884 protein-coding genes, 12 tRNA genes, 5 pseudogenes and 2 riboswitches (1 of these 903 cut by a window edge) are annotated in these 901192 nt (G+C 68.6%); of the genes and pseudogenes, 538 read left to right on the top strand and 363 right to left on the bottom strand.

What is annotated here, in order from left to right; all coding sequences use genetic code 11:
* On the bottom strand, positions 1–788 hold the 5' portion of the coding sequence (locus MicroSTF_RS18165) for a LacI family DNA-binding transcriptional regulator (RefSeq protein WP_021199243.1). Its footprint begins 220 nt before the window's first position; the window shows 788 of its 1008 coding nt (coding positions 1–788); it begins with the start codon at positions 786–788; its stop codon lies beyond the left edge, outside the window.
* A gap of 86 nt (positions 789–874) precedes the next feature.
* A complete protein-coding gene (locus tag MicroSTF_RS18160) occupies positions 875–2545 on the bottom strand; it encodes a glycoside hydrolase family 13 protein (protein ID WP_021199242.1) in 1671 nt (556 codons plus the stop codon).
* A gap of 227 nt (positions 2546–2772) precedes the next feature.
* On the opposite strand from MicroSTF_RS18160, the gene MicroSTF_RS18155 reads away from it, so the two are divergent.
* Positions 2773–3201: a DUF1761 domain-containing protein gene (locus MicroSTF_RS18155; protein WP_021199241.1), complete on the top strand. Its 429-nt coding sequence runs from the start codon at positions 2773–2775 to the stop codon at positions 3199–3201.
* Between the two features lie 189 nt (positions 3202–3390).
* Positions 3391–4656 carry a hypothetical protein gene (locus MicroSTF_RS18150; RefSeq protein ID WP_322957600.1) on the top strand — a complete coding sequence of 422 codons (1266 nt, stop codon included), beginning with the start codon at positions 3391–3393 and terminating at the stop codon, positions 4654–4656.
* A gap of 103 nt (positions 4657–4759) precedes the next feature.
* Here the strand turns inward: MicroSTF_RS18150 and purQ are convergent, their stop codons facing one another.
* The 3 genes from purQ to MicroSTF_RS18135 all read right to left on the bottom strand — a co-directional run bounded on the left by purQ (position 4760) and on the right by MicroSTF_RS18135 (position 6453).
* Positions 4760–5467 carry a phosphoribosylformylglycinamidine synthase subunit PurQ gene (gene purQ / locus MicroSTF_RS18145; protein ID WP_029266853.1) on the bottom strand — a complete coding sequence of 236 codons (708 nt, stop codon included), beginning with the start codon at positions 5465–5467 and terminating at the stop codon, positions 4760–4762.
* The gene (purS, locus tag MicroSTF_RS18140; protein WP_017204254.1) at positions 5464–5712 is read right to left on the bottom strand and encodes a phosphoribosylformylglycinamidine synthase subunit PurS; all 249 of its coding nucleotides are present in this window, start codon (positions 5710–5712) and stop codon (positions 5464–5466) included. Before purS ends, purQ begins: the two co-directional genes overlap by 4 nt.
* 207 nt (positions 5713–5919) lie before the next feature.
* Positions 5920–6453, bottom strand: a complete 534-nt coding sequence (locus tag MicroSTF_RS18135; RefSeq protein ID WP_029258801.1) for an adenine phosphoribosyltransferase — start codon at positions 6451–6453, stop codon at positions 5920–5922.
* A 135-nt stretch (positions 6454–6588) separates the two neighbouring features.
* Here MicroSTF_RS18135 and MicroSTF_RS18130 point away from each other — a divergent pair, with 135 nt between their 5' ends.
* The 5 genes from MicroSTF_RS18130 (at position 6589) to MicroSTF_RS18110 (ending at position 12544) form a co-directional block, all read left to right on the top strand.
* Positions 6589–7899, top strand: a complete 1311-nt coding sequence (locus tag MicroSTF_RS18130; protein ID WP_021199237.1) for an ABC transporter substrate-binding protein — start codon at positions 6589–6591, stop codon at positions 7897–7899.
* Positions 7900–7997: 98 nt separating this feature from the next.
* On the top strand, positions 7998–9086 hold the full coding sequence (locus tag MicroSTF_RS18125) for a sugar ABC transporter permease (RefSeq protein ID WP_322957595.1): 1089 nt from the start codon (positions 7998–8000) through the stop codon (positions 9084–9086).
* On the top strand, positions 9083–9973 hold the full coding sequence (locus tag MicroSTF_RS18120) for a carbohydrate ABC transporter permease (RefSeq protein ID WP_322957594.1): 891 nt from the start codon (positions 9083–9085) through the stop codon (positions 9971–9973). Before MicroSTF_RS18125 ends, MicroSTF_RS18120 begins: the two co-directional genes overlap by 4 nt.
* A gap of 5 nt (positions 9974–9978) precedes the next feature.
* On the top strand, positions 9979–11409 hold the full coding sequence (locus tag MicroSTF_RS18115; RefSeq protein WP_322957592.1) for a GH1 family beta-glucosidase: 1431 nt from the start codon (positions 9979–9981) through the stop codon (positions 11407–11409).
* 139 nt (positions 11410–11548) lie between these two features.
* Entirely contained in the window at positions 11549–12544 is a 996-nt protein-coding gene (locus tag MicroSTF_RS18110) for a LacI family DNA-binding transcriptional regulator (RefSeq protein WP_322957590.1), read from the top strand.
* Positions 12545–12664: 120 nt separating this feature from the next.
* Here the strand turns inward: MicroSTF_RS18110 and MicroSTF_RS18105 are convergent, their stop codons facing one another.
* Positions 12665–13702, bottom strand: coding sequence for a hypothetical protein (locus MicroSTF_RS18105; protein WP_322957588.1), 1038 nt, complete (start codon positions 13700–13702; stop codon positions 12665–12667).
* Positions 13699–14571: a DUF1266 domain-containing protein gene (locus MicroSTF_RS18100; protein WP_322957586.1), complete on the bottom strand. Its 873-nt coding sequence runs from the start codon at positions 14569–14571 to the stop codon at positions 13699–13701. Before MicroSTF_RS18100 ends, MicroSTF_RS18105 begins: the two co-directional genes overlap by 4 nt.
* Positions 14572–14697: 126 nt before the next feature.
* Here MicroSTF_RS18100 and MicroSTF_RS18095 point away from each other — a divergent pair, with 126 nt between their 5' ends.
* Positions 14698–15384: a TetR/AcrR family transcriptional regulator gene (locus MicroSTF_RS18095; protein WP_322957584.1), complete on the top strand. Its 687-nt coding sequence runs from the start codon at positions 14698–14700 to the stop codon at positions 15382–15384.
* A 67-nt stretch (positions 15385–15451) separates the two neighbouring features.
* Here MicroSTF_RS18095 and MicroSTF_RS18090 read toward each other — a convergent pair whose 3' ends face one another.
* Together MicroSTF_RS18090 and MicroSTF_RS18085 are read right to left on the bottom strand one after the other, a co-directional pair.
* Positions 15452–16270, bottom strand: coding sequence for a matrixin family metalloprotease (locus tag MicroSTF_RS18090; RefSeq protein ID WP_021199229.1), 819 nt, complete (start codon positions 16268–16270; stop codon positions 15452–15454).
* Between the two features lie 235 nt (positions 16271–16505).
* Complete coding sequence (locus MicroSTF_RS18085; RefSeq protein WP_021199228.1) at positions 16506–17144, bottom strand: GntR family transcriptional regulator; 639 nt, start codon at positions 17142–17144, stop codon at positions 16506–16508.
* 172 nt (positions 17145–17316) lie between these two features.
* On the opposite strand from MicroSTF_RS18085, the gene MicroSTF_RS18080 reads away from it, so the two are divergent.
* Genes MicroSTF_RS18080 through MicroSTF_RS18060 form a run of 5 tightly spaced genes read left to right on the top strand, consistent with a single transcriptional unit; the run spans position 17317 to position 23505 of the window.
* The gene (locus MicroSTF_RS18080) at positions 17317–18594 is read left to right on the top strand and encodes an NRAMP family divalent metal transporter (protein WP_315072846.1); all 1278 of its coding nucleotides are present in this window, start codon (positions 17317–17319) and stop codon (positions 18592–18594) included.
* A 4-nt stretch (positions 18595–18598) separates the two neighbouring features.
* A complete protein-coding gene (locus MicroSTF_RS18075) occupies positions 18599–19363 on the top strand; it encodes a LamB/YcsF family protein (protein WP_021199226.1) in 765 nt (254 codons plus the stop codon).
* Position 19364: 1 nt separating this feature from the next.
* Positions 19365–20165, top strand: coding sequence for a putative hydro-lyase (locus MicroSTF_RS18070; protein ID WP_322957579.1), 801 nt, complete (start codon positions 19365–19367; stop codon positions 20163–20165).
* Positions 20165–21769 carry an urea amidolyase family protein gene (locus MicroSTF_RS18065; protein ID WP_315072852.1) on the top strand — a complete coding sequence of 535 codons (1605 nt, stop codon included), beginning with the start codon at positions 20165–20167 and terminating at the stop codon, positions 21767–21769. Before MicroSTF_RS18070 ends, MicroSTF_RS18065 begins: the two co-directional genes overlap by 1 nt.
* Positions 21766–23505: an acetyl/propionyl/methylcrotonyl-CoA carboxylase subunit alpha gene (locus MicroSTF_RS18060; protein ID WP_315072854.1), complete on the top strand. Its 1740-nt coding sequence runs from the start codon at positions 21766–21768 to the stop codon at positions 23503–23505. The genes MicroSTF_RS18065 and MicroSTF_RS18060 overlap by 4 nt, the downstream gene beginning before the upstream one ends.
* A gap of 84 nt (positions 23506–23589) precedes the next feature.
* Here the strand turns inward: MicroSTF_RS18060 and MicroSTF_RS18055 are convergent, their stop codons facing one another.
* Together MicroSTF_RS18055 and MicroSTF_RS18050 are read right to left on the bottom strand one after the other, a co-directional pair.
* Positions 23590–24918: a uracil-xanthine permease family protein gene (locus MicroSTF_RS18055; RefSeq protein ID WP_322957576.1), complete on the bottom strand. Its 1329-nt coding sequence runs from the start codon at positions 24916–24918 to the stop codon at positions 23590–23592.
* Between the two features lie 222 nt (positions 24919–25140).
* Positions 25141–26019: a phosphoribosylaminoimidazolesuccinocarboxamide synthase gene (locus tag MicroSTF_RS18050; protein ID WP_315072857.1), complete on the bottom strand. Its 879-nt coding sequence runs from the start codon at positions 26017–26019 to the stop codon at positions 25141–25143.
* Positions 26020–26109: 90 nt separating this feature from the next.
* Here MicroSTF_RS18050 and MicroSTF_RS18045 point away from each other — a divergent pair, with 90 nt between their 5' ends.
* The 6 genes from MicroSTF_RS18045 to MicroSTF_RS18020 all read left to right on the top strand — a co-directional run bounded on the left by MicroSTF_RS18045 (position 26110) and on the right by MicroSTF_RS18020 (position 31814).
* Positions 26110–26658: a GNAT family N-acetyltransferase gene (locus MicroSTF_RS18045; RefSeq protein ID WP_315072860.1), complete on the top strand. Its 549-nt coding sequence runs from the start codon at positions 26110–26112 to the stop codon at positions 26656–26658.
* Positions 26659–26740: 82 nt separating this feature from the next.
* Positions 26741–27367, top strand: coding sequence for a PadR family transcriptional regulator (locus MicroSTF_RS18040; protein WP_315072863.1), 627 nt, complete (start codon positions 26741–26743; stop codon positions 27365–27367).
* A complete protein-coding gene (locus MicroSTF_RS18035; RefSeq protein ID WP_269320247.1) occupies positions 27364–28935 on the top strand; it encodes an MFS transporter in 1572 nt (523 codons plus the stop codon). The genes MicroSTF_RS18040 and MicroSTF_RS18035 overlap by 4 nt, the downstream gene beginning before the upstream one ends.
* A gap of 66 nt (positions 28936–29001) precedes the next feature.
* The gene (locus tag MicroSTF_RS18030; RefSeq protein ID WP_029266885.1) at positions 29002–29556 is read left to right on the top strand and encodes a GNAT family N-acetyltransferase; all 555 of its coding nucleotides are present in this window, start codon (positions 29002–29004) and stop codon (positions 29554–29556) included.
* A gap of 54 nt (positions 29557–29610) precedes the next feature.
* Positions 29611–31089, top strand: coding sequence for an amino acid ABC transporter substrate-binding protein/permease (locus MicroSTF_RS18025; protein ID WP_021199216.1), 1479 nt, complete (start codon positions 29611–29613; stop codon positions 31087–31089).
* Entirely contained in the window at positions 31086–31814 is a 729-nt protein-coding gene (locus tag MicroSTF_RS18020) for an amino acid ABC transporter ATP-binding protein (RefSeq protein ID WP_136023658.1), read from the top strand. Before MicroSTF_RS18025 ends, MicroSTF_RS18020 begins: the two co-directional genes overlap by 4 nt.
* A gap of 154 nt (positions 31815–31968) precedes the next feature.
* On the opposite strand, the gene MicroSTF_RS18015 is transcribed toward MicroSTF_RS18020, so the two are convergent.
* From MicroSTF_RS18015 to MicroSTF_RS18000, 4 genes are all read right to left on the bottom strand, one after another.
* Positions 31969–33297, bottom strand: coding sequence for an MFS transporter (locus MicroSTF_RS18015; RefSeq protein WP_315072874.1), 1329 nt, complete (start codon positions 33295–33297; stop codon positions 31969–31971).
* On the bottom strand, positions 33294–33773 hold the full coding sequence (locus MicroSTF_RS18010; protein ID WP_167253691.1) for a winged helix-turn-helix transcriptional regulator: 480 nt from the start codon (positions 33771–33773) through the stop codon (positions 33294–33296). The genes MicroSTF_RS18015 and MicroSTF_RS18010 overlap by 4 nt, the downstream gene beginning before the upstream one ends.
* A 249-nt stretch (positions 33774–34022) precedes the next feature.
* On the bottom strand, positions 34023–35300 hold the full coding sequence (purD, locus tag MicroSTF_RS18005) for a phosphoribosylamine--glycine ligase (RefSeq protein WP_021199212.1): 1278 nt from the start codon (positions 35298–35300) through the stop codon (positions 34023–34025).
* 43 nt (positions 35301–35343) lie between these two features.
* Positions 35344–36018 carry an NUDIX hydrolase gene (locus MicroSTF_RS18000; protein WP_081859751.1) on the bottom strand — a complete coding sequence of 225 codons (675 nt, stop codon included), beginning with the start codon at positions 36016–36018 and terminating at the stop codon, positions 35344–35346.
* A gap of 49 nt (positions 36019–36067) precedes the next feature.
* Here MicroSTF_RS18000 and MicroSTF_RS17995 point away from each other — a divergent pair, with 49 nt between their 5' ends.
* Complete coding sequence (locus tag MicroSTF_RS17995; RefSeq protein WP_021199210.1) at positions 36068–36436, top strand: sterol carrier family protein; 369 nt, start codon at positions 36068–36070, stop codon at positions 36434–36436.
* Positions 36437–36526: 90 nt separating this feature from the next.
* On the opposite strand, the gene MicroSTF_RS17990 is transcribed toward MicroSTF_RS17995, so the two are convergent.
* Positions 36527–37345 (bottom strand): BtpA/SgcQ family protein, encoded by an 819-nt coding sequence (locus MicroSTF_RS17990; RefSeq protein ID WP_021199209.1) that lies wholly within the window; start codon positions 37343–37345, stop codon positions 36527–36529.
* Positions 37346–37470: 125 nt separating this feature from the next.
* Between MicroSTF_RS17990 and MicroSTF_RS17985 the strand changes: the two genes are divergently transcribed.
* The 8 genes from MicroSTF_RS17985 (at position 37471) to MicroSTF_RS17950 (ending at position 47465) form a co-directional block, all read left to right on the top strand.
* On the top strand, positions 37471–38244 hold the full coding sequence (locus MicroSTF_RS17985) for a DeoR/GlpR family DNA-binding transcription regulator (protein ID WP_021199208.1): 774 nt from the start codon (positions 37471–37473) through the stop codon (positions 38242–38244).
* A 172-nt stretch (positions 38245–38416) separates the two neighbouring features.
* Positions 38417–39451, top strand: a complete 1035-nt coding sequence (locus MicroSTF_RS17980; protein WP_021199207.1) for an autoinducer 2 ABC transporter substrate-binding protein — start codon at positions 38417–38419, stop codon at positions 39449–39451.
* A 63-nt stretch (positions 39452–39514) separates the two neighbouring features.
* The gene (locus tag MicroSTF_RS17975; RefSeq protein ID WP_021199206.1) at positions 39515–41053 is read left to right on the top strand and encodes a sugar ABC transporter ATP-binding protein; all 1539 of its coding nucleotides are present in this window, start codon (positions 39515–39517) and stop codon (positions 41051–41053) included.
* Positions 41050–42078, top strand: a complete 1029-nt coding sequence (locus MicroSTF_RS17970; protein ID WP_231479891.1) for an ABC transporter permease — start codon at positions 41050–41052, stop codon at positions 42076–42078. The genes MicroSTF_RS17975 and MicroSTF_RS17970 overlap by 4 nt, the downstream gene beginning before the upstream one ends.
* 2 nt (positions 42079–42080) lie before the next feature.
* Entirely contained in the window at positions 42081–43178 is a 1098-nt protein-coding gene (locus MicroSTF_RS17965) for an ABC transporter permease (protein ID WP_322957558.1), read from the top strand.
* Between the two features lie 24 nt (positions 43179–43202).
* Positions 43203–44690, top strand: coding sequence for an FGGY-family carbohydrate kinase (locus tag MicroSTF_RS17960; RefSeq protein WP_036271524.1), 1488 nt, complete (start codon positions 43203–43205; stop codon positions 44688–44690).
* Positions 44690–45763 carry an aminopeptidase gene (locus tag MicroSTF_RS17955; RefSeq protein ID WP_051670959.1) on the top strand — a complete coding sequence of 358 codons (1074 nt, stop codon included), beginning with the start codon at positions 44690–44692 and terminating at the stop codon, positions 45761–45763. Before MicroSTF_RS17960 ends, MicroSTF_RS17955 begins: the two co-directional genes overlap by 1 nt.
* A gap of 1 nt (position 45764) precedes the next feature.
* The gene (locus MicroSTF_RS17950) at positions 45765–47465 is read left to right on the top strand and encodes a dihydroxyacetone kinase family protein (RefSeq protein WP_322957554.1); all 1701 of its coding nucleotides are present in this window, start codon (positions 45765–45767) and stop codon (positions 47463–47465) included.
* A gap of 13 nt (positions 47466–47478) precedes the next feature.
* On the opposite strand, the gene MicroSTF_RS17945 is transcribed toward MicroSTF_RS17950, so the two are convergent.
* The 3 genes from MicroSTF_RS17945 to MicroSTF_RS17935 all read right to left on the bottom strand — a co-directional run bounded on the left by MicroSTF_RS17945 (position 47479) and on the right by MicroSTF_RS17935 (position 49263).
* The gene (locus MicroSTF_RS17945; protein ID WP_029258779.1) at positions 47479–47931 is read right to left on the bottom strand and encodes a hypothetical protein; all 453 of its coding nucleotides are present in this window, start codon (positions 47929–47931) and stop codon (positions 47479–47481) included.
* A gap of 122 nt (positions 47932–48053) precedes the next feature.
* Positions 48054–48830, bottom strand: coding sequence for an inositol monophosphatase (locus MicroSTF_RS17940; RefSeq protein WP_322957552.1), 777 nt, complete (start codon positions 48828–48830; stop codon positions 48054–48056).
* Positions 48831–48894: 64 nt separating this feature from the next.
* Positions 48895–49263, bottom strand: a complete 369-nt coding sequence (locus tag MicroSTF_RS17935; protein WP_322957550.1) for a VOC family protein — start codon at positions 49261–49263, stop codon at positions 48895–48897.
* Between the two features lie 63 nt (positions 49264–49326).
* On the opposite strand from MicroSTF_RS17935, the gene MicroSTF_RS17930 reads away from it, so the two are divergent.
* Positions 49327–49776, top strand: a complete 450-nt coding sequence (locus MicroSTF_RS17930) for a MarR family transcriptional regulator (protein WP_322957548.1) — start codon at positions 49327–49329, stop codon at positions 49774–49776.
* A gap of 11 nt (positions 49777–49787) precedes the next feature.
* Here MicroSTF_RS17930 and MicroSTF_RS17925 read toward each other — a convergent pair whose 3' ends face one another.
* From MicroSTF_RS17925 to MicroSTF_RS17915, 3 genes are read right to left on the bottom strand one after another with little or no spacing between them, the layout of a single operon-like run.
* On the bottom strand, positions 49788–50561 hold the full coding sequence (locus MicroSTF_RS17925) for a heme ABC transporter ATP-binding protein (RefSeq protein ID WP_029266908.1): 774 nt from the start codon (positions 50559–50561) through the stop codon (positions 49788–49790).
* Positions 50558–51631 carry a FecCD family ABC transporter permease gene (locus MicroSTF_RS17920; RefSeq protein ID WP_136023662.1) on the bottom strand — a complete coding sequence of 358 codons (1074 nt, stop codon included), beginning with the start codon at positions 51629–51631 and terminating at the stop codon, positions 50558–50560. The genes MicroSTF_RS17925 and MicroSTF_RS17920 overlap by 4 nt, the downstream gene beginning before the upstream one ends.
* On the bottom strand, positions 51628–52734 hold the full coding sequence (locus MicroSTF_RS17915) for a heme/hemin ABC transporter substrate-binding protein (protein ID WP_136023663.1): 1107 nt from the start codon (positions 52732–52734) through the stop codon (positions 51628–51630). Before MicroSTF_RS17915 ends, MicroSTF_RS17920 begins: the two co-directional genes overlap by 4 nt.
* Positions 52735–52897: 163 nt before the next feature.
* Between MicroSTF_RS17915 and MicroSTF_RS17910 the strand changes: the two genes are divergently transcribed.
* Positions 52898–57097 (top strand): HtaA domain-containing protein, encoded by a 4200-nt coding sequence (locus MicroSTF_RS17910; RefSeq protein ID WP_322957543.1) that lies wholly within the window; start codon positions 52898–52900, stop codon positions 57095–57097.
* A gap of 105 nt (positions 57098–57202) precedes the next feature.
* A complete protein-coding gene (locus MicroSTF_RS17905) occupies positions 57203–57517 on the top strand; it encodes a hypothetical protein (RefSeq protein ID WP_021199192.1) in 315 nt (104 codons plus the stop codon).
* A 125-nt stretch (positions 57518–57642) separates the two neighbouring features.
* Here the strand turns inward: MicroSTF_RS17905 and MicroSTF_RS17900 are convergent, their stop codons facing one another.
* Positions 57643–58248: a zinc-binding alcohol dehydrogenase gene (locus MicroSTF_RS17900; RefSeq protein ID WP_322957540.1), complete on the bottom strand. Its 606-nt coding sequence runs from the start codon at positions 58246–58248 to the stop codon at positions 57643–57645.
* Positions 58249–58334: 86 nt separating this feature from the next.
* On the opposite strand from MicroSTF_RS17900, the gene purM reads away from it, so the two are divergent.
* Genes purM through MicroSTF_RS17885 form a run of 3 tightly spaced genes read left to right on the top strand, consistent with a single transcriptional unit; the run spans position 58335 to position 62269 of the window.
* Positions 58335–59465, top strand: coding sequence for a phosphoribosylformylglycinamidine cyclo-ligase (purM, locus tag MicroSTF_RS17895; RefSeq protein ID WP_021199190.1), 1131 nt, complete (start codon positions 58335–58337; stop codon positions 59463–59465).
* A gap of 6 nt (positions 59466–59471) precedes the next feature.
* Positions 59472–60944 (top strand): amidophosphoribosyltransferase, encoded by a 1473-nt coding sequence (purF, locus tag MicroSTF_RS17890; protein WP_021199189.1) that lies wholly within the window; start codon positions 59472–59474, stop codon positions 60942–60944.
* On the top strand, positions 60941–62269 hold the full coding sequence (locus MicroSTF_RS17885; RefSeq protein ID WP_322957537.1) for a CynX/NimT family MFS transporter: 1329 nt from the start codon (positions 60941–60943) through the stop codon (positions 62267–62269). Before purF ends, MicroSTF_RS17885 begins: the two co-directional genes overlap by 4 nt.
* A gap of 26 nt (positions 62270–62295) precedes the next feature.
* Here MicroSTF_RS17885 and MicroSTF_RS17880 read toward each other — a convergent pair whose 3' ends face one another.
* The 3 genes from MicroSTF_RS17880 to MicroSTF_RS17870 form a co-directional block, all read right to left on the bottom strand.
* Entirely contained in the window at positions 62296–62820 is a 525-nt protein-coding gene (locus tag MicroSTF_RS17880; RefSeq protein ID WP_021199187.1) for a hypothetical protein, read from the bottom strand.
* Positions 62821–62885: 65 nt separating this feature from the next.
* Complete coding sequence (locus MicroSTF_RS17875; protein WP_322957535.1) at positions 62886–63575, bottom strand: zf-HC2 domain-containing protein; 690 nt, start codon at positions 63573–63575, stop codon at positions 62886–62888.
* Positions 63572–64078: a sigma-70 family RNA polymerase sigma factor gene (locus MicroSTF_RS17870; protein WP_021199185.1), complete on the bottom strand. Its 507-nt coding sequence runs from the start codon at positions 64076–64078 to the stop codon at positions 63572–63574. The genes MicroSTF_RS17875 and MicroSTF_RS17870 overlap by 4 nt, the downstream gene beginning before the upstream one ends.
* A 70-nt stretch (positions 64079–64148) precedes the next feature.
* Between MicroSTF_RS17870 and MicroSTF_RS17865 the strand changes: the two genes are divergently transcribed.
* Entirely contained in the window at positions 64149–64619 is a 471-nt protein-coding gene (locus MicroSTF_RS17865; RefSeq protein WP_373695046.1) for a DUF2231 domain-containing protein, read from the top strand.
* Here MicroSTF_RS17865 and MicroSTF_RS17860 read toward each other — a convergent pair.
* The 3 genes from MicroSTF_RS17860 to MicroSTF_RS17850 form a co-directional block, all read right to left on the bottom strand.
* Positions 64579–66081: a PH domain-containing protein gene (locus MicroSTF_RS17860; RefSeq protein ID WP_322957533.1), complete on the bottom strand. Its 1503-nt coding sequence runs from the start codon at positions 66079–66081 to the stop codon at positions 64579–64581. The genes MicroSTF_RS17865 and MicroSTF_RS17860 overlap by 41 nt on opposite strands.
* Before the next feature lie 16 nt (positions 66082–66097).
* Positions 66098–66550: a PH domain-containing protein gene (locus MicroSTF_RS17855; RefSeq protein ID WP_029265257.1), complete on the bottom strand. Its 453-nt coding sequence runs from the start codon at positions 66548–66550 to the stop codon at positions 66098–66100.
* A 76-nt stretch (positions 66551–66626) separates the two neighbouring features.
* On the bottom strand, positions 66627–67658 hold the full coding sequence (locus MicroSTF_RS17850; protein WP_021199181.1) for a LacI family DNA-binding transcriptional regulator: 1032 nt from the start codon (positions 67656–67658) through the stop codon (positions 66627–66629).
* A 94-nt stretch (positions 67659–67752) separates the two neighbouring features.
* Between MicroSTF_RS17850 and MicroSTF_RS17845 the strand changes: the two genes are divergently transcribed.
* Positions 67753–69618: a beta-galactosidase family protein gene (locus MicroSTF_RS17845; RefSeq protein WP_322957527.1), complete on the top strand. Its 1866-nt coding sequence runs from the start codon at positions 67753–67755 to the stop codon at positions 69616–69618.
* A 229-nt stretch (positions 69619–69847) separates the two neighbouring features.
* The gene (locus tag MicroSTF_RS17840) at positions 69848–75031 is read left to right on the top strand and encodes an endo-alpha-N-acetylgalactosaminidase family protein (RefSeq protein WP_322957525.1); all 5184 of its coding nucleotides are present in this window, start codon (positions 69848–69850) and stop codon (positions 75029–75031) included.
* Between the two features lie 291 nt (positions 75032–75322).
* Here the strand turns inward: MicroSTF_RS17840 and MicroSTF_RS17835 are convergent, their stop codons facing one another.
* The 3 genes from MicroSTF_RS17835 to MicroSTF_RS17825 form a co-directional block, all read right to left on the bottom strand.
* Positions 75323–76243, bottom strand: a complete 921-nt coding sequence (locus MicroSTF_RS17835) for a carbohydrate ABC transporter permease (protein ID WP_322957523.1) — start codon at positions 76241–76243, stop codon at positions 75323–75325.
* Positions 76240–77217, bottom strand: a complete 978-nt coding sequence (locus tag MicroSTF_RS17830) for a sugar ABC transporter permease (protein WP_322957521.1) — start codon at positions 77215–77217, stop codon at positions 76240–76242. Before MicroSTF_RS17830 ends, MicroSTF_RS17835 begins: the two co-directional genes overlap by 4 nt.
* Positions 77218–77307: 90 nt before the next feature.
* Positions 77308–78621, bottom strand: coding sequence for an ABC transporter substrate-binding protein (locus MicroSTF_RS17825; protein ID WP_136023792.1), 1314 nt, complete (start codon positions 78619–78621; stop codon positions 77308–77310).
* 235 nt (positions 78622–78856) lie between these two features.
* Between MicroSTF_RS17825 and MicroSTF_RS17820 the strand changes: the two genes are divergently transcribed.
* Positions 78857–79681 carry a sugar phosphate isomerase/epimerase family protein gene (locus MicroSTF_RS17820; RefSeq protein WP_322957519.1) on the top strand — a complete coding sequence of 275 codons (825 nt, stop codon included), beginning with the start codon at positions 78857–78859 and terminating at the stop codon, positions 79679–79681.
* A gap of 107 nt (positions 79682–79788) precedes the next feature.
* Here MicroSTF_RS17820 and MicroSTF_RS17815 read toward each other — a convergent pair whose 3' ends face one another.
* Positions 79789–80616 (bottom strand): MOSC domain-containing protein, encoded by an 828-nt coding sequence (locus MicroSTF_RS17815; RefSeq protein ID WP_322957518.1) that lies wholly within the window; start codon positions 80614–80616, stop codon positions 79789–79791.
* Positions 80617–80744: 128 nt separating this feature from the next.
* Positions 80745–80930, bottom strand: coding sequence for a DUF3073 domain-containing protein (locus tag MicroSTF_RS17810; RefSeq protein WP_029259537.1), 186 nt, complete (start codon positions 80928–80930; stop codon positions 80745–80747).
* 149 nt (positions 80931–81079) lie between these two features.
* On the opposite strand from MicroSTF_RS17810, the gene MicroSTF_RS17805 reads away from it, so the two are divergent.
* A complete protein-coding gene (locus tag MicroSTF_RS17805) occupies positions 81080–81625 on the top strand; it encodes a universal stress protein (RefSeq protein ID WP_029259536.1) in 546 nt (181 codons plus the stop codon).
* A gap of 228 nt (positions 81626–81853) precedes the next feature.
* On the opposite strand, the gene MicroSTF_RS17800 is transcribed toward MicroSTF_RS17805, so the two are convergent.
* Positions 81854–82480 (bottom strand): PadR family transcriptional regulator, encoded by a 627-nt coding sequence (locus MicroSTF_RS17800; protein ID WP_029259535.1) that lies wholly within the window; start codon positions 82478–82480, stop codon positions 81854–81856.
* Complete coding sequence (locus MicroSTF_RS17795) at positions 82477–83316, bottom strand: DUF4097 family beta strand repeat-containing protein (RefSeq protein WP_322957510.1); 840 nt, start codon at positions 83314–83316, stop codon at positions 82477–82479. The genes MicroSTF_RS17800 and MicroSTF_RS17795 overlap by 4 nt, the downstream gene beginning before the upstream one ends.
* Positions 83317–83493: 177 nt before the next feature.
* Here MicroSTF_RS17795 and MicroSTF_RS17790 point away from each other — a divergent pair, with 177 nt between their 5' ends.
* The 3 genes from MicroSTF_RS17790 (at position 83494) to MicroSTF_RS17780 (ending at position 85650) form a co-directional block, all read left to right on the top strand.
* On the top strand, positions 83494–84291 hold the full coding sequence (locus MicroSTF_RS17790; protein ID WP_322957508.1) for a MerR family transcriptional regulator: 798 nt from the start codon (positions 83494–83496) through the stop codon (positions 84289–84291).
* Between the two features lie 139 nt (positions 84292–84430).
* Positions 84431–84805: a hypothetical protein gene (locus MicroSTF_RS17785; RefSeq protein ID WP_021201496.1), complete on the top strand. Its 375-nt coding sequence runs from the start codon at positions 84431–84433 to the stop codon at positions 84803–84805.
* 5 nt (positions 84806–84810) lie between these two features.
* Complete coding sequence (locus tag MicroSTF_RS17780; protein ID WP_029258386.1) at positions 84811–85650, top strand: nitroreductase family protein; 840 nt, start codon at positions 84811–84813, stop codon at positions 85648–85650.
* Here MicroSTF_RS17780 and MicroSTF_RS17775 read toward each other — a convergent pair.
* The gene (locus tag MicroSTF_RS17775) at positions 85619–87145 is read right to left on the bottom strand and encodes an FAD-dependent oxidoreductase (protein WP_029265269.1); all 1527 of its coding nucleotides are present in this window, start codon (positions 87143–87145) and stop codon (positions 85619–85621) included. The two genes, MicroSTF_RS17780 and MicroSTF_RS17775, sit on opposite strands and share 32 nt — an antisense overlap.
* Before the next feature lie 106 nt (positions 87146–87251).
* Here MicroSTF_RS17775 and MicroSTF_RS17770 point away from each other — a divergent pair, with 106 nt between their 5' ends.
* From MicroSTF_RS17770 to MicroSTF_RS17730, 9 genes are all read left to right on the top strand, one after another.
* Positions 87252–87626 carry a fluoride efflux transporter FluC gene (locus MicroSTF_RS17770; RefSeq protein WP_036331090.1) on the top strand — a complete coding sequence of 125 codons (375 nt, stop codon included), beginning with the start codon at positions 87252–87254 and terminating at the stop codon, positions 87624–87626.
* A complete protein-coding gene (locus MicroSTF_RS17765) occupies positions 87623–87982 on the top strand; it encodes a fluoride efflux transporter FluC (protein ID WP_029258389.1) in 360 nt (119 codons plus the stop codon). The genes MicroSTF_RS17770 and MicroSTF_RS17765 overlap by 4 nt, the downstream gene beginning before the upstream one ends.
* A gap of 108 nt (positions 87983–88090) precedes the next feature.
* Positions 88091–89362 (top strand): sugar ABC transporter substrate-binding protein, encoded by a 1272-nt coding sequence (locus MicroSTF_RS17760; protein WP_322957501.1) that lies wholly within the window; start codon positions 88091–88093, stop codon positions 89360–89362.
* A 4-nt stretch (positions 89363–89366) separates the two neighbouring features.
* Complete coding sequence (locus MicroSTF_RS17755; RefSeq protein WP_322957500.1) at positions 89367–90326, top strand: sugar ABC transporter permease; 960 nt, start codon at positions 89367–89369, stop codon at positions 90324–90326.
* Positions 90319–91212, top strand: coding sequence for a carbohydrate ABC transporter permease (locus MicroSTF_RS17750; protein ID WP_029265275.1), 894 nt, complete (start codon positions 90319–90321; stop codon positions 91210–91212). The genes MicroSTF_RS17755 and MicroSTF_RS17750 overlap by 8 nt, the downstream gene beginning before the upstream one ends.
* 3 nt (positions 91213–91215) lie before the next feature.
* Positions 91216–92274, top strand: coding sequence for a LacI family DNA-binding transcriptional regulator (locus tag MicroSTF_RS17745; protein ID WP_322957497.1), 1059 nt, complete (start codon positions 91216–91218; stop codon positions 92272–92274).
* Positions 92275–92315: 41 nt separating this feature from the next.
* Positions 92316–93497 carry a Gfo/Idh/MocA family protein gene (locus tag MicroSTF_RS17740; protein ID WP_205810313.1) on the top strand — a complete coding sequence of 394 codons (1182 nt, stop codon included), beginning with the start codon at positions 92316–92318 and terminating at the stop codon, positions 93495–93497.
* A 211-nt stretch (positions 93498–93708) separates the two neighbouring features.
* Positions 93709–94296 carry a TetR/AcrR family transcriptional regulator gene (locus MicroSTF_RS17735; protein ID WP_322957495.1) on the top strand — a complete coding sequence of 196 codons (588 nt, stop codon included), beginning with the start codon at positions 93709–93711 and terminating at the stop codon, positions 94294–94296.
* 16 nt (positions 94297–94312) lie between these two features.
* The gene (locus MicroSTF_RS17730) at positions 94313–97525 is read left to right on the top strand and encodes an efflux RND transporter permease subunit (protein ID WP_297558579.1); all 3213 of its coding nucleotides are present in this window, start codon (positions 94313–94315) and stop codon (positions 97523–97525) included.
* Between the two features lie 131 nt (positions 97526–97656).
* On the opposite strand, the gene MicroSTF_RS17725 is transcribed toward MicroSTF_RS17730, so the two are convergent.
* Positions 97657–98553: an aldose 1-epimerase family protein gene (locus tag MicroSTF_RS17725; protein ID WP_297558576.1), complete on the bottom strand. Its 897-nt coding sequence runs from the start codon at positions 98551–98553 to the stop codon at positions 97657–97659.
* Between the two features lie 282 nt (positions 98554–98835).
* Between MicroSTF_RS17725 and MicroSTF_RS17720 the strand changes: the two genes are divergently transcribed.
* Complete coding sequence (locus tag MicroSTF_RS17720) at positions 98836–101094, top strand: DEAD/DEAH box helicase (RefSeq protein ID WP_322957490.1); 2259 nt, start codon at positions 98836–98838, stop codon at positions 101092–101094.
* Between the two features lie 195 nt (positions 101095–101289).
* On the opposite strand, the gene MicroSTF_RS17715 is transcribed toward MicroSTF_RS17720, so the two are convergent.
* A complete protein-coding gene (locus MicroSTF_RS17715) occupies positions 101290–101829 on the bottom strand; it encodes a YaeQ family protein (protein WP_029259835.1) in 540 nt (179 codons plus the stop codon).
* 46 nt (positions 101830–101875) lie between these two features.
* Entirely contained in the window at positions 101876–102967 is a 1092-nt protein-coding gene (locus MicroSTF_RS17710) for an Rv2578c family radical SAM protein (protein WP_322957487.1), read from the bottom strand.
* Between the two features lie 74 nt (positions 102968–103041).
* Here MicroSTF_RS17710 and MicroSTF_RS17705 point away from each other — a divergent pair, with 74 nt between their 5' ends.
* The 3 genes from MicroSTF_RS17705 (at position 103042) to MicroSTF_RS17695 (ending at position 106497) form a co-directional block, all read left to right on the top strand.
* Positions 103042–103971 carry a M15 family metallopeptidase gene (locus MicroSTF_RS17705; RefSeq protein WP_029259837.1) on the top strand — a complete coding sequence of 310 codons (930 nt, stop codon included), beginning with the start codon at positions 103042–103044 and terminating at the stop codon, positions 103969–103971.
* A 152-nt stretch (positions 103972–104123) separates the two neighbouring features.
* Positions 104124–105287 carry an acyl-CoA dehydrogenase family protein gene (locus tag MicroSTF_RS17700; RefSeq protein ID WP_322957485.1) on the top strand — a complete coding sequence of 388 codons (1164 nt, stop codon included), beginning with the start codon at positions 104124–104126 and terminating at the stop codon, positions 105285–105287.
* A gap of 112 nt (positions 105288–105399) precedes the next feature.
* Positions 105400–106497, top strand: coding sequence for a serine hydrolase domain-containing protein (locus MicroSTF_RS17695; protein WP_322957482.1), 1098 nt, complete (start codon positions 105400–105402; stop codon positions 106495–106497).
* Between the two features lie 201 nt (positions 106498–106698).
* Here MicroSTF_RS17695 and MicroSTF_RS17690 read toward each other — a convergent pair whose 3' ends face one another.
* The 5 genes from MicroSTF_RS17690 to MicroSTF_RS17670 all read right to left on the bottom strand — a co-directional run bounded on the left by MicroSTF_RS17690 (position 106699) and on the right by MicroSTF_RS17670 (position 111316).
* Complete coding sequence (locus tag MicroSTF_RS17690; RefSeq protein WP_322957480.1) at positions 106699–107304, bottom strand: ECF transporter S component; 606 nt, start codon at positions 107302–107304, stop codon at positions 106699–106701.
* Positions 107301–108176: a siderophore-interacting protein gene (locus MicroSTF_RS17685; protein ID WP_322957478.1), complete on the bottom strand. Its 876-nt coding sequence runs from the start codon at positions 108174–108176 to the stop codon at positions 107301–107303. Before MicroSTF_RS17685 ends, MicroSTF_RS17690 begins: the two co-directional genes overlap by 4 nt.
* Before the next feature lie 10 nt (positions 108177–108186).
* Positions 108187–109005 (bottom strand): energy-coupling factor transporter transmembrane component T, encoded by an 819-nt coding sequence (locus MicroSTF_RS17680; protein WP_322957476.1) that lies wholly within the window; start codon positions 109003–109005, stop codon positions 108187–108189.
* Complete coding sequence (locus tag MicroSTF_RS17675; RefSeq protein WP_322957474.1) at positions 109002–110693, bottom strand: ABC transporter ATP-binding protein; 1692 nt, start codon at positions 110691–110693, stop codon at positions 109002–109004. The genes MicroSTF_RS17680 and MicroSTF_RS17675 overlap by 4 nt, the downstream gene beginning before the upstream one ends.
* 77 nt (positions 110694–110770) lie before the next feature.
* The gene (locus MicroSTF_RS17670; protein ID WP_167254823.1) at positions 110771–111316 is read right to left on the bottom strand and encodes an ECF transporter S component; all 546 of its coding nucleotides are present in this window, start codon (positions 111314–111316) and stop codon (positions 110771–110773) included.
* A gap of 167 nt (positions 111317–111483) precedes the next feature.
* Between MicroSTF_RS17670 and MicroSTF_RS17665 the strand changes: the two genes are divergently transcribed.
* From MicroSTF_RS17665 to MicroSTF_RS17635, 7 genes are all read left to right on the top strand, one after another.
* A complete protein-coding gene (locus MicroSTF_RS17665; RefSeq protein ID WP_322957470.1) occupies positions 111484–114702 on the top strand; it encodes a S8 family serine peptidase in 3219 nt (1072 codons plus the stop codon).
* Between the two features lie 185 nt (positions 114703–114887).
* Positions 114888–117173: a carbon starvation CstA family protein gene (locus tag MicroSTF_RS17660; protein ID WP_322957468.1), complete on the top strand. Its 2286-nt coding sequence runs from the start codon at positions 114888–114890 to the stop codon at positions 117171–117173.
* Between the two features lie 16 nt (positions 117174–117189).
* Positions 117190–117435, top strand: coding sequence for a YbdD/YjiX family protein (locus tag MicroSTF_RS17655; protein WP_051667976.1), 246 nt, complete (start codon positions 117190–117192; stop codon positions 117433–117435).
* A 31-nt stretch (positions 117436–117466) separates the two neighbouring features.
* Positions 117467–118648, top strand: coding sequence for a sensor histidine kinase (locus MicroSTF_RS17650; protein ID WP_322957466.1), 1182 nt, complete (start codon positions 117467–117469; stop codon positions 118646–118648).
* A 5-nt stretch (positions 118649–118653) separates the two neighbouring features.
* On the top strand, positions 118654–119391 hold the full coding sequence (locus MicroSTF_RS17645) for a LytR/AlgR family response regulator transcription factor (RefSeq protein ID WP_029258754.1): 738 nt from the start codon (positions 118654–118656) through the stop codon (positions 119389–119391).
* A complete protein-coding gene (locus MicroSTF_RS17640; protein WP_021198463.1) occupies positions 119388–119762 on the top strand; it encodes a hypothetical protein in 375 nt (124 codons plus the stop codon). The genes MicroSTF_RS17645 and MicroSTF_RS17640 overlap by 4 nt, the downstream gene beginning before the upstream one ends.
* Positions 119759–121216, top strand: a complete 1458-nt coding sequence (locus MicroSTF_RS17635) for a cation acetate symporter (RefSeq protein WP_322957463.1) — start codon at positions 119759–119761, stop codon at positions 121214–121216. Before MicroSTF_RS17640 ends, MicroSTF_RS17635 begins: the two co-directional genes overlap by 4 nt.
* Position 121217: 1 nt before the next feature.
* Here MicroSTF_RS17635 and MicroSTF_RS17630 read toward each other — a convergent pair whose 3' ends face one another.
* Both MicroSTF_RS17630 and MicroSTF_RS17625 read right to left on the bottom strand, forming a co-directional pair.
* Entirely contained in the window at positions 121218–122153 is a 936-nt protein-coding gene (locus tag MicroSTF_RS17630) for a pirin family protein (protein WP_322957461.1), read from the bottom strand.
* The gene (locus MicroSTF_RS17625) at positions 122150–122494 is read right to left on the bottom strand and encodes a GNAT family N-acetyltransferase (protein WP_322957459.1); all 345 of its coding nucleotides are present in this window, start codon (positions 122492–122494) and stop codon (positions 122150–122152) included. The genes MicroSTF_RS17630 and MicroSTF_RS17625 overlap by 4 nt, the downstream gene beginning before the upstream one ends.
* A gap of 206 nt (positions 122495–122700) precedes the next feature.
* Between MicroSTF_RS17625 and recQ the strand changes: the two genes are divergently transcribed.
* A complete protein-coding gene (gene recQ, locus MicroSTF_RS17620; RefSeq protein ID WP_322957458.1) occupies positions 122701–124722 on the top strand; it encodes a DNA helicase RecQ in 2022 nt (673 codons plus the stop codon).
* Between the two features lie 38 nt (positions 124723–124760).
* On the opposite strand, the gene MicroSTF_RS17615 is transcribed toward recQ, so the two are convergent.
* The gene (locus MicroSTF_RS17615; protein WP_322957456.1) at positions 124761–126038 is read right to left on the bottom strand and encodes a TetR/AcrR family transcriptional regulator; all 1278 of its coding nucleotides are present in this window, start codon (positions 126036–126038) and stop codon (positions 124761–124763) included.
* Between the two features lie 133 nt (positions 126039–126171).
* On the opposite strand from MicroSTF_RS17615, the gene MicroSTF_RS17610 reads away from it, so the two are divergent.
* The 6 genes from MicroSTF_RS17610 (at position 126172) to MicroSTF_RS17585 (ending at position 139042) form a co-directional block, all read left to right on the top strand.
* Positions 126172–127470 carry an MFS transporter gene (locus MicroSTF_RS17610; protein WP_322957454.1) on the top strand — a complete coding sequence of 433 codons (1299 nt, stop codon included), beginning with the start codon at positions 126172–126174 and terminating at the stop codon, positions 127468–127470.
* A 2-nt stretch (positions 127471–127472) separates the two neighbouring features.
* On the top strand, positions 127473–129227 hold the full coding sequence (locus MicroSTF_RS17605; protein ID WP_322957452.1) for a glycoside hydrolase family 3 protein: 1755 nt from the start codon (positions 127473–127475) through the stop codon (positions 129225–129227).
* 273 nt (positions 129228–129500) lie between these two features.
* Positions 129501–134702, top strand: a complete 5202-nt coding sequence (locus tag MicroSTF_RS17600) for a choice-of-anchor G family protein (protein ID WP_322957450.1) — start codon at positions 129501–129503, stop codon at positions 134700–134702.
* A gap of 78 nt (positions 134703–134780) precedes the next feature.
* The gene (locus tag MicroSTF_RS17595) at positions 134781–135599 is read left to right on the top strand and encodes a DUF5819 family protein (RefSeq protein WP_322957448.1); all 819 of its coding nucleotides are present in this window, start codon (positions 134781–134783) and stop codon (positions 135597–135599) included.
* Positions 135596–136855, top strand: coding sequence for an HTTM domain-containing protein (locus MicroSTF_RS17590; protein WP_322957446.1), 1260 nt, complete (start codon positions 135596–135598; stop codon positions 136853–136855). The genes MicroSTF_RS17595 and MicroSTF_RS17590 overlap by 4 nt, the downstream gene beginning before the upstream one ends.
* A gap of 120 nt (positions 136856–136975) precedes the next feature.
* Positions 136976–139042, top strand: coding sequence for an acyl-CoA dehydrogenase (locus tag MicroSTF_RS17585; RefSeq protein WP_029266513.1), 2067 nt, complete (start codon positions 136976–136978; stop codon positions 139040–139042).
* 78 nt (positions 139043–139120) lie between these two features.
* Here the strand turns inward: MicroSTF_RS17585 and MicroSTF_RS17580 are convergent, their stop codons facing one another.
* Positions 139121–139567 (bottom strand): hypothetical protein, encoded by a 447-nt coding sequence (locus tag MicroSTF_RS17580; RefSeq protein ID WP_322957442.1) that lies wholly within the window; start codon positions 139565–139567, stop codon positions 139121–139123.
* 124 nt (positions 139568–139691) lie between these two features.
* Between MicroSTF_RS17580 and MicroSTF_RS17575 the strand changes: the two genes are divergently transcribed.
* From MicroSTF_RS17575 to MicroSTF_RS17435, 29 genes are all read left to right on the top strand, one after another.
* The gene (locus MicroSTF_RS17575) at positions 139692–140735 is read left to right on the top strand and encodes an NAD(P)-dependent alcohol dehydrogenase (RefSeq protein ID WP_167254845.1); all 1044 of its coding nucleotides are present in this window, start codon (positions 139692–139694) and stop codon (positions 140733–140735) included.
* A 34-nt stretch (positions 140736–140769) separates the two neighbouring features.
* Positions 140770–141339: a DNA-3-methyladenine glycosylase I gene (locus MicroSTF_RS17570; RefSeq protein WP_029266518.1), complete on the top strand. Its 570-nt coding sequence runs from the start codon at positions 140770–140772 to the stop codon at positions 141337–141339.
* Positions 141340–141486: 147 nt separating this feature from the next.
* Entirely contained in the window at positions 141487–147558 is a 6072-nt protein-coding gene (locus MicroSTF_RS17565; protein WP_322957438.1) for an Ig-like domain-containing protein, read from the top strand.
* A 43-nt stretch (positions 147559–147601) separates the two neighbouring features.
* Entirely contained in the window at positions 147602–148573 is a 972-nt protein-coding gene (locus MicroSTF_RS17560; RefSeq protein ID WP_029258893.1) for an AAA family ATPase, read from the top strand.
* Positions 148573–149835 (top strand): DUF58 domain-containing protein, encoded by a 1263-nt coding sequence (locus tag MicroSTF_RS17555; protein ID WP_029266522.1) that lies wholly within the window; start codon positions 148573–148575, stop codon positions 149833–149835. The genes MicroSTF_RS17560 and MicroSTF_RS17555 overlap by 1 nt, the downstream gene beginning before the upstream one ends.
* Positions 149832–152228, top strand: a complete 2397-nt coding sequence (locus MicroSTF_RS17550) for a transglutaminaseTgpA domain-containing protein (protein WP_036271545.1) — start codon at positions 149832–149834, stop codon at positions 152226–152228. Before MicroSTF_RS17555 ends, MicroSTF_RS17550 begins: the two co-directional genes overlap by 4 nt.
* On the top strand, positions 152225–153463 hold the full coding sequence (locus tag MicroSTF_RS17545; RefSeq protein WP_322957431.1) for an RDD family protein: 1239 nt from the start codon (positions 152225–152227) through the stop codon (positions 153461–153463). The genes MicroSTF_RS17550 and MicroSTF_RS17545 overlap by 4 nt, the downstream gene beginning before the upstream one ends.
* Positions 153460–154275: a PP2C family protein-serine/threonine phosphatase gene (locus MicroSTF_RS17540; RefSeq protein WP_021198482.1), complete on the top strand. Its 816-nt coding sequence runs from the start codon at positions 153460–153462 to the stop codon at positions 154273–154275. The genes MicroSTF_RS17545 and MicroSTF_RS17540 overlap by 4 nt, the downstream gene beginning before the upstream one ends.
* Complete coding sequence (locus MicroSTF_RS17535) at positions 154275–155540, top strand: FHA domain-containing protein (RefSeq protein ID WP_322957428.1); 1266 nt, start codon at positions 154275–154277, stop codon at positions 155538–155540. Before MicroSTF_RS17540 ends, MicroSTF_RS17535 begins: the two co-directional genes overlap by 1 nt.
* Positions 155537–157165, top strand: coding sequence for a serine/threonine-protein kinase (locus MicroSTF_RS17530; protein WP_322957426.1), 1629 nt, complete (start codon positions 155537–155539; stop codon positions 157163–157165). The genes MicroSTF_RS17535 and MicroSTF_RS17530 overlap by 4 nt, the downstream gene beginning before the upstream one ends.
* A 14-nt stretch (positions 157166–157179) precedes the next feature.
* On the top strand, positions 157180–157890 hold the full coding sequence (locus MicroSTF_RS17525; protein ID WP_322957424.1) for a hypothetical protein: 711 nt from the start codon (positions 157180–157182) through the stop codon (positions 157888–157890).
* Complete coding sequence (locus tag MicroSTF_RS17520; protein WP_322957422.1) at positions 157887–159257, top strand: RDD family protein; 1371 nt, start codon at positions 157887–157889, stop codon at positions 159255–159257. Before MicroSTF_RS17525 ends, MicroSTF_RS17520 begins: the two co-directional genes overlap by 4 nt.
* A gap of 43 nt (positions 159258–159300) precedes the next feature.
* Positions 159301–163821, top strand: a complete 4521-nt coding sequence (locus MicroSTF_RS17515; protein ID WP_322957419.1) for an FtsK/SpoIIIE domain-containing protein — start codon at positions 159301–159303, stop codon at positions 163819–163821.
* 43 nt (positions 163822–163864) lie between these two features.
* Positions 163865–164923 (top strand): hypothetical protein, encoded by a 1059-nt coding sequence (locus MicroSTF_RS17510; RefSeq protein ID WP_315074008.1) that lies wholly within the window; start codon positions 163865–163867, stop codon positions 164921–164923.
* A gap of 167 nt (positions 164924–165090) precedes the next feature.
* Entirely contained in the window at positions 165091–165396 is a 306-nt protein-coding gene (locus tag MicroSTF_RS17505; RefSeq protein WP_021198489.1) for a hypothetical protein, read from the top strand.
* Between the two features lie 20 nt (positions 165397–165416).
* Complete coding sequence (locus tag MicroSTF_RS17500) at positions 165417–166586, top strand: hypothetical protein (RefSeq protein ID WP_029259845.1); 1170 nt, start codon at positions 165417–165419, stop codon at positions 166584–166586.
* A gap of 39 nt (positions 166587–166625) precedes the next feature.
* Positions 166626–167243 carry a hypothetical protein gene (locus MicroSTF_RS17495; RefSeq protein WP_021198491.1) on the top strand — a complete coding sequence of 206 codons (618 nt, stop codon included), beginning with the start codon at positions 166626–166628 and terminating at the stop codon, positions 167241–167243.
* Positions 167243–167866, top strand: a complete 624-nt coding sequence (locus MicroSTF_RS17490) for a hypothetical protein (RefSeq protein WP_322957406.1) — start codon at positions 167243–167245, stop codon at positions 167864–167866. Before MicroSTF_RS17495 ends, MicroSTF_RS17490 begins: the two co-directional genes overlap by 1 nt.
* Before the next feature lie 136 nt (positions 167867–168002).
* Positions 168003–168290, top strand: coding sequence for a WXG100 family type VII secretion target (locus tag MicroSTF_RS17485; protein ID WP_028501988.1), 288 nt, complete (start codon positions 168003–168005; stop codon positions 168288–168290).
* Positions 168291–168369: 79 nt separating this feature from the next.
* Entirely contained in the window at positions 168370–169269 is a 900-nt protein-coding gene (locus tag MicroSTF_RS17480) for a hypothetical protein (protein ID WP_029265882.1), read from the top strand.
* 85 nt (positions 169270–169354) lie between these two features.
* On the top strand, positions 169355–169702 hold the full coding sequence (locus tag MicroSTF_RS17475) for a hypothetical protein (protein ID WP_021200029.1): 348 nt from the start codon (positions 169355–169357) through the stop codon (positions 169700–169702).
* Positions 169703–169714: 12 nt separating this feature from the next.
* Complete coding sequence (locus MicroSTF_RS17470; RefSeq protein ID WP_322957404.1) at positions 169715–171025, top strand: hypothetical protein; 1311 nt, start codon at positions 169715–169717, stop codon at positions 171023–171025.
* Entirely contained in the window at positions 171025–171621 is a 597-nt protein-coding gene (locus MicroSTF_RS17465; protein ID WP_322957401.1) for a hypothetical protein, read from the top strand. The genes MicroSTF_RS17470 and MicroSTF_RS17465 overlap by 1 nt, the downstream gene beginning before the upstream one ends.
* Positions 171618–172505 (top strand): hypothetical protein, encoded by an 888-nt coding sequence (locus tag MicroSTF_RS17460; RefSeq protein ID WP_029259842.1) that lies wholly within the window; start codon positions 171618–171620, stop codon positions 172503–172505. The genes MicroSTF_RS17465 and MicroSTF_RS17460 overlap by 4 nt, the downstream gene beginning before the upstream one ends.
* Positions 172502–173179 carry a hypothetical protein gene (locus tag MicroSTF_RS17455; protein WP_322957399.1) on the top strand — a complete coding sequence of 226 codons (678 nt, stop codon included), beginning with the start codon at positions 172502–172504 and terminating at the stop codon, positions 173177–173179. The genes MicroSTF_RS17460 and MicroSTF_RS17455 overlap by 4 nt, the downstream gene beginning before the upstream one ends.
* A 115-nt stretch (positions 173180–173294) precedes the next feature.
* On the top strand, positions 173295–173582 hold the full coding sequence (locus MicroSTF_RS17450; protein WP_028501988.1) for a WXG100 family type VII secretion target: 288 nt from the start codon (positions 173295–173297) through the stop codon (positions 173580–173582).
* Between the two features lie 149 nt (positions 173583–173731).
* Positions 173732–174025 (top strand): hypothetical protein, encoded by a 294-nt coding sequence (locus MicroSTF_RS17445; protein ID WP_021198762.1) that lies wholly within the window; start codon positions 173732–173734, stop codon positions 174023–174025.
* Positions 174022–175686: an alpha/beta hydrolase gene (locus MicroSTF_RS17440; protein ID WP_322957394.1), complete on the top strand. Its 1665-nt coding sequence runs from the start codon at positions 174022–174024 to the stop codon at positions 175684–175686. The genes MicroSTF_RS17445 and MicroSTF_RS17440 overlap by 4 nt, the downstream gene beginning before the upstream one ends.
* A 70-nt stretch (positions 175687–175756) precedes the next feature.
* Positions 175757–176410 (top strand): hypothetical protein, encoded by a 654-nt coding sequence (locus MicroSTF_RS17435; protein WP_136053497.1) that lies wholly within the window; start codon positions 175757–175759, stop codon positions 176408–176410.
* A 21-nt stretch (positions 176411–176431) separates the two neighbouring features.
* Here MicroSTF_RS17435 and MicroSTF_RS17430 read toward each other — a convergent pair whose 3' ends face one another.
* Positions 176432–176920 (bottom strand): dehydrogenase, encoded by a 489-nt coding sequence (locus MicroSTF_RS17430; protein ID WP_029260475.1) that lies wholly within the window; start codon positions 176918–176920, stop codon positions 176432–176434.
* A 54-nt stretch (positions 176921–176974) separates the two neighbouring features.
* Positions 176975–177964, bottom strand: a complete 990-nt coding sequence (locus tag MicroSTF_RS17425) for a malate dehydrogenase (RefSeq protein ID WP_021198758.1) — start codon at positions 177962–177964, stop codon at positions 176975–176977.
* Positions 177965–178016: 52 nt separating this feature from the next.
* Here MicroSTF_RS17425 and MicroSTF_RS17420 point away from each other — a divergent pair, with 52 nt between their 5' ends.
* A complete protein-coding gene (locus MicroSTF_RS17420; RefSeq protein ID WP_021198757.1) occupies positions 178017–178901 on the top strand; it encodes a neutral zinc metallopeptidase in 885 nt (294 codons plus the stop codon).
* A gap of 70 nt (positions 178902–178971) precedes the next feature.
* Positions 178972–179946, top strand: a complete 975-nt coding sequence (pip, locus tag MicroSTF_RS17415) for a prolyl aminopeptidase (RefSeq protein WP_021198756.1) — start codon at positions 178972–178974, stop codon at positions 179944–179946.
* A 3-nt stretch (positions 179947–179949) separates the two neighbouring features.
* Here the strand turns inward: pip and MicroSTF_RS17410 are convergent, their stop codons facing one another.
* Genes MicroSTF_RS17410 through MicroSTF_RS17390 form a run of 5 tightly spaced genes read right to left on the bottom strand, consistent with a single transcriptional unit; the run spans position 179950 to position 185037 of the window.
* Positions 179950–181746 carry an aldehyde dehydrogenase family protein gene (locus tag MicroSTF_RS17410; protein ID WP_315073588.1) on the bottom strand — a complete coding sequence of 599 codons (1797 nt, stop codon included), beginning with the start codon at positions 181744–181746 and terminating at the stop codon, positions 179950–179952.
* A 28-nt stretch (positions 181747–181774) separates the two neighbouring features.
* Positions 181775–183214 carry an MFS transporter gene (locus MicroSTF_RS17405; RefSeq protein WP_322957389.1) on the bottom strand — a complete coding sequence of 480 codons (1440 nt, stop codon included), beginning with the start codon at positions 183212–183214 and terminating at the stop codon, positions 181775–181777.
* A 31-nt stretch (positions 183215–183245) separates the two neighbouring features.
* On the bottom strand, positions 183246–183509 hold the full coding sequence (locus MicroSTF_RS17400) for a glutaredoxin family protein (protein ID WP_029260469.1): 264 nt from the start codon (positions 183507–183509) through the stop codon (positions 183246–183248).
* On the bottom strand, positions 183506–184540 hold the full coding sequence (locus MicroSTF_RS17395) for a cation transporter (RefSeq protein WP_315073583.1): 1035 nt from the start codon (positions 184538–184540) through the stop codon (positions 183506–183508). Before MicroSTF_RS17395 ends, MicroSTF_RS17400 begins: the two co-directional genes overlap by 4 nt.
* Entirely contained in the window at positions 184537–185037 is a 501-nt protein-coding gene (locus MicroSTF_RS17390) for a transporter substrate-binding domain-containing protein (protein ID WP_029260467.1), read from the bottom strand. Before MicroSTF_RS17390 ends, MicroSTF_RS17395 begins: the two co-directional genes overlap by 4 nt.
* A 147-nt stretch (positions 185038–185184) precedes the next feature.
* Between MicroSTF_RS17390 and MicroSTF_RS17385 the strand changes: the two genes are divergently transcribed.
* Complete coding sequence (locus MicroSTF_RS17385; protein ID WP_017831448.1) at positions 185185–185577, top strand: SIP domain-containing protein; 393 nt, start codon at positions 185185–185187, stop codon at positions 185575–185577.
* A 52-nt stretch (positions 185578–185629) separates the two neighbouring features.
* Here MicroSTF_RS17385 and MicroSTF_RS17380 read toward each other — a convergent pair whose 3' ends face one another.
* Positions 185630–186085 carry an adenylyltransferase/cytidyltransferase family protein gene (locus MicroSTF_RS17380; RefSeq protein WP_021198753.1) on the bottom strand — a complete coding sequence of 152 codons (456 nt, stop codon included), beginning with the start codon at positions 186083–186085 and terminating at the stop codon, positions 185630–185632.
* A 120-nt stretch (positions 186086–186205) separates the two neighbouring features.
* Here MicroSTF_RS17380 and MicroSTF_RS17375 point away from each other — a divergent pair, with 120 nt between their 5' ends.
* Both MicroSTF_RS17375 and MicroSTF_RS17370 read left to right on the top strand, forming a co-directional pair.
* Positions 186206–187426 carry a glycosyltransferase gene (locus MicroSTF_RS17375; RefSeq protein WP_315073581.1) on the top strand — a complete coding sequence of 407 codons (1221 nt, stop codon included), beginning with the start codon at positions 186206–186208 and terminating at the stop codon, positions 187424–187426.
* Positions 187427–187512: 86 nt separating this feature from the next.
* Positions 187513–188535 (top strand): glycosyltransferase family 4 protein, encoded by a 1023-nt coding sequence (locus MicroSTF_RS17370; protein ID WP_297556979.1) that lies wholly within the window; start codon positions 187513–187515, stop codon positions 188533–188535.
* Positions 188536–188562: 27 nt separating this feature from the next.
* Here the strand turns inward: MicroSTF_RS17370 and MicroSTF_RS17365 are convergent, their stop codons facing one another.
* Positions 188563–190533 carry a glycosyltransferase gene (locus MicroSTF_RS17365; protein WP_231924908.1) on the bottom strand — a complete coding sequence of 657 codons (1971 nt, stop codon included), beginning with the start codon at positions 190531–190533 and terminating at the stop codon, positions 188563–188565.
* Positions 190534–190754: 221 nt separating this feature from the next.
* Here MicroSTF_RS17365 and MicroSTF_RS17360 point away from each other — a divergent pair, with 221 nt between their 5' ends.
* The 9 genes from MicroSTF_RS17360 (at position 190755) to MicroSTF_RS17320 (ending at position 205591) form a co-directional block, all read left to right on the top strand.
* Positions 190755–191708, top strand: a complete 954-nt coding sequence (locus MicroSTF_RS17360; RefSeq protein ID WP_021198749.1) for a glycosyltransferase family 2 protein — start codon at positions 190755–190757, stop codon at positions 191706–191708.
* On the top strand, positions 191699–192418 hold the full coding sequence (locus MicroSTF_RS17355) for a CDP-alcohol phosphatidyltransferase family protein (protein ID WP_021198748.1): 720 nt from the start codon (positions 191699–191701) through the stop codon (positions 192416–192418). The genes MicroSTF_RS17360 and MicroSTF_RS17355 overlap by 10 nt, the downstream gene beginning before the upstream one ends.
* On the top strand, positions 192415–193032 hold the full coding sequence (locus MicroSTF_RS17350) for a hypothetical protein (RefSeq protein ID WP_021198747.1): 618 nt from the start codon (positions 192415–192417) through the stop codon (positions 193030–193032). The genes MicroSTF_RS17355 and MicroSTF_RS17350 overlap by 4 nt, the downstream gene beginning before the upstream one ends.
* Positions 193033–193213: 181 nt before the next feature.
* The gene (locus tag MicroSTF_RS17345) at positions 193214–193765 is read left to right on the top strand and encodes a DUF4352 domain-containing protein (RefSeq protein WP_021198746.1); all 552 of its coding nucleotides are present in this window, start codon (positions 193214–193216) and stop codon (positions 193763–193765) included.
* Between the two features lie 86 nt (positions 193766–193851).
* A complete protein-coding gene (locus tag MicroSTF_RS17340) occupies positions 193852–198558 on the top strand; it encodes a PKD domain-containing protein (RefSeq protein WP_322957373.1) in 4707 nt (1568 codons plus the stop codon).
* Between the two features lie 11 nt (positions 198559–198569).
* A complete protein-coding gene (locus MicroSTF_RS17335) occupies positions 198570–199880 on the top strand; it encodes a hypothetical protein (protein WP_322957370.1) in 1311 nt (436 codons plus the stop codon).
* 55 nt (positions 199881–199935) lie between these two features.
* The gene (locus tag MicroSTF_RS17330) at positions 199936–201288 is read left to right on the top strand and encodes a polysaccharide biosynthesis tyrosine autokinase (RefSeq protein WP_021198743.1); all 1353 of its coding nucleotides are present in this window, start codon (positions 199936–199938) and stop codon (positions 201286–201288) included.
* A 192-nt stretch (positions 201289–201480) separates the two neighbouring features.
* A complete protein-coding gene (locus MicroSTF_RS17325) occupies positions 201481–204270 on the top strand; it encodes a right-handed parallel beta-helix repeat-containing protein (RefSeq protein WP_322957366.1) in 2790 nt (929 codons plus the stop codon).
* Between the two features lie 10 nt (positions 204271–204280).
* A complete protein-coding gene (locus tag MicroSTF_RS17320; RefSeq protein WP_021198741.1) occupies positions 204281–205591 on the top strand; it encodes a hypothetical protein in 1311 nt (436 codons plus the stop codon).
* Positions 205592–205636: 45 nt separating this feature from the next.
* Here the strand turns inward: MicroSTF_RS17320 and MicroSTF_RS17315 are convergent, their stop codons facing one another.
* From MicroSTF_RS17315 to MicroSTF_RS17305, 3 genes are read right to left on the bottom strand one after another with little or no spacing between them, the layout of a single operon-like run.
* Positions 205637–206773 (bottom strand): glycosyltransferase, encoded by a 1137-nt coding sequence (locus tag MicroSTF_RS17315; RefSeq protein ID WP_322957362.1) that lies wholly within the window; start codon positions 206771–206773, stop codon positions 205637–205639.
* Positions 206770–207978, bottom strand: coding sequence for a glycosyltransferase (locus MicroSTF_RS17310; RefSeq protein ID WP_315073569.1), 1209 nt, complete (start codon positions 207976–207978; stop codon positions 206770–206772). Before MicroSTF_RS17310 ends, MicroSTF_RS17315 begins: the two co-directional genes overlap by 4 nt.
* Before the next feature lie 4 nt (positions 207979–207982).
* Positions 207983–209509 (bottom strand): sugar transferase, encoded by a 1527-nt coding sequence (locus tag MicroSTF_RS17305; RefSeq protein WP_297556973.1) that lies wholly within the window; start codon positions 209507–209509, stop codon positions 207983–207985.
* A gap of 351 nt (positions 209510–209860) precedes the next feature.
* Here MicroSTF_RS17305 and MicroSTF_RS17300 point away from each other — a divergent pair, with 351 nt between their 5' ends.
* From MicroSTF_RS17300 to MicroSTF_RS17285, 4 genes are all read left to right on the top strand, one after another.
* The gene (locus tag MicroSTF_RS17300; RefSeq protein WP_322957815.1) at positions 209861–211027 is read left to right on the top strand and encodes a low temperature requirement protein A; all 1167 of its coding nucleotides are present in this window, start codon (positions 209861–209863) and stop codon (positions 211025–211027) included.
* Between the two features lie 79 nt (positions 211028–211106).
* A complete protein-coding gene (locus MicroSTF_RS17295; RefSeq protein ID WP_322957358.1) occupies positions 211107–212066 on the top strand; it encodes an intradiol ring-cleavage dioxygenase in 960 nt (319 codons plus the stop codon).
* A 202-nt stretch (positions 212067–212268) separates the two neighbouring features.
* Positions 212269–212553 carry a hypothetical protein gene (locus MicroSTF_RS17290; RefSeq protein WP_136025275.1) on the top strand — a complete coding sequence of 95 codons (285 nt, stop codon included), beginning with the start codon at positions 212269–212271 and terminating at the stop codon, positions 212551–212553.
* A gap of 158 nt (positions 212554–212711) precedes the next feature.
* Positions 212712–213830, top strand: coding sequence for a fatty acid desaturase family protein (locus MicroSTF_RS17285; RefSeq protein WP_315073595.1), 1119 nt, complete (start codon positions 212712–212714; stop codon positions 213828–213830).
* A 90-nt stretch (positions 213831–213920) separates the two neighbouring features.
* On the opposite strand, the gene MicroSTF_RS17280 is transcribed toward MicroSTF_RS17285, so the two are convergent.
* The 3 genes from MicroSTF_RS17280 to MicroSTF_RS17270 all read right to left on the bottom strand — a co-directional run bounded on the left by MicroSTF_RS17280 (position 213921) and on the right by MicroSTF_RS17270 (position 216427).
* Entirely contained in the window at positions 213921–215324 is a 1404-nt protein-coding gene (locus tag MicroSTF_RS17280; RefSeq protein ID WP_297556972.1) for a DivIVA domain-containing protein, read from the bottom strand.
* 220 nt (positions 215325–215544) lie between these two features.
* Entirely contained in the window at positions 215545–216069 is a 525-nt protein-coding gene (locus MicroSTF_RS17275) for a hypothetical protein (protein ID WP_231479862.1), read from the bottom strand.
* A gap of 52 nt (positions 216070–216121) precedes the next feature.
* Complete coding sequence (locus MicroSTF_RS17270) at positions 216122–216427, bottom strand: hypothetical protein (protein ID WP_021198731.1); 306 nt, start codon at positions 216425–216427, stop codon at positions 216122–216124.
* Positions 216428–216563: 136 nt separating this feature from the next.
* Between MicroSTF_RS17270 and MicroSTF_RS17265 the strand changes: the two genes are divergently transcribed.
* The 3 genes from MicroSTF_RS17265 (at position 216564) to MicroSTF_RS17255 (ending at position 219150) form a co-directional block, all read left to right on the top strand.
* Complete coding sequence (locus MicroSTF_RS17265) at positions 216564–216827, top strand: hypothetical protein (RefSeq protein ID WP_208323594.1); 264 nt, start codon at positions 216564–216566, stop codon at positions 216825–216827.
* Positions 216828–216914: 87 nt separating this feature from the next.
* A complete protein-coding gene (locus MicroSTF_RS17260) occupies positions 216915–218288 on the top strand; it encodes an FG-GAP-like repeat-containing protein (protein WP_029259654.1) in 1374 nt (457 codons plus the stop codon).
* A gap of 19 nt (positions 218289–218307) precedes the next feature.
* Entirely contained in the window at positions 218308–219150 is an 843-nt protein-coding gene (locus MicroSTF_RS17255) for a hypothetical protein (protein WP_029259655.1), read from the top strand.
* Between the two features lie 173 nt (positions 219151–219323).
* Here the strand turns inward: MicroSTF_RS17255 and MicroSTF_RS17250 are convergent.
* The 3 genes from MicroSTF_RS17250 to MicroSTF_RS17240 form a co-directional block, all read right to left on the bottom strand.
* A tRNA-Phe gene (locus MicroSTF_RS17250) sits at positions 219324–219396 on the bottom strand.
* A 69-nt stretch (positions 219397–219465) separates the two neighbouring features.
* A tRNA-Asp gene (locus MicroSTF_RS17245) sits at positions 219466–219539 on the bottom strand.
* Between the two features lie 29 nt (positions 219540–219568).
* Positions 219569–219641 (bottom strand) — tRNA-Glu (locus MicroSTF_RS17240).
* Positions 219642–219851: 210 nt separating this feature from the next.
* Between MicroSTF_RS17240 and MicroSTF_RS17235 the strand changes: the two genes are divergently transcribed.
* Positions 219852–221219, top strand: a complete 1368-nt coding sequence (locus MicroSTF_RS17235) for a M23 family metallopeptidase (protein ID WP_021198727.1) — start codon at positions 219852–219854, stop codon at positions 221217–221219.
* Between the two features lie 76 nt (positions 221220–221295).
* On the opposite strand, the gene MicroSTF_RS17230 is transcribed toward MicroSTF_RS17235, so the two are convergent.
* Together MicroSTF_RS17230 and MicroSTF_RS17225 are read right to left on the bottom strand one after the other, a co-directional pair.
* Complete coding sequence (locus MicroSTF_RS17230) at positions 221296–221787, bottom strand: inorganic diphosphatase (RefSeq protein WP_021198726.1); 492 nt, start codon at positions 221785–221787, stop codon at positions 221296–221298.
* 98 nt (positions 221788–221885) lie between these two features.
* The gene (locus tag MicroSTF_RS17225) at positions 221886–222551 is read right to left on the bottom strand and encodes a TMEM175 family protein (RefSeq protein WP_322957350.1); all 666 of its coding nucleotides are present in this window, start codon (positions 222549–222551) and stop codon (positions 221886–221888) included.
* A gap of 90 nt (positions 222552–222641) precedes the next feature.
* On the opposite strand from MicroSTF_RS17225, the gene tilS reads away from it, so the two are divergent.
* Positions 222642–223634: a tRNA lysidine(34) synthetase TilS gene (gene tilS, locus MicroSTF_RS17220; protein ID WP_322957348.1), complete on the top strand. Its 993-nt coding sequence runs from the start codon at positions 222642–222644 to the stop codon at positions 223632–223634.
* A 63-nt stretch (positions 223635–223697) separates the two neighbouring features.
* Here the strand turns inward: tilS and MicroSTF_RS17215 are convergent, their stop codons facing one another.
* Entirely contained in the window at positions 223698–224297 is a 600-nt protein-coding gene (locus tag MicroSTF_RS17215) for a DUF937 domain-containing protein (protein ID WP_322957346.1), read from the bottom strand.
* 131 nt (positions 224298–224428) lie between these two features.
* On the opposite strand from MicroSTF_RS17215, the gene hpt reads away from it, so the two are divergent.
* From hpt to MicroSTF_RS17165, 10 genes are all read left to right on the top strand, one after another.
* A complete protein-coding gene (gene hpt / locus MicroSTF_RS17210; protein ID WP_021198722.1) occupies positions 224429–224980 on the top strand; it encodes a hypoxanthine phosphoribosyltransferase in 552 nt (183 codons plus the stop codon).
* Positions 224981–225053: 73 nt separating this feature from the next.
* Positions 225054–227054: an ATP-dependent zinc metalloprotease FtsH gene (gene ftsH / locus MicroSTF_RS17205; RefSeq protein ID WP_315072404.1), complete on the top strand. Its 2001-nt coding sequence runs from the start codon at positions 225054–225056 to the stop codon at positions 227052–227054.
* A 1-nt stretch (position 227055) separates the two neighbouring features.
* Positions 227056–227664: a GTP cyclohydrolase I gene (gene folE, locus MicroSTF_RS17200; RefSeq protein ID WP_322957342.1), complete on the top strand. Its 609-nt coding sequence runs from the start codon at positions 227056–227058 to the stop codon at positions 227662–227664.
* Positions 227664–228473: a dihydropteroate synthase gene (gene folP / locus MicroSTF_RS17195; RefSeq protein ID WP_322957341.1), complete on the top strand. Its 810-nt coding sequence runs from the start codon at positions 227664–227666 to the stop codon at positions 228471–228473. The genes folE and folP overlap by 1 nt, the downstream gene beginning before the upstream one ends.
* Before the next feature lie 33 nt (positions 228474–228506).
* The gene (folB, locus tag MicroSTF_RS17190) at positions 228507–228902 is read left to right on the top strand and encodes a dihydroneopterin aldolase (protein ID WP_322957339.1); all 396 of its coding nucleotides are present in this window, start codon (positions 228507–228509) and stop codon (positions 228900–228902) included.
* Positions 228899–229438, top strand: a complete 540-nt coding sequence (folK, locus tag MicroSTF_RS17185) for a 2-amino-4-hydroxy-6-hydroxymethyldihydropteridine diphosphokinase (RefSeq protein ID WP_029266114.1) — start codon at positions 228899–228901, stop codon at positions 229436–229438. The genes folB and folK overlap by 4 nt, the downstream gene beginning before the upstream one ends.
* Positions 229435–229917, top strand: coding sequence for a DUF3180 domain-containing protein (locus MicroSTF_RS17180; RefSeq protein WP_029259664.1), 483 nt, complete (start codon positions 229435–229437; stop codon positions 229915–229917). Before folK ends, MicroSTF_RS17180 begins: the two co-directional genes overlap by 4 nt.
* Positions 229868–230449 carry a PH domain-containing protein gene (locus MicroSTF_RS17175; protein ID WP_021198198.1) on the top strand — a complete coding sequence of 194 codons (582 nt, stop codon included), beginning with the start codon at positions 229868–229870 and terminating at the stop codon, positions 230447–230449. The genes MicroSTF_RS17180 and MicroSTF_RS17175 overlap by 50 nt, the downstream gene beginning before the upstream one ends.
* Complete coding sequence (locus MicroSTF_RS17170; RefSeq protein ID WP_322957335.1) at positions 230446–232485, top strand: PH domain-containing protein; 2040 nt, start codon at positions 230446–230448, stop codon at positions 232483–232485. Before MicroSTF_RS17175 ends, MicroSTF_RS17170 begins: the two co-directional genes overlap by 4 nt.
* Entirely contained in the window at positions 232475–233167 is a 693-nt protein-coding gene (locus tag MicroSTF_RS17165) for a DUF2520 domain-containing protein (protein WP_029266112.1), read from the top strand. The genes MicroSTF_RS17170 and MicroSTF_RS17165 overlap by 11 nt, the downstream gene beginning before the upstream one ends.
* 41 nt (positions 233168–233208) lie before the next feature.
* Here MicroSTF_RS17165 and MicroSTF_RS17160 read toward each other — a convergent pair whose 3' ends face one another.
* Positions 233209–235086 (bottom strand): DUF2207 domain-containing protein, encoded by a 1878-nt coding sequence (locus MicroSTF_RS17160; RefSeq protein WP_322957331.1) that lies wholly within the window; start codon positions 235084–235086, stop codon positions 233209–233211.
* A gap of 80 nt (positions 235087–235166) precedes the next feature.
* Between MicroSTF_RS17160 and lysS the strand changes: the two genes are divergently transcribed.
* Complete coding sequence (gene lysS / locus MicroSTF_RS17155; protein WP_029259669.1) at positions 235167–236699, top strand: lysine--tRNA ligase; 1533 nt, start codon at positions 235167–235169, stop codon at positions 236697–236699.
* A 15-nt stretch (positions 236700–236714) separates the two neighbouring features.
* Here lysS and MicroSTF_RS17150 read toward each other — a convergent pair whose 3' ends face one another.
* Complete coding sequence (locus MicroSTF_RS17150) at positions 236715–237833, bottom strand: DUF4192 family protein (RefSeq protein ID WP_322957328.1); 1119 nt, start codon at positions 237831–237833, stop codon at positions 236715–236717.
* Between the two features lie 112 nt (positions 237834–237945).
* Between MicroSTF_RS17150 and MicroSTF_RS17145 the strand changes: the two genes are divergently transcribed.
* The 3 genes from MicroSTF_RS17145 (at position 237946) to MicroSTF_RS17135 (ending at position 240442) form a co-directional block, all read left to right on the top strand.
* Complete coding sequence (locus MicroSTF_RS17145) at positions 237946–238119, top strand: hypothetical protein (RefSeq protein ID WP_021198192.1); 174 nt, start codon at positions 237946–237948, stop codon at positions 238117–238119.
* Between the two features lie 86 nt (positions 238120–238205).
* On the top strand, positions 238206–239666 hold the full coding sequence (gene cls, locus MicroSTF_RS17140) for a cardiolipin synthase (RefSeq protein WP_021198191.1): 1461 nt from the start codon (positions 238206–238208) through the stop codon (positions 239664–239666).
* A gap of 47 nt (positions 239667–239713) precedes the next feature.
* A complete protein-coding gene (locus MicroSTF_RS17135; RefSeq protein WP_029259671.1) occupies positions 239714–240442 on the top strand; it encodes a hypothetical protein in 729 nt (242 codons plus the stop codon).
* A gap of 19 nt (positions 240443–240461) precedes the next feature.
* On the opposite strand, the gene MicroSTF_RS17130 is transcribed toward MicroSTF_RS17135, so the two are convergent.
* The gene (locus MicroSTF_RS17130; RefSeq protein ID WP_029259672.1) at positions 240462–241460 is read right to left on the bottom strand and encodes a diacylglycerol/lipid kinase family protein; all 999 of its coding nucleotides are present in this window, start codon (positions 241458–241460) and stop codon (positions 240462–240464) included.
* Positions 241461–241565: 105 nt separating this feature from the next.
* Between MicroSTF_RS17130 and serS the strand changes: the two genes are divergently transcribed.
* The 9 genes from serS (at position 241566) to MicroSTF_RS17085 (ending at position 251355) form a co-directional block, all read left to right on the top strand.
* Positions 241566–242882 (top strand): serine--tRNA ligase, encoded by a 1317-nt coding sequence (serS, locus tag MicroSTF_RS17125; protein ID WP_021198188.1) that lies wholly within the window; start codon positions 241566–241568, stop codon positions 242880–242882.
* Complete coding sequence (locus MicroSTF_RS17120; protein WP_021198187.1) at positions 242879–243700, top strand: HAD family hydrolase; 822 nt, start codon at positions 242879–242881, stop codon at positions 243698–243700. Before serS ends, MicroSTF_RS17120 begins: the two co-directional genes overlap by 4 nt.
* 42 nt (positions 243701–243742) lie before the next feature.
* A tRNA-Ser gene (locus MicroSTF_RS17115) sits at positions 243743–243827 on the top strand.
* A 49-nt stretch (positions 243828–243876) separates the two neighbouring features.
* Positions 243877–245130 (top strand): LCP family protein, encoded by a 1254-nt coding sequence (locus MicroSTF_RS17110; protein ID WP_029259673.1) that lies wholly within the window; start codon positions 243877–243879, stop codon positions 245128–245130.
* Positions 245131–245193: 63 nt separating this feature from the next.
* Positions 245194–246198 (top strand): LacI family DNA-binding transcriptional regulator, encoded by a 1005-nt coding sequence (locus MicroSTF_RS17105; protein WP_029259674.1) that lies wholly within the window; start codon positions 245194–245196, stop codon positions 246196–246198.
* Between the two features lie 186 nt (positions 246199–246384).
* A complete protein-coding gene (locus tag MicroSTF_RS17100) occupies positions 246385–248028 on the top strand; it encodes a glycoside hydrolase family 13 protein (RefSeq protein ID WP_322957814.1) in 1644 nt (547 codons plus the stop codon).
* Between the two features lie 40 nt (positions 248029–248068).
* Positions 248069–249439, top strand: a complete 1371-nt coding sequence (locus MicroSTF_RS17095) for an extracellular solute-binding protein (RefSeq protein WP_322957323.1) — start codon at positions 248069–248071, stop codon at positions 249437–249439.
* A 6-nt stretch (positions 249440–249445) separates the two neighbouring features.
* On the top strand, positions 249446–250411 hold the full coding sequence (locus tag MicroSTF_RS17090; protein ID WP_292761893.1) for a carbohydrate ABC transporter permease: 966 nt from the start codon (positions 249446–249448) through the stop codon (positions 250409–250411).
* Complete coding sequence (locus tag MicroSTF_RS17085; protein ID WP_029266096.1) at positions 250408–251355, top strand: carbohydrate ABC transporter permease; 948 nt, start codon at positions 250408–250410, stop codon at positions 251353–251355. The genes MicroSTF_RS17090 and MicroSTF_RS17085 overlap by 4 nt, the downstream gene beginning before the upstream one ends.
* Here MicroSTF_RS17085 and MicroSTF_RS17080 read toward each other — a convergent pair.
* The gene (locus MicroSTF_RS17080) at positions 251352–251936 is read right to left on the bottom strand and encodes a TetR/AcrR family transcriptional regulator (protein ID WP_029259679.1); all 585 of its coding nucleotides are present in this window, start codon (positions 251934–251936) and stop codon (positions 251352–251354) included. The genes MicroSTF_RS17085 and MicroSTF_RS17080 overlap by 4 nt on opposite strands.
* 94 nt (positions 251937–252030) lie before the next feature.
* Here MicroSTF_RS17080 and MicroSTF_RS17075 point away from each other — a divergent pair, with 94 nt between their 5' ends.
* Positions 252031–254316 (top strand): glycoside hydrolase family 3 C-terminal domain-containing protein, encoded by a 2286-nt coding sequence (locus MicroSTF_RS17075; RefSeq protein WP_322957318.1) that lies wholly within the window; start codon positions 252031–252033, stop codon positions 254314–254316.
* A 4-nt stretch (positions 254317–254320) separates the two neighbouring features.
* Here MicroSTF_RS17075 and MicroSTF_RS17070 read toward each other — a convergent pair whose 3' ends face one another.
* The 3 genes from MicroSTF_RS17070 to MicroSTF_RS17060 all read right to left on the bottom strand — a co-directional run bounded on the left by MicroSTF_RS17070 (position 254321) and on the right by MicroSTF_RS17060 (position 259451).
* Positions 254321–256915 (bottom strand): family 78 glycoside hydrolase catalytic domain, encoded by a 2595-nt coding sequence (locus tag MicroSTF_RS17070; protein ID WP_322957316.1) that lies wholly within the window; start codon positions 256913–256915, stop codon positions 254321–254323.
* A gap of 89 nt (positions 256916–257004) precedes the next feature.
* The gene (locus tag MicroSTF_RS17065; RefSeq protein WP_322957314.1) at positions 257005–258657 is read right to left on the bottom strand and encodes an MFS transporter; all 1653 of its coding nucleotides are present in this window, start codon (positions 258655–258657) and stop codon (positions 257005–257007) included.
* Between the two features lie 83 nt (positions 258658–258740).
* Positions 258741–259451 (bottom strand): potassium channel family protein, encoded by a 711-nt coding sequence (locus MicroSTF_RS17060; protein ID WP_021198176.1) that lies wholly within the window; start codon positions 259449–259451, stop codon positions 258741–258743.
* Positions 259452–259641: 190 nt separating this feature from the next.
* Here MicroSTF_RS17060 and MicroSTF_RS17055 point away from each other — a divergent pair.
* The 7 genes from MicroSTF_RS17055 (at position 259642) to MicroSTF_RS17025 (ending at position 264900) form a co-directional block, all read left to right on the top strand.
* A tRNA-Ser gene (locus tag MicroSTF_RS17055) sits at positions 259642–259730 on the top strand.
* 75 nt (positions 259731–259805) lie between these two features.
* The gene (locus MicroSTF_RS17050; RefSeq protein WP_021198175.1) at positions 259806–260480 is read left to right on the top strand and encodes a haloacid dehalogenase type II; all 675 of its coding nucleotides are present in this window, start codon (positions 259806–259808) and stop codon (positions 260478–260480) included.
* Positions 260481–260549: 69 nt separating this feature from the next.
* Positions 260550–262169 (top strand): sodium-dependent transporter, encoded by a 1620-nt coding sequence (locus MicroSTF_RS17045; protein WP_322957311.1) that lies wholly within the window; start codon positions 260550–260552, stop codon positions 262167–262169.
* Positions 262166–262300: a methionine/alanine import family NSS transporter small subunit gene (locus tag MicroSTF_RS17040; RefSeq protein ID WP_021198173.1), complete on the top strand. Its 135-nt coding sequence runs from the start codon at positions 262166–262168 to the stop codon at positions 262298–262300. The genes MicroSTF_RS17045 and MicroSTF_RS17040 overlap by 4 nt, the downstream gene beginning before the upstream one ends.
* 128 nt (positions 262301–262428) lie before the next feature.
* On the top strand, positions 262429–263295 hold the full coding sequence (locus tag MicroSTF_RS17035; protein WP_322957308.1) for an AraC family transcriptional regulator: 867 nt from the start codon (positions 262429–262431) through the stop codon (positions 263293–263295).
* Positions 263296–263401: 106 nt separating this feature from the next.
* A complete protein-coding gene (locus MicroSTF_RS17030) occupies positions 263402–264037 on the top strand; it encodes a GyrI-like domain-containing protein (RefSeq protein ID WP_297556957.1) in 636 nt (211 codons plus the stop codon).
* Between the two features lie 62 nt (positions 264038–264099).
* Positions 264100–264900, top strand: coding sequence for a DUF1206 domain-containing protein (locus MicroSTF_RS17025; protein WP_029259687.1), 801 nt, complete (start codon positions 264100–264102; stop codon positions 264898–264900).
* 32 nt (positions 264901–264932) lie between these two features.
* Here the strand turns inward: MicroSTF_RS17025 and MicroSTF_RS17020 are convergent, their stop codons facing one another.
* A complete protein-coding gene (locus MicroSTF_RS17020) occupies positions 264933–265580 on the bottom strand; it encodes a LysE family translocator (RefSeq protein WP_029259688.1) in 648 nt (215 codons plus the stop codon).
* 152 nt (positions 265581–265732) lie between these two features.
* The gene (locus tag MicroSTF_RS17015; protein ID WP_297556956.1) at positions 265733–266125 is read right to left on the bottom strand and encodes a nuclear transport factor 2 family protein; all 393 of its coding nucleotides are present in this window, start codon (positions 266123–266125) and stop codon (positions 265733–265735) included.
* Between the two features lie 91 nt (positions 266126–266216).
* Between MicroSTF_RS17015 and MicroSTF_RS17010 the strand changes: the two genes are divergently transcribed.
* The 8 genes from MicroSTF_RS17010 to MicroSTF_RS16975 all read left to right on the top strand — a co-directional run bounded on the left by MicroSTF_RS17010 (position 266217) and on the right by MicroSTF_RS16975 (position 272058).
* On the top strand, positions 266217–266597 hold the full coding sequence (locus tag MicroSTF_RS17010) for a helix-turn-helix domain-containing protein (protein WP_322957302.1): 381 nt from the start codon (positions 266217–266219) through the stop codon (positions 266595–266597).
* A 42-nt stretch (positions 266598–266639) separates the two neighbouring features.
* On the top strand, positions 266640–267947 hold the full coding sequence (locus tag MicroSTF_RS17005) for an aminotransferase class V-fold PLP-dependent enzyme (protein ID WP_021198166.1): 1308 nt from the start codon (positions 266640–266642) through the stop codon (positions 267945–267947).
* Positions 267944–268378, top strand: a complete 435-nt coding sequence (gene sufU / locus MicroSTF_RS17000; protein ID WP_322957300.1) for a Fe-S cluster assembly sulfur transfer protein SufU — start codon at positions 267944–267946, stop codon at positions 268376–268378. Before MicroSTF_RS17005 ends, sufU begins: the two co-directional genes overlap by 4 nt.
* Positions 268379–268394: 16 nt before the next feature.
* Positions 268395–269366, top strand: coding sequence for a GNAT family N-acetyltransferase (locus tag MicroSTF_RS16995; RefSeq protein ID WP_322957299.1), 972 nt, complete (start codon positions 268395–268397; stop codon positions 269364–269366).
* 59 nt (positions 269367–269425) lie between these two features.
* Positions 269426–270067, top strand: a complete 642-nt coding sequence (locus tag MicroSTF_RS16990; RefSeq protein ID WP_029259690.1) for an NADPH-dependent F420 reductase — start codon at positions 269426–269428, stop codon at positions 270065–270067.
* 111 nt (positions 270068–270178) lie between these two features.
* Positions 270179–270844: a GntR family transcriptional regulator gene (locus MicroSTF_RS16985; protein ID WP_029266074.1), complete on the top strand. Its 666-nt coding sequence runs from the start codon at positions 270179–270181 to the stop codon at positions 270842–270844.
* A gap of 108 nt (positions 270845–270952) precedes the next feature.
* On the top strand, positions 270953–271198 hold the full coding sequence (locus tag MicroSTF_RS16980; protein ID WP_021198161.1) for a hypothetical protein: 246 nt from the start codon (positions 270953–270955) through the stop codon (positions 271196–271198).
* Entirely contained in the window at positions 271195–272058 is an 864-nt protein-coding gene (locus MicroSTF_RS16975) for a hypothetical protein (protein ID WP_029259692.1), read from the top strand. Before MicroSTF_RS16980 ends, MicroSTF_RS16975 begins: the two co-directional genes overlap by 4 nt.
* Positions 272059–272083: 25 nt before the next feature.
* On the opposite strand, the gene MicroSTF_RS16970 is transcribed toward MicroSTF_RS16975, so the two are convergent.
* A complete protein-coding gene (locus MicroSTF_RS16970) occupies positions 272084–272923 on the bottom strand; it encodes an SDR family NAD(P)-dependent oxidoreductase (RefSeq protein ID WP_029266072.1) in 840 nt (279 codons plus the stop codon).
* A 130-nt stretch (positions 272924–273053) separates the two neighbouring features.
* Between MicroSTF_RS16970 and MicroSTF_RS16965 the strand changes: the two genes are divergently transcribed.
* From MicroSTF_RS16965 to MicroSTF_RS16940, 6 genes are all read left to right on the top strand, one after another.
* Positions 273054–273638, top strand: coding sequence for an asparagine synthase (locus tag MicroSTF_RS16965; RefSeq protein ID WP_136025297.1), 585 nt, complete (start codon positions 273054–273056; stop codon positions 273636–273638).
* Between the two features lie 64 nt (positions 273639–273702).
* Positions 273703–273775 (top strand) — tRNA-Arg (locus MicroSTF_RS16960).
* Between the two features lie 189 nt (positions 273776–273964).
* The gene (locus MicroSTF_RS16955) at positions 273965–275425 is read left to right on the top strand and encodes a pyridoxal phosphate-dependent decarboxylase family protein (protein ID WP_322957294.1); all 1461 of its coding nucleotides are present in this window, start codon (positions 273965–273967) and stop codon (positions 275423–275425) included.
* Complete coding sequence (locus tag MicroSTF_RS16950) at positions 275422–276747, top strand: lysine N(6)-hydroxylase/L-ornithine N(5)-oxygenase family protein (protein WP_322957292.1); 1326 nt, start codon at positions 275422–275424, stop codon at positions 276745–276747. Before MicroSTF_RS16955 ends, MicroSTF_RS16950 begins: the two co-directional genes overlap by 4 nt.
* Positions 276744–277325, top strand: a complete 582-nt coding sequence (locus tag MicroSTF_RS16945) for a GNAT family N-acetyltransferase (protein WP_322957289.1) — start codon at positions 276744–276746, stop codon at positions 277323–277325. The genes MicroSTF_RS16950 and MicroSTF_RS16945 overlap by 4 nt, the downstream gene beginning before the upstream one ends.
* The gene (locus MicroSTF_RS16940; protein WP_322957287.1) at positions 277322–279109 is read left to right on the top strand and encodes an IucA/IucC family protein; all 1788 of its coding nucleotides are present in this window, start codon (positions 277322–277324) and stop codon (positions 279107–279109) included. Before MicroSTF_RS16945 ends, MicroSTF_RS16940 begins: the two co-directional genes overlap by 4 nt.
* Before the next feature lie 96 nt (positions 279110–279205).
* Here the strand turns inward: MicroSTF_RS16940 and MicroSTF_RS16935 are convergent, their stop codons facing one another.
* Positions 279206–280141 carry a LysR family transcriptional regulator gene (locus MicroSTF_RS16935; RefSeq protein WP_021198155.1) on the bottom strand — a complete coding sequence of 312 codons (936 nt, stop codon included), beginning with the start codon at positions 280139–280141 and terminating at the stop codon, positions 279206–279208.
* 71 nt (positions 280142–280212) lie between these two features.
* Between MicroSTF_RS16935 and MicroSTF_RS16930 the strand changes: the two genes are divergently transcribed.
* Both MicroSTF_RS16930 and MicroSTF_RS16925 read left to right on the top strand, forming a co-directional pair.
* Positions 280213–281943, top strand: a complete 1731-nt coding sequence (locus MicroSTF_RS16930; RefSeq protein WP_021198154.1) for an L-aspartate oxidase — start codon at positions 280213–280215, stop codon at positions 281941–281943.
* 102 nt (positions 281944–282045) lie between these two features.
* Positions 282046–282840 (top strand): APH(3'') family aminoglycoside O-phosphotransferase, encoded by a 795-nt coding sequence (locus tag MicroSTF_RS16925; protein ID WP_322957283.1) that lies wholly within the window; start codon positions 282046–282048, stop codon positions 282838–282840.
* A gap of 14 nt (positions 282841–282854) precedes the next feature.
* On the opposite strand, the gene MicroSTF_RS16920 is transcribed toward MicroSTF_RS16925, so the two are convergent.
* Positions 282855–283151 (bottom strand): hypothetical protein, encoded by a 297-nt coding sequence (locus MicroSTF_RS16920; RefSeq protein WP_029259698.1) that lies wholly within the window; start codon positions 283149–283151, stop codon positions 282855–282857.
* A 126-nt stretch (positions 283152–283277) separates the two neighbouring features.
* On the opposite strand from MicroSTF_RS16920, the gene MicroSTF_RS16915 reads away from it, so the two are divergent.
* From MicroSTF_RS16915 to MicroSTF_RS16895, 5 genes are all read left to right on the top strand, one after another.
* Positions 283278–284774 (top strand): L-serine ammonia-lyase, iron-sulfur-dependent, subunit alpha, encoded by a 1497-nt coding sequence (locus tag MicroSTF_RS16915; RefSeq protein ID WP_029259699.1) that lies wholly within the window; start codon positions 283278–283280, stop codon positions 284772–284774.
* Between the two features lie 68 nt (positions 284775–284842).
* On the top strand, positions 284843–285595 hold the full coding sequence (locus MicroSTF_RS16910; protein WP_322957278.1) for an AAA family ATPase: 753 nt from the start codon (positions 284843–284845) through the stop codon (positions 285593–285595).
* Positions 285596–285637: 42 nt separating this feature from the next.
* Positions 285638–286234, top strand: coding sequence for a TetR family transcriptional regulator (locus MicroSTF_RS16905; RefSeq protein WP_136025302.1), 597 nt, complete (start codon positions 285638–285640; stop codon positions 286232–286234).
* A 71-nt stretch (positions 286235–286305) separates the two neighbouring features.
* Positions 286306–287091: an ABC transporter ATP-binding protein gene (locus tag MicroSTF_RS16900; protein WP_322957276.1), complete on the top strand. Its 786-nt coding sequence runs from the start codon at positions 286306–286308 to the stop codon at positions 287089–287091.
* Positions 287088–287822: an ABC transporter permease gene (locus MicroSTF_RS16895; RefSeq protein WP_297556942.1), complete on the top strand. Its 735-nt coding sequence runs from the start codon at positions 287088–287090 to the stop codon at positions 287820–287822. The genes MicroSTF_RS16900 and MicroSTF_RS16895 overlap by 4 nt, the downstream gene beginning before the upstream one ends.
* 19 nt (positions 287823–287841) lie before the next feature.
* On the opposite strand, the gene hrpB is transcribed toward MicroSTF_RS16895, so the two are convergent.
* The 3 genes from hrpB to MicroSTF_RS16880 all read right to left on the bottom strand — a co-directional run bounded on the left by hrpB (position 287842) and on the right by MicroSTF_RS16880 (position 292902).
* Positions 287842–290397 (bottom strand): ATP-dependent helicase HrpB, encoded by a 2556-nt coding sequence (gene hrpB / locus MicroSTF_RS16890; protein WP_322957273.1) that lies wholly within the window; start codon positions 290395–290397, stop codon positions 287842–287844.
* Positions 290398–290603: 206 nt separating this feature from the next.
* Entirely contained in the window at positions 290604–292220 is a 1617-nt protein-coding gene (locus tag MicroSTF_RS16885; protein WP_136025306.1) for an SPFH domain-containing protein, read from the bottom strand.
* A 253-nt stretch (positions 292221–292473) separates the two neighbouring features.
* A complete protein-coding gene (locus MicroSTF_RS16880) occupies positions 292474–292902 on the bottom strand; it encodes a MarR family winged helix-turn-helix transcriptional regulator (protein WP_021198144.1) in 429 nt (142 codons plus the stop codon).
* Between the two features lie 474 nt (positions 292903–293376).
* Here MicroSTF_RS16880 and MicroSTF_RS16875 point away from each other — a divergent pair, with 474 nt between their 5' ends.
* Positions 293377–294024, top strand: a complete 648-nt coding sequence (locus MicroSTF_RS16875; protein WP_168441057.1) for a TnsA-like heteromeric transposase endonuclease subunit — start codon at positions 293377–293379, stop codon at positions 294022–294024.
* 434 nt (positions 294025–294458) lie between these two features.
* The gene (locus MicroSTF_RS16870) at positions 294459–296180 is read left to right on the top strand and encodes an SIR2 family protein (protein WP_168441058.1); all 1722 of its coding nucleotides are present in this window, start codon (positions 294459–294461) and stop codon (positions 296178–296180) included.
* A gap of 194 nt (positions 296181–296374) precedes the next feature.
* On the opposite strand, the gene MicroSTF_RS16865 is transcribed toward MicroSTF_RS16870, so the two are convergent.
* Complete coding sequence (locus MicroSTF_RS16865; protein ID WP_322957266.1) at positions 296375–297928, bottom strand: SIR2 family protein; 1554 nt, start codon at positions 297926–297928, stop codon at positions 296375–296377.
* A gap of 144 nt (positions 297929–298072) precedes the next feature.
* Positions 298073–299377 carry a DUF418 domain-containing protein gene (locus tag MicroSTF_RS16860; RefSeq protein ID WP_322957263.1) on the bottom strand — a complete coding sequence of 435 codons (1305 nt, stop codon included), beginning with the start codon at positions 299375–299377 and terminating at the stop codon, positions 298073–298075.
* A gap of 168 nt (positions 299378–299545) precedes the next feature.
* On the opposite strand from MicroSTF_RS16860, the gene MicroSTF_RS16855 reads away from it, so the two are divergent.
* The gene (locus tag MicroSTF_RS16855; protein ID WP_322957261.1) at positions 299546–300091 is read left to right on the top strand and encodes a DUF6611 family protein; all 546 of its coding nucleotides are present in this window, start codon (positions 299546–299548) and stop codon (positions 300089–300091) included.
* Positions 300092–300169: 78 nt separating this feature from the next.
* On the top strand, positions 300170–300694 hold the full coding sequence (locus tag MicroSTF_RS16850; RefSeq protein ID WP_297556934.1) for a VOC family protein: 525 nt from the start codon (positions 300170–300172) through the stop codon (positions 300692–300694).
* Here MicroSTF_RS16850 and MicroSTF_RS16845 read toward each other — a convergent pair.
* Both MicroSTF_RS16845 and MicroSTF_RS16840 read right to left on the bottom strand, forming a co-directional pair.
* The gene (locus tag MicroSTF_RS16845; RefSeq protein WP_029266041.1) at positions 300691–301293 is read right to left on the bottom strand and encodes a hypothetical protein; all 603 of its coding nucleotides are present in this window, start codon (positions 301291–301293) and stop codon (positions 300691–300693) included. The two genes, MicroSTF_RS16850 and MicroSTF_RS16845, sit on opposite strands and share 4 nt — an antisense overlap.
* Positions 301290–301811: a hypothetical protein gene (locus MicroSTF_RS16840; RefSeq protein ID WP_322957258.1), complete on the bottom strand. Its 522-nt coding sequence runs from the start codon at positions 301809–301811 to the stop codon at positions 301290–301292. The genes MicroSTF_RS16845 and MicroSTF_RS16840 overlap by 4 nt, the downstream gene beginning before the upstream one ends.
* A gap of 138 nt (positions 301812–301949) precedes the next feature.
* Here MicroSTF_RS16840 and MicroSTF_RS16835 point away from each other — a divergent pair, with 138 nt between their 5' ends.
* Complete coding sequence (locus MicroSTF_RS16835) at positions 301950–302939, top strand: NAD-dependent epimerase/dehydratase family protein (RefSeq protein WP_297556932.1); 990 nt, start codon at positions 301950–301952, stop codon at positions 302937–302939.
* A gap of 10 nt (positions 302940–302949) precedes the next feature.
* Here MicroSTF_RS16835 and MicroSTF_RS16830 read toward each other — a convergent pair.
* Both MicroSTF_RS16830 and MicroSTF_RS16825 read right to left on the bottom strand, forming a co-directional pair.
* A pseudogene (locus tag MicroSTF_RS16830) lies at positions 302950–304057 on the bottom strand (fatty acid desaturase family protein).
* A 255-nt stretch (positions 304058–304312) separates the two neighbouring features.
* Complete coding sequence (locus MicroSTF_RS16825) at positions 304313–305275, bottom strand: arsenic resistance protein (protein WP_322957254.1); 963 nt, start codon at positions 305273–305275, stop codon at positions 304313–304315.
* Positions 305276–305390: 115 nt separating this feature from the next.
* Here MicroSTF_RS16825 and MicroSTF_RS16820 point away from each other — a divergent pair, with 115 nt between their 5' ends.
* A complete protein-coding gene (locus tag MicroSTF_RS16820; RefSeq protein WP_029266035.1) occupies positions 305391–306080 on the top strand; it encodes a GntR family transcriptional regulator in 690 nt (229 codons plus the stop codon).
* Between the two features lie 53 nt (positions 306081–306133).
* Here the strand turns inward: MicroSTF_RS16820 and MicroSTF_RS16815 are convergent, their stop codons facing one another.
* Positions 306134–307690 (bottom strand): amino acid permease, encoded by a 1557-nt coding sequence (locus tag MicroSTF_RS16815; protein ID WP_322957252.1) that lies wholly within the window; start codon positions 307688–307690, stop codon positions 306134–306136.
* A gap of 317 nt (positions 307691–308007) precedes the next feature.
* Between MicroSTF_RS16815 and MicroSTF_RS16810 the strand changes: the two genes are divergently transcribed.
* Both MicroSTF_RS16810 and MicroSTF_RS16805 read left to right on the top strand, forming a co-directional pair.
* Positions 308008–309030: a TerC family protein gene (locus MicroSTF_RS16810; RefSeq protein ID WP_021198117.1), complete on the top strand. Its 1023-nt coding sequence runs from the start codon at positions 308008–308010 to the stop codon at positions 309028–309030.
* A gap of 94 nt (positions 309031–309124) precedes the next feature.
* A complete protein-coding gene (locus MicroSTF_RS16805) occupies positions 309125–310405 on the top strand; it encodes a hemolysin family protein (protein WP_297556926.1) in 1281 nt (426 codons plus the stop codon).
* Between the two features lie 106 nt (positions 310406–310511).
* Here MicroSTF_RS16805 and MicroSTF_RS16800 read toward each other — a convergent pair whose 3' ends face one another.
* From MicroSTF_RS16800 to MicroSTF_RS16780, 5 genes are all read right to left on the bottom strand, one after another.
* Positions 310512–311417 (bottom strand): arginase family protein, encoded by a 906-nt coding sequence (locus MicroSTF_RS16800; protein ID WP_021198115.1) that lies wholly within the window; start codon positions 311415–311417, stop codon positions 310512–310514.
* 40 nt (positions 311418–311457) lie between these two features.
* A complete protein-coding gene (locus MicroSTF_RS16795; RefSeq protein ID WP_021198114.1) occupies positions 311458–312378 on the bottom strand; it encodes an SDR family NAD(P)-dependent oxidoreductase in 921 nt (306 codons plus the stop codon).
* 32 nt (positions 312379–312410) lie between these two features.
* Positions 312411–313094 carry a cation transporter gene (locus tag MicroSTF_RS16790; protein WP_021198113.1) on the bottom strand — a complete coding sequence of 228 codons (684 nt, stop codon included), beginning with the start codon at positions 313092–313094 and terminating at the stop codon, positions 312411–312413.
* Positions 313094–313429: an ArsR/SmtB family transcription factor gene (locus tag MicroSTF_RS16785; protein WP_029266023.1), complete on the bottom strand. Its 336-nt coding sequence runs from the start codon at positions 313427–313429 to the stop codon at positions 313094–313096. The genes MicroSTF_RS16790 and MicroSTF_RS16785 overlap by 1 nt, the downstream gene beginning before the upstream one ends.
* A gap of 64 nt (positions 313430–313493) precedes the next feature.
* A complete protein-coding gene (locus MicroSTF_RS16780) occupies positions 313494–314042 on the bottom strand; it encodes a hypothetical protein (RefSeq protein ID WP_021198111.1) in 549 nt (182 codons plus the stop codon).
* Positions 314043–314197: 155 nt separating this feature from the next.
* Between MicroSTF_RS16780 and MicroSTF_RS16775 the strand changes: the two genes are divergently transcribed.
* From MicroSTF_RS16775 to erm, 3 genes are all read left to right on the top strand, one after another.
* Entirely contained in the window at positions 314198–315400 is a 1203-nt protein-coding gene (locus MicroSTF_RS16775) for a sensor histidine kinase (RefSeq protein WP_322957243.1), read from the top strand.
* Positions 315397–315999 carry a response regulator transcription factor gene (locus tag MicroSTF_RS16770; RefSeq protein ID WP_322957240.1) on the top strand — a complete coding sequence of 201 codons (603 nt, stop codon included), beginning with the start codon at positions 315397–315399 and terminating at the stop codon, positions 315997–315999. Before MicroSTF_RS16775 ends, MicroSTF_RS16770 begins: the two co-directional genes overlap by 4 nt.
* A gap of 224 nt (positions 316000–316223) precedes the next feature.
* Complete coding sequence (gene erm / locus MicroSTF_RS16765; protein ID WP_322957237.1) at positions 316224–316988, top strand: 23S ribosomal RNA methyltransferase Erm; 765 nt, start codon at positions 316224–316226, stop codon at positions 316986–316988.
* A 57-nt stretch (positions 316989–317045) separates the two neighbouring features.
* Here the strand turns inward: erm and MicroSTF_RS16760 are convergent, their stop codons facing one another.
* Positions 317046–317858, bottom strand: a complete 813-nt coding sequence (locus tag MicroSTF_RS16760; protein ID WP_021198107.1) for an alpha/beta fold hydrolase — start codon at positions 317856–317858, stop codon at positions 317046–317048.
* Positions 317859–318009: 151 nt separating this feature from the next.
* On the opposite strand from MicroSTF_RS16760, the gene MicroSTF_RS16755 reads away from it, so the two are divergent.
* The 8 genes from MicroSTF_RS16755 to MicroSTF_RS16720 all read left to right on the top strand — a co-directional run bounded on the left by MicroSTF_RS16755 (position 318010) and on the right by MicroSTF_RS16720 (position 327970).
* Complete coding sequence (locus MicroSTF_RS16755; RefSeq protein ID WP_021198106.1) at positions 318010–318516, top strand: methylated-DNA--[protein]-cysteine S-methyltransferase; 507 nt, start codon at positions 318010–318012, stop codon at positions 318514–318516.
* 119 nt (positions 318517–318635) lie between these two features.
* Positions 318636–320039 carry a threonine synthase gene (thrC, locus tag MicroSTF_RS16750; RefSeq protein WP_322957235.1) on the top strand — a complete coding sequence of 468 codons (1404 nt, stop codon included), beginning with the start codon at positions 318636–318638 and terminating at the stop codon, positions 320037–320039.
* A gap of 238 nt (positions 320040–320277) precedes the next feature.
* Positions 320278–321615 carry a purine-cytosine permease family protein gene (locus MicroSTF_RS16745; RefSeq protein WP_029266008.1) on the top strand — a complete coding sequence of 446 codons (1338 nt, stop codon included), beginning with the start codon at positions 320278–320280 and terminating at the stop codon, positions 321613–321615.
* Between the two features lie 40 nt (positions 321616–321655).
* On the top strand, positions 321656–323203 hold the full coding sequence (locus MicroSTF_RS16740; RefSeq protein WP_021198103.1) for a hydantoinase/oxoprolinase N-terminal domain-containing protein: 1548 nt from the start codon (positions 321656–321658) through the stop codon (positions 323201–323203).
* Between the two features lies 1 nt (position 323204).
* Positions 323205–324305, top strand: a complete 1101-nt coding sequence (locus tag MicroSTF_RS16735) for a DUF917 domain-containing protein (RefSeq protein WP_322957231.1) — start codon at positions 323205–323207, stop codon at positions 324303–324305.
* A complete protein-coding gene (locus MicroSTF_RS16730) occupies positions 324302–325420 on the top strand; it encodes a DUF917 domain-containing protein (protein ID WP_029259728.1) in 1119 nt (372 codons plus the stop codon). The genes MicroSTF_RS16735 and MicroSTF_RS16730 overlap by 4 nt, the downstream gene beginning before the upstream one ends.
* A 10-nt stretch (positions 325421–325430) precedes the next feature.
* Positions 325431–326459 carry a DUF917 family protein gene (locus MicroSTF_RS16725; RefSeq protein ID WP_029259729.1) on the top strand — a complete coding sequence of 343 codons (1029 nt, stop codon included), beginning with the start codon at positions 325431–325433 and terminating at the stop codon, positions 326457–326459.
* On the top strand, positions 326456–327970 hold the full coding sequence (locus MicroSTF_RS16720) for a PucR family transcriptional regulator (RefSeq protein ID WP_029259730.1): 1515 nt from the start codon (positions 326456–326458) through the stop codon (positions 327968–327970). The genes MicroSTF_RS16725 and MicroSTF_RS16720 overlap by 4 nt, the downstream gene beginning before the upstream one ends.
* Positions 327971–327982: 12 nt before the next feature.
* Here MicroSTF_RS16720 and MicroSTF_RS16715 read toward each other — a convergent pair whose 3' ends face one another.
* From MicroSTF_RS16715 to MicroSTF_RS16700, 4 genes are all read right to left on the bottom strand, one after another.
* Positions 327983–328396 (bottom strand): VOC family protein, encoded by a 414-nt coding sequence (locus tag MicroSTF_RS16715; protein WP_322957228.1) that lies wholly within the window; start codon positions 328394–328396, stop codon positions 327983–327985.
* A 105-nt stretch (positions 328397–328501) separates the two neighbouring features.
* Complete coding sequence (locus MicroSTF_RS16710) at positions 328502–328768, bottom strand: glutaredoxin family protein (RefSeq protein ID WP_029259731.1); 267 nt, start codon at positions 328766–328768, stop codon at positions 328502–328504.
* Between the two features lie 129 nt (positions 328769–328897).
* On the bottom strand, positions 328898–329206 hold the full coding sequence (locus MicroSTF_RS16705) for a hypothetical protein (protein ID WP_322957813.1): 309 nt from the start codon (positions 329204–329206) through the stop codon (positions 328898–328900).
* A gap of 124 nt (positions 329207–329330) precedes the next feature.
* Positions 329331–330071 carry an SDR family oxidoreductase gene (locus MicroSTF_RS16700; RefSeq protein ID WP_322957226.1) on the bottom strand — a complete coding sequence of 247 codons (741 nt, stop codon included), beginning with the start codon at positions 330069–330071 and terminating at the stop codon, positions 329331–329333.
* A gap of 106 nt (positions 330072–330177) precedes the next feature.
* Between MicroSTF_RS16700 and MicroSTF_RS16695 the strand changes: the two genes are divergently transcribed.
* On the top strand, positions 330178–331527 hold the full coding sequence (locus tag MicroSTF_RS16695) for a M20/M25/M40 family metallo-hydrolase (RefSeq protein ID WP_167253123.1): 1350 nt from the start codon (positions 330178–330180) through the stop codon (positions 331525–331527).
* A 55-nt stretch (positions 331528–331582) separates the two neighbouring features.
* Positions 331583–333043 (top strand): MFS transporter, encoded by a 1461-nt coding sequence (locus MicroSTF_RS16690; RefSeq protein WP_029265996.1) that lies wholly within the window; start codon positions 331583–331585, stop codon positions 333041–333043.
* 3 nt (positions 333044–333046) lie between these two features.
* Here the strand turns inward: MicroSTF_RS16690 and MicroSTF_RS16685 are convergent, their stop codons facing one another.
* From MicroSTF_RS16685 to MicroSTF_RS16665, 5 genes are all read right to left on the bottom strand, one after another.
* Complete coding sequence (locus MicroSTF_RS16685; protein ID WP_322957222.1) at positions 333047–333874, bottom strand: acyl-CoA thioester hydrolase/BAAT C-terminal domain-containing protein; 828 nt, start codon at positions 333872–333874, stop codon at positions 333047–333049.
* On the bottom strand, positions 333871–334131 hold the full coding sequence (locus MicroSTF_RS16680; RefSeq protein WP_322957221.1) for a hypothetical protein: 261 nt from the start codon (positions 334129–334131) through the stop codon (positions 333871–333873). The genes MicroSTF_RS16685 and MicroSTF_RS16680 overlap by 4 nt, the downstream gene beginning before the upstream one ends.
* 206 nt (positions 334132–334337) lie before the next feature.
* Positions 334338–335507 carry an RtcB family protein gene (locus tag MicroSTF_RS16675; protein ID WP_322957219.1) on the bottom strand — a complete coding sequence of 390 codons (1170 nt, stop codon included), beginning with the start codon at positions 335505–335507 and terminating at the stop codon, positions 334338–334340.
* Positions 335508–335782: 275 nt separating this feature from the next.
* Positions 335783–336187: a VOC family protein gene (locus MicroSTF_RS16670; RefSeq protein ID WP_021198088.1), complete on the bottom strand. Its 405-nt coding sequence runs from the start codon at positions 336185–336187 to the stop codon at positions 335783–335785.
* Between the two features lie 33 nt (positions 336188–336220).
* Positions 336221–336988 (bottom strand): siderophore-interacting protein, encoded by a 768-nt coding sequence (locus MicroSTF_RS16665; protein ID WP_021198087.1) that lies wholly within the window; start codon positions 336986–336988, stop codon positions 336221–336223.
* Between the two features lie 100 nt (positions 336989–337088).
* On the opposite strand from MicroSTF_RS16665, the gene MicroSTF_RS16660 reads away from it, so the two are divergent.
* From MicroSTF_RS16660 to MicroSTF_RS16645, 4 genes are read left to right on the top strand one after another with little or no spacing between them, the layout of a single operon-like run.
* Positions 337089–338084, top strand: a complete 996-nt coding sequence (locus MicroSTF_RS16660) for a siderophore ABC transporter substrate-binding protein (RefSeq protein WP_029259750.1) — start codon at positions 337089–337091, stop codon at positions 338082–338084.
* Between the two features lie 48 nt (positions 338085–338132).
* Entirely contained in the window at positions 338133–339119 is a 987-nt protein-coding gene (locus tag MicroSTF_RS16655) for an ABC transporter permease (RefSeq protein ID WP_029265990.1), read from the top strand.
* Positions 339112–340155 carry an iron chelate uptake ABC transporter family permease subunit gene (locus MicroSTF_RS16650; RefSeq protein ID WP_197024852.1) on the top strand — a complete coding sequence of 348 codons (1044 nt, stop codon included), beginning with the start codon at positions 339112–339114 and terminating at the stop codon, positions 340153–340155. Before MicroSTF_RS16655 ends, MicroSTF_RS16650 begins: the two co-directional genes overlap by 8 nt.
* Positions 340152–340907, top strand: a complete 756-nt coding sequence (locus MicroSTF_RS16645) for an ABC transporter ATP-binding protein (protein ID WP_322957213.1) — start codon at positions 340152–340154, stop codon at positions 340905–340907. The genes MicroSTF_RS16650 and MicroSTF_RS16645 overlap by 4 nt, the downstream gene beginning before the upstream one ends.
* Positions 340908–340921: 14 nt before the next feature.
* Here MicroSTF_RS16645 and MicroSTF_RS16640 read toward each other — a convergent pair whose 3' ends face one another.
* Genes MicroSTF_RS16640 through MicroSTF_RS16630 form a run of 3 tightly spaced genes read right to left on the bottom strand, consistent with a single transcriptional unit; the run spans position 340922 to position 342852 of the window.
* On the bottom strand, positions 340922–341119 hold the full coding sequence (locus tag MicroSTF_RS16640; protein ID WP_021198082.1) for a hypothetical protein: 198 nt from the start codon (positions 341117–341119) through the stop codon (positions 340922–340924).
* A 22-nt stretch (positions 341120–341141) separates the two neighbouring features.
* Positions 341142–342101, bottom strand: coding sequence for a DNA-3-methyladenine glycosylase 2 family protein (locus MicroSTF_RS16635; protein ID WP_322957208.1), 960 nt, complete (start codon positions 342099–342101; stop codon positions 341142–341144).
* A 43-nt stretch (positions 342102–342144) separates the two neighbouring features.
* On the bottom strand, positions 342145–342852 hold the full coding sequence (locus MicroSTF_RS16630; protein ID WP_021198080.1) for a winged helix-turn-helix domain-containing protein: 708 nt from the start codon (positions 342850–342852) through the stop codon (positions 342145–342147).
* A gap of 332 nt (positions 342853–343184) precedes the next feature.
* On the opposite strand from MicroSTF_RS16630, the gene MicroSTF_RS16625 reads away from it, so the two are divergent.
* The 4 genes from MicroSTF_RS16625 to MicroSTF_RS16610 all read left to right on the top strand — a co-directional run bounded on the left by MicroSTF_RS16625 (position 343185) and on the right by MicroSTF_RS16610 (position 348439).
* Positions 343185–343493, top strand: coding sequence for a GNAT family N-acetyltransferase (locus MicroSTF_RS16625; protein WP_021198079.1), 309 nt, complete (start codon positions 343185–343187; stop codon positions 343491–343493).
* A gap of 52 nt (positions 343494–343545) precedes the next feature.
* Positions 343546–344028 (top strand): DIP1984 family protein, encoded by a 483-nt coding sequence (locus MicroSTF_RS16620; protein ID WP_021198078.1) that lies wholly within the window; start codon positions 343546–343548, stop codon positions 344026–344028.
* Positions 344029–344284: 256 nt separating this feature from the next.
* Positions 344285–345454 carry an exonuclease SbcCD subunit D gene (locus tag MicroSTF_RS16615; protein ID WP_322957203.1) on the top strand — a complete coding sequence of 390 codons (1170 nt, stop codon included), beginning with the start codon at positions 344285–344287 and terminating at the stop codon, positions 345452–345454.
* The gene (locus tag MicroSTF_RS16610) at positions 345455–348439 is read left to right on the top strand and encodes an SMC family ATPase (protein WP_322957201.1); all 2985 of its coding nucleotides are present in this window, start codon (positions 345455–345457) and stop codon (positions 348437–348439) included.
* A gap of 44 nt (positions 348440–348483) precedes the next feature.
* Here MicroSTF_RS16610 and MicroSTF_RS16605 read toward each other — a convergent pair whose 3' ends face one another.
* Entirely contained in the window at positions 348484–349041 is a 558-nt protein-coding gene (locus MicroSTF_RS16605; protein WP_322957199.1) for a nucleoside phosphorylase, read from the bottom strand.
* Positions 349042–349149: 108 nt separating this feature from the next.
* Here MicroSTF_RS16605 and nadE point away from each other — a divergent pair, with 108 nt between their 5' ends.
* The 3 genes from nadE (at position 349150) to MicroSTF_RS16590 (ending at position 354312) form a co-directional block, all read left to right on the top strand.
* Positions 349150–349968 carry an ammonia-dependent NAD(+) synthetase gene (gene nadE, locus MicroSTF_RS16600; protein ID WP_021198074.1) on the top strand — a complete coding sequence of 273 codons (819 nt, stop codon included), beginning with the start codon at positions 349150–349152 and terminating at the stop codon, positions 349966–349968.
* Between the two features lie 82 nt (positions 349969–350050).
* Complete coding sequence (locus MicroSTF_RS16595) at positions 350051–353521, top strand: TM0106 family RecB-like putative nuclease (RefSeq protein ID WP_322957196.1); 3471 nt, start codon at positions 350051–350053, stop codon at positions 353519–353521.
* The gene (locus MicroSTF_RS16590) at positions 353518–354312 is read left to right on the top strand and encodes a hypothetical protein (RefSeq protein ID WP_322957194.1); all 795 of its coding nucleotides are present in this window, start codon (positions 353518–353520) and stop codon (positions 354310–354312) included. The genes MicroSTF_RS16595 and MicroSTF_RS16590 overlap by 4 nt, the downstream gene beginning before the upstream one ends.
* 21 nt (positions 354313–354333) lie before the next feature.
* Here the strand turns inward: MicroSTF_RS16590 and upp are convergent, their stop codons facing one another.
* The gene (gene upp, locus MicroSTF_RS16585; protein ID WP_021198071.1) at positions 354334–354966 is read right to left on the bottom strand and encodes a uracil phosphoribosyltransferase; all 633 of its coding nucleotides are present in this window, start codon (positions 354964–354966) and stop codon (positions 354334–354336) included.
* A gap of 80 nt (positions 354967–355046) precedes the next feature.
* Between upp and tadA the strand changes: the two genes are divergently transcribed.
* On the top strand, positions 355047–355502 hold the full coding sequence (gene tadA, locus MicroSTF_RS16580; RefSeq protein WP_021198070.1) for a tRNA adenosine(34) deaminase TadA: 456 nt from the start codon (positions 355047–355049) through the stop codon (positions 355500–355502).
* Between the two features lie 12 nt (positions 355503–355514).
* Here tadA and MicroSTF_RS16575 read toward each other — a convergent pair whose 3' ends face one another.
* A complete protein-coding gene (locus MicroSTF_RS16575; RefSeq protein ID WP_021198069.1) occupies positions 355515–356486 on the bottom strand; it encodes a cation diffusion facilitator family transporter in 972 nt (323 codons plus the stop codon).
* Between the two features lie 59 nt (positions 356487–356545).
* Here MicroSTF_RS16575 and proC point away from each other — a divergent pair, with 59 nt between their 5' ends.
* Positions 356546–357385, top strand: coding sequence for a pyrroline-5-carboxylate reductase (proC, locus tag MicroSTF_RS16570; protein ID WP_021198068.1), 840 nt, complete (start codon positions 356546–356548; stop codon positions 357383–357385).
* 3 nt (positions 357386–357388) lie between these two features.
* A complete protein-coding gene (locus MicroSTF_RS16565; protein WP_029259759.1) occupies positions 357389–357676 on the top strand; it encodes a DUF1905 domain-containing protein in 288 nt (95 codons plus the stop codon).
* Between the two features lie 16 nt (positions 357677–357692).
* Here the strand turns inward: MicroSTF_RS16565 and MicroSTF_RS16560 are convergent, their stop codons facing one another.
* The 4 genes from MicroSTF_RS16560 to MicroSTF_RS16545 form a co-directional block, all read right to left on the bottom strand.
* Positions 357693–359219: a hypothetical protein gene (locus tag MicroSTF_RS16560; RefSeq protein WP_231494467.1), complete on the bottom strand. Its 1527-nt coding sequence runs from the start codon at positions 359217–359219 to the stop codon at positions 357693–357695.
* A gap of 47 nt (positions 359220–359266) precedes the next feature.
* Positions 359267–360043 (bottom strand): ABC transporter ATP-binding protein, encoded by a 777-nt coding sequence (locus tag MicroSTF_RS16555; RefSeq protein ID WP_029259761.1) that lies wholly within the window; start codon positions 360041–360043, stop codon positions 359267–359269.
* 76 nt (positions 360044–360119) lie between these two features.
* Complete coding sequence (locus MicroSTF_RS16550) at positions 360120–360791, bottom strand: potassium channel family protein (protein WP_021198064.1); 672 nt, start codon at positions 360789–360791, stop codon at positions 360120–360122.
* Positions 360784–362214: a TrkH family potassium uptake protein gene (locus MicroSTF_RS16545; RefSeq protein ID WP_322957186.1), complete on the bottom strand. Its 1431-nt coding sequence runs from the start codon at positions 362212–362214 to the stop codon at positions 360784–360786. Before MicroSTF_RS16545 ends, MicroSTF_RS16550 begins: the two co-directional genes overlap by 8 nt.
* A gap of 106 nt (positions 362215–362320) precedes the next feature.
* Here MicroSTF_RS16545 and MicroSTF_RS16540 point away from each other — a divergent pair, with 106 nt between their 5' ends.
* Positions 362321–362731 (top strand): ArsR/SmtB family transcription factor, encoded by a 411-nt coding sequence (locus tag MicroSTF_RS16540; protein ID WP_029259762.1) that lies wholly within the window; start codon positions 362321–362323, stop codon positions 362729–362731.
* 70 nt (positions 362732–362801) lie between these two features.
* Positions 362802–363512, top strand: a complete 711-nt coding sequence (locus tag MicroSTF_RS16535; RefSeq protein ID WP_322957183.1) for a DUF2071 domain-containing protein — start codon at positions 362802–362804, stop codon at positions 363510–363512.
* Positions 363513–363706: 194 nt separating this feature from the next.
* Here the strand turns inward: MicroSTF_RS16535 and MicroSTF_RS16530 are convergent, their stop codons facing one another.
* Positions 363707–364534: an ABC transporter permease gene (locus MicroSTF_RS16530; protein ID WP_322957182.1), complete on the bottom strand. Its 828-nt coding sequence runs from the start codon at positions 364532–364534 to the stop codon at positions 363707–363709.
* On the bottom strand, positions 364531–365424 hold the full coding sequence (locus tag MicroSTF_RS16525; RefSeq protein ID WP_029259765.1) for a daunorubicin resistance protein DrrA family ABC transporter ATP-binding protein: 894 nt from the start codon (positions 365422–365424) through the stop codon (positions 364531–364533). Before MicroSTF_RS16525 ends, MicroSTF_RS16530 begins: the two co-directional genes overlap by 4 nt.
* 102 nt (positions 365425–365526) lie before the next feature.
* On the opposite strand from MicroSTF_RS16525, the gene MicroSTF_RS16520 reads away from it, so the two are divergent.
* The 9 genes from MicroSTF_RS16520 (at position 365527) to MicroSTF_RS16480 (ending at position 370563) form a co-directional block, all read left to right on the top strand.
* Positions 365527–366459, top strand: coding sequence for a TetR/AcrR family transcriptional regulator (locus MicroSTF_RS16520; protein ID WP_029265969.1), 933 nt, complete (start codon positions 365527–365529; stop codon positions 366457–366459).
* Between the two features lie 109 nt (positions 366460–366568).
* Positions 366569–366760: a helix-turn-helix domain-containing protein gene (locus MicroSTF_RS16515; protein ID WP_017204627.1), complete on the top strand. Its 192-nt coding sequence runs from the start codon at positions 366569–366571 to the stop codon at positions 366758–366760.
* A gap of 156 nt (positions 366761–366916) precedes the next feature.
* Positions 366917–367015, top strand: coding sequence for a 30S ribosomal protein bS22 (locus MicroSTF_RS16510; protein ID WP_003792170.1), 99 nt, complete (start codon positions 366917–366919; stop codon positions 367013–367015).
* A gap of 78 nt (positions 367016–367093) precedes the next feature.
* A complete protein-coding gene (locus tag MicroSTF_RS16505; RefSeq protein WP_029259767.1) occupies positions 367094–367396 on the top strand; it encodes a rhodanese-like domain-containing protein in 303 nt (100 codons plus the stop codon).
* Entirely contained in the window at positions 367393–367689 is a 297-nt protein-coding gene (locus MicroSTF_RS16500) for a glutaredoxin family protein (protein WP_167253097.1), read from the top strand. The genes MicroSTF_RS16505 and MicroSTF_RS16500 overlap by 4 nt, the downstream gene beginning before the upstream one ends.
* On the top strand, positions 367686–367988 hold the full coding sequence (locus tag MicroSTF_RS16495; RefSeq protein ID WP_029259769.1) for a Dabb family protein: 303 nt from the start codon (positions 367686–367688) through the stop codon (positions 367986–367988). The genes MicroSTF_RS16500 and MicroSTF_RS16495 overlap by 4 nt, the downstream gene beginning before the upstream one ends.
* A gap of 172 nt (positions 367989–368160) precedes the next feature.
* Complete coding sequence (locus MicroSTF_RS16490) at positions 368161–368979, top strand: basic amino acid ABC transporter substrate-binding protein (RefSeq protein WP_021198054.1); 819 nt, start codon at positions 368161–368163, stop codon at positions 368977–368979.
* Positions 368980–369013: 34 nt separating this feature from the next.
* Positions 369014–369811: an amino acid ABC transporter permease gene (locus MicroSTF_RS16485; protein WP_322957173.1), complete on the top strand. Its 798-nt coding sequence runs from the start codon at positions 369014–369016 to the stop codon at positions 369809–369811.
* On the top strand, positions 369808–370563 hold the full coding sequence (locus tag MicroSTF_RS16480) for an amino acid ABC transporter ATP-binding protein (protein WP_029259770.1): 756 nt from the start codon (positions 369808–369810) through the stop codon (positions 370561–370563). The genes MicroSTF_RS16485 and MicroSTF_RS16480 overlap by 4 nt, the downstream gene beginning before the upstream one ends.
* Before the next feature lie 99 nt (positions 370564–370662).
* On the opposite strand, the gene MicroSTF_RS16475 is transcribed toward MicroSTF_RS16480, so the two are convergent.
* From MicroSTF_RS16475 to MicroSTF_RS16450, 6 genes are all read right to left on the bottom strand, one after another.
* Complete coding sequence (locus MicroSTF_RS16475; protein WP_021198051.1) at positions 370663–370842, bottom strand: YegP family protein; 180 nt, start codon at positions 370840–370842, stop codon at positions 370663–370665.
* Positions 370843–370930: 88 nt separating this feature from the next.
* Positions 370931–372022: an ABC transporter ATP-binding protein gene (locus tag MicroSTF_RS16470; protein WP_021198049.1), complete on the bottom strand. Its 1092-nt coding sequence runs from the start codon at positions 372020–372022 to the stop codon at positions 370931–370933.
* Entirely contained in the window at positions 372019–372813 is a 795-nt protein-coding gene (locus tag MicroSTF_RS16465) for an ABC transporter permease (RefSeq protein WP_322957168.1), read from the bottom strand. The genes MicroSTF_RS16470 and MicroSTF_RS16465 overlap by 4 nt, the downstream gene beginning before the upstream one ends.
* Positions 372810–373748, bottom strand: a complete 939-nt coding sequence (locus tag MicroSTF_RS16460; RefSeq protein WP_322957167.1) for an ABC transporter permease — start codon at positions 373746–373748, stop codon at positions 372810–372812. Before MicroSTF_RS16460 ends, MicroSTF_RS16465 begins: the two co-directional genes overlap by 4 nt.
* Positions 373745–374884, bottom strand: a complete 1140-nt coding sequence (locus MicroSTF_RS16455) for an ABC transporter substrate-binding protein (RefSeq protein WP_136025339.1) — start codon at positions 374882–374884, stop codon at positions 373745–373747. Before MicroSTF_RS16455 ends, MicroSTF_RS16460 begins: the two co-directional genes overlap by 4 nt.
* Positions 374885–375018: 134 nt before the next feature.
* Positions 375019–375534: a GNAT family N-acetyltransferase gene (locus tag MicroSTF_RS16450; protein WP_322957164.1), complete on the bottom strand. Its 516-nt coding sequence runs from the start codon at positions 375532–375534 to the stop codon at positions 375019–375021.
* Positions 375535–375612: 78 nt separating this feature from the next.
* On the opposite strand from MicroSTF_RS16450, the gene MicroSTF_RS16445 reads away from it, so the two are divergent.
* Positions 375613–376443, top strand: coding sequence for a sulfite exporter TauE/SafE family protein (locus MicroSTF_RS16445; RefSeq protein ID WP_021198044.1), 831 nt, complete (start codon positions 375613–375615; stop codon positions 376441–376443).
* Positions 376444–376563: 120 nt separating this feature from the next.
* On the opposite strand, the gene aspS is transcribed toward MicroSTF_RS16445, so the two are convergent.
* On the bottom strand, positions 376564–378345 hold the full coding sequence (aspS, locus tag MicroSTF_RS16440) for an aspartate--tRNA ligase (RefSeq protein WP_029259776.1): 1782 nt from the start codon (positions 378343–378345) through the stop codon (positions 376564–376566).
* 136 nt (positions 378346–378481) lie between these two features.
* Here aspS and MicroSTF_RS16435 point away from each other — a divergent pair, with 136 nt between their 5' ends.
* Both MicroSTF_RS16435 and MicroSTF_RS16430 read left to right on the top strand, forming a co-directional pair.
* A complete protein-coding gene (locus tag MicroSTF_RS16435; protein WP_021198042.1) occupies positions 378482–378862 on the top strand; it encodes a DUF5684 domain-containing protein in 381 nt (126 codons plus the stop codon).
* A 1-nt stretch (position 378863) separates the two neighbouring features.
* Complete coding sequence (locus MicroSTF_RS16430; RefSeq protein WP_322957161.1) at positions 378864–379493, top strand: histidine phosphatase family protein; 630 nt, start codon at positions 378864–378866, stop codon at positions 379491–379493.
* Positions 379494–379511: 18 nt separating this feature from the next.
* Here MicroSTF_RS16430 and MicroSTF_RS16425 read toward each other — a convergent pair whose 3' ends face one another.
* Positions 379512–380417, bottom strand: coding sequence for an NAD(P)/FAD-dependent oxidoreductase (locus MicroSTF_RS16425; RefSeq protein ID WP_322957159.1), 906 nt, complete (start codon positions 380415–380417; stop codon positions 379512–379514).
* Between the two features lie 57 nt (positions 380418–380474).
* On the opposite strand from MicroSTF_RS16425, the gene MicroSTF_RS16420 reads away from it, so the two are divergent.
* The 5 genes from MicroSTF_RS16420 to ccsB all read left to right on the top strand — a co-directional run bounded on the left by MicroSTF_RS16420 (position 380475) and on the right by ccsB (position 385211).
* Positions 380475–380879, top strand: coding sequence for a MerR family transcriptional regulator (locus tag MicroSTF_RS16420; protein ID WP_029265956.1), 405 nt, complete (start codon positions 380475–380477; stop codon positions 380877–380879).
* A 63-nt stretch (positions 380880–380942) separates the two neighbouring features.
* A complete protein-coding gene (locus MicroSTF_RS16415) occupies positions 380943–381593 on the top strand; it encodes a TlpA family protein disulfide reductase (protein ID WP_029259780.1) in 651 nt (216 codons plus the stop codon).
* A 16-nt stretch (positions 381594–381609) separates the two neighbouring features.
* Positions 381610–382395 carry a cytochrome c biogenesis CcdA family protein gene (locus tag MicroSTF_RS16410; RefSeq protein ID WP_029259781.1) on the top strand — a complete coding sequence of 262 codons (786 nt, stop codon included), beginning with the start codon at positions 381610–381612 and terminating at the stop codon, positions 382393–382395.
* 52 nt (positions 382396–382447) lie between these two features.
* Positions 382448–384232, top strand: coding sequence for a cytochrome c biogenesis protein ResB (gene resB / locus MicroSTF_RS16405; protein WP_322957152.1), 1785 nt, complete (start codon positions 382448–382450; stop codon positions 384230–384232).
* 4 nt (positions 384233–384236) lie between these two features.
* Positions 384237–385211 carry a c-type cytochrome biogenesis protein CcsB gene (ccsB, locus tag MicroSTF_RS16400; RefSeq protein WP_021198980.1) on the top strand — a complete coding sequence of 325 codons (975 nt, stop codon included), beginning with the start codon at positions 384237–384239 and terminating at the stop codon, positions 385209–385211.
* 120 nt (positions 385212–385331) lie between these two features.
* On the opposite strand, the gene MicroSTF_RS16395 is transcribed toward ccsB, so the two are convergent.
* From MicroSTF_RS16395 to MicroSTF_RS16385, 3 genes are all read right to left on the bottom strand, one after another.
* On the bottom strand, positions 385332–385922 hold the full coding sequence (locus tag MicroSTF_RS16395) for a 2'-5' RNA ligase family protein (protein WP_322957147.1): 591 nt from the start codon (positions 385920–385922) through the stop codon (positions 385332–385334).
* Positions 385923–386053: 131 nt separating this feature from the next.
* Positions 386054–388027, bottom strand: coding sequence for a YhgE/Pip family protein (locus MicroSTF_RS16390; protein ID WP_322957145.1), 1974 nt, complete (start codon positions 388025–388027; stop codon positions 386054–386056).
* Positions 388024–390825 (bottom strand): MMPL family transporter, encoded by a 2802-nt coding sequence (locus MicroSTF_RS16385; RefSeq protein ID WP_322957143.1) that lies wholly within the window; start codon positions 390823–390825, stop codon positions 388024–388026. Before MicroSTF_RS16385 ends, MicroSTF_RS16390 begins: the two co-directional genes overlap by 4 nt.
* Before the next feature lie 131 nt (positions 390826–390956).
* On the opposite strand from MicroSTF_RS16385, the gene MicroSTF_RS16380 reads away from it, so the two are divergent.
* Positions 390957–391580, top strand: a complete 624-nt coding sequence (locus tag MicroSTF_RS16380; protein ID WP_029259786.1) for a TetR/AcrR family transcriptional regulator — start codon at positions 390957–390959, stop codon at positions 391578–391580.
* 42 nt (positions 391581–391622) lie between these two features.
* On the opposite strand, the gene MicroSTF_RS16375 is transcribed toward MicroSTF_RS16380, so the two are convergent.
* Positions 391623–392606 (bottom strand): o-succinylbenzoate synthase, encoded by a 984-nt coding sequence (locus MicroSTF_RS16375; protein ID WP_322957140.1) that lies wholly within the window; start codon positions 392604–392606, stop codon positions 391623–391625.
* A 40-nt stretch (positions 392607–392646) separates the two neighbouring features.
* Positions 392647–393666 carry a GNAT family N-acetyltransferase gene (locus tag MicroSTF_RS16370; protein WP_322957138.1) on the bottom strand — a complete coding sequence of 340 codons (1020 nt, stop codon included), beginning with the start codon at positions 393664–393666 and terminating at the stop codon, positions 392647–392649.
* Positions 393667–393785: 119 nt separating this feature from the next.
* On the opposite strand from MicroSTF_RS16370, the gene MicroSTF_RS16365 reads away from it, so the two are divergent.
* From MicroSTF_RS16365 to MicroSTF_RS16315, 11 genes are all read left to right on the top strand, one after another.
* Positions 393786–394118: a PadR family transcriptional regulator gene (locus MicroSTF_RS16365; RefSeq protein WP_029259789.1), complete on the top strand. Its 333-nt coding sequence runs from the start codon at positions 393786–393788 to the stop codon at positions 394116–394118.
* A gap of 1 nt (position 394119) precedes the next feature.
* A complete protein-coding gene (locus MicroSTF_RS16360; protein WP_322957135.1) occupies positions 394120–395124 on the top strand; it encodes a permease prefix domain 1-containing protein in 1005 nt (334 codons plus the stop codon).
* 9 nt (positions 395125–395133) lie between these two features.
* The gene (locus MicroSTF_RS16355) at positions 395134–396054 is read left to right on the top strand and encodes a 1,4-dihydroxy-2-naphthoyl-CoA synthase (RefSeq protein WP_322957133.1); all 921 of its coding nucleotides are present in this window, start codon (positions 395134–395136) and stop codon (positions 396052–396054) included.
* A gap of 28 nt (positions 396055–396082) precedes the next feature.
* Positions 396083–397237, top strand: coding sequence for an AMP-binding protein (locus MicroSTF_RS16350; protein WP_322957130.1), 1155 nt, complete (start codon positions 396083–396085; stop codon positions 397235–397237).
* 26 nt (positions 397238–397263) lie between these two features.
* Positions 397264–398055, top strand: a complete 792-nt coding sequence (locus MicroSTF_RS16345) for a class I SAM-dependent methyltransferase (RefSeq protein ID WP_322957128.1) — start codon at positions 397264–397266, stop codon at positions 398053–398055.
* A 60-nt stretch (positions 398056–398115) separates the two neighbouring features.
* Entirely contained in the window at positions 398116–399294 is a 1179-nt protein-coding gene (locus MicroSTF_RS16340; RefSeq protein ID WP_136025350.1) for a sensor histidine kinase, read from the top strand.
* Positions 399291–399926, top strand: coding sequence for a response regulator (locus MicroSTF_RS16335; RefSeq protein ID WP_021198993.1), 636 nt, complete (start codon positions 399291–399293; stop codon positions 399924–399926). The genes MicroSTF_RS16340 and MicroSTF_RS16335 overlap by 4 nt, the downstream gene beginning before the upstream one ends.
* Positions 399927–400029: 103 nt before the next feature.
* Positions 400030–400791, top strand: coding sequence for an ABC transporter ATP-binding protein (locus tag MicroSTF_RS16330; protein WP_021198994.1), 762 nt, complete (start codon positions 400030–400032; stop codon positions 400789–400791).
* Positions 400788–402248, top strand: coding sequence for an ABC transporter permease (locus MicroSTF_RS16325; RefSeq protein WP_029259793.1), 1461 nt, complete (start codon positions 400788–400790; stop codon positions 402246–402248). The genes MicroSTF_RS16330 and MicroSTF_RS16325 overlap by 4 nt, the downstream gene beginning before the upstream one ends.
* 18 nt (positions 402249–402266) lie before the next feature.
* Positions 402267–402926: a 2-phosphosulfolactate phosphatase gene (locus MicroSTF_RS16320; protein WP_029259794.1), complete on the top strand. Its 660-nt coding sequence runs from the start codon at positions 402267–402269 to the stop codon at positions 402924–402926.
* Positions 402927–403064: 138 nt separating this feature from the next.
* The gene (locus MicroSTF_RS16315) at positions 403065–403550 is read left to right on the top strand and encodes a DUF3054 domain-containing protein (RefSeq protein WP_136025353.1); all 486 of its coding nucleotides are present in this window, start codon (positions 403065–403067) and stop codon (positions 403548–403550) included.
* Between the two features lie 7 nt (positions 403551–403557).
* Here MicroSTF_RS16315 and MicroSTF_RS16310 read toward each other — a convergent pair whose 3' ends face one another.
* From MicroSTF_RS16310 to MicroSTF_RS16295, 4 genes are all read right to left on the bottom strand, one after another.
* A complete protein-coding gene (locus MicroSTF_RS16310) occupies positions 403558–404046 on the bottom strand; it encodes a SprT-like domain-containing protein (RefSeq protein WP_029259795.1) in 489 nt (162 codons plus the stop codon).
* 46 nt (positions 404047–404092) lie between these two features.
* The gene (locus MicroSTF_RS16305) at positions 404093–404620 is read right to left on the bottom strand and encodes a hypothetical protein (RefSeq protein WP_029259796.1); all 528 of its coding nucleotides are present in this window, start codon (positions 404618–404620) and stop codon (positions 404093–404095) included.
* Positions 404621–404777: 157 nt separating this feature from the next.
* Positions 404778–405638, bottom strand: coding sequence for a spermidine synthase (locus MicroSTF_RS16300; RefSeq protein ID WP_029259797.1), 861 nt, complete (start codon positions 405636–405638; stop codon positions 404778–404780).
* Between the two features lie 30 nt (positions 405639–405668).
* Positions 405669–406934 carry an LCP family protein gene (locus tag MicroSTF_RS16295; RefSeq protein WP_322957119.1) on the bottom strand — a complete coding sequence of 422 codons (1266 nt, stop codon included), beginning with the start codon at positions 406932–406934 and terminating at the stop codon, positions 405669–405671.
* A gap of 150 nt (positions 406935–407084) precedes the next feature.
* Here MicroSTF_RS16295 and MicroSTF_RS16290 point away from each other — a divergent pair, with 150 nt between their 5' ends.
* The 5 genes from MicroSTF_RS16290 to MicroSTF_RS16270 are packed head-to-tail and all read left to right on the top strand — an operon-like array spanning position 407085 to position 412584.
* Positions 407085–408374, top strand: a complete 1290-nt coding sequence (locus MicroSTF_RS16290; RefSeq protein ID WP_322957117.1) for a sugar ABC transporter substrate-binding protein — start codon at positions 407085–407087, stop codon at positions 408372–408374.
* Positions 408375–408389: 15 nt separating this feature from the next.
* Entirely contained in the window at positions 408390–409364 is a 975-nt protein-coding gene (locus MicroSTF_RS16285) for a carbohydrate ABC transporter permease (RefSeq protein ID WP_167253068.1), read from the top strand.
* Positions 409361–410194, top strand: coding sequence for a carbohydrate ABC transporter permease (locus tag MicroSTF_RS16280; RefSeq protein WP_017828171.1), 834 nt, complete (start codon positions 409361–409363; stop codon positions 410192–410194). Before MicroSTF_RS16285 ends, MicroSTF_RS16280 begins: the two co-directional genes overlap by 4 nt.
* Positions 410191–411702 (top strand): glycoside hydrolase family 3 N-terminal domain-containing protein, encoded by a 1512-nt coding sequence (locus MicroSTF_RS16275; RefSeq protein WP_322957114.1) that lies wholly within the window; start codon positions 410191–410193, stop codon positions 411700–411702. Before MicroSTF_RS16280 ends, MicroSTF_RS16275 begins: the two co-directional genes overlap by 4 nt.
* A gap of 15 nt (positions 411703–411717) precedes the next feature.
* Positions 411718–412584, top strand: a complete 867-nt coding sequence (locus MicroSTF_RS16270) for a MurR/RpiR family transcriptional regulator (protein ID WP_021199005.1) — start codon at positions 411718–411720, stop codon at positions 412582–412584.
* 102 nt (positions 412585–412686) lie between these two features.
* On the opposite strand, the gene MicroSTF_RS16265 is transcribed toward MicroSTF_RS16270, so the two are convergent.
* Positions 412687–413607 carry a sugar kinase gene (locus tag MicroSTF_RS16265; protein WP_021199006.1) on the bottom strand — a complete coding sequence of 307 codons (921 nt, stop codon included), beginning with the start codon at positions 413605–413607 and terminating at the stop codon, positions 412687–412689.
* Between the two features lie 163 nt (positions 413608–413770).
* Here MicroSTF_RS16265 and MicroSTF_RS16260 point away from each other — a divergent pair, with 163 nt between their 5' ends.
* The 6 genes from MicroSTF_RS16260 to rpoC all read left to right on the top strand — a co-directional run bounded on the left by MicroSTF_RS16260 (position 413771) and on the right by rpoC (position 426956).
* Positions 413771–415444: an ABC transporter substrate-binding protein gene (locus MicroSTF_RS16260; protein ID WP_021199007.1), complete on the top strand. Its 1674-nt coding sequence runs from the start codon at positions 413771–413773 to the stop codon at positions 415442–415444.
* Positions 415445–415532: 88 nt separating this feature from the next.
* Positions 415533–416537: an ABC transporter permease gene (locus MicroSTF_RS16255; protein ID WP_017828176.1), complete on the top strand. Its 1005-nt coding sequence runs from the start codon at positions 415533–415535 to the stop codon at positions 416535–416537.
* Positions 416538–416571: 34 nt separating this feature from the next.
* A complete protein-coding gene (locus MicroSTF_RS16250) occupies positions 416572–417537 on the top strand; it encodes an ABC transporter permease (RefSeq protein ID WP_021199008.1) in 966 nt (321 codons plus the stop codon).
* Complete coding sequence (locus MicroSTF_RS16245; RefSeq protein WP_322957105.1) at positions 417534–419252, top strand: ABC transporter ATP-binding protein; 1719 nt, start codon at positions 417534–417536, stop codon at positions 419250–419252. The genes MicroSTF_RS16250 and MicroSTF_RS16245 overlap by 4 nt, the downstream gene beginning before the upstream one ends.
* Before the next feature lie 245 nt (positions 419253–419497).
* Positions 419498–423001 carry a DNA-directed RNA polymerase subunit beta gene (locus tag MicroSTF_RS16240; RefSeq protein WP_021199010.1) on the top strand — a complete coding sequence of 1168 codons (3504 nt, stop codon included), beginning with the start codon at positions 419498–419500 and terminating at the stop codon, positions 422999–423001.
* A gap of 79 nt (positions 423002–423080) precedes the next feature.
* Complete coding sequence (gene rpoC / locus MicroSTF_RS16235) at positions 423081–426956, top strand: DNA-directed RNA polymerase subunit beta' (RefSeq protein WP_322957102.1); 3876 nt, start codon at positions 423081–423083, stop codon at positions 426954–426956.
* 212 nt (positions 426957–427168) lie between these two features.
* Here the strand turns inward: rpoC and MicroSTF_RS16230 are convergent, their stop codons facing one another.
* Positions 427169–427759: a hypothetical protein gene (locus MicroSTF_RS16230; RefSeq protein ID WP_322957099.1), complete on the bottom strand. Its 591-nt coding sequence runs from the start codon at positions 427757–427759 to the stop codon at positions 427169–427171.
* An 87-nt stretch (positions 427760–427846) separates the two neighbouring features.
* On the opposite strand from MicroSTF_RS16230, the gene MicroSTF_RS16225 reads away from it, so the two are divergent.
* The 13 genes from MicroSTF_RS16225 to MicroSTF_RS16165 all read left to right on the top strand — a co-directional run bounded on the left by MicroSTF_RS16225 (position 427847) and on the right by MicroSTF_RS16165 (position 437401).
* Positions 427847–428776: a PfkB family carbohydrate kinase gene (locus tag MicroSTF_RS16225; protein ID WP_297556829.1), complete on the top strand. Its 930-nt coding sequence runs from the start codon at positions 427847–427849 to the stop codon at positions 428774–428776.
* An 86-nt stretch (positions 428777–428862) separates the two neighbouring features.
* A tRNA-Tyr gene (locus MicroSTF_RS16220) sits at positions 428863–428947 on the top strand.
* Between the two features lie 153 nt (positions 428948–429100).
* Positions 429101–429736 carry a hypothetical protein gene (locus MicroSTF_RS16215; RefSeq protein WP_322957096.1) on the top strand — a complete coding sequence of 212 codons (636 nt, stop codon included), beginning with the start codon at positions 429101–429103 and terminating at the stop codon, positions 429734–429736.
* 39 nt (positions 429737–429775) lie between these two features.
* The gene (locus MicroSTF_RS16210) at positions 429776–430267 is read left to right on the top strand and encodes an FBP domain-containing protein (RefSeq protein ID WP_021199015.1); all 492 of its coding nucleotides are present in this window, start codon (positions 429776–429778) and stop codon (positions 430265–430267) included.
* Between the two features lie 46 nt (positions 430268–430313).
* Positions 430314–431114: an enoyl-CoA hydratase/isomerase family protein gene (locus MicroSTF_RS16205; protein WP_136025359.1), complete on the top strand. Its 801-nt coding sequence runs from the start codon at positions 430314–430316 to the stop codon at positions 431112–431114.
* A gap of 117 nt (positions 431115–431231) precedes the next feature.
* Positions 431232–432251 (top strand): hypothetical protein, encoded by a 1020-nt coding sequence (locus MicroSTF_RS16200; protein ID WP_051667904.1) that lies wholly within the window; start codon positions 431232–431234, stop codon positions 432249–432251.
* The gene (locus tag MicroSTF_RS16195) at positions 432248–433048 is read left to right on the top strand and encodes an inositol monophosphatase family protein (protein WP_029265904.1); all 801 of its coding nucleotides are present in this window, start codon (positions 432248–432250) and stop codon (positions 433046–433048) included. The genes MicroSTF_RS16200 and MicroSTF_RS16195 overlap by 4 nt, the downstream gene beginning before the upstream one ends.
* 121 nt (positions 433049–433169) lie before the next feature.
* Entirely contained in the window at positions 433170–434378 is a 1209-nt protein-coding gene (locus tag MicroSTF_RS16190; protein WP_322957090.1) for a M23 family metallopeptidase, read from the top strand.
* 68 nt (positions 434379–434446) lie between these two features.
* Positions 434447–434518 (top strand) — tRNA-Thr (locus MicroSTF_RS16185).
* Positions 434519–434553: 35 nt separating this feature from the next.
* A tRNA-Met gene (locus MicroSTF_RS16180) sits at positions 434554–434627 on the top strand.
* A 118-nt stretch (positions 434628–434745) separates the two neighbouring features.
* On the top strand, positions 434746–435246 hold the full coding sequence (locus MicroSTF_RS16175) for a hypothetical protein (RefSeq protein ID WP_322957088.1): 501 nt from the start codon (positions 434746–434748) through the stop codon (positions 435244–435246).
* A gap of 83 nt (positions 435247–435329) precedes the next feature.
* The gene (locus MicroSTF_RS16170) at positions 435330–435602 is read left to right on the top strand and encodes a hypothetical protein (RefSeq protein ID WP_231494471.1); all 273 of its coding nucleotides are present in this window, start codon (positions 435330–435332) and stop codon (positions 435600–435602) included.
* A gap of 425 nt (positions 435603–436027) precedes the next feature.
* Positions 436028–437401: a peptidoglycan DD-metalloendopeptidase family protein gene (locus MicroSTF_RS16165; RefSeq protein WP_322957084.1), complete on the top strand. Its 1374-nt coding sequence runs from the start codon at positions 436028–436030 to the stop codon at positions 437399–437401.
* Here the strand turns inward: MicroSTF_RS16165 and MicroSTF_RS16160 are convergent.
* A complete protein-coding gene (locus tag MicroSTF_RS16160; RefSeq protein WP_322957812.1) occupies positions 437317–438225 on the bottom strand; it encodes an IS110 family transposase in 909 nt (302 codons plus the stop codon). The two genes, MicroSTF_RS16165 and MicroSTF_RS16160, sit on opposite strands and share 85 nt — an antisense overlap.
* A 454-nt stretch (positions 438226–438679) precedes the next feature.
* On the opposite strand from MicroSTF_RS16160, the pseudogene MicroSTF_RS19245 reads away from it, so the two are divergent.
* The 3 genes and pseudogenes from MicroSTF_RS19245 to MicroSTF_RS16150 all read left to right on the top strand — a co-directional run.
* Positions 438680–439000 (top strand): annotated as a pseudogene (locus MicroSTF_RS19245) (M23 family metallopeptidase); the annotation flags it as partial.
* 35 nt (positions 439001–439035) lie between these two features.
* Entirely contained in the window at positions 439036–439380 is a 345-nt protein-coding gene (locus MicroSTF_RS16155) for a hypothetical protein (protein WP_322957081.1), read from the top strand.
* Between the two features lie 169 nt (positions 439381–439549).
* Positions 439550–440299, top strand: a complete 750-nt coding sequence (locus MicroSTF_RS16150) for a M15 family metallopeptidase (protein WP_081860155.1) — start codon at positions 439550–439552, stop codon at positions 440297–440299.
* 72 nt (positions 440300–440371) lie between these two features.
* Here the strand turns inward: MicroSTF_RS16150 and MicroSTF_RS16145 are convergent, their stop codons facing one another.
* Complete coding sequence (locus MicroSTF_RS16145; protein ID WP_322957079.1) at positions 440372–440623, bottom strand: hypothetical protein; 252 nt, start codon at positions 440621–440623, stop codon at positions 440372–440374.
* A gap of 274 nt (positions 440624–440897) precedes the next feature.
* Between MicroSTF_RS16145 and MicroSTF_RS16140 the strand changes: the two genes are divergently transcribed.
* Positions 440898–441782 carry a tyrosine-type recombinase/integrase gene (locus MicroSTF_RS16140; protein WP_322957077.1) on the top strand — a complete coding sequence of 295 codons (885 nt, stop codon included), beginning with the start codon at positions 440898–440900 and terminating at the stop codon, positions 441780–441782.
* 133 nt (positions 441783–441915) lie between these two features.
* On the opposite strand, the gene MicroSTF_RS16135 is transcribed toward MicroSTF_RS16140, so the two are convergent.
* Positions 441916–442626, bottom strand: coding sequence for an META domain-containing protein (locus MicroSTF_RS16135; protein WP_322957075.1), 711 nt, complete (start codon positions 442624–442626; stop codon positions 441916–441918).
* Between the two features lie 161 nt (positions 442627–442787).
* On the opposite strand from MicroSTF_RS16135, the gene MicroSTF_RS16130 reads away from it, so the two are divergent.
* A complete protein-coding gene (locus tag MicroSTF_RS16130) occupies positions 442788–443852 on the top strand; it encodes a zinc-binding alcohol dehydrogenase family protein (RefSeq protein WP_322957073.1) in 1065 nt (354 codons plus the stop codon).
* Here the strand turns inward: MicroSTF_RS16130 and MicroSTF_RS16125 are convergent.
* The 5 genes from MicroSTF_RS16125 to MicroSTF_RS16105 all read right to left on the bottom strand — a co-directional run bounded on the left by MicroSTF_RS16125 (position 443841) and on the right by MicroSTF_RS16105 (position 448274).
* Complete coding sequence (locus tag MicroSTF_RS16125; RefSeq protein WP_322957071.1) at positions 443841–444629, bottom strand: CPBP family intramembrane glutamic endopeptidase; 789 nt, start codon at positions 444627–444629, stop codon at positions 443841–443843. The genes MicroSTF_RS16130 and MicroSTF_RS16125 overlap by 12 nt on opposite strands.
* Entirely contained in the window at positions 444626–445453 is an 828-nt protein-coding gene (locus MicroSTF_RS16120; protein WP_021199033.1) for a CPBP family intramembrane glutamic endopeptidase, read from the bottom strand. The genes MicroSTF_RS16125 and MicroSTF_RS16120 overlap by 4 nt, the downstream gene beginning before the upstream one ends.
* 88 nt (positions 445454–445541) lie before the next feature.
* On the bottom strand, positions 445542–445850 hold the full coding sequence (locus MicroSTF_RS16115; protein ID WP_322957066.1) for a hypothetical protein: 309 nt from the start codon (positions 445848–445850) through the stop codon (positions 445542–445544).
* A gap of 105 nt (positions 445851–445955) precedes the next feature.
* Positions 445956–447635 (bottom strand): MDR family MFS transporter, encoded by a 1680-nt coding sequence (locus MicroSTF_RS16110; RefSeq protein WP_322957064.1) that lies wholly within the window; start codon positions 447633–447635, stop codon positions 445956–445958.
* Entirely contained in the window at positions 447636–448274 is a 639-nt protein-coding gene (locus tag MicroSTF_RS16105) for a TetR/AcrR family transcriptional regulator (RefSeq protein WP_021199036.1), read from the bottom strand. It lies immediately after the preceding gene.
* A 178-nt stretch (positions 448275–448452) separates the two neighbouring features.
* Between MicroSTF_RS16105 and MicroSTF_RS16100 the strand changes: the two genes are divergently transcribed.
* The 5 genes from MicroSTF_RS16100 to MicroSTF_RS16080 all read left to right on the top strand — a co-directional run bounded on the left by MicroSTF_RS16100 (position 448453) and on the right by MicroSTF_RS16080 (position 450789).
* The gene (locus MicroSTF_RS16100) at positions 448453–448893 is read left to right on the top strand and encodes an Asp23/Gls24 family envelope stress response protein (RefSeq protein WP_021199037.1); all 441 of its coding nucleotides are present in this window, start codon (positions 448453–448455) and stop codon (positions 448891–448893) included.
* 59 nt (positions 448894–448952) lie between these two features.
* Positions 448953–449126: a CsbD family protein gene (locus MicroSTF_RS16095; protein WP_029259828.1), complete on the top strand. Its 174-nt coding sequence runs from the start codon at positions 448953–448955 to the stop codon at positions 449124–449126.
* A 120-nt stretch (positions 449127–449246) separates the two neighbouring features.
* Positions 449247–449813 carry an RNA polymerase sigma factor gene (locus MicroSTF_RS16090; protein WP_021199039.1) on the top strand — a complete coding sequence of 189 codons (567 nt, stop codon included), beginning with the start codon at positions 449247–449249 and terminating at the stop codon, positions 449811–449813.
* Positions 449810–450430 (top strand): Asp23/Gls24 family envelope stress response protein, encoded by a 621-nt coding sequence (locus tag MicroSTF_RS16085; RefSeq protein ID WP_021199040.1) that lies wholly within the window; start codon positions 449810–449812, stop codon positions 450428–450430. Before MicroSTF_RS16090 ends, MicroSTF_RS16085 begins: the two co-directional genes overlap by 4 nt.
* Entirely contained in the window at positions 450430–450789 is a 360-nt protein-coding gene (locus MicroSTF_RS16080; protein WP_029259830.1) for a hypothetical protein, read from the top strand. Before MicroSTF_RS16085 ends, MicroSTF_RS16080 begins: the two co-directional genes overlap by 1 nt.
* A gap of 66 nt (positions 450790–450855) precedes the next feature.
* Here the strand turns inward: MicroSTF_RS16080 and MicroSTF_RS16075 are convergent, their stop codons facing one another.
* On the bottom strand, positions 450856–451704 hold the full coding sequence (locus MicroSTF_RS16075; protein ID WP_136025363.1) for an SDR family oxidoreductase: 849 nt from the start codon (positions 451702–451704) through the stop codon (positions 450856–450858).
* A gap of 93 nt (positions 451705–451797) precedes the next feature.
* Here MicroSTF_RS16075 and MicroSTF_RS16070 point away from each other — a divergent pair, with 93 nt between their 5' ends.
* The 4 genes from MicroSTF_RS16070 to truA all read left to right on the top strand — a co-directional run bounded on the left by MicroSTF_RS16070 (position 451798) and on the right by truA (position 455172).
* A complete protein-coding gene (locus MicroSTF_RS16070; protein WP_021199043.1) occupies positions 451798–452163 on the top strand; it encodes a winged helix-turn-helix transcriptional regulator in 366 nt (121 codons plus the stop codon).
* Positions 452164–452262: 99 nt separating this feature from the next.
* Positions 452263–453804: an APC family permease gene (locus tag MicroSTF_RS16065; RefSeq protein ID WP_021199044.1), complete on the top strand. Its 1542-nt coding sequence runs from the start codon at positions 452263–452265 to the stop codon at positions 453802–453804.
* Between the two features lie 2 nt (positions 453805–453806).
* Entirely contained in the window at positions 453807–454274 is a 468-nt protein-coding gene (gene rraA / locus MicroSTF_RS16060) for a ribonuclease E activity regulator RraA (RefSeq protein WP_029259832.1), read from the top strand.
* A gap of 43 nt (positions 454275–454317) precedes the next feature.
* On the top strand, positions 454318–455172 hold the full coding sequence (gene truA, locus MicroSTF_RS16055) for a tRNA pseudouridine(38-40) synthase TruA (protein ID WP_322957056.1): 855 nt from the start codon (positions 454318–454320) through the stop codon (positions 455170–455172).
* Between the two features lie 120 nt (positions 455173–455292).
* Here the strand turns inward: truA and MicroSTF_RS16050 are convergent, their stop codons facing one another.
* Positions 455293–455580: a WXG100 family type VII secretion target gene (locus tag MicroSTF_RS16050; protein ID WP_028501988.1), complete on the bottom strand. Its 288-nt coding sequence runs from the start codon at positions 455578–455580 to the stop codon at positions 455293–455295.
* Between the two features lie 239 nt (positions 455581–455819).
* Between MicroSTF_RS16050 and MicroSTF_RS16045 the strand changes: the two genes are divergently transcribed.
* The 4 genes from MicroSTF_RS16045 (at position 455820) to glmM (ending at position 459005) form a co-directional block, all read left to right on the top strand.
* Entirely contained in the window at positions 455820–456488 is a 669-nt protein-coding gene (locus MicroSTF_RS16045; protein WP_029258647.1) for an endonuclease/exonuclease/phosphatase family protein, read from the top strand.
* Between the two features lie 184 nt (positions 456489–456672).
* A complete protein-coding gene (gene rplM, locus MicroSTF_RS16040; RefSeq protein WP_017828209.1) occupies positions 456673–457119 on the top strand; it encodes a 50S ribosomal protein L13 in 447 nt (148 codons plus the stop codon).
* Positions 457120–457146: 27 nt separating this feature from the next.
* Positions 457147–457632, top strand: coding sequence for a 30S ribosomal protein S9 (gene rpsI, locus MicroSTF_RS16035; protein WP_017828210.1), 486 nt, complete (start codon positions 457147–457149; stop codon positions 457630–457632).
* 14 nt (positions 457633–457646) lie between these two features.
* Positions 457647–459005 (top strand): phosphoglucosamine mutase, encoded by a 1359-nt coding sequence (glmM, locus tag MicroSTF_RS16030; protein WP_021198971.1) that lies wholly within the window; start codon positions 457647–457649, stop codon positions 459003–459005.
* Between the two features lie 34 nt (positions 459006–459039).
* Here glmM and MicroSTF_RS16025 read toward each other — a convergent pair whose 3' ends face one another.
* Positions 459040–459990, bottom strand: coding sequence for a helix-turn-helix domain-containing protein (locus MicroSTF_RS16025; RefSeq protein ID WP_322957041.1), 951 nt, complete (start codon positions 459988–459990; stop codon positions 459040–459042).
* Between the two features lie 199 nt (positions 459991–460189).
* A complete protein-coding gene (locus MicroSTF_RS16020; protein ID WP_021198969.1) occupies positions 460190–461134 on the bottom strand; it encodes a Ppx/GppA phosphatase family protein in 945 nt (314 codons plus the stop codon).
* A gap of 29 nt (positions 461135–461163) precedes the next feature.
* Between MicroSTF_RS16020 and coaA the strand changes: the two genes are divergently transcribed.
* From coaA to MicroSTF_RS15980, 8 genes are all read left to right on the top strand, one after another.
* Positions 461164–462117 (top strand): type I pantothenate kinase, encoded by a 954-nt coding sequence (gene coaA / locus MicroSTF_RS16015; RefSeq protein ID WP_021198968.1) that lies wholly within the window; start codon positions 461164–461166, stop codon positions 462115–462117.
* A 74-nt stretch (positions 462118–462191) separates the two neighbouring features.
* Positions 462192–464039, top strand: a complete 1848-nt coding sequence (glmS, locus tag MicroSTF_RS16010; protein ID WP_029258644.1) for a glutamine--fructose-6-phosphate transaminase (isomerizing) — start codon at positions 462192–462194, stop codon at positions 464037–464039.
* 95 nt (positions 464040–464134) lie between these two features.
* Positions 464135–464494, top strand: coding sequence for a holo-ACP synthase (locus tag MicroSTF_RS16005; protein WP_322957037.1), 360 nt, complete (start codon positions 464135–464137; stop codon positions 464492–464494).
* Positions 464491–465597, top strand: a complete 1107-nt coding sequence (alr, locus tag MicroSTF_RS16000) for an alanine racemase (RefSeq protein WP_297556793.1) — start codon at positions 464491–464493, stop codon at positions 465595–465597. Before MicroSTF_RS16005 ends, alr begins: the two co-directional genes overlap by 4 nt.
* Positions 465594–466076, top strand: a complete 483-nt coding sequence (gene tsaE, locus MicroSTF_RS15995; RefSeq protein WP_021198964.1) for a tRNA (adenosine(37)-N6)-threonylcarbamoyltransferase complex ATPase subunit type 1 TsaE — start codon at positions 465594–465596, stop codon at positions 466074–466076. Before alr ends, tsaE begins: the two co-directional genes overlap by 4 nt.
* On the top strand, positions 466073–466915 hold the full coding sequence (locus MicroSTF_RS15990) for a response regulator transcription factor (protein WP_322957033.1): 843 nt from the start codon (positions 466073–466075) through the stop codon (positions 466913–466915). Before tsaE ends, MicroSTF_RS15990 begins: the two co-directional genes overlap by 4 nt.
* A gap of 212 nt (positions 466916–467127) precedes the next feature.
* Positions 467128–468726: a sensor histidine kinase gene (locus MicroSTF_RS15985; RefSeq protein WP_029258639.1), complete on the top strand. Its 1599-nt coding sequence runs from the start codon at positions 467128–467130 to the stop codon at positions 468724–468726.
* Positions 468723–469859, top strand: coding sequence for a hypothetical protein (locus MicroSTF_RS15980; protein WP_029258638.1), 1137 nt, complete (start codon positions 468723–468725; stop codon positions 469857–469859). Before MicroSTF_RS15985 ends, MicroSTF_RS15980 begins: the two co-directional genes overlap by 4 nt.
* Positions 469860–469871: 12 nt before the next feature.
* On the opposite strand, the gene csrA is transcribed toward MicroSTF_RS15980, so the two are convergent.
* The 12 genes from csrA to MicroSTF_RS15920 are packed head-to-tail and all read right to left on the bottom strand — an operon-like array spanning position 469872 to position 479121.
* Positions 469872–470123, bottom strand: a complete 252-nt coding sequence (gene csrA / locus MicroSTF_RS15975) for a carbon storage regulator CsrA (protein ID WP_029258637.1) — start codon at positions 470121–470123, stop codon at positions 469872–469874.
* A gap of 4 nt (positions 470124–470127) precedes the next feature.
* Positions 470128–472191 carry a flagellar biosynthesis protein FlhA gene (locus MicroSTF_RS15970; protein WP_021198959.1) on the bottom strand — a complete coding sequence of 688 codons (2064 nt, stop codon included), beginning with the start codon at positions 472189–472191 and terminating at the stop codon, positions 470128–470130.
* Positions 472188–473279: an EscU/YscU/HrcU family type III secretion system export apparatus switch protein gene (locus MicroSTF_RS15965; RefSeq protein ID WP_021198958.1), complete on the bottom strand. Its 1092-nt coding sequence runs from the start codon at positions 473277–473279 to the stop codon at positions 472188–472190. Before MicroSTF_RS15965 ends, MicroSTF_RS15970 begins: the two co-directional genes overlap by 4 nt.
* Entirely contained in the window at positions 473276–474037 is a 762-nt protein-coding gene (locus MicroSTF_RS15960) for a flagellar biosynthetic protein FliR (protein WP_021198957.1), read from the bottom strand. The genes MicroSTF_RS15965 and MicroSTF_RS15960 overlap by 4 nt, the downstream gene beginning before the upstream one ends.
* Positions 474038–474041: 4 nt before the next feature.
* Complete coding sequence (gene fliQ / locus MicroSTF_RS15955; RefSeq protein WP_021198956.1) at positions 474042–474314, bottom strand: flagellar biosynthesis protein FliQ; 273 nt, start codon at positions 474312–474314, stop codon at positions 474042–474044.
* Positions 474311–475126, bottom strand: coding sequence for a flagellar type III secretion system pore protein FliP (gene fliP / locus MicroSTF_RS15950; protein ID WP_021198955.1), 816 nt, complete (start codon positions 475124–475126; stop codon positions 474311–474313). The genes fliQ and fliP overlap by 4 nt, the downstream gene beginning before the upstream one ends.
* Positions 475123–475587 (bottom strand): FliO/MopB family protein, encoded by a 465-nt coding sequence (locus tag MicroSTF_RS15945; RefSeq protein ID WP_021198954.1) that lies wholly within the window; start codon positions 475585–475587, stop codon positions 475123–475125. Before MicroSTF_RS15945 ends, fliP begins: the two co-directional genes overlap by 4 nt.
* Positions 475588–475619: 32 nt before the next feature.
* Positions 475620–476279 (bottom strand): flagellar motor switch protein FliN, encoded by a 660-nt coding sequence (gene fliN, locus MicroSTF_RS15940; protein ID WP_021198953.1) that lies wholly within the window; start codon positions 476277–476279, stop codon positions 475620–475622.
* Positions 476276–477208, bottom strand: coding sequence for a flagellar motor switch protein FliM (locus MicroSTF_RS15935; protein WP_322957020.1), 933 nt, complete (start codon positions 477206–477208; stop codon positions 476276–476278). The genes fliN and MicroSTF_RS15935 overlap by 4 nt, the downstream gene beginning before the upstream one ends.
* Before the next feature lie 49 nt (positions 477209–477257).
* On the bottom strand, positions 477258–478067 hold the full coding sequence (locus MicroSTF_RS15930; RefSeq protein ID WP_029258633.1) for an OmpA/MotB family protein: 810 nt from the start codon (positions 478065–478067) through the stop codon (positions 477258–477260).
* Positions 478064–478873, bottom strand: a complete 810-nt coding sequence (locus tag MicroSTF_RS15925; RefSeq protein ID WP_021198950.1) for a motility protein A — start codon at positions 478871–478873, stop codon at positions 478064–478066. Before MicroSTF_RS15925 ends, MicroSTF_RS15930 begins: the two co-directional genes overlap by 4 nt.
* Positions 478873–479121: a flagellar FlbD family protein gene (locus MicroSTF_RS15920; RefSeq protein WP_021198949.1), complete on the bottom strand. Its 249-nt coding sequence runs from the start codon at positions 479119–479121 to the stop codon at positions 478873–478875. The genes MicroSTF_RS15925 and MicroSTF_RS15920 overlap by 1 nt, the downstream gene beginning before the upstream one ends.
* Positions 479122–479351: 230 nt before the next feature.
* Here MicroSTF_RS15920 and MicroSTF_RS15915 point away from each other — a divergent pair, with 230 nt between their 5' ends.
* Positions 479352–480566, top strand: coding sequence for a Fic family protein (locus MicroSTF_RS15915; protein WP_322957016.1), 1215 nt, complete (start codon positions 479352–479354; stop codon positions 480564–480566).
* Positions 480567–480646: 80 nt separating this feature from the next.
* On the opposite strand, the gene MicroSTF_RS15910 is transcribed toward MicroSTF_RS15915, so the two are convergent.
* Together MicroSTF_RS15910 and MicroSTF_RS15905 are read right to left on the bottom strand one after the other, a co-directional pair.
* Positions 480647–482347, bottom strand: coding sequence for a long-chain-fatty-acid--CoA ligase (locus MicroSTF_RS15910; protein ID WP_322957014.1), 1701 nt, complete (start codon positions 482345–482347; stop codon positions 480647–480649).
* 45 nt (positions 482348–482392) lie between these two features.
* Entirely contained in the window at positions 482393–482791 is a 399-nt protein-coding gene (locus tag MicroSTF_RS15905) for a hypothetical protein (protein WP_322957012.1), read from the bottom strand.
* Between the two features lie 62 nt (positions 482792–482853).
* On the opposite strand from MicroSTF_RS15905, the pseudogene MicroSTF_RS15900 reads away from it, so the two are divergent.
* Positions 482854–483220: pseudogene (locus MicroSTF_RS15900) on the top strand (cupin domain-containing protein).
* Positions 483221–483283: 63 nt separating this feature from the next.
* Here the strand turns inward: MicroSTF_RS15900 and MicroSTF_RS15895 are convergent.
* The 16 genes from MicroSTF_RS15895 to MicroSTF_RS15820 form a co-directional block, all read right to left on the bottom strand.
* Positions 483284–484444: a flagellar hook protein FlgE gene (locus MicroSTF_RS15895; RefSeq protein WP_029258627.1), complete on the bottom strand. Its 1161-nt coding sequence runs from the start codon at positions 484442–484444 to the stop codon at positions 483284–483286.
* 26 nt (positions 484445–484470) lie between these two features.
* Positions 484471–484914, bottom strand: a complete 444-nt coding sequence (locus MicroSTF_RS15890) for a flagellar hook assembly protein FlgD (RefSeq protein WP_021198940.1) — start codon at positions 484912–484914, stop codon at positions 484471–484473.
* A 14-nt stretch (positions 484915–484928) separates the two neighbouring features.
* Positions 484929–486377: a flagellar hook-length control protein FliK gene (locus MicroSTF_RS15885; protein WP_322957005.1), complete on the bottom strand. Its 1449-nt coding sequence runs from the start codon at positions 486375–486377 to the stop codon at positions 484929–484931.
* Positions 486374–486802, bottom strand: a complete 429-nt coding sequence (locus tag MicroSTF_RS15880; RefSeq protein ID WP_021198939.1) for a hypothetical protein — start codon at positions 486800–486802, stop codon at positions 486374–486376. Before MicroSTF_RS15880 ends, MicroSTF_RS15885 begins: the two co-directional genes overlap by 4 nt.
* Positions 486799–488094: a FliI/YscN family ATPase gene (locus tag MicroSTF_RS15875; protein ID WP_029258624.1), complete on the bottom strand. Its 1296-nt coding sequence runs from the start codon at positions 488092–488094 to the stop codon at positions 486799–486801. Before MicroSTF_RS15875 ends, MicroSTF_RS15880 begins: the two co-directional genes overlap by 4 nt.
* The gene (locus tag MicroSTF_RS15870; protein ID WP_081859756.1) at positions 488091–488696 is read right to left on the bottom strand and encodes a FliH/SctL family protein; all 606 of its coding nucleotides are present in this window, start codon (positions 488694–488696) and stop codon (positions 488091–488093) included. Before MicroSTF_RS15870 ends, MicroSTF_RS15875 begins: the two co-directional genes overlap by 4 nt.
* A complete protein-coding gene (gene fliG / locus MicroSTF_RS15865) occupies positions 488686–489690 on the bottom strand; it encodes a flagellar motor switch protein FliG (RefSeq protein ID WP_029258622.1) in 1005 nt (334 codons plus the stop codon). The genes MicroSTF_RS15870 and fliG overlap by 11 nt, the downstream gene beginning before the upstream one ends.
* Positions 489687–491309 (bottom strand): flagellar basal-body MS-ring/collar protein FliF, encoded by a 1623-nt coding sequence (gene fliF / locus MicroSTF_RS15860; protein ID WP_322957002.1) that lies wholly within the window; start codon positions 491307–491309, stop codon positions 489687–489689. The genes fliG and fliF overlap by 4 nt, the downstream gene beginning before the upstream one ends.
* A complete protein-coding gene (gene fliE / locus MicroSTF_RS15855; RefSeq protein WP_029258621.1) occupies positions 491309–491614 on the bottom strand; it encodes a flagellar hook-basal body complex protein FliE in 306 nt (101 codons plus the stop codon). Before fliE ends, fliF begins: the two co-directional genes overlap by 1 nt.
* A complete protein-coding gene (locus tag MicroSTF_RS15850; protein WP_322956999.1) occupies positions 491614–492006 on the bottom strand; it encodes a flagellar basal body rod protein FlgC in 393 nt (130 codons plus the stop codon). The genes fliE and MicroSTF_RS15850 overlap by 1 nt, the downstream gene beginning before the upstream one ends.
* Entirely contained in the window at positions 492003–492344 is a 342-nt protein-coding gene (locus MicroSTF_RS15845; RefSeq protein ID WP_021198932.1) for a flagellar basal body rod protein FlgB, read from the bottom strand. Before MicroSTF_RS15845 ends, MicroSTF_RS15850 begins: the two co-directional genes overlap by 4 nt.
* 112 nt (positions 492345–492456) lie before the next feature.
* Entirely contained in the window at positions 492457–492753 is a 297-nt protein-coding gene (locus MicroSTF_RS15840; RefSeq protein WP_029258620.1) for a hypothetical protein, read from the bottom strand.
* Positions 492750–493136 carry a flagellar export chaperone FliS gene (gene fliS, locus MicroSTF_RS15835; protein WP_029258619.1) on the bottom strand — a complete coding sequence of 129 codons (387 nt, stop codon included), beginning with the start codon at positions 493134–493136 and terminating at the stop codon, positions 492750–492752. The genes MicroSTF_RS15840 and fliS overlap by 4 nt, the downstream gene beginning before the upstream one ends.
* A 2-nt stretch (positions 493137–493138) precedes the next feature.
* Positions 493139–494527, bottom strand: coding sequence for a flagellar filament capping protein FliD (gene fliD / locus MicroSTF_RS15830; protein WP_322956997.1), 1389 nt, complete (start codon positions 494525–494527; stop codon positions 493139–493141).
* A 69-nt stretch (positions 494528–494596) separates the two neighbouring features.
* Positions 494597–495427 (bottom strand): flagellin, encoded by an 831-nt coding sequence (locus MicroSTF_RS15825; protein WP_021198928.1) that lies wholly within the window; start codon positions 495425–495427, stop codon positions 494597–494599.
* Between the two features lie 108 nt (positions 495428–495535).
* Positions 495536–496336 (bottom strand): sigma-70 family RNA polymerase sigma factor, encoded by an 801-nt coding sequence (locus tag MicroSTF_RS15820; RefSeq protein WP_029258617.1) that lies wholly within the window; start codon positions 496334–496336, stop codon positions 495536–495538.
* Between the two features lie 196 nt (positions 496337–496532).
* Here MicroSTF_RS15820 and MicroSTF_RS15815 point away from each other — a divergent pair, with 196 nt between their 5' ends.
* The 10 genes from MicroSTF_RS15815 (at position 496533) to MicroSTF_RS15770 (ending at position 504789) form a co-directional block, all read left to right on the top strand.
* A complete protein-coding gene (locus MicroSTF_RS15815; protein ID WP_021198926.1) occupies positions 496533–497015 on the top strand; it encodes a flagellar protein FlgN in 483 nt (160 codons plus the stop codon).
* A 13-nt stretch (positions 497016–497028) separates the two neighbouring features.
* Positions 497029–498438, top strand: a complete 1410-nt coding sequence (gene flgK / locus MicroSTF_RS15810) for a flagellar hook-associated protein FlgK (protein WP_021198925.1) — start codon at positions 497029–497031, stop codon at positions 498436–498438.
* Between the two features lie 13 nt (positions 498439–498451).
* A complete protein-coding gene (locus MicroSTF_RS15805) occupies positions 498452–499333 on the top strand; it encodes a flagellin (protein WP_029258616.1) in 882 nt (293 codons plus the stop codon).
* Positions 499330–499701, top strand: coding sequence for a flagellar assembly protein FliW (locus MicroSTF_RS15800; protein WP_021198923.1), 372 nt, complete (start codon positions 499330–499332; stop codon positions 499699–499701). The genes MicroSTF_RS15805 and MicroSTF_RS15800 overlap by 4 nt, the downstream gene beginning before the upstream one ends.
* Positions 499702–499760: 59 nt before the next feature.
* Positions 499761–500384 carry a tRNA (adenosine(37)-N6)-threonylcarbamoyltransferase complex dimerization subunit type 1 TsaB gene (tsaB, locus tag MicroSTF_RS15795; protein WP_029258614.1) on the top strand — a complete coding sequence of 208 codons (624 nt, stop codon included), beginning with the start codon at positions 499761–499763 and terminating at the stop codon, positions 500382–500384.
* A complete protein-coding gene (gene rimI, locus MicroSTF_RS15790; RefSeq protein WP_315070847.1) occupies positions 500381–500869 on the top strand; it encodes a ribosomal protein S18-alanine N-acetyltransferase in 489 nt (162 codons plus the stop codon). The genes tsaB and rimI overlap by 4 nt, the downstream gene beginning before the upstream one ends.
* On the top strand, positions 500866–501933 hold the full coding sequence (tsaD, locus tag MicroSTF_RS15785; protein WP_029258612.1) for a tRNA (adenosine(37)-N6)-threonylcarbamoyltransferase complex transferase subunit TsaD: 1068 nt from the start codon (positions 500866–500868) through the stop codon (positions 501931–501933). Before rimI ends, tsaD begins: the two co-directional genes overlap by 4 nt.
* Complete coding sequence (locus tag MicroSTF_RS15780) at positions 501930–502415, top strand: hypothetical protein (protein ID WP_029258611.1); 486 nt, start codon at positions 501930–501932, stop codon at positions 502413–502415. Before tsaD ends, MicroSTF_RS15780 begins: the two co-directional genes overlap by 4 nt.
* A 3-nt stretch (positions 502416–502418) precedes the next feature.
* A complete protein-coding gene (locus MicroSTF_RS15775; protein ID WP_322956985.1) occupies positions 502419–503561 on the top strand; it encodes a hypothetical protein in 1143 nt (380 codons plus the stop codon).
* Positions 503562–503925: 364 nt separating this feature from the next.
* The gene (locus MicroSTF_RS15770) at positions 503926–504789 is read left to right on the top strand and encodes a hypothetical protein (protein WP_322956984.1); all 864 of its coding nucleotides are present in this window, start codon (positions 503926–503928) and stop codon (positions 504787–504789) included.
* Between the two features lie 7 nt (positions 504790–504796).
* Here MicroSTF_RS15770 and MicroSTF_RS15765 read toward each other — a convergent pair whose 3' ends face one another.
* Positions 504797–506002 carry a THUMP-like domain-containing protein gene (locus tag MicroSTF_RS15765; protein WP_167253267.1) on the bottom strand — a complete coding sequence of 402 codons (1206 nt, stop codon included), beginning with the start codon at positions 506000–506002 and terminating at the stop codon, positions 504797–504799.
* Between the two features lie 158 nt (positions 506003–506160).
* Here MicroSTF_RS15765 and groES point away from each other — a divergent pair, with 158 nt between their 5' ends.
* From groES to MicroSTF_RS15750, 3 genes are all read left to right on the top strand, one after another.
* Complete coding sequence (gene groES / locus MicroSTF_RS15760) at positions 506161–506457, top strand: co-chaperone GroES (protein ID WP_017203655.1); 297 nt, start codon at positions 506161–506163, stop codon at positions 506455–506457.
* A gap of 178 nt (positions 506458–506635) precedes the next feature.
* The gene (gene rarD, locus MicroSTF_RS15755) at positions 506636–507565 is read left to right on the top strand and encodes an EamA family transporter RarD (RefSeq protein WP_292761648.1); all 930 of its coding nucleotides are present in this window, start codon (positions 506636–506638) and stop codon (positions 507563–507565) included.
* 144 nt (positions 507566–507709) lie between these two features.
* A complete protein-coding gene (locus MicroSTF_RS15750; RefSeq protein WP_021198914.1) occupies positions 507710–508966 on the top strand; it encodes an ABC transporter substrate-binding protein in 1257 nt (418 codons plus the stop codon).
* A 92-nt stretch (positions 508967–509058) separates the two neighbouring features.
* Here the strand turns inward: MicroSTF_RS15750 and MicroSTF_RS15745 are convergent, their stop codons facing one another.
* From MicroSTF_RS15745 to MicroSTF_RS15730, 4 genes are all read right to left on the bottom strand, one after another.
* Complete coding sequence (locus MicroSTF_RS15745) at positions 509059–509832, bottom strand: ABC transporter ATP-binding protein (protein WP_029258607.1); 774 nt, start codon at positions 509830–509832, stop codon at positions 509059–509061.
* Positions 509829–510797, bottom strand: a complete 969-nt coding sequence (locus MicroSTF_RS15740) for an ABC transporter ATP-binding protein (protein WP_051668050.1) — start codon at positions 510795–510797, stop codon at positions 509829–509831. Before MicroSTF_RS15740 ends, MicroSTF_RS15745 begins: the two co-directional genes overlap by 4 nt.
* 67 nt (positions 510798–510864) lie before the next feature.
* Entirely contained in the window at positions 510865–511842 is a 978-nt protein-coding gene (locus MicroSTF_RS15735; RefSeq protein ID WP_021198911.1) for a branched-chain amino acid ABC transporter permease, read from the bottom strand.
* A 5-nt stretch (positions 511843–511847) separates the two neighbouring features.
* Positions 511848–513131: a branched-chain amino acid ABC transporter permease gene (locus MicroSTF_RS15730; RefSeq protein ID WP_036271499.1), complete on the bottom strand. Its 1284-nt coding sequence runs from the start codon at positions 513129–513131 to the stop codon at positions 511848–511850.
* 317 nt (positions 513132–513448) lie between these two features.
* Between MicroSTF_RS15730 and guaB the strand changes: the two genes are divergently transcribed.
* The gene (guaB, locus tag MicroSTF_RS15725; protein WP_021198909.1) at positions 513449–514951 is read left to right on the top strand and encodes an IMP dehydrogenase; all 1503 of its coding nucleotides are present in this window, start codon (positions 513449–513451) and stop codon (positions 514949–514951) included.
* A gap of 71 nt (positions 514952–515022) precedes the next feature.
* Here guaB and MicroSTF_RS15720 read toward each other — a convergent pair whose 3' ends face one another.
* Positions 515023–515487 (bottom strand): hypothetical protein, encoded by a 465-nt coding sequence (locus tag MicroSTF_RS15720; RefSeq protein WP_081860083.1) that lies wholly within the window; start codon positions 515485–515487, stop codon positions 515023–515025.
* A 153-nt stretch (positions 515488–515640) separates the two neighbouring features.
* On the opposite strand from MicroSTF_RS15720, the gene MicroSTF_RS15715 reads away from it, so the two are divergent.
* From MicroSTF_RS15715 to MicroSTF_RS15660, 12 genes are all read left to right on the top strand, one after another.
* A complete protein-coding gene (locus MicroSTF_RS15715; protein WP_029258604.1) occupies positions 515641–515955 on the top strand; it encodes a DUF2277 domain-containing protein in 315 nt (104 codons plus the stop codon).
* 143 nt (positions 515956–516098) lie between these two features.
* Positions 516099–517139 carry a response regulator gene (locus tag MicroSTF_RS15710; RefSeq protein WP_029258603.1) on the top strand — a complete coding sequence of 347 codons (1041 nt, stop codon included), beginning with the start codon at positions 516099–516101 and terminating at the stop codon, positions 517137–517139.
* Positions 517139–518128: an ATP-grasp domain-containing protein gene (locus tag MicroSTF_RS15705; protein WP_322956953.1), complete on the top strand. Its 990-nt coding sequence runs from the start codon at positions 517139–517141 to the stop codon at positions 518126–518128. The genes MicroSTF_RS15710 and MicroSTF_RS15705 overlap by 1 nt, the downstream gene beginning before the upstream one ends.
* Positions 518125–518838: a PHP domain-containing protein gene (locus MicroSTF_RS15700; protein WP_322956951.1), complete on the top strand. Its 714-nt coding sequence runs from the start codon at positions 518125–518127 to the stop codon at positions 518836–518838. The genes MicroSTF_RS15705 and MicroSTF_RS15700 overlap by 4 nt, the downstream gene beginning before the upstream one ends.
* The gene (locus MicroSTF_RS15695; RefSeq protein WP_021198903.1) at positions 518838–520325 is read left to right on the top strand and encodes a glycosyltransferase family 2 protein; all 1488 of its coding nucleotides are present in this window, start codon (positions 518838–518840) and stop codon (positions 520323–520325) included. The genes MicroSTF_RS15700 and MicroSTF_RS15695 overlap by 1 nt, the downstream gene beginning before the upstream one ends.
* Positions 520322–520465: a hypothetical protein gene (locus tag MicroSTF_RS15690; protein ID WP_021198902.1), complete on the top strand. Its 144-nt coding sequence runs from the start codon at positions 520322–520324 to the stop codon at positions 520463–520465. Before MicroSTF_RS15695 ends, MicroSTF_RS15690 begins: the two co-directional genes overlap by 4 nt.
* Positions 520462–520809: a response regulator gene (locus MicroSTF_RS15685; RefSeq protein ID WP_136024541.1), complete on the top strand. Its 348-nt coding sequence runs from the start codon at positions 520462–520464 to the stop codon at positions 520807–520809. The genes MicroSTF_RS15690 and MicroSTF_RS15685 overlap by 4 nt, the downstream gene beginning before the upstream one ends.
* Positions 520806–522611: an ATP-binding protein gene (locus MicroSTF_RS15680; RefSeq protein ID WP_297556748.1), complete on the top strand. Its 1806-nt coding sequence runs from the start codon at positions 520806–520808 to the stop codon at positions 522609–522611. Before MicroSTF_RS15685 ends, MicroSTF_RS15680 begins: the two co-directional genes overlap by 4 nt.
* A 36-nt stretch (positions 522612–522647) precedes the next feature.
* Positions 522648–522896, top strand: coding sequence for an AbrB/MazE/SpoVT family DNA-binding domain-containing protein (locus tag MicroSTF_RS15675; RefSeq protein ID WP_021198899.1), 249 nt, complete (start codon positions 522648–522650; stop codon positions 522894–522896).
* On the top strand, positions 522896–523258 hold the full coding sequence (locus MicroSTF_RS15670; RefSeq protein ID WP_036271487.1) for a type II toxin-antitoxin system VapC family toxin: 363 nt from the start codon (positions 522896–522898) through the stop codon (positions 523256–523258). Before MicroSTF_RS15675 ends, MicroSTF_RS15670 begins: the two co-directional genes overlap by 1 nt.
* A gap of 103 nt (positions 523259–523361) precedes the next feature.
* A complete protein-coding gene (locus MicroSTF_RS15665; protein WP_029266987.1) occupies positions 523362–523913 on the top strand; it encodes an OsmC family protein in 552 nt (183 codons plus the stop codon).
* Positions 523914–524010: 97 nt separating this feature from the next.
* A complete protein-coding gene (locus MicroSTF_RS15660) occupies positions 524011–525699 on the top strand; it encodes an ABC-F family ATP-binding cassette domain-containing protein (RefSeq protein ID WP_322956945.1) in 1689 nt (562 codons plus the stop codon).
* 13 nt (positions 525700–525712) lie between these two features.
* On the opposite strand, the gene MicroSTF_RS15655 is transcribed toward MicroSTF_RS15660, so the two are convergent.
* Positions 525713–526798 carry an FAD-dependent oxidoreductase gene (locus MicroSTF_RS15655; protein ID WP_297556743.1) on the bottom strand — a complete coding sequence of 362 codons (1086 nt, stop codon included), beginning with the start codon at positions 526796–526798 and terminating at the stop codon, positions 525713–525715.
* Between the two features lie 74 nt (positions 526799–526872).
* On the opposite strand from MicroSTF_RS15655, the gene MicroSTF_RS15650 reads away from it, so the two are divergent.
* From MicroSTF_RS15650 to MicroSTF_RS15640, 3 genes are all read left to right on the top strand, one after another.
* Complete coding sequence (locus tag MicroSTF_RS15650) at positions 526873–527988, top strand: GuaB3 family IMP dehydrogenase-related protein (protein ID WP_021198895.1); 1116 nt, start codon at positions 526873–526875, stop codon at positions 527986–527988.
* A gap of 59 nt (positions 527989–528047) precedes the next feature.
* The gene (locus MicroSTF_RS15645) at positions 528048–528809 is read left to right on the top strand and encodes an SURF1 family protein (protein WP_136024565.1); all 762 of its coding nucleotides are present in this window, start codon (positions 528048–528050) and stop codon (positions 528807–528809) included.
* A gap of 267 nt (positions 528810–529076) precedes the next feature.
* Positions 529077–533666, top strand: a complete 4590-nt coding sequence (locus tag MicroSTF_RS15640; RefSeq protein ID WP_322956941.1) for an ExeM/NucH family extracellular endonuclease — start codon at positions 529077–529079, stop codon at positions 533664–533666.
* A gap of 70 nt (positions 533667–533736) precedes the next feature.
* On the opposite strand, the gene MicroSTF_RS15635 is transcribed toward MicroSTF_RS15640, so the two are convergent.
* Positions 533737–534360: a glyoxalase gene (locus MicroSTF_RS15635; protein ID WP_029266983.1), complete on the bottom strand. Its 624-nt coding sequence runs from the start codon at positions 534358–534360 to the stop codon at positions 533737–533739.
* A gap of 120 nt (positions 534361–534480) precedes the next feature.
* Between MicroSTF_RS15635 and MicroSTF_RS15630 the strand changes: the two genes are divergently transcribed.
* From MicroSTF_RS15630 to MicroSTF_RS15620, 3 genes are read left to right on the top strand one after another with little or no spacing between them, the layout of a single operon-like run.
* On the top strand, positions 534481–534993 hold the full coding sequence (locus MicroSTF_RS15630; RefSeq protein ID WP_021198891.1) for a DUF3817 domain-containing protein: 513 nt from the start codon (positions 534481–534483) through the stop codon (positions 534991–534993).
* Entirely contained in the window at positions 534990–536576 is a 1587-nt protein-coding gene (gene guaA / locus MicroSTF_RS15625; protein ID WP_021198890.1) for a glutamine-hydrolyzing GMP synthase, read from the top strand. Before MicroSTF_RS15630 ends, guaA begins: the two co-directional genes overlap by 4 nt.
* An 8-nt stretch (positions 536577–536584) precedes the next feature.
* Entirely contained in the window at positions 536585–537973 is a 1389-nt protein-coding gene (locus MicroSTF_RS15620) for a glycosyltransferase (RefSeq protein WP_322956936.1), read from the top strand.
* 133 nt (positions 537974–538106) lie between these two features.
* Here MicroSTF_RS15620 and MicroSTF_RS15615 read toward each other — a convergent pair whose 3' ends face one another.
* Positions 538107–538772, bottom strand: coding sequence for a DNA alkylation repair protein (locus MicroSTF_RS15615; RefSeq protein WP_029266981.1), 666 nt, complete (start codon positions 538770–538772; stop codon positions 538107–538109).
* 130 nt (positions 538773–538902) lie between these two features.
* On the opposite strand from MicroSTF_RS15615, the gene MicroSTF_RS15610 reads away from it, so the two are divergent.
* Both MicroSTF_RS15610 and MicroSTF_RS15605 read left to right on the top strand, forming a co-directional pair.
* Positions 538903–539331 (top strand): YciI family protein, encoded by a 429-nt coding sequence (locus tag MicroSTF_RS15610; protein WP_029266980.1) that lies wholly within the window; start codon positions 538903–538905, stop codon positions 539329–539331.
* A 24-nt stretch (positions 539332–539355) separates the two neighbouring features.
* The gene (locus MicroSTF_RS15605) at positions 539356–540654 is read left to right on the top strand and encodes an RNA polymerase sigma factor (protein ID WP_322956932.1); all 1299 of its coding nucleotides are present in this window, start codon (positions 539356–539358) and stop codon (positions 540652–540654) included.
* A gap of 79 nt (positions 540655–540733) precedes the next feature.
* On the opposite strand, the gene MicroSTF_RS15600 is transcribed toward MicroSTF_RS15605, so the two are convergent.
* Positions 540734–541006: a GlsB/YeaQ/YmgE family stress response membrane protein gene (locus MicroSTF_RS15600; protein ID WP_021198885.1), complete on the bottom strand. Its 273-nt coding sequence runs from the start codon at positions 541004–541006 to the stop codon at positions 540734–540736.
* 168 nt (positions 541007–541174) lie between these two features.
* Positions 541175–542101 carry a Bax inhibitor-1/YccA family membrane protein gene (locus tag MicroSTF_RS15595; protein WP_021198884.1) on the bottom strand — a complete coding sequence of 309 codons (927 nt, stop codon included), beginning with the start codon at positions 542099–542101 and terminating at the stop codon, positions 541175–541177.
* A 90-nt stretch (positions 542102–542191) separates the two neighbouring features.
* On the opposite strand from MicroSTF_RS15595, the gene MicroSTF_RS15590 reads away from it, so the two are divergent.
* Positions 542192–543178, top strand: coding sequence for a glycerophosphodiester phosphodiesterase family protein (locus MicroSTF_RS15590; RefSeq protein WP_315070909.1), 987 nt, complete (start codon positions 542192–542194; stop codon positions 543176–543178).
* Between the two features lie 23 nt (positions 543179–543201).
* Here MicroSTF_RS15590 and MicroSTF_RS15585 read toward each other — a convergent pair whose 3' ends face one another.
* A complete protein-coding gene (locus tag MicroSTF_RS15585) occupies positions 543202–543663 on the bottom strand; it encodes a hemerythrin domain-containing protein (protein WP_322956923.1) in 462 nt (153 codons plus the stop codon).
* 69 nt (positions 543664–543732) lie between these two features.
* The gene (locus tag MicroSTF_RS15580; protein WP_021198881.1) at positions 543733–544131 is read right to left on the bottom strand and encodes a YccF domain-containing protein; all 399 of its coding nucleotides are present in this window, start codon (positions 544129–544131) and stop codon (positions 543733–543735) included.
* A gap of 89 nt (positions 544132–544220) precedes the next feature.
* Between MicroSTF_RS15580 and MicroSTF_RS15575 the strand changes: the two genes are divergently transcribed.
* The 5 genes and pseudogenes from MicroSTF_RS15575 to MicroSTF_RS19240 form a co-directional block, all read left to right on the top strand.
* The gene (locus MicroSTF_RS15575; protein WP_322956921.1) at positions 544221–545180 is read left to right on the top strand and encodes an ABC transporter ATP-binding protein; all 960 of its coding nucleotides are present in this window, start codon (positions 544221–544223) and stop codon (positions 545178–545180) included.
* Positions 545177–546196, top strand: a complete 1020-nt coding sequence (locus MicroSTF_RS15570) for an ABC transporter permease (protein WP_021198879.1) — start codon at positions 545177–545179, stop codon at positions 546194–546196. The genes MicroSTF_RS15575 and MicroSTF_RS15570 overlap by 4 nt, the downstream gene beginning before the upstream one ends.
* A gap of 262 nt (positions 546197–546458) precedes the next feature.
* Positions 546459–549581, top strand: a complete 3123-nt coding sequence (locus MicroSTF_RS15565; protein ID WP_322956917.1) for a lamin tail domain-containing protein — start codon at positions 546459–546461, stop codon at positions 549579–549581.
* A gap of 164 nt (positions 549582–549745) precedes the next feature.
* The gene (locus MicroSTF_RS15560; RefSeq protein ID WP_021198877.1) at positions 549746–550357 is read left to right on the top strand and encodes a LysE family translocator; all 612 of its coding nucleotides are present in this window, start codon (positions 549746–549748) and stop codon (positions 550355–550357) included.
* Between the two features lie 89 nt (positions 550358–550446).
* A pseudogene (locus MicroSTF_RS19240) lies at positions 550447–551874 on the top strand (ATP-dependent helicase); the annotation flags it as partial.
* A 201-nt stretch (positions 551875–552075) separates the two neighbouring features.
* Here MicroSTF_RS19240 and MicroSTF_RS19235 read toward each other — a convergent pair.
* Positions 552076–552186: pseudogene (locus tag MicroSTF_RS19235) on the bottom strand (hypothetical protein); the annotation flags it as partial.
* Between MicroSTF_RS19235 and MicroSTF_RS19230 the strand changes: the two are divergent.
* The 3 genes from MicroSTF_RS19230 to ligD (MicroSTF_RS15545) all read left to right on the top strand — a co-directional run bounded on the left by MicroSTF_RS19230 (position 552148) and on the right by ligD (MicroSTF_RS15545) (position 555363).
* Positions 552148–552933 (top strand): 3'-5' exonuclease, encoded by a 786-nt coding sequence (locus MicroSTF_RS19230; RefSeq protein ID WP_416338505.1) that lies wholly within the window; start codon positions 552148–552150, stop codon positions 552931–552933. The pseudogene MicroSTF_RS19235 and the gene MicroSTF_RS19230 overlap by 39 nt on opposite strands.
* A 62-nt stretch (positions 552934–552995) precedes the next feature.
* Complete coding sequence (locus MicroSTF_RS15550; protein ID WP_322956912.1) at positions 552996–554201, top strand: SseB family protein; 1206 nt, start codon at positions 552996–552998, stop codon at positions 554199–554201.
* Between the two features lie 88 nt (positions 554202–554289).
* The gene (ligD, locus tag MicroSTF_RS15545; RefSeq protein ID WP_292763903.1) at positions 554290–555363 is read left to right on the top strand and encodes a non-homologous end-joining DNA ligase; all 1074 of its coding nucleotides are present in this window, start codon (positions 554290–554292) and stop codon (positions 555361–555363) included.
* Positions 555364–555373: 10 nt separating this feature from the next.
* Here the strand turns inward: ligD (MicroSTF_RS15545) and MicroSTF_RS15540 are convergent, their stop codons facing one another.
* Complete coding sequence (locus MicroSTF_RS15540) at positions 555374–556417, bottom strand: ATP-dependent DNA ligase (protein WP_322956909.1); 1044 nt, start codon at positions 556415–556417, stop codon at positions 555374–555376.
* 46 nt (positions 556418–556463) lie between these two features.
* Positions 556464–557915, bottom strand: coding sequence for an NAD(P)/FAD-dependent oxidoreductase (locus MicroSTF_RS15535; RefSeq protein ID WP_322956907.1), 1452 nt, complete (start codon positions 557913–557915; stop codon positions 556464–556466).
* Between the two features lie 72 nt (positions 557916–557987).
* Here MicroSTF_RS15535 and MicroSTF_RS15530 point away from each other — a divergent pair, with 72 nt between their 5' ends.
* Positions 557988–558476, top strand: coding sequence for a hypothetical protein (locus MicroSTF_RS15530; protein ID WP_322956905.1), 489 nt, complete (start codon positions 557988–557990; stop codon positions 558474–558476).
* Complete coding sequence (locus tag MicroSTF_RS15525; protein WP_197020529.1) at positions 558422–559003, top strand: GNAT family N-acetyltransferase; 582 nt, start codon at positions 558422–558424, stop codon at positions 559001–559003. The genes MicroSTF_RS15530 and MicroSTF_RS15525 overlap by 55 nt, the downstream gene beginning before the upstream one ends.
* 26 nt (positions 559004–559029) lie before the next feature.
* Here MicroSTF_RS15525 and MicroSTF_RS15520 read toward each other — a convergent pair whose 3' ends face one another.
* Positions 559030–559830: an AraC family transcriptional regulator gene (locus tag MicroSTF_RS15520; RefSeq protein ID WP_297556707.1), complete on the bottom strand. Its 801-nt coding sequence runs from the start codon at positions 559828–559830 to the stop codon at positions 559030–559032.
* Between the two features lie 54 nt (positions 559831–559884).
* Between MicroSTF_RS15520 and MicroSTF_RS15515 the strand changes: the two genes are divergently transcribed.
* Entirely contained in the window at positions 559885–561168 is a 1284-nt protein-coding gene (locus MicroSTF_RS15515) for an MFS transporter (RefSeq protein ID WP_315070939.1), read from the top strand.
* Between the two features lie 21 nt (positions 561169–561189).
* On the opposite strand, the gene MicroSTF_RS15510 is transcribed toward MicroSTF_RS15515, so the two are convergent.
* Complete coding sequence (locus tag MicroSTF_RS15510; RefSeq protein WP_322956898.1) at positions 561190–562425, bottom strand: acyl-CoA dehydrogenase family protein; 1236 nt, start codon at positions 562423–562425, stop codon at positions 561190–561192.
* A gap of 69 nt (positions 562426–562494) precedes the next feature.
* Entirely contained in the window at positions 562495–563154 is a 660-nt protein-coding gene (locus MicroSTF_RS15505; RefSeq protein ID WP_029258576.1) for a TetR/AcrR family transcriptional regulator, read from the bottom strand.
* A gap of 60 nt (positions 563155–563214) precedes the next feature.
* Between MicroSTF_RS15505 and MicroSTF_RS15500 the strand changes: the two genes are divergently transcribed.
* The 3 genes from MicroSTF_RS15500 (at position 563215) to sucD (ending at position 565771) form a co-directional block, all read left to right on the top strand.
* Positions 563215–563568: a DUF2510 domain-containing protein gene (locus MicroSTF_RS15500; RefSeq protein WP_322956894.1), complete on the top strand. Its 354-nt coding sequence runs from the start codon at positions 563215–563217 to the stop codon at positions 563566–563568.
* Positions 563569–563683: 115 nt separating this feature from the next.
* On the top strand, positions 563684–564850 hold the full coding sequence (gene sucC / locus MicroSTF_RS15495) for an ADP-forming succinate--CoA ligase subunit beta (protein ID WP_021198864.1): 1167 nt from the start codon (positions 563684–563686) through the stop codon (positions 564848–564850).
* 18 nt (positions 564851–564868) lie between these two features.
* Positions 564869–565771 (top strand): succinate--CoA ligase subunit alpha, encoded by a 903-nt coding sequence (gene sucD, locus MicroSTF_RS15490; RefSeq protein WP_021198863.1) that lies wholly within the window; start codon positions 564869–564871, stop codon positions 565769–565771.
* 51 nt (positions 565772–565822) lie between these two features.
* Here sucD and MicroSTF_RS15485 read toward each other — a convergent pair whose 3' ends face one another.
* Positions 565823–566332, bottom strand: a complete 510-nt coding sequence (locus MicroSTF_RS15485; protein ID WP_036271483.1) for a DUF664 domain-containing protein — start codon at positions 566330–566332, stop codon at positions 565823–565825.
* Between the two features lie 74 nt (positions 566333–566406).
* Positions 566407–566985: a TetR/AcrR family transcriptional regulator gene (locus MicroSTF_RS15480; protein ID WP_322956888.1), complete on the bottom strand. Its 579-nt coding sequence runs from the start codon at positions 566983–566985 to the stop codon at positions 566407–566409.
* A 77-nt stretch (positions 566986–567062) separates the two neighbouring features.
* On the opposite strand from MicroSTF_RS15480, the gene MicroSTF_RS15475 reads away from it, so the two are divergent.
* Positions 567063–567464 (top strand): VOC family protein, encoded by a 402-nt coding sequence (locus MicroSTF_RS15475; protein ID WP_029258572.1) that lies wholly within the window; start codon positions 567063–567065, stop codon positions 567462–567464.
* Positions 567465–567643: 179 nt separating this feature from the next.
* On the opposite strand, the gene MicroSTF_RS15470 is transcribed toward MicroSTF_RS15475, so the two are convergent.
* Complete coding sequence (locus tag MicroSTF_RS15470; RefSeq protein WP_322956885.1) at positions 567644–569119, bottom strand: NCS2 family permease; 1476 nt, start codon at positions 569117–569119, stop codon at positions 567644–567646.
* Between the two features lie 90 nt (positions 569120–569209).
* Here MicroSTF_RS15470 and MicroSTF_RS15465 point away from each other — a divergent pair, with 90 nt between their 5' ends.
* From MicroSTF_RS15465 to MicroSTF_RS15425, 9 genes are all read left to right on the top strand, one after another.
* Positions 569210–570586 (top strand): DUF6350 family protein, encoded by a 1377-nt coding sequence (locus tag MicroSTF_RS15465; RefSeq protein WP_136024556.1) that lies wholly within the window; start codon positions 569210–569212, stop codon positions 570584–570586.
* 63 nt (positions 570587–570649) lie between these two features.
* Positions 570650–571237, top strand: coding sequence for a phosphoribosylglycinamide formyltransferase (gene purN, locus MicroSTF_RS15460; protein WP_029258570.1), 588 nt, complete (start codon positions 570650–570652; stop codon positions 571235–571237).
* A 39-nt stretch (positions 571238–571276) separates the two neighbouring features.
* Positions 571277–572884 carry a bifunctional phosphoribosylaminoimidazolecarboxamide formyltransferase/IMP cyclohydrolase gene (gene purH / locus MicroSTF_RS15455; RefSeq protein ID WP_029258569.1) on the top strand — a complete coding sequence of 536 codons (1608 nt, stop codon included), beginning with the start codon at positions 571277–571279 and terminating at the stop codon, positions 572882–572884.
* 167 nt (positions 572885–573051) lie between these two features.
* Positions 573052–574572: a DNA-3-methyladenine glycosylase 2 family protein gene (locus tag MicroSTF_RS15450; RefSeq protein WP_322956880.1), complete on the top strand. Its 1521-nt coding sequence runs from the start codon at positions 573052–573054 to the stop codon at positions 574570–574572.
* Positions 574569–575066: a methylated-DNA--[protein]-cysteine S-methyltransferase gene (locus MicroSTF_RS15445; RefSeq protein WP_021198854.1), complete on the top strand. Its 498-nt coding sequence runs from the start codon at positions 574569–574571 to the stop codon at positions 575064–575066. The genes MicroSTF_RS15450 and MicroSTF_RS15445 overlap by 4 nt, the downstream gene beginning before the upstream one ends.
* A 79-nt stretch (positions 575067–575145) precedes the next feature.
* On the top strand, positions 575146–576195 hold the full coding sequence (locus tag MicroSTF_RS15440) for a dipeptidase (protein WP_322956875.1): 1050 nt from the start codon (positions 575146–575148) through the stop codon (positions 576193–576195).
* Positions 576196–576507: 312 nt separating this feature from the next.
* The gene (locus MicroSTF_RS15435) at positions 576508–578439 is read left to right on the top strand and encodes an ABC transporter ATP-binding protein (RefSeq protein ID WP_031206834.1); all 1932 of its coding nucleotides are present in this window, start codon (positions 576508–576510) and stop codon (positions 578437–578439) included.
* Positions 578436–580250: an ABC transporter ATP-binding protein gene (locus MicroSTF_RS15430; protein WP_021198851.1), complete on the top strand. Its 1815-nt coding sequence runs from the start codon at positions 578436–578438 to the stop codon at positions 580248–580250. Before MicroSTF_RS15435 ends, MicroSTF_RS15430 begins: the two co-directional genes overlap by 4 nt.
* Positions 580251–580380: 130 nt before the next feature.
* Positions 580381–581202 (top strand): hypothetical protein, encoded by an 822-nt coding sequence (locus MicroSTF_RS15425; RefSeq protein WP_315070974.1) that lies wholly within the window; start codon positions 580381–580383, stop codon positions 581200–581202.
* Positions 581203–581324: 122 nt separating this feature from the next.
* Here the strand turns inward: MicroSTF_RS15425 and MicroSTF_RS15420 are convergent, their stop codons facing one another.
* Entirely contained in the window at positions 581325–581783 is a 459-nt protein-coding gene (locus tag MicroSTF_RS15420; protein WP_021198850.1) for a GNAT family N-acetyltransferase, read from the bottom strand.
* A gap of 175 nt (positions 581784–581958) precedes the next feature.
* On the opposite strand from MicroSTF_RS15420, the gene MicroSTF_RS15415 reads away from it, so the two are divergent.
* Complete coding sequence (locus tag MicroSTF_RS15415; protein ID WP_021198849.1) at positions 581959–584178, top strand: NADP-dependent isocitrate dehydrogenase; 2220 nt, start codon at positions 581959–581961, stop codon at positions 584176–584178.
* A gap of 238 nt (positions 584179–584416) precedes the next feature.
* On the opposite strand, the gene MicroSTF_RS15410 is transcribed toward MicroSTF_RS15415, so the two are convergent.
* Complete coding sequence (locus MicroSTF_RS15410) at positions 584417–585916, bottom strand: L,D-transpeptidase family protein (protein WP_322956871.1); 1500 nt, start codon at positions 585914–585916, stop codon at positions 584417–584419.
* Between the two features lie 99 nt (positions 585917–586015).
* Positions 586016–586420, bottom strand: coding sequence for a RidA family protein (locus MicroSTF_RS15405; RefSeq protein WP_021198847.1), 405 nt, complete (start codon positions 586418–586420; stop codon positions 586016–586018).
* Between the two features lie 26 nt (positions 586421–586446).
* Here MicroSTF_RS15405 and MicroSTF_RS15400 point away from each other — a divergent pair, with 26 nt between their 5' ends.
* The 5 genes from MicroSTF_RS15400 (at position 586447) to nagB (ending at position 594014) form a co-directional block, all read left to right on the top strand.
* Positions 586447–587664 (top strand): amino acid deaminase, encoded by a 1218-nt coding sequence (locus tag MicroSTF_RS15400; protein ID WP_322956868.1) that lies wholly within the window; start codon positions 586447–586449, stop codon positions 587662–587664.
* Positions 587655–590966 (top strand): family 20 glycosylhydrolase, encoded by a 3312-nt coding sequence (locus MicroSTF_RS15395; protein WP_322956865.1) that lies wholly within the window; start codon positions 587655–587657, stop codon positions 590964–590966. The genes MicroSTF_RS15400 and MicroSTF_RS15395 overlap by 10 nt, the downstream gene beginning before the upstream one ends.
* 79 nt (positions 590967–591045) lie before the next feature.
* Positions 591046–592233, top strand: a complete 1188-nt coding sequence (locus MicroSTF_RS15390; RefSeq protein ID WP_021198844.1) for an ROK family transcriptional regulator — start codon at positions 591046–591048, stop codon at positions 592231–592233.
* 43 nt (positions 592234–592276) lie between these two features.
* Positions 592277–593242: an ROK family protein gene (locus MicroSTF_RS15385; protein ID WP_021198843.1), complete on the top strand. Its 966-nt coding sequence runs from the start codon at positions 592277–592279 to the stop codon at positions 593240–593242.
* A complete protein-coding gene (gene nagB / locus MicroSTF_RS15380) occupies positions 593235–594014 on the top strand; it encodes a glucosamine-6-phosphate deaminase (protein WP_021198842.1) in 780 nt (259 codons plus the stop codon). The genes MicroSTF_RS15385 and nagB overlap by 8 nt, the downstream gene beginning before the upstream one ends.
* Before the next feature lie 28 nt (positions 594015–594042).
* On the opposite strand, the gene MicroSTF_RS15375 is transcribed toward nagB, so the two are convergent.
* From MicroSTF_RS15375 to MicroSTF_RS15350, 6 genes are all read right to left on the bottom strand, one after another.
* Complete coding sequence (locus MicroSTF_RS15375) at positions 594043–594450, bottom strand: NUDIX hydrolase (RefSeq protein WP_021198841.1); 408 nt, start codon at positions 594448–594450, stop codon at positions 594043–594045.
* Positions 594443–595807: an FAD-binding oxidoreductase gene (locus MicroSTF_RS15370; RefSeq protein ID WP_322956859.1), complete on the bottom strand. Its 1365-nt coding sequence runs from the start codon at positions 595805–595807 to the stop codon at positions 594443–594445. Before MicroSTF_RS15370 ends, MicroSTF_RS15375 begins: the two co-directional genes overlap by 8 nt.
* A 38-nt stretch (positions 595808–595845) precedes the next feature.
* Positions 595846–596217, bottom strand: coding sequence for a YrdB family protein (locus MicroSTF_RS15365; RefSeq protein ID WP_021198839.1), 372 nt, complete (start codon positions 596215–596217; stop codon positions 595846–595848).
* 9 nt (positions 596218–596226) lie between these two features.
* Complete coding sequence (locus MicroSTF_RS15360; RefSeq protein ID WP_322956856.1) at positions 596227–598215, bottom strand: sigma-70 family RNA polymerase sigma factor; 1989 nt, start codon at positions 598213–598215, stop codon at positions 596227–596229.
* Positions 598216–598932: 717 nt separating this feature from the next.
* A complete protein-coding gene (gene nagA, locus MicroSTF_RS15355; protein WP_322956854.1) occupies positions 598933–600105 on the bottom strand; it encodes an N-acetylglucosamine-6-phosphate deacetylase in 1173 nt (390 codons plus the stop codon).
* Entirely contained in the window at positions 600102–601613 is a 1512-nt protein-coding gene (locus MicroSTF_RS15350) for a family 20 glycosylhydrolase (protein ID WP_029265858.1), read from the bottom strand. The genes nagA and MicroSTF_RS15350 overlap by 4 nt, the downstream gene beginning before the upstream one ends.
* 107 nt (positions 601614–601720) lie before the next feature.
* A riboswitch (ZMP/ZTP riboswitch) is annotated at positions 601721–601805 on the top strand.
* Between the two features lie 40 nt (positions 601806–601845).
* Between MicroSTF_RS15350 and glyA the strand changes: the two genes are divergently transcribed.
* On the top strand, positions 601846–603120 hold the full coding sequence (gene glyA / locus MicroSTF_RS15345; RefSeq protein ID WP_021198835.1) for a serine hydroxymethyltransferase: 1275 nt from the start codon (positions 601846–601848) through the stop codon (positions 603118–603120).
* A 124-nt stretch (positions 603121–603244) separates the two neighbouring features.
* Positions 603245–604123 (top strand): bifunctional methylenetetrahydrofolate dehydrogenase/methenyltetrahydrofolate cyclohydrolase, encoded by an 879-nt coding sequence (locus MicroSTF_RS15340; RefSeq protein ID WP_029265856.1) that lies wholly within the window; start codon positions 603245–603247, stop codon positions 604121–604123.
* A 79-nt stretch (positions 604124–604202) separates the two neighbouring features.
* Here the strand turns inward: MicroSTF_RS15340 and MicroSTF_RS15335 are convergent, their stop codons facing one another.
* From MicroSTF_RS15335 to MicroSTF_RS15295, 9 genes are all read right to left on the bottom strand, one after another.
* Positions 604203–604760: a hypothetical protein gene (locus tag MicroSTF_RS15335; RefSeq protein ID WP_322956851.1), complete on the bottom strand. Its 558-nt coding sequence runs from the start codon at positions 604758–604760 to the stop codon at positions 604203–604205.
* A 50-nt stretch (positions 604761–604810) separates the two neighbouring features.
* Complete coding sequence (locus MicroSTF_RS15330) at positions 604811–605533, bottom strand: DUF6882 domain-containing protein (RefSeq protein WP_029265851.1); 723 nt, start codon at positions 605531–605533, stop codon at positions 604811–604813.
* A 38-nt stretch (positions 605534–605571) separates the two neighbouring features.
* Positions 605572–606801 (bottom strand): MFS transporter, encoded by a 1230-nt coding sequence (locus tag MicroSTF_RS15325; protein WP_029265849.1) that lies wholly within the window; start codon positions 606799–606801, stop codon positions 605572–605574.
* Positions 606802–606914: 113 nt separating this feature from the next.
* On the bottom strand, positions 606915–607715 hold the full coding sequence (locus MicroSTF_RS15320) for an HpcH/HpaI aldolase family protein (protein ID WP_029265847.1): 801 nt from the start codon (positions 607713–607715) through the stop codon (positions 606915–606917).
* Positions 607700–608485, bottom strand: coding sequence for a fumarylacetoacetate hydrolase family protein (locus tag MicroSTF_RS15315; protein ID WP_029260485.1), 786 nt, complete (start codon positions 608483–608485; stop codon positions 607700–607702). Before MicroSTF_RS15315 ends, MicroSTF_RS15320 begins: the two co-directional genes overlap by 16 nt.
* Before the next feature lie 10 nt (positions 608486–608495).
* Complete coding sequence (gene hpaD / locus MicroSTF_RS15310; protein WP_021198828.1) at positions 608496–609659, bottom strand: 3,4-dihydroxyphenylacetate 2,3-dioxygenase; 1164 nt, start codon at positions 609657–609659, stop codon at positions 608496–608498.
* 91 nt (positions 609660–609750) lie between these two features.
* The gene (gene hpaE, locus MicroSTF_RS15305) at positions 609751–611247 is read right to left on the bottom strand and encodes a 5-carboxymethyl-2-hydroxymuconate semialdehyde dehydrogenase (protein WP_021198827.1); all 1497 of its coding nucleotides are present in this window, start codon (positions 611245–611247) and stop codon (positions 609751–609753) included.
* A complete protein-coding gene (locus MicroSTF_RS15300; RefSeq protein ID WP_021198826.1) occupies positions 611244–611957 on the bottom strand; it encodes a GntR family transcriptional regulator in 714 nt (237 codons plus the stop codon). The genes hpaE and MicroSTF_RS15300 overlap by 4 nt, the downstream gene beginning before the upstream one ends.
* The gene (locus MicroSTF_RS15295) at positions 611954–613438 is read right to left on the bottom strand and encodes a fumarylacetoacetate hydrolase family protein (protein WP_036331203.1); all 1485 of its coding nucleotides are present in this window, start codon (positions 613436–613438) and stop codon (positions 611954–611956) included. Before MicroSTF_RS15295 ends, MicroSTF_RS15300 begins: the two co-directional genes overlap by 4 nt.
* Before the next feature lie 153 nt (positions 613439–613591).
* Here MicroSTF_RS15295 and MicroSTF_RS15290 point away from each other — a divergent pair, with 153 nt between their 5' ends.
* Complete coding sequence (locus MicroSTF_RS15290; protein ID WP_021198824.1) at positions 613592–614971, top strand: MFS transporter; 1380 nt, start codon at positions 613592–613594, stop codon at positions 614969–614971.
* Positions 614972–615076: 105 nt separating this feature from the next.
* On the opposite strand, the gene MicroSTF_RS15285 is transcribed toward MicroSTF_RS15290, so the two are convergent.
* On the bottom strand, positions 615077–615787 hold the full coding sequence (locus tag MicroSTF_RS15285; RefSeq protein WP_167253342.1) for an IclR family transcriptional regulator: 711 nt from the start codon (positions 615785–615787) through the stop codon (positions 615077–615079).
* A 159-nt stretch (positions 615788–615946) separates the two neighbouring features.
* On the opposite strand from MicroSTF_RS15285, the gene MicroSTF_RS15280 reads away from it, so the two are divergent.
* The 6 genes from MicroSTF_RS15280 (at position 615947) to MicroSTF_RS15255 (ending at position 622098) form a co-directional block, all read left to right on the top strand.
* Positions 615947–617818 (top strand): FAD-dependent monooxygenase, encoded by a 1872-nt coding sequence (locus MicroSTF_RS15280; RefSeq protein WP_322956845.1) that lies wholly within the window; start codon positions 615947–615949, stop codon positions 617816–617818.
* A 185-nt stretch (positions 617819–618003) separates the two neighbouring features.
* The gene (locus tag MicroSTF_RS15275) at positions 618004–618978 is read left to right on the top strand and encodes an ABC transporter ATP-binding protein (RefSeq protein ID WP_322956843.1); all 975 of its coding nucleotides are present in this window, start codon (positions 618004–618006) and stop codon (positions 618976–618978) included.
* A gap of 1 nt (position 618979) precedes the next feature.
* Positions 618980–619735: an ABC transporter permease gene (locus tag MicroSTF_RS15270; RefSeq protein WP_322956841.1), complete on the top strand. Its 756-nt coding sequence runs from the start codon at positions 618980–618982 to the stop codon at positions 619733–619735.
* 40 nt (positions 619736–619775) lie between these two features.
* On the top strand, positions 619776–620969 hold the full coding sequence (locus MicroSTF_RS15265) for a sensor histidine kinase (protein WP_292763170.1): 1194 nt from the start codon (positions 619776–619778) through the stop codon (positions 620967–620969).
* A complete protein-coding gene (locus MicroSTF_RS15260; RefSeq protein ID WP_399553092.1) occupies positions 620966–621595 on the top strand; it encodes a response regulator in 630 nt (209 codons plus the stop codon). Before MicroSTF_RS15265 ends, MicroSTF_RS15260 begins: the two co-directional genes overlap by 4 nt.
* A gap of 128 nt (positions 621596–621723) precedes the next feature.
* Entirely contained in the window at positions 621724–622098 is a 375-nt protein-coding gene (locus MicroSTF_RS15255; protein WP_021198817.1) for a VOC family protein, read from the top strand.
* Here MicroSTF_RS15255 and MicroSTF_RS15250 read toward each other — a convergent pair.
* Positions 622086–622490, bottom strand: a complete 405-nt coding sequence (locus MicroSTF_RS15250) for a VOC family protein (RefSeq protein WP_322956838.1) — start codon at positions 622488–622490, stop codon at positions 622086–622088. The genes MicroSTF_RS15255 and MicroSTF_RS15250 overlap by 13 nt on opposite strands.
* 187 nt (positions 622491–622677) lie before the next feature.
* Between MicroSTF_RS15250 and MicroSTF_RS15245 the strand changes: the two genes are divergently transcribed.
* On the top strand, positions 622678–624612 hold the full coding sequence (locus tag MicroSTF_RS15245; protein WP_322956836.1) for an endonuclease/exonuclease/phosphatase family protein: 1935 nt from the start codon (positions 622678–622680) through the stop codon (positions 624610–624612).
* A gap of 91 nt (positions 624613–624703) precedes the next feature.
* Here MicroSTF_RS15245 and MicroSTF_RS15240 read toward each other — a convergent pair whose 3' ends face one another.
* Entirely contained in the window at positions 624704–626353 is a 1650-nt protein-coding gene (locus MicroSTF_RS15240; protein WP_322956834.1) for a thiamine pyrophosphate-binding protein, read from the bottom strand.
* Between the two features lie 163 nt (positions 626354–626516).
* Here MicroSTF_RS15240 and MicroSTF_RS15235 point away from each other — a divergent pair, with 163 nt between their 5' ends.
* Positions 626517–627026 (top strand): phosphoribosyltransferase, encoded by a 510-nt coding sequence (locus MicroSTF_RS15235; protein ID WP_322956832.1) that lies wholly within the window; start codon positions 626517–626519, stop codon positions 627024–627026.
* A gap of 16 nt (positions 627027–627042) precedes the next feature.
* Here the strand turns inward: MicroSTF_RS15235 and MicroSTF_RS15230 are convergent, their stop codons facing one another.
* From MicroSTF_RS15230 to MicroSTF_RS15195, 8 genes are all read right to left on the bottom strand, one after another.
* Positions 627043–628566 (bottom strand): ATP-dependent DNA ligase, encoded by a 1524-nt coding sequence (locus MicroSTF_RS15230; RefSeq protein WP_322956830.1) that lies wholly within the window; start codon positions 628564–628566, stop codon positions 627043–627045.
* A gap of 160 nt (positions 628567–628726) precedes the next feature.
* A complete protein-coding gene (locus MicroSTF_RS15225) occupies positions 628727–629497 on the bottom strand; it encodes an enoyl-CoA hydratase/isomerase family protein (RefSeq protein ID WP_322956828.1) in 771 nt (256 codons plus the stop codon).
* Between the two features lie 13 nt (positions 629498–629510).
* On the bottom strand, positions 629511–630674 hold the full coding sequence (gene paaE, locus MicroSTF_RS15220; protein WP_322956826.1) for a 1,2-phenylacetyl-CoA epoxidase subunit PaaE: 1164 nt from the start codon (positions 630672–630674) through the stop codon (positions 629511–629513).
* A 1-nt stretch (position 630675) separates the two neighbouring features.
* Positions 630676–631170 (bottom strand): 1,2-phenylacetyl-CoA epoxidase subunit PaaD, encoded by a 495-nt coding sequence (gene paaD / locus MicroSTF_RS15215; RefSeq protein ID WP_315073243.1) that lies wholly within the window; start codon positions 631168–631170, stop codon positions 630676–630678.
* On the bottom strand, positions 631164–632027 hold the full coding sequence (paaC, locus tag MicroSTF_RS15210; RefSeq protein WP_322956822.1) for a 1,2-phenylacetyl-CoA epoxidase subunit PaaC: 864 nt from the start codon (positions 632025–632027) through the stop codon (positions 631164–631166). Before paaC ends, paaD begins: the two co-directional genes overlap by 7 nt.
* Positions 632024–632329: a 1,2-phenylacetyl-CoA epoxidase subunit PaaB gene (gene paaB / locus MicroSTF_RS15205; protein ID WP_017828375.1), complete on the bottom strand. Its 306-nt coding sequence runs from the start codon at positions 632327–632329 to the stop codon at positions 632024–632026. Before paaB ends, paaC begins: the two co-directional genes overlap by 4 nt.
* Positions 632329–633303, bottom strand: coding sequence for a 1,2-phenylacetyl-CoA epoxidase subunit PaaA (gene paaA, locus MicroSTF_RS15200; RefSeq protein WP_021198807.1), 975 nt, complete (start codon positions 633301–633303; stop codon positions 632329–632331). The genes paaB and paaA overlap by 1 nt, the downstream gene beginning before the upstream one ends.
* An 86-nt stretch (positions 633304–633389) precedes the next feature.
* A complete protein-coding gene (locus MicroSTF_RS15195) occupies positions 633390–633809 on the bottom strand; it encodes a pilus assembly protein CpaE (protein WP_292763195.1) in 420 nt (139 codons plus the stop codon).
* 93 nt (positions 633810–633902) lie between these two features.
* Between MicroSTF_RS15195 and MicroSTF_RS15190 the strand changes: the two genes are divergently transcribed.
* Positions 633903–636026, top strand: a complete 2124-nt coding sequence (locus tag MicroSTF_RS15190) for a RecQ family ATP-dependent DNA helicase (RefSeq protein ID WP_322956815.1) — start codon at positions 633903–633905, stop codon at positions 636024–636026.
* A gap of 106 nt (positions 636027–636132) precedes the next feature.
* Here the strand turns inward: MicroSTF_RS15190 and MicroSTF_RS15185 are convergent, their stop codons facing one another.
* Complete coding sequence (locus MicroSTF_RS15185) at positions 636133–636900, bottom strand: IclR family transcriptional regulator (protein WP_029260505.1); 768 nt, start codon at positions 636898–636900, stop codon at positions 636133–636135.
* 160 nt (positions 636901–637060) lie between these two features.
* Between MicroSTF_RS15185 and dhaK the strand changes: the two genes are divergently transcribed.
* The 6 genes from dhaK to MicroSTF_RS15155 all read left to right on the top strand — a co-directional run bounded on the left by dhaK (position 637061) and on the right by MicroSTF_RS15155 (position 643809).
* The gene (dhaK, locus tag MicroSTF_RS15180; protein ID WP_029260506.1) at positions 637061–638053 is read left to right on the top strand and encodes a dihydroxyacetone kinase subunit DhaK; all 993 of its coding nucleotides are present in this window, start codon (positions 637061–637063) and stop codon (positions 638051–638053) included.
* Complete coding sequence (dhaL, locus tag MicroSTF_RS15175; RefSeq protein ID WP_322956812.1) at positions 638053–638694, top strand: dihydroxyacetone kinase subunit DhaL; 642 nt, start codon at positions 638053–638055, stop codon at positions 638692–638694. Before dhaK ends, dhaL begins: the two co-directional genes overlap by 1 nt.
* Positions 638694–641201, top strand: coding sequence for a phosphoenolpyruvate--protein phosphotransferase (ptsP, locus tag MicroSTF_RS15170; protein WP_322956810.1), 2508 nt, complete (start codon positions 638694–638696; stop codon positions 641199–641201). The genes dhaL and ptsP (MicroSTF_RS15170) overlap by 1 nt, the downstream gene beginning before the upstream one ends.
* Before the next feature lie 114 nt (positions 641202–641315).
* Positions 641316–641744 carry a hydroxyphenylacetyl-CoA thioesterase PaaI gene (gene paaI / locus MicroSTF_RS15165; protein ID WP_297556653.1) on the top strand — a complete coding sequence of 143 codons (429 nt, stop codon included), beginning with the start codon at positions 641316–641318 and terminating at the stop codon, positions 641742–641744.
* A gap of 21 nt (positions 641745–641765) precedes the next feature.
* Positions 641766–643091: a phenylacetate--CoA ligase PaaK gene (gene paaK, locus MicroSTF_RS15160; RefSeq protein WP_029265800.1), complete on the top strand. Its 1326-nt coding sequence runs from the start codon at positions 641766–641768 to the stop codon at positions 643089–643091.
* 76 nt (positions 643092–643167) lie between these two features.
* Positions 643168–643809, top strand: a complete 642-nt coding sequence (locus MicroSTF_RS15155) for a TetR/AcrR family transcriptional regulator (RefSeq protein ID WP_029265798.1) — start codon at positions 643168–643170, stop codon at positions 643807–643809.
* Positions 643810–643840: 31 nt separating this feature from the next.
* Here the strand turns inward: MicroSTF_RS15155 and paaZ are convergent, their stop codons facing one another.
* The 5 genes from paaZ to MicroSTF_RS15130 form a co-directional block, all read right to left on the bottom strand.
* A complete protein-coding gene (paaZ, locus tag MicroSTF_RS15150; RefSeq protein ID WP_322957801.1) occupies positions 643841–645922 on the bottom strand; it encodes a phenylacetic acid degradation bifunctional protein PaaZ in 2082 nt (693 codons plus the stop codon).
* Positions 645923–645963: 41 nt separating this feature from the next.
* Positions 645964–646833 carry a 3-hydroxyacyl-CoA dehydrogenase family protein gene (locus MicroSTF_RS15145; protein WP_029260512.1) on the bottom strand — a complete coding sequence of 290 codons (870 nt, stop codon included), beginning with the start codon at positions 646831–646833 and terminating at the stop codon, positions 645964–645966.
* Entirely contained in the window at positions 646830–647585 is a 756-nt protein-coding gene (locus MicroSTF_RS15140) for an enoyl-CoA hydratase/isomerase family protein (protein WP_029260513.1), read from the bottom strand. Before MicroSTF_RS15140 ends, MicroSTF_RS15145 begins: the two co-directional genes overlap by 4 nt.
* On the bottom strand, positions 647585–648790 hold the full coding sequence (locus MicroSTF_RS15135; protein ID WP_029265792.1) for a thiolase family protein: 1206 nt from the start codon (positions 648788–648790) through the stop codon (positions 647585–647587). The genes MicroSTF_RS15140 and MicroSTF_RS15135 overlap by 1 nt, the downstream gene beginning before the upstream one ends.
* Before the next feature lie 148 nt (positions 648791–648938).
* On the bottom strand, positions 648939–650258 hold the full coding sequence (locus MicroSTF_RS15130) for an MFS transporter (protein ID WP_322956804.1): 1320 nt from the start codon (positions 650256–650258) through the stop codon (positions 648939–648941).
* 275 nt (positions 650259–650533) lie between these two features.
* Between MicroSTF_RS15130 and MicroSTF_RS15125 the strand changes: the two genes are divergently transcribed.
* The gene (locus MicroSTF_RS15125) at positions 650534–651805 is read left to right on the top strand and encodes a sensor domain-containing protein (RefSeq protein ID WP_322956803.1); all 1272 of its coding nucleotides are present in this window, start codon (positions 650534–650536) and stop codon (positions 651803–651805) included.
* Positions 651806–651837: 32 nt separating this feature from the next.
* Here MicroSTF_RS15125 and MicroSTF_RS15120 read toward each other — a convergent pair whose 3' ends face one another.
* Genes MicroSTF_RS15120 through MicroSTF_RS15110 form a run of 3 tightly spaced genes read right to left on the bottom strand, consistent with a single transcriptional unit; the run spans position 651838 to position 655468 of the window.
* On the bottom strand, positions 651838–653316 hold the full coding sequence (locus tag MicroSTF_RS15120; protein WP_322956801.1) for a dihydrolipoamide acetyltransferase family protein: 1479 nt from the start codon (positions 653314–653316) through the stop codon (positions 651838–651840).
* Complete coding sequence (locus MicroSTF_RS15115; protein WP_051667895.1) at positions 653313–654341, bottom strand: alpha-ketoacid dehydrogenase subunit beta; 1029 nt, start codon at positions 654339–654341, stop codon at positions 653313–653315. The genes MicroSTF_RS15120 and MicroSTF_RS15115 overlap by 4 nt, the downstream gene beginning before the upstream one ends.
* On the bottom strand, positions 654338–655468 hold the full coding sequence (locus MicroSTF_RS15110) for a thiamine pyrophosphate-dependent enzyme (protein ID WP_031206816.1): 1131 nt from the start codon (positions 655466–655468) through the stop codon (positions 654338–654340). The genes MicroSTF_RS15115 and MicroSTF_RS15110 overlap by 4 nt, the downstream gene beginning before the upstream one ends.
* Before the next feature lie 150 nt (positions 655469–655618).
* On the opposite strand from MicroSTF_RS15110, the gene MicroSTF_RS15105 reads away from it, so the two are divergent.
* A complete protein-coding gene (locus tag MicroSTF_RS15105) occupies positions 655619–656056 on the top strand; it encodes an Lrp/AsnC family transcriptional regulator (RefSeq protein WP_021198788.1) in 438 nt (145 codons plus the stop codon).
* Here the strand turns inward: MicroSTF_RS15105 and MicroSTF_RS15100 are convergent.
* From MicroSTF_RS15100 to MicroSTF_RS15090, 3 genes are read right to left on the bottom strand one after another with little or no spacing between them, the layout of a single operon-like run.
* A complete protein-coding gene (locus tag MicroSTF_RS15100; protein WP_322956798.1) occupies positions 656041–656478 on the bottom strand; it encodes a DUF202 domain-containing protein in 438 nt (145 codons plus the stop codon). The genes MicroSTF_RS15105 and MicroSTF_RS15100 overlap by 16 nt on opposite strands.
* Positions 656475–656831, bottom strand: a complete 357-nt coding sequence (locus tag MicroSTF_RS15095; RefSeq protein WP_021198786.1) for a YidH family protein — start codon at positions 656829–656831, stop codon at positions 656475–656477. Before MicroSTF_RS15095 ends, MicroSTF_RS15100 begins: the two co-directional genes overlap by 4 nt.
* A 58-nt stretch (positions 656832–656889) precedes the next feature.
* Positions 656890–657540, bottom strand: a complete 651-nt coding sequence (locus tag MicroSTF_RS15090; RefSeq protein ID WP_021198785.1) for an HAD-IA family hydrolase — start codon at positions 657538–657540, stop codon at positions 656890–656892.
* Between the two features lie 95 nt (positions 657541–657635).
* Between MicroSTF_RS15090 and MicroSTF_RS15085 the strand changes: the two genes are divergently transcribed.
* On the top strand, positions 657636–658751 hold the full coding sequence (locus tag MicroSTF_RS15085; RefSeq protein WP_322956795.1) for a DUF998 domain-containing protein: 1116 nt from the start codon (positions 657636–657638) through the stop codon (positions 658749–658751).
* A gap of 45 nt (positions 658752–658796) precedes the next feature.
* On the opposite strand, the gene MicroSTF_RS15080 is transcribed toward MicroSTF_RS15085, so the two are convergent.
* Positions 658797–659732 (bottom strand): hypothetical protein, encoded by a 936-nt coding sequence (locus tag MicroSTF_RS15080; RefSeq protein ID WP_322956793.1) that lies wholly within the window; start codon positions 659730–659732, stop codon positions 658797–658799.
* Between the two features lie 91 nt (positions 659733–659823).
* On the opposite strand from MicroSTF_RS15080, the gene MicroSTF_RS15075 reads away from it, so the two are divergent.
* From MicroSTF_RS15075 to MicroSTF_RS15065, 3 genes are all read left to right on the top strand, one after another.
* Positions 659824–661647, top strand: coding sequence for an ABC-F family ATP-binding cassette domain-containing protein (locus MicroSTF_RS15075; RefSeq protein ID WP_029265776.1), 1824 nt, complete (start codon positions 659824–659826; stop codon positions 661645–661647).
* A 40-nt stretch (positions 661648–661687) separates the two neighbouring features.
* A complete protein-coding gene (locus MicroSTF_RS15070) occupies positions 661688–663454 on the top strand; it encodes a Na+/H+ antiporter (protein WP_136025232.1) in 1767 nt (588 codons plus the stop codon).
* Between the two features lie 88 nt (positions 663455–663542).
* Positions 663543–664520 (top strand): NADP-dependent oxidoreductase, encoded by a 978-nt coding sequence (locus MicroSTF_RS15065; RefSeq protein WP_322956790.1) that lies wholly within the window; start codon positions 663543–663545, stop codon positions 664518–664520.
* Between the two features lie 84 nt (positions 664521–664604).
* On the opposite strand, the gene MicroSTF_RS15060 is transcribed toward MicroSTF_RS15065, so the two are convergent.
* A complete protein-coding gene (locus MicroSTF_RS15060) occupies positions 664605–665234 on the bottom strand; it encodes a hypothetical protein (protein ID WP_136025231.1) in 630 nt (209 codons plus the stop codon).
* 295 nt (positions 665235–665529) lie between these two features.
* Here MicroSTF_RS15060 and MicroSTF_RS15055 point away from each other — a divergent pair, with 295 nt between their 5' ends.
* From MicroSTF_RS15055 to MicroSTF_RS15045, 3 genes are all read left to right on the top strand, one after another.
* Positions 665530–666441: a MetQ/NlpA family ABC transporter substrate-binding protein gene (locus MicroSTF_RS15055; RefSeq protein ID WP_021198778.1), complete on the top strand. Its 912-nt coding sequence runs from the start codon at positions 665530–665532 to the stop codon at positions 666439–666441.
* Between the two features lie 102 nt (positions 666442–666543).
* Positions 666544–667587 carry a methionine ABC transporter ATP-binding protein gene (locus MicroSTF_RS15050; protein ID WP_021198777.1) on the top strand — a complete coding sequence of 348 codons (1044 nt, stop codon included), beginning with the start codon at positions 666544–666546 and terminating at the stop codon, positions 667585–667587.
* Entirely contained in the window at positions 667587–668246 is a 660-nt protein-coding gene (locus MicroSTF_RS15045; protein ID WP_021198776.1) for a methionine ABC transporter permease, read from the top strand. Before MicroSTF_RS15050 ends, MicroSTF_RS15045 begins: the two co-directional genes overlap by 1 nt.
* Here the strand turns inward: MicroSTF_RS15045 and MicroSTF_RS15040 are convergent.
* From MicroSTF_RS15040 to MicroSTF_RS15030, 3 genes are read right to left on the bottom strand one after another with little or no spacing between them, the layout of a single operon-like run.
* Complete coding sequence (locus MicroSTF_RS15040) at positions 668233–669183, bottom strand: pseudouridine synthase (RefSeq protein ID WP_197020511.1); 951 nt, start codon at positions 669181–669183, stop codon at positions 668233–668235. The two genes, MicroSTF_RS15045 and MicroSTF_RS15040, sit on opposite strands and share 14 nt — an antisense overlap.
* Before the next feature lie 19 nt (positions 669184–669202).
* Positions 669203–669697, bottom strand: a complete 495-nt coding sequence (locus MicroSTF_RS15035; RefSeq protein WP_029260528.1) for a MarR family winged helix-turn-helix transcriptional regulator — start codon at positions 669695–669697, stop codon at positions 669203–669205.
* A gap of 30 nt (positions 669698–669727) precedes the next feature.
* The gene (locus MicroSTF_RS15030) at positions 669728–670201 is read right to left on the bottom strand and encodes a GNAT family N-acetyltransferase (protein ID WP_322956784.1); all 474 of its coding nucleotides are present in this window, start codon (positions 670199–670201) and stop codon (positions 669728–669730) included.
* 111 nt (positions 670202–670312) lie between these two features.
* On the opposite strand from MicroSTF_RS15030, the gene MicroSTF_RS15025 reads away from it, so the two are divergent.
* From MicroSTF_RS15025 to MicroSTF_RS15000, 6 genes are all read left to right on the top strand, one after another.
* Positions 670313–670384, top strand: a tRNA-Gln gene (locus MicroSTF_RS15025).
* 1 nt (position 670385) lies between these two features.
* On the top strand, positions 670386–671816 hold the full coding sequence (glmU, locus tag MicroSTF_RS15020) for a bifunctional UDP-N-acetylglucosamine diphosphorylase/glucosamine-1-phosphate N-acetyltransferase GlmU (RefSeq protein ID WP_029260530.1): 1431 nt from the start codon (positions 670386–670388) through the stop codon (positions 671814–671816).
* Positions 671817–671822: 6 nt separating this feature from the next.
* Positions 671823–672857, top strand: a complete 1035-nt coding sequence (locus tag MicroSTF_RS15015) for a ribose-phosphate diphosphokinase (protein ID WP_021198771.1) — start codon at positions 671823–671825, stop codon at positions 672855–672857.
* 93 nt (positions 672858–672950) lie between these two features.
* Entirely contained in the window at positions 672951–673421 is a 471-nt protein-coding gene (locus MicroSTF_RS15010) for an FMN-binding protein (RefSeq protein WP_021198770.1), read from the top strand.
* Positions 673422–673435: 14 nt separating this feature from the next.
* Positions 673436–674317 (top strand): FAD:protein FMN transferase, encoded by an 882-nt coding sequence (locus tag MicroSTF_RS15005; protein ID WP_322956781.1) that lies wholly within the window; start codon positions 673436–673438, stop codon positions 674315–674317.
* Between the two features lie 14 nt (positions 674318–674331).
* A complete protein-coding gene (locus tag MicroSTF_RS15000) occupies positions 674332–675906 on the top strand; it encodes a flavodoxin reductase (RefSeq protein ID WP_322956779.1) in 1575 nt (524 codons plus the stop codon).
* A gap of 18 nt (positions 675907–675924) precedes the next feature.
* On the opposite strand, the gene MicroSTF_RS14995 is transcribed toward MicroSTF_RS15000, so the two are convergent.
* From MicroSTF_RS14995 to MicroSTF_RS14985, 3 genes are all read right to left on the bottom strand, one after another.
* On the bottom strand, positions 675925–677424 hold the full coding sequence (locus MicroSTF_RS14995; RefSeq protein WP_021198767.1) for a sensor histidine kinase: 1500 nt from the start codon (positions 677422–677424) through the stop codon (positions 675925–675927).
* A 26-nt stretch (positions 677425–677450) separates the two neighbouring features.
* Positions 677451–678179 carry a response regulator transcription factor gene (locus MicroSTF_RS14990; protein ID WP_017828429.1) on the bottom strand — a complete coding sequence of 243 codons (729 nt, stop codon included), beginning with the start codon at positions 678177–678179 and terminating at the stop codon, positions 677451–677453.
* A 90-nt stretch (positions 678180–678269) separates the two neighbouring features.
* Entirely contained in the window at positions 678270–679235 is a 966-nt protein-coding gene (locus tag MicroSTF_RS14985; protein WP_322956774.1) for an acetylxylan esterase, read from the bottom strand.
* 124 nt (positions 679236–679359) lie between these two features.
* Here MicroSTF_RS14985 and MicroSTF_RS14980 point away from each other — a divergent pair, with 124 nt between their 5' ends.
* A complete protein-coding gene (locus MicroSTF_RS14980) occupies positions 679360–683370 on the top strand; it encodes a hypothetical protein (protein ID WP_322956773.1) in 4011 nt (1336 codons plus the stop codon).
* Positions 683371–683441: 71 nt separating this feature from the next.
* Here MicroSTF_RS14980 and MicroSTF_RS14975 read toward each other — a convergent pair whose 3' ends face one another.
* Complete coding sequence (locus MicroSTF_RS14975) at positions 683442–684602, bottom strand: mandelate racemase/muconate lactonizing enzyme family protein (protein ID WP_029265757.1); 1161 nt, start codon at positions 684600–684602, stop codon at positions 683442–683444.
* Between the two features lie 96 nt (positions 684603–684698).
* Entirely contained in the window at positions 684699–685502 is an 804-nt protein-coding gene (locus tag MicroSTF_RS14970) for an IclR family transcriptional regulator (protein ID WP_021199741.1), read from the bottom strand.
* Positions 685503–685729: 227 nt separating this feature from the next.
* On the opposite strand from MicroSTF_RS14970, the gene MicroSTF_RS14965 reads away from it, so the two are divergent.
* The 3 genes from MicroSTF_RS14965 to MicroSTF_RS14955 are packed head-to-tail and all read left to right on the top strand — an operon-like array spanning position 685730 to position 688888.
* Positions 685730–686668, top strand: a complete 939-nt coding sequence (locus MicroSTF_RS14965; RefSeq protein ID WP_021199740.1) for a carbohydrate ABC transporter permease — start codon at positions 685730–685732, stop codon at positions 686666–686668.
* Positions 686668–687525 carry a carbohydrate ABC transporter permease gene (locus MicroSTF_RS14960; protein ID WP_021199739.1) on the top strand — a complete coding sequence of 286 codons (858 nt, stop codon included), beginning with the start codon at positions 686668–686670 and terminating at the stop codon, positions 687523–687525. The genes MicroSTF_RS14965 and MicroSTF_RS14960 overlap by 1 nt, the downstream gene beginning before the upstream one ends.
* Before the next feature lie 49 nt (positions 687526–687574).
* Positions 687575–688888 carry an extracellular solute-binding protein gene (locus MicroSTF_RS14955; RefSeq protein WP_021199738.1) on the top strand — a complete coding sequence of 438 codons (1314 nt, stop codon included), beginning with the start codon at positions 687575–687577 and terminating at the stop codon, positions 688886–688888.
* A 66-nt stretch (positions 688889–688954) separates the two neighbouring features.
* On the opposite strand, the gene MicroSTF_RS14950 is transcribed toward MicroSTF_RS14955, so the two are convergent.
* Together MicroSTF_RS14950 and MicroSTF_RS14945 are read right to left on the bottom strand one after the other, a co-directional pair.
* Positions 688955–689674 carry an SDR family NAD(P)-dependent oxidoreductase gene (locus MicroSTF_RS14950; RefSeq protein WP_029260539.1) on the bottom strand — a complete coding sequence of 240 codons (720 nt, stop codon included), beginning with the start codon at positions 689672–689674 and terminating at the stop codon, positions 688955–688957.
* Positions 689671–690588 (bottom strand): dihydrodipicolinate synthase family protein, encoded by a 918-nt coding sequence (locus tag MicroSTF_RS14945; RefSeq protein ID WP_029265749.1) that lies wholly within the window; start codon positions 690586–690588, stop codon positions 689671–689673. The genes MicroSTF_RS14950 and MicroSTF_RS14945 overlap by 4 nt, the downstream gene beginning before the upstream one ends.
* A gap of 112 nt (positions 690589–690700) precedes the next feature.
* On the opposite strand from MicroSTF_RS14945, the gene MicroSTF_RS14940 reads away from it, so the two are divergent.
* The 4 genes from MicroSTF_RS14940 (at position 690701) to MicroSTF_RS14925 (ending at position 694650) form a co-directional block, all read left to right on the top strand.
* Positions 690701–691618, top strand: coding sequence for an SMP-30/gluconolactonase/LRE family protein (locus tag MicroSTF_RS14940; RefSeq protein WP_322956765.1), 918 nt, complete (start codon positions 690701–690703; stop codon positions 691616–691618).
* Positions 691615–692259, top strand: a complete 645-nt coding sequence (locus MicroSTF_RS14935) for a bifunctional 4-hydroxy-2-oxoglutarate aldolase/2-dehydro-3-deoxy-phosphogluconate aldolase (protein ID WP_292768461.1) — start codon at positions 691615–691617, stop codon at positions 692257–692259. Before MicroSTF_RS14940 ends, MicroSTF_RS14935 begins: the two co-directional genes overlap by 4 nt.
* Positions 692260–692362: 103 nt before the next feature.
* On the top strand, positions 692363–693835 hold the full coding sequence (locus MicroSTF_RS14930; RefSeq protein ID WP_315070183.1) for an ABC transporter permease: 1473 nt from the start codon (positions 692363–692365) through the stop codon (positions 693833–693835).
* A gap of 89 nt (positions 693836–693924) precedes the next feature.
* On the top strand, positions 693925–694650 hold the full coding sequence (locus tag MicroSTF_RS14925) for an ABC transporter ATP-binding protein (RefSeq protein ID WP_315070186.1): 726 nt from the start codon (positions 693925–693927) through the stop codon (positions 694648–694650).
* 74 nt (positions 694651–694724) lie between these two features.
* Here the strand turns inward: MicroSTF_RS14925 and gndA are convergent, their stop codons facing one another.
* Both gndA and MicroSTF_RS14915 read right to left on the bottom strand, forming a co-directional pair.
* The gene (gene gndA, locus MicroSTF_RS14920; RefSeq protein ID WP_029260545.1) at positions 694725–696179 is read right to left on the bottom strand and encodes an NADP-dependent phosphogluconate dehydrogenase; all 1455 of its coding nucleotides are present in this window, start codon (positions 696177–696179) and stop codon (positions 694725–694727) included.
* A 56-nt stretch (positions 696180–696235) separates the two neighbouring features.
* On the bottom strand, positions 696236–697126 hold the full coding sequence (locus MicroSTF_RS14915; protein ID WP_315070189.1) for an NAD(P)-dependent oxidoreductase: 891 nt from the start codon (positions 697124–697126) through the stop codon (positions 696236–696238).
* A 99-nt stretch (positions 697127–697225) separates the two neighbouring features.
* Here MicroSTF_RS14915 and MicroSTF_RS14910 point away from each other — a divergent pair, with 99 nt between their 5' ends.
* The 7 genes from MicroSTF_RS14910 (at position 697226) to MicroSTF_RS14880 (ending at position 703747) form a co-directional block, all read left to right on the top strand.
* Entirely contained in the window at positions 697226–698284 is a 1059-nt protein-coding gene (locus tag MicroSTF_RS14910; protein WP_315070192.1) for a D-2-hydroxyacid dehydrogenase, read from the top strand.
* A 54-nt stretch (positions 698285–698338) separates the two neighbouring features.
* On the top strand, positions 698339–699127 hold the full coding sequence (locus tag MicroSTF_RS14905; protein ID WP_029260548.1) for an IclR family transcriptional regulator: 789 nt from the start codon (positions 698339–698341) through the stop codon (positions 699125–699127).
* Between the two features lie 146 nt (positions 699128–699273).
* On the top strand, positions 699274–700692 hold the full coding sequence (locus tag MicroSTF_RS14900; RefSeq protein WP_315070195.1) for an MFS transporter: 1419 nt from the start codon (positions 699274–699276) through the stop codon (positions 700690–700692).
* Positions 700689–701474, top strand: coding sequence for an SDR family oxidoreductase (locus tag MicroSTF_RS14895; RefSeq protein ID WP_292768443.1), 786 nt, complete (start codon positions 700689–700691; stop codon positions 701472–701474). Before MicroSTF_RS14900 ends, MicroSTF_RS14895 begins: the two co-directional genes overlap by 4 nt.
* Positions 701474–702205: a fumarylacetoacetate hydrolase family protein gene (locus tag MicroSTF_RS14890; RefSeq protein WP_315070197.1), complete on the top strand. Its 732-nt coding sequence runs from the start codon at positions 701474–701476 to the stop codon at positions 702203–702205. The genes MicroSTF_RS14895 and MicroSTF_RS14890 overlap by 1 nt, the downstream gene beginning before the upstream one ends.
* 16 nt (positions 702206–702221) lie before the next feature.
* Positions 702222–703259, top strand: coding sequence for an alcohol dehydrogenase catalytic domain-containing protein (locus MicroSTF_RS14885; protein WP_315070199.1), 1038 nt, complete (start codon positions 702222–702224; stop codon positions 703257–703259).
* Entirely contained in the window at positions 703256–703747 is a 492-nt protein-coding gene (locus MicroSTF_RS14880; protein ID WP_021199723.1) for a gluconokinase, read from the top strand. The genes MicroSTF_RS14885 and MicroSTF_RS14880 overlap by 4 nt, the downstream gene beginning before the upstream one ends.
* 43 nt (positions 703748–703790) lie before the next feature.
* Here the strand turns inward: MicroSTF_RS14880 and MicroSTF_RS14875 are convergent, their stop codons facing one another.
* Entirely contained in the window at positions 703791–703916 is a 126-nt protein-coding gene (locus tag MicroSTF_RS14875) for a hypothetical protein (protein ID WP_017828452.1), read from the bottom strand.
* A 223-nt stretch (positions 703917–704139) separates the two neighbouring features.
* Here MicroSTF_RS14875 and MicroSTF_RS14870 point away from each other — a divergent pair, with 223 nt between their 5' ends.
* Positions 704140–704754, top strand: coding sequence for a 50S ribosomal protein L25/general stress protein Ctc (locus MicroSTF_RS14870; RefSeq protein ID WP_021199722.1), 615 nt, complete (start codon positions 704140–704142; stop codon positions 704752–704754).
* Positions 704755–704852: 98 nt separating this feature from the next.
* Positions 704853–705434 carry an aminoacyl-tRNA hydrolase gene (pth, locus tag MicroSTF_RS14865; RefSeq protein ID WP_021199721.1) on the top strand — a complete coding sequence of 194 codons (582 nt, stop codon included), beginning with the start codon at positions 704853–704855 and terminating at the stop codon, positions 705432–705434.
* 27 nt (positions 705435–705461) lie between these two features.
* Here pth and MicroSTF_RS14860 read toward each other — a convergent pair whose 3' ends face one another.
* Positions 705462–706145 carry a hypothetical protein gene (locus MicroSTF_RS14860; protein WP_322956761.1) on the bottom strand — a complete coding sequence of 228 codons (684 nt, stop codon included), beginning with the start codon at positions 706143–706145 and terminating at the stop codon, positions 705462–705464.
* Positions 706146–706166: 21 nt separating this feature from the next.
* Positions 706167–707171 carry a tryptophan--tRNA ligase gene (trpS, locus tag MicroSTF_RS14855; RefSeq protein WP_081859695.1) on the bottom strand — a complete coding sequence of 335 codons (1005 nt, stop codon included), beginning with the start codon at positions 707169–707171 and terminating at the stop codon, positions 706167–706169.
* A 45-nt stretch (positions 707172–707216) separates the two neighbouring features.
* Here trpS and MicroSTF_RS14850 point away from each other — a divergent pair, with 45 nt between their 5' ends.
* From MicroSTF_RS14850 to MicroSTF_RS14840, 3 genes are read left to right on the top strand one after another with little or no spacing between them, the layout of a single operon-like run.
* Positions 707217–707858 carry a hypothetical protein gene (locus MicroSTF_RS14850; RefSeq protein WP_081860201.1) on the top strand — a complete coding sequence of 214 codons (642 nt, stop codon included), beginning with the start codon at positions 707217–707219 and terminating at the stop codon, positions 707856–707858.
* Positions 707855–708538: a DUF4166 domain-containing protein gene (locus MicroSTF_RS14845; protein WP_021199717.1), complete on the top strand. Its 684-nt coding sequence runs from the start codon at positions 707855–707857 to the stop codon at positions 708536–708538. Before MicroSTF_RS14850 ends, MicroSTF_RS14845 begins: the two co-directional genes overlap by 4 nt.
* Positions 708535–709173, top strand: coding sequence for a DUF4166 domain-containing protein (locus MicroSTF_RS14840; protein WP_051671218.1), 639 nt, complete (start codon positions 708535–708537; stop codon positions 709171–709173). Before MicroSTF_RS14845 ends, MicroSTF_RS14840 begins: the two co-directional genes overlap by 4 nt.
* Here the strand turns inward: MicroSTF_RS14840 and MicroSTF_RS14835 are convergent.
* From MicroSTF_RS14835 to sdhC, 6 genes are all read right to left on the bottom strand, one after another.
* Complete coding sequence (locus MicroSTF_RS14835) at positions 709167–710006, bottom strand: exodeoxyribonuclease III (protein WP_029265719.1); 840 nt, start codon at positions 710004–710006, stop codon at positions 709167–709169. The genes MicroSTF_RS14840 and MicroSTF_RS14835 overlap by 7 nt on opposite strands.
* Before the next feature lie 10 nt (positions 710007–710016).
* Positions 710017–711222 carry a YihY/virulence factor BrkB family protein gene (locus MicroSTF_RS14830; protein WP_322956757.1) on the bottom strand — a complete coding sequence of 402 codons (1206 nt, stop codon included), beginning with the start codon at positions 711220–711222 and terminating at the stop codon, positions 710017–710019.
* 106 nt (positions 711223–711328) lie between these two features.
* Entirely contained in the window at positions 711329–712096 is a 768-nt protein-coding gene (locus MicroSTF_RS14825; protein WP_021199713.1) for a succinate dehydrogenase iron-sulfur subunit, read from the bottom strand.
* A gap of 2 nt (positions 712097–712098) precedes the next feature.
* Positions 712099–713925 carry a succinate dehydrogenase flavoprotein subunit gene (sdhA, locus tag MicroSTF_RS14820; RefSeq protein ID WP_021199712.1) on the bottom strand — a complete coding sequence of 609 codons (1827 nt, stop codon included), beginning with the start codon at positions 713923–713925 and terminating at the stop codon, positions 712099–712101.
* Between the two features lie 17 nt (positions 713926–713942).
* Positions 713943–714392 (bottom strand): succinate dehydrogenase hydrophobic membrane anchor subunit, encoded by a 450-nt coding sequence (locus MicroSTF_RS14815; RefSeq protein ID WP_029260561.1) that lies wholly within the window; start codon positions 714390–714392, stop codon positions 713943–713945.
* A complete protein-coding gene (gene sdhC / locus MicroSTF_RS14810) occupies positions 714392–714826 on the bottom strand; it encodes a succinate dehydrogenase, cytochrome b556 subunit (protein WP_072591539.1) in 435 nt (144 codons plus the stop codon). Before sdhC ends, MicroSTF_RS14815 begins: the two co-directional genes overlap by 1 nt.
* A 183-nt stretch (positions 714827–715009) precedes the next feature.
* Here sdhC and MicroSTF_RS14805 point away from each other — a divergent pair, with 183 nt between their 5' ends.
* From MicroSTF_RS14805 to MicroSTF_RS14760, 10 genes are all read left to right on the top strand, one after another.
* A complete protein-coding gene (locus MicroSTF_RS14805) occupies positions 715010–716125 on the top strand; it encodes a mannose-1-phosphate guanylyltransferase (protein WP_029260562.1) in 1116 nt (371 codons plus the stop codon).
* Positions 716126–716285: 160 nt separating this feature from the next.
* Entirely contained in the window at positions 716286–717407 is a 1122-nt protein-coding gene (locus MicroSTF_RS14800; protein WP_021199708.1) for a BMP family lipoprotein, read from the top strand.
* Positions 717408–717541: 134 nt separating this feature from the next.
* Complete coding sequence (locus tag MicroSTF_RS14795) at positions 717542–719056, top strand: ABC transporter ATP-binding protein (protein WP_021199707.1); 1515 nt, start codon at positions 717542–717544, stop codon at positions 719054–719056.
* On the top strand, positions 719053–720372 hold the full coding sequence (locus tag MicroSTF_RS14790) for an ABC transporter permease (RefSeq protein WP_029260564.1): 1320 nt from the start codon (positions 719053–719055) through the stop codon (positions 720370–720372). The genes MicroSTF_RS14795 and MicroSTF_RS14790 overlap by 4 nt, the downstream gene beginning before the upstream one ends.
* On the top strand, positions 720372–721655 hold the full coding sequence (locus tag MicroSTF_RS14785; protein ID WP_029260565.1) for an ABC transporter permease: 1284 nt from the start codon (positions 720372–720374) through the stop codon (positions 721653–721655). The genes MicroSTF_RS14790 and MicroSTF_RS14785 overlap by 1 nt, the downstream gene beginning before the upstream one ends.
* Before the next feature lie 26 nt (positions 721656–721681).
* Positions 721682–722080 (top strand): cytidine deaminase, encoded by a 399-nt coding sequence (locus MicroSTF_RS14780; RefSeq protein WP_017828470.1) that lies wholly within the window; start codon positions 721682–721684, stop codon positions 722078–722080.
* Positions 722077–723390, top strand: coding sequence for a thymidine phosphorylase (locus MicroSTF_RS14775; RefSeq protein WP_021199704.1), 1314 nt, complete (start codon positions 722077–722079; stop codon positions 723388–723390). The genes MicroSTF_RS14780 and MicroSTF_RS14775 overlap by 4 nt, the downstream gene beginning before the upstream one ends.
* A gap of 50 nt (positions 723391–723440) precedes the next feature.
* The gene (locus tag MicroSTF_RS14770; RefSeq protein ID WP_021199703.1) at positions 723441–724556 is read left to right on the top strand and encodes an adenosine deaminase; all 1116 of its coding nucleotides are present in this window, start codon (positions 723441–723443) and stop codon (positions 724554–724556) included.
* Positions 724557–724558: 2 nt separating this feature from the next.
* A complete protein-coding gene (locus tag MicroSTF_RS14765) occupies positions 724559–725668 on the top strand; it encodes a polysaccharide deacetylase family protein (protein WP_136025212.1) in 1110 nt (369 codons plus the stop codon).
* 37 nt (positions 725669–725705) lie between these two features.
* The gene (locus MicroSTF_RS14760; RefSeq protein WP_297556556.1) at positions 725706–726599 is read left to right on the top strand and encodes a carbohydrate kinase family protein; all 894 of its coding nucleotides are present in this window, start codon (positions 725706–725708) and stop codon (positions 726597–726599) included.
* A gap of 3 nt (positions 726600–726602) precedes the next feature.
* Here the strand turns inward: MicroSTF_RS14760 and MicroSTF_RS14755 are convergent, their stop codons facing one another.
* From MicroSTF_RS14755 to MicroSTF_RS14720, 8 genes are all read right to left on the bottom strand, one after another.
* A complete protein-coding gene (locus tag MicroSTF_RS14755; RefSeq protein WP_416338493.1) occupies positions 726603–727346 on the bottom strand; it encodes an alpha/beta hydrolase in 744 nt (247 codons plus the stop codon).
* Between the two features lie 49 nt (positions 727347–727395).
* Positions 727396–728688 carry an NAD(P)/FAD-dependent oxidoreductase gene (locus tag MicroSTF_RS14750; RefSeq protein ID WP_322956740.1) on the bottom strand — a complete coding sequence of 431 codons (1293 nt, stop codon included), beginning with the start codon at positions 728686–728688 and terminating at the stop codon, positions 727396–727398.
* A gap of 99 nt (positions 728689–728787) precedes the next feature.
* Positions 728788–729945 (bottom strand): mannitol-1-phosphate 5-dehydrogenase, encoded by a 1158-nt coding sequence (locus MicroSTF_RS14745; protein WP_322956738.1) that lies wholly within the window; start codon positions 729943–729945, stop codon positions 728788–728790.
* Positions 729942–730376, bottom strand: coding sequence for a PTS sugar transporter subunit IIA (locus MicroSTF_RS14740; protein ID WP_021199697.1), 435 nt, complete (start codon positions 730374–730376; stop codon positions 729942–729944). Before MicroSTF_RS14740 ends, MicroSTF_RS14745 begins: the two co-directional genes overlap by 4 nt.
* On the bottom strand, positions 730373–732007 hold the full coding sequence (locus MicroSTF_RS14735) for a PTS mannitol transporter subunit IICB (protein WP_297556546.1): 1635 nt from the start codon (positions 732005–732007) through the stop codon (positions 730373–730375). The genes MicroSTF_RS14740 and MicroSTF_RS14735 overlap by 4 nt, the downstream gene beginning before the upstream one ends.
* Complete coding sequence (gene ptsP / locus MicroSTF_RS14730) at positions 732004–733689, bottom strand: phosphoenolpyruvate--protein phosphotransferase (protein ID WP_036331196.1); 1686 nt, start codon at positions 733687–733689, stop codon at positions 732004–732006. Before ptsP (MicroSTF_RS14730) ends, MicroSTF_RS14735 begins: the two co-directional genes overlap by 4 nt.
* On the bottom strand, positions 733686–733964 hold the full coding sequence (locus MicroSTF_RS14725) for an HPr family phosphocarrier protein (protein ID WP_021199694.1): 279 nt from the start codon (positions 733962–733964) through the stop codon (positions 733686–733688). Before MicroSTF_RS14725 ends, ptsP (MicroSTF_RS14730) begins: the two co-directional genes overlap by 4 nt.
* A complete protein-coding gene (locus MicroSTF_RS14720; protein WP_029260573.1) occupies positions 733961–734278 on the bottom strand; it encodes a PTS sugar transporter subunit IIB in 318 nt (105 codons plus the stop codon). Before MicroSTF_RS14720 ends, MicroSTF_RS14725 begins: the two co-directional genes overlap by 4 nt.
* 166 nt (positions 734279–734444) lie before the next feature.
* On the opposite strand from MicroSTF_RS14720, the gene MicroSTF_RS14715 reads away from it, so the two are divergent.
* The gene (locus MicroSTF_RS14715) at positions 734445–736367 is read left to right on the top strand and encodes a BglG family transcription antiterminator (protein ID WP_322956733.1); all 1923 of its coding nucleotides are present in this window, start codon (positions 734445–734447) and stop codon (positions 736365–736367) included.
* A gap of 11 nt (positions 736368–736378) precedes the next feature.
* On the opposite strand, the gene MicroSTF_RS14710 is transcribed toward MicroSTF_RS14715, so the two are convergent.
* The 3 genes from MicroSTF_RS14710 to MicroSTF_RS14700 are packed head-to-tail and all read right to left on the bottom strand — an operon-like array spanning position 736379 to position 739145.
* The gene (locus tag MicroSTF_RS14710) at positions 736379–736642 is read right to left on the bottom strand and encodes an HPr family phosphocarrier protein (RefSeq protein WP_021199691.1); all 264 of its coding nucleotides are present in this window, start codon (positions 736640–736642) and stop codon (positions 736379–736381) included.
* Between the two features lie 2 nt (positions 736643–736644).
* A complete protein-coding gene (locus tag MicroSTF_RS14705; RefSeq protein WP_322956730.1) occupies positions 736645–738315 on the bottom strand; it encodes a phospho-sugar mutase in 1671 nt (556 codons plus the stop codon).
* Positions 738312–739145, bottom strand: a complete 834-nt coding sequence (locus MicroSTF_RS14700) for a purine-nucleoside phosphorylase (RefSeq protein ID WP_029265691.1) — start codon at positions 739143–739145, stop codon at positions 738312–738314. Before MicroSTF_RS14700 ends, MicroSTF_RS14705 begins: the two co-directional genes overlap by 4 nt.
* A gap of 48 nt (positions 739146–739193) precedes the next feature.
* Between MicroSTF_RS14700 and MicroSTF_RS14695 the strand changes: the two genes are divergently transcribed.
* Complete coding sequence (locus MicroSTF_RS14695) at positions 739194–740642, top strand: NAD(P)H-quinone dehydrogenase (RefSeq protein ID WP_021199688.1); 1449 nt, start codon at positions 739194–739196, stop codon at positions 740640–740642.
* Between the two features lie 65 nt (positions 740643–740707).
* Here the strand turns inward: MicroSTF_RS14695 and MicroSTF_RS14690 are convergent, their stop codons facing one another.
* A complete protein-coding gene (locus tag MicroSTF_RS14690; RefSeq protein WP_322956727.1) occupies positions 740708–742474 on the bottom strand; it encodes an acetyl/propionyl/methylcrotonyl-CoA carboxylase subunit alpha in 1767 nt (588 codons plus the stop codon).
* A 78-nt stretch (positions 742475–742552) separates the two neighbouring features.
* Entirely contained in the window at positions 742553–743191 is a 639-nt protein-coding gene (locus MicroSTF_RS14685) for a Maf family protein (protein ID WP_029260578.1), read from the bottom strand.
* A gap of 23 nt (positions 743192–743214) precedes the next feature.
* Between MicroSTF_RS14685 and MicroSTF_RS14680 the strand changes: the two genes are divergently transcribed.
* The 5 genes from MicroSTF_RS14680 (at position 743215) to MicroSTF_RS14660 (ending at position 748927) form a co-directional block, all read left to right on the top strand.
* Positions 743215–744459 (top strand): class I SAM-dependent RNA methyltransferase, encoded by a 1245-nt coding sequence (locus MicroSTF_RS14680; protein WP_322956725.1) that lies wholly within the window; start codon positions 743215–743217, stop codon positions 744457–744459.
* Between the two features lie 41 nt (positions 744460–744500).
* Positions 744501–745160, top strand: coding sequence for a response regulator transcription factor (locus MicroSTF_RS14675; RefSeq protein WP_021199684.1), 660 nt, complete (start codon positions 744501–744503; stop codon positions 745158–745160).
* Positions 745150–746385, top strand: a complete 1236-nt coding sequence (locus MicroSTF_RS14670) for an ATP-binding protein (RefSeq protein ID WP_021199683.1) — start codon at positions 745150–745152, stop codon at positions 746383–746385. The genes MicroSTF_RS14675 and MicroSTF_RS14670 overlap by 11 nt, the downstream gene beginning before the upstream one ends.
* The gene (locus MicroSTF_RS14665) at positions 746382–747374 is read left to right on the top strand and encodes a hypothetical protein (protein WP_231479847.1); all 993 of its coding nucleotides are present in this window, start codon (positions 746382–746384) and stop codon (positions 747372–747374) included. The genes MicroSTF_RS14670 and MicroSTF_RS14665 overlap by 4 nt, the downstream gene beginning before the upstream one ends.
* Positions 747375–747727: 353 nt before the next feature.
* A complete protein-coding gene (locus MicroSTF_RS14660; protein ID WP_297557009.1) occupies positions 747728–748927 on the top strand; it encodes an ROK family transcriptional regulator in 1200 nt (399 codons plus the stop codon).
* A gap of 341 nt (positions 748928–749268) precedes the next feature.
* On the opposite strand, the gene MicroSTF_RS14655 is transcribed toward MicroSTF_RS14660, so the two are convergent.
* The 4 genes from MicroSTF_RS14655 to MicroSTF_RS14640 all read right to left on the bottom strand — a co-directional run bounded on the left by MicroSTF_RS14655 (position 749269) and on the right by MicroSTF_RS14640 (position 752892).
* Positions 749269–749463 (bottom strand): acyl-CoA carboxylase subunit epsilon, encoded by a 195-nt coding sequence (locus MicroSTF_RS14655; RefSeq protein WP_036271958.1) that lies wholly within the window; start codon positions 749461–749463, stop codon positions 749269–749271.
* A 47-nt stretch (positions 749464–749510) separates the two neighbouring features.
* Complete coding sequence (locus tag MicroSTF_RS14650; RefSeq protein WP_416338492.1) at positions 749511–751100, bottom strand: acyl-CoA carboxylase subunit beta; 1590 nt, start codon at positions 751098–751100, stop codon at positions 749511–749513.
* Positions 751101–751181: 81 nt separating this feature from the next.
* On the bottom strand, positions 751182–752120 hold the full coding sequence (locus MicroSTF_RS14645) for a hypothetical protein (protein ID WP_136025204.1): 939 nt from the start codon (positions 752118–752120) through the stop codon (positions 751182–751184).
* Positions 752121–752199: 79 nt separating this feature from the next.
* Entirely contained in the window at positions 752200–752892 is a 693-nt protein-coding gene (locus MicroSTF_RS14640; protein ID WP_017828502.1) for an NTP transferase domain-containing protein, read from the bottom strand.
* 249 nt (positions 752893–753141) lie between these two features.
* On the opposite strand from MicroSTF_RS14640, the gene MicroSTF_RS14635 reads away from it, so the two are divergent.
* From MicroSTF_RS14635 to MicroSTF_RS14625, 3 genes are read left to right on the top strand one after another with little or no spacing between them, the layout of a single operon-like run.
* Positions 753142–755064 carry an ABC transporter ATP-binding protein gene (locus MicroSTF_RS14635; protein ID WP_322956718.1) on the top strand — a complete coding sequence of 641 codons (1923 nt, stop codon included), beginning with the start codon at positions 753142–753144 and terminating at the stop codon, positions 755062–755064.
* Entirely contained in the window at positions 755040–756605 is a 1566-nt protein-coding gene (locus MicroSTF_RS14630; RefSeq protein ID WP_021199675.1) for a hypothetical protein, read from the top strand. The genes MicroSTF_RS14635 and MicroSTF_RS14630 overlap by 25 nt, the downstream gene beginning before the upstream one ends.
* 40 nt (positions 756606–756645) lie before the next feature.
* Positions 756646–756912 (top strand): DUF3039 domain-containing protein, encoded by a 267-nt coding sequence (locus MicroSTF_RS14625; protein ID WP_026049764.1) that lies wholly within the window; start codon positions 756646–756648, stop codon positions 756910–756912.
* Positions 756913–756914: 2 nt separating this feature from the next.
* Here the strand turns inward: MicroSTF_RS14625 and MicroSTF_RS14620 are convergent, their stop codons facing one another.
* Complete coding sequence (locus MicroSTF_RS14620) at positions 756915–758240, bottom strand: nicotinate phosphoribosyltransferase (RefSeq protein ID WP_322956713.1); 1326 nt, start codon at positions 758238–758240, stop codon at positions 756915–756917.
* 63 nt (positions 758241–758303) lie between these two features.
* Here MicroSTF_RS14620 and murI point away from each other — a divergent pair, with 63 nt between their 5' ends.
* The 4 genes from murI (at position 758304) to MicroSTF_RS14600 (ending at position 761544) form a co-directional block, all read left to right on the top strand.
* The gene (gene murI, locus MicroSTF_RS14615) at positions 758304–759134 is read left to right on the top strand and encodes a glutamate racemase (RefSeq protein ID WP_021199673.1); all 831 of its coding nucleotides are present in this window, start codon (positions 758304–758306) and stop codon (positions 759132–759134) included.
* 52 nt (positions 759135–759186) lie between these two features.
* Complete coding sequence (gene rph / locus MicroSTF_RS14610; RefSeq protein ID WP_167253438.1) at positions 759187–759924, top strand: ribonuclease PH; 738 nt, start codon at positions 759187–759189, stop codon at positions 759922–759924.
* A complete protein-coding gene (gene rdgB, locus MicroSTF_RS14605) occupies positions 759921–760520 on the top strand; it encodes an RdgB/HAM1 family non-canonical purine NTP pyrophosphatase (RefSeq protein ID WP_322956710.1) in 600 nt (199 codons plus the stop codon). Before rph ends, rdgB begins: the two co-directional genes overlap by 4 nt.
* A gap of 103 nt (positions 760521–760623) precedes the next feature.
* A complete protein-coding gene (locus MicroSTF_RS14600; protein ID WP_029260589.1) occupies positions 760624–761544 on the top strand; it encodes a cation diffusion facilitator family transporter in 921 nt (306 codons plus the stop codon).
* Between the two features lie 17 nt (positions 761545–761561).
* On the opposite strand, the gene ligD (MicroSTF_RS14595) is transcribed toward MicroSTF_RS14600, so the two are convergent.
* On the bottom strand, positions 761562–763523 hold the full coding sequence (ligD, locus tag MicroSTF_RS14595) for a non-homologous end-joining DNA ligase (RefSeq protein WP_322956708.1): 1962 nt from the start codon (positions 763521–763523) through the stop codon (positions 761562–761564).
* 121 nt (positions 763524–763644) lie between these two features.
* Between ligD (MicroSTF_RS14595) and MicroSTF_RS14590 the strand changes: the two genes are divergently transcribed.
* A complete protein-coding gene (locus tag MicroSTF_RS14590; RefSeq protein WP_029265674.1) occupies positions 763645–764454 on the top strand; it encodes a Ku protein in 810 nt (269 codons plus the stop codon).
* Positions 764455–764490: 36 nt separating this feature from the next.
* On the opposite strand, the gene MicroSTF_RS14585 is transcribed toward MicroSTF_RS14590, so the two are convergent.
* Both MicroSTF_RS14585 and MicroSTF_RS14580 read right to left on the bottom strand, forming a co-directional pair.
* The gene (locus tag MicroSTF_RS14585; protein WP_021199667.1) at positions 764491–765270 is read right to left on the bottom strand and encodes a DedA family protein; all 780 of its coding nucleotides are present in this window, start codon (positions 765268–765270) and stop codon (positions 764491–764493) included.
* A gap of 97 nt (positions 765271–765367) precedes the next feature.
* Positions 765368–765449 (bottom strand) — tRNA-Leu (locus tag MicroSTF_RS14580).
* A gap of 139 nt (positions 765450–765588) precedes the next feature.
* Here MicroSTF_RS14580 and MicroSTF_RS14575 point away from each other — a divergent pair.
* Positions 765589–766083, top strand: a complete 495-nt coding sequence (locus MicroSTF_RS14575) for a hypothetical protein (protein ID WP_322956704.1) — start codon at positions 765589–765591, stop codon at positions 766081–766083.
* Between the two features lie 36 nt (positions 766084–766119).
* On the opposite strand, the gene MicroSTF_RS14570 is transcribed toward MicroSTF_RS14575, so the two are convergent.
* Together MicroSTF_RS14570 and MicroSTF_RS19225 are read right to left on the bottom strand one after the other, a co-directional pair.
* The gene (locus tag MicroSTF_RS14570) at positions 766120–766455 is read right to left on the bottom strand and encodes a hypothetical protein (RefSeq protein WP_322956702.1); all 336 of its coding nucleotides are present in this window, start codon (positions 766453–766455) and stop codon (positions 766120–766122) included.
* Complete coding sequence (locus tag MicroSTF_RS19225; RefSeq protein WP_416338491.1) at positions 766452–766730, bottom strand: DUF3263 domain-containing protein; 279 nt, start codon at positions 766728–766730, stop codon at positions 766452–766454. The genes MicroSTF_RS14570 and MicroSTF_RS19225 overlap by 4 nt, the downstream gene beginning before the upstream one ends.
* 79 nt (positions 766731–766809) lie before the next feature.
* Here MicroSTF_RS19225 and MicroSTF_RS14565 point away from each other — a divergent pair, with 79 nt between their 5' ends.
* Entirely contained in the window at positions 766810–767112 is a 303-nt protein-coding gene (locus MicroSTF_RS14565; RefSeq protein ID WP_322956700.1) for a hypothetical protein, read from the top strand.
* A gap of 66 nt (positions 767113–767178) precedes the next feature.
* Here MicroSTF_RS14565 and MicroSTF_RS14560 read toward each other — a convergent pair whose 3' ends face one another.
* The 20 genes from MicroSTF_RS14560 to MicroSTF_RS14465 all read right to left on the bottom strand — a co-directional run bounded on the left by MicroSTF_RS14560 (position 767179) and on the right by MicroSTF_RS14465 (position 781781).
* Complete coding sequence (locus tag MicroSTF_RS14560; protein ID WP_322956698.1) at positions 767179–767679, bottom strand: holin; 501 nt, start codon at positions 767677–767679, stop codon at positions 767179–767181.
* The gene (locus tag MicroSTF_RS14555; RefSeq protein WP_322956696.1) at positions 767676–768278 is read right to left on the bottom strand and encodes a hypothetical protein; all 603 of its coding nucleotides are present in this window, start codon (positions 768276–768278) and stop codon (positions 767676–767678) included. Before MicroSTF_RS14555 ends, MicroSTF_RS14560 begins: the two co-directional genes overlap by 4 nt.
* Entirely contained in the window at positions 768271–768573 is a 303-nt protein-coding gene (locus MicroSTF_RS14550; protein WP_322956694.1) for a hypothetical protein, read from the bottom strand. The genes MicroSTF_RS14555 and MicroSTF_RS14550 overlap by 8 nt, the downstream gene beginning before the upstream one ends.
* Positions 768573–769283, bottom strand: a complete 711-nt coding sequence (locus MicroSTF_RS14545; RefSeq protein WP_322956692.1) for a hypothetical protein — start codon at positions 769281–769283, stop codon at positions 768573–768575. Before MicroSTF_RS14545 ends, MicroSTF_RS14550 begins: the two co-directional genes overlap by 1 nt.
* The gene (locus MicroSTF_RS14540; protein ID WP_322956690.1) at positions 769283–769939 is read right to left on the bottom strand and encodes a hypothetical protein; all 657 of its coding nucleotides are present in this window, start codon (positions 769937–769939) and stop codon (positions 769283–769285) included. Before MicroSTF_RS14540 ends, MicroSTF_RS14545 begins: the two co-directional genes overlap by 1 nt.
* Before the next feature lie 144 nt (positions 769940–770083).
* A complete protein-coding gene (locus MicroSTF_RS14535; RefSeq protein WP_322956688.1) occupies positions 770084–771037 on the bottom strand; it encodes a hypothetical protein in 954 nt (317 codons plus the stop codon).
* Between the two features lie 87 nt (positions 771038–771124).
* On the bottom strand, positions 771125–772150 hold the full coding sequence (locus tag MicroSTF_RS14530) for a hypothetical protein (protein ID WP_322956686.1): 1026 nt from the start codon (positions 772148–772150) through the stop codon (positions 771125–771127).
* Positions 772151–772219: 69 nt separating this feature from the next.
* A complete protein-coding gene (locus MicroSTF_RS14525; RefSeq protein ID WP_322956684.1) occupies positions 772220–772990 on the bottom strand; it encodes a hypothetical protein in 771 nt (256 codons plus the stop codon).
* A complete protein-coding gene (locus tag MicroSTF_RS14520; RefSeq protein ID WP_322956682.1) occupies positions 772987–775941 on the bottom strand; it encodes a phage tail tape measure protein in 2955 nt (984 codons plus the stop codon). The genes MicroSTF_RS14525 and MicroSTF_RS14520 overlap by 4 nt, the downstream gene beginning before the upstream one ends.
* A 294-nt stretch (positions 775942–776235) precedes the next feature.
* The gene (locus tag MicroSTF_RS14515; RefSeq protein WP_322956680.1) at positions 776236–776679 is read right to left on the bottom strand and encodes a hypothetical protein; all 444 of its coding nucleotides are present in this window, start codon (positions 776677–776679) and stop codon (positions 776236–776238) included.
* A 22-nt stretch (positions 776680–776701) separates the two neighbouring features.
* Positions 776702–777454, bottom strand: coding sequence for an IPT/TIG domain-containing protein (locus MicroSTF_RS14510; protein WP_322956678.1), 753 nt, complete (start codon positions 777452–777454; stop codon positions 776702–776704).
* A gap of 45 nt (positions 777455–777499) precedes the next feature.
* Complete coding sequence (locus MicroSTF_RS14505; protein WP_322956676.1) at positions 777500–777913, bottom strand: hypothetical protein; 414 nt, start codon at positions 777911–777913, stop codon at positions 777500–777502.
* Entirely contained in the window at positions 777906–778256 is a 351-nt protein-coding gene (locus MicroSTF_RS14500) for a hypothetical protein (RefSeq protein ID WP_322956674.1), read from the bottom strand. Before MicroSTF_RS14500 ends, MicroSTF_RS14505 begins: the two co-directional genes overlap by 8 nt.
* Positions 778257–778265: 9 nt before the next feature.
* The gene (locus MicroSTF_RS14495; protein ID WP_322956673.1) at positions 778266–778610 is read right to left on the bottom strand and encodes a hypothetical protein; all 345 of its coding nucleotides are present in this window, start codon (positions 778608–778610) and stop codon (positions 778266–778268) included.
* A gap of 9 nt (positions 778611–778619) precedes the next feature.
* Positions 778620–779039: a hypothetical protein gene (locus MicroSTF_RS14490; protein WP_322956670.1), complete on the bottom strand. Its 420-nt coding sequence runs from the start codon at positions 779037–779039 to the stop codon at positions 778620–778622.
* Between the two features lies 1 nt (position 779040).
* On the bottom strand, positions 779041–779514 hold the full coding sequence (locus tag MicroSTF_RS14485; RefSeq protein ID WP_322956668.1) for a Rho termination factor N-terminal domain-containing protein: 474 nt from the start codon (positions 779512–779514) through the stop codon (positions 779041–779043).
* Between the two features lie 30 nt (positions 779515–779544).
* Positions 779545–779605, bottom strand: a tRNA-OTHER gene (locus MicroSTF_RS14480).
* Between the two features lie 44 nt (positions 779606–779649).
* Complete coding sequence (locus tag MicroSTF_RS14475; protein WP_322956666.1) at positions 779650–780057, bottom strand: hypothetical protein; 408 nt, start codon at positions 780055–780057, stop codon at positions 779650–779652.
* 13 nt (positions 780058–780070) lie between these two features.
* Complete coding sequence (locus MicroSTF_RS14470) at positions 780071–781072, bottom strand: major capsid protein (RefSeq protein WP_322956664.1); 1002 nt, start codon at positions 781070–781072, stop codon at positions 780071–780073.
* Positions 781073–781094: 22 nt separating this feature from the next.
* Positions 781095–781781 (bottom strand): hypothetical protein, encoded by a 687-nt coding sequence (locus MicroSTF_RS14465; protein ID WP_322956662.1) that lies wholly within the window; start codon positions 781779–781781, stop codon positions 781095–781097.
* Between the two features lie 128 nt (positions 781782–781909).
* On the opposite strand from MicroSTF_RS14465, the gene MicroSTF_RS14460 reads away from it, so the two are divergent.
* Positions 781910–782074, top strand: a complete 165-nt coding sequence (locus MicroSTF_RS14460; protein WP_322956660.1) for a hypothetical protein — start codon at positions 781910–781912, stop codon at positions 782072–782074.
* Positions 782075–782185: 111 nt separating this feature from the next.
* On the opposite strand, the gene MicroSTF_RS14455 is transcribed toward MicroSTF_RS14460, so the two are convergent.
* Genes MicroSTF_RS14455 through MicroSTF_RS14430 form a run of 6 tightly spaced genes read right to left on the bottom strand, consistent with a single transcriptional unit; the run spans position 782186 to position 787111 of the window.
* Positions 782186–783388, bottom strand: a complete 1203-nt coding sequence (locus MicroSTF_RS14455; protein ID WP_322956658.1) for a phage minor capsid protein — start codon at positions 783386–783388, stop codon at positions 782186–782188.
* A 12-nt stretch (positions 783389–783400) separates the two neighbouring features.
* Positions 783401–783535: a hypothetical protein gene (locus tag MicroSTF_RS14450; protein ID WP_322956656.1), complete on the bottom strand. Its 135-nt coding sequence runs from the start codon at positions 783533–783535 to the stop codon at positions 783401–783403.
* Between the two features lies 1 nt (position 783536).
* Complete coding sequence (locus MicroSTF_RS14445) at positions 783537–783698, bottom strand: hypothetical protein (RefSeq protein WP_322956654.1); 162 nt, start codon at positions 783696–783698, stop codon at positions 783537–783539.
* Positions 783695–785278: a hypothetical protein gene (locus tag MicroSTF_RS14440; RefSeq protein ID WP_322956653.1), complete on the bottom strand. Its 1584-nt coding sequence runs from the start codon at positions 785276–785278 to the stop codon at positions 783695–783697. The genes MicroSTF_RS14445 and MicroSTF_RS14440 overlap by 4 nt, the downstream gene beginning before the upstream one ends.
* Before the next feature lie 20 nt (positions 785279–785298).
* Positions 785299–786615, bottom strand: coding sequence for a PBSX family phage terminase large subunit (locus MicroSTF_RS14435; protein WP_322956651.1), 1317 nt, complete (start codon positions 786613–786615; stop codon positions 785299–785301).
* Complete coding sequence (locus MicroSTF_RS14430) at positions 786605–787111, bottom strand: helix-turn-helix domain-containing protein (RefSeq protein WP_322956649.1); 507 nt, start codon at positions 787109–787111, stop codon at positions 786605–786607. The genes MicroSTF_RS14435 and MicroSTF_RS14430 overlap by 11 nt, the downstream gene beginning before the upstream one ends.
* A 115-nt stretch (positions 787112–787226) precedes the next feature.
* Between MicroSTF_RS14430 and MicroSTF_RS14425 the strand changes: the two genes are divergently transcribed.
* Positions 787227–787490 (top strand): hypothetical protein, encoded by a 264-nt coding sequence (locus MicroSTF_RS14425; RefSeq protein WP_322956647.1) that lies wholly within the window; start codon positions 787227–787229, stop codon positions 787488–787490.
* A gap of 3 nt (positions 787491–787493) precedes the next feature.
* Positions 787494–788018 carry a hypothetical protein gene (locus MicroSTF_RS14420; protein WP_322956645.1) on the top strand — a complete coding sequence of 175 codons (525 nt, stop codon included), beginning with the start codon at positions 787494–787496 and terminating at the stop codon, positions 788016–788018.
* 119 nt (positions 788019–788137) lie between these two features.
* Here the strand turns inward: MicroSTF_RS14420 and MicroSTF_RS14415 are convergent, their stop codons facing one another.
* The 26 genes from MicroSTF_RS14415 to MicroSTF_RS14290 form a co-directional block, all read right to left on the bottom strand.
* Positions 788138–788350, bottom strand: coding sequence for a helix-turn-helix domain-containing protein (locus tag MicroSTF_RS14415; protein ID WP_322956643.1), 213 nt, complete (start codon positions 788348–788350; stop codon positions 788138–788140).
* The gene (locus MicroSTF_RS14410) at positions 788343–788507 is read right to left on the bottom strand and encodes a hypothetical protein (RefSeq protein ID WP_322956641.1); all 165 of its coding nucleotides are present in this window, start codon (positions 788505–788507) and stop codon (positions 788343–788345) included. The genes MicroSTF_RS14415 and MicroSTF_RS14410 overlap by 8 nt, the downstream gene beginning before the upstream one ends.
* Entirely contained in the window at positions 788504–789340 is an 837-nt protein-coding gene (locus tag MicroSTF_RS14405; RefSeq protein ID WP_322956639.1) for a hypothetical protein, read from the bottom strand. Before MicroSTF_RS14405 ends, MicroSTF_RS14410 begins: the two co-directional genes overlap by 4 nt.
* A complete protein-coding gene (locus tag MicroSTF_RS14400) occupies positions 789337–789663 on the bottom strand; it encodes a hypothetical protein (protein WP_322956637.1) in 327 nt (108 codons plus the stop codon). The genes MicroSTF_RS14405 and MicroSTF_RS14400 overlap by 4 nt, the downstream gene beginning before the upstream one ends.
* On the bottom strand, positions 789657–789887 hold the full coding sequence (locus MicroSTF_RS14395) for a hypothetical protein (RefSeq protein WP_322956635.1): 231 nt from the start codon (positions 789885–789887) through the stop codon (positions 789657–789659). The genes MicroSTF_RS14400 and MicroSTF_RS14395 overlap by 7 nt, the downstream gene beginning before the upstream one ends.
* A complete protein-coding gene (locus MicroSTF_RS14390; protein WP_322956633.1) occupies positions 789871–790362 on the bottom strand; it encodes a single-stranded DNA-binding protein in 492 nt (163 codons plus the stop codon). Before MicroSTF_RS14390 ends, MicroSTF_RS14395 begins: the two co-directional genes overlap by 17 nt.
* On the bottom strand, positions 790362–791003 hold the full coding sequence (locus MicroSTF_RS14385) for a hypothetical protein (RefSeq protein ID WP_322956631.1): 642 nt from the start codon (positions 791001–791003) through the stop codon (positions 790362–790364). The genes MicroSTF_RS14390 and MicroSTF_RS14385 overlap by 1 nt, the downstream gene beginning before the upstream one ends.
* Positions 791004–791005: 2 nt before the next feature.
* The gene (locus tag MicroSTF_RS14380) at positions 791006–791308 is read right to left on the bottom strand and encodes a hypothetical protein (protein WP_322956629.1); all 303 of its coding nucleotides are present in this window, start codon (positions 791306–791308) and stop codon (positions 791006–791008) included.
* On the bottom strand, positions 791305–791583 hold the full coding sequence (locus tag MicroSTF_RS14375) for a hypothetical protein (protein WP_322956627.1): 279 nt from the start codon (positions 791581–791583) through the stop codon (positions 791305–791307). Before MicroSTF_RS14375 ends, MicroSTF_RS14380 begins: the two co-directional genes overlap by 4 nt.
* A gap of 156 nt (positions 791584–791739) precedes the next feature.
* Positions 791740–792117 (bottom strand): hypothetical protein, encoded by a 378-nt coding sequence (locus MicroSTF_RS14370; protein WP_322956625.1) that lies wholly within the window; start codon positions 792115–792117, stop codon positions 791740–791742.
* Complete coding sequence (locus MicroSTF_RS14365; protein WP_322956623.1) at positions 792114–792476, bottom strand: hypothetical protein; 363 nt, start codon at positions 792474–792476, stop codon at positions 792114–792116. The genes MicroSTF_RS14370 and MicroSTF_RS14365 overlap by 4 nt, the downstream gene beginning before the upstream one ends.
* Entirely contained in the window at positions 792476–792850 is a 375-nt protein-coding gene (locus tag MicroSTF_RS14360) for a hypothetical protein (RefSeq protein ID WP_322956622.1), read from the bottom strand. The genes MicroSTF_RS14365 and MicroSTF_RS14360 overlap by 1 nt, the downstream gene beginning before the upstream one ends.
* Before the next feature lie 133 nt (positions 792851–792983).
* The gene (locus MicroSTF_RS14355) at positions 792984–794759 is read right to left on the bottom strand and encodes a DNA cytosine methyltransferase (RefSeq protein WP_322956620.1); all 1776 of its coding nucleotides are present in this window, start codon (positions 794757–794759) and stop codon (positions 792984–792986) included.
* Complete coding sequence (locus MicroSTF_RS14350; RefSeq protein ID WP_322956618.1) at positions 794756–795505, bottom strand: BRO family protein; 750 nt, start codon at positions 795503–795505, stop codon at positions 794756–794758. The genes MicroSTF_RS14355 and MicroSTF_RS14350 overlap by 4 nt, the downstream gene beginning before the upstream one ends.
* Positions 795502–798096 (bottom strand): DNA methyltransferase, encoded by a 2595-nt coding sequence (locus tag MicroSTF_RS14345; RefSeq protein WP_322956617.1) that lies wholly within the window; start codon positions 798094–798096, stop codon positions 795502–795504. The genes MicroSTF_RS14350 and MicroSTF_RS14345 overlap by 4 nt, the downstream gene beginning before the upstream one ends.
* On the bottom strand, positions 798093–798521 hold the full coding sequence (locus tag MicroSTF_RS14340; protein ID WP_322956615.1) for a hypothetical protein: 429 nt from the start codon (positions 798519–798521) through the stop codon (positions 798093–798095). Before MicroSTF_RS14340 ends, MicroSTF_RS14345 begins: the two co-directional genes overlap by 4 nt.
* Before the next feature lie 123 nt (positions 798522–798644).
* A complete protein-coding gene (locus MicroSTF_RS14335) occupies positions 798645–799544 on the bottom strand; it encodes a DUF2303 family protein (RefSeq protein ID WP_322956613.1) in 900 nt (299 codons plus the stop codon).
* Complete coding sequence (locus MicroSTF_RS14330; RefSeq protein WP_322956612.1) at positions 799541–799927, bottom strand: hypothetical protein; 387 nt, start codon at positions 799925–799927, stop codon at positions 799541–799543. Before MicroSTF_RS14330 ends, MicroSTF_RS14335 begins: the two co-directional genes overlap by 4 nt.
* 32 nt (positions 799928–799959) lie before the next feature.
* The gene (locus MicroSTF_RS14325) at positions 799960–800346 is read right to left on the bottom strand and encodes a hypothetical protein (protein WP_322956610.1); all 387 of its coding nucleotides are present in this window, start codon (positions 800344–800346) and stop codon (positions 799960–799962) included.
* Positions 800339–801304, bottom strand: a complete 966-nt coding sequence (locus tag MicroSTF_RS14320; RefSeq protein ID WP_322956608.1) for a hypothetical protein — start codon at positions 801302–801304, stop codon at positions 800339–800341. The genes MicroSTF_RS14325 and MicroSTF_RS14320 overlap by 8 nt, the downstream gene beginning before the upstream one ends.
* Positions 801304–801918, bottom strand: coding sequence for a hypothetical protein (locus MicroSTF_RS14315; RefSeq protein ID WP_322956606.1), 615 nt, complete (start codon positions 801916–801918; stop codon positions 801304–801306). Before MicroSTF_RS14315 ends, MicroSTF_RS14320 begins: the two co-directional genes overlap by 1 nt.
* Entirely contained in the window at positions 801915–802190 is a 276-nt protein-coding gene (locus MicroSTF_RS14310) for a hypothetical protein (RefSeq protein ID WP_322956605.1), read from the bottom strand. The genes MicroSTF_RS14315 and MicroSTF_RS14310 overlap by 4 nt, the downstream gene beginning before the upstream one ends.
* Positions 802190–803440 carry an ATP-binding cassette domain-containing protein gene (locus tag MicroSTF_RS14305; protein WP_322956603.1) on the bottom strand — a complete coding sequence of 417 codons (1251 nt, stop codon included), beginning with the start codon at positions 803438–803440 and terminating at the stop codon, positions 802190–802192. The genes MicroSTF_RS14310 and MicroSTF_RS14305 overlap by 1 nt, the downstream gene beginning before the upstream one ends.
* The gene (locus MicroSTF_RS14300; protein ID WP_322956601.1) at positions 803437–803667 is read right to left on the bottom strand and encodes a hypothetical protein; all 231 of its coding nucleotides are present in this window, start codon (positions 803665–803667) and stop codon (positions 803437–803439) included. The genes MicroSTF_RS14305 and MicroSTF_RS14300 overlap by 4 nt, the downstream gene beginning before the upstream one ends.
* 220 nt (positions 803668–803887) lie before the next feature.
* Positions 803888–804148, bottom strand: coding sequence for a hypothetical protein (locus tag MicroSTF_RS14295; RefSeq protein WP_322956599.1), 261 nt, complete (start codon positions 804146–804148; stop codon positions 803888–803890).
* Between the two features lie 144 nt (positions 804149–804292).
* Complete coding sequence (locus MicroSTF_RS14290) at positions 804293–804502, bottom strand: hypothetical protein (RefSeq protein WP_322956598.1); 210 nt, start codon at positions 804500–804502, stop codon at positions 804293–804295.
* A 142-nt stretch (positions 804503–804644) separates the two neighbouring features.
* On the opposite strand from MicroSTF_RS14290, the gene MicroSTF_RS14285 reads away from it, so the two are divergent.
* Genes MicroSTF_RS14285 through MicroSTF_RS14260 form a run of 6 tightly spaced genes read left to right on the top strand, consistent with a single transcriptional unit; the run spans position 804645 to position 809425 of the window.
* Complete coding sequence (locus tag MicroSTF_RS14285) at positions 804645–804983, top strand: hypothetical protein (protein ID WP_322956597.1); 339 nt, start codon at positions 804645–804647, stop codon at positions 804981–804983.
* Positions 804980–805432, top strand: a complete 453-nt coding sequence (locus tag MicroSTF_RS14280; RefSeq protein WP_322956595.1) for an ImmA/IrrE family metallo-endopeptidase — start codon at positions 804980–804982, stop codon at positions 805430–805432. Before MicroSTF_RS14285 ends, MicroSTF_RS14280 begins: the two co-directional genes overlap by 4 nt.
* On the top strand, positions 805432–806904 hold the full coding sequence (locus MicroSTF_RS14275; RefSeq protein WP_322956593.1) for a recombinase family protein: 1473 nt from the start codon (positions 805432–805434) through the stop codon (positions 806902–806904). Before MicroSTF_RS14280 ends, MicroSTF_RS14275 begins: the two co-directional genes overlap by 1 nt.
* A 3-nt stretch (positions 806905–806907) precedes the next feature.
* Positions 806908–807636 carry a CpaF/VirB11 family protein gene (locus tag MicroSTF_RS14270; protein ID WP_322956591.1) on the top strand — a complete coding sequence of 243 codons (729 nt, stop codon included), beginning with the start codon at positions 806908–806910 and terminating at the stop codon, positions 807634–807636.
* On the top strand, positions 807633–808490 hold the full coding sequence (locus tag MicroSTF_RS14265; protein ID WP_322956590.1) for a type II secretion system F family protein: 858 nt from the start codon (positions 807633–807635) through the stop codon (positions 808488–808490). Before MicroSTF_RS14270 ends, MicroSTF_RS14265 begins: the two co-directional genes overlap by 4 nt.
* Complete coding sequence (locus MicroSTF_RS14260) at positions 808478–809425, top strand: type II secretion system F family protein (RefSeq protein WP_231494495.1); 948 nt, start codon at positions 808478–808480, stop codon at positions 809423–809425. The genes MicroSTF_RS14265 and MicroSTF_RS14260 overlap by 13 nt, the downstream gene beginning before the upstream one ends.
* Positions 809426–809593: 168 nt before the next feature.
* On the opposite strand, the gene MicroSTF_RS14255 is transcribed toward MicroSTF_RS14260, so the two are convergent.
* From MicroSTF_RS14255 to MicroSTF_RS14245, 3 genes are read right to left on the bottom strand one after another with little or no spacing between them, the layout of a single operon-like run.
* Positions 809594–810982: a recombinase family protein gene (locus MicroSTF_RS14255; protein WP_322956587.1), complete on the bottom strand. Its 1389-nt coding sequence runs from the start codon at positions 810980–810982 to the stop codon at positions 809594–809596.
* A 56-nt stretch (positions 810983–811038) separates the two neighbouring features.
* Positions 811039–811497: an ImmA/IrrE family metallo-endopeptidase gene (locus tag MicroSTF_RS14250; RefSeq protein ID WP_322956585.1), complete on the bottom strand. Its 459-nt coding sequence runs from the start codon at positions 811495–811497 to the stop codon at positions 811039–811041.
* Entirely contained in the window at positions 811498–811878 is a 381-nt protein-coding gene (locus MicroSTF_RS14245) for a helix-turn-helix transcriptional regulator (RefSeq protein ID WP_322956583.1), read from the bottom strand.
* A 10-nt stretch (positions 811879–811888) separates the two neighbouring features.
* On the opposite strand from MicroSTF_RS14245, the gene MicroSTF_RS14240 reads away from it, so the two are divergent.
* The 8 genes from MicroSTF_RS14240 (at position 811889) to MicroSTF_RS14205 (ending at position 815943) form a co-directional block, all read left to right on the top strand.
* Positions 811889–812209: a helix-turn-helix transcriptional regulator gene (locus tag MicroSTF_RS14240; RefSeq protein ID WP_322956581.1), complete on the top strand. Its 321-nt coding sequence runs from the start codon at positions 811889–811891 to the stop codon at positions 812207–812209.
* The gene (locus tag MicroSTF_RS14235) at positions 812206–812370 is read left to right on the top strand and encodes a hypothetical protein (protein WP_322956579.1); all 165 of its coding nucleotides are present in this window, start codon (positions 812206–812208) and stop codon (positions 812368–812370) included. The genes MicroSTF_RS14240 and MicroSTF_RS14235 overlap by 4 nt, the downstream gene beginning before the upstream one ends.
* On the top strand, positions 812367–812645 hold the full coding sequence (locus MicroSTF_RS14230) for a hypothetical protein (RefSeq protein ID WP_322956577.1): 279 nt from the start codon (positions 812367–812369) through the stop codon (positions 812643–812645). Before MicroSTF_RS14235 ends, MicroSTF_RS14230 begins: the two co-directional genes overlap by 4 nt.
* The gene (locus MicroSTF_RS14225) at positions 812642–813388 is read left to right on the top strand and encodes a phage antirepressor KilAC domain-containing protein (protein ID WP_322956575.1); all 747 of its coding nucleotides are present in this window, start codon (positions 812642–812644) and stop codon (positions 813386–813388) included. The genes MicroSTF_RS14230 and MicroSTF_RS14225 overlap by 4 nt, the downstream gene beginning before the upstream one ends.
* Positions 813389–813451: 63 nt before the next feature.
* Positions 813452–813778, top strand: coding sequence for a hypothetical protein (locus MicroSTF_RS14220; RefSeq protein WP_322956573.1), 327 nt, complete (start codon positions 813452–813454; stop codon positions 813776–813778).
* Positions 813775–814755 carry a hypothetical protein gene (locus tag MicroSTF_RS14215; RefSeq protein ID WP_322956571.1) on the top strand — a complete coding sequence of 327 codons (981 nt, stop codon included), beginning with the start codon at positions 813775–813777 and terminating at the stop codon, positions 814753–814755. Before MicroSTF_RS14220 ends, MicroSTF_RS14215 begins: the two co-directional genes overlap by 4 nt.
* Positions 814742–815509, top strand: a complete 768-nt coding sequence (locus MicroSTF_RS14210; protein WP_322956569.1) for a hypothetical protein — start codon at positions 814742–814744, stop codon at positions 815507–815509. Before MicroSTF_RS14215 ends, MicroSTF_RS14210 begins: the two co-directional genes overlap by 14 nt.
* Positions 815509–815943: a hypothetical protein gene (locus MicroSTF_RS14205; RefSeq protein ID WP_322956567.1), complete on the top strand. Its 435-nt coding sequence runs from the start codon at positions 815509–815511 to the stop codon at positions 815941–815943. Before MicroSTF_RS14210 ends, MicroSTF_RS14205 begins: the two co-directional genes overlap by 1 nt.
* On the opposite strand, the gene MicroSTF_RS14200 is transcribed toward MicroSTF_RS14205, so the two are convergent.
* Positions 815903–816493, bottom strand: coding sequence for a hypothetical protein (locus MicroSTF_RS14200; protein ID WP_322956565.1), 591 nt, complete (start codon positions 816491–816493; stop codon positions 815903–815905). The genes MicroSTF_RS14205 and MicroSTF_RS14200 overlap by 41 nt on opposite strands.
* A gap of 99 nt (positions 816494–816592) precedes the next feature.
* Positions 816593–817063, bottom strand: coding sequence for a hypothetical protein (locus tag MicroSTF_RS14195; RefSeq protein WP_322956563.1), 471 nt, complete (start codon positions 817061–817063; stop codon positions 816593–816595).
* Positions 817064–817090: 27 nt separating this feature from the next.
* Between MicroSTF_RS14195 and MicroSTF_RS14190 the strand changes: the two genes are divergently transcribed.
* The 16 genes from MicroSTF_RS14190 (at position 817091) to MicroSTF_RS14115 (ending at position 825640) form a co-directional block, all read left to right on the top strand.
* Positions 817091–817489, top strand: a complete 399-nt coding sequence (locus tag MicroSTF_RS14190) for a hypothetical protein (RefSeq protein ID WP_322956561.1) — start codon at positions 817091–817093, stop codon at positions 817487–817489.
* Positions 817486–817941, top strand: coding sequence for a hypothetical protein (locus MicroSTF_RS14185; RefSeq protein ID WP_322956559.1), 456 nt, complete (start codon positions 817486–817488; stop codon positions 817939–817941). Before MicroSTF_RS14190 ends, MicroSTF_RS14185 begins: the two co-directional genes overlap by 4 nt.
* On the top strand, positions 817938–818177 hold the full coding sequence (locus tag MicroSTF_RS14180) for a hypothetical protein (protein WP_322956557.1): 240 nt from the start codon (positions 817938–817940) through the stop codon (positions 818175–818177). Before MicroSTF_RS14185 ends, MicroSTF_RS14180 begins: the two co-directional genes overlap by 4 nt.
* Positions 818178–818513: 336 nt before the next feature.
* Positions 818514–819197 carry a hypothetical protein gene (locus MicroSTF_RS14175; protein WP_322956555.1) on the top strand — a complete coding sequence of 228 codons (684 nt, stop codon included), beginning with the start codon at positions 818514–818516 and terminating at the stop codon, positions 819195–819197.
* Positions 819181–819411, top strand: coding sequence for a hypothetical protein (locus tag MicroSTF_RS14170; protein WP_322956553.1), 231 nt, complete (start codon positions 819181–819183; stop codon positions 819409–819411). The genes MicroSTF_RS14175 and MicroSTF_RS14170 overlap by 17 nt, the downstream gene beginning before the upstream one ends.
* On the top strand, positions 819408–819959 hold the full coding sequence (locus tag MicroSTF_RS14165) for a hypothetical protein (RefSeq protein WP_322956551.1): 552 nt from the start codon (positions 819408–819410) through the stop codon (positions 819957–819959). The genes MicroSTF_RS14170 and MicroSTF_RS14165 overlap by 4 nt, the downstream gene beginning before the upstream one ends.
* On the top strand, positions 819959–820447 hold the full coding sequence (locus MicroSTF_RS14160) for a single-stranded DNA-binding protein (RefSeq protein WP_322956549.1): 489 nt from the start codon (positions 819959–819961) through the stop codon (positions 820445–820447). Before MicroSTF_RS14165 ends, MicroSTF_RS14160 begins: the two co-directional genes overlap by 1 nt.
* Entirely contained in the window at positions 820431–820655 is a 225-nt protein-coding gene (locus MicroSTF_RS14155; protein WP_322956547.1) for a hypothetical protein, read from the top strand. Before MicroSTF_RS14160 ends, MicroSTF_RS14155 begins: the two co-directional genes overlap by 17 nt.
* Complete coding sequence (locus MicroSTF_RS14150) at positions 820648–821601, top strand: helix-turn-helix domain-containing protein (RefSeq protein ID WP_322956544.1); 954 nt, start codon at positions 820648–820650, stop codon at positions 821599–821601. Before MicroSTF_RS14155 ends, MicroSTF_RS14150 begins: the two co-directional genes overlap by 8 nt.
* Positions 821598–821954, top strand: a complete 357-nt coding sequence (locus MicroSTF_RS14145) for a helix-turn-helix domain-containing protein (RefSeq protein ID WP_322956542.1) — start codon at positions 821598–821600, stop codon at positions 821952–821954. Before MicroSTF_RS14150 ends, MicroSTF_RS14145 begins: the two co-directional genes overlap by 4 nt.
* A 378-nt stretch (positions 821955–822332) precedes the next feature.
* Positions 822333–822767, top strand: a complete 435-nt coding sequence (locus MicroSTF_RS14140; RefSeq protein ID WP_322956540.1) for a hypothetical protein — start codon at positions 822333–822335, stop codon at positions 822765–822767.
* Between the two features lie 398 nt (positions 822768–823165).
* Positions 823166–823843 (top strand): hypothetical protein, encoded by a 678-nt coding sequence (locus tag MicroSTF_RS14135; RefSeq protein WP_322956538.1) that lies wholly within the window; start codon positions 823166–823168, stop codon positions 823841–823843.
* Positions 823840–824100, top strand: coding sequence for a hypothetical protein (locus MicroSTF_RS14130; protein WP_322956536.1), 261 nt, complete (start codon positions 823840–823842; stop codon positions 824098–824100). The genes MicroSTF_RS14135 and MicroSTF_RS14130 overlap by 4 nt, the downstream gene beginning before the upstream one ends.
* Before the next feature lies 1 nt (position 824101).
* Complete coding sequence (locus tag MicroSTF_RS14125; protein ID WP_322956534.1) at positions 824102–824668, top strand: hypothetical protein; 567 nt, start codon at positions 824102–824104, stop codon at positions 824666–824668.
* A gap of 283 nt (positions 824669–824951) precedes the next feature.
* Positions 824952–825326 (top strand): hypothetical protein, encoded by a 375-nt coding sequence (locus MicroSTF_RS14120; protein ID WP_322956532.1) that lies wholly within the window; start codon positions 824952–824954, stop codon positions 825324–825326.
* On the top strand, positions 825323–825640 hold the full coding sequence (locus MicroSTF_RS14115) for an HNH endonuclease (RefSeq protein ID WP_322956530.1): 318 nt from the start codon (positions 825323–825325) through the stop codon (positions 825638–825640). The genes MicroSTF_RS14120 and MicroSTF_RS14115 overlap by 4 nt, the downstream gene beginning before the upstream one ends.
* 3 nt (positions 825641–825643) lie before the next feature.
* Here the strand turns inward: MicroSTF_RS14115 and MicroSTF_RS14110 are convergent, their stop codons facing one another.
* Together MicroSTF_RS14110 and MicroSTF_RS14105 are read right to left on the bottom strand one after the other, a co-directional pair.
* Positions 825644–826528: an FRG domain-containing protein gene (locus tag MicroSTF_RS14110; RefSeq protein ID WP_322956528.1), complete on the bottom strand. Its 885-nt coding sequence runs from the start codon at positions 826526–826528 to the stop codon at positions 825644–825646.
* A gap of 23 nt (positions 826529–826551) precedes the next feature.
* Complete coding sequence (locus tag MicroSTF_RS14105) at positions 826552–826749, bottom strand: hypothetical protein (RefSeq protein WP_322956526.1); 198 nt, start codon at positions 826747–826749, stop codon at positions 826552–826554.
* A 72-nt stretch (positions 826750–826821) separates the two neighbouring features.
* Here MicroSTF_RS14105 and MicroSTF_RS14100 point away from each other — a divergent pair, with 72 nt between their 5' ends.
* The 24 genes from MicroSTF_RS14100 to MicroSTF_RS13985 all read left to right on the top strand — a co-directional run bounded on the left by MicroSTF_RS14100 (position 826822) and on the right by MicroSTF_RS13985 (position 845093).
* Positions 826822–827205 (top strand): hypothetical protein, encoded by a 384-nt coding sequence (locus MicroSTF_RS14100; RefSeq protein ID WP_322956524.1) that lies wholly within the window; start codon positions 826822–826824, stop codon positions 827203–827205.
* Positions 827206–827396: 191 nt separating this feature from the next.
* Positions 827397–827777 carry a hypothetical protein gene (locus MicroSTF_RS14095; RefSeq protein WP_322956522.1) on the top strand — a complete coding sequence of 127 codons (381 nt, stop codon included), beginning with the start codon at positions 827397–827399 and terminating at the stop codon, positions 827775–827777.
* Positions 827778–827785: 8 nt separating this feature from the next.
* Positions 827786–829399, top strand: coding sequence for a hypothetical protein (locus MicroSTF_RS14090; RefSeq protein ID WP_322956520.1), 1614 nt, complete (start codon positions 827786–827788; stop codon positions 829397–829399).
* Positions 829400–829413: 14 nt separating this feature from the next.
* Positions 829414–830895, top strand: coding sequence for a phage portal protein family protein (locus MicroSTF_RS14085; RefSeq protein WP_322956518.1), 1482 nt, complete (start codon positions 829414–829416; stop codon positions 830893–830895).
* Entirely contained in the window at positions 830892–832151 is a 1260-nt protein-coding gene (locus tag MicroSTF_RS14080) for a head maturation protease, ClpP-related (protein ID WP_322956516.1), read from the top strand. Before MicroSTF_RS14085 ends, MicroSTF_RS14080 begins: the two co-directional genes overlap by 4 nt.
* Positions 832152–832153: 2 nt before the next feature.
* A complete protein-coding gene (locus MicroSTF_RS14075; protein WP_322956514.1) occupies positions 832154–832513 on the top strand; it encodes a capsid cement protein in 360 nt (119 codons plus the stop codon).
* A gap of 19 nt (positions 832514–832532) precedes the next feature.
* Positions 832533–833462: a hypothetical protein gene (locus MicroSTF_RS14070; RefSeq protein ID WP_322956513.1), complete on the top strand. Its 930-nt coding sequence runs from the start codon at positions 832533–832535 to the stop codon at positions 833460–833462.
* Complete coding sequence (locus tag MicroSTF_RS14065) at positions 833462–833800, top strand: hypothetical protein (RefSeq protein ID WP_322956511.1); 339 nt, start codon at positions 833462–833464, stop codon at positions 833798–833800. Before MicroSTF_RS14070 ends, MicroSTF_RS14065 begins: the two co-directional genes overlap by 1 nt.
* Before the next feature lie 21 nt (positions 833801–833821).
* Complete coding sequence (locus MicroSTF_RS14060; RefSeq protein ID WP_322956509.1) at positions 833822–834193, top strand: hypothetical protein; 372 nt, start codon at positions 833822–833824, stop codon at positions 834191–834193.
* Positions 834190–834522, top strand: coding sequence for a hypothetical protein (locus MicroSTF_RS14055; protein ID WP_322956507.1), 333 nt, complete (start codon positions 834190–834192; stop codon positions 834520–834522). The genes MicroSTF_RS14060 and MicroSTF_RS14055 overlap by 4 nt, the downstream gene beginning before the upstream one ends.
* Before the next feature lie 12 nt (positions 834523–834534).
* Positions 834535–834849: an HK97 gp10 family phage protein gene (locus tag MicroSTF_RS14050; protein WP_322956505.1), complete on the top strand. Its 315-nt coding sequence runs from the start codon at positions 834535–834537 to the stop codon at positions 834847–834849.
* Positions 834846–835256 (top strand): minor capsid protein, encoded by a 411-nt coding sequence (locus tag MicroSTF_RS14045; protein WP_322956503.1) that lies wholly within the window; start codon positions 834846–834848, stop codon positions 835254–835256. The genes MicroSTF_RS14050 and MicroSTF_RS14045 overlap by 4 nt, the downstream gene beginning before the upstream one ends.
* Positions 835253–836011 carry an IPT/TIG domain-containing protein gene (locus MicroSTF_RS14040; RefSeq protein WP_322956501.1) on the top strand — a complete coding sequence of 253 codons (759 nt, stop codon included), beginning with the start codon at positions 835253–835255 and terminating at the stop codon, positions 836009–836011. The genes MicroSTF_RS14045 and MicroSTF_RS14040 overlap by 4 nt, the downstream gene beginning before the upstream one ends.
* Before the next feature lie 81 nt (positions 836012–836092).
* Positions 836093–836515, top strand: coding sequence for a hypothetical protein (locus MicroSTF_RS14035; protein WP_322956499.1), 423 nt, complete (start codon positions 836093–836095; stop codon positions 836513–836515).
* Between the two features lie 155 nt (positions 836516–836670).
* Positions 836671–836853 carry a hypothetical protein gene (locus MicroSTF_RS14030; protein ID WP_322956497.1) on the top strand — a complete coding sequence of 61 codons (183 nt, stop codon included), beginning with the start codon at positions 836671–836673 and terminating at the stop codon, positions 836851–836853.
* Positions 836831–839683 (top strand): phage tail tape measure protein, encoded by a 2853-nt coding sequence (locus tag MicroSTF_RS14025; RefSeq protein ID WP_322956495.1) that lies wholly within the window; start codon positions 836831–836833, stop codon positions 839681–839683. The genes MicroSTF_RS14030 and MicroSTF_RS14025 overlap by 23 nt, the downstream gene beginning before the upstream one ends.
* On the top strand, positions 839680–840438 hold the full coding sequence (locus MicroSTF_RS14020) for a hypothetical protein (RefSeq protein WP_322956494.1): 759 nt from the start codon (positions 839680–839682) through the stop codon (positions 840436–840438). The genes MicroSTF_RS14025 and MicroSTF_RS14020 overlap by 4 nt, the downstream gene beginning before the upstream one ends.
* Positions 840439–840454: 16 nt before the next feature.
* Entirely contained in the window at positions 840455–841534 is a 1080-nt protein-coding gene (locus MicroSTF_RS14015; RefSeq protein WP_322956492.1) for a hypothetical protein, read from the top strand.
* Between the two features lie 14 nt (positions 841535–841548).
* Positions 841549–842583 (top strand): hypothetical protein, encoded by a 1035-nt coding sequence (locus MicroSTF_RS14010; RefSeq protein ID WP_322956490.1) that lies wholly within the window; start codon positions 841549–841551, stop codon positions 842581–842583.
* 10 nt (positions 842584–842593) lie between these two features.
* Complete coding sequence (locus MicroSTF_RS14005; protein WP_322956488.1) at positions 842594–842776, top strand: hypothetical protein; 183 nt, start codon at positions 842594–842596, stop codon at positions 842774–842776.
* Positions 842754–843479, top strand: a complete 726-nt coding sequence (locus MicroSTF_RS14000) for a hypothetical protein (protein ID WP_322956486.1) — start codon at positions 842754–842756, stop codon at positions 843477–843479. The genes MicroSTF_RS14005 and MicroSTF_RS14000 overlap by 23 nt, the downstream gene beginning before the upstream one ends.
* A complete protein-coding gene (locus tag MicroSTF_RS13995) occupies positions 843476–844333 on the top strand; it encodes a hypothetical protein (RefSeq protein WP_322956485.1) in 858 nt (285 codons plus the stop codon). The genes MicroSTF_RS14000 and MicroSTF_RS13995 overlap by 4 nt, the downstream gene beginning before the upstream one ends.
* Complete coding sequence (locus MicroSTF_RS13990) at positions 844330–844689, top strand: hypothetical protein (protein WP_322956483.1); 360 nt, start codon at positions 844330–844332, stop codon at positions 844687–844689. The genes MicroSTF_RS13995 and MicroSTF_RS13990 overlap by 4 nt, the downstream gene beginning before the upstream one ends.
* An 11-nt stretch (positions 844690–844700) precedes the next feature.
* Positions 844701–845093 carry a hypothetical protein gene (locus MicroSTF_RS13985; RefSeq protein WP_322956481.1) on the top strand — a complete coding sequence of 131 codons (393 nt, stop codon included), beginning with the start codon at positions 844701–844703 and terminating at the stop codon, positions 845091–845093.
* 151 nt (positions 845094–845244) lie between these two features.
* On the opposite strand, the gene MicroSTF_RS13980 is transcribed toward MicroSTF_RS13985, so the two are convergent.
* A complete protein-coding gene (locus MicroSTF_RS13980; protein ID WP_322956479.1) occupies positions 845245–845547 on the bottom strand; it encodes a hypothetical protein in 303 nt (100 codons plus the stop codon).
* Between the two features lie 74 nt (positions 845548–845621).
* On the opposite strand from MicroSTF_RS13980, the gene MicroSTF_RS13975 reads away from it, so the two are divergent.
* A complete protein-coding gene (locus MicroSTF_RS13975; RefSeq protein WP_322956477.1) occupies positions 845622–846266 on the top strand; it encodes a hypothetical protein in 645 nt (214 codons plus the stop codon).
* Between the two features lie 350 nt (positions 846267–846616).
* On the opposite strand, the gene MicroSTF_RS13970 is transcribed toward MicroSTF_RS13975, so the two are convergent.
* Entirely contained in the window at positions 846617–846823 is a 207-nt protein-coding gene (locus MicroSTF_RS13970; protein ID WP_322956475.1) for a hypothetical protein, read from the bottom strand.
* 468 nt (positions 846824–847291) lie between these two features.
* On the opposite strand from MicroSTF_RS13970, the gene MicroSTF_RS13965 reads away from it, so the two are divergent.
* Positions 847292–848038 (top strand): hypothetical protein, encoded by a 747-nt coding sequence (locus MicroSTF_RS13965; protein ID WP_322956474.1) that lies wholly within the window; start codon positions 847292–847294, stop codon positions 848036–848038.
* Positions 848039–848129: 91 nt separating this feature from the next.
* Here the strand turns inward: MicroSTF_RS13965 and MicroSTF_RS13960 are convergent, their stop codons facing one another.
* Together MicroSTF_RS13960 and MicroSTF_RS13955 are read right to left on the bottom strand one after the other, a co-directional pair.
* Positions 848130–849383 (bottom strand): MFS transporter, encoded by a 1254-nt coding sequence (locus tag MicroSTF_RS13960; RefSeq protein ID WP_322956472.1) that lies wholly within the window; start codon positions 849381–849383, stop codon positions 848130–848132.
* Positions 849383–849754 carry a metalloregulator ArsR/SmtB family transcription factor gene (locus MicroSTF_RS13955; protein WP_322956469.1) on the bottom strand — a complete coding sequence of 124 codons (372 nt, stop codon included), beginning with the start codon at positions 849752–849754 and terminating at the stop codon, positions 849383–849385. The genes MicroSTF_RS13960 and MicroSTF_RS13955 overlap by 1 nt, the downstream gene beginning before the upstream one ends.
* A 142-nt stretch (positions 849755–849896) precedes the next feature.
* On the opposite strand from MicroSTF_RS13955, the gene MicroSTF_RS13950 reads away from it, so the two are divergent.
* From MicroSTF_RS13950 to MicroSTF_RS13940, 3 genes are read left to right on the top strand one after another with little or no spacing between them, the layout of a single operon-like run.
* Positions 849897–850298, top strand: coding sequence for a TadE/TadG family type IV pilus assembly protein (locus MicroSTF_RS13950; protein WP_029260595.1), 402 nt, complete (start codon positions 849897–849899; stop codon positions 850296–850298).
* Positions 850267–850722, top strand: coding sequence for a hypothetical protein (locus MicroSTF_RS13945; RefSeq protein WP_021199793.1), 456 nt, complete (start codon positions 850267–850269; stop codon positions 850720–850722). Before MicroSTF_RS13950 ends, MicroSTF_RS13945 begins: the two co-directional genes overlap by 32 nt.
* Complete coding sequence (locus tag MicroSTF_RS13940) at positions 850719–851159, top strand: pilus assembly protein TadG-related protein (RefSeq protein ID WP_322956466.1); 441 nt, start codon at positions 850719–850721, stop codon at positions 851157–851159. The genes MicroSTF_RS13945 and MicroSTF_RS13940 overlap by 4 nt, the downstream gene beginning before the upstream one ends.
* A 46-nt stretch (positions 851160–851205) precedes the next feature.
* On the opposite strand, the gene MicroSTF_RS13935 is transcribed toward MicroSTF_RS13940, so the two are convergent.
* Both MicroSTF_RS13935 and MicroSTF_RS13930 read right to left on the bottom strand, forming a co-directional pair.
* Entirely contained in the window at positions 851206–851766 is a 561-nt protein-coding gene (locus MicroSTF_RS13935; protein WP_051667890.1) for an NUDIX hydrolase, read from the bottom strand.
* Complete coding sequence (locus tag MicroSTF_RS13930) at positions 851763–853022, bottom strand: MFS transporter (protein WP_322957792.1); 1260 nt, start codon at positions 853020–853022, stop codon at positions 851763–851765. Before MicroSTF_RS13930 ends, MicroSTF_RS13935 begins: the two co-directional genes overlap by 4 nt.
* A 121-nt stretch (positions 853023–853143) precedes the next feature.
* Here MicroSTF_RS13930 and prfB point away from each other — a divergent pair, with 121 nt between their 5' ends.
* On the top strand, positions 853144–854253 hold the full coding sequence (gene prfB / locus MicroSTF_RS13925) for a peptide chain release factor 2 (protein WP_029260598.1): 1110 nt from the start codon (positions 853144–853146) through the stop codon (positions 854251–854253).
* Positions 854254–854307: 54 nt separating this feature from the next.
* Here the strand turns inward: prfB and MicroSTF_RS13920 are convergent, their stop codons facing one another.
* Both MicroSTF_RS13920 and MicroSTF_RS13915 read right to left on the bottom strand, forming a co-directional pair.
* On the bottom strand, positions 854308–855384 hold the full coding sequence (locus MicroSTF_RS13920) for a DUF2510 domain-containing protein (protein ID WP_051671221.1): 1077 nt from the start codon (positions 855382–855384) through the stop codon (positions 854308–854310).
* 198 nt (positions 855385–855582) lie between these two features.
* Entirely contained in the window at positions 855583–856590 is a 1008-nt protein-coding gene (locus MicroSTF_RS13915; RefSeq protein WP_322956465.1) for a DUF2510 domain-containing protein, read from the bottom strand.
* Between the two features lie 184 nt (positions 856591–856774).
* Here MicroSTF_RS13915 and ftsE point away from each other — a divergent pair, with 184 nt between their 5' ends.
* From ftsE to smpB, 3 genes are all read left to right on the top strand, one after another.
* A complete protein-coding gene (gene ftsE / locus MicroSTF_RS13910) occupies positions 856775–857908 on the top strand; it encodes a cell division ATP-binding protein FtsE (RefSeq protein ID WP_021199786.1) in 1134 nt (377 codons plus the stop codon).
* A complete protein-coding gene (gene ftsX / locus MicroSTF_RS13905; RefSeq protein WP_029260601.1) occupies positions 857905–858819 on the top strand; it encodes a permease-like cell division protein FtsX in 915 nt (304 codons plus the stop codon). The genes ftsE and ftsX overlap by 4 nt, the downstream gene beginning before the upstream one ends.
* A gap of 63 nt (positions 858820–858882) precedes the next feature.
* Positions 858883–859359 carry an SsrA-binding protein SmpB gene (gene smpB / locus MicroSTF_RS13900; protein WP_021199784.1) on the top strand — a complete coding sequence of 159 codons (477 nt, stop codon included), beginning with the start codon at positions 858883–858885 and terminating at the stop codon, positions 859357–859359.
* 56 nt (positions 859360–859415) lie between these two features.
* Here smpB and MicroSTF_RS13895 read toward each other — a convergent pair whose 3' ends face one another.
* Positions 859416–861284: a S9 family peptidase gene (locus MicroSTF_RS13895; RefSeq protein WP_322956463.1), complete on the bottom strand. Its 1869-nt coding sequence runs from the start codon at positions 861282–861284 to the stop codon at positions 859416–859418.
* Positions 861285–861377: 93 nt separating this feature from the next.
* Complete coding sequence (gene lexA / locus MicroSTF_RS13890; RefSeq protein WP_021199782.1) at positions 861378–862064, bottom strand: transcriptional repressor LexA; 687 nt, start codon at positions 862062–862064, stop codon at positions 861378–861380.
* 289 nt (positions 862065–862353) lie between these two features.
* Here lexA and MicroSTF_RS13885 point away from each other — a divergent pair, with 289 nt between their 5' ends.
* The 8 genes from MicroSTF_RS13885 to MicroSTF_RS13850 all read left to right on the top strand — a co-directional run bounded on the left by MicroSTF_RS13885 (position 862354) and on the right by MicroSTF_RS13850 (position 868205).
* A complete protein-coding gene (locus tag MicroSTF_RS13885; RefSeq protein ID WP_297556464.1) occupies positions 862354–862722 on the top strand; it encodes a LysM peptidoglycan-binding domain-containing protein in 369 nt (122 codons plus the stop codon).
* A gap of 57 nt (positions 862723–862779) precedes the next feature.
* The gene (locus tag MicroSTF_RS13880; protein WP_416338489.1) at positions 862780–863874 is read left to right on the top strand and encodes a histidinol-phosphate transaminase; all 1095 of its coding nucleotides are present in this window, start codon (positions 862780–862782) and stop codon (positions 863872–863874) included.
* Positions 863871–864488 (top strand): imidazoleglycerol-phosphate dehydratase HisB, encoded by a 618-nt coding sequence (gene hisB / locus MicroSTF_RS13875; RefSeq protein WP_021199779.1) that lies wholly within the window; start codon positions 863871–863873, stop codon positions 864486–864488. Before MicroSTF_RS13880 ends, hisB begins: the two co-directional genes overlap by 4 nt.
* Positions 864485–865120: an imidazole glycerol phosphate synthase subunit HisH gene (gene hisH, locus MicroSTF_RS13870; RefSeq protein WP_021199778.1), complete on the top strand. Its 636-nt coding sequence runs from the start codon at positions 864485–864487 to the stop codon at positions 865118–865120. The genes hisB and hisH overlap by 4 nt, the downstream gene beginning before the upstream one ends.
* Before the next feature lie 103 nt (positions 865121–865223).
* Positions 865224–865970, top strand: a complete 747-nt coding sequence (priA, locus tag MicroSTF_RS13865) for a bifunctional 1-(5-phosphoribosyl)-5-((5-phosphoribosylamino)methylideneamino)imidazole-4-carboxamide isomerase/phosphoribosylanthranilate isomerase PriA (protein ID WP_029260604.1) — start codon at positions 865224–865226, stop codon at positions 865968–865970.
* The gene (locus tag MicroSTF_RS13860; RefSeq protein ID WP_136025195.1) at positions 865954–866751 is read left to right on the top strand and encodes an SseB family protein; all 798 of its coding nucleotides are present in this window, start codon (positions 865954–865956) and stop codon (positions 866749–866751) included. Before priA ends, MicroSTF_RS13860 begins: the two co-directional genes overlap by 17 nt.
* Positions 866752–866773: 22 nt before the next feature.
* Positions 866774–867187 (top strand): hypothetical protein, encoded by a 414-nt coding sequence (locus MicroSTF_RS13855; protein ID WP_029260606.1) that lies wholly within the window; start codon positions 866774–866776, stop codon positions 867185–867187.
* A gap of 244 nt (positions 867188–867431) precedes the next feature.
* On the top strand, positions 867432–868205 hold the full coding sequence (locus MicroSTF_RS13850; protein WP_029260607.1) for a hypothetical protein: 774 nt from the start codon (positions 867432–867434) through the stop codon (positions 868203–868205).
* 37 nt (positions 868206–868242) lie between these two features.
* Here the strand turns inward: MicroSTF_RS13850 and MicroSTF_RS13845 are convergent, their stop codons facing one another.
* Positions 868243–868641, bottom strand: coding sequence for a DUF1844 domain-containing protein (locus tag MicroSTF_RS13845; protein WP_017828562.1), 399 nt, complete (start codon positions 868639–868641; stop codon positions 868243–868245).
* A gap of 255 nt (positions 868642–868896) precedes the next feature.
* Between MicroSTF_RS13845 and infC the strand changes: the two genes are divergently transcribed.
* The 3 genes from infC to rplT all read left to right on the top strand — a co-directional run bounded on the left by infC (position 868897) and on the right by rplT (position 870212).
* Positions 868897–869523 (top strand): translation initiation factor IF-3, encoded by a 627-nt coding sequence (infC, locus tag MicroSTF_RS13840; protein ID WP_096359486.1) that lies wholly within the window; start codon positions 868897–868899, stop codon positions 869521–869523.
* A gap of 73 nt (positions 869524–869596) precedes the next feature.
* Positions 869597–869791 (top strand): 50S ribosomal protein L35, encoded by a 195-nt coding sequence (rpmI, locus tag MicroSTF_RS13835; protein WP_017828564.1) that lies wholly within the window; start codon positions 869597–869599, stop codon positions 869789–869791.
* Positions 869792–869825: 34 nt separating this feature from the next.
* Complete coding sequence (gene rplT / locus MicroSTF_RS13830) at positions 869826–870212, top strand: 50S ribosomal protein L20 (protein WP_322956441.1); 387 nt, start codon at positions 869826–869828, stop codon at positions 870210–870212.
* 8 nt (positions 870213–870220) lie between these two features.
* Here the strand turns inward: rplT and MicroSTF_RS13825 are convergent, their stop codons facing one another.
* Positions 870221–870673 carry a DUF2809 domain-containing protein gene (locus tag MicroSTF_RS13825; protein ID WP_081860203.1) on the bottom strand — a complete coding sequence of 151 codons (453 nt, stop codon included), beginning with the start codon at positions 870671–870673 and terminating at the stop codon, positions 870221–870223.
* 57 nt (positions 870674–870730) lie between these two features.
* On the opposite strand from MicroSTF_RS13825, the gene MicroSTF_RS13820 reads away from it, so the two are divergent.
* The 20 genes from MicroSTF_RS13820 to argH all read left to right on the top strand — a co-directional run bounded on the left by MicroSTF_RS13820 (position 870731) and on the right by argH (position 893628).
* Entirely contained in the window at positions 870731–871543 is an 813-nt protein-coding gene (locus MicroSTF_RS13820) for a TrmH family RNA methyltransferase (protein ID WP_029260610.1), read from the top strand.
* Between the two features lie 36 nt (positions 871544–871579).
* Positions 871580–872251, top strand: coding sequence for a response regulator transcription factor (locus MicroSTF_RS13815; protein WP_322956436.1), 672 nt, complete (start codon positions 871580–871582; stop codon positions 872249–872251).
* Between the two features lie 3 nt (positions 872252–872254).
* Positions 872255–873631: a HAMP domain-containing sensor histidine kinase gene (locus tag MicroSTF_RS13810; RefSeq protein ID WP_322956434.1), complete on the top strand. Its 1377-nt coding sequence runs from the start codon at positions 872255–872257 to the stop codon at positions 873629–873631.
* Complete coding sequence (locus tag MicroSTF_RS13805; protein ID WP_322956432.1) at positions 873628–874590, top strand: TAXI family TRAP transporter solute-binding subunit; 963 nt, start codon at positions 873628–873630, stop codon at positions 874588–874590. The genes MicroSTF_RS13810 and MicroSTF_RS13805 overlap by 4 nt, the downstream gene beginning before the upstream one ends.
* 254 nt (positions 874591–874844) lie before the next feature.
* Positions 874845–875591, top strand: coding sequence for an amino acid ABC transporter ATP-binding protein (locus tag MicroSTF_RS13800; protein ID WP_029260612.1), 747 nt, complete (start codon positions 874845–874847; stop codon positions 875589–875591).
* A gap of 55 nt (positions 875592–875646) precedes the next feature.
* Entirely contained in the window at positions 875647–876564 is a 918-nt protein-coding gene (locus MicroSTF_RS13795) for a glutamate ABC transporter substrate-binding protein (protein ID WP_322956430.1), read from the top strand.
* 81 nt (positions 876565–876645) lie between these two features.
* Positions 876646–877293 (top strand): amino acid ABC transporter permease, encoded by a 648-nt coding sequence (locus MicroSTF_RS13790; protein ID WP_021199764.1) that lies wholly within the window; start codon positions 876646–876648, stop codon positions 877291–877293.
* Positions 877290–878192, top strand: a complete 903-nt coding sequence (locus MicroSTF_RS13785) for an amino acid ABC transporter permease (RefSeq protein WP_021199763.1) — start codon at positions 877290–877292, stop codon at positions 878190–878192. The genes MicroSTF_RS13790 and MicroSTF_RS13785 overlap by 4 nt, the downstream gene beginning before the upstream one ends.
* A gap of 42 nt (positions 878193–878234) precedes the next feature.
* Positions 878235–879275: a phenylalanine--tRNA ligase subunit alpha gene (gene pheS, locus MicroSTF_RS13780; protein WP_021199762.1), complete on the top strand. Its 1041-nt coding sequence runs from the start codon at positions 878235–878237 to the stop codon at positions 879273–879275.
* Entirely contained in the window at positions 879275–881785 is a 2511-nt protein-coding gene (gene pheT, locus MicroSTF_RS13775) for a phenylalanine--tRNA ligase subunit beta (protein ID WP_322956426.1), read from the top strand. Before pheS ends, pheT begins: the two co-directional genes overlap by 1 nt.
* A gap of 85 nt (positions 881786–881870) precedes the next feature.
* Entirely contained in the window at positions 881871–882599 is a 729-nt protein-coding gene (locus MicroSTF_RS13770; protein WP_292762775.1) for a DUF402 domain-containing protein, read from the top strand.
* A gap of 60 nt (positions 882600–882659) precedes the next feature.
* Positions 882660–883622 carry an NAD-dependent epimerase/dehydratase family protein gene (locus MicroSTF_RS13765; protein WP_322956423.1) on the top strand — a complete coding sequence of 321 codons (963 nt, stop codon included), beginning with the start codon at positions 882660–882662 and terminating at the stop codon, positions 883620–883622.
* Positions 883623–883628: 6 nt separating this feature from the next.
* Positions 883629–883723: riboswitch (TPP riboswitch) on the top strand.
* Positions 883714–884562 carry a hydroxyethylthiazole kinase gene (gene thiM, locus MicroSTF_RS13760; protein WP_029265645.1) on the top strand — a complete coding sequence of 283 codons (849 nt, stop codon included), beginning with the start codon at positions 883714–883716 and terminating at the stop codon, positions 884560–884562. It overlaps the preceding riboswitch by 10 nt.
* Positions 884559–886709 (top strand): bifunctional hydroxymethylpyrimidine kinase/phosphomethylpyrimidine kinase, encoded by a 2151-nt coding sequence (locus tag MicroSTF_RS13755; protein WP_322956421.1) that lies wholly within the window; start codon positions 884559–884561, stop codon positions 886707–886709. The genes thiM and MicroSTF_RS13755 overlap by 4 nt, the downstream gene beginning before the upstream one ends.
* A 240-nt stretch (positions 886710–886949) precedes the next feature.
* Positions 886950–888002, top strand: a complete 1053-nt coding sequence (gene argC / locus MicroSTF_RS13750) for an N-acetyl-gamma-glutamyl-phosphate reductase (protein WP_029265643.1) — start codon at positions 886950–886952, stop codon at positions 888000–888002.
* Positions 887999–889156 carry a bifunctional glutamate N-acetyltransferase/amino-acid acetyltransferase ArgJ gene (argJ, locus tag MicroSTF_RS13745; protein WP_136025184.1) on the top strand — a complete coding sequence of 386 codons (1158 nt, stop codon included), beginning with the start codon at positions 887999–888001 and terminating at the stop codon, positions 889154–889156. Before argC ends, argJ begins: the two co-directional genes overlap by 4 nt.
* Complete coding sequence (gene argB, locus MicroSTF_RS13740; protein ID WP_029265642.1) at positions 889153–890070, top strand: acetylglutamate kinase; 918 nt, start codon at positions 889153–889155, stop codon at positions 890068–890070. Before argJ ends, argB begins: the two co-directional genes overlap by 4 nt.
* The gene (locus MicroSTF_RS13735) at positions 890067–891272 is read left to right on the top strand and encodes an acetylornithine transaminase (protein WP_136025183.1); all 1206 of its coding nucleotides are present in this window, start codon (positions 890067–890069) and stop codon (positions 891270–891272) included. Before argB ends, MicroSTF_RS13735 begins: the two co-directional genes overlap by 4 nt.
* Positions 891269–892198, top strand: a complete 930-nt coding sequence (gene argF, locus MicroSTF_RS13730; protein ID WP_021199752.1) for an ornithine carbamoyltransferase — start codon at positions 891269–891271, stop codon at positions 892196–892198. The genes MicroSTF_RS13735 and argF overlap by 4 nt, the downstream gene beginning before the upstream one ends.
* Positions 892198–893628, top strand: coding sequence for an argininosuccinate lyase (gene argH, locus MicroSTF_RS13725; RefSeq protein WP_136025182.1), 1431 nt, complete (start codon positions 892198–892200; stop codon positions 893626–893628). The genes argF and argH overlap by 1 nt, the downstream gene beginning before the upstream one ends.
* Positions 893629–893659: 31 nt before the next feature.
* On the opposite strand, the gene MicroSTF_RS13720 is transcribed toward argH, so the two are convergent.
* Positions 893660–894256 carry a DUF1349 domain-containing protein gene (locus MicroSTF_RS13720; RefSeq protein ID WP_322956413.1) on the bottom strand — a complete coding sequence of 199 codons (597 nt, stop codon included), beginning with the start codon at positions 894254–894256 and terminating at the stop codon, positions 893660–893662.
* A 60-nt stretch (positions 894257–894316) separates the two neighbouring features.
* Here MicroSTF_RS13720 and MicroSTF_RS13715 point away from each other — a divergent pair, with 60 nt between their 5' ends.
* Positions 894317–894961: a SatD family protein gene (locus MicroSTF_RS13715; protein WP_322956410.1), complete on the top strand. Its 645-nt coding sequence runs from the start codon at positions 894317–894319 to the stop codon at positions 894959–894961.
* Positions 894958–895821, top strand: coding sequence for a hypothetical protein (locus MicroSTF_RS13710; RefSeq protein ID WP_322956409.1), 864 nt, complete (start codon positions 894958–894960; stop codon positions 895819–895821). The genes MicroSTF_RS13715 and MicroSTF_RS13710 overlap by 4 nt, the downstream gene beginning before the upstream one ends.
* Positions 895822–895832: 11 nt before the next feature.
* On the opposite strand, the gene MicroSTF_RS13705 is transcribed toward MicroSTF_RS13710, so the two are convergent.
* Complete coding sequence (locus MicroSTF_RS13705; RefSeq protein WP_021199747.1) at positions 895833–896189, bottom strand: MerR family transcriptional regulator; 357 nt, start codon at positions 896187–896189, stop codon at positions 895833–895835.
* A 53-nt stretch (positions 896190–896242) separates the two neighbouring features.
* On the opposite strand from MicroSTF_RS13705, the gene MicroSTF_RS13700 reads away from it, so the two are divergent.
* Genes MicroSTF_RS13700 through MicroSTF_RS13690 form a run of 3 tightly spaced genes read left to right on the top strand, consistent with a single transcriptional unit; the run spans position 896243 to position 899373 of the window.
* Entirely contained in the window at positions 896243–897196 is a 954-nt protein-coding gene (locus MicroSTF_RS13700; protein WP_322956406.1) for an aldo/keto reductase, read from the top strand.
* Positions 897197–897235: 39 nt separating this feature from the next.
* Complete coding sequence (gene tyrS / locus MicroSTF_RS13695; RefSeq protein WP_029265636.1) at positions 897236–898537, top strand: tyrosine--tRNA ligase; 1302 nt, start codon at positions 897236–897238, stop codon at positions 898535–898537.
* A gap of 44 nt (positions 898538–898581) precedes the next feature.
* The gene (locus MicroSTF_RS13690; protein ID WP_322956404.1) at positions 898582–899373 is read left to right on the top strand and encodes a DUF4184 family protein; all 792 of its coding nucleotides are present in this window, start codon (positions 898582–898584) and stop codon (positions 899371–899373) included.
* Here the strand turns inward: MicroSTF_RS13690 and MicroSTF_RS13685 are convergent.
* Positions 899358–900734 carry a CoA transferase gene (locus MicroSTF_RS13685; RefSeq protein WP_322956402.1) on the bottom strand — a complete coding sequence of 459 codons (1377 nt, stop codon included), beginning with the start codon at positions 900732–900734 and terminating at the stop codon, positions 899358–899360. The two genes, MicroSTF_RS13690 and MicroSTF_RS13685, sit on opposite strands and share 16 nt — an antisense overlap.
* Positions 900735–901192 lie beyond the last annotated feature (458 nt).

Genomic DNA, 901192 nt, shown 5'->3' with positions numbered 1-901192 from the left:
AGGTCTCGGGCCGCGAGAAGTGCGCCGATGGCCATCTCGTCCGAGGCCGCGAACACGGCGGTCGGGCGGGGGCCCGGGCGGCCGAGCAGCTGCTTCGCCGCCCGGTAGCCGCCCTCGACCGTGAAGTCGGCGGGCTCGAGGAAGGCATGGTTGAGGGGGATGCCCGCCTTCGCCAGCGCCTTCTCGAACCCCAGGCGGCGGTTGGTCGGGATGTGGAAGTCGATGTCGAACTCCGGGTTCGCCCCGATGTGCGCGATATCGGTGTGGCCCAGGCTGATCAGATGCTCGGTGGCCAGTTGCGCGACCGCGACGTCGTCGACGGTGAGGGTGTCGAGCTTCGGGTTCGGACCGCCGATCGCGATCACAGGAAGTCCGAGGTCGAGCAGATACTGCGTCTCGTCCTCGTCGAGCTCGATCGACACCGCGATCACGGCGTCGACGCGCTGTCGGCGCAGGAAGGTGTCGAACACGTGCCGACGTACGTCCTTGTCGGCAGTGATGTTGTACAGCGTGATGTCATAGCCCTCGCGCATGAGGGCGGCGGAGACGCCGGAGAGCACCGTGCTGAAGAACCACCGGTCGAGGAAGGGCACGATCACCCCGACGTTGCGGGTGCGACCCGAGGCCAGGCTCGACGCCCGCGACGAGACGACATAGCCGAGCGACTGCGCCGCGGCCTGCACCCTCTCCTTCGCGGACTCCGATACGTGACCGCGTCCGCTCAGTGCGCGGGAGACGGTCGCGGTGGAGACTCCGGCGAGCCGGGCGACCTCATCGATGCTGGCCATGTGTTCCTCTGTCGAAAGTGCTCCGGTCGCGATTCCTGCCGGTTCACGCGGGCGTGAGCGACAGGAATCGCGACCGGAAGGGCGTGTCAGGCCTGCGTCGCTGTGGTGTACCAGACGGCGGTGTCGACCGGGATCGACGCGCCTTCGAACGGCTGGCTCTGCAGCATCACGAAGGCGTCGGCCGGCAGCTCGATCGGCGCCGTGCCGAGGTTCGCGACGACGTGCACGTCACCACGTCGGAAGGCGACCGCGTCGGGCCCGGCGTCTTCCCAGACCAGCGAGCCGCTGCCGAAGCCGTGCTCGCGGCGCGCGGCCAGCAGACGCTTGTACAGCGCGAGCGTCGATGCGGGATCGACCTCTTCGACGTCGCGGGCGTAGGCCGCCCAGTCTGCGGGCTGCGGGAGCCACGAGAGACCGGTGTCGTTGAATCCGAAGGCCGGAGCCTCGGCCTCCCAGGGCAGGGGCACGCGGCATCCGTCACGACCGTAGCGCTCGCCGTTCGTGCGGAACCAGGTCGGGTCCTGACGGTACTCGTCCGGGATCTCCATGGCCTCGGGCAGGCCGAGCTCTTCGCCCTGGTACAGGTACGACGAACCGGGCAGTGCCAGCATCAGCGTGGTCGCGGCGCGGGCGCGGGCCAGGCCGATCGCGGTGTCGGGCTTGCTCGGGGTGTTCGGGCCGATACCCTCGCCCTGGGGGTTGTCCGCCGTCAGCGCGAGGCGCGAGGCGTGGCGCACCACATCGTGGTTCGAGAGCACCCAGGTGCTCGGGGCGCCGACCGCGCCGAAGTCGTCGAGCGACTCCCGGATGACGTCGCCGAGGGCCTTCGCGTTCCACGGCGTCATCAGGTACGGGAAGTTGAACGTCTGGTGCATCTCGTCCGGACGCACCCACAGGGCCGTCTGCTTGAGCGTCGGCATCCAGGCCTCGCCGCACAGGGCGCGGTCGCCGTCGTACTCGGCGAGCACCTTGTGCCAGTCGCGGTAGATGTCGTGCACGCCGTCCTGGCCCCAGTACGGCACGTTCGACTCGCCGCCGCCCATGGAGTCGGCATCGCTCGGGGGCGTGTAGTCGGGCAGGCCTTCGGCCTTGATCATGCCGTGGGCCACGTCGACGCGGAACCCGTCGACACCGCGGTCGAGCCAGAAGCGCAGGATGGAGCGGAACTCCTCGCGCACCTCTTCGTTGGTCCAGTCGAAGTCGGGCTGGGTGGCGTCGAAGATGTGCAGGTACCACTGGCCCGGCGTGCCGTCGGCCTCGACGACGCGCTCCCACATGCCGCCGCCGAACACGGATTCCCAGTTGTTCGGCGGGAGCTCGCCGTTCTCGCCCTTGCCGTCGCGGAAGATGTAGCGCGCGCGCTCGGGGCTGCCCGGGCCGGCCTTCAACGCCTGCTGGAACCAGACGTGCTGGTCGGACGAGTGGTTCGGCACCAGGTCGACCACCACGCGGATGTTGCGGGCATGGGCGGCCTCGAGCATGTCGTCGAAGTCGGCCAGCGTGCCGAACAGCGGGTCGACGTCGCGGTAGTCGGCCACGTCGTAACCCGCGTCGCGCTGCGGACTGGTCATGAACGGGCTCAGCCAGATCGCGTCGACGCCGAGCTCCTGCAGCGCATCGAGTCGGCTGGTGATGCCCGGCAGGTCGCCGATGCCGTCACCCGAGGCGTCCGCGAAGGATCGGGGGTAGATCTGGTAGATGACGGCGCTGCGCCACCACTCGGAACCGGGGGCTGCGATCTGCTCAAGCTGTGCCATGGGAACAGGCTAGTGCAAACGCTTACATTCATGCCAGAGCGGGGATCGAATCGGTTCGGTGCCGCGGATTCCGCCGGCCGAGGCCGCGCCACTTGCATGACGGTCGGTCATTCGCATGATCGTCCAGCGTCCGTGGTCATGCATCCGTCGCGGTCTCATGCCGGTGTCGCCGGCGGTGCGATCGCAGGCGGGGAGTAGGGTGAGGCATCCGATGAGTGGAGGCTGTCATGGTTCCCGAGATCAACTACTGGGCGGTCCTGCTGGCCACCGCGTCGAGCATGCTCGTCGGCTCGGTCTGGTACGCCCCGAAGGTGTTCGGCACGCGCTGGTCGAAGCTCGCGAACGTCGACATGGATCGTCCTGCGGCCACAGCGGCCTGGCCGATCATCACCACGGTCATCGTGAGCTTCATCACGGCCTGGGTGCTCGCCGGCGCCTCGTCGATCGCGTGGCACTTCTACGGCGGATCGTACTTCTGGGGCGCCGTCGTCACCGCTGTCACGCTGTGGGCGGGGTTCACGGCCGCCCGTTTCATCACGCACGACGCGTTCGAGGGGCGCTCGACCCGACTCACCACGCTGAACATCGCTCACGAGCTCGTCACGGTCGTCGTCATGGCGATCATCATCGGCGTCTGGCCGCCGGCGCTCGCCTGACGTACCGCTCCGACTCCCGGGGGACCGGCGAACCGGTGGCCGGGTCGGTTCGGAGGACTCGCCGATCGGAGAGCCACCTCTAGACCTTCGCCGCTTCTGCGAGCGCATGCGGGGTGCGAGGCTCGCTGGGTGACCTGCCGGTCACCCGCGTGCTGCGGACCCGCGCGCGGTTCAGACCGAGGGGTCTCGATGTCCGGATCTTCGCGCCGATCGGCGCCGTGGGCGGTCGCCGCCGCGCTCGTCGCCGCAGTTGTGCTGGTGGGCGCGGCTCCTGCCGCGGGGGGAGCCATGCGCCCGTCGGATGACCAGGCATCCGGTGCGAGTGGCCTGGATCCCTCGCAGTCCGTCGCGCTGGCCTACGAGTTCCTGGATACGCGCGTCGACCAGTTCTGCGATGGAGCCGGACACTGTCTGCCGCGCAGCTACGAGGGCGGATTCTTCACCACTCCGAGCTGGGACTTCACCCCCTCGTTCGTCTACGACGATGCGCTCGTGATCATCGCGTACACCGCCAGGGGGCTTCCGGACGACCTCCGTCGCGCGCGGGCGATCGGCGACACCCTGCTCTTCGTGCAGGCGAACGACCCGATCGGCGACGGCCGCACACGGGCGTCGTACGAACCGCACGGCATCCGCGAGGGGCGGGTGGAGATCACCGGCCCCGGCAGCTTCACCGGGAACCAGGCGTGGGTCGGATTGGCTCTCGCGCGTCTCGCGCACGCCACCGGAGATTCGCGGTACCTCGACGGCGCGCTGCGTGTGGGCCAGTGGATCCAGGACAACACGGCCGACATGGTCCGAGCCCCGTACGGGTACACCGGGGGTCAGCTCGAGGACGGCACGTCGCTGACCTGGAAGTCCACCGAGCACAACAGCGACGTCTCGGGGTTCTTCACGCAATTGGCTCAGCTCACCGGCGACCCCGTGTGGTCCGAGCGGGCAGCGGTCGCCGCCGACTTCGTCGCGGCCATGCAGAGTGCGGACGGCCACGTCGACACCGGCACGGGCCTCGACGGTTCGACCATCAACACCCGTCCCATTCCGCTGGATGCGCAGACGTGGAGTTCACTCGCCACGGGCGACCCGCGCTACGGCGCCGCGCTGGACTGGACGCTCGCGAACCTGATCGCCACCGACGGCCCGTACACGGGCCCCTCGATCAGCGAGGTCGATGTGTCGAAGGCCTGGTTCGAGGGGAGCGGACACCTCGCGCTCGCTCTCACGCTCCGCGACGGCCCGGGAGACGCCGACCGGGCCGAGACGTTGCTGAGCAGCATCCGTCTGGCGCAGCGCGATGCTCCGAACGGTGACGGCAAGGGGATCGTCGCGACCTCGAACGACGGTCTCGACTCGGGTTTCGGCGACCTCTACTACGCCAGCCTGCACACGGGCGCGACGGCCTGGTACCTGCTCGCGGCGGCGGGGGACAATCCGTTCACCCTGCCTGCCGACTGACCTGCCGTTCGACCGGCCTGACGGCGGACCGGCCTGCCGTTCGACCGGCCTGACGGCGGACCCGCCTGACGGCGGACCCGCCTGACGGCGGACCGGCCTGAGGTTATGCGGCGACGCGGGCGACCGCGGCGATGGCGCTCGTGAAGAAGTCGAGTCCGTCGATGCCGCTGCGCATGGCGACAGCGGTGTCGGGGCCGAAGCCCGCCTCGGTGGCGTGCTCGGGGTGCGGCATGAGCCCGACCACGTTGCCCGCCTCGTTGGTGAGACCGGCGATGTCGCGGAGCGATCCGTTCGGGTTGACTCCGGCGTAGCGGAAGGCCACGAGCCCCTCGCCCTCGATACGGTCGAGGGTCTGCTCGTCGGCGATGTAGCCGCCGTCGGCGTTCTTGAGCGGGATCACGATCTCCTGGCCGGTGCGGAACGCATTGGTCCACGCGGTGTCGGAGTTCTCGACCGTGAGCTTCTGGTCGCGACGCACGAAGTGCTGGTGGTTGTTGCGGATCAGGCCGCCGGGCAGCAGGTGAGCCTCGACGAGCATCTGGAAACCGTTGCAGATGCCGAGCACGGGCATTCCCTTCGCGGCGGCATCCTTGACCTCGCTCATGATCGGCGAGAGCGCGGCGATCGCGCCGGCGCGCAGGTAATCGCCGTAGCTGAAGCCACCGGGGAGGACGAGTGCGTCGACGCCCTCGAGGTCGTGCGAGCCGTGCCACAGGGCGACCGGCTCTGCGCCGGCGATGCGCACGGCGCGCTGGGCGTCGCGGTCGTCGAGCGAGCCGGGGAAGGTGATGACGCCGATGCGGACGGTCACTCCGCGACCTCGATGCCGACGACGTCCTCGATCACGGAGTTGGAGAGCACCTCGTCGGCGATGCGCCGGGCCTCGGCGAGAACCTCGTCGGTGACCTCGCCTTCGACGGTGAGCTCGAAGCGCTTGCCGATGCGGACGTCGGTGAAGCCCTCGACGCCGAGGCGGGCGAAGGCGCCGGAGACGGCCTTCCCCTGCGGGTCGAGCAGTTCGGGCTTGGGCATGACGTCGACGACGATGGTGGGCATGACGGCTCCAAGAGTCGCGGGCGGACGGGCGCATCCAGTCTACTGCCCTCGGCTCGCCCGCCCTCGCCCCGCCCACTCGACGTCGAGGGCACGACATCTCGCCGAGTGCACGGCCCGCGTGCGGGGGGATGCCGTGCGCTCGCCGAGTACCCGTGCGCTCGACGAGCAGTGCGTGTGCGTGGGTGTGGGGGCGTGGGGGAGAGGGGGCTATGCGGAGTGGAAGACGGTGTGGAGGTCGCCGACCGCCTCGCGGCCGCCGAGACCGTCGATCTCGAACAGCACCGAGATGCCGATGACATGGCTGCCGAGGCGCTCGACGAGCTCGCGTCCGGCCGCGAGGGTTCCTCCGGTGGCGAGCACATCGTCGATCAGCAGCACGCGGGATCCGGGGGGCAGGTCGTCGTGCATCTCGATCGTGGCGGTGCCGTACTCGAGGGCGTAGTCGACGGATGCCGCGGGGCGCGGCAGCTTGCCGGCCTTGCGGATCGGGATGAGTCCGACGCCTGCGGCGATGGCGGCAGCGCTGGCGAGGATGAAGCCGCGCGCCTCGATGCCCGCGATCACGTCGAACTGGCCGGCGAAGGGTTCGATGATCGCCTCGGTCGTCACGCGGAGGGCCTCGGCGTCGGCGAGGAGTGGCGTGATGTCGCGGAAGATGATGCCCGGTTGCGGGTAGTCCGGCACGTTGCGGATCAGGGCTTCGGCGCGGACGAGGGCAGGGGAGAGCGTGGCTTCGGGCACTGCCCAAGGGTACCCCGCGGCGGCTGGGTTGACACCGTGGGAGCGCTCCCATAGAGTGACTGCTCAGTTCGTGGGAGCGCTCCCACGACGTCCCGACGCACCACTCACCGCACGACCACCACAAAGGAGTGAACTGTGAACACACGTGCCCGCAACCGGATCCTCGTGACTGCCGCCGTGGCATCCGTCTCCGCTCTCGCCCTCGCCGGCTGCTCCGGCAGCACCGGCGATTCCACGGAGGGGAGCGCCGATGAAGAGGTCACATTGACCGTCACCACGTTCGGCACCTTCGGCTACGAAGATCTCTACAAGGAGTACGAGAAGGCCCACCCGAACGTCACGATCGAGGCGACCAACATCGACACCGGCGGCAACGCCCGCACGGATGCGTTCACCAAGATCGCCGCCGGCTCCGGCCTCAGCGACATCGTCGCAGTCGAAGAGGGCTGGCTCGGCGCGATCATGGACGTCTCCGACACCTTCGTCGACCTGCGCGACTACGGCATCGAAGACCGCAAGGACGACTGGGTCGACTGGAAGTACGGCCAGGCGACCGACGCCGAAGGCCGCGTCATCGGCTACGGCACCGACATCGGCCCGAGCGGCATCTGCTACAACGGCGCCGCATTCGAGGCGGCCGGGCTCCCGAGCGACCGCGAGTCGGTGGCCGAGCTCCTCAACGGCGACTGGGAGAACTACTTCCAGGTGGGCGCCGACTACACCGCGAAGACCGGCAAGGCCTGGTACGACCACTCCGGCTTCGTCTGGAACGCCATGGTGAACCAGCTCGACGAGGGCTACTACACGACCGACGGCAAGCTGAACGTCGAAGACAACGCCGAGCTCAAGGAGCGCTTCGAGCTGCTGGGCGCCGCGACCGAGGGCGGCCAGTCCGCCGCGCAGACCGCGTGGGACTGGAACGGCGGCAAGTCGTTCGTCGACGGCACCTTCGCGACCTTCGTGTGCCCGGGCTGGATGCTCGGCGTCGTGCAGGGCCAGGTCGAGGCCGGCGGCGGCGATGCGTCCACCGGATGGGACTTCGCCGATGTGTTCCCCGGCGGCGCGGCCAACTGGGGTGGCGCGTTCCTGTCGATCCCGGAGACCTCGCAGCACAAGAAGGCGGCCGCCGAGCTGGCCGACTGGCTGACGCAGCCCGAGCAGCAGGTGAAGCAGTCCGCCGCCGCGGGCAACTTCCCCTCGACGATCAAGGCGCAGGAGACGCTCGCCGCGGATGCGACGCCGAACGCGTTCTTCAACGACGCGCCGACCGGGGCGATCCTCGCCGAGCGCGCCAAGGGCGTCGTCGCCCAGTTCAAGGGTGCCGATGACTCGGTGATCCAGGAGAACGTCTTCGGTCCGGCGCTCAGCAGCCTCGACCGCGGCGACACCGACACCCAGGGCGCCTGGGACCAGGCCATCGGTCTGCTGAACGACCTCGTCGGCTGACATCCCCCTTCCGGTCGCAGTTCCCGCCGTCGCCACCCCACGGCCGGCGGCAGGAACTGCGACCGGAACTCCTCGGAACCCCGGGACAAGGACACCCCATGACACTCACCGCCCCGCCCGCGGAACAGCAGCGCGCGGCATCCCCCGCGAAGGATGCCGCACCGAAACGCTCCTGGCGCCACCGCGTCTCACGGTTCGACCAGAACGCCTCGCCGTACTTCTACATCTCGCCGTTCTTCCTGCTGTTCGGGCTGGTCGGCCTGTTCCCGCTGCTCTACACGGTCTGGGTGGCGGTGCACGAGTGGGACCTGCTCAAGGGCGAAGGCGAGTTCGTCGGGGTCGGCAACTTCGTCGAGATCCTCGGCGACGCGATGTTCTGGAACTCGATCGGCAACACCCTGAGCATCTTCCTGCTCTCCGCGATCCCGCAGCTGGCCGTGGCCCTCGTGATCGCCTACCTCCTCGACCGGGGCCTGCGCGCCCCGACGTTCTGGCGCATGAGCGTGCTGATCCCGTTCGTGGTCACCCCGGTCGCGGTCGCCATCATCTTCTCGAGCATCTTCAACGAGGCCGACGGTCTGGCCAACAACCTGCTCAACCTCATCGGCATCGCGGACCAGGAGTGGAAGCACAACACCGCGCTGTCGCACATCGCGATCGCCATCATGGTGAACTTCCGCTGGACGGGCTACAACGCCCTCATCCTGCTGGCCGCGATGCAGGCCGTGCCGCGTGACCTCTACGAGTCGGCGGCCCTCGACGGGGCCGGCGCCGCGCGCCGCTTCTTCTCGATCACCATCCCCACGATCCGTCCCACCCTGATCTTCGTCATCATCACGGCGACGATCGGCGGGCTGCAGATCTTCGCCGAGCCGCGCCTGTTCGACGTGTCGACCGCCGGCGGCATCGGCGGCAGCGACCGGCAGTTCCAGACCACCGTGCTGTTCCTCTGGGAACTGGCGTTCTTCCGTCGCAACCTCGGGGAGGCATCGGCCGTCGCCATCCTGCTGTTCCTGCTGATCGTCGGGATCGGCGTGATCAACTTCCTCATCTCCCGACGGATCTCCACCGGAGACGCCCCGAAGAATAGTGCGGCCCGCCGCCGCGCGCACACCACCGACGCGGCCGCGACCGCGGCGGCCGCCGGAACGACGATCGCCACCACGACCGAGGAGAACGCGCGATGACCGCCACGCAGGCACTGAGCGTCCCCGAGAAGATCCGCCGTCGCCGGAGTGCGTCATCCGGCACCGCCGGGATCGGCAGCCGCCCCGGCTTCCTCACATACGGGCTCCTGGCCGCGTTCATCATCGGCAGCGTGTATCCGCTGTGGTGGTCGGTCGTCGTCGCGAGCGGCACGAACGCCACCCGCGGTGAGACGCTGCCGCTGATCCCCGGGGGCAACTTCTTCACGAACGCGGCCAAGGTCTTCGACGCGATCCCGTTCTGGCTGGCGCTGGGCAACTCGTTCCTCATCTCCGGCATCATCACGCTCTCGGTCGTCACCTTCTCCACGCTCGCGGGCTACGCCTTCGCCAAGCTCCGGTTCAAGGGCCGCGACGGGTTGATGATCTTCGTGATCGCGACGATGGCGATCCCGACGCAGCTGGGCATCATCCCCCTGTTCATGCTGATGCGCGAACTCGGCTGGACGGGCTCGATCGGCGCGGTGATCGTGCCGACCCTCGTCACCGCCTTCGGCGTCTTCTTCATGCGGCAGTACCTGGTCGATGTGATCCCGGACGAGCTGATCGAGGCCGCCCGTATGGACGGCGCCAACCAGTTCCGCACCTTCCTGACCGTCGGACTCCCCGCGGCTCGGCCGGCCATGGCGATCCTCGGACTCTTCACCTTCATGACGGCGTGGACCGACTACCTGTGGCCGCTGATCGTGCTCTCTCCGCAGAACCCGACCCTGCAGACGGCGCTCAGCCAGCTGCAGTCGGGCTACTACATCGACTACTCGATCGTGCTCGCCGGCGCGGTGCTCGCGACCCTCCCGCTGCTCGTGCTCTTCGTGGTCGCCGGTCGGCAGCTGGTCAGTGGCATCATGGCGGGCGCGGTGAAAGGATGACCCCTATGACCCGCTCCTTCCCCGAGAACTTCCTGTTCGGCGCCGCGACCGCGGCGTACCAGATCGAGGGGGCGGCGTTCGAGGACGGGCGCACCGCCTCGATCTGGGACGCGTTCTCGCGCCAGCCGGGCGCGGTGATCGGGGCCGAGAACGGCGACGTCGCCTGCGATCACTACCACCGCTACCCGCAGGACGTCGCGCTCATGACGCAGCTCGGGCTGCAGACGTACCGCTTCTCGACCTCGTGGTCACGGGTGCGTCCGGACGGTGGAGCCGTCAACGCGGCGGGAGTGGACTTCTACGAGCGCCTGGTCGACGAGCTGCTCGCCGCCGACATCCTGCCCTGGTTGACGCTGTACCACTGGGACATGCCGCAGGCCCTGCAGGATGCCGGTGGCTGGACGAACCGCGACACGGTCGATCGCTTCCTGGAGTACGCCGGCACCATGCACGACGCGCTCGGCGACCGGGTGAACGTGTGGACCACGTTGAACGAGCCGTGGTGCTCGTCGTTCCTCTCGTACACTGCCGGCGAGCATGCGCCCGGGCACACCAGCATCGCGGAGGGGCTGCTCGCCTCGCACCACCTGCTTCTCGCACACGGCACGACCGTGCAGGAGTTCCGCAGACGCGACGCCTCGCTCAACCTCGGCATCACCCTGAACCACACGGTGGCCGACCCCGCCGACCCGCAGAATCCGGCCGATGTCGATGCGGCTCGTCGGGTGGACGGACAGTTCAACCGCTGGTTCCTCGACCCGATCTACCGCGGCAGCTACCCCGCCGACATCGTCGAAGACATCCGCGCGGTCGATGCCGACGCGGTCGCGCAGTTCGAGGCGGCCGTGCAGGACGGCGACCTCCAGCTGATCTCGCAGCACATCGACACGCAGGGGGTGAACTACTACCACGGCGACCTCGTATCGGGCACTGCTCCGGCTGAGGGGCCGGTCTCCGCGGAGCCCGAGACCGGGCGCGTGCGGCGCAGCCCCTACCCGTCGAGCGACGGCATCCACGCGGTCGAGCGGGGGCTACCCCGCACCGCGCAGAACTGGGAGGTGCAGCCCGAGGGGCTCACCCGTGTGCTGCAGCGGATCTGGAACGAGTACGCCGAGCCCGCGGGCACCGTGCTCTACATGACCGAGAACGGGGCGGCCTACGACGATGCCGTGGCGGTCGAAGACGGCGAGACACGCGTGCACGACGCCGACCGCACCGAGTTCCTGCGCCTGCACCTGGGCGCGGTGCTCGATGCCGCCGAGGCGGGTGTCGACGTGCGCGGCTACTTCTACTGGTCACTGTTCGACAACTTCGAATGGGCGTGGGGATACGACAAGCGGTTCGGCATCGTACGCGTCGACTACGACACCCAGGAGCGCACGCTCAAGGACTCGGGTCGGGAGTACGCCCGCATCATCGCGGCCCGGGCGCTCTGACCCCGCTGCCCGCCCCTCGAGTCGCGCGAAGGGTCGTATCCGGGGCCGAGATGCGACCATTTGCGCGACTCGGAGCGAGACGGTCGTCGTCGCACCCGTGAACCGGTGAGAATAGGGCGATGGAAGAGTGCGTACGCTGATGTCGCCCCGAGCGACCATCGAAGAAGTGGCATCCGCTGCGGGTGTCTCCCGGTCGACAGTGTCGAGGGTCGTGAACGGGTCGACGGCCGTGAGCCCGGAGGCCCTCGCCGCGGTGCGCGCGGCGATCGACGAGCTGAACTACGTGCCCAATCGGGCCGCGCGCTCCCTGGCATCACGCCAGACCCACGCCATCGCGCTGATCGTCCCCGAAGACACCACGCGCTTCTTCGGCGACCCGTTCTTCGCGGCCATCGTCGCGGGCATCACAGGTGCACTCGGCGGCTCGGACTACCTGCTCAACCTGTTGATCGCGAGCGATGACCCCGGCGACAAGATGACCAGCTTCGTGCGCAACGGCGGCGTGGACGGTGCGCTGATCGTCTCGCACCACACGAGCGACGCCTTCGTCGATCGGATCGCGGATGCCGTGCCGGTCGTGTTCGGCGGCCGCCCGGTGCGCCGTCACGACGGGGACTACGTCGTCGACGTCGACAACGTCGCCGGAGCGAAGAACGCCACCCGCCGCCTGATCGACATCGGCCGCACACGCATCGCGACGATCTCGGGTCCGCTCACGATGGTCGCCTCGGAAGACCGTGTGCAGGGGTTCCGGTCCGCGCTCGCGGATGCCGGGCTCACCCCGTATGCGGAGGAGGAGGGCGACTACAGCGAGGCCAGCGGAGCGGAGGCTGCCAGACGGCTGCTCGACGGCGGGCGCCCGGATGCGATCTTCGTCGCCAGCGACCTGATGGCCCGAGGTGCGCTGACGGCCCTGCGCTCGGCGGGTGTGCGTGTGCCGGAGGACATCGCGCTGGTCGGCTTCGACGACTCCTCGGTCGCCGTCACCACCGATCCGCAGCTGACCACGATGCGCCAGCCGATGTACGCGCAGGGTGAGGCCATGGCCCGGATCCTGTTGTCGCGGCTCGCGGGGGAGGACCCGCCGACCACGACGATCCTGCCGACCGAGCTGGTGATCCGGGCCTCGGCCTGACCGACCACGTCCGGTCCTGACGAACCGCGTCGGGGTGCGCGAGCGTCCGCGGAGGGGATGAACACGGCTGTGGCCCTGGCGCCCCCTCCGGGCCAGGCCCACAGCCGTGGGTCTTGAGGCTCAGCCGACGAGCGAGCTGAGGATGTCACCGCCGAAGAGCGAGAAGGCGGTGAGGCCGGCGGAGAGCAGGAGCACCGCGGCCGTGCCGGCGACCGCGAACACCGAGATCCCGCGACCGCCCAGCCGTTGGCCGCGCAGGCCGACCGACACGCCTGCTCTGGCGGCGAGGCCTCCCGCCTCGTCATCGCGGTACAGCTCGGTGCGCACCGCGAAGCGCCGATGGAACTCCTCGGCCAAGGTGAGCACCGCCGTCATGGTCTCGGCATGGTCGAACCGTGTGCCGGACGGCAGGTACACGTAGAGACGGTCGGACACGAGCTCGATCTCGGCGCCGGAGCCGAGGTCCAGCACGCGGGCCATCAGATCCGGCGTGAAGATGTAGAGAGCGTCCTGCTGATAGCCCTCCGGCACGATGAGGCGGAACGTCTTCGCGAACTCGCCTTCCAGATCCATGCGCGCGGCGCCACGCCCGAGGCCGAGCGTGGGGACGATGCTGCGCTTCCGGTTGGCGAGCACGATGTGCGGGACGGATGCCGGCAGCGGCAGTTCGATGAAGGCGAAGGGGCGCTGGATCGTGGCGCGCTCCTGTCCGTGGGCGACAGAGTGATGCATGCCCAGCTCGAACGGCATCCGGTCGTCGTCGCAGGCGATGACCGCACGTTCGCGTCCGTGCGCGACCCGCGTGAACGCGGCCCCGGGACGGCGGGTGCGCTCGAGGGTGTCGGCGTACGCCCATCCGTTCGCCCAGGCGAAGGCGGCGACCTTCACCCGGCGACTCAGGCCGACCGCCCACCAGACGAAGCCGACGGCGGCGAGCACGGTGTACCCGATCACGAACGCCCCGAGGATCGGGGCGACCGTGAGGATGTCGCTGCGGCCGAGGAACCAGAGCCCGGTCAGCATCGCGGCGGCGAACAGCAGTACGACCACCAGGATCACCAGGAAGCGGCGATGCGGCGGGATCCCGCAGATGCGCTCGTAGGTGCGGATGTCGCGCAGGCCCGCGCTCCGTCGCAGCGGTTCCAGGTCTACGGTCACAGGCTCCATGACAGCGTCGCCCACGGGCCGTTGCGCTTCTCGGACGCTGCGGCCTGGAAATCGGACCAGCCGTCGCCGAACTTCTCGAACGACTTCTCATCGACGTTGCCGTCCGTCCAGTGCATGACACGTCCCACGATGTAGCTCAGGCCGAAGTCGGCCCATGATTCGAACGCCGGGCGTCCTTCGACGTTGATGCGGTGGATGATCGCGCGTGCCTCAGCGACGTCGCCGTGTCCGAGCGCGACACCCCAGGTCGTCATGGCCACGGCCTGACCCAGGCCGTAGCCATCAAGGGTCTTCACGAAGAGCCCGGGGGTGACGATGTCCTTGCCCACGCGCTTGCGCACCTCGGTCTCGGCGTACTCGATCGAGGTGACGAAAGCGCGTGCAACGCGCTTGTCGCCGCCCTCCTGCACGATGGCGGCGAGCCATTCCTTGGCCTTCGGCGTGCGGCCGAGGCGCTGGGCGAGTTCGGTGCGTACGGCGAGGTACAGCATCCATACCTCGCGACGGCGGCGGACGGTGCTCAGGCGCTCGATGTTGGCGAGCCATTCGTCTCGTGTGTGCACGCCCCACTGGTCGACGAGGACCTTCTTCTCGCGGTCGTCGAGGAGCGAAGCGGTCGGATCGTTCCAGGCGCCTGAGGGCAGGTTCACGATCTGCAGGAAGCCGAGCGCGATCTCATCGGCTTCGACCCCGGTGGTGGGGTGCTCGGGCGAGGCCTTGACCTTGGCGGCCGGCAGGATCCAGATCACGAGGAAGAACAGCACGACGACCCCGACGATCGTCCACGCCCACCACTGGCTCACGAGCCATTCGAAGATCGAGGTGACGCTGTTGAAGTCGACGCTCGCGAAAGAGTGCATGGGTGCTCCTGGGAAGGGTGAATCCGTGTCGGTTCATAGATTGAACGAACATTCAGTGAGTAATCTATACGGCAGGGGGGGCGATTTCGAAAGACGGACCGGCGGGACTCAGGAGGTGGATGCCACGTGGCGCGCTCCGACGAGCAAAACCGGTTGGCCCGCGAGCGTGCCAGGGAGAACATCCTGCAGGCGGCGATCGAGACGTTCAGTGAACGCGGCGTCGCAGGGGCGAGCATCGCCGAGATCACGAAGCGTGCCGGCGTCGCCCAGGGGCTCGTGAACTATCACTTCGGTGGCAAGGAGCAACTCGTCGCCGCCGTGATCGATCGCTGGTTCGAGACCGTGCTCGGCTTCGCCCGCGTCGAGGGCACGCCCGACGAGATGCTCGCCGCGGTGATCGACGGTGCTCTCACGGCCACCGCCTATGCGATACCGCTGCAGCGCGCGGTGCTCGCGATGCAGCAGCAGCCGGCCACGCATCGACTCTTCGCGGAGTCGGAGGCCCGGCACGAGGCGGGCGCCACCGCGGCGGAGGACGCCGTCCGTGACCTCTTCCGCGCGCGGGGGGCCGAGGACCCGGCGCTCGAAGAGGTGATGCTGCGCAGCACGATCGAGGGGGTCTTCGTGAAGTCCGCCGTCTTCGGCGAGACCTATCCGCTCGAGGAGGCCCGCCGCTGGATGTTCCGACGGTACGGACTCCCCGAGCCCACGGCGTCCATCGCGCCACCGGCTCCCCTGCGTGACGGTGAGCCGCGGCCGAGGGCGACGGCGGCTCTGCGGGGGCGCGAGCAGTTGCCGCGCGACTCCGCCTGAACGACGGACGAACGCGGGGCCCGGTCGCGAACGACCGGGCCCCCTGATTCCGACGTGCTGACCGGTGTCAGTTCCCGTAGAGGGAGACGACTCCGGCGGTGTCGACGCTCGTCATCGACAGGTCGTCGGAGGAGCCGTTGCACTGCGGGTAGTGCATGATCGACGAGGAGTCGTACGGCGTCAGAGGACGCCAGTTGTTGTCCTCGAAGCAGGTGCCGGCCTCCGGCCGGGTGTGCTCGTGGCGGAAGCCGAGCACGTGGCCCAGTTCATGGCCGAGCACGTTCGTCGGGGTCCAGGACGAGCCGGGGGTCCAGATCGAGTCATCGATGAGGACGTTCTGCAGACGCGGTGCGGTGCTCGGGAAGAAGGCCCTGGCGATGTACTGCGTCGTCTGCACCGGCTCCACCGAGAACAGGACGGCGTTGTTGCGCGTCGTGCAGTTGGCATCGGCGCTGCTGTCGTAGATGAAGTCGATCTTCGAGGATGCGGCTTCCCAGAGGGCAGCACCGCTTTCCATCGCGTTCACGACGTCGGCGTGACGTGCGCCGAAGGCGGTGCTGACGCAATAGGTGAGGTTCGCCACCTGCGCGTCGGACCACTTGTCGTCGATGCTGTTGACGGTGTTGACGATGAGACCGTTGGTCACGGGGTCGGCGCCGAGGAGCTGCTCGTAGAACGAACGCAGTTCGCCCTGGTTGGAGATCACCTCGTCTCCGTTGACGACGTAGGCACCGTCGACGTCTCGGTAGGTCGACGCCTCGAACTCCTGGAAGGTGGGGATGTCATCGGCGTCGGGTGCGGAATTCGCGGCAGCGGGGATGACCGTGCCGAGGCAGAGCGCAGCAGCCGCGGTAGCGGCGAACGCCAGTTTTCTCGTGAGTCGCAAAGTAGTAGTCCTTTTCGATCTGAACGATTCCGCGCGCCCCCTCGGCACGCGGCCCCCGGCGGAAAGGTGAGCAACTCTGCGCAGCCGATCCTGTCGAAGTGCGCTCACGGTAAGCATGGCTCTCACGCGATGGCAAGGCATCTCCCGGCACGTTCACAGATTTATGCACTCAGGTCAAAAATACCGAACGTCGTTCTGGTCGAAGGTGGTGTGCGTCCCGGCGAGACGTCGGGGGTCAGGCGTGGCCCATGCGGGCGAAAGCCCCCAACACACTGCGCTCCGATGCGGTGAGGTAGCGCTCGAGTTCTTCCGCAGCGGCTTCGGGCCCCTGTTCCAGCAGAGCCGTGAGCACCGCGCGGTTCCGACGGACGTACGGCTCGTGCAGCGACCTCGGCTCGTCGATCTCGAGGAAGACGAGACGCAGCTCGGCGGCGACATCGCGGTAGGTGCGGGCGAGCCGTGCGCTGTCGGCGAGGGCGACGATCGCGTCGTGGAAGGCCATGTTCGCGCTGCCGATGCGTCGCCAATCCTCGTGCGGCAGCTGCTCCTCGGCCTCGGCCAGGGCTTCGCGCATGAGCTGCACGGCGGGGTGCTCGGGCTCGGACTGGCGCAGTGCGGTGCATTCGATCACGCGGCGGGCCCGATAGATGTCGATCACGTCGGCGATGGTCGGTGACGCCACCGAGACCCCGCGGTGGGGGATGTGCTCGACGAGGCCCTGCTCGGCGAGCACACGGAAGGCTTCGCGAAGCGTGTTGCGCGAGACGTCGAACTGCTCGGCGAGGGCTGATTCCGAGAGTCGTGACCCCGGTGCGAAGTCGCCGTCGATGATGCGCTGACGGAGGACGTCGGCGAGCGGGCCCTGCTGGTTCATGCCTTCATCGTAGGCGGCGGGGCTGCGGCATCGTCTGCGGTCGCAGGAGGGAAATCACACGAAGGCAACCGTTCTGTAGCACGGCCGTAACACGATTGTTGAACAATGAATGCCTATCCGTTCTACACTGGGGGTCACCCGACACCCACCAACGACGATGGGAACCCCCCGCATGTCAGAGCAGACCACCGCCTCCCTCTCCCCGGAGGACGAAGCCCGCCTCTCGTCCGCCAAGAAGCGCGCGGGCCGCAGTGCCGTCATCGGCGCGATCTTCCTCATGGCCACCAGCGCCATCGGCCCCGGCTTCATCACGCAGACCGCCACGTTCACAGCGACGATGGGGGCCGCCTTCGCGTTCGCGATCCTCATCTCGATCCTCGTCGACATCGCGGTGCAGCTGAACGTCTGGCGCATGATCACCTCGTCCGGCAAGCGCGCCGGCGAACTCGCGAACAGCGCCATCCCCTTCTCCGGACACCTGATCGCCGTGCTCGTCGTGATCGGCGGGCTGGCCTTCAACATCGGGAACATCGCCGGTGGCGGACTGGGACTCAACGCCCTGCTCGGCATCGACCCCAAGCTCGGTGGCATGGTCACCGCGGCCCTCGCGATCATCATCTTCCTGGTGAAGAAGGCGGGCCCCGTGATGGACATCGTGCTGGTCGTGCTGGGAATCGCCATGATCGTCATGACCGTGGTCGTGGCCGTGATCGCCCAGCCGCCGATCGGCGAGGCGCTGCGCCAGACCTTCGTGCCCGACGAGCTGAACTTCGCCACCATCACCACCATCGTCGGCGGCACCGTCGGCGGATACATCACCTACTCCGGCGCCCACCGCTACCTCGACTCGGGACACACCGGACCGGAGCACGCCGGCCCCGTCATGCGCGCGGCGACCAACGGCATCCTCGTCACCGGCGTGATGCGCTACGTCCTGTTCCTCGCGATCCTCGGCGTCGTGGCCTCCGGCGTCACGCTCGACCTCTCCGGGCAGGGCGCGAACCCCGCGGGTCAGGCGTTCGGCGCGGTGCTCGGCGACGCCGGCCTCCGCATCTTCGGTGCGATCTTCTGGGCCGCGGCGATCAGCTCGGTCATCGGTGCGGCCTACACCTCCGCCACCTTCCTCTCCACCTTCACCGCGAAGCTCAAGGGCGGGTGGCCGCTGCAGCTCGCGACCGTCGCGTTCATCGTGGTGTCGCTGGCGGTGTACCTCTCGATCGGTACCGCTCCTGCGGCGATCCTCGTGTTCGTCGGCGGCTTCAACGGCCTGATCCTGCCGATCGGACTCACGGTGTTCATGTACATCGGCTGGTTCCGTCGCGACCTGCTCGGCTCGAGGAAGTACCCGATGTGGCTGCTCGTCGCCGGTACGCTCGTGACGCTGCTCACCTGGTACATGGGTATCGTCTCGGTCGGCCCCATCTTCGCCTTCCTCGGAATCGGAGCGTGATCGCATGACATCGATCGACCTGAACTCGGACCTCGGCGAGAACGTCGCCGACCGGATCGTCAGCGACGACGCGAGCATGCTCCGCCTCGTCACGAGCGCGAACGTGTCGTGCGGTTTCCATGCCGGCAGCCCCGAGGGGATCCGCGAGACGCTCGCGGCTGCCGTGGCGGACGGCGTGGTGATCGGCGCGCACCCCGGTTACCGCGACTACGAGAACTTCGGACGCACGAAGGTCGACATCGACTCGGCCACGCTGCAGGCGCACGTCGAGTACCAGCTCGGTGCGCTCATCGGGCTCGCCTCCGCGGTCGGCGGCCGGGTCTCGTACGTCAAGCCGCACGGCGCTCTCTACAACACGATCGCCCGCGACGAGCGGCAGTCGAAGGACGTCGTGGCCGCGATCCGCGCGATCGACCCTGGCCTGGTGCTGCTCGGGCTCTCCGGAGGCGTCGTGCTCGACGTGGCCGAGCGGGCAGGGCTCGCCGTCGCCGCCGAGGCGTTCGCGGACCGCGCGTATCAGCCCGACGGGCAGCTCGTCTCGCGCACCGAGGAGGGCGCGGTGCTGCACGACCCGGCAGCGGTCGCCGAGCGCATGGTGCGCCTCGCCGCCGACGGCGTGATCCGTGCGATCGACGGCACCGATGTGCCCGTGGTCGCGCAGTCGATCTGCGTGCACGGCGACAGTCCCGGCTCGGTGGCCATGGCCGCGGAGACCAAGCGGATGCTGCAGGAGGCGGGAATCACGATCGCCCCGTTCGCGGGCGCCTGACATGACCGTTCTCGCCACCGCCGACCAACTCGCCGACGCACGCGCTGCTCGCGCCGCGATCCGGGCCGGTCACGCCGAGCCGACCAGCGGAGTCGCGGTCGGGCTGACCCAGGCGAACCTCATCGCGGTGCCGGCCGACTGGGCCTTCGAGACGCTGCTCTTCGCGCAGCGGAACCCGAAGCCGTGCCCGGTGCTCGAGGTGATCGAGCAGGGCGCGGTGGAGTCACGGCTCGCGCCCGGCAGCGACATCCGCACCGACATCGGCCGGTACCGCATCTGGCGCGACGGGGAACTGGTCGAGGAGGTCGCCGACGCGACTGCGGCCTGGGCGGAGCATCCCGACCTCGTGGCTTTCCTCATCGGATGCAGCTTCACCTTCGAATCCGGACTCGTACAGGCAGGGATCCCGATCCGCCATCAGGAGCTCGGCCGGAACGTGCCCATGTACCGCACCTCCGTGTCGTGCGCGCCCGCCGGACGACTGCGCGGAGAGATGGTCGTCTCGATGCGTCCGATCCCCGCGGCTCGCGTCGCGGATGCCGTGCAGATCTCCGGCCGCACTCCCGCGGTGCACGGTGCTCCGGTGCACATCGGCGACCCGGCATCGCTCGGCATCCACGACCTGGCGCATCCCGACTTCGGGGATGCTCCCGAGGTGCGCGACGGCGAAGTGCCCGTCTTCTGGGCCTGCGGTGTCACCCCGCAGGCCGCGATCATGGCCTCGAAGCCGCCGTTCGCGATCACGCACGCGCCCGGGTACATGTTCATCACCGATGTTCCGGATGCGGAGTACCTCGTCTGATGCGCATCCTCACGGCATCCGATCACGCTCTCCTCGTCGAGGCATCCGACCTCGACGAGGCGATGCGCCTGAACCTCGCGTGGGAGGGCGTGCCCGGCATCGTCGAGCGCATCCCCGGCGCCCGCACCGTGCTCGTGCGCTTCGATCCGGTGCGGGTCTCGGCCGCCGATCTCTCAGCGGTGCTGGCCGCGACCGAGATCGACACCGCGCATCCGCCGGGCACCGGCGAGGTCACCGTACCGGTGCGATACGACGGCGAAGACCTCGACGAGGCGGCATCGCTGTTGGGCGTCTCGGCGGAGGAACTCGTCAACAGGCACCTCGCCGCGGACTGGCGGGTGGCGTTCTCCGGTTTCGCCCCCGGCTTCGGATACGTCGTGAGCAGCGATCCCCTGTTCGACGTGCCGCGCCGATCGTCGCCGCGCACACGCGTGCCCGCCGGCTCGGTCGCGCTCGCCGGGCAGTTCACCGGCGTCTACCCGCGCGAGAGCCCGGGCGGATGGCAGCTCATCGGACGCACGGACGCCGTGATGTGGGACATCGAGCGGAACCCTCCCGCGCTGCTGTCGCCCGGGACGGCGGTGCGGTTCGCGCAGGTGCGGGAGGCCGCTCGGCTGGAGGGCGGTCACCCGGGCCGAAACGGAGACGACCCGACGCACGCACCGCGCGTCGCGGCGCAGCACTCCGCGACGGATGCAGATGGTCTGGGTTTCGGCGCGGGAGTCGCCGTCGAGGTGGTCCGCCCGTCGCTGCAGCTGCTCGTGCAGGACGCCGGGCGCCCGGGCTATGCGGCACTCGGTGTCTCGGCATCCGGGGCTGCGGACCGCCGGGCCATGCACGACGCGAACCGTGCCGTGGGCAATGCACGCGACGCCGCGGTGCTCGAGAGCGTCGGAGGAGCCGTCCTGCGATTCCGGGGAGCCGGCGTCGCCGCGGTCGCCGGCGCGATCGGCGCGCTCCGCCTGACCGAGGTCGGCGGCACCGTTCGTTCCGTGGCGCACGGTGAGCCCTTCGCCACCGTCGATGGCGACGAACTGACCCTCGGTCACCCCGAGCGCGGGCTGCGCTACGTCGTCGCCGTGCGAGGAGGCCTGGATGCGGTGCCCGCGCTGGGCAGCCGTGCGGTGGACACCCTCGCCGGGCTCGGCCCGGAAGCGCTCGTGGCGGGTGCCGTCGTCCCGGTGGGCGGCGCGGCGCCGCATCCCGTCGAGCCCGATGCGCTGCCGCGCGAGCTCCCGGCCTCGGGAGAGCTCGTCGACCTCGAGATCACGCTCGGCCCTCGGGACGACTGGTTCACGGGGCACGCGCTCGCGACCCTCACCGGACAGGAGTGGACCGTCACGCCGCGTTCGGATCGCGTCGGCATCAGGCTCCAGGGGGAGGTGCCCCTGGAGCGCGCGGTCGGTGGCGAACTGCCGAGCGAGGGTGCTGTCACGGGGGCCGTCCAGGTGCCGCCCGATGGGCAGCCCGTCCTGTTCCTGCCGGATCATCCGCTCACCGGGGGATACCCCATCATCGGCGCCCTCACGGACCGCAGCCTCGACCTCGCCGGTCAACTGGCTCCGGGAGTGCGTCTTCGTTTCACCGTCAAGGAGTCCTCATGACCACCGTGTCGACCGAGCCGACCACGCAGAGGGTCCTGATCGCCAACCGCGGGGAGATCGCGGTGCGCGTCGTCCGCGCCTGCGCCGAGGCCGGATACACCTCGGTCGCGGTCTATGCGGATCAGGATGCCGACGCCCTGCACGTGCGCCTGGCCGATGAGGCCGTGGGCCTGGGGGCAGCAACGGGGGCCGACACGTATCTTTCCATCGAGGCGCTGCTCGCCGCCGCGCGCCGGGCGGATGCGACCGCCGTGCACCCCGGATACGGCTTCCTCTCGGAGAGCGCCGCGTTCGCACGGGCCGTCGAGGATGCCGGGCTGGTCTGGATCGGGCCGTCGCCCGAGAGCATCGACGCACTCGGCGACAAGATGACCGCTCGCCGTATCGCGCAGCGGGTCGGAGCGCCGCTCGCCGCCGGTACCGACCAGCCGCTGGCCGGGCCTGAGGAGGCGGTGGCGTTCGCCGAGGAGCACGGACTCCCCATCGCGATCAAGGCGGCGTTCGGCGGTGGCGGCCGCGGGCTCAAGGTGGTGCGCGAGCTGTCCGAGGTCGCGGCGGCTTTCGACGCGGCCACTCGCGAGGCGATCGCGGCATTCGGTCGCGGAGAGTGCTTCGTGGAGCGCTTCCTCGAGAGCCCGCGGCACATCGAGGTGCAGGTGCTCGGCGACGGGCGCGGCGGTGTCGTGGTGGTCGGCGACCGCGACTGCTCGATGCAGCGTCGGAACCAGAAGCTCATCGAGGAGGCGCCGGCGCCGGGACTCTCCGTCGAACAGCGGACGCGTTTCCACGACGCGGCACGGTCGATCTGCGGCGAGGTGGAGTACCGCGGGGCCGGCACCGTGGAGTTCCTGCTCGCGGCCGACGGCACCATCTCGTTCCTCGAGGTGAACACAAGGCTTCAGGTGGAGCATCCGGTCACCGAGGAGGTCACCGGAACCGACCTGGTGCGCGAGCAGTTCCGCATCGCGTTCGGGGAAGGTCCGTCCTTCGTCGAGACGCCGGCACCCATCGGGCACGCGTTCGAGTTCCGCATCAATGCCGAGGACCCCGGGCGGGGCTTCCTGCCGAGCCCCGGTCGTGTCGAGAGACTGCGGATCCCCGGCGGACCCGGCGTGCGCTGGGACAGCGGCATCGAAGAGGGCGATGTCGTGCATCCGGCCTTCGACTCGATGATCGCCAAGCTGATCGTGCACGCCGAGTCCCGCGATGCGGCCATCGTGCGGGCGCGGCGGGCTCTGCGTGAGCTGACCGTCGAGGGGCCGGCGACGGTGATCCCGTTCGACGTGATGGCGCTCGACGAGGAGGCGTTCGGCACGGCGACCTTCGCGGTGCACACGCAGTGGATCGAGAGTGCGCTGCTGCCGAAGCTGGAGACGCAGTCGCGGCCGGCGGCCATGTCGGACTCCGCACTGCAGCGCTTCCCTGTCGAGATCGACGGCCGACGCGTGATGCTGGGTCTCCCGGCCGGCCTGCTGTCGGGCCTCGGTCGTCCGGCTGCCCCCGCGCCCGCAGCGCCCACGTCCGACCCGACCGAACTGCGCGCACCGGTGCCGGGCACGCTGGTGCGCTGGCTCGTCGACGACGGCACCCAGGTCGCGGAGGGAGAGCCGGTCGCGGTCCTCGACGCCATGAAGATGGAGACCACGGTGACCGCCCACAGATCCGGATCGCTGTCTCAGCGGGTCGAGCTGTCCGCGATGGTCGCCGCCGATGGGGTGCTCGCGGTCATCGACTGAGCGTTCTGGCGCACCACCCGAAACGCAGAGATCCCGGATGCCTCACGAGAGGCATCCGGGATCTCCGTCTGTGCGCGGCGCGGCCTACTCGGGGTCGCCGCCGAGCGGACCGACCGCCTCGAGCGGCTTCGGGTCGTCGGCACCGGCCTTGCGCAGGCGCGCGATCAGGTTGCCGAGGTGGTAGATCAGGATCGCAGCCACCGTGGCGATGACGATGCCGTCGAGTTCGAAGCCGGAAGCCTCGTCCTTGATCATGAAGCCGCCGACCGCCATGATCAGCGCGACGGCCGCCGTGTACTGGTTGACCGGGCGCGAGAAGTCGACGCGGTTGTCGACCCAGATCTTGATGCCGATGACCCCGATCAGACCGTAGAGCGCCGTCGTCACGCCGCCGAGCACACCGGCGGGCACCGAGTTGATGACTTCGCCGAACTTCGGGGAGAGGCTGAGCAGGATCGCGGCCGTGCCCGCCACCCAGTAGGCGGCGGTGGAGTACACGCGGGTGGACGCCATCACGCCGATGTTCTCGCCGTAGGTCGTCGTGCCGGAACCGCCGAAGAAGCCGGCGAGGGTCGTCGAGACGCCGTCCGCGATCAGCGCCTTGCCTGTCTGCTGGTTCACCGTCGCGTCTCCTGTCATGGTCGCGACGCCGCGGACGTGGCCGACGTTCTCGGCGATCAGAACGAGAACGACCGGGAGGAACATCGCAAGCGCCGTGAGCGTGCCGGGCTCGGTGAAGTTCGGGAACGTGAAGGTCGGAAGGCCGACCCAGTCCGCCTTCTCGACTGCTGCGAAGTCGAGCTCACCGCGGAACGCCGCGAAGATGTACCCCGCGATGACGCCGAGGAAGATCGAGATGCGGCCGAGGAATCCGCGGAAGACGACGGCGAAGAGAATGGTGATGGCGAGGGTGAAGGTCGCGGTCACCGGCGCTGCGGCGTAGTTGTTGTGCGCTGCGCCCGCGAGGTTGAAACCGATGAGGGCGACGATCGTTCCGGCGAGTACCGGCGGCAGGAAGCGGTCCACCCACTTCACCCCGACCGTGTGCACCACGACGCCGATGATCGCCAGCAGCACGCCGACGGCGACGATCCCGGCCAGGGCGGTGCCCATGTTCGCGGACGCGGTCGCTGCGGTCACCGGCGCGATGAACGCGAACGACGAACCCAGGTAACTGGGCAGCTTGTTGCGGGTGACCAGCAGGAACAGGATCGTGCCCACACCGCTGAAGAGCAACGTGGTGGCGACCGGGAACCCGGTGATGATCGGCACCAGGAACGTCGCGCCGAACATCGCCACGACGTGCTGGAGACCGATCGCGATCGTCGCGGGCCAGTTCAGGCGCTCGTCGGGACGGACGACGGCACCGGGCTCGACCGTGCGGCCGTTTCCGTGCAGCTTCCACAGGGCCATGCGGGCTCCTCAAGGTTCGGGGGATGGCAGGAGTGCTGGAGCAACACTACCGATTCCTGAGTTTTTCCTGAGCGCGGGCGCCGACCTGCGCTCAGGTGCAGGAGCGGATGAAGGATGCATGAGGGGCGCGCAGCCGATGGTCATGCATCTGTCCGGTCGTCATGCATCCGTCCGCGGACCGGTGCGCGGACCTGCGTGACGAGTGGCCTCGACGGTCGCGAGTCAGGCGCCGAGGCGCTCGATCAGCTCGCGGTAGCGGTCGGCGGTGCGCGCGACCACGTCGTCCGGAAGCAGCGGCGGCTCGCCCTGCTGGTCCCAGTTCGCGGCCAGCCAGTCGCGCACGATCTGCTTGTCGAAGCTCGCCATGCGCGCGCTCGGCGTGGTGCCGGTGCGCCAGGCCTCGGCGTCCCAGTACCGGGAGGAGTCGCTCGTGAGCACCTCGTCGGCCAGGCGCAGGGTGCCGTCGGCATCCGTCCCGAACTCGAACTTGGTGTCGGCGAGGATCAGGCCCTTCTCCTCAGCGATGGCGGCCGCAGCCGTGTAGATCGCCAGGGAGGTGTCGCGTAGTTCGGCCGCCCGCTCGGCGCCGACGAGCTCGACGGCGCGCTCGAACGTGATGTTCTCGTCGTGCTCGCCCATCGGGGCCTTGTACGCCGGGGTGAACAGCGGCTCAGGCAGCCGATCGCCGTTCTGCAGGCCGGCGGGGAGCGGAATGCCGCACACGGTGCCGCTCTCCTGGTACTCGACCCAGCCGGAACCGGTGATGTAGCCGCGCACGACGCACTCGATCGGCAGCATCTCGAGCGACTGCGCGAGCATGGCGCGATCGGCGACGGCCTCGGGCAGCTCGCCCGCGGCGATGTGGTTGGGGAAGTTGGAGAGCTGGGCGAACCACCAGCGGCTCAGCCGTGTCAGCAGGGCGCCCTTGTCGGTGATGCCGGGGGAGAGCACGAAGTCGAAGGCGCTCACGCGGTCGGAGGCCACGACGAGGATGCGGGTGTCCGCCGGGTCTTCCGAGGCATACAGGTCGCGGACCTTGCCCGAGTAGATGTGCCGCCAGCCGGGAATGCTCTGTGCCGTGCCTTCTGAAGGTGTGCTCACCCGCCTATTATCCCGGTTCCGTGCGACCGCGATCGCCTGCGTCCGTGGGTCGCGCCGACGGGTGTCGGAGCCGGTGTCTAGCGTGGAGGCGTGGCTGACGACATCTTCACCGACCGGCTCCGTCTGTCGCGGGCGGTGGCCGCCGACCTCGATGCGATCTTCGCGATCCAGAACGATCCGCGGGTGTGGACGCACTTCCCGAGCCTTCGACACACCGACCCCGCCGCGACTCTCGACATGATGAGGCGTTGGGACCGCAGCTGGGAGCAGGCGGGACTCGGATCATGGGTGGCACGTCTGCGCGACACGGGCGAGATCATCGGAAACGGCGGCTGCACGCTGCTTCGCGGCGAGGTGTGGAACGTCGGCTACCGCATCGCGGCCGACCAGCACGGGCACGGCTATGCGACCGAGCTGGCGCGCGCCGGCATCGAGCACGCGCGGCTCGTCGACCCCGATCGACCGGTCATCGCCTATCTCGTGGAGCACAACCGGGCGTCGGCGCACGTCGCGGAGAAGCTGGGCCTCCACCTCGTGCATCGCGCGCCGGATGTCGGCAACCCCGATCCTGCGGTGATGCGGCTCGTCTACGCGGACCGACCCCTCACCGCGACGCAGCTCGCGGCCGCTCTGGGCTGATCAGCTGAGGGACCGCGGATGTCGGTCTTGTCGGTGTCCGTTGGGGGGCGTATAGTCCACATGGACTATTCGAGGTGGGGACATGAAGAAGGATGCCGTCGACCGACTCACCCCCATGGGGGTGATGGTGCTCGCGCTGCTGCGCGAGGGCGACATGCACCCCTACGAGATGGTGCGGCTCATGCGGGCCCGCCACGATGATCGCCTGATCACGATCACCAACGGGACGCTCTACCACACGGTGTCCCGGCTGCATCGTGCCGGGCTGATCGATGAGCTCGGCATCGACCGCGAGGGCAATCGTCCGGAGCGCACGACCTACTCCCTGACGGATGCCGGACGTGACGCGGTCGTCACGTGGGTGCGGCGCGAGCTGCCCCGCATCGACCGACCCGCCGACTTCCGCATCGCGCTCGCCGAGGCCCACAACCTCGAGAGGCCGGAGGTGATCGACCTCCTGCAGAAGCGGCGGGTGGCGCTCGTCGGCGATCACGCGCGGCACCGCGACGGCCTGCGGACGGCCAGGGAGAAGAGCGTGCCCGAGCAGGTGCTCGTCGAGATCGAGCGTCAGGAGGCACTGCTGGACGCCGAGCTGCGCTGGCTCGACACCCTCCTGGACCGCCTCCAGACCGAAGTCCTGCCGTGGGGTCCCACGGCATTCCAGAACTCAGACCGCTACCGCGCTCAGCGAAAGGCCGCACAGCAATGACAGATACCCCTCGCGACGGAGACCGCCCCCCGGTGTCCACGCCCTCGACATCCGGTCCGTCGACCGGCACCTATTCCGTGGGGCACAAGCCCACGAGCCCCTGGCCCGCCCTCTGGGCGCTGGTCATCGGCTTCTTCATGATCCTCGTCGACACCACGATCGTGTCGGTCGCGAACCCGGCCATCAAGGCGGCGCTCGACCCGAACACGAACAATCTCGACAACGTCGTGTGGGTCACGAGCGCCTACCTGCTCGCCTATGCGGTGCCGCTGCTGATCACCGGACGTCTCGGTGACCGCTTCGGCCCGAAGAACATCTACCTGATCGGCCTCGCGGTCTTCACCCTCGCGTCGCTGTGGTGCGGACTGTCGACCACACTCGAGGGCCTGATCGTCGCCCGCGCGGTGCAGGGTCTCGGAGCGGCGTTCATGACGCCGCAGACCATGGCCGTGATCACCCGCACCTTCCCGCCCGAGCGCCGCGGCGCCGCGATGGGTCTCTGGGGGGCGACCGCTGGCGTCGCGACTCTCGTCGGCCCCCTCGTGGGCGGTCTGCTCGTCGACGGCTTCGGCTGGGAGTGGATCTTCTTCGTGAACATCCCGGTCGGCATCGTCGCCTTCGTGCTCGCCTGGCGTCTGGTGCCCAAGCTCGCGACGCATCCGCACCGGTTCGACATCGTGGGTGTGGTGCTGAGCGCCGTGGCGCTGTTCCTCATCGTGTTCGGACTCCAGGAGGGCGAGAAGTACGACTGGGGTGTGATCTGGGGGCCGATCTCGGTATGGAGCCTGATCATCGTCGGCCTCGTGGTGCTCGGGCTGTTCATCTTCCAGCAGGCCAAGACCCGCAGCGAGCCGCTGGTGCCGCTCGACCTGTTCCGCGACCGCAACTTCTCGGGCGCGAACGTGGCGATCGCCGCCGTCGGCTTCACGGTGACGAGCATGTCGCTGCCGATGATGTTCTTCCTGCAGACCGCACGCGGACTCACGCCCACCGAAGCGGCACTGCTCCTGATCCCGATGGCGGTGCTCTCGGGGGTGCTCGCCCCGGCCGCGGGCAAGTTGCTCGACCGGGTCGATCCGCGCATCATCCTCATCCCCGGCCTGCTCTGCGTCGCCGGAGCGCTGGTCTGGTACTCGGCACTGATCAACATGGACACCCCGATCTGGATGTTCCTGCTTCCCTCTGCGCTGATGGGCATCGGCAACGCCGGCATGTGGGGTCCGCTCGCCACCACGGCGACGCGCAAGCTGCCGCCGCGTCAGGCGGGGGCGGGCGCCGGCATCTACAACACGACCAGGACCATCGGGTCGGTGATCGGCTCGGCATCCATCGCCGCGTTCATGCAGTCGCGTCTCGAGGCGAACCTCCCGGGCCTCGCCGACGCCCCGGCGGGCATCTCGACCGGCGGATCGCTGCCGCCCCAGGTGGCCGAAGGGTTTGCGGCGGGGATGTCGCAGTCGATCCTGCTGCCGGCGTGCGTCATGGCGGTCGCCCTGATCGCCTCGCTGTTCCTCGGTCGTTACGACAAGACGGAGGCGGCGGCACCCGCGGCCGTGCGGGCCGAGTAGTCGAACCCGGGGAGGGGTCGTGTCCGTCGGTTTGCGGACACGGCCCCTTTCTGGTGTCATCGGGCGATGACGATCGCACTCTCTCGACCGACCACCGACCTCTTCGAATCCTGGGCCGCCGCAGTGGGCGAGTTCGAGGGCGGACACGTCGACGGGGGCGGTCTCGAGAAGGGTTTCGTGCCCGACCGGGCCGCTTTCGAGGAGTTCGTCGAGCGCGCAGAGCTGTACGCCACACCCGGTGCGGTTCTCCCGGAGGGCCACGTGCCCTGCGATTACTACTGGATCACCGAGGGGGACCAGGTGGTCGGCTTCCTCTCCTTCCGCCGCGAGCTCAACGACTACCTGCGTCGCTTCGGTGGCCACATCGGCTATTCGGTGATCCCTTCCCGTCGCCGCGAAGGGATCGTGCGCGAGGCGATGCGGCAGATTCTCCGCCAGGCGAAGGTGGAGGGGTACGAACGCGTGATGCTCACCTGCGATGACGACAACATCGGGTCCATCCGCACCATCGAGGGCGCCGGTGGCGAGCTCGAAGACGTGATCGATGCGCCGGAGGCCGGGCGGCCCCGCGTGCGCCGGTACTGGATCGATATTTCGGGGACCCGACTCGCCGCGAGCTAGGGTAGATCCTCGGCGGTCGTCCGGTCGCTGCTGTCGACCCGAGGAGCACACGTCGTGATCCGAAATCCATCCGCCGCGGCGGGCCGCCTGCGCCGATCGATGCGCACCGCCGGTGCGGCCGCGCTCGTCGCCTTCGTCGCCGTCGGAGCGCTCCTCGCCGGAGCCGCCCCCGCCACCGCCGCGAGCGACGGCGACAAGTACGTCATCGGCACCGACACGACCTTCGCGCCGTTCGAGTTCACCGACAAGGACGGCAACCTCGTCGGCATCGACATGGACCTGCTCCGCGCGATCGCGAAGGACCAGGGCTTCGAGGTCGAGATCCGCCAGCTCGGATTCGACGCCGCGGTGCAGGCGCTGCAGTCGAACCAGGTCGACGCGGTCATGGCCGGCATGTCGATCACCGAGGAGCGACAGAAGACCTTCGACTTCAGCGAGCCCTACTTCACCAGCGGCATCCAGCTGGGCGTTCTCGAGTCGAGCGACATCCAGTCGCTCGATGACCTCGACGGCAAGGCCGTGGCCGTGAAGACCGGCACGCAGGGGCAGACCTTCGCCGACGAGAACAAGGACGAGTACGGCTTCAAGGTCACCCCGTACCAGGACACGACCGACATGGTCGACGCTGTGAAGGCCGGCCAGGCGGTCGGCTACTTCGAGGACTTCCCGGTGCTGGCCTACGGCATCCAGCAGGGTTCCGGCTTCCGCCTGATCGGTGAGCCCGAGCTCGGCGGCGAGTACGGCTTCGCGGTGAACAAGGGGCAGAACCCCGAACTGATCGAGATGTTCAACGCCGGACTCGCGAACCTCAAGTCTTCGGGCGAGTACGACAAGATCGTCGACACGTACCTGGCGGGCGGCGAGGAATCGTCGCAGCCGACCGACATCATCTCGGTCGCGGTGCAGTACTGGCCCGCGCTCATGGAAGGCCTGTGGCTCACGATCCTCGCGACGATCGTCGCCATCGTGGCCGCCTTCATCCTCGGGCTCATCTTCGGCTTCGGCCGGGTCTCGAAGTTCGCACCGTTCCGCTGGATCGCGACGGCCTACGTCTACGTGTTCCGCGGGACGCCGATCCTCATCCAGGCGTTCTTCGTGTTCTTCGCGATCCCGCAGCTGTTCCCTGGCCTCACGTTCAACCCGTTCGTCGCCGGAGCGATCACGCTCTCGCTCAACACGGGCGCGTACATGACCGAGATCATCCGCGGAGGCATCCAGGCGGTCGATCCCGGACAGAACGAGGCCTCGCGCTCGCTGGGTCTCGGCCACTGGAAGACCATGCAGAAGGTCGTGCTCCCGCAGGCGTTCCGCATCATGATCCCGTCGTTCGTCAACCAGGGCATCATCACGCTGAAGGACACCTCGCTGATCAGTGTGATCGGCCTGGCGGAACTGACGTTCGTCTCTCGCCAGATCATCGCCTCGACGTACCTGTCGGCGCAGGTGCTGACGATCGTCGCCATCATCTACTTCGTCGTGATCACGCTGCTGACGCTGCTCGCGAACCGCCTGGAGAGGACGTTCAACGCATGAGCAAGATCGTGGTGCAGGACCTGCACAAGTCGTTCGGAGACAACGAGGTGCTCAAGGGCATCAACCTCTCGGTGGAAGACGGCGAGGTCGTCGCGGTCATCGGTCCGTCGGGGTCGGGCAAGTCCACGCTGCTGCGCTGCCTCAACAAGCTCGAGGAGCCCACGTCGGGGCACGTCATCATCGACGGCGTCGACCTGACCGACAAGAGCGTGAAGCTCGACGAGGTGCGCCAGCGCATCGGCATGGTGTTCCAGCACTTCAACCTGTTCCCGCACATGACGGTGCTCGAGAACATCACCCTCGCGCCGGTGGAGTGCGGGAAGATGACGAAGGCCGATGCCCGTGAGCGGGCGCTGTCGCTCCTGGAGCGGGTCGGTCTCTCGGAGAAGGCCGATGCGAAGCCCGCATCCCTGTCCGGTGGTCAGAAGCAGCGCGTGGCGATCGCGCGTGCGCTCGCGATGGACCCCGAGATCATGCTGTTCGATGAGGCCACGAGCGCGCTCGATCCCGAGATGGTCGGTGAGGTGCTGCAGGTCATCCGCGACCTGGCGTCCGGCGGCATGACCATGGTGCTGGTGACGCACGAGATGGGCTTCGCGCGCGAGGTCTCCGGCCGCACGGTCTTCATGGACGGCGGTGTCGTGGTCGAGGAGGCCCCGCCCGCCGAGCTCTTCGGCTCGCCCAAGAACGAACGCCTGAAGGACTTCCTCTCCAAGGTGCTCTGAGCCTGGCGCACATCCGCGTCGCGGACATCCGCGTCGACTTCCCGTGTACTCGCCGAGTGCACGGGAAGTTTGCGTTGAGAAGCCGTGCATTCGGTAGCTTCCCGTGCACTCGGTGGAATGCGGGGCGACGTGGGGCGGTGCGGGATGGGGTGAGCTACTCGCGAACGGATAAGGGGTGGCGGCGGATGGTCGCGCTGACGAGGGCGGCGACCGCGCACAGTCCGGCGGCGGCGAACCAGGCGAACGTGTACTGGCCGGTGTGGTCGCGCACGATCCCGGCGAGGACCGAGGCGATGCCGGCGCCGATCTGGTGAGCCGCGAACACCCAGCCGAACACGAGAGGGCCCTTGTCTCCGAAGACCTCACGGCAGAGCGCGATCGTCGGTGGCACGGTCGCGACCCAGTCGAGCCCGTAGATCACGATGAACACGATGATGCTGGGTTGCACCTCGGCCGAGAGCAGGCTCGGCAGGAACAGCAGGCTCACTCCGCGCAGCGCGTAGTAGGCGGCGAGCAGGATGCGCGGGTTCACCCGGTCGGTGAGCCAGCCGGAGAACACGGTGCCGACGATGTCGAAGACGCCCACCACGGCCAGCAGCCCGGCCGCGGTCGTCGTCGCCATCCCATGGTCGTGCGCGCTCGGGATGAAGTGTGTGCCGATCAGTCCGTTGGTCGTCGCTCCGCAGATCGCGAAGCCGATCGCCAGTGCCCAGAAGGTCTTGGTGCGAGCGGCCTCCCTCAGGGTGGAGATCGCGAGTTTCGCCGCACCCCACGCCGTGCCCCGAGGAGCCGCCGTGCCCCGCGGAACGGGATCCGCCGCCATGACGGGCGTGGTCTCGCCGTACCGGGCGACCCCGAGGTCGCTCGGTCTGTTGCGCAGGAAGATCCAGACGAGGGGCGCGACGGCGAGGGCGCCGCCTGCGATGATGAGCGAGGCCCCGCGCCATCCGACGTCTTCCGCGGCAGCCGCGATCACGGGGAGGAAGATCAGTTGCCCGGTCGCACTGCCGGCGGTGAGCACGCCGGAGACGAGCCCGCGCCGGGTAGCGAACCAGGTGTCGGTGATGGTCGCGGCGAACACCAGGGCCATCGATCCGGTGCCGAGCCCGATCAGCACACCCCAGGTCAGGATGAGCTGGCCGGGAGTCGCCACGAAGACGCTCAGCGCCGCGCCCGCTCCGATGACGAAGAGTGCGACCACCGTGACCGCGCGGATGCCGAAGCGCTGCATGAGAGCGGCCGCGAACGGGGCGATGAGGCCGTACAGCAGCAGGTTGATCGAGACCGCGAGCGAGAGCTCCGCCGTGCTCCATCCGAACTCCTCCTCGAGCGGCACCATAAGCACACCGGGCGCGGCGCGGAACCCGGCGGCGCCGATGAGCGCGATGAGGGCCACCAGGGCCACGGTCCAGGCAGGGTGGAAGCGGCGCTGCCGTCCGGTCAGGGGCTCTTCGATCGGACCGTCGAGCGATTCGGCGGTCATGCCGCGTCTCCGGCGAGAAGGGCGAAGGGCTCCCCGCCCATGCTGCGCCGTGCCCACCGGGTGCTGCCGGCGTCGAGCGGTGCCGCGCAGGTCGCGCACCAGTCGACGGAGTCGGAGACATCGCCGCAGCGGCCGCAGCTCACGGTCAGTCCCCACGGCCCGTCGGGGTCGGTGATGCGAGCGAACCGCGCGTAGGCGTGCAGGATCGGGAGCGTCTCGCGTCCGGCGGCCGTGAGTCGATAGCCGCTGCGCGCATCGTCGGGGTCTTCGCGGGCGATGAGGTCGGCCTCGCCCATCGCGGTCAGGCGACGGGAGAGCACCGAGTCGGCGGCGCCGGTGGCGTCACGAAGCTGATCAAAACGCGTGCGACCGGAGAAGAGCTCGCGCAGGATGAGCAGCACCCAGGGGTCGGCGAGCACGTCGGCGGTGCGGGCGATGGGGCAGGTCGCAGAGGACCAGTCGGAGCGGAGCGGCATCCGCTAACTTTCTTGAAGAAAGTCCCCCGTGTCAATCGCGGATCCGCACGTTGGCAGGATTCCTTCCCGCATTCGCCCGAATTCGCGCGACCGCACCTCACGTATCCCCGCTCGTGGTGCTCCCGAGTGCACGGGAACTCGCCGAGCGAACGGGGTATCCGCGTCGGGAAGCCGTGCACTCGTCGAGACCCCGTGCGCTAGGCGGAGGGGGCGGGACTGGACGGCGGGGCAGGGGCGGGGCGCGGAGGGCTACTCGGCGACGCGAGCGGCGATGTCGGTGCGGTAGTGGGAGCCGTCGAGATGAATGCGGGCGATCGCCTCGTACGCGCGGTCGCGCGCGGTGCGGAAGTCGGAAGCCACCGCCACCACGTTCAGTACACGGCCTCCCGTCGCGATGAGCGATCCGCCGGGAGCATCCGGGCTCGCGGTCGCGGCGTGCACGATGCGGACGCCCTCGACGGCCGCGGCTTCCGCGAGGCCCTCGATCGGGCGGCCGGTCTGCGGTGCCTCGGGGTATCCCTCGCTGGCCAGCACGACCGTGATGGCGACATCGTCGCTGAAAACGGGATCCGGCTGATCCTCGAGGGTTCCCGAGGCCGCGGCGAACAGCAGGTCCGACAGCGGGGTGACCAGTCGCGGGAGCACGATCTGCGTCTCCGGATCTCCGAAGCGCGCGTTGAACTCGATCACGCGCACGCCGGCGGGAGTGAGGATCAGGCCCGCATAGAGGAGTCCGATGAACGGCGTGCCCTCTGCGTCGAGCTGGCGCACCACGGGAAGTGCCACGTCGCGCGTGACCTCGTCGACGAAAGCCTGCTCGCTGCCGAACTGCTCGGTGAGCCAGGGCAGCGGCGAGTAGGCACCCATGCCACCGGTGTTGGGGCCGGCGTCGCCGTCGAGTGCGCGCTTGAAGTCCTGGGCGGGGCTGAGCGCACGCACGGTGTCGCCGTCGCTCAGGAAGAACAGGGAGACCTCGGGACCGGACAGGAACTCCTCGATCAGCACCGGGCCGGCGGGAAGATACTGCTCGGCGTGCGCGAGCGCCTCGGCGCGGTCGGACGTGACGATGACGCCCTTGCCCGCAGCCAGACCGTCGGCCTTCACGACGTAAGGAGCGCCGAGATCGTCGAACGCGTTCTCGACCTCTGCCGTGGTGGCGGCGCGCACGGCACGGCCGGTGGGCACGCCGGCGGCATCCATGACCCGCTTCGCGAACGACTTCGAGCCCTCCAGCTGCGCTGCGGCCTTGCCCGGTCCGAACACCGGGATGCCGCGGACGCGCAGGGCATCCGCGACTCCGGCGACGAGCGGAGCTTCGGGGCCCACCACGACGAGGTCGATCGCGTGCTCATGCGCGAACGCGGTGACTGCGCCGCCGTCCAGCGGATCGAGCGAGACGGGGCTCGCATCCTGTGCCATGCCGGCGTTGCCGGGAGCCACGAAGATCTCGTGCTCCGTCTGCTCAGCCCGCAGGGCGAGGATGATCGCGTGCTCACGGGCACCGGAACCGAGGACGAGAATCTTCACCCGTCCAGACTACCGAGGGTCGCGCTCCGGGTTTCGGTGGGGCTCAGAGGTCGACGGTCCGTTCGACGGCAGCATCCCAGGTCACGGTCCAGCCGGCCGCGTCGAAGAGCGCATCGAGCACCATCGCGGTGAAGCCCCAGACGATCGTGCCGTCGACGTCGAACGCCGGGCCCCGGAACGTGTGCCCCATGCGGGTGATCGTCGAGGTGAACCGGGTCTCGGGGGCGAGCAGTTGCGCGACGGGAACCCGGAACACCTCGACCGTCTCGGCGTGATCGACCGCCACGACCCGCGACGGCGACTGCCACCATGCCAGGACGGGCGTGACGAGATGGTTGCTCGCGGCGAGCGGGATCTCCGGCAGCGTGGCCAGGATCTCGACTCCCGCCGGATCGAGCCCGGTCTCCTCCTCGGCTTCGCGCAGCGCCGTGGCGACGACGTCGGCATCGTCCGGCTCCACGCGTCCACCGGGGAATGAGACCTGACCGGGGTGGGACGAGAGGGTGGGCGCGCGTCGCTGCAGCAGCACGTCGAGGTCACGGGCGACGGCCGCGTCGGTCGTGGGGGCGGGGATGCGATCGAGCACGCCGAACAGGATGAGCACAGCCGCGTCGTGCGCGCTCTGCGGGTCGGCGAGTGGCGGGATCCGCACGCCCCACGAATGGTCGGCGACTGCCGCGAGCAGCTCGGCGCGGGCGCCCTGGGGATGCATGCTCATGCGTCCGAGCATAGGACTCGTCGCACGCGGTCGGTCGTAGTCTGGAGAGATGGCCAGGAAGATCGACATCGTCGACGGACGCGCGGCTCTCGATGCCGTCCGCTCCGCGGATGCCTCGGGCGTGAAGCCGCAGCGCACCGATCTCGCCACCGCCGTGCGCTATCTGCTGCAGCTGCTCGACGAGAAGGCGCCGGGCAACAGCGTGGAAGTGCGAGTGCCTCCCTTCGGTGCGGTGCAGGTCATCCAGGGTCCTCGACACACCCGTGGCACGCCGCCGAACGTGGTGGAGATGGATGCGGCGACCTGGATCGCCGTGTCCACCGGCACGGAGCGATGGGCGGATGCCGCAGACGGCGGACGCATCCATGCTTCGGGCACGCGCGCCGACTTGAGCGACGTGCTGCCGGTGCGTCCCTAGCGCAGCCGCACGGGACGCGCCTGAGGCACACGGAGCCGCCCCGCGGTCACCAGGATCGCGGGGCGGCTCCGTGTGGCCGGCGGTCGCGTGTCAGGCCAGCTGCGACCGGAACGCCTTCGCAGCACCCATGAGCTCTTCCACCCGTGCGCGGTCGGCGCGGTTCTCGAACCTGCCGTCGTGCTTGAAATAGGTGCCCACGACGGCCCCGTCGGCCACTGCCAGCTGGTCGGCGACGTTGGAGGCGCGCACTCCGGTGTTGACGAATACCGGCACGTCTCCGGCGTTCTCCTTCACGATGGCCAGCGACTGCGTGTCAGTGGGGGCGCCGGCGGTGAGCCCGGAGACGCAGAGGGCATCGGGGTTGGTCGCGAACACCGTGGAGCGGGCGATGGACCCGAGGTCGCGCTCGGCGAGGTAGGCCGCCGACTCCGGCACGATGTTGAACAGCAGCTTCACGTTCGATGCGCCGATGCGGTGTCGGTGGCGCGCGACCTCACCGACGTTCGTGTTCCAGAGGCCGAAGTCGCTGGCGTAGACGCCGGTGAAGATCTCACGAACGAACGCCGCATCGGTGGCGGTGGCGAGATCGATGGAGGCGCGGCCGTCCCAGAGCACGTTCACGCCGAAAGGCACGGCGAGGTCGCCCTGCAGCGCGCCGATGATGCGAGCCATGCTGATCGCGGTGATCGGCTCGGTCTTCGTGAGGTACGGGAGGCTGAATTCGTTGGAGATGAGCACGGCATCGACGCCGCCGCTCTGCAGCGCGTCGAGCTCGCCCTTGGCGCGATTCACGATCGCGGCCATTCCGGCCGCGGTGTCGTAGCCGGGGTCGCCGGGGAGCGGGGCCAGATGCAGCATCGCCACGATCGGCTTCTGCGTGCCGAACACCTCGGGGAGCCAGTTGGGCATGTCTTTCCTCGTTTCTTCGGAATGGATCACAAACTCTGTGAAAGATTCACGATGAGCAAAGCACAAGTTACTCATTCACACAAGCGTGTCGCCTAAGGTGGGATCTGCCACACGAGGAGGTCGGGATGGAAGCCCATGAGCGCCGCGCGCTGATCGAACAGCGGGTCCTCTCTGATGGGGAGGCCGAGTTCAAGGCCCTCGCGCTGGAGTTCGACGTCTCCGAGATGACCATTCGGCGCGACCTGGAACTCCTCGAGGAGCGCGGCAGCGTGCGCCGGGTTACCGGTGGTGTGATCGCCGCCCACGGGACGGCGGTGGAGCCCGGATTCAACTCTCGGGCGTTGATGGGCGCACGCGAGAAGATCAATATCGCGGCAGCGGCCGTCGCCCATCTCAATCACGGCGAGACCGTCGTCCTCGACAGTGGCAGCACCGCCCTCGCGGTGGCCAGGGCCATCGTCGGCAAAGGCCTCGGACTCACGGTCGTCACGCCGAGCATCCTCGTCGCGCTCGAGCTCCATGACGAGCCGAACACCACGATCCTCGTCACCGGCGGGAGGGTGCGTCCCGGCGAACTCAGCCTGGTCGGAGCCGAGTCGATCGAGGCCTTCAAGCGCTACAACTGCGACGTCTACGTCATGGGCGTCTCCGGCGTCGATGGCAAGCGCGGTCTCTCCGACTACAGCAACGAGGAGGGAGCGGTGAAGCGCGCGGCGATCGAAGCCTGTGACCGCGTCATCGTCGTCGCCGACGCGTCGAAGCTCGGCCGGGTGCACCTGACGAATGTCGCGGGTCCCGGCGAGGTCGACCTGCTGGTCACCGACGGAGCGGTGGACCATCCCGCGCTCGTCGGCCTGCGTGCGGCCGGTGTGCAGATCGAAGCCGTTCCCGCGCTCTAGCTGCGTCGTTCCTTCGGTCTCGCCGTTGCGCAACGGTTGCGCAACGGGTGTGAGATTTCGCATTGACAACCGGCGGGATCACGTTTTACTGTTCCACAGCGATGAGATTTCTTCCCATTCCTCCGTGGGGGTGGTGGAAACTAACACTGGTTCACACACGAAGGAGTGGAACATGCGTAAGACGAAGTTGCTTGCAGGTGTCGGATTCGGTGCCGTGGCGATGCTCGCCCTCGCCGGCTGCGGTCAGGTCGGCGGCACCACCGGTGGTGGCGATACCGGCGGAAGCGCGGAAGACGGCGCGATGGTCACCGTAGTCAAGATCTCGGGTGTCGGCTGGTTCGACCGTATGGAGGTCGGCGTCAAGGAGTTCGCCGAGGAAACCGGGATCGACGCCCGCCAGGAGGGTGCGGACGACGCCAGCCCCGAGAAGCAGATCCAGATCATCCAGGACCTGATCGCCCAGTCGCCCGCCGCGATCACGGTCGTCCCCAACTCGCCAGAGGCGCTGGAGTCCGTGCTCAAGCAGGCCAGGGACCAGGGGATCATCGTCGTCGCCCACGAGGCTGCAGGCATCAAGAACGCCGACATCGACATCGAGGCGTTCGACAACCGGGCCTATGGCGCGAAGATCATGGACAACCTCGCCGAGTGCATGGGCGACTCGGGACAGTACGTCTCCTTCGTCGGAGGCCTCACGGCCAAGACCCACATGGACTGGGTGGGCGGCGCCTACGACCAGCAGCAGGCGGAGTACCCCGACCTGACACGTGTCGAGGAGCCGGTCGAGAGCAAGGAAGACGAGAACGTCGCCTATCAGCGGGCGAAGGAGCTGCTCGCGAAGTACCCCGACATCAAGGGCTTCCAGGGGTCGGCCGGCACCGACGTCGCCGGTATCGCCCGCGCCGTGCAGGAGGCCGGTCTGGAGGATCAGGTCTGCGTGATGGGCACCAGCATCCCGTCCGTGGCGAAGAAGTACATCGTCGACGGCTCGATCGACAAGATCTTCTTCTGGGACCCGGCGATGGCCGGCAAGGCGCAGCTCAAGATCGCGCAGCTGCTCGTCGACGGCGAGAAGATCACCGACGGCACCGACCTCGGCATCGAAGGCTACAACTCGCTGAAGAAGCTCGACGGCTTCGACAACGTCTACGTGGGTGACGCCGCCGTCATCGTCGACAAGGACAACGTCGACGACTACGACTTCTGACCCGACGTCCACCACGACTCAGGGCGGGGTCGCCAGCGTGCGGCCCCGCCCCGGAGGAAGAACATGAACGCAGAACAGGCGCAGCCGGCGCCCGAGGCGGGGCACGCACCCGAGCCCAGGCCCGTTCTCGAGGTCACAGGGGTGCGGAAGGTGTTCGGTGGGGTCGTCGCACTCGACGACGTCGCGATCACCCTCTACCCCGGGCGGGTGCACTGCCTGGCCGGCGAGAACGGATGCGGCAAATCCACGCTCATCAAGATCATCAGCGGGGTCGAGAAGCCGGAGGCGGGGGAGATCCTGCTCGATGGCGAACCGCTCACCCATCTCTCGCCGACGCAGGCCCTGCGCGCCGGCATCCAGGTCATCTACCAAGACTTCTCGCTCTTCCCCAACCTGACCGTGGCCGAGAACATCGTGCTCCCGGCCGCGATCGCCGCGCGGCGCAAGCTCTACAGCTCGAAGAAGCGGCGTCCCGAGGCGCAGCGCATCGTCGAGGAGCTGGGGCTCACCCTCGACCTCGACACCGATGTCGAACGGCTCTCGGTTGCCGACCGGCAGCTCACCGCGATCTGCCGGGCGCTCGTGCAGGATGCCAGGGTCATTTTCATGGATGAGCCGACCACGGCTCTCACCCACTCCGAGGTCGAGCGGCTCTTCACTCTCGTGCGCCGACTGCAGCAACGCGGCGTCGCCCTGGTGTTCGTCAGCCACAAGCTCGACGAGGTATTGCAGGTGTCGCAGGACATCACGGTGCTGCGTTCAGGGCGCCTGGTCGCGAACGGTCCGGCCGACGAGTTCGACGTGGCCTCCCTCACCCATGCCATGACCGGCCGTGCGGTGGATGACTCGCGCGTCGTCGTCGAGGTCGACGAGGAGGCTGAGCCGCTGCTGCGTGTGGAGCACCTCGATCTGCCTGGCGCCTTCACGGATGTCTCCTTCGACCTGCAGCCGGGCGAGATCCTCGGCCTCACCGGATTGCTCGGCTCGGGCCGTGGTGAGATCGCCGATGCGCTGTTCGGCCTGCTCACTCCACAGTCCGGAACCGTCACCGTCGGCGGCCGCGCCGTGCGACCAGGCAGCATCCGGGCATCCGTCGACGCGGGCATCGGATACGTGCCGGAGGACCGGCTCACCCAGGGCCTGTTCCTCGACAAGTCGATCTCCGACAACATCATCGCGGGCTCCCTGAGCGAGCACGCGGTCGGCAAGGTGCTGCTGAGTCGAAAGCGCACCGCCGAGACCATCTCCCGACTGTTCTCGCGCCTGCGCATCAAGGCGCCGAGCGTCGAGGCGCCCGTGCGATCGCTGTCCGGCGGCAATGCGCAGCGCGTCGTACTGGCCAAGTGGCTCGCGACCAAGCCGCGGGTGCTGATCCTGAACGGACCGACGGTCGGTGTCGACGTGGGGTCGAAGGAAGAGATCCTGCAGATCCTCCGCGAGGCAGCGAACGACGGGATGGGCGTGATCATGATCTCCGACGACGTGCCCGAACTCGTCTCGCTCTGCAACCGCGTGCTCGTGGTGCGCCGCGGCGAGATCGTCTCACGACTGGCCGGCGACGAGATCGCCGCGCCTCGAATCCAGGAGGTGATGGCCGCGTGAGCGCCACTGACGCCCGCATCCGCCTTCCCCGCATCGGACGCATGTCGAACGAGCTCGTGCTCGCGAGCATCATCCTCGTCCTGGTGATCGTGATGTGCGCCGTGAACCCCGCCTTCTTCAGCGTGCACACGCTGTTCTCCATCCTGCGCTCCACTCTGGTGCCGATGGTCTTCGCGCTCGCGGTGCTCTTCGTGATCATCTCCGGCGGCATCGATGTGTCGTTCGCGGCCATCGGCATCTTCGCCGCCTACACGACCGTGTCACTCGCCCAGGGCGGAACCCTCGACTTCGGACTGATCGGCATCCTCGCGTTCGCGATCGTGATCGGTGGCGCCCTCGGGTTCGTCAACGGCATCGTGATCGCCCGGTTCCGGCTCCCCACCCTGATCGTGACTCTCGCGACGCAGGGCATCTTCAAGGGCGTGCTGCTCGCGTACATCGGCTCCAAGTACATCGCCGAGCTGCCGGATGGCATCTCCTGGCTGTCGACGGCGAACCTCATCTCGATCGAGTCGACCCGCGCCTATCTGCCGATGCTGATCGTGCCGGTCGTGCTGCTCGTGATCGGTGCCGCGTTCGTTCTGCGCCGCACGATGTTCGGCCGCGGCATCTACGCCATGGGCGGCGACCTGGAGGGGGCGCGACGGGCCGGCTTCCCGGTCGTGCGCCTGCAGATCATGCTCTACGTGCTCGTCGGGGCGGTCGCCGCGATCGGCGGACTCATCCACGTCGTGCTCGGGCGCAGCGCCAACCCGCAAGACCTGGTCGGCACCGAGCTCGACGTGATCGCCGCGGTCGTGCTCGGCGGGGCCTCGATCTTCGGCGGACGCGGCACCGTCACCGGCACCGTGCTCGGCGTGCTGCTGGTGCAGATCATCAACAACAGTCTCATCCTGATGGGCGTGCCCACGGCCTGGCAGCGTGCCGCCGTCGGGTTCCTGCTGGTGATCGGCGTGGGGATCCAGGCCGTCATGGCCCGCCGCGCCTCTCGTCGGACGTTCGTCCTCGACACGGTGAAGGAGTGACCATGCCTCAGACGGCCCCTCCCGGGCAGTTCGCCCGGATGAACGACCAGGTCGATCGGTCGGTGCGGTCATTGCTCGGCCGTATCCACGTGAATCGTGGCGTCGGCCGGATGCTGGTGCTGTTCGCACTCGCGTTCGGACTGTTCGCGATCCTGAGCCCGAGGGTCTTCCTCAATCCGATCAACCTGCAGAACATGATGGTCGCCTCGCCCGAGGTCGGCATCCTCGCCATCGCCATGGCGCTCGCCATGCTCACCGGAGGGATCGATCTGTCACTGGTGGCGATCGCGAACCTCTCGGCGATCACCGTCAGCACGATGTTCACGGCGATCGCCAGCAGCGATCCGGCGACCGCCGAGTCGATGGGCGGCCTCATCGCCCTGGTCGGCGTCCTGGTCGGCGCGCTCGCGGGAGCCGTCAACGGCTTCCTGATCGCGACGGTAGGCATCACGCCTATCCTCGCGACGCTGGCCACGATGCAGATCTTCAACGGCATCGCGATCGTCTGGACCGGGGGCACCACGCTCTACGGCGCCCCGGCGGTGCTCTCCACGGTCGGGCAGGCGACGGTCGGCGGCATCCCTCTTCTGTTCCTCGAATTCCTCGTGGTCGCTGTTCTGATCGGGGTGCTGATCACGCGTACGCCGTTCGGACGACGCACACAGCTGCAGGGGGCGAACTCGACGGCCGCGATGTACTCCGGCATCCGCAGCACGAGCGTGCTCTACGGCACGTACGTGACGACGGGTGTGCTCGGCGGCATCGCGGGTCTGGTGTTCCTCTCCCGCAACCCGACGGCGAGCGCCGACTACGGCACGTCGTACGTGCTGCTCGTGATCGTGATCGCGGTGCTCGGCGGCACGAACCCCACCGGCGGGTTCGCGACCATCACCGGAGTGGTCCTCGCGACGCTCGTGCTGCAGGTCGTGCAGTCCGGCTTCACGGCGATCCGGCTCTCGGCCTACGAGTACGCGATCGCGCAGGGGGTGATCCTGATCGCGGTGATGGTGTTCGATCAGGTGAGGGTCAAACGAAGGCCGCGCCGGGCACCCAGCAGTCAGACCGAGACGATCGCGCTCGCAGAGATCCCCCGGGCCTGACCCGCGCATCCGAAAGGCATCCTGATGGAACTGTTCCTCGGCATCGATGTCGGAACCTATGAGACCAAGGGCGTGCTGATCGATGCCACAGGTCACGTGCACGCCGAGGCGCGCGTCCGGCACGGGATCAGCACTCCTGCGCCTGGCATGGTCGAGCAGGATGCCGATGCAGTGTGGTGGCACGATGTCGTCGAGGTCGCCTCGACGCTACGGAAGGCGATGCCGGATGCCGTGATCGCCGCGGTCGCCTGCAGCGCGATCGGTCCGTGCGTGCTGCCGGTCGATGCCGAGCTGCGTCCGCTGCGCCCGGCCATCCTCTATGGGGTCGACACCAGGGCCACTGCGGAGATCGACATCCTCGAGACGCGCCTCGGGCGCGAGGAGATCTTCCGGCGGGCGGGCAATGCGCTGACGAGTCAGTCCGCGGGCCCGAAGATCCTGTGGATCGAGCGCAACGAACCAGCAGTCGCCGCACGCACCCGGTGGTATCTCACCAGTCAGAGCTACCTGGTCGCGCGCCTTACCGGCGAAGTCGTGATCGACCACGCGACGGCGGGGTACTTCCACCCCGGCTATGACCTCGCTCGGCTCGACTGGGGCCTCGATGGGATCGACGACCTGATCCGCCCGGAGACTCTGCCCCGGCTCGGGTGGTCGACGGATGTCGCGGGCACGGTCACAGCCGCGGCGGCCATGGCGACCGGCATCCCCGAGGGCACTCCGGTGCTGGTGGGCACGACGGATGCCGTCGCCGAGGCGGTCGGCGCATCGGTCGTGGCCACCGACGACCTGATGCTCATGTACGGATCGAGCGGGTACTTCATCCGCGTGACCGACGAGCCGCATGCGGATCCGCGGCTGTGGGCGGCGCCGTTCGCTTTGCCCGGGCGTTATGTCCTCGCTGCCGGAACCTCGACGGCGGGCACGGCGACGCGATGGATCGCCGACATGCTCGGACTCGACCACGGCGACGGCGACACGGCGATGTTCGGGCGCCTGATGGAACTCGTGCGCTCAGCGCCGCCGGGCGCGAACGGCGTGCTGCACCTGCCGCATTTCAGCGGGGAGCGCACACCCCTGCACGACCCCGATGCCAGGGCCTTGTTCAGCGGTCTCACGCTCGCGACCGGTCGTGCCGATCTCGCCCGTGCGGTGGTCGAAGGGGTCGGGGAGTCGATCGCGCTCGCGGTCTCCGCATTGCTCGATGCCGGTGCTGCCGAGCCGCGCGTGGTCGCGATCGGCGGCGGAACGCACAACGAGGTGATGGTGCAGACGGTCAGTGACCTGACGGGTCTTCGTCAGCAGACCGCCGCGACGCTCGGGGCGGCCTACGGGGATGCGATGCTCGCGGCGATCGGCCTGGGTGCCGTGACGGAGAAGCAGGCCGCAAGCTGGGTCGCCTTCTCGGGCGAGGTCGTACCCCAGGAGAATCCCGCCCCGCAGTTGCAGGCCGCCTACGAGAGTTTCCCGAAGACGTACCGCGCCCTGCGCGCGCTGAGAGAGGTGGACTGATGAGCAGGTGGCAGGAACTGGCGGAGCATCTCGCCGAGGTGAACGAGGTCGGCGAGGGCACGAAGGTCTCGGTGTTCGCGACGACCTCCTCGGTGCTCGATGCCGTGGACGCCTTCGTGGAGGAGGTGTATCGCCGGGGCGGGATGCCCCAGGTGCTGCTCGTCGAGGAGAAGTACGACCGGTTCGCGCTCGAACACGGGAGCGAGTCGCTGCTGCGTGAGGCCGCACCGCTCGAGCTGGCTTCGATGGAGTGGGCCGATGTGCACGTCTCGTTCCGAGGTATGGAACCGCCGGCGGAGGAGATCGACGGCGCCAGGCTCAGCCTGCAGCGCGAGGGCAAGGGCCTCGTGTCGACCGCACGCTGGCAGGGCACCAAGTGGACTCTCGTGCGCATCCCCACCCCTGAGTGGGCGGCGCTCATCGGTGTGCCCCGCGCGCAACTGGAGCGGGAGTTCTTCGCCGGCACGCTCGCCGACTGGGCCGCGCACCGCGCGCACCTCGAACAGCTCTGCGTCGAGTTGAAGAGCACGTCGGTCGTGCGCATCCTCGACGACGACACCGATCTGCGCCTGAACTGCGCCGGCCGCACCTGGGTGCCGTTCGCGGGGGAGGCGAATCTGCCCGACGGCGAGGTCGCCACCGCTCCGGTGGAAGACGGCGTCGACGGGCACATCACGTTCCCCGGTTCGTTCTGGTTCGGCGGGGCGACCATCTCCGACCTGCGGCTCGAATTCGTGGCAGGGCGGGTGGAGAAGGTGTCGGCCACCCGCGGCCTCGACCTCGTGGAGCGCATCCTCGAGGCCGACGGCGCCCGCCGCGTGGGCGAGCTCGGTATCGGCACCAACCCGCATGTGCAGACGATGACCGGCGACCTGCTGATCGACGAGAAGATCCTCGGCACGGTGCACATCGCGCTCGGCCGCTCCTACCCGCAGTGCGGGGGCAAGAACGAGTCGGCCATCCACTGGGACATCGTGAAGGACCTGCGGTCCTCTGGCAGGCTCGAGGCCGACGGGCGGGTGCTCATCGACCGCACGACCTACGATCCGATCCTCTCCGGGCAGGAGCACTGACATGCGCAAGATCATCAACGACCCTCAGACGTTCGTAGACGAGACGCTCGAAGGCATCCTCCTCGCGCACCCCGACGAGCTGCGGGCGGTCACGGCGGACCGACGTGCGCTGGCGCGGACGGATGCTCCGGCACCGGGGCGCGTCGGCATCGTCACGGGTGGCGGTTCGGGGCACCTGCCGTTCTTCCTCGGCTACGTCGGTCGCGGCCTGTGCTCGGCGGTCGCCGTGGGGAACGTCTTCTCCTCGCCGAGCTCCGCCCAGATCCATGCCGCGTCCGTCGCCGTGCACTCCGACGCCGGACTCCTCTACCTCTACGGAAACTACGGCGGCGACGTGCTGAACTTCGACATCGCCGCCGAGCGCTGCCGTGCCGAGGGCATCGAGGTGCGCACGGTGCTCGGTGCCGACGACATCCAGTCCGCGCCGACCGATCGCGCGGACTCCCGCCGTGGTGTGGCAGGGCTCGTGCTCGTCTACAACGTCGCGGGGGCGATGGCCGACCGCGGGGCCTCTCTCGACGAGGTCGAGCGGGTGACCCGCAAGGCGTCGGAGTCGACCCGCACCATGGGGGTCGGCCTGTCGCCGACCGTGCTCCCGGCAGCGGGGGAGGAGACCTTCACGCTCGATGAGGGCGAGATGGAGATCGGTGTCGGCATCCACGGAGAGCGCGGCACCCACCGCGGCCCGTTGGAGACGGCAGATGCGATCACCGACCGGTTCCTGGCTGAGATCGGGACGGAGCTCGACCTGACCGAGGGGCGCCGAGTGGCCGTGCTCGTGAACGGGTTGGGCTCGACGCCGCTCGAAGAGCTCTACGTGATGTATCGGCGGGTGCATCACACGCTCGCGGACGCCGGGGTGACCATCGGCTACCGGCTCATCGGCGAGTACGTCACAAGCCTGGAGATGGCCGGAGCCTCGCTGTCGATCATGCAGCTCGACGACGAGTTGGAGGAGCTGCTGCACGACCCGGCGGGATCACCGTTCTTCCGTCAGGGGGCGGCTCCGGTGGGGCGCGTGCTCATGGCCGAGACCGCCGTTGACGAAGACGCGGCCACGGTCGAGGTGACCCTGGCCGGATCCCGCAGCGACCTGCGCGACCTGCTCCTGACCGTGCTGCCGCAGATGGAGCGGCACCGCGAAGAGCTCCGCACCCTGGATGCCGCGCTCGGCGACGGCGACCTCGGTGTCACGGTCGCGGTCGGCAGCGCGGCGGTCGCCGATGCACTGCGACAACTTCCGGATGACCTCGACGCCCGCAGCATCCTGCGCGCGGCGGGTGATGCGTTCGCCGCAGCGAACCCCTCGACCTTCGCGGCTCTGCTCGGAAGCGGCCTGCTCGCCGCTGCGGAGCAGGTGCCGCAGGGGATCCACCTCGATCGCGCTGGCCTCGTCGACATCGTGCAGACGGTGGCGGCGAGGATCGGCGCGCAGGGCGGGGCCGTGCGCGGCGACAAGACCGTCATCGATGTGCTGCTCCCCGTCGCGGAAGCGCTGGAGGCCGGAGCGGATGCGGCCGGAGCATCGGAGGCGGCGCTCGCCGCGGTCACCGAGAGCAGCGGATGGCAGTCTCGGCGTGGTCGCGCGGGCTGGCAGCAGGAGCGCTCGGTCGGTCACGCGGATCCCGGCTCGGTCGCCGTGGCACGGTTCCTCGAGGAGGTCGTGAGAGAGCAGCAGGGCACAGGTCAGACCGGCGTCTAGGGCGCGGTGCGGGTCAGCCCCGCCGGCGACTCGCGATCTCGTCGGCGAGCTCCTGAACACGGACGGGGTCGGCGTCTTCGGCGAGGGCGACGTAGTGGTCCATGACCGCCGGACGGTAGCGCACCGGCATCGTCTGCCCGGGTGCGAGCCGGGTGAGCGCGGTGATCGTGAGGTCTTCGTCCGCGATGCCGCGGAACGAGATGCCGTCGGCGGTCTCCACATCGAGCATCAGGACCACGCGGGGACTGCCGTCGCTGCTGACCTCCCGCCAGTCGACGAGAACGCCGAGCGCGAGCGTGCCTGTGCGCAGTTCCGCATTGCGCCTGCGTGCCTCACCGCTCAGGAGCGGGTTCGGGGCGACGCCGGGGAAGTCGGGTCCGACGCCGAGCGATTTCCGACTCAGGTCGGGACGGAGCTGCTCCATCAGGTCGTCGAGCTTCTGCTTCCTCTTCTTCGAACCGAACACCAGAGCCCTCCCTCGCGCCGGTGCCCGGATCTCGGCCTGGCGCTTCGCCTCACCGCGATTGTAGGGGCGCCGGTCCCCGTCCAGCCCCGTTCGGGTGAGAGATCGCGGGCTTTCGGATCGGTCTACGCGACCGGCAGGTGCGGTGGATGGGCGACGATGCCGCCCCGCATCGTCGCCGGACGCTTCACGATGAGCCCTGCCTCTTCGGCGATGAGCGCGCCCGCTGCCCAGTCGAACTCGTACAGGTCGGTTTCGATGAAGGCGTCGACGCTGCCCTCTGCGACCAGGCACAGTCCGAGCGCGGCAGACCCGATGCTGCGCAGATCCGTGAACGCCGACATGCGCGTCGGGAGCTCCGCGAGCTGCCGCGCCCGCTGCTCGGGGTCGTAGGAGAACCCGACGGCGAGCAGCACGGGAGTGGCGTCGGTCGCCGGTCCGCGCAGCCGTATCCGGATGCCGCCAGACTCGCGGTACGCGCCGAGTCCTGACCCCGCGGAGTAGACGTGATCGAGCTCGGGCGCATGCACGACGCCGGCGAGCCAGACACCGGAGTCCACGTCCTGCACAGCGACGGACGACCCGTAGTGCGGCAGCCCGCGCACGAAGTTCGATGTGCCGTCGAGCGGGTCTATCGACCAGCGGAGCGCGGAGCCGCCGCCGGTGGTCGCATACTCCTCACCCGACACCTCGTCGTCGGGGCGGTGCTCGGCGAGCACGGCGCGGATAGCGCGTTCGGCCCGCAGATCGATCTCGGTGACCACGTCGCCGGATGCGCCCTTGGTGCGGAGTCCCAGTCCATCGGAGGAGGCGTCGCGATCCCTCGCCGCCTCGGCGAGCACGGCGGCTCCGGCTGAGGCCGCGGAGAGGGCGATGTCGAGCAGGTCGGATGCAGACGGCATGGCGATATCGGTCCTCCGGTGGGCGATCCTCCAGCGTAGCGCCGGCCGGCTCACGCGGAGGGGGTCAGGCGCGGTCGTGGAGGGTGATCCGGTATCCGTCCGGGTCGGCGAACGTGAAGGTGCGGCCGAACGGTCCGTCGATCGGGTCCGCGACGATGGTGTGTCCGTCGGCGAGGAGCGCATCGTGGATGGCCTGGACATCAGTGGCGTGAAGCCAGATCGCTGCGCCGATGCCGGGCTGGGCGACACCGGTCAGGTCGGCGCCCGGGGCGATGTCCCGGAGGGCGAACGCGATCGGAGTCGTCTCGAAGACGACGGCGTGCGGAGGCCCGGCGGGTGAGCGGACGAGGCCGAGGTACTGCTCGTAGAACGCCTGCGAGGCGTCGAGGTCGCGTGCCTGAAGGGAGATGAAGTCGGGGCCGGTGACGGGCATGAGGCAAGTCCTTCCATTTGTGTCAGTTTTCTGACACCGGTCAGCGTATGTCAGAATACTGACATGAGTCAAGACCACGACGGGATCGACCTCGACACCTCGTTGGGCTACCTGCTCAAGGAGGCGTCCAGTGCCCTGCGCGCTGCGATGGAAGAGGTGCTGCGCCCGCTCGGGATGACCATCACCCACTACTCCTGCCTCGAACTGCTGGCGCAACGACCCGGCCTGTCGAACTCCGAGCTCGCACGAGGTGCATTCGTCACGCGACAGTCGATGAACGTGCTGCTGCAGGCGCTGGAGCGGGACGGGTTCGTGACCAGGCCGGCAGAGGCCCCGGTCGGCAAGGCTCTCCCCGCCCGCCTCACCGACCGCGGTCGTGAGAGTCTCGCGAAGGCGACTGCCGCCGTCCGCTCGGTGGAGGTCCGGATGCTGTCCGGGATGACCGAGGACGAGCAGGCGGGAGCGCTGAAGATCCTCCGGAGCATGATCCGCTCGCTGCGGGAGGAGTCCTAGCCCCGGGCGGATCAGCGTCGCGCGACCACCAATGGAACCCCGGTCACGGGGTGCGGGAACACGTCGACCGCCTGGCCGTAGACCTGCTCGATCCGCTCGGCGGTCAGCACCTCGGCCGGAGTGCCCGTCGCCGCGACCCTGCCCTCGGCGAGCAGCGTGACGCGGTCGGCATGCGCGAGGGCGGCATTGAGGTCGTGCAGCACGATGGCGACCGCGATCCCGGCATCCGCGCGTCCGCGGATCAGCCGCATGACGTCTTCGTGGTGCTTCAGGTCGAGAGCTGCGGTCGGTTCGTCGAGCAGCAGGAGGCCGGTGCTCTGGGCGAGCACGCGGGCGAGGGCGACCCTGGCGCGCTCGCCGCCGGACAGCGACGGCACCGCACGGGCCCGGAGTGCCGTGACCTCGGTCTGCGCCATCGCTGCGGACACCCGTTCATCGTCGTCGTCGGCCGCCGGTGTGCGGGCCCAGGGAGTCCTTCCCATCCGCACGACCTGCTCTGCACTGAACGGAAACGTGACGGTGTTCTCCTGCAGGAGCACAGCCCGCTGCTGGGCGAGCGTGCGCGGCTTGACGCGCTCGATCGGCTGGCCGTCGAGCTCGACCGCGCCGGCCTGTGCTGTGACATCTCCGGCGAGCACTCCGAACAGGGTGGATTTGCCCGCCCCGTTCGGCCCGACGAGAGCGTGGACCTCTCCGGAGCGGATCGCGATGGACGCGTCGTCGAGGATCGTCCGCCCTTCGCCGACGCGCACGGTGAGTCCCGACCCGCGGAGCCTGACGGTCATGCCCACCCTCCCGAGCGACGACGGGTGCGCACGAGCAACCACAGGAAGAACGGGCCGCCCACGAGCGAGGTGATCATGCCGATCGGCAGGTCGGCGAGCGGCACGGCCGTGCGGGCCACGAGGTCGGCGACCGCGATGAGCAGTGCGCCGCCGAGTGCCGAGGCGATCACGAGCGGCACGTGGGCGGGGCCGATCATCATCCGCATCAGATGTGGCACGACGAGACCGGCGAATCCGATGATCCCGGCGAAGGCGACCGCCGCGCACACCAGCAGCGCGACCGTCACGATCACCACGATCCGCAGCAGCTCGACATTGACGCCGAGGTGTCGCGCGGTGCGCTCGCCGAGGGCGAAGAGGTCCAGGCTCGGTGCGACGATCAGCGCGACCACCACGCCGATCAGCACGAGCGGCGCGACGAGCTGGATGTTCGACCACAGCGCGCCGTTCAGCGACCCGAGCTGCCAGAACACGATCTGCTCGCGGGTGGATGTGGTGCCGAGGAAAGTGAAGAAGGCCATGCCGGCACCGGCGATCGCATTGATGGCGATACCGGTGAGCAGGAGGGTCACGACCTCGGTGCGACCTCCGGAGCGACTGATGAAGTACACCGAGAACACCGCGACCAGGCCCCCGAGGAATGCGAACGCGGGCGTGGTCCACATGCCGAAGGTCGCGAGCCCGAACGTGATGCTGGCCGCTGCGCCGAGCGCCGCGCCCGAGGAGACGCCGACCACGCCCGCGTCCGCGAGCGGGTTGCCGAAGATCGCCTGCATGAGCACACCCGAGACCGCGAGGGCGGCGCCGACGAGGAGGCCGAGCACGATGCGGGGCATGCGCAGGGTGAAGATCACGCCGTAGTCGGTGGATGCCGACGGAGCCCACGCGGTGTCGACCCCGACGCCGCGCAGGAGCACGCCGATGAGGGAGGCGGGGGAGAGGTCGTACTGCCCGCTCGTGATCGACACGATGCACGTGATCGCGAGCGCGATCCCCAGGCCCACCGTCACCAGGGTGAAGCGCAGACCCCGGTGCCTCGTCGGAGTCGGGGTGACGACCTCCCCGGTCACTTCGCGGGCTCGGGGGCGTACAGGGCGCGGGCCAGAGCGCCGATCACGTCGGCGGTGCGCGGACCGAAGCTCAGGATCTCGCTGTCGGCCATGTCGATCACGCGACGGTTCGCACCGGCGGGGGTCTGCGCCACGGCGGGGATCCGCTCGATCAGCCCGTCGATGCCGCCCACGGATTCGAGCCCGTCGGTCATCATCACCAGCACGTCGGGCTGCGCGGCGACGAGGGCCTCGGCGGTCATCGGCTTCATGCCCTCCCACCCGATCTCGGCCGCCACATCGACCCCGCCCACCGCGTCGATCAGCGAGTCGGCTCCGGAGTCCTCTCCGAAGATGTAGTAGACGTTCGCGCTGCCGCGGACGTAGAGGAACAGCATCCGGGCGCGATCGGCTTCGTCGGCGGGAACGATCTCGGCGATCTCCGCGAGCGTCTCGTCGACCGAGGCGTCCAGTCGATCGATGAGCGCTTCCCCGCGGCGAGGCACGCCGAGCGCGGTGGCGATCTCGGTCACGAGTGCGTCGGTGGTGTCGAGCCGACGGTCGCTGGAGATCACGACGACGGCGATGCCCGCGTCGCGCAACTGCTGACGCACCTCCTTCGGGCCGATCGTGGTGTCGGTGAGGACGACGGTCGGGGCCAGCTTGAGGATCGCCTCGGCGTTGAGCGTGTGGCCGGTCTTGGTCACGACGGGAAGGTCTTCGGTGCCGGCGAAGACGGTGGAGGCGTCGCGACCGACGACCTGATCGCCGAGCCCGAGCGCGAACACGGTCGACGCGATCGTGCCCGAGATGTCGATCGGGAGGATCCGGTCGATATCGGTGATCTCGATCTCGTGGCCTTCGCTGTCGATCACCGTCACAGGCAGCGTCGGAGCGCTGTCGTCGTCGACGGGCTCGATCGCATGGGTCGAGAGGCAGGCAGTGGATGGGCCGGTGTGCGCGCGGACGTCGTCGATCAGATCGAGTGCGGCGAGCGGGACGGATGCCTGGGGGCAGTCATCGTCGGCGACGGCGGCCGGTGCGGCCGTGCCTCCCGGCTCGGCGCAGGCCGTGAGTCCGACGGCCAACGCGGCGACGAGGAGAAGGGCAGAAGCGCGACGCATTAGGCAAGGCTATCCTAAAACTTGACGCGCGCTGATTCCCCCCTCTACGCTCGGGTTCGGCGGCTTACTTAGCTAAGCCTAACCAAAACCCAACCTTCGCCCGACTGCATTGCGGCACCGCCGGCGCGCGTGTGCTTCTGCGCGCCCGGAGCCGTGGAGAACCGTGAACGCCACAGCCACAGCATCCCCGGGGAGCGCACGCATACGCGTGCTGCTCGCCGCCTTCGTCTCCTTCCTTCTCATCGCCGCCGGCGCCGTGATCGTGCCACCCGCGCACGCCGCCGGCGCGACGGTCACTGCCACGGTCGCCTCCGCAGGCACCTCCGGAGTGAGCGTGCAGGTGCAGGCGAGCGGTCTCCCCGAAGTCGAGGGCGCATACGCGGCGCTCATCGTGAAGGGGACGGAGGCGGGCCTCTCCGGTGGTGGCGGGTACGCCGCCTTCGTGATGCCGACCGTCGCCGGAGGGGCGAGCACGTTCACGCTCGACGCACCGGCCGGCTCGCTGGACCGCACGAAGACCTATGAGGTTCTCGTCTGGCAGAAGCACTCGAACCCGAACGAGACCACGATCTACGGCCGCGGCGACGTCGGCATCTCGGCCGGGCAGTGGGACGCGGTGTTCGGTGCCGCCCCCACGGATCCGGGGACCGACCCCGGTACGGATCCGGGGACCGACCCCGGTACGGATCCGGGGACCGACCCCGGTACGGACCCGGGGACCGATCCTGGCACGGACCCGGGGACCGATCCTGGTACGGACCCGGGCGAGACCCCGAAGTCGGCGACGATCGAGGTGTTCCTCGCCGACGGCACGACTCCGGCCGCCGGTGTGGCGCTCAAGGCCGGCGACAAGGTCGTGGTGAAGGGATCCGGCTACGACCCGGCCGCGAACCTCGGGACCGAGGGCCGTGGTGTGCCGATCCCCAAGAACCTCCCGCAGGGGACCTACGTCGTGTTCGGCAACTTCGCCTCGGCATGGCAGCCGTCCACCGGCGCCGCTTCGGCGACGCGATCCTCCGGAGCGCAGGCCTGGGCTCTGGCCGAAGGCGTGCTGAACCAGGTTCCCGCGCAGTACCAGAGCGCGATCCGCGCGCAGTGGGTCGACATCGCGGCCGACGGCACGTTCCAGGCGACCGTGACCCTGAAGGATGCCGCGGCGACGCCGGGGTCTTACGGGATCTACACGTATGCGGCCGGTGGCGTGATCAACGCCGACCAGGAGCGCAGTGTCGCCCTGAACTACACCGAGACTCCGACGGTCTCCACAGCCGTGAAGACGGCGACGGCGACGAATGGCCTCACCGTCACGGCATCCGGCACCAAGCTCGGTGCGATCCCGGGTGCGTACGTCGCGTTGATCGAGAAGGGCACCGAGGCGAACGTCACCGGCAGCGGCGGGTTCCTGGCGATGCAGTACGTGCGCCCGATCTCCGGCGGCGCCTTCACGGTGGACCTGACCGCCGCCGCCGACAAGCTCGACCGCACGAAGTCCTACGAGGTCATCGCGTGGAAGCAGCACTCGAACCCTGATGCGAGCACGATCTATGCGCGCTCGACCATCGCCGTCACCGACGCACAGTGGGAGAGCCTGCAGCCGGCTCCGGTCTCGGCGGCGATCGAGGTGTTCCTCGCCGACGGCACGACTCCGGCCGCAGGTGTGGCTCTCAAAGCCGGTGACAAGGTCGTCGTGAAGGGCTCGGGCTATGACCCGACCGCGAATGTCGGTGGACGCGGGATGCCGATCCCCCAGCACCTTCCGCAGGGCACCTACGTGGTCTTCGGCAACTTCGGCTCGACATGGCAGCCTTCGACGGGTGCGGCATCGTCGACCCGATCGGTGGGCGCGCAGGCCTGGGCTCTGGCCGAGGGGGTGCTGAACCAGGTTCCCGCGCAGTACCAGAGCGCGATCCGTGCGCAGTGGGTCGACATCGCCGCCGACGGCACGTTCCAGGCGACGCTGACCCTGAAGGATGCCGCGGCATCTCCTGGCACCTACGGGATCTACACGTATGCCGCCGGTGGCGTGGTCAACGCCGACCAGGAGCGCAGCGTCGCCCTGAACTACGGCGACACCTCGGTCATCACCTCCACGGTGAAGTCCGCGAGCATGAAGGACGGCCTGACCATCACCGCTGCGGCTTCGAAGCTCGGTGCGATCACCGGTGCCTACGTCGCTGTGATCGAGAAGGGCGCCGAAGGGAGCGTCACCGCAGGCGGCGGGTTCCTCGCGATGCAGTACGTGCAGAAGATCACGGGCGGCACGTTCACGGTGGACCTGACGGCCGCGGCCGACAAGCTCGACCGCACGAAGGCGTATGAGGTGATCGTCTGGAAGCAGCACTCGATGCCCGATGCGAACACGATCTACGCTCGCAGCGCCATCACAGTCAGTGACGAGCAGTGGGACGCGCTCTTCCCGGCGGGGCCGACTGTGGGCACGACGGTCAAGGTTGCGACCGCGAAGGACGGCCTGACCGTCGCAGCAGCGGCCACCAATCTCGGCGAGATCCCTGGAGCCTATGTCGCCCTGATCGAAGCCGGCACCGAGGGCAACGTGAGTGTCGATGGTGGGTTCCTCGCGATGCAGTACGTGCAGAAGGTCACGTTCGGCGCCTTCGCGGTCGATCTCACGACCGCGGCGAAGAACCTCGACCGCACGAAGTCGTATGAGGTCATCGTGTGGAAGCAGCATTCGATGCCCGATGCGAGCACGATCTACGCCCGCTCGACCGTGACGATCACCCCGCAGCAGTGGGACGACCTGTTCGGTGTGACGGTGCCGGAGAAGCCCGTCACCCCGACGACTCCGCCCACGAACGTCCCTGGCGGATCACTCCGCTGGGCGATCTCGTCGTCGTTCACGAACTACATCACGGGTGACATCGCGAAGGGCTCCATCGCGGTCTCCGACGGCGCGACCCGTTCGGGCGGGCAGTTCCAGTTCGGTCAGACCGTCGGCGGCGACTTCGACGTGAACACCGGCCTCGGCAGCGTCGTCTATCGCGGCTCGGTGCGCTTCACCGGTCACCAGGGCGTGCTCGATGTGACCGTGTCGAACCCGCAGATCCGCATCACCTCGGCATCGGCGGCGACGCTGTACGTCACGAGCGGCGGCGCACAGGTGCCGTTCGCGACGCTCGATCTCTCCAACGCGGCGCGCATCGCGGCCAACGGCGCCGTGACCTACACGGCGGCGCCCGCGGCGCTGACGGATGCCGGTCGAGACCGCGTGCTCGCCGGCTACGGCACCGCGCTGAACCCGGTGACATTCACGATCGGCTCCGTCGCGGCGGCGCCGGCCGGTTCGAGCGGAACGGTTGCTGCCGCTGTCGTGAAGCCGAAGACCACCCTCCCTGCTGCCCCGCCGGCGACCGAGGGCATCCAGGCAGACGACGAGAACCTCGCAGCCCTCGGAGCGGGCCAGCCGGCCACGGTGTCGGCATCCGGGTTCCGCGCGAACGAGCAGGGCATCAAGGTCGTCGTGTACTCGACGCCCGTGCTGCTCGAGACGGTGACGGCCGACGCGAACGGCGTCGCGACCTGGTCGGGTTCGCTGCCGGCAAGCCTCGAGGACGGCGAGCACACCCTCACGTTCCAGGGCTCGGTGAACCGCGGTCTCGTGTTCACCCTGAACAGGGCGAACACCACGATCGGTGTGTGCACGGTCGAGGGCGCAACTCTCAAGTGGGGATACAAGGAGTCGTTCCGCACCTACATCGAGGGCATCGCGAAGGGCGGGTGGACGCTGACCGACGTGGCCTACCAGTACCCCGACTACGTGTGGGAGAACGGCACCGGATCGTTCGACGACAAGACCCTCGCGGGCCTCGTGACCTACGGCGGCAGCATCACCTTCACGGGTCACGACGGTGCGCTCAACACGACGCTCGGGAATGCGGCCGTCGAGCTCGCTGGGGACAAGGGCTACCTGGTCTTCGACGTGACCGGTACGACGCAGGGCGGCGAGAGCATCGACCAGAAGGGCGTTCGCCTCGCGGAGTTCGCGCTCGGCGACGCGGCGGTCGTCGACGGCGTGCTGACGCTCGACGCAGTCCCGACTACGCTGACCGAGGCCGGAGCATCCGCATTCGGCACCTACGCCGCAGGCGAGCAGCTCGACCCGGTCACCGCCGTGATCCCGGTGGGCGCGGCCTGCGGCGTCGCGGAGGAGAAGCCCGCCTCCGACTCCGAGGCCACCGCCGCGGTGACCACCGCGACCGAGCCCGCGGCATCAGACGGCGCCCCCGTGTGGCCGTGGATCGTGGGCGGCCTGATCGTCGTCGCCCTCGCGGCGACCGGTGGTGTGCTCATCGCCCGCCGCAACCGCACGGAAGAGACCGCGCAGACGACGACCGAGGTCTAGTCGAGACGCGATACGGACGGCCCTCCCCGCAGCGGACGCGGGGAGGGCCGTCCTTCCGCGACGCCCCGGGTACGCGACACGCGTCGGCGGTGGGACAATGGATGCATGGCCCCCACCGATTCCCACCAGACCGTCGAAGCGACCGTGCGCCGTGTGCCGCGGTACGGCGTGCTCATGGGCATCGGCGTCGTGGTCGGCGTGATCGCCGCCGGCATCCTCACCTGGACCGGCAGCTTCGACGAGTCGCAGGCCCTCGACGTCGTCTACCCGCCCGGTCAGGTGTTCGGCTTCCTGCTGCTGTGGACGGTGCCGATCGGCATCGCGCTCGGCGGTGTCACCGGTCTGATCCTGGAGCGCATCGCCCGCCGTCACGACCGCGTCGTCCGGGTCGACCGCGAAACCGTCGTCGACGAGGACTGACCCCTTCACCTGCCGCCGAGTGCACGGCGTACCGCCGAGTGCACGGCTTCTTCGCGCAGCTATCCCGTGCACTCGCAAGCAATCCGTGCACTCGCGGGGACGGTGGATCCCGGAAGCTGCGGGGGCTAGGCCAGCTCGGCGATCACCGGACGGATCGCGGCGTCGAACGCCACGACGTCGCGGCGCAGACCGTCGGTCACCGCCACCGTGAGCGCTCCGATCCACCAGATGCCGCGCTGCGAGAACGGCAGCACCTGCACGTTGAGCTCGAACGAGTGCGCGCGTCGGCCGACTTCGCGCTCGAACTCCGCGATCGCACTCGCATAGGCGCGGTATGCGTCGCCTCCGGTGTGGCTCTTCATCGAACTCAGGTAGCGGTCGTGCGCGGCGCGCGCGTAGAGCAGAGCCGACGTCGCCTGCGGGGCGATGGCCGCTGTGAGCTCCTCCGCACCGTGGGCGGGCAGGGCGACCAGGGTGTCGAACCCGTCGATGAGCTCGAGTGGCACGTCGGAAGGATGCGCGCGCGGCTCGACCGTCATGTCCCAGTAGTCGCGCCACTGGGCCTCGATCGTGGGGGAGGCGTCGACGGCATCCGGCGCGCGGACGGCGAGTTCGCGGAGGCTCGGCAGGTCTTCCGGAACCCGGATGCCGAGGCGCTGCCGCAGCGCGAGCGCGACGAGCACGGGTACGCTCGCGTCTTCGCGGATGAGCCACTGCGGCTTGTCGGCCATGGCCCCATCGTAGGCGGCTCGGGGCTCCGGATCCGAGGTCCGACTTCGCGGAGAGTCGGACCGGCCGTGGGCGGTAGGCTGGAGACGTGGCTGCCTCCCCCACCAATCCCTATTCCGAAGCCGGCGTCGACACCGCTGCAGGTGATCTCGCCGTCGAGCTGATGAAGTCTTCCGTGCGCGCGACGCACGGTCCCGAAGTGCTCGGCGGTGTCGGCGGTTTCGCCGGCCTGTTCGATGCCAGCGCGCTGCGCGACTTCCGTCGCCCGCTGCTCGCGACCAGCACCGACGGCGTCGGCACGAAGGTCGCGATCGCGCAGGCGATCGACAAGCACGACACGATCGGGCAGGACCTGGTCGGCATGGTCGTCGACGACATCGTCGTGGTGGGCGCCAAGCCGCTCTTCATGACCGACTACATCGCGTGCGGCAAGGTCGTCCCGGAGCGGATCGCCGACATCGTCCGCGGCATCGCCCAGGCGTGCTCGGCCACCGGCACCGCGCTGGTCGGCGGAGAGACCGCGGAGCACCCGGGCCTGCTCGGCCCCCGCGACTACGACGTGGCGGGAGCGGCGACCGGAGTGGTCGAGGCCGATGCGATCCTCGGCGCGGAACTCGTGCAGGACGGCGACGCGGTGATCGCGGTCGCCTCCAGCGGACTGCACTCCAACGGCTACTCCCTGGTTCGTCACATCGTGACCCGCGCGGGCATCGGCTACGGTGACAACGCCGCCGACTTCGGCACGACCTGGGGTGAAGCGCTCCTCGAGCCGACCCGCCTCTACACGCTTCCCCTGCTGCGCCTGATCGAGCAGCTCGGGTCCTCGACCGGCACCGGCGGCGTGCACGCCCTCAGCCACGTCACCGGCGGAGGCATCGCGGCGAACCTCGCGCGCGTGCTCCCGCAGGGCAGTTGGGTCGAGGTCGACCGCAGCAGCTGGTCGCCGAGCCCGGTCTTCCGCGTGCTCAGCGATATCGCCGGGTCCACGCTGGAGTCGGCGGAGGGCACCTGGAACCTCGGCATCGGCTTCCTCGCCGTGGTCGCCGCGGAGAAGAAGGATGCCGCGATCGCGGCGCTGAACGCCGAGGGCATGCCCTCGTGGCAGGTCGGGACCGTCGGCTTCGGGCCGCGTCCGGCCGGCGAGTTCGAACAGGGCGCCAAGGGCGTCGACGGTGGAGCAGTGCGCCTGGTCGGCGCCTATGCGGACGGAGCGAAGTAAGAGCCCATGTGCGGCATCGTCGGAATGGTGGGCTCTGCCCCGGTCAATCAGGACATCTACGACGCACTCCTGCTGCTGCAGCACCGCGGCCAGGATGCGACGGGAATCGCCACCGCCGAGGCGAACGGCGTGATGCACAACGCCAAGGCGCAGGGAATGGTCCGCGAGGCGTTCCGCACCCGCGACATGCGAGCCCTGCTCGGCAACGTGGGTCTCGGCCACGTGCGCTACGCCACCAAGGGCACGGCCTCGAACGAAGAGGAGATGCAGCCGTTCTACGTGAACGCGCCGTACGGCATCATCCTCATCCACAACGGGAACCTCACCAACACGCGTGAGCTCACGGCCGACATGGCCAAGCGCGATCGCCGCCACCTCAACTCCTCCAGCGACACCGAGCTGCTGCTCAACGTGCTCGCCGGCGAGCTGCAGAACACGACCTCGACCGTCGACCTCGACCCCGAGCGGGTGTTCGAGGCCGTGGCGCGCACGCACGAGCGCATCGAAGGCGCCTACGCCGTGATCGCCGTCATCGCCGGCTACGGTCTGCTCGCCTTCCGTGACCCGTTCGGCATCCGTCCGCTGATCCTGGGCCGTCGTCCCTCGACCGTCCCCGGCGCCGAGGGCAAGGACGAGTGGGTCGTCGCGAGCGAGTCGCTCGTGCTCGAGAACGGCGACTACGACGTCGTGCGCGAGGTCGAGCCGGGCGAGGCGATCTTCATCACCAACGACGGAGAGCTGTTCTCGAAGCAGTGCGCCACGGCCGCCACTCTCGCACCGTGCGCCTTCGAGTACGTCTACCTCGCCCGTCCCGACTCCGTCATGAACGGCATCTCGGTGTACGAGTCTCGTCTGCGCATGGGCGACCGGCTCGCCGACACGATCGCCAAGCACGTGCCGATGGACAAGATCGACGTGGTCATGCCGATCCCCGACTCGTCGCGCCCTGCGGCGATGGAGGTCGCCCGCAAGCTCGGCATCGAGTACCGCGAGGGCTTCTACAAGAACCGCTACGTCGGCCGCACCTTCATCATGCCGGGACAGGCGGTGCGCAAGAAGAGCGTGCGCCAGAAGCTCAACGCCATGTCGACCGAGTTCCAGGGCAAGAACGTGCTCCTGATCGACGACTCGATCGTGCGGGGCACCACCTCCAAGGAGATCATCCAGATGGCGCGCGATGCCGGCGCCGCCTCGGTGACCTTCGCTTCTGCTGCGCCTCCCGTGCGGCACCCGCACGTGTACGGCATCAACATGCCGTCACGCCACGAGCTCATCGCGCACGGGCGCACGATCCCCGAGATCGCCGAGGAGCTCGGGTGCGATCACCTGGTCTACCAGGAGGTCGAAGACCTCAAGGCCGCGATCATCGAGGGCTCGGCGCTCACCGATCTCGACATGAGCTGCTTCGACGGCCGGTACGTGACCGGCACCGTCTCGGATGAATACCTGGCCTGGGTGGAGGGGTCACAGACCTCATGACGATGCCGAGTGCGCGACCGCTCTGGCAGGGTCGGGCTCTCGCACTCGTGGGGATCGTCCTGGTGGCGTTCTCGCTGCGCTCGGCGGTCGCCTCCCTGTCTCCGGTCATCGACCACGTCGCCGAGGACTTCCCGGTCTCGCCGGTCGTCGTCGGCCTCATCGGTGCCGCACCGCCGGTCTGCTTCGCGATCTTCGGTCTGCTCACGCCGCTGTTCGAGCGTCGATTCGGCCTGGAGCGGATGGCGGTCGCCGCGATCACGCTCATGGCTCTGGGCCTGCTGCTGCGCGGCCTCGCGTTCGATTCGACGACTCTGCTCGCGGCCACCGCGGTCGTGTTCGCGGGCGTCGGCTCGGGCAACGTGCTCCTCCCGCCGCTGGTGAAGAAGTACTTCCCGGATCGGCTCGGGGTGATGATGACCATCTACTCGACCACGATGGCGGTGTCGACGTTCCTGCCTCCGCTGGTCGCCGTGCCGGTGGCCGACTCTCTCGGCTGGCGGGTGTCGCTGGGGATGTGGGGCATCGTCGCGGGTATCGCGCTGGTGCCGTGGGTGGCGCTGCTGCTGAAGAACGGCTCGCGGGCGGTCGAGCCGGTGAATCGCGATCCGGTGAAGAACGAGCTCCTGGCCCCCGACCCGACCGACGGCGTCGACGACGTGCAGGATGCGGTGGCCGTCGCGACCGGTCCGATCTCGACCACCCCGGCGAACCGTCGGTACTTCGCCCGGCTGTGGCGGCTTCCGCTCGCCTGGGCGCTCGCGATCGTCTTCGGCGCGTCGTCGACCATGGCGTATGTCTCGTTCGCATGGATGCCGACCATGCTCGTGGACATCGGTGACGTCACTCCGGCGACCGCGGGCTTCCTGCTCTCCCTCTTCGCGCTGATCGGTCTCCCGTGCTCGTTGCTCGTGCCGATCCTCGTCGTGCGCTTCCAGGCGACGCGCCCGCTCTTCTTCGTCGCGGTCGGCGGAGGGCTGGTGGGACTCGCCGGCTTCCTGTTCGCGCCGACCCTGGCCCTGCCGCTGTGGGTGAGCATCTTCGGCCTCACAGCCATCATGTTCCCTCTGAGTCTGGTGCTGCTCAGCATCCGCGCCCGCACTCCGGAGAGCGCAGTGGCGCTGAGCGGCTTCGTGCAGAGCATCGGCTACGCCATCGCGGCGACTTTCCCCCTGCTGGTCGGACTGCTGCACGAGACGACCGCGGGCTGGCGGATTCCGCTGCTCGTCATCGCGGGTGTGCTGATCGTCGCGATCCCCGCCGGCATCGTCGCGGGGCGGCGGCGCACCGTCGAGGACGAGTGGGAGCACCGGCACGGTCGCTGGTGACACCGTGGGCCGGCGCCTGCGCGACGTCACTCGGCCATGCGTTCCCCGGCGGGGGAGAGCACCCACCAGATGCCGCCGACGCCCTGACCGTTGACGTCTCCTGCGGCGGCATCACCGGCGAAGTAGTAAAGCGGCCAGCCGTTGAGGGTCACCTGAGTGGAGCCGTCGGCCGTGGTGATGGTGCCGACTTCGCCGGTCACGCCTTCGACGGCCGGCGCGTCGCTCTCGACGGTCAGCGGCGGCCAGTTCGTCAGGCACTCGCCGGTGCACGAGCTCTTCCCCGAGCCCTGCGTGTCGTTGTCGAACATGTAGAGCGTCTTCCCGTCGGCGTCGACGACGATCTCGCCGAGATCCGAGTCCGCGGTCATCAGAGTGCCTGAGCCGGACGACGATCCCGAGGTGGGGGCGCTCGATCCGGAGGACTGGCCGTAGGCGCCGCCCGTGTCCTGCGCCCCACCGCCGGAGCTTCCGCCGGTCGACGTGCAGCCGGCGACGACGAACGTCATGAGCAGCGCGGCGACGGCCGCGGTCTTCGAGACTCTCGAGAGCATGGTGAACCTCCTGTGCAGGACCGCGGGTGCGGTCATGGGGTACACGAGAGGCGACGGGGAAAGGTTCAGGGTCCGTCGAGCGCCGATCGCATCAGCACGGTTCCGGAGTCGACGGCACGGATCTCGACGGCGGCGATGTCGGACGCCGGGAGTTCGGTGCCGGCGCTCAGGCGCGCCGTGGTTCCGGGGTGCGCGCGCCAGGTCGACAGCACGCTCTCGGTGCCGTCGTCGCTCACCACCACCAGCGCGTAGGCCCATCCATCCGCGGGCGCGTCGCCGTCGCTGCCATAGTCGCAGATCATGTCGAGTCGGGTTCCCCAGGCGACATCGGTGAGGCTGACGGATGCGGTCAGCGGCGCGTCTCGAAGCTGCTCGAGCGCGATCGTCGTCGACGGTGGACGCAGAGTAGAGATCACGGGCGCCGCCACGGTGGCCACCACGATCGCGGCGGCTGCGGCGATGCCGACGATCCGCGCACGGCGACGGCGTCGGGCGCGCTCGGTGGCCAGGGACAGCACGCGCGCGCGGTGCTCCGGGGCCGGAGTCTCGACACCCGCTGCCTGCAGCAGCGATTCCGCCCGCTCGGGGGGTACCCGGGAGAGCAGGCCGGGGATCGGCGTGATCTCGGCGATGGCCGCGCGGCACTCGGCGCACTGCGAGAGGTGCGCCTCGTATTCGGCGCGATCGGCGGCGCTGAGAGCTCCGAGTACGTAGGCGGCATCCCCGTCGGCATAGCGCCCGTGGTCGGCGTTCATCGCGTCACTCCCTTCTCCTGCAGCCCGAGACGCAGCGCGCGCAGGCCGTAGTGCAGCCTCGACTTCACGGTTCCTTCCGGGATCGTCAGCTCGTCGGAGATCTCCGACACGGTGAGCCCTCGGTAGTACGCGCGGATCACGACCTCGCGATGCGCCTCGGAGAGGGCCGAGAGCGCCTCTTCGATGAGGATCGCATCGAAGATGGCGTCTGTCGCGTCTCGCATGGCGGAGTCCGGGGGTTCATCCGTCGTGATCTCCCGGCGGTGGTGGGCGCTGCGCACCTCGTCCACGACCAGGTGTCGGGCGACCGTGTACATCCAGGATCGTGTCGATTCCGGATCGTCGGCGAGGATCCGCGGAGTGCGCCAGGCGCGCAGCAGCGTCTCCTGGACCACGTCGTCGGCACCCGCTCGATCCCCGGTGAGGTGCACGACATAGCGCCAGATCGGTGCCGCATGCGCGTCGTAGAGCGCGCCGAGACGCGCCGCATCATCCTTCGGCATCCGCCACCTCCTTCGGTCCTCTCCGAAGACACGAGACAGCCGGGCGAGAAGTTCATCTGAACCTCGCGCGATGTCATCCCGTGTCCTGAGTATGGACCTCTTCGAGATCGACGGCCTCCCGCTGCATCCGCTCATCGTCCACGCGGTGGTCATCCTCGTGCCGCTCACGGCGCTGGCACTGATCCTCGGCGCCTTCCTGCCCGCCGCGCGCAAGAGGCTCGGCGTCGTCACACCGATCGCCGCGCTGGCCGTGCTGGTGCTCGTGCCCATCACGATGCTCGCGGGTGAGGCGTTGGCGCAGCAGGTGGGACCGGTGCCGGCCGTCGTCCATCATGCGGCTCTCGGCGGGCTCCTGTGGCCATGGGCGCTGGCGATGTTCGTCGTCGCCGCGGTGCAGTGGTGCTGGTACCGCTTCACCGAGGGGCCTCGCAGGACAGCGCGCATGATTCTGGCCGCATTGGCCGTGGTGAGCGGCGCAGGGAGCACGGTCATGGTCGTGCTCATCGGCGAGGCCGGCGCCCGGGCGGTGTGGGGCGGGTGAGAACAGCTTCTGTCGACGTCGGAGGGGCGGCGGTGACGTCGTCTGTCGTGTCTTCGGTCACGTCGGGAATCCGGCTGTATCGATATGTCCCCACGCTCTTCAGCTGGGTCAGCGCCTGGACCAACGCGCGCAGCTCTCTCAGTGGGACAGCCCTCATCGAGATCTCTCGTGTGCCTCTGTCGGCAACGGTGACCTTCATCGTGTTCGCAGGGAGCCATCGGCCCACGGGGCTGACGACGGATTCGTAGTGAAGGATCGAAGAAGCTCGGAAGAGAAGCCGCCTACGGAACAGGATTCCTCGATGGATCTCCACGACCCCGTCGGGTGAGAGGAAGAACCGGGACGGTGCGCGCACGCTCCACAACGCGATGACGATGATCAGAGCTGTCCCTGCTACCACCGACCACGCCGCTCCGATCAACGACTGGACGATGATGATCGCCCCGATCCAGATCGCACCGATGGCGATCACGCCGAAGAGCCTCGACCGCGCGATGAGTGTGCCCTGCCGATGATTCGGGAAGACACTCTGAATCGCTGAAGTCGCTTCTCGGGCCGTGGCATGAGGAGACAAGAAGTTCTGTGGGTCTCCCTCACCCGATCCGCCCGACACGCGCACGATGCTGCGATGAGCCAGACGAAACAGAACGGGCTGCTGCAGATCGAGCAGGGTGATGTCAGCGCAATCGATCGTGCGCGTCCTGGTCGACAGCAGTCCCTGTCGGGTCTCGATCAGTTCCGCCGTCCGCCGGATCCGGAAGTTCGACATCTCCACCATCCTGGAGATGACCCCTGTCGCGATCGCCAGCGCACACGTGCCTGCCAGGGCGACCACCATCATCGCGACCGGCAACCGGATCAGTCGTTCCCAGAGAAAGAGGGAAGTCTGAATGATGTCGCGTTCCAAGAACTGCGAGAGCAATCCGATCGCTGCGACGGCGAGGGGGAAGATGACGTACCACCGCGAATGCGTGAAGGCGTACAGCCAGATCTCGGCGCCCGTGAACTCTTCCGTGTCGTCGAAGAAGTCGACATCGCGGGCGCCCGCCTCGCGGGAGCTTTCGATATGGGTGCGGAGTTCTGCGATCGCCGCAGGGGTGAGTGCTCTGAAATGGATGTCGTTCGCCTGCCCGGTACCGTGGGCGACTCGGAGTTCGGATCGCCCGAACAGGCGCAGAAGCCAGGGGGTTTCGACATAGACGCCCCGCACACTCGACCAGGGCACCTGCAGCGAACTCGAGTTGACATAACCTGACCGGTACGTGAGCTCGGATTCGAGGGGCTGATACGTCGTGCTCCGCCACTCGGCAACCGCGAAGACGAGTCGCACGACGAACCCGACGAGCAGGATCAGATACACCACGAGTGGCACGGGCTTGCCGACCAGTGCGCTGATGAGAAGGGAGACGGCGGTGCCGACGATGCCGCCGAGGAGGGCGCGAACACCGACGATCGCGATCATGACGCGGCTGTTCCTTCTAACCATGAGCATCGGGAGCATGGGCCGATCGGACTTCGCGTTGCAGATCGATGAAGGCGTCGTCGGTGACACCGTCGATGTCGACGTACGATCCGGGAACCCGCAATCGGACCTTCACGAGCCCGACGGACCGCATGATCGGTCCCTGGCGCCGCTCGACGATCAGGATCTGCTGCATCGGCAAGAAGTTCTCTCGCTGGAAGACGACGCCCTCCGAGGTATGGATCCCGTCAGATGAGACGGAGTATCGAAAGCTCCGCACAGCAGCCGGCGTCAGCCAGGTGAGCTCGATGAGCGCGACGACTACGGCGAGTCCGAGGACCGCGAAGACGATGGGGATCCGCATCGCAGGGATGCCGAGCACGAGCCCGACTGCAGCGATGAGGAGTATCGCCCAGAGTATTGCGCTCCGCAGAACGGCGACGACCACGGCCTTCGGTGCCAGTTGCATCAATTCGCTTTCGGTCTCGCGATGAGTTCTGTCTCGCGATGAGGCGGGTGGGAGGAGGTCGCGGATGCGCCTGGCGCTACGCGGAGCGCGGCGGTGCGGTGGACGAGCGCACGATGAGCTGAGGGTCGGTGGAGGGCATCTCGCCGACCGCATCGTGTCCCTCGATCTGAGCGATCACCCGGAGCGCGGCCGCGCGGCCCATCGCCTCGAAGGGTTGGCGGACCGTGGTGAGCGCGGGGGAGGCGTAGGCGGCGAGGGCGATGTCGTCGACGCTCACCACCGAGACGTCGTCGGGAACGCTGCGACCGGCCTCGTGCAGCGCGCGGATCAGTCCGAACGCCATCTCGTCGCTGCTGACGAACACGGCCGTGGCCTCGGGGATGGCCGCGATCGTGCGACCGGCGCGGTAGCCCGACTCGGGCGTCCAGTCGGCGGGGATCAGCGGCGGGGGAACGATTCCGCGGTCGCGGAGCGTCTGTTCCCACGCCTCGCTGCGCTGCTGCGTCTCGGTCCAGTAGTCGTCGCCGGAGACGTGCCAGACGGTCTTGTGCCCGAGATCGAGCAGGTGCTCGACGGCGAGACGCGCGATCGCGCGCTGGTCGACGGCGAGAGGGGCGTCTTCGTCGAGAGAGGTGCGCTCGCTGCGGGTTGCGGGGGTGCGTTCGGTGCGCGCCCGCATGGCCGGGCTCTCGAGCTCGACCGGCACCCCGAGGATGATGCCTTCCGCGCCCTGACGCTCCAGCCGGTCGAAGGCCTCCAGGAACGCCTCGGCCGACGCATGGTCGGCGACGGCCGCCGTCGAGACGGTGTATCCGTTCGCCGCAGCCGCCTGCTGGATGCCGACACCGAGGGCCGCTGACGAGTATCGGTCGGTCGAGACGACGATCACACCGAGCACACGGGTGCGGCCGGAGGCGAGGGATGCGGCGGCGGCGTGCACGCGATAGCCGAGCTCTTCGACCGCTGCGAGCACGCGCCTGGCGGTGTCGGGGCGCACGTTGTCCTGCCCGGACATGACGCGCGAGACGGTCTGCGTGGAGACTCCGGCGAGCTGGGCGACATCGACCTGGCTGGGGGCGCGGTCGTCTCTCGGGCGACGAGGTGACATGTGCTCAATGGTAGCGATCAATCGGCGTGAATCCAGGAGGCGGCGAGTCGTGTGATGCGATAATGTGAACGCAAACACTCGTGCTTGGAGCGCTATGCCTGACCTTCTCGCCTCGGCTCTCGACGACTCTTCCGTCGCCGTCGACGCCCCGGCCGCCGCGTCGCCGATCGGCGCGCCCACCTTGACCTGGCGTGACGGGGAGATTCTCCGCGACGGCGCCGCCCACCGCATCCTGGCGGGCTCGATCCACTACTTCCGCGTCCATCCCGACCAGTGGGAGGACCGCCTCCGTCGACTCGCCGCGATGGGCGCGAACACGGTCGACACGTATGTCGCCTGGAACTTCCATGAGCGCGTCGAGGGGGATGCGCGCTTCGACGGGTGGCGCGACATCGAGCGCTTCATCCGCCTCGCCGGAGACGTCGGACTCGATGTCTTCCTCCGGCCCAGTCCCTACATCTGCGCCGAGTGGTCCAACGGCGGCATCCCGTTCTGGCTGTCGGGGCGGGTCACGGCACTGCGCACCAGCGACGCCGACTTCCTCGCGGCGGTCGATGCGTGGTACGACGCGCTGATCCCCCGCCTCGTTCCGCTGCAGGCGTCGCACGGCGGACCGATCGTCGCGATCCAGATCGAGAACGAGTACGGCTCGTTCGGCAGCGATTCCGCCTACCTCGCACACCTGCGCGATGGGCTCCGTCGCCGAGGGATGGTCGAGATGCTCACGACCGCCGACGGCATCACCGGCGACATGATCGAGCACGGCAGTGTTCCGGGTGCGATGGCGACCTTCACCTTCGGTACCGGCGTCGCGCGGGCGGTCGAGCTGCGTCGCGAGGGTGATGCGCTCATGTGCAGCGAGCTGTGGGGCGGCTGGTTCGACCACTGGGGCGAGCGGCACCACGTGCGCTCCGCCGCGAGCACCGGCGGCACGGTCGCGGAGTTGCTGGCTGCGGGCGGATCCGTGAGCCTCTACATGGCGCACGGCGGCACGAACTTCGGCCTCTGGAACGGGGCGAACCATGACCAGGTGCTGCAGCCGACGGTCACCAGTTACGACTCGGATGCGCCGATCGGCGAAGACGGCACGCTGAACGAGAAGTTCCATGCGCTGCGGTCGATGTTCGCGCCGTTCCATGCGGGTGAGCTCCCTCCGATCCCCGCCGATCCGCAGCGGCAGAGCGCCGCGACCGCACCGCTCGAACCACGGGTTTCGCTGGGGGAGCTGATCGCGACTCTCCCCGTGACCGGCGACGTCTCGCCGCGACCGCGCACGTTCGAAGAGCTCGGTGCTGAAGACGGTCTGGTCGCGTATCAGGCGGACGTGTCTTTTCCCGCCGAGGCCGTGCTCACGATCGACGGACTGCATGACCGTGCCGTGGTGTCCCTCGACGGGCTGCGGCTCGGCGTGCTCGAGCGCGATGACGATACCTCGCTCTCCCTGCCCGTAGGCGGCGGCGCCGGGCGGCTCACGATCGTGGTCGAGAGTCTCGGGCGCATCAATTACGGTCCGTACACGGGTGAGGGCAAGGGCATCATGCGCGGCGTGATGATCGGCCGCCGGCTCGTCAACGGGTGGACGCATCGCCTCATCCCGCAGGATGCTCCTGCCGTGACCGCGCATTCGGCGACTACCCACTTGGCGACTCCCCGCTCGGCGGCTTCCGGCTTGCCGGCGGACGCCTCCGACGGCCTCGCCGTCGCCTCGTTCGACATCGCCGAGCCGCTCGATGCCTGGCTGGCGTTCCCCGCGGGATCGAAGGGGATGGTCTGGCTGAACGGGTTCCTCCTGGGGCGGTACTGGAAAGTCGGACCGCAGGAGACGCTCTACGCGCCGGCACCGCTCTGGAAGGTCGGCCGCAACGAGATCGTGGTGCTCGATACCGATGGCCTTGGATCGAAGGTCGAGATCCGTGAGGAGCCCTCCTTCGGAGAGACCGAGGAGTTCATCGGCTCCTGAGCCGGAACGTCAGAAGAGCCGCCTCGCACCGTGTGCGCGGGGCGGCTCTTCTCGTCTGTGGCGGATGACTTTTGGCCAATGTTTGCGCTCGCTTACAACGGAGCCTTGATATACCGGACTCCGTCTGCATATTGTGATAGCGCAAACATCGAGGTGTGTCATCGATGATCATCTGCGACGCATCGGGGCGTCTGTGCTCCCGGACGTCGCTCCGACCGAGAGGCAAGACGTGTCGAAACCTTCCCGACCGCCCCGCGCGGCCGTCGCCCTCAGCTCCCTGCTGGCGACGGCGCTCGCGTTCGGCGGCGTGCTCATCCAGGCGCCGGCTGCGCAGGCTGCCGATCTGATCCCCGTCCCCAAGACCGACTACCGCCTGCATGGGGTGTCGAGCGAATCGGACCCCTACCCGGCTCCGCCATCGGTCGACGGCACGGCGCTCGCCGCCTTCGATGGTGATTTCGGTACGCAGTGGGTCTCGCGCTACACGGAGAAGGCGCCGTTCCCGCACTGGCTGTCCATCGACCTCCAGCGCTCCGTCTCCGTCAAGGCGCTCGACTATTCGGGCAAGCTCGGACAGCGGATCGACGCGAAGAATGTCGAGGTCTACGTGACCGACGACGCCCAGGCTGCCACCCTCTCGCCGGCGGACGGCGGGTGGGGGGCCGCGGTCGCGACGGCGACCCTGCACGCGCCGACGTCGAACAGTGAGAAGCAGCGCATCTCGCTCGACACCGCGGTCGAGGGTCGGTACGTCGCGCTGCTGATCATCGATGCGCAGGACATGACCGGCAATGGTGCCGGTGGGGGTGAGGTCGAGATCCTGTCGGACCAGGAGCTGCCTCCCATCGTCACCGAGCCGGAGGTCCCCGACACCGACGAGAAGGTCGAGATCGCCGACGGCGGCACGACTGCGGTCGTCTCGACCGAGTTCCCCCGCATCGCCGAATACCGGGTAGGGGACGACAGCATCACCGGGCAGCGCACCTCCGCGAAGACCTGGTCCGTGAACGGGACGAGCTACCCGTCGGAGACCACCTCGACCTCCTCCGCGACCGGAGTCGACTACGTGTCGAAGCTCACCGGCATCGACGTCACGGTGCGCAGCAGCATCCGCGTCGCGAAGAACGGCACCGTCGGGTTCGAGGTCACCGCCGTCGAAGGCTCGGCGACCGTGACCACGCTCGGGGTCCCGGACAACGCGTTCCTCTCCGCGAGCGCTGCGGACGGCGGGGCGACGCTGGATCGCACCGTGATCAGTCCTGACAGCACCAAGAACGCCGACGAGCACATCGCGGTGAACGCATCCACGGCGACCGGCCAGAAAGGGGCGGCATTCGCGTTCCTCGGCAACGGAGCGCTGGTCGGCAGCGTGATCACCAATGCGACGACCCAGGCCTCCGGGGGGACCGCCTCCTGGAACACCCGCCTGACCACGCGCGTGACCGAGGCATCGGGGCGCACGGCCGAGATCGGATCCAGCGCCTGGCTGGTTCACCCCACCACCGCCGTCGACAGCCGCGTCACCACCTACGCCCTGCCCCAGGTCACCGTCCTCCTCGCCGCCGACCGCAACGGCGACGCGACCGTCGACTGGCAGGACGCGGCGATCCGCTATCGCGAGGTCGACACCCCGCGTCTCGGTGCCGACCGGGTCGCGGAGCGTGTCGTCAGCCGCATCCCCTTCAATTTCGCGTCCAGTGCGACGAACTATTTCGACCTCGTGCTCGACAACACCAAGCGCATCGCGAACCAGACCGACGGCCTCGGCCAGTGGGTGCTCAACAAGGGCTACGGCAGCGAGGGTCACGACTCGGCGAACACCGACTACGGCGGAAACTACAACGAGCGTGCCGGAGGTCTCGACGACCTGAACACCCTCGTCGACGAGGGCGCGAAGCTCAACGCCGACATGAGCGTGCACGTCAACGCCACGGAGATCTACCCCCAGGCCAACGCCTTCGACCCGGCGATCCTCGACGGCGGCGCCCCGTACAAGAAGGGGTGGGCATGGCTCGACCAGTCGTACTACATCAATCAGCAGGCAGACCTCGGCACGGGTCGTGTGCTCGATCGTTTCCAGCAGCTGCGTGACGAGGTACCGGGGCTCAGCGGCGTCTACATCGACGTCTACTACTCCAACGGCTGGGTCGCCGAAGAGCTCGCGGACGAGCTGAACGGCATGGACCTCGAAGTCGCGACCGAATGGGGCGACAAGTTCGTCGACAACACGGTCTGGTCGCACTGGCCGAACGACCTCGCCTACGGCGGCAAGGACAACAAGGGCATCAACTCCACCATGGTGCGCTTCATCCAGAACGGACAGGCCGACATCTGGAACGACGACGCCCTGTTGGGCCAGCAGCGGCTGATCGACGCCGAGGGATGGCAGGGCAACCGCAACTGGGACGGCTTCATGGGCAACATCTGGACGCAGAGCCTGCCGACGAAGTTCCTGCAGCACTTCGATCTGCTCACGTACGAGGCGGGTGCCGAGGCGACGCTGACGGATGACGTCGCCGTGCGCATGGACGGAAGCACCAGGGTCGTCACGATGGACGGGGCGACGGTGCTGCGAGGCGACTCGTACCTGCTGCCGTGGCAGTCGCTGGAGTCGAACGAGCAGGCCGGGTCGCCCGTCGACGCCGACAAGATGTACTTCTACTCCGCATCCGGCGGCGAGAAGACGTTCGGTCTCACCGACGCCTTCCGCGGCAACACGGCCTTCGACGTCTTCGAGCTCGGCGACCAGGGACGCGTCAAGGTCGGCACGGTCAACGCGACGGGCGGTGAGCTCACGCTCACGGGAGACAAGGGCACGGCCTATGTCGTGGTGCCGCAGGGCGGGGCGCAGCGCGCAGCCGTCGACTACCACGACGCCGGTCTCGATGACCCGGGTTTCAACTCCGGTTCGCTCGACGTCTGGAACCCGCGAGGCGAGGTGACGATCGAGCGCACGGATCAGGGAACGGCGAAGACCGAGTCCCGCGGCGACAACATCGCTGTGCTCGGCGCTGCCGCATCGTCCATCACCCAGACCGTCACCGGCCTGAAGCCGGGAGAGCGGTACTCGTTCTCGGCCCAGGTGCAGATCGAGCCGACGGCGACGAGAGACGTCACGGTGGCGGTCGACACGGGGAACGGGGTCGTTCCGGCCACCTGGAACCTCTCCCCGACGGAGAACCGCATGGTGTCGGACTCGAAGGCCGGGCTGGGATACCAGCGAGGATCGGTCTCCTTCCTGGCACCGGCGTCCGGTCAGGTGGATGTCTCCGTGTCCGCCGTGGCGGGTGAGCCGAAGGTGCGGGTCGACAACGCGCGCATCATGCGCGATACGACTTCGCCTCGTTCCGAGGGCACCGTCTACTCGAACGACTTCGAGGGCAACCAGGCCGGCTGGGGGCCGTTCGTCTTCGCAGGCGACCCCGGCGGCATCCGCACGAGCATCTCGCGCCGCAACGAGCCCTACACGACGAGCGAATGGCGGAACACCGCCATCCCGTTCGACTCGGGGGCACTGGCCGGGCTCGCGGTCGACTCCACCCTGTCGGGGGATCACTCGCTGATGTCGCACTCGGAGTACAGCGGTCTGATATATCGCACCGACCCGACGCTCGTGCCGTTGCAGGCAGGGCACTCCTACCGGATCGGCTTCGACTACCAGGCCGGGGCGAGCGGAGCATACCGCTGGCTCACCGGGACGGATTCCGTGGCGGGTGGCAAGGTCACGTCGACCACGCTCAGCCGCACGGGGATCACCCAGGCGCTGGAGACGGCACAGTTCTCGCAGGACGTCGTCGTCGGATGCGGCGACTACACCTGGGTGGGACTCGAGCGGGTGGGAGGGCCGGAAGTGGACTTCGTGCTCGACGACTTCACCGTCACCGACCTCGGTCCCACCACCGGCGGCACCCCGTGCGCGACCGTGTCCGGCGAAGCGGGCGTCCTGAGCCCCGGTGCGCAGACCGCGTTCACGACCACCTTCACGAACAGCGAGTCCATCGCCGTCGAGAACATCGGCGTGCAGCTCGAGCTGCCGGAGGGGTACGCGGTGGAGGTCGCCGACGGCTCATCGAACCTGTTCGAGACGGTCGCTCCCGGGGACAGTGTGGACACCACGTGGCTGATCACCGCGCCGGCAGCCGCAGCCGGTACGGGCATCGGAATCGGGATCGCTGCGACGTACCTCGCGGATTGCGACGTGCGCACCGTCCGCACGACGCAGGAGGTGTCGGTGTCCTCGCGGGCACGCATCCCCAACTCGCAGATCACGGTGTCGGCGAGCTCCGAGGAGACGGCCGGTGAAGACGGCGCCGCCGCCAACATGATCGACGGCAACGCCGGCACCTTCTGGCACAGCCGGTGGAGCGTCGACGCGACCTCGTATCCGCACGTGATGACCTTCGATCTCGGTGCCGCCGAGAAGATCGACGGCATCTCGTACCTGCGTCGCAACGCGAACCAGAACGGGCCGATCAAGGGCTATGAGGTCGCGGTCTCCGCGGACGGGCAGGCGTACACGCCGGTCACGTCGGGGGAGTGGCAGAACCTCGCCGACTGGCAGGACGTGGACTTCGCCGAGACCACAGCCCGCTACATCCGGGTCACCGCGACCTCATCGATCTCGGGGACGCAGTTCGCCTCGGTGGCCGAGATGGCCGTCTACGGCTCCTCGGCTCCGCAGGCGGGCCATGCGCCCGCGACGCGTCCGGCCGACGACCTGAGCGCGTGCAACCCGGCGATCGATCCGAAGATCGGTCTCGACACCGACTCGGTGCGCACCGGGGAGACGGTGGGTGTCGCGCTCACGGGCTTCGGTCCGCGCTCGACGGTGTCGGTGTGGCTCGACGGCGCGAAGCTGACGGATGCGACGGTCGATGAGAAGGGCGCGCTGTCGACGAGACTGCTGATCCCCACCGACGCCTCGCTCGGGAAGCACCGGGTGATCGTCCAGGACGCGTCCGGTGCGGAACTCGCCAGCGCTCCGTTGAAGGTCAAGAAGGCGAAGCCGGGGAAGAAGGCGACCGTCACGGCCTCCATCGGCTCGGTGGTGGCGGGAGGGAGTCTGACAGTGCAGCTGAGCGGGTTCGAGCCGGACGCGGTGGTGCAGCTGTGGCTGCATTCCGAGCCGGTGCGGATCGGCGAGGTGACGGTGTCCGCCGACGGCGACGCCGTGGCCACGGTCTCGATTCCCGCGGCGACGCCGGCTGGAGCCCACGCTCTCGTCGCGACCGACGCCCAGGGCGTGGAGCTGGCGCGCGGGGACCTCACGGTCACGGCCGGTGCTGCCGCTAGCGCCGGTGGCCTCGCGACGACCGGTGCAGACGGAGCCATCTGGGCAGGGGCGGCGGTCGCCGGTCTGGCCGCGATCACGCTCGGCCTCGTCCTCTGGCTGCGGAGACGCCGACTGAGCTGACGCACCGCCCGAACGGCCCGGAGTGCACCTCCGGGCCGTTCGCCGTCTCTACCGCGCCCCGCCCCGCGTCCGCCCGCCCCGCGCCCCCGCCCCGCGTCCGCCCGCCCCGCCGAGTGCACGGCTCGTTGTCGAGTGCACGGCTTGTACGCGTGGAGATTCCGTGCGCTCGCCAGATTCCCGTGCGCTCGCTGAGCCTCCGACCCGGCTTGCCCTCCGACGCCGCACACCCCGCACACCGCGCAGCCACGCAACCACACACATCCACCGCGCGTGAGGGATGAGACGGGGGAATCAGCCCTTGACCGCGCCGGCGGCGAGACCCGAACGCCAGTACTTCTGCAGGGCGAAGAACAGCAGCACGAGCGGGATGACGCCGAGCAGGGCGCCGAGCATGACCGCACCCTTGTCCGGGGCGAAGTAGCTCACCATGCCGTAGAGACCGAGGGTCACGGGCTTCAGATCCTGACTCGAGATCATCATGAGGGGAAGCAGGAAGTTGTTCCACGTCGCGACGAAGATGAACAGGAAGATCGTCACCATCGCCGGACCCAGCAGGCGCATCACGATCGTGAAGAAGATGCGGGCCTCGCCGGCGCCGTCGATGCGAGCCGCTTCGAGCAGTTCGGTCGGCACCGACGACTGGGCGTAGACCATGCCGAGGAAGACACCGAACGGAGACACCGCCGAGGGGATGATGATCGCCCAGACGGTGTTGGTCAGTCCGAGCGCCTGGAACTCGATGTACAGCGGCACCGTCAGCAGCGCCACCGGGAGCAGGAGCCCGGCCATGATCACGCCCACGGCGATGCGCTTGCCGGGGAACGCGAACTTCGCGATCGCGTAACCGGCCATCACGGCGAACAGGGTGCCGACGACGCCCGCACTCACCGAGTAGAGCATCGAGTTGCCGACCCAGCGCCAGAACAGACCCTGGGTCCAGTTCATCAGGCTGTCGTAGTTGGTGCCGAGGTTCCAGTCGGCGAACCAGAAGCCGAAGGTCGAGGTGAGGTCGGTGTTGTTCTTCGTGGAGGCGACGATGAGCCAGTACACCGGCACCAGGAAGTACAGCGTCGCGATCACGAGCGCGATGATGCCGAACGCGCGCGCGACCGGGGTCGGGGCGATCGAGGGCGGCGGAGCATCCACGTCGCGCGGACGACGGGGGGGTCGGCGCGTGGATGGCTCGGTGGTGATGAGGCGCGTGGTGGTCATGCGTCGCCCTTCCGGCGCTGCAGCAGCGCGTACACGATCGCGAGCACACCCGCGATCAGAGCCATGAGCAGGGAGTATGCGGATGCCGGGCCGCTGCCCGACGGTGAGATCTCGCCCATCATCGTGTTGTAGGTGAGCATCATCGGGGTGAAGTCCTTGCCCATCCACGAGTTCGCGGCCTGCAGCACCACCGGCTCGTTGAACAGTTGGATGGTGCCGATGATCGACAGGAGCACGGCGAGCAATGCGGCCCCGCGCACCAGCGGTACCTTGATGCGCATCGAGATCTGGAATCCGGATGCGCCGTCGAGGCGTGCCGCCTCATAGAGGTCGCGCGGAACAGCCTGCAGCGCCGACAGGAAGATCAGCATGTTGTAGCCCGTGTAGGTCCACGTCGTCATGTTCGCCATCGAGAACAGGATCGTGCCCGGTGCCATGAAGTCGGTGCCTTCGGGGAGGAAGGGCAGGAAGGGCGACACCTCGGGCGTGTAGAGGTAGAGCCACATCATCGCCGCGATGATGCCGGGAACCGCGTACGGGAGGAAGAACGAGAGCCGGAAGAGCGTGGGACGGCGCACGATGAACGAGTCCAGCAGCAGGGCGAGGCCGAGCGCGACGAAGATCATCACGGGGATCTGCAGTGCGGCGTAGAGGACGACGCGACCCATGCCCGTCCAGAACGCGCCGTTGGTCGCGGCGGTGACGAAGTTCTCGAGACCGACGAACGTGTCGACGAGTTCGCCGCCGCCGTAGAGTCCGTCTCCTGACGGCACCTGCGCGAAGAACGACGAGCGGATCGACACGATGATCGGCACCAGGAAGACCAGCACGAACAGCACCGCGAACGGCGCCATGAACAGCCATCCGGTGAGACCTTCGCGTCCGGTCCCGAACCGGCGCCGGCGGGTGGGATCCGCGGGGATGCGCGATGTCGGCGCCGGTGCCGCACCTCGCGTTTCGGTCACTGTGACCATGGTGTCGCCTCTCGAGGTCAAGACGACGGCGGAGTGCACGATTGCGCGTGCACTCCGCCGTCGATCATCCGATGATGCCTTCTCGTCGACTCACTCTGCGACCGGGAGGCCGAGGTCCTTCAGGGAGGAGACGGCGGTGTCCTGCGCGGTGGTGAAGATGTCGGCCACCGATGCCGTGCCGGCGACGGCCGCAGCGGCGGTCTCGTTCATCTTCGACAGCGTCGAGAAGCCCGGTGCGTAGGGGAAGTCGGGGTTCAGATTCTCGGTGGCCGTGCTCAATTCGGCGAGCACATCCTGACCGCCGAACTGGCGGAGCATCTTCTCGGGGGTCTCCACGTCGCCCTTGGCGGCGACGACGAGGCCCTGCGATGCGAGGTCGTCGACCTGCGTGTTGAACCAGTCGTTGAACTCCATCGCTTCGGCGGGGTATTCGCAGCCCTTCATCACCGAGACGCCGGAACCGCCGTCAGGGCCGCTCATGGCACCCGCGCCGAAGTCGGGAAGCTGGGCGACGCGCCACTGCCCTTCGGCCGGTGTGCCGTCGAGCGAATCGAGGAGGAACCCGGCCTCCCACGCGGCTCCGACGTGGCCGATGAGGCTGCCGTCGTTGAGCGCGGCGGTGAAGCCCTCACCCCAGCGCTCGGTCGCCAACGTCTGCTTGCCGTCGAGCAGGCCCTGCCAGAACGCGGCGACCCGCTCGGAGCCTGCGCCCTCGGCGTCGACCTTCCACTCGTCGCCGGCGGTGCTGAACCAGGTGTCGCCGGCCGCGGCCGACTGGGCGGAGAGCCAGTTCTGAGCCTCATCCGGTGTGAACGCGGTGACGTACTTGCCCGCGGCGGCCGCTGCGGCGGAGTCGGCCGTGAGGTCGTCGAGCGTCTTCGGGGCGTCGAGGCCCAGCGCCGTGAACTCGGCCTCGTTGTAGAAGTAGACGAGGGGTCCGGTGTCCTGCGGGAGGCCCACGATGGCGTCGCCGACCTTCATGCCGCTGAACGCACCGGCCGAGAAGTCGTCCTCGTACTTCTTCGCCTCGTCCGCGACGTCCTGCAGCAGTCCCTTGACGAACAGCTGAGGGACCTCCGAGTAGCCCGTCTGCGCGAGGCAGGGTCCGTTGCCGGCCTTCACGTCGGTCTCGAGCTTGAGGATCATGTCGCTCGACTTGCCGTCGAACTTCGTCGCCTTCACCTGGATGTCGGGGTGTTCGGCGTTCCAGCGGTCGACGATCTCGGAGGCGGGGGTCATGCCCTCGCCGTCAGGCAGGCGGTGCAGGTACTCGATCGTGATGGGCTCGCCGCTGGCGCCACTGTCACCGGAGTCGCCGGATGAGCAGGCTGCGAGGCCGAAGGCCGACACCGCGCCGACCGCGACGATCGCGGCGGTGCGGGTGAAGCGAGGGGTGATTGCCATGCTGTTCTCCTCTTTGAGGTCATGTTCCTGCGGATCGCCCTGGGCGGGGGTGACGCCGAGGCGCCGTCGATCACAAGCACATCCAACCACAGAATGTTTGCGCTCACAACCGACAAAAGAAGTCGGTGACGCTTATACTCGGCCTCATCGAGGGAGCGCTGACATGCTCTGACACGCACACGCCGACCGTCGGTTTCGCGGCGATGCCCCGATCCACCGGAGAGGACATCTGCCGATGACACGAAGCCCGCTCATCCTGATGAACGATTGGGTCTCCGCGATGCCTCCGCGAGCGTTGGTCGAGACCGCGCTCCGCGAAGGCTACGACGGGGTGGAGCTCTGGCTTCCCTCGGAGTCGAGCGCCCGGCGCGAGCTCGTCGCGGCGATAGACGAGACCGGTGCGTCGGCCTCGTTGCTCGTCGGAAGCGTCGAATCCGATCCTGAGGCGCACCGCCGCGCGCTCGCGCTCCAACTGGATGCCATCGGTGCCGAGGGCATCGCCCCGCTGCACATCACCCTGCACGCCGGTCGGGACCACTGGAGGGAGCGGGACCTGGACGCGCTCGCCGGCTGGATCGTCGCCGAGCGCGAGCGGACCGGCATGGACATCCTGGTCGAGACGCATCGTGCGCGGATGCTCCCCTCCGCGCACTCCTCGGCGCGATTGCTCGAGAGGCATCCGGGCCTCCGGCTGACGCTCGACGTCTCCCACTGGATGGTCTCCGCCGAGTCGCTGTTGCAGGATCAGCCCGAGGCCATGGCGCTGGCTGTCGACCGCGCCGACCATATCCACGCGCGATTCGGGCACGCGCAATCCCCCCAGATCGATGACCCGCGATCTCCGCGATGGGCGTCCGCTGTCGAGGCGCAGTGGCGATGGTGGGACCTCGTCGTCGACCGTCTGCGCTCCGAGGGCCGTCGCCCGACTTTCCTGGCGGAATTCGGACCGTCGGACTACGCGACGCCGGACCCGCGGACGGGTCTGCCGCTCGGTGATCCCGCCGCACTCAATCGCTGGATCACCGGGCAGATTCGTGCCCGCTACGCCTCCGGCGAGTGATCGCGAACTCTGGGCCCGTCGGGACCGGTCGCTGAAGCGTCGCATGTTTGCGCTCACAAGCCCCATGTGAGGACATCCACGGGCGATCCGGTGCGCGGGGGAGACGATCATGCACGGTGGGCGTGGATCTCGTCACCGACGCGGATCATGCCACCACCCTGGGGTCGGCCGTCGTCCGACGGCGCCCAGCCGGGCAGGAGCAGGCGTCCGAGGGTCGGCTCCTGCTGGGCGAAGGCGCTCGTGAGGGTGGTGAGCACCTTGGCATCCCGCACGCCCGTGTCCGGGTTCGCGTGGGTCGCGAGGCAGCGCACGATGGGGCCGGCGGCCTGGAAGGCGACGTCGCCGACGCGCACCTGGCCGGTCCACTCGAGCTCGCTCCAGGGAGAGGCGTCGTCGATCACCACGTTGGAGCGGAAGCGTCGGTCGTCGACGTTCGTCCCGAGGGCTTCCCCCAACGCGCGAACGCTGGCTCGGCCGTGAATCGAGACGTAGCCCCGCGGGCGGTCCTGGAAGCGCGATGTCTCCCCGTCACCGACGAGCACGAGCGGGAGGCGGCCGGGGCGTCGCAGCCGACGGCCCTCCGAGGTCGCGAGGACGAAGTCGGTGACGGCATCGGTCAGCTCGCGCCGTCCGCCGTCGTCGAGGGTCGCCTCGACGAGCACCGAGCCGGCGTGTTCGATGCGGATGCGTCGGGTCTCGTCGTCATAGCTCGTGCGCAGGGCGGCGAGCGCGGGAAAGTCCTGGAGGGCGAGCCCCTTGGCCTTGGGCCAGTAGTCGAAGCCGTCGCGGTCCTCCGGCTCGGCGGCATCCGCGAACCGGAAGGCGAGCACGCGATCGCCGGTGATCCGGCCGTCGGGCTGCACGGTCAGGGAGTCCCGACGCTCGGGGGTGAGTCCCTTGATCGGGTGACGGTAGAGGGCGACGACGTGTGCCATGAGGAGATCCTCTCAGCTGGCGACGTCGGGGCATGACAGACGGTGCTCTGTCGCTGAGCACATCAGCTCAGCGCCAGAGCACGACGAAACACCCGCACGTGGTGCGGGTGCGACGAACAGAGGGGCGGTCAGGCCTTCTCTAGTTCGTCCTCGTCTTCGTCGGCATAGTCATCGGCCCACTTGTCGACATACGCGTCTTCGTCGGTCGGATGACCCAACTCGCGCTCGAGAGCGGAGTAGTTCACCGACGGACTGTACGCCTTGAGTTCGCGGGCGATCTTGGTGTGTTTCGCCTTCTGACGGCCACGGCCCATGCGCGAGACCCCCTCACGAGTTAAGCTGCGGGCTGTTCAGGCCCGATGCATTTCACGACACCGGCTGAAGGCCGGTAAGAGTAGCATTCAGAATAGCACGCGGGTACGACCCTCTGGCTGATGCCAGGCCGGTGAAGGGAACGATCATCATGACCGACAACACCTCCACTCCGTCCGACGAGGCCGCACAGAATGCGGCACTGCAGAAAGCCGTCATCGTCGGCATGCAGCTGGACCAGGACCGACACGTGATCGATGAGGCCGTCCGCTACGCGCGACTGCTGAGTGCACCGCTCGTGGTCGCGCACGTCGACGTCACGCGCTTCGTGACGTACGAGGACCCGGACGGCTACGTCCACTCGGCTCCGATCGACATCAACTTCGACGCCGGAGCCGCGGAGTTCGAGGCGGTCGAGGCCGCTGCGGCCACGCTGCTCGCGGGCACCGACGTCACCTGGACGGCGCGGCAGCTGGTCGGCGATCCGGCTCTGGCGATCAAGCAGCTCGCCAACAAGCTCGACGCACAGCTGATCGTCGTCGGTACACGCAAGCGTGGCATCGGCGAGTCGATCAGGGAGTTCTTCACCGGATCGGTGGCTGCGCGCCTCGCGCACCGGCAGCATCGTTCGATCCTGGTCGTGCCGCTCGGAGAGTCGGTGCCGGACGAGCAGAAGGAGATCTGGCCCGAGAAGTAGCGGCCGTTCCCCGGACGCAGAAGAGGCCCCGTCGGCGATTGCCGGTGGGGCCTCTTCTCGTACGGCGTCACCCCATGTGGATGACGATGCCGTGACGTCGCGCGGAGGGTGACGTCTGCACGGGTGGGGTGGGGAGCTGCGGTTGTCGCGCGTGCCCCGGCAGACGAGGTTCCACCCGCGCGCGGGCGTCGTCCTGCCGCGGACGTGCCGCACCCGGCTCCGAACCGATCACGGGCGCGGCGTGCTCAGGGCGACCGTGACACCGCGTGCGGCGGTGTCGAGCGCCGCTTCGAGCTCGGTGACGACCGAGGGGGAGAGGGTGCCGCCCTTCGCGATGTGGGTGCGCAGATCGGTGCGCACCCGTGCGCGGAAGGCGTTGATCACGGCATCGGCGCGGTGCATCTCCTCGCGGCTGACGAGCCGGGAGTCGTCGGTCGCCGTGCGGGGACGGTTCTTCGCCGCCGTGCGCTCGCCCTTCTCGGCCGCTGCCAGATCGGCGCGAAGGCTCTTCATCGCGTCCTGGACGCTCTGCCGCACTTCGCTCGCGATCAGCCGCACCGAGTCGGTGAGGCCGGCTTCGATGCCGGCGAGGTCGCCCTCGCGCGACGCGAGCTCCGCCCGCCCAGCCTCGGTGATGGAGTAGATGGTGGTGCGGCCGTCGACGGTCTTGGTGACCAGCCCCTCTTCCTCGAGCTTCGCGAGCCGGGGATAGATGGTCCCGGCGCTCGGCGTGTAGGTGCCGCCGGTGCGATCGGTGAGCGACTGGATGATGCCGTAGCCGTGCTGCGGCGCCTCGGCGAGCAGCGACAGCAGGTACAGGCGCAGGTCGCCGTGGGAGAAGACCGCGGGGCTCATGCTTCCCACTCCGGGTCGTCGGTGATCGATGCCGGGGTGCGGCGGAGGACCGTCACGCCCCCCGAGACGGAGTTCGCGCGCAGGTCGACGAAGCGTCCGGCGAGCTCCCCGGTCGTGCCCGTGTAGTTGCTGGGGCCCGAGGTGCTGCGCTCGACCCCGTCGATCAGCAGGCGTCCGCTCAGTGACCGGATGACGTAGTTCGCGGCGAGCGACTCGTCGAGGCGCACGGTGGTGCCGCCAGAGACCGAGTTGACGTTGATCGTGTTCACGTCGCCCGCGGCGTCGACCAGCGTGGAGCCGGAGACGATGTCGACGGTCGCCCGGCGCACGGCACCGGTGACGGCCACATCGCCCGAGACGCTGTTCGCGCTGATCGAGCCGGTGAGGCCGCGCACCTGCACGTCGCCCGACACGGAGTTGACCGTGAGGTCGCCGATCAGGGTGTCGACGATGATGTCGCCTGACACGGTGTTGAGGCGGGCGTCGTTGCGGAGTCCGGAGACCAGAGCCCCGGCGCTGACGACACCGAGGTTCAGGGCGATCGCGCGGGGGACCGCGACGCTCACCTCGGCGCGGGGGCCGCCGGAGCCGAAGTTGCGGAACACCTCGAGGAAGTTGTCCCAGCCCAACTGCGGGTGGTCGATCTCGACCTCGCCGTCGTGGGATTCGATGCGCAGGTCCTTGGTGGTGACACCGTGCACCTCGATGCGGATGCCCGGTTCGTCATGGGCGATGATGTCGACCTGTCCACCGACGAGGCCCACCTTGAGGCGGGTGACGGATTCGATGTCGATGACGCGTTCCTCGCCGGGGGCGATGAGCCACTTCTCGGTCATGTCTGCTTCTCCTGGGTTGAGGGTCACGATATATCGTGTGTTGCCACGATAACACGATATATCTCGATCCTGTCAAGAAGGGAGCGCGAATATTCGCTGAAAGATGTTGACCTTGACGCAACGTCAACTTCTAGAGTTCAAGACATCACCGCACGACCACGAACGAGAGGAGGCGGTATGGAGACGAATGACTGGTCGATCCAGGAGATCGCCCGCCTCGCCGGAACCACGAGCCGCACACTGCGGCACTACGACGACATCGGCCTGCTGCCGCCCTCGCGCGTCGCGCACAACGGCTACCGGCACTACGACGGCCCGGCGCTGGTGCGTCTGCAGCGCATCCTGCTGCTGCGGGAATTGGGGCTCGGTCTCCCGCAGATCGCGGACGTGCTGGGATCCGCATCGGACAGCGATGCCGCAGCGAGCGAGGCATCGGCCCTGGAAACCCATCTCGCGCTGCTGCGCGACGAGCAGACCCGGCTGGCGCGTCAGATCGCGTCGGTCGAATCCACCATCACGGCATTGAGAGGAGGTGAGAACCTCATGGCAGAGAACATGTTCGACGGCTTCGACCACACGCAGCACAAGGAGGAAGTCGAGGAACGCTGGGGGAAGAAGGCCTACGCCGACAGCGACAGCTGGTGGCGCGGGATGACGGACGCCGCGCGCGCCGACTGGCAGCAGCGCGTGTCCGACCTCGGGCGCGACTGGATCGCCGCCGCGGAGAGCGGCATCGATCCGGCTTCACCCGCCGCCCAGGAGGTCGCGCGTCGCCACGTCGAGTGGCTCACGGGCATCCCGGGCACACCCGCCGCCGTCCCCGGCGGAGACGTCAAGGCATACGTGATCGGGCTCGGCGAGATGTACGTCGCGGATCCGCGCTTCGGCGCGAACTACGCGACATCGTCCGGCGGCACGCACGGTGCGGAGTTCGTCCGCGACGCGCTCCGCGTCTACGCGGAGGGCAACCTCTAGGCCACGTACCGAGCCGACCCCCTCCTGAGCGATGTCCGCGCAGGAGGGGGTCGTTCGCGTCCGGCACACGGCCTAGCCGACCGGCGCACTCGCGTGCAAGGGGGAGCCTGAGGCCCAGGCGCGGGCGTAGGGTCATGCCATGGTCCACCGCCGTGAGCGCGCGAACAACGCGCCGCTGTTCGCCGCTGCGGCCACGGCCTACGCCGTGAACTGCGCACTCGGCGCATCCGTCGCCGCGCGCCTGGTCGACACCAGCCGCTTCCGCTGGCTGCACCACGCGCTCTACATCGCGACATGTGCGACCTCGGCTGTCGCCGTCGTGGCGGGCTGGTCGCGGGGGCCGCGCACGGGTGGCCGTCGCGCTGCGGTCGGGCTGCTCCCCGCCGCCGTGCCGCTCGCGGCCATCCCGTACCTCGGCACGCACAGCCGGCGGCATCCGCTGGTCGCGCTCGCCGCCGCCCCCTTCATCGTCGCAGGGCTGGTGCTCTCGCGATCCGCCGCCGACCGGAAGTGAAACGCATGGAACTGCTCGATGCCATCCGCCGCCGCAAGACCACCAACGGCGCATTCCTGCCCGACCCTGTCTCCGAGGACCATCAGCGCATCCTCCTCGAAGCCGCGGGCCGCGCTCCGTCGCAGCTGAACAGCCAGCCCTGGCGATTCGTGGTGATCGAGAGCCGCGAAACGATCGAGCAGATCGCCCGCATCTCGGGCGAGAGCATGACCGAGGCGATGTCGAACGGCACGTTCTTCGAGCGGTACAAACCGTACTTCCGCTTCAGTCAGGCCGAGATGGAGGAGAAGCGCAGCGGGATGCTGTTCGACAAGCTGCCCGCCGCGCTCCGCCCGTTCACGAGCCAGGTGTTCACCAAGCGCGGGCAGACGCTCATGAACACCTTCGGAGTGCCGAAGACCCTCGGTGCCGAGAACCGGAAGCTCGTGGCGGGGTCGCCGCTGCTGCTGGGCGTGATGCTCGACCGCAGCGAGTACCGGCCGGGGCAGCTCTCGTCGTTCTATTCGGTGTTCAGCATGGGGGCGGCGATGGAGAACGTCTGGCTCACCACGGTCGAACTCGGCATGGGCATCCAGTTCATCTCGTTCCCGATGGAGGTGCCGGGCCGCTGGGACGAGATCGTGCAGCTGTTGCGGGTGCCGGACGATCTCGAACTCATGGCCGTCTACCGGCTGGGCTACCTGCCGCCGGAACAGCGTCGCCCCGCGATCGACTGGTCGAGCAGCCAGCGCAAGCTCGTGTCGCAGTACGTGTTCCGCGAGAACGGGGAGACGCCGCAGCAGGGGTGGGACGGCGCGCCTCCCGCCGGCGACATCACTCCGGGTCCGCCGGCGTCAGGGGAGTGAGGTCTCGCAGCGCCGGACCCTCGAGGCGGGTGCCGTCCGGCGCGAAGCGCGAGGCGTGCAGCGGGCAGTCCCACGAACACTCGGCGTCGTTCCAGGCGAGCACGCCGCCCAGGTGCGTGCACACCGCGCTCACGGCGCGCGTCACACCGTCGACGGTGGAGACCGCGACCGGGCGCCCTGCGCGATTCGCCACCACGCCCTGGCCCTCGGCCGGTTGCGGCACCGGCGTGCGGCGGGTCTCCGCCTCCACCCAACCGGAAGCGAGCGCCGTCGCGACCTTGCCGCCCTCGACCGCACCGCGAGCGAGGTCGGCGGGCACGGTCAGACGCGTGCCGATCATGGTGATCCAGGTCGGGCGATCGCGTCGGGGCGTGCCCAGGATCTCGGAGGTGAGGCGCTGCGCGGCGGCGGGGGCGTTCGACAGCCCCCACTTCCCGTAGCCCGTCGCGAAGCGGATGCGGCCGAGGCCGCGCGGCATCGCCCCCACGAACGGGATCAGGTCGTGCGACTCGTAGTCCTGCGCCGACCAGCGGTGCGTCTCCTCCGCGCCGGGGAAGTGCAGCTGCGTCCAGGCGACGAGGTCCTCCACCGCGGCCCTCTCGCCGCCGGATCGGCCGACCGGGTGCCCGTTGCCGCCCACGATCAGTCGGGCGCCGCCACCCGGGCCGTCCGCGACGGTCACCGGGCGGATGGAGCGCGTCGGTCCGTCGACCGAGAGGAATGTCCCCTCCGGAACGCCGTCCGGCACGCGGAAGGACACGCAGTACGACCGGAGCCCCCGCGTCTTGGCGAAGTACAGACCTCGGTCGGTGATCGGCGTGCCCGTCGCGAGCACGATGTGGTCGGCGAAGAGCGGCCCGTGCGCGGTGTCGACGCGACCGGCCAACGCGTGGGTTCCCGTCGCGCGAACGCCGGTGTGGAGCGTGCCGCCGCCGGTGAGAAGCTCCTCGGTGAGGGCGAGGCAAACGGCCACGGGGTCGATCGCGACCTGCTCGTCGAGCGCTACGGCGGCGGCCACCGGGAACGGGGTCGCGGGGAGTGAGGTGGGCGACGCCAATCGCGTCGGCAATCCGGCTTCCCGAGCCGCGGAGTGCTGCTCGTCGACCGTGTCGATGCCGGAAGGGCCCTGCGCGTACGAGTGGTCGGTGTGTCGTGTGAAGGGGACTCCTGCGAGCTCGGCGAATGCGAGCAGCCATTCCATGCCCGAGCGGTTGGCGTCGACGTAGGCGCGCACGAGCGCAGCCGGATGATGGCGCCGGATCGTCGCGAGCTGGCCACCCTGCAGCAGGGAGAGCTTGCCCGTGTTGGCCCCCGTCGCGAGCTCGGCGACCTCGCCCGCCTCGATCACGGCCACGTCGAGCCCGGCTCTGGTGAGCATCACCGCCGTGGAGAGACCGGTGATCCCGGCGCCGACGATGACGACGTCGTGGTGCGCGCCGGGTTCGAAGGGGGATCCGACGGGCAGGGTGCGGTCGAGCTTCCACAGGGGATTCATGTCGTCAGTCAACGCCCTTCGCGTCCTGGTATCCACCGCCTTGACATCCGCAGGGGCCGCTGCCATCCGGCGAACGCCGCGCTGCTCGGCGACTACAGTGGCGGACGTGAACCTCCGCCGCATCCTGCTCGTCGCCGCCGGCGGCACGGTGGGTACGGCCGCGCGGCTCGGCCTCGGCCTCGCGCTCCCGGATGGGGGCGGAATCCCCGTCGCGGTGCTCATCGCCAACGTCGTCGGGGCCCTGCTGATCGGCGTGCTGGCAGCCCGCCTGCCCGCATCGGCCGACCTGCGGCTGATGCTCGGCACCGGAGTGCTCGGCGGATTCACGACCTACAGCGCGTTCATGACCGGCACCGTCGCCCTGTGGGCTGACGTGCCTGCTCTCGCCGCCGCCTACGCGGTGGGCAGCCTCGTTCTCGGGCTCGGTGCGGCAGCTCTCGGGCTGCGTCTCGGCCGGCCCCGGACGGGACGGGCATCATGAGCCCGCTGCTGTTCCTCGGTGCCGCGCTCGCCGGAGGGGTCGGCGCGGTGCTGCGCTACCTCGCCGATCTCGGCGTCGCCCGTCTCGCGGGTCGTCGGTTCCCCTGGGGCATCCTGCTGGTGAACCTCACGGGCTCGTTCGCGCTCGGACTGGTCACCACCGCCCTGCCGGATGCCGCCTTCCTTCTCGGCGCCGGGCTGTTGGGCGGCTACACGACCTTCAGCACGGCGATGCTCGACACGGTGGCCCTGTGGCGCGACGGCGAGCGCCCCGCGTCGACGTTCAATGCGATCGGGATGCTGCTGCTCGGTCTGCTCGCCGCGGGCCTCGGTCTCGCCCTCGGTTCAGCCCTGTAATCGAGGGTTGCGGGGTGCGGCCCCTCGGGCTACTCTCCTTGCTAATCGATTAACGCTAAACGATTAACATCCGTTTCTGCACTCGTGCACCTGTCGAAGGAGACACCGATGCCCCGTACGACCCGCCGCGCTCTCGGCGCCCTCGCCGCGTCAGCGGTCGCTGTCCTCGCCCTCAGCGCCTGCTCCTCCTCCCCGACGGGCGGCGGCAGCGCCGACGGCGAGGTCACCCTCAGCTATGCCATCTGGGACGAGAACCAGAAACCGGCGATGGAAGACATCGCCGCTGCCTTCACGAAGGAGAACCCGAACGTCACGATCGACATCCAGGTCACGCCGTACAAGGAGTACTTCACGAAGCTGCAGACGGCGGCATCCGGCGGTTCGGCGGCCGACGTCTTCTGGATGAACGGCCCGAACTTCCAGCTCTACGCGTCGAACGGGCAGCTCGCTCCTCTCGATGACGGTGGCATCGACGCCGCGGACTATCCGCAGGGCCTCATCGACCTCTACACCTACGACGGCAAGCTCTACGGCGCCCCGAAGGACTTCGACACCGTCGCCCTCTGGTACAACAAGGCGCTCTTCGACGCGGCGGGTGTGGAGTACCCCTCTGCGGACTGGACCTGGGACGACTTCACCGCGGCCGCCGCGAAGCTCACCGATCCCGCGAAGGGCCAGTTCGGGGTCGCCGCCAGCCAGTACGGCCAGGAGAACTTCTACAACTCGATCGCCCAGGCCGGTGGTGAGGTGATCTCCGCCGACGGGACGAAGAGCGGATACGGCTCGCCCGAAGCGCTCGCCGGCATCGAGCTGTGGACCGACCTGATCGCGGCGGGCTCCTCGCCCACGGCGCAGCAGATGACCGACACCAACCCCGAGGACTTCTTCCTCTCCGGCAAGGTCGCCATGTTCCAGAACGGATCCTGGGCGGCCATCGCTTACGCGGACAACGCCGACATCGGCGGCAGCGTCGATGTGGCCCCGCTCCCCGCCGGAGCAGAGGGCAACCAGAGCGTGATCCACGGTGTCGGCAACGTCGCCAACGCGAAGAGCGCACACCTCGCCGAGGCCAAGGCGTTCGCCGAGTTCGCCTCCGGAGAGCAGGCGGCGAAGATCCAGGCCGAGACCGGCACCGTGATCCCCGCGTTCGAGGGCACGCAGCAGGCGTGGGTCGACGCTCTGCCCCAGTACGACCTTCAGGTCTACATCGACGCGCTCGAGAACGCCGTGCCGTACCCGGCCTCGAAGAATACCTCCGCCTGGACGAGCATCGAGAGCGAGGTGCTCTCGCAGGTGTGGTCGGGCGCGGTGTCCCCGAAGGACGGCCTCCAGGATCTCGCCGACCAGATGCAGGCGGCACTGGACGCCGAGCAGGAGTGACCGCATGACCGTCATCGCGCCGCGCGCGGTCGAGACGGCGGAGCGGGTGCCGGAGCCGCGGAGCCCCGGCACCCGCCGCCGCCGACGGAGTCCGGGAGCGTCCCCCTGGTGGGCGCTGGTCTTCCTCGGCCCGACCGCCCTCGGGATCGCCGCGTTCTATCTCTGGCCGACCGTCCGCACCCTCATCATCTCGTTCACCAAGTCAGGCCCGTTCGGCGGGTCCGAGTGGGTGGGAATCGAGAACTACACGCGCCTGTTCCAGGACCCCGAGCTGATCGGAGCCCTCCGCAACACCGCGATCTACACGATCATCGCCCTCATCGGCATTCCCCTCGCGGTCGGCATCGCCGCGCTGCTGAACACCGCCGGCCTCAAGGGGCGCAGCGCCTACCGCACGCTGTACTTCATCCCCGTCGTCACCATGCCGGCAGCCATCGCGCTGGTGTGGCGCATGATCTACAACGGCGACTACGGAGTGCTCAATGCGGCCCTCGGTGCCGTCGGGATCGAGGGCCGCAGCTGGCTCACCGACCCGAACACCGCGCTGGTCGCGATCGCCGTCGTGGGCATCTGGGCGGGGCTCGGCACCAACATCGTCATCTTCCTCGCCGGACTCCAGGGCATCCCCGACACGATCATGGAGGCGGCCGACCTCGACGGCGCGGGCCCGGTGCGCAAGTTCTTCTCGATCACGATCCCGCTGCTGTCGCCGTCGATCTTCTTCGTCAGCGTGATCAGCGTGATCGGAGCGCTGCAGGTGTTCGACCTCATCTACATGATGCTCGGCCGCAGCAACCCCGCGATGCCGAACACCCGCACCGTCGTCTATCTCTTCTATGAGGCGGGCTTCCTCGACAACGACCGCGGCTATGCGGCCGCCATCGCCTTCCTCCTGCTCGTGATCATCCTGATCCTCACGATCGTGCAGTTCCGTCTGCAGAAGAAGTGGGTGCACTATGAGTGACGTCTCGCTCGACACACGCGCCGTGGTCGGCGCCCCCGTGGGCCGCTCCGGAACCCGGGCGGGGAAGCCGAGGAACCGCGGCCTCTGGATCGTGCACCTCGTGCTGATCCTCGGCGCGGTGCTGATGGTCTTCCCGTTCGTCTGGCAGCTGCTGACCTCGTTCAAGACGCTGTCCGACTCGGTGCAGGTGCCGCCGTCGTTCCTGCCGCGCGAATGGGTGTTCACGAACTTCGCCGAGGTGTTCGACTCGATGCCGTTCGGACAGATGTTCCTGAACTCCGTGTGGCTCACGGTCGGGCGCACGGTCGGCCAGGTGGTGCTGTGCACCATGGCGGGCTACGCGTTCGCACGCATCCCGTTCCCCGGCCGCAACGCCCTGTTCGTCGTGTTCCTCTCGGTGCTCATGGTGCCGTCGCAGCTGTACTTGCTGCCGCAGTACGAGATCATCCAGTCGCTGGGCTGGCTCAACACGCTGCAGGCGCTCATCGTGCCGGGCATCTTCAGCGCCTTCGGCACCTTCCTGATGCGGCAGTTCTTCATGTCCATGCCCGCCGAGCTGGAAGAGGCCGCCCGCATCGACGGCGCGAATCCGTGGCAGACCTTCTGGCGGATCATGGTTCCGCTCGCGAAGCCTGGCATCATCGCACTTGTGGTGTTCACCGTGCTGTGGTCCTGGAACGATCTGCTCTGGCCGTTGATCGTGACGACCGACCCCGCGAAGATGCCGCTGTCGGTCGGGCTCTCGCAGCTGGTCGGCATCCACGGCACCGACTACCCGGTGCTGATGGCCGGCGCGCTGCTGGCGACGCTGCCGATGCTGGTGACCTTCATGATCCTGCAGCGGCAGTTCATCCAGGGCATCGCGTTCAGCGGATCGAAGGGCTGAGACATGGCGAAGAGCGAGCACCAGGCGCCCCGGCGCCCGACACTGCGCATGGTGGCCGAACGGGCCGGTGTGTCGACGGCGACCGTGTCGTATGTGTTCTCCGGACGCGCAGGGGCGGCGTCGGGTGCCGGCGTCGCCGAAGCCACGGCCGCACGCGTGCTGGCCGCAGCCGATGAGCTGAACTACCGCCCGAACAGTGCAGCGCGGGCGATCCGCACCGGACGCAGCGGCATGGTGCAGCTCTCGCTGCACATGCTGAGCGACCCGTGGTCGTTGGCGGTCGCCGACGCGGTGAACGCCGAGGCGAACAAGCACGGGCTCACCACGCTGATCCTCGCCGACGGTGATTGGCACGCGGCCCTGGACCGGGTCGAGAGCGACGTGGCGTACCTCGACGGCGTGGGCCTCGACGACAAGGCGCGGCAGAACCTCGACGACCTCGTGCGTCGCGGTCAGCGTCTCGTGGTGTTCTCCGAACATCTCGAACCCGAGGGCTTCGACGTGATCCGCTCGGATGCGATCCCCGGCTGCGAGATCGCGATGGACCATCTGCTGGAGCGGCACACCAGGATCGGATGCATCGCCGCGGAGGGCGCCGTGCGCCTCGCCGGCACGCAGATCACGCGCTACACGCCCTATGTCGAGAAGATGGCGGCCGCCGGCATCGAACCGGACCCGAGCTGGACGGTGACGTATGCCGACACCCAGGCGAGCGCCTTCACCGCCGCGGTGGAGCTGCTGTCGGGGGAGAACCGACCGCGAGCGGTGTACGCCACCACCGACTTCGCCGCGATCGCCGCGATCAACGCCGCGCACATGCTCGGCCTCCGGGTGCCGCACGACGTCGCGGTGGTGGGCGTGGGCAACACCCCGGACTCCCGCCTGATCGCGCCCACGCTCACGACCGTCGGTCCCACCGACTTCTACGAGCGGCAGGCGCGCATCATCGTCGACCGCGCCCTCGAGACCGAACCCACCCCCGGGCGCCTGCATGACTTCGCATGGGCGCTCTTCCCCGGCGGATCGACGGACCTCGACGCCCCCGCACCGCGGGCTCGTTGACCTCGGCATCCTGCACAGACTCATCACACAGAAGGACCATCGTGGATCTCCAGATCGGCATCATCGGCTTCGGCGCGCGCTCGACCCTCCAGGAAGAGGTGCATCGCCCGGGACACGGCTCGCGCATCAGCGCCGTGTGCGACCTCGCACCGCGCGCTCGCGACGACGCCCGCGCTCTCGTGCCGGATGCGCTCGTCACCGACTCTCTCGACGAGCTGCTGGCCTCCGGCGTCGACGCCGTCATGGTGCTCACCCCCGACGACACGCACGCAGCCCTCAGCATCCGTGCCCTCGAAGCAGGAGTGCCGGTGTTCTGCGAGAAGCCCCTGGCGATCGACCTCGCCGACGCCGACGCGATGCTCGAGACCGCACGCCGCACCGGCACCGGGCTCTACATCGGCCACAACATGCGGCACATGCCCGTGATCACGCTGATGCGCGGTCTGATCCAGAGCGGACGCATCGGTCAGGTCAAGGCCGTCTGGGTGCGGCACTTCGTCGGTCACGGCGGCGACTTCTACTTCAAGGACTGGCACGCCGACCGTCGCCGCACCACCGGACTGCTGCTGCAGAAGGGCGCTCACGACATCGACATCATCCACTGGCTCGCCGGCGCCTACAGCGAGCGCGTCTCCGCGATGGGGGCGCTGAGCGTGTACGGCGACATCACCGACCGTCGTGACAGGGCGGGGGAGCGGATGCCCGACTGGTTCAGCATGGACAACTGGCCGCCGACGGCGCTGACCGGTCTGCACCCGGTGGTGGACGTCGAGGACATCTCGATGGTGAACATGCAGCTGGAGGGCGGCATCTTCGCGTCGTACCAGCAGTGCCATTTCACGCCCGACTACTGGCGCAACTACACCGTGATCGGCACCGAGGGCCGCATCGAGAACTTCGGCGACGTGGCCGGCAGTGAGGTCAAGCTGTGGAACCGGCGTCATGCCGGAGCGGCGGCGGCCGACGAGACCTTCATCGTCCCGGAGGTGCCCGACGCGGGTCACGACGGTGCGGACGCCCTGCTCGTCGCGGAGTTCCTGCGTTTCGTGCGCCACGGCGGACTCACCGAGACGTCGCCCGTCGCGGCCCGCGAGGCCGTCGCCGCCGGCATCCTCGCCACCGCGTCGCTGCGGGGTGACGGCTCCGCGATCGAGATCCCCCCGCTGGATCCCGAGCTCGTCGCCTACTTCGAGCGCGGGCAGGTCGAGGCCGCACTGGTATGAGTGCACCGCCGCCCTCGCGGTGCTGGGGTTGGGGAGATACGTGCCCGCCTCCCTGGTGCAGCACCGCATCATCCTGACCGCCGGCCCTGCGTTCGCCGCCGACACCTTGGAGGTCCACGACTCCGTGCGGAGCGAGGGCGAGGTCCGTTCCCAGCATCTTCACAATCCTGAAATGTACAAACGTACATGTACGGATGTCCAAGGGGGCGGGATGAGGCAAGGGGAGCGTCGGCGACGTGACCCTGAGGCGCGCCGTCGGGAGATCGTGACCGCGACGGCCGAGCTCATCGTCGAGGTGGGCGCCGACGCCGTCACACACCGCATGGTGGCCGCGCGTGCCGGGGTGCCTCTCGGGGCGACGACGCAGTACTTCGACACCCTCGACGACCTCAGGGCCGCGGCCTTCCGTGCGCTCGCCGAAGAGGTCGACGCACGTCTCGACGGCGTGCGGCAGACCCTCGCCGAACGCGGTGACAGCCCCGACGTGATCGCCGCCCTCGTGTTCGAGAGCATGGACGACCACCATGCCGTGCAGGCCGACCGCGCCGTGGTCACCGCCGCCGTGCACGACCCCCGTCTGCGGGATCTCGCCCGCCATCTGTCGGACCGCCTCGTCGACCTGCTCACGCCGACCTATGGCGAAGAGCGTGCCAGAGCGGCGATGATCTTCATCGACGGCGTCATGTGGAGCATGCAGATCCGCGACGACCGTCTCACCCAGTCCTTCATCGAGTCCGCACTGGCGCGGATCCTCGGAGACGACGTCTCCACCCCTTCCGCAGCGACAGCCACACCCTGACACCGAGGAAACCGCCTTGTCGAAACTCGCCATCCTGAGCCTGAAGAACCGCGCGCTCATCGCCCTCATCACCATCGTCGCGGCGGTGTTCGGCGGGCTCGCGCTCACGAATCTCAAGCAGGAACTCATCCCCTCGCTCGAGCTGCCGGCACTCGTCGTCATGACGACCTACCCCGGCGCCTCGCCCGAGGTGGTCGAGAACGACGTATCCACGCCGGTCGAAGCGGCGATCCAGGGCGTGCCCGGTCTGGAGTCGACGACGGCGACCAGCACCACGAACGCCTCGATCGTGCAGGCGATGTTCGCCTACGGAACGAATCTCGCCACAGCCGAGCAGAAGATCCAGCAGGCGATCAACCGCATTTCATCGCAGCTGCCGGAGGATGTGACCCCTCAGGTGCTGTCGGTCTCCATCGACGACTTCCCGGTGATCCAGGTCGCCGTCACCGGATTCGAGGATGCCGACAACGCCCAGGCCCAGCTCGAATCGGTCGCGATCCCCGAACTCGAAGACGTCGACGGCGTCAACGCGGCCGAGATCGTGGGTGGCGTCGGGCAGCGCATCAGCATCACGCCCGACGTCGCGAAGCTCGCCGCTGCCGGCCAGAGCACCTCGGCGATCAACGACGCACTCGACCAGAACGGCACGCTGTTCCCCGGTGGCGACATCACCGAGAACGGTCAGACGCTGACGGTGCAGACGGGCGCGAAGATCACCTCGGTCGAAGAGATCGCCGCCCTTCCGCTGGTCGGCACCGACGTCACGATCGGCGATGTCGCGACGGTCGTGCAGGAGTCCGACCCCGTCACCTCCATCTCCCGTGTCGACGGCAAGGATGCGCTGTCGATCTCCATCACCAAGCTCCCCGCGGCGAACACCGTGGAGGTGTCCAACGGCGTGATCGCCGCGCTCGACACGATCGGCGACGCCTTCCCGGACGCGACCTTCACCGTGATCTTCGACCAGGCGCCGTTCATCGTGCAGTCGATCGAGACGCTCGCCACCGAGGGAATGCTCGGCCTGGTGTTCGCGGTGCTCGTGATCCTCGTCTTCCTGATGTCGGTGCGCTCCACCCTCGTCACCGCGATCTCGATCCCCACCAGCGTACTCATCACCTTCATCGGGCTGCAGGCGTTCGGCTACTCGCTGAACGTGCTCACCCTCGGTGCGCTCACTATCGCGATCGGTCGCGTGGTCGACGACTCCATCGTCGTGATCGAGAACATCAAACGTCACTACGTGGGCGATGCCGACAAGGGCGATGCGATCCGCCTCGCGGTGCGCGAGGTCGCGATGGCGATCACGGCGTCCACCATCACGACAGTGGCGGTCTTCCTGCCGATCGTCTTCGTCGGCGACATGGTCGGCGAGCTGTTCCGGCCGTTCGCGATGACGGTGACGATCGCGATGGTCGCCTCGCTCCTGGTCGCCCTGACGATCGTGCCGGTGCTCGCCTACTGGTTCCTCAAGCCGGGCAAGCCGTTGCTCGACGAGCACGGCGATGCGATCGACCCCGAGCACCCGGACGCGCCGCCGACGTGGCTGCAGCGCCAGTACCGGCCGATCCTGGGCTGGACGCTCAAGCACTCCGGTGTCACGGTGATCCTCGCGGTCGTCGTGCTCGGCGCTACGCTCGCCGCAGCGCCGCTGATGAAGGTCAACTTCCTCGGCGACTCCGGCCAGAACACCATGACGATCACGCAGGACCTCGGCCCGACGGCGAGCCTCGAGGCCAAGTCGGATGCGGCGGTGGCGGTCGAAGACGCCCTGCTCGACATCGACGGCATCGAGCACGTACAGGCCTCGATCGGCACCAGTGGTTCGGCGCTCAGCGACGCCTTCTCGGGCGGTGCGGGCGTCACGTACTCGGTGCTCACCGACTCGAACGCCGATCAGGAGAAGCTCCGCGCGGATGTGCAGGATGCGATCGACGGCCTCGGTGACGATGTCGGGGATGTCGCGGTCTCGGCCTCGGCCGGCTTCGGATCGAGCGACATCGAGATCACGGTCAGCGCCTCGAGCTCGGACGACCTCCAGACGGCGACCACCGCGCTGGTCAAGGAACTCGACGGGAAGGACGGCGTCGGCCAGGTGAGCGACAACCTCGCCGCGTCGCTGCCGTACATCGCCGTCGTGGTCGACAGGGAAGCCGCCGCCCAGCGTGGACTCTCCGAGGTCGCGGTCGGTGCCATCGTGTCGGGCACCATGCGCCCGCAGCAGGCGGGATCCGTCGAGATCGACGACACCGCGCTGACGGTCTACATCGTGACCCCGAACCCGCCGACCACGGTCGACGCGCTCAAGCAGCTCACCATCCCGACGCCGACCGGCATCGTGCAGCTGCAGGACATCGCGACCGTCGAGCAGCAGAACGGACCCACCTCGATCACCACGGAGCAGGGCCGTCGTACCGCGACGATCACCGTGCCGCCGGCGTCCGACAACCTCGCCACAGCCACGCAGTCCGTGAACACCGCGCTCGCGGCGGTCGACCTGCCCGACGGTGCATCCGCCGAGGTGGGCGGTGTCGCGTCGCAGCAGGCCGACTCGTTCTCGCAGCTGGGGCTGGCAATGCTCGCGGCGATCCTGATCGTGTACGTGGTCATGGTCGCGACCTTCAAGTCGCTGCGCCAGCCGCTGCTGCTGCTCATCTCGGTGCCGTTCGCGGCGACCGGGGCGATCCTGCTGCAGATCATCACGGGTGTGCCGCTCGGCGTCGCATCGTTGATCGGCGTGCTGATGCTCATCGGCATCGTGGTGACGAATGCGATCGTGCTCGTCGACCTCGTGAACCAGTACCGGGAGAAGGGTCTGTCGACCATCGAGGCGGTGAAGGCCGGTGGTGAGAAGCGTCTGCGACCGATCCTGATGACCGCGCTCGCCACCATCCTCGCCCTCACTCCGATGGCCCTCGGCATCACGGGTCACGGCGGCTTCATCTCGCAGCCGCTCGCGATCGTCGTGATCGGCGGTCTGATCTCGTCGACGGTGCTGACGCTGATCGTGCTGCCCACGCTCTACAACCTCGTCGAGGGGGCCAAGGAGCGACGCGCGGCGCGCAAGGCGGGGGGAACGGATGCCGGAGGAGCCTCGGCTCCGGATGCTCCTGTCGGCCCGGAAGCATCCGGTGCCGCCGTGGTGTCGGCTCAGCCGGTGCTGATCGATGCCTCGGGTCTGCCGCATGCGCCGCAGCTCACCCGCCGCGAGCTGCGCGAGCGCGGGGAGTAACGCCTTCTCGGCGCCGCCCGGCCGAAACGGAGATCATGTGCGCCGCGGCCGGCGAGTCACCATCCGACTCGCCGGCGCGGCGTCATTCGCTCTCTGTTCTCGTCGGGGAGTTCGCGGCGAGCCGCGTCGAGTCAGCTCAGCGTGATGCCCCAGTGCAGGGTCCAGGTCTCATCGGGGGCGAGCCGGCGGATGCCGAGGCCGCTGTTCAGGGCGTCGGCCGGTGCGGTCATCGGCTCGATCGCGACCGCGAGGCTCTGACCGGGATAAGCGGGTGTCGTGTACACCTGCACGTAGTCGAAACCCTCGCCCTGCCAGAGCGTCACGCGGCGACCGTCCGGCGCGGTGAGCGAATGGTGCACACGTCCGTCGGGATCACGGGCGAGATCCGTGAAGCCGGTGTCGAGGGTGACGTCTCCCAGTCGGACGCCCTCGCGCAGAGCGGCATCGGCCGGTCGGGTGCCGGTGGGGAGCATCCTGTCGTCGGTGTCGAACGCCGTCTCCGCGGGGATCCGCAGCACGAGGTCATGCGGGTCCACGTCGCCGATCGTCACGAACGGGTGGGTGCCGAGGGCCACGGGCGCGGACGTGGTCGACCGGTTGGTGAGCGTGTGCGACACGTCGATGCCGTCGGGCGTGAGCGCGTACTCCACTGTCGTCTCGATCAGGTACGGGTATCCCGTCTGCGGGACGATGGTCGCGCGCAGCACGGCTTCGCCCTCGGTGTGCGAGACCTCGTAGGCGGTGAAGCGCAACAGGCCGTGGCTCGCGTTGTTCAGCTTCGGCTCGGTGATCGCGAGTCTCCGTGCGGTGCCGTCGTCGTCCCACTCTCCGTCGCGCACCCGGTTCGGCCAGGGGACGAGGACCACGCCGGAACAGGCCGGCGTGGGCAGCTCGAGAGGATACGGCGGTACGAGGTCGACATCGTCGATGCGCAGCGAACGGAGGGAGGCGCCGACCTGTGCGATCTGTGCGGTCACCCCGCCGCGTCGAAGGCTGATCTGGGCGCCGGTGGGGGAAGCGGTACTCACCTCGTCATCGTACGGCCACGATCGGGTCGGCGGTCTCTCAGGAGCGTCGGCTACACTTGAGCGGTCGGCTTCGGACACCCGCGCGTTGGCGCGGACGTTTTATGTGTGTGAAGTGTGAGTCCAGGGGCCGATGGTGAGCGTCGCTCGACGCTAATCAACCATCACATGAATGGCCCCGGCCGCTGACAGTCCGGAACCCCGCTGGTCGAGTTCGACCAGGCGCAGGGTGCTCGCGCGTGCGCGCGGCGCTGTTCTCGTGCGAGAACACAGAAAGACACCGCAATGCCGAAGAACAAGAAGCCCCGCGGCGGACGTCCGTCCGCGAACTTCGAACCGCGCTACGGCGCGAAGAAGACCTCTTTCCACGACCGTCACAGCGGCGGCCCCGCCCGTGACGGCGCGCGCGATGAGCGCGGCGGACGAGCGGATGCCGGCGACCGTCGCACCGCTGCATCCGCGGGAGGGTACGACCGTCGCCCCGGCAGCCGCAGCGCCGGCCACCGCGGCTACCGTCCGGCTGAAGCCGAGTCGGGTGCGCCCAAGCAGCGCTGGGGTGCGTCGGAGCGCGCCGGCCGCGACGAGGCGCGCGGGATCCGCAACCGCGCCGAGTCCGGGCGTCGCGAGGCCCCGCACCACCGCAACGACGAGCGCTCCGAGCGCCCGCGCTACAACGACCGCCCCAGCGCCGCAGGCCGTTTCGACGACCGTCCGCGTCGCGACGACCGCGGCGGACAGCGCCAGACCGGACAGCGCCCGACCGGACCCGGCACCTACCGCGACGACCGCGGCGGCGACCGCCCCCGGTTCGACCGCGACGACCGTGCGCGTCGCGATGACCGCGGCGCCGGCACCCAGCGTCAGGGCTTCCGTGACAACGACCACCGCGATGGCGGGCGTCCGGGTCGCGACGACCGGCGTGGTGCCGAGCGTCCGCGGTTCGACCGTGACCGCGGCACCGAGCGTCCTCGGTTCGACCGTGACGACCGCCCGCGTCGCGATGACCGCGCCGGTGACCGCACCCGGTCGATCGATCGCGGCACCGAGCGCCCCGAGCGTTCATACGACGCCGACCGGGCGCGTCGCGCTTTCGACCGTGACCGCACACAGCGTTCGTATGAGGGCGGCCGCGACGAGCGTTCGCGTCCGTCGACCGGTGGCGCGTACCGCACCGAGCGCCCGCGCCCGCTGACCTCGGACACCCGTGGGCGTCCGGCCCGCAACGAGCGACCGAGCCGCAACGACTGGAACGCCACCAGCCGTCCTGCATCGACCGGAGCGAAGTTCACGCCGGGCGATGACGTCGTGCACGAGCGCCTCGAGGCGAAGTCCGTCGCGGCGGTCGAGGTCGACGGTGTGACCTTCGGCGACCTCGGTCTCGGATCGAACATCGTCGAGACCCTCGTCGGTATGGGCGCGGCCACGCCGTTCCCGATCCAGGCTGCCAGCATCCCCGCCGTCCTCGCCGGGCGCGACGTGCTCGCCCGCGGCCGTACCGGCTCCGGCAAGACCATCGCCTTCGGCGCGCCGCTCGTCGAGCGCGTGCTGCAGTCGCAGGCCGGCAAGCGCCGTGAATTCGGGCGGTCGCCGCGCGCGATCATCCTCGCTCCGACGCGTGAGCTCGCGCTCCAGATCGACCGCACCATCCAGCCGATCGCCCGCAGCGTCGGGCTGTTCACCACGCAGATCTACGGTGGCGTGCCGCAGGGGCGTCAGGTGGGCGCGCTCAAGAAGGGCGTCGACATCGTGATCGGCACCCCCGGTCGTGTCGAGGACCTCATCAACCAGGGCAAGCTCGACCTCTCGGACTGCCGCATCGCGGTGCTCGACGAGGCCGACCACATGTGCGAGCTCGGCTTCGTCGAACCGGTGCAGCGCATCCTGCGTCACACCGCCGACGGCAGCCAGAAGCTGCTGTTCTCGGCCACGCTCGACCGTGAGGTCGCCGCACTCGTCGACGAGTTCCTCGTCGACCCGGCCGTGTACGAGGTCGCAGGTGAAGACCAGGACTCCAGCACGATCGAGCACCGCGTGCTCGTGATCGAGCACCGCGACAAGGCCGACATCCTCACGTCGCTCGTCGACCGCGACGGCAAGACGCTGGTGTTCGCCCGTACCCGCGCCTACGCCGACATGCTCGCGGAGCAGTTCGACGACGCCGGCATCCCGGCCGTCTCACTGCACGGTGACCTGAACCAGGCCAAGCGCACGCGCAACCTCGAGCGTCTGACGTCGGGGCGCGTGAGCGTGCTCGTCGCCACGGATGTCGCCGCCCGCGGCATCCATGTCGACGATATCGATCTGGTCGTCCAGGCCGATGCGCCCGACGAGTACAAGACGTACCTGCACCGCTCGGGCCGTACGGGTCGTGCCGGCCGCGCAGGTAGAGTCGTCACGCTGATCACGCGTCAGCGTCAGCGCCGCATGAGTGAGCTGCTCGAGCGCGCCGAGATCGATGCGCCGTTCGAGAACGCCCGTCTCGACGACGACGTGATCGAGGAGATCGCCGGTCGCGTTCCGACCGCGGCAGACCTCACCTCCTGACCACTCTCGTGACGAAGGCCCCGTCCGCTTCTGCGGGTGGGGCCTTTCGCGTCGGATCTCGCCAAGTGCACAGGATCTCGCCGAGTGCACGGGATCTCACCGAGTGCACGGGATGCGTGCGCGTGGAAGCCGTGCGTTCGGCATCAACCCGTGCGCTCGGCACCGTCGCAGGGCGGGGGCGGCGCGGAGCGTCGGTCAGGACAGCTCGTGCACGTGCACGGCGGAGGTCAGGTTCGTGCCGTTGAGGTCGAGATAGATCACGTTCTCGGTCACGGTGAGGGTCATGGTGTTGCGGCGCTCGATCAGGGCTGACGCGGTCTCGATGAATCCGGGGTCGAAGCTGTGGAGGCGGATGTCCTCGCGGCGGTGGATGCGCTTGTCGGTCCACGGCGCCATCACCTTGGCGGGGTCGCGGTGGGTGTACACCACGGTGCGCTCGGCGAGCCTGCTGCCGTAGTGCAGCCGCTCGGCGTCGGGCGCCCCGATCTCGACCCAGACGGTGACGAGGCCGGTGAGGTCGCGCACGAGCACTGCGGGCTCTTCCGTCGAGGAGATGCTGCCGCCGAATGCGATGCCTTCGGCGAACTCGAGCCCGTAGGCCAGCACGCGTGTGAGCATGTACGCATCGGTCTCGGACGGATGCCGGGCCACGCGCAACGAGTAGTCCTCGTAGACTCCGCGATCGGTGTCAGCGAGCTGCACCTCGAATGTGTGGACTGTCGAACCGATCGCCATGATCCTCGAGCCTACGCGGCTGCGGGATGCGCGCCCGACCGCGGGGTCAGAAGAGCATCGGCTGCGCGGGCGATGCCTCGGCTCGGGCGCTGGGGGTGAACCGCACCGCGGTCGCGGCGGCAGCACTCGTCTGCACATGGCCCTGCCCCGGTCGGAGCCCGCGCCGGGGGTAGTCGTCTTCGTGGCGGCCGTCCAGTCCGTGCATGCGGATGAGCGGACGGGTGCGCTTGGCGAGCCACTGCCGGTATCCCTTCGGCGCCTCGGCGGAAGCCCCGGGATACAGCCCCCGGTACGACGAGACGAGGTCGGGACGATGAGTGTCGAGCCATTGGAAGAACCACGGCTTGACGCCCGGTCGCAGATGCAGGGCGCCGTAGATGACGCTACGCGCCCCCGCCTCCTTGATGCGCACGAGGGCACTGTCGATCGCGGCGAGCGAATCGGTCATGTGCGGCATGATCGGCATGAGGAACACGGTCACGGGGAACCCGGCGTCGGCCAGAGCCCGCACGGTGTCGAGCCGGGCCTGCGTGGTCGGGGCTCCGGGCTCGATCGCCTTCTGCAGGTCGTCGTCGTACATCGCGATCGACATCTGCACGTCGATCGGCACGCGCTCGGCGGCTTTCGCGAGCAGGGGGATGTCACGGCGGATCAGCGTGCCCTTGGTCAGGATCGATATCGGGGTGCCGGATGCCGCGAGCGTCTCGATGATGCCGGGCATGAGCTTGTATCGCCCCTCGGCGCGCTGATACGGATCGGTGTTCGTGCCCAGGGCCACGGTCTCATGCTCCCAGCTGCCTTTGCGCAGCTCTCGTGCGAGCACCTCGACGATGTTCACCTTCACCACGATCTGCGAGTCGAAGTCGGACCCGCCGTCGAGGTCGAGGTACTCGTGCGTGCCGCGGGCGAAGCAGTAGACGCAGGCATGCGAGCATCCGCGGTAGGGGTTGATCGTCCACGCGAACGGCATGCGCGAGGCGCCGGGGACGTGGTTGAGAGCGGACTTCGACAGCACCTCGTGGAACGTCATGCCGGCGAACTCGGGGGTGGTCACCGAGCGCAGCACACTCGAGCGGTCTTCGAGGCCGGGCAGCGCCGCCGCGTCCGTCTCTCCGAGCTTCTGTCCCTGCCACCTCATTCGACCATTCGAACAGAAAGACGAGGATATCGCAAGACAGTCTGCTACATATCTTCGAATGAGAAGATGGATCAATGCCCTTCCTGCCGCACGCTCAGCATGCGGCTCCGCGGTCCCCGATCCGCGGGCCCGCATTGCCGATCGGCGTCGCCCTCACTGCCATCGGCATCCTGCTCTCGATCGGTTCCGGACCGGTGTCGCCCTCGGGTGCCGACCCGATGCCGGTGCCGGTCGCGGTCATGCAGGTTCCGCCGGTCAGGGTGGCCGCGACGACCGCGGCCGACCCCTGTGCCGAGCCTTCGGTGCAGCAGGCGATCGCGAGCGGCGACGATGCGGCGGCGATCGCGGGCTTCGGCGGCGGTGCCGCCTTCCGCGAGGCGGTCGTCGCGGGGAACGCTCCGTGCGTCTCGCTCACCGATCCTGCGCGCCTCTGGGTCGTGGTGAACAAGTCGCTGCCGCTGAACCCGCCCGAGTACGAGCCGGCGAATCTCGACTCCGTGCCGCTGCAGATGACGACACCCTCGGGGCGCGTGCGCTCCGACGTGGCCGCGGCGGTCGGTCGGATGGCGGATGCCGCCGCAGCCGCGGGCGTGGGACGCATCGGCGCGAACAACGGCTACCGCTCCTACGGACTGCAGGTGACGACGTACGGATCCCACGTGCGATCACAGGGACAGGCCGAGGCGGATGCGGGCTCGGCGCGCCCCGGCCACAGCGAGCACCAGACGGGTCTCGCACTCGACGTGGTCGCATGCGGCACGGGGTGCGGGGGCCTCGACGGCTTCGGAGCGACCGCGCAGAGCGACTGGGTCGCCGCTCATGCCTGGGAGTACGGCTTCATCGTGCGTTACGAGCAGGTCGGCACCCCCGTGACGGGGTATGCGCCGGAGCCGTGGCATCTCCGCTACGTCGGAGTCGACCTCGCCGCGGCCTATCACGAGGGCGGATTCCACACGCTCGAGGAGTTCTTCGGCCTTCCCGCCGCGCCGGATTACGCGCACTGAATCGGGGGCGGAAGCCCCGGTTGCGACATCCGACAAGTGCGGTACCCAGTGTCACGATTTATGGGATGCATTCTCACAACGTCCTGTCCCGCGTCCCCTCGGCGACATAGAATCACCGGAGCAACGATGCATGAGACGTTCAGGAGGACGGCATGGAACGCGACATCTACGACGAGGATCACGAGGCTTTCCGGGACCTGGTCAAGGACTTCGTCAAGCGCCACGTGACCAACGAGGCGATCGAGCGGTGGGATGCCGCCGGTGAGATCGACCGGGGGACCATGCGCGCCGCCGGCGAAGCGGGTCTGATCGGCCTGTCGGTCCCGGAGGAGTTCGGTGGCGCCGGGATGCTGCAGGACTACCGCTTCCGCACGATCGTCATGGAAGAGGTCATCGCCGCAGGTGCCGGTTCGCTGGCGGGGGCCTTCGGCATCCAGGACGACCTGGCCGTGCCCTACCTCGTGCACATGGGAACGCAGGAGCAGAAGGAGAAGTGGCTGCCCCGCATGGCCACGGGTGAGGTGCTCGGCGCACTCGCCATGACCGACCCGGGTGCGGGTTCGGATCTGCGTGGCATCAAGACCAACGCCAAGAAGGTCGACGGCGGCTACATCCTCAACGGCGCGAAGACGTTCATCTCCTCGGGCACGACGGCCGACGTGGTCGTCACGTTCGTCAAGACCGGTGAGGGCAACCGTCCCGACGCGTTCAGTCTGCTGCTCGTGGAGAAGGGCATGGAGGGCTTCGACCAGGGCAAGAAGCTCAGCAAGATGGGTTTCCACGGCTGGGACACGGCTGAGCTCAGCTTCATCGACGTGTTTGTCCCCGACGAGAACCTCATCAGCGGCAAGGAGGGCCAGGGCTTCATCCAGCTGATGCTGAACCTGCCGCTCGAGCGTCTCTCGATCGGCGTCGCCGCGGCCGCAGCCGCACAGGCCGCCCTCGACTGGACCATCGCGTACACGAAGGATCGCGAGGCGTTCGGTGAGCGCATCGCCGACTTCCAGAACACCCGCTTCCGGCTCGCCGACATGTCTGCGACCACCGATGCGATGTGGGCGTACATCGACCGCGCACTGCTCGCCTACAAGGACAACACGCTCACCGCGGAGGATGCGGCGAAGGTCAAGTTCTGGGCGACCGAGCGCGAGTGGGAGGTGCTCGACACAGGCGTGCAGCTGCACGGCGGCTACGGCTACATCATGGAGTACCCGATCGCGCGCGCCTTCACCGACGCCCGGGTGCACCGCATCTACGGCGGCACGAACGAGATCATGCGCGATCTCGTGGGCCGTCAGATCGTCGGCAAGCGCTGAGATCGTGATCCTGCAGAGGCCCCGGATGCGACGTCCGGGGCCTCTTCCCGTCTCGGCCGGATCGTCGTCGAGGCGTGGACACGGGGTGCTGCCGCCGGGTTGAATCGAGGGCATGACGACCTTGTTCCGGCAGATCATGGAAGACCACGTCGCGCGGGGCACCGCTCCGGGGATCATCGGCGTGCTCGGCGCTCCTGGCGGGGCCATCGAGATCGTCACGGCCGGCGATCTCCCGGCGGATGCGATCGTCCGCATCCAGTCGATGACGAAGCCGATCCTCGCGGTCGCGGCGCTGAGGCTCGTGCAGGAGGGACGCCTCCGGCTCGATGACCCTGTGGAGCGATGGCTGCCTGAACTCGCCGACCGCTGGGTGCTGCGCGCTCCGGACGCCCCGCTCGACGACGTCGTACCCGCGACGACGCCGATCACGCTGCGGCACCTGCTCACGAACACCTCCGGATACGGGGTGCAGGTCGTGCCGTCCCCGCTGGCGGAGGCGATGATCGGGAACCGGACGGCCGCAGGGCAGGAACCTGTCGCGATGGGCGCTCAGGAGTGGCTGGACGCGCTGGCCGTGCTCCCGCTGGCCTTCGAACCCGGCACCGGATGGCGTTACCACCACTCCTTCGGGATCCTCGGGATCCTGCTCTCGCGGGTGGTCGACGGTTCGTTGGAAGATCATCTGCGACGCGACCTCTTCGCCCCGCTCGGCATGGTCGATACCGGATACACGGTGCCCCTCGACCAGGCGCACCGGCTGCCTGCCGCGTATCGTCACGAGCACGGCGCCCTGGTCGAGATCGAGCCCGCCGCCGGGGGCTTCTCCGTCGCGCCCGCTCCGTTCGACCTCAGTCATTCGGAGCTCGTGTCGACCGCGGCCGACTATGCGGCTTTCGCGGGGATGCTCGCGGCAGGGGGACGGCATGACGGCAACGTCATCATCGACCCCGAACTGCTCGCGCTGATGCGCACTGACCAGGTGCCGTCGAGCGCGAAGACCGACGACAGCTTCTTCCCGGGATTCTGGGAGGGCACGGGCTGGGGGTTCGGCGTCGCGGTGCAGACCGAGGGAGAGAACGCGGGTCGCTACGGCTGGTCGGGCGGGCAGGGGACGGACTTCTGGGTCGATCCCGACGGCTCCTTCGGGATCGTGCTGAGTCAGGTCGAGATGGGCCCGGAGATCATGGGGCTGTTCGCCGACGTGCAGTGACGCTCTCCGGCACCGCCGGGCGTCGCTCGGTGTTCTCGGAATGCCGGCCGCGACCGGGACCGCGACCGGGACCGCGCGAACCCCGAGGCTCGGCGGGCGCACACGCTTCGACATCGCCGCCTGGCGACTCAACGCCCGCCTGACGACGCCGCTGCGAGTGATGACGTCGATGCGTGACGTGGGCGGCTGCGCTCGCGAGGTTCAGCGGTGCTTGCGGACTCCGGCCCTGCCGAGACCGGTCGCACCGACTCCCGCCCTGCGCAGGCGGTCGGCGATCAGGATGCCCAGAGCGGTCGCACCGACGCAGCTGGCCATCGTGATGACGAAGAACAGCACCTGCACCGGGAGCGTGAAGTCACCGAGGTTGAACGAGTACCAGGCCAGGACCGGATACACGAGGCCGACGACCACCGCGCCGACGTAGTGCATCCAGGTTCCCCAGTACCGCCAGAGCACGAAGAGGAATGGGAGCTCGGTGAACGCGGCCCACCAGAGATTGGTCGCTACGCTGCCGAACCCGTAGCCGGAGAACGGCACGATCACGAGACCGGCGAGCAGGCCGACGAGCAGACCCACCAACGGCCGACGCAGCAGTCGGAGGGCGATCACCGAGGGCAGCAGCCAGAGCCCGGCCAGTGCGACGCTCACGAACGGCAACCCGGGGAAGAGGATCGTCGACACCCAGTTGGCGGGGGCGAGCAGCAGTCCGCCGGCCACGCCGAGCGCCGCGCAGGTCAGCAGGATGGCGGTAGGGAAGCGGAACCGTCCGCCGGTGCGGGGCGTCCGGCCCGCGGCATCCGCGCTCACGCCAGGGGCTCCGCGGCAGCTTCGCGGGCGGCCTTCGACGCGGGGGAGGACGCACCGATCTTCCAGTATCCGCAGAAGCTCACGGCGTTCTTGTCCACCCCGCGCTCGCCGACGAGGTGTTTGCGGGCACCCGATGCGAGCGCCTGCTCACCCGCCGCGTACGCATGGAACGGGGCCTCCGGCAGCGCGGTGCGGCCGAGCGTCTCCAGCGCGAGGGAGCCGGGGGCGACATCGTGCGGGCGCACGATCCACACCACCTCGATGCCGGCGGGACGGGCGAACTCCAGAGCATCCTCCTCGCTCGGCGTCTCGACGATCGCGGTGCCGACGGCGTCGACCGGCAGCGAGGCGCAGATCGAGGAGATCGCGGGCAGGGCGGTCTCATCGCCGACCAGCACGACACGATCCGTTCCGCGCTGCGGATTGAACGTAAGGCCCTCGTCGATGATCAGCACGTGCTCGCCCGGCCGGCAGGCCTCGGCCCACCGAGACGCCGGGCCGGCCGTTCCGTCGGCCGCCGAGCCGTGCAGGACGAAGTCCACGTCGATCTCGGCGCCGGCGTCGGCCGTGGCCGCTCGATATGCCCGCACGCTGTAGTTGCGCATCACCGGACGTTCGCCGTCGGGGATGCGCAGGAACTTCAGGTAGCCGAACATCTTGTTGGCCTTCGCCGGCACCCGGTCGAGGCCCGCGTCGCCGCCGATGGGCAGGAACAGCCGGAACCACTGGTCGAACCCCATCGGGCGGAACTTCTCGATCTCGCCGCCGCCGAGCGTCACCCTGATCCAGTGCGCCGACAGGCGTTCCGTACGCAGCACCACCAGGTGGATGAGCTCGGTCGACTCGGGCTTGACCATCTTGCTGAATGCCATCGGGTGCCTTTCAGGGAAGCTGCCAGGGGAAGAAAGCGACGAAGATGGCCGCGGATGCCAGCAGGGTCGCGATGGTGAAGACGGTGTCGCGTGTGCGGAACGGGACGAGGTGTCGCTCGGTGCGGGTGGGATGCGCACCGAACGCGCGCGAGTCCATCGCCAGCGCCACCCGCTCGGCGTGACGGATCGCGCCGGCGAGGAGCGGCACGATGTAGCCCCACCCGCGGGCGATGCGGGCGAACGGTCCGCGTCCGCCGTGGTAACCGCGCACCCGGTGGGCCGCCCGGATCACGGCGAGCTCATGCCCGAACCGCGGCACGAACCGGAACGCTGCCAGTGCCGTGTAGCCGATCCGGTACGGCACCCGCAGCTGCTGCACACTGGCGCGCACGAGGTCGGGTCCACTGGTCGTGAGCCCGCCGACAAGCGCGAGAGCGACGATCGATCCGAGCCTCAGCGCCGTCGCGAAGCCGATCAGGAGCGCTCCGCAGTAGAGGGTCCAGTCGCCGATCCGCAAGACGGGGGAACTGCCCGCGACGAGTCCGGAGTCGACCCACACGGAGAACCCGATGCCCACCAGCAGCATGCCGGCCGGGAGCCCGAGCAGCAGGAGAGCGAGGAGCCGAACCGTGAGACGCGCCCCGACCAGGATCAGCGCGTAGGCGAGAACCAGGAAAGCGGCGGGCGTCGCCAGGTCGCGCACGAACACGAGCAGGACCATCGCCGGCGCGAACCCGGCGACCTTCGCGAGCGGATTCAACGCATACAGGAACTGGCGCCGCGACGTCGGCGTGATACGTGCGTACGGATCGAAGCTCGTCGCGGTCACGCCGTCACCCCGAGCCCGGCCGAGGCCAGCACGCGCTGCAGTGGGGGCAGGCGCAGCCCCGCGTCGGCGAACAGCTGCTCGTCCCGCAGCAGGGTGGCGGTGGGGCCGACCGCCTGCACCCGGCCGGCCGCCAGGACCACGACGTGGCTGGTGTGCTCGGCCACGAGCTGCAGGTCGTGCGTGACGATCACGATGGTCGTGCCCTCAGCGCGCAGGCTCTGCAGCAGGTCGAGCAGCTCGGCGGCTCTGGCGCGATCCTGTCCGAACGTGGGCTCGTCGAGCGCCAGCACCCGAGGGCGGGTGATCAGGGCGGTCCCCACCGACAGTCTTCGCTTCTCGCCGCCGGAGAGCAGGAACGGATGCACGCCCGCCTTGTGCTCGAGGCCGAAGCGGGCCAGCATCTCGCCGACCCTGGTAGAGATCTCGTCATCCGATACGTGCCGCAGCCGCGGTCCGTGGGCCAGCTCGTCGAACACCGTGGGGGCGATGAACTGGTGCTCGGGATTCTGGAAGACGAACCCGATGCGGGCGGCGAGGTCGCGCGGCGATGCAGTGCCCGGATCGATCCCGTCGACGGAAACCTGGCCACGAGGCGGTGGCACGACCCCTGCGAGCGCCTGGATCAGCGTCGTCTTGCCCGCGCCGTTCGCACCGACGATCGCCGTGAGGCTGCCGGGTTCGAGATCGAGATCGATCCCGTGCAGGATCTCGGTGCGGCGTCGGCGCACGGTCAGCCCGCGAGCGCGGATGATCGGCTCGACACGTGCCGTCGCCTCGCCGGAGGGTGGAGAGATCTCGTCGGCTGCGCGCCGAGGGGTGGAGGACGAGACGTCCTCACGATCGAGCGCTGCGGCGAGCTCCTGCGGCGACAGCGGCAGGGGGGCGAGCGAGAATCCCCGTTCCCGAAGGCGGAGTGCCGCCAGGGTGGCAGCGGGAAGCCACACTCCCATCCGGACCAGCTCATCCGCGTGGTCGCGGATGACTTCGGCCGCCGGCCCGTCGAAGGCGACCCCGCCGTCGCCGTCGAGCACGATCGCGCGCGTGACGAAAGCCATCGCCGCGTCGAGGTTGTGCTCCACGAGCAGGATCGCGCGGTCGCCGGTCGCGACGACCTCCGAGAGGGCGGCGTACACGTCGTCGATGCCCTGGGGATCGAGGTTCGCCGTCGGCTCGTCGAGCACGATGAGCGGAGAGCCCATCGCCAGGGCTCCGGCGATCGCGAGTCGCTGCCTTCCGCCGCCGGAGAGGTGGTCGGGGTTCTCGTCGCGCCGTTCCCAGAGTCCGACCCGACGCAGTGCCTCCTCGACGCGACTTTCGACCACGTCGAGCGGAAGCCGCAGGTTCTCGGGGCCGAACGCGACCTCGTCGTAGACGCTGCCGGTGACGATCTGCGCATCGGGATCCTGGAAGACCATCGCGACGTGTGTGCTCAGCGTGGCCGTCTGCGCGCTGGCGGTGTCGATGCCCCCGGCTTCGACGGTGCCGACCAGCGTCGCGGGGAGGGCGTGGGGGATCAGTCCGTTGAGCGCGAGGGTGAGCGTCGACTTGCCGGAACCGGAGGGACCGAGCAGGAGCACGACCTCTCCGGCATCGATGTCGAACGTCACGTCGCGCGGCGAGGGGTGCGCCGCATCGGCGTGGGTGAGGGAGAGGTCACGCACGCGGAGCAGGGGCGCGGATGGGCGCACGGCGAAGTCCCGGGTCGGCGGATCGTACGCTTCTAACTTAGCTGAGCCTTACCTGATTCTCCATGCGGGTCGAGCGCCTATCGGCGGGCGACGCCCGCGCGACTGAGCGCCGAACCGATCGCGAGGCCGACCGCGGTCCACGCGATCGGTCCGAGTACCGAGATCGCGAGGTAGAGGATCTGCGCCCACAGCGGCATGACCGCGAGGTGGGCGGCGAAGAACACCACGACGGCCACGAATATCCCGATGATCGCCGCCGAGATGAAGAACCGCCACGGCCCCCAGGAGCGATATCGAGTGAGGGCGGCCACCCCCTCCTGGATCAGACCGAACAGCAGCGCGGTGCCGATGAAGCGCAGTGCCCAGGCCGGGTTGAAGGCGCTCGCGATCAGCGCGGCGAACACATGAGTGATCAGCGCGACGAGCGGAAGGCGCAGCACCTCCTGCGCGATGATGCCCGGCAGCACGTGCGAGCCGAGCACCAGGCCGTAGAGGAACAGCAGGGGGCTCGCCAGCAGCACCGGCGTCACCCATCCGGCGATGCCCGCGAGGATGCCCGTCGCGACTCCGATCGCCGCGCAGACGAGCAGTACTCGGGTCGACAGGACGGAGGTACGGGCCACCTCTCCAGCTTACTGTCGACCTATCGGGAGGGCGGCCGTGGATAACCCTGGTCGATCGGCGAATGCCGACTGGTCGATCGGCCAGATCTCGCGTCGATCGCTGAGGGCGGGACTATGTTGGCCGCGGTGCAGCAACGCGGTTGCACCGTGATCATCGGGAGCACCACATGGGTCGAACACCCCTCCGGATGGCAGCGGCCGCCACCCTGGCCACGCTGTTCATCGCATCGACAGCAACCACCGGCTACGCCGCGACGGAGGAGGTGACGCACCCCGTCCCCGTCGCAGGCACCCCCGGACATTACATCGTCGTGATGAAGTCGGATCCGCTCGCCACCTATGAGGGCGACGTGAAGGGACTGAAAGCCACCAAGCCCGCGGAAGGCGAGCAGCTCGAGACGCAGTCGCAGGATTCGCAGCGCTACGTCGAGCACCTCCAGACCGAGCAGACCGACCTCGTCAGCGACATCGGCGTGACCCCCGACACGACGTATCAGGTGGTGCTGAACGGGTTCAGCGCCGACCTCAGCGGCGAACAGGTCGATGCGCTCCGTGCCTCGAAGGACGTGCTCGGTGTCTACCCCGACGAGATCCGCCACCCCGATGCGCAGACCTCGACCGACTACCTCGGTCTCGGCGACGACCGCAAGGGCCGCGGCGGCGTGTGGCAGCAGACCGGAGGAGTCGAGAAGGCCGGAGAAGGCGTCGTCGTCGGTGTGATCGACACCGGCATCGCCCCCGAGCACCCCTCCTTCGAGGGCAAGAAGATCAAGAAGCAGAAGCAGCAGAACACTCGCAACAAGGGTGGTCAGCCCTACACCGACGGCACCTACGTCTACTTCGACAAGTCCGACGGTGGCCAGTTCCAGGCCGCGATGGTCGAGGGCCAGGGCTGGGACAAGAGCGACTACTCCTCGAAGCTCATCGGCGGACAGTACTTCTACGCCGGAGCCGAGGCCGCCGGGTTCGACTTTCAGTACGACTACCTCTCGCCGCGTGACGGCGACGGCCACGGCTCGCACACCGCGAGCACTGCCGCGGGCAACTTCAAGGTCAAGGCCAGCATCGAGAACGTCGATTTCGGGACGGTCTCGGGAGTCGCACCGGCCGCGAAGATCTCGGCCTACAAGGCCTGCTACGTCGGCCCCGACACGTCGACCAAGGACGATGACATCTGCGCGCAGAGCGACCTCATCGCCGCGATCGATCAGGCTGTCGCCGACGGCGTCGACGTGATCAACTACTCCATCGGTGGCGGCGCCGCCAGCACTGTGATGGCCCCGGAGGACCTCGCGTTCTTCAACGCCGCGGCTGCCGGCGTCTTCGTCGCGACCAGCGCCGGCAACGACGGCCCCGCCCCGGTCACGGCCGACCACGCATCGCCCTGGTACACGACCGTCGCCGCCTCGACCATCCCGACCTGGGAGGGCACCGTGCAGTTCGACGGGTTCGCGCAGGCCGGAGCCTCGGTGAGCGTGCCGTTCGGTCAGAGGGTCACCGGCCCGTCCATCGCCGCCGTCGATGCCTCCGCAGCAGGAGCGAAGGATCCGCAGCTCTGCCTGCCGGGCACCCTCGATCCGGCCAAGGTCGCCGGACACATCGTGGTCTGCGACCGTGGCGGCAACGCCCGCGCCGAGAAGTCGCAGGTCGTGAAGGATGCCGGGGGCATGGGCATGGTCCTCGTGAACGTGCCCGGTGGCGCCGACTCGCTCGACAACGACTTCCACTCGGTGCCGACCGTGCACCTGAACGCGGTGCACCGCGCCGCGGTGCTCGCGTACGTGCAGGGCGGCGTGGATCGTCCGATCACGCTCGTCGGGGAGAACACCACGGGCGTCACCACCCCGACGCCGCAGATCGCAGGCTTCTCGAGCCGCGGACCGATGCTGGCAGACGGCAGCGACGTGATGAAGCCGGACATCGCGGCTCCCGGCGTCGCGATCCTCGCGGCGACCGAGAACGCTCCGGGCGAGAAGCCGACCTTCGGCATCCTCTCCGGCACGTCCATGGCCTCGCCGCACGTCGCGGGTCTCGCGGCCCTGTACCTCGGTGAGCGCCCGAAGGCGACGCCCGCCGAGATCAAGTCGGCGATGATGACCACCGCCTACGACACGGTGCTGCCCGACGGATCGAAGAACACGAACCCGTTCGAGCAGGGTGCGGGTCAGGTCGACCCGAAGCGGTACCTGAACCCGGGTCTGCTCTACCTCAACGGTGTGAAGGACTGGGCGGCGTTCCTCGACGGGAAGGGATTGTCGGACTTCCCCGGCATCGATCCCATCGACGGCAGCGATCTGAACCAGGCGTCGATCTCGATCGGCTCGCTGACCAGCGCGCAGACCGTCACCCGCACGGTCACCTCGACCGAGAAGGGCACGTTCACCGCCAAGGCCTCCGTGCCGGGAGTGAACATCAAGGTCACGCCGCAGCAGCTGAAGTTCGATCGCCCCGGTCAGACGAAGACCTTCACGGTCACGTTCGACAACGCGAGCGCTCCGGTGGAGCAGTGGGCCACGGGTTCGCTGACCTGGACGAGTGCGAAGAACTCGGTGCGCTCTCCGATCGCGCTGTTCCCGGTCACGGCCGATGCTCCGGCCGAGGTCACGGGCAGTGGTGTCGACGGCAGTACGTCGGTGGACATCACCCCCGGTCTCACCGGAGATCTGGCGCTCGGACTCTCGGGTCTGACTCCGTTCGAGCTGCTCGCCGATGCGGACAACCCGGTCGAGGGTCACTCGGGTGACGAGAAGTCGGGTGATGCGAACAAGGACGTGTCGTGGATCGTGAACGTGCCGGAGGGTACGACGCTCTCGCGGTTCGACCTCGACTCGTCCGATGACAAGGGCAGCGATCTCGACCTCACCGTGTACCGCGTGGTGAGCCCGGACGACCTGCAGTACTACCAGCGCTGGCGCTCGGCGACCGGCTCGGCGGATGAGCAGGTCACGATCCCGTCGCCGACGGCGGGTACGTACCTCGTGGTGGCCAACATCTACTCGACGACGGGCCCGATGACGTGGGACATGACCTACGCCAACGTGCTGCCCGACGGCGAGGGAGACCTGACCGCCACGCCGAACCCGCTCGCCGCGGTCCGCGGCACGCAGACGTCGTACGACCTCAGCTGGACCGGCCTGGCCGCCGGCACCCGCTACCTCGGGGTCGTGCAGTACGGCGAGTCGGATGTCCGCACCGTGCTGACGGTCGACGTGCCGCAGGCGAAGGCTCCGGAGACCCCCGCCCCGGAGACCCCGGCGCCCGAGACTCCGGCGCCCGAGACTCCCGCGCCGGAGACCCCGGCTCCGGAGACGACCGCGCCGGCGACTCCCGCACCGCAGACGTCGGTGCCGGCGACCCCCGCACCGCGAGGGGAGAAGCGGCCGTAGCCGCGTAAGCACGACAGCACCGCACCCCGTGGTCGAAGGGCCACGGGGTGCCGTGTTGCGCGGGCGCATCCGTTCACCGCGTGAACGGCGCCGCTCGTCGCAGCACCTGCTCTCTCGGTCCTCTCCGACGGCGTCGTCTTCCTAACGTGGGGGAACGCAACGTCGCGTACCCCGAGGAGACCCCCATGACCGCACCTTCGTCGCGCCGCCGCGACGGCGCCGGACTCGTCGACGACGAGCCCGTGATCGTCACCGATCCGAAACTCCCCTCCGTCGCCCTCACCGAAGAGCATCACGAGAAGGCGAACCGCTGGACCCTGCCGAAGATCATCCTGTGGGCCGCGATCGCCCTGCTGGGTGCCGTCGCCTGGACCATGCTCGCGATCGTGCGCGGCGAGACCGTCAACGCGATCTGGTTCGTGTTCGCGGCGGTCTGCACGTACCTGATCGGCTACCGGTTCTACTCCAAGGTGATCGAGAAGTACATCACCCGGCCCGATGACCGCAGGGCGACTCCCGCCGAGGTCAAGCAGGACGGCAAGGACTACGTCCCCACCGACCGCCGTGTGCTCTACGGTCACCACTTCGCCGCGATCGCCGGCGCCGGCCCGCTCGTCGGACCCGTGCTCGCCGCGCAGATGGGGTACCTGCCCGGCACGATCTGGATCATCGTCGGCGTCGTGCTCGCCGGCGCCGTGCAGGACTACACGGTGCTCTTCTTCTCGATGCGCCGCGGCGGCCGCACGATCGGTCAGATGGCCCGCCAGGAGCTCGGCAAGATCGGCGGCACCGCGGCGATCATCGCCTCGCTGCTGATCATGCTGATCATCGTCGCCATCCTCGCCCTCGTCGTCGTCAACGCGCTGGGCGAGAGCCCCTGGGGCGTCTTCTCGGTCGCCATGACCATCCCGATCGCCCTCTTCATGGGCGTGTACCTGCGTTATCTCCGCCCCGGCAAGGTCACCGAGGTCTCGATCATCGGCTTCGCCCTGCTGATGGCGGCGATCATCGGCGGCGGCTGGGTCGCCGGCACCGAGTGGGGTCAGGCGATCTTCCACCTCGACCGCACCACCATCGCCTGGGGCATCATCGTCTACGGCTTCATCGCCGCCGTGCTCCCGGTCTGGCTGCTGCTCGCCCCGCGCGACTACCTGTCGACCTTCATGAAGATCGGCGTGATCGTCATGCTCGCCGGAGCCATCGTGCTGGTGCGCCCCGAGATCACGGTCCCCGCGGTCAGCATCTTCGGCGAGAACGGCATGGGCCCGGTGTTCGCCGGTCCGCTCTTCCCCTTCCTGTTCGTGACGATCGCGTGCGGGGCGCTCTCCGGGTTTCATGCGCTGATCGCCTCGGGCACCACACCGAAGCTCATCGAGAAGGAGCGCCAGACGCGCTTCATCGGCTACGGCGGCATGCTCATGGAGTCGTTCGTCGCGATCATGGCCCTCGTCGCCGCGATCTCGATCGACCAGGGCATCTACTTCGCGATGAACGCACCGACGGCGGTGACAGGCGGCACGGTCGAAGGGGCCGTCGCCTTCGTGAACTCGCTGGGGCTGACGGGGGTGAACCTCACACCCGAGATGCTCACCGGCACGGCGGCCGCGGTCGGCGAGGAGTCGATCGTGTCCCGCACCGGTGGCGCACCCACTCTCGCGCTCGGTCTCGCGCACATCATGCAGCAGGCTCTCGGTGGCCAGGCGCTCATGGCGTTCTGGTACCACTTCGCGATCATGTTCGAGGCGCTGTTCATCCTCACCGCGGTGGATGCCGGCACCCGCGTCGCCCGCTTCATGCTGCAGGACTCGATCGGCGCCTGGTTCCCCAAGTTCCGCGACGTCTCGTGGCGCCCCGGCGTCTGGATCTGCACGGCGATCATGGTGGCCGGATGGGGTGCGATCCTCATCCTCGGCGTGACCGACCCGCTCGGCGGCATCAACACCTTCTTCCCGCTGTTCGGCATCGCCAACCAGCTGCTCGCCGCGATCGCGCTCGCCGTGGTGCTGGCCATCGTCGCCAAGCGCGGCCGCAGCTACTTCAAGTGGTTGTGGATCATCGCCCTGCCGCTGGCGTTCACCGCGGTCGTGACCATCACGGCGTCGCTGTACAAGATCGCCTCTCCGGTGCCGGCCATCGGCTACTGGGCGAACCACTTCCGCTACGTCGCCGCCCGCGACAGCGGAGACACCTCGCTCGGCGAGCCGCAGGTGCTCGACGCGGTCATCCGCAACACCGCCGTGCAGGGCACGCTGTCGATCATCTTCGTGACCCTGGCGATCATCGTGATGGTGACCGCTGTGATCGTCACGATCAGGGCCATCCGCAACGGCGGCGGCGAGAACACCGAGGAGCCGCCCGTGGCCTCGCGCCGCTTCGCCCCGGCCGGATTCCTGCCGAGCGCCGAAGAACGTGAGCTCGAGAAGCAGTGGGAGCCGATCCTCGCCGACGAGCGCAAGGCGTCGACCCACTGATGTCGATCCCCCTGAGATGGCCGACACCATGAGGCGGACGGATGCCGCGACCTCCCTCCTGCGGACGCTGCTCAGTGCCGTGGCGCGGGCTGGTCGCGGCATCCGGTGGTACATGACGACCCTGATGGGCGACACCGCCTATGCGACCTACGTCGCCCATCAGCGTCGGCAGCATCCGGAGGAGGAGCCGCTGACCGAACGGCAGTTCTGGCGGCAGCGGATGGACGACCAGGATCGCAACCCCGGTGCCCGCTGCTGCTGAGCGCAGCCACGCCGGTGCCTAGGCTGGGACCATGACCGACGTCGTTCTCGCAGCGATCCTCGGCGTGCTCGGCGGCATCGTCCTCTCGGTGCTCCTCCTGCTCGCACGCCGGCTCGCGCGCGGGACCGCCGACCTCGGAAGCGACGCCGAACGGGCCGCCCTCACGGCACTGCATCAGGCGAGCCTCGCGGCGCCGCATCTGCGCGCCGGGCTCTCAGACCCCGATGTGGTCAAGGCCGCGCGTCACCTGCGAGTGCTGCTCGGCAGTGCTGCGGTCGCGATCGTGAGCGCCGAAGGCACGGTGTCGTTCGACGGCCCGTCCGACGGCCTCGAGTCCGCGGCCCACCGTATCGCCGCTCAGGTGGGCGCTTCCGGTCGACGACAGGTGTTCCCCGCGCCCGGGAGGGAAGACGACCTGGAGGCGATCGGGGCTCCGATCCTCGTCGACGGCCGCGTGGTGGGCGTCGTCGTGGCCTTCGCGGCACCGGTCAGAGCCGCGCTCGTGCGGGCGGCGGAAGAGATCGCCGACTGGTGTGCGGCCCAGGTCGAGCTCGGCGGAATCGATGCGCAGCGGACGCAGCTGGCCGAGGCGGAGCTGCGCTCGCTGCGGGCGCAGATCTCCCCGCACTTCATCTACAACGCCCTCACGGCGATCGCATCCTTCGTGTTGACCGACCCCACCCGGGCGCGGGAGCTGATCCTCGAATTCGCCGACTTCACCCGCTACTCGTTCCGGCGGCAGGGGGAGTTCACCACGATCGCCGAAGAGCTCGGCAGCATCCACTCCTACCTCGAGCTCGAACGTGCACGCTTCGGCGACCGTCTGCGCGTCACGCTGCAGATCGCGCCGGAGACCCTGGCGACCGTCATCCCGTTCCTCTCGGTGCAGCCCCTGGTGGAGAACGCCGTCCGTCACGGTCTCGAACCGGGCGAAGGAGGAGGGGAGATCCGCATCGCCTCGCGCGACGACGGCACCCACACCGAGATCACGGTCGAGGACGACGGCGTGGGCATGGACCCCGAGGCGCTGCGCGCAACTCTCACCGCGGGGGACGACGGCGTCCACGTCGGGCTCCGCAACGTCGACACCCGGCTCCGCCAGCTCTACGGTGCGGACGGAGGGCTGGTGGTCGAGACGAACACCGGCGCCGGTACCCTGGTGCGCATGCGGGTCCCGAAATCTCAGCCGCAGCACGACCCGGACGCCGACTGACGATCATGACGAACAGCGCCCCCTCGATCGACGTCCTCGTCGCGGATGACGAGCGTCCAGCCCTCGACGAGCTCGTCCACCTGCTCGGCACTGACGCCCGCATCGGCGAGATCCTCACCGCGTCGTCGGGCGCGGATGCGCTGCGGCTGATGTCGGAGCGCGCGGTGCGGATCGCGTTCCTCGACATCCACATGCCGGGGTTGACCGGGATGGAGCTCGCGCGGGCGCTGCTGACCCTCGCCGAACCTCCGGCGGTCGTGTTCGTCACCGCCGACGAGGCGAAGGCGGTGGAGGCTTTCGAGCTGCGTGCCGCCGACTATCTGCTCAAGCCCGTGCGCCTCGAGCGTCTGCGGCGGGCGGTCGACCGGGTGGTCGAGCTCGGAGACGCCGCGGCATCGGGCGACGACGAGATGCTGCCGGTCACGGTCGGCTCGGTCGTGCGGTTCGTGAAACGCAGCGACGTGCGCTGGGTGCGGGCGCAGGGGGACTACTCCCGACTGCACACCGGAGATGGGACGGGTCATCTGGTGCGCATCCCGATCTCGGAGCTGGAGGCGCGATGGGCGGATGCCGGGTTCCTCCGCATCCACCGCTCTTCGCTCGTGCGCATCGCCGCCGTGACCGAGGCGCGGCTGTCGGGGCCGGAGCCCACCGTGTCGATCGGTGCGACCTCTCTCCCGGTCAGCCGGCGACTGGTACCCGCGGTGCGCGACGCGCTGCTGCGCGGAGAGGGGGCAGGATGACCGAGAAGCCGAAGCGGGTTCGTGTGACGGCCGACCTGCCCGATCGGAGGCCGACCACCTTCACCCGCGGCATCGCGCTCCCCGGCTCGCCCGTCGACGAGGCGGATGCCGTGTATGCGCGCGCCCTGATGCGCAGTCAGCTCCGGCTCGCGCTCGGGACCGTCGCGGGGTTCGTCGTCGTGGTCATCGCGCTGACCCTGACGATCGCTCTCGTCCCCGAGGTCGGACAGGTCGTGGTCTGGGGCCTGCCGCTGTCGTGGCTGCTGCAGGCCTACGCGTTCTATCCGATCATCCTCGTGTTCGCGGTGCTCTACGTGCGCACGGCCGCCCGCAACGAGCGCCGATACCGGGCGCTCCGTGATCGCGAATGAACGCGGTGCTCGACCTCATCGGCGTCGCGCTCGTCATCGTCGCGACCCTGCTGATCGGGGTCTACGGACTGCGCATCTCGCGCACGACGGGAGACTTCTTCGTCGCCTCGCGCACCGTGCGGCCGGTGTGGAACGCGTCGGCGATCAGCGGCGAGTACCTCTCGGCCGGCACTTTCCTCGGACTGTCGGGTCTCGTGCTGCTCGACGGCGCCCGCGGCTTCTGGTTCCCGATCGGCTATGCGGCCGGCTACCTGCTGGTGCTCGCGTTCGTGGCGGCGCCGCTCCGGCGCAGCGGCGCCTACACGATCCCGGACTTCATCGAGGCGCGGCTGGAGTCGACGTCGGCCCGGCGCGTGACCAGCATCGCGGTGCTGGTGATCGGCTGGCTCTACATCGTGCCGCAGCTGCACGGAGCGGGGCTGACGCTCCTCGTCGTGGCCGGCCTTCCGGAATGGGTGGGGGCCGTGACCGTCGCGGTGCTCGTGGCGGCGGCGGTCGCCGCGGGCGGCATGCGGGCCATCACCTATGTGCAGGCGTTCCAGTACTGGCTCAAGCTCACGGCGCTCCTGGTGCCGGTGGTGTTCATCGCGTTCGCCCTCAGCGGCGGTCCGCACGACGTCGATCCCGCGTTGGTGTTCCCCGTCGAGGCCGGGCCCTCGGGCTTCGACGCGTATGAGACGGCATCCCTGTTGCTCGCACTGCTGTTGGGGACGATGGGGCTCCCGCACGTGCTGGTGCGGTTCTACACGAGTCCGACCGGGGTGTCGGCGCGGCGGACCACCGTCATCGTGATCGGCATGGTGAGCGCGTTCTATGCGGTGTCGAGCACGATGGGGCTGCTGGCGCGCATCGCCGCTCCCGACCTCGCGGTTCCCGGTGTCGCCGACACGGTGGTGCTGCTGTTGCCGTCGCGCGTGTTCCCCGGAGCGTTCGGCGAACTGCTGACCGCGCTGATCGTCGCGGGGGCGTTCGCGGCGTTCCTGGCGACATCGGCCGGCCTCGTGGTGTCGCTCGCCGGCGTGATCAGTCAGGACGTGTTCTCCGGTTCGGTGCGGTCGTTCCGGCTGTCGGCCGTGCTCTGTGCGCTGGTGCCGCTCGTGGTGGCGCTGCTCACGGCACCGGCCGGCCTCGGGTCGAGCGTCGGCGTGGTGTTCGTGGTGGCGGCGTCGACGCTGTCGCCGGTCGTGCTGTTGGGAGTCTGGTGGCGAGGACTCACCGCCCGTGGCGCGGTCGCCGGGATGCTGTCGGGCGGGATCGCCGCCGGACTCGCGCTGCTGGTGCACGCGGCGGTCGGGGGAGTCGGAGTGGCCGCGCCCTACCTCGCGCAGCCCGCCGCCTGGACGATCCCGCTCGCCACGGCCGTGACGGTCGTGGTGTCGCTCTTCGATCCGCGGGGACCGTCGCCGCGCACGGAGCGCTTCCTCGCTCGTGTGCACACGCCCGAGCGCGGCTGAGTCAGAGTTTCCGGCTGCGCGGCATGAGCCGCACGTCAGGGAGCGGCGGAGCGGGGATGCGCACGTCGTGACCGTCGACCGCGCCGAAGCGGGGGGATGCCGCTCCCGTCACGGACTCCGCTTCCCACTCTTCGCGCGCCTCGACGATCTCGTCATGCGAGCGGCCGGCGAAGTTCCACCACATCACGATGTCGTCCTCGAACGGCTCACCACCCAACAGGAACAACAGGGCGCCCTCGGTGCTCGACACCTCGACGTTGTCGCGGGAGTCGCCGAGGTAGAGCAGGTTGTTGCGATCGAGCGGATGCGAGGCCACCACGGCGTCTCCCTCGACGAGCATGAGGGCGTGCTCCCAGTCGGAGCGCAGCGGCAGATACACACGCGAGCCGGGAGCGAGCACGATCTCGGCCCCGACGATCGGGGTGTGCACCGTGGCGGGTGAGCGCACGCCGGCGAACTCGCCGAGCACGACGGTGGCTTCGGCATCCGCTCCCTCGTCGGCCGAGACGGTGAGTGCGGGCAGTGCGGTGTGCCGTTCGAACCCGGCAGCGCCGTGGCGGGCCGCATCCGGGAGCACCACCCAGAACTGCAGCGCATCGAGGGGGACGGGATCCTCGCCGATCGAGTACTCCGAGTGCGAGATCCCGTTGCCCGCGGTCATCAGGTTCAGCTGCCCGCGACGCAGGTCGGCGTCGCTGCCGAGCGAGTCGCGGTGACGGATCTCTCCGACGAGCGGCCAGGTCACGGTCTGCAGACCGATGTGCGGGTGCGGCTCGACCCGCATCTTCGTGTCAGCCGGTCCGAACCGGTCGAGGAAGCACCAGGCGCCGATCGTGGGCAGGTTGCGGTGCGGTAGCGCGCGCAGCACGTTCATGCCGCGCACCCCGCCGAGCGGCACCTCACGGGGCTCGAGGATGAGGCGGTGCTGCCCGATCATTCGGCGCGGCCCGTCGGGTCCTCACCCGCGGTTCCCACAGGTGCAGAGGGGGTCTTCGGCCAGCGGATCTCGGCACCGGCCACCTCGTGCGTCTCGAGGTACTTGGCGATGTACGGGCACAGCGGCACGATCGCGTCACCGCGTCCTGCCGCATCCGCCAGCGCCTCGGCAGCGAGCTTCCCGGCCAGCCCCTGGCCTTGGAACGCCGGGTCGACCTCGGTGTGGATGAAGCGGATGGATCCGGGGCGCAGGTCGTAAGCGGCGAAGCCGGCGAGCACGTCGTCGGAACGGATCTCGTACCGCGATTCGTCGTCGTTGCGGGTCACGGTGATGGCGGTCATCGGCTGCTCCTTCGAACGGATGCCTCCAACCTACGCCCCGCGTGCGCGGTCGGGCCCGGCGAAAACCCCGGCCGTCTGCTGCCGCACCGGCGCGTCGGTGTGCGACACTCCGTGGGGGAGGCGGGTGGCCTGGGTTTCGGCAGCCGGGCGCTCGAGGGTGTGGAGGACACGCCTCCCGCGTCGGCGGGGGTCGTTACGCTGGAGGGATGCCGCAGACTCCCCGTGACCCGTACGCGGACCTGCCGTACGCCGACGAGCCCTACGACGACGGTTGGGAGTCGTCCGCCCCGCCCGAGCCGATGGACTGGGAGCCGCAGGGGGCGGGCTACGAGCCGCCGCTCGACTGGGGTCAGGGGCCGGTCACGCCGGTGGCCCCCGCATCCGCGGCTCCGGCCGCTCGTCGCGCGACGCCGAGCCGGTACGCGACCGCGCGCGAGGCTCTGCACACCGTCTTCGGCTACGACGAGTTCCGTGGCGACCAGGCGGCGATCGTCGAGCAGGTCATCGCCGGCGGAGACGCCGTCGTGTTGATGCCGACCGGTGGCGGAAAGAGCATCACCTACCAGGTGCCCGCCCTCGTCCGTGAGGGCACGGGCCTCGTGATCAGCCCGCTCATCGCGCTCATGCACGACCAGGTCGATGCCCTGCGGGCCAACGGTGTGAAGGCCGCCTACCTCAACTCCACCCAGGCGATCGACGAGCGTCGCGAGGTCGAGCGGGCCTACGTCGCCGGCGAGCTCGACCTGATCTACGTCGCCCCGGAGCGCCTCTCGAACGCACAGACCACCGCGCTGCTGCAGCGCGGATCGCTCAGCGTCATCGCGATCGACGAGGCCCACTGCGTGTCGCAGTGGGGGCATGACTTCCGTCCCGACTACCTGGCTCTCGGCGACCTGGGGGAGCGGTTCCCCGGGGTGCCGCGCATGGCGCTCACGGCGACGGCGACCGCGGCGACGCACAAGGAGATCACCGAGCGGCTGCACCTCGAGGGCGCCGCCCACTTCGTCGCGAGCTTCGACCGCCCGAACATCCAGTACCGCATCGTGCCGAAGGTCGATCCGCGCAAGCAGCTCGTCCAGTTCATCCGCTCGCAGCCGGAAGGCGCGGCAGGGATCGTCTACGCGCTCAGCCGCAAATCGGTCGAGCAGACGGCGACCTCTCTCGCCGCCCAGGGGTTCGATGCGCTGCCGTACCACGCGGGTCTGCCCGCCGAGGTGCGGGCGGCCAACCAGGCGCGCTTCCTCCGTGAAGACGGCGTGGTCATGGTCGCGACCATCGCGTTCGGCATGGGCATCGACAAGCCCGACGTGCGCTTCGTCGCGCACATCGATCTGCCGAAGTCGGTCGAGGGCTACTACCAGGAGACCGGTCGCGCCGGCCGCGACGGCGAGCCCTCTGTGGCGTGGATGGCGTACGGTCTGGGCGACGTCGTGCAGCAGCGCCGGCTCATCGACCAGAGCCCCGGCGACCGCACGTTCAAGATGCGGATGGGCCAGCACCTCGACGCGATGCTCGCGCTGTGCGAGACCGTGGAGTGCCGCCGGCAGAACCTGCTGGGGTACTTCGGTCAGGAATCGCAGCCCTGTGGCAACTGCGACACGTGCCTCGAGAACACCGAGACGTTCGACGGGCTCGTGCCCGCGCAGAAGCTGCTCTCGACGATCGTGCGGCTGAAGCGTGAGCGCAATCAGGCGTTCGGTGCCGGCCACCTGATCGACATCCTCCGCGGCGCCTCGACCGAGCGCATCCGGCAGCAGGGACACGAGAAGCTCGCGACCTACGGCATCGGCAACGACCTCTCCGATCAGGACTGGCGCAGCGTCGTCCGGCAGCTCCTCGCCCGTGGCATCCTGGTCGCGCAGGGCGACTACGGCACCCTCGCTCCCGGAGAGCAGGCCGCCGGAGTGCTGCGCGGCGAGACGGCTGTACCGCTGCGCAAGGACACGATCGGGCGTCCGACCTCGTCCGGTCGGGCTCGCAAAGCCAGTGCCGCCGATGCCCTGGACGCCGGAGACCGGGGTCTGTTCGAGGCGCTGCGCACCTGGCGGGCCGAGACCGCTCGCGAGCAGGGCGTCCCCGCCTACATCGTGTTCGGGGACGCGACCCTGCGCGCGCTCGCGGAGCATCGTCCTGCCTCCCTCGCCGACCTCGACGGGATCACCGGTATCGGTGCGAAGAAACGCGAGGCGTACGGCGAGGGTGTTCTCGCGGTCATCGCCGCGGCCTGATCTGAGCCCTGACCATCACCGCCCGACTCCGCGCGCGCTCAGCGCGGAGGCAGCACGTCGTCGAGATGTGCGCGCAGGTGGGTGGCGATGTCGAGCCGCTCCCTGTCGTACAGCCACTGGTACTGCAGCCCGTCCCACATCGCGATGAGCCACGTGGCCTCGTGCTCGGGGTCTCGATGCGCCGGCAGATCGCCGTCGATCCGGGCGAGGCGGAAGAGCTCGGTGAAGTAGTCGAGGGCGTTCGCGAACCGCATCGCGAAGTAGTCATGCGCGGGGTGGGCGGCAGGCACGGCCTCGCACGACAACACCGCATACACCTCGATCAGACCGGGTTCCTCCTGCGCGCTGAGCGCGGCACCGTCGGGGATGCCGCGCAGCAGCTCGCCCGCTGACGCGGCGCCGGCGAACCCCTGGTTCTGGTTGATGGCGCTGTCGCGTTCGGTCAGGACGGCGCTGAGCAGCAGTTCCTTCGACGGGTAGTGGTGCAGCAGCGTCGACTTCGACACCCCGACCGCGGTCGCGATGTCCTGCAAGCTGGTGTCGCCGTAGCCGTCGCGGGCGAACAGGCGGGTCGCATCGGCGAGGATCTGCGCGCGACGACGGCGGCCGACCGCATAGCCGGGATCGACGTCGGCTGCAGCGGTCGTGCGCAGTGCGGGAAGGGGCCCCGCCGGGTCAGAGGTGTCCGACGAGGGCTCGTCGTCGGGGTCCCGCCACCCGAGCGGCAGTGCCCAGAGGTTCTCCCGCTCCTCGAGCATCTCCACCACGTCGACCCGATCAGGCAGATACTGCGACAGCAGCTGCAGCCCGTCCCATCCGGCGGTGTGTCGCACCGTCTCCCCGTCGACATCGCGATCGGCCGCGATGACACCGTGGTGCTTCGCGTCTTCCAGGACGTCGACGCTCAGAGAGCGGAGACGGCAGTACCGGGCGCGCATCCGCTCGTGCGCAGGGTGTCCGGGAGCAGAGGCTTCGCCCGTGAGCGCGGCGAACAGCTCGAGGTAGCCCGCGGTGCGCGCGTTCCGCTCGGCGATGCCGGCGAAGACCAGCTCGCCCGGCTCGGAGGCGGCCGAGATCGCGCTGAACACGGTCTCGTTCTCGGCTTCGAGCTCGGCGACCACTTCGCCGAGCAGGTCGTCCTTCGAGGCGAAATGGCCGAGGAGCCCTGGATGGCTGACGGAGGCCGCGGTGGCGATATCGCGCAGAGACGTCGACCGGTAGCCGCGCGTGACGAACAGGTCATGTGCGGCGGTGAGGATCCGCTGGCGCGTGGCGGCAGCGCGCGCGTGCCGGGAGCCGGTCGCTGTCGTCGTCATCGCATCCTCCTTCCACATCCTATCCTCGCTCATTACCAATCGGTCTGGTTTCAGTTACCAGACGGTCGAGATTGGTGTATCGTCATCCCAGACCGCATCGCCCGAAGACGTGCGGTGAATCGAAAGGACTGTCATGACAGAGCTGTCATCCGCCGCCACGGCGGCCGCGGTCGGCACCACCGGGTTCAAGGCCCCCGGAACCACGCCGCCGAAGACCCCGCGCGGCTTCACGCCGGGCCTCGCCGCCGTGAACTTCGGCGTCTACCTCGCCCTGCTCACCCCGGTCATGGTGTCGATGGCATTCAAGATCCAGCACATCGACCCCGTGAACACCGAGGGCAGCCTCGGACTAGTGATGGGCGTGGGCGCGATCTTCGCCCTGATCGCGAACCCCCTCGTCGGTCGACTCTCCGACCGCACCACCTCGCGCTGGGGCATGCGTCGTCCGTGGATCCTCGGCGGCGCGATCGTCGGGCTCGGCGGCTTCCTCCTCATCGGCTCGGCGACCTCCGTGTGGATGGTCCTGCTCGCCTGGTGCCTCGTGCAGACCGCGATGAACGCCGTGCTGGCCGCGGCCAACGCCACGCTGCCCGATCAGGTGCCGGTCACCAGCCGAGGCAAGGTCTCCGGCATCATCGGCATCACGACCCCGATCGGCATCCTCGCCGGCAGCTTCCTCGTGAACTTCCTCCCCGGCGACTTCGAGCGCTTCGTGGTGCCCGGCGTGATCGCCCTGATCCTCGTGATCGTGTTCGTCGTGACCCTCAAGGACCGTCGCCTCACCGAGAAGCCGGCCGAGAAGTTCACGGTCGGCATGTTCTTCGGCTCGTTCGTGTTCAACCCCCGCAAGCACCCCGACTTCGGCTGGACCTGGCTCACCAAGTTCTTCGTGATGTTCGGCTACGCCGGTATCGCCACCTTCCTGCCGCTCTACCTCGTCACCAAGTTCGGTCTCGACGAGCAGGGCGCGGTCGGCATCATCCTGGCCGCCAACCTCGCCTCGATGGCGGCGATGGCGATCTCCTCGCCGCTGGGCGGATTCCTCTCCGACAAGATCGGCAAGCGTCGACCGTTCGTCGCGATCGCCGGCGTGATCATGGTGGTGGGCCTCGTCATCCTCGCCATCGCTCCCGACGTCACGACCGTCATCATCGCGCAGGCGATCATCGGTCTGGGCGCCGGGTCCTTCCTCTCGGTCGACCTGGCCCTCGCGACCGAGGTGCTGCCCAACCCCGACGACGTGGCCAAGGACCTCGGTGTGCTGAACATCGCCAACGCCCTGCCGCAGTCGATCGCCCCGGCCATCGCCCCCGGCATCATCGCCATCGGTGCAGCCACACCGCTCGGCGGCTACACCACCTGGTACCTGTTCGGCGCGGTCGTCGCGCTGGCCGGCGCCGTTCTCGTCTACCGCATCAAGGGAGTCAAGTGACCATGACAGAGACCATCACCGCACGCCCGTGGCTCGACACCGATCTCCCCGTCGACGAACGGGTGCAGCTGCTGCTCGACGCCATGACGATCGAGGAGAAGGCCGGGCTCTTCTTCCACACGATGATCGCGATCGGCGACCTCGAAGAGCCCAACCCGATCTTCGCGACCCCGTCGGCCCGCGAGTTCCTCGAGACCAAGCGGATGACGCATTTCAACCTGCTCGGCGCCGCGCCCACCGGCCGCGAGATCGCCGCATGGCAGAATGCGCTGCAGCGGCTGGCGGCATCCACGCGCCTCGGCATCCCGGTGACGCTGTCCACCGACCCGCGGCACTCGTTCAGCGAGAACCCTGGTGCATCGATCCTCGCCGGCCCCTTCTCGCAATGGCCCGAGACCCTCGGCCTCGCCGCCACCCGTGACGAGGCGCTCGTCGAGCGCTTCGCCGACATCGCCCGACAGGAGTACACGGCGGTCGGGCTGCGCGTGGCCCTGCACCCGCAGGTCGACCTCGCGACCGAGCCGCGGTGGGCGCGGCAGACGGCGACCTTCGGCGAAGACGCGGAACTGTCGGGAAAGCTCGGCGCCGCCTACATCCGCGGGTTCCAGGGGGAGTCCTTCGGGCCCGGATCGGTGTCGACCATGACGAAGCACTTCCCCGGAGGCGGTCCGCAGAAGGACGGCGAGGACCCGCACTTCCCCTACGGCCGCGAGCAGGTCTATCCTGGCGGCGAGTTCGAGCTTCACCTGAAGCCGTTCGAAGACGCGCTCGCCGCGGGGACCCGGCAGATGATGCCGTACTACGGGATGCCCGTCGGCACGGAGTACGAGGAGGTGGGATTCGGGTTCAACAAGTCCGTGATCACCGGCCTGCTGCGTGAGCGCTACGGCTTCGACGGTCTCGTGTGCACCGACTGGGGCCTGATCAGCGACTCCGAGATCTTCGGTCAGCCCTTCCCCGCACGTGCCTGGGGCGTGGAGGATCTCACGCCGCGCGAGCGCATGAAGAAGGTGCTGGAGGCCGGAGCCGACCAGTTCGGCGGCGAAGCGAACCCGGAGCTGCTGCTCGAGCTCATCGCCGACGGTGAGGTGACCGAGGAGCGACTCGACGTCTCGGCTCGCCGCATCCTGCGCGAGAAGTTCGAGCTCGGGCTGTTCGAGAACCCGTACGTCGACGAGGACGCGGCCGACGAGATCGTCGGGCGAGCCGATTTCCGAGCCGCGGGGGAGGCCGCCCAGCGCGCCTCGATCACGGTGCTCATGAACGACGGTGCCCTGCCGTTGGCCCCCGGCCGCAAGCTCTACGTCGAGGGCGTCGACGCGACGGTCGCTGCATCGTTCGGGGAGATCGTCACGACGCCGGAGGAAGCCGACCTGGCCGTCATCCGCCTGCAGGCTCCGTTCGAAGAGCGCGAGACGATGTTCGAGAACTTCTTCCACGCGGGCTCTCTCGCGTTCTCGGACGATGTGGTCGCGCACGTCCGCGCGGTCGCCGCCGTCGTGCCGACCGTCGTCGACGTGCTCGCGGATCGTCCGCCGATCCTCACCCCGATCGTCGAGGCCGCGGCCGCGGTGACCGTGAACTGGGGGGCCTCGAGCGCCGCGCTCCTCGACGTGCTCAGCGCCGCGTTCCCCGCCCAGGGCAGGCTGCCGTTCGACCTGCCGCGGTCGATGGACGCTGTCGAAGCCTCCCGTCCCGATGTGCCGTTCGACACCGCCGATCCGCTGTTCCGGTTCGGTCACGGGCTCTCGCTCTAGTCCGGTCGCACCGTCCGGAAGACCGCCCCGCAAGCTTCGGCATGCGGGGCGGTTCGGCGTCCCGGCATCCTCTCGCCGGGAGCATCCCGTCGCTGCACGGTCACCACGTTTCGAAATGTCTCGCGCGAAGACGTTCACCGGACGATTTCTGGACGAATGCTGGACTTCTCATTCGGGATCCCGTAAGAATGAGCGCAACATCGCTCGGCCGACAGAAGTCGACCCGTGGGGGGGCCATGTGACGCGGAAGATCGCATCACACGGGAGTAGCGAATGGAATTGCAGGAGAGGACTCTGCGGCGACGCAGAGCGGTAGGAGGAGGCATCGCCGGCGTCACCGTCGGCGCGGTGATCCTCGCGAGTGCACTGGTGCCGACGGCGGCGAATGCGCTGGACGCGGCGAATCCGAATGATCCGTCTGTCGCGCAGGGGCAGATCATCCAGCTGCCCGCCGCCCTGCTCGGCGGCCTCGACATCGCGGCGCTCGGACACACGCTGACGAGCAACCCGGCGGCCCCCGGCTCTGAGCTCGGCGGGCTGGACGTCGGGCTGCTGGAGGCGCTGAACATCGACGTGGGCACGCTGAACGTGCCGCTCCTGACCGACGGCACCCCCGGGACGCCCGGTCTGCTGCGACTCGGCGATCTGGGCGCAGCGCAGAGCTTCAGCTCGTCGCCGACCCAGACGCAGTCGATCGCCTCATCCGGGACCATCACCTCGGGTGGCGCCATCGACACCGGTGCCATCGACGGCAGCGTGAACCCCGGCACCCTCGAACTCACCGATCTGTTCGACCAACTCGCCGTCGCCGGACTCACCGACGCGGTGCTCGACCAGGCGTCGGTCGGCATCGGCGCACTCGCATCGCGTGCCGAATCCAACGCCGGAACGGTCACCTCCCAGTACCGCATCGCCGACCTGAACCTCGATCTGCACAGCAACCTGGTCGCCGGTCTCTCGGGCACACTCGCCTCCGCGATCCAGGGCACCGTCACCCCCGTGAGCGATCTCGCCGGCCCCGGCGGAGCGCTGACCGCACTCACCACGACCATCGTCAACACGATCAATGCGATTCCCGACGTGCCGCTCGTCGCGGCGTTCACCGCGACCGGAGGAACGGTCGTGATCGCCGGACTCGACACCGTCGGACAGACCGTGACCACGCAGGTGCTGCAGACACCGGTGGAGAACACGACGGGCTCGGTGCTGGTCGATCTGAACACCGGGACGGTGTCCGTCGATCTCGCCAAGATCCTCGTCGAGACCGGGGCGGGGGCCGACCTCAACTCCCTGCCGGCGAACACCCCGGTGCTGTCGGCCACGACGATCTCCGCGATCCAGCAGGGCATCACCTCCGCCCTCACCGGTACCCACCCGAACAGCTTGAACGGCAAGGTCTCCACCATCCTGAAGTCGACGTTGGACGCGCTCCAGGTGACGCTGACCGTCGGGGTCGATCTCACGGTGCCGCTCACCGGAACGCCACTGGTGTCGGGGGATGTGACGGTCAAGGGCTCGCTGGCGCAGTTCGCCGGCACCGCGACGCCGGTTCCCGTGGTCGCGACCGACATCAGCCTCGCCGGTCTCAACATCGGCGTCCTCTTGAACCCGGTGGTCGCTGCCGTCACGAATGCGGTCGCCACCACGACGGGTCCGCTCGTGAACACCGCGCTGAACAGCGTGATCCCGCTCGTGCAGCCCGCGCTCGCCGCGATCACCGGACCGGTGCTCTCGACGCTCGATCCCGTTCTGCAGGGCGTGCTGTCGCAGGTCGCGACCATCACCATCAACGAGCAGCCGGCGACAGGAGACATCCCCGGAGGGAGCTTCACCGTGCGCGCGCTCGGCGTGAATCTGCTCCCCGCCGTCGGTGGCGGAGTCTCGCTCGACCTCGGATCGTCGACGGTGAAGGCCGCGGCGGCGGCCGTCCCCGCGATCGACGCGGCCGCCACGGTCCAGGCGGGAACCAACCTCCCTGTGACGGGCTCGGGATGGCCTGCGAACACGCAGGTCACCATCCAGGTGACCACCGCCGGCGGCGGCATCGTCAACGACCCGTTGCCGGTCACGACCGATGCCAACGGCGCCTTCACCTTCGCGTACGGGATTCCGGTGGCGACGCCGCCGGGCACCGGCTACATCGTGACGGCGACCGACGGCACCAGCACGGCGACGGACACCACCGAGGTCACTGCTGCGGCAGCCATCGACGCGGCACCCGCGGTGCAGGCGGGCACGAATCTCGGTGTCTCGGGAACCAACTGGCCCGCGAACACCCAGGTGTCGGTGCAGCTGCGGGCTCCCGGCGGCGGTGCGAACATCGGTGGTCCCGAACTCGTGACCACCGACGGCTCCGGCACGTTCACGCTGGCCTATCCCGTCCCGGCGGGAACGCCGGCGGCGACCGGATACGAGGTCACGGCATCGGTCGGCGCCCAGACGGCGACCGACACCACCGAGGTGACGGCTGCGCCGGTCGCGTCGATCGACGCAGCCGCGACCGTCCAGGCGGGCACGAGCCTTCCCATCACCGGCACGAACTGGCCTGCGAACACGCAGGTGTCGGTGCAGCTGACGGCTCCCGGCGGGGGCGCGAACGTCGGCGGGCCGGTCACGGCGACCTCCAACGCATCCGGCGAGATCACGCTCGACTACCCGGTTCCCGCGTCTGCGGCGCCGGGCGCGGCGTACACCGTGACCGGGACGGCAGGAGCGGTCACCGCGATCGACACCACCGAGGTGACGGCGGCGGCGACCGTCGACGCGGCGGCGACCGTGCAGGCAGGGACGTCGCTTCCGGTCACCGGAGCGAACTGGCCGGCGAACACGCAGGTGTCGGTGCAGTTGACGGCTCCCGGCGGCGGGAACGTCGGCGGTCCGGAGACGGTGACGACGGATGTGTCCGGCGGCTTCACGCTGGACTATCCGGTGCCGGCCTCTGCGACTCCCGGAGCGGGCTACACCGTGACGGCGACCGTCGGCACCCAGACCGCGACCGACACCACCGAGGTCACGGCCGCGGCGGCCGTCGACGCAGCGGCGACGGTGCAGGCAGGAACGTCGCTTCCGGTCACGGGGACGAATTGGCCGGCGAACACGCAGGTGTCGGTGCAGCTGACCGCTCCCGGCGGTGGTGCGAACGTCGGCGGTCCGGAGACGGTGACCACCGACGGCACGGGCGGCTTCACGCTCGACTACCCGGTGCCGGCCTCTGCGACCCCCGGCGCGGGCTATACCGTGACGGCGACCGTCGGCACCCAGACCGCGATCGACACCACCGAGGTGACGGCGGCGGCCGCGATCGACGCGGCGGCGACCGTGCAGGCCGGCAGCGATCTGCCTGTCACCGGGACGAACTGGCCGGTCGACACCGAGGTGTCGGTGCAGCTGACCGCTCCCGGCGGTGCGGCCATCGGCACGCCTCGAACCGCCACGACCGGTGCTCTCGGCGGCTTCGCACTCGACTACCCGGTTCCGGCCGGCACACCCGCAGGGACCGGCTACACGGTCACGGCTTCGGTGGGCGCGCAGACGGCGACCGACACGACGGAGGTCACAGCGGCTCCGGTCGTGGTGGATGCGGCGGCGCAGGTCCCCGCGGGCACGAACCTGGCCGTCACCGGTTCCGGGTGGCCGGTGAGCTCCTCGGTGTCGTTGCAGCTGACGGCTCCGGGCGGCGGCGCCGACGTCGGCGGTCCGGTGACCGCGACCACGGATGCCTCCGGTGCCTTCACGGCGAGTTATCCGGTTCCGGCCGGCACCACGCCGGGAACGGGCTACACGCTCACGGCGACCGCGGGTGCGGTCACCGGATCGGACACCACCGAGGTGACTGCGGGCGATCCGGGCGACGTCAACACGAACGCGGCAGCCTCGGCGTCCGCCTCGGCTGACGCGACGGCAGACGGTGACCCGTCGGCTCAGGCCGCTGCGGAAGCCGCTGCCCTCGCGGATGCCACTTCCGCCGCCTCGGCGGCAGCGACGGCTGATGCCACGTCGGCGGCTCAGGCCGCGGCGACGACCGATGCCTCGACCACCGCGACCACGGATGTGACCTCCGCGGCCAACGCCTCGGCGGCCGTCGCGGCGCAGGCGGCCGCGCAAGCGGACGCCTCGGATGATGCCAACGCGGCGGCATCGACGGCGGCGGAGTCGAACTCCTCGGCCTCGTCGGAATCGGCAGCGACCACGGATTCGTCCACGGACGCATCGTCTGAGGCTTCGGCGAACACGAACGCGACAGCCTCGGCATCCGCTTCGGCCAACGCCGATGCCACTACCGCCGCGGTCGCCGAAGCGTCCGCGCAGGCGGCGGCCTTCGCCGACGCCACGGCGGAGGGATCGGCTGCGGCCGACCCGGCGGCGGAAGCGGCATCGGAGGCAGCGGCGACCGCGACCTCGTCCACGGCGGCGACGGCGGATGCCACCTCGGAGGCGAACGCCGGCGCGGCGATCGCCGCCCAGGCGGCAGCGCTGGCCGACGCCACGACGAACACCGCGGCCGACACATCGGCCACGTCGGATGCGAGTACGAGCGCGGCGTCGAACGCGAGCGCGGCAGCCATCGCGAACGCCTCGACCGATGCGTCTTCGGATGCGGTCGCCTCGGCGGACGCATCGGCGGAGATCAACACCAACGCCTCCGCGTCGGCGTCGGCCTCTGCGCAGGCCGACGACGACAGCAACGCCTCGGCGGAAGCAGCGGCAGTGGCTGCGGCACTCGCAGACGCGACCAGCCAGGCATCCGCTGCGGCGGATGTGTCGGCCAACGCCGCGGCCCAGGCGGCGGCGACCACCGATGCCTCCACGGATGCCTCGACCACGGCCACCACAGCGGCGAATGCCTCTGCGGCGGCAGCGGCTCAGGCGGCAGCGCAGAACGACGCGACCTCCACCAGCGCGGCGGATGCCTCGGCTTCGGCCGATGCGGATCCGAACGCCTCGGCGGCAGCGGCGGCGAACGCCTCGTCGTCGGCCACGGCATCGGCATCGGCTGCAGCTGACGCCTCGGCCGAAGCCACGGCTGCGGCATCCGCCGATGCCACCGCCAGCGCCTCGGCGGACGCGGCGGCCGACCCGACCGGGAACATCGCCATCGCGCTCAAGTCCCCGGTGCTGGAGCGTGGCAAGCAACAGACCGCGGTCGGCACGGGCTTCAGGCCCGGCGAGACGGTGACGGGTGTCATGACCTCCGCCCCCGTGGCGCTGGGAACCCAGGTCGCGAACGCGCAGGGCACGGTCACCTTCACCTGGACCGTTCCCACCGACACCGATCTCGGAACCCACACCGTGACGCTGACCGGAGCGACGTCCGGCAGCGTATCGGCCTCGTTCCAGGTGGTGGCGTCGGGTCTGGCCACGACAGGCGGACAGGTCCAGGGCGGATGGATCGCTCTGGCCGCACTGCTCCTCATGCTCGGCCTGGGGGCGATGAGACTCGCGAGATCCCGACGGCCCCGGGTGCAGACGGAGTGATCGCGATGCAGGAACGCTGAGTGGTCGGGACCGTTTCCCCACGGCGGTCCCGACCCTCGGCGGTACGGAGGGAAGTGAATGAGCACGAAACTCGAGTCCTCACTGGAGACCGACGTGTCCGCGTCGGGTGACACGGCCGTGGTGCGTCCGCGTCCGACCTGGTGGGTGAAGCTCATCGCCTTCGCCGCCTGCCTCCTGACGTTGTGGCATATCGGGGCGTCCTTCCTGTGGATCGCGCCGTACTCCGCCCTGCGGGAGATCCCCACGCAGGAGGTGCTGGCCGGGTACATGCTGCCGATGTTCGGACAGTCCTGGAGCGTCTTCGCGCCGGAGCCGATCAACGGCGACTACCACTTCAACGTCCGTGCCGTCATCGAGAAGGACGGCGAGCAGGTCGAGACCGGCTGGGTCAGCGCCACCGACGTCGAGCTGTCGATGATCCGCTACAACCTCTTCCCGCCCCGCGCCGGTATCCAGTCCAGCGAGGTGGCGAGTGGACAGATGAACGCCTACAACAAGCTGAACGCCGATCAGCAGGCCGTGGTCGGTCTTGACTTCGCGAAGGACGACGGGGAGGAGTGGATGGTGCGCTCGTTCGAGAAGCTCGAGGGCGACAACCCGTCGACGGAGGCGTACATGGCCGAAGAGCACCTCTCCACCGCGTACGCGACCCAGGTGGCCTATGCGATCTGGGGTGCGGATGCCGTGGTCAAAGTGCAGTACCGCGTGAGTCGTCAGAACGTGGTCCCGTACGAGGATCGCAACGATCCGAGCGCACAGCGGCCCGATCCGACGTTCTCGACCACCGGATGGAGACTTCCCATAGAAGAGGAAGGGCAGAGCCGTGAGAACTTCGCGGACACCTTCCGCGCCCAGTTCGAGAGGATCCAGCCGTGAGCGCGCCGACGAGGACTGCGCCGCGGAAGCCCGGCGCGAAGCAGGACGTGACGAAGAAGGAAGCCCTGCCCCGGAGCACGACGACCGCGCCGGCGCCGGTGTCCACGCCTCCCGCTCCTCCTCGTGAACCCGCGCCCGCTCCTGCGAGCACTGTGCCCCCGCGGTCGTTCCTCACTCGGCTGCTGACGTTCGCCTCGTCGATGATCGGCGGGCTCTGGGCGATGGTGCTCTCGGCGATCGACCGCATCTCTGCTTTCGTCGGCGACTGGCTCTTCAACAGCAAGAAGGCACTCTACGGGCTCGCGGTCACACGTATCCTCTTCGGCGTCACCGCCATCGGCCTGCTGGCCTCGAACTTCAGCACCCGCCTCTACACGTTCGGATCCGGATCGGCCTGGAACGGCGAGCTCGCCGAGCCGGTGAGCGAGTTCCCGAAGATCTGGGTGTTCAGCGCCTTCCATGCCGCGATGGGCAACGACGTGCTGTACACGGCGCTCTACCTCCTCCTCGGAGTGCTCGCGGTGCTGTTCGTCCTGGGGTGGCGGTTCCGGATCGTGCTCCCGATCTTCTTCTGCCTCTGGGTGGGCTTCATCGAGGCCAACGACATGGTCGGCGATCAGGGCGACAACATGTTCCGCATCGCCCTGCTGCTGCTGTTCTTCGCCGACCCCGCGGCCCGGTGGTCGCTGGACGCGAGGCGTCGGGCGAAGTCGGGGGAGTGGTTCGCCCCGAACAGCCAGCCGGCGCTGCTGGGAACCATGTTCCACAACCTCGCCCTCGTCGCCCTCACCGCGCAGGTGTGCTTCGTGTACGCCTCGGGGGCGCTGTACAAGGCGGGGGGTGCCCCGTGGGAAGAGGGGTACGCGATCTACAACCCGCTGCAGACGGCACGGTTCGGTACCTGGCCGGTGCTCAGCGACCTCGTCACCGCCTGGGGGCCGATGGTCACGATCGCGAGCTGGGGGTCGATCATCCTGCAGGTCGCCTTCCCCCTCATGCTGTTGACTCGTCCGACGCGGCTGATCGGCCTGCTCGGCATCCTCTCCTTCCACATCGGCATCGCGGTGCTCATGGGACTGCCGTGGTTCTCGCTCACGATGATCGCGATCGATGCGATCTTCATCCGTGACCGGACCTGGGGGCGGTTGAGTGCGGGGACGAGACGGCGCTGGCGGGAGGCCGGGGTCGAGCGGCAGCCGACGACGCCGCGAACGGTGAGCCCCGACGCGGAGGCGCAGGCGCGGACTGTGGTCTGACGACAACGCGGCGGGGAGATGTGCCCGCCGGCTGTTGGAGGAAGTGGACAGAGCACTTCGCCCGTGGTTGTGGCAGACCTACCATGGCAGTATTCCCACTTCCCTCTGAGAGGAACGCTCATGGTCGACGCCGCCGTCCGTCCGAAGACGACTCGCCCCTCCACCGACACCGCGGATGCGCACCTGCGCCTGGATGTCGCCCGCGTCAACGACGCCCTGATGGGCACGTGGGGTGACGTGCGCCGCCAGGCCCGCGAGATGATCAAGGACTCGGCGTTCTGGCGCAAGGATGAGCTCGGCAAGGACGAACACCGCGAGCGCGTGCTCAGCCAACTGCACCTGCTGGTCGAGAACAAGGCCGTGCACCGCGCGTTCCCCAAGTCGCTCGGCGGCGAGGAGAACAACGGCGCCAACATCGCCGGCTTCGAGGAGCTCGTGGTGGCCGACCCCAGCCTGCAGATCAAGTCGGGCGTGCAGTGGGGGCTCTTCGGCTCGGCGATCCTGCAGCTCGGCACCGAGTCGCACCACGCGAAGTGGCTCCCCGGGGTGATGGACCTCTCCATCCCCGGCGCCTTCGCGATGACCGAGATCGGTCACGGCTCCGACGTCGCGGCCGTCGGAACGACCGCGACCTACGACCCCGAGACGGAGGAGTTCGTCATCAACACCCCGTTCCGCGGGGCGACGAAGGAGTACCTCGGAAACGCGGCCCTGCACGGGGTCGCGGCGACCGTGTTCGCGCAGCTGATCACGAACGGCGTGAACCACGGCGTGCACTGCTTCTACGTGCCGCTGCGCGGCGACGACGGCGTCGATCTTCCCGGCATCGGCCGCGAGGACGACGGCCTCAAGGGTGGGCTCAACGGTATCGACAACGGGCGCCTCTCGTTCGACCACGTGCGCATCCCACGCACCAACCTCCTCAACCGCTACGGCGATGTCGCGGCCGACGGCACGTACTCCAGCGCGATCGACAGCCCCGGCCGCCGCTTCTTCACCATGCTCGGCACCCTCGTGCAGGGGCGCGTGTCGCTCGACGGCGCGGCGTCCTGGGCCTCGGCTCTCGGCCTGCACATCGCGATCACCTATGCCACCCAGCGCCGCCAGTTCGACGGCGCGGACGGGCAGGAGGTCGTGCTCATGGACTACGGCAAGCACCAGCGCCGTCTGCTCCCGCGTCTGGCCACCACGTACGCGCAGATCTTCGCGCACGACGAGTTCCTGCAGAAGTTCGACGGCGTCTTCTCCGGTCGCACCGACACCCCGGCCGACCGCGAAGACCTCGAGACGCTGGCTGCGGCTCTCAAGCCGCTGTCGACGTGGCATGCGCTCGACACGCTGCAGGAGGCCCGTGAGGCCACCGGCGGCGCCGGGTTCATGTTCGAGAACCGTCTGGTGGGTCTGCGCGCCGACCTCGATATCTACGTGACGTTCGAGGGCGACAACAACGTGCTGCTGCAGCTCGTCGGCAAGCGTCTGCTCACCGACTACGCCAAGCAGTTCCAGGGCAAGGATGCGGCGGCGCTCGCGAAGTTCGCTGTCGGGATGACGGCGGGCAAGCTGTTCCACGGCGCCGGCCTGCGTCAGCTCGGTCAGGCCGTCTCCGACTTCGGACAGGTGAGCCGCTCGGTCGAACGGGGCCTGCGCGAGGAGCAGCAGCATGACCTGCTCGCGGGCCGTGTGCAGCAGATGGTGGCCGACATCGCCTCGCGTCTGCGCCCCGGCGCGAAGGATAAGGCACTCGGAGCCCGCCTGTTCAACGAGAACCAGGCAGAGCTCATCGAGGCGGCCCGCGCGCACGGCGAACTGCTGCAGTGGGAGGCGTTCACCGACGCCGTGCACCAGATCGACGACGAGGACACGAAGAAGGTGCTCACCTGGCTGCGTGACCTGTTCGGTCTGCAGCTCATCGAGAAGCATCTCGCCTGGCACCTCATCAACGGACGCCTGTCGACGCAGCGCGCCGCGGCCGTGTCGAGCTATATCGATCGCCTGTGCACCCGCCTGCGCCCGTATGCGCTCGACCTCGTGAACGCGTTCGGCTACGAGCCCGAGCACGTGCGTGCCCCCATCGCGAGCGGTCTGGAGAAGCAGCGTCAGGATGAGGCCCGTGCGTACTACGCCGACCTCGCGGCGACCGGCCGGGCGCCGATCCAGGAGAAGGCGCTGAAGAAGAAGCAGCGCTGACCCCGCCCGCGGTTCATGGTCCAGGAATCCCGCCCCGTCTTCACGATCGAGGCGGGATTCCTGTGTCGGGTGTCGTTCTCAGGGCGCCGTGGTGAGGTCCACGCCGCGCGCGGCGGCCAGCGCCTGGAGCTTCTCGGCGGCATCGGTCTCGACGCACACGCATGCCTGCAGCCCCACCGCGTCTTCGTCGCGCAGGAGGTAGTAGCTGTCGGTGTCGGTCAGCTGCGCGCCGCCGGCATCGAAGAACAGCCACCGCACCCGGACGAGCACGAGACGGTCGGAGAGATCGCGGCGCTCGCGCAGCTCGAATCCGACGGAGGCCAGCCCCAGTCGCTGGTAGATCGGATAGGACTGCCGCAGACCGTCGATCATGGCGTCGCGGGATTCCAGCACACCAGAGGAGCGGTCGTTCACGATCGTCCCCGGCGTCGACCACAGCCCCGCCGCGGTCTCGGCATCGAACGCGGTGAGGCTGTCCGCGTAGCGGGTGAGGTACTCGGAGATCGTGTCGTCGGTGGTGGTCATGGCGCGAGTCTAGACGCGGCCGAGCGGAGCGCCCCCGGCCTTGACAATCGCCGATCCGCGCGGATGGCCGATTCCCATCCGAGGCTGGGTAGTCTCGGCAGGTACCCGATCCGAGGAGTCCGAGATGTCTGCCGTGAACGCCTATGCCGCACCCCGTGAAGCGGCCCCGCTCGAGAAGACCGTGATCGAACGGCGCGAGCTCGGCCCACTCGACGTGCTGATCGACGTCGCCTTCGCCGGGATCTGCCACTCCGATATCCACACCGTGCGCGGCGACTGGGGTCCGCAGCAGTATCCGCTCGCTCCCGGGCATGAGATCACCGGCACGGTGGCGGCAGTCGGCGCGGACGTCACCCGGCACGCGGTGGGCGACCGCGTCGGCGTCGGATGCCTGGTGAATTCGTGCGGCGAGTGCCGCAACTGCCTGCGCGACGAGGAGCAGTTCTGCACACAGGGGGCCGTGCTCACTTATGGCAGCACCGACCGTGACGGCACCGTCACCCAGGGCGGGTACTCCGAGCAGGTCGTCGTGACCGAGGCCTTCGTCCTGCGCATCCCCGATGCTCTGGCGCTGGATGTCGCTGCACCCCTGCTGTGCGCCGGCATCACGACCTACTCGCCGCTGCGGCACTGGAACGTCGGACCCGGCACTCGTGTCGCGGTCGTCGGTCTCGGCGGACTCGGGCACATGGGCGTGCAGATCGCGCACGCGCTCGGCGCCGAGGTGACCGTGCTCTCGCAGACCCTGAGCAAGAAGGACGACGGTCTGCGTCTCGGTGCCGACCACTATCGCGCCACGAGCGACCGCGAGACCTTCCGCGACCTGCGGTCGTCGTTCGACGTGATCCTCAACACGGTGAGTGCCGTGATCGATCTGCGCTCGTACCTGAGCCTGCTCGACGTCGGCGGAGCCATGGTGTGCGTCGGTGCTCCCGGCGAGCCCCTCGAGGTCGGCGTGATGTCGCTGATCGGCGGACGCCGCTCGCTCGCCGGCAGCAACATCGGCGGCATCCGCGAGACTCAGGAGATGCTCGACTTCTGTGCAGAGCACGGCATCGCCGCCGAGATCGAGACCATCCCCGCCTCCGACATCAACGCGGCCTATGAGCGCGTGCTGGCGTCGGACGTGCGGTACCGGTTCGTGATCGACGCGGCCACGTTCGGTTGAAGGCGGTGTCGGTCACCGCGGCTAGCCTGAGCGGATGACCTCTCTTCTCACGGGCCCCGACGCCCGCGACCGCTGCGCCTGGGTGGGCGACGACGACGAGTACCGCCGCTATCACGACGAGGAGTGGGGCACGCCCCTGCACGGCGATCGTGCGCTGTTCGAGAAGATGGCGCTCGAGGGCTTCCAGGCGGGGCTCTCGTGGATCACGATCCTGCGCAAGCGACCGCGGTTCCGCGAGGTGTTCGCAGGATTCGAGCCCGGGGTCGTCGCGGAGTTCGACGAGTCCGACGTCGAGCGTCTGATGGGCGATGCCGGCATCGTCCGCAACCGCGCGAAGATCGAGGCGACCATCGGCAACGCCCGCATCGTCCGGGGCATGGCCGAGGGCGAGTTCGACGCGCTCATGTGGTCGTTCGCTCCGACGGCCGCGGGCGATCGCCCGGCATCCTTCGCCGACGTCCCGGCGGTCACGCCGGAATCGACCGCGCTGAGCACAGAGCTGCGCCGTCGCGGATTCCGCTTCGTCGGGCCGACCACGATGTACGCGCTGATGCAGTCGGGCGGGATGGTCGACGACCACATCTCGGGGTGCTGGCGAGCCTGACCTCGGCGATGGGCAAATATCCCCATCGAGCAGTATTCCAGGACGCAGTTAGGATGAACGGGTGCTCGGTGGGCCCGTCGGGACTGCACAGGAGCAATCGAAGAGTGTCACCCTGGGGGGGAACCGGGAATGAAGGCGTTGTCATGGATGCGCGCACGACCGAAGACGCTGGCGTCGGCCGCCGGCGTCACCGTCGGCGTCATCGCCATCACCACGATGGCTTTCACCTATGAGGGATTCCCGACCACCAAGGTCGATCTGAACGACGGCGGCGTCTGGATCACCAAGACCTCGAGCCTGCTCGTCGGGCACTTCAACAACGAGTCGACCGTCCTCGACGGTGGCCTGCGCACCACGGGTGAGAACTACGACATCCTGCAGGACACGAGCAACATCCTCGTCGTCGATGAGAACGCCTCGACCCTGACCGCCGTCGATCCGGCACGCGTCTCGCTCAACGACTCCGCGAAGGTCCCCTCCTCCTCGAAGGTCGCGCTGGGCAACCGCACGGCCGCGATCCTCGACCAGAAGACCGGCGAGCTCTGGGTCGTTCCGGCGCAGGGTGTCTCCTCCTTCGAAGCCGAGGTCAACGAGCCGGTGGCGGAGCTGGGAGCCGGTGCCGACGTCGCGGTGGCCAAGGACGGCACCGTCTTCGGACTCGCGCCGGAGCGCGGCGAGGTCGTCACCGTCCCTGTGGACAACGAGGGGGAGGCGCTCGACGCCTCCGCAGCCTCGGTCGGCGATCTCGATGCGGCCGCGAAGCCGACCATCACAGCCGTTGGACGCACACCGGTCGTGCTCGATCGCGCCGCCGGGGTCGTGACCTCGCCCGGTGGCATGCGCACCGAGATCCGCGGTGCCGACAAGGCGGTCCTGCAGCAGTCGTCCGAGAACACCGACGCGGTGGCGATCTCGACTGCGAACGCCCTCGTCAGCGTCCCCCTCGACGGCAGCGAGCCGACCGAGGTCGACGCGGGGGGCGACGGCACCGCGGCCGCTCCCGTCTGGCTGCGCGGATGCACCTACGGCGCGTGGGCCGGCACGGCGACCTTCATCCGCGAGTGCCCGGGCACGACCAACGACGTCAACGCCCAGGTCGAGGGCGCCGAAGACGCGAAGAGCCTCGTGTTCCGTGTCAACCGCGACGTCATCATCCTCAACGACGCCGTGGGCGGCGCGGCCTGGCTGGCCAACGAGAGTCTGCAGCGCGTCGACAACTGGAACGACCTCACCCCGCCGGAAGGCGAGACCGAGAACGAGGACGACTCGACCGAGGAGACCGTCGAGACGACGCTCCCGGAGCGCAAGGAGGAGAACACTCCTCCGATCGCCGAGGACGACACCTTCGGCGTGCGCCCCGGTGTCACGACCATGCTCCCGGTGCTCGACAACGACAACGACCCCGACGGCGACGTCCTGGTCGCCACGCTCGCCGAGGCCCAGCCCGCGATCGGCACGATCCAGCAGGTGCAGAACGGCGGATCACTGCAGATCGCGGTCGAGGAGGGCGCGTCCGGCTCGACGACGTTCACCTACGAGGCCGATGACGGCCGCGGTGGCAAGGACACGGCGGCCGTCACGCTGACCGTCTTCGACAAGAGCGTCAACACCGCCCCTGTCCCCAAGCGCAGGACGACCTTGACGGTCGAGACCGGCGGCACGATCTCGTACAACATCCTCCCGGACTGGATCGACCCGGAGGGCGACGACGTCTACCTCAAGGACGTGGTCGCCGCTCCCGGAGACGAGGTCGACTTCAACACCGACGGTCAGATCACCTACAAGGCCACGGCGAGCCAGCAGGGGCACAAGGAGGTGCAGGTCACGGTCGCCGACGGATACGGCGAGACGGCCACCGCCACGGTGATCCTCGACGTGCGGCCGGAGGGCTCGACGAAGCCGAAGACCAACGCCGACCACGTCGTCACCCGCGTCGGCGAGCAGGTCACGGTGGCGCCGCTCGCCAACGACACCAGCTCGGGCCGAGAGCTGCTGCGTCTCGGGCGCGTGAACGAGGTCCCCGGCGCGACCATCGTGACCGACGGCCCCAACAAGACGTTCACATTCACCGCCGATGCCCCCGGCACCTACTACGTGCTGTATCTCGCGACCGCCGGTCCCGAGAACGGCGAGGGGATCGTGCGCGTCGACGTGCTGGAGGCGAGCGAGACGGATCTGCCCCCTGTCGCCGTGCGCGACGTGGCGCTGCTGCCGACCGGTGGTGACGTGCTCATCGGTGTGCTCGCGAACGATGTCGACCCCGCCGGCGGCATCCTCGTCGTGCAGTCGGTCTCGATCGAGGACGACTCCGGCGTCTCGGTGTCGGTCATCAACCATGAGACCCTCCGTATCACCGACCAGGGATCGCTCACCGATCAGGCCCGCATCAAGTACCGGATCTCGAACGGTTCCAAGTCGGCCGAGGGCGAGGTCGTGGTGATCCCGATCCCCGCGCCCGACCAGCTCCTCCAGCCGGTCGTGAACGACGACACCGCGATCGTGCGTGCCGGCGACGTCGTCACCATCCCGGTGCTCGACAACGACACGCATCCGAACGACGACGTCATGCACGTCGTGCCCGAGCTGGTCGAGCCCCTCGTCGACCCGGAAGACGGCGAGGCGTTCGTCTCGCAGGACACGATCCGCTTCAAGGCCGGACCCGTCGCGAAGACGGTCTATCTGACGTATGAGGCCGTCGACTCCCGCCAGCAGAAGGACGCCGGCTACGTCACGATTCAGATCCTCCCCGTCGACGCGGACACCAACGCCGCTCCACGCCCTCAGGATCTCGTTGCGCGCGTGCTCGCCGGATCCACCGCGAACATCGCCGTGCCTCTGGACGGCATCGACGCCGACGGCGACTCGGTCGAGCTGATCGACATCGCCTCCAGCCCCACGAAGGGCCGCATCACCGAGACCGCGCAGAACTACTTCACCTACGAGGCGTTCGACGACTCCTCCGGTGTCGATGTGTTCCGCTATCGAGTGCGCGACCGCCTCGGCAAGGAGGGCATCGCCACGATCCGCGTGGGCATCGCTCCGGGCGAGCAGGTCAACCAGAGGCCCTTCGCGGTGAAGGATGCCGTGGTCGTGCGACCCGGCCGTGAGATCTCGGTACCGGTGATGCTCAACGACTCCGACCCCGAGGGCGACAAGATCAGTCTCGTCAAGGACGGTCTCGAGGTTCCGACCGACACGGGGATCACGGCCCGCGTCTCGGGTGACCGCGTGCTGGTGCAGGCGCCGAACCGCGAGCTCGAGACGTCGCTGCAGTACACGATCCGCGATGCGCGGGGCGCGGAAGCCACCGCGGCCCTGCAGATCACGGTCGACGAGGACGTGCCGTTGCAGGCGCCCGTCGCGCGAGACGACCGCGTGCGCCCGACCGACCTCACCGACGGCACGATGAGTGCCGACCTCGACATCCTCAAGAACGACGAGGACCCGGACGGCACGACCGACCGCCTCAAGCTCGCGCTCGGTGAAGGCGCCACGCAGCTCGAGAACGGCAAGGTGCGGGTCACCGTGACGGAGAACCTGCAGCTCATCCGCTACACGATCACCGACCAGGACGAACTGGCCGCATCGGCCTTCATCTTCGTTCCCGCCGAAGCGGACCTCCGGCCGATCCTCGACTCGACGAAGCCGCTCGAGGTCATGAGCGGCGAGACCAAGGAGATCCCGCTCTCGAAATTCGTCACCGTCGCCGGCGGCGGTACGGCTCGGATCACCGAACACGCCAAGGTCACCGCCGTGTATGCGAACGGCGACGACCTCGTGAAGGACGAGACGACGCTGGTCTACACCTCGGCCGACGGGTACTTCGGACAGGACTCGCTCACCTTCGAGGTCACCGACGGCACGGGCCCCGACGACCCCGAGGGCCGCACGGCGACGCTGAGCATCCCGATCAACGTGCTGCCGCCGGAGAACCAGCAGCCCGTGTTCACGGGGGCAGAGGTCATCGTCGCCCCGGGGGAGAAGGCGTCGACGCTCGACCTCGCTGCGCTCACGACCGACCCTGATCCGGAGGACGAGGGCACGCACAGGTACAAGTACGTCAGCGGCGCCGGCAAGGGCATCACCGCCAAGATCGATGGCTCGAAGCTGCTCGTGGAAGCGTCGTCGGATGTCGAGAAGGGCACGGTCGCCTCGCTCAAGCTCGAGATCACCGACGGAACGACCGAGGCGGTCGAAGGCACCGTGACCGTGCGCGTCGGCGCGTCGACCCGCCCACTGCCCGCGGCCAACACCGACACGATCTCGGAAGCGGATCAGGGCAAGAGCATCACGGTGCCCGTGCTCGCGAACGACTACAACCCGTTCCCGGAGACGCCGCTCAAGCTGATGACGGCCGCCACGGAGTCGGGCTCCGGCGGCGCGGCCGTCAAGGGCGATCAGGTGGTCGTCACGCCCGACCCCAGCTTCGTCGGGACCATGGTCGTGCGCTATCGCATCCAGGACGCGACGAAGGATGCCGAGCGCGAAGCCAACGGGCAGATCATCGTCACGGTGCAGGGTGTTCCGGACGCGCCGGGAACCCCTCTCGTCTCGAGCGTGCAGGACCGTACCGTCGTCGTCTCCTACGGGGCGCCGGCGAACAACGGCGCCGAGATCACGAAGTACACGGTGAAGTCCGTCAGCGGCAACCCGTACTCGAAGGAGTGCCGCTCCACCACCTGCACGCTGGACGGCTTGACCAACAACGTCGAATACACCTTCCAGGTGACCGCGACGAACCGCGTCGGCGAGTCGAAGCCGTCAGGCTCGTCGGCGGTCGCCCGTCCGGACGCTCGACCCGACACCCCGAACCCGCCGACCCTCGCCTTCGGCGACAAGTCGCTCAAGGTCTCCTGGGCCACCCCGACAACTCCCGGATCTCCGGTCGAGAGCTACACGCTGGAGATCTCCCCGGCTCCGCCGTCCGGGGTCTCGCAGAAGCAGGCCACCGGGAACTCGATGACCTGGGAGGGGCTCGAGAACGGCGGCATCTACCAGGTGCGCGTGCAGGCTCACAACCGCGCGCCCGAGCCGTCGAGCTGGAGCGGCTGGTCGGCGTCGGAGGTACCGGCAGGTCCGCCGATGCCCGCGGCCGCCCCCACCGTCGCGCAGCTGCAGGCCGTGGGCAGCCAGGCGCAGATGCAGGTGAGCTGGGTGCCGGGGAATCCCAACGGTGATCCGATCGACTCCTTCGAACTGCAGGTATGGGAGGGCGGAACGCTCCGCAACACACTCACCCCGGGGGCGTCCATACGGTCGCAAGCGGTCTCGGTCCCGACATCAGAGGTGCCGTACACCTACCGCATCCGTGCCCAGAACAAGGCGGGCTGGGGCGACTGGAGCCCCATGTCGGCACCGCGCCGCGGTGTGAACAAGCCCGACGCTCCTGTTCTCTCGGCCGTCACACCGGGCGATCGCTCGCTCACTCTCACCTGGTCGCGGAGCGCCCTCAACGGCGCGAAGACGACCGAGGTGCAGTACCAGTACTCGATCAACGGCGGTAGCAGCTGGGCGGCGATGCCGGGCAACAACGTGGTCACCGGACTCGCCAACGGAACCAACTACAACGTGCGGGTGCGCGCGGTCGCGACGGTCGACGGGTCGACGTACGCGAGCGATCCCTCCGGACAGATCGTCGGCAACCCGTACGGTCCGCTGAAGCAGCCGGCGGTCAGCGCTTCGCAGAACCCCACCAGCGTCACCTTCAACTGGGACGCGGGGCCCGCCGCGAACGGCCGCTCCATCAAGACCGTCCGCATCCGCATCGACGGCGGCGGCTGGCAGAACGTCGGCGCCAGCGGCAGCCGTACGGTCGGCGACGGGTACAGCCAGCGACACACGATCGACGTCGAGGTCACCGACCAGGCAGGCCAGCAGATCACCCGATCCGCGGAGCAGACGTCCGGACCGAAGCCCGACCCGCGCGCCTGGGTCACCTCGACCGGAAACGCGAACGGACAGCCCAACTGCAACGACGGCACGTGCGCATACTTCTACCTCACCGGCCGCGGCTTCCCGGCGAACTCCAGCATGTGGGTGCAGTGCGCCAGCAACGCGCCGCCTCCCTACGGCGGCACATTCGGCGGACGGACCGTCACGACCGACGGCAACGGCAACATCGATCAGCAGCTCGGCTGCTACCTCGGCATGCGCCGCGGGACGATCGAGGCCTGGGTCGTGATGGACGGCAAGGAATACGAACACAAGGTCTGGCAGTGATGCCGCGCGACACCTCTCCACGAGAACAAGGAACGACACCCTCATGACAATGACCCCCGAGCAGGCCGCCTGGTTCCAGGGCACCTTCCAGCGCCTCGTCGAGAACATCGACAAGGCCGTGCAGGGCAAGCAGGAGATCGTCGGCCTCGTGCTGGCCTCGATGCTCGCCGAGGGCCACGTGCTCCTCGAGGATGCACCGGGAACGGGCAAGACCAGCCTCGCCAAGGCGCTGGCCGCGACCGTGCAGGGCACCAGCGCGCGCATCCAGTTCACGCCCGACCTGCTGCCGTCCGATGTCACCGGCGTGACGATCTACGACCAGCAGTCGCACCGCTTCGAGTTCCACAAGGGCCCGATCTTCGCGTCGATCGTGCTCGCCGACGAGATCAACCGCGCATCGCCCAAGACCCAGTCGGCGCTGCTCGAGGTCATGGAGGAGTCGCGCGTCACAGTCGACGGCGTCACGCACGAGGCCGGTCGCCCGTTCCTCGTGATCGCGACGCAGAACCCCATCGAGCAGGCGGGCACCTACAAGCTGCCCGAGGCGCAGCTCGACCGCTTCCTGATCAAGACGTCGATCGGCTACCCCGACCTCGCCGTGACCGAGAGCATCCTCGCCGGTGCCTCTGACCGCAACCCCTCGGCCGGCCTGTCCGCGGTCATCACCACGAGCGCGGTGGCCGATATGGCCGACCTCGCCGCGACCGTGCACGTCGAGCCCGCCGTGCTCCGCTACGTGGCCGAGCTCGCCGAGGCCACGCGCGAGGACGGCGCCATCCGCCTCGGCGTCTCGGTGCGCGGGGCGATCGCGATGGTGCGCATGGCCAAGGTGTGGGCAGCGGCCCAGGGGCGCCACTTCGTGCTTCCCGACGACATCAAGGCCCTCGCCCGCCCGGTCTGGCAGCACCGCCTGCTTCTCGACGCCGAGGCCGAGTTCGCCGGCACCAGCAGCGACACCGTGATCGCCCGTGTTCTCGACGCGGTGGCAGCGCCTCAGGCCCGAGTGGCGGCCTGATGACCGCGGAGGCCCTTCCGGCGTCGACGCCGCAGATGGAGCGCGACGCCGGTTGGCGTGACATCGCGGCCGTCCTCGGTGCGCGCGCCCTGACGCGCCTCCGCAAGATCACCTCCGCCATCCGCCCGCTCGCCTGGGTGCTGATGGCCCTCGCCGTCGGCTTCTGGGTGCTCGGCCAGACCGCCGGATGGGCGGAGTTCACCATCGCCGCTGTCGTCATCGCGATCGCCGTGGTCCTGTGCGCGCTGTTCCTCATCGGCCGCACCGCCTACGACGTCGCGCTCGACCTCGCCCGCACCCGTGTGGTCGTGGGAGAGCGCGCGGTCGGTGCCCTGACCCTCGCCAACCGCGGCACCAGGGCCATCCTCCCGTCTCGTGTGGTGCTCCCCGTCGGTTCCGGACGCGGCGAGTTCGGCATCCAGCGACTCGCGCCGGGGGAGGAGGCGGAGGAACTCTTCGCGATCCCCACCCAGAAGCGCGGCGTGGTCAAAGTGGGGCCGGTGAGTGTCGTCCGCGGCGACCCGCTCGGCCTGTTCGAGCGGGCTCACCGTCGTGACGACCCTGTCGACCTCTTCGTGCACCCGCGCACCGTGCTGTTCGACGGTCAGTCGCTCGGCTACCTGCGCGACCTCGAAGGGCTTCCCGCAGCGGATCTGTCTCGCGACGATGTCTCGTTCCACGCCCTCCTGGAGTACCAGCCGGGCGACGACCTGCGTCACGTGCACTGGCGGTCGACGGCCCGCACCGGCACCATGATGGTCCGGCAGTACGAGGAGACCCGACGCTCGCACTTCGTGATCGGGCTCTCGCGCTCGCTCGCCGACTACGCCACCGAAGACGACTTCGAGCTCGGGGTCTCGGCTGCGGGGTCGATCGGCCTGCGCGCTCTGCGCGACTCTCAGCGCGTCGACATGCGCGTGCAGGGCCGGGAGCTTCCCGCGGGCACCGGCAAGCAGCTGCTCGACTCGCTCTCGGCCGTGGAGAACAGCAAGCCGAAGGAGGGCGGCATCGCCGAGCTCGCGGGCGTCGTGTCCGCCACCATGCCGTTGGCGAGCGTGGTGGTCCTGGTCTGCGGCGCTCGGGTGAAGTCCGACGATCTCCGCCTCGCGTGCGCGCGTCTGCCGTTCGGTGCCCGTGTCCTCGTCGTGGTCGCCGACACCACGGCCTCCGCCCCGGCGCTGCGCCGCATCGGCGATGCCGACGTCGTCACGGTGGGTGCGCTCGAACAGGTCCCGCTCGCTCTGCAGAAGGTGCTCGCATGACCGGGTCCTCCGCCGCGTTCGGCGACCTCCCCCTCCGCCGTTGGATCCTCGACCTGGGAGCGACGGCGCTCCTGGTCCTCACGGCCCTCGTGGGCTTCTGGCCGACGTTCGCCGGTCCGTCGTTCCTGCCCGCCGCCATCGGTGGAATCCTGATCGGCCTGGCGATCGCGGTCATCACGACCTGGCGTCATTGGGGCATCCTGATCATCGCGGGTCTCACGATCGCCGCGTACTTCGTGTTCGGCGGAGCTTTCGCTCTGCCGCAGACGTCGATCCTCGGCTTCATCCCGACCATCGAGACGCTGCAGAAGCTCGCGCTCGGGACGGTCACCGCGTGGAAGCAGATGCTCACCACGGTCGCCCCCGTCGCGGCGGCCGACGGACACCTCGTCGTCCCGTTCCTGCTGGCGCTGGTCGTCACCACCGTGACCGCCTCCCTCGCGCTCCGGCTGTCGCAGGTGGCGTGGGCCCTGATCCCCGCCGGCGTGCTGCTCATGCTGGTGATCGCGCTCGGCACGCCCGAACCCGCGTTCCCGCTCGTGCAGGGACTCGTGTTCGCGGTCGTGAGCATGTCGTGGCTCGCCCTTCGCCAGTTGTGGGCACCGCAGAACACGGCGATCTCCGTCAGCGAGGTCGATCCCTCCCGCGCCGCGCACATGCGCACCCGGCGTCTGCTCGCCGGGGTGGCCGTGCTGGCGATCGCCGGCGGCGCGGGGGTGGCAACGAGCGCCGTCGCGAACCCGGCGCAGCCACGACACGTGTTCCGCGACGTGATCATCCCGCCGTTCGACATCCGGGACTACCCGAGCCCCCTGCAGGCGTTCCGGAAGAACGTGCGCGACGAGGCGGACCAGACGCTCTTCACGGTGCAGGGCCTGCCCAAGGGCGCGCGCGTGCGCACCGCGGTCATGGACCAGTTCGACGGGATGGTCTACAACGTCACCGACGGCGGGCCCACCTCGTCGAGCGCCTTCAGCCCCCTGCGATCGAACATGTCGCCGGATGCCGAGGGTGTCCCGGTGACGCTCAACGTCGAGATCGGTGCGTATCGCGGAGTATGGATGCCCACCGCGGGCGAGCTGTCCGAGATCAGGTTCTCCGGCGACGATGCCGAGCAGCTGCGCCGCGGCACCTACGTGAACACCGAGACGGGTACCGCCGTCTCCACCACGAAGCTGACGAAGGGTGACGAGTACACGGTGGATGCCGTGATGCCGAACGTACCCGACGACGAGCAGCTCGCCGAGGTGCCGTTCGGCAAGGTGTCGATGCCGAAGCCGAGCAACGTGCCGGAAGAGCTCACAGCCCTCGCCGCCGAGACCATCGCCGGTGCCGAGACGCCGATCGAGCGGGTGCGGGCCCTCGAGAACTTCCTCTCCAAGGAGGGCTTCTTCAGCCACGGGCTCGAGGGAGAGGTCATCTCCCGCGCCGGCCACACCGCCGAGCGCATCTCGACGCTCGTCGGCGGGGAGCAGATGATCGGTGACGACGAGCAGTACGCCGTCGCCATGGCGCTGCTCGCCGGGCAGGTCGACATCCCCGCCCGGGTGGTCATGGGCTATTACCCCGACGAGGACAAGGCAGGCGAAGCCACGTTCGCCGCCACCGGCGACAACGTGCACGCCTGGGTCGAGGTCAACTTCGAGGGACTCGGGTGGATGGCGTTCAACCCCACCCCGCCCGAAGACCAGGTGCCGAACGACCAGAACACCAAGCCGCGCGTCGACCCGAAGCCGCAGGTGCTGCAGCCGCCCCCTCCGCCGCAGGAACCCGTCGACCTGCCACCCACCCTGCCCGACGACCGCGAGGCCGAGGACGAGAGTCTGAACCTCGCGGGCATCATCGGGGCGATCCTCGTGATCGGCGGCATCTCCCTCGGAGTGATCGCACTTCTGGCATCGCCCTTCATCGTGATCGGCGCGTGGAAGGCGGCGAAGCGTCGTTCCCGCCGCGCGGCCGCGCGCACCGCCGACCGCATCAGCGGCGGCTGGGACGAGCTCACCGACCGTGCTGTCGACTACGGCGCCCGCATCCCTCCCGGAGGCACGCGGATCGAAGAGGCGGCGGTCGTGGCGTCGTCGCTCACGGTCCCGCAGGTCACCGCCCTCGCCGAGCGGGCCGACGCCGACGTGTTCGGCCCCGCCGAGCCGAGCCCGGAGGATGTCGAGTCCTTCTGGCACGAGGTCGACGACATCGTCGGCGGACTGGGCAAGGAGGCCGGCTTCTGGAAGCGCCTCCAGGCGCGACTGAGCGTCCGCTCCCTGATCGGCGGCACCGCCATCTCGAACGGATTCCAGAACCTGAAGGACGCGGCGGCCGTGCGCGTCCGCCGCGAACCTGGCACCATCAAGAACAGCACGACGCCCCCGTCCCCCGAGAGCGAGACCTCATGACGCAGCCCGCGCCCGACCAGATCGCGCCGGTCTCCCGTCGCGCCGTCGCCTATCTCATCGACGCCTTGATCGCCGGGGGCCTCGCGATCGTGCTCGGCGGCGGACTCCTCGTCGCCGTGTCGCTCGCCGGCAGCGTCGAGGCCGGCCTCGGAGTCCTGCTGATCGGCGGCCCCGTGGTGAGCCTGGTGCTGCTCGGCTGGTTCTTCGTCTACACGGTGATGCAGGCGGGGGCCGGCTCGATCGGCATGCGCGCTCAGAGTCTGAAGCTCGCCTCGGCCGCGGACGGGAGTCCGCTCGGCTTCGGACGCACGCTGCTGCGCAACGTCATCTTCGGCCTCGCCGCCTCCGTCGTCGTGGGGTACTTCACCCCGCTCTTCGACGGCTCCGGACGGTTCCAGGGGTGGCACGACAAGGTCGCCGGATCCCTGATGCTGGACGCGCGGGTACCGGCGCCCGTCGGGGCGGACGCCGCGGCGCCCGCTTCGGCTCCGACGGTGCGGGCTGCCGCGGTCGGGCCGGCTGCGGCTCCGACGGCGCAGGCGCCAGCGATCCCCGGTCTCCCGCAGCCGCCGGCAGCAGCCCCGGCTGCGCCCGCCTCTCCGGCACCGGCCTCCATCCCTCCGCGACCGGCCGCCCCCGCGGCGCCCGTCGCCGAGGCGGGATCGCTCATCGCCTTCGTTCCCGGCATCACGCAGGACGCCCCCGTGCGGTCCGCGCCGGCGGTGGAGCCCGAACCCGAGATCGACGCGACCATCCAGCAGCACCCGGTGGCTCCCGTCGCACCGCCTGCGCCGCCAGTGCCCCCGGTGCCGGCAGCCGCGCCTGTCCCGGACGCCTCGGCTGCTCCGGCGGCTCCCTCCTCGGCGGTCGTCGAGGAGGACGATCTCGAGGACACCAGGATCAGTGTTCCGGGGCATCGCCTCGTCTTCACCTGGGATGACGGCACGCGAGTATCCGTCTCACGACGCACGGTGTTCGGGCGCAACCCTGCCCCGGAAGAGGGAGCCACGCTCGTCCCCGTGCGCGACGAGACGCTCTCCCTCTCGAAGACGCACTTCGAGGCCGCAGCGGAGACGTCGGGCGGGTGGGTGATGGATCGCCATTCCACGAACGGCATGACCATCGTGCGCGCAGGACAGCGGATCGCCTGCCCCGCGGGGCAACGCGTGCCCGTGCGTCTGGGCGACGCCATCGAGATCGGCGACCGCATCGTCACGATCGGCGGCTACGCGTGAGGCCGGGACTCATCGTCTCGACCGGATCCGCGACGCATCCGGGGCTTCGGCGTGCGCTGAACGAGGACGCACATCTGGCGGCCGCTCCGATCTTCCTGGTCGCCGACGGAATGGGTGGCCACGAGGCCGGAGAGCGCGCGAGCGCCGCCGTGATCGCCGAGTTCGCGCGGTACATCGGACGTTCGGCGCTCGTGCTCGACGATGTCCGCCACGCGCTGTCGCTCTCGAGAGAGAGCGTGGAGGAGCTGTCCACCTCCGGCAACGGCCGCGCGGGGACCACTCTCAGCGGAGTGGTGATCGCGTCCGTCGACGGCATGGGGTATTGGCTCGCGCTCAACATCGGAGACTCGCGCACCTACCGCTTCGCCGACGGCGAGCTCGAGCAGATCAGCGTCGACCACTCCGTGGTGCAGGAGCTGATCGAGTCGGGCGAGCTCACGACCGAGGACGCCGTCTCCGATCGACGCCGCAACATCATCACCCGGGCCATCGGCGCGAGCAGCACGGGAGACGCCGACTACTGGATGTTCCCCGCAGAACTGGGCGACCGCATCCTGGTGTGCTCCGACGGACTCACCTCCGAGGTGCCGGACGCGCGCATCCGCGAGGTTCTGAACGCCGAGTCGGATCCGCAGCGGGCCGCTGATGTGCTCGTCGACGAGGCCGTCAGCGCCGGGGGCAGGGACAACATCACCGTCCTCGTCGTCGATGCCGTCTCCGTCGCCTCACGGCCGGGCACGCTGATGGCCACCGACACGGACATCGACCAGGACACACGTCCACGAGAAGCCGCAGCAGGAGGGGTTCGCTGATGCAGACCATCTACCGACCGGGACAGTGGTACCTGATCGTCATCCCGGGAGCGCTCGTCGCGCTGCCCCCCGACGTCCCGGGCGATGTCGTCGCGCGGCTGTGGGAGCGGATGCCGGAGGAGAAGACGCTCGCGACGGTCGTCGATGTGCTCACCGCACACGCGGGAGGCTCGTTCACGTCGCTGCCGTCCTTCGTCGCCGCCGTCGCCGAAGGTGCCGATGTGCGCATCGCCCTGCGAGGCGCGGTCTCCGCCCAGGTCGCGACCCCGACCGACTCGTTCGAGCTGTCCGGCGCTGAGGTCACGACCTGGAACGAGCGATTCCTCGGCGGTGCGTCGAAGATCGAGATCACCGTCGAGGCCCCGACCGACGCCGACGGCCTGCCCGTGCAGAGCGGCATCGTGCGTGCCGCGGCCGTGAGCGCCGAGCTCGAGCCGAGCGACGCCGATCCGCTCACCTCCGTGCTCGGGCCGTCGCCCGTGGTCGGCGCCGTGCTCTCGGAACCGGCTCTGCCCGAGGCCGTCGCCGCCGAGCCGGTCGTGCCGGAGCCCGAAGCGGAGCCCGAGCCCGCACCCGAGCCGGAGCCCGCACCCGAGCCGGAGCCCGCACTCGAGCCGGTCGTGCCGGAGCCGGTCGTGCCGGAGCCCGAGGCCGAGGAGCCGCTTCCCCTCATCGAAGACGCCTTCCTGCCGCCCACGGAGGTGACGCTCGCGCCACCGGTCGACGACGACTTCGACCAGCTGTGGGGTGCCACCGTGCACTCGGTCGGCGGGGCGGCACCGGTGGTGCCGGTCCCCGTCGAGGGCGACCACGACGGCGCCACCGTCTCGGCAGCGGACCTCCGTGCTCTCCGCCAGCAGCCGCCGGTCGCGAACGACGCGCCGACGGAGGTGCTCGATGTGGCGCCGACGCCGGCCGTGGCCTCGGTCGGCCGCATCCGGCTCTCCACCGGTCAGGTGGCCGCCCTCGACCGCACCGTGATCATCGGGCGCCGGCCACGGTCGACACGTGCCAGCGGGGCGAACCTCCCGCACCTGATCGCCGTCGAGAGCCCCCAGCAGGACATCTCACGCAGCCATCTCGAGGTCAGGCCGGAAGGCGACACCGTGGTGGTCATCGACCTGCACACCACCAACGGGTCCACGCTCCTGCGCCCGGGCGCCGACCCCGTGCGGTTGCACCCCGGGGAGCAGACGCTGGTGCTCTCCGGCGATGTCGTCGACCTCGGCGACGGCGTGACCGTCGCCTTCGAGGATCTCCCGTGACGCGTCGCCCGTCGCCGCCGCCGGATCTTCCCGGCTTCACCTATGTGGAGCCGTTGGGCACCGGTGGCTTCGCCGACGTGTTCCTCTACGAGCAGGAGATGCCTCGCCGCCGCGTCGCGGTGAAGGTCCTGCTCGCCGATCGCATCTCGAGCGGCGCCGCGCAGGAGTTCGCCGATGAGGCGAACGTCATGGCCATGCTCTCGACGCACCCCGCGATCGTCACGATCTACCAGGCCGGGGTCGCGGGCGACGGGCGCCCCTATCTGGTGATGGAGTACTGCCCGCGGCCGAACCTCCAGCTGCGCGCACGGAAGGACCCGTTCTCCGTCGCCGAGGCTCTCCGGGTCGGCGTGCAGGTGGCCGGCGCTGTCGAGACGGCGCACCGCGCAGGCGTGCTGCACCGCGACATCAAGCCCGCCAACATCCTCGTCACCGAGTACAACCGGCCGGCGCTCACCGATTTCGGCATCGCGTCGACGACGGGCGCGACGGGGGAGGCGTCGGGCATGTCGATCCCGTGGTCGCCACCGGAGTCGTTCGCCGAGCCGCCCCAGAGTGGGCCGCGCACGGACGTGTGGGCGCTGGGGGCGACGCTGTACACCCTGCTCGCCGGACGATCACCGTTCGAGCGCCCCGGGGAACGGAACTCCAGTGCCGACCTCATCGAGCGCATCGAGCGCGCCGCCCTGCCGTCTCTGAAGCGGCCGGACTCCCCGGAGAGCCTGCAACGACTCCTCGAGCGCTCGATGGCGAAGAATCCCGACGATCGCTTCCCGAGCGCCGTGGCGTTCGCGCGAGCGCTGCAGAAGGTGCAGATCGAGCTCTCCCACTCGGTGACCCCGATCGACATCGTCGACGATCACCCGCCGGTGGAAGACCTCGACGACGACGGCGACGGTCTCACCCGGGTGCGGGAGATCGTCAGTATCGATCCCGACATGGCCTCGTTCACCCGTCCGTCGGCGACGACGCAGCGGAAGGAGCCTCCGGCCGCGCTGCAGGGGGTGCCGCGCTTCGACGCCCCGGCCGCCCAGGAAGCGGCGGTCGAGCAGACGCAGCTGCGTACGCCGTCTCCCGTTCCTGCACCTCCGACCGTGCCGGGCGCCGACGACCGGACCATCGCCCGTGCGCCGATGGTCGTGGCCCCGGACGCCGCCGTGCCGCCGACGATGGTTCCCGGAGCGCCCGTCGAGGCCCCGGTCGCACCCGAGCCGCCCCGCAGTCGGAAGGGGCTGTGGATCACCCTCGCCGCCGCGGGAGTCGTGCTCGTGATCGGCGGCATCGTCGGACTCAACCTCCTGGTCGCGGGTATCGCGCCCGAACCGCAGGAGACCGCGGAAGCCGTCGATCCGAAGGACGTCGGAACGGATGTGGTGCCGAAGGTGACGGAGCTCGCCGGGACGCGACAGGGCGAACAGGTGGTCTTCACCTGGACGAACCCGAGCCCGCTCGACGGCGATTCGTACATCTGGACCCCGGTGGCGGTCTCGGGCGAGGTCGATCCCCAGCAGACGCCGGATCCGACCGCCACGGTGCCCGCCGCGGCGGGGACCGTCTGCATCGATGTGATGCTGCGACGCGACGACGGGCGCGCGTCCGAGACCGTGCGGGGGTGCGTGGAGTGAGTGGTGAAGGCGGCGTGACCGTCGAGTTCGCGGGGGAGTACTTCCCGGTCCGTCGGGGCGGGCGGTTCATCGTCGGGCGCGAGGGAGATCTCGAGCTCGACGACAACCTGTTCCTGCACCGGCACTTCCTGGAGATCACCGACGCCGACGGGTTGTGGTGGCTGTCGAACGTCGGCACGCGACTCACGGCGACCGTGACCGATTCGGCCGGTGGCGTGCAGGCCTGGCTCGCTCCCGGTGCCCGCCTTCCGCTGGTCTTCGAGACCACGACCATCGTGTTCAGCGCGGGACCGACGACCTACGAACTCACCTTGCATGCGGCGGAGCCGACGTTCCGTGCGACCAGGCGCGAGCACGACGACGGGGGTGCCTCCACGATCGGCGACGTCCCGTTGACCCTCAGCCAGAAGCTCCTCATCCTCGCGCTGGCGGAGCCGCAGTTGCGCAGGGACGGTACGGGTATGAGCGAGATCCCGACGTCGGCGAAGGCCGCGGAGCGCCTCGGCTGGACCGTCACCCGCTTCAACCGCAAGCTCGACAACGTGTGCGACAAGTTCGACCGGATCGGTGTGCCCGGAATGCGCGGCGGACAACGCAGCTTCGCGACCAACAGACGTGCGCGCCTGGTGGAGCACGTGATCGCGTCGCGACTGGTCGGCAAGAGCGACCTGCCGTTGCTCGACACCGCGCACGCCGTCGACGAGGTCGAGGGAGAGCAGGAGTGATCTGGGAGATCGACGACCACGCTCCCGAGGTCGAAGGGCTCGACGCGCACGGACGCCCGGATCCCGCGTACGCGGAGGCCCTCGGTCTCCGCACAGCAGGGCGAGGGCCGCGCGTGCTCGCCGCGCTGATCGAGTGGGCGGTGGCCGTGCTCATCGCGCTCCCGGCGATCATCGCGCTCACCCCGGTTCTGGCGCAGGTCGTGGCAGGGCAGTTCGACGCCGAGAAGTTCTTCGCCCGCGGTGACCTGGTGTGGCTCATCGTCGCGGCAGCCGTATCGCAGGGCTTGATGATCGCCTATATCGTCGTCCAGCTCGTCCTGCACGGACGCAAGGGAGTGACGCTCGGCAAGGCGATCTGCGGCATCCGCTCGGTGAACGTCCGAACCCTCGAGCGCCCCGGTTTCTGGCGCGGAGCCGTGGTCCGCTTCCTCGTCGCCTACGCCTCGCTCATCGTCCCGGTCATCGGTCCGGTGCTGGTGATCATGCTCTCCCCGCTGTTCGACATCGAGAGGCGAGGACGCGGCTGGCTCGATCTCGCTGCCGCGACCTGGTTCGTCGACGTGCGCGGCGGGTTGAATCCCTACGATGCGAAACGCATGCGCATCGCGCGCAAGCGCGTGAAGACGCCCGAACACGAGGAGAAGGCTCCGCTGCCGTCACTGGCGACGCCGGTGCATCGCGACGCGCCGGCCGAGTACGTCCCGAGTGCGCGCCTTTCCGGAGGCGTCATCGGTGCGCACCGCTCGGCCGCGGCGGCTGCGACGGAGCAGGCAGAGCCATCTGGAGCCGGCTCCAGGGTGTCGGCGGCGCCGCCGTCGCTCGCGACGGGCGCACCGGCTCCGGCGACGTTCGCCCCGGCTCCCGCCCCGGCTCCCACTCCGGCTCCGGTCCCCGCTCCGGCACCGGTCGCGGCGCCCGCCCCGCCCGCCGCGCCCGCCCCGCCCGCGGCGGAACCGCCCGCCCCGGCATCACCTGCACCTGTACCTGCGTCTGCTGCGCCCGCTGCGCCCGCTGCGCCCGCTGCTCCCGCACCCGCGGGCGTCCGTGCGATCCTCGTGCTCGACACGGGCGAGCGCATCGAGGTGCGCGGCACCACGCTCTTAGGGCGGTCTCCGAGTGCGGCCGCCGGCGAGGGGGAGGCGCTGCTCGTGCCGGTGATCGACGACACTCGCTCGGTGTCCAAGACGCACATCGCGGTGATGCCGGCTCGACGAGGTGTCTTCGTCGTCGACCGGGCGTCGACCAACGGCAGCGCGATCATCCGGGGCGGTGCGGAGACGGTCCTCCCGGCCGGACACCCCGCCGAGCTGAAGACCGGCGACACGGTGCGCTTCGGCGACCGGTCCCTCCAGGTGGAGTGGGCATGACCCTGAGTAGTGAGATGCGCCCTCGGCGCGGTGAGGACGAGCGATGAGAGTCAAGCTGACCCTGCGTCGACCCGCAGCACCCCTGACCGATGTGGTCGTGATGGCCGACTCGACGGCGACGATCGCCGACGTCGCGCGTCAGATCGCCACGACCGACCCCGCACGCAGTATCGCCGCGGCTCCGGCCGACGTGCTCACTCTCTCGGTGGCGCCGCCGACCAGCGAGCAGCTCACCATGCTCAACCCCGACCTGCTCGTCGGTGACGCTCCGATCGGCTCCGGCTTCCTCGCCGAGGTGGTCAACGTCGGCCCGAACCGGGTATCGGTGGGAGGAGCCGGCACGCGCCCGGCCGCCGTGCTCACGGTCGTCGCCGGTCCCGCCGCGGGCCAGGAGTTCCCGCTGCCGATCGGTCACTTCCTGATCGGCCGTGATAGCGCGAACGACGTCACGATCGCAGATCCGCTGGTCTCGAAGCGGCACGCTCGTATCGAGGTCGCCGCGACCTTCGTCGAGCTGGTCGATCTGAACTCGGCGAACGGGATCCTCGTCGACGGCGGACTCGTGCAGCGGCTCCGCGTGATTCCCGGACAGAGCTTCGCGCTCGGCGACTGCGAGTTCGTCGTGCACATGGTGAGCGACTTCGACGGATCGGCCAGCGGCGACCCGGTGCTCGAGCGCGGGGGTGCTCTGATGTTCAATCGCAGCCCCCGCGTGGAGGAACGGTTCACGGGGCAGGAGCTGGATGAACCGCGCTACCCACGCGACCAGCCGTCTCGGCTCTTCCCCTGGCCCATGCTCGTCGCGCCGATCCTGTTGGCCGTGACGATGTTCAGCATCACGCAGCGTCCGGCCTCTCTGCTCATCGCCGCCGCCTCCCCGATGATGATGTTCGGCAACTTCATCTCCCAGAAGACCAACGTCGGTCAGCGTCTGCGCAAGGAGGCGGAGTCGTTCGAGGAGCAGTTCGAGCGGCTCGAAGAGACGCTCTACCACTCGCACCCGAAGGAGCGGGAGGTGCGGCAGAACGAGGTTCCCGCCGTCGCCGTCGTGTTCGATGAGGCGATGCGCCTCGGACCCCTGCTGTGGACGCGTCGACCGGAGCACTGGAACTTCCTCGCCCTGCGCCTCGGCGTCTGCGAGAGCGAGGCGCGCACGCGCATCAAGCGCACCGAGACCCCGGAGGCGCTCGTCGAGTACGTCGAGCGCGTCGACCGCCTCGAGGAGCGGTACCGGATGATCGACGACGTCCCCATCCTGGAATCGCTCCAGAGCGTGGGATCCATCGGCGTCGCGGGGCCGACGTCGCTCGCGAGCGATGCGCTGCGCGGGATCGCGGTGCAGCTGTTCGGTACGCATTCCCCCAATGAGCTGGTGACCGTCGCCCTCACCGAGCCGGGCTGGGCGAACGAGCTCGACTGGCTCAAGTGGCTGCCGCACACCTCGAGCGAGCGCAACCCGTTCAAGGAGATGCCCCTCGCCGATTCCGCCTCGACGGGCACGGCGCTGCTCAGCGGCCTGGAGGAGATCGTGCTGCGTCGCTCGCGGGAATCGAAGTCCGCGCGGCCGCCGTACGGCGCCGACTGGGATCCGATGCGCTACGGGACCGACGTCAAGCGGGCAGCAGAGGACGCGACGTTCCCCGGCCAGACGGCCATCCTGGTGATCATCACGAACGACGCTCCCGTCGACCGGGCTCGACTGACCCAGATCCTGGAACGCGGCGCCGACGTCGGCGTGTACGCGCTCTTCGTCGCTCCGGTCGTCGAGGCGCTGCCCGCCGCGTGCCGCACGTTCGTCGATGTGAGCGCCGGCCTCGCCGATGCCGTGGTCGGTACCGTCCGCAGCGGCGTGGACTACCGCGGGGTGCAGGTCGAGGGCGTCTCGCACGCCTACATGACCATGTTCGCGAAGCGCCTCGCCCCGGTCGTCGACTCCAGCACGGTGATCGAGGATTCCTCCGACATCCCGAACTCCGTCAGCTTCCTCTCGCTGGTGGGCAACGAGGTCGCCGAGGATGCGAGCGCCGTGATCGACCGGTGGCGTCAGAACAACACCATCATCGATCGCTCCGGTGCTCCGCAGTCCCGACTCAAGAAGGCCGGAAACCTGCGCGCCATCATCGGGCAGTCGCAGACCGACGCGATGACCCTCGACCTGCGCTCCCAGGGGCCGCACGCGCTCGTCGGCGGGACGACCGGTGCCGGCAAGAGCGAGTTCCTGCAGGCGTGGGTGCTCGGCATGGCCGCGGCCCACAGCCCCGATCGCGTCACATTCCTCTTCGTCGACTACAAGGGCGGTTCCGCGTTCGCGGATTGCGTCGACCTGCCGCACACCGTGGGGCTGGTCACCGACCTGAGCCCGCACCTGGTGCGTCGCGCCCTCACCAGCCTGCGCGCCGAGCTGCACCATCGCGAGCACCTCTTCAACCGCAAGAAGGCGAAGGACCTCCTCGAGCTCGAGAAGCGTCGCGATCCCGAGACGCCACCGGCCCTGGTGCTGGTGATCGACGAGTTCGCCGCGCTCGCCGGAGAAGTGCCGGAGTTCGTCGACGGCGTCGTCGACATCGCCCAGCGCGGTCGTTCCCTCGGCATCCACCTGATCATGGCCACCCAGCGCCCCGCGGGCGTCATCAAGGACAATCTGCGCGCGAACACGAACCTGCGCGTCGCGTTGCGGATGGCCGATGAATCCGACTCGAAAGACGTCGTGGACGATCCGGTGGCGGCGACGTTCCCGCCCTCGCTGCCCGGACGCGGCATCGCGAAGACCGGTCCGGGTCGCCTCGTGCCGTTCCAGTCCGCCTACGCGGGCGGGTGGACGACCGATGAGGCGCAGGTCGCCGAGGTCAAGGTCGCCGAGCTCCGCTTCGGCTCGATCCAGACCTGGGAGGCCGAGCAGGCTCCGGAATCCGACTCCCACGATGAGGATCTCGGACCCAACGACCAGAAGCGCATCGTGGCGACACTCGTGAACGCGGCACGCGAGGCCCGCATCCCGGCGCCCCGGCGTCCGTGGCTCGACGACCTCGAGGGCGCCGTCGATCTGCGCGACCTCCCGGTGCTCGGCGACGGGCAGGTGCTGCTCGGCAAGATGGATGTCCCGGAGCGGCAGCTGCAGGAGCCCGCGTACTTCCATCCCGACAAGGACGGGTCGCTCCTGGTCTACGGGACCAGCGGATCGGGCAAATCGACGGTCCTGCGCACGATCGCGATCGCGGCGGGTTTCGAGCCCGCGCATTCGAACGTCGAGGTGTACGGCCTCGACTTCGGATCGGGTGCGCTGAAGAGCCTCGAGATGCTGCCCCACGTCGGCTCGATCATCTCCGGCGACGACTCCGAGCGCGTGCAGCGCGTGCTGCGTTCGCTGGCCGCCGTGCTCGACGACCGCGGCAAGCGCTTCAGCGCCGCCAACGCTTCCAGCCTGACCGAGTACCGGGAGATCACCGGAAAGGATGAGGCTCGCATCCTGATCCTGATCGACGGGTTCCCGCAGTTCCGCAGCGAGTGGGAGTCGACCACCGCGCGGATGCCGTTCTACCAGACGTTCATGCGCATTCTCGGAGAGGGGCGCCCGCTGGGCGTGCACGTGATCGCGAGCGCCGACCGTTCGGGCTCCGTGCCCACCGCGGTCAGCGCCAACGTGTCGCGGCGCGTGGTCCTGCGGCTCTCCGACGAATCCGGGTACGCGATGCTCAACGCGCCCAAGGACGTGCTCGACGAGCGTTCGGCTCCCGGTCGCGCGATCGTCGACGGGCGGGAGACGCAGATCGCGACGCTGGGCGGCACCCCGAACGTGGCTGAGCAGACCAAGCTGTTGGAACAGCACGCGACGGCTCTGCGCGCGGCCGGGGCGAGGGAGGTGCCGGAGATCGGCGCCCTGCCGACCCGCCTGTCCGTGCGCGATCTCCCGGATCGTCTGGGCGAGTTCCCGGTGCTCGGCGTCGCGGAGGACACGCTGGCCGCACGCGACTTCGACCCTGTCGGCACCTTCGTGGTCGCCGGTCCGCCATCGTCGGGCAAGACCACCGCGCTCAAGGGGATCATCACGTCGATACGGCGGTTCGACCCCGAGGTCAAGCTGTTCCACTTCGGCGGTCGCCGAGCCCAGCTCAAGGGCTACGTCGACTGGACGCGGAGCGCGGTCACCCCGGAGGACGCGAAAGAGCTCGCGAAGGAGATCGCCGAGATCGCCGTCGACGAGACCATTCCGGTGCGCATGCTCGTCATCGTCGAGGACGTGCCCCAGTTCGCGGACGGCCCCGCCGAACGCGAGATGAAGGCGCTCTTCCAGGCGATCAACCGGAGCGATCACCTGCTGGTGGGCGACGCCGACGTCACCCAGGTGACGAGCGGCTTCGGATTCATCGGCGACTTCAAAGCCGGGCGCAAGGGCATTGTTCTCAAGCCGGATGCGTTCGACGGCGACGCGATCTTCAAGGTCCCGTTCCCCAAGGTCAAGCGCACGGATTTCCCGGACGGTCGAGGCATCTTCGTACAAGCGGGACGCCAGGTCACGGTACAGCTGCCACTCATCGAAGGAGACACATGGACGCCAGTCCGCTGAGCGCGAGCGCGCACACGCATCGGTTCCGAAGGAGGGGCGAACGATGACGGTCACCTTCGACGACGCCGCGCTGCGCGCGCGCGTGGATCCGGTGCGTGCGCGGCAGGAGAGCCGTGAGCGTGTGACGAGGGAGGGGCGCCGGTTCGGCGTGGTGCTCGGTTCCGGCTGGGTCGTCTTCCAATCGGTCGTGCTGGTCGTCGGCGCCGGTGCACTCGCGGCCCTGGCCGTCGTGGCCGTGCAGTTCATGTTCGGTGCCGACGGCGCCGATCTGACGACCGTCGTTCTGGCTGTGCTGATGGTGCTGCCGCTCGCGGTCGGCCGCATCCGATCCCACCTCCGGGGTCCGCGCGAGCGGGAGATCGAGGAGTACCGCCTCGAGCAGTTCACAGCGGCGAACGGACTCACCTATCGCACCGGCGAACTCGACCCTGAGCGGCCGGCAGCGTTGTTCGGAATCGGCACCTCGCGAGTCGCCAGCGACATCGTCTCCGGCCCGTCCCCGCGCCCGTTCGAGGCCGCGAACTACTCGTTCGACACCTGGGTCGCCCGCGCGCGCATGCCGCGGGTCGCGAACTACGTCGAGTTCGCGCTGACCGGCTCGCTGCCGCCGATGGTCCTCGTGACCAAGTCACCCGCAGTCGCGGCATCCGGATGGGAGCCGACCGCGCCGCAGGAGCGCGTGCAGATCGAGGGCGACTTCGCCGCGCGCTTCGAGGTCTTCACGACGCGGGCGACGGAGGAGCCGGTACGTCATCTGCTCTCTCCGGACGTGCAGGCGGCACTGACGGCGGTCGCCGAGCGGTGCGACGTCGAAGTCGTCGGCGACCGGGTCTACGTCATCGCCCGACGGCACCTCCCGATGGCTGAGCCCGCGTACTGGGAGTGGATCGAGGATCTCGCCGCGCTGGTGTCACTGCTGGAAGTCCGCGGACGCGCGGAGCAGACGGCGGGTGTCGCGGAGGCGGATCCTGCTCGTCGCACGCGGCGGGAGGCTTTGTTCGCCGCTCCCAAGGGCGGGCGGGCGGCGGCTGTCGGCTGTCTCGTCCCGCTTCTCGTAGGTCTCGTGGCTGCCGCCCTGATCACCAAGATCACGACGGGCTAACAGCGACGGGTCACCCTGGGATGGGGAGTTGTCCCCATCGACCGAAGGGTGATTCTCTTCGTAGAGTTTGCATAGTCGGGGCGATCAGATCGCCGCGACGGACACTTTCAGGGGGCCGGCTCCGCAGCCGGTCCCTTCGATCTGAACGTTTCATGAGGGGGACGGACGTGGGTGACGGCGTCAAGCTGAAGTACGGAGATCTCGAGCCGTTGCAGACCGAATTGAAGAACATCATCGAGGAGTTCGAGCACGCCGGTTCGCGCAGCAACGATCTCGAGAGCGCCGTGGGCTCACCCTACGGCGAGCGTGCGCTGCGCGATGCGGCATCCGACTTCGAGGGGCGCTGGGACGACCGCCGTAAGCAGCTCATGGATGATTGCAAGACGGTCGAAGAGTACGTGGCTGCGGTGATCAAGGGATTCCAGGATTTCGACCGTGACGCCGCATCCAAGTCCGAGAACAGCGGAGGCTGACCGTGTACGAGTACATGCCCATGACCTCGCCGGCGGGTCACCCGATCGGCGCTCTGACCGGTGATGTGGAGGCGATCCGCGATCGGGGGAACTCGCTGCAGGATCTCGCGAACGCGATGAGCAACTCCGCGACGCTGCTGCAGCGCCTCGTCGACAACGGCGCCGACATGCAGGGCGAATCCGTCGACAAGCTCGCTGAGATCTCCGGAAAGATGCACGCCGAGCTCGGCCGCGCAGCCGACCTGTACGACGCCGTCGCGCCGCACATCGTGCAGTATGCGTCAGACCTCGAGACCTCGAAGGCCGCGATCGATCCGATCCTCGACGATCTCGAGACACTGTGGGCGACGTATCAGCAGAAGAAGGATGCCGCATCGTCGGCGGCTGCGCAGAGCCCCGACTATCCGACGGGCGCGGATGCCGACGACGATCAGGCGCGGCAGGCGGCGGAGGACGCGCGTGACGACGCAGCCGAGGCCGCATCGGGGGCGGCGAGCAGCGCGCGCGGCGACTGGGATGCGCGTGCCGGTGACTACGATCGCGAGTGGAACAGCTGGCACACCGCGTTCACCAACGCGGCCAGCAACATCCGTGAAGACACCTCCGACAAGATCGAAGACGGCTTCTGGGACAACGTGGACGGCTTCCTGCAGTTCATGTCCGACTTCCTCGCCGTCGCCGGCATCGTTCTCGCCGTGCTCGCGATCATCGTGGGCGGCCCGATCATCGCCGCCCTCGCCGCCATCGTCGCGGTCGCCACGCTGATCGTGGCCGTCGCGCGGTTGGCGAGGGGCAAGGGGTCGGTCATCGATGTCGTTTTCGGTGTCATCGGGGTCATCCCGCTGATCGGTCCCGCGATCAAGTTCGCGCGTGGTCCGATGGCGATGATCCGCGGCGCGGATTTCGGTGCCGACGGCATGCGGTTCTTCAACGCCGTCGCCGGGCGGGCTCCTCTGAGCACGCTCAGCCAGATCCGCGGCGGATTCACGACGGGTTTCGGCGAGTTCTCCGCTCGACTGTTCACGGGCAACGGCGCCGCGTCGTTCGCCGCGCAGATGACGGGGGTGCAGACGCTCGACATGGTGGGCAACGTCTTCGCTTCGCATTTCGCGATCGCCGGCGGTATCAAAGACAGCGCGGGCGGTGCGTGGTCGGGCACATTCGACCCGGATCAGAATCCGTTCTCGTGACCGACAGCGACGCGAGTCGCCCCATGGAAGACTGAGACGATGAGCAGCCTGCGCGCGGAACTGACGGGAAACTCCGGAACGATCATCCCGCCCTACCGGATGCTCCTCCCTCCGGGATGGGAGGCGTTCGACCTCAGCGAGGCGACCGAACGCGACCTGATCCGTCGGGCGGACGCGCGCCTGCGGGGTGCGCAGAACACGACTTTCGGGCCCGTCCTCGCAGGAAAGGTGCACGAGGCCCTCGAGGGACTGCGGGCACGCCAGGGCTTCGCGTATGCCTTCGCGGGAGAGGCGGCGCCGTCCTGGGCGATCGGTGCGGCGACCCTGGTCGGGCTCAAGCGTTCCTCGACGCCCGAAGCGACGCTGGAGCAGCTCGTCGAAAGCGCGATCCGCCACCACGCCGGCATCGCCATCGGTGAGGGTCAGCGCATCGTGCGGTGGACCGAGCGCCGTGAGGTGTCCCTCGACGGGGAAGACGTCGCGTCGCTGCTGATCAACTACCTGATCCCGATTCCGGGAACGAGGCTCACCGAGGCGGTGCAATGGACGGCCACCGTGACGCATGAGGCCGACCTTCCCGCCGATCACCCGAACCTCACGCTCTGGACGGCACTGTTCGACACCCACGTCAGCACCTTCACATGGACGGTGCGCTGATGGACCTCGCCCTCTCGTACGCGCCTGATCGCATCATCCCGATTCCTGGCGAACGACTCTCACCGCAAGAGCAGGTGACGTGGGCGCGTCAGACGGCGGAGGACTTCGCTCGCGATGCCGGTGCGCACTCCACGGTCGCGGCGCAGATCGAGACCGCCCTGCTCGCGGTGGCGGCGCAGGCCGACTATGACCGAAGGCTCCTGCTCGTCGTGGGCGTCGATGGCGGGGTCGTCGCACCGCTGATGATCTCTGTGATCACGCACGAACTCTCGCGTCAGGAGCAGGCGGACTTCCTCTGGTCGAGCACCGCGATCCTGCCCGTCACGCCGAGACTCACCGAAACCGACGCGCTCGGCACCGGGTTCTCCTCCACCCTCGCGCAGCGGGAGAACGGTCTCGACTTCGCGACGCGCCGCTGGATCTTCTTCGGTGAGGGTACGACCGTGTGCGCGATGCTCGGTCCTGTCGTGCCCTACGGGATGGCGTTCGTCGAGCCGTTCGCCGAGGCTGTTCTCACCACTGCTTCGCTCAGCGATTTCGTCCCGCGGTCCGACCCCGAGCGTCTCGAAGAGCTCGTCTCCGCCGTGGTGCGCCCGGGGGACGACTGGGTGCTGAACGTCTGACCCCGCCCCGACACGCATCGAGCCCTGTGCGGGGATGGGGAGTTGTCCCCATCGACGGTGTTCGTGGGTGCGCCGTAGGGTGGGTGTTGTTCGGGCCGGAGGGGTCCGGTTCTCTCGATTGGCGGAGGTGTGGACGATGGCCGATTTCGGTGCGTCTTATGCGGAGATGGAGCAGGTGGCGTCGTCGCTGTCGCAGGCTCGTGATGACATTCAGGGTCAGTTGGACACGTTGAAGGGTCAGGTGGACACTCTTCTGGGTGAGGACTTCAAGACGCAGCATGCGTCGGGGAAGTTCGGTGAGGGGTACACGGAGTTGACGACGGGTCTGAAGACCGCGGTCGATGGCATCAACGACATGTCCGAGTCGCTGTTGGGCATGATGCGGGCGATCCAGGACCTGGACCAGCAGCTCGCCGGCAGCTGACACACGGCACGGTTTCACGAAGAGGGTCGACCACGACGGTCGGCCCTCTTCGTCGTTCGCGGGCGTTTACTCTGGGGGCATGAGCGCGTCTGACGCTGTCGAGGAGTTCGAACGCGATGTGTTGGAGGCGAACGTGCCCCTGGCCGCGCTGCACGAGGCGGCGGGAGTCTCGGGTGATGCGCGGATGCGGGTGCTCGCGACTCACGTCGCATTCCCGTCTTGGCCGGGAGTCACATCCGCGAGCGCGTTGAGACACGCGGCGCAGGAAGCGGAGATCACCGCGGCGCTGGACGAGTATGCGTCCTCCGCTCGCCCGTTGCTCCGACCGGCAGACCAGGAGCGTTGGGAGCTGCTGGTCGCCGAGATGCAGCGCCGGAGTGGCGACGGATTCCTCGCCGACGAGCTCGGGCGCAGCGCGGTGGGAGCCTCACTCCTGCGCGCGAAGCTCGGCGGTCGTCCGCATCGGGTGCAGCAGCGCGCCGGTATCGACTGCGCATGCGGCTATGCGGTCGATGGCCTCCTGCCGCAGAGGCTGTGTCCGGAGTGCTGCGACGTGCTCCTGCGGCGCTGGGTGGCGGAAGAACGGCGGCTGCTTCGGGCGATGCCCGCGTATGCGGAGGACGTCGCCCAGGTGATCGACGACGTCGCCCAGCAGCAGACGAAGGTGTTCGAGAGCCGCGGCGAGTATCTCGACTCCGAGGCCTTCGGCCGGAGGAAGGCCGGTGGACGACGCCTTGCCCGTCTGGGACGCAGACACCGGGCGGAGCTCGCCGGTGCCGATCTGCGACGGTGGACAAGCTTCATCGAGCCGCTTTCCCGTGCGTCCACGACGAGTCTGCGCTCCACGGTGCAGAAGGTGCACAAGCGCGGTCTCGGTGCGGCGGCGCTCACCGAACTCGGGGTGCGTGCAGACGCGGAGAGCATCAAGGCCTTCGTCAAGGATTCCGAGAAGCGCACGAAGAGCAGCAGGAGAGTGTGAGGCGCAGCCCGATGGGGAGTACTCCCCATCGCGTCGGGCGGAGCTTCCCCGTAACGTCGTAGCGTCCGGGAAGAAGGAGGGGGCCATGGCAGGCGAACGCATGCTCGTACCGATCAGTGATCTGCAGACGACCAGCGAGAAGCTCGCGGCGATCGTGTCCGAGCTGGAGTCTGCGGCCGCGAAGCAGGACGACGTCGAGAACGCCGTCGGCAGGCCGTACGGGGACGGTCGCCTGAAGGACCGCTGCCACGACTTCGAGGGAAGCTGGAACGACAGCCGCGACAAGCTGCTGACCAAGCTCAAAGAGGTCGCCGATCGCGTCAAGGGCACGGTCGACGAGGTCACCAGCCTCGACAACGAGATGGCGACGTCGATGGAGCAGTCGGGGTCGGGGAACGCGCCGGGTGCCGGGCGTCAGCCAGCCGCGGTGTAGGGGGCGAGGCAGATGCAGACGAACAAGGGACGTGACGTCGAAGTCGTTGCCGGCGATGCCGTGGCGATCGCCGACCGGGGAACGAAGATCGTCGAGCTCGGCGACAGCATGGTCAGTGCCGCTGCGACGCTCAAGGGCATCAAAGACGGCTCCATCGATGGCGAGGGCTACGCGATGGACAAGATCAAGGACGTCGTCGACGACGTCCACAAGGATCTGGATGAGGCAGGGCGTCGGTACAAGCCGGCCGGGACCACGCTGAGCAGCTACGCGACGGCGCTCGAGACCGCCCAGAGCCGCATGCGCACGATCGTGGCGGACTGCCAGACGAGCCTCATCGAGCTGCAGACCGCGCAGTCGAACGCGGCCGATGCCGCCGACGCGCTCCAGGCGCACAACACCTCGACGCGGCTGAACCCACCGGCCGAAGAGGACGCGGCAGCGAACACGACTGCCGGCACGAATCTCGCGAACGCCGCCTCCGGTGCGGCGTCGACCCTCAACACCGCGGAGACCACCCACAACGACAACCTCGACGCGTTCGACGGCGAGTACGACAGCTGGCACACCGCCTACGAGACGGCCGTTTCGGGACTGACCGACGCGAACAAGATCGGCGAGGACTCCACGTGGGAGAACATCGCCGGTGTCCTCGCCGTGGTCGCGGAGTGGGTGAGCTGGATCGGCCTCGCGATCGCCGTGCTCGGACTCATCATCGGTGGTCCGTTCTTCGCGATCGCGGCTCTGGTGGTCGGGGTCATCGCGCTGGCGCTCACGGTCGCCCTGATGTTCGACGGCCGCAAGGGCTGGGGTGACCTCGGCTGGGCGATCGTGGGCATCCTGCCTGTGGGCAAACTCGGCAAGATCTTCTCCGGCAAGGCGAAGTTCGTAGAGGAGTTCATCGGTCAGTTCCGCAATCCGGTCCAGCAGATGACTCGATTGCGCGGTCTCGCCGGAACCGCATCTCCGTGGCGGGGCATCGTCTCGCAGAACTTCGGCTCCTACGCGTCCGGTGTCTCCGGAGTCCGTCAGTTCGGGAACAACATCTTCGGCGGGCTCGGCGAGCGGTTCTTCTTCGGTGCCAACCGATCGTTCCACGTCGCCTTCAACGACGCGGTGTCGTCGACCGGCCCGCGGTTCCAGGAGGTGCTGCGGGCGGCGCTGCCCGAAGGGCTCGCAAACGTTGCCAAGGCACCGACCAACTCGATGTTCGAAGCCGCGTGGAACACGTTCAAGTGGTCGGACCGGGTGGTGGGGCTCACCGGGAACGGCAAGCCCTCTGGTGGGTTGTCGCCCGCGGGGCTCGTCAACGGGCTGCTCTGATGGCGGGAGACGCGGGATTCGTCTGGGACCTCGACTTCGACGCCGCGTGGTTCATCCCGCTTCCCGGAGTGGACGGGAGCCAGATCGGTCCCGATGCGGCGGCTGCCTGGACCGACGCCGCCCTCGCGAGGTTGCCCGATGCCGCGACGTCCGATCCGCAGCGCGCTGCGCTGCTGCGCGCGACCGCTGGCGCCCTGCTTTCGCAAGCCGAAGAAGGTGTCACCCGATTGTGGTTCGCTCCGGAGCGGATGTACAGCGATCTCCTCGTTACGATCACCGTGTCGCGAGCATCGGGGCCGGGGAGCGCAGCGAATGAGGAAGTCTTCGACGGCGACCGGTTCTCCGCTGGATTCGATGTGGTGCCACTGCAGACCGAGACGCATGGCAGCGGCTTCCTCCTCCGGCGCTCCACGCAACTCGAAGGGGAACAGCCGCTGTTCATCACGCAATGGACCGTGCGGCTGAACGACGGCACGTGGAGCATCCTTGTCGATACGCTGGGGACGACCCTTCCCGCCTTCGTCCTGTTCGAGGAGCAGCTCATGCGCCTGATCCCGGGGATCCGACTTCCGCGGACGGCGGCGGTCGAACAGTGAGCAGGTACGACCTCCTCGGCGTCGAAGCGCAGCTCTTCGAGCAGTATCCGGCGTTGGCCGATCGCCACGAGAAGGCGGCTCGAGCGGGCTCCGAGCATATTCGTGGTCTGATCGAGCGAAGCGACGCGGCGCGCGGGGGCGATGCCGACGCGTTCGCCGAGCATGTGGCATCCATTCAGCGCTCGGCTCTTGCGAGTTACGCGGCCTCGGTCCGAGGGATCGTGTCTGTCGAGGACATGGTGCGGTGGGTGCGCACCCGCGACGCGTTGAGGCTGAGCGCATATGACTCGCTGCTGCGCGAGGTCGATGCGCCTGGAGCGGCGTCTCTGCTCGATGCCCTGGAAGCGGTGCACGACAGTGGCGATGCATCGGGCGGCCAGGCGACGCTGGATCAGGCGCTCGCAGCGGTCGCGGATCGCTGCACCTGCGGATACGCCTCCACCCGCAACCTCCCGAAGCGCACATGCTACGTCTGCGCGCAGGCGGTGACGGCGGTGTGGGATGCGGAAGAGCAACGCGTGCTGCTTCGCCTGCCGGCGTTGCGAGAAGCGGTCGACGGGGTGCTCGATGCGCTGGTCGACCGACTGGCGGAGATCAAGCTGGATCCCGCCACGGAATGGTCTGTCGTCGAGCATGAACAACGGAAGGCTCGGCATCGTCTCACGCGACTGAACCGCGCTGCGCGTGGTGAGATCTTCGACGAGATGCTGACGAATTGGCGTGAGCTCGCCACCGCAGCCTCGCACGATTCTCGACCGATCGCTCGATCGGTGGCGAAGGGAGCCAAGCGCTCCGGGCTGGGGACGGCGCGTCTCAGCGCGATCGCGCTCCCCGGCAATGCCCTCGTCGAGTCACGCGCGAAGAAGAGAGCGCAGCAGCGGTGAGCGAGATGAACGATCTCGGTGTGGAGTTCCGTTACGGCATCCCCGCCTTCCGCCTGGTGCTGCCTCCGGGGTGGGCCACGCATCTGCCCACGAACGCGGGCCAGCAGGAGGACGTGCGCAAGGCCAGTGCGATCTTCATGCAGGCCGGGCGCCCCGATCTCGACGCGGAGTTCCGCACGATGATGGCGCAGGCCAATCAGGGTATGCGCCGCACCAAGGTGTTCGCGATCTATCGGCAGGAAGACGTGCCGATGGAGGAGCTCCTGCCCCTCTCGATAACGGCCTCCGCGCTCGACGCCCCCGTCGGCGAGAATCTCGACGGCTGGGTGACGGAGGCCTTCCGCCTCCGCGGCGCCGTCTTTCTCGACGAGCACCTCCGGCACATCGTCCGCTGGTCCGCCGAGGCAACGCGCCCCGCGGGTGCGCCTGCGATCGACGGCGTCGGCGGACGCACCGTGACGTACATCATCCCCGTGCCGGGAACGCTGCGTCGCAAGGCGCTCGTGTTCACGTCGACCATCGTGATCCCGGGCGGCGAGGTGATCCCCGCCGAGGTGCTCGACGGCATCGAGCTGCTCAGCGACGCCATGATCTCGACCTTCGCGTGGGAGCAGCTGGCCGAGGAGCCGGCGGTCCCCGTCACCGCCGACCAGGCGCCGACCGACCGCCGCTGACTGGTGTGCGGGGATGGGGAGTTGTCCCCATCGACGGTGTTCGTGGGTGCGCCGTAGGGTGGGTGTTGTTCGGGCCGGAGGGGTCCGGTTCTCTCGATTGGCGGAGGTGTGGACGATGGCCGATTTCGGTGCGTCTTATGCGGAGATGGAGCAGGTGGCGTCGTCGCTGTCGCAGGCTCGTGATGACATTCAGGGTCAGTTGGACACGTTGAAGGGTCAGGTGGACACTCTTCTGGGTGAGGACTTCAAGACGCAGCATGCGTCGGGGAAGTTCGGTGAGGGGTACACGGAGTTGACGACGGGTCTGAAGACCGCGGTCGATGGCATCAACGACATGTCCGAGTCGCTGTTGGGCATGATGCGGGCGATCCAGGACCTGGACCAGCAGCTCGCCGGCAGCTGACACACAGTCTCGAGAAGGGGTCGACGGTTCGCCGTCGGCCCCTTCTTCGTGTCCTCGGGTCCGGAGATCGCGGTCGATGGGCAGTTCTCCCCATCGGCTCACCGTGCGCGACCGGGGTAGGGTGAATCCGGCGGAACCGGGGGGTGGCCATGTCAGACGTCGAGATCTTCTACGCGGAGCTGAACGATGCCGCGAGGAGCCTCACGACCGCGACCTCTGAGGTCCTCACGCAGGCGGCGGGTCTGCAGGGTGACGACACCGGTGTCGAGAACCCGGCGCACCGCTCCGCTCTGCGGCTCGAGATGCACCGGCGGCTGACCGCTCTGCACGACCGGGTGTACGACCGCGTCGAATCGGGGGATGACCTCGCTGCCGCGATCTCCGCCATCGCGAGCAAGTACTCCGACCTCGACGTCGAACTCACCGGGCGGGACGGACCATGAGCCTGACATCGCCGAATCGGGGGTATCCGCTCGAACGCCTCGAGGGCAGCAGCGGATCCATGGGGTACTGGAGCGGTCTGTTCACGCGCGTGGCCGACCGGCTCGGCGACGTGCGTTCGGCCGCGAACTCCGCGCAGGAACTGCGCGGAGTCGGTCGTGCGGTCACAGCGGTGCGCGCAGATGCCGATGACCTCGCCGCACTGCTCCCCGCCGACATCGCCGAGGCACAACTCCTCGCCGGCGTCCTGCAAAGCTATGCCGACGCGTTCGATGCGTATGCCAAGCCCGCCAACGATCTGATCGACGACATCGAGACGGCGCACGCCGAGTGGTCCCGGCTCGACATCGCCGCCGATCGAGCCGGTCGTGCCGCCATGGCCGCCGCCTACGGTGACGATCAGTCCGAGATCGATGAGACGACCGACGCCGTGAACGATGCGATCGTCGACCGTGATGCCGCGAAAGAGGCGCTGGACGAGCTCTGGAACCAGTACGAACGGCTCTACGGCGACTGGGACGCCGCGTACGATGCGGCCCTCGCCGCACTCGCCGCAGGCACGGGTGCCGTCTTGACGAACCAGGCGCGCGACCTGCTCGCCGACCTGCTCGCGGCCTCAAGCCCGGAGGAGGTCGCTCGACTCTGGGCGGCGAACCCCGAACTGCAGCAGGAGCTCATCGACAGCCACCCCGCCATCGTCGGCAACCTCGACGGGGTCCCCTGGGACGTGCGTGCGAGGGTGAACGCCGCGAGGCTGGAGGAGGTGCTCCAGACCGAACCCGCGGGTCCGCACCGTGACGACCTCGAAGCGATCGTGCGAGCGCTGAACGCGGGTGGGATCCCGGCCCCGAATCTGATCAGCTTCGACCCGGACGGTTCGGAGCAGGTGACCGCGGCGATCGCCTACGGCGACCTGTCGACGGCGTCGGAGATCAACACTCTCGTCCCCGGGATGCTGGGGAACGTGCACGACCTGCAATCGTGGGGTGAATCGGCGAAGGCGCTGAACTCCTCCGTGGGTGCCGGATCCGCGACCGTCGTCTGGTTCGGCTACGACACGCCGGAACTCCTCGAGGAGCCCGCGATGGGTCGAGCGCAGGACGGAGCGGCGTCCTTGCGCTCCTACCTGCTCGCGGTACGCGCGCTGTCGCCCGAGGCCGACGTCAATGTGATCGCACACTCGTACGGCAGTACGACAGCGGCGCTCGCCATCGGATCGCAGCCCGACGGTCTCGGCGTCACCTCGTTGATCGCGGTCGGATCCGCCGGGTTCCCGAACGATGCGGCCGTCGTCGACAACCTGACCAACGGCGAGCCCCCGCAGATCTATGCGACGATCTCCGAGGACGACGCCGTGGCCCGCGTCGGTCGCGCCACGGCTCCCGGGCATCCTGTCAGCCCGGAGAGCCTGTCAGGGACTACCGTGTTCGACAGCGACGGTGGCGTGAGCGCATCCGGCGACAGTCTTCCGTCCGCGACCGGACACGATGCTCTCGGGCCCGGTGCATACCTCGAGCCGGGTTCGGAATCCTTCTACAACGTGTCGGAGATCATCCAGACCGGGGAGCCCGGTACCGTTCGCGGCGGCGAGGGCAGTACGCAGGGGTTCTGGGATGCGAGCAACTGGTGGATCAGCGATGAGTACGCTCTCATCGACTTCTGAGCGAATGGGACGACGAATGCGCGGGATATGGCGGCGCGGAGTGATGGCGGCAGCAGCCGTCGGATTGGTGATGACGATGACGAGCTGCGGAACCACGTCGGCGCCCGAAGGCGATGCGCTGTATCGCGATGGTGAGAAGAACTACGTCGCCTACTCCACCGTCATGCACTCCGTGATCATGGCGATCCACGAAGGCGACTGGGCCGTGGACCAGGGCTCATTCGGCGCCTCGCCGATTCCCTGCCGGATCGACGGCGACGTCTCGGGGTACACGTTCTCCTGGGCGCGGGTGCTCGAACCGGCGGAGGAGATCGATGTGGAGGCCGTGGTCGCCGCGGCGACGGCGGCGTTCGAGGATGCCGGGGTGGAGGCGAGCACGACGCGATTCGGAGAGGGCGATCGGCAGGAAGTCAACATCGTCGGCACCGGAGGCGACGTCGGCCGCGGTGTCGTGACGATCCGGCCCGGTCGGAACCAGATCTCCGCGACGGCGACGCCCGGGTGCATCCCCGGCGATGCGGCCGCGCTCTCGGACATGGTCTTCGGCGGAGAACTCGCCTATGACGGGGCTTCGCTGCGATTCCCGGCGTTCGAGGGTCCGGATTGGCAGCCGCGGTTCTATTTCCCCGAAGAGGGGAGCCCGGTGTACTACAACGAAGACGGCTCGCCCGTCGAACCTCAGCCGACGACGACCGCGTTCCCGGTCGCGCCCTACGGCGGCTGACGAGCGCTCTCGGACGGTGTCTCAGCGGGCCGAGGTGTGTACGGCGGCGGCGTCGGCCAGGTGCCGCGCGTCGTGATTCAGCACCTTCACGATGATGCCGTGCTTGCGCAGTTCGGCCACGGTGCGGGCGCCTTCGTCCGCGTCGAGGCCGAGAGCCTTGATGTTCACGACGACCACCACGTCGCCGATGCGCAGGGTCGAGATGAGGCGCGCGAGGCGGTCGTTCCAGCTCTCCAGGATGTCGGGCGCCGGGTGACGGAATCCTTCGATCGGCACACCGAAACGGGTGAGATCTTCGCGCTGCTCGACCACTGACGGCAGACCTTCGCGGGCGACGACGAGACCGACCAGGCGTGAGCCGTCGGGGCGGGCGGTCCAGAAGTTGCGGTTCTGCTGCAACTCGGTGAAGCACTTCGGGCAGGACGCCGCATCGTGCGGCAGGTGCAGGGGACTCGTCAGAGCCTCTTCGACCGATGCCGTGGTCTTCGTGGGATCAATCGTCTCGCTCATCGCGCACCTCCGGCATCCATTCTGCCCTGTCGGCGTGCGTCGCGGTGACCGGATTCACAAGAGGCCGAGGCTCTGCACCGTCTCGCGTTCCTGCTGCAGTTCGGCCACCGAGGCATCGATCCGGGTGCGTGCCCACTCGCTCAACTCGAGTCCCTCGACGACGTGCCACTCACCGTCGATCGACCGCACCGGGAAGGACGAGATCAGGCCCTCCGGAACGCCGTATTCGCCGTGGGAGACGACGCCGGCCGACGTCCAGTCGTCGGTGCCCCGCACCCAGTCGCGCACGTGATCGATGGTCGCACTCGCCGCCGATGCCACCGACGAGGAACCCCGTACCTCGATGATCTCCGCCCCACGCTTCGCCACGCGGGGGATGAACGTCCGGTCGAGCCAGGAGGGAACGTCGCCCACGATCTGTTCGAGCGCCTCTCCCACCGGCCGGCCGCCCACCGTCGCGTGCGAGATGTCCGGGAACTGGGTCGCCGAGTGGTTGCCCCAGATGGGCACGCGGCGAACCGTGTGCACGGGAGCCCCCAGCGTCAGTGCGAGCTGAGCCCGCGCGCGGTTCTCGTCGAGCCGTGTCAGGGCGGTGAAACGCTCGGCGGGCACGCCATCTGCCGAGGCGGCGGCGATCAGCGCGTTCGTGTTGGCGGGGTTGCCGACCACGGTGACGCGCACGCCGGATGCGGCGTTCGCCGCGATGGCCGCTCCCTGCGGCCCGAAGATGCCGCCGTTGGCCGCGAGCAGGTCGCCGCGCTCCATACCGGGCCCGCGTGGACGTGCACCGACGAGCAGGGCGAGGTCGCAGCCGTCGAATCCCACTGCGGCGTCATCCGTCACCTCGACGTGATCCAGCAGTCCGAACGCGCCGTCCTGCAATTCGAGCGCCGCGCCCTCCGCGGCACCGAGCCCCTGCGGGATCTCCAGCAGCCGCAGGCGCACCTTCTCATCCGGGCCGAGCAGGTCGCCCGCCGCGATGCGGAACAGCAGTGCGTAGCCGATCTGTCCGCCGGCTCCGGTGATGGTGATCGTGGTCGTCATGCCCCGAGCCTACGTCCGTTCGAGGGGCCTCCGCTCGGAGTACCCTCGTCCCATGACCTTCAATCCCGACGCCGACATTTCCGGCAACACCACGCGTCGTCGCGGGCGCACGGCAGCGATCGCCGGTGGCACGGGCGTGGGCGTGCTCGGCATCATCGCGCTCATCGCCGGGCCTCTGCTCGGCATCGACCTGACCGGGTTGCTGGGTGGCGGAGCGCCGAGCGGAGGCAGCGAACCAGCGGGCGGATCGGTCATCGAGAACTGCGATACGGGGGCGCAGGCGAACGCCGACGTCGACTGTCGCATGGCGGGTGCTCAGGTCGCGCTGGACGCCTTCTGGGCCGAGAACGTGGAGGGCTATCGCAAACCGCAGATGATCGTCGTCGACGGATCGACGCCGACACAGTGCGGTACGGCGTCCAATGCCGTGGGGCCGTTCTACTGTCCCCCGGAGGAAGGGGTCTACGTCGACCCGACGTTCTTCCAACTCATGCAACAGCAGTTCGGGGCGTCCGCCGGCAATCTCGCGCAGCTGTACATCGTGGGGCACGAGTGGGGTCACCACATTCAGAACATCACGGGCGATATGGATGCCTACCCGAACAACGGCACGGGTCCGGGAAGCAATGGGGTGCGGATCGAGCTGCAGGCCGACTGCTACGCCGGGGCGTGGCTCGGCCGCATGACCGAGCAGAAGGATGCCGACGGCGATCCGTACCTGATGAAGCCCACCGAAGCGCAGATCGAGGACGCGCTGAACGCGGCAGAGGCCGTCGGCGACGACCACATCCAGGAGCAGTCCGGGTTCTCGAATCCGGAGACCTGGACGCACGGATCCAGTGTGCAGCGGAAGCGCTGGTTCGCGGAGGGCTATCAGAACGGGCTGGGCGTCTGCGCGCAGGTGCTGACGCTTCCCGCCGATCAGTTGGACCCGTGATACCCGGCGGGTGGGTGAACGTCCGCTACCGTTGACGAAGTAGTCAGCACGACCGGCTGGGGGGCCGACGATGAAGAAGACGGATGCACTGTATCCACCGATCGAACCGTACGAGACAGGGGAACTCCTCGTCGGTGACGGACACCGGGTCTACTGGGAGGTCAGCGGCAACCCCGAGGGCAAGCCGGTGGTGTTCCTCCACGGCGGTCCCGGCAGTGGGACATCGCCGTGGCAGCGGCGGTTCTTCGATCCGAAGCGCTACCGCATCGTGTTGCTGGACCAGCGGGGCTGCGGGCGCAGCACCCCGCACGCGAGTGCACCCGACGCCGACTTCCGTCACATCACGACGGCCCATCTGATCGCCGACATCGAACTTCTGCGCAAGAATCTCGGCGTCGAGAAGTGGCAGGTGTTCGGCGGATCGTGGGGCAGCGCACTCGCGCTCGCCTACGCGCAGGCGCACCCGGAAGCCGTGACCGAGCTGGTGCTCCGAGGCATCTTCACCCTGCGCCGAGTCGAACTGGAGTGGTTCTACGAGGGTGGTGCCGCGGCGCTGTTCCCCGATCTCTGGGAGAGCTTCCTGGCACCGATCCCCGTGCTGGAGCGCTCGCACATGATCGAGGCGTATCACCGTCGACTGTTCGACCCCGATCCCGCCGTGCACGTGCCGGCGGCGGTCGCCTGGTCCACCTGGGAGGCATCGACCGTCACCCTGACCCCGGATATCGCGCAGATCGAGGCGATGTCCGATCCGGCGAAGGCCACGGCGTTCGCCCGCATCGAGAACCACTTCTTCGTCAACCGCGGCTGGTGGGAGGAAGGGCAGCTGATCGCCGGTGTCGACGTCATCCGCCATATCCCGACGGTCATCGTGCAGGGACGACACGATGTCGCGACACCGATGATGACCGCATGGGATCTGCACCGCGCCTGGCCCGAGGCGGAGTTCGTCGTGGTCGACGACGCCGGTCACGCGGCCACAGAGCCCGGCACGCAGAAGGCGCTCCGAGCAGCGACCGATCGGTTCGCGCGATCGACGCGTTGACCGTCAGGCCTGCAGCGCGTTCGTCAGCGTCTTCACGAGCCCGGTGATGCTGCCGTCCACCCGGTAACGGGTCAGCCCTTCGCTGACGACAGCCCCGGTGCGCGCGGAGACGAACCAGGGCGGCTTCGGCAGGATCGTGAATCGTCCACCGCCGTTCGCGATCGGCAGCGACCGGGGGAACGGGCGGAAAGGGCCGCGCAGCACCGAGCGTTCGACGCCGTCGAGCAGGAGGGCGTTGTGCACCACACCGATGCCGCTGCCGACGTCGCCGATCGTTCCACCGGGGAATGCACCCCATGTGAGGGTGGGGGTGATGAAGGCGAACGCCGTCCAGCTGTTGATCGCGATGGACCCGTAGTGGAGCGCGGCGATGGCCCGCTCGAAGCCGGCGCCGAGCGACTTCTCGGTCGCGGGGTCGATCAGCAGGTTCGCGCCGAGGGTGCCCTGGAGCTTGTCGTTGGCATGAGCCACGGCGGCGTCCAGGAAGTCCTGGCCCGTGCCCGGCACGGTCACGACGCCCAGCACGGGGGCGAAGTACTCGGTGCTCTCCAGTGCCGTCGGATCGTCGTCGGCATCGATCTCGACGAGCAGCCGGTCGCCCAGCACGAGGGCGTCGGGGTAGGCGTCGGTCGCGAGCTCCATCCGCGACGAAGAACCGGGGTACCAGATCGGGCGCTCCGGCGCGTTGGCGTACGCGCGCCGCAGCGCTGCGCGGAAGGCATCCGCCTGGTCCCAGTCGGACGAGATGATCACGACCTGGCCGGCGATGCAGTTGTGCCCGCAGTTCTGCAGCCGCATGGTCGCGATGTGCTCGGCCTGGTAGGTGAGGTCGGCATCGGTCCAGGCGCCGGGCACGACGATGATGGGGGAGACGCCGCCGAGCTCAGCCGTGATGGGCTTCTTCAGCTGGGGGCGATCCTCACGACGTCGTCGCTTCGTCGCCGCCGCGCCCTCGCCCTTCGACGGACCCCAGACGATGGTGTCGAACGTCGCCGCCGAGCCGGTGATGTGCACGTGCACGAGTCCGGGGTGGCCGGTGAGGTAGGCCCCGACGTCGGGCCCGCCGCGGACGATGCGCAGGAACCCGGGCTCGATGAGCGGCGCGAGTGCGCGCTTGTAGACCGGCACCAGCGCATCCTGTGTCGGGTTCACCTTGAGCAGAGCCGTGCGGTTGTGGGCGAGCAGCTCGTAGAGCACGTCGAGCACCGGGATCGACGTCACGTTCCCCGCTCCGAGCACGAGGCCCACACCGCCCGACTCGGTGGGCGTGCGCTGCGCGAGGCCGGCCGCTGCGCGCGCGGCGCCGGGGGTGATCCCCGGTTCCAGCCAGACCTCGCCCGCGAAGCCCGACAACAGGAACCCGTCGATGCCGGTGAGGGGGAAGGCGTGCACGCGGGTGCGTCCTCCGGGCGCGCGATCGATCGTGATCCCGTCGAGCGGGTTCACACCGTTCGCCAGGCGCGAGAGGGTCTCGATATAGGCGTCGAGCGCGCCGAGCACGCTGTACGGTCCGCTGAGCCACTCTTCACCGCGCAGGGGATGCCGCGCGTCGAGGCCCTTCGATGCGGCGGCCGTGTGCGCCCAGTCCTCCGCGGTGGCGGCGACGCTCGTGCGCACCGCGCGCAGCAGCGTCGTCCGTTGGGCGACGGTGAGGGCAGACCAGGTGCGCGTTCCGGTCTGAAGGGCATCGACCGCGGCGTCGAGCCGTTCTCTTTCCCCTTCGCCCAGCTCCGGGGCTGCGCTTCCCGACGCGCGCTTCGAGGTCGGGGCGGAGGTGGCGGTTGTGCTCGCAGAAGTCATCGACGTCTCCTTCGGACGGGATCCCAGCTTAGGCGTGGAAGGGCTCGAGGGTATCGATGTCCGCTCGGCGCAGGCGGTAGTGGCGGAGGGTCAGCAGACTCCCGGCCATCAGCACGGCGGGCAGCGCGCTGAAGCTGAGCACGATGCCCGTGACGGCCGCGTCCGGCTGTTCGACCGTGGCGCCTGCGACGGTCGAGATGTAGCCGGTGGCCGCGAGGGTCAACGACACAGCGGTCGCGCCGAGGGCGAAGCCCACGGTCTCGCCCGCGGTCCAGATGCCGGTGAAGGTGCCGGCCTGTCCCGCTCCGCTCGTGCGTTCGTCGTGCGAGATCACATCGGGCAGCATGGCCATCGGCAGCGACTGGAGTCCTGCGTAGGCGACGCCGGCCACCGCGACGGACACGTAGATCCAGGCGCCGGATGCCCAGACGGCGAAGACGAGCGACGCCGCGGCCGCGGTGAACAGCACGGTGGCCATCGCTAACGCCCGCTCCTTGCCGACCCGTCGCGCGATCACGGTCCATCCCGGGGTGGCGAGCAGTGCGGGGCCCACCAACGCGACGAAGACGAAGGTGACCGCGTCCTCCGACCGCAGCACCCAGGTCGCCACGTACTGCGCGCCGGCGAGCATCGTTCCCGTTGCGAGCGCCTGCAGCACGAACGTCCCCAGGAGTGCACGGAAGGGCTGGCTGCGCCCGAGTGCGCGGAAGCCCGACATGTACTGGTGCCGCCAGGTCGAAGCGGCGGTGGCGGCAGCGTCAGCGGTGTTGACGGGAGCGGTGTTGACGGGAGCGGTGTTGACGGGGGCGGCCGCGGTGCGCTTCGCCGCCATATCCGCCGTCCGGGAGGCGATCAGCATGCCGATGCCGATTGCGATACCCGAGGCGATGCCCATCAAGAGGTAGCCCTGCACAGGGTCGTCGCCGGCATTGCGCAGGGCGGGGCCACCGGCGCCGAACAGCAGGATGGCTGCCGTCAGCACGACCACGCGCCACCCGAGCAGACGCGTGCGCTCGTCGTAGCTGCCGGTCAGTTCTGCGGGCAGAGCGACATAGGGCACCTGGAACAGGCTGAATGCCGTCGCGGTCGCCAGGAACGCCAGCAGCACACTGATCGCTCCGGCGACCGGCCCCCAGGAGGGCGGTACGGCGAAGGTGAGGGCGAAGAAGAATGGCAGAGCGAGAGCACCGGTCACCATGAACCCGCGGCGCGACCCGGTGCGAGCGAGCTGGCGATCGGACGCGGCCCCGATCAAGGGGTCGATCAGCACGTCCCAGATCTTCGCCGCCGTGACGATCAGACCGGCGGCGAGGGCGGCGACACCGAGGTTGTCGGTGAGGAAGTAGGTCAGCACGAGGCCCGGCAGTGTCGCATAGCCGCCAGTCCCGAGCGAGCCGATCGCGTACAGCACGATCGTGCGCGGAGAAAGACGGACGGGTGCTCGTTCGGACCGAGCCTCGGTGCTCATCGCGCCAGTGTAGTGGGGCGATGCCGCGGGGTCAGATCAGCGAGAGCTCGCGCAGCTTCGACTCGACGTCGGCGTTCGACGGCTCGACGTGGTGCGAGGCGTCGGGGTACACGACGACGGGGATGTTGGTGCGGCCCGAGATCTCCTTCGCCACGTCTGCGGCGGCGGGCTCGGCGACCAGGTCGACGTACGTGTACTCGACACCGAGCGCGTCGAGCTGCTTCTTGGTGCGGATGCAGTCGCGGCACCAGTCGGCGCCGAACATCGTGATGGTGTCGGAGGCAAGAGCAGTCATGCATTCAGCCTACGGCCGCGCGGATGAGGTGGCGCTGAGTGTCGGCTGGGCACACGGTGGCCCGTGTCCGCCTCGTCGGGCAGCTGCTCGACCGGGATGACGACGACGTCCTGAATCTTCCAATCGAGGTCGGCGATCCCCTCGGCGGCCGCGCTGAGGTCGGTCACCCTCACCGTGCGGCGGTGTGGCACGACGAACGCCTCGATGTGGAACACCTGCCCCTGGTCGCGCATGCGGACCGCGGCCCGCGAGACCCAGGGACGGCTCCGCAGGTAGGACACGATATCGGCGGCCAGCGGATGTGGCTGCGTGCTGTCGTACGTGCGTGCGCGCTGATCCATGAGATCGACCACGGCTGTGCGGGTGTTGCGGAAGCCATCCCAGACGATGCCCAGCGAGATGAAGAGGGCTGCGGCTCCGTCCAGCCACCACAGGCCGACACCCACGCCGAGAACGCCCACGATCGAGGCGACCGTCGTCTGCCAGTCGGCCTTCGCCATGTCGGCATCGGCGTACAGCAGCTTGTTGTGCAGCACGGGGGCGAGCTTCGACTTCGCCGGCCCGTAGAAGAACACGGGGCCGATGATGACGACCGCCATCACCGCGACCATCAGCCAGCCGAGCCAGATGGTCTGACCGAGCAGCTGCACGGTGCCGATAGTGGGATGCTCAGCGGCGATCAGCCCGGTGACGGCCTCGATGGCGAGGTTCAGGCCGACGGCGAGCAGCGCCACACCCGCGACGAGATGCCCGATGCCCATCGCCCTGTGCAGACCGTACGGGTGCTTCCTGGTGGGGCGACGACGCACCAAGAGGAGCGCCGCGAGGAAGGCGAACTGCGGGATGAGGGACAGCATGTCCTCGATCCACGCCGTCCGCATGGCCTGGGACTCGCCGACCACCAAGGCGATCACGGCGATGGTGATCGACGTGTAGACGATCGTGAAGATCTCCCAGCGCACGGCGCTCCGGATCGCCCTCTGCTGTTCTGGGGGGAGGGTTGTGCGACCGAACTGCCCTGTCTCGTTCATTCGCCGACCTCCTCGTCGAGGAAACGCTCGAGAGAGGAGAGGAACGCGTTCTCGCCGAGAGGCACCAGCATGACGATCTCTCGACCGTCGGCGCCTTCGATCCCGCGGTAGCCGCGAGTGACTCCGGCTTCGTCCACCCAGGGGGTGTCGCTCGTGATGCCGCCGGCGACAAGGTCGAGGTGCCCTTCTTCGAGCATCGTCACGAGAGTCTCCTCCGAGGCGACGGTCCAGTCGGTTTCGGCATGGAGGCGGGAGGCGAACCCGTCGACGAGGTCGACGATGCTCCCGGTCGGTTCCCCGTGCTCGATCCGGACGAGGTCGCCGTCCGGCGCCGTGCCGACGCGGAGTTCGCCGCCGGAGACCGTCTCCAAGGTTCCGTCCGGGTCAGCGGGTACCGTGAGTCCGCATCCGCCCAGAGCGAGGGTCAGGAGCAGCGCAACGGCGACCGACGCCGCTCGGAGGCGGTGACGGCTGCGGCGCGCGAATGCTCGGTTCACACTCGCAGGATGCCTTTGCGGCGACTCTCGGAACAGGCCGTTGACGGGGTGCACGCGCGAGGGCTAGAGATGACGGCGCGGTCGGATCGACGCGTTGATCCGGACTCATCCCTTGTAAGTAAGGGTGCCCTAACTTAGGCTGGGGCCATGAGCGGCGCATGCGAGCATCTGGAGGATCCCGATTGGGACGACATCGAGGGTGCCGTGCTCATCGCCGGCGACGCCGCCGACGCCGGCTTCATCGCGAGCATCGCCGCGCGGTTGCCGTGGGACGCGCAGGGCGTCGTCATCCTCGAAGCGGCGGCACGTATCCAGTTCCGACACATCGACGTCCCCGACGGGGTGTCGGTGCGCTGGCTCGTGCGTGGAGACGGAACGAGGGCGCATACGCGTGGCGAACGGCTCGCGAACGCCGTGCACGCGTGGTGCGTGGAGTGGGCATGCAGTGAGCCGCCGTCGCAGTGGACGGTGTGGCTCGGGCCGCACACTCCGCCGCACGTGGCGCGCATGGCGCGCAGTCTGCTCGGCGTCGCCAACTGACCTCACGTCGGCGGTGGCGCACCGACCGGGCGGCGAAGGGCTGCTCGGGCTCTCAGCGCACCGAGGCGACCGCGGGAGCGTTCGCGCCCGCGGTGATCGCGTCGAGTGCGCGACGCAGCGACGAGCTCGACGTGTGCGCCGTGTACGGGAAGTACACGACCTCGACGCCGACCTCGGCGAACTCGCGCTCCAGGCGCAGACCCTTCTCGGTGCCGCGCCAGTCGTCACCCTTGAAGAAGTGCGTGAACTGCACGTCGCGCCACGAGTCCATCTTCGACGGCGTCGTCTCGACGTAGACGTCATCGACGAACGAGATGTGCTTCACGATCTCCGCCCGCTCGGCCGTCGGGATGACGGGCTCGATGCCCTTCACCTGACGCAGCATCTCGTCGCTGACGACGCCTGCGATCAGAATGTCGCAGTGCTGCTTGGCGTGACGAAGAAGGTTCAGATGCCCGACGTGAAACAGGTCGAAAGCACCAACGGCATAGCCGATACGCGTCCCCATGATCTCCCCAGATCAGTAATTCCCCAGTAAGCGGATCCCCATCCGCTTCGCGACTCCCACAGCCGCGGTTCGAAAGTCTAGCAGGTCCGGGTTTCCTCCCGCATAGGAACCCGTGGAACGATGGAGGCCGCACGCGATGCGCGTGGGGGACAGGGGGCGGACGTGGGGACACCGGTCACGGTCATCGTGCCGACGTTCAACGAGCGCGACAACATCGCCGAGCTCGTGGCACGGACTGCGGTCGCCCTCGAGGGGTGGGACGCCGAGATCCTGTTCGTCGACGACAGCACGGATGACACGGCGGCCGAGGTCGCGCGGGTGGCGGCAGATGCTCCGCTCCCCGTGCGCGTGATCCACCGATCCGAGAACACGGGCGGACTGGGCGGCGCCGTCGTCGTCGGGCTCGAGGCCGCGGCCTTCGACATCTGCATCGTGATGGACGGCGACCTGCAGCATCCGCCCGAACTCCTCCCCACCCTGCTCGCCCGGTATGCGCAGGGAGACGCCGATGTCGTCGCCGCGTCCCGCTACATCGGCGGAGGGGACACGAGCGGCCTCGGCACCGCTGTGCGCTTCGGCGTCTCCCGCGTCGCGACGTGGCTGACGCGGGCGATGTTCCCGATCCGTCTCGCCCGCAGCACCGACCCGATGACCGGGTTCTTCCTGGTCGATCGCGGTCGTCTCGACCTCTCGACGCTCCAACCCCGGGGTTTCAAGATCCTCCTCGAGATCCTCGCTCGCAACGATCTGCGCATCGCCGAGGTGCCGATGGAGTTCGCCGAACGTCGACACGGCACGTCCAAGGCGAGCATGCGTCAGGGGGCGATGTTCCTCGAGCACCTCGCGCGCCTGCGCTTCGGCAAGATGTCGTTGTTCGCACTGATCGGCGCGATCGGCGCCGCGGCCAACCTCGGGATCATGTGGGCGCTGACCGCCGCAGGGGTCCCGTACATCTGGGCGGCGATCATCGGTGCCGAGGTCACGATCATCGGCAACTTCGTGCTGCAGGAGCGCTTCGTGTTCGCCGATATGCGGACCGACGCGCGCGCCCTCGGCATCCGCTTCGCCAGCTCCTTCGCGTTCAACAACATCGAGGCCGCACTGCGGATCCCGGTGATGGCTCTGATGGTCGAGTCGTGGCACATCTCGAGCGTCGTCGCGACCGGCCTCTCGCTCATCGTGGCGTTCTTCGCCCGCTTCCTGTTCCACTCGCTCGTCGTGTACGCGCCTCAGCGGCGACGCAAGGGTGAGGGCGATGGCGCCGAGCCCCCGACGGACACCGCGGCCCAGCGCGTGATCCGTGCCATCGATGCCGAGGTGATGAAGCCCGGCGAGCTCTGAGGGCGGGGCTCCTTCCGGAGCCGGTTTCGAGGGCGCTCGGCGACTCCTCTCTTGCCAGGACGGGCGAGGGGGTCCATAGTGGGCTCGTGGAATCCGAGGGCGGTCCCTCGCTGTCTCTCACCTGGGCGCATCGTGTCGAACAGTCGGCGCGCACCTGGGAGCAGAGCCACGCCAGGGGAGAGGTGCCCAGCATCTGGCCGTATGGTCTCGATGCACTGCGTGACCACGCGGCGGTCGAGGTGATCGACCTCGCCCCGCCGGGCCGCGTCGCGCGAGCTCGTGCGCGATTGTCCATGGGGCCGCGCCCCGTCGACGGTCTCACGCTGACGTGGGATGAGAACACGGCCTATCGGATGCAGACGACCCACCCGCGGACCCGATTCGCCACCGGGGTGATCTGGCTCACGGATATGGCCGAGACCGGGGAGGCACCGGCACGGATGGTCGCGATGCTCGGCAGGGCAGAGGCCGCCTGGGTGCTCAGCGACGCACAGGTCGAACCCCTGCGAACGATGCTCGGGCACGGACCGACGCGCGTGTTCGCTGTCCCTTTCGGCATCGACAGCGCGTTCTTCGTCCCGAGGTCCTATCCGGACCGGCCGCGGATCGTGAGCGTGGGGAACGACCGCGACCGCGACCCCGCCACCCTCTATGCGGCGCTCGCCCGGGTCCTCGCCATCCGTCCGGAGACCGAGGCGGTGGTTCAGACGCGGTCGGATCTCGACCCGCCGGAGGGGGTCCGGGTCGTGCGGCACATGCCGCATGCCGACCTCCGCGACCTCTACGCCACCGCGAGCGTGGTCGTCATCCCGACCCGGCCGAACCTCCATGCCTCCGGGATGACGGTCGCACTCGAAGCGCTCGCAACGGCGCGTCCTGTCGTCGTCACCGATACCCCGGGGATGGAGCAGTACGTGAGCGAGGGGCGCACCGGCCACCTCGTTCGTCCGGAGGATCCTGCCGAGCTCGCCCTCGCGCTGCTCCGACTGCTCGACGATCCGGCGCATGCCGCCGAGCTCGGGCGGAACGGTCGGATCGAGGTGGAGCGGCGTTTCACGACGCAGATCATGGTCGCATCTCTCGTGCGAGGGCTGCTGGCCCCCGCCTGACGATGCGCCGGGTGCTGCCGAGGCGCCCTAGTGCTTGGCGCCGCGTCGCTTGACCCGCACGGCGGCGCGGAACGCGTCCGCGTGCGCGCGGCCGGCGTCGGCCCAGTCGCGGCGGGAGAGATCGGGCGAGCCCGTCAGCGTGGTCGCGGACCGCCACGCCTCGACGACGGTCGGCGCATCGAGATCGCCGTCGTACATCAGCACCCACTCCGGTCCGACTTCGCGTCCGAGAGCCTCGTTCGCCTCGTTGCGGGGGACGAGCACCGGTCGGTCCATCGACAGGGCGGCGAGGACGCTGCCCGAGTTGTGCATGAAACGGTAGGCCAGCACGATCAGGTCGGAAGAGGTCGCGAGCTGGACGAGTTCGGCATCGCTCAGGAAGTCGAGGTGGAGCTCGACGCCCGGGAGATCCGCGGTCCGCGCCCGGAGGTCGTCGCCGAGCTCAGGGGTGGACGGCCGCCCGCCGATCCGCAGGCTCAGCGCCGGCTCGACCGTCACGGCCTCGGCATAGGCGTCGATGAAGCCCTCCAGGCCCTTGTAGCGACGGATGCCGCCGAACGACCCCAGCTGCCCCGTCACCCGCTCCGCCGAGGGGAACTTCGCGTACCAGCCGCGGTAGTCGCCGTGCAGGATCAGGCTGTGCGGGGTGCCGGGGGCGAGCGGAGTGGTCTCGTTGATGACGATCCGGTAGTCGGTGTGGCGATCGATGAAACGCAGCAGCCACAGCCGAGGCGCGTTGTCGTCGGGGAGTTCGATGTTGTGCACGGTGCGCACCACGGCGATGCGACGGGAGAGGCGGTGTCGGAACACGAGCGCCGTCGTGAGGAGGAACTTGCCCGTGGACTTCCACCACGTGGAGCCGTGCAGCTTCGCCTCCGGCCAATGCCAGTGGAAGGCGTCGTAGCGTCCGAACAGAGCCGTCCCCCAGGAGAACCGCAGGCGGGTCAGGCCCTCCGTGGATCCGAGCGCCTCATCGAGCATCTTGTTGTACGGGTTCGTCGTCGGACGGGGGGCGCCCAACGATTGCATCACGCGGATGCTCGATGCGGTGTCGGTCATGGTCGTGTCATCCTCCGATGGGCGGCGGTACTCGTCATAGCGACGGCCGAGGGCGGCGGCGATGGTGCCGCGGCCGCGGTGCACGAGGCGGGTTCCTCTGGCGTGATGGGTGATGTTCGAGGTCAGTGTTCCGAAGATCCTGCGCAGGCCGCCGACGACGATCCGGGCCACGCCGCCCACCAGGGCCTTCAACCGCAGGATGCCGCGACGGATCTTCCCGTCGGTCAACATCAGCTGGATGCGGGTGCCGGCATTCGCGGAGCTGTATGCCCGTTGCGCCGCCCAGGCGCGGCTCAGGCGCGACGCGACGACGAGATCCTCTGTCTCCGATTCGTTGCACCACACGATCAGGCCGCCACGACGTGCGAGCTGCCGCGAGAAGAGCGTGTCCTCCCCACCGCCCAGACCGAGGGACGGATCGAAGCGCAGCCCGAGCCGACGGACGGAACGGAGGTCGAGCAGCAGGTTGCCCGCGGCGGCCACCTGCAGCACGGTGCCCGTCCGTCTCGGCGGTCGCCGGAACGTGCCGGACGCGAGCAGCCACGGGTCGACGTCCTCGTCGAAGACCGAGATCACGCGGCCCATCACGGCGTCCGCACCGTGTTCGCGCCAGACCTCGATGAGCGAGGAGAGCCATGCCTCCCGAGGGATCTCGTCGTCGTCGATGAAGGCGAGGAGATCGCGATCGGCGCTTTCATCCAGGATGCGGTTGCGCGCGGCGACGATCCCCGGTGCGGGTTCGACGACGTAGCGCACAGGGAGATCCGCGTCCGCGGCGATGCTCCGCGCAGAACCCGCGGGGTCGTTGTCGACGACCAGCACATCCACCGCGACTCCGAGGTCGGCGCATTCGGCGATGCGTGCGGGGAGCGTCCGGAGCAGGGCCGCCAGAAGCTCGGGCCTCCGGTACGTGGGTACGCCGATCGTCACAGTGATCATGTCGTTCGATTCCGGTCCCCTGCTCATCCGCCCCATCCCCATGGCAGTATCGCGCCTCGACTCCGACGCCGGCTCATCGTATCGTGAACCCCCTGATACCGATCTGCGGGGGCTGCTCTCGCGTATAGTCGTTGTCCTGGGAGTCGACGTCGGTCGCGACTCTGGGGAATTCGACCGACGACCCGAGGCGATCCGTGACCCGGATCCGGGGGGAGGATCGCGTGTCAATCGAGCACGGACGGCTTGCCGTCGTCGTCGTCAACTACGCCTCGGCGCGGCTTCTGCAACGCAATCTGGTGACCGTGGAGCGCGAAGCGCGGGCGATCGATCCCGACGTGCTCGTCCTCGTCGTCGACAACTGGTCGAACGCCGACGAACGGCGTGCCGCCGGCGAAGTCGCCGACGCGCACGGCTGGCTGCTGATCGAATCGGAATCGAACTCGGGTTTCGGCGGCGGCGTCAACATCGGTGTCACGCGCGCGCTCGCCGAGGGGGCGACCGACGTGCTCGTCATCAATCCCGATGCGCACATCGACCGCGACTCCCTGCGTCGACTCGCTTCCGTCACCGCAGCCTCACGCACCACGCTCGCTTCGCCGGTCATCACGGATTCCGATGGAAGAACCTGGTTCGCCGGCATCGACCTCCTGCTCGACGACGGCACCATGCGCGCACGTCGCAAGCGCGTCGACGGCGATGCGCAGCCGTTCGAACCTTGGCTGAGCGGGGCCTGCCTGTGGATCACGCGCGAAGTGTGGGAGCTCGCCGGCGGTTTCGACGACGACTACTTCCTGTACTGGGAAGACGTCGACTTCTCTCGCCGCGTGGTGTCCGCCGGCGGCTCGCTGATGCTCGTCGAAGACGCCAATGCGGTGCATGATGAGGGCGGCACGCAGCGCGCCGAACCCGAGACCTCCCGGGCGAAATCCGAGGGGTATTACTACTACAACATCCGCAACCGGATGCTGTACGCGGTGCGTCATCTCGACGATGCCGCGGTGCAGCGCTGGCGCCGGTCCATCCCCCGCACGGCCAGAGAGGTCATCCTCCGAGGTGGGCGACGGCAGCTGATCCAGTCGGCCGCACCGATCCGGGCCTATCTTCGCGGTGTCCGCGAGGCCCGTCGGATCGCGCGGACCCACGCAACGGTCCAGAAGGGCAGGAAATGGTCGTAGACGCATATCACCGTCTCGCGCGTGCGCAGAAGGGGCACGCCCGAGGGGCACCCGCGTACTCGGTGTACGTCAACCGTCGTATCGGGCGGGTGCTCGCCGCCGTGGCCTACCGGATCGGTCTCACCCCCAACCAGGTGTCGATCATCAGCGCGGTGCACTCGTTCGTCGCGATCGGACTGATCGCGTTCGGTCCCGTGAACGTGCCCATGGGGCTGCTGATCGCCCTCCTTCTGGTGCTCGGGTATGCCTGGGATTCCGCGGACGGCCAGGTCGCACGTCTGCGCGGCGGGGGAAGCCCCCAGGGCGAGTGGCTCGATCACTTCATCGACACGATCAAGATCGCCTCGCTCCATCTCGCCGTGCTCATCGGGCTCTACCGCGTCCTCCCCGAGACGCCTCTACTGCTGTTGATCCCGATCGTGTTCAGCATCGTGGCCACGACCACGTTCTCCGGAATGCTCCTCAACGACCTGCTCAAGGGAAAGCACGCGGTGGCGTCGACCCATGAGCGCGGCGGCGGGACACTGCTGCGGTCTCTCATCCTGCTGCCGACCGACTTCGGTCTCGTGTGCCTCGTGTTCGTCCTGTGGGGATGGACCCCGGCGTTCCTCGTCGGCTACGGCGCACTCTGCGCGGCCGCCGTCCTGTTCCTGGCACTCGCCGCGGTGAAGTGGTTCCGCGAGATCGGAAAGCTCGGGGAGGCCGCATGACCGACGAGAAGATCCTCGTGGTCTGCGCCGCCAACGTCTGCCGGTCGCCTCTGGCCGAACTCGCGTTGAGGCGGGGGCTCGGGGCGGATTCGCCCCTCTCGGTGAGCAGCGCGGGCATCCGAGCGAACGCGGGCGACCCGATCTGCTCGGCCGTGGCGTCGTTGCACGACGACGAGGAGTGGCAGGCCCAAGCCCGGGCGCACCGGGCGCGACCGGTCACGGTCGAGCAGATCGAGCAGGCGAGCATCGTGCTCACGGCTTCGCGCGACATCCGTGGCGAGCTGGTGCGACTGGCACCGCGGTCGCGTGACTGGATGTTCACGATAAAGGAAGCCGCTCACCTCGGTGAGGGCTTCGCGTCGTCGGCTCCGGATCGGGTGGCGGAATATGTCGCCCACCTCGACCGGGGTCGATCGAGAGCCGTTCCGTTGGCCGCGTCCGGAGGTGTCGGGACCCGCCTGCGGCAGCTCTTCGGAGGCCGCACGACCGTCGACCCGACGAGCATCGCCGATCGCCACGGAAGCCGCGGACACCTGGAGACGATCTCGGAGGTCGAGGCCTCCGTCGCGACCATCCTGGCGCAACTCGGAGGACATCGGCGACACTCTTCTTGAGCGAACACTTGCGATATCCCGGTCCTCGCACTACGATTAGCCGACGCCGCGTTCTACGCGGTTGAAGGGGACCCGAAGCCGAGGGGGCTTTGGGAACGGGGAATCTGGGTTCTGGGGAGCTGCAGTGTTCAAAGTTTCATCATGCCGTTCTGGGGACGGCTCTTCGCGCTCACGACGAGCGATGGTCGTCGCGCCGTTGGTGGCGCTCGCACTCGTCACGGCCGGCTGCACCGCAGCGCCTGGCGCGTCCGAGACGCCGGCGCCTGAAGGCACCAGCACCACCGACTGGACGCCGCCTTCCGACACGGAGACCGAAGGGCCCACCGAGGCTCCGGCGCTCACCGAGCAGAGCGGGGCGCTCGACGCACCGATCGCGCTCTCCACCGACATGGTGGTCACGATCGACAAGATCTCGACGACGACCATCAAGCCCGAGACGCCCGGCGAGTACGCCGGCTCCGCAGTCGTCGTCACGCTCTCCGTGTCCAACGACTCGAAGCGCGCGCAGAGCGTCGATTCCGCCGTCGTCAGCCTCGTCACGGACGACGGCGACATCGGCGTCTCGACCACCGCCGGTCCGAACGAGCCCCTGCAGGGCGAGCTCGCCGCCGGCGCGAAGGCCACGGGGACCTACGTCTTCATGCTCGACCCGACTCAGGGCCGCTCGGTGAAGATCAGCGTCAACTACGCCGCAGGAGAGCCGGTGGCGACGTTCGCCGGCCAGCTCTCCTGACGCGCACGCATTCTTTCGCATCACTTTCGGTTTTTCATCGCACTAACTCATTTTCGAAGAAGAAAACTGGCGGCTGGGGAGTCACTATGGGGAACACATCGACCACGAGGCGGGCGCTGAGCGCGCTTGCGTCTGTCGTGACGGCGGCATTGCTCGTCGCCGGCATGACGACACTGGGTGCACAGGCGGCGTCGGCAGACGTCCCGTCGACACCACCGCCCCTGCTGCAGCGCGACGACAACGTCGTCACGTCGGATCCGATTCCGACCGTGCAGATCGACAACGGCTACGTCTGGTCTCAGACGACCATCGGTTCGACCGTGTACGCGGTCGGCAAGTTCGACAACGCCCGTGCGCCCCTGGCTGCCCCGGGAACGAGCCTGACGGCGCGTTCGAACGTTCTCGCCTATGACATCAACACCGGCCAGCTGCTGTCGTTCGCCCCGCAGGTGAACGGCGTGATCAAGGCTGTCGCCGCCTCGCCCGACGGAAGCCGCATCTACATCGGCGGCTCCTTCAACTCGGTCAACGGTCAGGCGCGCTGGAACTTCGCGGCCCTCGACGCCGTGACCGGTCAGCTCGTCCCCGGATTCTCGCCGTCCATCGGCGGCAGCGGCGTCTACGCGCTGGCCACCTCGGGATCGAGCGTCTACGTCGGCGGCCTGTTCACGCAGGGCAACGGAACGGCTCGCAAGAACCTCGCCGGCTTCAACGCCGCCAACGGTGCCCTGCTGAGCTGGGCACCGCAGACGGACCTCCAGGTCGACGCGATGGTCATGGACCCCGCGGGTCAGAACGTCATCGCCGCCGGCCGCTTCTCGCAGGTGAACGGCGACCTGACCATGCGCGGCACCGTCGCGCTGGACAAGACGACCGGTGCCGTCGACTCGTCGTGGGCGCTCCCGCAGACGGTCAAGAACGGCTCCAACACGGGCAGCAACTCGGGCAAGGCCGGCATCTTCGGACTCGCCGCCGATGCCACGGCCGTCTACGGCACCGGCTGGGTCTACGCCGACGCCGCCACGGGAAACCTCGAGGGCACGTTCGCGGCGGAGGCCGGAACCGGACAGGTCCGCTGGATCGCCGACTGCCTCGGCGACCACTACGGCGTCTACTCGACCGGCAAGGTCGTCTACACGACCAGCCACACGCACGCGTGCGGCACGATGAACCTGCACCCCGAGCAGAACCCGCGCACGCACCGCTACTCCGAGGCGTACACGGCCGATGCCCGCGGTTCGCTGGGCAACCAGCCCGCAGCCGGCGGCACCTACAAGAACTGGGCGGGCACCCCCGCGCCGTCTCCCTACGCCTGGACGCCCGACTGGGCCGTCGGCGTGACGACGGGCCTGGGTCAGGCCGGACTCTCCATCACCGGCGCCGGCAACATGATCTCGATCGGCGGCGAGTTCCGCTCGGTCAACAACGGTCGATTCGAGGGCCTCGTGCGCTTCTCGACGAACCCTCCGGGCGGAGCCAAGGACGGACCCCGCCTCGCCGCGGCCAACTGGACAGGCACTGCGCAGTCGTTCATTCCGGGTCGCGTCCGCGTCTCGATCCCGGCCAACTGGGACCGCGACGACCTGACGCTCACGTATGAGCTCCGTCGCACGGGCACGGCGATCCCTGTCGCCACGACCACGGCGAACGGAACCTGGTGGAACCGACCGGCCGTCATCCTCGAAGACAAGACCGCCACGCCGGGGTCGCAGCAGGAGTACACGGTCGTCGCGAAGGACGGCAACGGCAACACCGTGAGCAGTCAGGCGATGTCCGTGACCGTCGCATCGGGCACGGTCTCGAGCTACACCAACGCGGTCATCACGGATAACCCGCAGCTGTACTACCCGTTGGGCACCGCGCCGCAGGACTGGGCGGGGGCGAACCCGCCGGTGTTCGGCTCGGGCGTGACGTCGTCGACCTCCGGTGTCGAGAACACCGCCACCGGTGCCTCGACCTTCTCCGGAACGAGCACGGGACGAATCTCGTCGACCGACAAGATCGCCGCCCCGACGGAGTTCTCGACCGAACTGTGGTTCAAGACGAACACGACGACCGGTGGGAAGCTTCTCGGCTACGGGAACGCGGCCTCGGGTGACTCCACGAGCTACGACCGTCATCTCTACATGACGAACAACGGTCGGCTGGTCTTCGGCACGTACAACGGCAGCACGCAGACCGTACAGAACTCCACGGCGTTGAACAACAATGCGTGGCACCATGCTGTGGCCACGCAGAGCGCTGCCGGCATGAAGCTGTACATCGACGGCGCTCTCGTCTCATCGGCAGCCGGTGCGACCACTGCCGAGAACTACGTCGGCTACTGGCGCGTCGGCGGGGACAACCTCAACGGCTGGCCGTCCGCGCCGAGCTCGATCAACTTCAAGGGTGCGCTCGACGAGGTCGCGGTCTACCCCTACGCGCTGACCGCCGCACAGGTGCAGACGCACTACGGCATCGGCAAGGGCTTCCAGCCGCCGACCGCCGCCTTCACCGCGACGCCGACCGATCTCGCGGTGGCGTTCGACGCCAGTGCATCCGCACCGACCGGCTCGGCCACGATCACCGGCTACAGCTGGGACTTCGGTGACGACTCGGCGACGGCCACCGGCCAGACGGTCTCGCACACCTACACCGCCGCGGGAACCTACACGGCCAAGCTCACGGTCACGGACAGCAACGGGCTGGCCACCACGACCGAGAACCCGGTCGTGGTCCAGGCGGCGAATGTGCTGCCCACCGCCTCCTTCGAGGTCACGGGCACCGGTCTCTCGGTCTCCGCCGATGCCTCCGCCTCCACCGACTCCGACGGCACGATCGCGTCGTACGACTGGAACTGGGGCGACGGATCGACGTCGAGCGGCCAGGTCGCCAGCCACGTGTACGCCTCGGCGGGCACGCGCACGGTGACCCTGACCGTCACCGACAACCGTGGTGGCACGGCGACCACCACGCGTGAGGCCGTCACGACCCATGCGAACCCGGTCGCGACGTTCACATCGACAGCGTCGGGGATTAACGTCGACGTCTCGGCCGCAGGGTCGAGCGCGTCCGACGGGGCGACGCTCTCCTACTCCTGGAACTGGGGCGACGGAACGCCCGCGGGTACAGGGGCGACCGCCGGCCACACGTACACCCAGCCGGGTGCGCATGACATCACCCTCACGGTCACCGACAGCCTCGGCGGCTCGGCGAGCGTCACGAAGTCCGTGACCGTTCAGGCGCAGGTGTTCGCAGCATCCGACTCGTTCGGTCGCGTCGTCTCGAGTGGCTGGGGCGCGGCTGATGTCGGCGGCACCTGGGCACCCATGAGCGGTTCGGCCGCCGTCACCTCCGTCGCCGACGGGGTCGGCAAGGTGAATCTCACCCCGGGCGAGACTCGCGAGATGCTGTTGCAGGGCACGTCGCTCCTCGACACATCGGCGCGGATCACCTACTCGCTGGCCTCCGGACCGTCGACGGGTGTCGCGTACGAGGGACTCGGCGCACGTCGCTCCGGTTCGAACGGCTACCGTGCGCTCGCATGGCACCGTGCGGACGGCACCACGTGGCTCGTGATCCACCGCAACGGAACGGCCATCGCCAGCACCGCGGTCGCCGGTCTCACGTGGACCGCGGGAAGCACTTTCAACCTCGCCATGGAGACCACGGGTTCCGGAACCACGACGATCCGCGCGAAGCTGTGGGCGGCCGGCGCTGCAGAGCCCGCTAACTGGCAGCTCTCGACCACGGATGCGACGCCGGCCCTCCAGGCCGCCGGAGCCCCGACGGTGTTCTCCTACCGAGCCGGCAGCGCGACCGGCACCAACCTCGCGAGCTTCGACGACTTCACGCTGAAGAACCTCGGAGCCGCGACACCGCAGCCCGAGCCGCAGCCCGAGCCTCAGCCGACGAACGTCGCGCCGACCGCCGCGTTCACGGCGACGGCCACGGGCCTGACCGTCAACGTCAACGGCGGAGCGTCGACCGACTCGGACGGCACCATCGCCTCCTACGCCTGGAACTTCGGAGACGGAACGACAGGCACCGGAGCGACGAGCTCGCGGGCGTACACGGCGGCGGGCACCTACACGGTGACCCTCATGGTGACGGACGACAAGGGCGCGACCAACACCGCCACCCAGCAGGTCACGGTCACGGCACCTCCTGTCGAGCCGCAGCCTGAGCCCAACCCGGCAGCGCTGGCGAGCGATGAGTTCGACCGCACCGCTGGTCCCGGCTGGGGGAGCGCGGTCACCGGCGGTGCCTGGAGCATCGCCGGAGGCTCGCAGGCGGCGGCGACCGTCGCCGACGGCCAGGGCAAGCTGAGCCTGGTCGCCGGAGACACCCGTCATGCGACGCTCAACACGACGTCGATCGGTGATGCCCTCCTCGAGACGCAGTTCCGCGTCGATCAGGCTCCCGCCGCGGGTGGCGCCTACATCGGAGTCATCGCCCGTCAGACGGCCGCGGGGAAGTACTTCGCCCGCGCGTGGCTCCGTCCCGACGGAACCGTGTGGCTCGTGGTCCACCGTGAAGGGACCGTGGTGCTCACGCAGGCCGTGCCCGGGCTGGTCTGGGCGGCGAACACGTCGTACAGCCTGAAGGTGTCGGTCACCGGGTCGACCTCGACCGCCATCTCGGCGAAGATCTGGGCGACGGGTACCACCGAGCCGGCGAACTGGCAGATCAACGCGACGGATGCGACGCCGCTGGCTGCGGGAGCGGTCGGCCTCAGCGGCAACCGGTCGGGCAGTTCGACGGCGCCTCTGAACGTCTCGTTCGATTCGTTCCGCGTCACCGCGCCCCAGTAAGATCCTGACGCATGGCCACTGCTGTTCCGATCGCGCTCCTCGCCGTCGGAGGAATCGCAGCAGTGGCCATCGTCGTGTTCGTGCTCCGGCTGATGCCGCGCACCGCTTTCGTGGCCTGGGCGTGCGTGCTCTTCTTCGTGCCGCTCTGGGTCGGCGTGAACGTCGGCTTCTACTGGGCGGCGATCACGCTGCTCACGGCTTTGATGATCATCGTCAACTGGTCCGTCGTCCCTCTGCGCGCCGCGGATGCCTGGGTCGTGGCGTTCATCATCGTCATCGTCGGACTGTACGGCTTCGGCTCGGTGGACCTTCCGTCTCTCGTCGCCGCGCTGCTCGAGTGGGTCATCCCTTACCTCTGGGGGCGCGTCGTCCTCGCCCGCATCGCGCCGGGGTGGGTCACGTCGACGATCGCCGTGGTCGCGATCATCGCCGCGGTCCTCGGCATCGTCGAGTTCTTCACGTCGTTCAACCCGTTCGTGCTGATCCCGGGATCGGGCGTCATCTACGACACCTGGAGCCCTCTGCAGGAACGCGGCGGGGTCTTGAGGGTGGAAGGCGCGTTCGGGCATTCGATCGCCCTGGGAGCGGCCCTGGCGATGTCGTCGGCGTTCATCGTGGCGACGAAGTGGCGTCTGGTCCCGAAGATCGGCGGCGTCGTACTCATCGCCGTGGCGACGGTCCTGACGTTCAGTCGCGCGGGTCAGCTCACCCTCGTGCTCACTCTGGTGCTGTCCACGTTCCTGATCGTCGGGGTGTCCACCCGGTTCCGGGTCGCGATCGTCACCGCCGGCGTCATCGGCACCGTCATCGCGATCCCGATCATCGACTCCGTCTTCGGGGCGGCGGGCGATGAGGCCGGCGGCAGCGCGGACTATCGGACCGACCTCCTCGTGCTCCTCCAGCAGGTGCAGCTCTTCGGCAATCCGGGAGACTGGCATTCGCTCGTCTCGGGTGACTACTACCTCGGCTACTTCGCGCGCTCCGTCGACAACGCCCTCGTCCTCACCCTGCTCCGCTACGGCTACGTGCCGACCCTGCTGATCATGGCGGCGATCGTCTGCGCGGCGATCATGACCGTGCGACGTTCGACCCGGAGCCCGGCGTCCATCGCCGTCGTGGGGCAGCTGCCGAGCCTCGTGGTGGTCGCACTGATCACGCAGTACAGCATGTTCCTCTGGTTCTGCGTGGGGCTCGCGATCACGTGGGCCCGCGACGCCGACGCGCTCGGTGGAAGGCGCGAGGGACCTGTGGAGATACGGCGGGGATCGCTCGAGACTTCGCGCCAGCCCCGTGGCGCCGTGGAGCGCCCTGCACAGTCATGAAGTCGTGGAATCGAACACTCCTCTAGAATCGAAGTCTGAGGGGGAATGGGGAGTCATGGGCGAGAGCCGGGTGAGTCTGCGCGTCATCGCCAGCTCGTTGCGCAAGTTCTGGTGGATGGTCGTGCTCTTCGGGGTCGTCGGGGCCGCGGGCTCCTACGGGTATGCCTCGCTGCAGACCCCGCTCTTCCAGGCGACGACCTCGCTTTACTTCGCTCTCAATCAGGGCACCAGCGCCTCCGACCTCAACCAGGGCTCTGTGTACACGCAGAGCCAGATGCTGTCCTTTGCGCAGCTCGCGACGAGCTCGCGGGTGCTCGATCCCGTCATCGAGGAGCTCGGTCTCGACACGACGCCGCGCGCTCTCGCGCGTGACATCGAGGTCACGATCCCGCAGAGCACCGTGACGCTGCGCATCACAGGGATCACCGATGACGCGAAGGCGGCCGCCGAGCTGGCCGACGCCGTGGCCGAACAACTCATCATCGTGGTCAAGGATGTGGCGCCGAAAGACCCACAGGGCGAATCCACGATCACCGCTCAGGTGATCGATGATGCCGTCGTGCCCGAGTTCCAGTTCACACCGAGCAAGCCTCGCGACGCTCTCCTCGGAGGCTTCCTGGGTGGCGTCCTCGGACTCGCCATCGCGGCGTTGATCGGTGTGCTCGACACCCGCATGCGCACCGAGGAGACGCTGACCGAGGCGGGCGGCGACCCTGTGCTGGGCGTCGTCTCGAAGTCTCCGCTGCTGGCCATGCGCGGTATCGCTGTGGCCCAGGAGCCGCTGGGCCACACCTCCGAGGAGTTCCGTCGCATCCGCTCGGCGCTCGCCTACGCGAACGTCTCCTCACGGGTGAAGGTGCTGCTGGTGACGTCGGGCATGCCGTCCGAGGGCAAGTCGACCGTCTCGGTGAATCTCGCCATGACGCTCGCCGGGCTGCGCAACTCCGTCCTGCTGATCGACGCCGATATGCGGCGGCCGCGGGCTCACGAGCACGCCGGCATCGACGGCTCGATCGGACTCACGAGCGTGCTGCTCGACGAGGTCGAGTTCGAGGTGGCCAAGCACAGCGTGGCAGACAGCACACTCGACATCCTCCCCGCCGGCACCATCCCGCCGAATCCTGCGGAGTTGCTCACCTCCGCTCGCATGGCGCAGCTGCTCGACTTCGCTGCGGCGGAGTACGACTACGTCGTGATCGATTCTCCGCCCATCCTGAGCGTGGCGGACGCGAACCTCTTCGCCACCCAGACCGACGGCGTGATCCTCGTGGTCGACGCGACCAAGACCCGTCGCGCCGCCCTCGCGAAGAGCGTCAAGTCGCTCGAATCGGGTGGCGCGCGCATCCTCGGCACCGTCCTGAACCGTGCTCGTCCGGATCGACACCGTAGCGAGTACTACAGCGACTGACGCGATGCCTCGACGCGGAGACACCGCGCAGGCGACGGAGTATATCGGTGTGACGCTGTGTTCGTTTGTCTTTGCCCCGGTAGCCGGGTATTCTTCATGAGTTGCGAGGGGGACTCGCTCTTTGCTGCCGGGGTCTAAACTGCGGCGGAGATGCGGGGTGATCATGAATCTGCCCCAGAAGACGGTGACATCGTGTCCACTCCGTTCCTCGATCTCGCATCACGCGAGTCCGCGACTCCGCCTCGGCGACGCTCTCGAAAGCTCCTCGCAGGTGCACTGACGGCCACCCTTGCGCTCACTGCCGCGCTGACAACCGTTCCGTCGTCGGCATTGGCCGACGACGCCGTGACTCTCGCACAGTCCCAGGCATCGGCGGACACCCCGGTCATCGACGATGACATGGATCGCGCCGTCGGCTCCGGATGGGGCTCGTCGCCCGAGGGGCCCTGGCGCGTCGTGGAGGGAACGGCGAGCGTGACAGGCGCGCAGGCCCTGCTCGCGAGCCGTAAGCCCGGAATCACCGCCCGAGCGACCGTCGACGGTGTCGCCGCGACCGACGTGGACAGCCGCTTCTCGCTGACCGTCCCCGAGCTTCCGGTGGGAGGGCCGCTCTACCTCTCCCAGGCTGTCCGCGTGTCCGGTGCCGACTCCTATGGGGTGCGTGTGCGCGTGCATCCCGACGGCTCTGCCTATGTGTCGATCGTGCGTCTCACGGACCTCATGCGCGTGCAGCACCTCAGCGAACGCAGACTCCCCCTCACGGTGACGGGCGACACCACGCTGACCGTGGCACTCAGCGTCACCGGCACGAGCCCGGTGGAGTTGGGCGCCAAGGCCTGGGAATCGGGCGCTGCGGAGCCGACTGACTGGCAGGTGACGTACTCCGACGATTCGGCTGACCGGATCCAGGCGGCGGGTGGCTATGCCTTCTCGCTCTACACGTCTTCGGGTGCTCGGACCGCCGTTCCGGTCGGAATCGACGACGTCTCAGTCACCACTCCCACCACGGTGCCGGAACCTTCCACCGAGCCCACGCCTGCGCCGGAGCCGACGCCTGCGCCGGAGCCGACACCTGCGCCGGAGCCGACGCCTGCGCCGGAGCCCACGCCTGCGCCGGAGCCCACGCCTGCGCCGGAGCCCACGCCTGCGCCGGAGCCGACGCCATCCCCGTCGCCCGAGCCGACGGCCTCGCCGACTCCGGCTCCTACGCCGAGTCCGACGCCGACGCCGACTCCGACGCCGACGCCGACTCCGACACCGGTGCCCGAGCCCGAGCCGGTGCCGCCGGGAACGCCGGAGGGCGTGCGCGGGACTCCCGGTGCCCATGCGCCCGGAACGCTCGCCTACGACGCCCCGGCGACGGCGGTCTATGTCTCTCCCTCGGGAGTCGACGGAGCCTCGGGAACCAAGAACTCGCCCGTCAAGACGGTCGCTGCCGCGCTGCGCGTCGTTCCGAACGGAGGGACGATCGTCCTGCGCGGCGGTTCCTACCACGAGGAGATCGTGGTGCCCGCGCAGAAGCGGGTCACGATCCAACCGGCACCGAACGAGTCGGTCTGGCTCGACGGTGCGAAGCCGGTCACGGGGTGGAAGGCCTCGGGACGCACATGGGTCGTCGAGGGCTGGAACACGGCTCTCGACGCCAGTCCGACCTACACCAAGGGGGCGCCGGACAACACTCAGGCCGAGTGGCGCTTCGTCGATCCGGCCCACCCGATGGCCGCACACCCCGACCAGGTCTGGGTCGCCGGGGTGCAGCTGCGGGAGGTGGCCTCTGCATCGCAGGTCTCGGACGGCACCTTCTTCGTCGATGATGCGGCCAAGCGCCTGGTGATCGGAACGAACCCCACGGGCGCATCCGTCGAGGCGAGCGTGCTCACGCAGGCTCTGTCGATCCGCTCGGCAGGCAGCGAGGTGCGTGGAATCGGCGTGCGCCGCTACGCCACCAGCGTTCCGCAGATGGGCACCGTGATCGCGGCAGCCCCGAACGTCGCGCTCACCGACGTGACCATCCGCGACAACTCGACGACGGGCTTCTACTCGTGGGCCCCCGGGACGACGCTGACCCGCGTGTCGTTGATCGGGAACGGCCTGCTCGGAGGAGGGGCTTCGCAGGCGGATGGGCTCAGAGTGACCCAGATGCTCTCGGTGGGCAACAACATGGAGCACTTCAACGATTCCCCGGTCTCCGGCGCCTTCAAGGTCACGCGGACTCGCGGGGTGACGGTGACGGACAGCGCATTCACCGGCAACGACGGACGAGGACCGTGGTTCGACGAATCGGTGCTCGACATCGCGTTCACAGGCAACGACGTGATCGGCAACACCGGCCACGGCGTCATGGTCGAACTGTCGGAGCGGGCCGTGGTGGCCGACAATGTCATCGCCCGAAACGGCGAGTTCGGGCTGTTCGTGCTCAATTCCGGCAATGTGAAGATCTGGAACAACACCTTCGTCGGCAACGGCAACCGGAACATCAGCATCGGGATGGATGCCCGACGCGCGTCCGACCCGAACACGCCTGGCCACGACCCGCGCACACGGTACGCGCCGCAGGCCTCCTGGATCGTGCGCAACGTCGTGATGTCGAACAACGTCATGGCAGAGAGCGCCGGAAACTGCCTGGTCTGCGTGCAGGACTTCTCCATGCAGTACACCGGGTCCCAGATGGTGTCGAGCGTCAACGGGAACCTCTACCAGCGCACATCGCCGGGGACGCCCCGATGGTTCTCCGCGTGGTCGAAGGGATCGGTCTCCAGGGACCCCGCCGTGAGCGATACGCTCGCCGGGTTCACGGCCACGACGGGTCAGGACCGTCGTTCGCAGTTCATCGAGGGTGCTCCGGTCGTCGATGGCTCCTTCGCGCTGCTTCCGCCGTTCGCCGCCGCCCAGGGCTCAGTTGCCGTCCCGGTGCCGTCTGATATCGCCTCAGTATCACGACTCCCCGGCAGCAGCACGACGCTGGGGGCCCTGCCCCGGTGACGATGTAAGCATGGGCTCTCTTCTCGCCGTCGGCGCGCGTGCGCTGACGATGGTCATCGCGCTGGTCTGTGGCGTCCTCACGACCCGGATGATCATCGGCGGTGCCGGCGTCGACAGCTTCGCCCTGTACACGCTGCTGACGACGATCCCCTCTCTGCTCACGTTCACCGACCTCGGCAGCGGGGCGGTTCTGGTCAACGCGGTCGCGACGAGCGAGAACGTGCGTACAGACGAGAAGCTGCGATATCAGCTCACATCGGTCGGCCGCGTTCTGCTGATGTTCGCGGCGACGGCGATGGCGATCAACACGATCCTCGTGCTCACCGGAGCCTGGGAGCTGGTGTTCGGCGAAGCAGGCGGTCGCCCCGGCGCTTCGCTGGCCGCGTTCTACTGCGTCACCATCTTCTGCCTCGGCATCCCCCTCGGGGTCTGGGCGCGGATCATGCTGGGGCAGCGCCGCAACCACATCGTCATCCTCCTCCAGGGCCTGATCTCACCCCTGACCATGACCGGTGTCTGGCTGATGCTGACGTTCGGCGGTGAGAACCTTCACTCCTTCGTCGCCATCGCCTCTTTCGCGGCCTCCTTCATCGTCTCGCTGCTCGGCATCCTCATCACGGCGCGCACGACGTCCCCCCTGATTCCCGCGGCTGCGCGGATGGTCCTGCGCCCTCGGCGGTATCCGGGAGTCCGGGTGATGGACGTGGGGTGGCCGATGCTGGCGCAGATGGTGACCTATCCCATCGCCGTGGGTTCCCAGCGGTACGTGATCGCCCAGCTCGGTGGTCCCACCGATGTGGCGGAGTACGGAGTGGCGGGACAGGTCTTCTTCGCGCTCAACGGACTGGTGATGGCGGGTGGTCTCGCGCTCTGGCCCCATTTCGCGAAGAGTCGCCACGACGGCGATCTCCGGCGCGGACCGTTCCTGCTGTCGGTCCTGTTCGCGTCCGCCATCGCCGTCGCGACCGTGATGGTGTGGCTCGTCGGTCCGTGGCTGTTCGGCTTCATCACGCAGGGTGAGCTCACCGTGCGGCCGAGCACGATCTTCGCGTTCGGTCTGATGATCATGATGACCGCGGCGGTGTACCCCCTGGGCATGTTCATCATGGACAAGCCGGGAATCCGCTTCCAGGTGATCCCCACGCTGAGCATGGCCGCCGTCGGCATCACGCTCTCGTTCGTGCTGACCCCGGTGCTGGGGATCGCGGGACCGTTGATCGGCGTCGCCTTCGCGCTCGTCGTCTGCCAGCTGATCCCGTTCTCGATCTACATCGTCCGGAACAAGAAGCGGCTGACGGTCGGAGATCTCGACCCGGTGTAGTCCGATCCGGGCGGATCGACGCCGGAGACAGTGTGTCGGCGGCCGTCAGCGCAGGACGTGCGCTGTGATGCTCGAGCGATAGACAGCGGGAGCGTGTCGACGGAGTGCCTCTGCGCGGCTGTCCGCGACGCTCGAGACCATCTCGTCCCAGCGGGTGTCGATATCGGTCAGGGCCGTTGCGATGGAGTCGGGGTCGCCCGCGGTGACGAGCTGCGCAGTGCCGTAGCCGCCTGCTGCTTCCCGAAGACCGCTGCTGTCGCTGGCGATCACGGGGCGCAGGGCGAGGATCCCCTCGACGGCGGTGTTCCCGAAGGGCTCGTCGATCCGCGAGGGGACGAGGAGCACATCGGTCTTCTCCAGGAACGGCCAGATGTCGGTGTGGAACCCGGCGAAGTCGACGGAGACCCCGGCATCGGCTGCCTGTGCCCGCAACTCGGCCTCGAACCACTCGTAGCCTTCGAAGACCGCGCCGAGAAGGGTCACGTCCACAGCGCGTCCGGCGGCGTGCAGTCGGGAAGCCGCCTCGATCACGAGATCGGGCCCCTTGCGAGGGGAGAGACGTCCGATGTAGAGCACACGGAGCGGCCCGTCGGTGTGGGGGCGGGGCGATACCGGATGCGGGGGAGAGGCGACGCCGTTGTAGACGACGTGTGAGCGCCGGGCGAGGGCGGGCAGCGCGGCGTGGATCGTGTCCAGACTGAATCGGCTGTTCACCAGGGTGCGGTGGGAGGCCAGGTGTGGGGAGTAGAGGATGCCGTTGACGAGCCGGTTTCCCGAAGCCTCGGCCTCATGGACGTGGCTCACCGTTCGGATGCCCCGCAGCCGGGCGATCAGCGGCCATTCGGGGATGATGATCGTCGACACGTAGACGACGTCCGGGCGTAGGTGGCCGAGCAGGCGCCACGCGGCACCGAGGCCACGGAAGGTGTCACGGAAGAGTTTGGGCAGCCCTCGGGGCGTCAGGAGGACCTTGCGCAGCACGAGCATCGGGACGATGACGACCTCGACCCCGGCAGCACGCAGTTCCTTCACGAGGAGCCCGGAGCTCGGAAGGGCGACGACGACGCGCGCCCCGGACTCGACCAGGCCGATCGCGCTCTCCAGAAGCATGCGGTCGGAACCGAACAGCTCGGCACCCGGATGCACGAGCAGGACGGTGCGCTGCCCTCCGTTGCCGCTCATGAGCCGTCCGCTCCGGCGTCCGCCGCGGCGGGAGCGGGGGCCCAGTCCGTCTGTCGGCGACGTGCTCGTCGCGCCGATGGGTGGATGGTCGCACGCTCGGCGATCCGATGCGCGAGCGTTTCGTACTCGTCCGCGACGTCGTCCCAGCGGAACCGGGTGCGGGCGATCTCCCGCACCGCCGTGCCCCGTGCCGCGGCGAACGCCGGATCGGCCTCGGCCGCCACGACGTGCGCAGCGACATCGGCGGCGTCGGCGAAGAACCACCCGTTGCCGTCGAGTACTTCGCGGTTGAAGGGAACGTCGAAGCCGATCACGGCGGTCCCGGCCCCCATGGCCCGAAGGAGCGAGGGATTGGTCCCGCCCACGGAATGTCCGTGTACGTAGGTGAGCGCATTCGCGTACAGTGCGTCGAGCAGTTCCTGGTCGTACACGCCACCGACGAGGCGGATCCGTTCGTCGCCATCGGCCACGCGCTGTATCTCCTGGGTGTATCCCGCGCTGTACGGCGCGGAGCCCACGACCACGAGAGGGAGCTTCGCGTCGCTGTCGCGGTAGCCCTCCACGATCTCCAGCACGTGATTCTCCGGCTCGAACCGCGCCACGACGAGGTGATAGCCCTTCGTGCTGAGCCCCATCTCGGCCACGCTGCGTTCGGGAAGCTCGTCGAGGATGGGGGCGCCGTAGCGGATGAGTTCGGTGGGCACATCGAACTGGTGCCGGTAATAGTCGGCGATCCCCGGCGCATCGGCGATCAGAGCGTCTGCCGTGCGTACCCCGAACTGCTCGGCCCAGCGGTAGTAGGCCTTGCCTCGTGGCCCCCATTTGGAGCGTCGCCATTCGAGACCGTCCATGTGCAGCGCGACCGGTGCACGACGCAGCCGGAAGAGGGGCAGGAACGGCGAGTTGGCCGCGTTGAAGACGAACGTCGCGTCGGGACGCCGGCGGAACACGAGGTGCAACGCCGACAGCCCGGTGTGGCTCAGCGTCTCGATCTGCTTCACGGGGACGGCAGGAAGATGCACGACCCTCATGCCGAGGTACTCCTTCTCACGCCGCTCGGAGCCGCGGGTGTACACGACGACATCGTGTCCGCGGTCCGCGAGTCGGCGTCCGACCTCTTCGATGGCGGTTTCGAAACCGCCGTAGGCCGCGGGCACTCCTCGGGTCCCCACCATCGCGATGGTGAGGCGGTTCGAATTGCTCATCCGATCAGTATGCCCCGCTGGGCTGCACCATGACCTTGGCGGTACGCCACATGATCTGCAGGTCGTTCATCACGGACCAGTTCTCGACGTACCGCAGGTCGAGGCGGACGCTCTCATCCCAGGAGAGGTCGCTTCGCCCGGAGACCTGCCACAGACCGGTGATGCCGGGCTTGATGTAGAGGCGCCGGAAGACGGTGCCGTCGTAGTCGGTGACCTCGCTGGGCAGCGGCGGGCGCGGCCCGACCACACTCATGTCGCCGATGAGGACGTTCCAGAACTGCGGCAGCTCATCGAGAGAGAGTTTGCGCAGAACCTTGCCGACACGGGTGACGCGCGGGTCGTCCTTCATCTTGAAGAGGAGCCCGGCGCCCTGGTTCTGTTCCTTGAGGGCGGCGAGCTGCTGCTCGGCATCCGTCTTCATCGAGCGGAACTTGACCATCCTGAAGCGGCGACCGTCACGGCCGACGCGCTCCTGGAAGAAGAAGACCGGACCGGGGGAGTCCAGCTTGATGAGCACGGCGAGCACGGGAGCCAGCAGACCGATCGGGATCAGCGCCAGCGTCGCCACGGCGACGTCCAGTGCACGCTTCAGGAGGTGCTGGCCGCCTTCGTAGGTGGGGATCTGCACCTGGATCAGTGGCAGGCCCTCCACCGGGGCGAAGGAGATGCGGGGACCCGCCACATCGGTGAGTCGGCTGGACAGCACGAGCTCGGCAGCGGTCCCTTCGAGCTGCCAGCTCAGCTGCTTGACGAACTCGGGCTCACCCTCGGGGCGGCTCGCCACGATGATCGTGTCTGCACCGACTTCGGCCGCGACCGACGACACGGAGTTCACGTTCCCCAGAACCGGGAACCTCGTGTCGTCGATCACGATGTCGCGCGCGTTGCCGTCGAGCAGCGTCGCGCCGACCACCTTGTAGCCGGATGCGCCGATCGGGTGCAGCGTCCGGACCACATACTCCACGTCGTCCCTGTTGCCGACGACGAGAGTGCGGGAGGCGAACCTCCCCTGGGAGCGCTGCTTCTGCAGCCAGTGGCGCCACAGCCACCTGGTCACCAGAAGAGTCAGCACACCGACGGGCAGCCCCAGCAGCAGCGTCAGTTGCATCGACTTCCATGCGAGCAGGACCGCCACGATGGCGATGATCCCGAAGGCGAGTCCCGAGGCGTGCACGACGCCCCGATACTCGGTGGCACTAGCGCGGAACAACGCGGCGTCCCGCGTGTGCATCGCGCTGAGCATGAGGTACCACAGCGCGGCGAGCGGAATGCCGTCGCGCATGACCTCGAGCCCGGAGACGCCGGAGGCCAGCTGGACCGCTGCCGTCAGACCGAGCGCGAACAGGATGACAGCTGCATCCGTCGTCCGCAGACGCATCCGATAGCGACGCTCCCACTGACGGCGTCTTTCCAGAGTCGCCGAAGCACGCGGTGTGACCACCGTGCGCGTCACCGACTTGGCAGCTCGCGGAGCCGCGACCGGCACGAAGCCCGTCCGAGCGATGCTCAGAGCATCCTCGACGGAAGTCATGCCGAGGCCTCGTGAGCCGTGAATGTACGCAAAAATCCCCAGTGCGACATGTGTTTCCCCAGTTTCCCCAGACCATGAACCCCACGTTCACGGCATTCGTCTGCGTCCCGACCCCTCGGGTCCTGCTGAAACTCTCCGTGATTCCCACATCACGGAGTGCGTTCTCACCGTCCCACACGGTGAGCGCTGACAGCAGGCACTGCAGACCTGATCCACTGTAGCGGAACATCGTCGCCACGGGAAGGTAATTCTGGTGAATGGACGAACGGGGGCGGCGAGGAGCGCCTGGTCGGGGGCTATCCTGTCGCGGTGACCGCGAACACCGACACTCCACGCTTCCAGCTCCGAACGATGCTGCCGCGCGACCCTTCTCAGCCGCATCGCACCGCGAGCCCGCTCGAACTCTTCTTCGATCTGGTCTTCGTCGTAGCGGTGAGCATCGCCTCCGCACAGCTGCACCATGCCCTCAGCGAAGGGGATTTCCTGCACGGGGTCACCTCCTACGCGATGCTGTTCTTCGCGATCTGGTGGGCCTGGATGAACTTCACCTGGTTCGCCACGTCGTTCGACACCGATGACTGGCTCTATCGCGTCACGACGTTCGTGCAGATGGGAGGAGTCCTCGTCTTCGCCGCCGGCATCCCCGCGGCGTTCAACGAGAGCGACTTCACCATCCCGGTACTCGGGTATGTCGTGATGCGGGTGGCGATGGTGGCGATGGTGGCGCAATGGCTGCGAGCGTCACGATCGGCCGGTGAACTGCGTTCGGCGACGCGCCGGTACGCGTTCGGCATCGCCGCGGTCCAGGTGCTGTGGATCCTGTTCCTCCTGATCCCGGCGGGACCGCTGCAGTTCGCCGCCTTCGTGGTCTTCGCCCTGATCGAGATCAGTGTTCCGGTGTTCGCCGAATACCGGAGGCAGACGCCGTGGCATCCGCACCACATCACCGAGCGCTACGGGCTGTTCACGTTGATCGTGCTCGGTGAGAGCCTTCTCGCATCCGCGAACGCCATCATCGATGCGCTTCACGAGGTCGAGAGTCTCGGCCCGCTGATCGCGATCTCCGTCCTCACGCTCGTGGTCACGGCGTCGTTGTGGTGGATCTATTTCTGGCCCCCGCATCACCGTGCGATCACGAGCTTCGGCCGCTCGCTGCGCTACGGCTATACGCACTATTTCGTCTTCGCCGCCGCGGCGGCCTTCTCGGCCGGGATCGAGGTCGAGATCGACGTGCTGACCGGCAAGAGCCACCTGTCGAACCTCGCGGCCTCGTTCACGGTGACGATCCCGATCGCGATCTTCCTCGTGGGCATCTGGTGGATCGCGATCCGCCAGAACGCCGATCGCGTGGTGAACACGGTCGTTCCTCTCGGCGCCCTGCTGGTGCTGCTCGATCCGGTGCTGCCCATCCCCGTCACCCTCACCGCGCTCGTCCTTGTCGTGGTCGTGGTGGTGCTGGTGCTTCATCCTCCCGTGGAGTCCACGCGCATGGACCCCACGCGCATAGACAGGGCATAGCGCCGGCAGAGGGTTCTGATCGGAAGCTCCGCCACGCTGGGGGACACGCACCAGACGACCGTCGACGAGGAGACAGATCATGAGCATCCCGGAACCCACCCAGACCCCTGACGGTCCCGCCTACGAGGGGCGTCTGCTCGACCGTGCGGACGAGGAGGTGGTCGATCAGGGGGCAGCCTTCGACATCCGTACGCTGCTGAGCCGGCGCGGGGTGCTCGGACTCGCGGGGATCGGGCTCGGCGCCGTCGTCCTCGCGGCCTGCGCGCCGGCGGCATCGGGCGGATCGACGCGCGCCGCCACGCCGAGCGCGACCGCGGGGACTTCCAGCGGCGATGTCGCGGGCGTAGGTGAGATCCCCGACGAGACGGCGGGCCCCTACCCCGGCGACGGCTCGAACGGCCCCGACGTGCTGGAGGACGCGGGGATCGTCCGTCAGGACATCCGGTCGTCGATCGACGGCGGGGCGACGGCAGACGGCGTTCCGCTCACGTTCGAGTTGCAGGTGCTCGATCTCGCGAACGGGGGAGTGCCCTTCGCCGGAGTCGCGGTGTACGCGTGGCACTGCACGGCGCAGGGTGGGTACTCGATGTACTCCTCCGGCCTGGAGGACGTGACGTACCTGCGCGGCGTGCAGGTGGCGGATGCGGACGGCAGGGTCTCGTTCACCTCGGTGTTCCCGGGATGCTACTCGGGGCGCTGGCCCCACATCCACTTCGAGGTGTATCCGGACGTCGGGTCGATCACCGATTCGACCGCGGCCATCGCCACGTCGCAGCTGGCGCTCCCCGAGGCGGCATGCACGGATGTCTACGCCGAGGCCGCTTACGACGGATCCGCGAGGAACCTCGCGCAGATCACGTTGGCGAGCGACAACGTCTTCGGTGACGATTCCGCTGCGCTGCAGCTGGCCGCGGTCACCGGAAGCGTGCGGGATGGGTATGCGGGCACCCTCGTGGTGGGTGTCAACACCGCGACTGCTCCGGCGACGAGCGGAGGGCAGGGTGGTCCCGGCGGTGGGGGACAGCCGCCGTCGAACTGAGCAGCGAACGGCGATGAGAGGCCCGTGGCATCGATCTGCTATAGTTTTCGTGCAGCGTGTGTGCATCGCCCCTCTCGGCCGCCACGTCGCCACTGATCAGGGCCATTACGGACCGCGCACATCGATGCGTGCGGAATCCGCCCTCGGTCTCACATCTTGCGGAGCGCCCACGCGTGTCCGCCACACAGCAATGAGCATCACCATGAGCACCACCACCTTTCCCCCGTCCGACCCGTTGACCTGGAAGCAGGCCGACACCGATGTGCACGTCGCGACGCGCGACGGCGAGTTCGCCGGCTTCGTCGAGTTCGATGGCACTGCGCACCTCGTGCGCGACAACCACGGCGCCGAGCTCGGCGTCTTCGACACGCTCGACGACGCCTTCCGCGCGCTCGAAGACGCGGTCCGTTCCGAGCGGCGCGGATCCGTCTTCCCGACGATCGTGCCGCGCGCCTGGCGTCGCCGGACCCGCCGCGCTCGCGCCTGAGCGTGGCGGGAACCCCTGCACGCCCGCCCGTGACTGGGGGCTCGGCGAGAGGTTCCGATGTATTCCCTGACGCGTATAGAGCTAGGGCTACTGTGAGGTAAGCGTTGGGCAGCTGCCTTGGGCTTTCACAGCTCAAGGGCTCCGATCGTCAGGAGAAGATCATCTCCATCACACAGATCGAACCGACCGCGGCAACGCTGGGTCCGATTCGTCAGACATATTCCGGCAACGCGGACTTCCCTCCCATGGCGAAGGCGTACAAGCAGGTTTCGCAGGTCGTCAAGGAGACCGGGCTGCTTCAGCGCACCCAGTGGTTCTACATCTTCGTGGCCACCGGTATCGCTGTGGCGCTCGGCGGCCTCATCACCGGCTTCATCCTGCTCGGTGACAGCTGGTTCCAGTTGCTCATCGCCGCGGGCCTCGGCATCGTCCTCACGCAGATCGCGTTCCTCGGCCACGAAGCCGCCCACCGTCAGATCCTCTCCACGGGGCCGGCGAACTTCAAGCTCGCCCGCATCGTGATCGCCAGCATCGGCATGAGCTACTCCTGGTGGGATTCGAAGCACACCAAGCACCACGGCAACCCGAACCAGGTCGGCAAGGACCCCGACATCGAGGTCGACACGATCTCGTTCCTCGAAGAAGACGCCGCGAAGGCGAAGGGCCTGATCAAACTGATCACCCGCAAGCAGGGGTGGCTGTTCTTCCCGCTCCTGACGCTCGAGGGGCTGAACCTCCACTTCCTCGGGCTGAAGTACCTCACGACGACGAAGAACGTCAAGGGACGCTGGACCGAGCTCGGCATCATCGCGCTGCGGTTCGCCCTCATCCTGGTGCCCGTGTTCATGATGCTCCCGCTCGGAATGGCCTTCGCCTTCATGGGCGTGCAGTTCGCGGTGTTCGGCGTCTACATGGGCGCCGCGTTCGCGCCGAACCACAAGGGCATGCCGATCATCGAGCCCGGCGCCCGTCTCGACTTCTTCACCAAGCAGGTGCGCACCTCCCGCAACATCAGCGGCGGATGGTGGACGACCTGGCTCATGGGCGGGCTGAACTACCAGGTGGAGCACCACCTCTTCCCGAGCATGCCGCGACCGCACCTGGCGAAGGCGCGCGAGATCGTGCGCGACTACTGCGCGGCGAATGACGTGCCGTACACGGAGACCAGCCTCGGCCGCTCGTACATGATCGTGATCGAGTACCTGAACCGCGTCGGACTGTCTGCCGGCGCCGATCCCTTCGACTGCCCGGCAGTCGCACAGTTCGGCCGGGCATAGCCCCCGCCCGATCTCACCGGGCCCTGATCAGCCCGGGGACGACAGAGGCGCGAGCAGGAATTCCTGCTCGCGCCTCTGTCGTGTGTGCGTCTACTTGGAGGACTTCTTCTTGGTCTCCACCACGTCGATCGTGATCTTCTCGAGAGGGCGATCGTCGTCGAGCTCGTCTTCGAGCACCTCGTCACCGAGGAAGGTCTCCTCCGGCGTCTCGGCTGCGGCGACCTGGTCGGCGACCTCGGCAGGCGCTGCGGTGACGGGTGCATCCGCTCCGGTGAGCTCCGTCGGCAGTGCCTCGTCGGAGAAGATGCCGTCGGGGCGGATCAGCTCGCGCACCTCGGCCATGAAGCTCGACAGCTGCTGCTGCTGCCACCGCAGCTGACGGGTGCGGTCCTCTGCGTCGTGCAGTACCGCCGTGGTGTGGCCGGTGACCGAGTCGACGATCTTCTGCGCCTTCGCGCGAGCGCGCTCGAGGGTCTCGCGCGCACGGACCTGGGCTTCGGCCTCGATCGCCTGCGCCTGCGAGCGGGTCAGACGCTCGTAGTCCTCGGCGCGTGCCGAGATGCGCTGGGCATGCTCGAGCGATGCGGTGACCTGCTCGTTCGCGTCATTGGTGATGCGCTCGGCGTGGGCCACAGCCTGATTGTGCAGCACGAGGAACTCCTGCTGCGCGTCGTCTTGACGGCGGGTGAGGGTCTCCTCGAATTCCAGCACGCGCGCGTTCATGTCGCGGACGTCGCGCTCGGCGTCGGCACGCAGCTGGGTGGTCTCGCGCGTGACGAGGGAGCGCAGCGCGGCCGCGCCCTTCTCGGCTTCCGTGCGGATCGCCGTGGCCTCCTGCGCCGCCTGGTTCACCTTCTCCGCTGCGTGTGCGGCTTCGCGCTCGATGCGCGCTTCGTGTGCCGTGTACTCGGTGTCCATCTTCAGGCGCACCTGGTCGGCATCGCGCTGCGCCTGGGCGGTGATCCGCTCGGCGTCGGCCTCGGCTTCGGCACGCTGCGCGGCCACCTCCTCACGGGCGGAGGTCATCAGGCGGTCGGCCTGCACCGCCGCGTTCTGGATGAGGACGTTCGCCTGCTCTTCGGCGACCCGCAGGATCGCCTCGAACTGCTGACGGGACGGTGCCTCTTCCCCGTCGGGCTGCGGGGCATCGACGAGCTCGGACGTCAGCGTCGCGACCTGCTGCTCGGCGTCCGACGCCTTGACCTTGGCGGCAGTCAGCTCACTTTCGAGGGCCTCACGGGCCTTGCGCTCCTCTTCACGCACGGCTTCGACGGCATCCTCTTCACGGGCCTGCGCCTCGGCGACGTCGGCGGCGGCCTGCTTGAGCTGATTGCGAAGGGTCGCCAGCGCGGCGTCGACCTCTGCCTTGTCATAGCCGCGGAAGCCGACGGTGAAGGCGCCCTGCTGGTCGCGCGGGGTGGTCTCGATCAGCTGATCGAAGAAGTCCGGGGAGCGCTCGCCATCGCGGTCGGCGGTTCCGGGGGATTCGCTCATGGTTCTAGCCTTTCTGGCGTGGTCACACCGGGAGCGGCGGCTCCGTCCCGACAGTCGGGACCGTGTGGACCGGAGGAGGTCGTCAGGGCGCACGCCACCACCATGACCCGGCGGAGCCCGGCGGGCAGGGCGCGCTCCCCAGCCTAGTTGCGTCGGCTGTGAGTTGCGCGCCCGTCTTCTGCTCCCGCGGGCGGAGACGGAGATCGCGGTGCCGGGCAGGTCACGTGTCGCGCATCCAGCGCGCGTTCCGGTCGTCGAGAGGGTCGCCGCGTGTGTACCGGACAGGTGGTCCGTCGGCGACCGAGATCCCCTGGGCTCGTGCCGCGGACGCGATGCGCTCCCGCAGATCGACCCAGGGCTGCACCGTCTGCGGAAAACCGAAGTACTCACGGAACGTCTCGATCTGCAGCCGGGTGCCTTCGGCGACGGGGATGAGGCGTACGACGGTGTCGTCCGGCTCGACGAACCGGATGCCGTAGGCGCCGTCATCGCGGATGACGTACTCCCGCTCCTTCTCCACCATCGCCGACGCCACGATCTCGCGAGCTCGACCTTCGGGCGCCTGGATCACCAGCGTGGTGCCGAGCACGCCGAGGGCTGTGTCGAGCCGGTCCGAGGCGAACTGCTTCCCCGCTCTCGCACCGGCTTCGGAGGCACCCCGGCTGAAGCGTTTCCTCAGGAGCGGGCCGCCGACGATCAACGCGAGGATCGGCAGGCCGAGAAGGAGGTAGGGGGCGGGGTCCACGGGCACAGCGTATCCGGATGCGCGTGCGCTCCGGTGCGGTCGGGGAGCGACGTCAGACGGGGGTGACCAGGTGGTCGAGGACCAGCTCGCCCGAGGCGTTGAGGGCCTGCATCATCTCCGCGATCAGCCGGGGGTCGATGGGCGGCTGCTCCGCCGCGTCGTACCCGAACTGGAGTGGGATCGCCGGGTGGATCCAGACGGTGGCGCGCTTGTCGACGCCGTCGGTGACGGGTCGCCACGTCATCATGAAGCTCTCCTGGCGGCGGAGCTTCGTCGAGATGACGATCTTCAGGTGCGCCAGCGTCGCGTCCTCGATGAGGATCGGATCGGAAGTCCCGTCGTAGCGCAGTCTGCCCATGAGAGCACGCTACACCGCGCGCGTACTGCCTCTTCTGAGGTCTGTGCGCAACCCCCTCTGCGAGAGGTGATCCCCTCGATACCGTCGCAGCATGACGACAGCGGAGTGACAACGAGTGGAGGGCAAGGTGCAGACGATGGCGCGGACGCGGATTGCGCTCAACGAATCGGAATTCTTCCTGGCCCAGGGTCAGGACGTCGCCGAGCTGAGAGGGCGCATGGAAGAGGCGATGCGCGCCGGAGGAGGGTTCGTCGAATTCGTCGTGGTGGGCAATCGATCGGTCAGCGTGCTCATCACCGCGGCGACCCAGGTCGTGATCTCGGTCGAGACGGTGGAGTTCGACGCGCGCGACACCGGCGACAGCGCGGTGCCGTACGGCGGCGAGTACGACCTGCTGTGAGCGTGGGGTGAGCACTCCTGGGGCGGATGTGAGGGAGTCCCGGCCGCGCTCGGCGAGGGAACGCCGTGCCCTGCTACGGTGACGACGGTGGGCATCGCGCCCCTGGGGCCGTCGAGCAAGAGGAACTTCGAGATGAAGGGTGTGTCCCGCCTGCGTCTTGGCCGCATCGGGATCGCCACCGTGCTCGTGCTGGTGACCGGGGCGCTTGTGTCCTCACTCGCAGCGGGCGCTCCGGCGACGGCGGCCACCGACGGCCAGATGGTCTACCCTGCTTCGGGAAACATCCAGTCGAAGGTCGGGGATGGCTGTCGCGGAAACTATCGCGCGCATGACGGCATCGATATCTCCGGCGCGGGTGGCACGCCGATCCTCGCCGCATACAGCGGAGTCATCAAGTCGCGAACGGTGAACAGCGGATACGGGAACTACACCGACGTCGAGCACCCGGGCGGTTACGTCACGCGCTACGCGCACATGGCATCGCCCGGTACGTATGCGCCGGGGACCAGGGTGGAGCGCGGACAGCAGATCGGTGTCGTGGGCAACACCGGGAACTCGCCGGCCTACCACCTGCACTTCGAGCTGCGTCTGAACGGAGCGGTGTACACCGCGATCAACGACGGCTTCACCTGCCTCTCGAACATCACACGCGGAGGCCTGCTCCCCTTGCATGTTCCTGGTCTGGGCACGGGCGCGGTGCCTGCGCCGTCGTCCGCAGATTACACGGGTGACAAGAAGGCAGACCTTCTCATCATTGCGGGAAACGGGGATCTCCGGCTTCGCGCAGGCAGCGGAACCGGGGGATTCCAGTCCCCCACCACGGTGGCCAGCGGGTGGGGTGGGATTCGGAGGCACATCACCCACAGCGACTTCAACGGCGACGGCAAGGGGGACATGCTCGCGGCCCGATCCGACGGCACACTCGAGTTCTACGCGGGGCTCGGGAACGGGACTTTCGCCGCACGGGCGGATATCGGTGGTGGCTGGTACGAGTTGCTGCATGTGACTTCCGGGGCCGACTACACCGGTGATGGGAAGCAGGACCTGATAGGCGTCTCGGCGACCGGGTTCCTGACCATCTACCAGGGCAACGGAGCGGGAGGGTTCGGGTCATCGCACCTCACACTGTCATCGGGCGGCTGGGGCGGATTCCACTTCCTCGTCGGCGGCGACTTCGACAACGATGGCCGAGGCGACCTGATGGCGGTCGGCGACGATGGACATCTCTATTTTTATCCCGGATTCTCGTATGGGTTCGGCCAGTGGCGACGCGTCGGCGGGGGGTGGATGGAATTCACCGCCGTTACCGGCGGCGTCGACTACGACGGCGACGGTCGTGCGGATCTTCTGGGAAGGACGTCCGCTGGCGAGCTGTATTTCTATCCCGGTCTCGGCAACGGCACCTTCGGCCAGAACAACAAAGTCGGTGCCGACTGGGCGGAGCACCTCGACCTCGAGTGACGCGGCGTATCGTGGGCGCATGGTCGGCACCACGTTCGAGGAGATCGCGGCCGGGCTGTACTCCGGCCGTCCGGATGCGTTCGTGTCATCGCGCAAGGCTCGAGCCGCAGAGGTCGATGCGGAGCTCGCTCCACGGATCCTCGCCCTGCGGAAGCCGTCGATCGCGGCCTGGGTGGTGAACGTGTTCGCGCAGGAGCGGGCTGGTCAGCTCGGGGAGGCATTGGAGCTGGCGCGAGAGCTTCGCGAGGCACAGGATGATCTCGACGCCTCGGCACTGGCGAAACTCGGCCGAGAGCGTCGCGCGCTGACGAGGAAGCTCGCCCAAGCCGCAGGCGAGTTGGCCGCGGCGAGGGGAGAGCGCGTCACCGCCTCCACGCTCGAGGCGGTCGAGCAGAGCATCTCTGCGGCCTTCTACGACCCGGCAGCGGCCGCGGCCGTCGCCTCCGGACGACTGTCACGTGCTCTGGACCCGTCAGCGACGCCGAGCGACATCCGCGACGCCGTGGCGGGGGACGTGCCCGAACTCATCTCTGCCTCTGCGCCGCCAGCGGACGAACTGCAGGCCCGTCGCGCACGACGGGAGGCCGAGCGCGCGATCGCTTCGGCGGAGAAGGAACAGGCATCCGCCGAACGCGAGCTGACACAGCGAGAGGCGGCGTGGACGGAACTGCGGGCCCGCCGGGACGTGCTCACCGAGCATGTGTCCGAGCTCGAGGCCCAATTGGCTCGAGCTCGCATCGACCTCGTCGAGGTCGAGCGTGAGATTCCGGAGGCGGAGCGGGGTCACACCGACGCGGCAGCGCGGGCGGGAGCCGCTGCAGATGCTCTGGACCGCGCCCGGAAGGCGAAGGACGCGCTCTGAGCAACCGCGTCCTCCGGTCGGGACGCAGCGTCGGGATGTGCCGATCGCTCGGCGGCCGGGCCGGAACACCCCCAGGGAGCGGCGCAGAACCGTGCCTCACCGGGGCAAAGCAAAACCCCCGCCATGTAGAAGCTAGGCGAGGGTTTCTGGGCTGATTGTAATGATCAGCCGTGTGGCTCCGACCGGCATCGATCCGGTGACCTTTCGATTTTCAGTCGAACGCTCTACCAACTGAGCTACAGAGCCGCGCGACCGGCGAACCTGTCGCGTCCTAGACGAAGAGCCCTCTCCGAAGAAAGAGCTCATCGCACGGAGCGACCCTGACGGGACTTGAACCCGCGACCTCCGCCGTGACAGGGCGGCACGCTAACCAACTGCGCTACAGGGCCATACTTGTTTTCAATTATATCGGAAGGTGTGACCCCAACGGGATTCGAACCCGTGCTACCGCCGTGAAAGGGCGGCGTCCTAGGCCGCTAAACGATGGGGCCGAGTCAGTCCCGGGGGACTTCCTTGCCGACGCTCAAGCATAAGGGATGTTTCGGGCAAATCGCGAATCGAGGGCGCGGCGCCGCAACCCGGGCGTGTTCCGGGGGCACGATCGACGTGTCGGGAGTGGACGAAGACGCCGCCATGCCCCCTGGTGCGGATGTGAAGGTTGTTGTTAGTGTGGCAACTGTGAAACCGGCGGAAGGGGCCGTGTGAACGACAAGATCACGCTGGACGCTGCAGTTGCTGCGGCGTCCGAGGACTGCGGCTGCGCGCCCAGCCCGACCGAACGCCGTGCGTTTGGCAAGAACGGCATCAGCCGTCGTGGAGCCCTCGGCATCGGCGCGCTCGGCGTCGTCGCGCTGAGCGCGTTCGGCATCACCAACGGCGTCTCCGCCGCCTATGCCGCCACGTACCCGAGCTGGGACGACGTGCAGCGCGCGAAGAGCAATGAAGCGGCCAAGGCCGCGGAGGTCTCGCGCATCGAGGGACTGATCCAGTCGCTCACGCAGAAGGTGGCCGAGACCCAGGCCGCGGCCAAGGTCGCGTCCCAGGAGTTCTACGACGCGCAGCAGGCTTACTTCGCTGCGGCCACCGAGGCCGACTCCATGCAGGCGAAGGCCGACGAACAGGCGGGGGTAGCCGACAGCTCGGCGCGCAAGGCGGGCCAGGTGGCCGCCCAGCTCTACCGCAACGGCGGCGACGACACGTCGATGGAGCTGTTCTTCGCCGGGTCGGCGAGCAACGCCGATGAGCTGCTCGCGCGCCTGGGCACGATGGACAAGCTCCTCGAGTACAACCAGTCGGTCTACGACAAGGCTGTCGCGGCGCGCAACTCCGCGCAGTCTCTCAGCGATCAGGCCGTCGTCGCGCGGAACGAGCGCGACCGGTTGCAGAAGGTCGCCGAAGAGAAGATGGTCGCGGCTCAGCAGGCGGCGGATGCGGCTCAGGCCGCTCTGGACGAGCAGTCGGCCAACCTCGCCACGATGCAGGCGCAGCTCGCCGCTCTCAAGGACGCGACCACCCAGACGGTCGCCGGCTACCAGGCCGGTGTCGAAGCCGAGGCGAAGGCTCGTCGCGAACGCGAAGCCGCCGAGCGCGCAGCGGCTGCGGCCGCAGCAGCTGCGGGTGGTGGCGGTGGCGGTGGCGGAAGCCAGGGCAGCGGTGGCTGGTGCCGCCCGCACGGCGGAGGAAAGAGTTCGGGATACGGACCCCGTTCCGTGCAGTGCGGCTCTCAGGGCTGCTCCTCGTCGTTCCACTACGGCACCGACTTCGCCAACGGCTGCGGCTCGCCTATCTACGCTGCGAATTCGGGCACGGTCGACTACGCGGGCCCCAACGACGGCTATGGCAACTACATCCGCATCCAGCACGGCGGCGGTGTCGGAACCGGTTATGCCCACATCCGTGACGGCGGCATCCTCGTCCGCAGGGGGCAGAGCGTCAGTTCCGGTCAGGTCATCGCCTACGCGGGGAACACGGGCCGCTCGTTCGGTTGCCACCTGCACTTCGAGGTCTACGTCAACGGTGGCCCCGTGAACCCCGTGGCCTTCCTCGGGGCACGCGGAGTCTCCGCCTGACCAGCTCTCACCTCTGCACGAAGAAGACCCCCGGCCGCTGAGCGGAACCGGGGGTCTTCTTCGTGCAGGCGGAGGGTCAGTGGCCCTGCTCGCCGAAGCGGACGATGGCCTCGTCGAGGATGCGCTGCGCCTCGGCGGCGTTGCCCCACTCGTCGACCTTCACCCACTTGTTGGGCTCGAGGTCCTTGTAGTGCTCGAAGAAGTGCGAGATCTCCTTCTTCGTGTACTCGGCGATGTCGTCGATGTCCTGGATGTGCGCCCAGCGCGGGTCTTTCGAGAGCACGGCGACGAGCTTGTCGTCTCCGCCGGCCTCATCGCTCATCTTCAGCACGGCCACGGGACGGACCTCGACGACGACACCGGGGTAGATGGCGTGGTCGAGCAGCACGAGCACGTCGAGCGGGTCGCCGTCCTCGCCGAGGGTGTTGTCGAAGTAGCCGTAGTCGGCCGGGTAGCCGAAAGTCGTGTAGAGCACGCGGTCGAGGTGCACTCGTCCGGTCTCGTGGTCGACCTCGTACTTCACGCGGCTGCCGCGCGGAATCTCGATGACGGCGTCGTGTGCGCCCATGCGTGTGCTCCTCAGGAAAAGTTCGGTTGGATGCCGCGGACTAGCCTACCCGCGGCGCTCGCGCGCCCGGGGGCCGGCGTGCTCAGGACCCGGCGTGCTCAGGACCCTGCGTCGACGGTCGGCACGTCGTCGTCATTCGATCGTCTGCGGAACAGACGATTCAGCAGTCGGCTCATCGGGTCGCTCAGGAGCAGCAGGAAGAGACCGGCGTATCCGTTCGGCGAGGCGGCGACCGCGATGACGAGTGCGGCGGCGAACAGGATGATCGCCGCGAGGTCGCCGATCGCCCCCAACCGGATGGTCTCGGTCGACACCTCGCCGAGTTCGGGATGACGCGCCAGATAGAGCCAGCCGGCGAGGGTGGTGACCTGGGTCATGATCAGCGTGCCGATGTACACCACGGCCTGCAGCGCGTCGGTGTCCATCTGGCCGATCATCGCGGTGGGGACCGGCAGCCAGACGATCGTGGCCATCCACGCCACGTTGATCCACAGCAGTGGTCCGGTGATCCGCTCCACGTCCCGGTACTGGCGGTGGTGCCCCATCCAGAACGTGGCGATGAGGAGGAAGCTCAGCCCGAAGCTCAGCAGCTGCCCCGAATGCTCGTCCAGGAACTCGGCCGTGCTCGTGTGGCCGGATGCGGCCTCGGAGACCGACTCCATGAGGGGCAGGATGAGCAGTGTCATGGCGATCGCCACGACGGCGTCGACGAATGCCTTGAACCTCTCGGTCCGGAACGGACGTGCACGCGTGTTGTCGGTCACGGCGTCAGGATAGCCCCGCCACAGCGCCGCACCGTCGTGCGCGCGCGGATCGGAGGAGCGCCGAGCAGGGGAGTGCCCTAGCGTGGACGGGTGCCGTCACTTCCTCCCGCCATCGCCGAGATCCGCCTCGCCGTGCGTACCGCGCTCGCCGAACTCCCCGAAGGATCGATGGTCATCGTCGCCCTCTCCGGAGGCGCGGACTCGCTCGCGCTCGCCGCGGCCACCGCCTTCGAAGCACCCAAGCTCGGTATCCGTGCGGCGTCGTTGACGGTCGATCACGGCCTGCAGGACGATTCCGCGGAGGTCGCCTCCGGCGCAGCACGTACGGCAGCCGAGCTGGGCCTCGACCCCCTGATCGTGCGCGTCGACGTCGCGGGCGAGGGAGGGCCCGAAGCCGCTGCTCGCGATGCCCGCTACGGCGTTCTTCGCGATGCGGCCATCGATGTCGGTGCCGCCGCGGTGCTGCTCGGGCACACCCTCGACGACCAGGCGGAGACAGTGCTCCTCGGACTCGCCCGGGGCTCCGGCGCCGCGAGCCTGCAGGGGATGGCGCCGGTGCGGGAGGACGACGACGGCGTGCGGTGGGTACGCCCCTTGCTCGGGGTGCGCCGGGAGACGACGCGGGCATTCTGCGCGGCATCGGCCCTCGACCCCTGGGATGACCCGCACAACATCGATGGCCGCTACGCGAGGGTCCGGGTGCGCGAGCGCGTGCTCCCCGTGATCGAGGCCGAGCTCGGTCCCGGCATCGCCGAGGCCCTCGCCCGCACAGCAGAGCAGCTGCGGGAGGACGCGGAGGCGTTCGACGAGATGATCCACGAGACCATCGAGGACATCGTCGAGCACGCGGAGGCGGGGATCTCGGTCAGCGTGGCGGCGCTCGCCGCGAACCCGGCGGCGCTGCGCAACAGGATCATCCGCCTCGTCGTCGACAGCGAGTTCGGGGTGAGCTTGACGCGGGTGCAGACCATCGAGGTCGCGCGACTGGTGACCGACTGGAGCGGCCAGGGACCGATCGACCTCCCCGAGTGCTCGGTCGTGCGACAGGGCGGCCGCATCGTCTTCACGGCATCCGGTCGCTGAGCGCGTTTCGTCCCGGGCGCCTGTGGCGTCTTCGCGAGACGGAACGCGCTCAGCGCGGAAGCTCTACTTCTTGCCGCCGAAGAGGCCGCTGAGGATCCCTCCGAGGTCGATGCCACCGCCGGATGCGCCGTTGCTGCCACCGCCCAGCAGCCCGCCGATCACGTCACCGATGCCGCCGCCGGCAGAGCCGCCCTTGTCGCCGCCACCGAGGATGCCTCCGATGAGGTCGCCGATGCCTCCAGAGCTCTCCGCGCCGGCATCCGACTTCGCGGCCTTGTCCTTGCTCGCGTTCGCGATGAGGCCCATCACGATGGGAGCGAGGATCGGCAGCAGCTTGCCGAAGTCGATGCCGGGGGTCGCCTTCGACTCGGTGAGCTCCTTCGTGACCTCCTTCTCCTTCGAACCAAGGATGTGCGCGACGATCTTGCCGCCGTCGGCCTGATCGATGTCGTCGACCTTCGCGGCGCCGGCGCTGCCCTCGTGCTTCTTCAGTGCGTTCTGGATCGCGGCGGAGCCCTCGTCAGTCTTGGCATTCTGCGCGAGCCCGCCGAGCAGCACCGCACCGCCCTGCTCGACAGCGACCTTGGCCTCGTCCCGCGAGACGCCCAGCTTCTCGGCGATGTCGTCGATCGGCACCTGCCTGAGGATGTCGTCAAGAGCCATGGTGAATCCTTCCGTCGGGGCGTCCGCCCACATCACCGCTCACAGTAGTGCGGATGGCGCGGGAGGGGGAGATGCCTTCCCGGCCGACCCACTGGGACCGAGCATCCGATCGCGTCGCCTAAAATCGATCCATGCGCGCCGCGGAAATCCAGGACGACCTCACCAGCATTCTCGTCACAGAGGAGCAGATCCTCGCCAAGCTCGATGAACTCGCGGCACAGGTCGCAGAGGATTATGCGGGCAAGGACCTCGTTCTCGTCGGCGTCCTCAAGGGCGCGGTGATGGTGATGGCCGACTTCGCCAGGGCATTGCCCTTCCACGCACCGATGGACTGGATGGCGGTGTCGAGCTACGGTGCGAGCACCAAGTCCAGCGGTGTCGTGCAGATCCGCAAGGACCTCGACACCGACCTGAACGGCAAGCACGTGCTCATCGTCGAGGACGTCATCGATTCGGGTCTGACCCTCAGCTGGCTGCTGGAGAACTTCGGATCCCGCGGAGCCGAGTCGATCGAGGTGCTCGCCCTCCTGCGCAAGCCCGAGGCCGCGAAGGTCGTCATCGACTGCAAGTACGTCGGGTTCGACATCCCGACCGATTTCGTCGTCGGATACGGCCTCGACTACGACGAGCGCTACCGCAACCTGCGCGACGTCGCGGTGCTCGCTCCGCACGTCTACAGCTGACGACCGCGACGCGCTACGCCGTGGGTGAACGCACAGCGACCCCCTAGGGCGCGCGCGATACGCTGATCCGATCATGGATGTGAAGAAGCTCACCCGGAATCCGCTGATCTACGTCGCGCTGATCGGCGTGCTCCTGTTCGGCGGTTTCCTGCTGATCTCGAATCTGGGCGCGCCCAAGCAGATCACGACGCAGGAGGGGCTCAAGCTGCTCTCCGGCACGACGGTCACCAAGGTCGTGAACACCGACGGCGACCAGCGCGTGGACATGACGCTCTCGAAGCCCTTCAAGGGCTCGGAGGACGTGCAGTTCTACTACGTCGACGCCCGCGCCGACGAGGTGGTCAGCGCGATCAACGAGGCGGCTCCGAAGGACGGCTTCAACGACGCCGTTCCCCGCGCGACCTGGTTCGACGGCTTCCTCTCGCTCCTTCTTCCGCTGGTGCTGCTCGGCCTGCTGTTCTGGTGGCTCCTGTCGTCCATGCAGGGTGGTGGCGGCAAGGTCATGCAGTTCGGCAAGTCCAAGGCCAAGCTCGTCAACAAGGAGACCCCCACGGTCACCTTCGCCGATGTCGCCGGTGCCGACGAGGCCATCGAAGAACTCCATGAGATCAAGGAGTTCCTCCAGGACCCCGCGAAGTTCCAGGCCATCGGCGCCCGCATCCCGAAGGGCGTGCTGCTGTACGGCCCTCCCGGAACCGGCAAGACGCTCCTCGCCCGCGCCGTCGCCGGCGAGGCAGGCGCCCCGTTCTACTCCATCTCCGGTTCCGACTTCGTCGAGATGTTCGTCGGCGTCGGCGCCTCTCGCGTGCGCGACCTCTTCGGCCAGGCCAAGGAGAATGCGCCCGCCATCATCTTCATCGACGAGATCGACGCCGTCGGCCGTCACCGCGGCGCCGGTATGGGCGGCGGCAACGATGAGCGCGAGCAGACCCTCAACCAGATGCTGGTCGAGATGGACGGCTTCGACCCGAACGCGAACGTCATCGTGATCGCGGCGACCAACCGTCCCGACATCCTCGACCCCGCGCTGCTGCGCCCCGGTCGCTTCGACCGTCAGATCGGCGTGGACGCGCCCGACCTCAAGGGCCGACAGAAGATCCTCGAGGTGCACAGCAAGGGCAAGCCCCTCGCGAAGAGCGTCGACCTCGAAGTCGTCGCCCGCAAGACCCCCGGATTCACCGGCGCAGATCTCGCCAACGTGCTCAACGAGGCCGCGCTGCTCACCGCGCGCTCGAACGCGCAGCTGGTCGACAACCGTGCTCTCGACGAGGCCATCGACCGCGTGATCGCCGGTCCGCAGCGACGCACCCGTGTGATGCGCGACAAGGAGAAGCTGATCACGGCCTACCACGAGGGCGGCCACGCGCTCGCGGCGGCGGCGATGAACTACACCGACCCCGTGACCAAGATCACGATCCTGCCCCGTGGCAAGGCTCTCGGCTACACGATGGTGCTGCCGCTGGACGACAAGTACTCGGTCACCCGAAACGAGCTCCAGGACCAGCTGACCTACGCCATGGGGGGCCGCGTCGCGGAGGAGATCGTGTTCCACGACCCCACCACGGGTGCCTCGAACGACATCGAGAAGGCGACCTCGATCGCGCGCAAGATGGTCATCGAGTACGGCATGACCACGCAGGTCGGACCGGTCAAGCTGGGCACCGAGGGCGGCGACATGTTCGTCGCACGCGACATGGGACGCGGTCGCGAGTATTCGGAGAAGGTCGCGGAGCGGGTCGACGCCGAGGTGCGTGCCCTCATCGAACAGGCGCACAACGAGGCGTACGAGGTCATCAGCGAGAACCGCGACATCCTCGACAAGCTCGCTTTGGCGCTGCTCGAGGAGGAGACCCTCGACCACAACCAGATCGCGGAGATCTTCACCGAGATCAAGAAGCTTCCCGAGCGCCCGCTGTGGCTGTCGAGCGAAGGGCGCCCGGTGTCCGAGCGTCCTCCGATCGAGGTGCCGAAGAAGGACGTCTCGCTTGCGGCATCCGTGGAGGCTCCGGCCGGAACGCCGCGCACGCAGCAGGGTTCGGCGGGAGCCGGGCACCCGCGGCCCGCGACGGCGTGACGTGACCGTCGACAGGCAGCGCGTCGAGCGGCTCACGAGGGAGCTGCTCGAAGCGATCGGCGAGGACCCGGACCGGCCAGGGCTGAAACAGACCCCGATGCGGATGGGCGAGCTGTACTCCGAGTTCTTCTCGGGCGTCGGCGAAGACCCGGCCGAGCCGCTGGCGCGCACCATCAGCGTCTCCCGCGGCCCCGCACCGGATACCCTGCCCTCCGGAGCCGTGCTGCTGCGCGACATCCGCTTCCGCTCCGTCTGCGAGCACCATCTGCTGCCCTTCGCCGGTCATGCGCATATCGCCTACCTCCCCGGGGAGCAGGTCGTGGGGCTCGGAGCGCTGGTGCGCGTCGTCGAGATCCTCGCGGCACGTCCTCAAGTGCAGGAGCGCCTCGGGGAGCAGATCGCCGACACGATCGCAGAGCACCTCGACACCCGCGGGGTGCTGGTCGTGCTCGATGCGGCACACGGGTGCGTCACGATGCGCGGCGGGCGGCAGACCGAGGCATCGACGCTCACCATCGCGGCGCGCGGAGAGTACACGGACGCCGTCGCCCGAACGGAGCTCATCACCCTGATCGGCGCGTCGGTGCCTCTCGGGGGTGCGGCGCGCTGATGACCGGGATCTGGGGCATCGTCAACGTGACGCCCGATTCGTTCAGCGATGGCGGACGCTATCTCGACGTCGATCGCGCGGTCGCCCACGGACTGCGACTGCGAGCCGAGGGTGCGGCTGTGCTCGATGTGGGCGGAGAATCGACCAGGCCGGGCGCCGACCGCGTCGGCGACGAGGCCGAACAGCAGCGCGTCATCCCCGTGATCGAACAGCTCGCTGCCGCGGGTGTTCCCGTGAGCATCGACACGCTCAGCGCATCGACGGCGGCTGCGGCCGTGCGGGCGGGCGCCAGGATCGTGAACGACGTCTCCGGAGGGCTCGCCGATCCCGAGATGCGCGCGGCCGTCGCGGAGTCCGGGGCCGATTTCGCGATCGGTCATTGGCGTGGCTTCTCCGCCGACATGTACGCGAACGCCGAGTACCGTCGCGTCGCCCGCGAGGTCGCGGGGGAGCTGCAGGAGCGCATCGGCGAGGCGGCGGCCTCCGGAATCGCCCCATCGCGCCTGATCGTCGACCCGGGTATCGGGTTCGCCAAGGCGGGCGCGCAGAACTGGGAGGTGCTGCGGGGGCTCGACGAGATCGTCGCCCTCGGGCCGCGCGTGCTCATCGGCACATCGCGCAAGCGGTTCCTCGCCGAAGCACTGCGCCGGGAAGCCGAGAGCGACGGTGACGTGTCGGAGTCTCGACGCGACCTCGCTACCGCTGTGACCAGTGCTCTCGCGGTCGGGGCCGGAGTCTGGGCCGTGCGTGTGCATGATGTGGCGAGCACGCGCGACGCCCTCGCGATCGCGCACGCCTGGGAAGGCTGAGGGCGCATCGGGGTGGCCCCGTACGCTAGAAGCATGGAGTCCCGCGACGAGATCGTCCTCACCGGTCTGACCGTCTTCGGTCGTCATGGTGTCTTCGAGCACGAACGCCGCGACGGGCAGGAGTTCACGATCGATCTTCGTCTGCGGTTGTCGCTCGCGCAGGCTGCCGTCTCCGACGACGTGAGGGACACCGTGCACTACGGAGAGCTCGCCGAGAAGGTGGCCGCGGTCGTGGCCGGGGAACCGGTGAACCTGATCGAGACGCTCGCCGAGAGGATCGCCGCCGTCGGTCTCGAAGACCGTCGGGTGCAGGACGTCGTCGTGACCGTGCACAAGCCGCATGCGCCGATCGCGCTGGACTTCACCGATGTGGCGGTCACCGTGCACCGCCGCCGAACGCCTGACGCGCTGGAGGACACGACCGTATGAGCCGCAACCTCGCGAACCCGCCCGACATGCCCGCGCCTCGTCCCGGACGTCCGGAGACCACCGCGGTCGTCGCCCTCGGCGCGAACCTCGGCGACCGCCACGACACGATCAGGGCGGCCGCCGAGAGGATCGCGCGGCTCCCGCTGGTCAGCGAGGTGCGCCTCTCCCGGTTGTTCGAGACCGTCGCCCTTCGGCTCCACGGGCCCGATCCCGAGGCGCCCGGATACGTCAACGCCGTGGCTCTGGTGACCACGCGCCTCGCCCCCGAGATCCTTCTCGGGATGCTGCACGCCATCGAGGACGAGAACGGCCGAGAGCGACGGGAGCGCTGGGGCGACCGCACGCTCGACCTCGACCTGATCGCGTACGGCGACGTCATCTCCGACGAACCGCGTCTGCAGCTGCCGCATCCGCGCGCTGCCGAACGCCTCTTCGTGCTCGAACCGTGGCTGGATGTCGACCAGGACGCGGTGCTGCTCGGCCGGGGCAGAGTCGCCGACCTCGTGGCGGAACTGCGGGCCCGGAGCGAGGGATGAGACGCACCTCTGCGGGCGTGCTCGTCGTCCTCGCACTGCTCGCCGGCGGAGGCGGGTTCCTGCTCGATCACCTGTTGACGGCATCGGGACGCGTCACGTTCACGCCCTCGCTCCTGCTTCCGGTGCTCCTCCTGCTGATCGCCGCAGCCTCCCTCGGGGTCGCATGGCCGGTGCGGCGCAGCGTGCGGTCGGGCATCCGCATCGATCCCTTCCGCGCACTCAGAGCGGCGACACTCGCGCGGGCCTCGAGTCTGCTCGGCGCCATCATGGCGGGGTTCGGAGCCGGGCTGCTCGTGTTCCTCCTGTCACGTCCCGTCATTCCGCAGGTAGGGTCGACTGTGGCCATGCTGGCCCTGATCGGAAGCGCGATCGTCCTCGTGATCGCCGCGCTCGTCGCCGAGCAGTTCTGCACCCTGCCGAAGGATCCTGATGACTCAGAACCCAGAGACCGCGCCCCTGAACCCGGCGGAGGGCACTGACCTCGACGCCCTCGACAGGGGGACGTACACCCAGCTGCGCACGGCACGCAACGAGGCCCGCCTCGAACTCGACGGCACGTGGCACCAGATCTCGCCGCGCTATGTCGTCTCGCAGATCGTGCAGAACGTGATCTTCATCGCGATCGTCGCGATCGCCGCCGTCGTGCTGAACGTCGTGCTGAATCAGCAGTGGGTGTGGATCCCCGCCGGGATCATCCTGCTCATCACCGTGTTCGCCCTCATCATCCTCCCGCGCCAGGCGAAGGCGATCGGCTACATGCTCCGCGCCGACGACATCGTCTTCCGCAAGGGCATCCTGTGGCAGCGCATGATCGCCGTCCCCTACGGTCGCATGCAGCTGGTCGACATCACGCAGGGGCCGCTCGACCGCGCGTTCGGCATCGCCCAACTCAAGATGGTCACGGCCGCCGCGACGACCGGCGTGCAGATCCCCGGTCTGACGCAGGGGGCGGCCGAGGCGCTGCGCGACACCCTCATCCAGGTCGCCGAGACCCGTCGGACCGGCCTGTGAGCGAGCAGCAGCCCCCTTTCGCGCCGAGCGCGCCCCTGCCCGTCGAGGAGGGTTCCGCGACGCTCGCGAACGGTGAGTGGCACCGCATGCACCCCCTCACCCCGCTCTTCAAGGGCGGGCTCGCGCTGATCATCATCGCGGGTATCGTCATCGCGAACATGCGGGATCGCCTGATCACCTGGGCCGTGGGCATCTTCACGCCCGAAGAAGCGCACTACGGCGACTACGCCGGTGCCGATCCTGTCGACTGGGTGCTCTCGAACAACCTGATCCTGGTCGCGCTCCTCAGCGTGCTCGGGCTCGTGATCGTGCTGGTGCTGATCTTCTGGTTCGTCTGGCGCTTCCAGCAGTTCCGGATCACCGGCGATCACGTCGAGGTCCGCAAGGGAATCATCTTCCGCTCGCACCGCCGCGCACCTCTCGACCGCGTGCAGGGCGTGAACCTGACACGCCCGTTCCCCGCCCGCATCATCGGTCTCGCGAAGCTCGAGGTGGTCGGAGCCGGCAACGACGCGAACGTCGAGCTCGAATACCTCGCGACGCCCCGCGCAGAGTCGGTGCGTGCCGACATCCTGCGTCTGGCATCCGGTGCTCGTGCGGCGCGCGACGCCGCGCTGAACCCGGCGGCACCGTCGGCCGCACCCGGTCCGACATCCGCCCGGGCGCAGCTGGTCGGTTCGATGAACGCGGGCGTCAACGGCCTCATCTCCGGCGTCGACCTCGCCGATGTCGTCCCCGAGAGCGTCGTGAAGATCCCGACCGGCCGGCTTGTGGGCTCGCAGCTGATCTCCGGGCTGCTGTGGTTCGTCTTCTTCGGAGCGATCTTCGCGATCGCGATCGGCAGCGCGTTGATCGGGATGCTGGCCGATGGCAACTCGGATGGAGGTTTCGTCCTCCTCGGGCTGGGTCTCGGCATGGGCGTCCCCATGGTCATCGCCGTGGTCGGTATCACCTGGGCGCAGATCTCGAAGTCGCTGCGCTACTCGATCGCTCCGACTCCTGACGGCGTGCGCATCACCTACGGTCTTCTCACGACCGTGACCGAGACGCTCCCGCCGGGACGCATCTTCGCGGTGGAGGTGTCGCAGTCGCTGCTGTGGCGCCCGTTCGGGTGGTGGACGATCAAGATCAACCGTATGAGCGGCAAGAGCGCAACCCAGCAGTCGTCGGGAAGCGGACAGCAGTTCAACGTGGTGCTGCCCGTCGGCAAACGCGCCGATGTCGAACGCGTGCTCGCGCTGGTGCTCCCCGACGTTCCTGGGGAGAGCATCCCGTTCCTCTGGGATCAGGGCGTCGTTGGTCCCGCCGATGGCGACGCGTATCGGACGATGCCACGGCGTGCAGCGTGGCGGCGTCCGTTCTCCTGGAAGCGACACGGCTACCTCGTCGCCGACTTCGGTCTGCTGCTGCGCCGCGGAAACGTCTGGCGCAAGCTCGCCGTGTTCCCGCTGGCACGTCTGCAGGGGGTCTCGCTCAGCCAGGGACCGATCGACCGGCACCAGCGGGTTTCCGGCGCACAGGTGCACACGGTCCCCGGGCCGATCACCGGGTACCTCTCGGGTCTCGAACGTGCCGATGCGCTGGCTCTGGTCGACGAGGTCAGCCGCGCGGCAGCGGAGGCGGCGTCTCGCGACACCACCCACCGCTGGAGTGCGCACGCGACGGAGATTCCCGTCGCAGCGCCTCCGGCCCCGCCGGCGTACACCGGCCAGCCGCCGGTCTTCCCCGTCCCCGGACAGGCAGGGCCGCCCGCCCCGCCCGTATCGCCGCCTGCACCACCGGTCGCTCCGCCGTCGCCCCCGGTGCTTCCGGTGCTTCCGCCGGCATCTCCGGTGGGACCGCCTTCGGGTGTACCGGCTGCTCCGCCGGCGCCCCCGGTGCTTCCGCCGGTCGGACCGCCCGCGGCTCCACCGGCAGCACCCGCGGAGAACGCTCCGGAGGGTCCACAGGTGCCTCCGAACGTCCCGGCTGCTCCGCCGGCAGCTCCTCCCGCACCCCCGCTGCTCCGGCGGACGAGGCGCGACGATGGCGCGTGACGGACGCCTCGGCGTCGGCATCATCGGGGCAGGGCGCGTAGGGCCGGTCGTCGGGGCGGCGCTCGGCGGTGCAGGACATGCCGTGATCGGGATCACCAGCGGATCCGACGACGAACGCGCCTCGGCCGTGCTGCCGGACGTGCCGGTTCTCGATGCCCTGGAGGTCGTGCGTCGCGCCGAGCTCGTGATCATCGCGGTACCCAGCGAGCAGCTGCCGTCGCTCGTCGCGGGCATCGCCGAGGTGGGCGGCTGGCAGATCGGCCAGCTCGTGCTGCACACCGACCCCGGCTACGGCATCGACGTGCTGCGCCCGGCAGCCGAACGCGGGGCGATCCCCCTCGCCGTGCATCCCGCGATCACCTTCACAGGGACGTCGATCGACCTTCGGCAGCTGCATGCCGGGTTCGCCGCGGTGACCGCTCCGGTCGCCGTGCTGCCGATCGCCCAGGCCCTCGCCGTGGAGATGGGGTGCGAGCCCGTCGTGATCGCGGAGGCGGATCGCGCGGCCTACGCCGATGCGATCGCGACAGCCACCGAGTTCTCGCGGTCGATCATCGGACAGTCGACCGCGCGACTACGGGAGATCGGCGTGGAGAACCCCGGCGGCTACCTCTCGGCGTTGGTGCAGTCGACCGTCGAGCGCGCGCTGCGCGAAGCCTCCGACGCGCCCCCGCTGATCTGAAGCTTCCGCGGCGGTACCCCGGATGCGGGCGCCAGTGGGACTCACCGTCCGCCGGAGAAGCCGCCGCCTCCGCCGCCTCCGGAGAACCCGCCGCCGAATGACCCTCCGGCACTCGACGAAGAGCCCGCCGAGGGGGCCGAGTACGTCGCGGCTGAGTGCGACGATGCCACGAACGAGGCGAGCTGCGTCCGGAGTGCGAACGATGCCGGGTCGCCGATCCAGGATGCGCCGCGCTCCGCGCTCGCGTAGGCCTTCTCGAGCACATCACCCCACTCGCGTTCCATCCCGAACAGGATCGCGTAGGGGAGAAGCCGTTCGTACACGTGGATGACGTCGGCGGTGCCGTCGGCGCGACGTTCGGCTCCGGTGTACGACTGGAGCATGCGCAGGCGATCGGCGTCGGCGACCCGGATGAACTCCTTCACTCCCTGCAGATACTCGTAGGTGCGTGCGCCTTCGGCGGTGAGCACCGTGTGCTTCGAGAACGGATACACGCTGGAGAGCAGCACGAGGAAAGCCCCGATGGAGATCACGACGAGTGCAGGGATCGCGGACAGGCGTCCGCTGGCGGCGCTCCAGATCCCGAACGCCAAGCCGGCGACGGCGAGGCCGATCGCACACCACTGCAGGATCACAGCACTTCGACTGCGTGCCTTCTCGGTGAGTCCGCGGCTCTGCGCCTCGGTCGTGCCTCTGTGCTGGAGCGCCGTCATCCGCGCGGCGAAGGCTTCGTCGGCGGCGGGGAGATCGACCACCCCGTCGGCGTCCGCATCGAGGAAGAGCGCTTCGAGGGCGTCGACGTCGAGCTGGTCGGGGCTGTGTGCCTCGCCGAGACGACGAACGCGCGGCTCGTCTTCCTCCGTCCCCTCTTCGATGCGCAGCATGCCACGGACGGCGAGGTGCACGATCTCGGACGGGATCACGTCTTCGGCCCCGGGAACGACGGCAGCGGCGAGCAGCGGGGGCAGCGAGTCCGGCACGTCGTACTGGGCGACCACGATGCCGGCAGCGGCTCGCCGTCTGCGCGCGAAGGCCGATACCGCCACCCAGCTGCCGGCGGCGAGTCCGAGAGCGCCGACCGCAGCGACGATCGGTGCGACGTCGGCGACCGGATCCGGTGTGCGGGCGAGCGGCTGCGTGGCGGTGCCCGGTTCGAAACCGATGGCCACCGTGACCCCGTCACCGGCGGGACGAGACCCCGATTCGACACGGAAGGTCGCGCTGCGGCCGTCGGTGGTCGGACCCTCCAGCTCGCACTCCTCCTTCGAGCCGGAAGGGCCGGAGTAGCAGCGGGTGGCACCGTCGAGTGCGTTGCTCATCGCAGGATCGAACACGATCTCGGCGCGGAACCGGTCGATGGGCTGCGTGCTGTCGAGGGGGAGCAGGTCCCAGTAGAACTCGTCTGCCGGGGGAGCGGACGAATCCTCGGAACGATCGGTCGCGAGGATCACGTCGCGCATCTCGTACTCGATGACGTAGGTGGTGAGACCCCGCACGAAGTCGTCGTCGTTACCCGTCAGCACGTAGAGGAGCCCGTCCTCTACGTCCGTCTCGTAGGGCACGTCCGCCCCGTTGCCGTCGGTGACGGACAGGATCGTCGTCTCGATGCTCGCCCCTTCGTATGAAGTCGCGAGTCCGCGGACGATGCCGCGATTCTGGTCGACGTCGGGGAAGTGGGCCACGAGGGTCTCCGTCACGCGCATGCGGGCGCGGCCCTCGTCGTCGAGACCGATCTCGTAGACGGCATCCCACGAGCTGTAGGAGAAATCGTCGACATCGGTGGGGACGTCCGCGGGCCGGGGCGCAGCCAGGTGCGACGCGGGCCCGTCGGACGCGGCCTGCGCGGCGGCAGGGGCGAGGACCGCCACCATCGCGAGGGAGAGGGCAGCGAACGCGCGGAGGATCCGTGTGTGGGCCATTCTTCGAGGCTACCCAGCGTGCGCCAAGCAGCGGGATGCCGCCTCGGTAAACTGGGAGGGACTTCCAAGGAGCCCCCCACATGACTGACGCGTCCGCCGCGCCCGAATCGGCCTCGACCGACCCTTCCCTCGAAGAGGACGTCCACGAGCAGAAGGCCGTGCGCCTCGCCAAGCGCGAGCGCCTGATCGAGAAGCGGGCGGATGCGGGCGGCGGGGCGTTCCCGGTCGCCGTTCCCGTCACGCACACGATTCCCGCGCTGCGCGCCGAGTACGGCGAGCTCGAGGCCGGTGCCGAAACCGGTGTCATCGTCGGAGTCGCGGGTCGTGTGGTGTTCAGTCGCAACACCGGCAAGCTCTGCTTCGCCACTCTGCAGGCGGGTGACGGCTCGCGCATCCAGGCCATGATCTCCCTGGCGAACGTCGGCGAGGAGTCGCTGGCCGACTGGAAGGAGTACGTCGATCTGGGGGACCACGTCTTCGTGCACGGTGAAGTCATCTCCAGTCGCCGCGGCGAGCTGTCGATCATGGCGGACGACTGGACGATCGCGGCGAAGGCGATCCTGCCGCTCCCCAATGCCTACTCCGAACTCAGCGAGGAGGGCCGCGTACGCAGCCGCTACCTCGACCTGATCGTGCGCGAGCAGGCGCGCACGACGGTCCGCGCGCGCGCCGCCGTGAATGCGAGCCTGCGTTCGACCTTCACCAGCCATGACTACCTCGAGGTGGAGACCCCGATGCTGCAGGTGCAGCACGGCGGGGCCTCTGCCCGCCCGTTCATCACGCACTCGAACGCGTTCGACACCGAGCTGTACCTGCGCATCGCACCCGAGCTGTACCTCAAGCGCGCTGTCGTCGGCGGGATCGAGCGCGTCTACGAGATCAACCGGAACTTCCGCAACGAGGGAGCCGACTCTACACACAGCCCCGAGTTCGCGATGCTCGAGGCCTACCAGGCGTACGGCGACTACAACCAGATGGCCGCCCTCACACAGGAGCTCGTGCAGAACGCGGCGATCGCGGTCGCCGGCTCCACGACCGTGACCTGGGCCGACGGTACCGAGTATGAGCTCGGCGGCGAGTGGGACCGCATCTCGATGTACGAGTCGCTGTCGGCCGCATCCGGGCGCACCACCACTCCGCAGGACTCGGTCGAAGACCTGATCGCGTTCGCCGAGGCCAACGACGTCGATCTGCCTCCGCAGGCCACTCACGGCAAGCTCGTCGAGGAGCTGTGGGAGCATTTCGTGAAGGGCGACCTCGTCCGCCCCACGTTCGTGATGGATTTCCCCGTCGATACGTCGCCCCTGGTCCGTGAACACCGCTCGATCGCGGGTGTCGTGGAGAAGTGGGATCTGTACATCCGTGGCTTCGAGCTGGCGACCGGGTACTCCGAACTGGTCGACCCCGTGATCCAACGCGAGCGCTTCGTGGAACAGGCCAAACTCGCCGCACGCGGTGACGTCGAGGCGATGCCGGTCGACGAAGAGTTCCTGCGGGCCCTCGAGCACGGCATGCCGCCGTCCGGAGGAATGGGCATGGGGATCGACCGCCTGCTGATGGCGATCACCGGCCTGGGCATTCGTGAGACCATCCTGTTCCCCCTGGTCAAGTAACACGATCACCGACGGTCACTGCGCCGAGTGGCGACGGAACGCCCACTCCGGGAGCATCGCTCCGCCGATCATGGTCTCCAGGAGCGCGGCCAGTGAATAGTGCGGGTCGATCTCTCGCACCATCTCGAGGTATCGGCCCGCGTGGCTGGCGCGTCCCAGAGCCCATGACAACCACGCCGCCACGGTGAGGGGTGCGGATCGCGAGAGCCTCGGAGCCCGTGCCGCCGCTTCGCGTGCGGCGGTGAGAGCGCGTCGGAGGCGGTCGGTGTCGGGAGTGGGGCCGCGCCCGAGGAACACCTCGCCCACCTCGTCGGGGATCATCACCCCGGATTCGGCGTACGCGGTCTGTGCAGCGAGGGTGCGCACGCCGCCTGCCAGGTCGGTCGCCCACTGAGCGATGGCGACGTCCCGCAAAAGGGGCTGCCCGAGGCACCACAGCAGCGTGGCCGTCGCGAACGGGGGCAGAGCCTCGGGTGCCGCCAGCACCGACTCGTAGAAGGCCGGAACGTCGTCGAGCAGGACGAGCGCGGCGATGAGCCGCGGATCATCCCGACTCGTCAGTCGACCTCGACCCTTCCGATCGAGGAACGCCGCGAGTTCGATCGACGCGGTCCCCACACGTTCCTTCTCGGCGAGGTCGACGTGCGGGAGATCCGCCCCGACGCTCTGGTCTCCGGACACGTCGGTCGACAGCGGTAGATCGGCGGGAGTGCGGATCTGCGCCAACGGCCCCAGCTCGGGCTCCTCGTCGAGGTAGCTCGACCACCCGGAGGGGGTCACGCAGAGAGCGTCGACGATGCGGAGGCCCGCCTCCTCTGCGCACCCCAACAGCTCGTCGACGGCGACCGCGTGGGGGAGGACGAGACCGTCTCGCGTCGGGTGCGACTCCTCATCGGTGTAGACGACGACCGCGACGGCATCCGTCGCTGTGACGCGGGCGACGAGGCCGACGGCGGCGTCGGCATAGACCTCGAGGTCAGCCTTCTCCTGCGGGAGATCGAGACGCATGACTCCGTCGGTGCGGCTGCCTCGGAAAGGGAGGAGCACGATGCTCCGACGGGGCGTGAAGCCCGCGAGGGACGGGACGATGCCGAGGAAAGCGGCGGAATCGGAGGCTCGGAGAACTGTTGTCATCCCGAGAGTGTCGTCGAGGGCGAAGCCCGCCGAGCGCGAAAGAGGACCCTGTGGACGGAGTTCCTGTGAACGCCGAAATGTGCACGAACAGTGGCTCGCGTACCATGGGGTGATGGACAACTTCTGGCTCGCCGCGGCATGGTCGCTTCTGCCGACCGTCGGAGTGAGCATCGTGTTCTTCCTCGTGGTCCGCGGCATCCTCCGCTTCGACCGGACCGAGCGCAAGGTGCACGCGCAGATCGAGGCTGAGGAGCGCGCCGCGCGAGGCCTCCCGCCGCGCGCCTGAGTCCGACCCATCGGCTACTGTGAAGCCAGCGCACCTGTTCGGGTGCGCCTCGGCTGGGATGGTCACTGCGGTGGCGAGGGGGCACGATGACTGCGGAGACCTGGGGATGGTGGATCGCCGCCTTCCTCGTGGTGCTCGACATCATCATCCGTGTCACGGCCATCATCGTCATCCCCCGCAACAGGCGTCCCACGGCGGCGATGGCATGGCTGCTGGCCGTGTTCTTCATACCGTTCGTCGGTGTCTTCCTGTTCCTCGTGATCGGCAACCCGCGCCTTCCCCGCGCGCGTCGGCGCAAACAGGATCAGATCAACGAGTACATCGCCGAGACCAGCGAGCACCTGCATTTCGGCACGCTCCGCCCGAACGCACCCGCGTGGTTCGGGCCGATCGTGCAGATGAATCAGAAGCTCGGCGCCCTCCCGCTCTCGGGCGACAACGGCGCCCACCTCATCTCGGACTACCAGGAGTCCCTCGATGAGATGGCGCAGGCGATCCGCACGGCGCAGGAGTATGTGCACGTCGAGTTCTACATCCTGCAGTCCGACACGTCGACCGACAACTTCTTCCGGGCGCTGGAAGAGGTCTGCGCCCGCGGTGTCGAGGTCCGCGTGCTCCTGGACCACTGGGCCAACCGCGGCAAGCCCCGCTACAAGCAGACCATCGCGCGCCTCAATGCGATGGGCGCCGACTGGCATCTGATGCTCCCGGTGCAGCCGCTCAAGGGCAAGATGCAGCGCCCCGATCTGCGCAACCACCGCAAGCTCCTCGTCGTCGACGGCAACATCGCGTTCCTCGGATCGCAGAACATCACCGATTCGACCTACAACCTGCCGAAGAACATCAAGCGCGGTCTGCACTGGGTCGACCTGATGGTGCGTCTGGACGGCCCGGTCGTGCTGAGCGTGAACGCGATCTTCGTCGCGGACTGGTACAGCGAGACCGACACCGTCCTCGAGGGCATCGACATCGCTCACGCGAACATCGGCTCCGGTGACCTCGACTGCCAGGTCGTCCCGTCCGGTCCCGGTTTCGAGGTCGAGAACAACCTCCGGCTCTTCCTCAGCCTGCTCTATGCGGCGAAGAAGAAGATCATGATCGTCAGCCCCTACTTCGTCCCGGACGAGGCGCTGCTGCTCGCGGTCACCGCGGCCGTGGACCGCGGCGTGCACGTCGAGCTGTTCGTGTCGGAAGAGGGCGATCAGGCGATGGTGTACCACGCCCAGCGCAGCTACTACGAGGTGCTGCTCAAGGCCGGAGTCCGCATCTGGATGTATCGCAAGCCGTACATCCTGCACACCAAGACGCTGACCATCGACGATGAGGTCGCCGTGATCGGATCGAGCAACATGGACATGCGCTCCTTCGGTCTGAACCTCGAGGTCTCGATGCTGGTGCGAGGCGAGGAGTTCGTTGCCGAGATGCGCGAGGTCGAAGACAAGTACCGCTCGCTCAGCCGAGAGCTGACGCTGGAGGAGTGGATGCAGCAGCCGCTTCGTTCGACGGTGCTCGACAACCTCGCCCGCCTCACCTCCGCGCTGCAGTAGGCGACGCAGGCTATCCGCACGAACTTCGTGAGGGCTACCCTGTGACCATGACCTCCGCACTTCGTCCTCTCGTTTCCGTCATGGGCGTCGTCGCCGCTGCGCTCCTCATCGCAGGGTGCACTGCCGGTCCGGGCGCGCAGACGCCGACCAGCTCTCCAGCCCCGAGCGCCGGCGGCATCGACGATCAGAACGACGTCGAGGGTGCACTGCTCGACGAAGGACGCATGTTCGCCGTCATCACGGTGGGCTCCTCCACCTGCGTGCCGCAGGTCGACCAGGTCACCGCGGAAGGACAGACCGTGACCGTCACCCTCGTCGACGCGGAGGGCGAGGCTTCGAAGCCCTGCACGAAGGATCTCGCGCCGCGCGCGAGCCTGGGCACGCTGCCGGAAGGCGTGGACCCGAAGGCCGACATCACCATGAACGTCACCTACGGTGACATCACCGACGATGTGGACCTCGACGGCGATCCGGCGGCGACGGGTACGCCGGGGACGCCCACCGAGTATCTGCCATCGGCCGGCTGGTTCGACGACGGCGGCCTCGTTCTGCTGACCTGGGGATCCTCGTCCTGCCCGCCGGTCGTCGACACACTGGAGGGCTCGGGGAACGCCGGGACCGCGACGTTCGTGACCGACGCGAACCAGGTGTGCACGATGGACATGGGACCGCGTGCGACCATCCTCTCGTTCGGCGATGACACGGTCGACGACGAGGCGGCCTTCACTCTGACCCTCGTCGGCGGCGGGCTCGACGGCACGGTCGAGGTCCGCTGAGCGTCCGGGGTCGCGGCTCTCAGAGGATGTGCACCGGGTGGCCTGACGGCAGTGCCAGGAGCAGAGCCCCAGGATCAGCCCAGCAGGTGATGCGCACCGCTTCACCGAACTCGTCGCCGTCGAGTTCGATCGGGATGGGATCGGGTGCTGCGGCTTCGGCGGCGGCACCGTGGAAGTAGTGCACCGAGGCGTTCTTGCCGCGGTGCTCGAGTACCCGGCGTCCGGCGCGGAAGCGGCGGAGCACGGAGTTGTCCCACCAGATCTTCCGCCAGACCCCGAACCAGCCGAACATGCCGGTCGGCTGGATGACGGCGACGTCGAGGGCGGCGTCGGTGATCGATGCGTCGGGGATCAGGGAGATGCCGGCGGGGAGAGTGCCGCAGTTCGCGAAGAGCAGGCTGTACGCGCGGTGCGAGTGCAGGCGTCCGTCATCGACCTGGTAGACGGCCCGGAACGGCTTCGCGCGCGGCAGTGAGCGGGCGGCACCGTCGACGTACGCGATCCATCCCACGGACTTCTTCAGGTCGGATCGGGTGTTCGCGATCATGTCGGCGTCGAGCCCCATGCCCGCCAGCACCACGAAGGCGTGTTGGGCCTCCTCGCCGTCTTCTCGTGTGAGGCGGGCCCAGCCGATGTCGATCGGATGCCGGAAGTCGCCGAGCGCGGCGCGGATCATCTCGGTCGGGTCACCGAGGGGGAGGCCGAGATTGCGGGCCAGCAGGTTTCCGGTGCCGCTGGGCAGGATCGCCAACGGCACCCCGCTGTTCGCGATCGCCTCGGACACCGCCCGCACCGTGCCATCGCCGCCGGCGACCAGCACGACGTCCACCCCGCGCTCCAGAGCCTGCGCAGTGGCAAGCTGCCCGGCATCCTCGATCGTCGTGGGATAGAACGCCGGATGCGCCCATCCTGCTTCGCGCGAGAGGTCGCGCACTGTGGCGCGGAGATGCTTGCCGTCGACCTTGATGGGGTTGTAGACGAGCGCCGCCTGTCGCTGGACGGGTGCGCTGGATGTCATGGCGCTACTCTAAACCGGGAAAGACCCGCCCCGTCGATCCGGAGCAGGTGACTCCTGGCGGTCCGCGCATCCGGCGCGCCCAGGCGTTCACCGTAGACTTGGTGGATGATCGACCTCGCACTCCTCCGCGAAAACCCGGAGATCGTCCGCCGTTCGCAGACTGCTCGTGGAAACGACCAGAGCACCGTCGACGTCGCTCTCGAGGCCGATCGATCGCGCAGGTCCGCGCTGTCCGCTTTCGAAGAGCTGCGCGCCGAGCAGAACGCCTTCGGCAAGCAGGTCGCGAAGGCCCCCAAGGAGGAGAAGGCGGCGCTGGTCGCGCAGGCGAAAGACCTCGCGGAGCGTGTCAAGCAGGCTCAGCATGCGGCGAACGAGGCTGCGGACGCAGCGGCAGCCGCACTCGCTCGAATCGAGAACGTGGTGATCGACGGTGTCCCCGCCGGCGGCGAGGCGGACTTCGTCGAGCTGCGTCGTGTCGGCGACGTGCCGGCTTTCGATTTCGAGCCGAAGGACCACCTCGAGCTCGGTGAACTCCTCGGTGCGATCGATATGGAACGCGGCGCCAAGGTATCGGGCGCCCGTTTCTACTTCCTGCGCGGCATCGGCGCGCGCCTCGAGATCGCGTTGATGAACCTGGCGCTCGACAAAGCGCTGCAGAACGGATTCGTGCCGCTGATCACCCCGACGCTCGTTCGTCCGGAGATCATGCAGGGCACCGGGTTCCTCGGCGAGCACGCCGACGAGGTCTACCACCTCGACAAGGATGACGACCTGTACCTGGTGGGCACCAGCGAGGTCGCCCTCGCCGGCTACCACAAAGACGAGATCGTCGACCTGTCCGATGGTGCCCTCCGTTATGCCGGCTGGTCGACCTGCTACCGGCGAGAGGCCGGATCGCATGGCAAGGACACCCGCGGCATCATCCGCGTGCACCAGTTCAACAAGCTCGAGATGTTCGTCTACACGACCGCGGAAGAGGCGGAAGCCGAGCACCTGCGCCTCGTCGCGCTGCAGGAGGAGATGCTGACCTCGCTCGGCCTCGCCTATCGCGTGATCGACGTCGCGGCCGGAGACCTCGGATCGAGCGCGGCACGCAAGTACGACATCGAGGCGTGGGTCCCCACGCAGGGCGCGTTCCGTGAACTCACCTCGACCTCGAACTGCACGACCTATCAGGCGCGACGGCTCGACGTGCGTCACCGCCCGGCCGTCGACGCGGCCGATCCCGCGGGCCAGGGCACGGCCAAGACGCAGCACGTGGCCACCCTGAACGGCACTCTCGCCACCACCCGCTGGATCGTCGCCCTGCTCGAGACGCACCAGCAGGCCGACGGCTCGGTGCGCGTGCCGGAGGTTCTGCGGCCGTATCTCGGCGGCCTCGAAGTGATCGAGCCCCTCGCGGCCGGGCGGGCCGCCCGATGACAGGACCCTGGCTGGTCGGCCTCGACGTCGACGGGACGATCCTGCTGCAGGACGAGACGATGAGCCCCGGCGTTCCGGAAGCCATCGCTCGGGTGCGCGACGGAGGGAACGTCGTCACCATCGCCACAGGGCGCAGTTGGATGGCCACGCGACGCTATGTCGAGGAGCTCGGCCTGACCGCCGACTACGTGGTGTGCTCCAACGGCGCGGTGACGATGCGGCGCTCCGGCGACGACTGGGAGCGCTGGAACGTCGAGACCTTCGATCCGACCCCGGTCCTCGGTCTGCTGCGCGAGCGTCTTCCCGATGCCCGATACATGGTCGAACTCGCCTCGGGCCAGCGACTGTTCACCGAGCAGCTCGACGACTGGACTCTCGACGGCGGCCGGCAGGTCGACTTCGACGAGCTCGGGGAGCTCCCCGTCTCGCGCATCGTCGTCGTCTCTCCCGGTCACGACGAAGAGGACTTCCACCGTCTGGTGGCGGATGCCGGTCTCAACGAGGTGTCCTACGCGATCGGGTGGACCGCGTGGCTCGACATCGCACCGCAGGGTGTCGACAAGGGCACGGCGTTGGAACAGGTGCGCACGGAACTCGGGCTCGACGAGGGCCGCATCTTCGTCGCCGGCGACGGACGCAACGACATCGGGATGTTCGGCTGGGCCCGCTCGCTCGGCGGACGAGCGGTGGCGATGGGGCAGGCCCCCGACGTGGTGAAGGAAGCGGCGGGCGAGGTCACCGCAGATGTCGTCGACGGCGGCCTCGCGCGGGCTCTCGACACGCTTCCAGCCCCCGCCCAGGTCAGCGCAGGAGAATAGAACTCGGCTAGACTCACGCCTGGTCGACAGAAGCATCTGTCGGGAGGGTTGTCCGAGCGGCCGATGGAGCTGGTCTTGAAAACCAGTGGGCAGAGATGTCTCGTGGGTTCGAATCCCACACCCTCCGCATGTGAGCACGGTGCCCCCGCACCGGCGCTTGATCCGAAAGGACCCGAGTGAGCCAGAACACCCGACGCCGTCACACGATCGCGCGCCATGGTCAGCTGGGCACTCCTGGCACCGTCGGCCAGCTGTTGAAGTTCATCGCGATCGGTCTCGCGGTGGTGCTGGTGAGCGGACTCGGGGTCGGTGCCTACGTCTTCTACGATCTCACGAGCACGGTCTCGGCGAACGCGGTCGAGATCGAGGGTCAGGACCCCATCCCGCCGGACATCGGCGAGTACGAGGGCGGCTTCAACATGGTCCTCACAGGCGTCGACACCTGTGAGGAGAAGTACAAGGACCTCTTCGGCGAACGCTGCACCGGAGCGGATTCCGAGGGAACGCTCAACGACGTGAACCTGCTCGTCCACGTCTCGCAGGAACCGCGCCGCATCACGGTCGTCAGTTTCCCTCGTGACCTGATGGTGCCGATCCCCTCGTGCACCGACAAGAACGGCAACGCCACCTCCGCGATGAGCAAGCAGCCGCTCAACACCGCCTACACCGACGGCGGCCTGAACTGCGTCGTGAAGACGATCTCCGAGCTCACCGACCAGGAGATCCAGTTCGCGGCCGGCGTCACCTTCGGCGGCGTGATCGAGATCACCAATGCGATCGGCGGCGTCGACGTCTGCCTCGCCAACCCGATCAAGGACCGCTACACCGGACTGGACATGGCTGCGGGAACCCACACGGTCGAGGGTCTGCAGGCGCTGCAGTTCCTGCGCACGCGTCACGGTGTCGGTGACGGCAGCGACCTGGGCCGCATCGGCAACCAGCAGCAGTACATGTCGAGCCTGGCACGCAAGATGATCAGCGGGGAAGTGCTCGGCAACGTCCCCGTGATGCTGAAGCTCGCGAACACCGCGATCCAGAATCTCGAGCCGAGTGAGTCGCTCACGAACCCGATGACGCTCGTGCAGATCGCCCTCGCGGTCAAGTCGGTGCCGTTCGAGGACATCGTCTTCGTGCAGTACCCGAACGGGACGGACTCGGCCAACCCCAACAAGGTCGTTCCCAACTACACCGCCGCCTCGGCGCTCTGGGACGCACTCGCTGCGAACGCACAGCTGCAGATCACGCACGAGAACAACAAGAACGACGGCGTGGTCGTGCAGGAGCCGACGGCGCCAGTCGAGCAGCCGGCAACGGATCCGGCAGCGACTCCCGACCCGGCAGCGACGCCTGACAACGTCGTGGCGCTGCCCGATTCGATCAAGGGCAACTCCGCGGCGCAGCAGACCTGCTCCAACGGCAACGTCCGCTGAGTCCTTCGCGAGAACGCGCAAACTGCTTGCGCGTTCTTGCAAGGATTTGCGTACACTGACTGCATGTCGAAGCGACTGGCAGAGGTGGCCCGCAAGGTCGGTGTGAGCGAGGCAACGGTCAGCCGCGTGCTGAACGAGAAGCCGGGGGTCTCCGACGCCACCCGGCAGGCGGTCCTCACCGCCCTCGACGTGCTCGGCTACGAGCGGCCGACCAAGCTCCGGGGCGAGCGTGCCCGCCTCGTCGGACTCGTGCTCCCCGAACTGCAGAACCCGATCTTCCCCGCGTTCGCCGAGATCGTCGGAGGCGCACTCACCCAGAACGGCTACACGCCTCTGCTGTGCACCCAGAACGCCGGCGGAGTGACCGAGTCGGACTACGTCGATCTGCTCCTGGCGCAGCAGGTCTCGGGTGTGATCTTCCTCGGGGGAAACTACACGCAGGCGGACGCCGCACACGAGCACTACGAGCGGCTGCGCCAGGTGAACCTGCCGACCGTGCTCGTCAACGCCCGCGTCGCCGAGCTGCACTTCGCGACGGTGTCGACCGACGACGCGGCCGCGGCGGAACAGGCCGTGCTGCACGTGCACCAGCTCGGACATCGGAAGATCGGCCTGCTCCTGGGGCCGGAGGATCACGTCCCCTCCCGCCGCAAGCTCGATTCGGCGCGCCGTCTGCTGGATGCGCTCGGGGCGCCGCTGTCCGACGAGCTCGTGGTGCGCGGCATGTACTCGCTCGAGTCCGGGCAGGCAGGGGCCTCGCGCCTCTTCGCTGCCGGCGCGACCGCGATCGTGTGCGCGAGCGACCCGATGGCACTCGGGGCCGTACGCGCGGCGCGGCGGGCCGGCCTTTCCGTGCCGGGGGACGTGAGCATCGTCGGGTTCGACGACTCGGCTCTGATGAGTTGCACCGAACCTCCGCTGACGACGGTGCGACAGCCGATCGAGTCCATGGGGCGCGCCGTGATCGCCCTGCTGCTCGCGCAGATCGCCGGCACAGCCCAGCCGAGCGACGAACTGCTGTTCGAGCCCGAGCTGGTGCTGCGAGCCTCGACGGGCCCGCTGCGCTGACCTGATCTGCGGACGGCCCCGAGCCGTCCTTGTGCGCGCATGTCAGCCATCACAATTTTCCAACATTCTGTTTAGTTCTTGCACGGAACGCGCGGAAAAGCTACATTCGACTCATCGCCATCGACGACGAGGAGATCTGTGGACACTGACGTTCTGCGCACGACGGCACCGGCCCGCACCCTGACGATGCCCGTGGGCGAGGGCTGGTGGCGCACAGCCGTCATCTACCAGGTGTATGTGCGCAGCTTCGCGGACGGCAACGGTGACGGCATCGGCGATCTCGCCGGCGTCCGCTCACGGCTGCCCTACCTGAAGAGCCTCGGCGTCGACGCGCTCTGGTTCACCCCCTGGTACCTGAGCCCGCTCGCGGACGGCGGATACGACGTACAGGACTACCGCCGCATCGACCCCCGCTTCGGCACCCTCGAAGAGGCGGAGCAGCTGATCGCGGAGGCGCTCGAACTCGGCATCCGCACGATCGTCGACATCGTGCCCAACCACATCTCCGATCAGCATGAGTGGTTCCGACAGGCGCTGGCGGCCGGCCCCGGCAGCCCGGAGCGCGAGCGCTTCTGGTTCCACTCCGGTCGGGGCGAGCGCGGTGACGGCATCCCGACCAACTGGGTCTCGAGCTTTCAGGGCGAGACCTGGTCGCGCACTCAGAACCCCGACGGCTCCGACGGCGAGTGGTATCTGCACCTGTTCACCCCCGAACAGCCGGACCTGAACTGGAACCACCCGGATGTGCGGCGTGAGCACGAGGACGTCCTGCGATTCTGGTTCGACCGAGGCGTCGCGGGCGTCCGCATCGACTCCGCGGCGCTCCCGGTCAAGGACCCGACTCTTCCCGACCTTCCGCCGGGCTCCGCTCCCACGGTCGGCCACCCGCACATCGACCGCGACGAGCTGCACGACATCTACCGCGACTGGCGGTCCGTCGCGGATGAGTACGACGGCGAAAGGGTGCTCGTCGGCGAGGTGTGGCTTGACGACGCCGAGCGCTTCGCCCGCTATCTGCGCCCCGGCGAGATGCACACGGCTTTCAACTTCGGATTCATGACGCAGCCGTGGAGCGCCAGGGCGATGCGCGACTCCATCACCCGCACGCTCGCCGAACACGCGCCGGTCGGCGCGCCGGCGACCTGGGTGCTCTCGAACCACGACGTCACGCGTCCGGTCACCCGGTACGGACAGGCCGATTCCTCTTTCGCGTTCGAGCGCAAGCGCTTCGGCACCGCGACGGATGCCGTACGCGGCGCGCGCCGCGCTCGCGCCGCGGCGCTGCTCGTCGCGGCGCTGCCGGGCAGTCTCTACATCTACCAGGGCGACGAGCTCGGCCTTCCCGAAGTGGAACTGCCGCTCGACGCGATCGAGGACCCCATGCACTTCCGCTCTGGCGGGGTCGACCCGGGGCGCGACGGATGCCGTGTGCCGCTGCCGTGGTCCGGAGCGGTGACCCCGTACGGCTTCGGCGGCGCCCCGTGGCTTCCGCAGCCCGAGGACTGGGCGGCGCTCACGGTGGACGCGCAGCACAGGGACCCCGACTCGACCCTCAACCTGTACCGCGCGACGATCGCGCTGCGCCGTCGACTCGACGACCTCGCCGGAGACGACCTGGAGTGGCTCGAGCTCGGCGCCGACGTGCTGGCGTTCCGCAGGGGGGACGGCACGCTCAGCATCACGAACCTCGGATCCGTGCCCGTGCCGCTGCCGGCCCACCACGAGGTACTTCTCGCCAGCGCGCCACTCGACGGTGCGCTCCCTCCCGATTCCACAGCCTGGCTCGCCCTCCGAGCCGTTCCCGCGCGCTCGCACCGAGCGCCGAAGTAGCCCTGCACCACCCGATCAGCACCACATGGAAGGACAGACAATGAAGTCATCAACGAAGGCCATGGTCGCCGGCATCGCCGTGCTCGCGACAGTCGGCGCGCTCGCCGGCTGCACGTCCAGCGGCGACGGCGACAGCGGCGACGGACGCCTCGAGCTGCGTGTCGCGACGTTCCCCCCGGGAGCGGACGCTGCCGCCTACGATGCGTTCGCCGCTCAGGAGAAGCAGTTCGAGAAGGAACACCCCGACATCGACATCATCGGCGTCGAGTACGAGTGGGAAGGCCCGACCTTCGCCGTGCAGCTCGCCGGCGGAAGCCTGCCCGACGTCTTCACAGTGCCGTTCACCGACTCCAAGACGCTGCTCGAGAACGGGCAGCTGATGGACGTGACCGACGCGATCGAGAAGCTCGGCTACACCGACAAGTTCAACCCGATCATCCTCGACGGTGTCACCGGCGCCGACGGCAAGATCTACGGCTTCCCGCGCCAGGCGTACGCCGCCGCGCTGCACTACAACCGCGACCTGTTCGAGCAGGCCGGGCTCGACCCCGACAACCCGCCGGAGACGTGGGACGAGATCCGCGAGGCCGCCAGGAAGATCACGGATGCCACGGGCAAGGCCGGGTACGCGCAGATGGCCATCAACAACACCGGCGGGTGGCAGCTCACCTCGCAGACCGTCGCCCGCGGCGGGCGCACCCAGACCGACAACGGGGATGGCACGGCCGAGTCGACGATCGACAACGATGCGACGAAGGCGTCGCTGCAGTTCCTGCACGACGTGAAGTGGGAGGACGGCTCGTTCGGATCGAAGGTCGACCTCGACTGGGGAACGATCAACCAGGAGTTCGCCGCCGGCAACATCGGAATGTACACGTCGGGTTCCGACATCTACACCGCCCTCGTGCGCGACTTCGGCATGGATTCGGACATCTACGGCATGACCGTCGTGCCGATGGAAGGCGACGACCCCGGCACGCTCGGCGGCGGTGACATCGCGGTGATCAGCCCCACGGTCGACGACGCGACGAAGGCGGCGGCGGTCACGTGGATCGATTGGTACTACATGCAGAAGCTGATGGACAAGGACGCGGCGGTGCTCGATGCGAAGACCCTGAACGAGTCCGGCCAGGCGGTGGGCACCCCGCTGCTCCCGGTGCTCAGCCGTGAGCTGTACGACGAGTCGCAGGTGTGGATCGCCGACTACATCAACGTCCCGGTCGACCAGATGGCCCCGTTCAGCGACCGCATCTGGGACCAGACGCCGGTCGGCGAGCCGAAGGTGAAGACGCAGGAGGTGTACGCGCTCCTCGACACCGTCGTGCAGAAGGTCCTGACCGACCAGAACGCCGACATCGATGCCCTCCTGGCCCAGGCGCAGACCGACGCGCAGGCGAAGCTCGACGAGTAACGCTTCATGACGATGACGCTCTCTGAGCAGCGGGCGGCGGTGGAGGCCTCTCCGCCGCCCGCTGTGCGCCCCTCCCGCCGCCGCTCGCCCCTCACCTGGTTCCGCGGCGGCGGGCTCGCGAACCTCCTGTTCGTGCTCCCCATGCTGTTCGTGTTCGTGTTCTTCTCCTGGTCCCCGATCGTGCAGTCGGTGATCATGAGCCTGCAGAAGACGAACCTGATCGTCTCCGAGTGGGTCGGATTCGACAACTACCTCGCCGTGATCGGTGACCCCGAGCTCGGCCGCGCCGTGATCAACACGCTGTGGTTCGCCGTGCTCGCCCTGCTCTTCGGGTTCCCGCTGCCGCTTCTGATGGCCGTGCTGATGAGCGAGGTGCGCCGCGGCAAGGGCATCTACTCGGCGCTCGCCTACCTGCCCGTCGTGATCCCGCCGGTCGTCGCGGTGCTGCTGTGGAAGTTCTTCTACAGCGCCGACCCCTCGGGGGTGTTCAACACCGTCCTCGGATTCGTCGGCATCCCTCCACAGCCGTGGATCCAGGACGCCGTGCAGGCGATGCCCTCGCTCGTGCTCGAGGCCACGTGGGCAGGCGCTGGTGGGTCGATCATCATCTACCTCGCCGCGCTTCTGGGCGTGCCGCCCGAGCTCTACGACGCCGCGGAGGTCGACGGCGCCGGCATCTGGAAGAAGATCTGGCACGTCACGCTGCCCCAGCTGCGCGGCATCCTCTTCATCATGCTGATCCTGCAGGTGATCGCCACCGCGCAGGTCTTCCTCGAGCCGTTCCTGTTCACCGGCGGTGGACCGGCCGGAGCAACCAAGACCGTGCTGCTGTACATCTACGACAAGGCCTTCCGCAACAGCCTGGGCGGCGACTACGGCGAAGCCACGGCCGTCTCGGTGCTGCTCGCGATCGTCCTCGCCCTCCTCTCCTGGCTGTACTTCAAGCTGACCGACCGTTGGAGCACGACGTGAGCCTCACCACCCGCCTCTCGACCCGTGCCGCGGAGAAAGCGGCGGAGAAGGCCGCCGATCGCGTCGGCGACCGCACCGTCATCTCCGACTCCGAACGTCGGCGGCCCGGCATCCGCATCGGGATGTCGCTCACACATGTCTTCCTCGCCGTCGGACTGGTGGTCGCCGGGCTCGGGCCGATCCTGTGGCTCGCGAAGTCGGCGATCACCCCCACCCAGGACACGCTGCAGCAGCCGTTCGCCCTGTGGCCGAACGGCATGGATTGGGAGAACCTGTCGACCGCGTGGAACGACATCCACATCGACCAGTACTTCTTCAACACGGTGATCATCGCCCTCGGCGCCTGGTTCGTGCAGCTGCTCATCGCGACGACCGGGGGCTACGCGCTGTCGGTGCTGCGCCCGAAGTACGCGCCGATCCTGAACGCCCTGGTGCTGGCGACGCTGTTCATCCCGGGCATCGTGCTGCTGGTGCCGCTCTACCTGACGATCGTGCATCCGCCGCTTCTCGGAGACGTGAGCCTGCTGAACAACTACCTCGCGGTCTGGTTGCCGATGGGCGCTAACGCGTTCAACATCCTGCTCGTGAAGCGGTTCTTCGATTCGCTCCCGCGGGAGGTGTTCGAGGCGGCCCGCACCGATGGCGCCGGACCTTTCCGGCTGTTCTGGTCGATCGTGCTGCCGATGTCGAAGCCGATCCTCGGCGTGGTCTCGGTGTTCGCGATCATCGCCGCGTGGAAGGACTACCTGTGGCCGATGCTCGTGCTGCCCGACCCTGCGGTGCAACCGCTGTCGGTGCGTCTCCCCGCCGTGCAGTCGCAGACCGAGCTCGACGTGTTCCTGGCGGCGCTGGCGATCGCGACCCTGATCCCGATCGCGATGTTCCTGATCTTCCAGTCGGTGTTCCTGCGCTCGGCCGGACTCGGGGGTGCCGTGAAGGGCTAGTCGACGGTCGGCGGCACTGGCGGATGCAGGGCGTCGATCAGGGCACCCATGATGCCGGGCATATCGACGGTCGGGTCGATCATCCATTGCAGCTGGAGCCCGTCGGATGCCGCCTGGATCACCCGCGCGAGCGTGTCCGGGTCGAGAGTGGAGCGTCTGCCGTCGGCGCCGAAGTTGTCGGCGATGGAGTCGCGCAGGCGCGCGCTGCGATCCAGGAAGTAGTCGTGGGCGGGGTGTTCCGGGTCGGCGGCGTCCACGGAGAGGCGTGAGAACAGGGCGACGAGACCCGGGACCTCGGTGTTGTGGCGGATCACGCCGATGAACGCGGCTCTGGCCTCGGCGTCGCTGAGCCCGGCGGGATCGAGGCCGTCGTGCTCGTCGCGCTTGCGGAGCACCTCGGTGAAGAGCTCCTCCTTCGATCCGAAATAGTGCAGGAGAGCAGCGGGGGTGACGCCGACGACTTCGGCGATCTCCTTGAGGGACGCGTTCTGGTAACCCTTGCGTCCGATCACGTCGAGGGCGCTCTCGAGGATCTCCTCGCGTCGCGCCACGCCCTTCGCATACGAACCCCGTCGTGCCATGCTTCGACCCTAATCCTGAATGCCGTTTGAAATCTAATACTGAAGGGCATATGGTTTTCGCAAGGACATCGACGTCGCCCGCGAAAGGAACACCATGACCGAGATCTCGGCTTCCGACCTCACCCTCGAGGAGAAGGCGTCGCTCACCAGCGGTGCGGACTTCTGGACCACGAAGGCCATCGACCGCGCGGGCATCCCGTCGGTGATGATGACCGACGGTCCGCACGGCCTGCGCAAGCAGTCCGGTGCCACCGACCACCTCGGTCTCGCGAGCAGCGTCCCCGCCACCTGCTTCCCACCCGCCGTCGGCATCGGCTCGTCGTGGGATCCGGAGATAATCGAGCGCGTGGGCGCGGCGATCGGCGTCGAAGCCGCGATCGAGAACGTCGCCGTCGTGCTCGGCCCCGGCATCAACATCAAGCGCTCGCCGCTGTGCGGCCGCAACTTCGAGTACTTCTCGGAGGACCCGATCGTGTCCGGCGTCCTCGGCGCCGCCTCGGTCCGCGGTATCCAGTCGAAGGGCGTCGGCACCTCGCTCAAGCACTTCGCCGCGAACAACCAGGAGTTCGACCGCATGCGTGCGAGCTCCGACGTCGACCCCCGCCCGCTGCGTGAGATCTACCTGCGCGGGTTCGAACGCGTCGTGAAGGACGCCTCGCCGTGGACCGTCATGTGCTCGTACAACAAGCTCAACGGCGTCTGGGCCTCGGAGGACCCGTGGCTGCTCACCAGCGTGCTGCGCGACGACTGGGGCTTCGACGGCCTTGTCGTGTCGGACTGGGGCGCCGTCAACGACCGCGTCGCCGGCGTCGCCGCAGGCCTCGACCTGGAGATGCCGGCGTCGGGAGGGCGCACGGATGCGCAGCTCGTTGCCGCCGTGCGTGCGGGAACGCTCGAGGAGAGCGTGCTCGACACCGCCGCGGGCCGCGCCATCGAGCTCGTGCGCAAGGCCGGGGAGCGCCCGGCCGTGGCAGGCCCGCTCGACGTCGATGCCCACCACGCACTCGCCCGCGAGGCGGCCGGTCGTTCCATCGTGCTGCTGAAGAACGAGGCTGCCCTGCTCCCGCTCGCCGTCGACCAGAAGATCGCCGTGATCGGCGCGTTCGCGACCGAGCCGCGGTTCCAGGGCGCGGGGTCTTCGCTGATCAACCCCACCCGCGTCGACAAGGCGCTCGATGAACTGCGTGCCGTGGGCGGCGAGAACGTCTCCTACGCCGCGGGCTTCGCCGTCGAAGGCGGCGCCATCGCGACATCCGGTCGGACTGCTGACGACCTGCGGGCAGAGGCCGTCGGCGTCGCCGAGGCGGCAGACGTGGCCGTGGTCTTCCTCGGCCTCCCCGCTGCCGAGGAGTCGGAAGGCTTCGACCGCGATCACATCGACCTGCCGGCGCCGCAGCTCGCCCTGCTCGACGCCGTGCTCGAGGTCAATCCCCGCGCCGTGGTCGTGCTGTCCAACGGTGGCGTGGTGGCCCTGCCCTTCGCCGATCGTGTGCCGGCCATCGTCGAGAGCTGGCTGCTCGGTCAGGCCGGCGGCAGCGCGGTGGCCGACGTGCTCTACGGTGCCGTGAACCCCTCGGGCAAGCTCACCGAGACCGTGCCGGTGCGGCTCGAGGACAACCCGTCATTCGGCAACTTCCCCGGCGAGTTCGGACACGTGCGCTACGGCGAGGGTCTGCTGGTCGGCTACCGCTGGTACGACGCGAAGGGTCTCGACGTGACCTTCCCGTTCGGCCACGGACTCTCGTACACGACGTTCGAATACGGTCGAGCGACAGCCGATGTCGGTGCCGACGGGGACATCGTCGTGCGCGTCGACGTCACCAACACCGGTGACCGCGACGGGCGCGAGGTCGTGCAGGTCTACGTCGCCCCGGCCGCGTCGATCGTGCAGCGCGCACCTCGTGAGCTCAAGGCCTTCTCCTCGGTCGCGCTCGCTGCCGGGGAGATCCGCACGGTCGAGCTCGTCGTGCGGCGCGAAGACCTCGCCTACTGGGACATCCGCGTCGACCGCTGGGTGGTCGAGGGCGGCGCCTATGCCGTCGATGTGGCCGCCTCCAGTCGTGACATCCGCTCGACCGCGTCGGTCGAGGTCTCGGGTGACGAGGTGCACCAGGAACTGACCATGAACTCCTCCATCGGCGACCTGATCGCGCACCCCGTCGCCGGCCCCATCGTGCAGCAGGCGCTGGGCGGCCTGATGGGCGGACTCGGCGGCGACGCGGCTGCGGCGTCGATGATGCCGAACGACGAGGCGATGCAGAAGATGATGGCCTCCTTCCCGATCGGACGTCTGGCCGGATTCCCGGGGCTCCCGGTCGACTTCGAGCAGATCGAGCAGCTGATCGCCGCAGCGAACACGGGCGGTCCCGCCGCCGGCTGACTCGTCAGGAATGCAGGGGCACGGCGCGCGCGTGCGCGCCGTGCCCGAGCTCCTCACGGACCGCGCCGGGCAGGTCGAGCTCGGCCGTCGCGCCGACCGGGACCACGAGGTCGACATGCAGCTCGCCCTCGTCGACGCGCCACGCGATCGAGGCGTCACCGTAGGGCGTGCGCTGCATCGCCGAGGCATGGGTGAGCCCGCCACCGGGACGCGGTGCGAAGCGGATGCGGCGGTATCCGGGCTCCGCGGGTGCGAGCCCGGCGACGCTGCGGTGCAACCAGTCCGCGACCGCTCCCAGCGCGTAGTGATTGAACGAGGTCATGGTCCCGGGGTTCACGGTGCCGTCGGGGAGCATCGCATCCCACCGCTCCCAGACCGTGGTCGCGCCCTGCACGACCTGGTACAGCCAGGACGGGCAGCCCTGCTCGAGAAGAAGGTCGTAGGCGGCATCCGCGTGGCCGGTCAGGGTGAGCGCGTCGCAGACGAGCGGCGTGCCCACGAAGCCGGTCGCGATGCGGTTGTCCGCGGCATGCACGAGCGCGGCGAGGCGTGCCCCCGCGATCGCACGCTGCGTCTCGTCGGCGAGCAGGTCGAAGACGATGGCCAGGGCGTACGCAGTCTGGGCGTCGGAGGTCATCGTGCCGTCGGGTTTCACATACGCACCCCGGAAAGCGGCAGCGACCTCGGTGGCGAGCGTGCCGTAACGATCCGCGTCGGCGGAGCGTCCGAGCACACGAGCCATATCGGCGACCGCTCGCGCCGACCGGGCGAAGTACGCCGTGGCGACGAGATACCGATCGGTGCGGGCATCGCCCGGATCCTGCGGGGGCGCCGCGGGATCGAGCCAGTCGCCGAGCTGGAACCCCTCGTTCCACAGGCGGTCGGGTCCGGCCAGTGATTCCACCTTGTCGACCCATCGGCGTGCGCTCTCGAACTGCGTCGCCAGAACGCCCTCGTCTCCGAAGCGCTGGTACAGGGTCCACGGCAGCAGCGTCGCCACATCTCCCCAGGCGGCGCCGGCGCGGATCGGAGACCACACCTTGTGAGACGGGATCACGGGCACGAACCACGGGACCGTGCCGTCGGGCAGCTGGTCGGCCTCCACGTCACGGAGCCATCCCGACAGCATCCCCGAGACGTCGAACAGCGTCGACGCGGTCGGGCCGAACACCTGCACGTCGCCCGTCCACCCCACGCGCTCATCACGCTGCGGGCAGTCGGTGGGGATGTCGACGAAGTTGCCGCGCATGCCCCAGACGACGTTGCGGTGCAACTGCTCGACCAGAGGATCGGAGCAGGTGAACCACCCGGTGCGCTCGAGGTCGGTGTGCAGCACACGGGCGATCAGAGCGCCGGCCGCGACATCCGCATCGAGGTCGCCCGGCCAGCCGGAGACCTCGGCATATCGGAAGCCGTGGAATGTGAACCGCGGCTCCCATTCCTCGCCGCCGGTGCGTCCGGCGAGTGTGTAGGACTCGCTGGAGCGTGCGCTGCGCAGCGGCCGCGTGTAGATCTCCCCCTCCTGCAGAACCTCCGCAGTGCGCAGCGTGACGGTCGTGCCGCGCGGACCGGTCACGCGGATGCGCACCCTTCCCACGAGGTTCTGCCCGAAGTCGAGGATGCGGGCGCCGCCGGGTGACGTGAGCACGGCAACGGGGGCGATCTCCTCGGTCACCCGGACAGGTGGCGCCGTCGGTGCGACCAGGGTGCGCGGATCGCGATCGCGCACCGCGACAGGCAGCCACTGCGCGTCATCGAAGGCGGCGGTCGTCCACTCCGAGAGCTCCTCGCGTGCGTCGTAGTCCTCCCCGTCGTAGATGCCGGAGCGGAGGATGGGGGAGAGTGCGCCCTTCCATGAGTCGTCGGTCACGATCGTCTCGCGTCGTCCGTCGACATAGGTGATCTCCAGCTGGCCGAGGAACGAGAGATCGCTTCCGAACACGTTGCGGTACCCGCCGCGCCAGCCGAGACGTCCGCGGTACCAGCCGTCGCCGAGCCAGGCGCCGAGCGCGTTCTCTCCGTCGACGAGCAGGGCGGTCACGTCGTAGGTGTAGTACCGCAGCCGTTCGCGATAGACCGTCCACCCCGGCGACAGCGTGTCGGAGCCGACGCGCCCGCCGTTGATCTCGGGTTCGTACAGCCCGTGCGCGGTGGCGTAGAGCCGGGCGCGGGAGATCTCCCCGTCGAGCCGGAAGCTCCGCCGCACCAGGGTGGCGCGGCGGGCGTCGCTCTCCGGGTCCTCATCGAGGTCGAGCCCGACAGGCCGCGCCGACCAGTCGTCGGGGTGGAGGAGGCCGGCTTCCACCCAGGTCTGCGGGCTCTCGGCCGACCAGCGGCCGTCCGCACCCTGCACCGCCACGCGCACACCCACCCGCTCGCGGGAGTCGAGCGCACGAGTCGGCCAGGGAACCAGGACCTGCTCGGCGGACGTGACCTCGACGGTCTCCTCGGCGTCGTCGCGCACCACCGTGACGGCGTAGCGCTCCTGGCGCCAGCCGGCAGGTGCATCCGTGGTGGTCCAACTCAGGCGTGGTGCGCTCTCGCCGATGCCGAACGGTTCCCGGTGGTGCTCGATGCGGGGTGCGGAGACGGTCGTCATGGTCCTCATCCTCGCCGATCCCGATGGCGATGGCGATGGCGACGGCGACGGCGACGTTCGGACCGGCGTCTCCGCCGGGTCCGCGCTGGTCAGCCGGCCTCCTGGTCGGCCGTCTCCTGGCCGTGCCGTCTGCGGACGGCGTTCGCGTGGGGTATCCCCTTCGAGAAGAAGAGCGACAGCAGACTGATGAAGATGAGCCCGAAGAACGCGATGCGCAGCGACGACAGCTGCGAATCGCGGTAGACCGTGGCGAGAGTGTCGGCGTCGGCATCGTCCAGCCCGGCCTTCTCCGCGATGGCGGCGACGTCGGCCGCGGGCACGATGGTGACTCCGTGCTGCGTGGCGCTCGCCACGGTCGCCTGGGTGGTGTCGGGCAGGTCGCTCGCCGCGACTCCCGAGGCGAACGAGGTCGACAGCGCACCGATGAGGATCGACCCGATCAGGGCAGTTCCGAGCGACGAGCCGAGGTTCTGGAACACGCCCTGAAGCCCGCCGACCTCGCTCGTCTCCTTCTCGGTCACGCTCGACATGTTCACGTTCCCGAGCTGCGAGGCGAGGAGTCCGAGGGCCGCTCCGGCGAGGAACATCCCGGTCGCGAAGAAGCCGCTGCGCAGGTCGCTGGTGGCGGAGCCGAGAAGGATGAGGGCGCTGACGACGAGTGTCAGCTGTCCGATACGCACGATCGTCCGCGGAGACAAGAGGCGCGAGAGTCGGGTGCCCACGATCGAGAACAGCACGAGAGCGATGGAGAGGGGGAAGATCCGGATCCCGGTCTCCAGGGCATCGAGGCCGAGGGTCATCTGCAGATACACCGGCACCATGAAGAAGAGCCCGGCGGTCACGGTGTACTGCGCCCCGAGGACGGTGAGTCCGCTGCGGAGCGAGGTGATCGAGAACATCCCCACGTGGATGAGCGGCGACCGGCCGAGGCGTTCGAGCAGGCGCTGACGCGAGAAGAACAGGGCCAGGAGCACGACGCCGAGCACGATGAACCAGGCGGCGGGAGAGATGCCGAGAGGGGCGACCACGACGCCGCCGATCGTGGGCGGGTTCAGCGGCAGCACCCACCCCCACGTCTTGCTCTGCAGCATCCCGAACACCACCGCGACCAGCCCGACCGACGAGAGCGCGACGCTGAGGACGTCGATGCGCACGCTCTGCCGTGGCGTCGGGTCGGTGACGATCCGGGCGCACAGCACCACGCCGATCATGATGAGCACCTCGGCGGCGAACACGTAGCGCCAGTCGAAGTAGGTCGTGACGAATCCGCCGATCAGTGGTCCAGCCGCGACGGCGGCCCCGGAGACGGCGCCGATGATAGCGAACGCCGTGATGCGCTCACGGCCGCGGTAGTTGTCGGCGACGAGGGCGGCGATCGCCGGGATGACGAGCACGGCACCCAGGCCTTCGACGACCGACCAGCCGAGGAACAGGAACTGCACGTTCGGACTCACCGCCGTGATCAGCGACCCCACGGCATAGATGCACGATCCGATGACGAACGCCCTGCGGCGGCCCCACACGTCACCCAGCCTCGCCCCGAGCAGCATGAACGCCGCCATCGTGAGGGTGTAGAACGTGATGGCGCCCTGCATCGCGGCCACGGTGGTGTCGAGGTCGGACACCACCGTCGATATCGACACGTTCATCACGGTGCCGTCCAGCACCATCACGAACTGCGCGGAGCCGAGGACGGCGATGGCACCCCATCTCTTCATGGTGACTCCTTCGAGCCTGTTCATCGTGGCATCCGACGGGGCGATCCCCGTGCGGGCGTCACCCCTTCCGGATGAGGTCGGCGGGCGGCGGGCACGCCCGAAGGCACTCAGGCGGGCGTGCTCGATCTGCCTTTCGCGCTCGCGCCGCGCATGATCCGTGCGACCGCCGTGATCAGGAACAGCTGCCCGGTGATGCCCTCGGCGATGGCGATCCCCTGTCCGGTGGTGCCGACGGGGACCAGATTGCCGTATCCGGTCGTGGTCAGTGCGGTGAACGAGAAGAACAGCTGGTTGCCGAGCGAGTCGAGGCTCTCCTCGCCGAACATCGGGGTGGGGGAGATCTGCGAGATCAGGTTGTAGACGAAGGCGAAGAACATCCCGACCAGGATGTAGGCCGTGATCGCCGCCAGCAGCGCCTCCAGGTCGAGGCCCCGCCGGTTGACCTGATGCGCGATGATGGCCCACGGAGCGACCAGCAGAGCGAGCATCGAAGCGGCCGACAGCGGGATCGCGAGCACCGGGCCGTCGACGCCGAAGAGCGCGGCGATGACGGCGGCGGCACCGGCGACCGAGAGCACCACCCACCACACACGCTGCACGAGATGTCGTGCACGGGTCACGTAGAACACCATCGCCACCGTCGCCAGCATGGCGAGGAAGGCCCAGGGGCTCGGGTCGGTGCTGGGCTGCGCCGCGCAGAAGCCGTACGAGACGATGAGCAGACCGAGGATGATCGCGTAACCGCGCGCCTGGCCGTCCCGCTCGCGATGCGAGGGGGTGTGGGCGTTCTCCGCGTTCACGGTGTCGGTGCGGGGCATGATCGGTCCTCTTCCGCGCGGTGGACGTCGGGTGCCCACGATGTGCGGCAAGTATCCCAGCGCGAGTGCGCATCCCCGCTCAGCCCGCGTGCGCGTCGGTCGGAAGCGAGTTCGGGGGGTGCCGGTTCGTCACCGCTCGTCCGACCCGTTATGATGGCTAGGTGCATCCGTGCTTTCGGGTCGGATGCCTGGAGACGTCGCATAGTCCGGCCGAGTGCACCACCCTGCTAAGGTGGAGTCCCCTCACGGGGACCAGGGGTTCAAATCCCCTCGTCTCCGCAGAAAAACCCCCGCTCAGGCGGGGGTTTTCTCGTTCCCGGCCCCTGCGCTCCCGCGTCGGGGCAGACTCGAACCATGCTGCGCGACATCACCACGATCGTCTTCGACGTGCTGGGCACCCTGGTCGATGAACCCGGAGGGCTCCGCATCGCCATCGAGGAGGCGGGCGGCTCTCCCCGTGATGCCGATGAACTCCTCGGCGTCTGGCAACGTCATATCGAAGGGGAGCAGCGCCGGATCGCACGGGGTGAGCGCGACTATGTCGACTCCGGAATCCTTGATCGCGAGGCGGCGACTCGGGTGGCGCAGACCGCGGGGATCACGGATGCCGCGACGATCGATCGCCTCGCCACCGCGACGAAGCGTCTTCCCGCCTGGCCGGATTCGTGCGAGGGCGTCGCGCGGCTTGCCGCCCGCTTCCATGTTCTCGGGCTGTCGAATGCGAACCCGGAGTCGCTGCGCGCGCTGGGGGAGCACGCCGGACTGCGATGGCACGGGGCGCTCTCCGCGGATGCCGTCGAGGCCTATAAGCCCTCACCGCGGGTCTACCGGCTCGCGGTGGAGGAGGCAGGGGGCGACCCGGAGAGAGTGCTCATGGTCGCCGCTCACGCCTGGGACCTCAGAGGCGCCGGAGATGCAGGGATGAGGACCGCGTACGTGCCGCGTCCGGTGGGTGATCCGCCCGCGGAGACCGACGCCTTCGACGGTCGCTTCTCCACCCTGGCCGGGCTGGCGGATGCGTTGGACTGAAGCGGCGGGATCGGCTCGTGTCTGTGTCCGACCCGACGTTCGGCTCGACCCTCAGGTAGCCTCGTCCGCATGGCCACCGCAGCGACGCAGACCCACAAACGTGAAGCCTTCGGCTCGCGCAATGTGTTCATCCTCTCGGCGATCGGCTCCGCGGTCGGCCTCGGGAACATCTGGCGGTTCCCCTACGTCGCCTACGAAGGCGGTGGCGGAGCCTTCCTGATCCCGTACCTGTGTGCTCTGCTCACGGCCGGTATCCCGCTGCTGTTCTTCGACTACGCGATCGGTCACCGATTCCGTGGGTCGGCGCCGCTGGCGTTCCGTCGCATGCACCGTGCGGCCGAGCCTCTCGGCTGGTGGCAGGTGCTCATCTGCGTCGTGATCGCGGTCTACTACGCGGTGATCATCGCCTGGGCGGCGATGTACACGTGGTTCTCGGCCCAGCTCACCTGGGGCGCGGGCAACGAGAACGACTTCTTCTTCATCGACTTCCTGCGATCGGCGGACGTCGCCGAGGTCGGTGTATCGACCGATTTCGTCCCGCAGGTCGGCATCCCGCTCGTCGTGGTCTGGCTGATCGTGATCGTCATCATGGCGCTGGGCGTCAAGCGCGGCATCGGCCGGGCGAACATGATCCTGATGCCGCTGCTCACCGTGATGTTCGCGATCCTCGTGGTGCAGTCCCTGTTCCTCCCGGGAGCCATGGACGGCCTCAACGCCTTCTTCACCCCGAACTGGGAGGCACTGGCCGACCCCGGCGTCTGGGCATCCGCCTACGGACACATCTTCTTCTCGCTCTCCGTCGCCTTCGGCATCATGGTGACCTACTCGTCCTACCTGAAGCGGAAGACCGATCTGACCGGTTCCGGGCTCGTGGTGGCCTTCGCCAACTCCGGTTTCGAGATCCTCGCCGGCATCGGCGTCTTCGCGGCGCTGGGATTCATGGCGCAGGCGCAGGGAACGGAGGTGGCCGGTGTCGCGTCCTCCGGAATCGGCCTCGCCTTCATCGCCTTCCCCACGATCGTCTCGCAGGCCACGGGAGGGTCGATCATCGGTGTGCTGTTCTTCGGAGCCCTGGTGTTCGCCGGCGTCACCTCCCTCATCTCGATCCTCGAGGTGATCGTGGCCGCACTGCAGGACAAGCTGGGATGGGCGCGCGTGCGCACGACCCTCACGGTCGCGATCCCGTTGGCGATCATCTCGATGGCGCTCTTCTCGACGACCACGGCCCTGTCGGTGCTCGACACGGCCGATGCCTTCGTCAACTCCTTCGGCATCATGGCGGTCGCGCTGGTGGCGGTGATCATCGTGGCCTGGCTGCTGCACAAGCTGCCGGTGCTGGTCGAGCACCTCAATCGGCGTTCGAGTTTCCGGGTGGGCACCGTCTGGAAGGTGCTCGTCGGGGTTCTCGCGCCGGTCGTTCTCGGATACCTCTTCGTCAGCGAGCTCATCGCGAAGACCTCCGAACCGTACAGCGGCTATCCCGCCTGGTTCCTCGCCATCTTCGGCTGGGGGATGGTCATCGCCCTGGTCGTCCTGGCGCTGATCCTGTCGGCGCTGCCCTGGAGCACGCGCTCGCATGCGAAGGACGACCCCGAGTACGACGAGTTCCTCTCCGAGGAGCACTACGAACCGGATACCGAGACCTCGGCGATACCGGTAGTCGGCACGACGAAGGGAGCCGGCGCATGACTCCGATCGCGATCGTCATGATGATCGTCGCCATGGTCACGGTGTGGGGTGGCCTGATCGCCGGGATCGTCAACCTGGCGCGTCATCCCGAGGAATCGGAGACCGAACCGGCGCCGCCCGTCGAACTCTGACGTCGATCGAGCGCTGACGTCGATCGAGCTCTGGCGCCGATCGAGTGCGGGCACTGATCGCATCGGACCGCAGAAGTCGGGTCGCGAGGGGTGCGCGACGGTGACGATGGTGAGGAAAGGAGGACCTCATGATCGGCACGCTGAACGCCTTGATCGACATGGTCGACGCGGGAGACCCGGGTCAGGAGATCGACCTGGCCTCGTTCTCGCATGAGCACGGGACCACCGAGTATCACCTGCGCCGGATGTTCTCGGCACTCGCGGGCATGCCGTTCTCGGAATACGTGCGTCGTCGTCGGATGACCCTCGCCGGGGCGGAGCTCGCTGCGGGTGCCGCGAGTCTGCTCGACGTGGCCGTGCGCCACGGGTACGGGTCGGTCGAGGCATTCGGACGCGCGTTCCGGGCTGTGCACGGCATCAGCCCGGCCGATGCGCGCCGTGACGGGGGTCCTCTCCGCACTCAACCCACGCTCCGGTTCCGCCTGAGCGTCGAAGGGAGAATCCCCATGGACGTCACCATCACCACCCGGCCCGCGTTCGTCCTCGCCGGTCATGCCGCCGAGGTCCCGTTGATCCACGAGGGCGTCAATCCGCACATCCAGGAGCACATCGCCGCGATCCCGTCCGAGGAACACGCGCGCCTCAAGGGTCTCGGCGACGCCGAGCCGTCGGGGATCCTGGCCGTCACGGCCGATATCGAACCGGACGCACCGGAGGGCACGCTGCTCACGTATCTGCACGGCGTCGCCCTGCAGAGCACTACTCCCGTTCCGGATGACCTCGACTCCCTTCCCCTCGAAGCCGGTTCCTGGGCGGTCTTCGCGGCCCAGGGCCCGTTCCCCGAGACGCTGCAGGATCTGTGGGCCGCCACAGCGACCGAGTGGTTCCCGTCGAACCCCTGGAGGCTTCGTCCCGGTCCCTCGATCGTGCGCTACCTCGAGTTCCGGGGTGACTCCGCGTCGTGCGAGCTCTGGCTTCCGGTCGAGCACGGCTGACGCAGGCCCGAGGGCGGGCGGGCGTCCGCGCACCACCCGCGCTCGCCTCGCCGCACCGTGTCCGACGCCCGTGCGACACTGGGCGCACGATCAAGGAGGGCACGTCATGGCGGCGATCGATCCCAAGAAGACGCTCGACGCGTATCGCGCGAAGAGGGGAGAGTTCCGCATCGTCGAGGTGCCGCCCCTGCAGTATCTGATGATCGACGGGGCAGGCGACCCGAACACCGCACCCGCGTACCGGGAGGCCGTGTCCGCCCTGTTCCCGGTGGCCTATGCGCTGAAGTTCGCGAGTCGGAACGAGCTCGGCGTCGACACGGTGGTGATGCCGCTCGAAGGACTCTGGCATGCACCGGACATGGAGTCGTTCACCTCGCGCCGCGACAAGTCGGCGTGGATGTGGACGATGATGATCATGGTCGGCGACCACATCACCGGGGCGATGTGCGCGGCTGCGGTGGAAGCCGTCGCGAAGAAGGCGGCGAAGAAGAAGGAGTCGATTCCGGCACTGGAGTCCGTGCGGTTGGAGACGCTCGACGAGGCCACCTGCGTGCAGACGCTGCATGTCGGCCCGTTCGACGACGAAGGTCCGGTGCTCGACGATCTGCATCACCGCTTCATCCCCGAGAACGGGCTGCAGATGCGAGGACTCCATCACGAGATCTACCTGAGCGATTTGCGTCGCGTCGATCCGGCGAAGCTGCGCACGATCCTCCGGCAGCCGGTCATGCCGCGCGCCTGAGCGGTGGATACCGGGAAAGCAAGCCCCTCCTCGGCTTCCGGTGCGACGGATACGCTTCAACGATGAGCACGGTCAAGAATGCGGCACGCGTCGCCAAGAGGTCGTCGACGTTCCGACGGATCGCCCGTGCCGGGTTCGTCGTCCTGGGTCTCATCCACGTCATCATCGGCTCGGTGGCGATCTCCATCGCGGCGGGCGCCTCCGGTGACGCCGACCAGGACGGGGCGATGGAGCAGATCCGCCAGAGCCCGATCGGAGGGCTGCTCCTCGTGCTCGTGGCCACCGGGCTGATCGCGCTTGCCGTATGGCAGATCGCCAGTGCCTTCCTCGCCGCCGACCCGGCCGAGACGAAGAAGTGGGGTCAGCGCGTCAAGCTCTTCGGCATCGCCGCCGCGTACCTCGTCGTCGGAGGCATGGCCCTGATCTACGCGGTGGGTGGCAACGCCGACTCGGAGACGGCCTCGAAGACCTTGAGCGCGGTGCTGCTCTCGGCGCCGGGCGGCGTGGCCCTGCTGGTCGTCGTGGGGCTCTCGGTCGTCGGGGTGGGGGTCGGGTTCGTCGTCGGCGGTTTCACCCGCGGCTTCGAGAAGCTGCTCGACCTGCCATCGGGGGTCGCTCGCGGGGGCATCGTGACGCTGGGAGTGATCGGCTACTTCGGCAAGGGCATCGCGGTGGCCGTGACCGGGGTGCTGTTCGTGGTCGCCGCCGTGACACAGGACCCGGAGAAGGGCGCAGGGCTCGACGCTGCTCTGCACAGCCTGCTCGAGCTGCCCCTGGGAGGACTCGTCCTGGGGCTGGTCGGCGCAGGCTTCGCGGTCTACGGCGTCTTCTGCATCGCTCGGGCCCGCTTCGCTCGCATGTGACCTCAAGGCACGTGTGAGCGTTCAGGCCGCACTCAGGCGGTCGCGGGCTTCTCGCTCCACACCAGAAGGAACGCTCCGAGAGCGATCATCAGTCCGCCGCCTGTCGCGCCCATCGCCTCGATGCGTCGTGGGGAGCGACCGAACCAGTCGCGGGCGGCACTCGCGAGGAGCACCCACACCGCGTCGCACGTCACACCGATGGTGACGACGATCGCCCCGAGCAGGAAGAGCTGCGCGGGGACGGAACCGGCATGCAGATCGACGAACTGGGGCAGGATCGCGAGGAAGAAGGCGATGGACTTCGGGTTGGTCACGCCGACGACGAAGCCTTCGCTGAGGAGTCGCCAACCCGAGCGCCGTGCCGGTGCCGAGAACATGGCCCGCGCCGCATCCTTCCGGTGCCTGATCGCCTGGATGCCGAGGAAAATCAGGTAACCGGCGCCGAGCACCTTGACGATCGTGAACAGCACGATCGACTGTGCGATCACGGTGCCGACGCCGAGCGCGACGGCCACGACGAGGACGATCGACCCGACGGCCGTGCCGAGGATGCTGAGGAACCCGCCCCAGCGCCCCAGCACCATGGCCCGGCCGATCGTGAACAGCACCGTCGGCCCGGGAATCACGACCATGACGAACGCGGCGACGACGAAGGCGAGCAGCGTGTCCGGGGCGATCATGGGATGAGCCTAGAGGCGCGGGCGCCGGGCGGTCGAGGCCCGGCCACCCGGCGCTGCCGGATCAGGTGCTGTCGGAGACGGTGCTGCCGGATCCGGTGCTGTCGGAGACGGTGCTGCCGGATCCGGTGCCCTCGATCAGACGGTGCCCTCGATCAGACGGTGCCCCAGAAGCGGTCCTCCGCGTCCTGGTCCTCGCTGATCAACCAGACCTCGACGATGCGGTCATCGGCGACGCGGAAGACGTCGACGCCGTGCTGGTCGAGGTCGTCGCGCCCTTCGCGCTGGGCACGGAAGCGCACGGTCGCTGAGACGAGTGCGCCGCTCTCGGTCGCCGATTCGGTCTCGAGGGCGAAGGTTCCGCCGCTCAGCTGCATGAACCGGCCGAGGTGCGCGAGGATCGCGTCGGGACCGACATGGTTCCCCGAGACCTGGCTCTCTCCGGGCTGGTGCCAGACGGCGTCCGCGTGGAAGGTCGCGGCCAGCGCCTCCATGTCTCCGGCGGCCATGGCCGCACCATACTGTCCTACGACGTCGATTGCCGACATGATGCTCCTCCTGGATGGGTCGGTACTGTGGAGCATCCAGCGTCTCGACCGGGACGCGGTTACTTCAACGTCACCGGGGAAGGAGCGGCGGATGTCGCGCACATGGACGGTGTTCTCCGCCAGTTGCCCGTCGCGCGCGTCCCTCGCCCGCATCGCGAACAAGTGGACTGCGATGATCGTCGTCCTCCTGCACGAGCAGCCGCTGCGCTTCGGCGAGCTGCACAGCCGGATGGACGGGATCACGAAGAAGGTGCTCGTCGACACACTCCGCGCCCTCGAACGCGATGGGATGCTCGAGCGGGCGGTCGGTGACGACGGTCATCCCCGGTACCGACTCACCCCGCTCGGGCGGACCCTGCACGAGCCGCTCCAGGCGCTGCAGTTCTGGGCGGAGTCGCACGTGGAGGATGTCCGCGATGCGCAGGACCGCTACGACGAGGCCGCCGACGCGAAGACGCTCGACGGGCGCTGACGCCTGCGCCCACCCCCTGCTCACAGGTGGGAAACTGGAACGATGAGCGTTTCTCCCGGTGTCGACCTGATCGCCCCCTTGAACGAGGCCGAGGTGCGGCGCATCCGCGGGGACTTCCCGATCCTGGGAGCGCAGGTGCACGGGCATCCGCTCGTGTATCTCGACTCGGGGGCGACGTCGCAGCGCCCGACCGCGGTGCTCGACGCCGAGCGTGACTTCGCGACCTCCATGAACTCCGCGGTGCACCGTGGCGCGCACACGCTCGCCGCCGAGGCGACCGAGCTCTTCGAAGACGCGCGCGCCGCCGTCGCCCGATTCGTGGGCGCCGCCGACGACGAGATCGTCTGGACCTCGAACGCGACCGAGGCGATCAACCTCGTCGCGTACTCGCTGTCGAACGCGTCGCTCGGGCGCGGGGGAGCGGCCGCCGAGGGGCTCCGTCTCCGCGAAGGCGACGAGATCGTGACCACAGAGATGGAGCACCACGCGAACCTCATCCCGTGGCAGGAGCTGGCGGCGCGCACCGGCGCGACGCTGAAGGTCATACCCCTCGACGACCACGGGGGCCTGCGGCTCGACGTCGCGGCAGAGCTGATCACCGCCCGTACGAAGCTCGTCGCGTTCACCCATGTCTCCAATGTGCTCGGTGTCGTCAACCCCGTCGATCAGCTCGTCTCGCTCGCGCGCGAGGTCGGCGCACTGACGCTGCTCGACGCCTGCCAGTCGGCACCCCACCTCCCGCTCGACGTGCGTGCCCTCGGGGTCGACTTCGCCGTGCTGTCCGGTCACAAGATGCTCGGACCGACCGGCATCGGCGCCCTCTACGGTCGGCGCGAGGTGCTGGCAGCGATGCCCCCGTTCCTGACGGGCGGTTCGATGATCACCACGGTGACCACGACCGAGGCCGAATATCTGCCGCCGCCCCAGCGCTTCGAAGCGGGAACGCAGCGCGTCTCGCAGGCGATCGCGCTCGCCGCGGCCGTGGGATACCTGACCGAGGTGGGGATGCCGCGCATCGCCGCGCACGAGGCCGCGTTCGGCCGCCGTCTCGTCGACGGGCTGAGCGCGATCGACGGCGTGCGTGTGCTCGGCGCCGGTATCGACCTGCCCCGCGTCGGCCTCGCGAGCTTCGACGTCGAGGGCATCCACTCGCACGACGTGGGCCAGTTCCTCGACGACCGCGGCATCGCCGTGCGCGTCGGCCACCATTGCGCGCAACCGCTGCACCGCCGCCTGGGTGTGACCTCCTCCACCAGGGCCAGCACCTACCTGTACACGACCGAGGCCGAGGTGGACGCCGTGATCGAGGGCGTCGCCGGAGCGATCGACTTCTTCCGGAGGGGCGCATGAGCGACCTGCAGAACCTGTACCAGGAGCTGATCCTGGACCACTCGCGCACGCCGCACGGCTATGGACTCCGCGACGAGATCCCCGCGCAGTCCCACCAGCTGAACCCGACCTGCGGTGACGAGATCACCCTGCAGGTGCACCGCGATGCCGACGGCAGCGTCGAGGCGATCGCCTGGGAGGGGCACGGCTGCGCGATCTCGCAGGCATCGGCCTCTCTGCTGGCGGAGCTCGCGGAAGGACTCAGCATCGAAGACCTCGAGGTGCGCATCGCGGCCTTCCGCGAGGCGATGCGATCCCGCGGCACGATCGAACCGGATGAAGAGCTCCTCGGTGATGCCGCTGCCCTCGGTGGGGTGTCGAAGTACGTCGCGCGCGTCAAGTGCGCCATGCTCGCCTGGGTCGCCGCGGAAGACGCGCTCACGCGCAGCTGAGGTGCAGGATGGACGCATGTCCCTGCACCTGACGCCCCTCCCCGCCACGCGCTTCGAGGCGTGGGCGACAACCGCACGGCAGCGCCTGATCGACCGGAACAGGGAGTCGGGGCGACGCCTCGGCGCGGACGCTGTCGGGCACGTCGAGCAGGTGTTCGGCGACCTGTTCCCGGAGGGCGGTGCGACCTCGACGACGCGGGTCATGCGCATCGTCGACGATGCGGACGGCGAACTCGGAACACTCGTGCTGGCCCTGAGCGGACAGAAGATGCTCCTGCTCGACCTCGACCTCGACCTCGACCTCGACGTCGACCTCGGCGGTGCCGAGACGCTGAGCGATGCCCAGAACGAAGGGCTGCTCGCGCTCCTGCTCCCGATCGCGCGTGACATGGGCGCCACCCAGATCGGGGCGCAGCTCTTTCCGCAGGACACGGCCGGATGGGTATTCGCCGAACAGGGCGGATTCGAGGTGGCCTCGATCCAGATGGTGCTCGAACCGCTTCCGGTGCGCGACCTCGCTTCCCGCGTCGAGGTGTCGCCGATGACCGCGGAACGTTTCCCCCGCTTCGCGGCAGCGTCAGAGGAAGGGTTCGCGCACGACCTCGTCGCGTCGGGGCGCTACACGTCCGAGGAGGCGATCGCCGAGTCGCATCGCCAGATGGTCGAGGAGCTTCCCGACGGGCTCGATACCGAAGGACAGGAATTCTTCACCGCTGCTGTCGACGGAACCGAGGTCGGCATCCTGTGGTTCGGGATGCGGCGGCGTGACGGTCGTCCGCAGGCGTTCATCCTCGACATCGAGGTGGCCGCGGATCAGCGCCGGAAGGGATACGGACGCGCGTTGATGCACGCCGCCGAGAGAGAAGCCCGCAGGCTCGGCGCGGACTCGATCGGGCTGCATGTCTTCGGCTTCAACACGGGGGCCGTCGACCTGTATGAGCAGCTCGGCTACCGCCGCACCGAGGAGAGCCTGCTGCGCGAGGTCTGAGCCACGGTCACGCGAGCACTCGACGGGAATAGCCCTGAGCGCGAGGCGTTGGGGCCAACATGACAACTCTCGGAATCATCGGTGCAGGACACATCGGCAGCCAGGTCGCGCGCGTCGCGGTCGCGAACGGCTACGACGTGGTGATCGCCAACTCGCGTGGACCGGAGACACTCGCCGACCTGGTCGCCGAGCTCGGGCCCAGGGCTCGGGCCGCGACGGCGCAGGACGCGGCCGCTGCCGCAGACGTGGCCGTCGTCACTGTGCCCCTCGGCGCGATCGACCAGCTCCCGGCCGAGCAGCTCGCGGGCAAGATCGTCCTCGACACCAACAACTACTACTTCGAGCGGGACGGACACATCGAAGCCCTCGACAAGGGGGAGACCACGACGTCCGAGCTGGTGCAGCGTGCGCTCCCCGGCGCGAAGATCGCGAAGGCGTTCAACCACATCTTCGCCTCGGAGATCACGTCCGACGGAACGCCGGCCGGCACCCCCGACCGTCGCGCGCTGGCCACGGCCGGCGATGACGTGGAAGCCGTGGCCTTCGTGACGCGCTTCTACGACGAGGCCGGCTTCGACACCGTCAACGTGGGTCCGCTCAGTGAGTCCTGGAGGGTCGAGCGCGACCGCCCGGCGTATGTGGTGCGGCAGACTGCCGAAGAGCTCACGGCGAACCTCGCGATCGCGAACCGCCTGCCCTGAGCGTCGTCGGGGGCGAGGGAGGAGCCCTCGTCCCCGCCCGGGCCGCCGCCGCTGCGAGGGCTTGGGATACCAAAAGTTGAGGAACACCGCCGGGAGTGCGAGAATGCCCAGATGGCGGGGGCTATAGCAGGAGGCGGCGAACTCGAGTCGGTGAGGGTCACGCGCATCCTTCGCGATGACATCATCCTCGGGCGGCGGATGCCGGGGTCGCGCCTGGTGGAGCGCGACATCGCGGCAGAGCTCAATGTGTCGCGACTTCCGGTCCGGGAGGCCATCCGCACGCTCGTCGCGGAGGGGATCGTCGTCGCCCGTCCCCGCACCTGGGCAGTCGTGCGGGAGTTCACCCATCGGGACATCCAGGACTTCGCCGAGGTGCGCGAGGCCATCGAGACGCTGATCTTCGTGTTCGCCGCCGAGCGGCACGACGAGGCCGGTATCGCCCGGATCCGCGAGGTCTACGAGCGTGAGCTCGCGGCCGCGAAGGCGCAGGATTCCGAGGCTGCGAGGGTGGCCGCAGCGGAGTTCCACGAGGTCGCCGTCGAACTCGCGGCGAACGAGATGCTCGGAGAGCTCATCGCCGTGTTCCTCACGCGTCTGCGCTGGTTGTTCGGTCAGCACGACGATCTGCTCGCGATGGCGGACGAGCATCGCATCATCCTCGAGGCGATGACTGCGCGTGACACCGAGGCATTGCGCCGGATCGTCCCCGCGCACCTCGCCAGTGGTCAGTCCGCAGCCGAGCGACGCCTCGCCGAGAACAGTGACCTGACGGCCTGAGCTGCCGGTTCGCCCTGACGCAGGTCGGGGGACCGCAGAGTCGGCTCCGGTTGTATATTGGGGCGATCGGAGTCGGTCCGGAACTGTTGCGCTGTCCTGGGGAGCGAGATGCGGAGTCTTGCTGTCGCGGTCGGATGCCTGTTGCTCGTCGGCGGGATCACGCTCGTCGCGATCGCGGATCAGGAGCGCATGGCGTCGATCGCCGCGGTCAAAGCGGAGATCGCACGCGTCGAAGGCGCGCTGGACACGTCGCGCGGCGAGAACCGGGAACTCGCCGAGAAGCTCACCGCCCTGCGGTCGAAGCTCGCTGAGCAGGACGCGCAGATCGCCGACACGACGGGGTTCCTGCCGTGATCCGCCGGGTGCTGGCCGTCACCCTCGCCGCCGCGGTGCTACTCATCTCGGGGATGATCGGCAGAGCTGACGCCCTCGAGCACGAGAGAACGACCGCTGTCGCACAGCTCGTCGCACTGAACGGCCAGTATCGCGACGCCGGCCAGCGCACCGACTACCTCGACGGGGCCGTCGAACGCGCAGAGCAGGAGACCGCCGATCGCGCCGCCGTCCTCGCGCTGCGGCCCGCCTTCCTCGCCGAGGTAGAAGCCCTGACCGCCGCACTCCAGGGGGCCGAAGGTCGGGTGGACACGGCCGCGCACCGCGCCGCCGCCCTGTCGGCACAGCAGGCCGTCGCCGCCGAGAAGGAGAACCCCGATACCGTCGCGGCGGCCACGGCGACCCTGCACGCGCTCACGGAGAAGGTGGGCACAGAGGTCGCGTCCTGGCAGGCGGCACAGAGCTCGGGTCCCGGAGGGCCGATGTGGTCGTCGAGCGGTCCGGAGGGATACGCGCGGGTGCGGGCAGCCCTCGACCTCGTCGGTGGTGGGGGCGTGGGACTCTACGAGTCCTCGTCGTGTGCGGGCGGGAACGCCCCGGCATGCGCGAACAGCAACGGATACATCAAGTACCGCGCCGACATCGCGACCTGGAGTGCCGGCCGGTTGAACTGGGCGATGGCGCATGAGCTCGCGCACATCTACCAGTTCCGCGTATGGGGCGCGCTCACCTCATCCGGGGCGTACGGGGCGCTGTTCGGCGGTGACCCGGAGTTCCTCGCGAACTGCATGGCCGTGGTGCGGGGCTATCCCGGATCGGTCGGCTGCAACGGCGACCAGCAGGCGTGGGCCTCGGCCATCTGGGTGGGCACCGTCCGCTGAGCGGGAGCCTGTCGCCGGCGTCGCCTCAGGTCGCCGGCGTCGTGGTGTCGATCGCCGCGCGCAACGGGCGACGCATCACTCGCCAGTAGGAGGCGGGAGCGATGCGGGTGAGCACGTCGATCAGGCGGGCTTCTCGCCCGACCATCGTGCGCGCAGCCCGTCGTTCGGTCGCCCGCACGATCCGGGCCGCGGCATCGGTGGGCTCGGTGTGGTACATCGCGGCCTGCGCGGCAGCGGCCCGGGCCGCCACCTCCGGGTCGATCGCCGCGGCGTAGCGACCGTGCAGGATGATCCCGGTGCGCACCCCCGCAGGGTAGACGGCTCCGACGCTCACCGAGGTGCCCTCGAGCTCGTGCCGCAGAGCCTCGGAGAACGCGCGCACCGCGAACTTGCTGACCGCGTACGGGATGCGGCCGGCGGGGGCGGCGAGTGCGTAGACGCTCGCCAGGTGCGTGATGTGCGCGGCCGGCGCGGCGCGGAGCGCGGGGAGAAGGGCTTTGGTGACCGAGACCGTTCCCCAGAGGTTCACGTCGGTGAGCCAGCGCATCTCCTCCATGGTGAGCTGGTCGATGTCGCCGAGCATCGACGAGCCGGCGCACGTGATCAGGGCGTTGATGCGCGGGTGGGCCTCGGTGATGTCGGCGGCGGTCGCGAACACGGCCTCGTCGTGGCGGAGGTCGACGACATGCGTCGTCACGCGCACGCCCTGCAGTTCGGCCGCGATCGTCGCGAGTGACGCGGCGTCGTGGTCGATGAGCGCGACGTGCACTCCCCGAGCCGCCAGCAGGCGTGCGATATCCGCGCCCATCCCGTTCGCCGCTCCGGTGATCACGGTGGTGCTGCCGGTGAGTTCGAGGTGCTTCATTGCTCTCCTGCACGGCGCGATCCTGGTGCGAACCCGCGGATGTCGGATGGGTGGGGCAAGCTGATTCCGAACCATTCTGGCCGACACCGGGCTGCAGTGATACCGGTACGCTCAAGGAGAGGAGGTACCGGTGGGACGGACAGCGGATGCCATCGCCGAGGGCGTTGCGATCGCGACCGCTGCGGCGCGCCTCGCCGTGAAGAACCACATCCTCATCGGCACCATCGCCGAAGACGGCGTCTTCGACACGGACAAGTACATCGACGACGCGCGTGAGGCGCTTCGTGCCATGGCCGAGGAGTCGGAAGAGGCGGCCGCCACCGTCACCGCGTTGCGCAAGAGGGCGAGGGGCCGGCACTCCGATCCGGTGGGGACGCACGACTACCGCGACCGCGATGTGCGCAACCTCCGCCGACGTGCCAAGCAGTCCACCGGCGTTGCCGTGCGCCTGCGAGAGATCATGCAGGACCGCGATCGGCTCGCCGAGATCGTCGAGGAGGCGCGTGACGCCGCCTGGGCGGATGTGCGCCACAACCTCGACCGCCGACTGCGGGTCGAAGGCATGCGCCCGGATCAGGATCCCGACTACAACCGCATGCGCGAAGCGCGGATGCAGGCCCTTCGACTCGTCGATCTGCAGGCGCTCTCGTCGGAGCAGAGGGCCAAGGCCAAGCGCCGGAAGAAGCAGCAGAAGGCCGCGTCGGTGGAGGACTGAGGCCTCGTTTCGCTTTCGCGTCGGGACTGTTGTAGGCTGTTCTACGGCCCGCTGAGCGGGCTGGGCGCCCGTAGCTCAATGGATAGAGCATCTGACTACGGATCAGAAGGTTAGGGGTTCGAGTCCCTTCGGGCGCACACTGTGTTGAGACAGTGAAGGAACGGCTTCCACTTCGGTGGGGGCCGTTTCTGCGTTTCTGCCCGCTGTCATCGGTCCTCGATGCTGCCGCATCCGCCCACGTCCGCATCCGCCCACGTCGCGAGTTTTTCTATACAGTCCAAAAATCATATGTAGGATAGGCAAACCTAACTTAGGAGTTGTCCATCGTGACTGAGTTGCTCACTTCCTCGACCGTCGACGTCTACCGCTCCCAGATCGCACGCACGGCGTCTCGGGTGGCCGCAAGGTTCACCGAAACCACACAACCCACTTCCGGCGCCTCGCTCGCAGAACTGCAGAATCTCGTCGATCGGGTCGACCTCGCCGGCTCCGGCATCGGCACCGCGTCGGCCATCCGTGAGATCGATGATCTCTTCCTCGCCCACGCCGTGTGGTTTCACCACCCCCTGTATGCGGCGCACCTGAACTGCCCGGTGGCGCTCCCCGCCGTCGCGGCCGAGACGATCCTCGCCGCGGTCAACACCTCGGTCGACACCTACGATCAGTCGACGGTGGGCACGCTGATGGAGCGTCGGCTGATCGAGGCCGTGACGGGATGGGTGGGGTTCGCCTCGGGCGACGGCATCTTCACCTCCGGGGGCACGCAGTCGAACCTCCATGCGCTGTTCCTCGCCAGAGAGGCGGCACTGGCGGCGGTCGGCGGCTCGCGTACGACGTCGATGTCTCGCTTGGTCGTCTTCGCCACGGCATCCAGTCATTTCAGCGTCGGCAAGTCGTCGCTGCTGCTCGGCCTCGCCGACGATGCGGTCATCGAGGTGGCCGACGACAGCGCAGGGCGGATGCTTCCGGCTGACCTCGATGCGGCGGTCTCTGCGGCTGTGGCGGAGGGACGGGTGCCCATCGCCGTCGTCGCCACCGCAGGCACGACGGACCGCGGCGTGATCGACCCGCTCGCGAGCATCGCCGCGGTGTGCGACGCCCGCGGTCTGTGGCTGCACGTCGACGCTGCCTACGGAGGAGGACTCCTGGTCTCGTCCCGGCGCCGGCACCTGCTTGCAGGCATCGAACGGGCACGGTCCGTCACCGTCGATTTCCACAAGAGCTTCTTCCAGCCCGTCTCCTCCAGCGCCCTGCTCGTGCGCGACCCCCGGGATCTGGTTGCGGGCGCCTGGCACGCCGATTACCTCAACCCGCGGGAGAACGACGAACCCAATCAGGTGGACAAGTCGCTGCAGACCACGCGCCGTTTCGACGCGCTGAAGCTGTGGGCGACGCTCCGATCGATGGGGACGGCGCAGGTCGGCGAGCTGTTCGACGCGGTCATCGATCTCGCCACGGCCGCCAGCGATCTGGTCGACGCCGATCCCGAACTCGAGCTGGTGGGTCGCACCCAGCTCAGCACCGTGCTCTTCCGCGCGCGTCCCGGGGATGTGCCGCCCGCAGTGCAGGATGAGCTCGTCGCGGGGGTCCGGCGCGTGCTCTTCGAATCCGGCCGTGCACTCGTCGCGAAGACGGTGATCGACGGACGGCCCTGCCTGAAACTGACTCTCCTCAACCCGGAAGCCACCCTCGACGACGTCCGAACGATCCTGGACATCGTGAAGGACGCGGCGACTGCTCTCGCGGGCATATCGCCGGATCTCGTCGCCGCGGAGGCGACGGCATGACCGCGCACGTGCACGACGTCGTCGGCATCGGCATCGGCCCGTTCAACCTGGGGCTCGCGTGTCTCGCGGATCCGCTCGGGGTGGACGCGGTGTTCCTCGACCGTGCGGAATGCTTCCGATGGCACCCCGGGATGATGATCGAGGGCTCGACCATCCAGGTGCCGTTCCTGGCCGACCTGGTCACCATGGCCGATCCCACCTCGCGCTTCTCCTTCCTCAACTGGTTGAAGCAATCGGGGCGGCTCTACCCGTTCTACATCCGTGAGAGCTTCTATGCGCTGCGTACCGAATATGACGCGTACTGCCGCTGGGCGGCCGAGCAGCTGCACCAGCTGGACTGGAATCACGAGGTCGTGCGGGTCGAGCATGACCCTGTCGACGACGTCTACATCGTGCAGGCGATGCGCACCGACACCGGCGAGGAGCGCACACTGCGCGCCCGACACGTCGTCGTCGGGGTCGGCACGAGCCCCACGATCCCGACGGCTCTCCGCGACATCTCCGGCCGTGCCGTGCACAGCTCGGCATACCTGGAGAATCGTGATGCGCTTCGTGCGACGGATTCGATCACGGTGGTCGGCAGCGGCCAGTCGGCGGCCGAGATCTACCGCGATCTCCTCGAGGGTGCGCGCGACGGCGGCTATCGTCTCGACTGGATCACCCGGTCGCCGCGGTTCTTCCCCATGGAGTACACGAAGCTCACCCTGGAGATGACCTCACCGGAGTACACCGATCACTTCCATGGCCTTCCCCTCGCGCTGCGGCAGCACCTGAGTCGGGAGCAGCGGAGCCTCTACAAGGGCATCTCCGCCGACCTCATCGACGACATCTACGACACCCTCTATCGGCTCAGCGCCGAAGGTCCAGTGCCCACGACGCTCCTCGCCGATACCGAGGTCACCGCCGCCGAGTGGGACGGCGTGCGCTTCCGGCTCTCGTTGCGGCACGGCCAGCTCGGAGAGCAGCACGACAGGGAGACGGCCTCGCTCATCCTCGCCACGGGGTACTCTGCCCAGACGCCGCCTTTCCTGCAGGGCATCGCCGAGCGTCTGGACTGGGATGCCCTGGGCAGGATGGACGTCGCGCGCGACTACAGCGTCGACGGCGGACGGGCGCGGGTCTTCGTGCAGAACGGTGAAGAGCACACCCATGGGTTGACCGCCCCGGACCTCGGCTTCGGCGCCTGGCGCAACTCGTCGATCCTCTCGTCGATCCTCGGTCGAGACGTCTACCCGATCGAGCGCCGCATCGCGTTCCAGGACTTCGGTGTCCCCGCCGATGCCCTCCGGGAGTCCACCGTGCCCGGGGCGGTCGTGCGATGACGACGACGACCGGGATCGGAGTATCGCTCACCGTCGCCAGCCCCCTTCGGGACGCGGCTATCCTGCACCGCTGGCTGGCCGATCCCCATTCGGCGTACTGGGGCATGACCGACCTGGACGTCCCCGCCGTCGCGGCCCATCTCGCCGCTGTCGATGCTGATCCCGCCCAGCAGGCGTGGCTCGGGCTGGTCGACGAGGTCCCGCTGTTCTACGCCGAGACCTATGACCCGGCGCAGGTGCTGCTGACAGAGGTCCACGACGCGGTGCCGGGCGACATCGGCATGCACGTCCTGGTGTCGCCTCCGGGCGAGGACCCCCGACACGGGCTGACCGATGCGGTGTTCGCCGCCGTGATGTCGTGGTGCTTCGATGAGCTCGGCGCGGAGCGCGTGGTCGTCGAACCGGATGTGCGCAACGCGCGCATCCGCGCGAAGAACGTGCGCGCCGGCTTCGAAGAGGTGCGCCACGTCGTCATCGACGAGGGCGGGCACCTCAAGACCGCGATGCTCTCGGTGTGCACCCGCGCCGGCTTCGCGGCGTCCGAACTGATCCGCCTCGACCGAGAGGGACGCGCATGATCGCCCCCGCCGCCCACCTGACGATCGATTCGCTGGAGCGCGCACAGCGTCACCTGGTGGCCAAGGCTCTCGCGGAGTTCAGTCACGAACGGCTGATCGCCCCGGAGCCCTCCGGCGATGGTTGGCGCGTCGGTGTGCCTTCCTCCGCCGTCGAGTACCGGTTCCGCGCCATGCGTACCGAGCTGGAGCACTGGATCATCGAGGAGAGCAGCGTCCGTCGCCTCATCGACGGTGCGGATGCCGAGCTGGACGCGCAGCAGCTGATCCTCGAGCTGCAGTCGACCCTCGGCCTGTCGGATGAGCTTCTCCCGTTGTACCTGGAAGAGATCGCCTCCACGCTCGCCGGCTCGATGTTCAAGATCGCGCGGGGTGGGCCGTCGGCGCGGGAGCTGGCCGGCGCCGACTTCCAGACGATCGAGGCGGCGATGACCGAGGGGCACCCTGGTTTCGTCGCGAACAACGGGCGCATCGGCTTCGGTGTCTCGGATCATGCCACCTTCGCTCCCGAGGCCGCCCGGTCGTTCCGCCTGGTGTGGGTCGCCGCGCGGCGGTCAGCATCGCATCTGGCCCTCGGCGCCGATCTCACCGAGGAGACCCTGCTTTCGGGCGAGTTGAGTCCGACCGAACGCGATCGCTTCGCCACCCGTCTTCGCGACCTCGGCGAGGAGCCGGCCGACTTCCACCTGCTGCCGGTGCACCCGTGGCAGTGGGAAAACCGCGTGACCATCACCTTCGCTCCCGACCTCGCCCGACGCGACCTCGTCTACATCGGCGAGAGCGAAGACGACTACCGCGCCCAGCAATCGGTGCGCACCATGTTCAACGTCTCGCATCCGCATCGGCACTACGTGAAGACGGCTCTCGCTGTGCAGAACATGGGGTTCCTTCGGGGGCTCTCTCCGGCGTACATGCGCGTCACACCCGCGATCAACGACTGGGTGGCCGAGCTCGTGGCCGCCGACCCGACATTCGCGGATGCCGGCTTCCGAGTGCTCCGGGAGCGCGCGTCGATCGGCTACACGGGCGACGTGTACCACCGCACCGCACAGCCGTCCGCCCACCGCAAGATGCTGGCCGCCCTCTGGCGTGAGAGCCCTGTGCCGTTGGCAGCCGGGGCTGAGCGACTGGCGACTCTGGCGTCGCTCCTGCATCGCGACAGCGAGGGCGTCTCGGTGGTCACCACGCTCATCCGTGCTTCCGGTATCCCCGCGACCGCGTGGGTCCACCGGTTCCTTCGCGCGTATCTCCGGCCGATCGTGCACAGCCTGCTGGCCCACGATCTCGCGTTCATGCCGCACGGCGAGAACCTCATCCTCATCCTCGAGGGGAACGTGCCGACCGGTGTGTTCATGAAGGACATCGGTGAGGAAGTGGCGCTCCTGTCCGAGCGCACGCTGCCGGAGGAGGTGCGACGCATCGTCGCCCCCGTCGGCGACGAGGAGAAGGCGCTCGCCGTCTTCACCGACGTCTTCGATGGGGTGCTCCGGCACCTGGCGGGCATCCTCCACATCGACGGCACCCTGACTGAGGGGGACTTCTGGCGCCTGGTCGGAGAGACGGTCGATGAGCATGCCGATGGGCATCCCGACCTCGAGTCACTCGTCGATCTGCGGGCCGATGCATTCGCCCATTCGTGCCTGAATCGTCTGCAACTGCGCAACACGCTGCGCATGGTGGACCTCGCGGACCAGTCCGCTTCCCTCATGTACGCCGGAACGCTCGACAATCCCATCGGTCGGGCGCGCAGCTCGTCGCCCATTCCGCTGTCGACCCAGGGAGGGTGAGCGGATGACCAGCGGTGGTTCGCGACGTCCTCGGCATCCCGCGCATCCGGGCGATGGATGTGCGGGACCGTGGATGTGCGGTCTCGCGGAGCGCGATCAGAGCAGGCTGGTGATCGCCGGGTCGCGGTCGGCGACGTCCGCGGCGGTGGCGACGATCACCTGGCGGATCGCGGCGACGGCGACGGCCGGCGTGACGTCTGCACGGTGGGCGAGGCTCACCGTGCGGGTCATCATGGGGTGCGTCAGTCGCACCGAACGAAGAGCGGGGCGATCGAGCAGAACCATGGCCGGCACCACCGCGACGCCGACGCCGCGCTCGACGAAACGCAGCACCGCATCCATCTCGGCGCCCTCGAGCACATGGGTGGGTCGGAGTCCCTCGGCGCGGAAAGCCGCATCGGTGGTGGCTCGAAGCTCGTAGGTCTCGTCGAGGGCGATCAGGGGGAGGGTGGCGAGGTGGTGAAGCGTCATCGACGCCGAACTCGACACCGGTGGCTCGCTCGCGGCCGAGACGACGACCAGCTCCTCGGTGAGGAGCGGGGTCCGCGTCAGGCTGAATCCAGAGGGAGGAGGTCCTTCGGACTCGGTGATGAGGGCGATGTCGACGGCGCCGACCGCGAGCTCCTCGACGAGCCGGCGAGAGCCGCTCTCCGTCAGGTGCAGATCGATGCCGGGATGCGCGGAATGGAAAGCGCGGATGGCCTCGGCGACCAGGCTGATGCAGAGTGTCGGAGGGGCGCCCAGGCGCACGCGTCCACGGCGGAGTCCGGCCAGCTCGCCCATCTCGTCACGGATGGCGTCGGCCTCGGCGAGCATGCGCTGCGCGCGGGGGAGGAGGGTCTCGCCGGCGGCTGTCAGCGCGATGTGGCCGCGTGCGCGGTGGAACAGTTCCGCGCCCAGTTCGCGTTCGAGCGTGGAGATCTGCCGGCTCAACGACGGTTGCGCCAGATGCAGGTGCTCGGAGGCGCGGGTGAAGTGTCCGAGACGCGCGACCTCGACGAACCCGCGGAGTTGCTCGAGGTTCATGACCATAGCCTACCCGCATCGTTTCAACTCGAACTATGCATTGGAGTTATTAGGATCCCCTAACTAGCGTGGATCGCATGGCTACGCGCGAACGACAGATATCCACCACGGTCCTCGTCATCGGCACTGGGGGGTCGGGTCTGCGGGCGGCGATCGAGATCGCCGAACACGGCGTGGACGTGCTCGCCGTGGGGAAACGACCGCGGCAGGATGCGCACACGTCGCTCGCTGCCGGCGGCATCAACGCGGCACTCGGCACGATGGATGCCGACGACAGCTGGCAGCAGCACGCAGCCGACACCATCAAGGAGAGCTACCTGCTCGCCAACCCGCACACCGTCGAGATCGTGACGCAGGGTGCCGAGCGTGGCATCCGCGACCTCGAGCGCTGGGGCATGGACTTCGCCCGCGAAGACGACGGCCGCATCTCGCAGCGCTTCTTCGGCGCCCACACCTTCCGCCGCACCGCGTTCGCTGGCGACTACACGGGCCTCGAGATCCAGCGCACCCTCGTGCGCAAGGCCGAGCAGCTCGAGGTCCCGATCCTCGACCACGTCTACATCACGCGCCTGCTCGTGCGCGACAACGTCGTGTTCGGCGCCTACGGCTTCGACCAGGCCGACGGCACCCGCTACCTCATCCACGCGGACGCCGTGATCCTCGCCGCGGGCGGACACAACCGCATCTGGCGCCGCACCTCGTCCCGCCGCGACGAGAACACCGGCGACTCCTTCCGTCTCGCGGTGGACGCCGGCGCGCGGCTCCGCGACCCCGAACTCGTGCAGTTCCATCCGTCGGGCATCATCGAGCCGGAGAGCGCAGCGGGAACCCTGATCTCCGAGGCCGCACGCGGTGAAGGCGGAATCCTCCGCAACGCCCTCGGCGAGCGATTCATGGCGAAGTACGACCCCGAGCGCATGGAGCTCTCGACCCGTGACCGCGTCGCGCTCGCCGCATACACCGAGATCCAGGAAGGGCGCGGCACCGAGAACGGCGGCGTCTGGCTCGACGTCTCGCACCTGCCGCGCGAGACGATCATGACCCGTCTGCCGCGCGTCTATCAGACGATGATGGAGCTGCAGATGCTCGACATCACGACCGATCCGATCGAGATCGCGCCGACCGCGCACTACTCGATGGGCGGCGTCTGGGTGCGTCCGGAAGACCACCAGACCGACGTCGACGGCCTCTATGCGATCGGCGAGGCGTCGAGCGGTCTGCACGGCGCGAATCGTCTCGGCGGCAACTCGCTCATCGAACTCCTCGTCTACGGACGCATCGTCGGTCAGGCGGCAATGGAGCATGCGGCGGGGCTCGACGCGCAGCGCCGGTCGGCGACCGCGGTGGCGGAAGCGCGGGCCGAGATCGACCATCTGCTGGCGGCGGAGGGGCGCGAGAACGTCCGTGCCCTGCAGCGCGCGATCCGCAACCTCATGACCGAGTACGCCGGTGTGGTGCGCTCGGAGGAGGGGCTGCGCGCCGGTCTCGCCGACCTCGACATGATCGAGGGGCGCATGGAGGACATCGGCATCCACCCCGACATCGCCGGGTTCCAGGATCTCGCGCATGCGTTCGACCTCAAGGCATCGGCACTCGCCGCCCGGGCCACCCTCGAGGCCGCGCTGGAGCGGCGGGAGACCCGCGGATGCCACAACCGCAGCGACTTCCCCGACACCGATCCCACGTTGCAGGTGAACCTGGTGTGGTCGCCGAAGGACGGCGTGACCCGTGAGGCGATCCCAGAGATCTCGCCGGAGATCGCGGAGCTCATGCGCGAGGTCGACACCGCGGGCAAGCTCGTCGAGTAAGAGCACACAGCGGCTGCTTCCGGTCGCACCTGCTGTCGTCCCGTCGACGATCGGGCAGCATCAGGTGCGACCGGAGCGGGTCCGGTGCGGGAGGATGAGCAGATGCACATTCCCGCAGAACTGCTCCCCGATGGTGCGGACTGGCTGCCCGTGGAGAGCGGCGAGTCGGGCGCGGCTGTGCTTCGCGATGAGGCCGGTGGGCGATACGTCAAGGTGGTCCCCTCGTCGCAGGCGGACGAACTGGCGGCCGAGCGCGACCGGATCGCATGGCTCGCGAGCGTCGGCATCCCCGGTCCGTCGGTGATCGAGTGGCGTCTCACCGCGCACGGCGGTGCCCTCGTGACCTCTGCGGTGGAGGGAGTCCCCGCCGACCGGCTCGATGCGGCCGGTCTGCGTGCGGCGTGGCCGGCGATCGCCGACATCCTGCGGCGTCTCCACGCCGTCCCGGTGTCCGACTGCCCCTACGGCCGGGGAGTGGACGGGATGATGACGGCAGTCAGAGCGACGGTCGCCGAGGACCGGGTGCAGACCGAGTTCCTGCCCGTCGCGCTGCAGGATGTGCCGCCGTCGCGGATCCTCGCCGACCTCGAGAGCGAGCTCCCGCGACGGATCGTCCAGGAGCAGGCAGAAGCGGTGGTCTGCCACGGCGACTTCTGCCTGCCGAACATCCTGATCGCGCCCGACGGCTCGCACGTCGCCGGACTCATCGATGTCGGCCGGCTCGGGCGTGCCGACCCCTACGCCGACATCGCCCTGCTCCTGGCGAACGCCCGCGAGACGTGGCCCGACGAGAGCACCGCCCGTCGGGCGGACGAGGACTTCGCTGCGCGGTACGGCATCGATCTCGACTCTGCCCGTCAGGACTTCTACCTGCGGCTCGACCCGCTGACTTGGTAGCGCGGTCGCGGGTCTCAGCCGGCCTGCGGCTCTTCCGTGTCGACCACGCCGATGCCGACCGCCTCGTGATCGGGCTCGGGCTCGTCGCGCTTCGGGGCCTTGGGTTCCTCGCCCGGGGCCTTCTCGGTGCTCGGCTCTTCGAGCTCATCGGTGCTGGGCACTTCACTCGGGTCGGCGTCTTCGGGGGAGTCGGCTTGTGCCGGTGTCGTGACCTCGCCGTCGCTCGTGTCGGAGGTCGGGGTGGGAGTCGGAGTCTGCGCCTCGGCGGAGAGCTCGTCGGTGGGCTCGGGCTCGGGAGTGCTGTCGGTCACGGGGACCCCTTTCGATGATGTCGTCCGCTCAGGATGCCTCGGCGGCGGATGGGGCTGTAGGGGGTTGACGGGACGGCGAGTTAACCTCGGTGAACCGAAGTCGCCGATCCGGCGTAGCCTGGAGGGGTGACTGCGTACGTCTCGGCCTTCGACCTCTTCTCCATCGGAGTGGGGCCTTCGAGCTCCCATACGGTCGGACCGATGCGAGCGGCTCTCGACTTCGCACGACGACTCACTGCGACGGGCGTCCTGCCGCAGGTCACCCGCATCGGAAGCACACTGTACGGCTCGCTCGGCGCGACGGGAATCGGGCACGGGACGCCGGATGCCGTCGTCGCCGGCCTCCGCGGACTCGCGCCGGAGACCTGCGACCCCGCCGAGGTGCGCTCGGCCTGGACCGACCTGCCGGCACAAGCCGTGATCCGCATCGACGGCGCGCACGACGTGCCCTTCGCGAAGGAGGACATCGTCTTCGCGCCGCGCACCCGGCTTCCCGGTCACCCGAACGCCATGACCATCACCGCCTGGGACTCCGCGGAGCAGGTCGTCGCCGAGGAGACCTACTACTCGGTGGGCGGCGGGTTCATCCGGCGCGATGGCGAGGAGGCGAAGCTCACGACCTCGGGATTCCCGTACTCGTACGCGGATGCCGCGTCGCTGCTCGCACTCTGTGACGAGAACGGACTCTCGATCGCCGAGGTGGCCCGACTCAACGAGACCTCGCTGCGCAGCGAGGAAGAGGTCGCGGCCGGCCTCGACGCGATCTGGGACGCGATGTCGGGGTGCGTGGATGCGGGTCTCCACGCCGACGGCACGCTTCCCGGCATCCTCAAGGTCAAGCGGCGGGCCGGAGTGATCCGCGGCCAGCTCGAAGAGGTCGAGGCCGACGGCCATCGTGAGCTTCCGGGTGAGTGGCTCGGCGCCTTCGCGCTCGCCGTCAACGAGGAGAACGCCGCGGGTGGCCGCGTGGTCACGGCGCCGACGAACGGTGCCGCCGGAATCCTCCCGGCCGTCGCGATGTACTGGTGGCGGTTCCTCGCCGACTCCGGACTCGGGGCGGGCAACGCGGTCACGCCCTACGGCGAGCTGGTCGGCAGCGCACTCCTCGGGTTCGAGTCGGACGTGCGCGCGGTGAGCGACGGGAGCGACCTCGACGAGGAGCAGACCGCCGAGGCGAACCGTCGCCGTGGCATCCGCCGCTTCCTGCTGACCGCGACGGCCCTCGGGTCGTTGTTCAAGGCCAACGCGTCGATCTCCGGGGCGGAGGGCGGATGCCAGGCCGAGGTCGGCTCCGCCTGCGCCATGGCAGCCGGCGGCCTGACGGCGGTGATGGGCGGCACGAACCGCCAGATCGAGAACGCCGCCGAGATCGCGATGGAGCACCACCTCGGTCTCACGTGCGACCCCATCGGCGGACTCGTGCAGATCCCGTGCATCGAGCGCAACGCGATCGCCGCGTCGACGGCCGTGACCGCCGCCCGCCTCGCCCTGCGCGGCGACGGCAGCCATTACGTCTCCCTGGATGCGGTCGTCGAGACCATGCGCCAGACCGGGGCCGACATGTCGACGAAGTACAAGGAGACCAGCGAGGGCGGCCTCGCGGTCAACGTCATCGAGTGCTGACGGTCCTCGGTCGCGCGGGTGTCCCCGGATGCCGGTAGCCTCCACGAGACGACACGCGGAGGAGCACGATGGATGAGTTCTGGCACCCGGCCTCCCGCCGTCGACGTCAGCAGCCCGTCGTGGCGGTGCGCCCGAACGACGACGCCCCCGCACCCGGCGCAGGATGGCCGACGAGCATCCCCGCCGTCGCCCAGGTGCTGAGGGAGGGGATCGACCTCGACCCCGGCGTCACGTTCCTGGTCGGCGAGAACGGCAGCGGCAAGTCGACACTGGTCGAGGGGATCGCGATCGCCTATGGGCTCTCTCCCGAGGGCGGTTCCCGCCAGGCCAGACACACCACGCGCGCGACCGAGTCGCCGTTGTCGGACTGGCTGCGGCTGCAGCGTGGCGTGGGGGCGAATCGGTGGGGTTTCTTCCTCCGCGCCGAGACGATGCACTCGTTCTACACCTACCTGGAGGAGAACCCCTCGGCCCGCGGCGACGTCCCGTTCCACGAGATGAGTCACGGCGAATCGTTCCTCGCCCTGCTGGAGAGCCGATTCGACGAGCCGGGCTTCTACTGCCTCGACGAGCCGGAGGCGGCGCTGTCCTTCAACTCGACGCTCGCGCTCATCGCCGTGCTCCGTCGCATCGCCGATGAGGGCGGCCAGGTGCTGTGCGCGACGCATTCGCCGGTGCTCGCTGCTCTTCCCGGCGCGAAGATCCTCGAAGTGGGGGAGTGGGGTGTGCGGCCGGCGGAGTGGGACGACCTCGAGATCGTGAACCACTGGCGCTCGTTCCTCGAGCATCCGACCCGCTACCTCCGCCATCTGCTCGACTGACTTGCGCGCCGTGCCCTCGTCGCGCGTCATAGGCTGACGGACATGACCGAGCAGAAGCCCGCGCGGCGGCGTGGCCGCCCCCGGGGCGTCTCCGACTCGCGAGCGCGCATCATCGCGGCTGCGGTCGACGACTTCGGTGAAAAAGGATACGACGGCGCGACGATCCGCTCCATCGCCGCCAGGGCCGGTGTGGATTCTGCCCTCGTGCATCACTACTTCGGCACCAAGGCCGATCTCTTCGCAGAAGCCGTGGGCATTCCGCTGCGACCGGATGTCGATGTGCCGGGGATCCTCGCGGGTCCGCGTGACGAGATCGGCGACCGGCTGATCCGGTACGTCCTCGAGGCGTTCGAGCAGCCCGAGGTGCGCCGTCGGGGAGTCATGCTGCTGCGCACTGCGATCGGCAGTCGGCTCACGACCCCGCTGCTGGCGGGCTTCCTGTCGCGCGAACTTCTGTCCCGGGTGGCTCGGCGCCTCGACGTCGACGACGCCGATCTGCGCGCCTCGCTCGTCGCCTCGCAGATCGCCGGGCTGCTGATCGCACGCTATGTGCTGCGGCTGCCGGCGCTTGCGGCGGCACCGATCGATGAACTCGTCTCCCGTCTCGGCCCGACCTTGCAGCGCTACCTCTTCGACTGACGCCGAACGTCGGCATCGGGTATCTGCGGACCCCGTTGACGCGGACGACGGGCGGGCGCATAATTCATCACATGATGAATAACTCCGCCGTCGAGATCGCGCAGCTGCGTGTGCGTCGCGGGGCGGTGCACGTGTTCGACGGGATCGACCTCGCGATCCCCCGCGGCCAGATCACGGGCCTGCTGGGCCCGTCCGGATGCGGCAAGACCACGCTCATGCGCTCGATCGTCGGGGTGCAGAAGATCGCTTCGGGTGACGTGAAGGTACTGGGCGAGCCGGGAGGGTCGCGACGGCTGCGGCGCCGCGTCGCGTACGGCACGCAAGGAGCATCGGTGTACGGCGACCTCAGCGTGCGCCAGAACCTCTCGTACTTCGCTTCGCTGCTCAAGGCGCCCAAGGGCGACGTCGATCGGGTCATCGACGAGGTGGGTCTCGGCCCGCAGGCGGGGCAACTCGTGGACTCTCTGAGCGGAGGGCAGGCGACGCGGGTGTCGCTCGCGGTGGCCCTCATCGGTGCGCCCGAGCTCGTCGTGTTGGACGAGCCGACGGTGGGACTCGACCCCGTGCTGCGCGCCGAGCTCTGGACCCTCTTCCGCGCCCTCGCGGATCGAGGGGTGACGCTCATCGTGTCGAGTCACGTGATGGACGAGGCCGTGCGCTGCGACCGGCTGCTGCTGATGCGCGAGGGGCGGATCATCGCTGACACGACTCCGACCTCGCTCCTCGCCGACACCGGCACGACCGACGCCGAGGCCGCGTTCCTCGTGCTGATCGAGCGCGACCGCGCGGCTGGTGTCGGCGACACGAGGCGATCGCGCCGAGGAGCGCGCGACCAGCAGGAGGAGGCCGGAGAATGAACGGCCGCCGGACGTTCGCCACCGCCGGACGCGTGCTCACCCAATTGCGGCACGACCCGCGGTCGATCGCGCTGATGCTCATCGCGCCGAGTCTGCTCGTGGGCCTCTTCGCCTGGCTGTTCAGCGATCAGGACGGCGTCTTCGATCAGTTCGGCGGCGCGATCCTGGCGCTGTTCCCGTTCATCGTGATGTTCCTCATCACCTCGATAACGACCCTGCGCGAGCGCCGTTCGGGCACCCTCGAACGCCTGATGACGACACCGCTCGAGAAGGCCGACTTCATCCTCGGGTACGCGCTCGCGTTCGGTCTGATGGCTCTGCTGCAGGCGGTGATCACAGTGTCGTTCGCCGTCGGGGTGTGCGGGCTCGACGTCGAAGGTCCGCTCTGGCAGCTCGGCCTGGTCGCGGTGGTCGACGCGCTGCTCGGTACCGCGCTCGGTCTGCTCGCGAGCGCGTTCGCCCAGACCGAGTTCCAGGCGGTGCAGTTCATGCCGCTGCTGGTGTTCCCGCAGATCATCCTCGGCGGGCTCTTCATGCCCCGTGATCAGATGCCCGATGTGCTGCACGCCATCTCCGACTGGCTTCCGCTGAGCTACGCGATCGACACGATCAACGCGGTCGCCGCGGGCGACGAGGGGTGGGATGTCTTCGGTCCGCTGCTGATCGTCGTGGCCTTCGCGGTCGGCGCTCTCGTGCTCGCCTCGCTGACACTGCGGCGGCGCACCCGCTGACTCCCGTCCCGGTCGGTGTTCAGCGCGTGGCGCGGTTCTTGGTGTGCTTGGTCGGTGTGGCGGCCCACGGATCCTCGGGCCAGGGATGCCGCGGGTAGCGCCCCCGCATCTCGGCGCGGACCTGTGTGTAGGGGCCGGACCAGAACGAGGCGAGGTCGTCGGTGACCGCGAGCGGGCGCCCTGCGGGGGCCAGCAGGTGGAACAGCACCGGTACCCGTCCGTCGACGAGGCGGGGGGTCTCCGCCCAGCCGAAGCACTCCTGGAGCTTCACGGCGACGACAGGACGTGACGTCGGGTCGCCGTCGGGTTCGGGGTAGGTGATGCGGACGCGGGATCCGCTGGGCACCTCGAGGCGCTCCGGCACGAGGTCGTCGAGTCGCACCGCTTCGGGCCACGGCAGCAGCCGACGAAGAGCCGACGTCAGGTCCAGGCGATCCACGGGGGTGCCGGATGCCAGGGCGTCGAGCTCGGACGCCAGCCAGGTGTCGAGGGTCTCTATCAGTCCGGCGTCCGAGACATCGGGCCACGGATCGCCGAGCTCGCGTCGCAGCATCGCCAGACGGCGGCGCAGTCCGTCGGCGGCGTCGGGCCAGCTGAACAGCGTGAGTCCGTCGCGCCGGAGCACACGACGCACGGCATCCCGCCCCTCCTGGGCCGATGCCCGCACCGGCACCGATGTGCGCAGGATCGCACCGATCCGGCGTTCGCGTCGGGCCTGGACACGACCTCCGACGAAGTCTGCCTCGACGCGGTCGGTCATCAGGTGGCTGGCGGCCTGCTCCATCTGCAGCTCGGTGAGCGCCGCAGCGGAGCGGATGATCGCACCGGACCCGGCCGCCGCACGGCCGGAGGCACGGGTCACGTCGGCGACGGCGAGCCATTCGACGGCCGCGAGCGGGCCCGTCACCCCTGCGCGTGTCCCGGAGGCGAGCAGGTACGTCGCTCCGGTGGCGGTGCGCTCGACGCGGTGGGCGATGCGCTCGGGAAAAGCCAGCGCGATCACGAGGCCGACCCCGTCGAGGTCCGCGCGCACGCCCGGCGCCGGGCCGATCATGCGTTCGAGGCGGTTCGCGTCGTCTCGCCATCGGCGGGCGTCCGGGGTCCGCCCGTTTCTGAGGGCGATGAGGGCCCGCGCGATGTCGGCCTCGGGGCTTCGCAGATCGCCACCCACGAGCGCGACGACCTCAGCCGCGAGACGGCTGCCGACCGTCGGGCTGCCGTCGCGCAGAGCACGGGCCAGCCGGGGAGCGGTCGGGATGCGCGCCAGTGCACGTCCCTCGGCGGTGGCGCGGCCCTCGTCGTCGATCGCGCCGAGGCCGTGCAGAACAGCGATGGCGTCGGCCAGGTGGGCGGCGGGCAACGGGTCGATCATCCGCAGGCCGTTTCCACCCGGGGCACCCCAGCACGCGAGCAGGAGCGCGGCATCGGCGAGGTCGACCACGGCCAACTCCGGCACCGGACGGGCGGGTGCCGCCGCGTACGAACGCTCGTCGACGCAGCGGATCACCGCGCCGGGGCCCTGGCGCGTGGCGCGTCCGGCCCTCTGCACGCACGACGAGCGAGGCGCAGCGCTGGTGACCAGGCCCGTCATGCCGCGGGCGGCGTCGCGCTGCGGATACCGCGACAGGCACGTGTCCACGACCAGACGGACGCCCGGCACGGTGAGCGAGGATTCGGCGAGCGACGTCGTGATGATGATGCGCGGACGGTCGTGCGGTGTACGGCCCCGGATCACGGCGTCCTGTTCGGCCGGGGGAACGCGGCCGTGCAGTTCCCGCACATCGAACCTGTCGCCGGCATCTCGGACGCGGCGGGCGATCTCCGCCACCTCGCGGGCACCGGGGGCGAAGACCAGCACGTCGGCATCGGGCTTCTCGCGGACCAGATCCCGTGCCGCCGACACCGTGACCGCCGCGACGTGGTCGAGGAATCCCCACGTGACACCGCGCTCGTCGAGCCGGGGCACGGGGCTCGGTGCCCAGCGTTCGGCGAGAGGGAAGGCCGGGACGTCGTGGTCGACGATCGGCGCCGGTGTCGCATCCGTGGCGATGACGGAGGCGAGGCGTGTCGCGTCGAGGGTGGCGGACATGGCGACGACCACAAGGTCATCGCGCAGCTCCCGCACCTCGGAGAGCAGACCGATCAGCAGATCGGTCTCGAGCGCGCGCTCGTGCACCTCGTCGATGATCACGGCATCCACGCCGTCGAGCCCTGGGTCGTCGAGCATGCGTCGAAGCAGCACGCCGGCGGTGACGAACTCGACCCGCGTCTCCGGACCGACCGCGCGCTCGCCGCGGACGCTGAAGCCGACGCGTGCGCCGAGGGGAGAGCCGTCGAGGTGGGCGAGTCGGCGGGCGGCGGCGCGGGCGGCGACGCGGCGAGGCTGGGTGACGATCACCCGACCGCTGCGCCGTGAGGCGACGAGCGGCGGTACGAGTGTGGTCTTGCCGGTGCCCGGGGGTGCGGTCACGACGACCGACCCGCTCGTGTCGAGCGCTGCCGAGACCTCGTCGACGGCGGCCGCGAACGAGAGGCCCGCGCCGATGGTGGCGAGGTCGAAGGCGGCGGGGGTCATCCGTCCAGTCTGCCCGGTCGGGCGACGTCCGGAGCCGTTCGGAACTCAGGAGATCTGCGGGGGATTCGGCGGAGCGGGCAGTACGGCGCGTCCACGGGGGCAGGTGTCCTGAGCCGTGAACGGGGGACGGCGGTGCCCGCTCCGGAACAGCGGATGCCGCGACCGGGTCGGTCGCGGCATCCGCCGAAGTGCTCTGCCTGCTCCGCCTACTCTGCTGCGGGAGCTGCGGGGGTTGCGGAAGCGGGCGGTGGTGGAGTGGTCGGCGTCGACACCCGGGGCGCGGGTGCGGGTGCGGGCGGCGTAGCCTCGGCGACTCCTGCACCGAAGCCGCGGCCGACGGCCTGACCCTGGATGATCCCGGCGAGGTCGAGCCCCGTTGCCGAGTGGACGCTGTCGAACACCGAGCGCAGGGCCTTCGCGCTGTCGGCGCCGACGACGTTCGACGCGCCGTCTTCGCCGGAGCTGCCGATGATCGACACGTTGCCGATCGCCGCGTAACCCTTGGAGAACTCGGCCATGATCGACGGCAACACCTCGAGCACGCGCTGCGAGAGGAACGCGTCCTGGTTCGAGGCGATGGCCTTCGCCTCCGCCTCGAGAGCGGCGGCACGGGCATCACCCTCGGCGCGGATGGCGTCGGCCTCGGCGCTGGCGCGCAGACGGCGGGCTTCGGCCTCGGCTTCTGCCTGTGCACGCAGGGCGTTCGCCTCACCGCTGGCCTTGGCGATCGCGGCCGCGGCCTCGCCGTCGGCACGAGCCTTGTCGGCCTGCGCCTGCTGCTCGGCGATGCGGGTACGGGCCTCGGCCTGCTTGACCTGCTCGATCGCGGCAGCCTCGGCCGCGCGCTCGCGCGTGTAGAGCTCGGCCTGTGCGCGGGTCTCGGCCTCATACCGCTGTGCATCGGCGACGCGCTTGACGTCGGCGTCGAGCTGGGCCTGCTTGTTCTCGGCCTGCTGCTGCAGAACGGCCTGCTCAGCCTGAGCACGAGCCAGCGCCTCGGCCTGCTCGGCTTCGGCACGGGCGCGGCCGATCCCGGAGTCGGAGTTGGCCGTGTTGGTGTCGAGCGCGGTCTGCTCGATCAGGTTGGCTTCCTTGTTGGCGATGTTCTTCTGGTTGATCGCACGGTCGGCGTTGGTCTGCGAGATTTCGGCGGCCTGACGCTTCGCCTGGATCTCGGGAGCGCCGAGGGACTGGATGTAGCCGACCTTGTCGGTGATGCCCTTGATCTGGAACGAGTCGAGGATCAGGCCCTGCTCGGCGAGCTCCTGCGAGACGTCGGCGGCGATCTGGTCGGAGAACTTCTTCCGCTCGCGCATCAGCTCGACGACGGAGAGCGTGGCGACGATGCCGCGGAGGGCACCTTCGAGCTGCTCGGTCGTGAACTGCTCGATGGCCTTGTCCTGCGAGGCGAATCGCTCGGCCGCGCGGCGCACGTACAGGGGGTCGGAGCCGATCTTCACGATCGCGACGCCGTCGACGTTCAGTGTGACGCTGTCGAGTGACTGGGCCTCGGCGTTGAGGGACACCTGCCGCGAGCGCAGCGAGATGATCTCGTGGCGCTGCGTGATCGGGTTGACGAGCGACTTGCCGTTCACGATGACCGTGACGGGCGACTCCGCCAGCTCGGAGCTGGTCGTGCCGTCGGCGGCGATGACCGCGCGCTGGATCTTCTGCTTGCGGCCCGAGATGACGAGTGCTTCGTCGGCTCGCGCGACCTTGATCCAGCTGCGTGCGAACAGCAGCAGGATGAGCAGCAGAACGACGGCGACGACGACCGCGATTCCGACGATGACGAGGATGCCGACGATTCCGGCGATCTCCATGAATGACCTCCCTGGTCCCCCCGAAGGGGCGGTCCCGAGCGCGCCGTGGTGCGCGCCTTCGCCCCCCACCCTGCCAGAAATGCAGAGAGGCCGTTCCGGGGGGCATCGTGGTGGGCGGGAAACTCCACGTCGGGAGGAAGGTCTTCGGCCATACGTCCGCCCGACGAGGAGATCTCCTCCTGCGGGGGTGCGGGCAGGGGCTGGTCAGGGGGTGCGGGCAGGGGGGAGGTGCCGAGGCCGAGGCCGAGGGGCGTCAGCGGGCGCGGAGCTTCTCCGCGAGGTCGCGCAGGGCGCGCAACTCGTCGTCGTCGAGACGGGACATGCGGTCGGCGATCGAGCGCCCGTGCACGGTGGCGAGCGAGCGGAAGGCCCGGGCCCCCTCGTCCGTCGCCCGGATCAGCGCACCGCGACCGTCGTCGGGGTCGGCGCACTTCGCCACGAGTCCTCGCGTGACCATGCGGTCGACCAGGCGCGAGACGCTGGGCTGGCTGATCAGCATGTTCGAGGTGATGTCGCGCAGTCGCGCTGTCATGTCGGGGGAGCGGGTGACGGTGAGCAGCACGTCGTACTCTGCCTGCGCGATATCGCTGTGCTCGAAGTCGCTCATCATCTCGGTGAACAGCTCGTGCTGCGCGCGGAACAGGCTCTCCCAGGCCTCCAGGGCGAGCTTGCGATCGGTCATCCTCACAGAATAGTGCGAACAGTAAAGGGCCGGTCGGAGAGGCTCCCGACCGGCCCTTGTCCCTTGCACCAAGAGTGTCCTGCAATCACATGCGGTGAGTGCCACAGCAAACATTCACCGTGTGATCACTGTATAACGGCGATATAACGAATGCAACGGTTTGGTCACGAAATTTCTCGATCTCAGGCGACGGTCGGCGCCTTCACCCTGTCGATTCCGTCGACAGTTGGCAGTACGGACATCACAGTTGGCAGTGACTGTTCGTAGTTGGCAGTAGAGACAACCTTCTTTGTGCATGAGCGGTGTGTCGCGTCTGCCGAGCGGTCGGTGGGTCTAGCTGGCGAAGCGAAAGCACCATGACGCAACAGGAAAGCACCATGACGCAACAGGTATGACAACCGATCGCGGAGGAGCCCACTTCACATGCTCATGTCCACGGTGTTACCCGCTCGCGAAGCAGGGTCGTCTCGATGCATGGTCGAGGCTGATGTCGGAGGGCGGCGCGTGACGGTCGACGCCCTGGACATGGGCGATTTCGTGGTGGGAAGTCTGCATCAGGTGCGCAGCTCGCCGTCCTGGAAAGGCAAGAAGAACTACTCGGGCTACTACTGGGCTGCCGCGACCCGACGCCACCATTGGTTCGAGTCGCTGTACGAGCAGTCGGCGTTGGCCGCGGTCGATCGTCATCCAGGACGTCGAGAGATCTGCACCCAGCCGTTTGTCCTGACTTGGGATGACGGACGCCTCCACATTCCGGATATCTGTGTTCGATTCGATAGCGGTGCGTTGATGGTGGTCGACGTTCGCCCTCGAACTCGCATCGATGAACGGGCGGCGGAATCCTTCGCGAGGACGAGGGCAGTGTGCGAAACAGCTGGTATCGCCTATCGGTTGTTCGCTGACGCGAGCCCTCAGGAGATCGCGAACCTGCGATTTCTCAGCGGGTACCGCTTCACCCGTTGGCAACTGACAGACGTTGAGCGGAACATCCTCAGCTCTTCTCCCAACAAGATCCGAGCGATCCGCGACTGGATGAGATTCTCAAGTCCTGCGATAGACCGTCGGCGGGTTTGGTGTACTCCGCTCTCTGGGGCGGTGAGCTTGAACCACCGGGGCAAGTGACGCGTCGGATTCTTCGTCCCACCGTCGTGTCCTCCACCTTCTTTCACGGTTGGTTCCAGCCGATTCAGTTCGACTTCGAGAATCTGTCAGGGGTGGTGATCACCAAAGGGTGATCTCGGCTTCCGGACTCCTGACTAGGTTCGTGCCATGAACCTGCACGATTTCTGAACTCCGGCGGAGCCCAGATCACGGGGCCGCGCTGTATGAGTGGCTCGAGGATCGGTGGTCAGTGACACGCCAACTGCGCACGAATGCTCGGGAGTAACGCTGTAGCGCTCACGAAGAGTGGCTGATTCGCTCCTGCCGGGGTGTTCTGACGGGCCGCAGCGCGGTGCGCAGGTGTCGGAGGGGACTGCCAGACTGGCCGCATGGCTGCGATTAGAGGTTTGTCCCCGCTAGTGTCCTTGGCGACGTCAGTGCATTCGCAACCAGGTGTGTATGCGGTGATGTTGGGTTCCGGCGTCTCGACCGGCGCCGGGCTGCTGACCGGCTGGGGCGTCGTGACGGAGCTCGTGGCTCGTGTCGCAGCCGCATCGGCTCCTGATGATGCGGATGCCGTTTCCGCTGCGCGGGCTGACCCGGAGTTGTGGTGGAGCCAGAACGGTGAGGGAGAGCTGGGTTACTCATCGTTGCTGGAGCAACTGGCTCCGTCCGCGGCGGCTCGGCAAGGGTTGCTCGCAGGATTCTTCGAGCCCGGCTCGGATGACGAGACGCCGGTGCGGCAGCCGAGCAAGGCGCATCGTGCGATTGCGGAGCTTGTGCGCCGCGGGTCGGTGAAGGTCATCGTTACGACCAACTTCGATCGACTGATGGAACAGGCCCTGGACGCGGTGGGTGTGTCTCCCCAGGTAGTCTCGCGCCCGGAGGCGGTCAATGGGATGGCACCGCTGGCACATTCAGGCGCGACGGTCATCAAGCTGCACGGTGACTATCGAGATCTGGGGACCCGAAACACGCCCTCCGAGCTTTCGGACTATCCCGCGGAATGGACGGGTCTGTTGGACCAGGTGTTCGACGAGTACGGGCTGATCGTGTCGGGCTGGTCGGCGGACTGGGATGTCGCGTTGGTTGGCGCGTTGGAACAGTCGACGTCGCGACGATATCCGCTGTATTGGGACCAGCGCAGCAGTCGCGGCGACACGGCAAAGCGGCTGCTGGCGGGGCGTGGCGGGATAGTGCTTCCCTCATCGAGCGCTGATGACCTGTTCGGTGAGCTCGTCGAGAGCTTGGAAGCGTTGGATAGGTTGTCGACGCCGCCGTTGACCACGGCGATGGCGGTTGCCCGGCTGAAACGGTATCTGCCCGACCCGGTTCGACGGATAGATCTCCACGACCTCGTGATGGGTATCGTCGATGGCGTGGTTAGCTCGATCGCCGCTCAGCCGATCTCTTCCGTGGACGGTGCGGAGGTTACCTGGCAGGTGGTGGACGACGCGATCGATGCTCATGTCCGTTCCATGGATCAGCTCGCGTTGTTGCTGATCGAAGGAGTGTGGCATGACTCCGACGGGGTGCACGACCGGCTGTGGGTCGACGCGGTGCAGCGACTCGTTGATGCCGGAGCGTCGTTTCCGCCGCAGTTCAACCAGATGCTGCGCTCGGTGCGGCTGATCCCGGCGTTGGTGGCCGTCGCGGTTATCTCGATCACCGCGACCCGGCGAAACCGGGAAGGACTGCTGCTCGCGATCGCGACCGAGGTAGAAGGCCATACCCATGCCGGGTTCGAGCAGCAGTCGAACGCCGCGCAGCTCCTTCACTATCAACGGCTGTTCTCGGACGATTGGGCCAAGAACCTGCCGCGCTGGGCGGGCACGAGCGGTTGGGTCTATCCAACCAGCCACCTGTTCGCGACCGAGATCCGTCGCTTCTTCACGGATCTCATTCCGGACGAGGAAGAGTTCCTGATGGCGTATCGCGGGTTCGAGTATCGGATCGGGCTGATCCAGGAGTACACGCCTGGTCATCACGCGATGAGTGGCGAGTATGTTGGCGAGTGGGCATGGCGGGGTGAGGAGCCCCAGGCCGAGTTGGCGTTGCGCAGGCAGGCCGAGCGCGGTCACGTGGGGGCGTGGGATGCATTCTTCGACGGCCAGCTCACGCTCGATGAGGCGCTCATCACCCATCGGGCAATCTTGAAGCGGTATCAGCGGTGGTGAAGTCCGGATCATTTCCTGTCAACTCCGTGAGATCGGGCAGCCTGAGATGATGTCGACCTCGCGCGATCCTGGAAGCCCAGGGAATCCTGGGAGTCCCGGGGACCCGGGCAGCCCCGGGAACCGAGGCTGCTTCTACCGTGACGTGTTTGAAGATCTGTTCTGAGCCTTCTGCATGCAATATCACTGTGCGCGGATCAAGCCGTATCAGGCGCGGGCCTCACTAGCGGGAGGCCCACCTGTGTCTGAAGCTCGGAGGTCAGCGTGCGGCCCGCGATCTCGAGCGTGAGCGTTTCGTACCGTTGGGTCGGCCAGATTCGGAGCGTGATCTTCTCGCCAGCGGGCCATGAGTTCACTCTCGACGGGACGCCGTCGTAGGTCGTCACACGGGATAGGTCGCTGCCTTCGAACTCGGGCGTCACATGTCCGGCATTGGATCGGAATCCCACGTGGGATAGATGCCGACCGCCATGCTCGATTTCGACGAAGATCGCCCCGTTGTCCGCGGCTGTCGCACTGAGGTCCGCGATGACTATGGTGTCCGCGGAGAGCGGGTCGGTTGAAAGCGCGTGGGGGAGCTGGGTTCTCGCGCCGCCTTGATACCCGAAAACTCGCTGGGGGCGCTCGCTGAGATCGTGCCGCCACGATCCGCCGTACTCGCTGACCAGCTGGCCAAAGAACGACCTGGGCTCGGGATAGGACCAGGTCGGCTCGATGACCCCCACGGTGCGGCTCTCCGATCGGAGCATCCAGTTGCGGATGACGTGGTTGACGTGCGCGTCCGCGAACCGGTAGCCCACGATCACGAGGTGGTCTGCGCGCTCTATCGCTTCCTCTGCAGCGTGCAGCAGTTCGAGGGTCGGACCGTCGGTCGCAAGCTTCTCCCGGTCACCGACCACGATCCAGGGCTGCTCCACCGCTCCGTCCGAAACCGTGAGTCGCGTCGAAGACTGGCTGTGTGCCTCCAGCTCCCAGTCCAGAGAACCATGAATCTTGTGTAGACGAAGTTTCTGCGCGGCGACATCGAACCTGATCCGCTCGCGGGGCCAATCGCCCACGCCTCGTTCAATTGGCACCGAACGCTCGCTCGCGGCCTGCTCAACCGCGAGATCATAATTGAGCGTCACGACGTCGAGCCCTTCCGGCTGTGCCAGGGCGAGATCGACAAGCGGGTAGAGGTAGTCGACGGGCTTCCGCACGCGGAGAAGGGTACCGAGCAAACGCAGTACCCGCAGATCCGCGGTGCGGTAGTCGCCGCGATGCACCGGCCTCTTGGCTCCGTCGGCGAACTCCGCGATGAAGTATCCGATGTTCTCGATCGCGTCCTTCCTGCTCGCAGCGCCACGCCCGCCGCGGTCGCCCCCGTCTATGCCCAGCGCCTGCGACAGGTTCCGGACAAATCGATCAGAGTTCCACTTGTCCGCATAGACTCGACCCTCCGGCAGAATCGGGTCGCGCCACGAACTCACGAATGGTGCGGCCTCGTGCCCCTCGCGCCCGCGAAGAAGGCGCAGCGCAGAGATCAAGCGCTCGATGTTGACCGCCCCGATTGGGTTGCTGCCGTCTCGGGCCGCGTAGTTGAACATCGCCGCGTGAACGAAGTTGATCGCCTTGACCCAAGGTTCGCGGACGTCTGACGGCTGATTGACGGATGTCAACACCTGCTCCGTGAGGTCGGCAGTGAGCGGTATGCCGGCGTCGAACGACGCGCCCGCGCCGAGCAGCACCGCAACTCTTCGGGTCTCTGTCACGATGACCATTCTGTCGCTTTCCAGCCAACAGGTTGAGTTTGACGACTCGCACCCTGGCTCCCGTCGCGCGTGAGGTCAGGCGAGCGAGTGACGTGCATGCGAAATACTGACAACTCGCCTGAGACAAGATGACGGATGTGTCGATCAGCCTTCCGCGGATTTCCGCGCTTCGCGCGTCGCATTTCGTGACATCTCTCGTGGGATCGGACACACGCGGCTCCGGGTGAGGAATCGGAAGCTGACGTCCCAGACGTACTCGAGCGGTCCCTTGCGGAAGCGGCGCATCCAGAGGTTCGCGAACAGGATCACCAGAGCGGCGATCACGAAGAACATCGCCAGGGTTCCGACCAGCGGGTCGAGCGTCTCCGCAAGCGGCGAGTGACCGATGATCGACTGCGCCACCCGACCGAGGATGTTCTGGAGCACGTAGCAGCTCAGGGCCATCTGGCCGACAAGGGAGAGCGCGCGTCCGACGAATCCGATGCGGTGTCCTCGATAGAAGGAGGCCATGAGGGCGAGGATGCCGAACGCGACCACCGGCGCGGAGAGGAACCTGTTGAGTCCGAACGTCTCTTGCATGAGGAAGAACACGACCTCGCCGGGAATGCCCGCACCGAAGCCGACGATCATGACCCATCTGCGCAGTCGCGCGCCGCGGGCCTCGAACAGTCCGTGGCGGTAGAGCATGGCGCCGAGGGTGAAGACGACGAGACCGAGGGTGAGGATCGAGCCGGTGTCGGTGCCGACCGTCAGGTCGGAGAACACGGTCAGGGTGTTCATCTGCACCTCTTCCCAATATGTCGGCCTGCCGCCGACCGTCGGGGACTCCCCGGGGATCACGAGGCCCGGGAACATCATGACGCTGCCGGTGAAGAGGGGGAGAAGGATGAGCGTGACGTGCGTCACGAGCGCCACGCCGATGAACACCCACTGGCGTTTCTCCGGGAGCAGCAGGACGAATGCCACGACGAAGCCGAGGACGGCGTAGGCGCGGAGTACGTCGAACTGCACCACGAAGATGTAGTTGAGCATTCCGTCGATGAAGAGCAGACCGGCACGAACGAGATAGGTGCCGGGCCACCGGCTGCCGCGCCGGAGCGCTGCCTGGCGCTGGATCTCGAGTCCGATGCCGAACATGATGGTCAACAGGCCCAGGAACTTCCCTTCCGAAAGTGCGGAGACGAGGTCCTGCCACCAGATGTCGACCACCCGTTCGCCGAAGAACGCCTGGAACAGCCAGACGTTGCTGGCGAGAGTGCCGATGATGGCGACGCCGCGGATCACGTCGAGCGAGGCTATGCGGCCAGGCGATGCCATCGCGGTCGTCTCGGGTGCCTCGTGCTCGGCCCTCCCGGCCCCTGCCTGCTCCGGGAGGAGGCCGTCGCCGTGGGGCGGCTTCGCCGTACGGCGATAGCGGGGAAGGGCAGCTGGGGCAGAAGTCTCTGTCATACCTCCAGTCCAGGGCGCGCACCGTTGCGTGGCCGTATGCCGTTCTCGATATGAGGACGATATGCCGAACGCAGAGGCGTCGCCATTCCGCATGGAAAGCGCCGGCCGCCGTATGGGTTCCGTCTGTCAGGCGCTCAGAGGCACGCGTCCGGGAGCAACGTGGGAGGCATGTCCGTGTCCCGTCCTCCCCATCGCGTCCCCGCGCAGACACTGCCGAGCGCTTCGTGCCCTCCATGCTGGGGCCATCTGTCGAGGACCGTGAGCCACTACGGCACCGTCGCGTGCGTGCTCGCGGTCTATCCGCCCGACTCCACGGACGTGGAGCGGCGCATTGCCGAGGCGCACCGCTGGTTCACTCCGCTGTCGCTCGGCGGTGGCGTCGTCGCGTGGGTGGTGCTGTGCGCCGCGGGTTTTTCTCCGTTGCTCGCTGCGATGCTGCTCGTCGCTGCTCTGCTTCCGATCGGCGTCATCCTGTCGCGGCGCTCGCGCAGCATCCGTCGGCGCGTGGTCACGGTATCGGCATGTCGGTCCGGGCTCAGCGAAGACACCGCGGCCGAGCGCGCCCAGCAGCTCCGTCTGGAGACCCTGGCCCAAGCGCTCGGCGACGCCGCTCTCGCCTGCCGTCAGGGAGTGATCGGTCGTGATCGGTTCGACCGGGTGTGGACGGCTGCCTACGCGCAGGCCGCTGTCATCGCGACCGGTTCCGCCCGGTGAATCCCCGGCTTCTCGGCGACTGTCCGAGGCCCCTTCTACTGTGTGTCTCACTCCGCAGACCGGGAAGAGGGAAGAGTCATGACCGCAGCCACGAGCGCAGCCCCGAACGGCTACACGAGCGTCGCCCCCTGGGTCGTCACCGACGACACGGGCGCGCTGCTCGACTTCATCTCCCAGGTCTTCGACGGGGAGGAACTGGCGCGGGTCGCCACGGAAGACGGTCTGATCGGACACGGTGAGATACGCATCGGCGACACCGTCGTCCTCGCCTTCGATCGTCGGCCGGAGTGGCCCGTGATGCCGAGCCTGCTTCGGGTGTGGGTGCCCGACGCCGCAGAGGCCTTCACCAGAGCCGAGGCTGCAGGGGCGACCGTGGTGACCGCCCTCAGCGACAACGCCTTCGGCCAGCGCGGTGGGCGCATCAAGGATCCGTTCGGCAACATCTGGTGGGTCGTGAGCCACGTGGAAGACGTCGATGAAGAAGTGATGTGGCGGCGGCTGCAGCAGACCGAGTATGCCGACCAGATGCGCGTCGCGCAGGAGACGCTCGACGCCGAGCTGAGCGGTCGTGCGCACGGGCGCAGCAGCGCGCCGACGCGCTAGTCGGCGAACGGCTCCCCCCGATACTTGCGGCACACGCCTCCTGTCTCTTCGACATCTTCCGCGACGGCGTCGACGACCGCGACGGCAGCGGTGCGCGTGCGCGGTGCGACCTGGCTCAGTGCGAGGGCACCGGTGCACGCGAACACGATCAGGTCGCCGGGGGAGAGTGCCTTCGGCAGCCGGGCGTGCAGCCGTGTGTCGTCTTCGTCGGTGCGGAGGACGGTCTGCACCAGGTCTCGAGCCCGGGGCGTGCGCAGCCGCTCGACGTGGGTGACCAGCGGGACGATCGCGCGGAGATCGCAGTCGACGGTCGCCGACGCCTCGCGATGCCACCCCGGAGGCTCTTCGCGGGCGGTGATCCGTGCCACCACCAACGTCACGTGCGGGTCCGCTTCGGGGTGCGCCGCAGAGGGCGCGACGGGCGCGATCAGTATGCAGGGGGTGCGTCGTTCGCGCGCGAGATCGGACAGCGCTCGCCCGGCGACGACGATGTCGTGCGCACCGATCACGGTGTCTTTCGGCCACAGCTGCCGTGCATCGCGTCGCGGGTCGTTCCATACGAATGCGGTCGAGTGCAGCACGGTGTGCAGGACGGTCATCGTGACGCCTCCGCGGAGAGCGCGGCGGCGGCGCGTGGACGCACGTCTCGGAGCGTGACAGCACCGACGCAGGGGACGACGACGAGATCGCCTTCCCGGAGGTCGGCAGGAAGAGGCGCGATGGGGTGCGGCCAGGCCACGCCGCCCTCCTCGCCGGGGATCAGCTCGATCTTCGTCGTCCGCGCCGAAGAAGCCCGGCCGATGAGGCGGCACTCCTCCCACGCGGCATCCACACCGTCGAACGAGCAGTCCGTGAGCGCGATGCGCTTGTCCTCCTGGGTGTCGACGCGCAGCGTGATCCGGAACAGCAGCACGGTCACGTCGGTTCCCGCGGTCGGCAGCGGCAGGTCGCCGGTGAGGACCGCGGGTGATCCGCTGATCTCGAACAGCCGCAGGAGCGAGATGCCTCCCACCACGACATCGGTGGTCGTCGGGTGCGTGTGCACCGGCCACCTCCATCCGTCGAGGGGAGCGGGAATGCTCTGTCGAAGCGTGGGAAGGATGTCGGTGAGAGTCATGACTCCGTCCTACGCCTGGGTGATCGTGGCGATGAAGGAGTCTCACGGAACCCATGCGCGTCCATCCCGATCGCTCACGACGTCCCGACCTCGTCGAAACGACGCCACCCGGCGACGCCGGCGTGACAGGATCGGGACATGGGCACACAGGACATCCTCTTCATCGGCGGCAGCGGTGTGATCAGCGCGGCTTCGGTGCGACGGGCGGTCGAGCTCGGACATCGAGTCACCGTTCTCAATCGCGGTCGCTCCGAGGAGAGGGCGCTGCCGGAAGAGTCCGAGCTCCTGCAGGGCGACATCCGTGACGCGGACGCGGTGCGGGCAGCACTCGGGGACCGCGAGTTCGACGTCGTGGCCCAGTTCACCGCCTTCACCCCCGCCCACGTGCAGGCCGACATCGCGCGTTTCGCCGGCCGGACCGGGCAGTACGTGTTCATCAGCTCCGCGTCGGCGTACCAGAAGCCGCCGCTGCGCTTCCCGATCACGGAATCGACGCCGCTCCGCAATCCGTTCTCCGGATATGCGCGCGACAAGATCGCCTGCGAGGACGCCCTCACCGCCGCGTATCGCGACCAGGGCTTTCCCGTGACGATCGTCCGCCCGTCGCACACCTACGACCGCACCAGCATGCCCACGCTGGCCGGGTGGAACGACGTGGCGCGGATGCGCGAGGATCGGCCGGTCGTCGTCCACGGCGACGGTACCTCACCGTGGACGATCACGCACACGAACGATTTCGCGGTGGGTTTCGTCGGCCTCTTCGGGCGCCGTGACGTGCTCGGCGACGTCTTCCACATCATGGGGGACCACGCGCCGACGTGGGATCAGATCTACACCTGGCTGGGCGAGGCCGCAGGGGTCCGTCCCGAGCTGGTGCACGTGTCCTCCGACACGATCGCCGCCATCCGGCCGTCGTTCGCCGCAGACCTGCACGGCGACAGGGCTCACCCGATGGTGTTCGACACCGCCAAGATCCGACGTATCGTCCCCGAGTTCTGCTCCCGTGTGCCGTTCTGGATCGGTGCGCAGGAGATCATCGAGTATCACGATGCCACGCCGGCCCGACAGGTCGTCGACGCCGATCTCGACGCCGATCTGGACCGGATGATCGCGACCGTCCGCGGCTAGAGGCGGCGGTTCACGACCGCAGCGGCACCCCGATCGCGAGCCGCTGATCCGCGAGCGGGCAACGGAACACGTCGCGCTCGCCGAGACCGACCCGGTTGATGTAGCGAACCACGATCGCGTATGAGGCGAACAGGCCGACCTGGGTGTATTGCACGTCGTGCTCCCGGCAGTACGCGGCGATGATCGGGGCGGCGCGACGCAGATGCGGGCGGGGCATCGAGGGGAACAGATGATGCTCGACCTGGTAGTTCAGTCCACCCATGGCGACGTCGAGGAAGCGGCCGCCGCGCACGTTCCGACTCATCAGCACCTGCCGCCGCAGGAAGTCCAGGGTCATGTCCCGAGGTACGACCGGCATCCCCTTGTGGTTGGGGGCGAAGGCGATCCCCATGTAGAACCCGAACAGTCCCAGTTGCACCGCCAGGAAGACGAAGGCGATTCCGGGGGACAGCACGATGAACACCAGTACCAGGTATCCGATCATGCGGACGCTGAGGAACGTGATCTCGGCCCACCGGCGTTCGAGCCGGCCCCGCGGCGAACATCCGCCGCACGCTCGAAGCGTGCAGCGAGAGTCCTTCGAGGAGCAGGATCGGGAAGAACAGCACGCCCTGATGTCCGCGCAGCCACGTGATGACCGGTCCCTGGTGCCTCGTCGCAGCCTCGGTGGAGACAGCGATCACGGGGAGCTCGATGTCGGGGTCGGAGCCCAGCTTGTTCGGGTTGGCGTGGTGGCGGGTGTGCTTGTGCTGCCACCATCCGTAGCTCATGCCGACGAGCAGGTCGCCGAGGATGATGCTGATCCAGTCGTTCCACCGGCCGGATACGAAGATCTGCCGGTGCGCCGCATCGTGACCGAGGAACGCGATCTGGGTGAACACGATCGCCAGGACGGCGGCGGTGAACAGCTGCCACCAGGTGTCGCCGATCCAGAGGAACGCGAGCAGGCACACGCCCACAGTGATCGGGGCGGCAATGAGCTTCGTCCAGTAGTAGCCGTAGCGCCGGTGCAGGAGCCCGCGCTCGCGTACCTGCTGCGCCAACTCGGTGAAGGCGCTCGATCCTCGGGACGCGTTGTCGCGCGGACGGGTGTGGACGGTCGGACGGATGACGTCCATGATGACCTCGTCTCCGGCGTCGCCCAGAGCGGGCGGCGGAGGTGTTGTTCTTTCGCGAACGGCCCTTCAGAGCGTCGCGTTCGGATCTTCAGTTGTGCTCGCTGGTGCTGACGGTACGCGCCCAAGCTGGGTGCGCGTTCAGGGTCGGGACGGCGCCCGACGACTCACGATCGGAAGCCCGCTCAGCGTGCGCAACTGAGGGAGTACGTCCCGACAGTGCTCGACGGTCCGCCGGGGCGATGATCGTCGCGGCGCTCAACGCTGCCTGATCACGCGTGGGATCACCGCGACCATCGCCACCATGACGATCAGCTCCACCATCGTCTGGGTGACGACGACGAGCGGCGTGAGCGTGAACGCGTCGGGCAGGGCCAGAGCGAGCGGGAGCACGACGAGAGAGTTGCGCGTGACACCGCTGAAGACGACCGCGCGGCGGCCCGGCGTGTCCAGGCCGGCGACCCGCGCGAGGACTGCGCCAAGGGGCGCGGCGATCACGGCGAAGACCGCGAAGACCGGCACTGTGAGGAAGAGACGCCCCCACGCGCCGCCAACGGCGAACACCTGCGAAGCGACGACGGCAGCCAGAGTGAGCATCATCAGCGGCACCATCGCCGTGGCGGAACCGCGTTCGATCACGCGGGGCGAGGCGAACCTCCTGGTCAGCACTTGGGTCAGAGCGGCGAGTGCGAGCGGCAGTGCGATCAGCAGCAGGAACGCGTCGATGAACGGGCGCGGGTCGACGGCGCTCATCGCATCGGCGCCGAGGAAGAGGGAGAGGTAGACGGGGAGCAGCAGCATCTGCAGCAGCATGAGCAGCGGTGTCGCGGCCAGAAGCCGGGAGCGGTCGCCGCCCGCCAGGCCCGTGAACACGATCACGTAGTCGACGCACGGGGTGAGCAGCACGAGAAGCACCCCCAGCAGGATCGCCTCATCGGCCGCCACCACTCTGCTCACGCCGAAAGCCAGCGCCGGCACCACCACGAAGTTCAGGAGCAAAAGCGTGCCGAGGAAACGCCCGTCGACGAATGCCCGTCCGATGTGCGCGAACGGCACGCCCAGGAAGGTCGCGAACAGCAGAACGCCGAGGAGTGGGGTGACCGCCGACTCCCACACCGGTGCCGTCGAGGGGGAGAGGAGGCCGACGACGGCGCCGACCGCGATCGACGCCAGGTACAGCGTCACCTGATGCCGTTCTCCCCATGCCGTGAACGCGCGCACGGTCACCTCCACGACCCGGTATTCGCTTGTCCGTTACGTCGGATGCGATACATTGCAGTGTAGGTAGAACTTCAGGCTCTACAGCGATTCCGTGCTCGAGTGGAGGACAAAAGCGGTGGCACTCTCAGGCGGACCCCTCGAGCGCAGGTCGATGAGCGACGAGGCGTACAACCGGTTGCAGGATGCGATCATCAGTGGCGAGCTGCGCCCGGGTGAACGTCTGCGAGACTATGAGCTCGCAGAGCGCCTCGGCACGTCGAAGACCCCGATCCGGCATGCCCTGGACCGCCTCGCCGACCACGGTCTCGTCGAGATGCAGCGCAACCGCTACACCCGCGTCGCCCCGATCGATCTCGATCAGGTCCGCAACGCCGTCGATCTCTTCGGAGACATCTGGATCGGCTCGGTGCGCCACGTGATGCCCCTGATCCAGGACGACGACATCGTCTATCTCACCGAGCTTGCCGACGAGATGTCCGCGGCGGTGAAGGCACGCGATGTGGCGGGGTTCGGTATCGCGCTCCGTGCGGCCGCCACCGGATTCGCGCGCATCGAGGGGAACGCGTCGCGAGCCGTGATCATCGAACGTCTCGGGCCGCAGATCCGGAGGTTCAGCCAGCACTCGCGGGATGCATTCGACTGGGAGGTCGTCGGTGCTTTCGTCGTCTCCCTCCGGGAGGCGATCCTCGAGCGTGATGCGGTGAAGACCCGCGCCGTCCTCGTCACCTTCTTCGACGAGGTGCTCCCCGCCATCATCGATCGCGCCCAGGAACAGGAGCTCATCCGCTCCGACATCCAGGACTAGCGGGCTCATCCAGGACTAGCGGGCTCATCCAGTTCTAACGGACTGCAGCTCGCTCAGGCCGAGTCGGACGTCTCCGTCGGTTCAGGCGTGAAGTTCGCACCCCGTCGCAGCGCCTGAACCTCGCTGATCCTTCGCCGGGCGAGGAACCAGCCGCCGATCAGTGCGGGGACGATGACGATCAGCGTGCCAACGGTCCAGGTTCCGGTGGGGTAGTCGAACGCCATGAGGACGATCACCGACGCCAGGAAGGCGAGGGTGAGGTAGGACGTGAACGGCGCCCCGAACAGTCGGAACGACGGCCGCACGATGCGTCCCTGCAACGCCCAGGAGCGGAGGCGCAGTTGGCACAGGATGATCGTCGCCCACGCGGAGATGATGCCCAGCGCCGACATGTTCAGCACGATCTCGAAGGCGTCGTCGGGAACCGCGAGATTGAGCAGGACCCCGATCAGGGCGAACCCTGCGGTGAAGAGGATTCCGGCGACCGGGACGCCACGCCTGCTCATCATTCCGGCGACCTTCGGGGCCGCACCGGAGGCGGCGAGGGAATGGAAGACGCGGCCGGTCGAGTACAGGCCTGCGTTGAGCCCGGAGATCGCGGCGGTGATCACGACGAAGTTCATGGCGCTCCCGGCGATCGCCCCGATCTCCGGGCCGCTGATGTGGGTGAAGAAGGTCACGAAAGGACTCTCCCCGGCTCGGTAGACCGTATACGGGAGCAGGAGTGCGAGCAGGAGCACCGACCCCACGTAGAAGACGCCGATCCGCAGGATCACGGAGTTGACGGCTCGAGGTACGAGCTTGGCCGGATTCTCGGTCTCGCCGGCAGCTGTACCGATCAGTTCGATCGAGGCGTAGGCGAACACGACGCCCTGCATGACGATGACCGCGGGAAGCACGCCTTCGGGACTGAAGCCTCCGTTCTCGCTGAGCATCTGCAATCCCGTCGGTCCCTGATCTGTCTCCCAGCCCGCGGCGAGGACCACGATGCCGATGAGGAGGAAGGCGACGAGAGCGGCGACCTTGATGATCGAGAACCAGAACTCCATCTCGCCGAACAGGCGGACCGAGACGAGGTTGAGTCCGACCACCACCACCAGCGCGACCAGGGCGAGCAGCCACTGGGGCACGACGTCGAACGCCGACCAGTAATGCACGTACAGTGCGACGGCCGTCGAGTCGACGATCGCGACCATGCCCCAATTCAGCAGGTAGAGCCACCCTGCGGCGAAGGCCAGCTTCTCGCCGTAGAACTCGCGAGCGTAGGAGATGAACGATCCGGATGACGGCCGGTGGAGCACCAGCTCGCCGAGCGCTCGGAGGATGAAGAACGCGAAGACACCGCAGATCAGGTAGGAGACAGCGAGCAGGGGGCCGGCCGTGTGCAGTCGTCCCCCCGCTCCCATGAAGAGGCCGGTGCCGATCGCTCCGCCGATGGCGATCATCTGCAGATGCCGCGCCTTGAGAGAGGTGTGATACCCGGTCTGCTCGTGTGCGAAGTCCTGGACCGACGTCGACACGTCGCCGAGCCTCTCGCGGTCGTTCTCGAGATCAGGGGCCCGGTCTCGGGCGCCCGGCTTCTCGGCGGCATCATCGCTGGCGTGCGGCATCGCGGCTCCTGTCTGGTCGGGTGACGCTCCGCAGCATCGGACGCGACCGAAAAGGGATAGACGGGTAATACGTGAAATGTTACTGATTCACGCGTCGAAACCCGATATGCCGTTCTCTCTCGTGGCGTGACGTTATCGGCAGATCCACAGGAAGAGCAAAGGGTCTTCTCCTAATCTGAAGACACCCAAGGGGAGTACTCCGACACGGTGGGGTCGTCATTACGGATGCACGTCGCATCCCGGGCCACCGGTTCCATGTTCCATGGAATGGAGAAGACTTTGGCGGTACTGTCGTACCCCGAGTCTGGAGTCCGCATTTGGATATCACCCCTCTGATCTGGATCATCACGATCGCGGTCACGATCGCCTTCTTCGTCTACGAGTTCTTCGCTCACGTGCGCACACCGCACGAGCCGACGATCGCGGAATCGGCGCGCTGGTCGATCTTCTACATCAGCCTCGCGCTGCTGTTCGGTGTGGGTATCGGCGTCTTCTCCGGGTGGACGTTCGGCGGCGAGTACTTCGCCGGATACCTCACCGAGAAGGCCCTGTCGATCGACAACCTGTTCGTCTTCCTCATCGTGATGACCGGTTTCGCCGTGCCGAAGAAGTACCAGCAGAAGGTGCTGATGATCGGCATCGTTATCGCGCTGATCCTGCGCGGCATCTTCATCGCCGTCGGCGCGACGCTCATCGAGAACTTCTCGTGGATCTTCTACCTGTTCGGCGCTCTGCTGCTGGTGCTCGCCTATCGTCAGGCGTTCAGCAACCACGAGAGCAACCCCGCGAACGGGCGCTTCATGACGTTCGTCCGTCGGCACCTGCCCGTCAGCGACGAGTACAACGGCGACCGGCTCACGGTCGTGAAGAACGGCAAGCGCTTCGTCACGCCGATGCTCCTCACCATCATCGCGATCGGCTTCATCGACCTGGTGTTCGCGGTCGACTCGATCCCCGCGATCTACGGCCTGACCGACCAGGCCTACATCGTCTTCACGGCGAACGCCTTCGCGCTCATGGGACTGCGACAGCTGTACTTCCTCATCGGCGGTCTGCTCGAGCGCCTCGTCTACCTGGCGCAGGGACTCGCCGTCATCCTCGGATTCATCGGCGTCAAGCTGGTCCTGCACGCTCTGCACGTCAACGAGCTGCCGTTCATCAACGGCGGCCAGGGCGTCGAGTGGGCGCCGGAGATCCCGATCTGGTTCTCGCTGCTGTTCATCGGCGCGACCATCGCGGTCGCCACGGTGGCGAGCCTCATCAAGACGCGCCGTGCACCGGGCGACACCTCCCACGACATCTCATCCGCCGACACCACCACCAAGAAGGAGCACTCTTGAGCGCGCAGCGCTGTTCTGACTCTTCGGACTCTGACAGTACGAGCGCCCGGTTCGTCCCGGGCGCTCACCCCACCACAGACGAGGCGGCCCGTTGATGGGCGACCTGCTCTGGAACATCGCCCTCGTCTTCGCGTTCGTGCTGATCGGCGGTGTCTTCGCTGCGACGGAGATGGCGCTGGTCACGCTGCGCGAAAGCCAGATCAATGCGATCGGCCAACGAGGGCGGCGCGGTGCGAAGGTCGCCGCCCTCGCCCGCAACCCCAACACGTTCCTCTCGGCGGTGCAGATCGGTGTGACCGTGGCCGGGTTCGCCTCGGCGGCGTACGGAGCGACATCGATCGCGCCGTCGCTGGCGCCGGTGCTCGAGTCATGGGGTCTCGCCCCCGCTCTCGCCCTCACCGTCGCGACCCTCGTGCTCACGCTGGTGATCGCCTACCTGTCGCTGGTGCTCGGCGAGCTCGTGCCCAAGCGTCTGGCGATCCAGAGAAATGCCCAGTTCGCCTACGCGGTCGCGCCTGCCCTCAACGGGTTCGCGACGGTCATGCGGCCGGTGATCTGGCTGCTCTCGGTCTCGACGAACGCCCTCGTCCGAGTGCTCGGGGGAGATCCGCACAAGACGAGCGACGAGATGACCGACGAGGAGGTGCGCGACATCGTGGCGAGCCATCAGGGGCTGCCCGATGACGAACGGCGCATCCTCGATGATGTGCTCTCCCTCCGTGGGCGCCAGGTCAGCGAGGTCATGCGACCGCGCCCCGAGGTCGTCGCCCTCGATGAGGCCGCGAGCGTCGGCGAGGTGATGGCGCAGGTGCGCGACCTTCCCTTCTCGCGTTACCCGGTCTCGGAGACCTCGATCGACGACATCACCGGATTCGTGCACGTGCGTGATCTGTTCGAGGCCGCATCCGACGACCCGGAGCGTCCGCTGAGCGCGCTGATGCGCGACATCCCTTACATCCCCTCGACCGCGCGCGTGCTGCCGACTCTGACGCGCATGCGGGCCGAGGGCCACCACATCGCGGTGGTCGTCGACGAGTACGGCGGCACGGACGGTCTGGTCACCCTGGAAGACCTCGTGGAGGAAGTCGTCGGCGAGATCTTCGATGAGTACGACGCCGAGGTGTTCATCTCTGCGGACGACGGCATCGACGGACGTCTCAACCTGCAGGACTTCGAGGAGGCGACGGGGCTGGCGATGCCGCGCGGTTCATCCGACACCATCGCGGGTTTCGTGACCGAGCAGCTCGGGCGTCTCGCGGTCGTCGGTGACGTCGTGGAGGTGCCCGGAGCCACGATCCAGGTCGCAGAGGTGGACCGCCGACGCATCGCCCGCGTGCGGGTCATGACCGAACCCATCGTCGAGCCGGAGGCGTGAGTCCAGGCGGTGGCTCTGACGAGTCCGGGCGTCACGAGCCCGGCCGTCAGGAGTCCGGCCGTCAGGAGCCCGGCCGTCAGAGGCGCCGATGTCAGAGGCGCCGACGTCAGGGGCGCCGCACCCGAGTGCCCAGTTCGCCGAGGCCCGCTGTGAGCACCTCGACGAGCAGGCGTGCGTAGCGCCCATCCGGGTCGAGGTCGGGATCGAAGACCGTGATGGAGGCGCCGATCGCGCGAGGCGCGAGTTCCCGCAGCAGTGCGGTGAGTTCCGCCGCGCTGATTCCGCCGGCATCGGGGCTGTCGACCGCGGGCATGATGGTCGGGTCGAGCACGTCGACGTCGAGTTGGAGCCAGTACGCGGGACCGGCGACGGCGGCGCTCTCTGCACCCACGCGAGCGGCTCCGAGAGAGGTGACATCGGCGGCGGGCGTGACGCTGCCGAGGATGCCACGTACCTCGTCCTGATCCTCATCGTCGGCGCGGTGACCGATGTGCGCGGTGTGCGCGGACGGGAAGTAGGGCGCGAGCCCGTCGATGTCGGCGATCGACGGCCAGTGTGCGCCGACCGCGGCGGCGAGGGCCTCCCCGGCCACGCTCGCGCATTCGTCGCTGTTGCCCGGGTGGCGGAAGTCGGTATGGCCGTCGATGTGCACGAGGCCGACACCGCCGCGGCGTGCGGTCGCGAGACCCGCTCCGAGGAGGATCGCGCAGTCGCCGCCGATCACAAGGGGAGCCTCGCCGCGGTCGATGGCCGCGCCGATGCGCGTGGCGAGGCGCTGGGAGTGGTCGATCATCGCGCTCTCGTTGCGCACGCGGCCGGCCGGCCGGGTGTCGTCGTCATCGACGTAGCGGCCGGCGAGGACGACGCCGGAGTCGGAGGCGCCGCGTTCGACGAAGCGCGCGAAGAGGCCGGCATCGCGTAGCGCTTCCGGCGCCTTCGCCGCGCCCGGCACGCTCCCGCGCTCCGGCGGGCGCAGGCCGAGGTTCGACGGGGCAGAGAGCAGTGTGATCATGGGCTCATCCTGCCGCGGGGGTCGGACATAGCGGCCCTGATCATGTCGGGAAACGCACCCCGGTGAGGCGCTCTGCCGCGGTCCACAGCTGCGCCCCGACCGCGGCGGAGCGCACGTCGTCCGATGCGGTCACCCGTGTCGGCGTTCCGCGGAACTCGAGCAGTCCGCCCGGACCCCAGTAGTCGCCGTCGACGACCTCCGAGGCGGTCGCGGCATGCACGATCGGGAGGGCCCCGCCGTCCTTGCCCTGCACGAGTGCTCGGGTCGGGGAGGCCACGGCACGGACGAAGCCGGAGACCTCGGCGAGGCCCAGTCGTGGGGGAGTGAGGGGATCGACCGCATAGCCCGGGTGTGCGCAGACCGCCGCGCGAGAGGAACCCGACCAGCGTCGCGCGAGCTCGAAGGCGAAGGCCATCAACGATGCCTTCGACCTTCCGTACTGTCGAAGCGAGGAGCCGCTCCACGGTGCGTCGAGGCTGGCGGCATCGAGGGCGGCGGCATCGAGATGTGCGAATCGGTGCGCGATCGATCCGACGGCGACCACGCGGGCATCCGGGGCGAGGAGGGGCTCGAGCTGGGCCACGAGTGCGAAATGACCGAGGAAGTTCGTGCCCACCATGAGGTCGAGGCCGTCGCTCGTGCGCGCCGAGCGGTCGGCCGCCTTCACCCCCGCGTTGCAGATGACCGCATCGAGTCGCTCGCCCACCCCCGTTGCGGCCAGGGCGATGCTGTCGAGGGAGCCGAGGTCGAGCCCCCGCACGCGCAGGTCGGCAGCCGGAACCCGGCTTCGGATCGCGGCGACCGCGGTCTGCGCACGTTCGGGGGAGCGGCAGCCCAACAGCACGCGTGCGCCCCGGGCGGCGAGCTGTTCGGCGCACCAGTATCCGATGCCGGCGTTCGCGCCGGTGACCAGCACTGTGCGTCCGCGCAGGTCTGCGGGCGGGAGGGGAGCGGCATCCATCTCCCCAACCTAGGCGTTGTGCGCGTCAGTGGTCAGTCATCGTGGTGGTGGTGGTGGTGGTCGTGGTCGTGCGCGTCCTCGTCGTCGAGGAGCATCCCCACCGAGGTCGCGCAGGCATCGCCCTTCCAGGCCTCGATGCCCTCGCGCACCGCGAAGGCGGCGATCACGAGACCGGCGACGGCATCCGCCCACCACCATCCGAGCAGCGAGTTGGCGATCAGCCCGATCAGCACGGCGGCGGAGAGATAGGTGCAGATGAGCGTCTGCTTCGAGTCCGCGACGGCGGTGGCCGATCCGAGTTCCTTGCCCGCACGTCGTTCCGCGAGGGACAGGAAGGGCATGACGGCGACGCTGACCGCGGTCAGGACGATACCGATCGTGCTGTGCTCGGGCCGCTCGGTCGTGACGAGCGCGGCCACGGAGGTGGCTGTCACGTAGAGCGCGAGCGCGAAGAAGGCGACGGCGATCACCCGCAGGGTCGGCTTCTCCCAGCGCTCCGGATCGCGGCGGGTGAACTGCCAGGCGACGGCGGCCGCGGACAGCACCTCGATCGTGGAGTCCAGCCCGAAGCCGATGAGCGCGGCGGATGAGGCGACGGAGCCGGCGGCGATCGCGATGACCGCCTCGATCAGGTTGTAGCCGATCGTGATGCCGACGATCAGGCGGATGCGGCGGTGGAGGGTGTCGCGGCGCGCCGCGGTTGCCGTGGCGGTCATCAGCAGGTGCAGCCTTCGCCCGAGCAGCAGTCCGGCTCGACGATGAGGGTGACCCGCATGAGCATGTCGAGGGCCGGAGCGAGGTGGCGATCCGCGAGTCGGTAGCTGCTGCGGCGTCCCTCCGGAACGCTCTCGACGAGCCCGCATCCGCGGAGACAGGCGAGGTGGTTCGACATCGCCTGCCGCGAGACGCCGAGGGTGTCCGCGAGGTCGGCGGGGTAGCGCGGTGCTTCGCGCAGCGCGAGCAGGACGCCGGCGCGGGTGGGGTCCGACAGCGCATGCCCGAGGCGGGCGACGGCGGCCGTGTGGGTGAGGGAGGCCAGAGCAGTGGTCACGGCACTACTGTACAGAAAAGGCTGAATTCAAGAAAACTTGAATTCAGCCTTCTCTGTGAGGGTCTCAGCGGATCGCGTACACCGCGCTTCCGACGATGACGGCCACGACGGTGGTCCAGCCGATGATGGCCAGAGCCTGCCAGAAGAGGATGCGCGCCCTGCCGATGCCGGAAGCCGCGAGCATGGTCGCGGTGAACTGCGTCGGCAGCAGGAGCGGTCCGAGCAGGCTGACCCCCGGAACGCCGTAACGCTCGAACGCACGCTGGAACTTCTCGCGGCGCGCGGTGCCGCGGCCCGTCTCGGCCGCATCTGCAGCCGGCTCGTCGATCGTGCCGCCGCCGGCACCGGCGAGCGCCGCGGTCTTGGCGCGCGAACGGTTCACGACGGCCTGTCGGGCTCCGGAGCTGACGAGCACCACCACCAGGACGCAGAGGAAGTTGCCCACGATCGCGGCGATCGCGGCGATCACCGGAGAGATGCCGCCGATGATGCCGATGCTCACCGCCCCTTCGCCCTCGATGAAGGGGATCGCGCCGGCGAGGGCGACGATGAGCGGCTGCACGAGCTCGGGGACCTGGGCGACCAGGTTCTGGAAGGTCTCGATGAGGTTCAAGGGATGCTCCCGGTTGTCGGTGCGAACGGAGTCTCCGCCGCGATGACTCCAGTCCAGCCGAGCGCTCCGTTCGGCGGCAGTGTCGGCCCGTCATCGCTTCCCGGGCGGATCGCACGACGCATCCGTGACAACTGTCACGGCTCTATCGTGGGAGCGTGAGCAGCCGCGTCGAGCCCCTCGCCCCCGTCGAACCGAGTCCGGGGGCGAGACAGCTGTCTCGCGGTATCACGGCGACGTGGTGGTACACCGTGACCGCCGTGATGTTCCTCCAGGTGATGCTGGTCTTCGCGTGGACGGGCATCCTCGCCGCGCAGGGTCAGAACGGTCCGCTGATCCTGGTGGTCGCCGTCGGCGGCCTGGTGTGGTGCGCATCGACGGCCTTGCTCCTGTTCGACTACCGCCACCGTGTCGACGCGGTGCCGGGATTCCGCTGGAGCCGCATCGCCGTCCCCCTGCTCATCGCCGTCGCGTACGGCACCGTCGCCGGGGCGCTTGCCGGGAGCTGGCAGCTCGCGGCGATGCCGATCGTCCAGTCGGTGGTGCTCCTGAACTGGCCGCGAGGCATCCGCATCCGCGTCGTCGTGGCGGGAACGCTGCTCCTGCTGGTGCTGGCCGCCGTCGACTCCTCCGCTCACGCCTTCGGTGCGGTGCTCGCGTGGTGGGTGGCCGTGATCTACACCGCACTCTTCCCCGTGATGACCGTGAGCTCGTTGTGGTGGTGGGATGTGCTCGTCACCCTCGACCGCGCCCGCACCTCGGAGGCGAAGCTCGCCGCGACCCAGGAGCGGCTGCGGGTCGCGACCGACGTGCACGACCTGCAGGGTCACCATCTCCAGGTCATCGCGCTGCAGCTCGAACTCGCCGAGCGTCTCCTGCCGAGCGATCCGGATGCCGGCATGGAGCAGCTGCGCGCCGCGCGGGTCAGCGTCGACGAGGCGCGTCAGGGGACCAGGGACCTCGCGACGCGCTTCCGCTCGGTGCCTCTCGGCGATGAACTCGCCAACGCCCGCGACCTGCTGACCGCGGCCGGGCTCGAGGTGGACGCCACGATCGGTGCGGATGCCGACTCCGCACCGGCATCGGCCCTCGGTCCGGTCATCCGTGAGACGACGACCAACGTGCTGCGCCATGGCGGCGGGGAACGCGCACGCCTCGTGCTCACGCGCGTCGCGGGCACGTGGCGATACGAGATCGCCAACGACGTCGTGCCCGGCGCGGTCGACGAGGGTGACGGATCCGGATTGGACGGCGTCCGTCGGCGCGTCGAAGAGGTCGACGGCACGCTCGACGTGCGTCGGGACGGGGACGAGTTCGTGGTGGTCGTGACGGTCCCGGCGCGGTCGGAGGAGACACGATGATCCGTGTGCTTATCGCCGACGATGAGGCGATGATCCGCTCCGCGCTCGCAGCCCTCCTCCGGCTGGAAGACGACATCGAGGTCATCGCCGAGTGCGAGGACGGCGAGCAGGCGGTCGTCGAGGCTCTGCGACTTCAGCCCGATGTGTGCCTGCTCGACCTCGAGATGCCCGGGCTCGACGGCGTGCAGGTGGCCGAGAAGCTGCACAGGGCGATCGCGACGCGGTGCGTGGTCGTCACCCGTCACGCGCGTCCAGGCGTGCTGCGCCGTGCCCTGGCCTCCGGTGTCTCCGGCTTCCTGCCGAAGTCCCGTGGGGCCGACGAGGTCGCCGCCGTCATCCGCCGGGTCGCGGCGGGGGCTCGCTACGTCGATCCGGAGATCGCCGCCGATGCCCTGAGCGACGAGCGCTCACCGCTCACGGACCGTGAACTCGACGTGCTGCGTGCCGGTCGGCGTGGGGAGACGACGGGGCAAATCGCACGAGCGCTCGCTCTCGCCCCGGGGACGGTGCGCAACCACATCTCCGTCATCCTCGGAAAGCTCGCGGTCGGCACCCGTCAGCAGGCTGTTCTCATCGCCGAGGAGCGCGGCTGGATCTGACGGCCGATATGCTGATGCGCATGGGAACGATATGCGCAGCGCACGTGATGGGGCGCAACCTCGTGTTCCGCGACCGCCGCGCCTGACGGCGCGCTCGCTCATCGCACGCATCTGCGCGCCGTCCACCGAGATGTCATCGCACCTCGGGACGGGCAGTCCTCAGCGACGCCTCTTCGCGTCCTCCCTCCTCCGAGGTGCTCCGATTCTTCTTCTGGAGCGCACTCATGCCTCGTTCGATCCATGGTGGCCGTCACGAACTCGGCCAGAACTTCCTCACCCATCGTCCGACCCTCACCCGCATCTCCGGCCTCGTCCGCCGGACGTCCGGTTCGATCCTGGAGCTCGGCTGCGGTGACGGCGCCCTGACCCGCGCTCTCGCACAGCTGGGCAGGCCGCTCACCGCGATCGACATCGACGAGCACCGCGTGCACCGACTGCGCGCGACGCTGCCCGGCATCCGTATCGAGATCGCCGACGCCACACGTCATCCGCTCGATGCCGAGGTGGTCGTCGGCAACATCCCCTTCCACGTGACGACGCCGATCCTGCGACGGCTGCTCTCCCGAGGCCGCTGGAACGAGGCGGTGCTGCTTACGCAGTGGGAGGTGGCGCGCAAGCGGGCAGGCGTCGGCGGTGGCACCATGATGACCGCGCAATCGGCGCCGTGGTTCGAATTCTCCCTCGAGGGGCGGGTGCCGGCGTGGGGCTTCTCGCCGCAGCCGAGTGTGGACGGTGGCCTGCTCGCGATCACCCGACGTGGTTCTCCGCTCGTCCCTGTCTCCGATCGGCGAGCGTACGAGGAGTTCGTTCGGGTGATGTTCACGGGGCGGGGAGGCAGTCTGCCCGCCGTCGTCGCGGGTGCGGCGCGGATCCCGATGTCTCGAGCACGACGCGTGGTGGCGGCTGCGGGGGTGACCGGCCGGAGTCTTCCTCGTGATCTGCATCCGGAGCACTGGGCCGCGCTCTGGCGCCAGGTCTCGCGGGAATGACGCGCTGAGGCCGTCGAGCGCTGAAGGGGCTCGACGGCCGCGTCCGTCACGTCGTCCTCAGTGCGCGAGGACCTCGCGCAGGCGGGCCGCGAATTCCGCAGGATGATCGACGAATCCCGTGTGGTCGCCGGGGAAACGGGTCGGCTCGATGCCGAGCTGTGCACCGAGTGCCGTCGTCGTGCGCTCGCAGAGCTGGTCGACCGACTCCTCGCCGATACCCAGGACGAGGTCGTCCGCCCGTGCCCGCAGAGTCTCGACGTCGGGCTCCCAGCGCACGCTGGCCGGCAGCTCGTGCTGGAACCAGAACTGCTCGTCCTCCTGATGCTGCGGATCGACCTCGCCGCCGAACCACTGGACGAGCATCTCCTCCGGCATCGGGATGTTCGCCTGCGCGAAGAACAGCCGCCAGGCGCCGACGCGGTCGCCCGAGAGGGCTGCCGCGGTGAGCTCGTCGGTGAGACGACGCTGCTCGACGCGGTCGGGGAGCAGCTCGAGCAGCGGGGGTTCGTGGGCGATGACCGTGGACGCGAGGTCTCCATGCGATTGCACGAGCGCCAGGCTGGTCACCGCGCCGCCGCTCGATCCGAAGACGACCGCCGGCCCGCGATCGACGTGGGCGATGAGTGCCGCGAGATCGTCGGCGCGCTGCTGGGGGCTCGAACCCCGGGAACGGTCGTGGAGGATGCTCCGCTTGGCGCCGCGCGGGTCGGATGTGAGCACCGTGTGATCGGTCGCGAGTTCGACGGCGAACGGGGCGAAGGCATCGGCGTCCATGGGGGCGCCGATCAGGACGAGGAGCGGTCCTTCACCGCGGAGTTCGTAGTGGAGACGGACGTCGGGCAGGTCGAGCGCAGCCGTGGTGGTGCTCATGTGGTGCTCCTTGTCATCGAGGTGGCGTTCCCGTGTTCTGCGGTTTCGGTAGGTCCAGGTTCGCCCCCCGATGCGTCCTGGCGCCATACCCGTCCGCAGAGTGCCGCGGACGATCGCTGTCGCTGTCGCTGTCGAGAGGTACCCTCGACGCATGCCCGCCTTCGCAACGCTCGCGACCTCGGTCGGCGTCATCGGCGTCGTCAGCGACGGTGCGGCGATCACCCGCGTCGCGTGGCGATCGACTCCGCCCGAAGGGAGCCTGGCGCCGTCGGACCCCACCTCCGATCCGCTGCTCGCCGAGGCGCTCGCCCAGCTCGCCGCGTACTTCGCGGGCACCCTGCATCGCTTCGACGTCCCCGTCGATCTCGGGGATCAGACGGTCGCGACGCGGGCGGTCCTCACGGTGCTGCACGAGACGGTCGGCCACGGTGAGACGATCACCTACGGTGGACTCGCCGCGCGCAGCGGCACAGATGTGCCGGCCCGGGGGATCGGGTCGATCATGGGGGCGAACCCCGTCCCGCTGATCGTGCCCTGCCACCGGGTCGTTGCGGGCGATGGGCTCGGCGGGTACTCGGGCGGCGATGAGGGACACGGGCTCGAGACCAAGCGCTGGCTGCTGGAACACGAGGGTGCGTTGCCGACCTCTCTGTTCTGAGCGGCTCTGTTCTGAGCGGCTCTCTTCTGAGCGGAAGCCGCCTCTCGTGTCATCGCGTCATCGCGGACGGGAACACCCTGCGAGAATGGACGGGCCGAGTCCCGAGCCGAGGAGCCAACGTGCAGTTCATCTCCACCCGCGGCGGCATGCAGCCGCAGTCGTTCAGCGAGACGCTGTTGGAGGGCCTCGCGCCCGACGGCGGACTGGCGGTGCCCGAGGTCATGCCGACCGTCGACGGCGAGACGCTCGAGCGCTGGCGCGCGCTGACGTACCCGCAGCTGGCGACCGAGGTGCTCGGTCTGTTCGCGACCGACATCCCCCGCGCAGACCTGGCGCGCATGACGGATGCGGCCTACGCCGACTTCCCCGACGGCGTGGTGCCGCTGCGGGTGATCGATGACGAGCTCACCCTGGTCGGGCTCTCCGAGGGGCCGACCCTGGCGTTCAAGGACATGGCCATGCAGTTCCTCGGCCAGGTGCTCGAGTACACGCTCGAGCGCAACGACTCCGTGCTCAACATCCTCGGCGCCACTTCGGGAGACACCGGATCCGCGGCAGAGCACGCGCTGCGCGGCAAGGAGCGCGTCGCGGTGTTCATGCTGTCGCCGCAGGGACGCATGAGCGCGTTCCAGCGGGCGCAGATGTTCTCGCTCGACGATGCGAATGTGCACAACATCGCGGTCGATGGTGTCTTCGACGACTGCCAGAACCTCGTGAAGAAGCTCGCAGGAGACCTCGACTTCAAGCGCTCGCAGCACTTGGGGGCCGTGAACTCCATCAATCTGGCGCGCATCACGGCGCAGACCGTCTACTACTTCTGGGCGTGGCTGCGGGCGACGGACGCCGGTGGCTGGACCGAGCTGTCGTTCACGGTGCCCTCCGGGAACTTCGGCAACATCCTCTCTGGATTCTTCGCGAAGCAGATGGGACTGCCGATCCGGCGCCTCGTGCTGGCGGCGAACGAGAACAACGTGCTGGACGAGTTCTTCCGCACCGGCGTCTACCGGCCGCGCAGTGCGGCCCAGACCCTCGCGACCTCGAGCCCTTCGATGGACATCTCCAAGGCGTCGAACCTCGAGCGGTTCATCTTCGAGCTGGTCGGTCGCGACCCGGCCCGCGTCGTCGGCGCCTGGGACGACCTCGAGGCGCAGGGCCACTTCGACTTCTCCGCCGAGCAGGAGCGCTTCCTGGAGGAGTTCGGCATCGTCAGCGGCACCTCGACGCACGAGGATCGACTGGCGACCATCCGCGCGGTGTACGAGACGACCGGTGAGGTCATCGACCCGCACACGGCGGACGGCGTCAAGGTCGCACGCGAGTACATCGAGCCCGGTGTGCCGATGCTCGTGCTCGAGACGGCCAAGCCGGAGAAGTTCGCCGAGACGATCCACGAGGCCATCGGTGTGGAGCTCGGCTACGCGCCGGAGCTGCAGGAGATGCTCGACGCGCCTCAGCACGTGACCGAGATGGGTGACGACGAGCACGCGCTCCGCGCCTTCATCGAGACCAACGCGCTGCACTGACCTTCGACCTCGACCCGCGAGGTGGTCGAGACCACGCCTCGAGCCGAGACCCACCCCTGGCGATGTCCGCAGGGGTGGGTCTCGTCGTCGGTCGTGATGTACCGGCGGCCGTTGACGGAGCGAGTGGTGTGCGATCTGCACATCCATGGGTGATTCTCGTGCGATATGCACATGTCGGCCGTGTGGGAAGCGTCGCTACTGTGGCGCACAACCCGTTCCCTCCTCCCGAAGGATCCTCATGGCACGCACGGCGCACGCAGACGACTTCGCGCTCTCCCGAGTGACTCCCGAGGCCCGCAGACCCTGGTTCGGAATCGCCGTGCAGCGATTCGGGCAGGTCTCGGCCCTCTCGCAGTTCCTCCTCGGCGCGACCCTCGGTTACAGCATGACTTTCGGCGAGGCCGTCCTCGCCTTCCTCTTCGGCTCGCTCATCCTCGAGGTGATCATGTGCGTGGTCGGCTTCATCGGCCAGCGCGAGGGCCTCAACACCGCTCTGCTCGCACGCTGGACCGGCTTCGGCGAGATCGGCGCCTCGCTGGTCGGCCTCGCGATCGGTATCAGCCTCATCGGCTGGTTCGGCATCCAGTCGGCCATCTCCGCGCAGTCACTCGACGCTCTCATGCCCGGTGCCCTGCCGGTCTGGGCCTGGAGCCTCATCTTCGGCCTCGCCGTCACCGCGATCGTGGCCTTCGGCTTCGTCGGGATGCAGTGGCTCGCGAACATCACCGTTCCGCTGTTCCTCATCCTGGTCGGCTGGTCGGTCATCACCGAGCTGAGCCGTCACGACATCGGCGAGCTGCTCACGGGACCGGCGCCCGGACCCACGATGAGCGTCTGGGCCGGAACCGGCATCGTCGCCGGTGGTCTCATCGTCGGTGCGATCATCACGGGTGACATGACCCGCTTCAACCGCTCGCGCGCCGACGTGATCAAGCAGACCGTCCTCGGCGTCTCGCTCGGCGAGTTCGTGATCGGTCTCGCCGGCGTGCTGCTCGCCCACGCGGCCGCCACGGGCGACATCGTCGCGATCGTCACCTCGTCGGTCGGTTTCATCGGTCTGTTCATCGTGCTCACCGGCACCCTGAAGATCAACGACTGGAACCTGTACTCCTCCACGTTGGGCCTGGTGAACTTCATCTCCACCGCGTTCGGCAAGAACCTGCACCGTGTCACGACGACCATCGTGCTGGGTGTCGTGGGATCGATCCTCGCCGCGGTCGGCATCCTCGGACAGTTCACCGAATTCCTGATCGTGCTGAGCGTCGCGTTCCCGCCCATCGCCGGGATCATGGTGGCCGAGTACTACATCGTGCGCCGCTGGCGCCCCGACCTCGACGCCACCCGAGAAGCCGGCACCCTTCCGACGACCGCTCCGCGCATCGTTCCCGCGACGATCGTCGTGTGGTTGGTCTCCGCGCTGGTCGGCTACTTCGTGACCTGGGGCATCCCGTCGCTGCTGAGCCTCTTCCTCTCGATGGTGCTCTACATCGTGGCCGGCAAGCTCGGCTGGGTCCGTGGCGTCGGCGTGGCGACGACACGACAGGCCACCTCGGTCGAAGCAGCAGCAGCGGCCTGAGCCGCCTGAGACAGACACCCCTCACAGGAAAGCGAGAATCATGCATATCGGCATCGACGTCGGCGGTACCAACACCGACGCAGTCCTCATGGACGGCACCCGCACGCTCGCGGGCGTGAAGCACTCGACCACCCCCGATGTCACCGGTGGCATCATCCAGGCGATCGAGGACCTGCGGGCCGGGCACGCCTTCGAGGGCGCCGACGTCGATGCCGTCATGATCGGCACGACGCACTTCATCAACGCGCTCGTGCAGGCCAGCCGCCTGGCACCGGTCGCCGCCCTCCGGCTCGGATTGCCCGCCACGCGGGCGCTGCCGCCGCTGATCGACTGGCCCGAGGTTCTGGTCGAAGCCACTCAGGCCCGCAGCTATCTCGCCCACGGCGGCTACGAGTTCGACGGCCGGCCGATCTCGCCGCTCGACCCGGACGAGATCCGGGCGCACGCGGAGGACATGAAGGCGCACGGCATCCGCTCGGTCGCGATCTCGTCGGTGTTCAGTCCGGTCAACCACGACCTCGAGGTGCGGGCGGCCGAGATCGTCGCGGAGGTGCTGGGCACGGACGCCGCCATCTCGCTGTCCCACGAGATCGGTCGCATCGGGCTGCTGGAGCGCGAGAACGCGACCATCATCAATGCGGCGCTGCGCGAGCTCGCATCGGAGATCGTCGACGGGCTCACCTCCGCCGTGCGCGCCCAGGGCATCGAGGCGCCGATCTTCCTCAGCCAGAACGACGGCACGCTCATGGACGAGGAGTATGTGCGGCGCTACCCGGTCGCGACCTTCGCCTCCGGCCCGACCAACTCCATGCGCGGGGCTGCTGCCACGAGCGGACTCGACGACTGCGCCGTGATCGACGTGGGCGGCACCACGGCCGACATTGGTCTGCTGATCAACGGCTTCCCGCGTGAGACCGCGAACGAGGTGAAGGTCGCGGGCATCCGCACCAACTTCCGGATGCCCGACGTGCTCTCCCTCGGCATCGGGGGCGGGAGCATCGTCGACGAGGAGACCGCCGAGGTCGGTCCGGCTTCGGTCGGATACAAGCTGACCACCGAGGCTCTGGTCTTCGGCGGTTCCACCTTGACCGCCACCGACATCGCGGTCGCCGCGGGTCGCGCACAGGTGGGTGATGCGAGCAAGGTCGCTCACCTCGACCCGGCATTCGTCGAGCGGGTGCTCGCCCGCATCGCTGAGCGCGTGTCCGAAGCCGTCGACCGCATGCGCACCTCGCCCGAGCCCATCGCGGTGGTCGCTGTCGGCGGGGGATCCATCCTGCTTCCCGACGAGCTGCCACTGTTCGGCACCGTGCACCGCCCGGAGAACTATGCCGTCGCCAACGCCATCGGCGCGTCGATCGCGCAGGTCGGCGGCGAGATCGACAAGGTCTACGCGATCGAACCGGGGCGTCGCGACGAGACGATCGCCGAAGTCCGCGCGGAAGCTGTCGACAAGGCGATCGCGGCGGGCGCGAAGCCGTCGACCGTGTCGATCATCGACTTCGACGAGGTGCCGATCCCGTACCTCCCCGGCAACGCGACGCGCATCCGCGTGAAGGCCGTCGGCGACCTCGACATGGGAGCGTGACATGAGCTGGACGATCACTCCCGCGCACGTCGACGGTCTCGCCCGCGGTGCTGCCGTCCTCGGCACCGGCGGGGGAGGAGACCCCTACATCGGAGCGCTGCTCGCTCGTCAGGCGCTGACCTCCGGCGACGTCACGGTCGTCGGCCTCGACGAGGTCCCCGACGACGCTCTCGTGCTGTTCGTCGCGATGATGGGAGCACCGACCGTGATGGTCGAGAAGCTCCCGAGCCTCGCCGAGGTCATCGAACCGGTCAGGGCGCTCAGCGTGCACCTCGGCCGTCCGATCACCCATATCGCGTGCGCCGAGGTCGGAGGGGTCAACTCGACCATCCCGATCGCCGCCGCTGCCGCGCTCGGCCTTCCGCTGCTCGACGCCGACGGCATGGGGCGGGCATTTCCGGAACTGCAGATGGTGCTCCCGACGCTGTACGGCGTGACGGCATCGCCGCTCGCGTTCAGCGATGAGAAGGGCAACACCGGCGTGCTGCAGACGGTCGACAACTCGTGGACCGAGCGCATCGCCCGCGTGGCCTGTGTCGAGATGGGGTGCTCGGTCATGATCTCCGGGTTCTCGATGTCGGGATCTGCCGCGCGGGAGTCGCTCGTCTCGGGGTCGCTGTCCCGCTGCATCGAGATCGGGCGGCGTATCGCCGCCGCACGCGACGAGAAGACCGATCCGGTCGCGGCGGTCATCGAGCTTCTCGGCGGGCGCGAGCTGTTCGACGGCAAAGTCATCGATGTGCACCGCGCCACCACGACCGGCTTCGCGCGCGGACGTGCACGCATCGACGGCGACGGCGACGCGACGCTGACGCTGCAGTTCCAGAACGAGCATCTCGTGGCCGAGGCCGACGGGACCGTGCTCGCGACCACTCCCGATCTGATCATGGTGCTCGACGGGGAATCCGGCGAGCCGATCACGACCGAGGCCCTGCGGTACGGGCAGCGGGTGCGGGTGATCGCGGCACCCGCAGACGAGCGCTGGCACTCGGAGGCGGCGCTCGCGATGGTCGGCCCCGGCTACTTCGGGTACGACATGCCGTCGCACCGCTTCGACGGCAGCATCTCGGCAGGATTCGTCTCGACGGGAGCCGCGGCATGAGCTGGCAGCTCACCGCCGCAGACCTTCCCGATCTCGCCCGCGGTGCGACGCTGCTCGGCACCGGCGGCGGGGGCGACCCGTACATCGGCAAGATGCTGGTCGAGCGCGTGCTCGGGGAGGGGAGCATCACGATCCTCGACCCGGACGAGCTCGCCGACGACCTCTTCGTGATCCCGACGGCCCAGATGGGCGCGCCGACCGTGATGATCGAGAAGATCCCCGCCGGGACCGAGCCCACCCTCGCCCTGCGCACGCTCGAAGAGCACCTCGGGCGGAAGGCGGACGCGACGATGCCGATCGAGTGCGGCGGCATCAACTCGATGATCCCCCTCATCGTCGCGGCGGAGACCGGGCTGCCCGTGGTCGACGCCGACGGCATGGGCCGTGCCTTCCCTGAGCTGTCGATGGAGACCTTCGCCGTGTACGGCGTGCACGGGTCGCCCCTCGCGCTCGCGGGAGAGCGGGGTGAGAAGGTCGTGATCGACACGGGAGACGACGACCGCCAGATGGAGTGGCTCGCCCGCGGCATCACCATCCGACTCGGCGGTGTGGGACACATCGCCGAGTACGCGATGACCGGAGCCGACGTGCGCCGGACGGCCGTTCCCCGGACGATCTCGATGGCCCTCGCGCTGGGCCGCGCCATCCGGATCGCCCGTGAGGAGCATCGCTCGCCGTTCGACGCGATCGCCGAGACCCTGGCGAGCACGCTCTACCCGCACCTGCGCGAACTCTGCGTCGGCAAGGTCGTCGACGTCGAGCGGCGCACGACCGAGGGGTTCGCCAAGGGGAGAGCCGTCATCGCGCCCCTCGGTGCCGACGAAGGCGACACCTTCGAGATCTCCTTCCAGAACGAGAACCTCATCGCCCACCGGAGCGGGACGCTGGTGGCGATCGTGCCCGACCTCATCTGCGTGGTCGATCACGAGACGGCGGAGCCCATCACGACGGAGGGCCTCCGCTACGGGCAGCGCGTGCGGGTGCTCGGCATCTCCACACCGGAGATGATGCGCACACCCGACGCGCTCGCCGCCTTCGGCCCGTCCGCGTTCGGCCTCACGGCGGAGTTCGTTCCGCTCGAGACGCTGGCCGCGGGTGAGGACGTTTCTCCCTAGGCTGGAGCGCATGATGCTGCAGCGCGACGACCTCACGGCGCTCGCCCGCGGCTATGCGCTGCTCGGCTCCGGCGGCGGCGGCTCGACGACCATGCTCGAGCTGATGCTCGCCGGTGCCGAGGGCTGGCCGATCGAGGTCTCGCCGATCTCGGCGCTCGACCCCTCCACGCCCTGTCTCGGGGTTGCCTTCGTCGGCTCGACCATGCTGCTGGAGGAGCGTCTTCCGGGGGCGGCACCGTTCACCCGGCTGCTCGACGCCGTCGAGCGGTGGATCGGTCATCCGGTCCCGGCGGTCTGTTCCCTAGAAGGCGGAGGCATGAACGGGCTGGCGCCGTTGCTGCTGGCCGGGTCGCATGTCGTGGTCGATGCGGACTGCACCGGCCGGGCCGTTCCGGGACTCGACCAGATGTCGCTGTTCGTGGATCGCGTCCCCGGCCTCGTGTTCGCCTGCGATACGGGCTTCGATGGCGTCGCGCTCGTCGAGGCGCACCGGGCGATCGATGCCGAGCGTGTCGTCCGATCGGCGATCATCCAGGCCGGCGGGGTCGGCTGCGCCGTGCTGGGCGGGTTCACGGTCGGCGATCTGCGGGAGCACGCGATCGGCGGCCACCTCGCCCATGCGCTCGACCTCGGTCGGGCTTATCTCGGCGCCGCGACCGCTCCGCTCCCGATCCTCGCCGATGCGCTCGGGGCGGAGCTTCTCGCCGAGGGGCGCATCGTCTCGGTCTCCTCGTCTGCGCACGATCCCCACGTGAACGCGGTGGAGATCAGCGGGCTCGCCGGGGCCGTGCACCGGGTGGTCAGTCGCTCCGAGACCCTCGCCGTGCTGACCGACGGCCGTCTGGTCGCATCCGCGCCGACGATCATCGTGGTCATCGATGCGATCTCGCGGGAGATCCTGGAGGTCACCGAGCTCCGACTCGCGCGGAACGTCGCGGTGCTCGCCATCCCCGCGCCGGAATGGTGGAATGCCCGACCGGATCGGCGGGCGAAAGTGCTGCCCTCGGCATACGGACTCGACGATCTGGACGCGGCGTGAACGAGAGACTGCAGTTGAGCGCGCTGCTCGCCCACGGCGAGAACGGCGGGCTTCGGAGAGTCGCGGGCCCCGAGGACGCCGCGTGGGAAGCGGTGACGGTAGGGGCGGGGGAGTCCGAGCTGAGCGCGAGCGGGCCCGATCGGCTCGCAGTCCTGACGGCGACCGCCCCGACGTCGACCTGGCAGCAGGACGCGCTGCTGCGGCGGCTGCGTGATCGCGGATACACGGGACTGGCGCTCTCGGGAGCGGCCTCGTTCGATGCCGGTGCTTTCCGCCTCGCGGATCGGATCGGTCTGTGCCTGCTCGATGTCGAACGTCCCATCCAACTCGCGAAAGCGTGCTGGATGCTGATCGAGGCGCGGGATGCGCTGACGCTCAGCCAGGTGCGCAAGGTCGCGCAGTCGTTCGAGTATGCCGCCGATGACCTGGCCGATCTGCTGGGGCACATCGCCGCGAACCTCGGTGTCGGTGCCGCGCTGATCGACTCGTCGGGAGTGCTGCAGGAGGCAGGTGCGCATCTCGACGAGCGACTGCACGCCGCGATCGGTTTCGAATCCTGGCTCGATCGGGCCGGTGTCGGCGATGCGGCGGCCGCGTCGGTGCGTGTGGACAGCCCGGGGCGCAGCGGGTTGCGGCTCGTGCTCTTCGGTCGAGGACTCGGGGAGGCACAGGTGCAGTCGCTCTCCGTCGCCGCCGAGGTGGCGATGCCGGCGGTCGCCGCACGCATCTTGATCGACGAGGTGGCGGCGGTGAACGACGTCGCCGTGTCCTCCGGGCTGCTGCGCGACTTCGTCGATCTGCATGGGACGGCCGACGCCGATGTCGAGCGGCGCATGGCCGAGCGCGGCTGGCGCACCGGTGGACATCACCTCGGCTTCCGGATGGTGGCGAGGGGACGACTCGATTCCTTCTCGCTGCTGCGGACGGTCAGTGCCGGGCTCAGCGCCATCGACGGCGATGCGCACGCGACGACGGCCGGTCGAGGACTGAGCGGGTGGCTGACCTTCCCGGAGTCGCCGGATCCTGACCGGGTGGAGCGGGCGGTCGCGTCCCTGCGGGAGCTCCATCTGAGTGCCCTGCGCGATTTCGCCGTCGCCACCGGCATCGGCTCGCTCCAGGGAGGACCGGAAGGACTCGCCGCGACTCTCGACGAGGCGGGGGATGCGGCGCGCATCGCGGCGTCGCGATCGGCGACGGGGTGGTTCGTGCGCGTCGACAGCCTCGGACTCGAGCAGCTCCTGCTCGCCTGGACCGGGAACGACACGTTCGTCCCCGCTGCGGAATCCCTGCTCGCACCGTTGCGGGAGGGAGGGGGAGAGCTGCTCACCACCCTTTCGTCGTACCTCGACCACGAATCGGGCATCGCTGCGACCGCGACGGCGCTCGGTCTGCACCGTAACACCGTGACCGTGCGGATCCGGCGTGTGCAAGAACTCCTCGGCATCGACCTGACCGACCCGGAAGCGCGCTTGGCGCTGCATCTCGCCTGTCGGGCGGTGCAGCCGCGCTGACGCGGAGTGGTCTCACTCCTCCGGGTCGCCGTGCAGCATCCACGGGATGCCGAAGCGATCGACGAGCATGCCGAAGAGGCCGCCCCACGGGGGGACGTCCAGCGGCATCGTGATCGTCGCGCCGTCGGCGAGCTTCTCCCACACGGCGCGGGTGGTGTCCTGGGAGTTGCCGCTCAGTGACACCGAGAACCCCTGCGGCTTCTCGTAGGGAATGCCGTCGGGGGAGTCGGAGGCCATGAGCACCAGACCGCCCGGAGCATCGAGTTGGGCGTGCATGACGAGGTCCTTCTGGCTCGGATCCTGCACCATGTCGGGGAACTCTCCGAAGGTGTTGATCACCAGGTCACCGCCGAGGACGCTCTGATAGAACTCCATCGCCGTGCGGGCCTCGGTGCGGAACGAGAGATACGGGTTGAGAGCGGGCATGAAGACTCCAGGAGTGTGTGAACGGTGTCATGACCGGCACCGCTGGAACTCAGTCTGCGCTCGTATCGAGAGGGTCCGCAAGAGGGATCCGGAGCGACGGCGGCCCTAGGCCGGGAGCGCCTTGACCGCGGCGGTGAGCACCTGCGGGACCGTCGGCACACCGGTGGCCCGGAAGACTTCGGTGCCGGTGGAATCGTGGATGATCACGGTCGGTGTGAACCCGATATCCAGCTTCTCGGCAGCATCCGGATCCTGTGCGACGTCGATCTCGGTCACGGTCGCGTCGGGGAGGAATCGTGCGGCCTCGGCGAGAACGGCCCGGGTCCGGGCACAGGCGCCGCAGAACGACGATGACACCAGGGTCAGTTCCATGTGCACCTCCAGGGGGCGCCGCGCGCCACCATGGATGCAACCGTCACCTGTTCCGTGGTGTTCCCGAGAGGCGGCGGAGGTGCTCAGGCGACGGAACGCCGCACGCTCGGTCGGATCAGCCTCGAGAGGTCATCCGCGGTCGAGGCCGAAGGTGTGCTTCACGAGCGCGCGCACGTCACGGTCGAGGCCTTCGATACGGCTCCCCACGGCGTCGATGCGAGTGTTCACCGAGACGAATCGCGCATCGACGGCCTCGAACCGCGCATCGACGGCCCCGAACCGCGCGACCATCTCGGTGCGGAGCCCGCCGATCTCTGACCTCACGCCGCCGATCTCGGCTCGCAACACTCGGATGAACAGCGTCGAGACCACCGTGACCATTCCGAACATCAGCGCGATGACGGCACCGATCATGGTCCAGATCTGCGGCTCGGTCATCGTGATCACGCTCTCATTCTGGTCGGATGATCTCATCCTGCCAAGACCACGAACCTGGATGCGGCGAGTGGGGAGAAGCCTGTTCCGGAGCAATATGTGGAGAGGGACTGGATCAAGGGCACCGCTAGCGGGCGGCGAGCCATTCGGCGAAGCTCTGACGTCCGAGATCTGCGTCAGGACCGGGGAGAGCATGCCCCGCTCTCATGCCGGCCATCTGCGGCCCCGGCACGTTGAGTCTCGGTATCCATCCGCGGAATCCCCTCCGCCGCGCGAACGCACGCACCATGTCAGACAACTGCTCTTCCCGAGGGCCGGCGAGGTCACGCACGCGTCCCTGCGGATCGGCAGCGGCGAGTGCTGCGAGACGCGCGCCCACTTCGCTCGCAGCCACGGGCTGTGTGCGGGCGTTCGGGGCGATGTGCACGGGTCCCAACTTCGCCCGCGCGAACATCTGCTCCGCGAACTCATGGAACTGCGTGGCCCGCAGGATCGTCCACGGTACGCGCGACGCCTCGACGATCTTCTCCTGGGCGATCTTGCCGGCGTAATAGTCGTAGGGAATGCGGTCGATCCCGACGATCGACAGCAGCACGACCTGTCCGACTCCCGCATTCGACGCCGCTGAGACCAGGTTTCCGGTCGCGGCGGTGAAGAACTCGATGGCCGCGCTCGCCTTGAGCGTCTCGATGCTCGCGACGTCGACCACTGCGTCAGCGCCTGCCAGGGCGTCGTCCAGCCCCCGCCCGGTCACCAGGTCGACTCCCTGCGACCGGCTGAGGACGACCGCGTCGTGTCCCGCTGTGCGCACCGCCTCGACGGTGTGCCGTCCGACGGTCCCGGTTCCTCCTGCGACGGCGATCCTCATCCGTGTTCTCCTTCGTCTCGGTACATCTTCTCCGGAATCGACGATGCAGGCGACCGAAACGCGTGATGTCGGATCGCGCCGGAACGCGGCCCCGCTGCTGGGTACGATGGCGACTGTGACCACACCGACCGTGCGCCCGGGCATCGCCGAGCGACTTTCGCAGATGATCCGGATACCGACGGTCTCGGCCGAGCTCGAGGAACGCGGACCTGCGCCCTTCGAAGAGTTCGTCGCGCTGATCGCGGAGCTCTACCCGTTGACGCACGAGAAGCTGGGTCTGGAACGGCACACCGACTTCGGCCTCCTGTTCCACTGGGAGGGGAACGGTGCGACCTCCGACGAGCCCGTCGTGCTGATGGCCCACTACGACGTCGTCCCGGTCGACGAGAGCGACGACTGGACCCATCCGCCGTTCGCCGGCGTGATCGCCGACGGATCGGTGTACGGCCGCGGAGCGCTGGATGACAAGGGCCCGCTGATCGTGGTCCTCGAGGCGGTCGAGAATCTTCTCGCCGACGGGTTCGTGCCGCCCCGTGACGTGTACCTCTCCTTCGGGGGCAACGAGGAGACGTACGGGCGCGCCGCCGAGGAGATCGCGCGAGTGCTGCGCGAACGCGGGGTGGTCCCGTGGCTCGTGGTCGACGAGGGTGGTGCCGTGGTCGACGCGCCCCTGCCCTTCGTCCCCGGCCGTGCCGCGATGATCGGTGTCGGGGAGAAGGGCGTGATGACGCTCCGGCTGACGGCCCGCGGCGACGGCGGCCACGCCTCCGCTCCGCCGTCGTCGACCGCCGTCCGGCGCATCGCCACGGCCGTGGACCGACTCGGACCCACCACCTTCCGCCCGCGGGCGTCGAAGGCGATCCTGCGGATGCTGTCGCAGCTGGCCGGGCAGACTCCGGGCCCGGCTCGGCACCTGCTGCGGTTGCTGAGTTCTGCCCCGCTGCTCACCGCGCAGGTCTTCGCCGCCCTCGGCGGTGAACCCGCAGCTCTCGTGCGCACCACGGTCGCGCCGACGATGCAGTCGGGCGGTACTGCGGCGAACGTGCTGCCGTCTCAGGCATCCGCCACCGTCAACCTGCGCATCGCGCTCGGCGAGACGACGCAGCAGACGGTGTTCCGGGTACGACGGCGCATCCGTGACCCGCTCGTCACGGTCGAGGTCGTCGAAGCGAGCGAGCCGTCGCCGGAGTCACCGACGGACAACGCCCAGTTCGCGCTCCTCGCCGAAGCCCTCGACGTCGCTTTCCCCGGGGTGCCGGCGGTGCCGTATGTGATGATGGCCGCCACCGATTCGCGACACTTCCACCGGTTCTCGCCGGCTGTCTACCGCTTCGCACCGCTGGACATGTCGAACGCCCAGCGTGCCTCGATCCACGGCGTCGACGAGAGCGTCGAGATCGCCGCCCTGGAGCGGGGGGAGCGATTCCACCGGGCGCTGCTCGAACGGCTAGGGTGATCTCACCCTTCCCCCGGAGTGTGCCGGGGAACCCGAAGCAGAAGCAGGAGACGCGATGACGCGCACCCGCACCCTGGGCACCCTCGCCATCGTCGTGGGCTTCCTCGCCTTCGTGGAGTTCACGAGCGGTGTGCTGCAGGGGTACTACACCCCGATGCTCACCGACATCGCGCGCCATCTGGGGATCCACGACGCCGATGTGAACTGGCTCGAGGGGGCGCAGCTGATGCTGTCGGCGCTCGTGGTCCCGGCGTTCGCGAAGCTCGGTGACATGGTCGGCCACAAGCGGATGCTGCTGATCTCGACCGCTGTCACCGCCGCCGCCGCTCTGGTGCTGCCTTTCACCGACTCGTTCCCGGTGTTCCTCGCGGCGTGGGCGCTGATGGGGTTCTACGTGGTCTGGCTTCCGCTGGAGATCGCTCTGATCTGGTCGCGCTCGCGGCGCATGGAGGGGCGTTCCTCGATCACGGCGAAGGCAGCGGGCCTCCTCGTCGCGGCGCTCGAAGGAGGTGCGATCATCGGCGCGCTCGTGGGTGGCGCGCTCATCGATGTCCTGCCGCTCACCGTGGTGCTGCTGGTGCCTGCCGTGCTGATCGTGGTCTGCTTCTTCGTGATCCTGTTCGGGGTCAAGGAGTCGCCGGAGCCGACGGGCGGTCTCTTCGACACGGTCGGCCTCGTGCTCATCTCCCTCGCCCTCGTCTGCTTCACCGGGGGTCTCAGTCTGCTTCGGCTGGAGGGCGGCCTGACCAACCCCTGGTCCTGGGCGGTGGTGGTGCTCGGCGTCCTGCTGGTGATCCCGTTCGTCCTGTGGGAGCTCCGCGCCGACGATCCGCTGATCGATGTGCGCATGTTCCGTTCGCCGGCGCTCGGCCCCGTCTTCCTGACCGCCGGGCTCTTCGGCGTCAGCGTGCTCGGCGCGCAGGCCCCGCTGTCGACGTTCGCGCGTACCGATCCGACGGTCTACGGCTACGGTCTCGGCACGAGCGGCTTCGCGACCTCGCTGATCATCGGCGTGTATCTGATCGCCATGATCGCGGGGGCTCTCCTGTTCCCGACCGTCGCCCGGCGGGCCACGCCGCGCCTGACGCTGATGGGTGCGTCCGTGCTGGTCGGCATCGGGTTCCTCCTCTTCCTTCCGTTCCACGACACGTACGCGCAGGTCATCACGAACATGGTCGTTGTCGGACTCGGCTCGGGAGCGCTGGTCGCCGCGCTCCCCGCCGCTGCCGCATCGGCCGCTCCGGCCACGCAGACCGGTGTCGCGACGGGGCTCACCAACTCGGTGAAGACCGTCGGCGGCGCGATCGCCTCGTGCGTGTTCGGCATCGCGCTCCTGCATGGGGTCGCGAGCACGGCAGGCGCGAGTGAGGGAACGGCCGGCTCGCTCGCGGGCTACTTCACGGTGTGGATCGTCTGCGGGGTGACCGCCCTCGTGGCCGCGGTGATCCTCGTGTTCGTCCCGAAGACCGCGTTCACCGACCGATCTGTCGAGACCGAGGCGGCCTCGGCCCTCTGACGCTCAGGCGCGCAGCCCGAGTGCGTGCACGATCTGCGGCCACGCGAGGGCACCGAGTTCTGCGTCAGCCGATGGTGAGCCTCCTCGTGCCATCGTCACTCCACCGGTGGCGATCGACTCGCCGGGCAGGATCATCCGGTGCCCGGCGGGGGAGTGCGTGATCAGCGTCGTCTCCCGTCCGTTCGCTCTGCGGCGCTCGACGACCTCGGCGGCGAACCGGTCGCTCGGCCAGACACGGTCGTCGCCTCCCGCGATGAGCACGACGACGCCGCGGATGCTCTCTGAGCGGATCGTGGCGGCTGCAGTGGCGTCAGGAGCGCGATCGAGGCTCGACTGGTACAGGGACCGGTACTCGGGCGGTTCGGTCGACGGCGACCACGACGAGTCGAACGGGACAGCCGGGAGCGGAGCCCCCTGCCAGGTCCAGTGCGACGACCAGTCCCCGTCGGCGAACCCCGCCCAGACGACGGATGCCGGTGCGACCGCGACCGTCGCGTCGACCGGGTGAAGGGACGCGGTGACCAGGGCAGCCTCCGCACCGAACGACGTTCCGAAGATCGCGACGCGGTCGGCATCGTGCCGCAGGAGGTCCAGCTGATCCGTGAACAGCTCGATCGGCACTTCGTGGGGTGAGGGGCGCTGACCCGCACCCCCGAACCAGCGGATGGCGCGGACCCGGGCCCCGTGCCGTGCGAACAGGTCGGCCCGTTCTGCCTCCACGCGCCCACTCGACCCCGCGAGGAGCAGGATCGCGGTGCCGTTGGGCACTTCCGGATAGGCGTCATACCGGTCGGGTGGGGCGACGGAAGCGTGGTCTCGAAGCGTCGTCATCCGTCGCGGTCGAGACCGAACGTGCGCTTCACGATCGCCTGCACGTCGCGGTCGAGCCCGTCGATGCGGGTGTTCACGGCATCGAATCGTGCGTTCATCTCGGTGCGCAGACCGCCGATCTGCCCGTTCATCTCGGTGCGCAGACCGCCGATCTCACTGCGGATGATCCGGACGAACAGGGTCGAGACGACCGTGAGCGTGCTGAACATCAGCACGGTGAACGATCCGATCATCGTCCAGATCTGCGCGTCATTCATGAATCCCACTTCCTCATCGTCGCATCGATTCGGCAAGCCTGCCAGAGCACGGGAGCCGAAGATATCGGTCGCGCACGAGAGGGGGAGAACCCGGCCTCTGACGTGTCGGAGCAGGAGAAGACGATCCGCCCGCGGATCTCGCGGGGAACTCGCGGGGAAGAGGTGGAGAGGAGACCGGGCGGTGGGATCCCACCGCCCGGTCCTGCTCAGTCGCCCTTCACGTTGACGATCTGCCGCAGCGTGTGCCGGATCGATACGAGTCCGGCGGCATCCGCCATCACCTGGTCGATCGGCTTGTACGCCTGCGGGATCTCGTCGATGAAGGCATCGGTGTCACGGAACTCGATGCCCGTCATCGCCTCTCGCAGCTGGTCGTGCGTGAAGGTCCGCCGCGCCGCCGAGCGGGAGTACTCCCGTCCGGCACCGTGCGGGGAGGAGTTCAGCGACTGCGGGTCGCCGAGCCCTTCCACCACGTACGAGGCGGTCCCCATCGACCCGGGGATGAGGCCCGGTCGACCGGCGTCCGCCTGGATGGCGCCCTTCCGTGACACCCACACCTGCTTCCCGTAGTGCTTCTCCGACTCGGTGAAGTTGTGGTGGCAGTTGATGCGCTCCTGTTCGTCGACCGGGGTTCCGAGGAACTCCGACACCTGCCGGATGACGCGATCCATCATCTCCTCCCGGTTCAGCAGCGCGAAGTGCTGGGCCCACCGCAGCTCCCGGATGTAGCGGGTGAACTCCGGTGTGCCCTCGACCAGGTATGCCAGGTCGGGGTCGGGAAGGTCGATCCACCACTGCCTCGCCAGCCGCTGGGCGACGGCGATGTGGTGCCCGGCGATCTTGTTGCCGACGCCTCGCGAGCCCGAGTGCAGGAACAGCCAGACCCGATCGAGCTCATCGACCGACACCTCGATGAAGTGGTTGCCTGAACCGAGCGTGCCCAACTGCCGACGCCAGTTCCCGGCGTACTGCGCCGGGTCGAAGCCGTTCTTCTCGGCGAGCTGCTCCAGCTCGGTGATGCGCGGTTCCGCGGTGGCCACGACCTTGCGGTTGTACCGGCCGGCCGACAGGGGGATGGCGCGCTCGATCTGCTCCCGGAGGTCGGCGAGCCGACGACCGTCGACGTCGCTCCTCGTGAACGGCGTACGAACGGCGATCATCCCGCAGCCGATGTCGACGCCGACGGCGGCGGGGATGATCGCGCCGAGCGTCGGGATGACCGAGCCGACCGTCGCCCCCTTGCCGAGGTGCGCGTCCGGCATCAGTGCCAGGTGCGGGTGGATGAACGGCATGCGGGCCGTGGTGTGCGCCTGAGCGAGTGTCTTCTCGTCGATCAGGGACGCCCACGACAGCAGCCGTGCGGAGAGCCTCTCCATGATTCCTTTCCTTGTGGTGATGTTCAGCCACAGGTCAGAGGAGTCTCCAACGGAAAACGCCCCGGACCTGACGGTACGGGGCGTTGCGAGAGCGGATGCTGTCACACGGCGCGTGCCGGAGGGTACGACTCGTAGCGGTCATTGCGCTTCTGCTGAAGCGGCAACACCGCTGCCTGGGGAAGGTTCCGCTGCGCGGTCATCCGTCGTGCTCCTCGGCTGGTGTGCTGCGCCGATCGGCACAGCTTTGCCACACTAGGGCGCGACACGCCCGGGAGTCAAGTTGTCTCACGGGGCGGGTTGTGCATGAACTCGACCCGGATGCCGTCCGCGTCCTCGACGAACGCGGCGTAGTAGCTCTCCGAGTAGCGCGGATACTCCTTGGGCTCGCGGACGGCTGTCCAGCCGGCGTCGACCGCGACCGCGTGCAGGCGGTCGACCTGCTCGCGCGTCGGTACCGCGAAGGCGATGTGCTGCCAGCCGATGCGGCCATGCTGATGCGGAGCGGAGTCCTCATCCCAGGTGTAGAGGATGATCTCGGTCTCGTCGCCGTTGTTCCATGAGATCGAATGATCGTTCGCGCCCCCGCTCTGATATCCGAGAGCGGTGAGCACGGGGTGGAACTGCGCCCGTCCGCGCTCGAGGTCGGCGACGGTGATGCCCAGATGATCCAGAAGAGCCATGGGTCGAGTCTTCCAGTAACCGCCGACGTCGTACTAGTGCGGGGCGTGGTATTCGGCTTCGCCGCGCTTCCAGTAACCCTTCACGACGGCTTTCGCGGTGTCGACGCTCCAGCGCTCGAGCAGCGCTCGGCCAGGCTTCACGATCGACTGCTCGGCGGCGATGAAGACGAACGGGTCGGCACCGATCGCGTGCTCGGCGGTCAGCCCCTCGAGGAAGGCGATGAGGGCGGAACCGGAGGGCGCCTCGCCACGATGCAGCCACTCGATGTCGACGGGCGCGTCGATGTCGACCTCTCGGCCGGGGTTCACGGTCTCGATCACGATGCGTGCGGGCGTGCCGTCGGGGATCAGTGCGGCGAAGCGACGGATCGCCGGAATAGCGGTTTCGTCGCCCACGAGCAGCCACGAGCCGGGCTCACCCGACAGAACTGCCGCTCCGCGGGGACCGCCGACACCGATCGTCGATCCGAGCGGTGCCGTCGCCGCCCACGGCGCGGCGACGCCCTGGTCACCGTGCACGGCGAACTCGACGTCGAGCCAGTCCTCGCCCCAGGCGAGCGGTGTGTATTCGCGGCTGGGTGACGCTCGGAGCTCCTCGACGGATTCGGTGGGGCCCGCGGGGAAGAACAGGCGCATGTGGTCGTCGGAGCCGGGAGAGTCGAAGCCGGCGAGATCGGAGCCCGTCAGGCGCACACGCACGAAGTCGGGGGCCAGCCACTCGCGGGCGCTCAAGGTGACGTTGCGGAAGCGCAGCTCGAGGCCGCGACGCTCGATCGAGAAACCGGATTTCGTATCGCTCATAAAGTAAGGCTAACCTAAATGTGCCGAGGGGAGTCGCCCTCCACTCTCGGCTTCCGGCGCCGCAGCGTGCGCATCGATCCCGCAGAACAGGAGTCTCTCCATGTCCGTGCCCAGAACCCTCACCGCCACGAGCGCCGCTCTCGTCGGCCTCCTCGCCCTCGCCGGCTGCACCTCCGGCGGCTCGGCGGAACCGGAGAAGACCGAACCCGCAGCAGCGACCGTCACGATCGAGGACAACACCGGCACGCACGAGATCGCGACGCCTCCCACATCCGTCGTCGCGCTCGACAACCGCACCTTCCAGACGCTTTCCGACTGGGACGTCGAGCTCTCCGCCGGGGCCGTCGCGCTCATGCCGGAGACCGTGTCGTACGTGAAGGACGACGCGATCGTCGACATCGGACTGCACAGCGAGCCCGACCTCGAAGCGGTCGTCGCCGTCGAGCCTGACCTGATCATCAGCGGCCAGCGGTTCACTCAGCACAACGCCGCGATCGCCGATCTGGTCCCCGACGCCACGATCGTCGACCTCGAGCCGCGCGAAGGTGAGCCCTTCGGAGACGAGCTCAAGCGCCAGGTCACCGTCCTCGGCGAGATCTTCGGCAAGCAGGACGAAGCCAAGAAGCTCGTGGACGACTTCGACGCCGCTGTCGAGCGCGCCAAGGCGGCGTACGACGATGCCGACACCGTCATGGCCGTGAACACCTCCGGCGGACAGATCGGCTACCTCGCCCCGACCGTCGGACGCTCGCTCGGACCGATCTACGACATGCTCGGCTTGACCCCCGCGCTCGAGGTCGACGACGCGACCGACGACCACCAGGGCGATGACATCTCGGTCGAGGCGATCGCCGCCTCGAACCCCGACTGGATCCTCGTGCTCGACCGTGACGCCGTCTTCGCGGCCGACACCCCCGACTACGTGCAGGCCGCGGAGATCCTGGAGAGCTCCGAGGCGCTCGCCGGCGTCACCGCTGTGAAGCAGAAGCAGATCGTGTACATGCCCACCGACACGTACCTGAACGAGAGCATCCAGACGTACACGACGTTCCTCGACGACCTCGCCGACGCCCTCGAGAAGAGCGCGAAGAACTGAGGTACGGCGGCGGCATCCGGACGATCCGGGTGCCGCCGCCCCATCATCATGGTCTCCACCGACATCGCTCCGCCGCCCCGCTACGCCGGGCGGCTCTTCGACGTGAAACTGCTCATCGGCGTGCTGATCGTCGTCGTCCTGCTCGCGATCTCGCTCTTCACGGGTGTGTACGACGTCACCGGCGCGGACGACGGCGCGCAGATGTTCCAGATCACCCGAGTGCCCCGCACGATCGCCCTGGTCCTCGCCGGCGCCTCGATGGCCATGGCGGGCCTCGTCATGCAGCTGCTCACCCAGAACCGCTTCGTCGAACCGACGACCACCGGCACCACCGAATGGGCCGGCCTCGGGCTCCTGATGGTCATGATCCTCGTGCCGCAGCCGTCGCTTCCCCTCCGGATGGCCGGCGCGGTGCTCGCAGCGTTCATCGGCACGATGGTGTTCTTCGCGTTCCTGCGCCGGGTGGCACTCAAGTCGTCCCTGATCGTCCCGATCGTCGGCATCATGCTCGGGGCCGTGGTCGGCGCATTGTCGACGTACCTCGCGCTGGCCACCAACTCGCTGCAGATCATCGGCGTCTGGTTCGCGGGCAGCTTCACCTCGGTGATGCGAGGTCAGTACGAGATGCTCTGGATCGTGGCTGTCATCGGGGTGATCGTCTTCATCGTCGCCGATCGGCTGACCATCGCGGGGCTCGGCGAGGAAGTGGCCACCAACGTCGGCGTGAACTACAACAGGATCATCCTGCTCGGGACGGTGCTGATCGCGGTCACCACCGGCGTCGTCACCGTCGTCGTCGGCAATCTGCCCTTCCTGGGGCTGATCGTGCCGAACATCGTCTCGATGGTGCGCGGCGACGATCTGCGCAGCAATCTTCCGTGGGTGTGCCTGCTCGGCATAGCGATCGTCACCGTGTGCGACATCATCGGACGCACGATCATCATGCCGTTCGAAGTGCCGGTGTCGCTGATCCTCGGGGTGGTCGGCGCCGTGGTGTTCGTCCTTCTCCTGCTCAGGCAGCGTCGACGTGGCTAGCGGGGGGACGGGCGACGTGGCGACCGCCGGTGCGCTCCGGTCGGCGGGCTCGTTCACGACCCCAGGTGCGCGCCGGCGTTACGCCGTGGTGCTCGGGATCCTCCTGGTCCTCGCGGCAGGGTCGGGCTTCGGTCTGCTCGCCTGGGCGAATCCGATGCCGGTCGGCTCCACCGGGTTCTGGCGGATCGCGCAGCATCGCGCCACCGACGTCACGGTGATGGCCCTCGTCGCGGTCGCTCAGGCCGTCGCCACGGTGAGCTTCCAGACCGTCACCAACAACCGCATCATCACGCCGTCGATCATGGGGTTCGAATCGCTCTATCGAGTCGTGCAGACCTCGACCGTGTACCTGTTCGGAGTGGCAGGGATCGTGGCGATCCAGGGAATCGGGCAGTTCGCGATCCAGGTCGCGATCATGGTCGGTCTCGCCGTCGCCCTCTACGGTTGGCTGTTGTCCGGACGCTACGGCAATCTGCAGATCATGCTCCTGGTGGGCATCGTGATCGGAGGCGGCCTCGGGGCGATCGCGACGTTCATGCAGCGCCTGCTCACACCCAGTGAGTTCGACGTGCTCGCCGCGCGTCTGTTCGGCAACGTGTCCAATGCCGACCCCTCGTACCTCCCGCTGGCGATCCCGCTGGTCGTCGCGGCGTCTGCGTTGCTGTGGCTCCGTTCGCGCCGGCTCAACCTCATGGCACTCGGCCCGGACGCTGCGCGCTCCCTCGGCGTCGATCATCGCCGCGAACTGTTCATCGTGCTGTTCCTCGTCGCCGTGTTGATGGCCACCTCCACCGCGCTGGTGGGACCGATGACGTTCCTCGGCTTCCTGGTGGCGACGCTCGCCTACCAGTTCGCCGACACGCACGACCATCGGCTGATCTTCCCCGTCGCGGTGCTCACGGCCTTCACGATCCTGGCCGGGGCCTACTTCGTGATGAAGAACATCTTCTACGCGCAGGGGATGGTGTCGATCCTGATCGAGCTCGTCGGCGGCACCGTGTTCCTCATCGTCATCCTCAGAAAGGGCAGACTGTGATCGCTCTCGACGGCGTCCGCCGCGAATACAGCAGCGAGGTCGCGATCGGCCCCGTCGACCTCGAGATCCCCGCCGGCGGAATCACCGCCCTGATCGGTCCGAACGGCGCGGGCAAGTCGACGCTGCTCACGATGATCGGGCGTCTGACCGGGATGGATGCCGGTGCCATCGAGATCGCGGGGCTCGACGTGGCCTCGACGAGATCGAAGGATCTGGCGAGGGTGGTGTCGATCCTCCGTCAGGAGAATCACTTCGTCACCCGCCTCACCGTTCGCCAGCTGGTCGGTTTCGGGCGCTTCCCGCACTCGAAGGGCAGGCTGAACCGGGCCGACGAGGAGATCATCAGTCAGGCGATCGACTTCCTCGACCTCGGCGCTCTGGAGGGGCGCTACCTGGACGAGCTCTCCGGCGGGCAGCGTCAGCGCGCCTATGTCGCCATGGTCCTCGCCCAGGACACCGAGTTCGTGCTGCTGGACGAGCCACTGAACAACCTCGACATGCGGCACGCCGTGCAGATGATGAAGCATCTGCGCCGGGCCGCGGAGGAACTCGGGCGCACCATCGTGATCGTGCTGCACGACATCAACTTCGCCGGGCACTACGCCGACCACATCTGCGCGATGAAAGACGGTGCGGTCGTGGAGTTCGGCTCGCCGGCGGCGATCATGACGGACGACGTGCTCACGCGGGTGTTCGACACCCCGGTGCGGGTGGTCGACGGACCGTCGGGCCCGCTCGCCGTCTACTACTGAGTCGGGGCGACCACTCAGAGCTCGATGCCGTGGTCCTCGTCGTTGACCCCGGCGTTGTTGCCGCGGCGCGACTCGTATCCGAGGAACCAGCCGAGCCACACGATGGCCGCGAGCAGGACGCCGAGCCAGACGTTCTGGAAGATCAGCCCGATCACGACGCCGACGATCAGCAGGCCGACGGTGACGAGGATGCGCAGCATGGAACGGGACATGGCACCAGCTTAGGTGCCGACATCAGCGGCGGCGATGGTCTTCGGGTGCGAGACGAGGCCCCCGGCGCGGTTCCTGCACACCACTCGCATGGATGAGGCGGACGACGCGTTGTCGCTGTCCGGCCCACGGCGCGAGGAGCTCGATCATCCCGGTGTCATCGGTGCGTGCACCCGTCAGCGCGTGGCCGACCTCATGGGCGAGGTGGTAGTCGCCGATACTGACCGCGTCCGGATCCCCGAGAGCGCGGATGCGCGTCTCCGCCGACGTCCAGACCCCCACGCCGGGAAGGCTCGTGAGCACGCGGTCTCGGTCATCTCCCGAGGCGGCGGCTCTGACGGCTCGGGAGATGCGATCTCCGCGCTCGGCCGCACGCACGATGGTGCGCGACTGGGGCGGCTCGACGCCGGCACGATGCCAGGCCCAGGACGGGATGCGATGCCACTGGTCGGGGGATGGCGCGGCGAACATCGGCCGCGGGGTGGGACCGGGAGCGGGTGCTCCGAACCGCGAGATCAGCCAGCGCCACGCGCCGAAAGCCTGCATGCCGGTCACCTTCTGCTCGATGATCGCGCACGCGAGCGCATCGAACACCTCGTCGGTACGCGTCAGACGCAGCCCCGGGTGGCGTCGTGCGGTGTCGGCGATGAGCGGGTGCAGGGAAGGATCGAAGTCGGAGGCGTCGTCGTGGGCACCGCAGAGCGCGGGCACCAGATCGAGGGCGATGCCCGATCCCGGGCCCCACGCGGTCGCGTGGACCTCGCCGCCGAGCATGCGCAGAGCGAGGGTCGTCGGTCCGAGGGGTGTGCGCAACGCGCGCCAGATGACGGTTCCGTCGATGACCATCGTCGGGTCGTTGCGACCGCGGCGGAGCATGCCGACCGTTCGGTGGAGATCGAGCTCGTGCGGCGGGCGGTAGACGGTCTCCTGAGCAGTGTCCGCGGGGGCGGCGTCCGCCGAGGCGGAGCGCGCTGTCAGGGTCATGCGCCCACCCTACGCGCAGCTGCTGACACCGGCTCCCGGCGACTCAGAAGCGGTCGGGCGAGGGGGTTCCGTGGCCGTAGCGGATGACGACGTCGGCGTGGCGGTCGAAGCGGTAGCCGATGCCGCGCACGGTGCGGACGATGTCCTCATAGCGACCCAGCTTCGCGCGCAGGCGGCGCACGTGCACGTCGATCGTGCGCTCACCGGGCGTCTCGTCGTCCTGGGCCTGCCAGAGCGCGGAGACCAGCTCGCTGCGTTCGATCGTGCGCCCCTCGCGGAGCACGAGGTACTGCAGCAGCTCGAACTCCTTGTATGTGAAGGCGGCGGACTCGCCGTCGATCAGCACGCGCTTGCGGGAGATGTCGACGGTGACGCCCGTCTCCTCGTCCGTGGTGTCCTCTTCCGCAGCGGCCTTGGTGCGCGCGATGGCACCGGGCTCCTGCAGAGCGAGACGGACCACGTCGAGGTCGCGGCCGCCCGATCCGTGCGGGGCGAGAGCGACCGTGGCGTGCGTCTCGGCTCCCGGGGCGAGCTCGGCGAGGGTGCGGCGCAGCGCGTCGACGAGAAGGGGGAGGCTGACGCCGGCTTCGGCGGCCTTGATCTCGTCCAGCCCGACGTAGAGGGCGAAGCCACGGGGTGAGCGCACGGCGGGAAGATCGGCTCCTGCGGCGGACAGGGGCGCGGCGGCTTCGTGCTGCGTGCGGATCGCGGCGGTGGTGGCGGGACGCTCGAGAAGTGCGGTGTTCGACATGATGATGAAGTCCTCAGGACGTGAGCCCGGATCGAGCGGGGCTCTGATGCGTTGCATGAATGACCGGCGGAGCCGGGAAGCGAGCAAGGGTGGATGCTCGGAGACGCTGACCTCGCAGATCGCGAGGAGTTCAGGTCAGGCGGGGTGGCTGTTCGTTCAGCGACACATTCGGCAACACATGCCAACGCGACCGGGCATCATCATCCCGGCAGTCCTGTTCGCCTCCTGGGCGGACAAAGGGCGTGCGTTGGTGGTCATGGGGGGATTATGTCCGATCGTGACGCCCCATGTCAAAACGCCCGGCGGCTCCGGGCGGGCGTAACGTGGTTCGAATGACGATCTCGCACACCGTCGGAGGCTTCATCCTGACCGACGAGAAGGACGCTTCGCGCTACACGCTCATGCGCGACGGGACGCTCGTGAGTGTTCTGGACTACCGGGACGACGGGCGCACCATCGCGCTCACCCGAGCCTTCACGATCCCGACTTTCCGGGGCAACGGCTACGCGGGAAAGGTCGTCGAGGGTGCGGTGGCCGACATCGAGGAGCGCGGTGATCGCAAGGTCGATGCCGTGTGCTGGTACGTGGCCGACTGGTTCACCGCGCACCCGGAGCACTCGGGTCTGCTGCGCTCCCGCTGACTCCCCGGTCATATGACGAACTGTTACGGTCGCTCCCTGCGAGGATGAGCTCATGAAACTCGCCGAGGCCCTCACCGCACGCGCCGACCTGCAGCGCCGCATCGAGCAGCTGCGGGCGCGTATCGTCGCGAACGCCCGCTACCAGGAGGGCGAGGAACCGGCGGAGGACGCGGCCGCGCTGATCGTCGAGGCCGATGCCGCGCTCACGCAGCTGCGCGATCTCATCCGCCGCATCAACGCCACCAACGCGCGCCTCGACCTGGGGGCGGACGGCACCATGACCGATGCGCTCGCCGCCCGTGATGTCCTGCGCCTGCGGCATTCGGTGCTGACCGATGCCGCGACCGCCGCCTCGGGGGCCAACGACCAGTTCCTCCGCCAGATGAGGTCGGAGCTGCGTCAGGTCTCCGCGCTGCCCGTCGCGCCGCTGCGCTCCCGTGCCGACGCCGTGGCTCAGGAGCTGCGCGAGCTCGACAATCGGATCCAGCAGGCGAACTGGTCGAACGACCTCGAGGAGGAGAGCGGAAGTCGGTAGTCACGACGAGGCGGGCACAACCCTCAGCCGGCGGGGCAAGCCGGCACCTGTCGGGCGGAGGGCAGCCCAGATATCGCATCGCGCAGCCCCGCACGCCGCACAGGTGAAGGTGCACACGGCATCTCGCATCACCGCGTGCCGATCATCGTGACGAGGGTGGGTCAGGGGACCTTCCGCTTCCTCCTCCGCAGGGCGTGAGAGCGGTGCTGCGGCACGCCTCGGATGAAATGTCGGAGGGGGTTCGTACGGTGTGAGTATGCGCATCCTGCACACCTCCGACTGGCACATCGGCCGGACGTTCCATGGCAACTCGACCATGGACGCCCTCGCCGAGGTGCTCGGGGCGCTCACCGCGCAGGTTCGCGAGAACGCGGTCGACGTCGTCGTCGTCGCGGGAGACGTCTTCGACTCCGCCACGCCCTCCGGAACCGCATACACCCTGCTCGGCGATGCGCTGGTGGCGCTGCATGAGACAGGGGCGCGGGTGATCGTGACCAGCGGCAACCACGATTCTGCCGCGCGCCTCGGCTTCCAGGCGCGGCTGCTCCGCGAGGGCATCCACGTGCTGACCGACCCGCTCGCGGTGGGAGCGCCTGTGACCGTCAACGATGCGCTCGGGCCCGTGCACTTCTTCGGCATTCCCTACCTCGAACCCGCCATCGTGCGACAGCACTGGCCCGATGGTGACAGCTCCGGGCGCCCGTTGCGCACGCAAGCGCAGACCATGGCTCACGCGATGCACCTGGTCCGCGCCGGCATGGAACAGCACCCGGGGCGCTCGGTCGCGATCGCGCACTGCTTCGCCGCCGGTGTCGACGCCACCGCCGGGCTCGAACGCGAGGTGCGTCAGGGCGGCCTCGACGTCGTGCCGCTGAGCGTCTTCGACGGTCCTGACTACGTGGCGCTCGGCCACATCCACGGGCGTCAGCAGCTCAGCGATCGGGTGCGCTACGCGGGCGCTCCTCTGCACTACAGCTTCGGCGAGCAGCACAAGCCCCGCGGTTCCTGGCTCGTCGACATCGATGCCGAGGGTCTCTCCGGAGTCGAATGGTTGGAGCTGCCGGTGCCGCGCCGCCTCGTCACACTCACGGGCGCGCTCGACGATCTCCTGTCGACCGAACTGGTCGCAGAACACGCGGGCGACTGGGTCTGTGCCGTCTACACCGACGCCGTGCCGCAGACAGAGCCGATGCGGCGTCTTCGCGAGAGCTACCCGTACTGCGCCATGGTGCAGCACCAGCCCTCGGTCACCGCCGAGGCGGACGAGCGCTCCTATGTGCAGCGTCTGCGCACCGCGGTCACCGATGCCGACCGCATCGAGGCCTTCCTCGAGCACGTCAGGGCGGGGCACGGAGCGACGGAGGCGGAGGGCGAGCTGATCCGCGCGGTGCTCGACGAGCGAGTTCGTGCCGAGGCTCTCGTCTAGATGCGTCTTCATCGCCTGGAGGTCGAGGGGTTCGGCCCCTTCCGGTCACGTCAGATCGTCGACTTCGACGCGTTCGCCGACGACGGCATCTTCCTGATCGCCGGACGGACGGGGGCGGGCAAATCCAGCATCCTCGACGCCGTCTGCTTCGGGCTCTACGGCGGAGTGCCGCGCTACGACGGTGGCGAGAAGCGGCTGCGGAGCGACCACTGCGAGCCCGACGATCCCTCCGAGGTCGTCGTCGAATTCAGCACGCCGACCGGCCGCTTCCGGGTGACCCGGTCGCCCGAGTATCTGCGCCCGGCCAAGCGCGGGGGAGGGATGACCAAGCAGGCCTCGGCCGTCGCCCTCGACGAGTGGACGGATGTCGGGTGGATCGGTCGTGCGGCGCGGGCCGTCGATGTCGCCGGAGAGCTCGACGAGATCCTGCAGCTCAGCCGTGAGCAGTTCCTGCAGGTGATCCTGCTCGCGCAGAACCGGTTCTCGGAGTTCCTCCTCGCGGGCAGTCGAGACCGCCAGGCGCTTCTGCGCCGCCTGTTCGGCACCCAGCGGTTCGAAGATGTGCAGGCGCGGTTCGATGAGCGTCGTCGTGTGGCCGAGCACGCTCTGGGCGCCCGGCTCGCGACGGTCGAGGCCCGCGTCGAGGAGGCTGAGCGGCTGGTGTCCGCCGATGGCCTGTCAGGAGAGGGCGATGAGACCCCGCCCGAGACGGTTCGCGCCCCGTCTTCGATCGAAGATCGACTCGACGCCCTCCGACGTGCGAAGGCCCGCGCCGACTACCGCGCAGAGCGTCGAGCATCCGAGCAGGTCGACGCGGAGAAGCGGTCGGCCGCAGCCGACGAGTCTCTCGCCGTGGCGCGGGACGAGCAGCGGGCGCAGCGCGAGCGCGACCGCGCGAGGTCGGCGCTCGAACGACTCGAGGCCGAAGCGCCCCTGATCGACGATGCCCGCGCAGAGCTCGCTGCGGCCCGAGCCGCGGAGGCACTGCGGTCGACGATCGCCGCAGTGGCGCGCGCGCATTCCGCGCTCGCGGTCGCCTCCCGAGACGAACAGGACGCCCACGCGGCGGGCGAGGCGCTCGGTCTCGACGTGGACGGCGACCTCGAGGCCTGGACGGCGGCGGCGACCAGAGAGAGCGGTGCCTGGCAACGCGCGCGAGAACTCGAGGAGAGCGCGCCGACGCTCGACGCCGAAGTCCGCGCAGCGGAGGAGGCGGTCGTGGCAGCGACCGCGCGCATCGAAGCTGCGAACGTGAGGCGTGCCGCGCTTCCCGACGAGATCGCCGCGTTGCACACGCTGCGCGACGAGACCCGTCGCCTCGCCGATCGGGGGGAAGACCGGCAGGCCGCGCAGCAGGCGGCAGAGCTACGCCTCACGGCGGCGCACGAGGTGGAACGGCTGCGAATCGCCGAGATCTCCCTCGAGCAGGAGCTCTCGCAGGCCACCGCGCTGCACGCGGATACGCAGTCAGCTCTGGCGCGACTACGTCAGCGACGAGCCGACGGCATGGCCGGAGAGCTCGCCTCGACGCTCCGCGACGAGCACCCCTGTCCGGTCTGCGGCTCGCTCGATCATCCGGCGCCGGCCACGCATTCGGATCCGGTCTCGCCCGAAGACATCGCCGCCGCAGAGGGCGCGCGAGATGCCGCATCGCAGAAGGAGCGTGATCTGGCGTCGAGCTCCTCGACGTTGCGCGCCGAACTCGCCGCCGTCACCGCCCGCGCCGACGGTCGGGAGGTCGAACAGGCCGAGAGCGATTACGCCGAGGCCGCTGCGACACTCTCGAGCAGCCGTGCCGCCGCCGAGACGCTGAAGACGCTCGACGGTCGCATGGACGAACTCGTCGCCCGTGTCGAACTCCTCGACGCCGAGCGGGAAGACGATGCCAGGGCTCTCGCAGAACTGCGCGAACGGCATGCGCTCCTCCGCCAGCGCAGCGCGGAGGCACACGAGCTGATCGCCGAGGCGCGGGGCGGTTTCGACACGGTTGCCGCACGGATGTCCGACACCGAGGCGAAGATCGCCGCGGCGCGCGCCGTGATCCATGCCATCTCGGAGCGGGCACGCAGGGTCGAAGCTCTCGCCGAAGCCGAGGCGGAGCGCGAGGCCGCGCTCGCAGACTCCGTGTTCGATGACGTGGCGGCGGCGGAAGACGCTCTGCGCTCGGCCACAGAGCAGGAGGCGCTCGACACGCGGATCGCGCAGCATGCGGTGCAACGAGAGAAGGAACGGGCCATCCTGTTCGACCTCGAGTTGCGCACGCTGCCGGAAGAGCCGATAGACCTCGCGCCGGCCGAGCAGGCATCGGCGGACGCGCGCAGCGTCTGGACGCGCGCGGTCGACGAAGCCGCCAGAGCCGCGGGAACCGCAGAGCGGCTCGGAGGGCTGATCGACTCGGCTTCGGACGAGCAGGCTCGCACCGCCGACGATGCCGCGGAGTTCGAGGTGCTGCAGAACCTCGCCGACACGATCGCGGGGCGAGGTGCCAACACCCGCAAGATGACGCTGGAGACGTTCGTGCTGGCCGCGGAGCTCGAGGAGATCGTCGAGGCGGCCAACCGTCGACTGCACGACATGTCCGCCGGTCGGTATCAGCTGCAGCACTCCGATGCGCTCGCTGCCCGCGGGGCGGCATCCGGACTCGGCATCGTGGTCTTCGACGCCTTCACCGGGCAGACCAGGCCGCCGCAGTCGCTGTCAGGGGGCGAGACGTTCCTCACATCGCTCGCCCTCGCCCTCGGACTGGCCGAGGTCGTGACCGCGCGCGCGGGCGGCATCCGTCTCGACACGCTCTTCATCGACGAAGGATTCGGTTCCCTCGACGGCGACACGCTCGATGTCGCCATGCGAACTCTCGACGAACTACGGCAGGGGGGCCGCACCGTCGGAGTGATCAGTCACGTCGAGGCCATGCAGGAGCAGATCCCCGCCCAGCTCACGGTGCGCGCACTGCCGAACGGACCCAGCGTCATCGAGGCGCGCTGACCCGAGACCGAGGCTGACGCGAGCGCGGGAGGGCGCCCCCTTCGTCAGACGCCGTACTCGCTGCGGATGAAGTCGCGCAGCTGCACGCTGCATCGTGCGACGGCCTCGCGCCAATCCATCAGCGCACCGTCCTCAGCCTGATCGGAGACGGCGCGGAACACGCGGATCGGCACATCGAACTGTGCGGCGACCCAGATGAAGGCGTACGTCTCCATGTCGACCAGGGCCGCCCCCGACGGACGGATCACGGCGGTGACTTCGGCGTCCTCCACGAAGTGGTCACCGGTGGCGATCAGAACACCTTCCCTTCCGGTGCTGACGCGCGCCGGAAGGGAGACGTGCTGGCCACGGACGCCGTCGAGGTCGGTCACGTCGTGCTGGAATGCGGTTCCGACCTCATGCACGGTCGCCTCGAGAGCGGGGTCGATCGCGCCCGCCGTGCCCACGACCACGATCTCGTCGTAGACCCGGGCATCGAGCGCGCGGGTGAGCGCATACGTCGCCGGCAGCTTGCCGGGGCCGGTCACGAGTCGGTCGAAGCCGTCCAGCTCTTCCGGGAAGGCGGACAGTTCGGAATCAAGGGCAGCGACGAGGAGCTTCACCGCCCCATTCTCTCAGGACTTCACTGGCAGGAACGTGCGAACGCCGCGGCGTCACCCGTGCGTAACACAGAGGGGCGATACTGATTCGAGGACAAGACGGAGGATGACATGTCGTTGCAGCAGCAGATCTCTGAAGACCTCGGCGTCCGGCCGGAGATCGACCCGGAAGCCGAGGTCGAGCGCCGGGTCGGGTTCCTCGTCGAGTACCTTCGCTCGACCGGCGCGAAGGGCTTCGTGCTCGGCATCTCCGGTGGGCAGGACTCCACGCTGGCCGGACGCCTTGCACAGCTCGCGGTCGAACGGGTGCGGTCCGAGGGAGGCGAGGCGAAGTTCCTCGCCGTGCGTCTGCCCTACCGCGTGCAGCACGACGCGGCAGACGCCGAGGCCGCCCTCGAGTTCATCGCACCCGACTCCTCGGTCGAGGTCAACATCCAGAACGGTGTCGACGGGGTCGAGGAGGACATCGAGTTCGCGGTCACGAGCGACATCAGCGACTTCAACCGCGGCAACATCAAGGCCCGCGTCCGCATGGTCACGCAGTACGCACTCGCCGGCCACGACGGGATGCTCGTCATCGGCACCGATCACGCCGCCGAGGCCGTGACCGGCTTCTACACGAAGTTCGGCGACGGTGCGGCTGACGTCCTGCCGTTGTCGGGGTTGAGCAAACGGCAGGGGCGTTCACTGCTGCAGTTCCTCGGTGCTTCGGACCGCCTCGCGTTCAAGGTGCCGACCGCCGACCTGCTCGACGGCCAGCCCGGCCGTGCCGACGAGGACGAGCTGGGTCTCACCTACGAGCAGATCGACGACTTCCTGGAAGGGCGCGACGTCGAGCCCGAGGTCGCCGGCCGCATCGAGGCGAGGTACCTCGCGACGCAGCACAAGCGCCATCTTCCGGTGACGCCCGACGACACCTGGTGGCGCTGACCCGCTTTCCCGGGAGGTCCACGCTTTCGCCCGTGTCGGATGCCGCGGATAGTGTCGAAGCATCCGACAGAACGGGAGCATCGTGCGGATCGACACTCAGGCGCAGCGCGTCATCTGGAGCGCGAGCGACCTCAAGGCGGCCGCGGAGTGCGAGTTCGCGTGGTGTCGGGCGATCGACGCGAAGCTCGGAAGAGTGCCTGCGGTCGAAGAGCCGGAAGACGCGACCCTGAAGCGGGCCGCCGAGTTGGGCGATGTGCACGAGCAGAACGTGCTGGCCCGCTACATCGACGACCTCGGTGACGAGAAGGTCCACCGCATCGAGAAGGTCTCTTCCGTCGATGCCGATGCATTGGCGGATGCGGTCGACGAGACCATTGCCGCCCTCCGCTCGGATGCGGAGGTCGTCTTCCAGGCGGCTTTCGCGACCGAGGAGTTCGTCGGTTTCGCCGACTTCCTCCGCACGGATCACGACGGCCGCTGGCGGGTGCAGGACTCCAAGCTCGCCCGCAAGGCCCGCGTCACGGCGCTCATGCAGCTGGCGGCATATGTCGACCAGCTCGATCGCCTCGGCATCCCGCGCTCCGACGAGGTCGACCTCATCCTCGGCGACAGCACGCTCAGCACGCACGCCGTCGACGATCTCCTTCCGCTGTTCCAGGTGCGGCGGGCGCGACTGCGTGCCCTCATCGCCGATCGACGCATCGCCGACGGCGCGGCGGGCGCGCCGCTCGCATGGGGCGATGATCGCGGCGACCTCCAGATCGTGGCCTGTGGCCGCTGCGCCACCTGCGAGGAGCAGGTGCTCGCGCATCGCGACCTCCTGATGGTGGCGCGGATGCGTCCGGTGCAGCGAGCACGTCTGCGGGCATCCGGCATCGAGACGATCGACGAGTTGGCCGTGGCACCCGACGCTCCCGCGGGCATGAACGTCGACACGTTCGAGACTCTCCGAGCCCAGGCGCGTCTGCAGCTGCGTGCTGACGCCGAGGGAGCACCGACATTCGACGTCCACTACGCGCAGGCGATCCACACACTCCCGCTGCCCAGTCACGGCGATATCTTCTTCGACTTCGAGGGCGACCCGCTCTACACCGAACCCGCTCCCGACGGCGAGGCGCTGTGGGGGATCGACTACCTCTTCGGCTGGGTCGACAACGCTGACCAGTACTCGGCGTTGTGGGCTCATACCTTCGCCGACGAGAAGCGGGCTCTCGAGACGTTCCTCGACTTCGTCAATGCGCGCAGGCTGGCGCATCCCGGCATGCACATCTACCACTACGCGCCGTACGAGACCTCGCACCTCGTGGCTATGGCCGCGCGACACGGCGTGCGCGAGGGCGAGGTCGATCGCCTGCTCCGCGAGGGCGTGTTCGTCGACCTCTACCCGCTGGTGCTTCGGACCGTTCGCGTCGGCTCCCGGTCGTACTCGATCAAGAAGCTCGAACCGCTCTACATGGGCGAAGACGTGCGCACCAGCGACGTGCAGAAGGGCGACGACTCGATCGTGCAGTACGTCGCGGCGCGCGAGCTCGCGGCGGCGGGGGAGCAGTCTGAGGCCGAAGCGGTGCTCGCCGACCTCGCGGACTACAACCGCTACGACTGCGTGTCGACACGACGCCTGCGCAACTGGCTCATCGACATCGCTCGCCAGAAGGGGGTGACGCCCGCGCCGCCCGACGATGCGGACGAGGTCATCTACGAACCGTCGCCCCGTTCCGTGGCCCTGCTCGCCGATGCGGAACGCGCCGTGGAAGGCGGCGGCGACGGGCTCGTGCACCGTATCGCCGCCGCGGCCATCGACTACTTCCCCCGCGAGGCGAAGAGCTTCTGGGTGTCGCATTTCCAGCGGCTGCGAGAGCCGGTGACGATGTGGGACGGCACGCGTGATGTGGTGAAGGTCGATCGCCCGTCGTCGGTCGTGCGCCGCGAGTGGAGCATCGGCGAGGGGCGACGCGTGATGTCGCGTGACATCGAGATCCGCGGCGAGGTGTCGCCGGGCACGACGCTCGGTCCCGGCGCCCAGCCGTTCGCTCTCTACGAGGTCCCGGCTCCCTTCGACACCGAGGTGCCCTCACGCGCGGTCCATGTGCCGCACACCGTCACGGTGGTCGAGGTGCTCGACGATGGCTACCTCGTCACAGAGTCGGCCGTGCAGGGCCAGACCTGGGATGAGCTGCCGCTCGCACTCACGCCGGCAGCGCCCCCACGGGTGGTCTCGCTGCAGGGTGCGATCGATGAGTGGGCGGATGCCGTGCACGTCGCCGCCCCCGGCTTCCCGCATGATGCGGCGACCGACATCCTGCGTCGTATCCCCCCGCGCACGACATCGGGTGAAGCACTGCCCCCGGCGGGCGATGACACGATCGACGCGATCGTGCGTGGTGTGCTCGACCTCGACCGCAGCTATCTCGCCGTGCAGGGCCCTCCCGGGACGGGGAAGACCTATACGGGATCGCGGGTGATCGCACGCCTGGTGAACGAACACGGTTTCAAGATCGGCGTCGTCGCGCAGTCGCATGCCATCATCGAGACCCTTCTCGCGCGCGTCGTCGCCGACGGTGTCCCGCCGGCGCAGGTCGCGAAGGCGCCGAAAGATCCCGATGCAGAGCCGGCGTACACCGTGATCCCGAAGAACGGCATGGCATCCTTCCTCGCCGAGCATGCGGGTGAGGGAGCTGTCGTCGGCGGCACGGCCTGGGATTTCAGCAACACACAGCGTGTCGACCGTGCCGGACTCGACCTTCTCGTGATCGACGAGGCGGGCCAGTTCTCGCTCGCCTCGACGATCGCCGTCGCGGCCGGGGCGAAGCGGCTGTTGCTCCTCGGCGACCCGCAGCAGCTCCCGCAGGTGAGCCAGGGCGCCCACCCCGAGCCGGTCGACACGTCTGCGCTCGGCTGGGTGATGGACGGTGACCCGGTCGTGCGATCCGAGTACGGCTACTTCCTCGCACGATCCTGGCGGATGCATCCCTTCGTGGCCGCGCCGGTGTCGAAGCTCGCCTACGCCGGACAGCTCGCCTCGGCCCCCGGAACCGAACTCCGGGCGCTCGACGGCATCGAGCCGGGACTGCACGTCGTGCCGCTGCGTCATCGCGGCAATGCGACCCAATCGCCCGAGGAGGCCGCGGAGGTCGTGCGACTCGTGCGCGATCTGGTCGGGAGAACGTTCACCGACAACGACCCCGACGCCTCGACGAGGCCGCTCGCGCCGTCCGACATCATCGTCGTCACGCCCTACAACGCGCAGCGTCAGCTGGTGCTCGACGCGCTTTCCGACGCGGGCTTCCCCGACGTTCCTGTGGGCACGGTCGACAACTTCCAGGGCAAGGAGGCTGTCGTCTCGATCACCTCGCTGGCGGCATCGAGCGGGAGGGATGCCCCGCGCGGCCCCGAGTTCCTGCTGCTGCAGAACCGGCTCAACGTGGCGATCTCCCGTGCGCAGGTCGTCGCCTACCTGATCCACTCGCCCGCGCTGCTCGACGATCTGCCGTACACGCCGGAGGGGGTGGCTCGGCTCAGCGCCTTCGCCCGCTTGGTCGGTGCGGCGGAATGAGCGAGTCGACGCACGCGCACTCGACAGACGAGATCCTGCGCGCGGCTGCGGCCTGGGTGTGGTTCCCGCGCGACAGCGAGCACGAGCGCAGTGAGCTGCTCCTCGTGCGGGATCCGTCGAGATTCGGCGGCGGAGTCCGCGGTTCCCAGGTGAGCTCCGTCCTCGATCCCACGGAGATCGTCGACCATGCTCTGGAGTGGACGGGAGCGTGGGGCGCGTCGAGATTCACCTTCTGGACGAACCCCTCCGACCGTCCGGACATCGAGGAGGAGCTTCGTCGGCGGGGAGCGGAGCATATCGACACGGTGGCGGTGTTCGCTCGACCGGTCGATGGCGCCGCAGCAGTCGATGTGCCGGACGACATCACCGTCGAGGTCGTGCGCACGCTGGAGCAGGTGCGTGACGTCGACGCGGTCAACGTGCCCGTGTGGCAGCAGGAGCCCCTCGACCCGCAGGGACTGCGGGCGGAGCTCGCCGAGGTGACGACGGCGCTCGAGACTCGCGAAGGCTTCCGGATTCTCGCGCGGATCGGCGGCCGGGCGGTCAGCACCGGCGGGTGCACGATCGACGGTGGATTCGTCCGGCTCTGGGGTGCTTCGACACTGCCGGAGTACCGTGGTCGCGGCGCGTACCGCGCGGTCCTCGCCGAACGCCTCCGAGAAAGCGCAGCCTGGGGAGCGACGACGGCGCTCGTCAAGGGGCGCATCTCGACGTCGGCGCCGATCCTGGCGCGCGCCGGCTTCACCCACTTCGGCGACGAGCGCGCCTACCGCCTGACTCTCGAGGCCTGACCCCGTCGGGGCAGGTCAGCGTCAGACCGTGCCGTAGAGCCGATCGCCGGCGTCGCCGAGTCCGGGCACGATGTACCCCTTCTCGTCGAGGCGCTCGTCGAGCGCGCCGAGCACGAGGGTCACATCGCGGTCGCCCGCCATCGCCTCGATCGCGGCGACGCCCTCCGGGGTGCCGAGCAGGCAGATCGCCGTGACGTCCTTCGCACCGCGGTCGAACAGGAACTGGATCGCGGCGGCCAGCGAACCCCCGGTCGCGAGCATCGGGTCGATCGCGAAGCACTGACGGTCGCTCAGATCGTCGGGCAGACGCTCGGCGTAGGTCGTCGGCTCGAACGTGGTCTCGTCGCGCACCATGCCGAGAAAGCCGACCTCGGCGGTCGGGAGCAGCTTCACGAGGCCTTCGAGCATGCCGAGACCGGCACGCAGGATCGGCACGACGATCGGTCGCGGCTCCGAGATCTTCACGCCCGTCGTGGTGGTCACCGGGGTCGTGATCTCGATCGGGCTGACCTTCACGTTGCGTGTCGCCTCGTACGCGAGCAGCGTGACGAGCTCCTCCGTGAGCTGCCGGAAGACCGGCGACGGCGTGCGCGCATCGCGCAGTACCGAGAGCTTGTGAGTGATGAGAGGGTGGTCGGCCACGTGAACACGCATGGATACAGGGTAATGCGCCGCGCGGTCGGGCACGACATCGAAGCTCCGCCCGCGCTCGGCGGCTGTCGTAGGCTCGACGCATGACCGCTGCAGACGACCTCGCGATGCAGCGCGCCCTCGTGCTCGCCGCCGAGGCGGCCGCGGCATCCGAGATCCCCGTCGGTGCCGTCGTGATCGACGGGGGAGGGCGGATCATCGCCGAAGGGCGCAACACCCGCGAGGAGACCCACGATCCGACCGGTCACGCCGAGATCGAGGCGCTGCGGCGCGCGGCGGCGTCCGTCGGTTCCTGGAACCTCGACGGGCACACGCTCGTGGTCACCCTCGAGCCGTGCATCATGTGTGCCGGTGCCATCCTGCAGTCCCGCGTCGGCCGTGTGGTGTTCGGAGCCTGGGACGACAAGGCCGGCGCGGCCGGGTCCATGTACGACGTGCTGCGCGATCGCCGACTGCCTTACCGGGCCGAGGTCATCGGCGGCGTCCAGGCCGACGCGGCCACAGCGGTGCTGCGTTCGTTCTTCGAGCAGCGTCGCTGAGTCGAGCCCCACTCAGTCGGACGACTTCAGCACGAAGACGTCGGTCGAGGGCTCGGGGTCGATCGCCGGGCGGTACACGTCGGGCTCGATGTAGACGATCCGCGCCACCGGAACGGCCTCGCGGATACGGGCCTCGATCGCGTTGATGTCGTCGGCGGCCTCGCGCAGCGGCTTGTCGGCGTTCAGCGCGATCTTCGCGGCGACCATCAGCTCGTCCGGGCCGAGGTAGAGCGTCTTCATGTGGATGATCTTCTCGATCTCGTCGCCCGCGTTGATCGCGTCCACGATACGGTCGTGGTCCGCCTGCGTCGCGCCTTCACCGACCAGGAGGCTCTTCGTCTCGACGCCCAGCACGATCGCGATCAGCACCAGCAGCACACCGATCATCACGGTGCCGAGTGCATCGAACATCGGGTTGCCCGTGATGAGGGTGAGGCCGACGCCGAGAAGGGCGAACGTGAGGCCGGTCAGCGCTCCCACGTCTTCGAGCAGCACGACCGGGAGCTCAGGTGCCTTCGAACGGCGCACGAACGACACCCACGACTGGCCCTTCTCCCGCACGAGGTTGCTCTCGCGCACGGCGGTGCGCAGCGAGAAGGATTCGAGCCCGATCGCGACGACGAGCACGACGAGCGGCAGCCACCACCACGTCTTGTCGAGCTCGTGCGGATTCGTGAGCTTCTCGACGCCTTCGTAGATCGCGAAGAGGCCGCCGACCGAGAAGAGGATGATCGAGACGACGAAGGCGTAGACGTAGCGCTCTCGCCCGTACCCGAACGGGTGCGCACGGTCGGCCTCGCGTCGGGCCTTGCGCCCTCCCAGCATCAGCAGCAGCTGGTTTCCGGAGTCGGCGACGGAGTGGATCGCCTCCGCGAGCATCGAGGCAGACCCGGAGAGGGCCCAGGCGATGAACTTCGCGAGGGCGATGCCCATGTTCGCCAGGAACGCCGCGACGATGGCCTTGTTGCCTCCGGATGCACTCATGGGACGAGTCTAGAACCGCCCGCCCGAGGATGTCGGAGTGCCCGCCGTAGGATGACGACATGGCTGACTCGCTTCCTTCGCTCGCTTTCCTCGGTGCCGGCTCGATGGGTGGTGCGATCCTCCGTGGGGTGGTCGCCTCGGGTATCCCCATCGACGGCGGCATCGCCGCGACGAACCGCACCGCGGAGAAGGCGGAGGCATTCGCCGGGCTCGACGGCGTCACGAGCATCGCGCTCGCCGAGCGGCCGGACGGCAACGCCGAGGCGGTGGAGGGCGCCCGCATCGTGCTGGTCGGCGTGAAGCCGGCCATGGTGCCCGACCTGCTCCGCGAGATCGCCCCGCACCTCGCCGCCGACACGATCGTGGTGAGCGTCGCCGCCGGCGTCACGCTGCAGACCTTCGCCGACGTGCTCGGTGCGGATGCCCGCGTCATCCGCTCCATGCCCAACACCCCGTCGACCGTCCGCAAGGGGGTCACGGGAATCGCGGCAGGCGCCGCGGTCTCGGACGATGACCTGGCTCTGGTGCGTCGCCTCTTCCAGACCGTCGGAGCCGTGGTCGAGGTGCCCGAGTCGCAGATCGATGCGCTGTCGACGATCTCGGGCTCCGGTCCGGCGTACGTCTACCTGCTGATCGAGGAGTTCACGAAGGCCGCGGTGGGCATGGGGTTCGACGACGCCGACGCCCGCCTGATGGTCGAGCAGACGTTCATCGGCGCGACGGCGCTGCTCGACGCCTCGGGCGAAGACCCGACGGAACTTCGTCGTCGGGTCACCAGTCCGAAGGGGACGACCGAGCGTGCGGTCGCCGTGCTGCAGGACGCGCATCTCGAACGCACCTTCGCCGATGCCGCCGCTGCGGCTCTCGCGCGTGCCAGGGAACTCGCCGCCGGGGCGTGAGTGATGCGACTGCGGATCGAGGGCGCGATCTGGTACTGGCGCGGTCCCGCGCCCTTCCATTTCGTCACGGTGCCAGCCGCCGAGAGCGAGCTGATCCACGAGATCGCTTCCGTCGTCACGTACGGGTGGGGCATGATCCCCGCATCGGTCACTGTCGGTGAGACCACGGTGACCACCGCCCTGTGGCCGAAGGACGGCGGGTACATCGTGCCGATCAAGAAGGCGCTCCAGGACCGCGAGGGCGTCGGAGTGGGCGACGTGGTCGAGATCACCCTCGACATCGACGCCTGACGGGTTCCGGTCTCGCTCAGCTCTCGCTGGACACGTCGGCGAGCACCTCGGGCCAGCGACGATCCAGGACCCTCCCGCCGAGCACGGTTCCACCCCAGATCGTCAGTCCGCCGAACGCGATGCCGCATGCGAGGCTGACCCAGCCGAGGGCGGGGTTCCAGATCGCCGCGATCGCGAATCCGAGTGCGGGGGCACCGAGGGCGAGCGTGATCGGACCGATGATGATCATCGCGAGCAACGACTGCACTCCTCCGGACGAGCCGCGTCCGAAGGGATTCGCCTCCGGGGCGGGTGCGCGTCCGGGGAGGAAGCTCCCCACCCATGCACCGGCGCCGCCGGCGATCGCCGTCAGGCCGAGAGCGGCGCCGAGACTGCCCGGCAGCAGGTCGGGACGTCCGGCGAGGAGGCAGGTCGCCACGCACAGCACGATCGTCACCGGAACCGCGATCAGCCCGAAGCCGAGCAGGCGTCCCGCGCGGTCGGCGGCACCGCTGACCCCGGTGAGGATGTGGATGGCGACGGCATCGTTGTCGTAGGCGATCGCCATCTGCACGATTGTTCCGGCGAGCAGGGCGTTGATCGCGGGGATCAGGGTGATGGCCGGGGCGAAGCCGATCGCCTCCTCCTGCAGACCGTTCATCAGCGCGATGCCGATGAAGATCGCCGGCAGCAGCAGGAGCATCACGATGTTGACCAGTTGGCGCGGATCACGACGGAAGTAGCGCAGCGACCGTGCGGCGATCGCCCCCATCGAGTTCGCCGGCAGCACCCGGTCGAGCAGACCGCCGGAACGCACCCGTCCGCCCCCGCTGCTCTGGATCGGCGAGACGAGTCGCGCGGCCAGCAGCCGCTGCGACGCGAACCACAGCACGACCACCGTCGCGAGGGCGATCAGCAGGCGGAGCGCGGCGGTGAGGATGTCACCCTGTGCGGCCGAGGCGGACACCCCGAATACGGCACCCACCGGTGTCCAGGCGGCGATGTCGGCGATGGTGGTGAACGCCTCTCCGACGTCACCGACCCTGGTCAAGGCCCCGATCCCCAGGTTGAGGATGAGGCCGGACGAGGCGGCGAGCAGCACGCCGAGGGTCAGCACCAGGTCGCGTGTGCTGCGGCGCGCCAGCCAGCCGGCGAGGAGGCCGCTCACCACGCGGGCACCGAGCACACAGGTGCTGACGGCCACCGGGATCATGATCACGGCGCTCAACAGAGCGGGCATGCTGACCGACCAGCCGAGCAGCATCAGCAGCAGGGCGACCGTGGTGCCGATACCACCGATGGTCGTGGCTCCGGCGACGACGAAACCCGGCAGCAGTGCGGGTGCGGTCACGGGCAGCAGAGCGAAGCGCTCCGGAGCGAGCGAGTCGTCGGCGCTGACCAGGATCGACCCGATCCACCACCCGAGCACGATCACCGAGCCGGTGAGCACGATGGCGGTGACGGCGCCGTCGGGCGCGGCGAAGCGCAGCGCGACGAGTCCGGCGGTGAGCCCGGCGAGGAGCCCGAGCGCCACCATGCCCGTGATGATCAAGGTGACGATCATCCAGGGATTGCGGGACAACTGATGGCGGAGCTGCCGCCAGCGCAGACTTACGAGGAGCGCAACCATGCGAGCGTCTCCGTTCCGAGGTCGTGCGCCCCCACGAGCGTGAGGAAGCGCTGCTGCAGCGAGAGGCCGGCTCGCACCTCGTCGAGCGGGCCGTGCGCGAGCAGGCGTCCCTCGGCGACGATGGCGACTCTGTCGCACATCGATTCGACGAGTTCCATCACGTGGCTGGAAAGCACGACCGTGCCGCCGCCGTCGACGAACGATCGCAGGATCTGCCGGATCGTCTCGCCCGACACCGGGTCCACGGCCTCGAGCGGCTCGTCGAGGATGAGCAGGCGCGGAGCGTGGATCAGCGCGCAGGCGAGTCCGATCTTCTTGCGCATGCCCGCGGAGTAGTCGACGACGAGCGTGTCGCGGGCGTCGGCGAGCCCGAGGGCCTCGAGCAGGTCGACGGTCCGGGAGACGACGTCCGCCTCGGCCATGCCGCGCAGGAGCCCGGTGTATCGCAGCAACTCGGCGCCGGTCAGTCGGTCGAGCATGCGGATGCCGTCGGGCAGCACGCCCATACGCGCCTTCGCCTCGGCGGGGTTCTGCCACACGTCCGCACCGAGCACCCAGGCGGTTCCCGCATCGGGACGCAGCAGGCCCGTGGCCATCGCGAGGGTGGTGGTCTTGCCCGCCCCGTTCGGGCCGAGTAGCCCCAGCATGGATCCGGCCGGCACGTCGAGGGAGAGACTGTCGACGGCGACCTTCTGCCCGAACTGCTTGCGAAGCCCGCGAAGGGCGAGGACGGGAGGAGCCGCGGTGTGGTCGGTCATGGGTCCCATCCCATCACGACGACGGGGACCCTCACATCCGCCGCGAGGGGGAGTCGGCAGACCGGACGACGCGTCGTCAGCGGTCGAGGCCGGCGAAGCGCTCGATGTCGCTGTTGGTGCCCGAGACGATGATGAGGTCGTGGTTCGTCACGATCGTGTTCGCTTCGGCGTAGCGGAACGGCTTGCCCGGACTCTTCACCCCGACGACGGTGACCTTGTACTTGGATCGCACGCCGGACTCGTTCAGTCCGACGCCGCGGATGAACTTCGGCGGGTACATCTTGGCGAGGACGAAGTCGTCGTCGAAGCGGATGAAGTCGAGCATCCGTCCGCTCACGAGGTGCGCCACGCGCTCACCCGCTTCGCGCTCGGGGTAGATGACGTGGTTGGCGCCGACACGGGCGAGGATCTTGCCGTGCGACTGGGAGACGGCCTTGGCCCAGATCTGCGGCACCTTCAGGTCGACGAGGTTCGCGGTGATCAGCACCGACGCCTCGATCGAGGATCCGACGGCGACGACCGCGACCTGGAAGTCCTGGGCGCCGATCTGACGCAGCGCGTCGATGTTCTTCGCGTCGGCCTGCACGGTGTGCGTGACCCGGTCGGACCACTTCTGCACGAGTTCGAGGTTGTCGTCGATCGCGAGCACCTCGCGGTCGAGGCGATCGAGCTCTCCGGCGCAGGCAGCGCCGAACCTGCCGAGACCGATGACGAGGACGGGAGCGTCGCCCCGCAGGACTTCAACCAACGATCGGCCTTTCCACGGGCAGTGAGTAGTACTGCGTTCGCGATGTCGCGGCGACCGCCGCGGCGAGTGTCACTGTACCAACGCGGCCCATGAAGATGGTCGCGGCCATCACGTACGAGGCCGAATCGGGAAGTTCCGCGGTGAGCCCCGTCGACAGGCCGACCGTGCCGAACGCCGAGATCACGTCGAACAGCACGTGGCTGATATCGGCCTTGGTGATCTGGGCGATGACGATCGTCGACAGCGCGACGATCGTGGCCCCCCACGCGACGACGCTGAGGGCCACGCGCTGCACGTCGCTCGGGATGCGGCGGCCGAACGCCTCGACGGACTGACGGCCCTTGGCCTCGGACCACACGGCGATGGCGAGCACGGCGAGGGTGGTCACCTTGATGCCGCCGGCCGTCGACGCCGAGCCGCCGCCGACGAACATCAGCATGCTGGCCGCGAGCAGGGAGGACCCGTTCAGGTCGTCCATCTCGATCACGTTGAAACCGCCGGATCTGGTCATCGCCGAGAGGAAGAACGCCTGGAAGGTGGTGTCGGTGGCGTCCATGGAGCCGAAGGTCTTCGGGTTGTTGAACTCGAGGATGACGAAGACGGCCGCGCCCAGGATGAACAGGAGGATGGTCGTGACGAGCGTGAGCTTGGTGTGCAGGGACCAGCGCTTCACGTGCCAGACGTGCTTGGCGAGCGTGTAGATGACGGGGAAGCCGATGCTGCCGAGGAAGACGCCCACCATGAGGAGCGAGAGCACCAGGTAGTCGTCGGCGAACACCGCGACGCCGCCGTTGTTGGGAGCGAAACCGGTGTTCGTGAACGCCATCGCCGCGAAGTAGGGCGCCTCCCAGAGCGCCGCGATCGGGTCGACCCCGGCCATCACGAGCGCGGGGTAGAGGAGGATCGCGAGCGACGCTTCGATGATGAGCGCCGAGACGGCGACGGTGGTCAGCAGCTGGCCGACTTCGCCGAGCCGCACGGTCTGGCTCTCGTTGACCACGCCGCCGTGCGCGCGCATCGGATTCGTGTCGCCGGCGGCCATCAGCTTGGCACGCAGGCCGAGGCGCTTCGAGATCAGCATGCCCATGAGAGACGCGAGGGTGAGGACACCCAGGGCGCCGATGTTCACGCCGAGGAACACCACGACGTGTCCGAAGGGGGACCAGTAGTTGGCCATGTCGACCGTTGCGAGTCCGGTGACGCAGATGGTGGAGACAGCGGTGAAGAGGGCGTCGCTCAGCGGCGTGACCGTGCCGCTCGCGGAGGCGATCGGCAGGGAGAGGAGAACCGTGAACACGAGGATCAGCAGCGCGAAGACGACGATCGCGAAGCGCGACGGCGACGAGGTGACGAGGTGCTTGACCCACCCGGCCGCACTCTTCAGGCTCTGCCGCGGGGACGACGCCGAAACGATGCCCGACATCGCTGCCCCCTCTGGTTTCTCCTTCGGTCGCGCCGAGCGACCGCACGGCGCCTGTCGCCGAGCCTTCGTCATGGTACTCCGTGCCGGGGACGACTACCCTGAACTCATGACGGACATCTTCGACGTGATCGCAGACGGTACGAGGCGAGACATCCTCCAGCTCCTGCTGCGGCGCACGACCGAAGGGGAGGCCGGCACCAGCGTCAGCCAGATCGTCGCCGATCTGGGCATCAGCCAGCCCACCGTGTCGAAGCACCTGAAGGTGCTGCGCGACGCCGAGCTGGTCACCGTGCGCGAAGACGGTCAGCGCCGTTTCTACAGCCTCGCGGTCGAGCCGCTCGAAGTCGTGGACGACTGGCTGGTGCCGTTCCTGGTCGACGCCTACGGCGACAGCGCACCCGACATCGATTACCACGCGGTTCCCGAAAGCGCGGCGCATGCCGCCGAGGTCGTCGGACGGGCGGCCGCCTCCGCGAAGCACGTCGTCGCGAACGCGCTCAAGCGGCTCGGAGCGTGACGGTTCGAGCGACGCCGAACGACCGCATCAAAGGCTTGTAGCTATTTAGCAAAGCTGTTAAATTCTAGGCATGAACCTCCTCATGCTCACACTTCGCGGCCGTATGCGGCGCCGTCTGCTGCTGACGTATCGGGTCGATCCGTCGGTGGCCGGTGAGATGATCCCCGCCCCCTTCCGCCCGCAGCTCATCGACGGGAGCGCGGTCGGCGGGGTGTGCCTGATCGCGCTGACGGAGCTGCGTCCCGGTTGGCTGCGACCGCGGTGGGGCATCTCCACGGAGAACGCCGCGCACCGGTTCGCGGTCGAGTGGGACGAGGGCGGGACCACGCGCACGGGCGTCTACGTGATCGAGCGGCACTCCTCGGACATCGTGCCCGTCATCGGCGGGGGTCGGTTCTTCCCCGGCGTGCAGCGGCGCGCGCGGTTCGACATCGACGAGACCGACTCGCGAATCCAGGTCCGGATGCAGGCGTCCGACGCGAGCGTCTCCGCAGACATCGAGGTGTCGGAGGAATGGGAGAGCTCGCTCTTCCCGACAGTGGGCGACGCTTCACGGTTCTACCGGGCGGGCGCCACCGGCTGGTCGCCGCGACGCGACGGCAGGGGAGCGGAGGCCGTAGAGCTGTCCGCGGCGCGCTGGGCCGTGGAGGCGGGCCGCGTGAACGAGGTCAGGTCGTCGTTCTTCGACGGTCTTCCGCAGGGCGCCGCGCAGATCGACAGCGTTCTGGTGATGCGCGATCTCCCCGTCAGCTGGCGGAGACCCGCAACGACTCGCCCCTGACGACAGGGGGGCTTGTCATCAGGGGCGAGGTGCGGGTCCCCACACCCGGGGCGGACTCGGCGGTGCCGGCACGAGCCCTGCGTCAACAGTCCCAGCGGCAGATGAGCGAAAGCCGCAGAACGCCTATGTCTCCGCTGGGATGTGGGCTCCGCGGGGATATGTCTTCGCGGGGATGCCCGCTGCCGCGGGTCCGCTCAGCGTCGCCCGGCTTTGCGGCGGAAGAGCCACGCGCCCCAGGCGACTGCGATCGCGAGGATGACGACGCACCAGCCGGTCGCCCACCACGCCTCGCTCTGCACGGGAGCATCAGTGAGCAGCCCGCGGATCGTCTCCACGATGGGTGTGATCGGCTGATTCGCGGCCACCGGCTGCAACCACTCCGGCATGCTCGCCACCGGGACGAACGCACTGGACAGGTAGGGGAGGAAGAGCAGCAGGAAGCCGTAGCCGTTCGCCCCTTCCGGGCTTCCTGCGGCAAGGCCGATGGCGGCGAACAGATACGTGATCGCGAGGATGTACAGCGCGATCAGGGCGGCGAGCCCCACCCACTCCCCTGCGTTCGCGCTCGGACGGAAGCCCACGAGCACTCCCACGCCGATCACGATCGCCGTGGCGATGAGGTTGCGCAGCACGCTCGCGACGACGTGCCCGGTCAGCACCGCCCCCGCTCGCAGCGGCATCGTGCGGAACCGGTCGATGATGCCGGTGCGCATGTCGTTCGCGACATACACGGCGGTGGAGGAGGCTCCGAACCCCGCGCAGGTGAGGATGATGCCGGGCACCACGTAGTCGACGTAGGCGCCGGACGGATCGATCGCTCCGCCGAACACCCACGTGAACATGAGCATGAGCATGACGGGCAGCATGATCGCCATGAGCAGCGATTCGCCGTCCCTCAGCGAGTGGCGCAGGCTGCGACCGACGAACACCGCCTCGGCGGTGAGGCCTCGCAGGCGCGGGCGCGGTGAAGGGGCGGGGAGGGCAGATGCCGCGGAGCGAGGGGCGGCGAGGGTGATGTTCATGCGAGCTCCTTCACGGGGTGGTCGATGGGGGCGGCCGCGGTGACGGCGAGGAACACGTCGTCGAGGGTGGGGCGGCGCAGGGTCACGGTGCCGTCCTCTCCGTCTTCGTCGAGCAGGTCGAGCGCTCGCCGGAGGTCGGCGACCGTGCCATCGGTGGGGATCTGCCGGTGAAGCTCGCCGCGGCGGTCGTGGAGTTCGACGGTGTCTCCGCCGACGCGCGCCTTCAATGCGGCAGGCGTGCCGAGGGCGGCGACCCTGCCGTCGTGCAGCACGGCGATGCGGTCTGCCAGCTGATCGGCCTCCTCCAGGTACTGGGTGGTGAGGAAGACCGTCGTCCCCGCGTTCGCCAGCATGCGGATGATGTCCCACAGCCTGCGACGGCTGCGGGTGTCCAGACCCGTGGTGGGCTCGTCGAGGAACAGCACCTCCGGCGTCACCACGAAGCTCAGGGCGAGGTCGAGGCGACGTCGCATTCCGCCGGAGAACGTGCGCACCATGCGGGAGGCGGCATCCGTGAGATCGAACTGGTCGATCAGGTCGGCGGCACGTCGTCGCGCGGCTGCCCGTCCGAGCCCGGCGAGCCGCGCGAACATGACGACGTTCTCGGACGCGCTCAGTGCATCGTCGACGGCTGCCGCCTGGCCGGTGAGGCTGATCCGTCTCCGGACCTCGATCGCCTGCGTCCCGATGTCCCAGCCGGCGACCCGCGCCGAGCCGGCGTCTGCCGCGGTGAGGGTGGTGAGGATGTTGATTGTCGTGGTCTTGCCGGCGCCGTTCGGCCCGAGCAGGGCGAAGACCTCGCCGCGGGCGACCGCGAAATCCAGTCCGTCGACGACGGTCTTGTTCCCGAAGGCCTTGCGCAGCCCCTGCACCTCGATGGCTGTCTCCATCAGGCGCTCCTTTCTGTGTATGTAGAAAACTGTGTATCACCAACGCAACTGTGTATGACCGTAACACACTGTTTAGCTAATAAACAGAAGTAGGATGAGCGCATGACTGAGACGGAGCCGCCGGAGCTGCCACGCGGGATCGCGCTGGCGTGGGGTGTCGCCGCGAACCCGCAGCGTGGTCCCAAGCGCGAGATGAGCGTCGAGAAGATCGTCGACGCCGCCGTCGAGCTGGCGGATGCCGAGGGGATCGGCGCCGTGTCGATGGCCGCGGTCGCGGCGCGGCTCGGATTCACGCCGATGTCGCTGTACCGATACGTGACGGCGAAGGACGATCTGCTGCTGCTGATGCAGGAAGAGGCGACGGGGCTGCCGCCGCAGAGCCACCTCGAGGCCGACGGCTGGCGCGGACGACTGATCGCCCTGTATGAAGAGCAGGTCAAGCTCTACCTGCGCCATCCCTGGATGCTGTCCCTGCCGATCACCGGATCGCCGATCACCCCGAACAGCTCGGCCTGGCTGGATGCCGGGCTCGCCGCTCTCGACGGCACCGCGCTGACGACGGAAGAGCGCATGGCCGTCGCGCTCGCGGTGACCGGGCATGCCCGCTGGTGCGGGATCGTGCAGGCCGGCTACACCGAGCAGTCCCGCGGCACGGGACTCACCCCCGATGAGGTGGCCGCGAACGAAGCCGCTCTCTTCGATCGGGTGATCACGGCCGAGGAGTTCCCCGCGCTCCGTCGCGCGATCGAAGACGATGTGTTCACCTCGACGGCCGATCCGTTCCGGTTCGCCGTCGAGCGGACCCTCGACGGGGTCACGGCGTACATTGCGGGCCTCGACCGCGGAGAGATGCACGCCGAGGCGGCGGAGTGGATCGACATCGACCCGGCCGAGGTGTCCGGGGATCGTCGGCTCAAAGAGGCGCAGAAGGCGGTGCGCGAGGCTGAGAAGGCTCTGCGGGCGGCCCGCAAGATCGAGCGTCAGGCATGGCGGGAGGCCAGGGAGCGGTCGGCGAAGGTGAAGAAGTCCGGCTGAACCTGAGTTCTCGCGGTCTGTCGCACCTCACTGATCACACGAGTCACAGAGGTTTACACGCGTCCCAGCTACCACATAGAGTGTGCACATCGAGAAAGGGGTACGTGGGATGCCCGAGGTTCCTGACGTCCGATTCCTCACGGTTGCTGAGGTCGCAGAGCTCATGCGCGTGTCCAAGATGACCGTGTATCGGCTGGTCCATGCGGGGGAGTTGCCGGCCGTCCGTTTCGGGCGCAGCTATCGCGTACCCGAGTCCGCTGTGGCTGATGCGCTGCAGCGCCCGATCGCCGACGTCGGCTGACGTCGATCGCCTTCTCGTGCTCCGCCGCCGGTGGGCGGTCGATGCGTGTGACAGGCGACGCCTTCGGGTTTGCTAGACTGACCCGAGGCATTTTCCGTGCCCGTACCCGGGTGTCCGATTTCGGCGACACCCAGCCACTGACTTAGTGAGGTTTCCGTGGGTTCTGTCATCAAGAAGCGCCGCAAGCGCATGGCGAAGAAGAAGCACCGCAAGCTGCTTCGTAAGACTCGCCACCAGCGTCGCAACAAGAAGTAAGCGACCAGACACGAGCGCCTGTCTTCGGACGGGCGCTTTGTGTCTCCGGCCGCATCTCCGTCCCGCCGAGAGGATGTCATGAAGTCGATCACCGTCACCGAGCTCGCCGAGCGCACCGGTATCCCGCTCATCGATGTGCGGGAGGTGGACGAGTTCGCTGCCGGCCATGTGCCGGGGGCCGTCAACATCCCGATGTCCGAGATCGGCAACCGGCTGGAAGAGCTGCCTGCCGAGGCGTTCGACGTCATCTGCCAGGCAGGCGGGCGCTCGGCTCGTGTGGTCGAGGCTCTGGAGTCGCGCGGTTACGACGCCACGAACGTCGAGGGCGGCACCGGCGAGTGGATCGCCCAGGGCCGCGCGGTCGAGGTGCCGTCGGCGTGACCACGCTGACTCTGATCGGCAAGCCCGACTGCCATCTGTGCGACGTCGCCTCCGACGTCATCGATGCCGTCGTCGCCGAGCTGCCCGACGCCGCCGCCGAGCAGATCGAGATCGTCGAGGCGTCGATCCAGGACGATCCCGCGCTGTACGAGCTGTGGTGGGAGAAGATCCCGGTCGTGCTGATCGACGGCGAGCTGCACGCGCATTGGCGCGTCTCGCCCGACCGGCTGCGAGAGGCGCTCGAAGACGCACTCCGTGGTGAATCCCCGACCGAACTGAAGGAAGCCCTGTGACCATCCGCCATGTCGTGACCTGGAAGCTCGCCGCCGAAGACGCCGCCGAGCGTGGTGCCCAGGCTGCCGAGGTCGCTCGCCGGCTGAACGCTCTCGACGGTGTCGTCCCGCAGCTCCTCTCCATCTCCGCCGGCGCGAACGTCGCCTATCCGGAGGCGAACTGGGACGTCACGCTCGTCGCGGACTTCGCCTCGGTCGCGGCGATCGACGAGTACCAGGTGCACCCCGCGCACGCCGAGGTCGCCGCGTACATCCGATCGGTCGTCGCCTCGCGCGTCGCCGTCGACTTCGAGGTCTGACACCGCGTCGCACCGACCCAGGAACTCGGTTTCCACGTGTGATCGGGGCGTACTTGCAACACAAACGTAATGCGCGCGGATGCCGATGTCATTGGTCACGCGACGAGCCGCATGTTTAGATGAACTCCTACCCGTCAGCGGGCCTCCGTGCCCTCGACTCACAGGAGCCGACATGCCTCGTCGCAACCTCATCGCCGGCCTCGCCCTCGTGGCGACGGCCACCCTCGCGCTCGCCGGCTGCGCCACCGGATCATCCGACGCGGGAAGCAGTGACGCTCCCGCCGCCGACGACAAGTACGGTCTCGTCGAGGCCGGAACGCTCACCGTGTGCTCCGACGTCCCCTACCCGCCGTTCGAGGTCGAGGACCCCTCCAGCGAGACCGGCTACTCCGGCTTCGACATCGACCTGCTCAGTGCGATCGCCGAGAAGATCGACCTGAAGCTCGCCGTGCAGGACGTGGGCTTCGACGCGCTCCAGTCCGGCACCACGCTCGCCGCCGGCACGTGCGACATCGGTGCCTCTGCGATGACCATCACCGACGAGCGCAAGGCGAACATCGACTTCTCCGACCCGTACGTCGACTCGCTGCAGTCGCTCCTCGTGCGCGCCGACTCGGACATCAAGTCGATCGACGACCTCGACGGCAAGAACGTCGGCGTGCAGCAGGGCACCACCGGCGAGACCTACGCGGGCGAGAACGCTCCGGGTGCGCAGCTGGTGCAGTACCCCTCGGACGGTGAGCTGTGGCCGGCCATGCAGGCGGGTCAGATCGACGCCATCCTGCAGGACCAGCCCGTCAACTACGTGCACGAGCAGGACGACCCCGACTACAAGATCGTCGAGACGTACCCGACCGACGAGTCGTACGGCTTCGCCTTCGCCAAGGGCGAGAAGGACGAGCTGCGCGACGCGGTCAACAAGGCGCTCAAGGAGCTCCAGGACGACGGCGGATACCAGAAGATCTACGACGAGTACCTCGCGGCCAAGTGACCGGCGGGGTCGGTAGAGCGGGAGGTCCTCGACGATGGCGTTGAGGCGTACCACCAAGAGCAAGCTGTATCGCTACACGGTCTACGCGGTGCTGATCGCGATCGCCGTCTGGGCGATCGCGAGCACCGACTGGGCGAAGATCGGCCCGCTGTTCTTCAATCCTGAAGTCGCGGCGAAGATGTTCCCCGGGATCATCACGACCGCGTTGGTCAACACGCTGTGGTTCACGGCCGTTGCCTTCGCCGGGGGGCTGCTGCTCGGAGTCGTGCTGGCACTGATGAAGCTGTCGACCATCGCGCCGTTCCGGTGGATCGCGACGTGCTGGATCGAGTTGTTCCGGGGGCTCCCCGCGATCCTCACGATCTTCGGCATCGCATTCATCCTGCCGATCGCGCTGGGCGTGCCCGGCACGAAGCTGGGCGGACCCGTCGTGCTCGGTCTCATCGGTCTCGTCCTCGTCGCCTCGGCATACATGGCCGAGACGATCCGTGCGGGCATCCAGGCCGTTCCGAAGGGCCAGACCGAGGCGGCGCGCTCCCTCGGCATGTCGCCCATGAAGACGACGTTCTGGATCATCGTGCCGCAGGGGTTCCGGATCATCATCCCGCCTCTGACCAACGAGTTCGTGCTGCTGCTGAAGGACACGTCGCTGCTCTTCGTGGCGGGTTCGTTCATCTGGTCGAAGGAGCTCACGACCTTCGCCCGCGATGCGAGCACGCAGAACGCGAACGGAACGCCGCTGATCATGGCGGCGATCCTGTACCTGATCGTGACGATCCCGCTCACGCGCTTCAGTGCGTGGCTGGAGCGACGGATGTCGAGGCAGCGATGATCACCGACCTGATTGATGTCCACGCCCCCGCGATCGACGTGCAGGGGCTCGTGAAGTCGTTCGGCGACAACGAGGTGCTCAAGGGCATCGACCTCACCGTCACCAAGGGCGAGGTCGTGTGCGTGATCGGACCCTCGGGCTCGGGCAAGTCGACGCTGCTGCGTTCGGTGAACCTGCTCGAGGAGCCGACCGGCGGCAAGGTGCTGATCGAGGGGATCGACATCACCGACCCCGACGTCGACATCGACCGCGTGCGCACCCGCATCGGCATGGTCTTCCAGAGCTTCAACCTCTTCCCGCACCTCGATGTGCTGGGCAATCTCACGATCGCCCAGCAGCGCGTGAAGAAGCGGTCGAAGAAGGAAGCCGAGCTGATCGCGCACGCCATGCTCGCCCGGGTCGGTCTGGCGGAGAAGGCCGACGCCTACCCGGGGCACCTGTCGGGAGGGCAGCAGCAGCGTGTGGCGATCGCTCGTGCACTGTGCATGAACCCCGACATGATGCTGTTCGACGAGCCCACCTCGGCGCTCGACCCCGAGCTGGTCGGCGAGGTGCTGCAGGTCATGCGATCGTTGGCCGACGAGGGGATGACGATGCTCGTCGTCACGCACGAGATGGGATTCGCACGCGAAGTCGGATCCCGCCTCATCTTCATGGACGGTGGGCACATCGTCGAGGAAGGTGACCCGCGCGAGGTTCTCGGCAACCCTCAGCATCAGCGCACGAAGGACTTCCTCTCGCGCGTCCTCTGATCCGAGATCCCGGGTCGCCGAGACCCATCGAAATCACCGAGACCCCCTGTCCCAGACATCTGCGACAGGGGGTCTCGGCGTGAAGCGTGGGTATTGAGCTCAGTCGGCTTCGACGACCTCGGCGTCCGCGGCGTTGCGGCGCACGGAGTCGATGCCGTTCAGAGCGGCGGACTTCGACGAGTAGCCCTCGCTTATGGCGATGACCTCGCCGTTGCCGGCCTTCAGGCGGAACCGGTACTCGCCGGACTTGTCGGTGTACAGCTCGAATTTGCCTGCCATGAGGCGTCCTTTCTCTCTCGGATGGAGGGAGCCCCGCCCCTCGGCCCTCACGCTAGCGCCCGGGGTATGTCAGGGGAAGAGCGGTGAGTCAGCCGCGCGGGTGCACGGCGACAGGCTCGGGAGCGATCGCGATGCGCACCCGATCCCCGAACGCGGGGTGGGTGCCCGGCGCATGCTGCACCCGGACGAGCTCACCGGATTCGGTGCGGACGAGCGTACGACGCATGCTGCCGAGGAAGGTGCTCTCCTCGACCAGGGCATCGGCTGCGGCGTCGGCCTCGGATGCGAAGTAGACGTTTTCCGGTCGCAGATACACGTCGACCGGCCCGTCCGCCCGTGACTGGAGAGGAAGCCGCTGCCCCCAGACCATCACATGATCGCCCTCGGCGACCCCGGATACGACGCTGGACAGGCCGACGAAAGCCGCGACTCCGGCGGTCGAGGGCATCGTGTAGAGCTGTTCGGGGGAACCGATCTGCTCGATACGACCGTCGTTCATCACGGCGATCCGGTCGGAGACGGCCAGCGCCTCCTCCTGGTCGTGGGTGACGAACACGGTCGTGATGCCGAGGCGCAGCTGGATGCGGCGGATCTCGTCGCGCAGCTGCACGCGCACCTTCGCGTCGAGCGCGGAGAGCGGTTCGTCGAGAAGCAGCACCTTGGGCTCGGTCACCAGCGCACGGGCGAGCGCCACCCGCTGCTGCTGTCCGCCGGAGAGTTGGTGCGGAAAGCGATCGGCGAAGTCGGCGAGTCCGACCAGCGCGAGGGCATCGACGGCGCGGCGCGAGGCTTCCGCCTTCGCGATCCCGCGCCGGCGCAGGCCGAAGGCGGTGTTCTCGGCGACCCGCAGGTGCGGGAAGAGCGAGTACGACTGGAAGACCATCCCGATGTCGCGCTTGTTCGTGGGCACTCGGGAGACGTCTCCGCCGCCCAGGAGCACGGCCCCCTCGTCCGCACCCTCGAGACCGGCGAGCACACGCAGCAGCGTGGTCTTGCCGCAGCCGGAGGGGCCGAGGAGTGAGACGAACTCCCCGGGGGCGATGTCCAGGTCGACACCGTGCAGCACCCGGTTGCCGCCGTAGCTCTTGACGATGCCCTGCAGCTCGACGCGCGTTCCCTCGCCCGCCTGCGAGAGCAGCAGGTTGTCCTTGGTGCGCGGCAGCGCGTGGTCGAGGGTCATGAGCGGGCCTTTCCGGTACCGCGGGCGACGCGGCCGATGACGAGGAGCAGGAGGAAGACGAGCACCAGCGCGAGCAGCGTGAAGATCGCCGGCGCATAGGGATCCTGTTTGTTCACGACGACCATGGCGGTCTGGAACACCTGGCGGTTCAGGAGCGAGGCGATCGTGAACTCGCCGAGCACCACCGCGATGGAGATGAGCGATGCGGCGAGCAGCCCCTGGCGGAGGTTCGGAGCGAGCACCCGGAGGACGACCGTCGGCCAGCTGGCGCCGAGCGACCGTGCGGCCTCGGAGAGGGTGCGCAGGTCGGCGGCATCGATCGACGCCTGGATCGAGCGGAACGCGAACGGCAGCACGGTGATCCCGTAGGCGAAGGCGAGCGTCCAGGTGCCGGTGCCGAAGGCGCGACCGATCTGCAGGTAGATGGGAGCGAGGCCGACCACGAGCACGATGGCGGGGATGGAGATGGGCAGCAGCACCGCGAACTCGAAGGCGGGCTTGAGCTTGGGGAAGCGCAGGTTCACCAGGATCATGGTGGGGGCGAGCAGGAGCAGCACGATGGCCACCGTGACGACGGCCAGGATCAGGGAGTTGCCCAGGCCCGCCCAGATCGGCCTCAGGGTAGCGGCCGTCGCGGGATCGAACAGCGCGATCCAGCGGGCGAACGACATCCCGCCCTCGGGGTCGCGCAGCGTGAAGAGGAACGTCGACACCAGGGGAACGGCGAAGAACGCACCGACGAGGATGCCGATGACCCCGCGGGTCGCGAGGGAGGGACCGAGCCGGTTCACGACTGCCACCTGGCCGCGCGTCGTTGCACGAGGGAGTACAGGGCCATGACGATCCCGACGATCACGATCATGCCGAGCGCGAGGGCGCCGGCGAGGTTCTCGCGGCCGAGGACCGTCTCGCTCGTGAGGGCAGTGCGAATCTGCAGCGGCACGATCTGCGCTCCCTGACTGGCGAGGGCGGCGGCGGTGGCGTACGACGAGAACGAGTTCGCGAACAGCAGCAGCAGGCTGGCGAGGAACGACGGCGCGAGCACCGGGATGCCGATGCGCAGCCAGAAGCTCGCGCGGGTGCCGCCGAGCGTGAGGTTGGCCTCGGCCCACTGCGGCTTGAGCGCGGCGAGGGCGGGCATGAAGGTGATGACCATGAGCGGGATCTGGAAGTAGAAGTAGGGGAGGACGAGTCCGGGCAGCTCGTACAGCCAGGTGCCGTTCTCGAAGATGTTGATGCCGAACGAGTCCTTCAAGAAGACCGTGACGACACCCTGGATGCCGATGGTCGCGATGAAGGCGAACGCCAGCATGACCCCGCCGAACTGGGCGAGCACACCGGCCGCGGCGTCCACAGCCGAGCGCGTTCGGCCTTCGGGGTCCATGCCGAGCAGGGCGTAGCAGACGAGCGCACCGACGAGCGCACCCACCACGGCGGTGAGCAGCGAGAGCCCGGCGGAGTTCGCGAAGGTGTTCAGCACGACGGGATCGGCGAGGGCCGACATGTTCGACCAGGTGAAGGAGCCGTCCTTCGTGAAGAAGCCGGAGCCGATCGACAGGATCGTCGGCACCGCCAGGAAGAGCACGACGTATGCGGCGAACGGGACGAGCCCGAGCCAGGCGAAGGACGGAGCGGACCGCCGGGCCCTCGCGTGCCGCGAGGACCCGGCGGAGGTGGTGGGGGCGGATGCCGCGGCATCCGCCCCCGTTGCGGTGAGGGTGGTCACTGGACCGCCGAGGCCCACTTCTCGCCGAGCAGCGTACCGGCGTTCGTCGACTGCTCCTCGGTCGGGACGACCGTCTCCGCCGGTGCCTCGGGGAGTGCCGCAGCGAGGTCGGCGTCGATCGTGCCGGCGTCGGTCATGGCCTCCATGCGCACCGGACGGGCGCCGCCCTTCAGCCAGAGGTTCTGCACCTCGTCGCTGTAGAGGAACTCCTGCCACAGGCGGGCAGCAGCCGGGTGCGGGGCGTCGGCGTTGATGGCCTGGTTGTAGTACCCGGCGTAACCGGTGCCGTCGAACACGACGACCTTCCAGTCCTTGTTGTCGGCCGTGTGCGAGGCGTTCAGGTAGTCCCAGTCGAACACGACGGGGGTCTCGCCGCTCGCGATCGTCGCGGTGGTCACGTCGACCTTGAGCAGGTTTCCGGCCTTCTGCAGCTCGGAGAAGAAGTCGATGCCCGGCTGGAAGTCGTCGAGCGTGCCGTCGGACTGCACGGTGGCGAGGCCGACGGCGGCGAAGGCCGCACCGGCCTGGGTCGGGTCGCCGTTGATCGCGACGGCGCCCTTGTAGTCGGCCGAGAGCAGGTCGGAGAGTTCGGCCGGAGCGTCGAACTTCGACGAGTCGTAGCCGATCGACATGTACCCGCCGTAGTCGCCGACGAAGAGGCCGGTGGGCTCCTTCAGCTCCTCGGGGATGTCATCCCACGTCTGCACCTTGTACGGCGCGAAGACGTCGGTGTTCTGCAGGGCGACCGTGAGGCCGATGTCGAACACGTCGGGCGCGGTGTCGAGTCCCTCGTTCGTCTTCGCGGCCTGGATCTCCTCGGCGCTCGAGACGTCGGGGGAGGCCTCGTTGATGGTGATCTCGGGGTACTTCTCGGCGAACAGGTCGAGGATCTCGCCGTAGTTCGCCCAGTCGCGGGGGAGCGCGATGACGTTGAGCGAGCCTTCGGCCTTGGCTGCAGCCTCGAGGTCGGCGAAGGTGCCGAAGTCGGTGACAGAGGTCGCGGCGGAGGCGTCGACGTCGGAGCTGCCTCCGCCGGTCGCGTCAGCTGCGCCGGAGCAGGCCGTGAGTGCGAGTGCGGCCGTGGTGGCCAGGGCGATGCCGGCGCCGATGCGCGCGCGGCGGGTGAAGCGAGCCATGAGTGTCCTCTCGGTGTCCGGCGCTGTGAGCCGGTTTCGGGTTGCGAGAGGACACTATGAGGTGCAGGTTGCCGCCCGTCGCGGGTCTGGTGAACGGACGGTGGCGAGGCGGTGGCCGAACAGGGCCGCGGAGCTCAGCCCTGCGGCACGCTGTACTTGAAGCCGCGGTGCGAGCCGACGTAGCCGAGACGCTCGTAGAAGCGGTGCGCGTCGGTGCGGGCGGCATCGGAGGTGAGCTGCACCATGGTCGCGCCGACCGCGGGGGCTGCGGCTTCGCCCACCCAGCGCATCACGGCGGAGCCGATGCCCGACGAGCGCAGACTGCTCTGCACGCGCACGGCCTCGACGAGCAGCCGCCGCGCGCCGCGGCGCGCCATCCCGGGGATCGAGGTGAGCTGCAGCGTGCCGACGATCGTGCCGTCGAGCTCGACCACGAGCAGATCGTTCGACGGCTCTGCCAGGATCTCGACGAGCCCGCGTGCGTACGCGGGACGATCCTCGTCGGACGCCACATCGCCGCGGGCCGCGCTGATCGGGTCGTCGGCGAGCAGTGTGATCACGGCATCCGTGTCGTCGACCGTCGCACGGCGCAGGAGCGCGGTTCCGATACGCGATTCGAGCGGCTGGGGCAGCGGGAGGGCGTCGAGCATGCCTCCAGTCTGCCAGCGCCCGCGTCCGGTGCGAGCGCGGATGCGGGGGTCGTGCCGACTCTCTGGAATCATGGCGAGGTGGATATCGGCGCCGTGCTCGGACTCGAGCAGCTCACGTGGGGGGTGCTGCTGCTCGTGGTGATCGCCGCGTTCTGCGCCGGCTGGATCGACGCGGTCGTCGGCGGGGGAGGGCTGCTGCAGCTGCCGGCCCTGCTGCTGATCCCCGGCATCTCCCCGGTGCAGGCGCTCGCCACCAACAAACTCGCCTCGGTGTTCGGCACCGCGACCAGCAGTGTGACCTACTACCGACGAGCCAGACCCGACCTGCGCACTGCCGTGCCGATGGCGATCATCGCGTTGATCGGGTCCTTCGGCGGAGCAGCCGTCGCGACGGTGCTGCCGCCGGCCGCGTTCAAGCCGATCATCGTGATCGCGCTGCTCGCGGTGGCACTGTTCACCGCGTTCCGTCCGCAGATGGGCGCCGCGACCCAGTTGCGGTTCCACGGCCACAAGCACCACATCATGGCGGGTGCCGCGGGGCTCGGCATCGGCTTCTACGACGGCATGATCGGACCGGGGACCGGGACCTTCCTCGTGATCACCCTGGTCGCGCTGCTCGGCTACGACTTCCTGCAGGCGAGCGCCAAGGCCAAGATCGTCAACCTTGCGACGAACGCGGGTGCGCTCATGCTGTTCATCCCGCACGGCGCCGTGCTGTGGCTGCTCGGCGGCATCCTCGCAGTCGCGAACGTCGCCGGCAGCTACCTCGGCTCGCGGATGGCGATCTCGCGCGGGACCACCTTCATCCGCGTGGTCTTCCTCGTCGTCGTCATCGCGCTGATCGCGAAGCTCGGCGTCGACGTGTGGAACGAGAACATCGTGCCCGCGTTCGCGGCGCTCTCGTCCTAGGCTCGAGATGCTCTGCGGCGCGCGGCCTGGGGGATCAGGCAGAAACGCCGGATCAGGCAGGTTCTTCGCAGAACCGCCTGATCCGGCGTGTGTGCCTGGGCTCGCGCGAGGCGGTGGGCGTCAGGCCTCGTCGTCCTCGGGCTCGTAGTCGACACCGGCCTCGGCGCGCTGCGCGTCGGTGATCGGTGCCGGAGCGGAGGTCAGCGGGTCGAAGCCGTTGCCCGACTTCGGGAACGCGATGACCTCGCGGATCGACTCGGTCTTGGTCAGGTGCTGCAGCACGCGGTCCATGCCGAGTGCGATCCCGCCGTGGGGCGGTGCGCCGAACTTGAACGCGTCGAGCAGGAAGCCGAACTGCTCGTCGGCCTGCTCGTCGCTGATGCCCATGACCTCGAACACACGCTTCTGCACGTCTTCGCGGTGGATGCGGATCGAGCCGCCACCGAGCTCGGAGCCGTTGCAGACGATGTCGTAGGCGTAGGCGAGAGCGGAGCCGGGGTCGGTGTCGAACGTGTCCTGGAACTCGGGCTTCGGGCCGGTGAACGCGTGGTGCACGGCCGTCCAGGCACCCGCGCCGACGGCGACGTCGCCGGAGGCCACGGCGTCGGCTGCCGGCTCGAACATCGGAGCATCGACGACCCAGGTGAACGCGAACTCGTCGGGGTTCAGGTAACCGAGCCGGCGGCCGATCTCGACACGCGCGGCGCCGAGGAGTGCGCGGCTCTCCTTAGTGGCACCGGCAGCGAAGAAGACGCAGTCTCCGGCTTCGGCGCCGACGAGGTCGGCGAGCCCGGCCTGCTCGGCCTCGGACAGGTTCTTCGCGGCGGGGCCACCGAGCGTGCCGTCCTCGTTGAACAGGACGTAGGCGAGGCCGCGTGCGCCGCGCTGCTTGGCCCAGTCCTGCCAGGCGTCGAGCTGCTTGCGCGGCTGCGAGGCGCCGCCGGGCATACGCACCGCACCGACGTACTCGGCCTGGAAGACGCGGAACGGGGTGTTCTGGAAGTACTCGGTCGCGTCGACGAGCTCGAGGCCGAAGCGCAGGTCGGGCTTGTCGGAGCCGTACTTGGCCATGGCGTCGGCGTAGGTCATGCGCGGCAGGGGCGTCGCGACCTCGACGCCGATCGTCGCCCACATCGCCACGATGAGCGACTCCATGAGGGTGATCACGTCTTCCTGGTCGACGAAGCTCATCTCGATGTCGAGCTGCGTGAACTCCGGCTGCCGGTCGGCGCGGAAGTCCTCGTCGCGGTAGCAGCGCGCGATCTGGAAGTACTTCTCGACGCCGCCGACCATCAACAGCTGCTTGAACAGCTGGGGGGACTGCGGCAGGGCGTACCAGCTGCCGGGGCTCAGACGAGCGGGCACCAGGAAGTCACGGGCGCCCTCAGGCGTCGAGCGGGTGAGGGTCGGGGTCTCGACCTCGGTGAAGTCGTCGGCGTGCAGCACGTCGCGGATCGCCTTGTACACGTTCGAGCGCAGACGCAGGGCAGCGGCCGGGGCCGGGCGGCGCAGGTCGAGGTAGCGGTACTTGAGGCGGGCTTCCTCGCCCACGGTCTCGGTGTCGGCGAGAGCTGTGGAGACCTGGAAGGGCAGAGGCGCGGACTCGTTCAGCACCTCGACGTCGGTCGCGATGAGCTCGATCTCGCCCGTGGGCAGGTTCGGGTTCGCGTTGCCCTCGGGGCGCAGCGAGACCTCGCCGGTCACCTTCAGCACGAACTCGTTGCGCAGCGGGTGGGCGATCTCCTCGTCGCGGATGACGACCTGGGCGATGCCGGAGGCGTCCCGCAGATCGATGAAAGCGACTCCTCCGTGGTCACGACGGCGATCGACCCAACCCGAGAGGGTGACGGTCTGACCGATGTGCTCGGCTCGCAGAGAGCCTGCCGAGTGGGTGCGAAGCACGGAGTATTCCTTCTGATCTGGGAAATGGGGAACCCGCCCATTCTACGGGGGCGGTCGGGAGGTCTTCGGCCCGGTCACCCGCCCCCGGGCCGGCATATCAGTAGGATCGCCACGACACAGCTCTTACACAGAAAGGGTGCACGTGGACAACAACGGCATCTCCGATCTCTACGCATCGATCTTCTCCGGTACCACGGGCCTGATCGCGCTCGTCTTCTACATCCTCGTCGCCATCGGGCTGTGGAAGGTCTTCACGAAGGCCGGATACCCCGGCATCCTCGCGATCATCCCGATCGTGAACCTCGTCTTCCTGGTGAAGATCGCCGGCCTGTCCGGCTGGTTCGCACTGCTCTACCTCATCCCGATCGCGAACCTGATCCTCGCGATCATCGTCGCGTTCAAGCTCGGCGAGCGCTTCAACAAGGGCGGGGTCTTCTCGTTCTTCCTGCTGTTCCTCTTCCCGTACATCGGGTACCTGATCCTCGGCTTCGGGGATTCGCGCTACAGCAAGGCGTGAGATGACGGTGTCCCGGTTGCACCTCGTCCGACACGGCGAGGTGCACAATCCGGCCCGCGTGCTCTACGGTCGTCTTCCCGACTACCACCTGAGCGACGCGGGCCGGGGGATGGCCGCAGCGGCCGCCGACCATGTGGCGGCGCTCGACCGTCCCGTCTCCGCGCTCTACGCGTCGCCGCTCGAACGCGCGCAGGAGTCGGCAGAGCCGTTCGCCGAGCGCTTCGACCTCGTGCCGGAGATCGACATCCGTCTGATCGAGCCGACGAACGTGTTCGAGGGGACGCAGATGCGTCGCTCGCTGATGAATCCCATGAACTGGTGGCACCTGCGGCAGCCTTCGCTGCCCAGCTGGGGCGAGCCCTACTCGTCCATCGCGGAGCGGATGCTCGGTGTTATGGACGAAGCCTGGGACGCGGCGCCCGACGGCGACGTCGTGATGGTGTCGCACCAGGCGCCGATCTGGATCACCCACCTCCGCGTCGCCGGCCTGCCGTTGCGGCACGACCCGCGCACCCGTCGCTGCGCCCTCTCGAGCGTCACCTCGTTCGAGCGCGTCGGCGATGTCTGGCATGAGGTCGCGTATGCCGAGCCTGCGGCGACCGGCGGCGCCGTCGACGTCGGCGCGGTCTGATCCGCGATTCGGGCGTGATCAATGCTCAGCGGCCAGCAGCGACTGGATGATGCCGACCGCTGCGAGCTGACCGGCAGCCGCGGCCAGCAGCACTGAGGCCATGGGCCCGGGAAGGGTCGCGCGATGCGCGAGGTCGCCTGCAGCGAAGACGCCGGGGCGCGAGGTGCGTCCGAACTCGTCGATCTCGATGCACCCGGAGTCGAGCATTCCCAGTCCGAGCTGGGCGGCGAACGGCGACCGCTGGCGCATCTCCCCGGCGGAGATGAAGACGCCGTCGACGACGCTCTCGTCGGTGTCCGTGTGAACGCGGACACCTCCGTCGACCTTCTCGACGGAGGTGACCGGCGTGCGGCGCACCTGCGCGCCTTTCGCCTCGAGAGTTCGGATCTCGTCGTCTGCGAACTCCTCCCCGACGGGTGCGACGGTGATGTTCCCGGCGATCCGACCCAAAAGGCCGATGAGGTGCTCGGCCCGAGGTGCGGCGCCGATGATGGCGATGTCCCTGCCGGCATGCTCGTGTCCGTCGCAGAACGGGCAGCTGAAGGCGAATGTGCCCCACAGGTCGTGCAGCCCCGGGACATCGGGGAGATCGTCGGCGACGCCCGTGGCGAGGATGACCCGACGTCCCTCGACGACGGTGCCGTCGGACACGCCCACGACGAACGCGCCCTCGACGCCCGAGACGCTCGTCGCCGCCGCGTCGCGGATCTCCACGTCGTCGTACTCCGCGAGCTCGGCGCGGGCGGTCGCGCGCAGCTCCGACGGTGGCATCCCGTCCGCGCCGATCATGTTGTGCATGTGCAGGACGGTGCCGTTGCGGTACTCGCCCGAATCCAGGAGCAGAGTCGAGCGGTGCATCCGTCCGAGGGTCAGGGCGGCCTGGAGTCCTGCCGGTCCTGCGCCGATCACGATGGCGTCGTACATGGGGGTCCTTCCGGTGGCGGGGTTGCTTTCCCCGTCAGTCTGTGACTTCATGTCAACATGAAGTCAAGCGATGCGCACCCCTGGTCCGTCGGCGATGTGGCCGAGCGCTTCGAGCTGCCGACGAACGTGCTGCGGCACTGGGAGTCGGTGGGGCTGCTCACTCCTCCGCGCGACTCCGCAGGGCGGCGGCGCTACGGCGAGGATGAGGTCGTGCGCATCGCCGTGATCCAGCGCAGCAAGGCAGCGGGGATGAGCCTCGAACAGATCGCGGTGCTGCTCGACGACGGGAGCGCCGGGCGGCACCAGGTGTTGCAGCAGCACCTGGACGACATCGATCGCCGTATGGAGGAGATGCGTCGATCGCGGGAGATGACCGAGCACGCGATGGGCTGCCGCGCGCACGACATCGCCACCTGTCCGCGGTTCCGGGCGGGCGTGGACGACGTCCTGGCGCGCTTCTGATGGGCCTCCGAAGGGTGCTCGTTTCCGGCTCGCGCATAGGAAGCTCTGCGTAAACTCGGAGTCGTGCCAAGCGATTCGACGGTCCGTCCGATCCGCAGCGGCCGCTCCTCCCGCACACGGCGCTCGCGCCGTGCGGTCGGTGCCGCGCTCGCTGCGGTGCTCGCCATCGGTCTGAGCGCCTGCGCTCCCGATCCGGTCAGCGAATCGTTCCTGAACGGCGAGAACACCGGTTATGTCGCCGCTGACGGCGCGATCGTCGAGATCCCGGTCTCCGAGCGTGGTGAACCCGTCGTCTTCAGCGGAGTGACCGAGAAGGGCGAGGAGTTCGACAGCGCCGACATCGCCGGACAGGTCGCTGTCGTCAACTTCTGGTACGCCGGCTGCGCGCCGTGCCGCCTCGAAGCAGCCGATCTGGAAGGTGTCTGGCAGGACTTCCGCGATCAGGACGTCGCGTTCATCGGCATCAACACCCGTGACCAGGCGGACACGGCAGTGGCCTTCGCGAACGAGTACGGCGTCACGTACCCGAGCCTTATCGACGTCGACACCGCCCAGGCCAAGCTCGCCTTCGCGAAGGAGACGCCAATCGCCGCGACGCCGACGACCCTCGTGCTCGACAAGCAGGGCCGGGTCGCCGCGCGCATCATCGGCCCGATCGACGGCAAGTCGATCCTCTCCACGCTCGTCAAGGACGCCCTCGCGGAGACGTCGTGACCACCCGGGGAACGTCGTGAATCCCGAAGCGATCATCGGATCCGGGGCCCTCTGGATCGCGATCCCGGTGGCGATGCTCGCGGGACTCGTCTCGTTCCTCTCCCCGTGCGTGCTCCCGCTCGTCCCCGGCTACCTCGGCTTCCTCGGCGGTGCCGTCGCGCCTCGGTCGACCGCTGCTGCCGGTGCGGAAGGCGGGACGAAGACGCAGACAACCGAAACCGCGACGAGGGGGCGGCTCGTCGGGGGCGTGCTGCTGTTCATCCTCGGGTTCACGATCGTCTTCATCCTCTACACCGTGCTCGGCGGAACGGCCGGGGTCTTCCTGCTGCAGTGGGGCGACCTCATCACCCGCATCCTGGGCGTGGTCATCATCGGGATGGGCCTCGTGTTCCTCGGCCTCTTCGGCTTCGCGCAGAAGGAGTTCCGCTTCCACGTCGACTCCAAGGCGGGGATCGTCGGTGCGCCGCTCCTCGGGGTGGCGCTCGGGATCGGCTGGGCGCCGTGCATGGGGCCGACGCTCGCGGCCATCCTCGCCCTCTCCTTCAACGCCGGCGATCCGGTGCGCGCAGGTTTCCTCGGCCTGGCCTATTCGCTGGGCCTCGGGATCCCGTTCCTGCTCGTCGCCCTCGGCTTCGGCTGGGCGACGAAAGCGGTCGGCTTCCTCCGCCGCCACGTCCGGGTCGTCAACATCGTCGGCGGCGTGATGCTGATCCTGCTGGGCATCCTGATGGTGACCGGCCTCTGGACCGACATCATGTCGCGCCTGACGGCGGTGATCGGAAGTGTCATCCTCCCGCTCTGATCGCTCCACGACGTCCACCAGCTCCGACAAGAACCCCCGCACTGAGAAGGCCATGACCAAGAACAAGGGTGCCGCGAACAGCGACTCCAGCGATCCGCTCCGCCCGTCCGACCACGTCGACGGCGACGACTCGATCACCCAGCCGCGGCTGGGGTTCGTCGGCTGGCTGCGCTGGGGCTGGCGTCAGCTGACCTCGATGCGCACGGCGCTCATCCTGCTGCTCGTGCTCGCGATCGCCGCGATCCCGGGCTCGATCTTCCCGCAGCGGATGGCCGACCCGAACGGCGTCACGCAGTGGGAGCGCGACAACCCCGACCTCTTCCCGGTGCTCGACGGGCTGAAGCTGTTCGATGTGTACCTGTCGCCGTGGTTCTCGGCGATCTACCTGCTGCTGTTCGCTTCGCTCGTCGGGTGTGTGATCCCGCGCATCAAGCACCACGCCAAGGCACTGCGCGCGCGTCCGCCGCGCACTCCCGCCCGACTGCAGCGACTCGAGGACTACCGCGCCGTCACGCGCGATCCCGCTGTGGACTCCGGAACCAAGACGGGTGATGCGGAAGCGGAGGCGGCCGCGTCCATCGACGTCGCGACGAAACAGCTGAAGGCCCTCGGCTACCGGGTGGAGCGCTACGACCGCGGACGCACGTTCTCAGTCTCCGCCGAGCGCGGCTACTGGCGCGAGACCGGCAACCTGATCTTCCACCTCGCCCTCGTGGGCGTGCTCGTCACGGTCGGCATCGGCGGCGGTTTCTCGTACACCGGTCAGCGCGTGCTGGTGGAGGGGGAGACGTTCGCCAACACGCTCCTCGACTACGACTCGATGAACCGCGGTCGCTTCGTGGGTGACGATGCGTTCGCCCCGTACTCGATGCGCCTCGACTCGTTCGATGTGACGTATCAGCCGTTCGGCGAGCCCGGCTCCGGACAGGCCGGCGACTTCTCCGCCAACGTCACGGTGCAGGAGAACGGGGAGGAGCGCACGGGGTCCGTCAAGGTCAACGAGCCGCTCGGGGTGGCCGACGACGACGTCTTCCTGCTCGGCAACGGCTACGCGCCGACCGTGACCGTGCGCGACCCCGAAGGCAACGTGGTGTTCACGAACAGCACCCCGTTCCTCCCGCAGGACAACAACATGACCTCGCTGGGCGTGCTCAAGGTGCCGGACGGGCTGGCCGAGCAGGTCGGCCTGGTCGGATTCTTCTACCCGACGACGGGTGTGCTCGAGAGCGGCGCGTTCTTCTCCGCGTACGGCGACCTCACGAACCCGACGCTCACGCTCGACGTGTACACGGGCGACCTCGGTATCAACGAGGGCGTGCCGCGCTCGGTCTACGTGCTCGACACCACCGGGATGACAAAGCTCACCGGCCGCACCACCGACGTGAAGTCGATCGAGCTCGCCCCCGGACAGACCGCCCAGCTGCCCAACGGCCTCGGCTCGGTGACCTTCGAGGACGAGTCGCCGGCCGGTGCGACGGATGCCTCGCAGTCGGTGAAGCGCTTCGCCTCGCTGCAGATCCACCGCGACGAGTCCGGAGTGTGGGTGCTCGGCTTCGCGCTGCTCGCCCTCGGCGGCCTCATGATCGCGCTGTTCGTTCCGCGCCGACGCGTGTGGGTCAAGGCCACGGCGCACGATGGCGAGATCGCCCTCGAGTACGCGGCCCTCGCGCGAGGGGAAGACCCGACGCTCGCGGCAGCCGTGGAAGACCTCGTCGCCGGTCACGCCCGACTGCTCGATGCGGCCGGGGGCACCACGGCGCGCCCACCGATCGATGATCCCGCGGACGAGTCCGCCGAGCCGGAAGCCCCGGCAACCGACACCCGGAAAGTAGACTGACACCATGCTCGAGCTCAACGTGATCTCGCCGGTCCTGCTCTGGACGGCGATCGCGATCTACGCGGCGGCCTTCGTGGCGTACGCCTTCGATCTCGCGCGGCGCTCGCAGGCGACGGCCGATGCGCAGAACGTGCGCGAGTCTGTGCTCGTCGGGGCCGGTGGCGGCAGCATCACCGCATCCACCGGCGCTCCCGTGGCAGACGCCGCTCCGCAGCGATACGTGATGGCCCGGATCGGCACCTCCCTGACCGTGCTCGGTTTCCTCTTCCACCTCGCCGCCGCGGTCACCCGTGGCATCGCGGCAGGCCGGGTGCCGTGGGCCAACCTGTACGAGTTCGCGATGATGGGCACGCTGCTCATCATCGCGGTGTACCTCGTCGTGCTCACTCGCATCGACCTGCGCTTCCTCGGTACCTTCATCACCGGCCTCGTCGTGGTGCTGCTCGGCCTCGGTGCGACGAACTTCTACGTCGATGTCTCGCCGCTGATGGACCCGCTGAAGAGCGTGTGGCTCGTCATCCACGTGTTCGTGGCCTCGGTCGCGACGGCGTTCTTCGCCCTCGCATTCGCCCTGTCGGTGATCCAGCTGATGCAGTCGCGACGTGAGCGACTTCTCGGCGAAGGCGCGAAGAAGACCGGGCCCGGCTTCCTCCGTACCTTCCCGAACGCCGTGCGCCTGGAGAGCCTGGCGTACATGTTCACCATCATCGGCTTCATCCTTTGGACCTTCACGCTCATCGCGGGGTCCATCTGGGCCTACTACGCCTGGAGCCGCTTCTGGGGCTTCGACGTCAAGGAGACCTGGACCTTCGTGATCTGGGTCATCTACGCCGGATACATCCACGCCCGTGCGACGCGCGGCTGGCGCGGCAACCCCTCGGCCTGGCTGGCGATCGTCGGGTTCTCCGCTGTGATCTTCAACTTCACGATCGTGAACGTCTTCTTCAAGGGCCTGCACGCCTACTCCGGCCTGAGCTGAGTCTGCCTCCGGCTGCGAAAACGGAGACCTCCCGGCTTCGTCCCGGCGCGTCTGAGCAAGACACGTGGGGCGGGGTGCGGGAGGTCTCTGTTTTGGCCGAGGGGCGAGCTGGGCCGAGGATCAGCCGCCGAGAGGGAGTACCTCGGCGTACTCGATGCCGTCTTCGTACCAGACCAGCTCTGCTTCGGCGATGACCTCGGTGGGCGCGGGTGAGAGCGGGCGGACCTCGGCTTTCACGAACCGCGACCAGTCGGCCGCGTCGAGAGTCTTGCCGTAGAGCACCGACAGGTGGAACGTCCAGTCGGCCAGCGGGAGTTCGCCGAGGCGGCGGTAGTCCGTGGCGTCCAGCGCGGCAGTCAGGGTCGAGTATGCCGAGATGAGCGAGGCGCTCCGGGCGAGGCGCACGATCAGGATCTGCCAGGGCAGGGGGAACACGTCGACGGCCTCGGCGCTGACCTCGATCGGTTCTTGCTGTGCCGCCCAGGTGCGGATCAGCGCGGCGAGTTCCTCGCGCCGCTCGGGCTCAGAGAACCCCCGGAGCGTGACGTGTCCGGTGTGCGGACGCCGCGCCGGGATGCCGAGGCGATCGAGCGCGGTCTCCTGGATCTCCCGATAGACCTCGGCGACCGCACCGGTGGGCCGGAGAACGAGGTACTGCTGCCCCTCGAGGCTCGCGAGTTGGTCGGGGGTGTCCATGAACGGTCGACGCATGTCAGGATCCTAGGTCGCGGGCGACGCGTGCCGAAACGGAGACGGTCACAGGCGCGGCCCGGCGCGTCATGCGTCGACGCGCCGGGCCGGGCACGGGTGGTCTCCGTTTTGGCAGGGAGGTTCGGACGACGTCAGGCCGTGGCGAGGACCGCCTTGGCCGAGGTCGTGCGTCGCAGCGTCACCGCGAGCGTCGTGGCCACGAGCGACAGCACGCCCCAGACAACGAGTGCCGCGACCGCGGAACCGCTCGGCGTGATCAGACCGGCGAAGGCCGGAGCCGTCGGGAGGGCGGCTCCGATGCCAGCCAGCCAGTCCGGCACGGTCGAGATCAGGCCGGTCGCGACCGCGAGCACTCCGACGAGGGCGGAGATCCAGCGCCCGACGCCGCCGAACAGGGCGACGAGGGCCTGATTCACGGCGGCGAACACCACACCGGCGAGCACGGCCGTGCCCGCGAACGCCCACCAGGTGCCGGCGTCATAGCTCGCCACGATCTGCGCGATCAGCGACACCAGCAGGCCCTGAGCCGCACCGATCAGCGCGGCCGGGGCGAAGGCCCGCAGCGCGAGAGTAGCGGATGACCGGCGCGAGGTGAGGGTGCGAGCGGTGTGCGCGCGCATCACCATGAACGACGCCAGACCGCCGAACCAGAGCACGACCGCCGCGAGCAGCGGGATCGCTGTCGGGCCGAAGATGGTGTTCGTCGACGAGTTCGACGACACCGGGTCGGCGATCACCGAGGCGAGCGACTTCGACTCGGTGTCGCTGAACGAGGGCAGGGAATCGGATGCCGTGCGCAGCCCGCCTGCGAGGTCACCTGTGCCGGTCGCCAGGGTGTCGAGCCCGGTGGTCAGTTCGGTGGCTCCGTCGGCGAGGGCGGTCGCTCCGCCGGAGAGCTGGGTCGCGCCGGAGGCGAGGCCGCGGGCGCCGGTGGCCGACGCTCCGATGCCCTGGTCGGCGAGCTGGGTGAGGCCACCTGAGAGCTGGGTGGCGCCTGCTCCGGCCTGCGACATGCTGGAGGCCAGCGTGGTGAACGTACCGGGGAGGGCGGCGACGCCATTCGCGACCTCGGGCGCGTTGAGGATGCCGGATGCCGTGCCGGCATCCGTCGCGACGGAACCGGCCTGCGTTGCGAGGGAGGTGTAGAGCGCGCACTCGGCCTGGTCCGCGACGGGCGGTGTGCAGGCGGCCTGCGCCATTCCGCCCAGCTGCTGGGCGAGAGCGACCGAGTCGTCTGCGGCGGAGCGTGCGGATGCCGAGGCGCTCTGGATCCCGCCGACGAGCTGCTGAACCCCGGCGACGCTTCCTTGCAGCTGCGCGCCGCCATCCGTCAGTCCGGCCCCGATCGCACCCGCGCCGGCCGCAGCCTCGCGCGTCTTGCCCGCGATCGTGTCGAGCCCGGAGGCGAGCGACGATGCCCCCGTCCCGAGCTCACCCGCACCGGAGGCCAGCTTCCTGGCGCCTTCGGGGATCGCTGCCGCTCCGGTGGCGGCATCGCGCGCGCCGTTCGCGAGCTTCAGGGCGCCGTCTGCCGCCTCGCCGATCTGATCGCCGATCGTGGTGAAGCCGACGAGGATGTTCTCGGTCGTCGCCTCGGAGAGCATCGTGCCCATGGTCGAGGCGGCGACGTCCGCGATCTGCCCGGTGATGAGGTCGTCGGCGACGAGTCCGTCCTCCGGGGTCGTGACGGTGATGGTGGCCTGCTCGGCCTTTCCTCCGCCGTCGGAGATCGCGGTGCCGGCGGAGGTGGCGGCGGACGAGAAGTCCTCGGGGATGGTGATGACGGCCTGGTAGGAGCCGTCGGCGAGACCGTCGGCGGCGTCGTCCTTGTTCGAGATCACCCACGTGAGGTTCGAATCGAGGTCGTCCGACCCCTCCACGAGACCCGAAGCCAGCTGGCGTCCGAGGGGAGTCATCTGACCGTCGATGGTCACCGGCTCGTCGAGGTTGACGATGGCCGCGGTCATCGAGTCCAGGCGTTCGGTCGGGTTCTGCAGCGCCGCGACGAGGATGCCGCCCACCGCAGCCGGCAGCAGCAGCACGCCGAGGATGGTCAGCCAGGTGATGGGCTTGCGGGAGCGCGCGCGCTCGATGGGGAGGGTCATGCGGTCACCTCGGTGGAATCTGCGGTACTCCGGCGACGAGCACGCGTGTCGAGAGTCTGGGGGTCGGGCCATCCGGCCTCGGCGAGGACGGCCCGTGCCGAGTCGGCATCGGAGGCGGTGGCGAACACCGCGAGCGTGCGGGAGGCCGCGGCATCGCGCAGCATGGCCGTCGCCTGGTCACGCTGGCCACCTGTCAGGCGGTCGAGGCCGTCGATCACGACGATCTGCGACTTCCCACGGAGCGCTTCGGAGAGGTCGCCGAGTGCGGCATCCGCGTCGTCGACCAGCACGCAGCCGACGTGCGCGCGCACCCAGGCCGCACGACCGGGGAGCAGGTGTCCTGCGACGCGGAGCTTCCCGTCCGTCGGCACGAGGCGTCCGGCGACGGTGAGGGCCAGGGCCCGACGAGTCCGCAGATCGCCGCCCGTCGCGATGACCGCACCGCCCTCGGCGATGCGCATCGACAGGCCCTCGACGAGCGGCGCATCTGCGCTGATCTCGAGGTCGTCGGCCGCGACGACCGATCCGTCGCCGGGCCAGGCGGCCAGGTGGCGTTCGCGTTCGACCGCCTCGCCTTCGACGTCGACGCGGGGGAGGATCTTCTCCAGCCAGCGCGGGAGCTCCCAGGCACGCTCGCCCAGGATCGCCATGAGGGCGGGGATCAGCGTCATGCGCACCAGGAAGGCGTCGAATGCGATACCGGCGGCGAGGCCGAGTGCGATCGGTTTGAGCGACGAGTCGCCCTCGGGGACGAACGCGACGAAGACCGCGAACATGATGAGCCCGGCCGCGGTGACGACCTTCGCCGAGCCGGTGAAGCCGCTGCGCACGGCCCGGAGCGCGGCGGCCCGCCGGGTGGCACGGTTCGGGCTCGTCGCGTCCCTGTCATGCACGAAGTCCTCGCGCATGCGGGAGACCAGGAACACCTGGTAGTCCATCGCGAGACCGAACAGCACGCCCATCAGGATGATCGGCATGAAGCTGATGATCGGCCCGACCTTGGCGACGTGCAGCAGATCGGCGAACCAGCCCCACTCGAACACCGCGCCCACCACGCCGAAGGCGGCGACGATCGACAGCAGGTAGCCGACGGCGGCGGTGATCGGCACCCAGAGCGAGCGGAACACGATGGTCAGCAGGATCAGCGAGAGGCCGATCACGAAGATGCCGAAGGGCAGGAGCGCGTTGCCGAGCTGGTCGGAGATGTCGATGCCGACGGCCGTGAACCCGGTGACCTTGAGGTCGATGCCGAACTCGTCGAGCCATTCGTCGTGATGGCTGCGCAGCTCGCGCACGAGATCGGCGGTCGCCGGGTCGTCGGGGGCGGTCTCCGGGATGATCTGCACGATACCGGTGTCGGCCGTCTCGTTCGGCGTCGCGAGGGCGACCTCCTTGACGCCGGGGACCTTCGCCACGGCATCGCCGAGGTCTTCCATCAGGGTGAGCGGATCGGTGGAGGTGACGATCGTGCCGGTGAGGATCAGTGGACCGTTGAAGCCGGGGCCGAACTGCTCCCCGACGAGGTCGTAGTTCTGGCGGGCCTCGGAGTCCTTCGGGAGCACACCGGCATTCGGCAGCGCGAGGTCGAGGCTCAGCGCGGGAACGGCCACGATCCCGAGTCCCAGGACCACGGCGAGAGACACCAGCACGGGGTGCTTCATGACGCCGCCGACCCAGCGGGCGCTGCCCTTCACCGGGGCCACGACGGCCTTCGGCTCCTCCGAGGAGTCGGGCGCGGCGCCCTTCTTCGTCTTCGGCGTCCTGACCTTCTTCGGGCGACCGACGACCTTGCCCTTCATGAAGCCGAGCAGGGCCGGGGTGAGGGTCACGGCGATCGCCACGGCCACGGCGACCGCGGCGGAGGCGGCGATGCCCATCGTGGTCAGGAACGGGATACCCGCGAAGCCGAGGCCGATCAGCGCGATGAGCACCGTGACGCCCGCGAACACGACAGCGGAGCCTGCGGTTCCTACGGCGCGCGAGGCGGACTCCTCCGGGTCCACGCCCGCGCGCACCTGATCCTGATGTCGAGCCATGATGAACAGTGCGTAGTCGATGCCGACCGCGAGCCCGAGCATGAGCGCCAGCAGCGGGGTGGTCGAGGAGACGGTCGCGAACGCGGTCGCGGTGAAGATGCCGGCCATCGAGATGCCGACGCCGAGGATCGCGGTGAGCAGGGGGAGGCCCGCTACCACGAATGAGCGGAACGTGACGATCAGCACGAGCAGGGCGATGAGCAGTCCGACCGCTTCGGTGAGGGTGACGCCGGGGATGGAGATCGCGAAGAGGTCGCCGCCGAGGGAGGTCTGCGAGCCCGCGGGGAGCTCGGCGTCGAGGTCGCTCACGACCGAACGCAGCGCATCCTTCGTCTCGTCCGAGACGTCGGTGGACTCGCCGTCGAACTGCACGCGCACGATGGCGGCGGTGTCGTCGTCGTTGATCATGCCCTTGACCATCTCGTCGTACGGCGAGGTGGCCGCGAGAACACCGTCGAGGTCGCTCAGCTCGTCGACCGCGCCCTCGATGTCGTCCCGGTACTCGTCATCCGTGATCTTGTCGCCGTCGGCCGCGACCACGATGAACTGCGCGTTCGTGCCACTCACCTGCGGGAATGAGCGGGAGAGCTGCTCGAGCCCCGCCTGCGACTCCGTCCCGGGGATGGAGAACGTGTTGTCGGTTCCCGCGCCCAGCACGAGCGCTCCGGCGCCGGCGATGCCGAGCGCGAGCAGCCAGGACACGAGGACCCGCCACGGGTGCCGGAAGGACCAGCGTCCGAGCGAGGACAGGAGTGTGGACACGCGTTCCTCCGAGGGGTGCGGGGTGGATACACAGGTGTATCCAATACATAGATGTATCGTAAGGTGACCCGCCCGGCCAAGCCTGTGTGCGGGGTGTGAATCATGCGAGAGTGAAGGGTCAGGAGGTTTCGATGTCGACACCCGCAACCCGCAGCCGCGAGAACACGCGAGCCCGCCTGCTCGAGGCGGCGGCGCAGGTCTTCGCCGAAGTCGGGCTCGATGGAGCGTCGGTGGAGGCCGTCTGCGAGCGTGCCGGGTTCACCCGCGGTGCGTTCTACTCGAACTTCGAGTCCAAGGACGAGCTGTTCCTCATGCTCGCCGCCAGCGTCTCCGAGGTGCGCGTGAACGCGGTGCGCACCCGCGTGGAGGAGCTGACGGCCGCCGGTGCCCTGGTCGAGGGGTGCGATCCCATCGACCTCGTGCAGCAGATCATGGAGCTCGGAGGAGACGACCGTCTCGGTGTCATGCTGCTCAGCGAGATCCGTATCCGTGCACTGCGCGACGCGAAGTTCGGCGAGGCCTACCTCGCGCAGGAGCGCGAGATGGTCTCGAGCATCGCGCAGATCGTCGACGACATCGTCACCGCCGGCCTGCTGCGCCTTCGCCTTCCGGCCGAGACGGCTGCCCGCATGCTCATGATCATCTGGGAGGGCATGACCGTGCGCGGCGCCATGGCGGGCCAGGATGACGCCCAGCTGCGGCACTCCGGTGGCGAAGAGCTCGGTCGTCTGGTGCAGCTGCTCATCGAGCAGTAGTCCGCAGGTTCGCCGGGGTGGAGGTGGAGAGGTCCACCCTGCTCAGTGCGCGCTGCTCGAGAGCTCGTAGTGGCAGCGGGCGAGTCGGGCGAACCACCACTCGCGACGCTCGTCCGACGCGGCGAGACGGTTGAGGGACTCGGCATCGGGCGTCACGTGGCCGACCGGGATCGTGCCGTCGACGGGACGCAGGTCCGCCACGTCGTCGAGGAAGAGCGACGCCGTGCCGAGCCCGCAGTCGTAGTCGAGCGACGGGAGCGCGGCAGCGAGTGCGGCCCCCTGTGACAGACCGATCGCCGTGTCCAGGGCACTGGAGACCACGACGGGCAACCCCGCGGCGGTGACGATCTGCAGGGCGTGGGTGATGCCGCCCAGCGGCTGGGCCTTGATCACGAGCAGATCCGCGGCGCCGGCACGTGCGACCGCGAGCGGGTCGGTCGACTTGCGCACGCTCTCGTCGGCTGCCACCGGGATGCCCATGTACTTCACGCGCCGGCGCAGTTCCGCCAGCTCCGGCACCGTCGCGCACGGCTGTTCCACGTACTCCAGGTCGTATTCGCCGAGCGCGTGCACTGCGTGCTCGGCCTCGTCGACGTTCCACGCGCCGTTCGCGTCGACGCGGACGCGTCCCTCCGGCCCCATGACCTCCCGCACGGCGCGCACTCGCGCCACGTCGTCGGCCAGGGTCTGGCCCGGTTCGGCGACCTTGACCTTGGCTGTGCGGCATCCGGGGAACCGTGCCAGCAGCTCGGGCACGCGCTCCGGATCGATCGCCGGCACCGTGGCGTTCACGCCGACTCGGTTGCGCAGCGGCTCCGGCTGCGCACGCCACGCATAGTCGATCGCGGCGGCGAGCCACGTCGCCGCCTCCGCATCCTCGTACTCCACGAATGGGGAGAACTCCGCCCACCCTTCCGGCCCCTCGAAGAGCAGGGCCTCCCGCACGTCCACGCCACGGAAGCGGCTGTGCATCGGGAGGGCGACGACCCTGGCCGAGTCGAGCAGGTCTGCGAGTGGCGGGATCATGTGCCCATTCTGTCCCCGCGGAGTCTCTGAGCGCCGGACGTCAGGTCAGGTGTTTCTGCAACTCGCCCATCCGTTCGGTGGGGGCGAACCCGAGCAGGGTGTTGACGGCGAGCATGTGGGCATTCGACTCGGCGTTGTAGGTGTAGACCGCCCGTGCCTGCGGCGCCGCGTGCTGCAGCAGGCGGAGATTGGCGATCTTCACCGCGGTGCCGAGGCGGTGGCCGCGATCCGAGCCACGTACGAGTGTTCCCCACTGGTAGGCGTTGCCGTCGTCCCCCGACACGACCAGCTGCGTGTAGGCGACCGCCTCGCCCTGCGGGTCGAGGGCGATCGTGCCGATCGACAGGCGGTTCTGCCGGACGAGGAGGTCCTCGTGCTCGCGGATGCTCTCCACATCGGGCTTCGCGGGTTCGATGTCGAGATCGCCGCTGGGCGCCTCGGTGTCGATCGAGGCATCGAGGATCGCCCAGCCTTCGACGACATCATCCGGTACCGGCCCGACCCAGCTGCGGATCGTGTAGCCCTGGATCGCGGCGGCGATGTCGGCATCGATGCCGTCGAGCACCGTCGGCGCGACGGGGAGTGCGAGCCTGTTCTGCACATCGCCGAGCGCGAGCGCGTAGCCGTGTCGACGAGCGAACTCCCGGCCAGGGTCGCCGGAGCCGTCGGAGCCGAGCTCGTACCGCCACGAGGTGTCGCCCTGCGCGGTGGTGCGTCCGGCGGCCGCGGCTTCGCTTTCGAGGAAGGCGAGGGCGGCGGACCCGACTCCGCGCCGTCGGTGCGCGAGGGGCACATCGATGTCGAGGTAGGCGACGTGCGTGTTGTCCTTCAGTGGGAGGGTGAGGCTCGCGGCACCCACGACGAGGCCGTCGTCGTGCAGCAGGAAGGCGCGCCGCTCGTTGACCCGTGACTCCTGCTGCAGCTCGCTGCGGGTCTCCTCCCGGGACCAGACGGGGATGTCGTCCCCGCGGTCTGCGCGCTCGGCGGACGCATAGGCGTCCCACCAGGCATCCACCGCAGCGGCGTCGAACGGGTCGATGCGCGTGATCTCGAGCGTCATGTCTCCACGGTACTTTCCCGCCTCGACACTTTCCCGTCTCGATGCTCTCTCGTCTCGCCTTGGATCGCGCATAAATGTGTGATTGACAATGGTGTGTGACGCACAGTAATGTGATCGTCATGAACGAGACGCTCGACACGCACCTGCAGGAACTGCGGCGCGGCACCGTGGTGCTCGCCTGCCTGCAGCTGCTGCGCACGCCGGGGTACGGCTATTCGCTGCTCGAGCAGCTCGAGCAGCGCGGCTTCGCTACCGACGCGAACACCCTCTATCCGCTGCTCCGCCGCCTGGAGAAGCAGGAGTACCTCACGAGCGAGTGGAACACCGACGAGGCGCGGCCCCGCAAGTTCTACCGCACCTCCGACGCCGGCATCCGCCTCGCCGACACCCTCACCGACGAATGGCGATCACTCACCACCGCGATCGCGTCCCTCACCGCAGAGGAGAACTGACATGACCACGACGTTCACACTCACCGAGCGCTACATCAGCGCGACGATCCGCAGTCTGCGCCCCGACGCCCAAGCCGACGTCCGCGCTGAGCTCGAGGCCTCCATCGCCGACGCGATCGAGGCCAGGGTCGAGCAGGGGGAGGCACCGGAGTCGGCAGAGCGCGCAGTGCTCACCGAACTCGGCGACCCGGGAATCCTGGCCGCAGGCTACGCGGAGCGCCCGCTCTACCTCATCGGGCCGCGCTTCTACTTGACCTGGTGGCGGCTGCTCAAGCTGCTGCTGATGATCGTTCCCGTCTGCGTTCTGGGCGGCGTCGCGCTGGGACAGACCATCTCCAACGCCCCCGTCGGGGAGATCATCTCGACCTCGATCCTCGCGACCGGTGGTGCGATCCTGCACATCTGTTTCTGGACCACGCTCGTGTTCGTCATCCTCGAGCGCTCGAACAGCACGACCGCGATCGAGAAGTGGGATCTGGATCAGCTGCCGGAGCCGACAGAGAAGGGAGTGGGGCGGAGTGAGCTGATCGCCTCGCTCGTCTTCCTCGGCATCGCGATCGGTGCTCTCCTCTGGGATCGCTTCCGTGGTTTCGTCCACGTCGACGGCGGGGCGTTGCCGATCTTGAATCCGCAGTTGTGGCCGTGGGGGATCGGCGTCCTGTTACTGCTCATCGTCGCGGAGGCGGTGTTCGCCGTCGTCCTCTACCGCAGGGGACGGTGGAGCACCGGACTGGCCGTGGTGAACACGGTGCTCGCCGTCGCGTTCCTCGCCTGGGTTCTCGTGCTGCTGCTGACCGGTGACCTGGTGAATCCGGAGTTCCTCGCGCAGATCACCGCAGCAGGCGGGGAGGAGTTCGCGTCAGGGCAGGCGGAGTCGGCCGACGAAGGCGGGGTGTTCCGCATCCTCGCCGTCCTGTTGGGGTTCGGCATCGCGGTGGGCGTCGGTTGGGACATCGTCGACGGCTGGATGAAGACCTGGCGGGCGCGGCGTGGGCGCGAGGAATAGGCTGGATACGTGACCACCGCCTTCGTCTCCGATCTGTTCGACCCGGCCGAATGGGTGCTCGCGCCCGGGGCGGAGGACTACACCGACATCACCGCTCACGTCTCGCGAGACGGCGGTGTCGCACGCATCGCGTTCAACCGGCCGGAGGTGCGCAACGCCTTCCGTCCGCACACCGTCGACGAGCTCTATCGCGCACTCGACATCGCCCGGCAGGATGCGCGCATCGGCGCGGTGCTGCTCACGGGAAACGGACCGAGCCCGAAGGACGGCGGCTGGGCGTTCTGCTCGGGCGGCGACCAGCGCATCCGCGGTCGTGACGGGTACAAGTACTCCGACGCGGAGACGGCGATCGTCGACGGGGCGGGCCGCGCAGCGGTCGGCCGCCTGCACATCCTCGAAGTGCAGCGCCTCATCCGCTTCATGCCCAAGGTCGTCATCGCGGTGGTGCCGGGATGGGCTGCCGGTGGCGGACATTCCCTGCACGTGGTGTGCGACCTCACCATCGCCTCAGCCGAAGAGGCGCGCTTCAAGCAGACCGATGCGGATGTCGGCAGCTTCGACGCCGGCTACGGCTCGGCGTACATGGCCCGTCAGACCGGTCAGAAGTTCGCCCGTGAGGTGTTCTTCCTCGCCGAGGAGTACTCGGCGCAGCGTGCCTACGAGATGGGCGCCGTGAACCGGGTGGTGCCGCATGCCGAGCTCGAGCGCGAGGCGCTGAAGATGGCGCGCACCGTACTCACGAAATCTCCCACGGCGATCCGCATGTTGAAGTTCGCCTTCAACGCGGTCGACGACGGATTGGTCGGCCAGCAGGTCTTCGCGGGGGAGGCCACCCGCCTCGCCTACGGCACCGACGAAGCCGTCGAGGGCCGCGACTCGTTCCTCGAGAAGCGCGACCCGGACTGGTCGCCCTTCCCCTGGCACTACTGACCAGGGCAGCCCAGAGTCGGAGACGCGCATGACCGCCCTGATCCCCACGGATGCCGAAGATCTGGTTCGCCTGCGAGAGGCCCTGCAGCGCGCGCTCGACGGCGGTCCGGCGCTGGGGCTCGGGATGGTGACCGGCGCCCCGGAGGACGTGGCGGACGGCCTCGCCGCCGTGATCGCGACCTCGGGGTCGAGTGGGGTGCCGAAGCGGGTCGCGCTCAGCGGGGAGGCCCTGCGGGCGAGCGCCGAGGCCACGGCCGCGCGGATCGGGAGCGGTCGCTGGCTGCTCGCCCTTCCCGCCGGCTACGTGGCGGGACTGCAGGTGCTGGTGCGCTCGATCCTCGCGGACACGCAGCCCGCGCGGATCGAGGGCCGCTTCTCGCCGACATCGTTCGCCGAGGCGACCCTCGAGATGCTGCGGCCATCGCCAGGGGCCGGGGTCCCGGAGCTGTTCACGTCGCTCGTCCCGGCGCAGGTCGCGACTCTGCTCGACGCCGCGGACGACACCGCCGTCCGTGCCGCATTGACGGCCTACCGGGCGATCCTGGTGGGCGGGCAATCGCTCCCCGAACCGTTGCGCGAGCGTGCCGCCGATCTGGGGGTGCGTCTGGTGCGCACCTACGGTTCGACCGAGACCAGCGGCGGCTGCGTCTACGACGGCGTTCCTCTCGACACGGTCGGCGTGCGCACGGTCGACGGCGAGCTGCGGATCGCGGGCCCCATGCTCGCCGAGGGATACATCGGTGACGGATCACTGACCGCGCGCACGTTCGTGCGCGACGAGCACGGCATCCGCTGGTACCGGACCGGGGATCTCGGTCTCGTCGAAGACGGTGTCGTCCGGGTGCACGGCCGTGCCGACAACGTGATCGTGTCCGGAGGGATCAACATCTCGCTCGATCGTGTCGAGCGGGTCGTCCGCCGGATCGCGGGGCTGCACGAGGCGGTGGTGGTCGGCGTGGAGGACGAGCGCTGGGGCGAGGCGTCCGTGATCGTCGCGGCCCGGGGCGAGGTGCTGCGTCGCAGCGAGTCGGAGCAGCTCGCGCAGGCGCGCGACGCGGTCGAGAACGAACTCGGCAAGCATGCCCGACCGGCTCGTCTGATCATGGTGGACGAGATCGAGGTGCTGTCCTCCGGCAAACCCGACCGCGAGGCCATCCGCCGCATGGTCGCGCAGCTGCACTGAGGGCGGGCTCTGCCAGACTGAACCGCATGGCCTCGTACACGCATGGACACCACGAATCCGTCCTCCGCTCGCACAACGTGCGCGACATCGCGAACTCGGCCGCGTACCTCCGCCCCCACCTCACGTCCACGACCCGCCTTCTCGATGTCGGCGCGGGCCCCGGCAGCATCACGGTCGACTTCGCCGGCATCGTCGCGCACGTGACCGCGACCGAGATCGACGAGGATGCGCTGTCGCTCTCCCAGGGACTCGCGGCCGACCGGGGCCTGACGAACCTCGACTTCTCGGTCGAGGACGTGCACGCACTGGGCTTCGCCGACGACTCCTTCGACGTCGTACACGCACATCAGGTGCTGCAGCACGTCGGCGACCCGGTGCAGGCACTTCGGGAGATGCGCCGCGTCACTGTTCCCGGCGGGATCGTCGCCGCGCGCGATGCCGACTACGCGGGCTTCGTCTGGTTCCCCGTGCTGCCGGAGCTCGATCGCTGGCTCGCGCTCTACCGTGCGGCTGCACAGGCCAACGGTGGGGAACCGGATGCGGGGCGCCGGCTGCTGTCGTGGGCGCGCGCCGCGGGTTTCACCGACATCACGGCGACGGCATCCACATGGTGCTACGCGTCACCCGCCGAGCGTGCCTGGTGGGGTGGGATGTGGGCCGACCGCATCCTCGAATCCGCCCTCGCGCGGCAGCTCGTCGACAGCGACATGGCGACGCGCGCCGATCTGCAGGAGATCAGCGATGCGTGGAGGCGCTGGGCCGACGACGGCGACGGCTGGTATCTGGTGCCGCACGGCGAGATCCTCGCCCGCGCCTGACGGACGGGGATACATCCCGCGGCGGATGCCGGCGCCGGGGCCCTCGCGTAGCGTGGGGGAGTGATCCGCCCGCTGTCCCGCACCGCGCTGATCCTCGACATCGTCGGGGCGGCGCTGCTCTTCCTCGTGCTCGTGCCGATGTCGCTGGTGTTCTACGGGCCCGGAACGGGGAACACCGCGATCGGGGGAGCAGCGGTCGCTGGCATTGTCATCGCGAGCGTCCTGATGTCGGGCGGCGTCGCCATCGGCCGGCTCGCCCCCGGGTGGGCGCTCGTTGCCGCATGGGCCGGCGCCGTGCTGCAGATGCTCTCCGGGTTCGGACCGTTGCCGATCGACATCGCGATCCTGCTCGTGCTGTACGCCACCTCCGCCTGGGGCACACGCCGCGTGCTCTGGTGGGGATTCGGTTCGGCGCTGTTCGGCGGCCTGGTCGCTGCCGTGTTCATGGTCATCGTCAACGGCGTCGCCTTCGGCACGGGCAGCGGGTGGGAGAAGGTCAGCGCGGGCACACTGCTGCTCGTCGTCTCCGTCATGGCGCTCGGGTTCGCCTGGGTGTGCGGGCTGCTGTGGCGCGTCGTGCTGCGCGCTCGCCGCACCCGGTCGGCCCAGCTGCAGGCGGAGTCGCTCGCCGCGGAGGAGCAGGAGCGGGTGCGGATCGCGCGCGACATGCACGATGTGGTCGCCCACTCGCTCGCGGTGGTGATCGCGCAGGCCGACGGGGCCAGGTACGCGGCCGCGGTGAAGCCCGAACTCGCGACCGAGGCGCTCGGCACCATCGCCCAGACGGCGCGTGGCGCCTTGAGCGACGTGCGGATGCTGCTCACACAGCTGCGGCACCGGCAGGGCGACGGCCCGCAGCCCACGCTCGCCGACCTCGAAGCGCTGTTCTCGCAGGTGCGGCAGGCCGGAATCGAACCGCGGGTCACCGTCGACCCGATGCCGCCGGGGGAGCCGCCGGCGGCCATCCAGCTCGCGGTCTACCGCATCCTGCAGGAAGCGCTCACGAACGCGATCCGGCATGGGGACGGCGCGGTCGACGTGCACCTCGCCTGGCTCGCGGACCGCGTCGACGTCGATGTGCGCAACACCGTCACGGGGGAAGCGACGGTGTCTCCCGGCGGGCACGGTGTCATCGGCATGCGCGAGCGTGCGCAGCTCGTCGGCGGTAGTCTGCAAGCCGAGCGCCGAGGGGCACAGTTCGTCGTCCACGCCACGCTCCCGATCGGAGTCTCCGAATGATCAGAGTCGTGCTCGTCGACGACCAGGCGCTCTTCCGTGCCGGGATCCGCATGCTCGTCGCCTCCCAGCCCGACCTCGAAGTCGTCGGAGAAGCCGGCGACGGCAAGGAGGCGCTCGAGGTCGTCCGCACGACCCGGCCCGACGTGGTGCTGATGGACATCCGGATGCCGGTCATGGACGGGCTCACGGCGACCGCCGAGATCCTGGCACGCCCGGAACCGCCGCGCGTCGTCATGCTCACGACGTTCGACCTCGACGAAGCGGCGGCACGGGCCATCCGGCAGGGCGCGAGCGGCTTCCTCCTCAAGGATGCCGATCCGGAGTTCCTGCTCGCCGCGATCCGCACGGTGCACTCGGGCTCGAGCGTGATCGCCGCCGCCGCGACACGCGACCTGTTCGAGCACTTCGCCGAAGCACCCAAGCCCGTGCCGCCGCAGTACGCCGACCTCACGGACCGCGAGCGGGAGATCTTCGCGCTCGCCGCCCGGGGGCTCTCGAACGCCGAGATCGCCGGCCGGGAGTACCTGAGCGAGGCGACCGTGAAGACCCACATCAGCCGCATCCTCAGCAAGCTCGCGCTGCGCGACCGCGTACAGCTGGTGGTCTTCGCGTTCGAGCACGGCCTCGCCTGAACGCCGTTCCGCGGGCGGAGTCCGCGGATCATCCTTGCGATGTATGCGGAAGGGTCCCCGGGAGCGATGACCGGCGAGGTACCGCGGAAATAGCGTCGGATGCATGGAGATCACGACCACCGACCTGGGGCTCGCCGCCCGCGTCCAGCACCTGAAGAAGACCTACGGCTCCGGTGAGGGCACCGTCCATGCGCTGGACGACGTCAGCGTCGGCATCCGCCGGGGACAGTTCACCGCCATCATGGGGCCATCGGGCTCCGGCAAGTCCACCCTGATGCACATCATGGCGGGGCTCGACAGCCCCACCGAGGGACGGGCGTGGATCGGTGACACCGAGATCACGGGGCTCGGAGACATCGATCTCACGATTCTGCGTCGTCGCCGGGTCGGCTTCATCTTCCAGGCCTTCAACCTCGTGCCGACGCTCGACGCTCTCGGCAACATCATGCTGCCGTTCGAGCTCGACGGTCGTCGTCCGAGCGCGATCGAGAGGGCGCGCATCGACGGACTGATCGAGACGCTCGGGCTCGGCTCGCGTCTCTCTCACCGCCCGCATCAGCTGTCCGGCGGGCAGCAGCAGCGTGTGGCGATCGCCCGAGCCCTGGCCACGGCACCGGATCTGGTGTTCGCGGACGAGCCCACGGGCAACCTCGACTCGAAGACCGGACGCGAGGTGCTGCGTCTGCTCGCCACCGCGAGCCGTGAGCACGGCCAGTCCATCGCGATGGTCACGCACGACGCGATCGCGGCGAGCCACGCCGACCGCGTGCTCTACCTCGGTGACGGACGCATCGTCGCCGACCACCCGCGTCAGACCGCAGAAGAGATCTCGGCCTACATGCTCGCCGCCGAGGTGGCAGCATGACCGCCGTCGCCACGGTCGTCCCCGAGACCCGCGCGACCGGTCCTCGACTGGCCTGGCTGCGAGACCGGGGGATGGGCGCGAGCGTCCTGGTCGCCGCGCTGTCCGCCGCGTTCGGAGTGCTCCTGGTCGAGATCACGGCCTACATCGGCGCCGTGCTGCAGGCCGATCCCTTCATCGGCGACAGCGGGACGCTCGCGTTCGTTGTCGCACTGCTGTCGGTGCTGCTGACGGTCGTCGCGATGTACGTCGCCGCCATCGTCACGGCGAACACCTTCTCGACGATCATCGCCGGACGCACCCGCCAGATCGCCCTCATGCGTCTGATCGGGGCGACCGCGCGGTCGCAGCGGGCCGAGGTCGGGAAGCAGGGGCTCGTCGTCGGGCTGCTCGGGGCGGCGATCGGCATGCTCGCGGGTCTCGTGCTCGCGGTCGTCGGGGTGCAGGTCGGCGGGCAGCTGATCGCCAACGCCCCGACCGACTTCTCCCTCGCGCAGCCGTTCGTGGCGCTGCCGGCGATCGGCGTCGCCCTCACGACCTGGGCGGCGGCATGGGCGGGTTCCCGCCGTGTGCTGTCGGTCACGCCTCTGCAGGCGCTCGGCGGGTCTGTCGAGCGCACGCACGACGACGTCTCCGGCACGCCGGGTCGGCACATCGGCGCCTGGGTGCTGTTGATCGCCGGTGCCGCGCTCCTCGTGGGTGGTGTGCTCGTCGGTCTCGTCACACCGCTCGGGGTCGTCGTCGCCTTCTTCGGCGGTGTGCTCTCGTTCACGGGCCTGGCTCTCGGATCCGTGCTGTTCATGCCCCCGGTCCTGCGACTGGTGGGGCGGATGTTCGGATCGAGCGCGACGGCTCGTCTCGCGGCCGAGAATGCGCTGCGCTACCCGGAACGCTCGTCGAGGATGGCGATCGGCGTGGTCATGGGCGTGACCTTGGTGACGATGTTCGCCGTGGCCCTCGAGTCGGCCAAGCGGCTGATGATGAGCCAGACCACCGGAGAGGTTCCTGCGGCGTTCTTCGCCCCGATGGACGCCTTCGCGGCGGTGATGATGGTGCTGGTCGCCGTCTCGGCCGTGATCGCGGCGGTCGGGCTCGTCAACCTGCTCACGATCGGCGTGGTGCAGCGTCGTCGCGAACTGGGGCTGCTGCGCTCGATCGGGCTGTCCAACCGCCAGGTGCGACGGATGGTGCTGCTGGAGGCGACCCACATCACGGTCGCCGCGACGCTGACGGGACTCGTCCTGGGCGTGGCATACGGCTGGATAGCCGCGCAGTCGCTGCTCGGATCGGTGCCGACCCTGCCGGACTTCGTTCCCGCGGGACTCATCGCTCCGCAGATCCCGTGGATCCCCGTCGCCATCATCGTCGTCGCGACGGCGGTGCTGACGCTGGTGGCGGCGGCGACGCCCACCCGACTGGCGACCAGGGTGGCCCCGGTCGAGGCGCTCGCGGCGGACTGACGCCTCTAGGCTTGTCGGATGCCGTCGCCGTTCGATCAGTCCACCTATCAGGTCCGCCTCGACTGGGGCACCGCGGGTCTCGCCCGCCTCGCCGATGCCGACGTCGTCGTGGTCGTCGATGTGCTGCGGTTCTCCTCCACGGTCATCGATGCCACGGCGTCCGGCTCTGCGGTCGCGCTCGCGGAGGCGGAGGGGTGGTCGCGGAACGGGGCGGCCGTCGTCGCTGCGGCTCCCTCCGAGGCGACGGTGCTCGTCGGCGGCATCCGCAACGCGGCGGCCGTCGCACGGGCCGTGCAGACCATCCAGGAGCGACGGCAGGCACGCACCTCTGTCGCGGTGATCGCGGCCGGCGAGCTGGATGAGGCGGGTGCGCTGCGGTTCGCCGTCGAGGATCAGCTCGGGGCCGGTGCGATCGTCTCGGCGCTCTCGGATCGGGGTATCGATCACACGGCTCCGGACGCCGCGGTCGCCGCCGAGGGCTTCCACGCCCTGCGCGGCGCGATGCGGCACATGGTCGGTGCGAGCGGATCCGGCCGTGAGCTCGCCGCCGGCGTCGTCGCGACCGCCCGCATCGAAGCATCGGGTCTGATTCCGACCTCCGTGGCGGATGCCGCCGTCCTCGATGCGGTCGACGTCGTCCCGGTGCTCCACGAGGGATCGTTCGTCCGCTTCGACTGATGCGCATGCCCACCCCGTTTGGAGGATTTCTCCCCGACGGGCGGACGCGCGGCCGCAGGACATCCTCCCGACACGGAGATCTCCGCCGGTTACCGCGGGGCAGGCACCGGCACGGCCGCGGGCACGTAGGGTCGTGGCATGAGGTACCTTCCCGCTGTCGTCGTCGATGTCGTGCTCGTGCTGATCTTCGCCGCGATCGGTCGCGCGTCCCACGATGAGAACCCTGCGGGGTTCCTGCTCACGGCATGGCCGTTCCTGATCGCTCTGCTCGTGGGCCATCTCCTCGCCGCGCTGCTGCCCGGCCGTCCCCGTCGTCCCTGGTCGCTGCCATGGGGTGCAGTGGTGTGGGCCGTCACGGTCGCGGGTGGGATGCTCATCCGTGTGCTCAGCGGCGACACGGCGGAGCTGCCGTTCATCATCGTGGCGACGCTCGTGCTCGGGGCGTTCCTGGTCGGTTGGCGCGCGATCGCAGCCCTGCTGCGTCGTCGGCGCAGCGCTGCCGATGTGACCGTGGAATCCGGCGCGGGGGTCGATTCCGGCGCAGTGGTCGATTCCGGCGCGGCCGTCGAACCCGGCGCAGCACTGACGACCGATGCGGAGAGCCGCGACGACCCGAAGGGCTGAGCCGCGGTCAGCGCGGCATCTGCGCGGCGAGGCGCACGTCGGTCGAGATCTCCCGTCGGGTCCAGGCGAAGAGATGGCGGGAGTCGAATGTGCGCGAGCACCGGGCGCACGATGTCGGTCTCGTCGGGCGGCGGTGCCGGTAGGTGACGTGACCTGCGGGGCAGCTGCCCACCCAGGGGGCGAGCTCCACGGCCGTCTCACCGTGGTGGGTCGTTCCCCCGACGTAGCCGAGATCACGGGCGACGCGCTTCCACGCGGGACCATGCGCAGCGGCGTGACCGGCGAGGGCGTGCGCGACCTCATGCAGCAGCACCTGATGGATGTCGTCGTCTTCGAAGCGTGCGGCGAGATAGCGGGACACGGTGATGCGCTTCTTCGTGTAGTCGCACTGCCCGGCCCGCCGCTTGGCGTTGTCGAAGCCGAACGACCAGCTGTCGTCGAGGTGCAGCGTGATCAGTGCTTCGCCCCAGACGCGCACACGGTCGAGTTCCGCCATGCGATCAGGCTAAGCCATGCCGCCGACATCGCGGTGGCACGAAGACTCAGCCCGCGATGAGCTGCGGCGGGCGGCGCCGCTCGACAGCCTCGATGGCCAGGAGCGCCGTCTCGAGCTCGCTGTCCTCCGCACCCGACTCGCGCCGGAGGAACAGCGACTGCTTGAAGCTCTCCCTGGCGGTCTCGTAGTCGCCTGCGTCGTAGGCGTTCTTGCCGTGGTGCTGGTACGCGAACGCGGCTATCGACAGCCAGCGCTGCCCCTCCGCCTCGGTCGCGCAGGTCGAGAGCTCCTGTTCGGCTGCGGCGTGCGCGCCCCGATACTGCAGGATCGTGGCGTGCAGCACGCGGGCGCGCAGAACGTCCTTCCGGGTGCCGGCCATGCGCGCTTGACGCACCGTCTCATCGGCCAGCGCGAGCGCCTCGTCGAGGCGGTCGAGCACTTTCAGCAGCCACACGCGCTCCAGCAGAGCGGGCAGGCTGCGCTGCGAATCGATCTCCGCGAGTCGTGCCTCGCACTCGTCGAGATCGACCTTCTCGCGGAGGGTGTCCTGGTCGTATCCCCGGATCAAACTCATTGCTCTCCTTCCGCAGCGTCCCCCACCAGTCTGCCTTCCGGTGACGGGGTCGTCGGGGCGGCGCGCCCTGGTCTCCGCATCCTCTCTTCGACACACGGCGCCCCGGCGCTGCTGTCACCGATCGTGCCTCTCCTCGGACGCCGGAGACGCTCGTGGCTCAGCGCAGGAAGAGCGAGGCGTCGGGTCGCGGGGAGGCGATGGCGTCGGCGTCGGTCACGATCCGCGCCCCGTGGAGGAAGGCGTCCGCCTCGGCGCCCTGCGCGATCTTCGCGGGGTGGGGACCGGCGGCCAGGATGCGCGGCAGCCATTCCGTCGGCAGGGGAGCGGCCGAGGCCGCGACGACGAGGTTGCCGAACCGCCGGCCCTTGAGCACCTGTGTGTCGGCGAGGATGCCGATCTCGGGGAGCACGTCTGCGATGGTCGCGGCCTGTCGGCGGGCGAAGGCGAGACCGGGGCCGTCGGCGACGTTGACGAGGAGCACGCCGCCGGGCGCGAGCAGCTCCGCGAGCTCACGGTAGAACTCGACGCTGGTGAGGTGGGCGGGCGTCTGGGCTCCGGAGTACACGTCGGAGACGACGAGGTCGCAGCTGGCCTGCAGTCCGCTCGGCAGCTTCGCGACGCCCTCGCGGGCATCGCCGATCCTGATCCGGATCGCCGCCCCTTTCGGCAGAGGAAGATGTTCCCGCACCAGCTGAGCGAGGGGGGCCTCGAGTTCGATGACCTGCTGCCGGGAGCCAGGCCGCGTCGCCTCGACGTAGCGGGGGATCGTCAGCGCACCGGCGCCGAGATGCACGGCGGTCAGCGGGCCGGGCGGCAGCTGGTCGATCACCGCCCCCATGCGCACGATGTACTCGAAGTGCAGGTGCGTCGGGTCGTCCAGATCGACGTGCGACTGCGGCGTGCCGTCGACGATCAGCTCGAAGCCGCTCGTGAACTCCGACGGGATGATGCTGGCGATGCCGCCGTGATCCAACCGGACCTGGGGATGCTCGGTGTCGCGCGATCTCGTCCGGCCCATGGGCACGAGCCTACGCGCTGGCGGTGCGGCTCAGCGCTGCTTTCCGTTCGCGCACGTCTCCTGTTCCGCCGTCTGTCCGGAGATCGCCGAGTCGAGCGTCGCGCGCGGTGCCGGGGCGTCGGTCGCCGGAGCGTCGGTGGCGGGAGTCTCCGTCACAGGAGGTTCGGTTCCCGGCGCGGGCTCGACGAGCTCGACGCCTCCGTTGTTGCTGACATCGCCGGTGAGCTGCACGGGCTGGCCCGCCTTCAGCGCGTCCCAGATGCTGGTCGCGGCGTCCCGGTTCGGGACCACACGATCGGAGTCGTCTGGATCGGCGAACACCGGATACTGCAGGAACACGAACTCCGAGAACGGCACGTCCTTGATGGAGAGCGCGAGCTGGGCAAGTCGGAGGGGGTTCCCCAGTTCGTCGCTCGGATCGATGTTGTCCACGATGGTGTCGGCGAGCCCCAGCACCTTGCCGGGGTCGGACAGCACCTCGTCGCTCATGATCTTCTTCACCAGGCGCGACATGTACTGCTGCTGGTTCGATACGCGCGCCATGTCGCTCTCGTCGCCGACGCCGTGCCGGGTGCGGATGAACTGCAGGGCTTCGTAACCCGAGACGGTGCGCAGTCCCGGTTCCCAGTCGAGGGCCGTGTGCCGGTCGCGGATGCCATCGCCACCGATGCACACCTCCACACCGCCGATCGCATCGGTCACCTCCATCACGCCGTCGAAGTCGATCTTCGCGGCGAAGGGGATCTCGATGCCGGTGAGCTCGGTGACGCTCTTCGCCACACACGACATCCCGGCGTTCTGATAGATCGAGTTGATCTGCGACTTGCTCGTCTCCGAGGCGACTGATCCGTCTTCTCTGGTGCACTCGGGGGTGGGGATCATGAGGTCGCGGGGGAGCGAGACGACCGTGACGTTGCGGGGCTCCGCCGACACGTGCACCAGCAGGTTCACGTCGTTGAGGATCCCCCCGTCGGCTTCGGAACAGCGCTCGCCCAGCAGGCCGGTCGACACCTCACCGCATTCGTCCGTGCCGATGATGAGCATGCTGAACTCGCCGGGGTACGCGCTGATCGAGGGCGGCTCGACCTCGGGCGCCCCTTCCAGGGTGACGGCGCCCTCATTAAAGCGGTTGAAGTAGTCGGTCACGACGAAGGCAGCGACCGCGATCGCGGAGACGAGCACGATGCCCAGGGTGATGCCGGCGATCTTCAGGATTCCTCTGGCGGGCCGGCGGGAGGGGAGCGTCGCGTGGCGGGCGACCGTCGAACGGTCCTTGTCAGGGGTGCGGCGAACCATCCGGGGAGCCTACCGGGAGAAGCTGATGTTACGGCCGCATGACGATTGTGAGAGGAACTTGCAGGTAATTAGTTAGTCGTGGATACTTTTTCCTAACCCCCGGTGAGTACCCGATGCTTGCCAGGACTTTTCAAAGAGGAGATCCCCGCAATGCACAAGCGCATTCTCTCGGCCGTGGCGCTCGGCGCCGTGGCCACGCTCGCTCTCGCCGGTTGCGCCGGCGGCAGCGACACCGGCTCCACCGACGGCAAGGGTCAGGAACTCACCGTCTGGATCATGAAGGGCACGAACCCCGATGCCTCCGCCTTCTACGACAAGGTGTCCGACGCCTTCGAGAAGGAGACCGGCGCGACGGTCAAGATCGAGGAGATCCAGTGGGCTGACGCCCACGACCGCTTCGTGACCTCCATCGCCGGCGACACGACCCCCGACATCGCCGAGACCGGCACCACCTGGACCGCCGAGTTCGCCGACGCCGGTGCGCTCGAGCCGCTCGACGAGTACGTCGATGCCGAGAAGCGCCTCCGCGACGACCTCGTCGAGGGCCTCGAGGTCGCCGGCACCTACGACGGCGAGCTGTACGGCATGCCGTGGTACGCGGGCGTCCGCTCGCTCGTCTACCGCGCCGACGTGTTCGAGGAGCTCGGACTCGAGGCCCCGAAGACGTGGGACGACATCGTGGCTGCGGGCGACGCCATCAAGGCCGCCAAGCCCGACATGCTGCCCTTCCCGGTCCCGGGCGACGCCGAGTTCCAGGTCTACCCCTGGGTCTGGGGCGCCGGCGGCGAGATCGCCACGAAGGACGGCAAGACCTGGACCAGCGAGCTGGACAGCACGGAGTCGCAGGCGGGCATCGAGTTCTACACGGGCCTGGCCACCGAGCACGGCTTCTCCTCCGCGGGTGCGACCACCTGGAAGGAGACCGACCTCCGTGACGCGTTCACCCAGGGCAACGTCGCCATGATGCTCTCGGGCTCGTGGACGCCGAAGTCGCTCGTCGAGGCGAACCCCGACCTCGAGGGCAAGATCGGCGCGGCCGTCATCCCGGGCGAAGACGGTGGCATCGCTCCGTCCGTGCTCGGCGGATCGCACCTCTCGGTCTTCAACACGACCAAGAACGCCGACCTGGCGTGGGAGTTCGTCAAGCTCATGACCACCGGCGAGTTCGCCGAGCAGTGGTCGGACGAGACCGGGTACTTCCCGGGTGTGCAGTCCGCGATGGAAGAGGCCCTGGCCTCGACCGACCCGCTGGTCGCACCGTTCGCCGAGCAGATGGTCGACGGCGGAGCATCCGTCCCGGTCACCCCGAACTTCGGTGCCGTGCAGGCGAAGAAGACGACCAACTCCATGATCCAGGCCATCCTCAGCGGACAGAAGGACGTCGCGACCGCGACGAAGGACGCCGCCGCCGAGATGACCGAACTCCTCAACCAGAAGTAAGGAAGCATCCCTTCCATGTCGATGGTGCAAGCGCCACTGCCGGCCACGAAGGCGGAGTCCACCTCCGCCTCCGTGGCCGGCGGCCGGAAGCGACGCGGTCTCTCGATCGTCGCGGCCCGCCCCTGGCTCCTTCTCGCGCCCGGGCTGGCCATCCTCGCGGTGCTCATGCTCTGGCCGCTCGTCCAGGTGTTCATCTACTCGCTGCAGGACTACGGTCTGCGCGAGATCAACACCGGTGAGAACAACTGGATCGGTCTCGACAACTACGTCGAGGCGCTCACCAACCCGACCCTCTGGACGGTGGTGCTGCCCAACACCGTCGGGTTCGCCGCCGTGGCCGTGTTCGTCACGGTCGCCGTCGGCACGCTCGTGGCGCTCCTGCTCGCACGCCTCGGCACCACCTGGCGCGTCATCGTCTCCAGCTGCATCATGGTCGCCTGGGCGATGCCCGCCGTGACCGGAACCTATGTCTGGACCTTCATCTTCGATGCCGACCGCGGCATCTTCAACACGGTGCTGCGTGACCTCGGTCTCATAGACGACCCGGTGAACTGGTTCACCAACCAGTGGTCGTTCTACGCCATCGTGCTCCTCAATGTGGTGCACCACGGCTTCCCGTTCGTCGCCATCACGGTGCTGGCCGGCCTGCTCGGTGTCTCGAAGGAGATGCTCGAGGCCGCCGCTCTCGACGGTGCCGGCGCCTGGCGTCGATTCTGGAAGATCATCTTCCCCACGCTCAAGCCCGTCTTCTCGGTCGTGATCATCCTGTCGACCATCTGGGACTTCAAGGTCTTCGCGCAGGTGTACCTGATGCCCGGCGGTGGGGGTGGCAACCGTCAGGTGCTCAACCTCGGCGTCTGGTCGTATGTGGAGTCCTTCGGCCAGAACCGCTACGGCTTCGGTGCGGCGCTCGCCGTGCTGCTCACGCTGGTGCTGATCGGCATCACCATCGTCTACATCCGCTCCCTCATGAAGGAGGACGAGCTGTGAACCCGCGCCCGAGGCTCCGCTCCCGCATCGGAATCGGGATCGCGGTCGCCGCCGTCCTGATCTTCACGCTGTTCCCCGTCTACTGGATGGTCTCCAGCGCATTCGACGGCAAGGCGTCCAGCGGTGGCCAGTCACTGCTCCCGCAGGAGTTCACGTGGGACAACTTCGCCTTCGTGCTCACCGACGGCGGATTCGGCACCTACCTGCGCAACTCGGCGATCGTGGCGCTCGTCACGGTCCTCGTGAGCGCGCTCGTGTGCCTGCTCGCCGCGGTCGCGGTCGCGCGCTTCAAGTTCAAGTTCCGCACCACGATCCTGATGATGATCCTGATCGTGCAGATGGTGCCGCTCGAGGCGCTCGTCATCCCGCTCTTCCTCCAGGTGAAGAGCCTCGGTCTGCTCAACAGCATCCTCGGCCTGATGGTCGTGTACGTCGCACTGTCGCTCGCGTTCGGCATCTGGATGCTCCGCGGCTTCGTCGCCGCCGTCCCGGTCGAGCTCGAGGAGGCCGCATACATCGACGGCGCGAGCTGGTGGCGCATGTTCCGATCGGTGCTGCTGCCGCTGGTGATGCCCGGCCTCGTGGCGACCAGCATCTTCAGCTTCATCACCGCGTGGAACGAGTTCATCTTCGCGATGACCATCCTGGGCGCGCAGACCGACCAGTACACGGTCTCCATCGGTCTGAAGTCGTTCTTCGGCCTGCACTCCAACGACTGGGGCAGCATCATGGCCGCGTCGACGATCATCACCGTGCCCGTCATGATCTTCTTCGTGCTGGTGCAGCGCAAGCTCGCCTCCGGCATGGTGGCGGGAGCGGTGAAGGGATGACCGACGACCTCGAACGCCTCGCGAACGGCGTGCTGTGGCCGGGCTTCTTCGGCACGGAAGCCCCGGAGTGGCTCCGCGACGAGCTGCGCGACGGACTGGCCGGGGTCGTGTACTTCGGTCAGAACGTCGGCGCGGGTCTTCCCGCCCTCAGCGCCGCGATCCTCGACGCGAACCCCGACGCCCTGATCGGCATCGACGAGGAAGGCGGCAGCGTCACCCGGCTCGAGTCCGCCACCGGCTCGACGGTTCCGGGCGCCGCCCAGCTCGGTCTGCTCGACGACCTCGTCGCGTCGGAGAAGACCGGCGCCGAACTCGCGCGTCGGGTGCGCGCCGTCGGGGCCAACGTGGTGCTCGGTCCGGTCGCCGACGTCAACACCGACCCCCGTAACCCGGTGATCGGCGTGCGGGCCTTCGGTGCTGACGAGGCGCTCGTCTCACGGCACGTGGTGGCGACGATCGACGGCATCCAGGACGGGGCGGTGGCCGCCTGCGTCAAGCATTTCCCGGGCCACGGCGACACCCACATGGACTCGCACCACGCGCTCCCCGAGATCACTCTGGATCTCGACGAGTTCGAACGGGTGCACCTCGAACCGTTCCGCGCTGCGGTCGATGCCGGTGTCGATGCGGTCATGACCGCGCACATCGTGGTTCCGGCGTGGGGAGAGCAGCCCGCCACCCTCAACCCGCGCGTGCTCGGCATGCTGCGCGACTGGGGCTACGACGGCGTCATCATCACGGACGCCCTCGACATGGCCGCGATCCGTGAGACGGTCGGACTCGGCGGGGGAGCAGCCCAGGCGCTCGCTGCCGGCGCAGACCTCCTCTGCATCGGCAACCCGACGAATCCGGGCGATGCCGCTCTTCCCGACCAGGACGAGCAGGACTTCCGCGCCGCCAGAGACGGGATCGTCGCCGCGCTGCGCGACGGTTCGCTCTCGCGGGCGCGTGTCGAGGAGGCGGCAGCCAGGGTCGCATCCCTCGCCGCCAAGCTCCGCGTCGCTGCGGAGCAGACGCACGAGCAGATCGAGCCCTTCGACGCGGCGGAGATCGTGCGCCGCGTGGTGACCGTCTCCGGCGACGCCCCGCAGGCGACGTCCGAACTCGCCGTCATCGACGCACGTCGACGCTCGACGCTCGCCGTCGACAGCGCGGGGTCGTACGTCGCGAGTGCGCTGGCCGGAGATGGCGTGCGGGTGCGCCTCGACGTGGCATCCGCCCCGGTCTCCGAACAGGACCGCGTGATCGACGAGGTCTCCGCAGCCGCAGGCACGACGGTGCTGCTGATCGATCGTCCCGACACGGACGCCGCGCAGCGTGCACTCGTCGAGCGTGCCGCTGTGCGTGATCCTCGTGCGGTGGTCGTCAACGTCGGCCTCCCCACGGCGAATCCGCTGCCGCTGCCGACGATCGAGGTCGCCGCAGCCAGTAGGCTCGGTGCGCAGACGGCGCGTGAAGCACTCCTGGGGCGGTTCCCGGTGCAGCAGAGGATGACCAGCGCCGGCTGAGACGGGATTCCCTCCATGGACGACGACGTTCTCGCTCGGGTGCGGCGCTCACTTCCCAAGGTGAGCGCCGCCGAAGCGCGCGTCGCGGAGACGATCCTGGGAGACCCGACACTCGTCGTCGACCTGGCGATCAACGATCTCGCCCAGCTCTGCCGCACGTCGCTGTCGACGGTCGCCCGGTACGCCCAGGCGCTCGGATACAGCGGGTACCGGGAGCTCAGGGTCGCAGTCGCCCGCGCGGTCACCCTGGAACAGGCGCAGCAGGCCCGGTTCGGTCTGGACACCACGGCGATCGATCCCGACGACGGTCCAGCGGCGATCGCCGCCAAGCTCGCTGCGCAGGAGATCGACGCCATCGAGAAGACCGCCCTGGCGCTCGACCCCCTCGCCCTCGATCGGGTCGCCCGCGCCGTGGTCGACGCGCGGCACATCGACCTCTTCGGTCAGGCGGCGTCGTCGCTGACGGCGCAGGACCTGCAGTTGAAGCTGTCACGTATCGGATGCTCCGTGTCGCACTCGGCGGACCCGCATCTCGCGGTCACGACGGCTTCGCTGCGGACTGCCGACGATGTGGCGATCGCGTTCTCCCACGGCGGAGAGACCGCGGAGACGCTGCGTGCCCTCGAAGTCGCGCGCGATGCCGGAGCCCTCACCGTGGCGGTCACCAGCGCACCGGACTCGCCGCTGGCGCTCGCAGCGGATGTCGTGCTGCTCACGCACGCGCACGAATCGCCGTTCCGGATGGCCGCGATGTCGAGCCGCATCGCTCAGCTCGCCCTCGTCGACGTGCTGTTCGTGCGTGTCGTGCAGCACCGCGGCGAACCGGTCGCGGTCTCGCTTCAGCGGACCCACGACGCCGTTCCCACACGACGCCGGACCTGATGATCGGTATCCGCTTCGTCGGGCGGAGGCCGCTGCGTGAGGCGGAGTTGTGGGCGTAGCTGTTCCTCCCCGCGGGGATCTCTCCGTCCGCGGCGACGCGCCTCAGTCCACGTGGTCGCGCGTGCTCACCAGGGCACGCGTCGCGATGCGGTGCCCTCGGGCGACGCTCCCCGCCAGCGACAGGCCGGTGAGGATCCCGGCGAGGAAGCCGGCCGCGAAGGCGTCTCCGGCCCCGATGGTCTCCACCACGGGTGCATCCAGCGCGTCGCTCTCGGCGGTCTCCGTGCGGTCGAACGCCACGGCCCCGCTCGAATCGGTGACGAGCAGATACCGCGGCTCGGGGAAGAGTGCTCGCAGCTGCTGCGGATCGCTCGTCCCGAACACGGCTTCCGCGTCGGGCCTGGTGCAGAACACGACGTCGGCCCGGCGTGCGAAGTCGGAGACGATCCTCCTGCCCTCCGCCTCGCGGCCTCGCCAGAGCGCCGGGCGCCAGTTCAGGTCGAAGCTGAGCAGCCGGTCGGATCGTCGATCCGCGAACAGGGCCTCCTGGGCCGCGAGCGCCGAGGCAGAGAGTGCCGGCGTGATGCCCGAGGTGTGCACGAGTGCGGCATCGGCGAGGAGGGCGGATGCCGCCGGTGTGGTCAGCGTCTGCGGTGAGAGGGCTGCGGCGGCGGAGCCGGCACGGTAATAGTGCATGGTGCCGTCGACCGCTCCGTCGTCACGGGCCGAGAGCTCTTTCACGTAGAGGCCGGTGGGCGCGTCGCCGTCGACTTCGACCGCGGAGGCGTCGACGTCATGGGCGTGCAGCTCGGCGAGGAGGAAGCGTCCGAATCCGTCGTCGCCCACACGGGAGAGGACCGAGGTGCGAATGCCCGCCGAGGCCAGGGCGATCGCGGTGTTCCACTCGGCGCCCGCGAGGGAGCGGTGGAAGGTCCGGCAGTCCTCGAGCGGACCGGCAGTGGCGGCGACGAGGGCGACCATGCCCTCGCCGAAGCAGACGGCGAGCGGGGTGGTGTCTGGCACGATCTGGACACTACCGGATCGGTGCGGGCTGCGCTGATATCGGATTGCAACATGGATGCGTTTGGCATCTGAGGATCTGCTGGGTACCGTCGAGTCATCACCGTCCCCGAGGCGAAGAAGCCTCGGGACGCGCAACGAAGCGCCCGACAGGGAAGGTCACACAATGCACCAATCAGTCAAGCGTCGGCGAGGACTCATCGCCGTAACCGGAGCCACGATCGCTGCGCTCGCCCTCGCGGGCTGCGTCGCCAGCGAGCGTGGTGACGAAGGGTCTGAAGGTTCCGGCGACGTCGACGGCACGTTCGTCTTCGCCGCTTCCTCCGACCCGGCGAGTCTCGACCCCGCCTTCGCGCAGGATGGCGAGAGCTTCCGCGTCTCGCGTCAGATCTTCGAAGGTCTCGTCGGCACCGAGCCCGGTACCGCCGACCCGGCACCGCTCCTCGCCGAGTCGTGGGAGTCGTCCGAGGACGGCATGTCCCATACCTTCGAGCTGAAGAAAGACGTCACGTTCCAGGACGGCACGCCGTTCAACGCCGAGGCCGTCTGCGTGAACTTCGACCGCTGGTTCAACTGGACGGGGCTCGCCGCGTCCGAGGCCTTCGGCTACTACTACAACAAGCTCTTCAAGGGGTACGCCTCGAACGCGGCGGACGCCGTGTACAAGTCCTGCACCCCCGACGGCGAGAACTCGGTCACGATCGAGCTGAACAAGCCGTTCGCCGGCTTCGTCGCCTCGCTCTCGCTGCCGGCCTTCGCCATGCAGAGCCCCTCGGCGATGCAGGAGTTCGGCGCGGATGAGGTCAGCGGCTCCGCCGAGGCCCCGCAGCTCTCCGAGTACGCGATGGGTCACCCCGTCGGCACCGGGCCCTACGCCTTCGAGGAATGGGCACCGGGCGAGCAGGTCACGCTCAAGTCCTATGACGGGTACTGGGGAGACAAGGGACAGGTCGACGAGATCATCTTCCGCACGATCGACGACCCGACCGCTCGCCGGCAGGCGCTCGAGTCCGGATCGATCGACGGCTACGACCTGGTCGGCCCCGCCGATACCAAGGCGCTCGAGGACGACGGCTTCACCATGGTGTCGCGTCCGCCGTTCACGATCCTCTACCTCGCCTTCAACCAGGCGGTCCCGGAGCTGCAGGACCCGAAGGTCCGTGAGGCCCTCTCGTACGCGGTCGACAAGGATGCGCTGATCAGCCAGGTGCTGCCGGAGGGCACGCAGAAGGCGATCGAGTTCGTGCCCGAGGTCGTCAACGGATACAACCCCGATGTCACGACCTACGACTACGACCCCGAGAAGGCCAAGTCGCTGCTGGCCGAGGCGGGCTACACCGAGGCGAACCCGTTGAAGCTCACCTTCAACTACCCGGTCAACGTCTCGCGTCCCTACATGCCGGACCCCGAGCAGATCTTCACGGTGCTGTCGTCGCAGCTCTCCGAGGTCGGCGTCGAGACCACCCCGGTCTCGGAGGAGTGGGTCGAGTACCTCGACCGCACCACCGGCACCTCGGACCACGGCATCCATCTGCTCGGCTGGACCGGCGACTACAACGACACCGACAACTTCGTCGGCGTCTTCTTCGGCCAGCAGAGCTCCGAGTGGGGCTTCGACAACCCCGAGCTGTTCCAGAAGTTGAACGAGGCGCGCGGCGTCTCCAACCTCGAGGACCAGACGGCGCTCTACGAGGAGATCAACGAGATGGTCGCCCAGTTCATCCCGGGCGTCCCGCTCGCGCACCCGGCGCCGACCCTGGCGTTCGACCCGCGCGTGAAGAGCTATCCCGCCAGCCCGGTGAACGACGAGGTCTTCACGGACATCGTCCTCACCAAGTAGGCCTGACCACCTGATACGACGCTCTCCCGGTCCCGCGCATTCAGCGGGACCGGGGGAACGGCGTACCTTCTGATCGACGGAGATCTTCGTGCTGCGCACCATCGGCAGGCGACTGCTGTTCCTCATCCCCACCCTGTTCGGGCTCAGCATCCTGCTGTTCGCCTGGGTCAGGGCCCTCCCCGGCGGCCCCGCGGTCGCCCTGCTCGGCGAGAAGGCCACACCCGAGGCCGTCGCGAGAGTCAACGAGCTCTACGGCTTCGACAAGCCCCTCATCGAGCAGTACTTCATCTGGATCGGACGCCTCCTGCAGGGAGACTTCGGCACCTCCATCCAGACCAACCGACCGGTGACGGAGGAGTTCCTCCGCCGGTTCCCCGCGACGCTGGAGCTGAGCGTCATGGCGCTCATCTTCGCGGTGGGCATCGGCATCCCGCTGGGGTACTGGGCCGCCCGCCGCCACGGGAAGTTCACCGACCACGCGTCGGTGGTGCTGAGCCTGATCGGCATCACCATCCCGGTGTTCTTCCTCGCGTTCATCCTGAAGTACGTCTTCGCGGTCCAGCTGGGATGGCTGCCGTCGGACGGGCGCCAGAATCCACGAATAGACGCGACCCATCCCACCGGGTTCTATGTGTGGGACGGCATCATCACCGGCGAGTTCGATGCCGCATGGGATGCGATCCTGCACCTGATCCTCCCGGCGCTCGCGCTCGGTACCATCCCGCTCGCGATCATCGTCCGCATCACCAGGGCCAGCGTCCTGGAAGTGCAGAACGCCGACTACGTGCGCACCGGCCGCGCGAAGGGTGTCGGATCGCCGACGTTGCGGAACCGCTTCATCCTGCGCAACGCCATGCTCCCGGTGATCACCACGATCGGCCTGCAAACCGGGCTCCTGATCTCGGGGGCGGTGCTCACCGAGACGGTGTTCGCCTTCCCCGGCATCGGCTCGTTCCTGGCGAGAGCGATCTTCACCAGGGACTTCCCGGTCCTCCAGGGTTTCATCATCTTCATCGCGATCGCGTACGCGCTGATCAACCTGGCGGTCGATGTCTCCTACAGCTTCATCGACCCGAGAGTGAGGGTGCAGTGATGTCCCTCCCCATCGTCCGAAAGGAGGCGGTCGCATGACCATCGCGCTCCCGCCCGCCCAGGGCCCCTCCGCGGAGAGCGGCGGCAGCATCGACACCGTCGCCATCGCCCAGGCCGATCTGAAGAACGGCTCCGGCGGCTTCTGGCGGGACGTGTTCCGCCGCCTCCGCCGAAACCCGACGGCATGGATCGGCGCGGCCATCGTGGTGGCGTTCCTGCTCATCGCCGCGCTCGCGCCCCTGATCGCTCCCTACCCGGAGACGGCGCTGCCGGGTGCGAAGTACATCACGCCGACCTACATCCCGGGACCGGGGGAGCTGCCGCAGTTCCCGCTGGGCCTCGACCGCTTCGGCGGCGACGTGCTGTCCAAGCTCATCTGGGGCGCGCAGGCGTCTCTCATGATCGGGGTCATCTCCACGGCGATGGGCCTGGTCGGCGGCATGATCCTCGGTCTGCTCGCCGGCACGTTCGGCGGCTGGGTCGACACGCTCATCATGCGCATCGTCGACATCATCCTCTCGGTGCCGAACCTGCTGCTGGCGGTGTCGATCGCCGCGATCCTCGGGCAGACCCCGTTCGCCATCATGATCGCGATCGGGGCCTCCCAGGTGCCGATCTTCGCCCGGCTGCTGCGCGCCTCCATGCTGCAGCAGCGCTCCAGCGACTACGTGCTCTCGGCGCAGACGCTCGGTCTGGGTCGCGGCAAGATCACCATGTCGCACGTGCTGCCGAACGCGATCGGACCCGTGATCGTTCAGGGCACCCTGACGCTCGCCACCGCGGTCATCGATGCGGCGGCGCTGTCTTTCCTCGGCCTCGGCGGCGGACGGCCCGAGACGGCGGAGTGGGGGCGCATGCTCACCTACGCGCAGGCCGAGCTCGCCATCGCGCCCTGGCTCGCCTTCCTCCCCGGTATCTGCATCGCCGTCACGGCGCTCGGCTTCACCCTGCTGGGTGAAGCGCTGCGCGAGGCGATGGATCCCCGGACGAGGGCGCGATGAACGCGCGGGACGACGGTGCCGTGAGCGCCGCGAAGGAGAAGCAGATGTCAACCGAACCGTTGCTGTCGGTCCAGGGACTGGCCGTGGACTTCGCCACCATGGACGGCGTCGTGCACGCCGTCGAAGGCGTCGACCTCGAGATCCGCCCCGGCGAGACCGTCGCGATCGTGGGGGAGTCCGGCTCGGGCAAGTCCACCACCGCGATGGCCATCATCGGACTGCTGGCCGGGGGAGGCCGGATCGCGTCCGGCAGCATCCGGCTCGACGGCAAGGAGATCTCGCGGTCACCCGAGCACGAACTGCGCACGATCCGCGGTCGTGACATCGGTCTCGTGCCGCAGGATCCGATGTCGAACCTGAACCCGGTGGCGAAGATCGGCACGCAGGTGGCGGAGACGCTGCTCGCGCATGGCCTCGCCACCCGACAGAACGTGCAGGCGAAGGTGGTCGAGGCGCTGACCGCCGCGGGCCTTCCCGATCCGGCGCGGCGCGCGAAGCAGTACCCGCACGAGTTCTCCGGCGGCATGCGCCAGCGTGCGCTCATCGCGATCGGTCTGGCGTGCAAGCCGCGACTGCTGATCGCCGACGAGCCCACCAGCGCGCTCGACGTCACGGTGCAGCAGACGATCCTCGATCAGATCGGGCAGATGACGCGCGAGCTGGGCACGGCGGTGCTGCTCATCACGCACGACCTGGGCCTCGCCGCCGAGCGTGCGGAGCGGGTGATCGTGATGCACCGCGGCAACGTGGTGGAGCAGGGCGATGCGCGCCAGATCCTGGAGGACCCGCAGCATCCGTACACGCAGTCGCTCGTGAAGGCGGCCCCGTCCGTCGCGGCGGCACGCCTGCGACCCGAGGCCTTCCGGACCCGGGAACGGGCGGCCGATGCCGTCGCTGCTGCCGATGCGGTCGTCGAGGCGGCCCCCGCGGACAACATCGTCGAGATCGAGAATCTCACCAAGGTGTACCCGGTGCGGGGCCGCGGCGAGGATTTCGTGGCCGTCGACGACGTGTCGCTGGTGATCCCGCGCGGGGAGACGGTCGCGATCGTGGGTGAGTCGGGTTCCGGCAAGACCACGACCGCGCGGATGCTGCTGAAGGTGATCGAGCCGACGAGCGGGCTGATCCGCTACGAGGGCAAGGACATCGCGTCGCTGAGCCGGGCGGAGACGAAGGAGTTCCGGCAGCAGGTGCAGCCGATCTTCCAGGATCCGTACTCGAGCCTGAACCCGATGTTCACGATCGAGCGCCTGATCGCCGAGCCGCTGGAGTTCTACAAGCGGGGGAGCGGCGCCGATCGGCGCAAGCGCGTGCGGCAGCTGCTCGACGACGTGGCCCTGCCGCAGTCGATGCTGCGGCGGTATCCGTCCGAGCTGTCCGGCGGCCAGCGACAGCGTGTCGCGATCGCACGGGCTCTCGCCCTCTCGCCGGATCTGATCGTCTGCGACGAGCCGGTGTCGGCGCTCGATGTGCTGGTGCAGGACCAGATCCTGAAGCTGCTCGGCGACCTGCAGCGGGAGTACGGACTGAGCTACCTGTTCATCTCGCACGACCTCGCGGTGGTGCGGCTGATCAGCGACTACGTGTGCGTCATGAAGGACGGCAGGCTCGTGGAGGCGGCGACGTCCGAGGAGATCTTCACGAATCCCCGTGACCCGTACACGCGGCGTCTGCTGGCGTCGATCCCCGGCAACGAGCTGGGCATCGCGTCCTGAGATCACCTCCTCCGATCGCCGGGCCGCATGTGTTCCGGTCCGGCGATCGGAGACTCATACCGCAGCTTCCGAGATTGGTCAAGGACTGCGCTTGCCATGTCGCATAATCGTGCGTATAGTTAGTAGTTGCGCTCGTTTCTCCCTGCCCTCATATGGTGGTCGGCATCTGTCGAGTTCCCGGGCGCACACTCCACCTGACGACAAAGGAATCGAGAAGCCCTGCGGGGCTCACGGAGGTTATTCCCTTGGCTGCTGCTCGCAACGCATCCACATCCACCACCACCAAGAACGGACGCGGAGCTTCCCGTCTTTCGTTCGCCAAGATCTCCGACACGCTGACGGTCCCTGACCTTCTCGCCCTGCAGACCGAGTCCTTCGGTTGGCTGGTCGGCAACGACGCCTGGAAGGCGCGCGTGGCCGAGGCCAAGAAGCAGGGTCGCACCGACGTCAACGAGAACAGCGGTCTGGGCGAGATCTTCGAGGAGATCTCTCCGATCGAGGACCTCGGCGAGACGATGCAGCTGTCGTTCACGAACCCCTACCTCGAGCCAGAGAAGTACTCGATCGAGGAGTGCAAGGAGCGTGGCAAGACCTACGCCGCTCCGCTGTACGTCGAGGCCGAGTTCATGAACCACCTCACGGGTGAGATCAAGACCCAGACGGTCTTCATGGGCGACTTCCCGCTGCAGACCGACAAGGGCACGTTCATCATCAACGGCTCCGAGCGCGTCGTCGTGTCGCAGCTCGTGCGTTCGCCGGGTGTCTACTTCGACAAGACCCCCGACAAGACGTCCGACAAGGACATCGTGTCGGCGCGCGTCATCCCGAGCCGTGGTGCATGGCTCGAGTTCGAGATCGACAAGCGCGACCAGGTGGGCGTGCGCGTCGACCGCAAGCGCAAGCAGTCGGTCACCGTCTTCCTCAAGGCACTGGGCATGACCAGCGAGGAGATCCTCGCCGAGTTCGCCGGCTACACCTCGATCGAGGAGACGCTCGCGAAGGACACGATCGTCACCAAGGAAGATGCGCTCCGCGACATCTACCGCAAGCTCCGTCCGGGCGAGCAGGTCGCCGCCGAGGCCGCCCGCGCGCTCCTGGACAACTTCTACTTCAACCCGAAGCGCTACGACCTGGCCAAGGTCGGTCGTTACAAGATCAACCACAAGCTGGGCCTGGACCAGCCGCTGACCTCCTCGGTGCTGACCGTCGAGGACATCGTGGCCACGATCAAGTACCTGGTGCGCCTGCACGCCGGCACCGAGGAGACCTTCACGGGCATCCGCGGCGGCAAGAAGGCCGAGATCCGTCTCGCGACCGACGACATCGACAACTTCGGCAACCGTCGCATCCGCGCGGTCGGCGAGCTGATCCAGAACCAGGTCCGCACCGGTCTGTCCCGCATGGAGCGCGTCGTCCGCGAGCGCATGACCACGCAGGACATCGAGGCGATCACCCCGCAGACCCTGATCAACGTGCGCCCCGTCGTCGCCGCGATCAAGGAGTTCTTCGGAACGTCGCAGCTGTCGCAGTTCATGGACCAGAACAACCCGCTCGCCGGTCTGACGAACAAGCGTCGTCTCTCCGCGCTGGGCCCGGGTGGTCTCTCCCGTGACCGCGCCGGCGTCGAGGTCCGTGACGTCCACCCCTCGCACTACGGCCGCATGTGCCCGATCGAGACGCCTGAAGGCCCGAACATCGGTCTGATCGGTGCTCTCGCGACCTTCGCGCGCATCAACTCGTTCGGTTTCATCGAGACCCCGTACCGCAAGGTCGAGGGTGGCGTCGTCACCGAGCACATCGACTACCTCACGGCTTCCGAAGAGGTCGACTTCAACATCGCGCAGGCCAACGCCCCGCTCGATGCCAAGGGTCGCTTCATCGAGAGCCACGTGCTGGCGCGCCCCAAGGGCGGCAGCGGCGAGGTCGACATGTTCCTCCCGGAGGACATCGGCTACATCGACGTCTCCCCGCGCCAGATGGTTTCGGTCGCGACCTCGCTCGTGCCGTTCCTCGAGCACGACGACGCACAGCGCGCCCTCATGGGTGCCAACATGCAGCGTCAGGCTGTGCCGCTGCTGCGCAGCGACTCGCCGCTCGTCGGAACCGGTATGGAGGGCTACACGGCCATCGACGCCGGTGACGTACTCACCGCCGACAAGGCCGGTGTCGTCTCCGAGGTCTCCGCAGACCGCGTCGTCGTCATGCTCGACGAGGGCGGGACGCAGGAGTACCACCTCCGCAAGTTCGACCGCTCCAACCAGGGCACGTCGTACAACCAGAAGGTCGTCGTCAACGCCGGTGAGCGCGTCGAGGTCGGAGAGGTCATCGCCGATGGCCCCGCCACCGAGAACGGCGAGCTGGCCCTCGGAAAGAACCTCCTCGTCGCCTTCATGACGTGGGAGGGCTACAACTTCGAGGACGCGATCATCCTGAGCCAGGACCTGGTGAAGGACGACACCCTCTCCTCGATCCACATCGAGGAGTACGAGGTCGATGCCCGCGACACCAAGCTCGGCAAGGAGGAGATCACCCGTGACCTCCCCAACGTCAGCCCGGAGCTGCTGAAGGACCTCGACGAGCGCGGCATCATCCGCATCGGCGCCGAGGTCCGCCCCGGCGACATCCTCGTGGGCAAGGTCACGCCGAAGGGTGAGACCGAGCTGTCGGCCGAGGAGCGTCTGCTCCGCGCGATCTTCAACGAGAAGAGCCGCGAGGTCCGCGACACGTCCTTGAAGGTGCCTCACGGCGAGCAGGGCACGATCATCGCGGTCAAGGAGTTCAACGCCGAGGACGGCGACGACGAGCTCGGCTCGGGCGTCAACCGCCGCGTCGTGGTCTACATCGCCCAGAAGCGCAAGATCACCGAGGGTGACAAGCTCGCCGGCCGTCACGGCAACAAGGGTGTCATCGCGAAGATCCTCCCGATCGAGGACATGCCGTTCATGGCGGACGGCACCCCGGTCGACATCGTCCTGAACCCGCTCGGCATCCCCGGTCGAATGAACTTCGGCCAGGTCCTCGAGACCCACCTCGGGTGGATCGCGAAGCAGGGCTGGAAGGTCGAAGGCACTCCGGAGTGGGCAGCCCGTCTGCCGGAGCAGGCATTCGAGGCCGCTCCCGGCACGAAGGTCGCCACCCCGGTGTTCGACGGTGCGAGCGAGGAGGAGATCGCCGGTCTCCTCGACGCGACCATCCCGACGCGCGACGGTGTCCGTCTGATCGACTCCAGCGGAAAGGCCCAGATGTTCGACGGCCGCTCCGGCGAGCCGTTCCCGGCCCCGATCTCGGTCGGCTACATGTACATCCTGAAGCTGCACCACCTGGTCGACGACAAGATCCACGCACGTTCCACGGGTCCGTACTCGATGATCACCCAGCAGCCGCTCGGTGGTAAGGCGCAGTTCGGTGGACAGCGCTTCGGTGAGATGGAGGTGTGGGCCCTCGAGGCCTACGGCGCCGCATACGCGCTCCAGGAGCTCCTCACGATCAAGTCCGACGACATCCTCGGCCGCGTCAAGGTGTACGAGGCGATCGTCAAGGGCGAGAACATCCAGGAGCCCGGCATCCCCGAGTCCTTCAAGGTGCTCATGAAGGAGATGCAGTCGCTCTGCCTGAACGTCGAGGTCCTCTCGGCCGACGGCACGCTGGTGAACCTCCGCGACACCGACGATGAGGCGTTCCGCGCCGCAGAAGAGCTCGGTATCAACATCTCCAGCCGCTTCGAGGCCGCCTCGATCGACGAGATCTAATCCTTCGGGGGCCCGGGACACGCGTTCCGGGCCCACCGAAGCAGACTTCTCAAAAAGAATTTCCGACACAGGAGAACTAGTGCTCGAGTCCACAACTTTCGATGAGCTTCGCATCGGCCTGGCGACCGCAGACCACATCCGCGCGTGGTCCTACGGCGAGGTCAAGAAGCCCGAAACCATCAACTACCGCACCCTGAAGCCGGAGAAGGATGGTCTCTTCGGAGAGCAGATCTTCGGCCCGTCCCGCGACTGGGAGTGCGCCTGCGGCAAGTACAAGCGCGTCCGCTTCAAGGGCATCGTCTGCGAGCGCTGCGGCGTGGAGGTCACCAAGAGCTCCGTCCGTCGTGAGCGCATGGGTCACATCGAGCTCGCCGCTCCCGTCACCCACATCTGGTACTTCAAGGGCGTGCCCTCGCGTCTGGGCTACCTGCTCGACATGGCTCCGAAGGACCTCGAGAAGGTCATCTACTTCGCCGCCTACATGGTCATCTCGGTCGACGAGGAAGCTCGTCACCGCGACCTGGGCACGCAGGAGAACAACATCCGCCTCGAGCTGAAGACGCTCGGCGACCGCCGCGATGCCAAGATCGCGGAGCGCCTGGCCAAGCTGGAGGAGGAGCTCGCTGCCCTCGAGGCAGAGGGTGCCAAGGCCGACGCCAAGAAGAAGGTCAAGGACGCCGCCGAGAAGGAGATGTCGCTCATCCGCAAGGGTGCCGACGAGGCGATCCTGAAGCTGGAGCGCGTGTGGGAGGACTTCCGCACCCTCGAGGTCGGTGCTCTGCGCCCGGAGGACGACGTCTTCCACGAGCTGCAGGACCGCTTCGGCCAGTACTTCGAGGCCTACATGGGTGCCGAGTCGATCCAGCGTCGCCTCGCGGCGTTCGACCTCGTCGCCGAGGCGGAGAACCTGCGTCTGCAGATCTCCGAGGGCAAGGGTCAGCGCAAGATCCGTGCGATCAAGCGCCTCAAGGTCGTCAGCTCGTTCCTCGAGACCGGCATGAGCCCGGCCGCGATGGTCCTCGACGTCGTCCCGGTGATCCCGCCGGAGCTGCGCCCGATGGTCCAGCTCGACGGTGGCCGCTTCGCGACCTCCGACCTGAACGACCTGTACCGCCGTGTGATCAACCGCAACAACCGTCTTCGTCGTCTGATCGACCTCGGTGCCCCCGAGATCATCGTCAACAACGAGAAGCGCATGCTGCAGGAGGCCGTCGACGCACTGTTCGACAACGGTCGCCGTGGTCGTCCCGTCACCGGTACCGGCAACCGTGCCCTGAAGTCCCTCAGCGACATGCTGAAGGGTAAGCAGGGTCGTTTCCGCCAGAACCTGCTCGGAAAGCGTGTCGACTACTCGGGCCGTTCGGTCATCATCGTCGGCCCGCAGCTGAAGCTGCACCAGTGCGGTCTGCCCAAGCAGATGGCTCTGGAGCTCTTCAAGCCGTTCGTGATCAAGCGCCTGATCGACCTCGGTCACTCGCAGAACATCAAGGCGGCCAAGCGCGCCGTCGAGCGCACCCGTCCTGAGGTCTGGGACGTGCTCGAGGAGATCATCCGCGAGCGTCCGGTGCTGCTCAACCGTGCACCCACCCTGCACCGTCTGGGCATCCAGGCGTTCGAGCCTCAGCTCGTCGAGGGCAAGGCCATCCAGCTGCACCCGCTCGTCTGCGCGGCGTTCAACGCCGACTTCGACGGTGACCAGATGGCTGTCCACCTGCCGCTGTCGGTCGAGGCTCAGGCCGAGGCCCGCGTGCTGATGCTCGCGTCGAACAACATCCTGAAGCCGTCTGACGGCCGTCCGGTCACCCTGCCTTCGCAGGACATGATCATCGGTCTGCACCACCTGACCACGGTCAAGGAGGGTGCTGCCGGTGAGGGTCGTGCGTTCGGTTCCGTGGGCGAGGCGATCCTGGCCAAGGACGAGGGTTCCCTCGACCTGCAGGCGAAGATCCGCATCCGCATCCCCGGTCTGACCTTCCTCGAGGGCGAAGCTCCCGAGGGCTACGAGCGTCACGGTCTCGTCGACGCCTCCCTGGGTCAGGCGATCTTCAACGACACGCTGCCCAAGGGCTACCCGTTCGTCCGCGAGCAGGCCGACAAGAACAAGCTGTCGCAGATCGTCAACAAGCTGGCCGAGGAGTACCCCAAGGTCGAGACGGCTGCGTCGCTGGACCGCATCAAGGACGCCGGTTTCTACTGGGCCACGCGCTCCGGTGTGACCGTCGCCCTGAGCGACATCCTCACCCCGCCGAACAAGGCGGAGATCGTCGCCGGCTACGAGAAGCAGGCCGCGAAGGTCCAGTCGCAGTACGAGAAGGGTCTGACGACCGACTCGGAGCGTCGCCAGGAGCTCATCAAGATCTGGACCGAGGCGACCGACGAGGTTCAGGCCGCCATGAAGGCGAACTTCCCCGAGGACAACACCATCAACCGCATGGTGTCGTCGGGTGCTCGTGGTAACTGGCTGCAGATCCGGAACATCGCCGGTATGCGTGGTCTGGTGAACAACCCCAAGGGTGAGATCATCCCGCGTCCGATCATCTCCTCGTACCGCGAGGGTCTGTCGGTTGCGGAGTACTTCATCGCGACGCACGGTACCCGTAAGGGTCTGGCCGACACCGCTCTGCGTACCGCCGACTCGGGTTACCTGACCCGTCGTCTGGTGGACGTCTCGCAGGACGTCATCATCCGCGAAGAGGACTGTGGCACGTCGAAGGGCCTCGAGCTCCCGATCGCCGCTCCGAACTCGCAGGGTGAGCTCGTGCGCGACGCGAACGTCGAGAACTCGGTGTTCGCTCGTACGCTGGCCTCCGACGTCGTGAACGAGTCGGGCGAGGTTCTCGCCTCGGCCGGTGACGACGTGGGCGACGTGCTGATCGACAAGCTCGTCGGACTCGGTGTCGAGAGCATCAAGGTGCGCTCGGTCCTGACCTGCGACTCTGCTGTCGGTGTCTGCGCGCAGTGCTACGGCCGTTCGCTCGCGACCGGTAAGACGGTCGACATCGGAGAGGCCGTCGGCATCATCGCGGCACAGTCGATCGGTGAGCCCGGTACCCAGCTGACGATGCGTACCTTCCACACGGGTGGTTCGGCATCGGCGGATGACATCACGCAGGGTCTTCCCCGTGTGCAGGAGCTCTTCGAGGCGCGTACCCCCAAGGGCGCGTCGCCGATCGCCGAGGCCGATGGCCGCATCACGATCGACGAGACCGACAAGGGCAAGAAGGTCATCCTCACGCCCGACAGCGGTGACGAGCCGGTCATCTACCCGGTGCTGAAGCGCGCGACGCTTCTCGTCGAGGACGGGCAGCACGTCACGGTCGGTCAGCCGATCCTGGTGGGCACGCTCGACCCCAAGGAGATCATGCGTGTCATGGGTGCTCGCGAGGTGCAGCGTTACCTCGTCGGCGGCGTCCAGGGCGTGTACCGCTCGCAGGGTGTGCCGATCCACGACAAGCACATCGAGGTCATCGTCCGTCAGATGCTCCGCAAGGTCACCGTCGTCGATCACGCCGACACGACCCTGCTCCCGGGTGAGATGGTCGACCTCAAGCGCTACCAGTCGATCAACCGCGAGGCTGTGGCAGAGGGCAAGCGTCCCGCGTCCGGCCGTCCGGAGCTGATGGGTATCACGAAGGCGTCGCTCGCGACCGAATCGTGGCTGTCGGCCGCCTCCTTCCAGGAGACGACCCGCGTGCTCACCGAGGCTGCGATGCAGGGCAAGCGCGACCCGCTGGTCGGTCTCAAGGAGAACGTCATCATCGGTAAGCTCATCCCCGCCGGAACCGGTCTCTCGAAGTACCGCGACGTCACGGTCGAGGCCACCGAGGAAGCCAAGAGCGAGCGCTACCCGAACCGGATCTTCGCATCCGACGGTGCGTACGCCGACGGTGACTTCGGCTACGTCGACTTCGACGCGTTCTCGACGGACGACATCACCCCCGGTACTTACAACTGATCGAGGCGAGAGCCGCAGTACTGAGTACTGAATGACGCAGAAGGCCCCAGGCGACTCGCCTGGGGCCTTCTGCGTGCCCGGCGGTGTGCGACGTGGCGCGAGTGCACGGGAAGCTGCCGAGCGCACGGGTGACGTGTGTCGCCGAGCCGTGCACTCGTCGAGAAGCCGTGCAGTCGGCGGAGGATCCTGACACGCGCGGAGCGCGTTGGACGTCAGCCGAAGATGTGCTCCACGATGCTCGAGGTGTAACCGGTCGGCGCGAGGTTCGTGTAGCGCGTGTCGATGAGCACATCATCACGCCAGAACAGCGTGCGGCCGTCGGTCACGGGGTACTGCTCGTTCGGCCAGGTCTTCTCGCAGCGCGTGCCGCCGTCCGGCGTGAAACAGGAGAAGCCCTCGTCGTCGGCGAGCGCATTGAGCTTGTCGAGCGCGGGCCCGCGGTTCATCCGCGAGATCGTCGTCGTGAGTCGCGTGGTGTCTGCACGCGGGTCCGCCCAATTGCAGGTGAGGGCACCGTCAGCGCCCACTCCCGAAGGCCCGAAGGCGGCGTCGTTGAGAGGGATGTCGCCGAGTTCGGCCAGCACGGCTTCCGACAAGATCGCACGACAGTCGGTCGGCAGGGCGACGGGAGCGGTCGTCGGGGTGGGGGTGGGCGACGGGGTGCTGGTCTCCTCACTGCCTGCCGTGTGGCCTTCCGTGGGGCTGGGCGAAGTGTCCCCGCCATCGCCTGCCTGCGGGGTGCACGCCGTCAGAACGACGAGGAGGAAGAACGCGGCGGCAGCGCCGGCGAGTCGGGGCTTCATGTCCACACCGTACTGCTCGTCGGCGGCGCGACGGGAGAGGAACGCGATGCAGCCCGTCGGTGCACGGCGCCACGATAGTGTCGGCGGGTGAGCAATCAGACTTCTTCCGCCGGTTCCGTTGTTGTGATCGGCGATGCCTTGATCGATGAGATCCGCGACGATTCCGGCGTCCGCGAGCTCGTGGGCGGTGCGGCACTCAACGTCGCCGTCGGACTGCGGCGGCTGGGAGTCGAGACGACGCTGATCGCCATGGTCGGGGAGGACGAGGCAGGCGCGCACATCCGCGAGTACCTGTCCGACCACGGTGTGCGCCTGATAGGGAGTGAGGCCCCCCTCGGCTCGTCCCGCGCGATCGTGCAGCGGGCGGCCGACGGCGAACCGCAGTACGTCTTCAACGAGGCCGCCCAGAGACGCAGCATCCGATACTCCGACGACGCTCGTCAGGCGATCGCCGACGCCGGGCTCGTCGCGATCAGCTGCTTCCCCTTCGATGTGCCGGCAGAGGTCGACGCACTGAGCGATGCCCTGGGAGACGCACGCGTCGCGATCGATCCCAACCCGCGCGCCGGGATGCTCAGCGACCGGGAGGAGTTCGTCCGCGGATTCGAACAGCTCGTGGCTTCGGCTGCCATCGTCAAGGTCGGTGCGGATGATGCGGCGATCCTCTACGACGGTGACCTCGACGCGCTGCGCGCGCGCCTGCGGGACCTCGGTGCTGCGGCGGTCCTCGCGACCGCGGGTGCCGACGGCGCCACGATCGACGCGGATGCCGGCATCGTCTCCGCCCCCATCGCGCAGCTTCCCGGCGCGGTGATCGACACCGTCGGAGCGGGGGATGCGACTCTCGCCGCCGTCGCAGAGGGCCTGGTCACAGCGTCTCCGTCCGACCTGGGGGAGTGGCGCGCACTGCTGCAGAGGGCCATGGATGTTGCCGCCGCGACCTGTCGGGCAGAGGGCGGACTCCTGCGGACACCCGAGTCACTGGAGGCCTCCGGTCGCGGCGTGAGCGGCAGCTGACGGTCCGATTTCTTGCACCCGCCTCCGACAGGTATGCTTGTCTCTCGTGCCCCCGGTTGGCTGTCGAAGTCGGACGGGTGCGCTCTGGCGAGTTACCCAAGCGGCCAAAGGGATCTGACTGTAAATCAGACTGCTCTGCATTCGGGGGTTCGAATCCCTCACTCGCCACCATCCATCACCTCCGCGGAAGACTGCGGAAATCCGAAGGCCCACGCGATCACCGCGGGGGCCTTCTCTCATCCCCGCCCCCGGACGCCGCCACCATGAATAGGGTGGTCACATGCTCCAGACGATCCGCGCCCGCGTCGACCTCGGAGAGCGATCATGAGCGCCCCCGCCGGGTGGTACACCGATGACCAGGGTGCGACGAGATGGTGGGACGGATCCCGATGGGATGGCGAGGCGCCGACCCCCGTGACGTCGGGGGAGTTCCCGTCGGTCCCGGAGGGAACGAGCGCGAACACCGTATGGGTGTGGCTGATCGTGCTCCTCCCGGTGCTCAGCGCGATCGCCGCCATCGGATACCTGGTGCAGATGCAGCAGGGGATGTTCGACATGCTCGCCGTCGTCCCGCTGGACGGCTCGTCGTCCCTCGACGTGGAGAGATTCATCGCCGCGGAGATCAACGCCTTCCTCACGCCGTGGTACCTGGTCCTGACGCTGTCGGGCTGGACGATCTACGGGCTCTCCGTCTGGTTTTCCGCCCGCGATTCCCGCGAGCTCGCCGGCCGAGGCTTCTCCCGACCTTTCCCCTGGGCATGGACCTTCCTGTCCTCTCTCGTCTATGTGATCGGTCGTCATGTCGTGGTCCGTCGACGGGGAGGACGGGGGTCGACACCGCTGATCGTGATGATCGCCATCCAGGTCGTCTTTCTTCTCGCGGCGTCCGTCTGGGCATCGGTGTTCGCGGCTCAGCTGTTCGAGACGGTCTTCTCGATGGTCACGATGCGGCGGATGTGACGTGGCCCCGCGAGTGCGAACGGTTCATAGACTGGACTGATGCGACCGCTCACCGAAGCCGAAGTCCGGGCCTCGTTCGTCAATGCGGATGCCGACGAACTGCGCCTCATGGAGATGCCGCACGACTTCCTCCTCGTCGACTGGGACTATCTCGACTTCTTCGCCTGGCAGGATCCCGGCGCGAGTCGCCGTGGCTATGTGCTGATCCCGCACGACGAGGAGATCGTCGGCATCGTGCTGCGCGCGACGGATCCCGGACGTGCGCGTTCGGGCATGTGCAACATCTGTCACACGATGCAGCCCGGCAATCAGGTCGCGCTCCTCTCCGCACGTCGGGCGGGGGAGGCAGGGAAGCGCGGCGACTCGTTCGGCACCTACATGTGCGCCGACCTCTCCTGCCACGAGAACGTGCGTCTCGCCCACCCGCTCGCACCAAACGAGGTCAGGACTCCGGGGCAGGTCGACTTCCGCCTCGACGGCACGCGTCGCCGAATGGAGAGCTTCGTCTCGCAGGTCTGGGAGCGGGTCTGATCGCGGTTACGCTGGTCCCACACGTCCTGCGCTCGAAGGAGAAGCCATGAGTGATGCCATCCTGTTCGCCGTCGAAGAGGGATTGGCACGGCTGACGCTGAACCGCCCCGCTCGCCTCAACGCCTTCAACGCCGACCTCGCGCACGCCTGGAAGGACGCGACGGCCGAGGCGACGTCGAGATCCGATGTGAAGGCGATCCTGATCGATGCCGTCGGCCCCGCTTTCTGCGCCGGGGGCGATGTGATCGACATGGCGACGACGATGGGGGCTTCCGGCGCGGAGATCACCGCTCTCGCCGAGGTCATCAACACCGGCATCCGCTCGTTGACGGAATCGGCGGTGCCTGTCGTCGCCGCTGCCCACGGCACCACGGCCGGCGGTGGTCTGGGGATTCTGCTGTGCAGCGACTATGCCGTGGTCGGCTCGCGATCGAAGCTCGGCAGCCTCTACGCGAACATCGGTCTGACCCCGGATCTGTCGGTCTCCGCTCAGCTCGCCCGTGCCGTCGGTCAGCGCCGTGCCCTGCAGCTCGTGCTGCAGGATCGACTGCTGTCGTCGGCGGAGGCTGTGGACTGGGGTCTCGTCGCCGAGGCCGTCGAAGGTGCGGACGCCGTCTCCGAGGCGGAACTGGTGCGTGCTCGCGGTGAGGAGATCGCGCGATTCTGGTTGGCGGGCGCCGCAGACGCCTACGGCCAGGCGAAGCGGCTGGTGCGATCGCAGCCGGAGCGCACGTTCGTCGAGCAACTGAGTGAGGAGGCGCGTTCGATCGGAGCAGCCCTGGAGACGCCGGATGCGCAGGCCAGAGTCGCAGCCTTCGCCGCAGCATCGGCGAAGAAAGCCGGCTGACCTCTCCTCCACAGAGGCAGAGATCGGGAAAGGTCTTCGGCGACGAGGGCGGCGCCCGTGGCATCTGCGGGCGCGCGTGGCAGGATGAAGGCATCGCCGCACGACGAGAGGATCGCCATGTCCCAGCCGGACATCACCACGCATCAGACGCAGGGTGAGAAGAAGAACATGTCGCTGCTCATCAGGGGTTCCCTGTGGATCGCCATCGGGGCTCTGATCGCCGCGGCGCTCGTGTGCGTCATCTGGGTGCTCATCGGCGATCAAGATGGTCTGATCGGCCGGGCGTTCCTCACGATTCTGCTGCTCGCAGCGTTCGCCGGCATCGCGATCCTCGAAGCTGGTCTCGCGCCGAACCGTCCCGACTGGCTCCAGCTGGCGAGCATGGTGAGCTGGATCATCGCGCTCCTCGTCGGAGCCGTGAAGATCTGGCTGCCGGAAGACGGCTTCTACTTCGGTGCCGAGCGCTTCTTCCAGCTGCTCCTCGTGATCGGCATCCTTCAGCTCGCCCTGCTGCACGTGCGCCTGTTCACTCCCGCGGCGCAGCGATACGTCACAACATTCACGCGGGTCATCTACATCGTCACCATCACGTTCCTCGCTGGCCTCGTCGGCATGCTCGTGTTCTTCCTGGCGTTCCCGAACACGTTCCACTACGGCGAGCTCTACTGGCGTATCGTGGTCGCGCTGACGATCCTGGTGGCCGTCGGCACGACGCTGATCCCACTGCTGAACGCGCTCTTCGCTCCCAAGAAGAAGACGCCCGCCGATCGCGCTGTGGCCTCGCCGCCGTCCTGGCCCACCTACGCAGACGGCATCACCCCGCTCCCGGCGCTTCCCGACGCATCGCCCGACTGGAACGCCTACTACACGGGTTACCCGACCGTCGTGCCGCCGCAGCAGGCGCTCGCCGCAGCGCCGGTCTCGAGTTTCCCGGTCGCGCCACAGCCCACATCGCCACAGCCCACATCGCCACAGCCCGCTGCTCCGCAGTTCACGCAACCGGTCGCCTCGCCGCAGGTGGCTCCGGGAGAGCATCCGGTGCCACCGGCGCCGGCCGCGCAGCCGACGGCTCCTCCGCAGGAGACCTTGCCGGCCTTCCCTCCGCCTCCCCCCGCCCCGCAGCGGCCTGCCCAGTGACACTCGAACTCGAGCTCGAGCTCCTCGAGCTCGCGAGTGAGATCGCGGAAGAAGCCGGACGGCTCGCGCGCACGCGTCGACAGGAGGGGGTGCGTCTGGCGGCCACCAAGTCGTCGCTGGCCGATATCGTCACCGAAGCCGATCGTGAGGTCGAGGCGCTCATCCGCGAACGCCTTCGGGCCGCGAGGGCCGACGACGGTTTCCTGGGGGAGGAGACCGGTGCCGAGGCCGGCAGCAGCGGGATCACGTGGGTCGTCGATCCGATCGACGGCACCGTCAACTATGCATACGGCATCCCGGCGTACAACGTGAGCATCGCCGCCGTCCGCGGCGATCCCGATCCGGAGACCTGGGAAGCACTCGCCGGTGCGGTCAACGCCCCCGCGCTCGGCGAGATGTTCACGGCCGCCCGCGGCCAGGGCGCGTGGTCGAACGGCGACCGTCTCGAGGTGACCGGAGAGACCCCGGCCGGAGCGCTGCTCGCCACGGGGTTCGGCTACGACCCGACCACGCACGAGGGCGACATCGCCACCGTGGGGCGGGTGATGCCGATGGCCCGGGATCTGAGACGCATGGGAGCCGCAGCGCTCGACCTCGCCTTCGTCGCGGCGGGGCGACTGGACGGATACTTCGAGCGGGGGCTTCGTCCGTGGGACTTCGCCGCCGGCGCCCTCCTCGTCGAAGAAGCGGGTGGCGTGGTGTCGCGCATCGACATCGACTCCCCGCGTCCGATGCTGCTCGCGGGCGGGGTGGAAGTGCACTCGCGACTGCGCGCCATCCTCGACCAGAAACATTGAACGATTCATGGCATTCCCAGACTGATCGAGATATGGTTTATGCGATCGTTACTTTCGCCACCCGAAGGTGAAAGTCAAAGTTTGCGCCCCCCGAGCTTGACGCACGACCGAGAGAAACGCTTTGCCCTTCGAGACTTCCCAGGCTGCCTCTGCGCCCACGCGCCGGTCCAGCCGACTCCGCACTGCGGCCTCTGAGGCCCCCGCGGCGGGACCGACGGCACCCATCTCTGCCGCCGAATCCGCCGCCGCGCCCACTGCCGCCGCCCCCACTGCCGCGGTCGACGCCACTGCCGTCGCCCTGGCTGCTGTCGCCCCGCTTTCCCGGCGTGCCGCCCGCCAGCGCCCCACGGCCGACGATGTCGCCGCCGAGCCGCTGGTCGAGCCCTTCATCGCTCCGAACCCGGAGCCGATCATCGCCGATGTTCCCGATGTGCCCGGCGACGACGCCGACGCGTTCGAGCGTGCCTCCCGCGCGTTCCGTGCGACCGGTCCCGTTCCCACCGTCTCCGCAGCCGACCGTGCGCGGGCGCAGTCGGCGCGCGCCTCCGACGACGAGCCCGTCGCCACCGTGCATGTGGCCGCCCGTCGTCCCCGCAACATCCGCAAGGCTGTGACTCTCAGCGCGACTGTCGGGGTGATGAGCCTCGCCGGTCTCCTCGCGGTGTCCATGACGCTCCCCGCCGAGGCGGTCGCCGGCGTGCAGGGTGCTTCGGCGGCATCGATGTCGCTGGTGTCGTCCTCCGCCGAAGAAGCGAAGGACACGGCCGAGGGTGAGATCCAGGCGTTCGTCGCGCCATCCGGTGTCGAGAGCGAGGCGCTCACCCGCGCCGATGACTTCAGCACGGTCTCGCTCGCCGAGGTCGCCGCGGAGCAGGGCATCAACTATTCGGGCGAGATCTTCACGAACGACCCCGACGCCGCGATCCAGTGGCCGTTCCTCGTCGGCGTGGGCATGAGCTACGGCTACGGCATGCGCAGCGGCCGCCTCCATGAGGGCATCGACTTCGTGCCGGGCAATGGCGCGCCGATCCAGGCCATCGCCGACGGCACGGTCCGCATCGCGACCGAACAGGGCGGTGCCTTCGGTGTCACGGTCTACATCGACCACGTCATCGATGGCCAGGTCATCACGAGCCACTACTCGCACATGCAGTACGGGTCTCTGAACGTCAAGGCCGGCGACACGGTGACGGTCGGCACTGTCGTCGGCAAGACCGGAAACACGGGCCGTTCCTACGGCGCCCACCTGCACTTCGAGCTCATCGTCAACGGATCGACCATCGACCCGATGCCGTGGCTCAAGGAGAACGCGGGTCGAACGTCGTACTGACCGGCTCGATTTCATGAGGACGCCACAGTGATGGTATTCTCGTACGGTTGCCCCGCGAGGGGCAGCACGCCCCGATAGCTCAGTGGCAGAGCACTTCCATGGTAAGGAAGGGGTCGTCAGTTCAATCCTGACTCGGGGCTCGCAAGCATTCTTCTCACGCGGACGGATGCCTCGCGGCAGGGTAGCTCAGCTGGTTAGAGCGCACGACTCATAATCGTGAGGTCGCGGGTTCAAGCCCCGCTCCTGCTACAAAACACTGGGCCCGCAGGTGAATCTCACCTAGCGGGCCAGCGTTTACCCAGCGGAAACGATTCGCTCCGGCCGCGCTATGCTCACGATCTTGAAGACTCGCGACGCGCTGGCGCCTATGGCAATCACTCTCCTGCTACTCGCCGGATGTAGCGCTGGCGGCGATGCCAAGCCCGAGTCCACGGTCACCCCCTGGGTAGCTCCGACTCCCGAGGAAGCAACGCCTGAGCAGGTCGCGTCGGTACTCGCCGAGTACGAGACAGATTGGCGTGACGTCATCGACGGCGCGATCGACTGCCGTTTCACATGGACCGTGGACGACACCCCCACGGGGCAGCTCCAGGGCACGACCTGCTTCACTACCGAGAAGACGATCGGCATCACGTCGCAGTTGGCTGTCCGCGAATGGGGAGAGATGGAAATCCCGTCATCGATGCAAGATCTGGTCGCCAGCACGTCGAAGGTTCTCGGGCTGATCTCGGAGACGGATCTCGCCGCCGTCTGCGGTGAGGACTCGGAACCGAATGGAACGCAGGAATGCAACGATGCCCTCGGAAGCCGGAACTTCGCCTACTCGATGCTGGAGGGTGAGCTCGACAAGTGGAAGCCGTACCTCTGACGGTTCGCGACGTGCTTCCCGCGACATAGGATCGTATCCTCGGCCGGAGGAAGGAATCACCGGCTATGGGGAACCCTGGGGCGATGCTCTCCGCTTACCGTGACATGCAGTCGCAGGCGCGATCAGTTCTCGAAGCTGCGAAGCATGGTCCGCTGCAGTCGCTGACACCCCGAGAGCTCGACGAACGTGAGCAGCCGATGACCGTCTACCCGCGGCCGAAGCGGGTGCGTGCGTGGGTGCGGTTCGGGCCTGAGGCGGTGCGCGTAGACGCGAAACTGGTGCGGTCGACGCCCCTCGCCGCCGGGATCGAGTTCCGTGTCGAGGACCAGACGTTCCGCTGCTGGACGCTTCTATAAATGTCAAGCTGACGCGGGGCGGTGCGGAGGGTGTTCACCGACGTCGCTGCCAGGGCCGCGCGTACATCGTTGACCGGAAGGCGAACAACGCTCGCACCGCCGGCGCCACTGAAGCGTCCGTGATGCAACCAGCGACCGAGGCTTGCCTGGTGCCTATCGAGGCGGCTGACACCATGAAAGTAGTAGCAGCCCGCGTTGCGTTTCGAACTGGTCAGTAGGATGCGGGGATGACGTCTTCCACACCCAGCTCCCACCCACCTCGTCCGTTGTCTCGCCGCACATTCGTCGCCGCCGCAGGGACAGCTATAGCCGCATCCGCGGTCGCAGCAGACATCTTCGGACGCCCGACAGCAGCATCCGCTGCGGTGACGTGGGGCTACCCGTTTGCGTCCTTGTCATCCCGGTCTCGCGGATTCATACCGAACGTGCACGCGGGAATCGACTTCACTCCCGGTGAGGGCACTCCCATCTATGCCGTCGCAGATGGGACGATCATCATCAGCGGCATCACCGGCACGGCCAATGCCTATGGCGAGAGCATCTGGATTCAGCACGCAGATGGCTACCGCTCCATCTACGGGCACATGCTCGAGGGAACGCGAGTTCCCGTCGGCCCGGTCCGGCGCGGAGACTATCTCGGAAGAGTGGGCAATACGGGAAAATCCACCGGTCCGCACCTGCACCTCGAGATTCGCCTCAACGACGCCCCCATCAACCCTGACCCGTTCATGAACGGCGCTCCACTCGCCACAACGACACCCAGCGGTCCAGCCCGAGCATCCAACGGACCGACCGCAGTCATCGACACGACGAATCGCATTTCTCTCTACGCGATCCGCACCGACGGAAACCTCTGGGGCGCTAGTCAAGCCAGCGCCGGGGCTGGGCTGTCACCGTGGGTGAAGCTGGGCGGGGACCTGGGGATTTTGAGCGGTCGCCCATCTGTGTTGTGGCTTAACGGCAACATCCTCGCGATTTACGCCCGCACCACGCTTGGCACGATCGTGGGCACTAACCAGACCTCCGTCGGTGGGCCCTTCACTCCCTGGACGACGATCGGTGCCGGCGGTAACGGAATCGTCGGAGACCCCGTTGTGGTCCAGTTCGATAACGGTGCGATCGGAGTGTATGCCGCGACCGATTCGGGAACCATCGCCGGTGTCGCACAGACATCTGCAGGCGCATCCTTCGGTTCATGGACCCCGATCGGTACGTCCAGTATCCGCCTTCTCGGCAAACCGGCGCTCGCAAAGTACTCGGACGGCCGGATCGCTTTGTTTGCCCGAACCGAGTCATCCCAGATCTTCGGCACCGCGCAGACATCCGTGGGCTCGACTTTTGCCGCGTGGGCCGACCTAGGGACTGGTGGCGCGGGCATCTCGACCGACCCCGCTGTCATCAACGATTCGGACCGACTCACCGTATTCGCCGGGGCCGGAAGCACTGTCTCGAGCGTGTCGCACGACGTCCCTAACGGAGCATTCGGCGCCTGGGTCAACTTGGGCTCCGGTCCAGTATCGGTCGGAAGCGCGACACCGTCAGTCCTGCAAACAGGGTCTACCTACTCCATCTATTCTCTGGGCGGCGACGGCACGGTCTGGGGCTCGACTGTGAACGCCGTCCCAACTCCAGCAGGGTGGGGGCAGATCGGTTCGGGAGCAACCCTGATGACCGCCCTCGCCAGCATCCGCACCACAGCAGGCCTCAATGCGATCTACGGCACGAGCTCGGCTGGTGCCATCGTCGGATCGGGGCAATCCACACCCGGAGGCGCGTTCGGCCCTTGGGCAGCGATGTAGCCCGCCAGCCCCGAACGCCCTTGGCCGCTGGAGGCGGGGGAGGGGTTGACGCCGGCGAGAGCGGCGAACGCGGCCTCCGACCGGACGCGGCCGTGGTGAGACCAGGCGGTCAAGACGACTGCGGCGGTGACGGGGCCGATGCCGGGTTCTTCAAGGATCGGAGCGGCTGGGCTGCTCTTGATGAGAAGCACCATGTCGGCCTTGTTCGTGTCGAGCTGGTCGTTGAGATCCCGGATGCGCCTGGCGAGCCGGATGGCTTCTGCACGCGCGATCTGGGTCTCGAGAGTCTCAGTGCGTTCCCGCCATTTGGTGACCGTGGCGATCTGTGTGCGGGTGAGTGACTTGCGTGCGTCGACACCGAGATCGTTGACCCGGAGCAGGGCGGTGAGGGCGTTGATGTTCATCGTTCTTTCGCCGGCCATCATGTCCCGCGCGGCGACGAGCGTGCGCAGAGCAGCGCGGACGCCTGTGTCCTGGCGTGGCTGCCGCAACTGGGTGTCGTCCAGCCCGAGCGTCGCTGCTGCGATCATTCGCGCGTCGATCGGGTCGGACTTGCCGATGCCGTGCCGTGCTCTGGCGCTCGTTTGCGGTGCTTCAACGACATCGAACCCTGCGTCGGCGACGGCGCGAGCGATCTGGGCGCCGTAGGTGGCGACACCCTCGATCGCCCAGAGCGTGGACGCGTCGCCGCCCGTGCGGCGGGCCGCCCAGCCAATTGCCCGGTGGATGCCGGGCGGGGTCGTCGGGAACTGTTCGCAGCCGAGCTGCTCGCCGGTTCGCGGGTCGATGATGGCGTAAGTGTGGGTGCGGGCGTGGCAGTCCACGCCGATGACATAGGAGCGGGATTGCGCGACGATAGTCACCGCGGCCGCCTCCTTTCCTCTCGATGGATCATTCAGGGCTGGCCGCACGCGGCCGGCGTTGATCCGGGAGGAAATCACTTCGGGGCAACTCTGTGAGGAGTCACAACCTTGATCGGTTGGACAGGCTTCTAATCAAGCCACCGATGTGGGCCGGGTCGACGTCGGCCGTCCCATCGAGTACGGACATGTCCAGCAGAAGGCACCCGAACGGGGCCAGGTTTGGGGTGAGTCACGAACACGGTAGGAACGGCCAACGCCAACCCTGCCAGCCAATCCCAGATCGGCCGACCCGAGTCTCACAGGTCTGGGGCAACGCCGCCACTCTCGCTGACGAGACTCCCACACGAACATAGTTCGAACATATCTTCGAAATTCGGCAGACTCGTCAATACAAAAGACGAGCAAAGGAGGGCTGATGAGTCTTGCTTATCGGCATCCATTCACCGAAAGCTGGTTCGTACAAGCTGAAGGCGAATGGGGCAACAGGGCAGCGTGGCGTAGTTACCCGCCGCATGCTGGCGTGGACTACAACATCGTTGGCGGATCGGCCGAGAAGACCATCCGAGCGATCGCGGACGGATACATCCGCGGCAAGGGATGGCACAACAACTACGGCAACCGCGTCTACATCGAGCACGACGACGGCATGTGGTCTCACTACGCACATATGCAGAACCCGTCGTCGAAGAACAACGGCGATCGGGTGACACTCGGGACCCCGATCGGAAACGTTGGCACTACCTGTCGTACGGCGAGCATCTCCACCTCGAGATGGCGACCACCGCAGGGCGATGCCACGACGGCAACACCTCGATCGACCCGATCACATTCATCAACAACAATCCCGGCACGCCGACCCCCGGCCCCGGAAAATCGGAGGAAAACATGGAAGCAATCGTCAAGGTCCCCAACGGCACTATCGTTCACCTGCGTTACGGCGGCAAGACCGACTTCTCCAGCGTGGAGCAGTACAACACCTTCCGCCAGCAGGTCGACACGCTTCGCTCGCTCGGCGCGACCGACGTCATGGCGCTGCCTGAGCTATCGAAGGTTCCTGGCGTCGCATGGGACACGTTCTCGTTCCTCGCCGGCTACATCGGTGCCCCCACGTCCTAACCCCCTAGGTCAACGTGAGACCCCGCCCGGCCGCAAGGCTGGGCGGGGGTCTCACGTTTGCCAACTCGCTGCCGACCCGACGCTGGCAATTATTCGATACGGTGTGTGCGTGATAACTTCTCCGGACGAAAGCCCGCCCCCAAAACCGTATTTGTCCCGCCGAGGCTTCATGGCCGCTTCAGGTGTCGCCGCGTTCGCCGCTTCCGTTGGTGTATCGGTCGTAGCCAGCGATGCAGCACACGCCACTTGGGGCGGCTACAGCAACGGATACATCCCAGTTTCCGTCCTTTCGCCAATTCCGTGGGACACGATCCGAATTCTTCGGACCGACGCCCGTGACGCTCTCGTCGCCTTGAACGTCGCGTTTCGGGCCCACTTCGGGCACAACATCACCATCAACGATGGCTATCGCGATTATGCCGAACAGGTCCGAGCGAAAGCCAAGTACGGGAACAACGCAGACACTCCCGGAAAGTCGAACCACGGCTGGGCGATCGCGATCGACGTCGCGAACACGAACCGAGTGCAGATCGGCTTCTCACAGCCGATCTATGTCTGGCTCAAAGCTAACGCGGGAGCCTTCGGATGGATCCACCCAGGGTGGGCTGAGCCAAATGGCTCTCGCCCCGAAGCCTGGCACTGGGAGTACAACGGCACCTGGAACGGCGCCACTCCCACACCCGAAGACAACGCCATCTATCGAACGATTCAAAGGAACAACAACATGGCATCTCTCTACTACACGACCGTGAACGGTGTCACCACCTTCGCGCTCGCAGGTGACGGCGTCGGAAATGCCGCTTGGCTCGAAACTACCGATCAGGCGCTTGCAAACGCACTCGCAGCGCAGCACGGCAACGCCGCGTACCTGACACAGGGATCCTTCAACCAGTGGAAGGGCTGGTACCTGGGCCAGTAGCACCGGCGACAGAACGACGAAAGACCCCCACCCGGCCAAAGGCTAGGTGGGGGTCTTTTGAGCACAAGCGCGTCAGCGGAGGTCTCGCCGTAGCACGCGGGAGACCGCGGCATCGGTGTTCGCAAGCGCCTCGATGGGCTCGATGGTGGCCTGCTTCACCAGGGTCACGTCGGCGTAGTCCTTCGGGATGCCGTTCGACACGATCGACAGCGCGGACGCTGCACCCGCGAGGACGGCTGTCGCGACCGCGCCAGCCGCGGCGAGGCCCACGCCAAGAAGCGCGTCACCTGTCGTAGGGATCGTGATCGCAGCGATCGGGATCACGGAAACTGTGGGTCGCGTACGCGCGCTTCCGGGATCATGACGGCGCGACGCGTCAAGTGGAGCGAACCGGGGCGACCGGACAGAAGGCGGAGGATGCACTGAAAGCGGCGCTGCTGGAGCGCTCTGCGCTGCACGGCGAGGAGATCAAGGCAGACACTGCCGTGAAGGTGATAGCGGAGAAGTGGTACGCGGACGAAGTCGACGGGCGCAAGGCCTACAACACCGAGCGCAGATACCGCGAGGTGCTGGATCTGATGGTGCTCCCGGGGGCGGGATGGTACGAATTCGCGAGATGTCAGTCGCGCGATGTGACCGTTTTCTCAAGGACGTCGAGAAGGGAAGGGGGGCATCGGCCGCGAAGCATGCAAAGACGGTGCTCACCGGCGTGCTAGGCATGGCGGCTCGCTTCGGCGCGCTCAACGCGAATCCGCTGCGCGACGTCGGATCCATTCACATCGAGAAGAAGACCGTCGAGGCCCTCGAACAGCTCGAGGTGCAGCAGATGCGCACCCTGCTCTATGCGGATGCGGATGCGGTCGGGCGCGATATCCCGGGCGGCGTCGACTTCATGCTTGGAACGTCCGCGCGCATCGGCGAGATGCTGGCCACTCGGTGGCTCGACCTCGACCTCGAGGCGGACGTCCTGACCGTTCGTCTCCACGCCACGGTGATCTTCGTGAAGGGCGTGGGCATGGTGGTGCAGGAGCATCCGAAGACATCGTCATCTCGGCGGATCGTACCGTTGCCCGGATTCGTGGCACGAATGCTACTGGGGCGCGTCAATGAGGCTCGGCACCCGGAACTCGTGTTCCCTTCGCACCGCGGTCTGGTGCGGGATCCCGCGAACTTTCGCAAGGGATGGGACGCATTCAAGGAACGCGCAGGCTACGAATGGGTGCACCCGCATGTCTTCCGGAAGACAGCTGCAGCGCTTGTGAAGGATCCGGAGCTCGTTGCTGGACTCCTCGGCCATGCGGACAGCACGGTCACGAAGACCCACTATCTGCCGCGGGCGACGATCGCACCGGACGTGCGTGACCGGCTCGACGCGATGGGGGACGCGCCAGCGAGTACCCAGCGGAAAGCACGAGCAGTTGTACCGATCAACTCCGAACGACGAGGACGATCACAGCAGGCCGGAGTAAGCGAAGCGGGATAGTCGGGGACGGATGCCGAACAATGAAGAACACGGGTTGAGACTCGTGAGGTCGCGGGTTCAAGCCCCGCTCCTGCTACAGAACGAAACCCCGGTTCGCCGGGGTTTTTCTGGTTCCCGGGGCGCGATCCGAGCCTCAGCGCGCCGGTTGCAGGCCTCCGATGGGTGAGTCCATATCGCCGTTGACGTACATGTACCTGTCGACGATGTCGGCCGAGTGACCGACGCTCAGCCAGGTGTCGACGCCGTCGCACACGTTCGTCGTCTGGGGGACGAGCGCTTCCAGGTCGATCCTGCCGGAGGACTCCTGCGTCCATCGGCCGCTCAAGTCGTTGCATCCGTCGTTGCCGTCAACCGTGCCGTCGGCGGAGAACCGCAGGTACGGGGTGCCGCCGACGCTCGCCTCCCAGTCTCCGACGGGGTCGGGGAGCGGCGGTGGCGTCTCGACCGGAATCTCGCCGCTCGCGATCCGGTCGTTCCGCTCGTGCATCGGGGCCAGGCCGACCTGGAACAGGATGCTGGTCACGATCGCCGACAGCAGGACGAGGACGACGCCGAGCAACGGGCCCCAGTACGCGGGCTTCCTCGTGCGTCGGGACACCACGGCGACGACCACCGCCGCGAGGATCGAGGCCCCGATCGCCCACGGATAAGCGGCGCGGGCGCCGAAGGCGAGATCCAGATCGCAGTCGCCTTCGCAGCCGACAGCGCTGAACGACTCGAGGATCTGCGCAAAGTACGTCACGAGGAGGATCAGAGGGATGAGGATCCACAGGCTGACCGCGAGTCCGCGCCGATCCGACCGTTCCTGATCCGCTGTTCCGACCGAGGAGTTCGCCGCGCGCATGCCGTTGAATGTAACAGCCTCGCTGCTGGGTATCGCGATTCGGCGCTCCTTGCGGCGGGAACGCTCCGCCGAGGTCGCCCATCTCCACGATGCAGGCCAGTATCTTTTGGATACCAGGAGCGCTTGTGGGTAACTAGAGTGCTTCGGATAGCGTGACGCGCATGACAACCATGAACACTCCGAACTCCGCCTCCTCGTCGCATCCTCTCCCCGAGCGCATGCCCGCGATCGGCGCCCGCGGTCGGCGTCCCGTGACCGATCCCACGTCCCTCAGCGACATCTCGCTTCCCGTGCCGAACCCCGTCGGTCGAGATCTCCTCGTCGAGGTGCAGGGCGTGTCGGTGAATCCCGTCGACGTGAAGGTGCGCGCCGGCGCTCCCATGTCGGGTGCGCCGCGGATCCTCGGATATGACGCGGCGGGAGTCGTGGTCGCCGTCGGTGACGAGGTCACGCGTTTCGCGGTGGGGGATCGCGTCTACTACGCCGGGCAGATCGACCGCCCCGGCACCGACGCCCGATACCACCTCGTGAACGAGAACATCGTGGGGCATGCGCCGCACACGCTCTCGGTGGCCGAGACGGCCGCTCTGCCCCTCACCGTCATCACCGCCTGGGAGAGCCTGTTCGACCGCCTCGCCCTCACCCGCGAGAGCGAGGGCGTGCTCCTGGTGATCGGCGCCGCAGGGGGCGTCGGATCGTTGATCATCCAGCTCGCGAAGGCGCTCACCCGTCTCGAGGTCGTCGCGGTGGCCTCTCGGCCTGAGACGGCGGAGTGGGTGCGGAAGATGGGCGCGGATCACGTCGTCGGCCGTGACTTCACCACCGAGGTGTCGGCCCTCGCTCCGACCGGTGTCGACTACGTGTTCACGTCGTTCACGCCCGGCAACGTCCGCGCGATCGCCGACGTCATCCGTCCACGAGGACAGGTGGTCTCCATCGACGAGACAGGGGGCAGCATCGACGCGCTCAAGGCGAAGAGCGTCACTTGGCACTGGGAGCTCATGTTCACCCGGCCGGTCACCGACCCCGCCGATCACTACCAGCATGACCTGTTGGAGAGCGTCGCCACCCTCGTCGACGACGGCACCCTCCGCACCACGGTCACGACCCACCTCACCCCGCTGAACGCCGAGACCATGCGTCGGGCGCACGAGATCGTCGAATCGTCCCGCACCATCGGGAAGGTCGTCGTGACCGACTGGCCGGAGGCAGACCTACTGCAGTGAGGCCGACCCGAGCGCGGGGGTGCGCTCGTCCACTCCGCGGATCACGACCCAGACGATCGCGACACCGACGATCCCCACCAGCAGGTAGAGGAGGTTGGCGATCACGGAGACCCCGCTCGGCGTGCCCACCCCCGCGGCGAAGACCGAGAAGTCCCACACGCCGTGCAGCACCATCGCCCAGATGAGCGATCCGGTCACCCGGCGCAGGATGTAGAGCGCCGTCCCCATGAGGAAGGCGGTGCCCACCTGGCTGACGGTGCCGGCGAACGGTGCGCCGAGAAGCACGTTGACGAAGTGCATCACCGCGAAGAGGGCCGAGGAGAGGAGCCACACCCAGACCTCGGCGAACCGGGATCGCAGAGCCGTGAGCAGCAGTCCGCGGTGCACGATCTCTTCCGTGAAGCCGACCAGGAGGAGCACGAGCGAAGCGCCGAGGAACGCACCGCTGTACGCGCTCCAATCGGTACCGGCGAGATTCAGCACGGCGGCCACGGCGACCAGGATCGGTACGAAGATCGGCCAGGTGTGACGGCTGCGCTGCGCCTCGTGGATCGCCGGGCCCCACCAGCCGAGCAGGCTCGTGGTGATCGCGAGGAGAATCGTCGCGACGATGAGGGAGAGCCCGGCGCCGAAGAAGAGGTTGCCGGCGCTGTCGCCCCAAGTGTCGTAGGGGATCCCCGTGGACTTCTGGATCGCGAACACCACGATGATGTAGCCGACCCAGATGACCAGGCCGATCCATACCCGCGGCTGCACGCGGAGCGACGGCGCCGTCATGCGGGGCGCGTCTCGGAGAAGGACGGCTGGGCGTCGCCGACGCGACCGCGGATGAAGAAGATCAGCACGAACCCGGTGATGATCACCGCGATGTTGCCGAAGGCGGCGAAGGCCGTGAGCGCACCGTCCGCGGGATACGCGGACTGCAGGAAGATGCTCGGGTCCGTGCTCGCGTGCAGCAGGATCGGTGCGATCAGCGTGCCGGTGACGCGAAGGGCCAGATACATCAGGATGCCGAAGGCGAAGGTGTACAGGACCTGGATCGCGGTGGTCAGCAGAGGCTGTCCCGAGAGCAGGTTGCCCGCGTGGAGGAGGGAGAACAGCGTGGCCGAGATCACCGCGACGACGATCTCGCGGTAGCCGGCCTTGCGCATCAGGGTCACGACCAGGCCGCGGGTGAGGACCTCCTCCGTCAGCCCGATCAGGAGTCCGGTGAGCAGCCACGTGAGGACGACGTCGACGCCGACAGCTCCATAGTCGATCGTGGCGAACCGGAGGATGTTGAAGAGCAGGACGACGACGATCGCGATCCACATCCAGCCACGGCCGCGGATCGGCTGCCGCGCGAAGAGCTCGCGCCACCATCCGACCGACAGGGTGAAGAGCGCCAGGATCACCGCTCCGATGATCTCGGGCAGCAGGTAGAACACTGCGACACCGGCTGTGCCCGCCGGGTCCTGGACCTGCTCGGCGAGAGGGGTGAAGACCAGTGACAACAGCTGGAACAGGGCGAAGTAGACGGCGGTGAGCAAGAGGGCTCGCCACCAGCCGCCCTTCTCCCAGAAGGTCTTCCAGAAGGATGCGGCGGGTGCGGGTGACGACACGGGGACTCCAGGCGAGGTGGGGGACGGCCTACTGGTCGTCAGTCTGGCGCAGACCGACATATCGCGTCCACCTGATCATCACGGCGTGTCAGCGTGGTGCAGACTTTCTGCCGTGCGCGCCGCGGGCCGGGGGAAGGTGCGGGATCGGGATGGGGCGCGTCGCTCGGGAGGTGTCCTGGAACCGCCGCACGGCCTCGAGGACGTCTTCGGCGGAGGAGTAACGCAGGGCGAGCGGGAGGTCGCGGCGCCACAGCACCTCGACCTCGGTGGGGGCGTCCTCGAAGATCGTGCAGACGACTCTGCGGTGGTCGTTCTCCGGGTACTGCAGATCGTGGATCGCCCAGTCGCTCGCGCTGACCTCGACCAGCGTGAATCTCCGGTCTGGATCGTGCTCCATCATTCTCCTCGCTGCCCCCACGATGAACACTGCTCGATCGGGACGCGAAAGGGGAGCCCCTTGACAGAGAGCCGCCCCTGCCCCAGGCGGGCAAGGGCGGCTCGCTCAGCGCGCGACGGGCCTGGAGCCGGGGTCCGTCGGCCCGGCATCGGTCGTGGCGTCGGCGACGGCCGTATCCGACCGTCCGCCCCCGCGCTGCTCGGCCTCCAGCCGCTCCGCCTCGTCACCGCTGATGGCCTCGCCGCGTGCGACCAGTCCGGCCTGATCCGACAGCGGGATCTGCTTGAGGAACAGCGAGAGCAGGAGCGCGAGCACGATGAATGGGACGAGATACCAGAACACCGGCGCCAGGGCGTCCGCATAGGCGGTGACGATGCCCTCTCGGACCTCGTCGGGCAGGGAGCTGAGCGTCGACGGATCGATCGTCGACGCGGCCTCGGAGGCCGCCTCGGGTGAGGCGCCGGCTCCCGCGAAGACGCCGAGCAGGTTCTCGGTGAGCCGCGTGGTGAAGATCGTGCCGAACACCGCCGTGCCGAGGGAGGCGCCCACCTCGCGGAAGTAGTTGTTCGTGCTGGTCGCGGTGCCGATCTCGCCGGCCGGGACCGCGTTCTGCACGACCAGCACGACGACCTGCATGATGAGGCCGAGACCGGCGCCGAACACGAACAGGAACACGCAGATCAGCCAGATCGGGGTCGACGCCGACAGCGTGGTCATCGAGACCATGGCGATGCCGGTGATGATCGTGCCCAGGATCGGATAGATCTTGTATCGGCCGGTCTTCGAGATCGCGATGCCCGAGAAGATCGAGGTCCCCATCAGGCCGACCATCATCGGGATCATCAGCAGACCGGATTCCGCGGCAGAGGTGCCGGAGGACATCTGCAGGAAGGTCGGCACGAATCCGATCGCCGCGAACATGCCGATTCCGAGGACGAGTCCGATCGCGGTGGCGTTCACGAAGATCGGGTTGCGGAACAGGCTCAGCGGGATGATCGGGTCCTGCACTCGCGACTCCGTGATCACGAAGGCGGTCGCTGCGACGACGAGTCCGGCGCCCCAGGCCCAGGTGGCGAGCGAATCCCAACCGAACTCCTTGTCTCCGCCGAAGTCGGTGAAGAAGATGAGGCACGTCGTGGCGATGGAGAGGAAGATCACCCCGAAGATGTCGATCGGCTTCTCGGCCTTCTTGCTCGGCAGCTTGAGCGCGACCAGGGCGATGATGAAGGCGGCGATGCCGACCGGGATGTTGATGTAGAACGCCCACTGCCAGGTGAGGTGGTCGACGAAGTAGCCACCGAGCAGTGGACCGGCGACAGCCGAGAGGCCGAAGACGGCACCGAGCGGTCCCATGTACTTGCCACGCTCATTGGCGGGGACGATGTCGGCGATGATCGCCTGCGACAGGATCATCAGACCACCACCGCCGAGACCCTGCAGTGCGCGGAACACGACGAACATCCAGAAGTCGGTGGCGAACGCGCAGCCGACCGAGGCGAGGGTGAACAGCGCGATCGCGACCAGGAAGAGGTTGCGCCGACCCAGGACGTCGCCGAACTTGCCGTAGATGGGCATCACGATGGTGGTCGCGAGCAGGTAGGCGGTGGTGATCCACACCTGGTGGTCGACGCCGCCGAGCTGCCCGACGATCGTCGGCATGGCGGTGGAGACGATGGTCTGGTCGAGGCTGGAGAGCAGCATGCCCGCGATGAGGGCGCTGAAGATGATCCAGATGCGGCGCTTCGTGAGCAGGAAGGGCGCATCCTTCGTGGCGGTGACGGACATTCAGTGGGCTTTCTGTGACGGCGCGTACAGCGATCGGGCGAGGTCGAGGCGTCGGGTGATGAGGTCGGCGAACGACTCGATGGACTGGTGATGCAGGAGCTGGTCCATGCTCATGCGCACGAGCGCGCCGACGGTGTGCACGACCACCTCGGCGCGCAACTCCGCGTCTGCCGTGTCGTCGGTCTGATCGGAGCCTTCGGCGTCGACAGTGCGGCGCAGGATCAGGCCGACATCGCGTCGTTCGTTCTTCGCGATCTGCTCGAATGCGGCCTTGAGCAGACGCGGCTCCTGCTCGATCACGGCGAACATCGCCGGGGCGTCTTCCACGGGATTGAAGAGCTCGAAGCGGCTGATCGTCAGCTGGATGAAGTCGTCGATGAGGTCGCCGCGGCGGGCGGCGAACTCCTCCTCGAGCGCCTCCTGGCGGGAATCGATCGTCGCGAACCCGAAGACCGCGTTCTCCTTGCTCTCGAAGTAGTTGAAGAACGTGCGACGGGAGACCCCGACCTCGGCGCACAGCTCCTCGATCGTGAAACCGGCGAAGCCCCTCTCCGTCGTCAGTCGCCGCGCGGCATCGGTGAGGGCGCGGGAGGTGTCCCGCTTGCGTTGCTCCCGCAGTGAATCTGCACTCTCGCTCATGGAGTGCAATATTGCACTCTCAACCTTGGAGTGCACTGAGAGTGGTGCGTTGAGCCTTCACGAGAATCTTTTCGACCGATCTGTGACATCTGCCCTCCGGCATACGTCTTAGTGATGGCGTCGCCGACCGCGACCTGCGCACCGCACTGCGGGCGGCACACGGATGAAGGAGCTCACGATGACGAACACGACGGGTGGCATTCAGCCCGAGATCCAGGTCGTCACTCCGGTGCAGGGGGCTGCAGTGGGGACGACCACGATCGAGGATGCGGTGATCGCGAAGATCGCCGGCATCGCTGCGCGTGACGTCAGTGGGGTCCACACGCTCGGCGGGGGCGCCGCGCGCATGGTGGGCGCGATTCGGGATGCGCTCAACACGACCGACCTCTCGCAGGGGATCAGCGTCGCGGTCGGCGAAGCACAGATCACGGTCGATGTGACGATCGTCGCGGAGTATCCGGTGTCGCTGCAGAAGGTCGCCGACGACGTGCGCGCAGCCATCCACCGGGACATCGTCGAGCTGGTGGGCGTGCAGGCCGTCGAGGTCAACGTCACCATCGACGACGTGCACGTGCCCTCCGACGATGACAACGACACGGACGACGCGCCGACCGCATAGGGCGCCTCGTCGAAGACGCGGTCCCGAACTCCGGGGCCGATATGGGAGAAGGAGAAGCCATGAGTGCTGAAGACAAGATCAAGGCCGCTGCGGAGAAGGTCTCCGGCAAGGCGAAGGAGACCGTCGGCAAGCTCACCGACAACGACAAGCTCGTCGCCGAGGGCAAAGCCGAGCAGGCGAAGGGCGACGTCCGCGACGCCGCCGAGAACGTGAAGGATGCCTTCAAGAAGTGACGAGGCGGGGAGAGGCCGCGCGGCCTCTCCCCGATCCTTCCCAGGTGGGTGAGAAATGATCCGATCCGGTGGGGCGACTGTTCCGAACCTCTCAGGGGATCGGGTCGAGGGGTGGGGTAGATGGAAGACGAACGCTTTCGCACAGCGCTCGAACATGCGGACGACGGCATCGTCGCCGGCCGCGCGATGGATGGCGACGTCGCGGCGTTCGCGGTTCTCGTGCGCAGGTACACGCCCATGATGCGGGCGTACACGCAGCGGATGCTGAACGCATCGGCCGATGTCGACGACATCGTCCAGGAATCCTTCGTCACCGCCTGGCAGCGGTTCGGCGAGCTCGACGACCCGACCAAGGTGAAGAGCTGGCTGATGCGGATCGTCAGTCGGAAGGCCGTCGATCGCATCCGTGCGACCCGACCGGCCGTGGACATCGACTCGATCGACCGTCCCGCCCCGCTGCACGCGTCGCCGACCGCGGTCGTCGAAGCGCGCGCGGGCGTCGCGGCGCTCGGTGCCGCCCTGCGCGAGCTGCCGGATGCGCAGCGCGAGTGCTGGGTTCTGCGGGAGATCGGCGGGTACTCCTATGAGGAGATCTCCGAGGAGCTCGACATCCCCGTCTCGACGGCCCGCGGACTGCTCGCCCGAGCACGGAAATACATGATCGTACGGATGGAGGAGTGGCGATGACCGACGACAGAGAGAGTCCCGACGTCCGCCGGCTCGGCCTGGAACCGACCGATCTCGACGGGCACACGCTCGACGAGCTCACCGACTATCTCGATGCGGGGCGACAGCCCGCAGATCGCTCGATCGACGAGTCTCCCGGTTGCCAGCTCGCACTCGACGCACTGACACGGCTGCAGGGGCTCGGTGCCGAGCTCATCGCTGCGGAAGCCGCTGCCGAACCTCCGGTCGACGAGAACTGGGTCGATCGCATCCTCAGTGGCATCGCCATGGATGCGCGCGCCGGAAGGCGCATCCCGTTCGAGTCTCCGGATCCGCAGGTGGATCTCGCGATCACCGAGGGTGCGGTGCGAGGACTCATCCGGTCGGCGGAGAACGCCGTGCCCGGCCTTCTCATCGGACGGTGCCGACTCGACGGGGACGTGACCCGACCCGGGACCCCGATCCGTGTCGAGATCGATGCGAGCGCGCTGCACGGACAGTCCATCCCGAAGGTCGCCGCCGAGCTGCGAGCCGAGGTGGATCGTGGTCTGCGTGCACACACCGAGTTGAACGTCGTCGCGATCGACATCGCGATCAGAGACATCCGGGAGGTGTCGTCGTGGGCGGGGGAGAGCTGATGGATGCACAGGAGCGCGGCGAGCTCGCCGCAGCGATCGAGGCGGTCGTCCGGTCGACGCCGGGCGTCCGCAGCGTCTATCGGTCCGGGTCGTTGATCTCGAACCTGCTGCGTGCGGGGGCCGAGGCGATCGGCGTGCGCACGAACGAGGAGCCGATCGTCTCCGTCGCCGGGAACGGTGACGGTGTGGTCATCGAGGCGACCCTCGGTGTCGACTCCGCAGCGCGTTCGGCGGAGATCCTCCACGCCGTGCAGGCGGCCGTCGATGCGGTGCTCGCGGAGCGCGGCGTCCGCCGTGAGAGCATCACCCTCACCGTCGCTCACGTGCAGGTTCCGGTGCAAGCGCACGCGGCGACCTGACCCAGCGAGGAAAGCCACCGCGTGCCGCCGTCCGGGGGGACGACGGCACGCGGTCTCCCCGCGGGATCAGGCGGAGGCGGCGCGCAGCCCCTCGACGAGCGGGGTCGTCGGGCGGCCGATCAGACGTGCGAGCGTGCCGTCGGTGTCGCCGAGGGCGCCGTTCTTGATTCCGGCGTCGAGCGCAGCGACGAATCCGGCCGTACCCTCGTCGAGGCCGGCGCCGCGGAGCGCGGCGATCTGGTCGTCGAAGCCGAGCGGGACGTACGAGACCCCTCGTCCCGTCACCTCGGCGAACGCCGCGGCGAGGTCGGAGTAGTTCCAGGCGACGTCGCCGCCCAGCTCGTAGACCTCGCCGATGTGCCCGTCCTCGAGCGCCACTGCGGCCGCGGCTTCGGCGAAGTCCTTGCGGCTCGCCGAGGCGACACGTCCGTCGCCGGCGCCGGCGGCGAGCACGCCCGTCTCGGCGGCGCGCGCGAGGTCGGCGGCGTAGTTCTCGGTGTACCAGTTGTTGCGGAGGATCACCGCGGGCAGTCCCGCGGCCGCGATGAGCTCTTCGGTCGCCTTGTGCTCCGGCGCCAGGATCAGGTCGCTCGTGGTCGCCTTCGGGGCGCTCGTGTAGACGAACTTGGAGACGCCGGCGGCCTTGGCGGCCTCGATGACCGCCTGGTGCTGTGCGACGCGCTGGCCGACCTCGGATCCGGATACCAGCACGACGGTGTCGACACCCTCGACGGCAGCGGCGACGGATGCGGGGTCGGTGTAGTCGAGGGGGACGACGCGCACGCCGAGATCAGCGGCCTTGGCCGTGTCGCGGGCTCCGGCGACGATCGACTGCGGAGCGGCTCCGCGCTCGAGCAGGCTGGCGATGATGAGGCGGCCGAGGTTGCCGGTGGCGCCGGTGACGAGGATGGTCATGAGGGTCCTTTCTTAGGTGACACCCTCGACAACCCCGGGGTGGGCGTCCGGCATTCCAATCCGACGGTACCCACTTTGAAGTAAGGTACCCACATGACGGTTAGTTTCGCGCAGATAAAGGAATCGACTCCATTCGTCTTCGATCAGAATTGTGGAACGCGGGTCGTCCTCGATCACATCATGAGCAAGTGGGGAGTTCTCGTGCTCTCCTGCCTGTCCGATGGCACCCACCGTTGGGGTGCGCTGCGTCGGGAGGTCGGCGGGATCAGTGAGAAGATGCTCGCGTCCACTCTGCGCACGCTCGCGGACGACGGGTTGGTCCACCGGGAATCGCTCCCGACCGTGCCCCCGCACGTGGAGTACAGCCTGACGCCGCTCGGTCGCGATCTGATGGAGCGGATGCTGCCCCTGATGGAGTGGGTGGCCGATCATGCTGACGCCATGCTCGAAAGGACCTGAATCGACGGAATCCGTCGTCAAGGCGCATCTTGTGCTTCGGATTCAGATGGTCGAAGAAACCCATTGACGCGATAACCGTGGTGGCTCTACTGTTCTGACATGGCAGCAACGACGCCGATTCATCTGGAACGACCCGACGGCAAGGGTCTGGCTGCGGGAACACTGGGACTCTGGGGGTCGACCGTCATCGGTCTCGCCTCGACGGCCCCGGTCTACTCGCTGGTCGCGACGCTCGGTTTCGTGGTGCTCGCCGTCGGCGCGCAGGCTCCGATCGCCTTCATCATCGCCTTCGTCCCGATGCTCCTGATCGCCTTCGCCTATCGCGAGCTGAACAACGCGGTGCCCGACTGCGGCACGACCTTCACCTGGGGGACCAAGGCGTTCGGCCCCTGGGTGGGATGGATGGGCGGTTGGGGTGTCGCGGTCGCCGGCATGGTCGTGCTCGCCAACCTCGCCCAGATCGCCTCGGTCTACTTCTGGTCGCTGATCGGACAGGACCTCGAGAACAACGACTGGCGCGTCGTGGTCGTCGCCGTGCTCTTCATCGCGGCGATGACGTGGGTCAGCTGGCGCGGGGTCGAGATCGGCGAGCGCATCCAGAACATCCTGCTCGGGATCCAGTACCTGGCGCTCGCGATCTTCGTCGTCGCGGCGCTGTGGCAGTTCTTCGCCGGCACCGCCCCGAACCCGACCCCCTTCGACTGGGAGTGGATGAACCCGTTCGCGTTCACCGACTGGTCGGGCTTCACCGAGGCCATCCTGCTCGCGCTGTTCATCTACTGGGGATGGGACACCTGCCTCGCTCTCAACGAGGAGACCAAGGACCCGAAGCGCATCCCGGGTCGTGCCGCGCTGCTGACGACCGTGATCCTGCTGTTCACCTACGTCGCCGTGACCATCGCGGCCATGATGTACGCGGGTCTCGGCGAGGACGGCACGGGCCTGGGCAACGAGGCGAACGCCGACGACTTCTTCTTGGCGATCAAGGACGGGCTGCTCGGCCCGTTCGGATGGGTGCTGGTGGTCTCGGTGATCATCTCGGCGATCTCGTCGACCCAGACCACGATCCTGCCGACGGCCCGCGGCACACTCGCGATGGGTGTCTACCGTGCCCTGCCCGCGAAGTTCAAGGACGTGCACCCGACCTACAAGACCCCGTCGTTCTCGACGATCGTCATGGGAGTGGTCGCCTCCGTCTACTACGTCGGGATGACGCTGATCAGCGACAACATCCTTCAGGACTCGATCCTCTCGCTCGGTCTCGCGATCGCGTTCTACTACGCCATCACCGGCTTCGCCTGCGTGTGGTACTTCCGCAAGGACCTGACGTCGTCCGCCCGCGAGTTCTTCTTCAAGGGCCTGTTCCCGTTGCTGGGCGGACTCATGCTCACGTGGGCGTTCCTCCAGTCGGCGATCGACATGTGGGACGTCGACTACGGCTACACGGTGCTGTTCGGCATCGGCGGCACTTTCGTCATCGGTGTCGGATCGCTGGCCTTCGGCCTGGTGCTGATGTTCGTCTGGTACCTGTTCCCGCGGTCGAAGCGGTTCTTCCGCGGCGAGAGCCTGAACCGCGAGACCGAGGTGATGGTGCCGGACGAGCCTGCGGTGACGATCCGTTCGATCGACGGAGGCATCTGAGGATGCCGGTCGCGACGGCCGACCTCTACGACCAGCTCGGAGAGGGGATCCAATCCCTTTCGCTGCAGTTGCGCTCGTTCGGGCGCAGAACGGCATTCGACGGGCCGATCCGTACCGTCCGCTGCTTCGAGGACAATGCGATCGTGAAGTCCGTCCTCGCGAGCCCCGGCGAGGGGGCCGTGCTCGTCGTCGATGGCGCCGGATCGCTCGAGACGGCGCTCATGGGCGATCTGATCGCGGCATCGGCCGTTGCGAGCGGGTGGGCGGGCGTGGTCATCAACGGGGCGATCCGGGACAGCGTCGCCATCGACGCGCTCGACCTCGGGGTGAAGGCTCTGGGCACCAATCCGCGCAAGAGCGCCAAGCTCGGCGCGGGTGAGCGCGACGTGACGCTCGTGATCGCCGGAGTGGTGTTCCGGCCCGGGGCCCACCTCTACAGCGATGAGGACGGGATCCTCGTCGAACGCTGAGGGGCGACCGGTGGAGGAGAAGTGTGTGTCCTAGGCTTGCTCCGTGCGCATCCGGCTCGACATCGCCTACGACGGCACCCACTTCCGCGGGTGGGCGAAGCAGCCGACTCTCCGCACCGTGCAGGGCACGCTGGAGGCCGCGCTCGCCCGGATCGTCGGATCCGACGTGCAGTTCGTGGTCGCGGGGCGCACCGACGCCGGTGTGCACGCAAGCGGCCAGGTCGCGCACGTCGACCTGGATGAGAGACAGTGGGCGCGCATCGAGGCCCGGCAGGGACGCGCGCCGCTGGAGCCCGCGGAGACCATCGCCGGTCGCATGAGGGGCGTGCTCGGCGCCTACTCCGACGTCACGGTCACGCGGACGTCGATCGCCCCGGAGGGGTTCGACGCCCGATTCTCTGCGGTGTGGCGTCGCTACCGATACCGTCTCGCCGACGCGCAGGCCGGTTTCGATCCGCTGCGCCGCCACGACACGACCACGGTTCGCGGGCGGCTCGACGAGCAGGCGATGGATGCCGCCGCGCGTACGCTCATCGGGCTGCACGACTTCGCGGCGTACTGCAAGCCCAGGGAAGGGGCGACGACGATCCGCACCCTGCTCGACTACCGCTGGGAGCGCGATGCCGATGGCGTGCTCGTGGCGGAGGTCAAGGCCGACGCGTTCTGCCACAGCATGGTGCGCGCACTGGTCGGCGCCTGCGTGGCGGTGGGGGAGCGGCGTCTCGATGTGGACGACCTGGTGGTGCTGCGTGACGCGCTGACGAGGACGAGCGAGTTCAAGGTGCTGGCCGCGCGAGGCCTGATCCTCACCGAGGTCGGGTATCCGGCCGACGCGCTGCTCTCGGCGCGGGCGGAGCAGACCCGCGCGCGACGCGATGACACGCGTGGCAGCGACTGAAGGCGTCGGCGCGCCCAGCAGCACTCGACCTCCCGCGCGGACACTCGGTGTGAGAGCGGCGTATACGACGAAGAGGGCCGACCGTCGTGGTCGACCCTCTTCGTGAAACCGTGCCGTGTGTCAGCTGCCGGCGAGCTGCTGGTCCAGGTCCTGGATCGCCCGCATCATGCCCAACAGCGACTCGGACATGTCGTTGATGCCATCGACCGCGGTCTTCAGACCCGTCGTCAACTCCGTGTACCCCTCACCGAACTTCCCCGACGCATGCTGCGTCTTGAAGTCCTCACCCAGAAGAGTGTCCACCTGACCCTTCAACGTGTCCAACTGACCCTGAATGTCATCACGAGCCTGCGACAGCGACGACGCCACCTGCTCCATCTCCGCATAAGACGCACCGAAATCGGCCATCGTCCACACCTCCGCCAATCGAGAGAACCGGACCCCTCCGGCCCGAACAACACCTACCCTACGGCGCACCCACGAACACCGTCGATGGGGACAACTCCCCATCCCCGCACAGGGCTCGATGCGTGTCGGTACCGGCGCCCTCATCGGCGCGGGCGCCGGTACCGATCACGTCCAGGACACGCCGTCGGGCGGCTGCGCGGAGCCCACGCACAGCGGTCGGGAGTAGCGTGGGAACGATCATGAAGGTCATCTCGTACAACCTCCAGAAGCACCGGGCAGCCGGCGAACTCGCCGCGCTCGTGCGTGCGCACGATCCCGACGTCCTCTGCCTGCAGGAGTGCGATGTTCCGGAGCTGCCCGCGCAGATCGGCGACCTCGTGCTGGCTGACGCCACGCAGGGCAATCGTCTCGGGCTTGCGCTCTTCTATCGAGCGAGCACATTCCATCTGCAGGCGATCCGCATGCTCGGCCTCAAGAAGTCGTTGCACGACCGCATCGCGAAGCCGGCGCACGAGCGCGTCCTCGGCGCACGATTGCGCGACATCGACGATGGCCAGGACTTCATCGTCGCCTCCTTCCATGCCGCGCCGCTGACCGCGTTGAACTCGTTGCGACGTCACCAGATCCGCGCCGCCCTCAGCGAGCTCGCTGCGCTCGGCGAGGGACTGCCGCAGTTGATGGTCGGGGACTACAACTATCCGATCTTCAAGGAGAACCTCGGTCAGGCCGTTCGAGAGCACGGGTATGCGCTGTCGCTCAGCGACGACCACACGTATACGCGCTACCGCGTGTTCCGGGGGCACTACGACTTCGCCACGTCGACCGGCTTCGAGATCGAACGCATCACGACTCTCCCGCAGGGCGCGAGCGATCACCGTCCCATCCTCGTCACGGTCAAGCCCGACTGAGGCCAGGGTTTGGGCATACGCACGGCGTGGCGTATGATTTCTCTTTGGTGCCTTTCCCCGTCCGCGGAGAAGGGGCATCGTCCGAACGTGAGCCCTCCACTGGCGTGTTCCTCCCTGTCGGGAAGAACCACCCCGGAGTGGGATTCACGAACTTCTCCGTTCGACACAAGAAAGCAGCACTATCGTGACGCGCACTTACACCCCCAAGGCTGGCGAAGTCCAGCGCGATTGGGTCGTCATCGACGCCACTGACGTCGTTCTCGGCCGTCTGGCCTCGCACGCCGCAACGCTCCTGCGTGGCAAGCACAAGCCGACCTTCGCCAACCACATCGACTCGGGTGACTTCGTCATCATCGTGAACGCGGAGAAGGTCGCGCTCACGGGTCAGAAGCTCCAGAAGAAGATGGCCTACCGCCACTCCGGTTACCCGGGCGGCCTGAAGTCGGTCACCTACGCCGAGCTCCTCGAGAAGAACCCGGTCCGCGCTGTCGAGAAGGCCATCCGTGGCATGCTCCCCAAGAACAGCATCGGCCGCCAGCAGCTGTCCAAGCTCAAGGTGTATGTCGGTGCCGAGCACCCGCACGCCGCACAGCAGCCGACGCCGTACACCCTCGACCAGGTCGCCCAGTAAGCGCCGTAAAGACTTAAGGACATACTCGTGGCTGACATCCAGGACACCACCGAAACCCCCCAGAACTTCTCGACGTCGACTCCCGAGACCGACGTGGTCGAGGCGGCTCCCCGCCCCGTCCTCAGCGTCCCGGGCGCCGCTGTCGGCCGTCGCAAGCAGGCCATCGCCCGCGTGCGCATCGTCCCCGGCTCGGGCACGATCACGGTCAACGGCCGCACGATCGAGGACTACTTCCCGAACAAGCTGCACCAGCAGCTGATCAACGACCCGTTCACCGTGCTGAACCTCGCTGGTGCGTACGACGTCATCGCACGCATCTCCGGCGGAGGCCCCTCGGGTCAGGCCGGTGCGCTTCGCCTCGGAATCGCCCGTTCGCTGAACGGCATCGACGAGGAGAACAACCGTCCGACCCTGAAGAAGGCCGGCTTCCTCTCGCGCGACGCCCGTGTCAAGGAGCGCAAGAAGGCTGGACTCAAGAAGGCCCGTAAGGCGCCTCAGTACTCGAAGCGTTAAGGTCAACTGCTCCGATGCCGATCTTTGGCACGGACGGTGTGCGAGGACTCGCCAATGGCACCCTCACCGCCGACCTGGCGCTCACCCTGGCCCAGGCGACTGCTGTCGTCCTGGGCCAGGGCCGTACTGCGGAGGCTCGCAAAGCCGAAGGCAAGCGACTCACCGCAGTGGTCGCCCGGGACCCCCGGGTCTCCGGACATTTCATCGCCGCGGCCGTCGCCGCGGGTCTCGCCTCTTCCGGAGTCGACGTGCTCGAGGCGGGAGTCATCCCGACGCCCGCTCTCGCGTTCCTCGTCGCCGATCGCGATGCCGATTTCGGCGTGATGATCTCGGCGTCGCACAACGCTGCGCCCGACAACGGCATCAAGATCTTCGCCCGCGGAGGACGCAAGCTCCCTGACGTGGTCGAGTTGCGCATCGAAGAAGCGCTGACCGGCGACAAGCTGCGCCCGACGGGTGCCGGCGTCGGTCGCATCGACCGGTTCTCCGACGCGGAGGACCGCTACGTGGTGCATCTTCTCGGATCGCTCCCGAACCGGCTGGACGGCATCCACGTGGTGCTCGACTGCGCCCATGGCGCGGCCTCCGGTGTCTCTCCGGAGACATTCCGCGATGCGGGAGCAGAGGTCACCGTGATCGGTGCCGACCCTGACGGCTGGAACATCAACGACGGTGTCGGCTCGACTCACCTGGACAACCTGGCCGAGGCCGTCGTGCGTCTCGGGGCCGACATCGGCATCGCTCACGACGGCGACGCCGACCGCTGCCTCGCCGTGGACGCCGAGGGCAATCACATCGACGGCGACCAGATCATGGCCATCCTCGCAGTGTCCATGAAGGAGCGCGGCCACCTCACGGACGACACGCTGGTCGCCACGGTGATGAGCAATCTCGGTCTGCATGTCGCCATGCGCGAGCACGGGATCACCGTGCGTCAGACGGCCGTCGGAGACCGTTACGTGCTCGAGGACATGAACGAGGGCGGGTACGCCCTCGGCGGTGAGCAGTCCGGTCACGTCATCATGAGCGAGTACGCCACGACAGGCGACGGAATCCTCACCGGCCTCCACCTGGTGGCCGAGATGGCGCGGCAGAAGAAGTCGATCGCTGAGCTCGCCTCGGTGATGACGGTCTACCCGCAGGTTCTCATCAACGTGCGCGACGTGGACAAGGATCGCGTGTCCGATGACGAGGTCGTGCAGCAAGCCGTCCGTGACATCGAGTCCGAGCTGGGCGACTCCGGACGGGTGCTGCTGCGCAAGTCCGGCACCGAGCCGTTGGTGCGCGTGATGGTGGAGGCGGCCGATGCCGAATCCGTGCATGCGTACGCCGGACGCCTCGCAGAGGTGGTCCAAGAGCGTCTGTCGCTCTGACCTGACCTGACGCTACGACGGCCGATCGCTGATCTCAGCGATCGGCCGTCTCGCGTTCGCCGCTCCGTGATCCCGTGTCGCTCTGCGATCCTGTGCCGCTGTGGGCGCGCAGTGCCCGCGGCGTGGCTCCGTAGTCCTCCTGGAGCGCGCGACGGAGGCTGATGGGGGAATGGAAGCCGGAGCGCTGGGACACCTGCTCGATGCTCAGCGCATCGAAACGGCTGTCGATGAGAAGCGATCGGGCGCGGCGCGCGCGCTGGTGTCTGATCTCGCCGGCCACACTGTTCTCCACTTCGGCGAAGACCAGCTGGAGCTGACGGAGGGAGACCTGAACCTCGCGGGCGACGAGGTCAGGATTCAACGCCGGGTCGCCGCACTGCTGTGCGATCACGGCGATGGCGCGGTCGCGCAGCGCGGCGTGGGGAGAGCGTTGCGGGGACGCCGTGTCGACGCGGTCGAGCAGGATCGCTCCGCTCATCTCCACGATCAGATGCTCCATGGCATATCGCTCGATCGCCGTCGCGTCGTCGTCGACGGTGAGGACCTGCTCGATGAACGCCTGCATGGCGCGATCCAACGGGCGCCGCTCTTCGAGGACTCGACTGGTGGCGGGCAGCGTCGCGACGAACGCCCCGAGCGCGGAGCGGGGAACATAGGCGGCGATGATGCGCCAGGCACCGTCGCACTGAACACGTTGGTCGATCCCGGGCGGGGCGATCACGAGCCCGTTGCCGAGCGGCACCCACGGGCCGTGCTGCTCCTTCGCCGAGATTCCCCCTGCCTCCACGAAGGCGAAGACGGCGTGGTGCGGGTGCGCGGTGGTGGTGTCGATCGCCAGTTCGGTCGCCGTGCCCTGCATCGACAGCAGGATCACAGGCCCGGGCGTCCGCCGCGTCGCGCGGATCGTCGCCGGATCGTCGACTGCGCGTACGCCGTGCGAGATCAGTTCGGCCGAGCCGATGGCCAATGCCTCTCCCGGATTCACTCAGCACCCCCCGACGCCGATGATCGATGGGCGGCGCCGAACGATGAGGTCGGCTCGCCGGGCTCGTACCTCCCGCCAGCGGTCTGCGACCGCGGGAGAGGTGCTCGCTTCGTCAGAGGATACCCGCACGGAGGTACGCGGCAACAGGGCGTGTTCGTGCCGCGTCGTCCTCCGCTCATGTTCGAGGGGCGGACGCCGCTCAGGTTCGAGAGGCGGACCAGCTGAGCTGTTCGATGTACCTCAGCAGCACGCCTTCGCGCAGAGCCCATGGCGACACTTCGAGCTCGTCGACGTCGAGGGCCGTCATCGCCGTATGCAGAGAGACCGCGGCGGCCACGATCTGGAACGTCCGGTCCGGAGTGATGCCCGGCAGCTCCTGCCGCGCGGAGGCGGGAAGGCGTGCGAGGCGCGGGATCCACGACCCGAGGGAGGCGCGGGGGAGCAGCATCCGCTCGCTTCCCGACCATCCCGGTACCGGGTAGCCGACCAGGCGGGCAAGGGAGCGGATCGCCTTCGACGATCCGACGACATGGTCTGGGCGGGGGAGGGCGACGAACCGCGGCAGCACATCGGCCAAGGTTGTCGTCGCGTGCGCGCGCAGCCGCTCCACCTCGGCCTCGCCCGGAGGATCGTGCGGCAGGAACTGCACCGTCATGCGTCCGGCGCCGAGCGGAACGGACGCGGCCGCGTCCGGCATCTCCTCCGCGCCGGCGGCGATCTCCAGCGAGCCGCCGCCGATGTCGAGGAGCAGGATCTGACCGGCGGACCAGCCGAACCAGCGCCGTACCGCGAGGAACGTCAGCTCTGCCTCGGTCTCACCGTCGAGCACCTGCAACGGCTGGCCGAGGGCTGCTTCGATACGGGCGATGACCTCGCTGCCATTGCGCGCGTCGCGAACCGCGCTCGTCGCGGTGGCCAGCAGCGCGTCGACACGCTCGCTCTCGGCCACACGCCGTGCCTGCGCGACCGCTTCCTCGAGCGCGGCGACGCCCTCCTCCGAGATGGAGCCGTCGGGGGTGAGATAGCGCATGAGGCGCAGCACCGTCCTATCGCTCGTCGTCGCGAGCGGCCGTCCACCGGGACGGACGTCGGCAGCGAGCATGTGGACGGTGTTGGATCCGATGTCGAGGACTCCCAGGCGCACGGGAAGAGACTACTCGCCCCCCGGATACGATGTACTCCGTGACCACCGCCGACCCCACACTGCCGCTGTCGCCCTATCGGGAGATCGGACGCGCGGAATGGGCGCGGCTCGCGGCCGGGCTCGACCAGCCGCTCACCGAGACCGAGGTCGTCGAGCTCCGCGGTATCGGGGACCGTCTCTCGCTCACCGAGGTACGCGAGGTGTACCTGCCCCTGAGCCGCCTGCTGAGCCTGTACGCCACGGCGACGAAACGGCTGGGGGCGGCGACCTCCTCCTTCCTCCAGGAGGACGACACCACGACGCCGTTCGTCGTAGGCGTGGCCGGTTCCGTGGCGGTGGGCAAGTCGACCATCGCCCGTCTGCTGCGCGAGCTCATGAGCCGTTGGCCGGGGACGCCGCGGGTGGAGCTGGTCACCACGGATGGCTTCCTGTACCCGAACGCCGAGCTCGAGCGCCGCGGGATCATGGACCGCAAGGGTTTCCCCGAGTCGTACGACCGCCGCGCGCTGATCGAGTTCCTCACCGAGGTCAAGAGCGGTGCCACCGAGGTGCGCGCCCCGTTCTACTCGCACATGCGCTACGACATCGTGCCGGACGCGAACGTCGTAGTGCGTCGCCCCGACGTCGTCATCGTGGAGGGGCTGAACGTGCTGCAGCCGCCGCCGGCTCCGAACGATGTCGCCGTGAGCGACCTGTTCGACTTCTCGATCTTCGTCGACGCCGATACGTCGCATATCGAGAAGTGGTACGTCGACCGCTTCCTCGCACTCCGGCAGGCGGCCTTCAGCAACCCCTCGTCCTACTTCAACGTGTTCGCGCACCTCACGGACGACGAGGCGATCACGACGGCTCTCGGCTACTGGAACGAGATCAACATGCCCAACCTCATCGAGAACGTGATGCCCACCAGGCACCGCGCGCGCCTGGTGCTGCGCAAGGGTGCCGACCACGATGTCGAGACGGTGCTGCTGCGCAAGCTCTGACCCCGCGTGCGACCCGCGACGGGGCGGAAGAATGTACGGACGACTCGCAAAAAACTCGTCTTACTCTTGATCGCATGTGTGGAATCGTCGGATACGTGGGCCCGCGCCCCAGCCAGGACATCCTTCTCGCAGGCCTCGCACGCCTGGAGTACCGCGGATACGACTCGGCGGGTGTCGCCGTCATCGATGGCGGCGGCTCGCTCGGCATGCGCAAGAAGGCGGGAAAGCTCGCCGTGCTGCGCGATTCGCTCGCCGACGCGCCGCTTCCTGACGGGTCGACCGGCATCGGGCACACCCGCTGGGCGACCCACGGAGGACCGACCGACGGCAACGCGCACCCGCACCTTGCCGACGACGACAAGCTCGCCGTCATCCACAACGGCATCATCGAGAACTTCGCCGCACTGCGCGACGAGCTCCTCGCCGACGGCGTCGTGTTCCGCAGTGAGACCGACACCGAGGTCGCTGCTGCGCTCCTCGGACGCGAGTACGCCGGCAACGGCGGCGACCTGCAGCTCGCCTTCCGCAGCGTCGTGAACCGCCTCGAAGGTGCGTTCACCCTGCTGGCGATGCACCAGGACCACCCCGGTCTGGTGGTCGGCGCCCGCCGCAACTCCCCGCTCGTGATCGGACTCGGTGAAGGCGAGAACTTCCTCGGCTCCGACGTCGCCGCGTTCATCGAGCACACGCGCAAGGCGCTTGCGATCGGCCAGGATCAGATCGTCTCGATCACCCCCGACGCCGTCACCGTGATGGACTTCGCCGGTACGCCCGTCGAGCCCGAGCCGTTCGACGTGTCGTGGGATGCCGCCGCTGCCGAGAAGGGCGGATGGTCGAGCTTCATGGCCAAGGAGGTCGCAGAGCAGCCCGAGGCCGTCGCCAACACCATCCGCGGTCGCATCCACGACGGACAGGTCGTCATCCCGGAGCTCGACGGACTGGACGAGCTCTTCGTGGGTATCAACCGCGTGATCATCACCGCCTGCGGCACGGCGTCATACGCGGCGTTGGTGGGCAAGTACGCGATCGAGCAGTGGGCACGTGTCGCCGTCGACGTGGAGCTCGCCCACGAGTTCCGCTACCGCGACCCCGTGATCGGCGCCGACACCCTCGTCGTGTCGATCAGCCAGTCGGGCGAGACCATGGACACCCTGATGGCCGTGAAGTACGCCAGGGAACGCGGTGCGCGCACCCTGTCGATCTGCAACACGCAGGGCGCCACGATCCCGCGCGAGTCGGATGCCGTCGTGTACACCCATGCCGGCCCCGAGGTCGCCGTGGCCTCGACCAAGGCGTTCTCCGCGCAGATCACCGCGCTCCTGCTGCTGGGCCTGCACATGGGCCGGGTGCGCGGTGCGGTCGCCGATGCCTCGGTCGACGTCGACGAACTCGCTGCTCTTCCCGAGAAGATCGCCAAGGTGCTCGAGAGCGAGCAGGAGCACGTCACCCAGCTCGCCGGGTGGATGGCCGACACCCGCTCGGTGCTGTTCCTGGGACGCCACGTCGGGTACCCGATCGCCCTCGAAGGTGCTCTCAAGCTCAAGGAGATCTCCTACATCCACGCCGAGGGCTTCGCCGCCGGCGAGCTCAAGCACGGACCGATCGCACTGATCGAACCCGGGCAGCCGGTGTTCGTGCTGGTTCCGTCGCCGCGCCACTCCGCGCTCGTGCACTCCAAGGTCGTCTCGAACATCCAGGAGATCCGCGCGCGCGGTGCCCGGGTGATCGTGATCGCCGAGGAGGGCGACGCCGCCGTGCTGCCGTTCGCCGACGAGGTCATCCACATCCCGCTCGCCGGAGCGATGTTCGAGCCGCTGCTCGCCGTCGTGCCGCTGCAGATCTTCGCGATGGCGCTGGCCACGGCGAAGGGCCTCGACGTCGACCAGCCGCGCAACCTCGCCAAGTCGGTCACGGTCGAGTAGACCCGCCCTTCGAATCGCGCGAATGGCTTCGTTTCCAGTGGAAACGGAGCCATTTGGGCGATTTCAACCGGAATCAGGCTCGGTAGGCTGAACGGGTGATCATCGGCACCGGAATCGACCTCGTGGACATCCCGCGATTCGAGCGGACGATGGCACGGACGCCGCGATTGCGCGAACGGCTCTTCGCCCCGTCGGAGCGCACCCTCCGCCTTCCGTCCCTCGCCGCCCGCTACGCGGCCAAGGAGGCGCTGATCAAGGCGCTCGGTGGCTCGGACGGCGTGCACTGGAGCGAGATCGAGATCGCGTCGGAGCCGTCGGGTCGCCCGCATTTCGTGCTCTCCGGCTCGACGGCCGCCGTCGTCGAGGAACGCGGCATCCTGACGCTGCATCTGACACTCACCCACGACGCCGGTCTCGCCGCAGCGTTCGTCGTCGCCGAAGGAGCACCGCTGTGACCGTCCCGTTCCGCGAAGCGACCATCGATCTCGACGCGATCGCCGACAACGTGCGTCATTTCCGACGACTCACCGGGGTCGAGGTGATCGCCATTGTGAAGGCCAACGCCTACGGCCACGGCGCGGCGGCGGCGGCCGTCGCGGCGCTCTCCGCCGGTGCCACCCGCGTCGGCGTCGCCGAGATCCCCGAGGCGCTCGAACTGCGCCGACAGGGCGTGCGTGCACCGATCATGGCGTGGCTGCACGCGCCGGGGGAACGATTCGAGCACGCCGCCGCGCAGGACATCGAGGTGGGGATCTCGTCGTTCGACCAGCTCGAGGCAGCCGGAGCTGCCGCCGCGGTCGACCGTCCGGTCGGCGTGCACCTGAAGTTCGAGACCGGGCTGTCGCGCAACGGCATCGCCCCCGCCGACTGGGGCCGCGTGCTGGCCGAGGCCGCGCGCCTCGAGCGCATCGGACGACTGCGCATCGTCGGGCTGTTCAGTCACCTCTCCAACACGTCGGTCGACGACGACAGAGCTGCGCTCGCGAAGTTCGAGGAAGGCGTCGCCGCGGCGGCGGCTTTCGGCATCCGCCCCGAGATCCGGCACATCGCTGCGACGGCCGCCGCCATCGACCTGCCGGAGATGCGCCTCGACGCGGTGCGCATCGGCGTCGGACTCTTCGGCCTCTCGCCGTTCGACGACCGCAGCTCCGCGGAGCTCGGTCTGCGCCCCGCGATGACGCTCCGCGGTGCGATCGCCGCCGTCCGCAGAGTGCCAGCAGGAACCGGCGTCTCCTACGGCTACGACCATCGCACCGACCGCGACACGACGTTGGTCCTGGTGCCTCTCGGATACGCCGACGGGGTGCCGCGGAACGCATCGGGAAAGCTCCCGGTCTCGATCGGCGGACGCCGGTTCGTGAATGTGGGGCGCATCGCGATGGACCAGTTCGTCGTCGACGTCGGCGACGCTCCGGTCTCGATCGGCGATGAGGTGGTCCTGTTCGGCGACCCCACCCTCGGCGTACCGTCCGCGACGGACTGGGCGGATGCCGCCGACACCATCAACTACGAGATCGTCACCCGCATCGGTCCGCGCGTCCCCCGGCGGACCTCGTGAGCGTGGACCCTGCGTTCCTCGGCCGACGAGAGATCGCGACCGCCGACGCGATGGAGCAGTTGGGCGTGCGGATCGGGGAACAGCTGGAAGCCGGCGACCTGCTCGTCCTGACGGGCCCGCTGGGCGCGGGGAAGACCACGTTCACGCGCGGCCTCGCCGAGGGGCTCGGAGTGCGCGGTCCCGTGCAGAGTCCGACCTTCGTCATAGCCCGCACGCATCCCTCGCTGGTCGGCGGTGCGCCACTCGTGCATGTCGACGCCTACCGGCTCGGTTCCGCCGCGGAGCTCGACGACCTCGATCTCGACCTCGAGCGATCGGTCGTGGTGGTGGAGTGGGGACGCGGTATGGCCGAGGAACTGGCCGACTCGTGGTGGGATGTCGAGGTGGAGCGCCCGGTCGGATCCTCCGATCTGGACCCGTCGGAGCTCGACGCCGACGCGCCGAGGATCGTCACGATCGTGCGAGAGAGCATCGTATGACCCCGGCCGTGGATCGCGCTCTCGTCGCCGTGATCGTCGAGGACGACCCCGATGTGCGATCCCTCCTGGAAGAGGTGTTCCTCGCCGCCGGTTTCGAGACGATCCTCACCGGTTCCGGGTTGGAGGGGCTCGCGGCCATCGAGCAGCACCAGCCGGTGATCACGACGCTCGACATCAATCTCCCCGGCATCGACGGCTTCGAGGTCGCACGACGCATCCGGCGGATCAGCGACACCTTCATCATCATGCTCTCCGCGCTCTCCGAGGAATCCGACGTGGTCCTCGGCCTCACGTCGGGAGCAGACGAGTATCTGGTGAAGCCGTTCCGTCCGCGCGAACTGCGTGCGCGCATCGAGGCGCTGCTGCGGCGCCCCCGCGTCGCCGATCCCCGCCCCTCGGAACCCCACCCTTCCGAACCCCGCTCCGTGCTTCCCCGGCTCCCGGAGACCGGACGAGCGGCGGTCGAGCCCGACCCGGCGGCAGACGGTGCCACCGTCCTCACCTGGCGGGGCCGTGTCCATCGGGATCTCAGCCTCGACCTCGACACACGGATGGTCCTGATCGGGCAGCGGCGCATCGACCTCACGCCGACCGAGTTCGACCTGCTCGCGATGCTGCTCGAGGCCGGGCTCCGCGTGCGCAGCAAAGCCGATCTCGCGCGAGGGTTGCGCGGGGCACCCGAGGGCTCGAACGAGTACGTGAGCGAGCCGGACAAACGGGCGATCGAGACCCATATCGCCAATCTGCGGCGCAAGCTCCGCGACAGCACGACGCAGCCGCGCTACATCGAGACGGTGCGCGGCGTCGGCTATCGTCTCACGCCGGCCGATGGTCCGTGAATGCCGCGGGGCGGGACCGTGGTTCCCCAACCACGGCCCCGGTTGCCTGCGAATCCCCACTCGCGTGGCCCCAGCGTCTGCGTTGTTCCCCAGTCGCAGTATCGGCCCCCACTCAGAATGCTAGGGGTGCGAGGCCGCCTGAAGAGCGGGCTGCATCGATCTTTGAGTAATCTTGCGGCAAAGCTGAGGTTCGAGGGGGAGGGTGAGCGCTGATGGTCCGCACTGTGTCTATCTGGCGCTGGCAGCTCGTCTTCACCGGCAGCATCGTGGCGATCGTCGTGATGATCACCGCGTTCAAGCCGCAGACCTTCGCCAACCCACTGGTGGTCGCCGGCGTCGGTCTCGTGATCGTCACCACGCTCATGACCCTGGCGCTGCCGTGGCACCGGCTCCCGCGCACGGCCGCCACCGTCGTGCCGCTCCTGGACGCGCTCGCCGTGGGCTTCACGACCAACGCGCCCGACCTCCGCCTCGGGTTCCTCTGGGTCTTTCCCGTCGTGTGGCTGGCCAGCTACTTCACGATGCCCTGGGTGCTCGGAGGCATCGCCTTCATCAGCGCCACTCTCGTGCTGTTCGCCGATCAGAGCGGTGCCCCGGCCGACATCCTGCTGCGGCTGCTCACCCTCGTGATCACCCTGGGCTTCCTCGGGGTGACGGTCCGCATCGGCGCGCAGCGCTCCCGCGCCGCGCGCCGCCTCCTGCAGCGCCGCTCCGAGCAGGTCAACCGCGCCGCCGAGCGGGCGGAGGCGAACCAGCGACGCGTCACGCAGATCGTCGACGCGCTGAGCGTGGCGCTCGTGGTCGTGACGACCGGCGGGCGCGTCCTGCAGATGAACGACGCCTACCGCACGCTCTACGGTCGTGATCGCTTCGGTGCCGCTCTGCCCTCGGCCGCGGTCGAGTACGACGCGCGGCGTGGCACGGCGCTTCCGCCATCGCGCACCTCGCTCGCCCGAGCCGCCGGTGGCGAGCGGCTGCAGGCGGAACGGGTGTGGCTGTTCGACGGCACGGGACAGTGGCGTGCGCTCGAGGTGAGCACACAGCCGATGGCCACCGCGGGAGAGGGCGAGGACATCACGCTCGTCGTGATCGACGACGTGACGGCGCTGCTCGAAGTCGACGAGGAACGACGCACCTTCAATGCGGTCGTCTCCCATGAACTGCGAAATCCGCTCACCGCGATCCTCGGTCACGTCGATCTGCTCCGCGAGCGCGACGACCTGCCGGGACGCGTGCCGGCGCAGCTCGAGATCATCGCGCACGCGGGTGAGCGGATGCAGGACCTGGTCTCGAGCATCCTGCAGCAGACGAGCCGCTCCGCGCAGGAGCCGTTCGCCCCGGTCGATCTGCGCGAGGTGGTCGAGGCGGCGGCCGCCTCGTACGCACCCGTCATCGCCGGCAACAGACAGGAACTCGGGATCGGGGGCGCCGCACGCCTGGTGATCTCGGGCGATCCCTTCCGGCTGCGGCAGGTGCTCGACAACCTCCTCAGCAACGCCGCCAAGTACACCCCTGCAGGAGGGCGCATCGAAATCGGTCTGGGGACGGCCACGACGGGTCAGGCGGAGGTCACGATCGTCGACGACGGATTCGGGATGACCCCGGAGGATCTGTCACGGGTGTTCGAGCCCTACTTCCGCACCGAGAGCGCTGTGCGTGCCGGCATCAGCGGCACGGGACTGGGAATGGGGATCGTGCGCGAGATCGTCGCCGCGCATGAGGGCAGCATCGACGTCTCCAGCGAGATCGCGGTCGGCACCCGGGTGACACTCCGCTTCCCGCCGCGTTCCCCGGAAGAGGTGCAGACGTGAACCCGCTCGTCCCCGTCAACGTCGACATCACGACGAGCATGGTGGCCGTCGTCACCGTGCTCACGGTGATGGTCGTGGGCCTCGGCACCCTCGCCCGCCCGTCGAAGGCGACGGTGACCTGGGGAGCGGCCTTCGGCCTGGGGATGCTGGCGGCCTACCTCTGGCTCGCGGGCCAGCAGACCGAGGAACCGGTGTTGCGCGGAGCCGCTTCCGCGTTGATGCTCTGCTTCGAACCGCTGGTCTGGATCGGCCTGCGGATGCACCTGGGTCGGCGAGCGCGCTGGTGGCCGGTCGTCGTCTTCATCCTGGTCTCTCCCACGCTCCTGGTGGCCACGGCCGGCAGCGTCTGGTATCTGCCTTCGTTCCAGCTCGTCTTCCTCGGGAGCGCCGTCTTCGCAGGCCTGGTGGCCTACGAGCTGCTGCGGGACAGACCGGCCGTCAGGGACATCGTGCTGCCGCTGGCCCTCGCTTCATGCGGCTTCGTCGTGGTGGCGGTCGTGAGCGCCGTGTCCGCCCTGGTCTCCGGTGGCGCCGGCACCGAGGCGCAGTTGAGCGCACTGCGCGGTATGAATGCCGTCGGCACGGTGGTGGTGAGCACGTGCGCGGCGTTCACCCTGGTGCTGCTGGTGCGTTCGGAGCAGAAGACGAGGGACGCCGATGACATCGCCGACCGCGCCCGTCGCCGGCTCCGCAAGGCCGAGGCGCAGAACGACCTGCCGTGGTCGGTCCTCGACATCCGGCTCGACGATCCGGCCGACCTCCGGGAGGCGTCGACGGGTTCCGCGTTCGCCATGATCGTCGACCGTTTCCATCACGACATCCAGGAGGGGCTCCCCGCGTCGGCCGACGCCGATCGGGTCGCCGACGGTCGCGCGATCGTCGTCATCCGCGGTGGCGACGAGTCGGTCCGGCACCACCTGCGGGGGATCCTGACCCGCATCTCGGTGATCGACAGGGAGACGGCGGTCACCGGGATCCGATCCTCGGCGAGCATCGGCTGGGCGACCGCCTCGGTCGTCGGTTACGACTACGACGCCCTCGTCGCCGCGGCGGGCAGAGCAGCGGTCAGGGCGCGGGATGCCGGCGGCGATCAGTGGAAGCGCGCCACCGCGGCGGATCTCACGTCGGCCTGAGGAGATGTCCGGCTAGGCGGGGCGGGATTCCCGGCCGCGCGCGAGGGCGGCGGCGATCGCTCCTTCGGCCTCGGCATCGGTCTCCGCGGCGGCGGACACGTTCTCGGCGACGACCGCCTCGATGATCTCGGTGCGCTGGATGCGCGTCTCGCGCGGTGCCTTCACGCCGATCCGCACGCTGTCGCCCTTGATCTCGAGCAGCGTGATCTCGATGTCGCCGTCGATGCGCACGCTCTCACCGATCCGCCTCGTCAAAACCAGCATTCGTTCAGCCTAGTGCTGCGGGGACGACGCCGACCGACGGCGTGGGGATGTCTCGTACGACACCGACGGTCTCGATCGTGAGGGCGGCCGCGGTCGCCTCGGTGTACGAGAGCACAGGGAGGCCGTCCGTCTGCGCCGAGACGAGGCGTCGCACGGCCGGCCGCAGCGACGGTGCGCACACCAGCACCGGCTCGCCGCCCTCGTGTACCGAGGCGACGGCCTGCTTCACGGAATCCACCACCGCCTCCATGCGCTGTGGATCGAACACGATCTGGCTGCCGTCGTCGCCCGGGCGCAGGCTCTCGAGCATCGCCTGTTCGAGCATCGGGTTGATCATCACCACGCGCAGGGTACCGGCATCCGCGAACCGGGCGGCGATCGCGGGGCCGAGCGCGGCCCGTGCGGCTTCGATCAGGCCCTCGGGGTCGGTGGAGACCCTGGCGCGCAGGGCGAGCGCCTCATAGATGCGGCTGAGGTCGTTGATCGGCACCCGTTCGGCGAGGAGGCCCTGCAGGACGCGCTGGACCTCGGCCAGGGACATCAGCGCAGGCGTGAGCTCCTCGACGGCAGCGGGGGAGACCTGTTTGAGGGCGTCCGTGAGCTGGCGCACGTCTTCGCGGCTGAGCAGGCGTGCGGCATGGGCGTGGATCACACTGGACAGGTGCGTGATGATCACGCTCGCCCTGTCGATCACGGTCGCACCGGCGAACTCGGCGCTGTGGCGCATCTCCATCGGGATCCACTTGCCTTCGAGCCCGAAGACCGGGTCGAGCGTCGCGGTGCCGGGGAGGCTGTCCAGCCCCTGCCCGAGGGCGAGCACGGAACCCACCGGCGCCGTGCCGCGGCCGGTCTCGACACCGGCGATGCGGATGACGTAGGTCGCCTGCGGCAGCTCGATGCTGTCGCGGGTGCGGACGGGCGGCGCGATGAGCCCGAGATCGAGGGCGATCCGGCGTCGGAGGGCCTTGACACGCGCGAGCAGATCGTCGGGTCCGCCGGTGACCAGATCGATGATGTCGGGGGCCAGGAGGATCTCGAGCGGATGCACGCGCATCTTCTCGATGAGTTCCTCGGGCTGGTCGGCCGGGGCGGCGGAGGGGCTCTGCGCGGCGGCGGCCGCCTCCTCGCGCTTCTGGGTCGCCTTGATGCGCTGGGCGATGAGGAGGAGGAGGGCGCCGATCGCGACGAACGGCAGCATCGGCATGTGCGGGATGAGCGACATGATGATCGCGGCGCAGCCGGCGATGATGAGCGCATTGCGGGATTGGCCGAGCTGGGCGGATGCCGCCGTCCCCATCTCCGCCTCCGCCGTGGAGCGGGTCACGATCATGCCGGTGGAGACCGCCATCAGCAGCGCCGGGATCTGCGTGACCAGACCGTCACCGATCGTGAGCAGGCTGTAGGTGTTCACGGCCTCGTCGATCGTCATGCCGTGCTGCACGATGCCGATGGCGATGCCGCCCACGACGTTGATGATGATGATGACGAGACCGGCGATCGCGTCGCCCTTCACGAACTTGGACGCACCGTCCATCGCTCCGTAGAAGTCGGCCTCGGCGGCGACCTCGGCGCGACGCTCGCGCGCCTCCGCATCGGTGATGAGTCCGGCGTTGAGATCGGCGTCGATGGCCATCTGCTTGCCGGGCATCGCATCGAGCGTGAACCGTGCACCGACCTCGGCGACGCGCTCTGCGCCCTTCGTCACCACGACGAACTGGATGACGACCAGGATGAGGAACACGACGGCGCCGATGATGAGCGAGCCGCCGACCGCGATGGCGCCGAACGCCTCGATCACCTGCCCTGCGTACGCCTCGCCGAGCACCAGACGGGTCGAGGCGACGTTCAGTCCCAACCGGAACAGCGTCGCCACGAGCAGCAGCGAGGGGAAGACCGAGAAATCGAGCGGCTTCTTGACGAACATCGACGTGAGCAGGATCACGAGCGCGAACATGATGTTCAGGATGATGAGGATGTCGAGCAGGAACGGCGGCACCGGCACGACGAGGAGCATGATGATGCCCACGACGCCGATCGGCACCCCGAGCTTGGGAAGCAGCTGTCTCATGCGGTCCTCCGGTAGGGAAGGGAGTGGATGCCGCGGGCCGCCCCGCGTCGTCGCAGCGAGTCGACGAACACGAGCACGCGTGCCACGGCGTTGTACAGGTCTTCGGGGATCTCCTGGCCCAGCTCGCACGCGGCGTGCAGGGCCCGGGCGAGGGTGATCTCGCGCACCAGCGGCACACCGGCGCGCACGGCCTCGTCGCGGATGCGCTCGGCGATCACCCCGCTGCCCTTGGCGACGACCTTGGGGGCGGCGCGGCCGGGCTCGTACCGCAGGGCGATCGCGATGTGCGTCGGGTTGACCACGACGACGTCGGAGCCGGCGACGGCCGCGATCATGCGGTTGCGGCTGACGGCGAGCTGACGCGAACGTCGCTGCTGGCGGATCAGCGGATCGCCTTCGGAGTTCTTGTTCTCGTCGCGGATCTCGCGCTTGGTCATGCGTGTGTGCTTGCGGTTGCGGCGCATCACCACGAACATGTCGATCGCGGCGAGGGCCAGGCCGACCCCGATCGCGGTCTGCAGCAGCGCGGTCGTGCCCTCGCTCGCGGTGCCGAGCAGGCGGGAGATCGAGTGCGCGCCGCTCGCGGTCAGCACGGGCATCAGGCTCGCGATCACGAACCAGAGGGCGATGCCGATGGCCGCGGTCTTCATGAGGGCCTTGGCGCCCTCCCAGAGGGCCTGCATGCCGAACACCCGGCGGATCCCTGTGACGAGGTTGAACTGTTCGAAACGGCCGGTGAGCGGCTTCAGATGCACCCCGCCCTGGATGACCGCGCCGATCAGGGTGACGATCGCGACGGCGGCCAGCATCACGGTGAGCGTCGGGAGCACGGAGGCGAGACCGCGCCCGAGGGCCGCCAGAGCCGCCTGCGGTGTCGGAGCATCGACCAGGGACGTCAGCGTGAGCAGCTGCTCGGTTCCCGCCGAAGCCCCCAGGGCGATGGCCGCCGGCATCGTGACGGCCGCCGCGCCGATCCCCAGCCAGGCGGTCAGATCCTGGCTGCGTGACAGCCGCCCCTTCTTGCGGGCCTCGCTGAGGTGCTTGTCCGTCGCCTTCTCGCTGCGTTCGCCGCTGTCCGTACCGCTCATTCGTGCACCCCCTGCATCATGCGCAGGGCCTGCGCGGCGAGGGAGTCGACGATGCCGGGGAGGACGGCGTAGACGGCGCCCGCGAGCAGCAGCGTCAGCAGGATCTTGACCGGGAAGCCCATCGCGAACGCGTTCAGCGCGGGAGCGACGCGGGTGATGAGTCCCAGCCCGACATCGGCGAGGAACAGCACGAGCACCAGGGGCCCGGCGATCTGCACGGCGGCGAGCACCATCTGCGAGACCCCGTCGACGAGGAGCTCTGCGGGTCCCGCCGCCTGGAACATGCCGTCGACGGGCACGGCCTCGAAGCTGCGGGCGAGCCCGGCCAGGATCAGCTGATACCCGCCGGACGCGAACAGCAGCGTCAGCGCGGTCAGGTGGAAGAGCCGGGTGAACTGGGCGCCGTTCACGAGCGAGTGCGGGTCGAAAGCCTGAGCGAGCTGGAACCCGCCGAACACGTCGATCAGGCTGCCGGCGGCCTGCAGCGCCGAGAAGCACAACAGCACGAGGAAGCCGAGCAGGGCACCGGTGACCAACTGCAGAACCAGGGCCCCGAGGAACGGGCCGGTGTCGAGGTTCACGTAGCCGGGGGCCACGGCCGTGCCCACCGCGAGGGAGAGCCCGATCGCGAGCATCGCCTTCACCCGCACCGGAATCGCCCCGTACGAGAACGGCGGGGCGATCATGATGAAGGCCGTGATGCGCACGGCGGTGAGCATCGTGGCTTCCAGCCAGGCGAAGTCGATCGGGATGTACACGTCGTCATCCGCTCAGCAGCGAGGGGATACGGGCGAACATCTCGTTCGTGAAGGCGATCATCTCCGCGATCATCCAGTTGCCCGCGATGAGCAGGGCGATCCCGACGGCGACGATCTTCGGCACGAACGACAGCGTCACCTCCTGCACCTGCGTGATCGACTGCAGCAGCGAGATGGCGAAGCCCACCACGAGGGCGGTGACCAGCACGGGCGCGGCGAGTTTCGCCGCGATGAGCAGCCCCTGCGTTCCGATGTCGATGACGGCTTCGGGACTCATCCCACCCCTCCGTAACTCTCGAGCAGCGCCCGGATGATGAGCCCCCAGCCGTCGACGAGGATGAACAGCAGGATCTTGAACGGCAGCGAGATCATCACGGGCGGGAGCATCATCATGCCCATCGACATCAGCGCCGCGGCCACGACGAGGTCGATGACCAGGAACGGGACGAAGATCACGAAGCCGATGATGAACGCGGCCCGCAGCTCGGAGATCATGAACGCGGGGATGAGCGTGTACATCGGGACGCTCGAAGGGTCCTCGGGGTTGGGCTGACCCGCCATCCGGGTCATCAGGGCGAGGTCCTCTTCGCGCGTGAAGCGGAGCATCCACTCCTGCAGAGGCAGCTGGCCGACGTCGATGGCCTGCGTGAAGGTGAGCGTGCCGTCGATGTAGGGCTGCACTGCCACCGTGTTGATCTCGGTGAGCACCGGCCACATGATGAACAGCGACAGGAAGAGCGACAGGCCGGCCAGCACCTGGTTGGGCGGGATGGTCGGCAGCGAGAGGGCATTCCTGGTCATCGCCAGCACCACGAAGATCTTCGTGAAAGACGACATCATCAGCAGGAGCGCGGGGGCGACCGAGAGCAGGGTGATGCCCAGCAGGGTCAGGATCGAGCCGGACGGACCGCCGTCGACGCCGTTGATGTCGATCGTGACGCCCTCGCCCGGGTCGTCCGGGGTCACCTGTGCGTGGGCGGCCGTGCCCGACAGGAGCGTCATCACGACGACCAGCACCGCGGCCGCAGCGAGGATCAGCGCGATTCGCCGCAGCGCGCGCCCGTCGACGACCCCACGGGCGACGCTCATCGGGTGCGCCGGATGGCCTCGGCGGTCTGCCGCCAGGTTTCGGGGGAGAGGATGGAGCCACGCAGCGGGTCGTTCCGGTGACGGACCCGGCGTTGCGGCGCCGGGGTCACGGGAGGGCCGGCCGCCGATTCGGTCAGGGCGGTGGCGGCGAGGATGCGGTCGAACTCCTCGGCGTCGGACGCCGCCTCTGACGTCGTCGCCGACCACGTCGACCGTGCGGTCTCCTCCGGCTCATCTGCGGGTCTGACCGGCAGACGGTCGACGACGTTCACGCCGTGCTCGGTGACGCCGAGCACGTACCGGGCGTCCTCCGTCTGGATCACGACGATCTGCGCCTTCGGGCCGACCCCCTGGCGCCCGAGCACCGTGATCGCCTCGCTGTCGCGGCGACGCGCCTGCGTGCGCGCGACGCGTCGCTGCAGGAACCACAGCACCCCGAGCACTGCGGCGAGCGAGAGCACGACCCGTAGGCCGAGCAGGAGGTCGTCCAGGGTCAGGCCTCGACGTTCTCGAGGATGCGGGTGATCCGCACCGCATAGTCCTGGTCGACGACGACGACCTCGCCGTGCGCGATGATGCGTCCGTTGAGCTTGATGTCGGCCGGAGCGCCGGCGGAGCGATCGAGCTCGACGATGCGTCCCGGTTCCAGATCGAGCACATCGCGCACCGCCATCCTGGTGCGCCCGATCTCGACGGTGAGCTCCATCTCGACGCCCGCGATGCGGTGCAGCCGCCGCGAGGACGAGGAGGCACCGGCGGGCGCGCGCGTCACGACGACGGCGAGCCGGCCGACCGTGTGGTCGGCGTCGTCCTGGAGGTCGAAGAGCTGCACGGCCGGGTCGGCGAAGAGGGAGGAGGCATCGCCGACCGTGCCTGCGCCGAGGGCACCGGCACCGAGCGCGCTGGTCGCGCTCTCCAGCGCGTCGCGCAGCCGGTCGGCCAGGGGCGTGCCGCCGAGGCCGTCGACCAGGATCTCGGGCTCGAACAGCTGCACCGCCAACTGCGCGCTCGCCTCACCGACGAACTGCACGACCAGGGCGTCGCCGGTGTCGCCGGAGACCTGCGAGGCGCGCGCGACGAGAGGGGAGGCGGTCGGCAACGATGCGGCGAAGGCGGCGGCGACGGCGGACTCGTAGGTGGTGGTGCTGGTCACGCGGGCTCCTCGGCGAAAGCGGGATCGGGGACGGTGGTGGTCACGACGCAGGCCAAGCGCGCTCCTGCGCTGCCGACGGCTGCCGTGGCGACGGTCTGATCACCGACGGAGAGGACCATCGGACGATCGGCGGAGTGCGGGAACGCGATGACGTCGCCGACGGACAGATCCAGGACCTCGCGGGGCAGCACGGCTCGCGGTGCGAGTCGCAGCGCGAGTTCGACCGGGGCGATCTCGACCTGGCGACGGATCCGGGCGGGTGCCGCGGTGCGCTCGTCGTCGGACGGACGCACGGTGAAACCGGCGAGCACGGAGGCCGGCAGCATCACGCTCGTCGGCACGGTGCGACCGGCGAGCCGCATCGAGAACCGTGCGACGATGACGGGCTCGCCGGATGCCGCCACCTGGGCGAACTGCGAGCTGTACTGGATGCCGCTGAAGGCGACCCCGGTGGGGAGAAGACCGTCGAGTGCACCGGTGAGGTGGTCGATCGCGTCGACGATCAGCGATCGGATCAGGGCCTGCTCGATCGGGGTGAACGTGCGGTCCTCTGAGGCTGCGGAAGCTCGTCCGCCCACCATCTGCACGATCCAGGCGGTCGCGGCGGAGGTCGGCAGCTGCACGATGAGGCGCTCTTCGGAGTCGGGCAGGGCGCACACGATCATCGTGGTCGTCGTCGGCAGCGACTGGGCGTACTCGCCGTATGTCATCATGCCGACGTGCTCGACCGCGATGGTGGCGCGCACGTGGATCTTCGCCGAGAGCTGCGCGGACCACTGGCGGGAGAAGGTCTCGAAGGCCAGTTCCAGGGCTCGGGTGTGCTCGCGCGAGAGGGTCGCCGAACGGCCGAAGTCGTACACCTCGACGTCGGCGGTCTTCGTCGCCGTTCCCGCGCGCACGTCGGAGCGCACGCTGTCCTCGATCACCACGAACCGGACTATCGGGCGGTGAACGGCGTGCGTTAGGTGAGAAGGCGGGTCAGGAGGACGGCTTTCCCGCCTGTGCCTGGGGGATGAGCGCGCGCACCTCCTCGTCCGCATCGGAGAGGACGACGATGTCGACCCGTCGGTTCTGGGCCAGGGCATCGGGGGAGTCGCCTGGGGCGACCGGCCTCGTGTCGCCGAACCCGACCGACTTCAGGTGTGCGGGCGGCAGCCCCGAGGCCTCGACGAGGTGCCGCAGCACCTGGGTGGAGCGTCCGGCGGACAGCTCCCAGTTCGTGGGGTACGGGGCGACCGATCCGCGCACGTCGGCGTGACCCTCGACCGAGATCTCGTTGGCGGTGGTGACCAGCACCGAGCCGAGCGCGTCGAGGACGAGGAGCGCTTTCGCACTGAGCGTCGTGCTGTTCGTGTCGAAGAAGGTCTCGGCACTCACGAGGCCGATCGTGAGGCCGCGCTCATCGATCGTGAAGGTGACGTCGGCTTCGAGACCGTTCTGGGCGAGCACCTGACGCAGGCGCTCACGCAGCGCCGACAGCTCGTTGAACTCGGTCTGCGCAGCGGCGAGGTCGATGTCGGCGAAGTCCTCGCCCTTCTCATCGACCAGTTCGGGAGGCACGACCACGCCTGTCGTTGCGTCGATCTCGTCCGAGGGCTCCTGCCCGAAGCCGGTCGCGAGGGAGGCGCTGAGAGCCTCGAACTTCTCCTGGTCGACGGTCGACATCGCGAACAGCACGATGAACATGCACATCAGCACCGTGACCATGTCCATGTAGGACGCCATCCACCGCTCGTCCGGACCGCTGTGCTCCTCCTGCGGCACGCGGCGACGGGCACGGACGCTCATGACGCCTGCTCCGTCTCCTCGGCTGCTCGGGTGCGGGCCTTCCGGCCGGAGCGGGCGGAGGAGCGTTCGGACACGAGGGCTCGCAGGCGCTCGCCGACGAACTGCGGCGGTGCGCCGGCCTGGATCGCGAGCATGCCCTCCATGAGCACGGTCATGCGTTCGAGCTCGAGCTCGCCGAGACGCTGGAGGCGTCCGCCGATGGGCAACCAGATGAAGTTGGCCGAGAGCAGACCCCACAGTGTCGCGACGAACGCTGTCGCGATCATGGGACCGAGCGTGTCGGGCTTGTCGAGTTTCTCCAGCACGTGCGTGAGGGAGACGACGGTGCCGATGATGCCGACCGTGGGCGCGAAGCCACCGAGCGTCATGTAGAAGCGTGAGGCGGTGCGGTTGCGGGCGGCGGTCGATGTGAGCTCATCCTCCAGCAGCGTTCGCAGGTCTTCGGCGTCGGTCCCGTCCGCGATGCTCTGCAGTGCCTGGCGCAGGAACGGGTCCTTCTCGTCCTCGAGTCCCTGCTCGAGGGCGAGGAGCCCTTCGGCGCGCGCCTTCTCGGCGTAGCCGACCACCGTGTCGATCATGCTCGACGCGGTGCGGCGCTCGCCGCGGAAGGCGCGGGGGAGCGACTTGACCGCATGCAGCGCATCGCGCACCGTGCCGCTCGCGATGCCGACGGCGATCGTGGCTCCGAAGACCAGCACCATCGGGGCGGGGATCAGCAGCGATCCGATGGTGGCGCCCTCGAGGTTGATCATGGCGATCAGTGCGCCGAACGCGAGGACCAGTCCGAGGATGAGAGACGGATCCATCAGAGACCGACCTCGGCATCGGGGGCGGCGGAATCCGATCCGGCGGTGCTGATCAGAGCGGCGGCCGTGGCGAGCACTCCGGCGCGGAACCGGGTGATCTGCGCGATCACGTCATCCATCGTCTCGGTGACGACGAAGGTCGCACCGTCGACCATGATGAGCGTCGTGTCCGGCGTGGCCTGGACACGTTCGATCAGGTCGGGATTCACCGCGAACCGCGAACGGTTCAGGCGCGTGAGGACGATCATGGGCTCCATCCTGGAAAGATCCGTCCGTGTTCCGGGGAGCACGGACCCGACGGCCCGTCCTGGGCTGTCGGGGGTGACTGTCGGCCGGCGGGCTCCGGTCGTTAGCAAGGCCCGGTTCGGGAGGTTCGCGCGACGAAGTTGCCGTCGGCGGGGAGCAGAAGCGCGAGCAGTCCGACATTACTCGTCTTTAATTGATCTAAACCTTATTAACGAGTGCGATACTCGTCTTTGTGGACACTGAAGCAAGTACGCCGGGAACCAGGTGGCCGGCACACACCGTGGAGACGCTTCCGTGGCGCCAACAGGTCCGTGGCGGCACTCGGGAGGATCGGACGCTGGCGTCCGTCGACGCCACGATCCCCCCGATGATCGCGGGTCTCGACTACGCCGCCCCCACGGCGACGGTCGTCGCCTCGGAGGGTGCTCTGCTTGCTATCGCGCAAGCGGATACCGACGCAGAGGGGCATTCGGCGGCGCTGAGCCGATTCATGATGCGCACAGAATCCGTCGCGTCGTCGAAGATCGAGCGGATCACCGCCAGCGCGACCGACTACGCCAGGGCGCTGGCCGGCAACCGTTCGAACGCGTCGGCCACGAGCATGGTGGCGGCGAGCACGGCGCTGCATGGCCTCGTCGCCGGAGTCGGCGACCGAGGTCGGTTCGCGGTCGAGGACCTTCTCATCGCTCATCACGACTTGATGAAGGACGATCCCGTCGAAGCGGCGTATGCCGGTCGTTTGCGTGACATGCAGAACTGGATCGGGGGAAGCGACCACTCACCGCGAGGTGCGCTTCACGTGCCACCGGCGCCGCAACGAGTCGCCGCGTTGATGGACGACCTGATCGCTTTCCTCAACCGCGACGACATCCCGGTGATCGTGCAGGCGGCGATCGGACATGCGCAGTTCGAGTCCATTCATGCGTTCACGGATGGCAACGGTCGTCTCGGCCGCGCCCTCGTGTCGGCCGTGCTTCGTCGCCGTGGCGCTGCCGTCAACGCCGTCGTTCCCCTGGCGAGCGGGCTTCTCGCCAAACGGGACGAGTACTTCGCCGCGCTCGGCGACTATCGGCGGGGTGAGCCGTCGCCGCTCATTGCGCTGTTCGCCCGGGCGGCCCGCGCAGCGGCTTCGTGCTCGCGCGAATCCATCGCCCGCATCAAAGTTCTTCCAGACGAGTGGGCGAACGAGCTGCGCCCGCGGGCCGGTTCTGCGGTCGCCGCGCTGATTCCCGGGTTCTACGATCACCCCGTCATGGCAGCAGGCGAGATCGAGCAGCGCTCAGGTTCGTCGGAGCAACAGGCCTACAAGGCCATCGCTCAGCTCGAAGCGGCAGGATTCGTACAAGAGATCACCGGACGCAAGCGGGACCGTGTCTGGGTCGCCGCCGAACTGCTCGCGGAGCTCGACGACCTCGACCGGCGGATCCAGGCGGAGATGGGCAACTGAAGGACCAACGGCGATCACATGGGCGTCGCTCCGAGATGCTTCGTGCTCGTCACGTCTGAACTGATGGGTGGGTCGAGAGGTCAGCGGTCGGCGAGCAGGCGGTCGCGCACCTGACGACGCAGCACCTTGCCGATGAGCGACCGGGGGAGGTCGTCGACCGCGGTGATCCGGCGAGGCACCTTGTAGGGGGTGAGCCGGGTGCGGCAGAAATCGCGCAGCGCATCCACGTCGAGGGCCGCACCGTCGCGGAGCACCACGGCGGCGGCGACCTCTTCTCCGCCGTGGGGTCGCGGCAGACCGACGACCGCCGCGGCGACGACATCGGGGTGGGCGACCAGCGTGTCTTCCACCTCGCTGGGAGACACGTTGAACCCGCCGGTGATGATGAGCTCCTTGAGGCGGTCGACGATGCTCACGAACCCGTCGGAGGAGACCTGGGCGATGTCGCCGGATCGGAGCCAGCCGTCCGGCAGCAGGGCATCTGCCGTCTCGCCCGGACGCCCCCAGTACCCCTGGAAGACCTGCGGTCCGCGGATGAGGAGCTCGCCGGGCTCGCCGGCGGGAAGGTCGACCGCAGGGTCGGCCGGGTCGACGACGCGGATCTCCGTGCTCGGGAAGGGCACCCCCACGGTGCCGGGGCGACGGGTGGGACCCATCGGATTGCCGAGCGCGACCGGTGAACTCTCGGTCATGCCGTAGCCCTCGACGAGCAGGCCACCGGTCGCTTCCTCCCAGCGCTTCACGGTGGCCACCGGAAGGCTCATGGCCCCGGAGATCGCGAAGCGGACCGTCGAGAGATCGATGGTCCCGCGGGAGGCCGCACGTGCGAGCGCGTCGTAGATCGGCGGCACGGCGGGAAGGAAGGTGGGCGGGGTCGTACGCGCCGCCGCGGTGACCAATCCCAGGTCGAACGTCGGGAAGAGGACGAGTCGCGCGCCGATGCTCATCGCGAAGGTGAGGCACAGGGTCATGCCGTAGGCGTGGAACAGCGGCAGCACGCCGTAGAACGTCTCCTCGCCGTCGACGAGACCCGGTACCCACGCCCGTCCCTGCATCGCGTTGGCACGGAGATTCGCGTGCGTGAGGATCGCTCCCTTCGGGACACCCGTCGTCCCGCTCGTGTATTGCAGCAGGGCGATGTCTTCCAGGCCCGGTCCCACCACCCGTCGGGAGAGGCGTCGGTGATCGGCGAGGCTCTTCCACGCGATCAGGTGCCGCGCCTTCGGGGCGCCGGTGAGCTTCGCCCTGGCCTCGCGGGCCCGGGGCAGGGGCAGGCGGAGCGCGAGGCGCTTCGACAGCGGCATCGCCGTGGTGATGTCGACGCTCACGATGTGCTCGACCCTGACATCGTCGGGGAATCCGGCGACCGTGTCGACCGATTTGTCCCACACGACCGCGACGCGGGCGCCGTGATCCTCGAACTGATGCCGCAGCTCGCGCGCGGTGTAGAGCGGGTTGTGCTCGACCACGATCGCGCCGAGCCGGAGGATCGCGTAGAAGGCGACCACGTGCTGTGGGCAGTTGGGCAGCACCAGCGCGACCCTGTCGCCGTGGCCGACGCCGAGGCGCCGCAGACCCTCTGCCGCCCGTTCGACCTGCTCCCCGAGCTCGCGATAGGTCGTGACCGCTCCGAAGAAGTCCAGTGCCGGGCGCCGCCCGAAAGACTTCACACTCGCCGACAGCATCTCGGGCAGAGTCTGCGACGGGTCCGCGATCTCCGCGGGGACACCCTCCGCGTAGGAGTCGAGCCAGGGTCGGGAGGCGAGCGGGGATTCGGGCATGCCTCCATCCTGCCCGGGATCCCTCTCAGCGGACACCGCATCCGTTCAGCCGAGGAAGAGGAGCACGATCGACAGGATGACGGAGGCCGCGCCGACCCCGGCCAGCGTGATCCCCAGCACCTGGAACGCATGCAGCAGGGGCCGTCGGGGTTCGAACCGCATCAGGCTCGGGTGCCGTTCGCTGAGGAACGCGTCGGCTTCTTCCCGCCCGTGCCAATGGATCGATTCCTCCGCGCGCAGCGGGCGCTCCCAGAAGTCACCGGCGGCGAACCAGCGTGCTCGCGCCCGGCCGCCGTCGTCCTCGACGATGACCACCTCGTGCGGCACCCAGGAGCCGTCGTGCAGTTTCACCAGGAGCACGATCGCGAGCAGCGGGAGCCCGATGCCGAGGCCGATCCACGAGAGGACCTCGGCGATGGTGCCGACAGCGTCGACCGCGTTCATGACCGGCTCCGTTCTCCCTCAGACGACAGTACCGGCGAAACCCGGCGGCCTAGGCTGACGGGGTGGACGAAGACACACGGAACGTGCAGGCGGCGCTGGCGAGCATCACCGAGCACTGGCAGCCCCATCGATTGACGAGCATCAACGACTACGACGTCAAGGTCGTCAAACTGCTCGGCGAGTTCGTCTGGCACACCCACCCCGATACCGACGAGCTCTTCATGGTGGTGCAGGGAGAGCTGACGATCCAGCTGCGCGACCGCGATGTCGTGCTCGGACCGAACGATGTGTTCGTCGTCCCGAAGGGCGTCGAGCACTGCCCCGCGCGCCGACCACGAGGTCCACGCGATCCTCTTCGAGCCGAAGGGCACCGTCAACACGGGCGATGCCGGCGGTGAGCTGACATCCGAGCTCCGCGAATTCGGTTAGGGAGCGGTGGGTGGCGACCCGCGCCGCCACCCACCGACCGAGACTCCGCAGAGTCTCACCGACTCAGCGCTTGAGGTTCGTGAGCTCCTGCAGCACCTCGTCGCTGGTGGTGATGATGCGGGCGTTCGCCTGGAAGCCGCGCTGCGCGACGATCAGGTTGGTGAACTCCTGCGACAGGTCGACGTTCGACATCTCGAGCGCGCCGCTGATGATGCCGCCGAGCCCGTCGGTGCCGGCCTGACCGAGCGTCGGCTCTCCGGAGTTCCCGCTCGGGCGGTACTGGGAGGATCCGGCCTTCTCGAGTCCGCCCGGGTTGACGAATCCTGCCAGTGCGACGCGGGCGAGCACCTCGGTGTCGCCGTTGCTGAACGTGCCGACGAGGCTGCCGTCGTTCATCAGCGCGTACGAGCTCAGGGTGCCGGCCGGCTTGCCGTTCTGCTCCTTGATCGCGACATCGCTGACGTCGGCGAACCCGGTGACCGCCGAGAGGTCGACCGTGACACCGCCGGAGACGATGGAGGAGGCCGCCGGCTGCTTGCCGTCGGTGAACGTGAGGGCGGTGTTGGTGCCGCCGGGCTCGGTGACGTTCCAGCCCGTGGCGGTGCGGGTGAAGGTGAGACGGAGCGACGTGGCCGTGCCCTCGGCGTCGTAGGTCTTGATGTCGCGCACCAGCTGCTCGCCGACGGCGGCACCGGAGGGCAGGTTGCCGGTGACGCGGGCGGTGGTGGTGGCGGTGGCGGGGCTGAGCGCTCCGACCGGAAGGCGGATGTCGCCGATGCCCTGACCGGGCACGATCACTCCGTTCTGGGCCGTCCACCCCTGCACGAGAGCGCCGTCCGCCGAGACCAGCTTGCCGCTCGCGTCGAACGAGAAGCCGCCGTTGCGGGTGTACAGGGTCTCGCCACCCGAGCGCACGACGAAGAACCCGTCGCCGGCGATCATGAGGTTGGTCGGCACGCCGGTGGGCTGCGGAGCCCCGGAGGCGAAGTTCGTGCTGATGCCGGCGACCTGCACGCCGAGACCGACCTGGGCGGGGTTCTGCCCGCCGGCGGCCTGCTGCGGCATCATCGAGTTGCGCACGAGCTGCGAGAGCGAGTCCTGGAACTGCACGGCCGAGGCCTTGAACCCGGTCGTGTTGACGTTGGCGATGTTGTTGCCGGTGACGTCGAGCATGGTCTGGTGCGAACGCAGACCCGAGATTCCGGCGAACAGAGAGCGGAGCATGGTGATGCCTTTCTGGAAGGGACTGGTCAGGACTGCGAACGGGGAGCGAGGGCGACGCCGGAGACGGCGTCGAGAGGGATGGAGGCGTCGCCGATGGTGACGAGGGGCACGGCGCCGGCGTAGGACACCGAGGTGACGATGCCCTTCTGTGTGACACCCTTCTCATCGACGTATTGCGCTTCATGGCCGATCAGAGCGGCTGCGGTCTGGCGCATGCTGAGCGCGAAGCTCTCGGTCGAGGTCGCCGTGAGCGCGGTCAACTGCTCCATCGAGGCCAGCTGCGTGGTCTGCGAGATCATCTCGTTGGTGTTCATGGGCGAACTCGGATCCTGGTTCGTGAGCTGTGTGACCAGCAGCTTCAGGAACACCTCGGAGTCGAGAGTCTTCTTGCGCTCCGTCGGGGGCGTGGTGCTGCCCGTCTGCACGCCGGAGGGCGGGATGGTGCCGGAGATGGGGTCGACCGTGGTCATGGGTTCCTCTCGGATCAGGCGAAGACGTCGATGCCGCCGTGCGGCGCGATGAGGGACGGGGGAGAGGCGGGGTCTGCGGGTGACGACGGATCAGTCGGCAGAGCGCCGTCGGGCGTGGTGGGCAGGGCATTCGCGTCGCGACCCGTGCCGGTTCCCGGCTGGCCGCCGTGAGTCCCGGTGGCGCCGTTCCCGGAACCGCCGTTGCTCCCGGAACCGGTGCCGTTGCCCGGGGCGGAATGCTGCGGGTTCGACGACGCCGCGCCGTCGTCCGCGCTCGACAGCAGGAGCGAGGCGTGCGGTGCCGCAGCGGCCAGGTCGCGGCGCAGGTCGATGAGGATCGCACGGAGCGCCTCTCTGCCGAGGTCGTTCGGCGCGTGCAGCTCGATGTGGATGGCACCGCCGGAGATGTGCGCCCGCACGGTCACGGGACCGAGGTTCTCGGGGGACACCGTCAGGGTGAGGCTGTGGTCGCCGTCCGGAGCCTGGGCGAGCGACACCACGGGCGCGGCGATCTGCGGGAGCAGCGCGGGCCGGGCGGTGGGGACCGCGACCGGAGCCGCCACGGAGGTCACGGGCGCAGGGGCGGGCGTGGTGCCCACAGGAGGAAGGGCCGCGTCACCCGGCGTCGCTGTCGGCGTGGCTGTCGGCGAGGGAGACGCCGTAGCGACGGGAGTCGAGGTCGCCGCAGCAGCGGATGTCGCGGCATCCGGGAAGCTGTCGCCGACGGTCGCGGACGTCTCCGACGTTCCTGTCCGGATTGTCGGGATCGGGGCTCCGGGACCGTCGAGGACGGTCGGGGTCGGATTCCCACCGACGCTGATGCGGGGGACGCTCGGAAGAGCCGGGTTCGCCGACGGCGCTGCGTGGCCGGCCGTGCCGATCGCGGCCGTCACCGCAGGCGCGACGCCTCCCGGAACAGGAGCGACCGTGGGTCCGGGGGTGGAACTCTGCGACGTCGCGAGCGCGGGGGTCTGCGTGTTCGCGGGGGCCGCTGCCGGGGCCGCCGACGAAGAAACCGGAGCGCCGTTCGACACGGTGTGCGTGGCGAGCCCTGCGGCACCGGCCTCGTCCTCGAGTGTCCCCTCGGCGGTCGTCGTCGGATCCGCGCCGTCCGGCGCAGGCCCCGGCACGAGGGGGGCTCGGGTCGCAGAGCCGTCGATGCCGACCACGGCACCATCCGGAGACGCCGGGTGGCCCGGCGTGGGCGCAGGGAGGACAGGCGGGGGAGACGGGATCGGCGTGTCCGACGTCGAACCGTCCGCCGATGATCCGTCGGCAGATGATCCGTCGGCAGACGACGCGGCGGATGATCCGGCGAGAGCATCGGTCGAGCCGCGCGAGGCATCCAGGATGACGTCGGCGAATGCCGCTGCTCCCGGCGTGACCTGCCGGGAGTGTGCGGGTGTACCCGATGCGCGATTCGTCCGCGCGCCGAGCAGATCCACGATGCCGAGAGACGTCATGCCTGGCCCTCCCTGTCCGTCTGGGCGCGCGCGCCGATCTCGTCGAGTTCGGCCTGCTCCGCGTGCAGCTCGGCGGCCCGCACCTGCAGTGCGTGCGCCTGGGCGAGCCTGTCGAGTCCGCGCATCGCTCGTCGCGCGTCCGCGTGCTCGGTCCGTGCCTGATCGACCGTCTGCTCCTGCAGCTCCGAAAGCGTCGCGAGGTCGGCGAGCAGGGTCCGGCCGGCCACACGGGCGGCAGCGAGGGCGGCGAGGGAGCGCACGTCGACGGCCTCGCTCCCGACGCCCGACAGGTGCGCGCGCAGCGAGCGGTCGCGGGCCTCGGTGTGCTGGGCGTCGATCACGGCGCGCGAGAGCCGCTGAGCCGCCGCACGCTCCTGGATCTCGCGTACGCGCAGCAGACCGGCCAGGGAGAAGGACCGCGTCATGAGACTCCTCCGAACGCCGTGACGAGTTCGTCCAGCCGCCGCCAGGATTCGCCGATCTCGCTCGTCTCGTCGAGGGACTGGGTGAGGAAGGCGCTGATGGCCTTCTCGTGGGCGACCGCCGCGTCGATGCGGGCGTCCGCCCCGGCCTGGTACGCGCCGATGTCGATGAGATCGTTCGCGCGCCGCCGCGCCGCGAGCACGGCGCGCAGCGTGGCCGCATGCGCCCGGCGTTCGGGAGCGGTGACCTTGCCGGCCACCCGTGACACCGAGCCGAGCACGTCGATCGCGGGATGGTGACCGGAGAGAGCGAGGGCGCGATCGAGCACCACGTGACCGTCGAGGATCGACCGGACGGCGTCGGCGATGGGCTCGTTGTGGTCGTCGCCGTCGACGAGCACGGTGTAGATGCCGGTGATCGAGCCGCGGGTGTCGGTGCCCGCCCGCTCGAGCAGGCCGGCGAGGAGGGAGAACGTCGAAGGCGGATAGCCCCGGGTGGCGGGAGGCTCCCCGGCTGAGAGGCCGATCTCCCGCTGCGCCATCGCCACGCGGGTGAGCGAGTCCATCATCAGGATCGCGTGGGCGCCGTCGTCGCGGAACGCCTCGGCGATCCGCGTGGCGGTGTAGGCCGCACGGATGCGCGCCATGGCAGGCTGGTCCGAGGTCGAGACGACGACGACCGAGCGGGCGAGCCCGTCGGGTCCCAGATCGTCTTCGATGAACTCGCGCACCTCGCGACCGCGCTCGCCGACGAGGGCGATCACGGTGACTTCCGCCTCGGTGCCGCGCGCGATCATCGACAGCAGCGAGGACTTGCCCACACCGGAGCCGGCGAAGAGGCCGACACGCTGCCCGCGTCCGACGCTCACGAGCGTGTCGAGCGCGCGTACGCCGAGGGGAAGAGGCGAGTCGATCCGGTCGCGCCCCATGATCGAGGGCGGAGCATGGTCGAGGCTCACGGGGACGGCACCGGTCAGGGGCCCCTTCCCGTCGATCGGGCGCCCCAGCCCGTCGAGGACCCGTCCGAGCAGCGCGGTACCGGTCGGTACACGCAGCGCCCCTCCGCGTGCGCGCGCCGGAGCGCCGACCGTGAGGCCGGCGACGGGGGCGAGCGGCATGCATCGCAGTCCGCCCTCGCCGATCGCAACGACCTCGGCATCGATGCCGTCGAGGGCCACAACGTCGCCGACCGCTCCCTCGAGTCCGCGCACCTGCACACTCAGCCCGCGCACCTGGGAGACCTCGCCGACCCGCTCCGGTCGCACCGCTTCGCGCACTGCGTCCCAGGCGTTCATGCACCGGCCTCGGCGAGGGCGCGGCGGGCGCGCTCGAGCGCACGGGCGACGCGGGCGTCGATGTGCCCGTGGGGCAGGGTCGCGATGGCGTCACCCCGGGCGAGCGTGTCGTCGGCGATGAGCGCGATGCCGGCCGGTTCGGCTGCCGATCCTCGGAGCGTCCGGAGGTCGTCCGGGTGCAGGCGCACCTCGCGGATCTCCGACGGGTCGACACCGCTGACGGCTCGTCGCGCGGCGGCTGCGGCGGAGGCGCCGGCATCGGAGAGCTCACCGGCGACGATCAGCTCCGCGAGCTCGATCGCGCACCGCAGCACGTGGTCCTGCGCGGCCGTGGTCAGTTCGCGTTCGCGCTCGTTCAGCGACCGAGCGGCGGCGTGGAGCACGGCGACCGCGCGCGCGACCTCTCCGGCTTCGACCGCCTCACGGGCGGCCCATGCCTCCTCCGCCACGCGCTGTGCCGCCTCCGCCTCGGCGCGGCCGGCGCGAAAGCCTTCCGCGTGTCCGTCGGCATAGCCGCGCATTTTCGCCCTGGCATGCTCCTCTCCGCTCCCGCGTCCGTCGAGACGCGGGAACAGCACCGGAGAGAAGGCGTCAGTAGACATACTCGTCCTCGTCCGCGCGCTGCACGGTGATGTCGCCGGCCGCCTCGAGCGCGCGGATCGTGCGCACGATCTCGGCTCTGGCCTCCTCCACCTGGGACACACGCACCGGGCCGAGGGTGCGGGCTTCCTCGTCGAGGTTCTCCCTGTTCCGTTCGGAGACGTTGCGCCGGATGAGGTCGGCGATGGGCTGGTGCGCACCCTTCAGCGCGAGGGCGAGCGAGCGGATGTCCATGCCCCGCAGCACGCGCTGCGTGTCGCGGTCGTCGAGCTTGACGATGTCGGCGAAGGTGAACATGCGCGAGCGGATGTCCTCCGCGAGGGCACTGTCCCTGTCCTCGATGCTCGCCAGGAGGGCCTTCTCGACCGTCGCCCCGGAGCGGGCGATGATCTCGACGAGCGGTTCCACACCGCCGAGCACTTCGGGGGTGTCGCGTGCGGCGAACGTCCCGGTCCGCGCCTTGAGCGCATCCGCCACGATCGCGATGGCCTCCTGCGATGCGGTTCCCATCGTCGCGATCGCATGCGCGACATCGGTGCGGGTGGGGTCGGGAAGGGCGGCCAGCACCGCGGCGGCGCGGTCGGTCGGCAGGTGGGCGAGCACCAGGGCGACGGTCTGCGGGAGCTCGCCGTCCAGAAGGGTCGCCAGCTGCGCAGGGTCGGCGGATCCGAGGAATTCGAAGGACGACGTCATCGAGGAGGAACCGACTCTGCCGAGCACGGCGGCGGCACGTTCGGCGCCGAACGTCGCCTCCAGCAGTCCTGCGGCGATGTCGCGGCCGCCACGGGCGGGCGGCAGGTGGCCCGAGGCGATCCGGTGGAACTGTCCGAGAGCCTGCGCGGTGGTCGCCGCATCGAGGTTCTGCAGGTCGATGATCTCGGCGGCGACGGCCTCCGCCTCGGATTCGGAGAGGTGCTTCATCACCTCGATCGCCTGCGCGCGATCGAGGTTCATCAGCACGACCGCCGCTGTCTGCCTGTCGGTCAGTCCGGTCATACCTGCTGCCTGTCGTCGATGAGGGTCCGCAGCAGGTCGGCCGTGCGCTTCGGGTCCTGCCGGGTGAGGGAGTCGATCTCGGCGCGGCGGCGCTCGAGGCTGACCTGCGCGGGTTCCGGGTCGGGCTCCGGCTCCGGGTCGGGAGTCGTCTCGAGGAAGGCGAGCGGAGTGGTCGGCGCCTGGTCGATCGCCGCGGTGGCACCGGCATCGAGGACGGTGAGCGCGGGCGGGCGCTCGCCGAAGAGCTGGTCGAACTCGGTGTCGGCGCTGCTGCGTCGGCGTGCACGGATGATGAGGGCGGCGAGGCCGGCGAGCAGGGGGATGGCGATGGCGGCGGCGATGATGATCGTGTTCAGCAGCGCGGCCTGACGTGCGGCCCCCTCGGCGTCCTTCGCGGCCTGGAGCGCGGCCTGCGCCGCTTCGGAGCTGGTCTGGTTGAACGAGACGAGCTCGACCGCGATCGAGTCTCCGCGCTCGGTGTCGATACCGGCGGCGCTCTCGACGAGGTCGCTCAGCTGAGCGGTGCTCAGGTCACCGCCCGCACCCGCGTCGACCGCGACCGAGACCGACTGGCGCAGCAGCGATCCGGCGGGAGTGGACGTGCTCTGCGTGCTCTTGTTGACGGCGTTGGTCTTCGAGGTCTCGGTGGACTCGGAGGTTCCGTCGCCGTCGGCGGACGGGACGGCGATGTTGTCGGGGCCGAGCACGCCGGCGTTCGAGCTCGAGCCGTTCTGCCGGTCGGTCCTGGTCTGCTCCGTGAGCGGGGGAGCGCCTTCGGCCGGGGTGTAGGTCTCTTCGACGCGCTCGTTGACCGAGTGGTCGATCTCGGCGACGACGGTCACCTTGGCGTTGCCGGGCCCGACGACGGTGTCGAGCATCTGCTGCACGTTCGCGGTGACCCGCGCCTCGTAGTCGCTGGCCTGCTGGTCGATGCCGCCGGTGGTCCCGACGCCCGCGGCGGAGAGGGTCTGCCCGCTCTGGTCCACGACGGCGACGTTCTCGGGCTTCATGCCGCTGACCGCGGCAGAGGTCAGGTGCACGATGGCCTCGACCTGCTTCGGCGACAGCGTCGAGCTGCCGGAGGTCTCCACGAAGACGGAGGCGGTGGGATCGATGGTCTCCGAGACGAAGACGCTCTCCTCGGGGATCGCGAGCTGCACCGATGCGGCGGTCACACCCTTGATCGAGGAGATCGTCGCGGCGAGCTCGCCCTCGATGGCCCGCTTGAAGGTCACCGACTGCTGGAACTCGCTCGTCGTGACGCCCATCTTGTCCAGCAGCGAGTATCCGCCGGAGCTGGTGCCGGGGAGCCCCGCCGACGCGGCGGCGAGCCGCTGGTCGTAGACGTCCTTCTCGGGGACGAGGACGGTCGCTCCTCCGTCGGCGAGTTCGTACGGCACCGATGACGACCGCAGCTGTTCGACCACGGCGTTCGCGTCGGAGGCGCTCATGCCGGAGAACAGCGGCGTGTACGTCGGGCGGCTGAGCCAGCTGGAGAGCGCGACGATGCCGAGGGCGAGCACGGCGACGCCGATGATGGCGATCGTGCGCTGGGCGAGCGAGAAGCCCGCGATCACGCGTCCGATGCGCTGGAACACGTTCGTGACGGCCTGGGGCATCAGGCTTGCATCCGCATGATCTCGTTGAACGCGTCGACACCCTTGTTGCGCACGGCGGCGACGAGTTCGAGGGTCACGGATGCGCGCGAGGACGCGATCATCGCGGAGTGGATGTCGTCGAGGTCGCCGGTGACGGCCGCGACTTTGAGCTTGTCGGACTCGGACTGCAGCGAACGCAGCTCGTCGATGGCCCCGGTCACGCTGCTCGCGAAGGCGGTGTCGTCGGCGGCCTTGGTCGTCGCGGGGGCCGGCGGGGCGAGCGTGAAACCGGAGGAGATGGCTTCGATGCCGGGGAGTGAGGCCATCAGCTGCGTCCGATCTGGAGGGCGGATTCGTAGGAGTTGCGTGCGCGGTCGACGATGGCCGCACTCGCCTGGTAGCCGCGCTGAGCGAGGATGAGCTGGCTCATCTGGTCACCCAGGTCGATGTCGGGGTAGCGCACGTAGCCGTCCGCGTCCGCGAGAGGGTGGTCGGGCTGATGGACGAGGCGTCCCTGCGCGCTGCCCTGCGCGGTTCCGGCCACGTACACGCCCGGGGACTGCTCGCTCGTCTGGGCGAGGATGTACCTGGCCCGGAAGGCCGCCCCGTTGCTGGGGGCGGCGGTGTTGATGTTGGCGATGTTGTCGCTGATGGCGTCGAGCCACTTGCGGTGCACGGTCAGGCCGGTGCCGGCGATGCCGATGGCGTCGAAGGTCATGAGGTCCTCATCGCGGTGCGCATCGACGTGAACGATCCGTTCACGGCCTGCGTCGCGAACTGATAGCGCAGCATCGTGTCGATGCTGGACAGGGTTTCGGTGTCGAGGTTGACGTTGTTGCCGTTCAGGCGCGTGGGTTCGAGCGAGGTGCCGACCGTCGCGCCGACCCGTCCGTCGCCGGCATCGATCGAGCGGGCGAGCGCCTCTTCGAACTGCACGCGCTTGGCGTGATAGTTCGGGGTGTTGATGTTGGCGATGTTGTCGGAGATCGCGCGCTGGCGCTGCGCGAGGCCGTCGAGCGCACTCGTCAGTGCGTTGATGGTCACAGAATCGAACACGAACCGGCTCCCCGTGTGTGGCTGGTATGGCCGATCCATGGCCGAGTCTTGCGAGCCATCCGTGCTCGCCCTGCTCTATCGGCAGGGTCGTCCGCGATGTTAGGAAGCGGTTTCACCCGTCGACGTCGAGGTAGGCGGGCTCTTCGGGACGGCGCGTGCTCGGGATGCGGCTCACGGCGCCGAGATGCCGACGCATGCCGTCGAGGTCGGAACGGGCACGGTCCATCGCTGAGCGCTGGAGGTCGATCACCCGCCGGGCGTGGTCGGCGAGAGAAGGGGGAAGCGGCGTGCGCGGGGGCGTCCATGGGGCGAGGGTGGCCTCGGCGGCGGCACCGGGGGCGGCGTCGAGGATCTGCTCGGCCTCCTGCTCGAGTCGGTCGAGCAGCGAGGTCCACTCTTCCACGCTCACGCCCGCGCCTCGGCCACCGTGCGCGCGGCCTCGTGCCAGGCGTCGCGCAGGGGGGAGATGATCTCGTGGCAGGCGTGCGTGCGCTCGGGATCGCGACCGATGTTGGCCCCGATGAGCGTCTGCGACAGGAACACGTACAGCGAGCGCAGACCCGCACTGCCGTTCCAGTCGTCGGTGAGCGACGAGGACAGTTCCGAGACGATCGCCTGCGCGTGCTGCAGCTGGGCGTTCGCCTCCTCCCAGTCCTCGGCGCGCTGGGCGACCTCTCCGCGTTCGATGTCGAGCAGGAGACGGTCGTAGAGCATCGTGACGAGACGCTCGGGCGGTGCCGACAGCACGGCGTCGTCACGGTAGCGCTGCTGGGCGCGCAGGGCGGCGTTCATGCTCACTTCCCGGAGTTCGAGCTCGAGCCCGGCAGGGCGGCGATCTGGGACGACAGGTACGAGGACTGCGACTGCAGCTGCGACAGCATGACCTCGAGGCGGGCGTAGGTGCGCTCGAGAGTGGACTTGCGCTGCGCGAGGCGGACGTCCCAGCGTTCCATCTGCTCGCCGAGACCCTTCACCTCGCTCTCCTGGCCGGTGATGCGCGTGGTGAGCAGGCCCTCGTACTTGTCGGAGTAGACCTTCGAGGTGTCCTGCACCCGCGAGGCGATGTCGGAGAACAGCCCTGCGACCGCGTCGGGGTCCTTCGCGAGTGCCTCGGCGAACTTCTTCTCGTCGAAGCTGAGCACGCCGTACATGTCGGTCGAGATGCCGATAGACGACGGGGAGACGCCGTTCACGGGGTGCTGCACCGCGTCGGCGAGGGCCGTGCGGAGTCCTCGGACCGCGCTGTCGCCGGTGAAGACGCCCAGTGTGGTCTTGTCGCCCTGCTTGGCGGCGACGGTCGCCTTCGAGCCGTTGTCGATGCGGGTCAGGATGTCCTTGACGGCGGCGATGAAGTCGGCGGACGCCTTGGTGCGTGCCGCGGTGTCGACGGCGACGCCGATGGTGACGGGGGCCGCGGAGACGGCGGAGACGGTCACGTCGACGCCGTCGAACAGGTCGGTGAACGTGTTGCTCGACGACGTCAACACCTGCTCGGCGCTGGTGCCCGCCCACAGCCGCACCTGCGCATCGGCGCCGACGTCGATGACGGCTGCTCCTGCTTCGGTGGAGATGTCGGAGGCGGTGCCCGCAGCGACCGCCGCTGTGTCTCCGCGATAGGCGCGGAACTGTCCGGCTTCCCCGGAATCGGCGGCACGCAGCTGCAGGCGGTGCATGGGGTTGCCGTCGGCGTCGCGTCCGGCGGGAACGGCCGCGGCGACGATGCCGAAGCCCGCTTCGTTCACGGCCCGCGCGACATCCTGCATGGACGAGGAGTCGGCCGTGACCTGCACGCGCTCGCCCTTCGCGTTCTCGAGGGTGATCACGGGCGGGTCGACGGGCCAGCCGTTGGAGGCGGCCGAGACGATGGTGTGGTTCTTGGCGACCTTGTCGACGACGATGTCGGCCGCGAGCGGCGCCGCGCCCTCGCGGGTGGCGACGGTGACCGTGGGAGAGGACGACGTGGTGGTGAAGCGGGCCAGCCCGTCGCGCGTCGCGGCCTTCTCCGCCGCCGTGGCGAGGTTCTGCACGGCGGTGTTCAGTGTCCGCAACTGGGTGACGATGCCGTTCTTGTCATCCATCTTCGCCTTGAGCAGCGAACGGGGGATGGCCGCGACATCCATCAGCGCCTTGATGACCTCGGTGGTCTTCAGGCCGGAGACGAGGCCGTCGAGCGAGAGGGACATGGTCGCCTTTCCAGGTCGGGAGCGGACAGGGTCCGGGCGCCGGTGGGCGCCCGGACCCTATGGCATGGTTCAGCGCAGGAGCTGGAGCACGCCCTGGTTGGCCTGGTTGGCCTGGGCCAGCATCGCCGTACCTGCCTGGGACAGGATGTTCTTCGACGTGAACTTGACCATCTCGGACGCCATGTCGGTGTCGCGGATACGGCTCTCGGCAGCGGCGAGGTTCTCCGCCGACACGTTGAGGCTGTTGATGGTCGACTCGAAGCGGTTCTGCAGCGCACCGTAGCCGGCACGTGCGGTCGAGACCGCCTGGATCTGCGTGTCGATGCCCGCCAGTGCGGTACCGTACGTCGCCGCGTCCGTCATGGTCGCCGCGAGCGTCTTGATGTCGGCACCGAGGGTGGCGAAGTCGGTCAGGGCGACCGAGATCTGGTCCTCGGCGGCGACGGAGCCCGCACCGACCTGGAACGTCAGCGTGTCGCCACCCGAGAGCAGCTTGATGCCGTTGAAGTTCGTGCTGCCGGCGATCCGGGTGAGCTCATCACCGAGGGTGTTGATCTCCTTCTGGATCGCGTCGCGCGACTTCGCGTTGTTCGAGTCGTTCGCACCCTGAGCGGTCAGGTCGCGAACGCGCTGCAGGATCGAGTGGACCTCGGTCAGGGCGCCTTCCGCGGTCTGGATGACCGAGATGCCGTCCTGGGCGTTGCGTGCCGCGACGTTCAGACCGTTGACCTGCGAACGCAGGCCCTCGGAGATCGCGAGGCCTGCAGCGTCGTCGGCCGCGCGGTTGATGCGGAAGCCGCTGGACAGCTTCTCGAGCGACTTCGACAGGTCGTTCTGGGTGTTGGACAGGTTGCGGTAGGCGTTGAGGGCCGACACGTTCGTGCTGATCTGCATACCCATAAGGGTTCTCCTCCGTGAATGGTGTTGTGCGGGAGACCATCCGTGGTCTCCCGGTCACACCTATCGGCGGAGGGGACGCGGGCGTTAGCCGTGCGTATGGGAATCGGCTCAGGCGGGTGCCGGATCGCGGAAGACCCCGGCGATCCGGGAACCCGCGACGTCGGCGATCCGTGTGAAGTAGGCATCGCGGGCGCCGGCGGAGACCCGCGTCGTGGTGGTCGGTGCGGTCCCTTCGGCGAAGAACCGATCCAGGGCGTCGCGCAACAACCGGATCGCCTCCGACCGCTGCTGCGACACGGCCGAGTGCGTCACGCCCAGCTCTTCGGCGATCTCCTTGACCGGACGCTCGTCGAAGTAGACGGCCTGCACGATCCGGCGCATCCGTTCGGGAAGGGCGGCGACGGCCTGTTCGAGCACCTCGCGCCGTTCCCCGATCAGAGCGGATTCCTCGGGGAGGGGGATGTCGGCGGCGACGTCCCGGGCCGAGGGATCGTCGATGGTGGTGAGCGTCCTGGCGGCATCGCCGAGCGCTTCGATGACGACCTCTTTCGGAACGCCCATCGCTGTGGCGACCTCGGTCGCCGTGGCGGTCCGGCCGAGACCGGCGGTCAGGGTCTCGCGGACGGCGACGGTCTCCTTGATGCGTTTGCGGATGCCCCGGGAGGCCCAGTCCATCGAGCGCATCTCGTCGGCGAAGGCGCCGAGGATGCGACGACGGGCATAGGCGCCGAAGGGCACTCCGAGCTCGGGGTCGAAGGCCTCGGCCGCGGTCACGAGCGCGAGCGCTCCGACGGCGGCGAGCTCGTCGCGGGGGATGTGGGTGGCACGGGCATGGGTCTCGGCGGCGAGGTATCCGACCAGAGGGAGGTTGCTCTCGATGAGCAGATTGCGCTCAGCGCGCGACGACATGGGGGATGATCCACCTCTCTGGATGCACTCCGGAAGTTCCGAGGAGATGAACAGATGCACATATCACACTTCTCGTGATCTGTACATGGGGAGAACTGTCCATCGCCGTTCCACATAGTAACGTTAGGCGAGCGCTGGCCGATAGTGACCTTTGGCCGCGTTGTCAGGCGGGGCGATCACTGGGGAAAAGGGGATCATGGGAGCCAACGAACTATCGATACAGCTGTGGCGCGAGCGTGAACTGCTCGAGATGCTGCTCTTCAAACTCGATGAGCAGCAGTTGCTGCTCGCCGCCGGAAGATCCCAATGGATCCAGTTTGCCGCGCGCGAGATCGATCAGGTACTCGACAGGCTGCGTGGCGCGGGGCTCGCCCGCACCGTCGAGGTCGCGACCGTCGCCGAGGAGTGGGGAGCTCCCGACGCGACGACCATCCGCGAACTGATCGCGCACGCCCCCGAAGGCGCATGGCAGGAGGTGTTCGCCGACCACCTGCGCGCGCTCACGAAGCTCGCCGCCGAGGTCGAGCAGATGCGCGACGCCAATGCCGAGCAGCTCAGCGGCGTGCTCCGCGCGACGCAGGAGACCATCGCCGCACTCGGACACGACACCGGCGAGTACACGACCAAGGGTGACCGCGCACGCGACGACGCTGCGCGCATCATCGACACCGAGATGTGACCGAGAGGGGATCATGTCGACCTTCAGTGGACTGAACACGGCGGCCAGCGGATTGGCCGCCGCCCGGCGCGGCATGGACGTGGTCGGGCAGAACATCGCCAACCAGAAGACCGAGGGATACACGCGCCAGCGCGTGACGACCTCCGCGGTCGCCGCGATCGCGCAGACCGGCCGTTTCAGCGTCGGTGCCCTCCCGGGGCACGGCGTGTCCATCGACGGGGTGGCGCGACTGGGTGACGCTCTTCTCGACGCCAGGGTGCGTGACGCCCTCGGTGCCTCGGGGTACTGGTCCACTCGGGCCGTGGCCGCGACCACGATCGAGGCATCGCTGGCCGAGCCGACCGCGAACGGACTCGCGGCGCGGCTGTCGAAGTTCTGGTCGGGCTGGCAGGATCTCGCGAACACCCCGGATTCGGGTGCGGCGGCATCGAGCATCCTCGAATCGGCGAAGGAGCTCGCCTCGCACATCGCCGGCGGGTATCGCAACGTCGCCACGCAATGGAGCAACGCCCGCGACTCCGCCGACCGCACGGTCTCGCAGGTGAATGCGACCGCCGACCAGATCGCGGTGCTCAACGACGAGATCCGCGACGCGCTCGCCTCCGGTCGCTCGGCGAACGAACTGATGGATCAGCGCAGCGTCCTCGCGCAGAACGTGGCGAGGATGTCCGGGGCAGCGGCCACGATCGAGGCCGACGGCACGATGACGGTCCGCCTCGGGGGCAACGCACTGGTCTCGGGTTCCGACGCCCGCCATCTCGTGTTGACGGGCCCGGCCTCGATCGACTCCGGTCAGCGCTTCAGCCTTTCCTGGGCGTCCGCGCCCGATCTCCCCGTGTCGATCGACGGCGGCGAGCTCGGCGCCTCGCTCTCGGTTCTGGCACCCGCGGCCGACGGCGGCATGCTCGCCGGACTCGCGGCGACCTACGACACGGTGGCGACGGCCCTCGCCGACGCGATGAACGCGCAGCACCGCGCGGGCGTCACCTCCACGGGCCAGGCCGGCGGCGACTTCTTCACCCTCCCCGCCACCGGATCCGCAGCGCTCGGTCTGAAGGTCGCGGTCGGATCCGCCTCCGAACTGGCGCTCGCCGCTCCGGGGTCGGGGGCGTTGGACGCGACGAACGCCGACCTGATCTCCCAGATCGGCCGGCGCGCCGGCTCTCCCGATGCGATCTGGTCCGATCAGGTCACCCGGTTCGGCGTCGCGACGGCCGCCGACGTGCAGCGCGCCAAGCTCTCCGATTCCGCTGCGGTCGCCGCGGTCGGCGCACAACAGTCGGTCGCGGCGGTCGACGGCGACGAGGAGACGATCAGCCTGCTCACCTACCAGACCGCCTACCAGGCCGCAGCCCGCGTGATGACCGCGGTGGATGAGGCGCTCGACGTGCTCATCAACCGCACGGGTCTCGTCGGACGCTGAGCGAAGGAGCACCGTGATCTCTCGAGTGACGTCATCCGCGATGACGCAGACGGCCATGCGCCAGCTGCAGTCCAACCTCTCCGAGCTGGCGCGTCTGCAGGAGCAGGCGACGTCCCAGCGCGCGTTCGCCGCCCCATCCGACGATCCGGCAGCCGCGGCAGCCGCACTCGCACTGCATGCCGAGCAGCGGCGCACCGAGCAGTATGCCCGCAACATCGACGACGGCCTGGCATGGGTCACCGCCGCCGACACGGCCATCACCGCGAGCACGGCCCTGCTGGGGCGCGTCCGCGACCTCACCGCCCAGGGAGCGAACGACGGTGCGCTCGACGCCACCGCCAAGGAGGCCCTAGCCGTCGAGCTCGAGGGCATCCGCAAAGAGCTCCTCTCCCAGGCCAACACCCGGCTGCTCGGACGCTCCGTGTTCGCCGGTACCTCCGACACCGCGGCCTTCGCTGCCGATTACAGCCACAGCGGGGTGCCCGGAGCCGAGGTCACCCGACGGGTGTCGGACGCGGCATCCGTCCGCGTCGACACCGACGGCGCCGCCGTGTACGGCACCGGAGACGACTCGGTCTTCGCCCTCGTCGACAAGATCGTCGCCGACCTCCGATCCGGCACGAACGTCGGTCCCCGTCTCGGCGAGATCGACGGTCGCCGTACGGCCATGCTCGCGGTGCAGGGCTCCGTGGGCACCAGACAGGCTCAGATCGAACGCGCCAAGGAGGCGGCAGTGCAGAATTCCGTGTCCCTCGAGTCCCGCAGGACGGCGGTGGAGGACGTCGATTCGATCGAGGTGCTCGTGCGCCTGCAGGCACAGGAGCTCGTGTACCGCTCGGCGCTCGCCGTGAATGCGCGCGTCCTCCAGCCCTCGCTCATGGACTTCCTCCGATGACCGCCGCACTGACCTTCCTCGCCCCGCCGCCGGGACTCGCCCCCCACGTCGACTTCGCGCTCGCACCCGTCGACGGATCCGACGGGCTCTTCTCGATGCGCGCCGTCGACGACTCCGCCTTGCGCCTCTACCTCGTCGATCCCCGGAGCGTCCTGAGCGAGTACGCGCCGACCCTGACCGACGAGCAGGCGGAGGGGCTTGCGCTGGGATCGCCGGATGACGCGCTGATCCTCGTGGTCGCCCATCCGTCCGCTGAGGGGGTGAGCGTGAATCTCCTCGCCCCGGTGATCGTCAACCGGACGACGGGAGCCGCATCGCAGGTGATCCTCGAGGATCAGGACTACCCGCTGCGCGCCCCGCTCGGCTGACCCCGGACCTGGGCTCCCGTCGGCCGCTCTCCTCAGGCGGCGGCGGCTAATCTGGAGTCGTGATCCTTGCCGTCGATACTTCCCTGGGCACGGCTGTCGCCCTCATCGATGCCGACGGGACGCGCCGCGCCGAAGCCGGTGCCGTCGACCCGCTCGGCCATGCCGAGGTCATCGGCGACCTCCTCGTCCGTGCTCTCCACGAGGCGGGCGATGCCCAGATCACCCACGTGGTCGCGGGCATGGGACCCGGTCCCTTCACCGGGCTGCGCATCGGCATAGCCGCAGCGCGCACCTTCGCCCTCGGGCGCGGACTGCCGGTGATCCCCGTCCCCAGCCATCTCGCGGCAGCACTCACCGCTCTCGAGACCGACGCCGTGACCGCGCCGTTCGCGATCGTGACGGACGCCCGCCGCCGCGAGGTCGCGATCACCGTGTTCCACGGCCTCGACGACGACGGCATCCCGGTGACCGTCTCCGACACCGTGCTCGTGCGGGCCACAGAGGCCGACGCGTACCTCGACGGCATCCGACGTATCGATGTGGCGACGCTCTCCGGGACGGATCTGGCGCGGGTCGGCGCACGCGCGCTCGCGGCCGGTCGCACCCTCGCCGGCGACGAGCCCCTCTACATGCGTCACCCCGACGTCACGCTCCCCGGCGCCCCGAAGAAGGTGGGCACATGACGCTTCGCCACGCCACCGTCGAAGACCTCGACGCGATCATGGCGATCGAGAACCGGTCGTTCCCGTCGGACGCCTGGAGCTCGGAGACCATGGCCGCCGAGCTGGCGAGCCCGCACGGACGGTACCTGGTCGACGAGCATGAGGGGGCGGTGGTCGGGTACGGCGGGGTGCGCGCCCTGCAGGGAAGCGCCGACGCCGACGTCCAGACCATCGCGTTGCTCGCCGAGTACCGCGGCCAGGGGCGGGGCAGGACGCTGCTGCGTGCGCTGCTCGCGGCGGCCTCGGAGCGTGGTGCGCGCGAGATCTTCCTCGAGGTGAGGGCCGACAACCCCTCTGCCGAGGGGCTCTACCTGGCCGAGGGTTTCGAAGAGATCGCCCGCCGCCCGCATTACTATCAGCCCGACGACGTCGACGCGATCGTGATGCGTCGAGAACTGCCAGGTCACCCGGTGCCGGGCACCACGGCCGAGGAGGCGAAGTCATGAGCGAACCGCTGGTCCTCGGCATCGAGACGAGCTGCGACGAGACGGGGATCGGCATCGTACGCGGACGTACCCTGCTCTCGAACACCATCGCCTCGAGCATGGACGAGCACGCGCGATACGGCGGCGTCGTGCCCGAGGTCGCCGCCCGAGCGCACCTCGAGGCGCTGCAGCCGGCGATCGATGCGGCACTCGCCGAGGCCGATGTGCGCCTGGACGACCTCGACGCGGTCGCCGTCACGAGCGGCCCTGGGCTCGCCGGGGCCCTGATGGTCGGCGTCGGCGCGGCGAAGGGCCTGGCGGTCTCGCTCGACAAGCCCCTGTACGCGGTGAACCATCTGGTCGGGCACATCGCCGCCGACATCCTCACCGCCGACTCCGCTCCGCTCGAATATCCGACCGTCGCGCTGCTCGTGTCCGGTGGACACACCTCGCTGCTGCATGTGCGCGACCTCACCACCGACGTCGAGCTGCTGGGGGAGACGATGGACGACGCGGCGGGAGAGGCCTTCGACAAGGTCGCCCGCCTGCTCTCGCTGCCGTATCCCGGCGGACCGGAGATCGACCGCGCAGCGGCCGACGGCGACCCGAACGCGATCCGGTTCCCCCGCGGGCTGTCCCGTGCCTCCGACCTGGCGAAGCACCGCTACGACTTCTCGTTCTCGGGGCTGAAGACCGCGGTGGCCCGTTGGGTCGAGCGCTGTGAAGCCGAGGGGGTCGACGTCCCGGTCGCCGATGTCGCTGCGAGCTTCCGGGAAGCGGTGGTGGACGTTCTGGTCACGAAGGCGCTGGCCGCCTGCGCCGACCTCGGTGTGCCGCGGCTGCTGCTCGGAGGCGGCGTGATCGCCAACCGGCGTCTGCGTGAGGTCGCTCTGGAACGGGCCGGAGCCGCGGGGGTCACGGTGCGCATTCCGCCACTGTCCCTGTGCACCGACAACGGCGCGATGATCGCGGCGCTCGCCGCCGAGCTGATCTCGTCCGGCCGCCGTCCGTCCACCCTGGACTTCGGTGCGGACTCGACGCTTCCCGTGACCGAGATCCAGATCGCGGAGGCGGTGTCGGCATGAGCGACGTTTCCGGCTCTCCCGAGGCGACACCCTCGACGACGCCGGCGGCGCGCATCGAACGTCCCAGCGGCGAGGTCGAGCATCCGGCCGGGAACGCTCGTCTGCCCGGCGCCCGCCGTGACGGCTACACCAAGATGCCGACCGGGCCTGTCGGCATCGAACCGGTCGTCGCGACCGGTCCGGACATCGATGCGCCCGATGACACGGAGTGGGAGCCGTCGACGGGATCCGTGCCGATCGACGACACCCGTCTCGCTCCCTGGGCGCTGTTGGCCGCGATCGTGGCTCTCGGGGCATCGTTCTTCGTCGGCTGGGGCATCCCCGTCGCGGTGGTCTCGGTGATCGCGGCGATCATGTCGCTGCGTCGCCCTGTCGAGAGCCGGGCGATCGCGCGGTGGGCGCTCGTGCTCGGTCTCTGCGCGACGGTCTACAGCCTGGGCTGGCTGGTCTGGGCCGGCATGCAGTTCGAGAGACTCGGCTGACCGGTGCTGGACGCGGCGGAGCTCGAGGAACTGCGCTCCCTGCAGGCGCGGGCTTATGGGCGTGAAGCGTCCCTCACCGACGCCGATGCCGTTCGACTGCGTGAGCTGGAGGAGCGCCGGGTCGCGCGTCCGATCGCGCCGCACGGCGAGGCGTCACCCGTCGATGCCGTGACCTCCTCCGCGTCGGAGGCGGCTGGACGATCCCCGGTCGATCTCCCGGACACCGGAACCGAGCGCCAGGGCACACATGCCGCCGAGGTATCGGATGCGGAGACGTCGCTTGCGGCGGGGACGGCTGCCGACGACGCAGCCTCGCACGACATCGCCCCGCGCGTCCTCCCACTGCTGCGCGTGCACTGGCGGGCGGCCGCGATCGCCGTCGCGGTGCTGCTGGTCGTCGGTGTGGGATGCGGCTGGATGCTCTTCGGCAGATCCGGCACCGCTTCGGTCGCCCTGACCGCGCAGCAGCAGGAATGGCAGAGCGCCCTGATCGCGGGTGGGCGCTACGATCAGGGATCCCTGCGCGCCCTCGCGGTGGAACAGGGCGCGGTCATCTGGGCGGCGACCAAGGACGACGGAGAGAGCACGTGCCTGCTCGTGGCGACATCCCCGTCGGCCCTGCCCACCTGCGAGCGTACCGAGACGGTCGAGAGGACGGGGCTCTTCGGCGCGGTCACGCTGGAGTCGAAGGACGAGATCAGACGCGAGCTCAATGTGCAGCTGATGTTCGCCCCCTCCGGGGAGCCCGCCGTCGCCGTCCACACGTCGGAGTACGGTCCCGGCACCACCAACGGCGTCATCTACGAGAACGCCGAGGAGGCGGAGAAGGCGAAGCGGATCGCCGGGCAGGGGTTCGAGATCAACTCGCTCTGGGTCATCGGCTACGACGGAGAGGTGCCGGTGTGGACGGGGATGGAGCTCGAGGGCTTCCAGACCTGCCTGATCTACGACGGCTCGGACGACCGCTTCCCGCGCGTCTGCGCGGATGCACTCACGATGCAGGAGCAGGGTGCCACGCTGGTGCTGAACGTGCTCGACGATGCGAGCGGCGAGCTCGTGCGCCTCGAGCTTCCGACCGCGAGCAACGGGAACTCCTCTCTGACGATCAGGCGTGAGGGGGGTGCCGGCCGTGCAGGGGGAGGCTGACGCCGACGAGCTCCGCGCGCTCCGGCGCAGGGCCTACGCCCGTGACGGTGTAGTGACGGATGACGAGCTCCGGCGGTTGCGTGAGCTCGAGGATGCTCGACGATCCGCGATGTCGACGAGCACGCCGACTCCTGCGGAGCCACTCGCGGTGAGCATCGGCCCGGAGCGTCCTCTGTCTGAGTCTGAGCCGGTGGATGCGCCTGAGCCGGTGGATGCGCCTGAGCCTGAGCCTGTGCCGGTGCCGGTGCCGGTGCCGGTGCCGGTGCCTGTGCCGGTGCCTGTGCCTGCGCCTGAGTCTGAGCCGGTGGATGCGCCACGGTCATGGGGCGCGGTTCGCCGTGCCCTTCGGCGCTATCGGTGGGGCGTGTCGGCGCTCGCCGTCCTGCTTCTGGCGCTCGGTACCGCCATCGGTGGGGCCGTTTTCGCGCCACGAGACGGAAGCATCCCGCTCACGGCAGCGCAGCAGGAACGCCGCGAGGTGCTCGCCGCGGCCGACTTCGACCCCGGCTCGATCCGCGCCGTCGCTCGGGACGAAGAGGCCCTGGCGTGGTACGCGACCAAGGACGACGGCAGCATCGTCTGCGTGATCCTCGATGCGGGCGAACAGTCGCAGTCGAACTGTCTGCCGGTCGCCGACACCGGACGCGGCCTGAGCGTGTCGTTTCCCGTGCCGCTCGCCGCGCCGGACGACGACCCGGAAGGCGACCCGCGTGGTGTGGGGGGTGTGAACGCCACGATGCTCGTCTCGACGACGGGGGAGCCGATGGTCGTGCTCCAGCACTGGTCGATGCCCTCCACCGCGCCGTCGCAGTTCGCCGGCGGCGAGCGCACGCGGGCAGAGGAACTGGTGGATGAGGGGTTCGCGTTCACGATCGAGATCGTGGGCTACTTCCGCACGGCCCCGGTGTGGGTCGGCGACCGTCTCTCTCACGAGGGCGAGATCGAGAAGTGCCTCGTCGTCGACGCCGTCGATCTGACGGCGTGCGCATCTCTCGACGCGGCAGCGGAATCCGGGATCGAAGCGCGGATCGATGACGTCGACGGGGCTTCCGGCGGGGTCGTCGGCTCCTCGGTGCTCGAGGCGCGGTTCACGAGGTGGCAGACGCCCTATCTGACCATCACCGACGCGCCGGTGACCGGCGCGGAGCCGGGGGATACCGTCCGGGTCGACGCGCCTCCCGGTGACCCCATCGTGGTCGAGCCGCCGGGTCGCGACGCGGAGCGTTGAGCGGGGGTCAGTTCGCTGCGGGCACCCGGTCGGCGAGGATCGCGCGGCGCTGATCGCCGATGCGGGCCAGGATGAGTGTCGCCTCCTGGTCCCCACGCAGCGTGAGCTTCTTGCGGAACGCGGCGGGATCGACGTCGACTCCGCGCTTCTTGATCTCCAGGCGCCCGATGCCCTGCGCCTGCAGGGCGGCGTTGATCGCCTTGGGATGGGCCGGGAGGGTCTCGCGCACCCGGAAGGACTGCACGAAAGGACTCGTCAACGCCGCGTCGGAGGTCAGATAGGCGATGTGCTCGTCGAGCATCCCCGCCTCCAGGCTCCGGGCGACCTCGCCGATCAGCCGCGCACGGATCACGGCGCCGTCCGGTTCGTGCACGAATGCGCCGAGCTCGCGCACGGGTTCATCGGGGGCGTCCGCCGGCGCCGTCAGCTCGTGCGAGCGCTCGTCGCGGATCACGAGGGCCGCACGCCGCACCCCTTCCCGGGCGAGCGCGCCGCTCCAGACGACCAGTTCGACCACGCTGCCGTCGGCGCTGACCCACTGCGCCTCGGCGTCGACCGGCAGGGCGTCGCGGTCGTGTGCCGGTCCGAGCTTGATACCGGTCGGATGGTGAGCCGCCACCTCGAATGCCCAGTCCAGCGAGGGGGAGTAGTCGTCGGCCGAGACGCGTCGGGTCTCGCTGTGACCCGAAGTGCGTCTGGCCGGGTCCATCCAGACCGCGCTCCCCGGGTCCAGCGACGAGAAGGCGTCTTCGGCCGTGCGATGGTCGACGACCGCGCTGTCGCCGAACGGGGCCAGGTTGTAGGCGGCGATCGCCGAGGTCACGTCGTCGGCATCGACGGCGCGCACATCGAGTCCGGCGCCGGCGAAGGCCAGGGCGTCACCGCCGATTCCGCAGCCGAGGTCGGCGACACGGGTGAAACCGGCGTGACGGATCCGCTGCGCATGCCGGGCTGCGACGCCCAGCCTCGTCGCCTGCTCCAGCCCCGCGCGGGTGAACAGCATGCGTGCGGCGAAGGGCCCGAACTTCGCGGTGGCCCTGGAGCGCAGGCGGGCCTGGCCGACGACGGCGGAGACCAGCTCGGGGGAGTGGCCGCCCGCGCGCAGCCGCGAGACGGTGCGGGCGACATCGGCGGTCGATTCGATGGGCCCGACCGCGTCGAGCAGTTCGAGACCGGCGGGGGTCAGCAGGGCGCGCAGCTCGGACATCTCCACCCGCTCAGCCTAATTGCCCGTGCGAGTCGTCGAACTGCGGCGCGCACTGGCACTCGCATTGCGTGAGTGCCAGCCGAGCGCCTAGACTGGATTAGCACTCTCGGGTTGAGAGTGCGAACAAGTCTTTCGTGTCAGCGTCAAGAAAGAAGAGGTAGACCGTGTCGGTTTCCATCAAGCCGCTCGAGGACCGCATCGTCATCAAGCAGGTCGAGGCCGAGCAGACCACCGCGAGTGGCCTGGTCATCCCCGACACCGCCAAGGAGAAGCCCCAGGAGGGCGAGGTCGTGGCGGTCGGCCCCGGCCGCATCGACGACAACGGCAACCGTGTTCCGCTCGACGTCGCCGTCGGCGACCGCGTGCTCTACAGCAAGTACGGCGGCACCGAGGTGAAGTTCGGCGCAGACGAGTTCCTCGTCCTGTCGGCCCGCGACGTCCTGGCGGTCGTCGTCCGCTGATCTGCGGAACCTGATTCCCGTCTCTCCTGAGGGGCGGGCAAGGCCATCGAAGGGGCCCGGATGCGTATCGCATCCGGGCCCCTTCTGCATCCGCCAGCGAGCGTCCGATTCCTGCCGAACTGCGATCGACGGGCCGGCGGCGCCGTTCGCGACGCCGCCGCGGGCATAGGGTTGTGCGGTGCCACCACAGACCACACGCGCCACGCAGACCGCCGGCGTCGCCTACGCCGGTGGGGCCTACCTCCTCTGGGGCGTGCTTCCCCTCTACTTCCTCCTCCTGGTTCCGACGGGGCCGTGGGAGGTCGTCGCCTGGCGCGTCCTGCTGTCGTTCGTCTTCTGCCTCCTGCTGCTCACGGTCATGCGCGGCTGGGCGGCGTTCGGCGTCATCATCCGGCAACCCCGGCTGCTGGGCTGGACGGCGCTCGCGGGGCTGCTGATCTACGTCAACTGGCAGGTGTTCCTGATCGGAACCCTCAGCGGCAACGTCGTCGAGACGAGTCTGGGCTACTTCATCAACCCGATCACGACCGTCCTGCTCGGCGTCTTCGTGCTGAAGGAGCGCATCCGCCGATTGCAGTGGGCGGCGATCGGCATCGCCGCGATCGCCGTCATCGTGATCGTCGTCGCCTACGGGGAGTTCCCGTGGATCGCGCTGTCACTCACCGCGTCCTTCGGGGTCTACGGACTCATCAAGAAGAAGATCGGCCCTGCCGTCGATGCGGTCAGCGGTCTGACACTGGAGTCGTTCTGGCTGATCCCCATCGCGGTGGTGCAGCTGATCGTCGTCGCACAGACCACGGGGATCACGATGGGGACGAACGGTTGGGCGCACGCGCTGCTGCTGGCCTTCGCCGGTGTCGCCACGGCCGTCCCGCTGCTGCTCTTCGCCGCGGGGACCCGACGCATCAACCTCACCGTGATCGGCATGATCCAGTTCATCACCCCCGTGATGCAGTTCCTCATCGGCGTCCTGGTGCTGCATGAGCCGATGCCGGCCGAACGCTGGGCGGGCTTCATCATCGTGTGGATCGCGATCGGCGTCTTCATCGTCGACCTGCTGCTCGCCGCGCGTCGGGGGCGCAGGATTCCCCGGGCCGAACCCGCCTGATCCCCGGATTCATCCGCAGAGGGACCGGGTGTCGGATCGTTAACGCACCGAGATACTTGCGACCCCTGTGCGCGGGACTCACGCCCTAGTGTTAGAGCACCCGATTGTGGCCACAATCCACGTTCAGTTACGCAAGGGAGCATCATGAACGCATTGAAGGGCTCGCGCACAGCGAAGGTCTTCGCCGGGATCGCACTGATCAGTGCATCCGCCATCGTCATCGCCGGCTGCAGCAGCACTCCGAGCTCGGAGAGCGGCGGCAGCGACAAGCCCGCCGCCGATCTGACGCTCAAGCTCGGTTCGCTGCTTCCGCAGACGGGTTCGCTGGCGTTCCTCGGCCCGCCCATGGAGTCCGGTGTCGGGCTCGCCGTCCAGGAGGTCAACGACGCCGCCGCCGGCGTCACGATCGACCTGACGGCCGAAGACGAGGGCGATACCGACACCAAGGCCTACGAGACGTCGATCACCAAGCTGCAGGGCGCGGGCGTCTCCGCCATCGTCGGCGCCGCGGCGTCGGGCGTCTCCAAGCTCATCCTCGACGGCAACGTGAGCGCAGGCATCCTGCAGATCTCGGCGTCGAACACGTCGCCCGACTTCACCACGTGGGATGACAACGGCCTGTACTTCCGCACCGCCCCCAGTGACCTGCTGCAGGGCGAGGTGCTCGGCAACCTGATCGCCGAGGACGGCGCGAAGACGCTCGGCATCATCTACCAGAACGACGCGTACGGCACCGGCCTCAACGACGCCATCACGAAGACGTTCGAGAGCACCGGCGGCGAGGTCGTCGAGTCGGTCTCGTTCAACGTGGGCGACGCGCAGTTCGACGCGCAGGTCGAGTCGATCAAGGCGCAGAACCCCGACGCGGTCGCGATCGTGTCGTTCGACCAGTTCAAAACCATCGCACCGCTGCTGGTGAACGCCGGCATCTCGGCCGACAAGTTCTACATGGTCGACGGCAACCTGTCCGACTACGGCACGGAGATCCCGGTCTCGCTCGAGGGCGCGCAGGGAACCAAGGCCGGTCCTGCGCTCGCGGACGACTTCACCTCGCGTCTGCAGGACTACTGGACCGGCGAGGGCAACCCCGAGGTCAAGGACTTCACCTACGCGGCTGAGGCGTACGACGCCGTCATCCTCGTGGCTCTGGCGTCGCTGGCGGCGGGCTCCACCGAGGGCGCGGACATCGCGGCCAAGATGCAGGAGGTCTCGGGCGGTTCCGGCGACGGCAAGAAGTGCACCAGTTTCGCCGAGTGCGCCAAGATCATCAACGACGGCGGCACGGCCGACTACGACGGCTACTCCGGCGACATCACCTTCGATGAGGCCGGCGACCCGCAGGGCGCATCGATCGGCATCTACAAGTACGGTGCCGACAACATGATCACCCGCACCAACTGATCAGACGATCACATGACGAAGGCCCCGGATCCGATCCGGGGCCTTTGTCGTGTGATGTCCTGTCGTGGTGTCGCCGCGTCGGCGTCGGCGGTTCAGGCCGCGTCGGTGCCGAGCGTTCCGAGGTAGAGACCGATCACCTTCGGGTCGTTCAGCAGATCCCGCCCGGTGCCCTCGTGGGCATCCTTGCCCTGGTCGAGCACATACCCGCGGTCGCAGATTTGCAGGCAGCGTCGGGCGTTCTGCTCCACCATGATCGTCGTGACGCCGGCCTTGTTGATGTCGGACACCCGGATGAACGCGTCATCCTGACGCACGGGGGAGAGGCCGGCCGACGGCTCGTCGAGCAGCAGCACCGACGGATCCATCATCAGCGCGCGCGACATCGCGACCATCTGCCGCTCGCCGCCGGAGAGGGAGCCTGCGCGCTGCTTGAGCCGCTTTCCCAGTTCGGCGAAGATGCCGGTCACGAACTCGAGCCGCTCCGTGTAGATCTTGGGGTTCTGGTAGAGCCCCATCTGCAGGTTCTCCTCGATCGAGAGAGAGGGGAAGACGTTGTTCGTCTGCGGCACGAAGGCGACCCCGCGCCGGACGAGCTTGTCGGCCTTCAGGCCCACGATGCTCTCGCCCTTCACCGTGATGTCGCCGCTGCGCACGTTCACCAGACCGAAGATGGCCTTCAGCAGGGTCGACTTGCCGGCGCCGTTCGGGCCGATGATCCCGATCAGTTCCCCCTGGCGGGCGATGAGGTTCGCACCGTTGAGGATGTTCACTCCGGGGAGGTACCCGGCATGGACATCGGTCAGCTCGACGACGACGTCGTCCTGCGGTATGGCCTGCGGTGCGTTCGTCGGCGTCTCCGCGCTCATGCGCTGCCCTTTCCCTCTGTCCCGGAGACCGGGTCGCTCGCTTCGAGCTCGGCCTCCGCTTCTGCTTCGATCTTCTCGCGGAGTCTGATCGCCGCGGCGTCCTCGAGCACGGGGATGCGCCCGGTGACCGCTCCCAGGTCGAGGTCCTGATGCGCACCGAGGTAGGCATCGACGACCGCCGGGTTCTCCATGACCTCGTCGGGAGGCCCCTCCGCGACGACGCGGCCCTCGGCCATCACGATCACCCAGTCCGCGATGTGGCGGACCATGTGCATGTCGTGCTCGACGAAGAGCACGGTCATCCCCTGCTCCTTCAAGTCGAGGATGTGGTCGAGGAGCGACTGTGTGAGGGCGGGATTGACGCCGGCCATCGGCTCGTCGAGCATCACCAGCGTCGGATCGCTCATCAGCGCTCTGGCCATCTCGAGGAGCTTGCGCTGACCTCCCGAGAGCGATGCGGCGAAGTCCTTCTCCTTGGCGTCGAGCTTGAAGCGTGTCAGCAGTTCCCGCGCCTTGCCCTCGATCTCGGTGTCCTGTGCGCGCCAGAGGAAGGGGAACAGGCTCGACCAGAAGCCCTCGCCGCGCTGATGCGGAGCGCCGAGCTTCATGTTCTCGAGGACGGTCAGCAGCGAGAGCGACTTTGTCAGCTGGAACGTGCGCACCTGCCCCATCCTGGCCACCTTGAACGACGGCACCCCGGAGAGGCTGGTGCCGTCGAACGACCAGGTGCCGCTGTTGGGCTTGTCGAATCCGCAGAGCAGGTTGAAGAGCGTCGTCTTGCCCGCGCCGTTCGGGCCGATCAGAGCGGTGATCGCGCCACGGGGCACTTCGAGGTGATCGACGTCGACGGCGGTCAGGCCACCGAAACGACGCTGGACCGCGTCGACGACGAGGATCGGATCCACCTTGGCGACGCCGGGCTTGACCTCTCCCTTGGTCAGGCCGGTCGTCTTCGGGCGGCGGATGCTCCCCGTGGACGGCGCAGCCGTCGCGGCGTCATCGCCGGGGCCGGGGACCTGTTCGGGGGTCAGTTCATTTGACAAAGGTCATCTCCCTCTTGTCGCCGAGGATGCCCTGGGGGCGGAAGATCACGAGCAGCATGAGCGCGATGCCGACGAAGACGAACACCAGCGTCGATGCCTGGCTGTCGGACATCGGCAGCAGCCCTGCTTTCGCCATCGAGGGGAGCAGGTTGGCCATGAAGGCGAACACCACCCAGAACAGCACCGCACCCAGCGTGGGCCCGAACACCGTGGCCGCGCCGCCGAGAAGGAGGATGGTCCACAGGAAGAACGTCAGCGACGTCGAGTAGCTGCCGGGGACGACCGCGGAGGGGAGCACGAAGATGATCCCGCCCGCGGCGCCGATCACACCACCCACCACGAGCGCCTGCATCTTGTAGGCGAAGACGTTCTTGCCTAGCGAGCGCACCGCGTCCTCGTCCTCGCGGATGCCCTTGAGCACACGACCCCACGGGCTGCGCATCAGCGCCCACACCAGGAGGATGGCGACCGCCAGGACGATCACGCCGAAGACGCGGTTCCAGAGATCGTTCGCGCTGTACATCCAGGGGCCGAACCCGTAGGTGCCCGTGGGGATGGGGTTCGCATCGCGGAATCCGCCGTTGTACTGCGCGAGGCCGTCGGCGCTGTTGGTCCATTCGTCGAACAGCTGCGTCGTGAACAGGAGGCGGACGATCTCACCCGCCGCGATCGTCGCGATCGCGAGATAGTCGGCACGCAGGCGCAGCGTCGGGATGCCCAGGAGGACGGCGAAGAACGCGCCGCCGAGCAGACCGATGAGCATGCCGATCCACCAGGGCAGGCCGAAGCTCAGCACCGAGATGGCGTAGCCGTAGCCGCCGATGGCCATGAAGGCGGCCATGCCGAAGTTGAGCAGACCCGCGTATCCGAAGTGCACGGCGAGGCCGGTCGCCGCGAGGGCGTAGGCGATCGTGACCGGGCTGAACAGGTAGACGGCCGTGTTCGAGAAGATGCTTCCGAAGTCCATGGTGATCAGCCCAGCCTTTCCCTGCGTCCGAGCAGACCCTGCGGTCTCACGAGGAGGATGACGATGAGCACCACGAGGGCGCTCGCATACTTCAGGTCCGACGGGATCCAGAGGGTCGAGACCTCGACCGCGATGCCGACGATGAGGGAGCCGACGAGGGCGCCGAACGCCGTGCCGAGACCGCCCAGCGTGATGGCGGCGAAGATCAGCAGCAGCATCTGCATGCCCATGTCCCACTTCACACCCGGGCGGAAGTAGGCCCAGAGGATGCCGGAGATCGCGGCCAGTGTTCCGGAGAGGATCCAGACATAGCGGATGACCCTGTCGACGTCGATGCCCGAGGCAGCGGCGAGCTGGGGGTTGTCGGAGATCGCTCGCGTCGCCTTGCCGATCCGCGTGCGTGTCAGGAAGAACGCCACCGCCAGGATCACGACGATGCTCACGCCCATCGCGATCATGTCGATGTACGACAGCGAGATCGGACCGAACTGGATCGGCGTGGGGCTGGCACCGGGGAGCTGGTACGTGCCTCCGCCGATGATGAACTGGAATGCGTAGCGCAGGGCCAGGGAGAGTCCGATGCTGACGATCATGAGCTGGACGACACCGAGCCCACGTCGCCGCAGCGGACGCCAGATCCCCGCATCCAGCGCCCAGCCGAACAGGCCGCCGCCGATGACGGCCGCGGCGATGCCGAGCCAGAGCGGGAGATGCCAGAACGTGGTCGTTACCAGGGCGACGAGACCGCCCCACGTCACCATCTCCGCGTGCGCGAAGTTCGACAACCGGGTGGTGCCGTAGATGAGCGCGGCACCCATCGAGGCGAGTGCGAGCAGGAGACCGAAGTTCAGTCCGCCGACCAGTCGCGAGAGCAGCTGGTCGATGAAGGAGACCGTGACCCGCTGGCCCTCGCCGAGGAACAGATTCATGATCTTGGTCCCGGTGAGACCGAACTCGACCTCGAAGGAGGCTGTCGTCCCCGCGATCGGCTGCGTTCCCTCCGGCAACTGGGTCGCGTCGACGATCACGCCCTCGGGCAGGGTCGACTCATCGACCGTCAGGGTGTACTTCTCCTTCTCGGGCACGTAGAGACGCCATTTGCCTTCGGCGTCGGTCTCGGTCTCACCCTTGAAGCCCTTGCCTTCGATGGACATGACGACGCCTTCGACAGGTTGATCGTCGAAGGTGACGACACCGGCGAAGTAGAACTCCGTGACCTCCTGCCCGTCGTCCGTCGTCTCGGCCGAAGCCGATGAGGGGGGTAGGAACACGAACGCGGTGAGCGCCATGAGGATAGCGAGCAGCGCGACCACCCAGGGGCGCTTTCGCTGCACGGCGATTGTTGTGGGTCCCACGCAACCTCCACTTTGAGTGCTGTGTCTCCGCGGTGTCGGGTCGACCGCGGGGATGGACGACGCACTTGAGCGTAATGCGCGATCGGCGATTCGCCTACGGTCCCTGCCAACAGTCCGGTAACGACGGGGCTCTGGGAATGTTCTCGGGCGTGTCTCGCTTAGAATCTTCATACGGGCCGCGGCCCCGCACCGGCCGACGTCGACCACCCCCTCGCACTCGGACATGCGCGACTCGCGCAGAAGGAGAATCCATGGAACAGCACGATCCCTTCGGCTTCGTCGGACTGACGTACGATGACGTGCTGCTGCTCCCCGGGCACACCGACGTGATCCCCAGCGAGGCCGACACCTCGTCGCGGATCACGCGCCGCATCTCGGTCGCCACCCCGCTGCTGTCGAGCGCGATGGACACGGTCACCGAATCCCGCATGGCGATCGCCATGGCCCGTGAGGGCGGCATCGGCATCCTGCACCGCAACCTCTCCATCGCCGACCAGGCCGCGCACGTCGACCGCGTCAAGCGCAGCGAGTCGGGCATGATCACCGACCCCATCACGACGACGCAGGATGCGACCGTCGAAGAAGTCGACAACCTCTGCGCGAAGTACCGCATCTCCGGTCTTCCGGTGGTCGACGACGAAGGAAAGTTGGTCGGCATCATCACGAACCGCGACATGCGGTTCGTCTCGGGCTTCGAGCGTCAGACCACCTTCGTCAAGGACGTCATGACGCGGGAGAACCTCGTGACCGCTCCCGTCGGCGTCGCCGCGGGCGAGGTCATCGCGCTGTTCGCCAAGCACCGTGTCGAGAAGCTGCCGCTCATCGACGGCGACGGCAAGCTCGCCGGCCTCATCACGATCAAGGACTTCGACAAGAGCGAGAAGTACCCGCTCGCCACCAAGGACGACCAGGGCCGCCTGCGCGTCGGTGCCGCCATCGGCTTCTTCGGCGATGCCTGGGAGCGTGCGGAGGCGCTGCGCGACGCCGGTGTCGACGTGCTCGTTGTCGACACCGCCAACGGGCAGTCGCAGGGCGTCATCGACCTCGTCCGCCGTCTCAAGGCCGACACCTCGTTCGAGCACATCGACATCATCGGCGGCAACGTCGCGACCCGCGAGGGCGCCCAAGCGCTGGTCGACGCGGGCGTCGACGCCGTCAAGGTCGGTGTCGGTCCCGGGTCCATCTGCACCACGCGCGTCGTCGCCGGTGTGGGCGTCCCGCAGGTCACCGCGGTCTACGAGGCGTCGCTCGCCGCGCGTCCCGCGGGGGTTCCGGTGATCGCCGACGGCGGGCTGCAGTACTCGGGTGACATCGCCAAGGCCCTGGTCGCCGGTGCCGACGCCGTGATGCTCGGCTCGCTCCTGGCCGGAACCGACGAGTCCCCGGGCGAGATCGTCTTCCAGTCCGGCAAGCAGTTCAAGCAGTACCGCGGAATGGGCTCGCTGGGCGCCATGCAGACCCGGGGCAAGCAGACCTCGTACTCCAAGGACCGCTACTTCCAGGCCGACGTCCCCAGCGACGACAAGCTGATCCCCGAGGGCATCGAGGGGCAGGTGCCGTACCGCGGTCCGCTCTCCGCCGTGGCCTATCAGCTGGTCGGCGGACTGCGTCAGTCGATGTTCTACGTCGGCGCGCGCACCATCGAAGAGCTCAAGACGCGTGGCAAGTTCGTGCGCATCACCTCGGCGGGGCTCAAGGAGTCGCACCCGCACGACGTGCAGATCGTGGTCGAGGCGCCGAACTACAAGAAGTAGCCGCCACAGACGACGAGAGGGACCGGATGCGTGTCGCATCCGGTCCCTCTCGTCTTCTCGTCGGGGGTGGCTCAGCCGCACCGGTAGGTGACGCCGTCGACCTCCCATACGCCGGTGCCCAGCTCGGCACACATGCCGATGAGGCCGGCGATGACCGTCGCGAACAGGATGATCCCGATGATGCCGGCGATGGTCAGGATCGCGCCGATGATGATGCCGGCGATCGCGAGTCCCTTCGGCTGCCCCGCCTTGCCGAGCTTCACGACGGCGACGATGCTCAGGATGAGGCCGATCGGTGCAGCCACGAACGCGAGGACGAGGCCGACGATGGACAGCACGCGTCCAGGAGGGGTCGGTTCCGGCTGCGGATACGCGGGTGCTGCGGGAGCCGGGTATCCGGAGGCGGGTGCCGCGCCCGGAGCGGTATCCCAGGTCGGTGCCGAGGCGGGCGGAGGCGGAGTGGGGGCGGCTGCCGGCGGCGGCACCGGGTTCGAGGAGTCGGGCGCTGGCGGTTCGGGGAACGGGGGGTTGGTCATGTGCTTTCCTGTCGACGAGGCGGGAGGGAACGCACGGGCGGTCCCGGTTGCCCCCGAGCGTAGCGACCGCCCCACGACCGCACCATCCCCTCCGCGCCGTGGACCTCCGGTCGGCCTCTTCCGTCTGCGTGCGGGGCGGCGTAGCGTTCCGGTATGTGTCGGAACATCGTCCCGTTGAACAACCTCGAACCCGCAGCGACCGATGAGGAATGCCACGACGCCGCCCTGCAGTTCGTGCGCAAGATCGCCGGGACCACGACCCCGTCGAGAGCCAACCAGCCGGCGTTCGACAGCGCCGTCGGTGAGATCGCCGTGGTCGTCAGCCGGCTCCTGAGCGAGCTCGTCACCACGGCGCCGCCGAAGAATCGCGAAGACGAAGCGGCGAAGAGGCGGGCCCGATCCGCTGAGCGGTACGAGGCGATCCGGGTCTTCCAGGAGGAGAAGCGCGCGGCCCGCGCCGGAGCGTAGGAGAGGCGCCGTCGCCAGGACGGTGCCGTATGCCAGAATCGACATACCCCGCTCGACTTTCCCTGCGGACCCGGTGTCGAAGGGCATCGAGATCGCGTGACCGACCCCCATCGGTCAGGGAACCTCCCCAAGGAGAGCTGTACATGGAGGAATCCCCTCGCGTTCTCGTCGTCGATGACGATCCGGACGTCGCCCTGCTCGTGAAGACCGTGCTCGAGCGGCGAGCCGGCTGCATCGTCGACGTCGCCGAAGACGGCCGTTCGGCTGTGGAGCGCGTCGCCGAAGTGCGTCCGGACGTCGTCGTCACCGACATCGAGATGCCGGGACTCAACGGGCTCGAACTGCTCGCCGAGTTGCGGAAGACGGTTCCCTCGGTTCCGGTCGTGGTGATGACCGCCCACGTCTCGGTGGAGTACGCCGTCTCTGCTCTGCGGGCGCAGGCGGATGAGTTCCTCACCAAGCCGCTCGACAACGGCAAGCTCGTGGAGGCGGTCACCCGTCTCGTCGAAGAGGGGCGGCGACGCCGTGAAGAGGCGCGCAAGCCCGAGCGGGTGCTCGCGATCGGTGCGCACCCCGACGACGTCGAGATCGGCGTCGGCGGGCTGCTCGCGGCGCACGCCGCGGCTCACGATGAGATCACCATCCTCACGCTCTCCCGCGGGGCCAGAGGGGGCGACGCCGACAGCCGTCAGAACGAATCCCTGGCCGCGGCCGACATGTTGGGCGCCCGTCTGTTCCTGAAGGACCTCGTCGACACGGAGATCTCCGGAGGCGGCTCCACGGTGCGGATCATCGAAGAGGTCGTGCAGGAGATCCAGCCGACGATCGTCTACACGCATTCGAGTCACGACCGCCATCAGGATCACCGCGCCGTGAGCGAGGCCACCATCGTCGCGACGCGGCGCGTGGGCACCGTTGCCTGCTACCAGAGCCCGTCCTCCACGATCGACTTCCGTCCCACGAGGTTCGTGCGCATCGACCACTACCTCGACGAGAAGCTGCGGCTGCTGGAGCGCTTCGGATCGCAGACCGCGAGCCGCGACTACCTGGCGCCCGAGTTCGTCACCGCAACGGCCCGGTACTGGTCGAGGTTCGGCGGAGGCACCGCGGTCGAACCTCTCGAAGTGGTCCGCGAGACCGCCGAGTTCATCGGCGCCCACGAACTCACGCGACGGGAGAGCTGATGACCAAGCGGGTGCTGGTGACCGGTGCCGGGGGACCGGCAGGAGTGGCGGTGATCCGGTCGCTGCTGCGCCGATCCGATCTGACCGTGTTCGCCGCCGACATGGACGGCTGGGCGAGCGGCATCTACCTGGTTCCACCGGCGCAGCGGCGTCTGGTGCCGCCGGGAAGGGACGCCGACTTCATACCGGCGATCGCCCGCCTGGTCGCGGAAGACGGCCTCGACCTGGTGATCTCGACCGTCGACGTCGAGCTCATCGCGCTCGCCGAGCGTCGGGAGGAGCTGGCCCCCGCTGTCCTGGCCGCTCCGTCGGCGGACACCCTGAACACCGCGCTCGACAAGCTCGCGCTCGCCGAGCGCTGCGCGCCGACCGGACACACCCCGCGCACGGTTCTCGCCGGACGTGACGCCGAGGCCGTCGACTGGGAGTTCCCGGTCTTCGCCAAACCGCGTCAAGGCGCGGGAAGCCGTGGCGTGCGGCTCGTCCCCGATCGCGCGGCTCTCGAGGCGCTGCCGACGGACGAGGGACTCATCGTGCAGGACTTCCTCCCGGGGGAGGAGTACTCGGTCGACGTCATCGCGGATGCCGCCGGCAACGTCGTCGCGGCCGTGCCCCGCACCCGTGCCCGGGTCGATTCCGGCGTGGCGATCGCCGGGCGCACCGTCCGCGACCCGGAGCTCGAGGAGACGGCGGCATCGATCGCGCGCGCGATCGGACTGGTCGGCGTCGCGAACGTGCAGCTGCGGCGCGATCGCACCGGTCGTGCCGTGCTGCTCGAGGTCAATCCGCGCTTTCCCGGGGCCCTGCCGCTGACGATAGCCGCGGGCGTCGACATCCCGTCGCTCGTGGCCGACCTGTTCCTGGGGCGCGAGCTGCCGGTGCGGATACCGTTCCGTGAGGTCGCTTCCGTGCGCTTCCTGGAGGACGTGATCGTCGAGATCGAAGACGTGCTGGTCTCCGCCCATGCAGGGCATCAGGAGGAGCTGTGAGCCACGCTCTGCTTCGCGGCGATCACCACGTCCACTCGACGTTCTCGGACGATGCCGTATCGACGCTCGCCCAGAACGTCGAGGCGGCAGCGGCCGCGGGACTCAACACCCTGCGTCTGGTCGATCACGTGCGACAGGGCACCACCTGGGTGCCGGAGTACCTCGCTGCGGTGCGGGCCCTCCGGGTGCCGGATGGTCTCGCGGTGCTCACGGGAGTGGAGGCGAAGATCCTCGACGCCGCGGGAACGCTGGACATCCCGACGCTCCCGGACGGGATCGACCGCATCCTCATCGCCGATCATCAGTTCCCCGGTGCGGCCGGTCCTCTCGGGCCCTCGGCGGTCCGGGAGCGGATCGCCGCCGGCTGGGCGACCGACGATGTGCTCGATCAGCTCGTCGAGGCGCTCGTCGCCACGATGCGCCGGTACCCGGGGAACCAGCTCGCGCACTGCTTCTCGATCCTGCCGAAGATCGGCCTGTCTGAAGACGATCTCGGCCCGGAGCGGACGGAAGCCTGGGCCCGAGCCGCCGCCGAGACCGACACCCTCGTCGAGGTCAACGAGAAGTGGGGGTGCCCCGACGTCCCGGCACTGACCGCCCTGCGTCGCGTCGGCGGTGAGATCGTCGCCTCCACCGACAGTCATGACGCCTCGGAGGTCGGCCGATACTCCCGGGTGATCGCGTTGCTCGACGCGATGGAGGTGTCGTGATGACGGATCTCTCGGTGCTGGAGGCCGTGCTGGTCATCGTCCTCCTGCTCTGCGTGCTGGTGGGAACGCTGCCCGTGATCAATACCGGGCTGCAGTTCCTCGTGCTGCCGCTGCACGCGTTCCGCAATCACTACGGCAAGGCGGCGCCGTACCACCCGCACGTCGCCGTCATCATCCCGGCCTGGAACGAAGGCGCGGTGATCGGTCCGGCCATCGAACGACTGCTGCAGCTGGAGTATCCCGCCGAACGCCTCCGGGTCTTCGTCGTCGACGATGCGTCCACGGACGACACCCCGGCGATCGTCGGCGCGAAGGCGCAGGCCCATCCGGGTCGCGTCGTGCACCTGCGTCGCGAGAAGGGTGGCGAGGGCAAGGCGCACACGCTCAACCACGGTCTCGATGTGGTCCTCGCCGACTCGTGGACCGAAGCGGTGCTCATCATGGATGCGGACGTGATCTTCGCGCGCGACTCGCTGCGCAAGCTCACCAGGCACCTCGCCGACGAGAAGGTCGGCGCGGTGACGGCGTACATCGCTGAGGGCAGCCGCGACCGCAACTACCTCACCCGGTTCATCGCGATCGAGTACGTGATCGGCCAGCTCTCCGCCCGCCGGGTGCAGAACGTGGGCGGTGCGATCGCCTGCCTCGCCGGTGGCGCGCAGCTGCATTCGCGGGCGAACCTCGAGGCCATCGGGGGACGCATCCCGACGGGCACGCTCGCCGAAGACACCATGACGACCTTCGAGGGTCAGCTCAAGGGACGTCGGATGGTCTTCGAGCCGCACGCGGTCGTGCTGGCCGAGGAGCCGCGCACGATCGACAGCCTGTGGAAGCAGCGGTTGCGCTGGGCGCGGGGCAACGTGCAGCTGACCTCGATCTACCGCAAGCTCTGGTTCCGCCCGAGCCGCGAACACAACCTGGGCAGCTTCGGTTTCGGGCTGGCCTGGTTCACGATCCTGCTGCTGCCCGCCTTCATGCTGCTCGCGGCTGCGGGGATGCTCGCACTGCTCGTCCTGCACAGCGACATCGCCGAGTTCGTCTTCCGCTTCATGTGGATCTCCGCGGCCTGCATCTACCTCTTCTCGATGCTCTACTCCGTGCAGCTCGACCCGCGGACCGGCAGACATTCCTGGCGCGAGGCGATCATGTTCCCGGGGCTCGGTGCCCTGATCCTGATGGCGATCGCCCTCTTCCCCTGGGCGTTCGAATCGCTCCTGACCGCCGTCGGGCTGGGGCTGACGGATCAATCCCGCTTCGTCTGGGCCGTGATCTTCTACCTGTGGGGCCCGATCTCGATGCTCGGCATCTGGCTGGCGCGCGCGGTGGAGCCTCTTCCCGGTGGACGGTTCTTCGCCGGTCTGCTGCTGTACATCTGCGGCTACGGGTCGCTGCTGTGTGCGATCACCGTGGACTCCTACATCAAAGAATGGCGTCGAGCCGACGCCTCCTGGATCAAGACCGAGAAGATCGGACGTGTCGACTCATGACCGCAACCCCGTCGCACGATGCCGAAGTCGAGGAGATCGCCGCGGACGCCCGACGAGAGCGGCGACTGATCCCTCAAGCCCTGCTCGCCCTGGTCGTCGTCGTCATCATCGTCGTCGTGCGAGAGCTGTTCCTTCGATGACCGGGAGGCCGCTGGCCCTCGTCGTCGAGGACGCTCCCGACCAGGCCGCCCTGCTGCGTCGATACCTCGATCGTGAGGGCTTCGACGTGTTCATCGCCGGTGACGCGGAATCGGCGATCGCGGCGTTCTCCGAGATCGATCCCGTGCTGGCGGTGCTCGACCTCATCCTCCCCGGCATCTCGGGACAGGAGTGCGCGCGACTGGTCCGGGAGCGGTTCCCCGAGTGCTTCCTCGTGATCAGCTCGGTGCTCGACGCCGCCGACTATCCGCCGGCCGATGCCGCCCTGCCGAAGCCGATCACCGGCTCCGACCTGCATGCCATCGTGGGGACGGTGCGGCGATGAGGGCGACTCCGCTCGACCGGGCGGAGAACCGCTGGTATCAGGTCTTCGACAACCCGAGCCCGCTGCTCAAGCAGGCACCGACGGTCATCGCGACCGTCATCGCGGCGATCTTGACCTGGTGGGTCCCCGACCTGCCGATCACGCACGTCGCACCGGCCGTGGCGGGAATCGCGGTGGTCCTCGCGGCGACCGCGTTCGCCGCCGTGCTCACCGCGCGCGGCACGATCGACGGGTGGGCCGTCCTCCTCATCCCCATCGTCGACATCGCCGGGCTCGGCCTCTTCCGCACCGGCACCGGCGGCGCCACCTCGCTCTTCTCCTCGCTCGTGCTCCTCCCCGTGGTCTGGCTGGCCGCGGCGCCCGGAATCCGCTGGGTGTTCGTGGTCGGCGGGCTGACCTCGATCGCCCTGCTCATGCCGTACTTCACCGACCCGCCCGAGACCTCGGTCGAATGGCTGCGCGGCGTGGTCGGACCGCTCGTGTTCTCGGCGGTGGCGGCGGTCATCAACCAGCTCTCGAGACAGCAGCGCATGCGCGTGGAGCAGGCGGAGGAGCTCGTCGCCGAACGCACCAGGGCGCTGTCGGAGAACGTCGCGATGATCGTGCAGCTGCGCGACAAGGAGCGTCAGTACCGTGAGTTGCTCGACTCGTTCGAGAGCCTCTGGTCGTCCATCACGGCACAGGCGGTGATTGCCACGGATCGGCGCGGCATCGTGACGGCGTGGAACCCCGGCGCGGTGCGGCTTCTCGGGCTGCCGGTCGACGAGGCGCTCCGCGACGTGCGCATCGATCGCTTCTTCTCCACCGCCGTGCTCTCGATGCTCGCCGCGGAGAACGCGCAGGACGCGCAGGTCGTGCGGGGGAATCCTCCGCGGGATGCCGAGCTCGCCGCCGGGATCGAAGCGCTGTTCGCGCAGGCCGATGCCGGGTCGACGGTGGACAGCGACATCGAGGTGGTCACGGCAGGGGGCACCACGGTTCCGGCACGCGTGACGGTCAGCCCGCACAAGGACGGCGCCGGCGCACAGCAGGGCTACCTCTTCGTGCTGACCGACGAGACCAGGGCCGTCGAGGTCGCCCGCATGAAGGATGAGTTCGTGGGGATGATCTCGCACGAGCTCCGCACGCCTCTCAGCGCGATCATCGGCTTCCTCGATCTGCTCCAGAACGATCCGGGGCAGCCGCTCACCGATGACCAGCAGGAGTTCGTCGGCATCATCGAGCGCAACGCGCAGCGTCTGCTCAACCTCGTGGGCGACCTGCTCTTCACGGCGCAGGTCGAGTCGGGGCGGTTCCCGCTCGAGCGCGAGGAGACCGACGTCGCCGAGTTGGTGCGATCGGCCGTGACGTCGGCCGGGCCGCATGCGCAGCGCGAGGGCATCGATCTCGTGGCCGAGGTCGGGACGGATGCGATCCCCGTCTTCGTCGACGCTGGTCGCATCGGGCAGGCCATCGACAATCTGCTCTCGAACGCCATCAAGTTCACGCCGCGAGGCGGTACGGTCACCGCTCGGGTGCGGACGCTCGACGGAGGCGTGGAGTTCTCGATCGCGGACACCGGAGTGGGCATTCCGGTGGACGAGCAGGGGATGCTCTTCACCCGCTTCTTCCGTGCATCGACCGCGACGCGCAACGCGGTGCCGGGGGTGGGGCTCGGCCTCACGATCACCCGGGCCATCGTGCTGGCGCATGGGGGGACGATGGACGTGACGAGTCAGGAGGGTGTCGGGACGGAGTTCCGTTTCTTCCTGCCGGCTGCGCCTCGTACCGAAGTGCTGATGAGCCTGAGCCGGCCCGACTGAGTCCCTCATCGAGCTGGAGGGTGGTACTCTCGGGGCATGGGTACCACATTCGTTGCACCGATGGGCGACCGTGGGCGCCTGGTGGTCCCTGCCGAGCTCCGTGCCCGTCAGCACTGGGAGCAGGGGGTTCCCCTGCTCATGATCGAGACGGCGGGAGGCGTGATTCTCGTCACCCGGGAGCAAGCCAAGGCGCTGGTGAGGTCGCAGCTGGAAGGGAAGGACGCTCTCGAGTCCCTTCTTGCAGAGCGACGCAGATCAGCGAACTCCGAGGACGCGGCTGCGTGATGGTGGTCGATGCGTCAGCGCTCCTCGCGTTCCTGCAGGGAGACCCGGGCGCCGATCGGGTCGAGGAAGTCCTCGATGAGTCGGTGATCGGAGCGGCGAACTGGTCGGAGGTCGCGCAGAAGGTGCGCGCATCCGGTGCCGATTGGGGGGTCGCTTCCGGTTTGCTGCTCAGCTACCGAGTGCGGGTGGAACCCGTGTCTCAGCGCGACGCCGAAGCCGCCGCGGAGTCATGGGAGCGCGGGAGCGGACTCTCACTGGGAGATCGGTTGTGTCTCGCACTCGCGCGGCGTCTCGACATGCCCGTTCTCACGGCGGACCGCGCGTGGGGCGAGTCCGAGCGCATCGAGCAGCTGCGACGCTGACCCGAGCGGAGAACATCTCGGCGTCGTGACGCTGCGTGTCCCGGTGTGAAGCCGGATGACGAATGGCCGGCAGCGCACGCGGGATGGTCGCTACCGTCGGGCCATGACTCTTCTCCAGGACCAGCTCGCCGGTGTCGCCGATGTCACAACCCCCGAGCGCGCGCAGCGCCTCACCGACGCCGGATCGGCGTGGAACGACCGGATCGCGGCGGACGACGCCAATGCCCGGCTGACGTATCGGGTCAGTGGGCGCGGCATCGGCTCCGTGGCGACCGAGATCCGCGCAGGCAAGCACCGCTTCATCGTCGACGAGCCGGGCGCGCTCGCGGGTGACGACGTGGCGGCCAGCCCGGTCGAGTATGCGCTGGGTGCGCTCGTCTCGTGTCAGGTGGTCGTGTACCGGCTCTACGCCCAGGCTCTCGGGCTCACGATCGACGGGATCGAGATCACTGCGGAGGGTGACCTCGACGTGCGCAAGCTGTTCGGCATCGACGAGTCGGGGCGTGCAGGATTCCACGACGTGCGGGTGGCGGTCGACATCACCGGCCCGAACACCCCGGAGGAGTACGAGAACCTGCGTACCGTCGTCGACGCGCACTGCCCCGTGCTCGATCTCTTCGCCGCTCCCGTGCCGACGTCGAGCGTTCTGGTCTGACCGTTCGGAGCATCTCCGGACGCGGTGTGGAGCATGCCCGCTCCTGCTGATAGCCTGGTCGGCTCGGCATGCGCGGGCGGAAGGACGGCCACGCACCGTGGGCTCTATCGATGTATCCAGCGTCTCCTTGACGCTCCCCGACGGCAGACCTCTTCTCGACGAGGCGAGTTTTCGCGTCGGCGCCGGCTCGACGAGCGCGCTGATCGGCCCGAACGGCGCGGGCAAGACCACCCTGCTCCGCATCATCCGCGGCGATCAGACGGCCGATGACGGCGTGGTGACGATCGACGGCGGACTCGGCGTGATGGACCAGTTCGTCGGTCACGGCGAGGCGGGCGAGACCGTCCAGCAGCTCCTGGTGCGGGTCGCTCCTGCACGCATCCGCACGGCGGCCGAAGGGCTCGAGGCGGCGGAGAACGCGCTGATCGAACGCGATGAGCACGACACGCAGATGGCCTACGCGTCGGCGATCGCCGAGTATGCGGATGCCGGAGGCTACGAGCACGAGACCGTCTGGGACCAGTGCACGATCGCTGCCCTCGGGGTGCCGTACGAGCGGGCGCGGTATCGCGAGCTCACCACGCTCTCCGGGGGTGAGCAGAAGCGGCTCGCGCTCGAGGCGCTGCTGCGGGGGCCCGACGAGGTGCTGCTGCTCGACGAGCCGGACAACTACCTCGACGTGCCCACCAAGCGCTGGCTCGAGGAACAACTGCGTCAGACGCCCAAGACCGTGCTGCTGGTGTCGCACGACCGCGAGCTGCTCGCTTGTGCGGCCGATCGGCTCATCACCCTCGAACCCGGGGGAGCCGGCGCGACGGCCTGGGTGCACGGTGGCGGCTTCGGCACCTACCAGCAGGCGAGGACCGACCGGATGGACCGGCTCGACGAGCTGCGCCGACGCTGGGACGAGCAGCACGAGAAGCTGCGCACCCTGGTGGCGAACCTCAAGGTGAAAGCCTCGGCGAACGACGGTTTCGCGTCGCGGTATCAGGCGGCGCAGACCCGTCTGCGCAAGTTCGAGGAAGCCGGCCCGCCTGAGGAGCGGCCGCCCGCGCAGGAGTTCGACATGCGACTGCGCGGCGCGCGCACGGGCAAGCGGGCGGTGGTCGCGCAGCGGCTGGAGCTGACCGGGCTCATGCGTCCGTTCGATGCCGAGGTCTGGTACGGCGACCGGGTCGCCGTGCTGGGCTCGAACGGATCGGGGAAGTCGCACTTCCTGCGGCTGTTGGCGCGCGGCGGCAGCGATCCCGATGCGACGCTCGGCCATGTCACCGCGACCGGCGAGCAGCTGAGCGCGGTGGAGCACACCGGCACAGCCGCACTCGGTGCGCGCGTGGTACCCGGCCTGTTCGCGCAGACGCATGCGCATCCGGAGTTCGTCGGACGCACGCTGCTCGAGATCCTGCACCGCGGCGACGATCGACGCGCCGGGATGCCGCGTGATGCCGCGAGCTCGGCGCTCGACCGTTACGGCCTCGTGCGGCAGGCTCAGCAGACGTTCGATTCGCTCTCGGGGGGACAGCAGGCGCGGTTCCAGGTGCTGCTGCTGGAGCTCTCCGGGGCGACGCTGCTGCTGTTGGACGAGCCGACAGACAACCTCGACCTGGAGTCGGCCGAGGCGCTCGAACACGCGCTGGCGCGATTCGAGGGGACCGTGCTCGCCGTCACCCACGACCGCTGGTTCGCGCGGTCGTTCGACCGGTTCCTGGTGTTCGGATCGGACGGGGACGTGTACGAATCCGACGAGCCGGTGTGGGACGAGAAGCGGGTGGCGCGCACACGCTGACGTCCGGCGCGGATCAGGGCAGCCGGAAGGGCGCAGCGGCGCGCGCGGTGGGGTCCATCGTGAGGTCGGCGAGGATCCCGCCGACGCCCGGGGCGAACTTGAAGCCATGACCGGAGAATCCGGCGCCCACCACGATCCGGCCCCGGCGATCCAGCACGAACGTCCCGTCGTCGGTCGAGGTGTACGTGCAGCTGATCGGCACGGCGGATGCGGCGTCGAGCCCCGGCATCCACTCGCGCACGTAGTCCGCCAGCGCGGGTTGATGCGTGGGCAGGTGCGGTCGGGCGTCCGGGTCGACCTCATCTCCCACGCGGTGGAAACCCACCTTCACGCCTTCGCCGGGCGTCGGCATGCCGTAGACGGTGGCAGGGTATGCCGCGGGATCGACGTAGTGATTGAACGAGGGCCAGGTCGCGTCGGTCAGCGGCCGGAAGTGCGCCGGCGTCTCTTCGGTGACGGCGAGTCGCGGCAGGCCGAAGCGGGCGAGGAGCTTCTGCGTCCACGCGCCGGCGGTCACGATGACGACCTCCGCACGCAGCCGGCTGCCGTCGGCGAGATCGACCGCGGCGCCGTCCCGGTACTCATCGATGTGCGCGACCGGCATGTTCCAGCGCACCTCTGCGCCCCCGGCGACGATCCGCCGTTCCAGCTCGCGGAGTGTTTCCGTCGCGCGCACGACCCCGGCGTCGGAGGACCACAGCACGTCGCCGTCGAAGCGCATCCCCGGCCACCGGGCGCTCGCCTCGGCGGGGGAGAGTACCGCGCTCGGGATGCCGTGGGCGTCGAGCCCCGCGTGCATCGCGGCGAGGTGGGGGTGGCCATGGGTGACGAGTCCGTGCAGGCGCAGGAGCGGCTCGCCGTCGACGTCGCCCAGTGCATCCCACCCGGCGCGGGCGCGCACGAGCAGATCGAGGTAGTGATCCTCGTCGTACGCGTTGTTGAAGTTGCGGGTCGCCCCGTGCGAGGCGCCCTCATGATGGCCGCGTGCGAACCGGTCGACCACGACGGGACGACGTCCTCGTCGCACCAGCTCCCACGCCGTCGCCAGCCCCATCACGCCGCCGCCCACCACAACGACGTCCACGGTCTCGGTCCTCATGTCGTCCTCCCGGTCTCGGAGCCAGTCTTCCAGCACGGGCCCGTCCGGCCGCCGGGTAGGCTGGTGGGGTGACCATGGAGATCGAGCTCGGCCGAGGAAAGCGTGCACGCCGCGCGTACACGTTCGATGACATCGCGGTGGTGCCCTCGCGGCGCACGCGCAACCCGGAGGACGTGTCCACCGCCTGGACGATCGACGCCTTCGGCTTCGAGATCCCGGTGCTCGGCGCGCCGATGGACTCGGTCGTGAGCCCGCAGACCGCGATCATGCTCGGTCAGCTCGGCGGACTCGGGGTCCTCGACCTCGAGGGCCTGTGGACGCGTTACGAGAACCCCGAGCCGCTGCTCGCGGAGATCGCGGGTCTCGACGATGCCGGGGCCACGGTGCGGATGCAGGAGCTGTACTCCGAGCCGATCAAGCCCGAGCTCATCACCCGTCGCCTCGCCGAGGTCCGCGAAGCGGGCGTCACGGTCGCAGGGTCCCTCACCCCGCAGCGCACTCAGGAGTACTACGACACCGTCGCCGCCGCCGGCGTCGACCTCTTCGTGATCCGCGGCACCACGGTGTCGGCCGAGCACGTGTCGAGTGTCGCAGAGCCCCTCAACCTCAAGAAGTTCATCTACGACCTCGACGTGCCCGTCATCGTCGGCGGTGCCGCGACCTACACCGCGGCCCTCCACCTGATGCGCACGGGCGCCGCCGGTGTGCTCGTCGGCTTCGGCGGGGGAGCGGCGTCGACCACGCGTGCCACCCTCGGCATCCACGCGCCGATGGCGACGGCCGTCTCCGACGTCGCCGCCGCTCGCCGTGACTACCTCGACGAGTCCGGCGGACGCTACGTGCACGTGATCGCTGACGGCGGCGTGGGCACGTCCGGCGACATCGTCAAGGCTCTCGCGATGGGCGCCGACGCGGTCATGCTCGGTGTCGCGCTCGCCCGTGCCACCGACGCACCGGGCCACGGTTTCCACTGGGGGCCCGAGGCGCATCACCCCAAGCTGCCGCGCGGCCACCGTGTCGAGGTCGGCGGCATCGGCACGCTCGAAGAGATCCTCTACGGCCCGGCGCCCGTGGCAGACGGCACCGCGAACCTCATCGGTGCGCTGCGCAAGTCGATGGCGACCACCGGATACTCCGACCTCAAGGAGTTCCAGCGGGTCGAGGTCGTGCTCGCACCGTACGAGGCCTGAGGGTCCTGCGCTCCACCGTGACCACTCCTGCTCTGTTCCCCCCGACTCTCCGCGAGGTCATGCTGCGGGGACGCTGGATCGGGATGCTCCTGCTCTGCCTCCTCGTCGCCGGGGTCTTCGCCTGGCTCGGACAGTGGCAGCTGGAGCGCGCGATCGAGACCGATCCGCCCGCTCCCGGTGCCACCGAGCAGGTCCAGCAGCTCACCGACGTCCTCGAGCCGGGCGCCTATCTGCCCGAGCCGCTCGTGGGTCAGCGGGTCGAGACCACCGGCACCTGGGTTCCCGGGGACTTCATCGTGGTGTCGAGCCGCTTCAACGACGATGTCGAGGGCTACTGGGTCACCGGTCAGCTGCGGGTGGCCGAGCGCACCTCCATCGCCGTCGCGATCGGCTGGGCGCCCGATCAGCAGACGGCTGACGCGGCCGTGGAAGAACTGGAAGCCGGCGCCGACGGCTCCGAGGTCGAGGTCACCGGACGCATCATCTCGGACGAGGGTCCCCGTGTACCGCCGCACTCCGATCCGCAGCGGCTGGATCGCATGTCGCCGGCCGCGCTCCTCAGCCGTTGGCACGATGTCGAGGAACTCGACGTCTACCGTCCCTACCTCGCCTCGACCACGGCGACGGCAGGATTGGTCGACATCTCCTCGCCGGCACCCGATGAGATGTCTCCCGTTAACTGGCTCAACGTCTTCTACGCGGTCGAGTGGGCCATCTTCGCCGGCTTCGCGTTCTATCTCTGGTATCGCCTCGCGAAGGATGCCTGGGAGCGCGAGGTCGAGGAGTTCGAGGACGAGGCGCAGGGCGGCACCACCGCCTGATCTCACGCGCATCCGCGCGCGTTCATGTGCGCAATTGTGCGCCATCGTGTGTGGGTAGTGACCTTCGTCAGGGGTCGTTCCGGCCATCCGGTGATCGCTCGATGACGAATCGGAAAACTCCGTTGAGGATGTCCGGACCGCTCCGTATGCTCGCAACCATGTGAGCACGCTGGGAGTTTCCCCTGTGTGCCGTGACAGTCCTGAGAAGTGTCGAACCCGACCGAGGAGACCGCACCGATGATGTCCGCTCCAGACGAGGGGAACCGCATGGCTCCCGTCTCGCACCGTAGAAGTCGAGGGCGCATCGGCGTTCTCGCCGTGACCTGTGTCGCCGCGCTGAGCCTCGGCTCGCTGGCCGCCGTTCCCGCCACCGCCGACACCTCGGGCACAGGGGTGGTGATCAACGAGGCGTATCTCTCCGGCGGCAGCGCGGGAGCGGCGTTCAAGAACAAGTTCGTCGAGCTGTACAACCCCACCTCGGCTCCGATCACCCTCGACGGCATGTCGCTGCAGTACCGCTCGGCGAACGGGACGGCCGCGTTCAACGGCGTGGCTCCGCTCACCGGCGTCATCCCCGCCGGCGGCTACTACCTGGTGCAGGGCAACAGCAACGGCGCGAACGGTGCCGAACTGCCCGCACCGGATGCCGTCAGCACCCTGACCCCGAGCGGGACCAACGGTACGCTCGCGCTCGTCGAGGGCACCGCGGCCGTGAGCCTCACGCCGGGCTCGGCCGTCGGCGTCGACGGCGTCGTCGACCTGCTGGGCTACGGCACCTCGAACACCTTCGAGGGCACGGCGGCCACCGCGCCCTCCGGCAACACCGACGTCAAGTCGCTCAACCGCACAGGCGGCGTCGACACCGACGTCAACAGCGCCGACTTCACGCTCTCGCCCACGATCACCCCGCAGAACTCCGGCGACACCGACCCTGGCACCGGTCCGGGCACGGATCCGACCACGGCCACCATCGCCGAGGTCCAGGGCACGACCGACGTCTCGCCGCTGAACGGGCAGACCGTGCAGGTCGAGGGCGTGGTCACTGCCGACTACCGCACCGGCGGCTACAAGGGCATCGTCATCCAGACCCAGGGCTCCGGCGGCGCGACCGACGCGACGCCCGGTGCCTCGGATGGCGTCTTCGTCTTCCTGAACGCGCTGAACCCGACCCTCGCGATCGGCGACCTCGTCTCGGTGACGGGCTCTGTGAGCGAGTACTTCGGACAGACGCAGATCAACCCGGCCGCGGCCGCCGACGTCTCCGTCGTCACGGCAGGCGTCGGTGTTCCCGCCGTCACACCGCTGCCCGCCGCGGTGCAGGGAGCCGACCGCGAGCAGTTCGAGAACATGTACGTGGCTCCGGAGGGGACCTACCGTCTCGCCTCCAGCCACCAGCTCTTCAACTTCGGCACGCTCTGGCTGAATGCCGGGGACGCACTCGCCGTGAAGAGCACCGAGACCACGCGTCCCGGTGCCGAGGCTGCCGCGATCGCCGCGGCGAACCGGGCGAACCGCATCCTGCTGGACGACGGCTGGTCGATCCAGGTGTCCAACAGCGGCCACCCCGGCGAGCAGCCCTACTTCACGAAGGACACGGTGGTCCGCAACGGCGACACCGTCGACTTCGGCGACAACGGCTACGTGCTGCAGTGGGGCTTCAACGATTGGCGCCTGCAGCCGGTCGTGCCGATCGACGACTCCTCGTCGGCCGACCTCAAGGTCGGCTTCGAGGCGACGAACCCGCGCACGGACAGCGCGCCGTCCGTGGGCGGCGACGTCCAGGTCGCGTCCTTCAACGTCTACAACTACTTCACGACGTTGAAGAGCGAGAACTCCAACGCCCGAGGTGCGGCGAACGCGGCGCAGTTCGCGATCCAGAAGTCCAAGATCGTCGCGGCGATCAACGGGCTCGACGCCGAGATCGTCTCGCTCATGGAGATCGAGAACTCGGTCAAGCTGGGCAAGCCCATCGACACCGCCCTCAAGGACCTCGTCGCCGGCCTCAACGCCGACGCCGGCAGCGACGTGTGGGGCTACGTGCCCACTCCCGCCGCCTTGAACAACGCGGCGACGACCGACTTCATCACCAACGCGATCATCTACAAGAAGGATGCGGTCAAGCGGGTCGGAGACAGCGTCACCGTCACCGACGAGACCGTGTGGGGCAACGCCCGCGAGCCGATCGCGCAGGCGTTCGACATCGACGGCCGCGTCGTCACCGTCGTCGCGAACCACCTGAAGTCGAAGTCGCCGCCCGAGGGAGCGGGAGCGGAGCCGGCCGACGGACAGGGCTTCTTCAACGCCGACCGCGTGAAGCAGGCGAACGCCATCCTCGCCTTCACCGACCAGCTCGAGCAGACGACCGGCAGCGGCGACATGCTGCTGATCGGCGACTTCAACGCCTACGGCAAGGAAGATCCGATCGACGTGTTCACCTCGAACGGGTGGAGCGACCTGGTCGCCGACAAGGCCTCCGGCCAGTACACGTACTCGTTCGACGGCGAGCTCGGCTCGCTCGACCACGTGATCGCGTCGCCGTCGCTCGCCTCGTCGATCACCGGTGCGGGCGTGTGGGGCATCAACTCCCCGGAATGGAGCGACCGCGGCTACGCGTTCGGCGCCACCGAGCAGGGAACGCCCTACCGCTCCAGCGACCACGACCCCATCATCGTCGGCGTCTCCTCGGAGATCCCGCCGGTGAGCATCGACGTCGTCACGGTCAACGACTTCCACGGTCGGATCGAGGCCGACGGCGCTGCGGCGGGTGCGGCGGTCCTGGCCGGTGCGGTCAAGCAGTTCCGTGAGGCGAACCCGAACACGATCTTCGCCGGTGCCGGCGACCTGATCGGCGCGTCGACGTTCACCTCGTTCATCAACGACGACAACCCCACGATCGACGCGCTCAACGCGGCCGGCCTCGATGTCAGTGCGGCGGGCAACCACGAGTTCGATCAGGGTTGGGAAGACCTGCGTGATCGCGTGCAGGAGCGCGCGGACTGGGAGTACATCTCCTCGAACGTGTTCGTCACGGAGACCGGCGAGCCCGCGCTCGCACCGGCCTGGGTGAAGGAGCTCGACGGCGTGCGGGTCGGCTTCGTCGGCGCGGTCACCGAAGACCTCGATTCGCTCGTCTCGCCCGAGGGCATCAAGGACCTCGAGGTCCGCAGCATCGTCGATTCCGTGAACGCGGTGGCCGACGACCTGCGCGACGGCGATGAGTCCAACGGCGAGGCGGATGTCGTCATCCTGCTCGTGCACGAAGGCGCGTCCAGCGTCGAGCTCTCCAGCATCACGCCGGACTCGCCCCTCGGCGAGATCGTCTACGGGGTCGATGACGACGTGGACGCCATCGTGTCGGCGCACACCCACCTCGCCTACAACCACGTGATCGACGGCCGCCCGGTCGTCTCCGCAGGGCAGTACGGCGAGAACCTGGGCCTGATGAACATCAAGGTCGACCCGAAGACGAAGGACCTGATCTCGATCACCAACGAGATCAAGCCCCTCACCGCTGCGGGCAAGCCGCTCTACCCGGCCGTCCCAGAGGTCGCGGACATCGTGGCCAAGGCGAAGGCCGAGGCCGATGTGCTGGGTGCGATCAAGGTCGGCGACATCACGGCCGACTTCAACCGCGCGCGTCAGACGAACGGATCCGAGAACCGCGGTGGCGAGTCCACCATAGGAAACTTCGTCGCCGATGTGCAGAAGTGGTCCACGGGCGCTGATGTGGCGATCATGAACCCGGGCGGCATCCGGGCGAACCTCACGTACGCATCGGCCGGCGCGTCCGACCCCGACGGCAACGTCACCTACCGTGAGGCGGCGACGGTCCAGCCGTTCGCCAACACGCTCGTGACGCTGACGCTCACGGGGGCGCAGCTGAAGGGCGTGCTCGAGGAGCAGTGGCAGCCGGCAGGCTCGGCTCGCCCGTTCCTGAAGCTCGGAGTCTCGAAGGGATTGGTCTACACCTACGATCCCGCCGCAGCTCAGGGTTCGCGGATCACCTCGATCACCCTCGACGGTGCCCCGCTCGATCCGGCGAAGAACTACACGGTCGCCGCCAACTCGTTCCTCGCGGCCGGTGGAGACAACTTCTTCACCTTCAAGGAGGGCACGGGCAAGCGCGACACCGGCAAGGTCGACCTGCAGTCCATGGTCGACTGGTTCGACGCGAACAAGACCGCGAGCCCCGACTACGCCCAGCGCGCGGTCGGCGTGGCGGTCAGCCCCGCGGATGCCGACGGCTACAGCGCCGGCGACCAGGTGACCGTGTCGCTCTCCTCGCTGGCCTTCAGCGCGGGCGAGCCGGCTCCGGGTGAGGTGTCGCTGTCGCTCGGCGACACGCAGCTCGCGGCCGGTGCGGTCGACCCGGCGGTCGTCGACACCACCGACGAGGGCGGGCGCGCCAGCCTGACCTTCACGGTTCCGTCCGGTGTCTTCGGCGAGCAGGTGCTCACCGTGAACGTCGCCGGTACCGGAACCACGGTGCAGGTGCCGTTCACGATCGCGGGAGAAGCCGAGTTCGCCGGCACGATCGCCCTCGGCTCGTCCAAGGTGACCGCGGGCAAGAGCCTCAAGGTCACCGGTGAGGGCTACGTGCCCGGCGAGACCGTGTCGATCGAGCTGCGCCCGAAGAAGGGCAAGCCGGTGCAGGTCGGCACCGTCCAGGTCGGCGCCGACGGCACGTTCAGCACCTCGGTCACCGTGCCGAAGAGCGCCCCGTCGGGCAAGTACACCGTGGCAGCGTCGCAGGCCGATGGAGACGCGGCGACCGCCACGGTCACCGTCAATCGCGCCGGCGGCATCATCGGTGCGATCCTCGACTGGCTCTGGGAGCTGCTGACCCGGTGGTTCTGATCGGGTAGGGGATGACACAGGCGAAGGCCGTCGGGACTCTCCCGGCGGCCTTCGCCACGTCGTCCGGGATTCAGGCGTCGACTGCGACGGGAGCCCACACGAATCCGTCGGGGTCGACCGCAGCGCCGAGCACGCCGTTGACCGTGATCCGATGCGAGCCGGATCCTTCGGCGGGCACGCCCGCGTCCTTCGCGAGGGATGCGTGCCGGTACAGGCCGAGGCCGATCGGGCCGGCTCCGGTGTCGAACTGCACATAGCTGCGGCCGAAGCTCTTGCCGACCGGGATGCCGCGCTCCGTGTAGAAGGTCTTCGATGCGACGACGTCGTCCGCTCCGAGCAGGAGGATGATCTCGTCGACCGTCCGGCTCGGGGGAGCGGTGTCCTTCTTCGCCGAGGTCGCGACCTTCCAGATGGCGCCGTCCGGGGCCTGGATCGTGCCGCCGACGCCCCACAGCGACTTCGACACGGGCTTGATCACCGTGGCGCCGGCGGTGACCGCGGCATCCACGAGTGCACGCACATTCGCAGGCTGGGAGACGACGAGCGACAGGGTGTAGCCGCGGAAGCCGGTGGTGTCGGCATCCGCGGTGCGGAATCGCAGGCGATCGCCGAGGTCGAACGCGTGCGCGTAGAACGAGCGGGCGGCGTCCACGTCGGGGACGTCGAGGGTGAGGGAATCGATCGTGGTGTTCATGTCGACGACGCTACGAGCGCGTCTTCCCGCGTGCTTCTCGATTCCTGACCGATGCGCAGCGCTCTCTCCGCACGATGGTGCCCGGATTCGACACGATTTCCCGGCGGCTAGACTGGACGCATGCCCGAACCGAAAGTCGCCAGCTTTCCGGCGATCCGCGGTGCGCTGAAGTTCTACCAGATCGCGTCGATCATCACAGGAGTCATGCTGCTCCTGCTGCTGACCGAGATGGTGCTCAAGTACACGCCGATCCACCTCGAGCTCTTCATGGGAGGCTCCGGAGGACCGCTCTGGTTCGCCGGCGTGCTCGCCGGGCCCGACTGCCAGTGGTGGTCGCTGTTCGCCCCGATGACCAACTCCTGCGAGATGACCTCGCTGGGCGACGGATTCAACCTGTCGCTGTTCATCCTCGTGGCGCACGGTTGGTTCTACGTCGTCTACCTCTTCGCGTGCTTCCGCATGTGGAGCCTGATGCGCTGGCGGTTCCCGCGCTTCATCCTGCTCGCGCTCGGCGGCGTCGTGCCGCTGCTGTCGTTCTTCATGGAGGCCGTCGTCGCCCGTGAAGTCAAGACCTATCTCGCCACCAGAGAGGCCGCCGAGGCCTCCGCCCCCGCCCCGGAAGGTGTCCGTTGACCGAACAGTCCGAGACCCAGCAGCGTCCTGCGCTCGTCGTCGACTTCGGCGCGCAGTACGCGCAGCTGATCGCCCGCCGCGTCCGCGAGGCGGGTGTGTACAGCGAGATCGTGCCGCACACCGCCACGGCTGAGGAGATCGCCGCCAAGAACCCGGTCGCGATCATCCTCTCCGGAGGCCCCTCGTCGGTGTACGAGGAGGGAGCGCCGAAGCTGGACCCGGCGGTCTTCGACCTCGGGGTGCCGACCCTCGGCATCTGCTACGGCTTCCAGTACATGGCCCAGACGCTGGGCGGCGAGGTCGCGAACACCGGTCTGCGCGAGTACGGCGCCACGGATGCCGTGATCACCGGCGACGGCGGGACGCTGCTCGGCGGTCAGCCGGCCGAGCAGAACGTCTGGATGAGCCACGGCGACCAGGTCGCCAAGGCCCCCGAGGGCTTCGACGTGCTCGCGACGACGGATGCGACCAAGGTCGCGGCGTTCGCGAACGAGGAGCGCGGCTTCTACGGCGTGCAGTGGCACCCCGAGGTCAAGCACTCGGACCATGGTCAGCGCGTGCTCGAGAACTTCCTGCACAAGGGTGCGGGCCTCGCGTCCGACTGGAACAGCGGCAACGTGATCGCCGAGCAGATCGAGCGCATCCGCGAGCAGGTGGGTGACGCCCGCGTCATCTCCGCGCTCTCCGGCGGTGTCGACTCCGCCGTCTCCACGGCACTGGTGCACAAGGCCATCGGCGACCAGCTCACCGCGGTCTTCGTCGATCACGGCCTCCTCCGCAAGGGCGAGCGCGAGCAGGTCGAGAAGGATTACGTCGAGTCCACCGGCGTGCGTCTGATCACGGTCGACGCGGCAGAGACCTTCCTCGGCCACCTCCAGGGGGTGACCGACCCGGAAGAGAAGCGCAAGATCATCGGACGCGAGTTCATCCGTGCGTTCGAGAAGGTGCAGCTCGACCTGGTCGCCGAGGCCAAGGCTTCGGGCGGCGCTCCCGTGAAGTTCCTCGTGCAGGGCACGCTCTACCCCGACGTCGTCGAGTCCGGCGGTGGTGCGGGCACGGCGAACATCAAGTCGCACCACAACGTGGGCGGCCTTCCCGACGACCTCGACTTCGAGCTGATCGAGCCGCTGCGCGCCCTGTTCAAGGACGAGGTCCGCGCGATCGGTCGCGAGCTCGGCATCCCCGAGGCGATCGTCGGACGCCAGCCGTTTCCGGGGCCCGGCCTCGGTATCCGGATCATCGGTGAGGTCACCGCTGACCGTCTCGAGATTCTGCGTGAGGCCGACGCCATCGCCCGCGAGGAGCTGACCAAGGCCGGCCTCGATCAGGAGATCTGGCAGTGCCCCGTCGTGCTGCTCGCCGACGTGCGCTCGGTGGGTGTGCAGGGCGACGGCCGCACCTACGGCCACCCGATCGTGCTGCGCCCGGTGTCGAGCGAAGACGCCATGACCGCCGACTGGACGCGTCTGCCGTATGACGTGCTGTCGAAGATCTCGAACCGCATCACGAACGGCGTGCGCGACGTCAACCGCGTCGTGCTCGATGTCACGTCGAAGCCGCCGGGAACGATCGAGTGGGAGTAGGGAGCGCCATGCTCCCCGATGCGGCGCCGGTGCTTCCCGACGCCGAGTACGTGGTGCTGTCCAGTCGGTTGATCCCGGGCATGGACGGCGGCTACACGATCGCGACGCTCACACGTGCCCGGCAGCTCGCCGAGGCCGGGGTCGCGAAGGGGGCAGGTCCGCAGCTGCTCACGTTCGACCCGGGGGCGGCTGCCGATCATGCCGCGCACCGTCGGACCTTCGCGGAGCAGGGGGCGCTCGTCGACCCCTCACGCATGCGCAACCTGTTCGACGAGGCCACGGATTCCGGTGGGGGAGCGGCCGATTGGCTGCGCGCTGCCGCCGACCCCGCGGTGACCGCCGACCCCGACGTCGAGTACCGCGTGCTGACGGATGTCGACGGCCGGCCGTTCGCCGCGCTACCGATCATCCCCGGTAATCCGGACTGGCATCTGACCAGGGAACCCGTTCTCGTCTACGACGCCGCAGGCGAGGTGGTCGGGGCGCTGCACGGGTTCCGCGGGCTCTACCGGGCCTGGCTCGAGCACGTCGCGGACGCGTTCGGTGATCGCCTCATCGTCGTGATCTGCGAATCCCGGCAGCTCGGCGAGCTCATCGCCGACTGGTCCGATCCGCGTGTGCGCATCGTCCACCCGATCCACACCATGCACGTGGAGGCGCCGTACACCCCGGATGCTCCGATGAACACGCTCTGGACGCGCTGGTTCCGGCTGACCGACCGTTTCGACGCCGTCATCTGGCCGACCACCACCCAGCGCGACGATGTCGTGGCGCGTTTCGGCTCCGCGGCTTCTCATGTCGTGGTGCCGAACCCGATCGCCCCGGTGGAGCATCGGGACGACCTCCGCGAAGACGGGCTCGTCGTCGTGCTCGGTCGTCTCGCGCCAGGCAAGCGCATCGATCACGCGATCCGGGCGTTCCTCGCCGCGGACGTCGCCGGGACCCGGATGGAGATCTGGGGCGGCGGGCCCGAAGAGGATCGGCTGCGCGCGCTGATCGAGGAGCTCGGCGCGGGGGACCGCGTGCTGCTCGCGGGTTACACCGATTCGCCCGGCACCGTCCTCGATCGGGCGTCGATGATCGTCACGGCCACCGCCTTCGAGGGCCAGCCGTTGTCGATCGTCGAGGCGCTCCTGCATGGGACCCCTGTCGTGTCATACGACGCCCGCTACGGCATCCGTGACGTTCTGGAACAGGGCGGTGGCGTCCTGGTCCCGAGCGGCGACGTCGAGGCGCTGGGCGAGGCGATCCGCGCGCTGCTGACCGACCCCGATCGGCTCGCGGCGCTGAGCGCCGAGGCCCCGTCGGTCGCTGCGGCCTGGAGCCCGCAGCGTTCGCTCGACGCCCTGACCGCGGCGATCGCCGACGTCGCCGCGCGCCCGTCCCGTCGCGTCTGACCGCGTCGCCTGACCGCGTCGCCTGACCGCGTCGCCTGACCGCGTCGCCTGACCGCGTCGCCTGACCGCTCCGGTCGCACTTTCTGTCGCCTCACGGCGGCCCGCGCGGCAGGAACTGCGACCGGAGCGTGATCTAGAGCAGCTTGAGCGCCTCGCGGCGAGAGAGCGGCGACAGCTCGTGCGACTCGACGAAGGCTCGCACCCACGCCGGGTCGGTCTTGCCGAGCTCGCGCAGTGCCCAGCCGATGGCCTTGCGGATGAAGAACTCGGTGTCGGCGAGGTTCGGTTCGATCACAGTGGCGAGCAGCTCGCGATCGGTGGCACCTCTGCGTCCGAGCTGGGAGATGATGCTCGCCCGGCGCACCCAGAAGTCGTCGTCGCGCGACCACGTCCGCAGCACCGGCGTCATCTCGGCAGGGTGCGCATCGAGCGTCTCGGTGAGCCGATGCGAGACCTCGTCGACGTGATCCCACCACGCTCCTGTGCGGATCATCTCCTCATGCACATCGAGCATGTCGAGTCGGGCTCGCACCGGACGCAGAGCCATCAGAGCACTGGCGGCGTAGCGCTCCTCGCGAAACGCCGCCTCCCGCCACAGCACGAGTGCCGTACCGCGCAACACCGCCGTATCCGTCACCTCGCGCGCGAGCCCACGCGCCACGGCTCGCACCCCGGGAACACGTACGCCGAGGAAGGGCAGCGCCGACTTCATGTACGCCTGCTGCGCGGGTGCCAGCTCCGGATCGGCCTCATCACGGAGCGCGGATCGGATGCTCTGCACGAGGTCTGCGGCGGTCACGGGAGCGAGTCTACGACCGCCCCGAGAAGTTCTTCAGAAAGAATTCCGAGATGATGTCGATCCGGGCCGTTCCCGTTCGACGTCATTGATGAGAGGGTCGAGAGACGGCCCTTCGAACAAGGAGAACATCATGAAGTTCATGCTCATCATGCGCGCGACCGACGAGGCCGTCGAGGCCTACAAGGACATGCCCTTCGAGCAGGTCATCGAGGCCATGGGCAAGTACAACGAGTCGATGATCAAGGCCGGAGTGCTCGTCGCGGGCGAGGGCCTGACCGATGCGGCCGAGGGTTTCGTGGTCGACTTCAGCGCCGAGAAGCCGCTCATCACCGACGGTCCCTACGGCGAGACGAAGGAGTTGTTCAACGGCTTCTGGATCATCGAGGTCCCCACGCGCGAAGAGGCGGCCGAGTGGGCCAGCCGTGCGCCTCTCGGCGCCGGCTCGTTCCTCGAAGTGCGTCGCGTGACCGGCGTCGAGGACTTCCCGGCGGACAACGAGTGGATCCAGAAGGAAGAGGGCTGGCGCGAGGAAGCAGCTCAGCGCGCAGCACAGCAGTGATGGCACAGCAGTGATGGCACAGCAGTGACGGACTCTTCCCCATACAGCGAGACGGCGCGTTCCGCTCCCGATACCGGGTCTGCGGAGCGCGCCGTCGCCGCCGTGTGGCGCATCGAGTCCGCCCGCATCGTCGGAGCTCTGACGCGCATGGTCGGTGACTTCGGCCTCGCGGAGGACCTGGCTCAGGAGGCGCTGGTGGATGCGTTGCGGCAGTGGCCGGTCGACGGCGTCCCGCGCAACGCCGGGGCCTGGCTGACCGCGGTCGCGAAACGCAAGGCCATCGATCGGTGGCGTCGACAGGAGCGTCTGGACGAGAGGGTCGCCCTTCTCGCACACGACCTGGAGCAGGAGCAGCGGGAGGGGCGAGACCTGCTGTGGGATCCGGACGCCGTCGACGATGACGTGCTGCGTCTGATCTTCATCTCCTGCCACCCTGTGCTCTCGAAAGAGGCGCAGGTCGCCCTGACGCTGCGGGTGGTGGGTGGGCTTTCCAGCGAGGAGATCGCCCGCGCGTTCCTCGTGCCGACCGCCACCGTGCAGCAGCGCATCGTGCGGGCGAAGAAGACGCTCTCCGCCGCCAACGTCCCGTTCGAGGTGCCTTCGCGCGAGGAGCGTGCGCCGCGCATCGGTGCGATCCTCGGCGTGCTGTATCTGATCTTCAACGAGGCCCACGCCGCGAGCAGCGGACCCGACTGGATGCGCCCCGAGCTGAGTGACGAGGCCATCCGTCTCGGGCGCGTGCTCGCCGCGCTGATGCCGCAGGAACCCGAGGTGCACGGCCTGCTGGCGCTGATGGAGCTGACGGCCGCGCGGTTCGGGGCGCGCGTGGATCGACACGGCGACCCGGTGCTGCTGGCCGATCAGGACCGTCGGCGCTGGGATTGTGGCCGCATCTCGCGTGGACGTGCATCGCTGGCGACCGCCGATGCTCTCGGACGCGGGCGCGGTGCCTACGGGCTGCAGGCGGCGATCGCCGAGTGCCATGCCGTGGCGGCGTCTGTCGAGGAGACCGACTGGGAACGGATCGTGCTGCTCTACGAGGCGCTCGGGCGGCTCTCTCCGTCGCCGGTGGTCGAGCTCAACCGAGCGGCTGCGGTGGCGATGGCGACCGGGCCGGCGTCCGCTCTGCTCATCATCGACCAGCTGTCGAGTTCGGGCGCCTTGCGCGGCTACCACCTGCTGCCCGCGACACGCGGCGAACTGTTGCGTCGGCTCGGGCGCGAGGAGGAAGCCCGGAGCGCGTTCACCGTCGCCGCCGGACTCGCCGGCAATGATCGGGAGCGATCGCTGCTGGAGCGGAAGGCACGAGGGGCACAGAAATGACCCGTCCCCTTCGGGTGCACGAGGCATCCGAAGGGGACGGGCATCAGGGTGACGCGCGTGGCGTCGACGGCGGGTGCCGTCAGCTGCGCGCCTTCTGGCCGCGACCGGCGATCAGGCCGTAGATCAGGAGCACGATGATGGAACCGGCGATGGCGAGGAGCCAGGTGCCGAGGTCCCAGAACTCGGTGAGCGGACGGTTGAGGATCAGACTGCCGAGCCAGCCGCCGAGCAGTGCGCCCACGACGCCGAGGAGCAGCGTGATGAACCAGCCGCCGCCCTGCTTGCCGGGAAGGATCAGCTTGGCGATGGCTCCGGCGATGAGGCCGAGAAGAAGAAAGCCGAGAAAACTCATGGTCAGCTCCTGTGGATCGGGAGCCCCGGGGTGCCGGGGCTTCTGGTATCCAGAGTGCCGACATCGCTGCTCGCGTGCCAACCCCTTGCGCACACATGCCTGGATGTGCGAAGAGGCCCGCCTCCCCAGGGGAGACGGGCCTCTCGACGCGGTCGGATCGGTTCGCGGTCAGTTGTTGCCGCGGACGATCGCGATGATGCGCAGGATCTCGACGTAGAGCCAGACGACCGTGACCATGATGCCGAAGGCGCCGAGCCAGCCGTACTTGCGGGGAGCACCGTTGCGGACGCCCTGCTGGATCTGATCGAAGTCGAGCACGAGCGAGTACGCCGCCATGATGACGACGAGCACGCCGATGATGACACCGAGCGGGATGCCGAAGATGTTGGCGCTCAGCAGGCCGAAGGCCTGGCCCTGGGGCAGCACGCCGGTCCACATGAGGACCAGGTTCAGCAGCGAGAAGACCAGGTAGCCGATCATCGCGATCATGAAGATCTTCGTCGCCTTCTTCGACGCGCGGATCTTGCCGCTCGCGAAGAGAGCCAGGGTCACCCCGACGACCGAGACGGTCGCGAGCGTCGCCTGGAAGACGATGCCGGGGTAGATGACCTCGAAGAACGCCGAGATGCCACCGATGAAGAGGCCCTCGAACGCCGCGTAGGCGAAGATCAGCGCGGGCCGGACCTTCTTGCGCGACGTGAAGGTGATGACCATCGCGAGCACGAAGCCGCCGAGGGCGCCGACGATCCACGGCAGCATGCTGACGGGCGCGGGGTTGTACGGGTCATATCGCGGCACGTCCAGGCCGCCGAGCGTCAGCACCCAGCCGATCGCGGCGGTGACGAGCAGGATGCCGAACAGGCCGGCCGTCTTCCAGACCGTGTCCTCGACCGACATGCGGTCGGTCTCGATCGCTCCGGCCGGCGGGGCGGCGTACATGCCCTCGAGCTGTGCGTTGGCCGCAGCGTCCATCGCCCCGTGCTGGAGCGAGGCGTTCTGCGCGCCCTGGGCAGCCTGAGGTCCGCCCGGGTACGTCGCGACGTTGCGCGGGTCCTGCTGCTGGAAAGCAGGGTTGTTGAAAGCGAAGTTGCTCATTGGTGGGCCTCACTCCAAAGGGGGGTAGTAGGTCTCTTTCCTCCACGATACTCGGGAGGGCGCACCGCCGGGGTGTTCTACGCTGAGAGCGTGCCCAGGAAATCCCCCCTCGTCATCGGGCACCGCGGTGCGCCCGGCTATCGCCCGGAGCACAGCCGCTCCTCCTATGAGCTCGCTCTCGCCATGGGGGTGGATGCGGTCGAACCCGACGTCGTGGCGACCAAGGACGGCGTGCTCATCGTGCGGCACGAGAACGAGATCTCGGGCACGACCGACGTGGCGGAACATCCGGAGTTCGCCGACCGTAAGACGACGAAGCGCGTCGACGGGCAGGCGCTGACCGGATGGTTCAGCGAAGACTTCACCTGGGACGAGCTGTCGACCCTGCGCATCCGCGAGCGGCTGCCCGAGGTGCGGGCGTCGAGCGCGAGCTTCGACGGCGCCCAGCAGATCCTGCGCCTGCGCGATGTGCTCGACATCGTGCGCGACGGATCGGCGGAGCATGGACGCGAGGTCGGCGTGGTGCTCGAGGTCAAGCACGCCACGTACTTCGCGAGCATCGGCCTGGACCTGGCCCCCCTCATCGACCGCGAGCTGCGCGACGCCGGATGGGCCGAGGGGGAGCTGCCGCTGGTGATCGAGTGCTTCGAGTCGACCGTGCTCGGGCAGCTGCGGGAACGCGGGATCTCCGCATCGTACATCTACCTGATCGAGGCGTCGGGGCGTCCGTACGACCTCCTGGTGGCCGAGGGCACGCACGCCCGCACGTACAGGGAGACCGTCACCCCGGAGGGGCTCGACGCCCTCGTCGGACAGGTCGACGGCATCAGCGTGAGCAAGAAGATGCTGCTCGACCGGGGCAACACGATCGTCGCGGATGCGCATGCACGAGGTCTGCAGGTCTTCACATGGACGTGCCGGCCGGAGAACGCCTTCCTCGCGGCGGAGTTCCGCGGCCGGGGTGGGCGCGGCGCCTACGGCGACTACGAGGCGGAGTGGGGCGTCATCGCACGTCAGGGCGTGGATGGCGTGTTCGTCGATCATCCGGATCTGGGCGTCGCCTTCTTCCGCAGCTGATGCGGTCGCGCAGGTCCGCGGCGTCAGAGCGGTCCGAGCACGCTCTGCACGTCGCTCTCGAGCATCACGGCGCGCAGGGGCTCGAGGATCTGGCGTTCCTCGAAACGGAAGTGGGATTCCATGATCGCGGCGATCCCGTCGAGGTGACCGCCGATCGCGGTCGCATCGTCGCCGCGCTCGGCTGCACCGCGCAGCGAGGCGAGCAGGTGGGCGAGCATCGAGTGGTCCTGCATCAGCTTGTCGATGATCCCGCCGAGCTCCGGATGCTCCGCGCGCAGAGCAGGGAAGAGCTGCCGATCCTCGGCGCCGTGGTGGCCGTCGAGGGCGGCGCAGAATCCGACGCAGTAGAGCACGAGTTCCGATGTGGCATCGGGGACGTCCGTGCCCTGGTCGAGGGCGTCGCGCGTGGCGGCGAGGGCGGCACGCAGACGGGAGTGCGCCGACCGGAGCTCCTGATCCCAGGCGATCAGACGGGCGGCATCCATCGGCCCAGTGTAGAGGGGCCGGTGTAGAGGGGGCCGGTGTGAATGGGGCCGGTGTCGGCGGACTCCCGCTCAGAGGGTGCGGTCGAAGGCACCGCGGCGGGTGGAGACGATCTCCTTGCCCAGCGGCATGAGCGAGATCGGGACCATCTTGAAGTCGGCGATGCCCATCGGGATGCCGATGATCGTGATGCAGAGCAGGATTCCGGACACGATGTGTCCGATCGCGAGCCACCAGCCGGCCAGGATCACCCACAGCACGTTGCCGAGGAACGACCCGACACCCGCGGTGGGCTTGCTGATGACCTCGCGGCCGAACGGCCAGATCGCGTAGGCGGCGATGCGGAACGAGGCGATCGCCCAGGGGATCGTGATGATCGGGATGCACAGCAGGATGCCGGCGAGGACGTACCCGAGGAACAGGGCCCAGCCGGCGAGGATGACCCAGATGATGTTGAGGATCGTGCGCATGAGCTGATTGTGTCACCCCTCTGCGGCCGGGCCTGAGCATCCGCCCCGAGGTCCCGGAGGCGACGGACTCCGGATGCCAGACTGACCGCATGACCGGAATCGTGGTGCAAGACGTCAGCAGAGCGTTCGGGACGGTGCAGGCGGTGAGGGGCGCCACTCTCCGGGCCGAGCCCGGCCGGGTCACCGGCCTCGTGGGGCCGAACGGAGCAGGCAAGACCACTCTGCTGCTGATGCTCGCCTCCCTCCTCGCTCCCGACACCGGGACGATCAGCATCGGAGGCGTCGACCCCTCCGTCGATCCGCTCGCCGCACGACGCCTGCTCGGATGGATGCCGGACGCTCTCGGTGCGTGGCCGTCGCTCACCGCGCGGGAGACCATCGTCACGACCGCCCGCCTGTACGGCATCGAGAAGCCGCAGGCCGCGGTCCGTGCGGAGCAGCTGCTCGCCCTCGTCGGGCTGACCGAACTCGCCGACTCCCCGGCCAAGGTGCTGTCGCGAGGGCAGAAGCAGAAGCTGGGCCTGGCACGCGCGTTGGTGAACGACCCTCAGGTGCTGCTCCTCGACGAACCGGCCTCCGGTCTCGATCCGGAGGCGCGGGTGCAGCTGCGGGTGCTGCTGCGCCGTTTCGCGGCGGAGGGGCGCACCGTGCTGATCTCGAGCCACATCCTCTCGGAGCTCGAAGAGGTCGTCGACGACGCGGTCTTCCTCGTCGCCGGTGCCGTCGTCGATGCCGCACCGGCGCGGAGCATGCTGCGCGCGTGGCGGGTGCGTCTCGCCGGTGCGACCGAGGATCGGATGAAGGCCGATGCCTGGCAGGTGGCCTCGAATCTCGGTATCGCCCCCGAATCCCTCTCGCAGGATCGTGGAGCGGTGCTCGTCGGATTCGAGGGAGAGGATGCCGCAGCACAGGCCCTTCGACATCTGATCGAGGCGGGGCTCCCGGTCGTGGAGTTCGCTCCGGCGCAGAACCAGCTGGAGCACACGTTCCTGAACCTGCATCATGCGACATCACCCCAGGCATCCACCGGAACGGAGGCGGGCGCATGAGCCTCGCGAACATCGGCATCATCGCCCGACTCGAACTGACCCAGCGCCTGCGCAGCGTGGGCTGGTATGTGCTGCTCGGGGTCTTCGCCCTGGTGCTGCTCGGGGTCACGGGGCTCTCGTTCGCCGTGTACTCCTGGGGCGATGCGGTCGGTGCCGGCGTCTACTCGATCGTCGTCAACATCGTGCTGCTGCTGGTCGTGCTGGTGTCGCCGACGCTCAGCGGCAACGCGATCAACGGGGATCGCGATGCCGCGACGCTCGCGGCCGTGCAGGTGACCGCCGCGTCGACCGGCGACATCATGCTCGGCAAGCTCGTCGCGGCCGTGGCGACCGGCGGCGCCTTCCTGGTGGTCGCGGTGCCGTTCCTGGCCCTGTCGTTGCTGGGTGGGGGAGCGAACCCGGCCGTGCTGCTCATCTCCCTGCTCGTGCTCGCGGCCGAGATCATCATCGTGGCCGCGATCGGAGTGGGGTTGAGCGGACTCATCGCGCGTCCGCTGTTCTCGGTCGCGACGACCTACCTGGTCGTCGCCGCGCTCGTGTTCGGAACGCTCATCGTGTTCGGACTCGGCGGCATGGCGGTGCGCAGCGAAGCGACCGTGTACTCGCGCCCGTACGACGCGAACGGCACGCCGGACTGTGATCGCTGGGAGGTGAACAGCACCCAGGATGTGCCTCGGTTCGATCTGGTGTGGTGGACGCTCGCCGCGAACCCGTTCGTCGTGCTCGCCGACGCGACCCCGACCGAGTACGCGACGGGGGGTTATCCCGTCGACATGTTCGGTCAGATCAAGTACGGATTGCGCAGCGCGCAGCTCTCGCCCTTGGAACAGCGCTGGGACGAGTGCGACCCCGGTGGCGGGTACCGCACACCCCAAGAGGTGATCGACTCGACGGTGCCGAGCTGGTTCGTCGGCCTGGGGGTGCAGATCGTCATCGCGGGTTCGCTGTTCGCGGGGGCATGGGCGCGCACGCGGACGCCGGCTCGCCGGCTGCCCCCGGGCACGCGCATCGCCTGAGGCTCTTCCCCTCGGGCACGTTCCGGTCGCACCACCCGCCGTTCCGGACGCTCTGATGCGGCGGCAAGTGCGACCGGGACGGGAACCGGGAACGGCGAAGACGTGGGCAGCGGATGGCCACCTTCCGTTCATCTGCCGTGCACTCGGCGGATCCTCTGCGGCCACGTGGGGTCGGTGGTCTGGGCGGGTACCCGACTGAGTCCCCCCTCCGGTCCGGCCCTGCACCCTGGGGTCTGCCGGCCCAGCCACCCAGGAGTCCTCCATGCCCCGCCTGCACCGTGCAGCGGCGGTCACGGCGGTGTGCGCCTTGAGCGCCGCCGCCCTGCTCGCCACTCCCATCGCCGCGATCGGCGCCGACCCCGGCATCCGCCCGTCCGTGGCGACGTCGACCGCTCCGAGTCTCGTCCTGAACGAGATCGTCTACGACGACGCGGCGACCGGCCTCGCCGACCAGGTCGAGATCTACAACGCCGGGACCGAGGTGGTCGATCTCGCGGGGTGGAAGATCGCGGACGAGAAGCGCGACACCTTCGGCGCGGCCCCGGATGGCACGTCGCTCGCCCCGGGGGAGTTCCTGGTGCTGGTGAAGGACGTCGACTTCGCGTTCGGGCTCGGCAAGGGCGACGAGGTCGTGCTCTTCGACCCGGACGGCACCGAGGTCGACTCCTATGCCTATGCGAACACCGCGCCGCTGTCGGTGTGGGCGCGCTGCCCTGACGGCACGGGTACCTGGGCGCCGGCGACGCAGGTGACGCCCGGCGCTGCGAACGATTGCGAGGTTGCTCCTGTCGCCGGTTCCATCGTGATCAACGAGGTCGACTCGCAGCCGGCCGACTGGGTGGAGTTCTACAACCCCGGCACCGCTGCGCTCGACATCTCGGGCTACGAGATCCGGGACAACTCGGACGATCACCGCTGGCAGTTCCTCCCGGGAACGCAGATCGGCGCGGGACAGTTCCTCGTGGTCGAAGAGGGTACGGTCGGGGTCTCCGGAGGCGTCGAGGCCGCATTCCGCGAGCCGATCGGCATCGGCAGCGCCGACCGCATCCGCCTCTACGACACCTCGGGCGCGATGATCGACGACACGCTCCCGTGGCAGGGGCACGCGGCGATCGACGGCGACTTCGCCGCGGCCACCCTGGCGCGCTGCCCTGACGGCGTCGGCTCCTTCGTGCTCGCGCACCCGACCCCGGGCGCCACGAACTCGTGCGTCATGCCCGACGTCGTGATCAACGAGATCGAGTCGAACGGCGACACCACAGATTGGGTCGAGGTCGTCAACACCGGCAGCACGGCGGTCGACCTCTCCGGCTGGACCGTGATGGACAGCGACCCCGTCGGCCACGCCGGTGAAACCACTCCGTTGCCCGCAGGCACGATCCTGCAGCCCGGAGGCTACTTCGTCTTCGACCAGCCCACGAACTTCGTCTTCGGTCTCGGCAACGGCGATACCGTGTCGATCCGCGACGCGAACGGCAACACGGTCGATGAGCACGTGTACGCCGCGCATGCCGCAGGCGTCCTCGCCCGCTGCGCCGACGGCACCGGCGACTTCGTCGACATCGCGGTCTCGACCAAGGGGCTGCGCAACGCCTGCGGCAACCCCGTGCGCATCAACGAGGTCGAATCCGACGGCGGCTCGCCCGACGACTGGGTGGAGCTCGTGAACCCGACGAGCACGGCGCTCGATGTGTCGGGCATCGTGGTGAAGGACGACGACGACACCCACGCGTACGCGATCCCGGCCGGTACGTCGATCGGTGCGGGGGAGTACCTCGTGATCGAGCGGGCGCAGCTCGGCTTCGGCCTCGGCGCTGGCGATGCGGTGCGGGTGTTCGACGGCGACCTGCTCGTGGACGAGACCACCTGGGGTGCGGGCCACGCCGCCACCACCTGGGGGCGTTGCCCCGACACGAGCGGCGCGTTCGCCGTCACCGCAGCGCCCACGAAGGGCACCGCGAACGTGTGCACCGGTGAGGTCGCCGTGTCGCCGTGGCCCGGCTCTGCCGAGGTGCGCGTGGTGGACAGCATCCCGACGTTCCTCGAGGACAGCTCGGGGCTCGACGTGCAGGAGACCGCCGACGGCGCGTTCCTCTGGGCGGTCGACAACGGACAAGGCCGTATCTGGAAGCTCGAGGCGCACGCCGACGGCTCGGTCGAGAAGGTCGACGGCTGGGATGCGGGCAAGCGTGTGCGCTTCCAGAAGGACGCCGCGAACCCGGGCGCCGCGGGCCCCGACACCGAAGGCATCACAGTCGACGGAGACGGCTTCGTCTACGTGGCGTCCGAACGCGACAACAGCGCCAAGGGCGTGAACCAGAACGTGGTGCTGAAGGTCGACCCCGAGGCCTCGGACGGCGATCTCGTCGCCCAGCAGGAATGGGATCTGACCGCGTTGCTTCCTGCCGTCGGGGCGAACCTCGGCATGGAGGCCGTGCAGTGGGTGCCGGATGCCGCGCTCGCCGGAAAGCTCTTCGATGACAGGACGGGTGCGGCGTACGACCCGAGGGACTACGCCGGTCACGGTGACGGGCTGTTCTTCGTCGCGGTCGAGGACAACGGTCACGTCTACGCATTCGCCCTCGGGGCCGACGGCTCCGCGACGCTCGTGTCGGAGATCGCTCCCGGTCTCACCGGAGTCATGGCGCTCGACTACGACACCGTGCGCAACACCCTGTGGGCCGTGTGCGACGACGGCTGCCAGGGCCGCTCCGCCGAGATCACGCTGAACGGCACCGGGCAGCCGAGCCTCGTGCACTACGCCCGCCCTGCCGGGATGCCCGACATCAACAACGAGGGCTTCGCGACCGCGCCGGCCTCGCTGTCGGTCGACGGACAGCGCCCGGTGTGGTGGTTCGCCGACGGGTTCGCCTCCGAGGCGCTGCGCACGGGAACGCTGCCGGGAGTCGACGACGGCACCCCCGGTGGCGAGACCCCGCCGCTCCCGGGCACCGGCCTCGTCGACGACAATCGCCACGGTCTGACGGTGGACCCGTCGGTCGCGACCCGCGGGCAGAAGGTCACGATCACGGTCGGGGCCGGCGGCACGGGAACGGACGTGTCGGTGTGGATGTACTCCGACCCGACGCGGATCGCGTCGGGGACGCTCACGGACGCGGGCGCCATCTCGGTGACCGTCCCGGCGGACGCTCCGCTCGGCGCGCACAGGATCGCGGTGTTCGACGCGAGCGGCGCGCTCCTCGGTTGGGCAGACCTCCGCGTCGCGGCGGGTGCCGGTGCCGGTGCCGGGGCCGGGGCCGGGGCAGGGGCAGGGGCCGGTGGGCTGGCGACGACCGGTGCGGAACTCCCCGTCGCCGCCCTCGCACTGGCGCTGATGCTGCTCACCGCGGGTGCGGTGGCCGTGCGGCGCAAGCGCACGGCATGAGCCGTCGGAGGGGGCGCGCGCGTGCGCTCGTGTGCCCCCTCCGGCGGCCGGACGGTCACGTGCCCGCCGCTCCGCGTGAATCATCTGCAATGGAGGATGCGCGCGGGCCCCGGCACCGCTAGACATGGGGGAGGCGCGGAAGGACCGCGCGCGGAGGGCCGTCGATGAGCATCGCATTCCTGCTGACCACCCTGGTGATCGTCGCGACGCCGGGGACCGGTGCCGTCTACTCGATAGCGGCGGGCATCTCGCGAGGACGCCGAGCGGGCGTCATCGCCGCGTTCGGCTGCACCCTCGGTGTCATCCCGCACATGATCGCCGCGATCACGGGGCTCGCAGCGATCCTGAACGCCTCCGCGATCGCGTTCGAGACCATCAAGTGGCTCGGCATCGCCTATCTGCTGTTCCTCGCCTGGCAGACCATGAGGGACAAGTCGTTGATCCAGGCCGACGAGAGCGTCGCCCCGCTGTCATCCTGGCGTGTGATCCGCACCGCTGTCCTCATCAACGTGCTCAATCCCAAGCTCACGATCTTCTTCTTCGCCTTCCTGCCCCAGTTCGTCCCGGCCCAGACGCCGAACGGCACCTGGCAGATGGTCGGGCTCAGCCTGGTGTTCATGGCGCTCACGTTCGTGGTCTTCGCGCTGTACGGCGTCTTCGCGGCCACCATGCGCGCCCAGGTGCTGGGGCGACCGAGGGTCATGACGTGGCTGCGCCGCTCCTTCGCCGCGACGTACGTGCTCCTGGCCGGACGTCTCGCGCTGGAGACCCGGTAGCCTGCTCGGGACGCCGCGTCGTGAGCAGGCCTCCGGACGGCGCGAGGCCGTGCCGCGGTGTCGGTGCCGACGCCTAGACTCATAGGGCCATGACCGAAGCTCCTCTCATCGTCCCCTCCACCGCCGGTCCTCGCTCGTCGGGAGCCCCGGGGCAGGACGATCTCCTCGCCGGCCTCAACCCTCAGCAGCTCGAGGCCGTCACCTACCGCGGCCCGGCGCTGCTCATCGTCGCGGGCGCCGGATCGGGCAAGACGAGCGTGCTCACCCGCCGCATCGCCTCGCTGTTGCGGGCCCGAGAGGCATGGCCGAGCCAGATCCTCGCGATCACCTTCACCAACAAGGCCGCGGGCGAGATGCGCGAGCGTGTCGAAGGGCTGATCGGCGATGCCGCCCGTGGCATGTGGATCTCCACGTTCCACTCCGCGTGCGTGCGCATCCTGCGTCGCGAGGCCGAGCAGTTCGGGTACACGAAGTCGTTCACCATCTACGATTCGGGCGATTCGCGGGCTCTCCTCAAGCGCCTGGTCAAAGAGCACGAGGCCGATGCCTACGGGCTCACACCCGCGTCCGTGCAGTCGCGCATCTCGAAGCTGAAGAACGAGCTGTCCGACGCCGAGTCGTATGCGCGTCAGGCCAACATGAGCGACCCGGCCGAGCGCGTCTTCGTCGAGGTCTTCGCCGACTACCAACGGCAGCTGCAGAAGGCCAACGCCTTCGACTTCGATGACCTCATCGGGCAGACCGTGTATCTGTTCCGAGCGTTCCCGCAGGTCGCCGACACCTACCGTCGTCGTTTCCGTCACATCCTGGTCGACGAGTACCAGGACACGAACCACGCGCAGTACTCGCTGATCCACGAGCTCACGCGCCCCGTGTCCGGCGCTGTCGGTGCCGCGCCGGATCCGTATGCCTCCAACGGCATGATGATCTTCGAGCCCGATCCCGCCCCCACCGCAGACGCCGGCGAACCCGGTGCCTCGCTCACCGTGGTCGGCGACTCCGATCAATCGATCTACGCGTTCCGTGGTGCGGACATCCGCAACATCAGCGAGTTCGAGCGTGACTTCCCCGGCGCCCGCGTCGTGCTGCTCGAGCAGAACTACCGCTCGACGCAGAACATCCTGTCGGCGGCGAACGCGGTGATCGGCAACAACTTCGATCGCAAGGACAAGAAGCTCTGGAGCGACAAGGGCGACGGCGATCCCATCATCGGTTTCACCGGCTACTCGCAGCACGACGAGGCGCAGTTCGTGGCTGACGAGGTCGAGGCCCTGCACCGCGCCGGCATGCCCTACTCCGAGATGGCGGTGTTCTACCGCACCAACTCGCAGTCCCGTGCGCTGGAGGAGATCTTCATCCGCTCGGCGGTGCCGTACAAGATCATGGGCGGCACCAAGTTCTACGATCGCGCCGAGATCAAGGACGCGCTCGCCTACCTCGTCGCCGTCGCGAACCCGGCCGACGAGATGTCGGTGCGCCGCATCCTGAACAAGCCCAGGCGCGGCATCGGCGACGTCACGGAGACGGCCATCGCACGGTTCGCCGAGGAGCACGGGATCAGCTTCCGCGATGCGCTGTCGATGCCGGGTCAGCTCGGGGTCGGGCCGAAGATCCAGGCGGCGATCGGGCAGCTCGACGCGGTGCTCGCTGAAGCCGCCGCCATCCTGACCCCCGCGAGCGGCGAACTGCCTCCCCCCACCGCGGTGGCCGACGGCCTGAGCTTGTTGCTGGGCAAGAGCGGATACCTGGACGCCCTGCGTGCGAGCCGCGACCCTCAGGACGAGGCGCGCGTGGAGAACCTCGACGAATTCGTCGCGGTGGCTCGTGATTTCGCGCGCAACAACCCGGAGGGCACGATCGTCGACTTCCTCACCGAGGTCGCTCTGGTCTCGGATGCCGATGACCTCGACGACGAGTCGGGCTCGGTCTCGCTCATGACCATGCACACGGCGAAGGGCCTGGAGTACGACGCCGTGTTCGTCACGGGCGTCGAGGAAGATCTCATCCCGCACCGCATCTCGGCCGGCGAGCCCGGGGGACCGCAGGAGGAACGCCGTCTCTTCTATGTGGGCATCACGCGTGCGCGCAAGCGTCTGCACCTCTCTCTCGCGATGACGAGGGCGCAGTTCGGCGAGGTCACGGTCGCGATGCCCAGCCGCTTCCTGCAGGAGATCCCGGCGGGCCTGATCGACTGGCGACAGTCTCCGGGCGACGTGAACTCGCGCGGGGGGATGCAGTCGCGCGCACTGAACGCGCGTCGCCAGGGCGGCTTCGGCGGCTCGGGCTCGGGCTCGGGCTCGGGCGATCGTTTCGCGGTGAAGTCGCTGCCGGGTCGAGACTCCCTGAAGCCGCTGTCGACGGCGATGGACAAGTTCCCCAACCGGGTCACGGCCAAGATGCGCGACAACGGTGATCTCGAGCTCGCCGCCGGCGACCGCATCCGTCACGTCGACTTCGGCGAAGGGCGGGTGGATGCGGTGACGGGCGAGGGTGCCAAGCGCATCGCTCACGTGCGATTCGACTCGGCGGGGCAGAAGAAGCTCCTCATCAAGGTCGCGCCGATCGAGAAGATGTAGCCCACCGCAGGCGTTTCCGCCTCGGCGAAACACCGACCGGATTGCCGGTTAGGCTGGCTCATATGGCCCTCTTCTCCCGCCGCAAGAAGTCCGGTGACGATGTCGTCGCCCCCACCGCCGAGGCTGTCGCGAGCGATAGCGCGCCGAACGACACCACGCCGAACGACACCACGCAGAACGGTGCGGGCGCGGTCGCCGGAGAGCACACGACATCAGAGAGCCCGACCGCCGAGCAGCCCGTCGAAGCGCCCTCGATCGGGATCTCGGTGCAGGCGTTCCGGGGCGTCGGTGCCGAGGCCGGCCCCGAGGTCTCCCTTCCGACGTCCGACGGCACTTCGAACTCCGACGCCCCGTCCGTCTCGGCGGCGCCCGCCGCGCCGCAGGCTTCTCCCTCTCCGCCCGTTCAGCCCGAGACGCCCCAGGAGCGGCGCCTGCCGCTCGCCTCCGTGCTGCCGCCGGAGCAGACCGAGACCGTCGCCGGCATGAAGGACAATGTCCTCCTGCGTGAGGCCCTCAGCGAGATCGAGGCGGGCGCGACCAACGACCAGCTCCTCGGCGTCATGCGTCAGGCTCTTCAGGGACACCTCTACATCCGCGTGAACGGCGATGCGCGTGCCCAGATCAGCGAAGGGAAGGCGCTCTCCGTCGCCGTCGTCCGCGACAGTGAAGACAACCAGTACATGCTGGCGTTCAGCTCGGCCGGCGCGGTACGTGATTCCGTGCAGCTCGAAGCGGACCCGTCGTCGACCTCGGCGGTCGCCCAGCCCGTCACCTCGGTGCTGCAGCAGGTCGTGTCCGGAGATTTCGCCGGCCTCATCGTCGACAACGCGTCGGCCCCGCATCGGGTGGTGTTCCCGACGGAGCTGCTGCAGAAGACGCTCGAGCAGGCCGATGTCGACATGACGGTGAAGAGCATCCTCGCCGCTCCCCGGGAACAGGATTCCGTCGTCAAGGTCGGCGAAGCCCTTGCGACCACGCGGATGTGGGTCGCGGTCAACGACGGCTCCGGCGGTGGCCCCGTCGGCATCGCCGAAGCGCAGACGACCGACGGACGTCGGTTCCTGCAGCTGTTCTCGCACCCGCTCGAGGTCATCGCGCTCGGACGCGGCGACCGTCCGCTCCCGTTCGCGCCGGAGCAGCTGGCGAAGGTCCTCACGAGCCACGCCGACATCGCCGGAGTGATCGTGGACTCGGCCGGTCCGTCGATCGTCGTCGAGCGGGCTGCGCTCACGCCGGTCCTCGTGCTCGCGGTCGACCTCGGCGACTGAACCGACCCGGACACGGACGATCCGGACTCCGCGCACTGTCCGCGTCGGCGGGGTTCCGTCTGTCCGGGCGGCGCTCTAGGGTCGGAGCATGGCCTCAGAACGCGTGACCCTGACCGTCGCCGACTCCGATGGAGAACGCGAGGTCGCGCTGTCCAGCCCGAACCGCGTGGTCTGGCCCGACCTCGGCATCACCAAGGCGGAGCTGGCCGAGTATGTGCAGCTCGTCGCGGTGCCGTTCCTGGCGGCGAACGGCAACCGCCCGGTCTCGCTCGAGCGGTTCCGTGACGGCATCGGACCCGCAGGCGGGGCGCGGGCCGAGGGCTTCTTCTCGAAGAACCCGCCCAAAGGTACCCCGGACTTCGTCGACGCGGTGACGGTGACATACAACAGCGGGCGCCAGCATCCGCAGATCGTGTTGAACCGTGCGAGCGCGATCGTGTGGGCCGTGCAGATGAACACGATCGTCTTCCACCCCTGGGCGTCGCTCGCCACTGACGCGGACAACCCCGTCGAGCTGCGCATCGACCTCGATCCGCAGCCCGGTACCGACTTCGCAGACGCGGTCACGGCCGCGCACACCCTGCGCGAGGTGCTGCGCGAGGCGGGTCTGGAGGCGTTCGCCAAGACCAGCGGCAACAGAGGATTGCACGTGTTCGCGCCGATCGAGCCGACCCACGAGTTCCTGGAGGTGCGGCACGCCGTGATCGCCGCCGGGCGCGAGCTGGAGCGACGGATGCCGGAGCAGGTCACGACGAACTGGTGGAAGGAGGAGCGGGGCGCGCGCATCTTCGTCGACTTCAACCAGGCCAACCGCGACCGCACGATGGCCGGTGCCTACAGTCCTCGCGCGCTTCCCGGAGCGACCGTGTCGACGCCGGTGGCCTGGGACGAGCTCGACGGTCTCGATCCGAAGGTGTTCACGGTGCGCAGCATCCCGAAGCGTCTGGGCGAGGTCGGCGACCCGTGGGCGTCGATGCCGCACAACCCTGGCCGCATCGACACGCTGCTGGAGTGGTGGGAGCGCGACGCGCAGAACGGTCTCGGCGAACTGCCCTTCCCGCCGGAGTTCCCGAAGATGCCGGGTGAGCCGCCGCGCGTGCAGCCGAGCAAGAAGGTCGCAGCGAATTGGGACGAGGACGGCACCCCTGCCGAGAAGGAGTGAGGGCTCCCGCTCAGCTCAGGACATCGGCGAGGTCGTAGCCTGCGACCGTGTCCAACTGCTCGTAGGTGCAGGAGCGGGCGTCGCGATCGGGGCGCCAGCGCTCGAACTGCACGGTGTGGCGGAAGCGGGATCCTTCGAGCTGGTCGTAGCGCACCTCGAGCACCCGCTCTGGGCGCAGCCGCACGAACGACACATCCTTCGATCCGCTGAATCGCGACCGCTCGCCCTCGGCGGTCACGGCGTCGCCCGACTCGTCGCGCTCGACCAGCGGGGCGAGCTCTTCGACGAGCTCCTGCCGACGGGCATCGCTCCACGCGGCCACGCCGCCGACCTGGTGGAGCTCCCCGTCGTCGCCGTACAGCCCGACCAGCAGGGAACCCACTCCCGATCCGGACTTGTGGATGCGATAGCCGAGCGCGACGACGTCGGCGGTGCGGGCGTGCTTGATCTTGAACAGAGCGCGCTTTCCCGGCGAGTAAGGCTGGTCGAGCGGCTTCGCGACGACACCGTCGAGCCCTGCCCCTTCGAACTCGGCGAGCCAGCGCACCGCGGCCTCGCGATCGCGGGTCGCGCGGGTGATGTGCAGCGGGTGTCCGACGCCCTCCATGAGGGTCTCGAGGCGTGCGCGCCTCGTCTCGAACGACTGTGCGAGCAGGTCGTCGATTCCGACGGCGAGCAGATCGAACGCGATGAACATGGCTGGGGTCTCCACGGCGAGCTTCGCGACGCGTGAGGCGGCGGGGTGGATGCGCTGGCTGAGGGCCTCCCAGTCCAGGCGCTGCGAGCCGTCCGGCCCGGTGGCGACGACGATCTCGCCGTCGAGCAGGCACGGTTCCGGAAGCAGCTGGGGGATCACGTCGACCAGTTCGGGGAAGTAGCGGGTCAGCGGCTTGGCGCCTCGTGACCCGATCTCCACCGTCTCCCCGTCCCAGGCGATGAGTCCACGGAAGCCGTCCCACTTCGGCTCGTACAGCAGTCCGCCCGGCGTCTTCGCGGGGTCGGGGACGGCCGGCGCCGCCTTGGCGAGCATCGGCGCGGGGATGTCGTAGCGCATGCTCCCATCCTGGCCGCCGATGATCCGCGGCGGAAGGGGAGGACGATCAGCCGAAGAGGTCGGTCAAGGTGGCGGGTTCTCCGGCATCCCGCAGCGCCGTGCGGGCGGCATGCCAACCGGCCATCCCGTTCACGGAGGGGCCGGGGGGTGTCGAGGCGGACGCCAGGTACACGCCACGCATCGGCGTGCGCCACGGGGAGGGGGAGAGAACCGGGCGCCGGAGCGCCTGGCGCATGTCGAAGACGCCACCGGAGATGTCGCCACCGATCTCCGTGGGGTTGATCGCCTCGCGCGACGACGCCCGGACGGCGTGGTGCGCGAGGACGAGGTCGCGGAAGCCCGGAGCGAAGCGCTCGACCTGGGCGGTGATCAGCTCGGTCGGGTCGAGGTCCGAACCCGGGGGCACGTGGATGTACGCCCAGAGCACGGCCTTCCCCGCGGGGGCGCGTGAGTCGTCCAATACCGATGGCTGCACGGCGAGCACATACGGGCGCTCAACCACGCGTCCGGCGGCGACGGCGTTCTCACTCGCCCATACCTCGGCGCGGGTGCCGCCCAGATGCACGGTCGGGGCCGCTGCCACGTCGGCGTTCGTCCACGGGATCGGGCCGTCGAGCGCGAAGTCGACCTTCGCTGCTCCGGGCCCGTACCGGTACGAGCGGAGGGCCCGTGCGTAGCCGGCGGGCACGTCGGGATGCGTGAGGGCGAGTCGCGGCGAGGTGTTGAGCAGCAGCAGGTCGCCCTGCTGCGGGTCGCCCCAGTCCAGGGCACCGAGATCGGAGACGGGGGTGCCCGCCTCGATCGTTCCGCCGTGCTGCTCGATGTCGGCGACCATCGCGTCGGCGATGCGCTGCGCACCTCCGCGCGGGTACGGCCAGCCGCCTGCGTGTCCGAGCGCGGCCAGCAGCAGCCCGGCCGCCGCACCCGCGAGGGAGGGCTGCGGCGAGTTGGCGTGCGCGACCACCCCGGAGATGAGCGCCGCCGCCTCCTCCGTGCGGAAGGCGCGAGCTGCCAGGGGAGTGCCCTGGTCCAGCATCCGGATCGCGAAACGCGCGGCGGTCACCGGGTCGTGGGGGATGCGGAGCAGCTGGTTGCCGGTGAAGTCGACGACCCCGTCGATGTGGCTGCTGAGTGGACGCAGGCGAGAGATCCAGGCGGATCCGTCTACTCCGAGATCCGCCGCCGTGCGCTCGATGTCGCGCCAGGCGATCGCTGCGCGCCCGTCGTCGAGCGGATGCGCGTACGAGGCGTCGGGACGGATCCACTCGATCCGCCGGTCGAGGCCGAACGCCTGGAAGAACGGGGAGGAGAGGGCGGCCGGATGCACGGTGGAGCAGAGGTCGTGCCGGAACCCCGGAAGCGTGGATTCGCGCGTGCGCACACCGCCGCCGATCGTGTCGGCGCCTTCGAGCACGCGTACCCGGTAGCCGGCGCGGGCGAGCGCCACGGCGGCAGCGAGCCCGTTCGGGCCGGAGCCGATGATCGTCGCCTGGGCCATGACGTCAGTTTGGCACGTATACGAGCGGAAAACGGTCGGCTGTACCCCTCTGGGCGTGCGATCCTGGAACTGATGAAAGAAGTACAGGGGCCGACCCCCGCAGGCACCTCCCGTCCATACCGTTCGCTCCCGGAGGCGTTGCGCGCGCACCGCATCGATCCGGCCAACCACGCGTTCATCACCGCCATCGTCGAAGAGATCGGGATCAGCTCGTTCATCGACCGCGGTCGCTACATCGAAGCGATCCGTCGAGGTGAGGGCGCCCCTCTGCACATCGGGCGCACCTACACGAACGGCTTCGCCGAGGACGAGCGCCTCGTCGTCGGTTCCGCTCCGCTGCGTCTGCAGCCGAGCGAAGGCCGGGCGCCGTACTTCTACGTGAGCCACCCCAGCGAGTTCATCCCGCTCACCCCGCCGCGCGCGGCCAAGCGCACGACGACTCCTCGCGTCTCCGCCCCGCGGGCCGAGAAAGCTCCGAAGCCGGTCGAGGATCGCGACTACGGCGTGTGCGACGTGTGCTTCATGGTGAAGACGCCGTCCGGCGGCTGCGGCTGCGACTGACCGTGAGCGCCGAGGCGGGATCCGGGCTCGACCGACCGTCGATCCGGCTCGCCGACCTGACCGGACCCGACGCACTCGAGGTCGGTGCGGCTGTGCGTGCGTATCTGCTGCAGACCGAGCGGGAGAAGAGTCTGCAGGAACACGGATCCGAGCGCGATCCCGCCGTGCCGCTGCCCGACCGCTATCTCCGCGAGGTCGATGACCCGGCCGAGGCGTACGCCGCGCATCGAGTGCGGGTCGCGCAGTTCGACGAACGCATCGTCGGGGTCGTGGTGCTGTCCGTGCACGACGGTGTGGCGGAGATCAAGCGATTGTGGGCGCAGCCTGACGTGCGCGGCCGCGGGGTGGGTTCGGCGCTGTTGGACGCGGCGGTGGCCGATGCGGTCGATCTCGGTGCGTCGCAGGTGCGGCTGTCGGTGTGGGAATGGCGGGACGGCCCCGTGCGTCTCTACGAATCGCGAGGCTTCGAGCGGGTGCCCTCGTGGGACGATCGCGAACGCCTCGTGTGCATGGCGCGCGTGGTCTGAGCCGACCGCAGTCGTGGTCCTTCCCCTCACGCGGTCGGTTGCGACAGCCGGTATCGGCCGGGGGTCATCCCGACGAGCGGTGTGAACTGCTCGATGAACTGACTGGTCGTGGCCCACCCGCATGCGGAGGCCGTGTCGGTCACCGTGGCGCCGTCGGCGAGCAGGACGAGTGCCCGATGCACGCGCAGTTGCAGGCGCCACTGCCGGTACCCCATGCCGGTCTCCTGCTGGAACAGGCGGCTCAGCGTCCGCTCGGCGGTGCCGGTGCGTGCGCCGAGTTCTCCGAGCGGCACGGGCAGGGCGAGGTCATCCTCGACGATGCGTGCGGCACAGCGCAGGCGCGGATCGTGGGGCTCCGGGAGATGGAGTGGCTGCTCGGGCGCGGTCACGACTTCGTCGACGATCACGCGACGCAGGTGGTCCAGGGCTTCGTCGCTGCGTGTGCGGTCGGACGTCATCGACAGCACGGCTTCGCGCGCGAGTGGCGTCGCGACGAGCACCGCAGGGGAGGCCGGGAGCAGTGCGGCGAGCTCGTCGGTCAGATGGACGATGCGCATGTCCGTGCGCCCGTGCGCGCGATGACGATGCTCGGCGCCGGCGGGCACCCAGGCCATGCGGGTCGACGGCGCGATCCAGGCACCCTCGTCGGTGAGCAGCGACAGCACTCCGGAAGCGGCATGCACCAGGTGTCCGAGCGGGTGGGCGTGGCGGGGGGAGGTCTCGGCGTGCGCGAACCGGTAGGCGCCCTCCATGGGCAGGGCCGCCAGGGAATCGAAGTCGACCAGATTCAGGTCGACCATTCGCGAGGATTGGCGGGTATTCGACATCAAAATGCAGCGTACGTGTTTCCTGACATACCGGGTGAATGCTGGACTCGATGCATGACCACGATGCAGGAACCGTTCGACACCGCGCCGACCCCGTTGACCAGGCCGTCCACCCGGCGCGGCGGCATCCTCACCGGGATCTACGTGGGCACCGGCCTGCTGCTGATCGCGCTGAACCTGCGCATGGGCGTCGCTTCTGTCGGACCCGTCCTCCCCGCGATCGAGCAGGACCTGGGGATCCCAGCAGCCGCGGCAGGGCTCCTGACGACGATCCCCGTGTTCGCCTTCGGCGCCTTCGCGTTCTTGACGCCCGCGCTGACACGCTGGATCGGACTGCATCGGCTGCTCGCGCTGACGATGGTCGTGGTGGCACTCGGCATCGGCATCCGCCTGCTTCCCTCACCCGTGGCTCTCTTCGGCGGCACGGTGTTGGTGGGGGCGGGCATCGCGGTCGCGAACGTCTGCATGCCCGCCGTGATCAAGCAGGACTTCGCGCACCGTCTCGGTCTGATGATGGGGCTGTACTCCACATCGCTGTTCCTGGGTGCCGCCGCGGCGGCCGCATTCACGGTGCCGTTCATGATCGCCCTCGACGGGTCGTGGCGTGGCGCGCTGGGGGTCTGGGCGATTCCTGCCGCACTCGCCCTGGTGGTCTGGCTGCCCCGGGCGATGCGTCGGGTCGTCACCTCCCCGGCGGTGGCGGGCGTTCCCGTCGATGCGATCACGGAGCCCATCGACGAGCCGCGGATGTCGGCGCTGTTGCGGGACCCGGTCGCGTGGGCGGTCACCGCGTTCATGGGGTTGCAGAGCCTGAGCTACTACGCGGCCCTGACATGGATTCCGACGATGCTGCAGGACGGCGGGGTCTCGGTGTCGGATGCCGGGGTGCTGCTGTCGTACTCCAGTTTTCCCGGGATCGCGGCGGCGCTCCTCGTGCCGACGATGATGCGCCGCATGCGGCCGACGTGGCTCCCCGTCGTGCTCTCCGCGCTGCTCTGCGCGGCGGGGCTGATCGGCCTCCTCGTCGCGCCCGGTGGAGCCGCGCCCTGGCTCTGGATGACGCTGCTCGGTCTCGGGCAGGGGGCCGCCATCTCGCTGTCGCTGACGTACATCGTGCTCCGCGCGCCGGATGCGAGGCACACGGCGCACCTGTCGACGATGGCGCAGGGAGTCGGCTACCTGCTGGCCGGCTTCGGTCCGCTCGGCCTCGGCATCCTGCACGCCGCGGTCGGTGGGTGGGTCGTCCCGGTCCTGGCGCTCGTGCTGCTCCTCGCGGTGCAGGCGGTCGCGGGGTCGGCGGCGAGTCGAGAGCGCCACGTGAGCGCCCGACGCCGGTGAGTCGACTCCGGGGATCCGCCCTCAGGCGAACGCGCTCATCCCGGTGATGTCGCGCCCGAGCAGCAGGGCCTGAACGCTCTCGGTTCCCTCGTAGGTGTGGATGGCCTCGATGTCGGCCATGTGCTGCATCACGCCGTTCTCGAGCAGGATGCCGTTGCCGCCGAGCAGATCGCGGGCGGTCGAGGCGATGCGGCGCGCGGCACGCGTGTTGTGGAACTTCGCCAGCGAGGCCTGGGTCGGGCGCAGTTCACCGGCGGTCTCGAGGTCTGCCATCCGCCGGCAGTACAGCTGCATGGCGGTGAGGTCTTCGAGCATGTGGGTCAGACGCTCCTGGACCATCTGGAATCTGGCGAGGGGCTTTCCGAACTGCACCCGCTGGGTGGCGTAGGCGAGGGCGGCCTCGTAGCAGGCGGTCGCGTGTCCGAGCGCCGACCAGGCGACACCGGAACGGGTCGCGTACAGCACGATCGAGGCGTCCTTGAAGCTCTTGGTCCCCGGCAGCACCGCATCGAGGGGCACCCGTACGTCGTCCAGCACGATGTGTGCCTGGTGGATCGCGCGCAGCGAGGCCTTTCCGCGGATGACGCTGCCTGTGTAGCCCGGGGTCTCCTGCTCCACGAGGAAGCAGCGCACGGCGCCATGCTCTTCGGCGCCCTCGTCGTCGATGCGCGCCCAGACGAAGGTGATGCCGCCGGAGGCGCCGTTGCCGATCCACTTCTTCGTTCCGCGGAGGCTCCAGCCGTCGCCGTCGCGGCGGGCCACGGTCTCCAGCGAGACGGAGTCGGAACCGTGATCGGGCTCGGTCAGGGCGAACGATCCCAGCACCGAGCCGTCGGCGAGGCCCGTCAGCCACTTCTCCTGCTGCGCGGGGGAGCCGAACAGGGCCAGGGTGCGCAGTGCGAGTCCGCCCTGCACCGCGAGGATCGTGCCCAGGGAGCCGTCGCCGCGGGAGATCTCCATGTTCACCAGTCCTGCGGCCAGTGGCGACAGGCTCGTGAGCGACGGGTGCTGCACCCCGTCGACGACGAGGTCCATCTCGCCCATCCGACGCGCGGCATCGAGCGGATACTCCGCATGGTCCCAGGCGTCGGCCATCTGCGGGGCGACCTCGTCGACGTAGGCCTTCGCGCGGTCCCACGCCTCCCGATCGGCGGCGGGGATGTCGGTGAAGACGGCGTAGTAGTCGCTGTCCTGACGTCCGGTGATGTCGTATGACGAGACGCGCTCGCCGGGGAAGGGGGAGGCTGCAGTGCTCATGGGACTCCTTCGTGGCACCAAGTATCGTACTCCTCGATACTCGGTTCCACGACCCGACCGCACGTCGAGCTAGTCGAGCTGTGACTGCAGCCTGCGGCTGACCTCGGCGATCGGCATGGAGCGGGGGAACACCGCGACCACCATGTCATCCGGGGCGGTGGCCGCCTCGCCCGCGACCCCGTAGCGACGGCGGACGTCGGCCAGCGCCGTCTGCAGTGTCGCCAGCGGCACCTTCTTGCGGCCACGCAGCAGCTGGCGCAGCACATGGTTGTGCACGGCCGTCACCAAGGCGGCGAAGCCGACCGCGTCCAGGGGATCCACGCCGGGGAGCGCCCCGCGCAGGTAGTCGTCGAACAGTCGCTCGTAGCGGAAGACCGTGATGATCTCGCGCTCGCGCAGCACGGGGACCTGTCGCACGATCTGATAGCGGCGCCTGGCGAGTTCCGGGTCGTGCGCGAAGTGGGCGAAGACCGACTCCGAAGCCGCGCACACCGCGCCCCACGGGTCATCGTGCCCCTCGTCGAGGAACTCCCTGAGCTGTTCCAGAAGCACCTCGTGATCCGCGAAGACCACGTCCTCCTTGCCGCCGAACTGGCGGAAGAAGGTCGAGCGGGAGACGCCGGCGGCCTTGGCGATCTGCTCCACCGACGTCTGGTCGAACCCCTGGGCGCTGAAGAGTTCGAGCGCTGCGGCGACGACGCCGGTGCGCAGTTCTGCGGATTCGTGCATGGCGAAAGCCTAGACCTCGCCGGGCGGAGACGCCGAGGCGTCGCCGTCATACTGAGGAGCGTGAGAGATGACGAGATTCCGGCCGGCTGGTTCGACACGCGGCGGCGCGGGACGCGGCGCTGGTGGGACGGCACGCGATGGACCTCGCACATCTCGGTGCGCGGGCGCGAGACGACCATGGCCGAGGACAGCGCATCGGTGCGCCGCCAGCTCCTCGTGTGCGAACTTGTGCTCGGTGCCGTCATGATCGGCGCGATCCTCATCGCCCTGTGGGGCTCGTTGCCGGTGGTCGTGGTGCGCCCCGTGATCGTCGCCACGGGCACGGCCCTGGTGGTCATGCCGTTCCTGATCACCCGACAGCTTCGACGGGTCGCCCTCCCCGCGCGTGGAGCCGGGGTGCCGACTCGACGCTGAGCGGTCGAGGCGCCGGGGCCGCAGGAGCGCTCAGTTCGGGGTAGTAGGCTGGGGGACTGGTCGATGTCTCGACATCGAGAGAATTACCAGACAGCAGCCCAGTGAAGGAACCACAGTGGATCTGTACGAGTACCAGGCACGAGACGTTTTCGAAAAGTACGGAGTGCCGGTCCTCGCCGGCATCGTCGCGGACACCCCTGAAGAGGTGAGGGCGGCTGCCGAGAAGATCGGCGGAGTGGTCGTCGTCAAGGCTCAGGTGAAGACCGGCGGCCGTGGAAAGGCGGGCGGCGTCAAGGTCGCCAAGACGCCCGACGAGGCGTACGAAGCAGCGAAGGCCATCCTCGGCCTCGACATCAAGGGCCACATCGTCAAGCGCGTCATGGTCGCGCAGGGTGCGCGCATCGCCGAGGAGTTCTACTTCTCCGTGCTGCTCGACCGCGCCAACCGCTCCTACCTGAGCCTCTGCTCGGTCGAGGGCGGCATGGAGATCGAAGAGCTCGCCGTCGAACGCCCCGAGGCGCTCGCACGCGTCGAGGTCAACCCGCTCACGGGCATCGACAAGGAGAAGGCCGTCGAGATCGCTCGCGCGGCGAACTTCCCCGAAGACCTCATCGAGAAGGTCTCCGATGTCTTCGTGAAGCTCTACGACGTGTACAAGGGCGAGGACGCGACGCTGGTCGAGGTCAACCCGCTGGTGCGCACCGAAGAGGGCGACATCATCGCGCTCGACGGCAAGGTCACGCTCGACGACAACGCCTCCGAGATCCGTCACCCCGAGCACGAAGCGCTCGAGGACAAGGACGCAGCCGACCCGCTCGAGGCCAAGGCCAAGGAGTCGGGCCTCAACTACGTGAAGCTCGACGGCGAGGTCGGGATCATCGGCAACGGCGCGGGTCTGGTCATGTCGACGCTCGACGTGGTCGCCTACGCGGGCGAGAACCACAACGGCGTGAAGCCTGCCAACTTCCTCGACATCGGCGGCGGCGCCTCGGCCGAGGTCATGGCCGCCGGCCTCGACGTCATCCTCGGCGACCCGCAGGTCAAGAGCGTGTTCGTCAACGTCTTCGGCGGCATCACGGCGTGCGACGCCGTCGCCAACGGCATCAAGGGCGCCCTCGAGACACTGGGCGCCACGGCCTCCAAGCCGCTCGTCGTGCGCCTGGACGGCAACCGCGTCGACGAGGGTCGCGCGATCCTCGCCGAGTACGCACACCCGCTTGTGACCCTGGCCGCCACCATGGACGAGGGCGCCGACAAGGCCGCCGAGCTCGCCAACGCCTGAGACTGAAGGACGAGAAGAATGTCGATCTACCTCAACAAGGACTCCAAGGTCATCGTCCAGGGCATCACCGGCGGTGAGGGCACCAAGCACACCGCACTGATGCTCAAGGCCGGCACCCAGGTCGTCGGTGGCGTCAACGCCCGCAAGGCCGGCACCACGGTCTCGCACACCGACAAGGACGGCAACGCCGTCGAGCTGCCCGTCTTCGCCTCGGTCGCTGAGGCCATGAAGGAGACCGGCGCCGACGTGTCGATCGCTTTCGTGCCCGGTGCGTTCACCAAGGACGCGATGATCGAGGCCATCGACGCCGAGATCCCCCTGCTCGTGGTCATCACCGAGGGCGTGCCCGTCGGCGACTCGGCCGAGGCCTGGGCCTACGCGCAGAGCAAGGGCAACAAGACCCGCATCATCGGCCCGAACTGCCCCGGCATCATCACGCCGGGCGAGGCGCTCGTGGGCATCACGCCCGCGAACATCACGGGCAAGGGACCGATCGGCCTCGTGTCGAAGTCGGGCACCCTGACCTACCAGATGATGTTCGAGCTGCGCGACCTGGGCTTCTCCACCGCCATCGGCATCGGCGGCGACCCGGTCATCGGCACCACGCACATCGACGCGCTCGCGGCGTTCGAGGCCGACCCCGAGACCAAGGCGATCGTGATGATCGGTGAGATCGGTGGCGACGCCGAGGAGCGTGCCGCCGACTACATCAAGGCGAACGTCACGAAGCCGGTCGTCGGCTACGTCGCGGGCTTCACGGCTCCCGAGGGCAAGACCATGGGTCACGCCGGTGCGATCGTCTCCGGTTCGGCCGGCACCGCTCAGGCGAAGAAGGAGGCCCTCGAGGCCGCCGGCGTCAAGGTCGGCAAGACGCCGTCCGAGACGGCAGACCTGATGCGCGCGATCATCGAAGCGCTCTGATCTGAGCTACGCTTGATCTGAAGGCCCCGGACTCCACTCCGGGGCCTTCTTTCATGCCCGTTCGGTCGGTCCGGCGGCTCGGCGGCGGGCAGCGAGTATCGCTGCCCTCAGGATGTCGAGCTGTCCGGTGTTCCAGCCCAGCTCACTCAACACGTGGACGTAGATCGCGAGCAGGCTGCGCCGGTTCTCGCCGACTTCGTCGTCGAGCCCGCGATCGGTCAGATTGCTGTCAGCGAGGGCGCTGATGCGTCGACACTCTGCCGTGACGGAGGCGATATCGTCGGTGCGCCGCACTTTCCAGGAGTTGGCGGTGGCCACCGGCAGGCCGATCTCGGCCCGGGGGCGCCCGGTGATCCTCTCGTCGAACCAGACGCCCTCCACGTACGCCGTGTGACGCACGACTCCCAGCAGACTCGGAGCGCCGGGGATCGGCGCGGACCGCGCCTCCTCTTCGGTGAGGCCTTCGAGGCTGGCCAGAATGAGCTCCCGGTACTCGAGGAGGCGCCGGTCGACGTCCCGTCTCAGGTCGAACGGGTGGTCGTCGCGGTGTCGGTGATGCACGGGATCTCCTCAGGGTCGGGACTCCACCCTCGACGCCGGTCGGTGCGCTGCGCCGTCGGCGCGCCGCATCGCACTCAGCTGGGCGGGACCACGGCATCCAGGATGCGCTCGAGTGCCATGTGCGCTTCCGACCGCGCGTCGGCGTCATCGGGGTGCGCGGCGAGCCACAGCGCGAGCTCGTTCATCGCTCCGGAGAGTGCGGCGGTGAGCGGATCCACGAGCGCGGGGGAGACGCCGGCTTCGCGTAGGCCCGTGCGCAGCTCCTGCTCCGGTCCCTCCGCGTCGAGTCGGCGCCACTGCTCCCCGCCGAGCACGGCGGGACCGTCGACGAGCAGCACGCGTGACGCCGCTCCCCGGGTGATCGCGTCGAGGAACGCGTGACTGCCGTCGCGGAGAGCGGCATCCGGAGCACTGTCTTCCGTGGCGTCGCGGATCGCGTCGGCCACGGACTGCTGCTGGGCGGCCGCGACGTCGCGGAAGAGCAGCGGCTTCGACGTGTAGTGGTGGTAGACCGCACCTCGTGTGACTCCGGCAAGGCGGGCGATCTCGTCCACGGATGCGGTGGCGTACCCGTGCGCCGCGAAATGGGTCGTGGCGGTCTCGAGAATTCGTCGCGCGGTCTCGGCGGCGTCGGCCGCGGATGCTCGGGGCATGACTCTTTCCTTACGTACAGGTTGTATGTATCCTAGTCACGCAGAATACAAACACGCTGTATGTAAAGGAGAGACGAATGCGGATCACGAGCTTCTACCCGGTGCTGATGGTCGAAGACGTCGCAGCGAGCGCGCGGTTCTATAAAGAGGAGTTCGACTTCGAGGTGGTGTTCGAGGCCGACTGGTACGTGAGCCTGCGCTTCGATGGCGGTGAGCTCGCGATCCTCGACCGTTCGCACGAGACCATCCCCAAGGGATTTCGTGAGCCCGTGCGCGGGCTGCTGCTCAACGTCGAGGTGCCGGATGCCGCTGCCGAGCATGCGCGCCTGGTGGGGGAGCGGGGTCTGCCGGAACGGCTGCCGCTCCGCGACGAGGCCTTCGGTCAGCGCCACTTCATCGTCGAGGCGCCCGGCGGTGTGCTGATCGACGTGATCGAGCCGATCGAGCCGTCGCCGGAGTTCGCTGCCGCCTACGCCTGAGCCGCGCGAGGTGGCCGTCTTCGTCAGATGCATGACCTCTCAGCGGATGCATGGCCGCTCGGGGCGTGTGTTCCTGCATCCGGCCGATGCACATGCATGTGACGGCCGCGGCGGCGGGAGGTACGGAAGAGGGGCGGATCCCGCAGCACCCGCCCCTCTACCGTGACCTCCGATCGGCGTCAGATCCCGACGCCGAAGAGCGCTTCGACCGGGCCTCGGGCGAAGAAGATCAGGAAGCCGGCGCCCACGACCCACAGCAGCGGGCTGATGGACTTGGCCTTGCCGGAGAACGCGTGGATGAGCACCCAGCTAACGAAGCCCGCGCCGATGCCGTTCGCGATCGAGTAGGTCAGCGGCATGACCGAGACGGTGAGGAACACCGGCAGCAGCACGCGGAAATCGCTGAAGTCGATGTAGCGGATCTGCGCCATCATCATCGCACCGACGATGATCAGCGCGGCAGCGGCGATCTCGGTCGGGACGATCGACGTCAGCGGGGTCAGGAACATCGCGATCAGGAACACGACGCCGGTGACCACGTTCGCGAGTCCGGTGCGCGCACCCTCGCCGATACCGGCGCCCGACTCGATGAAGACCGTGCTCGAAGACGAGGAGGTCGCGCCACCGGCGATCGCGCCGACACCCTCGACGACCAGCGCCGACTTGATGCGGGGGAAGTCGCCGTTGTCGTCGGCGAGGTTCGCCTCCTTCGCGAGGCCCGTCATGGTGCCCATGGCGTCGAAGAAGTTCGTGAAGAGCAGCGTGAAGACGATCATCACGATCGCGACGAGGCTGACCTTGCTCAGATCGAAGCTGAAGTCGACGGCGCCGATCAGGCTGAGGTCGGGCACACCCACGGGGGAGCCGTCGAGCGCGGGAACCGTCAGGCCCCAGCCGCCCGGGTTGACCACGTTGCCCTCGTCATCGAAGCCGCGGGCCCCGATGTGCCAGATCGCCTCGACGATGACTGCGAGCACGGTGCCGCCGATGAGTCCGATCAGCATGCCGCCCTTGATCTTGAGGGCGACGAGGATGCCGGTGAGGAGGAGGGTGATGACGAACAGCAGGGTCGGAACGGTCGCGACCGATCCGTTCACGCCGAGGCCGACCGGAGGAGACGAGGCGCCGGTCGCCGTGACGAAGCCGGAGTTGACGAAGCCGATGAACGCGATGAAGAGGCCGATACCGACCGTGATCGCGATCTTCAGCTGGAACGGCACCGCGTCGAAGATCGCCTTCCGCAGCCCGGTGGCGGCGAGCAGCACGATGACGACACCGTTGATCATCACCAGCGCCATGGCCTCGGGCCAGGTCACCTGGCCGACGACCGAGAACGCGACGAAGGCGTTGATGCCGAGGCCGGCGGCGAAACCGAACGGGAGGCGCGTGACCAGTCCGAACAGGATCGTCATCACACCGGCGGTCAGCGCGGTGGCGGCGCCCACGGCGTTGAAGCTGAGCATGTCTCCGGCGACATCGGGCTTGCCGGAGAGGATGATCGGGTTCAGGATCACGATGTAGGCCATCGTGACGAATGTCACCAGACCCCCTCGGATCTCGGTGCCGATCGTGGATCCGCGCTTGCTGATCTCGAAGAAGCGGTCCAGGGAGTTCTTGGGTTCGGTGGATGCCGGGGCGGGCGGGGCAGTTGTCATCGGGAAACCTCCGGAGAAACGCTATCGTGTCGCCGACCCCACGCGCGCCCCCAGGGCTTCGTCGACAACTCGTCGTAGTCTCGAAACGCTATGCAACGCCTCCTCGTCGCGCTCCTCGCCGCCTTCGACGCCGCCATCGCTGCGGCCGTCGGTCTCGTCGTGCTGCTCGCGCCGCTGACGCTGCTGTGGACGCTCGCCTTCGGGGTCACGGCCGACTGGGGCGCGCTCTGGCCGCTCACCGGCACGCTCTGGGAGTTCGGCCACGGCGTGCCCCTCGAGGTCACGATCCCGGACGAGCTGCTGGTCGCTCTCGCGATCCCCCCGCAGGCGGCCTCGTTTGCGGTCTCGATCACTCCACTGGCGTTCCTGCTCTTCACCCTGCTTTTCGCCGCCCGCTCGGGTGCCAGGGCCGCGGCAGCCGGAACGTGGCTGCTCGGCTCAGTGTCCGGGACGGTGGTGTTCGCGGCCATCTCCACCGGCGTCGCTTTGACCGCGCGACTGGATGCCGTGCAGACCCCCCTGGCCCTCGCGATCGGGCTCCCCACCGCCGTCTATCTCGTCGGTGCGGTGTGCGGGGCTGTCCGGGTCGCATGGGAAGAGGGGGATGGCGGAGTCCTCGACCGTCTGCACGACCGCATCGACGCCCGCGAGGATTGGGCGCCCGTCCCCGTCGCGATCGTGCGCGGCACGGCCTTCACCCTGGTCGGCGTGATCGGAGCGGCCGCTCTGGCCCTCGCCGTCATCACGCTGTTCCGCGGTGGCGAGGTCGTGGCGCTGTTCCAGGCTGCCCGTGTCGATGCGCTCGGCGCGACCGTGATGACGCTGGCGCAGCTCGTGTATCTCCCGACCCTGATCGTGTGGGCGGCGTCCTGGCTCGCCGGCCCCGGCTTCGCCGTCGGCGTCGGAACCGCGGTCTCGCCCGCCGGTACGCAGTTAGGAGTCGTTCCGGGCATCCCGGTGTTCGGGCTGCTGCCCGAGAACAGTTCGATGTGGATGCTGATCGTGGTGCTCGTCCCGATCGCCGCCGGTGCTTTCGCCGGCTGGGCGGTGCGTTCGCGCCTCGTCTGGGAGGGCACGCCGTTGGGGACGATGCAGCGGGCGGCGATCGCGGTGGGGATCGCCGTCGTCAGCGCAGGGGTCGCGGGCCTCGCCGCGGTGCTCGCGAACGGCTCGATGGGTCCGGGAAAGCTCGCCGATGTCGGTCCCGCGGCTCTTCCGTTCATGCTGGCCCTCGGACTGGAGGTGCTCGTCGGCGCCGCGATCCTGCTGCTGTCACCGCGTCACCGCGATGAGCTGGCCGAGGAGCGTACGGACCGCTGGATCGCCGAGATGACCGAGTTCGACCCGAGCCTCGCATCGGCGCGGACAGCGCCCGGTATCCCCTTCTCCGAGACGCCGACGTTCGACGACACGGCGCCCCTGGACGATGTCCGCGGCTTCGCCCCGCCGCGTCACGAGCGCGATTGACGTCCACCGCCCGTGAGCGGAAGCCGGGCGGAAGAGGGCTTCGCGCCCCGGTAGACTGGGCGCGTGCTCACGGTCGCCGTTCTCATCTCGGGCACCGGCTCGAATCTTCGCGCCCTCCTCGAGGCCGCTCGTCACCCCGATTTCCCCGCCAGGGTGATCGTCGTCGGTGCTGACCGTGAGGCGGACGGACTCGCCCACGCCGAGGAGTTCGGCATCCCCAGCTTCACCGTGCCCTGGCATGAGCACGAGAGCCGCGAAGCCTGGGGGGAGGAGGTCGCCCGCCAGCTCGCCGTCTGGGCCCCCGATCTCGTGGTGCTCAGCGGCCTCATGCGTCTGCTTCCTCCGTCGCTCGTCGCGCAGTACTCGCCACGCCTCATCAACACCCACCCCGCGTACCTTCCCGAGTTCCCCGGGGCACACGGCGTCCGTGACGCCCTCGCCTCCGGCGCGGCCGAGACCGGTGCCAGCGTGATCGTGGTCGACGACGGTGTCGACACCGGGCCGATCCTGGCGCAGGAACGTGTCGCGATCCTCGAGGGCGACACCGAGCACAGCCTGCACGAACGGATCAAACCCGTCGAACGTCGACTCCTCATCGACGTCGTCCGCGGGATCGCCACCGGCGCGCTCGTCCTCGACCCCTCTTCCTGACCCCCTCCACCCGACGCCCCCCGCACGAAGGAGCCCATCATGGCCGGCCCCCGCCACGACCCCACGCTCTACCGCGATCGCGACACCGTGCCGATCCGGCGCGCTCTCGTCTCGGTGAGCGACAAGACCGATCTCCTGGTCCTCGCCGAGGCTCTCGCCGACGCGGGCGTCGAGATCGTCTCGACCGGCTCGACGGCATCGACCATCCGCGATGCGGGTTTCCCCGTCACCGACGTCGCCTCCGTCACGGGGGTCGCCGAGATGCTCGACGGTCGCGTCAAGACGCTGCACCCGAAGATCCACGGCGGTCTGCTCGCCGATCTGCGCCTCGAGGATCACGAGCGCCAGCTCGCCGAACTCGACATCACCCCGTTCGAGCTCGTCGTCGTGAATCTCTACCCCTTCGTCGAGACCGTCGCCTCGGGCGCCGTCGGCGACGATGTCGTCGAGCAGATCGACATCGGCGGGCCCGCGATGGTGCGTGCCGCCGCGAAGAATCATGCCAACGTGGCGATCGTGGTCTCACCGCAGTCGTACCCCGGCATCATCTCGGCCCTCGCCGACGGCGGCACATCGGTGTCGCAGCGCCGCGAACTGGCCGCCCGCGCCTTCGCGCACACGGCGGCCTACGACACGGCGGTCGCGTCGTGGTTCGCCGAGGGGACGCTGCAGGATGACGGCGACCTCCCGACCCACCTGACGATCCAGGCCGAGCGCCTTGCCACGCTCCGCTACGGCGAGAACTCGCACCAGCGCGGCGCGATCTACACCCGTGCCGGTGGCCACGGCATCGCCCAGGCGACGCAGCTGCAGGGCAAGGAGATGTCGTACAACAACTACGTCGATGCCGACGCCGCGCTGCGTGCCGCGTACGACATGGTCAAGCCGGCGGTCGCGATCATCAAGCACGCCAATCCGTGCGGCATCGCGACCACCGCGCCGAACGCTCTCGACCCGATCGCCAGCGCCCACCTGCGCGCGCACGAGTGCGACCCGGTCTCCGCATACGGCGGGGTGATCGCGGCCAACGGTACGGTCACCCTCAAGATGGCCGAGAACCTCAAGGACATCTTCACCGAGGTCATCGTCGCGCCGTCGTTCGAGCCGGCCGCGCTCGAGGTGTTCAAGGCGAAGAAGAACCTGCGTCTGCTGCAGCTGCCCGAGGACTGGCAGCAGGAGCGCATGGATGTGCGTCTCGTCTCCGGTGGACTGCTGCTGCAGGACGCCGACCGCTTCCCCGACGACATCGTCTCCGTCGCGAAGAACTGGGAGCTCGTCTCCGGCGAGCGTCCGAGCGACGAGGAGATGGAGAACCTCATCTTCGCGTGGAAGGCGTGCCGCGCGGTGAAGTCGAACGCGATCGTGCTCGCGAAGGACAACGCCACGGTCGGCGTCGGCATGGGCCAGGTCAACCGTGTCGACTCGTGCCGCCTGGCGGTCGAGCGCGCAGGCGACCGCGCCGCGGGATCGGTCGCGTCTTCCGATGCGTTCTTCCCCTTCGCGGACGGCGCCCAGGTCCTGATCGACGCCGGAGTCACGGCGATCGTGCAGCCGGGCGGATCGGTGCGTGATGAGGAGGTCGTCGACGCGGCTCGCAAGGCCGGCGTCACGATGTTCTTCACGGGGGAGCGCCACTTCTTCCACTGAGTGCTCTCCGCGCTCGCACCTCGAGACCCACTCTCCACGTCGAGACCCGCACGCGCCGCTCCGGCGACGTGGGGGTGGACGAGGCGGGTGGGTCTCGACGTTCCCGACTCGACAGCCGTGTCCGATTTCCGCCAGTCGGCGTCGAGGGAGCGTGACAGAGTGGAGGCATGAGCTTCCCCGTGACCGACTTCGACGAGCGCTACCGCGCGATCAGCGCGCGCGACACCCGCTTCGACGGGCAGTTCGTGACCGCCGTCCGCTCGACCGGGATCTACTGTCGTCCGAGCTGCCCCGCCCGCACGCCCAAGCCGCAGAACGTCACCTTCTATCCGACGAGCGCCGCGGCTCACGAGGCCGGGTATCGGGCGTGCAAGCGATGCCTGCCCGAGGCGGCGCCCGGTTCTCCCGCGTGGGACATCCGCGGTGACACCGCCGCGCGGGCGATGCGCCTGATCTCGGATGGCGTGGTGGAGCGCGAGGGCGTTCCCGGGCTGGCTGCGCGCCTGGGATACTCCAGCCGGCACCTCACGCGGCTGCTGACCACCGAACTCGGCGCCGGGCCGCTCGCACTGGCGCGAGCACACAGGGCGCACACCGCGCGCATGCTCCTCGTCGGCACCGACATGCCGATCTCCGACGTCGCCTTCTCCGCCGGATTCGCGAGCATCCGACAATGCAACGACACGATCCGCGAGGTGTTCGGACTCACCCCGGGCGAGCTCAGGGCCCGACGAAGGCTTCCGGCGTCCGCGGTTCCCGGCGCGATCGACCTCGTGCTGCCCTACCGCGGCCCGCTCGACGCGAGCGGCATCTTCACCTGGATGGCGGCACGCGCCGTTCCCGGTATCGAGGAGACGACGTCGACGTCGTTCTCCCGGCATCTGCGGATGTCGGGAGGACCCGCCTGGTTCGACGTGCGTCAGGACGATGCGGCTCGTCTGCACCTGCGCGCCCGGGTCGCGCGGCTGGGAGACCTGGCCCCGCTCGTGTCGATCGTGCGGCGCATCTTCGACCTCGATGCCGATCCGCAGGCGATCGACGAGGCGCTCTCCGCGCACACCGAACTCGCCCCGCTCGTTGCGCGCACTCCCGGGATCCGGGTGCCGGGGTCGGCCGATCCGCATGAGATGCTCATCCGCGCCATGGTCGGTCAGCAGATCACCGTGGTCGCCGCCCGGACCGCGCTCACAGCGCTCGCCGAGGCGTTGGGGGAGCGCACCGAGAACGGGCTGCTCTTCCCGACGATGACCGCGATCGCCGCCCACGGAGCCGAGGTGCTGCGAGGGCCGGCCGCCCGCATCCGCGCCATCACCGGCGCTGCGGCCGCTCTCGCCGACGGCTCCCTGACGCTCACGGTCGGAGACGACGGTGTCGACCAGCGCGCTGCTCTGCTCGCGATGCCGGGAATCGGACCCTGGACAGCCGACTACGTGCGCATGCGTGTGCTCGGCGATCCCGATGTGCTGCTCCCGGGAGACGTCGCGCTGCGCGCCGGCGCTGCGGCCTCCGGCCTGCCGGGCGAACCACGTGCGCTCACCGCCTGGGCCGAGCGCACCGCCCCCTGGCGGAGCTATCTCAGCGCGCACCTGTGGCGCGCAGCACCTGTACGCCCCGTGGGTCCTCGACGCGCCTCGGCTGCGGCACGTCCCACCCCCGCGGAAGACACGACGAAGAAGGAGACCCCATGACCGCCCTCATCCAGACCATCGAGACGCCGGACGGCGCGTTCACGATCCTTGCCGACGACCGGCAGCGCGTACTGTCTTCCGGATGGACCTCAGACGTCGAGGCGATCCTCGGCAGGCTGTCCGCGGCGCACCGACCGGAAGATCTCCGAGACGGTGAGACCGAGGCCGCCGAGGCAGCGCTCGCTTACTACGCCGGCGACCTCTCCGCGATCGACGATGTCGCCGTGAAGCAGACCGGAACAGTCCTCCAACTCGCCGGCTGGTCGGCGCTGCGGTCGATCGAGCCGGGCGAGCCTCTGACGTACACCGGTTTCGCGACGCGGCTCGACAATCCCCGCGCCGTGCGAGCGGCGGCATCCATCTGCGCGCGCAACGCACCGGCGCTGTTCGTCCCGTGCCACAGGGTGTTGCGCACCGACGGCACCCTCGGCGGATTCGCCTGGGGGATCGATGTCAAGGAGAGCCTGCTCGCGCGCGAGAGTCGCGCGGGTTGAGTCGCAGGCACCACGACGGGCGGTCGACATGGTGCCCGTCGACGAAGCATCCCGACCGACGCGGCCATAGGCTCGTGCCGTGACCGCCAACGATGCACTCGCCCTCCACCGCCGCGCCGTCGTCGCCGACGCACACAACGATCTGCTCTGCTCGGTGGCGAGCCGCCCCGCGGATGAGTGGTCGGACTACTTCCGTGCCCAGTGGCTTCCCCAGCTGCACGAAGGTGGTGTCGGGCTGCAGGTGCTGCCCGTGTTCATCGATGACGTGTATCGCCCGGAGGGAGCGCTGCGTCGCACCCTCCGCATGATCGAGGCCGCGCATCGGCTGGCGGAGGGCAACGCAGACACCGTCGGTCTGTGCGGGGATGGCGACGACCTCGATCGGGTGATCGGCGAGGGACGCATCGCGCTGGTGCTCGCACTGGAGGGGATGCCCGGCATCGCCGACGACGTCGAGCTCCTCGAGACCGTGCACCGCCTCGGGGTGCGGATCGGCTCGGTGGCGCACTTCGGGCGCAGCGCGTTCGCCGACGGCAGCGGCGAAGATGCCGCAGGCAGCAGGCTGACGCGGACCGGGGTCCGGGCGCTCGCCGAGATGGAGCGCATCGGCATGATCTTCGACATCAGCCACCTCGGAGCGGGCGGGGTCGACCACGTGCTCGAGCTCGCCACGCGTCCGGTCATGGCCACGCATTCCTCGGCCCGTGCGCTGTTCGACCACCACCGCAACCTCACCGATGCCCAGATCGCCGGGGTCGCCGAGAGCGGGGGAGTCGTGTGCGTCAACTTCTTCGCTCCGTACCTGCATGAGAGCGCGTACACGATCGACACACTGATCGACCACTTCGAACGCGTGGTGTCGGTCGCCGGAATCGAACACGTCGGGATGGGGCCGGACTTCGTCCGCGAAGTGCTCGAAGACACCACGGCACCGTGCTGCGTGCAGACGACGATCGAGGGCGTGCCGGCCGATCGGTACCTGCCGGGCCTCGAGGGCCCGGCAGGTCTCCCGCTCGTGACCGAGGCGCTGATGCGTCGTGGCTGGCGGGAAGAGGAGATCCTCGCCGTCCTCGGCGGCAACCTGCAGCGGTTCCTCCGATCCGGGCTCGGAGCCGCAGCCCTCGCCTGAGGCTCCGGCGTCTCCCCTCCGCGGTCGTCGAGAGCCGCGGTCGACGAATCGGGAATGACTCTTGCTTTCAGCTGGTTCACAGCAATAGGCTGGTGGGCTGTCGCGCCAACCGGACGACATCGCCGAGCCCCTGAGGAGGACACCATGACCACGATCGCCACCGCGCGGATCGCAGCTCTCGGCTCGACCCCGGCGCGTCCGCTCTCCTAGAGCCACCCCGCCCCTTCTTCGTCGGATACCGGACTCCACGAGTCCGCTCTCGTATCCGTCCCCTTCCGCAATCGCTTTCCATACGAAACTCGTCTGAGAGACATGTCTTCCTCGCCTTCCGTGCAGAATCCCTCGCCTTCATCGACCCTTTCCACTCCGGCCGCACTGTGGCGCCTGAAGCCCTTCGTGAAGCCCGTCATCTGGCGGCTCGCCGGCGGTGCCGCCAGCGCGCTCATCGCCGCCGTCATCGCCCTGATGATCCCGATCGTGCTCGAGCAGATCATCAGCGGACCCGTTCGCTCCGGTGAGATCAGCGCCATCGTCTGGGGTGCCGTCGCCGTCTTCGCTCTCGCCCTCGGCGAGGCCCTGATGGTGTGGCTGCGACGCCAGTTCGTGCTCAACCCCTCGACCGAGGTCGAGTACAAGATGCGCACCGAGCTCTACTCGCGCCTGCAGACCCTTCCGGTGTCGTTCCACGACCGGTGGGGCTCCGGACAGCTGCTCAGCCGCATGATGCAGGACATCGGCCTCATCCGCCGCTGGCTCGCGTTCGGCCTCGTGCTGCTGGTCGTCAACATCCTCACGATCATCATCGGCTCCGTGCTGCTGTTCCGCTGGCACTGGCTGCTGGGCACGATCTTCCTGGTGACCGCGATCCCGCTGTGGATCCGCGGTTACCTGTTCGAGAAGCGCTACGGCGCGCTCACCCGTCGCAGCCAGGACCAGGCCGGCGACCTCGCCACGAGTGTCGAGGAGAGCGTGCACGGCATCCGCGTGCTCAAGGCGTTCGGTCGTGGCAAGCACGCTCTCAGCCGCTTCAGCCGCCAGGCCGAGACGCTGCGCGAGACCGAGATGAGCAAGGCTGGCGCGATCGCGTCGATCTGGTTCTGGCTCGACCTCATGCCGCAGATCGCCTTCGGTCTCAGCCTGATGTCCGGCATCTGGCTGATCTCCGTGGGGCAGATCGACGAGGCACAGCTGTTTGCCTTCTTCGCGATGGCGGTCGTGCTGCGGTGGCCCATCGAGTCGATCGGCTTCCTGTTCTCGTTCATGCTGGATGCGCGCACGGCGACCGACCGCGTGTTCGACATCTTCTCGGAGACCAACACCATCACCGACCCGGAGAACCCGGTGCACATCGAGAACCCGCGTGGGGAGCTCGCGTTCCAGAACGCGCACTTCCGCTATCAGGACGCCGGTGCCCACGAGCGGGATCTGCTCGACGGTATCGACCTGGTGCTGCGCCCGGGTGAGACCATGGCGCTGGTGGGCCTGACCGGCAGCGGCAAGACCACTCTCACCACGCTGCCCACGCGTCTGTACGACGTGACGGGCGGCAAGGTGACGCTCGACGGTGTCGATGTGCGGGATCTCCCTCTCGCCGAGCTCCGTCAGCACATCGCCATGGCGTTCGAGGACGCGACACTGTTCTCGGCGACGGTCCGTGAGAACGTGCTGCTCGGACGTGCCGAACTCGATGTGCACAGCGACGAAGGCGAGCGCGTGCTCCGCGAGGCCCTCGACGTCGCCCAGGCGTCGTTCGTCGACGCGCTGCCCGACGGCGTCGAGACGGTGATCGGTGAAGAGGGGCTCAGCCTCTCCGGCGGCCAGCGTCAGCGGCTCGCCCTCGCCCGTGCGGTCGCGGCGAAGCCGAAGGTGCTCGTGCTCGACGACCCGCTGTCGGCTCTCGATGTCGACACCGAGGCCCTCGTGGAGGAGGCCCTGCGACACGTGCTCGCCGACACCACGGCCATGATCGTGGCGCACCGGCCCTCGACCGTCGCCCTCGCCGACCGCGTCGCCCTGCTCGAGGCGGGTCGTGTGACGGCGGTGGGGACGCACTCCGAGCTGCTCAAGTCGAGCCGGCACTACCGCCACGTCATCTCGAGCTTGGAGGCCGAGGAAGCGGCGCGCACCGGCGCGATCCCCGTGATCCGCGATGAGCAGGCCGAGATCGACGAAGAGGTCCGCGAGGGCCTCGGGATGCAGGCCGCCGACGAAGACCCGATCACCGAGAAGGAGGTGCAGCGATGAGCTCCGCCGTCACCGGAACCCAGAACGAGGATCGTTCCGAGTACACCCGCGAAGAGAGCCGGGAGATCCGTCGTCGATCCCTCCGACTCCTCGGATCCCTGGTCAGCCCGTTGAAGCCGAGGATCGTCCTCGCCGCCGCGGTGCTGATCGTGTCGACCGCCCTCCAGGTCGCCGGCCCTATCCTCATCAGCATCGGCCTCGATCGCGCGCTGCCCGCGGCCATCGATCGGGCCGACTGGATGCCGACGTTCATGATCGGCGGCATCTATCTGCTGGCGGGTGCGCTCGCCGCCGTGCTGATCGCGTGGTACGTGATCATCGCGGCCAAGCTCACCCAGGCGGTGCTGCTCGATCTGCGCAAACGCATCTTCCTGCACACCCAGCGCCTGAGCCTGGAGTTCCACGAGTCGTACACGTCCGGGCGCATCATCTCGCGCCAGACGAGTGACCTCGACTCGATCAAGGAGCTCCTCGACGGCGGTCTGAACGAGCTCGTCTCCGGCGTGCTCTTCGGGCTCTTCACCTTCATCGCGCTGTGCTTCTGGGACTGGCAGTCGGGTCTCATTCTGGCGATCGGCGGCGTGCCGCTGTTCTTCCTGATGAAGTGGTTCTACTCGCGCTCGCAGTTGGTCTACCGCGAGTCGCGGGTGATCAGCGCGAAGGTGATCGTGCAGTTCGTCGAGACGATGACCGGCATCCGGGCCGTGAAGGCCTTCCGCAAGGAGCCGCGCAACGACAAGGCGTTCCAGGAGATCGCCGGTGACTATCGCGACGTCAACCGTCGCTCGATGCTGCTGTTCGGCACGTTCGAGCCCGGGCTCATGGGTGTCGCGGCCCTCGTGCTCGGAATCGTCGTGCTGTGGGGTGGTATCCGCGTCTCAGAGGGGGCGCTGACCGTCGGCGTGCTGCTGTCGGCGGTGCTGTATGTGCGCAACTTCTTCGCCCCGATGCAGGAGATCGCGATGTTCCTGAACTCCTACCAGTCGGCCACGGCCGCGCTGGAGAAGGTGTCGGGCGTGCTCGAGGAGGTGCCGACGGTTCCGGATCCCGAGAAGCCGATCGACCTCTGGGAAGCCCGCGGGCACGTGGAGTTCGACGAGGTGACGTTCGGCTACAACGGAGAGAAGACGATCCTCCCGAACTTCTCCCTCGACATCCCGGCCGGGCAGACGATCGCTCTGGTGGGCACGACCGGCGCGGGCAAGTCGACACTCGCCAAGCTCATCTCCCGGTTCTACGACCCCTCCGATGGGCGGGTCACCCTCGACGGCGTCGACCTGCGCTCGCTGCACCCGAAGGACCTCCGCCGCGCGATCGTCATGGTCACGCAGGAGGCCTACCTGTTCAGCGGGACCGTCGCCGACAACATCGCCCTCGGCAAGCCGGAGGCGACGCTCGACGAGATCAAGGCGGCGGCGCGGGCCGTGGGCGCCGACGGGTTCATCTCGTCGCTCCCCGACGGCTACGGCACCGATGTGAACAAGCGCGGCGGTCGGGTCTCGGCCGGTCAGCGTCAGCTCATCTCGTTCGCCCGGGCCTTCCTCGCCGACCCGGCGGTGCTGATCCTGGACGAGGCCACGGCGTCGCTGGACATCCCGTCGGAGCGACTGATCCAGGATGCCCTGCAGACCCTTCTCAAGGACCGCACGGCGATCATCATCGCGCACCGCCTGTCGACGGTCGCGATCGCCGACCGGGTTCTCGTGATGGAGCACGGACGCATCATCGAGGATGACACCCCTGCCGCGCTCATCGGCGGAACAGGCAAGTTCGCCCAGCTGCACGCGGCGTGGCAGGAGACGCTCGTCTGATCCCCCTCTCGACTGCTGCGACCACGCCCGCCTCATCGTCCCGGCGAGGCGATCACGGCCGCAGCAGTCGAGACCTCGGGCGAACGTCCGGGGGCGCGCATCGAGCGCGGTGCGTGGGTAGCATCGAGGTATGGACCCGTTGCTGCTCGTTGCCGAGTGGTGGTGGATCGCGCCGAGTGCGGTCGCCGCGGGGACGGTGGGGGTGATGGGAATGCGTCGTCGCAACAGCACGGTGAGCGGACGCCGCCTCGCAGTCGATGCTGCGCGTCATGATCTCAGGGAGGCGCAACTGGCCGCGGCCGAGAGGCGCACCGCCTGGAAGATCGCACGCGCCGACCTGGCTCGCGTCACCGCTGAGCGGGCGGCGCAGCGGGCGACGGCCGAACAGGTGGCCGGTGCGCGACGGATGCTGAAGGAGCGGGAGCGTGATGCGAAGGCCGCCTCGGCCGATGTCCGCGCGCGTCAGGTGCGTCTCAATGCGGCGCGGGCCGCGGTGCCCTCGGCATCGGAGCCCCGCCCCTTGGAGCGGTTGCACGCCGCTCACGATGCTGTGACGGCGCGGTGGATGCGGTACGAGACCGATCCGGCACTGCAGATCTCCTATCCGGCGATGACCGACGTCAAGAGTCCCGAGACGGCGGCCTACTTCCGTGCTGCCGGCCACGCGACGGACATGCGCCGCGCGGCGGCCGGGCGCATCACCCCGGCGGAGTTCGCCGCCTATCGCGATGCCGTCGCCGAGCTCGAGCGCGCGTTCGAAGCGGCCGAGCACGCCGCGAAGGTGCAGGCGGGGGAGGCGCCGAGCACGGCAGCGTGGCAGGACGCTGCGCAGGACATGCTCAGCCGCTCCGCGGAAGCCCTCGACCGGGCGGCCGGTGCGGCTGCGGCCGCCCTCACGTCATGGACGAATCGGCGCAAGCCCGGCGGTGGCAAGCCGGACGAACGCCCCTGAGTCACGAGGGGACGCCACGACAGTGCGTCACGTGAGGAGGTCGTGAGAGCGCTCCCCCGGAACCCCGTGAAAGGGCGACGAGGTCTCGATGGGGGAGGGGATTCGAGACCCCGCCGCCCGGCCTAGGTCGTGACCCGGATCTCGGCGATGACCTCGCCGTAGGCGGTCTCGCCCACAGGGGTGAAGCCGACGCGGTGGAAGAAGGTCTCCGGACCGCCTTCGCCCGCCTCGTAGATCACGTTGACGTGGTCGACGCCGCGCGCGCGGGCCTCATCGACGAGCGCCTCGACGGCGTACCGGCCGACACCGCGGCCCTGGTCGTCGGCATCGACGTTGATGCGCCACAGCACTGAACGGAAGTGCTCTTCCGGTGCCTCCGCGTCGAAGTTGGCGCTGACGAAGCCCACGACCTCGTTGCGGTCCAGGATCACCCGCTGCCAGGAGGTCTGCGGGTTGATGACGGTCGCTGCGATCCCGTACGAGACCGGAGCGAGGAACTGCTCCTGCCCGGGCTTGAGCGACAGGTTGTTCACGGCGACGATCGTCGCAGCGGAGAGTTCGACCATGCGCAGTTCGGACATGGACCCAGGCTAACCCCTCCCGGCAGGCGCGACACCTTTCCGGACAACATTTCGCTGCGCTCTGGCCGTTCGTCGATATGGGGTGGCCACCGGTCGTGGGCCGAGGCCGCAGGGCCAGACCGGCTCAGGTATCTTGGTATCGAGACAAATTTCCCCGCGAACGGAGTACCTCCCGGTGACCGACGACGCCATCATCTACACGTACACAGACGAGGCACCGGCGCTCGCCACCGCCTCGTTCCTCCCGATCATCCAGGCATTCACCGGCCAGGCCGGTATCGAGGTGGAGACGCGCGACATCTCGCTGGCAGGCCGCATCCTCGCCGCCTTCCCGCAGAAGCTCACCCCGGAGCAGCAGGTGGGCGATTCGCTCGCCGAGCTCGGCGGTCTCGCCACGCTCCCGGAGGCGAACATCATCAAGCTGCCGAACATCTCGGCGTCGATTCCGCAGCTGAAGGGGGCCATCGCCGAGCTTCAGAAGCAGGGCTACGACATCCCCGACTTCCCGGACGAGCCGTCCTCGCTCGAGGAGAAGGACGTCCGCGCTCGTTACGACCGCATCAAGGGCTCCGCCGTGAACCCGGTGCTGCGTGAGGGCAACAGCGACCGACGTGCCCCATTGGCAGTGAAGAACTACGCGAGGAAGCACCCGCACCGCAACAAGCCCTTCGCCTCGGGCTCCAAGACGCGCGTCGCGACTCTCGGTCACGACGACTTCAAGCACAACGAGCGCTCCTGGGTCGCCGCACACGACGACGTGCTGAGCTTCCGCCACACGGCGGAGGACGGAACGGTCACGGTCCTGAAGGAGGGGCTCAAGGTACTCCCGCGCGAGATCATCGACGCGACGTTCCTCTCCGCCAAGGAGCTCGACGCGTTCCTCGCCCAGACGCTCGAAGAGGCCAAGGCCGACGACGTGCTGTACTCGGTGCACCTCAAGGCGACCATGATGAAGGTCAGCGACCCGATCATCTTCGGTCACGTCGTGAAAGCGTTCTTCGCAGACGTGTTCGCGCAGTACGGAGACAAGCTGGCCGCTGCGGGCCTCAGCGCGAACGACGGGCTCGGCTCGATCCTCTCGGGTCTCGCGAACGTGGCTGACGGCGCCGAGATCGCCGCGGCCTTCGACAAGGCCATCGCCGAGGGCCCGCGTCTGTCGTACGTGAACTCCGACAAGGGCATCACGAACCTGCACGTGCCGAGCGATGTGATCGTCGATGCGTCGATGCCGGCACTGGTGCGCAACGGCGGCAAGCTCTGGGGCAAGGAGGGCGAAGAGGCCGACACGCTCGCCGTGATCCCCGACTCCTCGTACGCGAGCGTCTATCAGGCTGTGATCGACGACGTGATCGCGAACGGTCCGCTCGACCCGGCCACGATCGGCACGGTTCCCAACGTCGGGCTGATGGCGCAGGCGGCTGAGGAATACGGCAGCCACGACAAGACGTTCGAGATCGCGGCAGACGGCATCGTCCAGGTGCTCGACAGCGAGGGCACCGTGCTCATCGAGCACACGGTCGGCAAGGGCGACATCTGGCGCGCGACGCAGACCAAGCACATCCCGGTGATGGACTGGGTCAAACTCGCGGTGACCCGTGCCCGTGCGACCGGCGACCCCGCCGTCTTCTGGCTCGACGCGAACCGTTCGCACGACGCGCAGATCATCGCCAAGGTGCACCAGGGTCTCGCGACCCTCGACACCAAGGGCCTCACGATCACCATCCTCGCGCCGGAGGAGGCCACGCGTTACACGCTCGCTCGCATGCGTCACGGGCTCGACACGATCTCGGTCACCGGCAACGTGCTGCGCGACTACCTGACGGACCTGTTCCCGATCCTCGAGGTCGGCACGAGCGCCAAGATGCTCTCGATCGTGCCGCTGCTCGCCGGCGGCGGCCTGTTCGAGACCGGTGCCGGAGGCTCGGCGCCCAAGCACGTGCAGCAGCTCGTCGAGCAGAACTACCTGCGTTGGGACTCGCTCGGTGAGTTCTTCGCGCTGGCTGCCTCGCTCGAGCACTTCGCCGACCGCACCGGTAACGAGAAGGCCCGAGTGCTCGCCGAGACGCTGGACGCCGCGACCGGGACGTTCCTCGAGGAGGACCGCTCGCCCGGTCGTGCTCTGGGCACGATCGACAACCGCGGCAGCCACTTCTACCTGAGTCTGTACTGGGCTCAGGAGCTGGCGAAGCAGACGAAGGACGCCGACCTCGCTGCGGCGTTCGCACCGATCGCCGCGACGCTCGCGCAGAACGAGGAGGCCATCGTCTCCGAGCTCAACGCCGTGCAGGGCGCGCCCGTCGAGATCGGCGGCTACTACCGTCCGGACGACGCGTTGGTCGAAGCGGTCATGCGTCCGTCCGCGACCCTGAACGGTATCGTCGACGCACTGCGCTGAGCAGTCGACGCATAAGTCGACAGAAGGGGGCGGACGCCGCGGCGTCCGCCCCCTTCTGCGTACCCGCGCGTCCGCCGCGTCGTGTCCGCGCGGAATCCCGCGTCGGGCGTACGGGTGCGCGGGTGGCGCGTCCTGTCTCCGGACTCGACCTGATCGCGTGATGCCGGAGCGCGACGATGCGGTCGTCGGCAGCGGGGGACGCGTCTGTCCCTCCACGTGCGCAGAGGGACAGCGCTCGTCAGTAGTGGACGGAGACCTCGAGGCCCTTCGGGGACCAGTCGTAGACGTACTTGGCGAGGTCGATCGGCAGGTTGACGCAACCGTGGCTCATCCGCTGGCCGAAGTTGTTGTGCCAGTAGGTGCCGTGGAAGCCGATGTTCGGGGCGAACCAGGTGATCCAGGGCACGTCCTTGGTGCAGTACGGGGCACCTTCGTAGCAGCCCATGTCCTGGATACGGGTGTGCGCGAAGACCGTGAAGTTGCCGGTGGGCGTCAGCGTTCCGGGAAGGCCGGTCGACACGGCCCACGAGTTCACGACCACGTTGTTCTCGTAGAGAACGGCGCGCTGCGAGCTCAGGTTGATGTCGATGCGGCGGAACAGGCTCACCGTCTCGAACGGCGTCTCGGTGACCGAAAGCGCGAAGGCGCCGTTGCCGGCGGCGAGCTGGTCGGCGAACTTCTCTGCGATGCCGGAGGTGTCTCCGAGCGCTCGCCCCGCGACGCCCTCCTGCTCTGCGCGCAGCACGGTGCCGGCGGAGTTGACGATGTTGGTCGCATTGACCGGCGCGCGGTCGACGAGAGCGGGAAGACCGTCGACGGTCGCCTGGATCGCCTGCGGATCGGCGTCGATGCGCAGCTGACCGTCGTCGTCCGAGACCGTGAGCCAGGTGGCGACGACGGCGGGGTCCACCGGCACGGTGCGCTCCTCGCCGACATAGAACCCGACGGTGGGGAGCATGGTGTTGAGAGCCGTGGCCGTGGCGGTGGCATCGTCGTCCGAGACGGCGGGCAGGGCCTCGGCCGCGTCGCCCGAGTACTCGAGCGTGGTACGGCCTTCGCCGACCGCCTCGGTGAAGGCGGCGTTGAGCGCGGTGAGGTCGATGCCGGTTCCGGTTTCGGCCGGGGTGATGACGAAGGTGCCGCTCGCGGCATCGAAGACGACACCCGCGTCCACGGGGTCGTCGAAGCTGGTCGGTACCGCGTCGCGCAGTGCGGTGGTCGCCTTCTCGGCGTCGAATGCGATCTCCGCCGGCACGGGCTCGCCCATCCACGCGCCGAGGTTCCACAGCGGGTGCTCGGCGAAGGCCTTGTCGGCGAGAGCGGTCGCGTCGACGGTGACGCCGAGGTCGGCGCCGGTCAGGACAGCGCCGTCTCCGTCTCCCGTGAGAGTGATCTCGGTCTCGGCCAGGTGGGAGTCGATGGCGTCCGCTGCGGCTCCAGGTGTCATCCATCCGACGGGAATTCCCGCGACCGTGGTGCCCGGTGCGATGAGGATCATGGATGCGGCGCCGGCGCCGAGTGCGACGACCCCCAGGCCCAGTCCGATCCAGAGGCCGAGGCGGCGCTTCTTGGGAGACGGCTCGATGGGTGCCCAGGCCAGGGGCTGGTCGCCTGTGGTCGGTGGAACGGTCTCGGTGGGAGCGTCCGTGGGAGTGAGCACTGCAGTGGGCGCGGAGTCGTCTCCACGCGCCTCGGCTGCTGCGCCCGGCGCAGAAATCAGATCGGTCACGAACTTCACCCCCCGGTTCTCAAACGTGTCCTGACGTCCAATGGTACGGGATGGGAGGTAACGGGGAGGCAACGGTCCGTGATAGCGTTCCTCCCCGCTTCGCCCCGGTCAGTCGACGATGGCGATGCCGTCGATCTCGACCAGCATCTCCTCGCGCGGCAGGCCGGTGAAGACGGTGGTGCGCGAGGGCAGCACCCCGTTCGTGGTGTGCGCGGTCACGAACTCCCCGTAGGCGTCGTTCATGATCGGGAAGTCTTCGCGCTTGGTCAGGTAGACGCGCAGCATCACGACATCGTCGAACGTCGCGCCGGAGGCTTCGACGATCGCCTTCACGTTCTCGAGCGTGCGGGTGGTCTGGGCGGCCACGTCGCCGGGGAACAGGTACTCGTTCGTCGTCGGATCGACGGGCCCCTGACCGGACACCTGCACGAACGGGCCCTTGCGGATCCCCTGCGAGAACGTGTGGGCGGGGGCGGGGGCGGCATCGGTGGAAACGCGGATCTTCTCGGTCATGCCGTCAAGCCTAGTAGCATTGTTAGATGCCTCTACAAATTCCGGATCCCGTTCTCGGCGCCTGGACGAAGGGCTTCCCGGCGCATGCTGCGGGACTGCGTCTCGCCGAGGTGGCCGAGGCCGGCCTGCACCTCTCCGACCTGGTCACCCCGGTCCTGACGGTGCATGAGGGTGCCCTCGCGCACAACGAGGAGACCGTCTTCACCTGGGCGAAAGACCGTGGCGTGCTGCTCGCTCCACACGGCAAGACCACCATGGCGCCGGCCCTGTGGCAGCGGCTGCTCGACGCGGGCGCGTGGGGGATCTCGGTCGCGACGCCCTGGCAGGCCGAAGTGGCCGTGGATGCCGGCGTCTCGACCGTGCTCATCGCGAACGCCGTCACCGATCCCGCGGCGGTGCGCCGACTGGGATCCCTACTCGGTGCGGACGACGGGCTGCGTGTGCTGTGCTGGGCCGACTCCCTCGACGGCGTCATGATCCTCGCGAATGGCATGCGCGATGCGTCGCGTCCGCTGGACGTGCTGGTCGAGCTGGGCGGCGCGCACGGTCGAACCGGCGCGCGCACGGTGGCGGAGGGGGAGCGCATCGCGCAGGCCGTCGCCGCCGCCCCGGGACTGCGCCTCGCGGGCGTCACCGGATACGAGGGGCCGTTCGGGCCGGACCGCAGCGATACCTCCGTGGCCGCGGTCGACGCCTACCTGGAGACGCTCATCGAGCTGCACACGCGGCTGGAGTACCCGGACGACGTGCGCCCTGTGCTGAGCGCCGGCGGCAGTTCCTTCCCCGACCGGGCGGCGGCGGTGCTCGGGACGGTGGGCGCCGAGGCGGATGTCGTGCTGCGCTCCGGCGCGTTCCAGATCCACGACGACGGCTTCTACTCCCGCATGTCGCCCTTCGGGCCGCTCACCGGGACCGCACCGCTGCGTTCTGCGATGCACGCCTGGTCGCGCGTGGTGTCGCAGCCCGAGGACGGCCTCGCGCTGCTCGACGCCGGTCGTCGAGACGTGCCCTTCGATCTCGACCTGCCCGTTCCCCAGAGCGTCGCGGGTGCGATCACCGCGCTGAACGACCAGCACGCGTTCATGAGCCTCGCGGATGACGCGAGGGTCGCCGTCGGCGATGTCGTGCGGCTGGGGCTCTCACATCCCTGCACGGCGTTCGACAAATGGCGGGTGGTCGCGGTGATCGACGATCCGGACGCCGCCGACCCTCGGGTGATCGGAGCGGTGGCGACATGCTTCTGAGCGCAGAGAAGGCCGCCGCCGGCCTGGTGCGGGTCTATCGCGGAGCCACCGTCATCGACGGGACGGGCGCGACGAGGTATGTCGCCGACGTCGCCGTGGAGGGGAAGAGGGTGGTGGCGATCATCCCCGAAGGGGCGTCGGAGCCGGTGCTCGCGCTTCCCGACGGAGCTGTGGAGATCAGAGCCGACGGCCTCGTGCTGGCCCCCGGATTCATCGACATGCATGCGCACAGCGAACTCGCCGTGTTGAGCGGTGCCGCGCACGACGCGAAGATCCGCCAGGGCGTCACGACCGAGGTGCTCGGTCAGGACGGGCTCGGGTACGCGCCCCTCGACGATGCGGCGGCCGCGGTCATCCCCGCGCAGATCGCCGGATGGAACGGCATGCCTGCCGAGGTGCCATGGCGGACGATGGACGATCTGCTCGTGGCGATCGACGCCGCAGCGGTCGCGAACGCCGCTGTCCTCGTACCGCAGGGGAACCTGCGGATGATGGTCGTCGGTCATGAGAACCGTCCGGCGACGTCGGCCGAGGTGTCCGCCATGGCCGACCTCCTGGGCGAAGCGCTGGATGCGGGAGCGTTCGGGATGTCGAGCGGACTCACCTACACGCCGGGGATGTACGCCGACACCGCCGAGCTCGAGGCGCTGTGCCGCGTCGTCGCCGAACGCGGCGGCTACTGGGCGCCGCACACCCGCAGCTACGGGGGAGGGGCGCTCGAGGCATACCGCGAAGCGCTCGACATCGGCCGTCGCACGGGATGCCCCGTGCATCTGACCCATGCCACCATGAACTTCGCTCCGAACCGGGGTCGCGCGCGTGACCTGCTGACTCTGGTCGACGAGGCGATCGCGGATGGCGTGGACGTCACGCTCGACACGTATCCCTATCTTCCCGGCGCCACCACCCTCTCCGCACTGCTGCCCAGCAGGCTCGCAGCCACCGGCGATCTGCTCGGTGCCATCGCCGGTCTCGACAGTGCCGGCCGAGAGGCCGTGCGCGTGGAGCTCGAGGAGGTCGGCTGCGACGGCTTCCACGGTGAGAAGGCCGATTGGACGCAGATCCAGATCTCCGGCACCGCCGATCCGGCCCTGGCCGATCTCGTCGGACGCACCATCGCCGAGATCTCCACCACGACCGGCCGCCGCGCCGTCGATGTGGTGCTCGACACGATCCTCGACGATGCCGGGGCCACCGGGATCCTGATGCACATCGGCGACGAGGAGAACGTCCGCGCGATCATGCGGCATCCGCGGCACGCGGGCGGAAGCGACGGGATCCTGATCGGTGCCCGGCCGCACCCGCGCGGGCGCGGCACATTCCCGCGATACCTCGGGCACTACGTGCGCGAACTCGGCATCCTCACCTGGGAGGAAGCCGTCCGTCACCTCTCCGGAACTCCGGCCAGGCGTCTGGGGCTCGATCGCGGCGATGCACCCCGTGGCATCGTCACGCAGGGTGCGACCGCGGATCTGGTGCTGTTCGATCCGGAGACCATCGCGGCGGGAGCGACCTTCGAGGCGCCTTTCGCCGCCCCGCAGGGCATCGTCGAGGTACTGGTCGACGGCGTACCGGTGGTGTCGGACGGTGACGTCACCGGACTCACTCCCGGCCGCGCGCTGCGGATGCCGCCGCCGCCGCACCGTGCAACGGTGCCGCGCGTCGATGCGCGTATCGATCCGGCCGCCCCGGGATTCCTGTGGACGGAACGGACGCCGATCCGCACCGCTTCCGGTCTCACCGCTTCTGATCTCACCGCTTCTGGTCTCACAGCCGCTGATCTCCGCGCATCCGTGACGCGCCTGGGCGGCGAGGGAGGCGACGGCGAACTCTCGCCGATCCGTCTGGTGATCGACGAGTCCCTCGGCGCGGATGCCGTCGTCGCCGGCCGCATCGGCGACGAGGCCTTCCGGGTGACCGTGAGCGCGTCCGGGATCGAGGTCAGGGGCGCGAGTCCCGTGGGCGTGTTCCGGGGCGCGACCACACTGCGACAGCTCCGGGACCCGGATGCCACGACGGCGCTGATCCCCGCGGGGGTCTGGCAAGGGGCGCCCACGTACAGCTGGCGCGGAGCCATGCTCGACGTCGCCCGGCACTTCCGGAGCGTCGAGGAGGTCCGCCGGTTCATCGACCTTCTCGCCGACCATCACCTGAATGTCCTGCATCTGCACCTCACCGACGACCAGGGTTGGCGTTTCGAGGTGCCCGGCTTCCCCCGGCTCACCGAGGTGGGCGGGCGGCGGGAGGCGACACAGCTGGGACACGGTCCGTCGTCGACCGTCGTCCCCGGTGTGCACGAGGGGTTCTATACGACGGCGGAACTGCACGATCTGGTCGCTTACGCTCGCGAGCGATTCGTGACCCTCGTGCCGGAGGTGGAACTGCCGGGGCACATCCAGGCGGGCCTCGCCGCGTACCCCGAGCTCGGCAACCTCGACGTCGGGGAGCCGGCGCCCTCCGCCTGGGAGCGCTTCGGGGTGAACCCGCGCACCCTGGCGCCCACGGATGCCGCTCTGGCTTTCGGACGTGCGGCGATCGATGCGCTGTGCGATGCCTTCGATTCGGAGTGGATCGGGATCGGCGGCGACGAGGTGCCGGTCACCGAGTGGGCGCAGAGCGCAGCGGCCGGCGCGCGGATGCGTGAGCTCGGCCTCGCCACGCCGCATGACGTGCAGCCGTGGTTCACCGCGCACTTCGTGGCGCACGTGCGTTCCCGGGGGCGCACCGCGCTTGCCTGGGACGAGGTTCTCGAAGGGGATGTCCCCGAGGGGGTGCGCATCCTCGCCTGGCGCGGCCCGGCGGCGATGCGCGAGGCGCTGCGTCTCGGTATCGAGGTCGTGGCGTGCCCCGACCTCGAGGTCTATCTCGACTACCCGCAGTCGGAGTCCGAGGAGGAGCCGATCAGGGTCGGTCCGCCGCTCACGATCGAGCGCGCCTACACACTGCGCGTCGTGGATGGCGCAGTGGGGGGACAGGCGAACGTGTGGAGCGAGCATCTGCCGACAGCGGATCGCGTCGACTTCGCGGTGTTCCCGCGTCTCTCGGCGATCGCCGAGAGACTCTGGGAAGGAGGCGACGCCGCACCGTATGCCGGCTTCGGACGCCGCCTGCCGACCCATCTGCGCCGGCTCGCCGCCGCCGGGGTGCGGTATCGTCCCCTTGACGGTCCGCAACCCGCTCAGCGCCGTCCCGGCGTGCCGGGGAAGCCGCTCACGATCGAGGCGCGGGAGCAGATCGTCGCGGGCCTGGTGGAGCGTCTCCTCGAGCGCTCGAACACGGTCGCCGAAGACGATCGAAAGTAATGTAACGTTTCGGTAACCCTGCTCGCGCGTCCGCGGGTAGAGGTTGCGCAAATTTTGTTCGTAAGGTCTACTAACAAACATGTCCGTTTCGGATGAACAGCGTTCCGCATCGCCGTCAGAGTACGTCGGTGCGAATGCGCACGCCTTCGGCCCCGGGCGCCACCTGCGCTCACGATCCAAGGTGCTGCCCGAGCACGCACGAGGGCACAACCGCGCCCTCGTGCTGCAGACGCTCTACCACGCCGGCGCGATGAGTCGTGCCGACCTCTCCCGGGAGACCGGACTCACCCGGGTCACCATCTCCGACCTGGTCGCAGAGTTCATCGCCGACGGCATCGTGATCGAGATGGGCGTCCGTGAGGCCGTCGGCCCCGGCAAGCCGCCGATCCTCATCGACATCGACCGCTTCGGGCATCAGATCGTCGGTCTCGACCTCTCCGGACCGGACGCCTTCACCGGTGCGGTGCTGAGTCTCGACGGAGATGTGCTCGAGCGGCGCGAGGTGGCCCGCCCCGCATCGCCCGACGGCGAGGCGGCCTATGCGGCACTGCGTGAGCTGGCGGACGCCCTCGTCGCCGCATCGACCCAGCCTCTGCTGGGTGTGGGAATCGGCACGCCCGGTGTGGTGCGTCCCGATGGCCTCGTCCTCAGCTCGCCCAACCTCGGCTGGACGAACTTCCCGCTCGAGGCGAAGCTCGGCGTCGACCTCGACCTTCCCGTCCTCGCCCGAAACGACGCCAACGCAGCGGTGCTCGCGGAGTACACCTTCGGTGACGCCAAGGCCGACTTCATGCTGATCAAGATCGGCAAGGGCGTCGGCGCCGGTCTCATCACCGGCAGCCAGCCTCTGCTCGGCAGCCGCTTCGCCGCAGGGGAGATCGGTCACGTCGTGGTCGGAACCGACGGCGGACCACGCTGCGCGTGCGGCAAGGACGGCTGTCTCGAAGCGTGGCTCAGCGTGAGCCGCCTCGGCGCGGCGATCGCTGCGGACCCCGATGCGCGAGACGAGATCCTCCGTGATGCCGGAACGCGGATGGCGATCGCGGTCGCCCCGATCGTCGCGGCGCTCGATCTCTCCGAGGTCGTGCTCTCCGGACCGGCCGAGCTGCTCGACGGCATCCTGATCGACGCCGCCATCGAGACGCTGCACGCGCGGACCCTCGAGGGCGTCTTCGAGGATGTCGTGGTGCGGCTGACGCACCAGGAGGACATCGTCCTGCGAGGAGCCGCCGTCATGGTGCTCTCCGGACAGCTGGGAGTGTCGTGATCGTCGACGCCACCATCACCGTCACGGCAGGGAGCAGCATCCGATGATGGGTGCCGGCAGTGCCGACCGCTCCGGTCGGCCCATTCGAGTGGGCCTGGACGTCGGCGGTACGAAGATCGACGCGGTCGCCGTCGATCCGTCCGGAGACATCCGGGGGAGACTGCGCCGACCGACCGGCTGGGGTGACGACGCCGTCGTCGAGAGCATCGTCGCGGCGGTCACCGCCCTCGCCGTCGAGAGCGGATTCGCCCTCGACGACGTCGGATCCGTGGGGATCGGGATCCCCGGACTCGTCGACGCCGAGGCCGGCCGCGTGGATCACGCCGTCAACCTCGGGGTGGAGTCCCTGGACCTCGCTGCCACGGCCGAGCGTGCACTCGGTGTCCCCTTCCGGGTGGAGAACGACGTGAAGGCCGCGGCGCTCGGAGCCGCGGTGCTGAGCGGAGTCGCCGGGTCCATGGCCTACCTGAACCTCGGAACGGGCGTCGCCGCCGGAATCGTGATCGACGGGCGCATCTGGCGCGGCGCGCGAGGAACGGCCGGCGAGGTCGGTCACCTCTCGGTCGATCCGCGTGGACGACTGTGCGGCTGCGGACAGCACGGCTGCGTCGAGACCTTCTGCGGTGGGGGCGCGCTGGCCAAGGCGTGGGGTCGCCCCGGTGCGCTGCCGATCCGGGACATCTTCGACGCGGCGGACGCCGGCGATCCGCTGGCACTCTCCCTTCGCGACGACCTCTACCACGGAGCCGCAGCCGCCGTGCGGGTTCTCGTGCTCTCCGCCGACGTCGAGACGGTGGTCATCGGGGGAGGACTCACCGCTCTCGGAGACCGGCTCGAGAACGGCATCCGCGCCGCCCTGCACGCGGGCGCCGAGGCGTCACCGTTCATGCGGTCGCTCCGCCTGGATGAGAGAATCGAACTGCTCCCCGCGGGTTCTCCCGCCGCCGCATTCGGCGCCGCACTCGTCGGCGCTTCCATCACCGAGAAGGAGATCGTTCCCCATGGCTGAGGTCGTCATCGTCGAGAATGCCGAGGCTGCCGGTGCGTTGGTCGCCACCGAGATCGTGGAGCTGATCGCGCGTCGTGCGGATGCGGTCCTCGGCCTCGCCACCGGATCGACACCGCTGCCGGTGTACCAGGCGCTGCGCACGCAGCTCGCGGGTCACGACGTCTCGCAGGTGCGCGGCTTCGCCCTCGACGAGTACGTCGGGATCGACCCCGCGCACCCGGAGAGCTACCGCTCCGTCATCACCCGTGAGGTCGTCGAGCCGCTCGGCCTCGACCCGCAGCGCATCCATGTCCCCAACGGTGCGCAGGCGACGATCCAGCACGCGGGCGATGACTACGAGGCGGCCATCGATGCCGCCGGGGGCGTCGACCTGCAGATCCTCGGCATCGGCACGGACGGACACATCGGCTTCAACGAGCCCGGATCGTCGTTCGCGTCCCGCACTCGCGTGAAGACGCTCACGGAGCAGACGCGCGAAGACAACGCCCGCTTCTTCGACTCGATCGACGACGTTCCCATGCACTGCATCACCCAGGGGCTCGGAACGATCCTGAGGGCGCGTCACCTCGTGCTGCTCGCCTTCGGCGAGGGCAAGGCCGAGGCCGTCGCCGGAGCGGTCGAGGGACCGCTCACGGCTCTCCTGCCCGGTTCCGCGATCCAGCTGCACCCGCACGCCACGATCGTGGTCGACGAAGCCGCGGCGTCGCGCCTCGCACTCGCCGACTACTACCGCTACACGTTCGCCAACAAGCCCGCCTGGCAGGGCATCTGAGGCCTGCCCGAGCGCCGCGCCGGCGCGCTCAGCTCGCCGGCGCGGGCCAGGCGATCGGGAGCAGGTGCTCGACGCTCAGCGGCGCCAGCGGAAGCGTGGCGACGTCGGCCGGGGTGATCCACCGCAGCTCGGCGAGCTCTGCCTGAACACTCACCGCCCCGGGGTCGACGGAGGTCGCGAAAGCCTCTGCGACGACCCGGTGCCCCGGTTCGTTCGCTGCCGCGGAGACGAACGTGCCGAGAGGCTCGAGGTCGGCTTCGTCGAGGACCAGCCCGAGTTCCTCGTCGAGCTCGCGGATCAGCGTCTGCGCGGCGGACTCGCCGGCCTCGGGCTTGCCGCCCGGCTGCATGAACATGGTCGTGCCCTGCTTGCGGACGACCAGCACGCGTCCGGACTCATCGACGATCACCGCCGCGCTCACATGGATGTCAGGCATCGGAGGCGAACACCTTTCCGGGGTTGAGGATGCCGAGCGGATCGAACACGGCGGCGATCTGACGTTGGAGCTGCCATTGGTCGTCACCCAACTCCTCGGCGAGCCAGCGCCGTTTCAGGACTCCGATGCCGTGCTCGCCTGTCAGGGTGCCGCCGAGACGGATGGCGGCGCGGAAGAGCTCGTCTGCTGCCGCCCACACGTGCGGCGGCGTCTCCGTCCCCTCGAAGATGAAGTTCGGGTGCAGGTTGCCGTCGCCGGCATGGGCGACCGTCGGGATCACGATGCGGTACTCGCGCTCGATGCGCGCGATCGCGTCGAACATCACCGGCATGGCGCTGCGCGGTACCGAGACGTCTTCGATCAGAGTCGTGCCCAGCGATGCCATCGCTGCGTGCATAGACCGTCGGACGGCGAGGAGGCGCTCGCCCTCGTCGCGGTCATGGGAGACGATCACCGCCCCCTCGTGATCGCGCAGGATCGCGGCGATCGTGTCCGCTTCGGCGGCAGCCGCCGGGCCGTCCGTCTGGATGGTCAGCTGGGCCGCGCCCTCCGGGGGAACAGCGAGCGCGAGGAGAGCATGCACGGCGGAGAGGCTCGCGGCATCCATCAGCTCCATGATCGCCGGCTGGACGCCGGCAGCGGTGACGGCGGCGGAGGCGGCGGCCGCGGTGCGTACGTCGGGGAAGGTCGCTGTGACGGTGCAGATCTCGCCGGGGACGAGCCGGCGCAGCTTCAGGGTGGCCCCGACGACGACTCCGAGCGTTCCTTCCGAGCCGACCATCAGTGCGGTGAGATCCAGTCCAGTGACGCCTTTGACGCTGCGGTGCCCGAGGTGCATCAGCCGCCCGTCCGCGAGCACCACGTCGACCCCGAGTACCGCGTCGCGCACGACGCCGTACTTGGCGCAGAGCAGACCGCCGGCGCCCGTGGCGATGTTGCCGCCGACGGTCGAGATGTCGCGACTGGCGGGGTCGGGCGCCCACCACAGCCCGTGCTCGGAGAGTGCGGCGTTGAGGTCGGCGTTCAGGATTCCGGGCTCGACCACGGCGAGCAGATCATCGGGACGGATCTCGTTGATCGCTGTCATCCGGCGCAGCGACAGCACGATCTCGCCGGTTCCTGCGTTCGCGGCGCCCGCCAGCCCGGTTCCGGCGCCGCGGATCACGACCGGAGTGCGGGTGGCGGTGGCGATGCGCATGGTCTGCTGCACATGCTCGATCCGCTCCGCGTGGACGACGGCGAGTGGACGGCCCACTGCGGCATGACCGGAGCGGTCGGCCCTGGCCTGTTCGAGCGAGGCATCGTCGGTGTCGACGAGCGCTCCGAGGGATTCCTGCAGGAGGGAGAGGGCGCTCATGATGGCGTGCTCACGACGGTGTGCTCACGAGAGAAGCCTCAGGACAGCGCGCGTCGGCCGCTGAGCACACCGGCGACCACCGCGACGAGGGCGAAGGCCGTGCCGATGAGCGCCTGGCCCATCGACCACCAGGCGATGGTGACTCCGACGTAGATCAGCAACTCGACGGCGGCGCGGAGGAAAGGGTGCACGCGCAGGACCGGACGCGGCGACAGGAACAGCGCCCAGATCAGGATCACGACGACGGGGGCTCCGACGCCGATGACGACGTTCCAGGGAAGGTCCCAGCTCGCGAAGCCCCAGAGGGCGAGAGAGGCCACGGCGACGATGAGGACGACGGCGCGGACGATGTCGAGAGCGGTGATGACCGGGCGGTCGACGCCGGGGACAGGAGCGGGATCCGAGGACATGGATCCAGTCTATTCGGCGGCGGGGGCGTCCTCAGCCGGGGCAGCGGCGGCCTCGGTCAGAGGCGCAGGTGCGGGTTCGGTCGAGTCTGCGGGGACAGGCGTGGCCTCGACGGGCGTGGCCTCGACGGGCGCGGGCTCGACGGGTGCGGGGTCGGCGGGTGCAGGTGCGGGAGCCGTCACAGGGTCGGCCACCGACGTCGGCTCGGACGCCGCAGGTGAGGTGGTCGACACATCGCTCGCGGTGTCCGGCGTCGCGGTGGCGGACACGATCGGAGCCTCCTCTTCCGGACCCTCGAGACGGTTGGGCTCGAGCTCGAGCAGTGTGGTGACCGTGGAGGGGCTGGTGCCCGACGCGAGGATGTAACGGAAGGTGACGGTTGTGATGTCCGCGTCGACGAACTGCCAGAAAGTCGGGCGGAGATCGATGACGCCGAAGCCGGACTCGTCGAGCAGGATGCTGTCACCGCCGCCGGTGCTGTCGTCGAGAAGGGCCTCGACCCTTTGACCGGCCATTCCGGTGATCGGAACGCTGTAGTGGACCTGGAGGCCGTTGAACCAAATGGTGGCGGTCTCCCACGCGGGAGCCTCCGTGGGGACACCCGGGTCGACCGGATCCACGGGGTCGACCGGGTCCACGGGGTCGACCGGGTCCACGGGTGGCACCGTGACCGGAGGGGGCGTGACGGGAGGGAGGGTGGCGGGAGGCGCGGCGGCGGCCGGACCCACCTCATCTGCTCCCGGCACCGGATCCACGGCCGGCGGCGCAGGAGGCTGCTCCGGTACGGTGACCGGCGGCTCGATGACGACGGGCTCGTCGAGGCTCAGCTTCTCGTCCGGTCCGACGTCCGCCGAGATCGACGACGGGTCCTCGTCCCCCGCGCTCGGAAGCGAGGTCGCCGGGTCGGCGCCGGCGAGTCCGGGAAGGATCGTGGCGGCAGCGACGACACCGGCGACCACCAGAGCGGCCGATCCCACACCGACGAGCGCGCCGATCCCGGTGAACACACCACCCGCGGATCCGGCACCGGCGGACGAGCCGGCAGTGCCTCCCGCCGAGCCGCCGGCCCCGCCACCGGAACCTGAACCTGAACCACCGGTCGCAGCGAGGCCTGTCGCGGCGTGTGAAGCACCGGGGTCACCGGCGAAGACGGCTCCGGGAATGCTCGACGGCATGGCCGCCAGCGCGACGATCGGCGTGCCGGCGCCTTGCAGCGTGGCGAGGTAGCCGGCGGCGCCGGTGACGCCGAGGACGAGAGGCAGGAGCACCAGGGCGAGACGCTTGGAGACATCTTTCGCCTCGGCCGCGACGATCATGCATCGAGCGCACTCATCGAGGTGCAGCTCGAGCCGCTTGTGGTCGCGCGTGCTGAGGTTGCCACGTGAGTAGGCGCCCAGGTGCTCGATGGTCCACTGGCACTCGGAGCCGTCTTCGGCGCTGCGCAGATGCGCCTGGATCCAGGCTTCGCGCAGACCCTCGCGGGCGCGGAAGGCCAACTGCGACACGGCGCCGGCCTTCATCCCGAGGAGAGGGCCGACCTCCTGCGGCTTCATCTGCTCGATCTCGGTGTACCAGAGCACCTCCTGCCAGCGGGAGGGGAGACTGCGGAAAGCCTGCGCGGTGAGGCTGCGGTCGAGTGCCTCGCTCGCAGCCTGATCGGTGGTGTCGGGGTCGGCGACGGTGTCGAGTTCATCGATCGCGGTCTCGCGGCGGGCGCGTCCCCAGCCTGCCGCCGTGTTGCGGATGCTCGTGAACAAGTAGGCGCGGAAGGATCCGTTCGGCCCGCCCCCTTTGATGATCGCCTGATAGATGCGCGTGTACGACTCCTGCACGAGGTCATCGGGGTCGATCGACGAGGTGACCGAGCGGGCCACGGAGAGACCCGACGGGTAGTGTCGTCGCCAGAGTTCACCGAACGCCTCCGTGTCGCCCGAACGGGTGCGGAGGATCAGGTCGGCGTCGCCGATCGCTTCGTCGTGTGTCGTGTTCTCTTCGTGCACAATCATCCATCTGTCGCCGGGCGCAGGTGCGCCTCCACGGGAAGAGACGCATGAGAGCGCCTCTCATCACGCGACTTCTCCATTCTCTCGCGAATCTCCCAGGGAAGCCACCCTTTCCCGGAACTCCAAGGCGATGCCCGGGTTCGCCAGAGGTGCCGCCGGAGCCGGATGTCGGGGGTCCCCGAAACTCGTACGAAGGAATTTCGAGAAGTCGCGTAATGAATCGGGAGGAGTGTCGTCTCATCCCATGTAGACAGCCGTGAGGATTCCACCGGGGGGCGGGATCCAGGCGCTGGTGCGGGGGGTATTCGCACTGGTCGGGCAGGTCGGGATCCTCGGGGGAGGAGAACCCGGCCGCCCGTCTCACGAGAGGGAACGAGGCCGCCGATCTGGGGAGCGGCGGCCTCCCGCACGTTCGATCCGAGGATCGGGAAGAACTTCTCGAAGGAATTTCGAGAAGTCGCGTAATGAATCGGGAGGAGCGTCGTCTCATCCCATAGAGACAGCCGTGAGGATCCCACCGGGGGGCGGGATCCAGGCACTGGTGCGGGGGGCATTCGCACTGGTCGGGCAGGTCGGGATCCTCGGGGGAGGAGAACCCGGCCGCCCGTCTCACGAGGGGGAACGAGGCCGCCGATCTGGGGAACGGCGGCCTCCCGCCCCGTCACACATGCATGACCGGAGAGCGCAGAGCTGCGCGTCGCGCGCGGCGCCGTCTCAGACGAGCAGCCGGGGTCCTGACCACACGCGCGCGACGCGCAGTTCCGCATCCAGGAGCACGGCGTCGCCGAGCATCCCGTTGCGCAGACCGCCGAGAGCGGAATCGCGGCCGATCGCCCGTGCCGGCGTCTCCGTGAGCGCGCGGACGGCCTCGGGCAGCGACACGCCTGCCTGCACCGTCCGCCGCAGGGCCACGTCCTGCGTCAGCGTCGATCCGGCGATCGATCCGGTGTCGTCAGCCCTCGCCACGCCGTCGCGCACCGTGACGCTCACCGCGCCGAGGTCGTAGTGGCCGTCGGCACTCCCGGCGGCCGCCATCGCATCGGTGATCAGCGCGACCCGACGGGGGGCGGAGTCGAAGACGAGCTTGACGACGTGCGGGTCCAGATGCACGTTGTCGGCGATGGCCTCGAGCACCACACGATGATCGGCCGCCGCCGCGAGAACCGGCCCCGGGGCGCGGTGATGGATCCCCGGCATCGCGTTGAAAGCGTGGGTGAGGATGGAGGCTCCCGCCTCGAACGCGGCGATCGCCATGGCGGCATCCGCATCGGTGTGGCCGACGGCGGCCGCGGAACCCGCTGCCACGATCTGTCGGATCGCGTCGATCCCGCCGGGGAGCTCCGGCGCGATGGTGACCTGACGGACGGTGCCGCGGCCGGCATCCAGGAGGCGGGAGACATCCGCGGCCGCCGGATGGCGAAGAAGCGAGGGTTCGTGGGCTCCGTGATGCCCGGGGTCGAGGAAGGGCCCTTCGAGGTGCGATCCCAGGATGTCGGTATCCGTCTCGGTCAGATCCGCGATGAGCGCGACACTGCGGGCGAGGGAGTCCAGCGACGCGGTCACGAGCGAGATGACCGCGCGGGTGGTGCCGTGCGCGCGGTGCAGGTCTCGTCCGGTGCGGATCGCCTCCACGCCGTCGTCGAACGCGGCACCGGCGCCTCCGTGCCCGTGGATGTCGATGAAGCCGGGAGTGAGCAGGGCGCCCGCGCCGGCGACGGCGGTCGCGTCGACGATCTCGTCCGCCGGCGTCCATTCCGATCCCGTCCCGCGGGCCGTCACGACACCGTCCTCGACCCGGATCCAGCCGTCCTCGACGATGTCGCCGCGATCGACGATCCGCGCGGAGTGGATGACCAGCGAACCGGTCGAAGAGGAGTGGGTGCTCAACGTGCGCTCCAGGGGATCTCGTCTGCGGGGTGGAAATCGACCCCTTCAGCCTTCCACAGCGGCGCCAACGACCCGACCCGCAGGCGGAACGACTCCCACGTGCGCTCCGGTGCCTCTCGTGGCGACCAGGCGACCTCGGCCTGCGCAGCGGCGCGCGGGAAGACCAGCTGCTCGACCTCGTCGATCGTGCGGGTGGTCTCCGACCAGAGAGGGGCCTCCACACCGAGGATCGCGGCCTCGGGGACGTCGAGCACCGCGGTGGGCTCCCACTCGTAGGCGGAGCGGACGTCGATGATCGCCGCCCAGGTGAGTCCGAGGGGGAAGTCCTCCGCGTACTTCATGTCGAGGTAGGTGACGTCAGCCGCCGACATGAGGAGAGCGCCGCCCCGATCGACGAAATGGGCGGCCTCCTCGGCGTGAGTGCCCTCGGGCGTGGTCTTCCCCCAGTACTGCCCGACGGTGCCCTCGGCGATGTTCGCCGCGGAGCCCATCTCGTGCCAGGCCATCGGGATCTTCCCCTCTTCCACGACGATCGAGGTCGCACGCGCGGCGAACAGATCGAAGTCGGCCTGGGGAGTGCCGAGCGACTCGTCGCCGCCGATGTGGATGTACGGCCCCGGCGTCATCTCGGCCAACTCGCGGACGACGTCGCGCACGAACTCGTACGTGCGCTCCTCGTGGATGCGGACGCTGGAATGGCCGACACCCCAGCCGAGGTAGGTCTCGCCGGCGACGGGCAACGGCTGGCCCAGACGCGCGGAATCCGCGATGAGGTTGTCGTTCAGCACCGGCGCCTCGACGAGCTCGGGGTAGGCCACGCCGATCGCGTGGGTGTGCCCGGGCAGGTCGATCTCGGGGATCACGATCATGTGGCGCGAGGCGGCGTACGCCACGAGCTCGCGGTAGTCGTCTTTCGAGTAGAAGCCGCCGGGGTCGCCGTTCGCCGACGTGCCGGAGGCGCGCTCGGTGAGCAGCGGCCAGGAGTCGATGTGCACGCGCCACCCCTGGTCGTCGCTCAGGTGCAGGTGCAGGTGGTTGAACTTGAGCGCACTCGTGCTGTCGATGAACCTCTTCACATCGTCGACGCCGAAGAAGTGCCGGGCGACGTCGAGCATGACGCCCCGTCGCGGGAAGCGCGGGGAGTCCGCGACGTCGGCGCGGAGCAGCGCCCAACCGGAGTCGTCCTGGCGCAGCAGCTGCAGCAGTGTCTGCACACCGTAGAAGAGCCCTGCCTCGTCGGCCCCGACGACGATGGCCTGATCGCCGATCTCGAGTGTGTAGCCTTCCGGCGCCGAGGATTCCGGGTCGACGATCAACTCGATGTCGGCGAGGGCCTCGTCGACGACGGAGAGCCGGATGCCACTGCGGCGCTCGACCGCGTCGATCAGCTGGGCGGCTGCGGGGGAGGAACCGCGCACGCGCGTCTTCGCGGTGATCGGCATCCGTCCCTCTCGTGCGACGGCGGACACGGGCACGGGAACGAGCGGAAGAGGATGAGGAAGGACCATGAACAAAACCTACCCGTCGGTGCCGCTCAGCGGAATGGCAGAACTCGAATCGATTCTGCGACCGCCATGAGACGGCAGCGTGCGCGGCGGCTCGCATCGGCTATGCTCGTAACCGTCGCGACTGGCGTCTGGGTGGACTACCACCGGGGAGCGACTGACCACGGAATTCGACCGCGCGCCTGGGCCGATAGGAACACCCCTTTCGAATCCGTTGTCAAAGGAGCACGTCATCATGACCGACCGTTACTTCAACGCCCCGCTTTCCGAGGTCGACCCCGAGATCGCTCAGGTCCTGGATCGCGAGCTGAAGCGTCAGCAGACCTTCCTCGAGATGATCGCGTCGGAGAACTTCGTGCCCGTCTCGGTGCTGCAGTCGCAGGGCTCCGTGCTCACGAACAAATACGCAGAGGGCTACCCCGGACGCCGCTACTACGGTGGCTGCGAAGAGGTCGACGTCGCGGAGTCCCTCGCGATCGAGCGGGCCAAGAGCCTGTTCGGTGCGGAGTTCGCGAACGTGCAGCCGCACTCCGGCGCCTCCGCGAACGCGGCGGTCCTGCACGCGATCGCCCGTCCCGGCGACACCCTGCTCGGTCTGTCCCTCGACCAGGGCGGCCACCTCACGCACGGCATGAAGATCAACTTCTCCGGCCGTCTGTACGACATCGTCGCCTACGGTGTCGACCCCGAGACCTCGACGATCGACATGGCGGAGGTGCGTCGCCTCGCGATCGAGCACAAGCCGAAGGTCATCATCGCCGGCTGGTCGGCCTACCCGCGCACGATGGACTTCGCGGCGTTCCGTGAGATCGCCGACGAGGTCGGCGCGCTGCTCTGGGTCGACATGGCGCACTTCGCCGGTCTGGTCGCCGCAGGTCTGCACCCGAACCCGGTGCCCCACGCACATGTCGTCTCCTCGACCGTGCACAAGACGATCGGCGGCCCGCGCTCGGGCTTCATCCTCACCAACGACGCCGAGCTCGCCAAGAAGATCAACACCGCGGTGTTCCCCGGGCAGCAGGGCGGACCGCTCATGCACGTGATCGCGGCCAAGGCCACGGCGTTCAAGCTCGCCGGCACCCCCGAGTTCAAGGAGCGCCAGGAGCGTGTGCTGCGCGGGGCGAAGCTCATCGCCGAGCGCCTGTCGCAGCAGGACGTGAAGGACGCCGGCATCTCCGTACGCTCGGGCGGCACCGACGTGCACCTGGTTCTGGTCGACCTGCGCGACGCCGAGATCGACGGCAAGCAGTCCGAGGATCTCCTGCACGACATCCACATCACCGTGAACCGCAACGCCGTCCCGAACGACCCGCGTCCGCCCATGGTGACCTCGGGCCTGCGCATCGGCACGCCCGCGCTCGCGACCCGCGGCTTCGGCGATGCCGAGTTCACCGAGGTGGCCGACATCATCGCCCTCGCGCTGCTCCCGGGGGCCGACGTCGAGGCCCTGCGCGCCCGCGTCGACGCCCTGGCCGCCGCGTTCCCGCTCTACCCGGACCTGCAGCAGTAATTCCGCAGCACCTCCCTCTCGCGAGTGCACGGGGTACTGCCGAGCGCACGGCTTGTCGACGTGAACAAGCCGTGCGCTCGACGGGAGGCCGTGCACTCGGCGGTGACGACGTAAGGAAGACACCATGACCGCGAAGATCCTCGACGGGAAGGCGGCTTCGGCCGCGATCCGGGCCGAGCTCACCGAGCGCGTCGCCGCGCTGAAGAGCAAGGGGGTGACGCCCGGGATCGCCACCGTGCTCGTGGGCGCCGACCCGGCGTCGCAGCTGTACGTGGGTATGAAGCATCGGCAGTCCGAGGCGATCGGGATGAACTCGATCCAGCGCGAGCTGCCGGCGGATGCGACCCAGGCCGACGTCGAAGCACTGATCGACGACCTCAACGCCGACCCGGCCTGCCACGGTTACATCGTGCAGCTGCCGCTGCCGAAGCACCTGGACACCGACGCGATCCTCGAGCGGATCGACCCGGCCAAGGATGCCGACGGCCTGCACCCGACCAACCTCGGGCGCCTGGTGCTGAACGTCAACGGCCCGATCCACACGCCGCTGCCGTGCACGCCGCGCGGGGTCATCGAGCTGCTGCTGCGCAACGACTACGACCTCAACGGCAAGCATGTCGTGGTGGTCGGGCGCGGCGTCACGATCGGACGCTCGATCGGACTGCTGCTCACCCGGCGCGACCTGAACGCCACGGTCACCCTCACGCACACCGGCACCGTCGACATGCCGCGCTACCTGCGTGAGGCCGACGTGATCGTCGCCGCGGCCGGCGTGAAGCACCTGATCCGCGCGGAGGACGTGAAGCCCGGCGCGGCCGTTCTCGACGTCGGTGTGACGCGCGAGACCGACGAGGAGACGGGGAAGAGCCTCGTGTTCGGCGACGTCGCCCCCGATGTCGCCGACGTGGCGGGCTACATTTCCCCGAACCCGGGAGGTGTCGGCCCGATGACGGTCGCGCTGCTCATGACCAACGTCGTGGAAGCGGCCGAACGGTCGCTCTGACGACGACCCTTCGCGCAGAAAGGCGCCCGCCCGGTGACGGGAGGGCGCCTTTCCTCGCTCCGGGCGCGTACCGCCCGGATCAGCCCAGTTCGTCGAGCATCCGTCGCTGCTCGGGCGTCAGCCCGTCGCGGAGCTCGTCACGGGCGGCGCGGGTCTCCGGCGACTCCGACGGCGCGGCGGGCGCGGAGGATGGGGCCTTCGCGCCTCCCTGCACGCGTGCCTGCACCGAATCGTAGATCTCGCCCGCCTTCGCCCGCAGCCGATCGTCGATCTGGTCGTAGATCATCCAGCCGAACAGCAGTGCGAGCGGCGGCAGCACGAACGCCCAGAAGCCGGAGGCACGCACCCCGCTCAGCCACACCGTGAGCACCCAGATGATGAGCTCGACGAGATACACCAGGACGTACTGCACGACCTTCTCGCCGGTCCTGGTGCGCTCGGCGGCCGACTTCGCGGTCGACGTGCGGAAGGCCCCGGCGAGCAGCGGCTTCACGAACAGGGCGGCGAGGGTCAGGATGACGGACGCCCACAGCGCGTTCAGACCGACCGACACACCGGGCAGCAGCAGGCCGATCAGCAGCAGCACGGCGACGTCGAACACGTAGAGCGCGGCGAACCGGACGATTCCGTTCTTCATGCGCCCAGAATCCCACACCTCCAGGGCGGATCACCCCTGAGCGTGCCCGGTCACCCCTGACTGTGCAGTGTGCTCTCGATCCCGCTGATGCGGGCCTGCTCGTCGAAGCGGAACGTCGCGGTTCCCGTGGCATCCGACACCGTCGCCCCGGAGAACGCCTCATCGGTCCAGGAGAGCGTCCAGCCCGCGAGGCGGGCGAGGTCCCAGACCGCCGTGCGTGCATCGGGCAGGACGGCGGCGGAGAGCACGCGGGGGAGCGCGATGACCGCATCGGCCACCGTGAGCGGCGCGAGCGGAGCGTCGAGCAGGAAGACCGCCCGCGTTCCGTTGCCGACCGGGGCGGAATAGTAGGGGGAACGCCCGGTGAGCTCCACCGCGACGCCGCCGACCGTGTGGGCCGCCTGGGCGATCCATTCGTCGTCGCCGGAGACCTCGGCGGGGAACGCGACCTCGGCGGTGGTGAGTTCGGCGATGCCGTGCTCATTGCCGTATGCGTGCAGCTGAGCGGCGACTCCCTGCGGGTCGCCGCTCGGGTGTGCCCAGGCCCACAGCAGCGACCGGGGTCCCGGTGCGATCGTCGCGATCAGGTGCGCGCGGGCCACGAGCTGGCGGGACGGATCGGCGTCGGCCGTGAAGGTCAGCGTGCCGGCAGCCAGGTCCGCGTCCCAGCGGTGCTCGCCGAGGGCATCGGCGGCGGCGGAGAGAGCATCCTGACGGAGTGCGACGAAGAGGGCGGCACGATCGGCGAGGGGCTGGAGCGCGGCGAAGGTCATGCCGACAGTCTCGCGGTCGATGCTATGAATCCGCTAGTTCACGCGGAGATCGTCGCGGCTTCCGGGCGTCCCATCCGCCAGACGCTCGGCACCATCAGGGTGGCCAGCGCGATCACCGCGTACACGGCACCCGAGGCGATGAGCACTGTCGCGGGGTCGGCATGTGTGATCAGCCAGCCGTACACGAGCGTGCCGATCGGCATCACGACGAAGCTGCCGAGCATGTCGTAGCTCGACACCCGGGAGAGCTTCTCGCCGGGGATGTTCTCCATCATCGCGAGGTTCCACCCCGTGCTGAAGACCTCGGCCCCCGCCCCCGCGATGAACGCGGCCATGGCGAGCAGGACCACCGCGGGGTGCACGCCCAGGATCGTCACGGGGATCGCGAAGGCGGCCATGCCGATCATGCCGTAGCGCAGCGGTCGTCGCAGCGGGAACCACATCAGCAGCAGCGTCATCAGCAGCACACCGGCGCCCTCGGCGCTCACGACCCAGCCCCATCCGGTAATGCCGAGCAGATCGTTGTTCTTCGCGATGTACGGGCCCACGACACCCCAGGCGCCGACGTGGATGGCGTTCATGACCATGAAGGCCAGCACGATCGTCCACAGCCATGAGCGACTCCAGAACTCCCGCCATCCGATGCGGAGGTCGTGGAACATCGTGGTGCCGCCCGCGTGCGACGGGGGAGGGAGCTTCACCAGGGCCAGCACCGGGATCGCGATCACCCATCCGGTCGCCTGCACGACCATCGCCCAGGCCGGGCCCGCGGTCGCCACCAGGACGCCCGCGATGATCGGGCCGCCGATGGTCACGGCTGAGCGCACGAAGGACAGCATCGCGTTCGCCTGCTGCAGATGCTCGGGAGTCGTGAGCTGCGGGATGATGCCCTGCATCGCCGGCAGCACGAACGCCGTCGAAGCGCCGTTGACGATCGAGAGCATCACGAGGAGCGGGATCGTGGCGTTGCCGGTGAACAGGAGCGCGGCGATCGTGCCGATCGACAGGATGTCGACCACATAGCAGGCCTGGATGATCAGCGCCCGGGGGAGTCGGTCGGCGATCACGCCGCCGAACAGCACGAACACGATGTTGCTCACCGTGAAGGCGGCGAGCACGAAGGACAGCGATCGCGCGTCGTTGTCGATCTCCAGGACCGCGAAGGCGAGGGCGATCGAGGACATCGACCCGGCGATCATCGTGATCGCCCGGGCGAGGAAGAACCAGCGGAAGTTGCGGTCCTGCATCGCGGCGAGCCCGCGGCTCACCTCACGACCTCGCTCCTGTGCACCCGGCTATCCTGCCACGGGCGGGAGTCGTTCGAATCGCGCAGACGGTTGCATCCAGATCCTGGACACAGCCACGTGCGCGATTCGAAAGGTCAGTAGCTGGCGCGGGAGGAGTCGTCGGTGGCGATGAAGCGCGCGGCCAGAGCCTCGGACGCCCGTGCGAGCAGAGCGACATCCGCCCCGACGGCCACGAAGTCGGCACCGGCGGCGAAGTAGGCGTCGGCGGTTGCAGGGTCGAACGCGTTGACGCCGACGGCTTTACCTGCCGCCTTGACCGCGGCGAAGACCTTCTCGACGGCAGCCGTGACCTCGGGGTGGGTCTGCTGGCCGAGCAGGCCCATCGACGCGGACAGATCGGAAGGGCCGACGAAAACCGCGTCGACGCCGTCGACCGCGGCGATGTCGGCTGCGGCCTCGACGCCCGCCGCCGTCTCGATCTGCACCGTGAGCGAGATGTGCTGCGCCGATTCCTGCAGGTAGCGATCGACACGGTTCCAGCGCGCGCTGCGGGCGAGGGCGCTGCCCACTCCGCGCACGCCCTCGGGCGGGTAGCGGGTGGCCGCGACGGCGGCGCGGGCCTCGTCTGCGGAGGAGACCATCGGCACGATCAGGTTCTGCGCTCCGAGGTCGAGGATCTGCTTGATCGCGACGGTGTCGTTCGACGGCACCCGCACGAGCGGGGCGACCGGGTACGCGGCGACAGCCTGGAGCTGCACGAGCACGGACTCGAGCGTGTTCGCCGAGTGCTCCATGTCGATCAGGAGCCAGTCGAGTCCCGACCCCGCGGCGACCTCGGCGAGCAGCGGGCTGCCGGAGCAGACCCACATGCCGACGAAGGGGCGATCGGAGTCCGCGATCTGCTCGCGGAACGAAGGGGCTAGACGAAGCGGCATGCAATTGTTCCCATCGGTCCGTAATCGCACAGCACCTCGTCGCCACGCGACACCCACATCGGGCGTGTGAACGATCCTGCCAGGATGATCTCTCCGGCCTCGAGACGCGCGCCGTGCTGATGGAACTTGTTCGCGAGCCAGGCGACCCCGGTGGCCGGGTGACCGAGCACCCCGGCGGCGACACCGGTCTCCTCGATCTCACCGTTGCGGGAGAGGACACCGGGAACCCAGCGCAGGTCGATCTCATCGGGGCGCTTGCGCACGGTGCCGAGCACCATCGCGCCGTACGCCGCGTTGTCGCTGATCGTGTCGACGATCGTGCGGCCCTCGAGCTCGATGTGCGAGTTCAGCACCTCGAGCGCGGGGACGGCGTAGTCGATCGCCGCGAGAGCGTCGTCGAGGGTGCAGTCGGGGCCCTCGAGCGGGGTCTTCAGCACGAAGGCGAGCTCGACCTCGATGCGCACGTTCGAGAAGTGGTCGACCGGGATATCGGCTCCCGAGTCGTAGACCGTGTCGTCGAACATCACCCCGTAGTCCGGCTCGGTGATGCCCGTGGCCTGCTGCATCGCCTTCGAGGTCAATCCGATCTTGCGACCGACGAGTCGACGGCCCGCGGCGATCTGCGAGTCGCGCCAGACCCCCTGGATCGCGTAGGAGTCCTCGACCGTGGCCTCCGGGTACCGAGCCGTGATGCGCGGGATCACGGAGTGCGTGCGGTCGGCCTCCGCGAGTTCCGCCGCGATCTGCGTGATCGTCTCTGCTGACAGCATCCGTGCCCCCTTAGAGCTGGTGGCCCAGCTTGTACTCGCCCTGCTTGTACTCGGGCATGTCCTTGTCGTCGTCCGCACGCGTGTACGAGAAACCATCGGCGCCGATCGTGACCGCCATCTCGGAGTCGTCGGTACGGGCCACGACCGGCTGCGGGTTGCCGTCGAGGTCGAGGACCAGCGAGGCATCCGTGTACCAGGACGGGACGACGGGGTTGCCCCACCAGTCGCGACGCTGGTTGTCATGGACGTCCCACGTGATGACCGGGTTGTCGGGGTCGCCCGTGTAGTAGTCCTGCGTGTACACCTCGACGCGGTGGCCGTCGGGGTCGCGCAGGTAGAGGTAGAAGGCGTTCGAGACGCCGTGACGCCCGGGGCCGCGCTCGATCGAGTCGGAGCGGCGGAGCGCGCCGAGCTTGTCGCAGATCGCGAGGATGTTGTGCTTCTCGTGGGTCGCGAAGCACACGTGGTGCATGCGGGGGCCGTCGCCGCCGGTCATGGCCGTGTCGTGCACCGTGGGCTTGCGGCGCATCCAGGCGGCGTAGACGGTGCCCTCGTCGTCCTGGATGTCCTCCGTGACGCGGAATCCGAGATCCTGCATGAACCCCACGGCGCGCGGCACATCGGGGGTGACCTGGTTGAAGTGGTCCAGCCGCACCAGCTCGCCGGGGATGTGCAGGTCGTAGCGCCACGACATCCGCTCGACGTGCTCTGTCGCGTAGAAGAACTCGTAGGGGAAGCCGAGCGGGTCGACCACGCGCACCGAGTCTCCGATGCCCGTGACGAAGCCGTTCTCATCGCGTCGCACATCGCAGCCCAGCTCGGTGTAGAACTCCACCGCGCGGTCGAGGTCTTCGGGAGTGCGGACCCGGTACGAGAAGGCGGCCACGGCGGCGATCGGGCCCTTGCGCAGCACCAGGTTGTGGTGGATGAACTCCTCCGTCGACCGCAGGTAGATCGCCTCGTCGTCCTCCGCGGTCACGTACAGGCCCAGGATGTCGACGTAGAACTGCCGCGAGGCCGCGAGGTCGGTGACCACGAGCTCCATGTACGCGCAGCGGAGGATGTCCGGCGGCGAGCTCTGCGGCGTCGCGATGGGGTTCTCGGAGCGGATCGGCGCCTCCTGGGAGACGTAGAAGCCGGAGGAGGTCAGGGTCATGTCGTCGCGGTGTGTCATGTCAGCGTCCTTGCGTGAGGTTCCGGTCGCACTCTCTGTCGCATCCGCGTCGGTGGGGCGGCGGAGAGTGCGACCGGAACGAGACAGTGGGTCAGTTCTTGCCGAAGGTCGGGTTGTGGGCGGGTCCGAGCGTGATGTGCACGCTCTGCTGGTCGGTGTAGAAGTCGATCGAGCGGTAGCCGCCCTCATGACCGAGACCCGAGGCCTTCACGCCGCCGAACGGGGTGCGGAGGTCGCGCACGTTGTTGCTGTTCAGCCACACCATGCCGGCCTCGACCGACTGCGCGAAGTTGTGCGCCCGCTTGAGGTCGTTGGTCCAGATGTAGGCGGCGAGTCCGTACTTGGTGTTGTTCGCGAGCGACAGCGCCTCCTCGTCGGAGTCGAACGGCGTGATCGCGACGACGGGTCCGAAGATCTCCTCCTGGAAGATCCGGGCGTCGGGGGAGACGTCGGCGAACACGGTCGGCGCGACGAAGTTGCCCTCCTCGAAACCCTCGGGACGACCGCCGCCGGCGACGAGGCGGCCCTCGGTCTTGCCGATCTCGACGTAGCTCATGACCTTCTCGTAGTGCTCGGGGTGAACGAGGGCACCGACCTCCGTGGCGGGGTCGTGCGGGTAGCCGACCTTGACGCGCTTCGCCTGAGCGGCGTAGCGCTCGACGAACTCCTCGTAGATCGAGCGCTCGACGAGGATGCGGGATCCAGCCGTGCAGCGCTCGCCGTTGAGGGAGAAGACGCCGAAGATCGTGGCGTCCACGGCGGCCTCGAGGTCGGCGTCGGCGAAGACCACGGCGGGCGACTTGCCACCGAGCTCCATCGACAGCCCCTTGAGGAACGGCGCGGCGTTGCCGAAGATGAGCTGTCCGGTCGAGCTCTCACCCGTGAAGGAGATGAGCGGCACGTCGGGGTGCTTCACGAGCGCGTCGCCCGCGTCCTCGCCGAGGCCGTTCACGAGGTTGAAGACGCCCTTCGGCAGCCCCGCCTCCTCGAAGATGCCTGCCCAGAGGGACGCGGAGAGCGGCGTGAACTCGGCAGGCTTCAGCACGACCGTGTTGCCGGTCGCGAGCGCGGGACCGAGCTTCCACGACTCGAGCATGAAGGGCGTGTTCCACGGTGTGATGAGCCCGGCGACGCCGATCGGCTTGCGGTTGACGTAGTTCATCTGGCGCCCTGGCACCTTGAAGGCGTCGTCGGACTGCGCGACGATCAGGTCGGCGAAGAAGCGGAAGTTCTCGGCGGCGCGACGGGCCTGACCCAGTGCCTGCGTGATCGGGAGGCCCGAGTCGTACGACTCGAGCGCGGCCAGACGCGCATCGCGCGACTCGACGATGTCGGCGATCTTGTGCAGCACCCGCGACCGCTCGCGGGGGAGCATGCGCGGCCAGGGGCCCTCATCGAACGCGCGCTTCGCGGCGGCGACGGCGAGCTCGATGTCGGCCTTCTTGCCCGCTGCGGCCGTCGTGTACGCCTGGTTGGTGACCGGGTCGAGCACGTCGAACGTGTCTCCATCGACGGAGTCGACGAATGCGCCGTCGATGTAGTGCTGGATGTGGTCGGGGAGGTCGGCGGGGATGCGCGAATCGGTCATGAGAATTCTCCGGTCGTCTGGGCAGAAGTCGTCTGGTCGGAAGTCGTCTGGGTGGAACGGGCGTGCAGCGCGTCGAGGAACGCGTCCATGGTGCGCCAGCGGTGGTTGCGGGCGGCGAGTTCGATCTCGAGAGGGTCGGCACCCGCGCGGATGAGATCGAGGATCTCGGTGTGCTCCTCGACCGAGTGCTGGGCGCGTCCGGGGATCGATGCGAACGTCGTGTCGCGGATGCCGGAGAGCCGCGACCAGCCGCGGTGCACGAGATCGAGCAGATGCGGGTTGGGGCACGGCTCGAACAGCACCGAATGGAACTGGCGGTTGAGCTCGGTGAAGGCGTGGGCGTCGAGTTGGTCGAGCATCTGCGCCATCCGCTCGTTGATGCGGGTGGCCTCATCGAGGGCGGCGTCGTCGAGAAGGGGAGCGGAGAGCGCGGTGGCGCAGCCTTCGACGAGGCCGAGCGTCTGCATGGTGTGGGCGTATTCGCTCTCGTCGACGAGGGTCACGCGTGCGCCGACGTTGCGCTCGAACGTCACGAGTCCTTCGGCTTCGAGGCGGCGGATGGCTTCGCGCACCGGGACGACGCTCATCTGGAGGTCGTCCGCGATGGATCCCAGCACCAGACGATATCCAGGGCTGAACATATGACCCGTGATGCGGGAGCGGAGCCACTCGTAAGCCACCTCGGACTTGCTGGCCGCCGTCGTGGTCATCGTGCGCTCCGATCGCCGGCGCTCCGGTCCGAGATGGCCTCCTCGTAGCGGGCTCGCCACTCGGCGTTCAGAGGGAACAGCCCGTCGACGGGGTGGCCGGCGGCCACCTGCTCGGCGATCCAGGCATCTTCGATCTCCTGCGCGACGGCGCTCGCCGCGACCTCGGCAGCCAGCGCCGGGGGGATGACGATCACGCCGTCGCTGTCGCCGACGATGATGTCGCCCGGCTGCACGGTCGCGCCGCCGCAGGAGATCGTGACGTCCACATCCCATGGCACGTGCTTGCGGCCGAGCACGGACGGATGCGCGCCCTGCGAGAACACGGGGAGACCGATCTCGGCCACGGCGTCGAAGTCGCGGACGCCCCCGTCGGTGACGACCCCGGCCGCTCCGCGGACCTTCGCGCGCAGGGCGAGGATGTCGCCGAGGGTGCCGGTCGTGGCATCCTCTCGGGCTTCGATCACGATGATCTCGCCCTCTTCCACGGCGTCGAACGCGCGCTTCTGGGCGTTGTAGCCGCCGCCGTGGGAGGCGAAGAGGTCTTCGCGGAACGGCACGAAGCGCAGCGTCTTCGCGGTGCCGACGATCTTGCTGCCGGGGATGTTCACGGACACGCCGTCGATGAAGCAGGAGTGGTGTCCACGCTTGCGGAGCTGCGCCGACAGACCGGCCGTCGGCGCCTCGAGGAGCTGGGCGCGCAGCTCGGGGGAGAGCCCGTGCGTCTTCTCGAGGGGCGGCAGGCCTGCCTCCTCGCGAGAGCCCCACGCTTCTGTACGCTGCAGGTCGTCGACGGCGGGGAGCGATCCGAGGTCGCCGTCGAAGGGCATCTCGCCCTGCGTGACGGTGGTGATGAGACGGCCCGAGGTCGGAGCGCCGGGGGCCTCCGGGGCATCCACCTCGACCTCGACGACGTCGCCAGGGACGATGACCGAAGAACCGGCGGGAGTGCCGGTGAGGATCACATCGCCGGGCTCGAGCGTGAAGTGCTGGGACAGGTCGGCCACGAGCTGCGCGAGCGGGAAGATGAGGCCGGCGGTGGTGTCCTCCTGACGGAGCTCTCCGTTCACCCAGGCGCGCACCCGGAGGGCGGCGGGGTCGACCGTGCGGGCGTCGATGAGGTCGGGGCCGAGCGGCGTGTATCCGTCGCCGCCCTTGGAGCGGACGTTCGAGCCCTTGTCGTTCGCGCGCAGGTCGTACAGGCCGAGATCGTTCGAGGCGGTGACCCAGCCGACGTGGTCCCAGGCGTCGTCGAGCGAGACCCGGCGGGCGGGAGTACCGATCACGAGAGCGATCTCGCCCTCGAAGGCGAGCAGCTCGGTGCCGGCAGGGCGCTCGACGGTGCCACCGGAGACGCCGACCGAGCTGGCCGGCTTGAAGAAGTAGGAAGGGGAGGCAGGGCGCCTGCCGCGCTGGTCGGCGCGCGAGGCATAGCTCAGGTGGATCGCGATGATCTTGCCGGGGCGGGTGATGGGGGCCGTCACGGGGCGCCTCCTTGCGCTCGTCTGCGATGTCGTGCGTGACGCCTTGTGCGTCGTATTCGAAATCATATATCATCGGTTCACCCCTCGGCAAGCACTTCGGATCCGCTCCGCTGCACGCCGTGACAATGCGGTCACAACCAAAGGAGACACCCCATGAGTGGGCAGTCACAGGCTGGGTTCACGCCCACCGGAACCATCGCGACAGCGGCCGATCGGCGCCGTGTCGTGTTCGCCACCGTCGTCGGCACCACGGTCGAGTGGTACGACTTCTTCATCTATGCCACGGCCGTCGGGCTCGTGTTCGGTCAGCTCTTCTTCGCCCCGCTCGGCGAGAACAGCGCCCTGATCGGCTTCGCCACGGTCGGTGTCAGCTTCCTGTTCCGTCCCCTCGGCGCCTTCCTCGCCGGCCACTACGGCGACAAGCTCGGGCGCAAGGCCGTGCTGATGTGGACGCTGATCCTGATGGGTGCGGCCACCGCCCTCATCGGCATCCTGCCCACGTACGAGACCATCGGACTGATGGCGCCGATCCTGCTGGTGCTGCTGCGCATCGTGCAGGGCATCTCGGCAGGCGGTGAGTGGGGCGGTGCCGTGCTGATGGCCGTCGAGCATGCGCCCCGCAAGAAGCGCGGCATCTTCGGCGCGTCCCCGCAGATCGGCGTGCCTCTCGGCCTCCTGCTCGCCTCCGGTGTGATGGCGCTCATGACGGTGATCGCCCCCGGCGACCAGTTCCTCGCGTGGGGCTGGCGTGTGCCGTTCCTGCTCAGCGTGGTGCTGATCCTCGTTGGGTACTACGTGCGCCGCAAGGTCGAGGAGAGCCCGGTCTTCACCGAGCTCGCCGCGCGCAAGGAGAAGGCGCGGATGCCGATCGCGCAGCTGTTCCGCAAGCATCTGCTGCTCGTGATCATCGCCGCGTTCGTGTTCGCCGGCAACAACGCCGTGGGCTACATGACCACGGGCGGATACATCCAGGGGTACGCCACGGACCCTGCCGGCCCCATCGGCCTCGAGCGCGGCCCCGTGCTCTGGGCGGTCGCCGGATCCGCGGTCACCTGGCTGCTCACCACGCTCCTCGCGGGGTGGTTGTCCGACCGCATCGGCCGCCGCACGACGTACATCGTCGGCTGGGCGCTGCAGCTGGTCGGCGTGTTCACGCTGTTCCCGCTGGTCAACACCGGCGAGATCGGCCTGCTGTTCGCCGGGTTGGCGATCCTCACGATCGGCCTCGGATTCACCTACGGTCCGCAGGCGGCGCTGTACGCCGAGCTGTTCCCCGCGAGCATCCGGTTCTCCGGTGTCTCGATCTCGTACGCGATCGGCGCCATCGCCGGCGGTGCGTTCGCCCCGACGATCGCGACGGCCATCGTGAAGGCGACCGGCTCGACGGGGGCCGTCACCTGGTATCTGGCCGGAATGACCGTACTGGGTCTCGTCGCGACCCTGCTGCTCCGCGACCGCTCGGGCATCCCGCTCGGACCGGATCATGAGGAAGAGCAGTCCGTCAGCCCGATCTACGGACTCGCCAAGGCCTGACCTCGCACGGATGGCATGACGTGCTCCCGTCGCGCTTCCTGTCGTCTGCCATACGGCGACGACAGGAACCGCGGCGGGAGCTTCGTCTCGAGGGCTGCGCGCGCGTCAGCCGTCGAGAGCGTCGCGGATGTCGGACGCCGCCTGTCGGAGTCGCGCGGCGATCTCGGCATCGTCGAGGTCTGTTGCCACGTGCACGACGGCGATCGCGGCCGGGCGCTGTCCGCGCAGGGTGAGCGGGACCGCGACGGACTGGACGGTGGGGATGACCTCGTCGTGGCTCGTCGCATAGCCGCGGGCACGCGCCGCATCGACGTCGGCAGGAAGCGATGCGGGAACCTCCTCCGGCCATTCCGCGACCGGCACCTGAGCGAGGATCGCTTTCCCGGGGGCGCCGACCGACACCGGGTGCCGGGCGCCGGGGCGTTGGGCGACGCTCGCGACCGCGTGCCGAGGCTCGACGCTGGCCAGCGTGATGCACTCGGTGCCGTCGAGGACGGCGAGGAAGCATGTCATGCCGAGTTCGTTGGCGATCGCCGTGAGCTCGGGAAGCGCCTCGGCCTGCAGGTCGTGCGCGACCCCGGCCGCGAGTGCTGCCATGCGCGCCCCGAGATTCACCGCTCCGGAGGCGTCGCGCGTGACCAGCCCGTGGTCTTCGAGCGTGCGCAGCAGGCGATACGCGATGGAGCGGTGCACACCGAGACGGGACGCGATCTCGTCGATCGTCAGGGGGCCGCGGGCATCGGCGAGTACCTCGAGGATGCGGATGCCGCGACTGAGAGTCTGGGAGGCGGGCGAGGGGATCGTGCTGTCGGGCATGCGGGTGCTCCCTTGCGATCGCGGACGGCGCGGTTTAGGCTGTGTTCAATAGTAGAACGGTGTGTTCGAATATAGAATACGATGGCGTCGGGTGCAAGACCCGATGAACCACCTCCGACAGACACACCCGACGATGACGTCCGGAAGGAATCGACGACGATGCAGTTCCACCACCACGGCTACGTCTCCGCTGACCCGCGCGTGCAGGGCGCCGCCGGCATCGGGGTCGCCCGGCCCGCCGACCTCCCCGACGAGATCGATGTGCTCATCGTCGGCTCGGGGCCTGCGGGGATGCTGCTCGCCGCCCAGATGGCGCAGTATCCCGACATCTCCACCCGCATCATCGAGAAGCGCGACGGGCGCCTTCCGCTCGGCCAGGCCGACGGCATCCAGCCGCGCAGCGTCGAGACGTTCCAGGCGTTCGGTTTCGCCGAGCGGATCATCGCCGAGGCGTACAACATCGGCTGGATGAACTTCTGGGGCCCGAACCCGGACAAGCGCGACGAGATCGTCCGCACCTCGCGCACCTCCGACTACGCCTACGACATCTGCGAGTTCCCGCACCTCATCGTCAACCAGGCCCGCGTGCTCGACTACTTCGCCGAGGCCGCGGCGAACGGGCCCGGCCGGATCGTGCCCGACTACGGGGTCGAGTTCACCGGCCTCACGGTGCACGACGAGGGGGAGTACCCCGTCGAGGTCGGCATCCGCTACGTCGCGGGGGAGCGCTCGGGCGAGGAGCGGACCATCCGTGCCAAGTTCGTCGTCGGCTGCGACGGCGCCCGCAGCGGTGTGCGTCAGGCGATCGGCCGCACGCACGTGGGCGCCTCGGCCGCGCACGCCTGGGGCGTCATGGACGTGCTCGTCAACACCGACTTCCCGGACTGGCGCACCAAGTGCGCGATCAACTCCGAGGCGGGCAACATCCTGCACATCCCGCGGGAGGGCGGATACCTCTCGCGCATGTACATCGACCTGGGCGAGGTCGCAGACGACGATGACCACCGCGTACGGCAGACGCCGATCGAGGAGATCATCCGCCGCGCGAACGAGATCCTGCACCCGTACACGCTCGATGTCCGCGAGGTCGCCTGGCACAGCGTGTACGAAGTCGGTCACCGGGTCACCGACGGGTTCGACGACGTGATCGACGGTTCGGGACGCACGCCCCGGGTGTTCCTCACCGGCGACGCGTGCCACACGCACAGCGCCAAGGCGGGCCAGGGCATGAACGTGTCGATGCAGGACGGCTTCAACCTCGGGTGGAAGCTCGGCTCGGTGCTCTCGGGCCGTGCCCCGGAAGCCCTGCTGGCCACGTACGGTGCCGAGCGGCGGCCCGTGGCGCAGCAGCTGATCGACTTCGACCGCGAGTGGTCGAGCCTGATGGCGCGGAAGCCCGAGGAGATCTCCGACCCCAACGAGCTGGCGACCTACTACCTCGCCACGGCCGAGTTCCCGTCGGGGTTCATGACGCAGTACACCTCGTCGATGATCACCGGAACCGACCGGCACCAGGATCTGGCCGTGGGTTTCCCGCTCGGGAAGCGCTTCAAGTCCGCCGAGGTCGTGCGCGTGGGCGACGGCAACGTGGTGCACCTCGGGCACCACGCGAAAGCCGACGGCCGCTGGCGGGTGTACGCATTCGGCGACCGCACCGGTGAAGGGCTCGCCACATGGGCGGAGGCGGCCGAGCCGCTGCTCGCGCGCTTCACGCCGGAGGACGCCGACGTCGATGCCGTCTTCGATGTCAAGGCGGTCTATCAGCAGCCGTTCGAAGAGGTCGAGGTCACCTCGGCTCCCGCGCTGTTCCAGCCGAAGACCGGGCCGCTCGGACTGACCGACTGGGAGAAGGTGTACGCGGCGGGCCCCAGCAAGTGGACCGAGACCGACATCTTCGCCGCGCGCGAGCTGTCGCGCGACGGCGTGGTGGTCGTGGTGCGGCCAGACCAGTACGTGGCAGCGATCCTGCCGCTGTATGACACGACCGAGCTGGCCGACTTCCTCGAGGGGGCGCTGCTTCCGGCGCGTTGAGGTCCCGGGCTCCGCTCCGCGTCCGGCGGAGATCCCCTCGACGGGCGGAGCGTCGGCCCCGGTCGTTCCGCCCGAGGGTGAGTTCTCCTCCCGGGGCTGCGGGGCGCCTGGACATGACACGTGTCACGTCCAGGAGATGACACCGCCCTCCGGCGCCACCGCCCGCATCGGACGAGGCTGGAGGCATGAACAACTCCTCCGTGGACGGGACGGCGACGCGGGCCTCCGCTCGACCGGTGACCGCCGCCCCGACCGATGAACCCGTGGTGCTCGAGCTGAGCGCCGTGAAACGACACTTCGGCACGGGCGACCGCCGGGTGCAGGCTGTCGACGGGGTCGACCTGTCGATCCGACGTGGCGAGGTCGTCGCGCTGCTGGGACCGAACGGTGCGGGCAAGACCACCACGCTCGACATGCTTCTCGGGCTCACCGAGCCCAGCAGCGGCACCGTGCGGGTGCTGGGGACGACACCGCAGCGCGCCACTTCCAGCGGTTCGATCGGGGCGGTGCTGCAGACCGGGGGCCTGCTCGGCGACCTGACCGTCGGAGAGACGGTGCGGCTGATCGCTTCTCTCCACGGTGCCGACGCCCTCGACCGGGTGGACGATGTCATGGCCCGCGCCGACCTGGAGCATCTCGCCCGCCGAAGGGTCTCGAAGTGCTCCGGTGGTGAGCAGCAGCGCGTGAAGTTCGCGCTCGCGATGGTGTCCGACCCCGACATCCTGGTGCTCGACGAGCCCACGGCGGGAATGGACGTCACAGCCCGGCGGCGCTTCTGGGATGTCATGCGGGCGGATGCGGATGCCGGGCGCACGATCGTCTTCGCCACCCACTATCTCGAGGAGGCCGAGCAGTTCGCACGCCGCACCGTGGTGATGCATCGCGGGACGGTCGTCGCCGACGCCCCCACCGCGCTGTTGCGCGCCAGTCTCGGAGAGCGGACCGTCTCGGCGACGGTCGACGAAGACGCGGATGCGCTCGTCGCCCTGCTGAGCGCGGCCGATGGTGTCGCGGGCGTGCGGCTCGACGGCGATCGACTCAGCCTGCGCACCGCTGACTCCGACGCCGCCGCCCGCATCCTGCTCGACAACGGTGCCCATGACCTGGAGATCGCCGCGCCCACCCTCGAGACCGCCTTCACGGCACTGACGGAGAACTGACATGCTCGTCTCACCCACCATGCTGCGCATCGAATGCCTCCGCCAGCTGCGCAACCCCTATACGCTCGCGTTCACTCTGGCGATGCCGGTCGCGATGTACCTGCTGTTCGGTGCCGGAATGGGCTATGGCTCGCTCTCTGCCGGTCACGGGAACGTCTCCTTCTACGTGATGACCTCGATGGCGGCCTATGGCACGGCGGTCGCCATGAGCTCGCTCACGTCGCTCGCCGCGACGGAGGCCAAGCAGGGGTGGGGACGCCAGCTCGCGATGACCCCGCTCACGACGGCCGGATACGCGGTGACGAAGCTGCTCACCGCGGTCGCCTTCGCGGCGCTGGCGCTGGTGGCGGTGTTCACCGCCGGGATGATGACCGGTGCCGAGGCGGAAGACGCCTGGCGCTGGGTCGCGACGGCGGGCATCATCCTCGGGATCGGCCTCATGTACGGACTCTTCGGTCTCGGCGTCGGACTGTTCTTCAGCTCCGACTCGGCAGCGGCCCTCGCCTCGATCTCGATGACGTTCTTCGCGTTCTTCGGCAACGTGTTCATGCCGCTCGACGGTGTGATGCTCGACATCGCGCGCTTCACCCCCCTGTACGGCTTCGTCGCCCTGAGCCGGTGGCCCCTCACCGACGGGACGCTCACGACGGGACAGACCGATCCGCTCTGGATGCTGTTCCTCAACGTCGCCGTCTGGCTCGTGCTGTTCGCCCTCCTCGTCATGATGGGGATGAAGCGCTCCCGGGCGCGGCAGTAGCGGCCCCGACGGCGGCACAGGGCGACAGTAGGTTGGACGGATGACGCGACACACGAACCCGGAGAGTCCAGAGACGCCAGGGTCCGCCCGTGAGGCCGCGTCGTTCGCGGCGGCGGGCGCGGCCCCGGCGGCATGGGCGGCTTCCGGAGCGCGCAGCGCTACGGGGAAGGACCCGTGGGCGCGGTTCGGCTGGCTGATGGCCGTGATCTGGCTCGTGTTCCTCGTCTATCCGGTGATCGCGCTGCTGCGCTCGGAAGCGCCGGTCCCGTGGGTCGTGGTGGGGTGGGCTGCACTGGTCGCGTTCGTCGTGCTGTACGTCACCGGTTTCATGCACGGGATGCGGGGCGGCGGCGGACTGGGTCGCGCACCCTCGCGGAGGCAGTGGATCACGTTCGTCGCACTGATCGGGTGCGTCGTGATCTCGATCCCGGCGGAGGGAGGATCGGCGCTCAGCTTCCTGCCGTTCCTCATGTCGTTCGCCTCCTACGGGCTGACGCGCCTGTGGCACTGGATCACGACGATCGCCGCGGTCACGGTGACGGCGTTGTGCGTCTTCCTGCTTCCTGGGGGGATCAGCTATCTGTCCGTGCTCGCGATCGTGGCGCTGCTCGGCGTGGTCAACACGGTGTCGACGTGGCTCATCCTGCGTTCGGCGGAGGCGGAGAGGCTCGGCCTCGAGCTGGCGACGAGCGAGGGGCGTGAAGCGGTGGCCCGCGACGTGCACGACCTGATCGGGCACTCGCTGACCGTCGTCGGGCTCAAGGCGCAGCTGGTGCGGCGGCTGATGGACTCCGATCCCGAGCGGGCCAAGGCCGAGCTGGCCGACATCGAACGGCTCACGGCGGAGGCGATCGCGGGCGTCCGCTCGACGGTGGCCGGCGCGCGAGGGACCACGCTCGTGGAGCAGCTCGCCTCTTCTCGCGACTCGTTCCGTGCGGCGGACATCGCTCTGCAGGTCGAGGGGGAGCCGAGCGCGCTGTCGCCGGTGCAGGCGATCACCGCGAGCTGGATCCTCCGCGAGGCGACCACGAACACGCTCCGGCATTCTCGTGCTCGAACGGTTCGGGTGAGGTTGCTCCCCGGACGCCTGGTGGTGGAGGACGACGGAGTGGGTGTCGGCCTGGTGGAAGGCAACGGCATCCGCGGCATGCGTGAACGCGCGGCGGCGGCCGGTGCGTCGTTCGTCCTGGGGCCCGTCGGCGACGCGGGCACACGCGTGGAGGTGACCTGGTGAACGCATCGAGCCGCGACATCGGCATCCGCTTGCTGATCGCCGACGATCAGGCTCTCGTGCGGGGCGCGCTCGGGGCGTTGCTCGAGTTGGAGCCCGACCTCACCGTGGTCGGCATGGCCGCGGACGGGGCGGAAGCCGTGCGGCTCGCGGAGGAGCTGCGACCGGACGTGTGTCTCATGGACATCCAGATGCCCGGGGTGGACGGAATCGATGCGACACGGCGCATCCGTGAGGTGAGCACGGGGACGCGCATCCTCGTCGTGACGACGTTCGCGCGTCCCGGCTACCTGCGCTCCGCTCTGGACGCCGGTGCCAGCGGCTTCATCGTGAAGGACACCCCCGCCGAGGAACTGGCCGAGGCGGTGCGACGCGTGCAGTCCGGACTGCGTGTCCTCGATCCGGCGCTCGCCGCAGACAGCCTGTTCGACGGTGCGAACCCCCTGAGCGATCGGGAACGACAGGTGCTGCGACTCGCCGTGGACGGCCGTTCCGCCGCGATGATCGCCGCCGAGGTGTTCCTGTCAGCGGGAACCGTGCGCAACCACCTCTCCGCGGCGATCGGGAAGACCGGGGCGGCGAACCGTGCGCAGGCGGTGCGGATCGCCCTCGACAAGGGGTGGATCTGAGGGGCGGTTCGCTCACTGTCGAATGTCGCTGGTCGAATGTCGCTGGTCGAATGTCGCTGGTCGAATGTCGGTGCTCACGCGTACCGTTGGCGGCGACGGGCGACGGCGCCCGACAGGAGGAGCACCTGATGGACTGGAAGATCGAACTCATCTTCGTGCCGGTCACCGACGTGGACCGCTCGAAGGCCTTCTACGAGAAGATCGGCTTCAACGCCGATTGGGACCAGACGCCCACCGAGGGGCTGCGCTTCGTGCAGATGACGCCACCGGGGTCGGCATGCTCGATCGCGTTCGGCACCGGCCTGGGCATCGACCTCGAGCCGGGCAGCCAGAACACGATCCAGGTCGTGGTCCCGGATGCCGATGAGGCGCTCGCCCACCTGCAGGGTCTGGGCGTCTCCGCCCGCGGGGTGCAGGAGCTGGACTGGGGGCGTTTCGTATCGTTCGACGACCCGGACGGCAACTCCTGGACGCTGCAGCAGCTCCCCGACTATGGAGCGTAGGACCCGGCGTCGGCGACGATCTCGATCTTGAAGCCGGAGGCGTTCTCGAGCCACCCGGCGTAGTGCCGGTCGCCGCCGGCGTGCGGCAAGCGGTCGGCGTAGAGCGGATCCCAGCCGTGGGCGGGTGCTTGCGCCATGAGCGCATCGACGGCAGCGCGCGCACCGCCGTGGAACGCGAGATGGTTGAGTCCGGGACGTCGGCGGTCGTGCGTCGGGCCCGACAGATTCGGAGACGTCGTGAGAGTGAGGTAGGCGCTGTCGGCGACCCACGATTCACCGCCGGGCCATTCGCTGTCGAGCGTGAAACCGAGGCGCTGGAGGATCCAGCGCCATTCCGCGCGTACCGCGTCGAGATCGGCGATCCACAGTTCGACGTGATGGAAACCCGGCATGGTCCGAGTCTGCCAGGGGAGAGCCGGCGGAGCGGACGATGCCCGTGGTGGTTCGAAGCTCCCGCGACGACGCTCCGGCAGCCGTTCTCCGTGCCACCCGCCACCGGCATTCACCTCGAGGTCACGAGCCGGTCATCCGACGCCCGTACCGTCGCGACGGACCGCGCTTCGAAAGGACCTCCTCGCAATGACCTCCCCCTCCCGGCCGAAGCGAGGACGACTCGCTCTCCTCGGCGCCGCCATCGCTCTCGCCGGAATCCTCGTGGGCCCGCCCGCACATGCGGCGGACGGATCGCTCGCGGTCGACTCCCCGAGCATCGCGATCGACGAAACCGTGACCTTCACGTTCGATGCCGGCACGGCTGTTCACGACCGCAACTGGATCGGGATCTATCGCGACGGCGTGGTGCCCGGTGGTCCGGCGTCTCTGGACTGGCGATACGTTCCCACCGCGGCGGGTGAGGTCACCTGGAACCCTTCGACGCGTGAGGGGTGGACCCGCAACTCGTCGACGATGGGAGCGGGGGAGTACGACGTCTATCTCCTCGAGGACGACGGCTACAACGTGCTCGCCGGACCCATCGACCTCACCGTCACGGACGATGACGCCGAGCCGCCCGTCACGCCTGCTGAGCCGAAGCCGGAGATCGAGGGGAAGAGCGGCCTCAACGTGCTGACGTTCAATGTGTGGCACGGCGGCACGCAGGTCGCCGACGGGGCACGGCAGATCGCCGACATCATCACGCAGACCGATGCCGATGTGACGTTCCTGCCCGAGGTGGGTCAGGCTCCCGCCCAGGTCGCGGCACTGCTCGGGTATCAGCACCTCACTGCGACCGACACCGGCATCGTCTCGCGGTATCCGATCCTCTCGACCGACACGGTCGGGCGCTGGTGGTCGAAAGCGGTGCTCGATGTGAACGGCTCCGAGGTGGTCGTCTACGGCGGTCACCTGGAGTACCGCTGGTACACGACCTACCTTCCGCGGGGGTACGGCGGCGAGGTCCTCGGTGACTGGCCGGCCGGCTGGAACACCTGGAGCAAGCTCGGCGCTCCCGTGACCGATGTCGAGGCGATCCTGAAGGCGAACGAGCAGTCCGGCCGCCCCGCTGCGGCTGCGGATCTCGTCGCCGACATCGACGCCGAGCGAGCGGCGGGACGACTCGCCATCGTGGGCGGAGATTTCAACGAACCACCCTCGCAGGACTGGACGGCTGCCACCGCCGGTCTCTTCGATCACAACGGCGTCGTCGTCCCCTGGCAGACGACCCAGAGGCTGCTCGACGGGGGATTGGTCGACGCCTTCCGCACGGTGCACCCCGACCCGGTGGCGAACCCGGGCTTCACCTGGCCTTCGGACAACCCCCTGTTCCCCACGTCATCGCTCACCTGGGCGCCGGAAGCGGATGAGCGCGACCGTATCGACTACATCTTCGCGACGCCGGACCGGCGGCTCTCGATCGACGGAGCGGCCGTGGTCGGTCCACAGTCGACCATCGTGCGCAACGCGCGCGTCGTCGACGACAGCGCCGATGAGATCTTCACTCCGGATGCCGTCTGGCCCTCCGATCACAAGGCGGTCCTGGCGAACTTCACGGTCTGCGACGAGGGGTGCGCGAAGCCCGAGCCCGAGCCCGAGCCCGAGCCCGAGCAGCCGAACGTGCAGCTCGGCGCGGCCTCGGTCGCTGCCGGAAGCGACGTCACGATCTCGGGTACCGATTTCCCCGCCACGACCGCGCTGCGGATCGAGCTGCGTTCGACTCCGATGCCGCTCGGGACGGCGACGACGGATGCGTCGGGCGCGTTCCGTGCGACCGTCACCGTTCCCGCGGACGCATCCCCCGGGGCTCACAGCATCGTCGTCATCGACCCCGATGGTGCGGAGACGACCGTCGCGCTCACCGTGACCGCTTCTATCGGTGGCGAATCGCCAGGGGGTACCCCGGGCGGCGCACCCGGCACCGGGGGAGCCGCAGCCCCCGGATCCGGGGGCGGGACGGTGAAGAGTGACAGCCTCGCCACCACCGGTGCCGACAGCATGCCGTTGCTCCTCGGCGGAGCGCTGCTGCTCGGCGTGGGGCTGGGCCTCGTCGTGTGGCGACGGCGTCGGCGTCACGGTTGATCCGACGGGCGGTGCCGGCCCGGCCTCAACGTCGTGCCGGCATCGCCCGATACCGATCCCGATACCGATCCCCGGAGCAAATGCGCCGAGGTCAGGAGTTCACGCGGATGATCTCCTGCTGGTAGGGCGCGATCACGTCGCCGGAGATGCGCAGATCGAGGAGCAGGAAGGGGCGCGTCGCCGGGTCCTCTTCCGCCCAGCTCGCGAGGCGTTCGAGGTCGGAAAGCGCGCGCACCACCACGCCCTCAGCGCCGACCGCAGCGCCGAATGCCGCGAAGTCGACCTCGGGAATGCGCATCGGGCCCTCCGCCAGCCCCTTGAGACCGTAGAGGTTCACCTCGGCACCGTAGGCGGCGTCGTTCCAGACCACGGCCATGCCGCGGCCGCCGGCAGCACGCACCGCGGATTCCAGATCCGCGATCGCCATGAGCCCACCGCCGTCGCCCGATGTCAGCACCACGGTCGATTCCCGTCGTGCCAACGCCGCACCGACCACGCTCGGCCAGCCCTGCCCGATCGACTGGAACGCGGTGCCGACCATCATCATGCGGTCGGGAGCGGCGACCGGCCAGTACATGTTCGCCCACCCGATGAAGTGTCCGCCGTCGGACACCACGACGCGGTCTTCCGGGAGCAGCTCGGCGATGCGGCGGGCGGCGGAGCGCGGGTCGAGGCGTCCGTCCGGAGCGAGCTCGTCGCCGGCATCGTACGTGCGCGCGGACGCGACATCGACCGTCTCGCGCCACGGGCTCGCCGATCCGGCCGACCCGATCCTGGCGGCGAGGTCCTCCGCGGCCAGCCGGGCGTCGGCACGCACGAAGCCTCCGACGTGCGCGTGTGTCGCAGCCGGTGCGATGTCGATCTGGAAGACGCGCGTGCCCGGAGCGAACAGTTCGCCGAACCGCATCGTGAACTGGTTCAGCGCGGCACCGAACACGACGACGACGTCGGCGGAGCGCACGAGCTCCATCGCGCCATCGGCACCGAAGCCGCCGGTCACACCGAGGTCGTAGCGCGTGTCGGGGAACACCCCGCGGCCGAGAGCCGACGATGCGGTGAGGGCTCCCGTCATGGCGGCAAGTTCTCCCAGCGCGGCGCTCGCTCCGGACAGCCACGCGCCGCGACCGGCGAGCAGGAACGGCCGCTCGGCACCTGCCAGCGCGGCGGCGATCTCGTCGAGCATCGCGTCGGCGAACTCCCCGCGCGGGGGGAGCGGAGCGGGAATGCGCGGAGACGGCGCCTCCGGGACCTCGCCCGCCTCGAGCGCCGCGACGTCGTACGGGATCGCGAGGACGACAGGCACCCGGTAGGTGAGGGCGTGCTCGATCGCGATGACGGTGGTGGCGGCGGCGTCCGCACGCCCCACGGTATAGGTGCGGGCACCCACGGCGGAGGCGAGAGCGATCTGGTCGACGTCCCAGGGGCGGGGACCGGACGTGGGCTCGTCTCCGACGACGAGGACGAGCGGCACGTGCGCCTGCACGGCTTCTGCGAGCGCGGTCAGGGTGTTCGTGAAACCGGCGCCGTACGTCGACGTGCCGGCGGCGATCCGACCCGACGCCCGGAAATGGGCGTCGGCCGCGACCACGGCACCCTGTTCATGGCGGACAGCGGTGAACACGGCATCCGTCTGCGTCTCGATCGCGTCGAGGAAGTAGGCGTTGCCATTGCCCATCACCCCGAACACGGCGTCGATGTGCTGGGCGAGAGTGAGGGCGACGTGCGCGGACACGGTGGGCATGCGAAAGCCTTTCGAGACAGGGACGGAGGTAGTGCGGAATCCGTATGTGTCTCGCCTCTGCGTCTTCGCGGAGTGCTTCGTGCCTCTTTTTCAGGCACCGGCCGGGCCGGACCCGCTCAGTCTACCGGCGGGAGACCTTTGCGGAATGCGGGAGAATGCAGGAATGACTGATGCAGAGATCGAGCGCGAGACACTCACCTGGGACGGCTTCGGAGCGGCGACGCGCGATCTGGCACGGAACATCCTCGACAGCGGCTTCATGCCCGAGGTCGTCGTGGCCATCGCGCGCGGCGGACTCCTCCCGGCAGGCGCGATCGCCTACGGTCTCGGCGCCAAGAACTGCGGAGCGATCAACGTCGAGTTCTACACCGGCATCGGCACCGTGCTCGACGCACCGGAGGTGCTGCCTCCCGAGCTCGACATGGCGTACCTGGACGGACGCCGCGTGCTGCTCGTCGACGATGTCGCGGATTCGGGTCGCACGCTCGCCCTGGCCGTGCAGCTGCTGAAGGACAAGGGGGCCGACGTGAGGTCGGTCACGATCTACACCAAGCCGTCGACGATCATCGAGCCCGACTTCGCCTGGAAGGACACCGACCTCTGGATCGACTTCCCGTGGTCGTTCCGTGGAACCGTCCGCGAAGAGGATCAGGGGCTCGCGCCCTCCGCCTGAGCCTGCTGCGCGGGGGTCACGCGTGCAGCAGCGAACGCAGCGTCTGGATCGTGTCGGCCTCGACTGCGGTTTTGTCGGTGCGGTATCCCTTCACGCGAGCGAATCGCAGCGCGATGCCTCCCGGGTATCGCGGTGAGCGCTGCACGCCGTCGATCGCGATCTCCACGACGAGCTCGGGGCACAGGAACACGGTCGACGCGGTGCGGTGCGACTCGTGCTCGGGGAACTCCGCGGTCTGCCACCTCAGCAGTTCATCGGTGAGCCCCTTGAACGTCTTGCCGACCATGACGAACCCGCCGGGATCACCGAACTCGCCCTCCGGGTCGCGGGCCCCCAGGTGCAGGTTCGAGAGCCAGCCGCGACGGCGGCCGGAACCCCACTCCGCGCCGAGGACCACCAGATCGAAGGTCAGCACGGGCTTGACCTTGACCCACGACTTGCCTCGGCGACCGGCCGCGTAGGGCGCGTCGATCGCCTTGACCACGACACCTTCGTGGCCCGCGGCGAGGGCCTCGCGCGAGAGACGTTCGGCGGCTTCGGCATCGTCTGTCACTATGCCGGGCATCCGCCAGTCGCCGGCCACGCGTTCCAGTTCGGCCAGCCGCACGGACAGCGGCTCGTCGATCAGGTCGCGTCCATCCACGTGCAGCACATCGAAGAACCAGGGCCGCAGCACCAGCTCCCGCGAGACCTCGGCGCTGAACCGTGACATGGTCTCCTGGAACGGGCGCGGCCCGCCGTCCTCGTCGAGCGAGAGCGTCTCGCCGTCGAGGATCAGGTCCTCCGCCGGGAGGGACCGCACGATCTCGACGATCTCGGGCACGCGGTGCGTGATGTCGGCGAGGCTGCGGGTGTAGACGCCGACCTCGTCGCCGTGTCGATGCACCTGGATGCGGGCGCCGTCGAGCTTGTACTCGACCGAGGCTCGGCCGGTGACCTCCAGGGCGGCGGACGGCGTCGCGGCGGTGGCCGCCAGCATCGGGAGGACGGGGCGCCCGACCTGAAGTCCGATGGCCTCGAGGGCATCGGCGTCGTCGGCGAGGGCGACCCGCGCGGTCTCCCCGAGGTCACCGGAGAGCATGGCGGCGCGACGCACGAGGGCGAGGGGGCGGTCGGCTGCTCTCGCGATCGAGTCGAGGAGCACGCCGGACAACGCCCCCGTGCGGAGTTCGCCGAGCATGGCGCGGACCAGGAAGTCCCACTCCGCCGCCGTGGCGCGCGACGCGAGCTCGACGAGGATGCCCGTGCGGGTGGCCATCGAGCCGGAACCGGACGCTGCGGCGAGGGCGTCGAGCGAGGCGTCGACATCGCCCACGGTCAGCGCGGGATCGTCGGCGTGCGCGATCTCGATGGCCGTGAGTCCCCGCCATCCGACGCCGAGTCGGCCCTGACGTGGGGAGGCCAGCAGCAGTCCCACGAGCGTCGCGATCTCATCTGGGGCGGATCGCGCCAGCAGTCGCGCCAGGGCATCGACCTTCGTGAGACGGGACGCCGTGGCGGAGACCTCTTCTGTCGTGGTGACGACCTCGGAGAGCATCATCCCGGTATTGTCGCACCGGCCACCGACGCTGGACAGGAGACGGATTCAGGCCGATGCGCCGATTCAGGCCGATCGTCGCCCGAACTGCCTGATGCGGCGCGAGTGCCTGATGCCGCGTGAATCGTGTCCCCGCTCGGGCACGCGTGAGCGGGGCGGCGCGTCAGCGCCCGCGGAACTCGGGCTTCCGCTTCTCCTGGAAGGCCGCGAAGCCCTCGCGGTAGTCGTCGGTGTCGCACAGCGCGGCCTGCGCGGCGTTCTCGATGCCGACAGCGTCCCACAGCGCGAGCCGCTCGTCGCGGATGCGGGCGATGATCTCCTTGCTCGCCAGGAACGCCGCCGTGGCGCCGCGCGCCGCCGTCGCTGCAGCATCCGTCGTCGCCTGCACGACCTCGTCATCCGGGAACACGCGCGAGAACAGGCCCGATGCCACGGCCTCCGCGCCACTCATGAGGCGGCCCGTGTAGATCAGGTCGAGTGTCTTGTGCGCCCCGAGGCGATCGAGGAACAGGGCATGGCCGCCGGAGTCGAGTGTCGCGCCGAGTGCCGCGAACGGGGAGCCGATCTTCGCAGACTCGGCTACGTACACGACATCGGTCGCGATCAGGAGGCCGAGGCCGACCCCGAGGCACGCTCCGTGCGCGACGGCGAACGTCGGCGCGGGAAACCGGGACATCCTCTGCAGCAGCGGCGTCACACGTCCGCCGAGATAACCGAGCACATCGTCATCCCGCGGGTCGACGCCGGAGATGTCCCGCCCAGCGCAGAACCCGGGTCCTTCGCCACGGAGCACAAGGGCCCGCACGCCCGCCGTCGCCGCCTCGATATACGCGGTGTCGAGTTCCGCCAGCGCCTGTTCGTCGAGGGCGTTCCGCTTCGACGGCGCGTTCAGCACGATCGTGGCGACGTCGTCGGCGATGGTGAGGTCGATCATGGGGCCTCCGGGGTCAGACGTCGTAGTCGACGACCACGCGGTCGCTGGTCGGGTGGGACTGGCAGGTGAGCACGAATCCGCGTTCGAGCTCGTCGGGCTCGAGCGCGTAGTTCTCGGTCATGGTCACGCTGCCCTCGATCACGCGCGCGCGGCACGTGCCGCAGACGCCGCCCGCGCAGGCGAACGGAGCGTCGGGCCGCACGCGCAGCGCCGCGTTGAGCACCGACTCGTGTGCATCCACCGGGCTCTCCACGGTCGAGGAGACACCGTCGAGCGTGACCTCGATGCGCACGGTCTTCTCGCCGGCGCGCACCTGCACCGGCCGGGCCGCACGTGCCGGTTCATCACCGGTCGTGAACAGCTCGAAGCGGATGTGCGAGCGATCGACCCCGACATCGGCCAGCACCTCGCGACAGAGGTCGACCAGCGCGAGAGGTCCGCACAGGAACCATTCATCGACGGTCATCGGCGGGATGAGGGTGCCGAGGATCGTGCGGAGCTTCTCCTCGTCGATGCGTCCGGACAGCACAGGTGCCGCCCGCTGCTCTCGGGAAAGCACGTGGTGGAGCACGAGCCTCGTCGGGAAGCGGTCCTTGAGGTCGGCCAGGTCTTCGAGGAACATCACGTCGAGCGTCGCGCGGTTCGTGTAGAGCAGGGTGAACCGCGACGTGTCCGACCGGTTCAGCACCGTGTGCGCGAGTGCCATCAGCGGCGTGATGCCGGAGCCGGCGGCGATCCCCACCACATGGCGGTCGTCGAGGTCGTCGAGCGCCGAGGTGAAGGTGCCCTGCGGGCTCATGACGTCGATCTCGAAGCCGGCGTGCAGGCCTGTCTGCGCCCACGTGGAGAAGAGTCCGCCCTCGTCGCGCTTCACGGCGACGCTCAGCCGGGTGTCCTGTCCGTCGTCGCGATGCTCCGGTGCGCGGCACAGCGAGTAGGAGCGCCGCACCTCGACGCCGTCGAGGGTGGTGCGCAGGGCGACGTACTGACCGGGAAGGTGGTCGTATTCGTCGGCGAGCGCGGCCGGGACCGTGAACGTCACTTCCACGGCATCCTCGGTGAGCGGACGCACGTCTTCGACGACGAGGGTGTGGAAGCGGGCGCGCTTCCGGGGGGAGGTCGCGCGTGCGGCGGTCGTCCGCGGCGTGGGCGCGGGCGCCGAGGTGAAGAGCGACATGTCAGTGCACCTTGAAGTGGTCGAAGGGCTCGAGGCAGCCGCGGCACTCGAAGAGCGCCTTGCACGAGGTCGAGCCGAAGTGGGAGACCTCGCGGGTGTCGAGCGACCCGCATCGCGGGCAGCGCACGCTCAGCGCCAGGCGGATCGGCCCGGTCGAGACGGCGGCGCGGCCGGAGGGCGGCGCGATGCCGTACTCCGCGAGCTTCGTCTTGCCGGCTTCCGTCATCCAGTCCGTCGTCCAGGCGGGCGAGAGGACCAGCCGCACATCGACCCGGTCGAAGCCGGCGGCGGTGAGGGCGAGGATCACATCGTCTCGGATCGTGTCCATCGCGGGGCAGCCGCTGTAGGTCGGCGTGATGTCGACGTGCACCCGGGTGCCGTCGACCTCGACCGCACGGAGCACGCCGAGGTCCTCGATCGTGAGGACGGGGACCTCGGGGTCGGGAACGGAAGCGGCGATCCGCCAGGCGGCCTGCGTCGGAGTGAGAGTCACCATGTCGCCCCCGGATGCCGTCGCGCGAGCACCTGCATCTCGGCGAGGATGTGCCCGAGGGGGGTCGCGTGCGCGCCGCGACGCCCGCCCGCCGACGACGACATGACGTCAGGAACCGTCAGCTCCGCCTCGGTGAACACGGTCGCGACCACCCCGTCGAACCCGGGACGCAGGCGCGACGGGGACACGGCCGCATCGCCGAGTCGCTCGATCAGCTCATCGTCGCGGAACAGCTCGTCGACGTACGGCCAGACATCACCGATCGCCCGGATGATGCGGGTGCGGGACTCCTCGGTGCCGCCCGCGAGGCGCAGCATCCACTGCACGGCGTGATCGCGGTGGTAGTCGACCTCCTTGAGCGATTTCTCGGCGATCGCGGCGAAGGTCTCGTCGCTGCTGCCGCGCAACGCGGCGTAGAGCTCGAACATGTAGGTCGCCACCACGAACTGTCGGGCGATCGTCTGGGCGAAGTCGCCGTTGGGCTGCTGCACGATCCACGCGCAACGGAACTCGGGCTCGTCGCGGAAGAAGGCGAGGTCGTCTTCGCTGCGGCCGTCGTACGACCCCGCGTAGTGCAGGAACGAGCGCGCGTGGCCGAGCAGGTCGAGGGCGATGTTGCCCAGGGCCACGTCCTCCTCCAGCTCCGGGGCCCGCGAGATCCAGGCGCCCAGCTGCTGGGAGAGGATGAGGGCGTCGTCTCCGAGGCGCAGTGCGTACTCGGCGATGTCGGCGGACGTGGCCACCGCGCCGGTGCCGGAGAGCTCCTGCGAGAGGCGGAGTTCGTCGACCGAGACGTCGCCGTGGATGTCGCCGTGGACGTCGACGTCCTCGGGCGCGGTGGTCGGGTGCGGTGTGCTCACAGGTGCGGCACTCCCTCGGAGGCCGTGTAGTACACGGCGTGGCGATAGTTCTTGCCCGCGGGGCTCTCGAAGTATGCGCCCTTGGCGTCGGGATCGCTCGTGGTGATCGCGTCGGCGGGCGCCACCCAGATCGACACGCCCTCGCCGCGGCGGGTGTAGAGGTCGCGCGCGTTGCGGATCGCCATCTCGGCGTCGGGCGCGTGCAGCGAGCCGACGTGCACGTGGCTGAGCCCGCGATTGGCGCGCACGAACACCTCCCACAGCGGCCAGGGTTCGCGCTCATCCGCGCCCGGTGTCGCCATCACGCCACCGCCTTCGTCTCGAGGGACTGCTTGCGGGCATACTCCGCGGCGGCCTCGCGCACCCAGGCGCCCTCTTCGTGGGCCGTGCGTCGGCGCTCGAGTCGCTCGGCGTTGCACGGCCCGTTGCCGCGCACCACCTCGAAGAACTCGTCCCAGTCGATCTCGCCGATCACATACTGGCCGGTCTGCTCGTCGAAGCGCAGATCGGGGTCGGGCAACGTCACCCCGAGGATCTCGGCCTGGGGCACGAGCATGCCGACGAACCGCTGGCGCAGCTCGTCGTTCGAGAACCGCTTGATCTTCCACTTCATCGACTGCGCCGAGTTCGGGGACTGGTCGTCGGGTGGCCCGAACATCGCCAGGCTCGGCCAGTACCAGCGGTTCACGGCATCCTGTGCCATCTCGCGCTGCTCCGCGCTGCCCTGCATCAGCGTGAGCAGGATCTCGAAGCCCTGCCGCTGGTGGAACGACTCCTCCTTGCACACGCGCACCATGGCGCGGCCGTACGGACCGTAGGAGGCCCGGCACAGCGGCACCTGATTGCAGATCGCGGCGCCGTCGACGAGCCAGCCGATCGCACCCATGTCGGCCCAGGTCGGGGTGGGGTAGTTGAAGATCGACGAGTACTTCGCCTTGCCGCTGATGAGCTGATCCATCATCTCGTCGCGCGTGGTGCCCAGGGTCTGCGCCGCGGAGTAGAGGTAGAGACCGTGGCCGGCCTCGTCCTGCACCTTCGCCATGAGGATCGCCTTGCGCTTGAGGCTCGGCGCGCGTGTGATCCAGTTGCCCTCGGGCTGCATGCCGATGATCTCGGAGTGCGCGTGCTGGGAGATCTGCCGCACCAGCGTCTTGCGGTAGGCATCGGGCATCCAGTCGCGGGGCTCGATGCGCTGCTCGTTCGCGATGAGCTCGTCGAAGAGACGCTCCTCATCGGAGAGCTCGCCCACCAGGGACAGGTCTGCGGGACTGGTCATCGTCGACTCCTCGGCCTCCGGCCAACTTTACTGACCGATCGTTAGGTAATTCTGACACAGAGCACGGCCGGTTTCAAGGCACCTGCTCAGAGCGAGCGCGAGATCAGCTCGAGGAGCGCCCGGCCGTAGGCCTCCGAGGGATCGGGGTGCTCGAAGGCGATCACATGGCCACCGATCTCGACGTCGACGCGAAAGGCATCTTCGAGGCGCACCAGCGCGCGGAAGGTGCCCCGGAGCAGGTCGCGCAGCTGATCCTCCCGCGGCAGCCACACCGCATCCGCGAGGGTCACCGCATCGAGCGCCCATTCCGTGGTGCCGTTGAACGCCAGATCGGTGCCGCTCGGCGTCTGGCGGGCTTCGATCGTCATCTCGCTGACCGTGAAGACCTCGGCCTCCGCTTCGAGCTCCACCTCGTCCGGCAGGTCGAGCTGGAAGCGGTCGCCCTCGGCGGGATGCCAGACGAGTCCGGAGTCTCGCAGGGCGACGGCGAGCTCGCGTGTGATCATCTCCTCACGCTAGACGACCGGACTCGCCGACGGCTCGGCGAAGCTGTGGATGACGGCGTCGTCGTGTCTGCGGCGTGGGGCAGAGTGGGGGGCATGACATCCGCAGCTCCCGCCGACACCCGCGAGGTCGCACGCGCGGCGCTGCGCGAACTCGTCGGCCGCCCCGACGCCGACTTCCATGACGGGCAGTACGAGGCGATCGAGGCGCTGGTCGAGGGGCGTCGGCGCGCGCTCGTGGTGCAGCGCACCGGCTGGGGAAAGTCCGCGGTGTACTTCGTCGCCACCCTCCTGCTGAGGCGTCAGGGCGCAGGGCCGACCGTGCTGGTGTCGCCGCTGCTGGCGCTCATGCGCGACCAGATCGCCGCGGCCGAACGTGCCGGGGTGCGCGCGGTTGCGATCAACTCCACCAACGCGCACGAATGGTCCGACGTGCTCGGGCAGCTCGACCGCGATGAGGTCGATGTGCTGCTGGTCTCGCCGGAGAGGCTCAACAACCCCGCGTTCCGTGAGCAGCAGCTGCCGGCGCTGGTGCGTCGCATCGGCATGCTCGTCGTCGACGAGGCGCACTGCATCAGCGATTGGGGACACGACTTCCGCCCCGACTACCGGCGGCTGCGCGACCTCATCGCGCAGATGCCGGCCGATGTTCCGGTGCTCGCGACCACCGCCACGGCGAACAGTCGGGTCGTGGCAGACGTCGCCGAGCAGCTCGGGGCCCTTCAGGCCGACAGCGAAGGGGGTGCCGAGCCGGTGCTCACCATCCGCGGCCCGCTCGCCCGCACCTCATTGCGTCTGGGGGTGCTCCGCCTGCGCGATTCGGCGAGTCGTCTCGCGTGGCTGCTCAGCCACATCGACGATCTTCCCGGATCCGGCATCATCTACACGCTGACCGTCGCGGCCGCCGTCGACACCGCCCGGCTGCTGCGTGACCACGGACACGATGTGCGGGCCTATACCGGACAGACCGACACCGATGAACGCGCCGAGTCCGAAGGGATGCTCAAGCGCAACGAGGTGAAGGCGCTCGTCGCCACCAGTGCACTCGGTATGGGCTTCGACAAGCCCGATCTGGGTTTCGTGCTCCACCTCGGGGCGCCCTCGTCGCCGGTGGCCTACTACCAGCAGGTGGGGCGTGCGGGCCGTGCCAGCGAGAGCGCCGACGTGCTGCTGCTGCCCGGCGTCGAGGATCGCGATATCTGGCATTACTTCGCGACGGCGTCGATGCCCGACAAGGAGCGGGCGGAGCGGGTGATCGGTGCGCTCGGCGATGCTCCGATCTCGACGCCGGCGCTCGAGGCGATGGTCGACATCCGCCGCACGCCGCTCGAGCTGCTGCTGAAGGTGCTCGACGTCGACGGCGCGGTGCGGCGCGTGCAGGGCGGCTGGGTCGCGACCGGCGAGCCGTGGACCTACGACGCCGAGCGCTACGAGCGCATCGCCGCCGAGCGTCTCGCCGAGCAGCAGCACATGATCGAATACGAGCAGACCGACGGCTGTCGTATGGAGTTCCTGCAGCGCGCCCTCGACGACGACACGGCCGCGCCCTGCGGAAGGTGCGACAACTGCGCGGGCGGATGGTTCCCTCGTGAGATCGGAGAATCCGCGAGCTCGCAGGCCGCGGAGTCGCTCGACCGTGTCGGTGTGCCGATCGAGCCTCGTCGTGCCTGGCCGACCGGAGCCGATCGGCTCGAGGTGCCGGTCAAGGGGCGCATCCCCGCCGACGAGCAGGCTGCCGAGGGGCGAGCACTGGCGCGCCTCACCGACCTGGGCTGGGGAGGGGCGCTGCGCGAGATCTTCGCCGCGGGCGCGCCCGACGCCGCGGTGACACCGCAGCTGCTCCAGGCCTGCGTCCGCGTGCTCGCCGGATGGGGCTGGGAGGAGCGCCCGGTGGCTGTCGTCGCCATGCCCTCGCGTTCGCACCCGCTCCTGGTCGACTCGCTCGCCCGCGGGCTCGCCGACGTCGGCCGTCTGCCCTCCCTCGGCGCGCTCGAACCCGTCGGTGGCGGGCCCTCCGGTGGGCCGGGCGGGAACAGCGTCTTCCGTCTCGCCGGGCTGTGGGACCGTTTCAGCGCGCAGCACCTCGACGTGCCGTCGGGGCCGGTGCTGCTCGTGGACGATCTTGTCGACAGTCGATGGACGATGACGGTCGCGGCCCGGACGCTCCGTCAGGCCGGGGCGACCGCGGTCCTGCCGTTCGCTCTCGCGCTTCGCGGCTGAGTGGATTCGCGGCTGAGCGGATTCGGGGCTGGGTGGAGGAGGCGTCGGCGAGCGCCGGTCCGTCGGGCGAGTGCTGATCCGCCGCACCGGATCGGACGCGCGGATGTCAGTCGTCGGCGGGCGCCACGCGCGGTGGCCAGGTGGTCGCGCCGAGTTCGCGGGAGACGTTCCGTGCCGTCTCGCGCAGGGCATTGAGGATCGCGTCCGAGGCGGGTGTCTGCGATGTGGGCAGAACCACGGCGACCGCGGCGACGATGTCGTTCGACGCGTCGGCGACGGGGGCGGCGATCGAGGACTCGCCGAGCACCGCCTCGTCGAACTCTCCGGCCGTGCCGCGTTCGGCGATGGCCGGCAGCTCGAGGGTCAGCCGAGCGACGTCGGTGATCGTGTCGCCGGTGAGGCTGCGCAGCGGCTGTTCGAACACGCTCTGCTGGAAACCCAGGTCGTAGGCGAGGAGGACCTTGCCCATCGCCGAGGCATGGGCGGGGATGGCCACCCCGGTCTCGAGCATCTGCTGGCTGTCGTCGGGTCGCAGGTTGTGATGGATGACGAGCACGTCGGTGAAGTGCGGTGCGCCCAGCCGTACCGAGAGGTTGGTGCGGCGCGCGAGTTCCTGCGTCCATCTCATCGCCCTGGCGCGTACGTCGAGGGTGTCGAGGTAGACGTTGCTCAGGCGCAGGAGAGTCGGACCGAGCATGTAGCGCTGGCCGCCCCGCTCCTTCGCGACGAGTCCGTGCGACCGCAGCGACTTCACGATCCCGTGCACGGTCGACGGCGGCAGGCTGAGTGCCGCCGCGAGGTCGGTGATGCCGAGGTGGCGTGCTCCCTGGAGCAGTTCGAGGATCTTCGCCGCGCGGTCGATCGCCTGGATCACGGTGAGGCCTCCTTCCGGTGCGTCGTCGAGCCGGAGCCGATGGAGCCGGGCTTCACGATTGATCTTGACAACCCGGCAGGGTCCGAGCATATTCGACATTAACGAATTGCTTTCGGATTTTTTGCGAAAGAGACCTCGAAGGATCAAAGGAGATCGAATGATGAAGAAGCTCATCAACGCCCCGGAAGACGTTCTCGTCGAATCGTTGAAGGGTGTCGCCCTCGCTCATCCGGAGCTCTCCGTCGACCTCGAGAACCATGTCATCACCCGAGCCACGCCCAAGGCCCAGGGCAAGGTCGCGATTGTCTCCGGTGGCGGCTCCGGCCACGAACCGCTGCACGGCGGGTTCGTCGGCACCGGGATGCTGGATGCGGCGGTCGCCGGCGAGGTCTTCACCTCCCCGACCCCCGATCGCGTGCAGGTGGCCACCCAGGCCGTGGATCGCGGCGCAGGTGTGCTGCACATCGTGAAGAACTACACCGGCGACGTGTTGAACTTCGAGATGGCCGCCGAGCTCGCCGCGATGGACGGGATCGAGGTCGGGAGCATCACCGTGGATGACGACGTCGCCGTGCAGGACTCGCTGTACACCGCCGGTCGCCGCGGGGTGGGCCTCACCGTGCTGCTCGAGAAGATCGTCGGAGCGGGCGCGGAAGAGGGGCGGGATCTCGCCGCCGTCGTCGAGCTGGCCAAGAAGGTCAACGGACAGGGGCGCTCGATGGGCATGGCTCTCACCAGTTGCACCGTGCCCGCCGCAGGCAAGCCCACGTTCGACCTTCCGGACGATCAGATGGAGATCGGCATCGGCATCCACGGCGAGCCCGGGCGTCACCGCGAACCCCTCGCTCCGGCATCCGAGATCGCCCGGCAGCTGGTCGAGCCGATCCTCGCCGATCTCGACGCCGCAGGACCCGCGATCGTGATGCTCAACGGCATGGGGGCTACGCCGCTCATCGAGCTCTACCTCATGTACGGCGAGGTCGCGGCGATCCTCGAGAAGTCGGGCGTGCAGATCGCCAGGAACCTCGTCGGCAACTACATCACGTCGCTCGACATGGCCGGGTGCTCGGTCACCCTGCTCAAGGCGGACGATGAGCTGCTGCGGTTGTGGGATGCCCCGGTGAACACTCCCGGTCTGCGGTGGGGCGTCTGATGGGCGCGGTCGACACCATCATGCTCGCCGACTGGGTCTCCCGGTTCGGTGCCGCCGTCACCGAGAAGCGCGACTGGCTCACCGAACTCGACTCGGCCATCGGCGACGCCGACCACGGAGCCAACATGGCTCGCGGTATGAGTGCCGTCGGCGAGAAGCTCTCCGCGGGCGCACCCGGAAAGGTCGACGAACTGCTCAAGACCGTCGGCATGACCCTGGTGAGTTCCGTCGGCGGGGCCAGCGGACCCCTCTACGGCACCTTCTTCCTGCGGACGGGAATGGCGGCCGGGCCGGTGTCCGAACTCGACGGCCCCGCTCTTGCGGCTGCGTTGCGGGCAGGACTCGACGGCGTCGTCGCACGCGGTAAGGCGGAAGCGGGGGACAAGACCATGTTCGACGCGATGGCGCCGGCGGTGGACGCGATGGACGCGGCACTCGCCGCGGGATCCTCCGTCGCCGAGGCGACCAGGGCCGCCGCGGACGCCGCGGCAGCCGGACGCGATGCCACGCTGCCGCTGGTGGCCCGCAAAGGCAGGGCGAGTTACCTCGGGGAGCGCAGCGCGGGGCACCTCGACCCGGGGGCGGCCTCCACGGCGATCCTCTTCGACACGCTCGCCGCAGCGGTCGCGGGCACGGCCTGATGATCGGCATCGTCGCCGTCTCCCACAGCGCACGGCTCGGGGAGGCGGCACTGGAGCTTGCCCTGCAGATGGTGCACGACGGCGAAGTGCGCGTGCAGGTCGCGGCCGGAGCGGGTGTCGACGCCGAGGGCGCACCGATCCTCGGCACCGATGCCGTCGCGGTGGCAGCGGCCATCGATGAGCTCGCGGCGGAGTGCGAGGGCGTGCTCATGCTCATGGATCTGGGATCCGCCGTGCTCAGCGCCGAGCTCGCCCTTGAGCTGCGATCGAGTGCGGTGCCGGTGCGGCTCGCCCCGGCACCGTTCGTGGAGGGACTGCTCGCCGCCGTCGTGTCCGCTGCTGCGGGCGGGACGCTCGATCAGGTGGCTGCCGAAGCCACGGCGGCGCTCGGGGTGAAGACCGGCGCGCTCGGCGCCGGGGAAGACCAGATCGCCGACGCACCGGCTGTGCCGCAGGCGGATGGTGACGTGCAGGTGCGTCGGGTGCGCGTCCGCAATCCGCTCGGCGTCCATGCGCGTCCCGCTGCCCTGATCGCCCGGGCCGCCGCCGGGGCCGACGTACGCCTGCGACGGCTTCCCGACGGCCCCGATGCGGCCGCCGCGAGCCTGACGCGCCTGCTCGTGCTCGGCGCGCGCCAGGGCGATGAGCTGGAGCTGACCGCTCGCGGCGATGACGCGACGGAGGCACTGGATCGGCTGGTCGCTCTGTTCGACGACGGGTTCGGCGAGGGGACGGAGCAGGCACCACCCGAGACGGCGGTCGCACCGCCTTCCGGGGTGACCGGAGCCGCAGAGGCATCCGCGGTCGATGCGCCGTCGTCGCGGGAGGGGGAGCCCGCGCGTGCGGTCCCGCCCGGCACGGTACTTCGCGGACGAGGAGTGAGCTCCGGCCGCGTCGCCGCGCCCGTGGTCCACCTCGCGCCCCCGCTTCCCGAGCCCGACCCGACCACGGTCGTCCCCGAGGCCGACCGGGACTCCGAGGTCTCCGCGATCGAGTGGGCGGCCGTCGCCGTGGCCGATCAACTCCGCTCGCGCACCGCGCAGGCGACGGGGGAGACCAGGGCGATCCTCGACGCTTCCCGGCTCCTGGCGTCCGATCCGGAGCTGGTGTCCGAGGCCACGGCGCTCGTGCGATCGAAGGGACGCAGTGCGGCCCGTGCGGTCTGGGAGACTGCTGTCGTCCATGAGAAGGCGCTCGCCGCGCTGGGAGGACGGATGGCCGAGCGCATCGCCGACATCCGTGATGTGCGCGACCGGATCATCGCCGAGATCCTCCAGGTCGACATGCCGGGCGTGCCCGAGCGCGATGAGCCCTTCGTGCTGGTGGCGACGGATCTCGCCCCCGCCGACACCGCGCTGCTCGCGGGTGGAGGATGCATCGCCCTCGTCACCGCGCAGGGCGGGCCGACCTCGCACACCGCCATCATTGCGCGCTCCCTCGGTCTTCCCGCCGTGGTCGGTCTCGCGGACGCGGAAGCGATCCCGGCCGGAGTCACGGTGCTCGTCGACGGTGACCGGGGAACGGTCGAGGTCGAGCCTGCGCCGTCCCGTGTCGCCGAGGCGCGAGCGTCGGCGACGGTCGTCGAGTTCGACGGGGCAGGCGCGCTCGCCGACGGGCAGCGCGTCCCGCTCCTCGCGAACGTCGGGGGTGCGGCGGACGCGACGAACGCCGCTTCGGCCCAGGCGGAGGGCATCGGCCTCTTCCGCACGGAGTTCTGCTTTCTCGATCGCACGGACGCCCCGAGCGTCGACGAGCAGATCGCCGCCTATCGAGGGGTGCTGGCGGCCTTCCCCGGACGCAAGGTCGTGGTGCGCACCCTCGACGCCGGCAGCGACAAGCCGCTGCCCTTCGCCAACGCGGACCGCGAGGACAACCCGGCGCTCGGGGTCCGCGGTCTGCGGATCGCCAGACGTCGGCCGCAGCTTTTCGACGACCAGCTGCGGGCTCTCGCACGGGCCGCCGCCGAGGAGGAGGCCGTGGTCGAGGTGATGGCGCCGATGGTCGCGACGGTCGATGAGGCCGCGGAGTTCGCCGACCGGTGCCGGGCGGCGGGGCTGGGCCGGGTCGGCATCATGATCGAGACCCCGTCGGCGGCTCTGCTCGCGGCCGAACTCTTCGAGGTCGTCGACTTCGTGAGCCTGGGTACCAACGACCTCGCGCAGTACACGATGGCGGCCGACCGACTGCTCAGCGAGTTGGGGGATCTGAACGATCCGTGGCAGCCCGCGGTGCTTCGTCTCATCGCCGCCGTCGGCGAGGCAGGCCGTGCGGTGGGCAAGCCGGTGGGGGTGTGCGGCGAAGCCGGCGGTGACCCGGCACTTGCTCCCGTGCTGGTCGGACTGGGCGTGACCTCGCTATCGATGGCTCCACGGTCGCTGGGTCGGGTGGCGGCGAAGCTGAGCGAGCTGTCCTCGGTGGAGTGCGCACGGGCCGCGGCCGCCGCGGTCGGCGCTCCTTCGGCCGATGCGGCACGTGCGGCTGCTGCCGCCGCGCTCGTCGACGGGTGAGCGAACGACGCCATGACCTGCCGACCCGTTGACTAACTGAACGATCGGTCGGTTAGTATGAGCGGATCGGGTGCTGCAGGTGCGCATCCGACCCGCTCGACGAGGAGGTCGACGATGACGAAAGCGACGACGCAGACGCCGGATGCCGTGCGCCCGAATCGAGCCATGATGGAACGTGACCGCGCATCGGCCGCACTGGGGCTCGTCGTCGAACGAGACGATCCGGGCCATGCGGTCGTGTCGATGCGCGTGCGGGATGACATGACGAACGGCTTCCACATCACGCACGGCGGCTTCGTGTTCGCCCTCGCCGACACTGCCTTCGCGATCGCGTGCAACGAAGACGATCGCGTCACGGTGGCCGCCGGCGCCGACATCTCCTTCCTCAAGTCGACAGTCTCCGGCCAGACGCTCACCGCGACGGCGGTGCGACGAACGCGTGCCGGCCGCTCCGGCATCTACGACGTGAGCGTGGTCGATGAGCAGGGTGACCCCGTCGCCGAGTTCCGCGGGCGCTCCCGCATCACCAACCAGACCTTCTGATCCCCACCTCCGGAGCCCCTCGTGTCGACGACGACCGCAACGCCCTCCCGTGTCCGCCCTCCCGCAGCCGACGAGCTCGACGCCGAAGAGCGTATGAGTCGCGAGGAGATCGCGGCTCTCCAGCTCGAACGGCTTCAGCAGACCGTTCGCCATGCGTACGCGAACGTCCCTCTCTACACGCGCAAGTTCGATGATGCGGGTGTGCATCCGGATGACATCCGCACCCTGGATGACGTGCAGCGGCTGCCGTTCACGACCAAGGCGGATCTGCGCGAGACCTATCCGTTCGGGATGTTCGCGGTGCCGATGTCCGACGTCGCCCGCATCCACGCATCCAGCGGCACCACGGGCCGGCCGACGGTCGTCGGCTACACGAGGGGCGATCTCGACCGGTGGGCTTCTCTGGTGGCGCGTTCGCTGCGGGCGAGTGGCATCCGCGCCGGCATGAAGGTGCACAACGCCTACGGATACGGACTGTTCACGGGGGGACTCGGCGCGCACGCGGGCATCGAAGCGCTCGGTGCGACCGTCATCCCGATGTCCGGTGGCCAGACGGCCCGTCAGGTGCAGCTGATCCTCGATTTCGAGCCGGATGCGATCCTGTGCACTCCGAGCTATCTGCTCACGATCGCCGACGCGATGGCGGCGCAGGGGGTCGACCCGCGCTCCACGTCGTTGAAGGTCGCTGTTCTGGGCGCCGAGCCGTGGTCGAACGAGATGCGCCACGAGCTCGAACAGCGTCTGGGAATCGACGCTCTGGACATCTACGGACTCAGCGAGGTCATGGGGCCCGGGGTGGGCAATGAATGCCTCGAGACGAAGGACGGCCCGCATCTGTGGGAGGACCACTTCCTGCCGGAGATCATCGACGGCGAGAGCGGGGCGGTGCTGCCGGACGGGGAGCTCGGCGAACTCGTGTTCACCTCGCTGACGAAGGAGGCCTTCCCCGTGATCCGCTATCGCACCCGCGACCTCACCCGTCTGCTGCCGGGGACCGCGCGTGCGGGGATGCGCCGCATGGAGAAGATCACGGGCCGCAACGACGACATGATCATCCTGCGCGGGGTGAACCTGTTCCCCACCCAGATCGAGGAGCTGGTGCTGGGGATCGAACAGCTGACGCCGCACTTCATCCTCGAGCTGTCGAAGGACGGCCGGATGGACACGTTGAAGGTGCGGATCGAACGCCACCCCGACCTGTCCGTCGAGACCTGCCAGAGCGCCGCGGAGGTGCTCGCGCAGCGCATCAAGATCTTCGTCGGGTCGACGGTCGCCGTCCAGCTGGAAGAGCCGGGGACGCTGCCGCGAAGCGAGGGGAAGTACAAGCGGGTGTACGACCTGCGGTGACGACGGGCGACACCCGGATCGCCTCGCGGCCGGCGATCCGGCCTGTGCGGCTGATCGGGTGCGAGACTGTGGGGTGATGTCCGAGATGCAGAGCACACGACGCGGCCGCCCCGGCTACGACCAGCAGGGGATCCTCGGCGTCGCCGTCGCCGCCTTCAACGAGCACGGGTACGACGCGACGTCGATCGGCATGCTCGCCGAGCGGCTCGGCCTGTCGAAGTCGGCGATCTATCACCACTTCGGATCGAAGGACGAGATCCTCGACCTCGCGCTCGACGCGGCGCTCAGCGGCCTGGAAGCCGTGGTCGAGAACCCGCTTCTGGAATCGGAGGATGGACCGGAGGCCTCGAACGCGGTGGACCGCCTCGAGCATGTGCTGCGCGGTGCCGTCCGTGTGCTCGTGGAGCAGCTGCCGGCCGTGACGCTGCTGCTGCGCGTACGGGGCAACACCGACGTGGAGCGCAAGGCGCTGATCCGCCGTCGGGCCTTCGACCGTCGGATCACCGCGCTGGTGTCGGAGGCGCAGAGCGAGGGCGCGTTGCGTGCCGACATCGATGCGAGCGTGGTCGCGCGTCTCGTGTTCGGGATGATCAACTCGATTGTCGAGTGGTACCGGCCCGGGGGGCGCGAGGGCGCCGACCGTCTCGCCGACGACGTGGTCGCGATCGCCCTCGACGGGCTGCGCACGAACGACGACGCCGGAGTCCCTGCCGTCTGACCGGGATCCGGCGGTCGTTGCGACGCCGCTGTCAGACCTGCGCCTTCTCCTTCGCGACCAGCGTGAGCACATCGTAGGTGGCCACGATGTCGTCGTGCTGGTTCTTCAGCACGGCATCCCAGCGCACCTCCCCGTACTCGTCGGTCTCCCGCGGAGTGATCTGCTTGGCGGTGAGCTCGACGCGGATGTCGTCGCCAGGGGAGACCGGCGTCACGAACCGCAGATTCTCGAGCCCGGAGTTGGCGAGCACGGGGCCGGGCGCCGGGTCGACGAAGAGCCCCGCAGCCCACGACACCAGCAGATAGCCGTGGGCGACGCGTCCCGGGAAGAACGGGTTCGCTGCGGCCGAGGTCTCATCCATGTGGGCGTAGAACGTGTCGCCGGTGAATGCGGCGAACGTCTCGATGTCCTCGAGGGTGACGGTGCGGGAACCGCTCGCCACCTGGTCGCCCACATGGAGCTCGGCCAGCGACTTGCGGAAGGGATGCACTCCGTCGCTCTGCTCGTACGGGCGTGAGGTCGCTCCCTGATGCCAGACGCCGGTGAGGGCGGTCATCATCTCGGGCGAGCCCTGCACCGCGGTGCGCTGCATGTGGTGCAGCACGGCGCGGATGCCGCCGAGCTCCTCGCCTCCGCCCGCGCGCCCGGGGCCGCCGTGCACGAGGTTCGGGAGCGGGGAACCGTGCCCGGTCGAGCTGCGCGCATCATCGCGATCGAGGAAGAGCACGCGCCCGTTGTACGCGGCCATGCCGGTCGCGAGTGCGACAGCGACCTCGGGGTCGTGCGTGGCCACACTCGTCACGAGCGACCCTCCGCCCCGGGCCACGAGGGCGCTCGCCTCATCGAGGGTGCGGTAGCCGACGATGCTCGACACCGGGCCGAACGCCTCGATCTCGTTGACCGCCGCGCTTTCCGGGTCGGGGAACCGCAGCAGCATCGGCGCCACGAACGCACCGTCGGGGGCCGGCCCTTCGCTGCCGTCGCCGTGCCGGACGGTCGGTGCATCGGTCGTGCCGATCACGAGCTCTCCTCCGCCGGCCTGCAGGCGGGCGACCTGACGCAGCACCTCCTCGCGCTGCGCGATCGAGGCGAGCGGACCCATCGTCACGCCCTCGGCGCGGGGGTCGCCGAGGACGACACGTGTCGAGAGGCGTTCCCGGACTGCGGCGATGACATCGTCGACGGCAGTCGTCGGCACGATCGCGCGGCGGATCGCCGTGCACTTCTGGCCGGCCTTGGTGGTCATCTCGGCGACGAGCTGCTTGACGTACGCGTCGAACTCGGGCGTGCCGGAGACGGCATCCGTCCCGAGGATCGAGGCGTTGATCGAATCGGTCTCGCTCGTGAAGCGCACACCTCCCGTCTGCACGGAATCGTGAGCGCGCAGCTGCTCGGCCGTCGATGCCGAACCGGTGAAGGCCACGAGGTCGCCCAGCCGCAGCTCGTCGAAGAGACCGGGCACGCTGCCCGAGACGAGCTGCAGCGAGCCGTCGGGAAGGAGCCCCGACTCCACCATCACGCGCACCATGGCTTCGGCGAGGTACCCGGTGGGGGTGGCGGGTTTCACCAGGGTCGGGACGCCGGCGAGGAACGCGGGCGCGAACTTCTCGAGCGATCCCCAGACCGGGAAGTTGAAGGCGTTGATCTGCACGGCGACGCCGCGCAGCCGTGTGTAGATGTGGCGGCCGAGGAAGGAGCCGTCCTTGGACAGGTTCTCCACGCCTCCGTCGACATACACCTTCGCGTTCGGCAGCTCGCGTCGGCCTTTGCTCGAGTACGCGAACAGCACGCCGATCCCGCCGTCGATGTCCACCCAGGAATCCTGCGCCGTGGCACCGGTGCGGCTGGAGAGCTCGTACAGCTCGGCCTTGCGTTCCGTCAGGGCGAGAGCCAGTTGCTTGAGGCGCACGGCACGCTGATGGAAGGTGAGTTCTCCCAGGGATGTCTGGCCCACGGTGCGGGCGTACTCGAGTGCGGCGCCCAGATCGAGTCCGTCGGTCGAGACACGGGCCACGACCTCACCCGTCGACGCATCCCGGACCTCGGTGGTCTTCGCGTCGGACGACGGCGTCCACCACTCTCCCTGGACGTAGCTGGGGAGGGTCTCGATCATCTCTGTTCCTTTCATGTGGGTTCCTTTCATCAGGGTTCCCTTCATGAGGCGTCCCATTCGTAGAAGCCGCGTCCGCTCTTGCGGCCGAGGTGTCCCTCGGCGACCAGTCGACGCAGCAGGGCGGGAGGTTCGAAGCGCTCGCCCAGATGCGCGGCGAGGTACTCGGCGATGCCGAGCCGCACGTCGAGGCCGACGATGTCGGTGAGCCGGAGCGGGCCGACCGGGTGCTTGTATCCGAGCGTCATCGCGGCGTCGATGTCCTCGGCGGAGGCGACGCCTTCCTCGAGCATGCGGATCGCCTCGAGGCCGACGGCGACGCCGAGTCGGGAGGACGCGAATCCGGGGGCATCTGCCACCACGATCGGGGTCTTGCCCAGCGCCTCCACCCAGCTGCGGGCGGAATCGAGGAGCGGGGGAGCGGTGGTCGCACCCCGCACGATCTCGACGAGCGTGGAGGCCGGCACGGGGTTGAAGAAGTGCATGCCGAGGAAGCGTGAGGGGTGATCGAGCACGGCGGCCAGCTCATCGATCGAGATGGAGGAGGTGTTCGAGGCGATCGCCGCGTCGGGCGTGATCGCCGCCTCGACGCGTCGGAGCGCATCGATCTTGAGGGCGAGGTCTTCCGGCACCGCCTCGACGACGAGCGCGCTCGACGCGAACAGCGCCGGATCCGTGCCCGTGGCGAGACGCTCCCGGTACCGGTCGACGGATTCGCCCGCCGTGCCTCTGGCGATCGAGGAGTCGACGGATTCGAGCACGCGGGCCGATGCCGATCTGGCCGCATCGGGATCGCGTTCGACGACGGTGACGCGGGAGCCTGCCAGCAGGAATGCGTGGGCGATCCCGGCGCCCATGCGTCCGCCGCCGAGCACCCCCACGTGTCGCGGGGCCGGGGAACTGCTCTCGGTCATCGGTCTCTCCGCTCCAGGAAGTCGGTCATCCGCCGGAACTTCTCCGGACTCTCGAAGAGCTCGGCCTGCGCTTCCAGGTCGACGGCGGGGTGGTGGTCGCGCGGCGCGCGGAAGACACGCTTGGTCGCGATGGTGGCTGCCCGGTCGTTGCGGGCGATGCGATCGACGAGGGCATGGGCGGCGGGCAGCAGCTCCGCGGTCTCATGGATCGCCGATACGAGACCGATGCGCAGCGCCTCATCGGCCTTCACGGTGCGACCGGTGAGCAGCAGCTCGATGGCCCTGGCGTCGCCGATGATCTCCTTCAGGCGCCACCCTGCCCCCGCTGCGGCGAGGATGCCCAGCCCGGTCTCGGGGTTGCCGATGGCGAGCGATGGCGTGGCGATGCGGATGTCCGCGGCATAGGCGAGTTCGGCTCCTCCACCGAGGGCGTACCCGTCGATCGCGGCGATGACCGGCATCGGCAGCTCGGCGAGCCGGATGAACGCGTGGGCGTTGATCCCACGAAGCGCATCGGCCGCACGGCGCTCGCGCAGCTCGGCGATGTCGGCGCCCGCGGCGAACACTCCTCCGGCCCCGGTGAGGATCAGCGGGCGCGGCACGGCTTCGAGTTCGGCGCACAGCACGTGGATCGCGTCGATCGTGGCCTGGTCGATCGCGTTGCGCTTGTGCGGTCGGTGGAGCGTCGCCACCACGCGGTCGTCGTGACGCTCGACGACGAGCGGTCCGCTGTCGAGGGGGCCGGCGGCCATCAGACCTTCTCCACGATCACGGCTGCGCCCTGCCCCACGCCGACGCACATGGTGGCGAGTCCGTATCGAGAGCCTTCGCGCTCCATGCGGCCGAGGAGGGTGACGAGCAGACGGGATCCGGAGGAGCCGAGCGGATGGCCGAGGGCGATGGCCCCACCGTCGGCGTTCACGCGCGCCTCATCGAGGCCGAGGCGTCGGATGCAGGCGATGGACTGGGTGGCGAACGCCTCGTTGAGCTCGATCGAGCCGATGTCGTCGATGGAGAGCCCGGCCCGTCGCAGCGCCTTCTGCGTCGCAGGAACCGGGCCGAGGCCCATGATCTCGGGAGCGAGGCCCGCGCTGGTGCCGGCGACGATGCGGGCGCGCGGGACCAGACCGTAGCGCTCCACGGCCTCCGCACTCGCGACCGTGATCGCGGAGGCGCCGTCGTTGAGGGCGCTGGAGTTGCCGGCGGTCACGACCTGACCGCCGGCAACGACGGGACGCAGGCGCGCAAGGCCCTCGAGCGTCGTCTCCGGACGGGGGCCCTCGTCCACGAGGACCTCCGCACCGGCGCTGACGGCGGCGTCGAGGGGGACGCCGACGATCTCCGCCTCGAAGCGTCCATCGGCGATCGCCGATGCAGCGCGCTGCTGCGATCGCAGTGCGAACGCATCCGCTTCGTCGCGGGTGATGCCGTCGACGCGAGCGACCTCTTCTGCGGTCTCCGGCATCGTGAACGTCGCCTTCTCTCGTGCGAGCAGGCGGGGGTTCGGGAATCTCCAGCCGATCGAGGTGTCGAAAGCAGCGCCCGGCTTCGCCCAGGCCTTCTCCGGTTTGGCCTGCACCCAGGGGGCGCGTGTCATCGACTCGACGCCGCCGGCGACGATGAGGTCGGCATCACCGGCGCGGATCGCCTGCGCTGCCATCGTGACGGCCGACATCCCGGAGGCGCACAGCCGGTTGACCGTGATGGCGGGCACGGTGTCGGGGAGGCCCGCGAGCAGGACGGCCATCCGGGCGACGTTGCGGTTGTCTTCCCCGGCCTGGTTGGCCGCACCGAGGATCACCTCGTCGATCTCCGCCTGCAGGGGGTCGATCCCCGCGCGCCGCACCGCTTCGCGCACGACGATCGACGCGAGGTCGTCGGGGCGCACGGAGGCGAGGGCGCCGCCGTAGCGTCCGACCGGGGTGCGTACGCCTCCGACGAGATATGCCTCGGTCATGCGGAACTCCTGACTTCGTTGTCTCGACGGCGACCGTCGTCCGGCTGATCGGTCAGTCCGGACGATCGGCCCGAATTACTGACCGATCGTCCGGTAATTATGGCACAGGCGCGGTGACCACCGCGATCCCGCGTCGTCGATCGGCTCGTCAGGTGTGCAGATCCACGCCCTTCGTCTCTTTGACGAGCGAGACGCCGATGAGCGAGATCACGGCGGCCACGGCGATGTAGATGCCGATCGTCCATGCCGCGTGGAACTGGTTCATCAGAGCCTCGGCGATCATCGGTGCGAAGGCTCCGCCGAGGATGGCGCCGAGGGCGTACCCGATCGAGACGCCCGAGTAGCGCACGTTCGCGGGGAACATCTCCGCGTAGAGGGCGGCCTGAGGGCCGTACGACAAGCCGAGGGCGAACGTCATCACGAACAGCGCCACGAAGTACCAGAGGATGTTCGCGGTATCGATCAGGAACCACATCGGCACCGCCCAGAGCGCGAGCGCCACGTAGCCGATCTGGAAGGTGCGGATGCGGCCGAGTCGATCGGAGAGATGTCCGCCCCACAGTGTGAAGATGAGCCAGCCGAACGAGGCGAGCGTCGTCGCCAGCAGCACCGGCGGACGTTCCATGCCCAGCGTCGTGACGGCGTAGGTCGCGAAGAAGGCGATGAGCAGATAGCCCGCCGCGTTGTTCGCGATGAAGATGATCGCGGTCAGGACGACCTGCTTGGTGTTCTGGCGGAACAGGCGGCTCAGCGGGGCGGAGGCCTCCTTGCGGCGACGTCGCAGATCCTCGAAGACCGGGCTCTCGTCGACCGCGCGACGGATCACGTAACCGACAGCGATGAGCACGATCGAGAGCAGGAACGGGATGCGCCACCCCCACTCGAGGAAGGCCTCCGGCGACATCGAGCTGGTGAGCACCCACAGTGTCGAGGTCGCGAGGATCATGCCGACAGGCACGCCGATCTGCGGAAAGGCCCCGAAGAGCCCTCGTCGGTTGTTCGGTGCATGCTCGACTGCCATCAATGCCGCGCCGCCCCACTCGCCACCCGCGGAGAACCCCTGCACGATGCGGAGCAGGATGAGCAGGATGGGCGCGGCCACGCCGATGGTCGCGTACGTCGGCAGGAGACCGATCAGAGACGTGGACAGTCCCATCATGATGAGTGTGAGCACGAGCATCTTCTTGCGCCCGAGCTTGTCGCCGAGGTGGCCGGCGACGATCGCCCCCAGGGGGCGGAAGAGGAACGAGATGCCGATCGTGGCGAAGGAGAGCACCTGCGCGAAGCCGGGACTCTCCTCGGCGATGGGGGCGAGGAACAGGGGCGCGAGGACCAGCCCTGCGGCCTGGGCGTAGATGAAGAAGTCGTACCACTCGATCGACGTACCGACGAGGGTGCCGGCGAGCACCCTCCGTTCTTCGGCGGGCATTCGTGCGGACGAGGTGCGGTCGGACACTGCTGACGTCATGCGAACTCCGTTGTTCTGCGATTCCGAGGGGGAGAGGGCGATGAAGCACTCCGGTTATTCATGACCGAATGGTCGGTCAGTAATCGCCGAGCGTACCGCATGGCGCGCAGCGTCGGAGGGTGAGTGGTCTGGTCGGTATATGTCCGATAGGGCATGCGACTTATATCGTTCTGATCTCGACCCGCTCCTCCGTATTACGCCATCGAGTGGGGAAACTCTACGATCGCTGTCAGGGGCACCAGGGCGGTGGTCAGTACAACTTGACGGAGGTTCGCATGGCGCGCTCCAGGTTCGCACGCATCAAATTCAGTGGTGTCGTTCTGACCGCACTTCTCGCGCTCACGGCATGCACCCCGGGGATGGATCCGGAACCGACAGCTGCTACGGAGACGCCATCACCGGAGCCGTATGCCGGACCAGCCATCTTCACCGGCGATGAGTTGAACGCACTTCTGTTCACGTCCGACGAGATCGCTGCTCTGCTCCCCGGTTCGACGGAGATCGGCGAACCCTCCTCTGTTCTTGCGCAGATTTCCGACGGCGGGGGTCCGCTGCCGATCCCGGAGATCTGCAGCGTCCTCTTCGTCGAGCAGCCGCTGTGGAGCATCGGGTCGCGCAATGTGCGCTGGACGACGACAGCTGATTCGGACTATCGCTTCGGCGCCATGATGGCTCTGCAGTTCGCCGACGAGGCCCACGCCCAAGCGCGCATGGACCAGCTCGTCGAGGCATCCTCGCAGTGCGCGAACTTCGATTTCGCCGGCGCCGCGACATTCGAATCGGTCCGGCCTGTGGAATCGGACGACGTGCGAGCGGTTGCCGGCACGGTGACGCTGCCGGAGAGCGAGGGCGGAAACTCGACATTCCTGGGGTATGCGGCCGTGGGCAACGTGCTCGTGCAGGTGTCTCAGTCGATCAACGGTGAGGCCATCCCCGACGCTGAGGTGATCACGAAGAAGCTCCACGAACGTGCGGAGGAAGCTCGGGCCGCGCTCACGCAGGAATTCACCGCGAACCCTCCGACACCCGATGCCGAGGCTGAGACCGATGAATCGGCGCCGTGGAGCGAGTGGGCGATCTCGGCTGGTGGTGTCGGGCTGATCCACCTGGGAGATCCGATCGCCGATGCGGTCGCCGCAGGGCAGGCCGCTCGGGTTATCGAACCCGCAGGCGCGGGCTATCCGTGGAAGCTTGTGAACGCAGAACGTACCGGGTCGATACTGGTCGCCACGACGGATGACGGTTCCGCCGTGGTATCGATCACCGTCGGCAATGAGCGTATCTTCGACGAGGATGCCCAGGACGGCGCCGCGCTCCCCCTTCGAGGCGGCGTTCGGGTGGGTGCTCCGATCGCCGACGCGATCGCGGCATTTCCCGGTGGGACGACGGTCACCGTCGCCTCGTCCGGAGACGACTGGTACGACGTTGCGACGCGCGACGGGCGTCTCTTCCGATTCCACACCGATCGTGACGTCGTCGACCCCGGTGCGGTGATCATCGGAATCACGGTGGAGGACGCGACAAAGCGCCCTCTCAGGTTCTCGTGATCGGAGTCTGAGTCCACCGCACTGCGGCAGACTCAGACCCTCCCGAACGCGCGCAGCGGATGCTCGATGAGCTCGGTCACCCGCCGCAGGAAGCCCGCGGCGTAGCCGCCGTCGCACACCCGGTGGTCGAACGCGAGGGAGAGCTGCACGATCCGGCGCGCCACGATCGCCCCCTCCGCGACCCACGGTCGCTCGATGATCCGCCCGATGCCGAGGATCGCCACATCGGGGTGGTTGATGATCGCGGCCGAGCCGTCGACCCCGAGGCCGCCGTAGTTGTTGAGGGTGAACGTCGATCCCCGCAGGCGCTCCGGCGGCATCGTCCCGGAGCGCGCCGTGGCGGTGAGCTCGCGCAGCGCCGTGTCGAGCTGCGCGACCGTGAGCGCGTGCGCGCGGGGGACCACCGGAACAAGGAGCCCCCGTTCGGTGTCTGCCGCGATGCCGAGGTTCACGCCGTCGAACGAGATGATCTCGTCCCCGCTCTCGCTGAGGCGCGATGCGAGCACGGGATAGTCCTCGAGGGCGAGCAGGACGAAACGTGCGAGGAGCGCGGTCACCGACGGAGCCTTGCCTCCCGCCGGTGCCATCTGCGAACGCAGGTCCCACAGCGCGGTGGCATCGACGTCGACCCAGACGGTGGCCTCGGGGATCTCGGAACGGCTGCGGGAGAGTTTCGCGCTCACGGCCTTGCGCAGCGGCGACATCCGCTCGCGGGAGAGCACCCCGAGGCCGTCGACCGTCTCGGCGAGCGGGTGTCCGGGCGTGCCGCCGCCTGCGGTGGAGCCGTCATGGTGTGCAGCGGCAGCGTCCATGGCAGCGTCCACGGCAGTGTCCACGGCAGTGTCGACGGCGTTCTCGACGGCGGCCCGCAGCACGTCTGCGCGCGTCACGGCGCCGTCGGTGCCGGTCGCGGCGATCGAGTGCACGTCGAGACCGAGGTCCCGAGCGAGTCGGCGAACGAGCGGGGAGCGGACAGCGACAGGTCTGCGGTCGGCCGATCGCGACGGAGGAGGAGTCGCGGGGGTGCTCGGGGCGGAAGGGACCGCGGTCGGCATGGGGATCGATGCTGTCGCCGGTGCCCGAGACGCAGACACCGAGGCGGCTGACGGACGGCGTCGCCCCATGGCGGGACGCGCGGTGGTGCCGTAGCCGATGAGCACGTTCCCCGAACCCGCGCGCTCCTCTTCGCGGTAGGCCTCGTGCTCGGGCTGCGCCGGTTCGGCGGTGGGCGCGGCCGGAGACGGCAGGGAGTCCGCCACCTCGAGCACGGGGGCACCGACGTCGATCGTGTCGCCGGCGGTGCCGTGCAACGCGGTGACGATGCCGGCGAACGGCGACGGCAGCTCGACGATGCTCTTCGCGGTCTCGACCTCGGCGATCGGCTGATCGGTCGTGATGGTGTCTCCCACCGACACGAGCCACTGCACGAGTCCGGCCTCGGTGAGGCCTTCGCCGAGGTCGGGCAGGAGGAACACCTGCGTGCCGGCGTGCGGCTTCAGCGGGGTGCTCATGCGTCGTCCTCCCAGTGCAGCGTGTCGATCGCGTCGAGCACGCGATCGACGTCGGGCAGGTACCAGTGCTCGAGCTTCGGCGGGGCATACGGAGTGTCGAAGCCGGTCACCCGTCGCACGGGAGCTGCGAGGTACTCGAAGCAGCGCTCGAAGACGCGAGCCTGGATCTCGGATGCGACGCTCACGTATCCCGGGGCCTCGGCGATGACCACGGCGCGGCCGGTCGACTTCACGGCGGCCGTCACCGTCGCATCGTCGAACGGCGAGAGCGAGCGCACGTCGACGACCTGCACGCTGCGCCCCTCGGCGGCGGCGACGTCGGCGACGTCGAGCGCGAGCGGAACCGATGACCCGTATGCCAGGAGCGTCACGTCGGAACCCTCACGGGCGATTCGGGCCGTTCCCAGGTCGGCGGTGACCGAGGTGTCGACCTCGCCCTTGGCCCAGTAGAGCTTCTTCGGTTCGAGGAAGACCACGGGGTCGGGGGAGGCGATCGCCGCACGCAGCAGCGAGTAGGCATCCTGCGGAGTGGACGGGCTGACGACCGTGAGGCCGGGCGTGTGCGCGTAGTAGGCCTCGGACGAGTCGCAGTGATGCTCCACCCCGCCGATGCCGCCGCCGAAGGGGATGCGGATCACCAACGGCATCCGCATGCCGCCCCGGGTGCGGTTGCCGAGTTTGGCGACGTGGCTGACGACCTGCTCGAAGGCGGGGAGGGCGAACGCATCGAACTGCATCTCGACCACGGGACGAAGGCCGTTCATGGCCATGCCGACAGCGGTGCCGACGATGCCGGATTCCGCGAGCGGGGTGTCGAAGCAGCGCTCTTCGCCGAACCGGGCGGTGAGACCGTCGGTGATGCGGAAGACACCGCCCAGCGCGCCCACGTCTTCGCCGAACACCACGACATCGGGATCGGACTCGATGGCATCGGCCAGGGCACGGTTCAACGCGGCGGCCATCGTCATCGTCGTCACCGTGGCTGCTTCGCTCTCGGTGCGGGTGTCGTCCTGTGCGATCGTCATCGGCGTGCTCCGTTCATCGCGGCTCCGGCTCCGGCTCCGGCATCGGTGAGACGCGACCGTTCGATCTCGCCGCGCAGCAGGTCCCACTGCTCGTCGAGCTGAGAGGATCGGGTCTCGGTCACGAAGCGGAACAGGTCTTCGGGGTCGAGGTCGGCGTCGGTGTTCAACGCGGTCCGCATCGCTGCGGCGATCTCCTCGGCTCCCGAGGCGAAGCGCTCCTCGGTCGCGGTGTCGAGCGCGCCGGTGGCGGTCAGGTGCGCCCGAAGGCGCAGCAGCGGGTCACGGGCGATCCAGGCCTGCACCTCGTCGCGCTCCCGGTAGCGGGTGTCGTCGTCGGCGTTGGTGTGCGCCTGCATCCGATACGTGTGCGCCTCGACGAGGCTCGGCCCTCCGCCGGCGCGGGCGCGAGACATGGCCTCGTCGAGCACGGCGACCACGGCGGCGACGTCGTTGCCGTCGACCCGCTGCCCGGGCATCCCGTAGCCGATGGCCTTGTGGGCGAGCGAGGGGGCGGCCGTCTGGCGAGAGAGCGGGACCGAGATCGCGAACTCGTTGTTCTGCACGAAGAAGACCACGGGGACGTGGAACACCGCGGCGAAGTTCATGGCTTCGTGGAAGTCGCCCTCACTGGTGGCGCCGTCGCCGCAGAGCGCGAGGACGACCGTGTCCTCGCCCCGATGCTTCGCCGCCTGGGCGAAGCCGACGGCGTGCAGCAGCTGGGTGGCGAGCGGAGTGGCCTGCGGGGCGACGCGGTGTGCGCGCACGTCGTACCCCGAATGCCAGTCGCCCTTGAGGAGCACCATCGCATCGGCGGGGTCGACACCGCGCGCGATGACGGCGACCGAGTCGCGATAGGTGGGGAACAGCCAATCCGTGGCGCCGAGCGACATGGCGGCACCGACCTGGCAGGCTTCCTGCCCGTGCGATGACGGGTAGACGGCGAGGCGGCCCTGGCGCACGAGGGCTCCGGCCTGATCGTTGATGCGCCGGCCCTCGACGAGCCCGCGGTACGCCGCGAGCAGCGTGTCCGAATCGGGGAGCGCATACCGCTCGTCGGCGACGGCCGTTCCGTCTTCGTCGATCAGTTGCACCGCGGTGTCGCGCGGGAGCAGGTCGGTGTGCAGCATGCGTTCGCCCTCCTTGCCGAACTCGATGAGGACAGCATGCCTCTGGGGCGTCACTCATCCAAGATCTTTTGCGGAATCGTGGATGAAAGCGCGCCAAATGAGGCATTCTTGAGCGAAGTGTCAGAAATTCTGCATCGAGGAAGGGGTCGCATGGTCGCTCTGGATGAGACGGATCGGGCAATCCTCGAGGAACTGCGTCAGGATGCGCGCGCGTCGATGACCGCGATCGCGGATGCCGTGCACATCTCGCGCGCCGGTGCGCACGCGAGGATCAAACGGCTCACCGACACAGGCGTCATCACGGGGTACACGGTGCGCACCGACCCTGTGCTGCTCGGGCACCACGCCAGTGCCTACGTGACCCTCGCGATCGAGCAGGCGACCTGGCAGGCGGTGAGCGAACGGCTGCGCTCGATACCCGAGATCGAGCACATGGCGCTGGTCGGTGGCGACTTCGACGTGATCCTGCTGGTGCGTGCGAACGACGCCCGCGATCTGCGTCGCATCGTGCTGGAGGACATCCAGGCGATCCCCTCGATCCGCTCGACGAGGACGACGCTGATCTTCGAGGACTATCCGCGCAACTGAACGAACGACGACACGACGACGATCCAGATGCACAGGACCCCGAATGCCGTTGCGAGAGCGGTGAGGGCGACGAGCAGCCCTCCGCCGGGCGCCGTGATCCGCGCCGAGCCCGGCGGCGTCGCGCCCGGAAGTGTCGAGTGCAGCCATGCGGTCATCCGCAGCTGACGTCGGCGTGCCGCGAACCAGAGGGCGCAGGCCGCCACGAGGCCGACAGCACCGGGGACGAACCCCCACGCGGTGAAGGCGGGCGGTAGCAGCAGAGGGAAGATGCGCAGCGACACCAGCGAGCCGATGGCGATCGCGAGGGCCGTGCGGCGCCAGGCGAGTTCGGTGCGCTCGGGTTGCAGGCCCGGATCGAAAGGCCCCTGTGCGTGTGGCCCCGGAGCATCCGGTCGTCCGGTATCCGACCTGCGAGCCGTCACCGCCAGAGCACCCCGGCCAGGACGAGCAGGCCGACGACCGTCACCACGATCGCGAGCACCACGGCAGAGAATGCTCCGGGCAGTGGGCGGGAGCGACGCATCGCACGTTCGGCGCGCATCCACTCCCACCAGGCGAGCGGTGCGACGGCAGTGCCGGTGACGATCAGCACCAGCGAGGCTGCGAGACGGAAGCCGGCGTGGAGGTCGAGGCCGAGCACCTCGAGGGCGACGCCACCGGCGATCAGCGCGAGCCCGGTGCGCGTCCAGGCGAGAAACGTCCGCTCGTTCGCGAGAGAGAAGCGCGGATCGGGCTCCTCACCGGTTTCGTAGACCGAGGCGGGGAAACGTCGCATCGCCTCATCGTAGCGGCGCGGGCAGATCGTGAAGGGTCGGCGGGAGGAGCGGGCGACGTCATCCGATCGTGAGCTCGAACCCGTCGGCCGTGGGGGAGACAGCGACCTGGGAGAGGTCGGTGACCAGGACGGTCGGGTGGTGGGCCGCGGCGTGCGTGCCCACGCCGACGACGCGCATTCCCGCAGCGAGGCCCGCCTGGATGCCCGCACCGGAGTCTTCGAACACGACACAATCCGCCGGAGCGATCCCGAGCAGTTCTGCCGCGCGGAGGAACCCTTCGGGGTCGGGCTTGGAGGCGGACACATCCTCGGCCGTGACCTTCTGTGCGGGAACGGTGAGGCCCGCGGCCCGCATCCGTGCGGTCATGAGTGCGACGTTCGCGGAGGTGACGATCGCGTGTGGGAAGGGCCGCAGCGCATCGAGCAGCGCACGTGCGCCGGGGATCTCGATCACTCCGTCGACGTCACCCGCCTCGTTCGCGAGCATGATGTCGTTCTCGTGGAGGTTGATCGCATGATCGCGCTCCGGAAGCATGATCGCCATGCTCTGATGGCCCTGTCGCCCGTGCACGGTGCGCAGCACCGTCTCCGGATCGATGCCGTGCGGCTCTGCCCATGCGAGCCACAGCCGTTCCACGACGGCGGTCGAGTCGACGAGGGTGCCGTCCATGTCGAGGAGGGCGGCGCGGGCGGCGATGGTCTGGGTCACCCGTCCAGGCTAGTCGCACACGCGACGAACGCCCGGGCGCGCAAGCCGGTGCGCGGCGTGCGCGGCTTCTAGGATGTGGACCGGGAAGGACGAGGATGAACGCACTCGCGAGCAGGGTGATGCAGGTGCTGCGTCAGGTGCGCGGCCCGGCGACGGCGGAGGCCGTCTTCGAGGCGACGGCGCTGATCGTCGGCGCCGGTTTCTTCGTCTCAGGATTCCTGATCGGACTCCCGGTCTTCTGGGGCCACGACCTGGCGATCAGCGGCAGCGGCTCGATCGGAGTCTTCGCGGCGTACGGGGGCGCGATCACCGCCGTCATCGCCTTCACCCTCGGGCGCGTCGCCGTGCGACCCGCGCAGCCCGACCCCCGCGCGGCGCGCGACGGGTTCAGCGTGCCGGGGGATCGGCTGCGGTGGTACGACCTCACCGCCATCGCCTTCGCGCATGCGGCCATCGCGTACCTCGGCTGGCTCGGCGTCGCCGAGCTCCTCGAGCGGAGCTTCACCGATGCCCCGGTGTTCCCGTTCCCCGGCGCCATCCTGGTGGCGGTCGCCTTCGCGCTGACCGGATACGTCTGTTTCCTCAGTGCCGTCGCCCTGACCCCGATGGTGCTGTCGCTGGTGCTCGCCGTCTTCCTCGTGGTCGGCGCATTCGCCAGCATGCTCGCCTCCAGCGACGTGCACTGGTGGCGCGACAACCTGTCAGCGCTCGGCATGAGCACCAACAGCGCATCGGTCGCGTTCAATGTGACGCTGGTCATCGCCGGGGTGATGATCACGACGATCTCCCGCTATGCGACCGCGGGGCTCCCGGCCGAGAGCCCGGAGGAACGGCGAGGACGCTTCATGGTGCGCGGCGGACTGATCCTGATGGGCATCTTCCTCGCGTGCGTCGGTATCTTCCCGGTGGACGAGTTCTTCCTCCTGCACAACACCGTCGCGACGGGTATGACCGTGGTGTTCGGGATCGTCGTGGTCGGCCTGCCGTGGTTCCTGCCGACCATCCCTCGTGTGTTCGTGGCCTTCGGGTGGATCTACGTGCTGGTGATCATCCTGCTCGCGGCCTTCTTCGCGGTCGGCTACTACAACCTCACCGCTGTCGAGCTGATCGCCGCCGTGCTGATCTTCAGCTGGATCATCGTGTTCCTCCGCACGGCGGGGTCGGTCACCGCACCGGCCGTCTCGGCCGATGCATCGACCGAGGCGGGCTGACGAGGCGGGCTGACGAGGCGGGCTGACGAGGCGGTCGCGCCGGGGCTAGTCCCAGATCGGATCGTCGGGGTCGGGGGAGTCCGTGCCGTCGGCGTCGGTCATGATGCGCGCTTCGGCGATCCACGACGTCAGAGAATCGTCGTGGAGCATATGAGGTCGTGGCGGGCCGAGAAGATCGGGGATCGTCACGATGCTCAGCGGCTCATCGCTCGCGAAGATGACGACGTTGCCCAGTGGCCCTTCATCATCCTCCGGTTCGGCGTCGAGGACGACGGCGACGTGGTCGAACACGGTGCGCAGGGTGGCCGCCTGTCGCCGTGAGTACTCGAACGGGTGCCCGTCGAGCAGGTTCACGGCCACGACGCCCGCCGCGGCGGAGCGTGCGGCGACGCGGCGGTAGAACTCCTGGCTGGCCACACGATGTCGGATGACCGCGGCATCCCACAGATCCACGACGGTGAACTGCGCATCCACCCAGTCGGTGTCGATCGCGGTGCTCTCCGCTGCAGCCGCGGCGACCGCGGCGACCGCGGGGACAGAGGACGAGGGCGCCGACGAGCGCTTCTCGTCGGGGAGATCCGCGTCTGCGACCGCTCGTGCATCGCCGAAGATGACGCGCAGATCGGTGCCGGAGGGCAGCGGCAGGGCGGCGACCACCGCGGTGTAGAGGGCGGGTTCGAACTCCACCGCGAGCTGCGGGGACCCGGCACGCGTGGCCGCGACGTAGCGAGCCAGCGTGAGTGCTCCGGCGCCCAGATGCACGGTGAACAGCGGGGCACCGGGCTCCGCCGCGGCGTCCATCGCTCTGGCGATGTGCTGGATGTAGGCGTATTCGAGCGCGGTGGGATCGGTCATCGAGACGACGGACTGCGGAATCCCATCGACGCTGAGCTCGAAGCGACCGGGTCGTCTCTTCGACTCCATCAGCTTCGCCTTGCGATTGTCGAGCATGAGCGAGAACACCCGGCGATTCCTTGGCACCCGTCGATCCTAGATCGGGCGACGTCCGTCGGAGGCAACCTTCCGGGCAACGGCCGGACGGTTCCCCGCACGCGGCTACCCTGGAAGGAACATGGCACATCTTCTCGGGGCTGAAGCCCTCCACCTCGAATATCCGACCAGGGTCGTCTTCGACTCCGTGACCCTCGGCATCGAGGAGGGCGACCGCATCGGCATAGTCGGCCGCAACGGCGACGGCAAGTCGAGCCTGCTCGGAATGCTGGCAGGCATCAAGGAACCGAACTCCGGACGCGTCACGGTGCGCGGAGGAACGCGGATCGGCGTGCTCGATCAGGCCGACAACCTGCCAGACGACCTCACCATCAGTGCGGCGGTCGTCGGCGACACCCCGGAGTACGAGTGGGCGGGCGATGCGCGGATCCGCGACGTCATCGAAGGGCTGCTCACCGACCTCCCGTGGGATGCCGAGATCGGTTCTCTCAGCGGTGGGCAGCGGCGTCGGGTGTCGCTCGCGAAGCTCCTCACCGGAGACTGGGACGTCATCGCCCTCGACGAGCCGACCAACCATCTCGACGTCGAAGCGATCACCTGGCTCGCCGGACACCTCAAGAAGCGCTGGTCGCCGAACTCGGGCGCCCTCATGGTCGTGACGCACGATCGATGGTTCCTCGATGAGATCAGCACCGAGACCTGGGAGGTGCACGACCGCATCGTCGAGCCCTTCGAGGGCGGCTACGCGGCGTACATCCTGCAGCGCGTCGAGCGCGACCGGATGGCGGCCGCCACCGAGGCGAAGCGTCAGAACCTCGCCAAGAAGGAGCTCGCGTGGCTCCGCCGTGGCGCTCCGGCCCGCACGGCCAAGCCGAAGTTCCGCATCGACGCGGCCAATGAGCTCATCGCCGACGTCCCCGAGATCCGCGACAAGGTGTCGCTGCAGTCGCTCGCCGTCTCGCGACTCGGGAAGGACGTGGTCGACCTGCTCGACGTCGGGGTGACCTACCCGACGGCGGACGGCGGCGAGAAGGTCGTGCTGCGCGACATCGAGTGGCGCATCGCGCCGGGGGAGCGCACCGGGATCCTCGGTGTGAACGGCGCCGGCAAGTCGACGCTGCTCGGCCTCATCTCCGGCACCGTGGAGCCGACCGTCGGACGGGTCAAGCGCGGCACGACGGTGAAGGTGCAGACCCTCACACAGCGGCTCGACGAGCTCACCCAGCACTGGAACGACCCGGTGCGTGTTATCATCTCGGGCCTGCGCACCTCCTACACGATGGGGGCCGGCTCCAAGGCGCAGGACCTCACGCCCGGGCAGCTGCTCGAACGGCTCGGGTTCGACTCCGCCCAGCTCTCCACTCCGGTCAAGGATCTCTCGGGTGGACAGCAGCGTCGCCTGCAGCTGCTTCTCGTGCTGCTCGACCAGCCGAACGTGCTGATCCTCGACGAGCCGACCAACGACCTCGACACCGACATGCTCGCCGCGATCGAGGACCTTCTCGACTCCTGGTCGGGCACGCTCCTGGTCGTCAGCCACGACCGGTACTTCCTGGAGCGCGTCACCGACCAGCAGTACGCGATCCTCGACGGTCACCTGCGTCACCTCCCGGGCGGGGTCGACGAGTATCTGCGACTGCGTCACCTGCAGTCCTCCACCGGGTCGAAGCAGACCGCGACGGCCGCAGCGACGGCGACGGCCACAGCTGCCGCGAAGGGGCTCGACGGTGCGGCACTGCGCACGGCGCAGAAGGAGGTGTCCGCCCTCGAGCGACGCATCCAGAAGCTCACGCAGCAGGTGAACGCCGCCAAGACCGCGCTGGCGGACCACGACCAGTCCGACTATGCGGGTCTCGGCGACCGGATGAAGAAGATCAGCGAGCAGCAGGCCGAGATCGAGGAGCTGGAGCTGCGCTGGTTCGAACTCACCGAGGAGATCGGCTGACGGAGGAATATCCTTCTCCCAACGCTGTTGGGAGGTAGGGATGGAAGGCCTCGAAGTAACTGTCCTGCTCGGACTCACGATTCTCGTCGGAACCCTGATCGCCCCGCGCGTGCGTCTCGCGCTGCCCCTCGTCCTCGTCATCTTCGGACTGCTGCTGGGGTTCGTGCCTCCGCTGCGCGAAGTGCAGCTGCCTCCCGAGACGGTGCTGCTGCTGTTCCTGCCCGTGATGCTCTTCTGGGAGAGCCTCACCACGTCTCTGCGGTCGATCCGCCGTGACTTCCGCTACATCCTGCCGATGAGCACAGTGCTGGTCGTCGCCTCGGCGTTCGCGGTCGCCGGTATCGGAGTGCTGTTCGGGATGCCGTGGGAGATCGCCCTCATCCTGGGTGCCGCGGTCGCGCCGCCGGATGCCACGGCCGTCGCCGCCCTCGGGCGTCTGCTGCCGCGCCGCATGTTCATGAAGCTCAAGGCCGAGAGCCTGACCAACGACGGCACAGCCCTGGTGCTGTACGCGATCGCGGTGTCGCTGGCGCTCGGCGGCCAGATCACCCCGCTGTCGGTCACGCTCGACGTGCTGGTCTCCTATGTCGGCGGCATCGCGGCCGGTGTCGTCGTCGCGGCTCTCGGGTACCTGCTGCTGCGGCGCACGTCGTCGACGATCGTGATCAACGTCGCTCTGCTCCTGATCCCCTTCACGGCGTTCCTCGTCGCCGAGATGGTGCACGCCTCCGGTGTGCTGGCGGTCGTGGTCGCGGGGCTCATCGTCGCCTACGTGTCGCCGAGGGTCACGACGGCCTCTTCCCGGCGGCAGGCCGACGCGGCGTGGCCGTTCGGCGTCTTCCTGCTCAACGGCGCCCTGTTCGTCCTGATCGGGCTCGAGGTGCAGTACGTCGTGCATGAGATCTCCGCAGCGGCGATCGGTCGCCTGGTGCTCATCACGCTCGCCGTCTGGGCGACGCTGCTGGCCGTGCGCTACCTGTTCCAGCTGGTGAACGTGCTGTTCCAGCGTCAGGCCGGGCCGAGACCCGCACGCGGCGCCAGGGCACGGGCCAGAGTCGTCTCCACCGTCGCCGGTATGCGCGGCGCCGTCTCGCTCGCGATCGCGCTGTCGGTCCCCACGAGCATCACAGAGGGTGGGGCCATCAACGGACGCGATGAGATCGTGTTCGTGACCGCCGGCGTCATCCTGCTGAGTCTGCTCGTGCAGGGGCCGCTCCTGCCCGCGATCGTGCGGTGGGCGCGGTTCCCCGTCGACCACGTCGAGGACGAGGAATACGAACTCGCCGAGCGGGCGATCTCCGGGGCGGCGCTCGCCGCTCTCGACGACCTCGCGGCTGAGCACGGCGTGGGTCAGGAAGTCCTCGATCGCGTGCGGTCGGAGGGCTATCAGATGCTCGAGTTCGCGAACGCCCGGTCGTTGGCCCGCGAGCAGGCCCTCGTCGACGCGGAAGCCGATGCTCTCGACGAGATGCTCGGCGAGCCCGACCCCCTCGGTGCCGGAACCGCCGACATCGGAGACGACCCCACCACGGGAGGCGGAACCTCGCAGGCGACGGAGGGGGAGGGCACCGACGGCACGGTGCTGCAGATGATCGCGACCTCGACCGATGTCGACCTCGCGCAGCGCTCGCCGCTGATCCGGCATGAGGAGCACACGCGACTCAAGCTCGCCCTGATCGACCGCAAGCGTGAGGTCCTCCTCGGGCTGCGCGGCGCCGGCACGGTCGACGACATCGTCGTGCGCCGCATCTCCGCCCGACTCGACCTCGAGCAGGTGCGCCTGCAGGGGATCGAGGAGTACGACTGAACACCCGAGCGGACGACACCGCCGTCGGAGCGCATCGAGACGACGGCGCGCACCCGCCAGAACGATCCGCCTGAGAACGAGGAGACCGATGCCCACCATGATGAGAGCCATCATTCTCGATCGATTCGGCGACGAGGGGGAGCTGCGTGAACAGTCGGTTCCGATCCCCGCGGTCGGCGAAGGTGATGTACTCATCCACATCGATGTCGCCGGCATCGGGTCATGGGATCGGGAGGAGCGCGAAGGCCACTACGAGGGAGCTTTCGGCGTGCCGTCGACCTTCCCCTACATCCTCGGGTGGGAAGGGGCGGGAACGGTCGAGGCGGTCGGCGCCGACGTGACGCGCTTCGCCCCGGGGGATCGGGTGTACGCCGCGTCGGCCCCCGTCCCGCGAGGCGGGTTCTACGCCGAGTATGCGGTGGTCGACCAGGAGCATGTCGCCCCGGTGCCCGCGCGGCTGACCGACGAGCAGGCCGGAGTGCTCGCCTGGGACGCACTGACGGCCACGAGCGGACTCGACACGATCGATGCGCGCCCCGGAGACGCCGTGATGATCTTCGGCGCGAGCGGAGGGATCGGTCACCTCGCGGTGCAGCTCGCCAAACACCGTGGACTCCGGGTGTTCGCGGTCGCCTCAGGACAGGACGGCGTGTCGCTGGCCGGGGACCTCGGCGCCGATGTCGTCGTCGACGGGAGGCGGGACGACGTGATGGCGGCCATCGAGAGCTTCGCTCCGGAGGGCCTCGACGGCGCACTCGTCACCGCCGGAGGTCGGGCGGCCGAGGATGCGCTGCGCGGGGTGGCACCGTCGGGGCGCATCGCGTGGGCGCACGGTGTGAATCCGCCACCGTCGGCCGAGGTCGTCGAGCGTGTGTCGTTCTACGACGGCGACCGCAGCCGAGCGGCGCTGCAGCGTCTGAACGAGGTCATCGAGTCCAGTCTCATAGCCCCGCACGTGGCGCAGGTGTTCGACGCGGCCGAGGTCGCCCAGGCGCACCACGCGCTGCGAAGCCATTACGTGGGAAAGCTGGCGTTGCGCGCACCGCGCTCTTCGCGCCAGCTGTGACGCTGTGTGCCGCACGCTTCCGCGTGTGAGGTGAGAGAAGGGTCCGAGTGTGCGAACACTGCTCGGACCCTCCTCACCACGGGATCAGATTCCGGACAGGTCGACCCAGTGCGTCAGCTTCAGCCACGCACTGCCCGTCCCCGAGAGCTGGTACTTCACCTCGGCCAGCACCCGTGGGGAGGTGAGAGAGTTCTGCGGTGGCTTGATCTGGAAGCCCCATCCGGTGTTGTAGCTATAGCTGTTCGCCGTCGGCGCCTTCTTGATGATCGACGGCACTCCACCGCCGCTGTAGATCTCCACCTTCCGCTCTTTGAGTCCGAACCCCGGGTCGGGCGTCCAGCTGCCCGTGACCTTCTCTGTCCGAATCTGATCGCCCTTCAAGGTGTACTGGATCGTGATCGACGACTTGACCGAACCGTTGTCGTGATTCCCGCCGACGGAGGACCGCGGGGCGATGATGCCCGGCTCAGTTGGAGCAGCTGATGATTCGGTCGAAGGGATCCGCGCCTCGATCGTGGCCGACGTGCTGTTCGTATCCACAGGGATCTGCTCCGACTGCTGATACACGATCGCTCCGGTCCTCACATCCGTGACGACGACTGTCGAGTTCGCGTACAGATGCTCCTCTGTCGCCGCGTGAGCGGCGGCGGGCAGCGAGAAGGACAGAAGTACCGCGGTGGCCGTGGCGAGTGCGACTTTCTTTCGTGTTTTCATGACGTCTCCGATCGTTGGATCGGTGCCGGACGGCACCGACACTCTTTCGAGTGCGTCGAGCAGAACACACGGTGCGATTGCTGTCGCCGACTGTGTCCTGCTGTCGCCGACTGTTTCTCGCCGTCGCCGACTGTGTCGTTCGATGACGCACGGCCAGGGCACAGGCGTGCGCGGTCGATCCGAGTCGGGTGAAGACGGTCGACCTGTCGCTGTGACGCCGTGTGACACTCGATTCCGCGTGCGTCGCGCGGCCTGCCTAACGTATTCGAGTCCCCCAAGAGAGGAACTCCTTCACATGTCACGCCGTACCACTTCCATCCTGGCCGCGCTCGCCGCGGTCCCGCTCTTCGTCGCACTCACCGGGTGCGCCACGGGGTCGTCCGATGCCGGATCCGGCAGTGAGGGATCGTCCGAGAACGAGGTCGTCAAGATCGGCGTCGTCGGCGAGAGCGATCCGCAGTGGCCCGCGTTCGTGGATGCGGCTGCGGCGGAAGGCATCACGGTCGAGCTCGTCGATTTCGGTTCGTACGAGCTTCCGAACCCTGCGTTGAGCGAGGGCGAGGTGGACCTCAACCAGTTCCAGCACATCGTGTATCTGGCTCAGTACAACGAGGCATCGGGCGATGATCTCGCGGCGATCGGATCGACGCAGATCTACCCGCTGGGTCTCTATTCGACGAAGTACGATTCCGTGAAGGACATCCCGGAAGGCGAGACCGTCGCTGTACCCGATGATGCTTCGAACCAGGCCAGGGCGCTGCTGGTGCTGCAGGCCGCCGGACTCGTCGATCTGAAGGACGGCGGCACCGCCTTCTCGGATCTCGCTGACGTCGATGAGAGCACGTCCAAGGTCAAGGTCACAGCGCTGGAAGCGGCCCTCACCCCTGAAGCCCTGCCCGATGTCGCAGCAGCCGTCATCAACAACGACTTCGTGGAGGACGCGGGGCTCTCGTTCGACGACGCGCTCTTCACCGACGACCCCGAGGACCCGAGTGCGCTCCAGTACGTGAACATCTTCGCGTCGCGCGCCGAAGACGTCGACAACGAGACCTACCTCAAGCTGGTCGAGATCTTCCAGACCGACAAGAACGTGCAGGAGGGCCTGGCGAAGTCGTCGGGCGGCACCGGCGTCACGTTGCAGACGCCGGCCGACGAGCTGGCCTCGCTGCTCAAGGACGTTCAGAAGGACGTCGCGGCGAACAGCTGATCAGGTCGACCTGAGAGAATCGGGCGACGCGCGAGCGTCGCCCGATTCGTCGTCTGCAGGTCGACCACGCCCTTCCTTTCCCCTTCAAGACCGGAGCACTCCATGCCCATCGTGTCCCTCGAGAACGTATCGAAGAGATACCCGTCCCCGGCTGGGGCTGACGAGCAGATCACGGCGGTCGACGGCGTCACGTTGCAGATCGATCAGGGAGATGTCTACGGCATCATCGGATACTCCGGCGCAGGCAAGTCGACGCTCGTTCGTCTCATCAATGCTCTGGAGCCTGCCTCCGAGGGGCGGATCACTGTCGATGGCGTGGAGATCACGGCTCTCGCGGAGCGCGAGCTGCGCCGGGTGCGCAGTGGAATCGGAATGATCTTCCAGCAGTTCAACCTCTTCTCGTCGAAGAGCGTGCGGGCGAACGTCGCGTATCCCCTCAAGCTGGCCGGGTGGTCGAAGCCCGACATCGAGGCGCGTGTCACCGAGCTGCTCAGCTTCGTGGGGTTGAGCGACAAGGCGCGCTCATACCCCGAACAGCTCTCCGGCGGTCAGAAGCAGCGTGTGGGCATCGCCAGAGCCCTCGCCACGAGGCCGGCCATCCTCCTCGCAGACGAGGCGACCAGCGCGCTCGACCCGGAGACCACGCACGAGGTGCTGGCACTGCTCAAGAAGGTGAACGAGGAACAGGGCGTGACGATCGTCGTGATCACACATGAGATGGATGTCATCCAGACGATTGCGACGAAGGTCGCCGTCATGGACCGCGGTCGCGTCATCGAGCACGGCGACGTGTTCGAGGTCTTCTCCAACCCACAGCACGCCGCTTCGCAGCGGTTCGTCGGCACGGTCGTGAAGGGGGTGCCCTCTCCGTCTGAACGGGCGGTGCTCCGTGAACGTCACGATGGACGCCTCGTGACGTTCTCGTTCCGTGACGGCGGTCCGTCCCAGGCGCAGGTCTTTCTCCAGCTCGCCGACGCGGGACTGGAATTCGAGCTCGTGTTCGGGGGCATCAACGACATCCGCGGGCGTGCCTTCGGACACCTCACTCTCGCGATCCGCGGTGAGGACGGTGTCATCGAGCAGACGCTCGCGAGCATCGCCCCACATGTCGACGTGTCCGACATCGACAGCGAGGAGGTGCGCTGATGGATCGTCTCATCGAGCTGGGGCCCGAGTTCTGGACGGCTGCTGTCGAGACTCTCTACATGGTCTCTCTCACGCTGGTGCTGGGCGGCCTGCTGGGCGGTCTGATCGGCGTCGGTCTGTACCTCACCAGGCCGGGAGGGATGCTGCAGAATCGGGCGGTCTCCGCAGTCCTGAACCTCTTCATCAACTTCTTCCGCCCCATCCCGTTCGTGATCCTCATCACGGTGCTGATCCCGTTCTCGCGTTTCATCGTGGGCAGCGGCATCGGCACGAACGCCGCAATCGTGGCGCTCGTCGTGGCCTCGATGTTCGCGATCGGCCGCATCGTCGAACAGCATCTCGTCGGGGTCTCGCCCGGAGTGATCGAAGCCGCACGCGCCATGGGGGCCGGCCCCTGGCGGACGCTCTTCACCGTCGTGATCCCGGAGGCCCTGGGGCCGCTCATCCTCGGGTACACGTTCGTCATCGTCGCCCTCATCGACATGACCGCGATGGCGGGTTACATCGGTGCAGGCGGTCTCGGAAACTTCGCACTGACCTACGGACGTCGTCAGTTCGAGCCCGTGGTGATGTGGGCGGCCGTGCTGCTCATCGTCGTCTTCGTGCACGTGGCGCAGACGCTCGGAACCCGCCTGGCCCGCAAGGTCATGCGCCGCTGACGGGGCTCTCGACCGGGTTCTCGTCGGCAGGCGCCTCCTGCAGGGTGCGACGAGTGGTGAACACCCGCTCCGTCCCGCTCAGCGGATCGATGAAGCGCAGTTCACGAGCGAGCAGCTGCAGCGGGCGGTCGAAGTCGTCGGGCAGGTCGTCGAGCAGCTCCGGGTAGAACCGGTCGTTCAGGATGCCGATGCCGAGGGCGGCCAGGTGCACGCGCAGCTGATGCATCTTGCCGCTGTGCGGGCGGAGCAGCGTATGCACCACGCGATCGTCGCTGCCGATCAGCGCGATCAGCGTCTCGGCGTTCGGCTCCCTGGCATCGTCGACCTGCACACGCACCTGGGCGCGGGGCTTCTCGATGTGGTTGCGGTAGACGAGCGGGAACGAGGGGAGCTCGCCGTGATCGGGGAGCTCCGACACCGCCTCGTACACCTTCTGCACCTGCCGCTTCTCGAACATCAGCTGGTAGGCGCCGCGGGTCGCCGGTCGTGTCGAGAACATCAGCAGGCCGGCGGTCGCGCGATCCAGCCGGTGGATCGGCGCCAGGTCGGGATTGTCGAGGAGGTTGCGCAGGCGCACCAGCGCCGAGTTCTGCAGGAACTTGCCGCCGGGAGTCGTGGGCAGGAAATGCGGCTTGTCGACGACCACGAGATGCTCGTCCTGGTGCAGGACCTCGATCTCGAAGGGGATCCGCGTCTCGACGGCGGGTTCGCGGTAGTACCAGACGAATTCGACGCTGCCGAGCGGGGCGTCGCGAGGGACGGGGGAGCCGTCGGCCCGCACGATCTCACCGCGGTCGAACCTCTGGAGAAGACGCTCGGGGTCGAGGTGGAAGAAGCGCTCGACCATGTAGGCGGCGACGGTGGGCCACGAGCCGGAGAGGGGCACGTGCAATCGTGTGGCTCCCACGCCGTCGCGCACGGGGAGGGGGGAGGGCATGCCCATCAGATGCGGCCGGTCACGAGTCGAAGCTCAGGCTCAGCTTGCGCAGCAGCCCCGCGAGGCGATCCCGATCCGAGCGCGAGAGGGCCTGCAGCAGGTCGGCCTCCACGTCGACGAGACGCGTGATGGCGGCATCCACGCGGATGCGCCCATCGTCGGTGAGCGTCACCAGCACGCTGCGCCCGTCGCCGGGGTCGGCCTCGCGGCGCACGAAGCGGCGGCCGACCAGACGGTCGATCCGGTTGGTCATCGTGCCGCTCGAGACCAGAGTCTGCTGCAGCAGCTGCTTGGGGGAGAGCTGGAACGGCGCCCCTGCTCGACGCAGCGCCGAGAGCACATCCCATTCCCAGTGCTCCAGGTCGCTGCGGCGGAACACGTCGCGTCGGGCACGGTCGAGGTGGCGTGACAGCCGGTCCATCCGCGACAGCACTTCGAGCGGGGAGAAGTCGAGGTCGGGGCGCTGGGTGTTCCACGCGCCGACGATCCGGTCGACCTCATCCACCTCGCTCATCCGCCCATTATCGCGTGTGCGGCTCGGGGATCAGGACGCCGCCGGCAGGTCGATCGTCATGAAGGTGCTGTGCGGGTCGAGGACGTAACCGCCGAAAGGGCCGCACTCGCGGAAGCCGGCGGCGGAGTAGAGGGCGCGCGCCGGGACGAAGAACTCGGCGCTCCCGGTCTCGAGCGAGACGCGGCTGATGCCGCGCGCGTCGGCATTCTCCAGGAGGAAGGCGAGCATGGTGCGTCCGAGACCGCGCCCGCGCAGCGCGGGGTCGGTGCGCATCGACTTGATCTCCTCGTGCCCTTCCTCCACCGTCGCCAGGGCGCCGGTGGAGACGGGGCGGCCATCGAGGTGCCCGGCGAACAGCCGCACTCCCGGTGCGAGCAGACGCTCGAACACCAGGGCATGACGGCTCTCCGGTGGAGCCGTGTGCTCCAACTCGGCGTGGTGGGCGATCAGGAACTCGGCGAGGGCGGGGTCTGCGGTCTCCACCCGTTCGATCACGATGCTCATGACGCCAGCATCCCAGAGCGGTGTTTCGGGTGGATGACGCACGGGGTGTCAGCAGAACCGGGGCTCGGGCATGGCAGACTTGATGCCGCGGCGCCCTCGTGGGCGGCGCGGTCCGCCGTGGTGTAATGGCAGCACGACAGCCTTTGGAGCTGTGAGGTCTAGGTTCGAGTCCTGGCGGCGGAGCATGACTGGGAACAATCTCGCCATCATCGTCCTCGCCGCAGGCCAGGGCACTCGCATGAAGTCGCGCCTGCCGAAGGTGCTGCATCCGATCAGCGGACGTCCACTGGTGGGGCACGTGCTCACCACCGCGGGACGGCTGCAGGCCGCGCACGTCGAGGTCGTCGTCCGTCACGAGCGCGACCAGGTGGTCGCGGCGCTCGCGGTCGATTACCCCGATGCGGTCTTCGTCGACCAGGACGACATCCCCGGAACCGGTCGTGCGGTGCAGGTGGCCGTCGATGCCCTCCCCGCCGACTTCGACGGCGACGTGCTCGTGCTCTCCGGCGACTGCCCGCTGGCCGATGTCGACACCCTCTCCGCGTTCCTGGCGGAGCACCGCGCCTCCGGCGCACCGGCCACGCTGATGACGGCGCTGGTCGACGATCCGACCGGCTACGGACGCGTCGTCCGCGATGCCGACGGGGGAGTCGACCGCATCGTCGAGCAGAAGGACGCCACCGCCGAGGAGGCCGCCGTCCGCGAGATCAACGCCGGGATGTACGTGTTCCGTGCGGCGACGCTTCGGGCCTACCTTCCGCGGGTCGGCGTCGACAACGCCCAGGGCGAGATGTACCTGACCGACGTGCCGGGCCTGCTCCGCCGTGACGGCGACCGGGTGGCGGCATCCGTCGTCTCCGATATCTCGGTCACCTTCGGCGTCAACGACCGCGCCCAGCTGGCCGAGGTCGGGCGCCTGCTCAACCAGCGGATCGTGCGTCGCTGGCAGCTCGAGGGCGTGACCGTGATCGACCCCGCCACCACCTGGATCGACGACGACGCGAAGCTCGCACCCGACGTCACGATCCTCCCGAACACGCAGATCCTCCGCGCCACGGTGATCGCCTCCGGTGCCGTCATCGGTCCGGACACGACACTCGTGGACTGCGAGGTCGGGGAGGACGCGATCGTCCGCCGCACCGATGCCACGCTGGCCGTGATCGGTGCCGAGGCGACGGTCGGCCCGTTCTCGTTCCTCCGCCCCGGCACGATCCTCGGAGTCCGGGGCAAGATCGGCGCCTACGTCGAGACCAAGAACGCCGAGATCGGCGAGGGCAGCAAGGTTCCGCACCTCTCCTACGTGGGCGATGCGACGATCGGCCGCGGGGTGAACCTGGGCGCGAGCACCATCACGGCGAACTACGACGACGTCAACAAGCACCGCACCGAGATCGGTGACGAGGTGCACACCGGGTCGCACACGGTGCTCGTCGCGCCCGTTAGGCTGGGAGCCGGTGCGAAGACCGGTGCAGGCGCCGTCGTCCGCAAGGACGTCCCCGCCGGCGCGCTGGCCATGAGCGTCGCCCCCCAGCGCAACATCGAGGGCTGGGTCGAGAAGAACAGAGCAGGGACGGGCGCGGCGGATGCTGCGTCCCGCGAGAATTCGGCGGAATAGGCGGACATGGCGCGCAAGAAGAAGACGGTCGATCTGGATCGCGACAACGGCGTGGCCCCCGGGATCATCGCGAAGACCAAGAAGCGGCTCGTCGTCGCCGGTGGACGTTCGCATCCCGAACTCACCGCAGCGGTCGCCGAGGCCCTCGGCACCGAGATCGCACCGGTCGAGCACCGGACGTTCGCCTCGGGCGAGATCTACGCCCGCTTCGAGGTCTCGATCCGCGGTGTGGATCTCTTCCTGATCCAGACCTTCGGCGAGCCGGTCAACGAGTGGCTCATGGAGACGCTCATCATGATCGACGCCGCCAAGCGCGCGTCGGCCAAGCGCATCACCGTCGTCGCGCCGTATTATCCGTATTCGCGTCAAGACAAGAAGGGCCGCGGTCGTGAGCCGATCAGCGCCCGTCTCGTCGCCGACCTGCTGAAGACCGCGGGCGCCGACCGCGTCATGAGCGTCGACCTGCACGCCGCGCAGATCCAGGGATTCTTCGACGGCCCCGTCGACCACCTGTTCGCCAAGCCCGTGCTCCTGGACTACTTCGAGCGCACGCTGTCGCCCGAAGACCGTGAGATCCTCACCGTCGTCTCGCCCGACATGGGCCGCGTGCGCGTCGCCGACACCTGGTCGGACAGCCTCGGCGCACCGCTGGCGATCATCCACAAGCGGCGCGACCCGAAGGTCGCGAACCAGGTCTCCGTGCACGAGATCGTCGGTGCCGTCGACGGCCGCACCTGTCTCCTCGTCGACGACATGATCGACACCGGTGGCACGATCGTCAAGGCCGCCCAGGCGCTCAAGGCGAACGGCGCCCACCGCGTCATCGTCGCAGCGACGCACGCGATCTTCAGCGACCCGGCGTCCGATCGGCTGCAGGACTCGTCCATCGACGAGGTCGTCATCACCGACACGATCCCGCTCACCGAGTCGCGTCGCTGGGACAAGCTGACCATCCTCCCGATCGCCCCGCTGCTCGCGCGCGCGATCCACGAGGTGTTCGAAGACGGCTCGGTGACGAGCATGTTCGGCGGCGACGCGTAACGCATCGTCACGGCACAGCCCGCGCATAGCCGAGGTGCTTACGGTCGAATGGCCGACGAGCGCGTCGGCCGACACCGAGCCGGGAGGACCACCATGATCCGCACGACCGTACCGACCTCTGTCCGCAAGGGAACCGCACTCCTCGGGATCGCGGGACTCTTCGTCCTCGCCGGATGCTCCGGAAACGCCGACGCCGAGGCGCCCGCCGACAACAGCAGCACCCCTGACGCCGGTTCCTCCTCGTCCTCCGGTGGCGACTCCACGGGAACCTACGCCGACGGCACCTACACCGCCGAGGGGTCGTACCAGACGCCCGAGACGGTGGAGCAGATCTCCGTCACCCTGACCCTCGCCGACGGCGTCGTGACCGATGTCGAGGTGACCGGCGACCCGCAGGCCCCAGAGAGCAAGCAGTACCAGGGGCAGTTCATCGACGGGATCGCCGAGCAGGTCGACGGCAAGGCTCTCGACGACCTGAACGTCAGCCGCGTCGCGGGCTCGTCGCTCACCAGCGGTGGGTTCAACAAGGCCGTCGAGGCGATCAAGGAGCAGGCCGCCGCCTAGGCGCCTGATTCTCCATGGCGAGCTGGCGTTTCGAGGCCATCGGGACGCAGTGGGAGATCGAGACGACGGAACCCCTGCCGGAGTCGGCACGCGCCGCGGTGACGGCGGAGATCGACCGCTTCGACCGCGAGTGGTCCCGATTCCGTGCAGATTCGGAGGTCGTGCGCCTCGGACGTGAGGGGGGCGGCTTCGCCTCCGCCGATGCCCGGCCGATGCTCGACGCGTACCGTGAGCTCTCCGCCGCGACCGGAGGCGCCGTCAACCCGCTCGTCGCGGACAGCCTCGCCGCGCTCGGGTACGACGCCGACTACTCCCTCGTGCCGGGCGATCCCGTGCGCGCACCGGGGGCCTGGGAACAGGACGTGTCCTGGACGGATACCGATGTCACGGCCTCGGCGCCTGCCCTGATCGATGTCGGCGCGCTCGGCAAAGGGCGTCTCGTCGACCTCGTGGCGGCGGCGTTGGCCGCGGTGCCCGGAGACCTCGTGGTCGACGCCGGTGGTGACATCCGGGTCCGCGGCTCCGGTGTGCGCATCGGCCTCGAGCACCCGTACGATCCGACGAAGGCGATCGGGGTCGTCGACGTGCACGACCAGGCGCTGTGCGCCTCGGCGATCAACCGGAGGGCGTGGGGGAGCGGGCTGCATCATGTGCTGGATGCCCGCACCGGGATGCCCGTGCGCACGTGGGCCGCGACCTGGGCATGGGCGCCGGAGACGATGACGGCCGACGCCGTGGCGACGGCTCTCTTCTTCGACGGCGGTGTCGAGCTCGCAGCGATGTGGAACGTCGAGTGGGTGCGCGTGAGCACCGACGGGCGCGTGCAGCGCTCGCCCGGATGCCCGGCCGAACTGTTCGTCACCGCGGGGCCGTCGCACCCCTCAGGTCGGAATTAGGGAAGAGTGGAGAAGTGATCACCTCATTCGCCGCCGCACGACAGCGGGTCCTCGCGGTGCTGGGATCGTTGTCGATGTACCGCCTCGTGCTGTTCGCGCTCGTCGCTCTCGCGGTCATCGCCTTCGTCCTGTCGCTCTTCGGCGTGATCGTCTCGCCGACCCCGCTCGAGCTCGTGGCCTCGTTCCTCGTGCTCGCGGTCGTCATCTCCGCCGTCGACGCGGTGGCGCAGCGCATCCTCCGGCTGCCCTGGCGCGTCGAATCGTCACTGGTGACCGCACTCATCCTCCTGTTCGTCCTCCGGCCGGGCATCGAGCCTGGCGCGCTCCTCGGCCTCGCCCTCGCCGGTGCCGTCGCGAGCGTCTCGAAGTATCTGATCGCATGGCGTGGGCGGCACATCTTCAACCCCGCCGCGTTCGGGGCGGCCGTGGTCTCGATCCTCGGCGCTTTCGGAGCGTTCGAGTGGCTGGGGACCTCGTCGTCGTGGTGGGTCGGCACGCCGGTGCTCACGATCCCTGTGGCGGTGCTGGGCCTCGCCGTGCTGTGGCGCACCGAGAAGATCCGGATCGTGCTGGTGTTCCTGCTCGTCGCCGTCGCGACCTCGGTGGTGCGCCAGGCGGTGCAGGCCGTGGAGTTCGACATCACGTTCGACATCGTGACCGCCCTGCAGTTCGCGGTGCTGCAGTCGCCTTTCCTGTTCCTCGGGGCGTTCATGCTCTCGGAGCCGCTGACCCTCCCGCCGCGCCGTCGGCAACAGCTCGTCGTGGCCGTCGTGGTGGGTCTGCTCGCGGGGTGGCCGATCTCGGTGGCCGGGCTGTTCACCCTCGGTCAGGAGCGTGCGCTGCTGATCGGCAACCTGGTGGCGTTCGCGTTCGCCCTGCGCGGTTCGGTGCGGCTCGTGCTCGAACGGCGTGAGTTCATCACCCCGACCGCGCAGGAGCTGACGTTCCGTGCCAAGGGGCGCGTGCGCTTCCTTCCGGGGCAGTACCTCGAGCTCGACGTTCCGCATCATCGCCCCGACGCCCGCGGAACCCGGCGGGAGTTCAGCATCGTGTCGGCACCCGCCGATCTTCCGACGTTGCGCATCGCGTACAAGAACGGCGACCAGAAGCATCCGTCGAGCTACAAGCGCGCTCTCGCCGCCGCAGAGCCGGGGGCGACCTTCGCGGTGACCGGCACCTGGGGGGATTTCATCCTTCCTCGCGGAGACCAGCCGGTGCTCATGGTCGCGGCCGGCATCGGAGTGACACCGTTCGTCTCGCAGCTGCGGCAGTTGCAGGCGACTGGTCAGCGCCGCGATGTGGTGCTCGTGTACGTCGCGTCCGACGCCTCCGAACTCGCCTTCCGCGATGAGCTCGCCGCGACGGGGGTGCCCACCGTGGTGTTCACGCGTGACGAGCCTGGCGACCTGCCCGCGCACTGGTCCTGGGCGCGAGGCGCACGTCTGGATGCGGAGACCCTGGAGCGCGCCGTCGCCGACCTGGCCATGCGTCATGCGTTCATCTCGGGCCCGCCGCGGCTCATCGCCGACCTCGCCCCTGCCCTGCAGAAGGCCCGCAGCCTCACCACCGACGCGTTCGCCGGATACTGAGCCGAGGGACCCGTCGGGTCAGGCCTCGGCGGTGTCGTCGTCGGCTGCCGCCGGGTTACGCGGGATGCGGACGGTGAAGGTCGTGTCACCGGGTTCGCTGGTGACGGTGATGAAGCCATGGTGCCCTTCGACGATGGCCTTCGCGATCGCGAGTCCGAGGCCCGTGCCGCCGGTCTGCCGGGCCCGCGAGCTGTCTCCACGGGCGAAACGGGCGAACAGCTCGTCACGGATGGCGGGGTCGATGCCCGGACCGTCGTCGTGCACGCGCAGCACGGCATCCTCACCCTCCTGCGCGACGCTCAGTGTCACGGTCGTGCCGGCGGGCGTGTGGGTGCGGGCGTTCGCGAGCAGGTTCGCGACGACCTGATGCATGCGTCCGGCGTCTCCCACGATCGTGACGGGTTCGTCGGGCACGTCGATGTTCCAGTGGTGGTCGGCCGCGGTCGGGCGTGCGTCCGAGAGGCCTTCGAGGGCCAGCTGGGTCAGGTCGACCGTGCCGTAGACGAGCTCCTGGCCTTCGTCGAGTCGGGCCAGCAGCAGCAGGTCCTCGACGAGGCGGGTCATCCGCAGCGACTGGGCCTGGATGCGCTCCAACGACGAGGTCGTGCCCTCGATGACCTCGGGACGCTCCGCCTGCGCGTTCGACTGACGCAGCGCGCGCAGCGACAATTCCGAGTATCCACGGATGGAGGCGAGCGGGGTGCGCAGTTCGTGGCTGGCGTCGGCGACGAAGCGCCGCATCCGCTCCTCGTTCTTCTGGCGGGAGGCGAGCGACGTGTTCACATGATCGAGCAGCTTGTTCAGGGAGGCGCCGACGATCCCGGTCTCGGTGCGCGGATCCGCCTCGGACGCCGGCACGCGCTCGGTGATCGTCACCTCGCCGCGATCGAGCTGCTGGTTGGCGACCCTGGTCGCGGTCATCGCGACAGCACGCAGCGGTCGCAGACTCACTCTGATCGTGATCGCAGTGGTCAGCGCCAGCAGGATGAGCCCGCCGATGGTCGCGAGGGCGATGACGGTGAGCAGTTGCGTGAGCTGGTTCTGGATCTCGTCACGGGGGAGTCCGGTGACAACCACGACGCCCGTGCTCGCAGGGTTTGCGACGACCCGGTAGGAACCGAGCCCCGCGAGCGAGACGGTCGCTGGCGTGCCGCTGCCCAGAGCGCTGATGAGTTCGTGCAGCTGATCCGCTGTGAGAGCCTGGGATGTTCCGCCGAGGTCGCCGTTCGAGTTGTCGAAGGCGATTCCGGTTGCCCCGGTGACAGGACTCGCGACGGCGAACAGCAGGCCGGGAATCTGCGGGTTGCCGCCCTTGAGGATGTTGTCGACCGTGGCTCGTTCAGCCGGGACCTGTTGGACGAGCTGCTTCGTGATGCCCGCGGCATAGCTCTCGACCTTCTCGTCGAGCTGCCGCTCCAACGTGCTGCCCAGCGTCGCGCTGGTGATGACGGCGACGATGATGAGGATCAGCGAGACGAATCCGATCACGGCGGTCATCAGCCGTGTCTGCAGGCTCATCGGCCGTCTCATCACCGTCGCTGAGCTCACTGCGGAGCCTTGATCATGTAACCGACGCCCCGGACGGTGTGCAGCAGCGGTGTGCGGCCGGCATCGATCTTCTTGCGCAGGTAGGAGATGTACAGCTCGACGACCGACGACTTGCCGCCGAAGTCGTAGCTCCACACCCGGTCGAGGATCTGCGCCTTCGAGAGCACACGGCGTTCGTTCCGCATCAGATAGCGCAGCAACTCGAACTCGGTCGCGGTGAGCTCGATCTCGGTGCCGTCGCGCACGACCTCGTGACTGTCCTCGTTCAGGGTGAGGTCGGCGACGCGCAGGATCGACTGCCCGTCGTCGGCCGTGGCGTGACCGGTGCGCCGGATGATCGCGCGCAGACGGGCGATCACCTCTTCCAGGCTGAACGGCTTCGTGACGTAGTCGTCGCCGCCCGCGGTGAGCCCGGCGACGCGATCGCCCACGGCGTCCTTCGCGGTGAGGAAGAGCACGGGGACGAGGTTGCCGGACTCGCGGAGCCGCTTGAGCACGGACATCCCGTCGAGATCGGGCATCATGATGTCGAGCACCAGCGCGTCGGGCTCGAACTCGCGCGCCACCTGGAGGGCTTCCATCCCGGACGAGGCCGTGCGCACCTCCCAACCCTCCATGCGCAGGGCCATGGCGAGGAGATCGGTGAGCATCTGCTCGTCGTCGACGGCGAGGATGCGCAGGGGGGAGCCGTCGGGGCGGCGCAGTTCGGGCAGGTCGCTGGTCATGTCCCTATTCTGCGGAATCTCCTATGCGATTTCTATGGAGAATGCTATGTGTTCTCTGAGAGATGCTGCGTCGGCGAAGAGATGACATGCTCACGCGATGCGCTCGTCGGGAAGCGCGAGGAAATCCATGCCGTCCTGCAGGGCGAGTCGGTCGGACAGGACGCCGACCGGTCCGTCGAGGTGACCGCCTGCGCGCACCCCGAGCCTCTTCGGGCCCGACAGCGCGTGATAGACCGCGAACTGTCCGCGCGGGTCCACAGCGGGGTCGAGCACCGCCGCGCTGACGTGCACGGGTATGCGCAGGCGCCGTGCGGCGGTCGCCGCATCGAAGTAGTCGAGCACCGGCCGCACCTCCGGGTGGTGACGGAGGTGCTGGCGAACGGCCTCTCCGCTCCCGGTGCAGTGCCGCGAGAGGCGCACATCGTGGTTCCCGAAGCTCGGCACGTCGAGAGCTGCACGGCGGAACCGGGCATCCCAGGGGAGCGCCAGGGCGCCGATGCCACCGCCGAAGCTGCCGCCGCTGAAGTCGAGAGCTGTCGCCGCCGACGGCGCCATCTCGAGGAGGACCGTCGCCGCCCGCCAGATGTCGGCTGCGCTGAACCGATGCGAGTACGTGTCGCGGTGTGCGATTCCGGCCAGCACGTGTTCGTCGGGCGAGGCGGGGAAGCGGCTGGCGGTGCCGACGTGCGTCCCGGGGGCGACGGGGAAGATCGCCGCGGTGCGGGCGGGCACCCGTTCGATGTCCGGTCCGGTCCGACCGCCGTATCCGTGTCCGACGACGAGGCCGCTGCGGACGTCGGCGGTGGCGTGCGGCAGCATCACGAAGGCGGTGGCGTCTTCCCCGGCCGAGGAGCGGAAGCGGATCTCCGTCACGCGATGCGTCGCGGTCGCGGGGTGCTCCAGTGCGACCTTCCACGCCACCGGTCCGACGCCGAACTCCTGGAATGTCGCCTGCCAGAAGTCGTCGAAGTCCTCGGGCTCGTCCGGCGATGCGAGTGGCGTGAGCAGGGCGCCCAGCGAGTACTCGGTCATCTCCTCGGGAGGGTTGTGGGTCACCGCGGGCGTCCTTTCGAGATGGTCTGCCTCGATGACGCTACCGGCGCCGACAGGGGGAGAAGCGCGCGTGATCGGCGAGGCGGATCCATTGACATGATCGCATATGAATTGCATTATGTGCATCATGGATTCAATAGCTGGCAACGGAGCCGAAGACCATCCCCTGCTGTGGAGCCGCCGCTCCGTGCTGCGCATGCTCGTGATCGCCGGTGTGCTTCCTCCGGTGCTGGGCTCGCCCTACGGCTCGGCCCCCGCCGCCGCGACAGAACTCACGACGTCGGGAGGGGTCTACGCCGATGCCCTCCGTCGCCTGGACAAGCCGAACCTGGCATTCACCCAGGTCGCACAGCTGGTCGGGGACGACCACCGCATGACGTTCTTCCAGGCCACCTGGGACGGCGGGGCGACCATCGTGCGCGATCTCGAGGTCAAGCGCAACGGCGGCTGGCTGGCGATCACCGATCCCGCCCACCGGTTCGACGAGCAGTGGCTGGTGCTGGAGGGGACGCTGCCGTCGGGGAGCGCGCCGGAGCTGTACGGACCGCTCACGCCCAGCTGGCTCGGATTCACCTCGTTCCAGGTGCTCGGGCCGCAGGCGATCGAGCTGACCACGAGCACCGACGATGTCGACCTGGTCGTGCGGTGGCGCCTGGAGGGCGCCCATCCTGAAGCGCACTACGTGGTCACGGCCAAGACCGCGGGGGACTACATCGTCGGCTATCAGAGCCAGGACACGAAGTCGCTCGACGACCTCGACGAGGTGCTGTGCGGTTCGTACCAGCACGCGCTCTCGGTGCTCGACGGTTCCGCGCCCCTGGGAGCGTGGGAGCTCTTCGCCCCGATGGCGCTGACGCAGTACGCCGTGGGCGACGTCGCCGTCACCTCGGGTGTGTACCTGCCGTCGGAGGTGGCCGAGTTCGTGCACGAACGGCAGCTCATGTCGGATCGGCAGCCGTACGGCATGAGCCTGCGCAACGACAGCCTCGACATCGTGCCGTCCATGTACTCGCCGCAGCCCGGGCTGCGCACGGCCATGACGGTCGGACAGCAGCGCGGCTTCGCCTTCGGCATCGCCGCTCGAGCCGACACCCTGTACGGCACCTACACGCAACTGTGCCGGAACGAGTACGGCCTCACCGCGTATCGGCGCAATGTGTACGACCGATCGCTGACCGACGCGGTGCACGCGATGACCGCCCTGATCGCGGTCGAGCCGAGCGGCGACGATTCCGTCGACTACGTGCCTTCGTACTCGGGCTGGTGGAACCGCGCCAAGGGATTCGTCGACGTCGAGAACGAGGATGCGGTCCGCACGGCGGCCAGCGGGGTCGTGCTCGCCGCGCACTACCTGACCGGGACCGCCGACAGCACGCTCTACGACCGTCGTGCGCGTCCGCTCGTGGAGTACCAGCTCTCCCGCAAGGGCATCGGGCACACGCCGATGATCGGCAGCCCGGTGTACAACGACAAGACGCAGTACCGGATCGGGAAGATCCCCACCGATGCCGTGAACCTCGCGTCGCTCTACCAGCTCACGCACGGCCGCAACGCCGGCATCCAGCGGCTTGCGGTGCAGGCGACCAAGGCGGGCGTGGTCGGGCAGAGCAGGGCGCCGTTCTCGAACGCGCTCGCGACCTACCGCGTCACGGGGGATCCCGCCTATCTGGCGGAGGCGACGCTGATCGCCCGGAGGTATGCGCAGGAGCAGATCCTCACGCCATATCGCAGCAACGGCCAACCGCCGGGAGGCTTCGCCTACAGCTTCTCGAAGTACTGGGTCGACCTTCTGGAGATGTTCGAGGCGACGGGCGAGACCGAGTTCCTCGACGGGGCATATCGCGAGGTGCAACGGTTCATCACGCAGACGGCGGTGCGCCCGGTTCCCGACACGAACGTCACGGTCCCGGTCGGAGCCGTCATCAAGCAGCAGTACGACTGGGAGTCGCGTTCGTCGCTCCCGTCGTACCCGACGACGAACGTTCCGACGGAGACGGTGCCGGCCTGGTACGTCTCGCCCTCCGGCCTGACGTTCGAGGCGCTGTCGTCGTTCAAGCTCGGCGTCAGCACCCTGACCAACCCGGGCGGCGGCTACGTGTTCAACCCGTGCTGGGCCGGAGCTCTGCTGCGGCTGGCGCATCACACCGGAGACGAGCTGCTCGCCGACATCGCGCACAACATGGTGATCGGACGGTTCACCACGTATCCCGGCTACTACGGGCGGCAGTTCCAGGTCGCGCACATGAAGCCCGACTTCGCGACGAGCGGTCCGGTGGGGATCACGGGGTACTACTTCCACCACGCGCCCGCCCAGCTCGGACTCGCGATGGACTACCTGATCAGTGAGAGCTTCTACCGCAGCGCCGGCGCTATCGAGTTCCCGCACGTGTTCGAGGCCGACTTCGCCTACTTCAAGTTCTTCGCCTACGGTCATGCGCCGGGAACGTTCTTCGGCGAGGACGGCGTGTGGCCGTACTTCCCCGAGGGGCTCATCGGGGTCGACAACCCTCTGGTCAACTGGATCGGCGGCGTCGGCAACGGTGCCCTGTACGTGAGCCTCACCAACTCCGCGGGCACCGCGCAGCAGGTGGTCGTCGACCTCTCCACCGATCTCACCGGCCTGCCCCGCAGCTCGTCGACCGCGGTCGAGGTGGTCGCCGCGAACGGCGCCCGCTCGACCTCGGCGGCCCAGAACGGTCGCGTCACCGTCACGGTGCCCGCACGCGGACTGCTGGCCCTGGTGGTGCGGAACGTCACGGTGCAGCGGCCGGGGCTGCCGTTCGATGACGTCGTCGATCACGGGCGCGACAGCTTCCACGAGATCGACTCCGACCCCGCCACCGAGTACGGGGTCGCGCGCGGGATGCTTCTGGTGCGTCCCGACGGGCAGGGGTACGACGCCTACGTGCAGATCGACACCGAGCAGCAGGCCACGCTGTCGTACCGCATCGGTGCGCAGGCGGTGCAGCAGGCTCCGCAGAAGGCGTACCCGTTCGAGTGGACGATCCCCGTCGACGACCTCACCAAGACGTTCCGGTACACGATCACCTCCGGGGGCACGACCACGCCCGAGGTCACCCTCCAGCTGCCGTCGCGGATCAGCGGGGCCAACCCCGGGCTGGCGGGCGATGTGATCGCGCAGGCGACCGGAACCGCGGGAGACCGGGTTCCCTTGATCATCGAAGTGCGCAATGCGACGGACGACCCCGTCACCGGCACCGTGGCTGTGACCCTGCCGTCTGGCTGGAGCCTCGACGGTGCCGTCCCGGCGATCTCCGTTCCCGCGCAGGGCTCCGCGCGGGTCGAGTCCGCGGCCGTCATCGCGACCGCAGCGGCGCTCGGCGAGGTCGAGGTGAAGGCGAAGCTGTCGGTCGCCGGCGAGGACCCCGTGACGCTGCGCCCCGCCGCGATCGAGGTGATCGACCGTCGCCGCCTGGTGTCGCTCACCTCGGACGTCGAGATCGTCAGCGGTCCCGGCGCGGTCGCGAAGCTGACGGCACTCGTCATCAACACCGGGGTCACCCCGCTGCAGGGCACGCTCGCGCTCTACGGCCTCACCGGGTGGAGCGTCGGGCAGCAGAGTGCGACGATCACGGTGCCGCCGAGGTCGGATCTGACCCACACCTGGACGGTGACGGCAGGGGCCGGCGTCGCGCCGGGATCGTCGACCCGATTCGAGGCGCGCCTGGACCAGACTCTGCGACGCGGAGTGCTCGTGCGCGTCGCCGATGAGGGCGTGATCGCACACACGCAGTCGCCGTGGCCGGGCTACCTGGAATCGGGCAACTGGTACCCCAGTGGACTCTCCGGCTGGAACGGCACGCGCACGCGCTACAGCGACTCCGACTCCGTGGGCAGCACCGTGACGTGGAACGTCGACCTTCCGCAGGCGGGGCTCTACCGCGTCTCGGTCTGGTACCCGACGAACCCCACGACCACGACCGCGGCCGCCTACGTCGTCGAGCATCAGAACGGCAGCTCCGAGGTGATCGTGGATCAGACCCAGGGCGCGGCAGCGTGGCGATCGCTGGGTTCGTTCCGCTACGCGGCCGGTGCGACCGGAACAGTGCGGCTCGAGGTCCGCAACACCAGCATCCACCGCGTCAGCGCGGCGCAGTTCGTGCGCATCGGGGACTGACATGACGAAAGGGGTGGGCCGGTCGGAGAGATCCGGCCGGCCCACCCCTTCGTGGTGGGTGCGGAGGGGCGTCAGTGCCGCACGTACTCCTTGATCGCGTCCTCGTCGACGGTCACGCCGAGGCCGGGACCGGTCGGGACCAGGAACCCGCCGTCGGCACGCACCTCGAGCGGTGTCGTGAGCAGGCGGTTGGCGACCGGGAGCGTGAACGGCTGGTACTCGAACGCGAGGAGCGAGGTGGCGCTCGCCGCGACGTGCACGCCGGCAGCCATCGCGATGCCGAAGGCGGCCGAGTGGTGCGGGGCGACCTGCACGTGGAACGCGTCGGCGACTGCCGCGATCGCGAGCCCCTCGGTGATGCCGGTGCGGCCGATGTCGGGCTGCGTGAGGCCGACAGCGCGGCGGGTGAGCCAGTCGGTGAACTCGAAGCGGCTGCGCATCGCCTCGCCCACCGCGATGGGGGTGGCGAGCGCGGTCGCGAGGTCGCGGTGTCCCTCGACGTCTTCGGGAGCCAGCGGCGCCTCGAAGAACCATGCCCTCCGGTCGTCGAGCTCCCGACCGAGGGCCCGCGCCTCGCCGAGCCGGTAGGTCCAGTGCGCGTCGAGCGCGACGTCGAGGTCGGGGTGCACACCCCGGACCGCGTCGTAGGTGGCGAGGTCGGTGCGGATGTCGACGCCGAGGTGCAGCTTGATGCGGCGCACGCCGCCCTCGACGAGCTCGGCCGCCTTCTCCGCCCGCTCGACGTCGTCGACACCGCGGATCCCGGAGACATAGGTCGGCAGCACTTCGTGGAAGCGTCCCCCGGCGAGCTCGGAGACCGAGAGGCCGGTCGCATGGCCCCAGAGATCCCACAGGGCGATGTCGACGGCTGCCATGGCGTCGGCCTGGTGGCCGGTGAGGTGCCCGCGCTCGCGCATCGACTCTGTCATGCGGTGCCAGAGCGTGCGCACCGAGCGTGGGTCCTCACCGAGGATGAGGGGGGTGAGCAGGTTGTCGACGATCGCCGCGGCGACGACGGGGGCGACCGGCGCCAGCGCCTCGCCCCAGCCCACGAGACCCTCGTCGGTCTCGATCTTCACCAGCAGGGTCTCGTAGCCGGGGGAGTAGAGGCTCCGCCACGGCGGGCGGATCACGTAGCCGCGGTGGTCGACTGCGGTGTCGCCGGCGTAGGAGTTGTTCGCCTCCTCCTTCGACAGGTAGAGGGGGAAGGTCTGGACGCGCGTGATTCTCACAGGGGTCTCCAAAGACATCGAGGGGCGAGCGGCCGGCGGCTGGTGCCGCGGTCAGGGATCAGGATCGGATCAGGGGGCCGCGTCGCGGCGGAGGAGTCAGAGCGCGGCGAAGGCCGACGCGGTGCGGGACGGGCTGTAGCCGAGAGCCACGGAGATCTCGTCGGCCGCTTCGATCAGCTGCAGCGCGAGTTCCTGGTGCGGGGCGTGCAGGTCGAGCACCGAGAGGGGACCGCTCGCGGAGAGCCCGGCGACGATCTCACCCGCGCGGTTGCGGATGGGGGCGGCGATGCACGCGCGTCCGAAGGCGAGCTCCTCGATCTCGGTCGCATAGCCCCGGCTGCGGGTCTCGTCGAGGGCGAGCTGCATGGCTGCACGGTCGACGATCGTATGAGGGGTGAAGCGCTGAGGCGTCTGGGCGAAGTACTCGTCCACCTGCTCATCGGTCATGCCGGAGAGCAGGGCCTTGCCGAGGCCGGTGGCGTGCAGAGGGCCGGTGCGTCCGGCCATCGCGAAGGACTTGGGCGCGAGTGCGCCTTCGAAGTTGCAGAGGTAGGTGAAGGTGAAGCCGCTGAGCTCGGCGACGTTCACGCCGATCTCGATCTTGCGGGCGAGGTTCTGGGCGATCTGCCGCGACGCGCGGAAGATCGGGGAGCCGTTGAGGGCGATCGTGCCGAGCGCCACGGCTGCCGGTCCCAGGCGGTAGAGGCCGGTGCGGGCGTCCTGCACCACGAACTTCATGCGGTCGAGTGCCGACATCATGCGCGAGACGGTGGACTGGCCGAGCCCGGTGAGCGTGCAGAGCTCGGAGACCCTCAGCTCGCCGGACTCCTCGGTGAAGCATGCGAGCAACGACATCGCCCGTTCGACGGTCTGGGTGCCGCCCACCGATTCCGATGCCATGGTCACTCCTCCTCAGTACTGCCGCCGCGGATGCGACGCTGCGGCTGGTCGCCGCTGCCAGTCATCTTATGCAGTGAAATGGCTTCGAGCAACACAAATGTGGGTGTCTTATGCATTTTGTGGATTTCGCATCCGCATTGTGGTTAACTGGCCGCACGTCGACGTTGACGACTGTGACGACGACGCGCAGGGCCCCCGGGGGTCGTCTCTACTGGAAAGTGACTGCAATGCAACAAGCCATACTCGAGCGGCCCGCGGAGAGCGAGCAGAAGGCCGTCGAGCCACGCTCCGGGCGACGCTCCACGCTGGGCGCGAAGGATCGCACCTTCGGTTTCATGATCGCACTTCCTGCGGTCCTTCTGTTCCTCGTGATCGCGATCTTCCCCCTCGTGTCGAGCATCTTCACGAGCCTGTTCGATCAATCGCTCCTGCGTCCCGAGCGCACCTTCGTGGGTCTGGACAACTATGCGGCCGTGTGGGAGGAGTTCTTCGCCCGGCTCGGCACGACCCTCGTGTTCGCGTCGCTCTCCACGGTCTTCCCCCTCGTGCTCGGTGTGGCCCTCGCCCTGCTGCTGAACGCCCGCATGCGCGGACGCAACATCCTGCGCGGCGCTCTCATGCTGCCCTGGCTGCTCCCCGGCGTGGTCGTCTCCTTCCTCTGGGCGTGGATCTTCAACGACAGCTACGGCGTCGTCAACCACGTGCTCTCGGTCTTCGGCCTGCCGGAGGTCAGCATGCTCGGCACCCCGACCGGCGCGATGGCCGCCGTGGTCATCGCCAAGACCTGGCACTCGTTCCCGTGGATCATGGTCGTCGCCCTCGCGGTGCTCCAGACCCTCCCGAGCGAGCAGATCGAGGCGGCCACGATCGACGGTGCGACGCGTGCGCAGCGGTTCCGCCACATCTCGCTGCCGCACATCGCCGGCCCGGTCACCCTCGTCGCGGTGCTCGAGTTCATCTACAACTTCGGCAACTTCGACACGATCTTCGTCATGACCGGCGGCGGGCCCGGCAATTCGACCACGACGCTCGCGGTCAGCCTCTACGACCTGGCCTTCGGCAGCTACGAGCTCGGCAAGGCCTCGGCCATGGGCACGCTCTGGCTCGTCCTGCTCGCGATCATCACGACCGGATACCTGTTCCTCAACCGACGGCTGGAGAAGTGATGCGCCGTAGTCGCGATGTGGGGGAGTCGATCATCCGCCCCCACCTGTCCATCCCGGGGCGCGTGCTGCTCCTGCTCCTCGCTCTGTTCGGCCTGCTGCCGGTGTACTGGCTCACGGCGACCGCGTTCACGAAGAAGGAGGACGTCTTCTCCCTGGACCGTCCGTTCTTCCCGGTCGACCCGACTTTCGAGAACTTCGTCGGCTTCTTCCAGAACGACCTGCTGCTGAAGAACCTCATGAACAGCATCATCGTCTCCACCGGAACCGCCCTGCTCGCGGTCCTGGTCGGCGGCCTGATGGCGTACTCGCTGTCGAAGTTCCGCTACCGCGGCCGGAACGCCGTCATGTTCATGTTCCTCATCGGTCAGCTGATCCCCGGCGCCCTGCTGCTCATCTCGCTGTACCTGATGCTGAGCTCGGCCGGGCTGCTGTACACCTACACGGCGCTGATCATCTCGTTCACGACGTTCACGCTGCCGCTCGCGGTGTTCCTGTTGAAGGGCATCATCGACGCCCTCCCCGACGACATCATCGAGGCGGCGAAGGTCGATGGCCTGTCACGCACGGGCACGATGTTCCGCATCGTGTTCCCGCTCGTGGTCCCCGGTCTCATCACCGCGGGCATGTTCGCGTTCATGCGCGGCTGGAGCGATCTGCTCTTCGCCCTCACGCTCGCCGGCCCCGACAAGCAGACTCTGCCCGCCGGACTCACCCAGGCGTTCATCCGCGAGGGCACGGCCGACTGGCCGGCACTCATGGCGGCGTCCCTCATCACCTCCCTCCCGCTCGTCATCATCTTCATCCTCCTGCAGCGCTACTTCGTCTCCGGCCTCGCCGCCGGAGCGGTCAAGGGCTAGCGATGCACCGCAGAACAGCTCGTCCCCCTCATCCCGAAGGAGCAGTCTCATGAACATCTCGAACTCGCAGCTGAGCCGCCGAGCCTTCCTCGGAGGCGGCACGGTCCTGGCCGCGTTCGGCGCTCTCGCGCTCGCCGGCTGTGCCACTCCCGCCGCCCCCGGCACCGGTGCCGGAGCCACGGCCGCCGGGGCCACGAAGGCCAAGACCATCAACTTCTACGGCAACTCGCTCGGCGAGGAGGCCCTGAAGTCGGCATGGCAGGGCATCCTCGACGGATTCTCGAAGCAGGAGGGCGTCAAGGTCGCCCCCGTGATCTACCCGTACGATCAGGCGGCCACTCAGCTGGCGCTGACCGGACGCTCCGGCAACCTCATGGGCGTCGGACAGTCGGGCGGGTGGCAGGTGCTCACCCCCATGAACGTGCTCGCCGACCTCTCCGACCTCGCGAAGGGGCTCGGCATCCCGCAGGGGGTGCTCGACTCGTACACGATGGACGGCAAGCTGCTCGTGCTGCCCCTGACGGCCGCCGGCATCGGCATCATCACCAACGGAGAGATCGCGAAGAGCGTCGGCATCAAGTCGGGCATGACCGTGGAGCAGTTCGCCACGGCGCTCGAGAAGATCAAGAAGCAGGACTCCTCGCTGATCCCGTACGCCGCCGTCACCAAGAACCCCGACCTCAAGGACGCCGTCCCGTGGATGTGGGGCTTCGGCAGCGACGTCGTCACCGACGATCTGAAGTGCACCCTGGGCGACGCCGAGAGCGTCAAGGCCGTCACCTGGTACAAGTCCCTGCAGGACGCAGGGCTGACGCAGACGAACGTGGCGCGCAGCGATGCCCGCATCCTGTTCGCGAGCGGACGGGCGGCCCTGTACGACGACGCCCCGCTCGCATCGACCTTCGTCAAGACGAACGGTGCCGCCCAGAACATCATCGACAACATCGGCGCGATCTCGCGTCCGACCGCCGGGGGCAAGGATTCGTTCAACCGGGCCTGGGGCAGCGGTGTCTTCGCGACGGCGGGCGAGGGAGAGCTCACGAGCCGTGACTTCATCCTCTACGCCGCGACCAATGTCGAAGCGGCGACCGCGCTGTACGAGAACTCCGCGGTGGCACCTGCCGCCAAGAGCGTCGCCGACAAGATCCCGGCCCTCGCGGCAGACAAGTTCCAGGGCGCGTTCCGCACCGAGGTCTCCGAGCACGCCCGTGGCGCCGCCTGGGACCGCGTCGCGGTCACCGCGCAGATCGATGCGGCCATCGGAGCGGGGGTCGCGACGATCCTCGCCGGTCAGGTCGAGGTGCAGGCCGGCCTCAACGCGCTGAAGAAGGAAGTGCAGGGTCTGCTCGACGCGAACGCCTGAGCGGATCGCAGAGTCAGAAGGCCGCGTCCCGATGGGGACGCGGCCTTCTTCGTGGGAACGAGCGGCTCAGAGCCAGCGTTCCCGCAGCACCGGCTTCAGCCAGGCGGCGGGCGAGGAGATCGACAGACCGCCGTCGACGGCGATCGAGGTGCCGGTGACGAAGGATGCGGCGTCGGAGGCGAGGAACGCCACGACCGAAGCCACCTCCTCCGGGCGCCCGATGCGCCCGAGCGGGTAGCCCTCGCTCTCTCCGGTGTCGACGGCCGAGATGCTGCCAGGCTGCACGGCGTTGACGCGGATGCCGCGGGGGCCGTAGTCGAGAGCGAGCTGGCGGATGAGGCCGTCCACACCGGCCTTCGCGGCCGCGTAGGCCGGGAGGGCAGGAGCGGCGAGGGACGAGTTGACCGAGGTCACCGCGACGATTGACGACCCCGATGCGAGGCGGGGGAGAGCGGCTCGTGCCACGAAGAACGCCGAGTCGAGCGTGGCGCCGAGCGCGCCGCGCCAGTCTTCGTCGCTCGTCGCCTCCGCGCGGGCGATCGGCATGCGGCCGGCCGCGAGCACGACGACGTCGAGTCGGCCGAGCGCCTGCTCCGCATCCGCGACGGCGCGGTCGGCGGCCTCCGGTCGGCTGCAGTCCGCGACGAGGTACCGCTCGAAGACGGGATCGTCGGAGTCTTCGAGCCCCACCCCGACGACGGCGTCTCCACCGTCGACGAAGGCGCGGGCGATCGCGAGACCGATGTCGGAACTGCCGCCGATCAGCAGCACGCCGCGGCGGGTCACACGCGCACCGTGGTGGGGATGGGCGGAAGGGCGAGCTCGTCGATGACCAGCTTGACCGATGCACGGCTGCCGGCATCCAGGCGCGAAGCCGGGTAGCGCACCGTCGCGTGGTCGATCACGCCGCGCGCGACGAGGACCTCCTTGTGCACCGCCCACGCGATGCCGCCCTGCAGACCGATCAGCACGAGAGGGAGCATACGACGGAACTCGGCACGGGCTTCGTCGACGCGCCCCTCCGTGAACTGCGCGAGCACCGGACCGAGGAGGTCGGGGAACTCGCAGGCCGGCATCGTGCCGACGGCGCCCCTGGCATACTCCTCCAGGCAGAATTGCGCATTCTGTCCACCGAGCACCGCGAAGTCCGGATCGTCGATCGCCGAGACGACCGCGCCGACCTTGGGCGCGGTCGGCGGGGCTTCGACCTTGACGGAGTCGACGCCCTCGAGGCGGGCGATCTCGGCGATCAGCGCGGGGGCCATCACGACGCCTGTGACGCCGGGGGCATCCTGCACCATGACCGAGAGGGAGGTGGCGTCGGCGACATCTCCGTAGAAGTCGACGAGCGTCCCGGCGGGCGGCTTCACCATGAACGGAGGAAGCACCATGAGGGCATCAGCGCCCCCTTCCTCCGCGAGGAGGGCCTGCTCGATCGAGGTCGCCGTGGACGTGCCGTTGACGCCGGCGATCACGGGCACCCGGCCCTCGACCACACGGACGACATCGTCCAGGATCGTGCGGCGCTCCTCGGTGGTGAGCGCGAAGCCCTCGCTCGCCATTCCGAAGACGGCGACGCCGTCGACTCCGGACGCGAGCTGGAACTCGACCAGTCGGCGCAGGCTCTCGCGGTCGAGGGCACCCGACTCGTCGAAAGGCGTCGCCAGGATGGGCATCAAGCCGTGGAGTGTCGGAGCCATCAGCTGTTTCCCCGCTTCATCATCGTGTATCCACATTTCTCGCAAGTGTTATGCATATTGTGAGATAGTCTGCCACATAACGGTTATGACCTACCAGAGAAGGATGACCCGGATGTCGCACCCTCAGGCCGCCCGCACCGTCGAGATCCTCTCCGACGCCCGCTACGTCCAGGCCGAATCTCCACGCTGGGATGCCCGTGACGGCAGCCTCCTCTGGATCGACATGGCGACGGGTTCGCTGCACCGCGGAGGCATCGAGGGCATCACGGTCGTTCCCGAGGCCGCGGTCGTCGTCGGCGCGCAGATCGGTGCCCCGATCCCGCTCGCGCAGCCGGGCACGGGGTGGCTGGTCGGCGTCGACCGCCGCGTCGTCCACGTGAGCGACGATGGCGTCGTCTCGCCGATCACCGACGACATCGCGGGACCCGGCGACTACATGAACGATGGCGGGGGCGATCCGTCCGGGCGCTTCTGGGTGGGGAGCCAGGCCATGCCCCGCGACCCGCACTGCACACTGTGGAGCCTCGGTCCCGACGGGGAGCCCGTCGCGCGCCTCGGCGGCATCACCGTGTCGAACGGCCTCGCCTTCGACCGCACCGGTGCCACGCTCTACTACATCGACACGCTCCCGCATCGCCGCATCGAGGCGTTCGATGTGGCGCCGGACGGAGAGCTCTCGAACCGCCGCACGGTGTGCCGGGTCGAAGGAGGCAACCCCGACGGCATGACGATCGACCTCGACGGCATGCTCTGGGTCGCGGTCTGGGATGCGTCCGAGGTGCGCCGCTACTCGCCGGCCGGGGAGCTCCTGGAGACGATCGTCCTTCCGGCGAAGCGGCCGACAGCCGTGGCTCTGGTCGACCGGCTGCTGGTGATCACCACCGCGAGCATCGGACTGACCGATCCCGCCGACGCCGACGGGGCACTGCTCGGCGTGGAGGTGGAGGTCGGCGGCGCACCCGCGTTCCCCTGGCGAGGCGCGGTGCCGGCGACGACGGCGGCCGGTTCGATCGAGGAGGGGGCCTCGTGAGCACCGTGGACAACGCGCAGCTGCAGGAACGCCTGCGCCGCACCCGACTCGTCGCGATCCTGCGGGGGACGGATGTCGACGCCACGGTCGGCGCGGCGCGGACGCTGCTCGCGGCGGGCGTGCTCACCCTCGAGATCGCACTCACCCTGCCTGACGCGGAGGAGGCGATCGCCCAGGTCGTGCAGGACGCGCCGAACGGAGCGCTGATCGGCGCCGGTACCGTGCTCGACGAGGCCGACGTGGAGAGGGCCCTCGCCGCCGGCGCGCAGTTCATGGTGACGCCCACGCTCAGCGCTTCTGTCGCCCATGCGGTCAGCCTGGGCATCGGCGTGCTCCCTGGCGTCTACACGCCCACCGAGATCCAGCGCGGCCACGACCTCGGCAGTGCAGCGGTGAAGCTGTTCCCCGCATCGGCGCTCGGGTCCGGTTTCATCCGCGCCGTCCGCGATCCTTTTCCGCAGGCGCGGATCATCCCCGTGGGAGGGGTGCGCGTCGACACTGTCGCCGAGTACCTCGCCGCCGGGGCCTTCGGCATCGGGGTGGGCGGGCCTCTCGTCGGCGATGCGGCGAGTCCCGGCGGCGATCTCGACGCGCTCGCCGTCCGCGCCGGGGCATTCATGCAGGCCGTGCGCGCGGGGTGACCGGCGCACTCCATAGGTTCCTCATCATCGGCCCCTCGATCTCGCATATGCGCGATTCCTAACGTCGATCTCGCCCCGCGATGGCCGCGGCGGAAGGAGAGAGATGTACGGAACCTATCTGCGGCGCGAACTCGCCGGCCGCAAGAAGCAGACGATGATCGTCGCGATCGGGCTGGCGATCGCGATCGCCCTCGTGATCGTCGTCAACGCCCTCACGGCGGGAGTGCGGGACGCGCAGGCGCAGGCCCTCGCCTCCGTCTACGGAGTCGGCACCGATCTCACCGTGACGGGCGAGCCCGCCGAACCCGGCCAAGGCGAAGGGCCGCGCTTCGACTTCGACGCGGATGCGGGTCAGAGCGACGGCGAGACCACCACGCTCGCGCAGTCCACGCTGCGGACCGATCTCCTGCGCGGCACGCTCGACTCGTCGGTGCTCGACACCGTCGCCGCCACGGACGGGGTCGCCGCGGCATCCGGGGCGCTCAGCCTCACGAACGCCACCTTCTCCGGTGAGGTGCCCAGCGGTGGATTCGCTCCGCAGGACGGCGAGCAGCCGGCCGCGCCCGAGGAGGGGCAGACCGCACCGGACGCCGGACAGGGCGGCGGAGGAGGATCCTTCGGAGTCGACTCCTTCTCGGTGCTCGGCATCGACCCCGCAGCGACCTCGGTCGGTCCACTCGCGTCGGCCGAGGTGACGGACGGACGCGGATTCGACGCCGATGATGCCGAGGCGCTCGTCGCCCTCGTCGACAGCACCTACGCGGGTACCAATGAGATCGCGGTGGGAGACACCATCGATGTCGCCGGCTCCGATGTGGAGGTCGTCGGCATCCTCGGTTCGACCTCGGACAGCGCGGATACGGCCGCGAACGTCTATCTGCCGCTGCGCACCGCGCAGAGGCTCGCCGGAGTCGACGACGTCATCTCCACCGTCTACGTGCAGGCGGATTCGGCCGATTCGATCGAGGCCGTGCAGTCCGCGTTGGCCGGTGCGCTCCCCGATGCGACCGTCACCTCGCAGTCCGAGCTCGCCGCGACCGTCTCCGGTTCGCTCTCCAGCGCGACCGCACTGATCACGAACCTCGGCACCTGGCTCTCGATCATCGTGCTCGCCGTCGCCGTGCTGCTCTCGGTGCTGCTCACCCTGTCGGGCGTCGGGCGTCGCACCAGGGAGTTCGGAACGCTCAAGGCGATCGGCTGGTCGAACGGCAGGGTCGTCCGTCAGGTCGCCGGAGAGTCCATGGTGCAGGGGCTGATCGGGGGAGCGGTCGGCCTCGTCCTGGGTGTCGCCGGCATCGTGCTGATCAACGTCCTGAGGCCCACGGTCGCTGCGAGCGGTGCGAGCCAGGGCGCGGGTCCCGGTGCCATCGGCGGGGGCATGGGCGGGGGACCGACCGGAGGTGGAGGGATGCTCCAGACCGCCGCGGCGGATGTCGTGCTCCAGGCGCCGTTCACCCCCGGGGTGCTGGTCGCCGCCGTCGGTCTCGCGGTGCTCGGCGGACTCGTCGCCGGAGCGTTCGGCGGCTGGCGCGCCGCGCGTCTCAGCCCGGCGGAAGCCCTGCGGTCGGTCGGATGATCACCGCACGTGCGGGCGACGTCCGGCACGACCCGCCACCCCCGATCCGAACAACCCGGAAGCCGACGACCCACGAGCAGGAGACGCACATGACCATCGCAGACCTCGAGCAGACGGCGCCCCGAGGCGGGCACGAGCAGCCGATCTACCGCGTCACGGGCGTGACCCGGACGTACACGCAGAAGGGGCGCATCGTGAAAGCGCTGACCGGTGTGGACCTCGACATCATGCCCGGCGAGTTCGTCACGATCCAGGGCCCCACCGGCGGCGGCAAGTCCACGCTCCTGCAACTGCTCGGTGCGCTCGACACGCCGACGACGGGTTCCCTCCTGTTCGACGGCCGCGAACTCGCGTCGGCCTCGGCGAAGGAACTCGGACGCCTCAGGGCGGAGGAGCTCGGATTCGTGTTCCAGGGGTTCAACCTGATCCCCACGCTCACGGCCACGGAGAACGTCGACATGGCGCTCGAGCCCCTCGATCTCGACAAGGGAGAGCGGCGCATGAGGGTCGCTGAGGCTCTCGCCCACGTCGGTCTCGACGACAGAGGCGACCATCGGCCCTCAGAGCTCTCCGGGGGTCAGCAGCAACGCGTCGCGATCGCGCGCGCCCTCGTCAAGAGGCCGCGGGTGCTCCTGGCCGACGAGCCGACGGGCAACCTCGATGAGAGCATGCGCGACGAGATCCTGACGCTTCTCGAATCGCTGTGCGCCGAGGGCATCACGATCATCGTGGTGACGCACGACTCGGCGGTGGCGCGACGCGCGACACGGCGTCTGCGCCTCACGAAGGGTGTCGTCCAGGACATCACGAGGTAGGCGGTGGGATGGCACCACCATGGTGCACGAAGGGCCGGGTACCTCGCGGTATCCGGCCCTTCGACGACGGGACGTCAGTGCGTGTCTTCCGCCTCGATCTCGGTGCGGTCGCCCGACCACAGCGTGTGGAACGTGCCCGGCTTGTCGATGCGCTTGTACGTGTGCGCACCGAAGAAGTCGCGCTGTCCCTGCACGAGCGCGGCGGGGAGGCGGTCGGCGCGGATGCCGTCGTAGTACGACAGCGACGACGAGAACGCCGGAGCCGGGATGCCCGCCTGGGCCGCGGTCACGACGACGCGACGCCACGATGCCTGGCCACGCGTGAGCGCCTCGGCGAAGTACGGTGCGGTCATCAGCACGGGCAGGTCGGGGGTCGCCGCGTAGGCGTCGGCGATCCGGTTGAGGAACTGGGCGCGGATGATGCAGCCGCCGCGCCAGATCTTCGAGATCGCGCCGAGGTCGATGTTCCAGCCGTACTCGGCCGCCCCCGCCCGGATCTCGTCGAAGCCCTGCGAGTAGGCCACGATCTTGGAGGCGTAGAGCGCCAGGCGCACATCCTCGATGAACTGCTCGGTGTCCTCGGTCGAGACCGTGAACTCCTCGTCGGGGCCGGGGAGGCCGCCGGCGACGGCGCGCTGCTCGGGGTGCGACGAGAGCGAGCGGGCGAAGGTCGCCTCGGCGATGCCGGAGACGGGGACGCCGAGCGAGAGCGCGGTCTGCACGGTCCAGGCTCCGGTGCCCTTGGCGCCGGCCTGGTCGAGGATCACGTCGACGAGCGGCTTGCCGGTCTCGGCGTCGATCTGGCGGAGCACCTCTGCGGTGATCTCGATCAGGTACGACTCGAGCTCGCCCTTGTTCCACTCGGCGAAGATCTCGGCGATCTCGGCCGGCGACTTGCCCGTGCCACGGCGGATGAGGTCGTAGGCCTCGGCGATGAGCTGCATGTCGGCGTACTCGATGCCGTTGTGCACCATCTTGACGAAGTGCCCGGCGCCGTCGTGGCCGACGTGCGTGACGCACGGCTCGCCCTCGGCGATCGCGGCGATCGACTTCAGGATCGGTCCGAGCGTGACCCACGACTCGTCAGAGCCGCCGGGCATGATGGAGGGGCCGGTGAGGGCACCCTCCTCGCCGCCGGAGATGCCGGCGCCGACGAAGTTGATGCCGGTCTCGCGGACCGCCTTCTCGCGACGGATGGTGTCGGGGAAGTACGCGTTGCCGCCGTCGACGATGATGTCGCCCGGCTCGAACACCTCGACCAGCGCGTCGATCACCGCATCGGTCGGGCCGCCGGCCTTGACCATGATGATCGCGGTGCGCGGCTTCTGGAGCGAGTCGGCGAACTCCTGGTAGGTGTGGGCCGGGACGAATCCGGCCTCGGGGTGCTCGTCGAGGAGCGTCTGGGTCTTCTCGTAGCTGCGGTTGAAGATCGCCACCGTGTTTCCCTCGCGGCTGGCGAGGTTGCGGGCGAGGTTCGATCCCATGACGGCGAGTCCGACGACTCCGATGTTCGCTGATGCTTCGGGCACAGAAGGCTCCTCGATCGTGAAGAAGGGGTGGTTTCAGCGTATCGCTGTACGGGAGGTCAGTGGCCACCTGTGTCACGAGAGGCGATGAAGCGTCGTGACACCGCGATGTCGCGGTCTCCGAGCCCGGCGGCGACCAGTTCGTCGAAGGCCGCACGCAGGGTGGGCAGCAGGACGGGCGAGGTGCCGGTGGCTTCGGCGATGTCGGCCGCGAAGCCGAGGTCCTTCACCATGTACTGCGCGATGCCGCTGGGGGAGTCGTCGCCGGTGACGAGCTTCTCGCGACGACTGTCGAGCAGGCGCGAGCCGGCGTAGCCGCCCGAGAGCAGCGACCAGAGCGCATCGAGGTCGAGTCCGGAGCGCTCGGCGAGCACGGTGGCCTCGCCGAGCGCCATGATCGTCGCCGACACCACGAGCTGGTTGCAGGCCTTGGCGACCTCGCCGGCCCCGAGTGGTCCGAGCAGCACAGGGGTTCCGCAGGGCGCGAGCACCTCGGCGGCGACGGCAGCATCGTCCGGGTCGCCGCCGAGCATGATCGAGAGGGTCCCGGCGACCGCTCCGTCTTCCCCACCGGAGACCGGGCAGTCCACGATCCTGACCCTGCCGCCCGTCTGCGCTCCGACGCGGTCCGCGAGCGCACGGACGGCGGGAGCAGACGAGGTGGACCCGATGAGGATGAGCAGGTCTCCGGCGTCGGCGAGCAGCCCGTCGGGTCCGTCGAGCATGGCTTCGAACGGGGGGAGGTCGGGCAGCATCATGAGCAGGACGTCTACTCTGGAGGCGAGCTCGCGTGCTGTCGGCGCCCACGAGGCGCCGGCGGCCAGCAGTTCCGGCTGCGGGCGGCGCGCATGGATGACGAGCCCCCCGCGGGCGGCGAGCAGGCGGTCGGCCATGGGGCGGCCCATGGCGCCGAGGCCTACGACGCCGACGGTGACGGATGAGATGCTCATGCGCACACGGTAGCAACAATCCAACAGATAGAACAGTGTCCAACAGGATGGAACTGGGCTAAGGTGAGGGATCCAGACTTCCCGAGGGAGGGGACCAGCATGACGGGGACCGAGAAGAAACTGCGCGCCGTCGTGGCGGTGCCGCTGCCGGAACGCCTGTGTCGATTGATCGAGGAGCTCGAGCCTCGCCTCGAGGTGGTCCGCGATCACGCACTCCTGCCGCCGATGCGCGGACCGGCCGACTGGTCCGGCGACCCGGAGTACGTACGCACGCCGAGCGCGCAGCAGGCGTTCGACGAACTGGTCGACTCCGCCGACGTGCTGTTCGGGATCCCCGACGTGGACGCGGCGGCGCTGGCCCGCACCGTGACCGCGAACCCGCGTCTGCGCTGGGTCATGACGACTGCCGCCGGTGGCGGTGCCTCGGTCAAAGCCGCGGGTCTCGAACGGGCGCAGCTCGACCGCGTCGTGTTCACCACCAGTGCCGGCGTGCACGGGGGCCCGCTCGCGGAGTTCGCGGTGTTCGGTGTGATGGCGGGCGCGAAGAACCTCCCGCGCCTCCTCGCCGATCAGGGGACGCGTACCTGGCCGGACCGCTGGGAGATGCGTCAGCTCGACGAGATGACGGTGCTGGTCGTCGGTCTGGGCGGCATCGGCACGGAGTGCGCGCGACGCTTCCATGCGCTCGGCGCACGGGTGTGGGGGACGACGCGCTCCGGGCAGCCGGTGGCGGGAGTGGATCGCCTGGTGCCGCTGGACGAGCTGACCGACGCGGTGGCCCACGTCGACGCGATCGTCGTCACCCTTCCGGGCACGGCGCAGACGCACCATCTGATCGGCGCCGACGTGTTCGATGCGGTCAAACCCGGTGCGATCATCACCAACGTCGGCCGCGGCACCGTGATCGACGAGAGCGCTCTGCTCGGTGCGCTCGACGACGGTCGCGTGGCCTTCGCCGCGCTCGACGTCTTCGAGCAGGAGCCCCTCGACGGTGCGTCGCCGCTGTGGTCGCATCCGAACGTGCTCGTGAGCCCGCACACCGCCGCCCTCAGTTCCAAGGAGGAGGAGCGGATCGCCCGTCGCTTCGCGGAGAACGCGGCGCGCCTGCTCGATGGCGAGCCGCTGACCGCCGTGGTCGATACGGTCGAGTTCTACTGATCGGCCCACAGGTGATCGAGCGCCTGTGGCTCCCTGCTGTCGGAAGGCGCGGCCATGGATGATGACACCCGCGAAGGGCGCGACCCCGCACCCGCCGTGACCCGCAGCATCCGCCTGCTCGGCATCCTCGCCGAGTCCGGGGGTCCACGAACGCTCACCGAGCTCGCGGGGGAACTCGGGCTGGCGAAGTCGTCGACGGCGAACCTCTGCCTGGCGCTCGAGGCCGGGGGCATGATCGATCGCACCCCGCAGGGCTATCGTCTCGGGGTGCGCACGGCCGAGCTCGGAGGTGCGTTCGCTGCCCAGTTCAACCAGGTGCGGGAGTTCTACAGCGTGTGCGAGGCCTCGCCGCAGCTCGCCTCCGAGCTGGTCCAGGTCGCGATGCTCGATGGCACCGATGCGCTGTATCTCGCGCGACATGAGGGGTCGCGCTCGCTCCGGCTGGGCACCCCGCTCGGCTCGCGGCTTCCGGCGCCGCTGTCGGCCACGGGGCGCGCGCTCCTGGCGGCGATGAGTGACGCTGAAGTGGTCGAGCTCCTCGGTGAGGATGCCGTCTTCCCGCAGCTCACCGAGCGGAGCGCGACGACCATGCCGGGGCTGCTGGAGGTGCTGGCGACCGCCCGTCGACGGGGCTGGGCGCTCGATGCCGAGGAGTCCTTCCGCGGCATCGTCGGCGTCGCGGTGCCCCTGGAAGGCTGGGCGCCGACGGACCCGCCGCTCGCGCTCGGTGTTGCGATCCGTGCCGCCGAGGCCGACTACGAGCGCATCGAGCGGGTGGGTGAGGCGCTGCGGGACGCCGCCGCCGCGCTGACGAACCCCTTCAGCTCAGCCGTTCGGCACTGACGCCCTCCTGCGCCCCATCGCGCCCGCAGGGCGCGGTGGTCCTTTTGCGTGCCTGCAACGGGACGCGAAGTCGGTCCAAAGGGTTGAACACAATCCAACGGGCTGGTACAGTCGGGGAACGCCGCAGGCGAAGCCGATCGAAGGAGATGGCCGTGACAGACCCCCGCACCTCACCCCGAGCAGCGTCCGATGACCCGGAATACGCGGCGAACCTGCGCCGCGCGACCCTCGCGTCGAGCATCGGCAGCGCGCTGGAGTACTTCGATTTCGCGCTCTACGGCCTCTCCACGGCGCTGATCTTCAATGTGCTGTTCTTCCCGCAGGATGACCCGGCGATGGCGACGGTCGCCGCGTTCGCGACCTTCGGCGTCGGATTCCTCGCGCGTCCGTTCGGCGGCCTGTTCTTCGGCGTCCTGGGTGACAAGCTCGGGCGCAAGTGGGTCCTGGTCGCGACCATCGTGCTGATGGGCGGCGCCTCCACCGCGATCGGACTGCTGCCCACCTACGCGGCGATCGGCGTGTGGGCACCGATCCTGCTGGTGCTGATGCGGCTGCTGCAGGGTTTCGGAGCGGGTGCCGAGCAGGCGGGGGCGACGGTGCTGATGGCCGAGTACGCGCCGGTGAAGCGCCGGGGCTTCTTCTCGGCACTCCCGTTCGTCGGCATCCAGGCGGGCACACTGCTCGCCGCGGTGGTCTTCGGCCTGATCACGCTGCTCCCCGAGGACCAGCTGCTGAGCTGGGGATGGCGCGTGCCCTTCCTCGCCTCCTTCGCGCTGATCCTGCTCGCACTGTTCATCCGGATGCGGCTGCGCGAGACGCCGACGTTCATCGAGCTCGAGAGGCACGAGCAGATCGCCGACCGCCCCATCAAGGAGATCTTCACCCACGGCCTGCCCGGCGTGATCGTCGGCGTGGGGCTGCGGATGGCCGAGAACGGCGGCTCGTACATGTTCCAGACGCTCGGTCTCGCCTTCTTCGTCACGGTCGTCGGCGACAACGCCGACAAGAGTCTGCTCACCTGGGGCGTCACCCTCGGCTCGCTGATCGGCGTCTTCTCCGTGCCGTTCACCGGCCACCTCTCCGACCGCTTCGGGCGCCGTACCGTCTACCGCTTCGGAGCGGTCTTCATGCTGGTCTACACGTTCCCCGCGTGGTGGCTGCTGTCGCTCGGGAACTACGCCGTGGCCATCGGTGTGATCGCGATCGGCATCGGCGTCGCCGTGAACAGCATGCTCGGACCGCAGTGCGCCATGCTTCCCGAGCTCTTCGGAAACCGTCACCGCTACCTGGGCGTGGCGATGGCCCGCGAGATCTCGGCTGTGCTCGCCGGTGGCCTCGCCGGTGTCCTCGGTGCCTACCTGATCGCGGTGAGCGACGGCAACTGGGTGCTCCTGGCCATCTACATGGCTGTGCTGGCCCTCATCACCACCGCGTCGACATTCCTCGCTCCCGAGACCCTCCGCCGTGACCTCACCCGTGTCGACGACGCGATCAAGGTCTCGCGCGGGGAGGGCGGCGACGACGTGTTCGCCACCACGGTGTCGATCAAGGCCGTCGGACGATGACGGCGCTGCCGGCGGGACTCGCCGCTTTCGATCTGACCGGGCGCACGGCGCTCGTCACCGGATCGAGTCAGGGCATCGGCAGGACCCTCGCCGAGGGCCTCGCCGGTGCAGGAGCGACCGTCGTCGTGCACGGGCGCGATGCCGCGAAGGCGCAGGCGGCGGCGGGAGAGATCGCACAGGGCACGGGAGCCGTCGTGCACAGCGTCGTCTTCGACGTGACCGAGGCGGCGGCGGTGGATGCCGGCATGGGCGAGGTGGAGCATCTGGTCGGCACTCCCGACATCCTCGTGAACAACGCCGGTGTCCAGCGCCGTGCGCCGATCGCCGAGTTCGCCGACGAGGATTGGGATGCCCTCGTGCAGACCAACCTCTCCAGCGTCTTCCACCTGTCGCGACGGGTCTCCGCCGGGATGATCGCGCGCGGCTCGGGCAAGATCATCCAGATCGGCAGTGTGCAGTCGCAGCTCGCCCGTCCCTCGATCGCGGCGTATGCGGCGACCAAGGGCGCGATCGTGATGTTCACGAAGGGGCTGTGCGCCGATCTCGCCCCGCACGGTATCCAGGCCAATGCGATCGCGCCCGGATACTTCGCCACCGAGCTCACGAAGGCTCTCGTCGCCGACGAGCAGTTCTCGGAGTGGGTCCGCGGGCGCACACCCGCCGGGCGCTGGGGTGACACCGCGGACCTCGTCGGGGCCCTGCTGTTCCTCGCGAGCGGCGCGAGCGACTTCGTCAATGGACAGACGCTGTTCGTCGACGGCGGCATGACGGCGGTCGTCTGATGCGTCTCGGACGAGTCGCCACCACCGGAGGCCCCCGGTGGGTACGGCAGGCGGCCGACGGCTTGATCCCGGTGACGGATCCGTTCGTCGCCTTCGCCGAGGGGCAGGAGCCGGAGGATGCCGGGCCGCGCATCGAAGGCACGGTCATCGCGCCGGTGGATCCGCTGGTGATCGTCGGCATAGCCCAGAACGGACCCGCCCACGTCTCTCCCGTGCAGGCGTGGCTCAAGAGCCCGCGGACGGTGACCGCCGGCGGCGTCGACGTCGTCCTGCGCCGCGATGCGGGCGGCCAGGTCGCCGAGGGGGAGATCGCGGTCGTGATCGGCCGCCCGACCCGGGGGCTGACCGCGCAGACCGCGCACGAGTACGTGCTCGGGGTCACCGCGGTGAACGACCTCTCGAGTCCGGAGCGCGCGGCGTTCGATCCGCGAAATTTCGAATCGAAGTCGGGGGAGGGGTACACGCCGCTCGGCCCCTGGATCGACACCGCAGCCGGGATCGACGATGTGCGCCTCCAGGTGGAGGTCGACGGACGCCCGGTCGCCGAGACCGGAAGCCGGGAGTTGCCGATGTCGATCCGCGACTGCCTCGCCTACGTGGCTGCGTGGTCGCCGCTCGGCCCGGGCGATGTCGTCATGACGGGTGCTCCGCACTCGCAGGCGCCCGTGGGGCCGGGGCAGATCGTGACCGTCAGAGTGGCGGAGATCGAGTTGGTCACGGCTTTCGTGTGACCGAGGAAGGAGCGCGGTGAACAACCTCGCCGTGGTGGCGCACGCCGCCGAAGACCTGCGGATCGATGACATCGGCGCGCCGGTGCCCCGACCGGACGAGGCCGTCGTGGGCATCGCCTACGGCGGCATCTGCGGATCCGACCTCCACTACTGGCAGCACGGCGCGGCCGGTGCATCGGTGCTGCGCGAGCCGATGATCCTCGGGCACGAGGTGTCCGGGGTCGTGGCCGTCGCTGCGGCCGACGGCACGGGACCGGCCGTCGGCACCCCCGTGGCCGTCCATCCGCTCACCGCGCACGGCGACGGTCGCACGCCCTGGCCCCCCGAGCATCCGAATCTCGCACCGGCCTCGACGTATCTCGGGTCGGCGATGCACCTGCCGCACACGCAGGGAGCCTTCGCGCGGCGCGTGGCGCTCCCCGCGCGCATGCTGTATCCGCTTCCTTCCGGCCTCGACCTGCAGACGGCGGCGCTGGCAGAGCCCGCAGCCGTCGCCTGGCACGGGGTGCAGAGGGCGGGGGGTGTGCGGGACCGGCGAGTGGTCGTGATCGGCGCCGGACCCATCGGTCAGCTCGTCGCCGCCGTCGCCCAGCGTGCCGGCGCGTCCTCCGTGACCGTCACCGACTTGCATCAGCGGCCGAGGGAGATCGCCGAGGCGCGCGGGATCCGAGCGATCGATGCGCGGGCCGAGACCGAGATCTCCGAGCTGTATGCCGATGTCGTGATCGAGTCGAGCGGAACGGTTCCGGGGCTCGACGCCGCCGTCTCCGCTGCTGTCCGCGGGGGCACGGTGGTGATGCTGGGGCTCCAGCGCGGGGGCGCGGTTTCCGCGCCGATGGCCACGGCGATCACTCGCGAGCTCACGCTGCGGGGATCCTTCCGCTTCGGCGCGGAGTTCGGCGAGGTCATCGCCGCCCTCGCCGATGGCAGCCTCGACGTGCGCGGTATCATCAGCCAGGTGGTGCCTGTGGACGACGCGCTCGACGCGTTCGCACTGGCCGCCGACCCCGCGAGTTCCTGCAAGGTGCTCGTCGACTTCGGCCGGGAGGCATGAGTGTGCGCGTCGTCGTGATGGGCCCGAGCGGTTCGGGCAAGTCGACCGTGGGTGCGTTCCTCGCCGAGAGCCTCGGTGCGCGCTTCATCGACGGCGATGATCTGCATCCGGCCGCGAACGTCCGCAAGATGGCGGCCGGGGTGCCTCTGGACGACACGGATCGGCTGCCCTGGCTCCGTCTGGTCGGCGAGACGCTGCAGAGTGAGGACCGCGTCGTCGTGGCGTGCTCGGCGCTCAAGCGCGTCTATCGCGACGTCATCCGGACCGGAGCGCCCGAGACGTTCTTCGCCGAACTCGCTATCGGTCGCGCGGTGCTCGAGGAGCGGATGCGGCTGCGGGCCGATCACTTCATGCCGGCGGCGCTCCTGGACTCGCAGCTCCAGACGCTCGAATCGCTCGAGGCCGATGAGGCTGGAATCCGGGTGGACGAGTCGGCGGACGTCCGGACCGCGGCCGCCGTCATCGCCGAAGCGGCACAGCGGCGCTGAGAGTTCGGGGCAGAGCGTGCGGAAACGGCTCTGCGGCCGGCGGTCAGTCCTTGCGGTATCCCGAGCGTCCCATCGCGAACAGCGCGATGAACGAGGTGACGGCTGCGCACACGGTCATGGCGCCGATCAGCCAGAGGAGTGCGTGCGAGAGGAAGGCGCCGTCGAGCATGGGGGTTCTCCGTGTTCTGCAGAAAAAGGACCGGTGTCCTCAGCCTATCGGGTCATCCGGTACCATTGAGGCTGTACCTCGGCGAGGGATGCTTCTGCGCGTGCGCGAACATCCGTTATCGACGCGGCGAAGCAAGCCCGGTGGCTTTCCTCCTGCGTCAGCGAGTTCGAAAATTCCAAGACCACCGCGCGGCGCCTTCGCTGCGTGTCCCGAAGGAGAACCCATGTCTGAAGACACCAAGGTCCAGGCCGAGCTCCGCGAGAGCTTCGGCAAGGGCTTCGCCCGCCGCCTCCGCGCCGCCGGCAAGATCCCCGCCGTCATCTACGGCCACGGCACCGAGCCGGTGCACGTCGCGCTGCCGGGCCACCAGGTCTCGCTCATCATCCGTCGCGCCAACGCGCTTCTCGAGCTCGACATCGAGGGCAAGGGCCAGCTCGCCCTCGTCAAGGACGTCCAGCGCGACCCGGTGCACCAGATCATCGAGCACATCGACCTGCTCGTCGTGAAGAAGGGCGAGAAGGTCGCCATCGACGTCCCGATCGTCGTCACGGGCGAGTCCGCTGCCGGCACCATCGTCAACCTCGACGCGACCACGCTGTCGATCGAGGCCGAGGCCACGCACATCCCGCAGAACATCGAGGTCTCCGTCGAGGGACTGGAAGAGGGCGCGCACATCACCGGCGCCGACGTGAAGCTCCCCAAGGGCTCCACGCTGCTCTCCGACCCCGAGGTCCTCGTCGTGGCGATCTCGGTCCCGGCTGCACCCACCGAGGATGACGAAGAGGCCGCCGAGGCCGGCGAGGCCACCGAGGCTGCCGAAGAGGCCGCCGCGGAGTGACCTCCGACTGATTCATCACAGAGGGGACGCGATCCGATCGCGTCCCCTCTGTCGTATCCTGACCGGGGCTGCGCACCCGGCGGGGAGAGGACGACGACATGGCATCGACCTGGCTCGTGGTGGGGCTCGGCAACCCCGGCCCGCGATACGAGGCCACGCGACACAACATCGGGCAGATGGTGGTCGATGAGCTGGCATCGCGGCGCGGCGAAGCCTTCCGTGAGCACAAGGGCGGAGCCCGCGTCGTCGAGACGTGGGTGCGCCCCGGCGCGGACAAGCTCGTGCTGGCCAAGCCGAACACCTTCATGAACGTCTCGGGGACCCCGGTGGCGGCGCTGGCCCGGTTCTACTCGGTGCCGCCGGAGCAGGTGATCGTGGTACACGATGAACTCGACATCCCGTTCGACACGGTCAAGCTCAAGACCGGGGGAGGACACGGCGGACACAACGGTGTCCGTGATGTCGCACGGGCGCTGAGCACTGCCGACTTTCCGCGTGTGCGGGTGGGCATCGGACGTCCGGTCGGGCGTCAGGATCCCGCGGACTGGGTGCTCGCCCCGTTCGGCAAGGAAGAGCGGCCGAACCTGCCGATCCTCATCGCCGACGCCGCCGACGCGGTCGAGCTGCTGGTCGACGAAGGCCTTCTCGCGGCACAGCAGAAGCACCACGCGCCGCGCTGAGACGGCCGCTGCGGGGTCGTGGCCCGGTCAGGCCGTATAGGTCGACAGGCCCGTCGCAGCGCCCGCGGTCAGCGCGACGACCAGGGCGATGAAGAAGATCACCGACGCCAGGACCGCGACCACGAGAGCGGCGATTCCTGCGCCGCGGCCACGCTTCTTGGCGATCGCGACGATACCGAGCACGATCGCTGCGATGCCGACGAGGGTCCCGAGCCAGAAGGAGAGCTCCGCCCAGAGCACCTGGTCCCGTACCGGGGTGAGCACGCGGAGGTCGTCGGCGGTGACCGATGCGCCGTTCGGGAGGAACCGACCGATCTCGAACGCGCTGATGCCCACGACGATCGCCGGCACCACCGCCGCGACGAGCGCGAGAACCAGCGCAAGTGTTCCGAAGAGTCCGGAGGTGGACGGTGTCGCGGCGTCGGGCACCTGATAGGCGCCGGCCGGGGTCGCGTAGCCGCCGACAGGCACCTGGTAGGCCCCGGGAGGGGCTGCCGGATACCCGGGCGCGGGCGCTGCCGGGTAGCCGGAGGGCGTTGCCGGAGGATACGGGGCACCCGCCGGGGGATACGCGGGAGCTGCAGGGGGATACGCGGGAGCTGCAGGGGGATACCCGGGGGCGGTCGGCGGCGGGAACGCGCCGGTCGCGGGCGACGCAGACGGGTCGGAGGGCACGGCACCGGGCGGGGGAGGCAGCTGCGGATCAGTCACGCCCCCATCCTAAGGCGAGGCTCAGACGCGCCGGAGCAGACCCACCCGGTCGTACACGTCGGAGAGGGTCGCGTCGGCGACGGCGTCAGCGCGCGCGGCGTTCTCCGCCAGGATGCGATCGAGCTCGGCAGGATCGTCGAGCAGCTCGAGGGCCCTGGCACGCACCGGCTCGAACTCGTTCACGACGACCTCGGCAAGACCCTTCTTGAAGTCGCCGTAACCGCGACCCGCGTATTCGTCCTCGATCGCGGCGACCTGGCGCCCGGTGAGGGCCGCGTAGATCGTGAGCAGGTTCGAGACGCCGGGCTTGTTCTCGCGGTCGAACCGCACCGATCCCTCGTTGTCGGTCACCGCACGCATGATCTTCTTCGCCGACTTCGCCGGGTCGTCGAGCATCCACAGCACGCCGGCATCGCTTTCGGCCGACTTCGACATCTTCGACGTCGGGTTCTGCAGGTCGTAGATGCGCGCGGTCTCCTTCTGGATGACCGGCATCGGCACGGTGAAGGTCTCGCCGAAGCGCGAGTTGAAGCGCTCGGCGAGGTCGCGCGTGAGCTCGACGTGCTGCTTCTGGTCGTCACCCACCGGCACCACGTCGGTCTGGTACAGCAGGATGTCGGCGGCCATCAGCACCGGGTACGTGAACAGTCCGACGCTGGTCGAGTCCGCGCCATACCGGGAGGACTTGTCCTTGAACTGGGTCATCCGGCCGGCCTCGCCGAAGCCCGTGATCGTGCTGAGGATCCACGCGAGCTCAGCGTGTGCTCGCACGTGCGACTGCACGTACAGCGTCGACAGCGACGGCTCGATGCCGGCCGCGATGTACTGGGCGGCCGTGCGACGCGTCTTCTCGCGGAGCTCGGCCGGATCCTGCGCGACCGTGATCGCGTGCAGGTCGACGACGGAGAAGAACGCGTCGTAGGAGCTCTGCAGGTCCCGCCACTGGAGCAGCGCGCCGATGTAGTTGCCGATCTGGAGGGAGTCGGCGGAGGGCTGCATTCCGGAGTAAAGGCGAGGTTTCGTCACGGAGTCAATCCTATGGGGTGCGTGCCGTGCCCCTACGATGGGCGCATGGCCTCCGTATCCCCGCGCTCACGGTCGCGAGGGGATCGGGCCCTCTATGTCGAGATCCTCATCGTCGCGCCCCTCGACGAGGTGTGGCGGCTGACGCAGGATCCGGCCTCGCACGTGCGCTGGGATGCGCGTTTCAGCGACATCGTGCCGCAGCGCACCCGAGCAGACGGTGCGCAGGACTTCCGCTACGAGCTCGATCTCGTGGTGCACACGATCCGCGGGACCGGCGTATCGCACGCCACGAAGGAGAGCTCCACGGGAGAGCGCACCTCCGCGCTGCTCTTCGACACCGACGACGCGCTCTCGCCGCTCGGAACCGGGCGCGGCTACTGGCGCTACGTGCCGACGGAGAAGGGCGTGCGATTCCTCACCGGCTACGACTACGCACCGGGATGGGGATGGCTGGGACGCGTTCTCGATCCGCTGGTGACCCGACGGTTCGTCTGGTGGCTCACCGCCCGCAGCTTCGATCGTCTCCGGTTGTGGGCCGAACTGGGCATACCTCCGGAGGAGACCAGCGGCTGGCGGTCGCTCCGGCGCGGGTACCGACCACGCGCACGCAACTGCCTCTCGCGCCCCCGGCGCACCGGGCGGACCATCATGGAGGACGCACCGGTATCCCTCGAGGAGATCGCATGACGACCGGGACCGGGATCTTCGAGCGCGCACTGGGAGCCGACTTCGCGCGCCTCCATCCGCAGCTGCAGCGCCGCTTCGGGGTCGGCGTGGACGCCGGATACGGCTGCATCGGACGCGGGGTGATGTCCGAGGTCCGGCGAGGCCCGTGGTGGACCCTGCCTTTCCTGCTGATCGGCACGTTCCGCAACATCCTGTTCCCCGAGCGGGGGCGGGATGTGCCGTTCCGGATCGACAACCTGGCCTACGTCGACGACTTCGGTCGCGAGACCGTGACCTTCGTGCGGACGATGGACGTGCGCCCCGGCCGCCGCCGCCGATTCGACGCGACCATGATCTACAGCGACGCACGTCGACGGGTGGTCGACTATCTGGGTACGCACCAGCACCTGGCCGTCGACCTCGATCTGGCCGTCACCGACGACGGCGGGCTCCTGCTCACCTCGGGCGCACAGCGCTTCTACGAGGGGCCCATCGCCTTCCGCTTCCCGATGCTCTTCAGCGGGCGTGCTCGGCTCATCGAGCGCTACGACGACGAGCAGGAGCGGTATCTGATCGACCTCGAGATCCACAACGATGTCTTCGGGTTCCTGTTCGGCTACCGCGGTGCCTTCACCTGCGAGTTCGTCGGCGGACCGGCTCCGGAGACCGTCAAGCCGTACCGCGAGGAGATCCGCGAGTGACCGCGCGCGGAGCCGCCTTTCTCGAAGCGCTGGGGGAGGAGGCGGAGAGGCTTCATCCCGAGATCCTGGCGCAGATGCGCGTCGAGGCGAGGAACGACGGAGCCGAGGGGATCTTCGCGGTCGCCGGCAGCCGGTTCGGGCGCCTCGCCGCCCTCGCGTCGCCCCTCGTCGGGCCGCGGCTGCTCGTCACGCGGTTCGGCCGCGACGTGCCCTTCCGGATCGATACCGTGTCCGGTCGATCGCCCTCGGGACGGCCGACGCTCGACACGGTCCGTGAGTTCCGTTTCGCCGACACGACACAGCACGTCGTCGACCGGCTCTTCGCGACGGGACATCCCGGCCTCGTCCAGAATGCGCTGGGGTCGAGGGGGCGGGTCGAGATGCTCGAGGAGTGCTCGGTGACCGACGACGGTGCGCTGCGTATGCGCACGCGGGCCGTCGCGCTGCGTCTCGGCCGATGCAGGATCGCGTTGCGCGGGATTCTCCGCATCGACGTCGATCTCGTCGACGGCTGGGACGACACCCACGACCGACGCACCATCGAGATGCGCGCGACGAGTCCCGTGCTCGGGACCGTCCTGGAGTACCGGGGATGGTACCGCTACGCGGATGCCACCCTCGGCGCCGCTCAGTAGCGGTAGTCGACGACGACGGGCGCGTGGTCGCTCCAGCGCTGGTCATAGGCCGCAGCGCGTGCGACGTGGTAGGTCTCCACACGCTCGGCGAGTGCAGGCGTCGCCAGGTGGTAGTCGATGCGCCACCCGGAGTCGTTGTCGAACGCCTGCCCGCGCATCGACCACCAGGTGTACGGTCCGTCGACCTCGCCGTGGAACTTCCGCCCCACGTCGATCCAGCCGAGGCCGGTGCCCACCGTGCCGTCGACACCGGAGACCTCCGCGCCGGCCTCGCCGAGGAACCGATCGAAATACGCGCGCTCGCGGGGAAGGAAACCGGCCTTCTTGCGGTTGCCTCGCCAGTTCTTGATGTCGAGCTCGCGGTGTCCGACGTTCAGGTCGCCGGTCACGAGGGCGAGGGCGCCGTCGGCGCCGAGTTCAGCGAGCCGCGTGCCGAACGCGTCGAGGAACTTCCACTTCTCATCCTGCTTCGGGGTGTCGGCCTCGCCGGAGTGCACGTAGGCGCTCACCACGGTCAGCGGACGGTCGCCGATCAGGTAGTCGGCCTCGATCCATCGCCCCTTGGAGTCGAAGTCGTCGGGTCCGAAGGCGGTGCGCGAGGCCAGCGCAGGCGTGCGACTGGCGATGGCGACGCCGGCACGTCCCTTCGCGGTGGCCTCGTCGTGGACGAGCGACCAGCCGGGGAGCGCGGCCTCGAGATGCTCGTCCTGCCCGCGCACCTCTTGCAGCGTGAGGATGTCGACTCCGGCGTCGTCGAGCCAGGAGCTCATCCCGTTGCGAGCCGCCGCTCGGATTCCGTTGACATTGACCGTGGCGATACGCAGATGAGGCATGGTCACAAGCCTAACGAGCGCTGCCGACATCCCGTCCCGGTCGGTGCAGTTCGGAGAGCAGACGCTGGGCGAGCGGCGTGCTCGGATCGGGCGGCGGGGGAGGAGAGGCCTCGAGGTCGGCGAGCTCCTGCTCCGCGTCGCGCACGGCCTTCGCCGCGCTCCACGCGCGGTACCAGGGCGCGGCTTCACGTGCGGCATGGGCTTCGCGCACGCGGATGCGCGCAGCCGTCAGCAGGGCCTGATACTCCGCCATGCGGCGCTCGGCCTCGGTCAGCGTGAGGAGGGGCAGGTCGCGGTCCTGTGCAGCGACCGCGATCCACGAGGAGGCCACCAGCATCACCACGCCGTTGATGCGGAACCAGAGCAGCAGACCGATGAAGATCGCGAACGTCGCGAGCAGCGGGTTGGACGGGGTGTAGCTGAGGAGGAACCCCGCACCGAACTGCAGGATCGTCATCGCGCCGCCGCCCAGGAGAGCGCCGGGCCAGATCGTCTGCCAGTGCAGGGAGGTCCCGGTGAGGAATCGGACCATCGCCGCCAGGGCGCCCGACATCAGCGCGAAGGAGACGATGACGGCGCCGATGCGGATGAGGATCACCCCGTTCGAGCTGGAGTCCCAGCCGAGCAGACCGAGGAACCAGCTCAGGATCGCGGCGCTCGCCGAGCTGAGGACCGAACCGGCCACCAGGGAAGCTCCGAAGATCACCGCCGCGAGCAGGTCGCGCGCCTTCAGGATCACGTAGCTGCGACGATCGGGCGGCAGGCCGAAGATGTCTCTGGTCGCACGACGAGAGAACGTGACCCAGCCGATCGCGGTCCAGATCACGGTGCCGAGCGCGATCAGACCGGTGACGCTCAGCACTCCGGTGGTGCTCGCCGCGATGTCCTTCACCTGATCGGGCGTGACCACACCGCCCTCGGGAAGGATCAGATTGGGGATGTAGCTGTTGATCATCGCGATGAGGGCGTCGACGGCTTCATCGCTGCCGCCGAGCCAGAGTCCGGCGATCGCGAAGGCCAGGTAGATCGCGGCGAAGATCGCGAAGAGGGCCTGGTAGCTCACGCCCGCGGCGAGGAGGAATCCGTTGTGCTGCAGGAAGTGGCGCCAGACGCGCACGGGGAACAGCCCGAGGGTGCGCTGCGTCAGCGCGGTCGCGCGCTCGACGGCCGCATCGAGGCGACCGGGGTCGGTCGCAGAGCCATCGGGTTCGGACACCTCCCCACCCTATCCAAGAGCGGAACGGGCGTGAGCAGGGCAGGAACGCAGAACAGGCGGCCCCGGAAGGGGACCGCCTGTTCTCGCGTTGTTGCCTGTCGCGGCGTCAGGGGCGACCGCGGAGCACGGCCTGCTTGACCTCGGCGATCGCCTTGGTCACCTCGATGCCACGGGGGCAGGCCTCGGAGCAGTTGAAGGTGGTGCGGCAGCGCCACACGCCTTCCTTGTCGTTGAGGATGTCGAGGCGGACAGCCGCGTTGTCGTCACGGGAGTCGAAGATGAAGCGGTGCGCGTTGACGATCGCCGCCGGCCCGAAGTACTGGCCGTCGGTCCAGAACACGGGGCACGACGAGGTGCACGCGGCGCACAGGATGCACTTGGTGGTGTCGTCGAAGATCTCGCGGTCGGCGATGGACTGGACGCGCTCCTTGCCCTTCTCCGGAACGGAGCTGGCGACGAGGAACGGCTGCACCTCGCGGTACGACGCGAAGAACGGCTCCATGTCGACGACGAGGTCCTTCTCGAGCGGCAGACCCTTGATCGCCTCGACGTAGATCGGCTTCGAGATGTCGAGGTCCTTGATCAGCGTCTTGCAGGCCAGGCGGTTGCGGCCGTTGATGCGCATGGCGTCGGAGCCGCAGATGCCGTGGGCGCACGAGCGCCGGAAGGTGAGCGAGCCGTCGACCTCCCACTTGATCTTGTGCAGGGCGTCGAGCACACGGTCGGTGGAGTAGAGCTCCACGTCGTAGTCGACCCAGTGCGGCTCGGAGTCGACCTCCGGGTTGAACCGGCGAATGTTGAACGTGACGATGAAGGACTGGATGCCGGTCTCTTCGGTCGTATCGGCAGGTGCCTCTGCGATGGCGGTCGACATGCTCAGTACTTCCTCTCCATCGGCGGGTAGTTGAACTCGCCCTGATCGTTCTTCGTGAAGACGACCGGCTTCCAGTCGAGCTTGATGTGGTCGCTCGGCGTGGAGGAGTGCGGATCACCGGTCAGGTAAGCCATGGTGTGCTTCATGTACTTCTCGTCGTTGCGCTTCGGGAAGTCGTCGCGCATGTGGCCGCCGCGGCTCTCCTCGCGGTTCTGCGCGGCGTAGACGACGACCTCGGCGATGTCGAGGAGGAAGCCCAGCTCGACGGCTTCGAGCAGGTCGGTGTTGAACCGCTGACCCTTGTCGTCGACGTGCACGTTCTTGTAGCGCTCACGCAGCTCGGCGATGACGCCGAGCACGTGCTGGAGGGAGTCGTGCGTGCGGAACACCTGCGCGCCCTTGTCCATCTCGTCCTGCAGCGTCTTGCGCAGGACGGCGATGCGCTCGGTGCCCTGGTTGTTGCGCAGGTCCTCGAGCATGCCCGACACGAACCCGGCGGGGTTCTCGGGGAGGGGGACGAACTCGGCGGTCTTGACGTACTCGACGGCGTTGCGGCCGGCGCGCTTGCCGAAGACGTTGATGTCGAGCAGCGAGTTGGTGCCGAGGCGGTTGGCGCCGTGCACCGAGACGCATGCGCACTCGCCCGCGGCGTAGAGGCCGGGGACGACGGTGGTGTTGTCCGCGAGGACCTCGCCGTCGTTGTTGGTCGGGATGCCGCCCATCGCGTAGTGCGCGGTGGGCATCACGGGCACGGGCTCGACGACCGGGTCGACACCGAGGTACGTGCGGGCGAACTCGGTGATGTCGGGGAGCTTGGTCTCGAGCACCTCGGCGCCCAGGTGCGTGCAGTCGAGCAGCACGTAGTCCTTGTGGGGGCCGGCGCCGCGCCCGTCCAGGACCTCCTGCACCATGCAGCGCGCGACGATGTCACGCGGGGCGAGGTCCTTGATGGTGGGGGCGTAGCGCTCCATGAAGCGCTCGCCGGAGGCGTTGCGCAGGATCGCGCCTTCGCCTCGTGCGCCCTCGGTGAGGAGGATGCCGAGACCGGCGAGCCCGGTCGGGTGGAACTGGAAGAACTCCAGGTCCTCGAGAGGGAGTCCCTTGCGCCACACGATGCCGACGCCGTCACCCGTGAGGGTGTGCGCGTTCGAGGTGGTCTTGAAGATCTTGCCGAAGCCGCCGGTCGCGAAGATCACGGCCTTGGCCTGGAAGACGTGCAGCTCGCCGGTGGCCAGGTCATATGCGACGACGCCGGAGACCTGGGTCTTGCCGTCGGCGTCCTTCACCGTCAGCAGGTCGAGCACGTAGAACTCGTTGAAGAAGTTGATGCCGAGCTTGACGCAGTTCTGGAACAGCGTCTGCAGGATCATGTGGCCGGTGCGGTCGGCGGCGTAGCAGGCCCGGCGGACCGGGGTCTTGCCGTGCTCGGCCGTGTGTCCGCCGAAGCGACGCTGGTCGATCTTTCCCTCGGGCGTGCGGTTGAACGGGAGGCCCATGTTCTCGAGGTCGATGACCGCGTCGATGGCCTCCTTCGCGAGGATCTCGGCGGCGTCCTGGTCGACGAGGTAGTCGCCGCCCTTCACGGTGTCGAAGGTGTGCCACTCCCAGGAGTCCTCTTCGACGTTCGCGAGGGCTGCCGCCATGCCGCCCTGCGCCGCACCGGTGTGCGAGCGCGTGGGGTACAGCTTGGAGATCACCGCGGTCTTCGCGCCAGGGCCCGCTTCGATGGCGGCACGCATGCCCGCTCCACCGGCTCCCACGATCACGATGTCGAACTGGTGGTAGTGCACGCCGTCACGGACGACGGAATCCTGCGTCTCGGTAGTCACTTCTCGTATGCCTTCTTCTAGTTCCCGACGATCGCGGCGCATTCGGACCAGAGGACGCTGTCCTCGGTCACACCCAGGCACGGGTCGAACGTGAAGACCACGAGCGTGCCGAGGATGATGAGCAGGCCGGCGGCCAGCCCGAGCGCCCAGACCAGCGCCTTGCGCGCCGTGCTGTTCGTCACGTAGTCGTTCACGATGGTGCGCATGCCGTTGGCGCCGTGGATGAGTGCGAGCCACAGCATCAGCACATCCCACCACTGCCAGAACGGCGTGGCGAACTTGCCCGCGATGAACGCGAAATCGAGGGCGTGGATGCCTTCGCCGACCATGAGGTTGACGAACAGGTGACCGAAGATCAGCACGACGAGCACGACGCCCGAGACGCGCATGAAGATCCAGCCCCACTTCTCGAGATTGACGCCGCGGCGGCGACGAGCCGGGGCGGCGGCGATGGTCTGTGCAGACATCAGTGTCCCCCTCCGAATCCGGCGAACGCGAGCATCAGGTGGCGGGGCACGAAGCCGGCCATGATGATGCCCCACACCAGCAGGACGCCCCAGAACAGCTGGCGCTGGTACTTGGCGCCCTTCGACCAGAAGTCGACGGCGATGATGCGCAGGCCGTTCATCGCGTGGAACACGATGCCGGCGACGAGCACGACCTCACCGAGGGCCATGATCGGGTTCTTGTATGTCCCGATGACGGCGTTGTACGCCTCCGGTGACACCCTGATCAGCGCCGTGTCGAGCACGTGCACCAACAGGAAGAAGAAGATGGCGACTCCGGTGATGCGGTGAAGCACCCACGACCACATGCCTTCGCGACCCCGGTAGAGGGTGCCGCGGGGGGTCTTGGACGTGGTTTCCGAAATCGACGGTGTCAAGCGGGCGCTTGTGGACACGGTCGTCCTCCCTGGATCGATGTGACTCGGTCGCGTGCGCTGCGCTTGTCCAAGTGTGAGCCTGTCGAAGTGTCAGGCACGCCCGATCGCTGTCCATCCTATTCCTGTCAGATCACTGGGAGCGACGAAGGGGAGCCTAAGTGTCTCGATGTCGAGAGGATCGCTGCGGCTACCCTGGGCAGGGTGAGCACACCCATCGAGGACTTTTACGCAGTGATCCCCGCCGGCGGCATCGGCAGCAGGCTGTGGCCGCTCTCTCGTGCGGATGCACCGAAGTTCCTGCATGACCTGACGGGATCCGGACACTCCTTGCTGCGCGACACCTGGGATCGGCTCGTGCCGCTCGCCGGTGCGGATCGGATCGCCGTGGTCACCGGCCGGGCTCACCGGGCGGCCGTCGAGGCGGAGTTGCCGGGGATCCCCGACCTGAACGTGTTCCTCGAGTCGGAGCCGCGCGAGTCGGCAGCCGCGATCGGGCTCGCCGCGGCCATCCTGCACCGTCGCAATCCCGACGTGATCATCGGCTCCTTCAGCGCGGACCACGTGATCCGCGGCACCCGGGTGTTCGAGTTCGCCGTGCGCGATGCGGTCGAGGTGGCGCGTGAGGGCTACATCTGCACGATCGGCATCACGCCGACCGAGCCGGCGATCGGCTTCGGCTACATCAAGATGGGACCCGAGCTCGTCGTCGACGGTGCGCGTGAGGCCGCGCTGGTGGAGAGCTTCGTGGAGAAGCCCGACCTCGAGACCGCCAAGGCGTACATCGCCGACCGCGGCTACCTCTGGAACGCGGGCATGTTCATCGCCAAGGCCGGTGTGCTGCTGGAAGAGCTGGCCGTGAACGAGCCTGAGCTGCACGCGGGACTGCTCGAACTCGCCGAGGCCTGGGACGATCGCGACCGTCGTGGCCCCGCGGTCGATCGGATCTGGCCGCGACTGAAGAAGATCGCCATCGACTACGCCGTCGCCGAGCCCGCCGCCCGACGGGGACGCCTCGCCGTGGTCCCCGGTCACTTCGACTGGGACGACGTGGGGGACTTCGCGTCGCTGACGAAGCTCATCACCAACGGTCGCAAGAACGACCTCGCCGTGCTCGGCCCGAACGCGCGTGTGCTCACGGATGGTGCGAGTGGGATCCTCGTCAGCCAGACGTCCCGCGTCATCAGCCTGGTGGGGGTGCAGGACATCGTCGTGGTCGACACCCCCGACGCGCTGCTGGTCACGACGGTGCAGAATGCGCAGCGGGTGAAGAGCGTCGTCGAGTCGCTCAAGCTCACCGGTCGCGGGGACGTGCTCTGACGTCTGCTCCGATGAGCAGGCGGAGACGCTCATCGGCTGTCTTGATTTCAGCTTGGTAACCATTGGCCAGCACGTGCGGCACGGGCGTACACAAAAGCCGAAACAGTAGGTAACTTTGATCGATCCGCGATGGCCGCGGTTTCGTTGAGGGAGGCATCAGTTGACCATCTCCACCACCAAGAAGCTGCTCGGCGTCACCGTCGCCGCTGGCGTCGTCTTCGCACTCGCCGGTTGCGGCCAGGCTCCGACAGACAAGCCCGCCGGCTCCGGCGAGCCGGTTGCCTCCGACTTCCTTCCCTGCCTCGTCTCCGACGCCGGCGGATGGAACGACAAGTCGTTCAACCAGTCCGCCAAGGAGGGCATGGACAGCGCCGCCAAGGAGCTGGACATCAAGCCGCTCGAGTTCGAGTCGGCCAATGACAACGACTACGCGCCGAACCTCGAGACCGCGGTCTCGGAGGGCTGCTCGCTCATCGTCTCGGTCGGCTTCAAGCTGTCCGCCGCGACGGTCGAGTCGGCTCTCGCGAACCCCGACATCGACTACGCGATCATCGACGACTGGGCCGACAACGACTTCGACGGCAACGTCGATGCTCCCAACATCAAGCCCCTGGTCTTCGACACGGCTCAGGCCGCATACCTCGGTGGTTACGCCGCCGCGTCCTGGTCCGCGCAGAGCGGCGTGAACAAGGTCGGCACCTTCGGTGGAATGCAGATTCCGTCGGTCGCCGTGTTCATGGACGGCTACCAGCTCGGTGTCGAGAAGTACAACGAGGACAAGTCCGCTGCGGTCGAGGTCTTCGGCTGGGACGAGGCCACGCAGAAGGGCTCGTTCACGGGCGGCTTCGACGCGAACGACACCGCCAAGCAGACCGCACAGGGTGTGCTCGACCAGGGCGTCGACGTCATCCTCCCGGTCGGCGGCCCCGTCTACCAGAGCGCGGCTGCGGCGATCGCCGACAGCGGCAAGGACACCCTGATGCTCGGTGTCGACAGCGACCTCGCCGTCGCCGACCCGAGTGTCGCCGGCATCACGCTCGTCTCGATCATGAAGGCGATCGACGTCGCCGTGAAGGACGCGACCATGGCCGCGGCCCAGGGCGAGTTCGACCCGGCCCCGTACGTGGGCACGCTCGAGAACGAGGGCGTCAAGCTCTCCGGCTTCGGTGACTTCGAGTCGAAGCTCCCGGAAGGTCTGACCGACGAGCTCAAGACTCTGCAGGAGCAGATCATCTCGGGCGACATCAAGGTGGAGTCCCCGAACTCCCCGACCTCCAAGTAAATCCGTCGCAGTTCCCGCACGGGGCGAGTGGTGAGCAGGATGCCACTCGCCCCGTGTCGTGGACGCACGATGATCCCCCTGGAAGACTCGTCTGGATGGCTCTTCTGGATGACTCTTCTGGATAAGGTGCAGATATGAAGCTCGAACTTCGCGGCATCACCAAGCGATTCGGCACCCTCGTTGCCAACGACCACATCGATCTGGTGGTCGAACCGGGTGAGATCCACGCGCTGCTCGGTGAGAACGGCGCAGGCAAGTCCACCCTCATGAATGTCCTCTACGGTCTGTATCAGGCCGACGAGGGCGAGATCCTCCTCGACGACGAGGTGCAGCGCTTCCGCGGTCCCGGTGACGCGATGGCTGCGGGGATCGGCATGGTCCACCAGCACTTCATGCTCGTCCCGGTGTTCACCGTGGCCGAGAACGTCATGCTCGGACATGAGCAGACCAAGGCCCTCGGCACGCTCGACATCGCGAAGGCGCGAGAGCACGTGCGATCGGTCGCGGCCCGCTTCGGCTTCGACATCGACCCCGACGCGCTGGTCGGAGATCTTCCCGTCGGCGTGCAGCAGCGCGTCGAGATCATCAAGGCGCTGTCGCGTGACGCGAAGGTGCTCGTGTTCGACGAGCCCACCGCGGTGCTCACTCCGCAGGAGACGGATGAGCTGATGGGCATCATGCGTCAACTGCGTGACGAGGGCACGGCGATCGTGTTCATCACGCACAAGCTCCGTGAGGTCCGCGAGGTCGCGGACAAGATCACGATCGTGCGCCTCGGCAAGGTCGTGGGTGAGGCTTCGCCCACAGCGACGAACTCCGAGCTGGCATCGCTCATGGTCGGCCGCGCGGTCGAGCTCACCGTGCACAAGGAGCCGCCGCGCCTGGGCGAGGGCGGCTTCGAGGTCACGGGTCTGCGCGTTCTGACGCCCACCGGCGCCATCGTCGTCGACGGGGTCGATTTCGCCGTCCGGCCGGGGGAGGTGCTCGCGATCGCGGGCGTCCAGGGCAACGGTCAGACCGAGCTGGTGGAGGCCATCGTCGGTCTCGCCGCCCGTGTCGAAGGCAGCATCCGACTCGACGGCAACGAACTCGTCGGCAAGAGCGTGCGGGCGATCCTCGACGCCGGCGTCGGCTTCGTGCCGGAAGACCGGACGGAAGACGGCCTGGTGGCCGGATTCTCCGTCGCCGAGAACCTGATCCTCGACCGTTCGGACGACCCGGCGTTCAGCCGCGCCGGCACGCTGCGGCGTGGAGCACTCGACGAGTTCGCCCGTGCGCGCATCAAGGAGTACGACATCCGCACGCAGGGTCCCGAGACCCCCGCCGGCACGCTGTCCGGCGGAAACCAGCAGAAGGTCGTCATCGCCAGGGAGATGAGCCGCGATCTGCGCCTTCTCGTCGCGGCGCAGCCCACCCGCGGCGTGGACGTCGGCTCGATCGAGTTCATCCACAAGCGGATCATCGAGACGCGTGACGCGGGTGTGCCCGTGATCGTGGTCTCCACGGAGCTCGACGAGGTCGCAGCTCTCGCCGATCGGATCGCGGTCATGTACCGCGGCACGATCGTCGGCATCGTCCCCGGCGACACGCCTCGGGAGACGCTCGGACTCATGATGGCCGGAGCGGCCGAAGGGGAGGTGGCCGCGTGAGCGGAGCGACGCCCGGCGCAGGAGATGTGACCAAGGGGATCCCGCCGCAGGAGCTCGCCACGAGCACCGGCACGGTCCCGCGCGACCCTTCCGACGTGCCGCCGCCCCCGCGCGGCAACGTCATCCTCAAGGAGATCCTCCGCGGCAGCGCCGTGACCACGATCCTCGCGATCGTGCTGGCGCTCATCGTCGGCGGCATCCTCATCGCGCTGACGAACGAAGACGTCCAGGCGGCATCCGTCTACTTCTTCGCGCAGCCCGGTGACACGTTCGTCGCCGCCTGGAACGCCGTCTACAACGGATACGAGGCGCTGTTCCGCGGGGCGATCTTCAACGCCCGTGGCGCGGACTTCGCGGCGCAGATCCGACCCCTCACCAACACGCTCGGCTTCGCGGCACCGCTCATCGCGGCCGGCCTCGGCGTCGCGCTGGCGTTCCGCGTCGGGCTGTTCAACATCGGTGCTCGCGGTCAGATGCTGATCGGCGTCGCCGTCGCCGCGCTGCTGACGTTCTCGCTCGACCTGCCGATCTGGCTGCACATCCCGGTCACGCTCATCGCCGGTATCGCGGGCGGTGCGCTCTGGGGTGCGATCGCGGGACTCATCAAGGCGCGCACCGGTGCGCATGAGGTGATCCTCACGATCATGCTCAACTACATCGCGTACTACCTGCTGCTCTGGATGATCCGCACCCCGGGTCTGCTGCAGAAGCCGGGCACCAACCAGGCCCTCGGATCGGCGACGCCGGAGAGCGCGCAGTTCCCGACGCTGCTCGGACCGCAGTTCCCCCTTCTCGACCTCGGCTTCGTGATCGTGATCGTGGCGACCCTGTTCGTCTGGTGGCTCATCGAGCGCTCGTCGCTCGGCATGCGGATGCGCGCCGTGGGCGAGAACCCGCACGCCGCGCGGGCCGCGGGCATCAGCGTGCAGCGCATCTACGTGTACGCCATGCTCTTCGCGGGCGGCCTCGCGGGCCTCGCGGGCATGAATCAGATCCAGGGAGCGGTGACCACGGGTGTCACCGAGACGATCGATGCCGGTATCGGCTTCGACGCCATCACCGTCGCCCTCCTCGGGCGCAGTCGCGCCTGGGGCACGTTCGCTGCCGGCATCCTGTTCGGCGCCCTCAAGGCGGGGTCGTTCTCGATGCAGGCACAGGACATCCCGGTCGACATCGTGCTCGTCGTGCAGTCGCTCGTCGTGCTGTTCATCGCCGCGCCGCCGCTGCTGCGCACGGTGTTCTTCCTCCCCAAGACCGATATCGAGAAGGCGGCACGGCTCAGAGCCAAGGCCGCGAAGAAGGCGGTGGCGGCATGATGTCCCTCGTGCAGACCCAGGCCGCCGACGGCACGGTGCAGCTCGCGACCGTGAAGGAGCGGCACCTCAAGGCGCCGATCGTGCTGGCCGGAGCGACCGTGCTCCTGGCCCTGCTGTTCCTGCTCGTGCCGCGCGACGGCATCAGCACGTTCCGCCTTTCCGACCAGTCCTCGGCGCTCGCGCTGCCGGATGTGGCGCTGCCGACGGCCTCGACCTTCTGGGTCGTGTTCGGCATCCTCGTGGTGCTCACGGTGGGGGCGTTCCTGCGGGCATGGACCTACCGTCCGCCGTCCCTGTGGCTCGTGATCGCCTTCAGCGTGCTGGCCGTCTTCGCGTTCCTCGTCTGGGCCTCCGCCGGCGGACTCGTGCCGGTCACGAGCCTGCTGTTCGGCGCGGTCTCGCTCTCGGTGCCCCTGGTGTTCGGCGCTCTGGGCGGTGTCATCGGCGAGCGTGCCGGCGTCGTGAACGTCGCGATCGAGGGGCAGCTGCTTCTCGGTGCCTTCTCGGCAGCGCTCCTGTCGAGCATCACCGGGAACCCGTTCGTCGGCCTGGTCGGGGCGATGATCGGCGGCGTCCTGGTGGCTAGTGTCCTCGCCGCTTTCGCGATCAAGTATCTGGTCGAGCAGGTCATCGTCGGTGTCGTCCTCAACGTGCTCGTCACCGGTCTCACCGGCTTCCTCTACGGCGCACTCCTCGCTCCGAACGAGGCGACCCTGAACACGCCCGTGCGATTCCCGCGCGTCGAGATCCCGGTCCTCAGTGACATCCCGATCATCGGGCCGGTGCTGTTCAACCAGACCTTCATCGGGTACCTGATGTTCATCACGGTCGCCGTGGTGGCCTGGGGCCTCTACCGCACCCGGTGGGGTCTGCGGCTGCGTGCCGTCGGGGAGCACCCGCAGGCGGCCGACACCGTGGGTATCAAGGTGAACCCGACCCGGTTCTGGAACGTGCTGCTCGCCGGCGCGATCGCCGGCATGGGAGGTGCGTACTTCACCCTCGTCTCGGTGCCGCAGTTCGGCAAGGACATGACGGCCGGGCTCGGCTTCATCGCCCTCGCCGCTGTGATCTTCGGCCGATGGGATCCCATCCGTGCGACCCTCGCGGCGCTGCTGTTCGGTTTCGCGACCAACCTGCAGAACCTGCTGTCGATCCTGAAGACGCCCATCCCGGGCGAGTTCATGCTGATGCTGCCGTATGTCGTGACGCTGCTCGCGGTCGCCGGATTCGCCGGGCAGATCAAGGCCCCTGCCGCAGACGGCAAGCCCTACATCAAGTCGTAGCCCTGCCGGAAGAGAGAATCATCGCAATGACCGACATCGACTGGGATGAACTGCGCCAGGTCGCCACGGATGCCATGACGAAGGCGTACGCGCCGTACTCGCGCTACCGCGTGGGTGCGGCCGCCCTCGTCGGCGACGGCCGCATCGTGGCCGGCTGCAACGTGGAGAACGCGTCGTACGGTGTGACGCTGTGCGCGGAGTGCGCGCTGGTCGGTGACCTGCACATGTCCGGCGGCGGCCAGCTCGTCGCGTTCGTGTGCGTCAACAACGAGGGGCAGACGATCATGCCGTGCGGACGCTGTCGCCAGCTGCTGTTCGAGCATGCGATGCCCGGGATGCTCCTGGAGACCGTCTCCGGCATCCGCACGATCGACGAGGTGCTGCCCGATGCGTTCGGGCCGCGCGACCTGGAGGAAGCACGATGACCGCTGGACAGGCTCAGGGAGCCATCGAACCGTTCGACGCGATCGATGTGATCCGCGCCAAGCGCGACGGGGGTGCCGTGCCCGAGGCGGAGCTGCGGTGGATGGTCGATGCCTACACCCGCGGCTATGTCTCGGACGCGCAGATGGCGTCGTTCGCGATGGCGATCTTCCAGCGCGGCATGGAGCGCGACGAGATCCGCGTGCTGACCGACGCGATGATCGCGTCGGGGGAGCGGATGAGCTTCGCCTCCCTCGGCAAGCGCACGGTCGACAAGCACTCCACCGGTGGCGTCGGCGACAAGATCACGCTGCCGCTCGCCCCGCTGGTCGCCTCGTTCGGCGTGGCCGTGCCGCAGCTGAGCGGTCGCGGGCTCGGTCACACGGGCGGCACGCTCGACAAGCTCGAGTCGATCCCCGGATGGCGCGCTGCTCTGAGCAACGAGGAGATGTTCGCGCAGATGCAGGGAGACGTGGGTGCGGTCATCTGCGCCGCCGGCTCCGGCCTCGCACCCGCGGACAAGAAGCTGTATGCGCTCCGCGACGTCACCGGCACCGTCGAGGCGATCCCGCTGATCGCGTCGAGCATCATGTCGAAGAAGATCGCCGAGGGCACGGACGCTCTCGTGCTCGATGTGAAGTTCGGCTCCGGTGCGTTCATGCAGGACATCGATCGCGCCCGCGAGCTCGCCCGCACCATGGTCGCTCTCGGCACCGACTCCGGGGTCGCGACGACCGCCCTGCTGACCGACATGAACGTCCCGCTCGGCCTTGCGATCGGCAACGCGAACGAGGTCCGTGAATCCGTCGAGATCCTCGCCGGTGGCGGACCCTCCGATGTGCGCGAGCTCACGATCGCCCTGGCACGCGAGATGCTCGCCCTCGCAGGACAGCCGGACGCCGACGTGGAGGCCGCTCTCGACGACGGCCGCGCCATGGACACCTGGAAGGCGATGATCCGCGCTCAGGACGGAGATCCGGATGCCGCGCTCCCGACGGCGCGCGAGACCCACCAGGTGCTCGCCCCCACCGACGGAATCATCACGCGCATGGATGCCCTCCCGTTCGGGGTCGCTGCCTGGCGTCTCGGCGCGGGGCGCGCCAGGGCGCAGGACCCGGTGGTCTTCGAGGCAGGCATCGATCTGCATGCGAAGCCGGGCGATCGCGTCGTCGCCGGCCAGCCGCTCTTCACCCTCTCAGCCGCCGACGATGCCCGGTTCGGCAGGGCTCTCGACGCCCTCGATGGTTCGTGGGAGATCGGGGATGAGGCGCCGGTGACCGGCCCCATCGTCCGTGAGCGCATCACGGCGTGACGGCGGACCGCTAGCCTGAACTGAGCACATCCGCGACCGAGAGGATCACCATGTCGATCGATGCGAACGGCGACGTCACACTTCAGGGGGTCTCCCTGCGGAGCCTTCCCAAGGTGTCGCTGCACGACCACCTCGACGGCGCGCTGCGGCCCGCCACGATCATCGAGCTCGCGGACGCGATCGGCCTGGAGATTCCGGAGTCCGACCCGAAGGCGCTGGGATCGTGGTTCGCGAAGCAGAGCGATTCCGGTTCGCTGGTCGAGTACCTCAAGACGTTCGACCTCACGACCGCCGTGATGCAGACGCAGGAGGGCCTCACCCGTGTCGCACGGGAGTTCGTCCAAGACCTCGCCGCCGACGGCGTGATCTACGGCGAGGTGCGCTGGGCGCCCGAGCAGCACCTGGCTCGCGGCCTCACGCTCGAACAGACGGTGGAGGCGGTGCAGCAGGGCATCGAAGAGGGTGAGGACGCCGCGGACCGCTCGGGACGCAGCATCCGCGTCGGGCAGCTGATCACGGCGATGCGGCACACCGATCGCGCCCTCGAGATCGCCGAACTCGCGGTCGACTTCCGCGGACGCGGTGCCGTGGGCTTCGACATCGCCGGTCCTGAGGATGGCTTCCCGCCGTCGAACCACCGCAAGGCGTTCGACTACCTCGCCGAGAACTTCTTCCCCGTCACCGTGCACGCGGGAGAGGCGGCGGGTCCCGCCTCCATCCGCTCGGCTCTGCTGGACGGACGCGCGCTGCGGCTCGGCCACGGTGTGCGCATCGCCGAAGACCTCGAGGTCATCACCCAGGAGGGCGACGAGGTGCAGGTGCAGTTCGGCGACCTCGCGCGCTGGGTCCGCGACCGCGAGATCCCGCTCGAGCTCTCGCCTTCGTCGAACCTGCAGACCGGGGCCATCGCCGCGTGGGGCAACACCATGGTGGACCACCCCTTCGACCTGCTCTACCAGCTCGGGTTCGCGGTGACCGTGAACGTCGACAACCGCACCATGAGCGCCACGTCTCTCACGCGTGAGCTCGCCCTGCTCGTCGAGGCGTTCGAGTACGACCTCGACGACCTCGAGACCTTCCAGTTCAACGCCGCCGCCGCGGCGTTCCTCCCCGTCGAGGAGCGCGAGGAGCTCGTGGAGATGATCGCCGAAGGCTTCGACGCCTGACCATGGCTTCCGGGGGGAAGAAGCGCCGCACGCGCGCCGCGATCATCGTCAGCGCCGTCGTGACCGCCGTCGTCGTCGGAGGTGGCGCTGCCGCCTTCGTCTGGCTGAACCGTGCGCAGGAGAACACGATTCCGAAGGCGCAGTCCGCCACGATCGAGCATCCGCTGACGCCGGCGGAGCAGATCGTGGCGGATGCGAACGATCCGCGCGCCTGTGCGGTGACCTTCTCGGGCGACGGGGCTCCTGCCGACCCGATGCTGCAGTTCCAGGACGCCCTGTACCAGGGCCTTCCGATCCCGCAGCTGGAGGGTCGGGTGTTCGCCGGCTGGTACGCGACGGCGGCGGACGCCGGAGCGTTGACGGTCGCGGCCCGCGTGAACGGCGCCGACCCCGTGGTGTGCACGGACCAGCAGGTCGAGCTCTTCGCCGCCTGGAAGACGCCGGAGGAGAACGCCGCGGAGAACGTGCGAGTGCCCATCCTCATGTATCACCAGTTCACGGCGAACCCCGAGGGGGAGAAGGGCTGGCTGCGCGGCAACTACGCCTACATCGGTGACTTCGATGCACAGATGAACCACATCGCGACGACGGGCTTCTACCTGCCCACCTGGGACGAGCTCAGCGCCTTCATCGACGGGCGGCTCTCGCTTCCTGCGAAGAGCGTGATCATCACCGATGACGACGCCGACCAGTCGTGGTTCGATCTCGCGGTGCCGGTCGTGGACAAGTACAAGCTGCTCAGCACGTCGTTCATGATCACGGCCGCTCGGCAGGACCCGGCGCCGTCCATCTACGTGCAGCGCCGCTCGCACACGCATGACATGCACCAGGCGGGCGACAACGGCAAGGGGCGGATGGTCAACTGGACGGCCGATCAGATCGCGGCAGACCTGACGACGTCGGCTCAGATCCTCGGTGTGGGTCAGGTCGTGGCGTATCCGTACGGGCATTACAACGACACCACCAAGCAGGGCGTCGCCCAGGCCGGCTACGAGATGGGACGTACCATCGAGCCCGGATATGTGAAGGTCGGCACCGACAAGCTCGCCCTTCCCGTCGTGCGCATCGACTACGGCATGGGGCTGGACGCGCTGGTCTCGCGCATCGGCTGAAGGAGACGGCCGAGACGAGGCACGGCAGGATGGTCCCATGCCCTCCTCCTCAGAGTCCGCAGCGGAATCCGCCTCCGTCGTCATCGTCGGGCCGGCATCGTGGAACACGATCATCGTGCTGGATCGGCTTCCTGAGCCGGTGCCGCACATGCAGTTCGCCGAGGACACGTGGGAGACGGTCGGAGGGACCAGCGCGGGCAAGGCGCTCAGCCTGACCGCGCTGGGCCGGACCACACGGCTGCATGCCATCTCCGGGACGGATGCGGAGGGCGGGCGCGTGCGCGACGCACTGCGCGCCGCCGGCGTGCAGACCTCCTGGGACGACGGGGTCACCGAACGGCATCTGAACCTGATGACGCGTGAAGGCGGTCGCGTCTCGCTGTACCTGTCGACCCCGAGCACGGCCGAGGGCACGCGCGACGACCGGATGCGCGACCGGATGGTCACTGCCGATGCGGTCGTGCTCGACCTCGCCGCGGAACCCCTGCGCCTGCTGCCTCTCGCCCGATCGACCGGCACGCCGATCTGGGTGGATGTGCACGACTACGACGGCAGGGCGCACTACCACCGGCCGTTCCTCGACGCCGCTGATGCGGTGTTCTGCAACGCCGACCGGCTGGACGACCCGGTCGTGTTCCTGCAGTCCCGCATCGCGGCGGGAGCGCGCCTGGCCGTGTGCACCCTGGGAGCGGAGGGGGCCGTGGCGGTCGACGAGCACGGCGTGGTGCATCGGGTTCCTGCGGTGCCCGTCGAGGTCGTCGACACGAACGGCGCGGGTGATGCGTTCCTCGCGGGCGTGCTCGACGCGCGGCTCGACGGGGCGGGCGTCACCACTGCGCTCGAGGCGGGGGCGCGTTCGGCGGCGGCGGTCCTGCGCACCCGGCACCTCCATCCGCTGCTCGACCCGGTCCTCGGGGCCGTGGGGAGGTGACGCTCAGGGCGAGAGCGGTGCGAGGAACTCGTCGGTCAGATGCGTGACCTCCGCGTGCATCTCGTCGCGGGAGATCGTCGGAGTGCCGTCGCCGTCCTGCGGTCCGTAGTCGCCGAAGGACGCGTGCGACGCCCCTTCGATCTCGACCATGTCGGCATCGGCGGGCAGCTGATCGCGCGCGTCGGCGATCTTCTCGGGGGTGGACAGCCCGTCTTCGCTGCCGGACAGGCTGAGGACGGGAAGCCCACTGCCGGAGAGATCGTTCGCGCAGTAGGAGGCGAACAGGACGAGCGCATCGGCGTCGTCCGCGAGCTGGCACGCACGCACGCCGCCCAGGGAGTGCCCGCCGACGCCCCACACATCGACGTCGGGGGCCGCCGAGGTGAAGGCGTCGAGTCCGCGCGGGTCGAAGAACGCCAGGTTCAGCCACGGGCGTGTGATCACGACCGTGACCCCCTCTTCGGCCAGCCCCTGCAGGATCGCGGCATACGCCCACGGATCCACCTTGGCCCCGGGGATGAAGACGAGGCCGAGGTCCGATCTCCCGCCGGCGGGGGCGAGCACGATGCCCTGGTCGGCATCGGTCACGGTGATGGCGGGGTTCTCCCGCACGGAGGCGAGCGGCTCCGGCTCCGCCGCCATGACGCCGATCTGGGTCCAGGCGAGCACCCCGCCGACGGCGACGACCAACACGATCGCGACGCTCCACAGCACGCGCTTCAGGATCCGGCGGGGCTTCTTCTGCACGAGACAACGCTACTCCGCCCGGTCGACGGTCGCTCGTCACCGAGAAGCGTTACGCCCGTGACTCCAGAATGCGCTTCTCGTTCCGGACGGCACCGCGGTAGGCGTCCTTGTTGACGTAGTAGGCCATCCGATCCAGGCCCAGGTAGCGGTAGCCGCCGGTCACATCGGGCCAGGGGCTTCCGGTCACACGATCGCGGAATCGCGACGCGCGCTCCGGATCCTGCTCGACCGCGTTCAGGTAGGCCGCGAGCAGCTCCGCCTGCTCGTAGCGGCCCTGCCAGCCGATGCCCGAGGCCTCGATCATGCCCATCACGTAGAGGCCGTTGAACGAGGCGGGGAAGACGTTCAGGAACAGCCGCGGCGCGGCACCGCGCCAGTGCAGGTGCTCGCGGTCGACGAACGGATAGTCGAGGGTGTAGCCGGTGGCGAGCAGCACGAGGTCGTAGTCGTCGGCGCTGCCGTCACGGAAGTGCACGCTCGCGCCGTCGAAGCGCGAGACGTCGGGACGGATGCGCAGATCGCCCTGCCCGAGGTGGTTCAGGACCATGGTGTTCACGATCGGGTGCGACTCGTAGATGCGGTAGTCGGGCTTCGGGAACCCGAACCGCACGGGGTCGCCGGTGAAGGCCCGCAGCACACGACTGTCGATGGCCTGCTTGATGCGCGCGGGGAGCGGTCGCCCCTGGTTGAGAGTGTCGCTCGGCCTGCCGAACAGATACCGCGGAACGAAGTAGTACCCGCGGCGGACGCTCATGTCGACGGATACCGCATGATGCACGGCGTCGACCGCGATATCGCAGCCGGAGTTGCCCGCGCCGATCAGCAGCACGCGCCGGTCCTTGAGCTGCTCGGGCGACTTGTACGCGTGTGTATGCAGCAGTTCGCCGGTGAACTCACCAGGGAATGCCGGGATGTTCGGCTCGGCGAGCGTCCCGTTCGCGAGAACGACGCCCGCGTACCAGTGCGTCTCGTCTCCCCTGGGGCCGGAACTGGTCAGATCCCAGCCGCCGTCGCGCGGCTCGAGACGCGCGACCCGCGTGTCGAAGAGGAAGAGGTCGGTGAGCCCGAAGTGCCGGGCATAGTCGTCGAAGTAGTCCTTGAGTACCCGGTGTCCGGGGTAATCGACCCGGGACCGCATGGGGAACTCGGTGAACTCGGTCGTCGTGCGGGAGGAGATGAGATGCGCGGACTCGTACATCGTGCTGCGGGGATTGCTGATGTCCCACAGCCCGCCGACGCCGCGCGAGGCCTCATATCCGTCCACGGAGATCCCGCGCTTCTGCAGGGCGCGCGCTGCGGCGAGGCCGGACGGACCAGCGCCGATCACGGCATATCTGTTCATGTGGCTCCCGGATACCTGTGTGTTCTCGCACCTCGTCGTGCGCGAAACGCCCCCGCCCACCGATCGTATCGGCAGGCGAGGGCGTCGAGGGGTCGCGGCTCAGGCCCTCTCGATGTGCTGCTGGCGGGCGGTGACGGCATCCCGGATCAGCGGGAACAGCGGATGCTCGGGGTCGAGGCCCGTCGTCCGCGTGGTGAACCCTGCGGCGTCCTCCGCGCGCAGCAGCTGCTGCAGCTCGACCGACTGCTCGTCGGCCGGGTCGTCGAACTCGAGCGCTGCCGAGACGGCGGCGACCAGGGCCTCGGTGGACAGTCCGCGCTCCGCGGCCATGGCTGCGGGGCCCACGAAGCGCTCGTGACGCGAGATCTTGCGCAGCGGCTGACGTCCGACCCGCTGCACGGTGTCGACGAGTGCGGGGTTGCGGAACCGGTCGAGGATCTTCGCGCGATAGGCGGCGAGATCCTCCGGGTCCAAGCCGTGCTCGGCGACCAGCACGGCCGACGTCTCTTCGAGGGCAGCCGAGACGCTCGCGGCGATCGTCGGATCGGCCAGGGCATCCGAGATGCGCTCGATGCCCGCACGGGCCCCGAAGTACGCCGTCGCCGCATGCCCCGTGTTCACGGTGAACAGCTTGCGCTCGATGTACGGCGCCAGGTCGTCGACGAAGTGCGCGCCGGGGATTCTCGGCAGCTCTCCGCCGAACGGTCCCGACTCGATCGCCCATTCGAAGTAGGGCTCGACCGTCACGTCGACGCCCGATCCCTCCGGCTGCGCCGGCACGATGCGATCCACGGCGGTGTTCGCGAAGACCGCTCTGGTCAGCAGCGTCTCGGCATCGGCTCCTGCTGCGGCGACGATCTCGCGGCGCAGCAGGTCGGTGGCGCCGATCGCGTTCTCGCATGCCATCACCTGCAGCGGTGCGGCGGCGGGGGAGCGCAGGGCCAGTCCCGCGACGATCGACGGGGCCACGAACCGCAGCACCGTCGGTCCGACGGCGGTGGTGACGACGTCGGCCGACGCGACCTCTTCCGCCACTGCGGCGGGGTCCGTCCGGCTGTTCACGGCACGGAATCCGGTGACGACGTGATCGGTCCCTCCGGGGCCGGCCTCGTGCACGGTGTACGAGTCGACCGCGTTGATCGCGTCGACCAGCGCGTCGGCGACGTCCGAGAAGACGACCTCGTACCCGCCCTCGCGCAGCAGCAGACCGACGAATCCGCGCCCGATGTTGCCCGCCCCGAAGTGGACCGCCTTCATCCCTCGTTCACCTCCGAGAGGAGGGCGTAGAGCTCCTCCGGGGTCTGCGCAGCGGAGAGCCGGGCCACGTCGTCCTCCTCGGAGAACAGGATCGCGATCCGGGAGAGGATCTCCAGGTGCTCGTCACCCACGCCGGCGATGCCGATCACGAACGTCGCAGGGTCACCGGACCAGTCGACACCGCCGTCGTAGCGGACCACCGACAGGGCCGATGCGAGGATCGTGTCCTTCGCGTCGTTGGTGCCGTGCGGAATCGCCAGCCCGTTCCCCATGAAGGTCGAGACGGTCTCCTCGCGCTGCCGCATCGCGTCGACGTAGGCCGGGGTGACGGCTCCGGCCGCGACCAGGATGTCGGTCGCCTCCTGCAGGGCCTCGTCGCGCGACGCCCCTCCGGGGTGGATGCGGACCTGTTCGGGGCTCAGAACACTCATTCGTTTTCCTTTCGCTGTTCACGCACCATCTCGACGACCTCTTCGTACTTGGGCGAGTTCATGAAGTTGTCGACCGACACATGGACCGAGTTCGGCGACTTCGCCTCTGCGCGCTCGGTGAGCTGCTGCTGCGTGATCACCACGTCGGCTGTTCCGTCGAGGTTCGCGATCGCCTGGTTGGTGACCGTGATGTCCTCGATGCCGGCCTTCTTGAGCTTGTTGCGCAGCACGCTGGCGCCCATGGCGGACGAGCCCATGCCGGCGTCGCAGGCGAACACGATGCGCTCGATCGGCGCGGCGGCGATCACTGTCGTGCTCGCGGCGGCAGCCGCCTCGGGGGACGAGGTCGCGGTCGACGTGCGCAGCGCGTCCATCGCGGCCGACGACTTGCCCTTGTTCGCCTCGGTCTGGGCGATCGCGGCACCGAAGGCGTCACCCTCGGCCTCCAGATCGCGCTTGCGGGAGGCCCGCAGGATCACGCCGGTGATGAGGAAGGTGACGGTGGCGGCGATGATCACCGACAGGTACACGACCAGCAGGTTGCCGACGCCCGGTCCGATCGCAGCCGCGGTCACGGCGATGATGCTTCCCGGTGCGGCCGGGAATGCCAGGCCGCCGCCGAGGACCATGTTCGTGGTGACGCCGGCCGCGCCACCCGCGATGAGGGCCAGGATCGTGGTCGGCTTGCTCAGCGCGTACGGGAAGTAGATCTCGTGGATGCCGCCGAAGAACTGGATGATCGCCGCACCCGGTGCGGAGGCCTTCGCCGCGCCGACGCCGAAGAACGTGAAGGCGAGCAGCAGGCCGAGGCCGGGGCCGGGGTTCGCCTCGATGAGGAAGAGGATCGACTTGCCGGTCTCCGCCGCCTGCTCGATCCCGAGCGGGGTGAAGACGCCGTGGTTGATGGCGTTGTTCAGGAACAGCACCTTCGCCGGCTCGACGATGATCGACACCAGCGGCAGCAACTGCAGCGTGACGAGCCAGTGGACCGCGGAGCCGAGCGCCGCGCTGATGCCGAGCATGACGGGGCCGAAGGCGAAGAAGCCGACGATCGCGAGGATCATTCCGAGGATGCCGGCGGAGAAGTTGTTCACCAGCATCTCGAAACCGGGGCGGATCTTGCCTTCCCACAGCCGGTCCATCTGCTTGGTGATCCACGCGGCGATCGGGCCCATGATCATGGCGCCCAGGAACATCGGGATGTTGGTGCCGACGATCACACCGACGGTGGCGATGGTGGCCACCACACCGCCGCGCTCGCCGTAGACCATGCGGCCGGCCGTGTTCGCGATCAGCAGCGGAAGCAGGTACGTGACCATCGGTCCGACGAGGCCGACGTAGGCGAGGATGTTCCCGTTGTCACCCTCGGCGACCGCGGTCATGGCACCCTGCCACCCGATGATGGCGGAGTCGCCGCCCCCGCCGATGATCTCGGACACGCCGGCCCAGTGCCAGCCGAACGGGCTGTCCGCGCCGAAGAACCCGGCCGGGATGAAGAGCATCGTGATGAAGCCCCAGGCGATGAAGGCCGCGATGTTGGGCATGATCATGCCCGAGAGGAATGTGCCGAAGCGCTGCACTCCTACGCGGAGGCCGCCGGGTCTGGTGGCGGCAGGTGACGTCGTCGTCATGATGTCGTCTCTTTCTTGTGGAGGGGGAGTTCCGCGGCGAGCGTCGCCACGGCGGTTCGGGCGGAGGAGGCATCGTCGGCAGCCAGGGCGGCCTGGGCGAGGCTCCGCGCCTCGGACGGGGTGCGCTCGGACAGCGCGTGTCGTACGTCGGCGAGGGCCGACGGTGCCATCGAGAGGCTGGTCGCGCCGAGCCCGACCAGCACCACGGCGAGGAGAGGGTCGGCCGCGGCCTCGCCGCAGATCCCGACGGGCTTGCCGAGACGTGCGCCCGCATCGCCGACCTCGCGCACCAGGCGCAGGACGGCGGGGTGCCAGGGGTCCTGGAAGCCGGCGACCGAGCCGAGCATGCGGTCGGCAGCCATCGTGTACTGCGTGAGGTCGTTGGTACCGATCGACGCGAAGTCCGCATGGGCGAGCACGCGGTCGGCGAGCAGGGCGCTCGCCGGGATCTCGACCATGACGCCGGCGGTCTTCAGCCCGTATTCCCGAGCGAGGCCGGTGAAGTAGATCGTCTCCTCGACCGTCGCCACCATGGGGGCCATCACCCAGAGGTCCGCCTCCGTCTGGGCGTCGGCTTCCGCAAGCGCGGTGAGCTGCTCGCGCAGGATGTCCTCGCTCGCCCGCAGCGCCCGCAGGCCCCGAAGACCGAGAGCCGGGTTCTCCTCGTGCGCGTCGTTGAGGAACGCCAGCGGCTTGTCGGCGCCCGCATCCAGCATCCGGACCACGACCTTCTTGCCGGGGAACGCCGCCAGCAGTTCGCGATACGACTCGCGCTGCTGCGCGATGGTGGGTGCCTGCGCCGAGGACAGGAACAGGAACTCGGTGCGGAACAGCCCGACGCCCTCGGCCCCCCGAACGACCGCATCGGCCGCGTCTGCAGGCTTCCCCAGATTCGCGAGCAGCGCGACAGGCGTGCCGTCGGCGAGAGCGCCGGGAGTGGGTGGGGCCGCGTCGGCCGACTGGCGAGCGGCTGCGCGCTCCGTGGCTCGGGCCTTCTCGTCATCCGTCGGTTCGCGTGTGACGACGCCGCTGGCCGCGTCGACGATCACGGTCTCGCCGGTGGTGAGCATCTCGCCGTCGGCGACCCCGACGATCGCGACGATGCCTTTCTCCCGCGCGAGGATCGCGGTGTGGGATGTCGGGCCGCCATCGGTGGTGATCAGCGCGAGCACCTGGTCCAGATCGAGGAGCGCCGTGTCGGCGGGGGCGAGGTCGCGCGCGACCAGGACGAACGGGTGTCCCGGGTTCGGAACGCCGGGGGCGTCGACGCCGCGGAGGCGGGCGAGCACGCGCTGCGCGATGTCGTCGAGGTCGGCTGCGCGCTCGCCGAGGTAGCCGCCGACGGCTTCGAGCGTGGCGCGGAATCCGGCGAACGCATCGTGCACAGCCCATTCGGCCGTCGCACCCGCGTCGATCCGGGTGTCGACCTCGTCCTGGAGAGTCGGGTCCTCGGCGATCATGGCCTGCGCCTCGAGCACCTCCTGCGCGGATCCGCCGGCGGCTTCGCCCCGTTCGTTCAGCTCGTTCGCAACGGTGGAGACGGCGTCGCGGACTCGGGCGCGTTCGACGTCCGCGCCCGCGGTGCTGGGCGTGTTCTCCGGAGCGGGCATCGCCTCGGCCATGCGGACGATCGGGCCCTGGGCGACCCCGAGACCGATCCCCACTCCCCGGAGCTCGCTCATGCGGAGTCCTGATCGTGGTCGGTGGTGAGGAGTTCGGTGAGCGTGTCGAGCACGTTCTCGGCGCCTTCGCCGTCGGCCGTGAGCGTCACGTAGTCGCCGTGCTCGACGGCCAGGGCGATGACCCCGAGGATGCTCGCCGCGTTGACCGGCTTGCCCGAGTCCTTGGCGATCGTCACGGCGATGCCGGAATCCTTCGCGGCCTGCGCGAAGAGCTTCGCGGGGCGGGCGTGCAATCCGTGCGAGGAGCCGATCCGAACGGTGCGGGTGGCGGTCATGATGTTCCTTTCGGGGTTTCGCCGGCGGCGGCGAGGATCGATCGGGCGAGGTCGAGCGTGCGCGAGCCGTCGAGATCGGCGAAGACGTCGTCCGGAAGCACCGCGACGGGCGCGCTCGCACCTTCGCGGATGGCGTCGAGGCGGTCGCTCAGATGAGGGCCGACGAGGACGAGGTCATGGTCGGATCCGGCGACGGAGCTCTCCATACCGGCCGCCGCGTCCCAATCGAGACCGGCCGCGGCTGCCGCACGGCGGAGCCGCTGCGCGACGAACGTGCTCGATGCTCCCGCACCGCACACCACGAGAATCCTCATCGATGCCCACCCTTCCTGAGAACAGTCTGGGAACGGTGGAGGGGTGCGCGCCAACACGTTCCTTTCCGCCCCTGCGGAACAGGCCCTTCCGCCCGAGGGCGCCGGGCACCTGACATCATGGAGAACACGTCGAGACAGTGCGGTCAGCACGCGGAAGGGGAGGATCATGTCGCGCCAGCGCCAGGACCAGCTCCTCGCGGCGTTGCTGCGCCAGGAGGGGTGGGCGACGGCGGCGAGCCTCGCCGACCTGATGGGCGTCACCCCGCGCAGCATCCGCTCCTATGTCGCGGCGCTGAACGCCCGCACGCCCGGGGCCGCGGTGATCGAGTCGGGTCCTGCGGGCTACCGTGCCGGATCCGGCGCCCGTGGCGCGCTGCGGATGCGCCAGACGGGGGATTCCGCACCCCGCGACCGTCTGCACACCCTGGTACGGCTCCTGCTCGACGAGCACGGAGGCATCGACGTGTTCGACACCGCCGAGGATCTGCACGTCAGCGAGGCGACGCTCGAAGCGGACCTGGTGCGCGTGCGGGGTCTGATCGACGGCACGGACCTCGTGCTCGAGCGCGAGCGCGAGACCGTGCGACTGCGCGGCAACGAGACGGCGCAGCGCCGCCTGCTCAGCAGGCTCGCCCACGACGAGATGGACGACGCCTCGTTCCATCCGGAGACATTCCGTCGGGCACTCTCCGGATCGGCGGTGGCCGCCAGCGCGGTCGGGCCGTTCAAGTCCGCGCTCGTGCGCGAACTCGGTGAGCTCGGCTACTACGTGAACGAACTCGCGATCTCCGATGTGCTGCTGCACATCGCGATCGCCGCCGAGCGGGTCGCCGCTGGACACACCCTCGAATCGACCCCGGCCGGCACCCGCGAGGAGATCCCGCGCGTCGGGACCGTCATCGCCCGCCTCGCCTTCGAGCATTTCTCCGTGGTCCTCGGCGAGGGGGACAGCGGTCATCTCGCATCCCTCGTGCTCACCCGCATCGTCGCGCCGGGCGAGGACGCGACGCGTGAGGTCGCCCGCAGCGGCGTGGATCCGGGAGTCGAGGCCGCGGTACGCGCGGAGATCGCCCGAGCGGCGGAGGACTTCCAGGTCGACCTCGTCGACGAGACCTTCGTGCTGCGTCTCGCCCTGCACGTGCAGAATCTGCTGCGCCGCGCCGAGGAGAGCGCGCTCACCCGCAATCCGCTCACCCGGTCGCTGAAGACGACGTACCCGATGATCTTCGAGGTGGCCGTCTCGATCGCCAGCGGCCTGCATGACCGCGTCGGCACACCCATCCACGACGACGAGATCGCCTACATCGCCATGCACGTGGGTGGGCGTCTCGAACGCAGCCGCAAGGCCGAGTCGATCCTCACCGCCACCATCGTCTGCCCGGGCTATCACGAGTTGCATGAGCTGCTCCGCTCCAGCGTCGACCGCTCCCTGGGATCGGCGATCGAGGTCACGACCGTCGTGACCAACGTCGATCCCGACTGGGCGTCCTTCGACACCGACCTCGTGCTCAGCACGATCGAACCGGGGTCGTCCGGCGACCGATTCGTGCGCATCCAGCCGTTCCTGACCGACGCCGACGTCGACCGGATCCAGCAGGCGGCCGCTCGGGTGCGCCGGGGGCGACGTCTCACGCGCCTCCGTGGCGAACTCGCCCGCTACTTCCTCGCCGACGCGTACGTGTTCCCGCTTCCCGATGAGGGGGAGGAGGCGATCATCCGTCGTCTCGGCGGTCTCCTGGTGCAGGCCGGCCTGATCGGCGAGGACTACGTCGAGAACACCATCGTGCGCGAGCGGATGTCGTCGACGGCGTTCACCGATGCACTCGCCGTCCCCCACGCACTCCAGATGACCGCCACCCGCACCGCGATCGCCATCGGCGTCGCGGACGGCTCAGCGGCCTGGGGCGGCGGACGCGTGCAGGTCGTCGCGCTCGCCGCGTTCAGCGAGAGCGATCGTGCGGCGTTCCAGACCGTGTTCGAACAGCTCGTCGAAGTGTTCAGCGAACGCGAGAGCGTGCAGCGGATCGTCCGGAAGGGAACGACGTTCGAGGCGTTCCTCGATGAGCTCGTCGCTGTGATCGACGGCTGACGGCGCAGCGGTCACCCGCGGGGAGCGAGTACCTCCGCGAGCTGGTCGAGAACGGCCTCCGCCGTCGCGGAGGGCGCCGTCTCGATCACCACGGAGTCCCCGGAGGCGATCCCCAGGTCCATGACCGCCAGCACGCTCGTCAGATCGACGGTCGTGCCGTCGGCCGTGCGCAGGGTGACCGGAGCGTCGTGCGACTGCGCGAGTCGCACGAGCTCGGCCACCGGACGCGCGTGAACCCCGTTGTGCGCGCTGACGATGAGGCTTCGGACCGGCATGCTCAGGAGCGTTCGTCGAGGAGGGTGCGGACGCCCGCTTCGAGCTCCGCGACGGCGTCACGTGCGCTCTCGGCTGACTCCGCCCTCGCATCGATGTAGACCTTCAGCTTGGGCTCGGTCCCGCTGGGGCGCACGATCACACGGGAGCCGTCGCCGAGACGGTACCGCAGCACGTCTCCGGAGGGCTGACCCGGTGCGGCCTGCAGCAGGTCCTCGGCCGAGGCGATCGATCGGCCGCCGATGTGCGTCGGCGGGAGTGTGCGCAGCGCGAGCATCACGGAGCCGATGACGGCGAGGTCCTCGACCCGCACCGACACCTGACCGCTCGCGAAATGCCCGTACGTCTCACCCAGCTCGTCGAGCAGATCGACGAGCGTGGCTCCGCGATCGCGGGCCTCGGCGGCGAGGCCGAGGATGGCGACGGCCGCCGACACCCCGTCCTTGTCGCGCACGGTCTCCGGATTCACCAGGTAGCCGAGAGCCTCTTCGAAGCCGAAGACGATACCCGGGGCCCGGGAGATCCATTTGAAGCCGGTGAGGGTCTCGTGGAAGTCCAACCCGTGATGGGCGGCGATGGCGCCGAGGCCGGGGGAGGAGACGAGAGAGCACGCGAGCGAGGCGCCCGGTGTCCCGGCCGCCGCGCGTGCGGCTCTCGCGCCGAGCAGGAGACCGACCTCGTTGCCGGTGAGACGACGCCAGCCGTCGGGGGCGGAGTCGTCGGGGACCGCGACGGCCAGTCGATCCGCATCGGGGTCGTTCGCCAGGATGAAGTCGGCCTTCACTCGTCGGGCGCGCGCGAACGCGAGATCCATCGCCCCCGGTTCTTCCGGATTCGGGAACGACACGGTGCGGAACGTGGCGTCGGGGGTGAGCTGCTCGTCGACGACGAACGGCTGCGGGTATCCCGCTTCCTTGACGATGCGGGACAGCGTCTCCCAGCCGACCCCGTGCATCGCGGTGTACACCCACCGCATCCCGGTCGTCCCGGCGGGTGCTGGCGCCACGGCCACGGTTGCCGCGATGTAGGCGTCGACGACCTCTTCGCCGGCCGTCTCATACTCGGTGGAGCGCGGCAACGCGGTGATGGAGTCCTCGTCGGCGATGCGCTGGATGTGCGCGGCGATCTCGGCGTCCGCCGGGGCGACGATCTGGGATCCCTGGTCGGCGCCACCGAGGTACACCTTGTAGCCGTTGTCGTTCGGCGGGTTGTGGCTCGCCGTCACCATCACGCCGGCATCGGCGCCGAAGTGGCGCACGGCGAAGGCGAGGACGGGCGTCGGGAGCAGGCGGGGAAGCAGGATCGCCCGCAGACCGGCTCCGGCGAACAGCTCGGCGGAGTCCGTCGCGAACACGCGGGAGTTCCGGCGCCCGTCGTAGCCGATCACGACCGTCGGGGTCGCGCCGTGCGACTTCTCGCGCAGGTAGGCGGCGAAGCCGGCTGCGGCCTGGCCGACGAGAACCCGGTTCATCCGGTTGCTGCCGGCGCCGAGTTCGCCGCGGAGACCCGCGGTTCCGAAGGCGAGGCGAGTGCGGAAGCGGTCGTCGAGGTCGGCGACGGCCTCTCGGTCGCCGGCGGCGGCACGTGTGATCACGCCGGCCAGCTCGTCGCGCGTCTGCGGATCCGGGTCCTGTCGCAACCAGGCGCGGGCCTGGGCGAGCCGCTCGTCGCTCACAGGGCCTCGACCACCCTGGCCAGAAGCCCGGAGATCACCGGTTCGGCCTCGCGCCCGGCCTCGATCACCTCGGCATGGCTGAGCGGTGTCTGCTGGATGCCGGCGGCGAGGTTGGTGATGAGCGAGAACCCGAGGATCTCCATGCCGGCCTCGCGGGCGGCGATCGCCTCGAGCGCGGTCGACATGCCCACGATGTGGCCACCGATGTGCTTCGCCATCTGCACCTCCGCCGGGGTCTCGTAGTGGGGGCCGCGGAACTGCGTGTAGACGCCCTCGTCGAGCATCGGGTCGATCGTCCGGGCGATCTCGCGCAGACGCTTCGAGTAGAGGTCGGTGAGGTCGACGAACGTGGCGCCCTCGAGCGGAGAGTCGGCGGTGAGGTTGATGTGGTCGCTGATGAGCACGGGCTGACCGGGCGTCCACGTCTCGCGGATGCCGCCGGCGCCGTTCGTGAGCACCATGATCTTGGCGCCTGTCGCGGCGGCGGTGCGCACGCTGTGCACGACACGGCGCACACCGTGGGCTTCGTAGTAGTGGGTGCGCGCGCCGATGACGAGGACGTTCTTGCCGTCGGGGGTGCGGATGCTGCGCAGCGTACCGACGTGTCCTTCGAGCGCGGGCTTGGAGAAGCCGGTGACCTCGGTCGCGGGGATCGTCGCCACGGTCTCGCCGATGATGTCCGCGGCCTTGCCCCAGCCGCTGCCGAGGGTGAGGGCGATGTCGTGCTTCTCGACGCCGGTCAGACGGGCGATGTCGGCGGCGGCCTGTGCGGCGACCTCGAAGGGGTTCGCGGTCGGGTCGTCGAGGGGGTTGCTGTGCGTTTCGGGCATGGATCCACTCTAGGAAGGTGCAGGCTCGGGTGCCAGGATTGCGCGAGAATGGATTCCATGTCTTCCACCACTTTCGAGCGCACTCAGCGCGTCGCCGTCCTCGGCGGCGGTCCCGGCGGCTACGAGGCGGCCCTCGCGGCAGCCCAGTTGGGGGCCGAGGTCACCCTGGTCGAGCGCGTGGGAGTCGGCGGATCCGCCGTCCTCACCGACGTCGTGCCCTCGAAGAGCCTGATCGCCACCGCCGATGCGGCCGTCGCCATCTCCGAGGCGAGCGACCTCGGGGTCAACTTCTACGCCAAGGGCGACCACTCGCGACCCCTCAAGCCCGAGATCGCGATCAACCTCGCCGCCGTGAACAAGCGGCTCCTCGCGCTGGCGGGTCAGCAGTCCGAGGACATGCGTGCGACGCTCCTCGAAGCCGGCGTACGCATCCTCTCCGGTCACGGTCGCCTCGAAGGGCCCACCGCGATCATCGTGTCGACGGGCCAGGGCGGGACCGACTTCGACCGGGTCGAGGCCGACACGATCATCGTGGCGGTCGGTGCCTCTCCGCGCGAGCTGGACTCGGCCAAGCCCGACGGCAAGCGCATCCTGACGTGGACGCAGCTGTACGACATGAAGGCGCTCCCCGAGCACCTCATCGTGGTCGGTTCCGGTGTCACCGGTGCGGAGTTCGCCTCCGCCTACATGAACCTCGGTGCCAAGGTGACCTTGATCTCCAGCCGCGAGCAGGTGCTCCCTGGCGAGGACAAGGATGCGGCGAGCGTTCTGGAGAAGGTCTTCAAGCGCGGGGGCATGCAGGTGCTCTCCAAGTCCCGTGCCGACCGCGTCGAGGTCACGGATGACGGGGTCACGGTCACCCTGTCGGACGGGCGCACGGTCGATGGCAGCCACTGCCTGATGGCGGTCGGTTCCATCCCGAACACCGCGGGCATCGGTCTGGAGGAGGCGGGTGTCGAGCTCGACGAGTCGGGACACGTGCGGGTGAACCGGGTCGCGCGCACCTCGGTCCCCAACGTGTACGCGGTCGGCGACTGCACGAACTTCTTCCCGCTGGCCTCGGTCGCCTCGATGCAGGGGCGCACGGCCGTCTTCCACGCCCTCGGCGACATCGTCATCCCGCTCGAACAGATCAAGATCACCTCGAACATCTTCACCGCGCCCGAGATCGCCACCGTCGGCTACGGCGAGAAGGACGTCGAGGACGGTGTGGCCGACGGCCTGGTCTACAAGCTCCCGCTCGCGGCGAACCCGCGCGCGAAGATGATGGGCATCAAGGACGGCTTCGTCAAGCTCATCGCCCGCAAGGGATCGGGCACCGTGATCGGCGGCGTGATCGTGGCGCCGAAGGCATCGGAGCTGATCTACCCGATCGCGGTCGCCGTCGAACGCCGTCTCACGGTCGACCAGGTCTCGCGGGTCTTCGCGGCATACCCCTCGCTCTCCAGCAGCATCACCGATGCGAGCAGGGCGATGCATCTCGTGAACATCTCCTGATCCCGGGAGAGATGCGGAAAGGGCGCCCCACCTCGGTGGGGCGCCCTTTCCGCTGATGCCGGGTGTCAGCTGATCGTGAGCAGCTGGTGTCCTGCGGAGACCGTGGCGCCGGCATCCGCGTTGATGTTGCCGACCACGCCGTCCTTGTGCGCCTGCAGCGGCTGCTCCATCTTCATGGCTTCGAGCACGACCACCAGGTCGCCCTTGACGACCTGCTGTCCGTCGGCGACGGCGATCTTGACGACGGTCGCCTGCATGGGCGACTTCACCGCGTCGCCGGAGGCCCCGGCGTTGGCGGTGGTGGCGTGGCTGCGGCGCGACGGCGGAACCGCTGCCGGGCGTCCGGCGGTACCGGCGGCGACGGCCACGCGGTCGGGGAGGCTCACCTCGAGGCGCTTGCCGGAGACCTCGACGACCACGGTGTGACGTGCTTCGGCGGAGGCCGGTGCTTCGAGCTCCCCGTCCCACGCGGGGATGTCGTTGACGAACTCGGTCTCGATCCAGCGGGTGAAGATCCCGAACTCGCCGTCCTCCGCCGTGAACGCGGGATCGCGCACGACCTTGCGGTGGAACGGGATGACGGTGGGGAGACCGGCGACCTCGAACTCATCGAGTGCGCGGCGCGAGCGCTCCAGCGCTTCCGCCCTGTCCTTGCCCGTCACGATGATCTTCGCGAGCAGGGAGTCGAAGGCGCCGGACACCGAGTCGCCGGCGGTGACGCCGGAGTCGAGACGGATGCCGGGGCCTCCGAAGGTCTTGAAGACGTGGATCGGGCCGGGCTGGGGCAGGAATCCGCGACCGGGGTCCTCGCCGTTGATGCGGAACTCGATCGAATGCCCCTGGGGCTTCGGGTCGTCGTAGTCGATGGTGCCGCCGGCAGCGATGCGGAACTGCTCGCGCACCAGATCGATACCGGTGACCTCTTCGGAGACCGGGTGCTCGACCTGCAGGCGCGTGTTCACCTCGAGGAATGAGACCGTGCCGTCGGCGCCGATGAGGAACTCGCAGGTGCCGGCACCGACGTATCCGACCTCCTTAAGGATGGCCTTCGATGCCGAGTAGAGCAGCTCGTTCTGCTCCTCCGTGAGGAACGGGGCCGGTGCCTCTTCGACGAGCTTCTGGTGGCGGCGCTGCAGCGAGCAGTCGCGCGTCGAGATGACGACGACGTTTCCTGCGGCATCGGCCAGACACTGGGTCTCGACGTGACGCGGCTTGTCGAGGTATTTCTCGACGAAGCACTCGCCGCGGCCGAAGGCGGCGACGGCCTCGCGGGTGGCGGATTCGAAGAGCTCTGCGACCTCGTCGAGCTCGCGGGCGACCTTGAGGCCGCGTCCGCCGCCGCCGTACGCGGCCTTGATGGCGATCGGGAGGCCGAACTCCTTCGCGAAGGCGATGACCTCATCGGCGCCTTCGACGGGGCCGGGGGTGCCGGGAGCGAGAGGCGCGCCGACCTTCTCAGCGACGTGACGCGCGGTCACCTTGTCGCCGAGAGCCTCGATGGCCTCCGGAGACGGGCCGATCCAGGTCATCCCCGCCTCGATGATGGCGCGTGCGAACTCGGCGTTCTCGGCGAGGAACCCGTAGCCGGGGTGCACGGCGTCGGCACCGGCGCGGCGGGCGATGGAGAGGATCTTCTCGATCTGGAGGTAGGTCTCCGCGCTGGTCGAGCCGCCGAGAGCGTAGGCCTCGTCGGCGAGGCGGGTGTGCAGGGCATCCCGGTCCTGGTCGGCGTAGACGGCGACCGAGGCGATCCCGGAGTCGCGGGCGGCGCGGATGATGCGGACGGCGATCTCGCCGCGGTTGGCGATGAGCACCTTGGCGATAGCAGGCATGCTTGCCAGCCTAGCGAGAACGACCCCGATCCCTTTGACGACTCCCCACAAGAAAGTCGGGAAAACGTGGAGGGGAGTCTACGACCAGAGGTCGGTCCAACGGACACCGAGCTCGGTGGCGAGACGGCGGACGGTCGACAGGGACATGCCGACGACCGTCGAAGGATCGCCGTCCACACGGGTGATGAACGCCCCGCCCAGGCTGTCGACGGTGAAGGCTCCCGCCACGAGGAGCGGCTCTCCGGAGGCGACGTACGCGGCGATCTCGGCGTCGCTCACGTCGTCGGCGAACGTCACGGCGGCCGCGGCGACCGCGGTGGCCTCTTTGGGCTCGGCGTCGGGGGAGACCCGGAACACCGAGTGCCCGGAATGCAGGATGCCGGTCTCGCCGCGCATCTCCTGCCAGCGCCTGGTCGCCTCCTCGGCGGTGTACGGCTTGCCGTAGACCCGCCCGCCGAGCGCGAACATCGAATCCCCGCCGATCACCAGGCCGTCGAAGGTCCCGTCCGCAGCGAGGCTCCGTGCGACGGCGGCCGCCTTCGCGCGGGCGAGCAGAAGCACCAGTTCCTCCGGCGCGAGGGGGGCGCCCCTCTTCTCCTCCTCCGCGGCGGCGACCGCATCCTCATCGACGTCGGGCGACAGCGTGAGCGGTTCGATTCCCGCCTGCCGGAGCAGCATGAGGCGGGCGGGCGAGGTGGAGGCGAGGCAGACGCGCATGTCCACCACCGTATCCTCGAAGAATGACTTCCTCCCCAGCCGACGTGCTCGAACTCGACATCACCGGCATCGCGCACGGGGGCACGTTCATCGCCCGCCACGAGGGACGCGTGGTCTTCGTCTCCGACGCGATCCCCGGAGAGCGGGTCCGTGCCCGACTGATCGCCCCGCAGGAGGGGGCGGACGCCTCGACCCGCAGCTTCTGGCGGGCCGAGACCATCGAGGTGCTGGAGGCGTCGGAGCACCGCCGCCCGCACGTGTGGGCGGAAGCCGACGTGTCGCGGGACCCGGCCGGCCGCCCCGGTGGCGCCGACCTCGGCCACATCGACATCGACCACCAGCGTGAGCTCAAGCAGCGTGTGCTGACCGAGGCGCTGGAGCGTTTCGCAGGCAGCGGTCTGGTCGCCCCCGAGATCGAGTCGGTGGAGTCGGGCGACGGTCTCGGATGGCGCACACGCGTCACCCTGCACGTCGACGACACGGGAGTCGCCGGTCCGTTCGCCGCGCGCAGCCACCGCGTCGTCCCCGTGACCTCGCATCCGCTGGCCCGGCCCGCGATCGCCGAAGCGGCGCTCGCGCTGCGGGGCGAGGCCCCCGGCCGCATCGAACTCGTCGAGCCCGCCGACGGCACGGTGCGCGTCATCCGACGTGAGGAGACCGAGCGCGCCCCCCGCGTGCAGCGTGGGTTCCGCAAGCGTCCCACTCCCGAGGTGATCCACGAGATGGTCAACGACCGTCGATTCGAGGTCGACGCCACGGGCTTCTGGCAGGTGCACCCGCGTGCGGCCTCCGTGCTCGACGCCGCGGTCTACGGAATCCTCGACGGACATGTCGACGACCAGAAGACGCACTACGACCTGTATGGAGGGGTCGGCCTGTTCGCCGCGACGCTCGCCGATCTCGGCGGGACCGACATCGTGACGGTCGAGTCCAGTGCACGCGCCACTGCGCACGCCGCCGTGAATCTCGCGCCGCTCGACGTGAACGCCGTGACGGCGCGCGTCGATCGCTTCCTGGCGACGCAGAAGAGCGGGCGCACCGGCGCCGTCGTGCTCGACCCGCCCCGCGCCGGTGCCGGTCGGCAGGTCGTCGAAGCGCTGCACGCGCTCGCGCCGGAGGCCATCGCGTACGTCGCGTGCGACCCCGTCGCACTCGCCCGGGATCTCGGCACCTTCCGCACCCTCGGTTGGAACGTCGACCGACTTCGGGGCTTCGATCTGTTCCCGCACTCGCACCACTTCGAAGTCGTCGCGCTGCTCACACGATGAGCGATCCGCGGCTTCTCGGGGGGACTCAGTAGGCTGAGGGGATGAGCACGGTCGCACTCATCGACGATCACGAGTCCGTTCGCCTCGGCCTCGAGGCCGCGTGCGCGCGTGATTCGCAGACCGTGGTCTTCTCCGGGAGCACGGTGGTCTCCTACCTCGAATGGCGCAAAGCCACCGCGGCCGCACCTGCCGAGGTGGTCGTCCTCGACCTCACCCTCGGCGACGGCACGACCGTGACCGAGAACGTGACCTCGCTGGTCAACGACGGCGCGAGCGTCGTGATCCACAGCGTCGCCGATCGGCCGGCAGCCGTGCGCGAGGCGCTCGCCGCGGGGGCCGCCGGCGTGGTGAGCAAGTCCTCCGCCCTCGACGACGTGCTCGACGCGATCCGCACGGTGGCGCAGGGCGAGGCTCTCAACAATGTCGAATGGGCGAGCGCGGTCGAGGGAGACCGGGCGTTCGCCGATGCGCAGCTCGCCACGCGCGAACGCGAGGTGCTCCGTCTGTATGCGACGGGGCTGCCGTTGAAGGCCGTCGCCGAGAAGCTGGGTGTCGCCTACTCCACGGCCAAGGAGAACATCACCCGCATCCGCGTGAAGTACGTCGAGGTCGGGCGCCCGGCGCCGACGAAGGTCGACCTGCTGCGCCGGGCGATGGAAGACGGGATCGTCACGGCTGACGAGGCACCCGGTGGCCGCTGAGCCGCTCAGCATCCGCGACGCGTGGAGCAAGATCCCCTCTCCGGGGAGCACGGAGACCGCGTACGAGCGCTTCACCGGCACACGCATGGAGCGGATCCTCGCGATCGTCGTCGCGATCGGTTCGGCGGTGCTCGGCGCGCAGGCGCTGATCTCTGCGATGGCGTCGCTCTCGCACGCGGATCCTGCGCACGTCGTCACCCTGATCGTGGTGTTCGTGCCGTTGGCGGCGATGCTGGTCGCTTGTCTGGTGGGCCGGGGGGTGCGCACCTTCTCCGGTATCTTCGCCGTGGTCTACGTCCTCGCGCTCGCCGCCTGGCCGACGATCGTCGACCCGTCGGACAAGGGTGCCGGCGAGCAGCCCTGGATCTTCTTCCTGGTCAATGTCGGCGTGGTCGCGGCGATGCTCGCGTTCCCGTTGCCGCTCCAGTTCGCCTGGGCGGCGGGGATGCCGTTCGTCTACGGCTACGTGCGGCTCGTCCAGGGGGAGTTCTCGCGCGAGTTCTGGGTGACGACCGCGTTCGACGTGTCGTTCACCCTCATCCTCGGGGTCGTCATCATCTCCCTGGGCTGGATGTTCCGTTCCGTCGCCGCCGGCGTGGACGAGGCCAGGGGACAGGCGGTGGCGTCGTACTCGACAGCGGCTGCGGCGGCCGCCGCGGAGGAGGAGCGGGCGACGATGTCGGCACTGATGCATGACAGCGTCCTCGCCGCGCTGATCGCCGCGGAGCGGGCGGAGGGGGAGCGTGCCGAAGAGCTCGCCGTCGCCATGGCCCGGGAGGCACTCACTCGCCTCGCCAATACCGAAGCGGCCGTCGCGCAGGAGGGCAGTGACGAGCCGGTCGGCACGGCGCAGATCGTCGTGGAGCTGCGTAGAGCCCTGTCCGAGCTCGGCGCTGATGCGATCGTCGAGGAGCGCGGCGGCATCGGCCTCATACCCGGGCGGGCCGCTCGCGCACTCGTGCTCGCCGCGCGTCAGGCGATCGGCAACGCCGTGTCCCACGCCAACGGTCGTGGACTCCACATCATCGTCGAGGGGCACGGCGACGAGGGGATCGGCGTGACGGTTTCGGACACCGGCGGCGGCTTCGACGTGGCGTCGATCGGTGCCGACCGTCTCGGGATCCGGGCGTCGATCTTCGCACGTATGGCGGGCGTCGCCGGCACGGCCGACATCGTCTCCGACGCGCACGGCACGACCGTGACGCTGGGATGGGAGCGCGCGTGAACCGCACCGTGCGCAGCGTCGCCACCTCTCTCGCCGTCGGCTTCGCCCTGTACTTCGTCGCACGGGGGATCTGGTGGATCGAGCAGCCGACCGCTCCGCTGCTCATGGTCCTCGCCATCGGCCTATATCTCGTGGTCGTGAACATCGCCATCCTCGGCGACGGCTCCTCGGTGCGGATGCCGACGTGGTCGGCGGTCCTCGCGCTGCTCGCGAGCATGGCGATTCCCGTGCTCGTGACCTTCTCGCTCGAGCCGGCGGATCGTACCGCCCCGTTCGCGACCTGGTACATCGGGGCGCTCGGACTGCTCGCGGTCGTGTGTGTGGTGCGTCGGCGGTCTCTGATCGGCTGGCTCGTGTTGGCGGTGCTCGTCCTGGCCGCGTCGGTGGCTCTGGGGTTCGTCGTGGCCCTCAACCTGGGGCTGGTCGGCTCGATCATGTGGGTGGCCGTCGCTCGACTCCTCGTGATGTTCTGGGATCGTGCGGTGCGCGACACCGAGCGCCTCGCCGAGATCCAGCAGGCGGTGTCCGCGTGGCATGCCACGCAGCGGGTGCGTCAGCGCGAGAGGCGTCTGCGCACGCAGTTCGCTCTGGCTGTCGCCGGTCCGGTGCTCAGCAGAGTGGTCGCGGCGCGAGGTGTGTTGAACGATCAGGAACGTCTGGACGCGCGGCTCGCCGAGGGCAGGCTGCGCGACGAACTGCGCGGCGCCGACCTCCTCAACGACGCGGTACGCAACGCGATCGAAGCTGCCCGACGGCGTGGAGTGGTCGTGACTGTCTTCGATGAGGGCGGGTTCGACGGCATAGACGAGTCCCGTCGCAAGGCGATCAGGGACGAACTGGCGGTCGTGCTGAGTCATGCACAGACATCTCGGCTCATCATCCGCTCGGGGCGGGACCCGCGTGTCGCCGTGACGGTGGTGGGCCGCGCGGGCACCCGATCCTCGGGTGATGACGACGCGGTCGACCTCTGGCACGAGATTCCGCGCTGACGCAAGAACTTTCGGCAGGACCGGTGAGCGACCTCGGCTCCGTCCTCGGCCCCGGCCTGGGGAGGTGACCGGAGTCGAGGATGTGAGAGTGGGAGAGGGGCGGCGAATCCGCCTGCCCCTCTCCGTGCGGACAGTTACCCGAAAACCATCCGCTGGTGGCCGATCAGCGTCTGTCTACCCTGGGACAGAGAGACCAGCCGAACGCGAAGCGTCCTCTTCAGTCTGAGGGGTTCCGCAAACATTGTCTGTAGGTATTTTGGGGGACAAGATTCGGCATTTCGGGGGACACGATTTTCCCGTCGATGGGGGATCATTGGACGATGGCAACGCGTCGTGGCACCAATCTTCCGCGTATGGGCGACTTCAACCAGTCCGTGATCCTGGAGGCGATCCGCCAATCAGGAGAGGGGTTGAGCAGGATCGAGCTGTCGACCGCGACCCGGCTGTCGGCGCAGACCGTCACCAACATCACTCGGCGACTGCTCGATGACGGCTTCATCCGAGAGGCCGGCCGCACGATCAATGGACCGGGCAAGCCGCGCGTGACCCTGCGGCTCGTCGCCGACAGCCGCTTCGCGGTCGGCGTGCACCTCGATCCCGCCCTGATGACGTTCGTGCTGCTCGACCTGTCCGGCGCCATCGTCAGACGCCGGAGTGTGCGCACGCCGGCCGATGATCCGCTCCGGATCGTGGAGGCCATGGCGGAGACGATCGATGCCCTGATCGCGGAGTCCGGTGTGGATCGTTCGCGGATCGCAGGGGTGGGAGTCGCGGCTCCCGGTCCGCTCGACGCCGAGAAGGGCACGGTCATCGACCCGCCGAAGCTCGCCGGGTGGCATCGTGTGCCGCTGCGCGCGGTGCTGGCGGAGATGACGGGGATGCCGGTGGTGCTGGAGAAGGACACGACGTCGGCCGCGGTCGGAGAGCTGTGGACACGACGCGAGTCGGCCGACGACTCCTTCGTGTTCGTCTACCTGGGGATCGGCATCGGCGCCGCCCTGGCGAGAGACGGCGAGGCGGTCCGCGGGAGCACACGCAACATCGGCGAGGTCGGGCACATCATCGTCGACCCCGACGGGCCCTCATGCTGGTGCGGGTCCCGAGGGTGCGTGGAGGTCGTCTGCACCCCGCAGGCGATCGTCGAACGGGCTGAGCGCGCGGGAGTGTTCGACGACGCCCACCAGGCGTCCGATGCTGCGGCAGTCGATGCGAGATTCAGCCGACTGTGTGAGCACGCGGCGGACGGGAATGCCGCGGCTGTCGAGGTTCTGCGACAGGCAGCGGCACACATCACGGTGCTGACGGCGGCTCTGACGAACATGCTCGATGTGGATCGGGTCGTGTTCGGAGGTCCCTTCTGGTCACGGCTCGCCGATGTGTACCTCCGAGAGGTTCCCGGCAGGCTCGATCACGCGAGTGCGACCCGCGCGGTGCGCACTCTCCCCGTCGATGGCACCGTCGTCGGGGACGACGTCGGTGCCGTGGGGGCCGCGTGCGTCGTGCTCGATTCCGTTCTCAGCCCTCGCGCCTCCGACCTGCTGCTCGAGAGCTGATCTCCGGACCAAACGCCGTCCGGCAGCGGTCGAGGCTGCGGGTTTTGCGACTATAAGTCGATTCGATGTAGTATTTGGCGTTCCCCCACGACCAGACGAGTGGAGTCCACCGTCTCCCCGTGCGCTCGGCACCGTCGCACGTCGAGAAGGCGACTCCGGTCTGCGCCGGGGTGGACGCCCGACCCTGCACGGGAAGGGTGAGGCGGCAACGGGGAACGTCGCCGAGCGGGGCTCTGGGGGTCCTGCGACGATCGTCTGCGTGATTCGTGAAGCGGAGGGTTCGCGGATCACGCAGACGCACTCCTGCGCCACCGGAGCCGGCGCATGCTCCGCAGTGGCTGTCAGCCCGCGAAACGTCCCCACGGGATGTCACGCCGCAGCGGACGGCGGAGCGGACGCTGTGTCCGCGTCCACGCCGAGACAGACGGCTCCTCGGCGACGGCGTCCGCCGCCTCCGTCGCGTAGGCCTCGCTGATCACGGCGATGAGGGCGGCGAGTTCTTCTTCCGTAGCTGTCCCACGCGTGATGTCGAGCATCGGCGTCTCCGAACCCGAAGCGCCGTGGTCCTGCGTGTCATTCCCGGTCACAGCGGGATGTTCCCGTGCTTCTTCGGGGGCAGCTCGGCACGCTTGCCACGCAGTGCGCGCAGCGCCTTCGCGATCGAGACGCGGGTGTTGGCCGGCTCGATGATCCCGTCGAGCTCGCCCCGCTCTGCCGCGAGGAACGGGGAGGCCACGTTGTACGTGTACTCGTTCGCGAGTCGGGTGCGGACGGCCGCGACGTCCTCGCCGGCCTCCTCCGCCTTCTTGATCTCGCCCCGATACAGGATGTTGACCGCGCCCTGGCCGCCCATCACCGCGATCTCGGCCGTCGGCCATGCGAGGTTCACGTCGGCACCGAGCTGCTTCGAGCCCATCACGATGTAGGCGCCGCCGTAAGCCTTGCGCAGGATGACGGTGACCAGCGGCACGGTCGCCTCGGCGTAGGCGTAGAGCAGCTTCGCGCCGCGGCGGATGACGCCGGTCCACTCCTGATCGGTGCCGGGGAGGTAGCCGGGGACATCGACGAGCGTGACGATCGGGATCGAGAAGGCGTCGCAGAAGCGTACGAAGCGGCTCGCCTTCTCGCCGGCTTCGATGTTCAGCGTGCCGGCCATCTGCGAAGGCTGGTTGGCGATGATGCCGACCGACCGGCCCTCGATGCGTCCGAAGCCGATCACGATGTTGGGCGCGAAGAGCGGCTGGACCTCGAGGAAGTCGCCTTCGTCGACCATGTGCTCGATGACGGTGTGGATGTCGTACGGCTGGTTGGTCGAGTCGGGGACGAGCGTGTTCAGCGCGCGGTCGGCGTCGGTCGTCTCGAACTCGAAGGTGCTCTCGTATGTGGGAAGCTCCGCCATGTTGTTGTCCGGCAGGAAGCTGAGGAGCGTGCGGGCGTAGTCGATCGCGTCGTCCTCGTCTTCGGCGAGGTAGTGCGCGACGCCCGATCGGGTGTTGTGCGTGTAGGCGCCGCCGAGCTCTTCCATTCCGACGTCCTCGCCGGTGACCGTCTTGATCACGTCGGGGCCGGTCACGAACATCTGGCTGGTCTTGTCGACCATGATCACGAAGTCGGTGAGGGCGGGGGAGTACACCGCGCCGCCCGCAGCCGGCCCCATGATGATGGAGATCTGCGGGATCACACCGGACGCGCGGGTGTTCAGGCGGAAGATCTCACCGTACTTGCCGAGGGCGACGACGCCCTCCTGGATGCGCGCGCCCCCCGAGTCGAGGATCCCGATGCAGGGCATCCCGCCGGCGAGGGCGAACTCCATGATCTTGATGATCTTCTCGCCGGCGACTTCGCCGAGCGAACCGCCGAAGGTGGAGAAATCCTGCGAGTACACTGCGACCGTGCGGCCGTTGATCGTGCCCACGCCGGTGACGACCGAGTCGCCGTACGGTCGCGAACGATCCATGCCGAAGGCCGTGGTGCGGTGGCGCACATACTCGTCGAACTCGACGAAGCTCCCGGGGTCGACGAGCAGTTCGATGCGCTCGCGGGCGGTCATCTTGCCCTTCGCGTGCTGCTTCTCCTTCGCCTTCGCTTCCGCGTCGACGACGGCTTCTGTATAGCGAGCGCGCAGATCCGCGATCTTGCCGGCGGTGGTAAAGAGGTCGGGCTTGTCCGTCACGGATTCCACCCTATCGTCGGCTCGCCTCCGGCTGTTGGATGCTCGCCACAACGGGGCGGCCGATCCTTTGGCGAAGTGCGCTCAGCCCTCGGGTTCACCGGACTCGAGTTCCGGGTCGGTCTTGGGGCGGCGGCCGATCGAGCGGGCCTTGCGTCCCGCCCACTCCACCCCGCGGACGGTCGTGCCGGCCGCTCCCGCGACCGCGTTGCCCGCGTAGCGGGCACCTCGCAGCATCCGCAACTCCAGCTTCTCGGCGCCGGGCACGGGTTCCAACTCGAGGGGAAGGTCCATCGGGGCGGCACCGAAGGCCTTGTGGGACGTCGTCAGCACGCGACGGCCGAGGATGTTGTTCCCCGCGCCTCCGATCGCAGCGCCGATGCCGAACGGGAGTGCCTTGCCGATGACCGAAGCGCCGCCCTTCGCCGCGAACTGCTTCACGAACATGCTCTTGAGCTGATCGACGAGGGGGCCGACCGCGGCGCGGGGGAGCGACTTCGTGACGAGCTCGCCCCAGTACGACGATCTGCTTCCTCCACGCCCGGCCACCTGACCGGCGAGCTGTCCGACGAGGTCGACGCCCTCTTTGCCGAGCATCAGCGTCATCACCAGCGCTCTGGCGCGATCCGGGTTCGCGACCGCGATCCCGTGCACCTCGGCGACCGACTGCGCGAACAGAGCGGTGGACTCCACGAAGCCGACCGTCTCCACGCCGGAGAGCGCAAGCGTGATGCCGGTGCCGATCCCGGGGACGACCGCCGTCGCGCCGACCGCCGCTCCGCCCGTCGTCACGGCTGCGAGGTAGCGACGCTCCAGGATGCGGATGATCTCCGCAGGCGATGCGTGCGGATTGCGCAGGCGGATGCTCCGGATGTGCGCCAGGACGAGCGGGCGCTGGATCGACAGCACGCGGTCGAGGCCCCGCACCATCATTGGGTGCTCCGCCGATCCGGCAGGGGGCACGCCCTTGTCCCAGGGAGCGTCGTCCGGGAGCGAATGGATCTTGTGCACCTTGGGAGCCATGGTGCGATCCTATGGAGCCAGCCCGCGAAAACGCCGAAAGCCCGGCCCCTCCGAGAGGCCGGGCTTTCGAGTCGAGCGATCAGACGAAGAGGTTCGCACGCTCCAGGTCTTCCGCGAAATCGACCTCGACCGCGTACAGGTCGGACACGTCCATCGGCTCGAGCAGCAGGCCGTCCTCGGCGATCGCGAGCTCGAGGCCGCGCTCGAAGTAATCCTGGTCCTCGACGCGCTGCAGCTGACGCATGAACGCCTTCTTGTGCGCGGAGGAGATGTAGTTGATTCCCACGGCCTCGCCGAGTCCGCCCTTGACGGTCTTGGACAGCTCGTTGATGAAGCCCTCGGCCGTGACCGTGTACTTCACCTCTTCGTCGCTGACCTTGGAGGTGTTCACCGTGACGAACGACTGGTCGCGCTCGATGTACTCGAGTGCGCGGCCGAGGATCATCGGGTCGAAGACGACATCGCCGTTCATCCAGAGAACTCCGCCGCGACCGGTCGCGCCCAGGGCGCGCAGGAGGCTCTTCGAGGTGTTGGTCTCGTCATAACGCTCGTTGTGGACGTAGTTGACCTGCGGGAACGCGTCGATGATGGTCTCGGCGCGGTAGCCGACGACGGTGGTGATGCGGGCGTCCGAACCGAATGCGGCGCGGATGTTGTCGTGCTGCTGGCCCATGATCGTGCGGCCGTCGCTCAGTTCGGTGAGCGGCTTCGGCAGCGCGCGGCCGAGGCGCGAGCCCATTCCGGCGGCGAGGATGACGGTCTGAAGAGTCACGAGTGCTCCTAAAGGAAGTTGTGTTCACGGTCGATTAACCGACCAGACACTTCGTCGTGCCGCGTTCATGGTATCGATTCCGCCTGGGAAGCTCAGGGCCGGGAGGCCCCTGTTGTCATTTCGTGACCGACTACACACCGGATGCACAGGGTTCCGTCTCCCGTGCGATCGCGGCGGAAATGCGCGATCCGAGGGCAGTTTATTGCGCGGCGGCCTTGGCGTACAGGCACCCGTTGATACCGTAGGACGGTGACTGCCTCCCCTGACGACCGCACCGCCCAGGTGGACCAAACCGAGACCGCGCAAGAGAAGACGTCGGCGAAGCGCGCGCCGGCGAAGAAGCAGAGTCCGGACGCGGCATCCGCCGCCGAGAAGTCGGCGCGACCGCCCGCGGTGAAGAAGCCCGCCGCGAAGACGCCCGCCGCGAAGAAACCCGCGGTGAAGAAGCCTGCGAGCGCGAGCACCTCCGCGGGTTCGAAGGCCGGCAGTGCCGCGGTGTCGAAGTCGTCGGCTGGGAAGTCGTCGGCTGGGAAGCCGTCGGCAGCGACGTCCGGGACGCAGGCTGCTGCCGAGAAAGCGGCTCCCAGTGCGGATGTCGTGGTCGAGCCGCTCGTCAAGGCCGTCAACGGCTCGACGGCGAACCTCTCGTCGACCGCGAGCTCCGCCCGGAGCACCGCCGCGGCGCGCAATGCCGACGCGAAGGCCACGGCTGCGAAGACCACCGCGGCCAAGACGACGGCTGCGAGGACGACGGCGGCGAAGACGACGGCGGCGAAGACGACGGCGGCGAAGACAGCGGCTGCGAAGACAGCGGCTGCGAAGACAGCGGCTGCGAAGACGACGGCTGCGAAGACGGCCGCGGCCAAGACGACGGCAGCCAAGACGACGGCAGCCAAGACGACGGCGGCGAAGGCCGCTGCATCCAAAGCGGCTGCGGCGAAGACCACGGCGCGCTCGGCTGCCGCGAAGACCACGGCCGCGAAGGCCACGGCCGCCAAGATGGCGGCCGCGAAGAAGGCGGCGGCGAAGAAGGCCGCAGAGGAGGCGAAGGCGGCCACGGAGACGGCGGTGACCGCACCCGAAGCTCCGTCCGTCGCGGCCGCTCCTCTTGCGGCCTCTCCCGTGCTCGAGACCGAACCGGTCGTCGAGACCGTTCCTCCGGCCGCCTCCGCTGCGGCGCCGACCGGGTCTGTCGCGGAGCCCGTGCCCGCCGCAGAGCCTGCGCCCGCGCCCGCCTCGGAGCCGCCTCTCGCCGCGGAGCCTGTCGAGGAATCTGTCAGTGCGGAACTTCTCGAGACGGAGACGCCCGTCGGCGATCCGTCCGAGGTGGAGTCGAGCGAGGCCATCCAGGCGGTCGGGGACTCCGACGACGCAGCTTCCGACGCCGTGAAGCCCGATGAGGTCCTCTCCGCCGGCGAGGCGATCAGCATCCGCGGGCTCGTGAAGCAGTTCGGCGACAACCGCGCAGTCGACGGCATCGACCTGACCGTGCCCGCGGGGTCGTTCTACGGAATCGTCGGGCCCAACGGTGCCGGCAAGACCACGACGCTCTCGATCGTCGCCGGGCTTCTCCGCGCCGACGCGGGCAGCGTCGTCATCTGCGGTGTCGACCAGGCCAAGAAGCCGCTCGCGGCGAAGAGGCTGATGGGTGTGCTCCCCGATCGGTTGCGCACGTTCGACCGCCTCACCGGTCGGCAACTGCTCTACTACTACGGGTTGCTGCGCGGCCTTGCCGCGGATGTGATCGAGAAGCGCGCGGCCGACCTCGCTCGTGCCTTCGATCTGGGCGATGCCCTCGGCCGCGTGGTCTCGGACTACTCCGCCGGCATGACGAAGAAGATCATGCTCGCAGGGGCCATGATCCATTCGCCGCGCGTGCTGGTCCTCGATGAGCCGTTCGAGTCGGTGGACCCCGTCTCGTCGGCGGTCATCCTGGACATCCTCCGCGCCTATGTGTCGCACGGCGGCACGGTGATCCTCTCCAGCCACGGCATGGATCTCGTAGAACGCGTGTGTTCGCGCGTCGCGATCATCGTCGGCGGAGAAGTGCTGGCCGAGGGGACGATCGACGAGGTGCGCGCGGGGCAGACGCTCGAAGCGCGCTTCGTGGAACTCGCCGGCACCAGCGGAGAGGTGGAGGGGCTCGAGTGGCTGCACACGTTCTCCGACTGAGACTCGCGCTTCTTCTCGGTTCCCTGCGCGGCGACCGTCGGGTTCGATCGATCGTCTCGTTCGTCGCGGTGGTCGCGGTCACCGCCGCGGTGTGCGTCGCCGTGTTCAGCCTTGCCGCAGCCTCTGTGCCGGTGGCCCGCGCGGTCACGGTGCTCGGTGGCGCGGCCCTTCTCATCGGATTCCTCGTCGGCCCGATCCTCGTCGGGGCCGTCGATCAGCTCGACCCGAGACGCTTCGCGGTCTTCGGCGTCGATGATCGCCAGATGCCCTGGGTGCTGGCACTGGCCGCCTTCGTCAGCGTGCCGAGCATGGCGCTTCTCGCCGTCTACATCAGTGTCTGCATCGTCGCGATCGGAGCAGGCACGCCCTGGCCTCTGGCTGTGCTGGTGACGATCGCCGGTGTCCTGACCACGATGCTGGTCTCGCGGATCGGTATGGCCCTCAACGCACTGCTCCTTCCCGAGCGCCGCTCCCGCGAGCTCACGGCGCTGTTCGCACTCGCGCTGATCGTGGTCGCCTTCCCTGTCGCGGTCTTCTTCGGATCGCTTCGTTGGGACGGTCTCGTGCCCCCGTCTCTGGCGACCCTGTCGAGCGTGTTCGGCTACAGCCCGTTCGCTGCTGCCCCCGCCTTCCTCTTCGATTCCGCGGCCGGTGCGACCGCTTCCGCGTGGATCAGCGGTGTCATCGTGGTGCTCACCGTCGCTCTCCTCTGGATGGTGTGGACGTGGCTCGTCCGGCGTCTGCTGACCACGACCGAGCGTCCGGTCGCCTTGCGCGAGCGCACCGGACTCGGGTGGTTCGGGCTGCTGCCGTCGAACGCCTTCGGTGCGATCGCGGCGCGAAGCCTCGTGTATTGGCTTCGTGACCGTCGCTACATCATGAACATCATCGTCGTCCCCGTGGCCGGCGTGCTCTCGATGCTCCCGCTCGTCGTGGCCGGAGTCCCGTTGGAGATCGCCGCGCTCGTGCCCGTGCCGGTGATGGCGCTGTTCTTCGGGTGGCTGCCGCACAACGACGTCGCCTACGACTCGACGGCATTGTGGACCCACGTCGCGAGTGGCGTCCGGGGTCTTCCTGATCGCCTCGGGCGTCTCGTTCCTGTGCTGCTCGTCGCCATCCCCGTTCTCGCCATCGCGGTTCCGCTCTCACTCGCGCTGATCGGGGACTGGAGTCTGCTGCTGCCGTTGGGCGGCTTGGCGGCCAGTCTGCTGTTCTGCGCGCTCGGCGTCTCGAGCATCGTCTCGGTCGTGGCTCCGTATGCGGTCTCGCGGCCTGGTGACAGTCCGTTCCAGCAGCCGCAGCGACCGACCTCTCGCGGGGCGTACGGTCCTGCAGCAGCGTTGCTCGGGGCCATCGTGCTGAGCGTGCCGACCATCTGGTTGTTCGCCGCGACGATTCTCGACGGTTCGGCATACGCTCCGGCGACCTTCTGGGTCGGGCTTCTCGTCGGTCTCGTGACCGCGGCGGCCGGAGCCGTCGTCGGCGGTCGCATCTTCGAGCGCAGCGGAGAGCGACTGATGGAGTTCGTCGAGACCGCGTGATGCCCGCCCGTGAGGCGTTCGACGCCGCTAGACTCACGGGATGAGTACTCCGCTGGACAGCCCCGATCAGGGCGGCGTGGCAACGCTTGATCGCGAACTGGAAGAGCTCCTCCGCGAGGAGAATCTCGAACCGGGTGACCACGAGCGCTTCTCGCATTACGTGAAGAAGGACAAGATCCTCGAGTCCGCGATCACCGGCAAGCCGGTGCGCGCGCTGTGCGGCAAGAAGTGGACCCCGGGCCGTGACCCGGAGAAGTTCCCGATCTGCCCCACATGCAAGGAGATCTACGAGTCGATGATCGGCTGACCTCAGTCGGCTTCGAGATACACGGTGGGAATCGCCGGGTCGGACTTGCTGAGCGCGAGCGCACGTACCGGGAGCTCTTCGCGCACACGCAGATGATGAGCGCGTGCCGCTGCCGTGCCGTCGACTCCCTCGTACGAGGAGTCGATCTCGCCTGCCTCGACGAACGTCACCTGCAGCGGGCGGCCCTCGGGGTGCTCGGCCGCAGTGTCGAGATCTTCGAAGCCGTCCGACACGACGACCGTCTCTGCGGTGGCGACGCCGTCGACCAGTGTGCGGAACGCTGCTTTGCGTCCGCCATGCGATGCCTTGTCGGCGGACGCCTTCGCGACGCCGATCCAGGACCCCTCGGCATCCTGGCGCGCCACCAGCTTGTAGACCATGCTGGCGGTCGGATACCCGGACCCGGTCACGACCGAGGTTCCGACCCCGTAGGCGTCGACGGGCGAGGCGGCGAGGGCGGCGATCGCGTACTCGTCGAGGTCGCTGGTCACGGTGATGCGTGTCGACGTCGCACCGAGTTCGTCGAGCTGCGCGCGGACATCGCCCGCGACGATCGGGAGGTCACCGGAATCGATCCGGACGCCGCCGAGCTCCGTGCCGGCGACGCGGATCGCCGTCTCGACACCCGTGCGGATGTCGTACGTGTCGACGAGCAGCGTCGTTCCGGTGCCCATGCTCGCGACCTGGGAGCGGAAGGCTTCCTCCTCCGTGTCGTGCAGGAGCGTCCAGGAGTGCGCGGCGGTGCCCATCGTGGGGATTCCCCAGCGTCGTCCGGCCTCGAGATTGCTCGTCGCCCCGAAACCGGCGATGTATGCGGCCCGGGCTGCGGCGACGGCCGAGCGCTCGGCGGCTCGGCGGGAGCCCATCTCGGCCAGCGGACGTTCGCCGGCGGCGATGCTCATGCGCGATGCGGCGGTGGCGACGGCGGAGTCGTGGTTGAGCACGCTCAGCGCGAGAGTCTCGAGCACCACGGCATCGGCGAACGTGCCCTCGACTGTGAGGATCGGAGAGCCCGGGAAGTACAGCTCGCCTTCGCGGTAGCCGCGGATGGATCCGGTGAACCGATAGTTCTCGAGGTGAGCGATGGACGCGGCATCCACGACGTTCTCATCTCTGAGGAACCGCAGTTCGTCGTCGCCGAAGCGGAAGTCGCGCAAGAGGCCCAAAAGGCGGCCGGTGCCCGCGACGACACCGAAACGGCGGCCGCCGGACAACCGTCGGGAGAACAACTCGAAGACGCTGGGGCGGAACGCCGTCCCATCACGCAGGGAAGCGGCGAGCATGGTCAGCTCATAGCGGTCGGTGAGCAGCGCCGTCGACGTGGTCATGCGCTCAGTTTAGTGAGAGCGCCGATGCACGCGGCGGGTTCCGCGCGGGTAGGCTGGGGAGTCATGAACGACGCGCCGATCGGGATCTTCGACTCCGGTGTCGGCGGGCTCACGGTGGCGCGAGCCATCCGCGCCCAGCTGCCCCGGGAGTCGTTCGTCTACATCGGCGACACCGCGCACTCGCCGTATGGTCCGAAGCCCATCGCGGACGTGCGCCGCTACTCCCTCGAAGTGCTCGACACCCTGGTCGAGCAGGGCGTCAAGATGCTGGTGATCGCGTGCAACACCGCTTCCGCCGCCATGCTCCGCGACGCTCGCGAGCGCTACGACGTTCCGGTGGTCGAGGTGATCGGCCCCGCGGTGCGCCGCGCGGTCTCCACCACGCGCAACGGACGAGTCGGTGTGATCGGCACTGTCGGCACCATCGGTTCGCGCGCCTACCAGGACATGCTCGAGGTCAACGAGAGGCTGCAGGTGTTCACCGCCGCCTGCCCGCGCTTCGTCGAATTCGTCGAGGCCGGGATCACGGGTACCCCGGAGGTGCTCGCGGTCGCCGAGGAGTATCTCGCGCCCCTTCGAGACGCCGAGGTCGACACACTCGTGCTCGGCTGCACGCACTATCCGTTCCTTCGGGGCGCGATCAGCTACGTCATGGGAGAGGGCGTCACCCTCGTCTCCAGCGACGATGAGACGGCAGGCGACGTCTATCGCCAGCTCGTCCGGGGTGATCTGCTCGCGTCGCCGGATGCCACCGCCAGCTACGTGTACGAGGCCACCGGCGCCTCGACCGACGACTTCACCGCGCTGGCCAACCGCCTGATGGGCCGCGAGGTCCGGGACGTGCAACTGGTCCAGACCGGCGTGATCACCCTCCCCGAGATCGCTTTCGAGTAACCCGGATCGAGTCGCTCCGATTCGTTCCGCCATCCCGACCTGAAAGAAGCACATGTCCGAAATCGTCCGCGTCGACGGCCGCTCCACCGATCAGCTTCGTGAGATCACGATCGAGCGCGGTTGGAGCGCGCACGCCGAGGGATCGGCATTGATCAGCTTCGGCGGCACCAAGGTGCTGTGCACCGCCTCCTTCACCAACGGCGTCCCGCGCTGGCTCACCGGCAAGGGCAAGGGCTGGGTCACGGCCGAGTACTCCATGCTCCCGCGCGCCACGAACAGCCGGAACGACCGAGAGAGCGTCAAGGGCCGCATCGGCGGTCGCACCCACGAGATCTCGCGACTGATCGGGCGCGCGCTGCGGGCCGTCGTCGACACGAAGGCGCTCGGCGAGAACACGATCGTCATCGACTGCGACGTGCTGCAGGCCGATGGCGGCACGCGCACGGCGGCCATCACCGGCGCGTACGTGGCGCTCGCCGACGCGATCGAATGGGGCCGGGAGAAGAAGTTCATCGGCAAGAACTCCACGCCGCTGCTCGACTCGGTCGCGGCGGTGTCGGTCGGGATCATCGACGGCGAGCCCATGCTCGACCTGGCATATGTCGAGGACGTGCGCGCCGAGACCGACATGAACGTCGTGGTCACCGGCCGTGGGCTCTTCGTCGAGGTGCAGGGAACAGCCGAGGGCGCACCGTTCGACAAGCGGGAGCTGGATGCGCTGCTCGAGCTCGGTCTGGCTGGATGCGCCGATCTGAAGGGCACGCAGATCGCCGCGTTGAAGGGGGAATGACGATGCGAGTCGTTCTCGCGACGCACAATCCGCACAAGGTCGCGGAGTTCCAACAGATCGTGGAGCAGACACGCCCCGACCTCGAGATCGTCGGCTACGACGGTCCGGAGCCGGTGGAAGACGGCGTGACGTTCGCCGAGAATGCGCTCATCAAGGCGCGAGCCGCCGCCGCTCACACGGGACTCGCTGCGCTCGCCGACGACTCCGGCATCTGCGTCGACGTGCTCGGCGGGTCACCGGGGGTGTTCTCCGCCTACTGGGCGGGGCAGAAGAAGGACGCGGCGGCGAACCTCGAGCTGCTGCTCGACCAGCTGCACGACATCGCCGATCCCCACCGCTCCGCGCACTTCACCTCGACGATCGCCCTCGTACTGCCGGACGGCCGGGAGCAGGTCGTGGAGGGACGCTGGCCGGGCCGCCTGGCGCATACGGCGTCGGGCGCCGGCGGCTTCGGGTACGACCCGATCTTCATCCCTGACGGCCAGCCGGCAGGGGAGGAGCGGTCGGTGGGTGAGTTCTCCACCGATGAGAAGCAGGCGCAGTCGCACCGAGCGCGCGCCTTCGCGGAACTGATTCCGCTGCTTGCCGCGCTCTGAGCGCGGCGGCCGCGAGAAACCGCTGCTGAAGCTGAGAATCGTTACCCTTCCCGACTAGCCGGAACCCGCCTTCCGGCCCTCGATCCCGGTCTAGCCTGGGGGCATGCACGATCACGCACCCGCCCCCGGTGGCATCCGTTCCGCGAGCAGCAGACGCCTGCTCGCGATCTCGCTGTCCCTCACTGCGACGGTGATGCTCGTGCAGGTCGTCGGCGCACTGCTCTCCGGCTCTCTGGCGCTGCTCGCCGATGCGGCGCACATGTTCACAGATGCCTCCGGTCTCGTGATCGCCCTCATCGCCGCGACCGTCGCCGCACGTCCGGCCGACGACCGGCGCACTTTCGGGTATCAGCGCGCCGAGGTGTTCGGCGCGCTGATCAACGCGGTGATCCTGATCGCCCTCGCGACCTGGGTCGCGATCGAGGGGATCGGGCGACTCATTAATCCGGGAGAGGTCGAGGTCGCCGGCGGGCTGATGCTGGTCGTCGCCGTGGTCGGGCTCCTCGCGAACGCGGTGTCGATGTGGCTGCTGAGTCGTGCGCAGCGCACCAGCATCAACGTGCGCGGTGCGTACCTCGAGGTGATGGGGGATCTGATCGGTTCGGTGGCGGTCATCGTGGCAGCCGCGGTCATCCTCATCACCGGATGGATGCCGGCCGACGCCATCGCCTCGCTGTTCATCGCGGCGATGATCATCCCCCGGGCCATCGCGCTGCTGCGGGAGGTGTTCTCGGTTCTCGCCGAGTCTGCGCCGAAGGGCACGGCGGTGAGCGAGATCCGTACCCACCTGCTCGGTTACGACGGTGTCGTCGGGGTGCACGACGTCCATGTCTGGCAGCTGACCCGCGGGGCCCCGGTGTTCACCGCCCACGTCAGCATCGAGCCGGAGCTGTTCGCCGACGGACGCTCGTCGCAGCTGTTGACCGAGATGCAGGCATGCCTCGCCGACCATTTCGACGTGGCGCACTCGACCTTCCAGATCGAGCCTGCGGAACAGGCGGACTGCGAACCGCGACACGCCTGAGCGATCCGGTCCTGACCTCAGCTTTCGACGGCGATCTCGTGCGGGCTCTTGTCCGGGCGGAGCCCGCGCCAACGAGCATGGCGGAGCACTCCGTCGGGTGTCCAGTTCGCGAACTCGACCTCGCCCACGACTTCCGGACGCACCCACAGGGCGTCGGAGGCATCGGGCGCGGGGACGCCGTCGAGCGGGGCAGCATCCACGCGCAACGGATCGAGTCGTGCAAACAGGTCGTGCAGGATGCGGTCGGTGAATCCGGTCCCCACACGTCCGACGTAGCGTAGACCGCCCGTTCCTCGGTCTGGGTCGGGGACGGCGAGCAGCAGAGATCCGAGCGTGCTCTCCCTGTCGCCCTTCCCAGGCCGGATACCGACGATGACCGCCTCCTGCATCCGCGTGTGCTTCAGCTTCAGCCACGAGGGGGAGCGCTGCCCTGGCCGGTATCGCGACTGAGGATCCTTGACGACGACCCCCTCGAGTCCGAACTCCCTGCTCGCGGCGAGTGCCGCGTCCACGTCGTCGAACACCGGAGGGATCTGCACGGGGGCGTCGAGATCGTCGATCAGCTCCTCGAGCAGGGTCCTGCGTTCGCGCAGAGTCATACCGGTGAGGTCGTGTCCGTCGAGACGCAGCAGGTCGAACAGCATGTAGACGACGGGGGTGCGGATCACTTCGCGTTCGATCTCGCGTGGCCGGGTGAGGTGCATCCGGTTCTGGAGGAGGGAGAAGCTCGGCCGGCCGTGGGAGTCGAACGCGACGATCTCGCCGTCGACGACGGCATCCGTCACGGGGAGGAAGGGGGCGCCGTCAGCGGTGAGTTCGGGATACCGGGCCGTGATGTCCGTGCCGCGGCGCGCGTGCAGCAGCATGCGCCCGTCTGCCCAGGTGCCCATCGCACGGATGCCGTCCCACTTCACCTCGACCCACGAGGGGTCGCTCAGTGCGCGTGCCACTCCGGGGGTGCCGTTCTCCGCGAGCATCGGCGCCATCGACGCCGTGGCCGGAGGGGCGACAGCGGCGCCAGGGGCGGGAGAGCTTCGGGGATATCGATGGGAGTGATGGGTCTTCGCGGGTTGCGGGAGCGGAGTCGTCGCCGGCGGGCGGAGCATCGCGAGCGGGTCGATTCCCGCGGCGGCTCGCGCGAGCACCTCGTCGAGGTCGAGCTGCGCGAGTTCCGGGGCGTCGAGTTCCTCCCACGTGCGAGGGGCCGCCACCCAGGGCTGTGCACGTCCGCGGAGGGAGTAGGGCGAGATGGTGGTCTTCTTGCCGTTGTTCTGGCTCCAGTCGAGGAACACCTTTCCCCCTCGGACCGCCTTCGCCATGACGCTGGTCGCGAGGTCCGGGTGATCGCTCTCGATCATCCGTGCGAGCTCCTTGACGACGGCGGAGACCTCGTCGCTCGTCTGCTCGCCGGGCAATGACGCGTAGAGGTGGATGCCCTTGCTTCCGCTGGTCACCGGCAGAGGGTCGAGCCCCATGCCCGACAGGATGACGCGCGCGATGCGAGCGACCTCGGCACACTGCGCCAGCCCCACGCCGGGGCCGGGATCGAGATCGAGGACGAGCCGATCGGGGGTGCCGGGAAGACCCGCGGAGGAGAAGCGCCACTGCGGCACATGCAGCTCGATGGCGGCGACCTGCGCAAGCCACACGAGAGTCGGGATGTCCTGGACGAGGGGGTATTCCTTCGGACCGTCCGAGTGCTGGATCGCCTGTCGAGGAATCCACGAGGGTGCGCCCGGTTCGAGCTGTTTCGTGAAGAAGGCGTCGGCCGGGGCATCCGCGGTCCCGACGCCCTCGACCCAGCGTTTGCGCGTGACGGGGCGCCCGGCGAGGAGGGGGAGCAGGAGTGGAGCGATGGCCGTGTAGTAGGCGATGACCTCGCCCTTGGTGGTGCCGGTGGAGGGGTAGACGACTTTGTCGAGGTTCGTCACCCGCAGACGACGACCGTCGACCTGCACGATCTGCGCGTCTGCGACCATGGGGCCAGCGTAGTCAAGGCGCAGCATCGCCAGGGGTAGCGCCGCCAGGGGTAGCGCCGTCAAGGGGCTGGCGCCGTCAAGGGGCTGGTCGTGACGGCTGTGACTGGTGTCTACTGGTGTGATGAGGACGATCTGGAAGGGCGCACTGACGTTCGGGCTCGTGAATGTGCCGGTCAAGGTGTACTCCGCGACCGAGGACCACGACGTGCCGCTGCATCAGGTGCACGAGAAGGACGGCGGGCGCATCCGCTATCAGCGCACCTGCGAAGTCTGCGGAGAGACCGTGGCGTACGCCGACATCGACCGCGCCTACGTCGACGAAGGCCAGACCGTCGTGCTGACGAAGGACGACCTCGCCGCCCTCCCCGCGGAGAAGAGCCGGGAGATCGACGTCGTCGAGTTCGTGCCCTCCGAGCAGGTCGACCTGCTCACCCTCGACAAGCCGTACTACCTCGAACCCGATTCGAAGTCGCCCAAGGCGTATGTGCTGCTGCGGAAGACGCTCGAACAGACGGACCGCACGGCGATCGTGCGCTTCACACTTCGGCAGAAGACACGGCTCGCCGCGCTCCGGGTGCGGGGGAAGGTCCTCGTGCTGCAGACCCTGCTCTGGGCCGATGAGGTGCGCGAAGCCGCGTTCCCCTCGCTGGACGAGGACGTGCGGATCTCGAAGAAGGAGCTGGAGCTCTCGGCCTCGCTCGTCGACAGCTACTCGGCGGACTTCGACCCCGAGGCATTCGTCGACGAGTACCAGAAGGAGCTCCGTACCCTCATCGACGCGAAGATCGAGGCGGGCGACACGTTCGACGTGGCCGAGACCTTCGGGGAAGCAGAGAAAGCGGCCGAGGGCGGCGAGGTCATCGACCTCATGGAGGCGCTGCGCGCGAGCGTGGCGCGCTCGAAGGAAGAGCGCGCGAAGAACGCGGGGTGATCATCGGGTGCCGAGGAACCGGCACCCGATGATCGATCAGTGCTTGCCGTCGCCGTCCAGGTCAGGGGCGCGGTCGAACACGTCGGCGTCGAGCACGAGTTCCTGCGCTTCCTCGGCATCGGTGACCACGTCTTCGCCGGCCGCCTCGGCCTTCTTCGCCTTGTGGCGCTCGGACAGGTAGTGCCACAGCGTGACGAGTGCGGTGCCGCCGACGGCCGCGAGCAGGATGAGGTCGATGTAGCTCTCCACGAACTCGGCGACCGGCGGGATGAACCCGATGAGGTAGCCGAACATCGTGAGCCCGAAGCCCCAGAGGACCGCACCGATCAGGTTGTAGAGCGTGTACTTGCGCCACGGCATGTGGCCGACGCCGGCGGCGACCGGGGCGAAGGTCCGCACGATCGGCACGAAGCGCGCGAGGATCACGGTGATGCCGCCGAAGCGCTCGAAGAACGCGTTCGTGCGTTCGACGTTCTTCTTGCTGAAGAGGCCCGATTCCTTGCGCTCGAAGACCGCCGGTCCGCCCTTGTGGCCGATGACGTATCCGACTTCACCGCCCACGAACGCCGCGAGGCCGATCAGGAGGGCGACCCACCAGACGCTGATGCCGAAGACGCCGTGCTCGGAGCCCGCGATCGGGTGCGAGAGCAGGCCGGCGATCACCAGGAGGGTGTCACCGGGAAGCAGGAATCCGACGAGCAGACCGGTCTCGGCGAAGATGATGAAGCACACCACGAGCAGTGCCCACGGCCCGGCGGTCCCGATGATCGTCGCAGGATCGAGCCAGGGGATGAGAGCGGTCGGTGCGTGCAGCATGGTTTCGAGCACTGGGGGAGTCCCGTCGGTCGTGAATGGTCGGCGGTAGAACAGAGCGATGTCGTGACGACCGGAGAAAGGTCGTCGTCGTCTCTCGTGCGGAAGGTGGGACTTGAACCCACACGCCCTGGGGCACAGGAACCTAAATCCTGCGTGTCTGCCAATTCCACCACTCCCGCGCGGTGGAATCAGTCTACTGATCACCGAATCCGCGTGTCTGGGGATCAGCCCGTAGTCCGCGCCGGCCGACGGTCGGGCGCGGGGAAGGCCTGTGGATAACTTCCGAGGCAGGCCTCGGATTGTTGCGAGGATGCCGGGGTGAGTCATCCGTCCGCCCTTGTCGCCGAGCGCGTGCGGTCGCGTCTGCGTGCCGAGGGCATCGATCCGTCCGTCGATCCGGACGCGGCATGGCGGATCACCCATGCCGAGGTCCGGCGTCACGACGATCTCGCCCTCGCTCGCGGCGAGTCCCTGATCGACGATGAAGCGGCGTGTGTGAGAGAGGTCATGGCGTCGCTCAGCGGATTCGGTGCGCTGCAACCGCTGCTCGACGATCCGGAGATCGAGGAGATCTGGCTCAACGGAACGGGACACGTGCACGTCGCGCGAGAGGGAACGGCCGAGCGGACGTCCCTTCGTCTCGACGAAGGGACCGTGCGCGACGTCGTCGAGCGCATGCTGCAGTCGACCGGTCGGCGGGTCGACATCAGCCAGCCGTTCGTGGATGCTTCGCTGCCGGACGGGTCCCGTCTGCATGTGGCGATCGCTGATGTGGTGAGGGGCTCGTGGGCGGTCAACACCGGCAATAACTAAACGTACGTACCGGCCAGCGTTACGTGACGGGAGCGCTCATGGGTTGAAGAAGAGCTGAATGCCACGCTCGGAGTTGAGGGCATAGACGACCGTGTAACCGCCGACCTTCATGTCCCGCGCGGGCGCGCCGTCGAGGCCCTGGGTGATCGTGTACTGATCGTCTTTGTCGGGCACCAGCTCGGCCAGCAGACAGCTCCATGCGTCGCCAGTTGCATCGCGGCTCTGGTCGTACGAGAGCACTCCTTCGTCGTCGACGTTGATTCCGGCCTCCCCGCCGCCGCACTTCTCTGCGGCGGATGCCGGCGACATCGGCGCGCATCCCACGAGGGCGAGTGCCGCGATCAGGGGGACGACGAATCTGGCAGGTCTCATGCCCTCACGCTAGTGCCGCCATGCGTCCGCCGCGACCGGGCGAGCGCGCGCTCTGCCAACCGTTCGCGCACGAGGCGAGCAGTGAGAGGGTGCGCCGAGATACCCTCGGACGACTCGGCCGCACGCATGAGAAGGACGGCGTACCGAACGGGGCTGATCCCGAGGTCGTGACGGATGCGTTCTTCGCGGTGCGGCAGATGCTGCGGGTGGGCGGCTTCGAAGGCGAGGATCTCGGCAGGCGTCACGCGCTCAAGCCTCGCCCTGACCTCCGACATCGGAGCGTCGGGGTCTCGTTTAGACTCGAACCTCTCGGCCGGAGGAAGGAACTTACCGGCGATGGGAAACCCTGGGGCGATGCTCTCCGCTTACCGTGACATGCAGTCGCAGGCGCGATCAGTTCTCGAAGCTGCGAAGCATGGTCCGCTGCAGTCGCTGACACCCCGAGAGCTCGACGAACGTGAGCAGCCGATGACCGTCTATCCGCGACCGAAGCGGGTGCGTGCGTGGGTGCGGTTCGGGCCTGAGGCGGTGCGCGTAGACGCGAAACTGGTGCGGTCGACGCCCCTCGCCGCCGGGATCGAGTTCCGTGCCGAGGACCAGACGTTCCGCTGCTGGGTATGGGGGAACGCCGTCACGCTCGCCGATGAGGAGATGTAAGGCGACACGACGAAAGACCCCCACCCAGCCCGAAGGCTGGGTGGGGGTCTTTTCGGCGGGGGTCGGTCAGGGGAAGGTGCGGTCCTGGTGCTCACGCACTCGAGTGCCGAGATCGGCCTGAGGCTCAGGAGCGACCGTCCATGTGCCGTCGACGGCTTCGATCATGGCGATGGCCGGGCTCGGGTCGTTCGGCAACGTGGCGAGGATCAGGCGCACGAGGGAAGTGAGCGCAGAGATCAGAGCGAACTGCACGACGGTCGACCATGCGACGTCGGAGAGCAACGTCGCGCCGACGAAGCCGGACGCGAGAGCCTGGGCGAAAGTCTTCACGGTGCGCTCGACGGCTGCCAGCCACCACGGCAGGTCGACCCCCACAGATTCGGGGAGGCCAGCGAGCGACGTCACGATCGACGTGACGAAGCCGAGCACTGCGGCCGACAGGATCGTCAGCCACTGGATGTCGGCGATGAGTGCACCGCCAAGGTAAGGCAGCGCGATCGCGAGAGCGGTGTAGAGGCCGCGGAGGGCCGCGGCCTTCCACCAGAGGGCGTTGATGAGCTTGCTCATGGGATGACTCCTTCGAGGATGGTGGTTCTGCACACGCCCGCGTCTGCGGTCGTGGTGTCGGTGTAGGTGACCGTCCAGCGGCCGGTGGTGTCGTCGCAGTAGAGCGACTGGATGCCGCGGCCGTCTGCGCCAGCAGGGCCCTGCGACCCCTGCGCGCCCTGGGGGCCGGGAACGGTGGAGTCCTGGCCGTCGCGGCCGGCGACACCCTGCGGCCCCGGAACGGTCGAGTCAGCGCCGGGGGGACCAGCAGGACCGGGGACGGTCGAGTCGAGGCCAGGGCGGCCGTCCTTGCCAGCGGGGCCGGCCGGGCCGACGGGACCGGGGGCGCCCTGCTCGCCGGGGGGACCTTCGTCGGCCACGACTGCAGGATCAGGAGCGGCGGGTTCCTCGCCCGTCGTGGCAGTGAACTCGTCGTACAGCTCGACGTACTGCGTCTGCCACGTCATCGCCTGCTCGTGCCACGAATCACGGCCGATCGCCGACCCGAGCCAGCCGAGGCCGAGCGCAGCCGCGACAAGCACGAGCAGGACGGTGAACATGAGGAAGATGCGCCGGCGTTCGCGAACGGACGCCTTCAACAGTGCTTCGGTGTCAGTCATGCTTCTCCTCCGCGAGGATTCCGGTTCGTGCAGGCCACGGTGGGTAGACGCCCCGCTCGACGCCGCTCATGAGGTCGCCCTCGCGGCGTTCCCATGCGACGTCTCGGCGCTGGTACCAGACGAGGGCTGGTTCGAGGCGGTCGAGACGTCCTTCGAGGACCTCGATGCGCTCCTGCTGCTGGTCGATCATTTGGTGTTCGAGTGAGCCCTTCTTCGGAAACAGCGAAGCGAGCGCGGCGATGGCCCCGACGATGACCGCGACCGCCCACCCGCCGATCGCGGTCAGGTCGGGCATCAGCCGTTGATGATCTTGAGGCCCTGGATCACAGCCGGGGTCTGCGGTCCGCCGAGCTCGATCAGTTCGCCACGGACGATGTCCTCCCGGCAGCGGTCCAGCTGGAATCCGTTCCACTGCCGCACCGCCGTGCCTGCGAGGTAGTCGACGACGAACCAGCGGCCGTCCACTTTCGGGTCGATTTGCATCAGTCGCTTCATGGTCTTGTGCTCCTTGGGGTCAGACTTCTTCTCGGGGTCGGCGGGCATCGAGGAACCGGCGCCGGCAGGTGATGCGATGACGCCGATCGGTCCCCAGTGCGTCCAGTGCCATGCCTCGCTGAACGACAGTCCTTCGCACGTGATGTTGTGTCTGGTGGCGAGGATCCTTGCCCTTTTATGTGCCGCGGTGGTCCGGTCGTTGTACGGCCACTTCAGGTCGTTCGACCTGCGCTTCTCGTGGTTGCTGGTGTCCGGAACTCCGACGGTGTCGGGATGGATCTGGTACCAGGTCTTGCCCTGCCAGACCCTCTTCCCGTAGACCTTGCGGCCATTTGGAGTCAACGTCATGCGCTCATACCAGATGCGGAGCTGGTCCTCTGGTTCGCGATCGCCGGAGAGGGACACCATCGGGGGATGGCCCTCCCGCTCAAGATCAGCGGAGAGTCCGGCGAAGGCATCAAGAGTGCCGCTCGCACGGTTGTATGCCCCGTTGACGAAACCGAATGGCATCACGCCACCGCCGTCCAATAGAACGCCACCGGGTTCGACGCGAGTGGAGCATCCGCGTTGTCGTTGCGAAGGACGAGGACGTCGAACGTCGTCGCGGTGATCGTCCCGACCTGGGCTTTCAGCCGAGCGGGGATCACAGGAGATCCGCTGCTCATCACCGGAGTGACCGCGAGCGGCGCCTTGCCCATGCCGTGCGCGACCTGGACTACTCCGCTGGCGTTCGTGCCCGCGGAAACGTAGCCGCCAGCGACCGGCAAGTACCACACGGTCCCGGACCACCGGTACACGACTGTGCCGACGCGGCACTCATCGCCAGCTGTCAACAGCCCGGGGTAGGACGTCGCAAAGGAGTCAGCAGCAGCCTTGGATGCGAACGTCAGGACACCCGACGCGGGAAGCCACACGGACCCATCCACGGTGTATTCCAGGCGATGCAGGCCCGGGGCGTCAGCGCGATGCACCACGAGCGGCTTGTCCGAGGCGGGCCCTTGACCGACTGCGACTAGATCGTTGACGAGCTGTCCACGGGCTGTCGTGTTCGCGACGGAAACGACGTCGCGAATGCTGTTGCCAAGGGCGGAGAAGATCGTCGCCCGGCTCACAGACTGCTCTGCGCCGGTCGGGATCGTCTGCTTGCGTGCGTTAGTCGTGGGCATCTGGCACCACCTCTCCGCGTGACTGATGCCACGTCTTGTGTCCGATCAAGTTCGGCGTCAGACCCCAGCACAGGGTGCAGATGCCATAGATTCCGTTGTCGACCTCTTCGGTCCGCGTTTCTGGCTCGTCCATCTGTGGACCCCCTACGCGATGACCTTGTACTGAACGACGAGTGCCATTCCGTCGGCGTGAACCGGTGCCCGATCGGGAGTTCCGGAGAACCCGGCATAGTCGGTCCCGACCGTGATCAGTCCGCGATACGCGCCGGTGCGGAATCCCTCGAACACGCTCGAAGGGAGATCGACTTGCGCTCCTTGTCCCGGCGCGAGCGCTGCTGAGGCGGCCGTGGCACCGCTGCCGGACGGCGCGCCGGGAGGCTGTCCGCCATGTGGGGACGGCTGCAGCACAGCTACCTTCCCGGCGCTCGAGGACGTGTCCGCCCTGTAGACGGTCGGAAGCATGCGGGTAATTGCCTGTGCGCCGAGGGCGACGATCTGATCACCGTAGGCCGCGAGCCCAGTCATGGGGCCAGAGCCGAACCCGTTGCCTTGCCAGAGCGTCGAACGGCCGCCATACCGGTCAAGGTTCCACGAGTCCCAGCGAGACTGCGCGGACTTCCAGGATCCAGTCCACTGCGGCAAGATGATCGCCTGCCTGTCGACGAGCTGCCCGGGATTGACGGATCCACCGCCGGGCTGGCCCGGATTCTCGGCGTTGTAGCTGCCGGAGGGGCCGAGAACGAACACGGGCTGTCCGTATCGCTCCCCGGAGCGAAGGACGTGAACGTCGGTTCCGACGGCGTAGGTCCCCGGCTGGTAGGGCAGGGCGAAGGAGCCGCCCAACGTTGCGACCGTGAGTTGCCCGACGCCGGCGTTCACCGCGGTGACCTTGCCGCCTGCGATTACTTGGCCGGGCGTGAGCGGCCCCACGCAGAGGGTTACGCGTCCGCCGTCGAGGGGTGATCTGAGCAAGCGCACGCGGCCGTTCGCGGTATAGATCCCCGGCTGCGCCGGTACCCAAAGCCCTGGGGACCCTGCGATAGAGACCTGAGCTTGGCCCTTCACCGGATCCAGGCCGAGGAGGATCCCGACGATCATCGCGCCAGCGTCCGCCGCGGGAGAGATCCCTTCGGGGAGCGGGGCTGCGAGTGCATATGCGTCAAGCTCGTACATGCGGGGTTCTCCTCAGAATGCGGCGACGTCGATTCGCATCGCTCCGTCGTTCACGGTGAGAGGCATCTCGACGCCGATGATGTAGCCCCACTCCCGGGCTTCGAGTTCCGTGCCCCGGTCGATGTAGAGCTCCACTGCGTCGTCGAGTTCGAGGCGAGGGTCGGGGACGAGTTCGACCTGTCGGATACGTGACTGCCTGACGCTGTTGTCTCGCATCGTGGTCGCTGCAGCGCGGCATTGATCCTCATTCAGCAGCAGCGGCGATGAGAAGAACTTCGGCACCGGAAGATAGTCGCCTGACGGATCCATAGGGCCACCGTTCACGGTGACGACCGCGAACGCGTCCACTCCGTCAGCGCTGCTGCGGGCGACGAACACGTTGTACGAGCCCTCGCGACTATCAGAGGTCGGCGCGCCGATGATTGTTCCGTCCGCGCCGTCGGTGAGGGTGATGACAGGGACGGGAACCTCGGGCAGCGGTGGAAGCACCACGATGCCGCCCCAGGAGTCTTCCCGGAGTCTGGCCGGCCATGCGTCGGCGATCTCGTAGAGCGCCTTCAGCCGGTCCTTGTCCCACTCCATGGTCTTCGGGCACGCCCGATCGGCGAGTGCGGGTGCGAACTGGGCCGACATGTAGGCCGGTGTGAGTCGGGCGAACTCCGAGCGGAGGGTTCCGTCGTCGCGCGGGCCGAGAGATTCCACGAGCATGTCGTCGGAAACCGGCTGGAGCATCCCTGCCGCCGACACCTCGATCTGCCCGTTGGCGCCGTCCTTCCAGTCGGTGATCTGGAAGCGCCCGAGCCGGACGAGAACGCCCTCGACGAGGACCGAGATGTCCAGAACTTGCCCGTACCTGGCCAGCGGGGCGAGCGGCGTTGACGGCCGCCAACGGCGAGTGCGACCGTTCTCGACCGATGTCGCAGCGACCGTGAGCTTCACGTCGGACTGGACCTCCTGCCCGACCGTCCACGTGACCTTGCCGCGAAGCACCGGAACGTCGTCAGCGAGAACTGCTCCGCCCAACCAGGATGAGACCATCGGCCGCCATGATGCTGCAGCGGCGAGCACGGAGGCGGGGGGACCGGGCCGAACCATGGGTGCCTCCGATCAGATCGTCGACCAGTCGAACGTGTCGAACTGATCCCAGGGAATGCCAGCCATGCGGGCGTCGAACTCGGCCCAGGTCTTACCGGCCCAGGCTGCATCGAAGTCGTCCCACGAGAACGACCCGAGACGGACGTCCATGTAGGGGTCGTCGATGATTGCGTAGGGGAACCACCAGACCCGCTTCCCCTGGCGGGGGAGGAGAGTCGAATCGAGGTTGCCGTAGCTGATCACCCCGACCGGGTCCATGTCGGCCAGTTCGGTTCCGAGTCGGTAGAGCAGCGGTTCACCGGTCGCGAGCAGTGCGCGGAATTCTGCAGACTGCTCCTGAGTCACGAAAACGCCGAAGCGTCCCTCGACGTCTCCGGTCACGTCGTATCGGATCGCGGAGCGGGACCGGCCAGCGACCCGAAACTGCGCTTGATTTGAGGCCAGGCTCGTATCGAGAGAGCCGAGCGCAAGCTCGAGAGCGAGTGCCCGGGACCCGTTGAGCGATTGCAGCACGAAGTCGCTGGCGAACGGAACAGTGATTGGTGCGCTCGTCTGTGAACTGGGCCCAGCGGTGAAGGTGTACACGATCGGCTGGTTTCCTGGTGCGCGGTTGTCGCCCAGTGTGAGCTGGCTACCATCTCCCACTCCTTCACCGCCAGGCACGGTCCAAGACCTGCCGTTGACAGCCCCGGTGAGCGTCCAAGGGACACCCACCGGGGTTACGTCCACGACTATCTGGACCATCTGCGGCGACCCGCCACCGATCAACGTCGCGGTGATCATGTACGCCTCCCTCCCCGTCGGAACGGCGTGCTCGCTGAACGCTGAACGCCGCCGGCCTCGTCTCGCACGAAAGCGGTGAATTCGCGTTCGCCGACGACGAGCGTGAGCGAGCTCGGAAACTGGGAGAGAACATCTGCCGTGGGAGCGGGCGAAGACCCTTCGGCGAAGGCACGGGCTCCACCTGGGATATAGGTGCCGCCGAAGATAGACGCAGTCTCGGCCATGATCGCCTCGGCCCGCGCGCGCTTACTCAGCGCGTGCGGCACATAGGTCTCGCCGCCGGTCTCCGGCTCAGCCCACACGCGCACGTCGCCGGCGCGTGCAATCTGGGCCACGTGATTCTCTGAACGGTAGACGTTGCCCGCTGCGTTGAAGCTCACCCGCGGGATCACAGCCCCGTTGGCGTACGCGGAGACCGTCTTGCTTCCAACCTGGAACGACTGGTTCCCGGTCTCCGCGTCGACGAACACCTTCACGCGGCGACCGTTGTTGAGGGTCACGAAGGTGTCGACCTTGTTCTGCGCGGCAGCCGTCTCCGCGAGGATCTCGATCTCCTTCTGCGACGGGATCTTGTAGATCGAGTCAGCGAGAGCGATCGCGGCATCCTCGGACGTGCCCATCGCGATGGCGGAGTCGATGAGCTTCTGCCGACCATCCTGCAGACGTGCGAGGTAGTTGCCCGTGTTCCCGTCGAGATTCAGCTGTGCCTCAGCCGCATCCTGCGAGTCCTTCGCCATCTGGACGAGCATGTTCGAGTTGTCGATGCCCGCCTGAGTCGTGAGGTCGAGCCCGCGACCGAAGCCCTCGACTCCGCCCTGGATGTTGGCGATCTGCTCGTTGACCTTGAGGAGCGTCTCCTGGTAGTCCGCGTTCGTGGTGACCGCGTCCTGGCCGACGCCGTTGGCCTCGTTGATCGTGTCGATGAGGGTCGTCAGCTTTGAGTTGAGATCCTCGACGGAATCCGCCTCCGCGATGTACGCATCCGCGGCCGACTCCGAGGTATCAGTGCTCCCCTGATCCGCCTGCTGCTTCTGCTCAGCGATGCGGATGGACTCCTCGATGCTGGCATTCTCGCCCTTCACCGCGTCGATGATCGCGTTGATGTTCTGCAGTCGTGCATCGTCTACGGCAGAGGTGTCGCCGGCCTTCTTGTCGGCGTCGTAGGCGGCCTGGTACTCCTCCTGTGCGGCCTTGAGCTCCTTGAGGGCATCGACGTTGCCCATCGCGGCGTCGGTGACGCGCTCGAGCGACAGCCCGAGGCTCTCGGCCTTGTCGAACGCCGAGGGTTGGTTGAACCACAGGAAGGATCCGCTCGCGGCCAGGTTCTCCTTGACCATGTCGCGGGTCGCTTTGGTGATTCGGTTCGTGCCATCTTCGAGAGTGTCCGCGTACGCCTGGGCCTTCTGCCGAGCCTCTGTCTGCTGGGCAGCGAGGCCCGCGACGATCGTGATGATACCCGTCAGCGCGAGACCGACCGCACCTCCGATGAGGGCCGTCTTCCCCATGCTGGTAGTGGTTTGGTCGAGGGCGAGCTTGAGTTCGAGGAACTTTGCTCGCGCGCCGACCGCGCCACCGGCGAAGAGCAGCACGGCGGCCGTGGCCACGCCGAGCACTGTGGCGGTCGCCTGGATGGGCTCGGGCGCCTCACCGTACATGTCGATGAGCTCGGTGATGCCCTGGACCATGCTGCGGAGCACGTCGTTCGCAGCGGATCCGGTCTTGATGAGCGCGGTGTCGAACGCGCCGCCGAGCTTCTCGATGTCGCCGGCGAGGTTGTCCTGCCGCATCGCGGCCTGGCGGGCGGCATAACCGGACTCGTCGACCGCGTCGGTCCACTCGTTGACGGCCTTCGCTCCGCCTTCGTAGAGCACGCGCGCGGCGGTGATCTGCTCGTTGCCGAAGATGCGACCGAGAGCGGCCGATCGCTCGGCCTCAGTGAGGCCGCCGAACGCGCCCTTGAGTTGCTGGGAGATCGCGGCGAGCGATTTCATCTTCCCGTTGCCGTCGAAGATCTCGACGTTGTACTCCTTCATCGTCTTCGCCGCCAGAGCAGACGGGGACGTGAGGGACATGAGCACACCGCGCAGACCGGTGCCCGCGCGCTCGCCCAACTGCCCCTGGGACGCGAACAGCGCCAGGGTGCCCGTGGTCTCTTCGAGCGAGATGCCAAGACCGGCAGCGACGGGGCCGACGTACTGCAGGGCCTGGGCGAGGTCGTCGACGGAGCCCTGTGCCTTGCCCGCGCCGGCCGCCAGAAGATCGGAGACGTGCCCAGCATCCTTGCCTTCGAGGCTGTACTGCTTGAGCGTGGTCGCCATGATCTCCGCGGAGCGCGCGACCTGCAGCTGTCCGGCAGCCGCAAGGGCGAGAGCACCGTTCAGTGAGCCGCCGACGATCTCTGCGACCGAGAGGCCTGCTTTCGCGAGCTCCTCCTCTGCGTCGGCGGCCTCGCGAGCAGAGAACGCCGTGTCAGCGCCAGCGTCCAGGGCGGCTTCGCCGAGCTTCTGCTGCTCGGCGGTGGTCGCCATGGTAGCGGCGCGAACGTTGGACATCGCCGCGTCGAACTCGGTGCTCTTCGCGATCGAGAGCGTGACGAGCGCGGCGACGGCCGTGCCCGCGATCAGCAGTGCGGCCGAGAGCTGCTTCGCGGCAGAGATCTGCTGCTCCGTCGCCTGGCGCTGCTTCTCCTGCTCCTCGGAGGACTTTTTCGACTTCTTGCCGACCTCCTCGGTCGCCTTCGCCTGCTCGTCGAGCGGCGCCTTCGCGGACTTCGCCTTCTTGCCGGTCTCGTCGGTCGCGGTGCCGAGTCCGTCGACCTGACCCTTGGCTGTCTGCGCGGCCTTGCCCGTCTTCTCGACGGCGTCCTTCGCGTCAGCCTGATCCTGCTTGAAGATCTGGGCCCCGAGCGTCTGGAGCTTGAAGACCAGGCTCCCGGCGTCGAATGCGGACATCGTCTACCGCCTTTCGCAGCCAGCTGCCGTCGATGTCGAGGAGTCGTTCGACCGCGCCACGGACGAACTGCCAGGTGTGTGTGTCGAGCGCCCGATCGAGGTCGGGGACCAGATGTTGTTGAGCGAGATCGAGTTCGACCTCACCGAAGAGCTCTGGGAACGCGAGTTCCCAGAGCTCCTTCGAGGTGAGCGAGTTCGCCTCGTCGACGACCGTGGCGACGGCAGCGGCGCGCGCTTCCTTCCACCCGGGTGGGTAGACGTACTCCGGGTATATGCCGTTCTCGTCGGGCTTGCCTATTCCGAACTGGGCGATGTCCGCCGGGCCAAGAGGCCCAGTCGGGCGGTCAACGCCCCCGACGCTTTTAGGGTGCCGGCGAGGCCCTCACCGCCCTGGATGTACGCCTTCACGCCATCCATCCCGAGGATCGTCTGCCAGAAGAATGCCGGCATGATGATCAGCTCAGCTTCGTCCTGGGAGAGCTCCATTCCGATGCGGTTGAAGTTCGTCTGCTCGGACTCCGGGCGCGGCACCCAGACGTCGCCTTCGAGTACTGCGCCGTCGACGGCCATCTGTAGCGCGGCGGTCAGGTCGATGGTGGTCGAGCCTCCCGCGACGGACGACAGGTAAGTGTCGGTGATCTGGCGGCCAGCGTGCCCGGGGAGGGGACGGATCACGAACGGATCCACCCCCTCCATGGTGAGCACGAGGTTCCGACCGTTCTTCGTTGCGTCGATCATCAGGATCCCTGCTTCCTTCTGGTCAGGCGGCGGCGTACGGCAGGGCGGCGGATGCGCCCACGGAGTTGGTGACGATGATCGGCGCGGATCCGGCGACGGTCGCGGGGATCTGGAGCACGAGCGTGTGTTCGTCGACGATGCGCAGCTCGGTGACCGCTGCGCCATCGATCGTCGCGGAGACCGTCGAGGCGAGCTTGTAACCGCGGACGACGATCAGGTCGCCGACGGTCTGCCCGGCAGGGCTGGCCGACTCGAGGATCGGGTTCCCGGGGCCAGCGAGGGGCGAGGGGATCTGGTCCACGACGCCGTCGTTCGCGAGCGTGAACGTGACGACGCCCTTGTCGGCGTAGCCAGTGTTCGCTTCGCTGTATGCGACGGAGAAGGTGCCCTCGACGACGGGCATGTCTTCGTCGAGCGCGTCGGTGAACAGCTGGAAGTCTCGCTTGTTCTCGGCTCCGGTCGAGAACGCCGCCTTGACGAGATCCTTGAACCACGCCTGCGCGGCGACGATCTGCTTCGTCACGGGGTCGCGGACGACCTCGACGTTGAACGACGGCGCGTAGTTGTAGCCGATGATGTCCTCGCCGGTGCGGGCCTTCTGGCCGTACACCTCGCGAGCGACAGGAATCTTCGACGGGTTCAGAGCGAGGTTGTTCACGTCGCCGGTGATGTTGAGGAAGACCCCGCCCATCTTGAGGCGGATCAGTCGCTGGTGAGCGAGGACGAGGGAACCCTCGGAGGGCGCCATCGTGTCGTAGAGAGTGGTGTCGGCCATGGCCGCCTCCTTCTGGTCAGGTGCCGGCGCTTCCGGCGAGGGTTCCTACGAGCGACGCCCGAGGAAGTGATAGGTCGCGGCGACGGCCGCGCGCCCCTGCGAGTCGGGGTCGAAGTCGAGAGCTGAGAACTCGGTCGCGAACGAAATGCCAAGTACTGCGGGCGTGTATTCCTTCTGATCGAGCACCGCGCGAAGGTCGGCGGCCCACGATCGGAGGGTGAGGGGAGTGCCGAAGCGGCGCGTGAAGATCTGCGTCCGGTAGATCATGTCGACGCGGCCGTCTGGCGTCGGGCGCAGGGGCGTGAGGAGCGTGAACTCGTTCACGGTGGTCGGCATCACCCCGTCGAGGCGGATGCCGCGCTCGACGATCGGCCCGATCGGCTTGTACACCGCCAGCTCAGCATCGTGGAGCAGCTGCGCGAGCGCGCGGTTCAGAATGATCTCTGGCGCGTCAGCCATCGGACACCTTCTTCGCGATGATCTCCCCGAGCTCGTCGCGGTGCTCCATCGCCGGATCCTCGACGTACTTCCCCTTCCGACCGTTCTGGAAGTTGTACTCGGGGTGCTCGTGGTGGCGCGCGGCATAGGCCGTGTCGTAGACGACGGCCGCGCCCACTTCGGGGCTGGTCGCTGGGTCGACCGTGCCGGACGCCAGAAGCGTCCCGAGGTCCAGCGGCACCTCCGCAGCGGACAGTGCGAGCAGGCGCTCAGCGGCGGCGTTCTCGCCGTCCATGATGCGGCGGTCGAGGTCGGCGTCCGTGGGGAAGTTGATCGTGATGTTCACGCTCGCGGTGACGCCCATGGCGGCCTCCTACTCCAGATAGAGCTCGACGTGGGACGGGGTGCCGCGGTACTCGAAGTAGGAGCTGTCGATGACCTCGGAGCGACGCTCGCGCGGCCGTCCGGGCCAGACCGTGATGCGGGAGCGGGGCTGGCAGTCGTCGGCGAGCAGGAGCACGACGAACGTCGTCGACGTGACCTCCTGGCCGAACGTCGGCGAGGTGGAGCGGCGGTCGACGACCAGCCGCGTCTTCTGCTCGACGTACGCGGGCCGGTCAGGCCGAGGATCCGCCCAGATGTCGCCTTCCGCGCCCTCGCCCTCGAGCGCCTGGATCGTCACCCGGTGGGGGAGGTGCTTCTCGCGCAGACGGGGCACGGTGACCTCCTACGTGTGGGCGACGGCGGAGCCGATCAGGCCCGCGTTCGTGAGGATGTCGACCGCGCGGGAGCCGATGCGGCGTTCGAGCTTCTCGCGGGCGGAGAGCGTGTCGGATGCCGACGAGGTGGTGCCGAGGGACACGGATCCGATCTTCACGGCGCCGGCGGCGGCATCCACGCCATACGGGTCGTCGGTGAGCTGCCAGTGCTCGACGATCGCGCAGGTCGCTTCGGCGAGTACTTCGGTGGTGTCGGCGTCGGTGGGGTATCCGTCGTCGTCGACGTCGTAGATCGCGGAGCGGCTGAGCTTCTCGATCTCGATGGATGCCGAGCGGAGCCGCTTCGTGAGCAGGCCGACATCCTCGGTCCATGCCTCTTCGGCGTACTTGTCGTAGTCCGTCTTGGTGGCGTATATGCGCTGCGGCATGTCAGTCCTCGATGTCGCTGTCCGGGTCGGCCGGGGGAAGCGTCGCGATGCTCTCGCCGTCGCCGAGGACCGTGCCGTCCGGCAGCTCGACGGTGGCGAAGCCGTCGGTCACGCCGAGCGAGGTGAAGGTGCCGTTGTCGTTGTCGATGTCGCCGACGATGGGTGCCGCGGGCTGGCGGGACAGGATCTCGATGATCTCGGGCTTGCGCGCCTTCGTGGGCAGGTCCACGCCCTCGGTCTCCGCGATGTCGCGCAGGGCGGCGACGGTGAGCGAAGTGAGGTCGATGAACGGCTCGCCGAGCGCGGCGTGGAAGGGCTGTTCGATCTCGGGGTCAGCCTCGATCGTGTAGCCGTGTTGGAGGAGCGCGAGCTCGCGCTCGGGGTGCAGCGACTCCACCGTGGCGACGCCGTCGGTGAAGTCGACGCCGAGGGCGGTCAGGCGGCCGAGCTGCGGGCGGGGGTGGGTGATGCGCATGGCTGCCTCCTCAGGCTGTGGTGGTGCTGCTGGTCGACACGGCAGGACTCGAACCTGCGCGCCGTGGCTCTATCCGCTGAGCTACGTGTCGGTGGTGCTCCCCGCACGACCGGAGCCGTGCGGGGAGCGGTGACGTCACTTGACCGGGAGGTCTTCCTGGTTCTTGATCTCGTCGTCCTTCGGGTCGGTGCTGTCGTTGACGAGCGCCTCACCTTCGGGGGTGGTGACTCCCTTGTACGGGGTGCCGCCGGGCTGGATTGCAGCCCAGATCTCGTCCTTCTTCTTGACGGACGCCTCGATCTGGATGCCGCGGTCCTTCGCGTATGCGAGCAGCTGCGGGATCGTCCACTTGTCGGACGGGTCGCCGAGCGGGTAGTCCCGATCTGCGTCCTCGTCGACGTGTCCGCCGACCTCGTAGCCGTGGCGCTCGAAGTAGGAGATCGCGCCCTCGTCGTCGGTGTGCCCGACGCCGTCGTTGAACGCGACACCGACGACGATGCCGTTGAAGCCCTCGACGGGCGTCTTGATGGTCTTCTTCGCCATGATCCAGGTCTCCTTACTGGACGCGGATGTTGCGGAGAACCGCAGCAGCCTTGGTCGACTTGAGGGCGACGGCGACCGGGCCGAGCTCGACCTCGCCCTTCTTCACGGCACCGGAGGTGGTGAAGTCGGGGAGCCAGGTCTGCACGAGCTGGCCGCCCGCGGTCGAGACGCCGTGGAACCCGTCCATGCCGATGCGAACCGCGTAGAGGTCCGTCAGGCCCGTGGTGGACACGGTCGCGACGGTGCGGGTCTCGATCGGGATGATCGGGTTGTTGGATCCGGCCTTGGCGCCCGGGTCCATGAAGACGATGTCGCCGTACTGCTCGCGAACGATCGGACGGCCGTTGGGGCCGGCGAGGTTCTCGAGCGGGGAGCGGACGTACATGTCTGCGCGGCGGGCGGCGGCGCGGATCTTGGCGAGGGCCTTCGCGTTGCCGAAGATCACCGTGGGCGCACCGTCGAGGGACGACAGGAACTCGTCGATGACGTCGAGCGCGGCGTGCTGGGAGTCCGCGGTGGCGAAGCTGCGCCAGTCGGTGACGACACCGGCGTTGATCTCGGTGGTCGAGCCGGTGAGGGCCTTGTCGAGACCGTCGAAGCCGTTGGCCTCGACCGCGGTGTCGCCGTTGATCACGGCGTCCTGGAACTTCGTGACTGTGCTCTTCACGGTCTGCTGAAGGTTCAGGGCGACGGAGCCGCTGGCGGCCGGGCCGATCTTCGCGAGCACGCGGTCGACCTCGAACGAACCACCGAGCGGGGCCAGCGTGACGCTGACCTTCGTGGTGGTGACGTGCTCGGGCGTGTACTCGGTGTTGTAGGCGCGGAACGCTGCGGAGCGCTGCGTGGCCAGACGGCGGTAGCCGTAGTCCAGCGTCGCGCCTCCGCCGACGGGGTTGACCGCGTCGTCGAAGATCAGCTCATCGAGGATCGCGGACTCCTTGCGGAACTCGTCGATCACCGCGACGTCGAGGTCTTCGACAGCGTTGCTCTTCGCCTCAATGAGGGTAACGGGCATGATTCATCTCCCTTCCGGGGAGTCAGCCACCGAGCCGCGCCTTGACAGCGCCCTCGATGGTCGGGGTGGTGGTGGGTGCAGCGCCGCCCTGATGCCCGCCGCCGCTTGCGCCGGGGAGTTGCGGTCCTGCCTTGAACGCCGAGTTCCTCTCGAGCGCGTCGGTGATCGCCTTGTCGACGGCCGCGGTATCCGCGAGGTCGACAGCGGCGAAAGCTGTGGTGAATTCCTTGGAGTCCAGGAGGGCGGCGGCCTTCGCGCCGAGCTCGCCGGCACGGAGGATGACCGTGTTCTCGCGGCGGAGCTGGTCGCGCTCGGCGGCGAGGGTGCTGTTCTCCTGCTCGCGCTCGGTCGCGAGCTTCTCTGCGGCCTCGCGCGCCTCGCGGTGAGTGCGGGCCTCGCCTCGCAGCTCGCGCACGTACTCGTCAGGGCTGCCCTGGTAGTTGATCGGCGCGGGCTGCTGCGGGGGTGCTGGCGCAGGCGCAGCGGGGGCGGGCTGTGCGGGCGCAGCGGGTGCGGCAGGTGCTGCCGGTGCCGGAGCGGCGGGAGCCGGGGCAGCAGCCGCGGCGGGAGCGGCCGGGGCTGCGGGGGCGGCGCCTCCCTCGCCCTCGGCGAAGCGGATGCCGCGGAGCTGGAACAGCGTCGGGCCGATCTGGGCCATGCCGTCGCGGTTGATCGCGACCGGGTGCCGGTACTTCGTGGGTGTTGCCATGGTGAGCCTCCTGCTCATCGGTTCCCCGTGCCCTGCGCACGAGGAGAGGTAAGGCCGTGCCGTCGCAGTGCAGGGCCGACGACGGCACGGAGTCTGTAGGATCGGCATCCCCAACACAGGAGGATCCGATGACGTATCTGGAAGCCGCGGAGCACGCGGAGAGCGCCGGCAAGGCAGCGAAGGCGGCGAAAGCCCACTCGGACAACCACCGGGACCGGAAACTCGCCGAGGCGGTGCAGGAGCTGTCCCTCGCGGTGCAGGTGCTCGCCGAGGCTATGCACCGCGCGAACTGAGGGTGATCCCGGCGGGGGCAGGTCCACCTGGCGCAGAAAGGTAAGCGCGTCGTGAGTGGCCTTCGCGGTGCAGTACGGGGCCGCGTTGACCCCTGCCGGGATGGTCTGTGTTCAACGGCCGTCAGCGAAGCCGAGCTGCTCGCGGTACGACTGGCGGTTGCGGCCCGTGCGACGGATGAAGTCGCGCATATCGGCCTGAGCTTCGCGGATATCGGCGGAGGCCTTCGCGCGGTCGGTGTCGGTCATCGCGGCGGACTCGCGGCGCTTCGCTGACCGGATCTCCCGCTCGAGCGCCCGCTGCTGCGCGCGCTCCTTCTCGGCGGCCTCGTCGTACGTCGTGTCTCCCTGCGGCACGGTGAGGCCGTGGGAGTAAGCGACGAGACGGCAGCGGCAGTTCGGGTGGTTCCACCCTGCGGCGCGTGCTTCCTCGACGGTGCCGGCAACGTCGACCGTGACAGCCTGCTCGCGGGTCGCGTGCGGAAGTACTCGGGGCCCGGCGGGCGTGCCGTCCGTGGAGAGGATCTTGCCAGCCCACGCCGCGCACTTTCGACAGGAGTCGAGGCCGCGCACGACGGTGACCAGATGGATGGACGACTGCTGCATCCGCCAGATCCCGGCATCGTTGAACGCCCGGTTGACGGTCGTGCGGCCGGCCATCTCCGCGTACGCGCCGATCGTCCAGCGTCGTCCGCCGCGGTCGGTGAAGCCGGGGATGCCCTCGGCGAGGAACCGCTGCACGGCGGATGCCTGCTGGATGCGGGACGTGGTGACGCCGAGGATCGTGTTCGGCGAGTACATCGCCACGATCTGCTGGTAGGCGTCCTGCGGGTAACGGGTGAGGCGCTGGTTCAGCACTTCGAGACGGGACTCCAGCGAGAGCGCCACCATCGCGACGGCCTGAGATGACGTGCCGGTGACCGGAGTGAGCGACCCCGTGAAGCGGAGAGCCGCGGCTGCAGCCGCCTCGCCCTCGGATGCCGCGATGCCGATGACCCGGTTCGCGAGATCTTCGCGGCGCAGGTCGGACACGATCTGGATCGATCGCGCCTGCAGTTCCCGTAGCGATGTCGCCCGGTGTGCGGCGAGCTCAGCGAGCACTCGGTTCCGCTCACGGCGCGCGGCGGCCGTCATCCCCATGCCGCCGTCTGCCTCGGGGAGTAGCGATGCGAGACGGAAGTCGCGGACTGCGCGCTTCGCGACCTCGCGGATCAGCTCGTCCTCGGCATCCCGGTAGCGCTGGGTGAGGTAGCGGGACAGCTCCTCGATCAGCTCCTCGACGGACTCTCGCTCGGGGTTCGGGACGAACAGCGCCACGATGCCCTCCGATCAGCGGCGACCGCCGCGTTTCGCCTTCCGCCGTCGCGCGACAGCCGCGGTGTGCAGCTGTGCGCGACGCGCATCGGTGGCAGCGAGACGACGCCCCGCGCCAGCGGATGCGCCCCACCCGAACAGGATCGGCACGTCAGACCTCTTCGTAGGCGGTGGTGAAGCGGTCGCGGAGAGCGCCGATCGCGGTGGCCGTGTTCGCGTGCGCCGTCTCGATCTGGATGATCCAGTCGATCAGCTCCGTCTTTGACATGCGGGACAGCTGTCGGCGGCGCTGCAGTTCGCTCTCGTCCGTCACAGCGTCTCCTCCGGATCGTCCGGGTCTTCGGGATCCTCGCCTGTGAATCCGGCCGGGTCGGGCACAGCGGGCCGCTCGGCGCGGATCGCTGCGACCTCGGCGCGGATCTGGTCGTCTTCCCAGTCCGGGTTCGCGCGGCGAACCTTCTGCTCGAGCGAGATCGCGGCGGCGGCATCCAGGAGCGTGAGCGTGCGGGCCAGCTTCTCCGGATCCTCCTGCGACACATCCGGGAAGACCACGGTCGGCTGGTCGAAGCGGCCACCGCCGTTGCCGGGGAACACCTTGCCGTCGATCTCCAGCGCGACGGATGCCGCGCGTGCGATCGCGACACGGTCCTGGAGGATCTTCTTGTCGCGGGTGCGCTCGGACGCCTTGTCGCGGTCATCGACCTCGGTCGCCGTCATCTGGCCCTTGCCCGCGTAGTCACCCCAGGCGGACTGAGCGAAGCCCGCCTTGCGGAGGATCTCGCGGTAGATGCCGAACGCCGTCTTCTCGTGCTCCTCGACGCGGATGTCGAACTGGACCTTGTCGAACGCGATCTTCGACGGGTCGCCGGGAGCGTTCAGGCCCGCGAAGATCTCGCGGCCGGCGTCGAACGACGCGCCCATGCCGATGCCGTTGAAGTCGAGCGCGGCTTCGGGGACGAGGATCTTGCCGGCGCCGAGGCGCAGGTCACGCATCCACGAGGAGAACGTCTCGTCGAGCCAGTCGAACAGGCCGTGCAGCTGGGCGAAGTCGGAGCGGCCCGTATGAGCGAGCGCGCCCTTCTTCCGCCATGCCGCGGTCGCGATGTTGGGGTTGTAGACGGCCGTCAGTCGGTCGATGCCGGTGACGATCCGTGAGTCGCCGTCGACGAGCTCAGCGTAGGACGCGGTCTCGGGGATCTCGGCGAGCGGGACGCGGCGGCCCAGGTTGTTCTCCGACCCGGCGTACAGTGCGTGCTCGATCGCGCCGACGACGTGGTGCTCCAGGTGGCGGTAGTAGACGCTGCCCTTCACGTACTCGGACCACATCGTGCACTCGATCATGCGGCCAGAGCGGAACGTCGGGATGATGACGTCAGCGGCGGACGGCTCCAGCCACGCGTGCTCGGCGACGGCCGTGTCCCAGCGGACGACGAGCGCGACGGACCCGAGAGCGGACTTCAGCTCGCCCATCTGGTTGAACATCGCGTGCGCTTCGTCGCCGTTCGCGATCAGGTCGAGGCGCGTCTGCGCTTTCCCGTCGCGGCGGAGCTTCGTCTCGCCGGGGGACTCCAGGCGCACCTCGGGCGGCTCAGCGAACACGAGGTCCGACGCGAGGGTCGCGAGATCCGCAGGGGCCGGGACGTGCAGGCGTGCACGGTTCTCGTTCGCCGGGACGGGGCGACCCCAGAACATGCGGGTGGCAGCGCCGACAACACCGCCACGCATCGGCTGGCCGCGCCGCTGATGCGTCGGATCCTGCCGCAGCTCGCGACGGTAGAGCTTCTCCAGCGCCGCAGTGTCGCCCGTGTACCAGGCGTCGTTCTCAGCGAACGCCTTGTACGCGAGATCCCAGGGTGCGGGCAGCCAGGGTGTGTTCGCTTCGGGGATCGGCATGGCTCCCCTTTCCGGGCGCGTCAGGCGGCGACGAGGGGCCGCCAGTAGTTCTCGGTGGAGTGGGTGATGTACCGCCCACCGTCGAGCGAGTGGTCGTCTTCCTTCACGACGACGTCCTCGCCGGCGTCGGTCGCTTTCGCGTCCCACCGGTACTCGGTGACTTCGCTGTTCCAGCCCTCGCACCGGTCGGTGACGATCATCTGGTCGTTGTCGAGGAGGTTCGCGATCGTCTTGATCCCGGGGAGCACATCGTTCACCGCAGGCCAGGGGGACAGGCCGGTACCGCGGAGATCCTGCTGCATCTGCATGTGCATCGACGCGGCAGCCGGGTCGAGCATCAGGAAGCGCGGCGGGATCGTCAACGGGTACGGCGTGTGATCCTTCGGCAGCCATTCGCGGAAGCGAGCGGAGAGGGCGGCGTCCGTGAGCCGGATGTCGCCGTGGTCCTTCGGGTTGTAACGCCACTCGTCCATGAGCACGAGGCGGGAGTGCGGGACGGTGCGGCCGTACCGGTCGACCTTCTGCTCGTCGGTGACGCCGAGCATGAGCGCCGCGGTGGTGTTCGTCGTGCCGTAGTCCATCCCGATGCCCATGACCTCGCGAAGAGGCGGCATCTGGTCCCACGGGATGATGTGGCGCTTCGGATCCCACATCGGGTAGACGGCGCCCTCGGCGTTCGTCCACTCGCCCTTGATCATCCGGTCGTAGAAGACACCGGAGAAGGACCGTTCCATGTCGGCGATGTAGTCGGCCGGCAGGTTGGGGTTGTCCTTCATCGTGAAGTGGAACGAGATCAGGTTCTTCGCCGCGCCGGGCACGATCCAGTTCTTACGGATCCAGTGGTTACGGGACGCGGGATTCATCGTCGCGAGTAGGCGGGCACCCTCGACACGGAGTCGGGAGACGAGCATGTTCCAGAACGCCTCGGGCAGCAGGGCCGCCTCGTCGACGTACGCGAGTGCGATCGTCGAGCCCTGGATGCGGCCGACCGATTCCTTGTTGTGCGCGCCGATGACCATGACCTCGCGCCCGAGGATGCGGGCCGACGAAGCTCCAGGCGTGTAGTGGATCTGCGAGGCGATGATCGTGCCAAAGATCGCGGTGTTCTGGAACAGCACGAACACGTTCTGATAGACGGTCGTCATCGTGCGGCCGACGATCACGATGATCCCGGTACGCGGGGCCATGCGCACGGCCAGGAGGAACGCGAACAGGCTGATGACCGTCTTCCCCGACGACACAGCGCCGAACCACAGGGCAAGCTTGAACTTCATCGCGTCGACGAGGGAGAGCAGCTGCGCCCGGGACACCATCCGCTCGAGCTCGTCAAGCCTCATCGGTCGACGTCTCCGCTCGTAGTCGCTCTGCGACAGCCGTGAAGCCAGCAGCGAGAGTGTCGATCACGCCGACAGCCTGGTCCAGGCCGGTGTCCGACCGTTCGACGATGCGAGTGAGCTTGTCGAACGTGATGCCGGCCGTCGTGATGACGTTCCGCCGCACCTCCACCGGGGCCGAGTCCAACACCCGCGACTCGAACGTGTTGTCCTTCCCGCCGAAGTTATACACCTCATACGGGCCATCGATCACATCGAGCATGTCCTCCGACGCCGCCAGCATCTTCTCCGCCAGACGGATCCGCCCAGCAGCGAGGTCGACGGTGTGAGCGGCGACCGCGGCAGCCGTCTGCGACCGATCGAACGTGAGGCCCTCGGCCTTCGCCCAACGCGAGACGGTCGACGCAGCGCAGCCCAGCTGACGAGCGATCGCATTGCACGACAGACCCTGACTGTGAAGCTCCCGAGCGCGTTCGCCGTCGAATGTTGCTGCCGCCATGTTCGTTCACCTCGACTCGGGCCTCTTGCCCTGTGCGGGATGCGCTGTTGTGTCGGCGCGATCTGGGATGCTGTGGGTGATCCGTGCGCTGGGCACGGGCTGAAAGGGGGTGCCCATGTATGAGGGCCCGTGGTACACCACGTTCTACCGGGATGGCGAGCTGCCGTGGCAGGACGAGCACTTCGAGATGCCGTTGAGTATCGGGGACGGGATCCTGATCCCGCAGTTCGACTATGGCCGGTTCCGGATCGTGGACATCTGGTGGAGCAGTGACCGTCATGGGGCGTTCGACACGGGGCGGCACGTGTTCCTGGAGGATGTGAGCCGCACTGAGGACGATCGGCTGTATCAGCGCGAGCCGCAGTACTTCCGAGGCTGAGCCGTGGCTGCTTGGGAGCTGGCGCTGATCGCTCTCGGCGTCATCGTGTCGGGTGCTGCTGCCGTGTTCGCCTGGGTGCAGGCTCACGCAGCTGTCGAGACGCTCAAGGATGCGCGGGAAGCTCGCGACGAAGCGCAGGCGTCCGCTGAGGAGAGTGCCCGGCTGGCAGGGGAGGCCAACGCAGCGTTCATTCGCCAGGCGGAGGCTCAGGAGGAAGCGAACCGGATCAAGCGCGAGGAGATGACTCCGAAAGACTGGTCGGCCGGCGAGGTGGGCGAGTCGAAGTACCGGGTCTCGAACTCGTCGGGCGAGGTGCTTCTCGTGAGTGAGTTCGACGTGACCCCGGACGCCACGGCGAACCTGCTGACGATCGAGTCGAGCCATCAGGACGGCCGGTACGAGTACGGCGACACGTTCACGTTCTATGTGGCGCAGATCTGGGGGCCATCTCCCGAGAAGCTCACCATCCGTTACCGCCGCGAATCTGACCCAGAAGACGACTGGCGCATTTTCCACATCTCGCTGTGACGGGCGAAGCCCCGGTGACCTCTTGCGAGGGCCGGGGCTTTCGTCTGGGCGGAGTGCTCCACCATCTACGATCTATCGTGCACCAATTGCGGCTTTTGCGTGTTTTCTTTCGCTGAGTTCTATGTACGGCGTGTCGGCTTTCCCCTCGGCCGACCCCGCCGGATCGTCGGCTCGACCCTCACGACGGCCTTGGCGAGGACGACCATCCGGTTCTGATCGTCGCGGCGGACGGCGAGGCGGTCGTCCTCGATCCACTCGTAGATCGTGCGGGGCTTCTTCCCGGCGAGGGCTGCAGCCTCCTTGACGGTCACCCACTCCTTCGGCTCAGGCATTGGACGCTCCGTTCAGTTCATCGGCGAGGGTCTTCATCTGGTCGGCGGTTCCCTGGCCGGCGAGCACGCCCCAGTCGTCTGAGAGCCGGCATAGGCGGGCGGGCTGCACGGGCGAGACTCTCGGGGTGTCGGTCACCACGATGTATCGATCGGTCATGCCGCGGTCCTTTCCGGTGTCGGCTGGATGGTGAGCGCGTCCTGGATGGTCCAGGAGGCTCGGTATCCAGGAGCGACGGTGTGCTGGTCTGCGTCCCAGAGCGCCTGCACGCCGCCGGGTCGGGACTGGACGCCGAGGAGGTGGCAGTCGCAGGGGCATGTGACCTCGTCGCAGTCGGCGTGCAGCTGGTGTTCGCAGGTCGCTGATCCGAGCCAGCGCGGCGCGGCTGTGCGGATTTTGTCGATGACGTATCCGCAGTGTTGGCACTCGACGATCGTGGTTCCTCGGACGTCGCGCGAGGGGTTGCCGGTGAGGGTGAGCTTCTCGCATGACGGGCAGCGCTGGCGGGTGACGGGCTGCTCGTGCTCGGCGACCTCGAGCGAACGGAACGCGCGCTCCGCATTGATAGCGAACTGGATGGCGTCGGCGGCGCCGTCCTCGTCGTGCACCCACAGGTCGACGGTCTGATCTGCTCGGGACGCGAGGTGCGACTCGCATTCGGTGATCGTCAGGAAGGTGAGTGTGAGGTTCGAGTAGCCGCCTGGTGTGCTGCCTGCGATGCCTCCCGTGTCTGCTGCGACGAGGCGGCCCTCGGCGGCGTCGACGGCGCGGCGGAAGTCGCCCCACGCGGCGACGGCCGCGACGGCGCGCTCGTAGCAGTGTGAGCAGAGGAAGCCGCGATCAGCACCACGAGGGAGGCATCCCCAGCACAGTCCAGGGCGCAGATCCTCCGCCCAGCCGGGATGATCGGGGCAGGTGACCCGGTGCACGCCCGGCTCCATGCAGGGGCGGATGCCGGGGAGGCCGAGGTGGGTGATGCAGAGGACGGTCATCGGGGATCTCCTGTCTTCTCGGCGAAGGCCGCGCAGGCGGGCCAGCGCTTCGTCATGTCGCGGCCGTCGCCGCGGTGGTTCTTCGAGTTCGGATCCGGTGTGCCGCACTTCCACCCGGTCCACCCGCCTGCCGACTTGCGGCGGAGCCAGCGGCAGTCGCCGCAGGTCTTCCCGTTCTCTGCGAGGCGGAGGCGGGTCGCGGGATGGATACCCGCTTCGATGGCGAGCCGGTCGCGCTCGTGCTGCGGCAGTCGCTCGGCCTTCGGAGCGTCCTTCGCTGGGGGCGGAGGATCGAAGCCGGGGAGCACGCCATCAGTCAGCATGAGCATGCTCCGTTCAGCGCGATCTCCATGAAGCAGGAGGGGCAGACCGGCCGGGGTTCCGGCTCGGGCTGCACGGCCGGTATGCAGCCGTGGTGGACGAGCTGCCCGTCGACGTACTGCACCGTGTCGCCGGGGTGGATCCGGCTTCCGCAGTCGGCGGCGCACGCGCCGTCGTAGCGGGCGGTGAACGGGAACGACGGCTGGTCGTCAGAACGGTGTGTCATCGCCGAACCCTCCTGTCGACCAGTCGCCGGCGGCGGGCGGCGTGCTCGGGGTCGCCCATGGTTCCTCGGATGCCGCCGGCGTCGCGTTCGCGCGCTGAGCCGCACCGGCCGCCGCGGCGCGGGTTACCTGAGCGGTCGCATACCGAAGCGAAGGGCCGATCTCGTCGACCTCCAGCTCGATCGCGGCGCGCTGGTTGCCCTCGCGGTCCTGATACGAGCGCTGACGCAGACGGCCCTGCGCCATTACCCGCATGCCCTTGGTCAGCGAACCCGCCACGTGCTCGGCGAACTCACGCCAGACCGACGCACGGAGGAACAGCGCTTCGCCGTCCTTCCACTCGTTCGCGGCGCGGTCGAAGTTCCGTGGGGTGCTCGCGATCGTGAAGTTCGCGACCGCGAGGCCGTTCTGCGTGTAGCGCAGCTCGGGATCCGCCGTCAGATTGCCGACGACGGTGATGACGGTTTCGCCAGCCATCAGCGCACTCCCGCAAACTGGACGCGCTCAGCGCCCTGCGTCCAGGTGTAGTTGCCGAAACGGTGAACGTTGTGCTTGCCACGCACTTCGCAGTGCCAATGCGAATAGCCGCCCGAACCGCGCGGCGGAACGATGTTGCATGCGAACGGCTTCTTGAGGTGCACGGCCGCGTGCAAGCCCTGGTAGTACAGCCAGCGACGGAGGCCGAACCACTCCCCGCGAGCGCGGCACTCCCAGAAGTCCCAGCGCCGGAACAGCGCGAGTTCACGGCGGCTGAGGCCATAGTGCGTGATTCGGTCGCCCCAGAATCCGAGCTTCACGGTGCCGCCCTCGTCCTGCACATCGAAGATCCGCCAGGAGACGTCCTGACCCTTGGTGGCTCGCACGTCGGCATAGTTGTGGGTGGTGATGATCCGACCGCGCGCCTCGTTCTCGGCGGCGAAGCGATACCAGAGGTCCCGACCGCGCGGAGCCTCGTAGCTGCCGGTGCGGTAGTCGCCGACGAGGATCATGAGCCGGTGGCCCCAGTCGTACCAGTGGTGGTGGTCGACCGCGATGCTCAGCGCTCGATACGCGAGACCCCCCTCGCGGGTCTTCATCCGCATCCGTGTTGCCTTCATCCGGAGCTTGGTCTTGTGCATGGTCAGTTCTCCTCGTTCGCGTCGGCCGCTTCGACCGTGATCGGGTGGGGCTGGGTCAGCGTCTCGGGGATCACGACGATCGCCTCAGGACGCAGGGGCAGGAATACGCCCTTGGGGAGCTCGACGGTGATCTTCACCTCGACGGTCCCGGGCTTCGGCTTCTGGGCCTTGTTCTGCGTGGAGCCGATGACTTTCGCTCCCTCGATAGCGCTCGGTGAGTCGTACTCGTGGCGCTGCTTCGCGCGCCACGTGTACTCGGGCTGCACCTGCAAGTACACGGTGGCCCGGACTGTCTCGTTGCTCATGCTGCTTCCTTCCATTCGGCCGGACGTGCGTCCGGATCATCGATCTCTTCGTCATCCCAGGCGAGCGGCGGCGCCCACCCGGCTCGAGCTGCGTACCGCTTCGCCTTCGTCACCGCTGCCTTCTGGTCGCGGGTCTTTGTCTCCGGGAGCCGCATCGACAGCTCGTCGTACAGCTCGGCCACCTTCGCGGCCGTCGCGGGCTTCACGTGCTTCACGCGGAGCAGCATTCCCACCCACGACTCCGAGTAGCCGGCGTGCGCTGCGATGGCCGACATCGACCAGCCCAGGCACTGCAGCGCGCGGATGCGGCGCTGAGAGCCGACCGCGCTCGTACTCGCGCGCGAAACGTCGGCAGTCGTCGCACTTGCAGTGGTGCAGTGATCGACAGGTCGAGTTCGCGCCGTGGGTGTGCTCGGGAGGGCAGATCTCGCTCATGCCGCCACCTGCCCGCGGAGGAACGCAAGCAGCCTGTCGGTCTCATCATCGAAAGCCCGCTCTCTCAGCATCGCGGCCGTCGGGCGGCGCAGCTCTCGCGTGAGACGCGTCATCCGCCCGGCGTGGAGCGACAGCCCTTCGATGAAGAACGCGAACTGCTCATCCGCGACCATCCACCGGTCTTCACGATGATCGATTTCCCCGTTATCCACAGGCCGCGAGCGATCGAGAACAGATGGAATTTCCGCGGTGGTCTTGGTGGCTCTTTCGTTGCGTCCCGTACCGTCCCGTTCCGTAGCATCGGAATCGCAGTGGGTAGGCCAGATGGGGGACCCCATAGCCCCGGCCATGGGGTAGGCCATAGCGTCCGTCATGATTCCTCCTTGCCCCAGCGCTTCGCAGCGCCCTTCTTCCCGGCCTCCGACAGCGCCTCGCGCGTCGCCAGGGTCGGCTGGTGCTCGGCGTAGCGAGAGATCTGCCACCCCTTCTCGGCGACGTCCCACAGGCCCACCTCCACGAGGAGCCGGGCGTCCGCCGCCGTCCCATGGATGAACGGGAGGTTCGCCTTCTTGATCGAGCCGTCGGTGTTATGCGCAGCGGCGTAGCCGATCGAGCAGACGAACACGAACGCTGCCGCCTTCCCACGAGCGCCGTGCTCGGCGACAAGATCCGCCACCTTCGGGTTCTGTGCCAGGTCGGAGTCGATCCGCACCCATGGCAGTCCGGCCGCCATCACGGCCTCCCTTCGTTGATGTGTCGCCGCTCGGTGGCGGAGACGAGATAGAAGCGCTGTCCGTCGATCGCCTCGACAGGTGTCGCCTTCGCGCGCTCGAGCGTCATCGCGTTCGTCGCGGCCTTCTCGACGCGCAGACCGCGTCGGATGAGGTCGGCACGGACGATCGCGCCCGCATCTTCGGCGAGGCCGTTGCAGGGCACGCACACGGCGCAGAGGTTCGCGGGGTCGTCGAGGATGGTCGAGCCGCCGGATCCGCGGTTCGCGCGGTGGTGGGCTGTCTGTGCCTCGCCCAGGCACCCCGGGAGCATCATCAGGCAGAAGCCGCCGTCGCGTTCGATCACGGCCTTCTTCGTTGCCACGGTGACGGTCATCGCTTCTCCTCTCGGTGGCATCGGCATGTGCGGTTCTTCGCGCACATGTACGGGGTCTTGCAGCACGACGGCCGGCACGGATACCGGACCTCGTGAGGGAGCGTCGGCGGCGACGGCCGCGCGCTGTTGGCGCTCATCCCGCGACCGCCAGTAGGAACTCGGCAACTGCGTGTCCGAGATCGCGTGCTGCAGGCGGCGTGACCGCGTTCCCGGCCTGCTTGACCTTGTCCCGCTTCGACCCGAGGAGTAGGTAGTCACGGGCGAACCCCATGCCCGCCTGGATCTCGTGCGGTTCGAGCATCCGGAACCCGGCGTCATCGACGTCGAGGCTGAGTGGCTCGAACGGTTCGATCAGCGATTGATGTCCCGCCGTCGTGAGCGCGCGCAGCGGCTCGTGCACGGGCGTCGACATCTCGGCTCCCGAACCGCGGCCGTTATTGTTCCGCATGACGAGCGCGTGGTGGTTGCCCTCGGCGCTCACCGTGTCGATCGGGTGCGTGCTCGGCTTCGCGACGCCGTGGTTTCGGAGCGGCACGAGCAGCCCGGTCTCGTTGCGCGTCGACTGCGTGCGCAGAGGGTCGGCGGTGGACGCCGGGTTCTTGCCCTCCCGCCCCTCGACCGGGATCAGCAGCGAGGCGTGCAGGCCGCCGGCGACGATCGACGGCAACGCATCCGACACCGGCCGAGACCGAGACTCGTCTGCGCCGCTCAGGTTGTTCACGATCAGCGCGTGGTTCGCGCCGTCTGCGACGACCGTCGGCAGCGCCTCGTCGAGTTTCTGCGTGCGCTCGCGCTGGCGGAACTGCGCGAGGAACGCCGGCGGCACTGCGAGGCCGTGCTCGGCAGTCCCCATCTGTGCGGGGATCGGCACATCGAGTTCGCTCACGCGCAGGTAGTTCCCGGGCTTGCCCGACACGGAGTCGTACGTGTTCCCGGCGGCCTTCGCGATCACCGGCGCCCAGTAGCGTTCGATGCCGCGGCGGATCCGCTCGCGCGTCTTCTCGGCGAGCGGCTTCGCCCGGTCGCCGATGCGCGGGGCGGGCAGCGACCAGTCGATGATCGACTCAGCCGCGAGCCAGCCCGGTTCGATGACCTGGAAGCACTTGGGGCAGCGGTAGAGGTACTGCGCGCGGTATCGGCCCCACTGCTCGGCCTTCTTGAACGCCTGGACGGCCTGCACCTCGCCGTGCTCGGGGCACACAGCCATGGGTCGGGTCCACTTGCCGACGTTCGGGCCCGGACGGTCCTTCGTCGCGAGATCCTCGCGCCACATCACGATGTACATGCGGTCGCGGGACTGCGGGGCCGGGAGGCCGCCAATCTGCGCGTGCATGCTGTTCAGCCAGACGAACTGCATCCGGTAGCCGAGCGAGCGCATCGCCATCTGCCACGCCTCGAACTGATCCCAGCGATACGCGTCGACGACGTTCTCCAGGATGATCGCCATGTACCGGTGGTGCTCGGCGAAGCGCGGGATGTCCCACATCGTCGCGCGGGACCGGTTCGCTGCCTCATCGGGCAGCGGGCGGGTGCCGTCGAGCTCGAACAGCGCCTGATCCTGCTGGCGCTGCCGCTTCACGCCTTTCGCGATGGAGTGGTTCGTGCACTCCGGCGATCCCCAGAGCACGTGCGTGCGCGGGAAGTAGGCCGGGTTGACCTGCGAGATGTCGGCCTGTGAGTGGTCGGTCTCGGGGTGGTTGACCTGGTGGGAGTCGATGGCGAGCTTCCAGTGGTTCGCCGCGATGACGACGCGGTATCCGGCCTCGACGAGTCCGCTGCTGGATCCGCCAGCACCGCAGAACAGGTCGGTGACGGTGAGGCCGTTCCACGGCACGGCGGGGTGCTGGTATCCGATCGGCTGCTCTTCGACTGCCGTCGCGGTGACGACGGTGCGGGTGCGGGCGGTCATGCTGCTGTTCCTGTCTCGATGGATCCGAGGCGCACGCGCAGGCGCTCCAGCCCGCGCAGCGTGACGCGGACCTGGGGAGCGTCCAGCACGAGCTCGCCGGTGCCGGGGTGGTGATGTGATTGCGGCTTCTCCGCGAGGTATCCGGCGTCGACGGCGGACGCGTAGGCCCGCCATTTGCCGTCGTGGCCGCGGTGAGTCCACCGCATGCCGCCGAGCTGCTGGAAGAGCCGCTGCGGGCCGGTCTGTACTCCGGCGCGGGCGAGGATCTTCGCGGCATCCGCCACGGAGTAGTCGCCGTCGGCGGATGCCAGCTCGTCCCACGCCTCAGCGCGCGGGGTCAGCTCCGCGTTCGCTGCCGCCAGCGCTTCGGAGCGCTCGACGGTGGCCGCCAGCTCCCGGAGTGCCTCCGCATACGACTGCGGCAGAGCCGGGGCCGCCGAGTACGACCCCGTGCGACGGATCGCGGGAAGTACTTCATGGGTGACCCAGCGTTTGAAAGCCCGAGCTTCGGGCTTGCGGCTGCCGAGGATCAGGGAGAACAGTCCAGCCTCGTTGACAGCGTTGAGCGACCTGCCCTCGATTGAAACGAGGGTGACCTCGTCGTCGTCGAGGCGGCGGATCGCGTCGGTCGTGTTGCCGATGCCGAGTACTGCGCAGACGTCGACCGCGGAGAACCACGGCTCTCCGTCGATCAGGACCGTGCGCACATCCGCGCCGTCGTAGCGGAAGACCTCCAGGGCGTTCACGCCGCGCTCCCTTCTTCGAGGTCGAGCAGGTCGAAGAGAGACGGCGTCGCCTGCGCGGTGTCCAGCTCCTGCTGATACATGACGGCATCGCGGAACGACGTCGGGTTCAGCTCGGAGGCGCGACCCTCACGGCCGAGCTTCCGCGCGCGCAGCGGCACGGTGCCGAGTCCCCCGAACGGGTCGTACACGAGCTCGCCGCGCTTCGAGTAACGCTCGATCAGCCGATCGACGATGTCGAACTGCAGCGGGCAGATGTGGAACTCGAGCGCCCGACGAGACTGCTCGCCGTTCAGGGTGAGCATCCGGTTCACGTCGTCCCAGACGTCCGGCCGCCAGGATCCGGGGTCGAGGCTCTTGAATGTCGACGGTAGCGCGTTGCGCGCGGCGAGAGCCTCGCCCGTCGCCACGTGCGCGGCGAAGTCGTAGACGTTCGCTCGGGTCTGGCTCTTGAACAGGCGGGAGCGGTGCTTCGGCTCGATCCCGGCGAGTTCCTCCGGGGTCAGCAGCCGGTTTCCCGACGAGCGCCAGTCGGCCGCTGCGTCGATCTGCCAGCGGGCGAGGGAGTAGTCCTCGACCTCCTTCGACACGCGGTCGTCGGCGTAGCCCTTCGCGCGGTCGCTCTGCGGCTTGTGGAACAGCAGGATGTACTCCGGTGACCCGACGCCCATCTTCGTGCCGTCCTTGCGCATCTCGGTGTAGCCGAGGCGATAGGTCTGGTTGTTCTCGCGCACGACGTCGGTCGTGACGGTGATCATCCCCATGTAGTCGAAGCCGTGCTTCAAGCCGTGGGCGAGGGCCTCAGCGTGGAACGGGGAGACGGTCGGGATGCCGGCGCCGGTGACGGCTCCGAACTGGATGCGGTCCTTCACGTGGCAGGCGTAGATCCGGCCGGGGCGAAGTACTCGAAGCAGCTCGGGGGTGAGGTAGTCCATCTGCTGCCAGAAGTGCAGGTTGTCGTCGGTGTGCCCGAAGTCGTTGTAGCTCGGGGTGTACTCGTAGTGGTTTGAGAACGGGATCGACGTCACGATGAGATCGACGGAATTGTCCACCATGTGATCGCGCGTCTCGATCACGCAGTCGTTGAGGGCGAGAGTCCAGCCGGGGCCGGACTTCTCGACCCGCTCGACGCCCATCGCGCGGGTGAGCGCGGCGGAGATCTCAGACGGGTTCAGACCGAACTCGCGGATCACGTCGGACATCGTCTCGGTGAGGCGGTCGTGCTCTTCCCACTTCTCGAGGAGGCTGTCGCGGATCTCGGACTCGGTCTCGGCGTAGACGAAGTGCGCGGTACACGGTCGGGTCTGCCCGAATCGCTGGATGCGGTGCACGGCCTGGATGGTGTCGTTGAACTTGTAGGTGACGCCGACGAAGATCGCAGTGTTCGAGCGCTGCAGGTTCATGCCCTGTCCGAGCTGGACGGGCTTGCCGACGAGCTCGGCGACGTGTCCGTCGCGCCACGCGTCCAGACGGGCTTCCGCCTCGTCGTCGCTCAGGGAGCCGTGGACGCTGGAGAACGGGAGGCCCTCGGCGCGCAGTGCTTTCTCGATCGCGTCCTGCTCGTCGTTCAGGTCGCACCAGAGGATGATCGGATCCTCTGCCCCGTGCTCGGCGACGTGGGCGCGTACGAGCTCCACCGTCTTGGCGATGCGCTCGGGGAGCGTCTCGCGCTTCTCCTTCGCGGCGGCCTGCAACGACTTCGCGCCACCACGGACGAGCACGCCCTGGCCATCGCGGTCGATCTCATCGGAGAGGACGCCGACCTCGACCTGGTGCCACTCGATCGCGAGCGGAGGAAGGTCGTAGCCCTCGTCGGAATGTCCGAGGTCGGACGGGCGCTGCACGAAGCACGCCCAGGTGTTCAGCCACAGCCAGAACTCGCGCTCCTTGTGCGGGTAGAGGCGCAGGTTCCCGGCCTTCGAGCTGTCGCGCTGAAAGAACCGGGTGAGGGACTGCCCGGTGTCCATGATTCCGAGGAATCCGGCGTAGTGGATCAGCTCCTTGTGTCGGTTCGGCGACGGCGTCGCGGTGGCGACGAAGCGGTAGGGAATCGAGTCGAACAGTCCCAGGAACTCCTGGTAGGTCTTAGATCCGAACGAGCGCAGGACGGATGCCTCGTCGAGGCTGACGGCGTCGAAGCCGTCGACAGACAGGCGGCCGTCGCGCACGCTCTCGTAGTTCGTGACGTACACACCGGACCATGCCGGGTCGATCTCTTCGGTCCGGCGGATGAAGCGCACCTCGATGTTGAGAAGCTCGCGGCCGTCGCGGATGAACTCGCCGCGCACACCGAGCGGTGCGATGATCAGGGCCCGGCCGCCGACGACAGGCGAGGCGGGGTGGGTGAGGATCTGGCGCAGCGTTTCGAGCTGCATGATGCTCTTGCCGAGACCGAACTTCGCGAAGATCGCGCGGCGCCCGCCGGCGACGGCCCAGCGGACGATGTCGCGCTGGTGGGGAAGCAGGATCGGGGCGAGGTCGTCCTCGTGCACGGGGAACCCGAAGCTCTTGTCGAAGGCGACCTTCTCGCGCAGGAACTCGTCGTGGGTGATCGTCGGCATCGCGAGGAACGCCGGGTTCGTGAGGGTGCTCACAGGGCAACCCCGCCTTCGAGGAGGATCGCGAACGTCTCGGCCGTCATGGTCACGTACTGCTCGGCGGGATCCGTCGTGCCGCGCTTCTTGTGCATGACGACGCCGATCAGCGCGTCGTCATTGGCGCGTTCGATCTCCGCTTCGCGGAGCCACCCGGGAAGGGCAAGAGCGGCGGTGTTCTTGCATTCGATGACGACACGGCCGCCCCGGATGGTGCGGACGCCGCCGATGTCGCCGACGTCCTTCGCGCCGTGCTTCACGCGCCGGTCGATGCGGTCGTCACCGAGTCGCTGGGCGAGCCAGTCGGCCTGTGCCCGCTCGAACGATGAGCCTGCCTTCTTCGCCGACTGCCGGTTTCGTCGCGGCTTCGTGATCGTAGGGGTGCTGTCGGTCTGCACCTGTTCCGGCATCATGGGAATGCTCAAGGTTCTTCTCCCTGCAAGGTGAATGTCTTTGGGTTGAGGGGCCGAGCTGCTGGAATCAGCTCGGCCCCCGTTGCACCCGGGTCGACGCCGGGGGGGGAGGCGTCGTGGGAATCCCGGACGGGTCTACGCGGCCGGTCGGCCGTAGAAGATCGGCACGTCCCCGATGCCGTCGTGCACGCGCGTCTCGACGAGCTCCGAGGAGTCAGCGTTCGGGCGCTTGTCGGTCTTGCCGTCGCGGATCTCACTGACGATGTCCGCGAACGCCGCCTCGAGGATCAGCTCGGGGCGTTCGAGCTTGAAGCCGAGCACCACCGAGCCGCCGCGGAGGCGGTATCGGAAGCTTGCCCAGATGGAGTAGATCGGCCCGCCGACGTACGGGCGCAGTGCGAGCTGAATCCGAGACGGGATCTCGATGTCGCCCTTCTGGCCAGCCTTCGCGGTCGTCTCCTCCTGGTACGTGAGCTTCACCTCGCCGCTGGTCTCGCGGACCCCGGACTCGAAGTTGACCTTCGTCTTCGCCTGGAACGTGCGGGCGATGTCGATCATCTGCGCGGGCGTCGGCTCGATCACGTCGAGGTAGCGGTCATCGAGGAAGTCCGCGAACTCCTCCTGGGTGGCGAGCTTCCCGTCCGCCGCGGCCCATGCGAGCCACGCCTTCGAGTGCTCAAGGTCGAGGCTGACGCGGTGCTTCTGCCAGCCCGGCTCGCCGCCGGTCGACTCGTGGGAGTCGATGACCGCGATCACCTTCGACGAGTTGATGTGCGCGTATACCTCGGTGCCGTCGAGGGCGTGGCGGTTCACGTACTTCACGAACGACTCGGCATCCGTGACGCTGCGCGCCGCCGCCTCATGGCGGGGGTGCTCGGCGTAGGAGTCCGTGTCAATGAGGCGCAGCTCGCCCTCGTCGCCGCGGACGAGGTAGACCTCGCCGGTGGCGATCGCGACGCGCTGGTTCTCGGCTGCCTGGTCGGCGAGCTCGGCGACAACAGCCGCGTCGGTCTTGGTGTCCTCGATGGTGGTCATGCCCCGGGGGCCTCCTTGATCTCGCCGGTGTTGAGATCGACATGCACGCCGGCGTCGCGAATGTCCTCGTCCTGGAACAGGGGTGCTGTCGTCGGGTCGTTGCGGTGGAGGGTGTTCCCCTCGCCGACGAACGCGATCGACGTGGCCCGGGACTTCTCCGGGCGCTTCGCGGTGATCTTGTCCGCGATCTCGACGGTGTGACCCGACGATCCGGCGGGCTTCACCGAGAGCGTGTAAGTGAGCGTCCCGGCCTTGCCGGTCGTGTTCACCGCCTCGACGAGCGCGGACAGTTCCTGCCCGAGCTCTGCGTCCGCGTTCGGGCGAACGGTGGCGAGGATCTCGGACAGACCCTGCGGTCGTCCGTCCTCTTTCTTGGCGTCCATGTGGACTCCTCCCTTGTTGGTGGTCGTGGTGATCATCGAGTTGCCCCGAACGCCTGGTTCAGGGACTTCGAGATCGTCTGGTAGCCGGAGAGCTTCGCCTTGAGCGCGTCCTGCAGCCGCTCGGCGTGGTGCAGCTTCGCCTTCGCCTCGTTCAGTTCGCGCTCGAGCGGGAGGCAGGCGAGCTTCGCCTCCGAGCGACGATCGGAGTACATCTCCGCCTTTGACGTGAGCTTCGCCGTCTCGAACGCAGACGAGTAGGCGGACTCGGCGTCATACCGCGCGCGCTGCAGCTCATCCAGGACGGGCACAGCACGCTCCAGGCGCTCGCCGAGCTCGCGGATGATGTACTCCACCTCGACCGGGTTCGCGGGCGTGTAATCGAGCACCTCGCCGGTCACGGAGTGGATCAGCTCAGTCACGGTCCACCACCTCGGCGTGCTCAGCGTCGAAGCGCGCAGCCTCCGCGGCCTCGAACTCCTCAGGGGTCATCTCAGGACCGGGGGCGACTGTGGCCGGCACTCCTGTTGCTTCGGGGTGGTCCCCGTCAACGGCCTCACCGCCCCCGGTGGTCTCGTCGGCGACGATCTCTGCATCGACCGTCTGCTCCTCCCGCGCGATGACGCCCGCGCGGGCCATGAACGCGGCGCGCAGCTTGTCGGTGCCCTCGCCCTTCTCCGCGAGGCGTGCTGCCACAGCGTCGAGGTCCGCGCGCGTCTTCGCTGAGGCGAAGAGCGCCAGCCAGTCCTCCGAGGGCTCAGGGTCCGGCTCGGCCATGGGGATGCCGCCGTCGGTCATCTCCTCGTAGGAGCGCATGCCGAGGGTGACGTCAGAGAATCCTTCGAGGGCCACCTCGCTGATCGCGCGCCACTTCGGCATGCTCTCGGCGTACGCCTCCCACGGCAGCAACTTCCCCTTCTCCGAGCGGGCGCGGACGACGAACACGCCCTGCGGGTTCTGCTCGTAGGAGTCGACGAGCTGCGCGCGAATCGCGCGGTGCATGTCCCAGGTGGACGTGAAGACGTCGCCGGTGTCGGCCCGCGTGCCGGTGACTGTCACGGCGTAGTCGCCTCCCGGGATGGTGCCGGACTTGACGATTTCGAGACGGTGGCCCGCCTGGCGGATCAGGCCAGCCATGAGCTGCGCCGCGAGGGTGGCTCGCCCCTCGACGACGTTGATGGACTGCAGAGCCGCCATCGGGTGCAGGCCGAGCATGGAGCCGGTCTCCATGACGAGCAGTACCTTCGCGGGGGAAGGCTTGCCGGTGGCAGGGTCGAACAGCCCGCGGGGGATCATCTGGCCGGCGGCGGCGATGGTGTTCGCGTACTTCATGCGGGCGTCGAGCGACGCTGATTCGTAGGCGACGACAGAGGTGGACATCAGAACGGTGCTCCTTCGAGGACGGGGGCCGCGTCGAGCGCGGCGAGGACTTGCTCAGCGATCGGGACGATCAGGTGTGTGGCGGCGACGATCTGTGGGTGGTCGCGGTCGAAGACGAGGGTCTGAGGGTCGCGGCGCATCACCCACTCGCCGGTGTTGCGGTCGCGGACGAGTTCGACCCACACCCAGTCGGCGCCGTCGAACTCGGGCAGGACGAACAGCTGCCACGCGAGCTGACGGATCTCGTACGGGGTCGGCGCGGTGATGACCTTGTTGTGCTTCGCCTTCGTCTCGACGATGCGAGTGCGCTTCGTGCCGTCGACCGTCGCTGCGAAGCGCTGGTTCTCCGGGTGGTGCACGAACAGGCTGTTCGACTCGGCGCCGGCGTAGGCGAGCATCAGCGGCTCCCACCGGTGACCGGATGCCGTGGTCTCGTTCCCGGAGAAGGTGCGCGGCTCCAGGATCTGCCGTACGTACGTCTCGACCGAGGAGGCCTTGGCGAACTTCCCGGCCGTCGAAGATCCGATGACCTTTCCCGCGCCGTGCAGGGCGAGCCACGATTCCCGGTCGTTCGAGTCCGCGAGAGTCCGGTCGAGCACCGCGAGCGCGCTCATCGGTCCAGCCCCAGCAAGGCCTTGAGTGCCTGCATCTGCGCGGCCTGTTCGAGCAGCGCCTGCCATGCGTCCACGGTGTACGAGAGCCAGATCAGCGACACGCGACCCTCCGCATCCACTCCGACGTTCCAGAGCACCTTGTTGTGGGCCACGGCGGCCTCGATGAGCAGGTCGACGTGCGTCCGAATGTGCTGGACTCGCTCCGTCCCGCACGGGCAGGCGTCGGCGTGCTTCGCCGCGAACTCGACGACGGTCAGCTCTGTCGTTTCCATCAGGCGGCCGCCTCGGGTGCGAGGGAGCCGTCGCGGACGGTGAACCCGATCTGGCGGGACTCGTCGCGGTCGCGCTCGACGAGGACCGTGTAACCGCGCTCGTCGGCGACCTCACGGATCGCGTCGAGCGAGTCCGCGTCGAGCAGGTCGCCGTCCTTGACGATGACGAGCTTGAGCTTCGGATCCCCGGCGGTGGCGATAGCGAACGCGACCCGGCGGCGCATGGCGCTGTTCACCTGACCGAACGGAACGCCGTCGAACGTGACGCCGTCTTCGTCGACCGAGAGGCCGTCGACCGGGAAGGCAGCAGCCGCGAGTCCCTCGCGCTTCGTCTGCTCGATTACGTCGAGTGCCGCCTGCGCGCCGTCGTGAAGCTGCTGCGCGGCTGCGAGGTCCGCAGCAGTCCGCTCGTAGGCCTTCCGGTCGCGCACGGCCTGGTTGATCGAGTCGAGGTTCCTCAGCCGCTCCTGCAGCGGCTCGATGTCCACGGCATCCGGGAGAGCGAGGATCTGGTTCCGTGCGGCTTCCTGCTCATCGCCGATTCGCTCGCGCTGGAGGATCAGCTCTTCGATCTGCCGCGTCAGCTCGTCGTACCGGGTGGCGAGGCTGTCGTACCGCGCATGCGCCTCTTCGCTCTGCCGCTGGGCCAGCCGGGCGGCATCGAGTTCCGCGAGGATATCCGTCGACGACACCTCCTCCGCGGGAGCGTCGGCGGAGGGCTTCGGGAGAGAGGCGAGCGCGCCCTGCAGCCGCTTCACCTCGCGGCCCGCCTCGAGTCGGCGCTGTTCCACACCGGCCTTCTCGCGGCTGAGCGTGTCGAGGTCGAACGGCAGCTCGACCTTCGCGAGGAGCGCATCGCGCTGCTTCTTCTCGTCGAGGTTGAGGAACGCGACCGGGTCGAAGATCGCGCCACCGAGAAGGGAAGCGACGACGTCGGACGGCCGCGAGTACTTCGCCCCATCCAGCGCCTCGACGCTCAGGGTGCCGGCCGTGCCGTTCTGCTTCCACACGCGCCGGATCCGCAGCTGGAGATCCTCGTCGACGTACTCGGCGCGCGCCTCCTCGGCACCCTCCCGGATCGGCTTCGGGGTGAGCTTCGAGCCCTTTGGGTCGAACAGCTCGGTGATGGCGTCGATGAACGAGGACTTGCCCGCGCCGTTCGCGCCAGCGATGACGACGAGTCGACCGGTGGGGGACAGGTCGATCTGGCGGACGCCCTTGTAGTCGGTGACGGTGAACCGCTTGGTCATGATGATGCCTTTCGAGTGGTGGTGCTGCGGGAGCGGAGCGTCCAGCAGAAGAGCAGGAAGAGGAGGAAGAACAGGGCGGCGAGGATCGCGGATCCGGCGCCACGCTCAGCGATGAACAGGCAGACGAGGCACTCGGCGGCCAGTAGAAACGACGCCCAGCGCAGCGCGACCATCAGAAGCACGCCGAACAGGTGCAGTGGTGGACGATGCGTGGCCGGTAATGGCATCGAGGCATCGGATCGTGCGACGGCGCTCCGGGGATCTTGCACGTCTCGCACGGCTCCGCCTGCGCGCCGACGTACACCTCGGGGTACACGCCGCGCTCGAACGCCGGGTAGGCGTGCTCGTCGCCATCGAGAGAGTGCCCCGCGAGTTCCTCCGCGAGGGCGAGCCAACGTCCCCAGGCGGTGAGGTCGAGGCCCGCTGCATCAGCCGTCTGTTGGAGGTTCACGCTGCATCACCCCCAGGCATGGACACCGAGCGTCGCCACGTGAGCTTGATGACTTCGCCGGTGCGCTCAGCCTCGACGACGCGGTCGCGCATCCACGCCTCGCGTCCCGACTCGACCGGGGCAGCGGTGCCCGCCGTGCCCCGGTCGGTCGTGCCCGAATCCCCAGCGGGCGAGCCGGCCCCCATGCGCGGCTGGTTCAGGATGTGACTCGTCGCCGGACGCGGCGGCGGCACAGAAGATAGGATCTGAGTGAGCATCTTGACTGCTCCTTTCGATTCGTGATTCGCCCCCGTTGCCGCGGGGGCGTTTCCGTTTGGTTCAGGCCGCGGCAGATGCGGCTTCGTCGGCTGTTGCGACCTCGGCGAGGTAGTCCGCCAGCTCGGCCAGGCACTCGTCCCGAGTCATGCCGCCACCAGAGCCGGAAGCTCGGCGCCAAGCGCGGCGGCGGCAGCCAGAGCCGTGTCGAGCTTCATCGGCGTGGTCTGGTTCTTGACCTCGGCGAGGAGCCTCTTGTACGGAATCCCGGTGGTCCGCGACAGCCAGGCAAAGGACCGTTCCTGCTGTTCCATGAGGCGGGTGATGTTGCTCACCGCCAGTTCGCTGTTTCCCATAACCAGAACGTTAGTTCCCACTTTTGGGAAACGGAAGTTAAGAACAGATGTTCTAGGTTTCCCACAAGTGGGAAGTAGGTTTCCTACATGTTTACCTAGTTTGTGAAGACCATTCCCAGAAATGGGTACTAGTCTTTCCGTTATGGGAAACGAACTTGCTGACGCCATCCGCACGCAGCTGCGCCTCGCGCTTTTGGGCCACTACGGCACGCTGGAGATCGCGGCGGAGGCTCTCGGCATGCCCTACAAGACGCTCTACCGTCACCTCACGACCACGGGGAAGGACCGCACCGCCCGCGTCTCGCTCGACTTCGTGCTCGACGTGGCCAACCACCTCCAGGCGGTCGCCGGCATCGACTTCGCCGAGATCCACCGCCGTGCGCAGATCCGCGCCGATGTCCCAGCCCTCGACGATGATCAGGAGAACTATGACCTGGCCGCGCGTCCGCGGGCCACTGACCGGGGGGAGGACATGGAGTGACGTCCACGCTGTACCAGATCGCGGCCATGCTGGGGGTGGCCGTCGTCTTCGCCGACCTCACCCGTCTCGGCCGAGACGGCGACTACAACGCGAAGACCAACACGATCCGGCTGCAGGAGGGCATGTCGCACCGTCTGCTCCGCTCTGTATTCGCTCACGAGCTCTGCCACGCCGTCTTCGGTGACGTGCCGTCGAAGTTCGGGCCGGTGAACGCGAAGCAGGAGCGCCGCGCTGACGAATGGGCGGCGCTGCGCCTGATCGACCACGACGACTACCGCGAGGTTGAGCACCTCCGCGACGGAAACCTCAGTCTCATGGCCCAAGACCTCGAAGTCATCGACGACATCGTGCGCGCCTACCAGCGCGTGCTGCAACGGATCGGTGATACCACCTACGTTGCTCCACGCATGGGCGCGGGGCAGTACCACCACCGGGTCGAGGTGCAGTGATGAGAGCACTCCGAGGGACGTCCTCGCCGATGCCGCGGCGACGGGGCATCGGCATGATCCGCGTCTCGAAAGAGCGCGAGGGCATGACGTCGCCGGAGATGCAGCGCACCGCCATCCAGCAGTGCGCGGACCAGAACGGCGTCGAGATCGTCGACTGGGTCGAGGGGATCGACGAGTCCGGATCTGACCGGAAGTCCGCGTGGTGGCCACGTCTCGACGAGTCGATCGCCCGCATGGAGGCGGGGGAGTATGAGGTCATCCTCGTGTGGCGCTTTTCCCGCGTCGGTCGTCAGCGCCTCCGCTGGGCCATTGCGCTCGACCGCGTCGACACTCTGGGCGGTGCGATCCTCTCAGCCACAGAACCAATCGAATCGGCGACCGCGTCAGGCCGGTTCGCACGCGGCATGCTTGGCGAGCTGAACGCCTACCAGTCAGAGCTGATCGGGGAGCAGTGGAAAGAGACACACGAGCGACGACGTCGAGCGGGTCTACCTCACGGTGGACATCACCGCTTCGGCTACCAGCTCGTCGACGGCCGCTTCGAGCCCGATCCCGTGACCGGCCCGATTCTCGCAGAGATCTACCGCCGCGCGATCCGCGGGGATGGATCCGGAAGGATCACCAGGTGGCTCAACGAGGAGGGCATCCGCACGACTCAGGGACTCCCGTGGTTGAACACGAACCTCTTTCAGATGCTCGACGGGGGATTCGGCGCCGGTCTCATAGTCCACCGGCCGGGGTGGAAGAACAAGCGCCTCCCGAAAGCACAGTGGACGTTCTACCCCGGCGCCCATGACGCCGTGATCGGAGCCGACGAATGGGCGGCGTACTGGGCGCGACGCCTCACCCTCTCCGAGCCGTCCCGCTCCATCGAAGCACGTCATCTACTGACCGGCCTCATCTACTGCTCCGACTGCGGCGGACGCATGCACTACTCGCACCACCGCTACGTGTGCTCCACAGCTGCCCGCTCTAAAGGACTCGGGCGCACGGTCGTCACCATCAGCTCCGAGATCGTCGAGCGCGCGGCCGGCGAATGGGTGATGACACTCGCCGCGGACACGGACGCGATGCTCGCGGCGCGCGTCGCCACGACGAAGCGTCGCGTGCGCTCGGTGAACGACGCCGAAGCGATCGACCGTCGAGTGGCACGCATCGACGAGCGCATGGCGACGCTGACAATCCAGGCGATCGACGGGACCATCCCTGACGCGGCCTACCAGGCAACGATCCGCAAGCTCGATGCGGAGCGAGAGAGCCTCACCTCTCGGCAGAAGTCGCTGGAGCTCGTGAACGCTCAGCGCGAGGCTGACGTGCGCGAGGTTGCCGTCACGTTGGCCGGCGCATGGCGGTCTCTCGAGACGTTCGAACGCCGTCAAGCGCTGCTGAAGGTGGCAGCTGCTGTCATCATCCGCCCCGGCAGGGGAGCCGAGCGGGTCGTCGTCGTCCCTCGGTGGGAACTGCGTAGTTAGTTATTGCCCGTCAACATCCGCAAGTTCCTGCCGAAGTACCGATCTCTCGGAGCGCTCGCCGCGCAGGGGATGATGCCCGCCGATGTCGCCGAGCTGCTGCGGGTGGCTATGAACGACGGCAAGAGCGTGATCGTCTCCGGCGCCACGCACGCGGGGAAGACCACGATGCTCGGCGCGCTGCTGGCCTCGTGCGCCGACGTTCAACGCATCGTCACGGTGGAGGAGACGTTCGAACTGGCCGTGGAGGGGCCCGATCTCGTCGCGCTGCAGGGGCGACAGGCGAGCCTCGAGGGGACCGGGGAGATCACGTTGCGCAGGCTGGTGAAGGAGGCGTTGCGGATGCGACCGGACCGTCTCGTGATCGGCGAGGTCCGCGACGCGGAAGCTCTCGATCTGGTCCTCGCGCTCAACACCGGGGTGCCGGGCGCATGCACCGTGCATGCGAATTCTGCGGCCGAGGCCATCGAGAAGCTCACGATCCTTCCACTCTTGGCCGGGCGGAACATCGATCGTGAGTTCATCGCCCCTGCACTCGCCGCGTCTGTCGACCTGGTCGTGCACTGCGCCAGGGACCGTGCGGGGCACCGACACGTGGAGGAGATCATCGCGCCGACCGGCGGCCTCGCCGGAGGACGGCTGCAGACCAGGAGCGTCTATCGGGCAGGTGCGCCAACGAGCGACGGCATCGGCACCGGCCGCAGCGAGCCACGCCTGATCGGGATCGTGTCGTGACAGTCTTCGTCGGCGCCCTCCTCGCGGCCGGGGTGCTTCTGTGCCTGTCGCCCTGGATGTGGCCGCGATCGGACGCGGTCGAGGTGGCCACCCGGCGAGGGCGAATCGTCCGCCTGATCGAGGAGGCCGGCTTCGACCGGCTCTCCCGGCGCGCGCTCCTCGTCATCGTCACCGCGGCCGGACTGATAGCCGCATCGGTCGCCTGGCTCCTGACCGGGATCGCCGTACTCGCGCTGCTGGCGGGCGTCGCGGGAGCCGTCGCACCCATCGTGTTGTTGCGGGGGCGCCGAGCGCGGTTGCGACGGTTGCGGCGACAGCTCTGGCCGGACGTGTGCGATCTCCTGATCGCGGCGATCCGCGTGGGCCTGTCGCTCCCCGACGCAATGGCGAGCCTGGCGGAGTCCGCGCCGAAGACGCTGAGACCGGCATTCGTCGTGTTCGCGAGGGATCTGCGTGCGAGCGGCAGATTCGAGACCAGCCTCGACCGACTCAAATCCACGCTCGCCGACCCCGTCGGCGATCGCATCGCCGAGACACTGCGGATGGCGCGTCAGGTCGGTGGCACGGAACTGATCAATGTCCTGCGCGCGCTGTCGAGTTCGGTGCGGGCGGATGCCGCCCTGCGGGGCGAAGTCGAGGCTCGCCAGTCATGGATCCGGGGCGCGGCCGTCCTCGGCGCGATCGCCCCCTGGGTGATCATGGGGCTGCTCGTTCTCCGGCCTGAGGGAGCAGCAGCGTACGGCACTCCCGAAGGGATGCTCGTGATCTGCCTGGGAGCAGCGGTGTCGGTGGTCGCGTTTCACATCATGGTCCGCATCGGCAGGCTTCCTGAGCCGCGGCGGTGGTTCGGGTGAACGGGGTCTCGGCGCTCGCGATCGCGGTTCTGATCGGGTGCGGCTTCGCTGCGGGGATGCTGAGCATCCTCTCCGTGCTTCCGCGCTGGAGAGCGGCATCTCTCGTCGTGCGGATCGGGCCGTATGTGCGCGATGTCGTCGCTGACGACTACCTGCCCCGAGGTGTCCTCCCCGCGGTGGGATCACTTCCCACGAGCGGGCGGACGCTGTGGGAGCGTGCGCGGGGCGCTTTCGAGAGGCTGGTCGGCGGGGGAGAGGCTCTCCGCCAGCGCCTCGCGCAGGCGGGTGTGCGCACGAGCCCCGCATCGTTCCGTGGTCGGCAACTGGGCTGGGGCCTCGCCGGGATCGGTGTGGGCGCAGTCGTGCTGACCGTGCTCGCGCTGGCCGGACGGCTGACGGTGCCGACGAGTGTGATGCCGCTGCTCTGCGGGGCGGCTGCCGCCGCTGCGTACGACCTTCAGCTCTCTGTGAGGGCCAAGGCTCGCCGGGTGCGACTCACCGACGAGCTCCCGACGACTCTCGAGTTCCTGGCTCTGTGCCTCTCCGCAGGTGAGGGGTTCCTCGATTCTCTGCGTCGGGTGGCCGACGTGGGCTCCGGCGAACTCACTGCTGAACTGCGCCAGGTGGTGCTCGCGGTCGGCACGGGCTCGCCGCTGGCCGACGCACTGCACGAGATGGCGCGACGCCTCCAGCTTCCCGAACTGTCGCGCGTCGTCGACCAGGTGATCGCGGCGCTCGAGCATGGTGCGCCCCTCGCCGCGGTACTGCACGCTCAGGCGGGTGATGCGCGCGAAGACGCGAAACGTGTGCTGATCGAGCAGGCGGGACGCAAAGAGATCCTGATGCTTCTCCCGCTCGTCTTCCTGATCCTTCCGCTCTCGGTGCTCTTCGCCGTGTATCCAGGGCTGTTCATCCTCCGGCTCGGCATCGGCTGACCGCACGACGAAAGGACCACCATGACCGCACGAACGCAGGAGCGGCGGCGACGCCCCTGGCATGACGCCGCACCCCGGTTCCGCGCCTTCATTGACGACGAAACGGGTGATGTTCCCGGATGGGTGCTCGTCACGTTCGTGACTATGTCCTGATCCCACGGCGGGGAATCAGGACTCGTGTGGGACGATCTCGACCCGGGCACGCGGTCGCCCGGGCGTGACCTCGATTCGCGCGATGAGTGAGCGCAGGTACTCCCGGCGTTCCTCGACGGTGAGATCGATCCACCGCTCTAGAAGCACCGGCAGCACTCGCAGTGGCGCGGACTGCTGAACCTCGGTCGTTCGGAGCTCCTGCTCGAGCGCAACCGCCTGAGCTGCGTACCGGTCGCGCAGCGTCTCGTAAGCCGCCTGCGGCATCCCCATGCTGAGGCGCTGCTCGGCGAGAATCACCTGCCGATTTGCGAGATCCGCGAGTTGTCGTTTCAGGTCGGCAGTGGGGTCCGTGCCGACTCGGCGAGGGCGTCGCTCGATGCCGGCGCGAACCTCGGCGCGGACCCGCGCCTCGTGCTCCCGCAGCCAGTCGCGCACCGCGTCGTCGATCAGCGATTCAGCGACGTAGCCGCCGTCATGGGTGCCCTTCTCCTTGCCGTCCTTGCACCGGTACGACTGTGCGCGGTCTTGGCCGTGGGCGCCTCCGTGCATCTTCGACCCACAAGCGCACCAGACCATACCGGAATATGCGTAGGTCGAGCGCTCCGATCGGCGGTAGACGCGGCGGCGGCCGCGGGCCTCGAGGTAGGCGTCCCATTCGGCGTCGGTGATCAGTGGTTCATGGATGCCGCGCTTCTGTTCACCTTGATAGGTGATCATCCCCGCGGCGAACCCCGAGTCGAGCACGCGTCGCAGAGTGCGCTCTGACCAGAGGCCGTCCCCGGTGCCCCCGTAGCCACCGACGGGCCGCGTCGGGCCGCTGTTCAGCCATCGCACGAGGGCATAGACGCTCTCGCCGGAGATGTAGCGGCGGTAGGTCTCGGCGAGCACTGCGCCGGTGATTGGGTCCGGCGCGAAGCCGTCCGCGGGGGAGTAGGAGTAGCCGAATCGCGGCTTGCCGTTGATCGGCTTGCCCTCTCGGAATCGCCGGGCGTGCGCTTCGCGCCATGTGTCCCCGATGAGGTCTGCCTGGTAGGCGTTGAACTCGCCGACCATGCCGCGGGCGAGGCGGCCGTGCGAGGTGCGATCGTCGATCGGTTCCGTCGCAGAGAGCAGGCCGCCGCCAAGCGCGTCGACGCGGTCGAGCGCGACCGCCCACCGAAGGCGATGGCGTGCGGTGCGGGAGAACTTCCAGACAACGATGACTTCGAACTCGCCAGCCTCGAGCCGCTCGATCGACTGATCGAGTCGCGGCCACCACGCTGACCGAGCACGCGAGCCGGTCTCGTCGATGCCCTCGACCCAGTCGACTATGTCGATTCCGTTCGTGGCGGCGTACGACTCGATCGCATGTCGCTGCACCTCCGGCGAGGTCATGCCGTCGCGCTCGCGGGAGACGCGGATCATCCCGAGTCCTCGCCGCCGTGACGGTGCGGCAGCGAGCCGCCGGCGAGCGCTCGGCACTATGCCACCCCGATTCGGTGCGCCCACTGCCCGGCGCCCATCTTGGGCGCGACGTAGACGTCTTCGCCGATGCGGACGAGCACTCGGCGGAATGCTTCGACGAGGTCCGTCGTGACGTGGAGGGCAATCGCCATCGCCTCAAGGTGGCCCTCATGCCGCGCTTCCTCGACGCGGTAGTCGTGCGGGTCAATCAATCGCATCGCGGCCCATTCGTCCGCACGCCGTTCCTGCTTCGCGTTGAGTGGGCCGAACATCGACGGAGTGTCTCCGAACACCGCGTGACAGACCTCGTGCGCGAGGGTGCTCACGTAGCGCCGGAAGCGCAGGTCGTGCTGTATGCGGATCAGCCGCTCGTCGTGCAGATATTCGCCGTCGCGATCGTCCGGAAGGTCGCAGAACTCGACCCGCACGCCGATCGAATCGAGCCCGTCGTATAGCTCAAGAATCTTCGAGTCCATTCAGAACTCCCCCTCATCCCCTCCGGGATCGCGAGACTTCTTCTTCGCGACCGCCCGCTCATCCTGCACGGGAGTAGGGACATCGCGCGGACGCAACTGCGTGACGTTGGTCGGGGCGTCGCGCTCGCCGAGCTCCTCGATCATTCGGTCGTAGGCATGCTCGACGATCGTGCGGGGCTCAAGGTCCAGCACCTCGCAGACCTCGCAGACGACAGTGATCGGGATCTCCGTCTTGCCGTTCAGCCAGCGGTTGAGGTTCGCGTCGGCGCGACCGATTCTCTCCGCCACCGCCTTCGCTGTCAGCGACCGGGAGACGATCGCTCCCTTGAGCTCGAGGCCGACGTATCGACCGAACATTTCTCCGCGCTCTCGTGTGTTCACGTGTCCAAGTATGCCGCGAGTCAACCCAATTGTCTATATTGATAACTCGGTTAACTTGACGGTTGATCACGTGATGAGGATGATTGACCATATGATCAATTCAGTTGCCTCGGAAGTCGGTTCGGTTGTCGAGTCCGCCATCAAGACCGCGGGCCGCACGAAGGTCTCGGTTTCGGATGAGACCGGCATCCCCTACCCCACGCTGAACCGCAAGTGCGCGGGTAAGTCAGAGTTCTCCTTCACTGACCTGCTCCTCATCGCCGAGTGCCTCGACGTGTCGCCGTCGGTGTTCGTGCCGAGCCGGTTCGCGCGGATGGCGGTGGCGTCGTGACCGGCGCGCTGATGGGGTCTCGCGCCGAGCCGTCGGACGCCGCGTGGCGGCGATCCGGCGACATCGCTGCTCGCATCCTCGAGAACCTCGCTCAGCGCGACGCCCGCGCCGCTGCCCAGCGTAAGTCCTCGAGCGCCGGGCCGATGGTGAGCGCCGCATGAGCTACCGGTCTAGGGACCGGGTGCCCGTTGGGGTATCGGGTGAGGTGGGCCGGGGCACCGTGGGGACGGCTGCCCCGGCCGGTCGGCTGAGTCCGCTCGTCCGGGCGTCCGCCGTCGGCTATCTCATCCTCGGGGTGATTGTCGGGGCCGTCGCATTCTCGCTCGCCCCGTGGGGTCTGCTGCTCCTGGTCTTCGCGTTCGTAGCCGTGCTCGTCGCATTCTTCCTGCATCTGATGGCCGAGGGGCTCGCCACGATCGAGGAGGACGCATCGTGAGTGCGCTCGAGGTCTTCCAGTACGCCGACCGCGAGGTGCGCACGATCTCGATCGACGGCGAACTCTGGTTCGTGCTCGCCGACATCTGCGGCGTGCTCGGCATCGCGAACTCCGGCAACGTCGCCGCTCGCCTCGACGAGGCTGATATCCGTCAGACGGATATCAGGTCGGGTGGCCAGGCCCGGTCGGTCACGATCGTCTCCGAGTCCGGCATGTACGAGGTCGTCATCCGCTCGGACAAGCCCGAGGCTCGCCGCTTCCGCTGGTGGGTGACGCACGAGGTCGTGCCGTCGATCCGCCGCACCGGCGCCTACTCGGTCGAGACGCCCGAACAACTCATGGCGCGCGCTGTCGTCCAGGCGCAGGAGATCATCGCCCGGAAGGACGAGCAGATCGCCGTGCTCGCACCGCGCGCCGAGGCGTGGGACGAGATCGCCGACGCCGGGACCGACTACGCGGTGCGCGACGTCGCCCCGATGCTCTCCCGCGCCGGGATCGAGACCGGCCCGCAACGCCTGTTCGACACGCTCCACGAGCTCGGCTGGATCTACCGCGGCGAGAAGCAGCGGTGGACACCGTACGCACGCGCGGTCGACGCCGGGCTCCTCAAGGTGCGCGCGATGGCCCCGTACCGCGACCGCGACACCGGCGACCTCGTGCCCTCCGCCCCACAGGTGCGCATCACACCGAAGGGCGTCGAGCGCCTCCGCGTCCGGCTCGGCGCCGGCGCTCTCACTCACTGACCCCACACACGAAAGTGGGGCGCCCGTTGCACCGGACGCCCCACCAAAACGAAAGGCAAGCACATGCCTCAGACACAGGATACCGACGAGAACGTCGAACCGGTGGACGACTTCGCCCCGATGACCGCCGACATGCACCGCAGTGTCGCCGAGCGCACCGCGCCGGTGATCGACGGACCGATCGCGACCGATCACCGCAGCATCTGGCCGCTGTCGCCGGGACGCATGGCCGCCGTCGTCGCCGCGCTCATCACCGCCGCCATCTGCGGACCGGCCGCGGCTGACCCGACGACCGGAGTCAACGGCGCCGACCTCGGCGTCCTCCTCAGCCTCGCGACATTCGTCGCCGCATTCCTCATCCCGATCCCGAAGAAGGACGACCAGACATGACCCCGCAGATCACCGCCGCCCGCATCGTCGTCCCGGACGATGCACCCCGTACCGTCTGGATGCTCGAGCGCGGCGAGGGCGTCACCGCGTCCGACGCATGGAAGATCGCCCGCGCCGGCATCAAGGCTCGCCGCACGATCGTCGAGCAGAAGATGAACGGCTCGACCTTCCGCGGCAACAAGGCGACGAACGCGGGCCAGGCTCGCGAGGCCGCGCTGCTCGACGAAGCGGCCGAGCGCCTCGCCTCACTCGCCCCGAACGGTGCGCTCTGGGCGTCGGTCGAGAACGACCTGCACCGGGCGACTCCCGACGCGATCGGCATCGACCCGGACGGCGCGCTCGTCGTCGTCGAGGTGAAGTCGCACGAGTTCGGCTGGAAGTCCGACGCGATCCCGGTCGAGCACATGGCGCAGATGCAGTGGCAGATCCACGTGCTCGGCGCCGACTACGCGCTCTACGGCTTCGAAGTCCGCGACGAGGACGACATGCCACCCGTCGGCGGCGCGACGTGGATCCCGGTCCCGCGCGACGACGAGATGATCGCATGGCTCATCGAACGCGCCGACGACTTCATCACCTGGCGCGACGCCGGATGCCCCGACGTCGACGACCTGCCGGAGCACGTGACCGACGCGGTCGCCGAATGGGCGCCGCTCAAGCGCGACCTCGACGCCGCCACCGCTGCCGAGAAGGCCGCGAACGCGAAGGTCAAGGCCGCCGTCGCGAAGCTCCCCGGCGCGCTGCGCTTCGGAGCCGTCGGCATGACCGAGCACGGCGGTTTCCAGACCACCGTCTCCGAGACCGTGTCGATCGACGAGGCCGCGTGGAAGGGGGCCGCACCCGAGGTGCACGCACACGTCGAGGCGCTGCGCGTCGAACTCGCCGTGCTCGAAGCATCCGCCCTCAAGCACTTCCCCCGCGCCACCCGCAAGGCGCCGTCGCTGCGATTCCAGGAGGTCGAGAATGTCGACAACTGAGCTCATCGAGAAGAAGACGATCGGCGAGGTCGAGCACATCGTGCACGCCTCGGGGGAGTGGGACGGCACCGGGCCGGTCGAGTTCTCCGACGACGGCGTGACCTGGGTGCAGGCGTGGGCGCCGACCATCGAGAAGGCGCCCGACGGCTCGACCGTTCGTGTCGAGATCGCGCACCCCGAGTTCGCTCGCGTCGAGGTCTACCGCAAGGGTGTCCGCGTTCCAACGACCGTCACGATCCGCTGGTCCGAGCAATACCCCGCCGCCTCCGAGGAATGGTCGGGGAAGTGGGACCGCTCGCCGATGCGGCACCTCGGCCGCACCGTGCGCATGGTCGCCTTCCGCCAGACGTTCCGCGACCTCCTCGGCGACATCCGCATCGAGGAAGAGGTCGACGAGCGCGACCTGCCTGCCGGGTCACCGACGCCTGAGCCCGACGCGCCGGTCGAGCGCGACTGGGATGCGGAGATCGCCGCGGCCGAGACGGTCGACCAGATCGACCAGGTCGAGACGGACGCTCGCGCGGCGCGCGCGTTCACCCCGGACACCGCCGGCACCGCCCGTCACCGCGCGATGCGCGCCCGCCGCAAGGCGATCGTCGAATCCGCGTGGGCGCTCGATCACACGAGCACTCCGGCCACCGAGCCCGAACCCGAGCAGGAATCCGTGCCCGAGCGGCCCGTACCGCGCGACTACCTGCCGCCGCAGAACCGCGCCGACCGTCGCGCCGCGCGCCGCAAGAAGGGACGCCGCTGATGTACACCAACCCCAACACCGGCGAGGTCATGACGACCGAGGCCGCGACATTCGCGATCAAGGCCGGCGCGCAGCTGCTCGACTACCAGCCCACGAACCCGACCGAGATGGAGTACTTCATCCGCGAGTCCGTCGGCGTGATGGAGACGATGCCCGACGCGATGCTCGAGATCAACGAGCGTCGCTACGCCGCCGAGCGTGCCTACATCGCGAAGAAGCAGACCCAACTCGCCCACTACGGCCGCAACAATGTCGCTGCGACCTTCGCCCGCGCGATGGCCGACGTCGACGCGCAGGCCGAACTCGAGGCCTGGCACAACGTCAAGGCCGAGTACCACTACGCCGAGGGCACCGAGCGTGCGCTGCGCACGAAGGTGAACTCGATGCTCAACATCAACCGCGCGATCGCGGCGCAGTTCGGAGCGCACCGATGACCGCGGCGACGAGTTCCTTCCGCGTCGGACCTGTCCCGCCACGCACGATCGCTTCCCGCCAATCGCTCACCACGAAGCCTCTGTCCCACTCCGTCAGGGATTCCAGATGTCCTCGGACTTCTTCCATGTCGACCTGGCCCTGGTCCCAGTCGCTCAGGAGTGCCAGTGCTGCTCTCGCTGCAAACGAGAGGCGGTGTCTTCCGCGGTTCGCATCACGCAGAACGATAGCGACGGCAAGCGCGAGAACTGGATACTCCTTCTTGGGGAAGACGGACTCGGCGACGTTCGCCATGGCGACGAAGTCGTTCAGTCGGCGGTTCCGCTCTGACCGAGAGGCGCGATCAGGAGCGATCGAGTCCACGAGGGTCAGCGACCGCATCAGATTCGCCAGCGCCACATCGCGGCGCTCTCTCCGTGCAGCCCGCCGCTCAGCGCCTGCGATCAGAGCAGCGATGACTGCACTGATGACAATCGCCGCAACCGGGACCACGACGGAGCCGACGACATCCAGAGGCTGTTCGACGACGACGGTGATGGAATCCCTGACCATGGCCCGCACTCTATCGGGGGTGACACGAGGACATTGCCCGTCGAGCGCGGGCAGCTGGCTCCCCGAACGCCAACTTCCGAGGCGAGCATCGGTGAACGATCAGACTGCCGCCGCCTTTTCGCGGATTTCGGCCGCGGTCGCGCGTCCGTCGAACCACGCATCGATTTCTGCGAGCATCGCGGACTCAAGCTCTCCGAGGCCGTCGAGCGTCGACGTTCCCCAGTGTCTCGCCCGGATCGCGAACCACTCGTGCAAGTCCGTGCGATCTTCCCGCCCGCACAGTCGGATAATGCGTGCGGCTTTCGCTGTCGCGACCGTCACCCTGTGGGGTACGACGTTGCGCTTTTCGCGTGGCACTGTTGCCGCTGATGTGAGTGGGCCGATCGCGTCGTACACGGCTTCGATCACGGCCTCGCGCCTACGTTCGAGTTCAGCGGCTTCGCGGGCTGCCCGCTCGTCATTGAGCTCGGCACGGCGCGCTCGCAGTTGCACTATCGTCACCGCGATTGTTCCGCCGATGCCGAGTACAGCAAGGACGAGCGGCAGCCAGAAGTCGGAGAGTGTGTCCACGATCCGCACTCTAGCGGGGGCGACCCGATGAGCGCGCCGACCACGGAGACGCGCAACGCGGTCTACCAACGTGACGAGCGCCGCTGCGCCGCCTGCGGCGTCATGGTGCTCACGTTCCAACACCGGCGTGCGGTCGGTATGGGCGGCTCGAAGAATGTGCCGTCACCGGTCGATGGCCTGTCGCTCTGCGCGTTCTGCAACGCCGCATGTGAGGGCGCCCTGCAGGCGCAGGCGCTCCGCTTCGGGTGGAAGGTGCGCCGCTGGGTGACGCACCCCGAACGCGTTCCCGTCTTCTACCCGCTCGAGATGGCCTGGTATCGGTTCGAGGGCGTGATCCGCATCCGGATCTCACGGGCCGTCGCGATGGAGATGGGCTGCAGCGTCTACGGCGCCGAGTGGTTGCTCTGGCATGAGGAGATCTCATGAGCGGGCAGATCGTCGCACTCGACCACTTCGCGGGCACGGGGTGGGGCGTTGCGCTCCACTCGCTCGGCATCCGTGAGTACGGCGCCGAGAACATGCCCGAGGCCATCCGCACCCGCACACGCGCCGGATTCCGCACCGTGTATCGAGACGTGTGGTCGGGTCTGTTCGCCTCGTGGCTCGTGCCCGCGCATCGCCTCTACATCGCATCGCCGCCGTGCCAGAGCTTCAGCGTGGCCGGCCTCGGCGCCGGGCGGAAGGCGCTCGATCAGGTGCTCGGCCTCGTCGCCGACGGGGCATGGAAGGACGCGGAGCGGCTCTACGCTGCCGGGGCGCTCCTCGGCGACGAGCGAACGCCGCTCGTGCTCACGCAGCACCCGCGTGTGACCTACGCGAAGTTCGAGCGGCAGTGGCAGCGCGAACGCGAGGCCGAGCTCCTCGGGGACGTCGCATGAGCGCCGTGCTCGCCGCGGCGCCCGCGGACGTCGAGGAGAAGGACTGGGCGGCGAACCGCAAGGTCACGCTCGAGCGTCTCCGCATCGTCGACATGATCCACGAGGGCAAGCCGGCATGCCGCCTCTGCGGCCAGACCGTGAACCACCCCGACAAGTTCGGCCTCTGCTCGAAGACATCCGATGCGCACCAGGAGTGGCGCGGCATCACGCCGAAGCGGAAGGCGGGGAAGCGATGAGCACTATGCCGACCTACGCGATGACCTACGTCGTGTACTGGCCGACCGAACGCGTCCTGAAGGTAGGACGCGCATGGAAGTGGCACCGGGTGGAGATGATGATCCGCTCCGGCGCACAGGTGGTCGTCTGCGCCCGCGGCACGGACGCGACGTGGGAGGCCGAGGCGCTCCGTGCCCTGCGGCGCTGGTTCCCGCAGGCGTTCCGCCGCGAGACCGACGCGCTCGCCCTGCTCCCGCTCGGGCGCGGCTGGACCGAGTGCTTCGCCGTCGACGAGCACGATCTGCAATTCGCCCTCGACAGGTGCATCGAGGGCTTCGCGAGAGGGAATGACCAAGGTGTCAACGAAGCAACGATTCATCAGCCCGAGCGATCTGCAGTCGCCGGAGTACCTGCGGGTGCCGGACGAGGCGAAGCCAACCGCGATGGGACTGTGGCTGCACACGGACGTCGCAGGGCGCCGGGAACTGATCCCGGAGTTGATCGCGGGCGACCTGTACCCGGGCAGGGCGGCGACCTCGATGGTCGAGGAGCACCTGCTCATGCTGGACGAGTCGGGGTTCCTGACAATCTTCCCGGCGAGGGGAACGCACTGGATCGCGCTCGCCCGACCGCTGAGGGTCGACGCCCGCGGCACCCGCATCGACACACCGGAGCCGCCTTCCGGCCGTCCATGGACGTCCGTGGCTGTGGGGGGAGCGGGCGGGCGCGAGCGGGCGCGGGAGCGCGCGGGGGCGCAGGTGCGTGCGGAGGACGCGGCGCGAGCGGATGCGTGGGGCGCGGTGCAGGGCGAGCGGGAAGCGGTGCCCGCACCGCCGTCACGGCCGCTCCTGCTCGATGCCCCACCGATCGGCTGCTCCGAGCACCCCAACGGTATCCAGAGCGTCTCCTGCGGACCCTGCCGAACAGCCCGCCTGCAGCGCGACGAGTGGCTCGCACGCCGGATCTACGAGGAGAAACTCGCGACCTATCACCAGCGTCTCGAGGATCTCGGAGGGGGGTGGGGTGGTGATCCGTTCTGACCCGGCACTCGCCGACGAGCACCTCGCCGCCTTCATCGACGGCCTCGCCAACTCGCCCCGCCGAAGTCGCCGCCTGTGGCTCGAGGGGCAGACGCCGATCCCGATCGCGGATGCACTCGCCCGGGACTTCCAAGACCGAACCGAACAACTGAGCCGCTACATCGCGGCCGAGAACCAGCGGCGACAGATCGCCGCGGGAAGGCAGACATCATGAGCAAGGACACGCAGATCCCCGTCGGGGAGTTCATGGAGATCCGGGACGCCGTCGCCGGGGAGCTTCGGAAGGGTGCGAGCTCGCAGACGCAACGCACGACGCTCGTGCGCCAGGCCGAGGGGCTGATCCTCGCCGGGTACGTCGACATCGACGCAGTGCGCACCGAACAGCGATTCGGGCCGGTGGTCGCCGAGGTTCTTCGCGAGGTCACCCGGTCACTCGAGAAGCATGGTGAGCAGCTGCATCTCCCGATGGGGACGGGCGCGGACACTCACCCGCTCGACACGATCTCGGCCCTCGATGACGTGACCGGTCTTCGCCCCATCATGAACGCCGCAGAGATCGCCTCCGTCGCCACGCTCGACACGAAGGCCCATTCGGTGAACGAAGGCGGCGACGGCACCGTGACGTGGTGGCACATCCTCCGGGAAGAAGTCTTCGAGGCGGCGGCAGAGGAACACGTCGTCGCGCTCCGGGCGGAGCTCGTCCAGATCGCCGCCGTCGCGGTGAAGATGATTGACGCGCTCGATGCGAAGGCCGGTGCCTAATGGTCAACGAGACGAACATCACGGTCGTCGGCAACCTGACCGCCGACCCCGAACTCCGCTACACGCAGAACGGTCTACCGGTCGTGAACTTCACGATCGCGTCGACCCCGCGGAACTTTGACCGCACCGCGCAGGAGTGGAAGGACGGTGACGCCCTGTTCCTCCGCGCCTCGTGCTGGCGCGAGTTCGCCGAGCACGTCGCGGGATCGCTCACGAAGGGCATGCGGGTCATCGCGACCGGCCGCCTTCGTCAGCGCACCTACCAGGACCGCGAGGGCAGCCAGCGCACCGCGATCGAGTTGGAGGTCGACGAGATCGGCCCGAGCCTCCGCTACGCGACTGCACAGGTCACCCGCACCGCATCGAACACTCCCGGCCAACAGCGCCCCGCCGCGCAACAGGCATCCGAGGAGCCGTGGGCAACGCCCGGTGCATCGTCCGACGGCTGGTCTACTCCTGGGAGCTTTGGTGATGACACGCCGTTCTGAGCCGCGACCGAACTGCACCTACTGCCGGGGCGTGGGGATCATCTCGGTCTCGAAAGACCCCGACGAGATTATCGACTGCGTCTGCACCGACCCGGTCGACGAACCGGCCCCGACCGTCGACGCCATCGAGTTCGCCGAGGAAGCGCTCGGAACGCCTCTCCTGCCGTGGCAGAGGGAAGCCCTCGACCGATGGGTGAGCAATGTCTGAGCGCACCTGCATCCGTGGATGCACTCGGAAGGGCGAGCACTGGGCGGCGTGCCCGAGCTACGGCACGGAAGATGGCGACTGCCGCGGGTGCGTCTACGCCGAGGCGCGCGACGGTGTCCTGCTCTGCGAGCGCTGCTATCGCACGCTTCGCCGTCACCTCGAGGACGCCGCCGACCTCGTCGGTCACCTGCGCTCGATCGCAGACCCGACGAAGGCCACACCGTACGACCGCATCCGGGTCGACTCATCTCGCCCCGACATGCCGGCCCCGGTCGCCGCCGACCTCATCGACGCCTCGGATCACATCGTGCGCACGATGCGGGGATGGGCGCTCTATGTTCAGTTTGGCGGCGACCACCCGTGGCGCGCTGAAGGACTCGAGGCGGGCATCGACGCGGCGTCCGCGTGGGACGACGTCAACGGATGCGCCGAGGTCGTCCTCGCCGAGCTCGACATCCTCGCGAACGACTCACACCAGGTCGAGGCGCTGTGGGAGGGCGTGGCCGCCGTGCACCCGGGGGAGCCTGCGACGTGGAGCGTTGCGGACGCCTCGGTGCGCTACACCCTTGACGACGAGCCGCGGTGGGCGAACGTGCCGTGCCCCGACTGCGACCTCATGGCCGTGCGCGTCCAGCCCGGTCGGAACCGGCGCCCGACGCGCTACCGCTGCACGACGAGCGGATGCGGGTGGGAGGCGAACTCGCTCGATGACGGTGGCCTGTGGGCATCGTTCTTCGCTGAGCCGGTCGTGATCGTCGAGGACATCGAGCACCCGCGGGTGTACCCGCACCTGCTCAACATGACCGATGCCGCCCGCATCGCGAAGCGCACCGTCGCCACCATCCGGAAGTGGATCAAGGACGGCGACCTCGAGCGGGATCTCGGTCGCGTCCACGAGAAGGACGTGCTCGCCGTGGCGGCACGCAAGAGGGGAGAGAGCGAATGACGCAGCTGGCACAGCAGAAGCGATGGCTGAACATCGCCGAGGCCGCCGAGGTCGCCGGACGCACCGAGCGCACCCTGCGGAACTGGGTGCGCGACGGCGTGCTGAAGCCGGCCGTTCGGGGGTTCTTCGACCGGGATGTCGTACTCGCGACGGCGAAGCGCATGACGACGCGTCGTGGGCGGCCGACGGCGACGGCTTCGCGCATCGTCGAGGCGGCACCCGGGTCGTGGATCAAGGCCACCGCCTGCGGCACGCACTCCGACGCCCTCGAGGCTGGCCTCGTCGCGCTGACCTGCAGGCGATGCCGCATCGAACCCACAGAAGCACCGGTCGACGGCGACGGGGATGCCTGAGCCCCCTGCGCCGTGGGCACGCCGCAGCGCGACAGCAGCCGCCACGCACCGACCGCTACCTGTCGCCTGGGATGGATCCCCGGTTGAGTGGGGGCGCTGGGTGCCGTTCGCACCGACGTTCGTCTGCGACCGCACCCGCCGCACCGCGCCCGCCCCCGAGCGGTGCGCCGGGTGCGGGGTGCTCTGGCAACCCGCTCATGCCTTCGGGACATTCAAGCGCCCACAAGACCCCTGGCCGATGAAGCACCTCATCGCCTCACGATGCCCCGAGTGCGGGCACGACACCGTGTGGTCGTGGATCGACGACGCGGCATGGGAACTCGACCCCGACGACTACGGACCAAACGGGTCCACACCACCGAGCGAAGGAGAAGACCGATGAGCACGTCATGGATCGACTGGACCGCGAGCGGAACGCAGGTGCAGGAGCTTGACCCGGAGGGGCTCACTGCCGAAGAGCGCGCGGAGAACGAGGAGAAACTCCTCGACGCGGCGACCCAGATGGCGTTCTACCACCAGGAGCGACGCTCGCACGACTCGCGCGCCTACACCTGCGACGAGGCGGGCGGTGTCGACTGCCTCGCGCTCGGGCATCCGGCCCAGAGCGACGACGGCGACTGGCCGGAAGACGACGCATGGCACGAGGCGCACCCGATGGGCTGGGACGGCGACCCAGTATGCAAGGAGGCGCGCTACGGCGATGCCTGCACCGCCTGCGAGTCGGAGGACTGCCCGTACGGCTTCGGCGAGATCCGGTCGATCTGGACACTTCCGGGTGTCGTCGGCGCTGAGGCCGGGAACGAGGGGCGCTGACATGGGGGTCATCTACACGCCTCCCGCACGACGGGAGCCGACCCGTCCAGTCGAACACGCATCGGACCACCGACTCGGGACCGTTTGGCAGACGCCCGACGGGTTTCGGTGGGTCGTCGAGTGGGACGACCAGGACAAGCGCCCTGTGTGGTCGCTCGTCGAGTGCCAGGGGCACGCGACATGCAAGGCGGCACTCCACGAGCATGGATGCTTCGCCGATCTGGGACGATGCGACCACCCCGAGGAGCACGGCAGTGGTGCGTGAATGCGCATGGTGCCGGGGCGTGATCCCGAGCTCTGCGCGCAAAGACTCGATCTGTTGCTCGAAGCGGTGCCGCCAGGCGCGGCACCGCTTCCGCTCCGGCGTAGGCGTCGCGCCCGCCGGTGGCCGCGACGTCTTGCGCCTCGCGTACGCTGACCCGCCCTATCCGGGGAAGTCTCGTCGCTACTACGGCGATCACCCGGACTATGCCGGCGAGGTGGATCACGCCGCGCTCATCGAGCAGCTGTCGGAGTTCGACGGGTGGGCGTTGTCGACGTCCGCGAGTGCTCTGCAGGAGATCCTCGCGCTCTGCCCTCGCGGCTCGAGGGTCGCGGTCTGGAATCGGGGTGAGCGTCCGACGAGGAGTGCAGGGCCGCTGAACGCGTGGGAGCCGGTGATCTACTTCGGTGGACGCCGGGATGCGTCGCGTTCCATCGCGGCGGGGGAGAAGGTGTCGTGCCGACCAGGTGGACGCGTCGCGGAGGACCTCGGCGACGCGTCGCTCGATGCCGGCGTCGACGGGTCGCGTGCCGCGGCCTCGACGGATGCCGAGGTGTCGCGCGGATCCTCGCGACGCGTCGACGTGCTGACGTACCGCCCGGGCGCCCGGACGACCGACCCGGCGCGCGTCATCGGCGCGAAGCCCGCGGTCTTCTGCCGGTGGATGTTCGACCTGCTCGGCGCGGAACCGCAGGACGAGTTCGTCGACGTCTTCGCCGGGTCAGGCGGCGTCATGCGCGCATGGGGAGTGTTCGCTGGCTCAACGATGATCTTTGGCGACCGCGAGATCGGACATGGTAGGAACGACTCATGACCAGCGATGAACTTCGACTTCCGCCTGACGACGCTTGGATTGAGCGCCGGACGTCGTTCCTGCAGGATGCTGAGGCGACCCGGATCGGTGCGATCCCCGGCCGGCAGACGACGCGGATCATCGGGAACCTGTCCGGCGCGTGGCCGAAGCACGGTCGGGTGCGTCGTATTCCGAGCACGGACGGCGACCTCATGATCACCGAGGCGAGCCTGATCGTGCTCGACGACGGTACGGTGCTCGCCGAGAACGGGGGATGACGTGAGCGAGGCGATGTGGCTCGCGCTGATCGGCGTCGCCGGCACGCTTCTGGGCGGCCTCGGCGCGACGCACCTTGCCAACAGGGCCAGCGAGAGGCAACGCGTGGACGCGCGCAAGCATGACCTCGAGGACGCCGCGAGGCTCGCGATCCTCGAGGTGCTCGTGAGCGCTCGGCGGTGGATCGAGAGCGCGGACGGCCCGGCGATGCTGATCGCCTCGCGGGAGACGGTCGAGGACATCGACGTCTACATCACCCAGCAGTGGGCTGACCCGACCGACATGAAGCCGATGATGCAGAACCGCGAGGCCCTCGATCGCGCGGCCATGCACGCGAAGCTCCTGATCTCAGACAAGGCCGTGCGCGACGAGCTACAGGCGCTACTCGTGCTCGCGCACCACTGGGCGCAGACGGCGGTTGACGAGCCGAGGAATGACGTCATGCTCGGCGTCGGCGACAAGGTCGGGCGACTGCGCCACTGGTACGAGTTCAAGGACACGTTCGTCGCGAGCGCGCAACGCCTCGAGGACGTCGCCACGACGGCGACGGCACGCTCTCTCACGGGATAATTCTTCCGCACCTTCCGAGCACTGTGTTAAGCTGTGCTTGCACCTGAACTATGACCGAAGCCCTGCCGATCCGGCGGGGCTTTCTTTCGTTTCAGCTGTGACCCCGCCGCCACACGCTCACATCCCTCTGCAGAGCGACCGCCCGCTAGCCATGACCCCTCGCCGTCCCGACCAACGGGCACCGGGCAGAGGGCGAGCAGCCTCGTCTCAGGTCGCATGATGCGCACACTCGAGCGGTGATGAGCGGCGGGGCACGGTCTTTCCACCCGATCGGAGGTCGACGATGCGCACCGCGCCCGACCTCACGATCGACGACTCGCCCATCGTGCCCGTGCGCGCGATGCTCCGGCCCTCGACCTATCGCGCGCTCGCCGCGGTCGCGAAGGAGAAGAGGCTCGAGGACGTTGGTGCTGTGCTCGCGCGCCTCGCCGAGCTCTCGCTTCAGCCGAAGGCCTCGCGCCGCGTCCAACGTCGTCGGCGTACACCCGAGGAGTACGCCGCGATCGACGCCCGAGTCCGCGCACTCAATGAGCAGCGGATGTCGGACGGTCGGATCGCGAAGGCACTCGGTCTGTCTCAGCCGCTCGTGTCCCAGCGCCGGCGCGGCATGGGCCTCGAGTCGCCGACGCCGCGCCCGGCGCGGGGTCCGAAGGCGTGAGTAAGCGCACGCACACCCGCGAGGATCAGCGGCAACGGACGGAGTTCTACGAGTCCGGGAAGATCCTCGACGCTGACCCGGCGACCCGGCACCTCTCGGTGTGTTGGATCTGCACGCTCCGCATCGACTACGAGCAAGCGCCGGGAACGACGACGGACTCGCACACCCTCGACCATTACTACCCGGTCGAAGACTTCCCGGAGCTACAGAAAGACCCGGACAATTTCCGCCACGCGCACTTCGACTGCAACAGCAGCCGAGGCAAGGGCGACGCAGAGCGTGGCCTCGGCGATCCGATGCCTTCGTGGTGGTGAGGGCTAGGCGCGGCGAGCGCCGTAATACTCGCCCATTCCGGAGAAGTCAGGGAACATCGTCGAGCGGTTGAAGCCAAAGTTGCGCTCGAGCATTTCGAGTAGAAGGGGCTTGACGATGGCGGGCACAACGATGCCCATCGTTGTCGGGAACCGGAATGTGAGTCGGCCGCGTCGACCCGCGAGGTCGGAGGCGCCGCAGAGATCATGCAACATCCGCCTGTGCTCCTTCGCCCAAATCTTGGTGGGCATCGCTAGGGGCCCTAGTTCCGACTCGGGCGCACCGACAGCATCGTGCGGTTCCGTGTGGAGAACGAACACGCCTCGCTGGGCGGCGATTCGAGGGTCGATGGGTGGTGTCGAGTAGAGGAGCGCCGCGGGGGCGCGATCGAACGCCCTCCTGTAGTTGCGTTCGTACGGCCGGTCGATTTGTGTGAACTGTGTACGAGTCAGGGCGAGCAACAGGCCGTCGTGGTCCCGGGCGGTGCTCTCCTCGTCGACCTTGGCTCGGTCGTCGCACAGGAACCACAGTGCAACGAATGGGTCAGTGCTGCAGTCGATGAGGCGTGTCAACGCTCCGTGGTGGCGAAGCCTCGCCAGGATTTCCCAGTCACCCATGTGTTGAGCGTTGTCCGCGCCGATGCGCCGAGCTTGCTCGATCATCTCCACCTCGAGGGAACGGATCTCCGTCGCGTTGAGGCCGGCGCGCCCGGCCTTCGACCCAAGTCGCCAGTCCTCAACTGCTTGCCCCCGCCAGACGACGCCATCCTTGGGGCCGAGCAGGTTGATGCCGTCGATCGCGGTGAGCACCTCCCGGGCCGCATCGCGCACGGCGTTTGGGGCCGCGGAGGCGAAGTCCTCGCTCGCCGCAGTCAGTGTGCGGTACTTCATCCAGTCAGGCCAAGTGGACACGATCAGTCGCGCCGGCGGATCTTCTTCTCGGCGTCGGCGTAGTGGCCGCCGATGACCTTGTCGGCCATCTCCCGAGCGAAGTCCTCGCTGTTGTATCCCTGACCGCCGTCAGTGGCGATGATGTCGGATCCGTTCGATCCGATCAACTGCCACCCCCACTTGCCGTCAGCCCGCTCGATCAGGACGCGCTTCGCTCCCATGTCAGCTCCTTTGCTGGTTGTGAGTGTCACGATACCCACCCGCTCGACTGGCCGCCATGATCGGAGACCTCCATGAACCGCTTCACTGCCGCTGGCCTGTTCGTCGAGGCCGCGAAGGGCAAGCGCATCCTCGTGCTCACCGAGAGCCGATGGGAGATCCGGGACGCGCTGGCATCGTTCGCCGAGCACCCGGACATCAGCGCGTGGCCGGGGTTCAGGGTGTGCAGCAGGAACGGGGAGGAGCGCGTCGACCTCGGTGGTCGTGGCCGCATCGCCTTCCGATCGGCGAGGTCGAACCTCCGCGGCCTGAGCGCCGACATCGTCCTCGTGTCTGATGAGGCGTACCGCGCCATGAACGATAGGCAACGCGACGAGTTCCACCGCGACGCCCGAGAGATCGTCACGGTCAGCGGATGCCCTGAGATCGTCACAGACCGCGGGGTGCGCCTGCTCTGACCCCGGGGGGAGTCTCCCACACCCCGCGCCCGCACGCGCTCGTGCTCCGATCCCGCGGCTCCGATTCGTCTTCGCGGAAAAATCCAGCCTCGGGCCGGGAGGGCGGAACACCGCCGGGTGGGTGTTCCTCTCTCCCCGGTAATTCCTCGTAGGGGGTCGCGCACACGCGCACGCGAGAAGGGTGGTCCGTCGTGGCGAAATTCGAGCAGGAATCGGTCGCCGACGCTCTCGAGCGTGGCCTCCGCAACGCGAAGCACCTGCGGATGAAGCACGCCCCGACCGTCGCCGCCGCTCGCGCCCTCGCCCGCAAGATCGACGCCTGGGACGTCATCGTCGAGTGGGCAGTCGAAGACGCCGCCGAGACCCGTGGTGCTCGCCCTGCAGTTCCCGCCAACGACAACGTCTCGATTGCCAGCTTCCTGAAGTACCTCGACGCGCTCGGCCTCACCCCTGAGGACGAAGCCCCCGCGGCCTCGGCGCCCGGACGGCCGGCGACGCGGCCCCCGGCGACGCAGCCGACGAAGCTGCCGAACAAGGTGCTCGCATTCCGGCAGAAGGCGAAAGCCGAGTAGGAGGCCCGGTGGAGATCACGCATGGTTTCACCGAGCCGCGCGTGTGGACGAAGCCGCTGACAGAACTCACGCCGAAAACCTCTCGCGGATTCGAGGTCATCGAGTTCGCCGAGGAGACCCTGAAGGTCTGCCTGTTCCCGTGGCAGAAGTGGCTCCTCATCCACATGCTTGAACTCGACTCGTTCGGGCTGCTCCGCTTCCGCAAGGCGCTCGTGATTGTCGGCCGTCAGAACGGCAAGACTCTCATCGCCGCCGTGCTCGCCGCCTACTGGCTGTACGTGGATGCAGGCCGCTGGCCGAACCAACTCGCCGAACAGGACTTCGTCGTCGTCGGCGCGGCGCAGAAGCTCGACATCGCGATCAAGCCCTGGAAGCAGGTCCGCCGCTGGGGCGCACCCGACGACATCAAGATCGGCATCGCCCGCGACCGCGTCCCGGACCTGCAGGAGATCACCTACCCGCCCCGCACGACGAACGGTGAGACCGAACTCCGCACCCTCATGGGTGGGGCTTACCTGCCGCGCACCTTCGACGGTGCCCGCGGTCAGTCCGCCGCCCGCCTCATCCTCGACGAGCTCCGCGAGCAGTACGACTACGACGGCTGGTCCGCGATCGAGAAGTCCGCGAACGCGATGTACGACTCGCTCCTCGTCGCGTTTTCCAACGCCGGCACGCGCCGGTCCAAGGTGCTCAAGGACGTGCGCCAGATCGGGCACGAGGGCGTCAACGACCCGGAGACGCAGTGGTTCATCGCTGAGTGGTCAGCCGAGCAGGACGCCCGCCTCGACGACCCGCGGGCGTTCGCTCAGGCGAACCCGTCCGCCGGCTACCTCCCCGGCATGACGATCGCCGGTCTCATGCGCGCCGCCGCGGAGGCCAAGGAGAAGAACGTCGAGCGCATCGAGGTTCTCGGTCAATGGGTCACCTCGAAGGTCGACAACTTCATCGAGGTCGAGGACTGGAAGGAACTGCACCAGACCGCAGCCGACATCCTCGCGAAGATCCCCCGCGGTGCCCGCACCGTGTGGGGCATCGACATGTCGCACAATCGGCGGACGACCTGGCTCGCCGCCGCCGTGTTACTCGAGGACGGCACGCCGTTCGTCACGATCCGTGTGAAGCGACCCGGATGGGCATGGGTGCTCCCCGCGCTCATCGAGCTCGCGCAGGCATCCGGGCAACTCGAGGTCGCTGTGCAGTCGAAGGGCGTCCCGGCGACCGACTTCCTCAAGCCGCTGCAAGACGCCGAGTTTCCGGTCAGCGGGAAGATGACGAAGTTCGTCGTCCACGCGATCGACTGGTCGGCATTCGCGCTCGCAACCGGACGACTGTCTGATCGCGTCCGCGACCGCGGCATCGCGCTCATCCCTCAGCCGGACATCGACCGGGCGATCCCCGGGGCGGTCGTGCGTACCTACGCCGAGAACACCGGATGGTCGCGAGAGAAGTCCGTCCCGATGGACATCGCCGGCATCTGCGCCGAGACGATCGCGCTGTACGCGCTCGAGGCGCTGACGCCGCCCCCGCCAGCCCCGGCGCCACCGCCCCCGCCGCCCGCCGAAGTGGTCATGCGCGACGCCGAAGAACTCGGCGACGTGAACTTCGCGACCGCCGCCTTCTAGACGGGAGACCCCCTATGTCCTGGCTTAATCGCATCGTCGACCGCATCTTCGGTGCGGCGGCTCCGGCCGCCGCACAGTCGGAGATCGGCTACCAGACGGGCGGCCTGCTCTCATGGACGACACTCGTCGAGGAGTCGGGGGAGTCGAACCCGGATCTCTACTGGCCGCAGTCGCTCGAGGTCTACGACCGCATGCGGTCGGAGGACTCGCAGGTCGGTTCGGTGCTCCGCGCCGTCGTGCTCCCCATCATGCGCGCCGACTGGATGATCGATCCCGCCGGCGCACGGGACGAGGTGACACGGCACGTCGCCGGTGACCTCGGACTGCCCGTGAAGGGGAAGCCTGTCGAAGCGCCGATCCGCACCAAGGGGCGATTCTCCTGGGTCGAGCACCTGCGGCTCGCGCTGCTCGAACTGCCCCACGGGCACTCCTACTTCGAGCAGGTCTACTACCTCGACGCGTTCGGGCGCGCCCATATCTCGAAGCTCGCCTGGCGTCCGCCACGCACGATCAAGGACATCAAGGTCGCCGCGGACGGCGGTCTCGTCGCGATCGTTCAGAGCGGCGTCGCATCCTCTAAGGGCGCAGTGACGATCCCGGTCGACCGGCTCGTCGCCTACGTCAACGAGCGCGAGGGCGCGAACTGGCTCGGCCGTTCCCTGCTCCGCACGGCCTACAAGAACTGGCTCCTCAAGGACCGGCTCCTGCGCATCCAGGCACTCAGCGCCGAACGCAACGGCCTCGGCGTCCCGGTCTACACCGGGGCCGACGCGCCGGCGAACGCGACCGTCGAGGAGCGGGAGAAGTGGAATAAGGCCGAACGCGAGGGCGGCCTGAAGATCGCGAAGAACTTCCGAGCCGGCGAGAGCGCCGGAGCGTCCCTCCCGTCAGGCGCGAAGATGGAGCTCCTCGGGGTCAGCGGCAAGACACCCGACACCGACCCGATGATCCGCTACCACGACGAGCAGATCGCTCGCGCCGTGCTCGCGCACTTCCTCAACCTCGGCACCGAAACGGGATCCTGGGCGCTCGGCTCCACGTTCGCGAACTTCTTCACCGACTCCCTCAACGCGGTCGCGCAGCAGATCGCCGACGTCGCACAGCAGCACATCATCGAGGATCTCGTCGACCTCAACTGGGGGCCGGACGAGCCTGCCCCCCGGATCGTCCCGGCGAAGATCGGGCCAGAGCACCCCGCGACCGCCGAGGCGATCAAGCTGCTCGTCGACGCCAGAGTGCTCGAGCCGGACGGCACGCTCGAGGCGCACGTTCGCACCCTCTACGGCCTGCCCGTCGCTGACACGACCAGTGATGGCGAGTCGGCCGATGGCACCACGCCGAGCGACGCCGAGGCAGCGCGCGCCGCCGCCGAGACCATCCAGAAGGTTTACCTCGGCGTCGATGTCGTGGTCGACAAGGACGAGGCGCGCGACCTCGTGCGCAGATCCGGCGCCGAACTCAAGGCGACGCCCGACACCACTCAGGAGGACACATGACCAAGCGGAACCCGAACAGGTACTGGGGGAGCGCCACGCCCCCGAAGTCCAAGGCCGAGTTCTTCGACGCGATCACCACCCCGGCGGCCGGGAGCGACGACACGATCGCGACCATCCGCATGTACGGGCCGATCGACAGCTACGGCGGCTGGTGGGGCATCAGCGCCGGGGACGTCAGCGACGTCCTCGACAACCTGCCCGACACGGTCACGCACATCATCCTCCGCATCAACAGCCCCGGTGGGGAGGTGTGGGAGGCGATGTCGATCCTCAACATGTTCCGCGCCCACACCGCCTCGGTCACCGCGGTCGTCGACGGCATCGCGGCATCTGCCGGTTCGTTCCTCGCTGTCGGGTGCGACGAGACGGTCATGTCGCCCGGATCGCAGATGATGATCCACTCGCCCCTGACATGGGACTACGGCAACGCCGCGGATCTGCGCAAGACGGCCGAGGTGCTCGACAGCGTCGAGGAGTCGATCATCACGATCTACCGCGACAAGGCCGGCGAGTCGGCCTGGGGCGAACTGCTCGCCGCCGAGACCTGGTACACGGCGCAGGAAGCCGTGACCGCTGGACTCGCCGACCGCGTCGCCGTCGTCAAGGACGCCGGCGAGACGCTCACTCCCGGCACTGAGGAACCGGATCTCGTGCTCGTCCCCGCCGAGGGCGACGACATCGACGACGTCTTCGAAGCCGCCCGCGCCCGCCTCGGCTGGCACCCGACTGGCGCGATCGCGCCCACCAAACTCCCGAGCTCGCCCGAGCCGGGTATCACCAGAGAAACGGAGACGCTCGACATGAGTGACACCTTCCTGGCCTATGTCCGTGATCGGCTCGGCGTGCCCGAGGCCGAGGCATCCGAAGAGACGGTCAAGGCCGCTCTCGACGAGGTGCTCACGGAGCAGGCCGACACCCCGGTTCAGAACGTCGCGCCCGCAGGCGCGGTCGTGATGGACGCCGCCCAGCATCAGAAGCTCGTCGATGACGCCACCGCCGGCCGCGCCGCCCGCGAGCAGCAGATCAGCGACCGCCGTGACGGCATCGTCAAGGCCGCGCTCGACTCCGGTCGCATCGCCCCGTCGTCCGCCGAGAGTTGGCGCACGCAGCTGGACAACGACGAGCAGGGCATCTCCACCCTGCTCAACTCGTTCCCCGCGAACACCATCCCCGTCGAGGAGCTCGGACACGGCGAGGTGCACGCCACCGCGGACGACGCCAACTACTCGGCCATCTACACCCAGAAGGGAGCCTGACCATGAGCGACCACCTGCTCACGTTCAAGCCCGGACTTGCGGTGACGTTCACCGCAACCACTGTCATCACCGGCGGCCAGGTCGTCGAGGTCACCGGCAACCGCTCGGTCGGTGTCGCTGGTGCCGCGTCGACGAAGGCGATCGGCACCGCGGGGCACGACGCCGCGATCGGCGACTCGGTCGTCGTCCATCTCGCCGGACCTGTCGACACGGTGACCGCCGCGGCGGCCATCGTCGCCGGCGCATCCATCGAGGCCGCAGCGGCAGGCAAGGCGCAGACCGCGACCACCGGTCGTGTGCTTGGTCTCGCCCTCACCGCGGCGACCGCCGCGAACCAGTCCATCCAGGTTCTTCGGGCCTGAGACAAGGAGATCACCCATCATGATCAACTACCCGATTCCCGGGTCCACGCTCGCAGGCAACGTCTCGACCGCTCAGGCGCTCGCGTTCCTGAAGTCGCCGGCCCAGATCGCCCGCCGCTTCGACGAGATCCTCGCCGATCACAACTTCCTCTCGCACTACCTGCTCCGCGGGAAGTACAAGATGCAGGGCGGCGCGGTGTCCTACACCCCCGACGAGGCAACCTCCTCGGGTGCCACCGCGGAGACCGTCGCCCCCGGCGGCGAGTACCCGCTCACCGCGCTCCCGGCAGATGCGGCCGTCCTGGTCGCCGCGATCAAGAAGGGTCTCGGCTCGGAGATCGCCGACGAGACCGTCGGTCGCCTGCAGATGGACCCGATCGAGCGCGCGATCCAGCTGCTCGCCAACGACATCGTGTCGCAGTTCGACGCGGCGTCGCTGTCCCTCATCCTCTCGGCGGTCAGCCAGACCGTCGGCGGAGGTGCGTGGAGCGCGGCGAACACCATTGTCGCGAACGTCGAGGTCGGCAAGGCGCAGATCAAGGGCGCTCACCGCGGCTACCGTGCGACGAGCATGGTGCTCACCGACCTGCAGTGGGCGGCCGTCGCGCCGATCCTCCTGCCGCTCCTTCCTCGTGAGGCCGGGAACCCGATCCTCGCGGGTGCGTTCCCGAACATCCTCGGCCTCGACTGGGTGACGTCGTCCGACCTCCCGGGCGGGTGGCAGCCGCTCATCGTGGACGCCGACCACCTCGGCGGCATCGGACACGAGGACATCCCGTCCGAGGAGTACGTCGCCCTGGCGACGATCAACTCCCAGAACAAGTCGAACGTCGAGGTCGCTCGCTTCCGTGAGAAGAACGATTCGACGCGTATCCAGGTCCGCAAGGCGGATGTGCCGATCGTGACCAGCCCGCTCGCCGCGGCGAAGATCACGGGGACGGGGCTCTGATGTCGCACATCGTGACGGCACCCGCGATCCAGGTGATCGCGGGCGTCCGCGCCCACTTCCTCGAGACCGGAGCCATCCTCCCGGACGGCGTCGCCGAGGAGACCCTCGCGCGGCTCGTCGACGAGGGGCTCATCGAACCTGTCGATGACGCGACCGACACCACAGCCGACGCGGACGACCAGGCCAAGACCGACGCGGATGCGAAGGCGAAGGCTGACGCGGATGCGAAGGCGAAGGCTGACGCGGATGCGAAGGCGAAGGCTGACGCGGATGCGAAGGCGAAGGCTGACGCGGATGCGAAGGCCAACGCCGCGGCGGACGCCAAGGCGCAGAAGTAACCGAACAGGGGGCGATGAACCATGCCGATCACACCGACCGATCTCGGCGGCGACGAAAACACCGCACGACGGGTTCTCGTCCAGGCGCGGGACATCGCCCCCTGCATCGACTCCTTCCCCGAAGACTCGGAGGAGAAGAAGGACGCGATCGCCGTCCTCAAGGGCGTGCTCGACGAACTGCCCGCCGCCGGCTCCCGTCGCACTCGAGCGATGAGTCGCAACGGATCGTCGATCACACTCGCCGACATCAAGTCGGCATTCGACGAAGACGCCCGCTCGAGTCTCCGCGCCCTCTGCGCGGCGAGCCGCGACGCCGCCCCGGGCGCTCCGCTCGGCAGCTTCCCGACCGACCGCCCCTTTGCGCGCGTCTGGCCCGAAGGCGACTACTCGTGAGCGGCGACTGGACCGACCCGTTCTGGTTCCCGCACACCATCGTCGCTCGCGTACGACGCGCGGGCGGCGGTATGGGGCCGCGCCCCGAGGAGCCGAAGACCGTCGTCGCCGAGGTGCTCGACAAACGTGAACTGATCCGCGACGCCAACGGCGCCCAGGTCGTCTCGTCAACACGCGTCACGGTGCCGATCGACGCCGACATCCCGATCGGCTCCCTCGTGACCGTCTGGCCCGGTCAGGCTATCGCGCGCGAGGCCGAGGTGCTGCAGGTCGGCATCGACCAGAACGACCCGCCGCTCCCCTCGCACCGCATCCTCTGGCTGAAGTAGGAGGTCTCCCTGATGGCCGAGATCAAGCCGATCCTCTCGCTCGTCGAGAAGGCCGCTCAGGACGCAATGAAGGCGGCCGCGCGCAAGGTGCTCAAGCGGTCAAACGAGCTCGCGCCGCGCGACGACGGCGACCTCATCAAGTCCGGGAAGGTGGTCGTCGACGACCTCAGCGTCACCATCCGCTACACCGCCCCGCACGCCGTGTTCCAGCACGAACACCTCGACTGGGTGCACGAGGGCGGCGGCGCGAAGTTCCTCGAGACCGCTTCCGACGAGATCGACATCGCCGCCGAAGTCGCCCGGGCTGTGAGAGAGGAGCTCGGGTGAAGGACTCCGAACTCAAGACGCGGCTGTGCGAGATCCTCGGCTCGATCCCCGGGTTCGAGTGGAGCACGACCGCCGCCTACGGAGCCGACTCGATCGGCGTGTGGTTCGGCCGCATCGGCGACGTTCCCGACCGTGCCGTGGGTGTCCGTCTCTACGGCGGCAGCGACGACGACGACCTCAAGGCGCGCAAGGCACAGATCTGGGTGCGCGGTGCCCGCGGCGAACGCGACTCCGCCGACGACATCGCGGACGCCGTGTTCGCCCGCTTCAACAACCTCTCCCGCGAGGGAGGGGTTCTCGGCATCCGCCGCGAATCCATGTCGGACCATGGAGCCGACGACAACGACCGCGACCAGCGGTCGGAGAACTACACGATCACTCTCGACAATGAGGAGGCTCTGCAATGAGCATCAATCCCCTTCCCGCCGGCACGACGCTCGGTCAGAGCTTCGAATACGGCTTCGACATCAACCTCGGCACGTTCGGTGCGCCGAACTGGCAGGAAGTCCGGCGCATGTCCGGATGGGCGCCGACGTTCCCGAAGGTCACCCAGGACGCCGCCACCTACGACGACCAGGGTTCACCGAACGAGGAGGTCTCCGGCCGTGGCTTCGCCGGTGCGTTCACCGTGCAGGCGAACCGCTCCCAGACCACGGGCCTGTACCTGCCCGAGGTCGAGGCGCTCGTCAACGCGTCGCGCCGCGACCGCGAGCAGGCCGTCATCGACGGCCGGTTCTACCACAAGCCGAAGGCCGGTGCCCCGCACCCGACCGACGCCGGCCGCGTCCTCGCGACCGTCGAGCTCTCCCGTCAGAACACCGGGAACGCGGAGATCGACATCTTCGCGATCAGCCTCACGGGCAAGGGTGCCTACACCCCGATCCCGAACCCCTACGCCGGCGGCGGCATCGACATCGCCCCGGCCATCTCGGCGATCAGCCCGTCGGGTGCGGCCGCGACGAAGCTCGTCACGATCACCGGCGTCGGCTTCCTCGGCGCGACCGATGTCAAGTTCGGCGCGACGTCAGCGACGGCATACACCGTCATCTCGGAGGCGACCATCGTCGCCACTGTGCCCGCGGGCACGGCCGGCCCGGTGAATGTCACCGTCGTCACCCCCGTCGGCACCTCGGCGACCTTCGCCTACACGCGAGGCGCCTGACCCGACCCGGAGGCCCGGGTGCGCTCACGCGCCCGGGCCTCTGGTTCCACACACTCTCTCACCGCGACGAAAGGGCTCCCGATGTCCACCGCTTCCGACTTCGCCGACTGGGCGATCCCGGCCCTCACTCTGCCGCCTCTTCCTACCCGAGACGGTGAGCCGCGGGTGTTCGTCGTCCAGCCGCCCAGCGTCGACGATGTGAGCAAGCTCCTCGCCTGCGCGGTGCGCGGCGAGGTGAAGCTGGGCATCGCGAAGGGACCGATCCCCGCCGGTGTGCAGGAGGTTCTCGACTCGATCTCGCCTGACGAGCACCCCGCTCTCGGCTCGACCTATCAGGAGATGGTCGACGCGGGCGTTCACCCGGAGACCATCGGGCGCGCCGCGTACTACAGCGTTTTCTACTGGACACGCGGCCGGGACTACGCCGACGGTCTTGCCGTGCTCCTCTGGGGCCGCGAGCAGCCCGACGCCGAGGAGGCTGAGGGGCCAGCCCCAAAAGCCTAGAGACGGCCGAGGACTGGGCACCCTACGGCTTCGGCGGTGAGCCCGATGAGGACGGCTGGTATCCGCGGTACCGGCAGGTTCCCGAGGAGCTCAAGCCTCACGCCGTCACCCCGGCCGTCTCCCGCCCGACGCTCGACACATCCTGGCTCGCGATCGTGACGCACTGGCGCATCGTCGTCGCCGAGCTCATGGAACGCGGCGTCGACATCCACGACCCCGAGACTCGCTCGCGTCCGTGGCTCGGGGTGCGCGCCCTGATCTTCTCGCTGATCGACTCCGACACTCGGCTCCGCGCCGCACTGCGAAGGGATACCGATGGGAAAGCTGACGGTCGCTGACCTCGAGGTTCTGTTCACCGCGAACACGCAGGACGTGGAACGCGGCGAGAAGCAGGTCGTCGCGATCGGCAAGAAGATCGAGAGCAACCCGGTCAAGGTCAAGGGCGACACCAAGGGTGTCCTCGACGACATGGACCGCGTCGAGAAGGCAGCTAAGAAACTCGTCTCCGAGCGTGCCGTCATCAAGCTCGACGCCGATGTATCCCGCGCCGAGAAGAACCTCGAGCGCGCCGTCGACAAGCTCGAAGACCTCCACATTCGTGCCGAGGGTGGACTCGACGTCACCGCAGACGTGAAGCGTGCCGAGGCGTCGATCCAGCGCATCGAGCGTCAACTGACCGGACTGCGCAGCGCACGCAACGCCGTCGACGTCGAGGTCAACGAGGAACCTGCCGAGGCTGGCCTGAAGCGCTTCCTCAGCTTGTTCAAGCGGAAGACCGAGGAGACCGGCTCCGAGGGCGGTCGCTCGCTCTCCCAGGGGCTCGACTCTGCGACCCGTGGTGCCGGTGAGAAGGTCGGTGCCGTCGTCGGTGGTGAGATCGAGTCGACCCTCGTCGACGCGCTCTCCGCGATCCCGATCGCTGGCGGTATCATCCTCGCCGGCGTCGCGATTGGAAAGGCCGTGGTCGGTGGCATTCAGGACGGTCTCGCCGTCGAGAAGCGCACCGACAACCTGCAAGCACTGACCGGCATCAGCGAAGCTGACGCGCTCCGCATTGGCCGCGCCGCCGGAGAGGCGTACGCGAACAACTTCGGCGAGTCGATCGAATCGAACATGGATGCCACCCGGCTCGCCCTGCAGTTCCGCATCCTCGACCCGAGTGCCACAACCCGCGACGCGCAACTCGTCGTGCAGGGTCTCGCCGGGATCTCCGATGTCCTCGAAGAGGATGTGCGCCCCGTTGCGCAGTCCGTCGCGCAGCTGCTCAGCACAGGGCTCGCGAAGAACGCCCAGCACGCCTACGACCTCATCGCTGTCGGCGCGCGGAACGGGCTGAACCGGAATGAGGATCTTCTCGACACGCTCACCGAGTACCCGTCGCTGTTCCAGAGGCTCGGGCTCTCTGGCGAGGAAGCGCTCGGCCTCATCAACCAGGGCATGCGCGCCGGTGCTCGAAACTCCGACCTTGCCGCCGATGCGCTGAAGGAATTCCAGATCCGCGCGACCGACGCTTCCGAGCTTTCCGCGTCCGGGTTCAAAGCCCTCGGCCTCAACGCCGAGGAGATGACCGCGAAGATCTCTGCCGGCGGCGCCGGCGCTCGCGAGGGACTCGGTCAAGTGCTCACGGCCCTGGGGCAGATGGAACCGAGCGTCGAGAGGAACAACGCCGCGATTGCCCTCTTCGGTACACAAGCGGAGGATCTTGGCGAATCGCTGTTTGCGATGGATCTCTCGACGGCCGTCGATCAACTCGGCGGCGTGACGGGGGCGGCGCAGAAGATGTTCGACACATTGTCGAGCAATGACGCGTCGAAGATCGAGCAGGCGCAGCGGAACATCGAGGTCGCCGCCGATGGGATCAAGGGCGCGCTCGCTCAGGCGTTCGCTGACCCTCTCGCGGAGGGAGCCGAGTGGATCTCCCAGAACCGCGGTCCGGTCCTGCAGTTCTTCGCTGACCTGGTGAACGGGGCGATCGACTTCGGGATCACCGCGACCGAGGCGTTTGGCTCGTTCGTCTCCGGCCCGCTCGCGGACATGGTCGACGGGCTGAAGCACGTCATCAAGTTCATCAACCCCTTCGCGGACACATCCGATCTCGAGGGGTTCATCAACGGGATGCGCGACTTCGAGGGCACGACGGACGACGTCGTCGACAAGCTCGAGGGGATGCGGGGCGAGTTCAACGGCTTCGCGGACGGACAGATCGCCCTCGGCTTCGTGAACGATGCCGCCCTTCGCACGGCGGACTCGATCTCGAAGGTCGGGCAGGCTGCCTCCGACGGCTCGTCGCTCCTCGGCGACTTCGAGGCGGCGCAGGACGGCAGTGTGCGAGCGACCGGTGAGCTCAAGGAACAGCTTGACCGCACGGCCGAGTCGCTCCTTGCTGAGTACGACGCCGCCATCGCAGCGGGGGAGTCGCAGGACAATCTCCGCGGGCGGTACGACGCGACGTCGCAGGCTCTCATGGGGCAGCTGACGGCGATAGGGCTGACCCAGGAGCAGGCGCAGGTGCTCATCGACACTGTGCTCGCGACGCCGGAGGAAGCCGTCACGTTCTACTCGTCGAATGCCGAGGCGGAAGCCGCGGTCGTCGACAGGCTGACGCAGAAGGTCGTGCAGATGCCGGACGGATCGTTCGTCGTCGTGTCCGACACTGCGCCGGCCTCGACGTCGATCGACTCGCTTATCGCATCGAGCAACAGTAAGTCGATCAAGATCCGGGTGTTCGCGGATGGGTCTGGGTTCAAGCTCCCCGGCGGCCAGGTCGTGACTGCCCCGCAGTACCACGGCGGCATCGTGGAGATGATGGCCGCAGGTGGCGTCCGAGGCACACCGATGCAGTCGATCGCGCAACGCGTCCCGGCAAACACCTGGCGCATCGTCGGAGACCGCTCGGATGTCGCCGAGGCGTACATCCCTCTCGACGGGTCGCCCCGTTCGATGGCGATCCTCGCGGAAGCTATCCGGCTCATGCCGGGCGCCGATGGGATGGGACAGGGGAGCGTGCCTTTCGCTGGTTCCGCCGGCGCGGGCGGTCTGGAATCGATCGTCGGTCTTCGGATAGAGGGCCGGATCGAGATCGGCGCGGACGGTCTCGCCAACCTGGTCGAAGGCCGTGTGGTCGAGATGATCCGTTCCTCACTGGGGGCGGCGAAGGGGAGACGATGATTTCGGTATCCGTGCTCAGCGAGTACAAGACGCAGGTCATCGTCTCCACGACGCCGACCGGTGTGCCGTGGTCTCTCACGGGCTCGTGGGAAGACTTCACCTGGACGGTTCCCGGTGGCGAGGGCGTGGGTGACGGTGGGCAACTCCACCTCACCGACGTGCTCGCCCCCACGAACGTTCCAGTCGTCTACACCTTCCGTGCTGGGGCGACCGTCGAGACGTCGGTGCCGGTCGTGATCGTCGGACCGCGGTTCCTGCTGCAGCGCCTCGATGGCAGCGCGATCGTTGAGGCTCAACTCATGCTGGGGTCGATCGGTCTCGAGCTCGATGTGCACCAGGAACTGTTCTACATTCCGAACCGCTCTCGGCCCGCGATCCGCTATGGAACCACCGGCGATGGCGGAGGCATGTTCCGCATCCGCGTGGACCGGACACGCCGTGCGCAGTTCGACGAGGTCATGAGGACCGGCGGCCCGATCGTCTACCGGACGACGCCCCCGCTCGAAGACCTCGCGCCCGTCGAGACGATCCTCGTCGGACGCCTCACTTCGGAAGGTCTCGCATCGGGACCGCAACGCGACTGGGCGTTCACCTACGTCTTCGCCGACTACCCGACGCTCGAGAAACGCCTCGGCGGATTCCCGTGGGATGACTTCGATGCCGCGCTCGCCGGGCAGACGTGGAACCAATTCGATACCCGCTTCGCGGGAACCGCGTGGGACCAGTTCGATTTGACGGATTGGCTCGCGCTCTAGCAGGACGGGGACACGCATGCGTGAGGGGGCATCGGCAGAGCAGCTTGCGAAGGCCGTTCGCTGGGAACCGATGGTGTCGTCGTGGCTCGGCGGGCAGGTGCTCGCCGACCATATCCCCATCATCAGGGGGAGGGCGACCGGGACGACGCGTCAGAAGGTGCAGTCCGAGCTTCGCATCACGGTCCCGCCGACGTCCGTCGAGAACGGCCGGCTTCGCCGCTGGCGACCGGACGCACCGGAGCATGCGCTTGCGAAGAACGGTCAGGTGCTCGACGTTTCTCTGAACGTCGAGGGCACGCTCATCCGCATTGGCCGCTACAAGGTGCACGACTGGAAAGAGAACGGCGACGGATCGATTGACGTCTGGGGCAAGGGCATGCTGCACGACATCGACGAGGACCGGCTGCAGGCCGCGACCGGTCCACGCGACGACGGCACGCTTCGATCCGAGTTCGCGCGGCTGACGCCCTCCTACATGTCGGCGCAGTTCGATCCGACGCTCGTCGATCGCGAATGCCCGAAGGCGATGGAGTGGCCGAAGGAACGCCTCGACGCCCTCTACGAGATCGCGGACGCGTGGCCGGCGCGACTGCGCGAGGACGCGTGGGGCGGAATCCGGATCCTGCCACCGCTGCCCGACGCCCCGATCCCGCTGATCAGCCTGCACGACGGGCCGGACGGCACGCTCATCGCGGCACCGCTGTCGGACACCCGCGAGGGCGCTCCGAACGTGTTCGTCGTGACGTCGTCGGCCGACGGTGTCGAGGCGCAAGCGATCGTGTCGATCGACAACGGGCCGATGTCTGCGGCGGGGGAGTACCACCCGGTGCCGGAGTTCTTCTCATCCCCGCTCCTGCGGGATGAGGCGGACTGTCTCGCCGCGGCGCTCACGCACCGTGCGGAGTCCCTGCGGCGCACCAAGATCCGCAGCGCCACGCTCGCTCCCGATCCGCGCATCGAGCTCGACGATCCGATCGAACTCATCATCGGCTACGAGACGGACGAGCAGGTCACCGCCTGGGGTTACGTCGTCGGCTTCGACCTGCCACTGACGCCCCGTGACGGGGAGATGCAGGCGGACGTCGCCGTGTTCTGAGGGGAGGACGTCTGATGGTCTCGAACCTCGACCTGTTCAAACTCGCTGATCCGCTGCCTGAGGGGCTGCCTCCCGGCGTGGAACGCGGGGCGATCGTCACCGGTCGGCTGCTGGGGCTGGACATCGCCGCGGGACTCGCGCAGGTGTCCGTGAACGAGTCCGATGGCGTGTGGGTTCCCGCGTCTGCGGCCATCTACCCGCCGAACGGGTACGTTCGTCTGCTCCGCTCACCGCTCGACGGCGGCCGCATCGCCTACTGCCTCGGGCCACTGGTGTCCGGGTCCGCGATCGCCGGCGGCACCGTCGTGTCGGTCAACTCCACGGTGGGACTGCTGAAGGTCACGACCCTCGGCGCGACTTACGACCTGCCGTATCCGCCCGGCACGTATGCCGCGAACACACCCGTGCACGTCGTCCGCTCCCCGTCGAGGTTCGGCCTCCCGGAGTATGTGCTTGGACCCTCCGGCGGTTACAACGCAGCGAACCCGGGGCAGCCCGGCGCGGGCGCCGAGAACCCCGCGCAGGTCGTGGCGCGGCAGGCGATCCTCCTTCCGCAGTTCACGGGTGCGTGGCGCGCCAACTTCGGCCGCTGGAATGACTGGAACGCCGATCGCTACGGCGGCCGGACGACGCTCTACCAGGGAAACGCCTTCGGCTCCGGCCCGATGATCGGCCTCGCCGGATACGGCGAGCAGATCGTCGCACTCGGCGCGCTCAAGATCACCCGCATGCAGGCCGCGGTCTACAGGGCGGACTCCTCGACCACTGCCGCGAAGGTGCCCGTCCTTCAGCCCTCGCCGCACGGCGGACACCCCGGCGGCGCTCCGACCATCTCGCCGGCCGCCGCGGCAACCGGACCCGCGCTCGTGCCCAACGCCGGCGCGCACGTCGAACTGCCCGCGTCTGTCTTCGAGGCATTCCGCACTGGCGCTTTCAAGGGGCTCGTCACCGTCGGGTCGGACTACGCCGGATTCTCCGGCGCGCCTGACCGCGCACCGATCCACGCCGACGGCATGGCTCTCGTCGTGCAATACCAAGTCACCGGATAGGGGGCAGCCAGTGGACGAACCGACACCCGAGGTCGACACGGTCTCGGGCGAACCGCCGGCGGAGCCTCCGACCGACGGCATCTATACGACCTGCCCGATCTGCTTCGCCATCGCGGCGAGTGGTGTCGGGCACGAGGCGTGGCACGCGTCACGCGGAGAGGGCATGACTGATGCCGATCCAGAACGCACGTAAGCACAAGATCCCCGGAGGCGGGGAGCAGACCGTGAACCGCAAGATGCTGTTCGAAGACTTCGGCAACAGCATCCGCGACATCGTTCCCGTCGCCAGCATCAACGAGCGCGGCCAACTCCTCACCGCGCTCAGCAACGCAGGCGAAGCGCCAACGCCCGCCCGCCCACTGGTCGTGCTCCGCGCGGACGCCCGCGGCCTGCACAGGATCGAGTACACGACCGACGGGACCATCTGGCTCCCAGCCTCGGGCGTCCTCGACTTCCAGACGAAAGCGCTCGCTGATTCCTTCGGGAGCAGCAACGGCGGCCTGATCTCCGTCGGTGACACCTGCACAGCGGCCGGAGTTTCGTACTACTGGACGGGCGCGTCCTGGGACCGAGACACAGCTTGGGCGGCTCTGACCCTGGGGAACTCGTGGGTGAACTTCGGTGCCCCGTTCCGCAACGCCGCATACAAGCGTGAGAACGGGTGGGTCAGTCTGCGCGGATCCATTAAGGCGGGAGAGGTCGGTGTGACCAAGCCGATTGCCACCCTCCCGACCGGGTTCCGTCCGATAGGTGGAGATGAGCAGTACCTCGTCCCCGCCAACCTCGGAACGGCCGACCTCCGCGTCGCCACTGACGGATCGATCTACATCGCCGCCATTCGGAACGGCGGCGACAACGGCGTCGTCGGAATCTCACAAGTGAGGTTCTCGATATGAGTTACGGGAACGGGCGCATCCCGCTCGACCGACTCGTACACCTCGGCGGCGAACACTACCTGCCGCCCGGCACGGCCGCGCGATGGAAGTGGCTACAGCGCGTCGCCCACGAGAAGTACGGCGTCTGGCTGATCATCACCGTCGGATGGAACGCCTACCGCCCACTCGATGTGCAGGTCACCTATAAGCGTCTCTACGGGAACATGGCCGCCGAGCCGGGGAAGTCCTCGCACGGCGGCACCTTCGGCGGACGCATCGTCTTCGCGGTCGACGTCAACAACTGGGCCGCACTCGGCTGGGATCGCTTCGTCGCTCTCTGTCGCCTCGCGGGCTTCACCGTCGATTTTGTGTCCCCGCGCGAGCAGTGGCACATCGGCGACTTCAACGACGGCTGGGCCGTCCCCGCCGGATCTGAAACAACCCCCACCATCAAGCCCGAAACCACGCGCAAGCGGAGGAGAGAGACCATGATTCACGCAGCATGGCGCGACACGAACGGCACCATCGGCGTGCAGTGTCGGCCGAACGGACGCATCACCCTGATTGGCGACCCGATCGAATGGGCGGGCATCTCCGCCGGATCGGGAGCAAGCTTCTACCAGGTCGGCAACGATCACCTGCAGGGGCTGATCCGCCGCTTCGGTACGATCCCCTGGCCGAACTACGACGACGGCACGACCACCCAGCACGTCCAGGTCGTCGCCCCGCTCGACGGCGGACCGTCCCGATACCTCGCGTTCGGTGACGACCTCTGGCCGATCTCGGGCACGGACGCGCTCGCGAAGGTCATGGAGCAGGGCGTCGCCGTCGTCATGCTCCCGGCCGATGTGATCAAGGCGCGGCTGAAGTCGTGACCCCGACCGAACTGCAGGCCTTCGTCGCCTGGGTCGGTGCCGTCTGTACGGCAGTGGGTGGCGTGGTCGGCGGCATCGTCGGCCACGTCGTCTCCGACCGGAAGTCGAAGCGTGATGTCAAGGTCGCCGAGGTCGTCGCCGAGACCTCGGCGCAGGACAAGCTCATCGACCAGCTGCAGGAAGAGCTTTCGCGGTACCGCGACGACAACGACCGCAGGATCGGCCGCCTCGAGAGTGCCGTCGACGAGCTCACGAACGAGAACCGCGCTTACCGCGCATTCATCGGCGTGCAACGCGATCACATGGCCGCGCACGGCATCCCCCTCCCTCCCTGGCCGGAAGGCCTCCCGAGATAGATCGGAGCATCATGAACAAGATCTGGTTTCCGCTGCAGCGCGCGATCCGCACCGCAGTCGCGGTGTTCCTCACGGCGTCCGCCATGCTCGCGACGACAGCGCTCGTCGCGCCGCAGGTCGTCGCCGCCGTGCAGGATGTCCTCCCCGGCGATGTGGTGGTGTGGCTCGCCGGCGCGCTCGCTACACTCACGGCGATCAGCGCGGCGATCTCGCGGGTCATGGCGATCCCGCAGGTCGACGAGTTCCTCAAGAGGTTCGGTGCCGGCTCTGCGCCGAAGAACGGTATCGCGCACATCAACCCGGACGGCACGCTCGTCGGCATGACCCGCCGTCAGTGGCGCGCCATGCTCGACGGCGCCGACACCGGCGAGCGTGATCCGCTCCCGACCCACAACGACGCCTGAGCTCATGAACGACATCCCCCTTCCTCGCTTCGGCGGGGGAGGGGGATCTCGTCGTTCACGCGACACGTCTCGCGGGCGACGGATCAGCCTCCGCCTGCGCACGACGCGGCGCGCTCCGCCGGCGAATCCGTCGCGCCCGCGAACGCGACGCCTATACGGTGGGTTTCGGAGTCGTGTGGGTTCCGGCCTGTCGTCGTCGCGTGCCGAGCGCGATGTGCTCGTCGAGCTCGAGCGGGAGAGCGCGCAGAGCGGACGCCAGGGTACGCGTGTAGTCGTTCTCATAGAACCCGATCCAGCACCCGACCTCGGCGGCCAGGAGGTCATGGCGTTCGCCGGCGGTCTCGTAGAGCTCCGCGATCACCAGTGCAGGATCAGAGGTGTAGCAGTTCCGCGACATGACGCAGCTGATCGCGATGCGCATGTTGACGTCGGGGGGCAGTCCGCGGGATGGCATGGCCGAATGTCCTTCCTCCGGCCGAGAGGTTTGATGCTACGCGCTGCCTCCGACGGCAGCGCTACCCTGGCGTCATGAAGCGAACACGCCTCGTCCTCGTCGTCCTCACTGTCCTGGCACTCTCGGGGTGTGCCGCACCCGGACCCGAGAGCGGTCCGACTCCCAGCCCGGTCGAGACCGCGGACGAGCAGCAGGGCGGGACGACGCTCCTCGACCTGAAGAACATGTACTCTGACGCCGGCGGAGGGTGCGACAACCCGCAACGCCGGTCGACTGCAGTAGCCGAGGACACTGCCGACTGCGAGGACGGCGCGGTGATCTCGGTATACGACTCACAATCCCAGCGCGACAGCGCCATCGCAGTTCTTCAGGGACTTCAGGACACGAACCCGTCGCCGCACGTGATCGCTGTCGGCTCCGACTGGACAGTCAACGGAGGCAGCGCTGACTCCGTCGCCGATGCGATGGGAGGCGAGGCGCTGCAGATCGGCGAGCCGGGCGCTGCCGCCGTGGAGTCTGATCCCGCGATCGACCTGACCACCGATGCGGGTCTGTGCGCCGCGGACGCCGAACTGTCGAACCTTGAGCTCAACGATGCGCTCGCTCCGGTGCTCGGATATCCGAGCGACCGCGATCTTCGATCCTCAGATCAGGACGAGGCCATCCGTGCGTACAAGAACGCCGCGTTCGAGCGGGCTTGTCCTGCTCGCGCTGGATGAGTCGCGGCAGCGGGATCAGGAACGTGTCGTTGACGAGATGGCCCCCGCCGACGCCTGGGCTATGCCCCCTAGCTGAACGCATGCGGGTAGCGAGTGGGGGAGAAGTCGCTCCGGGGCAGAACGGCATCAGACCCTAGTCACGTTGATGACAGGGGCTGTGCCCTGGTGGAGGTCACACCGATGCAGGAGGGTTCGCTTCGTCGTCGCGCGATGCTCGCCGGACTCGCAGCGCCTGCAGACCACCGATTACACCGCTCAGCGCGGCGTCGGGGTGCAAGCCACGTGTTGGCATAGCCGGGATCCTTCCTCCGGCCGAGAAGATGAGCGTACGTCAGATCAGTGACATTCGCTCACGGAACGGGTGGGAGATCCTCCTCGGAATAGTCCGGCCCGAACCTCAGGAACGCCACGTCGAAGGGCAGGGCGAAATCCCGCCCGCGGGCGCGACGGCGCTCCCACGCGACGAGCAGCAGACTCAGCCGGCGCAGCTCACCGCCGAGCGCTTGCAGATCCTGTTCCCGTCGCGCCCCACCCATCAACCACTCGTGCGCGTTCATCCCATTCGCCGCGAGTGCTCGCTGATCCCGGGGGCGTCGTTCGACCGCCGCCAGCATCTCGAATCGCGCCCAAATCGCCGTAGCCGGACCCGCAGCGTAGAGCGGCTCCGGAGGTTCGGTTCCCGTCCGCCGCTGTGCCACCGCGCTCCGCGCCTCAGTCACTGCCTCAAGCGCTGAAACAGCGAGTTCACGACGCTGCGCCCGACGCGTCTGGGCACGTTGCGTCAGCATCGTCAGACCCGCGCCGACGAGGACACCCAGCAGCGGAAGGAACGGCGTCGTTAGATCAGCGATAGCCGCAACGACGTCTGTGATATTCGACATCCTCAGACCCTACCGACCGTAGTGAAACGCGACGCGGAGCGGACGCCCGCGCTGTCGCGTCGCTCGTGTCCGCTGGCGACGTGCGTCGACGCGCGACGAATGTCACTCGAAAGCGGACGCCGACCTCAGCGCTATGGTGACTTCATGCTCAACGATCGCGTGGTTCGACTCCGCGCCAGGCGAAAGATGTCCGTCGTTCCGTTGCCCTCCATGGTCACCGATCTAGAGACGATCTTCGACGTGATCGACCGCGTTGGTTCGTACCTCGAGATGCTCCACGAACCGAACGCAGATGGGAACCGACCTCCAATCTCGGAGCGGTACAGCGTGACCCGAGGCGAAGTGGAGCGTCAAGTGCTTTCGACACTCGGCACCCACGAGCGCAACTCGCTTGTGGCGACCGTCACCGTAGGTATCAAGACGGTGACCGTCTCCTGCAACGCAGCTTCGGTGCATGTCTCCGCAGCAGACGAGGGCGAATCGGATGAGGCCTACTTTCGGGCGATCAAGATTCTGCTCGAGGGAGGTTCGTGGCGCCCGACGTGGAGGTCGCTGCGGTTCATCCTGCCGTTGCTGCCCCTACTGCTAATCGTGGTCGGCGCCGTATGGGTTCTGGCGACCGTAGAAGTGCCTGCGGGCGCGGTCGTCGCCGGCGTCGGAGCCGTAGTGCTCTTGGGTGCAGTGGCCGTTCACTGGAGCAACCGTCTTCGGGCTCTGACGGCTCACATACCGTCTGGACGCATCCGCATACGCGGGCAGTCGCGCCAGCAGACCTATGCTGACCGCGCCGATCGGTGGGCGAACTTCAAAGCGATCGCCATTACAGCCATCATCAGCGTCCCTGCCACCCTCATCGCGGGCTTCTTCACCGACTGGTTCGGCTGGGGCTAGCGGCAACCACGTCTGCGACATTCGACATCCTCAGGAAGATCAGGCACCAGTTACATTGATGACAGAGGCTCGGCCCTGGTCCTAGCGCGAGTCAGTGGTCGTGTTCGACGGTGGCGGCCGCCGCGCCTGTGCTGGCGGGCAGGAGCCGAGTTCGCGCGAAAAGGACCGCGCTTGCTCCGGCTGCGGCTGCGATGACCAGTAGCGTGATTGCGGCGCCGGTCAGGTTCGCCGCTCCGAGCCAACCTGCGATCGGGTAGGTAAGCAAGAAGCAGGCGTGGGAGAGTGCGAACTGTGCCGTATAGACGAGGTTCCGGTTCGCCGGGGTCGAGGCATCGGCGAGCAGTCGCGATGATGGCGTGTTCACCAGCGAGGTGCCCATGCCGAGCAGTACCCAGGTGCCGAGCAGCACCAACCATCCTGCACCAGTGGTGGCCGCGACCGCGGTGACCACGACGGCGACGACCAATCCAGCGACGATGACGGTCGCGCCGGTGATCATCGTGCGGATCACGCCGATCTTGTCGACCAGCCAGGGGATGTTCACCGCGACGGCGAGCGAGCCTATGCCGTAGCAGGCTAGTGCGAGCGCGAGGGCTTCCTCGCCGAGCCCGAAGATGCCGCGGGCATAGACGACGGAGTTCACGAGGACGATCGCGGTGCCGGCGGCGACGACGATGTTCGTGAGCATCAGGAACCGAAGCGTGGGCGTCCGGGCGAACACCTTCGCGCCGAGCGGGAGCCGCGACCAGAACGGCAGCACCGGCCCGTCATCGGTGCGGGCGGGGAGCCGGGCGCGGAGTACGAGGAGGGCTGAGCAGGTGAAGCCGATCGCGGTGCCGACGAAGAGGTTGTTGTAGCTGATCACGGTCAGCAGGACCGCGGCGATAGTCGGGCTCAGCAGCGCCTCGAGGTCATAGGCCAGCCGCGACAGTGACAAGGCCCGGGTGTAGTCCTCCGGCTCTGGGAGGACCGAAGGGATTAGGGATTGGAATGCGGGGGTGAACGTCGCTGACGCGGATTGCAGCACGAAGACGAGCACGTAGATCTGCCAGGCCTCGGTGACGAATGGCAGCATCAACGCGATCGCCAGGCGGATCAGGTCCGCAGCGATGAGAACGGCTTTCTTCGGGAGCCGGTCGACGATCGCGGCGATCAGCGGCGCGACACCGACGTAGGCGACCATCTTGATCGTCAACGCGGTTCCGAGAACCGACCCGGCCGCGTCGCCCGCGATGTCGAACGCAAGAAGCCCGAGGGCGACGGTGAGCAGGCCGGTGCCGAGCAGGGCGATCACTTGCGCGGCGAACAGCTTCGCGTAGGTGGGGTTGCGGAGGACCTGCAGCATCAGTGGACGTCCTCTGGGCTGGGGTGCTCGCCGCGGTGATGGGCTGGGTCGTTGCTGAGGGAGTGCTGGGCCTGGAAGATCGCGTCCGCGACCAACTGACGGGCGTGCTCGTTCGTCAGCCGGTAGAACACCTTCGTGCCCTCCTGCCGCGTCGACACGATCCTCGCCAACCGTAGCTTCGCCAGATGCTGCGAGACCGCGGGTGCCGACTTGTCGACGATGTCCGCGAGATGGTTCACCGAGAGCTCCTGATCACGCAGCGCGAGGATGATCCGGATCCGTGTGGCGTCCGCGAGCATCGAGAACACCTCGACTGCGAGCTCGACGTACTCGCTCTCTGAGGACAGTGAACATTTAGAATCTGCATGCATACGCAGATTATTGCATAGAGGTGGGATCAGGAGCGTGTCACATTGATGACCGCGGGATTGGTGGTGCTCATCTGGGCCGTCGCCGGTCCTGCTCTGACCTCGCTGTTCGAGCAGGCGATCCAGAGGGTCTCGGGGCTCTGACATGGAGGACCGGAGTGGTTGCGCGGATGATCGCGGCTCCAGCCCGGTGGAGTTCGTGCTGGTCGGAACGCTCCTCACCGCCCTCACACTCGCTGTGCTGCAGCTCGCCTTCGCGGTGTACGTGCGCAACGTGGTGCACGACGCTGCCGTCGAAGGCGCCTACCACGCGGCTCTCGCCGATACGACCCCGGAGGAGGGCATCGCACGCACCAGAGACGTGATCTCGCGAGCGGTGGGGGCGGACTACGCCGAGGACATCCGCATCGGCGTCTCCGGCGCCCCGCCGTACGAGACGGTCGACGTCCGGGTCCGCACGACGTTTCCGCTGCTCGGACTGATCGGCCTCCCCCTCGCGATGGAGGTGGAGGCTCGTGCACCTGCCGAGACTTTCGGAGAAGAATGACGAGGGATCGGCCGCGCTCGAGTTCATCGCGGTGGGGGTGATCCTTCTCGTGCCGCTCATCTATCTCGTGATCGCGCTCGGTGCGATCCAGGAACAGACGCTCGGAGCCGAGGCAGCAGCACGGCACGTCGCCCGTGTCGTCGCGCGCGCACCCGATGCGACGACGGCGGCGGAGAGGAGCGATGCGGTGCTGGCGGGGATCGTGGACGAGTACGGTCTGGATGAGGAAGCGGTGAATCTGACGATCGCCTGCACCCCACGCGCGGTCGAGTGCCCGTCAGCCGGGGCGACCATCGTCGTCACCGTCACCACGTCGGTGCGACTTCCATTGGTGCCGGAGATGCTCGGACTCGATCGCTCGACCGCTGTCCCCGTGCAAGCCGAAGCGGTGCAGAAGGTGTCGCGACTGTGGGGCGCAGAATGAGAGACCTGTCCCGGACAGGGACGGGCGCCGTCGGCGACCACGAAGAGGGGAGTGTGCTGCTCCTCACCCTCGGCTACGTGCTTCTGGCTCTGGCCGTGATCTTCGTGTGCGTCTGCGCGACCGATCTCTACATCGCCCAGAAGCGGTTGGATGCGCTCGCCGATTCCGCCGCGCTCGCCGGAGCGGACGGCTTCACCCTGGCGGTGCGCGACGGCAGCGTGCGTGCCGAACTCACGGATGACGGCGTCGAGCAGCAAGCCGAGGCGATGGTGTCCGCCTTGCCGGGGGAGGCGACGATCACCGCCGCAGGCACGCCTGACGGCGCCACCGCACGAGTCACCGTCACGGCGGAGTGGCGTCCGCCCTTGGTGTCCGTGTTCGTGCCCGACGGCGTCCCGCTGGAGTCGACCGCCACGAGTCGCACCGCCCTGCGGTGACCGGCCCCTGTGGTGACCGGCCCCTGCGGTGACCGGCCCCTGGGGATCAGCGTGGGGCGCGCAGCTGCGCGAGCAGTCCGTCGAGTCGAGGAACGAGCTGCGGCGGCACCTCGGCCGGCAGCGCGTCGACCGGCCACCAGCGCAGGTCTTCCGATTCCTCGCTCACCGTGAGCGCAGCGTCGCGGTCGACGACCACGGCGATCCCGACGTCGAGGTGCGAGGCGCAGGAGCCGAAGCGGGACGAAAGTCCGTGATGGTCGAGATCGTAGGCGAGAGGTGCGGCCGCCGGGTCCACCGCGATACCCGTCTCCTCGCGCAGTTCGCGCAATGCACCGCTCAGGACCGAATCGTCTCCGTCCTCGACGTGACCTCCCGGCTGCACCCAGAACTGCCCCTTGCGATGGAAGACGAGCAGCGTGTGCTCGAGCGACACATCGAACACGACACATGACGCGGTGAGGTGGTCCGGGCCCGACTCACGATGCACTGGGCCTCCGTCGGCCCCGAAGAACGAGGCGAAGTCGGCCTGCGCGGCGCGGTCGCGCTCCGATCGGGGAGCGAAGGCCGAGATCAGGCGGTGGGCGTCCGCTTCCAGAATCGAGATCATTCCTGCTCTCCTTCGGAGGAGTCGTCGTCGGCTTCCGGTCGCTCGCGAGGGACGAACTGCGGGATCCAGCGCAGGAAGCCGAGGGCGCCGACCAGACCGACCACACCCATCGCGGCCGCCGCGAACGGCAGGGCGGCGACAGCGGTGATGGCCGAGACCAGTAGCGGAGCGATCGCCCCGCCCGCGTCGGTGAGCGTGCGCCAGGAACCGAGGAAGGCCGCGGGTTCGCGCTTCGGCGCGACGTCGGCGCCCAGGGTCAGCAGGATCCCGCTCGACAGGCCGTTGCCGACACCGAGGACCGCGGCGAACATGCCGAACCACAGCACCGCCGCATCGACGTCGTGCGTGAAGGACAGCGCGAGGAAGCCGGCTCCCATCAGCACCATCGCGGGCATCGCCGCCCACAGTCGACCGAAGCGATCCATCACCTGCCCGCTCGCGTAGAACAGGGCGAAGTCGATGGCCCCGGAGACACCGACGACGAGGGCGATGGTCGAGGCGTCCAATCCCAGCGACAGTCCCCAGAGCGGCAGCACGACCTGACGAGCCGAGCGCACGGCGGAGAGCGACGCGGCGGCGAGTCCGAGGCGTCCGAGCACCGCCCGCTGGCGCCACATCGTCTGGAAGATGCCCAGGCGTTCGACTGTCGGGATCGACCCGCTCACCGCCTCGCCGGAGTCTTCCAGATAGCGCTCGTGGGCGCTCGCCGGAACGGGAGGGATCATCTTCTCCGGGTCGGGCCCGAAGAGCACCAGCACCACCATGACCACGAGACAGGCGAGGAAGAACCAGATCGCCGCGCTCTCACTCCCGAACAGCTGCAGGAGTCCTGCGGCCACGAACGGTCCAATGAAGATGCCGAGGCGGAAGCTGCCGCCGAGAAGGGAGAGGGAGCGCGCGCGGAAGGTGACCGGCACCCGAGTGGTCATGAAGGCGTGCCGGGCGAGACCGAAGGCCGCCGCGCAGATCCCGAGGAGGAACACGGATGCCGCCAGCACGCCCAGCGACGGCGCGAACACCATCCCGATCCCGGCGACGATCGCGATCACGCCGGCGATCACCATCGTGTATCTCTCGCCGACCTTGCCCACTGCCCATCCGGCGGGGAGATTCCCGCACAGCTGCCCGATGACGAGCGCGGAGGCCACGAGTGCCGCGAACGCCACGTCTGCGCCCATGGACGCGGCGAGCACCGGGATCAGCGGGATCACGGCTCCCTCGCCGAGTGCGAAGAGGATCGTCGGCAGGTACACCATGGGTCCGAATTGCCGAACGACCGTCGATGCACTGCTCACAGCTTCACGCTACTCCGCTCGACCAGGGATCTCGGACGACGGGGTCCCCGCGCGGGCAGGCGGCACGTTAGGCTGAGGTGTCATGCTCGAACTAGATCTCTCCGCCGAAATCCAGGCGCTCAGGCACACCTTCGGCGACATCAGCGAGGTCGTCGATGTCTCCCGTCTCCGCGACGACATCGCGCGTCTCAGCGAGGAGGCCGGCGCCCCCGACCTCTGGGACGACACCGAGAACGCGCAGAAGGTGACCAGCGCACTCAGCCACCGTCAGTCCGAGCTCGCCCGCATCACCGGCATCGCTCAGCGTCTCGACGACCTCGAGGTGCTCGTCGGGCTCGCGAACGAGATGGGCGATGAGGACTCCGCACAGGAGGCTCGTGCCGAACTCGCCGCCCTCACCGACCTGATCAACCAGCTCGAGGTGCAGACGCTGCTCGACGGCGAATACGACGAGCGATCCGCGATCATCACGATCCGCTCCGGCGCGGGCGGCGACGACGCCACCGATTTCGCCGAGATGCTGATGCGCATGTACCTGCGCTGGGCGGAACGGCACAAGTACCCGGTCAAGGTCATGGACACGTCCTACGCAGAGGGCGCGGGCATCAAGTCGGCGACCTTCGAGATCGACGCGCCCTACGCCTTCGGCACCATCTCGGTCGAGGCCGGAACGCATCGCCTCGCGCGCATCAGCCCGTTCGGCTCGGCCGACAAGCGCCAGACGTCGTTCGCCGCCGTCGAGGTCATCCCGCTGATGGAGGAGGCCACCGAGGTCGACATCCCGGAGAGCGATATCCGCGTCGACGTCTTCCGCTCCTCCGGTCCCGGTGGGCAGTCGGTCAACACGACCGACTCGGCCGTGCGCCTCACCCACCTCCCGACCGGCATCGTCGTCTCCATGCAGAACGAGAAGTCGCAGATCCAGAACCGCGCCGCAGCGATGCGCGTGCTGCAGACCCGATTGCTGCTGTTGCAGAAGGAGCAGGAGGCGGCGAAGAAGAAGGAGCTCGCGGGCAACATCACCGCGAGCTGGGGCGACCAGATGCGCTCCTACTTCCTCTACGGCCAGCAGCTGGTGAAAGATCTCCGCACGGGTCAGGAGTCCGGCAACCCTGCGGCCGTCTTCGACGGCGATCTCGACGACTTCATCTCCGCGGGCATCCGTTGGCGTAAGCGCAAGATCGAGGACTGAGTCCACGAAGAAGGCCCCGGAGCGATCCGGGGCCTTCTTGCTGCGCGCGCGCGTTCAGCGCCCGGAGTCGCGGAGGGTCCCGGTCACATCCTCGTAGCTGAAGAGGATGCACTGCACGGTGCGGTCGTTCTCCCGGATCCAGGTCGCCTTCGTCGGCTGGTAGTTGTAGAAGTCGAGTTCGGAAGCCTCGTAGGATCTGCCGACATACGCCTCGAACGCCTCATAACAGCCGTTCCACGCACTTTCGTTCAGCACGTCGTCGCCGGGGAATTCGCCGTCCTCGACGTCGTAGATGAAGAAGACCTCGTCGGTATGCGGTTGCTCACAGGGAACCACGGGCAGCTCGAACACCAATTCGTCTTCGCCGTACTCGACCAATGGCAGGCAGTCGCCCACTTCGAGGTCGGCGAAGGGCACCATCTCGGCACCCTCGATCGACGAGGGGTCCTGGCTCTCGGTGGCGGTGCCGCCATCCGTCGGCCGTTCGCTGGGAGTGCCGAACGACGTGCCGTCGGTATCCGGCGACGAGGTCGTCGCGGCCACCAGGAAGGACACAGCGGCAGCGAGGATCGCACCGACCACGGCGATGACGAGACCGGTGATCCCCGGCCACTTCCTTCCGCGGAGGAACAGGGAGATGAGCGACATCACGAACCCGACCGCGAGAAGGGCCCATCCGGCGATCGCGATCGCGGGAATGCAGGCACTGACGACGCCGACGATGACGGCGACCAGGCCGAAGATGCCCACCACCGGCACTCCGGCCGCAGGCTGCGGAGAAGGAGTCACCGGCCACGTGGCCGCCGGATACCCTCCATAGGGCGCGGAGGTCGTGCTGGTCTGGGGCGCTGCGGCAGCCGATGGAGAGAACGTCTGGCCGGCGAGCGTGTATGGCGGGACGAAGGGCGCCTGCTCGGCGTCGGCTGAGGGAACGACAGGTGCGGCCGGTTCCGGAGTCGACCCGGCGGGGGTCGACGCGGCTGCGGTCGTCTCGGCTGCGGTCGTCTCGGCTGCGGTCGTCTCGGTGGCGGGTGCGTGTTGCCCGGTGACGACGTGCTCCGTCCACTGCAGTCCGTCCCACCACCGTCGGTTTCCGGAGCCGTCGTCGTACCAGCCGGCAGGTGTTGTCATCAGGCGTTCCGTGCGTCTTTCTCGGTCGGCGGATGCGCGGTGAGGTCGTCTCGCCACGCTGGCCTCTCCACAGGGGCTCGGCCGTCAGTGACGACGGTAGCGGCGCTGCGGGGTCTGTGTCGAATGAGAAGACGATCACGTGAAGAAGGCCTCGGGAGCACGGTGCTCCCGAGGCCTTCTTGGCCCATTGGGGACGGGTCAGGGCACCAAGCACCCGGTGATCGCATCGGTGTCGCCGAGCACCTCGGCGACACCGTACAGGGCATCGGTGTCGGTGAGGGGGCCGTCGCTGTCGGCGATCGTGCGCAGCGTCGCATTGTCGAGGTCGGAGGCGACGAAGAGGTCGGCGAGGCAGGTGATCTGAGCCTCGGTGTACCCCTCTGCACCTGACGAGGCGAGAATGGCCGTCAGACCTTGCGCGACCTCAGGAGCGGTCGGACGAACTCCGACATCCGTTCCTTCGGAGCCGTCGGTATCGCTCGGCGCGGTGGCCTCGATCGACGGAGAAGAGGTGGGCAGCTTGTCGATCTCCTCGCTCACTCCCTGCGCGAAGGCGAAGAGGTAGACGAACGACATCACGATGCCGATGATCGTCCCGACGACCGCCAGGATGAGTCCGGCGATGCCCGGCCACTTCTTCCCCTTGAGGAACAGCGAGATGAGCGACACGATGAATCCCGCGCCGAGCAGGATGAAGCCGAAGAATCCGATCACCGGGATGAAGACCAGGATGGTGCCGAGCACCCCGAGCCCGAGCCCGACGAGTCCGAGAATCGAGAGCTTCTTCGGTTCCTCGACGGCAGGCTGCCCGTACGGGGCTGCAGCCGGATACCCCGTCGTGCTGCCGGAGTACGCCGGGGCGGTGCCGGGGTAGACGTCGGCCGACGGCGTCGGAACCTCCGCCGGGGCGGCTGGAGCGGCCGGAGCGGCTGGTGCGGAGTAGGCGCCGAGGTCGTCGCTCAGGGGAGTCGTCGGTGCGGTCGTGTCCGGCGACGGGGGTGTGGTCGCGGTGTCGTCGGATGCACGGATCACGGTGTCGTCGATCGACGATGCCGAGGACCCGGCCTGTTCCGAAGACCCGGCGTGCGCGTCGGGATCGACCGCGGCGTCCGCGGCCTCCGGGGCGAAGTGCTCGGTCCACTGCTGGCCGTCCCACCAGCGCTGTCGACCCGATCCGTCGTCGTACCATCCTGCGGGCGTTGTCATGGCTCCCCCTTGAAAGAACTCGGCAGCTGCTTCCTGCAGCCGACATCTTCATGTATAGCAGTGGGAGGCGACGCGCCACCGGGTCGCGGATGGGGAGCTCTCCCCATCCGGCCCTGAGGGCGGAAGCGCCGTGCGGGGTGTCGCTCGCGGCCAGGCGACAGCACGCACTTAGGCTCGTAGCGCCATGATTCGGTTCGAGAACGTCACGAAACGCTACCGCGGGACGTCGAAGCCCGCCCTTTCCGGAGTCGACTTCGAGGTGCAACGCGGGGAGTTCGTCTTCCTCGTCGGAGCCTCGGGTTCCGGCAAGTCCTCCTGTCTGCGCCTTATTCTGCGCGAAGACGTCCCGACGTCGGGGCGGGTCGCGGTGCTCGGCAGAGACCTGCGCGCGCTCGCGAACCGGAAGGTGCCGTACTTCCGCCGCCACATCGGGTCGGTCTTCCAGGACTTCCGGTTGCTGCCTTCGAAGACCGTCTACCAGAACGTCGCGTTCACGCTTCAGGTGACCGGTTCGTCGCGCGGCTTCATCCAGCAGGCGGTTCCGGAGGCTCTCGCCCTCGTGGGGCTCGACGGCAAACAGAAGCGGATGCCCCACGAGCTCTCGGGTGGAGAGCAGCAGCGGGTCGCCATCGCGCGAGCCCTCGTCAACCGTCCCCAGGTTCTGCTCGCCGACGAGCCGACCGGAAACCTCGACCCCGCGACGTCGGTCGACATCATGCAGCTGCTCGCTCGCATCAACGCCGGCGGCACCACTGTGTTGATGGCCACGCACGAAGCCGGATTCGTCGACCAGATGCAGCGCCGAGTGATCGAGCTGCGTGACGGGGAGATGGTGCGCGACGAGGTGCACGGCGGATACGGCGACACCTCCAACATCCCGCGCCTCGTCCCGGAGGAGGTGCGCGGAGCGGCGGCGGCGGCTGCTCTCACCGCGGTCCAGGAGGTGCAGCGTCAGACAGCCGATCTCTCGGTGGTGCGTGCCGCGCTGGCCGAGGAGCTCAGCACTCAGCGCAAGGCGGCCGCGTCCTCCGTCGACCGCGAGGGAGAGACCGTGGTTCCCCCGGCCCCGCGCACGGTCGAACCTCCGGAGCCGGTGCATTCCCCGGAGACCGGCGCCGCGGCCGGAGTCGTGGAGCCTCCTGCTGTCGCGGAGACCCCTGCTGTCGCGGAGCCTCGTGCTGTCGTGGAACCTCCGACGGTGATCCGGCCGCGTACCCATCCGATCGCTCTGCCGACGGTGGACGTCGCCGAGCTCGGCGTCGCCGATCGCCTCGGACTCTCCGATGAAGACGACGAGGAAGTGGGCCCGACCTCATGAGAATCGGACTCATCCTGACCGAAGCCCTGGGCGGCCTGCGGCGGAACATCTCGATGGTGATCTCCGTCGTGCTCGTCACCTTCGTCTCCTTGACGTTCGTGGGCGCCGCGATCCTCATGCAGGGGCAGATCGGGGTCATGCGCGGGTACTGGGCCGAACGTGCCCAGGTGGCGGTGTACATGTGTTCGGCGGTCTCGGAATCCGAGACGTGCCTCGACGGCGCGGCGAGCGAGGAGCAGGTCGCCTCCGTCCGGGCTCAGCTCGAGGGTGACGCGCTCAAGCCGCTCATCAGCTCCATGACCTTCGATACGAAGGAAGAGACGTACGCCAAGCTCGTCGACCAGCTCGGCGCGGACCAGGCGAGCGTGCTCTCGCCCGACCAGGCGTTCGAGGTGTTCTTCGTCACGATGAAGGATCCTGGTCAGTCGCAGGTGCTCGCCGAGGCCTTCAGCGGACAGGCCGGGGTCGAGCAGGTCAAGGACCAGCTGCAGTATCTCGAGCCGTTGTTCTCCGCGTTGACGGTCGCGACCTACATCGCGGTGGGAATCGCCGTGCTCATGCTCATCGCGGCGACCCTACTGATCGGCACGACCATCCGATTGTCCGCGTATGCGAGGCGCAAGGAGATCGGCATCATGCGCTTGGTCGGAGCCTCGAACCGCTTCATCCAGACGCCGTTCGTCCTCGAGGGCGTGTTCGCCGCCTTCCTCGGCTCGGCTCTGGCCAGCGCCGCCGTCGTCGCCGGTATGCACTTCGGGGTCAACGGCTACCTGCGGGGGAGGGTGCCGTTCATCACCACATGGGTCACGATGCAGGACGCGGCTCTCGTGGTTCCCGTGCTGATCGGGATCGGCGTGATCCTCGCCGCGCTCTCCGCCGGCTTCGCGATCCGACGCTGGCTGCGTACCTGATAGCCTGAAAGGCTGCTCGGTCGGAACGATCGATCGAGCTCATCACGGCAACAGGAGAGCATCATGCCCAGGGAACGCGGAGAGAAGGTCGTCGCGACCAATCGTCGCGCACGTCACGACTACACGATCGAGAAGTCGTACGAAGCGGGGATGGTGCTCACCGGCACCGAGGTCAAGTCGCTGCGTCAGGGTCGCGCCAACCTCAGTGACGGCTATGCGTTCGTGAAGGGGAACGAGGTCTTCCTCGATTCCGTGCACATCCCCGAGTACTCGCAGGGGCACTGGACGAACCACTCGGCCAAACGCATCCGCAAGCTGCTCCTCCATCGCGAGGAGATCGCCAAGATCGCGCACGCCGTCTCGGCCGGGGGATACACCCTCATCCCGCTGAAGCTGTACTTCTCCGACGGTCGTGCCAAGGTCGAGATCGCCCTGGCGAAGGGCAAGCGCGAATACGACAAGCGGCAGACCCTGCGCGAGCGTCAGGACACCCGTGAGGCCGACCGTGCCATGCGTCTGCGCAATCGCGTGGGAGAGTAGCCCCGGGCTCTCAGGCCCCGACCCTCACGGCACTGCCGTGACGAGTCGACAGCCCGTCACGGGCGCGGGTGGAAGCCGAAGACGCGGCCGAGGAACGCCAGCTCGCGGTCGAAGGAGTCGACGATGGTCTCCGCGCTCCGGAAACCATGTCCCTCGGTGGGATAGAGGACGTACTCGTGCTCGATGCCGCGCTCTGCCAGAGCATCGCGGATCGCCTCGGACTGGGATGGAGGGACGACGCGGTCCTCGCCGCCCTGCAGGAGCAGGACCGGGACTGTGATGCGATCTGTGTGCGTGAGCGGTGAACGCTCGACGTACAGATGCTCGTACTCGGGCAGCGGGCCCACCAGACCGTCGATGTACGATGCCTCGAAGTCATGAGTCTCCGCGGCCAGCATGCGCAGGTCGGCGACGCCGTAGCGGCTGATCCCCGCGGCGAAGGCTCCGCCTCGTACCAGTGCCGACAGCACGGTCCAGCCGCCTGCCGATCCGCCGCGGATGGCCAGGCGGTCAGGGTCGGCGAGCCCGGAGGCAGCCAGGCCCCGCGCCGCCGCGATCACGTCGTCGACGTCGACGACACCCCACTGGCCGTCCAAGCGTTCGCGATAGGCACGACCATAGCCGGTGGAGCCCCCGTAGTTCACGTCGAGCACGCCGATCCCGCGGCTCGTGTAGAAGGCGATCGCTGCCGAGGCTGCCCCGGTCACATGCGCCGTCGGTCCGCCGTGGACCAGCACGACGTAGGGCGGGAGCTCGTCGTCGGGGGCCTCCTCGTCGGGGTTCGCCGGCGGATAGGCGAATGCGTGCACGGCGCCGTGCGGACCGTCGATCTCGATCGACATCGACGCCGGCATCCAGCGCGGATCGACGGGCTCCCCGCCGCGCACGGCGACGACCTCTCCCGACTCGATATCGACGCACCAGAGCCCCGCCGCCACCCGGGAACCGTTGCCGGAGAGCAGCACCCGGGTGCCGTGGACCGCATCGACGCTCACATGACCGTCGCCGGGGAACTCGATGATGCTCTCGCCCCCTCCGGTGTCGATCACGACGACGTCGTCGCGCCCGTTCGTGCGGACGGCGACGATGCGGCCGTCCTCCAACGGCTGATACCAGCGGTTGCCGAGCACCCAGAGCCCGTAGCCCGTGTCGGCATCGGACGGGGCCAGCGGCCGCGGGGATCCGGAAGGCGTCACCCCGTCGATGGCGATGCGGTGGAGTGTCCAGCGGTCATCGGCGATGTCGGCGAAGACCAGTTCTGTGTCGCTGAGCCACTCGGGCTGCAGCGCCGCTCGCGAGGGGATCGTCCGCGGGAGGCCTCCGTCGACCTCGGCGACCTGCACGCGCGCGCTCTCCCACGGCATCTTCCCCCGTTCCCAGGCGACCCACGCGGCGCGGGTCCCGTCAGGGGAGAATGCGGGGTGGGCGAAGAACCCCTCGCCCTGCACGATCACGCTGACCGCGGACTCGTCTTCTGCGGCGGAGCCGTCGAGCGGGATCTCGACGATCGCGCGGAGGTGCGGTGTGGTCGAGAGGTCTTCGCGCACGGCGAGCAGACGTCCGTCCTGCACGCGCAGACCTCCGTGCGCGGGACCGGCAGCGGTGAGCGTGACGAGATCCCCGTCGGGGGTCAGGCGGCGCACCCGCTGGTCTGAGGCGTCGACGAAGTAGAGCGTCCCCCGATCGTCCGCCGTCCAGGCGCCACCACCGTATTCGTGCACGCGGGAGCGGGCGTTCCAGGGCGCGGGGAGGACCTCGGCGCCCGTTGAACTCCGTACCGTCACCCGTCCCTTCTCGGACGGCACCGACTCACCCCACCAGATCTCCGTGCCGACGAAGCGGGCGCCGTCGATGCGAGGTGAGGACGCCGCGACTGATGCCGCGGCGAAAGGCGAAGGCCAGGAACCGTAGGGGGACGACGTCATGCTTCGAGCCTATGGGGCGCTGGCACGAGCGTCACGCGGGGCGCACACGAAGGCCCTCCAGGGAACCGGGAGGGCCTTCGTCGTGCTCTCGTCTCAGACCGCGCGGAGCACCGCCACGATCTTGCCGAGGATCACGGCTTCATCGCCCAGGATGGGCTCGAACGCCGAGTTGCGCGGGAGCAGCCACGTGTGGCCGTCGCGACGGCGCAGCACCTTGACGGTGGCCTCGCCGTCGAGCATCGCCGCGACGATCTCGCCGTTCTCGGCGCTGTTCTGCGAACGGACGACGACCCAGTCGCCGTCGCAGATGGCGGCGTCGATCATCGACTCGCCGGAGACCTTGAGCATGAACAGGTCGCCCTTGCCCACCAGCTGGCGGGGGAGCGGGAAGATCTCCTCGACCTGCTGGTCGGCGGTGATCGGCACACCCGCGGCGATTCGTCCGACGAGGGGGACGAGTGCCGCATCGCCGACCGGGGTCGCCACGTCGGCGGGGTTCTCGGTGCTGGCGCCCGGCAGGTCGATGAGCACTTCCATCGCCCTCGTCTTCCCGGGGTCGCGGCGCAGGTAGCCGCTGAGCTCGAGCTGTCCGAGCTGGTGGGTGACGCTGGAGAGGGACTTGAGACCGACGGCGTCGCCGATCTCGCGCATGCTCGGCGGGTAGCCGTGGTGTGCGATCGAGTTCTGGATGACCTCGAGGATCGCCATCTGCTTCGGGCTGAGGCTCTTCCGGCGACGCGTGCGCGGTGCTTCCGACTCGGGGGCGGAGTTCTCGCTCATGGTGCTCCTTAGGTGCGTGTTCCGACGTCCCTCTTCGAATGTCGGAGGCCCGTGGTGGGGTGTCCTTATCGAAACCGTATCCGAGAATCGGTCCGATCTGGAAGATCTGTTCGAGCGTGTCGGCCGATTTCCCGGTCCGGTTTCGAAGAATACTTGACAGATGTTCGAACTCGAAGATATCTTCGGTACGTAGCTTCGCATTCACGGCTCCCGGCCGAGACGGGAATGCGAACGCTACGCCAACTTCCCCGGCGGCCTCACGGCTCCGGGACAGGCTAAGGAGCACCACATGAGCAGCATCAGCTTCAGCACCGCAGCAGTCATCCCGGCGTCGACCCGTCCTTCGACGCGACTCCGACTGACGACGCGTGGCCGCGCCGTGCTGCTGGCCTTCGCCTCGGTCCCGCTCGCGATCGGTATCGCCTTCGCGGCGCTCAGCGGTGGCAGCGCGATCGCTTCGGGAGCAGATTCGGCCGCCGTCAGCGTCGAGACCGTGACCGTCATGCCGGGAGACACCCTCTGGTCGATCGCCACCAGCGTCGCTCCCGATGCCGACCCGCGCGACGTCATCGGTGAGATCAGCCGGATGAACCTGCTGCGCGGTGGAGAACTCCAGATCGGCCAGACGCTCGCCATCCCGGCCCAGTACGTGAACTGATCCGGCGGCGGCAGCACAGCAGCAACTTTGCGTCCTCGAGGCAAGGCGCCGCTTAACATGGGAAGGGTGACCCTCTCCCTCAACGATCTCCCGCTACGTGACGATCTTCGCGGATTGACGCCATACGGCGCTCCGCAAGCGCCGCTCCCGATCGCGCTCAACGTGAACGAGAACACGCATCCGATCCCCGACGCGGTGGCGAGCGACATCCTCGACGACATCGCCGTCGCGATCCGCGACGTCAACCGCTATCCGGACCGGGAGTTCACGACGCTCCGCGAGTCGTTCGCGGAGTACCTGGGGCACGGGCTCACGCCGGAGCAGATCTGGGCCGGCAACGGCTCGAACGAGGTTCTCCAGCACATCCTCCAGGCTTTCGGAGGTCCCGGGCGCACGGCGTTCGGCTTCGCGCCGACGTATTCGATGTACCCGCTTATCGCCCAGGGGACGGGAGCACGCTGGATCGCCGGCACGCGTCAGCCCGACTACACGATCACCCCGGACGAGGCTGCCGAGCAGGTGCGGGCCGCCGATCCCGATGTGGTCATCCTCTGTTCTCCCAACAACCCCACCGGCACGCCGCTCGGGCTGGACGTGATCGAAGCCGTGTACGACGCGGCCCGTGGCATCGTGATCGTGGATGAGGCGTACCAGGAGTTCGCGCCGCGCGATGCGATCTCCGCCCTGACCCTGCTCGACGGGCGCCCGCGTCTCGCCGTCTCGCGCACCATGAGCAAGGCCTTCGCCTTCGCCGGGGCCCGGGTCGGGTACCTCGCTGCCGACCCCGCCTTCATCGACGCGTTGCGCCTGGTGCGTCTGCCTTATCACCTGAGCGCTCTCACCCAGGCGGCGGCGATAGCGGCCCTGCGCAACGCCGAGGTGATGCTCGCGATGGTGGAGGAGATCGTCGAGCAGCGCGATCGGATCACGGCGACCCTCGAAGCGCTCGGATACCAGCCGCACGAATCGTGGTCGAACTTCGTCCTGTTCGGCGGCGTCGCCGACCCACGGGCCACCTGGCAGCAGCTGTACGACCGCGGCGTGCTGGTGCGCGATGTCGGCATCCCCGGACACCTCAGGGTCAGCGCGGGCACGGAGGCCGAGACCACCGCGTTCCTCGAGGCGCTGGCCTCGATAGGATCGGCTTCATGAGCACCCCCGCACTGACCCCGCGCACCGCGAACCGTGTGCGCAGCACGTCGGAGTCCACCGTCGAGCTCGAGCTGAACCTCGACGGCACCGGGGCGAGCCGTATCGACACGTCTGTGCCGTTCTTCGACCACATGCTCACCGCCTTCGCGAAGCATTCGCTGACCGACCTCACAGTGCGAGCTTCCGGCGACACGCACATCGACGCGCACCACACGGTGGAAGACGTCTCGATCGTGCTCGGCCAAGCCATTCTCGAAGCTCTCGGCGACAAGTCCGGGATCTCCCGTTACGGCGACGCGCTCGTTCCCCTCGACGAGGCACTGGCGCAGGCGGTCGTCGACATCTCCGGTCGTCCGTATCTCGTGCACACGGGAGAGCCTGAAGGCTTCGAACACCACCTCATCGGCGGGCACTTCACCGGTTCGCTGGTGCGTCACTCATTCGAGGCCATCAGTTTCAATGCCGGTCTGACCGTGCACGTGCGTGTGCTCGGCGGGCGTGATCCGCACCACATCGCCGAGGCGGAGTACAAGGCGTTCGCCCGCGCGTTCCGCGAGGCCAAGGCTCTGGATCCGCTCGTCGACGGGATCCCGTCCACGAAGGGTGCGCTGTGAGCGCAGCGCCCCGGGTCGCGGTGTTCGACTACGAGTCGGGCAACGTCCACTCGGCGGTGAAGGCGCTCGTCGCCGCCGGCGCGGATGCCGTGCTGACGCGCGACCGCGCCACCGCTCTCGAGGCGGATGGACTCGTCGTCCCCGGTGTCGGGGCGTTCCAGGCCGTCCGCGATGCCCTGCGCGCCCACGGAGGGGACGAGATCATCGATCGCCGTCTCGCCGGCGGCCGTCCGGTCCTCGGGATCTGCGTCGGGATGCAGGTCCTCTTCGAGCACGGCGTCGAGCGCGGTCACGACACCGAAGGGCTCGGCGAGTGGCCCGGCGCGGTCACCGAGCTCAATGCCCCGGTGCTGCCGCACATGGGCTGGAACACGGTCGAGCCCGGTGCCGACAGCGTGCTCTTCCGAGGCATCGAGCAGGAGCGCTTCTACTTCGTGCACTCCTACGCCGCGCAGTCCTGGGAACTCGACGTCATCCCGCCGTTCCCCGAGCCGGTGCTGACCTGGACGACGTACGGCGACCCGTTCCTCGCCGCCGTCGAGAACGGGCCGCTCTCGGCGACGCAGTTCCACCCGGAGAAGTCCGGGGAAGCCGGCATCCAGCTGCTGCGCAACTGGGTCGGAAGTCTCTGACGTCTCCGGCAGGCGTCACCCGTTTTGTTCCCCGCCGTCCGGCGGACTACCCTCGGTTCTCGTGCCCGCACCGGGCCGTAGAGCTTCCCGATACAAGGACCCCATGAACGACTTCGCGCAGTCCCCCTCGCTCACGCTCCTTCCCGCCGTCGATGTCGCCGGGGGCAAGGCCGTCCGCCTGACCCAGGGCGAGGCCGGAACCGAGACCAGCTACGGCGACCCGTTGGATGCCGCAGGGGAGTGGGTGGCGCAGGGAGCGAAGTGGATCCACCTCGTCGACCTCGACGCCGCGTTCGGCCGTGGCAGCAACGCACCGATCCTGCGCAAGGTCATCAAGCAGTTCAAGGGCGTGAGCATCGAGCTCTCCGGTGGCATCCGTGATGATGCGACGTTGGAGGCGGCTCTGGAGAGCGGCGCCACCCGGATCAACCTGGGCACGGCCGCGCTGGAGAACCCGGAGTGGGCGGCCGATGTGATCGGCCGTTACGGCGAGGCGATCGCGGTCGGCCTCGACGTGCGGGGGACGACGCTCGCCGCCCGCGGATGGACCAAGGAGGGCGGTGACCTCTGGGAGGTTCTCGACCGCCTCGAAGACGCCGGCTGCAGCCGTTATGTCGTCACCGACGTCACGAAGGACGGCACTCTTCGCGGCCCCAACATCGAACTGCTCCGCGAGGTCACCTCACGTACCCCGAAACCGGTCGTCGCATCTGGCGGGATCTCGAGCCTCGACGACATCGCCGCGCTCCGCGATCTCGTGCCGCTGGGCGTCGAAGGTGCGATCGTCGGCAAGGCACTCTACGCCGGGGCATTCACGCTGGCTGAGGCTCTGGATGTCGCAGGAGACTGACGCGCACGCCTGTGGGCCGGAATCGCACAACCACGGCGATTCGGCGGGCGTCCCCTGGGAGGGGCGCAGCTTCGAGTCGAATCCGCACGCGTCGGACGACGGTTCCGCCGATCCCGCTCTGCTGGCCGCGCTGCTGCGGTTCCGTGCGGGTGAAGGCAGCCAGGTCGACGTGGTCGACGCCTTCCGTACCGCGCGCGTGCTGATTCCGCTTATCGCCGAGAAGGGTGAGGAGGGGGTCGCGCCGAGCGGTCTCACCGTCGACAAGACGCAGGAACTGTCCATCGTGACGGTCGCGGCGCCTGACGGCCGGCGCGTGCAGCCGGTCTTCTCGTCCGTGCAGGCGATGCAGGCATGGGATCCGACCGCGCGACCGATCCCCGTCGAGGCCGTTCGAGCCGCGTTGGCGGCGTCGGCGGAGGACACCGATCTCATCGTTCTCGACCCGACGTCAGAGACGGAGTTCGTGATCCGGCGTCCCGCGGTCTGGGCGATCGCTCAGGAGCAGCGCTGGGAGCCCAGCTTCCTGTCGACAGAGGTGTTCACGGCTCTCCAGGAGAGCGTGGCGCACGAACTGGCAGTGATCGACGTGGCGGTGGCTGCGGGCGATCCCGACGCGCGGCTCCGGGGCCCCGAGCTGATCGTGGTCCTCGAGCTCGTCGACGGTCTGGAGCGTGAGGTGCTCGATGCCGTGCTCTCGCGTCTCGCTCAGCGCTGGGCGTCCGATGATCGCATCGCTGTGCTCGCCGACTCGCTGACCGTGAAGCTCCGCCGCAGCGTCTGAGAGCGTTCGCTACGATCGGGGCATGTCCCGCGGTCTGATGCGAGTCCTCGTCGTGGTCGCGCTCCTGGGTGGTGCCGCGACCGGCACCACGGGTTGCTATACCGCGTGCCCGGCGATCGGCTACGTCAACGGGGTGGTCGTCGACGTGAGCGTATTCCCGGAGACAGCGGCCATCCAGTTCTGCGTGGACGCGGAGTGCTCACCGGCGCCGGGGGAGGACGAGACCGTCTCGACCAACCTGTTCGCGGCGTCCCGTGAGGACGACGGGACCTGGCGGCTCATGTTCGACATGTCGACACCCGAGGACGTCGACATCCGCCTGTTCGACGCGCAGGGCACCGTCATCCACGAATCCGAGGAACCGATCGCCTGGACCCACGCTGATGGCCCGTGCGGCGGCCCCTCCACTGCGGACCCCCTGATCCTGGAGCCCTGATCCTTCATCGCCGGAGATGACGCTCTCCACGTCGGACCGCGGGCGGGAACGGGAACGCGTCTCCGCAGGGAGGTGCGCGGTCCGATCGCTGCTGCCGGTGCTGATAGCGTCGGAGATCCGTGCAGGAAGTGAGGAGGTGGTATCCGTGAACGAAGTGACGTCGGTGCTCCTCCGGGGAGTCACGGTCGGGCGATAGGTCGTCCGGGAGCGCCGCATATCAGCAGCACTCCCGAAAGGCATGACCATGCACTTCACGTCTGAACAGAACCTCGACGGCGGCCTCACCGAGCGCGAATTCACCATCGGTGACATCTCCGGCATCATGTGGACGCCGCCAGCCGCTTCCTCCTCCGCGCCGGTTCCCCTCATCCTGATGGGCCAACCCGGCGGAATCGGCATGCGAAGAATGTACTCCCGCCTGGCGGCGCGAGCGCGCAGCGCGGCGGCGCAAGGCTTCGCTGCGATCTCGATCGAGGCGCCCGGAGCGGGCGACCGAACGCCGCTGCCTGGCGCGGCGGCGGCGCGGGCCGACCTCGTTCGTGCGATCTCTGTCGGCGAAGAGCCGGGCGAGGAGGTCATCGACCAGCTGATACTTCCTCTCGTCGATCAGGCGGTGCCGGAATGGCAGACCACGCTCGACGAGGCTCTTGCCCTTCCCGAGATCGGCGAGCGGACGGCATTCTCCGGTGGGGTGATCGCAATCGGAGTACGTCTCGCCGCGATCGACTCACGCATCGTCGCGGCAGGCCTCTTCGCCGGAAGCTATGTGCCCCGTACGACGTTGGAGGAGGCGCGTCGGGTCACCATCCCGCTGCATGTCCTCCTGCAATGGGATGACGAGGGCAACGACCGCCGGATGGCGCTCGACCTGTTCGACGCCTTCGGATCGACTGAGAAGACGCTCTACGCCAACATGGGCGGCCACACGGGCGTCCCGCAGTTCGCCGGCGAGGATGCCGCGCGCTTCTTCGCCCGCCATCTCGGCTCTGTCGGCGGCGGAGAATGCGCGGCTTCGTGAGCCCGTCGGTTGCGCAGGTCTCACACCTGCGCCGAAGCTAGTTGACCGGTCCGGTCCACTTCTCGCCCGGGCCCTTGCCGATCGGGTCGGGGATCGTGGAGGCCTCGCGGAAGGCGAGCTGCAGTGAACGAAGGCCGTCGCGCAGGGAGCGCGCGTGCATATCGCTGATCTCCGGAGCGCCGGCGGTGATGAGTCCGGCGAGGGCGTTGATGAGCTTGCGCGCTTCGTCGAGGTCGATCTGCGCCGCGGCGTCCGGATCGTCGGCGAGCCCGAGCTTGACGGCTGCCGCGCTCATGAGGTGCACGGCGGCGGTGGTGATCACCTCGACGGCGGGTACATCGGCGATGTCTCGTGTGGCCGACGATGCGGCCTCCTCCTGACGTGCCCAGCGCTCTTCGCGCTCGCGTGCAGCCTCGTCCGGTGCCTGGTTCGTCACTTCGCCTTGCTTTCTGTTAGACTTTGGCGGGCTCCGGAGCGTCATGCTCCGGATCGAAAGAGGATTCACTTCCCACCCGCGCTTGCCGTTCAAGGCTACCGGGTCTTGCACTCCACCGGCTCCGTTCGCAAGACGGACCCGGCAGGTAGGGTGCGGAGCCGGCGTCTGAATGCCGGTGGGCGGGGACGATTCCGATTTCGCCCGTGATGCAGACAGCATCGCGGTGGCCGAATCACATCGTCTAAGGAGTTCCGCATCAGCGATCCCCGTACCAATGAGCGCATCCGCGTCCCCGAGGTCCGCCTCGTCGGCCCCGCGGGTGAGCAGATCGGCGTCGTCCGCATCGAGGCAGCGCTGCGCCTCGCGCAGGAAGCCGATCTCGACCTCGTCGAGGTCGCCCCCAACTCGAAGCCGCCCGTCGTCAAGATCATGGACTACGGCAAGTTCAAGTACGAGGCCGCCCAGAAGGAAAAGGAAGCTCGCCGCAACCAGGCGAACACGATCCTCAAGGAAGTCCGTTTCCGTCTGAAGATCGAGGCCCACGACTACACGACCAAGCTCAAGCGCGCCGAGGGGTTCCTCAAGGCCGGCGACAAGGTCAAGGCCATGATCCTTTTCCGTGGTCGTGAGCAGTCGCGTCCCGAGCAGGGTGTTCGTCTGCTGCGCAAGTTCGCCGAAGACGTGGCCGAGCTCGGCACGGTCGAGTCGAACCCGACCATCGACGGTCGCAACATGGTCATGATCGTGGCGCCGCTCAAGAGCAAGTCCGAGGCCAAGCAGGAGCAGAATGCGGTTCGTGACGCGCAGCGCGCGGCGAACAAGCAGGCTTCGCGCGACGCGAAGAACGAGTCGGACGCACCGGCCGCAGCTCCGGCGGAGTGACTCCCGCCCCCAGAACTCCCGCACCGCGGGTTGACACCGTCGCCTGAGAAGGCGCCATACGAAGGAAGAGAAGATGCCGAAGCAGAAGACCCACTCGGGTGCTAAGAAGCGCTTCAAGATCACCGGAAGCGGAAAGCTGAAGAAGCAGCAGGCCGGGATGCGCCACAACCTCGAGCACAAGTCGAGCCGTCGCACCCGTCGTCTGAACCAGGACCAGGTGCTGTCGAAGGCTGACACCAAGGTCGCGAAGAAGCTTCTCGGTCGCTGACGCGCGCCGAACGCACGAATAGGAACACAGGAAAATGGCAAGAGTCAAGCGGGCAGTAAACGCCCACAAGAAGCGCCGGGTCATCCTCGAGCGCGCCTCCGGTTACCGCGGACAGCGTTCGCGCCTGTACCGGAAGGCCAAAGAGCAGGTCATCCACTCGCTGGTCTACTCGTACCGTGACCGTCGCAAGCGCAAGGGTGACTTCCGTCGCCTGTGGATCCAGCGCATCAACGCTGCGGCTCGCCAGAACGGCATGACCTACAACCGCTTCATCCAGGGCCTCGGCATCGCCGGTGTCACGGTGGACCGTCGCATGCTCGCCGACCTCGCGGTCAACGACGCGGCGACGTTCACGACGCTGGTCGAGAGGGCGAAGAAGGCTCTGCCCTCCGACGTCAACGCACCGAAGTCGGCTGCGTAAGCACCTCTTCACACAGGGCGCTCTCCTTCGGGAGGGCGCCCTGTGGCGTTTCTGGATGCACTGCGGCCCACGGCCCGCGTGACTCCCATGTCGATCAGGGAGGTCGCGGCGACCGCGATCGCGTACACGGCGAGGTCCCGCAGGTCGAAGCCCGAGCCGAGGACGAGTCGGATCGGCGGGAACATCGCTCCCCATTCGCGCGGAAGGCCGGTGAGCTGGAGCAGCTCGACGCCGGCGCAGACCACGAAGGACAGGAACGCCACAGCGGGACGAGGCCATCGCGGGGCGACGAGGGCCACGAGCAGGTAGATGAGCACGGCGTACAGCGCGTCGCCCGCGATGTCGCCGACCGCACCGCTCATGCCGCGATGGACGACCAGACCGATCCCGACCGTCGCGACAGCGAGAACGGCGAGGGCGACCCGCCGACGAGAGGTGTTCGCAGCAGCGCTGTGGGTCATCCCGGCACCTTATCCCGATGGTGCGGGAACCAGCCCGGCGTTCCCTAGACTGTGATCGTGCTGGAGAACCCCCGTTCGCCCCGAGTCCGAGCCGTCGCGAAGCTGACCAAACGAAGCGCGAGGACCGAGACGGGCCTGTTCCTTCTGGAAGGCCCGCAGTCCGTGCGCGAAGCGCTCACCTATCGTCCCGAGGCGATCGTCGAGCTGTTCGCGACGCCCAACGGGTGGGAGCGGCACCCCGACATCCGCGCGAAGGCCGCCGATGCCGACATCGACGTCGAGTACGTCACCGAGTACGTCCTCAACGCGATGGCCGACACCGTCACTCCGCAGGGACTCGTGGCGGTGGTGCAGCAGACACCGACCTCCGTGCGCGACATCTTCGACGCCGCGCCGCGACTGGTGGCGATCTGCGAAGAGGTGCGCGATCCCGGCAATCTCGGCACGATCATCCGGGCGGCGGATGCGGCGGGCGCCGATGCCGTCGTGCTCACGGGACGAACCGTCGATCCGTACAACCCGAAGGTGGTGCGTGCCACGACGGGTTCGCTGTTCCACCTCCCGGTGTCGGTCGGGGGAGACCTCGCCGATGTCGTCAAGCGCGCACACGATGCAGGTCTCCGCATCCTCGCAGCCGATGTGAAGGGTGACGATCTCCTGGAGGCGCGCGCCGAGGGCGTGCTCGCCGAGCCCACCGGATGGCTCTTCGGGAACGAGGCGCGGGGGCTCGAAGACGATGCGCTGGCCCTCGCCGACCAGGTGCTCAAGCTGCCCATCTTCGGTCGTGCCGAATCCCTCAACCTGGCGACGGCCGCCAGCGTGTGCCTCTACGAGAGTGCATTTGCACAGCGTGCGTCCGCTGGCGACTGAGTTCTCGGGCGCCGAGGGAAGCAGGAAGCGGAGTCGATGAGGATTCTGATCGTCGAGGACGACGACCGGGTCGCCAGGGCGCTCGAGGCCTTCCTCGGACGGTCGGGATACGCGACTGTGCGCGCGGCGGACGGCGCTGCCGCGCTGGGCATGCTGGGAGCCGACACCGAGGTGGTCCTCCTCGACCTCGGTCTCCCCGACATCGACGGCGTCGACCTGTGCCGTCGCATCCGGGGGCGCTCGGAGGTTCCGATCGTGATCGTGACCGCCCGCAACCAGGTCGCCGAACGCATCAAGGGACTGCGCGCGGGCGCGGATGACTTCGTCGTGAAGCCCTATGACGTGCACGAGCTCCTCGCCAGGATCGAGGCGGTCACCCGGAGGTCGAGGCCGATGAGACCGGAGGCCGACGCCCGGGTGCTGCTGCACGACGGCCATGTCGACATCGACCTCGTCGCCCGTCAGGTGCTCGTCGACGGCACGGCGATCGACCTCACACGCAAGGAGTTCGACATCGTCGCCGTCCTCGCCCGATACCCGGGGGTGGCGGTGCCGAAGGAGCGCCTGATCCGTGAGGTATGGAACACCGACTGGCGCGGGTTCGGGCACTCGCTCGAGGTGCACGTCGGAGCGATCAGGAAGAAGACCGGAGTCCGTGGGGTCATCGAGACCGTGCGCGGAGTCGGCTACCGTCTTGCGGGGTCCTGAGCCATGCGGCGCCGTCTGATCATCGTCTTCCTCGTGCCGCTCGTCGCGATCCTGGCCGCGCTCGGCGGCGCAGCCGGATGGAGTGCGGCGCACAGCGTCCAGCAGGCGTTCTACACGCAGCAGCTCGGCGACCTCGGGTATTTCGTCACGAGTGCGCGTCAGGCCCTGCGGTCCGGCAGCGCCGCCGTGATCGACGCCGAGGTGGCGCGCTTCCGCGAGGTGTACGGAATCGAGGTCACGGTCTTCGATCTCGGCGGCAATGTCTGGGCGGCGGGGGAGCAGGACCGGGCCGCGCTCCCGGACGAGGACGCCGAGCGGGTCAGACTCGCGCTTTCCGGGCGGCGTGCCGAGCAGCCGACGGTCCTGTTCCCGTGGACCGTCGCGGACGCCGCCCTGGCCGAGCCGGTGTTCGACGACGGGGACGTGATCGGTGCCGTGCTGGTGGCCGGAGATGTGGAGGCGCCGCGCGCGGCGATCCTCCAGCAGATCCTGCTCATCTCGGCGATCGCGCTGGTGCTGGTCGCCCTCGGGGTGCTGCTCGTGTTCCGGCTCGCCCGGTGGGTGCTGTCGCCGGTGCGACGGCTCGACGAGGCGATGGTGGCGATCGAGCGGGGCGAGATGGACGCGCGTGTCGCCGCCGACGACGGTCCGCCGGAGCTGCGCCGCATGGCGCAGGTCTTCAACGGCATGGCCGACGAGATCGAGCGTGTGATGACGCGGCAGCAGGAGTTCGCGCTGAATGCCTCCCACGAGCTGCGCAACCCCCTCAACGCCCTGCTCCTGCGCGTCGAGCATCTGGCGACGGGACTGGGGAAGGAGTGGCAGGGTGATGTCGAGGAGACGCGGGAAGAGGGGCGACGGATGACCCGCATCCTCGAAACGCTCCTCGGGCTGGCTCGTGGGGGACGAGGCGACTCGACCATCTCGGCGGTCGACCTCGCGACGCTCGCCGCTCGCCGACGGGACGCGTGGCGCGACGTCGCCGCCCAGCGCGGGGTCGTCTTGCGTGCCACGGGGGTTTCGCCGGTGATGAGCGTGACCGACCGGACGATCGTGGAGAGTGCGCTGGATGCGGTGATCGACAACGCCGTGAAGTTCTCTCCCGAGGGCGCGCCGATCGAGATCGGTGCGGAACGCGAGGGCCAGGTCTGCCGGATCACCGTCCGCGATCACGGTCCGGGGCTGACGGAGGAGCAGGCCGCGGCGGCGACCGACCGGTTCTGGCGCAGTGCCGACAGCGGGGACACCCCGGGGTCCGGACTCGGCCTCGCCATCGCGAGTGACCTGCTCGCCACGGTCGGCGGCGAATTGGCCGTCGCTGCGGCGGAGGGCGGCGGTCTCGCTGTCACACTCGTGCTCCACGATGGGACGACCCCGTGACGGCCGGCGTGCGACGGTTGCTCGCCGGCGCGAGCGCTCTCCTGCTGGCGGTCGGCGTGACCGCGTGCAGTCCGCGTGCGAGCGAGTGGACGGACGAGGAGTACGCCATCGCCAGCGGCGGGTCCACCGGCGTCTACTACGACTACGGCAGCCACCTGGCCGAAGACCTGTCGGACTCGTTGGATATCCGGATGGTCGCGCAGGAGACGGCGGGTTCCGTCGACAACCTGCTGCGGGTGAGTTCGGGGGAGGCGCTGATCGGGTTCGCGCAGGGAGACGCCGCGGCAGACGCGGTGGCGGGCTCCGGCGCCTTCGACCATCCGCTGGAGGTGCAGGCCCTCGCCCGCCTGTACGACGAGTACGTGCAGGTCGTCGTACGCGGAGAGTCGGAGATCTCGGGTATCGGGGATCTGGCCGGCCGCACCATCTCCCTCGGTGCGGAGAACTCCGGGGTGAACGTGATCGCCGCTCGGGTGCTGGATGCGGCAGGTGTCGATCTCGGCTCCGTGCGCAATCCCCAGCTCGACCTCAGCGAGTCGATCGAGGCGATGGAGCGTGGCGACATCGACGGCTTCTTCTGGGTCGGCGGGCTGCCCACCCCGGGGGTGGCAGAGCTCTCGGAGAGGTCATCGGTCCGCCTGCTCCCGATCGAGCAGGAGTGGGTCAACGAGGTGAACGAACGGTACTCGCACGCGTATCGACCGGCCGACGTCCCGGCCGGCACCTACGGCCTGCAGGATTCCGCGCCCACGATGGCCGTTCCCAACTATCTCGTCACCGCAGCCTCCACCCCGGACACCGTCGCTCGTGACGTGCTCGCCGGATTGTTCGATGCACGTCTGCGCATCGCGGGGGAGGTTCCGACCGCCGCGCTGCTGGACCGGCGCTCGGCGATCTTCACCGGCCCCGTCCCGCTGCACCCCGGGGCAGCCGACTACTACCGGGATCAGCGCGGCTGACTGCTCAAGAAATCCTCAAGAAGTCTGACACCGTGGGTGGCGCTCTGCCATTGTGAGGTCGATCGCGCACGATCGTCGCCTGTTGCTCAACTGTCGTTGGGGAGCTGCAGCAGGACGATTCCGCGGCCCGTGGGGGCGGGCCGCGGGGTACCCATGCACAGCAGCATTGGTGCCGCGATCAGGTGATTACGAACGTGTAAATCTCACCGAGGTGCCTGGAGACCCGCGTCCGACGTGGCTAGTTTGGAGAAATGATGACCTCTGATACCCCGCTTGTCGTGGTCGAGAACGTCCAGAAGCACTACGGCGACTTCCAGGCGCTCACCGACATCGACCTGACCGTCAACTCGGGAGAGGTCGTCGTCGTGATCGGCCCGTCCGGCTCCGGCAAGTCGACTCTGTGCCGCACGATCAACCGCCTCGAGACGATCACGAGCGGCACCATCCGCATCGACGGCAAGGAGCTGCCTGCGGAGGGGAAGGGACTCGCCCACCTGCGTGCGGACGTCGGCATGGTCTTCCAGTCCTTCAATCTCTTCGCACACCTCACGATCCTCGAGAACGTGACCCTCGGCCCGATCAAGGTCCGCGGCCTCAAGAAGGCGGATGCCGAGAAGGAGGCGATGGTGCTGCTCGAACGCGTGGGCGTGGCGCAGCAGGCATCGAAGCTCCCGGCCCAGCTGTCCGGCGGGCAGCAGCAGCGCGTGGCGATCGCCCGCGCCCTCGCGATGCAGCCCAAGGTGATGCTGTTCGACGAGCCGACCAGCGCCCTCGACCCCGAGATGATCAACGAGGTCCTCGACGTCATGGTCGAGTTGGCCCAGGACGGCATGACGATGATCGTCGTCACCCATGAGATGGGCTTCGCCCGCAAGGCCGCCGACCGCGTCGTCTTCATGGCCGACGGACGGATCGTGGAGGAGGCGACTCCCGAGGAGTTCTTCACGCACCCGAAGAGCGACCGCGCCAAGGACTTCCTCTCGAAGCTCCTCACGCACTGACGCCCCCGCACCGACCACACAGACCCTGCACACACAGCATACGAAGGAGACGCACATGCGACGCACACGGACACTGGCAGGTATCGGAATCGCAGCGGCCGCGCTGCTGGCGCTCACGGCCTGCAACAGCGGCACGCCGTCCAGCACAGGAGCCCCGGAGGGCGGCGACGAGGGCGACACCTCCAGCAGCACGCCGTGGACCGTGCTGACCGACGTCAGCATCGAGGGAAGCCCGACGTTCGACCGGATCGAGTCGGCAGGCACGGTCAAGGTCGGCGTCAAGGAGGACCAGCCGGGTCTGGGGTACCTCGACCCGGTGACCGGCGACCGCACCGGATTCGACGTCGACATCGCCCGCTGGATGGCGGCATCGCTCGGCGTCGACCCGGAGAAGATCGAGTTCCAGGCGATCGCCTCCGCGAACCGCGAGCAGGCCATCGTGAACGGCGATATCGACTACTACGTCGGCACGTACTCGATCACCGACAAGCGCAAGGAGCAGATCTCGTTCGCCGGGCCGTACTTCGTCACGGGTCAGGGCCTCCTCGTCGGTGCCGACAGCGACATCAAGAGCGTCGATGAACTGAGCGCGGAGACGACCGTCTGCTCGGCGACCGGCTCGACGCCGATCCAGAACATCAAGACGAACTACCCCGACGTGCCCACCAAGGAGTACGACACGTACTCGAAGTGCGTCGAGGACCTCAAGAACGGTCAGGTCGACGCCGTCACGACCGACGAGGCGATCCTCATCGGCTACGCGGCCCAGGACCCGGACAAGCTGAAGGTCGTCGGAGAGCCCTTCAGCGAGGAGCGCTACGGCATCGGACTCGCCAAGGGCGACGACGCTCTGGCCGAGTACTTCAACACGCAGCTGACCGACGGCGGCAAGATCTGGCAGCAGATCTTCGACAACAACCTCGGCGCGTCCGGCGTCAAGGCGACCCAGCCCGAGGTCGACCCGATCGGTTGATCCCGGCGGGGCGGTCGACCCGGTCGACCGCCCCGCTCATCGGCACGAACCACCCGAGAACCCGAATCGACAGGAGCAGCAGTGGGAGTCATCACCGACCACCTCGACCTCTGGGGAGAGGCACTGTGGGGAACCATCGTGCTGTTCCTGGGTGGCGGCATCATCGCGCTGGTCCTCGGGCTGATCGTCGGAGCCGCGCGTGTGTCTCCGGTTCCGATCGCCCGCGCCGTCGGCGGCGTGTACGTCAACTGGATCCGCAACACCCCGCTGACGCTCGTCATGTTCTTCTTCGCGTTCTGCCTCCCGATCCTGCTGGGGGAGCGGGTGAACCCCCTGCCTCTGGCAGTGGCCGCTCTCGGCATCTACACCGCGACGTACGTCGCCGAGGCGCTGCGAGCCGGCATCAACACCGTGCCCGTCGGCCAGGCCGAGGCGGCGCGAGCGATCGGCCTGAACTTCGGACAGGTCATGCGCTACGTCGTGCTGCCGCAGGCGACGCGCTCCGTCGTCCCGCCCATGATGAGCGTCCTCATCGCCCTCATGAAGAACACCACGGTGGCTGCGGGCTTCTCCGTCGCCAACCTGGGGACCATCCGTGCGGCATTGAGCGAACAGGGGGAGAACGCTCTGGCCGTGCTGCTCTGGGTCATGGTCGTCTTCGTGGTCCTGGTGCTGCTGCTCGCCTGGGTGCAGCGCGTTCTCGAGAACAAGTGGAGGATCGCGCGATGAGTTCCGTTCTTTTCGACGTCCCCGGCCCCCGTGCCATCGCCCGCAACCGGCTCATCGGAGCCGCCACGGTCCTCGTCGTCCTCGCCGTGCTCGGCTGGGTCGTGTGGAGGCTGTTCGCCACCGGACAGTTCTCCGCCGAGAAGTGGAACATCTTCACGTTCTCCGCCGTCTGGGTCCGCTTCGGCGAAGGGCTGCTGGCCACGCTGGCCGCCTTCGCGGTCGCCGGCGTCGGGTCCATCGCCCTCGGCTTCCTGCTCGGCATCGGCCGCCTGTCGGAGCACGCCTGGGTGCGTGAGCCCGTCCGGTGGATCATCGAGGTGCTGCGAGCGGTGCCCGTGCTCATTCTGATGATGCTGCTGTACTACGGCCTTCCCGTGATCGGCGTGAAGATGCCGCCGTATTGGGCCGTCGTGATCGCTCTGATCGTGTACAACGGCTCCGTGCTCGCCGAGGTGCTGCGTGCCGGCATCGAATCGCTGCCGCGCGGGCAGAAGGAAGCCGGCTATGCGATCGGACTCCGGAAGACCGGGGTGATGTACTTCATCCTGATCCCGCAAGCCGTGCGGGCCATGATGCCGGTGATCATCGCGCAGCTCGTCGTGGCGCTCAAGGACACCGCGCTCGGGTTCATCATCACGTACCAGGAGCTCCTCTACGTCATCAACCAGATCGGCAACCAGGCGCCTTACGGTTCCCCGCTGATCCCCGCGGCGATCGTCGGCGGATCGATGTACGTGGCCGTGTGTCTCCTGCTCTCCTACATCGCCTACCGCCTCCAGCGCCGTGCCAAGCGCTCGCCGAAGGCCGGGCCGGCGGTACCGGATCCCCGTCAGCACGGGGGCGAGACGAACACCTCGCTCATCGTCCTGCAGGGCGACGGGTCCGAGGCGTCGCGCTGATCCGCGAAAGCGACCCACGCGCCCCCGGTAGACTCGATTCTCGTGTCAGAGTCTCCTGAAATCACCCCGGAAGCGGTCGAAGCCGCTGTCGCCGACGCCCTCGCGGCGATCGCCGCAGCCACCGACACCGCCGAGCTGAAAGCGGCTCGTGCCGCACACGTCGCCGACGGATCGCCGCTCGCGGTCCTGAATGCCTCGATGCGACAGGTCGCCCCCGAGAACAAGGCCGCTTTCGGCAAGCTCGTGGGTCAGGGACGCGGGCGGGTGACGCAGGCGCTGGCGGCGAAGGAAGCCGAGCTGGCGGAGGCCGAGGTCGCTGCGCGGCTCGAGGCCGAGCGGGTCGACATCACCGCCGTGCCGTCGCGCACCCGCGTCGGTGCCCGGCACCCGCTCACCCTGCTCCAGGACCAGGTCTGCGACATCTTCGTCGGCATGGGATGGGAGATCGCGGAGGGGCCGGAGCTCGAGCACGAGTGGTTCAACTTCGACGCCCTGAACTTCGATGTCGACCACCCCGCCCGTCAGGAGCAGGATACGTTCTACGTCGACCCCACCTCCCGCCACCTCGTGATGCGCACGCACACGAGCCCGGTGCAGGTGCGTTCGATGCTCGACCGCGAGGTGCCGATCTACGTGCTGTGCCCGGGCCGCGTGTACCGCACCGACGAGTTCGACGCCACGCACCTGCCGGTGTTCACCCAGTTCGAGGGACTCGTGATCGACAAGGGCATCACGATGGCGCACCTCAAGGGCACACTCGATCACTTCGCGAAGCAGCTCTTCGGGCCCGAGGCCAAGACGCGCTTCCGCACCAACTACTTCCCCTTCACCGAGCCCTCCGCCGAACTCGACCTGTGGCACCCGACCTTCAAGGGCGGCGCGCGCTGGATCGAATGGGGCGGCTGCGGCATGGTCAACCCGAACGTGCTGCGCGCCGCCGGGATCGACCCCGAGGTGTACAGCGGCTTCGCGTTCGGCATGGGCATCGAGCGGGGACTGATGTTCCGCAGCGACGTCCAGGACATGCGCGACATGGCCGAGGGCGATGTCCGATTCAGCGAGCAGTACGGGATGGTGGTGTGATGCGCGTCCCGCTTTCGTGGTTGCGTGAGTACGTCGATCTGGCAGCGGATGCCACGCCCGAGGACGTCCTCGCGGCACTGGTGACCGTCGGATTCGAAGAAGAGGATGTGCACCGCTTCGACATCACCGGTCCCGTGGTCGTCGGACAGGTCGTCTCGCTCGAGGCCGAGCCGCAGTCGAACGGCAAGACCATCAACTGGTGCCAGGTCGACGTCGGCGAGGCGAACGGCGGCATCCGCGGGATCGTCTGCGGCGCGCACAACTTCGTCGCCGGTGACAAGGTCGTCGTGACGCTGCCCGGTGCCGTGCTTCCCGGTCCGTTCCCGATCGCCGCCCGCAAGACCTACGGCCACGTGTCGGACGGCATGATCGCGTCGGCGCGCGAGCTCGGCCTGGGCGATGAGCACAACGGCATCGTGGTGCTGTCCGATCTCGGCATCGACGCCCCCGTCGGCACCGACGCGATCGCTCTGCTCGGCCTCGATGACGTCGCGGTGGAGATCAACGTCACTCCCGACCGTGGATATGCCTTCTCGCTCCGCGGCGTGGCCCGTGAGTACGCGCATGCCACCGGTGCGACCTTCCGCGACCCGGCCGAGCGCGACTTCGCCGAGCTCCAGCCCGGGTCCGGGCACACGACCGTGGTCGATGACGTCGCACCCGTGCGCGGGAACGTGGGTGCGAGAGAGTTCGTGACCCGCGTCGTCCGCGGTGTCGACCCCTCACGTCCGACGCCGCCGTGGATGGTCGCCCGGCTGAGTCTTGCGGGCATGCGCTCGCTGGGCGTGCTGATCGACATCACCAACTACGTGATGCTCGAGCTCGGCCAGCCGCTGCACGGCTACGACCTCGACAAGCTCACGGGCGGCATCACGGTGCGCCGTGCCGCTCCCGGCGAGAAGATGACCACGCTCGACGGCGTCGAGCGCGCTCTGCACGCGGAAGACCTCCTCATCACCGACGAGTCCGGCCCGATCGGCCTTGCCGGCGTCATGGGCGGTGGCACGACCGAGATGAGCGACACCACGCGGAACGTGCTGATCGAGGCGGCGAACTTCGACCCCACGACCATCGCCCGCTCGGCACGTCGACACAAGCTGCCCAGTGAGGCGTCCAAGCGCTTCGAACGCGGTGTCGACCCGCTGATCCCGTTCGTGGCCGCCCGCCGCGCTGCCGACCTCATGGTCGAGCTCGCCGGCGGCACGCTCACGGAGGAGGGTGGCGCGCTGTTCGCCGAGGTCTTCGTCGGCGAGATCGAGCTCCCCGCCGGATTCGTGCAGGGACTCATCGGCGTCGACTACTCCGACGACGAGATCACCGGTGCGCTGACCACCATCGGTGCCGATGTCACGGCGTCGGATGCGGGTTCCGGCTGGAGGGTGATCCCGCCGACCTGGCGGCCCGACCTCACCGACAAGTGGACGCTCGCGGAGGAGGTCGCCCGCATCCACGGGCTCGACCGCATCCCCTCCGTGCTGCCGACGCCTCCGTCCGGTCGCGGCCTCACCGCCGACCAGCAGGGTCGTCGACGCGTAGCCGATGCCCTGGCTGCTGCCGGTCTCGTCGAGACGCCGTCGTTCCCGTTCACCACCGAGGCGCAGAACGACCTCCACGGCTCCGCATCGGGTGAACACCTCCCGAGCATCCGCCTGGCGAATCCACTCGACGGGCAGGCGCCGTATCTGCGTCGTTCGCTCATTCCCGGTCTGCTGCAGACCGCGCACCGCAACATCTCGCGCGGACTCACCGACCTGGCGATCTTCGAGACCGGCGTGGTCTTCCTGCCCGAGCCGGGCGTGGAGTACGGCACGGACGAGGTGCCGCCGCTGGGCGAGCGCCCGTCCGATGAGACGCTCGCCGCGCTGAACGCGTCGATCCCGCCGCAGCACCGGTTCATCTCCGCGCTGCTCACCGGCCTTGTCTCCCCGCGTCAGCCCGGTCGTCCCGCCGAAGCCGCAGGTCTCGTCGAGGCACTGGACGCGGTCCGCGTCATCGCGGCGGCGGCCGGCGTCGACATCGACGTGGTCCAGGCCGAGCGTGCGGCCCTGCACCCCGGACGCACCGGATCGCTCCGGGTCGCCGGGGAAGAGGTCGGCTACGTCGGTGAGCTGCATCCCGCTGTGGCGGAGGGCGCCGACCTTCCGGGGCGCGCGACCGTGTTCGAGGTCGACCTCGACCGCATCCTGTCGCTCGCCGGTGGTCGGGTCGTCGCGGCCTCGCTGTCGACGTTCCCCGCTGCCACGCAGGACGTCTCGCTCACGCTGCCGGCAGACGTTCCGGCCGCCGATGTGCAGGCGGCTCTCGCCGAGGGTGCCGGTGCGCTGCTGGAATCGGTGCGTCTCGTCGACGACTATCGCGGGGAGGGCGTGCCGGACGGCTCGAAGAGCCTGACGTTCGCCCTGCGCTTCCGTGCCGACGATCGCACGCTCACGGCGGCCGAGGCCACGGAGGCCAAGCTCGCCGGTGTCGAGGTCGCCGCACAGCGCTTCGGAGCCGCACTGCGCGACTGAGCACGGGAGCGCGACGCACCGCGCCGTGGGACGTACCGTGTCGTCGGTCAGACGATTCCGGTCGGCGCCGGAGTACCGTGGCGGGATGAGAATCCTCCCCCAGGGCACTCCGGCCGCCGTCCCGGATGACGCGCGGCCGCTCGGAGAAGGACCGTTCCTCGAGTCGGGCATGCAGATCGACTGGCACTATCGGAAGCCGGGATGGCAGCCGGGGGAGCCCTCCAGGATCGCTCCGATGCGGGTGGTGCGCGACGACGAACGGGGACTCGTCGCATGGCTCGCGCCCGGAACGCTGCAGGAGGCTCCGGGAGCTCTCGGCGGACAGCGAGTGCGTGAAGTACCGCTCTCGCGTCGCTGGCTCGAGCCGCGGACGCGCATCGTCGAGCCCTGGCGCGGGAACGGCGTGCTGTGCATCGCCCCCGCCGGGCTGCCATGGTCGGTCTGGTTGTTCTGGAGCGACACCACAGGCCCGGACTGGTCCTTCGCCGGCTGGTACGTGAACCTCGAGAACGCACATCTGCGCACCGATCACGACACCTACTCGTCCGACCACATCCTCGACGTCGAGATCGATCCGGAGGGCGGCATCCACCTCAAAGACGAGGACGAGCTCGTCGCCGCGATCCAGCAGGGGCGTCTCAGCCCCGAGCAGGCGGCGCAGATCGAGCGGCACGCGGACGCGGCCATCGCCTCGTTCGAGTCCGGTGGCTGGCCGTTCGACGCCGCGTGGACACGTTGGCAGCCCGATCCCGCGTGGAGCGTCCCGGTGCTCGCGGGCCTGGATCGTCTGAGCACGCCCACCGATCTGCTCTGAACCGATCTGCTGTGGGCGGAAGAGGTTCCGCAGAGATCCGCCACCTGATGACATGGAATCATGACCGATGTTCTGATCCTCGGCGGTACGGGCTGGCTCTCCGGGCGCATCGCCCGGAGGTGGGTCGACGAAGGCGCCGCGGTCACGTGTCTCGGCCGCGGTTCCCGTCCGGCCCCCGAGGGTGCCGTGCTCGTGCGCGGCGATCGTGAGGATGCCGACGTCTATGCCGATCTCTCGCGGCGGGACTGGGATCACGTCGTGGACGTCTCGTCCCACGCGGTGCAGGTCGAGAGGGCGGTCGATGCGCTCGGCGATCGGGCGGGGCGCTGGACCTACGTATCGTCCGTGTCGGTGTACTCCGATGACGAGACGGTCGGAGCAGATGAGTCGACGCCGCGACATCCGGCTGCGAGCCCGGGTGATGAGTACGACTACGGTGCGCAGAAGGCAGCAGCCGAAGATGCTGTCCTGCGCCTGGGGGAGCGCGGTTTCATCGTGCGCCCTGGGCTCATCGTGGGCGACGGCGACCCCAGCGACCGGTTCGGGTACTGGGCCGCGGCGTTCGCGCGAGCAGGCTCGGAAGCCGTGCTGCTGCCGCCGCTCGAGGGAAGGAGCACGCAGGTCATCGATGTCGACGATCTCGCGGCGTACATCGTCACGGCGACACGCAGCGGCGCGGTCAACGGCGTAGGCGATGAGCACCCCCTCGCCGATGTGCTGGGTGCGGTGCGCCTCGCGGTCGGTCACACCGGCTCCGTGTTCGTCGCGGACGAGGGATGGCTCCGTGCGCACGACGTCGAGTACTGGGCGGGGCCGCGGTCCCTGCCGCTGTGGCTGCCGACCGACATGAGTGGCTTCATGACCCGCTCGAATCGCGCATTCCACGCGAGCGGCGGGCGGCTTCGTCCGCTCACGGACACGATCGAGCGCGTCGTCGCCGACGAACGGTCACGAGGCGTCGACCGGGAGCGCCATGCCGGCCTCACACGGGCAGAGGAGAGGGCTCTGCTGAGCGATCGCTAGACTGCGAGCAGTGACACGGGGTGCCGCGATCCGCGGCTGAGAACAGACCCGTCGAACCTGATCTAGTTCGTACTAGCGAAGGGATGTCGCGATGAGCGATCTTCTGCGTCCTGAATCCACCCACGACCTCGCCGGTTCCGCCGCGACCCTCCTGGAGGTGCTGCGCGAGGCTCCGCCGTTGACGCACTGCATCACCAATGCGGTCGTGACGGGATTCACCGCCAACGTGCTGCTGGCACTGGGGGCCGCACCCGCGATGGTCGACATCGTCGACGAGGCGGGGATGTTCGCCGGGGTCGCTTCCGGGGTGCTGATCAACCTGGGGACTCCCACGCCCGAGCAGCGGGCGGCGAGTCTGGAGGCGGTCGCCGGAGCCGCGGCGAACGGTACGCCTTGGGTTCTCGACCCGGTAGCTATCGGTGCGCTTCCGGTGCGCACCGCCCTCGCCCACCGGCTCGCGCAGCACCGACCGACCGCTATCCGCGGCAACGCCTCCGAGATCCTCGCCCTCGCCGGGCTCAGCACGGGCGGACGTGGGGTGGATGCCACCGACACCACGGACTCCGCAGCCGATGCCGCCGCAACGCTCGCGCGGACCACGGGCGCGGTGGTCGCAGTGTCGGGGCCGATCGATCTCATCACCGACGGGGTGCGGATGCTGCGCCTCGCCAACGGCCACGAGCTGCTGACCCGTGTGACCGGAGGAGGATGCGCGCTCGGCGCGGTGATGGCGGCCTTCCTCGGTGCGGCCGAGGCGACGGATCACGATGCGCTGACCGCTGTGGCTTCCGCGAGCCTCGTCTACACGATCGCCGCCGAGCGGGCAGCGGCGACATCCGCGGGGCCGGGCAGCTTCGCCGTCGCCCTGCTGGATGCGCTCGCCGCGGTGGGCCCCGACGACATCAGAGCCGATGCACGCGTCGAAGGCGGCGTCCGGTGAACGCCGATCTCTCGCTCTACCTCGTCACGGACGCGGCGCTCTGCGGGGACAGGGGCGTCGTCGAGACGGTGCGCCGAGCGGTCGACGGTGGGGTGCGAATCGTCCAATTGCGCGATAAGGACGCGACCGACGCCGAGACGGTCGATCAGCTGATCGCGTTGTCGCGGGTGATCGACGGGCGGGCGCTGCTCGTCGTGAACGACCGGCTGGACGCCGTGGTCGCTGCCCGGGAACGGGGCGCTCGGGTCGACGGCGTGCATCTGGGACAGGGCGATGCCTCCGTGCTGCGTGCGCGTGAGGCGCTCGGACCCGACGCGCTGGTCGGCCTCACCGCGAACACTCGTGCGCATCTCGACGCGGTCGATGCTCTGCCCGCCGGCACCGTCGACTATCTGGGTGTCGGTGTGATCCGCCCGACCGCCACCAAACCCGATCACCCCGCTCCTCTCGGCGTCGACGGCTTCCGTGATCTCGTGGCTGCCAGCTCTCTGCCGTGCGTGGCGATCGGCGGCGTCGGCATCGATGACACGGAACCCCTCCGCGACGCCGGTGCGGCCGGCCTCGCCGTCGTCTCGGTGCTGTGCGCCGCCGACGATCCCGAGGCCACGGCAGCGGAGTTCCGCCGGCGCTGGCTCGCCGGCACCGTGCCGAGGGTGCTCAGCATCGCCGGCAGCGACCCGTCCGGGGGCGCGGGCATCCAGGCCGACCTCAAGTCCATCGCCGCGAACGGCGGATACGGGATGGCGGTCCTCACTGCGCTGACGGCGCAGAACACGCAGGGAGTGCGTGCCGTGCATGTGCCGCCCGCGCACTTCCTCCGCGCGCAGCTGGATGCGGTGTCGGACGACATCGTGATCGACGCCGTGAAGATCGGGATGCTCGCCGACGCCGACGTCATCCGCGTGGTGGGTGCGTGGCTCGACCGCGTTCGTCCGCCGGTCGTCGTGCTCGACCCCGTGATGGTGGCGACCTCCGGCGATCGGCTGCTGGATCCGGATGCCGAGCGGGCGCTGCACGATCTCCTCGCGCGGGCGACTCTGGTGACCCCGAACCTCGCCGAGCTCGCAGTGCTGTCCGGCCGCGACGTCCTCGACTGGGAGGACGCGCTCGCCGCGGCGGAGCAGCTGTCGGCCGCGGTCGGGGCGGCTGTCCTGGTCAAGGGGGGACACCTCGACGGCGATTCGGCTCCGGATGCGCTGGTCGATGCGCATCGCGGGACGCGCCAGGAGTTCGCCGGCACCCGGATCCCGACCAGGAACACGCACGGCACCGGCTGTTCGCTGTCGTCCGCGCTCGCGACGATCCTCGCGCGCGGGGAGCGGCCGGCCGATGCGGTCAGCGCCGCGCGCGCCTGGCTCCGCGAATCCCTGCGCGCAGGGGACGCGCTGAGCGTGGGGCGGGGTCACGGGCCGATCGACCACTTCGCCGGGCTCCGGGAGCGTGCGGCGGCGCAGACTCGACCGGCGGCTGACGACATCGCCGAGGACTGGTGGCAGGACATCGCGGAGATCCGCGCGGGGATCGACGAACTCGCGTTCATCCGGGCGCTCGCCGAGGGGACGCTGGAGCGCGGCCCCTTCCTGATCTATCTCGCGCAGGACGCGCTGTATCTGCGTGAGTACGCTCGTGTCCTCGCCGAAGCCGCTCGGCTCGCGCCGACGTCGGAGGAACAGGCCTTCTGGGCCGATTCCGCGCACGGCTCGATCGTGGGTGAACTCGAGCTGCACGCGTCGTACCTGACCCCGGCTCAGGGAGTGAGCGCGGCGACGTTCGCCGCGGAGCCGGGGCCGGCGACCACCGCGTACCTCGACCACCTGCGCTCCGTCGCGTTCGGCGGCGACTACGGCGAGATCGCCGCGGCCGTCCTTCCCTGCTTCTGGCTCTACACCGACCTCGGCCGACGCCTGCATGCCGGAGAGTTCGGGGAGTACGCGCGGGATCCGCAGCATCCCTTCGCGTCCTGGCTCACGACGTACGCGGATCCGGCATTCGAGGCGGCGACGGAGAAGGCGATCACGTACGCTTCCGAGGCCGCGGCCCAGGCCGATGCCCCGACCCGTGCGCGCATGCGCCGGGTGTTCGCAGTGTCGAGCGCACACGAGCTCGCCTTCTTCGCCGCGCCGATGGGGCTGCAGCCTCTCAGATGACGGGGTGGATTTGCGGTGGCCGCCGGGGCCGCGCTACTGTCGCGACATGCCTTCGGCCGCCACCGCTTCTCCGACGCTCGCTCCGAGCGTCATCGCTGTGCGCCGACGCCGCGGCCGCCGACTGTAGGCGACCCCGCCCTCCTGCCTGCGCACGCGCAGCGGTCGAGAGCCGGTGTCGCCGCCTCCGGCCCCGTCCCCGGTCCTCCCTTCGAGGAAGGACCCGACCGTTAAGGTAGAAGCATGACGTATTCCGTCGCCGTCTCCGGCGCATCCGGCTACGCAGGCGGCGAGATCCTCCGTCTCCTGGCCGATCATCCCGACATGGAGATCCACACCGTCACGGCGCACTCGAACGCCGGGCAGCCTCTCGTCGACCACCAGCCGCATCTGCGCTCTCTGGCACACCTCACCCTGCAGGACACGACGCCCGAGATCCTCTCCGGCCACGACATCGTGTTCCTCGCACTCCCGCACGGGCAGTCGGGGCAGTACACCGATGCGCTCGGTGCGGCTCCGCTCGTGATCGATGCCGGAGCCGACCATCGGCTCACGTCGGCGTCCGCGTGGGAGGCGTTCTACGGCGGGGCGTTCCACGAGCCCTGGACATACGGCGTCCCCGAGCTCCTGATCGACGGGGTCAAGCAGCGCGAGCACCTCCGCGGCGCGACGCGCATCGCGGCTCCCGGCTGCAACGCCTCGACCGTGAGTCTCAGCCTCGCGCCGGGCGTCGCCGCCGGCGTGATCGACCCCTCGGACATCGTCTCGGTGCTGGCGGTCGGTCCGTCCGGTGCGGGGAAGAGCCTCAAGACGAACCTTCTCGGCAGCGAGATCCTCGGCACCGCGAACCCGTATGCGGTCGGGGGAACCCACCGGCACATACCGGAGATCCGTCAGGCGCTCGCCGCGGCATCGGGTATCGACGCCGACGGCATCCGTATCTCCTTCACTCCGGTGCTGGTGCCCATGTCGCGCGGAATCCTCGCCACGTCGACCGCACGGATCGCCGACGGCGTGACCGATGCGCAGATCCGCGATGCCTGGCAGAGCGCCTACGGCGACGAGACCTTCGTGCAGCTGCTGCCGGAGGGACGCTTCCCGCGCACGGCCGACGTGCTCGGCGCCAACACCGCGCTGATCGGGCTCGCGATCGATCGCGCCGCGAACCGGGTGACCGTGGTCACCGCGGTCGACAACCTCGTCAAGGGCACCGCCGGCGCTGCCATCCAATCCATGAACATCGCGCTGGGGCTTCCTGAGGCCCGCGCCCTCTCAGTGAACGGAGTCGCGCCGTGAGCGTCACCGCCCCCGCAGGTTTCGAGGCGGCCGGTGTGGCCGCAGGACTCAAGTCCACCGGCAAGCCCGATGTCGCCGTCGTCGTCAACCGCGGACCGCGCAAGGTCGGCGCCGCCGTCTTCACGAGCAACCGCGCCAAGGCCAACCCGATCATCTGGTCGCAGCAGGCTGTCGCCGACCGGGTGGTCGAGGCCGTCGTGCTCAACTCCGGCGGGGCGAACTGCTTCACCGGCGCTTTCGGATTCCAGACGACGCATCAGACGGCCGAGAAGGCGGCCGAGCTCCTCGGCGTCAGCGCCGGGGACGTGCTGATCTGCTCCACCGGTCTCATCGGCACAGGAGACGAGACGTTCCGTGCGCGTGTGCTCGCCGGCACGGAGCAGGCGATCGCCGAGCTCAGCGCTGATGGCGGAGAGAGCGCGGCGCACGCCATCATGACCACCGACACCGTCGCGAAGACCGCCGTGGTCAGCCGCGACGGCTGGACGATCGGTGGGATGGCGAAGGGAGCAGGAATGCTCGCGCCGGGCCTCGCCACGATGCTGGTCGTGATCACGACCGACGCCGTCCTCGAGCCGCTCCAGGCCGATGACGTGCTGCGCCGTGCGACAGGGCGGACCTTCGACCGGCTCGACTCCGACGGCTGCATGTCGACGAACGATCAGGTCACCCTCCTCGCCAACGGCGCCTCCGAGGTCGTGCCTGACCTCGACGACTTCGCCGCCGCGCTGGTCGAGCTGTGCCAGGAGCTCGCGGTCAAGCTGCAGGGCGATGCCGAGGGCGCGAGTCACGACATCACGATCGAGGTGCAGCACGCGGTCTCCGAGCAGGACGCCGTCGAGGTCGGCCGGTCGGTCGCCCGCAACAACCTCTTCAAGGCCGCCATCTTCGGCAACGACCCGAACTGGGGCCGTGTGCTCGCCGCGATCGGCACCACGAACGCGCAGTTCGATCCCTACGACGTCGACGTCTGGATGAACGGCGTCCGCGTCTGCACGGAGGGCGGCCCCGACCGTCCCCGTGAAGAGGTCGACCTCACGCCGCGCGCCACGCACCTCGTGATCGACCTCAAGGTGGGCGAGTCGACGGCGACCGTGCTCACGAACGACCTCACCCACGACTACGTGCACGAGAACAGCGCCTACGCCTCATGACCGACATCCAGGACACCCCGGCCGAAGTCGCCGCACAGAAGGCCACGACCCTCATCGAGTCGCTGCCGTGGCTGAAGAAGTTCCGCGACCAGATCGTCGTCATCAAGTACGGCGGGAACGCGATGGTGTCGGAGGAGCTGCAGGACGCCTTCGCGCAGGACATCGCCTACCTCCGTTACGTCGGCGTGCTGCCGGTCGTCGTGCACGGCGGCGGCCCGCAGATCTCGAACATGCTGCAGCGGCTCGAGATCCCCAGCGAGTTCAAGGGCGGCTACCGGGTCACCAACACCGAGGCGATTAGCGTCGTGCGCATGGTGCTCACCGGTCAGGTCAATCCGCAGCTGGTGTCCAAGATCAACTCGCACGGCCCGATCGCGACCGGCCTCAGCGGGGAGGACGCCGGACTCTTCGGCGGGCGCCGTCGCGGTGTCGTGATCGACGGCCAAGAGGTCGACCTCGGTCGCGTCGGCGATGTCGTCGAAGTCGATCCGACTCCCGTGCTCGACCATCTCGCCGCCGGGCGCATCCCGGTGGTGTCGAGCATCGCGCCTGATCTCGATCATCCCGGCCAGTCGCTCAACGTCAACGCCGATGCCGCCGCCGCGGCTCTCGCCGTGTCCTTGCATGCGCGCAAACTCGTGATCCTCACGGATGTGCCCGGGCTCTACGCCGACTGGCCGAACCGCGACTCCCTCGTCTCGCACCTGACCTCGTCGGCCCTCATCGAGATGCTGCCGAAGCTCGAGTCGGGGATGATCCCCAAGATGCGCGCCTGCCTCGACGCGGTCGAAGGCGGCGTGGACGCGGCCGCGATCATCGACGGACGGGTGCCGCATTCGGTGCTCGTCGAACTGTTCACCAGCAAGGGAATCGGGACCGAAGTGGTCCTGGGAAAGTCGGAGGTGACGGGATGACCGTCTGGCAGGACGACGCGGCACGCGATCTCGTGCTCAATGCGGGGGAGCGGCTCGCGCTGCTGGTCCGCGGTGAGGGCTCGTACCTGTGGGATGCCGACGGTCGACGCCACCTCGACTTCCTCGCCGGCATCGCGGTGACCTCCCTCGGGCACGCGCACCCGGCCTTCGTCGAGGCCGTCTCGACGCAGGCGGCCACACTCGCGCACGTGTCGAACTACTTCGCCACCCCGCCCCAGCTCGCACTCGCCGCACGCATCAAGCGTCTCGCGGGTGCCGGTATCGACGGGCGGGTGTTCTTCTCGAACTCGGGCGCCGAGGCCAACGAGGCCGCTTTCAAGCTCGCCCGGCTGCACGGGGGCACCGAGCGTCCGCGCATCCTCGCGCTCGAGAACGGCTTCCACGGACGCACCATGGGCTCGCTCGCTCTCACCGCGAAGGCATCGATGCGCGCGCCGTTCGAGCCGATGCCCGCGGGCGTCGAGCACATCCCCGCCACGATCGAGGCGTTGGAAGCGGCGATGGACGACCGCGTCGCCGCGATCATCGTCGAGCCGATCCAGGGCGAGGCCGGAGTGGTCGAGCTGCCGGAGGGCTACCTCGCCGCCGCCCGCTCGCTGACCCTCGCGCACGGCGCGCTCCTGATCGTCGACGAGATCCAGACCGGAGCCGGCCGCACCGGTGAGTGGTTCGGGTTCAGCCACGAGGGCATCATTCCCGATGCGATCACGCTCGCGAAGGGGATCGGCGGCGGTTTCCCGATCGGCGCGCTGGTCACCTACGGCAGCGCCAGCGCACTGTTCACCCCGGGGTCGCACGGCTCGACGTTCGGGGGCAACCCCCTGGCGACCGCTGTCGCCGACGCCGTGCTCGCCGAGATCGAGAGCGCCGGCCTGGTGGAGAACGCGGCCCGTCGCGGCGCGGAGCTGCGCGAGATCATCCTCGGGATCGACTCCCCACTGGTCGAGGGCGTGCGCGGACGTGGTCTGCTCGTGGGCGTCGCGCTCACCGCTCCGGTGGCCGGTGCCGTCGTCGCGGCCGCACAGGAGCGCGGTCTCATCGTCAACGCCGCCAACCCCGAGACGGTGCGCATCGCGCCCGCTCTCACCATCGGCGACGCCGAACTCGCCGAGTTCCGCGAGCTGTTCACGGCCGCTCTCGCCGACGTCCAGGCCTCTGTAGCCGGAAAGGTATCCGCATGACCCGCCACCTGCTGCGTGACGATGACCTGACCCCCGCCGAGCAGGCGGAGATCCTCGACCTCGCCATCGAACTGAAGAAGGACCGCTGGGCCGACAAGAGCCTGGCCGGTCCTCAGACGGTCGCGGTCATCTTCGACAAGTCCTCCACGCGCACCCGTGTCTCGTTCGCGGTGGGCATCGCCGACCTCGGCGGCTCGCCGCTGATCATCTCGACCGCGAGCAGCCAGCTCGGCGGCAAAGAGACGCCGTCCGACACCGCGCGCGTCCTCGAGCGCCAGGTCGCGGCCATCGTGTGGCGCACCTATGCGCAGTCCGGGCTCGAAGAGATGGCCGAAGGCACGAGGGTGCCCGTCATCAACGCGCTCTCCGACGACTTCCACCCGTGCCAGCTGCTCGCCGATCTGCTGACGATCCGCGAGCACAAGGGAGATCTGAAGGGGCTCACGCTCACGTTCCTCGGCGACGGACAGAGCAACATGGCGCACTCGTACGCCCTCGCCGGTGTGACGGCGGGCATGCACGTGCGCATCGCGTCGCCGGAGGACTACGCGCCCCGCGCGGATGTCATCGAGGCCGCGGATCGCCGCGCTGCCGAGACCGGTGGCTCGATCACGCTCTACACCGACCCGGTCGAGGCTGCCGCCGGTGCCGACGTCGTGGTGACCGATACATGGGTCTCGATGGGCAAGGAGGAGGAGAAGCTCGCACGTATCCGCGATCTCGGCGGCTACAAGGTCACCCCCGAGACGATGACGCTCGCCGACCCCGAGGCGATCTTCATCCACTGCCTCCCTGCCGATCGCGGCTATGAGGTCGACTCCAGCGTGATCGACGGGCCGCAGAGCGTGGTCTGGGATGAGGCGGAGAACCGTCTGCACGCGCAGAAGGCCCTCCTGGTCTGGCTCCTCGGCAAGAAGGACGCGTGATGAGCGAACCGACACACGAAGGCACCAACGAGGGCGCGCTCTGGGGCGCCCGCTTCGCCACGGGCCCGTCGCCGGAACTGGTCGAGCTGAGCCGTTCCACGCACTTCGACTGGATCCTCGCGCCGTACGACATCGCCGGCTCGCATGCACATGCCACGGCGCTCGAAGCTGCCGGATACCTCGAACCCGACGAGGCACGACGGATGCACGAGGGGCTGGATGCCGTGGCGCGCAAGGTCGCCGACGGCACGCTGCGACCGGTGCCGACCGACGAGGACGTGCACGGTGCGCTCGAGCAGGCGTTGATCGCCGAGCTCGGGCCGGAGCTGGGCGGGCGCCTGCGCGCCGGTCGCAGCCGCAACGACCAGATCGCCACCCTCGTGCGCATGTACCTGATCGATCATGCGCGGGTGATCGCCCGTGACATCCTGCGGGTGATCGACGCGCTGGTGGCCCAGGCCGAAGCGCATCCCGCCGCGATCCTGCCCGGACGCACGCACCTGCAGCATGCGCAGCCGGTGCTGCTCGCCCATCACCTGCAGGCCCACGGTTGGCCGCTGGTGCGCGAACTCGAACGCCTCGTGGACTGGCGGCGTCGTGCCGGCGTCTCACCGTACGGCGGGGGAGCGCTGGCCGGTTCCACGCTCGGTCTCGATCCGACGCTCGTGGCGACGGAGCTGGGTCTGGACCGCCCGGCCGAGAACTCCCTCGACGGCACCGCGGCCCGCGACGTCGTGGCGGAGTTCGCGTTCATCACGGCGATGACCGGTGTCGACATCTCGCGCCTCTCCGAGGAGATCATCCTCTGGAACACCCGCGAGTTCGGTTTCGTCACGCTCGACGATGGCTACTCCACGGGTTCGAGCATCATGCCGCAGAAGAAGAATCCCGACATCGCCGAGCTCGCTCGCGGCAAGTCGGGTCGCCTCATCGGCAACCTCTCCGGTCTGCTGGCCACGCTCAAGGGCCTTCCGCTCGCGTACAACCGCGATCTGCAGGAGGACAAGGAGCCCGTGTTCGACTCGGTTCAGACCCTCGAGGTGGTGCTCCCCGCCTTCGCGGGCATGATCGCGACGCTGCGTTTCGACACCGAACGGATGGCAGCTCTGGCTCCGCAGGGCTTCTCTCTCGCGACGGATGTCGCGGAATGGCTGGTGAAGCGCCGGGTGCCCTTCCGTGATGCCCATGAGATCTCGGGTGCGCTCGTGCGTGCGTGCGAGGAGCAGGGGATCGGGCTGGAGGATGCCTCCGACGAGCTGTTGCTGTCGGTGTCGCCGCATCTCGTGCCCGAGGTGCGCGAAGTCCTGACGATCGAGGGTTCGGTCGCATCGCGCACCGGCGCCGGGGGGACCGCCCCTGTGCGGGTCGCGGAGCAGCGTGCCGAGCTGGTCTCGCGCGCGCAGGCCGCCGCCCACGCCCTCGGCCTCTAGCCGAAGGCGTCGGCGGCCGGTCCGCGGCGGTTTAGTGCAGCTCGGCGTCGGCCGCCGACCGCTCCCAGCGGGTGAAGCGGACGGTGAGTCCGGCCCGGGTGGGCGCCGCGAGGAAGGGGCCGGCTGCAGCTGCGGACTGCCCGTCGAACGGCGCGACCCGCACCAGTCGCCATGGTCCGTCGTCGGCGCGGGCACGCACGATCACGGAGTCCGCCCAGCGGCTGACACGCACCGTGATCTCGCTCTCGAACCATTCGTCGACGTGGCCGACCGACCAGTCGGAGCCTCCCGCGGTGACCACGGCGCCGAGCCCGAGGTGATCATCGGCGTATTCCAGGCCGGTCTTGACCCAGTGCTCGTCGTCGATGCGCACGAATACGCCCGCCTGGTCGAACTGCCCGTGCCACGGGGCCCGGAAAGCGACCTCCATGGCCTCGCCCACCGCGAGCGGGGCGAGGAGAGCGTGCTCGTTATCGTGCACGAAGCCGTAGGCGGTGTGCCGCCAGGCATCGCTGCCTTCCACGGCGGTGATGTCGAGCGGAGCCGAACCGTCGGGGAGGGTGGACGTGGAGGCGGGGGCGTTGGTCCAGGTTCCCTGAGACCAGGGGATCATGTGCGATTCAGGCATGTTCTCAAGATATAGCCGATAAGCGCATAAGTCGAGCATTATTCGTGTTATGGTTATGCCATGGTCATCGCGGTACTCGCTGACATCGTGGGGTCTCGCCGACTCGACGATCGCACCGCCGCGCAACGCGTCCTCGACGACACCATAGCCGAGGTGGAGGTCGACCTCCCGCTGGCGACGCAGCCGCTCACGCCCACCGTAGGAGACGAGCAGCAGGGTGTCTACCGCGATCTGAGCGACGCGATGGTGTCGCTGCTGATGATCCAGCTGCGATTGCCCGACGGCATCGCCTTCCGCTTCGGCATCGGTGTGGGGGAGGTGCGTCCTGTCGAGTCGGTCCATCGCGAGCTCGCCGACGGACCGGGGTGGTATGCGGCCCGCGCGGCGATCGAGACCGTGCACGCCCGTGAGGGTCGCGCCGTGCCGCGCACGAGATCCTGGATTGTCGGAGCCCCGGGGCAGGATGAGGTCATGGAGAGCACGATCGCCGCATCGAACGCCTATCTCCTCGTCCGCGACGAGGTGGTCGGCGCGATGAGCGAGCGGGAACGACGGCTCACCTACGGTCGTCTGCTCGGTCGATCGCAGCAGGAGCTCGCGACCGAAGAGGGGATCACACAGCCCAGCGTTTCGAAGTCGCTGCGCACAGCGGGTACGGCCGCACTCATCGAGGGCGTCGCCGCGCTCCGAGGCGAGCGCGCATGATCGTCGCCGGATTCATCCTGCTGGCGGTCGGCGCCGCCGACCTGGTGCGTCAGTTCGCACCGCGCCGTTGGATCGGGTATCTCTCCGTCGCTGTCATCCTGCTCCTGCTCGGCAGCGTCAGCGACGCGCTCCTTCCCATGGTGCTCGCGATCGTTGCCGGTGCCCTCTGGGTGTGGTGCATGCCCACCGGACGCCCCGCCCCGCTGGGGTTCTGGCCCGCCGTGCTGCTCGCGGTCGTGAGCGTCGGCGCCGTCGTCGGGCTCGGTGCCCGTGCTGACGCCGGTCTGATCGGCGCGATCTGGCACCTCCGATCGCCGTTCGGTGAGGTCCCCTTCGACCTCGCGCTGCTGGCGCTGGGGGCCGGGGTCTTCCTCCTCGAGTCTTCGAATCTCGTGGTGCGTGCGGCGCTCGACGGGGAGCACACCTGGCTCCCGGCGGACCCGGCAGACCCGGCAGACCCGGCAGACCCGACAGCGAGCGCGTCGAGGGGGACTGTCGCGGCCGCCGAGACCCCGGTGGCTTCCGAGACGGTCGATGGTGTCTCCGACGACGCCACGGAGGATGCTGTCGCGATGTCGGCGACGCTCCCGGTGGCAGCGCCCCGAGATCCGCGCAGCGGATTCAAGGGCGGACGACTGATCGGACCGCTGGAGCGCATCCTCGTCCTGATCCTCACTCTCGCTGCGGCCTATCCGATCCTGGCCGCGATGCTCGCGGCGAAGGGCATCGTCCGATTCCCGGAGATCTCGCGCGACGGCGAGACCGGGGCCCGCGCGGAGTACTTCCTCGTCGGCAGCCTGGTGAGCTGGGTGATCGCCCTCGGCGCCGCGTTCCTCGTGTGGTGGGCCGCGCACAGCTGACGGCAGGCAGCTCAGCCTCTCGACCGGTACCAGTCCAGCTTCTCCGCCAGACGCCGCTGCTGCGCGAGAACGTCGGCGAGTTGCTTCTCGACCGTCGCGGCGTGCTCCTCGAGGAGCGCTATCCGCTCGGGGACGGTGTCCTCGCGTTGGCAGAGCCGGCCGTAGCGACGCAGGCGTTCCACGGGCATGCCCGTCTCGCGAAGGCACTTGAGGAACTCCAGAAGTCCGAGCTCGGTGTCGGTGTACGCCCGATGTCCGCCCGCAGTGCGGGACACGGCGGGCAGGATGCCCTCGCGCTCGTAGTACCGGAGCGTGTCGATGCTGAATCCGGAGCGTGCCGCAGCCTCCGCCGGGGTGTACGTGGTCATGACCCGAGCATAGGACTTGACCTGGAGCGCACTCCAGGTTGCACAGTGAGGTCATGACCAACCGGAACGCCTCTGCATCCCCGCTCGTCCTCGGAGCGATGTCCTTCGGCACGCTCGTCGACGAGGAGACCTCATTCGCACTGCTCGACCGCTTCGTCGAGCGCGGCGGCATCTGGATCGACACCGCCGACTGCTACAGCTTCTGGGTGAGCGACACGGGGCAGGGGGGAGCCTCCGAGGAGGTTCTCGGACGCTGGCTCGCGGCGCGACCGCAGGCGCGAGCACAGGTCCGCATCTCGACGAAGGTCGGTGCCGAACCCCTGTGGCCCGGGTCCTGGCCCGAACATCGGACAGGGCTCTCCCCGCGAGCCATCCGCGCTGCTGTCGACGGGAGCCTCGCGCGTCTGGGCGTCGACAGGATCGACCTGCTGTGGCTGCACCAGGAGGACCGGGCGGTCGCGATCGAGGAGACCGTGGACGCTCTCGCGGCGCTCACCGCAGACGGCACTGTGAGCCGCGTCGGTGCCTCGAACCACCCGGCCTGGCGCATCGAGCGCGCCCGTGCGCACGCCAGCTCCATCGGCAGCGTTCCCATCGACGCGTTCCAGTTGAACAGCACGTACCTGCGCACGCGACCGGGAACGCTTCCCCCCGGGGTCGCCCATCCTTTCGGTGTGTTGAGCGATGAGCAGCGCGACTTCGCCCTGGCGAACGGGCTCGAGATCTGGGCGTACACGCCCCTGCTCTCGGGGGCCTATGACAATCCCGCGAAGCCCGTGCCCCCGGTGTACGACCATCCCGGAACCGCAGGTCGGCTCGCGGTGCTGGGCGAGGTCGCGGCGGCGCGAGGGCTCGGACGGGGGCAGATCGTGCTGGCCTGGCAGCTGGCCCGCGGCATCCGCCCGATCCTCGGCGGCAGCAGGGTCGATCAGCTCGACGTCGCGATGGATGCCGCGTCGATCTCTCTGTCTGCGGACGAGATCACTCTTCTCGACGGGCCGGTGTGAGTCGTTTCGCCGGTGCGCTGCGCTGATAGCCTGGAGCGCGTGTCAACTCCCGCTCTGACGACCGCACCCCAGGCGATCGATCCCACGTTCGAGAACGTGTGGGACGAACTCGTGTGGCGTGGTCTGGTCCATGTGTCCACCGACCAGGAGGCGCTGCGCGCCCTGCTCGCGGGAGACCCCATCACGTATTACTGCGGGTTCGATCCGACGGCTCCCAGCCTGCACCTGGGCAACCTCGTGCAGCTGTTGACGCTGCGCCGCATCCAGCTCGCCGGCCACAAGCCCCTCGGCCTCGTCGGCGGCTCGACCGGACTCATCGGAGATCCGCGCCCCACGGCCGAGCGCACGCTGAACACGCGGGAGACGGTCGAGGACTGGGTCGGTCGCCTGCGCACGCAGGTCGAGCGCTACCTCAGCTTCGAGGGCGACAACGCCGCCCGCATCGTGAACAACCTCGACTGGACGGCCCCGCTGAGCGCGATCGACTTCCTGCGCGAGATCGGCAAGTACTTCCGTGTCGGCACGATGCTCAAGAAGGATGCGGTCGCCGCGCGCCTGAACTCCGACGAGGGCATCAGCTACACCGAGTTCAGCTACCAGATCCTGCAGGGCATGGACTTCCTCGAGCTGTACCGGCAGTACGACTGCGTGCTGCAGACCGGCGGCTCGGATCAGTGGGGCAATCTCACCAGTGGTACTGACCTCATCCGTCGTGCCGAGGGAGCGTCGGTGCATGCCATCGGCACGCCGCTCATCACGAACAGCGACGGCACCAAGTTCGGCAAGAGCGAGGGCAATGCCATCTGGCTCGATGCCGACATGTGCAGCCCGTACCGGATGTACCAGTTCTGGCTGAGCACGACCGACGCCGACGTGATCGATCGCCTGAAGGTGTTCACCTTCCTCGGCAGAGCCGAGATCGAGGAATATGCCGAACTCGTGGCGACCGAGCCGTTCCGTCGGGCTGCGCAGAAGCGGCTCGCCCTCGAGGTCGTCGCGACGGTGCATGGTGTCGAGGCGACTGCGGCCGTGATCGCCGCGTCCGAGGCACTGTTCGGGCAGGGTGATCTGACCGCGCTCGATGCCGGCACGCTGCGCACCGCTCTGGAGGAGCTTCCGAACGCGACGGTCGCTCTCGGTGCACCGGTGGTCGAGGTCTTGGTGTCGACCGGTCTGGTGGCGAGCCTGTCCGAAGCCAGGCGTGCGATCACGCAGGGTGGCGTCACTCTCGACGGCGAACGGGTCGAAGACGAGACAGCCGCGGTCCAGGGCACCCTTCCCGGAGGAGTCTCCGTGCTCCGCCGCGGCAAAAAGACCCTCGCCGGCGTCTTCCTCGGCTGAGTCCCCGGCTGTCGGCAGCAGAGGTCTTCGGGTAGCAGGGTCGGATGCCGTTCACCGCCAGTCACGCTTTGGTCGCGCTGCCGTTCGTCCGCACGCCGCTGGTGCCGGCGGCGATCGCGATCGGCGCGATGGCGCCTGACCTGCCACTGTTCGTGCGGGGTGTCGGACTGAACTACTCGTTCACGCATACGTTCGGCAACGTCGTGTGGACCGCGCTGCTCGCGTTCGCACTGTTCCTGATCTGGCGGGTCGTCTTGCGTCCGGCGGTTCCCGAACTCGGTCCGCTGTGGGTGGCGCGGCGGCTGCCCGAGGACTGGACCGATCGCGGGGCCTCGGCAGCACGAGCGGCGGTCGGCATCGGTCAGAAGCGCGCGTATCCGGTCCTGCTCGCCGCGTCGCTCGCGATCGGGGTGCTCTCGCACATCGTGTGGGACCTCTTCACGCACGAGGGACGATGGGGCGTCGGTCTGATTCCCGGGCTCGATGAGATGTGGGGTCCGCTCCCCGGTTTCAAGTGGCTTCAGCACGGGTCGAGCCTGGTGGGCCTCGCCATCATCGGTGTCTGGGCGCTCCTGTGGCTGCGTCGGCAGGCTCCGCGTCGCGCAATCACGCAGTCGGTACCCACCTGGCTGCGTGTGTCATGGTGGGTGTCGCTTCCCGTGATCCTGCTCGCCGCCTGGGTGGGTGGACTCGTCGTCTTCGGTCCGCTCGACGCGGAGTTCACCGTCCAGCACCTCGCCTACCGGGTTCTTCCTCCGGCATGTGCGCTGTGGGGCGCGATCACGTTCGTCCTCTGCGTCGCGCTGTCGGTGCGCGGCCGTCACCAGACGGGCTGATCCGATCCCCAGGGATGCGGGGCCCGGAACTCGAAACCCGGCAGAGCGGGTCGCGCCGTCACGAGGGCGCTCCCGTCGACATCGAATCGCGCGAGGTGCGGCCGAACGTCGAACTCGACCTCGGCTGCGGGGTCTCCACGGCGCGGCATCCCGAGCAGCTCCGCGGCGATGCGACGCAGTGACGTGCGCACGATCCGTGACCCTCCCTCCCGTGACCGCCGCCTGAGCAGCGTGGTCACCGCGGCGGCGAGAAGATACCCGGCGCTGTGATCGAGGGCCTGCGCCGGGAGCGCTCCTGGACGCCCGCCTTCCGCGGACTCGATGCGCGAGATGCCGGATTCGGCCTGCACGAGGCTGTCGAAGCCGGCGCGGTTCGGACTCTCCGTACCCCAGGCGCTGAGTTGCGCGACGATGAGCCCAGGGTGTCGGCGCGCGAGCAGCTCCGGATGCAGCCCGAGTCTGTCGAGAGCGGCCGGTCGGTAGCCGAGGACCACGGCATCGGCTTCGGCCAGCAACTCCTGGAGTCGGGCACTGCGTGCGTCGAGTATGGCGGATCGTTTGCCGTGGCCGGTATCGAGATGCTGCCACGCCGGTTCCGGCAGATGCGGGGGATCGATGCGCAAGACGTCGGCGCCGAGAAGAGCGAGGGTCCGCGTGCAGACCGGCCCCGCGATGACGCGCGTCAGATCGAGCACGCGCATGCCGCTCAGGGGGAGGGAACCGGGTGACGTCGCCGTGAGCTCCGATCGACGGGGGTGCGAGGCGGATTCCTCATCCACCCGGCTGACCTCGAGGCGTGGTCGTTCGCGCAGTGCCCGATCGACGGCGGGCCTCTCGACGGCGACAGGAACAGCCAGACCGCCGGCGGATGTGATGTCGGAGACGGCCGTCGCTGTCCTCCGCTCCGCGAGTGCAACACGAACGGCAGCCGGATCGGCGTCTTCTCGCAGGTGGAGTCCCGCACGCAGCGCGGCAGCGTGATGCGAGTAGTTCCCGTGCGTGCGGACCCATCCGTCGGTGGTCTCCCAGAACCCGGAGTACGGGGACCAGACCGGGGGAGCGTCGCCATCGATCGTGAGCACGCGGTCGCTCCGGTAGGCGATGGCGACGCGGGCCGGATCCAGCGAGACTGGGGAACAGCCAGCCGCGAGAACCGCCGCGCTGACGCTCGCCCACGCCAGCGTGCCGGTGGCCAGTCGGGAGGGAAGCGGGACAGTCGGGGGAGGCGGGAGCACCGTCGAGCCACGGTCGATCCCGAGTTCACGCCGCACGCGATCGAGCAGCGCGGCGCCCGCGTCACCATTCCCCGAGGCTTCATCGTGCGGGGGAACGACCGGGCGGAAATCCGCAGATGCAGGCATGGCGCGATCGTACTCCCGACCCCCACAGAGGGCGGAAACCATTCCTGATCCGGCGGAAACATGGGAGAGAGCACCAGCGACACGCCCGGGTGGTGTGGCCCGATTTGCCAGAACCCCGAGATCCACGTAACTTATTACTTGTTCGCCCCACAGGGACGCGGAGGAGCCAAGAGCTTCACCCCCCTCAAGCGGAGAACCACTCCCGATCCACTCTCACTTGAGAGATCAGGCGCTTGCGTCTAGGATAGGGACTCCACCTCTTCTGCGGCTGTCATCAGCTGCGCTGCGGATCTTCGATCCGCGCGGCGCGCCGATTTGACAAGCAAGAGAGAGTGGGTAAGATAGAGAAGTTGCCCTTCGGGCCTGGCTGTGATGGCTGGGTCGTGGGAGCATCCGATCCTTGAGAACTCAACAGCGTGCACTTGTCAAATGCCAAATTATCCTCGTCTAGCTTCGGC

Origin of the sequence: Microbacterium sp. STF-2, from assembly GCF_034650155.1 — a bacterium.
GTDB classification, from domain to species: domain Bacteria; phylum Actinomycetota; class Actinomycetes; order Actinomycetales; family Microbacteriaceae; genus Microbacterium; species Microbacterium maritypicum_A.
The sequence above is the reverse complement of the archived record's forward strand: the minus strand, read 5'-3'. Positions and strand labels throughout refer to the sequence as shown.

Bases quoted from the DNA above. Each gene is read 5' to 3' on its own strand.
- MicroSTF_RS18160 (WP_021199242.1), bottom strand. From the start codon at position 2,545: ATGGCACAGCTTGAGCAGATCGCAGCCCCCGGTTCCGAGTGGTGGCGC.
- MicroSTF_RS18155 (WP_021199241.1), top strand. From the start codon at position 2,773: ATGGTTCCCGAGATCAACTACTGGGCGGTCCTGCTGGCCACCGCGTCG.
- MicroSTF_RS18150 (WP_322957600.1), top strand. From the start codon at position 3,391: ATGTCCGGATCTTCGCGCCGATCGGCGCCGTGGGCGGTCGCCGCCGCG.
- purS (WP_017204254.1), bottom strand. From the start codon at position 5,712: ATGCCCACCATCGTCGTCGACGTCATGCCCAAGCCCGAACTGCTCGAC.
- MicroSTF_RS18125 (WP_322957595.1), top strand. From the start codon at position 7,998: ATGACACTCACCGCCCCGCCCGCGGAACAGCAGCGCGCGGCATCCCCC.
- MicroSTF_RS18120 (WP_322957594.1), top strand. From the start codon at position 9,083: ATGACCGCCACGCAGGCACTGAGCGTCCCCGAGAAGATCCGCCGTCGC.
- MicroSTF_RS18115 (WP_322957592.1), top strand. From the start codon at position 9,979: ATGACCCGCTCCTTCCCCGAGAACTTCCTGTTCGGCGCCGCGACCGCG.
- MicroSTF_RS18110 (WP_322957590.1), top strand. From the start codon at position 11,549: ATGTCGCCCCGAGCGACCATCGAAGAAGTGGCATCCGCTGCGGGTGTC.
- MicroSTF_RS18100 (WP_322957586.1), bottom strand. From the start codon at position 14,571: ATGCACTCTTTCGCGAGCGTCGACTTCAACAGCGTCACCTCGATCTTC.
- MicroSTF_RS18085 (WP_021199228.1), bottom strand. From the start codon at position 17,144: ATGAACCAGCAGGGCCCGCTCGCCGACGTCCTCCGTCAGCGCATCATC.
- MicroSTF_RS18080 (WP_315072846.1), top strand. From the start codon at position 17,317: ATGTCAGAGCAGACCACCGCCTCCCTCTCCCCGGAGGACGAAGCCCGC.
- MicroSTF_RS18075 (WP_021199226.1), top strand. From the start codon at position 18,599: ATGACATCGATCGACCTGAACTCGGACCTCGGCGAGAACGTCGCCGAC.
- MicroSTF_RS18070 (WP_322957579.1), top strand. From the start codon at position 19,365: ATGACCGTTCTCGCCACCGCCGACCAACTCGCCGACGCACGCGCTGCT.
- MicroSTF_RS18065 (WP_315072852.1), top strand. From the start codon at position 20,165: ATGCGCATCCTCACGGCATCCGATCACGCTCTCCTCGTCGAGGCATCC.
- MicroSTF_RS18060 (WP_315072854.1), top strand. From the start codon at position 21,766: ATGACCACCGTGTCGACCGAGCCGACCACGCAGAGGGTCCTGATCGCC.
- MicroSTF_RS18055 (WP_322957576.1), bottom strand. From the start codon at position 24,918: ATGGCCCTGTGGAAGCTGCACGGAAACGGCCGCACGGTCGAGCCCGGT.
- MicroSTF_RS18040 (WP_315072863.1), top strand. From the start codon at position 26,741: ATGAAGAAGGATGCCGTCGACCGACTCACCCCCATGGGGGTGATGGTG.
- MicroSTF_RS18035 (WP_269320247.1), top strand. From the start codon at position 27,364: ATGACAGATACCCCTCGCGACGGAGACCGCCCCCCGGTGTCCACGCCC.
- MicroSTF_RS18030 (WP_029266885.1), top strand. From the start codon at position 29,002: ATGACGATCGCACTCTCTCGACCGACCACCGACCTCTTCGAATCCTGG.
- MicroSTF_RS18020 (WP_136023658.1), top strand. From the start codon at position 31,086: ATGAGCAAGATCGTGGTGCAGGACCTGCACAAGTCGTTCGGAGACAAC.
- MicroSTF_RS18015 (WP_315072874.1), bottom strand. From the start codon at position 33,297: ATGACCGCCGAATCGCTCGACGGTCCGATCGAAGAGCCCCTGACCGGA.
- MicroSTF_RS18010 (WP_167253691.1), bottom strand. From the start codon at position 33,773: ATGCCGCTCCGCTCCGACTGGTCCTCTGCGACCTGCCCCATCGCCCGC.
- MicroSTF_RS18000 (WP_081859751.1), bottom strand. From the start codon at position 36,018: ATGAGCATGCATCCCCAGGGCGCCCGCGCCGAGCTGCTCGCGGCAGTC.
- MicroSTF_RS17995 (WP_021199210.1), top strand. From the start codon at position 36,068: ATGGCCAGGAAGATCGACATCGTCGACGGACGCGCGGCTCTCGATGCC.
- MicroSTF_RS17990 (WP_021199209.1), bottom strand. From the start codon at position 37,345: ATGCCCAACTGGCTCCCCGAGGTGTTCGGCACGCAGAAGCCGATCGTG.
- MicroSTF_RS17985 (WP_021199208.1), top strand. From the start codon at position 37,471: ATGGAAGCCCATGAGCGCCGCGCGCTGATCGAACAGCGGGTCCTCTCT.
- MicroSTF_RS17980 (WP_021199207.1), top strand. From the start codon at position 38,417: ATGCGTAAGACGAAGTTGCTTGCAGGTGTCGGATTCGGTGCCGTGGCG.
- MicroSTF_RS17975 (WP_021199206.1), top strand. From the start codon at position 39,515: ATGAACGCAGAACAGGCGCAGCCGGCGCCCGAGGCGGGGCACGCACCC.
- MicroSTF_RS17965 (WP_322957558.1), top strand. From the start codon at position 42,081: ATGCCTCAGACGGCCCCTCCCGGGCAGTTCGCCCGGATGAACGACCAG.
- MicroSTF_RS17960 (WP_036271524.1), top strand. From the start codon at position 43,203: ATGGAACTGTTCCTCGGCATCGATGTCGGAACCTATGAGACCAAGGGC.
- MicroSTF_RS17955 (WP_051670959.1), top strand. From the start codon at position 44,690: ATGAGCAGGTGGCAGGAACTGGCGGAGCATCTCGCCGAGGTGAACGAG.
- MicroSTF_RS17950 (WP_322957554.1), top strand. From the start codon at position 45,765: ATGCGCAAGATCATCAACGACCCTCAGACGTTCGTAGACGAGACGCTC.
- MicroSTF_RS17940 (WP_322957552.1), bottom strand. From the start codon at position 48,830: ATGCCGTCTGCATCCGACCTGCTCGACATCGCCCTCTCCGCGGCCTCA.
- MicroSTF_RS17935 (WP_322957550.1), bottom strand. From the start codon at position 49,263: ATGCCCGTCACCGGCCCCGACTTCATCTCCCTTCAGGCACGCGACCTC.
- MicroSTF_RS17930 (WP_322957548.1), top strand. From the start codon at position 49,327: ATGAGTCAAGACCACGACGGGATCGACCTCGACACCTCGTTGGGCTAC.
- MicroSTF_RS17925 (WP_029266908.1), bottom strand. From the start codon at position 50,561: ATGACCGTCAGGCTCCGCGGGTCGGGACTCACCGTGCGCGTCGGCGAA.
- MicroSTF_RS17915 (WP_136023663.1), bottom strand. From the start codon at position 52,734: ATGCGTCGCGCTTCTGCCCTTCTCCTCGTCGCCGCGTTGGCCGTCGGA.
- MicroSTF_RS17905 (WP_021199192.1), top strand. From the start codon at position 57,203: ATGGCCCCCACCGATTCCCACCAGACCGTCGAAGCGACCGTGCGCCGT.
- MicroSTF_RS17900 (WP_322957540.1), bottom strand. From the start codon at position 58,248: ATGGCCGACAAGCCGCAGTGGCTCATCCGCGAAGACGCGAGCGTACCC.
- purF (WP_021199189.1), top strand. From the start codon at position 59,472: ATGTGCGGCATCGTCGGAATGGTGGGCTCTGCCCCGGTCAATCAGGAC.
- MicroSTF_RS17885 (WP_322957537.1), top strand. From the start codon at position 60,941: ATGACGATGCCGAGTGCGCGACCGCTCTGGCAGGGTCGGGCTCTCGCA.
- MicroSTF_RS17880 (WP_021199187.1), bottom strand. From the start codon at position 62,820: ATGCTCTCGAGAGTCTCGAAGACCGCGGCCGTCGCCGCGCTGCTCATG.
- MicroSTF_RS17875 (WP_322957535.1), bottom strand. From the start codon at position 63,575: ATGAACGCCGACCACGGGCGCTATGCCGACGGGGATGCCGCCTACGTA.
- MicroSTF_RS17870 (WP_021199185.1), bottom strand. From the start codon at position 64,078: ATGCCGAAGGATGATGCGGCGCGTCTCGGCGCGCTCTACGACGCGCAT.
- MicroSTF_RS17865 (WP_373695046.1), top strand. From the start codon at position 64,149: ATGTCATCCCGTGTCCTGAGTATGGACCTCTTCGAGATCGACGGCCTC.
- MicroSTF_RS17860 (WP_322957533.1), bottom strand. From the start codon at position 66,081: ATGATCGCGATCGTCGGTGTTCGCGCCCTCCTCGGCGGCATCGTCGGC.
- MicroSTF_RS17855 (WP_029265257.1), bottom strand. From the start codon at position 66,550: ATGCAACTGGCACCGAAGGCCGTGGTCGTCGCCGTTCTGCGGAGCGCA.
- MicroSTF_RS17850 (WP_021199181.1), bottom strand. From the start codon at position 67,658: ATGTCACCTCGTCGCCCGAGAGACGACCGCGCCCCCAGCCAGGTCGAT.
- MicroSTF_RS17845 (WP_322957527.1), top strand. From the start codon at position 67,753: ATGCCTGACCTTCTCGCCTCGGCTCTCGACGACTCTTCCGTCGCCGTC.
- MicroSTF_RS17835 (WP_322957523.1), bottom strand. From the start codon at position 76,243: ATGACCACCACGCGCCTCATCACCACCGAGCCATCCACGCGCCGACCC.
- MicroSTF_RS17830 (WP_322957521.1), bottom strand. From the start codon at position 77,217: ATGGTCACAGTGACCGAAACGCGAGGTGCGGCACCGGCGCCGACATCG.
- MicroSTF_RS17825 (WP_136023792.1), bottom strand. From the start codon at position 78,621: ATGGCAATCACCCCTCGCTTCACCCGCACCGCCGCGATCGTCGCGGTC.
- MicroSTF_RS17820 (WP_322957519.1), top strand. From the start codon at position 78,857: ATGACACGAAGCCCGCTCATCCTGATGAACGATTGGGTCTCCGCGATG.
- MicroSTF_RS17815 (WP_322957518.1), bottom strand. From the start codon at position 80,616: ATGGCACACGTCGTCGCCCTCTACCGTCACCCGATCAAGGGACTCACC.
- MicroSTF_RS17810 (WP_029259537.1), bottom strand. From the start codon at position 80,930: ATGGGCCGTGGCCGTCAGAAGGCGAAACACACCAAGATCGCCCGCGAA.
- MicroSTF_RS17805 (WP_029259536.1), top strand. From the start codon at position 81,080: ATGACCGACAACACCTCCACTCCGTCCGACGAGGCCGCACAGAATGCG.
- MicroSTF_RS17800 (WP_029259535.1), bottom strand. From the start codon at position 82,480: ATGAGCCCCGCGGTCTTCTCCCACGGCGACCTGCGCCTGTACCTGCTG.
- MicroSTF_RS17795 (WP_322957510.1), bottom strand. From the start codon at position 83,316: ATGACCGAGAAGTGGCTCATCGCCCCCGGCGAGGAACGCGTCATCGAC.
- MicroSTF_RS17790 (WP_322957508.1), top strand. From the start codon at position 83,494: ATGGAGACGAATGACTGGTCGATCCAGGAGATCGCCCGCCTCGCCGGA.
- MicroSTF_RS17785 (WP_021201496.1), top strand. From the start codon at position 84,431: ATGGTCCACCGCCGTGAGCGCGCGAACAACGCGCCGCTGTTCGCCGCT.
- MicroSTF_RS17780 (WP_029258386.1), top strand. From the start codon at position 84,811: ATGGAACTGCTCGATGCCATCCGCCGCCGCAAGACCACCAACGGCGCA.
- MicroSTF_RS17775 (WP_029265269.1), bottom strand. From the start codon at position 87,145: ATGAATCCCCTGTGGAAGCTCGACCGCACCCTGCCCGTCGGATCCCCC.
- MicroSTF_RS17765 (WP_029258389.1), top strand. From the start codon at position 87,623: ATGAGCCCGCTGCTGTTCCTCGGTGCCGCGCTCGCCGGAGGGGTCGGC.
- MicroSTF_RS17760 (WP_322957501.1), top strand. From the start codon at position 88,091: ATGCCCCGTACGACCCGCCGCGCTCTCGGCGCCCTCGCCGCGTCAGCG.
- MicroSTF_RS17755 (WP_322957500.1), top strand. From the start codon at position 89,367: ATGACCGTCATCGCGCCGCGCGCGGTCGAGACGGCGGAGCGGGTGCCG.
- MicroSTF_RS17750 (WP_029265275.1), top strand. From the start codon at position 90,319: ATGAGTGACGTCTCGCTCGACACACGCGCCGTGGTCGGCGCCCCCGTG.
- MicroSTF_RS17745 (WP_322957497.1), top strand. From the start codon at position 91,216: ATGGCGAAGAGCGAGCACCAGGCGCCCCGGCGCCCGACACTGCGCATG.
- MicroSTF_RS17735 (WP_322957495.1), top strand. From the start codon at position 93,709: ATGAGGCAAGGGGAGCGTCGGCGACGTGACCCTGAGGCGCGCCGTCGG.
- MicroSTF_RS17720 (WP_322957490.1), top strand. From the start codon at position 98,836: ATGCCGAAGAACAAGAAGCCCCGCGGCGGACGTCCGTCCGCGAACTTC.
- MicroSTF_RS17715 (WP_029259835.1), bottom strand. From the start codon at position 101,829: ATGGCGATCGGTTCGACAGTCCACACATTCGAGGTGCAGCTCGCTGAC.
- MicroSTF_RS17710 (WP_322957487.1), bottom strand. From the start codon at position 102,967: ATGAGGTGGCAGGGACAGAAGCTCGGAGAGACGGACGCGGCGGCGCTG.
- MicroSTF_RS17705 (WP_029259837.1), top strand. From the start codon at position 103,042: ATGCCCTTCCTGCCGCACGCTCAGCATGCGGCTCCGCGGTCCCCGATC.
- MicroSTF_RS17700 (WP_322957485.1), top strand. From the start codon at position 104,124: ATGGAACGCGACATCTACGACGAGGATCACGAGGCTTTCCGGGACCTG.
- MicroSTF_RS17695 (WP_322957482.1), top strand. From the start codon at position 105,400: ATGACGACCTTGTTCCGGCAGATCATGGAAGACCACGTCGCGCGGGGC.
- MicroSTF_RS17685 (WP_322957478.1), bottom strand. From the start codon at position 108,176: ATGGCATTCAGCAAGATGGTCAAGCCCGAGTCGACCGAGCTCATCCAC.
- MicroSTF_RS17665 (WP_322957470.1), top strand. From the start codon at position 111,484: ATGGGTCGAACACCCCTCCGGATGGCAGCGGCCGCCACCCTGGCCACG.
- MicroSTF_RS17660 (WP_322957468.1), top strand. From the start codon at position 114,888: ATGACCGCACCTTCGTCGCGCCGCCGCGACGGCGCCGGACTCGTCGAC.
- MicroSTF_RS17655 (WP_051667976.1), top strand. From the start codon at position 117,190: ATGGCCGACACCATGAGGCGGACGGATGCCGCGACCTCCCTCCTGCGG.
- MicroSTF_RS17650 (WP_322957466.1), top strand. From the start codon at position 117,467: ATGACCGACGTCGTTCTCGCAGCGATCCTCGGCGTGCTCGGCGGCATC.
- MicroSTF_RS17645 (WP_029258754.1), top strand. From the start codon at position 118,654: ATGACGAACAGCGCCCCCTCGATCGACGTCCTCGTCGCGGATGACGAG.
- MicroSTF_RS17640 (WP_021198463.1), top strand. From the start codon at position 119,388: ATGACCGAGAAGCCGAAGCGGGTTCGTGTGACGGCCGACCTGCCCGAT.
- MicroSTF_RS17635 (WP_322957463.1), top strand. From the start codon at position 119,759: ATGAACGCGGTGCTCGACCTCATCGGCGTCGCGCTCGTCATCGTCGCG.
- MicroSTF_RS17630 (WP_322957461.1), bottom strand. From the start codon at position 122,153: ATGATCGGGCAGCACCGCCTCATCCTCGAGCCCCGTGAGGTGCCGCTC.
- MicroSTF_RS17625 (WP_322957459.1), bottom strand. From the start codon at position 122,494: ATGACCGCCATCACCGTGACCCGCAACGACGACGAATCGCGGTACGAG.
- recQ (WP_322957458.1), top strand. From the start codon at position 122,701: ATGCCGCAGACTCCCCGTGACCCGTACGCGGACCTGCCGTACGCCGAC.
- MicroSTF_RS17615 (WP_322957456.1), bottom strand. From the start codon at position 126,038: ATGACGACGACAGCGACCGGCTCCCGGCACGCGCGCGCTGCCGCCACG.
- MicroSTF_RS17610 (WP_322957454.1), top strand. From the start codon at position 126,172: ATGACAGAGCTGTCATCCGCCGCCACGGCGGCCGCGGTCGGCACCACC.
- MicroSTF_RS17605 (WP_322957452.1), top strand. From the start codon at position 127,473: ATGACAGAGACCATCACCGCACGCCCGTGGCTCGACACCGATCTCCCC.
- MicroSTF_RS17600 (WP_322957450.1), top strand. From the start codon at position 129,501: ATGGAATTGCAGGAGAGGACTCTGCGGCGACGCAGAGCGGTAGGAGGA.
- MicroSTF_RS17595 (WP_322957448.1), top strand. From the start codon at position 134,781: ATGAGCACGAAACTCGAGTCCTCACTGGAGACCGACGTGTCCGCGTCG.
- MicroSTF_RS17585 (WP_029266513.1), top strand. From the start codon at position 136,976: ATGGTCGACGCCGCCGTCCGTCCGAAGACGACTCGCCCCTCCACCGAC.
- MicroSTF_RS17580 (WP_322957442.1), bottom strand. From the start codon at position 139,567: ATGACCACCACCGACGACACGATCTCCGAGTACCTCACCCGCTACGCG.
- MicroSTF_RS17575 (WP_167254845.1), top strand. From the start codon at position 139,692: ATGTCTGCCGTGAACGCCTATGCCGCACCCCGTGAAGCGGCCCCGCTC.
- MicroSTF_RS17570 (WP_029266518.1), top strand. From the start codon at position 140,770: ATGACCTCTCTTCTCACGGGCCCCGACGCCCGCGACCGCTGCGCCTGG.
- MicroSTF_RS17565 (WP_322957438.1), top strand. From the start codon at position 141,487: ATGCGCGCACGACCGAAGACGCTGGCGTCGGCCGCCGGCGTCACCGTC.
- MicroSTF_RS17560 (WP_029258893.1), top strand. From the start codon at position 147,602: ATGACAATGACCCCCGAGCAGGCCGCCTGGTTCCAGGGCACCTTCCAG.
- MicroSTF_RS17555 (WP_029266522.1), top strand. From the start codon at position 148,573: ATGACCGCGGAGGCCCTTCCGGCGTCGACGCCGCAGATGGAGCGCGAC.
- MicroSTF_RS17550 (WP_036271545.1), top strand. From the start codon at position 149,832: ATGACCGGGTCCTCCGCCGCGTTCGGCGACCTCCCCCTCCGCCGTTGG.
- MicroSTF_RS17545 (WP_322957431.1), top strand. From the start codon at position 152,225: ATGACGCAGCCCGCGCCCGACCAGATCGCGCCGGTCTCCCGTCGCGCC.
- MicroSTF_RS17535 (WP_322957428.1), top strand. From the start codon at position 154,275: ATGCAGACCATCTACCGACCGGGACAGTGGTACCTGATCGTCATCCCG.
- MicroSTF_RS17515 (WP_322957419.1), top strand. From the start codon at position 159,301: ATGAGAGTCAAGCTGACCCTGCGTCGACCCGCAGCACCCCTGACCGAT.
- MicroSTF_RS17510 (WP_315074008.1), top strand. From the start codon at position 163,865: ATGACGGTCACCTTCGACGACGCCGCGCTGCGCGCGCGCGTGGATCCG.
- MicroSTF_RS17500 (WP_029259845.1), top strand. From the start codon at position 165,417: ATGACCTCGCCGGCGGGTCACCCGATCGGCGCTCTGACCGGTGATGTG.
- MicroSTF_RS17495 (WP_021198491.1), top strand. From the start codon at position 166,626: ATGAGCAGCCTGCGCGCGGAACTGACGGGAAACTCCGGAACGATCATC.
- MicroSTF_RS17490 (WP_322957406.1), top strand. From the start codon at position 167,243: ATGGACCTCGCCCTCTCGTACGCGCCTGATCGCATCATCCCGATTCCT.
- MicroSTF_RS17485 (WP_028501988.1), top strand. From the start codon at position 168,003: ATGGCCGATTTCGGTGCGTCTTATGCGGAGATGGAGCAGGTGGCGTCG.
- MicroSTF_RS17480 (WP_029265882.1), top strand. From the start codon at position 168,370: ATGAGCGCGTCTGACGCTGTCGAGGAGTTCGAACGCGATGTGTTGGAG.
- MicroSTF_RS17475 (WP_021200029.1), top strand. From the start codon at position 169,355: ATGGCAGGCGAACGCATGCTCGTACCGATCAGTGATCTGCAGACGACC.
- MicroSTF_RS17470 (WP_322957404.1), top strand. From the start codon at position 169,715: ATGCAGACGAACAAGGGACGTGACGTCGAAGTCGTTGCCGGCGATGCC.
- MicroSTF_RS17465 (WP_322957401.1), top strand. From the start codon at position 171,025: ATGGCGGGAGACGCGGGATTCGTCTGGGACCTCGACTTCGACGCCGCG.
- MicroSTF_RS17450 (WP_028501988.1), top strand. From the start codon at position 173,295: ATGGCCGATTTCGGTGCGTCTTATGCGGAGATGGAGCAGGTGGCGTCG.
- MicroSTF_RS17445 (WP_021198762.1), top strand. From the start codon at position 173,732: ATGTCAGACGTCGAGATCTTCTACGCGGAGCTGAACGATGCCGCGAGG.
- MicroSTF_RS17440 (WP_322957394.1), top strand. From the start codon at position 174,022: ATGAGCCTGACATCGCCGAATCGGGGGTATCCGCTCGAACGCCTCGAG.
- MicroSTF_RS17435 (WP_136053497.1), top strand. From the start codon at position 175,757: ATGACGATGACGAGCTGCGGAACCACGTCGGCGCCCGAAGGCGATGCG.
- MicroSTF_RS17430 (WP_029260475.1), bottom strand. From the start codon at position 176,920: ATGAGCGAGACGATTGATCCCACGAAGACCACGGCATCGGTCGAAGAG.
- MicroSTF_RS17425 (WP_021198758.1), bottom strand. From the start codon at position 177,964: ATGACGACCACGATCACCATCACCGGAGCCGGCGGACAGATCGGCTAC.
- MicroSTF_RS17420 (WP_021198757.1), top strand. From the start codon at position 178,017: ATGACCTTCAATCCCGACGCCGACATTTCCGGCAACACCACGCGTCGT.
- pip (WP_021198756.1), top strand. From the start codon at position 178,972: ATGAAGAAGACGGATGCACTGTATCCACCGATCGAACCGTACGAGACA.
- MicroSTF_RS17410 (WP_315073588.1), bottom strand. From the start codon at position 181,746: ATGACTTCTGCGAGCACAACCGCCACCTCCGCCCCGACCTCGAAGCGC.
- MicroSTF_RS17405 (WP_322957389.1), bottom strand. From the start codon at position 183,214: ATGAGCACCGAGGCTCGGTCCGAACGAGCACCCGTCCGTCTTTCTCCG.
- MicroSTF_RS17400 (WP_029260469.1), bottom strand. From the start codon at position 183,509: ATGACTGCTCTTGCCTCCGACACCATCACGATGTTCGGCGCCGACTGG.
- MicroSTF_RS17395 (WP_315073583.1), bottom strand. From the start codon at position 184,540: ATGAACGAGACAGGGCAGTTCGGTCGCACAACCCTCCCCCCAGAACAG.
- MicroSTF_RS17385 (WP_017831448.1), top strand. From the start codon at position 185,185: ATGAGCGGCGCATGCGAGCATCTGGAGGATCCCGATTGGGACGACATC.
- MicroSTF_RS17380 (WP_021198753.1), bottom strand. From the start codon at position 186,085: ATGGGGACGCGTATCGGCTATGCCGTTGGTGCTTTCGACCTGTTTCAC.
- MicroSTF_RS17375 (WP_315073581.1), top strand. From the start codon at position 186,206: ATGGAGGCCGCACGCGATGCGCGTGGGGGACAGGGGGCGGACGTGGGG.
- MicroSTF_RS17365 (WP_231924908.1), bottom strand. From the start codon at position 190,533: ATGATCACTGTGACGATCGGCGTACCCACGTACCGGAGGCCCGAGCTT.
- MicroSTF_RS17355 (WP_021198748.1), top strand. From the start codon at position 191,699: ATGGTCGTAGACGCATATCACCGTCTCGCGCGTGCGCAGAAGGGGCAC.
- MicroSTF_RS17350 (WP_021198747.1), top strand. From the start codon at position 192,415: ATGACCGACGAGAAGATCCTCGTGGTCTGCGCCGCCAACGTCTGCCGG.
- MicroSTF_RS17345 (WP_021198746.1), top strand. From the start codon at position 193,214: ATGGTCGTCGCGCCGTTGGTGGCGCTCGCACTCGTCACGGCCGGCTGC.
- MicroSTF_RS17340 (WP_322957373.1), top strand. From the start codon at position 193,852: ATGGGGAACACATCGACCACGAGGCGGGCGCTGAGCGCGCTTGCGTCT.
- MicroSTF_RS17335 (WP_322957370.1), top strand. From the start codon at position 198,570: ATGGCCACTGCTGTTCCGATCGCGCTCCTCGCCGTCGGAGGAATCGCA.
- MicroSTF_RS17330 (WP_021198743.1), top strand. From the start codon at position 199,936: ATGGGCGAGAGCCGGGTGAGTCTGCGCGTCATCGCCAGCTCGTTGCGC.
- MicroSTF_RS17320 (WP_021198741.1), top strand. From the start codon at position 204,281: ATGGGCTCTCTTCTCGCCGTCGGCGCGCGTGCGCTGACGATGGTCATC.
- MicroSTF_RS17315 (WP_322957362.1), bottom strand. From the start codon at position 206,773: ATGAGCGGCAACGGAGGGCAGCGCACCGTCCTGCTCGTGCATCCGGGT.
- MicroSTF_RS17310 (WP_315073569.1), bottom strand. From the start codon at position 207,978: ATGAGCAATTCGAACCGCCTCACCATCGCGATGGTGGGGACCCGAGGA.
- MicroSTF_RS17305 (WP_297556973.1), bottom strand. From the start codon at position 209,509: ATGACTTCCGTCGAGGATGCTCTGAGCATCGCTCGGACGGGCTTCGTG.
- MicroSTF_RS17300 (WP_322957815.1), top strand. From the start codon at position 209,861: ATGCTGCCGCGCGACCCTTCTCAGCCGCATCGCACCGCGAGCCCGCTC.
- MicroSTF_RS17295 (WP_322957358.1), top strand. From the start codon at position 211,107: ATGAGCATCCCGGAACCCACCCAGACCCCTGACGGTCCCGCCTACGAG.
- MicroSTF_RS17290 (WP_136025275.1), top strand. From the start codon at position 212,269: ATGAGCACCACCACCTTTCCCCCGTCCGACCCGTTGACCTGGAAGCAG.
- MicroSTF_RS17280 (WP_297556972.1), bottom strand. From the start codon at position 215,324: ATGAGCGAATCCCCCGGAACCGCCGACCGCGATGGCGAGCGCTCCCCG.
- MicroSTF_RS17270 (WP_021198731.1), bottom strand. From the start codon at position 216,427: ATGGGCAGACTGCGCTACGACGGGACTTCCGATCCGATCCTCATCGAG.
- MicroSTF_RS17265 (WP_208323594.1), top strand. From the start codon at position 216,564: ATGGCGCGGACGCGGATTGCGCTCAACGAATCGGAATTCTTCCTGGCC.
- MicroSTF_RS17255 (WP_029259655.1), top strand. From the start codon at position 218,308: ATGGTCGGCACCACGTTCGAGGAGATCGCGGCCGGGCTGTACTCCGGC.
- MicroSTF_RS17230 (WP_021198726.1), bottom strand. From the start codon at position 221,787: ATGGGCGCACACGACGCCGTCATCGAGATTCCGCGCGGCAGCCGCGTG.
- MicroSTF_RS17215 (WP_322957346.1), bottom strand. From the start codon at position 224,297: ATGGCTCTTGACGACATCCTCAGGCAGGTGCCGATCGACGACATCGCC.
- hpt (WP_021198722.1), top strand. From the start codon at position 224,429: ATGCGCGCCGCGGAAATCCAGGACGACCTCACCAGCATTCTCGTCACA.
- ftsH (WP_315072404.1), top strand. From the start codon at position 225,054: ATGGATGTGAAGAAGCTCACCCGGAATCCGCTGATCTACGTCGCGCTG.
- folP (WP_322957341.1), top strand. From the start codon at position 227,664: ATGACCGGGATCTGGGGCATCGTCAACGTGACGCCCGATTCGTTCAGC.
- folB (WP_322957339.1), top strand. From the start codon at position 228,507: ATGGAGTCCCGCGACGAGATCGTCCTCACCGGTCTGACCGTCTTCGGT.
- folK (WP_029266114.1), top strand. From the start codon at position 228,899: ATGAGCCGCAACCTCGCGAACCCGCCCGACATGCCCGCGCCTCGTCCC.
- MicroSTF_RS17180 (WP_029259664.1), top strand. From the start codon at position 229,435: ATGAGACGCACCTCTGCGGGCGTGCTCGTCGTCCTCGCACTGCTCGCC.
- MicroSTF_RS17175 (WP_021198198.1), top strand. From the start codon at position 229,868: ATGACTCAGAACCCAGAGACCGCGCCCCTGAACCCGGCGGAGGGCACT.
- MicroSTF_RS17165 (WP_029266112.1), top strand. From the start codon at position 232,475: ATGGCGCGTGACGGACGCCTCGGCGTCGGCATCATCGGGGCAGGGCGC.
- MicroSTF_RS17160 (WP_322957331.1), bottom strand. From the start codon at position 235,086: ATGGCCCACACACGGATCCTCCGCGCGTTCGCTGCCCTCTCCCTCGCG.
- lysS (WP_029259669.1), top strand. From the start codon at position 235,167: ATGACTGACGCGTCCGCCGCGCCCGAATCGGCCTCGACCGACCCTTCC.
- MicroSTF_RS17150 (WP_322957328.1), bottom strand. From the start codon at position 237,833: ATGACAACAGTTCTCCGAGCCTCCGATTCCGCCGCTTTCCTCGGCATC.
- MicroSTF_RS17145 (WP_021198192.1), top strand. From the start codon at position 237,946: ATGGACAACTTCTGGCTCGCCGCGGCATGGTCGCTTCTGCCGACCGTC.
- cls (WP_021198191.1), top strand. From the start codon at position 238,206: ATGACTGCGGAGACCTGGGGATGGTGGATCGCCGCCTTCCTCGTGGTG.
- MicroSTF_RS17135 (WP_029259671.1), top strand. From the start codon at position 239,714: ATGACCTCCGCACTTCGTCCTCTCGTTTCCGTCATGGGCGTCGTCGCC.
- MicroSTF_RS17130 (WP_029259672.1), bottom strand. From the start codon at position 241,460: ATGACATCCAGCGCACCCGTCCAGCGACAGGCGGCGCTCGTCTACAAC.
- serS (WP_021198188.1), top strand. From the start codon at position 241,566: ATGATCGACCTCGCACTCCTCCGCGAAAACCCGGAGATCGTCCGCCGT.
- MicroSTF_RS17120 (WP_021198187.1), top strand. From the start codon at position 242,879: ATGACAGGACCCTGGCTGGTCGGCCTCGACGTCGACGGGACGATCCTG.
- MicroSTF_RS17105 (WP_029259674.1), top strand. From the start codon at position 245,194: ATGTCGAAGCGACTGGCAGAGGTGGCCCGCAAGGTCGGTGTGAGCGAG.
- MicroSTF_RS17100 (WP_322957814.1), top strand. From the start codon at position 246,385: ATGCCCGTGGGCGAGGGCTGGTGGCGCACAGCCGTCATCTACCAGGTG.
- MicroSTF_RS17095 (WP_322957323.1), top strand. From the start codon at position 248,069: ATGAAGTCATCAACGAAGGCCATGGTCGCCGGCATCGCCGTGCTCGCG.
- MicroSTF_RS17090 (WP_292761893.1), top strand. From the start codon at position 249,446: ATGACGATGACGCTCTCTGAGCAGCGGGCGGCGGTGGAGGCCTCTCCG.
- MicroSTF_RS17080 (WP_029259679.1), bottom strand. From the start codon at position 251,936: ATGGCACGACGGGGTTCGTATGCGAAGGGCGTGGCGCGACGCGAGGAG.
- MicroSTF_RS17075 (WP_322957318.1), top strand. From the start codon at position 252,031: ATGACCGAGATCTCGGCTTCCGACCTCACCCTCGAGGAGAAGGCGTCG.
- MicroSTF_RS17070 (WP_322957316.1), bottom strand. From the start codon at position 256,915: ATGACGACCGTCTCCGCACCCCGCATCGAGCACCACCGGGAACCGTTC.
- MicroSTF_RS17065 (WP_322957314.1), bottom strand. From the start codon at position 258,657: ATGAACAGGCTCGAAGGAGTCACCATGAAGAGATGGGGTGCCATCGCC.
- MicroSTF_RS17060 (WP_021198176.1), bottom strand. From the start codon at position 259,451: ATGCCCCGCACCGACACCGTGAACGCGGAGAACGCCCACACCCCCTCG.
- MicroSTF_RS17050 (WP_021198175.1), top strand. From the start codon at position 259,806: ATGCTGCGCGACATCACCACGATCGTCTTCGACGTGCTGGGCACCCTG.
- MicroSTF_RS17045 (WP_322957311.1), top strand. From the start codon at position 260,550: ATGGCCACCGCAGCGACGCAGACCCACAAACGTGAAGCCTTCGGCTCG.
- MicroSTF_RS17040 (WP_021198173.1), top strand. From the start codon at position 262,166: ATGACTCCGATCGCGATCGTCATGATGATCGTCGCCATGGTCACGGTG.
- MicroSTF_RS17035 (WP_322957308.1), top strand. From the start codon at position 262,429: ATGATCGGCACGCTGAACGCCTTGATCGACATGGTCGACGCGGGAGAC.
- MicroSTF_RS17030 (WP_297556957.1), top strand. From the start codon at position 263,402: ATGGCGGCGATCGATCCCAAGAAGACGCTCGACGCGTATCGCGCGAAG.
- MicroSTF_RS17025 (WP_029259687.1), top strand. From the start codon at position 264,100: ATGAGCACGGTCAAGAATGCGGCACGCGTCGCCAAGAGGTCGTCGACG.
- MicroSTF_RS17020 (WP_029259688.1), bottom strand. From the start codon at position 265,580: ATGATCGCCCCGGACACGCTGCTCGCCTTCGTCGTCGCCGCGTTCGTC.
- MicroSTF_RS17015 (WP_297556956.1), bottom strand. From the start codon at position 266,125: ATGTCGGCAATCGACGTCGTAGGACAGTATGGTGCGGCCATGGCCGCC.
- MicroSTF_RS17010 (WP_322957302.1), top strand. From the start codon at position 266,217: ATGTCGCGCACATGGACGGTGTTCTCCGCCAGTTGCCCGTCGCGCGCG.
- MicroSTF_RS17005 (WP_021198166.1), top strand. From the start codon at position 266,640: ATGAGCGTTTCTCCCGGTGTCGACCTGATCGCCCCCTTGAACGAGGCC.
- sufU (WP_322957300.1), top strand. From the start codon at position 267,944: ATGAGCGACCTGCAGAACCTGTACCAGGAGCTGATCCTGGACCACTCG.
- MicroSTF_RS16995 (WP_322957299.1), top strand. From the start codon at position 268,395: ATGTCCCTGCACCTGACGCCCCTCCCCGCCACGCGCTTCGAGGCGTGG.
- MicroSTF_RS16990 (WP_029259690.1), top strand. From the start codon at position 269,426: ATGACAACTCTCGGAATCATCGGTGCAGGACACATCGGCAGCCAGGTC.
- MicroSTF_RS16985 (WP_029266074.1), top strand. From the start codon at position 270,179: ATGGCGGGGGCTATAGCAGGAGGCGGCGAACTCGAGTCGGTGAGGGTC.
- MicroSTF_RS16980 (WP_021198161.1), top strand. From the start codon at position 270,953: ATGCGGAGTCTTGCTGTCGCGGTCGGATGCCTGTTGCTCGTCGGCGGG.
- MicroSTF_RS16970 (WP_029266072.1), bottom strand. From the start codon at position 272,923: ATGAAGCACCTCGAACTCACCGGCAGCACCACCGTGATCACCGGAGCG.
- MicroSTF_RS16950 (WP_322957292.1), top strand. From the start codon at position 275,422: ATGACCGCGCACGTGCACGACGTCGTCGGCATCGGCATCGGCCCGTTC.
- MicroSTF_RS16945 (WP_322957289.1), top strand. From the start codon at position 276,744: ATGACGACGACGACCGGGATCGGAGTATCGCTCACCGTCGCCAGCCCC.
- MicroSTF_RS16940 (WP_322957287.1), top strand. From the start codon at position 277,322: ATGATCGCCCCCGCCGCCCACCTGACGATCGATTCGCTGGAGCGCGCA.
- MicroSTF_RS16935 (WP_021198155.1), bottom strand. From the start codon at position 280,141: ATGGTCATGAACCTCGAGCAACTCCGCGGGTTCGTCGAGGTCGCGCGT.
- MicroSTF_RS16930 (WP_021198154.1), top strand. From the start codon at position 280,213: ATGGCTACGCGCGAACGACAGATATCCACCACGGTCCTCGTCATCGGC.
- MicroSTF_RS16925 (WP_322957283.1), top strand. From the start codon at position 282,046: ATGCACATTCCCGCAGAACTGCTCCCCGATGGTGCGGACTGGCTGCCC.
- MicroSTF_RS16910 (WP_322957278.1), top strand. From the start codon at position 284,843: ATGGATGAGTTCTGGCACCCGGCCTCCCGCCGTCGACGTCAGCAGCCC.
- MicroSTF_RS16905 (WP_136025302.1), top strand. From the start codon at position 285,638: ATGACCGAGCAGAAGCCCGCGCGGCGGCGTGGCCGCCCCCGGGGCGTC.
- MicroSTF_RS16900 (WP_322957276.1), top strand. From the start codon at position 286,306: ATGATGAATAACTCCGCCGTCGAGATCGCGCAGCTGCGTGTGCGTCGC.
- MicroSTF_RS16895 (WP_297556942.1), top strand. From the start codon at position 287,088: ATGAACGGCCGCCGGACGTTCGCCACCGCCGGACGCGTGCTCACCCAA.
- hrpB (WP_322957273.1), bottom strand. From the start codon at position 290,397: ATGACCCCCGCCGCCTTCGACCTCGCCACCATCGGCGCGGGCCTCTCG.
- MicroSTF_RS16885 (WP_136025306.1), bottom strand. From the start codon at position 292,220: ATGGAGATCGCCGGAATCGTCGGCATCCTCGTCATCGTCGGAATCGCG.
- MicroSTF_RS16880 (WP_021198144.1), bottom strand. From the start codon at position 292,902: ATGACCGATCGCAAGCTCGCCCTGGAGGCCTGGGAGAGCCTGTTCCGC.
- MicroSTF_RS16875 (WP_168441057.1), top strand. From the start codon at position 293,377: ATGGTCGAGGCTGATGTCGGAGGGCGGCGCGTGACGGTCGACGCCCTG.
- MicroSTF_RS16860 (WP_322957263.1), bottom strand. From the start codon at position 299,377: ATGACAGAGACTTCTGCCCCAGCTGCCCTTCCCCGCTATCGCCGTACG.
- MicroSTF_RS16855 (WP_322957261.1), top strand. From the start codon at position 299,546: ATGTCCGTGTCCCGTCCTCCCCATCGCGTCCCCGCGCAGACACTGCCG.
- MicroSTF_RS16850 (WP_297556934.1), top strand. From the start codon at position 300,170: ATGACCGCAGCCACGAGCGCAGCCCCGAACGGCTACACGAGCGTCGCC.
- MicroSTF_RS16845 (WP_029266041.1), bottom strand. From the start codon at position 301,293: ATGACCGTCCTGCACACCGTGCTGCACTCGACCGCATTCGTATGGAAC.
- MicroSTF_RS16840 (WP_322957258.1), bottom strand. From the start codon at position 301,811: ATGACTCTCACCGACATCCTTCCCACGCTTCGACAGAGCATTCCCGCT.
- MicroSTF_RS16835 (WP_297556932.1), top strand. From the start codon at position 301,950: ATGGGCACACAGGACATCCTCTTCATCGGCGGCAGCGGTGTGATCAGC.
- MicroSTF_RS16815 (WP_322957252.1), bottom strand. From the start codon at position 307,690: ATGCCGCACGCCAGCGATGATGCCGCCGAGAAGCCGGGCGCCCGAGAC.
- MicroSTF_RS16805 (WP_297556926.1), top strand. From the start codon at position 309,125: ATGGGCGACCTGCTCTGGAACATCGCCCTCGTCTTCGCGTTCGTGCTG.
- MicroSTF_RS16800 (WP_021198115.1), bottom strand. From the start codon at position 311,417: ATGATCACACTGCTCTCTGCCCCGTCGAACCTCGGCCTGCGCCCGCCG.
- MicroSTF_RS16795 (WP_021198114.1), bottom strand. From the start codon at position 312,378: ATGGATGCCGCTCCCCTCCCGCCCGCAGACCTGCGCGGACGCACAGTG.
- MicroSTF_RS16790 (WP_021198113.1), bottom strand. From the start codon at position 313,094: ATGACCGCCACGGCAACCGCGGCGCGCCGCGACACCCTCCACCGCCGC.
- MicroSTF_RS16770 (WP_322957240.1), top strand. From the start codon at position 315,397: ATGATCCGTGTGCTTATCGCCGACGATGAGGCGATGATCCGCTCCGCG.
- erm (WP_322957237.1), top strand. From the start codon at position 316,224: ATGCCTCGTTCGATCCATGGTGGCCGTCACGAACTCGGCCAGAACTTC.
- MicroSTF_RS16760 (WP_021198107.1), bottom strand. From the start codon at position 317,858: ATGAGCACCACCACGGCTGCGCTCGACCTGCCCGACGTCCGTCTCCAC.
- MicroSTF_RS16755 (WP_021198106.1), top strand. From the start codon at position 318,010: ATGCCCGCCTTCGCAACGCTCGCGACCTCGGTCGGCGTCATCGGCGTC.
- MicroSTF_RS16745 (WP_029266008.1), top strand. From the start codon at position 320,278: ATGGCACGCACGGCGCACGCAGACGACTTCGCGCTCTCCCGAGTGACT.
- MicroSTF_RS16740 (WP_021198103.1), top strand. From the start codon at position 321,656: ATGCATATCGGCATCGACGTCGGCGGTACCAACACCGACGCAGTCCTC.
- MicroSTF_RS16735 (WP_322957231.1), top strand. From the start codon at position 323,205: ATGAGCTGGACGATCACTCCCGCGCACGTCGACGGTCTCGCCCGCGGT.
- MicroSTF_RS16730 (WP_029259728.1), top strand. From the start codon at position 324,302: ATGAGCTGGCAGCTCACCGCCGCAGACCTTCCCGATCTCGCCCGCGGT.
- MicroSTF_RS16725 (WP_029259729.1), top strand. From the start codon at position 325,431: ATGATGCTGCAGCGCGACGACCTCACGGCGCTCGCCCGCGGCTATGCG.
- MicroSTF_RS16715 (WP_322957228.1), bottom strand. From the start codon at position 328,396: ATGCCCGCTCTCAACCCGTATCTCTCGTTCCGCACCGAGGCCCGCACG.
- MicroSTF_RS16710 (WP_029259731.1), bottom strand. From the start codon at position 328,768: ATGGAACTGACCCTGGTGTCATCGTCGTTCTGCGGCGCCTGTGCCCGG.
- MicroSTF_RS16705 (WP_322957813.1), bottom strand. From the start codon at position 329,206: ATGACCGAGCCGCAGATCTGGACCATGATCGGTGCCGTCATCGCGCTG.
- MicroSTF_RS16700 (WP_322957226.1), bottom strand. From the start codon at position 330,071: ATGAGGATCGCCGTCGCAGGAGGAACCGGGACCGTCGGACGGCACACC.
- MicroSTF_RS16695 (WP_167253123.1), top strand. From the start codon at position 330,178: ATGGCGACTGTGACCACACCGACCGTGCGCCCGGGCATCGCCGAGCGA.
- MicroSTF_RS16690 (WP_029265996.1), top strand. From the start codon at position 331,583: ATGACGCGCACCCGCACCCTGGGCACCCTCGCCATCGTCGTGGGCTTC.
- MicroSTF_RS16685 (WP_322957222.1), bottom strand. From the start codon at position 333,874: ATGACGACGCTTCGAGACCACGCTTCCGTCGCCCCACCCGACCGGTAT.
- MicroSTF_RS16680 (WP_322957221.1), bottom strand. From the start codon at position 334,131: ATGAATGACGCGCAGATCTGGACGATGATCGGATCGTTCACCGTGCTG.
- MicroSTF_RS16675 (WP_322957219.1), bottom strand. From the start codon at position 335,507: ATGGAGAGGCTCTCCGCACGGCTGCTGTCGTGGGCGTCCCTGATCGAC.
- MicroSTF_RS16670 (WP_021198088.1), bottom strand. From the start codon at position 336,187: ATGGCTCTTCTGGATCATCTGGGCATCACCGTCGCCGACCTCGAGCGC.
- MicroSTF_RS16665 (WP_021198087.1), bottom strand. From the start codon at position 336,988: ATGAGCGATACGAAATCCGGTTTCTCGATCGAGCGTCGCGGCCTCGAG.
- MicroSTF_RS16660 (WP_029259750.1), top strand. From the start codon at position 337,089: ATGTCCGTGCCCAGAACCCTCACCGCCACGAGCGCCGCTCTCGTCGGC.
- MicroSTF_RS16655 (WP_029265990.1), top strand. From the start codon at position 338,133: ATGGTCTCCACCGACATCGCTCCGCCGCCCCGCTACGCCGGGCGGCTC.
- MicroSTF_RS16640 (WP_021198082.1), bottom strand. From the start codon at position 341,119: ATGTCCCGTTCCATGCTGCGCATCCTCGTCACCGTCGGCCTGCTGATC.
- MicroSTF_RS16635 (WP_322957208.1), bottom strand. From the start codon at position 342,101: ATGACCCTGACAGCGCGCTCCGCCTCGGCGGACGCCGCCCCCGCGGAC.
- MicroSTF_RS16630 (WP_021198080.1), bottom strand. From the start codon at position 342,852: ATGTCGAACACCGCACTTCTCGAGCGTCCCGCCACCACCGCCGCGATC.
- MicroSTF_RS16625 (WP_021198079.1), top strand. From the start codon at position 343,185: ATGACGATCTCGCACACCGTCGGAGGCTTCATCCTGACCGACGAGAAG.
- MicroSTF_RS16620 (WP_021198078.1), top strand. From the start codon at position 343,546: ATGAAACTCGCCGAGGCCCTCACCGCACGCGCCGACCTGCAGCGCCGC.
- MicroSTF_RS16615 (WP_322957203.1), top strand. From the start codon at position 344,285: ATGCGCATCCTGCACACCTCCGACTGGCACATCGGCCGGACGTTCCAT.
- MicroSTF_RS16610 (WP_322957201.1), top strand. From the start codon at position 345,455: ATGCGTCTTCATCGCCTGGAGGTCGAGGGGTTCGGCCCCTTCCGGTCA.
- nadE (WP_021198074.1), top strand. From the start codon at position 349,150: ATGTCGTTGCAGCAGCAGATCTCTGAAGACCTCGGCGTCCGGCCGGAG.
- MicroSTF_RS16590 (WP_322957194.1), top strand. From the start codon at position 353,518: ATGAGCGAGTCGACGCACGCGCACTCGACAGACGAGATCCTGCGCGCG.
- upp (WP_021198071.1), bottom strand. From the start codon at position 354,966: ATGCGTGTTCACGTGGCCGACCACCCTCTCATCACTCACAAGCTCTCG.
- tadA (WP_021198070.1), top strand. From the start codon at position 355,047: ATGACCGCTGCAGACGACCTCGCGATGCAGCGCGCCCTCGTGCTCGCC.
- MicroSTF_RS16575 (WP_021198069.1), bottom strand. From the start codon at position 356,486: ATGAGTGCATCCGGAGGCAACAAGGCCATCGTCGCGGCGTTCCTGGCG.
- proC (WP_021198068.1), top strand. From the start codon at position 356,546: ATGGCTGACTCGCTTCCTTCGCTCGCTTTCCTCGGTGCCGGCTCGATG.
- MicroSTF_RS16565 (WP_029259759.1), top strand. From the start codon at position 357,389: ATGCGACTGCGGATCGAGGGCGCGATCTGGTACTGGCGCGGTCCCGCG.
- MicroSTF_RS16560 (WP_231494467.1), bottom strand. From the start codon at position 359,219: ATGATCGTCACCTTGATCATCACGGGCATGGTGGCGCTCGGGCTCCTC.
- MicroSTF_RS16555 (WP_029259761.1), bottom strand. From the start codon at position 360,043: ATGACCGACCACACCGCGGCTCCTCCCGTCCTCGCCCTTCGCGGGCTT.
- MicroSTF_RS16545 (WP_322957186.1), bottom strand. From the start codon at position 362,214: ATGTCGGGCATCGTTTCGGCGTCGTCCCCGCGGCAGAGCCTGAAGAGT.
- MicroSTF_RS16540 (WP_029259762.1), top strand. From the start codon at position 362,321: ATGACGGACATCTTCGACGTGATCGCAGACGGTACGAGGCGAGACATC.
- MicroSTF_RS16535 (WP_322957183.1), top strand. From the start codon at position 362,802: ATGAACCTCCTCATGCTCACACTTCGCGGCCGTATGCGGCGCCGTCTG.
- MicroSTF_RS16530 (WP_322957182.1), bottom strand. From the start codon at position 364,534: ATGAACATCACCCTCGCCGCCCCTCGCTCCGCGGCATCTGCCCTCCCC.
- MicroSTF_RS16525 (WP_029259765.1), bottom strand. From the start codon at position 365,424: ATGGAGACAGCCATCGAGGTGCAGGGGCTGCGCAAGGCCTTCGGGAAC.
- MicroSTF_RS16520 (WP_029265969.1), top strand. From the start codon at position 365,527: ATGACTGAGACGGAGCCGCCGGAGCTGCCACGCGGGATCGCGCTGGCG.
- MicroSTF_RS16515 (WP_017204627.1), top strand. From the start codon at position 366,569: ATGCCCGAGGTTCCTGACGTCCGATTCCTCACGGTTGCTGAGGTCGCA.
- MicroSTF_RS16505 (WP_029259767.1), top strand. From the start codon at position 367,094: ATGAAGTCGATCACCGTCACCGAGCTCGCCGAGCGCACCGGTATCCCG.
- MicroSTF_RS16490 (WP_021198054.1), top strand. From the start codon at position 368,161: ATGCCTCGTCGCAACCTCATCGCCGGCCTCGCCCTCGTGGCGACGGCC.
- MicroSTF_RS16485 (WP_322957173.1), top strand. From the start codon at position 369,014: ATGGCGTTGAGGCGTACCACCAAGAGCAAGCTGTATCGCTACACGGTC.
- MicroSTF_RS16480 (WP_029259770.1), top strand. From the start codon at position 369,808: ATGATCACCGACCTGATTGATGTCCACGCCCCCGCGATCGACGTGCAG.
- MicroSTF_RS16475 (WP_021198051.1), bottom strand. From the start codon at position 370,842: ATGGCAGGCAAATTCGAGCTGTACACCGACAAGTCCGGCGAGTACCGG.
- MicroSTF_RS16470 (WP_021198049.1), bottom strand. From the start codon at position 372,022: ATGACCCTCGACCACGCGCTGCCGCGCACCAAGGACAACCTGCTGCTC.
- MicroSTF_RS16455 (WP_136025339.1), bottom strand. From the start codon at position 374,884: ATGGCTCGCTTCACCCGCCGCGCGCGCATCGGCGCCGGCATCGCCCTG.
- MicroSTF_RS16450 (WP_322957164.1), bottom strand. From the start codon at position 375,534: ATGCTCGACGCCCTCCCGCTGCCCCAGCCGCTCGAATCGCGTATCGGA.
- MicroSTF_RS16430 (WP_322957161.1), top strand. From the start codon at position 378,864: ATGACGGTGTCCCGGTTGCACCTCGTCCGACACGGCGAGGTGCACAAT.
- MicroSTF_RS16425 (WP_322957159.1), bottom strand. From the start codon at position 380,417: ATGTACGACGCCATCGTGATCGGCGCAGGACCGGCAGGACTCCAGGCC.
- MicroSTF_RS16420 (WP_029265956.1), top strand. From the start codon at position 380,475: ATGAAGTCAAGCGATGCGCACCCCTGGTCCGTCGGCGATGTGGCCGAG.
- resB (WP_322957152.1), top strand. From the start codon at position 382,448: ATGACCAAGAACAAGGGTGCCGCGAACAGCGACTCCAGCGATCCGCTC.
- ccsB (WP_021198980.1), top strand. From the start codon at position 384,237: ATGCTCGAGCTCAACGTGATCTCGCCGGTCCTGCTCTGGACGGCGATC.
- MicroSTF_RS16395 (WP_322957147.1), bottom strand. From the start codon at position 385,922: ATGCGTCGACCGTTCATGGACACCCCCGACCAACTCGCGAGCCTCGAG.
- MicroSTF_RS16390 (WP_322957145.1), bottom strand. From the start codon at position 388,027: ATGACCCTCCCCATCGAGCGCGCGCGCTCCCGCAAGCCCATCACCTGG.
- MicroSTF_RS16380 (WP_029259786.1), top strand. From the start codon at position 390,957: ATGTCGACACCCGCAACCCGCAGCCGCGAGAACACGCGAGCCCGCCTG.
- MicroSTF_RS16375 (WP_322957140.1), bottom strand. From the start codon at position 392,606: ATGATCCCGCCACTCGCAGACCTGCTCGACTCGGCCAGGGTCGTCGCC.
- MicroSTF_RS16370 (WP_322957138.1), bottom strand. From the start codon at position 393,666: ATGACGCTCGAGATCACGCGCATCGACCCGTTCGACGCCGCTGCGGTG.
- MicroSTF_RS16365 (WP_029259789.1), top strand. From the start codon at position 393,786: ATGAACGAGACGCTCGACACGCACCTGCAGGAACTGCGGCGCGGCACC.
- MicroSTF_RS16360 (WP_322957135.1), top strand. From the start codon at position 394,120: ATGACCACGACGTTCACACTCACCGAGCGCTACATCAGCGCGACGATC.
- MicroSTF_RS16350 (WP_322957130.1), top strand. From the start codon at position 396,083: ATGACCGCCCTGATCCCCACGGATGCCGAAGATCTGGTTCGCCTGCGA.
- MicroSTF_RS16345 (WP_322957128.1), top strand. From the start codon at position 397,264: ATGGCCTCGTACACGCATGGACACCACGAATCCGTCCTCCGCTCGCAC.
- MicroSTF_RS16335 (WP_021198993.1), top strand. From the start codon at position 399,291: ATGATCAGAGTCGTGCTCGTCGACGACCAGGCGCTCTTCCGTGCCGGG.
- MicroSTF_RS16330 (WP_021198994.1), top strand. From the start codon at position 400,030: ATGGAGATCACGACCACCGACCTGGGGCTCGCCGCCCGCGTCCAGCAC.
- MicroSTF_RS16325 (WP_029259793.1), top strand. From the start codon at position 400,788: ATGACCGCCGTCGCCACGGTCGTCCCCGAGACCCGCGCGACCGGTCCT.
- MicroSTF_RS16320 (WP_029259794.1), top strand. From the start codon at position 402,267: ATGCCGTCGCCGTTCGATCAGTCCACCTATCAGGTCCGCCTCGACTGG.
- MicroSTF_RS16315 (WP_136025353.1), top strand. From the start codon at position 403,065: ATGAGGTACCTTCCCGCTGTCGTCGTCGATGTCGTGCTCGTGCTGATC.
- MicroSTF_RS16310 (WP_029259795.1), bottom strand. From the start codon at position 404,046: ATGGCGGAACTCGACCGTGTGCGCGTCTGGGGCGAAGCACTGATCACG.
- MicroSTF_RS16305 (WP_029259796.1), bottom strand. From the start codon at position 404,620: ATGAGTTTGATCCGGGGATACGACCAGGACACCCTCCGCGAGAAGGTC.
- MicroSTF_RS16300 (WP_029259797.1), bottom strand. From the start codon at position 405,638: ATGGGCCGGACGAGATCGCGCGACACCGAGCATCCCCAGGTCCGGTTG.
- MicroSTF_RS16295 (WP_322957119.1), bottom strand. From the start codon at position 406,934: ATGGTTCGCCGCACCCCTGACAAGGACCGTTCGACGGTCGCCCGCCAC.
- MicroSTF_RS16290 (WP_322957117.1), top strand. From the start codon at position 407,085: ATGCACAAGCGCATTCTCTCGGCCGTGGCGCTCGGCGCCGTGGCCACG.
- MicroSTF_RS16285 (WP_167253068.1), top strand. From the start codon at position 408,390: ATGTCGATGGTGCAAGCGCCACTGCCGGCCACGAAGGCGGAGTCCACC.
- MicroSTF_RS16275 (WP_322957114.1), top strand. From the start codon at position 410,191: ATGACCGACGACCTCGAACGCCTCGCGAACGGCGTGCTGTGGCCGGGC.
- MicroSTF_RS16270 (WP_021199005.1), top strand. From the start codon at position 411,718: ATGGACGACGACGTTCTCGCTCGGGTGCGGCGCTCACTTCCCAAGGTG.
- MicroSTF_RS16260 (WP_021199007.1), top strand. From the start codon at position 413,771: ATGCACCAATCAGTCAAGCGTCGGCGAGGACTCATCGCCGTAACCGGA.
- MicroSTF_RS16250 (WP_021199008.1), top strand. From the start codon at position 416,572: ATGACCATCGCGCTCCCGCCCGCCCAGGGCCCCTCCGCGGAGAGCGGC.
- MicroSTF_RS16245 (WP_322957105.1), top strand. From the start codon at position 417,534: ATGAACGCGCGGGACGACGGTGCCGTGAGCGCCGCGAAGGAGAAGCAG.
- MicroSTF_RS16230 (WP_322957099.1), bottom strand. From the start codon at position 427,759: ATGAAGCCCCGACTCGCCGGCGCTGCCGCCGCGTTCTTCCTCCTCGTC.
- MicroSTF_RS16215 (WP_322957096.1), top strand. From the start codon at position 429,101: ATGAGCGCCCCCGCCGGGTGGTACACCGATGACCAGGGTGCGACGAGA.
- MicroSTF_RS16210 (WP_021199015.1), top strand. From the start codon at position 429,776: ATGCGACCGCTCACCGAAGCCGAAGTCCGGGCCTCGTTCGTCAATGCG.
- MicroSTF_RS16205 (WP_136025359.1), top strand. From the start codon at position 430,314: ATGAGTGATGCCATCCTGTTCGCCGTCGAAGAGGGATTGGCACGGCTG.
- MicroSTF_RS16200 (WP_051667904.1), top strand. From the start codon at position 431,232: ATGTCCCAGCCGGACATCACCACGCATCAGACGCAGGGTGAGAAGAAG.
- MicroSTF_RS16175 (WP_322957088.1), top strand. From the start codon at position 434,746: ATGGCAATCACTCTCCTGCTACTCGCCGGATGTAGCGCTGGCGGCGAT.
- MicroSTF_RS16170 (WP_231494471.1), top strand. From the start codon at position 435,330: ATGCTCTCCGCTTACCGTGACATGCAGTCGCAGGCGCGATCAGTTCTC.
- MicroSTF_RS16155 (WP_322957081.1), top strand. From the start codon at position 439,036: ATGGCGACCACCGCAGGGCGATGCCACGACGGCAACACCTCGATCGAC.
- MicroSTF_RS16150 (WP_081860155.1), top strand. From the start codon at position 439,550: ATGGCCGCTTCAGGTGTCGCCGCGTTCGCCGCTTCCGTTGGTGTATCG.
- MicroSTF_RS16140 (WP_322957077.1), top strand. From the start codon at position 440,898: ATGGTACGAATTCGCGAGATGTCAGTCGCGCGATGTGACCGTTTTCTC.
- MicroSTF_RS16135 (WP_322957075.1), bottom strand. From the start codon at position 442,626: ATGCGCGCGGCGAACTCCTCGGTCGGAACAGCGGATCAGGAACGGTCG.
- MicroSTF_RS16130 (WP_322957073.1), top strand. From the start codon at position 442,788: ATGACAACCATGAACACTCCGAACTCCGCCTCCTCGTCGCATCCTCTC.
- MicroSTF_RS16125 (WP_322957071.1), bottom strand. From the start codon at position 444,629: ATGACGGCGCCGTCGCTCCGCGTGCAGCCGCGGGTATGGATCGGCCTG.
- MicroSTF_RS16115 (WP_322957066.1), bottom strand. From the start codon at position 445,850: ATGGAGCACGATCCAGACCGGAGATTCACGCTGGTCGAGGTCAGCGCG.
- MicroSTF_RS16110 (WP_322957064.1), bottom strand. From the start codon at position 447,635: ATGTCCGTCACCGCCACGAAGGATGCGCCCTTCCTGCTCACGAAGCGC.
- MicroSTF_RS16105 (WP_021199036.1), bottom strand. From the start codon at position 448,274: ATGAGCGAGAGTGCAGATTCACTGCGGGAGCAACGCAAGCGGGACACC.
- MicroSTF_RS16100 (WP_021199037.1), top strand. From the start codon at position 448,453: ATGACGAACACGACGGGTGGCATTCAGCCCGAGATCCAGGTCGTCACT.
- MicroSTF_RS16095 (WP_029259828.1), top strand. From the start codon at position 448,953: ATGAGTGCTGAAGACAAGATCAAGGCCGCTGCGGAGAAGGTCTCCGGC.
- MicroSTF_RS16090 (WP_021199039.1), top strand. From the start codon at position 449,247: ATGGAAGACGAACGCTTTCGCACAGCGCTCGAACATGCGGACGACGGC.
- MicroSTF_RS16085 (WP_021199040.1), top strand. From the start codon at position 449,810: ATGACCGACGACAGAGAGAGTCCCGACGTCCGCCGGCTCGGCCTGGAA.
- MicroSTF_RS16080 (WP_029259830.1), top strand. From the start codon at position 450,430: ATGGATGCACAGGAGCGCGGCGAGCTCGCCGCAGCGATCGAGGCGGTC.
- MicroSTF_RS16075 (WP_136025363.1), bottom strand. From the start codon at position 451,704: ATGACCATCCTCGTCACCGGCGCCACCGGCAACCTCGGCCGCCTCATC.
- MicroSTF_RS16070 (WP_021199043.1), top strand. From the start codon at position 451,798: ATGACGGTTAGTTTCGCGCAGATAAAGGAATCGACTCCATTCGTCTTC.
- MicroSTF_RS16065 (WP_021199044.1), top strand. From the start codon at position 452,263: ATGGCAGCAACGACGCCGATTCATCTGGAACGACCCGACGGCAAGGGT.
- rraA (WP_029259832.1), top strand. From the start codon at position 453,807: ATGCCGGTCGCGACGGCCGACCTCTACGACCAGCTCGGAGAGGGGATC.
- MicroSTF_RS16050 (WP_028501988.1), bottom strand. From the start codon at position 455,580: ATGGCCGATTTCGGTGCGTCTTATGCGGAGATGGAGCAGGTGGCGTCG.
- MicroSTF_RS16045 (WP_029258647.1), top strand. From the start codon at position 455,820: ATGAAGGTCATCTCGTACAACCTCCAGAAGCACCGGGCAGCCGGCGAA.
- glmM (WP_021198971.1), top strand. From the start codon at position 457,647: ATGCCGATCTTTGGCACGGACGGTGTGCGAGGACTCGCCAATGGCACC.
- coaA (WP_021198968.1), top strand. From the start codon at position 461,164: ATGTACTCCGTGACCACCGCCGACCCCACACTGCCGCTGTCGCCCTAT.
- glmS (WP_029258644.1), top strand. From the start codon at position 462,192: ATGTGTGGAATCGTCGGATACGTGGGCCCGCGCCCCAGCCAGGACATC.
- MicroSTF_RS15990 (WP_322957033.1), top strand. From the start codon at position 466,073: ATGACCCCGGCCGTGGATCGCGCTCTCGTCGCCGTGATCGTCGAGGAC.
- MicroSTF_RS15985 (WP_029258639.1), top strand. From the start codon at position 467,128: ATGGTCCGCACTGTGTCTATCTGGCGCTGGCAGCTCGTCTTCACCGGC.
- csrA (WP_029258637.1), bottom strand. From the start codon at position 470,123: ATGCTGGTTTTGACGAGGCGGATCGGTGAGAGCGTGCGCATCGACGGC.
- MicroSTF_RS15970 (WP_021198959.1), bottom strand. From the start codon at position 472,191: ATGAGACAGCTGCTTCCCAAGCTCGGGGTGCCGATCGGCGTCGTGGGC.
- MicroSTF_RS15965 (WP_021198958.1), bottom strand. From the start codon at position 473,279: ATGAGCGGTACGGACAGCGGCGAACGCAGCGAGAAGGCGACGGACAAG.
- fliQ (WP_021198956.1), bottom strand. From the start codon at position 474,314: ATGAGTCCCGAAGCCGTCATCGACATCGGAACGCAGGGGCTGCTCATC.
- fliP (WP_021198955.1), bottom strand. From the start codon at position 475,126: ATGAGCGTCGCCCGTGGGGTCGTCGACGGGCGCGCGCTGCGGCGAATC.
- MicroSTF_RS15930 (WP_029258633.1), bottom strand. From the start codon at position 478,067: ATGAGCGTCCGTGCCCGTCGCCGCGTGCCGCAGGAGGAGCACAGCGGT.
- MicroSTF_RS15925 (WP_021198950.1), bottom strand. From the start codon at position 478,873: ATGGATCCGTCTCTCATCCTCGGACTGGTCCTCGCGTTCGGCGCACTG.
- MicroSTF_RS15920 (WP_021198949.1), bottom strand. From the start codon at position 479,121: ATGATCGTCCTCACGCGCCTGAACCGTTCGCGGTTCGCGGTGAATCCC.
- MicroSTF_RS15910 (WP_322957014.1), bottom strand. From the start codon at position 482,347: ATGCCCGAATCCCCGCTCGCCTCCCGACCCTGGCTCGACTCCTACGCG.
- MicroSTF_RS15905 (WP_322957012.1), bottom strand. From the start codon at position 482,791: ATGAACGCGGTCGACGCTGTCGGCACCATCGCCGAGGTCCTCTCGTGG.
- MicroSTF_RS15895 (WP_029258627.1), bottom strand. From the start codon at position 484,444: ATGCTCCGCTCTCTGTTCGCCGGAATCTCGGGTCTGCGTTCGCACCAG.
- MicroSTF_RS15890 (WP_021198940.1), bottom strand. From the start codon at position 484,914: ATGACCACGGTCGACCCCATCTCCGGCACCATCCCGCCCTCCGGCGTG.
- MicroSTF_RS15885 (WP_322957005.1), bottom strand. From the start codon at position 486,377: ATGACGTCTCTCGGCATCGTGGATCTGCTCGGCGCGCGGACGAATCGC.
- MicroSTF_RS15880 (WP_021198939.1), bottom strand. From the start codon at position 486,802: ATGACGCGGTCCTTCTCCCTGGCCGGTCTGCTGCGCGTACGCGAGATC.
- MicroSTF_RS15875 (WP_029258624.1), bottom strand. From the start codon at position 488,094: ATGAACGCCTGGGACGCAGTGCGCGAAGCGGTGCGACCGGAGCGGGTC.
- MicroSTF_RS15870 (WP_081859756.1), bottom strand. From the start codon at position 488,696: ATGTCTACTGACGCCTTCTCTCCGGTGCTGTTCCCGCGTCTCGACGGA.
- fliG (WP_029258622.1), bottom strand. From the start codon at position 489,690: ATGACCGGACTGACCGACAGGCAGACAGCGGCGGTCGTGCTGATGAAC.
- fliF (WP_322957002.1), bottom strand. From the start codon at position 491,309: ATGCCCCAGGCCGTCACGAACGTGTTCCAGCGCATCGGACGCGTGATC.
- fliE (WP_029258621.1), bottom strand. From the start codon at position 491,614: ATGGCCTCACTCCCCGGCATCGAAGCCATCTCCTCCGGTTTCACGCTC.
- MicroSTF_RS15850 (WP_322956999.1), bottom strand. From the start codon at position 492,006: ATGACCTTCGACGCCATCGGCATCGCCGGCACCGGCCTGACCGTGCAC.
- fliS (WP_029258619.1), bottom strand. From the start codon at position 493,136: ATGAACGCCGCCCTGCGCGCCCAGCAGCGCTACCGTGACGACGCCGTG.
- fliD (WP_322956997.1), bottom strand. From the start codon at position 494,527: ATGTCCCTCTCGCTCGACGGCCTCGTCTCCGGCCTGAAGACCACCGAG.
- MicroSTF_RS15825 (WP_021198928.1), bottom strand. From the start codon at position 495,427: ATGGGTATGCAGATCAGCACGAACGTGTCGGCCCTCAACGCCTACCGC.
- MicroSTF_RS15820 (WP_029258617.1), bottom strand. From the start codon at position 496,336: ATGTCGTCGCGCGCTGAGCGCAATCTGCTCATCGAGAGCAACCTCCCT.
- MicroSTF_RS15815 (WP_021198926.1), top strand. From the start codon at position 496,533: ATGGGAGCCAACGAACTATCGATACAGCTGTGGCGCGAGCGTGAACTG.
- flgK (WP_021198925.1), top strand. From the start codon at position 497,029: ATGTCGACCTTCAGTGGACTGAACACGGCGGCCAGCGGATTGGCCGCC.
- MicroSTF_RS15800 (WP_021198923.1), top strand. From the start codon at position 499,330: ATGACCGCCGCACTGACCTTCCTCGCCCCGCCGCCGGGACTCGCCCCC.
- rimI (WP_315070847.1), top strand. From the start codon at position 500,381: ATGACGCTTCGCCACGCCACCGTCGAAGACCTCGACGCGATCATGGCG.
- tsaD (WP_029258612.1), top strand. From the start codon at position 500,866: ATGAGCGAACCGCTGGTCCTCGGCATCGAGACGAGCTGCGACGAGACG.
- MicroSTF_RS15780 (WP_029258611.1), top strand. From the start codon at position 501,930: ATGAGCGACGTTTCCGGCTCTCCCGAGGCGACACCCTCGACGACGCCG.
- MicroSTF_RS15750 (WP_021198914.1), top strand. From the start codon at position 507,710: ATGAACGCATTGAAGGGCTCGCGCACAGCGAAGGTCTTCGCCGGGATC.
- MicroSTF_RS15745 (WP_029258607.1), bottom strand. From the start codon at position 509,832: ATGAGCGCGGAGACGCCGACGAACGCACCGCAGGCCATACCGCAGGAC.
- MicroSTF_RS15735 (WP_021198911.1), bottom strand. From the start codon at position 511,842: ATGGACTTCGGAAGCATCTTCTCGAACACGGCCGTCTACCTGTTCAGC.
- MicroSTF_RS15730 (WP_036271499.1), bottom strand. From the start codon at position 513,131: ATGGCGCTCACCGCGTTCGTGTTCCTACCCCCCTCATCGGCTTCGGCC.
- guaB (WP_021198909.1), top strand. From the start codon at position 513,449: ATGGAACAGCACGATCCCTTCGGCTTCGTCGGACTGACGTACGATGAC.
- MicroSTF_RS15720 (WP_081860083.1), bottom strand. From the start codon at position 515,487: ATGACCAACCCCCCGTTCCCCGAACCGCCAGCGCCCGACTCCTCGAAC.
- MicroSTF_RS15715 (WP_029258604.1), top strand. From the start codon at position 515,641: ATGTGTCGGAACATCGTCCCGTTGAACAACCTCGAACCCGCAGCGACC.
- MicroSTF_RS15710 (WP_029258603.1), top strand. From the start codon at position 516,099: ATGGAGGAATCCCCTCGCGTTCTCGTCGTCGATGACGATCCGGACGTC.
- MicroSTF_RS15705 (WP_322956953.1), top strand. From the start codon at position 517,139: ATGACCAAGCGGGTGCTGGTGACCGGTGCCGGGGGACCGGCAGGAGTG.
- MicroSTF_RS15695 (WP_021198903.1), top strand. From the start codon at position 518,838: ATGACGGATCTCTCGGTGCTGGAGGCCGTGCTGGTCATCGTCCTCCTG.
- MicroSTF_RS15690 (WP_021198902.1), top strand. From the start codon at position 520,322: ATGACCGCAACCCCGTCGCACGATGCCGAAGTCGAGGAGATCGCCGCG.
- MicroSTF_RS15685 (WP_136024541.1), top strand. From the start codon at position 520,462: ATGACCGGGAGGCCGCTGGCCCTCGTCGTCGAGGACGCTCCCGACCAG.
- MicroSTF_RS15680 (WP_297556748.1), top strand. From the start codon at position 520,806: ATGAGGGCGACTCCGCTCGACCGGGCGGAGAACCGCTGGTATCAGGTC.
- MicroSTF_RS15675 (WP_021198899.1), top strand. From the start codon at position 522,648: ATGGGTACCACATTCGTTGCACCGATGGGCGACCGTGGGCGCCTGGTG.
- MicroSTF_RS15670 (WP_036271487.1), top strand. From the start codon at position 522,896: ATGGTGGTCGATGCGTCAGCGCTCCTCGCGTTCCTGCAGGGAGACCCG.
- MicroSTF_RS15665 (WP_029266987.1), top strand. From the start codon at position 523,362: ATGACTCTTCTCCAGGACCAGCTCGCCGGTGTCGCCGATGTCACAACC.
- MicroSTF_RS15655 (WP_297556743.1), bottom strand. From the start codon at position 526,798: ATGAGGACCGAGACCGTGGACGTCGTTGTGGTGGGCGGCGGCGTGATG.
- MicroSTF_RS15650 (WP_021198895.1), top strand. From the start codon at position 526,873: ATGGAGATCGAGCTCGGCCGAGGAAAGCGTGCACGCCGCGCGTACACG.
- MicroSTF_RS15645 (WP_136024565.1), top strand. From the start codon at position 528,048: ATGCTGCGGGGACGCTGGATCGGGATGCTCCTGCTCTGCCTCCTCGTC.
- MicroSTF_RS15640 (WP_322956941.1), top strand. From the start codon at position 529,077: ATGGCTCCCGTCTCGCACCGTAGAAGTCGAGGGCGCATCGGCGTTCTC.
- MicroSTF_RS15635 (WP_029266983.1), bottom strand. From the start codon at position 534,360: ATGAACACCACGATCGATTCCCTCACCCTCGACGTCCCCGACGTGGAC.
- MicroSTF_RS15630 (WP_021198891.1), top strand. From the start codon at position 534,481: ATGCCCGAACCGAAAGTCGCCAGCTTTCCGGCGATCCGCGGTGCGCTG.
- MicroSTF_RS15620 (WP_322956936.1), top strand. From the start codon at position 536,585: ATGCTCCCCGATGCGGCGCCGGTGCTTCCCGACGCCGAGTACGTGGTG.
- MicroSTF_RS15610 (WP_029266980.1), top strand. From the start codon at position 538,903: ATGAAGTTCATGCTCATCATGCGCGCGACCGACGAGGCCGTCGAGGCC.
- MicroSTF_RS15600 (WP_021198885.1), bottom strand. From the start codon at position 541,006: ATGAGTTTTCTCGGCTTTCTTCTTCTCGGCCTCATCGCCGGAGCCATC.
- MicroSTF_RS15595 (WP_021198884.1), bottom strand. From the start codon at position 542,101: ATGAGCAACTTCGCTTTCAACAACCCTGCTTTCCAGCAGCAGGACCCG.
- MicroSTF_RS15585 (WP_322956923.1), bottom strand. From the start codon at position 543,663: ATGGATGCCGCCCGTCTGATCGCCTGGGATCAGGAGCTCCGGTCGGCG.
- MicroSTF_RS15580 (WP_021198881.1), bottom strand. From the start codon at position 544,131: ATGCGCACGATCCTCAACATCATCTGGGTCATCCTCGCCGGCTGGGCC.
- MicroSTF_RS15575 (WP_322956921.1), top strand. From the start codon at position 544,221: ATGACCGGAATCGTGGTGCAAGACGTCAGCAGAGCGTTCGGGACGGTG.
- MicroSTF_RS15570 (WP_021198879.1), top strand. From the start codon at position 545,177: ATGAGCCTCGCGAACATCGGCATCATCGCCCGACTCGAACTGACCCAG.
- MicroSTF_RS15565 (WP_322956917.1), top strand. From the start codon at position 546,459: ATGCCCCGCCTGCACCGTGCAGCGGCGGTCACGGCGGTGTGCGCCTTG.
- MicroSTF_RS15560 (WP_021198877.1), top strand. From the start codon at position 549,746: ATGAGCATCGCATTCCTGCTGACCACCCTGGTGATCGTCGCGACGCCG.
- MicroSTF_RS15550 (WP_322956912.1), top strand. From the start codon at position 552,996: ATGGCCCTCTTCTCCCGCCGCAAGAAGTCCGGTGACGATGTCGTCGCC.
- ligD (WP_292763903.1), top strand. From the start codon at position 554,290: ATGGCCTCAGAACGCGTGACCCTGACCGTCGCCGACTCCGATGGAGAA.
- MicroSTF_RS15540 (WP_322956909.1), bottom strand. From the start codon at position 556,417: ATGCGCTACGACATCCCCGCGCCGATGCTCGCCAAGGCGGCGCCGGCC.
- MicroSTF_RS15535 (WP_322956907.1), bottom strand. From the start codon at position 557,915: ATGGCCCAGGCGACGATCATCGGCTCCGGCCCGAACGGGCTCGCTGCC.
- MicroSTF_RS15530 (WP_322956905.1), top strand. From the start codon at position 557,988: ATGAAAGAAGTACAGGGGCCGACCCCCGCAGGCACCTCCCGTCCATAC.
- MicroSTF_RS15520 (WP_297556707.1), bottom strand. From the start codon at position 559,830: ATGTCGAATACCCGCCAATCCTCGCGAATGGTCGACCTGAATCTGGTC.
- MicroSTF_RS15515 (WP_315070939.1), top strand. From the start codon at position 559,885: ATGACCACGATGCAGGAACCGTTCGACACCGCGCCGACCCCGTTGACC.
- MicroSTF_RS15510 (WP_322956898.1), bottom strand. From the start codon at position 562,425: ATGAGCACTGCAGCCTCCCCCTTCCCCGGCGAGCGCGTCTCGTCATAC.
- MicroSTF_RS15505 (WP_029258576.1), bottom strand. From the start codon at position 563,154: ATGCACGAATCCGCAGAACTGCGCACCGGCGTCGTCGCCGCAGCGCTC.
- sucD (WP_021198863.1), top strand. From the start codon at position 564,869: ATGTCGATCTACCTCAACAAGGACTCCAAGGTCATCGTCCAGGGCATC.
- MicroSTF_RS15480 (WP_322956888.1), bottom strand. From the start codon at position 566,985: ATGCCCCGAGCATCCGCGGCCGACGCCGCCGAGACCGCGCGACGAATT.
- MicroSTF_RS15475 (WP_029258572.1), top strand. From the start codon at position 567,063: ATGCGGATCACGAGCTTCTACCCGGTGCTGATGGTCGAAGACGTCGCA.
- MicroSTF_RS15470 (WP_322956885.1), bottom strand. From the start codon at position 569,119: ATGACAACTGCCCCGCCCGCCCCGGCATCCACCGAACCCAAGAACTCC.
- MicroSTF_RS15465 (WP_136024556.1), top strand. From the start codon at position 569,210: ATGCAACGCCTCCTCGTCGCGCTCCTCGCCGCCTTCGACGCCGCCATC.
- purH (WP_029258569.1), top strand. From the start codon at position 571,277: ATGGCCGGCCCCCGCCACGACCCCACGCTCTACCGCGATCGCGACACC.
- MicroSTF_RS15450 (WP_322956880.1), top strand. From the start codon at position 573,052: ATGAGCTTCCCCGTGACCGACTTCGACGAGCGCTACCGCGCGATCAGC.
- MicroSTF_RS15445 (WP_021198854.1), top strand. From the start codon at position 574,569: ATGACCGCCCTCATCCAGACCATCGAGACGCCGGACGGCGCGTTCACG.
- MicroSTF_RS15435 (WP_031206834.1), top strand. From the start codon at position 576,508: ATGTCTTCCTCGCCTTCCGTGCAGAATCCCTCGCCTTCATCGACCCTT.
- MicroSTF_RS15430 (WP_021198851.1), top strand. From the start codon at position 578,436: ATGAGCTCCGCCGTCACCGGAACCCAGAACGAGGATCGTTCCGAGTAC.
- MicroSTF_RS15425 (WP_315070974.1), top strand. From the start codon at position 580,381: ATGGACCCGTTGCTGCTCGTTGCCGAGTGGTGGTGGATCGCGCCGAGT.
- MicroSTF_RS15420 (WP_021198850.1), bottom strand. From the start codon at position 581,783: ATGTCCGAACTGCGCATGGTCGAACTCTCCGCTGCGACGATCGTCGCC.
- MicroSTF_RS15405 (WP_021198847.1), bottom strand. From the start codon at position 586,420: ATGACCGAGAAGATCCGCGTTTCCACCGATGCCGCCCCCGCCCCCGCC.
- MicroSTF_RS15400 (WP_322956868.1), top strand. From the start codon at position 586,447: ATGCCTCTACAAATTCCGGATCCCGTTCTCGGCGCCTGGACGAAGGGC.
- MicroSTF_RS15395 (WP_322956865.1), top strand. From the start codon at position 587,655: ATGCTTCTGAGCGCAGAGAAGGCCGCCGCCGGCCTGGTGCGGGTCTAT.
- MicroSTF_RS15390 (WP_021198844.1), top strand. From the start codon at position 591,046: ATGTCCGTTTCGGATGAACAGCGTTCCGCATCGCCGTCAGAGTACGTC.
- MicroSTF_RS15385 (WP_021198843.1), top strand. From the start codon at position 592,277: ATGATGGGTGCCGGCAGTGCCGACCGCTCCGGTCGGCCCATTCGAGTG.
- nagB (WP_021198842.1), top strand. From the start codon at position 593,235: ATGGCTGAGGTCGTCATCGTCGAGAATGCCGAGGCTGCCGGTGCGTTG.
- MicroSTF_RS15375 (WP_021198841.1), bottom strand. From the start codon at position 594,450: ATGCCTGACATCCATGTGAGCGCGGCGGTGATCGTCGATGAGTCCGGA.
- MicroSTF_RS15370 (WP_322956859.1), bottom strand. From the start codon at position 595,807: ATGAGCGCCCTCTCCCTCCTGCAGGAATCCCTCGGAGCGCTCGTCGAC.
- MicroSTF_RS15365 (WP_021198839.1), bottom strand. From the start codon at position 596,217: ATGTCCTCGGATCCCGCTCCTGTCCCCGGCGTCGACCGCCCGGTCATC.
- MicroSTF_RS15350 (WP_029265858.1), bottom strand. From the start codon at position 601,613: ATGGTCCTTCCTCATCCTCTTCCGCTCGTTCCCGTGCCCGTGTCCGCC.
- glyA (WP_021198835.1), top strand. From the start codon at position 601,846: ATGACCGACCGTTACTTCAACGCCCCGCTTTCCGAGGTCGACCCCGAG.
- MicroSTF_RS15340 (WP_029265856.1), top strand. From the start codon at position 603,245: ATGACCGCGAAGATCCTCGACGGGAAGGCGGCTTCGGCCGCGATCCGG.
- MicroSTF_RS15335 (WP_322956851.1), bottom strand. From the start codon at position 604,760: ATGAAGAACGGAATCGTCCGGTTCGCCGCGCTCTACGTGTTCGACGTC.
- MicroSTF_RS15330 (WP_029265851.1), bottom strand. From the start codon at position 605,533: ATGACCTTCGCCGCGCTCCAGCCCCTCGCCGATCGTGCCGCCCTCTTC.
- MicroSTF_RS15320 (WP_029265847.1), bottom strand. From the start codon at position 607,715: ATGCCGCTTCGTCTAGCCCCTTCGTTCCGCGAGCAGATCGCGGACTCC.
- MicroSTF_RS15315 (WP_029260485.1), bottom strand. From the start codon at position 608,485: ATGCTGTCAGCAGAGACGATCACGCAGATCGCGGCGGAACTCGCGGAG.
- hpaD (WP_021198828.1), bottom strand. From the start codon at position 609,659: ATGACACACCGCGACGACATGACCCTGACCTCCTCCGGCTTCTACGTC.
- hpaE (WP_021198827.1), bottom strand. From the start codon at position 611,247: ATGACCGATTCGCGCATCCCCGCCGACCTCCCCGACCACATCCAGCAC.
- MicroSTF_RS15300 (WP_021198826.1), bottom strand. From the start codon at position 611,957: ATGACCACGACGGCGGCCAGCAAGTCCGAGGTGGCTTACGAGTGGCTC.
- MicroSTF_RS15290 (WP_021198824.1), top strand. From the start codon at position 613,592: ATGAGTGGGCAGTCACAGGCTGGGTTCACGCCCACCGGAACCATCGCG.
- MicroSTF_RS15285 (WP_167253342.1), bottom strand. From the start codon at position 615,787: ATGCCCGACAGCACGATCCCCTCGCCCGCCTCCCAGACTCTCAGTCGC.
- MicroSTF_RS15280 (WP_322956845.1), top strand. From the start codon at position 615,947: ATGCAGTTCCACCACCACGGCTACGTCTCCGCTGACCCGCGCGTGCAG.
- MicroSTF_RS15275 (WP_322956843.1), top strand. From the start codon at position 618,004: ATGAACAACTCCTCCGTGGACGGGACGGCGACGCGGGCCTCCGCTCGA.
- MicroSTF_RS15270 (WP_322956841.1), top strand. From the start codon at position 618,980: ATGCTCGTCTCACCCACCATGCTGCGCATCGAATGCCTCCGCCAGCTG.
- MicroSTF_RS15265 (WP_292763170.1), top strand. From the start codon at position 619,776: ATGACGCGACACACGAACCCGGAGAGTCCAGAGACGCCAGGGTCCGCC.
- MicroSTF_RS15255 (WP_021198817.1), top strand. From the start codon at position 621,724: ATGGACTGGAAGATCGAACTCATCTTCGTGCCGGTCACCGACGTGGAC.
- MicroSTF_RS15250 (WP_322956838.1), bottom strand. From the start codon at position 622,490: ATGCCGGGTTTCCATCACGTCGAACTGTGGATCGCCGATCTCGACGCG.
- MicroSTF_RS15245 (WP_322956836.1), top strand. From the start codon at position 622,678: ATGACCTCCCCCTCCCGGCCGAAGCGAGGACGACTCGCTCTCCTCGGC.
- MicroSTF_RS15240 (WP_322956834.1), bottom strand. From the start codon at position 626,353: ATGCCCACCGTGTCCGCGCACGTCGCCCTCACTCTCGCCCAGCACATC.
- MicroSTF_RS15235 (WP_322956832.1), top strand. From the start codon at position 626,517: ATGACTGATGCAGAGATCGAGCGCGAGACACTCACCTGGGACGGCTTC.
- MicroSTF_RS15230 (WP_322956830.1), bottom strand. From the start codon at position 628,566: ATGATGCTCTCCGAGGTCGTCACCACGACAGAAGAGGTCTCCGCCACG.
- MicroSTF_RS15225 (WP_322956828.1), bottom strand. From the start codon at position 629,497: ATGATCGACCTCACCATCGCCGACGACGTCGCCACGATCGTGCTGAAC.
- paaE (WP_322956826.1), bottom strand. From the start codon at position 630,674: ATGTCGCTCTTCACCTCGGCGCCCGCGCCCACGCCGCGGACGACCGCC.
- paaD (WP_315073243.1), bottom strand. From the start codon at position 631,170: ATGGTGACTCTCACTCCGACGCAGGCCGCCTGGCGGATCGCCGCTTCC.
- paaB (WP_017828375.1), bottom strand. From the start codon at position 632,329: ATGGCGACACCGGGCGCGGATGAGCGCGAACCCTGGCCGCTGTGGGAG.
- paaA (WP_021198807.1), bottom strand. From the start codon at position 633,303: ATGACCAGTCCCGCAGACCTGTCCCTGGTGGGCGAGCTCTCCGATGAG.
- MicroSTF_RS15195 (WP_292763195.1), bottom strand. From the start codon at position 633,809: ATGATCACACGCGAGCTCGCCGTCGCCCTGCGAGACTCCGGACTCGTC.
- MicroSTF_RS15190 (WP_322956815.1), top strand. From the start codon at position 633,903: ATGACATCCGCAGCTCCCGCCGACACCCGCGAGGTCGCACGCGCGGCG.
- dhaK (WP_029260506.1), top strand. From the start codon at position 637,061: ATGAAGAAGCTCATCAACGCCCCGGAAGACGTTCTCGTCGAATCGTTG.
- dhaL (WP_322956812.1), top strand. From the start codon at position 638,053: ATGGGCGCGGTCGACACCATCATGCTCGCCGACTGGGTCTCCCGGTTC.
- ptsP (WP_322956810.1), top strand. From the start codon at position 638,694: ATGATCGGCATCGTCGCCGTCTCCCACAGCGCACGGCTCGGGGAGGCG.
- paaI (WP_297556653.1), top strand. From the start codon at position 641,316: ATGACGAAAGCGACGACGCAGACGCCGGATGCCGTGCGCCCGAATCGA.
- MicroSTF_RS15155 (WP_029265798.1), top strand. From the start codon at position 643,168: ATGTCCGAGATGCAGAGCACACGACGCGGCCGCCCCGGCTACGACCAG.
- paaZ (WP_322957801.1), bottom strand. From the start codon at position 645,922: ATGATCGAGACCCTCCCCAGCTACGTCCAGGGAGAGTGGTGGACGCCG.
- MicroSTF_RS15145 (WP_029260512.1), bottom strand. From the start codon at position 646,833: ATGACCGAGAGCAGTTCCCCGGCCCCGCGACACGTGGGGGTGCTCGGC.
- MicroSTF_RS15140 (WP_029260513.1), bottom strand. From the start codon at position 647,585: ATGGCCGCCGGCCCCCTCGACAGCGGACCGCTCGTCGTCGAGCGTCAC.
- MicroSTF_RS15135 (WP_029265792.1), bottom strand. From the start codon at position 648,790: ATGACCGAGGCATATCTCGTCGGAGGCGTACGCACCCCGGTCGGACGC.
- MicroSTF_RS15130 (WP_322956804.1), bottom strand. From the start codon at position 650,258: ATGACGTCAGCAGTGTCCGACCGCACCTCGTCCGCACGAATGCCCGCC.
- MicroSTF_RS15125 (WP_322956803.1), top strand. From the start codon at position 650,534: ATGGCGCGCTCCAGGTTCGCACGCATCAAATTCAGTGGTGTCGTTCTG.
- MicroSTF_RS15120 (WP_322956801.1), bottom strand. From the start codon at position 653,316: ATGAGCACCCCGCTGAAGCCGCACGCCGGCACGCAGGTGTTCCTCCTG.
- MicroSTF_RS15115 (WP_051667895.1), bottom strand. From the start codon at position 654,341: ATGACGATCGCACAGGACGACACCCGCACCGAGAGCGAAGCAGCCACG.
- MicroSTF_RS15110 (WP_031206816.1), bottom strand. From the start codon at position 655,468: ATGCTGCACACCGACCTGCTCCCGCGCGACACCGCGGTGCAACTGATC.
- MicroSTF_RS15105 (WP_021198788.1), top strand. From the start codon at position 655,619: ATGGTCGCTCTGGATGAGACGGATCGGGCAATCCTCGAGGAACTGCGT.
- MicroSTF_RS15095 (WP_021198786.1), bottom strand. From the start codon at position 656,831: ATGCGACGTTTCCCCGCCTCGGTCTACGAAACCGGTGAGGAGCCCGAT.
- MicroSTF_RS15085 (WP_322956795.1), top strand. From the start codon at position 657,636: ATGAACGCACTCGCGAGCAGGGTGATGCAGGTGCTGCGTCAGGTGCGC.
- MicroSTF_RS15075 (WP_029265776.1), top strand. From the start codon at position 659,824: ATGGCACATCTTCTCGGGGCTGAAGCCCTCCACCTCGAATATCCGACC.
- MicroSTF_RS15070 (WP_136025232.1), top strand. From the start codon at position 661,688: ATGGAAGGCCTCGAAGTAACTGTCCTGCTCGGACTCACGATTCTCGTC.
- MicroSTF_RS15065 (WP_322956790.1), top strand. From the start codon at position 663,543: ATGCCCACCATGATGAGAGCCATCATTCTCGATCGATTCGGCGACGAG.
- MicroSTF_RS15060 (WP_136025231.1), bottom strand. From the start codon at position 665,234: ATGAAAACACGAAAGAAAGTCGCACTCGCCACGGCCACCGCGGTACTT.
- MicroSTF_RS15055 (WP_021198778.1), top strand. From the start codon at position 665,530: ATGTCACGCCGTACCACTTCCATCCTGGCCGCGCTCGCCGCGGTCCCG.
- MicroSTF_RS15050 (WP_021198777.1), top strand. From the start codon at position 666,544: ATGCCCATCGTGTCCCTCGAGAACGTATCGAAGAGATACCCGTCCCCG.
- MicroSTF_RS15045 (WP_021198776.1), top strand. From the start codon at position 667,587: ATGGATCGTCTCATCGAGCTGGGGCCCGAGTTCTGGACGGCTGCTGTC.
- MicroSTF_RS15040 (WP_197020511.1), bottom strand. From the start codon at position 669,183: ATGCCCTCCCCCCTCCCCGTGCGCGACGGCGTGGGAGCCACACGATTG.
- MicroSTF_RS15035 (WP_029260528.1), bottom strand. From the start codon at position 669,697: ATGAGCGAGGTGGATGAGGTCGACCGGATCGTCGGCGCGTGGAACACC.
- MicroSTF_RS15030 (WP_322956784.1), bottom strand. From the start codon at position 670,201: ATGAGCATCGTGATCGAACGGGTGGAGACCGCAGACCCCGCCCTCGCC.
- glmU (WP_029260530.1), top strand. From the start codon at position 670,386: ATGACTGGGAACAATCTCGCCATCATCGTCCTCGCCGCAGGCCAGGGC.
- MicroSTF_RS15015 (WP_021198771.1), top strand. From the start codon at position 671,823: ATGGCGCGCAAGAAGAAGACGGTCGATCTGGATCGCGACAACGGCGTG.
- MicroSTF_RS15010 (WP_021198770.1), top strand. From the start codon at position 672,951: ATGATCCGCACGACCGTACCGACCTCTGTCCGCAAGGGAACCGCACTC.
- MicroSTF_RS15005 (WP_322956781.1), top strand. From the start codon at position 673,436: ATGGCGAGCTGGCGTTTCGAGGCCATCGGGACGCAGTGGGAGATCGAG.
- MicroSTF_RS14995 (WP_021198767.1), bottom strand. From the start codon at position 677,424: ATGAGCCTGCAGACACGGCTGATGACCGCCGTGATCGGATTCGTCTCG.
- MicroSTF_RS14990 (WP_017828429.1), bottom strand. From the start codon at position 678,179: ATGACCAGCGACCTGCCCGAACTGCGCCGCCCCGACGGCTCCCCCCTG.
- MicroSTF_RS14980 (WP_322956773.1), top strand. From the start codon at position 679,360: ATGGATTCAATAGCTGGCAACGGAGCCGAAGACCATCCCCTGCTGTGG.
- MicroSTF_RS14970 (WP_021199741.1), bottom strand. From the start codon at position 685,502: ATGGCATCGGAATCGGTGGGCGGCACCCAGACCGTCGAACGGGCGATG.
- MicroSTF_RS14965 (WP_021199740.1), top strand. From the start codon at position 685,730: ATGCAACAAGCCATACTCGAGCGGCCCGCGGAGAGCGAGCAGAAGGCC.
- MicroSTF_RS14960 (WP_021199739.1), top strand. From the start codon at position 686,668: ATGCGCCGTAGTCGCGATGTGGGGGAGTCGATCATCCGCCCCCACCTG.
- MicroSTF_RS14955 (WP_021199738.1), top strand. From the start codon at position 687,575: ATGAACATCTCGAACTCGCAGCTGAGCCGCCGAGCCTTCCTCGGAGGC.
- MicroSTF_RS14945 (WP_029265749.1), bottom strand. From the start codon at position 690,588: ATGGCTCCGACACTCCACGGCTTGATGCCCATCCTGGCGACGCCTTTC.
- MicroSTF_RS14940 (WP_322956765.1), top strand. From the start codon at position 690,701: ATGTCGCACCCTCAGGCCGCCCGCACCGTCGAGATCCTCTCCGACGCC.
- MicroSTF_RS14930 (WP_315070183.1), top strand. From the start codon at position 692,363: ATGTACGGAACCTATCTGCGGCGCGAACTCGCCGGCCGCAAGAAGCAG.
- MicroSTF_RS14925 (WP_315070186.1), top strand. From the start codon at position 693,925: ATGACCATCGCAGACCTCGAGCAGACGGCGCCCCGAGGCGGGCACGAG.
- MicroSTF_RS14915 (WP_315070189.1), bottom strand. From the start codon at position 697,126: ATGAGCATCTCATCCGTCACCGTCGGCGTCGTAGGCCTCGGCGCCATG.
- MicroSTF_RS14910 (WP_315070192.1), top strand. From the start codon at position 697,226: ATGACGGGGACCGAGAAGAAACTGCGCGCCGTCGTGGCGGTGCCGCTG.
- MicroSTF_RS14905 (WP_029260548.1), top strand. From the start codon at position 698,339: ATGGATGATGACACCCGCGAAGGGCGCGACCCCGCACCCGCCGTGACC.
- MicroSTF_RS14900 (WP_315070195.1), top strand. From the start codon at position 699,274: ATGGCCGTGACAGACCCCCGCACCTCACCCCGAGCAGCGTCCGATGAC.
- MicroSTF_RS14895 (WP_292768443.1), top strand. From the start codon at position 700,689: ATGACGGCGCTGCCGGCGGGACTCGCCGCTTTCGATCTGACCGGGCGC.
- MicroSTF_RS14890 (WP_315070197.1), top strand. From the start codon at position 701,474: ATGCGTCTCGGACGAGTCGCCACCACCGGAGGCCCCCGGTGGGTACGG.
- MicroSTF_RS14880 (WP_021199723.1), top strand. From the start codon at position 703,256: ATGAGTGTGCGCGTCGTCGTGATGGGCCCGAGCGGTTCGGGCAAGTCG.
- MicroSTF_RS14875 (WP_017828452.1), bottom strand. From the start codon at position 703,916: ATGCTCGACGGCGCCTTCCTCTCGCACGCACTCCTCTGGCTGATCGGC.
- MicroSTF_RS14870 (WP_021199722.1), top strand. From the start codon at position 704,140: ATGTCTGAAGACACCAAGGTCCAGGCCGAGCTCCGCGAGAGCTTCGGC.
- pth (WP_021199721.1), top strand. From the start codon at position 704,853: ATGGCATCGACCTGGCTCGTGGTGGGGCTCGGCAACCCCGGCCCGCGA.
- MicroSTF_RS14850 (WP_081860201.1), top strand. From the start codon at position 707,217: ATGGCCTCCGTATCCCCGCGCTCACGGTCGCGAGGGGATCGGGCCCTC.
- MicroSTF_RS14845 (WP_021199717.1), top strand. From the start codon at position 707,855: ATGACGACCGGGACCGGGATCTTCGAGCGCGCACTGGGAGCCGACTTC.
- MicroSTF_RS14835 (WP_029265719.1), bottom strand. From the start codon at position 710,006: ATGCCTCATCTGCGTATCGCCACGGTCAATGTCAACGGAATCCGAGCG.
- MicroSTF_RS14825 (WP_021199713.1), bottom strand. From the start codon at position 712,096: ATGTCGACCGCCATCGCAGAGGCACCTGCCGATACGACCGAAGAGACC.
- MicroSTF_RS14815 (WP_029260561.1), bottom strand. From the start codon at position 714,392: ATGTCTGCACAGACCATCGCCGCCGCCCCGGCTCGTCGCCGCCGCGGC.
- MicroSTF_RS14795 (WP_021199707.1), top strand. From the start codon at position 717,542: ATGAAGCTCGAACTTCGCGGCATCACCAAGCGATTCGGCACCCTCGTT.
- MicroSTF_RS14785 (WP_029260565.1), top strand. From the start codon at position 720,372: ATGTCCCTCGTGCAGACCCAGGCCGCCGACGGCACGGTGCAGCTCGCG.
- MicroSTF_RS14780 (WP_017828470.1), top strand. From the start codon at position 721,682: ATGACCGACATCGACTGGGATGAACTGCGCCAGGTCGCCACGGATGCC.
- MicroSTF_RS14775 (WP_021199704.1), top strand. From the start codon at position 722,077: ATGACCGCTGGACAGGCTCAGGGAGCCATCGAACCGTTCGACGCGATC.
- MicroSTF_RS14770 (WP_021199703.1), top strand. From the start codon at position 723,441: ATGTCGATCGATGCGAACGGCGACGTCACACTTCAGGGGGTCTCCCTG.
- MicroSTF_RS14765 (WP_136025212.1), top strand. From the start codon at position 724,559: ATGGCTTCCGGGGGGAAGAAGCGCCGCACGCGCGCCGCGATCATCGTC.
- MicroSTF_RS14760 (WP_297556556.1), top strand. From the start codon at position 725,706: ATGCCCTCCTCCTCAGAGTCCGCAGCGGAATCCGCCTCCGTCGTCATC.
- MicroSTF_RS14750 (WP_322956740.1), bottom strand. From the start codon at position 728,688: ATGAACAGATATGCCGTGATCGGCGCTGGTCCGTCCGGCCTCGCCGCA.
- MicroSTF_RS14745 (WP_322956738.1), bottom strand. From the start codon at position 729,945: ATGAAGGCGGTCCACTTCGGGGCGGGCAACATCGGGCGCGGATTCGTC.
- MicroSTF_RS14740 (WP_021199697.1), bottom strand. From the start codon at position 730,376: ATGAGTGTTCTGAGCCCCGAACAGGTCCGCATCCACCCCGGAGGGGCG.
- MicroSTF_RS14735 (WP_297556546.1), bottom strand. From the start codon at position 732,007: ATGACGACGACGTCACCTGCCGCCACCAGACCCGGCGGCCTCCGCGTA.
- ptsP (WP_036331196.1), bottom strand. From the start codon at position 733,689: ATGAGCGAGCTCCGGGGAGTGGGGATCGGTCTCGGGGTCGCCCAGGGC.
- MicroSTF_RS14725 (WP_021199694.1), bottom strand. From the start codon at position 733,964: ATGACCGCCACCCGCACCGTTCGGATCGGCTCCTCGCACGGATTGCAC.
- MicroSTF_RS14720 (WP_029260573.1), bottom strand. From the start codon at position 734,278: ATGAGGATTCTCGTGGTGTGCGGTGCGGGAGCATCGAGCACGTTCGTC.
- MicroSTF_RS14715 (WP_322956733.1), top strand. From the start codon at position 734,445: ATGTCGCGCCAGCGCCAGGACCAGCTCCTCGCGGCGTTGCTGCGCCAG.
- MicroSTF_RS14710 (WP_021199691.1), bottom strand. From the start codon at position 736,642: ATGCCGGTCCGAAGCCTCATCGTCAGCGCGCACAACGGGGTTCACGCG.
- MicroSTF_RS14700 (WP_029265691.1), bottom strand. From the start codon at position 739,145: ATGCCCGAAACGCACAGCAACCCCCTCGACGACCCGACCGCGAACCCC.
- MicroSTF_RS14695 (WP_021199688.1), top strand. From the start codon at position 739,194: ATGGATTCCATGTCTTCCACCACTTTCGAGCGCACTCAGCGCGTCGCC.
- MicroSTF_RS14690 (WP_322956727.1), bottom strand. From the start codon at position 742,474: ATGCCTGCTATCGCCAAGGTGCTCATCGCCAACCGCGGCGAGATCGCC.
- MicroSTF_RS14685 (WP_029260578.1), bottom strand. From the start codon at position 743,191: ATGCGCGTCTGCCTCGCCTCCACCTCGCCCGCCCGCCTCATGCTGCTC.
- MicroSTF_RS14680 (WP_322956725.1), top strand. From the start codon at position 743,215: ATGACTTCCTCCCCAGCCGACGTGCTCGAACTCGACATCACCGGCATC.
- MicroSTF_RS14675 (WP_021199684.1), top strand. From the start codon at position 744,501: ATGAGCACGGTCGCACTCATCGACGATCACGAGTCCGTTCGCCTCGGC.
- MicroSTF_RS14660 (WP_297557009.1), top strand. From the start codon at position 747,728: ATGGGCGACTTCAACCAGTCCGTGATCCTGGAGGCGATCCGCCAATCA.
- MicroSTF_RS14655 (WP_036271958.1), bottom strand. From the start codon at position 749,463: ATGCTCGACATCACGCGTGGGACAGCTACGGAAGAAGAACTCGCCGCC.
- MicroSTF_RS14645 (WP_136025204.1), bottom strand. From the start codon at position 752,120: ATGGCTCCCAAGGTGCACAAGATCCATTCGCTCCCGGACGACGCTCCC.
- MicroSTF_RS14625 (WP_026049764.1), top strand. From the start codon at position 756,646: ATGAGTACTCCGCTGGACAGCCCCGATCAGGGCGGCGTGGCAACGCTT.
- MicroSTF_RS14620 (WP_322956713.1), bottom strand. From the start codon at position 758,240: ATGACCACGTCGACGGCGCTGCTCACCGACCGCTATGAGCTGACCATG.
- murI (WP_021199673.1), top strand. From the start codon at position 758,304: ATGAACGACGCGCCGATCGGGATCTTCGACTCCGGTGTCGGCGGGCTC.
- rph (WP_167253438.1), top strand. From the start codon at position 759,187: ATGTCCGAAATCGTCCGCGTCGACGGCCGCTCCACCGATCAGCTTCGT.
- rdgB (WP_322956710.1), top strand. From the start codon at position 759,921: ATGACGATGCGAGTCGTTCTCGCGACGCACAATCCGCACAAGGTCGCG.
- MicroSTF_RS14600 (WP_029260589.1), top strand. From the start codon at position 760,624: ATGCACGATCACGCACCCGCCCCCGGTGGCATCCGTTCCGCGAGCAGC.
- ligD (WP_322956708.1), bottom strand. From the start codon at position 763,523: ATGGTCGCAGACGCGCAGATCGTGCAGGTCGACGGTCGTCGTCTGCGG.
- MicroSTF_RS14590 (WP_029265674.1), top strand. From the start codon at position 763,645: ATGAGGACGATCTGGAAGGGCGCACTGACGTTCGGGCTCGTGAATGTG.
- MicroSTF_RS14585 (WP_021199667.1), bottom strand. From the start codon at position 765,270: ATGCTGCACGCACCGACCGCTCTCATCCCCTGGCTCGATCCTGCGACG.
- MicroSTF_RS14570 (WP_322956702.1), bottom strand. From the start codon at position 766,455: ATGAGACCTGCCAGATTCGTCGTCCCCCTGATCGCGGCACTCGCCCTC.
- MicroSTF_RS19225 (WP_416338491.1), bottom strand. From the start codon at position 766,730: ATGTCGGAGGTCAGGGCGAGGCTTGAGCGCGTGACGCCTGCCGAGATC.
- MicroSTF_RS14565 (WP_322956700.1), top strand. From the start codon at position 766,810: ATGCTCTCCGCTTACCGTGACATGCAGTCGCAGGCGCGATCAGTTCTC.
- MicroSTF_RS14560 (WP_322956698.1), bottom strand. From the start codon at position 767,679: ATGAGCAAGCTCATCAACGCCCTCTGGTGGAAGGCCGCGGCCCTCCGC.
- MicroSTF_RS14555 (WP_322956696.1), bottom strand. From the start codon at position 768,278: ATGACTGACACCGAAGCACTGTTGAAGGCGTCCGTTCGCGAACGCCGG.
- MicroSTF_RS14550 (WP_322956694.1), bottom strand. From the start codon at position 768,573: ATGCCCGACCTGACCGCGATCGGCGGGTGGGCGGTCGCGGTCATCGTC.
- MicroSTF_RS14545 (WP_322956692.1), bottom strand. From the start codon at position 769,283: ATGCCATTCGGTTTCGTCAACGGGGCATACAACCGTGCGAGCGGCACT.
- MicroSTF_RS14540 (WP_322956690.1), bottom strand. From the start codon at position 769,939: ATGCCCACGACTAACGCACGCAAGCAGACGATCCCGACCGGCGCAGAG.
- MicroSTF_RS14535 (WP_322956688.1), bottom strand. From the start codon at position 771,037: ATGATCGTCGGGATCCTCCTCGGCCTGGATCCGGTGAAGGGCCAAGCT.
- MicroSTF_RS14530 (WP_322956686.1), bottom strand. From the start codon at position 772,150: ATGGTCTCATCCTGGTTGGGCGGAGCAGTTCTCGCTGACGACGTTCCG.
- MicroSTF_RS14525 (WP_322956684.1), bottom strand. From the start codon at position 772,990: ATGATCACCGCGACGTTGATCGGTGGCGGGTCGCCGCAGATGGTCCAG.
- MicroSTF_RS14520 (WP_322956682.1), bottom strand. From the start codon at position 775,941: ATGTCCGCATTCGACGCCGGGAGCCTGGTCTTCAAGCTCCAGACGCTC.
- MicroSTF_RS14515 (WP_322956680.1), bottom strand. From the start codon at position 776,679: ATGATCGACGCAACGAAGAACGGTCGGAACCTCGTGCTCACCATGGAG.
- MicroSTF_RS14510 (WP_322956678.1), bottom strand. From the start codon at position 777,454: ATGGCCGACACCACTCTCTACGACACGATGGCGCCCTCCGAGGGTTCC.
- MicroSTF_RS14505 (WP_322956676.1), bottom strand. From the start codon at position 777,913: ATGGCTGACGCGCCAGAGATCATTCTGAACCGCGCGCTCGCGCAGCTG.
- MicroSTF_RS14500 (WP_322956674.1), bottom strand. From the start codon at position 778,256: ATGGGCGTCACCGCGAGCGTGAACATCACGATCAACTTCCCCACGGAC.
- MicroSTF_RS14490 (WP_322956670.1), bottom strand. From the start codon at position 779,039: ATGCCGCAGCGCATATACGCCACCAAGACGGACTACGACAAGTACGCC.
- MicroSTF_RS14485 (WP_322956668.1), bottom strand. From the start codon at position 779,514: ATGCGCATCACCCACCCCCGCCCGCAGCTCGGCCGCCTGACCGCCCTC.
- MicroSTF_RS14475 (WP_322956666.1), bottom strand. From the start codon at position 780,057: ATGGCGAAGAAGACCATCAAGACGCCCGTCGAGGGCTTCAACGGCATC.
- MicroSTF_RS14470 (WP_322956664.1), bottom strand. From the start codon at position 781,072: ATGCCCGTTACCCTCATTGAGGCGAAGAGCAACGCTGTCGAAGACCTC.
- MicroSTF_RS14465 (WP_322956662.1), bottom strand. From the start codon at position 781,781: ATGGCAACACCCACGAAGTACCGGCACCCGGTCGCGATCAACCGCGAC.
- MicroSTF_RS14460 (WP_322956660.1), top strand. From the start codon at position 781,910: ATGACGTATCTGGAAGCCGCGGAGCACGCGGAGAGCGCCGGCAAGGCA.
- MicroSTF_RS14440 (WP_322956653.1), bottom strand. From the start codon at position 785,278: ATGCCGATCCCCGAAGCGAACACACCCTGGCTGCCCGCACCCTGGGAT.
- MicroSTF_RS14435 (WP_322956651.1), bottom strand. From the start codon at position 786,615: ATGAGGCTTGACGAGCTCGAGCGGATGGTGTCCCGGGCGCAGCTGCTC.
- MicroSTF_RS14430 (WP_322956649.1), bottom strand. From the start codon at position 787,111: ATGGCGGCAGCAACATTCGACGGCGAACGCGCTCGGGAGCTTCACAGT.
- MicroSTF_RS14425 (WP_322956647.1), top strand. From the start codon at position 787,227: ATGTATGAGGGCCCGTGGTACACCACGTTCTACCGGGATGGCGAGCTG.
- MicroSTF_RS14415 (WP_322956643.1), bottom strand. From the start codon at position 788,350: ATGCCTGAGCCGAAGGAGTGGGTGACCGTCAAGGAGGCTGCAGCCCTC.
- MicroSTF_RS14410 (WP_322956641.1), bottom strand. From the start codon at position 788,507: ATGACCGATCGATACATCGTGGTGACCGACACCCCGAGAGTCTCGCCC.
- MicroSTF_RS14405 (WP_322956639.1), bottom strand. From the start codon at position 789,340: ATGACCGTCCTCTGCATCACCCACCTCGGCCTCCCCGGCATCCGCCCC.
- MicroSTF_RS14400 (WP_322956637.1), bottom strand. From the start codon at position 789,663: ATGCTGACTGATGGCGTGCTCCCCGGCTTCGATCCTCCGCCCCCAGCG.
- MicroSTF_RS14395 (WP_322956635.1), bottom strand. From the start codon at position 789,887: ATGACACACCGTTCTGACGACCAGCCGTCGTTCCCGTTCACCGCCCGC.
- MicroSTF_RS14390 (WP_322956633.1), bottom strand. From the start codon at position 790,362: ATGGCTGGCGAAACCGTCATCACCGTCGTCGGCAATCTGACGGCGGAT.
- MicroSTF_RS14385 (WP_322956631.1), bottom strand. From the start codon at position 791,003: ATGCACAAGACCAAGCTCCGGATGAAGGCAACACGGATGCGGATGAAG.
- MicroSTF_RS14380 (WP_322956629.1), bottom strand. From the start codon at position 791,308: ATGAGCAACGAGACAGTCCGGGCCACCGTGTACTTGCAGGTGCAGCCC.
- MicroSTF_RS14375 (WP_322956627.1), bottom strand. From the start codon at position 791,583: ATGTCGGCCATCGCAGCGCACGCCGGCTACTCGGAGTCGTGGGTGGGA.
- MicroSTF_RS14370 (WP_322956625.1), bottom strand. From the start codon at position 792,117: ATGACGGACGCTATGGCCTACCCCATGGCCGGGGCTATGGGGTCCCCC.
- MicroSTF_RS14365 (WP_322956623.1), bottom strand. From the start codon at position 792,476: ATGGCGGCCGGACTGCCATGGGTGCGGATCGACTCCGACCTGGCACAG.
- MicroSTF_RS14360 (WP_322956622.1), bottom strand. From the start codon at position 792,850: ATGACCGTCACCGTGGCAACGAAGAAGGCCGTGATCGAACGCGACGGC.
- MicroSTF_RS14355 (WP_322956620.1), bottom strand. From the start codon at position 794,759: ATGACCGCCCGCACCCGCACCGTCGTCACCGCGACGGCAGTCGAAGAG.
- MicroSTF_RS14335 (WP_322956613.1), bottom strand. From the start codon at position 799,544: ATGACCACCATCGAGGACACCAAGACCGACGCGGCTGTTGTCGCCGAG.
- MicroSTF_RS14330 (WP_322956612.1), bottom strand. From the start codon at position 799,927: ATGGACGCCAAGAAAGAGGACGGACGACCGCAGGGTCTGTCCGAGATC.
- MicroSTF_RS14320 (WP_322956608.1), bottom strand. From the start codon at position 801,304: ATGTCCACCTCTGTCGTCGCCTACGAATCAGCGTCGCTCGACGCCCGC.
- MicroSTF_RS14315 (WP_322956606.1), bottom strand. From the start codon at position 801,918: ATGAGCGCGCTCGCGGTGCTCGACCGGACTCTCGCGGACTCGAACGAC.
- MicroSTF_RS14310 (WP_322956605.1), bottom strand. From the start codon at position 802,190: ATGGAAACGACAGAGCTGACCGTCGTCGAGTTCGCGGCGAAGCACGCC.
- MicroSTF_RS14305 (WP_322956603.1), bottom strand. From the start codon at position 803,440: ATGACCAAGCGGTTCACCGTCACCGACTACAAGGGCGTCCGCCAGATC.
- MicroSTF_RS14300 (WP_322956601.1), bottom strand. From the start codon at position 803,667: ATGCCATTACCGGCCACGCATCGTCCACCACTGCACCTGTTCGGCGTG.
- MicroSTF_RS14295 (WP_322956599.1), bottom strand. From the start codon at position 804,148: ATGCTCACTCAGATCCTATCTTCTGTGCCGCCGCCGCGTCCGGCGACG.
- MicroSTF_RS14290 (WP_322956598.1), bottom strand. From the start codon at position 804,502: ATGGGAAACAGCGAACTGGCGGTGAGCAACATCACCCGCCTCATGGAA.
- MicroSTF_RS14285 (WP_322956597.1), top strand. From the start codon at position 804,645: ATGGGAAACGAACTTGCTGACGCCATCCGCACGCAGCTGCGCCTCGCG.
- MicroSTF_RS14275 (WP_322956593.1), top strand. From the start codon at position 805,432: ATGAGAGCACTCCGAGGGACGTCCTCGCCGATGCCGCGGCGACGGGGC.
- MicroSTF_RS14255 (WP_322956587.1), bottom strand. From the start codon at position 810,982: ATGATCCGCGTCTCCCGCGAGCGCGACGGCATGACCTCGCCGGAGGTG.
- MicroSTF_RS14250 (WP_322956585.1), bottom strand. From the start codon at position 811,497: ATGGACTCGAAGATTCTTGAGCTATACGACGGGCTCGATTCGATCGGC.
- MicroSTF_RS14240 (WP_322956581.1), top strand. From the start codon at position 811,889: ATGCCGCGAGTCAACCCAATTGTCTATATTGATAACTCGGTTAACTTG.
- MicroSTF_RS14230 (WP_322956577.1), top strand. From the start codon at position 812,367: ATGAGCTACCGGTCTAGGGACCGGGTGCCCGTTGGGGTATCGGGTGAG.
- MicroSTF_RS14220 (WP_322956573.1), top strand. From the start codon at position 813,452: ATGCCTCAGACACAGGATACCGACGAGAACGTCGAACCGGTGGACGAC.
- MicroSTF_RS14215 (WP_322956571.1), top strand. From the start codon at position 813,775: ATGACCCCGCAGATCACCGCCGCCCGCATCGTCGTCCCGGACGATGCA.
- MicroSTF_RS14210 (WP_322956569.1), top strand. From the start codon at position 814,742: ATGTCGACAACTGAGCTCATCGAGAAGAAGACGATCGGCGAGGTCGAG.
- MicroSTF_RS14205 (WP_322956567.1), top strand. From the start codon at position 815,509: ATGTACACCAACCCCAACACCGGCGAGGTCATGACGACCGAGGCCGCG.
- MicroSTF_RS14200 (WP_322956565.1), bottom strand. From the start codon at position 816,493: ATGGTCAGGGATTCCATCACCGTCGTCGTCGAACAGCCTCTGGATGTC.
- MicroSTF_RS14190 (WP_322956561.1), top strand. From the start codon at position 817,091: ATGAGCGCGCCGACCACGGAGACGCGCAACGCGGTCTACCAACGTGAC.
- MicroSTF_RS14185 (WP_322956559.1), top strand. From the start codon at position 817,486: ATGAGCGGGCAGATCGTCGCACTCGACCACTTCGCGGGCACGGGGTGG.
- MicroSTF_RS14180 (WP_322956557.1), top strand. From the start codon at position 817,938: ATGAGCGCCGTGCTCGCCGCGGCGCCCGCGGACGTCGAGGAGAAGGAC.
- MicroSTF_RS14165 (WP_322956551.1), top strand. From the start codon at position 819,408: ATGAGCAAGGACACGCAGATCCCCGTCGGGGAGTTCATGGAGATCCGG.
- MicroSTF_RS14160 (WP_322956549.1), top strand. From the start codon at position 819,959: ATGGTCAACGAGACGAACATCACGGTCGTCGGCAACCTGACCGCCGAC.
- MicroSTF_RS14155 (WP_322956547.1), top strand. From the start codon at position 820,431: ATGACACGCCGTTCTGAGCCGCGACCGAACTGCACCTACTGCCGGGGC.
- MicroSTF_RS14150 (WP_322956544.1), top strand. From the start codon at position 820,648: ATGTCTGAGCGCACCTGCATCCGTGGATGCACTCGGAAGGGCGAGCAC.
- MicroSTF_RS14145 (WP_322956542.1), top strand. From the start codon at position 821,598: ATGACGCAGCTGGCACAGCAGAAGCGATGGCTGAACATCGCCGAGGCC.
- MicroSTF_RS14140 (WP_322956540.1), top strand. From the start codon at position 822,333: ATGAGCACGTCATGGATCGACTGGACCGCGAGCGGAACGCAGGTGCAG.
- MicroSTF_RS14130 (WP_322956536.1), top strand. From the start codon at position 823,840: ATGACCAGCGATGAACTTCGACTTCCGCCTGACGACGCTTGGATTGAG.
- MicroSTF_RS14120 (WP_322956532.1), top strand. From the start codon at position 824,952: ATGCGCACCGCGCCCGACCTCACGATCGACGACTCGCCCATCGTGCCC.
- MicroSTF_RS14110 (WP_322956528.1), bottom strand. From the start codon at position 826,528: ATGAAGTACCGCACACTGACTGCGGCGAGCGAGGACTTCGCCTCCGCG.
- MicroSTF_RS14105 (WP_322956526.1), bottom strand. From the start codon at position 826,749: ATGGGAGCGAAGCGCGTCCTGATCGAGCGGGCTGACGGCAAGTGGGGG.
- MicroSTF_RS14100 (WP_322956524.1), top strand. From the start codon at position 826,822: ATGAACCGCTTCACTGCCGCTGGCCTGTTCGTCGAGGCCGCGAAGGGC.
- MicroSTF_RS14085 (WP_322956518.1), top strand. From the start codon at position 829,414: ATGTCCTGGCTTAATCGCATCGTCGACCGCATCTTCGGTGCGGCGGCT.
- MicroSTF_RS14080 (WP_322956516.1), top strand. From the start codon at position 830,892: ATGACCAAGCGGAACCCGAACAGGTACTGGGGGAGCGCCACGCCCCCG.
- MicroSTF_RS14075 (WP_322956514.1), top strand. From the start codon at position 832,154: ATGAGCGACCACCTGCTCACGTTCAAGCCCGGACTTGCGGTGACGTTC.
- MicroSTF_RS14070 (WP_322956513.1), top strand. From the start codon at position 832,533: ATGATCAACTACCCGATTCCCGGGTCCACGCTCGCAGGCAACGTCTCG.
- MicroSTF_RS14065 (WP_322956511.1), top strand. From the start codon at position 833,462: ATGTCGCACATCGTGACGGCACCCGCGATCCAGGTGATCGCGGGCGTC.
- MicroSTF_RS14060 (WP_322956509.1), top strand. From the start codon at position 833,822: ATGCCGATCACACCGACCGATCTCGGCGGCGACGAAAACACCGCACGA.
- MicroSTF_RS14050 (WP_322956505.1), top strand. From the start codon at position 834,535: ATGGCCGAGATCAAGCCGATCCTCTCGCTCGTCGAGAAGGCCGCTCAG.
- MicroSTF_RS14040 (WP_322956501.1), top strand. From the start codon at position 835,253: ATGAGCATCAATCCCCTTCCCGCCGGCACGACGCTCGGTCAGAGCTTC.
- MicroSTF_RS14035 (WP_322956499.1), top strand. From the start codon at position 836,093: ATGTCCACCGCTTCCGACTTCGCCGACTGGGCGATCCCGGCCCTCACT.
- MicroSTF_RS14025 (WP_322956495.1), top strand. From the start codon at position 836,831: ATGGGAAAGCTGACGGTCGCTGACCTCGAGGTTCTGTTCACCGCGAAC.
- MicroSTF_RS14020 (WP_322956494.1), top strand. From the start codon at position 839,680: ATGATTTCGGTATCCGTGCTCAGCGAGTACAAGACGCAGGTCATCGTC.
- MicroSTF_RS14015 (WP_322956492.1), top strand. From the start codon at position 840,455: ATGCGTGAGGGGGCATCGGCAGAGCAGCTTGCGAAGGCCGTTCGCTGG.
- MicroSTF_RS14010 (WP_322956490.1), top strand. From the start codon at position 841,549: ATGGTCTCGAACCTCGACCTGTTCAAACTCGCTGATCCGCTGCCTGAG.
- MicroSTF_RS14000 (WP_322956486.1), top strand. From the start codon at position 842,754: ATGCCGATCCAGAACGCACGTAAGCACAAGATCCCCGGAGGCGGGGAG.
- MicroSTF_RS13995 (WP_322956485.1), top strand. From the start codon at position 843,476: ATGAGTTACGGGAACGGGCGCATCCCGCTCGACCGACTCGTACACCTC.
- MicroSTF_RS13985 (WP_322956481.1), top strand. From the start codon at position 844,701: ATGAACAAGATCTGGTTTCCGCTGCAGCGCGCGATCCGCACCGCAGTC.
- MicroSTF_RS13980 (WP_322956479.1), bottom strand. From the start codon at position 845,547: ATGCCATCCCGCGGACTGCCCCCCGACGTCAACATGCGCATCGCGATC.
- MicroSTF_RS13975 (WP_322956477.1), top strand. From the start codon at position 845,622: ATGAAGCGAACACGCCTCGTCCTCGTCGTCCTCACTGTCCTGGCACTC.
- MicroSTF_RS13970 (WP_322956475.1), bottom strand. From the start codon at position 846,823: ATGAACGCGCACGAGTGGTTGATGGGTGGGGCGCGACGGGAACAGGAT.
- MicroSTF_RS13965 (WP_322956474.1), top strand. From the start codon at position 847,292: ATGCTCAACGATCGCGTGGTTCGACTCCGCGCCAGGCGAAAGATGTCC.
- MicroSTF_RS13960 (WP_322956472.1), bottom strand. From the start codon at position 849,383: ATGCTGCAGGTCCTCCGCAACCCCACCTACGCGAAGCTGTTCGCCGCG.
- MicroSTF_RS13955 (WP_322956469.1), bottom strand. From the start codon at position 849,754: ATGCATGCAGATTCTAAATGTTCACTGTCCTCAGAGAGCGAGTACGTC.
- MicroSTF_RS13950 (WP_029260595.1), top strand. From the start codon at position 849,897: ATGGAGGACCGGAGTGGTTGCGCGGATGATCGCGGCTCCAGCCCGGTG.
- MicroSTF_RS13940 (WP_322956466.1), top strand. From the start codon at position 850,719: ATGAGAGACCTGTCCCGGACAGGGACGGGCGCCGTCGGCGACCACGAA.
- MicroSTF_RS13935 (WP_051667890.1), bottom strand. From the start codon at position 851,766: ATGATCTCGATTCTGGAAGCGGACGCCCACCGCCTGATCTCGGCCTTC.
- MicroSTF_RS13930 (WP_322957792.1), bottom strand. From the start codon at position 853,022: ATGGTGTACCTGCCGACGATCCTCTTCGCACTCGGCGAGGGAGCCGTG.
- prfB (WP_029260598.1), top strand. From the start codon at position 853,144: ATGCTCGAACTAGATCTCTCCGCCGAAATCCAGGCGCTCAGGCACACC.
- MicroSTF_RS13920 (WP_051671221.1), bottom strand. From the start codon at position 855,384: ATGACAACACCTGCCGGCTGGTACGACGACGGCTCCGGAAACCGACGG.
- MicroSTF_RS13915 (WP_322956465.1), bottom strand. From the start codon at position 856,590: ATGACAACGCCCGCAGGATGGTACGACGACGGATCGGGTCGACAGCGC.
- ftsE (WP_021199786.1), top strand. From the start codon at position 856,775: ATGATTCGGTTCGAGAACGTCACGAAACGCTACCGCGGGACGTCGAAG.
- ftsX (WP_029260601.1), top strand. From the start codon at position 857,905: ATGAGAATCGGACTCATCCTGACCGAAGCCCTGGGCGGCCTGCGGCGG.
- smpB (WP_021199784.1), top strand. From the start codon at position 858,883: ATGCCCAGGGAACGCGGAGAGAAGGTCGTCGCGACCAATCGTCGCGCA.
- MicroSTF_RS13895 (WP_322956463.1), bottom strand. From the start codon at position 861,284: ATGACGTCGTCCCCCTACGGTTCCTGGCCTTCGCCTTTCGCCGCGGCA.
- lexA (WP_021199782.1), bottom strand. From the start codon at position 862,064: ATGAGCGAGAACTCCGCCCCCGAGTCGGAAGCACCGCGCACGCGTCGC.
- MicroSTF_RS13885 (WP_297556464.1), top strand. From the start codon at position 862,354: ATGAGCAGCATCAGCTTCAGCACCGCAGCAGTCATCCCGGCGTCGACC.
- MicroSTF_RS13880 (WP_416338489.1), top strand. From the start codon at position 862,780: ATGGGAAGGGTGACCCTCTCCCTCAACGATCTCCCGCTACGTGACGAT.
- hisB (WP_021199779.1), top strand. From the start codon at position 863,871: ATGAGCACCCCCGCACTGACCCCGCGCACCGCGAACCGTGTGCGCAGC.
- priA (WP_029260604.1), top strand. From the start codon at position 865,224: ATGAACGACTTCGCGCAGTCCCCCTCGCTCACGCTCCTTCCCGCCGTC.
- MicroSTF_RS13860 (WP_136025195.1), top strand. From the start codon at position 865,954: ATGTCGCAGGAGACTGACGCGCACGCCTGTGGGCCGGAATCGCACAAC.
- MicroSTF_RS13855 (WP_029260606.1), top strand. From the start codon at position 866,774: ATGTCCCGCGGTCTGATGCGAGTCCTCGTCGTGGTCGCGCTCCTGGGT.
- MicroSTF_RS13850 (WP_029260607.1), top strand. From the start codon at position 867,432: ATGCACTTCACGTCTGAACAGAACCTCGACGGCGGCCTCACCGAGCGC.
- rpmI (WP_017828564.1), top strand. From the start codon at position 869,597: ATGCCGAAGCAGAAGACCCACTCGGGTGCTAAGAAGCGCTTCAAGATC.
- rplT (WP_322956441.1), top strand. From the start codon at position 869,826: ATGGCAAGAGTCAAGCGGGCAGTAAACGCCCACAAGAAGCGCCGGGTC.
- MicroSTF_RS13825 (WP_081860203.1), bottom strand. From the start codon at position 870,673: ATGACCCACAGCGCTGCTGCGAACACCTCTCGTCGGCGGGTCGCCCTC.
- MicroSTF_RS13815 (WP_322956436.1), top strand. From the start codon at position 871,580: ATGAGGATTCTGATCGTCGAGGACGACGACCGGGTCGCCAGGGCGCTC.
- MicroSTF_RS13810 (WP_322956434.1), top strand. From the start codon at position 872,255: ATGCGGCGCCGTCTGATCATCGTCTTCCTCGTGCCGCTCGTCGCGATC.
- MicroSTF_RS13800 (WP_029260612.1), top strand. From the start codon at position 874,845: ATGACCTCTGATACCCCGCTTGTCGTGGTCGAGAACGTCCAGAAGCAC.
- MicroSTF_RS13795 (WP_322956430.1), top strand. From the start codon at position 875,647: ATGCGACGCACACGGACACTGGCAGGTATCGGAATCGCAGCGGCCGCG.
- MicroSTF_RS13785 (WP_021199763.1), top strand. From the start codon at position 877,290: ATGAGTTCCGTTCTTTTCGACGTCCCCGGCCCCCGTGCCATCGCCCGC.
- pheT (WP_322956426.1), top strand. From the start codon at position 879,275: ATGCGCGTCCCGCTTTCGTGGTTGCGTGAGTACGTCGATCTGGCAGCG.
- MicroSTF_RS13770 (WP_292762775.1), top strand. From the start codon at position 881,871: ATGAGAATCCTCCCCCAGGGCACTCCGGCCGCCGTCCCGGATGACGCG.
- MicroSTF_RS13765 (WP_322956423.1), top strand. From the start codon at position 882,660: ATGACCGATGTTCTGATCCTCGGCGGTACGGGCTGGCTCTCCGGGCGC.
- thiM (WP_029265645.1), top strand. From the start codon at position 883,714: ATGAGCGATCTTCTGCGTCCTGAATCCACCCACGACCTCGCCGGTTCC.
- argC (WP_029265643.1), top strand. From the start codon at position 886,950: ATGACGTATTCCGTCGCCGTCTCCGGCGCATCCGGCTACGCAGGCGGC.
- argB (WP_029265642.1), top strand. From the start codon at position 889,153: ATGACCGACATCCAGGACACCCCGGCCGAAGTCGCCGCACAGAAGGCC.
- MicroSTF_RS13735 (WP_136025183.1), top strand. From the start codon at position 890,067: ATGACCGTCTGGCAGGACGACGCGGCACGCGATCTCGTGCTCAATGCG.
- argF (WP_021199752.1), top strand. From the start codon at position 891,269: ATGACCCGCCACCTGCTGCGTGACGATGACCTGACCCCCGCCGAGCAG.
- argH (WP_136025182.1), top strand. From the start codon at position 892,198: ATGAGCGAACCGACACACGAAGGCACCAACGAGGGCGCGCTCTGGGGC.
- MicroSTF_RS13720 (WP_322956413.1), bottom strand. From the start codon at position 894,256: ATGCCTGAATCGCACATGATCCCCTGGTCTCAGGGAACCTGGACCAAC.
- MicroSTF_RS13715 (WP_322956410.1), top strand. From the start codon at position 894,317: ATGGTCATCGCGGTACTCGCTGACATCGTGGGGTCTCGCCGACTCGAC.
- MicroSTF_RS13710 (WP_322956409.1), top strand. From the start codon at position 894,958: ATGATCGTCGCCGGATTCATCCTGCTGGCGGTCGGCGCCGCCGACCTG.
- MicroSTF_RS13705 (WP_021199747.1), bottom strand. From the start codon at position 896,189: ATGACCACGTACACCCCGGCGGAGGCTGCGGCACGCTCCGGATTCAGC.
- MicroSTF_RS13700 (WP_322956406.1), top strand. From the start codon at position 896,243: ATGACCAACCGGAACGCCTCTGCATCCCCGCTCGTCCTCGGAGCGATG.
- MicroSTF_RS13690 (WP_322956404.1), top strand. From the start codon at position 898,582: ATGCCGTTCACCGCCAGTCACGCTTTGGTCGCGCTGCCGTTCGTCCGC.
- MicroSTF_RS13685 (WP_322956402.1), bottom strand. From the start codon at position 900,734: ATGCCTGCATCTGCGGATTTCCGCCCGGTCGTTCCCCCGCACGATGAA.